The organism is Variovorax sp. ISS6 (assembly GCF_056523145.1).
Window position 1 is genome coordinate 2,732,506 of record NZ_JAWRZC010000001.1, and the last position, 888,819, is coordinate 3,621,324.

The following is an 888,819-nucleotide window of genomic DNA, read 5'->3' on the forward strand; positions in this document are numbered from 1 at the left end:
CATCCGCTTCGAGAACAGCGCGAGCGAGGCCACGGCCGCCGCCACGCTCGCGGCTTCGGTCAACTATCCGCTGCGCGGCGCCGTGACCTTCAAGGCCACGGTCGGCACCAACGTCGCATCCGATGCGCTGGCCAACCTCGCCTCGGGTGGCGTGACCGGCGGCGCGCTGGTGATCGTGGGCGAGGACTACGGCGAAGGCTCCTCGATCATGCAGGAGCGCAGCCATGCCTTCGCGATGAAGTCGCAGATGTGGCTGCTCGACCCGCGGCCCAACCTGCCGAGCATCGTCGAGGCCGTGAAGCAGGGCTTCGAGCTCTCCGAGGCCAGCAGCACGCCGGTGATGCTGCAGCTGCGCATCCGCGCCTGCCACGTGCACGGCCAGTTCGTCGCCGCCGACAACCGCCGCGCCGCCTATTCGGTGCAGGAGGCGGCCGAGAACCCGCGGCGCGACGTGAGCCGCATCGTGCTGCCGCCCGCGAGCTTCGTGCACGAGCAGGAAAAAGTGAAGGAACGCTGGCCCGCGGCCGTGCGCTTCATCGAGGAGCGCGGCCTCAACGAGTTCTTCGCCGACGGCGCCGACGACATCGGCATCGTGGTGCAGGGCGGCAGCTACAACACGCTGGTGCGCGCGCTCGAGCGCCTGGGCCTGGCCGACGTCTACGGCAACAGCCGCATCCCGCTGTACGTGATGAACGTCGCCTACCCGGTGATCGACAGCGAGGTGGTGCGCTTCTGCGAAGGCAAGCGCGCGGTGCTGATGGTGGAGGAGGGCCAGCCCAACTTCATCGAGCAGAACATCGCGACCATCCTGCGCCAGCGCGGCGTGACCACCGCGCTGCACGGCAAGGACATGCTGCCGGTGGCCGGCGAGTACACGGCCGCCGAGCTGCTGCAGGGCGCGCGCGTCTTCTGCGAGCGCTACGGCCGCCTCGCGCCGCAACCGGCCGCGCCCGTGCCGGCCCCTGTGCGCAAGGTGATCCCGCTGATCGAACTGCCGAGCGAGCCGGCCGCGCCGCTGGCCGACAGCGTGCACGCGCGCCCGCCGGGCTTCTGCACCGGCTGCCCCGAGCGCCCGATCTTCAGCGCGATGAAGCTGGTCGAGCGCGAGCTCGGTCCGCACCACGTGAGCGCCGACATCGGCTGCCACCTGTTCTCGATCCTGCCGCCGTTCCACATCGGCAACACCACCATGGGCTACGGCCTCGGCGGCGCGGGCGCGGCGGCCATGGGCGCGCCGCGCGGCAAGCGCGCGATCGCGATGATGGGCGACGGCGGCTTCTGGCACAACGGCCTCACGAGCGGCGTCGCCAACGCGGTGTTCAACCAGAGCGACAACCTCACGATCGTCGTCGACAACAACTACACCTCGGCCACCGGCGGGCAGGACATCCTGTCGTCGAAGGCCGTCAACGCCACCCGCAGCACCGGCCACGCGATCGAGCGCGCGGTGCGCGGCGTGGGCGTGAACTGGGTGCGCACCATCCGCCGCACCTACGACGTGGCCGGCATGCGCGACGCGCTCAAGGAGGCGCTGACCACCAAGGAGAAGGGCCCGAAGGTCCTGATCGCGCAGTCCGAGTGCATGCTCAACAAGCAGCGGCGCGAGAAGCCGCTGGTGCGCAAGGCCATCGCCGACGGCAAGCGCATGGTGCGCGAGAAGTTCGGCGTCGATGCCGACACCTGCACCGGCGACCACTCCTGCATCCGGCTCTCGGGCTGCCCCTCGCTGTCGATCAAGACCAATCCCGATCCGCTGCGCACCGACCCGGTCGCCACCGTGCTCGAGAGCTGCGTGGGCTGCGGCAACTGCGGCGACGTCTCGCACGCGGCCGTGCTGTGCCCCTCGTTCTACAAGGCGCGCATCGTCAGCAATCCCACCGGCTGGGACCGGCTGCGCGAGCGCGTGCGGGGGGCCGTCATCGGCTGGCTGCAGCGCGGCGCTGCGCGCCGGCGCGAGGCCTATTCGTTCTGAGCGCGCCGATGACCACGCAACAACCGATCAAGATCGCGATCCTCGCCATGGGCGGCGAGGGCGGTGGCGTGCTGGCCGACTGGATCGTCGACATGGGCGAGGCCAATGGCTGGTATGCCCAGACCACCTCCGTGCCCGGCGTGGCGCAGCGCACCGGCGCCACCATCTACTACGTGGAGCTGTTCCCCGAGGCCGCCGCGCGCGCCGACGGCGGCCAGCCGGTGCTGGCACTGATGCCGCTGCCGGGCGACGTCGACCTGGTGCTCGCCTCCGAGCTGATGGAAGCCGGCCGCGCGGTGCAGCGCGGGCTGGTCACGCCAGACCGCACCACGCTGATCGCCTCCACGCACCGCGTCTATTCGATCGCCGAGAAGAGCGCGATGGGCGACGGCCGCGTCGACAGCCGCGAACTGCTCGCGCATGCGGGGCGCGCCGCGCACCGCTTCATCCGCTTCGACATGGCGCAGGCCGCCGAAGACGCGGGCAGCGTGATCAGCGCCGTGCTGTTCGGCGCGCTCGCGGGTTCGGGCGTGCTGCCCTTCGGCCGCGCCCAGTTCGAGGCCACCATCGAGCGCGGCGGCGTCGGCGTGAAGCCCAGCCTGCGCGCCTTCGGTGCCGCTTTCGCGCGCGCCCAGGCCGAGGAGGGCGAAGCGCCCGCGGCGGCCCTGCCGCCGGCCGCGCCGCCGCAGCCGCGCCATCCCGCGGTGCGCGCGCTGGTCGAGCGCGTGCAGAAGGACTTCGCGCCGGCGCAGCAGGCGCTGCTGCTCGAAGGCGTGCGCCGCCTCATCGACTACCAGGACCCGGCCTATGCGGGCCTCTACCTCGACCGCGCCGCCGCGCTGCAGTCGCTCGGCAGCCCGGCGCTGCTCGAGGTCGCGGCGCGCCACCTGGCGCTGTGGATGTCCTATGAGGACACGGCGCGCGTGGCCTCGCTCAAGATTCGCGCGACCCGCTTCGACCGCGTGCGCGACGAGTCGCGCGTGCAGGCCGACCAGCTGCTCGCGATCCACGAGTACATGCATCCGCGGCTGCAGGAGATCTGCGAGACCCTGCCCGCGGGCCTGGGCCGCTGGTTGATGCGCACCGGCTGGGCGCGCGGCCTGGTCGAGCGCTTCACGCGCAAGGGCCGCGTGGTGCAGACCAGTTCGCTGCACGGCTACCTGCTGCTGTCCACCGTGGCCGGCATGGGCCGCTGGCGCCGTTCCACGCTGCGCTACGCGGACGAGAACCGGCGCATCGAGGCCTGGCTGGCCGAGATCGCCGCCACCGCCGCGCGCAACACCGAGCTCGCGATCGAGGTGGCGCAGTGCCAGCGGCTGGTCAAGGGCTACAGCGACACGCACGAGCGCGGCCTGCGCAACTACGACACCGTGATGGCGGCCCTGCGCCGCGCCGGCGATGCGCTCGCGCCGGCCACCTTGCGCGAGCTGCGCAATGCCGCGCTGGCCGACGAGCACGGCCACCAGCTGCAGGCGGCGCTGGTGCGCCACGCGCTGGCCTGAACGACGAAGAAGAGACGACACCCATGGCCTCCGATCCCACGACCCTTCGCCTGCGCGTCGCCGAGGCGCGCGAACTCAATCCGCTGGTCCGGCTGTTCCGCCTGCGCGCCGACGATGGCGCCGCGCTGCCGGGCTTCGAGGCCGGCGCCCACATCCGCGTGCGCGTCGACCTCGGCAACGGCCAGTCGGACTGGCGCCACTATTCGCTGATCGACTTCGCGGCCGGCGGCCAGCCGGCACCGGCCGAGTACCTGATCGCGGTGCGCAAGGAGGCCGCGGGCCGCGGCGGCTCGCGCTTCATGCACGAGCGGCTGCGCGAGGGCGACACCATCGAGGCCGAGCCGCCGAAGAACGACTTTCCGCTGCACGCCGGCGCGGGCCGCGCGGTGCTGCTGGCCGGCGGCATCGGCATCACGCCGCTGGCGAGCATGGCCGCGCACCGCCGCGCGCAGGGCCTGCCGGTGGAACTGCACTACGCGGGCCGCAGCCGCGCGCTGATGGCCTTCCTGCCCGAGCTCGGCGAGCTGCTGGGCACCGACCTGCTGCTGCACGACGACGAATCGAAGGGCGCCTCCTTCGACGTGGGCGCGCTGCTCGCGCGTTGCGACCCGGCCGACCAGCTCTATGTCTGCGGCCCCAAGCCCATGCTCGACGCGGTGCTGGCCCAGACCCAGGCGCGCGGCTGGAACAGCGACCGCGTGCACTTCGAACTCTTCACCGCGCCGGTGGTGGAGGAGGGCGACCATGCCTTCGAGGTCGAACTCGCCATGTCGGGCCAGCGCTTCACCGTGCCGGCCGACCAGAGCATCCTCGACTGCCTGATCGAGCATGGCTGCGACCCGATGTTCGACTGCAAGCGCGGCGAATGCGGCGTGTGCGCCGTGCCCGTGATCGACGGCGAGATCGACCACCGCGACTACGTGCTCACGGCACGCGAGAAGGCCGCGGGCAACGTGATCCAGATCTGCATCTCCCGCGCCAAGGGCCAGCGGCTGGTGCTCGACCTCTGAACCCAAGGAGTCCACGCATGACCAGCTACCGAGGCAATCCCGACGCGGTCCGCGCGCTGGTGCGGCCCGACCGCGTGCACCGCGACCTCTACATCAGCGAGGAGATCTTCGCGCTCGAGCAGGAGCACTTCTTCGCCAACACCTGGAACTACGTCGGCCACGAGAGCCAGTTGCCCAAGCCCGGCGACTACATCACCAACGAGATCGCGGGCCGGCCGCTGATCGTGGTGCGCCATGCCGACGGCAGCGTGCGCGTGCTGATGAACCGCTGCGCCCACAAGGGTTCGCGGCTGGTGAGCGCGCCCTGCGGCAACACCGGAAAGTTCTTCCGCTGCCCCTACCACGCCTGGACCTTCAAGACCGACGGCTCGCTGCTGTCGATCCCGCTGAAGAACGGCTACGAGGGCACGCAGCTGCACGACTGCGAGGCCTCGAAGGGCCTGGTGCCGGTGGCCGGCGTGCGCAGCTACCGCGGCTTCGTCTTCGTGAAGATCAACGACGTCGGGCCCTCGTTCGAGGAGTACTTCGGCGACTCGCTGAGCTCGATCGACAACATGGCCGACCGCTCGCCCGAGGGCGAGCTCGAGATCGCCGGCGGCTGCCTGCGCTTCACGCACCAGTGCAACTGGAAGATGTTCGTGGAGAACCTCAACGACACCATGCACCCGATGGTGGCGCACGAGTCCTCGGCCGGCACCGCCAAGACCATGTGGGCCGGCAAGCCCGCCGACGAGCCCAAGCCGATGGCGATCGAGCAGTTCGTGCCCTTCATGTCGGACTACAAGTTCTTCGAGGACATGGGCGTTCGCACCTACGACAACGGCCACAGCTTCACGGGCGTCAACTTCAGCATCCACAGCAAGTACAAGGCGATCCCCGCGTACGACGATGCGATGAAGGCCCGCTACGGCGAGGAGCGCACGGCGCAGATCCTCGGCATGGCGCGCCACAACACGGTCTACTACCCGAACCTCACGATCAAGGGCGCGATCCAGGCGATCCGCGTGGTCAAGCCGGTGTCGGCTGGCATGTCGATCGTCGAGAGCTGGACCTTCCGCCTCAAGGGCGCGCCGCCCGAGCTGCTGCAGCGCACCACCATGTACAGCCGGCTCATCAACTCGCCGTTCTCGGTGGTGGGGCACGACGACCTGCAGGCCTACCGCGGCATCCAGGCCGGCCTGCATGCCAGCGGCAACGAGTGGGTGAGCCTGCACCGCAATTTCGAGGACGGCGAGGCCGAGCGCAGCGGCGAGGCCACCACCGTCGGCACCAGCGAGCTGCCGATGCGCAACCAGTACCGCAGCTGGGCGCGCTACATGACGGAGACGATGTGATGAGCGCCACCGTCACGCGCCAGCAATTGGTCGACTTCGTGGTGCGCGAGTGCCGCCTGCTCGACGCCAAGCGCTACGAGGAATGGAACGCGCTCTTCACCGACGAGGCCTTCTACTGGGTGCCGCTGATTCCCGACCAGGAGGACGGCATCAACCACACCTCGCACATGTACGAGGACAAGCTGCTGCGCGAGCTGCGCATCGAGCGCCTGAAGAGTCCGCGTGCCTTCTCGCAGCAGCCGCCGAGCCGCTGCCACCACCTGCTGCAGGCGCCCACGGTCGAGGAGTTCGACGAGGCCGCGAACCGCTACGTGGTGCGCACGGAGTTCCACTACACCGAATGCCAGGGCGACGAGCTGCAGTTCTACGTCGGCACCTTCTTCCACCACCTGCTGTGGCAGGACGGCGCGCTGCGCATGACGCTCAAGCGCGTGAACCTGCTGAACTGCGACGCGGCGCTGCCCGCGGTGCAGCTCTTCATCTGAACGGACGGACACCGCGATGACGCATCCCACCGTCCATGCCGCCTTCGCCGCCTCGGCGGCGCGCACGCCCGAGGCCGAGTTCCTGTGCGTCGAGCCGGTCACGGCCGCGAGCTATGGCATCGAGGCCGGCGGCATCCGCTGGCGCGAGGCCGTGGCCGAGGTCGACCGGCTGCGCGAGGCCTATGCACGCGCGGGCTACGGCCATGGCCACCGCGTCGGGCTGCTGCTCGAGAACCGGCCGGCCTTCCTGTACCACTGGTTCGCGCTCAATGCGCTCGGCGTGAGCGTGGTGCCGATCAATGCCGAGATGCGCGCGGCCGAGCTGGCCTACCTGATCGGCCACAGCGGGATCGAGCTCGCGATGAGCCTGCCGCAGCGCGCCGACGACCTGCGCGCGGCGGCGCAGCGCGAAGGCGCCACGCTCGACGTGATGCAGGCCTCGGACCTCGAAGTGCCGCCGGCCCGCGGCCCCGCACCGCGCGCGCACGAACCCGTCGGCCCGAACACCGAATGCGCGCTGCTCTACACCTCGGGCACCACCGGGCGTCCCAAGGGCTGCATGCTGGGCAACGAATACTTCATCCGCGCGGGCGAGTGGTACGCAGGGCTCGACGGCGTGTGCGAGGTGCGGCGCGACCGCGAGCGGATCATCACGCCGCTGCCGCTCAACCACGTGAACGCGATGGCCTTCTCGACCATGGTGATCCTGGTGGCCGGCGGCTGCCTGATCCAGCTCGACCGCTTCCATCCGAAGAGCTGGCTGCACAGCGTGCGCGAGACCGGCGCGACCATCGTCCACTACCTCGGCGTGATGCCCGCGATGCTGCTGGCCGCGCCCGCGTCGCCCTCCGACCGCGAGCACGCGGTGCGCTGGGCCTTCGGTGCCGGCGTGGACCGGCGCAACCATGGCGTGTTCGAGGAGCGCTTCGGCTTCCCGCTGGTCGAGGCCTGGGCCATGACCGAGACCGGTGCCGCTGCCTGCGTGATGGCGAACCACGAGCCGCGCCACATCGGCACGAGCTGCTTCGGCCGGCCCGAGGACTTCGTCGAGCTGCGGCTGGTCGACGAGGCCGGCGCGGACGTGCCGGTGGGCATGCCGGGCGAACTGCTGGTGCGCAGCGCGGGCCCCGATCCGCGCCGCTATTTCTTCTCGGGCTATCTCAAGGACGAGGCAGCGACCCAGGAGGCCTGGGCCGATGGCTGGTTCCACACGGGCGACATGGTGCGCCGCGAATCCGACGGCAGCCTGTGCTTCGTCGACCGCAAGAAGAACGTGATCCGCCGCAGCGGCGAGAACATCTCGGCGGTGGAGGTCGAGAGCGTGCTGAACCAGCACCCGGCGGTGAGGAGTTCGGCCGTGGCCGCGACGCCCGATGCGGTGCGCGGCGACGAGGTGCTGGCCTGCATCGTGCTGCACGAGGCGGTGAATGAGGATGCCCGCTCCGCCATGGCGCTGAGCATCGTGGCGCATGCGCTCGACCAGTTGGCCTATTACAAGGCGCCTGGCTATGTGGCGTTCGTCGATGCCTTGCCGCTCACGGCTTCTCAAAAGATCCAGCGCGGGGAGTTGCGTGTGCTGGCCCAGGGTTTGCCTGGGCAGGTGCATTGCATCGATACGCGTGGGTTGAAGAAGAGGCAGGGGTGACTATGGAAATCCTCTGCGTTGTTCGTTCGGGACGGGCTCACGCCGACGGGGTACTCCCCTCCGCGAATGTCCCCCGGCCTTCGGCCTCCTCCTTGATTTCGCTGCGGGGAGTACCCCATCGACGTGAGCCTGGGACGCGCAGGTTGAACCGGCTCGCACCACTGCTGCGCCTCCGTGCACAGGGCAGTGGGTGCTTCCCGCAGCGAAATAAAGGAGGAGCCGAAGGCGGGGGACATTCGCGGAGGGAAGTACCCGCTGTCCTGTGCACGCGCCCCCGGCCGAACAAAGTGGAGCCCAAACAATGACCCGCCGCCAATCCTACGAAGGCGTAGCCGTAGCGGTCCCCGTCACGGTGCCCTACCAACGCTACTCCACGCTCACAGCGCACTGGTTCCTGGGCCAGGCCATCGAGGCCCTCGTCAAGGACAGCGGCATCGAGAAGGACGCGATCGACGGCCTCTGCATCAGCAGCTTCTCGCTCGCCCCCGACACCGCGGTAGGCGTCACCCAGCACCTGGGCCTCTCGCCACGCTGGCTCGACCATGTGCCCACCGGCGGCGCCTCGGGCGTGATGTGCCTGCGCCGTGCCGCGCGCGCGGTGCAGAGCGGCGATGCCGACGTCGTGGCCTGCGTGGCGGCCGACACCAACCATGTCGATTCCTTCCGCCAGACCCTCGGCAGCTTCAGCAACTTCGCGCGCGATGCCACCTATCCCTACGGATCGGGCGGACCCAATTCGATCTTCGCGATGATCACCGCGCACTACATGCGGCGCTTCGGTGCGAAGCGCGAGGACTTCGGCCGCATCGCGGTGGACCAGCGCACCAATGCGCTGCGCAATCCCAATGCCATGTTCAAGAAGCCGCTCACGCTCGACGAGTACATGGACGCGCGGCCCATCGCCGAGCCCTTGCACCTGTTCGACTGCGTCATGCCCTGCGCGGGCGCCGAGGCCTTCCTCGTGATGAGCGAGGAGCGTGCGCGCGACCTGGGCCTCGCCCACGTCGCGATCCGTGGCGCGATCGAACGCCACAACGCCTATTCGGAAGACCCGGTGATGGTGCAGGGCGGCTGGCGCCGCGACCGCGACGACCTCTATGCCCAGGCCGGCGCCACGCCCGCGCAGGTCGACTTCATCCAGACCTACGACGACTATCCCGTGATCGCCATGATGCAGTTCGAGGACCTGGGCTTCTGCGAGAAGGGCGAGGGCCCGGCCTTCGTGCGCTCGCACACCATGACCTGCGAAGGCAGCTTTCCCAACAACACCAGCGGCGGCCAGCTGTCCGCGGGCCAGGCCGGTGCCGCGGGCGGCTTCCTCGGCATGACCGAGACCATCCGCCAGCTCACCGACACCGCGGGCGCGCGCCGCGTGCCCGACGCCAAGCTGGGCCTCGTGGCCGGCTTCGGCATGGTCACCTACGACCGCTGCCTGTGCACCGGCGCCGTCCTCCTGGGGAGAAGCCAATGACCATGCCCCTCATGCGCCCCCCGCGCAAGAACCCGGTGCTGCGCACGCGGCAGATGAACCTGCCGCCCTGGCAGCGCGGCCGCATCGCACTGGGCATCACCGCCGCCGCGGCCGAGGGCCGCTTCGAGCTGCAGACCTGCGAGGACTGCGGCACCGTGCAGTACCCGCCGCGCGCGGCCTGCCACAAGTGCCTGTCGCCGCACCTCGCCTGGCGCGAGCAGGACGGCGAGGGCGAACTGCTGAGCAGCACCACGCTGCATCACAGCAATGACCTGTTCTTCCGCGAACGGCTGCCCTGGCGGCTGGGCCTGGTGCACCTCGATGCCGGCCCGACGCTGATGGTGCACCTGCACGGCGAGGTCGGCGAGGCGCCCTCGCGCGTCAAGGTGGGCGCGCGGCTCGACCGCGCGGGACAGGCGGTACTGATCGGATTCCCGAACCAAGGAAGTGCACACATGGCCGACGACAGGATGCTCAGAGAAATGACCAGCGACCCCAAGTTCCGCAAGGTGCTGGTGACCGACGGCAAGACCGAGGTCGGGCAGGCGATCGTGCGCGCACTCGTCAAGGCCGGCGCCGACATCGTCTGGGTCGGCCATGCCGAGCCGTGGAAGAAGCTCGGCGACGGCCTCGACGACATCGGCGCGCTGCCGCAGGTCACGCTGGTGTCGCTCGACCTCACCAACGGCCGGCAGGTGACCGAGCTCGCGGGCTCCATCGGCGGCAAGGTCGACATCGTCATCAACAACGCGGAGGTGCACCGCACCTTCGGCATCGCCTCGCGGCGCGGCACCGACGTGGCCAAGGCCGAGATGGACATCAACTACTTCGGCGCGCTGCGGCTGGCGCAGGAGTTCGGCCCCGCGCTCAAGGGCCGTTCCGCCGACGGCACCACCGGCGCCACCGCCTGGGTCAACCTGCTGTCGATCTACGCGCTGAGCAACTACCCGGCGCACGGCACCTTCAGCGCCTCGAAGGCTGCGGCCTATTCGCTCGCCCAGTGCCTGCGCGCCGAGATGCGACCGGCCGGCATCCGGGTCGTCAACGTGTTCCCGGGCCCGATCGACGACGAGTGGAACCAGCACATGCCGCCGCCCAAGCTCGGCGCCCCGGCGCTCGCGAGCGCGATCGTGAAGGCGCTGCGCGACGGCGTGGAAGACGTCTACCCCGGCGACGTGGCGCAGGAGTGGCTCGAGCGCTGGCGCGACAACCCCAAGGTGCTGGAACGCGAACTCGCGGCCGGCGGCAGCTGAAGACAGACAGACAGAGACAGGAGCGCTCCCCGATGACCACCAGCAATCCCACGCTCACCCCGGCGCAGATCCTCGCGGGCCTGGCCGGCGCCCTGGCCGGCGGCGGCATCCGCGTGATCGACCTCACCCAGACCCTGACGCCCGAGTTCCCGCAGATCGCGCTGCCGCCCGAGATGGGCCAGTGCTGGCCGTTCCGCATCGAGGAGGTCTCGAAGTACGACGAACGCGGCCCGGGCTGGTACTGGAACAACTTCTCTTGCGGCGAACACACCGGCACCCACTTCGATGCGCCGATCCACTGGATCTCGGGCCGCGACCTGCCGAACAACTCGGTCGACACCATCCCCGTGCAGCACTTCGTGGCGCCGGCCTGCGTCATCGACTGCTCGCCCCAGGTCAAGGACGATCCCGACTACCTGCTCACGCCCGCGGACATCGAGGACTACGAGGCGAAGCACGGCCGCATCCCGGCCGGCGCCTGGGTGCTGATGCGCACCGACTGGTCGAAGCGCCACGACCCCGAGGCCTACCAGAACTTCGACGAGACCGGCCAGCACACGCCGGGCCCGAGCACCGAGGCCGTGCGCTTCCTGGTCGAGCAGCGCGACGTGCTGGGCTTCGGCTCCGAGGCCATCGGCACCGATGCCGGCCAGGGCTACCACCTGCGCCCGCCGTACCCCTGCCACTACTACATGCACGGCGCGGGCCGCTACGGCCTGCAGTGCCTGAGCAACCTCGACCTGCTGCCGCCCGCGGGCGCGATGCTGATCTGCCCGCCGCTGAAGATCGAGAAGGGCAGCGGCAGCCCGCTGCGCGTGCTCGCGCTGGTGGGAGCGACGGCATGAGCGAAGCACCGAAGACCGCCGTCGTCACCGGCGGCAGCGCCGGCATCGGCAAGGCCATCTGCCTCGACCTGCTCGAGCAGGGCTACGAGGTCGTCTCGCTCGCGCGCCGCAAGGCCGAGATCGACCATCCCAAGCTGCACAGCATCGAGGTCGACCTGGCCGACCGCGCGGCCACGGCCGCGGCCGCGAAGGAACTCGTGTCGCGCTTCGAGGTGACCACCGTGGTCCACAACGCCGGCGTGATCCGCGCCGCGCTGCTACCCGAAGTCCAGCTGTCCGACCTCGACGCGCTGGTCGACCTGCACCTGGGCTGCGCGATCCAGCTCGTGCAGGCGGCGCTGCCCGCGATGCGCGCGCGCCGCTTCGGCCGCGTGGTGCTGCTGTCGTCGCGCGCCGCGCTGGGCCTGGCCACGCGCACCAGCTATTCGGCCACCAAGGCCGGCATGCTGGGCATGGCGCGCACCTGGGCGCTCGAGCTCGCGCCCGAGGGCATCACCGTCAACGTGGTGGCGCCCGGGCCGATCCGCACCGACATGTTCTACGACGTGGTCGAGGCCGGCAGCGAGAAGGAACGCGCGCTGGCCGCCAGCGTGCCGGTGCGCCGCCTCGGCGAATCGGCCGACGTGGCACGCGCCGTGCGCTTCTTCGCCGACCCCGCCAACAGCTTCGTCACCGGCCAGGTGCTCTACGTCTGCGGCGGCACCAGCGTCGGCAGCCTCGCGCTCTGAATCCCCACCACCGAGTTCCCGTCACCCACCCCCTCACTCCAGGAGAAGAAGCATGACAGTCATGACCCGAATCCGTGCCCTCGCGGGCCTCGCCGTGGCCGCGGGTGCGCTCGCGGTATCGAACGCCTGGGCGGCAGACCTCAAGGTCGGTTTCATCACCTCGCTGTCGGGGCCGGTGTCCTCGCTCGGCATTCCCTACGACAAGGGCATCAAGGCCGCGCAGGCCTACAAGTCCGAGGTCGGCGGGCGCAAGGTGCAGCTGATCGCGCTCGACGACGCCTCCGATCCCTCGACCGCCGCGCGCAACGCGCGCAAGCTGATCGAGGAGGACAAGGTCGACGTCATCATCGGCACCGCCGGCGCGCCGGGCTCGCTGGCCATCGCCGGCGTGGCGCGCGAGACCAAGACCCCGCTGATCTCCATCGCCAACGCCGACCTGCCGGGCGAGGAGGGCGCGTGGATGGTGACGCTGCCGCAGCCCGCGCCGCTGATGATGGGCGCGATGGTCGAGAAGATGAAGCAGGCGGGCGTGAAGAGCGTGGCCTACATCGGCTACTCCGACGCCTGGGGCGACCTGGTCTACGACGCGCTCAACAAGGCCGCGCCCGCGGCGGGCATCAAGGTGGTGAGCAACGAGCGCTATGCGCGCAGCGACTCCTCGGTTGCCGGCCAGGTGCTCAAGATCGTCGCGCTGCGCCCCGACGCCGTCATCACCGGCGCCTCGGGCACGCCCGGCGCGCTGCCCTACCTCGCGCTGACCGAGCGCGGCTACAAGGGAAAGATCTACGGCATGCACTCGCTGATCAACCCCGACTTCATCCGCGTCGGCGGCCCGTCGGTCGATGGCCTGCTCGCGCCCACGGGCCCGGTGGTGGTGGCCGAGCAGTTGCCCGACACCAACCCGATGAAGAAGATCGCGCTCGATTTCCGTGCCGCTTTCCAGAAGGCCAACGGCGCGCCGCCGACCGACACCTTCTCGGCCTACAGCTTCGATGCCTGGCTGATCTACCTCGACGCCGCGCAGCGCGCGCTCGCCACCAAGGCCGAGCCCGGCACGCCGCAGTTCCGCCTCGCGCTGCGCGACGCCATCGTGAGCACCAAGGAGCTGGTGGGCACGCACTCGGTCTACAACTTCAAGCCCGACAACCGCTACGGCTCCGACGACCGCTCGCGCGTGGTGGTGCGGCTCGACAAGGGCCAGTGGAAGCTGGTGCCTTGAACGCCGCGCGGCCCGCCTCGCCGATGAACGCCATCGCTTCGCACCGCCCGCGCGCCCGGACCGTGGCCGGCGCGCTGCTGGCCGCGGCCTGGCTGGCCGGCTGCGCCACGCAGGCGCCGCCGGCCGGCGAGGTCACGATCAAGCGCGACGGACACGGCGTGCCGCACGTCTACGCCGGCACCACCTACGGCCTGTTCTACGGCTTCGGCTATGCGGTGGCCGAGGACCGGCTCTACCAGCTCGAGATGGCCAGGCGCTCGGGCAACGGCAGCGTGGCCGAGGTGCTCGGGCCGGACTACGTGGCGGTCGACACCGCCACGCGCTCGAACATCGACCCGGCGAGCATCCGGCGCCAGATCGATGCGCTGGGCACCGACGACCGCGCCCTGTTCGAGGGCTATGCGGCCGGCGTCAACGCGCGCATCCGCGAAGTGCTGGCCGACCGCGTGCGGCTGATGCCGCGCCAGTTCATCGACAACGGCTTCGTGCCCACGGCCTGGTCCGCCGACGACGTGGCGCTGGTCTGGATCGGGCTGATCCTCAACCGCTTCTTCGCCGGCACGGCCGAGGTCGCGAACCTCTCGCTGCTGCAGCAGCTCAAGGCGGCGCGCGGCGACGCGGCGGGCCTGCAGCTCTACGAGCAGTTGCGCTGGCTGGAGGATCCGACCGCGCCCACCATCGTGCCGCGCGGCGTGCCGTCCCCGCGCACGAGCGCGCGCGCCGAGCCCGGCGACGCGGCGCTCGCACCGCTGTCGCCCGTGGCGGCCGCCGACTTCCGCGCGACGCAGGTCGCGCGCCTGGGCCTCGCGGCGGCAGAGCAGATGCCGACCGCCAGCAATGCCTGGGTGCTCGGGCCCGGCCGCACCCGCGAGGGCGTGGCGGTGCTCTACAACGGGCCGCAGCAGGGCTTCAACAATCCGTCCTTCGTGCATGGCATCGGCCTGCACGGCGCGGGCTACGACCTGACCGGCCTCACGCCCGTGGGCCTGCTGCCGGTGCTGTTCGGCACCAACGGCACCATCGCCTGGGGCTCGACCGTGGGCTCGCTGGACACCAACGACAGCTACCAGGAAGAGCTGTCGCCCGCCGACCGCTACAGCTACCGCTACCAGGGCGCCTGGCGGCCGATGACGCGGCGGGTCGACGAGATCCGCGTCAAGGGCGAGGCGCCGCGCCGCATCGAGGTCCTTTCGACCGTGCACGGCTTCGTGCAGAGCTGGGACCTGCCCAACCAGCGCGCCTACACCGTGCGCAGCAGCTGGCAGGGCCATGAGGTCGAGACCATGCTGGGCTGGGCCCAGGCGGCCCGTGCGCGCGACTGGCCGCAGTTCCTCGCGCAGGGCGCGCGGGTCAGCGCCTCCATCACCTGGTTCTATGCCGACGTGGCGGGCAACATCGGCGTCGCCGGCCTGGGCAGCCAGCCGCGCCGGCCGGCCACGCAGGACATCCGCTTTCCCGCGCGCGGCGACGGCAGCATGGAGTGGCAGGGCCTGCTGCCCTTCGAGGCCAATCCGCGCAGCTTCAACCCGGCGCAGGGCTATCTCGCGAGCTGGAACAACCAGATCGCCGCGGGCCTGCGCGCCGACGGCGCGAACTTCTCGCACGTCGACCGCGTGGCGGAGATCCATGCGCAGCTGCAGGGCGACGCGAGGCTCGACGCCGACCAGGTCTGGCGCGTGAACGAGAACGCCGCGCTGGCCGACCTCAACGCGCGCTACTTCGTGCCGAAGATCGTCGAGGCCGCGGCGCGGCTGCCGCAGAACGATCCGGTGCGCCGTGCCGCCGATCTGCTGGCGCGCTGGGACTTCAAGAACCGGGCCGCGCCCGGCGACGCGGTCTATGCCGACAACGCCACCACCGTGCTGCGCGCCTGGCTCGCCGCCATGGGCCGCCGGCTGCTGTCGCAGGACCTGCCGGCGCCGGTGCTCGCGAACTACGCCAACCTCGGCTATCCCACGCTCACGCCGCGCGGCTCACCGGGCAGCGTGCAGCCGGCCGCGGTGTCCAAGCTGATCTGGAATGCGCTCGCGGGCCCGGCCTCGGGCGTGCCGCAGCGCATCGACTTCCTGCATGGGCAGGACCCGCAGGCGCTGGTGCGCGCGGCACTGGCCGACGCGGTGGCCGAGCTGTCGGCCGCGCGCGGCCCGGACATGGCGCGCTGGACCACGCCCGTGGTGCGGCACCGCTTCTCCAGCATCAACGCGATCGGCGTGCCCTGGGCCGGTGCCGACGAGCAGCCCGAGACCAGCCCCTACATGAACCGCGGCACGCTGAGCTACCGGGTGGTGCTGCGCCCGGGCGCGGTCGGCATGTGCTCGGTGGCCGCGCCGGGCCAGAGCGGCTTCGTCGATCCGGCCGGCCGGCGCGACAGGCACTACGGCGACCAGCTCGCGCTGTTCCAGGACTTCGGCTGCAAGCCGGAGCGGCTCACTCCGGCGCAGCTCGACGCCGACCTCGAATCCACGCGCACGCTGCGCTACTGACCCGCCCCCAGAAAGGACCACCCCCGTGACCCATCTCTTCCCCCGCCTGGCCACCGCCGTGCTGGCCGCCTGCATGGTCGCCGGCGCCGCCGCCGCCGACCTCAAGGTCGGCGTCATCAGCTCGCTCTCGGGCCCGGTCTCGGCGCTCGGCATTCCCTACGAGAAGGGCATCCGCGCCGCGCTCGCGCAGCAGCCGACCATTGCCGGCCACAAGGTCGAGCTGATCGTGCTCGACGACGCCTCCGATCCCACCACCGCCGGGCGCAACGCGCGCAAGCTGGTGACCGAGGACAAGGTCGACGTGCTGATCGGCACCTCGGGCGTGCCCGGCGCGATGGCGATCGCGGCGGTGGCGCGCGAGCTCGGCACGCCGCTGATCTCGCCCACGCCGGTGTCGCTGCCGGGGCCGGAGAACGTCTGGACCGTCTCGGTCTCGCAGCCCTTCGAGCTGATGGTGGCGGCGGTGGTCAAGCGCATGCAGCAGGCCGGCGTGAAGTCGGTGGCCTTCATCGGCTTCTCCGACGCGCTCGGCGACCTCGCCTACGACTCGCTGATGAAGAGCGCGGCCGCCGCGGGCATCAAGGTGGTGGCGAACGAGCGCTATGCACGCAGCGACTCCTCGGTGGCCGGGCAGGTGCTCAAGATCGTGGCGGCCAGGCCCGACGCGGTGTTCGCGGGCAACTCGGGCACGCCCGGCGCGCTGCCCTACCTGGCGCTGGCCGAGCGCGGCTACAAGGGCCAGATCTACGGCACGCACGGCCTGATCAACGCCGACTTCGTGCGCGTGGGCGGCAAGTCCATCGAAGGCCTGCAGGTGCCCAGCGGTCCGGTGCTGGTGGCCGAGCAGCTCGATGCTGCCAACCCGATCCGCAAGGTGTCGATGGACTTCCGCGCGGCCTACCAGAAGGCGCACGGCGCGGCGCCGGTCGATGCCTTCTCCTCGTACACCTACGACGCCTACCTGCTGCTGGCCAGCGCCGCGGCGCGCGCCAAGGGCGAGCCGGGCACGCCGGCCTACCGCACGTCGCTGCGCGATGCGATCAACAGCACCAGGGAGCTGGTCGGCACGCACGGCATCTACAACTTCAAGCCCGACAACCGCTACGGCTCGGACGAGCGCGCGGTGGTGATCGTGCGCATGGAAAAGGGCCAGTGGAAGCTGGTGCCCTGAGCGCCCGCATCCGACGCACGCCATGAGCCGCTACCGCGAACACCCCGAGGCGATCCGCGCGCTGGTCGAGGACCGGCGCGTGCACCGCGACGTTTACCTGAGCGAGGAGCTGTTCGCGCTCGAGCAGGAGCGCTTCTTCGCGCGCACCTGGCTGTTCGCGGGCCATGCGAGCGAGGTGCCCAAGGCCGGCGACTACCACACGCTCGAGCTCGCGGGCCGGCCGCTGGTGATGGTGCGGCAGGCCGATGGCGCGCTGCGGGTGTTCTACAACCGCTGCGCCCACAAGGGCAGCCGGCTCGTGAGCGACGAGCGCGGCAACGCGGGCAAGTTCTTTCGCTGCCCGTACCACGCCTGGACCTACAAGCTCGACGGCGCGCCGCTCGCGCTGCCGCTGAAGTCGGGCTACGAGAACACCGGCCTGGAGCAATGCGAGTCGGGGCGCGGCCTGTCGCCCGTGGCGGGCCTCGCGGTCTACCGCGACTTCGTGTTCGTGCGCCTGTCGCCGCAAGGCCCGAGCTTCGAGGACTATTTCGGCGGCGTGCTGCATGCCATCGACAACATGGTCGACCGCTCGCCCGAGGGCCGGCTCACGGTGGCCGGCGGCGTGCTGCGCAACATCGTCCACTGCAACTGGAAGATGTACCTCGAGAACATCAACGACACGGTGCATCCGATGTCGACGCACGAATCGGCCACCGCCGCCGCCGAGGGCCTGTGGGCCGGCATCACGGCGGCCGAGCCCGATGCGGCCAAGCCGATGGCGATGGAGCAGATCCTGCCCTTCGGCGCGGGCTACGACTTCTTCGACCGCATGGGCGGGCGCGTCTATCCCAACGGCCACAGCGTGCTGGGCATCCACTTCAGCATCCACTCGAACTACGCGCAGCTGCCGGGCTACGAGGCCGCGATGCGCGCCGCGCACGGCGAGGAACGCGCCACCGAGATCCTGCAGCGCTCGCCGCAGAACTCGGTGCTGTTCCCGAGCCTCTCGGTCAAGGGCTCGCCGCAGGCGATCCGCGTGATCCGCCCGCTCGCGGCCGACCGCACGCTGATCGAGGCCTGGAGCTTCCGCGCCGAGGGCGCGCCCGAGCTGCTGCTGGAGCGCTCGATGAACTACAACCGGCTCGTGTTCTCGCCGATGTCGGTGGTGGCGCACGACGACGTGCACCTGTTCGAGAGCATGCAGAAGGGCCTGCGCGGCGAGGGCAACGAATGGGTGAGCCTGCACCGCGACTTCGATCCGGCCGAACTGGCGCAGGGAACGGCCGAGACCAACGGCACCAACGAGCTGCTGATGCGCAACCAGTTCCGCGCCTGGGCGAAGTTCATGGGCGAGCAGGGGGAGGGTGCATGAACGACGCCATCGACCTGGTGGTGCGGGAGGCCGCGCTGCTCGACGCGCGCCGCTTCGACGACTGGCTCGCGCTGTACGACGCCGAATGCCTCTACTGGGTGCCGCTGCTCGGCGCGGCGCAGGCCGATCCGCGCAGCCACAACGCCATCGCCTGCGAGGACCGGCTGCTGCTGCAACTGCGCGTCGACCGGCTGAAGAACCCGCGCGCGCATTCGCAGCATCCCGCGAGCCATTGCCAGCATGTGCTGCAGCGCTCGGTGCCGGAGGCCGGCGAAGACGGCGAGGCCGTGCTGCGCACTCCCTTCATCTACATCGAGGCGCGGGGCGAATCGCAGGTGCTGCTGACCGGCAGCTACCGCCATCGGCTGGTGCGCATCGAAGACGGCTGGCGCATCCGCGAGAAGCGCGTCGACCTGCTCAACCCGGGCCAGGCATTGCCCGCTATCCAGCTTTTCATCTAGTTCCCTTCCTCGTTCCACTCCCCACCCTTTCCTCCAGGAGCTTCGACATGACCCGCTTGATGCAGTCCCTTCGCCACGCCGCCGTGCTCGCGCTGGCCGCCGGCCTCGGCGCCGCCGCCTTCGCGGCCGACCTCAAGGTCGGCCTGAGCGTGTCGCTGTCGGGCCCGAACTCCTCGCTGGGCGTGCCCTATGCCAAGGGCATGCAGGCCGCGCTGGCCTACAAGGGCGAGATCAACGGCCGCAAGGTGCAGCTGATCGTGCTCGACGACGGCTCCGACCCGACCACCGCGGGCCGCAATGCGCGCAAGCTGGTGGACGAGGAGAAGGTCGACGTGCTGATGGGTACCTCGGGCGTGCCGGCCGCGATCGCAATGGCGCAGGTCGGGCGCGATGCCAAGGTGCCGATGATCGGGCTCACGCCGATTCTGCTCGACCCGGCCGAGAACGGCTGGGTGATGACGGTGGCGCAGCCGACGCAGCTGATGATCGATGCGGTGGTCGAGCGCATGAAGAAGGACGGCGTGAAGTCGGTCGGCTACATCGGCTTCTCCGACGCCTGGGGCGACCTGGTCTACAACGCGCTGATGAAGGCCGCGCCGGCCGCCGGCATCCAGGTGCTGGGCAACGAGCGCTATGCGCGCGCCGACGCTTCGGTCACGGGCCAGGTGCTGAAGCTGCTCGCGATGAAGCCCGAGGCCGTGATGACCGGCGGCGCCGGCACGCCGGGCGCGCTGCCCTTTCTCGCGCTGCAGGAGCGCGGCTTCAAGGGCAAGGTCTACGGCCAGCACGGGCTGATCAACCCCGACTTCGTGCGCGTGGTCGGTGCTGCCGGCCAGGACGCGCTGATGCCCACCGGCCCGATCATCGTCGCCGAGCAGCTGCCGGCCGACCATCCCACGCGCAAGATCGGCCTCGAGTTCCGCAGCATCTTCCAGAAGGTCAACAACGCGCCCACCAGCGACGCCTTCTCGGCCTATTCCTTCGACGGCTACCTGGTGTTCGCCGATGCGGCGGCGCGCGCGCTCACGAAGGCCGAGGCCGGTACGCCCGAGTTCCGGGTCGCGCTGCGCGACGCGATCTTCAGCACCAAGGAGGTCGTGGGCACGCACGGCGTCTACAACTTCAAGCCCGGCGATCTCTACGGCGTGGACCAGCGCGCGCGCGTGATCGTGAAGCTCGACAAGGGCCAGTGGAAGCTGGCGCCTTGAGCGCGGCGTCCTCCATCCTCCATCCACCCAAAGCAAGCGAGAAGCGAGAGCGATGACGAAGCGAAGGACTGTGCAATGACCTGGGACGTGGCCCTCATCCTGGGCATCGACGGGCTGGCCAACGGGGCCATCTACCTGCTGGCCGGTCTCGGCCTGGTGTTGATCTTCTCGGTGACCCGGGTGGTCTTCGTGCCCTTCGGCGACATCGCGGCCTTCGCCGCGCTGACGCTGGCGGCCTTCGAGACCGGCAAGCTGCCGCCGACCATCGGCCTGGTGGCCGTGCTCGCGGCGCTGGCCGTGCTGACCGAGGTCGGCAGCCTGATCCGGCGCGGCGAGGCGCGGCGCATTCCGAAGGCCGTGGTGGCCTGGGGCGTGCTGCCGCTGGTGCCCTGCGCCATCGCCTGGGCCGCGGCGAGCGCCGGCGTGCCGGCGCCGGTGCAGCTCGCGGTGTCGGTGCTGCTGGTGGTGCCGGTGGCGCCGCTGCTGGCGCGCGTGGTGTTCCAGCCGATCGCCGATGCCTCGGTGCTGGTGCTGCTGATCGTCTCGCTCGCGCTGCACTTCCTGCTGTCGGGCCTGGGCCTGCTGTTCTTCGGGCCGGAAGGCTCGCGCACCAGCCCGCTGGCCTCGGGCACGCTCACGCTGGGCGACGGCTTCACCGTCAGCGGCCAGGTGATCCTGATGGTGGGCTCGGCGATCGTGCTCAGCGGCCTGTTCTTCCTGGTGTTCGAACGCACCGTGATGGGCAAGGCGCTGCGCGCCACGGCCGTCAACCGCGTCGGCGCACGGCTGGTCGGCATCCGGCCCGCGCGCACCGCGCTCTTGGCCTACGGCTGCGCCTCGCTGCTGGCGGGGCTGATCGGCGTGCTGATCGCGCCCGTGACCACCATGTACTACGACTCGGGCTTCATCATCGGCCTGAAGGCCTTCGTGGCCGCCATCATCGGCGGGCTCGTGAGCTACCCCATGACCGCCATCGGCGCGCTGGCCGTCGGCGTGGTCGAGAGCTTCGCCTCGTTCTGGAGCGGCGCACTCAAGGACGTGATCGTCTTCAGCCTGCTGATCCCCGTGCTCATGCTGCGCTCGTTCATGGCGCGGCACGTGGAAGAGGAAGAAGAGGAGGTGGACCAATGAGCCGCCGCCCGATGATCCTCTGCGCCGTGGTGATCGCCGCGCTGGCCGTGGTGCCGGCGCTGTTCGGCAGCTTCACCGTCTCGCTGCTCAACGACATCGGCATCGGCGCGCTGGTCGCGCTCGGGCTGGTGCTGCTCACGGGCGTGGGCGGCGCCACCTCCTTCGGGCAGGCGGCCTTCGTCGGCATCGCGGCCTACGCCACGGCCTGGCTCAGCACAACCCAGGGCTATTCGCCGTGGATCGGCCTGCTGTTCGCGCTGCTGCTGACCGGCCTCTCGGCGCTGGCCATCGGGCTGCTCACGCTGCGCCTGGGCGGGCACTTCCTGCCGCTGTCGACCATCGCCTGGGGGCTGTCGATCGCGATGCTGTTCGGCAACGTCGACGCGCTGGGCCGCCACACCGGCTTGTCGAACATACCGCCGCTCTTCATCGGCGGCTGGTCGCTGGCCGATCCGCGCGCCATGTACTACCTGATCTGGGCGATCGTCGGGCTGGCCTTCCTGTTCAGCCACAACCTGCTGCGCTCGCGCCCCGGCCGCGCGATCCGCAGCCTGCGCGGCGGCGCGACCCTGCTGGCGAGCGTGGGCGCCGATGCCTACCGCGTGCGGCTGTCGCTGTTCGTGACGGCGGCGCTGTTCGCCGGGCTCGCGGGCTGGCTCTATGCGCACATGAACCGCTTCGTGAGCCCCTCGCCCTTCGACGTGCGCGCGAGCATCGAGTACCTGCTGATGGCGGTGGCCGGCGGGCTCGGCAGCCTGGTCGGCGCGCTGGTGGGCGCGGGCCTGGTGCTGGTGCTCAAGAACGGGCTGCAGGACGTGCTGCCGCTGATCACCCAGCGCGCCGGCCAGCTCGAGGCGGTGGCCTTCGCGGTGCTGTTCATCGCGCTACTGCACTTCGCGCGCGGCGGGCTGATGGGCTTCGTGCGGCGGCTGCGCGCGCGCAAGGGCCCGGGAGCGGTACGCCCATCCGCGGCGCCGCTGGCGGCCGTCGAGCCGCTGCCGCACCGCGCGCTGCCGGCGCGCGGCACGCCGATCCTCTCGGTGCAGGGCGCGGTCAAGCGCTTCGGCGGGCTGGTGGCGGTCAACGACGTGAGCTTCGACGTGGCGGCTGGCGAGATCGTGGGCCTGATCGGGCCCAACGGCGCGGGCAAGTCGACCATGTTCAACCTGCTGACCTGCACCCTGCCGATGAGCTCGGGCAGCGTGCGCTTCCTGGGCCAGGACATCGCCGGCATGCCGCAGCGCGAGGTGGCGCGGCTCGGGCTGGCGCGCACCTTCCAGCACGTGAAGCTGCGCCCGCAGATGAGCCTGCTCGACAACGTGGCACTGGGCGCGCACTCGCGCACGCGCTCGGGCGTGCTGCGCGCGGGGCTGCGGCTCGATCGCGCGGAGGAGCGGCAGATATTGCAGGAGGCGCAGCGCCAGCTCGAGCGCATCGGCCTGGGCGATCGCGCGCACGAGCTCGCGGGCAGCCTGCCGCTGGGCACGCAGCGCATCCTCGAGATCGCGCGTGCGCTCGCGGCCGACCCGGTGCTGCTGGTGCTCGACGAGCCCGCGGCCGGCCTGCGCCGCAAGGAGAAGATGGCCCTGGGCGAGCTGCTGCGCAAGCTGCGCGACGAGGGCGTGACCATTCTGATCGTCGAACACGACATGGACTTCGTGATGAAACTCGTGGACCGCCTGGTGGTGATGAACTTCGGCGCCAAGCTGGTGGAGGGCGCGCCGGCCGCGGTGCGTGCCGACGAGCGGGTGCAGGCGGCGTACCTGGGGAGCGTGGCATGAGCGCGACGACCCCGATGCTGGAGATCGGCGACCTGCATGTCTCGTACGGCCAGGTCGACGCGGTGCGTGGCGTGTCGCTCGCGATGCAACCGGGCCAGATCGTCTCGGTGATCGGCCCCAACGGCGCCGGCAAGACCACGCTGCTCGCGGCCGCGATGGGCCTCTTGCCCTCGAAGGGCGTGCTGCGCTTCGAGGGCGAGGACCTGCACGGCCTGGACGTGGAGGCGCGCGTGGAGCGCGGCCTGTGCCTGGTGCCCGAGAAGCGCGAGCTGTTCGGCGAGCTCTCGGTGCTCGACAACCTGCAGCTCGGCGCCTTCTCGCGCCGGCTGCGCGGCAGTGTGCTCAAGAGCCGGCTGCAGGGCGTGTACGACCGCTTCCCGCGGCTGGCCGAGCGCCGCGCGCAGCGCGCCGACACGCTCTCGGGCGGCGAGCGTCAGATGCTGGCCGTGGGGCGCGCGCTGATGTCCTCGCCACGCCTCCTGATGCTCGACGAGCCCAGCCTGGGGCTGGCGCCGCTGATCGTGCGCGACATCCTCGCGATCGTGCGCAAGCTGCGCGAGGACGGCGTGTCGATCCTGCTGGTGGAGCAGAACGCGCGCGCGGCGCTCGAATCCTCCGACCACGGCTACGTGCTGGAAACGGGCGAGATCGCGCTCGATGGCGCCTCGCAGGACCTGGCCTGCGATCCGCGCGTGCAGGCGACCTACCTCGGCGGGGGTACGCACGATGAAGACTGAGCCGCACGCGCTGCCGCCCGCGCGACGCACGCTGCCGGCGATGCTCGAGCGGCAGGCGGCGCTGTTCGGCGACAAGCCGCTGCTGTCGATCGCCGGACGGCAATGGGCACATGCCGATGCGCGCGCGGCCGCCGCATCGCGCGCCGGCGCGCTGGCCGCGGCGGGCGTGGCGCGCGGCGATCGCGTGGCGCTGATGAGCGGCAACCGCCTCGAGGTGCTCGAGACGCTCGGCGGCTGCGGCTGGCTGGGTGCTGCGATGGTGCCGATCAACACCGCCTCGATGGCGCCGCAGATCGAATACTTCCTGGCCGACAGCGCGGCGCGGCTGCTGGTGATCGAGAGCGCCTTCCTCGACCGGCTGGCCGGCGTCGACCTCGCGCGCACCGCGCTGCGCACGGTGTGGGTGATCGGCGAGGGCGAGATCGCGCTCGAGGGCGTGGAGGTCAAGGCCTGGCCGGCCGATGGCGAGGCGATCGCCGCGGCCGAGGTGCAGCCGGGCGACACGCTCGCGATCCTCTACACCTCGGGCACCACCGGCCCGGCCAAGGGCGTGACCTGCCCGCATGCGCAGTACTACTGGTGGGGCGTGAACAGCGCGGCCGTGCTCGGCGTGGGCGCCGACGACGTGCTGTGCACCACCTTGCCGCTGTTCCATATCAATGCGCTCAACACCTTCGCGCAGGCCGCGATCACCGGCTGCCGCGTGGTGTTCGAGGCGCGCTTCTCGGCCTCGGGCTTCTGGGAGGCGATGCGCGCGCACGAGGCCACGGTGGTCTACCTGCTGGGCGCGATGGTGCCGATCTTGCTGGCGCAGCCCGAGGGGCCGGGCGAGCGCGCGCACCGGGTGCGCGTGGGCCTGGGCCCGGGCGTGCCGGCGCATGCGATGCAGAGCTTCCTGGCGCGCACGGGCGTGCGGCTGCTCGAGGGCTACGGCTCGACCGAGACCAACTTCGTCATCAGCACCGCGCCCGATTCGCCGCGCGGCGGCGTGATGGGCTGGGTGCGCCCGGGCTTCGAGGCGCGCGTGGCCGACGCGCACGACGTGGAACTGCCCGACGGCGAGGCCGGCGAGCTGCTGCTGCGCGCGAGCGAGCCCCATGCCTTCGCCAGCGGCTACTTCAACATGCCGGCCAAGACCGTCGAGGCCTGGCGCAACCTGTGGTTCCACACCGGCGACCGCGTGGTGCGCGAGGCCGACGGCGCGTTCCGCTTCGTCGACCGGCTCAAGGACGCGATCCGCCGGCGCGGCGAGAACATCTCCTCCTTCGAGGTCGAGCAGGTGCTGCTGAGCCATCCGGGCGTGGCGGCGGTGGCGGTCTACCCGGTGCGCTCGGAACTGGCCGAGGACGAGGTGATGGCGGCGCTGATCGCGCGCCCCGGCACGGCGGTGGCGCCCGCCGAGCTTGCGGCCTTCTGCGAGGCGCGGCTGCCGTACTTCGCGGTGCCGCGCTACATCGACATCCTCGAGGACCTGCCGCGCACCGAGAACGGCAAGGTCCAGAAGTACAAGCTGCGCGAGCGCGGCGTGACGACCGGCACCTGGGACCGGCAGCCGGCGCGGCGTACCTAGGCCTGTGGCCGATGTCCAGGGCGGCAAAACGCTAGAATGGTTTAGGACTAAATATTATTGCCATGCAAGCAAATTCTCTTTCCGGCCGCCATGCCCTGGTCACGGGGGCCGCGCGCGGCATCGGCGCCGAGATCGCGCGCACCCTCGCGGCCGAGGGCGCGGTGCTCACGCTGCTGGGGCGCGACCGCGAGGCGCTGCAGCGCGTGGCCGACACGCTGCCCGCCGCCGCCTCGCACCGCGTGGTGGCGGCCGACGTGGCCGACCCGGCGGCCGTGCAGCAGGCCTTCGCGCAGGCGCGCGCCGCGCTCGGGCCGCTCGCGATCCTGGTCAACAACGCGGGCGCGGCCGAGAGCGCGCCTTTCCTCAAGACCTCGGTCGAGCTCTGGCAGCGCATGCTGTCGGTCAACCTCACGGGCAGCTTCCTGTGCACCCAGGCGGCGCTGCCCGACATGCTCGAGGCCGGCTGGGGCCGCATCGTCAACATCGCGAGCACCGCGGGGCAGAAGGGCTATGCCTACGTCGCGGCCTACACGGCGGCCAAGCACGGCGTGATCGGGCTGACGCGCTCGCTGGCGCTCGAGGTGGCGCGCAAGGGCGTGACGGTGAACGCGGTCTGCCCGGGCTACACCGACACCGACATCCTGCGCAACAGCGTCGCCAACGTGGTCGGCAAGACCGGCCGCAGCGAGGCCGACGCGCTGGCGGAGTTCTCGAGCGTGAACCCGCAGCGCCGCATCGTGCAGCCCTCGGAGGTGGCCGACGCGGTGCGCTGGCTGTGCGGCGAGGGCGCCGCCTCGGTCAACGGGCAGTCGATCTCGGTCTCGGGCGGGGAGGTCACATGAAGCACAACGATGCCTCGCATGCCGCGCTGAGCGACGCGGAGGAACTGGGCCACGAGGCGCGCGCGCGCACCGAGGACCATGCGGCCCTCAAGCTGTGGCTGCGCATGCTGGCCAGCACCACCCAGATCGAGGCCGAGATCCGGCGCCGGCTGCGCGAGCGCTTCGGCATCTCGCTGGCGCGCTTCGACTACATGGCGCAGCTCTACCGCCACAAGGAAGGGCTGAAGATGCGCGTGCTCTCGCGCTACCTGATGGTGACCGGCGGCAACGTCACCGGCCTCACCGACGAGCTGGAGCGCGAGGGCGTGGTGGCGCGCGCGCCCAGCCCCGAGGACCGCCGGGCCTGGATCGTGAGCCTCACGCCCAAGGGCCGCGCCGGCTTCGAGGCGATGGCGAGCGAGCACGAGCAATGGATCCTCGAGATGTTCTCGGGCCTGGACATGAAGACCATCAAACAGATGCATGCCCAGCTCGGCGAGCTGCGCGTGCACGTGATGCGCAGCGAACCCGCGGGCGAGGAGGGCTGAGCGATGGCCGAGATGCCCGCGCCGCGCTTCGCCGAATTCAGCCGGCCGCGGCTGATCCGCTTCTCGGACTGCGACCCGGCCGGCATCGTCTTCTACCCGCAGTACTTCGTGATGCTCAACGGGCTGGTCGAGGACTGGGTCAACGAGGAGCTCGGCATCGGCTACGACGCGCTGGTCACCGGCCGCCGCGTCGGCCTGCCGACCGTGAAGCTCGAGGCCGATTTCCGCGCCGTGAGCCGCATGAGCGACCGGGTGGCGCTGGGGTTGGCGGTCGAGCGGCTCGGTTCGCGTTCCCTGAGCCTGCGGCTGCGTTGCTTCGAGCCGGTGTCGGGCGAAGTGCGCATGCAGGTCGGCCAGGTGCTGGTGACCACTTCGCTGGAAACCCACAAGGCAATCGAGATCCCGGCCGACCTGCGCGCGGCGATCCTGAAGGGCGCGATGCCTTCTTAAGCCCCGGGGAATGTCGATCCCTCTAAAGGAGGAGTTCCCCCGGGCTTGTACTACCAGCGTACTGCTTCCACAATTCCGGGCCTGGGAAAATAAGGCGGAGTTGAATGGGAACGGTTGATGAGAATCCTGCTGGTTGACGATCACGGCCTCGTGCGCGAGGGCGTGGCACTTCTTTTGCGCTCGCTCGACCCCAAGATCGGCGTGCACCAGACCGCCGACATCCACGATGCGATCGCGGCCATGCGCACGCATGGCCCGTTCGACATCGTGCTGCTCGACCTCGAGATGCCCGGCATGCGCGAGCTCGACTCGCTGCACCTGTTCCGCGGCCAGTTCCCCGAGCAGGCGGTGGTCGTGCTGTCGGCCAACGAAGACCCCAACACGGTGCGCCGCGCGATCGACGACGGCGCCATGGGCTACGTCAAGAAGTCGCTCGACCCGGCGACCATGATGCAGGCGCTGCGCGTGGTGCTCGACGACGGCATCTACGTGCCGCCGGTGTGCCTCGAGCCTCCGCGCACCGACGAGCCCTCGCCGGCCGACCGGCTCGCGAGCCTGCGGCTGTCGCCGCGTCAGGAGGAAGTGCTGCTGCGCCTGGCCCACGGCAAGTCGAACAAGGCGATCGCGCGCGAGCTCAACATCTCCGACACCACCGTGAAGTCGCACCTGAAGGTGGTGTTCGAGATCCTCGACGTCCACAGCCGCACCCAGGCCATGTACGAGCTCTCCCGCCTCGGCTGGCGCGCGATGGAAGCCGGATGAGGAACCGGGCCGCGGCGCTGGTCGCCGAGCAGGTCGGGTTGCTCGCGACCCAGTCGCGCAACGCCGTCCTCGGCTTGCTGGTCGGCTGCTCCTTCGTCTCTGCGATCCTCGCGCGGCACGTGTCGTGGGTGCTGATCGGAGCCTGGCTGGCGCTGTTCATCGGCGCCAACGCCTACCGCATGCGGCTGGGCGCGCGCCTGCTGAGCGACCGCGAGCCGCGCGACGCCGCGGCGCTGAGCAAGTTCTTCTACATCGCGCTGGTCAACGGCATCTGGATCGGGCTGCTGCCCGTGATGTTCTTCGGCGTGCTGCCCGACGAGTCGCGGCTCGCGCTGACCGTGATCGTGCTGCTCGCCGCGGCCGGCGGGGCCGCCACCTATGCCTCCTTCGCGCGCGGCTACCTGTGCTTCCTGCTGGTCGGCGTGCCGCTGGTGGCGCTGGGCTGGGGGCTGCACGGCGGTCCGCGTGCCTGGGCGGTGGTGCTGTCGCTGCTGATGTACGCGGTGGTGATGGCGCGCTTCTCGACCTATCTGGCGAGCGTGTTCGAGCGCTCGGTGCTGATCCGCTTCGAGGCCGACGCGCAGCGCGAGCAGGCCGAGCGGATGCGCGTGGTCGCCGAGGAGGAGCGCGGCAAGGCCGAGGAGGCGCGCCACGTGGCCGAGGAGGCGAGCGTCTCGAAGTCGCGCTTCCTGGCCAATGCCAGCCACGACCTGCGCCAGCCGGCGCAGGCGCTCGCGCTCTACACGGCGGTGCTGACGCACAACGCCGAGACCGACGAGCAACGCCAGATCGCGCGCAGCATCGCCGAGGCCAGCCGCGTGCTGGGCGATTTGCTCGACAACCTGCTCGACATGTCGCGCCTCGATGCCGGCGCGGTGCAGCCGCGCGCGCAGGCGGTCGACATCGGCCAGATGCTGGCGCGCCAGGGCACCGAGGCGCGCGCCATGCTGGCCGGGCGCAACGTGCGGGTGGAAGTGGAGGGCGGCGCTTTCGTGGCCCAGACCGACCCGGTGCTGCTCGAGCGCGCGCTGCGCAACATCGTGGGCAATGCGGTGAAGTTCACCACCTCGGGCCTGATCGCGATCCGCGCCCACATCGTCGGTCCGGTGATCCGCTTCGAGGTGGAAGACACCGGCCAGGGCATCGCGACCGAACACCAGACGCTGATCTTCGAAGAGTTCTTCCAGGTCGACAACCAGGAGCGCGACCGGGCCCGCGGCCTCGGCCTCGGGCTGTCGATCGTGCGCCGGCTGATCCACATGCTCGGCGGCGAGGTGAAGGTGGAATCGGCGGCCGGCAAGGGCTCGAAGTTCACGCTGACCATTCCCGCGCTGTTCACGCGCGCGCCCGACGAATCCGACCTGCGGCCGCGCCCCTCGGTGCCGATGCCCGATCTGCGCGGCCGGCGCGTGCTGGTGATCGACGACGAGCAGATGGTGAGCAACAGCCTGAGCGCGCTGCTCCAGACCTGGGGCGCCGACGTGGACACCGCCGACGGCCTGCATGCCGCGCTCGCGCTCGGGCCGCCCGGCAACTGGCAGCTGTGCCTGTGCGACCTGCGCCTGCGCGGTGGCGAGGACGGCATCTCCACGGCGGCGCGGTTGAACCGCGATGCGCCCGACCTGCCGATCGTCTTCATCACGGGCGACACGGCCCCCGCGCGCATCGAGCAGGCGACCCGCACCGGCCGGCCGCTGATGCACAAGCCGGTGGACGAAGTCCAGCTCGCGAGGCAGGTGCGCGCCTTGCTCTGAGTCCGTATTCGCCCCCCAGGTCCACCGTCGGCGGGCCACGATTTCCTCTCTCCCGTTTCCCGCCGTCCCATGTCCTCGCCCACCGCGCAGCCGCTGTCCATTCCCTTCGACGAATGGAAGCCTCCCGAGCCGCTGCAGCTCGATGCCGTCGTGATCGGCTCGGGCTATGGCGGCAGCGTGGCCGCGCTGCGGCTCGCGCAGGCCGGCCGGCGCGTGGTGCTGCTCGAGCGCGGCTCGGAGTTCCTGCCGGGCGAGTTCGCCAACGACGTGGGCCAGCTGCCCAAGTACCTGCGTTTCCAGGGCCCGCAGGGGCCGATGGGCAGCCCCTGCGGCCTGTTCGAATGGCGTGTCGGGCCGGGCATGGCTTCGCTGGTGGCCAACGGTTTCGGCGGCGGCAGCCTGATCAATGCCGGCGTGCTGGTGCAGCCCGACGACGACGTCTTCGCCCAGCCCGCGTGGCCGGCCCAGATCCGCCATGCGCTCGACGACGACAGGCCCGGCCTGCGCCTGCCGTCGGCCTTCGCGCGCGCCAGGGAACAGCTGCAGGGCACGCGCTTCTCGATCCGCACCGCGGACGGCGCCGAGGCCGAACCGCTGCCCAAGTCGCAGGCGCTGGCGAAGCTCTGCGAGACGCTGCAGCGCGACAAGACGCTGCGCAAGCACGCGCCACGGGTGCACGCGGCAACGCTGACCATCGACCCGGCGCGCTGCAGCCATTGCGGCGACTGCTTCACCGGCTGCAACACGCCCGGCGCCAAGCACACCCTGCCCACCACCTACCTGAAGCAGGCCGGCGAGCTGGGCGTGCAGTTCGTGAGCCGCTGCACCGTCTATGCCCTCGAGCCGCAGCGCAAGACCGGCCGCTGGCGCTTCACCGCGGTGGAGACCGAACGCAGCCGCGACCTGCGCAACATGGCCGACCTGGTGACGCAGCACGGCCGCAGCTTCGAGGCCGCGCTGGTGGTGGTCGCGGCCGGCACCTTCGGCAGCACCGAGCTGCTGATGCGTTCGCAGAAGGTGCACGAGCATTTCACGCTGTCGCCCACGCTGGGCACGCGCGTGAGCGCGAACGGCGACAGCGTGAGCGTGATCGCCGACCTCGAGACGCCGGTGGACAACGTGGGCCGCGGCGCGCTCCCCGAGGCCCAGGCCGGCCGGCCCGTGGGACCGACGATCACGACCCTGCTCGACCTGCGCGGCAGCGGCGACGACCGGCCGCCGCTGCAGGAGCGCGTGATGCTGCAGGACGGCGCGGTGCCCGGCCCGCTGTCGCGCCTGTACGAGGAGATGCTGGCCATCGCCTGGACCCTGCGCCACATCGGCGCGCGCGCGCCATCGCCGCGCGCGCACGGCCGCGGCATCGATCCGCTGGCCGCCTCGCCCGAGCTCGCCGCCCACAGCCAGCTGCTGCTGGCGATGGGCCACGACAGCTCGCAGGGACGGGCGGTCTGGGTGTCCGAGATGGACGGCATCGCCCCCTACTGGCCGCGGCCGCAGGAGGCGCCCACCTACGCCGCGCAGCAGCGCATGTTCGATGCGGGCACGAGGCGCGACGGCGTGCACCTGCACCTGCCGACCTGGCAGGCGCTGCCGCCGGGCGCCGCGACCTTGCTGTCCGGGCCGAAGCCCGATGCGCTCGCGATGACGGTGCATCCGCTCGGCGGCTGCCCGATGGGCGACAACCACGACTCGGGCGTGGTCGACCACCTGGGGCGGGTCTGGCGCGGCGACAACGAACTCTGGCACGGCCTCTACGTGCTCGACGGTTCGATCGTCCCGACCTCGCTGGGCTGCAATCCGCTGTGGACCATCACCGCGCTGGCGGAACGCGCGATGGCGCACCTGGCGCCCGGGCTGCGCGTCGCCGGCCCGACCGCCACGCCGACGCCCGTGCCGCAGCGCGGCCTGCCGCGCTCCACCGCGGGCTGGTCGCGGCCCGGGCCGATGCGGGTCGAGGCCCGCGCGCGCGAGCGGCTGGAGTGCCGCGCGCTGCCGCTGCAGGGTCCGCTGCGCCGCATGCTGGGCACGCCGACCGCCGACTGCGACATGGTGGTCAGCATGCACACCTTCGACTGGCAGCAGCTGTGGAGCGATGCACGGCATCGCTTCACGGGCGTGCGCGGGCTGTTGCGCTTCGAACCCCTGGTCGAAGGCGCGGCCCCCGATGCCAGGCCGGCCAGCGAGCGCTTCGTCAGCTACAAGATCCGCGGCGGCGCGGTCTCCATCCTCGCGGTGGAGCCAGGCGGTCCGCTCGCGACCCTGCGGCGCATCGCCAGCCTGCCGCGCACGGTATTGACCTGGTTCATCTTGCGCGGCTACCTCGACTGGCGGCGTGGCGACACCGAGATCACGCTCGAGCGCAGCCGCAACATGTTCTGGGCCTGGTGGGCCGCCACCGAGATCGGCATGTGGAGTACGACCTCGGGCTGACGCTGCGCCCGGGCGGCGTGCCTCGGCCCGATCCGGTCCGGCGGCTGCGGCTGCGCGGCACCAAGGAGGTCGTCTATGCCGCGAGCTGGCCGCAGCTCGTGGGGCATGGCGCGCGGCGGCTGTGGCAATGGCGGTGGGCCGACGACCGTCCGGGCAAGGCCGTGCCGGCCGACCTGCGGCCCGACCTGTTCACCCAGCTCACCTGCCCGGTCATCACGCTCGATGCCGACGACCGGCCGGCACCCTGGTGGTCGCCGTGGCGCAACCGTGTGGCGAAAGCGCACTTCGCGTTCGACGTGGCGCGCGCGGTGCGCGATACCCCGATCGAACTGCTCGGCGGCGCCGACGCCAGCTCGGCGATGGGCACGCTGGTGGCCTATCCGGCGCTGCTCGCGCGCTTCGCGCTGCAGTCGCGCATGCTCGATTTCCGGCTGCCCGACTACAGCGGCAGCCCGCTGGTCGACGTCGCCAGCCGCGAGGACCTGAAGCTGCGCGGCGAGGCCTGCGGCGGCACGCAGGGCGACGTCCATCCGCAGGCGCATTCGCTGTGGGTGCGGCGCGGCCGCTCGTCGAGCGACGACGGCACCGAGGCCGTGGAGAACGTGCAGCTTCGGCTGTGGCGCTACCGGCGGCCCGGCGCCGACGGGCTGCCCGAGTTCCTGGACGGCCAGTGGTGCGGCGTGCCCGTGCGGCGCGCGCGCTCGGTGCTGCTGACCCATGCCTTCGGCATGTCGGGCCACACCTTCACCTTCAAGGGCACGACGCAGAACTTCGCCGAGCACCTGTATGGCCTGGGCTGGGAGGTCTGGGTGCTCGACACCCGGCTGAGCCCGCGTTCGCGGGCCTCGCAGGAGCCGGGTACCGCCGACCAGGTCGCGATGGTCGACATCCCGGAGGCGGTCGATTTCGTGCTCGACCTGCTGCGCAACGAGCGCGACCGGGTCGTCGGTCCCGAGGCCGGGCTGCCGCTGCAGCTCCATGCCTTCGGCCAGTGCCTCGGCGCGGCGGCCTTCCAGATGGCGCTGCTGGCGGGGCGGCTGTCCTATCCGATCGAGAGCGCCGGCTACGTGTCGGCCACCGGCGTGCGTCCGCTGCTGCCGAAGCTCGCGGGCCTGGTGAGCGCGCAGACGCACCTGTTCACGGTCGGCTCGCGCTCCTCGCAGGGCAAGACCTGGCTGCCGGCCTTCATCCGCAACCTGGCGGGCCGCACCACGGTGCCGCTGGCGGTGCGCGGGCCGGTGGAGTCGCTGGTCGAATCGCTGGTCGACCGCCTGTTCGCGGCGCTGCCGGTGCCGCCCGGCGAGCACTGCCCGGGCGAGGGCACGCTGGGCCGGCCGCACGACGACGACTGCGCGACCTGCAGGCGCGTGCGCTTCCTCGACGCCGAGCTGTTCAAGCACCGCAACCTCAACGCCCGGACCCACCGCGAACTGCCCAAGCTGTTCGGCAACGCCTCGGTGCGCGTGTTCGCGCATGCGGCGCGCTTCGTCGAATACGAGCGGCTGGTCAGCGAGGACGGCTTCAACGTCTACGCCAACGACAGCGCGATCGCGCGCCACATGGCGCTGCCGATCCGCTTCGTGCACGGCTGCGAGAACGAGCTGTTCGACAAGGAAGGGGCGCTGCGCTCGTCGCTGCAGTTCGCGCAGATCCATCCCGACTGGGTGCCGCTGTTCGGCAAGGCGACCGAGGGGCAGCCGCCGCACATGTGCGACCTGATCGCGGGCCATGGCCACCTCGATCCGCTGATCGGCCAGGCGGCGATGGATCGCGTCGACGGCGAGGCCAGTCCCTACGAACGGCTGGCGGCCTTGCTGAACCAGGCCTGGGGATCGCGCGAACATGGGCCGGCCGTCGCCGCGCCCGGCGTCGACGAGGACATCCCGCCGGCGAGCCCGCATCCGAACCACGAGGTGCGCTTTCCGCGGGCCGGCCCCTGGGTCGGGCCGATGGAGCCGATGGACGTCGACCCGCAACTGGCCCTGTACTGCGCCATGCCGCCGGGCCCGTCGCGCGGCGTGCGCGTGGCCTTCGTGGTCGACGACACCGCCGCCGACGCGCTGCTCAGCCGCGGGCTGGCGGCCAGCGCCATCGTGCACCTGGGGCCGCGTCTCTATCGCGTGCCGCTGGAGATCGTCGACTTTCCCGCGCCGATGGTGGCGCGCGACGGCTTCCTGCTGCCGCCGCCGCGGCGGCCCTGGGTGCTCGGCAGCGCGCAGGGCCGCACCGATGGCAGCAGCGCGATCCGCGTGGCCTGCGGCAGCATTCCGCTGCCCGAGGGCGGGACGTGGGAGCGCGCGCGCATCGAGTGCGTCTCGCACGCACCGGCGCTCGATGCACGGACCGCGAGCCGGCCACTGCAGCGGCTGCCCGATGAGGTCGTGGAAGGGCCGCCGGTGGCGTTCTCGGCCGCCGCGGAGGCGGCCGAGCTGATGGCGCTGCAGGGCTCGATCCGCTTCGCGGCGGAAGCGGCGGTGCGCGAGCGCGAGGTGGGGCGCGGGCCCTTTCCCGCCTCGCTGTCGCACCAGCGTCGCAATGCACCGCTGGCGGAACACCGCTGGATCCGCCTCAGGCCGCGCATGCTGGCCGCGCGCGAGGGCGCGCTGTGCATCGCCATCGGCAGCTGCAGCTACCCGGGCTTCTCCTTCGACAGCGAACCGGCCTCGGCCTCGTTCGAGCGCTTGTTGAAGACCGTGCGCAAGCTGGGAGCGGGTGGCCCCGAGATGCTGTTCATGCTCGGCGACCAGATCTATGCCGACGCGACCGGCGGCATCATCGATTCGACCAATCCCGTCGAGCGCTACACCGACCGGCACCAGCGGGCCTTCACGCGGCGCGCCTTGCAGCAACTGCTGGCGCGGGTGCCGTCGGTGTGCACGGTGGACGACCACGAGTTCACCGACAACTACCCGCTGGCCCGCTCGCTGTTCAAGCCGCATCTCGCGCGCCGCGGCTACAGCCGCCTGCGCGAGCAACATGCGCTGCAGGCCGCGCAGAACGCGTTGACCGCCTACCAGCTGATGCACGGCAGCGAGAGCATGCGTCGCTTCGGCTTCGCGCGCTACGAGCGCGGCGGCGTGCGCTTCTTCGTGGCCGACACGCGACGCTGGCGCAAGGCCGCCCGGCACAGCGCGCCGGGCAAGCCGGTCGCGGTGCGCACGCTGTCGGACGAGGCGCGCGCGGCCTTCCACGCCTGGGTGGAGGAGGGCCGCGACAGCGACGCCTTCCATTGCCTGCTCACGGGCAGCGTGCTGCTGCCGGGGCTGGTGCCGGGCTGCGATCCCGCGAATCCCGGCCCGCCGGACTCGATGCAGGCCGCGCCGGCAGAACGCGCCGAGCTGCTGGGCCGACTGGCCGATGCGGTGCCGGGGCGCTTCGCCTGCATCTCGGGCGACTACCACCTGAGCTTCTCGGGCGCGGTCACGGTGGATGGCGTGCGCGTCGGCGCGGTGATGCTCGCGCCGGCCTTCTACGCGCCCCTGCCGTATGCCAACTGCTCGCCCGGCGATCTGTGGCTCGACGAGGACCTTTCATTGCCCGACGGTCGCACGTTGCGGCTCGAGGCGATCGATGGCGAGCTGCCGCAGCGTGGATCGGGCTACGGCCTGCTGCGCTTCGAGCGATGCGCCGAGGGCTGGTCGGCCGCGCTGTCGACCGACCTGCTGGTGCTCGAGGAGGGCGCGACCAGGAAGCGCTTCGACTGGCCGCGCGTCGACCTCTCGTAGCGCCGCGCGGCGTTTCTCCTCCAATTGGGGCATGCGCGCGGCGCGACGATGAACTCCAATCCCCGCATGCCGTGACAGGGCCGCGCGGGCCCCGCGTGCGGCGCATTGCAGTCATCAAAGAAAGCGCTCATGCCGGGACGGTTGGTTTCGATCGATGTGCCCTCGATCTACAAGGTGGCGGGCCAATGGCTCGCGCTGCCGCGGCCCCTGGCCTGGTGCACGCCCGACACGCGGCGCGCGCTCGCCGCGATCCGCAAGGAGGTCGAGCGCCGCGGCGGACGCCTGCTGCTGTCCGACCTGTTCCATGACCGGGCCGCCGGGCCCGGCCGGCAGCCATCGCTCGGCGCGTGCACGGGCGACGGCATGCACGAGGCCGGCCGCGCCTTCGACGTCGACCTCGGTGCGCTGCGCATGCCGCTGGCCGAGTTCTGGGCGCTGGCGCGCGGCTTCGGCGTGGTGCCGATCCATCGCACGCCCGACCCGGCGCTCAGCGAGGCCTGGCACTTCGAATGCCGCGGCAGCCATCAGCGCGTGTACGAGCAGCATGCGTCGAGGCCCGCGGGCCCGTTCAGGACGCCGTACCTCGCGATGGTGGCCAGCGCCATCCTCGCGGCCGGCCTGCCGCACGACCTGTTCGTTCACAACGCCGACGAGGCGCGCCTGCAAAGCGGCCTGATCCGCCTGGGGTACGACATCGGCGGGATCGACGGCCTGATCGGTTTCCGCTCGATGCGGGCGTTGCGCGCCCTGGCCCTCGATGGCCTGTCGCTCGAGGCGCAACTCAGTGGCGTCGAGTGGTGGCTGCGGGGGATGTACCCGTCGGAGTACGGCGACGAGGCGGCGGTGGAGACGGCGCTTGCGGCCTAGCTTCGAGGCGTCACTTCTTGTCCGCCGCGACGGGCCCCGCGTCTTCGGCGATCTTCTTCTTGAGCCAGCCGCCGAGTTCGCGCTTGCCCTTGGCATTGGCGGCACGCCAGGCTTCGCGCGCCATCGCGACGAAGCGCTCCTCGGCCTCGTCGGGCACTTCGGAGGGCCGGTCTTCCCTGTCGAGCCAGCCGGCCTCGACCTCGCAGTGCCGCTCGATCTGCCGCGCGAGGTTGTCGCCGATCGGCCGCGCGCTCTTGATCTGGCTCCACATGCTCGGCGACACCTCGATCTTCCGCGCGAAGGCCTGGTCGAGTCCCTTGGCGGGCAGGCCGGCGGCCACGGACGCCTCGAGAAAACGGCGATGCAGCGCGAGCACATTGCGGCGGCGTGCGACGGTGAGTTGGGGCACTGTTCAAAAACAACAACAAGACAAAAAAAGATTGTCCCGGTTGTTGACGCCCTCGTAAAGACTCTTTACAGTGCAAGGCACTCGCAGGCCCAGGCCGCGAGAGGCCCGATCCCTCCACCCCTTTTCAAAGCGCGACAGCTTCCACCAAGGTCCCATCGTGAACACCGCACGCCAACTCTCCAGCATTCGACCCGTCTCGGGCCGGGCGCTCGTGCGCGCGGGTTTCAGCAAGGGATTCGACCTGCCGTCGCCCGCCGCGAACCTGGGTCGCTCGTACGCCATGCATTCGCTGAACCACGCGAAAGCGCGCGTTGATGCATTCGAGGGTCGACTGCCACCGGGTGGAGGTTGCGCTTAGGCGCATGCCCTCCCAAGCTCTCTCACCAGAGGCCCGGACACCGAAAGGTTCCGGGCCTTTTTGTTTTTCGCGGCCATCGTGCCGCGGCGGTGGCGTCCACGGATGCCGCCGGTGTTCTTCGACAACTTGCCGCGAGGCGCAGCCGTCACTGGATCGGCGCGCAGCTTCGCCATTTCGGGTGTGCCTTCACCACACCGCCAGGATGAGCCGCGTGGACGGTCTGGCGGGATGTGCAGGAGCGTGGACCACTCCTGTGCGGCGATGTCGCACGGGGCCTCGAGCGAGAGCGCGGGGCCTGTCGCGTGAGGACACAACCGAAATGGAAAGCGCCTTTTCCTCGATCACGTTCCGCTAACTCAGCGGCCAGAGTGCCTCCCTGTCTGGGGCCTGTTGACACTATGCAAGGGGTCGCGTTGCCCCGCAAAGGGGCTGGATGCAAGGCGCCCGCGCGCAGCAAGGCTGATGCCTTGCAAGCGCGGGCAACGCCGCAGACGGCCCCTTTGCGGGGCAACCCGAAGGGAAGCTCGCCAGAGCCCGCCCCTCGGCGTTGCGCTCCTAGCGTGTGCGGACGCACACGCGTCGTCGCGCGCCTTGATGGGCGGGCTCTGGCGAGCTTCGCGACCCCTTGCATAGTGTTAACAGGCCCCAAGAGGAAGCCAGGGGTTCGACTCCCCTGCGGAACGCCAATGCTGTCACCACATCGCTCAACCCATACAACAAGGAGTCATCGCATGCGCAAGCGCAACAGCCCCATCCGCATGATCGCCGTGCATCCCGCGCCGGCGCGCAAGCCCTTCGTGTCCGCGCTGGCGCGGCGCCTGGGCTTCGGTCGCAAGACCGATGTCCTGCGCGAGCCCGGCTCGTTGCGCGAGCTGCGGCTCGATCAGCTCGACCTCGACCAGCGTGTGCGCGAAGTCGGGGAGTGGTAGCGGATCCTTCTTTCGTTTTTCCATGGTGCGCGTAGCTCAATGGCAGAGCCGCGGGTTGTGATCCCGCTGACGACGGTTCGATTCCGTTCGTGTACCCCAGACTTTTTCGACCATCGTTCGACATCGCCGCGAAAGGAGGCGAGCCATGCATTCACACGTCCTGCAACTCGACATCCAGGGCACGCCGCAAGCCTGGGTCTCGCTGGAGCAGGCGGTGCTGCACTACGCCTGCGACGACGTGGCCTGGGAAGACGGCGACACGCCGCTGGCCACCATGCGCGGCGGCTTCAACGTGGCGCGCGGCGTGCAATCGCGCATCGAGGTCGCGCCGATCATCGCGCTGCGCGGGGCCTCGAAGATCAACCTCTTCGATGTCGTGCCCGGCCTCACCAAGCGCAAGCTGCTGCGTCGCGACCGCCATACCTGCGCCTACTGCGCGGGCGTGTTCGCGGAGCAGGTGCTGCAGTGCGAGCACGTGCTGCCGGCATCGCGTGGCGGTGCCTGGAGTTGGACCAACCTCGTGACAGCCTGTGCCGCGTGCAACGGCCGCAAGGCCGCGCGCACGCCCGAGGAGGCCGGCATGCCGCTCGTGTACCTGCCGTATGTGCCGAGCCGCTTCGAGAGCTTCCTGCTCGAGGGCCGCCACATCCGCGCCGACGTGCACGAGTGGCTGGCCAGGCGGCTGCCGAAGGGATCGCGGCTGCAATGAACCGGTGCCAACGCAAAGGCCCGCCGTCCTCGCGGACGGCGGGCCTTTTTCATGAGTGTGTTCAGCGGCCGAGTCCGAAGTAGCGGTAGGCAATCGCACCGGCCGCCGCGAGGCCGCCGACGATCGCGAAGAGGACCCTGGCGGTGCGCCCGTTGCGGCGCCTGGAGCGGTGCCAGTGTTCCGGCCCGATCAGATCGATGGGCACGGTGGGTTTGCCGATGTCGGAAGCCTTTTCCATGGGGCGGAAATATAGCGTAGGCCCGAAAGGCCACCCGCGTGGCGGCTCATAGGACGGCGTTTCATTGGCGCGTACGCGGGCAAAAAAATACCCGCCGAGGCGGGTGTGGCAACGAGCTTTTTCTGGCTTCGGTTTCTGGTCCCTGTGGTCATTGTTATGGGGCGCTGTGTGACAGCAACAGCAAGATGCCATGGGGCACGCGACCCGCCACTGCATGGCCAGGGGCGGCGATGCAGCCGTCATTCAAAAATGTGAAATAGTGTGGAAATGGACAAGGAAATCATCCTCAAGGCCCTGAAGGCCGCGATGCAGAGCTGGATCCGCAGTGCCTCGCCGGCGCAGCTGTGGCGTGTGCATCAGAAGGGTGGACTCGGCGCGATCGTCGAGGTCGATGGCGACGACGTGCGCGTGCGCATCGCGCTCGACGGTCCGCGCAGCATGCTGTCGGAGATCGGCATGACGGGCGGGCGGCTGCCCATCACCGAGGCCTTCCGCGGCGAGGACGGCGCCACCTGGGGCACGCCGCCACCCCTGGGCAGCGGCGAGCGCGAGCGCTGGTTTCTTGCGAGCGAGGTCGCGCAGGCGCATGCGCGGCAGTACCTGGAGGCCGAGGTGGTCGACAGGCAGGCGTTGCTGGCGGCCTATGCCTCCGACTGGCTGGAGCGGCGGTCTGCGGGTTGAGGCCTTCACGCGAATGCGCGTGCTGTGTGACGACGCCGAATCGCTGCGACGTGGTTCACGATCGTTCAGCACCTTGATTCGGACCACGTGACTTATTCCTCCGTAAGGAGGTGTGCGCCCGCGAGGGTCAAACGTATTCTTCCGTGACAACTGCAAGTTTTTTTGTCGGTTGTTGTCACACAAGGGAGAAGTCATGAGAAGCGCAGATTTCAGCAGGATGCCGCGCGCGCGCCTGCTTTCCATCGCAGCCGCGGCTGCGGCAATTTCGGCCTGTGGCGGCGGCGGGGGAGGCGGGGGAGGCTTCCCGTTGCTGCCCATCGCGTCGGCACCCGCGCCGGCACCGGCGCCCGCACCGGACCCGCAGGCCGAGAGTTCCGCGCCTTGCTTCAACGAAGCCGATTTCCGCGAAGGCACTCTGCTCGACTTCGAGGCGGTCGTGCCAGGCAAGGATCCCGAGACCGACTCCTTCCGGAGGAAGAGCGTGACCGAAGGGCGCGAGGCCTTCGCCGGTGCCACGCCGGTGGCCTTCAACGTCGGCACGGAGGTCAGTTCCTATCCAGCCTTCGAGCAGCGCATCGTCAAGAAGGAATACAAGGACCTGGTCGGCGGCAATCTCTTCCTCTATGGAAAGTCGACCTCGTACCACAGCAAGATCGATGACAAGTTCGCCGACGACATGAAGCTTCCCGCCATCGTGCCCCGGGAGTACACAGGCTACGCATCGCAGGTGTTCGAACCGCCGTTCTCGTTCCCGATCGACATGAAGCCCGGGCAGGTCGTGAGCAAGGAGTCTTCCGTGACCAAGACCGACACCTCCAACGGCAGCGTCGTCTCGACGCGTACGCTGCCCGCGAAGGGCGAGCTCAGCTACAGCGGTCGCGAAAAGCTGGAGACGCCGCTGGGCACGTTCAGCACCTGCAAGTTCACGCTGAAGCTGACGCTGGGTTCGCTGGTCGGCCCATCGGCCACCAAGGAGTTCTGGCTGGCGGCCGAAGGACCTTATCGCGGCCAGTTGCTCAAGGGTGTCGATCCGAAGTCGCCGATGGTCGCGACCAAGATGACCTACTCGCCCAAGTAACGCCGGTGGATTGAGCATCGATCGTGGCAGGTCCGGCGGGCCTGCCACCCGCGCCAAGGCAAGCAGTACGGACGCACAAAGAAAAACGGCCGAAACCCAGAAGGATTTCGGCCGTTTTCAGTGTTGGTGGTGGGCCCTGAGTGACTCGAACACTCGACCTACGGATTAAGAGTTGTACAAATTGGGGCTCTCTGAGATTTATCCGGACTTTTCGAGACACCGGTAAATCATTGAAAATCAATAAGTTATGTTGATTTTTTGCTTCTCCTTGTCTCGTTCGATAGTATCCAAGCTCAGGATTTTTCGGACACGTATGGGACACGGAGGCACCAAATGCCGCTTTTGACGGTTCGGGCCATTGAGGCTCACAGGCCGCGGCCGCAACCGTACAAGGTCACCCTGGACCGGGGCCTGCAGATGCGGATTGCGCCGGATGGCGTGCGCACGCTGCTGGTGCGCTACACCGTCAAGGGTCAGGACGGTGAGCGCCAGTACCGCTTGCCGCAAGAGTACGGGGACGGTCCTGGCCAGATCAAGCTGGCTTCGGCCTGTGCGGAGGCGCAGCGCATCCGGGCGCTGGCGCGGGAAGGCGTTGATTGGCCTGCTGAAGAGGCAGCTCGCCTGCGCGCTGAAGCGGCGGCACGTGAGCGGGCTGAGCGTGAGGAGGGGGTGACCTTCGAGAAGGCGCTGCGCGACTATGTTGAAAAGAAGCGTCGCGCTAAGGACGGCTTGCCTCTGAAGGCACGTACCAAGGCCGACTACTTGGCAATGATCGAAGCGGGCCGGGTGTCCCTCAAAGGCCGCAAGTTCGCTGACGGCGAACTGTACCCATTGGCGCACAAGCTGCTGTCCAAGGTCACGGCTGAAGACATCCGGGGAATCTATGAAACCCAGATCAAGCGCTCGGAACGGCAGGCGATCTATGCCATGCAGGTGATTCGTGCCGTGCTGCGCTGGCACGGCGTCGTGGTGCCCAACAACCCCTTGGGGCAGGAAACCGCCGGCCGCGACCGTATCGTGCTGGCGCCGCCCAAGGGCAACCCTGCGCCGATCCCGCCGGAGCGGCTGGGTGCCTGGTGGCGGGCTGCTTGCGCATCCGACCGCGTAGCGGCCGATTACTATCGGTTCCAGTTGCTCACCGGCTGCCGCGGCGTGGAGATACTGGGCAGCAAGCGATACGGGTACGAGCCTATCAAGGTGGTAGACGTGAATTTGGAGGGGGGCCGCATCGTGCTGCGGGACACGAAGAACCGTAGCGATCACAAACTGCTGCTGTCCCGGCAGGCTCTGGCAATCGCGAGGGCGTATTGCACGGGCAGGAAGCCCGAGGATCGCTTGTTTGCGATCACCGACGCGCGCAAGACGCTGGCGCGGATCAACGCTGAGGCCGGTACCACCGTTCAGGGTCACGGGCTGCGGGCAACGTTCGCCAGCATTGCGGAGGAACTGGTGTCCGGCGGTGTGCTCAAGCGGATGCTCAACCACGTGGCGGGCAATGATGTCACTCTCGGGCACTACATCGGCAAGAGCGAGGCCCAGTTGAGGGCTGGGTGGCAGACCGTGGCGGATTTCGTGGAGGCCGCCGCAGCAGTGCGGGATGGACCTTCAGCTCTGCCGGCCTCAGATGAAGCGGTGCTTGAAAGCGCGATGGAAAGAGAGGCTGCACTTTGTGCCGCTTGAAACCGGTGATGGAATTTCCACCGCATCAAAGCTGCTGGGAATTTCGTGCCCCCGGAGTTCGAGGCCGAGTTTTGGAGTAAAATTGACAACATCCCGCCCCTCGAAGTAAGCCTCCAACCATCTTGGATGTGCCGAAACTTGGGGCGTTTTCATTTCCGGAGGAATCGTGCCCACGGCTGTGCTCATTGACGGCGGCTACTTCGTGAAGCGCTATCGCGCCATTTGCCGGGAGAGCACACACGATGCGGCGCGTGCGGCCGATCTGGCTTGGCGGTGGGCCATGCTGCACATGCGCGAGGGAGGCATGCGTGGAGAACAGCGGAAGCATGAGCTGTATCGCATCTTCTTCTACGACTGCCCCCCGCTGCTCAAGAAGCTGCACAACCCCCTGACCGGCAAGGTCGTGGATTTCTCGAAAACCGATGAAGCGCGCTTTCGCATCGAACTGCATGAGCGCCTGCGTTGCAAGCGCAAGGTTGCCCTGCGCATGGGCCATCTTTCCGGGGATACGCCATGGACGCTCGTGCCGTCGGCCATCCAGGACCTGCTCAAGAAGAAGCGCAGCTTCGAGGACCTGAGCGAAGCTGATCTGCTGCCCAATGTCCGCCAGAAGGGGGTGGACATGCGCATCGGCATCGACATTGCCTCGCTGGCCTTCAAGCGGCAGGTTGACCAGATCGTTCTCGTCGCCGGCGATGCCGACTTCGTTCCCGCCGCGAAACTCGCTAGGCGGGAGGGGATCGACTTCATCCTTGATCCGATGTGGCGCTCTGTCGACCCGGGGCTCAATGAGCACATCGACGGACTTCGGTCCACCTGCACTCGACCTCCTCCGAAGGCCGCAAGCGAAAGGCCCAACGATGGCATCGGTGCACAGCCGGCATGACGCTGGGTGCCCGGGCGGCCGCTTACCATCGCGCCGGCCTCCTGCCAGCCTCGACTGGCGCGCATGATGTTCGAGCGTCCGAGCTGCTGATCTCCTCTCGCCCGAGAAGCGCTGGTGTTCAGCAGCGACCCAGCACCTTTCAACCATCCCATCGACATGGCAGAAAAAAAAAGCATCGAGGTTTTCCAGAACCTGCATCTGAAAAGCCGTTCGTCCGCGAGCTCGATCCGGACCGGCATCCTGGCTCGGCTTCAGGCGCCATGGCGCCATGATTCCGAGCGCGAGGCCGAAATGCGCGGGGCTGCCACGGACGACGAGGACGTGATCGTCCTCGTGCGGGCGGAATTCGACGATATCGACGAGTCCGCCTTGGTGCTCTGGCAGGAAGAAGCCGACAGCTATAGCGTCTCGAACATCGTGCCGCGCCATGTCAGCGAGCTTGGCATCACCAAGTACAACGCAATCCTGCAGGACTTCGCGGACCGCATCGCGACACCTGCCGCTCAGGCCGGGGACTTCGAGGTCGAGATGACCTCGGCCAGCCGGACGCTGGACGACTGGCTGGCCGCGGGGCCAGCGGACGCGTTGCGGCGGTTTTCGCGCCTGGCCAACAAATCCACCGGAGCGGCCCACCCAATGGACCGCGAGCGCTGGTACGCGTTCCTGATCGCCACGCATCGCAGCACCCAGCGGCTGAATGCCGATCAACTGGCCCGATGGCTTGTCGAGGTCGAGAACTGGCCTGCCGAGAGAGCACAAGAACTGGCGATCGACTATGAGTCCGCGCTCGGACTGCTGGAGCAATACGACCAGTCGCCTCCATGAGCCTGAGTCCTCAGGAAATCGCCAGCCTGGCGGCGCTGGGCGCCCCGGTGTTGTGCGTCGACACATGCACGGTACTTGATGTGATCCGCGACATCACGCGAGAGACGGTGATGCCCAGCGATGTGGCTGCCGGGCTCGCCTTGCTCGCTGCAGCAGAGACGGGCTCGGACCTTGTCGTTCTCATGGCCGAGCAGGTCGACCTGGAACTCACAACCCACATCGAGGGTGTCGAGCAGGAGGCCTCAAACGGCCTGACCAGATTCCAGTCGCAGGCTCAACGCATCCACGATGTCGCCGTGGCCTACGGCGCCCGGGGCCTCCTGCAGGTCCTGAATCGCCCCGGGTTTTGAGGAGGCTCAACACTCTGAGAGGATTGAGCCATGAGCAAGTCAAACAAGTTCTCGCCCGAGGTGCGTGAGCGCGCGGTGAGGATGGTGCAGGAGCACCGGGGGGAGTACCCGTCGCTGTGGGCGGCCATCGAGTCCATCGCGCCGAAGATTGGATGTGTCCCGCAGACCTTGAACGAATGGGTCAAGCGCGCCGAGGTCGACACCGGCGTTCGTGAAGGCATCACGACCAGCGAGGCCCAGCGGATGAAGGAGCTGGAGCGCGAGGTCAAGGAACTGCGCCGGGCCAATGAGATATTGAAGCTGGCCAGCGCGTTTTTCGCCCAGGCGGAGCTCGACCGCCGGCTCAAGTCCTGAAGGACTTCATCGACAAGCATCGCGATACCTTCGGGGTCGAGCCGCTCTGCAAGGTCTTGCAGGTCGCCCCGTCGGCATACCGAAGACACGCAGCGCTGCTGCGCGAGCCCCACAAGCGCTGCGCCCGGGCGCATCGTGACGAGATGCTGATGCCACAGATTGAACGTGTCTGGCAGGCCAACATGCAGGTCTACGGCGCCGACAAGGTGTGGCGGCAACTGGCACGCGAAGGTGTTGTCGTGGCCCGCTGCACGGTCGAGCGATTGATGCGCAGGCTAGGCCTTCGTGGTGTGATGCGCGGCAAGGCCGTGCGCACCACCGTCGGCGATGCCAAGGCGCCATGCCCGCTGGACCGGGTCAATCGGCAATTTCGCGCCGAGCGGCCCAACCACTTGTGGGTCAGCGATTTCACGTACGTCTCGACCTGGCAGGGCTGGCTGTACGTGGCCTTCGTCATCGATGTGTTTGCCAGGCGCATCGTCGGCTGGCGGGTGAGCAGTTCGATGCGAACCGACTTCGTGCTCGATGCACTGGAGCAGGCTCTGTATGCCCGGCAGCCCGAACGCGATGGAAGCCTGGTCTGCCATTCCGACAGGGGCTCGCAGTACGTCAGCATCCGCTACACCGAACGCCTGGCAGAAGCGGGCATCGAGCCGTCAGTGGGCAGCAAGGGCGACAGCTATGACAACGCCTTGGCCGAGACCATCAACGGGCTCTACAAGGCCGAGCTCATTCATCGCCGAGCACCCTGGAAAACGAAGGAGGCAGTGGAACTCGCAACGCTTGAATGGGTGTCGTGGTTCAACCACCATCGCCTGCTCGAATCCATCGGGTATATCCCGCCAGCAGAAGCCGAGGCAAACTACTACCGGCAACTCGCCAGTCAGAACACCGAGGTGGTGGCCTGACTTAAACCAAACAGCCTCCGCGAATCCCGGGGCGATTCAATGTGCCTACATCCGGAATGTTGACGTAGTCCTCTACCATACCGTCAGGCGAGGCGGTAGCCGCCGACGGAAAGACGAAATCGTATGCGACAGGGGCAGCCTCGATCTTGTTGCCGTTCAACAAGATCAGGAAGTCATCCGCCTCAATGCCGTAAAAGGCCTCGGCCAAGGTATTGGCGATCTTGTCCTGTCGAGAACGGACCGCGTCAGGCTTGAGGCCTTTGAGCGTGATGGTCGTGCCGCTGGCCTCGATGTCAGCGTCGCTCTCGTATTCGGCAGGGATGGCGATTTCGCCAAGGTTCTCCACGTTCGCGAGTGCTGCAGCGTCCAGAGTGAAGACAGTCGCGAAGTCGTGCCCCGCTCGCTTCGTTCTGACAATGACTTGGCCGGCTATTCCGAATCCTGCAAGCTTACCGAGGCCCTTACGCCCCATCACCGGACGTTTGCCGCCTTCTGACTTCAGGTTCGTCTCTTCACCCGCGGCATCCGCACGGCGGCGTCGGTTGATTGGCAAGAACTTTTGGGCCACGTCTTCGGGGCTCATGCCGTGACCGTAGTCGTGGATGACGATCGCCAGATCTCCGGGGAGCGTCTTCTTGTACAGCGACACGTCCGGCGGAGCGATGGCGCCGACGATGGCTGGAGCGGCATCACCGCCGTCCGATAGCGCGGCGAGACTGCCCTCCGGACTCCCGTTCGTAGTAGCCGCCGTGGCAGGTTCAGCTACCGCTTTTTTCGCTTCCGCCTTCGCCTTCTTGTCGGCCTCTTTTAGCGCCAGTCGCTGAGCTTCGATCTCTTCGAACGGAATCGTGACTTCGACCTTCGGCGCGTTGCCATCGTACGCGTTTGCGACAAACTCAACCAAGCATTTGCCCAGCGTGGTGTACATATTGATGCCGAGGGCTTCGAGCATGCCGCCTTGGATAGCGAGCTTGAACTGGGCAGGTTTGACGAGAGCAGCCATGGTTGTCGTGACCGAATATGAGTCGTGTATCTCATTGTCTCAGACCATTGCGGGGTCGCTCCCAACACATGAGTTCACCGCGACGGCACGGCTTTCCGTGCAGATCTCTGGGCCTGACAGCCTGGGCACTACCTTTCACACGCGAGCAGTGATGGCCGTTCCGTGTCGACCGCATGTCGGTGGTGGGTTTGCAATCCCTTCACCGTATCACGACGTGCTCCCCCTTCTAGGGCGGCGCGCCGCTGGCGCTTGCGGCCTGGCGGCCGTCCGCGGTTGCGCCTTCGACCCCTGACGGCGTGCGCTGCGTCGTGCCGGTCACGGTTCCGGGCAATCCCGCCCGAGCAACCGGAGACCATCATGGACGACAAATCCTACGTTTCGCTGAAACAACGCCTGTGCCTCGTGTGCAGCACTTTTTTCGACACTCGCAACCTGCTGCTGGACAAGCGCCTGCGCGCGAGCATGAAGCGCCGCACGACGACGGGCTGGGCCTGTGTCCCGAGCACCAGAGGCTGGCCGATGAAGGCTTCGTCGCGCTGGTCGAATGCGATCCGCAGCGAAGCGGTGCGCCAGCGGCCAATGGCAACTTGAAACCCGAGCAGGCGTATCGCATGGGGCGGCTGGCGCATCTCAAGCGCGAAGCGTTCGCCCGGCTGTTCAACGTGCCGATCACCGAGAAGCAGACGTGCGTTTTTGTCGAGCCGGGCGTGATCGAGCAGTTGCAGTCGATGGTGCCGCCGACCACGGATTGATCACTCGCTGAAGCCCTCGGTGCGTCGTCCTTCGTGGCCGGCGCACCTTTTCTTTGGCTGCGCCTGGTGTCGATGCTTCGCGCCTGCGGCGCTGCGCTTGCCTCCGGGGGATCGACGGGTCAGCCCATCCCCGCCGCGCTTCGCTTGGCGCCCCCTGCAAGCCCGCCGAACCGGTGATGCCGGATCGGCCGGTTCTTCCTGTCTTTCGTGTCGAACGGGTTCTCTTCGGTGGCGCTGAGCGCCACCTGCGCGCCGCCTGCGGCGGCTTGCCTGGCCTTTGCGGGCGCTCCTCCCGTCAAGGACCGCTGCGGCGCCCGTGTCCTCGGCTTCGCCTGCGGGCCGCGCCAGCGCCTTCGCTTCCTCCCTTGACGGCGCACCCGCGCCGGCCCCAGCCGGCCGTCATGGCCGCGAAAGCGCTTCGCGGCCCCTGCGGAGCCCGAACTTCCAAGGAGAGCGCCTATGCAGATCAGCCAATGAATCCACCCCTTTTCCCTTTCTTTCATTCACCACGTCCCCGCGCGGGACAGGAGATTTCACATGAACACCGTTTCCCATTCCGAAGTCCAAGCCGTGGCCGCTGCGGCGGCTGCCGCCGCCAGCGCCCCGGCGCAGGCCGAGGCCCAGGCCACCACCGTGCCGGAGGTGGCACCCTATGAACTGCACCTGATCGCGCTGTCCAAGCTGCGGCCGTCCAATCGCAACGTGCGCAAGAGCGGCGGCACCAGCATTCCCTCGCTCGCATCGAGCATCCTGCGCGTCGGGCTGTTGCAGAACCTGACCGTCATCGCCTCGCCCGATGGCGAGTCCTTCGAGGTGGTGGCGGGCAAGCGGCGGCTGGCGGCCTTGAAGCTGCTGGCCAAGCGCCGCAGGATCGGGCGCGATCATCCGGTGCCCTGTCTGCTGGTGCCGGACGCTTCGGCGCGCACCGTGAGCCTGACGGAGAACGTGCAGCGGGTCTCGATGGGGGCCATCGAGGAACTGCGGGCCTGGAAGGCGCTGGCGGCCGAAGGCCGTGCCATCGAGGACATTGCGGCGGATTTCGGCGTCACGCCGCTGGTGGTGCGGCGGCGGCTCAGGCTTGCCAACGTCTCGCCCCGGCTGCTGTCCGCGTGCGAGGCCGGGGAGGTCTCCATCGAGCAGTTGATGGCGCTGGCGATCACGGATGACCACAAGGCCCAGGAGGCGGCATGGTTCGAAGCCCCGCAGTGGCAGCGCAGCCCGGATGCGCTGCGCGAGCACCTGACGCAGGACGAGATCGACGCCAGCCGCGATCCGGTGGCGCGCTTCGTCGGGGTGGAGACCTACGAGGCGGCGGGCGGCGGCATCCGGCGCGACCTGTTCGCGGACGAGCAAAACGGCGTGTTCCTTGCCGATGCCGGCCTGCTGGAGTCACTGGCGCGGGACCAACTGGAAGCGGTGGCCGATGCGGTGCGGGCCGAGGGCTGGCGCTGGGTGGAGGCCGTGCCGCGTGCCACGTCAGCGGAACTGCATCAGTTCCAGCGGGCGCGGCCCACGCGCCGGGCGCCCGGCAAGGCCGAGGCCAAACGCATCGCCAAGCTGGAAGCCGAGCAGGCGCGCATCCGGAACCGGCTCCATGATGAGGACACCGGCCTGTCCGACGGCGGCGCGCAAGCGCTGCATGAGGAACTCGACCGGCTGCGCGATGAACGGGACGCCATCGAGCAGGGGCTGCTGGTGTATGCACCGGGTGTGGTGCCGCTGGCCGGGGCCGTGGTGTCGATCGACCATGCGGGCGCGCTGGTGGTGCATCGCGGGCTGCTGCGCGAGGAGCAGGCCAAGGCGCTGCGGGAGCAGGCACGGCAGGAGGTCGGACAGGCGAGCGATGCGAGCGGCAGCGGCGACGGCGCCGCCGACGCGGAGCCAATGGGGCCGGGTATCTCGGAGAAGTTGGCCCGGCGCTTGAGCGCGCACCGCACCGTGGCCTTGCAGGCCGAGGTGGCGCGGCATCCCCGCGTGGCGCTGGTGGCCCTGGTGCATGTGCTGGCGCACCGGGTCATCCTGGACGGCTACGGCGGAGCGTCCATCAACATCAGCGCCTCACCGCAGGACAGGCTGTCGCAGATCGCGCCGGACATTGACGAGTCCCCGGCGGCGCAGGGGCTGGAACGCGTGCGCGAGGCCTGGGTGGCGCGGCTGCCGTCCGATCCCGAGGCGCTGTTCGGCGAACTGCTGGCGATGGAGCGGGAGGAACTGCTGTCGCTGCTGGCGCTGTGCGTAGGCCGCACCGTCGCGGCATTCGCGTCGAAGGAAACCGAAGTGCCTGCCCTGGCGCTGGCCCGAGCCGTGGGCCTGGACATGCACGGCTGGTGGACGCCCACGGCGGCGGGCTACTTCGGCCACGTATCCAAGGCCAAAGCGCTGGAGGCGGTGCGGGTGTTCGCGCCGGGCGAAGTGCACCGCCTCGCCAAGCTCAAGAAGGCGCAGATCGCCGCCGAGGCCGAGCGGCTGGCGGCAGGTTCCGGGTGGTTGCCGGCGATGTTCAGGACGCCGGAGGAAGCGGCCATCGGGCAGGCTGATGCCGAACCGGAAGTAGAGGCAGGCGCCGAAGCCGAAATCGATGTGGACGCCGAAGGCGCGGAGGAAGAAGCGCACGCCACGGCGTGAGCCTGTGCCCCGGCTTCGGCCGGGGCTTTTGCCGCGCCTCGGCCCAAGGCCTCGGCGCGGCGCGCGCGGCAGGTGTGCCGCGCGCGATGGGAACCCGACTCCCAAACCCCGACGCCAGCGGGCGTGGCCCGCGCATCAGCCAGGCGCCCCGCCGGTGCGGGGCGCGGGACATTCAGTGGCCCGCTGAGCGAGTGTGCAGGGGCATGCCGTCCTCGCCTTCGACCAGGCAGTCGCACGGTGAACGGCGACGGGACGCCGACGGGTTGGACGGTGGACGGAACTTGCGCAGGCGGCCCGGCTGTCAGGCGGGAACGATGCGGCGGTGCGTGGTGCCTTGCCGGGTGGTCAGCCGGCTTGGCATTCGGCGTGGCCGAATCCATGCCGGAACACTGCCGGGCGGCGGCGGTGCGTGAGCCATGCTGGTGTCCTGCGAGGTCTGGTCCGCTCCCACGGCCTTGTATTTGCCGTGAATCCTGGCGCGGGCACGGCGCACTCCCGCTGGTCAGGGCGCCTCGGGCTTGATCGCCGCAACCGGCCCGCCCAACAAGTTTCCCCTGCGCTGCGCGCATTCCTCGCGAGGCAAATTTCTTGGGCCTGCCGGTCCTCCACTGCGTTGCGGCCTTTCATTGCATTGCAGGTGCGGCGCGCCCGGCACCTTGCCTGATCGGATCACGCCAAGGCCGCGATGGGCGCGGACCTGGATCAACCTCGAAGGAGATTTCAATCATGGCTCACATCGGCACTTTCACCGCACAGAACGGCAGCTACACCGGCACGGTCCGGACCCTCACGCTGAACGTGAAGGTCAAGATCGTTCCGACCGACAAGGGCAGCGAGCACGCACCGGACTACCGCATCGTCGCCGCCGGCGGATTCGACATCGGGGCCGGCTGGCGCAAGGTCAGCCGCGCCGACCGTCCCTACCTGTCGGTGACCCTCGATGACCCGTCGTTCCCCGCGACGATCTACGCCCGCCTGGTCGAAGGCGAGGACGGCGCGCACAACCTGATCTGGTCGCGCAGCAAGGGCGACTGAACGCCGCCCTGGGCGCCCCGCTTCGGCGGGGCGCCTTGTCGTGCTCGGCGCGGTCCGCGCGTGAAGGCTTCACTTCGATGAGGCCGCCCGCATCGTCGTATAGCCGGCTTCGCTGAACTGCGCTTCTGCTTTTCTATGGCTTCGCGCTTTGCCGTGAAGGCGTGGAGCCGCTTCTGTGCTTCGTCGGGCTTCAGCAGATGCGCCATGGCGGTTTGGCGATTCCGTGCGTCTGCGGCGATGCCGCACCGCGCTCTTGTGCTGCGCATCGAGCCGCCTGGCGTCTCGACCCGTCGGGCGCCGATCGCTGACGCCTGCGCGCCTGCGGCGCTGCGCGCTTCGCTTGCGAGGCTGCAGGAGATGGCGGAACTGGGCTGGCTTGCTGTGGCCCCATCGTGCCACGGCGTTCTGGCCGTCAAGGTCGGCGCGTGCTGCGCACGCTGGCGGCCTGGCGGCCGTCCTGCGGAACCTGTGACGGCGGCGCGGCGCCGTGCCGCTCCCGGTCCCGGGCAATCCCGCCCGGACACCGTTCAAGGAGGACGACATGCAAGCACCTCTGATCACCGACGCGCAGCGCGCGCAGCTACTGGCCAACGGCCGACAGTCCCGCGAGAACCCGGACTTCGATCCGCCGCCCGTGGTCAAGCTGTTCACGCCCGATGCCGGCGCGACCTGGCTGCTGACCGAGATCGATCCCGACGATGAAGCCCGCTGCTTCGGGCTGTGCGATTTGGGCCTGGGCTGTCCGGAGATGGGCTGGGCAGATCCTCCCGAGATCGAAGCGCTGCGCGGGCCGCTCAGGCTGCCGGTGGAGCGCGACCTGTATTTCAGGGCCGGCAAGCCGCTGAGCGGCTATGCGCGCGAAGCGCGGCTGGCCGGGCGGATCGTGACGTAATCTACGCGGGCGCCGCCGGCTGCGGTGGCCCCCGCCAGACGGCCGGCGCACAATGCCCTCACTCGGCCCTGGCCCGGGCCCGCAGTTCCTTCTTGTATCGCTTCATGGTGGACTGGATCATCTCGTCCGGCTGGATCTCCAGGCCTTCGGCCAGGCGGAAGATCGTCGTGAGCGACGGGCTGGTCTGTCCGAGTTCGAGTTTGGCGACGAAGGTCCGCGTGACGCCCGAGGCGAAGGCCAATCCTTCCTGGCTGACGCCCGAGGCGGCACGGCGGGCCTTGATTTCGGCCGCGAACGCCTGGAGAAGGGCTGGATCCTGATTGGAGCGCACGGCAGCGAATCTCGTTGCCGTGCATCCTTTATGCACCCGCTTGTATGGTACAAAACGCGATGGCGCCAGAAGGAGAAGCCATGGCATTCCTGACCGACGAACAGCGCCGTGCCCTGCTCGCCAACGGCGCGGCCCGCGCCCGCGGCGAGAGCGTCGATCCCTATCCGGTGGTCAAGCTCTACACCCCGGACGCGGACGCCTGCTGGGTACTGGCAGCACTCGATGCCGATGGCGACCAGGCCTGGGGCCTGATCGACGCCGGGACCGGTTTCCCGGCGCTGGGCCATGTCAGCCTGACGATGCTGGCAGGGATCAAGGGGCCGAAGGGCCTGCCCGTGGCCGTGGAGCCGGGCTACCAAGCCCGCAAGACCCTCTCGGCCTACGTGGCCGACGCCCGGCGCGACGGGATGGTGACCGACTGATCCCGCGCAGGCAGGCGCGGTGGCCGTGGCCGACCGTGGCCTTTCATGCAATGGCCTGTCGCCGCTAAAGCCACCCGCGCCGCTTCGCTTTGTGGCAGCGTGTCCGCTCCGACGAACGGAGCACGCGCCATGACGATCCCTTTCCATAGCGATGCGCCCGCCGCGCCCTGGTGCGCCGGCGCGGCTTATCTCTACACGCTGGACCTGGACAGCCCGGGGCTCGCGTGGGAGTACCTGCGCCGCCATCCCGGCTACCGCCGGGCCTGGCATCGCGGCCAACTGCATGGGCGTTCACGGCGAATCCATCGATGGGGGTTGCGAAGTTGCCGCTGATCCAGCGCAGGATGCGTGCGACACGCATCCGCTGTGGCTCAGCGAGGACGAGGGACTGGTGCATGTGCGTGCGGCGCGCGCGCACCATGCACCAGCCCCTGCGCATTCTCAACACCACTTCGACCTCTGGCGCATCCCCGGCCGCAAGCACCTGATCGCCAGCGCTGGCTTCATCCTGAGCGTCTCGATCGGATCGCGCCACGTGCGCATCCTGCTCGACGCCGGCCTGGCTGACGGTTCGGCCTATGTCTGCACTGTCCCGCTGACCGCGCACCTTCGCGGCCAGCTTGCCGAGTTCCAGGCCCTCGGCGGGCTGCTCGAAGGCATGCCTCCGCACGGCGTGCGATCGCACGCCGTCTCCCGCGCCGGCCTGCTGCACCTGCGCGCCCTGCAGGCGCTCGATGCCATGCAGGCCGGCGCTTCGCACCGCGACCTCGCCGTCGCGCTGTTCGGCCTGGAAGCCGTGCGCGCCGGCTGGCACGCCGATGGCGTTTTGCGCGCGCAGGTGCGGCACCTGGTGGCGCGAGCCGAGGGTTTCATGCGCCAGGGCTACCTCTGCTTGGCTGGGCTGCGCCAGGAGGACGCTGGCGCCCACGGAGACGAATCGATGCGCTGAATATCTCCCTGCCCAGGCGCATGTGATTTCCCGAGACTGCCTCCATCGGGCTGCGGATGGATCGCGGCCCCCACCGCGAGATGGAGGCCCTCATGGCAGCAGCAGCTTCGCTTTTCCCGCACGGCGCACCGACGCCTGCGCCGCAGTCCGCCCCGGCCGCAAAGCCTGAATTCCTGAACACCGACGAGGCCGCCGAGATGCTGCGGCTGTCGGCGCGCACGCTGGAGAAGTACCGCGTGCTCGGCGGCGGGCCGCGTTTCCGCAAGTTCGGCGCGCGCGTGGTCTACGCGGCGGCCGACCTGCGAACCTGGGCCGACAGCCACACCTACGGCATGACCTCGGACCCCGGCCGCACGGTGCGCGGCTCGGCCCGCTGAACAGGTCATCGGATCGAACGGGAACGGCCATGTCCAGGCGCTCCAGCGAACGCGAACAGCTCGACCTGTTCCGCGCGCAGCCGGCCGAGGACATGGCGCTGCGCGATGCGCAGGACCTGATGGCCTATCCCTTCTTCAGCCTGGCCAAATCGCGGCGCATCGTGCCGATCCGCTTCCAGGCCGGCAGCGTCTCGCTCACGGTCGAAGGCGTGCCCGAGCACGGCATCGCCACCATCTGGGACGCCGACGTGCTGATCTGGGCCGCCAGCCAGATCGTGCAGGCGCGCGACGAGGGCCGGCCCACCTCGCGCCTGATGGCGGCCACGCCCTACGAGATCCTGCGCTACGCGGGGCGGGGCACGGCGCCCAAGGACTACCGCATGCTGCGCGCCAGCCTGGATCGCCTGCAATCCACCACGGTGCTGACCTCGATCCGCCAGGCCGGCAAGCGCATGCATCGCTTCTCGTGGATCAACGAATGGCAGGAGCACGTGCGGCCCGATGGCCGCTCGGACGGCATCGAGTTGATCCTGCCCGACTGGTTCTACTCCGGCGTGATGGACGAGGCGCTGGTGCTCACGCTCGATCCCACGTACTTCCGGCTCACTGGCGGTATCGAGCGCTGGCTGTACCGCCTGGTGCGCAAGCACGGCGGGCGCCAGCGCGGCGGCTGGCGCTTCGATCTGCGCTACCTGCACCTGAAGTCCGGCAGCTTGCAGCGCTACCGCGACTTCGCGCTGCACCTGCGCGCGCTGGCGTGGCGCCAGGCGCTGCCGGGCTACCGGCTCGCCATTGAATGGCGTGGTCACACCGAATGGCTGGCCTTCCGGCCGGCCGCGGAAGCCGGCAGCCCGGCCATCGAGTTTCCCGACTTATTCACAGGCGCTGTTGAGGAACCTGTGGATAGCGCGGGGACGGACTCGGGGAATCACCGGCGCGGCAGACAGGGAATCGCCGGCGCCCGGCACAGGGAATCACCGGCGAAAAACCGCCCGGAAGCCGCGCCTGGCAACGGTTTGGGCTCTCCGTAACTTTTATCCATAACAAGGATTAACTCTATGAATAAAAGATGGGGCGCGAACGCCGCTGCGCAAAAAACAGGCAGCGCGGCCTACGATGCACCGGAAGCCCGGCCATCAGAAGGGCCATCGGCGCTGGTGGGCAAGGTCATCGCACTGCTGAACCAGAAAGGCGGCGCGGGCAAGACCACGCTCGCCACGCACCTGGCGGGCGAGTTGGCGATGCAGGGGCAGCGCGTCACGCTGCTCGATGCAGATCCCCAGGGTTCGGCCCTGGACTGGGCGCAGCGGCGCCTGCAAAGCGGCCAGGGGCGCCTCTACGGGGTCTTCGGGCTGGCGCGGGACACCCTGCACCGGGAAGTGCCCGAGATAGCCCAGCAGGCCGACTACGTGGTCATCGACGGCCCACCCCGGGTGGCGGCGCTCGCGCGCTCCGCGCTGCTGGCCGCCGACCTGGTGCTGATCCCCGTGCAGCCCAGCGCGTATGACGTGTGGGCCACGCAGGAGATGGTGGGACTCATCCAGGAGGCCCAGGTGTTCCGGCCCGGCCTGCGCGCGGCGTTCGTCATCAACCGGCGCGTGGTCGGCACGGTGATCGGCCGCGAAGCGCGTGCCGCGCTGGCCGACCAGCCGTTCGCGACGCTGCGTGCCGACATCGCGCAGCGCATCGCCTTCGCCGACTGCGTGGCGGCGGGCAAGCTGGTGTGGGAAGTCACGCCCACCGGCGCGGCCGCGCGCGAAGTGGCGGCCTTCGCGCAGGCCGTGCGGGAGGCACTGCGATGACGGCCAGCACGCCGAAGCCGCCACGCCGGGCCGCCATCGGTCACCGGCCCGCGGCCGATCCGGCCAGCGCCTGGGTGCATCGCGAGGACGCCACCGCTACGCCGGCCAAGGCGGCGGTGTTCACCGCGCGCCTGACCATCGACGTGACGCCGGCGCTGCGCGGGCGCATCAAGGTGATCGCGTTCCAGCTCGGCGTCACGGCCGCCGACATGCTGCGCGAACTGCTGGAGCGCGAGTATCCGGAGGCACGGCCATGATGGCGGCCACACTGCCCGCGCAGTTGCTACCGCACGCGCAGGACAGTGCACACGCGGCGCTGCCGCCGGCTTCGCAGCCGATGCGCGTCTCGCTCGCCTTTGTCGCGCAGCACGTGAACGTCTACCTGCGCTTCGGCCGGCCCGCGCGCGAGATCGTGCTGGACCGCTGGCGGCGCGTGGCGGTGTTCATGCCGGGGGCGATCTGCTGCCGCATCAAGTGGCTGGGCGACGATTTCGGCACGGCGCTGTGGCAGCTCATGGTGTTGCAGGCGCCGACGCCGCTGGGCGGCGTGCAGCGCGTCAGCGGCGTGTCGCCGGGCGCGCGCATCCTGCTGCGCGCCGACGGCGAGCCGCGCGTCAAGACCGTGCTCGCCGCCATCGATGCCATTGAGGCGGCCGGGCTCGATCCCTGCGCGGTCGCGCCGGTCTACTGGCGCATGGTCGGCAACCGGCTGGCCGCGCGGCTGCCGCTGCCGGCGTACACGCCCGAGCGGCATGCCGCGCACCTGGCACGCGAGGCGCTGCGGTGACGGCCCTGCACCGCAGCGCGCTGCTGGCCTGCATGGGGCTCGCCTTGGCCGGGCTTGCCATGCCCGTCGCGCTGCCGCTGTCCGTTCGTGTCGTGTTCAACCCGAGCGACAGCGTGGCGCGCGGCTGGTATCGGGTCGATGCGCTCGACGGTGCCGGCTCGCTGCACCGCTCCTTGCGGGCCGGCAGCATCGTCCTGGCCCGGCTTCCCGCCGGCGTGGCCGCGTTCGCGGCGCAGCGCGGCTACCTGCCCGAGGGCGTGCCCATCCTCAAGCGCGTGGGCGCCGTGGCGCCGCAGGCGGTGTGCGTGCTGGATCGCCTGGTCTGGATCGACGGCGTGCCCGTCGCGGCTGTGCTCGCGCACGATGGCGCGCGCCGGCCCTTGCAGGCCTGGTCGTACTGCCGGTCGCTTGTGGATGGGGAACTGTTCCTGCTCAGCGATACGAATCCGGCGTCGTTCGACAGCCGCTATTTCGGGCCGATCGATGTCGCTGCGGTGCTCGGCATCGCGCGGCCGGTGTGGACGTGGTGATGGCCCCGCGCCTGCTTCGCGGAATGCATCCAACCATGCGCGCCGCGTGCCGCCGGACTGCGGCCGAAGCTGCGCTTCGCCTGCATTCCAGCGTGCAGGGAGGCCGGCGCCAGCGTGCAGCGCCTGCTGCACTCGCGCGGCCTTTCGGGCGGCGCTGCGCGCTCGCCGCGCGGCTGGCGGCATGCCGGAGCCGGGAGCGGAAGCGGGAGGCGCAGGCTTCGGGCCAGATAAAGGGGGCGGCACGCGGCGCCGCTCGAAGCCAGTCTGCACGTGGGCTCGCGGCGGCACCGCGAGGGGTGTCGCGCGTGCCGCGCGAACACCAGAATCCGCATCGGCGCTGCCGCTGCCGGGTGCCGTTTGCGCTGCATCGCGCCACGCTGCGCCAGGGACTGCGGCATGGCATCGCGTGACGATGACCGCTTCCGCATCCGGCCTTCGCCGCCGAAGTCGCGCGCCGGCCCGCGCCCGCAGCGTTTCATCTCCCAGGTGCTCAAGCAGGCGTCCAAGGCCGGCGCCAGCCGCTCGGGCAAGACCATCGGGCGGCCCGCCAACACCTTCGGCCGTGGGCGCGTGGCCGCCACACTGGCCGGCCGCGGCCTGGGCGCCAACGCCCGGCGCGTGATCGTCAAGGGCCGCTTCGTGGTGCTGCAACGCGCCAGCCCGCATTCGGTGGCCGTCCACCTGCGCTACATCGAGCGCGAAGGCGTCACGCGCGACGGGCAGAAGGGCCAGGCCTACGGCGCTGACACCGATGCCGCCGACCTGCGGGCGTTTGAGGAACGCGGCAAGGCCGATCGCCACCAGTTCCGCTTCATCGTTTCGGCAGAGGATGGGCTGGAGATGGAAGACCTCAAGGGCTTCACGCGCCAGCTCATGCGCCGCATGGAGATCGACCTGGAGACGCGGCTGGATTGGGTGGCTGTGGACCACTGGGACACCGACAACCCGCACACGCACATCGTGCTCACTGGACACACTGCCAGCGGCGAGCACCTGGTCATCGCACCGGACTACATGGCCCACGGCATGCGCCAGCGCGCCAGCGAGATCGCCACCGAGTGGCTGGGGCCGCGTACCGAGGCCGAGATGCGCCGCAGCCTGCTGCGCGAGGTGGACCAGCAGCGCCTGACCGGCCTGGACCGCGCGCTGATCCGACAGGCCGGCGCGAACGGGATCGACTTCACGGAGGGAAACCCGCAGGATCGCCAGCGCCAGAACGTCCTGCGCGCCCGGTTGCAGCGGCTCGAAGGCTTGGGCTTGGCCGAGCGCGTCAATGCGAACCGGTGGACGCTCAGGCCCGGCCTGGCCGGTGTGCTCAATACGCTGGGCGAGCAGCAGGACGCGCTGGACGCGATGCGCCGCGCCCTGAAGGGCGCGCAGCGCGAGCTGGTACTGGACGTGGACGGCAAGCAGCCCGTGCTCGGCCGAATTGCCGGCAAGGGCCTGGCCGACGAACTGAGCGACCGGGGCTATCTGGTGGTCGATGGCATCGATGGCCGGGCGCACTACGTGAAGCTGCCGGCCGGGGCCGATCTGGGCGGGTTTCCCATGGAGGCCATCGTGGAAGCCGGGGCGGCGGGCAAAAAGCGGTCCGTAGACCGAAACATCCTGGCTGCGTCGAGAGACGGGATCTACGCCACGGCGGACCACGCGGCCCAGCTCCGGCAGGCAGGCAATCGAGATCCACAGGCTACGGTCGAGATCCACGTTCGCCGGCTTGAAGCCCTGCGCCGGGCGGGCGTGGTGAAGCGTGTCGGCGATGGCATCTGGAAGGTGCCGGCGGACCTGCCGCAGCAGGCCCAGCGGCACGACCTGCGCAAGGTCCAGGGCCTAGCCATCGAACTGCGCTCGCATCTGCCCATCGAGCAGCAGGTGCACACCCTCGGCGCCACTTGGCTGGACCGCCAACTGCTGGACGAGGGCAAGGCCCTGGCGCCGCAGGGCTTCGGCGCCCGGGCGCGCCGTGCGATGCAGCAGCGCGCCGACTTCCTCGCAGGGCACGGCCTAGCCGAACGCCGGGGCCAGCGCATCGCCCTGGCCCGCAACCTGCTGCCAACCTTGCGCGACCGCGAACTGGCGCAAGTGGGCAAACAGTTGGAAGCGCAGACCGGCCGTAGCTACCGCCCACTACAGGACGGCCAGCAGGTCAGCGGCGTCTACCGCCAGTCCATCCAACTTGCCAGCGGCCGCTTCGCCATGCTCGACGACGGGACGGGCTTCAGCTTGGTGCCTTGGCGGCCGGCAATCGAGTCCCTCCTAGGGCAGCGACTCAATGCCGTGGTTCGAGGGGAGCCAGCTAACCTTGACTTGAGATGGCAACGCAGCCTCTCTATCTGACCTTATCGCACTAAAAAAGTAAGCGTCCGGGCAACCTTTCAATTACCCACATCTTCTTGAGTGAGCTGTATCCCGAGGACGATGTCGGTCAATCGGGTCATGCCACGCCACATGACGACGTTGCCTGGCGGCGGGTCGCTTTTGCGCGCGAGGTAGCCTCCGAGCTTAGCCAACTGAGTGGTGTAGTGCGATAGCGTGCGAGGCAGCCTGCTGCCGGGGGCGTCGGTGTTGGCGTTGGCGATGGAACAAGGCATCAACGCCAACCTGCTGTTCGCTTGGCGCCGGGCACACCTGAGGCAGCTGCATCGACGCCACCCGAGCAGCCCGAACGCTCCGGCAACGTTGGTGCCACGTTGCTGGCCGTGGAAGTGGTGTCCCAGGCCAAGCCCAGCGCGACGGCAATGGCCGCTACACCTTCGCCTCGCCCCAACATGGCGGCGGGCACCACGAGATCGAAAGGGCTGGTGTTCGCGTGCGTGTGCGCGGCGTGGTCGATGAGGACAGCCTGCGCACCGTGCTGGCGGCGCTGCGGGCCAGCCGGGTGTGGTCGGCCCGCCCGCCAACACCCGCGTGTGGCTGGTGTTCGGCGTCGGCGACACGGGCGCGGGCCAGTGCCGAAGATGTTGGTGCACCTCCAGCCGACGAGTGACGCATGGAGCCAGATCGATTGGAAACAGTTCACCGAAAAGGTCACGCGGCTACAGGCGCGTATTGCGAAGGCCACACAGGCTGGCAGATGGAACAAGGTCTAGGCCTTGCAACGCCTGCTGACCCGCTCGCGCAGCGGCAAGTTGCTTGCCGTCAAACGAGTGACGGAAAACGAACGCGTTCCGAACGACTTTCGTGATCAGTCGGACACCGCATGCGTCGCCCTTGAATCAATGTCGGTTATCGTAAACACCGATATGAGCTATGTATAACAAGCAAGTACGATTGCATCCCAGCGATAGGTAGCGACCGAGAAACTGCGCTGTCGCGTTGGGACGAACAACCACTGAGGAGACTTCATGGCAGCCTTGTTTGCGGACACCAACAAGTACGACGATGGAGAGGGCCCCCCCATCGTTGAGGCGTATCACAGCGCGATCAAAGATCTAATCCGACGCCGACTCGACGAGCGCAAGTGCTCCTGGGCCGACTTCGTCTTCGACGCGAGTTATGAGTTGCTCACGGCCGACGACATGCGCGCGATCGAGGCCCAGGTGCTTGAAAGCGGCTATCGCTTCACCAGCTCCGCCATGATCTCCGCGCTTGAACGGCCTGAGGCCTATCTGCCGATCCCAGGCAGCGAGGGCAATCCGGACGAATTCTCATTTCAGCATTCGGAGGCCCGCACTGCTGCTGCCGACGCACAGGGCCGTGAGCTCTGCGGTCAAGGCGACAACGTCGTGGAGTACGACAGCAACGTGACCGGAACTGCGCGCTACTTTCGCTCAATAAAGGATGTGGCAGACGCGCTTGCAGACGGCGTGGCGCCGAACACCATCGCAGTGATTGACGACAGCGGCGGCACGCTGACGGCGCCAATCCTGGAGCAGTTCGCTGGGGTCATCTGCGCGGGTGGCACGGTCCGTTCTCACCTTGGCATCCTGACCCGTGAGTACGGCATTCCCTGCCTCATGAACTCCAAGGTTGCTGGCATCCGCAACGGTGACCGTGTGGAGCTCGAGGTGAGCGGACACGCGAAGACGACAGAGGCTTATCAGACCAACACGGAAATGTCCGTGCGTGTCTGGAAGCTGCCCCGTTGATTGTTGGTCGACTACCACCCAAAGCAGGAGAAGTCATGCCGCGCCCGAACCTCAACTACACCCAGATTCTCGAAACCAACAACATCATGCGAGCTGCAGGGGAAGAGACGTACTTCCTCGGCGTGACGCGCACGGTGCAGGAGTCCAAGTTCTTCCCCGTGTCCGCGTATGTCATGCTGGGATACCTGAACGCGTTCTATCGCTACCCGGCATTGCTGCGCAAGATCGAAAAGCACATGTCGCCGGAAGACATTGCCGATCGCATCCGGAACTGCACCACCAAGCTGGAGTCGATGGGAATCAACTGGTGCATGATCAACTTCTATCTGCTAGGCCGCGAGATGCTGATCAACATGGGTGTTATCCGGCCTCACGATGCAGCCGAGGATCTCGCTTATGTGCTCAGCTTCTGGCGCCGCTTCCAACTCGCGCGGCGCCGCGAAGATGGCCACCTGACCTGCAAGGAGGCAGGGCACCGCTCGCAGATCCTTCCTGAGCGACGGATCCAGGTTTATCACGCAGACCTCCATCCCTGCACCGCAGGTGACGAGTTGCATACCGCCACCGACCAGTTCCTCGCAGCCCTGTCCCAGTACGCCGTCCTCGTGGCCTGCGAAAGCCGCGTTTGCATGACCAATCACGGACCCTACAACTTGGGCGAGGGCCGTGAAATGCTTGTGCGAGATTTCTTCGACCTGGCCGAAGGCGACATGCCCTGGCTCGACGGAATCGCCGCAGATGTGCCGTACTCACGTTTGACGGTAACGACAGCTGTGAAGGATACCCACTTCTACATCGTTGACGACTGGGGTAGCTTCGAGTCCAAGCCGGAGTACAAGGCCGACAATCTTTGCGGGGTGGGCCTGTATACCTCCGATGAGCTGTCTGAGACGCAGATTCCGGTGGGCATGGGAAGCAAGGAAGAGCTAACCAAGACCCTGCAGAACCTGACGGAAATCTTCAAGGACACCACCGCGAAGCTCTGGAAGCGCCTCGCCAGCTATCACCGCGAACAGTTGATGGATGCGGGCGCACTGACGTATTACAACATCATCAAGGACTTCGCCCACGTCGCCGGCTGCTATGAGGCCGACGACTGGAACAAGATCGACGAACGCGCTGACCGATTCCGCCCGCTGCTCAACGACGAGTATGGCAATCAGATCCTCGGCGCACTGTTCGTGCCGCTTTCGTGCCCCAGCCACCAGGTCAGCCCTTACGTGATGATGCAGCACTCCAACCTGCCCAAGCGTACGTACTCGCCGATTTCTGCCGCTGCAAGCTTCGACGAGGAGTGCGTGCCCAGCGTGGGCGATCGAATTTACCCGGGTGTGACCTACCTTCCTGAGAAGGTCGACAAGTACCGCACGACCCAGGGCGACATGACTCTTGAAGAGCTCAATCAGCGCTGCAAACAGTTCGTGCCAAAGCTGTGCACAGAGCCTTACCGGCACCTGGACGACACGTGGGTCAAGTATCACTACGACACCCCGCTAGCGGACGAGCTCTACAAGCTAGAGCAGCAAAGTTCGCGCAAACTGAAAGGAAAGGGCGCTGGCCTCGCGCGCTCAGACATCAACGCACTCGCCGACAGGTAAGTACATGAACGCAGAACAGCATCTGGTCCTTCACGGACTAGCCATTAAGAAGTACGCCTTGCCCGACGCGATCGCATCGCTGCTTGGTCTGCCTGAAGAGCGTGTGAAGGCGATCCTGGAGGAGGGGGCGGCGAAGGGAACCGTGATGGATGTTGGCGGCAAATATGCCGTCTCACCTACCGCACGCGTATCGCTTCGCTCGAACTACGGCCGCTTCTACTCATCGCTGAGAAGCAGCCAGGAGTTCAGGGAAGCCCACCTGGCTTTCGAAAAAGTGAACATCGATCTGAAGGCGCTCATCACCGATTGGCAGACCCTCAAGGTCGGCGGGAAGCTGGTGCCAAACGACCACAGTGATGAGGGGTACGACGAGCAGATCCTCAAGCGTCTGGCCAAGCTACACGTCAACGCGGAAAAGGCGCTGAACGCGCTTACTGCGGTACTTCCTCGAATGGGGATTTACCTGCAGAAGCTAGAGGAGGCGCTGGACAAGGCTGAAGACGGTGATATCGCGTGGGTCAGCGATGCGAAGACCGAGAGTTATCACACTGTCTGGTTCGAACTGCACGAAGACCTGCTCTGCCTGCTGGGTGAACAGCGTAAGGAATAGGCAATGCTTAGTTCGAAGGAAACGACCTCCACGCTTCTCTTGACTGGTGAGTGCGTGCCGGACCGGTCACTGATAGGTGGCAAGGCTTGGTCCATTGCCAACATGATGAGTCTGGGCTTGCGGGTGCCACCGGCTTTTGTGATCACGACGATTTCGAATGCGCGCTATGAGAAAGAGGGGGAACTTTGGCCGTCGCTCCTTGGAGACATTGAATCGGGAGTTCGCCATCTGGAGGCACAGAGCCGGCGCACATTTGGCGGCGGCAATAGGCCCTTGTTGCTTTCCGTACGCTCCGGCGCCGCTGTCTCGATGCCGGGAATGATGGATACCGTCCTTAACCTGGGCATCAACGACGAGACCAAAGCTGCCCTGGCGCTGGAGTGTGGTGATGCAGAGTTCGCGGAAGACACGCATCGGCGTTTTCTTCAGCTCTTTGCGAGCATCGTGCTGAAGGTGGACGTTGATGAGGAAGCTGCATCAACCGCTGACACGATCCGAGCAGCCTTGGCGCGCGACGGTCATCCGATGCCAACCGATCCGTACGAACAGCTCCACGCCGCAGTGGAAGCCGTTTTTCAGTCGTGGAACTCGCGCCGTGCCAAGCGTTACCGAGAGCATCATGGCATTCCGCACGACCTGGGGACGGCAGTCACCGTCCAGGCCATGGTGTTCGGAAATCTCAATGAAAGGTCCGGCACCGGGGTGCTCTTCAGCCGCAACCCGTTGTCAGGCTCCCCGGAGCCTTTCGGTGAGTTCTTGCTGAAGGCGCAGGGTGAAGACGTGGTTTCGGGCCGCTTCACGCCCCAACCGCTGGACGCGATGCGCCAGTCCCTACCTGAGGCACATCAAGGGCTTCTTCAAGCGTCCCGCGCACTTGAGGACGCCGGCGCCGAGGTTCAAGACATCGAGTTCACAGTGGAAGATGGCCAACTCTTCATCCTGCAGTCACGCTCGGCCAAACTGGCTCCGCTGGCAGCTGCGCGCACCAGTGTGGACCTAGTGGATGAAGGGCGCATCTCTCCGGAAGCGGCGCTGAAGAGGATCTCGTCTGATCGCCTTCGTCAGCTGCTCGCTCCTACTCTGAGTGAAAGTGTCACTGCTGAGCTGGCTCCGGTGGCCCGTGGTGAAGGCGCGTGCCCAGGCGTAGGCATCGGCTTGGTTGTCACAGATTCTGATGAGGCTGAAGCGCGGATTCGTCGGGGCGAGCGCGTGGTTCTTGCCCGGCCGAACACCAGCCCCAATGATCTCCATGGAATGATCGGTGCGGCAGCCGTCATCACTGAAGAGGGAGGTAGCACTTCTCATGCCGCGGTGGTCAGCCGGGCATTGGGCGTTCCCTGTGTCGTGGGTTGCGGCGCGGGTGCACTCTCAGCGCTGGCTGGGTCCACGGTGACCGTGGACGGCCAAGGCGGGTTTGTCTTCGATCGCGAGTTGCCGGTCGAGCGGCCCGATGAGTCTCGTGATCCTGTTCTTGGGCGCCTGTTGTCCTGGGCAAAGGAACGTGCTGCGCTGCGTGTGGTGCGGCCGGCCGAGGTGGCGCAGTTGTCGGTCCTGGATTTGGGCGTCGACGAAGAAGGCTGTGATGCGGCCACGATCGACCGTGCGCTCGCACGAATTCTGCCGACAGGGACCTTCAAAGGGGCCAAGGGTGGCGCGATTGCTACCGACGCTGGTGTCCAGGCCGCCTTGCGGCATGGACTCGAGTTCATCGTCGCGGACCCCGTGCTACCGCCACTGCTCGCTGCCGCCAACGCGCGGTGAGCTCGCTTCAAACCAGGCTGGCTATCCGCCCTTGACGGCGCGGAAGGACAGCTGTTCTCTTCACCATTATCAAGGAATATCTGTGTTAACCATCAAGCCCCAAGACGTCGCAGCACTCGTAGAGGCGTTCGAGCGAAGCTCCGCGCAAGATATGCGCATCGCAGCGGGAAGTTTCGAGCTGCAATTGTCCAAGAACGCCACAGGTGCACAGTCGTGGGCTCGCCGCTCGGGTGCGCACGAAGCAAGCGCGGCAGTCGTCGTTGCTCCACCTTCTGCTCCTGTCTCATCGCAGCTCGCGCCTGCTCCTGCCACTGTGCCCAAGGGCGAAAAGGCGGAAGCAGCAGGCAAACAACTTGCGGTGAGTTCGCAGCCTCCGGCCGGTCATGTGTTCGTGCGCGCCGCCAACCTCGGCACCTTCTACAGGTCACCGAAACCAGGTGCTCCCAGCTACGTCGAAGTCGGCGGCCGGGTATCCGGTGATACCGAAGTCTGTCTGATCGAGGTGATGAAGCTCTTCACGCCTTTGATCGCCGGCGTGCAAGGCGTCGTGCGCGAGGTCTATGTGACAGACGGGGCACTGGTCGAGTTCGACCAGCCGCTGTTCTTGATTGAAGTCGATGCCTGACAGGCTGACCAGCTGTGATCCATCGACTATTCATTGCCAATCGCGGCGAGATCGCTTTGCGTGCGGTGCGCGCTGCTCGCTCGCTGGGAGTCGAGTCCGTACTCGCGGTTTCCGCGGCAGATCGCGAGAGTCTGGCAGCTGAAGAGGCCGACATGGTCGTCGTTGTGGGCCCAGCGCCTGCCCGCCAGTCCTACCTCAACAGTGCAGGTCTCGTTCACGCTGCGAAGGCCAGTGGCTGCGACGCCCTCCACCCCGGCTACGGCTTCCTTTCGGAGCGGGCATCCTTTGCCAAGCTCTGTGAAGAAGAAGGAATCATCTTCGTGGGTCCTCGCTCAGAGACCATCGAGGCAGTGGGCGACAAGCTTGCGGCAAGGCGGCTAGCTTCCGCTGCGGGCATTCCGATGGTCACTGGGACCGGAAAGGTTTCCTCAACCGACGAGGCGCTCGCCATCGCTGCGCAGATTGGCTACCCGGTCATCACCAAGGCGTCTGCCGGAGGTGGCGGACGCGGCATGCGCGTGGCGCGAAGCGCCGCAGACCTGCAGGAATCGTTCGACCGGTCGTCCCAGGAGGCACTCGAAGCTTTCGGCGACGGGACGCTATACCTTGAGCGGTTTGTGGAGCGAGCCCGACACGTCGAGGTGCAGGTCATGGGCGATGGCTCAGGAGAAATTCTCCACTTCGGGGAGCGAGACTGCACTTTGCAGCGGCGCTACCAGAAGATGATGGAGGAGGCACCGGCCATTGCTCTTTCCGATGCGACGCGCAAGCGAGTGCACCAAGCGGCGATCGATCTGTTGAAGCCGCTGAACTATCGCAACGCCGGTACTGTCGAGTTTCTTTTCGACCCGGATCGCGATGAGTTCTATTTCATGGAAGTCAATGCACGAATTCAAGTGGAGCATCCGGTCTCGGAAATGCTTTGCGGTGTCGATCTGGTGCAGTTGCAGCTTCGCGTGGCTTCCGAGGGGAAGCTGCCGCTCAAGCAGTCTGACATCCAATTCAACGGACACGCCATCGAGCTGCGAATTCTCGCCGAGGACCCGAAGCGCGACTTCCTCCCATGCCCGGGGCGCCTGAGCGAATGGCAGTTCGATCTCGGCGATGCGGGTGTGCGACTGGACAGCGCCATGCGAGTGGGCACGCTGATTCCTCCTTACTACGACAGCATGATCGGAAAGCTGCTGGTTCACGGTTCAGACCGTGGAGCGGCACTGAACAAGATTAACTCCGTGCTCAATGCAGCCAAGGTCGCAGGCATTCGTAGCAATCTCGACTTGCTTTGCTTCCTGTCTGCCCATGGGGACGTGCTTTCGAACGACTTCGACACCCGCTGGGCCGAGCGGGTCCTGATGCCTCAATTTCTTCAAGCGAACTGATCTACTAGCCATGGCACACATTCAAATTCTCGACACCACTATCCGTGACGGCCAGCAAGCTCTCTGGGGTATGCGAATGAAGGCGGGGATGGCCTTGCCCGTCGCGCCGATCATCGACAAGACAGGCTATTGCGTGATTGACACGACCGCTTCGTCTCTGTTCGAAGTGCTCGTTCGCAGTTGCCAAGAGAATCCTTGGGAGGGCCTGGATGCGCTGGTGGAAGCGATGCCGCGCACCCCCAAGCGCGCAGGCATGCGCTCTAACGCCGCCGTGACCTTCTCCATCACGCCTGACGCTCTGATGGATGCGTGGATGCGTCAGTTAAATGCCCATGGCCTTCGCAGCTTCTGGGTCTATGACGTGCTTTTCAACATCGACAAGATGCTGAGGCTCGCGAAGGTGGCCAAGGAGTTCGGGTCCACGTGCGCAGGCGCTTTGATGTTCACGCTGTCACCCGTGCACACCGATGCCTACTACGCCGACAAGGCGCAGAAGCTTGCCGCTTCCGACGACATTGATTCGATCCTGATCTACGATACGGCCGGTGTACTGGAGAAGGAACGGCTCAGTACGCTGATTCCTGCGATTTTGGCTGTGTCGCGCGGCAAGCCCATCGAACTGCATGCAAACAACATCCTTGGCCAGTCCGGCAAGGCCTATCTCGACGCCGTGGATCTCGGCGTAACTATTCTCCATACGTCCTCGCGGCCTCTGGCGAACGGTCCAGCCGTGCCCTCCGTGCAGATGTTTGCGCACAACCTAGAAGTCATGGGCCACACCCATGACTTGAACCTGGACCTGCTTGACCCTGTGGCGAAGCACTTCGAACGCGTGGGACGCGCCGCAGGGTATTTGATCAACCAGAACAACGAGTACGACGTGCTTGCCGTCAAGCACCAGATCCCGGGTGGGATGGTTGGCACGTTGAAGGCCAACCTGGCCACTCACCGCATGGAGCACCGGCTGGACGAAGTGCTCCGCGAGACCGCTATTGTGCGCCGTGAGCTGGCCTACCCAGGCATGGCCACACCGTTCAGCCAGATCGTGGGCATCCAGGCAGTGCTGAACATCGTGACCGGTAAGCGCTATTCGATCGTTTCGGATGAGGTCATTGCGTATGCCGCGGGGCATTACGGGGAGATGGTTGCACCTATCGAGCCCAACGTCCTCGACATGATCATGTCCAACGCGCGTGCCAAACACGTGGTGGCGAATCCGCCGGAGCAGCCCACGATTCAAGAGCTGCGCAAGCGGCATGGCACAGAGGACGACGACGAACTGCTACTGCGGGCACTGGTTCCGGAGGCCGATCTCGAGCGGATGCGTGCAGCGGGTCCGCTGCGTCGGGACTACCCAATGTTCTCCAGTCCGGAGCTGGAGGAAGTGGCGCGTCTCATCCGGACCACGAAGCTGCCCAGCGCCCAAATTCGCATGGGTGAGGTCGAGCTCGAACTTTTCGGAGCAAAAGCATGAGCGCCGATCAACTGACTGCGCTGACGCGACGCATCCTGATCGTCAACGACGATGGAGTGCAATCTCGAGGGATTGCCTTGCTTGAACGTGCGGCGCGTACTTTCGGTGGCGAAGTCATCGTCGTCGCGCCCGACGAAGAGCGCTCGGGCGCAGGCCAGTCGATTTCGCTGTCGGTCCCGTTGCGTGTTCGTCAGATCGAACCCAATCGATTCGCAGTGAAAGGCTCGCCCGCGGACTGCGTCATGCTCGCAATTCGCGAGTTGCTCAAGGACGGGCCACCCACGCTGGTGTTGTCCGGTGTCAACCACGGCGAGAACTTGGCTGACGATCTGGCCTATTCGGGCACCTCTGGTGCGGCCATGGAGGCGTCCCAATTCGGCATTCCCGCGATTGCGTTCAGTCAGGTGCGCGAGCTAGGCCAGATGCCCAGTTTTGACGTGGCAGAAAAGCACATTGAGGAGGTTCTCACCAAGTTGCTGGCAGCGCCATGGCGAGAGGGCTTGGTGTTCAACGTGAACTTTCCAGCCGTTCCCGGTGGAGAGATCACGGGCATTGAAATGGTGCCCGTCGGACGCCGAGTTCGGCGCCCGTTCTTTCCGATCGCGGGCAAGGATGGGCGCAACATCCCTTACTACTGGGTGGGTGTGGACTATGCCCACGAAGTCGAGGCCACGCCAGGCACAGACCTCGCGTCTGTGCGAAAACGCGCGATCTCGGTAACTCCTCTGCGCAGAGACCCGACCGACGATTACATGTTGGACCAACTCGAGCATTTCTTTAAATCATGAGCAAGCCATCTCGGCCCAAGGCCATCATCACCTGCGCCGTGACGGGCGCCGTGCATACCCCGTCAATGTCAGCGGCTCTGCCTGTCACCCCGCAGGAAATTGTGGCGTCCAGTCTGGAAGCCGCCGAAGCGGGTGCCGCAGTCATCCATTTGCATGCCCGCAATCCGGTCGACGGTCGGCCGACCCCTGACCCGGATGTATTCATGCAGTTTCTGCCCGAAATTCACGCTCGTTCAGACGCTGTGATCAATATCACGACCGGCGGCAGTACGCGCATGACTTTGGAAGACCGACTCGCAGCACCGTTGCGCGTGAAGCCGGAACTGTGCTCACTCAACCTTGGGTCCATGAATTTCGTGTTCTCGCAGATGGCGCAGAAGTACGACTCATGGAAGCATGGCTGGGAAAAAGATTACGTCGAGGGGAGCGACGACGTGATCTTCTGCAACACGTTCAGGGACATCGAGAAGATCATTCGTTTGCTGGGACATCAGCATGGGGCTCGGTTCGAATTCGAATGCTACGACGTCGGGCATCTCTACGCGCTGGCGGACTTTGCGCAGCGACAGATCGCGAAACCCCCGTTCTTCGTGCAAATGATCTTCGGTGTCAGAGGCGGTATCGGCGCCGACGCATCGCACCTCACTCACATGAAAGACACTGCTGACAAGCTGTTCGGCAGCGACTATGTATTCTCAGTGATGGCGGCGGGGCGACATCAGATTCCCTTCGCGACCCAAAGTGCCACCATGGGCGGCAGCGTCCGAGTCGGCCTTGAAGATAGTCTATTCATTGCACGGCGTACCTTGGCGGAGTCCAACGCGCAGCAGGTGAGAAAGATCAAGCACCTGCTGGACGAGCTTGGTGTAGAGGTCGCCACACCAGCAGATGTCCGCAAGATGCTTCAGCTCAAAGGACGAAGCAATGTGGGCTTTTGAACGAGGTGCCAGACGCTTGGTTGCTCGTAGCCGCAAATTGTCTAGTCGTCTTGGGTCTCCCATTCAGCGCCTGTGTCAGTCTCGACGGCGCGAACGATTTCGTCCTCCATGGCCTTCGCTTCCGGCGTCTGATTCCTTTCCCTTAGCCGCGCAAGGTAGAGCGTGCGACTCAACGCTGGCTTAAGCGGCTTTGCGACGAACTCTCCCGAGTCGAGTTGTCTCGTGCAAGCCATGTTTGGCAGGATCGCGCAACCCAGCCCCTGAGAGATCATCGTCCTCATCAGAGACACACTGTCCATCCTAATCATGGGTTCAATTTCAATGTTGCCGTCTTGCAGGTATCTCTCAATGACGAACCGAGTGCCATGCACTGCAGCAGGAAGCAGAAGATCAGAAATAGCTTGCAGTCGCCCGCGTTCGATCAACGCTTCGCCAGCAAGCGCATGATCATGACGCATCGTGAGATAGAGGTGCTCAGTAACGATTTTTCGCGTCGCGATCTTCTGCGAGTTCGGGTTGTGCAGCACCACCGCAAGATCTACGGCTGCGTCGGCCAGATACTGATGCACATGTCCACTCGAAGCCTCAAGCACAGTGAGCTTTGTGTTGGGGTACTTCTGCGAGAACTGCTGGATCACCTTTGGGAAGTAGCGGCTGGAGAACGGGCGCGGAGCGGCGATCGTGACTCGGCCACGCACACCGCCCCGGGCCATGGTGATCTGTTCACGCGCGCTTTCCATCTCCCGAATGATCCGTTCAGCTTGCGCGAGCAGAAGTTCGCCTGCGTGGGTAAGCGTGACGCCACGGCTTTCCCTAAGCAGCAAGGGGGCGCCCAGCTCCTCCTCGAGCAACTGAATCTGACGGCTCAATGTGGACTGCGCAAGATCCAGGGCAGCTTCAGCCGCAGTGAAGCTGCCCATCTTCGCCACTTGAGAAAAGTAGAACAGCCGCCGGCTGTCGATGAGGTGTTGAGCAACTCGTTCGCCGAGGGCACTGCGTTTGCTGCGCGTGCTGGAGCCGCGCTCTTTAGGGGGGGGATCGCTTTCTCCAGAATTCATTTCTTTGAGCTGGCACGTAAGTGGAAGCCGGCTAAGAGATGCTCGTCGGAGAGATCAGCTCAGCGCCTGTACGGCCGCAGTTTATCGAACAGTTTGGAAGGTCATCTATGCAGGCTAGTCCCAGTTTGAATACGCCTTCCGCGCCGGAGCCGCCAGTGGCTGTGCAGCGCCGAAGTGTACTGTGGGCCGCCGGAGCGCTTCTTTGTGGCCGTTCTGCCCTGGCGCTTTCTGCACAAGCGAATGATCCCATCCGTCTAGCGCTGGTCGAAAGCCTCAGCGGCCCGTTCGCCAACACGGGCGAGGCGGTCTTCCGCAACCTGCTGTGGGCGGTGGAGCGCGTCAATGCGCGCGGCGGCATTGCCCTGCCCGGCGGCGCGCGGCCGCTGCAACTGGAGCGCTACGACAGCAAGGGCCAGAACGACGAGGCGCTGTCGGCCATGCGCGCGGCGCTGGACGGCGGCGCGCTGGCCGTACTGCAGGGCAATTCCTCGGCCACGGCCGCGGCCCTGCTCGATGGCCTGGCCAAGCACAACGAGCGCAACGGCTCGCGCCAGGCGCTGTACCTCAACTACTCGGCCGTGGATCCGGTGCTGACCAATGAGCGCTGCAGCTTCTGGCACTTCCGCTTCGATGCCCATGCCGACATGCGCGTGACGGCGCTGATGGATGTGCTCAGGGACGACCGAGAGGTGCAGGCGGCCTACCTGATCGGCCAGGACTACAGCTTCGGCCAGGCCGTGCTGCGCGAAACGAAGCGGCAGTTGGGCCTGCGGCGGCCCGACGTGCGCATCGTGGGGGAGGAACTACACCCCATGGGCCGCGTGAAGGACTTCGCGCCCTATGCGGTGAAGATCAAGGCCAGCGGCGCGCAGGCCGTGATCACGGGCAACTGGGGCAACGACCTCACGCTGTTGGTGAAGGCCGCGCGCGAGGTCGGCTTCGACGGTAAATTTTATACCTTCTACGGCAATGCGCTGGGCGCTCCTGCGGCGCTGGGCGAGGCGGGCGTCGGCAAGGTGATTGCCGTGGCCGACTGGTTGCCCAACGTGCCCACGCCGGAGTCCGCCGAGTTCTACCGCGCCTTTCGCGCACGCTTCCCGAACCCGGCTGAAGACTATGTGCACATGCGCATGCAACTGCTGATCGAGGCGCTGGCCCGGGCGGTGGCCGAAGCACGCAGCACCGAGGCTGTGGCGGTGGCCCGCAAACTGGAGCAGGCGCGCGTGAGCCTGGCGGGCCGCAGCGGCCACATGCGGGCCGCCGACCACCAGTTCCAACAGTCGCTGGTGGTGGGCGTGATGGACCGCCAGGGCACGCCCGGCGTGCCTTTCGACGTCGAAGGCTCGGGCTATGGCTTTCGCGTGATCAAGGACATCGCGCCGGCGCTGGCGGAGATGCCGCACTACTGTCGGATGGCAAGGCCTTAAACGAGCAGTGACAGCCGCTGGCGGTCCGAACACCCACCGCTCGGAAATGGTCGACTTCAGGGGGTGGTTAGACCTGGCTGCGCTTGAGCGGGAAGGTCGTGTGAGATTCAGAACATTGCAGAAACAGTAGCCAGCCGGAGACCGCATAGAGCGCAGCCAATGATCGCAGAACTCATTGCCTCGCGAAGTTGCTTGGTCCAACGGAAGGCGGCCTTTGCTGACCCAGAACTTAACGGTGACTTTTGGCCAGAAAGACAAGAATGTGGGGAGTACACGGCTTCTGAGCCACTCACTGATTGGAGTCATTCGAGCACGATGGATCAACCACCGCCACAGCGACGACGCGATCCGATCTCTCCATTCCTTGGCGGCTTGAAGCTGGCCCATACCATCACGCTGCGCGACCTGTCGCACTTCCGCGCCGTGGCTGCCACGCAGAACGTGCACCGCGCAGCGGACGAACTGGGCATCGACCCTTCGGCGCTGGCGCGCTCCATCCGCGAATTCGAGGAGAAGCTGGACGTGGCGCTGTTCGAGCGCACGCCCAGCGGCATGCGACTGACGCCGGCCGGCGAGGCGCTGAGCGAGCACAGCGACGAGCTGCTGCTGAACTTCGAGCATGCGCTGCGCATCGCGCAGGAAACAGATGAGCGGCAGAGCCTGCCGCTGCGCGTGGGCATCGCCGACGGACTGGTGCAGCCGCTGCTATCGCAGCGCCTGGCGCAGTGGCGTGCGATGGAGCCCCGCACGGGCCTGGTGATCAGCGAGGTGCGCGCCAGCGAGCTGGCGGCCGGCCTGCGCCGGTGGGAACTGGACGTGGGCTTTTCCTTCGGCGTGGACCAGGAGCGCGGTCTGGCGCAGGAGTCCGTGTGGTCTTATCCGCTGGTGGTGCTGGTGCCGACCGGGCATGCGCTGGCGGTCCATTCGGAGTTGACGCTGCCCCAGGTGATCGAGCATCCGCTGGTGGTCTGCGACCCGTACTACAAGCCGGGCGTGCACCGGCAGATCGACGCGCTGGTCCGCCGTGACGGCGCGAAACCTGCCATCGCCTGCCAGGCCGCCAGCCTGGCGGGCTTCATCACCCGCATCGGCAGCGGGGATGGCATTGGCCTGGCCGACGAAGGCCACATGCTCACCGTGAGCCGGCCGGACATCGTGTCCATCCCGCTGCGCGACGAGTCGGCTTCGCTGACGACCTTCGTGCTGTACCGACGGGCGAAGAAGCCTCTGCCGTTGGCACTTCGGCGGTTCATCGCGCACGTGAAGGCAGGGCAAAACCCGGCATAGCCTCAGCCGGCGACACGCTGGCATGGCCCGCAGCACGCGGGCCTGCGCCACAGCCTGCGGCAGATACGGCCATGGACATCGTGGGCGCTGCTGTTGATCCTTGCCGCAGAGACAAGCCCGCGGAATGCAGTGGCCAGCGGGAGCATCACAACAACATGAACTGACGCCACGCCGTTCGCGGCTCTGGCCTCGCCCTTCGGTGGCGACTTCCGAACAGCGTGCGCTGCGCTGCGCCCCGATGGGTGGGTCGCGCGGGCGCTTGATTCCAGACTCGTGCGATGCGTGCCACGGGGGCACGCCTGCGCAGAACGAGCGCTGGATGCGTCGGAAGGAGCGTGCATGCCGCAACCCGGAAACCATGCCGAAGGCAACGCGAGAACAGGTACCCACACGGGCATCCTGTTCGGCCAGATCGCGACGGTCACGGCCGTAGCCCTCGGCGGTGTGTGGGGAGCCACCCAGTGGACGGCGCAGACGCTGGGCCACCAGACGCGCTTGGGGCCAGCATGGTTCGACTTGTCGGGCAGGCCGGTGTATGCGCCCTGGAAGCTGTTCGAGTGGTGGTTCCTGTACGACGCCTATGCACCGCAGGTTTTCGCGCATGGCGGCGCCATCGCGGCGGGGAGCGGGCTGCTGGCCACTGGCGTGGCGATCGGCATGGCGGTGTGGCGTTCTCGTCTTGCTCGGCGCGTCACCACCTATGGTTCCGCGCGTTGGGCCGAGCGCGCAGAGATCGACAAGGCCGGGCTGACCAAGGCAGCGGGTGTCTTCCTCGGCCGCCTGGTGTCCAGTGGCGGTGCCTACCTGCGTCACGAAGGACCGGAGCACGTGATGGCCTTCGCGCCCACGCGTTCCGGTAAAGGCGTGGGTCTGGTGGTGCCCACGCTGCTGACCTGGCCGGGCTCGGCCGTGATCCACGACATCAAGGGTGAGAACTGGCACCTGACCGCCGGATGGCGTGCACGCTTCTCGCACTGCCTGCTGTTCAACCCGACCGATGCGCGCTCGGCCGCCTACAACCCGCTGCTTGAGGTGCGCCGGGGCGAGCACGAAGTGCGCGACGTGCAGAACATCGCCGACATCCTGGTGGACCCCGAGGGCGCGCTGGAGAGGCGCAACCATTGGGAGAAGACCAGCCACGCGCTGCTGGTCGGCGCCATCCTGCACGTGCTCTACGCGGGCGAGGACAAGACCCTCCGGGGCGTCGCGAACTTCCTCTCCGACCCGGCTTGCCCCTTCGAGGTGACGCTGCACCGGATGATGAGCACGCTGCACATCGGCGATGGCCCACATCCTGTCGTTGCGTCCGCCGCCCGCGAAGTCCTGGACAAAAGCGACAACGAGCGCTCGGGCGTGCTGTCCACGGCCATGAGCTTCCTGGGCCTGTACCGCGACCCCACGGTGGCCGAAGTCACTTCGCGCTGCGACTGGCGCATCGCGGACCTGATCTCGGCCGAGCATCCGGTGTCGCTGTATCTGGTCGTTCCCCCATCGGACATTTCGCGGACGAAACCGCTCATCCGCCTGATCCTCAATCAGATCGGCCGTCGCCTCACTGAATCACTGGATGGCAGCGACGGCATCGAACGCAGGCACAAGCTGCTGCTGATGCTCGACGAGTTCCCGGCCCTGGGCCGGCTGGACTTCTTCGAGTCGGCGCTGGCCTTCATGGCGGGCTATGGCCTGCGGGCCTTTCTGATCGCGCAGTCTCTGAACCAGATCGACAAGGCCTATGGCCCGAACCACTCGATCCTGGACAACTGCCACGTGCGCATCGCCTTCGCCACCAACGACGAGCGCACGGCCAAGCGCATCTCCGATTCGCTGGGCACCGCCACCGAACTGCGCGCCCAGCGCAACTATGCGGGGCATCGGCTGGCGCCGTGGCTGGGCCACCTGATGGTCTCGCGCCAGGAGACAGCCCGGCCGCTGCTCACGCCCGGCGAGGTGATGCAACTGCCACCCGACGACGCCGTGGTGATGGTCTCGGGCCATCCGCCGATCCGCGCGAAGAAGCTGCGCTACTACCAGGACCGCAACTTCACCGGGCGCGTGTTGGCGCCGCCTGTCCTTGCCGCCGGCACCTATGCCGACAAACCCACTGGCCGTGCGGACGACTGGAGCGGTCTCACTATTCCAGCCCCTGCATTCAGCACGGCAACAGGCGACGCCGCCGGCCTCGCCGATGAAGGCGGCCACCAGCTCAAGCCGGAACTGGATGTCGCGGAGCAGTCCAGACAGGAGCCCGAAGCCGGCGACCTGATCCTGCTGGACGACGAGCGCGACGACGACGGCACCCCGCTGCTGCCGCGCGACTTGGACCAGCAGATGGATCGCCAGCTCATGCGAAACGCCCGGCTGGCCGCGCTGGACCCTGACGACGGGATCGCGCTATGAGCCGGGCACGCCTGAACATCTTCATCGAACCCAAGCACGCGAAGCGGCTGGAGGACTTCGCCATCCACCGCGGCGTCTCGAAGTCCTCGGTGATCGCGGCGGCGCTGGCCTCGTTCCTGTCGCCCGACGCGATGGATCAGCGCGAGGCGGCCATCGCCAGGCGCCTGGACCGCCTCTCACGCCAGTTCGACCGGCTGGAGCGGGACCAGTCCATCCTGATCGAAACCGTGGCCCTGTTCGTACGGCACTACCTCACGCTGGCGCTGCCGGTGCCCGAGCAGCAGCAGGAGGCCGTGCGCGCACAGGGGCGTGCGCGCTACGCGCAGTTCATCGAACAGCTTGCCCGCCATATCCAGCGCGGGCGCAGCCTAGTCCGGGAGATCCATCAGGAGATCGGCCCGGACTTCACGGCACTGCATGAAGGCCATGGCGACCCGATGTCAGCCGCGACCAGCGTTGTGCCGGGAGAAGACGCACCGGCCTACCAAGAAGGAGACAAGCCATGAAGCGCACCGACCCACCGGACAACGATGCCGGAGGCGATGGCCGAAGGCATGCCGAGTCCGCCGAGCGCCGTATCCGCATGCTGCGCACCGCGATGGGGTCGGAGATCGCCGCCGCCCTGGAAGACCCCGACATCGTGGAGGTGCTGCTGAACCCGGACGGTACGCTGTGGGTGGACCGCCTGGGCACCGGCCGCGCGCCCACTGGGCACAAGCTGCCCGCGCCCGTGGCAGAGCGGATCATCCGGCTGGTGGCGGCGCACGTGCGCGCCGAGGTTCATCCCGGGGCGCCGCTGCTCTCGGCCGAACTGCCCGAGACGGGCGAGCGCTTCATGGGCGTGCTGCCGCCCATCACGCGGGCGCCGTCCTTCGCCATCCGCAAGTGCGCGCTGCACATCATGACGCTGGCCGACTACGTGGCCGATGGCGTGATGACCGAGGCGCAGGCCGCCTTCCTGCGCACGGCCGTGCGCGAGCGGCAGAACATCGTGGTGGCCGGCGGCACCAGCACGGGCAAGACCACGCTCGCCAACGCGCTGCTCGATGAGATCGCGGCCACCGGCGACCGCGTGCTGATCCTCGAAGACACCGTGGAATTGCAGTGCCGAAGCGACGACCACATCGCCATGCGCACCGAGCCGGGCGTCAGCACGATGGCCGACTTGGTGCGCGCCACGCTGCGGCTGCGCCCGGACCGCATCGTGGTCGGCGAGGTGCGCGGGTCGGAGGCCCTGGATCTGCTCAAGGCGTGGGGCACCGGCCATCCCGGAGGCATCGCCACGGTCCACGCCGGCTCCGCCCAGGGTGCGCTGGTGCGCCTCGAACAACTCGTGCAGGAGGTCAGCGTCACGGTGCCGCGGGCGCTGATCGCCGAGGCCGTGAACGTGATCGTCCACATCGCCGGGCGCGGCCATGCGCGCCGCGTGCGCGAGATCGCACGGGTCACCGGGCATGACCACCACGGCTACCAGCTCGACGCCTCGCTGGGGTTGCCGTTTCCCGAGATTTTTAACCCTCCGTCAGCCACCACAGGAGATGCGCCATGAAGACTTTCCGTAAAACCGCTTCGCCGTACCTGCCAGCGGCCACGCTTACCTTGCTGCTGTTCACAACGGCACTGCCCGCGCGCGCAGCCGGCTCCAGCATGCCCTGGGAAGCGCCGCTGCAGTCGATCCTGGATTCGGTCCAGGGGCCGGTGGCCAAGATCATCGCGGTGATCATCATCATCGCCACCGGGCTGGCGCTGGCCTTCGGCGACACCTCGGGCGGTTTCCGCAAGCTCATTCAGATCGTCTTCGGGCTGTCGATCGCGTTCGCGGCATCCTCGTTCTTCCTGACTTTCTTCAGCTTCTCAGGCGGAGCAGTGCTGGCATGACCGCAGCTTCCGATAGTCCGAGCTTCGCTGCCGGTTTCGAGGTTCCCTTGCATCGGTCACTGACGGAACCAATTCTGCTCGGCGGTGCGCCGCGCACCGTGGCGATCGCCAACGGCACGCTGGCCGCCGCCGTGGGGCTGGGCATGCAACTGTGGATTGCGGGCGTCGTGGTCTGGATCGTCGGCCACACGCTGGCGGTCTGGGGTGCGCGCGTTGATCCGCAGTTCATGCAGGTCTTCGCCCGGCACATCAAGCACAAGCCGCTGCTGGACGTGTGAGGGGATCCCATGCTGAACCTCGCCGAGTACCGCCAGCGGCCCGCGCCGCTGGCCGACTGGCTGCCCTGGGCCGGTCTGGTGGCGCCGGGTGTGGTGCTGAACAAGGATGGTTCATTTCAGCGCACGGCGCGCTTCCGTGGACCCGACTTGGACAGCGCCACCCAGGGCGAGCTGATCGCCACCACGGCGCGGCTGAACAACGCGCTGCGCCGGCTGGGGTCGGGCTGGGCCTTGTTCATCGAGGCCGAGCGCCGGCTGGCGGCGGACTATCCGCACTCGGAGTTTCCCGAGCCGCTGTCCTGGTTGGTCGATGAAGAACGGCGGGCCACCTTCGAGGACTCGGGCAATCACTTCGAGAGCGGCTACCACCTGACGTTGGTGTACCTGCCGCCCGAGGAGTCGCGTGCCCGCGCAGCCGGGCTGCTGTACGAAAACCGGCCCACCGAAGGCGTGGACTGGCGCGAGCGGCTGACCGCCTTTGTCGCGGAGACGGATCGCATCTTCGACCTGCTCAACGGCGTGATGCCCGAGATCGCCTGGCTCGGCGATGCGGCGACGCTGACCTACCTGCATGCAAGCATCTCGACGCGGCGCTACCGAGTCGGCGTGCCGGAAGTGCCGTTCCACATCGACGCGCTGCTGACCGATTCCCCGCTGGTCGGCGGCCTGGCGCCCATGCTGGGCGACCAGCACCTGCGGGTGGTCACCGTTCGGGGCTTCCCGACCTCGACCTGGCCGGGGATGCTGGATGACCTGAACCGTCTCGGCCTTGGCTACCGCTGGTCAACCCGCTTCCTCTGCATGGACAAGGCCGAGGCCGAGAAGGAACTGATGCGGCTGCGCCGCCAGTGGTTCGCCAAGCGCAAGAACGTCATTGCGCTGCTGCGCGAAACCATCTTCCAGCAGGAAAGCCCGCTGGTCGATACCGACGCCAACAACAAGGCCGCCGACGCAGACGCCGCCTTGCAGGAGTTGGGGGGCGATCAGGTGGCCTTCGGCTATCTCACCGCGACAGTGACGGTACTCGATGCCGATCCGGCCACAGCCGACGAGAAGCTGCGCATGGTGGAGCGGGCCATCCAGGGCCGAGGCTTCGTCACCATCCCCGAGACTCTGAATGCCGTCGATGCCTGGCTGTCGTCCATTCCGGGCAATGCTTACGCGAACGTGCGCCAGTCCATCGTGTCCACGCTGAACCTGGCCCACATGATGCCGGTGTCGGCGGTGTGGGCCGGCCAGGAGCGCAATCGCCACCTTGATGGCCCGCCGCTGATCGTCACGCGCACCGATGGCGCCACGCCATTCCGGTTGGTGACGCACATCGGCGACGTCGGCAACACGTTGGTGGTCGGTCCCATCGGCATGGGCAAGTCGGTGTTGCTGGCGACGATGGCGATGCAGTTCCGGCGCTATCCGGGCTCGCGCATCTTCGCCTTCGACATGGGCCGTTCGATCCGGGCCACCATTCTGGGCCTGGGTGGCGAGCACTACGACCTGAGGCCGGATGGAGGGGTGGCATTCCAGCCGCTCGCGCGCATCGACCGCGAAGGCTGGCGCACCTGGGCCGCCGAGTGGATCGAGGGGCGGCTGGTGCAAGAGGGCGTGGCGGTCGGGCCGCCGGAGCGCGAGGCCGTCTGGACGGCCCTGGGGAGCCTCGCCGGTGCGCCGCTGGAGCAGCGCACGATGACGGGCCTGTCGGTACTGCTGCAATCGAATGCGCTGCGCCAGGCGCTCGCGCCGTACGTGCTCGGGGGCGCGCACGGCAAGCTGCTGGATGCCGACCACGACCGGCTGGGCAGCGCGGATGTTCAGGCCTTCGAGATGGAAGAGTTGATGACGAGCAAGGCCGCCGTCATGGCCGTGCTGCGCTATCTCTTCGCGCGCTTCGAAGAGCGGCTCGACGGTGCGCCGACGCTGCTGATTCTGGACGAGTCCTGGCTGTTCCTGGACACCCCGCTCTTTGCGGCGCGCATCCGCCAGTGGCTCAAGACCCTGCGCAAGAAGAACGCTTCGATCGTCTTCGCCACGCAGTCGCTCGCGGACGTGAAGGAGTCGGCCATCGCGCCGGCCATCATCGAGAGCTGCGCCAGCCGCATCTTCCTGCCCAACCCGCAAGCGGCCGAGCCGCAGATCCGCTCGATCTACGAGGGTTTCGGATTGAACCGGCGGCAGATCGAGATCGTCGCCACGGCCGAGCCCAAGCGCGACTACTACTACCAGTCCCGCCTCGGCAACCGGGTGTTCGACCTCGACCTGGGGCCGGCCACGCTCGCCTTCGCGGGCGCTTCCACGCCGCAGGACCAGCAAGACATCGACCGCGTGCTTCAAGCCTCCGGCGTGCCCGGCTTCGCCGGCGCCTGGCTGCGCCATCGCGGCCTCGACTGGGCCGCGGATCTGCTGCCCTCGTTCCCTGGCGTTTCGCCGGCTTCCCTTCGTTTCGTTGACTCGCCCAAGGAGACCTTGCCATGAAGTCCCGCACCCCCAAGCTCGCCGCCCTGGCCGTGGCCTGCACGCTCGCCTTCGGCGCGGTGCAGCCCGCACACGCCATCTTCGGCATTGGCGACACCGTGTTCGACGCCTCCAACTTCATGCAGAACATGCTGACGGCGGCCAACACCCTGGAGCAGATCAGCAACCAGGTCAAGCAACTGCAGAACGAGGCGCAGATGTTGATCAACCAGGCACGCAATCTGGCCAATCTTCCGTCGAGCGTGGTGGGTCAGCTGCGAGCGAACCTGGCGACCACGCAGCGGCTGATCGCCCAGGCCAAGGGGCTGGCCTACGACCTGGCGAAGATGGACCAGGACTTCGCGCGCTTGTACCCCGAGCAGTACGCCGCCACCGTCAGCGGCGACCAGATGCTGCGCGATGCGCAGGAGCGCTGGAAGAACACGCTCAATGGCTTGCAGACCACCCTGCGCATGCAGGCGCAGGTGTCGCAGAACCTGGGCGAGGACGAAAGCACGCTGGCCGACCTGGTGGGCCAGAGCCAGTCGGCCTCCGGTGCGCTGCAGGCGATGCAGGCCACCAATCAGCTTCTGGCCTTGCAGGCCAAGCAGACGATCCAGGCACAGCGCCTGCAGATCACGCAGGACCGCGCCGTGGCGCTGGAGCAGGCGCGGCAGGCGGCGGTGCAGGAGCGGGCGCGGGAGGTACGCCGGCGCTTCATGGGCAGCGGCACGCCGTACACGCCGCAGACGGTGAACTTCTACAGCGGGCAGTGAGGCAGCCATGAACAGGCTGTTCATCATGGCTGCGGCGACGCTGATGCTTGCTGCCTGCGGCAAGCCGGCGCCGTTTGAATCGGTGGAATCGCTGGTGGGGAACCTCGAGCGGCTGAAGGAACTGCGCGCCGCCTGCAAGGCCGACCACGCCAAGATCGGTGACGCGCAATGCAACGCGGTGGCCGAGGCCACGCGGCGGCGCTTCATGCGTCCCACGCCGTCACCCTACGCAAACGATCCTGTGAGGCCGCCGGCCAGGGACGGGGCACCATGAACGACGTCGGCATCATCGACCGATTCCTCGACGTCTTCTCGCGCTACATCGACTCGGGCTTCGGGCTGCTTCAAGGCGAGGTAGGGTTCCTCACAGCCACCCTGGTGGCGATCGACATGACGCTGGCGGGCCTGTTCTGGGCCATGAGCCATGCGTCGGGCCAGGGCGACGACGTGATCGCCCGGCTCGTCAAGAAGGTGCTCTACGTAGGTGCCTTCGCCTACATCCTGGGCAACTTCAACCGGCTGGCGGCCATCGTCTTCAACTCGTTCGCTGGCTTGGGGCTGAAGGCGTCCGGCTCCACGCTGTCCCAGGGCCAACTGTTGCAGCCAGGGCGCCTGGCGCAGGTCGGCATCGACGCCGGCCGCCCGATCATGGAGCAGATCGGGAGCATGGCGGGCTTCCCCGAGGTGTTCGCTCATCTGGACACCATCGGGGTGCTGTTCCTGGCTTGGCTGGTGCTGATCGTGTGCTTCTTCGTGCTGGCGGTGCAGCTCTTTGTCACGCTGATCGAGTTCAAGCTGACCACGCTGGCCGGCTTCGTGCTGGTGCCCTTTGCCCTCTGGAACAAGACCAGCTTCCTCGCCGAGAAGGTGCTGGGCAACGTGGTGTCCTCGGGCATCAAGGTGCTCGTGCTGGCGGTGATCGTGGGCATCGGATCGACGCTGTTCTCGGAATTCACCGTGGCACCCGGTGCCGATCCCTTGATCGACCATGCGCTGGTGGTCATGCTGGCGTCCCTGGCCATGCTGGGGCTGGGTATCTTCGGCCCCGGCATTGCTACTGGGCTGGTGTCCGGGGCGCCGCAACTTGGGGCGGGCGCGGCAGCGGGCACGGCCATCGGTGCGGCCGGCTTGGCCGTCGCCGGTGGCGCGGCCGTCGCAGGCGCGGGTTCAGCCGCAGCAGCCGGTGCGCGCATGGCCCCCGGCACCGCGCGTGCCGCCATTGGCGGCGGGGCGGCCGCAGCCCGCTCGGCCTCGACCCTGGCCGCGGGTGCGAAGCAGGCCTACCAGGCTGGGGCGGCTGCTTCGGCCGGTGGCTCGGTCCGCGCAGCGGGCGCCGGCATCGCCAATGTGGCCAAGACCGGCGCCAGTGCGGCCGGGCAGCGCGTGGCCGCTGGCGCCAGGGCAGTCAGGGACCGAGTGGCGGGCTTTGTGGCCGAAGCGGCCGCGCCCGCTGCCGCTTCGGCCTCTGCCTCCGAGTCAGTGGCGCAGCCCGCCACCTCGGAGCCCGCCTGGGCGCAGCGCATGCGCAGGCGCCAGCACGTCGCGCACGCGGCCACCACCACCGCGCACGTGCTGCGCTCGGGCGATCACGGCGGCGGCGGCTCAGGCCCCAGCCTGCGCGATCCCTCGTCCTGATCTCAAGGAGACCTCATGCGATTCAAACGTCCTCTGGTGCGCTACGGCGACACGCCGCAGCCTGCCACGCCGTACCAGTCCGCCGCACAGGTGTGGGACGAGCGCATCGGCTCGGCCCGCGTGCAGGCACGCAATTGGCGCTTCATGGCCTTCGGCTGCCTGGGGCTGGCGCTGCTGATGGCGGGTGGCCTGGCGTGGCGCTCGGCGCAGTCCATCGTCACGCCCTACGTCATCGAGGTCGACCAGGCCGGTCAGGTGCGCACGGTGGGCGAAGCGGCCGCGCCGTACCGGCCTGGCGACGCGCAGATCGCCCACCACCTGGCGCGCTTTGTCTCGCTGGTGCGGTCCCTGTCCATCGACCCGATCGTGGTCCGTCAGAACTGGCTCGATGCCTACGACTACACCACCGACAAGGGTGCCGTGGTGCTGAACGACTACGCGCGGGTCAACGACCCGTTCACCCGCATCGGCAAGGAGTCGGTGACGGTACAGATCACCAGCGTCGTGCGCGCCAGCGACACGTCCTTCAACGTGCGCTGGACGGAGCGCCGCTACGTCAGCGGCGCAGCTGCCGGCCTGGAGCGGTGGACGGCCGTGGTGTCCATCGTGCTGCAGACCCCGCGCACCGAGGAACGGCTGCGCCGCAATCCCCTGGGCATCTACGTCAATGGACTCGCGTGGAGCCGTGAGCTGGACTCCGAAGGAGCGAAACCATGAGATTGTCTTTGCGTTTCTACGCTCTTGTGCTGACCGTGGTGGCCCTCTCGGGCTGCGCTTCGCAAGGCAAGCCGCCGCCGGTCATCTCGCTCGATGAGCCGGCGCAGGCGCAGCCGCTGCCGCTGCCGGACCCGCCCAAGCCCGTGGAGGTGGTCACGGTGCCGGAACCGCTGGCGCTGCCGGCGCAGTTGAAACCGCTGCCCGAGGCGGATGCCGCCCCGGCTGCGCCGGAGCCAGCTGACGAGAAGGTGCGTGTCTCGCGCGCCAATGCCGAGGCGCGCGTCGCGCCCACCCGCGAGGGCTACGTCAATGCGATCCAGGTCTGGCCGTACAGCGACGGCGCGCTGTACCAGGTTTATGCGGCCGTGGGTCGCGTGACCGTGATCGCCTTGCAGCCGGGCGAGGAGTTGGTGACGGTGGCCGCTGGCGACACGGTGCGCTGGATCGTGGGGGACACGTCCAGCGGCGCAGGGGCCGACCTGCGCGTGAGCGTGCTGGTCAAGCCGATCCGCTCGGGCCTCAAGACCAATCTGGTGATCACCAGCAACCGGCGCACCTACCTCCTGGAATTGACTTCGACCGAGAAGGCATGGATGGCATCGGTGTCCTGGGAGTACCCGAAGGACAGGATGCTGGCCTTGCAGCGACAGGCGCAGGCGGCCAGCGCCGCCGCGCCGGTGGAGTCCGGGCTGTCGCTGGAGAAGATCCGCTTCCGCTATGCCATCAGCGGCAGCAATCCGCCCTGGAAGCCGCTGCGCGCTTTCGATGACGGCGAGAAGGTCTATGTGCAGTTCCCGCCTGGCATCGCCCAGGGCGAACTGCCACCGCTGTTCGTGATCGGCGCGCAGGGCGACGGACAGTTGGTCAACTACCGCTTCCGCTCGCCATACCTGATCGTGGACCGGCTGTTCGGCGCGGCCGAGCTGCGCCTGGGCGGAGACAAGGGCGATGTGGTGCGCATCGAGCGCACGGACGGCCTCGCCAAAGGGAACTGACCATGAGCCAGGACGATTCTCCCGATCTTGCCGCGCCTTCGGCTGGCAAGGTCGCGCCCGAGGCGGTGGCGCTGCGCGCGCAGCCGCGTCCGGTGACACGCCTGAACCGGCGCACGCTGGCGATGCTGATGGGTGGCCTGGCCGTCGCCGTGCTGGGCGCCGCCATCTGGTCCTTGCAGCCACATCGGCGCGGCGCGGGCCAGCAGAACGAGCTTTACAACGTCGATCGCGTGTCGAAGACGGCGGGGCTGGATGGCCTGCCGGCGGACTACTCGAAGCTGCCGGCCAAGGTGCCCGAGAAAGTGCCTGAGCTGGGGCCACCGTTGCCGGGCGATCTCGGGCCGGCCATCGCGAAGTCTCAGCAGCCGGTGGTGCCGGCCTATGCACCGCCTGGACACGATCCTGCGGACGCATTGCGCAAGGAGGCCGAGGCGGCGGCGGCCTCGTCGGTGTTCTTCCGCACGGGGAACCAGGGCAAGGGTACGGCGACAGCCGCCCAGGCAGCGCCTGCGGCGCCGGGTGCTGCCAGTGCCCTGGCGGGCTTCAATCCGCTGGCGGCCGGACCGGCCTCGACAGCGGCGCAGGCCGACTCGACTGCCGCGCAGAACCGCCAAGACCAGAAGGAGGCGTTCCTGAAAGCCGGCTCTACTGAAACCCGCAACGCCGGCAGCTTGACGCTGCCGACATCGCCGTACCAGGTCATGGCCGGGACGGTGATCGCCGGGGCACTGGTGACGGGGATCAAGTCGGACTTGCCGGGCGACGTGATCGCCACGGTGACGGAGCCGGTCTACGACACGGCCACGGGCAAGTTCCTGCTGATCCCTCAAGGATCCCGCATCCTCGGCAAGTACAACAGCCAGGTCAGCTACGGGCAGAGCCGCGTGCAGGTGGTGTGGAACCGGATCATCCTGCCTGACACGTCCTCGCTGACGCTGGACAGCCTCGTGGGCACCGATCCGGCGGGTTATGCGGGCCTGGAGGACGATGTGGACTACCACTGGGGCCGGATCTTCGCTGGGGCGGCGCTGACGACGCTGCTGGGTGTCGGCGCCGAGTTGGCCTCGCCGGAGAACCGGCAGGACGGCAACCGCATCGTGATTGCCGGGCGCGACAGCCTGCAGGACAGCGTAAACCAAGTGGGGCAGGAGATGACCCGGCGAAACCTCAACATCCAGCCGACGCTGAGCGCGCGGCCCGGTTTGCCAGTGCGGCTGGTCGTTTCACGAGATCTCGTGTTGCGCCCTTACCAGCCCTTGTTCGTCCAGCGCGGGGGGGGCCGATGAGCAAGGCAGGTCATCGCCTGAGCCTGGGGCCGATCCCGAAGCCTGATGCGGTCAAGCTCACGATCGCGCTGTCGGCCGAGTTGAAGGCACAACTCGACGCCTATGCGCAGGTACATGCGGGCATGCACCAGGCGCCCGTGGATGCGGCCACGCTGATCCCGCACATGCTGGCGGCATTCATCGCGCGGGACCGAGGTTTCAGGGTGGCATGCAGGAAAGCCACGGCGCCCGAACCAGATTGAGGCAGCTCGGGACTGCATGACTCGCGGCGGTATCGCTGCCGTTCGCTAGGCCACGCTGGGATGGGTGGGTTATTGCATGCGCTGGCGGCACTCTGAGGGCCTGTCCATCAGGAGTTCGCCATGCCTCTTCGAGAATCATCAACAGTCCGCCAGCCCACGCGCAGAGAAGGCGCCGTCGCTCCCGCGTTCTACCGCATGGCCGACGTGTTGCGAATTACCGCGCTGAGTCGCGCCACCTTGTACCGCCGCATCGCGGATGGGAAGTTTCCGGCGCCCGTGCATTTGGGGGGGAGGGCGTGCGGCTGGAGCCCGGATGCGCTGCAGACCTGGATCGACGACCCGCAGGGATACGTCGCCCCAAGGCTTCATGTGTAGTACCGTGTGGGGCCGGAACGACGTCAGGGTGTACCGCGTGCGGTATAGACTCAAATTTCGGACACGACTCGGACACGGAGAGCAACGAGGTGCGCGAAAGAAAAAAACACCTAGATCTCTCGATCTAAGTGCTTGATTCTTTTCGGTATTTTGGTGGGCCCTGAGTGACTCGAACACTCGACCTACGGATTAAGAGTCCGCTGCTCTACCAACTGAGCTAAGAGCCCTTGCGTTGAAAACATATTCGTTTTCAGGCAAGTCTGCGAGTATAGCGTAGAAATTCGTTGTTCTCAAAATTTTTGTATGCGGCGTGTGTGGCGGATTAGCATTCGGCACCGACGAAGGGGGTTCGCCCCCTCTCTTTCCCATTCAGGAGAACTTCCATGAGCGATGCCAACACCGCGCCGCATGTCGTGATCACCGGTGCCGCGGGCGCACTCGGGCGCGCCGTTGCACAACACTTCCTCGCACAGGGCGCGCGCGCCGCGCTGATCGACCACCACGCCGGGCGCCTGTCCGAAGTGTTCCCGGGCCTCGACAACTCGCAGCACCTGCTGCTGGCCGGCGACGTGACCTCTGCCGCCTCGATGGCCGGCCTGTCCGAGCAGATCCTCAAGGCCTTCGGCCGCGTCGATGCGCTGGTGCACATCGCCGGCGGCTTCGAGATGGGCGAGGCGACGCACGCGCTCACGCGCGAGAGCTGGGACCGGATGATGAACCTCAACGCCTGGTCCTTCGTGGCCGTGACGCAGGCGCTGCTGCCCTCGATGATCGAACGCCGCGCCGGCCGCATCGTCGCGGTGACGGCGAAGGTCGCGGCGCGCGGCCTGCCCGCGATGGCGTCGTACATCGCGTCGAAGAGCGCGCTGCAGCGGCTGGTCGAGGCGATGGCGGCCGAGGCGGCGCCGCATGGCGTCAACATCAACAGCGTGGCGCCCAGCGTGCTCGACACGCCGGCCAACCGGCAGGCGATGCCCGATGCGAACCCGGCCGAATGGGTGTCGACCGCGGTCGCCGCGCAGACCATCGGCTTTCTCGCGTCGCCCGGCGCGGCGGCGCTGCACGGCCAGCACCTCGCGCTCGACTGATACGCGATGCACCAAAGCAAAAGGGCCTTGGCGGATGCCAAGGCCCTTTTTTGTCGGTTGGTGGAGAGGAGGAGGATCGAACTCCCGACCTCCGCATTGCGAACGCGGCGCTCTCCCAGCTGAGCTACCCCCCCAACGCGAGGCGAATTTTAGCCGGAACTCGCGGCAGCGTGCTCGCCGCATGCCAAGATGCGCGCCTCCCAGAAACGGCACCGGACCCCGGCAACCCCATGACCCCCTCGCGCGACCCCGCCTGGCTCGAAGGCATGTACAACAACCTCGCGCGGGTGAAGGAACACCCGGCGTACTTCGCGCGCTGGGCGCGCGAATCCGCCGCGGCGCGCGATGCGCTGCCGAGCCGGATCGACCTGCGCTACGGCGAGGGCGTCAACGAAACGCTCGACGTGTTCCCGGCGCCCGTGCCCGACGCGCCCGTGCTGGTCTTCATCCACGGCGGCTACTGGCGCGCGATGGACAAGAAGGACCATTCCTTCATCGCGCCCGCCTTCAACGACCGCGGCGTCTGCGTGGTGCAGCCCAACTACGCGCTGTGCCCCGGCACGCCCGAGCAGCCCGTGACGGTGCCGGGCATCGTGCTGCAGATGGTGCGCGCGCTCGCATGGACCTGGCGCCACATCGCGGCGCATGGTGGCGATCCCGCGCGGATCACGGTGGCCGGGCATTCGGCCGGCGGCCACATGGCGGCGGCGCTGCTGGCCTGCGACTGGAAGGCCGTGGCGCCGGACCTGCCCGAGCACCTGGTGCGCAATGCGCTGTCGATCTCGGGCCTGTACGACCTCGCGCCGCTGCAGCGCACGCCCTTCCTCGAGCAGGTGCTGCGGCTCAGCGACGAGGACGTGCGCCGCGCGAGCCCCGCGTACTGGCCGGCGCCGAAGCGCGGGCTGCTCTACGCGGTGGCGGGCGGCAACGAGAGCGAGGAGTTCATCCGCCACAACGCGATGATCCGCGAGGCCTGGGGCTCGCGGGCGGTGCCGGTGTGCGAGCTACTGCCGGGCCTCGACCACTTCGGCGTGGTCGACGCGCTGGCCGATTCCTCGCACCGGCTGCACCGGCTCGCGGTGCAGCTGCTCGAGTCCTGAAGGCCTACATCAGCAGGTGTTCGCCTGCGTTGTCGCCGCCCAAGGTGACGTAGTTGACCTTGCGGATGTCCATCAGCGTGCGGCCGCCCGCGTAGCTGATCGAGCTCTGCACGTCCTGCTCCATCTCGACCAGCGTGTCGGCCAGCTTGCCCTTGATGGGCTCGAGGATGCGCTTGCCCTCGACGTGCTTGTACTCGCCCTTGTTGAAGTCGCTGGCCGAGCCGTAGTACTCCTTGAACAGCGCGCCGTCGACCTCGACGGTCTGGCCCGGCGATTCCTCGTGGCCCGCGAACAGCGAGCCGATCATCACCATCGAGGCGCCGAAGCGCACGCTCTTGGCGATGTCGCCGTGGTCGCGGATGCCGCCGTCGGCAATGATCGGCTTGGTCGCCACGCGCGAGCACCACTTGAGCGCGCTGAGTTGCCAGCCGCCGGTGCCGAAGCCGGTCTTGAGCTTGGTGATGCAGACCTTGCCCGGGCCGATGCCGACCTTGGTCGCGTCCGCGCCCCAGTTCTCGAGGTCGATCACCGCCTCGGGCGTGCCGACGTTGCCGGCGATCACGAAGGTCGCGGGCAGCTTCTGCTTGAGGTAGCCGATCATGTTCTTCACGCTGTCGGCATGGCCGTGCGCGATGTCGATCGTCACGTACTCGGGCACCAGGCCCTGCGCGACGAGCTGGTCGACCGTGTCGTAGTCGGCCTTCTTCACGCCCAGCGAGATCGAGGCGAACACGCCATGGCCCTGCATGCGCTTGACGAGCGCGACGTTGTCGAGGTCGAAGCGGTGCATGACGTAGAAGTAGCCGTTCTGCGCCAGCCACAGGCAGATGGACTCGTCCACCACCGTCTTCATGTTGGCGGGCACCACCGGCAGGCGGAAGGTACGGCCGCCGAGCGTGACGCTGGTGTCGCACTCGGAGCGGCTCTCCACGCGGCACTTGCGCGGCAGCAGCAGGATGTTGTCGTAATCGAAGATTTGCATGAAACCAAGCTCCTGGAGGAAGTCGTTGAAAACGAGTGAGCGCTTGGTCTGGCCGGCTTCGGCGGCGTCGCTGCGAAAGCCCCTGCGGGGGCGGGCGACGCGCACAAAAAACCGGGCACAAAAACTTGGGCCCGGTGATTGATTCTACGCAGCCTCCCGTGGGGAGGTCTTCCGGAACTTCATATAACCCGCATACGCCGTGGTTTCTACAATCGATGGATGTTCGAAGAATTCGCGGCCGATGACCGCACCCCGCCGCCGGTCGACCTGCCGCTGCTGCACAACCTCAACGCCGAGCAGCTCGCAGCGGTCACGCTGCCGGCCGGCAACGCGCTGATCCTCGCGGGCGCCGGCTCGGGCAAGACCCGCGTGCTCACCACCCGCATCGCCTGGCTGCTGCAGACGCGCCAGGTGTCCGCCGGCGGCATCCTGGCCGTGACCTTCACCAACAAGGCCGCCAAGGAGATGATGACGCGGCTCACGGCGATGCTGCCGGTCAACGTGCGCGGCATGTGGATCGGCACCTTCCACGGCCTGTGCAACCGCTTCCTGCGTGCGCACTGGAAGCTGGCCAACCTGCCGTCGACCTTCCAGATCCTCGACACGCAGGACCAGCTCTCGGCCATCAAGCGGCTGATGAAGCAGTTCAACGTCGACGACGAGCGCTTCCCGGCCAAGCAGACGCAGTGGTTCATCGCGGGCGCCAAGGAAGACGGCCTGCGCCCCGACGCGGTCGAGATCCGCAGCGAGGACGACCGCAAGAAGGTCGAGCTCTACCGTCTCTACGAGGAGCAGTGCCAGCGCGAGGGCGTGGTCGACTTCGGCGAGCTGATGCTGCGCAGCTACGAGCTGCTGCGCGACAACGAACCGGTGCGCGAGCACTACCAGCGGCGCTTCCGCCACATCCTGATCGACGAGTTCCAGGACACCAACCGGCTGCAGTACGCCTGGATCAAGATGCTCGCGGGCAACACCGTCGCGGGCCAGTTCGTGCCGGGCGACAACAGCGTGGTTGCCGTGGGCGACGACGACCAGAGCATCTATGCCTTCCGCGGCGCGCGCGTGGGCAACATGGCCGACTTCGTGCGCGAGTTCGACGTGCGCCACCAGATCAAGCTGGAGCAGAACTACCGCAGCTACAGCAACATCCTCGACTCGGCCAACGAGCTCATCAGCCACAACAAGAAGCGCCTGGGCAAGAACCTGCGCACCGATCAAGGCCCCGGCGAGCCGGTGCGCGTCTACGAGTCCTCGAGCGACCTCGCCGAGGCGCAGTGGATGGTCGAGGAGATGCGCCAGCTGGTGCGCGACGGCATCGACCGCAAGGAGATGGCCGTGCTCTATCGCAGCAACGCGCAGAGCCGGGTGATCGAAACCGCGCTGTTCAATGCCTCGGTGCCGTACCGCGTGTACGGCGGCCTGCGCTTCTTCGAGCGCGCCGAAATCAAGCATGCGCTGGCCTACCTGCGCCTGCTCGAGAACAAGGACGACGACACCAGCTTCCTGCGCGTCGTCAACTTCCCGCCGCGCGGCATCGGCGCGCGCACGCTCGAGCAGCTGCAGGACGCCGCGCGCGCCGCGGGCCGCTCGCTGCACGACGCCGTGCACGCGGTCGGCGGCAAGGCCGGCTCCAACCTCACGGCCTTCGTCGCCAAGATCGATGTGCTGCGCGAACAAACGCAGGGCGTGAGCCTGCGCGAGATCATCGAGCTGGTGCTCGACCACAGCGGCCTGGTCGAGCACTACCGCGCCGACCGCGAAGGCGCCGACCGCATCGAGAACCTGGAGGAACTGGTGAACGCGGCCGAGAGCTTCGTCACGCAGGAAGGCTTCGGCCGCGACGCGGTGGCGTTGCCGGTCGACGAGCTGCGCCAGTCGCCCGCGAGCCAGGGCATCGACCCGGGCCGGCCGCTGCTCGACGAGCCGCTGGCGCCCGACGCCGAGACCGGCGAAACGCTGAGCCCGCTTGCGGCCTTCCTCACGCATGCGGCGCTCGAATCGGGAGACAACCAGGCCCAGGCCGGCCAGGACGCGGTGCAGCTGATGACGGTGCATGCCGCCAAGGGTCTCGAATTCGACTGCGTGTTCATCACCGGCATGGAAGAGGGCCTGTTCCCGCACGAGAACTCGATGAGCGACTACGAGAGCCTCGAGGAGGAGCGCCGCCTGATGTACGTGGCGATCACGCGCGCGCGCAAGCGGCTGTACCTGAGCCATTCGCAGACCCGCATGCTGCACGGCCAGACCCGCTACAACGTCAAGAGCCGCTTCTTCGACGAGCTGCCCGAGGGCGCGCTCAAGTGGCTCACGCCCAAGAACCAGGCCTTCGGCAACTCGGCCTTCGGCTATGGCAACGGCTATGGCAGCACGCGCGGCGCGGGTGGCGGCGGATACAGCGGCAAGTCCTACGGTGGCGGCGCCGGCAAGGAGACCTTCGCGAGCCCGCCCGTGCCGCCCCAGAAGGCCGCGCCCTCGCACGGCCTGCGCTCGGGCATGCAGGTGTTCCACAACAAGTTCGGCGAAGGCACGGTGACCGCGCTCGAGGGCAGCGGCGACGATGCGCGCGCGCAGGTCAAGTTCACGCGCCACGGCGTGAAGTGGCTGGCGCTGTCGGTGGCCAAGCTCACGCCGGTCTGAGCCGGGGCGCGGCCCGCGGGGCCGCCCGGCTCAGTTCGGGTCGAAGCTGTCGCGGAAGGTGAACCAGGTCGAGGCCAGCGACATCGCCGCCAGCACCAGCGCCGTGCCCACGATCAGCACGGTGCCGATCGCGGTGGCGCCCGAGCCCGCGCCCACGGCGCCGACGCCCACCAGCACGGTGGCGATCAGGCCGACCGCGATGCCGGCCAGCAGGAACACGCCGAACCAGGCGATGCCGAACAGCGCATAGGCGCCGAAGTTGCGGAACAGCGCCACGATGCTGAAGAAGATGCTCTTCACCGGCTCCACGCGGTGCCAGTGCACCAGCGCGGGCGCATGCCACATCGCGAGCGACAGCGGCAGGTTCAGGCACAGGTGGACCATGCGCGCGACCTGGAACTCGCTGCTGGCCAGCACCTCGGGCGAGAGCGCCTCGTCGAGCAGGTAGGCACGCGCGAGCTGGCCGCCGTCGACCAGCGCGGTGGCCAGCACCGCGAGCACGAAGTACACGGCCGAGATCAGGCCCAGCACCACCAGCGGGCGCCATTCGGCGCGCAGCGCGGCGAAGACCTCGACGAACATCGCCGAGCCGGTGGGCCGGCGCGTGCCGGCCACGCCGTCGTTGCCGGCCTGCTCGTCGTCATAGGCCACCGCGGTGGCGACCATCAGCCCCAGCGTCATGAACGGCAGCAGCACCGGCGCCAGCACGCTGCCCAGCAGCGGCACCACCGACAAGGTCGAGATCAGCGCCATCAGCAGGAAGAACAGCGACACGAAGGCCAGCGGCTGCCGCCAGAAGGTCTTGAGTCCGAGGCGGACCCATTGGGCGCCGGTCTTGGCCGGCACGAGGTGGAGTTTCATGGGGTACGGGTCAGGCGGCCACGGGCTCGAGGGCGCGGGCCATGACGTGCGGGTGCCGCACGCGCTCGCGCAGCACGCGCTCGAAGTGCGTCGGGTCGTGGGGCTTGAGCATGCTGGCCTCGCGCGGCAGGTGGAAGTCCCAGAGGCGGGAGATCCAGAAGCGCAGCGCCGCGGCGCGCAGCATGGCGGGCAGCAGCGCGCGTTCCGAGGCGTTGAGTGCGCGCACGCCCTCGTAGGCGGCGAGCAGCGCCTCAGCGCGCTCCTCGTCGTGGCGGCCGCTCGGCAGGTCGATGGCCCAGTCGTTGAGGCACACGGCGAGGTCGAACAGCCAGGTGTCGGTGCCGGCGAAGTAGAAGTCGAACACGCCGGTCAGGCGCGGGGTGGCACCTTCCTCATGGCCGGTCTCGAACATCGCGTTGTCGCGGAACAGGTCGGCATGCACCGGCCCGCGCGGCAGGGCCGCATAGGCCGAGGACTCGGCCACGTGGTTCTGGTAGGCCAGTTCGCCGCGCAGCAGCGCCGACTGGGCCTCGTCGATGTGGGGCAGCACCACCGGCACGGTGTCGTTCCACCAGGGCAGGCCGCGCAGGTTGGGCTGGATGCGCGGGAAGTCGCGTCCCGCCAGATGCATGCGCGCCAGCAGCGCGCCGAGTTCGGCGCAGTGCGCGGGGCCCGGCGCGAGCTCGCTGCGGCCCGAGAGCTTCTGCACCAGCGCGGCCGGCTTGCCCGCCACCTCGAGCAGCAGCTCGCAGGGCGCGTTGGCCGGCACCGACAGCGGATGCGCGTCCTGGGCGGCTATCGGCTGCACGGCCGGATCGGCCACCGGCTCGGGCACCGGCAGGCCGCGCGCGGCCAGGTGCTTCATCAGGCAAAGGTAGTAGGGGAGCTGCTCGGCGCTCAGGCGCTCGAACAGCGTGAGAACGTACTCGCCCGACTCGGTGGTGGCGAAGTAGTTGGTGTTCTCGATGCCGCCCTCGATGCCGCGCAGTTCGCGCAGGGGGCCCAGGCCGAGGCGCTGCACGAGCGCGTCGGCCTCGCCGAATTCGACTTCGGTAAAGACTGCCATGGAAAGCGCCCTCAGCGCGGTTGGGATGCGGCTGCCGCTGCGATGCGTCGCACGGTCAGAACTTCATGACGTTCCAGACCCGGGGCGAGGTGCCCGCGGGGCCGTCGGCCGCGTTGGGACGCGCGCCGGACGGATCGTTCGGCAGCACCTGGTAGCCGGGCATGTTGGCCTTGGGCGTCACGTTGATGCTCTGGGTGCGGCCGCCGTAGCGGACCTCGTCGACCGAGGCGCCGCTGTCCTCGGTGTGCAGGTGCTCGATCTTCTGGTTGCGTCGGGCGTCGGACTGCTGCTCCTGATTCTGTAGCGAAGGGTCCGCTGCAGCCGGCGCGGCCGCGGGCGCGTTCTGCGCTTGCACGGCGGCGAAGGGGGTGGCGAGGGCCAGCGCCAGCAGGAGGCGGCGGGCAACCAGGAGTGTGGAGTCGGGCATGCACGGATTGTAGGCGGCGCGCCGTACCGGGGTTGTCGTCGCAGGCCTCGCGGCGGCGTGGTCCGCAAGGACATTCGGGCGGCCATGGAGGCAGGCAAAATGCCCCGATGACCGACAAGAAAACGCTGCTGCTCGTCGATGGATCGAGCTACCTCTATCGCGCCTTCCACGCCATGCCCGACCTGCGGGCCGTGCCCGGCGATCCGAAGAGCCCGGCCACGGGCGCGATCCGGGGCATGATCAACATGATGACGGCGCTGCGGCGCGAGGTGCGCGCCGACTACGCGGCCTGCATCTTCGATGCCCCCGGCAAGACCTTCCGCGACGACTGGTATCCCGAGTACAAGGCCAACCGCTCGCCGATGCCCGACGACCTGCGCAGCCAGATCGACCCCATCCACGAGGTGGTCAAGCTGCTGGGCTGGCCGGTGCTCAGCGTGCCCGACGTGGAGGCCGACGACGTGATCGGCACGCTCGCCAAGGTGGCGGCCGCGCAGGGCGTCGAGGTGATCGTCTCCAGCGGCGACAAGGACCTGAGCCAGCTGGTCGACGAGCACATCACCATCATCGACACGATGAACGGCAAGAAGCGCGACGTGGCCGGCGTCACGGCCGAGTTCGGCGTGCCGCCGAACCTGATGGTCGACTACCAGACGCTGGTGGGCGACTCGGTCGACAACGTGCCCGGCGTCGAGAAGGTCGGTCCCAAGACGGCCGCCAAGTGGCTGCTCGAATACGGCTCGCTCGACGCGCTGATCGAGCGCGCGGCCGAGGTCAAGGGCGCCGCCGGCGAGAACCTGCGCAAGGCGCTCGGGCAATTGCCGCTGAGCCGCCGGCTCGTCACGATCCGCACCGACTGCGACCTGGCCGGCCACGTCGAGGGCCTGCCCTCGCTCGAAGGCCTGCCCGTGGGTGCGCCGCAGACCGGCGAGCTCAAGCCCTTCTACGAGAAGTTCGGCTTCAAGAGCCTGGTGAAGTCGCTCGAGGCGCAGGAGGTGCCGCCCGAGCTGATCGAGGAGAACATCAAGAAGCAGAAGTCCAAGGGCGGCGCCGCGAGCACCGACCAGGGCGGCCTGTTCGACGAGAGCACCGAGCTCGGCGCGCTCGAGGCCGCCGCGCCCGCGAGCAACCTGCAATACGACACCGTCTTCACCTGGGAGCAGTTCGACACCTGGCTCGCGCGCCTCGAGGCCGCCGAGCTCACGGCCATCGATACCGAGACCACCTCGCTCGACGAGATGGTGGCGCAGATCGTCGGCATCAGCTTCAGCGTGAAGCCCGGCGAGGCGGCCTACATACCGCTCACGCACAACTATCCCGACGCGCCCGCGCAGCTGCCGATCGACGAGGTGCTCGCCAGGCTCAAGCCCTGGCTCGAGAACGGCGCGAAGAAGAAGCTCGGCCAGCACATCAAGTACGACCGCCACGTGTTCGCCAACCACGGCATCGAGGTGCAGGGCTACGCGCACGACACCATGCTGCAGAGCTACGTGCTCGAGGTCCACAAGCCGCACGGCCTCGCCAGCCTGGCCGAGCGCCACCTGGGCCGCAGCGGCATCTCCTACGAGGACCTCTGCGGCAAGGGCGCGCACCAGATTCCGTTCAGCCAGGTCGACATCGCCAAGGCCGCCGAGTATTCGTGCGAGGACAGCGACCAGACGCTCGACGTGCACGGCACGCTGTGGCCGCAGCTCGAAACGAACGAGAAGCTGCGCTTCATCTACCAGCTCGAGATGGATTCGAGCGAGGCGCTCTACCGCGTCGAGCGCAACGGCGTGCTGATCGACAGCGCCACCCTGGCCGCGCAGAGCCACGAACTCGGCACGCGCATCATGGCGCTCGAGCAGGAGGCCTACGACATCGCGGGCCAGCCCTTCAACCTCGGTTCGCCCAAGCAGATCGGCGAGATCTTCTTCACCAAGCTCGGCCTGCCGGTGGTCAAGAAGACGCCGAGCGGCGCGCCCAGCACCGACGAGGAAGTGCTCGAGAAGCTGGCGGAGGACTATCCGCTGCCCGCCAAGATCCTCGAGCACCGCGGCCTGTCGAAGCTCAAGGGCACCTACACCGACAAGCTCGGCCAGCTCGCCAATCCGCGCACCGGCCGCGTGCACACGCACTATGCGCAGGCCGTGGCCGTCACCGGGCGCCTGTCGAGCAACGACCCCAACCTGCAGAACATCCCGATCCGCACGCCCGAAGGCCGGCGCGTGCGCGAGGCCTTCGTGGCGCCCGCGGGCAGCGTGATCGCGAGCGCCGACTACTCGCAGATCGAGCTGCGCATCATGGCCCACATCAGCGGCGATGCATCGCTGCTGCGCGCCTTCACCGAAGGCATCGACGTGCACCGCGCCACCGCGGCCGAGGTGTTCGGCTCCACGCCCGACCAGGTGTCGAGCGAGCAGCGCCGCTATGCCAAGGTCATCAACTTCGGCCTGATCTACGGCATGAGCAGCTTCGGGCTGGCGAAGAACCTCGGCATCGAGACCAAGGCCGCGGCCTCCTACATCGAGCGCTACTTCGCGCGCTACCCGGGCGTGAAGGCCTACATGGACGAGACCAAGGCCTCGGCCAAGGAGCAGGGCTATGTCGAGACCGTGTTCGGCCGCCGCCTGTACCTGCCCGAGATCAACTCGCCCAACGGCCCGCGCCGCGGCGGCGCCGAGCGCGCGGCCATCAACGCGCCGATGCAGGGCACGGCGGCCGACCTGATCAAGCTCAGCATGGTCAAGGTGCAGGACGTGCTCGACGCCGAGAAGCGCGGCACGAAGATGATCATGCAGGTGCACGACGAACTGGTGTTCGAGGTGCCCGAGGCCGAGGTCGAATGGGTGCGCACCGAGATCCCGCGCATCATGGCCAGCGTGGCCGATCTCAAGGTGCCGCTGCTGGCCGAGATCGGCGTGGGACCGAACTGGGACAAGGCGCATTGAGCCTGGCGCGGGCCCTCGCCGCGGCGGCCATCCTCGCCGCATGGATCGCGGTGCCCGCGGCCGCGCAGCCCGCGCTTTCCAAGGTGCCGCCCACCGGCGTGCGCATCTGTCTGGGCTTGACGAAGGAGGGCTGGCCCACGCCCCAGGCCTGCGCCGATGCCGGGCCGCTGGCCCTCGTTCCCAAGCAGGACGGCCGGCAGGGCGCGGGTCCGCTGGCCTACGAGGCCGTGCCGGGCCAACCGAGAACAGCCTGCGTGCGCGACCGCGTGTCGGGCCTGGTCTGGGAGGGCAAGCGCGACAACGGCCGGCCCGCCGATGCCGTGGCCTACGTGGCGCAGGTCAATGCGAGCCGGCTGTGCGGTTACGCCGACTGGCGCCTGCCCACGGTGGCCGAGCTGCACGGCCTGGTCGACCTGGGCAAGGAACGCGTGCCCGAGGTGCGCGCCGACCGGCCGCTGGCCGAGCAGTCGGTCATCGACGCGCGCTGGTTTCCGAACACCGTGCCGGCCATCTACCTGACGTCCGACATGCGCGATCCCGTGAGCCCGTGGTGCGTGAACTTCGCGAACGGCTTCGTCTACGACTGCGACCCCGACATGTCGCGCGAGCCGCCGCTCTTCGTGCGCCTGGTGCGCGGCCCCGAGGCGCCGAAGTCCGGCCGCTGGCGCGAGCTGCCCGACGAGCGCGGCGTGCCCGGCGGCGCGGTCGAGGATCGCCACACCGGCCTGGTGTGGCGCCGCTGCGAGGAGCCGCAGACCTGGAACGGCAAGCGCTGCACCTGGAGCGCGAAGCGCTACGACTACGTGCAGGCCCTGCAGCGCGCCGGCGAGCAGGCCGGCTGGCGCCTGCCCACCATCAAGGAAATCGACAGCCTCGCGCGGCGAGAGGCCGATCGCTTCGAGCTGCCCCCATCGGACTTTCCGGCGCAGGGCAAGGAGGCATTGCGCGCGGGCCAGTGGTCTTCCACCGTCTGCAACTCGAGCCCCGAGACATCGACGGCCCGCGCATCGATCAGCGCCTGGGTGCTGAGCCGCGAGGGCGCCATCTACTGCGAGGCACGCATCATGCATCTCGGCGTCCGGCTCGTGCGCGAATGAGAGGGTCGCGTCGCGGCCGCGCCCGTGCTTGAATCCGCCATTCGACCGTCATCATCGTCAGGAGACCAGAACATGCATTTCCACCCCTCCCGCTTCTTCGCGCGCGCACTGCTGCCGATGCTGCTGGCCGGCGCCGCCGCCACGGCCGCCGCCGCGCCCGACGCGCGCATCGCCGAGCTCGCCGCCGCGCAGAAGCAGCCGCTGCTCGATTCGCTCTCGCAACTGGTGGCCATCGAGTCCGGCAGCCGCGACCTCGAGGGCCTGGAAAAGATCTCCGACCTGATCGCGTCGAAGCTCAAGGCGCTCGGTGGCGAGGTCGAGCTGATCGACCCGAGCGCCGAGGCCTACCGCATGGAGGACACGCCCGAGAAGATCGGCCGCGTGGTGCGCGCCACCTTCAAGGGCACGGGCACGAAGAAGATCATGCTGATCGCCCACATGGACACGGTCTACACCATCGGCATGCTCAACAGGCAGCCGTTCCGCGTCGAGGGCGACAAGGCCTACGGCCTGGGCATTGCCGACGACAAGCAGGGCGTGGCCGTCATCCTCCATGCGGTGGCGATGCTGCAGGCGCTCAAGTTCAAGGAGTACGGCACGCTCACGGTGCTGATCAACGGCGACGAGGAGATCAGCTCGCCCGGCTCGCGCGCGCTGCTCACGCGCCTGGGCGGCGAGCACGACGCGGTGCTCTCCTTCGAGGGCGCCTCGGTCAAGGACGACAAGCTCTCGCTGGCCACCGCCGGCATCGCCTCGGTCACGCTCAACGTGAGCGGCAAGGCCTCGCATGCGGGCTCGGCGCCCGAGCTCGGCGTGAACGCGCTCTACGAGCTGTCGCACCAGATCCTGCAGATGCGCGACCTGTCCGACCCGGCCACCGGCCTCAAGATGAACTGGACCATCTCGAAGTCGGGCAGCAACCGCAACGTGATCCCGGCCTCGGCCACCGCGGGCGCCGACGTGCGCGTGCTCAAGGTCGCCGACTACGACCGCATCGAGCAGCAGGTCAACGAGCGCGTGAAGAAGCAGCTGATTCCCGAGGCCAAGGTCGAGCTCAAGTTCGAGCGCCGCCGTCCGCCGCTCGAGGCCACCGATGCCTCGCGCGCGCTCGCCAGGCATGCCCAGGCGATCTACAAGGACGAGCTCGGCCGCCCGCTGGGCGCCGACGACAAGGCCGCCGGCGGCGGCACCGACGCGGCCTTCGCCTCGCTCAAGACCAAGGCGCCGGTGATCGAGCGCTTCGGCCTGCAGGGCTTCGGCGCGCACTCGGCCGATGCCGAGTACGTGCTGATCGATTCCATCGAGCCGCGGCTGTACCTGGCCACGCGCATGGTGATGGACATCGCGCGCGGCAAGACCAGCGTGCGCTGATCCCGCCATGCGGCTGCGCCACATCGAGGTCTTCAACGCCATCATGCTCACGGGCAGCGTGAGCGCGGCGGCACGGCTCATCAACATCACGCAGCCGGCCGTGAGCCGCACGCTGCAGCATGCCGAGCTGCAGCTGGGCTTTCCGCTGTTCCAGCGCGCCAAGGGGCGGCTCACGCCGACCACCGAGGCGCTCACGCTGTATCCGCACATCGAGCGCCTGTTCGCGCAGCTCGACGAGGTGCAGCGGCTCGCGGCCAACCTGCGCGCGGGCGCCGACACCGGCGAGCTGCGCATCCTCAGCGTGCTGGCGCTGAGCTACGAGATCCTGCCGCGCGCGCTCAAGGCCTTCCGCGAGAAGCATCCGGGCTACGCGATCAGCGTGGAGTCGCTGCATTCGCCGCAGATCATGTCGGCGCTGCTGCTGCAGGAGGCCGACGTCGGCTTCGCGTTCAGCCCGGCCGTGCATCCCTCGCTCACGCAGGACACGGTGGCCGACAGCCGCATGGTCTGCATCGCGCCCAAGGGCATGCTGCCGCGCATGCTGGTGCGCAACGGCTCGGTGGCGCTGCACGACCTGGCCGAGCGGCCGGTGATCGGCCTCGACAGCCGCGACCCCGTGGGCACCAGCCTGAGCCAGGCCTGCCGCCAGGCCGGCGTGGGCTTCCAGCAGGCGGTGGTCACGGTGCAGACCTACCATGCGGCGCTGGCGATGGCGCACCACGGCCTGGGCGTGGCGCTGGTCGACGGCTGCACCGCACGCTCGGCCGACAAGGCCAAGGTCGATGTGCTCATGCTCGAGCCGCACATCCCGGTGCCGATCCGCGCGCTGCGCTTCACGGGCCGGCCCGATTCGGTGGCGGTGCGCGGCATCACGCGCTGCATGCAGCAGGCGATCGTGGAGGCGGGGGTTTAGCGGAGTCGGGAGCGGACAGCCGAACGCAGAGGGCGCGAAGGTTTCGCAGAAGTCGCAGAAGGAACAGCCGGAAAAATGGATGTTTCTTCTGCGACTTCTGCGCTTCTTGGTTTGCCTTCTGCGTTCGGCTATCCGATCCCGTGTTCGAGTGCGGCAGCGATGCGTCCCGCCGACCCGAAGGCCAGCGTGAAGCCCAGCGCGCCGTGGCCGGTGTTGAACAGCATGTTCGAGGGCGCGCCCTCGAGCCGGCCGACGATCGGCAGGCCCGTGGGCGTGGCCGGGCGCATGCCGGTCCAGGGATGCAGCTCGGCCAGCCGGCTCGCGCGCGGGAACACGGCGCGCGTGGCCTCGGCCAGGGTGTCGATGCGGGTGGCGGGAATGCTCGCGTCGTGCCCCACGAGCTCGGCCATGCCGGCCACGCGCAGGCGCGAGCCGATGCGCGCGAACACCACCTTGCGCGCGCTGTCGGTCACGTTCACGGTCGGCGCCGCACCGGGCGCCGGATCGACGTCGAGCGTGATGCTGTAGCCCTTGAGCGGATAGACCGGCAGGTAGGCGCCGAGCGCGCGCCCGAGCTTGTGCGAGGCGGTGCCGAGTGCCATCACGAAGGCATCGGCCTCGATGTCGCCCGCGGCCGTGCGTACCGCGGCGATGCGCCCGCCGGCCTGCGCGAAGCCGCGGGCCTCGGTGCCGAGCTCGAAGCGCACGCCGCGCGCGCGCAGCACCCGCATCAGCTCGGCGCAGACCTTGAGGCAGTCGGCAGCGCATTCGCTGGGCGTGTAGACCGCGCCCGCGATGCCGCGCGCGTAGTCCGCGAGCGCGGGCTCGATCGCCACGCACTCGTCGGGGCGCACGATGCGCTGTTCGCTGCCCATGGTGCGCTGCAGTTCGAGCTGCGCGCGCGCGCCGGCCAGCGACGCTTCGCTCGCATACAGCACCAGCTTGCCGGTGGCCGAGAAGTCGCAGTCGGGTGCGGCATCGGCCTGCATGGCCTCGAAGCCGGCGCGGCTCTCGGCCGCGAGCGCCAGCAGTTTTTCGGTGGTGTCGCGCGAGGTGCGCGCGTTGCAGGCCGCGAGGAAGGCCAGGCCCCAGCGCCATTGCAGCGGATCGAGCTGCGGGCGCAGCTTGAGCGGCGAAGTCGGCGAGAGCAGCAGCTTCGGCAACTGCCGCCAGATCGCCGGATCGGCCAGCGGCTGCACGTACGAGTAGCTGAGCTGCGCGCCGTTGCCGCCGCTCGCGCCCGCGCCGGGGGCCGCGCGATCGACGACGCTGACCTGGTGGCCCTGGCGTTCGAGTTGCCAGGCGGTGGCCAGGCCCACGATGCCGGCGCCGAGCACGCACACATGCATGAGGGGCAACTTTCGGGAACGAAGAGGGAAGGGGTGAGCCTCGACTGTAGGCGTGCCGCCGTCGGCGCGGAAATGCAAAAAGAGGCGTGGCCCATAGCCAAAGGGCATGACCCCTGTCGCCGCCGTCCCCGGACTCAGTGGCCGCGCGCCGCGCACTCGGGCGCGGCCGTGTCGAGCACCTCGACCAGCCGCGCGATCAGTCGCGCGGTGTAGGGCGGGCGCGGATGCAGGCCGTCGGCCTGGATATCGGCCGGATCGGCCGCGACCGACCCCCAGTCGGCGAACAGCGCGCCGGTCTCCGCGGCGACGCGGCGCATGGTCGCGTCGTGCGCGTCGCGCAGCGCGATCGGATGGCCGGGCGCCTGGCGCGTGAGGCCCGTCAGCACCACGCCGCGGCCCTCGGCCTGCACGAGGCCCACCATCGTGCGCAGCGGGTATTCGATCTGCCAGCCGCGCATCGCGTCGTTGATGCCGCGCTGCAGCACCACGAAGCGCGTGGTCAGCCGCACGCGCGGGAAGGCGGTGGCGCGCAGCGTGGCGGTCGAGCCGGCCACCGAGTTGTCGACCACCGCATAGGCCGGCCGCAGGCGCATCAGCAGCGCGGCGCCGCCGTCGAACATGATCGAGTCGCCTTCGAGCGTGACCGAGCAGTCGGGGCGCGGCGGCGGCACCGGCGCGGCGGCCGTGCGGCCGCCCGGCGCATCGCGGCCGCAGCCGGACAGCGCGAGCGCGCAGGCGCAGGCCAGCGCCGCGCGGCGCCAGGTGGGAAGCGAGAAGGGACTTGTCATGGCGAAGGCTCGGGAAGAATTCGGTCGGCGCGCGCGAGGGGCCCTTGCGCGCACTCGGGCGCCGCGGCATCGAGCACGGCCACCAGCCGCTCGACCAGCCGCGCGGAATAGGGCGTGCCGGGATGGATCCAGTCGGCCATGTCCTCGGGCCGGCCCTCGACCGCGCCCCAGTCGGCGAACAGCGCGCCGCGCGAACGCGCCACCTCGCGCGCGGTGGCGTCGTAGGCATCGCGGCGGCGCACCTTGCGCGCGCCGAACTGGCGCGCGAGACCGGTCACCACCGGCACGCGGCCCTCGGCCTGCACGCGCTCGACCATGCGCCGCAGCGGCGGCGCGAGGGCGGTGGCGTTCTGGGCGTCGTTGATGCCGTGCTGCAGCACCACGAAGCGCGTGCTGCGCCGCTCGGCGGCGAAGGGCCGTGCCCGCAGCGCGGCGGTGAGGGCGGGCACCGAGTTGTCGACCACCGTGTAGGCGGGCCGCAGCCGGTGCAGCAGTGCGGCCGGCGTCTCGGGCAGGCGCGGGCCGGGCACGAAGCCGCCGTACAGGATCGAGTCGCCCTCGAGCGTGACCGAGCAGCCCGCGCGCTCGGCCGGCGTGGCCGCGACCAGCGGGGGTTCGGGCATCGGCGGCGCGGCTTCGGTGTCCGCCGGCGGGCCCAGGCCGCTGCCGGCGCCGCCGCCGCAGGCCGCCAGCGTGAGCAGCCATGCGGCGCAGCCCGCCAGCGCGAGGGAACGCGGGCCTGGCCGCGGCGGGTTCGGGTCGGTCTTCGAGGTGGACATCACCCCGTTGCCGAGCGAACGCCCCGATACCGCAACGCGGCTTCAGGAAACGGGCGGGGTTTTCCCTCCCCATAACCTTTGGGTATGGCCCAGGCCGCTATTGGAATTGCCGCCTTGAGTCACTCTTTCTTACACTGGGCCTCCTGTTCAACCTCCCTCGAAGAAGGCACGCATGAAACTCTCCGCATTGATGGCCGCCGCCGCCACGGTCCTGCTCGCTGCCACCGGCGCCCAGGCCGCCGACACGCTGGCCAAGATCGCCGAGTCCGGCAAGATCACGCTGGCCTACCGCGAGTCGTCGGTACCGTTCAGCTACCTCGACGGTCCCAACAAGCCCATCGGCTTCGCGGTCGAGATGTCGAACGCCGTGGTCGAGGCGGTGAAGAAGAAGCTCAACAAGCCGAACCTGCAGGTGCAGCTGATGGCCGTGACCTCGCAGAACCGCATCCCGCTGATCACCAACGGCACCGTCGACCTCGAGTGCGGCTCGACCACCAACAACACCGCGCGCGGCAAGGACGTGTCCTTCGCGGTCAACCACTTCTACACGGGCACGCGCCTCTTGGTGAAGAAGTCCTCGAAGATCAAGGACTACGCCGACCTCGCGAAGAAGACCGTGGCCAGCACCACCGGCACCACCAACGCGCTGGTCATGCGCAAGTACAACACCGAGAAGAACCTCGACATGAACATCGTGCTCGGCAAGGACCATGCCGACGCCTTCCTGCTGGTGGAGAGCGACCGCGCCGTCGCCTTCGCGATGGACGACATCCTGCTGTTCGGCCTGATCGCCAACTCGAAGAACCCGGCCGACTACGAGGTGGTGGGCGAGTCGCTGCAGGTCGAGCCCTACGCCTGCATGCTGCCCAAGGACGACCCGGCCTTCAAGAAGCTGGTCGACGACACCTTCATCGGCATGATGAAGAGCGGCGAGTTCGAGAAGCTCTACACCAAGTGGTTCATGTCGCCGATCCCGCCGAAGAACCTGCCGCTGAACCTGCCGATGAGCCCGCAGCTCAAGGAGAACCTCAAGGAATTCAGCGACAAGCCGGCGACCTGAGCACGCCGCGATCGGACGCAAGGACATGGTCTCCACGCAGGTCGTAGGCATCCTGGGCGGCATGGGCCCGGCCGCGGGCGCCGACTTCGTGCGGCTGTTCGTGCAGGCCTGCGCGCAGCAGATGCGTGCGCGCGGCGAGCCGGTGCGCGACCAGTCCTTCCCCGAGCACTGGCTCGCGCAGGTGCCGGTGCCCGATCGCACCGGCGCATTGCTGTCGAGCGCCGAGAACGGCGCGCACCAGCCGCTCGAGCCGATGCTGCAGGCGCTGGGCCGGCTGGCCGCGCTCGGCAGCCGCAAGGTGGCGATCGCCTGCAACACCGCCCATGCCTGGCATGCGCGGCTGCAGGAGCGCTTTCCGCAGGTCGAGCTGCTGCACATGGCGCGCGAGACCGCGCAGCAGCTCGCGGCGCAGGGCGCGGGCGAGGTGGCGCTGATGGCCACCGAAGGCACCTACCGCATCGGTCTCTACGAGCAGGCGCTGGCCGAGGCCGGCCTGGGCTGCCACGTGCCGAGCGAGGACGAGCGCCGCACCATCGCGCGCGGCATCTTCGAGGGCGTGAAGGCCGGCGACATGGCGCTGGCCGAGCGCTGCTTCTCCGAGGTCGCGCTGCGGCTGGCCGAGCGCCACGGGCCGGTCACCATCATCATGGGCTGCACCGAGGTGCCGCTGGGGCTCGCGGGCTCGCCGGCGGTGGCGGGGCTGCGGCTGGTCGATCCGGCGCAGGTGCTGGCGGCGGCGCTGGCGCGCCGGGCCTACGAACCGCGCTGAGCGGCGCCGGGCCGCCCGCACGGGGACAACAACCCCGCGCGGACAGAGGACGGGCCGTTATCGCCTACATTGCGGCGTGCGTTTTTCCGCATCTGCCCCGCACTCCCCCTTGTCCGACGATCCCTCACCTGGAGCCTTCCTCATGCCCCAATTCGACGACCGCCGTTCCGACCTGCAATCCGACTTCGATTCGCTGCGCCCCGGCGACAGCACCGAGCAGGGCGCGACGCGGCGCACCGCGCTCAAGGCCGCCATCGGCGTGGGCTATGCCGCCGCCGTGATGCCGGTGATGGCGCAGACCGCCATCAGCACCCCGGCCGACGGCCTCAAGGCCGGCCCGATCAAGTACACGGTCAACGGCTTCGAGGTGCCGGCCTATGCCGCGGCGCCGGCCAACAAGACCGGCCTGCCGGTGATCCTGGTGGTGCAGGAGATCTTCGGCGTGCACGAATACATCGCCGACACCTGCCGCCGCTTCGCCAAGCTCGGCTACCTCGCCATCGCGCCCGAGCTCTATGCGCGCCAGGGCGATCCGCGCGGCTACACCGACATTCCCAAGCTGCAGGCCGACATCGTGAGCAAGGTGCCCGACGCGCAGGTGCTGGCCGACCTCGACGGCGCGCTGCAGTACGCCGCGGCCAACGGCGGCGACACCTCCAAGGCCGGCATCACCGGCTTCTGCTGGGGCGGCCGCATCACCTGGCTCTACGCCGCCACCGGCAAGGTCAAGGCCGGCGTCGCCTGGTACGGCCGGCTGGTCGGCCAGGCCAGCGACCTGACCCCGAAGCACCCGGTCGACATCGCCGCCAGCCTGCAGGCGCCGGTGCTCGGCCTGTACGGCGGAAAAGACCAGGGCATCCCCCTTGACACCGTTGATAAGATGAAATCGGCCCTGGCAAATGGCTCTCCGGCTGCCAAGGCGTCGAGCTTCGTCGTGTATCCCGAAGCAGGCCATGCGTTCCATGCCGACTACCGTCCCAGCTACGTCAAGAGCGCGGCCGACGACGGATGGCAGCGAGCCACCGCCTGGTTCAAAGCCAACGGCGTCGCCTGAGCGAATCCAGTTCAGACGACCCGAGAGCCAGCTTCCGCCGAAGGCCGTCCCCGCAAGGGGCGGCCTTTTTTGCTTTTTATGAATGGAACTGGGTGCCATCGGGCGCTCTTATTGCGTAAGCAGCTATGAACTTGATAGTGATCATCTTGGCGACCCTGGTCGCCGGCATCGGCAGCGTGTGGCTCGCGGCGCTGCTGCTGCGCGTGGGCGTGCGCAGCGGCTCGGGCGGCGTGAATCCGCAGCACCTGCTGAGCCTGGCGGCGGGCGCACTGCTCGCCACCGCCTTCATGCACCTGTTGCCCGAGGCCTTCGAAAGCCGCATCGAGCCCGCGCTGCTGTTTGCCGTGCTGCTGTTCGGCGTGGTGTTCTTCTTCCTGCTCGACAAGGCCGAGCTGTGGCACCACGGGCACGAGCACCATCACGGCGGCGACACCGCCGGGCAGCCGGCGCAGCTCGGCCCCATCTACGACAACCACGGCCACCACGATCACGCGCACGGCCACAACCATGCGCACCACGGCCACGACCACGGCCCGCGCGCCGGCGGCTGGGCCGTGCTCACCGGCGACAGCGTGCACTGCTTCGGCGACGGCATCCTGATCGCCTCGGCCTTCATCGCCGACCTGCGCCTGGGCCTGGTCGCCGCCCTCGCGGTGCTCGCGCACGAGGTGCCGCACCACATCGGCGACCTCGTGGTGCTGCGCCAGAGCTCGGCCAACCAGCGCGCCGCGCTCGTGAAGGTGTCGCTGGCCGGCACCATGACCATGCTCGGCGGCATCGCCGGCTGGTGGCTGGTCGACCAGCTGCATGGCTGGCTGCCGTACTTCCTCGTGCTGGCCGGCAGCAGCTTCGTCTACGTCGCGCTGGCCGACCTGATCCCGCAACTGCAGAAGCGCCTGCCGATGCGCCAGACCCTCGGGCAGATCGCCTGGCTGATCGCGGGCATCGCGCTGGTCACGGGCGTGAGCCGGCTCGCGCACAGCGGCGAGCACGGCCACGACCACGGGCACGACCACGCCGCGCATGCGCACGAGGAAGGACACGACCACGACCACGCGCACGAAGGCGAGGCCAAGCCTGGGGCGAACAAGGACGCGGCGAAGAACTGATCGTTTGCACAGGTGCGGGCGCGGGCGATACCTCCGGTCACCCGCGCCGACTTCCGGATGACGCGAAATCGGCGCAACATAGGGGCCTGCTTCGTCCTGCCATCCGTGAGAAAACGTGAGGAAACGACCATGACCACCCGTGCCGCCGCCACCAGCGCGCGCCCCGCGCCGATCCCCGAGGAAGTCGACGAGGACCTCGATGCCGACGGCCTGCCCGAGGACGACTTCGATGCCATCGACGCCGAGGCCGCCGATTCCCTGTCCGAGGAAACCGGCATCGACCTCACCGATGCCAGCGAGCTCGATGCCGACAACGTGCCGGCCGACGAGGAATTCGATCGCGTGATGAACGCGCCCGACTGAGGGCGCCTCTCCCGGGGCCGCTCGCTAGGCCGATGCGGGATGCAGCCAGCCCTGGTGCTTTTCCATCAAGGCGCCCACCACCTTGCGGATCTCCTCCATCGCCGCCCGCGCGATCGCCGACGTGCCGCCCTGCCTGCGCGTGACCATCCCCACCGAGCGCAGCGGCCCGTCTGAAATCGACGAGATCTTCATTCCCCGCAGGCTCACCATCGGCATCATGCCCAGATAGGGCAGCACGGCAACGCCCAGCCCTTCCTTGAGGAAGCCCGCGATCGTGCCGACCTGGTCGAGCTGCATCTTCGGCCGGAACTCCACGCCGCGCTGCAGGAAGGCGGCGCTGATGTAGCGCATCGCGGTGCTGGCGTCGGTCATGCTGATGACCGGCAGCCGCAGCAGTTCGTCGAGCATGACCTCGTCGGCGATGCGCTGGCGCCAGGCGCCGCACGACAGCAGCACGAACTGGTCGCGCAGCAGTTCCTCGTATTGCAGCTCCGGGTGCGAGGGCATGACGGACGCCAGCGCGAAATCCACCTGGTAGTTCAGCAGCCGCTGGATGCTCGCGCTGTTGGAGCAGTCGTGGATGGCGATGCGCGGCTGCGCGAAGCGCCGCTCGAGCGCGCCGCAGGTGGCGGGAAGGATCACGCTGGCCAGCGACGGCAGCGAGGCGATGCTCAGTTGCTGCGCCTCCTGCTCGGCCGATGTGCGCATGCGTTCGAGGCCGCTGTCGAATTCCCCGATCACGCTGCGCGCCATGCTGGCCAGCCGCGTGCCGCTCGCGGTGAGATGCACGCTGCGCGTGGTGCGCTCGAACAGCACCAGGCCCAGCGCCTCCTCGAGATCGCGGATCGCCTTGCTCAGCGAGGGCTGGGTCATGAACAGCTGCTCCGCGGTCTTGCTGAAGTTCAGCGATTCGCTGAGCGCGAGGAACAGGCGCAACTGGCGCGGGGAGATATTCATTCCTTGATTCTATAAATCGATAGATAGAAAGAATTTCAAAGATAAATCGGATCTTCCTACGATCGCCCCATACGCAAATCGAAGGAGACGACAAGGTGCTGGATCTGAAGGGAAAAGTCGCGCTGGTCATGGGCTGCGGCGCCGTGGCCGATGGCTGGGGCAATGGGCGCGCCACCGCGGTGCTGCTCGCGCGGCAGGGCGCGAAGGTGTTCGGCACCGACCTCGTGCTGGCCAACGCCGAGGCCACGCGTGCCCTGGTCGTGGCCGAGGGCGGCGAGGCCGAGGTCCAGGCCTGCGATGCCACCCAGTCGGCGCAGGTCGAGCAGGCGGTGGCCGCCTGCATCCAGCGCTTCGGGCGCATCGACATCCTGGTCAACAACGTCGGCGTCTCGCAGCCCGGCGGCCCCGTCGACATGGACGAGGCGGTGTGGGACGCGCAGATCCAGGTCAACCTCAAGAGCGCGTTCCTCGGCTGCAAGCACGTCATCCCGCACATGCGCGCGCAGGGCGGCGGCGCCATCGTCAGCGTGGCGTCCGTGGCCGGCCTGCGCTACATAGGCAAGCCGCAGGTCGCCTACGCCGCGGCCAAGGCGGGGCTGCTGCAGTTCACGCACACCTCGGCCGTCATCCATGCGCCCGAAGGCATCCGGCTCAACTGCGTGGTGCCGGGGCTGATGCACACGCCGCTCATCGAAGGGCTGGCGGCGAAGTACGCGAAGGGCGACACGCAAGGCTTCATCGACCACCGCAACAACCAGGTGCCCATGAAGCACATGGGCACCGGCTGGGACACGGCGCACGCGGTGCTGTTCCTCGTGGCGGACGAAAGCCGCTACGTGACCGGCACCGAGATCGTCGTCGACGGCGGCCTGGTCGCGGCCACGCGCTGACGGCCCGTTCCCTTCCCATCGCTTCCCCCAAAAACCAGGAGACATACATGCTCGAGACCGGGCGACGACTTCTATTGGCTTGCGCAGTCGCGACGGGAGCGGCTGCACTGATGCCGGCCGCCCATGCGCAGGGCTATCCCCGCCAGCCCATCCGCCTCATCGTGCCCTTCGCTCCGGGCGGCGCGGTCGACCAGACGGCACGCATCATCGGCAACACCCTGGGCGAGAAGCTGGGCCAGACTCTGGTGATCGACAACAAGCCCGGCGCCAGCGGTTCGCTGGGCGCGGGCGACCTGCATCGTGCCAAGCCCGACGGCTACACCCTCATGCTCGCGCTCGATTCGCAGGCGGTGAACCACCTCACGGTGAAGAACCTGCCCTTCGACACCTTCAAGGACTTCGACTACCTGAGCCTGCTCGTCACCACGCCGCAGGTGCTGGTCACGCGCAACGACCTGCCGGCGAAGAACTTCGACGAACTGGTGACCTACCTCAAGGCCAATCCCAAGAGCTCCTACGGCTCCGCGGGCACCGCATCGGCCGGGCACGTGAACAGCGCGCAGCTCTCGCTGGCCAAGGGGCTGCGCACCGAGCACGTGCCCTACAAGGGCGCGGGCCCGCTGCTCACCGACATGCTGGGCGGCCACATCGACTACGCGTTCGCGGGCCTGTCGGTGATGCTGCCGCAGATCAAGGCCGGCAAGGTCCGGGCGCTGGCCGTGAGCTCGCCGCGGCGCTCGGCGATGCTGCCCGACGTGCCCGCGATGAACGAGCTGATCCCGGGTTTCGAGTACCCCACCTGGATCGGCATCGTCGCGCCGCCGGGGATGCCGGCCGAGGTGCGCCAGAAGATCCTCAAGGCCGTGCGCGAGACGATGCACGATCCTCAGGTGGAGAAGCGCTTCGCCGAGAACGCCTACGACATCGTGAACGGCACGCCCGAGCAGTTCGCGCAGCGCGTGAAAAGAGACGCCGAAGTCATGGACGACCTGGTCAAGCGCAGGATCGTCACCAGCGACTGAACCCGATCCCCGAAGAAAGGAACACCCCATGGCCCGGATCCCCTACGCGGACAGCCAGAACCCCGCCGTCAAGCCGCTGGCGGATCGCATCGTCGCCGAGCGCGGCGAGGTGCTGCATCTCTATCGCATGCTGCTCAACAGCCCGCCCGTGGCCGAAGGCTGGCTCCACTACCTGACCGCGATCCGGCAGAAGTCCTCGCTGCCCGGCGCGCTGCGCGAGATGGTCATCATGCGCGTGGCGCAGCTCAACCACGCGCCCTACGAAGCGGACCAGCACGCGCCGATCGCGCTGAAGGAAGGCATGTCGCAGCCGCAGCTCGATGCGCTGGCGGACTGGGCGCAAAGCGACCTGTTCAGCGAACGCGAGCGCGCGGTGCTGGCCTATGCCGACGCCATGACGCTCCACGTGCAGGTGCCCGATGCGATCTTCGCCGCGGTGTCGGCGCAGTTCGAGCCGCGGCAGCTGGTGGAACTCACGGCGACGGTCGCGGCCTACAACATGGTCTCGCGCTTCCTCGAAGCGCTGCAGATCCATTCGCACGACGCGCGTTGAGAGCTGCCCCCGGCGTCAGCTCGTCTGCCGCACGATCACCTGCCCGTTGCGCGCACCGCTGTGCGCGCCATCGCGCCAGGTCAGCGCGCCATTCACGATCACCGCCTCGATGCCCTCGGCCGCCTGCGTCGGCTCCTGGTAGTTCGCGGTGTCGCGCACGGTCTTCGCATCGAACACCACCACGTCCGCGTGGTGGCCGGGCTTGAGCGTGCCGCGCTCGTGCAGGCCGAAGTTGCGTGCCGTGAGGCCGGTCATCTTCCACACCGCGGTCTCGAGCGGGAACAGGCCGACGTCGCGGCTGTAGTGGCCCAGCACGCGCGGGAAGGTGCCCCACAGCCGCGGGTGCGGCTTCTCGCCGAGCGGAATGCCGTCGGAGCCGATCATGGTCTCGTCGAAGGCGAGGATGCGCTGCACGTCGTCCTCGTCCATCATGAAATAGATCGCGCTGCCGGGCTGCAGCCGCTTCGCAGCTTCCTCGCCCGACACGCCCCAGTCGGCCGCGATGTCCTTGAGGTCGCGGCCCGCGCATTCGGGATGCGGCACGCTCGAGGCGATCAGCACGCGGCCGTCCATCATGCCGCGGTCGGTGCGGATCATGGTCGAGCCGGCCGTGTAGGGATAGCAGTCGAGGCCGATGCACTGGTGCTTCATCGCCTCCTGGATGAAGGGCAGCGTGACCTTGGTCTTGCCGTGGTTCTGCACGTTCTGCACCTTGTGGTGCGACACCACCACCGGGATGTCGAGCGCGCGGCCGATGGCGAAGGTCTCCTCGAGCGATTCCATCACGCGGTCGGCCTCGTCGCGCATGTGGGTCACGTAGAGCGCCTTGCGCGCCGTGAGCGGGCGACCCACCTCGATGATCTCCTCGGTCGTGGCCTTCACCGCGGGCGGGTAGAAAGTGCCGGTCGACAGGCCGATGGCGCCGGCCTGCATCGCTTCCTCGACCAGCGCCTGCATCGCCGCGATCTCGCTCGCGGTGGCGGGGCGGTCGAGGTCGGCCATGGTCACGGCGCGCAGCGTCGAGTGGCCCACCATCGCCGCCACGTTGACCGAGGAGGGCGTGGCGCGCAGCGCGTCGAGGTAGGCCGCGAAGGTGGTGAAGCGGCCCTCGACCGGCGAGTCGAGCAGGCTCAGCGGCATCGGCAGGTCCATGTCCTCGCGCAGCGGCGCGGCGCTGATGCCGCAGTTGCCCGCGATCACCGTGGTCACGCCTTGAGAAACCTTGAACGGCATCTGCGCCTGCGACAGCACCGCCTGGTCGTCGTGCGTGTGCGAGTCGATGAAGCCCGGCGCCACGATGCGACCCGTGGCGTCGAGCACCTGGTCGGCCGTGTGGCCCTCGAGCTTGCCGATGGCGGCAATGCGCCCGCGCGAGATGGCCACGTCGGCCTCGAAGCGCGGCGCCTTGGTGCCGTCGATCACGGTGCCGCCGCGGATCAGCAGGTCGTGGTGGGTGGGGTTCGACATCGCGTTCTTTCCTTTGTCTGTTGTGAGTGCGTGTTCAGCGGAAATGGCAGGCCACCAGATGGCCCTCGGCCTCGCGCGGCGTGAGCACGGGCTGCTGCTCCTTGCACACCGCCTGCGCCATCGGGCAGCGGGTGTGGAAGCGGCAGCCCGAGGGCGGGTTCGCGGGGCTTGGCGGATCGCCCTGCAGCAGCATGCGCTTGGCGGGCGTGCGCGGGTTGGGCACCGGCACCGCCGACAGCAGGATCTCGGTGTACGGATGGCGCGGCGCCGAGAACAGCGTGTCGCGGTCCGCGATCTCGACGATGTGGCCCAGGTACATCACGGCCACGCGGTGGCTGATGTGGCGCACCACCGCGAGGTCGTGCGCGACGAACAGGTAGGCGATGCCGAACTCGGCCTGCAGGTCCATCAGCAGGTTCACCACCTGCGCCTGCACCGACACGTCGAGCGCCGACACCGGCTCGTCGCAGACGATCAGCTTGGGCTGCAGGGCCAGTGCGCGCGCGATGCCCAGCCGCTGGCGCTGCCCGCCCGAGAACTCGTGCGGATACTTCTTCGCCGCCTCGGGCCGCAGGCCCACGCGCGAGAACAGCCAGCGCACGCGCTCCTCGCGCGCGGCCGCGTCGGCCCCGCCGAAGTTGCGCAGCGGCTCGGCCACGATCTCGCCCGCGGTCAGGCGCGGGTTGAGCGAGGCGTAGGGGTCCTGGAAGATGATCTGCAGGTCGCGCCGGCGCTGGCGCATCTGCGCCGGCGACAGTCCCACCAGCTCCTCGCCGTCGAGCTGCACCGAGCCCGCGCTCGGCTCCACCAGCCGCAGCACCGACTTCGCGGTGGTCGTCTTGCCGCAGCCCGATTCGCCGACCAGCGCGAGCGTCTCGCCGCGCGCCACCGAGAACGAGACGCCATCGACCGCCTGGATCGGCGGGCGCGCCGGCCGCAGCCAGCGCTTGGGCGAAACATAGTGCTTGCGCAGCTCGTGCACGCGCAGCAGCGGCGCGGCATTGGCTGTTGTTGTCGTCGTCGTTGTGCTCATGCCGCCACCTCCTGTTCGACCGAAGCCGTGGCCCAGCCTTCCTGCACCGCGAAGCAGGCCACCACGTGGCCGCCGTCGGCGTCGTTCGCATCGCCCTGGCGCGTGAGCCGCGGCGTCTCGTGCCGGCAGCGCTCGCGCGCCGAGGCGCAGCGCGCCGCGAAGGCGCAGCCGCGGCCGAGTTCGTGCGCGGCCGGCACCAGCCCCGGTATCTCGGTGAGCCGCGTGCTCGCGGTGTTCATCGCGGGCATCGAGGCCATCAGCGCGCGCGTGTAGGGATGCAGCGGCCGGTCGAACAGCTCGACCACCTCGGCCTCCTCGACCTTCTTGCCCGCGTACATCACGACCACGCGGTCGCAGCTCTCGGCCACCACGCCGAGGTCGTGCGTGATCATCACCACGCCCATGCCCAGCTCCTTCTGCAGCCGCTTGATGAGGTCGAGGATCTGCGCCTGGATCGTCACGTCGAGCGCGGTCGTGGGCTCGTCGGCGATCAGCACCTCGGGGTTGCAGGCCAGGGCCAGCGCGATCATCACGCGCTGGCGCATGCCGCCCGAGAGCTGGTGCGGGTACTCGTTCACGCGCCGCTCGGGCTCGGGGATCTGCACCAGCCGCAGCATCTCGACCGCGCGCTGCAGCGCCTCGGCGCGGCTGGCCTTCTGGTGCAGCTGCACCGTCTCGGCGATCTGCCGGCCCACGGTCAGCACCGGATTCAGCGAGGTCATCGGCTCCTGGAAGATCATCGAGATGCGGTTGCCGCGGATCTGGCGCATCTCGCGCTCGCTCAGCTGCATCAGGTCGGTGCCGCGCAGCCGCACCGCGCCCGCGTGATGGCCCGGCGGCGTGGGCACCAGCCGCAGGATCGACAGCGCGGTCACGCTCTTGCCGCAGCCCGATTCGCCGACCACGCCGAGCGTGCGGCCGGCGCGCACGGTGTAGGACACGCCGTCGACCGAGCGCACCACGCCGGCCAGCGTGTGGAAGTGGGTGCGCAGCGCGTCGACCTCGAGCAGCGGCTCGCCGGTCGCGAGCGCGACGCGGGACAGGGGAGTGGTCATGGGGCGTCGTCCCTCAGAGTTGGCGCGCCAGGCGCGGATCGAGCGCATCGCGCAGCCCGTCGCCCACGAGGTTGATCGCGAGCACCGTGGCCGCGAGCAGCAGGCCCGGGTACAGGATGATGTGGAAGGCCACGGCGACGAAGTTGCGCCCCTCGGCCATCATGTTGCCCCAGCTCGGCGTCTGCGCGGGCACGCCCACGCCGAGGAAGGACAGCGCCGCCTCGGTCAGCACCGCGGCCGCCGCGACGAAGGTCGACTGCACGATCAGCGGCGCCACCATGTTGGGCAGCACGTGGCGCCACAGGATGGTCGGCAGCCGCGTGCCCACCGCATGCGCGGCCTCCACGAACAGCTGCTCGCGCAAGGTGAGCGCCAGCGAGCGCACCAGCCGCACCACGCGCGGTATCTCGGGAATGGTGATGGCCACGATCACGGTCGTGAGGCTGGCGCGCGTGACCGCCATCAGCGCGATCGCCAGCAGGATGCCGGGGATCGCCATCAGCCCGTCCATCACGCGCATCACGAAGCCGTCGATGCGGCGCACGAAGCCCGCCAGCAGCCCCAGCACGATGCCGAAGACGGTGGCCAGCACGGCGACCGAGGCGCCGACGATCATCGACACCTGGCCGCCCCACACCGCGCGGCTGAACACGTCGCGGCCCAGCGCGTCGGTGCCGAACCAGTGCTCGGCCGAGGGCGGCTGCATGCGCGCCAGCGGGTCGATGTCCTGCGGGTCGTGGGTGGCGATCCAGGGCGCGGCGATCGACAGCGCGGCCACCGCGAGCAGCAGCAGCAGGCCGACGATCAGCGTCGGGTGCTTGCGCAGCCAGCGGAAGCGCGGCGGGACGAAGGGCGCGATGTCGGCCTCGGTGCTGGCCGAGATATTTGCCGGGACGGGGGGCGTGTCGCTGTCGCTCATGGGGAGTACGGTGGACATGGCGCGGTTCAGTACTGGATGCGCGGATCGAAGAAGCGGTAGCTCAGGTCGATCAGCAGGTTGATCAGCACGTACACGCCGGCCGACAGCAGCAGCACGCTCTGGATCACGGGATAGTCGTGGCGCTGCACCGAGTCGATGACCAGCCGGCCCACGCCGGGGATCGCGAACACCGTCTCGGTGACCACCACGCCGCCGATCAGCAGCGCGATGCCCACGCCCACCGTGGTGGCGATCGGAATCGCCGCGTTGCGCAGCGCATGGCCGAGCACCGGCAGCACGCCCAGGCCCTTGGCGCGCGCGGTGCGGATGTAGTCCTCGTGCAGCACCTCGAGCACGGTGGCGCGTGTCATGCGCGTGACCAGCGCGATGTAGACCAGCGCCAGGTTCACGCACGGCAGCACCAGCCCAAGCAGCCAGTCGGCCGGGCTCTGGCCGAAGCGCACGTAGCCCTGCACCGGAAACCACGGCAGCTGGATCGCGAAGGCGTAGATCAGCAGGTAGCCGACCAGGAACACCGGCACCGAGAAGGCCAGCACCGCGAACAGCATCACCAGCCGGTCGATCCAGGTGCCGGCGCGGTAGGCCGCGAGCGTGCCCAGCGGCACCGCCACCACCAGCGTGATCCCCATGGTGAGCAGCGCGATCGACACCGTGGGCTCGAGCCGCTGCCCGAGCAGCTGCGACACCGGCACCTGCGTGAAGATCGAGGTGCCGAGGTCGCCGGTGGCGAGCCGGCCGAGCCACAGCGCGAACTGCTGCCACAGCGGCAGGTTGAGGCCGAGCGCGGCGCGCAGCTTCTCGATGTCCTCGCCGGTGGCGAGGTCGCCCGCGATCAGCGCGGCCGGATCGCCGGGCGAGAGGTGGATCAGCAGGAACACCACCACGGCGACCACCGCCATGACCGGGAGCGTCGAGAGGAACCGACGGAGGATGTAGCCCATGGCTTCGAGGTTCTCGTGGCTGGGGAGGAGGGCTTACTTGTCGAGCATCCAGACCGTCGGCATGCCGGCCCAGAGCTTGTCCACGCCCTTGAGGCTGGAGCGTGCGGCGAACGCGGCCGAGTACTGGCCCGCGTTGATGTAGGGCACGGCCTCGTAGGCGCGCGACTGGAAGGCGTCGAGCAGTTCCTTGCGCTTGGCCGGCACCGTCTCCTTGAGCCAGGCCGTGCGCAGCTCGTCGAGCTTCTTGTCGCAGGGCCAGCCCGGCAGGCTGTTGCCGCAGGCCGCGCTCAGGTAGGCGTTGGCGATCGGCGAGTTGGCGTCGAACTCGCCGGCCACCGTCACGTACATGTTCCAGCCGCCGGCCTCGGGCGCATCGCGCTTGGCGCGGCGCGCGCCGATCGAGGCCCAGTCCATGGTCTGCGCGTCGACGTTCAGGCCGATGCTGCGCATGGTCTGCGCGGCCATCAGCGCCTCGGCGTTGAGGTAGGGCACGTCGCTGGGCACCAGCAGCACCACCTTCTCGCCCTTGTAGCCGGCGTCGGCCAGCATCTTCTTGGCCTTGGCCACGTCGGCCTTGCGGAAGGGCTCGGCGCCGGCCGCGGTCTCGTTCGGGCTGCCGCAGATGAAGTAGGTGGCGCAGTAGCTCATGCGCATGTCGAGCGGATAGCCCATGGCCGCGACGAAGCGTTCCTGGCTCACCGCCTGCAGCAGCGCCTGGCGCACCTTCGGGTCGTTGAAGGGCGCGTGCAGCTGGTTCATCACCAGGAAGGCCTGGTAGGCGCCGCCCGAGCCGATCTTGACGTTGCTGTCGGTGCGCAGCGGCGCGATGTAGTCGGGCGGCAACTGCTCGACCAGGTCGACCTCGCCGCGCTTGAGCGCCGCCACCGCGCTGTTGGCGTCGGGCAGGTAGAGCCACTCCACGCGGTCGAAGCTGGTCTTCTTGCTGCCCGAGAGGCCGCTCGGCGGCTCGCTGCGCGCCACGTAGTTGGTGTTGCGCACGAACACCGCCTTGTTGCCGGGCACCCACTCGTCGCGCTTGAACACGAAGGGGCCCGAGCCCACGACCTCGGTCAAAGGCGCCGTGGCCGGCATCTTCGCGATGCGCTCGGGCAGGATCACCGGCGGAAAGCCCGAGGGCTTGGCCAGCCCGTCGAGCACCATGCCGAAGGGCTCGGTCAGCGTGAGCGTGAAGCTGTGGGCGTCGACCGCCTTCCATTCGGCGCCGCTGGCCACCATCGCGCGGCCCAGGCTGTCGCGCGCGGCCCAGCGCTGCAGCGAGGCGATAGCATCGGCCGAGGTCACGGCGCTGCCGTCCGAGAACTTCAGGCCCGGGCGCAGCGTGAAGCTCCACTGCTTGCCGTCCTTCGAGGTGCTGTACTTCTCGACCATCTGCGGCTGCGGCTTGCCGTTCGCGTCCTGCGCGAACAGCGTGTCGTAGACCATGTAGCCGAAGTTGCGCGAGATGTAGGCCGTGGTGAAGGTCGGGTCGAGGATCTTCAGGTCGGCATGCGCGACCACGCGCAGCGTCTTGGGCTGCTGCTGGGCCGGCGCGTGCAGGCTCGCCGTGGCGAGGGCGAGTCCGCCGAGACAGGCGGCGAGAAGGCGGCGTGGTGAAGTCATCGCGGAACTCCGTGGCTGAGAAAAAGGAAAGGGAACGAGGGAGAAAGAAAAAACGAAGCGTCAGGCCGTGGCGCCGATCGGCCACTTGGGCAGCCGCGCCTTGCGGTAGGGCAGGGTGTTGAGGTCGAGCGTGACCGCGCCCGGCGCACCCGCGTAGATCACATGCCTGGCGACCTTCGAGTACGAGGCATAGAAGTGCTGCGAGGACTTCACCACCACGATCTTCCTGGCCGCCAAGTCGCAGCCCAGTTGCGTGAAGAGGTCGGTGCCCATCGCCTGGTTGCGCAGCGTGATCAGCACGATCTCGATGCCGTTGGCTTCCACCAGCGCGCTGTCGCCCATCAGCACCGGCGTGCCCGCCAGGCCGGTCATCACCAGGTCGCGCTGCAGCGCCTTCACCGTGCAATCGAGGTCGATCGGGTCGCCCGAGAGCGGGCTGATCTTGCCGCCGATGCGCATCGTGAGCTTCGCGCCCACGCCCGCGTCGAAGGCGATGCGCACCGCGATCGGGTCCCACATCGGGCCCAGCGCCGCATTGGTGATGCCGCGCTCGACCATGCGGCGCAGGATGAAGGTCGAATCGCTGGCCGCGCCGCCGCCGGGGTTGTCGGCGCCATCGGCCAGCACTACCGGGCCGCCGTCGAAGGCCAGCGCCGCGTCGAGCGAGGCGTCGATGCCGGGATAGGGGACCGTGAGCGCGTCGCGCATCGCGATCACCTCGTTGGCCAGCTGGCGCGCCAGGGCCTGCGCCTTGGCCGCGTCGCCGTCGGTGTAGACCAGCAGCTTGGTGCCCATCTCGGGCACGTCGCCCCACGAGAAGCCATGCGTGAGCGAGACCGAGAGCACGCCGTCCTTGCCCTCGAGCGACTGCATGCGCTCGACGAAGCCGCGCGCCGGCTGGCGCGAGGTGTGGACCGTCACGATCATGTCGCAGTCGACCATCGCGGCCACCGGCTTCACCTTGCCCTCGACCTGCGCCGCGCAGATGTCGACCAGTTCCATGCCGCGCTCGAGCACGTCGGTGTGCGGGTACTCCTTGAACGAGATCATCAGGTCGGCGTTGGCCACCATCTCGGGCGTGAGGTGGTTGTGCGGATCGAGTTCGGCGCCGATCACCACCTTCGGGCCCACGATCTCGCGCACCCGCTTCAGCAGGTCGCCTTCGCAGTCGTCGTAGCCGTCGGCCACCATCGCGCCGTGCAGGCCCAGCAGCACCATGTCGACCGGCAGCACCGCGCGCAGATCGGCCAGCAGCTCGTCGCGCAGCGTCTCGTAGGCATGGCGCGTGGTCGTGCCGCTGGGCTGCGCGCCGGCCACCATGCCTTCGAACAGCGTCCAGCCGCGCTCCTTGCCGCGGATGCGCGCGGCCCACAGCGGGCCCGAGAACAGCGTCATCGCTTCGGGATGCTTGCCGGCGGGGAAGTAGCCGCGGTCCTTGAACGAGGCCAGGCCCGTGGGCATGGGCGCGAAGGTGTTGGTTTCGGTGGCGAGGGAGGCACTGAAGACACGCATGGGGTTTCTCTTGTTCTCGGGGTAGAGGGAAGAAGGAAGGAAAAAGGGGCGCCGCGCCTCAGGCCGCGACCTTGCTGCGCAGCCGTTGCGGCCCGAGCATCTCGGCCGTGAGCCCGAAGCCCGCGATGCGCTCGGGCAGTGGCAGCCCGCGTGCCAGCGCCGCGCAGGCCTCGCCCATCGCGGCCGAGGTCTGGATGCCGTAGCCGCCCTGCGCCGCGACCCAGAAGAAGCCCGGCGCCTCGGGATCGAAGCCGCCGACCAGGTCGCCGTCGGCCACGAAGGAACGCAGGCCGGCCCAGGTGCGCGTGGGGCGGCGGATCGAGAGCGTGGTCACCTGCTCGATGCGGTCGATCGCGATCGCGATGTCGAGCTCTTCGGGCTGGATGTCCTGCGGCTCCACCGGGTCGGCATTGGCCGGCGAGCCGAGCAGCATGCCGGCGTCGGGCTTGATGTACCAGTCCTCGTCGGCGCCGAACACCATGGGCCAGCGCGCGGCCGTCGCGGCCTCGCCCTCGGGCGGCGCGAAGATGAAGGCCGAGCGCCGGCGCGGCTCGATACCGATGGGCGGCACGCCCGCGAGCCGAGCCACGGTATCGACCCAGGCGCCCGCCGCATTGAGCACCACCGGTGCCTCGTAGCCGCGCCCGCCGGCCTGCACGCGCCAGACCTCGCCCACGCGCTCGATGGCCGTCACGCCCGCATCGCACACCAGCTGCCCGCCCGCGCGCCGCATGCCGCGCAGGTAGCCCTGGTGGATCGCATGCACGTCCATGTCGGCCGCGTCGGGTTCGTAGACCGCGCCGATCACCTGCTCGGGCCGCAGCGCCGACACCATCGCGCATGCTTCGTCGGCACCGAGCCGGCGCGGATCGCCGGGCATGCCCTGCAGCACCTGCCAGTGTTCCTCGAGCTGCGCCTCCTGGCCCGGGCCCGCGATCATCATCGCGCCGCGCGGCGTCAGCAGCGGATGCTCGGCGAAGCCCGGCGGCGGGTTCTCGAGAAAGGCGCGGCTGGCCATCGTGAGCGCGCGCACCTGCGGCGTGCCGTAGCTCTCCATGAAGAGCGCGGCCGAGCGGCCCGTGGAGTGGTAGCCCGGCTGGTTCTCGCGTTCGAGCAGGATCACGCGGGCATGCGGCGCGAGCCAGTGCGCCACCGAGGCGCCGGCGATGCCGCCGCCGATCACGAGGAAGTCGGCGGTGGCGGTGGTGTGTTCGGTCGTTGTCATCGCGGCGCAGTGTAGGAACAAATTTGCGTATACGCAAATTATCGAAAGCCCTGAGTTCCTTTGGCATCGTCTCGTGCAGAGTGAGGACGCTGCGAAGGGCCCAGGACGTTCGTTGCACCATGGCGGTGAAATTTGCGTACTTGCAATTTGCGCATACGCAAATTTCGGGCCCGGCCGCGGCGGCCCGGCGGTGGAGGGGCGGCGGATGGACTGGCAGAATCCTGCGCATCACAAGAGAGAGCCAAGCGTGAATCCACATACAGGGACCAAGCAGGCGGCGAAGCCGAAGGAGGCCGCGCCCACGCTGGACCGCACCACTTTCGGTTATCGCCTGCGCACCGCGCGCAAGCGTTTCGGCTGGACGCTGGCGCAACTGGCCGAGCGTTCGGGCGTGTCGATCACCACCATCTCGCGCGCCGAGCGCGGCCAGCTCGCGCTGGGCTACGAGAACTTCACAGCCCTGGGCCGCGCGCTCGACATGGACATGAACGCCATGTTCGCGGGCGCCGGCGTCAAGCCCGCCCAGTTCGACGGCCCCGTCGTCACGCGCGCCGGCAAGGGCGTGGTGTACCGCGGCCTGTCGATCGCCTACGAGTTCCTCGGCACCACCGCCGCCGGCAAGCAGATGAGCCCCATCGTCGGCGTGGTGCACGCGCGGCGCATCCACGGCCCCGAGGACTTCGTGCGCCACTCGGGCGAGGAGTTCGCCTATGTGCTCTCGGGCGAGATCGAGGTGCACTTCGACAACGGCGAGGTGGTGCGGCTGGGTCGTGGGGATTCGCTCTATTTCGACAGCCGCCTCGGGCACGCGTACATCAGCGTGAGCAGGCAGTTGGCGAAGATCGTGGGGATGACGATCGGGGAGAGCGGGCACATGAAGTCGGCGCGGGAGGCGCCGGAGGTGGAAGCCGTGGAGGCGGTGGCGAAGAAGAAGTTAGGGCGCGCCGGCAAGGCTTGATGTTTCACTGAACAAGAGCATGTCCATTTCCGACGACACCTGGCCTTTCAGCGATGCACCGAATGTTGCGTGCTTCACCGTGAGGTCCATCATGAACGAGGCTGCGCCGATCCTGCTCGTGTTCCACGACGAGGACGACGGCGCCTGGCAGATGCTGCCCGGCGGCGGTGCGGATGCGTCAGAGGCAATGATCGTGGGGCTGAAGCAGCTGGTTCAGTTGGAAGAAACCCTCGTTGAACTCGCGAACCTGCCGCTGGGTTGGTTTGCTCGGCGCGAAGACAAGAACTCGCCATGGATATCTCGGCCAAGGGCGGAATTTCCTGCTGACTGAAAAAGCGACGCCGGGGCAGCAAGGCCCGACACCGACCCGCATTCGACTCAGGTATCTCCAAGCCCGAACTCCCATCTAATTCTTGCCGCGTAGCATCCGCGCCGCCCACGATGAAGCGATGCGCCGTACGCAAACCCGGCCGGGCAGGATGGACGAATGAACACGAGAAACAAGATCGCGACGCTGCTGGTCGTCGCGGCTGCTGCCGTTGGCGCGGCCTTTGCCTATGCGTGGGAGCCGGCCATCTCGGCCTTGCCCACGCCACCGCCGTCCAGTAGCGACCAGGCGCTGCTGGTGCGAGGCTCGCACGTGGCCAGCACGGGCGACTGCATGGTGTGCCACACGGCCGCCAACGGCAAACCCTTCGCGGGTGGGCTGCCGCTCAACACGCCCTTCGGCACCATCTACAGCACCAACATCACGCCCGATGCCGAGACCGGCATCGGCACCTGGTCGCTCGAGGCCTTCACGCGCGCCATGCGCGCCGGCGTGTCGCGCGACGGGCACCTGCTGTACCCGGCCTTTCCCTATCCGCACTTCACGCGCATGTCCGACGACGACATCGGCGCGCTCTATACCTACCTGATGGCGCGCACGCCGGTGCATGCGCCGGCCAGGGCCAACCAGCTCACGTTCCCGCTCGGCTTTCGGCCGCTGGTCGCGGGCTGGAACCTGCTGTTCCTGCAGAAGGGTCCGCTGCCCGCGCCCGGCACGGCGCAGTCCGACGAATGGCTGCGCGGCCGCTATCTGGTGGAAGGCGTGGCGCACTGCGCGGCCTGCCACACGCCGATGAACCTGCTCGGCGCCGAGAAGAGCAGCCAGCCCTTCGCGGGCAACCTCATCGACGGCTGGGAAGCGCCACCGCTGAATGCACTGGCCAGCGCGCCCAGGCCGTGGACGAAGGAGCAGCTCGTGTCCTACCTGCGCACCGGCCTCGCGAGCGAACACGGTGCGGCCGCGGGGCCGATGCTGCCGGTGACGCAGCACCTGGCCGACGTGCCCGAGTCGGACGTGCGCGCGATCGCGACCTACATCATGGGCATGCAGCCCGCAGCTCAGGCCGACCCAACCAAGGCGGCTGCGTCGGCTTCGGTCGCCGCCGCGGCCGTGCCCGCAGGCCAGCGCGTCGATGCCGGAGCCGCGCTGTTCAACGGCTCGTGCGCTGGCTGCCACGGCGCCGCTGCGCCCATGCGCACCATCGGCGACCGCCCCGCGCTCGGCCTGAGCACGGCGGTCAATGCCGACAGCGCGCGCAACGCCATCAATCTGGTGCTGGGCGGCAACCCGTGGGGCGGCTCGGCATCGGCGCACTACATGCCGCCGTTCGCCGATGTGCTGAGCGACGAGCAGGTCGCCGAGGTGCTGCGCTACGTGCGCGCCAGCGCCACGCAGCGTCCGGCCTGGCCCGATCTGCAGAACGAGGTTGCGAAGGTCCGCAAGGAGAAGGAGGCACTGCCGAAATGATCACGCTCACCGTCAACGGCGTCGACCACGCGCTCGACATCGACCCCTCCATGCCGCTGCTGTATGCGCTGCGCAACCACCTCAAGCTCAACGGCGCCAAGTACGGCTGCGGCCTCGGCCAGTGCGGCGCCTGCACCGTGATCGTCGACAAGCGCCCCGTGTTCTCGTGCCTGATGCCGGTGTCGGCGGTGGGCAAGCGCGCGGTGCGCACCATCGAGGGCCTGGGCAGCGCCGACAAGCCCGCGCCGATCCAGCAGGCCTTCATCGAGAAGCAGTCGGCCCAGTGCGGCTACTGCATCGCCGGCATGGTGATGCGCGCGCAGGCGTTGCTCGACGAGCGCCCGGGCGCCGACGAGGAAGAGATCCGCCAGCACATGCAACCCAACCTCTGCCGCTGCGGCACCCACATGCGCATCGTGGCCGCGATCGTCGAGGCCTCGAAGACGCTGGCCGGCACCGCACGGCAAGGAGCATCGCGATGAGCCGCCCCGCACAGCGGCACGATGCCACCCTGCGCAACCCGAGCCGGCGCCACTTCCTGGCCGCGGGCTCGCTCACCGTGAGCTTCTCGCTCTGGCCCGGCGCCGCCGCGCTGGCCCAGCAGGGCAAGCAGGCCACCGAGGCGGGCGCGCCCAGCGCGCTCGATGCCGGCGCCACCAAGCTGCCGGGCGACCTCACCGGAACGCCCATGCTCGACGCCTGGATCCGCATCGACGAGCAGGGCCGCATCACCGTGTGGACCGGCAAGGCAGAACTCGGCACCGGCATCCGCACCGCCTTCACGCAGATCGCCGCAGAAGAGCTGAGCGTGCCCTTCGAGGCGGTGCACTTGGTGACGGCCGACACCGCCATCACGCCCAACGAGGGCTACACGGCCGGCAGCCATTCCACCGCCGACAGCGGCACCGCCATCCTCAACGCGGCGGCACAGGTGCGCGTGCTGCTGGTCGGTTCGGCCGCCGGCAAGCTCGGCGTGGCGGCAGACACCCTCAAGCTGCGCAACGGCGTCATCTCCGCCCCCGACGGCCGCACCCTGAGCTACGGCCAGGCCGTGAGCGGCCTCGACCTGCACCGGCGCGCCGAGCCGCGCTCTGAGCTGGTCGACCCGAAGCAGCACCGCGTCATCGGCCAGTCGCGCCGGCGGCTCGACATCCCGGGCAAGGTCACCGGCGGTGCGAGCTATGTGCAGGACATGCGCCTGCCGGGCATGGTGCATGCGCGCATGGTGCGGCCGCCGTCGTACGGCGCCGTGCTCACCGGGGTCGACAGCGCGGCCGTCGAGAAGATGCCGGGCGTCGTCAAGGTGGTGCGCGACGGCAGCTTCCTGGCCGTGGTGGCGCAGGACGAGTGGCAGGCCATCCAGGCCATGCGCGCGCTCACCGAGGCCGCGCGCTGGCAGGAGAGCGCCGCGCTGCCCACCCCGGCCACCATCTACGACACCTTGATGAAACTGCCGCGGCAGGAGATCCACGTCGGCGACCGCCATGGCGAGACCGTGCCCGCGGCCAAGACCCTGCATGCGCGCTTCACCAAGCCCTACCTCGCGCATGCGTCGATCGGCCCTTCGTGCGCCGTCGCGCAGTTCGACGCGCAGGGCAAGCTCACCGTGTGGACCCATTCGCAGGGCGTGTTCCCGATGCGCGGCGCGCTGTCGGAACTGCTTTCGATGAAGCCCGAGGACATCCGCTGCGTGCACGTCGAAGGCTCGGGCTGCTACGGCCACAACGCCGCCGACGATGCAGGCGCCGAGGCCGCGCTCATCGCGCGCGCCGTGCCGGGTCGGCCGGTGCGGCTGCAATGGATGCGCGAGCACGAGTTCACCTGGGAGCCCTTCGGCCCTGCGATGGTCACCGACGTGAAGGCCTCGCTCGACGCCAGCGGCCGCGTGGTCGACTGGCAGTACGAGATCTGGAGCAACTCGCACAACCAGCGCCTGGACAACGCCGGGCGCTTCATCTCCGCGCAGTACCTCGCGAAGCCCTTCACGCCGGCGCCGCCCAAGCCCATTCCCATGCCCGAGGGCGGCGGCGACCGCAACAGCCTGCCGCTGTACAACTTCGCCAACTACAACGTCGAGCACCACTTCCTGCCCGACATGCCCGTGCGCGTATCGGCCATGCGCGGGCTCGGTGCGTACATGAACGTCTTCACCATCGAGAGCTTCATGGACGAGCTGGCCGCCGCCGCGGGCGCCGATCCGGTCGAGTTCCGGCTGCGTCACCTCGACGACCCGCGCGGGCGCGACGTGGTGCAGCTCGCGGCGAAGAAGTTCGGCTGGGACCCCAGGCGCAAGCGCGTGCCGAACCGCGGCGTGGGCTTCTCATTCGCCCAGTACAAGAACCTGATGAGCTACCTCGCGCTCGCGGTCGAGGTGTCGATCGTGCCGGAGACCGGCGAGATCCGCATCGAGCGCGCCATCGCGGCCATCGACTGCGGCCAGGTCGTCAACCCCGACGGCGTGCGCAACCAGGTGGAGGGCGGCATCCTGCAGTCGGCCAGCTGGACCCTGTACGAGCAGGTGCAGTACGACGCCCAGCGCATCCGCAGCTACGACTGGAGCCGCTATCCGATCATGCGGTTCTCGGACGTGCCGCGGAAGGTGGAGGTGCACATCATCGATCGGCCCGGGGCGCCGTTTCTTGGGACCGGTGAAGCTTCGCAGGGGCCGGCGCCTGCGGCGTTGGGGAATGCGATTGCGGATGCTACGGGGCGGAGGTTGCGGGGGTTGCCGTTGGCGGCGGGGCGGAGGCTGAGGGAATACAGCCAGGGTTGAGGCTGTGGAGGCTGACAATGGGTGCTACGACCTTGAAGATTCGGTGTGGGGAGGTCGCAGCTCGCGCTGGTGTTTGCAAATGATCCTCAGAAAAACCTTGGCTTTCGCGGGCTCAACTGGTTCAGTCTTTCGGCTCGATTTCCGAGCTGCTTACGCGGCAGCGAACGGTGTGCAGCACTCCAGCCCATCCAGGGCGAGTTTCTGAGCTGCCTACGCGGCAGTGAAAATATCGTCTGTTCGTCGCGGGGGCCGTGTTGATTCTTGAGCTGTCTACGCGGCAGCGCCCCCCTCCGTGCACCGCCAAGCCAGTGCGGGGCATTTCTGAGCTGCCTACGCGGCAGCGAACTCCACCACCGAAATCGCAACGCTTCTTGCCATTTTTTGAGCTGCCTATGCGGCAGCGAACCTCCGAGACCACTATCCTCCGCACGCCGACCTTTTCTGAGCTGCCTACGCGGCAGCGAACCACTCGGATGGCATCCCTCGAGCCTTCCAGTTTTTCTGAGCTGCCTACGCGGCAGCGAACCCGCAGCACTTCAGCCCACCCAGGGCGCGAAGTTTCTGAGCTGCCTACGCGGCAGCGAACTGCATCACCCGCGCCGCTGCCGCAATCGGAGATTTCTGAGCTGCCTACGCGGCAGCGAACCAGTAGCAGCAGAAGCGGTGGTTGTTCTCTGTTTTCTGAGCTGCCTACGCGGCAGCGAACACCCTGTTGGGGGCGGGGTCGTCGCCACCATATTTCTGAGCTGCCTACGCGGCAGCGAACAAGAAATTCGTTCTCACGCCGGCTCAGCACAATTTCTGAGCTGCCTACGCGGCAGCGAACGGCCTGCACAACGAAGGCAGCCGGATCATCATTTTCTGAGCTGCCTACGCGGCAGCGAACTGTCGCGCAGCGCCAGCAGCCGAGAGCGCATCTTTCTGAGCTGCCTACGCGGCAGCGAACGGCGCGATCGAAACCGACCTGCTGCCGTGCGATTTCTGAGCTGCCTACGCAGCAGCGAACTCACGCACATCATCGCTCATGGCCGTCAGTACTTTCTGAGCTGCCTACGCGGCAGCGAACGGCTCGGCGCTCGCGGCCGCGCCGGGCACGCATTTCTGAGCTGCCTACGCGGCAGCGAACGCCGGTGCCCTCCTGCGTGCTGGGCACGATCATTTCTGAGCTGCCTACGCGGCAGCGAACCCTCCAGTAGCCGTCGGCGTCGGGCGTCCAGATTTCTGAGCTGCCTACGCGGCAGCGAACCGATCGCGCGCTGCCGCATGGTTGGCGCGGCCTTTCTGAGCTGCCTACGCGGCAGCGAACCACCTGGGGCCGAGGGAGTTGCGAATGAGCGCGTTTCTGAGCTGCCTACGCGGCAGCGAACATCTACACGGCCTGCAGGAGTGTGATGCCATGATTTCTGAGCTGCCTACGCGGCAGCGAACGCCGGCGTCTCCGCATGGTTCGGCGTCAACAATTTCTGAGCTGCCTACGCGGCAGCGAACGAGGGCAAGCTGACGCGCTCGACCGCCGAGCTTTTCTGAGCTGCCTACGCGGCAGCGAACAGAGAACGCTTCATGAATCAGCCTTTCAAAGTTTTCTGAGTTGCCTACGCGGCAGCGAACAGCTCCGGATTCGCGCCCGAGCGCTTCGGGCATTTCTGAGCTGCCTACGCGGCAGCGAACCTTGCGGCCGTTCTCTTCGACCTGCGCCGTCTTTTCTGAGCTGCCTACGCGGCAGCGAACCGGAACAGCGCGCCTACCGCACAGAAGCACACTTTCTGAGCTGCCTACGCGGCAGCGAACTTGGGGCGGCCATCAGTCGGTCTCCGTGGGCCTTTCTGAGCTGCCTACGCGGCAGCGAACGTGATGTCGTCGGGTTCGACGTCGATGCGGAATTTCTGAGCTGCCTACGCGGCAGCGAACGAGCGCCACGCGATCGAGCGCGCCATGCCGGATTTCTGAGCTGCCTACGCGGCAGCGAACGTAGATCGCCGTCGGCTGCGGCAGCCCGAAGGTTTCTGAGCTGCCTACGCGGCAGCGAACCCAGTCGTCCGCCGCGTAGCGCACGGCCTTATTTTCTGAGCTGCCTACGCGGCAGCGAACAGCGAAGACTGAGCGCCTCGGCTGCCGTCATTTTTCTGAGCTGCCTACGCGGCAGCGAACTTGTCGAAGCGCCTGAACGACAAGACCCAGAATTTCTGAGCTGCCTACGCGGCAGCGAACGTCCGAGGTGATCGTGCTGCCGTTGTACGTGGTTTTCTGAGCTGCCTACGCGGCAGCGAACCATGTTGGGGTCGCACAGAATGAGCCGCAGTTCTTTCTGAGCTGCCTACGCGGCAGCGAACACGCGCCACGAGGTGTATTCGCGTGCTTCGATTTTCTGAGCTGCCTACGCGGCAGCGAACGCGATGTTGACCGTCAACGCCGACGGGCATCCTTTCTGAGCTGCCTACGCGGCAGCGAACGGCCGCTGCTGCTGGGCATGCTGGGTCTGGGTTTTCTGAGCTGCCTACGCGGCAGCGAACCAGGATAGAGGGGTGGGGGGGTACCCGCTCGATTTCTGAGCTGCCTACGCGGCAGCGAACTTCGCCGCCTCCTCCAGCGCCGCATTGCGCAGTTTCTGAGCTGCCTACGCGGCAGCGAACAATCCCGTCTTTCGGGCAGTCGGTGCACTGGCTTTCTGAGCTGCCTACGCGGCAGCGAACCTGACCATCGGCGTCGTGTCGGGGACGGTCAATTTCTGAGCTGCCTACGCGGCAGCGAACCTCGATGCGGCCGGACTTGCGCTGGGCCTGCATTTCTGAGTTGCCTACGCGGCAGCGAACCATCGGTTGCGGTGTTCATGGTCTGCGTCTCATTTCTGAGCTGCCTACGCGGCAGCGAACGGCGACCAGCGTGCCAATGCGGCGCTGGAGGATTTCTGAGCTGCCTACGCGGCAGCGAACGCCGCGGCCGGAAGCAATGCATTCGCAGACATTTTCTGAGCTGCCTACGCGGCAGCGAACAATCCCCCGATAGCCGTAACTCGTTGTGCCAAAAGAAGAAATCTACGACCTACAACCTCAGACCCAAATCCTGGACGATTTCGTAAGTGCTTGATTTCATTGGCTCAACGCCAAGCCTGGGAAAAAGGGTCAAAACCATGGAACGGTCGCGCCTTGACTCAACCCATAGGTATTGAATTCGCCCGGCCTTGCCTCCGCCTGCAATGGCCCGTGATCGACAAAGAGGCAGAAGGGCTGTCCGGTGCTGCTGCTTCGCGCCTGGACGTAGGGCAATTCCGGCCGGCGCTCTACATGGTCAGGGATTGCCATGGCGGCTTGTTCCGCAGTCTCGCCCTTGCGGCGCATCCGGCGGCGACGCAGGCGATCTACGTTGGTCTTGAACTGGCGCCGCAACACCTGCCGATGCGCTGCATCCGCAGGTGCCTGCATCACGTCGCCGACGTGCACATGATCCCGCATGCCCCGAAGCCAATCCATTTCGGTCAAGCGTCTCAAGGCCTCAGGCGTGCCGTGAAGTCGCATCTGCGCGCCAAGGCCACGCTTCGATAGAGGCTTCAACACATGTTCCGGATAACTCACTCCGATGTCGCTTGCCTGCAATTGCACAAGCGCGCGGTGCAGTTTGGCCACCAGAGCCCCCAGCAGATGAACCTGGCTGAATTCGGGATCGGGGCGCAGGCGGATGTCGATGTAGTGCGTGGTCATGGCGACTCAGCTCGCATCACCAAATACACCGCCACGGATCAGCACGGCCATCACGAAATGCTGTTGCTCGACAGGCGGGACCTGGTCCTTGAGAAGCCAATTGTCCAAAAGCGTGTAGAAGTCCTGCTTTTGCTTGGGCTGTCTATAAGCTTTTCCCTGCGTAGTCACCGAGCCATAGGGTTCCACGGCGATCGGGCCAAGCTCCTGCGCGCCTTCGTACCAAGTGTCGATGGAACGAATGGCATTGCCAATCTTCTGCGAGTGAATGGCGGCGACATTCTGCACGTCGTAGAGAGTCTTGCTTTTGCGCGTACCACCCTTGTCCAGGATCAACTCCTGTGAAGGGAAAACCTCCTGTCCAGCCCCGAGGCGCACGAAGGCACTCACCTGCAGCAGCACGTGCTCGGTACCTTCCAGCCCACCGGCAACCACCTGCGCCAGCTCTTGAAGCTCGTTGCCAGTGGCTGCCATCGCGCGGAGGTCATGGGAGAGCGCATCGAAGTTCCAGGACTTCGTGGCCTGTCCGTTCTGCAGGCGGTCGACGCGCACTTCGACCATTTCCGCACCGACGCGATTGCGCCAGAGAAAGCGGCCGTTTGCCAGGTTGGCGGCATAGCGCCTAGCCAGTTCGATGAAACCATTGGCTTGCACATAGCCTCGTACCGTGCTCAGCAACTTGGCTTGATAGACGGCGTTGTTGCAAGCCGATGGGGTGCCTGCACCAGCCAGCACACGTAAAGTGAACTGCACCCTCAGCGTGTCTGCACCGGCTGGAAGCGTAGCCACGTCCACAGTCTGCAGATTCGGGCTCTCAATGGCAGCATCGAGCTTGCTTGGGTCCTGATCCTTGGTCTTGAGACGGTTGGAAATGGTGCCCCGCACGGACTTGGGGTGGATCGCCACGGGACTCCATGCAGCGGGGCTGGAACGCTCTTCCCAACTGCCGGCGTGAAGCACTGCATCGGAGGGATCGAGCTTTCGCTCGAAGGCGAGGACGGAAGGGGTCGTGATCTTGTCGGACATGAGGTGTTCTTTCTGGGTAAAGATGATTGCGAGCAATCGCCAGTGAAGGCGAGCGAGCCGGAGTCAGTCGAAATCGGGCATGACCTCGTCGAGGCGTTGCGCATCGCTGCGCGCGTAGCCGCTATGGCAGCGGTACAAGCCCTTCTGCGCGTCGGTTTCCGCTCGCCATAGGAGGTCCTGCACGCGATCGAGTCGATGTGGACTGATCCATTCAGCCAGGGAGTAGACGGACTCCACGAAGGACACCGGCGTTCGCGCATCGCGCGCGTTGGCCACCAGCCCTGCTTGCACCGGTTCGGCAGTGAGTCGCGCATACCCCACGGGAATAGGGACAGTCCAGCCCGAGCCCTTGCCACGCAAGGGGTCGGCCCACCGCACCCCGGGACGCGAAGGTCCAACCTCTTCCGAGGCAGGCTCTACAGCACCAGCTTCGTGATTGAAGCGAGCGGCGTGCAGCCAGGCATCGAGCACAGTAGCTTGCGGTTGTCGCTCGCGCAGATGAGTCAAGCGCGAAGCCAGGAGGTCATCGCGTCCTACCAACGCATAGCCGGGCAGCCATTGACGTCTCCAGCGCGCGAAGCACTGAGCCTGGGCCTCGGCGTCTTCGGGTAGCACCGCCATCCAAGGCCGTGTGCGCTGTCCGGGTCGTGGCTGACTGGGCAACACAGTACCGCCCGCGACCCGCATGGTCGCCACGGTATCGCCGAGCTTGCGGGCCCATTCGTCCAGCGCGGACTGGTTGTCTTGTATCAGCAGAGCGGTTGAGCCGTCGGGCAGTGATGCCTGCTTGAGCAGAAATACCAGCGTGATTTTCAGGTGGATGCGGCCTTCCTCCACGATGGCCGCGGTGCTTCCATCTTTGTCCACGGGGTTGCGTGTGAGCCTGAAGGTCTTCACGTGACCATCCACCACCTGCTCCTCGTAGTCGTGGCATATCACGCCCACTTGCAACAGCTGCAGGGGAATGCCTTGCGTCGCCAGCTTGCGTTGAAGCGCCCACATCAGACCGATGAAAGCTGTGATGGAGGAGAACCCGTGTGTCAATGGACTGGAGATGGCATTGGCGTTCTGTATGCGGAGGTAGGGCAGGACCAGCAGCGCCCGAGAGGTCGGGAAGCTCACACGCCACCTCGCACCGTCGTCAACACGTCACCGGGCTCTTGAAGGTCGCGGTACTCCGGTACATGCAGTTGATTGCGCAATGCGCGCAACTGTTGCACCCAGCTACCGTCCTCGTCCAGCAAGACGTTTCGCCACTGCCGGGACTCAGCCACGCCGACGGTGGGAAGCCGACCCTTCAACTGGCCGTTCAACCAACGTCCGAATCGCGCACCCACCTGGGTCGGCCAATCCGTGCCGAGCCAGTCGCTGGCGAACTGGTGCTCATCCTCCAGTTCGCAGCGGAAGGGATCCAGCCAGAGCATCTCGGGACGGGCCAATTGCTGGAATCGTTCGTCACGTGTCCAGCCGGCCGGCTGGTGCAGCAGCTCTCCGGCATAGATCACCATCTCATCCACCAAAGCGTCCACCAAGCTTTCCACGCGCTGGCGCGTCGCCTGATTCTTTGGTGGGTCGCTCAGCAGAAAGGCTGACAGCACTTGAACTACGTCTCGCACAAGAGGACGTGCATTGAAGCTGCGATCGAAAATGGACGCCGCATGCACGGGCAGGTAGTTGCGCTCACCCTTCCATCGAGGCGGTAGCGAGGCCAGCAGATAGTTGTCTCCGCGTCGCTCGCTATTGAGCTGCGAAATATTGTGTGGCTTCGTCCCTCCCATCTTCTGCACCGCGAGATCTCGGTACTCGCGGTAGATGCCCTCGTGCGGTAGGCCATCGCGCCGAGCCTGTCGGGCCTGCTTGTTTACCTCGCCAAAGCGCGCATCCTGCAGCTCTTCGTAGATCGACTGCGCAAGCGAGGTGGCATGCAACGGAGCGAGCAGGTGATACTGGGTGTCATCAGTGGCATCCTCGCCCACCAACCAATAAAGTTGCTTTGCACGTACATGCGTACTGGCCTCGCCTCCTCGTTCTGCCATCAAGCCAAGCAAAGCTTCGCCGAGCACCTGTGCCTGCGCAGGGTCTTCGTTCAATGCCTTCCACGCGTCTGATTCACCAGCCTTCAGAGCCTGCAAAAGGCTGCACCCGTTCACTTCAAGCTTGAGCAGCTTGTAGACGTCCAACGCGGCGGCATTGCCCACCACGTCCATGGAAAAGCTGCGACCCAAGGCATGGCTGCCGACCTCGTTCAGAGGGGGAAGCGTTTGGGGCTCCACGTAAAGGTTGGTGCCGCGCGCGTCGGGATGCACGGGCTTGAGCGCGTGAGTCACGGCCTGGATCTGTCGCACCCTCGTGGCGGCGTTTTCCAGCCAAGGACCGCGTTGGTGCTGAGCAATCAGGTCGGGACGCAGGGGGTCATCGGGCTTGAGCTTGTCGAGCTTCGCATCCAGGCGTTCCTGCAGGAACGCATCGATCGCACTGTGAAAGCTCACGGCTTGCCCTGGGGAAGGGACATCAGACATGGGAACTCCTCCAGACATGACAACATTCCTCCAGTCGGCACCATGCCGACCGAGAGTGATAGCAACAGCTCTTCCAAGCCTCCTTAATCTTTGTTGAATCCAAGTACCGAGTGAAATCGCCAGCCTTCTCGAGATTCCGGGAGGCTTACGGTCGCGACTTTTTCTGCGCTCTCGCGCAGGCTCTCGTCTCGGTTCTCCGCCCACGATGCAAGCACGCCCAACAGCTCGGCGTGACACCAGGGGCTTATCCCCGGGCCTGCAAGATCACGATCGGCGAGGGTGTGCAGCAGATCGTTGATGTCCACGAACAGTGGCTCTCCCGGTTGCGCACCTTTCGCAACACGGTGCAGATGCAATTCAGCCTCGCCGTCATCGAGGGGCAGCAGCGCAACCTCTTCGCGCGGCAAAGGGTCGTAGCGAAAGCGCTGGAACTGCGGCAGCAGGCCGGTCAGCCACAAGTTTCCCGGATGCGCCCAATGAAGGGTGGTGTCTCGCGCTATCGGCGTAAAGAAGTGGCTGCCTTCTCCGCGCGGCAACAGGCTGTCTCGCATGCGGCCGTGCTCCAGGTCTACCATGCGTTCCTGGGGCTTGAGCGACTTGCGCGGGGCGATGCGCGGCCTTGCATCGAGGGGCATCGCATCCGTTGCGGACAATTCCGGCAGGCTTTTCTGCAACAGATGCGATGTCAGGTGGAACTGAGCGCTCGAGTTCCATTTGCCATCGGCACGTCGCTCGGATGCGCTGGCGTGCATCTCGAAACCCGGTTGACAGAAAGCCGCGTCTCCGGGTCTTTCAAGTGCGCGCAGATTGCTGTCCAGCACCAGCAGATTCAGTTCCTTCGCACTTCCGCTGCGGTGGCGGCGCACGCGACCTGCCAACTGAATGAGCGAGCGCATCGATGAGGGCTCGACGATGGCCCAGTCATAGTCATGATCGCGGCCCACCTCGGTGACAGGCGAACCCAGCACGATGAACATGTGATGCGCTTCGGGAAAAACATCGAGCTGTGCACGGATTGCCGGATGGCGCGGCAATGGATCGACGGTGTCGCCAGATGCTCGACGATTGAGCACGGTGTCCAACTGTGCTTCGATGGCCGAGCGCGCCAGCAACGGGAACTGCGAGTGATACACGCAAAGGTGCACGCGCACCCCAGGAGCTGGAGCGCCTTGACGGTACATCGCCAACGCGACATCGAACAGCGGCGCAATGTTGGCCATGCGTATCAGCCCCAGGCTCAACCGCTTGCCGCTGATCGGATCGACCATGTGATTCTGTTCGAGCTGATGGAGCTGCCAAGCCCGGTCCAGTACGAATCTCGCGAAATCGGTCCGCCGCACCGATTTTTCCATTGCATGCCACGTTGGCGGCAATTCGGCTATTCGAGCAAGGCGACGCACTTCGGCTTGAGCGAGCTTGGCAGCTCGTTTTTCCACAAAGGCAGCGTGCGCGTCTCGGAAGCCACTGGCGTCAGGGCAATCCTGCGCTGCCTGATGGAATTCATCGACCCACAGGCAGCAGATATTCACAGGCTCGGTCGGGCGTTCACCGCGGTTGCGCTGGAAGATCGCGCGCCCAACGCAGTAGGCCTGAAACAGGCCTTCCACCAGCGCTGGCGGCAACGTTGCCGACGACAGCAGTACACGTGTTCCCAAAAGTCCAGCCCAATGCACCAGCCGCACGAGCGCGGGTAGGTCGGCCATGTCGAAGTCGTCGGGTTCATCAAGTACCAGGTCGCCCGTCATCAAGCGCAGCATGGGAGCGATCTGTCGACCTCCACGCAGGCTTTCAGTCGCGGGCGTCAGATGATCGACGGTGCAGGCCAACAGTGGCGCGGCCAGAAGCGATCGCACCTGTGCATCGTCACTCAGCCGCTCCAGCAGCGGGTGCCGGGCATCGCCCTCGAAAAGCACTTGCCCGCCTTCGTCCAGCAGGCTCTGGCGAGATGCCGATCCGGTGGCTTCGGCCTGGCGTTCCCAATACTCGAGCAGGGCGCGACTGGAAGCACCGCCAACCCTGATGGCCAACTGCTCATCGTTCAGCCCCAGATCCTTTTGAAAGACACGGCCAGTCTGCAGGGTGAGGGTGCGCAAGCCGATGGCGAAGGCGCAACGCATGCCGATGGCGGGATCGGCCAGCGCGTCCATGATGCGGGCATTGCCCAACGTCTTGCCGCAGCCGGTGGAAGCCATATTGACGATGAACGCCCCGTGGGCAGCCGAACGTTGGCGCACAGCCGTCGCCAGAACCGCGGCCTTGTCTTGCCACTGAAAGCTCGCTTGGGTACTGCGCTTCTTCAGCTCCCGGTGATTCTGCAAAGCCGGCAAGCTGCTCGCCAGTGTCGGCAGCGAGCGGGTGATCAGTGTGGCATGAGCCTGCACGCCCAGAAGATGCTCATCCAGTGTTTGATTGAGCACACGGCGCCGCTCCTGGGTGTAGGTGGTGTTGGCCGCGAGCTTTGCCTCAGGCTGCAAGTAGAGCCGACGCGCTGCAACGGGCTGGTTCTGTTCGTCCAGGCCATGGCGTGAATAGTGATGATCGGCCAGCATCAGGCACATGCGGGAAACATGCATGACGAAGGGATCGTCCAGAACAGAAGAGGTGCTCCCCGCATCGCTCAAGATCAGCAGTTTTTTCGCATAGTGCGCAGCTTGCTTGCGCCATGCCGGCCCATGCACCGGAAGGCCATGCGGAAAATGCCAATAGGTCTCGATCTCTGCTCGCATCCGCCGCTCGCGCGGCTCGTTCCAGTCCGCATGTACCTGTGCCAGCAGGCCATCCAGATCGTCGGGATTGATGAACCTCGGTCGAGCGCCAAAAGGCCGCACGCGTAGCCTTCCATCTTGCCCTGCATCGTGATCGCTGCGGACCGGCTTGCAAGGTAGGCGATGGTGGGTGAGTACCAGCCAAGCCAGCGCCTGAGCCAGTGGCGGGAGAACGCGGAACGGATTGTTGGCACCGAGTGGCCCATCCTTCTCTTCGTCCGTGTCTAGGCCATCGCGCAACAACCGTCCACCGCCGTGATCCAACCACAGGTCTTCGAAGGCCGCATCATCGTGATCGTTGAGCGCGCCATCAGCTAGCCGTCTCAGCCAGGTACGGTCGTCCTCTCGCCCCACGAAGGCCTGAAACAGCCGAACGGATACCCATTCGTGACGATAGTGATTGCGCTCGCTCGCACCAGCCTCTAGTAGTCGTTGCTGAAAAGCCAGCGTGGCTTTGCCCAGGTCATGCATGAGGGCCGCCAGGGCGGTCAGAGCCGTCAGCAAAGGCAATCGATGCCAGTTGGCCTCGTCGCCGGCTCGGCAAACATCCTGACTGCTGGGGTCGGTTAGCGTGGCGTCTTCGGCTTTGAACCGACGCCCGTCACCTACCATCAAGATCGTGCAACGCGTACCTTTTTCCATTCGGTCTCCAATCTCTGCGAGCACAGTTTCCTGGAGCTGTCGGGCAGCGGCCAGACGTAATCCGTCATCGAACCAGGAGCTGACCCAAGACTGCAAGTACTCGGGGGAAAATACTTAGTCTGCGGCGTGAGCCACGCTATTTCCACATCCGCTTGATTGGCGCTGAAAAGCGGCGCACCGCCTCCGTGGCTGAACCGATGGGGCTCGGCTCGGGCTTGCTCGTCAGTTTGCCGGAGGCAACAGGTCTGCAAATGAAAAAAGCACTGCTGCATCGATTGCACGGCCGGTTGCGTTGAAGTCGTTGAGGCGCGGACTCCAGGCCACTCACTTTCCACGACGCGGCTCCATTCCCAGCGACGGCCCCTGCCGAATAGGATTGCGAACCAGCTGCGCCAGATCCAGGCTCGGGTAGCGCTGATTCACAACTTCCTCCAGGCTCGGGTAGCGCGGATCCACGGCTCCCGTGCGGCCGCTTTTCTCATACATCCCATCGGCATACATGGGTGGCACTGATTTGGACCCGATGCCACAGGCCTGATGGAAGTGCCCGATATAGACAGGCTTGCCAGCCTCCGCCACGAAGACTCTGTTTTCCGGCAGGCCGTCCGCAGGAACGACTTCCGGGTAGCCATCGCTCCAGCCGCTCGCCGGTGCGCGGCGGGCGGTCATGCCGGCTTCGATGGTGTGGCTTTGCAGGGTATAGCGGCCGCTGGGAATGACGTAGGCGACCGGCAAATGCGCATATGCAGTCTGCTTGCGTATCGTGGGTTGGGCTGCAGCCTTGGCGGCCCATTCGGCATCGGTTCTGGGAATGCGGATGCGCAGCGTTTTCCCGTGATCGTCAAGGAAGGTGAGTTCCTGAATGCGCGAGCCCTTGGGTGGCAGGCTGTCGGGGTTGCACATGGGCTCGATGTACGTCGTCACGGAGGCAATGACGACGGCATTGCGCCCGGTGAACCGCTGCGCGAGTTCCTCGCGTTCCGTGCCCGGGGTGAGGTAGGTGCCGACCGTGTCGGCATCGTTGGCGGCATGTGCGAGGGGCAGTGCCAGTGCAAGAAGAAGATTCAAGGCGAGTGCGCGCATGGGTCTTGTGAGTCCGCGAGGATTCGTGCAGTCGATCGGCCGAGTATTGCCGATGCCGTTCGACGCACCTCGCGCTACTCCCTCATCGCCTCGCACTGCGCCTCGATCCGCGCATGAAGCAACCCCAGCGACACCGCAACGAAGCGCTGCAGCGAACCGCGCTGGCACGTATCGAGCACAGGGGCGGGGTCGGTCTCGGATGACTCGGCATCGCGCAGTTCTTCATCCCACTGCAGCAGTTGAACCAGCAACAGCGCGCCTTGCACCACATCGCGCGCATCGTTCAAGAAGGCGGCTTGATGCTGTCGGCTGGGATCGAGTCCCCGAGGAGGAACCCATTCGAAGGGTTTGAACTGAGAGACGGGGCGTGCCCCTGAATCACCGGCGTCGGTGCCTGCATTGAAGTCTTTGGCCATGTGGGCCTCCAAAGTGAATCGCAGGATGTCTTCAGGCCGCCAAACCCGGCCTCGTTCACACGAGGCGAGGGCACTGTAGGTGGTCGCGGCGAGGGCCGTCAAGTTTCGTGTCCGGCGGCGCAACATTGCTTGAGCCGACCGGCGAACCTGTCGCCCATTTGCTCCGCATTCCGCCCCGCCTCGCTATCCTTCCGCTCGCCATTCACTTCAACAAAAGGGGACCCTCATGACTCAATCTTCCTCATCCATCTTCTCCCTGCGCTCCATCGCGCTGGCCTGCACCTTCGCCCTCGGCGCCGCGACCGCTGCTCACGCCGCCCCCGACGCCAAGCTGCTCGCCGCGGCCGAGAAGGCGCAGCCCGCCGTGATCGAGAGCCTCAAGGAGATGGTGCTGATCGAGTCGGGCAGCCTCAATGTCGACGGGCTGATGAAGATGGCCGACGTGGTGGAAGGCCGGCTCAAGGCGGCCGGTTTCAAGGTCGAGCGGCGCAAGGCGACGGCCGGGGCGGGGGCCGACATCGTGATCGGCACGATGAAGGGCAACGGCAAGCGCAAGATCATGCTGCAGGGCCACATGGACACGGTCTACCAGCCCGGCATCCTGAACTCGCAGCCCTACAAGGTCGACGGCAACCGCATCTACGGGCCCGGCATCGCGGACGACAAGGGCGGGCTCGCGGTGATGATGGCCTCGCTCAAGATCCTGGCCGACGCGGGTTGGCGCGACTACGACACGCTCACGGTGCTGATGAATCCCGACGAGGAAGTGGGCTCGGTGGGTTCGGGCGAGCTGATCGCGACCACGGCCGACCTGCACGACACGGTGCTGTCGTTCGAGCCGACGGCGGCGAAGTCGGTGGTGAAGGGCGAATCGCTGCTGCTCGGCGCGGCCGGCATCGCGCAGGCCACGCTCGAGGTGAAGGGCCGCGCCTCGCACGCGGGCGCGGCGCCCGAGCTGGGCCGCAATGCGCTGTACGAACTCTCGTACCAGATGCTGCAGACCAAGGACCTCGCGAAGGACATCCCGGGCGTGACGCTCAACTGGACGGTGGCGCGCGCGGTGGGCCCGATCAACCAGATCACCGAGAAGGCGCAGGCGCTCGGCGACGTGCGCATCACCGAGCCTGGCGCGGAGAAGAAGCTCGACGCGGCGCTGCAGGCGAAGATTGCGAGCGGCAAGCTGATCCCCGACACCGAGACGACGGTGAAGGTGGAGGTGGGCCGCCCGGCCTTCGTGGCGGGCGAGAAGGGCCGCGCGCTGGCCGAGAAGGCGCAGGCGATCTACAAGGAAATCGACCGCGACCTCGCGCTCACGCCGATGACCGGCGGCGGCACCGACGCGGGCTACGCGGGGCGCTCGGGCAAGGCCACGGTGGTCGAGAGCTTCGGCCTCGCGGGCTTCGGCTACCACGCGCGCGACGAGTACATCGAGGTCGACTCGATCGTGCCGCGGCTGTACCTGGTGACGCGGCTGCTGACGGAGATCGGCAAGGGCCGCTGAAGCACGCCGAACCCGACGTGAAAAAGGCGCATGCGAAGAACTCGCATGCGCCTTTTTGCTGGGGGCTGAAGGTTTCGATCGGGCGGCGCACCGGGGCGCCTGCCGTCACTGCGGACGCTGATCGCCGGGCGGGCGGTTGCGGTGCGCGGCGGCCTGGGCTTGTGCCTGGGCCTGCGCTTGTGCCTGCCGTTGCTGCATCTGCTGGGCCTGTTGCTGCTGGCGCTGCGCGGCCTGCTGCTGAGCCTGTTGGGCCTGCTGCTGTTGGCGCTGCATCGCCTGTTGCTGGGCTTGTTGCGCCTGCTGTTGCTGGCGTTGCATGGCTTGCTGCTGAGCTTGTTGCTGCTGGTGCTGCATGGCCTGTTGTTGCGCCTGCTGCTGACGGCGCATCTGCTCCTGTTGCTGCTGAGCCTGCTGCTGCTGACGCTGCATCGCCTGTTGCTGTTGCTGTTGCTGCGCCTGCTGGGCGGCCTGCTGCTGTTGCTGCTGCCTTGCCTGGTTCTGCGCGGCCTGCTGTTGCTGCATCTGCTGGCGGCGCATCTGCTCCTGCTGGGCCTGCTGCTGTTGGCGGGCCTGGTTCTGCTGGGCTTGCCGTTGCTGCTCTTGCTGGCGACGAGCCTGTTCCTGCTGCGCCTGTTGTTGTTGCTGCTGCCTGCGGCCCTGGTCTTGCTGAGCCTGCTGTTGCTGGCGTCGCGCCTGTTCCTGCGCCTGTTGTTGCTGCTGCTGTTGTTGGCGTCGCGCCTGTTCCTGTTGCGCCTGCTGCTGGCCGGCCTGGTTCTGGGCCAGTAGCTGCTGGCGGCGTGCCTGCTCCTGCTGCGCTTGCTGCTGCTGCGCCTGCTGGCGCGCGGCCTGGGCCTGCCGGGCTTGCTGCTCGCGCGTCTGCTGTTGCGACATCAGCTGCTGGCGCCGCGCCTGTTCCTGCTGCGCCTGTGCCTGTGCCTGCTGTGCTTGGGCCTGTTGCTGATGCGCCTGCTGCTGCATCTGCTGTTGGCGTGCCAGGGCGGCCTGCTGCTGCGCTTGTTGCTGCTGGGCCTGCAGTTGCTGGCCGTGTTGCTGCTGCATCTGCTGCATCTGCAATTGGCGCGCCTGCTGTTGTTGCGCGAGCAGCGCGGCGGCCTGCTGTTGCTGGGCCTGCTGCTGTTGCATCGCGAAGTTGGGCGACTGCCCCGGATGCGCGGCTTGCCAGGCGGCCACGCCCGCATCGCCGCGCGGGCGGTCACGTTCGCGGCCACCGCCGTTGTTGTTGTAGACGTTGTTGACGACGGTGGTCGAGCGCGAGACGTAGGTGTTGTTGTTGTAGACCACGGCCGGGCGATAGGCCGGCGGCGGAGGCGCGGCGCGCGGATAGTCGCGGTCGCGCGGACGGCCCCAGTTCACGTTCCAGGAGTTCCAGCCCCAGCCATGGCGCTCGAGTGCCGAGGCCACGACCACGCCGGCACCGAAGGCCAGCACGCCGGCCGTGGCGACCTGGGCGCCGCTGTAGCCGCGGTCGACGTAGACGGGCTGCGGTGGCGGTGCATAGGCATAGCCGGGGTAGACCGGCACGGGATCGCCATAGATCTCCTGCGGGTTGTAGCTCGGCACGTAGACCACGTCGGGCTGCGCCTGCTGGATGGTGATGAGCTGCTGCGGCGGCTCGACGATGAGCGGGCCCGCATAGGCGCCCTGCGGATCGGGCGCGGGCGTGTAGTTGGCCGGTGCCGCGGCGGTGGCGACCTTGATCTTGTCGTTGTTCTTGAGTCGGCCGGCCTTGGAGGCGCGCTGGCGCATGACCTGGATCGCGTTCATCACGTCGGCCGGGTCGTTGTAGTAGGCCTTGCCCAGTGCCTCGGTCCAGGGCAGGTTGCCGGCCATCTGGTCCATCACGTTGCGGAAGGCGGTCAGCGACTTCACGCTCGGGTCCCAGGGCTGCTGGTTGACGGCATCGGCCAGCGCGCCGGCCTTGAGCGTGGGGTTCTGCTTGAGCCAGTCCTGCGCGGCGGTGATCTGCTCGGGATAGGTGGCGCCGGCCAGCACCTGCGCCACGAGCTTGTCGGGGTACAGCGCGATGGGGGCGACCATCTGGTAGAGCTCCTCGGCCGCGGGTGGCACGTAGGCCACGGGCATGGGGGCCGCGGGTGCCGGTCCTGCGGCGGCGGGTACCGAAGCCGCTGCCTGTGGCGCGGGTGCCGCGGCGTTCTGCGCGGCGGGCGTCTCGGACTTGTCGCAGCCCGCGAGCACCAATGCTGCGGTGCACAGCGAGAGCGTGAGCGCACGCGCGAGGGGGGTGGGGTTGGAGGGGATCATGTGGGCCTTCCTGGGACGCTGTCGTGGCGCCCGCCCGTAGAGAACGGCTGCCGCAACTGAAGCGATGACGAAGGATGGCCCCAGGATGCAACGGCCTGTGTCGTCTGCCGGGCGCAGGCCGGGTAGGAACAGGCCTGTCAAGAAAGGTGAAGGGCCGGTGAATGCCGGCCCCTCTCGAACAGTCAGCTGGCGGTCAGAGCCGCGCGCAACCTACTTCGATCCGCCCGTGTACTTGGTGACGCTGCTCGCGCTCACGTGGTAGCCGCTCACGCCCATCATCGAATCGTTGCGCAGGGTCTGCAGCTTGCCCGTGACCCACACGGTGTCCATGGCGCGGAACTTGGCGCCCTTCTGCGGCACCACGTGCAGGATCTGGTTGGCCGGCGGCGGCGGGGTGTGGATGCAGGCGCCGAAGTAGGGCACGAGCAGGAACTCGGTGACCTCGCCCTTGGCTTCCTCGAGCGGCACGATGAAGCCGGGGATCTTCACCTCCACGCCGTTCATCGCGGGATTGGTCGGCGCGTTGTTCGACACCTCCTGCATCTTCATCAGCAGCTCGTTGGCGCGCGGGTCGCCGTCGTCGAGGGCGCTCAGGTCCATGCCCTTGAACTCCTTCGACGGGTCCCAGTCCTTGGGCACGAGTTCTTCCCAGGTGATCTGGCGCGGCTGGCCGGCCGGGGCCTTGGCGGTGGCCACGGGCGCGGCCTTGCCGCCGAGCGGGTTGGTGGCGGTGGTGTCCTTGGGCGCGGGCTCGGCGGCCCAGGCGGCGGCCGCGAGGCTGGCGCCGGCCATCAGCAGGGCGAAGCGCTTCGAGGCCTGGACGGCGGGATGGAGAGTCTTTGCGTGGCGCATGGGATCAGATCCTCGGTGAAAGCCCGTCGGCGAGCGAGAGCCGGTAGGCGCGAATGCCGGGCAGCAGGCTCGCCAGCCAGCCGGCGGCCAGCAGGCTCGCGAGCAGCAGCCATTCGTTCAGTGTAGGTTCGGAAAGCCGCAATGTCAGCCCGAACTGCGACTGCAGCCAGGGCGCAAGGCCGGCGATGCCCAGCACCGCCATCAGCACGCCCACGAGCACGCCGAGCACGGTGACCAGCGCGCCTTCGAGCGCGAGCAGCGCCAGCACGTGGCGCAGGCCCGCGCCCACGGCACGCAGCACGGCGAGTTCGCGCCGCCTCTCGTTGAGGCCGGCCATCACCACCGACACCAGGCCCGCGAGGCTCACGAGCGCGACCAGGCCCGACATCAGCAGCAGCGCGTTCTCGCCCACGCCGATCACGCTCCAGAGCTCGTCGAGCGCCACGCCGGGCAGGATCGCCATCAGCGGCTCGCCGGTGTAGGTGGAGATCCAGCGCTGCACCGAGAACACGGCCGCGCGGTTCTTCAGGCCCACGAGCGCGGCCGTCACGTTCTTGGGCGTGAGGTCGAACTTGCGCACCTGCTCGGCCGGGATCTTCACGCCCGGCATGGGCGCGCCGCCCACCCATTCGAGGTGGATCGCCTCCATGGCCGCGAGGCCGATGTGCACGGTGCGGTCGACCGGCGTGCCGGTGCGCGCGAGCACGCCCACCACGGTGAAGGGCTTGTCGGCATGCTCGGCCACGTTGAGCTCGCCGCTGCCGTGCGCCAGCGTGATCTTCTGGCCCACGTGGTAGCCGAGCTTGTCGGCCACCTCGGCGCCCACCACGGCGTCGAACAGCTCGCTGAAGGGCTTGCCCTCGCGCAGCGCGAGCGACTGGCGATCGCCGTAGCGAAAGCGCGTGAAGTACTCGGGCGAGGTCGCGAGCACGGCGAAGCCGCGGTGCGAATCGCCGAGCGACAGCGGCACCACCCAGTCGACGCCGGGGTGCGCCTGCAGGGCCTGCACGCTCTTCCACGAAATGTTGTTGGTGGCCGCGCCGATGCGGAACACCGAGTACAGCAGCAGCTGCGTGGAGCCGGTGCGCGCGCCCACGATCAGGTCGGTGCCCGAGACCGAGGACGCGAAGTTCTCGCGCAGCTCGGTGCGGATGCGCTCGACGCCCAGCAGCAGGAAGGTCGACAGCGCGATCGAGAACACGGTGAGCGCGAGCGTGAAGCGGCGGTTCCAGGCGCTGCGCCAGGCGATGGAGAAGAGGGCCTTCATTCTTCGGTCGCCATCGTCGCGCTCGAGGCGCGGTTGATCTCGGGCAGCAGCACGTGGCGTGCGAAGCGCTGCGCGATGCGCTGGTCATGGCTCACGAACACCAGCGCGCTGTCGTTCTCGGCGCAGGCGGTGAGCAGCACGTCGAGGAAGGCCTCGCGCCGGTCCTCGTCGAGCGCGGAGGTGGGCTCGTCGGCGATCACCACCTCGGGCTGGCCGATGAGCGCGCGCGCCGCGGCCACGCGCTGCTGCTGGCCCACCGAGAGCTGCATGGCCTGGCGCTGCCAGAGCTTGCGGTCCAGGCCCATCTGGTCGAGCAGGTGCTCGGCTTCCTCGCGCGCGCCGCGCTGGCGCGAGGCCTGCTCGCGGCGGCGCGCCGAGAAGCGGCACGGCAGCAGCACGTTGTCGACCACGCTCAGATAGGGCAGCAGGTTGAACTGCTGGAAGATGTAGCCCACGTGCGCCACGCGGCAGCGGTCGCGCGCGGCGCCCGAGAGCTTGGACCAGTCGTGGCCCAGCAGGCACACGCGGCCCTCGTCGGCCACCAGCACGCCGGCCAGCAGCGACAGCAGGGTGCTCTTGCCGCAGCCGCTGGGGCCATGCAAAAACACCGATTCGCCGGCCGTGATGCGGAAGGCCTCGATGTCGATGCAGGGCGTGGCGCTGCCGGGCCAGGAGAAGCGCAGCGATTCGGCCGAGAGCACCACGCGCAGCGGCGTGGATTCGGCCTGCGAAGGAAGGCTCACGACCTCACTTGCCCCAGGTCAGGCGGGCCGGTTGCGCGGCCTGCGCACCCGCGGGGCGCTTGAGCTGGCGCTTGAACTGGCCCTGCGCGGAAGCGATCTGCGCATCGATCTGGCGCGTGCCCTTGAAGGCGGCGAACAGGCCGATGTCGATGTACTTGGCGGCGGCCGCGTTGGCGCAGTTGAACGAGAAGGTGGCGTCGAGGTCGGCATGGCCCTCGGGTTCGTTCGGATCGGGCTTGCCCAGGCCGAGCGCGGCCGATTGCAGCTCGACCGGGCCGAGCTTGCAACTCGCGGCGGGGTCGATGGCGAACAGCTTGTCGGCGGCGCGCAGCTGGGCCACGGCGTCCTCGACGGTCTTCTTCTCGGCATCGGTCTTGGGCGCGCGCTCGAAGCCCACGATGTTGTCGAGCGGCGACTCCATGGCGATCACGACCGTGGGGCCGTCGATGGCGACATCGAGCTTGATCTGGCCGTGCACGTGGGCGTGCTGCTGCTGGGCCTGCGCGGCGGCGAACGGGGCCGAGGCGATCAGGGCGATGGCGGCGGAAGCGAGGATGCGTCGAGCGACGCTGGATTGGATCAGGGTCATGGTTGGGCGCCTTGCCGGGTCGGCAGCCCCGGGGTGTTGCTCCATTCGCTCCAGCTGCCGGCATAGAGCGCGGCCGTTCCGAGCCCCGCGATGCGCATCGCGAGCAGGTTGGGAACGGCGCTCACGCCGCTGCCGCACTGGTGGACGACCGTCGCCGGATCGCGGCCTTCGAGCAGCGTTTCGAACTCGGCGCGCAGTTGCGCGGCGGGCTTGAACTTGCCGTCGGGACCGAGGTTCTCGGCGAAGGGGCGGTTGAGTGCCCCGGGGATGTGACCGGCGATCGGGTCCAGAGGTTCCACCTCGCCGCGATAGCGTGCACCGGCCCGCGCGTCGATCAGGTTCTGGTCAGGCTGGCCCAGCCGGCGCACCACGGTGTCGGTGGTCACGAGCCGCACCAGCGGTTCGCCCGCGACGAAGTTCGACTGGAAGCGCGCGGGCTCCTCGCGGTCGGTGACCTCGCCGCCCTCGGCCTGCCAGCCCTGCAGGCCGCCGTCGAGCACGGCCACGGCGTCGTGGCCCATCCACTTGAGCATCCACCACAGGCGACCGCAGTAGTTGGCGCCGTTGCGGTCGTAGACCACGGCCTGCATGTCGTTCGAGAAGCCGATGCCGCTGAGCCAGGCCGCGAAGCGTTCGCGGCTGGGCAGCGGATGGCGCCCGCCCGAGGCGGGCACGCCGTCTTCCTGCGCCACCACCACCTCGCCATGCGCGCCGGGCTTGCCATGCTTGGCACTGAGGTCGGTGTCGAGGTCGGCATGCAGCGCGCCGGGGATGTGCGAGGCCGCGTACTGCTGGGCGCCGGCTTCGGGCTTCATGAGGTCGAAGCTGCAGTCGAACACCATGAGCGGCGTGCCGGTGGCCTGCAGGGCGCGCAGCTCGGCGGCGGAAACGAGGGTGGTGAAGGTCATGGCGAAGAACTCCTTGGCGCATGGGCCGCGCAACGGGCGCGGCGGACGGTGAAGGGACTGCGAACCGGCCTCAATGTTCCTCGGCCGGCGCTTGCGGAACTGTACGCTGACGCAACACGGTTGCGGCAACGCCGCTCGCGATGATGAGCGCCATGCCGGTCCAGCCGGCGGCGTCGATGCGGTCGTCGAACAGCACCACGCTGTAGAAGGCCGCGAAGATGATGCCCGAGTACTGCAGGTTGGCCACCACCAGGGTGCCGCTCTGGGTCTTGGCGGTGGCGTAGGCGCGCGTCATGCAAAGCTGTCCGAGAGCGGCCAGCAGGCCGATCGGCAGCAGCCACAGGCCGTGGCGCCAGTTCCATTCCGAAAAGCCCGTGAAGGCCGTGGCCAGCGCACCGGCCACGGCCGAGCCGAGCGCGAAATAGAACACCGTGCGCATCTCGGGCTCGCCGATGCGCGAGAGCGCCACCACCTGCATGTAGGCGAAGGCGGCGGTCAGGCCCGACAGCAGGCCCAGCAGGCCGGCGAAGCCCTGGCTCGAATCGACGCTGGGCTTGAGCATCAGCACCACGCCGACGAAGCCGGTGAGCACGGTCAGCACCAGCGGCGCCTGCAGCGGCGGGCGCGACACGCGGCCGTCGCGGCCCGGCACCGGCATCCAGGCCAGCAGCGCGCCGCCGACCAGGAAGGCGGCGATCCAGACGCTGCTCATGTAGTTGAGGGTGACGGCCGTGGCCAGCGGCATGTGGGCGATGGCATAGAACCACGCGCCCAGCGAGACCACGCCGATCAGGCTGCGCCAGGCATGCATGCCCGGGTACCGGGTGGCGAGCGAGACGCCGCGGCTGCGCGCGAGCAGCCACAGGAAGACGATGCCGATGACGCCGCGCCACAGCACCATCTCGCCGCTGGTGAACCAGGCCGAGGCGATCTTCACGGCCACGCCCATGGTGGCGAACAAAAAGGCGCCGAGCACCATCCAGAGCGCTTGCATCGTCTTGACTTCTTACAAAAGAAAAATAGCTGAAACGCCCGCCAATCGGACGTGTTCAGCTATCAAGAGAATAGCAGGAAACGAGGCGGAAGCAGTCGCTTCGACGCCTCAGCCGGCGGCCTGCAGCTCGCGCCGGTACCACTCGTGGAACTGCTGCATGCCGTCTTCCATCGGGCTCTGGTAGGGGCCGGTCTCGTTGTCGCCGCGCAGCATCAGCGCGCGGCGGCCGGCGTCCATGCGCTCGGCGATCTCGTCGTCTTCCACGCAGGTTTCCATGTAGGCGGCGCGCTGGGCCTCGACGAACTCGCGCTCGAAGGCGACGATTTCCTCGGGGTAGAAGAACTCCACCATGTTGAGCGTCTTGGTCGGGCTGACCGGGTGCAGGGTCGAGACGGTGAGCACGTGCGGATACCACTCGATCATCACGTGCGGGTAGTAGGTGAGCCAGATCGCGCCGTACTTGGGCGGCTTGCCCTCGCGGTACTGCAGCAGCTGTTCCTGCCACTTCTGGTAGACCGGGCTGCCCGCGCGGCCCAGGCGGTTGGCCACGCCCACGGTCTGCACCGAGTAGTTGCGGTTGAACTCCCAGCGCAGGTCGTCGCAGGTGACGAAGCTGCCCAGGCCCGGATGGAACGGGCCGACGTGGTAGTCCTCGAGATAGACCTCGATGAAGGTCTTCCAGTTGTAGTTGCACTCGTGCAGCTCGACGTGGTCGAGCGCGAAGCCCTCGAACGAGAGGTCGGCGCGCGGACCCAGGCCGGCCATGTCGGCGGCGATGTCGCGGCCGTTGGCCTCGAACAGCAGGCCGTTCCACTCGGTGAGCGGGTAGTTGTGCAGGTTCAGGCAGGGGTCCTGCGCGAAATGCGGGGCGCCGATCAGCGTGCCGGTGGTGCGCGCGTCGGCCGCGGCATAGGTCCAGCGGTGCAGCGGGCAGACGATGTTGCCGCCGGTGCGCGCGTCGAGTTCGCCGCGGCCCTGCAGGATCACGGCCTGGCGGTGGCGGCAGACGTTGGAGATCAGTTCCACGCCCTTGGGCGTGTGGACCAGCGCGCGGCCCTGGTGCTCGTGGGGCAGCGTGTGGAAGTTGCCGGCCTCCGGCACGGCAAGGCGGTGGCCGACATAGCGTGGGCCACGGGCAAAGAGCGTTTCCATCTCGCGGGCGAAGAGCGCCTCGTCGAAGTACGCGGAAACCGGAAGTTGGCTCGTGGCCTGCTGCAGTTGAAGACTTAAATCAGACATGGAGGACCTGACCAAGCTCCCCACAGGGAGGAAAACAAAATTGAAACGGAAGGTACCGACGACAGGAGAGGCGTGCCGGCCCGAGAGTTGCGCCGGCGTGACCGGCTGGGGGAGGGTGATTGTACCCGGGGGGCCTTCCTTGTGGCCCCTGGGGCTTTCACCCTGGTCGGGGCGGGCGTCCTGTACGGCCGTGCATGACGTCGCGGGCAGGTGTCGCGCAGGCCGTCGATGCGTCACTGGCCGAGACCTAAAATGCGCGGTTTCATCCTCGTTGCCCCCGCATGCCCAAGGTGCCTTCCTCTCCCGCGTCCAGTCCGGCGCCCACGCCCGACACGGGCCCGATGCCCGTCAGCTACGAAGCGGGACTCCAGGAACTGGAGCAACTGGTCGCGGAACTCGAATCGGGCCAGCTGCCGCTCGACCGGCTGCTGGGCAGCTACCAGCGCGGCGCCGCGCTGCTGGCCTTCTGCCGCGACCGGCTGCAGGCGGTGGAGGACCAGATCAAGGTGCTCGACGCGGGCAGCCTCAAGCCCTGGGCCGCCGAATGACCGCGGCCACCACGTCCTCCGCCTGGGATCAGGCCCGCCTCGCGCTCTGGAGCCGTCCGCACCTCGAGCGCGTCGAACAGGCGCTGTCGGGCTGGGTCGGCGTCGATTCGCCGGTGCTGCTCGGCGAGGCCATGCGCTATGCGGTGCTCGACGGCGGCAAGCGGCTGCGGCCGCTCTTGGTGCTCGCGGCCAGCGAGGCGGTCGGCGGCAATGCGGCCGCGGCGCTGCGCGCGGCCTGCGCCACCGAGCTGATCCATGCCTATTCGCTGGTGCACGACGACCTGCCGTGCATGGACAACGACGTGCTGCGCCGCGGCAAGCCCACCGTGCACGTGAAGTTCGGCGAGGCCGATGCACTGCTCGCGGGCGACGCGCTGCAGGCGCTGGCCTTCGAGCTGCTCACGCCCGATGGCGACGAGGTGCCGCCCGCGATGCAGGCCACGCTGTGCCGCATGCTGGCGCGCGCCGCCGGCAGCCAGGGCATGGCCGGCGGCCAGGCGATCGACCTCGCGAGCGTGGGCGTGGCCTTGAACGAAGCGCAGTTGCGCGAGATGCACCGGCTGAAGACCGGCGCGCTGCTGCAGGGCAGCGTCGAGATGGGGGCGGCCTGCGGCACCGGTGTTTCGCCGGCGGCGCTGACCGCGCTGCGCGGCTACGGCGCGGCGATCGGCCTGGCCTTCCAGGTCGTCGACGACATCCTCGATGTGACGGCCGATTCGCAGACCCTCGGCAAGACCGCCGGCAAGGATGCCGCGGCCGACAAGCCCACCTATGTGTCGCTGCTGGGGCTCGAGGGAGCCCGGGCCCAGGCCTCGCAACTGCTCGACGACGCTCTTGCAGCGCTCGATGCGAGCGGCCTGAACGACACCGCGGCGCTGCGCGCCCTGGCCCACATGGTCGTCGCCCGCGACCGCTAGACAAGAACGAACACCACGATCCATGGCCGCTCCGCTGCTCCCCACGCTCCACGATCCGTCCCCCATCCGCCAGTACGACCGGGCCCAGCTCAAGCAGCTGTCCGACGAGGTGCGCGCCTGCGTGCTCGACAACGTCTCGCGCACCGGCGGCCACCTGAGCTCGAACCTCGGCACGGTGGAGCTCACGGTCGCGCTGCACCACGTCTTCAACACGCCGCACGACCGGCTGGTGTGGGACGTGGGCCACCAGACCTATCCGCACAAGATCCTCACGGGCCGGCGCGAGCGCATGCCCACCCTGCGCCAGCTCGGCGGCATCTCGGGCTTCCCGCAGCGCAGCGAGAGCGAGTACGACACCTTCGGCACCGCGCACTCGTCGACCAGCATCTCGGCCGCGCTCGGCATGGCCATGGCCGCCAAGCAGAAGGGCGAGGACCGCTTCACCGTGGCCATCATCGGCGACGGCGCGCTCACGGCCGGCATGGCCTTCGAGGCGCTCAACAACGCGGGCGTGTGCGACTGCCGGCTGATCGTGATCCTCAACGACAACGACATGTCGATCAGCCCGCCGGTGGGCGCGCTCAACCGCTACCTCGCGCAGCTGATGAGCGGCAACTTCTACGCCGCCGCCAAGAACGTGGGCAAGAGCGTGCTGCGCGCCGCGCCGCCGCTGTTCGAGCTGGCCAAGCGCTTCGAGCAGCATGCCAAGGGCATGGTGGTGCCGGCCACGCTGTTCGAGCAGTTCGGCTTCAACTACGTGGGCCCGATCGACGGCCACGACATCGACTCGCTGGTGCCCACGCTCGAGAACCTCAAGCACCTCGAGGGTCCGCAGTTCCTGCACGTGGTGACCAAGAAGGGCCAGGGCTACAAGCTGGCCGAGGCCGATCCCGTGGCCTACCACGGCCCCGGCAAATTCGATCCGCAGGTCGGCCTGGTCAAGCCCGCGTCGGCGCCCAAGAAGACCTTCACGCAGGTCTTCGGCCAGTGGCTGTGCGACACGGCGGCCAAGGACGGCCGGCTGGTCGGCATCACGCCGGCCATGCGCGAAGGCTCGGGTCTCGTCGAGTTCGAGCAGCGTTTCCCCGACCGCTACTACGACGTCGGCATCGCCGAGCAGCATGCCGTGACCTTCGCCGCGGGCCTGGCCTGCGAGGGCCTGAAGCCGGTGGTGGCGATCTACTCGACCTTCCTGCAGCGCGGCTACGACCAGCTGGTGCACGACGTCGCGATCCAGAACCTGCCGGTGGTGTTCGCGCTCGACCGCGCGGGCCTGGTGGGCGCCGACGGCGCCACGCATGCGGGTGCCTACGACATCCCGTTCCTGCGCTGCATCCCGAACATGAGCATCGCCTGTCCCGCCGACGAGCGCGAGACACGGCAGCTGCTGACCACCGCCTACGAGCAGGACCACCCGGTGGCCGTGCGCTATCCGCGCGGCGCGGGTGCCGGCGTCGAGCCGCACCTCGCGCTCGACGGCCTGCCCTTCGGCAAGGGCGAGCTGCGCCGCCAGGGAAAGCGCATCGCCATCCTGGCCTTCGGCACGCTGCTGTATCCGGCGCTCACGGCCGCCGAGGCGCTCGACGCCACGGTCGCCAACATGCGCTGGGCCAAGCCGCTCGACGTGGAGCTGCTGCTCGAGGTGGCGCGCTCGCACGAGGCGCTGGTCACGCTCGAGGAAGGCGCGTTGATGGGCGGCGCGGGCAGCGCGGTGCTCGAGGCGCTGCAGGCCGCCGGCGTGCAGGTGCCGGTGCTGCAGCTGGGCCTGCCCGACCGCTTCATCGAGCACGGCGACCCGGCCAAGCTGCTGGCCTCGATCGGGCTCGATGCGCCCGGTATCGAGCAGTCGATCCGGCAACGCTTCGGTGCCGTCGCAGGGTAAACCCCCGCCGCCCGTGTGTAAGGGCGTTTTTACAATCGTCCAAGGCCTGTCGACGCACAGGCCTTAAGACTTACAAAAGTCCCCAACGCGGTCACAAGCCGCGTTTCGTTTTTCTTGAAGCACTCGGAGTGAAATCAATGGATCGTCGTTCCCTCATCAAAAACGCCGGCATCGCCGGCGTTCTGGCTGCCGGCATCGCGCCTGCCGTTCATGCGCAGGCCGCCGTGCGCTGGCGCCTGGCGTCGAGCTTCCCCCGCTCGCTCGACACCATCTTCGGCAGTGCCGAAATGCTTTCGAAGACGGTCAAGGCCCTGTCGGGCGGCAAGTTCGAAATCTCCGCGCACCCCGCGGGCGAACTGATGCCCGCGTTCGGCGTGGTCGATGCGCTGCAGGGCGACACTCTGGAGATGGCCCAGTCCGCGGCCTACTACTTCACCGGCAAGGATCCGATCTTCGCCTTCAGCTGCGCGGTGCCCTTCGGCCTGACGGCCCGCCAGACCGATTCGTGGAAAGAGTACGGCAACGGCCGCAAGCTGCTCGACGCCTTCTTCGCCAACTACAACTTCCGCACCGCCAGCGCCGGCAACACCGGCACGCAGATGGGCGGCTGGTACCGCAAGGAAATCAAGACCGTCGAGGACCTCAAGGGCCTGAAGATGCGCATGGGCGGCGGCGTGTTCGGCGAGGCGATGGCCAAGCTGGGCGTGGTGTCGCAGAACATGCCCGCCGGCGACGTGTACCAGGCGCTCGAGAAGGGCACGCTGGACGCGGCCGAATTCGTCGGCCCGCACGACGACGAGAAGCTGGGCTTCAACAAGGTCGCTCCCTACTACTACTACCCCGGCTGGTGGGAAGGCGGCGCCGACCTCGAGTTCTTCATCAACAACAAGGCCTACGCCAAGCTGTCGGACGAGAACAAGGCCATCCTCGACGCGGCCACCAAGGTGGCGGCGCGCGACATGATCGCCAAGTACGACGCCTACAACCCGGTCGCGCTGAAGAAGCTGGTGGCCGCCAAGACCCAGCTCAAGGCGTTCCCGAAGGCCGTGATGGATGCCGGCTTCAAGGCCTCGATGGACACCTTCGCCGAGCACGAGGCGAAGTCGCCCGAGTTCAAGAAGATCCACCAGGACATGCGCGCCTTCCAGCGCGACCAGATCCTGTGGAACCGCTTCTCGGAGTACCCGTTCAACCAGTACATGAACTCGGTCAAGATCTGAGTTCCACGGCCGGGAGGGCGCCAGCCCTTCCCGGACCGGGCCACGAAAAAGGCCGGCCGCTCGCGAGAGTGGCCGGCCTTTTTCCTGGGGGGCGCCCCGGAGGGCACCGCCCGCGCGTCAGGGCTTCTTGTCGCCCTGCTTGAGCGCGTCCTCCATCGCCTTGAGCGGGTCGCTCTCGGCCGGCTCGGCCGTGGGCGCGGGCGTTTCCGCGCCCTGCGGCGCGCCGGCATCGGGCGTGCTGCCCGGCGCCGCGTCGGGCGAGGCCGGCTGGTCGTTGCCGTAGGGCTCGGAGGACGGGGCGCCGTCTTCCGACTTCAGGCTGTCGCGCATCTGCGCGCCGATGTCCTCGAGGTTGACGTTGACCTCCTTGTCGAGGCTGCCGGTCACCAGCTGGGGGAAGGCGATCAGGATGCCCACCATCGTCAGCTGGATCAGCACGAAGGGGATCGCGCCCTTGTAGATCTGCATCGTGGTCACGGGCTCCATGACCTTCTGCGTCACGCGGTCCACGTACTGCTTCTCGGGCGCGACCGAACGCAGGAAGAACAGCGCGAAGCCGAAGGGTGGGTGCATGAACGAGGTCTGCATGTTCACCGCCAGCAGCACGCCGAACCAGATCAGATCGATGCCCAGCTTGTGGGCCACCGGCGCCAGCAGCGGCACCACGATGAACGAGAGCTCGAAGTAGTCGAGGAAGAAGGCCAGGAAGAACACCAGCACGTTCACCGCGATCAGGAAGCCCACCGGGCCGCCGGGCAGCGCCGACAGCAGGTGCTCGACCCAGATCGGGCCGTCGGCGGCCTGGAACACCAGGCTGAAGACCGTGGCGCCGATCAGGATGAACATCACGAAGCTCGAGAGCTTGGTGGTCGAGGCCAGGCCCTGCTTGAGCAGGGTCATGTTCATGCGCCCGCGCAGCCAGGCCATGACCAGCGCGCCCACCGCGCCCATCGCGCCGCCTTCGGTCGGCGTGGCCACGCCCAGGAAGATGGTGCCCAGCACCAGGAAGATCAGCAGCAGCGGCGGGATCAGCACGAAGGTGACGCGCTCGGCCAGCCGCGACAGCAGGTTGAGCTTCAGGCCCTTGTTGACCAGCGCGATCACCAGCGCGACGAACACGCCGCCGCACATGGCGACCACGACCTTCTCGTCGGTCGCGACCGAGGTCACTTCCTCGCCCTGGAACCAGGTGTGCACGGCCGCCATGTTGCGCGCCAGCACCACGGCCACCACGGCCGAGAGGGCCGTGAGCGCCACCAGCGAGACGTAGCCGCCGCTGCCGTTGGGTTCGCGGAAGGTGCGTGCCTCGGGCGGCAGCGCGGGCACCTGCGCGGGCTTGAAGATCGCGAGGAAGACCACGTACAGCACGTACAGGCCCATCAGCATGAAGCCGGGCAGGAAGGCGCCCTTGTACATGTCGCCGACGCTCTTGCCGAGCTGGTCGGCCATGATGATCAGCACCAGCGAGGGCGGGATGATCTGGGCCAGCGTGCCGGAGGCTGCGATGACGCCGCTGGTGAGCCGCCGGTCGTAGCCGTAGCGCAGCATGATCGGCAGCGAGATCAGGCCCATCGAGATGACCGAGGCCGCCACCACGCCGGTGGTGGCCGCCAGCAGCGCGCCGACGAAGATCACGGCCAGCGCCAGGCCGCCGCGCATCGGGCCGAACACCTGGCCGACGGTGTCGAGCAGGTCCTCGGCCATGCCGCTTCGCTCGAGGATCAGCCCCATGAGCGTGAAGAAGGGGACCGCCAGCAGCGTGTCGTTGGCCATGATGCCGATGAGCCGCTGGGGCAGCCAGGCCATCACCGAGGACTGGAACACGCCCAGTTCGATGCCGATCAGGCCGAAGAACAGGCCGCAGGCGCCGAGGCTGAAGGCCACGGGAAAGCCCAGCAGGAGGAAGCAGATCAGCCCCGCGAACATGATCGGGGCGAAGTTGGCGACGATGAATTCCATGGTGTGTGTCTGGTGCGCTCAGTGCTGCGGCTTGGCCGAGGTGCCGGCCTTGGCGGCATCCGCCTCGGCCTGCAGGCGCAGGGCTTCGATGAGTTCGGCCTCGGCCGTCTTGTCGGTCAGGCGGCCCATGGGATCGGGTCCCTGGCCGCGCAGGAACGCGATGCGCTTGATCAGTTCGGACCAGCCCTGCAGCAGCAGCAGCACGAAGCCCGCCGGCAGCGCCGCCCACACCGGCCAGCGGATCAGGCCGCCGGAATTGCCGGACACCTCGCCCGACTGGTACATCTGGATCACCACCGGGGTCGAGAGGTAGAGCACCGCCAGGCACAGCGGCGTGAGGAAGAAGGCGAAGCCGATGATGTCGATCCAGACCTGCTTGCGCTTGGACAGGCGGCTGTTGACCACGTCGATGCGCACATGCTCGCGGTGCAGCAGGGTGAAGCCCGCGGCGATCAGGAACGACCACGCGAACAGATACCACTGGACCTCGAGGAACGCGTTCGAGCTGGTGTTGAAGACCTTCCGCACGAGCGCGTTGACGGCGCTGATCACGGTGGCGGCCAGGATGAGCCAGATGGCGTATTTGCCCACTTGGGCGTTGAGCCAGTCGATGGCCCGGGACAGCTTGAGCAAGCCTTGCATCACATCTCCATTTTTGTAGTGGAAGCCGCCCCGATACGAATGCACCCGACGCACCGACGTTGTGCGCCGGCGGGTCGGGTGCGGGGAAGCGGGCTGAATTCTAATGAACTACCCCGGGGATTACCTTCAGGGGCTACCCCGGGGGCGGTGGCCATAATGGGCCATGGCCCAGACACCGCGCCCCGCGTCCGACCCGGCGGTTTCCATGCCCGCCAGCATCGACTCCCCCGACATGCTCCGCGCCGGCCGCGAACTGCTGTCGCTGGCGCTGATCGATGCGCGCAACCACACGCTGCACCTGCTGTCGCTCTACGAGCAGGCGCTGGGCTCGGCCGCGCTGCCGGTGCCGCCCGAACTGCAGCGCGAGGAGGGCATGCAGCCGCCGGTCTGGCTGGCCGGCCACATCGGCTGGTTCGCCGAATGGTGGATCGGGCGCAACACGCAGCGTGCCTTCGGCGCCGACTGTCCGGTGCGGCCGACGCGGCTCGCGGCCATCGATCCCGGGGCCGACGACTGGTGGAACCCCGCGCAGATCGGCCCCGAGCGCCGCTGGGCGCCCGGGCTGCCGGACCTGGCCCAGACCAAGGCCTACCTGCTCGAGACGCTCGAGAGCACGCTCGAACTGCTCGAGCATGCGGCCGAGACCGATGCGGGCCTGTACTTCTACCGCCTCGCGCTGTTCCACGAGGACCTGCGCGGCGAGCAGTTCGTGGTGATGGCGCAGACCCTCGGGCTGCCGCTGGGCATCGAGCAGGCGCCCGTGAGCGTGGTGCGCGAGCCGCTGGCGCTGCCGGCCACGCGCTGGGAGCTGGGCCGCGGCGAGGCCGGCTTCGCCTTCGCGCAGGAGCGCGGCGCGCACCGCGTCGACGTGCCGGAGTTCGAGATCGATGCCCAGCCGGTCACCTGGAACCAGTTCACCGAATTCGTCGACGACGGCGGCTACGACCGCGAGGAGCTCTGGCACGGCGAGGGCTGGCGCTGGCTGGCCGCGCAGGCCGAGGGCCGGCGCGGGCCGCGCCACGTGGAGCAGATCGGCGCGGCGCGCAGCGCCACCGGCGGCTCGGTGCTGCAGCAGCGCTTCGGCGCCACCGTGCGCGCGGCCGGCCACCACAGCGCGGTGCACCTGAGCTGGTGGGAGGCCGATGCCTGGGCCCGCTGGGCCGGCCGCCGCATCGCGACCGAGGTCGAGTGGGAGATCGCGGCCCATGCCGCGGCGCGGCGTGGTTTCCGCTGGGGCGACGTGCACGAATGGACCGCGGGCACGCTGCAGCCCTGGCCCGGCTACCGCGCCGATCCGTGGAGCGGCGGCGGCGAGTTCGATCCCGCCGCGGGCTTCGGCCGCGCGCGCGTGCTGCGCGGGGCCTCGTTCGCCACGCGCGCGCGGCTGCGCTCGATGCGGCGGCGCGGCTTCGCGCTGCCGTGGCGCGACGACGGCTTCCTGGGCTTCAGGACCTGCGCGCTGTAGCCGGCGTGGCGTTCAGTCCATCCGCTGCAGCTGCACGTCGGTGACGGCCACGCTGCCCGAACCCTTCGGGAAGCGCAGCGTGACCTGCCGGATGTGCGCGAGGTCCACGCCATGCAGCGCGAAGGCCTTCAGCGGAACCGCCACCATGTTCAGCAGCGGCCGGGTGGTGCCGGTGTCGGCATAGATCGCGTCCTCGGGCGCGTCGACCAGCGGGATCGCGCCGTCGGGCTTGCGCGCGATCCCGTAGAGCGCATCGCTGAAGTCGCTGCCCTTGAGCGCGGCCTTGCGGCCCTGCGTGTCGACGAGCGCGATCTCGACCTCCTGGCCGATCGGGGCCAGCACGGCGACGCGCACGCTCAGCGTGTCGAAGCCCTGGGTTGAAAGATCGCCGGTGTCGATGGCCATGACGGGGCCGGCCGCTTCCCATTGCAGCTGGGCCTGATCCGTGGTCGACCAGGTCAGCAGGGTCTTGCCGTCGTACGAGGATGGGCGGTACAGCTCGCCTTCCTTGAACAGGCGCTCGACCGGGCGCTGGCTCAGCGGATCGGTGCAGGCCGCCTTGCGGCCGCCCAGCAGGCCGTCGATGGCCAGGAACTGGCATTGGACGGTCGCCTTGAAGCGCTCGTAGCGCGTCACGAGTCCGCTCGCATTCCTGGCGCTGGCGTCGGCGTTGCGGAAGTCCTGGAGCAGCTTGCGCTGGGTGGCGGGCTGGTGCACCGTCAGCACGACGCGCTCGTCGCACTGGCGCTCGCCGGCCGGGCAGCCCGCGGAAGGAATGGGCGCCTGTCCCTTCCAGTACGGTGCGAACTGGAACTCGTCGCCCACGAAGTAGCGCAGGAACGACTGCATGAGGAACTCGCCGTTGCGCCGCTGGTCGTCGGCGCCGAGCCGCAGCGTCTCGATCTTTCCCGCCTTGCAATAGAGCGGCGCGTTCTTCTCGGAATCGTCGTTCTCGGACCAGTGGTCGTTGTAGAAGTTGTGGTTGGCGCCTCGCACGACCACCTGGTACTTGGGCGCGGTCTCGTCCGCCGCCGTGTTGCGGCTGTCGTCGAAGATCTGCGCGCCCGGCATGTTGTAGACGTCGCCGTCGCAGGTGGGCAGCAGCGTCGCGAACGGCACGTAGGTCACGTTCGACAGCCGCCGCGCGTTGATCGGCGCCAGCGAGAAGACCGCGCGGATCCGGTGCGGCGGCTCGCTGCCCGATGGCAGCAGCACGCCCGATTCGCGCAGGGCCTCGGGCGAGGAGACCTGCTCCAGCCACGCGCTGCTGCCCGCATTGATGAGCTTCGGCATCGAGCTCGCGTCCCGGAAACGGGCGCTGGCCTTTTCCAGCGCGGCCTTCTCCGCGTCGAGCACCGCCTGGGCCGCCGCGACCTGTTCGCTCCATCGCCGCAGGTCCTGCTTCAGCGCCTCGATCACCGCAGGCGCCGCGGGCGGCGACTGGCCCTGCATCGCCGTGAGCGCGGCCTGCGCCATGATGAGCTGCACGGTCAGCTGGCTGACGGTGGCCGAGGCGGCCTCGACCCGCTTCTGGATCCGCGCCTGCTCGGCCTCGGCGAGCGCGGCCGCCTGGCGGATCTCGCGCGCGGCTTCGACGTTCTGGTAGCTGATGCCGATGCGCTGCCGGTTCAGCTCGACCGCGTAGGCCACCGCCTCGGCGCCTCGGGAGTGGCCGACGATGCCCACGCGGTCGAGGTCCAGCTTCCCCTTGAGCCCGGGCAGTTCGACGCCGTTGAACACGCCCGTCGCATTGCCGGCGCGCAGCAGGTCGAGCGTGGTCATCAGCAACTGGCCGCGCGCGAGCGCGCCGGCGTCGGATGCGTTGATGTTGTTGAGGCCGTTGATCTTGCCCGCGTCGATCGAGAAGGCCACGTAGCCGTTCTCGGCCAGGCCCTTCTGCAGGTAGTCGTAGCCCTTGGCGTTGTTGAGGTCGGAGGCGTCGTGCATGCCGTGCAGGAACACCACCACCGGATGGCCGCCGGCGGCGGAGGGTTGCACCTTCGACGCGCCCGGCGCACCGGCCTGAGCCATCGGATAGCGCACCGTGCCTCGCAGCGGCACGGTATAGATCACGTCCTTGTACTGGGCATCCGACACCGCCGTGGTGCCGAAGCCGTAGACGATCTGCTCGGACGACAGGTAGCTGCCTTTTTCCCCGAACGGCACGGTCGAGGTGAAGCGCGTGATCGCCGTGGGGTCCGCCGGGTTGGGCGGCGCGGTCACGGAGATCGTCGGCGCGGGGTCGGCGGGTGCGATGGGCGGGACCGCGAGCGGCCGCACGGCCGTGTCATCGCCGCCGCCGCATCCGCTCGCGAGCACGCAGGCCAGGAGCATCGCGCAGGCTGCCGCCGCGCGTGTCGAACGCTTTGTTTTCAATTGCTTTCTCCCAAGATTTCTTAAGAATCGAGGCGAATCGCGACGGGGTTGCAACGCGCCTCTGGCGATGTCCGGATCGCGAAAGCAATGAATCGAAGACGGGGGCGTCGACGTTTGTAGGAGTCCTGCATCTCGCGGTGCGGACCGCGAGGCCGAAGCAAGTCACATGCCTTGCCGGTGCCGTGCCACGGTGCAGACGCAACCGCGTGGCGATGGCCGCGCCGGGCCTCAGCGCTCGCCGCCGTGCTCGGAGGCCAGCGGCGGTGCCACTTCCTCGAGCGGCTTGCGTTCCGCGTCGGCCGCATAGCGCAGCGCGAGCAGCCCGGCCACCACCACCAGCACCGAGGCCAGGCAGTAGCCGACCATCACCGCGCCGCGGCTGCCGGTCTCGATCAACAGGCCGAACAGCAGCGGCGCCGCGAAGCCGCCCGCGCCCATGCCGATGGCATAGAAGATCGCGATCGCCATCGCGCGCATCTCGAGCGGGAACACCTCGCTGACCGTGAGATAGGCCGAGCTCGCGGCGGCCGAGGCGAGGAAGAACACGGCCGACCAGCACAACGCCTGGCTGCGCGCATCGAGCCAGCCCTGCATGAAGGCCCAGCCGGTGAGGGCCAGCCCCACGCCCGCGAGCACATAGGTCAGCGCGATCATGCGGCGCCGGCCCACGCTGTCGAACAGCGGGCCCAGCAGCAGCGGCCCCAGCACGTTGCCGAGCGCGAACGGGAAGATGTAGAGCGCCACGCTGGCCTCGGGCACGGCGTAGAAGCGCGTCAGCACCAGCGCGTAGGTGAAGAAGATCGCGTTGTAGAAGAAGGCCTGCGCGATCATCAAGGCGAGCGCGACCACGCTGCGCTGCCGGTAATGCTGCAGCAGCACGCGCGCCACCTGCCGCATCGGCGGGCTCTCGCGGCGCGCGGCCGTGTAGTCGACGTAACTGCGCGGCGCGGACAGCGGCCCGTGCTGCGCCGAGACTTCGGCCTCGATGGCGCCGACGATGCGCTCGGCCTCGTCGGCGCGGCCGTGCGCGATCAGCCAGCGCGGGCTCTCGGGCACGTGGCGGCGCACCAGCAGGATCGCCACCGCGAGCACCGCGCCCAGGCCGAAGCCGGCGCGCCAGCCCCACACCGGACCGATCACGCGCGCGTCGAGCAGCACCAGGCTCAGCCCGGCGCCGAGCGCGGCGCCGATCCAGAAGCTGCCGTTGATCGCGAGGTTGACGCGGCCGCGCACGCGCGCGGGGATCAGCTCGTCGATGGCCGAGTTGATGGCCGCGTACTCGCCGCCGATGCCCAGCCCGGTGACGAAGCGGCACAGCGCGAAGAAGGCGAAGTCGGGAGAGAAGGCCGTGGCCAGCGTGCCCAGCGTGTAGACCACCAGCGTGACCAGGAACAGCTTCTTGCGTCCGAGCCGGTCGGTGAGCCGGCCGAACAGCAGCGCGCCGAGCACGGCGCCGGCCACGTAGATCGAGCCCGAGAGGCCGATCTCGCCGGCCGTGAGCCCGAGCGTGTCTGGCCGCTCGAGCACGGCGCCGATCGAGCCCACCAGAGTGACCTCGAGGCCGTCGAGCACCCAGGCCACGCCGAGGGCGATCACCACGCGCCAGTGCCAGCGCGACCAGGGCAGGCGGTCGAGGCGGGCGGGGATGTCGCTGCGCAGCGCCGTCATGCGCCCGATTATGGGAAGCGTGCCGTGCCCCGCGTTGTAGGACCGGCGCTGCAATGCGCCGGTGCCATGCGTTGTCCGTTCAGGCCGCGACGGCGGCCGATGCCTGCCGGATGCCCATGGCCTCGAGCGTCTCGGCGATGGCGGCGACCGCGCCCGGAATGCCCGCGTCGCCGAAGTGCCCCATGCAGCCCACGCGGAAGGTCTCCACCTGCGTGAGCTTGCCGGGGTAGAGGATGTAGCCGCGCTTCTTGACCTCGTTGTAGAAGGTCTTGAAGTCGTAGCGCGGATCGTCGGGCGCATGGAAGGTGACGATGATCGGCGCCTGGATGGCCGGGTCGAGGAAGGCGCGCAGGCCCAGCGCGGCCAGCCCGCCCACCAGCGCCTTGCAGTTGCGCGCATAGCGGCCGCCGCGCGCGGCCAGGCCGCCTTCCTCCACGTACTGCGCGATCGCGGTGTCGAGCGCGGCCACCACGTGGGTGGGCGGCGTGAAGCGCCACTGCGTGGTCTTCTCCATGTAGACCCACTGGTCGTACAGGTCCAGGCTCAGCGAGGGGCTGTGGCCTTCGCATTGCTCGAGCGTGCTGCGCTTGACGATCACGAAGCCCATGCCCGGCACGCCCTCGAGGCACTTGCCCGAGGCCGCGACCACGGCATCGAACGGCGTCTTGCGCGCGTCGATCTCGAGCGCGCCGAAGGAGCTCATGGCATCGACGATCAGGCCGCGCCCGTGCTTCGCAACGACCAATGCGATCTCGTGCAGCGGGTTGAGCACGCCGGCGCCGGTTTCGCAGTGCACCACCGCGACATGGGTGATGCCAGGATCGGCCGCGAGCGCGCGGTCCACGTCGGCGGGCGAGATCTGCTTCTCCTCGGTGTAGTCGATGGTGGTCAGCTTGCGGCCCAGCACCTTGCAGATCTTCGCGAGGCGCTGGCAGTAGGCGCCGTTGCTCGGCACCAGCACATGGCCGTCGCGCGGCACCACGGTGCCGATGGCGGCCTCGACCGAGAAGGTGCCGCTGCCCTGCAGCGGCACGCATTCGTGCGTGCCCGTGCCGTGCACGATCTCCAGCACCTGGCGGCGGATGCGCGCGGTGATCTGGTTGAAGTCGCCGTCCCACGAACCCCAGTCGCGCAGCATCGCCTGGCGCGTGCGCTCGGACGTGGTCAGGGGGCCGGGGGTGAGCAGGATCGGATGCGGGGCTTGACTCATGGTGTCTCCAGGCAGGGAAGGGGAATGAGAGGGGACCGTTCAGCCGCGGCCCAGGTTGCGCCAGGCCTGCGTGCGCGCGAGCAGCACGCGCGTGAGCAGCGCATAGGCGATGCACACCAGCGTCGAGGTGACCACGATCAGGCTGGCCAGCGCGGCGGCCGGGCCGATGTCGCCGGCGTCGTCCATGTGCATGATCGCGACCGACGCGAGGATGGTCTCGGGCGTGTAGAGGAAGATGGCGCACGACAGGCTGGCCATCGACACCACGAAGAAGTAGCGCCCGATGTCGAGGATGGCCGGCAGGCATACCGGCACCGTGACGCGCAGGAAGGTCTTGAAGAACGGCACCTTGAGCGAGGCCGAGACGGCCTCGAACTCGTTGTCGATCTGCTTGAGCGCGGTGACGGCCGTGAGGTGGCTCGAGGTGTAGTAGTGCACCACCATCGACACGATCAGGATCGCCATCGTCTGGTAGAGGAAGTTCAGCGGGTTGGCCGGATGGTTGAAGAACATCACGTAGCCCAGGCCCAGCACCAGGCCCGGCACCGCCATCGACAGCACGGCCATCAGGTGCATGCCCTTGCGCATCAGGCCGAGGCCGCGCGTCTTCTCGATCAGGTAGGCGCCCGTGAACACGATCAGCGAGCCGGCCACCGCGGTGGCCATGGCCACCAGCAGGCTGTTGCCGTAGGCCGCGGCCATGTCGCTCTCGACCAGCACGAAGTGGTAGTGCTTGAGCGTGAAGGTCTGGTCGTAGGGCCACAGCGCGATCAGCGAGGTGTAGACCGCCATGCCGATGGTGGCCAGCAGGAAGGCGCAGACCACGGTGCAGAACAGCGTGAGCAGGGTGTCGGCCACGCGCCGGCGCTTCGGGCTGTAGGGCACCGAGCGCGCCGTGAGCTGCGCCTTGAGCTTGCGCCGGACCACGTAGTCGATGACGAAGGAGACGATCGACGGCAGCAGGAGCAGCATGCCGACCACCGCGCCGATCGAGAAGTTGTGCTGCCCGACCACCTGCTTGAAGACGTCGACCGACAGCACGTTGAAGTTGCCGCCGATCACCTTGGGCGCGCCGAAGTCGCTGACCACGTAGGTGAAGACCACGGTGGCCGCGCTGATCAGGCCGTACTTGCACGAGGGCAGGGTGATGGTCATGAACTGCCGCAGCGGCCGCGTGCGCAGCGCGGTGGCGGCCTCGTAGAGCCGGCCGTCGGCCAGCGACAGGGCAGTGACCAGGATCATCAGCGCATGCGGGAAGGTGTTGTAGACCTCGGCCAGGATGATCCCGGGCGCGCCGTAGATCGAGGTGCCGCCCAGCAGGAACTTGAGCGCGCCCTGGTTGCCGAACCACTGCACGAACGAGATCGCCGACAGCAGCGAGGGCGCGAGCAGCGGGATCAGCGCGATGAGCCGGAACACGGCCTTCAGCGGTGCCGGCATGCGGCTGCGCGTGAGCGCATAGGCGAACACGAAGGCCGCGGGCACCGAGATCGCGACCACCGCGGCCGCGACCCAGACCGAGTTCCAGGCGGCGCGCAGCAGGCTCGGCGTCTGGAAGTAGGTGATGAAGTGGGCCAGGCCGACGAAGCGGCCGTCCTTGTCCTGCACCGCGTGCGCAAGGATGGTGAGCAGCGGCGCGACCAGGAACACGAACAGCATCGCCATCACGACGCACAGCACGGCGCGCGCGATGGTCTCGTCGCGGCTCCAGCGCAGGGCGGGCCGCGTGCTCATGGCCGGCTTGGCGGCGAGGGGATGGGCCAGCGTGTTCATGGTTGCGTAGCGCGCGCGGCGGAGAAGGCGCGGATGCGGTTGGCGCGCAGCGCGATGTCGACCGTGTGGCCCTCGCGGATGCCGAGGTCGTGCAGCTGGTTGAGCGAGAAGTGCAGCCCGAGCGTCTGGCCGTGCAGCGCGTCGGCCGTCACCTCGGCGATGCACAGGCCGCCGAGGAACTCGACCTTGGTGACCATGGCGCGCAGCCGGTTGGCCGTGTCCTCGCGCAGGTGCTCGACCGCGCGGTCCTCGGGCCGCAGGTAGAGGTTGACCGCCTCGCCGGGCTCGAAGGCGCCGTCGCAGGCATCGCACTGCAGCTCCATGTCGCCCACTTGAAAGCGGTGGTTGCCCAGCGCCACCGAGCGCAGCACGTTGACCTTGCCGACGAAGTCCGCCACGAAGGGCGTGGCCGGCTGCTCGTAGACCTCCATCGGCGTGCCGACCTGCTCGATCACGCCGTGGTTCATGACCACGATGCGGTCGGCCATCGACAGCGCTTCCTCCTGGTCGTGCGTGACCATGATGGTGGTGATGCCGACCTGCTTCTGCAGCCGGCGGATCTCGCCGCGCAGGCGGATGCGCTCGAGCGCGTCGAGCGCCGACAGCGGCTCGTCGAGCAGCAGCAGGCCGGGACGGGTGGCGAGCGCGCGCGCCAGCGCCACGCGCTGTTGCTGGCCGCCCGAGAGCTGGCTCGGGTACTTGGCGCCCGAGGTCGGCAGGCCGACCAGCTTGAGCAGCTCGTCGACGCGCGCCTTGACCTCGGCGCGTCGGGCGCGGCCGTTGACCAGGCCGTAGCCGATGTTCTCGGCGATCGTGAGGTTGGGGAACAGGGCGTAGGACTGGAACACGATGCCGTAGTCGCGCCGGTCGGGCGGCAGCCACGAGACGTCCTTGCCGTTCTGCAGGATCTGGCCCGCGGTCTGGGTCTCCAGCCCCGCGATGATGCGCAAGAGCGTGGTCTTGCCGCAGCCCGAGGGGCCGAGGAAGCACAGCATCTCGCCGGGGTTGACGCGCAGGTGCACGTCGCGCAGCGCGCTGAAGGTCTCGAAGTCCTTGCGGACCCCGATGACCTCGAGCGCCGCGGCGCCGCTCGCGGGCCGCCGGCCGGCCATGAACGGGGTGTCGGTCGTATCCATTGTTCGCACTCGTCGTTAGCGGACGCGGCGGGGCGCGTGTCCGCGGGTTGGAGGAAGACGGCAGGCGGGAGAGGCGGGGCGAGCTCTTACTTGGGTTCGGCCTTGCCCTCGTAGCGCTTGCTCCACTCGGCCAGGATGCGTTCGCGGTTCTTGGCGGCCCAGTTCAGGTCGTTCTTCGCGAGCAGCTTCTCGTAGTTGTCGGGAATGCCCTCGAGCTTCGAGACCACGCCGGGATAGGCCACCACGGCCCACCAGCGTGCGCTGATCTGGTTGGCCTCCTTGCTCGCCATCCAGTCGGCGAAGCGCTTGGCCTGCTCGAGCTTGGTGCTGGTCTTCATGAGGCTGGTGGCCTCGATGTCCCAGCCCAGGCCTTCCTTCGGGAAGATCAGGTCGACCGGGGCGCCCGACTTCTTGACCTGGTGGGCGCGGAACTCGAAGGAGATGCCGATCGGGAACTCGCCCGCGCCGGCCTGCTTGCAGGGCTTGGAGCCCGAGTGCACGTACTGCGCGATGTTCTGATGCAGCGCGTCCATGTACTTCCAGCCCTCGGCATCGCCCCACAGCTGCAGCCACGAGGAGACGTCGAGGTAGCCGGTGCCGCTGGAGGCCGGATGCGGCATCGAGATGGCGCCCTTGTAGACCGGCTTGGCGAGGTCCTTCCAGCTCTCGGGCTTGGGCAGGCCCAGCTTCTGCGCCTCGACCCGGTTGAAGCAGATGGTGGCGGCCCAGACGTCCATGCCGACCCAGGCCGGCGGGCGCGCGGCATCGGAGTAGGCGGGGTTCAGTTCCTTGAAGCCCTTGGGCTCGTAGGGCAGCAGCATGCCTTCCTGCTGCAGCAGCGCGAGGCTGCTGGCGGCCAGTCCGGCCACCACGTCGGCCTGCGGATTGGCTTTCTCGGCCAGCAGCTTGGCGGTGACGATGCCGGTGGAGTCGCGCACCCACTTCACCTCGATATCGGGATTGGCCTTCTCGAAGGCGTCCTTATAGAGCTTCATGGCATCGGTCTCGAGCGCGGTGTAGACCAGGAGCGAGGTCTTCTGCGCCCAGGCGGCACCACTGGTCGCGAGGCCGAGCGCCGCGGCGCACAGGACGGCCGCGAGACGGCGCGAGCTTGGTTTCATCGTCATCTGTTTCTCCTGAGAGGGCTTGCTGTCACGAAAGGGTGAGTGGCGGGCGTCCGGGGCCTGGCGGCCGGGATCCGGTGAAAGCAATGTAGATTGCCAACTTAAGACTGTCAATAAAAAATTGTTGACAGTTTTTAATCCGAGGCTGGAGAATGCGTTCCATGGTCACCAGCAATCCCTCCTCCGCCCTCGCGTTCCTCCAGTCCAGCTCGCTGCCGATGCTGATGCAGGAGGAGATCGAGCGATTGATCATGACGGGCGAGCTCCCGGTGGGCAGCCGCATCAACGAGAGCGAGCTCTCGCAGCGCTTCAACACCAGCCGCGGCCCGATCCGCGAGGCGCTGCGCGCGCTGGAGGAGGCGGGCCTGGTGCGCAACGAGAAGAACCGCGGCGTCTTCGTGCGCGAGATCGCGTTCGAGGAAGCGGACGAGATCTACGAGCTGCGCGAGGCGCTGGAGGAAATCATCGGCCGCCGCGTGGCGCTGGCGATCAAGCTCGATGCCGTCGAGCGGCTGCGCGCCATGCTCGACGCCATGCGCTCGGCGGCCCAGGCGCAGGACGTGGAGCAGTACGCGCAGCTCAACCTGCAGTTCCACGAGATCCTGCTCGACACCGCGGGCAGCAGGAAACTGACCGAGACCTACAAGCGCCTCGTGAAGGAGCTGCACCTGTTCCGCATGCGCGCGCTCGACAGCGGCGGCGGCCTGCGGGTCTCGGCCGACGAGCACCGCGACATCGTCGAGGCCATCGCCAGCGGCGACCCCGAGATCGCGGGCCGCGCGCTGCGCCGGCATGTCGCGGGCAGCCGCGCGCGCATGCACAAGGCCTTCGGCCGCGCCGATGCCGAAGCCGCCACCACGAACAACCCACCAAAGGAAGTCTGAAATGACACCGGAGACCCTCGAAGTCAATGCCAGGAGTTATCGCTGGATGGCGCGCCCGATCGTGGTCGTGTGCGTGGACGGCTGCGAGCCGGCCTACCTCGACGCGGCCATCGCCGCCGGCGTGGCGCCGTACATCGGCCGCATGCGAAAGGAGGGCGCCGACCTGCTGGCCGACTGCGTCGTGCCGTCCTTCACCAACCCGAACAACCTGTCGATCGTGACCGGCGCGCCGCCCGCGGTGCACGGCATCTGCGGCAACTACTTCTTCGACCGCGAGCTGGGCCAGGAAGTGATGATGAACGACCCCAGGTACCTGCGCGCCGGCACCGTGCTGGCCGCCTTCGCCGACGCGGGCGCCAAGGTGGCGGTGGTCACGGCCAAGGACAAGCTGCGCAAGCTGCTGGGCCACCGCATGAAGGGCATCTGCTTCTCGTCCGAGAAGTCGGACCAGGTGACGATGGAGGAGAACGGCATCGACGACGTGCTCGGCATGGTCGGCATGCCGGTGCCCTCGGTCTACAGCGCCGAGCTCTCCGAGTTCGTGTTCGCGGCCGGCGTGAAGCTGATGGAATCGCGCCGTCCCGACCTGATGTACCTCTCGACCACCGACTACGTGCAGCACAAGGCAGCGCCCGGCAGCGAGCAGGCCAATGCCTTCTACGCGATGATGGACCGCTACCTGGCGCAGCTCGATGCGCTCGGCGCCACCATCGTGCTGACCGCCGACCACGGCATGAACGACAAGCACGGCGCCGACGGCTCGCCCAACGTCATCTACCTGCAGGACGTGCTCGACGGCTGGTACGGCGCCGGCACCGCGCGCGTGATCCTGCCGATCACCGATCCCTACGTGGTGCACCACGGCGCGCTAGGTTCCTTCGCCACGGTCTACGCGCCCGACGAGGCCAGCGTGCCGGGCTGGATCGAGCGCATCCGGCAGGTGCCGGGCATGGAGTCGGTGCTGTCGCGCAAGGAGGCGGCGCAGCGCTTCGAGCTGCCGCCTGACCGCATCGGCGACATCGTGGTCGTGAGCGAGAAGAACACCGTGATCGGCACCGCGGCCAGCCGCCACGACCTGTCGGCGCTCGAGGTGCCGCTGCGCTCGCACGGCGGCGTGTCGGAGCAGCGCGTGCCGCTGATCTGCAACCGCCCGGTGGCGGGCATCGCCGCCGGCCGCCGCCTGCGCAACTTCGATGCGCTCGACATCGCGCTGAACCACGCCCAGTAACCGACCGCCGGAGCACCCATGAGCCAAGCCACGCTGAAGCCAGGCACCATCCACCGCGAAGCCCTGCGCATCGCCGGCGAGCGCGTCTACCGCGACCGCACGATCGAGGTCACCTATCCCTACACCGGCGAGGTGATCGCCACCGTGCCCAAGGCCACGCTCGACGACGTGCGCAACGCGCTGCGCATCGCGCGCGACTACAAGCCCACGCTCACGCGCTACGAGCGCTACAAGATCCTGATGCGCGCGGGCGAGATCATCGCCTCGCGCCTCGACGAGATCTCGCGCACCATCACGCTCGAATCGGGCCTGTCGCGCAAGGACTCGCTCTACGAGGTGGGCCGCGCCTCCGACGTGCTGCTGTTCGCGGCCAACCAGGCGCTGGTCGACGACGGCCAGGTGTTCTCGTGCGACCTCACGCACCACGGCAAGAGCCGCAAGGTCTACACGCTGCGCGAGCCGCTGCAGGGCGCGATCACGGCCATCACGCCGTTCAACCATCCGCTCAACCAGGTGATCCACAAGGTGGCGCCGGCCATCGCCACCAACAACCGCATCGTGCTCAAGCCCAGTGAGAAGACGCCGCTGGCGGCCTTCCTGCTGGCCGACATCCTCTACGAGGCCGGCCTGCCGCCGCCGATGCTGTCGGTGCTCACGGGCGACCCGAGCGAGATCGCCGACGAACTGCTGACCAATGCCGACGTCGACCTCGTCACCTTCACCGGCGGCGTGCCGATCGGCAAGTACATCGCGGCCAAGGCGGTCTACAAGCGGCAGATCCTCGAGCTCGGCGGCAACGACCCGATCATCGTGATGGACGATGCCGACATCGAGGAGGCGGCCACGCTCGCGGCCAGCGGCTCGTACAAGAACTCGGGCCAGCGCTGCACCGCGATCAAGCGCATGCTGGTGCACGAATCGGTGGCCGACCAGTTCGTCGAGCTGCTGGTGGCCAAGACCCGTGCATTGAAGTACGGCGACCCGATGGATCCCGACACCGACATGGGCACGGTGATCGACGAGGCCGCCGCGAAGCGGTTCGAGGGCGTGGTCAACGAGGCCATCGCGGCCGGCGCGAAGCTGCTGTACGGCAACGAGCGCCGCGGCGCGCTGTATTCGCCGACCGTGCTCGACCGCGTCGATCCCGGGATGACGGTGGCCAAGCACGAAACCTTCGGGCCCGTGTCGCCGGTGATCCGCTTCAAGACCATCGACGAGGCGATCCGCATCTCGAACGGCACGGCCTACGGCCTGTCGTCGTCGATCTGCACCAACCGGCTCGACCACATCACGCGCTTCATCCGCGAGCTCAACGTCGGCAGCGTCAACGTGCGCGAGGTGCCGGGCTACCGGCTCGAACTCACGCCCTTCGGCGGCATCAAGGACTCGGGCCTTGGCTACAAGGAAGGCGTGCTCGAGGCGATGAAGAGCTTCACCAACACCAAGACCTACTCGCTGCCCTGGTAACCATGAGCCTGAGCCTTCCCGACATCGTCGGCCTGTTCGAAACCAAGGGCCATGCCCAGTACGACGGCGAGCCCGTCACCCAGCTCGAGCATGCGCTGCAATCGGCGCACCTGGCCGAGCAGGAGGGGGCGGACAGCGCGCTGATCGCCGCCTCGCTGCTGCACGACCTGGGTCACCTGCTGCACGACTTCGGCGGCACGCCGACGCAGCAGGGGCTCGACGACCTGCACCAGTACCGCTGCCTGCCGTTCCTGCGCGCGCTGTTCGGCCCGGCCACGCTGGAGCCGATCCGGCTGCACGTCGATGCCAAGCGCTTCCTGTGCGCGCGCGAGCCCGGCTACCTCGAGGCGCTGTCGCCCGATTCGCAGCGCAGCCTGCAGCTGCAGGGCGGCGTGTTCGACTCGGCGCAGGCCAGTGCCTTCGAGGCGCTGCCCTACGCGAAGGACGCGGTGCGGCTGCGGCGCTGGGACGACACGGCCAAGTGCGCCGACGCGAAGACGCCGGACCTCGCGCATTACGTGCGGCACCTGGAGGCCGCGTTGAAGCCTACTGCCATCGCCGCATGAGCGCCGCGCCACCGGTCGTGCTGGCGCGCCGCCCGGCCACGCAGGAAGACGTTCCCTTCCTGCTCGCGCTGCGGCAGCGCACGATGAACGGCCACGTGGTGGCTTCGGGCGCCGAGGTCAGCGATGCGCACCACATGGCGCGGCTGATGCACCGCTTCGAATGCGCCGAGCTGCTGCTGCACGAGGGCGAGCCGGTCGGCCTGCTCAAGGTGTCGCGCGATCCGCACGAGTGGGTGCTGATCCAGATCCAGCTCGCGCCCGGCTATCAGGGCGGCGGCATCGGCACCGGGCTGCTGGCCGAGGTCGTCGTCGAGGCCGAGCGTGCCTGCGTGGACCTCACGCTCAGCGTGCTCAAGGCGAATCCGGCCCGCGCGCTCTACGCGCGCTTCGGCTTCGTCGTCGAGCGCGAGTCCGAGTTTTCCTACGAGATGCGGCGCAAGCCCTGACCCCTTCACGGAGCCGCCATGCGCCCCTTCTGGATCGAACAGGCTCTCTTCAACGACGGTGACCTCGCGCCCGCGCTGCAGGGCGAATGCGAGGCCGACCTCTGCATCGTCGGCGGCGGCTTCACCGGCCTGTGGACCGCGATCCAGGCCAGGCAGCAGGCGCCCGCGCTCGACATCGTCATCCTCGAGAGCGACCTCTGCGGCGCCGGTGCGAGCGGGCGCAACGGCGGCTGCCTGCTCACCTGGTCGGCCAAGTTCCTGACCCTGCGCCGGCTGTTCGGCGAGGACGAGGCGGTGCGCCTGGTCAAGGCCTCGGAGGCGGCGGTGCAGCACATCGCCGACTTCTGCGCCGCCCACGGCATCGACGCCGAGCTGCGCCAGGACGGCACGCTCTACACCGCCACCTCGCCGGCCCAGGTCGGCACGCTCGATCCGATGATGCGCGCGCTCGAGGCGCGCGGCATCCATTCCTACCGCACCCTGCCGCCCGAGGAAGTGGCGCGGCGCTCGGGCTCGGCGCGCAACCTCGCGGGCGTGTATTCGCCGATCGCCGCCACCGTGCATCCGGGCAAGCTGGTGCGCGGGCTGCGGCGCGTGGCGCTGGCGATGGGCATCCGCATCCACGAGCGCACGCCGATGCTCGATTTCTCCACCGCCCATCCGGTCGTGGTGCGCACGCCGGCCGGCAGCGTGCGCGCGCAGAAGCTGGTGCTCGCGATGAATGCCTGGATGGCCAGCCGCTTCGCGCAGTTCGAGCGCACCATCGCCATCGTGTCGAGCGACATGGTGATCACCGAGCGCTGCCCCGAGCTGCTCGCGCGCAGCGGCCTGACCGACGGCGTGTCGGTGCTCGATTCGCGCACCTTCGTCTATTACTACCGCAGCACCGCCGATGGCCGCCTCATGCTGGGCAAGGGCGGCAATACCTTCGCCTGGGGCGGGCGCATGGCCAAGGTGTTCGACGAGCGCTCGCCCTACGAGGCCGAGCTCACGCAGGCGCTGCGTTCCTTCTTCCCGGCCCTGAGCGAAACGCCGATCACCGCGAGCTGGAACGGCCCGTCCGACCGCTCGGTCACGGGCTTCCCGTTCTTCGGCCGGCTCGATGGGGCGCCGCACATCTACTACGGCTTCGGCTACTCGGGCAACGGCGTCGGGCCGACCTACATGGGCGGGCAGATCCTGTCGTCGCTGGTGCTCGACCAGGACAACGCCTGGACGCGCAGCCCGATCACGAAGGGGCCGCTCGGCTACTTCCCGCCCGAGCCGGTGCGCTACGTGGGATCGATCGTGGTGCGCAATGCGATCCGCCGCAAGGAACTCGCCGAGGACGAGAACCGCCAGCCGTGGCTGGTGGACCGCATGCTCAGCAAGCTCGCCAACGCCGCGGGCAAGGCCGACAAGGCCTGACCCGCGGCGGCGGGCCGGGCGGGCCCGCACGTCATGGCATCCGTCTATGATCCGCGCGCCGCATGGGAGCGGCAGGCATCACAACACGAAGACGAGGAGAAGGCATGACATATTTCAAGGCCGTGCGCCGCCGCACGTTCTGGCTGGGCGCGTTGCTGGCCGTCGCGAGTCTTGCCGGCTGCGGAACGCCGCCGACATACAAGCTTCGCCCCGTCACCGGCCAGTCGCCGGGGACTTTCTCGCTGGCCCATTCCAAGGCGGTCGAGGACGAGCGCCATGGGACGCGTCATCTGGATGCGGCCAAGAGCATCGTCTACTCCCAGAACTTCGGCGGCGGCGGCGCGGCCCTTGGCCTGCTGCTCGGCCCGTTGGGCGTGGCGGCCAACATCAGCATGATCGACAGCAACACCGAGGCGGACGCCGTGCGCCTGCGGGGCAAGCTGACGCTGGCGCCACGGGAGCTGTTCCTCGCGGCCGCGACGCAACAGGGCCTGGAGGTCGTGGACGATGCCGCGACCGGCGTGCCGGGCCGCACGCTGGCCACGCCCTACCTGTTCGTGAGCAAGACCGACAACGACCGCCTGCTGACCGCGGCGGCGGTGCGGCTGGAGTACGGGCAGGGCGCCGACCAGTGGTCGGGCGTCTACATGTACCAGCTGCCTTCGTCCTACCAGCTGGACGACCTGGCCCGCCTCACGCCCGAGATGCAGGCCCGCCTGGGCACGGAGGCGGCCCAGGGCTTCTCGGCGCTCTCGGCCTTCATCGCGAAGGAAGCGCCGCAGCAGGACGGCCAGGCCAAGGGCGGGACCGAGAAAGACTTCAGCTACAAGTCGGATCTGCTGACGCCCCGCATCGAGATCGAGATGAATGGCCGGTTCATCGCGCGGTCCGGCGACCTGATCTGGTTCAGGAGCTTCGGCGGCGTGTATGCCGTGCGCACCTCGAACATCAAGGTCATGTCGGGCGGAGTCTGATCAGTTGGTTTCCGCCAGCGCGTCGCCCAGCGCATTGATCATGCGATCGATCTCCGCCTTCTCCGAGATGAACGGCGGCGCGAGCTGGATGGTGTCGCCGCCGTAGCGCACGTAGAAGCCCTTCTTCCAGCAGTTCATCGCGATCTCGTAGGGACGGCGCGCCGGTTCGCCGGGCAGCGCGGCGATGGTGAGGCCGGCCGCGAGGCCGAAGTTGCGGATGTCGGCGACGTGCTTGCTGCCCTTGAGGCTGTGCACGGCGTTCTCGAAATGCGGCGCCAGCGCCTTCACGCGCGCGGGCATGTCTTCCTTCTGCAGCACGTCGAGCGCGGCGATGCCGGCGGCGCAGGCCACGGGGTGGGCCGAGTAGGTGTAGCCGTGCGGGAACTCGAGCATGTAGTCGGGGCCGCCCGCGGCCATGAAGGTGTCGTAGATCTCCTTGCTGGCGATCACGGCGCCCAGCGGCTGCGCGCCGTTGGTGATCTGCTTGGCGGCGTTCATGATGTCGGGCACCACGCCGAAGGCATCGGCGCCGGTGAGCGTGCCGCAGCGGCCGAAGCCGGTGATGACCTCGTCGAAGATCAGCAGGATGTTGTTGGCGGTGCAGATGTCGCGCAGGCGCTTCAGGTAGCCCTGCGGCGGGATCACCACGCCGGCCGAACCCGCGAAGGGCTCGACGATGACGGCCGCGATGTTCGAGGCGTCGTGCAGCGCGATCAGGTCGAGCAGGCGGTCGGCCAGCTCGGCGCCGTTCTCGGGCATGCCGCGCGTGAAGGCATTGGTCGCGAGCTGGGTGTGGGGCAGGTGGTCGGCCTCGACGCCCTGGCCGAACAGCTTGCGGTTGGCGCCGATGCCACCGACCGAGATGCCGCCGAAGTTGACGCCGTGGTAGCCCTTCTCGCGCCCGATCAGCCGGGTCTTGCTCGCCTGGCCCTTGGCGCGCCAGTAGGCGCGCGCCATCTTGAGCGAGGTGTCGGCGGCCTCGGAGCCCGAGCCGGTGAAGAAGACGTAGTCGAGGCCGGCGGGCGTCAGTTCCTTGAGCCGGTTGGCGAGCTCGAAGGACAGCGGATGGCCGAACTGGAAGGCCGGCGAATAGTCGAGCTTGGCGATCTGGCGGCTCACCGCCTCGGTGATCTCGGGGCGGCCGTGGCCCAGGCCCGAGCACCACAGGCCCGAGAGGCCGTCGAAGATCTTGCGGCCTTCGTGGTCGGTGAAGTAGGCGCCCTTGGCCTCGACGATCAGGCGCGGGTCGGCCTTGAACTGGCGGTTGGCGGTGTAGGGCATCCAGTGCGCCTCGAGCCAGGCGGCATCGGTGCGCGGGGCCGGGTTGGCGAGGTCGGGCGTGGCGAGGGTCATGGGTGCGTCCAGGTTGGGTGGGAAAGCTGACGCGACTATTGTTGGCAAGCCATTCAGTGTGGAGAATGGCGCAATATCAATGTTCACTTGACGATCCATGCAAGTAAAAGAAGGCGCTTCCACGGTCCGCAGCCGTGCCGTGCTGGGCCAGCTCAGCGACATGGACCTGCGCCTGCTCAAGGTGTTCAAGAGCGTGGTCGACTGCGGCGGCATGGCGGCCGCCGAGCTCGAGCTCAACATCGGCACCTCGACAGTGAGCCGCCACGTGAAGGACCTCGAGACCCGGCTCGGCCTGGTGCTGTGCCGGCGCGGCCGGGCCGGCTTCGCACTCACGGCCGAGGGCCAACGCGTCTACGACGAGACGCTGCGGCTGCTCGCTTCGGTCGACACCTTCCGCGGCAGCATCGACGACATCCACAACCGCATGGGCGGCCAGCTTGAGGTGGCGCTGTTCGACAAGACCGCGACCAATCCGCAGGCGCGCATCGGCGAGGCGATCGCGCGCTTCGCCGAGGTGGCGCCCGAGGTCAGCCTGGCGGTGCACGTGGGTTCGATCAACGCGATCGAGCAGGGCGTGCTCGAGGGCCACTTCCAGATCGGCATCATCCCGGCGCACCGCAGCTCGAAGAGCCTGGTCTATGAGGAACTGTTCGGCGAGACCATGCTGCTGTATTGCGGCCGCGGCCATCCGCTCTTCGAGGCCAGCCATGCAAAGCTCACCTGGCCCAAGCTGCGCGAGCACCATTTCGCGGGCCTGGGCTACCACTCGCCCAACATGGAGCTGAGCCACCGCGCGCAGCTCTCGCGCAAGGCCACGGGCTTCGACCAGGAGGCGATCGCCACGCTCATCCTGTCGGGGCGTTTCCTGGGCTTCCTGCCCGACCACTATGCGCAGGTGTTCGAGCAGCGCGGGCTGATGCGCCCGGTGCTGCCCGAGCGCTTCCATTACGAATGCCGCTTCGTGAGCCTGCTGCGGCGTTCGCCGAAGCCTTCGCGCGCGGTGCTGGCGTTCCAGGCCTGCCTCACGGCGGCGCACCGCGGCAAGTAGGAGGCGCGCTCAGCGCTGGGCGTTGGGCACCAACAGATGCTTGGCGCCGATGTGCGCCTCCATCTCGTGCATGTGCTGCTCGGCGTCGACCATGTGCTCGCTCATCAGCCGCTGCACCGTCGCGGCGTCCTCCTTGCGGTAGGCCGCGAGCAGCTGCGTGTGGTAGTCGACGTTGGCCTCGCCGAAGTGGTGGTGGTCGAGCGCCTTCTTGTAGACCACGAGGTCGCGCAGCAGGTCGTTGAGGAAGCGGCACATGAAGGACAGCACCGGGTTGGGGCAGGCCTCGGCCAGGATGGTGTGGAAGGCCAGCTCGGCCTCGCGCTGGATGCGCTGCTCGTCCTCGGAGGCCGGTTCCTTCGTGCACAGGCGCACGTTCTCCTCGAGCCGCTCGAACATCTCGGGCGTGAGCCGGCCCACCACGCTGACCGCGAGCTCGGGCTCGAGCGCCTTGCGCAGCTGGTAGATGTGGTGGCCGTCGAGGTGGTGGAAGTGCAGGAAGTTGCGCAACGGCTCGGACGCATGCTCGACCGACACCTGCTGCAGGTAGGCGCCGCCGCCGGGCCCGGTGCGGATCGAGATCAGGCCGCTGACCTCGAGCGCCTTGAGCGCCTCGCGCACCGTGCTCTTCGAATAGCCGAACAGCTCGATCAGTTCCTTCTCGTTCGGCAGCCGGTCGCCGGGCTGCTTGCGCTCGGCCACGATCCAGCGCTTCACGTCCTCGACGATGACGTCCGAGAGCTTTTGTCGCTTCGGGCGGTGTTGCCCCACTGTCATGCCCACGCTCGATGTCCCTCGGGAGATGCGCGGAATGCGCAACAGCGCGCGATCTTACCCAGCGGTACTGGGTGCATCGGCGTGGTGCACGCGGGCGGGGCGAGGGGGCCGCGAAGTCGGTGGTTTTTGGGCACGAGGATTGCTAGCGGGTTTTTACCAGCATATTAATCCTATTTATCCGCTTAAATTCGCCGCGACCGCGGACGCCCATCCCCTCCACCCTCACCACGACGGAGTTCCTCTTGCAACGCAGACACCTTCTCCAACTGGCCGCCCTGTCGGCCGCTCCCGCTTCCCTGCTGGCCGGCCGTTCGGCTTTCGCGCAATCGGCCGAGGCGATCCGCTTCGGTTGCCCGGTGCCGATGTCGGGCGCCTTCGCGGCCAACGGCAAGTTCGCCGACCTCGGCATGAAGCTGGCGATCGAGCAGTACGGCAGCGTGCTCAAGCGTCCGCTGGCCTACACGGTGCTCGACACCGAGGGCAAGCCCGCGACCGCGGTGCGCAAGGTGCAGGAAGCCTCGCAGCAGCAGGGCGCGAAGTTCTTCGCGGGCGGCATCCTGTCGTCGGAAGCGCTGGCCATGGGCAAGGAGGCCGAGAAGGCCGGCGGCCTGTTCATCACCACCGCGGGCGCCGACGAGATCACCGGCAAGGACTGCAACCCCGCCACCTTCCGCTGGTCGGTGCCCACCTTCGGCGCCATCGAGCAGACCGTGCGCCCGCTGGTCGCGCAGATGCCCAAGGCCAAGCGCTGGTACACGATCACGCCGCAGTACGTGTTCGGCGACGGCCTGCTGAGCGCGGCCAAGACCATCTTCCAGGAGAAGGGCATCGAGCACGTGGGCAACAGCTACCACTCGCTCAACGAGAAGGAGTTCAGCGGCTACCTCACCAACGCGATGGCCGCCAAGCCCGACGTGCTGCTGCTGCTGAACTTCGGCGCCCAGTCCTCGGCCGCGCTGCGCCAGGCGGTGAGCTTCGGCATGCACAAGAACATGACGATCCTGATGGCCTGGGCCTCGGGGCTCGAGCAGTTCGACGAGCTCGGTGCCGACCTCTGCGACGGCGTGTACTTCGGCGCGCAGTACTGGCACACGGTGGATACGCCGCTCAACAAGGAGTTGGTGAAGCGCACCGCCGACAAGCTCAAGATCGTGCCCAACTACAGCCTCGCGGGCTCGTACATCTGCACCAAGATCCTGATCGACGGCATCGTGAAGGCCGGCACGGTCGACCAGAAGGCCGTGATCGCGGCGCTCGAGGGCATGAAGTTCGACGGCCTCACGGGCAGCGAGGAGATCCGCAAGGCCGACCACCAGGTGGTGAAGGACTACTACCTGCTCAAGGGCAAGGCCAAGTCGAAGATGAAGGACGCGGCCGACTACGTCGAGGTGGTGAGCTCCGGCAAGTCCTTCCTGCCGGTCGACAAGACGGGCTGCAAGCTGGCCTGAGTCACGCCGGTTCCGCGATCTCGTCCGTGCCACCGCGGTGGGGCGGCGGGGCGCGGTCCGCCCGCACGCTCCATTCCCCACACCCATGTCCGTCTACCTGCTCCAGACCATCAACGGCATCGGCATCGGCATGCTGTATTTCCTGCTGGCCGTCGGCCTGTCGATCGTGTTCGGCCTGCTGCGCTTCGTGAACTTCGCGCATGGCGCCTTCTACCTGCTGGGCGCCTACCTGTGCTTCCAGGCGCTGCAGTGGGGCCTGAACTTCTGGGCCGCGCTGGTGCTGGTGCCGCTGGCCGTCGGCGCGCTCGGCTGGCTGGCCGAGAAGCTGCTGCTGCGTCGCGTCTACGCGAAGGCGCATGAATTCCACATCCTCGTCACCGTGGGCCTCGCGCTCGCGGTGCAGGAGATCGTGATCGTCTTCTGGGGCCCGCTGGGCAACAGCGTGCCCACGCCCGACCTGCTGCAGGGCGTGGTGATGTGGGGCAGCTTCATCTATCCGAAGTACCGGCTGTTCGTGATCGGCTTCACCGCCGTGCTCGCGGTGCTGCTGTGGTGGGTGCTCGAGGGCACGCGCCTGGGCAGCGCGGTGCGCGCGGGCAGCGAGTCGACCGAGATGGTCTCGCTGCTCGGCATCAACGTGTTCCGCGTGTTCAGCCTGGTGTTCGCGCTCGGCGCGGCCACGGCGGCACTGGCCGGCGTGCTGGCCGCGCCGATCCGCGGCGCCGAGCCCTTCATGGGCGTGGAGGCGCTCGGCGTGGCCTTCGTGGTGGTGGTGATCGGCGGGCTCGGCAGCTTCGGCGGCGCGCTGGTTGGCGGCCTGCTGATCGGCATCGTGCAGAGCCTGATGAGCACCCTGTGGCCGCCCGGTGCGAGCCTGATGATCTACATCGCGATGGCGGCCGTGCTGCTGCTGCGCCCGCATGGCCTGCTCGGCCGCAGAGGATGAACGCCATGCCCAGAAAAATCACTTTCCTGCTGGCACTGGCCGTCACGCTGGCGCTGCCGCTTTTCATGCGCTCGGGCTCGCTCGCGAGCGAGGTGCTGATCTACGCGCTCGCCGCGCTCGGCTGCAACCTGCTCTTGGGCTACACGGGCCTGCTGTCCTTCGGCCAGGGCATCTTCTTCGGCCTGGGCAGCTACACCATCGCGATCCTGCTCACGCGGCTCGCGCTGCCGATGTCGCTGGCGCTGCTCGCGGCCATCGGCATGGGCGCGCTCGGCGCGGCCTTGGTCGGCTGGGTCGCGATCCGCCAGCGCGGCACCTACTTCGTGATGCTCACGCTGGCCTTCGCGCAGATGTTCTATTTCGTGGCCTACACGGCCTCGGGCCTGACCGGTGGCGACAACGGCCTGCTCGACGTGCCGCGCCCGGCCTTCATGGACACGCCGTGGAAGTACTACGCCTTCGTGGCCGTGATGTTCCTGATCGCTTTCGGCCTGCTGCTGCGCGTGACCGACTCGGTGTTCGGCCGCACGCTGCTGGCGATCCGCGACAACGGCGACCGCGCCGCCGCGGTGGGCTACGACCTGCGGCGCTTCAAGCTGCTGGCCTTCGTGATCTCGGGCGCCGTCACCGGCCTCGCGGGCGGGCTGCACGCCATGATGACCGGCATCGCGCCGCTGTCGAACGCCGAGTACCACACGAGCGAGATGATCCTGGTCATCACCGTGATCGGCGGCACCGGCAACCTGTTCGCCTCGGTGCTGGGGTCGGCCTTCTACGTGCTGCTGGCCGACTGGCTCTCCACGCTGTGGCCGCGCTGGCTGCTGCTGCTGGGGCTGCTGCTGATCGGCGTGAGCATCGGCATGCAGCGCGGCCTCTGGGGGCTGGGCGAGAGCGCCTGGCGACGCATCTTCGGGAAGGGCGCGCAAGGCGCCGGCGCCACCGCCGCGCAGGGAGAGAAAGCATGAGCGACGTCCTCATCGAAGCCGTCGGCGTCACCAAGCACTACGGCAAGTTCGCCGCGCTCGGCGGCGTCGACTTGAAGATCCGCCGCAACACGGTGCACTCGGTGATCGGCCCGAACGGCGCGGGCAAGACCACGCTGTTCCACATGCTCACGGGCACCGGCACCACCACCGGCGGGCGCATCCTGTTCGACGGCCACGACGTGACGCGCGAGCCCGACCACCGCCGCGTGCAGCGCGGCATGGCGCGCTCGTTCCAGGTCACGAGCCTGTTCGGCAGCCTCGCGGTGCGCGAGAACCTGCGCGTGGCGGCGCAGGGCATTGCGCCGCGCCAGGCCATGAACTGCTGGCGCGCGCCGGTCGGCGAGATGGCCTGCAAGGCGATCGTGGAAGAGGTACTGCAGCGCGTGGGCCTCGAGCGCTTCGCCCACGTGCCGGCGGCCGAGCTCTCGCATGGCCAGCAGCGGCGGCTCGAGGTCGGCATGGCGCTGGCCGCGCGGCCGAAGGCGATCTTTCTCGACGAGCCGACCTCGGGCATGGGCATCGACGACCTCGACGACATGAAGCAGCTGATCCGCGGCCTGCGCGAGGAGCACACCGTGGTGCTGATCGAACACAACATGAACATCGTGATGGACATCTCCGACACCGTGACCGTGATGCAGCTGGGCCGCGTGCTGGCCGAGGGGCTGCCGGGCGACATCCGCGCCGATGCGCGCGTGCGCAGCGCCTACCTCGGCAACATGATCACGGGAGGCAAGGCATGAGCACCAGCCACATCCTCGAGGTCGAGGGCCTGCACGCGCACTACGGCAAGAGCCACGTGCTGCAGGGCGTGTCGCTGCGCGTGGGCGAGGCCGAGCTGGTGACGCTTTTGGGCCGCAACGGCGCGGGCAAGTCGACCACGCTCAAGAGCATCGCGGGCGCGGTCACGCCCACGGCCGGGCGCGTGCGCTTCCAGGGCGCCGACATCGCGGGCCAGCCCGCGCACCGCATCGCCGCGCGCGGCGTCTGCCTGGTGCCCGAGCACCGCGGCATCTTCAAGCTGCTGACGGTCGAGGAGAACCTGCTGCTCGGCCAACGGCGCGAGTCGCCGTGGCAGCTCGACGACATCTACCGCATCTTTCCGCGCCTGAAGGAGCGGCGCCGCAACGGCGGCGGCCAGCTCTCGGGCGGCGAGCAGCAGATGCTGGCCATCGGCCGCGCGCTGATGAACCACCCGCGCCTCCTGATCCTCGACGAGCCGGTCGAGGGCCTGGCGCCGGTGATCGTCGAGGAGATCGTCGCGCAGCTCCAGACCATCAAGGCCGCGGGCGTCGCGATCCTGCTGGTGGAACAGAACCTCGAGGTCTGCGTGCAACTCGCCGATCGCCACTACATCGTCGAGCAGGGCCGGATCGTGCACGAGGCCGGCAATGCCGCCTTCATGGCCGACCACGACGTGAAAGACCGCTACCTGGGCGTGGGCCTCGCCTGAGGCGCACCCATCGATTCAGAGAAAACCATGACACCACACACCGAACTGCGTATCGACGGCCAGCGCCTCTGGCGCTCGCTGATGGAACTGGCGCGCCTGGGCGCCACCGAGAAGGGCGGCGTCTGCCGCATCGCGCTGACAGAACTCGACCGCCAGGGCCGCGACCTGTTCGTGCGCTGGGCGCGCGAGGCGGGCTGCGAGGTGCGCGTCGACGCCATCGGCAACATCTTCGCGCGCCGCGCCGGCCGCAACGCCGCGCTGCCGCCGGTCACCACCGGCAGCCACATCGACACCCAGCCCACGGGCGGCAAGTTCGACGGCAACTACGGCGTGCTGGCCGGACTGGAAGTGATCCGCTGCCTCAACGACGCGGGCGTGCAGACCGAGGCGCCGATCGAGGTGGCCGTGTGGACCAACGAGGAGGGCTCGCGCTTCGTGCCCGTGATGATGGGCTCGGGCGTGTTCGCCGATGCCTTCACGCTCGAGCATGCGCTCGCGCAGCGCGACACCGAGGGCGTGAGCGTGGCCGAGGCGCTCGCGGCCATCGGCTACGCGGGCAGCGTGCCGGCCTCGGCGGCTTCGTCGCCGGTCGGCGCCTACTTCGAGGCGCACATCGAGCAGGGGCCGGTGCTCGAGGCCCACGAGCGCGTGATCGGCGTGGTCGAGGGCGCGCTGGGCCAGCGCTGGTACGACGTGGTGCTGCAGGGCATGGAGGCCCATGCCGGTCCCACGCCGATGGAGCTGCGCAAGGACGCGCTGCTCGCGGCCGCCGAACTGGTGACCGAGGTCAACCGCATCGCGCTGGCCCATGCGCCGCACGGGCGCGGCACGGTCGGCTGGATCGACGCCTATCCGAACTCGCGCAACGTGATCCCGGGCCGCGTGAAGCTCAGCGTGGACCTGCGCGCGGCCGACGACGTGGTGCTGTCGGCGATGGACGCCGCGCTCAAGGCCGCGGTGCAACGCATCGCGGGCACGTCGAAGGTGGAGGCGACGCTCGAGCAGGTCGTGTACTTCCCGCCGCAGCCCTTCACGCCGGCGCTGGTGTCGGCGGTGCGCGAGGCGGCCGAGGCGCAGGGCCTGGGCTGGATGAACGTGATCAGCGGCGCGGGCCACGATGCGGTGTACCTGGCGCGCGTGTGCCCCGCGGCGATGATCTTCGTGCCCTGCCGCGACGGCATCAGCCACAACGAGATCGAGGACGCGCAGCCCGATCATCTCGAGGCCGGCTGCAATGTGTTGCTGCAGGCGATGCTCCGCAGCGCCGGGGTGGCCGCATGAAGGTGCTGATCGCGCGTCTCAACCACGAGACCAACACCTTCTCGCCCGTGCCCACGCCGCTCGCGGCCTTCGGGCCCGACGGCCCGACCTTCGGCGCGCAGGCCTACCGCGACAACAAGGGCATGCGCACCGCGATGTCGGCCTTCATCGACCTGGCCGAGGCGGCCGGCGCCGAGCTGGTCACGCCGGTGTCGGCCTCGGCCAACCCGAGCGGGCCGGTCGATGCGCGTGCCTACGACGAGCTCACGCAACGCATCGTCGATGCGGCGCCGGGCTGCGACGCGATCCTGCTCGACCTGCATGGCGCGATGGTGGCCCACAACAGCGCGGACGGCGAGGGCGACCTGCTGGTGCGGCTGCGCGCGGCCGCGCCCGGCGTGCCGATCGGCGTGGCGCTCGACCTGCATGCCAACGTCACGCCCGCGATGGTGGAGAACGCCGACGTGATCGTCGGCTTCAAGACCTATCCGCACGTCGACATGTACGAGACCGGTGAACACGCGGGCCGGCTGCTGCTCGACCTGCTGGCGGGGCGCGGGCGGCCCGCGATGCGCTGGCATTCGCTGCCGCTGATGGCCCACACGCTGCGCAGCGCCTCCTACACCGGCGCGATGCAGCACGCCATCGACGCCGCGCGCGCGGCCGAGGCCTCGGGCGAATCGCTCGCGGTGTCGATCCTCGCGGGCTTCTCGCTGTCGGACATCGAGGCGCCGTGCATGAGCGTGATCGTGGTCGACGCGCAGTCGGGCGAGCGCGCGCAGGCCACGGCCGACCGCATCGCGGCGCAGATGTGGAACGAGCGCGAGGCCTTCGTCTACGACAGCGAGCCGCTGGCCGACTCGGTCGCGCGCGCGAAGCAGCTGGCCGAAGGCGCCGAGCGTCCGGTGCTGCTGCTCGACCATGGCGACAACTGCATGTCGGGCGGCAGCTGCGACACCATGGACGTGCTGCAGGAGGCGCTGGCCCAGGGGCTCGAGGGCATCGGCGTCGGGCCGCTGTGCGATCCCGAGGCGGTGGCCGAACTGGTCGCGGCGGGCGAGGGCGCAACTGCGACGGTGGCGCTGGGCAACAAGGTCTCGCTGGCCGGCATCGGCCGCGAGAGCGCGCCGGTCCGGCTCACGGGCATCGTGCGCACGATCTGCGACGGTGAGTACGTCATCACCGGCCCGACCTACACCGGCCAGCGCGCCAGCATGGGCCGCACGGTGCTGTTCGACATCGGCGCCGCGCGCATCGTGGTCACCGAGCGCACGCAGGAGCCGTGGGACATCGGCGTGTTCGCATGCACGGGGCTCGATCCGCGCCGCGAGCGCTTCCTGCTGCTGAAGTCGCGCATGTACTGCCGGCCGGTGTTCGAGCCGCTCGCGGCCGCGCTGGTGGAGTGCGACAGCCGCGGCGTGACCAGTTCGGACTACGGACTGTTCCCGTTCGGCAAGGTGCGGCGGCCGGTGTTTCCGCTCGACCCGATCTGAAGGCTTTCATGACCTCCCACGTCATGGACCCCGAGCGCCGCTGAAACGACCATTCCTTCACCCCGCAACGTCGCGGGATTCAACGAAAGGAATCGTCGCCATGAACACCGCCGCCCACGACCCCGCCGCCATCGCCCAGGGCTATATCGCCGTCTGGAACGAGACCGATCCCGCGCGCCGCGCCGCGCTGCTCGAAGCCGGCTGGTCGGCCGACGCGCAGTACGTCGACCCGCTCATGCAGGGCAGCGGCCATGCGCAGATCAGCGCGCTGGTCGGCGCCGTGCACCAGCGCTACCCGGGCTTCCGCTTCAACCTGCTGGGCAAGGCCGACGCGCACGGCGACCATGTGCGCTTCTCGTGGACGCTCGGGCCGAGCGGCGCCGAGGACCTGATCCAGGGCACCGACTTCGTGCGGCTGGACGCGGGCAAGCTGCGCTCGGTGACCGGCTTTCTCGACAAGGTGCCGGTCGGCGCCTGAGTCAGTCCGCGGTGCCGGTGCCGCGCCCGCGCCAGAGCTTGCGGTAGACGGTGGCGCGGCTGATGCCCAGCGCGCGCGCCGCCTCGGCCACGTTGCCGCGGGCATCGGCCACGGCCTTGCGGATCAGCGCGGTTTCCACGTCGCGCAGCCGCGGTCGCGGCTCGGGCGCGGCGGCGCCGTTGCTGCTGCCGTCGCCGCGCTGGGGCCGCACCTGCACCCGCAGGCCCGACCACAGCGGCACCTCGAGCACCGCGTCGCCGCGTCGCGCGGCATCGAACAGCATGTCGAGCGGCAGCGCGAACAGGTCGTTGCAATGCAGGCCGCCCTGGCTGCGCGCCAGCGGCTGGTGCAGCATTTGCCGCGCCGCAGCATTGGCGCCCGTGACGTTGCCGCCGCCGTCGATGCACAGCAGGCCCTCGGCCGCCTCGCTGGTGGCGCAGCCGGGCCAGGCCAGGCGCAGCAGCATCGCACAGGGCGCGCGCAGCACCAGCGCGTTCTCGATGCTGCGCGCCGACAGGGTCGCGAGGTGGCGCAGCTCGGGCCGCTCGGCCACCTGCACGCCGGTCAGGTCGAGCATGCCGATGCAGTCGCCCTGGGGACCGAACAGCGGCGCGCCGGCGCAGCTGTAGACGCTGGTGTCGTCGAAGAAATGCTCGCCGCCGTGCAGCCAGACCGACTCCTGCTCGGCCAGCGCGGTGCCGATCGCGCTGGTGCCGATGGCGCGCTCCGACAGGTCGACGCCGATGCGCCCGATGTTGCGCGCATAGCGGCTCGCGTCGTCGGTGCCGTCGGGCAGCACGCCGAGGTCGACCACGATGCCCTCGGCATCGGTGAGCACGGCGAAATAGCGGGTGTCGGCGATGGCGCGCGACAGGCGTTCGATCACCGGACGCGCGGCCGACACCAGGGCGCGGTTGCGCTCCATCACCTCGCGCTGGACGCCGCGGCTCACGGGCTCGAAGCTCACGCGCTGCTGCGGCTGCTGGCCGGCCTCGATGCAGCGCTGCCACGAGCGGGCGATCCAGGGTTCGATGCGGCTGCCGGGCGGAACGCGGAGATCGGCGGCATCGCCATGGATCAGGGCCTGTCGGGCCTGGGCGATGGCCAGCGAGCGCTCGGGTGTCGGCAGGGCGTTGGAAGCGAGCATCTTGTTTGCGGGGCGCGTGGGACGCCCGTTTTGGGGACCTGCCGAACGGCAAGCTGTTTCATTTTGAGAATTTCAGGCCCCCGGCGCAAGCGTCGAGGGTTTTGCCTAGGATAGTGCAGGGGGTCGGCATCCAAGATGCCCACGGGGCCCGCCCATGCCGCCACGCCGCAGCGTGGGTGCGGGCCTGTCAGCCATCACCCTTCACGGAGACAGCCACATGCAGGTAGCCCTCAAGGTCAACGGCCGCTCGGTCACCGTCGACGCGCCACCCAACACCCTCCTCGTGCACGCGATCCGCGAGCACCTCCACCTCACCGGCACCCACGTCGGCTGCGACACCGCCCAGTGCGGCGCCTGCACCGTCCACGTCGACGGCCGCGCCGTCAAATCGTGCAACATCCTGGCGGCCCAGGTGGCCGGCGCCGAGATCACCACCATCGAGGGCGTGGCCCAGCCCGACGGCACCATGCACCCGATGCAGGCCGCGTTCAAGGAATGCCACGGCCTGCAATGCGGCTTCTGTACCCCGGGGATGGTCATGAGCGCCATCGACCTGTGCACCCACCACCCCAAGTCGAGCGAATCCGAGATCCGCGAGCTGCTCGACGGCAACCTGTGCCGCTGTACCGGCTACCAGAACATCGTCAAGGCCGTGCAGATGGGCGGCGAGGCCATGGCCTCGGGCAAGCCGGTTCCGGTCCAGGCCACGGCCGCGGCCTGAGGAGAGCGACATGGGTGCCTCCGACTTCGCGAACCTGCCGCACATCGGCAACGCGCTGCGGCGCAAGGAAGACTACCGGTTCCTGACCGGTGCGGGCAACTACACCGACGACATCACGCTGGCGAACCAGTCGCACGCGGTGTTCGTCCGCTCCCCGCACGCGCATGCGCGCATCGTCTCGGTCGACATCGCCGACGCGCTCACGATGCCCGGCGTGGTCGGCATCTTCAGCGGCAAGGACATCGAGGGCAAGATGGGCGGGCTGCCCTGCGGCTGGCTGATCAACAACCCCGACGGCACGCCGATGAAGGAGCCGATGCACCCGATCCTCGCGATCAACAAGGTGCGCTATGTCGGCGACCATGTCGCGATGGTGGTGGCCGAGACGGTCGAGCAGGCGAAGAACGCCGCCGAGGCCGTGGTGGTCGAGTACGAGGTGCTGCCCGCATTGGTCGGCGTGGCCGACGCGGCGAAGAAGGCCGGCGGCGTCACGATCCACGACGAGGCGCCCGACAACCAGTGCTACAAGTGGGCGCTGGGCGACAAGGCGGCGGTCGATGCCGCCTTCGCGGGCGCCGCGCACGTCACGAAGCTCGATCTGGTCAACAACCGGCTGATCCCCAACCCGATCGAGCCGCGCGTGGCCATCGGCAGCTACAGCCGCGGCACCGACGACTACACGCTCTACGTCTCGAACCAGAACCCGCACGTCGAGCGGCTGCTGATGACGGCCTTCGTGCTGGGCCTGCCCGAGCACAAGGTGCGCGTGATCGCGCCCGACGTGGGCGGCGGCTTCGGCTCGAAGATCTTCCTCTACGCCGAGGACGTGTGCCTGACCTGGGCCGCCAAGCAGCTCAACCGCAACATCAAGTGGACGGCCGAGCGCTCGGAATGCTTCCTGTCGGACGCGCACGGCCGCGACCACGTGAGCCATGCCGAGATGGCGATGGACAGTCAAGGCAAGTTCCTCGCGATGCGGGTCCACACCGATGCCAACCTCGGCGCCTACCTGTCGACCTTCTCGACCGCGGTGCCGACCATCCTCTACGCCACTCTGCTCGCGGGCCAGTACACCACGCCGCAGATCTACGTCGAGGTCGATGCCTGGTTCACCAACACGGCACCGGTCGACGCGTACCGCGGCGCCGGCCGGCCCGAGGCCACCTACCTGCTCGAGCGGCTGGTCTCGCGCTGCGCCTGGGAAATGAACCTGGGCCAGGACGAGATCCGCCAGCGCAACTTCATCACCGCCTTCCCGTACCAGACGCCGGTGGCGCTGCAGTACGACACCGGCGACTTCCATGCCTGCATGGACAAGGCGCGCAAGCTGGCCGAGGTCGAGGGCTATGCCCAGCGCAAGTCGGCCAGCGAGGCGGCCGGCAAGCTGCGCGGCATCGGCTACTCGAGCTACATCGAGGCCTGCGGCATCGCGCCATCGAACATCGCGGGCGCGCTCGGCGCGCGCGCGGGCCTGTTCGAGTGTGGCGAGATCCGCGTGCACCCGACCGGCAGCGTGACCGTGTTCACCGGCTCGCACAGCCATGGCCAGGGCCACGAGACCACCTTCGCGCAGGTGGTGGCGGCGCGCCTGGGCATCGCGGTCGAGGCGGTCGACGTGGTGCACGGCGACACCGGCCGCGTGCCCTTCGGCATGGGCACCTACGGCTCGCGCTCGATCTCGGTCGGCGGCGCGGCCATCATGAAGGCGCTCGACAAGATCGAGGCCAAGGCCAAGAAGATCGCCGCGCACCTGATGGAGGCGAGCGACGCCGACATCGAGTTCGCCAACGGCGAGTTCACGGTCAAGGGCACCGACAAGAAGATCCCGTTCGGCCAGGTGGCGCTGACGGCCTACGTGCCGCACAACTACCCGCTCGACAAGCTCGAGCCGGGCCTCAACGAGACCGCCTTCTACGACCCGACCAACTTCACCTTCCCGGGCGGCACCTACATCTGCGAGGTCGAGATCGACAAGCAGACGGGCGAGGTGCGCGTGGACCGTTTCACCGCGGTGGACGACTTCGGCACCATCATCAATCCGATGATCGTCGAGGGCCAGGTGCACGGCGGGCTGGTGCAGGGCATCGGCCAGGCGCTGCTCGAGAACTGCGTCTACGACAACGAGACCGGCCAGCTGCTCACCGGCAGCTTCATGGACTACGCCATGCCGCGCGCCGCCGAGTTCCCGCAGTTCAAGCTCGACACCGTCTGCACGCCCTGCACCCACAACCCGCTGGGCACCAAGGGCTGCGGCGAGGCGGGCGCGATCGGCTCGCCGCCGGCGGTCATCAACGCCGTGCTCGACGCGCTGGCACCGCTGGGCGTGAAGGACTTCGACATGCCGGCCTCGTCGAGCCGCGTCTGGGAAGCGATGCAGAAGGCAGGCGCTGCCGCCTGATCACCCCCCATATCTATAAATAAAGAAGGAACCACCCCATGTACGCCTTCACGTTCGAACGGCCCGCGGCCCTGGCCGACGCCGTCAAGCTGGCCGAAGCCGGCGGCAAGCCCCTGGCGGGCGGCCAGACCCTGCTGGCCTCGATGAAGCTGCGCCTGTCGGCGCCCGAGCAGCTCGTCGACCTCGGCGGCATCAAGGAACTCACCGGCATCCGGAAGGATGGCGATGCCCTCGTCATCGGTGCCATGTCGCGCCACCTCGACGTGGCCAACAACGCCGAGGTGAAGGCCGCCTTCCCGGCGCTGGCCGACCTGGCCTCGCGCATCGGCGACCGGCAGGTGCGCGCGATGGGCACCATCGGCGGCTCGGTGGCCAACAACGATCCGGCCGCCTGCTATCCGAGCGCGGTGCTGGCAACGGGCGCGACCGTGGTCACCACGAAGCGCGAGATCGCGGCCGACGACTTCTTCCAGGGCCTGTTCACCACGGCGCTCGAAGAGGGCGAGCTGATCACCGCGATCCGCTTTCCGATCCCGAAGCGCGCGGTCTACGAGAAGCTGCGCCAGAAGGCCTCGCATTTCCCGCTGGTCGGCGTGTTCCTCGCGCAGTACGACAGCGGCGTGCGCGTGGCCATCACCGGCGCGGGCAACGGCGTGTTCCGGCACGCGGGGCTCGAGGATGCGCTCAACAAGAGCTTCACCGCCGCGGCCGCGGCGGGCGTGAAGATCGACGCCAGCGAACTCAACACCGACCTGCACGCCACGGCCGCCTACCGCGCCAACCTGATCAACGTGCTGACGCAGCGCGCGGTGACGAAGGCGCTGGGCTGACGAAGACGGGCTGACCGATCGCGGGAGCGGCGCGAAGCACGCCTTCGCGCGGCTTTCGCGTCCTTCTTGCGTTGCGATGTCCGCAGCGCCGGCCGTGCATTACCCTAGGCCATGACCTTCGAGACCATCGACTCCCTCACCGACGGCCTGCTGCGCGCCGGCTACTACGCCGACCGCCGGCTCGCGACCGCCGTGTTCCTCGCGCTGAAGCTGCAGCGTCCGCTGCTGCTCGAGGGCGAGCCCGGCGTGGGCAAGACCGAACTCGCGAAGGCGCTGGCGAAGGCGCTGCAGCGCGAGCTGCTGCGGCTGCAGTGCTACGACGGCCTCGAGCAGCGCGAGGCGCTCTACGAGTGGAACTACGCGGCGCAGCTGCTGCACATGCGCGCGGTCGAGGCCTCGGGCGCGGTGCGCGACGTCGAGGCCGAGGTCTACCAGCCGCACTACCTGATCCGCCGCCCGCTGCTGCAGGCGCTGCAGGCGCCGGCACCGGGCGCGGTGCTGCTGATCGACGAGGTCGACCGCGCCGACGAGCCCTTCGAGGCCTTCCTGCTCGAGTACCTCGGCGAGTACCAGGTCAGCATTCCCGAGCTCGGCACCATCCGCGCCGAGGTGGCGCCGGTCACCATCCTCACGAGCAACCGCACGCGCGAACTCAACGACGCCGTGAAGCGGCGCTGCCTCTACCACTGGCTCGACTATCCCGAGCGCGAGCGCGAACTGGCCATCGTGCGCGCCCAGGTGCCGGGCGTGGGCGAGAAGCTGTCGGCGCAGGTGGCCGACTTCGCTGCCCGCCTGCGTAGCGCGCCCTTCGTCAACGCCTTCCAGCGCGCGCCCGGCATTGCCGAGAGCGTGGAGTGGGCGCGGGCGCTGATCGCGCTCGACACGGTCGAGCTCGATCCCGAGGTGGTGTCCGACACCGCCGGCATCCTGTTCAAGCAGCGCGACGACGTGGCGGCGCTGACCCGCGAGCTGGCGAGCGAGCTGCTGAAGCCGGAACCGGAGCAGGCCGGCGCTTGAGATGAAGCCGCCATGCAGCAACTAGGCGACGCCCGCACCGGCAAGCTGGCCGGCAACATCGCCGCCTTCGGCCGGGCGCTGCGCCGCGCGGGCGTGCGCACCGACGCCGCGCGCATCGCGCTGGCCGAGGAGGCCGCCACACTGGTCGGCGTGGAGCGCAAGCTCGACCTCAGTGCCGCGCTCGAGGCCGTGATGGTCGGCCGCGAGCAGGACCGGCTGGTGTTCCGCGAGCTGTTCGACGCCTGGTTCCGCGACCCCGAGCTCGCCAACAAGCTGCTCGCGCAGATGCTGCCGAGCGCCGAGGGCAAGGCCGAGCCCTCGAAGCGCCGGCCGCGCGTGCGCGAGGCGCTGGCCGCGCCGCGCGATCCGCACAAACCGCCGCTGGCTGCGCTGCCCGACAAGGAGGTCGAGTTCGACGCCGCCATGACCGCGAGCGATCGCCAGCGGCTGCACCATGCCGACTTCAATGCGCTGGGCGCGGCCGAGTACCGGCTGGTCGAGCGGCTCGCGCGCGACATCTCGCTGCCGGTGCCGCGGCTGCCCACGCGGCGCCTGCGCCCGGCCGGCGAGAGCGGCCGCCATGCGCGCATGCACTGGCCCGGCGTGCTGCACGAGGCGGCGCGCACCGGCGGTGAGATGCTGCGCCTGCCGCGGCTGGCGCGGCGCGAACAGCCGCTGCCGCTCTTGGTGCTGGTCGACGTCTCGGGCTCGATGGAGCGCTATGCGCGGCTGCTGCTGGCCTTCCTGCACGCGGCCACGCGGCGCGCGGGCCGGCGCGACGTGTTCGCCTTCGGCACCGGGCTGACCGACCTCACGCCGGCCTTCCGGCTGGCCGACACCGACGACATGCTGGGCGCGGCCAGCCTCGCGATCGACGATTTCGCGGGCGGCACGCGGCTCGGCAGCTCGCTGGCCGAGCTGCGCCAGCGCCATGCGCGCCGGCTGACCGGCCGCCGCACGCTGGTGCTGGTCATCAGCGACGGGCTCGACACCGGCGAGCCGGCCCAGCTCGCGCAGGAACTGCAGTGGCTGAAACGCCATTCGCGCCGGCTGCTGTGGCTCAACCCGCTGCTGCGCTTCGAGGGCTACGCCCCTTTGGCGCGTGGGGCCGGCGTGCTGCACCGCCATGCGGACGCGATGCTCGCGGTTCACAATCTCAGCGCGCTCGAACAGCTGGCCGCGAGTCTCGCGGCACTGATGCGGTCGGGGCGCTAGCCGCCTTCGGGCCGCGGGACAGGATCACAAGAAGGAAAGACCACCATGGAAATGCTCGGTAACCGCCGGCTCGCCATCACCCAGCAACAGGCCTGGGAGGCGCTCAACGACCCGGAAACGCTCAAGAAGTGCATTCCCGGCTGCGACAAGTTCGAGCTGACGGGCGAGAACACCTACAGCGTGGGCCTCGCGGTCAAGATCGGCCCGGTGTCGGCCAAGTTCAGCGGCAAGGTGATGCTGTCGGACATCGTCGCGCCCGACGGCTACAAGCTCACCTTCGAAGGGCAGGGCGGCGTGGCCGGCTTCGCCAAGGGCTCGTCGAGCGTGACCTTGCGGCCGCTGGCCGATGCCGCGCCGGCCGCGCCCGCGGATGCGCCCGTGGCCGAGGGCGCCGAGCCGGCCCCGGCCCTCGCCCCCGCCGGCTGCGAGCTCGACTACACCGTGCAGGCCCAGGTCGGCGGCAAGATCGCCCAGCTCGGCCAGCGCCTGATCGACGGCGCGGCCAAGTCCACGGCCGACGATTTCTTCAAGCGCTTCGAAGCCGAGATGCAAAGCCGCTACGGCCCGCCGCCGGCCGCGGCGCCCGAGAACGCGGAGGCGCCGGCCGAGAAGACCGGCGCGGTGGCCGGCTTCATGAAGAAGATCGGCCTCGGCAAGAAATCGGACAAGGACGCCGAGCCCGGTGCAGGCGGCGAAGCCGGCGGCGGCTGAGACGGCCGATAGGCGCCGCTTTCCACGAAAGAAGACGCGATGGAAAACCTCGACGTGATGGTGCTTCGCACGCTGCGCGACTGGCGGCGTGCCGGCAAGCGCGCGCTGCTGACCACGGTGGTGCGCACCTGGGGCTCGTCGCCGCGGCCCGTGGGCTCGATCATGGCGCTGGCCGAAGACGGCGCGGTGGTCGGCTCGGTCTCGGGCGGCTGCATCGAGGACGACCTGATCGCGCGCTACAGCCATGCCCACGGCCAGGCCCAGGAGGTGCCGCTGGGCGCGCCGCCCGCGCTGGTGAAGTACGGCATCACGGCCGACGAGGCGCACCGCTTCGGCCTGCCCTGCGGCGGCACGCTCGAGCTGCTGCTCGAGTACGCGCCCGACGCGGGCGCGCTCGACACGCTGGTGTCGCAGCTCGAACAGGGCCGGCTGATGCGGCGCACCGTCGAGCTGGCCACGGGCGTGGTGCGGCTCGAGGAAGCCAAGGCGCCCGACGAACTCACGGTCGACGACACCGAACTGGCCAACACCTTCGGCCCCGAGTACCGCATGCTGCTGATCGGCGCCGGCCAACTCGCCGAGTACCTCGCGACCATGGCCAAGTTCAGCGGCTTCGCGGTCACCCTGTGCGATCCGCGCGCCGAGTACCGCACCGCCTGGTCGCTGCCCGGCGTGCAGATCACCACCGAGATGCCCGACGATGCGGTGCTGGCCTTCCGGCCTGACCGCCGCAGCTGCGTGGTGGCGCTCACGCACGATCCCAAGCTCGACGACCTCGCGCTGCTCGAGGCGCTGCAGAGCGATGCCTTCTACGTGGGCGCCATCGGTTCGCGCCGCAATGCCGACGCGCGGCGCGACCGCATGATCGAGCACTTCGACCAGACCGCCGAATCGCTGGCGCGGCTGCGCGGGCCGATCGGCATCTACATCGGCAGCAAGACGCCGCCCGAGATCGCGGTCAGCGTGATGGCGGAGATCCTCGCGGTGAAGAACGCCGTGCCGCTGCCGCGCGAGATGGAAGTGGCGCGCGCCAAGGAACGGCTGCTGCCGGCCTGAGCCGCAGGGGTCTACTCGACCCCGAGCAGGTCGTAGATGCGCCGCACGTAGAGGCCGAACTCGGCGCTGGTCTTGATGTGCAGCGTGCGCGGCGCGGGCAGCTCGATCGGAAAGAAGTCGGCCATGCGCGCCGGCCCCGCCGTGAGCACCGCGCAGTGCGAGCCGAGGAACACCGCCTCCTGGATGCTGTGCGTGACCACCACGAAGGTGGTGCGGCTGCGCTCCCAGATCCGCAGCATCTCGAGGTTCATCTTCTCGCGCGTGAGCGCGTCGAGCGCGCCGAAGGGCTCGTCCATCAGCACCAGCTTGGGTTCGTGGATCAGCGCGCGCGCGATCGCGGCGCGCTGCTGCATGCCGCCCGAGAGCTCGTAGGGCCGCTTGTCGGCGAAGCCCGCGAGGCCGACCATCTCGAGCAGTTCGTGCGCGCGCTGCGTCGCGGCCTTGCGGTCGAGGCCCAGGATGTCGGCCGGCAGCAGCACGTTCTCGAGGATGGTGCGCCACTTCAGCAGCAGCGGCTGCTGGAACACCATGCCCACGTCGCGGCCCGGCTCGAAGGCCTGGCCGCCGCCGATCTCGAGCGTGCCGCCGTCGTGGCCGTGCAGCCCGGCGAGGATCTTCAGCAGCGTCGACTTGCCGCAGCCCGAGGGGCCGACCAGCGACACCATGTCGCCCGCGTGGATGTCCATGGTGACGTCGGAGACCGCGAGGAACTCCTGGTCGCGGCGGCGGTAGACCTTGCGCAGGCCGCGCATGCGGATCAGCGGCACTTCGACCTCGGCGCGGACAGCGGTCGCGGTCATGCCAGCCACCGTGCGAGGTTGTCGCGCACGAAGGCGTCGTCGGCGAGGTCGCCGTGCGCGGCGTACACGCGGTCGATCTCCACCGACTGGCCCGCGCCCAGCCCTTCGGCCGGGTCGAGGCACCAGATGCCCTCGAGCAGCCCCTGGCGCCGCAGCACCTCGTGGCAGCCCGCGATGCAGCCGTGGAAATTGTTCGCCACGTCGAAGAAGGCGGCGTTGCAGTCGGTCACGCGCGCATCGAGCGCGAGCAGCTCGGGGCTCAGCGTGCCGTGGCCGGCCGCCAGCTCGGCCTGGATGCGCGCGAGCAGTCGCACCGCGCCCGCGGTCCACACCGACCAGTGGCCCAGCAGCCCGCCGCGAAAACGCACCTGCACCGGCGCGCCGTCGCGCATGGCCGCGAAGGGCAGGGCGAGGTCGAGCACGATGTGGTCGTCGTTGCCGGTGTAGAGGAACACGCGCTCCTCGGCGCGCGCCTCGATCACGCCGCGCACCACGTCGATGGTGCGATAGCGGTTGAAGGGCGCGACCTTGATCGCGAGCACGTTCGGGATCGATGCGAAGCGGCGCCAGAAGTCGCTCGACAGCACCGGGCCGCCGACCACGGTCTGCAGGTAGAAGCCGATCAGCGGGATCTCTTGCGCGACCGCCTCGCAGTGGGCGATCAGCGCGTCTTCCGAGGCGCCGGCCAGCGCGGCCAGGCTCAGGAGGCCCGCGTGGTAGCCGAGCGAGACGGCGGTGCGTGCCTCGGCGCTCGCCTGCGCGGTGGGGCCGCAGAGGCCGGCGATCATCGCCATCGGCCGGTCGCTCCAGGCCAGGCGGTCGGCCATCGCGGCCTCGAGCACCTCGGCATAGAGGCCGCGCTCGCGGATCGCGAACTGCGTGGTGTGCACGCCGACCGCGAGCCCGCCCGCGCCGGCATCGACGTAGTAGCGCGTGAGCGCGCGCTGGCGCCGGCGGTCGAAGCGGCGCTCGGCATCGAGCGCGAGCGGATGGGCCGGGATCACGGTGCCCTTGGCGAGCAGCGCGAGCACGTCGGCGGGCAGGTCGGAGCGGTTCAATGGCATGTGCGAAGTCCTCAGCCGAACTCGGGGCCGGCAATGGCGTGAATGAACGAGGGATGACCAGCCGGCGCCGCCACGCCCGCGGGCGGCAGCGCCATGCGCGCGAAGCCGCGCTGGGGTTCGAAGCCGGCCGCGCGCAGCGCCTGCGCGAGTTGCGCGCGGCCGTCGGGCACGTCGATCAGCACCGGGCCGGCGATACCGGCGAGCGCGCGCGGCAGCAGCGCGCGGGCATGGGCCTCGTCGGCCGCGAGCAGCGGGCCGACGTGATGGGCGACGCGGCCCTCGCGCACGACGGCGAAGGCCAGGCCATCGCGCACGCAGCGGCTGCCCGGGCGCGCGAGCAGGTCGGCGAGCACCTGGGGGCGGGCGAGGCCCAGGGCCTCGGTGTCGAGCGCGGCGAGCGCGGCAAGCGGTGCGGCATCGGGCCGGTCGACCGGTGCCGGATCGGCCGCCTGCGCGAGCGCCTCGCGGCGCCAGCGCGTGAGCCGCCACAGCGGTGCAAAACCGAAGCTCGCATAGAGCGGCTCGCCCTGCGGCGTGGCATCGAGCATCGCGACGCGGCCCTGCGCGCGCACGCGCTCGAGGCAGTGCGCGAACACGGCGCGGCCCAGGCCCTGCCCGCGCGCGGCGGGGGCCACGAGGATCATGCTGATCCAGGCGGCGCCGGGCTGGTTGCGTGGTGCGTCGGCTGCGCGCTCCAGCGGCAGCACAGCGCCGCTCGCGACGATCGTTCCTTCAGCGTCGCGTATCGCATGCACGCTGCCGAGCCGCTCGAACAGCCGCCAGTCCGCCGCGAGCTGGTTCCAGCCGCTGGCCGCGACCAGCGCGTCCAGCTGCGGCAGGTCGCGCGGCGAGAGCGCGTCCAGCGTTTCGACGAGGGCGGTGGCGGACACGGTGTCTTCCTTCAGTACTTGCCGTCGCGCGATTCGAACTTGGTCGGCTTGCCGTACTGGCGCTGCTCGCGCGCGATCCAGTCGGCGACCCAGCCCACGAGCTGCGACAACGGCACGCGCGGATAGCCGAACAGCCGCTCGGCCTCGCCGGTGTTCATGAGCCAGGCGGTGGGCGCCTCGCTGCCCGCGATCTGCACCGGCTTGCCGAAGCGGCGGCCGAACTCCTCGGCCAGCCAGCGGATCGAGGTGGTCTCGGGGCCGCTCACGTTGAGCGGCGAGGTCGGCACCGTCGCGGCCGCGAGGCAGCGCAGCGCCTGCGCGTTGGCATCGCCCTGCCAGATCACGTTGACGTGGCCCATGGTCACGTCCACCGGCTCGCCGCGCCAGACCTTGCCGGCCACGTCGGCCAGCACGCCGTAGCGCAGGTCGATGGCGTAGCTCAGGCGGAACAGCCGGCCCGGCGTGCCGTGGCGCTGCGAGAAGTACTCGAACATGCGCTCGCGGCCCACGCAGGAGTTGGCGTATTCGCCGGGCGGATTGGGCGCCTCGCTCTCGTGCGCGCCCTGGCCGATCACCGGCACGAAGGGATAGACGCAGGCGGTGGAGAAGGCCACGATGCGCGAGCCGCTGAAGTGTTGCGCCACCAGCGCCGGCACGTGCGCGTTCATGGCCCAGGTCAACGGGTTGTCGGCATCGGCGCCGAACTTGCGCCCGGCCATGAAGATCACGTTGGGCGTGCGCGGCAGCTGCGCGATCGCCTCGGCGTCGAGCAGGTCGCAGGCCAGGGTCTCGATGCCGTGCGCCTCGAGCGCCTCGCGCACGCCGGCCTCGCTGAAGCGCGCCACCGCGATCACGCGCCGGCCCGGCATCGCGTTCTTCGCCAGCCGCGCGAGCGTCGGGCCCATCTTGCCGCCGACGCCGAGCACCATCAGGTCGCCGTCGATGCGCGCCATGTCGCGCAGCAGGTCGCGCGAGGGCGTGGCGAGGTAGTCCTCGAGCGCGGCCTCGGTGTCGAAGCGTTCGGGGAAGGGGAGGTCGTCGAGCACGGGCGTGGTGGTGTTCATTGGATTCGGGCGTCCTGGGTGATGAAGAGGCGCTCCAGCAGCAGCACCAGCAGGTAGAGCAGCACGCCCAGGCCGGTGATGAGGAGCACGGCCATGAAGACCGCGGGGGTGTCGAGCGAGGCCTGCACCTGGATCATCAGGTAGCCCAGGCCGCGCTCCGACGCGATGAATTCGCCCACCACGGCACCCGCGACCGCGAGGATGGTGGCGACCTTCATGCCCGAGAACACGTAGGGCAGCGAGCCCGGCAGCTGGATGTAGCGGAACAGCTGCCAGCGCGAGCCCTTGAGCGCGCGCACGAGGTCGAGCAGTTCGGGCTCGGTCTCGTTGAGGCCGCGGATCGTGGTCAGCAGGATCGGGAAGAAGCACAGGCTGAAGGTGATCAGGATGTTCGGCCCGATGCCGTAGCTGAACCACACGATCACCAGCGGGCCCATCGCCACCTTCGGGATCATGTTGAGCGTGACCAGCAGCGGGAAGGCCACCAGCATCAGCCGCCGGCTGGTGACGAACAGCAGCGCGCAGAGGATGCCGAGCACCAGGCCCAGCACGTAGCCGCCGAACACCTCGAGTGCGGTGACGCCGGTGTTCATGAGCCAGGCGTGCTGCGGATTGGCCAGCGTGGCGAGCACCTTCGAGGGCGCCGGCAGCACGAAGGGCTGGATCTGGAAGGCGCGCACCGCGAACTCCCACAGCAGCACGGCGGCGACGTGCACCGCGACCACCACGGCCCAGCGCTGCCAGGCGGGGCGTTCGCCGGGCAGCGGCGCGGAGCTTGCGGTGGGCGGGGAGGCGCCGTCGGATGCCGTCATCTCAATTCCTGTGGAAGGAAACAATGCGGCGGATCATAGGGAGGCTGGCCGATCGAGTCAACCAACCAGTTGATAAAAAGCGGCGCGAGGGCCGCGGGCGCTCAGGGCCGCAGCGCGTTGAGCGCGAACTCGATCACGTGGCGCCGGCGCTTGAGCAGCGCGCCGCGCGCGTCGAGCGGCGTGCCGAAGATGGCCGACAGCGTGTGGTTGTTCGAGAAGAAGAAGTAGGAGATGCCGGCGATCGAGATGTAGAGGTTGATCGCGTCGAAGTCGGCGCGGAACACGCCCGCGGCCACGCCGCGCTCGAGCGTGGCCTCGAGCATCTCGATGAAGGGCGAGTGCATCTTCTGCAGCCGCTCCGACTCGTGCAGGTGCTCGCCGCGGTTGCGGTTCTCGTCGGCCAGCATGGCGATGAACTCGGGATGCTCGGCCAGGTAGTCGAAGGAGAAGGCCACCAGCTGCGCCATCGCCTCGCGCGGCTCGAGCGCGCCGAGCTCGAGCTTCTGCTCCTTCTCGCGGATCTCGGCATAGACCGATTCGAGCGCCACCAGGTACAGCCCCTGCTTGCTCTCGAAGTAGTGGTAGACGAGCTGCTTGTTCACGCCCGCGGCGGCGGCGATCTCGTCGACGCGTGCGCCCGCGAAGCCCTTGGTCGCGAACTCGGCGACCGCGGCGGCGATCAGCGCCTGCTTGGCGGCGACGGGGTCGCGCTCGCGGCGCGTGGCGACAGGAGCCGCGGGGGTGGCGGCGGGTGCGGCGGCGGACTTGCGGGAGGTGGCGGAAGGCATGGTCGGATTCTGTCTCCAGGGCGGGAAGGCTTCGATTGCCTGTCAACCAAACAGTTGGTAATATGAATTTCAGGATCTGTTTGTACCTTCTTTTGGAGTGAGCTGCATGAAAAAGCTGTTGTCGGTGGCTGGCGCCGCCGCCGTTCTCGCGCTGCAGGGGCCCGCGGCATTCGCCGCCGATTCCATGAGCCTGATGCTCAACTGGACGCCCACGGCGGACCATGCGCCGCTCTACTACGCCAAGTCCAAGGGCTGGTATTCGGAGGCCGGCATCGACCTCAACATCGAGGCCGGCAAGGGCTCGGCCGTGTCGGCGCAGCGCGTGGGCACGGGCGGCAGCGAGCTCGGCATCTCCGACCTGCCGACCACCATCCAGGCCCGCGGCAAGGGCGCCGACGTGAAGGCGCTGATGGTGATCTACGCCAACAGCCCGCAGGGCTTCTACTGGCTCAAGTCCTCGGGCATCCAGGGGCCGAAGGACTTCGCGGGCCGCAAGATCGGCAACCCGCCGGGCGACGCCGCGCGCCTGATGTGGCCGGCCTTCGCGAAGAAGACCGGGCTCGACCCGGCCAGCGTGAGCTTCGTCAACGTGAGCCCGCAGGCCAAGGTGGCGGCGCTCAAGAGCAAATCGGTCGACATCATCAGCGACTTCTACAACGAGCACGACCTCAAGGTGCGCGAGTTCGGCGACGACCTCGGCTTCCAGCCCTGGCGCACGGCGGGCGTGAACGTCTACGGCAACTCGCTGATCGTCAACGGCGCCTACCTCGCGAAGAAGCCCGAGCAGGTGAAGAAGTTCGTCGCCGTCACGCAGCGTGCCTACGCAGCCTGCGTGAAGGACTTCGCGCCCTGCCTGCAGGCGCTGACCGCGAGCGTGAGCGGCCTGTCGCCCGACAACCAGCGCGACCAGTGGGAACGCATCAAGCAGCTGATGCGCGACGACACCACCACCAAGGTGGCGCTCGGCGCCTTCGACGGCGCGCGCGTGAAGGCCGACTACGAGCTGGTCTCGTCGCTGATCGGCATCGAGAAGCCCTACGACCCCGCGCTGCTGTTCAGCAACGACTTCCTCGACAGGAACGTGCGCATGGCGCCCTGAGCGCCTGGCACGCCGCGGGCCTTCAGCCCTTGTAGGGCGGGATCGGCCCCTGGTCCGAGGGCGCGGGCGGCGGCACGTCGCCGTGCTTCTGCCGCTCGCGGAACAGCGCGGCGCGCATCAGGAAGATGGTGGTGACGGGCGTGGTGAGCGCCACGAACAGCGCGATCAGGGTCGCGTGCAGGAACAGGCTGTGGCTCTGCACCGAGAAGTAGACGATGGTCGCGACCATCATCGACCACACGCCGCCGGTGGCGCCCAGGGTAGGCGCGTGGATGCGGCGGAAGAAGCTCGGCAGCCGCACCAGGCCGAAAGAGCCGATGGCCGCGAAGGCCGCGCCCAGCACGGCGAACACGCCGGTGACGACCTCGGCCCACAGCGGCAGCGGCCCCACGATGAAATCGCTCATTCGATGACCTCCCCGCGCAGCAGGAACTTGGCCATCGCCGTCGAGCTGACGAAGCCGAACAGCGCGATCAGCATCGCGGCGCCGAAGTACACGTCGCTCGCGTAGACGATGCCCAGCACCAGCATCATCAGCATGCCGTTGATGTAGAGGCAGTCGAGCGCCATCACGCGATCCTGCGCGGTGGGGCCGATCAGCAGGCGCGCGACGGCGCACAGCATCGCCACCGCGAGCAGGAACAGCGCGAACTTGAGCGACCAGAAGAGGATGGGCGTCATGATTCGAAGATCTCCATCAGCGGACGTTCGTAGCGGCTCTTGATCTGCGCGATGAAGGCCGCCTCGTCGTCGAGGTCGAAGACGTGGATCAGCAGGGTGCTGCGGTCGAAGGCCACCTCGCCCCAGGCGGTGCCGGGCGTGAGGCACATGATCATCGCGAGCACCGCGAGGCCGTTGGGGTCGCGCAAATCGAGCGGTATGCGCAGGAAGTTCGAATGGATCCGGTCGCTGCGGCGCGTGAGCAGCGCGCGCGCCACCGCGAACACCGACAGCGACATGTCGTAGAGCACGACGGCCGACAGCCGCAGCGCCACGCCGGGCCGGCGCATGCGCACGGTGGCGGGCCGCAGGCCCTTGGTCAGCAGCGGCACGGCGACCGCCAGCAGCAGGCCCGACACCAGCGTGCTGGCCTCGAGCGACTGGTTGAGCAGCAGCCAGACGACGAACAGCGCGACCGACAGCGGCGGGGAGGGGATCAGGCGCTTCATGGCGTGCCGGCCTTCGTATCGCCCTTGGGCGCCGGGTTCGGCACCTGCCGCGCGCCCATCACCGCTTCGCGGTAGGCGCTCGGCGTGCGCAGGCCCTCGGCGGTGGCCATCGCGTGGCGCAGCACCGGCTCGGACCAGACGGTGAGCGCGATGCAGGCCGCGATCAGCCCGGCCACCGGCAGCACCTCGAGCGCGGGCAGCGAGGGCAGGTTGGCATGCGGCTGGGTCCAGAAATGGCGGATGCCGGTGCGGGTCAGCGCGATCAGCGCGAGGAAGCCCGAGGCGATCAGCAGCACGAGGAAGGTCCAGTCGGCGGCGGTGAGGGCGGCGCTCGAGCCCATCAGCCCCGAGAGCATCGCGAACTTGCCGACGAAGCCCGACAGCGGCGGCAGGCCCGTGAGCAGCAGCGTGCAGATCATGAAGCTCAGGCCCAGGAAGGCCACGCCGGCCGGAATGGCGCGGCCGTAGAGCGCCTGCGCGTCGTCGTCGAGGTTCACGTCGCTCAGCGCGCTCAGGTCCTCGGCCAGGAAGGGGGCGGTGCCGGCGGCCTCGTGCGGCGCCACGCTCATGCCGGCGTTGCGCCAGCGCTCGATCATGTCGATCAGCAGGAAGAAGGCGGCCACCGCGAGGGTGGAGCTCAGCATGTAGAACAGCGCGCCGGCCCAGACATCGGGCTGGCCCAGCCCGACGGCGGTGAGCAGCGTGCCGGCCGAGATCAGCACGCTGAAGCCCGCGAGGTTCGACAGCCGCTGCGTGCCGACGATGCCGATGGCCGCGACGAACAGCGTGGCGATGCCGGCGCCGATCAGCACCACCTGGCCGAACTCGGCCGAGGCACCGGTGTCGGGCGCGAACAGCACGGTCCACAGCCTCAGCACGGTGTAGACGCCGAGCTTGGTGAGCAGCGCGAACACCGCGCCCACCGGCGACACGGCCGCGCTGTAGGCCGGTACCAGCCAGAAGTTGAGCGGCCAGGCCCCGGCCTTGGCGAAGAAGGCGGTGAACAGGATGGCCGCGGCCGCGTGCACCAGGCCGCGGTCGCCGGGCGCGAGCTGGGCGATGCGCAGCCCCAGGTCGGCCATGTTGAGCGTGCCGGTGGCGCCGTACAGCATGGCCGCGCCGATCAGGAACAGCGAGGAAGCCGCGAGGTTGATCGCGATGTAGTGCAGCCCGGCCTGCACCCGCAGCCGGCCCGAGCCGTGCAGCAGCAGGCCGTAGGAGGCGGCCAGCATGACCTCGAAGAACACGAACAGGTTGAACAGGTCGCCGGTGAGGAAGGCGCCGTTCAGGCCCATGAGCTGCAGCTGCAGCAGCGGATGGAAGTGCACGCCCGCGCGGTCCCAGCGCGAGGTGGAGTAGATCGAGGCGGCGAAGGCGATCACGCCGGTCAGCGCCACCATCATGGTCGAGAGCCGGTCGGCCACCAGCACGATGCCGAAGGGCGCGCGCCAGTTGCCCGGCAGGTAGACGCCGATCGAGCCCGGGCCGCCGCCGGTGTCGGCCGCGTTGACCCAGCGCAGCAGCGCGAGCGCGGCCATGAGGCCCACCAGGCCCGAGACCACGCTGAGGAAGGACTTGGTACGGCGGCGCTGCTCGCCCAGCAGCAGCATCAAGGCGGCCGTGAGCATCGGCACCAGGATCGGCACCGCCACCAGGTGCGGCATGCTGATGTCGAGCAAGCGGTCGAGCAGGCTGAAGAGCTCGGTCATTCGCGCGCCTCCTCCTGTTCCTGGCGTTCCTCGCCGTCCACGTGGTCGGTGCCGGTCAGGCCGCGCGAGGCCAGCAGCACCACCAGGAACAGCGCGGTCATCGCGAAGCCGATCACGATCGCGGTGAGCACCAGCGCCTGCGGCATCGGGTCGGCGGTGTTGGCCAGGGTGGCCGCGAAGCCGGGGATCAGCACCGGCTCGCTGTCGACCTTGAGCCGGCCCATGCTGAAGATGAAGAGATTGACCGCGTACGAGATGAGCGTGAGGCCCATGATCACCTGGAAGGTGCGCGGACGCAGCAGCAGGTAGACACCCGAGCCGGTCAGCACGCCGATCGCGAGGGCGAGCACGATTTCCATCAGCGCGCTCCCTCCGGCGTGGCGCCGGCCGCCAGCGCATCCGCTTCGGCCTGCGCCTCCTTCTCGGCCTGCTCGTCGGCCCAGCGATGGCTGCGCACCGACTGGTGCGCGAGCGCGGTGAGGATCAGCATGGTGGCACCGAGCACCAGCGCGAACACGCCGATGTCGAAGAAGAGAGCACTGGGCACGTGGATGTCGCCGAGCACCGGCAGGTGCAGGTGGGCGGTGTGCGTGGTCAGGAAGGGGTAGCCGAAGAAGACAGCGCCGCCGCCGGTGCCCAGCGCGAACAGCAGGCCGATCGCGATCCAGCGGCGCGGGTAGATGCGCAGGTGCTCCTCCACCCACTCGGTGCCCGAGACGATGAACTGCAGCACCAGCGCCACCGACATCACCAGCCCCGCGACGAAGCCGCCACCGGGCGCGTTGTGGCCGCGCATGAAGAGATAGACCGCCACCAGCACCGACAGCGGCAGCAGCAGGCGCACCAGCACCGCGGGCACCATCAGGTAGCCGACGGCGGTGTCCTTGGCGCGGCGCGGGTTCAGCAGGTCGCTGCTGCCGTCGTCGGCCTGGGCGCGCTGCTGCGGCGGCAGCGCCATCGATTCGACCGCGGGCCGGAAGCGGCGCAGCAGCGCATAGACGGTGAGCGCCACCACGCCGAGCACGGTGATCTCGCCGAAGGTGTCGAAGCCGCGGAAGTCGACCAGCATCACGTTGACCACGTTGGTGCCGCCGCCCTCGCTGAGCGCGCGCTCGAGGAAGAAGGGCGAGATGCTCTGCGGGAAGGTGCGCGTCATCATGGCCCAGGCCAGCGCCGCCATGCCGCATCCCGCGACCGTGGCCACCAGCAGGTCGCGGCCGCGCCGGCCCCAGGGGCGCAGGCGCGCGCTCGCGGTCTGCACCGCGTCCTTGCTGCGCATCGGCAGCCAGCGCAGGCCCAGCAGGATCAGCACGGTGGTCACGGCCTCGACCACCAGCTGCGTGAGCGCGAGGTCGGGCGCCGAGAACCAGATGTAGGTGACGCACGAGACCAGGCCCGCGCCCGCGGCCAGCATCAGCGCCGCGAGCCGGTGGAACTTGGCCTGCCAGGCGGCGGCCAGCGCGCAGACGCCGCCGATCAGCCAGGTCATGGCGAACATCGTCGAGAAGGGCAGCAGTTCGCGCGTGCCGGCGGCCGCGGGCGTCTGCTCGAGCGCCGCGAAGGCGCCGGCCACGGCCACCACCACGAGCAGCAGCAGCTGGGTCTGCATGCGGCGCGTGCCGAACAGGCGGCGGCTGCGGCGGCCGGCCTCGCTCAGCAGCGCGATCAGGTGCTCGAAGATCACCTGGCCGTCGAAGCGGTGCAGGAGCGGCGTGTTCTCGAGGCCGCCGGCCGCGCGCTGGCGGCGCTGCAGCAGGTAGAGCCCGGCGCCGCCCGCCAGGGCGACGAAGCTCATCAGGAGCGGCAGGTTGAAGCCGTGCCACACGGCCAGGCTGTACTCGGGCAGGATGCCGCCGACCACGGGCGCGGCCGCGGTGGCCAGCATCGGGCCGACCGACCAGGCCGGCGCCACGCCCACCACCAGGCAGATCAGCACCAGCAGCTCGACCGGCACGCGCATCCAGTGCGGCGGCTCGTGCGGCGGCTTGGGCACCTCGTTGCCGCAGGGCGCGCCGAAGAACACGTCGAACACGAAGCGCGCCGAATAGGCCACGCTGAAGATGCCGGCCAGCGTGGCGATCAGCGGCAGGCTGAAGTCGACCCAGGGCGTGGACTGGATGAACACCGTCTCGGCGAAGAACATCTCCTTCGAGAGGAAGCCGTTGAGCAGCGGTACGCCGGCCATCGAGGCGCTGGCGATGATGGCCAGCGTGCCCGTGATCGGCATCAGCTTCATCAGGCCGCTGAGCTTGCGGATGTCGCGCGTGCCGGTCTCGTGGTCGATGATGCCGGCGGCCATGAACAGCGAGGCCTTGAAGGTCGCGTGGTTCATGACGTGGAACACCGCCGCCACCGCCGCGAGCGGGCTGTTGAGGCCCAGCAGCAGGGTGATGAGGCCGAGGTGCGAGATGGTCGAGTAGGCCAGCAGTGCCTTGAGGTCGCGCTGGAACATCGCGATGAAGCCGCCGAGCAGCAGCGTGATCGCGCCCGCGCCGCCCACCAGCCAGAACCACTGCTCGGTGCCCGAGAGCACGGGCCACAGCCGTGCCATCAGGAACACGCCGAGCTTCACCATGGTGGCCGAGTGCAGGTAGGCCGACACCGGCGTGGGCGCGGCCATGGCGCGCGGCAGCCAGAAGTGGAACGGGAACTGCGCGCTCTTGGTGAAGGCGCCCAGCAAGATCAGCACCAGCGCCACCGGGTACAGCGCGTGGGCGCGGATCGCGTCGCCCGAGGCCAGCACCACGTCGAGCTCGTAGCTGCCGACGATGCGGCCCAGCACCAGCACGCCGGCCAGCAGGCACAGCCCGCCCGCGCCGGTGACCGTGAGCGCCATGCGCGCGCCGCGCCGGGCATCGCGCCGGTGGTGCCAGTAGCCGATCAGCAGGAAGGAGAACAGGCTGGTGAGCTCCCAGAACAGCACCATCTGGATCAGGTTGCCCGAGAGCACCACGCCCATCATCGCGCCCATGAACGCGAGGAAGAACGAGAAGAAGCGCGGCACCGGGTCGGAGGCCGACATGTAGTAGCGCGCATAGAGCACCACCAGCGAGCCGATGCCCAGCACCAGCATGCAGAACAGCCAGGCGAAGCCGTCCATGCGGAACACCAGGTTCAGGCCCAGCGCGGGCAGCCATTCGATCTCGTGGCGCAGCACGTTGCCGTTGGCAAGCCGGGGGAAGAGCCAGGCCGTCTGCACCGCGCAGCCCAGCGCGACCAGCCCCGCGAGCGTGGACTCCCGGTTGCGCGCGTTCGACGGCATCAAGGCCGCCAGCACGCTGGCAAGGAACGGGAGTGCGACGAGCAGGACGAGGGGCATTGCGGTCGATTCTATCGGCCGCCTCTATCGGCGCCGGTATCTATAACCGCAGGACATAAGGCGGTTTTTTCGTGGCCGATCAGGCCGACAAGACCTGCACGGTGCGGATGCCCAGCCAGGTCAGGCACAGCGATCCGCCCAGGTGGGCGGCGGCCGTGACAAGGGCCACGCCGAGCCGGCCTTCGAGCAGCATGGTCGTGACTTCGGCCGAGAAGCTCGAGAAGGTGGTGAGGCCGCCGAGGAAGCCGGTCACCAGCGCGAGCCGCCAGACCGGATCGAGGTTGGGCAGCAGCTGGAAGGTGGCGACGGCCAGACCGACCAGGTAGCCGCCGATCAGGTTGGCGGCCAGCGTGCCCCAGGGCATGAGGCCGCCGACACCGAGCCAGAGCGCGAGACCCCAGCGGGACAGGGCGCCGATGGAGGCGCCGACGCAGATCGCGAGAATCGGAACGAGCATGCGGCGATTGTCGGCCCGGGGCGTGAAAGCTTCAGGGCGCCATCTGCTGCGGCAGCCAGGTCACGAGCTGCGGCACGAAGTAGACGAGCAGCACCGCGGCCACCATCAGGAAGAACATCGGCAGCGTCACGCGCGCGATGTACAGCAGGTCCTTGCCGGTCATGCCCTGCAGCACGAACAGGTTGAAGCCCACCGGTGGCGTGATCTGCGCCATCTCGACCACCAGCACGATGAAGATGCCGAACCAGATCGGGTCGATGCCCGCCGAGATCACCGTGGGCATGATCACGCCCATGGTCAGCACCACCATCGAGATGCCGTCGAGGAAGCAGCCCAGCACGATGTAGAACAGCGCGAGCATCACCACCAGCTGGAACTTCGACAGGCCCAGCGAGCCGATCCATTCGGCCAGGTGGCGCGGCAGGCCGATGTAGCCCATGGCCAGCGTGAGGAAGGCCGCGCCCGCGAGGATCAGCGCCATCATGCAATAGAGGCGCGTCGCGCCCAGCAGCGCTTCCTTGAAGGTCGTCCAGCTCAGCGCCCCCTGCGAGGCCGAGATGATCAGCGCGCCCACCACGCCCACGGCCGCGGCCTCGGTGGCCGTGGCGATGCCCGCGTAGATCGAACCCAGCACCGCGGCGATCAGCAGCGCCACCGGGATCAGCGACATCGAGGCCTTGAGCTTCTCGACGAAGGGCAGCCTGGCGTCCGCGGGCGGCACGCGCTCGGGATGGCGCAGGGCCCAGAACGCGATGTAGCCCGAGAACAGCAGCGCCAGCAGGATGCTCGGCACGATGCCCGCGATGAACAGCCGCGCGATCGACACGTCGGCGCTGACGCCGTAGACGATCATGATGATCGACGGCGGGATCAGCAGGCCCAGCGTGCCGGCGCCGGCCAGCGTGCCGATCACCATGTCGTCGGGATAGCCGCGGCGCTTGAGCTCGGGCAGGCTCATCTTGCCGATGGTGGCGCAGGTCGCAGCGCTCGAGCCCGAGACGGCCGCGAAGATCGCGCAGCCCACCACGTTGGTGTGCAGCAGCCGGCCCGGCAGGGCCTGCATCCAGGGCGCGAGGCCCTTGAACATGTCCTGCGACAGCCGCGTGCGGAACAGGATCTCGCCCATCCACACGAACAGCGGCAGCGCGGTGAGCGTCCAGCTCGAGGCCGAGCCCCAGATGGTGACCGCCATCGCGTCGCCCGCGGGGCGCGAGGAGAAGACCTGCATCGCGATCCATGCGACGCCCGAGAGCGTGAGGCCGATCCACACGCCGCTGCCCAGGATCAGGAACAGCGAGAGGATCAGGAGGCCGGCGATCGCGATGTCACTCATGGCGCAGCGCCTCCGTTCCGGCCGCCCTGGCCGGGCGGCCCCGCCACTCGATCACGAACTCGTCGATCGCGGCGATCGCGAAGACGACGACGCCGAGTGCCATCGACAGCTGCGGGATCCACAGCGGGGTGGCGTCGTTGCTCGTGGAGATGTCGTGGTAGTCGAACGATTGCCAGGCCAGGCGCACGCTGTACCAGGCGAACAGCAGCGCCAGCAGCGCCGCCGCGCCCATGGCCCAGCGCTCGAGCCAGCGCTGCGCGGCGGGGGGCAGGTTCTGCAGCACCAGCGTCACGCGGATGTGCTCGGCGCGCTTGAGCGTGTGCGCCAGCGCGAGGAAGCCCGCGCCGGCCATCATGTAGCCGGCATAGGCGTCGATGCCGGGAATGTTGAAGTGAAGCTGGCGGCCGATGATGGACAGGAGCACCGCCACCAGCAGGCCCACCATGAAAAGCGCCGCCAGGGCGGCGGCGCTCATGTAGAGAAAGTCGAGCGTCTTGCGCATCGGGTGCCGTCGGGACGCTCGCTCACATCTTCTTGTAGGCGTCGACCACGGCCTGGCCCTCGGGGCCGGCCTTCTCGGTCCATTCCTTGATCATGGTGTCGCCGACCTTCTTCATGTCGGACTTGAGCTGGGCCGAGGGAACGTGCACCGTCATGCCGTTCTTCTTGAGCAGGTCGAGGTACTCGAGGTTCTTCTTCTTCGACAGGTCCCAGCCGCGCTTCTCGGCATCGGCGGCGGCCTTGAGCACGGCGTCCTGCGTGGGCTTGTCGAGCGCGTCGAAGGCCTTCTTGTTCATCAGCACCGCGTTCTTCGGCAGCCAGGCCTGGGTGTCGTAGAAGTTCTTGATGTACTCGTAGGTCTTGGTGTCGTAGCCGGTGGAGCCCGAGGACATGTACGACTCGATCACGCCGGTGGCCATGGCCTGCGAGAGCTCGGCCTGCTGCACGGTGACGGGCTGCGCGCCGACCAGTTCGCCGATGCGCGCGGTGGCGGGACTGTAGGCGCGCCACTTCACGCCCTTGAGGTCGGCTGCCGAGGCGATCTCCTTCTTGACGAAGATGCCCTGCGGCGGCCAGGCCACCGTGTAGAGGAGCTGGATGCCCTGCTCGGCGAGCTTCTTCTCGAGCGCGGGCTTCTGCGCCTGGTAGAGCTTCCAGGCCGCGTCGTAGCTGTCGGCCAGGAAGGGGATGCCGTCGGCACCGAAGAGCTGCCACTCGTTCTGGTAGTTCACCAGCAGGATCTCGCCGAGCTGCGCCTGGCCGCCCTGCACCGCGCGCTTGATCTCGGGCGCCTTGAACAGCGAGGCGTTCGAATGCACCGTGATCTTGAGCTTGCCCGCGCTGCCCTTGTCCACGTCGCTCGCGAACTGCGTGATGTTCTCGGTGTGGAAGTTGCTGGCCGGATAGGCGGTAGGCAGGTCCCACTTGGTCTGGGCGAAGGCCGCGGCGCCGAGGGTGAGGCCCGCGAGGGCAATGCCGAACTTGTGATTCATGAGCGCTCCGGTTCGTTTGAAAGTGAAAACGAAAGCGAGCATACGTGCAAATTCCGGGCCACTTGCTGAGGCCTTTCCCTGTCATGGTGCGCGCCGGCGTTGCGTTCGCGGCATGACTTCGGGATGAAGAAAGCCGCCGCGCGGAGGGCTCCGCGGGCGGCCCTGGCGAGGCCGGCTGCGCGGCCTCGCGAACCCGTCATGGGTCTGCCGATGCGGGTCTCGATCGGCCTCGTTCGTTATTGCTTGGCGGCGCTCTTCACCGCCTTGTCGCTCCTGGCAGCCACGGGTGCCTCGCCGCCCGCGTAGGCCTTGCCGTTGACCGTGAGGCCCTCGGCCGAGAGCCTGGCCGCGGCCTTTTCCTTCACGCCCTTCACGCGCTGCATGAGATCGGCCCAGTCCTTGAACTCGCCCTGCTTGCGCGCGTCGAGGATGCGCTTGGAGAGCGCGGGCCCCACGCCCTTCAGGCCGTCGAGATCGGCTTCGCTGCCCTTGTTGACATCGACCGCCGCGAACGATGCGGCGGCGAACAGCAGGGCGGCCGTGGCCACGATTTGCTTGAACATGTTTGAACTCCCTCGTTGATGCTTTTGATGCGCCGACAAGACGTCGGCTTCGGCTCAACGAGGGCTTCGAACGGGGCGTTGACGGCCGCGTGCGAGCGGCCACCATTGTTCAGCAAGGTGATCGAAGCTGCTCAGAGCTCTTCGACGCGGCGCGGCGGATAGCTGTCCCAGGCCTGGCAGCCGGGGCAGTGCCAGAAGTGCTGGTGCGCCTCGAAGCCGCAGGCCGCGCAGCGGTAGCGCATCAGCGGCCGCGTGGCCTGGTCGAGCGCGCGCTGCACCTGCGGATGGAACTGCTCGTGCTCGAAGCGTTCGCCCGCGAGCCAGCGCGAGGCCGCGACCAGCGAGGGCTGGTGCGCGAGATGCGCGATGTAGCCGTCGCGCGGCACGGGCTGCGCGCCCTCGGCCTCGGGTGCGGTGTCGGCGGGTGCGCCGCCGAGCGCGATCAACGCCTCGAGCACGTCGATCGACGGCGATTCGGCATAGCGCCGCTGCAGCAGCGCGAGCGCCTCGGGCGTGCGCTGCGCCGCCACGGCGGCCTGCTGCAGCGCGGCGGCGTACAGCGGCAGCGCGAGCGGCGCGGTGTCGCTCAGGGCCACGAGGGTGTCGAAGGCGGCGCCGGCCTCGCCGCTGCGCAGTTGCAAGGTCGCGGTGTCGATGGCCGGACGCGGTGCCTGCGGCGCCTGGGCCACGGCCTGCTCGAGCAGGCGGCGCGCGGCAGCGAGGTCGCCCATGCCGACCTGTTCGGCGGCCTGCTCGCACAGGTGGTGCGCGCGGCGCGTGCCGTAGCTGGCCTGGTCGGATTCGTCGAGCTTGCGCGCCACGTCGGCGGCCTGGCTCCATTCGCGCGAGCGTTCGTAGATGGCCAGCAGCGCGAGCCGTGCCTCGTTCTCGTAACGCGTGCCCTCGAGCTTCTGCAGCGCGGCCTCGGCGCGATCGAGCAGGCCGGCGCGCAGGAAGTCCTGCGCCAGCGCGTGCTGGGCGCGCTCGCGGTCGCCGCGGCTCAGGTCGCCGCGGCCGAGCAGGTGCTCGTGCACGCGCACCGCGCGCTGGTACTCGCCGCGGCGGCGGAACAGGTTGCCGAGCGCGAAGTGCAGCTCCTGCGTGTCGGGGTCGTTCTGCACCGCCTCGATGAAAGCGTCGATGGCCTGGTCCTGCTGCTCGTTGAGCAGGAAGTTGAGGCCGCGGAAGTAGGCCTTGGGGGCCTGGCGGTTCTCGAGCTTGAGCTGGCGGATGTCGAAACGGGAAGCCAGCCAGCCCAGGACGAAGGCGACGGGCAGGCTGATCAGCAACCAGCTGGGATCAAAGTCCATGTTGGCGTACGGCGGGAAGGTCGGTGGCGGCGATGGTCGGCGCCGGGGTGGTGGCCGGCACGGCGGCCGTCGCGGTGGGCGTGGGGTTGCCCGCGGTCGTGGCCGGCAGTTGCGCGGCGGCGCTGCGGTGCTTCCACCAGCCCGGCAGCATGCCGAGCGCGCCCACCACGAGGCCGCCCGCGAAGGCGGCCAGCACGACCAGCACCAGCGGCGCGCGCCAGTAGGTGCCGAAGAAGAAATAGACGGTCGCGTCGTGCTGGTTGTTCAGCGCGAAGGCGAAGAGCGTAAAAAAAATGGCTGCCTTGAGCAGCCACAGGAGGTATTTCATGCGCGGTCCCGTTGGCGGGACGATTCTACGGTTGCACCTGCGCCGGATGGTCCGCGCCGATGGGGGCCGGGTTCAGGCCTTCGGCGTCGTCTTGATGCCGAGTTCGGCGCTGCGGGCGTCGACCGCCTCGCGCAGGGCCTTGCCGGGCTTGAAGTGCGGCACGCGCTTCTCTGGAATCTGCACGCTCTCGCCCGAGCGCGGGTTGCGGCCGATGCGCGGCGGACGCCGGTTGACCGAGAAGCTGCCGAAGCCGCGGATCTCGATCCGGTGCCCGCGCACCAGGGCATCGCTCATCGCGTCGAGGATGGTCTTGACGGCGTATTCGGCATCCCGGTGGGTGAGTTGCGCAAAGCGCGCTGCGAGTTCTTCGACGAGGTCAGAGCGGGTCATAGGTCAAAGCAAAAGCAGGGGCGAAAAAAAAGACAGAGAGGCCACCAGGGCCTGCTCTGTCTTCGGGCGACGGCTTACTTGTCGCTGTTGTCCAGCTTGGCGCGCAGCAGGGCGCCCAGGCTCGTCGTGCCCGCGTTCTCGCGTGCCGACTGCTGGCTCAGGCTGGCCATGGCGCCTTGCTCGTCGACCATGTCCTTCTGCTTGATCGACAGCTGGATGTTGCGGGTCTTGCGATCCACGTTCACGACGATGGCCGTGACTTCGTCGCCTTCCTTGAGCACGTTGCGGGCATCTTCGACGCGGTCGCGCGAGATTTCCGAAGCACGCAGGTAGCCGATGATGTCTTCGCCCAGGTCGATCTCGGCGCCGCGGGCGTCGACCGTCTTGACCTTGCCGGTCACGATCTGGCCCTTGTCATTCACCGTGGTGAAGGTGGTGAACGGGTCGCTGTCGAGCTGCTTGATGCCCAGCGAGATGCGCTCGCGGTCCACGTCGACGGCCAGCACGATCGCTTCGACTTCCTGGCCCTTCTTGTAGTTGCGAACGGCGGTTTCGCCGGCTTCGTTCCACGAGAGGTCGGACAGGTGAACCAGGCCGTCGATGCCGGCAGCCAGGCCCACGAACACGCCGAAGTCGGTGATCGACTTGATCGGGCCCTTGACGCGGTCGCCACGCTTCGTGTTCTGAGCGAACTCTTGCCACGGGTTGGCCTTGCACTGCTTCATGCCCAGGCTGATGCGGCGCTTGTCTTCGTCGATCTCGAGGACCATGACTTCGACTTCGTCGCCCAGCGAGACGATCTTGTTCGGAGCGATGTTCTTGTTGGTCCAGTCCATTTCCGAGACGTGCACCAGGCCTTCGATGCCGGGTTCGAGCTCGACGAACGCGCCGTAGTCGGCAATGTTCGTGACCTTGCCGAACAGGCGGGTCGATTGCGGGTAGCGGCGCGAAACGCCCATCCACGGGTCGTCGCCCATCTGCTTGAGACCCAGCGAGACACGGTTCTTCTCGGTGTCGAACTTGAGGATCTTGGCGGTGATTTCCTGGCCGGCCTGAACGACTTCGCTCGGGTGGCGGACGCGGCGCCATGCCATGTCGGTGATGTGCAGCAGGCCGTCGATGCCGCCGAGGTCCACGAACGCACCGTATTCGGTGATGTTCTTGACCACGCCGCGGACCACAGCGCCTTCCTTCAGGGTTTCCATCAGCTTGGCGCGTTCTTCGCCCATGCTGGCTTCGACCACGGCACGGCGCGACAGCACGACGTTGTTGCGCTTGCGGTCGAGCTTGATGACCTTGAATTCGAGGGTCTTGTTCTCGTACGGGGTCAGGTCCTTGATCGGACGCGTGTCGATCAGCGAACCCGGCAGGAACGCGCGGATGCCGTTGACGAGCACCGTGAGGCCGCCCTTGACCTTGCCGCTGGTGGTGCCGGTGACGAAGTCGCCCGATTCCAGCGCCTTCTCGAGGGCCAGCCACGAAGCGAGGCGCTTGGCGGTGTCGCGCGAGAGGATGGTGTCGCCGTAGCCGTTTTCAACGCTGCCGATGGCAACGGAAACGAAATCGCCGGCCTGGACTTCGAGTTCGCCCTTGTCGTTCTTGAACTCTTCGATCGGCACATACGCTTCGGACTTCAGACCGGCGTTGACGACGACGTGGTTGTGTTCGACACGCACGACTTCGGCCGTGATGACCTCGCCGGTGCGCATTTCGGAACGCTTCAGGGACTCTTCGAATAGGTCGGCAAAAGATTCAGACATTTATGGTTCCTTCCGTCAGGCAGGGTTGGCAGGCGCTCTTGCGACATTGCGTGCGACTGCACTGGATCTGGAGACGGCGGTTGGTTGTGGGCGGAAGCCCGGTTGGTTGAACAACCAGAAGGCCGGTGCGCTGTCGCGCGAAGGGAGCCTTCTGGAGCGGTAGGCGCCCCCCGGAACCCCGGTGGGCGCGAGCCTTTCAAGCGGACTCGAAAGGCTGCACTTGTCGCCACCAGTCCAATACCGTGTCGATCGATTGCTCGATCGAGAGCTGGGAGTTGTCGAGGTGGCGCGCGTCCTGCGCCGGCTTCAAGGGGGCGACGCTGCGGGACGAGTCCCTGGCGTCGCGCGCCTCCAGGTCGGAGCGAAGACTGTCGAGTGTAGTCGAAATACCCTTTGAAATCAACTGCTTATGGCGCCGCTCGGCGCGCTGGGCGGCGCTCGCGGTCAGGAACACCTTGAGCGCGGCGTCGGGGAAGATCACCGTGCCCATGTCGCGGCCGTCGGCCACCAGGCCCGGCAGCTGGCGGAAGCGCTGCTGCAGGCCCAGCAGGGCCTCGCGCACGGCCGGCAGCGTGGAGACGCGCGAGGCGTCCATGCCGGCGGCCTCGGAGCGGATGTCCTCGCTGACGTCCTCGCCGTCCAGCAGCACCTTGCCCTCGACGAACTGCAGCGGCAGGGCGGCGGCCAGCGCGGCGATCCGCGCCTCGTGCGCGGCGTCGGCGCTCAGGCCGGCACGGCGCATGGCCAGACCGGTCACGCGGTAGAGCGAGCCCGAGTCGAGGTAGTGGTAGCCCAGCAGGCGCGCCACTTCGGAGGCCAGCGTGCCCTTGCCCGAGGCGGTCGGGCCGTCGATGCTGATCACCGGGATGTCGGCGGCCGTGGAGACCGAGAACAGGGTCTCGAAGTAGTCGGGGAAGGTCTTGGCGACGCAGTGCGGCTCGAGGATGCGCACCGGCACCCGCGCCGGGTTGAAGGCGGCGAGCGAGAAGCACATGGCGACCCGGTGGTCGTCGTAGGTGCGGATGCTCGCGGGCCGCCAGCCGGCCGGCGCCAGCGGATGCACGCGGATGAAGTCGGGCCCGGCCTCGACCGTGGCGCCGAGCTTGCGCAGCTCGTTGGCCATGGCGTCGATGCGGTCGGTTTCCTTGACGCGCCAGCTCGCGATGTTGCGCAGGGTGCTGGGGCCGTCGGCGTAGAGCGCCATCACGGCCAAGGTCATCGCCGCGTCGGGGATGTGGTTGGCGTCGAGGTCGATGGCCTTGAGCGGCCAGGCCCCGCGGCGCACCGCGAGCCAGTTCGGGCCGCTGTCGACCTCGGCGCCCATCTGGCGCGCGGCGTCGACGAAACGGATGTCGCCCTGGATCGAATCGGCGCCCACGCCCTCGATCCGGATGCCGTCGGGCCCGGACGCGGCCGTTGCGATGGCGCCCAGCGCGATGAAATAGCTGGCGGACGAGGCGTCGGCCTCGACATGGATGTCGCCCGGCGAGCGGTAGCTGCTGCCGGCGGGAATCGTGAAGCGCTCCCAGCCGTCGCGCCGCACCGCGATGCCGAAGCGCGCCAGCAGGTTCAGCGTGATCTCGATGTAGGGCTTGGAGATCAGCTCGCCGACGACCTCGATCGTGATGTCGCTCGCCGCTGCGAGGGGCAGCGCGAGCAACAGGGCGGTGAGGAACTGGCTCGAGACGTCGCCGCGCACGCGGATCGGGGCGTCGAGCACCAGCTCGCCGTGCGGCACCGGATGGATGCGAAGCGGCGGGTAGCCGGGATTGCCGAGGTAGTCGATGCGGCAGCCCAGCTGGGTGAGGGCGTCGACCAGGTCGCCGATCGGGCGCTCGTGCATGCGCGGCACGCCGCGCAGCTCGAATTCGCCGCCCAGCAGCGACAGTGCCGCGGTCAGCGGCCGCATCGCGGTGCCGGCGTTGCCGAGGAACAGCGACAGCAGCTCGGTGTTGCCGATCGCCCGGCCGCCGATGCCGGTGATGCGCACCTGATTGCCGGCGGGCTCGACGCCGCAGCCCAGCGCGCGCAGCGCATCGAGCATGACGCGCGTGTCGTCCGAATCGAGCACGTCGTGCAGGGTGGTGGTGCCGCTCGCGAGCGCGGCCAGCAGCAGCACCCGGTTCGAGATGCTCTTGGAGCCGGGCAGCTGCACCGTGCCCGAGGCGCCGGTCAGCGCGGGGAGATCGAGGAAGGCCGAGGCGTACATCTCAAGCGTCCTGCTGCGAATCGGGCGACGACGAGGCGCCGGGCTGCCAGGCGGCCCGAACCCGGCGGGCGCGCGCGATCGACTGCTCGAGGGCCTGCGATTCGCCCTCGGCCATGGCGTTTTCCATCTCGAGCAGCGCGGCGCGGAAGGCGCGCGACTGCGCCAGCACCTGCTCGCGGTTGGCCAGCAGCACGTCGCGCCACATCACGGGGTCGCTCGCGGCGATGCGCGAGAAGTCGCGAAAGCCCGGGCCCGCGAGGCCCAGGAAGCGATCGCCCTGCGGCTGGCCGGCGAGGCCGTTGACGTAGGCGAAGGCCAGCAGGTGCGGCAGGTGGCTCACGGCGGCGAAGGCGCCGTCGTGCTCCTCGTGGGTCATGGTGAGCACGTTGGCGCCGATGCCGCTCCAGACCTGCGAGGCGCGCTGCACGTTGGAGCGCAGCGTGGACTTGATCGGGGTGAGCACCACTTGCCGGCCGGTGAACAGCGAGGCCTCGGCATGCTCGATGCCCGAGACTTCCTTGCCCGCGATCGGGTGCGCCGGCACGAAGTTGCCGAGCTGCCCCTGCAGGCCACGGCGCGCGGCTTCGATGACGTCGCCCTTGGTGGAGCCGACGTCCATCACCAGCGCGTCGCTGCCGATGCCGTGGCGGATCGCCTTGAAGGTGGCTTCCGAGGCCGCCACCGGCACGGCCAGCAGCACGATGTCGGCGCCCGACACCGCCAGCAGCGCCGAGGGCGCGGCGACGTCGATCACGCCGAGCTGCCGGGCCTTCTCGGTGGTGGAGGGCGACTTGCTGTAGCCCACCACCCGTTTCACCAGCCTGGCGCGCTTCAGCGCCAGCGCGAAGGAGCCGCCCATCAGGCCGCAGCCGATCAATCCCAGTTGCTCGAACATGTGCTTGCTTGCGACGGACTCAGGCCTTGACGGGGTAGGCGCCGAGCACCTTGTAGAACGCGCAGAGACCGCGCAGCTCGGCCAGCGCCGCGGCCACGTTGGGCTGCGAGGGATGGCCGTCGAGGTCGATGTAGAAGTAGTACTCCCACTGCCCGGTGCGCGCGGGGCGCGACTCGAAGCGGGTCATCGACACGTTGTTGACCTTGAGCGGCACCAGCAGGTCGTGCACCGCGCCCGGCCGGTTGGGCACCGACACGATCAGGCTGGTGCAGTCGCGGCCCGAGGCGGGCGGCATCGCGAGCGTCTGCGGCAGGCAGATCACCGAGAAGCGGGTGCGGTTGTAGGAGTCGTCCTGGATCGCGTGGGCCACGATGTGCAGCCCGAAGCGCGTGGCCGCGCGTTCGCCGGCCAGCGCCGCGAAGGCCGGGTTGCCGGCCGCGAGGCGTGCGCCCTCGGCATTGCTCGACACGGCGCGGCGCTCGGCATGCGGCAGGTGCTTGGTCAGCCAGCCCTGGCACTGGGCCAGCGCCTGCGGATGGGCCAGCACGGCTTCGACGCCCTCGAGCGAATTGCTGCTGCGCAGCAGGTGGTGGCGCACCAGCAGGCTGACCTCGCCGACCACATGCGTGGGCGAGTGCAGGAACAGGTCGAGCGAGCGCGTGACCACGCCCTCGGTCGAATTCTCGACGCCGACCACGCCGTACTGTGCGCTGCCGGCGGCGGTGGCGTGGAAGACCTCGTCGAAGCTGGCGCAGTAGATCAGGTCGGCGGCGCCGCCGAAGTACTCGATGGCGGCCTGCTCGCAGAAGGTGCCCTCGGGGCCGAGCACCGCCACGCGCTGCGGCGACTCGAGCGCCAGGCAGGCCGACATGATCTCGCGCCAGATCGCCGCCACGTGCAGGTCCTTGAGCGGACCGCCGTTGCTCTGCTGCATCTTGTCGATGACATGGGCCACCCGGTCGGGGCGGAAGAACGGCGTGCCTTCGCGTTTCTTCACTTCGCCGACCAGCTCCGCCACGTGGGCCCGCTCGTTGAGCAGGCGCAGCAGTTGCTGGTCGAGCGAATCGATCTGCACGCGCAGATCGGCGAGGCTTTCGGAATGGTCGGGGGAGGAGGGCGGGGTAGGAGCTGGGGCGGTCATCGGTGAGGTGCGCGCGCGTCTAGGCGTGCGACCGCTCGAATTCTCGCATGTAGCTCACCAGGGCCTGCACGCCTTCCAGGGGCATGGCGTTGTAGAGGCTGGCGCGCATGCCGCCCACCGACTTGTGGCCTTTGAGCTGCAGCAGTCCCGCTGCGCGGGCGCCCGACAGGAAGGCCTCGTTGCGGGCTTCGTCGCGCAGGAAGAACGGGATGTTCATGCGCGAGCGGCAGCCCGGGTCGATCTTGTTCAGGTAGTAGGACGACGCATCAATGAAGTCGTACAGCAGCTTCGCCTTGGCGATATTGCGCTGCTCCATCGCGGCCACGCCCGTCAGCGCGCCTTCGGTCTGCTCGCGCAGCCACTGGAACGTGAGCCCCGCCATGTAGATGCCCCAGGTCGGCGGGGTGTTGTACATGGACTGGTTGTCGGCCACGGTTTTGTAGTTGAACGCACTCGGGCAGATCTCGAGCGCATGGCCCAGCAGGTCGTCGCGCACGACGACGATCGTGAGGCCGGCCGGACCGAGGTTCTTCTGCGCGCCGCCGAAAGCCAGGCCGACACGGCTCCAGTCGACGCCGCGCGAGGCGACGTGGGAGGAGAAGTCGATCACCAGCGGCGCCTTGCTGCCGAGGGCGGCGAGGTCGGGCAGCTCGTGGAACTCGATGCCGTTGATGGTCTCGTTGCTGCACAGGTGCACGTACGAGGCGTCGCCGGACAGCTGCCAGCCCGCGGGATCGGGCAGGCGCGTGTGCTGGTCGTCGGCGTTGCTCGCGGCCACGCGCGCGTTGCAGTAGCGCTGCGCTTCCTTGTGCGACTTGACGCTCCAGCTGCCGGTGACCACGAAGTCGACCGTGCCGCCGCGCGACAGGTTCAGCGGGACGATGGCGTTCTCGCCGAGGCCGCCGCCCTGCATGAACAGGATCCGGAAGTTGGCGGGTACCGCCAGCAGCGCGCGCAGGTCGGCTTCGGCCTGCGCATAGATCTCGCCGAACTCCTTGCCGCGATGGCTCATCTCCATCACGCTCATGCCGCTGCCGTGCCAGTCGAGCATCTCGGCGGCGGCGCGTTGCAGCACCGCCTCGGGCATGGCGGCGGGGCCCGCGGAGAAGTTGTAGGGGCGCGGGCGGGCCGGTTCTTGCAGGGTGTGCGGGGCGTTCACGTCACTTCTTGGCGGGAGCCTTGGCCGGTGCCTTGGCGGGGGCGGCCGGCGCTTCGGTCGGGGCGCCCAGTGCCTTGGCGACGCTGGTGTCGAGGGCCTGCATCTTCGGCTCGATGGTGGCGCGGGTCTCGGCCACCAGCTTTTCCGTCAGCGCGGTCTGCATCTTGGGGTTCAGGTCCTGGTACTTCTTGCTCAGCGGCGAGTTGATCCAGGCCAGCAGCTGCTTGAGCTCGTCTTCGGTGAAGGACTGCTCGAGCAGCGGGCTCAGCGTGGCCGGGGCCAGCTGCACGGCCTTGTCGCGCACGATCGGATAGGCATCGTCGTAGTACTTCTTGAGCTCGGCATCGGCGGCCTTGGCGGCGGCTTCGCGCTTGGCCTCGGGCACCTGGGTCTGCAGGTACTGCGAACCGGCCTGCGCGATCGGGGCGCTCGACTGCTCGACCAGGCCGCGGGCCAGGGCTTCGATGCCGGGGCGCTGCAGGTCGAGGAACTGCTTGATGAGCGTGGCCTTGTCCTGGGCCAGGGCGCCCATCGAACTGCCGGCCAGGGCGACGGTCAGGAGTGCGAGCTTGATTTGTTTTTTCACTGAGGATTCTCCGTTGAAGATGTGGAAGTGTCGTCTGCGCCGGGCTCGGGTTCGCCATTGGCATCGTTTTCGACGATACGTTGCAGCCCGCTGAGTTTGGCACCTTCGTCGAGCCCGATCAGCGTAACGCCTTGCGTCGCGCGACCCAGTTCACGAATCTCGGCGACCCGGGTGCGCACCAGCACGCCCTTGTCGGTGATGAGCATGATCTCATCGTCCGAATGCACGAGTGTGGCGGCAACGACCTTGCCGTTTCGCTCACTCTGTTGAATAGCGATCATGCCTTTGGTTCCACGGCCATGGCGCGTGTATTCGGTAATGCTTGTTCGCTTTCCGTAACCATTTTCCGTGGCCGTGAGCACGCTCTGCTGCTCGTCCTCGGCCACCAGCATGGCGATCACGCCCTGGCCTTCCTCGAGCATCATGCCGCGCACGCCGCGCGCGTTGCGGCCCATCGGGCGCACGTCGTTCTCGTCGAAGCGCACCGCCTTGCCGCCGTCGCTGAACAGCATCACGTCGTGCTTGCCGTCGGTGAGGGCGGCGCCGATCAGGTAGTCGCCGGCATCGAGGTCGACCGCGATGATGCCGGCCTTGCGCGGATTGCTGAACTCGTCGAGCGCGGTCTTCTTGACCGTGCCCATCGAGGTCGACATGAACACGTACTGGTCGGCGGGGAAGTTGCGCTTCTCGCCCGTGAGCGGCAGCGCGACGTTGATCTTCTCGCCCTCGGCCAGCGGGAACATGTTGACGATCGGGCGGCCGCGCGAGCCGCGCGAGCCCGCGGGCACCTCCCACACCTTGAGCCAGTAGAGCCGGCCGCGGTTCGAGAAGCACAGGATGTAGTCGTGCGTGTTCGCGATGAAGAGCTGGTCGATCCAGTCGTCTTCCTTGGTGGTGGTGGCCTGCTTGCCGCGGCCGCCGCGTTTCTGCGCCCGGTATTCGCCGAGCGGCTGGCTCTTGATGTAGCCGCTGTGCGAGAGCGTCACCACCATGTCGGTGGGCGTGATCAGGTCCTCGGTGGAGAGGTCGAAGGCGCGGTGCTCGACGAGGCTGCGGCGCGCGCCGATCTTCGACTGACCGAACTCCTGCTTGAGCGCGCCGAGCTCGTCGCCGATGATGGTCGAGACGCGCTCGGGCTTGGCCAGGATGTCGAGCAGGTCGTCGATCTCGGCCATGACTTCCTTGTACTCGGCGACGATCTTGTCCTGCTCCAGGCCGGTCAGGCGCTGCAGGCGCATCTGCAGGATTTCCTGGGCCTGCGTCTCGGAGAGGCGGTAGAGGCCGTCGTTGCCCATGCCGAACTCGCGTTCGAGGCCTTCGGGGCGGTAATCGTCGGCGCTGATCGTGCCGCCGTCGGCGCGCGTGCGGGTGAGCATCTCGCGCACCAGCTTGCTGTCCCAGCTGCGCGCCATCAGCTCGGCCTTGGCGACCGGCGGGGTCGGGGCGTTGCGGATGATGGCGATGAAGTCGTCGATGTTCGCCAGCGCCACCGCCAGGCCTTCGAGCACGTGGCCGCGGTCGCGGGCCTTGCGCAGGTTGAAGACCGTGCGGCGCGTCACCACTTCGCGGCGGTGCTGCAGGAAGACCTCGATCAGGTCCTTGAGGTTGCACAGCTTCGGCTGGCCGTCGACCAGCGCCACCATGTTGATGCCGAAGGTGTCCTGCAGCTGGGTCTGCTTGTAGAGGTTGTTGAGCACCACCTCGGGCACTTCGCCGCGCTTGAGCTCGATGACGAGGCGCATGCCTGACTTGTCGGACTCGTCCTGGATGTGGCTGATGCCCTCGATCTTCTTCTCGTGGACCAGCTCGGCCATGCGCTCCTGCAGCGTCTTCTTGTTGACCTGGTAGGGGAGCTCGTCGACGATGATTGCCTGGCGCTGGCCGCGGTCGATGTCCTCGAAATGGCACTTGGCGCGCATCACGACCTTGCCGCGGCCGGTGCGGTAGCCGTCCTTCACGCCGTTGATGCCGTAGATGATGCCGGCCGTGGGGAAATCGGGCGCCGGCACGATCTCCATCAGCTCGTCGATGCTGGCCTGCGGGTTGCGCAGCAGGTGCAGGCAGGCGTCCACCACTTCGTTGAGGTTGTGGGGCGGAATATTGGTGGCCATGCCGACCGCAATACCGCCGGAGCCATTGACCAGCAAATTCGGCAGCCGGCTCGGCAGCACGGCCGGTTCTTTTTCGGAGCCGTCGTAATTGTCCTGGAAATCGATCGTTTCCTTGTCGATATCGGCCAGCATTTCATGCGCGATTTTGGCCAGCCGGATTTCCGTATACCGCATTGCGGCCGCGTTGTCGCCATCCACGGACCCGAAGTTGCCCTGGCCGTCGACCAGCATGTGGCGCATCGAGAAGTCCTGGGCCAGCCGCACGATCGTGTCGTAGACCGACTGGTCGCCGTGCGGGTGGTACTTGCCGATCACGTCGCCGACGATACGGGCCGACTTCTTGTACGGCCGGTTCCAGTCGTTGTTGAGCTCGTGCATCGCGTAGAGCACGCGGCGATGCACGGGCTTGAGGCCGTCTCTCGCGTCGGGGAGGGCGCGGCCCACGATCACGCTCATGGCGTAATCGAGATAACTGCGGCGCATTTCCTCTTCGAGACTGATGGGCAGGGTTTCTTTGGCGAAGGACGTCATTGAGCGAGAGGCTGGCGGCAGGAAGGCGAAATTTTACGCTGCGAAGGGTGTCGCACCGCCGCAACACAAGGGCTCTATTCCGCCTCCGTCCTACGCTTCGTGGCCGCCGTGCGGCCTGTTTGCCAAAGACCCTATGGCACAATCGCCTCAACGTTTTGGGTGGTGGTCACTTAAAGCGTCCTTGATTCGCAGCGCGGCTGCGGCTTTTTCCCCAAGAGGAGAACCATGAAGAAACTGAATAAAGTGGCGATGATGTTTGCAGTCGCTGCGCTCGCCACTGCCGCCGGCGCGCAGACCCGTGTCACCGCTGCGAATGGCGGTCCTACGATCGACAACTGGCAAAACGGCACCGGCGAACTGGTTTGGAAGAACGGCACGAACGAACTGTGCTGGCGCGATGCCAACTGGACGCCCGCCACGGCTGCTGCCGGTTGCGACGGCGCTCTGGTTCCCCCGGCTGCTGCGGTTCCCCCGGCTCCTGGCGTGGTTCCGCCGCCCGCCGCTCCCGCTCAACCCCCGGCTGTCGCCGCTTCGAAGGTGACCTTCGCTGCCGACGCGTTCTTCGACTTCGACAAGTCGGTGCTGAAGCCTGAAGGCCGCGCGAAGCTGACCGACCTGGTCGAGAAGATCCGTGGCGTGAACCTCGAAGTGATCATCGCCGTCGGCCACACCGACTCGATCGGTTCGGACGCCTACAACCAGCGTCTGTCGGTGCGTCGCGCCGAAGCCGTCAAGGCCTTCCTGGTCTCGAAGGGCATCGAACGCAACCGCGTCTACACCGAAGGCAAGGGCGAGAAGCAGCCTGTGGCTGACAACCGCACCAAGGAAGGCCGCGCCAAGAACCGTCGCGTGGAAATCGAAGTGGTCGGCACCCGCGCCAACTGATAGCTCGATTCCATCGACCCTAAAACCCCGCCTCGGCGGGGTTTTTTTATGCCTGAATCAATGCAGGCTGAAAGTTTTCAAGCCGGCCCTTTCGTCATGGGCTGGTCATCGTCCGTTTCATAATCCGTCATATGACAGAAAACGTGAATGCCGATCCGGCCGAACTCGCCAAATTTTCGGAACTGGCCCACAAGTGGTGGGATATGGAAGGCGAATTTCGCCCTTTGCACGAAATCAATCCTTTGCGCCTGGAATGGATTGAAGGTATTGCGCCGATTTCCCAGCGGCGCGTGGTGGATATAGGCTGCGGCGGCGGAATTCTTTCGGATTCGATGGCCCGCAAGGGCGCGGACGTGCTCGGTGCCGACCTCGCGGGCAAGGCCCTGAAGGTGGCGCAGCTGCACGCCCTCGAGGCCGGCACGCGCGGCGTGAAGTACCGCGAGGTCAGCGCCGAGGCGCTCGCCGCCGAGCAGCCCGGCAGCTTCGATGTCGTCACCTGCATGGAGATGCTCGAGCACGTGCCGGATCCGGCATCGGTCATCCGGGCCTGCGCCACGCTGGTCAAGCCCGGTGGCTGGGTCTTTTTCTCGACCATCAACCGCAACCTCAAGTCCTTCATGCTCGCGATCGTCGGTGCCGAGTACGTGATGGGCATGCTGCCGCGCGGCACCCACGAGTACGCGAAGCTGATCCGTCCCAGCGAGCTGGCGGCCTATTGCCGCGCCGCCGGCCTCGACCTGCGGCACACGCGCGGCCTCGAGCACAACCCGATCACGCGGCGCTACTGGCTCAGTGCCGATACCAGCGTCAACTACATGATCGCCACGCAGAAGCCTGCGGAAGTCCAGGCATGAAGGGCTTGCCGACCCGTGCCGTGCTGTTCGACCTCGACGGCACGCTGATCGACAGCGCCCCCGACCTGGGGGCCGCAGCGGACCAGATGCGCACCGCCCGCGGGCTGCCCTCCTATCCGCTCGAGCGCTACCGCCCCATGGCGGGCGCGGGCGCGCGCGGCATGCTCGGCGTGGCCTTCGGCATCACGCCCGATGCGCCGGAGTTCGATGCGCTGCGCGAGGAGTTCTTCGTGACCTACGAGCGCTGCATGTTCAACACTCAGGCCTTCGATGGCGTCGCGCCGCTGATCGAGGCGCTGGTCGCGCGCGGGCTGCGCTGGGGCGTGGTCACGAACAAGTCGAAGCGCTTCGCCGAGCCGCTCACGCAGGCGATGCCGCTGTTCGCGAGCGCGGGCGCGGTGGTGAGCGGCGACACCACGCCGTACGCCAAGCCGCATCCCGAGCCGCTGCACGAGGCGGCCCGGCGGTTGGGTGTGCCCTCCGAGCATTGCATCTACGTCGGCGACGACGAGCGCGACATCGTCGCGGGCCGCGCGGCGGGCATGCGGACCGTGGCCGCGGCCTACGGCTACATGGGCGCGCAGGCCGATGCGACCCGCTGGGAAGCCGATGCCTTGATAACTTCTCCGGGCGAGCTCTTGAAACTGCTGGATAGCGCCTAAAATACGCCCCCTTGGGGCTGCACTGGTTTCGACGCGGGTTCGGAGTCGCAGCGGGGCATGTCGAGCTGAATGCGCTCGTAAAACAGATTCAAACAAACTAACTGCAAACGACGAACGTTTCGCACTCGCTGCTTAATTGCCAGTGAGCCTTGCAACAGCAGGCCGATGGGCTGGGCAAGGGGGTTCTGAGCAATCAGTGCCTCCCGGCTGCAAGGATAATTACATCGGCTGGCTTCGATCCGGGTACCTTGGGTCGGGGCAAGAAAATAGGGTGCTGGCGTCCGGTGTAGCGTGCGACTGCGCGACTCCGGAAGCGAGACTTAAATCAGATCGCTAAACATGTAGAACTGCGCGATGAAGGCTTGCGGACGGGGGTTCAAATCCCCCCAGCTCCACCACATTGCCTAAGGCTGGCTCGGACCGATCCGGGCTTGGCGACCCGGGAGGCACTCCCGGGTCGGCCGCACGGCCAAGACCCCCTCTCCATGGATCAGGCACGCGTTTCATCTGCGTGAAGCGCGTGTTCGTGCGTGAAAAGAGCGATGGGAGAGCGGCAAGGCCACATGCCTGGTCTCGACGGCGCCGAGCCCAGGTGGCCGTCGGCCAGGGGCGTTATCGCGCCAGTCGGTCGCCGTCGCTGCCCGGCTTGGGCATCGGGCCGTTCGGCCCGCGTTCGGCGCGGATGGCGGACATGACGGCTACCAGCATCGCCCCGACGGCGACACCGGCCAGGAAGACCGACAGAACGAAGGATGGATCGGAGAACTGCATGGTCAGAACGCCGATTTGTACACCCAAAGGTCGCACTTGACGCCGCGAGTCCGGAAGGTCGCGGCATTGTCTTACATGCGGCGGTCCCTCGGAGTTGAGCCCCTCCAGGACAACCCGCCCCCGGCTCTTTTCGCTACCGCGCAGGGCTATATTCGGCGGGCGCCGGCGTTCCACGATTCCGCGCGTTTCCCTCGCATCTTCCTGAAAAGGCTGCCCGTGCCCGACTCCCTGACTTCGGTTCTGACGAGCTACTACGACGAGGTGCCCTATGACTCGCACCCGTTCCCGCAGACGGCGGTGGAGCACCTGGAAGCCACGGCATTTCTCTTCGGCCTCGAAACGCCCGCGCCCGCTCGCGCGCGCGTGCTCGAACTGGGCTGCGCGGCCGGCAACAACCTGATCCCCTTCGCCGAGCGCCACCCCGGCGCGCGCGCGCTCGGCCTCGACCTGTCGTCGGTGCAGATCGCGCAGGGCGTGCAGGCGATCGAGCGACTGGGCCTGTCGAACGTCGAGGTGAAGACCTTCGATATCGCCGAGGTCGATGCCTCGCTCGGCCAGTTCGACTACATCGTCTGCCACGGCGTCTACAGCTGGGTGCCGGGGCCGGTGCAGGACGCGATCCTGCGCGTGTGCGCCGAGAACCTCGCGCCGAACGGCGTGGCCTACGTGAGCTACAACGTGTACCCGGGCTGGAAGGCGCGCGAGATCGTGCGTGACGCGATGATCCTGCGCGGCGGCCCGCGCGACACGCCCGAGGAAAAGCTGTCCTATGCCCGCGGGATGATCGAGTTCCTCGCGCAGTCGGCGCGTCCCGACAGCGTGCTCAAGAAGACGCTCGACGAAACCGCGCCGATCGTGCGCGATGGTGCCACCTCGTACCTGCTGCACGAATTCCTCGAGCCCTGCAATGCGCCGTGCTACTTCAAGGAGTTCGTCGCGCGCGCCGAGAGCCATGGCCTGGCTTACCTGGCCGAGGCCGAGCCATCGACGATGTTCGTGCAGAACTACGGCACGCAGGTGCGAGACCCGCTGCTGCGCGAATGCGGCGGCAGCCAGGTGCTGATGGAGCAGTACCTCGATTTCCTGGTCAACCGCACCTTCCGCCAGACGCTGCTGGTGAAGCAGGGCCAGGCGCGCCACATCCGCTACCGGCTCGACGCCACGCGCATTCGCGGCCTGCTGTTCGCGGGCGTGTTCCATGGCGACGACGGCGCGCCGCTCACGCTCGACACGCGCGAGCAGAGCTGCACCGCGATTCGCAACGTGAAGGTCACGCTGCGCCAGCCCGTGCACAAGGCGGTCGCGCATGCGCTCGACAGCCACTACCCGCTCGCGCTGAGCGCCGAGGCGCTGGTCGCCTGCGTGTTGCCGCTGCTGAACCAGTCGCGCGAGGCGGTCGAGCCCGCGGTGATGGCGATGCTCGAGGAGATGCTGATCCTCGGTGCGCTGCGCATCCGCCGCACGCCGGTGCCCTCGGTGGCGCAGGTGCCTGCACGGCCGCAGGCCGCGGCCTCGGTGCGCAACGCGCCGGGCCTGGCGCCGGGCCAGGCCCCGTCGGTCGCGGTCTGCAACGGCTGGCACGAGACGGTGGCGCTGTCGCTGCTCGAGCGCGCGTTGCTGCCGCTGCTCGACGGCACCCGTTCGCACGAGGCGCTGGTCGAACACCTCGAGGCCGAAGTGCGCGCCGACCGGCTGCGCTTCGTGCGCAATGACGAACGGATGACCGATCCCGAGGCGCTGAGCGCCTTCGCCCGCGAGCAGGTGGCGCTGGCGCTGCGCGACCTGCGGCGCAAGGCGCTGCTCGCCGGCTGAACCTCGCACCACACACACAACCTCCGCAACCAACGACATCTCAAGAGGAGACTTCCAGATGCAACAACTTCCCTCGACCCCGAAGCTGCGCGCGGCGATCGCCGCCGTGCTCGCGCTGGCCGCTGGCGCGTCGCAGGCCGCTTCGCAGGCGCCCGTCGCGGCCGAACACGGCATGGTGGTGAGCGCCCAGCACCTCGCTTCCAAGGTCGGCGTCGACGTGCTCCAGCGCGGCGGCAATGCCGTCGACGCGGCCGTGGCCGTGGGCTACGCGCTCGCTGTGGTCTATCCGGCCGCGGGCAACCTCGGCGGTGGCGGATTCATGACGGTGCAGCTGGCCGACGGCCGCAAGACCTTCCTCGACTTCCGCGAGAAGGCGCCGCTGGCCGCCACGGCCAACATGTACCTCGACAAGGACGGCAACGTCATCAAGGGCCTGAGCACCAACGGCCACCTGGCCGTCGGCGTGCCGGGCACGGTGTCGGGCATGGAATACGCGCGCGAGAAGTACGGCACGATGAAGCGCGCCGACCTGATCGCGCCCTCGATCCAGCTCGCCGAGAAGGGCTTCGCGCTCGACCAGGGCGACATCGACATGCTCTGGACCTCGACCGCCGACTTCCAGAAGGACCCGGTCTCCGGCGCGATCTTCCTGAACAAGGGCCAGCCCTTCCAGGTCGGCCAGAAGCTGGTGCAGAAGGACCTGGGCAAGACGCTGCGCGCCATCAGCCAGAACGGTCCCGACGGCTTCTACAAGGGCTGGGTGGGCCAGGCCATCGTGGCCTCGAGCCAGGCCGGCAAGGGCATCATCACGCAGGCCGACCTCGACCAGTACAAGACGCGCGAACTGCCGCCGGTCGAATGCGACTACCGCGGCTACCGCGTGATCTCGGCGCCGCCGCCGAGCTCGGGCGGCGTGATCATCTGCGAGATGCTCAACATCCTCGAGGGCTATCCGCTCAAGGACCTGGGCTTCCGCTCGGCGCAGTCGGTGCACTACCAGATCGAGGCCATGCGCCATGCCTACGTCGACCGCAACAGCTACCTGGGCGACCCCGACTTCGTGAAGAACCCGCTCGAGCGCCTGCTCGACAAGGGCTATGCCGAGAAGATCCGCGCCGCCATCGACCCGAAGAAGGCCGGCGTCTCCAAGGACATCAAGCCCGGCGTCGCGCCGCACGAGGGCAGCAACACCACCCACTACTCGATCACCGACCAGTGGGGCAACGCGGTCTCGGTCACCTACACGCTCAACGACTGGTTCGGCGCCAAGGTCACGGCCGCCAAGACCGGTGTGCTGCTCAACAACGAGATGGACGACTTCACCTCGAAGGTCGGCGTGCCCAACCTCTACGGCCTGGTGCAGGGCGAGGCCAACAAGATCGAGCCGGGCAAGCGCCCGCTGAGCTCGATGAGCCCGACCATCGTCTCGAAGGACGGCAAGCCGGTGTTCGTGGTCGGCACGCCGGGCGGCAGCCGCATCATCACGGCCGTGCTGCACACCATCCTCAACGTGGTCGACTACGGCATGAACGTGCAGGAAGCGGTCGATGCGCCGCGCTTCCACCAGCAATGGCTGCCCGACGTCACCAACGTCGAGACCTTCGCGCTGAGCCCCGACACCCGCAAGATCCTGACCGACATGGGCCACAACCTCGGCGTGCCGCAGCCGGCCAACCACCTGGCCGCGATCATCGTGGGCGCGCCCACCCTGGGCGGCAAGCCGGTGGGCAACAACCGCTTCTACGGCGCCAACGATCCGCGCCGCAACACCGGGCTGGCCGCGGGCTATTGAGCGCCGCGAGGAGGGCGCCGGACTGGTCCGCGCCTTCTGAGACACTCCAGGGCGGCCGCGTGCGAAGCGCGGCCGCCTTTTCTTTTCGCCATGCAACTGCAAGACATCCTCTATTCCCAGGGCTTCGGCACGCGGCGCGTGTGCGCGGGCCTGGTTCAACAGGGCCTCGTGACCATCGCCGGCGCGGTGGTCGACGATCCCGCCACCGATCTGGACGCGGAAGGCCTGCAGTTCACCGTACAGGGCACCGCCTGGGCCTACCACGAGAAGGGCTACCTGATGCTGCACAAGCCGGCCGGCACCGAGTGCTCGCAGAAGCCCTCGACCTATCCGAGCATCTACACGCTGCTGCCGTCTCCGCTGCGGCTGCGGCCCAACAAGGGCGCGGTGCAGGGCGTGCAGGCCATCGGCCGGCTCGACCAGGACACGACCGGACTGCTGCTCCTGACCGACGACGGCCAGTTCATCCACAAGATGGGTTCGCCCAAGCACCACGTGCCCAAGGTCTACGAAGTGACGGCCAAGCACCCGGTCGACGACAAGCAGATCGCCCGCCTGCTGGCCGGCGTGGTGCTCGACGACGATCCGAAGCCGGTGCGCGCGGCCGCCTGCGAGTCCGACAGCCCGCTGCACCTGCGGCTCACGCTGACCGAGGGCAAGTACCACCAGGTCAAGCGCATGCTGGCCGCGGTGGGCAACCGCGTCGAGGCGCTGCACCGCTCGCGCATCGGCACGGTGGCGCTGCCCGCGGACCTCGCGCCCGGCCAATGGCGCTGGCTGGCGGCGGACGAGGTCGCCGCCTTGCGCGCGCCCGCGAAATAACTGTCAACCATCCACCTTTTCGGTGGCTGGCGGTCAGCCAGTCGTCGGTTCGGATCGTTAACATTCGAAGCCCCTTTTCCGGAACTTCCCTTGCGTTTTCCTTCCCGCTCGACCGGTCGCGCCGCGGCCCTGCTGTCCGCCTGCCTGCTCGGCGCGATCGCCTTCCTGGCCCCGGCCGCCGCCTCCGCGGCCCCGCCGGAACCCCCGCCGATCTTCGTGCTCAACTCGCTCGACGCCAGCGTCAGCGTGATCAACCCGGTCGACTGGACCGAGAAGCAACGCATCGCGACCGGCAAGGAGCCGCACCACATCTACATGACGCCCGACGAGAAGTCGGTCATCGTGGCGAATTCGGCCGGCGACTCGCTGACTTTCCTGAACCCGCGCACTGCCGAGGTCCAGCGCGTGGTCTACGGGATCATCGATCCCTACCAGCTGCAGTTCTCGCGCGACATGAAGTGGTTCGTGACCGCGGCCAACCGGCTCAATCACGTCGACGTCTACCGCTGGGACGGCAAGGACCTCAAGCTCGCCAAGCGCATCGTCACCGGCAAGACGCCCAGCCACATCTGGATCGACAACACCAGCACCATCGCCTACGTGACGATGCAGGACAGCGACGAGCTGATCGCCGTCGACCTGCCGACGCAGACCATCCGCTGGCGCGTGGCCACCGGCCCGATGCCGGCCGACATCTACGGCGTGCACAACGACAAGACCCTGCTCGTGGGCCTGACCGGCAGCGACGGCGTGCAGGTGTTCGACGTGGCGGGGCCGCAGCCGAAGCTGGTGGGCAAGATCCCGACCGGCAAGGGCGCGCATGCATTCCGCTCGGCCGGCGACGGCAAGAGCGTGTTCGTGAGCAACCGGGTGGCCAACTCCATCAGCCGCATCGATCTCGCCACGCTCAAGGTCGGCGACACCTACCCGGTACCCGGCGGCCCCGACTGCATGGACGTGTCGGCCGACGGCAAGACCCTCTACGTGACCTCGCGCTGGGCCAAGAAGCTCAGCGTGGTCGACCTCGCCAGCCGCAAGGTGGTGCGGCAGGTCAATGTCGGCCGCTCGCCGCACGGCGTCTGGACGCTCGACCATGCGAAGCGGATCTAGCCCGCGCCGGCGCGCGGTGGCGGCGCTCGCCGCGCTGCTGGCCGCCGCGGTGGCGATCCCCGCCGGGGCCCAGGGTGCCGCGGCGAGTTGCGAGAAACCCGTCTACCTGACCTTCGATACCGGCCACATGGGCATCGCGCCGCTGGTGGCCGAGGTGCTCAAGCGCCAGCAGGTGCACGTCACCTTCTTTGCCGCCGCCGAGCGCACGCAGACCGAGGGCGACAGCCTCGACAACCACTGGGCCGCCTGGTGGAAGGCGAGGGCGGCCGAGGGCCACGAGTTCGGCTCGCACACCTACGACCATGTCTACTGGCGCGCCGACCTCAAGGGCGTGACGCCGAGCTTCCGTGTCAAGCCCTCGGCGGGCGCGCTGGCCGGGCGCGAATTCACCTGGAGCGCGGCCGAGTACTGCGCCAACATCCGCAAGGCCTCCGAGCGGCTCGAGCTGATCACCGGCAAGAAGCCGCTGCCGCTGTACCGCGCACCCGGCGGCAAGACCTCGCCCAAGCTGCTGGCCGCCGCGCGCGACTGCGGCTATGCGCACGTGGGCTGGGCGCCCGCGGGCTTCCTCGGCGACGAGCTGCCGAGCGAGAAGTTCAGCAACGAGAAGCTGCTCACGCAGGCGCTCGACACCATCCGCCCCGGCGACATCCTGCTCGCCCACCTGGGCATCTGGTCGCGCAAGGATCCGTGGGCGCCTGCCAACCTCGAGCCGCTGATCGTCGGCCTGAAGGCCAAGGGCTTCTGCTTCCAGACGCTGCGCCAGCATCCCGACTACCGCGCCTGGATCGCATCGCACCCCTGAGGCGGTTTCCGTGATCGACTGGCTGACGGATTTCTTTTCCTCGCTGCAGGGCTGGTTCTTCGAAACCGTCGTGCAGCCCTTCGTCTATGCGATCGGCCTCGGCGGCTGGACCGAGGACGCCTTCGATGCCACCGGCTGGCTGCTGGTCGGCCTGATCCAGATCGTGGTGCTGGTCGCGCTGATCGGCCCGCTGCAGCGCTGGCGCGCCGTGGAACCGGTGACCGACCGGCGCGCGATCCGCATCGACGTGCTCTACACGCTGATCCACCGGCTGGGCCTGTTCCGGCTCGCGATGTTCTTCACGCTGCAGCCGGTGTTCGACGAGCTCATGGGCAGCCTGCGCGCGGCCGGCTGGGGCACCTTGCATCTCGACGAGCTCTGGCCCGGCGTGACCGATGTGCCGGTGGTCGCGTTCGCGATCTACCTGGTGGTGCTCGATTTCGTCGGCTACTGGATCCACCGCGGCCAGCACCAGTTCAACTGGTGGTGGGGGCTGCACTCGCTGCACCACTCGCAGCGCCAGATGACCATGTGGAGCGACGACCGCAACCACCTGCTCGACGACGTCCTGCACGACACGCTGATCGTGATCGTGGCGCAGCTGATCGGCGTGGCACCCGGCCAGTTCATCGCCTTCGTCGCGTTCACCCAGCTCAGCGAGAGCCTGCAGCACGCCAACCTGCGCCTGAGCTTCGGCGCCCTCGGCGAGCGGCTGTGGATCAGCCCGCGCTTCCACCGGCTGCACCACAGCATCGGGCTGGGCCACGAATCGAACGGCAAGAGCACGCTCGGCGGCCACAACTTCGGCGTGCTGCTGCCCTGGTGGGACATGCTGTTCGGGACTGCCAACTTCGAGAACCGCTACGACCCGACCGGCGTGCGCGACCAGGTCGAGCCCGATGCGGCCGGCAAGGTGCGCGACTACGGCCAGGGTTTCTGGGCCCAGCAGTGGCTGGGGCTCAAGCGCATGGTCGGCCGCGGTTGAGCGCGGCGGCTTCTCTCCAACTGCCCCACCTTCGCGCGGCGCGCGCGCGAACCGGCGAATCGCCCGGCCGCCGGCTCTGGCTTCACGGCCGCGCGGGGCGCGCCGGGTTATCCTCCGGCCCGATGCGCCTGCTCCTCGACTCCTTCTGGCGCGCGGTGGCCTATTGCATGCTGCCGCGCGTGATCGTGCTGTCGTTGCTGCCGCTGGGCCTGATGGTGCTGCTGGCCGCCGTCTTCGGCTATTTCTACTGGGATGCCGCGGTCGCCTGGACGCGCGGCGCGCTCGAGTCCTGGCCGCTGCTGGCCAGCTTCTGGAGCTGGATCGGGCGGCTGTTCTCGGGCGACGTCACCTCGATGCTCGCGCCGCTGGTGGTGGTGTTCGCCGCCACGCCGCTGATCGTGGTGCTGGCGCTCGTCATCGTGGCCGGCTTCATGGCGCCCGCGCTCACGCGGCTGGTGGCCGAGCGCCGCTTTCCCTCGCTCGAGCGCAAGAAGGGCGCTTCCTTCTTCGGCAGCGTCGCGCGTTCCATCGGCCTGACCGTGCTGGCGCTGCTCGCGCTGGTGGTCTCGATGCCGCTGTGGCTGATCCCGCCGCTGGTGCTGATCCTGCCGCCGCTGATCTGGGGCTGGCTCACCTACCGCGTGATGAGCTTCGATGCGCTGGCCGAGCATGCCAGCGCCGAGGAGCGCGCCACCTTGCTGCGCGCGCACCGGCTGCCGCTGCTGTGCATCGGCGTGCTCTGTGGCTACCTGGGCGCGGCGCCGAGCATCGTCTGGGCCTCGGGCCTGCTGTTCGCGGCCGCCTTCTTCGTGCTGGTGCCGCTCGCGATCTGGATCTACACCCTGGTCTTCGCCTTTTCGGCCCTGTGGTTCGGCCACTACTGCCTCGATGCGCTCGCGCAGCTGCGCGGCCAGCGCGCGGCCGCCGCGGCGGCCGCCATTCCGGGCGACGCCGCCGCCATCGAGGCCGACCAGGCCGTTCTCTCCCAATGGAAATCCCCATGACCCGTGAATTCGGCCTGATCGTCGTCGGCGACGAGATCCTTTCGGGCAAGCGCCTCGACAAGCACATGCCCAAGGTGATCGAGCTGCTCGCGGCGCGCGGCCTGCAGCTGGGCTGGGCCGAGTACGTGGGCGACGTGCCCGAGCGCATCACCGCCGCGCTGGCGCGTGCCTTCGCCTCGGGCGACATCGTCTTCTCGACCGGCGGCATCGGCGCCACGCCCGACGACCACACCCGCCAGTGCGCCGCCAAGGCGCTGGGCGTGCCGCTGGCGCTGCATCCCGAAGCCGAGCTGCTGATCCGCGAGCGCATGCAGGACACGGCGCGCGAGCAGGGCGTGGCCTACGAGCCCGACCGGCCCGACAACATCCACCGGCTCAACATGGGCGTGTTTCCCGAGGGCGCCCGGATCATCGCCAACCCCTACAACAAAATCCCCGGCTTCAGCGTGGGTGACGTCCATTTCGTGCCCGGTTTCCCGGTCATGGCCTGGCCGATGATCGAGTCGGTGCTCGACGGGCTTTATGCCGATCTTTTCGTCCAGAGCCGGGTCATGGAGAAGTCCGTGATCGTTTTCGGTGCCATGGAGGCCACCCTCACGCCCCTGATGCAGGCGATCGAGGAACGCCATGCGCGCATCAAGGTTTTCAGCCTGCCGAGCGTCGATCACCCCCAGTACGGCCGTCATATCGAGCTCGGCGTCAAGGGCGATCCGGACCTGCTCGACGCGGCCTACGGCCAGCTCATCGAAGGCCTGCACACTTTTAATGCACAACTTGGCCCAGAATTGGTGCGTTGATTTCGATGGCACCAATTTGGTGAATTCGATCGCGTTCCAGGCCCCCAAAGTGCCCGCCGCCACGCGTTCGACGCAGGCGACAATGGCACAGAAACTGCATCCCGCATCCCTGTATTCCCAACCACCCATCCAACTCAGGAGAAATTGATGGCAAAGACCGTCGCCGACGTCATGAAGCTCGTGAAGGAAAACGAGGTCAAGTTCGTCGACTTCCGTTTCACCGACACCCGCGGTAAAGAACAACACGTGACCGTGCCCGTGTCGCACTTCGACGAAGACAAGTTCAGCTCGGGCCACGCGTTCGACGGCTCGTCCATCGCCGGCTGGAAGGGGATCGAAGCGTCGGACATGCAGCTCATGCCCGACCCGAACACCGCCAACATCGATCCCTTCTTCGAAGAGACCACGATGATCCTGACCTGCGACGTGATCGACCCGACCGACGGCAAGCCGTACGAGCGCGATCCCCGTTCGCTGGCCAAGCGCGCCGAAGCCTACATGAAGGCCTCGGGCCTGGGCGACACGGCCTATTTCGGTCCGGAACCCGAATTCTTCGTGTTCGACGGCGTGCGCTGGAAGAACGACATGTCGGGCTGCTTCGTGAAGATCGAGTCCGAAGAAGCTTCGTGGAACACCGACAAGGAATACGAGCACGGCAACACCGGCCACCGTCCCGCGGTCAAGGGCGGCTACTTCCCGGTTCCCCCGGTCGACAGCTTCCAGGACATGCGCTCGGAAATGTGCCTGGTGCTCGAATCGCTGGGCATCCCGGTCGAAGTGCATCACCATGAAGTGGCCAACGCCGGCCAGATGGAACTCGGCACCAAGTTCAGCACGCTGATCCAGCGCGCCGACTGGGTCCAGCTGCAGAAGTACGTGATCCACAACGTGGCCCACGCCTACGGCAAGACCGCCACCTTCATGCCCAAGCCCATCGTCGGCGACAACGGCTCGGGCATGCACGTGCACCAGTCGGTCTGGAAGGACGGCAAGAACCTGTTCGCCGGCGACGGCTATGCAGGTCTCTCGGACTTCGCGCTGCACTACATCGGCGGCATCATCAAGCACGCCCGTGCCCTGAACGCCATCACGAACCCCGGTACCAACAGCTACAAGCGCCTGGTGCCCGGCTTCGAAGCCCCGGTGAAGCTGGCCTACTCGGCCAAGAACCGCTCGGCCTCGATCCGCATCCCGTTCGTGTCGAACCCGAAGGGCCGCCGCGTCGAAGCGCGCTTCCCCGATCCGCTGATGAACCCGTACCTCGGTTTCGCCGCGCTGCTGATGGCCGGCCTCGACGGCGTGGAAAACAAGATCCACCCGGGCGAAGCCGCGAGCAAGGACCTCTACCACCTGCCGCCGGAAGAAGACGCGCTGATTCCGACCGTCTGCCACAGCCTCGACCAGGCCCTCGAGTACCTCGACAAGGACCGTGCCTTCCTGACCAAGGGCGGCGTGTTCACCGATGCGTACATCGATGCCTACATCGACCTGAAGATGCAGGAAGTCACGCGCTTCCGCATGGCCACGCACCCGGTCGAATTCGACATGTACTACTCGCTCTGATCGCGGTTTTCCGCTCGGAGTAACACGAAAGGACGGCCTCGGCCGTCCTTTTCGTTGGGGCCGGAACATCCTGTCATCGGGGGCGTCGAATTGCATGAAAATGCGCCTTTTCGCGCTTCCCCGGGCCCTCGAGGTCCCCAAGATCCCATGAAGACTGCCGCACCACTCCTCCTCCTGGCCGCTTCCCTGCTTGCCCTGCCGGCACTCGCGCAGGAGCGCGTCTGGCGCTGCGGGAACGAATACACCAACAACGCCACTGTCGCGCAGCAGCGCGGCTGCAAGGTGATGGAAGGCGGCAACGTCACCGTCGTGCAGGGTGCCTCGCGCGCCGCGCTCGGCGGCGCCGCGGCATCGACCTCGGCGGCCCGCTCGCCGGCCGGCAGCCCGCGGGTCGAGGGCGCCGACCAGCGCGCGCGCGACGGCGAAGCGCGCTCGGTGCTCGAGTCCGAGCTGCGCAAGGCCGAGGCCCGCCAGTCCGAGTTGCAGAAGGAATACAACAACGGCGAGCCCGAGAAGCAGGGCAGCGAAGGCCGCAACTACCAGAAGTACCTCGACCGCGTGGCCGAGATGAAGGCCGAACTGGCCCGCAACGAAAGCGACATCGCCGGCATCCGCCGCGAGATCAGCCGCCTGCCGGCCCCCAAGAACTAACCCGTTCCTGCATCGGCAGGAAGAACACCACAGGATTTCCATGGCTTTCGGAAAGAAGGCGGCAAGCGCCAGTCCGCGCTTTCAGGCCTTCGACCTGCTGTCGACCCTGATCGCGGTCGTCAACGGCAAGGGCTCGGTGCTGTTCGCCAATGCCGGTCTCGAAGATGCGCTGGGCACCTCGCGCCGCACGCTCGAGGGCTCGCAGTTCGGCGCCTGCTTCCACGAACCCCAGGTGCTGCGCACCGCCATCGACGGCGCGAGCGCCAACGACTTCGCCACCCTGCGCTACGAGGCCTTCCTGCGCCGCGTGAACCACGAGCTGATGCCCGTGCAGGTCACGCTGGCCAAGGGCGAGAAGGCCGGCGAACTGATCGTCGAGATGCTGCCGCTCGAGCACCAGGTGCGGCAGGACCGCGAGGAGCGACTGCTCGACCAGGCGCAGGCCAACAAGGAGCTGATCCGCAATCTCGCGCACGAGATCAAGAACCCGCTCGGCGGCATCCGCGGCGCCGCGCAACTGCTGCAGATGGAGGTCGAGTCGCGCGACCTCATCGAATACACCCAGGTCATCATCCACGAGGCCGACCGGCTGCAGACGCTGGTCGACCGCCTGCTGGCGCCGCACCGCCGCCCGCACGTGGTGGGCGACGTCAACATCCACGAGGTCTGCGAGCGCGTGCGCTCGGTGATCCTCGCGGAGTTCCCGCGCGACCTGCACATCGAGCGCGACTTCGACGTCTCGATCCCCGAGTTCCGCGGCGACCGCGAGCAGCTGATCCAGGCCACGCTCAACATCGTCCACAACGCCGCGCAGGCCCTGGCCGAGCGCCGCGCGGCGGGCGATGCCTGCATCACTTTCAAGACCCGGGTCGCGCGCCAGGTGATCTTCAACAAGCAGTGGTATCGATTGGCACTGGAATTGCATGTCATCGACAATGGACCGGGCGTGCCGGACGCGATCAAGGACCGAATCTTCTATCCGCTGGTGTCGGGCAGAGAGGGTGGTACAGGGCTGGGTTTGACGCTCGCACAGACTTTTGTGCAACAGCATCACGGCGTGATCGAGTGCGACAGTGTCCCGGGCCGAACCGATTTCAAGATATTGATTCCGCTGCCCTAGCAGCCACCGGCAACAAGGAGATGCATGAAGCCGATCTGGATAGTTGATGACGACCAATCGATCCGCTTCGTGCTGGAGAAGGCCCTGCTTCGGGAGGACCTCCCGACCCGCAGTTTCACCAACACGCGCGAAGTGCTGGCGGCCCTCGAACAGGCCGCCGAGGACGAGCAGCAGGGGCCCCAGGTCCTGGTGAGCGACATCCGCATGCCCGGCGGTTCCGGCCTCGAGCTGCTCGACAAGATCAAGGCCAAGCATCCGGGCCTGCCGGTCATCATCATGACGGCCTTCTCCGACCTCGACAGCGCCGTCTCGGCGTTCCAGGGCGGCGCCTTCGAATACCTGCCCAAGCCCTTCGACCTGCCGCGCGCGGTCGAGCTGATCCGGCGCGCCGTCGACGAGAGCCAGCGCGAGGAAGTGGCCGAGGAACGCATGGTCGCCGCGCCCGAGATGCTCGGCCAGGCGCCCGCGATGCAGGACGTGTTCCGCGCCATCGGCCGGCTCTCTCAGAGCAACGTCACGGTGCTGATCACCGGCGAATCGGGCTCGGGCAAGGAGCTCGTGGCGCGCGCGCTGCACAAGCACTCGCCGCGCGCCAACGGCCCCTTCGTCGCCATCAACACAGCGGCCATCCCCAAGGACCTGCTCGAGAGCGAACTCTTCGGCCACGAGCGCGGCGCCTTCACGGGCGCGCAGACCATGCGGCGCGGCCGCTTCGAGCAGGCCGAGGGCGGCACGCTGTTCCTCGACGAAATCGGCGACATGCCCTTCGACCTGCAGACGCGCCTGCTGCGCGTGCTCAGCGACGGCCACTTCTACCGCGTGGGCGGCCACAACTCGGTCAAGGCCAACGTGCGCGTCATCGCGGCCACCCACCAGGACCTCGAGCAGCGCGTGAAGCTCGGCGGCTTCCGCGAAGACTTGTTCCATCGCCTCAACGTCATCCGCCTGCGGCTGCCCGCGCTGCGCGAACGCGGCGAGGACGTGCCCGCCCTCACGCGCCACTTCCTGCAGCAGAGCGCGCGGCAGCTCGGCGTCGAGCCCAAGCGCATCTCCGATGCGGCGCTGGCCAAGCTCGCGGGCTTCAACTTCCCCGGCAACGTCCGCCAGCTCGAGAACATCTGCCACTGGCTGACCGTGATGGCGCCGGCGCAACTGATCGAGGCCAAGGACCTGCCGCCCGAGGTGCTCGCCGCCGGCGGCGCGCCGCTGCTGTCGCCCGACAGCCACGCGGGCGAGCCCGCGGTGGCCGTGCCCGTGGCGTCTCATGCGCCCGCGCCTTTCGTGGGGACGGCGGTCGACAGCGTGGTGCCGGCGCCCGCCGTCGCGGCGCCCGCGCCCGGGGACGCGGCCGGCAACTGGGAAAGCGGCCTCGAGGCCGAGGCCCAGGCGCTGCTCGCGGCCGGTCGCACCGACGTGTGGGACGTGCTGTCGCGCCGCTTCGAATCGCGGCTGATCCTCACGGCGCTGTCGAGCACGCGCGGCCGCCGCATCGAGGCCGCGCAGAAGCTCGGTATCGGCCGCAACACCATCACGCGCAAGATCCAGGAACTCGGCATCGAGTGAGGATGCCCGGCGAGCCGGCGGCCTCGTTGCCGCCCGGCTCGTCTGCTGCTTCAGCGGCTGCGCTGCCCCTGCGTCAGCGAATCGAGCTGGAACTTCCCGCTCTTGTCCCAGAGCCAGGTGTCGATGTAGGTGTGGCCGCCGAGCTTGCCCGGGTTGGGCAGCGGCGAGGCCGCCTTGATCAGCTCCTCGATCATCGGCGGTACCTCGGGCGCATGGCTCGGGATGCGGCTGAAGGTCACGCCCGTGACCTTGCCGTTCGCGTCGATGTCCGTCTCGACCACCACCACCGCGTAGACCAGCGGCGGGATCTTGCCCTTGTAAATGCGCTGCGCGTACTTCGTGTAGATGTGGCGCGCGCCGATCTTGCGATAGGCCCGGACCACGGGCGTCTGCGTCGTGATGAGGCGCACCGTGGGCACCTCGGACTTGGCGGGCGGGCCGTCGTCGGGCGCGGTGGCGGTGCCGCCGGGGCTCGCGGGGCTCTCGCCGCCGCCCGCGGGCTTCTTGTCGAATACGCCGCAGGCCGCGAGCGACAGTGCCAGCAGGGCAATGGTGGCTGTCCTGGCGATCGCCACGCCGGGCTTCCTGGCCTCAGCCACCGAGGTCCACGTCGAGCACCACGGGCGCATGGTCGCTGGGCTTTTCCCATTTGCGCGGCACGCGGTCGATGACGCAGCCCCGGACCTGCGGCTTGAGCGCGTCGCTCACCAGCACGTGGTCGATGCGCAGCCCGCGGTTCTTCTGGTAGCCGAGCATGCGGTAGTCCCACCACGAGTAGCTCTTCTCGGGCTGCTCGAACATCCGGAAGCTGTCGGTCAGGCCCAGGCCGAGCAACTGCTTGAAGTGGTCGCGCTCCTCGGTCGTGTGGTGGATGGTTTCCTTCAGGCCCACCGGGTCGAAGCTGTCGCGGTCCTCGGGCGTGATGTTGAAGTCGCCCAGCAGCACCAGGTTCGGATTCGCGGCCAGTTCGGCACGCAGCCACGCGCGCAGCGCGTCCAGCCATTTCATCTTGTAGGCGAACTTGTCGGAGCCCGGCGCCTGGCCGTTCACGAAGTAGCCGTTGACCACGCGCACCGGCCCGCGCGGCGTGTCGATGGTGGCGGCGATCACGCGCGACTGGTCGTCGGTGAAGCCGCCGATGTTCTTCACCACGTCGCGCACCGGTGCGAGGCTCAGGATCGCGACCCCGTTGTAGGTCTTCTGCCCGAACACCGCCGCGTCGTAGCCGGCCGACTTGAGGATCTCGAGCGGGAACTTGTCGTCGCTCATCTTGAGTTCCTGCAAGCACAGCACGTCGACCGGGTTGGCGATCAGCCAGTCGAGCACGTGCTGCAGGCGGGCGGTGAGGGAGTTGACGTTCCAGGTGGCGATCTTCATGGGGTGGGTGAGTTGTCGTTGCTCGACAACTGCTGGAGTGTGGGGTGGGCCTCGCGGCCGGCGTGTCCGTGGTTATACCGAAACGCGCGGGCGCCATCCCTCGATCGACTAAGATGAGAACAATTCTTATTCATGAGGCCGCGATCCCCGCACGCCGTTCGGAAGAATGAACGCCGATTCCGCCCTTCACCCGCACCCCCATGCACATGTCCACGCCCTCTACCGCGGCCACCACGGTTGGCTGCTGGGCTGGCTGCGCGGCAGGCTGGGCAATTCCTTCGATGCCGCGGACCTGGCGCAGGACACCTTCCTTCGCATCCTCGCCGCGCCCGATCACACGCCCGAGAAGCAGGGCGACTGGCAACTGCGCGAGCCGCGTGCCTACCTGACGGTCGTCGCCAAGCGCCTGCTGGCGAACCTGTACCGGCGGCGCTCGCTCGAGCAGGCCTACCTCGACGCGCTGGGCGCGATGCCCGAGCCGCTGGCGCCGTCGCCCGAGCAGCAGGCGATCATTCTCGAAACGCTTCAGGAGATCGACGCGATGCTCGACGGCCTCGCGCCGGCGGTGCGGCAGGCCTTCCTGATGGCGCAGCTCGAAGGGCTGGGCTATGCCGAGATCGCGACCCGGCTGGGCGTGAGCGAGCGCACGGTGAAGCGCTACATGGCCGAGGCGATGGCGCACTGCATCCTGCTGGCCGCATGAGCGCGGCGAGCGCGCAGCGCGTGCCGGTCGACAAGGCCGTTGCCACGCAGGCCGCCCAGGGCTTCCTGCTGCTGCAGTCGGGCGAGGCCACGGCCGCCGACCGCATGCGCTGGACGCAGTGGCGCGCGGCCGATCCGGCCCATGAGGACGCCTGGCAGCGCGCCGAGCAGGTGAGCCGCAAGTTCGGCCTGCTGCCGGGCGCGCTGGCGATGCCCGCGCTGGGGCGCACGGTGCGGGCCGACCGCCGCGCCGCGGTCAAGGCGCTGGCGCTTCTGCTGGCCGCGGTGCCCGCCGGCTGGGTCGCATGGCGCGCCTCTCCGGCGCGCGAATGGCTGGCCGACCACCGCACCGCCACTGGCGAGCGGCGTGAAGTGCGGCTGCCCGACGGCACGCGCATCCAGCTCAACACCGCGACGGCGATCGACGTGGCCTACGACGCCACGCAGCGGCGGGTGCGCCTGCGCGCGGGCGAGATCCTGGTCGACACCGCACCCGACCGCGTGCCCGCCGGCGACCCCGCCTATCGCCCCTTCGTGGTCGAGACCGCGCAGGGACGGCTGCACGCGCTGGGCACGCGCTTCGTGGTGCGGCAGCACGAGGACCGGCGCAGCCACGTGGGCGTGCTCGAGGGCGCGGTCGAGGTCCGGCCCGACGATGCGCAGGGTCTCGCGGTGGTGGTGCACGCCGGCGAGCAGGCCGGCTTCTCCGCCTCGGCGGTCGAGGCGCCGCGCGCGCTCGATCCGGGGGCTGACGACTGGTCGCGCGGCGTGCTGCGCGTGAAGAACATGCGGCTGGGCGACTTCCTGGCCGAGCTCGGCCGCTACCGGCCGGGGGTGCTGCATTGCGACCCGGCGGTGGCCGAGCTGCGCGTTTCGGGCGTCTTCCAGTTGCGCGACACCACGCCCGTGCTCGACAGCCTGCCGCAGGCCCTGCCGGTGCAGGTGCTGTCGCGCACGCGTTATTGGATGACGGTGGCACCGGCCGGCGACTGAGGGCGCGCGAGCGCGCCGGGCCGGCCGGCAAAAAAATCCGCCGCGTCGTGTCCCTTTTCTTCTTCTCGCGTGTGAAGCCTTGAGGAACAGCCACTTCACACCTTCTTGCGAGATCTCTCCTCATGGCCCGTCGCCCTCCGTTTTTCTTCGATTCCCGCATCGCGCGCGCGGTGCATGGCGCCTTGCTCGCCATGGCCTGCGCCGCCGGCGGCACCGCGGCCCAGGCGCAAGGCGCCGACGCCACGGCCCAGGCCGAACAGCCCAGGAGCTACAGCATCGCCGCCGGCCCGCTCGACGACGCGCTCTCCAGCTTCGCCGCCGCCGCGGGCCTGAGCCTCACGATGCCGCCGGCCCTGGTGCGGGACAAGCGATCGCCTGGCCTGCAGGGCAGCCATGGCGTGCGCGAAGCCTTCGCGCGCCTGCTCGCGGGCTCGGGGCTCGAGGCCGCCGGCGGCGCGGGCGGTGCCTATGTGCTGCGCCCCGCCGCGGCCGGCACCGAGAGCGATGCCGCGGGCGCCACGCTCGCGCCGATCACCGTCACGGCCGACGCCGACCGCAGCGGCACCACCGAAGGCACCGGCTCGTACACCACGCGGGCCACCGCCGCGGCCACCGGCCTGGCGCTGTCGCCGCGCGAGACGCCGCAGTCGGTCACCGTGCTCACGCGCCAGCAGATCGAGGACCAGAACCTGCTTTCGCTCGGGCAGGCCATGAAGAGCGTCACCGGCGTGTTCGCGGTCAGCTCCGACAGCGACCGCACCGACCTCTATGCGCGCGGTTTCTACATCGACAACTACCAGTACGACGGCGTGCCGACCACGGTCACCACCGACTTCTTCGGCGCCTCCAACAACGACCCGGTGCTGTACGACCGCATCGAGATCGTGCGCGGTTCGACCGGCTTGTTGACCGGCGCCGGCAATCCCTCGGCCTCGGTCAACCTGGTGCGCAAGCATGCCGACAGCAAGGTGTTCGCCGGCAGCGCCTCGCTGGCGCTGGGCTCGTGGAACCTGCGCCGCGGCACGGTGGACCTCTCGACCCCGCTGACCGAGGACGGCCGCGTGCGCGCCCGCGTCATCGGCATGACCGAGGACCGCGACTCCTTCCTCGAGCGCTACCACGGCCGCAAGCACGTGCTGTATGGCGTGGTCGATGCCGACCTCACGCCCGATACCTCGCTGAGCGTGGGCATCGACTCCCAGGCCAGCCGCCCGAACGGATCGACCTGGGGCGGCCTGCCGCTGACCTTCGGCGACGGCGGCCCCGCGAACTGGGCCGCTTCGACGAGCATCGGCACGCCCTGGACCCACTGGGACGCGACCAACACCACGCTGTTCGCGAACCTCACGCATGCCTTCGACAACGGCTGGAAGCTCAAGGCCAATGCCTCGCACCGCCAGAGCAAGCAGAACGCCAAGCTGCTCTACCTGTTCGGCGACCTCGACCGCCTCACCGGCACGGGGCTGGGCTCGCTGCCCGGCTACTTCGAGCACGAATTCCGCCAGAACAGCCTCGACCTGCAGGCCACCGGCCCGTTCGAGCTGCTGGGGCGCCGGCACGAGCTGGTGCTGGGCCTGAGCAACACCCAGTCGCGCTACGTGCAGGCCAACCACGTGCGCCTGAGCGCGCTGCCCGAGGTCGGCAATTTCTACCTCTGGAACGGCGGCTACCCCGAGCCGAGCTGGGGCGAACTCAAGGTGTCGGGCATCGACAAGCTGCGGCAGACCGGCTACTACGGCGCCGCGCGCTTCTCGGTCACCGATTCGCTCAAGTTCATCCTCGGCGCGCGCCAGAACGACTGGCGTGCCACCCGCCTCACGGCCGACGACCGGACCACGCGCCGCCACGAAGTGCTGACGCCCTATGCGGGCCTGGTCTACGACCTGGGCGAGCACTACTCGGCCTACGCGAGCTACACCGACATCTTCCAGCCGCAGAACTACCGCGACACCAGCGGCAGGTACCTCGACCCGGTGACCGGCAAGAGCTACGAGATCGGCCTCAAGGGCGAACACCTGAACGGCAGGCTGAACAGCTCGCTCGCGCTGTTCCGCTCCGAGCAGGAGAACGTGGCGCAGCGCGACGGCACCCGCCTCGTGCCCGGCTCGACCGATGGCGCCTACTACGGCGCGCGCGGCGTCGTCACCAAGGGCATCGAGCTGCAGCTGTCGGGCGAGCTGGCCGAGGGCTGGCAGGTCAACGCAGGCATCGCGCGCACGCTCGGGCGCGAGGGCAGCGGCGACCGCATCAACCCCACCATGCCGACCACGCTGGCCACGCTGTTCACCACCTACCGGCTGCCGGGCCGCTGGCACCAGCTCACGGTCGGCGGCGGCCTCAACTGGCAGAACCGCGTGTACTACCCGTTCAGCGTGGGCGACGTCGACATGCGCTACACGCAGGGCTCGCGCGCCGTCTTCAGCCTGATGGCGCGCTACGCGGTCTCGCCTCAGCTGTCGCTGCAGCTCAACATCGAGAACCTGTTCGACAAGCGCTACAACGTCAACATCGACGGGCAGGCCTTCGCGGGCACGCCGCGCCATGCGGTGGCGACGCTGAACTACAAGTTCTGAGGGTGCGAGAAGGGAAGCCGGGCGCGATCGGACATTCGTCCAATGGCGCGAAAAGGCGTCCCGGCCGACAGTAGCGGCTCCCGTCACTCCCTTGCCAAGACCCCCTCATGAAGCACTTCCAACGCCTCCAACTCGCCGCCGCCGCCCTGGCCGTCGGCCTCTCGTTCTCCGTCACGGCCGCCAGCGCGGCGGGCCCGGCCGCCGCCGCCAACGCATCGCCCAGCGTGGTGCTGGTGCACGGCGCCTTCGCCGATGGCTCCGACTGGGCCAAGGTGATCCCGCTGCTGCAGGCCAAGGGCGTCAACGTCGTCTCGGTGCAGAACCCGCTGACCTCGCTCGAGGACGACGTGGCCGCCGCCAGGCGCGCCATCGATGCCCAGCCCGGCAAGGTGGTGCTGGTCGGCCACTCGTGGGGCGGCACCGTGATCACCGAGGCCGGCGGCAACGACAAGGTCGCCTCGCTGGTCTACGTGGCGGCCTTCGCGCCCGACGCGGGCCAGAACTCGGGCGAGCTCGGCAAGGACTATCCCGCGCCGCCCGGCTTCGCGCACATCGCGGCCGATGCCTCGGGCTTCCTGCGCCTCACGCCCGAGGGCATGAGCCAGCATTTCGCGCAGGACCTGCCGGCCGCGACCACGCGCGTGATGGCCGTGACGCAGGGCCCGATCCAGGCCAAGGCCTTCGAGCAGAAGGTGTCGGCCGCCGCCTGGAAGACCAAGCCCTCGTGGTACATCGTGAGCAGTTCCGACCACATGATCCAGCCCGCGCTGCAGCGCGACATGGCGAAGCGCATCGGCGCGCACGTGACCACGCTGAACACCAGCCACGTGCCGCAGCAGTCGCAGCCCGCGAAGGTGGCCGAGGTGATCCTGGACGCCGTGCGCCAGTCGAAGTAAGGTGCCGGCGCCCCGCCGCCTACCGGATCCATTGCCTTGCAGCCCATCGCCCACGTCCCGCTCTTCGATGCCATCAAGGCGCTCGCCTTCGTCGGCGACCTCAGCATGGGCCAGCCCATCGACCACTCGGCGCGCGTGGCCTGGATCGCCGCGCGGCTGGCACAGGCGATGGGCCGGGACGAGGTGGCGCAGGGCCACGCGGCCTGCGTCGCGCTGCTGCGCTGGTCGGGCTGCACCGCCAATGCGCCCGAGTTCTCCGACCTGCTCGGCGACGACGTCGGCGGGCGCCGCGCGATGCTCGCGACGGCCTCGGCGCGCGAGGCCGCGGCCTTCGCGGGCACGGTCGGCTCGCTGGCCGAGATCCATTGCGAGGTGTCGGGCGAGATCGCGCGCTTCCTCGGCCTGCCCGAGGCGGTCGAGCGGCCGCTGCGCCACATGTTCGAGAACTTCGACGGCAGCGGCAAACCCGCGGGCCTGGCCGCGCCGCATATTCCGGAGGCGGTGTACCTGGCCACGCTCGCGGGCGATCTCGAGATCTTCTCGCGCACGCATGGCCTGCAGAGCGCGCTGCGCCAGATCGCCGAGCGCGCCGACGGGCGCTATCCCGCGGCGCTGGTCCAGGTCGCGCGGCAGCACGCGGTCGACTGGCTGCACGCGCTCGACCAGGGCGCCGCGGCCGACCTGCAGGCGCCCGAGGGCGCGCTGCGCGACGCGGTGGCGCCGCTCGAGCTGATCGCCGACGTGATCGATCTCAAGATGCCGTGGATGACCGGCTTCTCGCGCCGCGTGGCCGAGGCGGCCGCCGCCTGCGCCGCGGGCCTGGGGCTCGATGCCGCGGCCTGCGAGCAGGTGCGGCGCGCCGCGCTGATCCATGGCATCGGCCGTGCCTCGGTGCCGAACGCGGTCTGGGATTCGCCCAGGCTGCGCAGCGAGGCCGACAAGGAGCGGCTGCGCCTCGTGCCCTACTGGACCGAACGCGCCGCACGCCGCATCGAGACCTTGCGGGCCGAGGCCGAGATCGCTTCCTTCGTCGACGAGCGGCTCGATGGCTCGGGCTTCTTCCGCGGCGTGAAGGGCGCGGCGATCGGCACGGCCGAGCGCGTGCTGGCCGCGGCGGTGCACTGGGTGCTGCTGCACACGGGCGCGCCGGGCCGGCCCGCGCTGGCGGCCGCGGAGGCGGAAGCGCAGCTGCGTCGCGAGGCGGAGCAGGGCCGGCTCGATGCGGCCGCCGTCGCCGCGTTGACGGGGCGAGAGTCGGTGGCCGCGAAGACGCCCGCCGCGGAAGGCGATGCCAATGCCTTGCTCTCGTCGCGCGAGGTCGAGGTGCTGGGCCGTATCAGCCTCGGCGAGAGCAACAAGGAGGCGGCGCGCACGCTCGGCATCAGCCCGAGCACGGTGCGCGCGCACCTCGAGAACATCTTCCGCAAGCTCGGCTGCACCACGCGCGCGGCCGCGACCCTGAAGGCGATGACGCTCGGGTTGCTCTGAGGTCTCAGCCCGGCTCGGGGCCGGTCTCGGGCGCATTGCCCGTCATCATCTGGCTCAGCAGCCCGGCGAGCGCCTCGCGCTGGCCGGTGTCGAACATGCGCAGCAGATGCAGCTCGGCAGCGGCGTGCTTGGGCATCGTCTCGTCGGCCAGCCGCATGCCCTTGGCCGTGAGCTTCACCAGCACGCCGCGCCCATCGTCGGGATGGATCGAGCGCTTGACCAGCCCTTCCTGCTCGAGCCGCTTGAGCAGGTTCGACAACCCGCCCGAGGTGAACAGCAGCGTGCTCTGCAGCCGCGAGGGCGACAGCCGGTAGGGCGCGCCGGCCACGCGCAAGGTCGCGAGCACCGCGTACTCCTGGTACTTGATGCCGAAGGGCTGCAGCACCGCGTTGATGGTGCGCAGCACCACCTCCTCGAGCCGCAGCAGCCGGCCGACCACCGCCTTGCCGCTGCTGTCGATGTCGGGCCGCTCGGTGCGCCACTGCCGGATGCCGCGCTCGACGAGGTCGCCGCCGGTCGCGGGTTGCAAGGCCTCGGGCGCGGGAACCTCGAGCGCTTCGCGCGCCTTGGCACCGCGGGGTCGCGGCGGGCTCTTCGATGCATCGTCCTTGTGCTGCATGGCGTCCTTTCGATGGCGATTTGCGTGCGTGCGCGATGCGTCTTGGTGCATCGCGCGGCAGCGGGTTGGTACCTATCTTAAATGCCTTGCGTTTATCTTTTGCAAAAGATAAAGTGAATCGCATCGCGCTTCGATCCCCTCCAGCCTTCGCTCTCACAGGAGTCGCTTCCATGAAAACCGCGCTCGCACGTTGCCTGTCCCTGGGCTTTGCCTCCTTGCTGATGTCGGGTGCGCTGCACGCCGAGGAGCTGGTGGTCGGCATCTTCGGCGGCTCCTTCGCCGACGACTCGAAGACCTGCCATATCTCTTCGTTCGAGAAGAAGACCGGCGCCAAGGTGGCGCTCAAGCTCGGCAGCTCCTCGCAGTTCGCCGCGGCCATCCGCGCGACCGGCGGCAAGTCCGATTTCGACGTGGTCTACATCGACAACTCGCTCGCGGCGCAGCTCAAGAACGAGAAGCTGCTCGAGACCATCGACAAGTCCAGGCTCGCGAACGCCGCCGACATCTCGCCGCGCGCGCTCGACAAGGACGGCCAGTACGTGGTGTTCATGACGGGCGCCACCGTCATCGTCTACGACACCAGGCAGATCAAGACCCCGCCCACCTCCTGGGCCGATCTCGCCAAGCCCGAGTACGACGGCCGCCTCGCCATCGGCGACATCAGCGGCACCTCGGGCTCGCAGTTCCTGATGGCGCTCAACCGCATGAAGGGCGGCGAGCTGACCAACATGGATGCCGGCTTCGCGGCCGTGAAGCCGATCGCCAAGGCCTCGGTCACGCTCTACACGCAGGCCGACCAGATCGTCTCGCTGTTCGAGCGCCAGGAGATCGCCGCCGCCGTCTGGTACCCCGACCGCGCGGGCTCGGCCATCGACAAGGGCCTGCCGCTCGCGATCGTCTATCCGAAGGAAGGCGCGGTCGGCATCCTGCCCGCGCTCGTGATTCCCAAGGGCGCGAAGTCGCCGGCGCTCGCGCTCAAGTACATCGACGAGGTGCTGTCGAAGGAAGGCCAGGCCTGCTTCGCCGAGCGCAAGTACGCGGGCCCGGTCAACACGCAGGTCAAGCTCAGCGACAAGGCCGCGAAGATCGTTCCGTACAAGGAGACCTTCGACAAGCTCTGGCTGCCCGACCCCGAGCAGGTCGCGAAGTCCATGCCCGAGTGGACCCGCCGCTGGCAGCGCGAAGTCGCGCGCTGAGCGCCGCCGCCGTTCCCACGATCCCGTACGCCCAATGCCCGCACTCACGCTGGAGCGCCTCGAGAAGCGCTACCCCGGACACGTCGCCGCCTCCTCGGTCTCGCTGTCGGTCAACGACGGCGAATTCATCTCGCTGCTCGGCCCCTCGGGCTGCGGCAAGACCACGGTGCTGCGCATGGTGGCGGGCCTGATCGAACCCACGGGCGGCCGCATCCTGATCGACGGCCGCGACGTCACGGCGCTGCCCACCAACAAGCGCAACATCGGCCTGGTGTTCCAGTCCTATGCGCTGTTCCCGCACATGAGCGTGTTCGAGAACGTCGCCTTCGGCCTGCGCCGCCAGGGCGTGCAGGGCGCGGAGCTCACGCGCCGCGTCGAGCAGGCGCTGGCCAGCGTGCGCCTCTCGGCGCTGGGCGACCGGCTGCCGCGCCAGCTCTCGGGCGGCCAGCAGCAGCGCGTGGCGGTGGCGCGCTCGATCGCGCCGCGCCCGAGCATCCTGCTGTTCGACGAGCCGCTGTCCAACCTCGATGCCGCGCTGCGCGACGAGATGCAGATCGAACTCAAGCGGCTGCAGCGCGAGGTCGGCATCACCACGCTGTTCGTCACGCACGACCAGGGCGAGGCCATGTCGATGTCCGACCGGGTCTGCGTGCTGGCCCATGGCGTGGTGCAGCAGTTCGACACGCCCGAGGCCATCTACCACCGCCCGGCCACGGGCTTCGTCGCGAGCTTCATGGGCCGGCCCAACCGGCTCGGCGGCAAGCTCGCGCGCGCTGGCGGCGCCGCGGTCACCGTGCAACTGCGCGACGGCCCGGTGCTCGCCGTGGCCCAGGCCGAGGGCATCGCCGACGGCGCCGCGGTCGACGTGGTCGTGCGACAGGAGGACATCCGCTTCCTCGGCGCGCAGGATTCCTCCGACGCCGCGAACCTGCCGTGCTACGAAGCCCGCGTCGCGATGCGCTCCTTCGTCGGCTCGCGCGTGCAATACCTGCTGGCCCTCGGCGGCATCGAGCTGATCGCCGAGGCCGCCACCAACGGCCCGCATGCCGGCCTCGAGGTCGGCGCGCCGGTCGGCGTGGCGATCGATCCGCGCCATGTCTACGTGAACGCCGCGGCATGAGATCGCGCCACACCGCCGGCGCCTTGCTGGCCTCGCCCCTGCTGCTGGTGCTGCTGCTGGCCTTCGTCGCGCCGGTGCTGCTGATGGTGCCGCTGAGCCTGCATCCCTACGTGCCCGGCAGCGGCATCGCCAGCGGCTGGACGCTGGCCAACTACACCAGCATCCTCACCGACGAGTACTACCGCGAGGTGGTGCTGCGCACGCTGGTGCTGGGCTTCGGCGTCACCGCGATCTGCCTCGTGCTCGGCTACCCGCTGGCCTACTACATCGCCAACGCCGGCCCGCGCATGCGGCTCGCGCTGACCATGCTCGTGATCTTCCCGATGTTGCTGAACCTCGTGGTGCGCTCCTTCGGCTGGATCGCGCTGCTGGCCAACCGCGGCCTCATCAACAACCTGCTGATCGACATCGGCCTGATCGAGCGCCCGATCCGCATGATGTTCAACCTGTTCGGTCTGCTGGTCGGCATGTCGCACATCTTCCTGCCCTTCATGGTGCTGATGCTGGTGCCCGCGATCCAGGCGATCCCGAAGGACGTGCAGTCGGCCGCCTACACCCTGGCCGCGAGCCGGCTGCGCGTGTTCTGGTCGATCACGCTGCCGATGAGCGCGCCCGGCATCCTCTCGGGCTCGATCCTGGTGTTCGTGCTCACCATCAGCGCGCTGGTCACGCCGCGCATGCTCGGTGGCGCCACCTACAAGGTCATGGCCACGCTGATCTACGACGACTTCCTGCAGACGCTCGACTGGCCGGCCGGCGCCGCCATGTCCTTCGTGCTGACCGCGCTCACGCTGGCCGTGATCGCGCTGTCGAGCCGCCTGCTCAAGCGCTGGGGAGGCCAGGCATGAGCACCCCGAGCGAAACGCAGCGCCAGGGCCTGGGCCTCGCCGCCACCGCCATCGCGGTGGTCGTGTTCCTGCAGATCCCGGTGCTGGTGGTGGTGCTCGCGGCCTTCAGCAAGACCGCCTACCTCACGATCCCGCCCAAGGGCCTGACCCTGCACTGGTTCGAGGTGGTGCTGCGCGATCCCGAATACCTCTCGGCCGCCTGGACCAGCCTCTGGCTCGCCACCGCCTCGACCGCCGCCGCGCTGGTGCTGGGCCTGATCGCCGCCTATGCGATCCACCGCCGCATGGTGCCGGGCGCGGCCGCGCTGACCTCGCTGTTCATGGCGCCGCTGGTGCTGCCCTCGGTGGTGCTCGGCGTGGCGCTCTTGCAGTACTACACGATGACCGGCCTGCGCGGCAACTCGCTGGGCCTGTGGCTCGCGCACGTGGTCATCACCGTGCCCTACGTGGTGCGCGCCAGCCTCGGCAGCCTGGCGGCGGTCGACGAGTCGCTCGAAGACGCGGCGCGCGTGCTCGGCGCCGACGGCTTCACGAGCTTCCGGCTCGTCACCCTGCCGCTGGTCAAGCCCGGCCTCGTGGCCGGCGGCCTGTTCGCCTTCATCACCTCGCTCGACAACGTGCCGGTGTCGGTGTTCCTGCTCTCCGCGAGCCAGACCACCTTGCCGGTGAAGATCTTCACCTCGGTGGAGCAGGGCGTCGACCCCAGCGTCGCCGCGGTCTCCACCCTGCTGATCGTGGCCACCGGCATCGTGCTGCTGCTGGCCGAACGCTGGACCGGCTTCCACAAGCACGTCTAGACCCTTCTTCTTCTTCCCCAGGACTTCGCGATGCCCACCACGAGCAAAGGCTTCCCGCTCATGCTGACCTTCGACCTCGACGCCGAGACCATGTGGACCGGCCGCGATCCCGCCAACGCGCAGCGGCCGATCCTGATGTCGCAGGGCGCCTACGGCTGGAAGGTCGGCATGCCGCGCATCCTCAAGCTGCTGGAGCGCTACGGCATCCACTCGACCTTCTTCGTGCCAGGCGAGGTGGCCGAGAAACATCCCGAGCTGATGCGCGAGGTGATCGACCGCGGCCACGAGGTGGCGCACCACAGCTACAGCCATCGCTGGATCGTCGGCCTCACGCCCGAGGAGGAGCGCGAGGAGATGGAGAAGGGCCTCGAGGTGCTGACCCGCCTGACCGGCGCCCGCCCGCGCGGCTGGCGCTCGCCCGCGGCCGAGTTCAGCGCCATCACGCTCGACCTGATCAAGGAGTACGGCTTCGACTACTCCTCGAACTTCTTCGACGACGACTCGCCCTACCTGCTCGAGATCGGCGGCCAGCGCACCGACATCGTCGAGCTGCCGTTCCGCTGGGTGCTCGACGACGCGCCCTTCTTCCAGTACTCGATCACGCTGCCGGGCCGCACCTTGCAGGCACCCTCGGCCGCGCTCGAGGCCTGGAAGAGCGAGTTCGACGTGCTGCATGCCGAGGACCGCATGATGATGGTCGGCATGCACCCGCAGATCATCGGCCAGCCCTCGCGGCTCAAGGTGCTCGAGGGCCTGATCGAGCATGCGCTCGCGCATTCCGACGTGTGGATCGACCGCTGCGACCGCATCTCCGACGACATGCGCCCGCGCCTGCAGGCCGCGGTGGCCGCATGAACGCCGTCGCCACCCCGGCGCCGCGCCGGCTGATCGTGAGCGGCGGTGCCAGCGGCATCGGCCTCGCGGTCGCGCGCATGGCGGTGGCACGCGGCGCCCGCGTGGCGCTGCTCGACCGCGACACGGCCGCGCTCGCCGAAGCCGTGCGCCTGCTCGGCGAGGCGGTGCTGGCGCTCGAATGCGACGTGAGCGACGCACCGGCCGTGCGCACTGCGGTGGACCGCGCCGCGCAATGGCTGGGCGGCGTCGACGCGCTGGTCAACTCGGCCGGCATCGATGCGCTGAAGTCGCTCGAAACCACCAGCGACGAAGAATGGGCACGCGTGCTGGCCGTCAACCTCACGGGGCCGATGCTGGTGTGCCGCGCCGCGCTGCCGCACCTGCGCGCGGCCGGTGGCGGCAGCATCGTCAACATCGCCTCGGGTGCCGGCCTGCGGCCGCTGCCCAACCGCACCGCCTACTGCGCGAGCAAGGCCGCGGTCATCATGTTCGGCAAGTCGCTCGCGATCGAGACCGCGGCCGACGGCATCCGCGTCAACGCCGTCTGCCCGGGCGCGATCGACACACCGCTGTTCCGCACCAGCTACGAGAACGCCGATGATCCCGAGCGCGCGCTGGCCGAGATCCGCGAGCGCTACGCACTGGGCCGCATCGCGGCGCCCGAGGAAGTGGCCGAGGCCGTGCTCTACCTCAGCGGCCCGGGCGCCAGCTACATCACCGGCACCGCGCTCGCCGTCGATGGCGGCCGCACCTTCCACTGAAAGGCCCGCGATGACATTCGATCGGCGCGTGGCGGTGGTCACCGGGGGCGGGCAGGGCATCGGTGCCGCCGCGGTGATGGAGTTCCTGGGACGGGGTGCGCGCGTCGCCGTGCTCGACCTCGACTGCGCGCCGCTCGACGCGCAACTGGCCGGCGACGGCGTCGCGCCCGGCCTGGCCTCGCGCTGCCTGCGCGTGAGCGGCGACTGCACCGATGCGGCGGTGGTCTCGGCCTTCTTCGACCGCGTGGAAGCGGACTTCGGCCCGGTCGACATCCTCTTCAACAACGTCGGCCAGAGCGCGCGCGAACGCGGCGCGCCCTTCGTCGAATCGCGGGAGGAGGTCTGGCGCTTCGTGCTCGAGGTCTCGCTGCTCACGGCCATGCGCGCCTCGCGCCGCGTGGCGCCCGGCATGAAGGCGCGCGGCTTCGGCCGCATCGTCAACATGAGCACCGACGCGGCCTTCGTCGGCGACGTGGGCCTGGCCGACTACGCGGCCGCCAAGATGGGCGTGGTGGGTTTCACGCGCTCGCTGGCGCGCGAACTCGCGCCGCACGGCGTCACGGTCAATGCCGTGTGCCCCGGCGCGATCCGCACCCGCGCGCACGACCAGCTCAATCCCGAGGTGCTCGCGCGCATCGTGGCCGACACGCCCGCGGGCTTCATCGGCGCGCCGCGCGACGTGGCGGCGGCCGTGGCCTTCCTGGCGGGCGACGACGCCCGCTTCATCACGGGCCAGACGCTGCTGATCGACGGTGGCCGCTGGATGCTCTGACTTCCGACTTCGAGGAACGACCATGGATCTGATGGACCACGGCGCCGTGGCGCTGGCCGCGCTGGTGCGACGCAAGGAGGCCTCGCCGGTGGAGATCGTGCAGGCCGCGCTCGCGCGCATCGAGGCGCGCCGCGAGCTCAACGCCTTCATCACCGTGACCGCCGACCAGGCGCTGGCCGCCGCGCGCCGCGCCGAGGCAGCCGTGATGGCCGGCGAGCCGCTGGGCCCGCTGCATGGCATTCCCTATTCCGTGAAGGACCTGACGCTGACGGCCGGCGTGCGCACCACCATGGGCTCGGCGATTTACGAGGACTTCGTGCCCAAGGACGACGCGGTGGCCGTGGCGCGCGCCAAGGCCGCGGGCGCGATCCTGATCGGCAAGACCGTGACGCCCGAGTTCGGTCACAAGCAGGTGCCGACGGCGCCGCTGTTCGGCCGCACGCTCAATCCCATCAACCCGGCCTACACGCCCGGCGCGTCGAGCAGCGGCGCCGCGGCCGCGGTGGCGGCCGGCATGGGGCCGCTGGCGCTGGGCACCGACGGCGGCGGCTCGATCCGCATTCCCGCGGCCTGCTGCGGCATCGTCGGCCTCAAGGCCACGCTCGGCGTGGTGCCGCACCTGCAGGCGCCCGATCTCTATTCGGCCAACTCCTTCACCGGGCCGATGGCGCGCGACGTGGCCGACACCCGGCTGCTGTTCGAGGCCATCGCGGGCTTCGATGCGCGCGATCCCTGGGGTGCGGGCAGCGCGCCGCCGCGCCGTGCCGCGCCGGTTTCGCTGCGCGGGCTGCGCGTGGCCTGGCTGCCGAGCGCGGGCAACCGCGTCGATCCCGAGGTGGAGGCCATCGCGGGCGCGGCCGTGCAGGCGATGGCGCGCGAGGGCGCCAGCGTCGAGACCGTGCAGCTCGATTTCGTCTCGCTCGAAAAGCATTTCCTGGTGGTGCTGCAGTCGCTGCTGGCCGCGCGCGTGGGCGCCAACCTCGAGCGCTTCGGCAACCGGCTCGATGCCTCGCTGATCGACGCGGTGCAAAAGGGCCGCCGCCACACGGCCGTCGACCTGCACGAGGCCACCTTCGCCAAGACCCGCTGCTTCAACGAGCTGCAGGCGCTGTTCGAACGCTTCGACGTGCTGGTGTCGCCCACGCTGTCGGCGCCGCCGCTGCCCATCGACATGGACGTGAGCGGCGAGATCGAGATCGCCGGCCGGCCCGCGGGCACCGTGCGCGGCGCCTGGTATCCCTACACCTACCCGATGAACCTCACGGGCCATCCCGCGCTGTCGATGCCCTGCGGCCGCAGCGCCATCGGCCTGCCGATCGGGCTGCAGCTCGTGGGCCGCTGGTACGACGACCACTACCTGCTCGATGTCGCAGCGCTGGTCGAGCAAGCGCTCGGTTGAGCGATCCCCCTTACTTTTTCACCGCGAGGTCTTCCATGCCGTCCTTCATCCGCCGATCCCTTGCCGTCGCGGCCCTCGCGGCCTGCGTCCTTCCAACGGCCCAGGCCCAGCTGCCGCCGGGCCTCGCGGGCGGCAACCTGCGCATCGTCGTCGGCTATGCGGCCGGCGGCGCGGCCGACACGGTCGCGCGCCTCTATGCCGAGCAGCTCAAGGACGCGGGCTTCGGCAGCATCGTGGTCGACAACAAGCCCGGCGCCTCGGCGCGCCTGGCCTGGGACACGGTGAAGAAGGCCAAGCCCGACGGCCTCACGCTCTACCTCGCGCCGTCGCCGCTGCTCACCATCCTGCCGCTGACCTACAAGACGCCGGGCTACGACGCCGACAAGGACCTGGTGCCGGTCGCGCTGCTGGTCGAGATTCCCACCGCGGTCGTCACCGGCGCCGGTCAGCCCTACAGCTCGATGAAGCAGTACGTCGAATGGGCGAAGAAGAACCCGAGCAAGGCGACGCTGGGCCTCGCGACCATCGGCAGCTCGGGCCACCTGGGCGCCTTCGCGCTCGCCAAGGCGCAGGGCTTCGAGCTCACGCCGGTGGCCTACCGCGGCGCCTCGCCGATGCTGATCGACGTGGTCGGCGGCGAGCTGTCGATGGGCTGGGATGCGGCGGCCAGCATGATGCCGCTCTACAAGGGCGGCAAGATCAAGTTCCTCGGCTTGAGCGGCGACAGGCGGCTGCCGGCCCTGCCCGACGTGCCCACGGCCAAGGAACAGGGCTTCGGCGAGTTCGTCGCGGCGACGAGCTGGTATGCGGTCTATGCGCCCGCGGGCACGCCGGCCGCCGCGCTGTCGGCGCTGGAGCGCGGCTTTCTCGCCGCCGCGGCGAAGCCCGAGCTCGCGCGCAGCCTCGAGGCGGCCGGACTGGTCGCCCATGCCGAGGGCCGCGCCGAACTCGCGCAGCGGGCGCAGCGCGAGCGCAGGAACTGGGAGCCGATCGTCAAGGCGGCCGGCATCGTCATCGACGAATAGCACGTACGAAGGCTCGATGTCCATGTCCGACGATTCGCTCTTCTTCACGCCCGCGACCGAACTGGCCGGCCTGATCCGCGCGCGCCAGCTCTCGCCGGTCGAGCTGGTGACGGCGGTGCTCGCGCGCGCCGAGCGCCTGCAGCCCACGCTCAACTGCTTCATCACCCTGACACCCGAACGCGCGCTGGCCGAGGCCCGCCGCGCCGAGGACGCCATCGCGGCCGGCCGGCCGCTCGGCGCGCTGCACGGCATTCCGTTCTCGGTCAAGGATCTGGTCAACACCGAGGGCGTGGCCACCACCTTCGGCGCCGTGATCCACCGCGACAACGTGCCCGCCGAAGACGCCGTGAGCGTGGCGCGCCTGCGGGCCCAGGGCGCGATCCTGATCGGCAAGACCACCACGCCCGAGTTCGGCTCGGGCCCGCTGACCAACTCGCCGCTGTTCGGCAGCACGCGCAACCCGTGGAACCTCGCGCGCACCTGCGGTGGTTCGAGCGGCGGCGCCGCGGCCGCGGTCGCCGCGGGCATCGCGCCGCTGGCGGTCGCCACCGACGGCGGCGGCTCCACGCGCATCCCGGCCGCCTGCAACGGCGTGGTCGGCATCAAGCAGTCGGTCGGCGTGATCCCGCACAGCCAGGCGCAGGACCTCTACGGCAACCAGACCTACGTCACGCCGATGACCCGCACCGTGGGCGACACCGCGCTGATGCTGCAGGCGATGGCCGGGCCGTCGCCGGTCGATCCCTGGTCGATCGGCCTGCGTTCGCACGACTACGTGGCGGCCGCCGCCAACCCCGGCGACCTGCGCGGCCGGCGCGTGCTGTGCTGCGCCGCGCCGCCGGGCCGGCCGGTGTCGGCCGACGTGGCGCGCAACTTCGAGGCCGCGCTGCGCACGCTGAAGGATCTGGGCGCGAGCATCGAGCACTTCGACGGCGAAGGCTTCGAGGTCGAGCCGATCTGGCGCGCGATCAACCACACGGTGTGGCGCGCGCGCTTCGGCCCGCTGGTCGAGCGGCATCCCGACAGCTTCAGCGAGACCTTCCGGCGCCAGGTCGAGTCGGCGGCCGGCGTGAGCGGCGTCGAATACCAGGAGGCGATGTTCGCGCGCTCGCAGCTGTTCAAGCGCGTGCAGGCGCTGTTCGAGCGCGCCGACTTGCTTGCCATGCCCACGCTCACGCGCTCCGCGGTGGCGCTCGAGCAGGACCTGTTCGCGCCGCTCGACATCGACGGCCGGCCCTACGAGAACGTGCGCGCGCACTGGTATCCATGGACCATGCCCTTCAACATGACCGGGCATCCGGCCATCAGCCTGCCGAGCGGTTTCGGCGGCGACGGCATGCCGCTGGGCCTGCAGCTCGTGGGCCGTTTCCAGGACGACGCGACGCTGCTGGGCGCGTCGGCCGCGTTCGAGGCCGCCACGGGATTCATGGCGCGGCGGCCCGCGCTCGCTTGAGGAGCACCGCCGATATCATCGGCGCATGAAGCAACACACCCGCTGCAGCTGGGCCGAGGGCGATGCCCTGATGAGCGCCTACCACGACGCCGAATGGGGCGTGCCCGAGCGCGATCCGCGCATGCTCTGGGAGACGCTGATGCTCGAAGGCTTCCAGGCCGGCCTGGCCTGGATCACCGTGCTGCGCAAGCGCGACACCTTCCGCGAGGCCTTCGCGGGCTTCGATCCGAAGCAGGTCGCGCGCTTCGACGAAAAGGACATCGAGCGGCTGATGGGCAACCCCGGCATCATCCGCGCGCGCGCCAAGATCGAGGCCACCATCCGCGGCGCCCAGATCTACAACGAGATGGCAGCGCGCGGCGAGAGCTTCACCGACTTCTGCTGGTCCTTCACCGGCGGCAAGGTGATCGAGAACGACGGCAAGACGCGCACCGTGTCGTCCGAGCTGTCCGAGCGCGTGTCGAAGGAACTCAAGAAGCGCGGCTTCAAGTTCGTCGGCCCGACCATCGTCTATGCCTGGCTGCAGGCGGTGGGCATCGTCAACGACCACGACGCGGCCTGCTTCCGGCGCGCGCAGGTCGCGAAGGCAGCCAAGGCGGGCTGAACGCCGCGCGCCGGGGCCGGCGCGCCTTTCTCGTCGCTCTTTCGTCTCTTCCGACGATGCGGCAGCTACCGGGCCGCGACAAGATCGTCCTCCACACAGACAAGGCCGCCCGCGGCCAAGGAGACGGACGATGCCGGGCCCATTGCAAGGATTGCGCGTGGTCGAGATGGCCGGCCTCGGCCCCGGTCCCTTCTGCGCGATGCTGTTCGCCGACATGGGCGCCGAGGTGCTGCGCATCGAACGGCCCGGCACGCCGCGCAACCCCCATGACATCCTCGCGCGCGGCCGCAGCCTGCTGCAGATGGACCTGCGCGCCGAGGGCGCGGCCACCACGGTGCGCGACGCCATCGCGCGCGCCGACGTGCTGATCGAGGGCTTCCGCCCCGGCGTGATGGAGCGCCTGGGCCTGGGCCCGGCCGACTGCCTCGCGCTCAATCCGCGCCTGGTCTACGGCCGCATGACCGGCTGGGGCCAGCACGGCCCGCTGGCGCAGGCGGCCGGCCACGACATCAACTACATCGCGCTGAGCGGCGCGCTGCACGCGGTCGGCCGCGCGGGCGAGCCGCCGGTGCCGCCGCTCAACTACGTCGGCGACTTCGGCGGCGGCGCCATGTTCCTGGCCTTCGGCATCCTCGCGGCACTGCACGAGGCCAAGGCCTCGGGCCAGGGCCAGGTGGTCGATGCCGCCATGACCGACGGCGCCGCGCTGATGTCGGCCATGATGTATGGCCTCAAGGCGGGCGGCCGGTGGAGCAACCAGCGCGGCGAGAACCTGATCGACGGCGGCGCCCACTTCTACGACACCTATGCCTGCGCCGACGGCCGCTACGTGGCCATCGGCGCCATCGAGCCGCAGTTCTATGCGCTGCTGCGCGAGCGTTGCGGCATCGCCGACGACCCGGCCTTCGATGCCCAGATGGACGCCGCGCGCTGGCCGCTGCTCAAGCTGCGCCTGGCCGACGTTTTCCGCACCCGCACGCGCGACGAATGGTGCGCGTTGCTCGAGGGCAGCGATACCTGCTTCGCGCCGGTGCTCGACTGGGACGAGGCGCCCGCGCATCCGCACAACGTGGCGCGCGGCACCTTCGTCGAGGTCGACGGCGTGGTGCAGCCCGCGCCCGCGCCGCGCTTCAGCCGCAGCGTGCCGCCCGCGCTCTCGGGCGAGCCGCGCGAGGAAGGCGCGGCGCTGCTGCGGCGCTGGGGCGCGGGCGAGGACAGCGCGCCATCGCTGCGCGCGGCCTGAGCACGGCCCCGCGGGCGCGCATCGGCATCGGCAAGACAGAGGAGGCTCCCATGTACCTGACCCAGTCCCTGCACAAGGGCCGCCGCGAGAAGGGCGAGGCCACCGCCATCGTCAGCGGCGCGCACCGCCTCGGCTTCGGCGAATTCACCGACCGCGTCGCGCGGCTCGGTGCCGCGCTGCGGCAGCTCGGCATGGCGCGCGGCGACCGCGTGGGCATGATGAGCCTCAACTCGCACCGCTTCGTCGAATACTTCTTCGGCACCTGGTGGGGCGGCGGCGTCGTCAACCCCGTCAACATCCGCTGGAATCCGAAGGAGGTCGCCTACTCGCTCGACGACTGCGACACCCGCATCCTGCTGGTGGACGACCTGTTCGCGCCGCTGGTCGGCGAGCTGCGCCGGCTCTCCACGTCGCTGCGCACCGTGGTCTATTGCGGCGAGCGCGAGGTGCCCGAGGGCATGGTCGGCTACGAGGCGCTGCTGGCCGGCACCGCGGCCATCGACGACGCGCCGCACACCGGCGACGAGCTCGCGGCCGTGATGTACACCGGCGGCACCACCGGCCGGCCCAAGGGCGTGATGCTGAGCCATGGCAGCCTCTGCATCAATGCGCTGGCCACCGTCGCGGCCCTGCCGCGCGATGGGCACGAGGCGGTCTCGATCGTCGCCGCGCCGATGTTCCATGTCGCCGGCTGCGGCATCGCGATCCAGAACATGCTGCGACTGGTGCCCATGCACGTGGTGCCGATGTTCGACGAGCTCGCGGTGCTCGATACCCTGCAGCAGGCGCGCGTCACCGAGATGTTCCTGGTGCCGACCATGATCAAGCGCGTGATCGAGCATCCGCGCTTCGGCGAGTTCGACCTGTCGCGGCTGAAGCTGCTGTTCTACGGCGCCGCGCCCATCGATGCCGCGCTGCTCGACCAGGCCATGCGCGCGCTGCCGGCCACCGCCTTCGCGCAGGTCTATGGCATGACCGAGCTGTCGCCCGTGGTCACGGCGCTGCCGCCGCGCTGCCATCTGCCGGGCCCCGACCGCGACCGCCTGCTGCGTTCGGCCGGCACGCCGATTGCCATCGCCGAGGTGCGCATCGTCGACGGCGAGGACCGCGAGCTGCCCGCGGGCCAGGTCGGCGAGATCGTCGCGCGCGGGCCGATGGTGATGCAGGGCTACTGGAACAAGCCGGCCGAGACCGAGGCCGCGCTGCGCGGCGGCTGGATGCACACCGGCGACGGCGGCTACATGGACGCGCAGGGCTTCGTCTTCGTGGTCGACCGCATGAAGGACATGATCGTGAGCGGCGGCGAGAACGTCTACTCGGCCGAGGTCGAGAATGCCATCGCGCAATTGCCACAGGTGCTGATGTCGGCCGTGATCGGCGTGCCCGACGACCAATGGGGCGAACGCGTGCATGCCGTGATCGTGCGGCGCGAGGGCATGGCGCTCGAGGCCGAGGCCGTGATCGCGCACTGCCGCGCGCAGATCGCGAGCTACAAGTGCCCGCGCAGCGTGGAGTTCCGCGATGCGCTGCCGCTGTCGGCCGCGGGCAAGCTGCAGAAGTTCCAGCTGCGCGATCCCTACTGGGCCGGCAGGCAGCGCCGCGTGGGTTGAAGCCGCGCGCAAGAACCATCCACGAAGAGAAGAACGAGGACACGCCGAACATGACGATCGACTTTCGCCGCTCCTGGAGCGATGAGGACCTGGAGCGCTACCGCGACACCGTGGTGCGCTTCATCGAGGCCGAGATGGTTCCGCACGACGAGGAGGCGCGCAAGCGCGGCCACGTCGGCCACGAGATCTGGCGCAAGGCCGGCGCCCTCGGCCTGCTGTGCGCCGACATCCCGGAAGAATACGGCGGCGCCGGCGGCGACTTCCGCCACGAGGCCGTGTTCTACGAGGAAGCCGCGCGCCGCGGCCTGAGCGGCATGGCGACCTCGGTGCACAGCATCGTCGCGCACTACTTCCTCAACCACGGCACCGAGGCGCAGAAGCAGCACTACCTGCCGCGCATGGCGCGCGGCGAACTGGTCGGCGCGGTGGCCATGACCGAGCCCGGCGCCGGCTCCGACCTGCAGGGCGTGCGCACGCGCGCCGAGAAGAAGGACGGCGGCTACGTCATCAACGGTTCCAAGACCTTCATAACCAACGGCTTCCTCGCCGGCGTGGTGCTGGTGGTGGCCAAGACCGATCCCGCGCAGGCCGCCAAGGGCACCTCGATCCTGATCGTCGAGACCGAGGGCTGCGCGGGCTTCCGCGTCGGCCGCGTGCTCGACAAGATCGGCATGAAGGCGCAGGACACCTCCGAGCTCTTCTTCGACGACGTGCGCGTGGCGGCCGATGCCGTGCTCGGCGGCGTCGAGGGGCAGGGCTTCTTCCAGCTCATGGGCGACCTGCCCTACGAGCGCACCATCATCGGCGTCAGCGCGCTCGCCACCATGGAGGGCGCCTACCAGGCCACGCTCGACTACGTGCGCGACCGCAAGGCCTTCGGCAAGCCCATCGCCGAGTTCCAGAACACCAAGTTCAAGCTCGCCGAGATCGCGACCCAGATCAAGGTCGGCCGCGCCTTCATCGACCGCTGCGTCGAGGACCTCGTCGCCGGCAGGCTCGACACCGCCACCGCCTCCATGGCCAAGCTCTGGGGTTCGGAGGCGCAGGGCCGGGTGGTCGACGAATGCCTGCAGCTGTTCGGCGGCTATGGCTTCATGAACGAGTACGTGGTGGCGCGCATGTATGCGGATGCGCGGGTGCAGCGGATCTATGGCGGGACCAACGAGATCATGAAGGAGGTGATCTCGCGGGCGTTGTGAGCGGGCGCTCCCGGCCTTCTAGAATCCGCGGCGGCCATGGGCCGCGAGGAGAACAGGATGTTGCTGGGAGTGGGTGGGAAGCGTTGGGTCCGTGTCTGTGTGGTGGCTGCCGCCGGCGTGCTGGCGTGTGCGGGGAGTGGTGCCCAGACGCCCGCGGCGTCGAATTGCGGGCCCGGATCGGGAGGCTCGGTGACCGTGAGGATCGGGCACGTCGCGCCGATGACCGGCGCGCTGGCTCATCTCGGCCGTGACAACGAGCACGGTGCCGTGCTGGCCATCGAGGACCTGAATGCGCAGTGTTTCCTCATCGGTACCAAGCGCGCCCGGTTCGAACTCGTGGCCCGCGACGACGGCGCCGATCTGCAGATGGGCGCCCGCGCGGCACTGTCGCTGGTGGCTGCGGGCGTGAACGGGGTGGTCGGGCATCTGACTTCGAGCGTCACCATTCCGGCCGCGAAGATCTACCACGATGCGGGCATCGTCCAGATCTCTCCAAGCGCCAGCAGACCGCCCTACACCCAACTGGGCTATGCCACGGCGTTCCGGGTGATCGCGCACGACGATCGGCTCGGCGAACTGCTGGGCCGCTATGCGGTCGAGGTGGCCAGGGGCCAGAGGATTGCAGTGGTCGACGACCGCTCGGACTACGGCAGCGACGTCGCCGACGCCTTCGAGGCCGGCGTGCTGCAGGCCGGTGGCACGGTGTTGCGCCGCGATCAGGTGATGGACGACGGCGAGGAGCTTGGCGATCTGGTCGCGAAGCTGCGCGCCTCGAAGCCCGATCTGGTCTTCTATAGCGGCATGGACACGGTTGCCGGTCCATTGTTGCGCCAGATTCACGGAGCCGGCCTGAATCCTGTCTTCATGGGTAGCGACGGCATCTGTACCGGTGAATTGCCACGGCTCGCCGGCGCCAAGGCGATGCGGAGCACCGTGCTGTGCGCCGAAACCGGTGGCACCGAGGAGAAATACCAGCCGGCCCTGCGCGCGTTCATGGACCGGTTAACGCAGCGTTTCGGCACGCCGGTTCAGCTCTTCTCACCCCATGTCTACGATGCCGTGCAGGTGATGGCGCGGGCCATGCGCAACGCGGGCTCGATCGAGCCGGCCAAGTACCTTCCGGAGCTCAAGGCGATCTCGTTCACTGGCGTGACGGGCGAAATCTCCTTCGATGACCGGGGCGACCTGCGCGACGGGCCGATCATTCTCTATTCCTACAACGGCATGCGCCGCGTCAGGGTGGCGGTGCTGCGCTGACGATGGATGGCGGCTGCGGGCCGGGGGTGCTTCGTGATGGCGGGTTTCTCCTCGAGATACAGGAATCTCGTTGGCGGACCGCCTCGGGCGCTCCCTACCGGATCACTCCCAGTCGCCGTGCAATCGCCACCGCCTGCGTCCTGCTCTTCGCATCGAGCTTCATGTTGATGTTGCGCAGGTGCGTGCGCACCGTGCTGTCCGACACGAACAGCTTCTCGGCCATCGCGCCGTTCGAATAGCCCTCGGCCAGCAGCTGCAGCACGCGGATCTCCTTGCGCGTCAGCGGCTCGCTGGCCGCGAGGCCGTCGGTGCCCGCGGCGTCGGCGTTCTCCGGCTCGCCGCCATCGGGCAGGGCCATCGGCCCGGCCGCCTGCAGCAGCCGCTGCACGTACTCGCCGAGGATCGGGTCGCTGCTGCCGCGCGCGGTGGCGCTGTCGTGCAGCGCGTGCGCGAAGCGCTGCACCAGCAGCGCGGCGGCCGGGCCCTCGTCGAGGATCAGCCGCATGTAGCCCTCGTGGCTCGCGGTCTTGAGCACCTCGGCGGCTTCGGCGATGGCCTCGGCCAGGCTGCCCGCGCGCTGCAGTGCCAATGCACGCAGCAGCCGCAGCTTGAGCACGCGCCGCAGCCGCGCGACGGCGAGGGCGGCATGCAGCTCGGCGTCGATGCTGTCGAGGGCCGCGCGTGCGTCGCCGAAGGCGATCTCCCAGCGTGCGCGCGCCAGGGTCAGGTAGTCGAGCTCGTGCGCGGGCAGGCGCTGGAGCTTCTCGCGCGCCCACAGGGCCGGGTCGTCGGCGCGCGCGAGTTCGTCGCGCGCGGCGGGACCGTTGCCCTGCAGCAGCAGCATGCGCGAGCGCTCGAGCTTGGCGCCGGCCACCACGCGCGGCAGCTGGCGCTGGTGGCCCAGGTACTCGAGCTCGGTCAGGGCCTGGAAGGCGGCATCGATGTCGCCCGCATGGAAGGCGATGCGCGAGCGCATCGCGTGGCTCAGGATCATGTGGTCGGGCAGGCCCACGTCGCGCGCCAGCGGCAGGTAGACGTTGAGCAGGTGCTCGGCCTGCAGCAGCTGGTTCGACTCGTAGACCGAACCCGCATAGAGCACACCGGCCCAGGCATTGCCGTGGCTGTGGTTGTACGACACCGCATGGGTCGCATCGACCGCCATGCGAAAGCGCGCGGTGGCCTGGCGCAGCCGGCCTTCCTGCAGGTCGAACAGGCCGGCCAGCGACTCGGTGTACATGCGGTTGAAGGTGCTGCTGCCCTGCTGGCGCCGCGCGGCGTCGAGCAGGCGCTGCGCCTCGTGCTGGTCGCCGCGCACCGCGAGGATGTGCGCCATCGCGTTGAGCAGCACGCTGTCGGCGAAGGGCAGGCCGGTGGGCAGCCGCGCCAGGCTCAGGCGGCCGGCCTCGTAGGCCTCGTCGTGCCGGTCCTGCATCGCCAGCAGCAGCGGGATCAGCGTCTGCGCGCTCGCGCGCACCGCGGGCGTGGGGCTGTCGAGGCAGCCCGAGCTTTCGAGCTGCTGCATCGCCTGCCAGGGGCCGTGCGTGAAGCAGGTGGCCCACAGCGCGATCGGCTGCAGCGCGGGATGCTCGCGCAGCTGATGCTCGGGAATGGCCGAGAACCAGCGCGCGAGCATGCGCATGCGGCCCTGCTCGAGGAAGCGGCCGGCATAGCTGTCGAGCAGGGTCAGCGCATGCGGATGGTCGCCGCCCTCGATCGCATGGTCGATCGCGGGCACCGGCCGCTGCTGCGATTCGTACCAGCCCGAGGCCGCGAGGTGCAGCCGCGCGATCTCGCCGGGCATCTCGCGCGCCAGCTGGGCGCGCAGGAAGTCGGCGAACAGGCTGTGGTAGCGCCAGGCACCGTCGCCGTCCGCGCCGCCGTTCACCGGCGTCAGGAACAGGTTGGCCGCGGCCAGCCGCTCGAGGATGGCCGCGCTGTCGGCGCGCGGGTTGAGCGCCTGGCACACCGAGGCATCGAGCTGGCGCAGGATGCTGGTGCGCAGCAGGAACTCGCGCACCTCGGCGGGCTGGTGCGCGAGCACGTCCTCGGCCAGGTAGTCGGCCACCGCGCGGTCGGAGCCCGAGAAGCGTTCGACGAAGCCGGTCGCGCTGCCATGGCGCTCGAGCGCCATCGAGGCCAACCAGATCGCCGCGATCCAGCCCTCGGTCTTGCGGTGCAGCTGCGCGAGCAGTTCGTGCGGCAGGGCCTGCGCGGCGGCGTCGCCGGCGTGCGGCCGCAGGCCGAAGAAGGCGCCGGTCTCCTCGAGGCTGAAGCGCAGCCGGTCGGTGTCGATCTCCTCGAGCTGGCCGCGCGCGCGCAGCCGGCCCACGCCGAGGTCGGGCAGGCCGCGCGAGCCGATCACCAGCTTGCCGCCACGCGGCAGGTGCTCGACGATCTCGCGCACCAGCCCGATCACCGCGGGCTCCTGCACGCCCTCGAAGTCGTCGAGGAACAGCACGAAGGGCGCGTCGTGCGCGGCCAGCGCGGCCACCGCGTCGAAGGGCGTGCGCGCGCGCGGCTCCTCCACGCCGAGGCGCAGCACGGCCTCGCCGAGGCCGGCCAGGAAGCGCGAGACGTCGTTGTCGGCGCGGTCCAGCGTGATCCAGGCGGTGGCGATGCCGCGCGCCTCGATGCGCTCGCGGCTCTGCGCCATGGTGGTGGTCTTGCCGAAGCCCGCGGGCGCGCGCACCAGCACCAGCTTGACCGCGCTGGCCGCGATGCGTTCGCAGATCGCGTCGCGCAGCACCTGCGTGGCGGCGAAGGCCGGAGGGCTGAGCTTGGTCTCGAGGATGCGGGCGGAAGGAGCGGACGACATCGCGAACGGCGGAGTGGGGCGCGGGCCGTGCGGTCGCCGCGGGGGAAAGCGGATACCGTCGGTTCCGACGATGCCCGCGTCGATTCTGCTTCCTAAACTGGCCGGCGCCAAACCATCCAGCAAGGACCTCCGAAGATGCAACTCGATTCCCGCATTGCCGCCGTCGTCACCGGCGGCGCCTCCGGCCTCGGCGCGGCCACCGCGCGGCGCCTGGCCGGCCATGGCGTGAAGGTCGCGCTGTTCGACCTCAACGCGGCGCAGGGCGAGGCGCTCGCGGCCGAGATCGGCGGCGTGTTCTGCCAGGTCGATGTCACCTCCGAGACGCAGGTCGACGCGGCTTTCGAGCGCGCGCGCGCCGCGCACGGCCAGGAGCGCGTGCTGGTCAACTGCGCGGGCACCGGCAATGCGGTGAAGACCGCGAGCCGCGACAAGGCCACGGGCGAGATCAAGCACTTTCCGCTCGCCAACTTCGACCGCATCATCCAGATCAACCTGGTGGGCACCTTCCGCTGCATCGCCAAGTCGGCCGCCGGCATGCTCACGCTCGACATGCTCGAGGACGGCGAGCGCGGCGCCATCGTCAACACCGCCTCGGTGGCCGCGCAGGACGGCCAGATGGGGCAGGCGGCCTACACCGCCTCGAAGGCCGGCATCGTCGGCATGACCCTGCCGATCGCGCGCGACCTCATGAGCGAGGGCATCCGCGTCAACACCATCCTGCCGGGCATCTTCGACACGCCGCTGTTGCAGGGCGCGCCCGACAACGTGAAGGCCGCGCTGGCGGCCTCGGTGCCGTTCCCGAAGCGGCTGGGCAACCCGGCCGAGTACGCGGCGCTGGCGGAGCTGATGATCACCAACGGCTACTTCAACGGCGAGAGCGTGCGGCTCGACGGGGCGATTCGCATGGCGCCGCGGTAGGCGGAGGCGTCGGCGCCGACTTTTTCGCGCCAACCCCCGAATATTCCTCGGTGCCTCGGGGCGTCGCTCCCGGTTGTCCTATGCTCGCGCGCCAGCCACCGGCGCCGCGGCGCGCCGACATCCGCGAGAACTTCAGTTGCCCCTTCGTCTTCATCCTCGAATGCCACGCGACCGCGTGGCGACAGCGCATCGGATTGCGCCGTCCGGAGCCTTCCATGCGTGAGTTCCACAAGGGCGTGCTCTACGCGCTCGCCGCCGCGGCGCTCAATGCAACGATCGGCGTCCTGACCAAGTTCGTGGTGGCGACGGGATTGCAGGCCGATGCCATCGCGGCGCTCAAGACCCTCATCGGATTCGTCGTGGTGGGCGCGATCGGGCTGGCAGGCTTGCGTTCCGGGTGGCGCGGCAAGTGGTGGCAGGCAGCGGCCTGCGCGTTCTTCGGGATCTTCGTGCTGTTCTACTTCGAGACCGCCGCCTACGCGCACGAGGCCACGGCGAACGTGGTCGTGACCTTGATGGCCTTTGCGGCCTTGTCAGCGATCGTGCTGGGCTGGCCGCTGCTGGGCGACAGGCCCGGTCGCTTCCAATGGATCGGACTGGGCATCGCGCTGCTGGGCGTGGGGATGGTCGCCGGCGTGAGTGTCGCCCAGAGCCCTCGTGGCCTGCTGCTCGCGGCGCTCGCCGGCACCGGCTATGGCGTGTTCTCCGTGTTGGTGAAGAAGTTCGGCCTGCCCGGCGGATTCGCGCTCACCGCCCGACTGCTGCTGTTCGGGTCGCTCTACCTGGCGGCGATGGTGCAGTTCGATGCGCTCGCGCGCGTGGAGTGGCGTGCGTCGGCCGTCGGCGCGCTCGTGCTGCTGGCCGTGTTTCCGACCGTCCTGGGTTTCGTCTGCACCACGCGTGCCATCCAATGCATCGCGCCGGGGCAGGTGCAGACGCTCGAGCTCGCCGAGCCGCTGTTTGCGGGTGCCTTCGCCTTCGTCCTGCTGCGCGAGGTGCCGACCGGCTGGGCCGTTGCCGGCGGCGTGCTGGTCGTGCTGGGGTTGTATGTCTCCTCGCGCCAGCCGAGCCCGAGGCATTCGTCCAACGCGGTGCCGTCGATCCCCGGATAGGCGTGCGGCGCTGGCGCAGTCTTACTCCGCCGGCTCCTCGGCCCCGCCCTGCCGGTCGTCCACCTTCTGCATGTTGTCGAGGATCTTCAGCAGGTAGTGCAGGGTGTGGGTCACGTCGTTGACCGAGAAGCCCTCGAGCACCTGCTCGTAGTAGGCGTAGATCTTCGGCTGCGCCTCGACCACCCACACATGCTGTCCCGACTCGCTCATCGTCACCAGGCGTGAGCGCCGGTCGCGCCCGTCGGGCGCGGTCTTCACATGGCCGTCGCGCTCCATGCGGCTCAGCAGGCCCGAGAGGTTCTGCCGGCTCACCTTCAGGTAGCGCGCCAGGTCGCCCACGCTCATCCCCCCCTTCGCCTCGTCGCGCGACAACGCGCCGAGCACCGCCCATTGCTGCGTGGTCAGGCCTTCGTTCTCGACCGCGCGGGTGCCTGTTTTATGCAACATGTTGGCACATTGGTAGAGACGGAAGAAAACCCTGTTGGCCAGCGCCATGCGGGCGGAGGCGTCATTTTTGTTAGGGGAAACCATAGATATCTTCGTGAACTGGGTTGCACGGCGAAGCTATGCCAACGCATAATACGTCAACATCTTTACCTAAATGCCGATTCGAAGCCGGCGCGACCGGCCAACGATAGCAAGCCCGCGGATCCAAGGAGAACCTGATGCAACGATTCGAAGACAAGACAGTGGTCGTCACCGGCGGCGGTGGCGGCATCGGCGGCGCGACCTGCCGCCGTTTCGCGCGCGAAGGCGCGCGGGTGGCGGTGCTCGACCTGAACCCCGGCGCCGCCGAAACGGTCGCCGCGCGCATCGAGGCCGAGGGCGGCCGCGCGCTCGCGCTGCGTTGCGACATCACCGAGCGCGCGAGCGTCGATGCCGCGGTGGCCGCGGTGCTCGAGCGCTTCGGCGCGATCGACGTGCTGGTCAACAACGCGGGCTGGGACGTGTTCCGGCCCTTCACGAAGACCGAGCCCGCGCAGTGGGAGAAGCTGATCGCCATCAACCTCACGGGCGCGCTGCACATGCACCACGCGGTGCTGCCGGGCATGGCGGCGCGCAAGGCGGGCCGCATCGTCAACATCGCCTCGGACGCGGCGCGCGTGGGCTCCTCGGGCGAGGCCGTGTACGCGGCCTGCAAGGGCGGCCTGGTCGCGTTCACCAAGACCATCGCGCGCGAGCATGCGCGCCACGGCATCACCGCGAACGTGGTGTGCCCGGGCCCGACCGACACCGCGCTGTTCGCCGACTACAAGGAAGGCGCGGGCAATCCCGAGAAGCTGATGGAGGCCTTCACGCGCTCCATCCCGCTGGGCCGCATCGGCCAGCCCGACGACCTGCCGGGCGCGATCCTGTTCTTCGCGAGCGACGACGCGGCCTTCGTCACCGGCCAGGTGCTCAGCGTCTCGGGCGGTCTGACGATGAACGGCTGACCCAGGCCCCCCCCACGGATTCCCAAGGAGCAACACATGCAGTTCGAAGACATCCTCTACGACGTGCGCAACCGCGTGGCGTGGATCACCATCAACCGGCCCGAGAAGATGAATGCCTTCCGCGGCCAGACCTGCGACGAGATCATCCGCGCGCTCAACCGCGCGGGCTACGACCGCGAGGTCGGCGCCATCGTGCTGGCCGGTGCCGGCGATAAGGCCTTCTGCACCGGCGGCGACCAGTCGGCGCACGACGGCAACTACGACGGCCGCGGCACCATCGGCCTGCCGATGGAGGAGCTGCACGACGCGATCCGCAACGTCCCCAAGCCGGTGATCGCGCGCGTGCAGGGCTTCGCCATCGGCGGCGGCAACGTGCTGTGCACCATCTGCGACCTCACCATCGCCTCCGAGAAGGCCGTCTTCGGCCAGGTCGGCCCGAAGATGGGCTCGGTCGACCCGGGCTACGGCACCGCCTTCCTGGCGCGCGTGGTCGGCGAGAAGAAGGCGCGCGAGATCTGGTACTTGAACCGCCGCTACAGCGGCGCCGAGGCCGTGGCCATGGGCCTGGCCAACGCGGTGGTGCCGCACGAGCAGCTCGACGCCGAGGTGCAGAAGTGGGCCGAGGAGATCTGCGAGCGCAGCCCCACGGCGATCGCGATCGCCAAGCGCAGCTTCAATGCCGACACCGCGCACCAGGCCGGCATCGCGGGCATGGGCATGTACGCGCTCAAGCTCTACTACGACACCGAGGAGTCGCGCGAGGGCGTGAAGGCGCTGCAGGAACGGCGCAAGCCCGAGTTCCGCAAGTACGCGAAGTAGCCGCGCAGCGAAGAGCAACGCGATGAACCCCTACATCGACGACGACCTCGCCGCGCTGGCCGAGCATGCGCGCCGCTTCGCCACCGGCCGCGTGGCGCCGGGCTTCCTCGAGCGCGACGCCACGCGCGTGCTCGACCGCGCGCTGATGCGCGAGATGGGCGAGATGGGCTTCATCGCGCCCGAGCTCGCCGAGGAACACGGCGGCCAGGGCATGGGCTGCCTCGCGGCCGGCGTGATCCACGAGGAGATCGCGCGCGCCGACCTGAGCCTGAGCTACATCAACCTGCTGGCCTCGCTCAACGGCCAGATCCTCGCCGAGCACGGCCGCCCCGAGGTGGCGGGACCGTGGCTGCGGAAGCTCACGCGCGGCGAGGCGCTGCTCGCGATCGCGCTGACCGAGCCGCGCGGCGGTTCGGACGCGGCCAACCTGCGGCTGCGCGTGGAGCGCGCGGGCGACCACTACGTGATCAACGGCGAGAAGACCTCGATCTCGGCGGCCGACCAGGCCGACGCGGTGGTGGTGTTCGGCCGCACCGGCCCGGTGGAATCGGGCGCGCACGGCGTGACCGCGCTGCTGGTGCCCGCCGATGCGCCCGGCCTCACGCGCAACCGCTTCGACTGCCACGGCCAGCGCGCCATCGGCCGCGGCTCGCTGTTCTTCGAGAACGTGCGCGTGCCGCTCGACCATCGCCTGGGCGAGGAGAACAAGGGCTTCGTGCAGGTGATGCAGGGCTTCGACTTCTCGCGCGCGCTGATCGGCCTGCAGGTGCTGGCGGTGGCGCGCGTGGCGCTCGAGGAGACCTGGGACTACGTGGCGCAGCGCGAGGCCTTCGGCAAGCCGCTGTCGGCCTTCCAGGGCGTGTCGCATCCGCTCGCCGACTTCGACACCCAGGTCGAGGCCGCGCGCCTGCTGTGCCTGCAGACGCTGTGGCTCAAGGACCGCGGCGCGCCGCATACGGCCGAGGCCGCCATGTGCAAGTGGTGGGCGCCGAAGCTGGCCTACGACGCCATTCATCAGTGCCTGCTGATGTTCGGCCATGGCGGCTACGACCGCGGGCCGATGGAGCAGCGGCTGCGCGACGTGCTGGGCTTCCAGATCGGCGACGGCACGGCCCAGATCATGAAGACCATCGTGGCGCGCACGCGCGCCGGGCGCTCGGCCGTGCCGGCCTGAGCCTGGTCTTGCCCCGGTTTCGCACGACAACGAGGAGACACGACATCATGGAATTCGACGCCGTACTGCTGCCGCCGCGCCGCGCGCGCATGATCGCCGAGGGCCTGTGGCACGAGCGCACCATCAACGACGCGCTCGATGCCTGCATCGCGGCCACGCCCGACAAGTTGGCGCTGAGCGCGATGCGCATCGAGGACGGTTCCATCCAGCGCTTCAGCTACCGCGAGCTCGGCCGCATGGCCGACCGCATCGCGGTGGGCCTGTCGCGCCTGGGCGTGGGGCGCGACGACGTGGTGGCCTGCCAGCTGCCCAACTGGTGGCAGTTCACGCTGACCTACCTGGCCTGCTCGCGCATCGGCGCGGTGATCAATCCGCTGATGCACATCTTCCGCGAGCGCGAGCTCTCGTTCATGCTGAAGCACGGCGCGGCCAAGGTGATGATCGCGCCGGCGCGCTTCCGCGGCTTCGACTTCGAGGCCATGGTCACGGGCCTGCAGCCCGAGTTGCCCGCGCTGCGGCAGGTGGTGATCGTGGGCGGCGCGGGGCCGGACAGCTTCGATGCCCTGCTCTCGGGACCGGCCTGGGAAGACGCGCCCGACGCCGCCGCGATCCTCTCGCGCGGCCGGCCCGGGCCCGACGACATCACGCAGCTGATCTACACCTCGGGCACCACCGGCGAGCCCAAGGGCGTGATGCACTCGGCCAACACCACCATGGCCAACATCGTGCCTTACGCGCAGCGCCTGGGCCTGGGCGCGGACGACGTGGTGCTGATGGCCTCGCCGATGGCGCACCAGACCGGCTTCATGTATGGGCTGATGATGCCGATCATGCTCGGCGCCTCGGCCGTGCTGCAGGACATCTGGGACCCGAAGCAGGCCATCGCCGCGATCAACGCCGAGCGCGCGAGCTTCACGATGGCGTCCACGCCCTTTCTCTCGGACCTCGCGAAGACGGTGGCCGAGACCGGCACCGAGGTGCCGTCGCTGAAGGTCTTTCTCTGCGCGGGCGCGCCGATCCCGGGCGCGCTGGTCGAGCAGGCGCGGCGCGCGCTCGGCGCCAAGATCGTCTCGGCCTGGGGCATGAGCGAGAACGGCGCGGTCACGCTGACGCGGCTGGACGACGACGACGAGCGCTCGATCCAGACCGACGGCTGCCCGCTGCCCGGCGTGGAGATCCAGGTGGTCGACGTCGACGGCCAGCGCCTGCCTCCGGGCGAGGTGGGCCGGCTGCTGCTGCGCGCCTGTTCCAACTTCGGCGGCTACCTGAAGCGCCCGCAGCTCAACGGCACCGATGCCGACGACTGGTTCGACACCGGCGACCTCGCGCGCATCGACGAGCGCGGCTATGTGCGCATCGCGGGCCGCACCAAGGACGTGATCATCCGCGGCGGCGAGAACATCCCGGTGGTCGAGATCGAGTCGCTGCTCTACCGCCACCCCGACATCGCGATGGCCGCGATCGTGGCCTATCCCGACGAGCGCCTGGGCGAACGCGCCTGCGCGGTGGTGGTGCCGCGGCCCGGCTGCCAGGTCGACCTGCCGTCGATCTCGGACTTCCTCAAGGCGCAGAAGGTGGCGCTGCAGTACATCCCCGAGCGGCTGGTGCTGCGCGAGACCATGCCCTCGACGCCCTCGGGAAAGATCCAGAAATTCAAGTTGCGCGAGCTGTTGCGCGCGGAAGAGGCGAACGAGGCGGGCACGGCGGGCTGAGCCCGGCGCGGACCCGAGAACGACAGCACCCCCCAAAACACAACGGAGACAAGACATGGCCATTTCGTTCCCGGCCCCGGCGCGCCTGCGCCGGGCCTTCATCGCGCTCGGCTGCCTCGCGCTCGCGGGCGCCGCCTTCGCGCAGTCGCCCGCGGCCTGGCCCGGCAAGCCGATCCGCGTGGTCGTGGGCTTCGCGCCCGGCGGCAGCACCGACGTGATGGCGCGCATCCTCGCGCAGTCGCTGACCGAGTCGCTGGGCCAGACCGTGCTGATCGACAACAAGCCCGGCGCCAGCGGCAACATCTCGGCCGCCGAGGTGGTGCGTGCCGCACCCGACGGCCACACCTTCCTGATCGCGCCGACCTCGGTCGAGACCGCGAACCCGTCGCTGTTCAAGTCGACCCTGCTGCCCTCGCGCGACCTGTCGCCGGTGGCGACCGTGGGCCGCACCCAGATGTACCTGGTGGCCAAGCCGCAGATGAACGCGAAGGATGCGCGCGAACTGGTCGCGCTGGCGCGCGCCAAGCCCGGCACCTTCTCGTACGCCTCGGCCGGCACCGGCACGCCGCCGCACCTGGCCTGCGAGCTGTTCAAGCAGGCCACCGCGGTCTCGGCCACCCACGTGCCGTACCGCGGCGCCGCGCCCGCGCTGCAGGACGTGCTCTCGGGCCAGGCCGACTTCGTCTGCGACCCGGGCATCGCCTTCCCGCACATCCGCACCGGCAAGGCCAAGCTGCTGGGCATCGTGAGCGCCAAGCGCTCGCCCTTCTTCCCCGAGGTGCCGACCATCAGCGAGCAGGGCTTCCCGGGCGCCGACCTCGACATCTGGTTCGGCATGTGGGCGCCCAACGGCACGCCGCCCGAGGTGCTGGCGCGCATGAGCCGCGAGATCGGCAAGGCGCTCGCGCAGCCCGCGCTGAAGTCGCGCTATGCCGACCTGGGCGCGGAGCCGGTGGCGATGGACACGCCCGAGTTCCGCAAGCTGCTGGCCGAGGAGGGCGCGGTGCTGTCCGCGCTGATCGCCCGGCAGAAGATCGTGGTCGACTGACAGGAGCGAGCCCGCATGGCCATTCAGCAGGAAGTGCCCATCCTCGTGCGCGCCGAGGGCCGCGTCGGCGTCGTGACGCTGAACCGCCCGCGGCAGATGAACGCGCTGAACGACGCGCTGATGGACGCGCTCGGCACCGCGCTGCTGGCCTTCGATGCAGATGCCGGCATCGGTGCCATCGTGCTGACGGGCGACGAGCGCGCCTTCGCGGCCGGGGCCGACATCGCGGCCATGGCCGAATGGGACCATGCCGAAGTGGTCGCCCGGGAGTTCATCACGCGCAACTGGGAAACCATCCGCCGGGTGCGCAAGCCCGTGATTGCCGCGGTGGCCGGCTTCGCCTATGGGGGCGGCTGCGAGCTCGCGCTGGCCTGCGACATCGTGCTGGCGGCCGAGTCGGCGCGCTTCGCGCTGCCCGAGGTCAGGCTGGCGATGCTGCCGGGCGCGGGCGGCACGCAGCGGCTGCCGCGCGCCATCGGCAAGGCCAAGGCGATGGAGATGTGCCTGGGCGCGCGCGTGCTCGATGCGCACGAGGCCGACAGGTACGGGCTGGTGTCGCGCGTCGTGCCTTCCGCCTCGCTGCTGGACGAGGCGCTTTCGCTGGCCACGCGCATCGCCGGCTTCTCGCTGCCGGCGCTGGTCGCGATCAAGGAGTCGGTCAACCGTGCCTGGGAGTCCTCGCTGTCCGAGGGCATCCTGTTCGAGCGCCGGCAGCTGCATGCGCGCTTCGCGACCGAGGATGCGCGCGAGGGCATGCGGGCCTTTCTCGCCCGGCGCGAACCGGTGTTCCGCCACCGCTGAGCCGCGCCCAAAATCGTCCGATCCGACGACGCCCGCCGCATCCTGGGGGCCAACAATTCCCCGAGTCACACCCAGCCCCAGGAGAACCCATGCCCGAAGCCTATATCGTCGCCGCCGCCCGCACCGCTGGAGGCCGCCGCAACGGCCGCCTGGCCGGCTGGCATCCCGCCGACCTCGCCGCGCAGGTGCTCGACGCGCTGGTCGCGCGCACCGACGTCGATCCCGCCGCCATCGAGGACGTCATCATGGGCTGCGTCGGCCAGGCCGGCGAGCAGTCCTCGAACATCGCGCGCAACGCGGTGCTGGCCTCGCGCCTGCCCGAGTCGGTGCCGGCCACCTCGGTCGACCGCCAGTGCGGCTCGTCGCAGCAGGCGCTGCATTTCGCGGCCCAGGCCGTGATGTCGGGCAGCATGGACGTCGCGATCGCGGCCGGCGTCGAGAGCATGACGCGCGTGCCCATGGGCCTGCCGACCACCTTGCCGCTGAAGAACGGCCTGGGCTTCTATGTCAGCCCCGGCATGCAGAAGCGCTATCCCGGCGTCGAGTTCAGCCAGTTCACGGGCGCCGAGATGATCGCCGCCAACTACGGCATCGCGCGCGCCGAGCTCGATGCCTATGCGCTGCGCAGCCACCAGCTCGCGGCCGCGGCCACGCGCGCTGGTCACTTCGAGCGCGAGATCGTGCCGGTGGCGGTGCGGCTGGCCGATGGCAGCGAGCCCGGCGAGATGCACCTGGCCGACGAGGGCATCCGCGGCGACGCGACGCTCGAGAGCATCGGCGCGGTCAAGCTGATCGCCGAGGGCGGGCGCGTGACGGCCGCGACCGCGAGCCAGATCTGCGACGGTGCCAGCGGCGTGATGGTGGTCAACGAGCGCGGCCTCAAGACCTTCGGCCTGAAGCCGCTCGCGCGCATCCACCACATGAGCGTGATGGGCCACGACCCGGTGATCATGCTCGAGGCACCGATCCCGGCCACGCAGCGCGCGCTGCAGAAGGCCGGCATGAAGATCTCCGACATCGACCTGTTCGAGGTCAACGAGGCCTTCGCGCCGGTGCCGCTGGCCTGGCTGCAGGTGACGGGCGCCGATCCCGAGCGGCTCAACGTCCACGGCGGCGCCATCGCGCTCGGCCATCCGCTGGGCGCCTCGGGCACCAAGCTCATGACCACGCTGGTGCATGCGCTGGGCCAGCGCGGCAAGCGCTACGGGCTGCAGACCATGTGCGAGGGTGGCGGCATGGCGAACGTGACGATCGTCGAGCGGCTCTGAGGCGCGAGAGAAAGCGGATACCGGACGCAGAGGACGCGAAGGTTTCGCGAAGGACGCCAAAGGAAACCCCAAAAGGTGGGCTGCCGTTGGGCAACCGCTCATGGCCTTGCGGGCCTTGTTCGGGGTGCAATGGCCGCCGAAGCACGGCCCCATCATTTCGGCTGTTTTTTCGCGTCCTTCGCGAAACCTTCGCGTCCTCTGCGTCCGGATGTCCGCCTCCCCGAATCCCGGCAGAAAAGGAGACACCCATGTTCGGATTGATGCAGGACCGCCCGCTCTTGATCTCGTCGCTGATCGAGCATGCCGCCACCTTCCACCCGCACACCGAGATCGTGGTGCGCAGCGTCGAAGGACCGATCGTGCGCACCGACTACGGCGCGGTGCACCGGCGCGCGAAGCAGGTGGCCCACGCGATGGCGCAGCTCGGCATCGCCCCCGGCGACCGCGTGGGCACGCTGGCCTGGAACACGCACCGGCACCTGGCGCTGTACTTCGGCGTGTCGGGCGCGGGCGCGGTGCTGCACACCGTCAACCCGCGGCTCTTTCCCGAGCAGATCGACTACATCGTGAACCACGCCGAAGACAAGGTGCTGTTCTTCGACACCAGCTTCGCGCCGCTGGTCGAGAAGCTCGCGCCGGGCCTGCGCTCGGTGCGCGCCTTCATCGCGATGACCGACCGCGCCCACATGCCGGCTATCGACGTGCCGAACCTGCTGTGCTTCGACGAGCTGATCGATGCGCAGGGCGAGGACTACGACTGGCCCGAGTTCGACGAGCGCACGGCCTCGTCGCTGTGCTACACCTCGGGCACCACGGGCAATCCCAAGGGCGTGCTCTATTCGCACCGCTCGACCGTGCTGCACTCGCTGATGGAGTGCACGCCCGACACCTTCGGCGTGAACTCGGGCATGACCTTGCTGCTCGCGGTGCCGATGTTCCATGCCAATGCCTGGGGCATGCCGTACGCGGCGGCGATGGCCGGCGTCAAGCTGGTGATGCCCGGCCCGCATCTCGACGCGCAGAACCTCTACGAGCTGATGCGCGACGAGAAGGTCAGCATCTCGCAGGCCGTGCCCACCGTGTGGCTGATGCTGTTCCAGTACTTCGATGCCCATCCCGAACTCGATCCGCGCGCGCTGGGCCTCAAGCGCATCGGCCTCGGCGGCGCCGCCACGCCGCGCAGCATGATCGAGCGCTTCGAGCGCGACTTCGGCGCCGACTTCGTGCAGGGCTGGGGCATGACGGAGACCAGCCCGATCGGCGTGATCGGCAACCTGCTGCCCAAGCATGCGGCCTTGAGCGAGGACGAGAAGATCGGCATCAAGATGAAGCAGGGCCGCGGCGTCTGGGGCGTGGCGCTCAAGATCGTCGGCGAGGACGGCCGGCGCCTGCCGCACGACGGCAAGGCCTTCGGCCACCTGCATGTGCGCGGGCCGTGGATCGCGAGCGGCTATTTCCGCGGCGAGGGCGGCAGCGTGCTCGATGCCGAGGGCTTCTTCCCGACCGGCGACGTGGCCACCATCGATGCCGACGGCTATGTGCAGCTGGTCGACCGCGCGAAGGACGTGATCAAGTCGGGCGGCGAATGGATCTCGTCGATCGACCTCGAGAACGCGGCCAGCGCCCATCCGGCGGTGGCCGAGGCCGCGGTCATCGGCATTCCGCATCCGAAGTGGACCGAGCGGCCGCTGCTCATCGTGGTGAAGCGGCCCGGCAGCGAAGTGACCGCTTCGCAGCTGCGCGATTTCCTCGCGCAGCGCGTTGTCAAGTGGTGGCTGCCCGAGGATGTGGTCTTCGTCGACAGCCTGCCGCATACGGCCACCGGAAAGTTGCTCAAGACCCGCCTGCGGGAAATGTTCAAGGGATATGTCGCGGCCAAGTCGGTTTGATGACTTGTTCGATTTTTCTGTGGACAACTCTGTGGGTTGTGCGGGGAGCGGATTCGCGAAGCGAGGATTGGCGGGGCTTCCCGCCACATTGCCTGTTGAATAGGCAGGGGTGCGCGGGCGTGCAAAAAAGACTGCGCCACCCCGCGGTTCCGTCCGAAAAATCGTGGTAGAGCGACGGAAATCCGGGGGCGGTTTCAGCGCTGCAGTGCACCACGCAAGAAGGCGAGCATGCGTGGCCACGATGCACTGCGCGCCCGCGCATTGCCCTCGGGCGTGCCGCCCATGTCCATCGTTTCGCCGGATATCGCATGGACCGAGCGCGTCATGGTGGTCGGCGCGTTCGGCCACGCGATCGAATGGCCGGCGCGCGGGTAGCTCAGGTGCTCGGCGCGGTGCGGAAATCTTTTCTCGAGCAGGCGTTGCAGCGCGAAGTCGGCGAGATCGGTCGAGGGCCACAGGCCATCGGCCTCGCCCGAGATCAGCAGCACCGGGCCGTTGATCTTCTCGACCTTGATCGAGCTTCGCTCCAGCAGCGCGGGATCGCGCAGCGGGATCAGGTACCAGTCGAAGCTGTCTTCTCGCGCAAGGCCGTTGGCGACGGCTTCGTCCCACTGCGCATGCGTGAGCGTCGAGGCGGAAGCGATCTCCTGGCCGCCCAGCGTCCATGCGCCATGGCCGCTCGCCGGATAGGCGGGCCATACGATGCCGCTGGGCACATAGCCGATCACGCAGCCGATAACGGGAAAGTGCGCGCCGAGCAGCAGCGCGAGTTCGCCGCCGCGCGACACGCCCACGGTGCCGATGCGGTCGGCCCGCACGCCGGGCTGTTCGGCCAGCCATTCGAGCGCCGTGCCGAAGTACTCGAGCGGAATGCGGTCGAGCGTGGGCGGCAGGCCCTCGGCCGCGAAGTAGGCCAGCGCCAGCGCGGCGAAGCCATGCGAGGCGAGCAGCGCGGCCATCTCCTGCGACCACGCCAGGCCGCCGTTCGATCCGCCGAGCACGAGCACGGCCGGATGCGGACCCGCGCCCGCGGGTTCGAACAACCGGCCGACCAGGCCGCGTTCCCTGACCTCCTTTTGGCGCACGCCGTCGCCGACATACACGCGGCGGATCGAGGCCGCGATCGACGCCTCGTCGTTGCCGCGCACCGCGCGCAGCGTGGCGGTCAGCGGATCGTCGCTCAGTCCCGCGATGCCGCCGACGCGCTCGGGCGGTACCGGCGCACGCGACCAGAACAGGCCCATCGCGTCGACGCCTTGGTAGCTGCCCGCGACCGGCGACTGGCGCGTGGCATCGACCGCGCCGTTGGCATCGGCCACGAAGAAGGCTTCGGACTGCAGCACCTCGTGTCCGAAGCGGCTGCTCAGTTGGAGCGCGACGCGCTCGCCGGGTGCGAGACCGCGCAGGCGGATCTCCAGCGATTGGTCGACGAGGCACTGCGATGGCAGGGGATCGAATTTCATGCCCGCATTGTCCCCGCGCCACCTTCGGCGCACCTTCAGAAGAACTCGTCGAGCAGGCAGTAGAACGCGATGCGCTCGGCATCCGGCGCGATGCCGTAGCGTTCGAAGAAGGGCGCGGTCCAGGCCTCGCCGAGGTTGAAGCCGATGCTGCGCGCGGCCAGTGCGAGGTCCTGCCAGCGGTCGGCCACGCCGACGCGGCCGCAGTCGATGAAGCCCGTGAAGCCGTCGGCCGTTGCCATCAGGTTCGGCAGGCAGGCATCGCCGTGGGTCACGACGAGGTCTTCGCTCGCGGGCCGCGTCGCGCGCAGTCGCTCGAACAGATCGAGGGCGGTCCAGCCCGCGCGCTCGTCGTCGAAATCGCTCTCGTCGACCAGGCCGGCCACGGCGCGCGCGTGCGCGTCCTCGATCCGGTGTGCCAGGCGATGGTCGAAGGGGCAGGTGGCGACCGGCACCCGGTGCAGCAGGCGCAGCGCATCGGCCATGTGCACGACGATCTCGCCCGGGCGGAACGGGCCCGATGCGAGATCGCGGCCCGGCACGGCGCTCATCAGCAGCCAATGGCGATCGTGTTCGATGGCCTGGTCGAGCACCGCGGGCGCGGGCAGGTCCTGGCGCGCGAGCCATTCGAGCCGCGCGATCTCGCCCGGCAGTTCAGCGAGGGGCGCCACGGGCTCGGACTTGAGGAACAGGAGCTCGCCATCGGCGGTTTCGATGCGAAACACATCGGCGCCCGATTCGCCGATCGTCTGGCGCTGCCAGTGGGCATCGGCCAGGCGGGCGCGCCAGGCGTGAGGAAAAGGGGCAGCGGATTCAAGCGCGAAGGACTCCAGGGCGTGGCGCGGATGGCGCGGCACGCATCCTCGTCGCTCGCGCCCGCCTTTTCAAGCAAGCCACCACCGGCCCGCGGGCCGTTGCGCTAGTCCTTCTTCGGCGCGTAGGCGGCGTCCTCTTCCGCGTGGCCCAGCACGATCTGGCCCTCGGTGACGAAGCGGTCGAACTCGATGCGCGGGATCGCGGCGGTCAGCGGATTGCCGTCCTCGGTCCAGGTCAGCACCACGCTGTCGTCCGCGACCAGCGCCTGGCAGACGCCTTCGGGAATGCGGATCTGCGGGCCATCGCCCGCGCGGAACTCGACCACGCCGGCGATGCGGGCGTCGAGGCGTGAAGTGGCGGTGGTATTCATGGTCGTGGAGGTCCTCGGGTTGGAAGTCCAAAGCCTCGCCGAAGACAGGGGGAGGCCGGCGTGGGACGACATCGCCGATGCGCGCAGGCGCAGCGTCGCGAGGCCTTTGGTGTTGTAGGCGGATTCCTGCACGGGGACGCGAAATCGTCCTCGCAAAAGCTGGCGCGCGGCGCGCTCTAGTCGGCGCGACGAAACAAGATGCAACCCGCTGGAGACAAGAGAGATGAACTTCGAAGGAATCTATTGCTTCGACACCGCCACGGTGCGCTTCGCGTTCTACCCGCATGGTCCGCAGGGCCAGCGCGTGCTGGCCGAGATCACGGAAGACGCGCTACACGATGAATTCGGCGTGCGCGAGGGCGGCCCCCAGTTGCTCGAGGCCTGCCGCGCCTACTTCGACGCGATCGAGGCCAAGGCCCGGGAACGCTACCGCGACGAGCCGCGCTGCCTGATCTCGCTGACCTCGGAAGACTTCATCCGCATTCCCCGCTGAGGCGGGCGCCCTCGCGGCGACGGCCCAGGGCGCGTGTTGTCCTACGCGCCACGGCGGGCCGCTTTCCAGAATGGATGGATGCACCGAGTGCTTTCCCTTTCTGGAAGGAGAACCCCATGGCCTCGAAGATCGACACCCGCGACCCCAAGGACACCAGCAAGCCCTTTCCGTTTCCCACCGCCGAGTCGCACGGCAAGCCCGCCCCCGAACACGACAAGCCCACCCACGAGGCACCGAGCGAGGACGCGCTCGACAGCGGCGTGGAAGAGTCCTTTCCCGCCAGCGACCCGGTGTCGGTGACGGTCACCAAGGTCAAGCTGCCACCGGGCAAGGCCGACTCCTGATCCGGGCCATCGCTTCCGGACTACGCGCACAAGCGCTGGCGGCGACTGTTGGGTAGCCGGACCGATCCCGAAGATCGGCTCACGATGCCACAGACCGCCGCCACAGCCACACTCTCTCGCGAGGCGGACCGCACCGACGCCGCCTCCGTTCCCCAAGGCCTCTGGCGCCGCTGCAAGCGTTGGGCGTTGCCCGCGCTCGGCATCGTGGTGCTGGGCCTCCTGCTCTCGCATGCGCACAAGGTCGATTGGGCCGGCGCCTGGCATGCGCTGCAGCGCTATCCGCTCGGGCTGCTGCTCGGCGTGCTCGCGCTCTCGACCGCCAGCCATGCGCTCTACGGCTGCTTCGACCTGCTCGGCCGGCTGCACACGCGTCACAAGCTCGGCGCGCTGCGCACCTGGGCCATCGCGGTCACGAGCTATGCCTTCAACCTGAACCTGGGCTCGCTGGTGGGCGGCGTGGCGATGCGCGCGCGGCTCTATGCGCGCGCGGGCCTCGACGAGGCCACGGTGGCGCAGATCGTGGGCGTGAGCCTCGCCACCAACTGGCTGGGCTACGGCCTGCTGGCAGGCGGCCTGTTCGCCGCCGGCGCGATCGATCCGCCGCGCGAGGCGCACCTGGGCGTGATCGCGTTCCGCGCGCTCGGCGTGCTGATGATCGCGCTGGCCATCGGCTACGTGATCGCCTGCGGCGTCGCGCGCGGCAAGCGCTGGACCCTGCGCGGGCGCAACGTGCAATTGCCCTCGGCACGGCTCGCGCTGCTGCAGATCTCGCTGTCGGCCTGCAACTGGGCGCTGATGGGCGCGGCGATGTACCTGCTGCTGGGACAGAAGGTGCCGTACGCGACCACGCTGTCGGTGTTGATGGCGGCCTCGATCGTGGGCGTGTTCACGCCCATTCCCGCCGGGCTCGGCGTGCTCGAGGCCGTGTACCTCGCGCTGCTGTCGGGCAGCGTGCGGCAGGGCACGCTGATGGGCGCGGTGCTGGCCTACCGCGCGCTCTACTACCTGCTGCCGCTGGGCGGTGGGGTGCTGATGTACCTGCTGCTCGAGCGCCATGCGTCGAGCCATCCGGCCGCGGCCGAGACGGGTTGAACGCGGCGGTGTGCGCCTCGGCTTGTGCGCGCAAGGGGCGGCTTCCTACGTCCGCAGCCGCATGGCGGGCGCAGCGTGGTCCCAGGTGGCCATCGCCGGCCCGTGGCGAGCCTTCCGATGGCCTTGTCCTCCCATTGCAGATCGCGAGGTCCGGCATGCATTCCATTTCGACGCTCCGCCATTCGTCCCGGGGACGGGCCCGCGCGATCGCGTGCGCCATCGTGCTCGGCGGCGTGGCATCCACGCCCCCGGCCTTCGCGGCCGAACCTGCCGTGCAGGTCGCCCAGGCCGGCGCGCTCAGCGCACCCGACCGCAGCCTGATGAGCCTGGCCGCCGGCGCCGGGCTCTACGAGGTCGAGGTCTCGAAGCTCGCCGCCTCGAAGGCCGTGAGCGCGGACGTGAAGGACTACGCGCTGATGCTCGCGAAGCACCACGGCGAATCGAACGAGGCACTGCGCCGGCTGGCCGCGCGCAAGTCGGTGCCGCTGGTGGCCGAGATCCCGGCCGACAAGAAGGCGCGCATCGAGGCGCTGCAGGGGCTGTCGGGCGAGGGTTTCGACCGGGCCTATGTGGACCGCGTGGGCATCCAGGACCACGAGGCCGACATCCGCCTGTTCGAGAACATGGCGCGCGACGCCAACGATGCCGACCTGCGCGCCTTCGCCGAGAAGACGCTGCCGGCACTCAAGGAGCACCTGAACGCCGCCAAGACGATGGCGGGCAACCGGCGGCAGGCGCCGGCATCGCAGTGACACCCGCTCCCGCATGGCGCGCACCGCCGCACTGAAGCGCTACCAGGCCAAGCGCAATTTCGACATCACGCCCGAGCCCGCCGGGGGCGGCGAGTCGCTGCCCGGCGCATTGCAGTTCGTGGTGCAGAAGCACTGGGCGCGCAGCCTCCACTACGACCTCCGCATCGAGATCGACGGCACGATGAAGAGCTGGGCCGTGCCCAAGGGGCCGAGCTACGACCCGCACGACAAGCGCATGGCGATGCATGTGGAAGACCACCCGGTGTCGTACAACGCCTTCGAGGGCGAGATTCCCGCGAAGCAGTACGGCGCGGGCAAGGTGATCGTCTGGGACAAGGGCTTCTGGGTGCCGCTGGGCAATGTGCGCAAGGACTACCGCGCGGGTCACATCAAGTTCGAGCTGCATGGTCACAAGCTGCGCGGCCGCTGGGCACTGGTGCGCATGAAGGCGCGCAAGGAGGGCAGCGGCGACCCGTGGCTGCTGATCAAGGAGCGCGACGAGTTCGCGCGCGAGGCCGCGGAATTCAGCGTGGTCGACCAGTTCCCCGACAGCGTGGCCGCGCTCGCGATGCCGCGGGCGGGCTCGGTGTCGAAGCCCGCCGCGAAGAAGGCGGCGCGAAAGCGTTCCCAGTGGCCCGACGGTGCCGTCGAGGCCGAGCCTCCGCCCAAGCTCGCGCCGGTGCTCGCCACGCTGGTCGACGGGCCGCCGCCCGATCCCGGCGACTGGGTCTACGAGATCAAGTTCGACGGCTACCGGCTGCTCGCGCGCATCGAGGGCAAGACGGTGCGGCTGTTCACGCGCAACGGTCATGACTGGAGCGAGCGCATGCCGCACCTGGTGCGCGCGATCCAGCGCCTGAAGCTGAAGCCGGGCTGGCTCGACGGCGAGATCGTGGTGCTCGACGAGGCCGGCCGCACCGACTTCCAGGCGCTGCAGAGCGCCTTCGACAACACGCGCACCCAGGACATCGTCTATTTCCTGTTCGACCTGCCGTACTACGACGGCCACGACCTGCGGGCCGTGCCGCTGGTCGAGCGGCGCGCGCTGCTCGAGCGGCTGCTTGCCGATCCGCCGCCCGAGATCCGCTTCAGCGCGGTCTTCGACGCACCGCCCGAGGACATCGTGGCCTCGGCCTGCCGCATCGGGCTCGAGGGCGTGATCGGCAAGCGGCGCGACAGTGCCTACCGCTCGCGCCGGTCGCCCGACTGGATCAAGCTCAAGTGCGCGCGCAGGCAGGAGTTCGTGGTCGGCGGCTACACCGACCCGCAGGGCTCGCGCACGGGCTTCGGCTCGCTGCTGCTCGGCGTGCATGACGAACACGGCGAGCTGGTGTTCGCGGGCGGCGTGGGCACGGGCTTCAACGAGCGTTCGCTGGCCGAGATCTTCGCGCGGCTGAAGCCCCTGGCCATCGACCAACGTCCGTTCAAGCGGCGCATCGAGAACGAGCGCCGCGCGCACTGGGTGAAGCCGGTGCTGGTGGCCGAGGTCACGTTCTCCGAGTGGACGCAGGACGGCCATGTGCGCCACCCGGTGTTCCATGCGTTGCGCAGCGACAAGCCCGCGAAGCAGATCGTGCGCGAGGCGCCGGTGCCCGCGCGCGCGGCGGACCGGGAGCAGGCGAAGACCCAGACGAAAGGCCCGGCCGCCACCTTGCCCGCGAACTTCAAGGTCTCGCATGCCGAGCGCGTGGTCGATGCGTCGAGCGGCATCACCAAGGTCGAGGTGGTGCGCTTCTACGGCCTGGTCGCGCCACTGATGATGGAGCACCTGCGCGGCCGGCCGGTGTCGCTGGTGCGCGCGCCGCGCGGCATCGGCGGGCAGCTGTTCTTCCAGAAGCACCTCGAGGACGGCAGCATCGAGGGCGTGCGCCAGCTCGATGCCGCGCTGTGGCCCGAACATCCCGCGCTGATCGAGGTGGCGGCCGCGCTCGGCCTGCCGGGCGCGGCGCAGATGAACGTGATCGAGCTGCACACCTGGAACGCCGTCAAGTCCGCGATCGACAAGCCCGACCGCATGACCTTCGACCTCGACCCCGGCGAGGGCGTCGACTGGCCCGCGATGCTGCAGGCGGTGGAGCTGATGCGCGTGATCCTGGTCGAGCTCGGGCTCGTGCCCTTCTGCAAGACCAGCGGCGGCAAGGGCCTGCACGTGGTGGTGCCGTTGCGCCGCGTGCACGGCTGGGATGCTGTGAAGGATTTCTCGCAGGCCATCGTGCGTCACATGGCGCGCACCTTGCCGCAACTCTTCGTGGCGAAGAGCGGACCCTCGAACCGCGTGGGCCGCATCTTCATCGACTACCTGCGCAACGGCTTCGGCGCGACCACGGTCAGCGCCTGGTCGCTGCGCGCGCGGCCGGGCATGGGCGTGTCGGTGCCGGTGGCATGGGACGAGGTGCCCGAGCTGCGCGGCGGCGCGCACTGGACCTTGCGCGACATCCATACGAGGCTCGATCGCGGCAATGCGCCGTGGGAGGGCTATGCGAAGGCGGCGCGCAGTCCGAATGCGGCGATGAAGATGCTCGGCTTCGATGCGAAGAAGGCCGGTGGCCGCGGGCGTTGACGCGCGGGTCCCGCGCGATCAGAAGGCGTGCCGGATGCCGACGTCGTAGCCGGTCGCGCCGCGCGGCTCCATGCCGCCCTTGGTGACGTAGGCCGCCTGCGGAAAGATCGCCGGCAGGCTCAGCACCAGCGGGGTGACACCCATCACGCCGGGGTTGTTGTGGCCGTCGCGGATGGCGATGCGCGCCACCGTCGCATAGAGCGCGGTGCGCCTGGACAGGTTGTGCACGTAGCCCAGCGCCAGCTTGTCGACCGAGGCGTTGCCGCCGGGCACGCCGTTGCCGTTGCCGTTGCCGAAATTCACGCGCGCGAACGAGGCGCGCACGATGCCCGGCCCCACCGGCATGTTCAGGCCGGCGACGAAGCCGTCGTAGCGGTCGGTGGCCCGGCTGCCGAACAGGCCGGCGTCGTCGCGCGCATTCCGCACGCGCGACCATTCGCCGAACAGCTTCACCGCGCCGAAGTCGTAGGAGCCGCCGAGGTTCAGGCTCCTGATCTTCTCGCCGCGGGGCGCGGCGCTCACGAGCGTGCTCTCGCCGTAGCCCAGCGCCACGTCGGCCGGACCGTCGGTCCATCCCACGCGCGCGCCGGCATAGCGGCCGCGCCCGGACGGGCTGTCGCTCGCGTCGCTCGCCTTCACGTTCTCGTGGAAGGCGTACTGCACCTGGCCGTAGAAGCCGCCGAGCCCCGGCGGCAGGAAGTAGCTGAGGGCGTTGCTGGTGCGCAGGTAGCTGTCGGTGCCGGCGGAGAGCGCGCCGTTGAGCAGTCCGCCGGTGGCGAGTGCCCGCGAGGCGGCGAGGTTGCTGTTGACCACGGCGATCAGGTTGGTGCCGACGCCGTTGACGCCGAAGGGATCGAAGACGCCGTCGTTCCAGAACGAGGCGGTGTAGTCGCGGCCCAGGCGCAGCTCGCCGAACGGTCCCGAGAGGCTCAGGGTGGAACGGCGGCCGAAGTTGCCGATGCCGCCGCCGTTGTCGTTGGCCAGCGGCGCCTCGAGCCAGAAGCCGGCCGCGAGGCCGCCGCCCAGGTCCTCGGTGCCGCGAAAGCCCAGCCGGCTGGACGCGTAGCCCGAGGGCGAGAGCGCGGTCTGGCTCTGCGTGACCTGGCGCGGCGCCGCGAGACCCCAGGACCGGCTGCGGGTGCTGTAGTGGCTGATGCCGGCGTCGACGACGCCGAACACGGTGAGGGAGGATTGCGCGGCGGCACCGCCCGTCGCGGCCAGAAGCGACAGGGCCAGCGTGGTGGTCTTCATGGCGGGCTTCCTCAGGGGACCAGCACGGTCGATCCGGCCGTCTGGCGCGACTCGAGCGCGCGATGGGCCTGCGCCGCATCGGCGAGCGCGAAGCTGCGTTGCGGCTCGCTGACGATGCGCCCGGCCAGCACGTGGTCGAACAGCTCGCGCGCCATCTCGAGCATGTGGGCGCGCGGCTGGATGTAGTGCGCCATCGCCGGCCGCGTCATCCACAGCGAGCCCTTGGCCGCGAGCAACTGCGAGTCGATCACCACCGAGCCCGAGGAGGTGCCGTTGCTGACCAGCGTGCCGCGCGGCTGCAGGCAGTCCAGCGAATCCATCAACGTGTCCTTGCCCACCGAGTCGTAGACCACCGGCACGCCGCGGCCGCCGGTGATCTCGCGCACGCGCTCGACGGTGTTCTCGCGCGCGGTCACGATGACGTGGGCGCAGCCGGCGGCCCGGGCGAGCGCCGCCTTCTCGTCGGTGCCGACGGTGCCGATCATGGTGACGCCCAGGGCGCGCGCCCACTGGCAGGCGATCAGGCCGACGCCGCCGGCGGCCGCGTGGTAGAGGATGGTCTCGCCGGCCTGCAGCGGACGGACCTGGCGGAACAGGTACTGCGCCGTCATGCCCTTCATCATCAGCGTGGCGGCGGTGCGGTCGGGGAGACCCTCGGGCAGCGGGATCAGCACCGCGGCGGGCATTACGCGGACCTGCGAGTAGGCGCCCTGCGGACCCGTGAGATAGCCCACGCGGTCCCCGGGCCTGACCTCCGTCACGCCGGGGCCGACGGCCTCCACCACGCCGACCGCGTCCGAGCCCAGCCCGTCGGGCAGCGCCAGCGGATAGCGGCCGGTGCGGAAGTAGATGTCGATGAAGTTGACCGCGATGAAGCTGTGGCGCACGCGCGCCTGGCCGGGACCGGGGTCCGCGACCTCGACGTTCTCGAGCCGCAGGACCTCGGGACCGCCGGTCTCGTGGAAGCGGATGGCTTGGGGCATGGCGATGTCTCCTCGTTGTTCTGGATGGTGTTCAGTTCAGGCGGATGTCGTAGCGCTTGACGATGCCGGCGTTGCGGGTGAACTCCTCGCGCAGTGCCTCCTGCGCCTGCGCGGGCGTGCGGTCCGCCATCGGCTCGAAGCCGGCGTTGGCCACGCTCGCGCGCACCGCCGGGTTGGCCGCGACCTTGCGCAGCACCGCGTGGATCTTCTCGACCAGCGGCGCCGGCATCTGCGAGGACGCGATCACGCCGGTCCAGTTGGCGAAGTCGAGCGCCGGGTAGCCGAGTTCGGCGAAGGTGGGCACGGCGGGAAATTCGGGCAGCCGGGCCTGGGTCGCGACCGCCAGCAGCCGCACCCGGTTGGCGGCGATCAGCGGCCGGGCCGTGACCGAGCCGTCGAACATCAGCGGCACCTGGCCGCCCATGACCTGCGCCAGCGCGGGCGCGGAACCGGGGTAGGGCACGTGCTGCATGTCGAGCCCGGCCGCCTGGTTGAGGATGGCGCCCGCGTACTGCGAGGCCGTGCCCGCGCTGTAGGAGGCGTAGGAGACCTGGCCCGGATGGGCCTTCACATAGGCGATCGCCTCCTTCGCATCCCTGGCCGGGAACTGCGGCGAGGCGATCAGCAGCAGCGAGGAGCGCGCCATCAGCGCGACCGGCTGCACGTCCTTGAGCGGATCGAAGCCGCCCTTGAGCACGTGCGGCACCTCGGTGAGCACGTTGCTGGCGGTCATCATCAGCGTCTGGCCGTCGGCCGGCTGGGACAGCAGGTACTTGACGGCGATCGCCCCGCCGGCGCCCGGCCTGTTCTCGACCACCACCGGCTGGCCGATGTCGCGCGAGAGCTGGTCGCCCACGATGCGCGCGAGCACGTCGATGGTGCCGCCCGGCGGCGCGGGGACGATCATCTTGACCGGCTTGTCGGTGTAGGCATGGGTCCAGGGCGAGCCCAGCGCCGACGCGGCGGCGACGAGCAGGGCGGCGAAGTGCGTGAGGCGCGGCATGGCTGCTCCTGTGCGTGGAGGTTCAGGCGGCCTTGCGCAGGAAGCCCTGCTGGCCGCCGTTGCGGTTGGGCGCGAAGCCGTTGGCCCGAAGCGTTTCTTCCACCGTGTCGTGGAACACGCCGATCCGCGAGATCTCGCGCGCCTGTTGCGCGGTCGCGATCGGGCGGCCGAATTCGCGCGCGATGCGCACCAGCTGCTCGACCTGCGCGGCGGTGCCGATCTTGGCGGTGCGCGACTGGTTCCAGAGGTTGTCCTCGGTGCCGCAGCGCACGTGCAGGCCCATGGCGATGCCCATCATGTTGACCGGCAGCACGTTGAGCACCGAGCTCTCCACCGTGAGCACCGCGCCGTCGGGCACCGCGCGCACGAAGTTGGCGAGGTTGTAGATGTTCGGCGCGTCCATGCCGCCGCCGATCGCGACCCAGTTGAGCACCAGCGGGCCCTTGTAGATGCCGCGGCGCATCAGCCGCTCGACCGACTCGAAGCTGTTGATGTTGTAGCACTGGAAGGCGCTCTGGATGCCCGCGGCGCTGAGGCGGCGGATGTGCTCCTCGGCCCAGCCCGGTTGCGCCGGCACCGTCATCTCCTTGTAGGCGTTGAAGACGACCGGGTCCTCCATCGAGGTGCCGCGGATGTCGCGCAGGTCGAACTGCTCGAGGATGTTCATCTGCGAGGTGTTGACCGTCACCGTGACCTGGTCCGGCTTGGGGTCGAGCTCGGCCAGCATGTGGCGCGTGTCGTCCGACAGCCACTTGGCGGCCGCGCCCTCGCTCTCGGGCGCGAACGAGATCGAGCCGCCGACCTGGATGATCATCTCGGGCACGCGGGCCCGCACGCCGGCGATCAGCTCGTTGAACTTCGACAGGCGCTTGGAACCCTTGCCGTCGAGTTCGCGCACGTGCAGGTGCAGCACGGTGGCGCCGGCTTCGTAGCAGTCCACCGCCTTCTGCACCTGCTCCTCCATCGTCACGGCGATCTCGCCCGGGAAGTCCGAAGGCAGCCAGGACGGCGCGTAGGGGGCGGCGGTGATGATCAGCGGCTGCTGGTTTTCGGGGAACAGGTGACCGTCTAGGAAATTCATCGAGGGCTCCGGGGATGCGGGTGGTGCGAAGGGGGAAAAGGCGGGTCAGGCGGTCGGCGTGCCGACGATGCCGGCGCGTTCCATCTTGCGGTGGCAGGGCGGGTAGTCCATCACCGCGTAGTGCTGCGTGGCGCGGTTGTCCCAGATCGCCACGCTGTCGGGCTGCCAGCGCCAGCGCACCTGGTATTCGGGGATGGCGGCCTGATTGACGAGGTACTGCAGCAGCGCCGACGCGCCCTGCGTGAAATCCTGGCCGTAGCGCACGTTGGCGGGCGTGTGGAAGTTGGTGAAGTGCGTCGTGAAGCCGTTGACGTACAGCACCCGCTCGCCCGTCTCGGGATGGACGCGCACCACGGGATGCTCCGCATCGGGGTAGCGGGCCTTGAGCGCGAGGCGCTGCGCGATCGGCATTGCCGCGCCGAAGGTGCATTCGATGCTGTGGCGGGCGCGCAGCGGCGCGATCAGTGCCTTCACGTGCTCGGGCAGGCGCTCGTAGGCCAGCGCCATGTTGGCCCACATCGTGTCGCCGCCCACGGGCGGGCACTCGACGCAGCGCAGCACGCAGCCCATCGGCGGCGTCTCGCGCCAGCTGGCGTCGGTGTGCCAGCTGTTCTCGTAGCGGTCGTTGGGCGCGTCCGGCGTCTTGTAGATGCGCACCAGCCCCGGGTGCTCCGGATCGCTGCCCGCGACCGGGTGGTCCTCCAGTTCGCCGAAGCGCCGCGCGAAGGCGACGTGCTCGGCCCGGCTGATCTTCTGATCGCGCAGGAACAGCACCTTGTGCCGCAGCAGCAGCGCCCGGATTTCCTCGAACAGGCCGTCGTCCCGGGCCGCATCGGCCAGGCTGATGCCATCGAGCCGCGCGCCGATGGCGCAGGTCAACGCTTCGATCCGCATGTCTTGTCTCCGTGCTTTTTCTTGGGTCTTCCGCCCCGGCCTCCGGGGTGCGGGCATGGGGGCGACTGTAGGAGCGGGGGGGCGGCGCCGCTTTGCATTCCGTGCCATTCGCTGTGCATTTGGTGCCAGAATTTCCGCCACCCTGGAAAGGCCCGGCATGACGGCACTGATTCGCGCGGCGGCGCTGACGAACTTCTCGGAGGTTGCGCAGGAACTCGGTCACGACCCCGGCGCGGCGCTGCGCAGGGCGGGACTGCGCGCACGGATGGTCCGCGAGCCGGACCAGTTGATCGAGGCCGATCGCGTGGCCCGCCTGCTCGAGGACGCGGCGCGCGACACGGCCTGCGAGTCCTTCGGCCTGCGCATTGCCGCGCGGCGCCAGCTATCGAACTTCGGGGTGGTCAGCCTGCTGCTGATGCACCAGCCGACGCTGCGGCAGGTGCTGCTCACGCTGATCGAGCACCTGCACCTGCTCAACGAAAGGCTGGCGATCCAGGTGGAGGATGTCGGCAAGCTGGTGCTGCTGCGCGAGGAACTGGTCATGTCCATGCCGGCCCGGCAGTCGATCGAGCTGGCGATCGGCGTGCTCTACCGGATGTGCGCGGCGCTGCTGGGCGACCGGTGGCGGCCCGCCAGCGTGAGCTTCACCCACGGGCCGCCCGCCGACGCGGCCTTTCACCGCCGCTTCTTCCAATGCCCGGTCGAGTTCGACGGCAGTTTCAACGGGCTGGTCTGCCGCGCGGCGGATCTGGACGTGGCCAATCCCGGGGCCGATGCCGTGCTCGCCGCCTATGCGCGCAAGCTGATCGATGCCGTGCCCGGCGAGCGCGAGCGCTCGATCGACCAGGAGGTGCGCAAGGCCATCTACCTGATGCTGCCGGCGGGGCGTGCCACCTGCAAGTCGGTGGCGCAGGGCCTGGGGCTCAGCATGCGCACCTTGCAGCGCCAGCTCGATGCGCGCGAGCTGACCTTCAAGCAACTGGTCAACGACGTGCGCCAGGAACTCGCGCGGCGCTACGTGGCCAATGGCCGCCACAGCCTGGGCGAGGTGGCGGCGATGCTGGGCTACAGCACGCACAGTGCCTTCACCCGGTGGTTCGGCACCCAGTTCGGTTGTTCGCCCGAAGCCTGGCGCGCTACAGCTCGATGAACGCCGAGGTCGCCTTGTTCAGCGCGAGCATGCCCTTGGCCGTGATGCTCTCGACCTGGGCCAGCTGGCGGATCGCGCGGCCTTGCGGGTTGCGCTCCGAAGGGGGAATGAAGGCCGTCACGAGGTCCGCCGCGCGCAGCACGCGCAGCTTGTCGATCTCGGCGGGCGCGTGCACGACGTATGGCAATTTCTGCTCGGCGATGGTCCGAAGAAACTCCATGGGCATATGCCGTCTCCTTGAACGTTGATGGCAATGGGTTCGTGACATTGTGCGCAGAAACTCTTAGGGCAGCCTAAACCCTGCGCCGCTCGTGCCTATGTCAGCTGGCAGTCCGGCAGTACGGAAGCACTCTTTTTCGTAAAGCGTCGCGCGTGGCGCGGCGCTTCGTTTCCAGCGGTGTCGCGAGCGCCTGTCAGAACATGCCGTTCGAATTGGCGCGCTGAATGTTCGGTGCGAGCCAGGGGACCGAATTCTTCGGATGGCCCACGGGCTGCAGCGTGTCCCAATGCTCGATCGCCTTTCCGTCGGCATCCATCTTGTAGATGTCGACGCCGGCAATCCCGGGGTCTTCCGGATCGTCATTGAACAGGTTCAGGAATTCCACATGGGCCCACACGTGGTCGCCGATGGCGGCGATCTTGTGGACCACGACGCGGGCCAGCACGCGCTCCCTGGTGAGCTTGCCGAAAAATTCCCCCAAGGCCTGCGCGCCATCGCCGATCAGGGGGGTGTGCTGGATATAGGCGGCGCTGACGAACCGGTGCACCGACTCTTCGGCCTTCTTCTGGTTGATCACCAGTTCGTAGAAGCCCAGGATGTTGTTCTTGTTGCGCACGGCACGACTGTCGCTCGGGTCGACGAGTTCGATCATGTTTGTTTCTCCCTGCATATGAAGCGTTAATCAATTGAAGGAATCCAGAATTACTCTTTTCGAAAGTTTTTCTGGAGACCGTCAACGAAGCTATCACCGCAATTGGCAGGAGGAGATGGCCTATCGGCCCCGTGCACGCATCGATCGTGCGGGCCGTCACGATCGGGCATTGGAATTCTTGTGCAACGCAGCGCGAGCACGCCGCGCGCAAGGCTCTAACGCACGGCCTGGGTCTGCGCCTGCATCGGCCACGCCGTCGTGTCGGGCGCGACGAGGTGCCACATCACCGGGTCGATGCCCTCGAAGGTGGCGCGGTAGCGCTGCGACAGCCGCCCTTCGCCGGTCACGTCGCGGATCACGATGCCGTCGATGCGCCCGGGGTTGTCGCGGAACACCCTGGCGTAGATCTCGGGATCGGCCTCGCCCGAATCGCCGACCAGCACGAAGCGGCGCTGCGGGAAGTCGGCCAGCAGGCGCGCGATCACGCCGAGCTTGTGGGCGCGCGAATCCTCGTCGCCCGGAATCAGCGTGCGCCAGGTCGTGCTCTCGCGCAGGTGCATGCTGCCCGGCGGAAAACCCGCCTCGCGCACGAACTCCGCGAGCGGCGGATAGAGCTGGATCGGGCTGGCCGACAGGTAGTGGAAGCGCGTGTCGGGCGCACTCGCGAGCGCGCGGTACCAGCCGGCCATGTGGGGCGCGGGCTCGAAGCGGCGCGCGAAGGTGTTGAGCAGCATCTCGCGCCGCTCGCGCACCTGGGTGCGCTTGATGGTGTCGTCGATGTCCGAGATCACCGACAGGCCCTGTGCCGGCACGATCAGCGCGCGGCCGCGGAAACGGTGCAGCAGTTCGCCGGGGCCGGTGACCGCGTGGAACTCGAGCCACTGCTGCGCGGGCGGCAGCCGCGGCACCTCGATTACCTGCCGCACGTTGACGCGGCCGTCGGCGCCCGAGGGCGGCATGGTCTTGCGCCCGGGGCTGCCGTCGAATTCCACGTCGAACACCTTGCCGTCCTCCGACTCGGCATGGAACAGCGCGGTGCGCTGGTTGAAGCGCAGCTGCGCGGCCGGCGAGAGCTTCTTGAGGTTGAGACCGAGGTAGCGCGCGAAGGCGGCGTTGAGGCCCCAGCGGCGCTCGCGCTCGTAGACCCAGGCATGGATGTCGACCTCGAGCCGGCCATCGTCGGTGGGCCGCGCGGTGCCGTTCATGAACAGCGCCTCCTCGTCGGGCTCCATCGGCTCGGCCGCCAGCGCAGGTGCGATGCCGCCGGCCGCCAGCGCCGCGCCGGCCAGCAGCGTGCGCCGGCGCAGCGCCAGTGTCATGCGCCGGCCGTGACGCGTTCGTACGTCACGAAGCTGAAGGCCAGGCCGTCCTTGGCCGACACGTGCGATTCGCGCTGCGTCTCGCGCCAGGCGCTGGCGTCGAGCACCGGCGCGAAGGCGTCGCCCTCGTAGTCGCGCGCGATCTCGGTGACCAGTGCGCGGCGCGCGAGGGGCTCGGCCTCGGCATAGATCTGCGCGCCGCCGATCACCCAGACATCGGGCGCCTCGAGCCGCTCGCAGGCTTCGATGGCCTCGCGCAGGCTGCCCGCGCGCTGCGCGCCCTCGGCCTGCCAGCCGGCCTGGCGCGTGACCACGATGTTGCGCCGCCCCGGCAGCGGCCGGAAGCGCGGCGGCAGCGAGTCCCAGGTCTTGCGGCCCATGATGACCGGCGCGCCCAGCGTGCGCGCCTTGAAGTGCGCCATGTCCTCGGGCAGGTGCCAGGGAATGGTGTTGGCGGCGCCGATGACGCCGTTGGCGGCACGCGCGAAGATGAGGTTGAGGTTCATGGCGAGGGGAAGGCGGGTTCGAAGCGGCCCGATTTTGACCGCATCCGCACCCCTTGGCCCCCGCGGCCGATCAGACGGCCACCGGCGCCTTGATCGGGTCGTGGTGCCGGTAGTCCTCGAACTCGAAATCCTCGTACCGGTAGTCGAAGATCGAGTCGGGCCGGCGCTTGATGCGCAGCGTGGGATAGGGGTAGGGCTCGCGGCTCAGTTGCAGCGCGACCTGCTCGGCGTGGTTGCTGTAGATGTGGCAGTCGCCGCCGGTCCAGATGAAGTCGCCGACGTCGAGGTCGCACTGCTGCGCCATCATGTGCGTGAGCAGCGCGTAGCTCGCGATGTTGAAGGGCACGCCGAGGAAGATGTCGGCGCTGCGCTGGTAGAGCTGGCAGCTGAGCCGGCCGCGCTCGCCGTCGTTCTGCGGCGGCGCCACGTAGAACTGGAAGAAGGCGTGGCAGGGCATCAGCGCCATCTTCGAGAGCTCGGCCACGTTCCAGGCGCTCACGATGATGCGGCGCGAATCGGGGTTGGACTTGAGCGTCTTCACGACCTCGGCGATCTGGTCGATGTGGCCGCCGTCGGGCGTGGGCCAGCTGCGCCACTGCACGCCGTACACCGGGCCCAGGTCGCCGTCCTCGCGCGCCCACTCGTCCCAGATGGTGACGCCGCGTTCCTTGAGCCAGTTGTTGTTGCTCGAGCCGGTCAGGAACCACAGCAGCTCCTGGATGATGGACTTCACGTGCACCTTCTTTGTGGTGACCAGCGGGAAGCCCTCGTTGAGGTCGAAGCGCATCTGGTGGCCGAACACGCTCCTGGTGCCGGTGCCGGTGCGGTCGCTCTTGTACACGCCGTGGGTGTCGACGTGGCGCATGAAGTCTTCGTACTGGGAGCGGATGGGGCGTTGGGTCATGGCGGTGAAAACGGCGCGCCCCGGACGGCGGGGCATGGCCCCGAATCTTATTCGGACGCGGACCGGCCCGTCCGGACCCCGGGCGAGCCCTTAAGATGAGAACTATTCTCAACATTCCGCCGCAGCCATCCCGTGTCCGCCCCCGCCATCGACGACAGTCTCCAGGTGCTCTACCGCAGCCATCACGGCTGGCTGCAGGCCTGGCTGCGCCGCCGGCTGGGCTGCGCCGAGGATGCGGCCGACCTCGCGCACGATGCCTTCGTGCGGCTGCTGGCCGCGCGCCCGCCGCAGGCGGCGCCGGTCGAGATGAAGGAGCCGCGGGCCTACCTGACGACGGTGGCGCGCGGCCTGCTGATCGACCGCTTCCGCCGCGCCGACCTGGAGCGCGCCTACCTCGCCGACCTCGCGGCGCTGCCGCCGGCGCTCTATCCCTCGCCCGAGGAGCAGCTGCAGGCGGTGCAGGCGCTGCGTGCGCTCGACGCGCTGCTCGCGAGCCTCACGCCCAAGACCCGCGCCGCCTGGCTGCACAGCCGCCTCGACGGCATGACCCATGCCGAGATCGCGGCGCAGCTCGGCGTGTCGGTGCCGCGGGTGCGGCAGTACCTGGCGACGGCCGCGCGCCGCGGCTACGAACTGCGTTTCGGCGTCGCGCTGCCGGCAGCGTCGGCATGAGCGCGCAGGCCTCGGCCTCGCTGCCGGTCTCCGCGGCCGTGCTCGACGCGGCGATCGGCTGGCAGTTGCGCCTGGGCTCGGGCGAGGCCGGCGCGCGCGATGCCGAAGGCCTGCGCCGCTGGCTCGACGCCCACGCCGACCACCGGCGCGCCTGGGCCCAGCTCGGCGAGCTCGACGCCCAACTGGCGCCCGCGCGCAGCGAGGCCGTGCGTTCGGCGCTGGTGCGCAGCGGCGCCGCGCGGCGCTGGAAGCAGTCCGCGGGCGTGCTGGGGCTGCTGGCCGCGCTGCTGCTGGGGCTCGGTGCCGTCGACCGCTTCGAGCCGCTGGCCACCCTGAGCGCGGACTACCGAACCGGCACCGGCGAGCGGCTCACCGTGGTGCTGCCCGACCGCAGCGTGCTGCACCTCGACACCCGCAGCGCGGTCGACCTGGCCTTCGATGGCAGCCGGCGCGCGATCGTGCTGCGCGCGGGCGAGATCGCCATCGAGACCGCCCATGGCGACGCGGCCGAGCAGCGTCCCTTCGTCGTGCTCACGCCCGAGGGCAGCCTGCGCGCGCTGGGCACGCGCTTCGTCGTGCGCCGTCTCGACGACGGCGCCGGCACCCGGCTCACGGTCACGCAGTCCGCGGTGGCGGCACGGCCGGCCGGCTGCGCGGCCGATCCGGCGCAGGCTTGCGAAGGCGAACGCATCGTGCAGCAGGGCCAGAGCCTGGAACTGCATGCCGACGGCGCCGGCACCCCCGGCCCCGCGCGTCCCGACGCCGATGCCTGGAAGGACGGCATGCTGGTGGTCGACGACCAGCCGCTCGCCGAGGTGGTGGCCGAACTCGCGCGCTACCGGCCCGGCCACCTCGCGGTCGACCCGCGCGTGGCCGGCCTGCGCGTGACCGGCACGCTGCCGCTGGACGACACCGACAAGGCGCTGCTGGCGCTCACCGCCGCGGTGCCGGTCGAACTCGTGGGCGGCACGCGCTGGTGGCAGCGCATCGAGCCGAGGCAGGCGCCGCGCTGAGGAGAAGACCGGCCGACTTTTTTCGGCCGCCCCCTCTCACTTTTCGAACCTCGTCCGGCAAGCAGGAAGAGAACCCTCGTCCTTCCCCTGCCTGGAGTCCCGCCTTGTCCTCGTCCTTCCCGTTCCGTCCGACCCCGCTCGTCGCCGCGCTGCTCTTCGCCACCGCCATGCCGGTCCTGCTGCCGACCCCGGCCCGCGCGCAGGCGCAGGCCGCCCCCGTGCTGCGCGACTACGACCTGCCGCCCGGCCCGCTCGGCGCCACGCTCAACCGCATCGCGCGCGAGGCCGGGCTGGCGCTGACGGTCGATGCCGCGCTGGTCGGCCAGCGCGCCTCGGCGCCGGTGCGCGGCCGCTACGACGCACCGCAGGCGCTGCGCCGCGCGCTGGCCGACAGCGGCCTCGAGCTGTTGCCGACCGACGCGGGCGGCTACACCGTGCGCGCGGGCGCGCCGGCCGCCTCCACCGCGCCGCAGGTGGTGGCGCCCGCGCCGTCGGCCATGCTGGCCGAAGTGCGCGTGAATGCCGAGCGCGGCGCCGACGGCGGGCCGGCCGATGGCTACATCGCGCGCCACAGCACGGCCGGCACCAAGACCGACACGCCGATCCTCGAGACGCCGCAGTCGATCTCGGTGGTCACGGCCGAGCAGATCGAGGCCCAGCAGCCCACCAGCCTGGTCGACGCCTTCAACTACACGGCCGGCGTGAGGCGCTCGGAAGGCGCCGACCGCACCACCGACTCGTTCGTGATCCGCGGCTTCCAGGCCGGCGCCGGCACGGGCAGCCTCTACCGCGACGGCTCGAAGTTCATGGTCAACGCCTACGACGGCCAGCAGGAGCTCTACGGGCTCGAGCGCGCCGAGGTGCTCAAGGGCGCGGCCTCGCTGCTCTACGGCACGGCCGCGCCCGGCGGCGTGGTCAACACCGTCACCAAGCAGCCCACGGCCGAGCCGCTGCGCGAGCTGGGCGTGGAGCTCGGCAACCGCGACCGCCGCCAGATCAAGGGCGACTTCGGCGGCAAGCTCGACGAGCAGGGCACGCTGACCTACCGGCTCACGGGCCTCGTGCGCGACAGCAACACCTTCATCGACTACGTGCCCGACGACCGGCGCTTCCTGTCGGGCGCGATCCGCTGGCAGCCGAGCGCGGCGACCTCGCTCACGCTGCAGGCCGAGTACCTGCGCAACCGCACCGACTACGTGTACGGGCTGGCCGGCGGCGTCACGATCCTGCCCAACATCCACGGCCCGGTGCCGAGCAGCCGCTACACCGGCACGCCGGGGCGCGACCGCTACGCCGGCACCAACACCGCCCTCGGCTACCGTTTCGAGCATGCCTTCAGCGATCGCCTGAAGCTGCGCCACAGCGCGCATGCCTTCCGTTCGGAAGTCGACTTCCCGAGCACCTCCGCCTCCGGCGTGAGTCCTGACGGCGCCAGCTCCACCTCGCACGAGTCCTACGACCGCCGCGACCGCTCGCGTGCGCGCACCACCGACACCTCGCTCGAGTACCGCGTCGACACCGGCCCCGTCGCGCACACGCTGCTGGCCGGCGTGGACACCACCTACCAGTCCTACACCACGCGGCGCGCGTCGCGCGAGATCGCCACGCAGTTCAACTACTACGCGCCGAACTACGTCTACGTCGCGGGTGCGCCGGTGCCGAACACCTACTTCCCCGACATGGCCGGCAACGCCACCGGGCTGTACCTGCAGGACCAGATGAAGATCGCCGGGCGCTGGGTGGTGGTGCTCGGCGCGCGGCACGACCGCGTGACCGACCGCCAGGTGCCGGTCGACGGCGAGACCGCGAACTCGAAGGAGAAGACCTCGGCCACCACCGGCCGCGCCGGCCTGGTCTACCTGGCCGACAACGGCCTCGCGCCGTTCGCGAGCTTCAGCCAGTCGTTCCAGCCGCAAAGCGGCGTCGACCGCATGGGCGCGCGCTTCGAGCCCACGCGCGGCGAGCAGTACGAGCTCGGCCTGCGCTACCAGCCGCCGGGCAGCGACACCCTGCTGAGCGCGGCCGTCTACCAGCTCAGGCAGCAGAACGTGCTGTCCACCGACCCCGTCGACACCGGCTTCTCGGTGCAGACCGGCGAGGTGCGCTCGCGCGGGCTGGAGATCGAGTTGCGCACGCGCATCGGCCGCTCCGCCAGCCTGATCGCCGCCTATGCCTACACCGACGCGCGCGTCACCGCCGACACCACCGCCGCCAACGTCGGCAAGCGGCGCGGCAACGTGCCCTACAACACCTTCTCGGCCTGGGGCGAGTACGACTTCGGCGCGGCCGGCGCGCCGGGCCTGCGCGCGGGGCTGGGCGTGCGCCACGTGGGCGCCTCCACCGGGCTCTACGTGAACGGCATCGTGCCCTCGTACACCGTGTTCGACGCGATGGTGTCGTACGACACCGGCCACTGGCGCTACGCGTTCAACCTCACGAACCTGGCCGACAAGGCCTACATCGCCTCGTGCACCTACGGCTGCTTCTACGGCGAGCGGCGCAAGGCGGTGGCGTCCGCGACCTACCGCTGGTAGGTCGCAGCGCTTAGCATGAGGGGCATGAGCGAACACACCCACGACCACGGCGATGACCACAGCGAGCTCGATGAGATGGACCTGCGCGTGCGCGCGCTCGAGAGCGTGCTCACCGAGAAGGGCTACATCGAGCCGGCCGCGCTCGATGCGCTGATCGACACCTACCAGACCCGCATCGGCCCGCGCAACGGCGCGCGCGTGGTGGCAAGGGCCTGGGTCGACCCGGCCTTTCGCGACTGGCTGCTGGCCGACGCCACCGCGGCCATCGCCTCGCTGGGCTACACCGGCCGCCAGGGCGAGCACATGGTGGCGGTGGCCAACAGCGACGATCAGCACCACATGGTGGTCTGTACCCTGTGCAGCTGCTACCCGTGGCCGGTGCTGGGCCTGCCGCCCACCTGGTACAAGAGCGCGCCCTACCGCTCGCGCGCGGTGCGCGACCCGCGCGGCGTGCTCGCGGACTTCGGCACCGTGCTGCCCGAGACCACGCGCATCCGGATCTGGGACTCGACCGCCGAGGTGCGCTACCTCGTGATTCCGCAGCGGCCCGCGGGCACCGAGCACCTGGGCGAGGAGGAGCTCGCGGCGCTGGTGTCGCGCGATTCGATGATCGGCACCCGGCTCGCCGATGCGCCGGGGCAGGGGAGCCAGCCATGAGCTACCGGACCCAGGCCGACCTCGGCGGCCGCACCGGCTTCGGCGCGGTGCAGCCCGAGCCCGAGGGCGAGTTGTTCCATGCCGACTGGGAACCGCGCGCGCTCGCGCTGGTGCTCGCGATGGGCGCCACCGGTTCATGGAACATCGATGCGAGCCGCGCCGTGCGCGAGACCTTGCCGCACTACCTGCAACTGAGCTACTACCGGATCTGGCTCACTGCGCTCGAGCGGCTGATGATCGAGCGCGGCCAGCTGTTCGAGGACGAGATCGCGCAGGGCCGCATGCTGCATGCGCCCGCGCCCGTCAAGCGCGTGCTGCAGGCGGCCGACGTGGCCGCGGTGCTGGCCAGGGGCTCGCCCACCGAGCGGCCGGCTGCGGCGCCCGCGCGCTTCGCGATCGGCCAGGCGGTGCGCATGCGCGCGGGCCGCGTCGACCATCACACGCGGCTGCCGGGCTATGTGCAGGGGCGGCGCGGCACCGTCGAGCGGCTGCATGGCGCGCACGTGTTCGCCGACAGCAACGCGCAGGGCGCGGGCGAGGCGCCGCAGTGGCTCTACACGGTGGTGTTCGAGGAAGCGGAACTCTGGGGCGGCGCGGCGCAGAAGCTCGCGGTGTCGGTCGATGCCTGGGAAAGCTACCTGGAGGCGGCCGAATGACGCAGTACCCCGACGGGATGCTGGCCCCCGGCATGCCACGCGACGCCGACGGCCCCGTCTTCGGCGCGCCCTGGCAGGCCCAGGCCTTCGCGATGACGCTGGCGCTGCACGAGAAGGGCCTGTTCAGCTGGAGCGAATGGGCCGAGACCCTGGCCGCGCAGATCCAGGCCGCGCAGGCCGCGGGCGACCCCGATGCGGGCGACACCTACTACCGGCACTGGCTCGCCGCGCTCGAGACGCTGGTGGCGCGCAAGGGCGCGAGTTCGCACGACGAGCTGGCGCGCTACCGCGAGGCCTGGGACCACGCGGCCGACCGCACGCCGCACGGGCAGGCGATCGAGCTGCGGCCCGGCGACTTCGGGCGCTGAGCCGCCGGCTCAGACCCGGATCACCCGCCCCGGATTCAGGATGTTCTTCGGATCGAGCCCGCGCTTGATCGCGCGCATCATCTCGAGCGCCACCGGCGACTTGTGCTTCTCGAGCGTGTCGACCTTGAGCGAACCCACGCCATGCTCGGCCGAGAACGAGCCGCCGAACTTCTCGACCGCCTCGTAGACCAGCGTGTTGATGCGGTCTTCCTCGTTCTTCAGGAAGGCCTTGGTATCGACGTTCTCGGGCGCCTGCACGTTGTAGTGCAGGTTGCCGTCGCCCAGGTGGCCGAAGTTCACCAGCCGCACGCCGGCGATCTCGCGCGCCAGCAGCGCGTCGGTCTCGGCCACGAAGGCCGGGATGCGCGAGACGGGGATCGAGATGTCGTGCTTGATGTTGAGGCCTTCCTCGGCCTGCGCGAGCGGAATGCTCTCGCGGATGTGCCAGAGCTGGTGCGCCTGCGCGAGGTTCTCGGCCACCACCGCGTCGGTCACGCAGCCGTCCTCGAAGGCGGTTTCGAGCAGGGCCTCGAAGCGCGCGCGCGCATGGTCCTCCGATTCGCTGTCGGAGTTCTCGAGCAGCACGCAGTAGGGCACGTTCTCGTCGCCGATGAAGGGCACGCGCAGTTGCGGCATGTGCTTGTCGACCAGGCTCAGCGCGAACTTGCCCATCACCTCGAAGCCCGTGAGGCCCGGGCCCAGCTGCTTGTGGGCCAGGCCCAGCAGCGTGACCGCGTGGTCGAGCGAGGGCACGGCGGCCCAGGCCGTGAGCTGCGCGGCCGGCAGCGGATAGAGCTTCATCGTGGCGGCCGTGATGATGCCCAGCGTGCCCTCGCTGCCGACGAACAGGTCGCGCAGGTCGTAGCCGGTGTTGTCCTTGCGCAGGCCGCTGGTGCCGTGCCAGATCTCGCCCTGCGGCGTGACGACCTCCAGGCCCAGGCAGAGCTCACGCGTGTTGCCGTAGCGCACGACCTGCGTGCCGCCGGCATTGGTCGCGAGGTTGCCGCCGATGGTGCAGCTGCCCTCGGCCGCGAGGCTCAGCGGGAACAGGTAGCCGGCCTTCTCGGCGGTCTCCTGCAGGGTCTGCAGGATGCAGCCCGACTCCACCGTCATCGTGAGGTTGGCCGCGTCGATGCCGCGGATGGCGTTGAGCCGCTGCAGGCTCAGCACCACCTGGGTGCCGCTGTCGTCGGGAATGGAGCCGACCGCCAGGCCGGTGTTGCCGCCCTGCGGGATCACGGCGGTGCCGGCTTCGGCGCAGGCCTTGACCACCTCGGCCACCTGCTGCGCATCGGCCGGGCGCACCACGGCCAGCGCCTTGCCGCGCGAGCGCTTGCGCCAGTCCTGTTCGTAGGCGGTGAGGTCGCCCTCGTTCAGCAGGTGGTTGGCGCCGACGATGGCGCGCAGCCGCTCGAGCAGGGCGGCGGAAGAAGCGGAAGGGGTCATGGGGTGGAAGCCTCCAGGGGACGGGCGGCGGCCTTGGCGTGGCGCAGCCGCAGGCGGACATGCCAGGCGCAGGCGACGAAGAGCACCAGGCACAGCAGCACCTCGGCCAGCGCGAGCAGCTGGCTGATGCCGTTGGTGTCGCTCCAGGCGCGCACCACGCCCTCGGTGAAATAGAGCCAGACCATCAGGCTGACCCAGCGGTAGGTGTACATGCGGTTCTTCAGCAGGCCGGCCAGCGGGATGGCGAGCGGCAGCACCTTGAGTGCCATCAGCGAGCCGCCGGGGCGCAGCGGCGCCAGCCAGAGTTCCCAGGCCAGGCCCAGCACGATCAGCCCGGCGAGGCTGCCGACCGCGAGCCAGCGGGTGGTCGCGACGGAGGAGGGCGGGGGCGGGGAGAGGCTCACGGGCGGCGAAGGTGAAGAGGGCAAGGGGGAGATCCGGGGGCGCCCTCGCTGCGGGAACATGAAAGGCGGATGGCATGATACCGGCCATGAATCGTCGTCAGCTCTGGAGGGATCTCTCCCGTTTCCCCTGGCGAAACACCGCGGCGGTGCTCGGGGAGCGTTTTCGCGAGGACCGCCTCGGCCTCACGGCCAGCAGCCTGACCTTCACCACCACCATCGCGATGGTGCCGTTCTTCACGGTGGCGCTCGCGCTGTTCACCGTGTTCCCGATGTTCGCCAAGATGCAGGGCCGCCTGCAGCGCTGGCTGATCGAGAGCCTGATCCCCGAGAACATCGCGCGCCAGGTGCTGGGCTACCTCAACCAGTTCGCGAGCAAGGCCAGCGGCCTGGGGATCGCGGGCCTGATCGTGCTGCTGATCACCGCCATCGCGCTGATCCTCACCATCGACAAGACGCTCAACAACATCTGGCGCGTGCGCTCGCCGCGGCCGTTCGCGCAGCGGGTGCTGATCTACTGGGCCACGATCACGCTCGGGCCGCTGATCCTGGCGGTGAGCCTGTCCACCACCTCCTATGTGTTCGCGGCCTCGCGCGACGTGGTGGGCGTGAGCGCGGTCAAGCTGTTCTTCGACGCCTTCGAGTTCGTGCTGCTGGCCGCCGGCATGGCCTCGCTCTACCACTACGTGCCCAACACCAACGTGCGCTGGTCGCATGCCTGGGCCGGCGGCGTGTTCGTGGCGGCGGCGATCGAGATCGCCAAGCGCGTGCTGGGCTACTACCTGAGCCTGGTGCCGACCTATTCGGTGCTCTATGGCGCCTTCGCCACCTTCCCGATCCTGCTGGTGTGGATCTACGTGGCCTGGGTCATCGTGCTGCTGGGCGCGGTGATCGCGGCCTACCTGCCGAGCCTCCTGACCGGCGTGGCCCGGCGCGGCGGCGGCGCCGGCTGGCCGCTGCAACTGGCGATGGAGGTGCTGCAGCAGCTCGCCCGGGCCCGCGCGACGCCCGACAAGGGCGCGGGCGCGGCGCGGCTGGTGGCCTCGATGCGCGTGGACGCGCTGCAACTGGTGCCGGTGCTCGACACCCTGGTGGCGCTCGACTGGATCGCGCCGCTGGCCGAGGACGGGGATGGCGGCGACCCGCGCTACGTGCTGCTGGCCGACCCGTCGACGCCGATCGAGCCGCTGCTCGAGGCGCTCCTGATGCCCAAGGCCGAGCCGCTCGAGGACCTGTGGCAGAAGGGGCCGCTGCGCTCGCTGCGGCTGGGCGACGTGCTGTTGATCTAGCAGCCGGGCTCAGATCTTCACACGGCCCAGCCAGATGTCGCGGTACATCGCCCAGTCGCCCATGAAGCTGTAGAGCGGCCGCCTGAACGAGGCCGGCTTGTTCTTCTCGAAGCCGAAATGCCCGACCCAGGCGAAGCCGTAGCCGACCAGCAGCCCGGCAAGCAGCCACAGCGGATTGAGCGTCAGCACCAGCATCGCGAGGCAGGCCAGCGACAGCGTGGAGCCCGCGAAATGCAGCCGCCGGCAGGTGCGGTTGGCGTGTTCGGTCAGGTAGAAGGGATAGAACTCCGCGAAGCTCGTGAACTGGCGCGGATCGACGCTCGCAGCGGAGGGAGTGGCGGTGGAGGTGTTCATCGTGCGTCTCCTGCGCCCCGGAGGGGCTTTGTCCATAATAGCCACGACCTTCCGGGCGCACCACCCGGGTCTTTCTTCCCCCTTCTGCCCACGTACGAGCCTTGAGCGCCCTGCCTTCCACCCCCGATTCCGCCGCGCCGGCCGGCGGCGCGCCCTGGGTCGTGTGCCTGTGCGCCGAGTGGTGCGGCACCTGCCGCGACTACCGGCCGCTGTTCGAGCAGGTGGCGCGCGCGCATCCCGGGCTGCGCTTCGCCTGGGTCGACATCGAGGACCATGCCGACATCGCCGACGAGTTCGACGTCGAGACCTTCCCGACCCTGCTGGTGGCCGATGCCGCGGGCACGCGCTTCCTCGGCCCGCTGCTGCCGCATGCCGAAACGCTGTCGCGCATGCTGACCGCGCTGCCGGCGCCGCAGCCCTCGAGCCTGCATGCCGAGCTGCTGGTGGCGGTGCTCGAGAAGAAGCCCGCGCTCTTTACAGTGCCGCGGGCGGCCTGATCTACTCGGCTCGTCCACACACGCGGCCCGCGGGGCCGGCCCTCCCATGAAAGTCCTCGTCTTCGGCGCCACCGGCATGGTCGGTTTCGGCGTGCTGCGCGAATGCCTGCTCGCTCCCGACGTGGAGGAGGTCGTGGCCGTCGGCCGCCGGCCCAGCGGCCAGCAGCATCCCAAGCTGCGCGATCTCGTGCTTCCCGACATGTACGACTACACGGCGGCCGAGCCGCGGCTCACGGGCTTCGACGCCTGCTTCTTCTGCCTCGGCGTGTCCTCGGTCGGCATGAAGGAGGACGCGTACCGCCGCGTGACCTACGACCTCACGCTGGCCGCCGCCACCGTGCTCGCGCGGCTCAATCCCGAGATGACCTTCGCCTACGTGACCGGCGCCGGTACCGACAGCAGCGAGCGCGGCCGCAGCATGTGGGCGCGCGTGAAGGGCGCGACCGAGAACGCGCTGCTGAAGCTCCCGTTCCGGGCCGCCTACATGTTCAGGCCCGGCGCGATCCAGCCGCTGCACGGCGCGAACACCAAGACGCCGCTGTACAAGGCGGGCATCGTGCTGCTCACGCCGGTGTTCGGGCTCGCGCGACGGCTGTGGCCGCATCTGGTGACCACCACCGAGAACATGGGGCTCGCGATGCTGGCGGTGGCGCGGCATGGAGCGAGCAAGCGGGTGCTCGACCCGCTCGACATCAACGACCTGGCCGCGCGCGGCTAGCGCGGCTTCGCCTCAGCGCGAGACGAAATCCCGCAGCGCGAACAGCACCGCGTCGGGCGCCTCGCTCATCAGCGCGTGGCCCGCGTGCACCGTCACCGTCCGCCCGTCGCGCGCCTTGGCGGCCAGGGCCTTCACGGCGCGCGGCGGCGTCATCTGGTCGGCGTCGCCGAGCAGGAACAGCACCGGGCACTGCACCTTCTCCATCGCCGCCTCGCCGCCCGCGTAGTCGTTGCAGGCCTTGAAGCCGACGTGGAACACGTTGGCCTCGCGGTTGCTCGCGAGCACGCGGCGCATCAGCGCGCGCGAGCTGCCGTAGAGCCAGGTGCCCGGGCCGAGCGCCGAGGGCGGCGGCGCCAGCAGCGCATGCGAGAAGGTGTTGACCATCGCGATCGCGCGCTCGGGGTCGTTGAGCGAACTCTCGAGCAGCGCCGGCGACACCACCATAGGGTAGGCGGTGCCGACCATCGCCAGGTGCGTCACGCGCTCCGGCGCGCGCGCGGCCGCTTCCAGCGCGATCAGCGAGCCGAAGCTGTGGCCGATCAGCGCCGCTTTTTGCACGCCCGCCGCGTCGAGCAGCGCGAGCACGAACTGCGCGGCCTCCTCGACGCTGGCCGGCGGCGGGCCCTCGCTCTTGCAGTGGCCCGGCAGATCGACCGCGAGCACGTTCCAGCCGTGGTTGGCGAACCAGCGGCTCTGCAGGATCCAGACGCTGTGGTCGTTGAGCACGCCGTGGACGAAGACCACGGTGGGCTTGGCGGCATCGAAGGGCTTGCCGCCGGTGTAGCAATAGGTGGGATGGTGGTTGACGTCGAACGTGCTCATGCGTGTTCCTCGAGGGCTTCCTGTCTTTGTGGTGCGTGCGGGCCGGCGCTCATCGCGCGGCCTCCCAGCGCTGCAGTCGCTGCAGCGCGCGTTCGAACAGCCGCGCGGCCGCCAGTGCGAGCGCCGCGTCGCCGGGCTTGATCTGCCGGCCTTTGCCGGCGTCCTGCTGGAAGCCGTACATCACCCAGGCCGGCCCGGTGTCGGTGGCCGGCACGATCTGGTAGATGAAGTGATAAGGGTCGTAGGCCAGCTCGGGCAGCGTGGGATCGGTGTCGCGCTTGCGGTCCACGCTCAGGCCGACCCAGGCCCCGCCCGAGGCGCCGAGGTACGGGCCGATGCGGCAGATGCCGAGGTCGGCGTCGCGTCCGTCGAGCACGCCCTGCGCGTGCAGCCGGGCGATGGTGGCCTCGATGCGTTCGAGCGGGGCGGCGGCGGCCAGCCGCTGCCAGGCCGCGTCGGCCTCGCTCACGCGCCGCTGCAGTTCGGCCCACACGGGCGGCAACTGCGCGATCGGCGCTTCGGTCCATTCGGCCGGCGGTGCGTGGCCCGTGGGGCTGTGGGCCAGGTAGAGCCGCGCGGTCGGCGCCTTGCCGCGCAGTCGACCGAACAGGCCCGGCGCTTCGTTGAGCACGCCGAACTGCCAGGTGGGCACGGCGAGCGGGGCTTCGTCCTCGCCGTCGTGGACATCGCCGCCGCGCCGGATCTGTGCGTAGATGGGCAGCGTCTCGTCGCCCATCTCGCCGTCCTTGCGCAGCTCGAAGGACCAGCCGTCGTCGGACAGGGCCGCGAAGCGCACCACCGCGTAGCCGTCGTCGAGGAACGGCGCCCGGGCCCAGCCGAGCATGGCGGCCACCTCGGGCGCGGCCGCCTGCGCGAGGGCGGGGCGTTCATGTGGGTCGGGCGTGTCGAGCGCACGCTCGCAGCGCTCGGCCTGGGCCTCGTCGCCCAGCAGGCGCCAGGCCTGTGCCAGGTGCCGGCACAGGCCGTCGCTCAGGCGGTCGCTGGCCAGCAGTTCGCGCGCGATTCGTTCGACCGGCCCGCGCTGGCCCAACCGGGCGGCGGCCTGGGCGCCCAGCGCCATCAGCACCGCGCGGCGCGTCTCGGCCTCGACGTCGGAGATCAGTTCGGACAGCGGCGTGCCCGCGTGCGCGGCGCGCAGGTCCATCAGCTCGAGCACCTGCGCCGGCTGGCCGAGCCGTTCGAAGGCCCAGGCCACCTCGCACGCCGCCTGCTCGACCGGCCAGTCGTCGCCGAAAGCGCGCCGCAGCACGGTCCACGAGTCGACGACGCCGGCCCAGTCCCCGATGCGCGCCTGGCAGCGCAGCCGCCCGTGGTACTGCTCCCAGAACGGCGATACGGCCCAGCCCTTGTCGTGCCAGGGAATGGCCTGCGCGAACTTCTCCTGCCGAAAGCCGCCGGCGATCGCGAGGTTGTTGCACAGCATCGCGTAGATGTGGGGCTCGGCGTCCAGCGGCCCGCCCTCGCCGGTGGCGAAGTAGTGCTCGAAGCGCGCCGCGCCGAGCTCATAGGCCCGTGCCTCCACGGCCTTCACGCGCGCGAGGTCCTGGCTGCCCGTGTATTGGCCTTCCTGCTGCTGCAGCAACTCGACCACCTCCGCCAGTTCGCAGCCGGCGCTGTAATAGTCGCCGCCGCCGAGGTCGGGGTGTTCGGGCCATTGGATGGCCTCGAGGTCGAAGGGCCGGCCCATGCGGTAGTCGAGCAGCGCGCGCCAGACCGGCACGCGCGGATCGGCCGAGCGCGCCATGCAGGCATCGAGGTCGGCCGCGGCGCCTTCGAGGTCGCCGGCGTTGTCGCGTGCCCGTGCGCGGATGCGCAGTGCCGCCGGCAGGCCGCCGGCGCGCGCGTGCATTGCCTCGATGGCGCGCAGGCGCTCGGGCGCCGAGTCTTCACCGGGGTCGCCGAGCGAGGCACGCATGAGCGCAGCCCAGACCCACGGATGGCCATGGTCGTCGCCGAGCGAGCGCAGGCGTTCGACGATGCGCTGCGCCTCCTCTTCGGTGCAGCCACCGGTCTTGAACATCGCGTCGTGATAGAGCCGGCCCGCCACGTCGTGGTCGCCGTCTTCCCAGGCCCAGTCGGCCACCTCGAACCAGGCTTGCGGCAGTGCGATCGAGCCCAGGCGCGTGACCGCCTCGAGCATCAGCGCACGCGATTCGGGGTGGCGTCCGAGCCGGCGCGCGAGGTGGGCCTGCTCGTAGAGCGAGCGGCCGGCTTCCTGCCAATGGTGCGGCATGCGCGGCACGCTGGCGAGCAGTGCGGCGCGCTGGCGCTCGTAGCCGTCCATCGCCTCGGCGGCGTCGTCCACGCTCATCGAAGTACCTTCGTGCTTCGCACTGCGGTGCGAGCTTGCCTGGTGTGGCCCGGCGCGGCGCTCATGCCGCTTTCTCGGCCGCCTTCAGCGCGCGCTTCAGGTCGTCGATCAGGTCGGCCGGATCCTCGAGGCCGATCGACAGCCGGATCGTGCCCTGCGAGATGCCCGCGCCCGCGAGCGCCTCGTCGGTCATGCGGAAGTGGGTGGTGCTGGCCGGGTGGATCACCAGGCTGCGGCAGTCGCCCACGTTGGCGAGGTGGCTGAAGAGCTTGAGCGATTCGATGAAGGCCTTGCCCTGGGCGCGGCTGCCCTTGATGTCGAAGCTGAACACCGCGCCCGCGCCGCGCGCGCCGTGGCGCAGCAGCTTCTGCGCCAGTGCGTGGCTCGGGTGCGATTCGATCAGCGGATGGCCCACGCGCGAGACGAAGGGATGGGTGGCGAGGAACTCGACGATCTTCTGCGTGTTGTCGATATGGCGCTCCATGCGCAGCGGCAGGGTCTCGATGCCCTGCAGGATCAGCCAGGCGGTGTGCGGGCTCATCGCGGCGCCGAAGTCGCGCAGGCCCTCGCGGCGCGCGCGCAGCAGGAAGGCGCCGACCGTGCTCTCCTCGCTGAACACCATGTTGTGGAAGCCGTCGTAGGCCTGGCTCAGCTCGGCGAATTTGCCCGACTTCTCCCAGTCGAAGCTGCCGCCGTCGACCACCACGCCGCCGATCACCGTGCCGTGGCCCGAGAGGAACTTGGTGGCCGAGTGGTAGACCAGGTCGGCGCCGAAGTCCAGCGGCTTGATCAGGTAGGGCGAGGTCAGGGTGGAGTCGACCAGCAGCGGCACGCCGGCCTCGTGTGCGATCTCGGCCACGGCCGGAATGTCGAGCACGTCGAGGCCGGGGTTGCCCACGGTCTCGCCGAAGAACAGTTTGGTCTCGGGCCGCACCGCGGCGCGCCAGCCGTCGAGGTCGCCGGGCTTGACGAAGGTGGTCTCGATGCCGAAGCGGCGCATCGTGTAGTGCAGCAGGTTCTGCGAGCCGCCGTACAGCGCGGTGCTGGCCACGATGTGCGAGCCCGCGCCCATCAGCGTGGCGATGGACAGGTGCAGCGCCGCCTGGCCGCTGGCGGTGGCGATCGCGCCGATGCCGCCCTCGAGCGCCGACACCCGCTGCTCGAGCACCGCGTTGGTGGGGTTGCTGATGCGCGAGTAGACGTGGCCCGAACGCTCGAGGTTGAACAGGGCGGCCGCATGGTCGCTCGACTCGAAGACGAAGGAGGTGGTCAGGTGGATCGGCACCGCGCGCGCGCCGGTCGTGGGGTCGGGCGAGGCGCCGGCGTGCAGCGCGAGGGTGTCGAAACCGGGGTCGGAATAGCCGGGCATGGGGTCCTTTCTGGAGCGGCGCTATGGGCCGGGTCGCGTCCGCTGCGTGACAGCGGCATACCGGGCCGTGGGAGTCGGCGCCGATTGTGGGCTATATTCAAAAAAGGCAGGTTGCCGGGAAAGACAGAGTCCGAGAGGAGCACACGATGAAAGTCAGCGACATCCTTCGCGTCAAGGGCAACACGCTCTTCACCATCACGCCAGACGATCTGCTGGCCGAAGCCGTCAAGACGATGGCGGACAAGGACATCGGCTCGCTGGTCGTCATGGAGCATGGCGACCTCGTGGGCATGCTCACTTTCCGTGAAGTGATCGTGACCATCGTCGCCAACGGCGGCCAGGTCGGCGGCACGCTGGTGCGCAAGGCCATGGACGATGCCCCGGTCACCTGCACCCTCGAGACCGACCTCGACGAGATCCGCCGCATCATGCTCGAGCGCCATGCCCGCTACATGCCGGTGATGGACAAGCGCATGCTGATGGGTGTGATCAGCTTCTACGACGTGGCCAAGGCCGTGGTCGACGCGCAGAACTTCGAGAACAAGATGCTCAAGGCCTACATCCGCGACTGGCCGGCGGAAGACGAGAAGAACTGAAGCGCCCGAACGGGCGATCGGCGGTCAGTGGATCGCCGCGTACATGATCGCCTCCTGCGTCGCCTCGGTGGCCGAGAACTCCGTCACCACCTTGCCCTGCTTGGCCACGAGGATGCGGTCCGACAGGGCCATCACCTCGGGCAGGTAGGAGGAAATCACCACCACCGCCTTGCCGGCGTCGGCCAGCCGGTTGATCTCGGCGTGGATCTCGGCGATGGCGCCCACGTCGACCCCGCGCGTGGGCTCGTCGAAGATCACGATGTCGGGTTCCTGCACCAGCGACTTGGCGATCACCACCTTCTGCTGGTTGCCGCCCGACAGCTCGATCACCTTCACCTCCTTGCCGATGGCGCGCACATTGAGCAGCCGGCTCCAGTGCTCGCCCACCGAACGCGCCTTCGCGCCCGACACCAGCCCGCGCGCGCCGGCCAGCTTGCCCTGCAGCCCCATGTAGATGTTCTGCGCGATCGACATGGTCTCGAAGAAGCCCTCGAACTTGCGGTCCTCGGTGATATAGGCGATGCCGTCGCGCACCGCCTGGCGCGCCACGCGGTAGCGCACCGGCCGGCCGCGCAGCAGGATCTCGCCGCCATGGAAGAAGTCGCGCTTGATCAGCCCGGCCACCACCTTGAAGGTCTCGGTGCGGCCCGCGCCCACCAGGCCGAACACGCCCGTGATCTGGCCCGCGAACACCGACAGCGAGTTGTTCTTGACCATCGCCGCCATGCGCAGGTTGCGCACCGACAGCAGGCACTCGCCCTGCGGCCGCACGTGGGTCTTCTTCTGGCCGTAGAGCGTCTGCGAGAGATCGCGCCCCACCATCGCCTGCACGATGCGCTCGCGGTCGAAGTTGGCCTTGTCGTCGGTCACGACGTGGCGGCCGTCGCGCAGCACCGTGATGCGGTCGGCCAGCAGCAGCGCCTCCTCGAGCGCGTGCGAGATGAAGATCACCGACACGCCGCGCGCCTTGAGGTCGAACACCAGGTCGAAGAAGTACTTCTTCTCCTCGGGCGTGAGGCTGGCCGTGGGCTCGTCGAAGATGATGATGCGCGCCTTGTGCAGCACCGCGCGCGCGATCTCCACCATCTGCTTCTTGGCCGCGCCGAGCATGCCCACGGTGGCGGTCGGGTCGACGTCGAAATTGAGCGACTGCAGGAACTGCTGCGCCGAGATGTAGACACCGCGCAGCCGGTTGAAGAAGGACTCCTGGCCCAGGAACAGGTTCTGCGCCACCGTCATCGTCGGGACCAGGCTGGTTTCCTGGAACACCATCGCGATGCCCTCGTGGCGCGCCTCCAGCGGCGTGCGCAGCTGCACCGGCCGGCCTTCCACCAGCATCTGGCCCGCGCTCAGCGGCACCACGCCGGCCATCACCTTGGTCAGCGTCGACTTGCCGGCGCCGTTCTCGCCGAGCAGCGCGTGGATCTCGCCGCGGCGCAGCGTGAAGTCGACCGCCTCGATGGCGGGTACGCCCGCGTATTTCTTGGTGGCCTGGCGCAGCTCGAGCATGGTCTCGACCGCGGCGGGCGCGCCCGGCTCGGCGGCCACGGCATCGGCGGTGGTATCGCGGGCATTCATCGCGCGGCTCCCTGTTCCTCGGCGGTCATGCGCACCCGCAGCAGCCGGCCGCCGCCTTTCGAGGCCGCGAACAGCGCGCCCGCGTGCTCGGCCACCGCGGTGATGCCGTGGTGGCGGCCATCGACCTGGCTGTGCAGCGAAGACACGACCTGGCCCTGCGCATTCACGCGCACCACCAGCCCGTAGGAGCGCGGCGGCGCCCAGGGCTTGAGCACGCCCATCTGCTTGACGCCCGCGCCCTGCAGCGGCTCGAGGAAGCTGTGGCCCGACGAGAGCGCCGGCGCGATCCAGTAGCGCGGATCGATCTCGGCCACCATGCGGCGGCGGTAGGCCTCCTCGCGCAGCACGAATTCGACCAGCTGGGTGCGGCAGACGAAGCAGCTGAGCCAGAAGCCACCGCCGGCCGCCGGCGCCATGCGCGAGGGATAGCCGGGCAGGTCGGCCACGCGCGGCGCGGTGCCGTTCGGCCCGAGCGCGAGCACGCGATGTGCCCAGCTCTCGCCGACCAGCACCGTGCCGCCCGCCTGCGGCAGCACGCCGAAGGCATGGCGCAGCCCGCCTGCGAGCTGCTGCGCGGCACCGCCGCCCGGCGCCCAGGCGCAGACGCGGCCGCTCGTGCCGTGCGCCATCAGGTCGTGGCACCAGCGTTCGGGCGCATGCTCGGCCGAGCCCTCGGTCAGCAGCCAGCGCCGGCCGGCCTCGTCCCAGGCCAGCGCATTGACGCAGCGCAGCGCGCGGCCGCCGGCCTCCGTGAGCGTGTGGGCGGTGGCGCCGTCGGGCGCGAGCAGCAGAACCTGCGTGCCGCCGAGCGCCAGCGCGAGCCGTCCGCCGGGCGCCGCGGCCAGCGCGGTGATCGGGCGCTCGAAGCGCCGCACCTCGACGGGCGCGCCGCCGTCGAGCCGGTACAGCGCGGGCCCGGCCGCGATCCACAGCACGCCCTCGGCCACCGCGAGGTCGTCGATGTCGGCGAGCTCGGCCACCACCTCGGCGTTGTCGAGCGCGCGGTTGGGCTTGAGCACGCCGTCCATCACCGGCACGGTGATGGCGGCGCTGCCGCGCCCGAGCAGGCGGTCGGTGAAACCGCGAAGGGTGTCGAGCATCAGGCTGTCCTCCAGCGCCGTTCGTACTGCACGAAGTCGGGGTCGGCGCCCTCGAGCTTGTAGCGGCCGATGCGGTTGTTCGAGATGCCGCCCAGGTAGAGGTGGCCGCGGTGCTCACGCATCGAGGTGATCATCGGGTGGTTCTCGCCGCCCAGGTCCCACAGCGTCTCGAGGATCTCGCCGGCCTCGCTGAACTTGAGCACGCAGCCGGTGTTGATGTTGGGGAACAGCCATTCGTCCACCGGCACGCGCGTGGCCATGCGGCGGCGAAAGCCCGGCATGCGCATCGCGAGGTCGTAGGCCGGGCAGCGCATGCCCACCAGCGCGAGCCAGTAGTGGCCGTCGGAGGCGAGGTTGATGTTGTCGGGATAGCCGGGCAGGTTGTCGATCACCATCCGCACCTGGCCGGCCTTCGGGCCGTCGAACCAGTAGCGCTTGATGCAGCAGCCCCAGGTCTCGGCGAACAGGATCGACTGGCCGTCGCTCGCGATCGCGATGCCGTTCGGAAAGCGCAGCCCGCGCAGCACGGTGCGCGTCGAGCCGTCGCGCGGATCGAAGCAGACGATGCGCCCGTTGCCGCGCGCTTCCAGCCCGTCGACCGGCCACTCGTGCATCTCGTAGCGCACCGTGGCCTCGCTGAAGAAGATGCGGCCGTCGTCGGCGATGTCGAGGTCGTCGGCCAGCCGCAGCCGGCTGTCGTCGTTGATCGAGGTCCAGCTGCGGTTGGTCTCGTCGGTCACGCGCTCGACCTTGCGCCCGGGCGTGACGCGGTACAGGCCCATGCCGCCCACGCACACGTGCAGGTTGTCCTCGCGGTCGAAGGCCAGGCCCAGCGGCTGGCCGCCGATGTGGGCATAGACCTCCATGCGCTCGTAGTCGGGCGCGAGGAAGCGGATCACGTCGCCATGGCGCGAGCCGGCATAGAGGTTGTCGTCGCGGTCGAGGATCACGTCCTCGGGCGACTCGATCTTGCCCAGGCCGATCAGCGTGACGTCGCGCAGCTTGTTGTTGACCGCGTAGACACTCGGGCCCGCGCCCGCGCCCGCGCCGTCGCCGCTGCAGGCCGGTGCCGGCGGCAGCGCGAAGTAGGTCGGGCTCACGTAGACCTTGCTGATGATGCGCTGGCGGTTCTTGAGCCAGCGCACGTCGATCACGGCCGCCAGCACCAGGATCGCGGCCAGCACCATGCGGATCACGCCGCCGGGCGCCGACATCGAGGTCAGCCCGTTGGTGATCAGCAGCACCAGCAGCGTGCCGACCAGCGCCTTGGCGACAGAGCCGCGCCCGCCGCCCAGGCTGATGCCGCCGAGCACGGCGGCCGTGAGCACCAGCACCTCCATGCCCACGCCGATGTCGGCGCCGGCCGTGGCCAGCCGCGAGGCGAAGAAGCAGCCGGCCGCGCCGCACAGCGTGCCCGAGGCCACGTAGCACAGCGCCACGGTGCGCCGCACCGCGATGCCGCTGTTGTAGGCCGAGCGGCGCGAGCCGCCGATGGCCATGATGTGCCAGCCCGCGCGCAGCCGCGTGAGCAGCACATGGCCCGCGATCGCCACCGCCGCGTAGGCCCAGGCCACGGTCGGCAGGCCCAGCAAGGTGCCGTTGCCCAGGAAGTCCCAGGCCGGCGAGTCGGGCAGCGAGCCCGCGATCGCGGTCGAGTACTGCAGGCTCAGGATCTCGTAGAACGAGCGGAAGATGATCAGCGTGATGAGCGTCGTGAGAAAGGCGCGCAGCCGCAGGTAGCCGATCAGCACGCCGTTGACCGCGCCCAGCAGCGCGCCGACGGCCAGCGTGGCCAGCACCGACGCGCCCATCGGCCACTTCAGCACGTGCATGCACATCAGCGCGCAGAAGTTGGTGAGCGCGAAGATGGAACCCACCGACAGGTCGATGCCGCCCACGATCATCACCAGCGCCAGGCCGAGCACGATGAAGCCGATCTCGCCGGCCTGCCGCAGCGTGTCGGCCAGCACCACCGGCGACCAGAAGTTGCCGATGAGCTGGCCCGAGGCCAGCAGCACCGCCACCAGCAGCAGCACGGGGATCGCGGTCTCGGTCCAGCGCTTGGACAGGATCTCGCCGACCCAGTGGTCGGGCCACCAGCGGTAGCGCAGGCGGGTGAGCGTCTCGTTCATCGGTGCGGCTCCGGCGTCGGCGTCACTTGGCGGCGGTGAGCTTCCAGCAGGTGCCGTCGGCACCCGCGTTCTCCTTCGTGATCGGGATCAGCGTGGTGTAGATGTTCTGCTTGGCCGCGCCGGGCTTCATGCCGCCCTGCACCAGCCACTTGATCATGGCGGCCATGTTGGCGGCCTGCGTCGGCACGTCGTAGCTCACGTCGAGGTCGAAGGCGCCCGACTTGACCTGGTCGCAGGCGCCTTTCTGCTCGCCGCCGCCCGAGGTCGCGAGGTAGACCTTGCCGGTCAGGCCGGCTTCCTTGATGGCGGCCGCGGTGCCGATGTCCATGCCGTCCCAGAAGCCGACGATGCCGCACAGGTCGGGGTTCTGCTTGAGCACCGTCTGCGTCAGGCCCTTGGCCTTGGCCGCGTCCCAGTCGGCGGCCTGGTTCGACACCACCTTGATCTGCGGATTTTTCGCCAGCACGTTCTCCACGCCCTTGAGCGTGTAGGCGCTGGTGGCCGCGGTCGGCGCGCCCTGCACGATGGCGATCTTGTTCGACTTGCCCTTGCAGGCCTGCACCACGGCCTCGGCGTTGCGCTCGCCCACGTCGACCCAGTCGGCGCCCACGAACACGGTCGAGGGCTGCACCGAGCGCATGTTGATCTGCACCACGTAGATGCCGTCTTCCTCGGCCTTCTTGATCAGCTTGGCGTAGGTCTGCACGTCGGGGTTGTGGATCACGATCACCGCGGGCTTCTCGGCCATCAGCGCGGTGAAGGCCTGCGCGCCGGCGTTGGTGTTCCAGTTGGGATCGCGTGCCACCACCTTCATGCCGGCGGGCTCGAGCTCCTTCTTGAGGCCGTTGTACCAGCCCTGCGCGAGGTCGAAGCCCATGGCCACCGGGATGTAGCCCACGGTCTTGCCGGCCAGCGCCTTCTTGTAGCCATCGCGGAAGGGCTCGTCGAGGCCCTTGCCCTGCGCGGCCGCGTGCTGCGATACGGCAACCAGTGCCAGCGCGATGCCCGCGAGCCTGGCGGACGCGGCGAGTGTGCGAACGAAGTGCATTGCATGTCTCCTTTTTTCGGTGGTCTCGGATGACGCCAAAATCGCCTGGCGCCCGGCTTCGGAAAACAGGTGGATCCGCTCGCGGACCCCGGGATCAGATGTCGCCCTGCTGCGCGGTCTCTTCGTTGCGCGGGTTGAGCATGGAGTCGATCAGGATCGCGGCCAGCAGCACCACGCCCTTGACGATGTTCTGCACGGAATAGGAGAGGTCCATGATCGTCATGCCGTTGAGCATGGTGCCGATCAGCAGCGTGCCGATCACGACGTTGAACACGCCGCCGCGGCCGCCCGACAGGCCGATGCCGCCGAGCACCACCACCAGCACCACGTCGTAGATCATGGTGGAGTTGAAGATCCGCGTCGGCATGCTGCTGACCGAGGCCGCCATCACCACGCCCGCGAACAGCCCGATCAGCGCCGCCAGCACGTACTGCAGCAGCACCATCGGCCGCGTCGGCAGGCCGGTGGCGCGCGCGGCGAAGGGGTTGTCGCCGATCGCGTAGACGAAGGCGCCCGCGCGCATGCGGCGCAGGAAGAAGGCCATGGCCGCAGCCGCCACGCCGAACATCACGACCGGCGTCGGCACCCCGGCCAGGGTGCCGCGGCCCAGCCAGGCCGCCGGGTCGAGCGCGGCCGGCCACTGCACCACCTCGAGCTGGAAGAAGTAGGCCTGGCCCAGCCCCGCGAGGAAGAGGCCCGAGGCCAGCGTGGTGAAGAGCGAGGGCACCTCGGCATAGGCGATCAGCCAGCCGTTGACCAGCCCGAAGGCCAGCGCCAGGCCCAGCGCGATCGGGAAGGCCGAGCCGAGCGAATGGCCGTTCTGCACCAGCTGCAAGAGCAGGCCCGAGGGCACGGCCAGCGCGGCGATCATCGAGATGTCGATGCCGCGGCCGATCACCACCACCGCCATGCCCAGCCCCAGGATGCCGAGGAAGGCCACGTTCTGCACCAGCGTGAGCAGGTTGTCGATCTGCGCGAAGCCCGGCAGGAACGCCGCGAAGCCCGCGAACAGCAGCGCGAACAGCGCGGACACGATGCCCTGCTGCGTGGCCTTGAATTTTTTCGTTGTCATGGTGGAGGCGCCTCGTATCAGCTCAGGGCCGCGTGCAGCGACTGGCGCAGCTCGCGCTTCATGACCTTGCCGTTGAGGTTGCGCGGCAGCGCCTCGGTGCCGATGGTCCAGGTCTCGGGCACCGCGTAGTCCGACAGCCGCTCGGCGCAGAAGGCCTGCAAGGCGGCGGCCTGGGTGCGCTCGTCGAGCTCGCTCACGCAGACGAAGGCATGCACGCGCTCGCCGAGCACCGCGCAGGGCACGCCCACCAGCGCGGCCTCGACGATCTGCGGATGCTCCATCAGCGTGTTCTCGACCGTGGCGCAGAAGATCTTGTAGCCGCCGCGGTTGATCACGTCCTTCTTGCGGTCGAGGATGCGCACGTAGCCGTCGGCGTCCATGCTGCCGATGTCGCCCGAGCGCCAGTAGCCGCCGCGGAACTCGCTGGCCGTGGCCTGCGGGTTGCGCCAGTAGCCGGGCACCACCATCGGGCCCGCGATCCAGATCTCGCCGACCTCGCCGCGCGCCACCTCGTTGCCGTTCTCGTCGACCACGCAGATCTCGCCGCAGGGCACGGCCAGGCCCACGCTGTCGCGGTGCTCGGCCGTCATGCCGGGCGGCATGATGGTGGCGGGCGAGCAGGTCTCGGTCGCGCCGTAGGCGTTCATCAGGGTGAGGCCCGGCAGCCGCGCCGCGATGCCCTCGATGGTGGCCGTGGGCATCGAGGCACCGCCGTAGGCACCGATGCGCCAGGCCGAGAGGTCGTGCGCCTGCAGGTCCGGCAGCAGCAGGCACAGGTTGTACATGGCCGGCACCATGATCGTGTGCGTGATGCGCTCGGCCGCCGCCAGCCGCGCGAACTCGGCCGCCTTGAACTGGGTCATCAGCACCGCGCAGCCGCGCGCATGCAGCATGGTGTAGAGCTGCGCCACCAGCCCGGTGACATGGCTCAGCGGTACCGCGACGATGCTGCGGTCCGATTCGCCCAGGCTCATCGCGTGCACGAAGTGCATCACCGAGTGCGCGATGTTCAGGTGCGTGAGCATCGCGCCCTTGGGCTTGCCGGTGGTGCCCGAGGTGTAGAGCAGCACCGCGAGGTCTTCCTCGGCGGCCGCGTGCGCGGTGGCCAGCGGCTCGGCCTGCATCAGTGCCGTGAAGGATTCGAAGCCCGGCTGCGCGGCACCGGTGCAAAAGCGCAGGCGCAGCAGCGGCAGCGCCTCGGGCGAGGGCACCAGCGCCTGCAGCTCCTGCGAGCAGACGATGGCTACCGCCTCGGCGTCGGCCAGCGAGAACTCGAGCTCGGCCGTGCGCGCCCGCGCGCTCACCGGCATCGCCACCGCGCCGAGCCAGGCGCAGGCGTAGACCGCGATCGCGAACTCGGGCCCGTTCGAGAGGTAGAGCGCCACCCGGTCGCCCGGCCGCACGCCGCGCCGTGCGAGGCCGCCCGCGCACTTGGTGGTGGCATGGTGCAGTTCGCGCCAGCTCAGCCGCAGCGTGTCGCAGACCAGCGCCTCGCCATCGGGCGAGAGCCGCACCGCGTCGGCCAGCATCCGGGCCACGTTGACGGGCCGCTCGGCGAAGCAGCGCACCACGCGCTCGTTGAAGTGCACTTCACGTCGCATCTTGGGCATGGAATCTCCCCACTGGGACCACGAGGACGCGGAGCTCTGCGAGGGCCGCAGCTCCGTCGGGGCGCTGAGCACGCCGTGCATGAGCATCTCGATGCAGTGCCGCACGGCATCCTGCAGGCTGCGCGCCGGATGGCTGTCGGGCCGGTACCAGCGGCCGATGCCGCTGAGCGCGCCTACCACCGTGTACGAGGCCATCGCCGCGTCGCCGCGCGCGATCCAGCCCTCGGCCATGCCGGCCTCGATCAGCGCGCGGAACTCGGTGTCGATCTCGCCCTTGAGCGCGCGCAGCTCGCGCCGCCTGGGCTCGGCCAGCGGGTCCTCGCCGACGCGGATCACGCACAGGCCGAAGTCGCTGGTCACGATGCCCGCGTAGTTCTCCATCGCCACGCGCAGCCGTTCGCGCGGCGGCAGCCCGCGCCGCGCCGCCTCGAGGATGCCCGCGCGCAGCGCCTCGAGCCCGCGCTGCACGCACTCGAACAGGATCTGTTCCTTGTTCTCGACGTAGTGGTAGACGGTCGGCTTGGTCACGCGCAGGGCCCGCGCGATGTCGTCGAGCGAGGTGCCCTGGAAGCCCTTGGTCGTGAACAGCCGCGCCGCCGCCAGCAGCACCGCGTCCTTCTTGGCATGGCGATCCTGCTGCCGCTCTCCGCGGCTTTGCCAAGGCGATTCGACCAGCTCGGTAGACATTCGACTCCTGCGGCGATGACCAGGGACCGATGCCGCGCGGAGGCCGCGTGGCGCCAGGAAAACCGGGGGTTACTCGAAAGTACCCTGGTTGACTGGCGCGATTATTCGGAGCGACCGGGAAGGGTGGTTCGGGGAATTTCCCTTAGCTGCGGCGCACCAAAAAAGCCGCGGGGTTCAGGCGCGTGAAGCCGACAAGCGGCCTCGCAGCCAGCGGTTCAGCGGCTCGCTGCAGCAGCGCGCGATGGCATCGCACAGCGCCATCGACAGCAGCAGGTAGCCGCCGAGCAGCCACATCCTGTCGCCGCCGCTCGCGTGCGCGGGTGGGAACAGGGTCCGCAGCAGGCCGAGCACGATCAGGTGGAACAGGTAGAGCTCGTAGCTGCGGCGGCCGAACCATCCGAAGGCGGTGGAGAGCCAGCGACCTCGCGTGGGCGCCGTGCCGTCCGCGGATCGATCGCTCATCGTCGCCAGCAGCACCGCCGTGCCCAGCGCCATCGCCGTGACGCCGAGCACGTGGCTCTGCGAGATCGGCCATCGGAGGTAGAGAAATGCCATGGCGATCGCGACGGTCCACGACAGCAGCGTCTTGAGTCGCGCGGAGAGAACGACCGAGTCCGCGAGCAGCGCCGTGCAGCAACCGATCGCGATGCCGTCGAAGGCCGCGAGGTAGGCATAGAGGTAGCCGCCTTCGTCGTCCTGGCGATGGAAGCGGTAGACCGGTGCCAGCACCGCGATCGCGAGCCAGAAGGCGATGAGCCGGCGCTCCCGGCGCAGCGACGCGCAGAGGATCGGGAAGAAGAGATAGAAAACCTCCTCGACCGACAGCGACCACAGCACGCCGAGCGCGTAGTTGGTCCAGCCGTACCTGTCGACCACCACGTTCATCCAGAAGGTCAGCGAGGCGAGGTTGACCAGCCACAGCGGCAACGGGGTCGCGCCTGCCGGCGCCCGGTTCTGGAAGATGGCCACGCCCGCCCAGGCCAGCAGGTCGACCGCGACCGGCAGGAGCAGCAGGCACGGCACGATGCGCGCCACGCGCAGGCCGTAGAAGGCGCGCGCCTTCACGTCCTGCAGCGCGCCCCAGCGGCGCCGCGCGTTCGAGGTGATCAGGAAGCCCGAGATCACGAAGAACATCGTGACGCCGTAGTTGCCGTTGCGCGCCACCGCGCGCACCGCTTCCCAGCCGAAAAGTTGCGACAGCACGGTGCCGTCGAGCCGGTAGGCGATGTTGAAGTGGTGGAACAGCACCAGCAGGATCGCGATGCCACGCAGCAGATCGATGCGCGTGCTGCGCGGCCCGAGGCTCGGCGCCGTCGTCATCTCGCGGCGGAACCGATCAGAGCGGGCAGGGCCGGCAGCAGCGCGTCGCGCGTGCGGACGCCCGGTGTCGTCGCCTGCTTCCGATCGTCCTGCGTCAGCCGCGCGAACACCACGGTGCGCTCGCCGCGCGTGGCCCAGCCGACATACCAGCCATAGCCATGGGCTTCATCGAGCGAGCCGTCGGCCTTCTTCGGGTAGGCCGCGCCAGTCTTGCCCTGCACGGTCCAGCCCTCGGGCAGCTCGGTCGTTTCCATCGACCGTCGCGTCATCTCGATCGCGTGCGGCGATACCGGCAGCCGGTTCGACAGCAGCTTGCGCAGGAACTCGACCTGCTCGCGCGGCGAGATGCGCAGCGAGGAGGCGACCCATGAACGCTCGAGCCCGTTGTGCTTGCCCGGGTCGCCCGACACGTCGGCATTGCCATAGCCGAAGTCCTTCGCGTAGCGCGCGAAGCGTTCGGCACCCAGCGATTCGGTCACCCGCTGCGAGAACCAGAACACCGAGAGCGCGAGCCAGCGCTGTGGGTCGGTCGGCTGCTTCCAGCCTTCGACCCAGGCCGGATAGCCTTCCTTGAAGGGCAGCACGGGGGCGTGCTCGTTCTTGAGGAAGCCCGCGTCGAAGCCCATCAGCGCGATCGCGATCTTGAAGGTGGAGGCGGGGGTGACGCGTTCGTCGCAGCGGCCTTGCTGGACGATGAACTGACCGGTCTTTGTGTCCGCGATGGCGGTGCAGAGGGTGCGGGCGTGGGGGGTGGCTGCGAGGGTGGCGAGCAGGGCGAGGGGCAGGAGGCGAAGCGGGCTTTTCATGGGAGGGGCGAGGATCTGGCCGTCATCGTAGAAAAGGCCGGGCTTCGTGTCCTCCGACTGGCAGGCGAAGGACGTCTCGGCCGTAACGCGTGTAACGCCGAAGGGCCCTCGCTAGCCCGCCGGCCTCGAAAACACGTTCACCAGACTCCCATCCGGATCGCGAAGCAACAGCGACCGGTTGCCCCACGGCATCGTGGTCGGCCGCATCACGACCTCGGCCGCTTCCTCCATGCGCGCCAGAGTCCCTTCGACATCGGCGACCTCGAACTCGAGGATTGCCGAGCGGTTCGATGCGGCCGTCGCGGCCCCGGCGTTGAAGCGCTGCACGAGATGCTCCTCGGAGATCGCCAGCGTCGCGCCCGCCAGCCGGATCTCCGCGAAGCCGTCGGCCAGCCGGGTGGCCTCGGTGCCCGACAGGCGCGCGTAGAACGCAACGAGGGCTTCGAATTGTTGAGTGACTAGACGCACGGATGCAAACTTCACGCCGATCTCCTGATGAATGAACGATGGCGCGAGCTTAGGAAGAGGGCATGTCAGATTCCGGCAGTATCGTGCGGCCGCTCTCGCGCACGCGTTGCTGCCAGGCCTTGAGCAGCGCCTGGCGGCGCTGGGGATAGCGCGCATCGAGCATCTCGGCGGCGACGATGCGGTCGGCGCGGAAGTTGCGGAAGTCGTTGCGCAGTTCGCACCAGGCGCTGAGCACGCGCGACTGCTCGAAGTACACGAGCGCGAAGGGCCAGATGACGCGTTGCGACACGGTCCCGCCGGGATCGCCGTAGCCGATCCGCAGCTTGTGCTCGGCACGGATCGCGGCGCGCAGCAGGTCGGGTTCGACCGCGGCCGGCACGCGCTTCGCCCCCACGGCCACGAGCAGCGCGGAGGCCTCGAGCTCGCGCTTCAATTCGGGCGGCAGCACGGCGGCGATCTTCGCCATCGCATCGTGCGCGCCGCCCGACAGCGCCCTGTCGCCGCGGTCCGCCACCCAGCGCAGGCCCAGCGCGAGCGCCTCGATCTCCTCGGGGCCGAACATCAGCGGCGGCAGCACGTAGCCGGGCTTGAGCACATAGCCCAGGCCGGGCGAGCCTTCGATCAGCGCGCCCTGGGACTGCAGGCTCGCGATGTCGCGGTAGAGGGTGCGCAGGCTGATGTCGAGCTGGGCCGCCAGGGCCTGGCCGCTGACGGGCCGGCGATGGCGGCGCAGGGTCTGGACCAGGGCGAGCAGGCGTTCGGAGCGGGGCATGCGTGCGGCCTCTTATAGCCGACCTGCGCGTCGGCGCTCATTCCTTGATGTTGGCCGTCTGCACGATCTTCTGGTTGCGCGCGTACTCGGCCTGCACGAAGCGGCCGAAGGCTTCGGGCGTGCCGCTGCCCGGCAGCGCGCCCTGTTCGGCGAGCTTGGTGCGCACGCCTTCCTCCCGCAGCACGGCCTCGAGTTCCTGGTTGATGCGCGCGACGACGGCGGGTGGCGTCTTCGCGGGCGCGAAGATGCCGGTCCAGCTCACCATGTCGAAGCCCTTGAGGCCGGGCATCTCGTCGAAGGTGGGCACGCCGGGCAGCGAGGGCAGCCGCTTGGTGCCGGTGATGCCCAGGGCCTGCAGCCGCTTGCCGTTGACGTGCGGGATGGCGCTGGTGCTCACGAGCATCGCGAGGTCGACCTGGTCGCCGATCACGTCGGTGGCGATCTGCGCGCCGCCGCGGTAGGGCACGTGGGTCACGAAGATGCCGCTGCGCTGCTTGAGCAGTTCCATCGCGAGCTGCAGCACGGTGCCCACGCCCGAGGTGGCGTAGTTGTACTTGCCGGGCGCGGCCTTGGCGAGCTGCACGAAGTCGGCGTAGCTCTTCGCGGGCAGGCCGGGGCGCGCCACCAGCACCATCGGCGCGGTGTTGAGCAGGCCGACCGGCGCCAGGTCCTTGAGCGGATCGAAGCGGAAGGCCGAGGGATTGACCAGCCGGCCGATGGCGATCGCGCTGTCGGGACCGACCACCAGCGTGTAGCCGTCGGGCGCGGCGGCCACGGCCTTGGCCACGCCGATGGCGCCGCCGGCACCGGCCACGTTGTCGATCACCACCGACTGCTTGAGGCGCTCGGCCAGGCGCGTGGCGACGAGGCGCGCATTGACGTCGACGCTGCCGCCCGCGGTGTAGGGAACGATCAGCGTGATCGGCTTGGCCGAGGGCCAGGCGGGCTGGGCCGGGGCGAGGTTGGGAAGCAGGGCGGCGCAGAGCGTCGCAACCGCGAGCAGGGGAGGGCGCAGGGCTTTCATGGCGGGCTTCAGGCGTGGGATTGGGAAGAAGTGGGCGCATCGCCGAGGCGGCTGCGCAGGTGGTCGAAGGCGTCGCTCCATTGCGCGCGCCAGTCGCGGCGCTGCGTCTCGTCGATCCAGGCGCCGTCGAGGCCGTTGAGCATGAAGCCGCGCAGGTCGTCGAGGCCGAAACCGAAGTCGCGCACCATCATCAGCCAGGCCTGCGTGGGCGTGACCTTGTGCAGGGTCGGGTCGTCGGTGTTGGGATGGATGCGCAGGCCCAGGCCCGGCATGCGGCGGATCGGATGGTCGAGCGCCCAGCGCTCGGGCGGCAGGGTGCGCAGGTAGTAGGAGTTGGTCGGCACCACGGTGAACAGCACGCCGCGCTCGGCGCATTCGCGCGCGAACTCCGGTGCGTCGACCACGGTGTAGCCATGGTCGATGCGGTCCACGCGCAGCACGTCGAGCGCGGTGCGCACGTTGGTCCAGGGCATGCCGAACTCGCCGGCATGCGCGGTGGTGCGCAGGCCGGCCTGCCGGGCGCGCGCATAGGCCTCGGTGAAGAGCTCGGGCGGGCGGTCGACCTCGCGGTAGTCGATGCCGATGCCGATCGCCTCGTCGCAGCGGTTCGCGGCCATCCACTCGACCATCTCGAGCGCGGCCGCGGGCGAGGCCTCGCGGTCGATGGCGCCGATCAGCCGGCCGTCGATGCCGAACTGCTGCTTCGCATCGCGGATCGCGCGCACGATCGCGCCCTGCGCGAGCGCATAGGGGATGCCCGATACCTGCACCGTGCCGGTCGGGTTCCACGAGAACTCCGCATGGCGCACGTTGTGCTGCGCGGCGTCCTGCAGGTATTCGAGCGTGAGCTGGTGCAGGTCGTCGGGGCCGCGCACCAGCTCGGCGTCGAGCGCGCGCAGCACGCGCAGCACGCCCACGGGTTTCTCGCCGCGCGTGTAGAAGCCCTCGATCTCGTCGGCCGCCAGCGGCGAGCCGGCACGCAGGTTGAGCTGCTTGAAGGTCTCGTGGCGCACGGTGCCGAACAGGTGGCAGTGCAGCTCGACCTTGGGAATGGCGCGCAGCAGGGCTTCGAGGTCGAAGCCGTGGGCGGCGGAAGACGGGCTGGCGGAGGGGCTGGCGGTCATGCGGGCCAGTCTAGTGAGGGCGAGGTGATAAGGAAAATTTTGAATTTCTATAATTTGATTCGCCCGATCTATAAGCATGGCCACCTCTTCGCGCGCTCCCAAGCCTCCGGATGCACCCGAACCGGCCGCGTCCTCGCTGCCGCTGCGCGCGCTCACGCTGCGCCAGCTGCAGTGCTTCTCGGTGCTGGTCGAGGAGGCGCACTTCGGCCGCGCCGCGCGGCGCCTCGCCATCACGCAGCCCGCGCTCAGCAACGCCATCAAGCAGATCGAGAAGCTGCTGGGCGCGCAACTGCTCACGCGCTCCACGCACCGCGTCGAGCTCACGCCGCTGGGCGCCGAGGTGCTGGCGCGCACCGACTTCCTGGTCCGCACGGTCGAGGTGGCGCTGCGCGACATCGAGAGCACGGTGCGGCGCGGCCGGGCCTTCGTGCGCATCGGCGTGATCCCCTCGGCCGCCGCGCGCGTGGCGGCGGCCGCCGCCGAGTTCGCGGCCATGCCGGGCCGTGGCGAGGTCGAGCTCGCATGGCGCGACGCACCCTCGACCACGCTGCTGGCGGAGTTGCGCAGCGGCCAGCTCGACATGGCGGTGGCCGCCATCACCGAGCCGCCGGGCGGGCTCGAATGCGTGGACCTGTTCCGCGACCCGCTGGTGCTGGTGGTGCGGCGCGACCATGCGCTGGCCGCGGCCGGCGAGACGGAGTGGGAACGCATCGGCCGCGAGCGGCTGGTGCTGTTCGAGAGCGGCAGCATGCCGGCGCTCGGCAATCCCGCGCGCGCGCAGTTCGCGCAGGGGCTCGAGCCCTTGCGCGTGAGCTATTCCGAAACCCTCTATGCGCTGGTGCGCGGCGGCCAGGCGCTGGGGCTGATGCCGCGGCTGTACACGGCCTCGCTGCGCGATCCCGAACTGGTCGTGCTGGCGCTGTCGAAGCCGCGCGTCGAACGCCGCGTGGTGCTGGCCTATCTGCCGGGGCCGATGCGCAACGTGGCGGCACAGGCGCTGATCGACTTCCTGCGCGAACGCCTGCCGCAGGCCGGCGAGTTGCCGGTGCGACGCGTCGCGAAAGGCGCGAGAAGCTACCGAAAACCGTAGTTCTCATTGCGCCAAACACCGTTGTAAAGGTGAACGAATTGTTTCCGAGGTGGAGTATCTGCCGCTAAGATTTGGCGGTCATGTCCCGCTCGCTCGTTGCGTTCGTCCTCGCGGTCCTTCTGTGCTGTCAGGCCGTGGTGGTGTTCGCGCAAATCCTCGTCGAGGCGGGCATGCACCGCGACCTCGTCGCGCAGACCCTGTGGTCCGATGCTTCGGCCTCCTCCGATGACTATCCGCGCGGTGCGGGCACGTCGGTGTCCGCCTCGGCGTCCGCCGACGACGCGGACCTCGGGCACGGTATCGAGGTCCTGTTCGAGGGCTACGCGATCGACCTGATCACGCTGAGCAGCGTGCTGCCGCTGTCCTTCGCCTTCTTCTCCTCCTCGACCTTCTTCGCGCCGCCGAAGCGGCCGCCGCGCCTTTCCTCCTCCCTCGCCTAGGTCCGGCCTCGTGCCCGGGCCGCGCTGCGCTTTGCCGTGCAGCGCCTGCGCAGCCATTGCGCATCGCCCGCCGCGCGCGGGTCGGCGCCATCGCTTGCGATGGCCATTCATCCAGGGAACCGAGGAGAGAGACCGTGAAGCAATCCAAGGACGTCATGTTCGCCCGGCTGGCGAACTTCAAGATCGACATCGACGCGCTGCGCGCGCATTTCCTCCACCACGTGAAGACGCTGCCGTCGACGCCCTACCGCGACAACCGCGTCGACTACATCGGCTGGGCCGTGACCAGCCGCGACGGCACGCTGATCGACGGCATCCGCCGCATCAACCCCAATGCCGCCATGCCCAGCCGCGGCACGCAGCCCACCGACGCCTGCTCGGGCAGCCTCGCCGAGGTGATGGACGCGCTGTCCGCGCGTGGCCTCAAGCCCTTTCGCGCGCGAATCATGCAGCTCGAGAGCGAAGGCGACGAGATGCCGCTGCACACCGATGCCGTGCGCGAGGCCTGGCGCCTGCACGTGCCGATCATCACCAACCCCAACTGCTTCTTCGAATGGCAGCGCGCCGACGGCAGCATCGAGAGCGTGCACCTGCCCGCCGACGGCTCGGCCTGGCTGGTGCGCGTGGACGTGAACCACCGCGCCGTGAACCGCAGCAACCAGCCCTCGAGCCGCGCCCACCTGCTGATGAGCCTGGAGACGCCGCCGCCGATCGGCATGCTGACCACGCCTTGGCTGCCGGTGGTGCGCGAGGCCGAAACCGCGGCGCTGGCGGCCTGAGCGATGTGGCGGGAAGACGCTCCGCTCGACGCGATCGCTTCCGAGGCCTGGACCTCGGTCGCCGACATGGAGGCCGCGCTGGCGGCCTTCACGCGCGCGGACCAGCATGAGCTGAGCCTCTACCGGCTGCGCCGCGCCCTCGGCGAGGGCCATGCCTTCGAGAAGGAGATCGTGCTGCGCTACCACGAGGCGCTGGTGCTGTCGGGCAACGTCGCGGCGGCGCTCGAGCTGCGCGGCGGCGAGATCTGGGCGCGCCACTTTCCCGCCAAGGGCGAGATGGATGCGGGCGCGGTGCAGATGATCGCGGGCCAGATCGATGGCCATGCGGCCCGGCTGGCCCGGACCCTCGAGGCCTTTCCCTTCGCCTTCGCGAGCTTCCTCGCGGGCCTCAAGCGCCACCAGGGCGCGAGCTACCGCAGCCTGGCCGGCGTGGCGCGGCCGCTGTTCGAGCACGGGGAATTCGCCGAGCCGCGCGACCGCACCGCGCTGATGCTCGCGGTCGAGGGCTTCCGCGGCTATGGCGACGACCTGCGGCGCGAGATGCTGGTCGAACTGTTCCAGAGCTGCGACCACGAGACGCTGTGCCGCTTCTTCCAGAGCGTGCTGCCCGCGAACGGCGCGCTGCTGCGCGCCTTCGCGAACGACCTGCTGGAGGACCCGCAAGGCCTGCGCTGCCTGAGCGACGCGGCGATCTGCCGGCTGCTGATCCTGGGCTACGGCCTGTTCGACGAGGCGCTGTACGAGCGCATCCTCGCGCAGGTGCGCCACCTGCCGCCGGCCGAGGGCGGCAAGCAGGCGAGGCAGGCGCGTGCCAGCGCGAGGATCGCGCGCGCCTTCGAGTCGGGCGCGGCACGCTCCGATGCAACCGCGCCGGCCACTGGCGCGCCGCTGCGCATCGCCGTGTGCGTATCGGGCCAGATGCGCGGCTACGCGGCCGCCTTCCAGACCTGGAAGCACCTGGGCCTGGACGGCCACCAGGTGAAGTACTTCGTCCATACCTGGGAGGACACGGGCTGGCGCTTCCCCGATCCGATGTCGGGCAACGGCGTGGACCGGATCTTCAAGTTCGCGCCCTTCGCCGAGGCCTACCGGCAGGCCGGTTTCCGCTACGGGCTGGCCGCGATGAAGAAGGCCTATCCGAACTTCTTCGCCAGGCTCGAGGTGTCGTCGACGCTCGGCGAAGCGGACCTGCGCGCGGTGTACGGCGCCGACGCGGTGGTGGCGATCGAGAGCCACCGGCGGCCCGAGTTCGAGAACGATGCGAACAACCAGCTCAAGATGTTCTACAAGATCCAGGAGGCGCACCGCCTGATGCTGCAGGACGGTGGCGACTACGACCTGGTGATCCGCATCCGGCCCGACCGTGCCTTCCGCGCCGGCACGGCCGCGCCCGACTGGGCCGGCATGGCCGAGGCCTGCCGCCGCCAGCGCGTGCTGTTCTTCAACCACCTCGCGGTGACCAAGACGCTCTATGCCGGCGACCAGTTCGCGGTCGGCTCGCCCGAGGCCATGGGCTGCTATGCCAACACGCTGGGGCTGCAGACCCAGGCGATCCGCGAGAACTGGTTCGGCTTTCCGAAGCGGCTGCGTTCGCACTGTTCGCTCGCGCATGCGCTGCTGTTCCAGGGGGTGCGGCGGCGGCCGCTCGAAAACATCCATGCCGTCGAGGCCGTGCCCGCCGCCGCCTATGGCCGCGGCGAGCTGCGCGCGATGCTGTCGGCCGACCTGCCCGCGGGCCCGGCCAGCGAGATGGACCGCCTGCTGTGGAACGCCCTGGCCGGCGCGGCGCCGCGGTGACACGGGTGCGTCGCATGCAGGCCGTGCTGGCCCTGTCGGTGCTGTGGGGCCTGTTCCTTGGCTTGCTGCCGGGCGCTGCGCGCGCGCAGGACCAGGCCGACCGCGAACCGGGCCTGCAGCAGGGGCCCGAAGGCGCGGGCTGCCGCATCTCGAAGAATGCGCACCGGCTGGCGCTGACGCAGCGCCACGAGTTCAACGGCATCCGCGTCTTCTATGCGCTCGACGGGCCGCATGCGCTCTACACCGGCGTCGACCTCAACGGCAACGGCGTGCCCGACATGGTCGAGGACGCCGCGTTGCACCTGGACACCGTGCGCCGCATCTACCTGGCCAACGGCTTTCGCGATCCGCTGCGCAGCCCGCGCTTCCGGCAGGCCGAGACCATCGACATCGACCTGCTGAACTTCGATGCCTACAGCCCCGGCGTCGCGGACAAGCGCGGGCTTTCGTTCTCGGCCGTGATCCGCTACCCCGACAGCCGCGCGCGCGCCGACCGCTGCACGCTCTCGATCGCCATCAATGCCGCGCTCGCGGGCAACCACGAGCGGGTGAAGGACTACCTGATCCCGCACGAGCTGTTCCACCTGTTCCAGTACGGCCATGCGATGTTCCGCGCCAGCTGGTACCTCGAGGGCATGGCGAAGTGGGCCGAGTGGGTGACGCTGGCCGAGAACCGGCGCAACCCCACCTTGTGGAGCACGCCGCTGCCGGCCACGCCGGCCGAACTGCGCGCGCGCGTGTTCGCCAATCCCAATCCCTACGACGTGCGGCATTTCTGGAACCGGCTGGCCGAGCTGGCGAAGGCCGGCGAGCCGCCGATGGCGCTGCCCGACGAATTGCGCGCGCGCCGCTTCGCCGATGGAACGCCCGTGGTGCGCGACGAGATATGGCGCGGCCATGCGCTGATGCTGCGCATCCTGCAGGCACTCGGCGAGGAGACCGAGGCCGTGGCGCGCGAGCGCGGCCTGCCGCCCTACCAATGGCCCGATGCCGACCAGCGCGACCCGGCGCACAACCCGCGAATGATGCGCGTGGTGCAACGCGCGGTGGCCGCTGCCGGCGTGCGCAACAACGACGAACTCTCGCGCTTCCTGGCCATCGACCCGGCCGCCGCGAACTAGGAGCCCTGTTTGAAACGATTGATCTTCGACCTGGACCACACGCTGTGCGTGGCGGAACGGAAGGACTATCCCAATGCCCGCCCGCGCGAGGACATGATCGAGCGGCTGCGCAGCTACCGCGAGCAGGGCTTCGCGATCTCGATCTACACCAGCCGCAACGTCAACAGCTTCGGCGGCAACGTCGGCCGCATCAACGCCCACACGCTGCCGATCATCATCGACTGGCTGGCCCGCCACGACGTGCCCTACGACGAGATCCACGTCGGCAAGCCCTGGTGCGGCGAGGAGGGCTTCTACGTCGACGACCGCGCGATCCGTCCCTCGGAATTCCTCAAGTACAGCCGCGAGGAGATCGACCGGCTGCTGGAGCAAGAGAAGTGATCGTCGTCACCTCGGCGGCCTACGTCGACTCCGAGCTGCAGTCGGAGTTCGGCCGCCTGCCGCCGGCCTTCCTGCCGGTGGCCAACCACCGGCTGTTCGTGCACCAGGCCGCGCTGCTGGCAAGGCACTTCCCGGGCGAGCCCATCTACCTCTCGCTGCCCGAGAGCCATGCCGTCTCGCACCGCGACGCGCAGGCGCTGGAAGCGCACGCGATCCAGGTGCTGCGCGTGCCCGACGGGCTCACGCTGGCCGACTCGCTGCTGTTCTCGATCAACACCGTGGGCCGCTACGACGACGGCATGCGGCTGCTGCTGGGCGACACGCTGATCAACGACCTGCCGACGGGCTGGGACTGCCTGAGCGTGGCCGAGTCGGCCGACGACTACGACTGGCAGGTGGACCACGGCACGGAGACCGCGGTGCGCGTGTGGTGCGGCTACTTCGCGTTCCAGTCGGTCAGCCGGCTCGCCAAATGCCTGGTGGCCGCGCGCGGTTCGTTCGAGCGCGCGGTCTCGGCCTACGACGAGGCCTGCTACCTGCAGCGCGTGCAGACCGCGCAGTGGTCGGACTTCGGCCACGTCAACACCTTCTACCGCTCGCGCGCGCGCATCACCACGCAGCGCGCCTTCAACGACCTCGCCATCGGCGACCGGCGCGTGCGCAAGACCGGCAGCCAGCCGCGCAAGCTCGAGGCCGAGGCACGCTGGTTCGACGCGCTGCCGCCGCGGCTGCGCGTGTATGCGCCGCAGCTGCTTGACCGCGGCGCGGTCGAGGAGGGCTACGGCTACGAGCTCGAGTACCTGTGCATGGCGCCGCTCAACGAGCTCTACGTGCACGGCCGCAACTCCACCGCCTTCTGGTCGCGCGTGTTCAGGCACCTGGCCGACTGGCTGGCGGCCTGCCAGACGGCGGTGCCGCTGGGCGAGCGCGAACGCCAGGCGGTGGCGCAGGACAGCCGCGGCATGCTGGGCGACAAGACGCGCGCGCGGCTCGATGCCTATGCCACGGCGAGCGGGACGAGCCTGTCGTTGCCCACGCGGCTCAACGGGCGCGCGCTGCCCTCGCTGGCCGAGATCCTCGAGCGCTGCCTCGAGGCCGCGGCGCGCGTGCCGCTGGTGCCGGGCGTGATGCACGGCGACCTGTGCTTCAGCAACATCCTGTTCGACACCCGCTCGGACTGCATCAAGCTGATCGATCCGCGCGGCCTCAATTTCCGCGACGAGCCGCGGCTCGTCGGCGACCTGCGCTACGACCTCGCGAAGCTCGCGCACTCGGTGCTGGGGCTGTACGACTACATCGTGGCCGATGCCTTCGAGATCGACGACGGGACGGGGCTGGATTTCCGCCTGCGCATCCATGCCGACGAGGACGTGGCCGCGATCCAGAAGCTGTTCGCGGCGCTGCCGCTGCTCAACGGCATGACCGCGCGCCACGTGGCGCCGATCACGGTGCTGTTGTTCCTGTCGATGCTGCCGCTGCACCAGGACGCGCCGCGTCGCCAGCGCGCGATGCTGGCCAATGCGTTGCGCCTTTACGAACAGATGGAGCACTGAGGGATGTTCGTGATTCCGATGATGGGCCAGAGCCGCCGTTTCACCGAGGCCGGCTACACGTTGCCCAAGTACCGGCTGCCGCTGCACGGGCGCACGGTGTTCTTCCATGTGGTGAAGTCCTTCGAGCGCTACTTCCAGGACGACCTGTTCCTGTTCGTGGTGCGGCGCGACCACGACGTGGTCGAGTTCCTGGTGCGCGAACTCAAGGCGCTGGGCGTCAAGTCCTTCCACATCGTCGAGCTCGACGGCGACACTCTGGGGCAGGCCGACTCGGTGCACCGCGGGCTGCAGGCGCTGCGCAGCGACGAAGCGGTCTACGTCTTCAACATCGACACCATCCGGCCCGGTTTCCGCAAGTCGGCGCTGGCCGATGGCGCCGCCGGCTACCTCGAGGTGTTCGAAGGCGAGGGCGAGCACTGGTCCTTCGTCGAACCCGGGCCCGATCGCTCGGTGCTGCGCACCACCGAGAAGGAACGGATCTCCAACCTGTGCAGCGACGGCCTCTACCACTTCGCCGACGCGAGCGTCTTCGACGAGGCCTTCGAGCACCAGCAGCGCCACCAGCTGCTGACGCGCGGCGAGTACTACATCGCGCCTTGCTACAACGCGCTGATCGAGCGCGGCGCGCGCGTGGCCTACGAACTGATCGGCGCCGAGCAGATCGTCTTCTGCGGCACGCCGCGGGAGTACGAAGCGGCGGTGGCCCGGCCCTGGGAATGACACTCGGACGAGGGACAATGCGCGCAGCCATCGCATCGCCAGCCGATGGAAGCCATGTGAGGAATCTTCGATGAGTCTGGGTGAACTGCTCGCGTGCGCGAAGCCCGCGGTGGCCGCGACGTGGGCCGAGTGCATGGAGGCGTCGGCGCCCGAGGGCGCGGGCGTGCTGTTCCTGTCGGCCTGCAACGGCAAGGAGCGCGCCCACGTAGTGACGGTGCGCGGCAGGAACTTCGAGGAGGTGTGGCGCCGCGGCGCGCAACTGCTGCAGACCTGGCTGCGCAAGCAGAGCACGGCGCCGATCTGGCTGCGCGCGGACGTGGTCCACACGGTGCAGGCGATGCACTGGAAGGGGCTGCAGCAGGCCTTGCTGGCCACCAAGCGCAACTACTTCCGCAGCGGCATCGCCTTCGACGCCGACCTGTCGGTGGCCATGCTCGAGCAGGACATCGGCGCCCATGCCGTGCTCTACGACGGCAAGTTCGACGAGGCCACGCCCAACGCGGCGAACCTCCGGCTGTTCGGCCAGCATCGCTACGGCCGCGAGCTGAGCTGGCCCACCGATCCGCAGCAGCCGGTGTGGGTGTTCGACACGCGCGCCGTGTTCACCGACGGCAAGGAGGCGCACCGCATCGAGCACGAAGGCGTGGGCCGCGGCTATCGCCGGCTGCCGGCTTGGGACGCGCCGCGCGTGCGCCAGATCGTCGAGACCAGCACCGCCTACCTCGCGCGCCAGGTCAAGAGCGCGGGCGCCTACCACTACGGCTGGTTTCCCTGCTTCGACCGCGCCATTCCCACCTACAACGCGCTGCGCCACGCGAGCTCGACCTATGCGCTGATCGAGGGCTGGGAGCTGACGCGCAAGCCCGAGCACAAGGCGGCGATCGACCGCGCGCTGGGCCACCTGACGGGCGAGCTGATCCGGCCCGCCACCTTGCCCGATGGGGCGCGGGCCGCGTTCCTGGTCGACATCGAGGACGAGATCAAGCTCGGCGGTAATGCCGTGTGCCTGCTCGCGATGGTCAAGTACACCGAGCTCACGGGCGAGCAGGCCTACCTGCCGCTGATGGAGCAGCTCGCGCTCGGCATCCTGCACATGCAGGACCCGGCCAGCGGCCGCTTCGTGCATGTGCTCCACCATCCCGACCTGCGCGTGAAGGAAGAGAATCGCATCATCTACTACGACGGCGAGGCCGCCTTCGGACTGATGCGGCTCTACGGCCTGACGCGCGACGAGCGCTGGCTGCGGGCGGTCGAGAAAGCCTTCGCGCATTTCATCGAGGCGCGGCACTGGGAGGCGCACGACCACTGGCTCAGCTACTGCGTCAACGAGCTCACGCTGTACCGGCCGGAAGAGCGCTACTTCCGCTTCGGCCTGGACAATGTGCGCGACCACCTCGAGTTCGTGCTCAATCGCATCACCACCTTCCCGACCCTGCTCGAGCTGATGATGGCGGCGCAGAAGATGGTGACGCGGCTGCAGGCCGACCCCGCGCATGCGCACCTGCTCGAGGGCTTCGACATCGAGAAGTTCTACCGCGCGCTCGAGCAGCGCGCGCGCTACCTGCTCACGGGGCACTTCTGGCCCGAGCTCGCGATGTTCTTCCGCAATCCGCAGCGCATCGTGGGCAGCTTCTTCATCCGCCACCACAGCTTCCGCGTGCGCATCGACGACGTGGAGCACTACCTCTCGGGGTACGTGGCGTACTGGAAATATCTGGAGGCGGGAGGGCGGCCGGCCCAGCCGGCGGCGGTGGAGGCCGCGCTGCCCCAGCCGTAGTTCAGTGCAGCTCGGCGGCCGCGTGGATGGTCTCGCGCACGCGCGGATAGATCTGTGCGTTCCACTTGCTGCCGCTGAACACGCCGTAGTGCCCCACGCCGGCCTGCAGGTGATGGGCCTTGAGGTAGGGCCGCACGCCGGTGCACAGGTCCTGCGCCGCCACGGTCTGGCCCACCGCGCAGATGTCGTCGCGCTCGCCCTCGACCGTGAGCAGCGCGGTGCGGCGGATCGCGGCCGGGTTCACGGTGCGGTCGCCCACGGTGAGCTGGCCGCGCGGCAGGTCGTAGGTCTGGAACACGCGCTCCACGGTCTCGAGGTAGAACTCCGCGGGCAGGTCGTTGACCGCCAGGTACTCGTCGTAGAAGTTGCCGATGGTGCGGGCCTTCTCGAGCTCGCCCTCGACCAGGTGGCGGTACATGTCCTCGAACTGCTTCTTGTGGCGCTCGGGGTTCATGCTCATGAAGGCCGCGAGCTGCAGGAAACCCGGGTACACGCGCCGCATCGCGCCCGCATGCGGCCAGGGCACGTGACTGATGAGGTTGCGGCGGAACCAGTCGATGGGCCGGTCGGTGGCGAGGCGGTTCACCGCGGTCGGGTTGATGCGGCAGTCGACCGGCCCGGCCATCAGCGTGAGGCTGCGCGGGGTGGCGGGGTTGTCGTCCTCGGCCATGAGCGCGGTGGCGGCCAGCGCGGCCACGCAGGGCTGGCACACCGCGACCATGTGGACGCCGGGGCCGACGGCCTCGAGGAAGGCCATGAGCTGCAGCGTGTAGTCGTCGAGGCCGAAGCGGCCCTGCCACAGCGGCACGTCGCGCGCGTTGTGCCAGTCGGTCAGGTAGACGTCGTGGTCGCGCAGCAGGGTGCGCACGGTTTCGCGCAACAAGGTGGCGAAATGGCCCGACAACGGTGCAACCAGCAGCACGGGCGGGTGCGTGGGATGGTCGCCGTCCTTCCTGAAATGCAGCAGGGTGCCGAAGGGCGCGCTCAGCGCCACCTCCTCGTGCACCGCGACCTCGTCGCCGTCGACCGGCACGCTGGCGATGCCGTAGGGCGGCCGGCTGTGGGTGAGCCGCATGCGCGAGAACACCTCGCACTGCGCCGCCAGCCGCCGCTGCATGGTGCGCTCGCTGCCGTCCTGCCAGAGCGCGCGCGCCATGTACTGGGAGGCGAGCCGCAGCGGGGAGAGCAGGTCGGCCTGGTTCTGGTAGACGCGGTAGAGCATGGTTGTGGTGCGTTGCAGTGCCAGAGGCAAGTTGCGGGCCAAGGCCGGGCGCACCGGGATGGAACGGGTGGCACAGGGCTTGCACGTCTGAGGCCACCGGCGGCGCTTGCCGGCACCAAGGAGCACACCCGATGGCCAAACCCGTTCTCACCATCAGCAGCAAGAACTACGGCGCCTGGTCGCTGCGCGGCTGGCTGATGTGCAGGCTGGCGGGCCTGGACTTCAGCGAGAAGATCATCCCGCCCGACGATCCGGCCATGAAGGCCGAGATGCTGCTGCTGTCGTCCTCGATGCTGGTGCCCTCGCTGCAGCATGGCTCGGTGAAGGTGTGGGACACGCTGGCGATCGGCGAGTACCTCAACGAGATCAAGCCCAAGGCCGGCCTGCTGCCCACCGACGTGGCGGCCCGCGCCCACTGCCGCGCGATCTGCGGCGAGATGCATTCGGGCTTCGCGGCCATGCGCGGCGCGCTGCCGATGAACATCAAGGCCCGGTTCAAGAACTTCAAGGTGTGGTCGCGCGCGCAGGCCGACATCGACCGCATCGTGGCGATCTGGCGCGAATGCCTCAAGGCCTACGGCGGCCCCTACCTGTTCGGCGAGCAGCCGGGCATCGCCGACGCGATGTACGCGCCCGTGGTCACCCGCTTCCTGAGCTACGACGTGGCGCTCGACAGCGCCTGCACGGCCTACTGCAAGCGCGTGATGGAACTGCCTGCGATGAAGGAATGGGTGGCGGCGGCGAAGCAGGAGCCCGACGAGATCGACGAGCTCGACGCGGAGTTCTGATTCAGCCCGGGGGCGGCGCCGGCTCGAAGCCGGCCTGCCGCAGCTTGCGCTCGATGCCCTGCGCGGCTGCCTGCAGGTCGGCCAGGTGCTGCGCCACCATCTCGCGCTCGCTGCGCACCGCGGGCAGCCAGGCGCAGCTGATGCAGCCGACCACGCGCTCGTCGAGTCGTACCGGCACCGAGATGGCGCCGAAGCGGTCGGGCGAATCCATGCTGGTGGCGGTGGGGTCGCGCGACACGTAGCCCTGGGCGCGCGCGTTCGCCACCATGCGGCGCACGTTCTCGGGCCGCCGCGCGTCGCGGTCGACCTGGTGCGGCGAACGCGCGAGCGCCGCGAGAAGCTGGCGCCGTTCGTCCTCGGGGCAGAAGGCGAGGTAGCAGCGCCCGAGCGATGACATCAGCATCGGCGGGCGAAAGCCCAGCACCCGGTAGTTCACGGCCAGCCCGTTGATCGGGCGGTGCGCGTCGAGGATCAGCATCGCGCTGCCGTCGCGCACGCCGAGGTCGGTGGGCCAGGGCACCTTGCGCTGCAGCGTCGCGCGCGGTTGCGCCGCCAGCGCCGACAGCCGCGCGCGCCACTCGACGAGCGGGCCCGGGGCACCGGCGGCCGAGGTCGGCACGTAGCGCTTCTCGAGTTCGTTGCGCTCCACCCAGCCGGCCTGCTGCAGCGTCTTGAGGATGCGCAGCAGCGTGGCCTTCGACAGCCCGGTCTGGCGGCTGAGTTCCGACAGCGTGGCGGCCGAGGAGCGCTGGATCGCGAGCATCACCTCGAGCCCGCGGCGCAGCGCGTCGATGGATTTCACGCCCTGCGCGCCCTGGGTGTCCGACATGCCGCGGCCTTCCGAAGTGGTTCACTCAGTGAAACTATATCTTGGGGCCCCGCGCCCGGCTTCCTACATTGCACTGGCCCCGATCCCGTGGCTCCACGCACAGGCAAGAAAGGAAAGCCCATGATGAATCCACTCCGGCGCCGGACGATGGCCGCCGCGACGCTGTTCTCGGCGCTGAGCGCGTTCGCCGCCACCGCCACCGCCGAGACCTGGCCCGCGCGGCCGATCACCATCGTCGTGGCCTACCCGGCCGGCGGCGACACCGACGCCATCGCGCGCACCTATGCCGAGAAGCTGTCGCAGCGCGTCGGGCAGCCGGTGCTGATCGACAACCGGCCCGGCGCGAGCGGCATGATCGGCAACGCCTGGGTGGCGAAGGCGCCGGCCGACGGCTACACGCTGCTGTTCACGCCCAGCACCTTCCCGATCGCGCAGCACGTGCTCAAGGCCGGTCCCGGCGTGGCGCACGACGTGGTCAGGGACTTCACGCCGATCGTGAAGACCGGCGACATCCCGCTGCTGCTGGTGACGGCGCCCTCGACCGGCCTGCAGAGCGCGACCCAGCTCGTGGCGGCCGCGAAGGCCGGGCGCGCGCTGACCTACGGCACGCCGGGCGCGGGCTCGCCGATGCACATCGCGGGCGAGCTGTTCAACCGCGACGCCGGCATCGCGCTGGTGCATGCGCCGTATCGTGGCGTGGCGCCGGTGGTCAACGATGCGCTGGGCGGCCATGTGAGCGTGGGCTGGATCACGCCCGGTGCCGTGGCCAGCCACATCGCGGCCGGCAAGCTGCTGCCGCTCGCGGTGGCGCAACGCCAGCGCGCGGCCCTGCTGCCCACGGTGCCCACGCTGTACGAGCTCGGCTGGCGCGACGTGGACCTGAACGCCTGGATGGGCCTGCTCGGGCCGCGGGCGCTGCCCGAGGCGATCGTGCAGACGCTCAACGCCCACTTCAACGAGATCCTCCGCATGCCCGAGGTGCAGGCGCGCATGGCCACGCTGGGCATCGAGCCGGTGGGCGGCGCGCCCGCCGTGCTGGCGCGGCAGATCGCGCAGGACGACCAGCGCTTCGGCCGGCTCGTGCGCGAGTTCGGCGTCCGTGCGGATTGACCAGGAACCAGGAGACGACGATGTTGAGCGAAGAGAAGAACCGCCTGCTGACCGAAGTGGGCCCCGGCACGCCGATGGGCGACTACCTGCGCCGCTACTGGCACCCGGTCGCCGGTGCGAGCGAGTTCGACGCGCAGGCGGTCAAGCCGCTGCGCATCCTCGGCGAGGACCTGGTGCTCTACAAGGACCTCGGCGGCCGTTACGGGCTGGTCGACCGGCGCTGCCCGCACCGCAATGCCGACATGGCCTACGGCTACGTCGAGCAGTGCGGGCTGCGCTGCAGCTACCACGGCTGGCAGTACGACGCGGGCGGGCAGTGCGTGCACCAGCCCTTCGAGGAGACGCTGGACCCCGGCGCGCGCATGCGCCGCAGCACGCGGATCAAGGCCTACCCGGTGCAGGAGAAGGCCGGGCTGCTGTGGGCCTACATGGGGCCGCAGCCCGCGCCGCTGCTGCCCGACTGGGAGCTGTTCAACTGCGCCAACGGCTTCGCGCAGGCGGTGTTCGCCGAGATCCCGTGCAACTGGTTCCAGTGCCAGGAGAACTCGATCGACCCGGTGCATTTCGAGTGGACGCACAACAACTGGACCACGCGGCTGCAGGGCGAGGAAGGCCCGTACGTGCCCACGCACCTGAAGCTCGCGTTCGAGGAGTTCGAGCACGGCTTCGTCTACCGGCGGCTGCGCGGCGGCGAGCGCGAGGACAACCCGATGTGGACCGAGGGGCGCGTCACGCTGTGGCCCAACGGCTTCTTCCTCGGCCATCACTTCGAATGGCGCGTGCCGATCGACGACCACCACACGCTGAGCGTGCTGTGGGTGCTGAGCCGCGTGCCGACCGAGCAGGAGCCCTATGTGCAGGAACGCATTCCGTCGTGGTACGGGCCCACCCGGGATCCGGTCACGGGCCGCTGGATCACCAGCCACGTCGCCAACCAGGACTTCGCCGTGTGGGTGGGGCAGGGTGCCGTCACCGACCGCACGCGCGAGAAGCTCGGCCAGAGCGACAAGGGCATCGTGATGATGCGGCGCCGCTTCTTCGAGGAACTGGAGGCGATGCAGGCCGACCCGGCGCACGAGCCCAAGGGGCTGATCCGCGATCCGCGGAAGAACCGCGACGTGTTCCTGCCCTCGGCCTGTCGCGAGGAGATGGTCAAGGGCCTGCCGCGCCGGGAGCTCGCGGCGCATCCCTTGCTCGGCCCCTATCTCAAGGATTTCTTCGGCCAGGCCGGGCAGCCCGAGGCGGTGCGCGCGGCCTACGAGCAGGCGATCGGGCAGAAGGTGGAGGGGGCGCGCTTCTTCAAGGTGCACGGCGCGGCGGAGGACGCGCCGTCCCGGTCAGTGCCGGAACATCCTTAGGTCGAGCGCGCTCTCGTTGCCCAGCCACATCGCGTGGTCGGTGTGGTCGGCGAGGTCGTTGCCGGTCACGCCGTGCACGAACACGTCGAGGCCGTCGCGGTGGCTGTCGAGCCAGCCGATGACCGCGTCGAACTCGGCCGCGTCGAAGGCGAGCTGGCAGCTCCAGTGCGGATGCGGGCCGACCGGGCGCTCGTGCACCCGGCCCACCACCACCATCAGCTCGCGGCCCGCCTGCTCGCACAGCGCGCGGGCCCGGGCCACGGTGGCGGGGCCGAAATAGACGTGGGCGTGGTACTGCGGGTAGAGGTTCTCGGGGCGGCGCGGCATGGTGGGGCGATTGTGGCGCCGGCGCGGATCACCTGTCGTTGGGAAGGTCGTCGGGCAGGCGGAAGCTGCCGCTGTAGCGGAACACGTCGCCGAACCAGCGGTGGCGCAGCAGCATCCGCATGCTGAAGGCGTCGGGGTCGCGCGGGTCGGGCCGTTCCTCGACGTAGGCCGTGCCCAGCAGCAGGCCCAGCGGCAGCGGGATGCGCAGGCGGCCCAAGCGCCAGACGTAGCCGCGGTCGCGGAACACCAGGGCACCGTCCTCGGCGCTCACCGCGAGGCGCATGCCGATGCCGAAGCGCACGTACTCGATCACCAGCGCGCCGTCGGCCGCGTCGTGCTCCATGTGCGAGCGGAAGTGGAAGGGCGCGCGGCCCGCGAAACGGAAGATGCGGTCCCAGTAGAGGTGCGGGTCGTCGGGCCGGCAGCGGTAGTGGACCTCGATCGGCACCTCGCGCCCGGTGTAGGGCACGAGGGCGCCGAACAGCCGGCCGAAGGGCATCAGCAGCGCGGCCCAGGGCGCATGGTGGACCTCGTGCATGGTGCCGCGCACGCAGACGTGGTCGTTCGAATGCGGCGCCATGGCGTAGTGGCGGCGGATCGCGTCGCCCAGCCGGTCCCAGGCGGGGCCGAGCGCTTGCTGGAAGACCGGGCGGGTGTCGTGGCTCATGGGCGGATCATGGGGCCGGTGTGCGCATCGGCGGTCGCCGTGGCTTCGCTGCGGGCCTTGTAGAAGCGCAGGATGTGCTCGGAGAAATCGCCGAGCAGGAACTGCGCGAGGCGGTCCGCGTACCAGTTGAAGCGCGTGCTGACGCGCCACGAGACGTCGAGCCGCAGCTCGGTGCCGCCGTCGCGCGGCACGAGCGTGTAGCCCGACTCGCGCAGGTCGAAGTAGTGGCCGCCGATCATCACGTGGTCGTCGAGCGCGCCGGCCGGGAAGGAGTCGGGCGCGAAGCGGTAGCGCCAGCGCACGTGGCGCGCCGGTTCCCACTCGGTGACCAGCTCCTCGAAATGCACCTGCTTCTGCCAGCGCACCATGCGCACGCGGCCCTCGGGCGTCTCCCGGGTCACGCCCGACACCGGCATCGGCACGCCGATGCGGTAGGCCCAGGCATCGCCGAGCTCCTCGGGGCGGATCGCGCCCGCGTTGTTGATCTCGTGCCACACGCGCTCGGGCGGTGCCGCGATGAACAGGGTGCGCGCGGTGGACGAGAGGCGCTCGGGGTTCGGGAACTGCGGCTCGATCGCGCCCAGCACCAATGGCAGCACCGCGAAGCTGTAGAGCGCGGGCTTCGGCCAGTTCGTGACGCGGCAGACCAGCCCCATCGCGAAGCCGCCGAGGCTGCCCATGACGGCGAACACCGGCACGACCACGATCGCGCAGATCAGTCCCTCGATGAAGACGAACAGCGTGCCCAGCACGAACAGCGCGGTCGACAGCCAGGGCGCGACCAGGTAGTAGGTCCAGCTGCGGCGCTCGATGCGCTCGGCGACGTAGACCGTGACCGCGCCGCACAGCGCGGGTGCGAGGAAGATGAAGGTGCCCAGCATCGCCGAGTAGCCGTGGCCCGGCGCGCCGCTGAATGCGAGCCGCAGCACGAAGGCGATCGCCGCGCCGGCGAGCATCGGCCAGAACCAGCGAAAGGGCAGGCGGCGCTTCGGCGGATCCCCGGCGGGAGGTGCGGGGCCATCGATCGGAGCCAGTCCGGAGAACCGGGTGTCGTCGTCGGGTTCGTTGCGCATCGGGATCCTTCTCCTCTTCGGTGTGTGTGCGGGTGCGGGCTCAGTCGGCGCGCCGCGTGGCGCTGACCATGCAGTAGTCGAAGTCGCGCCAGAACATGCCCAGCGCGAGCGCGCAGTAGCTGGCCACGATGTGCTTGCGGCGCCAGGGGCTCAGGCGTCCGCGCGCCTTCCAGAGCTCGGCCAGCGTGAAGCGGGTGGCGAGCGCGGGGATGTGCAGCGCGCTCGGCGCGACGCGCCAGCGCAGCGAGCGCACCTCGATGTCCTCGAAGCCGTGTTCGCGCAGCGCGGCCACGAAGTCCGCGCGCACGGCCAGCGTCGGCACGGCCCAGCTGTCGGCCCACAGGCGGTGCAGCCAGCGCGCGAGGCGGCCGGGCTCGCGGCGCAGCAGGAAGCCGTCGACCACCACCAGCCGCGCGCCGGTCTTGAGCAGGCGCGCGGCCTCGCGCACGAAGTCGGCCTTGGCGGTGCCCTCGGCATAGCAGGCGCTCTCGAGCGCCCAGGCGCCGTCGGCCTGCGCGGCCGGCAGGCCGGTGCGCGTGTAGTCTGCCTCGAGGTGCGCCATGCGGTCGGCCACGCCGGCCTGCGCATCGAGGCGCGCGGCGATGCGGTTCTGCACCGCCACGTTGGTGACGGTCACGGCATAGAGGCGGCGGTCGTCGCCGACCAGCGTGCGCGCGGTGGCGCCAGCGCCGCAGCCCAGGTCGAGCACGCAGTGGCGGCCGTCGTCCGTGGGGCGCTCGCCGAGCCGCAGCGCGCGGCCGACCTCGCGGTTCATCTCGACCAGCATGCCTTCGCGGCGCAGCGGATTCAGGCCCGCGCGCCAGTAGCCGAAGTGCATGTTGTAGCTGGGGCTCCAGGCGCCGTAGTCGGTGGCGACCTCGGTGAAGTAGTCCTGCGTGTCGGCGCGGCTGACCGGGGCCGGGGCCTCGGCGGTGTGCGGCAGGCGGAAGTCGGGCTGGAAGACGCTGGGCATGCGGTGAACTCCTGGTGGGGGAATGGGGGGCGGACGTCAGAGCCGGCACTGGCCGTCGACGCAGGTGCGCGAGGCCTTCGCGGCCGGGCCGGCGAGCAGGGTCACGAACCAGCCGGGCAGGCGCTGGCGGTTGCGCGCCAGCGCGGCATAGGCGCGGTCGGCCAGCGGCGCGACCAGCGGCAGGTCGAGCAGGGCGCCGCCGCTGGGCAGGCCGACCGCCTCGCGGCAGGCGCGGATCGCGTGCACGCCGACCTGCACGCGGCCGGCCGCATCGACCACGTGGATCGCGGTCATCAGGGCCTCGCGCGGCGCGGGGCCGGCATCGAAATCGGGCGGCGAGCAGTCGACCAGGACGAGCCGAGTGGCCGCGTCGCGCGCCTTCATCGCGCCCATTTCCGCGGTGCACAGGCGGCAGGTGGCGTCGTAGTAGACGGTCAGCGGGTAGGCGATGGCGGTGGAGCGGGACATGGTGTTCTTCGTTCTCGATATTTCTGTCAAAACAGAAATAAATGGGCAAAAAAAGAGCCGGCCTCAGATCATCGGCAGGCTCGCATGGTGGGCGTCGGGATCGTCCTTGCCGGTGGCGGGCGCGGGCGCATCGCCACGGACGAACTTCTGCACGCTCGCGCCCAGCGTCAGCACCTTGTCGAGCGTGCCGGGCGACAGCCGCAGCATTTCGTCGGCCCAGGTGGCGAGCTTGGCCATCAGGTCCATGGTGGAGCGGATGCGGTCCTGCGCATCGGCCGATTCCTTCTGGAAATCGGGGCTCGCGACGATCTCGCGCAGCATGCGGATGGTGGGGTCGAACTCGCGTTCCTTGCGCTCGCGCACCACGGTGCGGAACAGCTCCCAGACGTCGACGCTGGTCTCGAAGTAGTCGCGCCGGTCGCCCAGCATGTGGGTGACGCGCACCAGGTTCCAGGCCTGCAGTTCCTTCAGGCTGTTGCTCACGTTGGAGCGCGCCACGCCCAGGGTGTCGGACAGCTCCTCGGCATGGATCGGCTTGCCGTGCACGAACAGCAGCGCATGGATCTGCGAGACGGTGCGGTTGACGCCCCACATGGAGCCCATCTCGCCCCAGTGGAGGACGAACTTGCGTTGGATGTCGGTGAGTTCCATGCGCTGGAGTCTAGGACTTCCGAAATTTCTGTCAAGAAAGAAATTAAAAAATTGCCAAAGGCTGAGCGAATGGTGAAATACTGTATGTTTAAACAGTATCGAGATCGCGAAGGAGTCGCGCCATGCCACCCGCCGCCCACATCCCCATCCATGCCATCAAGGGCCGCGGCGCCGCCACGCGGCTCGCGCACCGCTTCTCGAAGGACGAGCGCGATGCCTTCGACGACGGCTGGGGCACGCTCGAGGAGAACGCCGCCGAGGCCGACGAGCTCGAGCCGCTGGCCACCGAGGTGCGCTTCGAGGACGTGAAGTCGGCGATGAACGAGAACGACTCGCCCGACATCTACTTCGACCGCTCGATCAACCCCTACCGCGGCTGCGAGCACGGCTGCATCTACTGTTTCGCGCGGCCCACGCACAGCTACCTCAACCTCTCGCCGGGGCTGGACTTCGAGACCAAGCTGATCGCCAAGCGCAACCTGGTCGAGGTGCTGCGCCGCGAGCTGGGCCGCAAGAGCTATCGGCCCAGCCACATCGCGATCGGCACGGCCACCGACTGCTACCAGCCGATCGAGCGCGAGCTGCGCATCACGCGCTCGCTGATCGAGCTGCTGTCGGAGGTCAACCACCCCTTCGGGCTGGTGACCAAGTCCAGCGCGATCGAACGCGACCTCGACCTGATCGCGCCGGCCGCCGCGCGCGGCCTGGCGGCGGTGTACGTGACCGTGACCACGCTCGACGGCGAACTCGCGCACAAGCTCGAGCCGCGCGCCGCGGCGCCGCACCGGCGGCTGCGCACCATCCGCACGCTGGCCGAGGCCGGCGTGCCGGTGGGGGTGAGCGTGGCGCCGCAGATTCCGTTCGTGACCGAGGACATGGAGCAGGTGCTCGAGGCGGCCTGGGAGGCGGGCGCGCGCAGCGCCTTCTACACCATGATCCGGCTGCCTTGGGAGGTGGCGCCGCTGTTCAAGCAGTGGCTGGCGCTGCACTACCCGCAGCGCGCGGACCGCATCATGGCGCGCATCCACGACGTGCGCGGCGGCAAGGACTACGACGCCGACTTCGCCACGCGCATGAAGGGCACCGGCCTGTGGGCCGACCTGCTGCGCCAGCGCTTCGAGAAGGCGACCGCGCGCATCGGCTTCAACCGCGAGCGCATCGCGCTCGACCTCAGCGCTTTTCGGCCACCTGGCGACCCGGGGCAGGGCAGCCTGTTCTAGCGGCGAGCGCGGCGTCCGCGCCGCTGTCTCCGCACCAGTCGCCGCCCAGCGCCTTCACGAGGAACACCGAAGTCAGCAGGCGCTGCCCCTGCAGCTGCGCGGCCTGGCGCTCCACCGTCAACAGCGACTGCTGCGCGGTGATCACGTCGAGGTAGGTCGAGGCACCGCCCTCGTAGCGGCTGTTGGCCATGTCGAGCACGCGCCGCGCGGCCGCCACGGCCGACTGCGCCTGGGCGGTGGCGCGCTCGAGCGCCGCGAGGCCGTCGATGCCGTCCTGCACCTCCTGCATCGCGGTCAGCACCACGCGGCGGTAGTTGCCGACGGTGGCGTCGTAGCCGGCCTTCGCGAAGTCCACGCCCGCGCGCACGCGGCCGCCGTCGAACAGCACCTGCGTGGCCGACACGCCGACCGACCACAGAAGGCTGGGCGCATCGAACAGCGACTCGATCAGCCGGCTGTCGACGCCGACCGTGGGCGCGATCAGGATGCTCGGATAGAAGGCCGCGGTCGCCACGCCGATCTGCGCATTGGCCGCGGCCATCGCGCGCTCGGCCGAGGCCACGTCGGGCCGGCGCTCGAGCACGTCGGAGGGCACGCCCAGCGGTACCGCGGGCGGGCGGATCTCGCGCAGGTCGGTCGCCAGCGCGAACGAGGGCGCGGGCGTGCCGGTCAGCGTGGCGAGCGCATGCTCATACTGCGCGCGCTGCTTCTTGAGCACGTCGACCTGCGTCAGCGTGGTCTCGAGCAGCGCCTGCTGCTGCGCCACGTCGAGGCCCGAGACGGCGCCCAGGTCGTGGCGCGCCGTCACCAGCTCGAGCGCGCGCCGCTGCAGCGCGATCGAGCGCGTCAGCACGTCGAGTTCGATGTCGGTGGAGCGCAGGTTGAAATAGCTGCTCGCCACGTCGGCCGACAGCAGCAGCCGCGTGTTGGCGAGGTCGGCCGCGGACTGCTCGGCCGAGGCGGTGGCACCTTCCACGCTGCGCTGCACGCGGCCCGCGAGGTCGAGCTCGTAGCTGGCGTTGAGCGAGAGCGCGAAGTCGTTCTGCACCGTCGACGAATTGGCGGTGTTGTAGTTGGTCAGCGGCCGGTTGGCCGAGATCTTGAGCCGCGAAGCGCGCGTGCCCAGGCCGAGCTGCGGGTACTGCGCGGCCGAGCTCGAGGCCAGCGTGGCGCGCGCCTGCGCGAGCCGCGCGCCGGCGATGGCGAGCGTGGGGCTGCCGGCCACGGCCTGGTCCTGCAGCGCGTCGAGCTGCGGGTCGCCGTAGCGCTTCCACCACGGGCCCTTGTCGGCGATGTCGTTGGGCGTGCCTTCGCGCCACGGTGCCTCGAGCTTCCAGCTCACGGGCAGCGGGGTTTCGGGCGCCTTGTAGTCGGGGCCGACCGCGCAGCCCGCGGCCAGCATCACGGCGGCGAGCGCGATCGCCGCGAGGGCGGGACGGCGCATGCTCACGCGGGTTCCTTCTTGGCCGCCGCCGGTGCTGCAGCCGGTGCCGCGCCGGGCTTGGCGCCATCGGCCGGCGCATCGGGCGCCACCGCGACCATGTCGCCATCGGCCAGCGAGTCGGAGGGATTGAGCACCATGCGGTCGGTGCCCGCGAGCCCGTCGACCACCTCGACGTTCTCGCCGTAGTTGCGGCCCAAGGTCACGGGGCGCAGGCCGACGCGGCCCTGCGCATCGACCACCGCCACGCGCGTGCCTTCGGCACGGAACAGCAGCGCATTGGCCGGCACCGTGAGCGTGCCGCTCGCGGCCAGCGGCAGCTCGACCTGCACGTAGGCGCCCGGCAGCAGCGCGCCGTCGCGGTTGGGCAGCGAGACCTCGACCTGCATCATGCGCGTCGTGGTGTCGATGGCGCCCGCGGTGCGCGCGACCTGGCCGCTGAACTTCTGGCCGCGCAGCTCGGCCTGCGTCACCACCACCGGCTGGCCGGCCTTCACGAGCTGGGCATAGGCCTGCGGCACGTTGATGTACACGCGCAGCGGATCGGTCTGCGCCAGCACGAACAGCGCGCGGCCCGCGCCGCCGCCGGCACCGGCATCGATCAGGTCGCCGGTGTCGACGTTGCGCCGCGTGATCACTCCGGCAAACGGCGCGACCACGCGCTTGAAGCCCTCGGTCTGCTTCAGGCGCTGCACGTTGGCATCGGCGGCCGCCACGTTGGCGGTGGCCTGTGCGACGGCGCTGCGGCGTTCGTCGAGGTCCTGCTGCGAGACCACGTCCTTCTTGCGCAGGTTCTCCCAGCGCGCCGCCGTGCTCTGCGCGAGCTCGAGGCCCGAGGCCGCCTGGTTGCGCGCGGCGATGGCCTGCGACAGCTGCTGGTCGATCTCGGGCGTCTCGATCTCGGCCAGCAGATCGCCCTTCTCGACGCGGCTGCCGATGTCCTTGGTCCAGCGCTTGAGGTAGCCGCTGGCGCGCGCCGAGATCGGCGACTGCACGTAGCCCTGCAGCGTGCCCGGCAGCGCCAGCTTCTGGCCCGCGGTGGGCGTGCGCGGCAGCGCGGTCTGCACGTATTGCTTGGCATGCTCGACCGTGCTGGCCTGCAGCTCTCGTGCGTTGGCGATGCGCACGAACACCGTGCGTGCCGCGCCGAGCGCCAGCAGCACGAGCACGATCAGCACCAGCCAGCGGGTGCGCCGCACGATCTGGCGCCGCCGCAGCAGCTCGGGGCCGTCGCCGTCGTCGGCGGCGATGGGGTGGATGGCCAATGCCGAATGGCGTTGCTCTGTCATGCGCTGTACGGCGCGGGGCCGTTTCCGTGGCGGGCCGCGCGGCCGTGGGAGGGCTCGGTGCGCGGCAGGTACAACAAGTCGAACAGGGTGTCGAAAAGATCGGATGGTGCGGGCATCGCTCAGTGCTCCTGCGCGGTGGCGCCGGCCGACGGATGGGCGCCGCCGCGCGCGGCGCGCCGGTGCGCGAGCCAGCTGTGCACGCCCGCGTAGACCGCGGGCACGAAGAACAGCGTCGACACCGTCGCGAACAGCAGGCCGCCGATCACGGCGCGGCCCAGCGGCGCGTTCTGCTCGGCGCCTTCGCCGAGGCCCAGCGCCATCGGGATCATGCCGATGATCATGGCCAGCGCCGTCATCAGCACCGGGCGGATGCGGGTGGCGCCGGCCTCGAGCGCGGCCGACAGCGGCGGGATGCCCGCGGCCAGCCGTTCGCGCGCGAAGGACACCATCAGGATCGAGTTGGCCGTGGCCACGCCCATGGTCATGATCGCGCCGGTGAGCGCGGGCACGCTCAGCGTGGTGCCGGTGATGAACAGCATCCAGGCGATGCCCGCCAGCGCGGCGGGCAGGGCGGTGATGATGATCGCGGCGTCTAGCCAGGACTGGAAGGTCACGACGATCAGCAGGTAGACCAGCACGATCGCCATCGCCAGGCCCACGCCCAGGCCGATGAACGAGGACTGCATGGTCTGCACCTGGCCGCGGATGTCGACGCGGCTGCCGCGCGAGAGCTTGGGCCGCATCTCGTCGACCAGCGCCTGCACCTTGCTCGCCACGCTCGCGAGGTCGGTGCCCTGCACGCTGACGTAGACGTCGATCACGGGCGCGATGTTGTAGCGCGACTGGATCGCCGGCTGGCGCGCCGCGCGCGCGTCGACCAGGTTGCCCAGCAGCTGCTGAGCGCCGCCGGGCGCCGCCGCCGCTCCGGCTGCGCCGACCGGGATGTTGAGCAGCGAATCGAGCGAGTCGACGTTGTACTGCGGCGTCTGCACCGCGATGCTGTAGACCACGCCGTTCTGCGGATTGAGCCAGTAGGCCGGCGCGGTCTGCGAGCTGCCCGACAGCGCGATCAGCACGTTCTGCCCCACGTTGGAGGCGGTCAGTCCGTACTGCTGCAGCCGCGAGCGGTCCATCGTCAGGTCCACCGAGGGTCCGTCGAGGCGCTGGTGCACGTGGGCGTCGACCGCGCCCGGGATCTGCCGGATCGCCTTGGTGAGCTCGGCCGCGCGCGCCGCGTTGCCCGCGATGTCGTTGCCGCTGAACTGCACGTCGATGGCCGCCGGCAGGCCGAAGTTGAGGATCTGCGTGACGATGTCGGCCGGCTGGAAGAAGAACTCGATGCCCGGGAAGCGCTTGGGCAGCTCGGCGCGCAGCGTGGTCACGAACTCCTCGGTCGGCCGGTGGCCGTCCTTCAGCGACATCAGGATCTCGGCGTCGAAGGTGCCGATGGTGCCGGCGTTGCTGTAGGAGAGGTTGATGCCGCTGTTGGGCACGCCGAGGTTGTCGAGGATGGTCTCGAGCTGGTCGGGCGGCACCAGCTCGCGGATCGCGGCCTCGACCTGGTCGGTGAGGCGCGCGGTCTCCTCGATGCGGGTGCCGGTGGGCGCGCGCATGTGCAGCCGGATCTGGCCGGCGTCCACGGTCGGGAAGAAGTCGCGGCCCAGCGCCGGATAGAGCAGGCAGGACAGCAGGCAGAAGCCGAGGAAGACCGCGATGAAGCCGCCGCGGCGCGAGAGCATCGCCGACAGCAGCAGCGTGTAGGCGCGGCGCACGCGCTCGAAGCGGCGGTCGAAGGCGCGGTACACGCGCTGCAGCGCGCTCGGCTTCGCGTTCTCGTCAGGTTGGCCGTGCACGCCGCCCATCAGCAGCATCACCAGCGTGGGCACCAGCGTGCGCGACAGCAGGTAGGAGGCCAGCATCGCGAACACCACGGCCTCGGCCAGCGGCACGAACAGGAAGCGCGCCACGCCCGAGAGGAAGAACATCGGCACGAACACGATGCAGATGCACAGCGTGGAGACGAAGGCCGCGTTGCCGATCTCGCCGGCGCCGACCTCGATCGCCTCCTTGAGCGGCGTGCCCATGTGCAGGTGGCGCTCGATGTTCTCGATGGTCACGATCGCCTGGTCCACCAGGATGCCGACCGAGAGCGCGAGCCCGCCCAGGGTCATCAGGTTGAGCGTTTCGCCGAGGCCGTAGAGCACCAGGATCGAGGCCAGGATCGACAGCGGGATGGTCAGGCCGATGATCAGCGTGCTGCGCCAGTTGCCGAGGAACAGCAGCACCATCGCGGCGGTCAGCGCGGCGGCCAGGATGGCTTCGAACACCACGCCCTTGACGGCCGCCTTCACGAACACCGACTGGTCGAACAGCGGCGTGATCTTGATGTCCTGCGGCATGGTCTGCGCCGCCACGGGCAGCATCGCGCGCAGATTGGCCACGATGTCCAGCGTGGAGGCGCCGCCGTTCTTGAGCACCGACAGCAGCACGCCGCGCACGCCGTCCTGGCGCACCACGTTGGTCTGCGGCGAGAAGCCGTCGCGCACGTAGGCCACGTCGCGCACGTAGACCGTGGCGCCGTTCACGGTGCGGATCGGCAGGTCGTTGAGGCCCGCGATCGCGTCGGGCGAGCCGTTCATGCGCACGCCGTACTCGGTGGCGCCGAACTTGGCGGTGCCCGAGGGCAGGATCAGGTTCTGCGTGTTGATCGCATTCACCACGTCCGACGGCGACAGGCCGCGCGCCTGCAGCGCCTGGGTGTCGAGGTCGACCGAGATCAGCCGGTTCTTGCCGCCGTAGGGAAAGGGGATCGCCGCGCCCGGCACCGTGATGAGCTGCGGGCGCAACTGGTTCACGGTGGCATCGAACAGCGAGTTCTCGGAGCGCGTCGGGCTCGACAGCGCGAGCTGGATCACGGGCACGCTCGAGGCCGAGTACTTGATCACCAGCGGCGGCGTGATGCCCGGCGGCAGCTGCCGCACCTGGGCCTGCATCGAGGCCACCACCTGCGAGATCGCCATCTCGATGTTGGCGGTGGGCTGGAAGAACACCTTGATGATCGACACGCCCGCCAGCGACTGCGATTCGATGTGCTCGATGTCGCTGACGGTGGTGGTCAGGCCGCGCTCCACCTGGCCCGAGATGCGCTGGCCCATCTCCTGGGCCGGCAGGCCGGTGTAGTTCCAGATGACGGACACCACCGGGATGTTGATCTCCGGAAAGATGTCCGTGGCCATCCGCAAGAGGACGAAGGGCGTGGCCAGCACGATCAGCATCGCCATGACGATGAAGGTGTACGGACGACGCAACGCGAGCTGAACCATGGACGGGTCTCTCTGCTTCCGGCGAAAAAAGGTTTCGCATCATAAGGAAGTAGTTTTAAGTTTGTTTAACTTGGTTACTGAATCCTTTCGATGCGCTTTTCGGGGCACTTGGGGCGCTTCCGATGGGCAGGGAAGGGCGACGCATGGAGCGTGCCGGGCGGGCGGTCTTTGCATGCGTCGGCAGCGGGCGCGAGCTGCCGCTGAGGCTGCCCGGGCTGCCGGCGGGAGTCAGCCGGGCGGGTCGAGCGCGAGGCGCAGCCGGCTGACGTTCGGGTTGCCCGCATCGCGCTGCACCTTGAAGCCCAGCTTGCGCGCCAGCGCGATCATTGCGAGGTTGTCGTAGAGCGTGATGTCGGCCAGCTGCCGCACACCCGCATCGCGCGCCGCCGCGATCAGCGCGCGCATCAGTTTCTCCGCCAGTCCGTGGCGCTGCCAGGCATCGGCGATCACCACCGCGAACTCGGCAATGCCGGCCGTCTCCGGCGTGTCGCCGCGCACGTAGCGCACCACGCCCATCTGCTGCCGGGCGCCGTCGACCTCGGTGGTGGCGATCAGCGCGAGCTCGCGCGCGTAGTCGATGTGGGTCATGCGCCAGAGTTCGTCGGGCTGGGGCTTGCGCGGGGACAACAGCCGGTGGTAGCCGGTGCGGTCGGACAGGCCCGCGACGAAGGCGGAGTGCATCGCGAGGTCGTCGGCATGGATCGGGCGGATGCGCACCGCGCGGCCATCGCGAAGCCGCCAGTCTTCGACGAGGTGCGCCGGGTAGGCGACGGGTTCGGCGGGTGCTGCCATCGCGGGCTTTGTGCCACGGCGGGGGGCCGCGGGTCAATGCGGTCGATCCCGGTTGCCTCGGGACACACTTGGTCTCACAAAAAAGAGAGTGAATGCTCTCAAAAATCCACAAAGCACAAACTTGGTGCGTGAACAAGTTAATGCTTTTTGCGTGTTTCTTGTTGGATAAGCGACTCAATGGCCGATTTCATCAGCGAATTCGCGATGTGATGAAGAATAATTGTTCATTCTTTTTTCTGGCGTGAAGAGATGTTGCGGCAACGTCTTGCGAGCGCCGGGTGGTTTTTCAATCTTGCGGAAGGCTGAGATCGTTCATGTCTATCAATGGTGCGTTTCATTTGAATTCGTTTGTCGGGCCCCTGGCCCGGCTGACCGTGCGGCTGAGCCTGGGGCTCGGCGTGGTCATGGCGCTGAGCGGGGGCGGCCTGGCCTTGGCGCAGGGCGTGCAGGCCGCGCCCGTGGTGGCGGGCGCGGCTCAGGACAAGGGCGTGGCCGTGGTGCTCAAGCAGTCCAAGGTGATCAAGGACCCGCAGGGCAAGGAGCAGTTGGTGGAGGCCGCCTCGGTCAAGCCGGGCGACATCCTGGAATACACGGCGACCTACACCAATCACACGGGTCGCAGCGTCAGCGGCCTGGTGGCCAACCTCCCGATTCCCGAGGGGCTGGAGTACCTGCCCAAGACCGCGAAGCCCGGCGCGACGCTGGTCAAGGCGGCGACCAAGGAGGGCGTCTTCGCGGCCGAGCCGCTGACGCGCCAGGTGAATGGCAAGCCGGAACCGGTTCCCTATGCCGAGTACCGCGCGCTGCGCTGGGAGCTGGGCCAGTTGCCCGCCAAGGGCGTGACCGCGGTCACTGCGCGCGCCAAGGTCGAGGAGGTGGTGCCTCCCGCCGCGCCCGTTGCCTCCGCGGTGACGGCCGAGCCAGCCAAGGCCGTGCGCGCCGCACGCTGAGTCCGCGCCGCTGACGGCCCCCGGCCTCGCGTCGCGCCGAGGGCCCGTCCTCTTTCTTTCCCCGTCCGCTTTTTCTTGCCGGTTTCCTTTGCTGGAAATCGCCGGCCGGGGTGCGTTCGTCTTTTTTCAGACCCTTAACCACCGAGGAGAAACCCCGTGATTCCTACCTTGTCAGCCCGTCGCGCCGGCCATGTGCCGCGTGCGTTCTGGGCGGGCGCCGCAGCTCTGACCATGAGCTTCCTGTTCGGAAGCTCCGATGCGCTCGCCGCGGCACCGCCTGCCAACACCATCATCGGCAACCAGGCTTCGGCCACCTACCTCGACCCGAATGGCGCCAGCCAGCTCGCGACCTCGAACCTCGTGCAGACGACGGTGCAGCAGGTCGGCTCGTTCAACCTGGACGGCCGGACCACGGTCACCACGGACGTGATCAACAAGAAGATCGGCGCCGCGGGTGCGATCGTCTATGCGCCCCACGTGCTGACCAACACCGGCAACGGCGCCGACAAGTTCACCATCACGATCGACACGACCACGGCACCGCCGAACGGTTTCTCGAAGATCGAGGTGTTCGCCGATGCCAACGCCGACGGCGTGCCCGACAGCACCAATGCACTGTGCTCGGTCACGCCGGGCGCCGTCTGCACGGTGCCCGCGCAGACAGTCGCGGGCGGCAACGGCACCTTCCCGTTCGTCGTGGCGTACTCGATTCCGAGCACGGCGACGGCGGCCAACTTCACGTCGCCGCAGCCCGCGACCATCAACGCTGCGCCCGCCACGCTCGACCTGTACGAGCTGGCGAACCAGAAGGTGGCCGACGTCGACCACGTGGTGCTCACCACCGACGCGGCCTTCAACGCCTCCAAGAGCCTGAGCGTTCCCGCGGTCAGCTGGGTCGCCAACGGCGGTGTCTGGCCCGCGGCAAGGACCAGCGGTCCGCGTTCGGCGGCCTCCTGCCCAGCAACGATCGCCGGCGCGACGTCGAACGATCCGAACTGCCTCTACACCACCTACACGCTGCGTTTCAACAACACGGGTGGCGCGGCCGGCAAGTTCTACATGGCCGATACCTTGCCGAGCGGCTTCACCTACGTGCCGGGTTCCGCGGTCTGGAGCAGCGCGCCCGGTACCGCGCTGGGTGACGGCGCGGGCGGCGATCCGGTCGGCATCGACTTCCTGGCGGACGGCCAGCGGCTGAGCTTCCTGGTGGCCTCGCTGCCCCCGAACGTGACGCAGACCGTGAGCTTCGTGGTGTTGATCAACAGCACCGCCGAAGTCGGTGGAACGACCACGACCAACAAGGCCGAGTACGTTCCGACCAAGGTGCCGGACGACAAGACGACCACCAACCCGCCGACCGATCCGACCACGCCGACCAACCCCTCGCCCTTCGAGGTGTCGGGCAGCTACGGCATCGTGCTCGGCTCCACGCACGCCTCGGCGAGCCCGGTTGCGTCGAAGGACGCCACGGCGGGTACGCCGCTCACGACGGATGCCGACCAGACGACCCTGGCCTCCGGCGTCGCGGGCTCCACGGTGAAGTTCCCGCAGACGGTGTTCAACACCGGCAACGCGGACGACACGGTGAACCTCACGGCCGACGTCAGCAAGTTCCCCGCGGGTTCGACCTTCCGCTTCTTCGCCGACGGTGGTTCCGCGCCGCTGATCGACACCAACAACGACGGCATCGTCGACACCGGTCCGATCCGGCCCGGCCAGAGCGTCAGGATCGTGCTGGCGGTCACGCTGTCGGCGCCCACGCCGCTGCCGAACGGACCGTTCGAAGCCATCGTTCGCGGTACCTCGAGCAAGGACAGCACCAAGTTCGATGCCACGCGCGACATCCTGACGAGCCTGATCGGCGTGCTGGTCGACCTGACCAATACCCCGACCGGTAACGGCACCTCCGGCAACGCGGGCAACGGCGACGTGGGCACGGGCCCGAGCCCGACCCCGACGACCACGACGACGACACCGGCCGGTACCCCCGCCGTCTTCAACCTGTTCATCAGGAACAACGACACCAAGGACAACGCCTTCAGCCTCGCGGCGAGCCAGACCAACAACTTCCCGGGCAGCCTGCCCAGCGGTTGGACGGTGAAGTTCGTGGCCGGCGGTGCCGCCTGCTCGGCGAGCGGGATGACGACGGTGAACGTGGCTGCCGGTGCGCAAATGGCGGTCGATGCCTGCGTGACGCCGCCCGCGTCGCAGGCTGCGGTCGACGCTCAGCTGATCTACTTCCAGGTGAAGTCGACCGGCCCGACCTCCACCGGCGCCGTGGCGATCGACACCAAGCTCGACGCGGTGAAGGTGATCGCGGCCGATACCTACGGTGCCACGCTGACGCCGAACAACGAAGGCCAGGTCGCTCCCGGCGGCTCGGTGATCTACGCCCACACGCTGACCATCACCGGCGCGCAGAGCTGCGGCACGCAGTTCAACGTCAAGGCGGTCCTGCCGGCTGCGGACGTGACCGCGGGCTGGACCACCGCGCTGTACATCGACAACAACGGCGACGGCCAGATCGACACCGGCGACACGCTGGTGGGCGCGAACGGCCAGGTCGGCCCCACCGTGGACCTGAGCGGTGGCAAGGCGCACAAGCTGCTCGTCAAGGTGTTCGCACCGGGCGGCGCGACGGCCGGTGCCACCGACACGGCGACGGTCACCGTGACCTTCCCGGACCAGGCGAAGTGCGGTGCGCCCTCGGCGACCGACATCAGCACCGTCATCTCGGGCCAGATGCGCCTGATCAAGCTCCAGGCCAAGGACGAGGAGTGCAAGGGCACCATCGTGCCGAGCTCGTCGGCGGCACTCACGGTGAAGCCGGGCCAGTGCATCGTCTATCGCATCGTCGCGACCAATGAAGGCGCCTCGCCGGTGACCAACATGTCGATCAACGACGCGGTGCCGGCCTATACGAGCCTGACGGCCGCACCGGACGGCGCGCAACCGTCGGACCAGTGCGCTTCCGCGGGCGTGACGCCGGCCTTCGCGCAGGCGAACTACGCCGCGACCCCGACGTCCGTGTCCTGCGGCAGCGCGACCAACACGGTCGCGCCCGGCGGCAAGGCCACGCTGACCTTCTCGGTGAAGGTCAACAAGTAAGCGTCGGCTGAACGATGGGATCGGCGGGCTTCGGCCTGCCGGTTCCTTCTTCCTTCCAAGGCCGTTCGCCTTTCCCTTGCGTCCTCGTGCGAAGGCGCAAGGGAAAGGGAGCCCCCGTTCGTCTCCCATTCTTTTTTCTTCCGGCCCGTTGCCGGGCTTTCCAAGAGTTCACCGCATGTCGTCGACTTCCAAGCTCAGAGGCTCCAGCCTGCGATCGTGGCGCGGATTCGCTGCCGCGCTCGCCGCAGGCATGGTGTTTCTGCTCGGCGGCATGGCACAGGCGAATGCCACAGCCGCGCCAGGCGGCACGGTCATCCGCAGCATCGCCACCGGCACCTACGTGCCCGGCGGCATGGCGCAGACCGAGACGATCTCCTCCAACGAGGTGATCGCCACCGTGCTGCCGGTCGAGGCGCTGGTGCTCACGCAGGACCAGACCCTCAGCCGCCCGCCGGGCAGCATCGTCACGCTGAACCACCTGCTGACCAACACGGGCAACGTCGCCTCGAGCTACACGATCGCGCTGGCGAACAACGCGGCCGGCTGCGCCGCCGACACGCTCGACCTGTCGGCGCTGCGCGTGCTGCGTGACGCCAACAACAACGGCGTGTCCGATCCCGTCGACCCGGTGCTCGCGCTCGACAAGCCGGGCGTGCTGACGCTGAAGCCGGGCGAGGCGGCCGCGCTGCTGGTGCAGGGCACGATCCCGATGGTGGCGCGCGGCACGGCCTGCCTCGGGCTGACGGCCACCACCGCGCTGCAGCGCCTGCAGGCCAGCAACCGCGACACTGTCGTCGTGGGCGATGCGGCGGCGCTGAGCCTCGTCAAGTCGGCGAGCTACCCCGGCTTGGTCGTGCCGGGCCAGACGCGCATCGACTTCACGGTGTCGGGCACCAACATCGGCGCGCAGGATGCGAAGCCGAGCGGCATCGTGGCGCCGACCAACAGGCCGCTGCTCGTGGACCGCGTGCCGATGGCGCTGGTGTTGATCCGCGACAAGGTGCCCGAAGGCACCCAGTACATCGTGGGCTCGCTGCAGACCGCGGCGGCCGGCGCGATCAAGCTCTATCGCTTGCCGGGCGACGCGGAGTTCAGCTACCGCAAGGAGCGGGCAGAAGACGCCTCGGTCATCGAGGTCGCGATCGGCATCCCCGCGCCGCTGGTGCGCAACGGATCGATCGCGATGCAGTTCGCCGTGAAGGTCAATGCCGCCCCTGGCGACGACATCCGCAATACGGCCCAGGGCCAGTACGACGATGGCACCGGCCCGGCGACCGCCCCGTCGAACACGGTGGTGATCACCACCAGCCAGGCGCGCATCGGCGTGGCGAAGGCCGCCTCGGCGCCGCGGCTCAACCAGGGCGCGGACGGCAAGCCCGACGGCACCGCCAACGTGCGCTTCCGCGTCAACCTGCGCAACTACGGCGCCTCGTGGCTCTACGACGCGCAGGCGACCGACCTCATGGAAGGGCCCGGCGAGACCCAGTTCGGCAGCTACACGGCCGCGGCCGTGCCGGCCGCGAACCAGTACACCATCGTGCCGGGCTCGGTCGCGATCGTGCCGGCACCCACCGGCAACGGCGGCGGCCTCGTGGCGGTGGCGAACCCCGCCTTCAAGGGCACGGCGAACGCGCAGAAGCTGCTGGCCGAAGGCGCCGTGCTGCCCGCGGGCGCGCAGGTCACGGTCGAGTTCGAGGCGCGCATCAACTTCACGGGCCGCAGCGGCACCCTGCTCAACAGCGTGAAGGCCTCGGGCGCGTTGTCGGCCGGCGGCGCGGCCGTCGCCTTCGACGATTCGATGAATGGCGACAACCCCGACCCCGACGGCGACGGCAATCCCAACAACAACAGCGTGCCCACGCCGGTGTCGACGCAGTTGCCGACGCTGCTGCTGAGCAAGCAGGCCTCGATGGCGCGGCGCGTGGCGCCGGGCGTCTTCGAGCTCGACTACGTGCTCAAGGTCAGCAACACGGGCGCGGCCGCCGCGCCGAACCTGCGGCTGATCGACAACCTCAACTGCAGCTTCGACATGGACAAGGCCGAGGGCCAGATCGCGTCGTGGGAGCTGGTGGGCCGGCCGAAGGTGGCGGGCGGCCGCCTGGTGGCGGCGCCGGGCTTCACGGGCCGGGCCACCTGCAACCGCGCGCACCACGACAGCGCCGATCCGTTCCAGTTCCCCACCGAGGTCGCGCTGAGCCTCACGGACGGCAGCCGCGCGCTCGAGGCCGGGCAGAGCGAGCAGCTGAGCTTCACCGTGCGGGTCACCGAGAAGCCGGCCGCGATCGGCAGCCGGGTCGCGCTGAACAACAAGGCCTGGGCCGCGGCCTTCGAGCAGAACACGGTCAACGTCACGCCGCGCTCGGTGGTGGCCGCCGCCATGGCCACGGTCCGGTCGCTGCTCGTCGATCCGCAGGGCGTGGTCTACAACGCGCTCACGCGCCAGCCCGTGGCCGGCGCGGTGGCGACCTACGCGCGCCAGTCGTGCAGCAGCGGCGCGACCACGCCGATCACCGCGGCCGAACTCAACGGCGGCACGTCCGGCCTCTACACCTTCAACCCCGACGGCAGCGTCTCGATGAGCACCGGCGCCGACGGCGCCTACCAGTTCCACATGCAGCCGCCGCCGGCCGGCGCGATGTGCAGCTACGGCCTGAAGGTGGCGCCGCCCGCGGGCAGCGGCTACGTCGCGCCGTCGCAGCTCCTCCCCGCGACCGCCGGCAGCTTCGCCAGTTGCGGCGCCGTGGTGCCCAACCCCGCGGCGCCGCAGAACGGCGAGCCCACCACCCACTACCTCCAGCTGCGCACCGGCACCCACACCGACGGCTCGGCCTGCGAGGTCGCAAACAACCACATCCCGCTGGATCCCGGCAACATCCTGGGCCTGGTGCTGCGCAAGGACGGCAGCAAGCGGCAGGCCGAGTTCGGCGACTTCGTCGACTACGCGCTCACCGTCACCAACAAGACCGGCTTCCCCGTCACCGGCGTGAGCTTGAGCGACACGCTGCCGCCGGGCTTCGCCTACGTGGCCCACAGCGCGCGGCTCAATGGCGCCATCGTGCCGAACCCCGCGGGCGGTGCCGGCCCGGGGCTGCGCTTCGACTATCCCGCGCTGGTCATCGCGCCCGACCAGTCGGCCATGGTGCGCTACCGCGTGCGCATCGGCGTCGGCGCGCCGACCGATGGCGACGCGATCAACCGCGCGCGCGCCAGCTCGGGCCCGATCCAGTCGAACCTCGCGAGCTGGACGCTGCGCGTCACCGGCGGCGTGTTCGCCGACGATGCCTTCGCCTTCGGCAAGGTCTACATGGACTGCAAGCGCGACGGCAGGCAGCAGGGCGCCGACGAGATCGGCGTGCCGGGCGTGCGGCTGTACCTGGAGGACGGCACGCACGTCGTGACCGACGTCGAGGGCAAGTGGAGCCTCTACGGCCTGAAGCCGGTGACGCACGTGCTGCGCGTGGACCAGCTCACCTTGCCCGCGGGCGCGCGCCTCGAGATCCTCGACAACCGCAACGCGGGCGCGCCCGAGAGCCGCTTCCTCGACCTCAAGAAGGGCGAGTTCCACAAGGCCAATTTCGTCATTGCCAACTGCGACGACAAGGCGGTGCTCGACGACGTGGCGGCACGGCGCGCCGCGATCGCGGCCAAGCCCGACACCGAGGCCGAAGCCCAGGTGCGGCTGCGCCTCGATCCCGAGGGCCGCGTGGTGCCGGCCGGCGATCTGCGCGGCCTGCCGGCCTCGGGCCAGGCACTGGCCGGCGGCAGCACGGGCACGGTGCAGACCACCTCCGTGCCGCTGATCGCGCTGCCTGCGCCGCCGGCCAACCCGAGCACCTTCGTCGGCGGCGCCGGCGGCTCCATGGGCGGCACGCTCGGCAACCAGCTCGGTGCCAATGCGCCGCTGGGCGGCACGCCGTCGACAAGTCCCGCCGGCAGCCTGTTTGCGCCGGTCGGCGGCACCCCGCCCGCGCGCCCGATCGGGCTGGGCGGCGCGATGCTCGAGCCGCGCAACCTGCCTTTGCTGGCGCCGGCCGCGCCGAGCCCGGTGGAGCTCGAAACCCTGCTGCCGCAGATCGAGAACAACGCGCTGGGCTTCCTCGACCTGAAGGACCGCGACACGGTGGCCGGTACCTCGATCAACGTGCGCGTCAAGGGCAGCGATGCGGCGGGCTTCCGCCTCAGCGTGAACGGTGCCGCGGTGGAGGATCGCCGCGTGGGCAAGAAGTCGCAGCTGCCCTCGAAGCAGCTCGCGGCCTGGGAGTACATCGGCGTGACGCTCAAGCCCGGCGCCAACACGCTGCGGCTCGAGGCCGTGGACGGCTTCGGCAACCTGCGCGGCGAAGCGCGGGAGATCACCGTCGTCGCGCCCGACAAGCTCTCGGCGATGGAGATCGACCTGCCCGAATCGGCCCAGGCCGACCTGCGCACGCCCGTCGTCGTCACCGTGCGGCTCACGGACGCCGCCGGCGTGCCGGTCACCGCGCGCACCCAGCTCACGCTGGAGGCCGACCGCGGCCGCTGGCTCACCGAGGACCTGAACCCCGAGGAACCCGGCACCCAGGTCTTCATGGAAGGCGGCCGCGCCGAGTTCCGGCTGCTGCCGCCCGGCGAGCCCGGCGACGCACGCATCCGCGTCACGGCCGCGAACCTGGTCAAGGAAGTGCGTCTCGCGCTGACGCCGGAACTGCGCCCGATGATCGGCGTGGGCATCGTCGAGGGCGTGCTCGACCTCACCAGGCGCGGCAAGCTGCCGCTGGGCGCGATGCCGGCCGGCGCGGCCTTCGAGTCGGAGCTCACGAGCCTCGGCAACGAAGGCGGCAGCAGCCGCGCGGGTGGACGCGCCGCCTTCTTCTTCAAGGGCGCGATCAAGGGCGAGTACCTGTTGACCGCGGCCTACGACTCCGACAAGCAGCGCAAGGGCCGCCTGTTCCGCGACATCCGGCCCGACGAGTTCTATCCGATCTACGGCGACTCCTCGGTCAAGGGCTTCGACGCGCAGAGCACGCAGAAGCTCTATGTGCGCATCGACAGGAACCGCTCCTACCTGCTGTACGGCGACTTCACCACCACCAGCAGCACCGAGGTGCGCAACCTGAGCCAGAGCAACCGTTCGCTCACGGGCCTGAAGCATGTCTACGACGACGAGCGCGTGCGCGCGACCAGCTACGTCTCGCGCACCGCGCAGACGCAGCAGGTCGAGGAGTTCCGCGCCGTCGGCACCTCGGGGCCGTACTACCTGAGCGGCAGCAACGGCGATTTCGTCGAGAACAGCGAGCAGGTCGAGATCGTGGTGCGCGACCGCAACCAGCCGAACATCGTGCTGCAGCGCACGGCGGTCACGCGCTTCGTCGACTACACGGTCGAGCCGCTGACGCGGCGCATCCTGTTCACGCGCGCGATTTCCTCGGTCGACCAGAACCTCAATCCGCAGTCGATCCGCGTCACCTACGAGGTCGACTCGGGCGGGCCGAAGTTCACCGTGGCGGGCGTCGACGTGCAGCTCAAGGTCGCCGAGACCGTGCAGGTCGGCGTGGTGGTCAGCACCGACCGCAACCCCGAGAACAGGCGCAAGCTGCAGGCGGTCACGGGCATCGCGCGCCTCGGCGAGAACACCACGGTGGCGGGCGAAGTGGTCAAGACGCAGTCCGACGAGAAGGGCAGCGGCCATGGCGCGCGCATCGAGGCGCGCTACCAGGACGAGAAGCTCGCCGTGGTGGCGCTCGCGACCAGGACCAGCGAGGGCTTCGACAACCCCGGCGCGAGCTCCTCGGCGGGCCGCACCGAGGCTTCGGCGCGTGCCGAATACCGCATCGACCCCACGCTGGCCGTGCGCGCCGAGGCGCTCTACAGCAAGGACGCCGCGCAGACGGACGAGCGCAAGGGCCTGACCCTGAGCGCGCAGAAGAAGCTCGGCGAGCAGACCGCGGTGGAAGTGGGGCTGCGCCATGGCCAGAGCAACGAGGCGATGGGCTCGAACTCGGGCTTCGACTACGGCCAGATCTCGACCTACAACGCGCAGACGAGCAGCAGCATCGGCGCCAACAGCGTGACCGTGCTGGGCGCGGCCGTGGCCGCCAACGGCGTCGACGCGCAGACCCTGACCACCCTGCGCGCGCGGCTGTCGACGCAACTGCCGTGGGTGCCGAACGCACAGCTCTTCATCGAGGGCGAGCAGGACCTGAAGCACAGCGACAAGCGCGTGCTGGCCGTCGGCGGCAACTACGCCGTGACCGACAAGACCCGCGTCTACGGGCGCTACGAACTGATCTCCTCGCTCTACGGCCCCTATGCGCTCGACAGCGCGCGCAACAACAACACCGGCATCGTCGGCATCGAGAGCAACTACATGGAGGGCGGTCGCGTGTACAACGAGTACCGCCTCGCCGACGGTGCCGACGGCCGCGGCGTGCAGGCCGCGATCGGCGTGCGCAACACCGTCAAGCTCACCGAACGCATCAGCGTCACCGGCGGCATCGAGCACACGCGCAACCTGGGCGGCTACGCCAACAGCGGCAACAACGGCACCGGCTATGCCGGCGGGCTCGGGCAATCGACCGCCATCACCAGCGGCATCGAGTACATGACCGAGCGGCTCAAGACCAGCGGCGTGTTCGAAGTGCGCCGCGGCGACGACGCCAACACGCGGCTGTTGAGCGCGGGCTTCGCCTACAAGCTCGATCCTTCGTGGAGCCTGCTGGCGCGCAGCATCATGAGCAGCAGCGAAGGGCAGGGCACCAACGCCGGCAACGAGCGCCACCTGCAGCGCCACCAGATCGGCGTGGCTTATCGCCCAGTGGACGACGACAGCTGGAACGCCCTCGCGCGCTACGAGCGCCGCTCGCAGAACGTGGTGGGCGCGGGCAACGCAGCGGGTGCACTGCAGGGCAGCAGCGTGTTCGGTGCCGACAACGGCGCCAGCCTGCCGGGCAGGACCAGCGCCGACATCGTCTCGGCCCACCTCAACTACAACCCCGCGCCCGGGCGCGTCGTGATGGCGCGCTACGCGGGCAAGCTCAGCCGCATGAGCGACAGCCTGCTCGCGAGCACGTACTGGGCGCACCTGGTGCAGGCGCGCTACACGCAGGACATCAACCAGGACTGGGACTGGGGCGTGCAGGCCGGCCTGCTCTACGGCAAGGGCGGCGGACTGCAGAAGACCTTCGGCTTCGAGCTCGGCTATCAGGTCTACAAGAACCTGTGGCTGTCGGCGGGCTACAACTTCGTGGGCCTGAACGACCGCGACCTCACGGCCAACGAATACACGAGCAAGGGCGCCTACGTGCGGCTGCGCTTCAAGTTCGACGAGACCACGCTGGGCTTTCCGTCGACGAGCGGGGCCATGCCCGCAGCGGCCGCGAGCCGGGACACCGGGGCGACCAATGGGCAGCGGTGAGCCGATGGGCACGCCAGATCATCGAGGATTCATATGAAGGGATTGGTCGCATTCGGCATCAGGCCGGTATTGCCTTGGGTCAGAAAGGCTGCCGCAGCTTTGCTGGTACTGGCTTGTTTCCTGTTCGCCGCAGTGACGGCACGGGCGCACGAGCAGATCCTGCAAGTGGATGCGTCCGGGCTTCAGGGGATCATGCCGTCGGGTGTCACCGTGACGGCATCGATGTCCCGCCCAGACCTGTTGTACTTGCGACCAGGAGGTGGCAAGTTCAACGGCCTGCCGCCCTCGGCCTATTCGCCGAGCAGCATCAACCTGTCCAGCGTACTGGGGGGGTTCTATGTATTCTCCTACCCACCTTCAGGCAGTGAACAGAACCGACATTCGCCGGACCCGAATGCCAGTTTTCCATTGGGAACGTTGACGATCACTTTCAGCCGTCCTGTGACCAATCCCAGGCTTCACCTTTCCTACATGGGCACATGGATCAAGTATGGCCCCTATACGGGCGATCAGACTTACTACCAGTACGCCTCGCTGATGCTCGAATTGATGAACGGAGCCACGGGCGGCAGCGGCGATATGACGCTGGTGTCCAACTACCTGAAGATCGAGGACCAGAATGGCCCGGCCCCGCAAGGATTGCGCATCAGCCCGGCGATCGCCCGGACCAGCGAGGGCTGCAATCCCGACGCATCGGTGAGTGCCGGTTGCGGTACCGTCATTTTCAACGGCACCTACACGCAGCTCACATTCAAGACCACCTTGAACCGGACGGCCTGCGATCTTGGTTGCACCTTTCTCGTGGACGACACCCCGGGAAAAGGTCCCGCAATCTTCGACGAGTTCAAGTTCACCGTCAGCCTGGACGAGGACCTCGGCGACGCACCGGCCAGCTATGGAGGCGCCGGCCATGCCATCGGCTCCGGGCTCGTGCTGGGGCGGAACGTGACGATCGATGCGACCGACGCGGTCTTTCCCGATCTCGCCGCGGCCACGCCCCTGGCAAGCCCGGCGGCGGATCGCGATGCGGATGACGCCCTGTCCGGGCCTCTTTCCGATGTCATGGGCGAGGCCGTCCACGAGATCAGGAACATTCCCGTCAGCGGCAACACGGCCGCCGCCAACCTGTGCGGCTGGATCGACTTCAACCGCGACGGCGTTTTCAACGACGCGACCGAGCGCGCCTGTACCGTGGTGCCCGCGGGCGCCGCGAGCGGCAATCTCCGCTTCGACGTGCCTCCCGGCGCGGGCTATGTCGCGGGCAAGTCCTATGTGCGGCTGCGGCTGAGCTATTCCCCCCTGCCCAGCGCGAGGGGCGGCGCCGATAGCGGCGAGGTCGAGGACTACCGCATCACGCTGCTGCCGCGCGTGCGGCTGGCCAAGAGCCTGGCGCCGGACTCGGATGCCGGCAGGTTCGATCTCGCCATCGACCCCACGATCCGGCCCGATGGCACGACCGGCACGGCGACCCTGGCCGGTGCCGGCCATGGCGGCGCCGTGCCCAGTGCCACCGGCTTCGCGACCGTCGGCCTCGGCGCCCAGATCACCGTCAGCGAAACGGAGGCCGCCGGTACGACGGGGCGCTATCAGTCGTCGCTGCGTTGCGTCAACCGCGCCGACAGGGAGGTCCTGAACCTGCCGGACGCCATGAGCGGCAAGTTCACCGCCATGGTCAGCGCGAGCATCGGTGGCAACGACACGCCCGCGACGCAAGGCAACATCGACGACACCGACATCGTCTGCACCTTTTCCAACACCCGCGTGGCGACTGTCAGCTTCGGAAAGTCCATCGGCAGCGCGTCTGAATCGACCTCCCCCAGCTTTGGCTTCTCCTTCTCGGGGGTGAGTGGGGCCGTTGATGAAACGATCACGGTTCCTGTGGATCCGCCGGGCCTCTACGGTGCTGGAAGCAAGAACTGGACGCAAGGGACTCTGCCAATCATCCCCGGGGTCGATCTGGTGGTCACGGAAAAAACCGTTCACCCGGGCTGGCCGCTCTATCCATCCACGAACCCGGTGGAGGGTGGGTGCAAAGACAAGAACGCGGGTGTCGACGGCAACACCAATCCGGTCGATATCTCCATCTTGTGGAGGATTGAAGGAAACAAATTCATACTGGACAAGAAGTACATTTTTCCGAACTCGATATTCGGCTGCTACATCGACAACTATCGGCCGTCATTCGGATTGATCAATCGCATCGTCGGTGCGCCGTTCGACGCAGGAAAATTTGACCTGAGCTTTTCGGGCGTCAATCTTCAGACTTTCAGCGAGACGGGGACTCCCTCCGTGAAGGACGTCGGTCACAGAGGGCGGACGGGCCGGTTGGGCATCGATGTCAGCACGACGATGACTTTCAAGGCGGCGGCAGGGACAGGAACCGCCTTGAGCAACTACACCCAGACTTTTTCGTGCGAGGGCTACGAGAAGCTTTCGACGAGCAACCTGGCCAATCCTTCGACTGGCGTCTACACCATGACGTCGCCGGCGAACACCGTCACGGACATCGATACCCGCGAGAAGATGTGCACGGTGACCCACACCGTCAGGCCGCGCGTTCGCATCGTCAAGAACTCGTTGGGCGGCACCGGCACCTATGACTTCCAGCTCACGGGCACCGTGGTCGCGAACGCCACCGACAGCGTGACCACGAACGAGTCGAACGTGCCCATGCCGTCGAAGACCGCGCACCACCTGGGCACGCCGGGCACGGCCGTCCGCATCACCGAAACCGCGGTGCCCGACGCCACGACACAGTCGGTCTGCGTGAACGGCGAGGGCCGCACCGTGGCCGGTACCGGCACGGTGGCGCTTTCCGCCGCGGACATGTCGGCCGGCGCGCTCTGGACCTGCACCTTCACCAACACCCATGCCCGCGTCAGCACCATCGTGAGCGGCCGCGTGTTCCTCGACAACGGCACGGGCGGCGGCACGGCCAACGACGGCGTGGCCAACGGCGGCGAGGTGCCGCAGCGCGGCGTGAGCGTGCGCCTGACCGACTGCGCCGCCGCCGTGCATGCGAGCGCGGTCACCGACGCGGCGGGCAACTACACCCTGCCCGTGCCCGACGGCATGGCGAAGGGCGCCGCGATGTGCGTGGAGGAGTTCAACAACCCCGGCACGCGCGTGTCGACGGGCGCCTCGGTGGGTCGCGTGGCCCTGCCGTCGGGGGCCGCGGTGGCCGCCGGCACGGACACCTACACCTACACGCGCACCGGCACGCCCGATCGCATCGCCTTCGCGTGGAACGGCGTCGGCCATGCCGAGCTGAACTTCGGCGACGTCGACAACGGCAGCTTCGCCGCCGACGGGGCCAAGACCGGCATGCCCGGCAACAGCGTGACCTATGGCCACGGCTTTGCCGCGGGCACGGCCGGGAAGGTGCGCTTCGGCATCGCGAGCGAGACCGCCTCCCCTGATGTCGGCGGCTGGAGCGTGCAGATCTTCGCCGACACGGGCTGCACCGGCAGCCTGCAGCCCGGGGCGGCGCAGCTCTATCCGCCGGCGGGCACGGGCCAGGCGGTGGCCTTCGAGGGCCGGGTGTGCGTGATCGTGAAGCAGTTCATTCCCGCGGCCGCGCCGCTGGGTGCCCGCAACAAGGTGGTGGTGCAGGCCGAGTTCGACTATGCCAACGCCTCCCCGGCGCTCAGCGGCCGCTACACCCTGCAGGACATCACGACCGTGTCCGATGTCGCGCTGGAGCTGCGCAAGGAGGTGCGCAACGTGACCCAAGGGGTCCTGACCTTCGGCCTGAACAACCGGGCCAAGCCGGGCGAAACGCTGGAGTACCGGATCACCTACACCAACAACGGCGACGCACCGATCCGCAACCTCGCGGTGAACGACACCACGCCGGCCTACACCAGCTTCGTCGGCGCGACCGCAGGGGAGACGCCCGCGACGCTGACGGGATGCATGAAGAACACGCCGGCCAACGCCGCGCCGGCGCCGGCCGTGGCGTGCACCGAGGCACAGCCCGCCGGCAAGGCCGGGCCGGTCGACTGGCGCTTCAACGGCTTCGTGGCGCCGGGCGGATCCGGATCGGTGCTGTTCCAGATCAAGGTGGATTGAGGCGGGCGCCGGCGGTCCGGCGCTCGCAAAGGGCGGCCCTCAGCCGATGACTTCCGGCCACTCCGTGTGGAAGAACTGCCCCTCGGGCCTGTCCACGCGCTCGTAGGTGTGGGCGCCGAAGAAGTCGCGCTGCGCCTGCAGCAGGTTGGCGCTGAGGCGCTCGGTGCGGTAGCTGTCGTAGTAGGCCAGCGAGGCGCTGAAGGCCGGCACCGGGATGCCGTTGCTCACGGCCAGCGCCACCACCTCGCGCCAGTTCTGCTGGGTGCGGTTCAGCAGGTCCTTGAAGAAGGGATCGAGCATCAGGTTGGCCAGCGCCGGATCGGTGCGGAAGGCGTCGGTGATGCGGTTGAGGAAGCGTGCGCGGATGATGCAGCCGCCGCGCCAGATCGCCGCGATGCGGCCGAGGTCGAGGCCCCAGCCCTTCTTGTCGCCCATGGTCTTGATGAGGTCGAAGCCCTGGGTGTAGCTGATGACCTTGGAGGCATAGAGCGCGTCGTGCACCTTGGCCACCAGCGCCTTCTTCTCGAGCGAGAGCTCGACCTTCGGGCCCTGCAGCAGCTTGCTCGCGCCCACGCGCGCCTTCTTCTGCGACGACAGCACGCGCGCCTCGACGGCGGCGTTGATGGTGCTGATGACCACCGCGTTCTCGGCCGCGTTGATCAGCGTCCACTGGCCCGTGCCTTTCTGGCCGGCCTTGTCGAGGATCACGTCGACGATGGGCTTGCCCGTTTCCGGGTCCTTCTGTTCGAGCGCCTTGGCGGTGATCTGGATCAGGTAGCTCTGCAGCTCGCCGTCGTTCCACTCGTTGAAGATCGCGGCCATCTCGTCGGTCGTGAAGCCGGCGGCCTTGAACAGGCTGTAGGCCTCGCAGATCAGCTGCATGTCGCCGTACTCGATGCCGTTGTGCACCATCTTCACGTAGTGGCCGGCGCCGCCCGGGCCGATGTGGATCACGCAGGGCTCGCCATCGACCTTGGCCGCGATGCTCTCGAAGATCGGCTTCATCACCTCCCAGGTCGAGGCCGGGCCGCCCGGCATGATCGACGGGCCCTTGCGCGCGCCTTCCTCGCCGCCCGAGACGCCCGCGCCGATGAAGCGCAGGCCCTTGCTCGAGAGGTAGGCGTCGCGGCGCTCGGTGTCGGTGTAGAGGCTGTTGCCGCCGTCGATGACGATGTCGTCCTTGTCGAGCAGCGGGATGAGCTGCTCGATCACCTGGTCGACCGGCGCGCCGGCCTTGACCATGATCTGGATCTTGCGCGGCTTCGCGAGGCTCTGCACGAATTCCTCGAGCGTCTTCGCGCCCACCAGCTTCTTGCCGGGGTTGGCGGCGATGAAGGCCTCGGTGGTGGCTTCGGTGCGGTTGTAGACGCTGACCTGGAAGCCGCGGCTTTCCACGTTCAGCACGAGGTTCTGGCCCATCACGGCCAGCCCGATCAGTCCGAAGTCGCTTTGTTTGGTGGTGGTCATGGCCTGGGTGTTTCCTTCCTGGTGCGCACGCCGGCGGCGGCCGGTGCGCGGGGTTGATGCAGCAGGCCATTGTGCCGACCGCCCGTCGGCCGCGCCGTCAGCCGCCGCCTATAACCGGACCGCCTTCCCGGGCGAGCCCGCTTGGCAAGCCTGGCCGGCTTCGGTATGTTGCAGCCGACCCATCCACGGGGAGACCCCTCCATGCCCATCCAGCCCCACGCCGAAGCCCATCGTCCGCCGGCCGCGATCGAGCGCTGGTCCACCGACGCGGTGCCGCCCGCGCAGCGCCTGGACTACTGGGTCGGCGCGGTCTGCGAGGGCTTCCTCGAGATGGAGGTGACCAGCCCGCAGGCGCGGCATTTCGACGCCACGCTCGAATCGGCCCCGCTGGGCACGCCGGAGCTCGGCATCGGCGTCAACCGCGTGCGCGGCAGCGCGCAGGACGTCTACCGCACGCGCCGTGCGATCGAGCGCAGCCGCAGCAACTTCTACTACCTGCTGTGCAAGACCGACACCGCCTGGAGCGTCGAGCAGGAAGGGCGCAGCGCGCGCATGCTGCCGGGCGACGCGGTGCTGGTCGATTCGCGGCGCAGCTATGCCTTCCACTTCGTGCAGTCGGCCGACACCATCTCGCTCGAGCTGCCCACGGCCTGGGTCGAATCCTGGCTGCCCGACGCGCCGGGCCAACTGGCCTGCCGCATCGACGGCAGCGCGGGCTGGGGCAGCGTGCTGAGCCGCTTCGTGCAGCAGCTCACGCCCGAGGCCGCGAGCGCGCCGCCGCTGCCGCCGCGCCTGCTGGCCGACCAGCTCGGCGGGCTGCTCGCGCTGGCCACCGGGCCGGGCGTGGCCGCGGCGGTGGAACCGGGCGCGCGCGCCGCGCTGCGCCGGCGCGTGCTCGAGGCCACGCGCGAGCGCCATGCCGAGCCCGGCCTCACGGCCGAGGCGGTGGCGCGCGAGCTCGGTATCTCGCAGCGCAGCCTGCACCGCTGCCTGGCCGAGCGTGGCGAGGGTAGCGAAGGCGGCACCACCTTCGCCACCGCGCTGCTGGGCTTTCGCATGCAGGCCGCGCGCCGCATGCTGGGCGACGCGCGCTTCGACCGGCTGGCCGTGGCGGAGATCGGCTTTCGCTGCGGCCTGGCCGATGCCTCGCACTTCGTGCGCCTGTGCCGCCAGCAGCTGGGCGCCACCCCGGGTGCCCTGCGGCTGGCGCGAATCGGCCATCGTGCTGGCGGCTAGCGGCCATCGGCGCGGCGCCGGGCTTCCTACAGTCGCTGCGTTCACCGCACGCAACCCCGCACCCATCGAGGAGACCCCCATGTCCGACACCTATGTCCTGATCCACGGCGCCTGGCACACCGGTGCCGAAATGGAGGCCGTCGCGAACGGCCTGCGCGAGGCCGGCCACACCGTGCACTGCCCCACGCTCGCGGGCAACCGGCCCGGCGACGACCGCGCGAAGATCGGCCTGGCCGACGCGATCGATTCGGCGCTGCAGTACATCGAGGAGAAGAATCTCTCGCAGCTGCGGCTCGTGGGCCACAGCTATGGCGGCATGGTGATCACGGGCGTGGCCGACCGCCTCGCGCAGCAGCCCGGCAGGATCGCGCGGCTGGTCTACGTGAACGCCTTCGTGCCGCAGCCCGGCGAGTCGCTCAACGACATGGTGCCGCCGCATTACGTGGCGCTGTTCGACGCGGTGGCGGCCGCAAACAATCAGGCCGTGACCTTGCCGTTCGAGATCTGGCGCGATGCCTTCATCAACGACGCCGACATGGCGCTCGCGCGCTCGGCCTACGAGCAGCTCAACCCGCACCCGTACCGCACCTTCACCGACAAGATCGTGCTGAGCCAGCCGATGGCCGCGCTGCAGGTGGGCAAGTCCTACGTCAACTGCCAGCAGGACATCGCGCTGCCGCACAGCCTGCCGTGGCATCCGCGGCTGTCGGAGCGGCTGGGCCTCTTCAGGCTGGTCGAATGCCCGGGCAGCCACGAGATGTTCTTCTCGAACCCCAAGCGGCTCGCGCAGGCGATCCTCGAGGCGGGGCGCGACTGAGGCGTAGTGCAAGAACCGTTCGGGCCGAGCCTGTCGAAGCCTCGCGCGGCGCTTCGACAAGCTCAGCGTGAACGGTTGTCCTGCAGCGCGTCGAACACCCGGATCGACGCATAGGCGTCGTTGGCCGCATAGCGCAGCTGCGCCTCGCTGAGCCGGTGGCTGGCCCAGTTCGAGGTCGTGGCCTTGCGCGACTTGGTGAAGCGCTGGCCGAACACCAGCGCCACGGCGGTCTTCACGCCGACCGAGCGGCGGTAGCCGCGGCGGCGGAACTCGTCGTCGATGTCGTAGACCGCGCGCGGCTCCACCTTGAGCTTCTGGCGGATCAGCGAGAGATCGCTCGAGAGGCCGAAGCCCACCTTCCGCAGCGCCTCGGAACCGATCAGCGCGCCCAGCACCTCGTTGCAGTCGCTGCGATGCAGCTGGAACAGCCACGCGGTCTCGCGCGTGGCGAACTGCACCAGGTGCGGGCCGGTCGAGACCTCGTTCTTGGCGAAGGTGGGCTTGGACTCGGTGTCGAAGCCGACCACGCCCGCGGCCAGCAGCGCGGCGGCCGCGCGCTCGGCATCGTCGCGCGTGGCGACCAGCACGATGTCGTTCAGGCCCAGGCCCTCGAAGGGTTCGAGCAGCGCGATCTCCTCGCGTTCGGGCAGCGGGGGCAGGGGTGTGCGGGTCGTGTTCAACGGGGAGCCGCCTTCCGGACCTTCTTTGCCGGGACGGTCTTCTTCGCGGCGGCTTTCTTCGCCGCCACCTTCCTGGCGGGCGCCTTCTTCGCCGCCGCCTTCTTCGCGGCGGCCGCCTTGCGCGCCGCCTTCGGCACCGTGCCCGAGCGCAGCGCGGCCTCGAAGGCGCGCCGGCCCCACAGGGCGGCTTCCTCGCGGTCCTCGAACAGCTCGGGCGGCGCCTCGCGGTAGGACATCGGCATCTGCTTGCCCTGGCGCTCGTAGATGAAGGGCGGCAGGTTCAGCCGGTCGAAATGCATGGCGCTTTCAGCGTCGGACTTCAGGTAGAGCGTGTCGCGTATCACCAGCGCGAACATGCGGCCCTCGTGGTAGATGCCGAAGCCGCTGAACATGCGGCGGATGTCGATGCGGCCGAAGCGCTCGAAGGTCTCGTGCAGGCTGTCGGCGAAGGCGTTCTTCATGGTGTTCAGGCCGTGATCTCGATGCGGTTGCCGTCGGGGTCGAGCACCACGCTCTCGTAGTAGCCGTCGCCGGTGCGGCGCGGGCCGTCGAGCAGCGGGTAGCCGTCGGCCTGCAGCCGGCGGCTCAGCGCGTCGACCGCTTCCTCGGAGCCCACGCTGATCGCGAGATGGGTCCAGCCCATGCGCTGGGCGCCGGGCTCGGCCGTCACCGGAGAGAGCGTGCTGGTGGTCATGGCCTCGATGCGGGCGCCGTCGCCCAGGCTCAGGAAGCAGGAGGCGAAACCCTTCGCGGGATTGACGTAGCCCTCGCCCGCGGCGGCGCCGAAATAGTCGACGTAGAAGCGCTTGCAGCGTTCGAGGTCGGTGGTCCAGAGGGCGATGTGGTCGATGCGCATGGTGGGGGAGATGGCAGGTGGTTTCAGGCCTTGCGCCAGGGCGCGCGCGCCGGGTACCAGTGGTAGCTGATGCGTTCGCGCCCGCTGGTCGGATGGCGGTCGACCGTGCCGCGCGCGAGGCCGTAACGTTCGTAGAAGCGCTGGGCCGCGGTGTTGGTGAGCGCCACGTGCAGCCGCCAGCCGGTGGGCATGCGCACGCAGGCCTCGTCGAGCAGCGCCTGGCCCAGGCCCTGGTTGCGCAGGTGCGGATCGACGAACAGCTGCGCCACGTACTCGCGCCGGTCGTGCAGCACCATGAAGGCCAGTGCCTGCGCGTCGCGCTCGGCGATCACCACCTCGGCCGGCGCCACGAACTCGGTGCGCACGCGCTGCAGCCAGTGGGCGATCGGTTCGATCACGGGCGTGCCCGGATGCGAGGCCGCCCAGGCCCGGCGCCAGATGCCGGCGAGCACCATGTTCTCCTCCGCCGCGCCATCGCGCAGTCGCAGGTGGAAGGCGGGCGTCTGGGCGTCGGACATGGCCGTTCGTTCAGCCGCGCAGCACCTGCGCGTGGTGCGCCAGGTGGTCGGCCATGAAGCTCTGGATGAAGTAGTAGCCGTGGTCGTAGCCCGCGTGGCGCCGCAGCGTGAGCGGCTGGCCGGCGGCGAAGCAGGCGGCCTCGAAGGCCTCGGGATGCAGCTGCTCGGCGAGGAATTTGTCGGCCAGGCCCTGGTCGACCAGGATGCCGTGCGGATAGGGCGCCGCGACCTGCGACTGCATCAGCGCGCTGGCATCGTGCGCGAGCCAGGCCGCGCGGTCGTCGCCGGGTTCGCCGAGGTAGCCGCGCAGCGCCTTGTCGCCCCAGGGGCACTGGGTGGGCGCGCAGATCGGCGCGAAGGCCGACAGCGAGAGGAAGCGCCCCGGATGGCGCAGCGCCAGCGTGAGCGCGCCGTGGCCGCCCATCGAGTGGCCGAAGATGCCCAGGCGCGCGGTGTCGATCGCGAACTGGCGGCCCACCAGCGGCAGCAGCTCCTGCACGATCCAGCTCTCCATGCGCCAGTGGGCGGCCCAGGGCGCCTCGGTGGCGTCGAGGTAGAAGCCGGCTCCGATGCCGAAGTCCCAGCTCGCGCTGGCGCCCGGCAGCGCTTCCACGGCCGCGCCGCGCGGGCTGGTGTCGGGCGCGATCAGCGCGAGGCCGAGGCTGGCGGCCATGCGCTGCGCGCCGGCCTTGATCGCGAAGGTCTCCTCGTTGCAGGTCAGGCCCGCGAGGTACAGCAGCGCCGGCACGCGCTCGTTCGCGGCCTGCGGCGGCAGGTAGACCGAGAAGCGCATCGGCAGGCCGATCTCGTGCGAGGCCTGTTCGTAGAAGCCCTGCACGCCGCCGAAGCAGTGGTGCTCGGACAGGGTCTTGAGCAGATCGGTCATGCGGCGCCCCGCACCAGTTCGAGCACCGCGTCGGCGAAGGCGCGCGGCGCCTCCTGCGGCAGGTTGTGGCCCGCACCCGGCACCAGCCGGTGCGAGCGCGGTCCGCTGAAGCGCGGCGCATGCGCCGATGCGTCGGCCGGCGGTCGCACGCCGTCGTCGATGCCGTCGAAGGTGATCGCGGGCACGCGGATGACCGGCTGCGCGGCCAGTTGGCGATCGATGTCGGCATAGGCCGGATCGCCCGCCACCAGGCCGAAGCGGTGGCGGTACGAATGGATCACCACCTCCACGAAGTCGGGATGGTCGAAGGCCGCGGCGCTGCGCTCGAAGGTGGCGTCGTCGAAGCGCCAGGTCGGCGACCACAGCTTCCACAGCAGCTTCGCGATGGCCTTGCGGTCCTTCCGCAGGCCGGCGCGGCCGCGCTCGCTGTGGAAGTAGTACTGGTACCAGAGGCTGTGCTCGTTCTCGGGCGTGTCGGGCTCCATCGCCTTGGCGATGTTCTGGATGTTGTAGCTGTTCAGCGATACCAGCCCCGCGCAGCGCTCGGGCCACAGGGCCGCCACCACGCAGGCGGCGCGGCCGCCCCAGTCGTAGCCGGCGAGCACGGCGCGCTCGATCTCGAGCGCATCGAGCAGCGCCAGCAGGTCGGCGCCGAAGGCCGCCTGTTCGCCCGAGCGCGGCGTGTCGGCGCTCAGGAAGCGCGTGCCGCCATAGCCGCGCATGTACGGCACGATGGTGCGACAGCCCTGCGCGGCCAGGATCGGCGCGACTTCGGCGTAGGTGTGAATGTCGTAGGGGAAGCCGTGCATCAGCAGCACGGGCGGTCCGTCGGCCGGGCCGCTCTCGTGGTAGGCGACCTCGAGCACGCCGGCTTCGATGCGGCGCAGGGGCTCCATGCGTTCCATGGTCGGCACCCGCGGCGTCAGTAGAGCACCACGCCGCGGATCGACTCGCCGCGCTTCATGAGGTCGAAGCCGTCGTTGATCTTCTCGAGCGGCATGGTGTGCGTGATCAGGTCGTCGATGTTGATCTTGCCTTCCATGTACCAGTCGACGATCTTCGGCACGTCGGTGCGGCCGCGCGCGCCGCCGAAGGCCGAGCCTTCCCACTTGCGGCCGGTGACCAGCTGGAACGGGCGGGTGCTGATCTCGGCGCCGGCCTCGGCCACGCCGATGATGATGCTGCGGCCCCAGCCCTTGTGCGTGCACTCGAGCGCCTGGCGCATCACCTTGGTGTTGCCGATGCACTCGAAGCTGTAGTCGGCGCCGCCGTCGGTCAGCTGCACGATGGCGTCGACCACGTTCTCGGTGTCCTTCGGGTTGATGAAGTGCGTCATGCCGAACTTGCGCGCCATGGCTTCGCGCTCGGGGTTCAGGTCGACGCCGATGATCTTGTCGGCGCCCACCATCTTCGCGCCCTGGATCACGTTCAGGCCGATGCCGCCGAGGCCGAACACCACCACGTTGGCGCCGGCTTCCACCTTGGCCGTGAAGATCACCGCGCCGATGCCGGTGGTGACGCCGCAGCCGATGTAGCAGACCTTGTCGAAGGGCGCGTCCTCGCGGATCTTGGCCAGCGAGATCTCGGGCGCGACCGTGTAGTTGCTGAAGGTGGAGGTGCCCATGTAGTGGGCGATGGGCTTGCCGTCGAGGCTGAAGCGGCTGGTGCCGTCGGGCATCAGGCCCTTGCCCTGGGTGCCGCGGATCAGCTGGCACAGGTTGGTCTTGCGCGACAGGCAGAACTTGCACTGGCGGCATTCGGGCGTGTAGAGCGGAATGACGTGGTCGCCCTTCTTGAGCGTGGTGACGCCGGGGCCGACGTCGACCACGATGCCCGCGCCTTCATGGCCGAGGATGGCGGGGAAGATGCCTTCGGGGTCGGCGCCCGAGAGGGTGTAGTAGTCGGTGTGGCAGATGCCGGTGGCCTTGATCTCGACGAGCACTTCGCCGAACCGGGGGCCGTCGAGGTCCACGGTTTCGATGGTCAGGGGGGCTCCGGATTTCCAGGCGACGGCGGCTTTGGTTTTCATGGCGGGTTCGGGGGAAAGGGGGGAGGAGGGAAGGAATGGGGGCCGGCAGGCGGCGCGAAGCCCCAAGGATACTCAGGCGGGGCCAGCGGGGAAGATACCCGACATGCCGATGAACCCGGGCAGATGTCGGAAATCCCAGACCCAGTGCCGCAGGGCGGGATATTCGTCGAGCGAAATGCCGCCTTCGCCGGCCAGCGCCACGTAGGGGAAGCAGGCCAGGTCGGCGATCGTCGGCTCGGCCGCCGCGGCCAGCCAGCGCAGGCCGGCGCTCGCCTGCTCGGCCAGGTGGTCGTCGAGCACGCGGAACACGGCGCGCGCACCGGCGCGGCAGGCCTCGATGTCGAGGTGGCGGTAGCCCAGCGCGTCGTGCAGCCGCGCGGCCGAGGCGGTGCGCGTGATCTCGTCGGCCGTGGCGAGCCACATCGCGACCTGGCCGCGCAGCTTCGGATCGTCGGGGTACCAGCGCCGCTGGGCGTCGTGGCGGCTCGCGAGGTAGACCAGGATCGCCTGCGCATCGCGCAGCACGAAGCCCTCGTCCTCGATCACCGGGATCTGGCCGAGCGGGTTGAGCTGCGCGAGGAACGCGGCCGACTTGTGCGCGCGCCCGGGGTAGAAGTCGACCGGCACGGCCTCGTAGGGAACGGCCAGCCAGGCCAGCAGCTGCCGCACCTTGAAGCAGTTGCCCGAGAGCGGATAGTCGTGGAGCCTGAGCAGCGTCGTCATGCGGCGGCCCTCGTGCCGAAGCGCATGCCGCGCTCGCGCAGCCAGCGGCGGTAGGTGACGGAGGTGGTGTCGCCGCGCGTCGGCGTCTCGGCGCGGCCTTCGAGCGGCATGCGCTTGAAGGCATGGTTCTCGAGGATCGGCTTGTCCTGGCCGAAGATCGTGTGCTGGAACGCGATGAGCTCGGCGTCGCTCGACACATCGTCGAAGTAGGCGAGCACCGTGTGGGCGATCACGTGCTCGTCGTCGAGCGGCTGCAGGAACAGGCCGATCGCGTCCTGCGCCTCGGGCCGCAGGCTCGACTTGTAGAGCATGGCCGAGAAGGGCTGCATCACGCGGTAGGTGTAGCGCACGTCGGCACCGCTGTCGTGCGCGGCCGAGGCGCGCGGCTGCCAGAAGCGGCAGTCGGTGGCCCAGATCTCGCCGGTGGCGGGCTCGATCGCCACCTCGTACCGGGCGACCTCGGTGTGCGGCACCTTGCCGAGGTAGTCGGCGTGCACGAAGGGAAAGTGCGCCATGTCGAGGAAGTTCTCGATCACGCGCAGCCCCGACACCGCGACGCCGATGCCGCCGCAGTCGACGAGGCGGCGCCCGGGCTCGGTGTACTCCGGAAACTCGAACAGCGGGCGCGCGGGCCGGCCGCTGGGGCAGACCCAGAGGTAGCCGTGGCGCGACTGCACGGAAAGCGGCTGCGTGCCGAGCCGGCATTGCGGCGTGCCGCCGGCCTCGGCCCACAGCGAGAGCGTGGCGCCGAGCAGGCAGGTGCCGTAGGGCTGCCGCTGCGAGCGGCCGGCGAGCGCGCTCGCGGAGCCGACGACCAGCCAGTCGTCGAGCATGTTGGGATCGTCGGTGACGAAGGGCATGGTGCGTCCTTCCTTCAGGCGTCGGGTGGTTCGATGTCGCCGCGCAGGGTTCGCGCGGCCGCGTGCAGGGCTTTCATCGCGTCGGAGCCCGGAGCAGCCTCGGTCCACAGGTGGACGAAGGCCAGCTGCGGCTGCGCATCGAGCAGCAGCGCGACGGCCGGTATGCCGCCGAGTGTGCCGCGCCATGCGTCCGCGGCGGTGCCAGCCGCGAAGCCATGGCGTGCGAGCGCCTCGCGCACCGGCCGCGCGCCGGCACGCAGCGTCAGCGTGCGGCAGAAATGCCAGCCGGCCGGCACGGCATCGGCCAGTGCCTGCGGAGCGGGCGTTGCCGCGTCACCCTCGTGCGCCAGGTTCACCCACACCATGCCCGCCGCCTCGACCGCGCCGAACACCTTGGCGCAGACGCCGCGCGGCGCCGGCATCGCCGGATGGGCGGGAATGCCGACGCACTGCCCGTTGCCCGCGGCGTACTGCCAGCCGTGGTAGGCGCAGGCGAGCCGGTTCTCGATCACCTGGCCGAGCGTGAGGCGCACGCTGCGGTGCGGGCAGCGGTTCTCCCAGGCCTGGGCCGCGCCATCGGCCGAACGCCAGAGCGCGAGTTCCTTGCCCTGGGCGAAGCCGGCGACGATGTTGGCGCCGGGGCGCAGCCCGGCGGAAGGGGCGACTGGGTGCCAGGGGAAAGCGGCGGAATTCGTCATCGGGTTCTCCGTGGGGCAGGGCAGGTGCCAGACCATAATGGCGGCCCGTCCGACGCGTGCTGCCAGCCGATTCATCATGAAGAAAATCCTCGTCCTCAACGGCCCCAACCTCAACCTTCTGGGCACGCGCGAGCCCGAACAGTATGGCCGCGACACGCTGGCCGATGTGGAACGCCTGTGCGTCGAAACGGGCGCGAAGCTCGGCGTGGAGATCGAATGCCGCCAGACCAACCACGAAGGCGTGCTGGTCGACTGGATCCAGGAAGCGGGCCGCGAAGTGGCGGCCGGCACCATGCTCGGCGTGGTGATGAACCCGGGCGCCTACACCCACACCTCGATCGCGCTGCACGACGCCATCAAGGGCGCGAGCGTGCCGCTGATCGAGCTGCACATTTCGAACGTGCATGCGCGCGAGGAATTCCGCCACCGCTCGTACATCTCGCCGGCGGCGCGAGGGATCATCGTGGGGCTGGGCGTGAAGGGCTACACGCTGGCGATCGCCGCGCTCGTGCCCTGACCTGCGCCTCGGCTAGTACAGCGCCCGCGGCGCCGACGCCTTCCAGCTGCGGCTGATGCGGCCCTGCGCATCGACGCTCTCGAGGTGCACGTCGAAGCCCCACAGCCGCGCCACGTGCTTGAGCACCTCCTCGGCATCGTCGTGCAGCGGCAGGCTGTTGCGCTGGGTGTGGCGCAGCGTCAGCGAGCGGTCGCCGCGCATGTTGACGTTCCAGACCTGGATGTCGGGCTCGCGGCTGCCGAGGTCGTATTGGCGCGACAGCGATTCGCGCAGCGCCTGGTAGCCGCTGTCGTCGTGGATCGCCGAGACCTCGAGCTCGGATTCGCTCTGATGGTCGCGGATCGCGAACAGGCGGAAGTCGCGCATGGTCTTCGGGCTCAGGAACTGGCCCACGAAGCTCTCGTCCTTGAAGTTGCGCATCGCGTAGTCGAGCGTGGCCACCCAGTCGCTGCCCGCGAAATCGGGGAACCAGCGTCGGTCTTCGTCGGTGGGCTTCTCGCAGATGCGGCGCAGCTCGGTGTACATCGCGAAGCCGAGCGCATAGGGGTTGATGCCGCTGTAGGCGCGGTGGCCCACCGGCGGCTGGAAGATCACGCCGGTGTGCGAGCTCAGCCACTCCATCATGAAGCCGTCGTCGAGCTGGCCGCGGTCGTACATGGTGTTGAGCAGCGTGTAGTGCCAGAAGGTGGCCCAGCCCTCGTTCATGACCTGGGTCTGGCGCTGCGGATAGAAGTACTGCGCGATCTTGCGCACGATGCGCACCACCTCGCGCTGCCAGGGCTCGAGCAGCGCGGCGTTCTTCTCGATGAAGTAGAGCAGGTTCTCCTGCGGCTCGAGCGGAAAGCGCGGCGCCGATTCCGAGCCGGCGTTCTGCTCGCTGCGCCGCGGCAGCGTGCGCCAGAGGTCGTTGACCTGCTGCTGCATGTGGCGCTCGCGCTCGGCGCGCTGGGCGCTCTCCTGCGCCAGCGAGCGCTTCTGCGGCCGGCGGTAGCGGTCCACGCCGTAGTTCATCAGCGCGTGGCAGGAGTCGAGCAGCTTCTCGACCTCGTCCACGCCATGGCGCTCCTCGCATTCGGCGATGTAGTGCCGCGCGTAGACCAGGTAGTCGATGATCGAGGACGCATCGGTCCACATGCGGAACAGGTAGTTGCCCTTGAAGAAGCTGTTGTGGCCATAGGCCGCGTGCGCGATCACCAGGGCCTGCATGGCCATGGTGTTCTCTTCCATCAGGTAGGCGATGCAGGGATCGGAGTTGATCACGATCTCGTAGGCCAGCCCCATGTGGCCGCGGCGGTAGTTCTTCTCGGTGGCGATGAACTGCTTGCCGTACGACCAGTGCCTGTAGATCATCGGCATGCCCACGCTGGCGTAGGCATCCATCATCTGCTCGGCCGTGATGATCTCGAGCTGGTTCGGGTAGACGTCGAGGCCGTAGCCGCGCGCGGTGCGCGCGATCTCGGTGTGGTAGCGCTCGATCAGGTCGAAGGTCCAGTCAGAGGGACTGGGCAGCCGCTCGAGCTTGCCTTGCGGGATGGTGGCGGCGGTCGGCAGCGGCGGTGCCGAAGGAGGGCGGTCGGCGGGGGTCATGCGCTGGCTCCTTCCTTCTTGAACAGGTCGCGGAACACGGGGTAGATGTCGCTCGCCTCGGACACCTTGCGCATCGCGAAGTTGGGCTCGATGCCCTCGAGCTGCGCGTATTCCTGCCACAGGTTCTGCTCGGTCTCGGCCACCTGCACGTAGGCGTAGTAGCGCACCTTCGGCAGGATGTTCTCCTCGAGCAGCTGGCGGCAGCGCCCGCTGTCCTGGTGCCAGTTGTCGCCGTCGCTGGCCTGCGCGCCGTAGATGTTCCATTCGCCGCTGGGGTAGCGCGCGCGCACGATCTCGTCCATCAGCACCAGCGCGCTCGACACCACGGTGCCGCCGGTCTCGGTGGCGTGGAAGAACTCGTCCTCGCTGACCTCCTGCGCCTGCGTGTGATGGCGCAGGAACACCAGGTCGATGGTCTCGTAGTGTCGCGTGAGGAACATGTACAGCAGCATGAAGAAGCGCTTGGCCATGTCCTTGCGCGCCTCGTCCATCGAGCCCGAGACGTCCATCAGGCAGAACATCACGGCCTTGGCGCTGGGCACCGGCGTCTTCACGCGGTTGCGGTAGCGCAGGTCGATCGGATCGATGTAGGGCACGTGGCGCGCGGTGCGGCGCAACTCCTCGATGCGTGCCTCGGTCTCGGCGATCTCGTTCTGGATGAAGGGCTGCGTGGCCTGCGGATGCGCCTTCAGGTGCAGCAGGTGCGCCTCGAGCCGGCGCAGTTCCTTGCGCGGTTCGCCGCCGAGCGCGATGCGCCGGGCCAGCGCGCCGCGCATCGAGCGCACCACGTGCAGGTTGTTGGGCGTGCCGTCGCTGGTGAAGCCCGCGCGGTGGCTCTTCCATTCGGGCACGTCGGCGATCTGCGTGCGGATCAGGTGCGGCAGCGCGAGGTCGTCGAAGAACACGCGCATGAACTCCTCGCGCGTGAGGTGGAACACGAAGTCGTCGTTGCCCTCGCCGCTGTCGCTGGCCTCGCCGCTGCCCGAGCCGCCGCCCTGGCCGCCCTCGGGGCGCTTGATGCGGTCGCCGCGCACGTACTCCTGGTTGCCCGGGTGCACGTACTCGCGGTCGCCGCCGCGCGCATGGCCGAACACCGGCTCCGACACATCGTGGCGCGGCAGCGTCACATCCTCGCCCTGTTCCAGTTCGCGGATGTTGCGGCCGCTCACGGCTCGCCGTACCGCCTCCTGGATCTGGCCGCGGTAGCGCCGGAGAAAGCGCTCGCGGTTGCCGATGGACTTGTTCTTGCCCGAGAGCCGGCGGTCGATGATCTGCTGCAGGATGGCCACGATGGTTTCAAAGCTCCTTGCAAAACGATGGGCGTTGGCGTGCTCCGTTGGCGGTGCGCGCTACGAGCTCTTGCGCACGCGCAGGTACCACTCGCACAGCAGGCGCACCTGCTTGGCGGTGTAGCCCTTTTCGACCATGCGCGTGACGAAGTCCTCGTGCTTCTTCTGCTCGTCGGCGCTGCTCTTGGTGTTGAAGCTGATCACCGGCAGCAGCTCCTCGGTGTTGGAGAACATCTTCTTCTCGATCACCGCGCGCAGCTTCTCGTAGCTGGTCCAGGCGGGGTTGCGGCCGTTGTTGCCGGCCCGCGCGCGCAGCACGAAGTTGACGATCTCGTTGCGGAAGTCCTTCGGGTTGCCGATGCCGGCCGGCCGCTCGATCTTCTCGAGCTCGGCGTTGAGCGAGGCGCGGTCGAAGACCTCGCCGGTGTCCACGTCGCGGAACTCCTGGTCCTGGATCCAGTAGTCGGCGTAGGTCACGTAGCGGTCGAAGATGTTCTGGCCGTACTCGCTGTAGCTCTCGAGGTAGGCGGTCTGGATCTCCTTGCCGATGAACTCGGCATAGCGCGGCGCCAGCAGCTCCTTGATGTAGCTGATGTACTTCTGCTCGACCTCCTGCGGGAACTGCTCGCGCTCGATCTGCTGCTCGAGCACATACATCAGGTGCACCGGGTTGGCGGCCACCTCGGAGCTGTCGAAGTTGAAGACCTTGGAGATGATCTTGAAGGCGAAGCGCGTGGAGACGCCGCTCATGCCCTCGTCGACGCCCGCGTAGTCGCGGTACTCCTGGATCGACTTGGCCTTGGGATCGGTGTCCTTGAGGTTGTCGCCGTCGTAGACCTGCGACTTGCTGAAGATGCTCGAGTTTTCGGGTTCCTTGAGCCGCGTGAGCACCGACAGCTGCGCCATCATGCGCAGGGTTCCGGGTGCGCAGGGCGCCTGGGCCAGCGAGGAGTTGCGCACCAGCTTCTCGTAGATCTTGATCTCCTCGGACACGCGCAGGCAGTAGGGCACCTTGACGATGTAGATCCGGTCGAGGAAAGCCTCGTTGTTCTTGTTGTTGCGGAAAGCCTTCCACTCGCTCTCGTTGCTGTGGGCCAGCACGATGCCATCGAACGGTATCGCGCCGAAACCCTCGGTGCCCTTGAAGTTGCTTTCCTGCGTGGCGGTCAGAAGCGGGTGCAGCACCTTGATCGGCGCCTTGAACATCTCAACGAACTCCAGGAGACCCTGGTTCGCGAGGCACAGGCCGCCCGAATAGGCGTAGGCGTCCGGGTCGTCCTGGGCATAGGTCTCGAGCTTGCGGATGTCGACCTTGCCGACCAGCGAGGAGATGTCCTGGTTGTTCTCGTCGCCGGGCTCGGTCTTGGCCACCGCGATCTGGCGCAGCACCGAGGGGTAGCGCTTCACCACCTTGAACTGGCGGATGTCGCCGCCGTACTCCTCGAGCCGCTTGACGGCCCAGGGCGAGAGGATGCGCTGCAGGTAGCGGCGCGGGATGTTGTATTCCTTCTCGAGGATCTCGCCGTCCTCGGCCGCGTCGAACAGGCCGAGCGGCGATTCGTTCACCGGCGAACCCTGGATCGCGTAGAAGGGCACGTGCTCCATGAGCTGCTTGAGGCGCTCGGCGATCGAGCTCTTGCCGCCGCCGACCGGGCCCAGCAGGTAGAGGATCTGCTTCTTTTCCTCCAGCCCCTGCGCGGCGTGGCGGAAATAGGACACCACCTGCTCGATGGCCTCCTCCATGCCGTAGAACTCCTTGAACGCCGGGTAGATCTTGATGACCTTGTTGGCGAAGATGCGCGAAAGGCGGGAGTCGTTGCGGGTGTCGACCAGTTCGGGGTCGCCGATGGCCTTGAGCATGCGCTCGGAAGCCGTGGCGTAGGCCATCGGATCCCGTTTGCAGAGTTCCAGGTAGTCCTGCAGTGAAAGGACCTCTTCGCGAGTGCGCTCGTAACGCGCTGCAAAGTTGCTGATCACATCCATGGTCACGCCTCCGTCAAGTCAGCGGGCCTTTAAAGCCCGAAATCCTGCAGTCCGAAAGCGTCGCATCTTTTGAAAAAGGTGTGGCCGCCCAGGGCTGCATGCCTTGGAAAACTCCCTTAAACACAATCTGCACAATCAGCATAAAGCAAAGAGTGCACCCGGGAAATAGTTGTTAATTCAGAACCACAGTCACGAGTAAAGTTCAACAAAAAAATCGTGCACGAGTTTGCGAATTCCAGCTAAATTCCCAGGTTCCGCAAACCGGTTCGGGTAAACCAGTCTGCCAGTGAAAATACCTATGGCAATCGACATATGCGTCCTTTGCGTGTTTTAACGGCAAGCACCTCCTATTGAGCCCGTTGACTCAAAAAAACAACGCTGTCCTTCAATAACGCGGCAGCTTCGGTTTGGGTTTATTGCTCATTCAAAAAAAATCTAAAAGCAATCTGCGCGCCATCTTTTGATGAGCGCGGCGCGCGCCGCGGCGTGGGAAAGCGCGCCAGCTGCGAGTCGGAGGGAAGCGGAAGAAGGCGCCGTTGTGGTGCGTGGCACCGAAGGCGTTCGAGGGGCACCGTTCGCGTGCGTGGCCGCAAACAAAAGGCCGCAGGGGGCCTCGAGGCCGTGGCGCACCCCTCGTGCGCCACGGTTCAGCACGGCAGGGCCGTGCGTTTCGTCCTCAGCTGAAGAATTCCTTGGCCTTGTCGAACCAGCCCTTGTCGGTGGGGCTGTGCTTCTCGCCGCCCTTCTTGAGCGACTCGTCGAGTTCCTTCAGCAGCTTGCGCTGGTGCTCGGTGAGCTTGACCGGGGTCTCGACGCGCACGTGGCAGTAGAGGTCGCCCGGGTAGCTCGAGCGCACGCCCTTGATGCCCTTGCCGCGCAGGCGGAACTGCTTGCCGCTCTGCGTGCCGTCGGGAATGTCGATGGCCGCGTTGCCCTTGAGCGTGGGCACGTTGATCTCGCCGCCGAGCGCCGCGGTGGTGACGCTGACCGGCACCACGCAGTGCAGGTCGTCGCCGTCGCGCTCGAACAGCTCGTGCTTCTTGAGCCGGATCTCGATGTAGAGGTCACCGGGCGGCCCGCCGTTGGTGCCGGGCTCGCCGTTGCCGGTGCTGCGGATGCGCATGCCGTCGTCGATGCCGGCCGGGATCTTCACTTCCAGCGTCTTGTTGTTCTTGATCTTGCCCTGGCCATGGCAGGTCGCGCAGGGCTCGGGAATGATCTTGCCGCTGCCGTGGCAGGTCGGGCAGGTCTGCTGCACGCTGAAGAAGCCCTGGCGCATCTGCACCGCGCCCGCGCCGTGGCAGGTGGTGCAGGTGATCGGCTTGGTGCCCGGCTTCGCGCCGGTGCCCTTGCAGGTGCCGCAGTCGTCCCAGCTCGGGATGCGGATCTGGGCTTCCTTGCCCTCGGCCGCTTCCTCGAGCGTGATCTCCATCGCGTAGCTCAGGTCGCTGCCGCGGAACACCTGGCGGCCACCGCCGGCACGGCCGCGGCCACCGCCGCCGAACACGTCGCCGAAGATGTCGCCGAAGGCTTCCGCGAAGCCGCCGAAGCCTTCCGCGCCCGGGCCGCCGCGCATGTTGGGATCGACGCCGGCGTGGCCGTACTGGTCGTAGGCCGCGCGCTTCTGGCCGTCCGACAGCATTTCATAGGCTTCCTTCACCTCCTTGAACTTGGCCTCGGCGTCCTTGCTGGTGTCGCCGTGGTTGCGGTCCGGGTGGTGCTTCATCGCGAGCTTGCGATAAGCCTTCTTGATTTCGTCGTCGCTCGCGTTCTTGGGAACGCCGAGGGTTTCGTAGTAGTCGCGTTTGGTGGCCATGGCAGGTTCGGTCGGGCGGCGGGGCGGTCTTCGGGTCTTCTTCTGGAAACGGGGATCGATCGAAGCGAGAAAGGCTGGAGCACCCTTTCAGGTGTTCCAGCCCCGTTCGACCGAGCGGACGCTCAGTCCTTCTTCTTGACTTCCTTGACCTCGGCGTCGACCACGTTGTCGTCGGCCGGGGCGCTGCTCGCAGCTTCCGCGCCAGCCGAGGCACCCGGGCCGCCGGCGGCACCGGCCGCGGCCTGCGCGTCGGCGTACATCTTCTCGCCGAGCTTCTGGCTCGCGGTCATCAGCGTGTTGGTCTTCTCTTCGATCGCGGCCTTGTCCTCGCCCTTGACCACGTCCTCGAGTTCCTTGATCGCGGTCTCGATCTTTTCCTTCTCGCCGGCGTCCAGGCTGTCGCCGTGCTCGCCCAGCGACTTGCGCACGCTGTGGACCATGGCTTCGCCCTGGTTGCGGGCCTGCACCAGCTCGACCTTCTTCTTGTCCTCGGCCGCGTTGAGCTCGGCGTCCTTCACCATGTTCTGGATCTCGTCCTCCGACAGGCCCGAGTTCGCCTTGATGGTGATCTTGTTTTCCTTGCCGGTGCCCTTGTCCTTGGCGCCGACGTGCAGGATGCCGTTGGCGTCGATGTCGAAGCTCACCTCGATCTGCGGCGTGCCGCGCGATGCCGGCGGGATGCCCTCGAGGTTGAACTCGCCGAGCAGCTTGTTGCCCGCGGCCACTTCGCGTTCGCCCTGGAACACCTTGATCGTCACGGCCGGCTGGTTGTCCTCGGCGGTCGAGAAGGTCTGGGCGAACTTGGTCGGGATCGTGGTGTTCTTCGTGATCATCTTGGTCATCACGCCACCCATGGTCTCGATGCCCAGCGACAGCGGGGTCACGTCGAGCAGCAGCACGTCCTTGCGGTCGCCCGAGAGCACCTGGCCCTGGATGGCGGCGCCGACGGCCACGGCCTCGTCGGGGTTCACGTCCTTGCGCGGGTCCTTGCCGAAGAAGGCCTTGACCTTGTCCTGCACCTTGGGCATGCGGGTCATGCCGCCGACCAGGATCACGTCGTTGATGTCGCTCACGCTGATGCCGGCATCCTTGATGGCCAGGCGGCAGGGCGCGATGGTGCGCTCGATCAGCTCGTCGACCAGGCTCTCGAGCTTGGCGCGCGTGAGCTTGATGTTCAGGTGCTTCGGACCGGTGGCATCGGCCGTGATGTAGGGCAGGTTGACGTCGGTCTGGGCGCTGTTCGACAGCTCGATCTTGGCCTTCTCTGCGGCTTCCTTCAGGCGCTGCAGCGCGAGCACGTCCTTGCTGAGGTCGACGCCCTGTTCCTTTTTGAACTCGCCGATGATGTAGTCGATGATGCGCTGGTCGAAGTCCTCGCCGCCGAGGAAGGTGTCGCCGTTGGTCGACAGCACTTCGAACTGCTTCTCGCCGTCCACGTCGGCGATCTCGATGATCGAGACGTCGAAGGTGCCGCCGCCGAGGTCGTACACGGCGATCTTGCGGTCGCCCTTGTCCTGCTTGTCGAGGCCGAAGGCCAGCGCCGCGGCGGTGGGTTCGTTGATGATGCGCTTGACGTCGAGGCCCGCGATGCGGCCGGCGTCCTTGGTGGCCTGGCGCTGAGCGTCGTTGAAGTAGGCCGGCACCGTGATCACGGCTTCGGTCACGGCTTCGCCGAGGTAGTCTTCGGCGGTCTTCTTCATCTTGCGCAGGATGTCGGCGCTGACCTGCTGCGGGGCCATCTTCTTGCCGCGCACTTCCACCCATGCGTCGCCGTTGTCGGCCTTGGCGATGGTGTAGGGCATCAGGTCGATGTCCTTCTGCACTTCCTTTTCCTCGAACTTGCGGCCGATCAGGCGCTTGATCGCGTACAGCGTGTTCTTGGGGTTGGTGACGGCCTGGCGCTTGGCCGAGGCACCGACCAGCACTTCACCGTCTTCCTGGTACGCGACGATCGAAGGCGTGGTGCGCGCGCCTTCCGAGTTCTCGATCACGCGCGTGGTGTTGCCTTCCATGATCGACACGCACGAGTTGGTGGTGCCGAGGTCGATGCCGATGATCTTTGCCATGTTCTGTACTCCTGAAACCTGAAAAATATGTTGTTATGAACTTGTGGATAACCCGGGTCTATTCAAGGGAAGAAACGGGGTTTTCCTGTGGAATTCGTGTGGATGGGGAAGGGGGGCGAGGCGGCTTACTTCGGAGCGCTGACGGTGACCAGCGCGGGGCGCAGCACGCGCTCGGCGATGGTGTAGCCCTTCTGCAGCACGCCCACCACGGTGTTCGGTTCCTGGTCGGCGGGCACCACCGAGATCGCCTGATGCTGGTGCGGATCGAACTTGCTGCCGGGGGCCGGCGCGATCTCGATCACCTTGTTGCGCTCGAGCGCGCTCTTGAGCTGGCGCAGCGTGGCTTCGGCGCCTTCGCGGATCTGCTCGGGGGTGGCGTCCTTGACGGCGAGACCGGCCTCGAGGCTGTCGGTCACCGGCAGCAGGCTCTCGGCGAAGGCTTCGACCGCGAACTTGCGGGCCTTGGAAATCTCGTCGTCGGCGCGGCGGCGGGCGTTCTGCACGTCGGCCTGCGCGCGCAGGTACTGGTCGGCCAGTTCGGCGTTCTTGGCCTGCAGCGCGGCGAGCTCGCCCTGGGCCGCGGCCAGCGCGTCCGCCTCGTTGGCGGCTTGCGCGGCCTCCAGCTCTTCAGGGCTGGGTTCGCCGTGCAGGGTTTGCGAATTCGGGGCGGATTGTTGCGGATCGGACATCTTTGGAAGCGGATTGATCGATGGGCTGGAAACAAACGATTGCGGGCCAGTTGGGGCCCTCCGGAGGCTTTTCAAGCGAAAAAATGCGGCCGAAAAGGCCGCATGGGCATGAAAGATGGCCCCCGAGCTCCCTCACTTCGTGAGGTCGCTGCCCCCCGAGGGGGCGTTTTCCATCTTGGGGCGGCCCGGCGATGAAAAAGGCCCTTCGCAGGGCCTTCGAGCCGAGGGCCCGCCGCTCGATCAGTGGGTGTCGAGCAGCTCGACGTCGAACTTCAGGGTGGCGTTCGGCGGGATCACGCCGCCGGCGCCGCGGGCACCGTAGCCCAGCGAGGCCGGGATGATCAGCGTGCGCTGGCCGCCGATCTTCATGCCGGCCACGCCTTCGTCCCAGCCCTTGATGACCTGGCCGGCGCCGAGCGAGAACGCGAACGGGTCGTTGCGGTCGCGGCTCGAGTCGAACTTGGCGCCCTGCACGCCGTCGTTGTAGAGCCAGCCGGTGTAGTGCACGTGCACGTGGTGGCCGGGCTTGGCTTCCGCGCCGTCGCCGACGACGGTGTCTTCGTATTGCAGGCCGGAGGGAGTGGTGGGCATGGTGAACGCTCCTTGCGTCGGTATGTGTTCGCGAGATGAAAGAAAAGGCATCGATCCGGGGATCGAAGGCGCGGAGTTTACCGAGGCCGGAGGACGGCGCTTGCCGGACGGGGCGCCGCCGGGTTCAGTCCGAGATCGGCGGCGGGATCGGCGAGGAGGGCGGAGAGGGCGGTGGTGAGGAGGGCGCGGGCAGCGGCGGCGTGGGCGGTTGTGGCCCGGGCGCGGCCGTCGGCGTCGCGGCCGCGGGCACCGCGGCGGCCGGTTGCGCCGCCGCCTTCTTGGCCTGGCCGAGCTGCCACTTGCTCGCGAAGGCCTGCAGGTCGGACAGCCGCTTGAGCAGGTCCTGGCCGCTGAGCGTGAGGCTGTAGCCGTCGCCGCCGTGGCTCACCACGCCGGCTTCGCGCAGTTCCTTGATCCGGGTGTTGAGGGTGTTGGGAGTGATGCCGCCGACGCTGTCCTGCAGCAGCCGAAAGGTCTGGGCATGGCCGTCGCGCAGGGCCCAGAGCACACGCAGCGCATAGCGGGCCTCGAGCAGCGCGAGCAACTGGCTGATGGCTGCGTTTTCCTTGGAACTCATCGTCATCATCTCCTCTGCGATCTGTGCTGCGCGGGAGGCCGGCTGGTGGGCAGTGCCTCGGCCTCGCTCTTTTTTGATGGTTGGCGGACCGCTCTCCGGCCTTCGCTCCGGCCGGGGACTATAGCTCAAATGATTACGATGCTACTAGTTTTATAGCTATGGGCGTACGCTGCATGCGGCTCCAGAGACAAAGCGTCACATTTTCGAAAAATTCGCCATGGCTTCGCCCAGCCGGATGGGGCGCGTGGGCGCCCATTCGGAATTGAAGGCCACCGCGGGCGCGGGGAACAGCATGACGACGGTCGAGCCGAGCAAGAAACGGCCCATCTCCTCGCCCTTGCGCAGTTCGATCCGACGGTCGTCGTAGCGCCATTCGCGCAGCTCGCCCCCGCGCGGCGGGTTGACCACGCCGTGCCACACGGTCGCCATGCTGCCGACGATGGTGGCGCCGACCAGCACCAGCACGAAGGGGCCATGGGCCGATTCGAAGACGCAGACCACGCGCTCGTTGCGCGCGAACAGGCCCGGCACGCCGCGCGCGGTGGTCGGGTTGACCGAGAACAGCTCGCCCGGCACGTGGATCATGCGCAGCAGCCGCCCGTCGCAGGGCATGTGGATGCGGTGGTAGTCGCGCGGGCTCAGGTACAGCGTGGCGAAGCTGCCGTGCGCGAACTGCGCCGCGAGCGCCGCGTCGCCGCCCACCAGGGCCGTGGTGCTGTAGTTGTGGCCCTTGGCCTGGAAGATCTGGTCGCCCTCGATCGCACCGAACTGGCTGATCGCACCATCGACGGGACAGATCAGGTCGGTGTCGGCGAGCGGGCGCACGCCGGGCTTGAGCTCGCGCGTGAAGAACTGGTTGAAGCTCTTGTAGTGCGCGATATCGGGTTCGAGCGCCTCGTTCATGTCGACGCCGTATTTGTCGACGAAGCGCCGGATGATCCAGGTGGTGACCGCTCCCCGCTCCTTGCCCGCGACCCAGCCGGCGAAATTGGTCAGTGCCTGCTTGGGGAACAGGTATTGGGGCAGGACAGCGGAGCGATCAGACACGTGCGGAGCTTCTGGTTCTTGGATGGGAGGGGCATTCTATAAAGCGGGCCCGGCCCGGGGCGTAGGAAACTTCCCTCGGGATTTCGCGGGGGCGAATTGCGCGGAATTTCCCGGCCGCGGCCGCCGGGCGCTTTTCCGCTACTCGGCCTTGATCCCCGCCGCCTTGATCACCTGCGCCCATTTCTCGACCTCGGCCTTCTGGAAGGCCGCGATCTGCGCCGTGCCCAGGTCCGCGGGCTCCATGCCGAAGCCCTTGAGCTTGTCCTGCATCTCCGGGGTCGCGAGGATGGTGCGGATCTCCGTGTGCAGCCGCTGCACCACCGGCGCGGGCGTGCCCGCGGGCACGAAGATCGCCTGCCACGACACCACCTCGAAGTCCTGCAGCCCCGCGATGCCCGACTCGGCCACCGTCGGCACCTCGGGCATCGAGGCCAGCCGCTTCGCCGAGGTGACGGCGATCGCGCGCAGCTTGCCGCTCTGGATGTGCGGGCCGGCCACCACCGTGGTGTCGAACATCATGTCGACCTGGCCGCCGATCACGTCCTGGATCGCCGGGCCGCTGCCCTTGTAGGGGATGTGCGTGAACTTCACGCCCGACTTGTAGGCCAGCAGTTCCAGCGCCAGGTGCTGCGAGGTGCCGGTGCCGGCCGAGGCCGACGAGAGCCCGCCGGCCTTGGCCTTGCTGGCCTCGAGCACGTCCTTGAGCGTCTTGTGCGGGCTCGCCTGGTTCACCACCAGCACCACCGGGTTGGTGCCGATCAGCGTGACCGGCGCGAAGGATTTCTGCGGGTCGTAGCCGATCTTTGGGTAAAGGCTCACGTTGATCGCGTGCGAGCTGATGGTGCCGCCGACCAGCGTGTAGCCGTCGGGCGCGGCGCGCGCGCCGATCTCCGAGCCGACGCTGCCGCCGGCCCCGCCCTTGTTGTCGATGATGACGCTGGTGTGGAGCACCGGCCCGAGCTTCTGGCCGATCAACCGGCCCAGCACGTCGGTGGTGCCGCCGGCCGGGAAGGGCACGAGGTAGGTGATGGCCTTGCCCGTCGGCCAGTTGCCCTGGGCGAAGGCATGGGGCAGGGCGGCGAGCAGCGGCGTGGCGAGGGCGCTGCGGATCAGGGTGCGGCGTTGCATGGCGGTGCTCACGGCTTGATGTTGAGCTTGGTGATCAGCGCCTTGAAGTAGGCGTTGTCCTTGGCCAGCGTCTCCTTGAAGGCCGCGCCGTCGGTGTAGACGTAGCCCAGGTTCTGCTTGTCCATCACCTCGTGCATCAGCGGCTCGGCCGCGGTCTTGGCCGTGATCTCGCGCAGCCGCGCCATCACCTCGGGCGGCGTGTTCTTCGGCGCGCCCAGACCGCGCCAGGTGCCGATCGTGAGGTCGATGCCGCGCTCCTTCGCGGTCGGCACCTTCTCGAAGCCCTTCACGCGCTGGTCGGCCATCACCATCAGCACCTTGAGCTTGCCGCCCTGCACGTGGGTCGTCACCTCGGCCGGGCTCACGGCCACGGCGTCGATGTGGCCGCCGAGCAGCGCGAGCACCGCGGGCGCCGCGCCCTGGAACGGGATGTGGCCGAACTTGGTGCCGGTCTTGTCCTCGAGCGCGGCCGCGGCCAGGTGCCAGATCGAGCCGTTGCCCGAGTTGCCGACGTTCACCTTGCCCGGGTCCTTCTTCGCGGCGGCGAGGAAGTCCTCGATCGTGTTCCAGGGCGAGTCGGCCTTCACCGTGATCGCGGCCGGGTCGGCATTGAGCTGCGCGATCGGCTGGAAGTCGTCGTAGTTGAACTTCGCCAGGCCCAGGTGCGGCAGCGTGAGCAGCTCGACGGTGAGCACCGCGAGCTTGTAGCCGTCGGGCTTGGAATTGATCACCTCGGTCCAGCCGATGGCGCCGCCCGCGCCGGGGCGGTTGACGATCACGATGGGCTGCGAGATGTACTTGCGGCTCGCATCCGAGAAGGCGCGCGCCAGGCCGTCGGTGCCGCCGCCGGGCTGGTAGGGCACCAGCAGCTCGATGGTGCGGTTCGGATAGTCGCTGGCCTGCGCCGAGGCCGTGGCGGCCAGGCCCAGCGAGAGCGCGGCCGTCGCCGAGAAGGCGGCGAGGCCGCGGAGGAAGTCGTTTCTGTTCATGTTGTCTCCAGTGGTTGTTGTTGCGAAAACTCAGGGCATGTACTGCCCGCCGTTCACCTCGATGACCTGCCCCGTGACATAGCCCGAGAGCTGTTCCGAAGCGAGGAAGAGAAAGGCTCCCACGCACTCCTCGGGCTCTCCGAGGCGTCCCATCGGGATGCCGGCCCTGAAGTTCTCGAGCATCGCGGGCGTGGAGAAGCGGTCCTGGAACGGCGTCTGGATCACGCCCGGCGCCACCGCGTTGACGCGGATGCTGTCGCCCACCAGTTCCTTGGCCAGCCCGTGGGTGGCCGTGCTCACGAAGCCCTTGGCGCCCGCGTAGAGGTAGGCGGCGGGGCCGCCGCCGGTGCGTGCCGCGACCGAGGTCACGTTGATGATGTTGCCGCTGCCCTGTTGGCGCATCAGCGGCACCGTCTCGCGGCAAAAGGCGAGCACCGAGCGCGCGTTGACATGCAGCACCTCGTCGAACAGCGCATCGTCGAACTCGGCGATCGGCACCCGCTTGACCAGGCTGCCGGCGTTGTTCACGAGCACGTCGATGCGGCCGAACTCGGTGACGGTGCGCTGCACGCAGTCGCGGATCGCGGCCGTGTCGCGCACGTCGGCCTTGACCGCGAAGGCGCTGCCGCCGGCGGCGCGGATGGTCTCGACCACCTGGTTCGCGGCATCGGCCGAGCTGTTGTAGTGCACCGCCACGCGCATGCCGCGCGCGGCGAAGGCGATGGCCACCGCGGCACCGATGCCGGTGCTGGCGCCGGTCACGAGGGCGGTCTTGTTCCTGAGGTCTTCCATGGGGCTTGTCGTGGTTGGAGAAAAAAAGCCCGGCCGTCTCGCGGCGGCCGGGCGGTGGGTCACTTCGGCGCGATGCCCGCCACGCTCGGCGAGCGGTACTCGAGCACCCACTTGATCGTGAGCGGCGCCGCCAGGCTGAAGGCCGGCGTGCTGCAGCGGATGCTGGTCTTCAGCGCGCCGGTCGGCGTGTTGTAGTCGAGGTTCTCTCGCACGTCGACCGCCGCGCAGTCCTGCAGGCCCTCGACCGCGAAGCCCTGCACGTCGCCGTTCGCGAAGGCGAAGCGGTTGCCGCCGAGCGCGCGGGCACCGTCGGAGTAGCTGCCGAACTCGAGCTCGAGCTTCGCGATGTCGAGCGCGGCCGCGGGCGTGTAGGTGTCGACGCGCGTGATCCGGCCGGGTTCGAAGGTGTAGCGCGTGCTCGAGGTGATGCGCGGGTCCTTGATCGGGTCGTTGCCCGAGGTGGCGCGGTCCATCGCGTCCTGGTCGTAGCTCACGGTGAGCACCTGGCCGGCCTCGGCGATCTTCAGGTTCTTCTGGTAGGCCGCGGGGATCAGCGGCTGCGAACCGGTCGCCACGGTGAAGCGCGGCTGCAGCTGCGGCCACTGGGTGTCGGCCACGCCCGAGAGCATGTTGTAGGAGTGGGGGATCGCGAAGTAGGGGTTGGTGTGGTGGTAGGTCTTCGCACCGTTGACCACCGGCAGGCTGATCACGCGCAGGCCGTCGCGGTAGGTCACCAGGCCGCGGTCGTAGGTCGAGGCTGCGCCGTCGAAGCCCGCGAACTTCGTGAGCGTGGCGCGCGGCTGCCTGTCGAGGTAGGCCAGGAAGGTCTGCGTCGACACCGGCGCCTTCTGCGCGTAGCCGGCCGACTTCCAGAGGTTGTTGGTGTAGATCAGCTGGTGCGACAGGCTCAGGTTCTCGCCGAGCACGCGGTCGATGCCGCGGTAGCTGTCGACGCGCCGGCCCTTCTGCCACATGTTGAGCGAGCCGAGCTCGGCGTCGTACCAGAACTCCACGTACTTGGCCGTGACGCGCGTGGCGAAGGCATAGGCGATCTGCTTCTCCTCCTCGTTCAGCACGTTCATGTGCTCGGCCGCCGACAGCACTTCGGCGAAGGCCGTGTCGGCATAGCCCGCGAGGCTTCGGCCGTAGTCCACGCCGTTGCCGGCCGGGTTCAGCCGCACCTTGATCACGTCCACCGACTGGCGCAGCCAGCCCTTGAGCGAGGCCTCGTCCTCGGCCGACACCGTCATGCCGGTCTCGATCAGCCGCTGCATGATCTCGCCGATCAGCAGCACGCTGTAGCGGTCGAAGCGGCCGCTGCCGTCGGTCTCGTCGGAGAAGCCGAAGGCCGAGAAGGTCTTGTAGTGGTTGATCATCTTCTGCAGCAGCGCCTCGCTGGCCTCGGGGCCTTCCCAGCCCATGAGGTGGCGCAGGCGCGCGATGCTGAAGGCCACGCCGTAGTAGTTGGTCGGCAACCCGATCAGCGAATAGTCGGCAGGGTCGACGAAGGCGGTCCAGTTGAGTTTGGTCTTGAGCTTGTCGAGCGTGGCCGGCGAGATCGCGGCGCCGCTGCCCTCGAGTAGGCCGGCCTTCTTGAGCTTCCACAGCGCCGACATGTAGTAGTAGATGCCCCAGCTGTCGTTGGTCACGTCGATGGTCGCGTCGGCGATCTCGCGGTAGCCGTCGATGTACTCGCGGTACTTGGGGTCGGAGCTGGGCGTGTTCAGCAGGATGTACGAAAAGCCGATCGCCACCTTGCCGGGCAGGAACTTGTCCTTGCTGCCGGGCGCGAACACCTTCTGCCCCAGCAGCACGGTGTCGAGCTTCTGCGCGCGCACCTGAGCGAACAGGCGCTCGATGGTGGGCAGCAGGTGGCTGCTCACGATCTCGTCCATCGGCGTGTTCGACAGCTTCGGCTGGGCTGCCTGCACCTCGGGCGGCACGGGTGTCTCGGGCGGCGGGTTGTTCGCCGCGGGTGGCAGCGGCACGAAGCTCGCTCCGCCACCACCGCCGCCGCCGCCACACGCGGCCAGCAGGGCGGCGCCGGCGATCATGCTCGCCACCAAACGGGTTCTTTGCATCCTCGGTCTCCTCTCTCGGTTGAAAGAAGGACGCCCGGCCCCCTTTGCCGGGTCGTCCGGAATACCCGCGCCTGCCTCTTTTTTCTCAGGTCACGGGAGCCGGGTTGAAGAGCACCAGCGCGTTGTGCAGCTGCCAGTGCTCGGCCCAGGTTTTCTTCCGGCCGCTGGCGACGTCGAGCATCAGGCGGAACAGCTCCCAGCCCACCTCCTCGATCGTGGCGTCGCCATCGGCGATGCGGCCCGCGTTCACGTCCATCAGGTCGTGCCAGCGGCGCGCGAGGTCGCTGCGCGTGGCGACCTTGATGACCGGTACCTCGGCCAGCCCGTAGGGCGTGCCGCGGCCCGTGGTGAACACGTGCAGGTTGATGCCGGCCGCGAGCTGCAGCGTGCCGCAGATGAAGTCGCTGGCCGGCGTGGCGGTGTAGATCAGGCCCTTGTGCGTGGCCTTCTCGCCGGGCGCGAGCACGCCCGAGATCGGCGCCGAGCCCGACTTCACGATCGAGCCCATCGCCTTCTCGACGATGTTCGACAGGCCGCCCTTCTTGTTGCCGGGCGTGGTGTTGGCGCTGCGGTCGACGCGGCCCTTGCGCAGGTAGTCGTCGTACCAGGCCATCTCGCGGACCATGGCCTCGGCCACCGCGGGCGTGCTGGCGCGCGCGGTGAGCTGGTCGATGCCGTCGCGCACCTCGGTGGTCTCCGAGAACATCACGGTGGCGCCGGCGCGCACCAGCAGGTCGGTGCAGAAGCCCACGGCCGGGTTGGCGGTGACGCCCGAGAAGGCGTCGCTGCCGCCGCACTGCACGCCCACCACGAGCTCGCTCGCGGGCACGGTCTCGCGCCGGCGCGCGTTCAGCCGCGCGAGGTGCTGCTCGGCCTGCCGCATGACCGAATCGATCATCGACATGAAGCCCACGTGTTCGTCGTCCTGCAGGCAGACCACGTCGAGATCCGCATCGCGGCCATCGGCGATCGGGATGCTGCCGGGCGGCAGCAGGCGCTCGGGCTGCAGCTTCTCGCAGCCCAGGCTCACCACCATCACCTCGCCGCCGAAGTTCGGATTGAGGCTGATGTTGCGCAGGGTGCGGATCGGCACGATCGCGTCGGGCGCGTCGATCGCCACGCCGCAGCCATAGCCGTGCTCGAGCGCGACCACGTCGTCGACGTTCGGGTACTTGGGCAGCAGCTCGCGCTTGATGCGCTGCAGCGCGAACTCGGTGACGCCGGCCACGCACTGCACCGTCTGCGTGATCGCGAGGATGTTGCGCGTGCCCACCGAGCCGTCGGCATTGCGGTAGCCGTCGAAGCTGAAGCCCTCGAGCGGCGCCATCGGCGGCGGCTTGACGGTGGCGATCGGCAGGCCGTCGAGCTCGGGCGCGGTCGGCATGCGCATCACGCGCTCGTGCACCCAGCTGCCGCGCGGCAGCGCCTTCTGCGCATAGCCGATCACCACGTCGTAGCGCCGGATCGCCTCGCCCTCAGCGAGGTCGGCCAGCGCCACCTTGTGGCCCTGCGGCACGTTGTCCACCAGCGCGAGGCCGTCGGCGAACACCGCGCCGGCCTTCAGGCCGCCGTCGTTGGCGACGATGGCGACGTTGTCCGCCGGATGGATGCGGATGTACAGCGGCGGGCGCACGGGCTCGGTCATCAGCGCACGACCATGAACATGCTCGGCAGCCAGGTCGAGAAGGCCGGCACGAAGGTCACGACGCCGAGCGCGAAGATCAGCGCGCCGTAGAACGGCCAGATGGTGCGCATCACCTGGCCCACCGACACGCCCCCGATCGCGCAGCCCACGAACTGGGTGGTGCCCACGGGCGGGGTGTTGAGGCCGAGCGCGCAGTTGATCAGCATCACCACGCCGAACTGCACCGAGCTCATGCCGTAGTGCTGCGCGATCGGCAGGAAGATCGGCGTGCACAGCAGGATGGTGGCCGCCATGTCGAGGAAGGTGCCGAGCACGAACAGGATGATGTTGATCAGCAGGAAGATCATCCACGGCGTGGTCGTGACCTGCGACAGCATCTGGCCCGTGAGCTCGGCCACGCCGTAGAGGCTGATGAGGTAGCCGAAGGTGCTCGAGATGCCGATCAGCAGCAGGATCACGCCGGTGGTGCGCACCGCCTTCGAGGCCGCCTTGATGAAGTGCTCCCACTTCAGCGTGCGGTAGAGGAAGATGGTGAGCAGCAGCGCGTAGATCACCGCGACCGCGGCCGACTCGGTGGCCGTGAAGATGCCCGACAGGATGCCGCCGAGGATCAGCACCACCACGAACAGGCCGGGCAGCGCGGCGGCGAAGGAGCGCCACACGATGTCCCAGCCCGGGAAGGTGCCCGCGGGATAGCCGCGCTTCACCGCCACCAGGTAGGCGGCCGCGAGGTTGCTGAGCGTGAGCACCGCCGCCGGCAGCAGCGCCGCGAGGATCAGCGCCGCGATCGACACCTTGCCGCCCGCTGCCAGCGAATAGATGATCAGGTTGTGGCTGGTGGGCATGAGCGCGCCGACCAGGGCCGCGTGGGTCGTCACGTTGACCGCGTAGTCGGCGTGGTAGCCCTCCTTCTTCATCATCGGGATCATCACGGCGCCCATGGCCGAGACGTCGGCCACGGGCGAGCCCGAGACGCCGCCGAACAGCGTGCAGGCCACCACGTTCGACATGCCGAGGCCGCCGCGCACGTGGCCCACCAGCGCGCGCGCGAAGTTGACGATGCGGTCGGCGATGCCGCCGTACAGCATGAGCTCGCCCGCGAAGATGAAGAAGGGGATCGCGAGGAACGAGAAGATGCCCATGCCCGAGGTCATCTGCTGGAAGCCGACCGCCAGCGGCAGGCCTTCGTAGAGCAGGGTGGCGAGCGCGGACAGGCCGATGGAGAAGGCCACCGGCACGCCGAGCAGCAGGAACAGCGTGAACGAGAGGCAGAGGATGAGGAGCGGGATCGTCATGATGGCGGCTTATCCCCAGGCGGGTTCGACTTCGCGGCCCTTGGCGAGCGCGATGATGTGTTCGATGGAAAACAGGACGATCAGCACGCCCGAGACGGCGGCGGGGATGTACTTCCAGCCTTCGGAGATCCACAGCGTGGGCAGCCGGTATTCCCAAACCGAATCGGCCAGCTCGGCGCAGTTCCAGGCCATGGCGGCGCCGAAGACCAGGATCAGCGCGTGGATCAGGTATTCCATCTTCAGCCGCAGCCAGTCGGGCGCGAGCACGAGGAAGGATTCGAGGCCGATATGGCCGGCGTCGCGCACGCCCACGGCCACGCCGAGCATGGTGACGTAGAGCACCAGCAGCAGCGCGAGGCTCTCGGCCCAGGTCGGGGTGTTGTTGAGCACGTAGCGGCCGAACACCTGCCAGCTCACCGCGCAGATCACCGCGACGAGTCCGAGGATGCCCAGCCACATGCAGGCACGCGCGAGCGTGCGGCAGAGTTTGGTGTACATGAGGTCTTCCTTCTTTCTTCCTCCCCCTCGGGGAAGGACAGGGGAGGGGGCAGGCGGTGCTTGCTTCGGGCGCCGCCGTGCCTCCATCCCGGCCTTCCCCCGGCGGGGGAAGGAGCCAATTCAGCGAACCGGTCCGGTTACTTCGTGTCCTGCACCCGCTTCACGAGGTCCTTGAGCTTCGCGTCGGTGATGAACTTGTCGTACACCGGCTTCATCGCGGCCTGGAAGGCGGCCTTGTCGATGTCGATGATCTCGGCGCCGCCGGCCTTCACGGTGGCCAGCGACTTCACTTCGCGCTCCTCCCACTGCTTGCGCATGTAGGGCACCGATTCCTTGGCGGCCTGGCGGATCCAGCCCTGCTCCTCGGCCGAGAGCTTGTCCCAGGCGCGCTTGGAGAACAGCAGCATCTCGGGCGCCATCGAGTGCTCGGTCCTGGTGTAGTACTTGGCCACCTCGAACAGGCGCGCGCTCTCGTAGCTCGGATAGTTGTTCTCGGCCGCGTCGACCAGGCCGGTCTTCAGGCCCGTGTAGACCTCGCCCATGGGCATCGGCGTGGCGTTCGCGCCCATGGCCTCGATCATCGAGACCCAGAGGTCGGACTGCTGCACGCGCACCTTCAGGCCCTTCATGTCGGCGAAGCTGCGCACCGGCTTCTTGGCCGTGAACATCGAGCGCGCGCCGCTGTCGTAGAAGGCCAGGCCGATGAAGCCCTGCTTCTCGCAGGACTTGAGGATCTCCTCGCCGACCGGACCGTCGAGCACCTTGTGCAGGTGGTCGACCGAGCGGAACAGGAAGGGCATGGTGGGCACCTGCGTCTCGGCGCAGATGTTGTTCATCGGCGCGATGTTCACGCGCACCATCTGCAGCGCGCCGATCTTGGTCTGCTCGATGGTGTCCTTCTCGCTGCCGAGCGCGCTGTTGTTGAAGACCTTGATGCTGTGCTTGCCGCCCGACAGCGCCTTGAGGCGCTCGCTCATGAACTTGACGGCGGTGACGGTGGGGTAGTCGTCGGGATGGATGTCGGCCGAGCGGAACTCGGTGGCGCTGGCGGCCAGGGTGGTCAGCATGGCCGCGGCGCCGACTGCAAGTGCGATGAGTGTCTTCTGGAGTTTCATGTCTGTCTCGTCCTCTGATCGTTGGTTGTCGTGAAAATGAAAGCGCAAAGACTCAGGTACCCAATCAAGTGCCGTACATCGGCTCGGGAAATCCAGTGACGCCCGGCCGCAGCGCGAACACCCCGCCGGCCAGCGGCTGGTCCGACAGGTCGGTGTGGCCCGGCCGGATCGAGGTGACGAACAGGGTGTCGAGGCCCGCGCCGCCGAAGGCGCACATCGCGGGCTTCTTCACCGGCACCGCGAGCGAGCGGTCGAGCCGTCCCCCGGGCGTGAAGCGGTGGACCAGGCCGGCGTCGTTGCCGCAGATCCAGTAGCAGCCCTCGGCATCGATCGCGGCGCCGTCGGGGCGGCCGGGCAGGGGCTTCATGTCGATGAACAGGCGGCGGTTCGACGGCGTGCCGCTGGCGGTGTCGTAGTCGAAGGCCCAGACGGCCTGCACGCTCGGGTGCGAATCGGAGAGGTACATCGTGCGGCCGTCGGGGCTCCAGGCCAGGCCGTTGGGCACGATCAGGTCGTCGAGGCGCAAGGCGGCGCTCGCGTCGCCCCGGCCGTGGCTGTAGAGGCGGCCGACGCGCGCGCCCGCGGCCATGTCCAGCAGCATGGTGCCGGCCCAGAAACGGCCCTGGCGGTCGCAGCGGCCGTCGTTGAAGCGCATCGCGGGAGCCGCGTGCTCGACCGGCGCGACCGACGTGGCGGCCAGCGTACCGTCGGCCCGCGGTTCGAGCGAGAACAGGCCGCTCTCCATGCCCGCGATCCAGGTGCCGGGGCGGTCGGCGCGCGGCGCGATGCAGGCGATCATCTCGGGCGCGGTCCAGCTGGCATGGCCCTCGGTGGCGTGCCAGCGGTGCAGCGCGCGCGCCGGGATGTCGACCCAGTAGAGCGCCTGCTCGGCCGCCTGCCAGACCGGGCTTTCGCCGGTGCCGTTGCGCGCGTCAAGAACGAGTTCGGCCTGCATGCTGGGCGTGCCGCTCAATCGCCGAACGGGCCCTGCGCCGTGAAGGCACCGCCCTGGTAGATCGCGTTGGGATCGGTGGGGGCCACCGGCGGCTGCTGCTCGATCTTGTCGCGGAACACCTCAGAGCCGTCCTGCGGCACGAAGCCCAGGTGCGCGGCCGCGCTGTTGTCCCACCACACGTCGCGGTTGGCCGACATGCCGTAGACCACCGTGTGCTTCACGCCGGGCGTGAACAGCGACTTCTCGATCAGCGTGGTGAGGTCGCGGTAGCTGAGCCAGGTGCTCATCATGCGGCGGTTCGCCGGCTCGGGGAACGAGGAGCCGATGCGGATGCTCACGGTCTCGATGCCCCAGCGGTCGAAGTAGAACTGCGCCATGTCCTCGCCGAAGGACTTCGACAGGCCGTAGTAGCCGTCGGGCCGGCGCGCGGCATGGGCGTCGATGCGTTCGTCCTGCCGGTAGAAGCCGATCACGTGGTTCGAGCTCGCGAACACCACGCGCTTCACGCCGTGGCGGCGCGCGGCCTCGTAGACGTTGAAGATGCCCTTGATGTTGGCCTCGAGGATCTCCTCGAACGGCCGCTCGACCGACACGCCACCCAGGTGCACGATGGCATCGCAGCCCTCGACCAGCGCATGCACCGCGGCCTTGTCCGCGAGGTCGCAGGGCACCACTTCCTCGCTCGCGTCGGCGGCCGGCGCGAGCGCCGCGATGTCGGACACGCGCAGCACGTCCGCATAGGGCTTGAGCCGTTCGCGCAGCACCTTGCCGAGGCCGCCAGCGGCGCCGGTCAACAGCAGCCGGTTGAGTTTCTTGTTCGATTCCATCCGTCGCTCGTCCTTACAGCTTGGTGATGCGCTCGGGCAGGTCGCGGCCGTGGTACTTTTTGTAGATCGCGTTGAGCTTGCCGTTCTTCTGGTTCGTCACGACCCAGTTGTTGATCCACTCCTTGAGCTTGGGCTGCTCCTTGTTGAGCGCGATACCCAGGTCGAAGTCCTTCTGCGAGAACTTCAGTTCGAGGTTCTTGGCCGGGGCCTGCTTGATCATTTCGCTGAGGTTCGAGGGCGTGCTCGAGAACAGGTCGATCTGGCCCGTGACCATCGAGGTGATCAGCGTGGCGTCGTCCTCGTAGCGCACGATCTCGGCGCCCTTGGCCTGCTGGGTGGTCAGCGTGTCGTTGACGGTGGCGCGCGTCAGGCCGATGCGTTTGCCGTTGAGGTCGGCGTAGTCCGTGACCTTGATGCTCCTGGGGCCGCCCACGATGATGCTGATGACGGCGTAGGGCGTCGAGAAGTCGACCACCTTCTCGCGCTCGGGCGTGATCGACAGGTCGGCCACCACGATGTCGGCGCGCTGCGCCTGCAGCGTGGGCACGCGCGCGGCGTTGGTGACCGAGACGATCTCGAGCTTCACGCCCAGGTCCTTGGCCAGTTGCGCGGCAGTGTCGACGTCGGAGCCGGTGGGCTGCAGGTTGGCGTCGGCGAAGCTGAACAGCGGCGTGCCCATGGCGATCGCGACGCGGATCTTGCCGGCCTTCCTGATGTCGTCGAGCTGGTCGGCCATGGCGGCCTGTGCCACGCCGGCCACGAGGGCCAGCGCGATGCAGCTGCGGGTGAAGGCTTTGCCGAGTTTCATGAATATCTCCTGGTGTGGTTTGGTATGGGAGTAAAGAGAAAGACCCGGGCTGCCTGTTTACAGCCCGTTGTTCAGGAAGGCATGCAGCTCCGGCGTGCGCGGCGCGTCGAGCATCTCGCCCGGGCCGGTCTCCCACACGGTGCCCTGGTGCATGTAGATGATCCGGTCGGCCACGCGCTTGGCGAAGGCCATCTCGTGCGTCACCAGCAGCATGGTCATGCCGCCGGCCGCGAGGTCCTCCATCACGCGCAGCACCTCGCCGGTGAGCTGGGGATCGAGCGCCGAGGTCACCTCGTCGAACAGCATGACCTTGGGCGACATCGCGAGCGAGCGCGCGATGGCCACGCGCTGCTGCTGGCCGCCCGAGAGCTGCTCGGGATAGGCGTCGGCCTTCTGCTTGAGGCCCACCTGGTCGAGCACGCGGATCGCGACCTCGGCGGCCTCGCCGCGCGAGAGCTTCTTCACGTGGCGCAGCGCCAGCATGATGTTCTCCTGCACCGTGAGATGGGGGAACAGGTTGTAGCTCTGGAACACGATGCCGACCTCGAGCCGCAGGCGCTTGAGGTCGACCGCGGGATCGTCGACGCGGATGCCGCAGACCTCGATGCTGCCGCGGTCGATCACCTCGAGCCGGTCGATGCAGCGCAGCGCCGTGCTCTTGCCCGAGCCGCTGGCGCCGATGATGGCGATCATCTCGCCCTTGGCGACCTCGAACGAGACGCCCTTGAGCACCTGGTTCGCGCCGAAGCTCTTGTAGACCTGGTCCAGGCGCACGATGGGCGCGGCGCCCGGGACCTGCGCGGCACCGCCGCCGGCCGTGCCGACGCTGGCGTCCATGTAGGGGGTGCGCAGGGATTCAACGATTGGCGACATTGAGCTTCTTCTCCATCGCTTCGCTCCAGCGCGACAGCGGATAACACAGGGCGAAATAGAAAGCGCCGACCAGGAGGAAGACCAGGAAGGGCTGGAAGATGGTGTTGTTGATGATCTGGCCGGCGCGCGTGAGCTCGACGAAGCCGATCACCGAGGCCAGCGAGGTCATCTTGATGATCTGCACCAGGAAGCCGACCGTGGGCGGCAGCGACAGGCGCACCGCCTGCGGGATGATCACCAGGCGCAAGGTCTGCCAGCGCGTGAAGGCCAGGCATTCGGAGGCTTCCCACTGTGGCTTGGGCATGGCCTCGACGCAGCCGCGCCAGATGTCGCCGAGGTAGGCGCTGACGTAGATCATCATCGCGATGCCGGCCGCGATCAGCGAGGGCAGCGCGAGGCCGTAGACCGAGAGGCCGAAGTAGACGATGAACAAGAGGATCAGCAGCGGGATGCCCTGGATGCACTCGATGTAGACCAGCGCGAACCAGCGCAGCCAGGGCCGCGGCGAGATGCGCGCGAGCATCAGGCCGAAGCCGCCGATGGCGCCGAGCGCGAAGGCGATGGCCGACAGCACCAGGGTCCAGCCGATGGACTGCACCAGGTACATCAAATGCGTGAAGGTGAAGTGGCCGATGCTCACGCTGCACCCCCATGGATCGCAACGGCGGCCGCTGCGGCCGGCTGCGCCTTGCCGGCCTGCGCGGCCGCGCGGCGCACCACGCGGCGACGGCGGAACATGTACTCGCCGAGCGCCCAGGTCACGAGCTTGATGAGAAGCGACAGCACCAGGTAGAGCGCCGCGACCACGATGTAGGTCTCGAGCGAGCGGAAGGTGTCGGACTGCACGGTGTTGGCGATCGCCGTGAGTTCCTCGGCCGAGATCTGCGAGGCCATCGCCGAGGCCTGCATCATCAGCAGGAACTGGCTCGTGAGGGCGGGGTAGACCTTCTCGATCGAGGGCTGCAGCATCACGTGCCAGCCGATGCGCCATTTCGACAGGCCCAGGCATTCGGCGGCCTCGATCTGGCCGCGCGGCACCGACTCGAGGCCGGCGCGGATGATCTCGGCCGCGTAGGCCGCGATGTTGATCACCATCGCCAGCACCGCGGCCGCGAAGGTCGGCATGCGCAGGCCGAAGCTCGCGAGGCCGAAATACAAAAGGAAGATCTGGACCAGGAACGGCGTGTTGCGCACCACCTCGATGTAGATCGAGCAGGCGCGCGACAGCGGCCGGATGCGGCTGCGCTTGGCGAAAGCCACCAGCGTGCCCACGCACACGCCGATCAGCACGGCCAGCGCGGTCATCTTCAGGGTCAGCCATGCCCCGTTGACGAACACGGGCCAGTACGATGCCAGCGGAGAGAAATCGAGCGAATACTTCATGCGAAAGCCGCTTCCGGAACACCACCCGCGGCGGTGCGAAAAAGGCGCTTGGACAGTTTTTGAGTGATAGGTTATCTGTTGTCGTACAACTGACGGGAGATTATGATCGTGGGCATGGACCAGACGACTGCGGGTAATCCCTTGGTTTCCGATGCGCCGGAAACCGGCGCCTCCGCCGCGAAGGGCGGCAGCGCCTTCGTGGGGCGGCCGCGCCAACGCGCGCGCGGACTGGCGCACGGCCTGGTGGAAGACCTGGGCGAGAAGATCCGCAGCCAGGCGCTGCGGCCGGGCGACAAGCTGCCGACGGAGTCGGCCATCATGCAGGCCTATGGCGTGAGCCGCACCGTGGTGCGCGAGGCGCTGTCGAAGCTGCAGGCCGGCGGGCTGGTGGAGACCCTGCACGGCGTCGGCACCTTCGTGCTGCAGCCGCGTCCCGGCGGGGTGTTCCGGCTCGAGCCGGGCGAGATCGCGACCTCGGTCGACGTGCTGGCCGTGCTCGAGCTTCGCATCAGCCTCGAGACCGAATCCGCCGGACTGGCCGCGAGCCGCCGCACCGAGGAGCAGCTGGTCGCGATGCGCCAGGCGCTCGACGATTTCGAGCACAACGTGACGGTCTCGGGCGATACCGTGGCGCCCGACTTCCGCTTCCACCTGCAGATCGCCCAGTCGACCGGCAACCCCTATTTCGCCGACATCATGCGGCACCTGGGCACGACGATCATCCCGCGCACCCGCATCAGCGCGATCCGCCACCAGGAGGGCGGGGCCTACCTCAGCCGCGTCAACCGCGAGCATGAAGAGATCTATGCGGCGATCGCGCGGCGCGACCCCGAGTCGGCCCGCGCCGCGATGCGCATCCACCTGACCAACAGCCGCGAACGGCTGCGCATGGCGCAGGAAGCGGCGCAGAAGAAGGCCGAAGCGGCCAAGTCCTCCGATAACTAGCCCCGCGAACGCCTTTTGGCGTTCGTGATACTGGACAACTTGTTTTTCTAGTTGTACGATGACTGATAACTCGCAAGACCAACGAGCGAGGCATCGACCATCGAGACAACTGGAGGCAGAGGATGACCATCAAACGCCGCGGCGCGCTCAGCGCCGCACTGGCCACGACGTTGGCCGCAAGCCTGCCGGGGTTCGCCCTGGCCCAGGCCGGCACCGCCGGCTGGCCCGCGAAGCCGCTGCGCATCGTGGTGCCGTACCCGCCCGGCGGTTCGTCGGACATCATCGCGCGCGCCATCAGCCAGCCCTTGTCGGAAGCGCTGAAGCAGCCGGTGATCGTCGAGAACAAGCCCGGCGCCAACGGCAATCTGGGCGCCGACTTCGTCGCCAAGTCCGCGCCCGACGGCTACACGCTGCTGCTGTGCGACGTGGGCGCGCTGGCGATCAGTCCCTCGGTCTACACCAGGCTGTCCTTCGATCCGTCGAAGGACCTGCGCGGCGTGACCATGCTGGCCTATTCGCCGCACCTGCTGGTGGTGCATCCGTCGGTGAAGGCCAACAACCTCAAGGAACTGGTCGCGCTCTCGAAGACCTCTGAACTGAATTTCGCCGTGACCGCCACCGGCAGCGCACCGCACCTGGCCGGCGTGGCGCTCGAGCGCGCGAGCGGTGCCAAGTGGACCTACGTGCCCTACAAGGGCGGCGTGCAGGCGGTGCAGGACACCGTCTCGGGCCAGACCCAGGTGCTGATGAACGGCATGCTCGCCACCCTGCCGCAGGTGCAGGGCGGCCGCCTCAAGGTGCTGGGCGTGTCCAAGGCCACGCGCATGCCGCTGATCGGCGACGTGCCGACCATCGCCGAGCAGGGCGTGCCCGGCTACGAATCGGGCACCTGGCAGGGCGTGCGCGTCGCGCGCGGCACGCCCGAGGCCATCGTGCAGCGCCTCAACAAGGAACTGATTGCCGTCATCCGCACGGCCGACATCCGCTCGCGGCTCGCGGGGCAGGGCGCCGAGGTGGTGACCATGACCCCGGCCGAGGAGGAGCGCTTCTTCGACAAGGAGCGCGCGCGCTGGGCCAAGGTGGTGGCCGACGCCAGCATCAAGCTCGACTGAACGCGCTCGCCGCTTCCAACCCTTTCTTCATTTCTTTCACTGGACGTTTTCTTCGATGAACCCGCAAGAACTCAAAAACATCATGGGCTCCGGCCTGCTCTCGTTCCCGCTGACCGACTTCGATGCCAACGGCGACTTCGACCAGAAGGGCTACATCGAGCGCCTCGAATGGCTCGCGCCCTATGGCGCCAGCGCGCTGTTCGCGGCCGGCGGCACGGGCGAGTTCTTCTCGCTGACCGGCGAGGAGTACCCCGGCATCATCCAGACCGCGGTCGACACCTGCCGCGGCAAGGTGCCGATCATCGCGGGCGCAGGCGGCCCCACGCGCTTCGCGATCCAGTGCGCGCAGGCGGCCGAGAAGGCCGGCGCGCACGGCATCCTGCTGCTGCCGCACTACCTGACCGAAGCCGGCCAGGACGGCATCGCCGCGCACGTCGAGGCCGTGTGCAGGAGCGTGAAGTTCGGCGTGATCGTCTACAACCGCGCCACCAGCCGCCTCAAGCCCGACACGCTGGCGCGCCTGGCCGAACGCAACCCGAACCTGGTGGGCTTCAAGGACGGCGTAGGCGACATCGAGGCGATGGTCGCCATCTACCAGAAGATGGGCGACCGCTTTGCCTACCTGGGCGGCCTGCCCACGGCCGAGGTCTATGCCGCGGCCTACAAGGCCATGGGCACGCCGGTGTATTCGTCGGCCGTCTTCAACTTCATCCCGAAGACCGCGATGGACTTCTACAACGCCGTCGCCAACGACGACCTGCCGACCCAGCACCGCCTGCTGAAGGACTTCTTCATGCCCTACCTCGAGCTGCGCAACCGCGTGCCGGGCTACGCCGTGAGCATCGTCAAGGCCGGCGCCAGGATCGTCGGCCATGACGCCGGCCCGGTGCGCGCGCCACTGACCGACCTCAAGCCCGACGAGGTCGCGCAGCTCGCCGCGCTGATCGAGAAGCTGGGTCCGCAGTAAGCGGCGCCGCTGTCGAAAGAGAAGCAAATACAAAACACCGGAGATGACGACATGCTGAAGAAACTGTTCCTCGTTGCCGCCGCCGCGGCGCTGTTCTCGGGTTGCGCCAACGTCATGCCCACGGGTGGCGGCAGCGCCTCCGATGCGGCCGACGTGGCCGCGGCCGCCGAGCGCCTGCGCATCGCGATGGTCGACCCGACCCGTCCCGCGCTGTCGGCGCTGGTGGCCGACGAGCTCAGCTACGGCCATTCGGGCGGCAAGGTCGACACCAAGGAAAGCTTCATCGCCGACCTGCTCGACGGCAAGTCCGACTTCGTGACCATCACCATCACCGAGCAGACCGTGAAGGTGGTCGATGCCCGCACCGCCATCGTGCGCCATGCGCTGGCCGCCGACACCAACGACTCGGGCAAGCCCGGCAAGGTGGCGCTGAAGATCCTCGGCGTGTGGCAGAAGCAGGGCGGCAACTGGAAGCTGCTCGCGCGCCAGGCCGTGCGCGCCTCCTGATCCGGGGCAGACACGCATGAAGCGCAGAGCATTGCTCGCGGCCGGCCTGGCCGCCGCGGCCTGGCTGCCGATGGCCACCTTCGCACAAGGCGACTGGCCATTGCAGAAGCCCGTGACCGTCATCGTGCCGTTCCCCGCGGGCGGCTCCACCGACATGGTGGCGCGCGCGCTGGCGCTGCAGCTGCAGACGAAGCTCGGCGGCAGCTTCGTGGTCGACAACCGGCCCGGTGCCACCGGCACCATCGGCACCGGCTTCGTCAAGCGCGCGGCGCCCGACGGCTACACCCTGCTGGTGTCCTCGCTCGGCGCCTTCGTCGTCACGCCGCACCTGCAGAAGAGCGTGCCCTACGACGCGACCAAGGACTTCGACTACATCAGCGTGCCGGTGCAGGCGCCCAACGTGCTGGTGGCCAATGTCGCGCGGCCCGAGAAGACCGTCGACGAGGTGCTCGCGCTGCTGCGCAAGACGCCGGGCAAGGTCTCGTTCGCGAGCTCGGGCAACGGATCGTCCGATCACCTGTCGGCCGAGCTGTTCTGGCAGCAGACGAAGACCGAGGGCGTGCACGTGCCCTACAAGGGCGGCGCGCCGGCGGTCAACGACCTGCTCGGCAACCAGGTCGACTTCTCGTTCCAGAACGTCAATGCCGTGCTGCCGCACATCCGCGCCGGCAAGCTGCGCGCCATTGCCGTCACCGGCGACAAGCGCTCGCCCGTGCTGCCCGAGGTGCCCACGCTGGCCGAGGCCGGCGTGAAGGGCGCCGAGGTCTATTCGTGGCAGGGCGTGGCCGCGCCGCGCGGACTGCCGCCGGCCACGAAGAAGAAGCTGGCCGATGCCGTGGTGGCCGCGATGCAGGATCCCGAGACCAGGAAGCGCATGCTCGAGCAGGGCCTCGAGATCGTCGCGAGCACGCCCGAGGAATTCACCGCTTTCCAGGCGCGCGAATGGACGCGCTGGAAGACCCTGATCGAAACCCGCCACATCACCGCCGATTGATCACGCCGATCGACAAGGGCCCCGCGGGCCCGCAGCCTTCAGAACCGACGCCAAAGCCATGACGCTCCCGGACTCCCGTTCCTCCACCCCCGTCGTCACCGAGATGCAGGTGATCCCGGTCGCGGGCCGCGACAGCATGCTGATGAACCTCAGCGGCGCGCACGGTCCCTTCTTCACGCGCAACCTGCTGATCCTCACCGACAGCGCCGGGCGCACCGGCGTGGGCGAGGTGCCAGGCGGCGAGAAGATCCGCCAGACGCTCGAGGACGCGCGTGCCCTGGTCGTGGGCCAGCCCATCGGCAACCACAACGCCGTGCTCAACGCCATGCGCCGCGAGTTCGCCGCGCGCGACAGCGGCGGGCGCGGCCTGCAGACCTTCGATCTGCGCGTGACCATCCATGCGGTCACGGCCGTCGAGGCCGCGCTGCTCGACCTGCTGGGCCAGTTCCTCGAGGTGCCGGTGGCGGCGCTGCTCGGCGAGGGCCAGCAGCGCGACGCGGTGCAGATGCTCGGCTACCTGTTCTACGTGGGCGACCGCGCGAAGACCGACCTGCCCTACGACAGCGACCCGGGCGCCGACAACGACTGGTTCCGCCTGCGCCACGAGGAGGCCATGACCCCCGAAGCCATCGTGCGCCTGGCCGAGGCCGCGCATGCACGCTACGGCTTCACCGACTTCAAGCTCAAGGGCGGCGTGCTGCGCGGCGAGGAGGAGGTGGAGGCGATCCGCGCGCTGCACGAGCGCTTTCCGCAGGCGCGCGTCACGCTCGATCCCAACGGCGGCTGGCTGCTGGCCGACGCGGTGCGGCTGTGCCGCGACCTGCATGGCGTGATGGCCTATGCGGAAGACCCGTGCGGCGCCGAGGGCGTGTTCTCGGGCCGCGAGGTGATGGCCGAATTCCGCCGCGCCACCGGCCTGCCCACGGCCACCAACATGGTCGCCACCGACTGGCGCGAGATGGTCCACAGCCTGTCGCTGCAGTCGGTCGACATCCCGCTGGCCGACCCGCACTTCTGGACCCTGGCCGGTTCGGTGCGCGTGGCCCAGCTGTGCCAGGCCTGGGGCCTGACCTGGGGCTCGCATTCGAACAACCACTTCGACGTTTCGCTCGCCATGTTCACGCACGTGGCGGCGGCCGCGCCCGGCAAGGTCACGGCCATCGACACGCACTGGATCTGGCAGGACGGCCAGCGCTTGACCAGGGAGCCGCTGCGCATCGAGGGCGGCTTCGTGAAGGTGCCCACGCGCGGCGGCCTCGGCGTGGAGCTCGACATGGACGAAGTCAAAAAAGCTCACGCGCTCTACTTGAAGCATGGCCTGGGCGCGCGCGATGATGCGCAGGCGATGCAGTACCTGATCCCCAACTGGCGCTTCGACAACAAGCGACCCTGCATGGTCCGCTGAGCGCGCCGGCTTCACACCTCCTCATTCCGTTCTTTCCGCAGCAACAAGGATGCATTCCATGCAGAACCACGACAACCTGATCGGCGGCGAATGGCGCGCCGGCGCGAGCTACAGCCCCAACGTCAACCCCAGCAACCTCGGCGACGTGCTGGGCCACTACACGCAGGGCGACGCGAGCCATGTCGAAGCGGCCGTGGCCGCCGCCACCGCGGCCTTCCCGGCCTGGGCCACGGGCAGCGTGCAGGCACGCTCCGACGCGCTCGACAAGATCGGCAACGAGATCCTCGCTCGCAAGGAGGAACTCGGCACGCTGCTCGCGCGCGAGGAAGGCAAGACCCGTGCCGAGGGCATCGGCGAGGCCACGCGCGCGGGCCAGATCTTCAAGTTCTTCGCGGGCGAGTGCCTGCGCCTGTCGGGCGAGCTGCTGCCCTCGGTGCGGCCCAACATCGGCGTGGAGATCACGCGCGAACCCGTGGGCGTGGTCGGCCTGATCACGCCGTGGAACTTCCCGATCGCCATTCCCGCCTGGAAGATCGCGCCCGCGCTCGCGTTCGGCAACTGCGTGGTGCTCAAGCCCGCCGACCTGGTGCCGGGCTGCGCCTGGGCGCTGGCCGAGATCATCAGCCGCTCGGGCATTCCGGCCGGCGTGTTCAACCTCGTGATGGGCCGCGGCAGCGTGATCGGCGATGCGCTGGTCAACCACCCGGGCATCCATGCGATCAGCTTCACCGGCTCGGTGGGCGTGGGCCGCAACATCGCGGTGCAGTGCGTGAAGAACGGCAAGAAGGTGCAGCTCGAGATGGGCGGCAAGAACCCGCAGGTGGTGCTCGACGACGCCGACCTCGCGCAGGCGGTGGAGCTGAGCACGCAGAGCGCCTTCTATTCGACCGGCCAGCGCTGCACGGCCTCGAGCCGGCTGATCGTCACCGAAGGCATCTACCCGAAGTTCATCGCGGCGATGAAGGAACGCATGGCCAAGATCAAGGTCGGCGACGCGCTCGCGCAGGGCACCGACGTGGGCCCGGTGTCCTCGAAGTCGCAGCTCGAGCAGGACCTGGAATACGTCGACATCGGCAAGGCCGAGGGCGCGGTGCTGGCCGCCGGCGGCGAACGGCTGAAGCTCGAGACCGACGGCTACTACATGTCGCCCGCGCTGTTCAGCGAATCGGCCGCGGCCATGCGCATCAACAAGGAAGAGATCTTCGGCCCGGTCGCGAGCGTGATCCGCGTGAAGAACTACGAGGAGGCGCTGGCCACGGCCAACGACACCGAGTTCGGCCTGTCGGCCGGCATCGCGACCACGTCGCTCAAGTACGCCACGCACTTCAAGCGCCACAGCCAGGCCGGCATGGTGATGGTGAACCTGCCGACCGCGGGCGTGGACTACCACGTGCCCTTCGGCGGGCGCAAGGGTTCGAGCTACGGTCCGCGCGAACAGGGGCGCTATGCGCAGGAGTTCTTCACCACGGTGAAGACGGCCTACACGCTGGCCTGAGGCAGCGTTCGCGGCCGCGCCTTCAGCGCAGCGGTCGCAACCCCATCGCCACCCCCAGCCCCGCCACGCTCGCGAGCGCCACGATCGCGGCGGCGGCCGGCCAGCCCAGCGCCTCGACCGCGCCGCCGACCAGCACCGGGCCGATCATCTGGCCGACGTTGTTGCCGGTCATCAGCAGGCCGACCGTGAGCGGTGCGAGCCGAGGCTGCGGCGCGGCCCGTTCTGCCGAGGCCAGCAGGGTCGCGGGCAGCAGCCCGCCGGCACCCGAGAACAGCAGGCACAGCAAGAAGGTCGGCGGCGCCGCCAGGAGCGGCAGGAAGATGCCGAGCGCGGCGATGCCCATGGTGGCGGTCGCGACCGCCACCAGCCGCCAGCGCGGCGTGCCGCGCGCCAGCAACAGGCCGGCCGCGAGGTTGCCGGCCACGTTCGCGAGGCAGGCCAGCGCGCTCAACACCCCGGCCGTGGCCACGCTCGCGCCCATGCGCTCGATCAGCAGCACCGGCAGGAAGTTGAACAGCGCGAAGAACTGCAGGCTGTAGATCGCGAAGGACAGCGCGAGCCGCAGCGGCGCGGGCGCCGCGAGCGTGCGGATGGTGTCGCCGGCGATGTCGCGCCACGACAGCCGGCGCGCGTCGCGCTCCGGGCGCGGCACGGCCGCCAGCACCAGCGCCAGCAGCACCAGCGCGAGCAGGCCGTTCGCGAGCCAGAAGCCGCGCCAGCCCTCGAGCACCGAGCCGACGAAGAACGCGATCGCGATGCCGACCGGCATGAAGCAGCTCCAGATCGCGAAGGCCAGATCCTTGGCCGCGGGCGCGACGATGCGCTGCAGCAGCGCGGGCCCGGCGATCACGATCAGCAGGAAGCCCAGGCCCTCGACCACGCGCGCGAACAGCAGCGCGGCCAGGCCGCCGGCCAGGGCGCCGATGGTGCTGCCGACGGCCAGCGCCAGCAGGCCGGCCGCGAGCAGCCGACGGTCGCCCGCGCGCGCGATCCAGACGCCGACCGGAATCGCGCCGAGCACGCCGAGCAGCGAGAACACCGCCATCAGCCAGCCGATCGCCGACAGGCCGAGCCCGAAGTCCTCGCGCAATTGCGGCACCGCGATCGCGACCTTGCCGACCTGCAGCGCGGCGATCACGCCCGCGGCGACGACCAGGGCGACGCCGGTCCAGGCGGTGGTGGCGGCGGAGGAGGGCAGCGGCGCGGACGTGGAGTGCATGAGCGCCAGTCTGGCCTTCGAGCCCGATCGATGAAAGCAAATAATATCGGTCGACTTCATCGATCGAACCGATCGATTCGCATTGCCCGAAGAAGGAGAAGCCCATGCTGGATGCGCTCACGCTGTCCCAGATGCAGATGTTCGCGGTGGTGGCCGAGGCCGGCAGCTTCCGCGCGGGCGCGGACCGGCTGCACCGCGTGCAGTCGGCCGTGAGCCAGGCCGTCGCCAACCTCGAGGAGCAGCTGCAGGTGCGGCTGTTCGATCGCTCGGGCCACAAGCCCGTGCTCACGCCCGCGGGCCAGGCGCTGCTGGGCGACGTGCGGCAGATCCTCGCGAAGGTCGATGCCTTGCGCGCCCGCGCGCAGGGGATCGAGCAGGGCATCGAGCTGGGCCTGTCGATCGCGGTCGACACGCTGTTCCCGATCGACCTCGTGGCGGCCGCCATCCGCGGCGTGTACGCGGTGCATCCGGGCATCGCGATGCGCATCGAGTACGGCTCGATGGGCGCGCCGGTCGAGGCGCTGCACAGCGGCCGCTGCGACATCGCGATCTCGGCCTTCTCGCAGCTCGACGAGCGCATCGCGCGCGAGTTCCTGCTGCCGCTGTCGATGGTGGCGGTGGCGGCCGCCGCGCATCCGCTGGCGATGCTCGCGAAGAAGAAGGCCCGCGGCTCGCTCGACGACGCGGCCGCGCGGCACCTGCAGATCGTGGTGGAGGACGCGAGCGCGCTCAGCGCGGGTCAGGACTTCGACGTGCTCTCGCCCACCACCTGGCGCGCGGGCGACATGCAGATCAAGCTCGCGCTGCTGCGCGCCGGACTCGGCTGGGGAAAGATGCCGTCATGGCTGGTGGCGGCCGACATCGCCGCGGGCACGCTGGTGCAGTTGCCGGTGGGCCGGCTCGGCGTGGACGGCGAGACCGGCCACCGCGCCTACTTCTGCCACCGCGCCGACAAGCCGCTGGGCGTGGGCGCGCGGCTGCTGCGCGAGGGCCTCAAGGCACTGTCGATGCCGGCGGCGCGCGGCGGCGCCGGCGCAGCCAGAACTCCACCAGCTCGAACACGCCCTCGCTCAGCAGCGCCAGCGCCGCCGCCGGCAGCGCGCCCGCCACGAGCAGCTCGCGGTCGTTGAGCGCCAGCCCGGTCACGATGCGTTCGCCGAAGCCGCCCGCGCCGATGAAGGCCGCGATGGTCGCGGTGCCGATGGCGATCGCGGTGGCGGTGCGCACGCCCGCGAGCAGCGTGGGCAGCGCCAGCGGCAGCAGCACCAGCCGCAGGCTCTGCTTCGAGGTCATGCCGAGCGCGGTGCCGGCCAGCCGCAGGCCGTTGGGCACCTCGGCCAGGCCGGTCACGGTGTTGCGCATGATCGGCAGCAGCGAATAGAGCGTGAGCGCGATCAGCGCGGGCAGGGTGCCGATGGCGCCGAGCATCGAGATCAGCACCGCGAGCAGCGCCAGCGAGGGCACGGTCTGCATCAGGCTCGCGACGCCCAGCACCAGCGCGCGCAGCCGCAGGTGCGGAAACACCAGGATCGCGATCGGCACGCCGACCAGGATGGCCACGCCCACCGACAGCGCCACCAGCAGCAGGTGCTGGCGCGCGAGCTGCCAGAGGTCGGGGCCGAAGAGCTTGGCCGCGAAGCCGCGCCGCGTGTCCTGCGGCGCCGCGCCGTCCTTGCCGGCGCTCGCGAGGAAGTCGCGCGCGATGGTGTCGAAGGGCACGCTCTGCAGTTCGGCGCGCGCGTTCATCGCGATCATCGCGTGCTCGTCGACGCGGCCCTCGAGCTTCTGCAGCGCGGCCCAGGCCTTCGGCAGGCGCTGCGGCAGGTCGAGCTTGTAGAGCACCACCGCGTCGTACCGCGGGAAGTACTGGCGGTCGTCCTCGAGCACGCGCAGGCCCAGGTGGTCGATCTTGGCGTCGGTGGTGTAGATGTCGATCACGTCGACCTGCTTCGCGCCGATCGCGTCGTAGGCCAGGCCGTGGTCGAGACCGGTGGGCGTCTGCGTGAAGCCGTAGCGCGCGGCCAGGCCCTTCCAGCCGTCGGCGCGGCCGATGAATTCGTTCGACAGGCCGAGCTTCAGCTCGGGATGCTTGGCGAGGTCGCCGAGGCTGCGCAGCCCGAGCCGGTCGGCATCGGCCGCGCGCACCGCGAGCGCATAGCCGTCGTTGAAGCCCAGCGGTATCGCCACGCCCAGGCCCAGCGGCGCGAGCGCCTCGTTCATCTGCGCGCGCGTGGCCGCGGGCGAGCCCTTCAGGATTTCCAGCGCGATGGTGCCGGTGTATTCGGCATAGAGGTCGATCGCGCCCGAACGCAGCGCCTCGTAGACGATCGCCGTGTTGCCCAGGCCCTGGCGCACCACCGGCTTGTTCGCGAGGTGCGGCGCGGCGGTCTGCGCGAGCAGCTCGGCCAGGATGTAGGACTCGGTGAAGCGCTTCGAGCCGACGCGCAGCGTGCCGTCGTCGGTGGTCTGCGCGGATGCCGCGACACCGAGCCAGGCCAGCGAGAACAGCAGGATGGCGCGCCAGAGGTGGCGGCGGGGCGATTGCATCCGGACCAGTGTATCGGCATGCGTGGCGCGCGGCCACCCGGGGCACTCAGGCGAACAGCCGTGCCAGCCCCGCGATCGATTCGGGGCCATAGCCCACCGAGCCGACCGGCACCGCGCCATCGACGGCCGCGAGCACCGCCGCCGAGCCCACGGGGCCGAAGCCGCCGCAGAGCTCGATGAGCTGCACGCCCTGCGCCAGCAGCTCGCGCGCGGCCTGCGGGCCCTGGGCCGCGCTCGCCACGCCGATGGTGATCATGTGGAAGTGCGAGGCGGACAGCACGCTGCAGTCGCGCGCGGGGTCGAGCCCGTGGCCGGTGACGATGAATCCGAATCGGGTGAGTGCCATGTATTTGCTCCAGGGGCGGGTGGTGAATGGCCGGCATGGTCGCGCCTCGGTCTATGCTCGTCCACGTCCGTTTCGGCAATGAATGAGACAGAAAAGGTCCGACATGCTCGATCTGCAGCAGCTCCACTATTTCGTCGCGGTCGCCGAGACGCAGAGCATCGCGCGCGCCTCCGAGCGCCTGCACATCTCGCAGTCGCCGCTGAGCCGGCAGGTCATCGCGCTCGAGGAACGGCTGGGCCTGGCGCTGTTCGCGCGCAGCGGCAAGCGGCTCAAGCTCACGCAGGCGGGGCAACGCTTCCTCGAGGAGTGCCGGCTGCTGCTGTCCGCCTCGGCGCGGCTCGAATCGCGCGTGCGCGAGGAGGCCGCGGGCCGGGCCGGCAGCGTGGCCATCGGCCATGTCGAGAGCGCGCTGCATGCGGGCGTGTTGCGCAAGGCCCTGCGCGCGCTGCGGCGGCAGTCGCCGGCCACCGAGGTGCAATTGCAGGCCGCGCGGTCCGCGGCGCAGTTCGAGGCGCTGCGCGACGGCCGCATCGACATCGGCTTCGCGCACCGGGCACCGCCCGCGTCGGACGATGCGCTCGCGAGCCGGCGCGTGGCGCGCGAACCCTATCTGCTGGCGTTACCCGCCGACCATGCATTGGCCACCGGCCGGCGTGCCGGCGCCAGGGCGCTCGATGGCGCGCCCTTCGTCTTCCTGCCGCGCCAGGCCACGCCCGAGGGGCGCGCGCAGATGCTCGAGGCCTGCCGGCGCGCGGGCTTCGCGCCCGCCATCCGCCACGAGGCGGCCGAGCCTTCCACCGTGCTCGAGCTGGTGGCCTGCGGGCTCGGGCTGGCGATCGTGCAGTCCGGGCTGAAGCGGCTGGCGCCCTCGGGCGTGGCCTGGGCCGAGCTGCCGCGCGGCTTTGCGCTCGAGCTCGAGGTGCATGCGGTGACGCGAAAGGTGCCGGGCGCGCTCGCCGAGCGCCTGCTGGCGGCGCTGCCCGCCGTCTGAGCCGAGGTCGTACCCGCCCGTCTCCTACACGCCGTGGTGCGCGAAGCCGATGCGCTCGGGACGCGCCGCGCCGCATAGTCGAAAGCCATGAATCCCAAGCCCGCCAAGAAGTCTTCCAAGACCACGACCAAGCCCCGCCAGTCTCCCAAGATCGACCTGCCCGGCCCCGACGTCCACGGCCTGCGCGAGCTGCCCAAGCTGCAGGTCGACGGCTACAGCCTGCAGCTGCGCGACAACGAGGGCTTCGTCGGCGACCAGGCGAGCCAGACCGCGTTCCGCGCGCTGCTCGAGCGCTGGCGCCGCAAGCACCGCAGCGACGGCACCGATCCGCTGGGCCTGCGGCATTCGCGCGACATGAGCAAGAAGGAGCTCGACCGGCTGCTGCGCGGCCAGAAGGTCAGCGACGCGGCCAACGTGATGCACAGCGCGATCGGCGAGTTCGCGCAGGAGCTCGCGGCCGTGATCCAGCGCTTCCTGCACCAGCCTTCATGGGAGAAGGTCGAGCGCATCGTGGTGGGCGGAGGCTTTCCCGAGAGCGAGGCCGGCGAGCGCGCGATCCTCGAGGCCGGCGCCATCCTCGAGGAGATGGGCGTGCACGTGCAGCTCGGCCGGCTCTCGCACGAGGTCGACGACGGCGGGCTGATCGGCTGGGTGCACCTGACGCCGCCCGAGATGCTCAAGAAGCACGATGCGATCCTCGCGATCGACATCGGCGGCACCAACGTGCGCTGCGGCATCGTGAAGACACGCCACCGCAAGGCGCGCGACTTCTCGCTCGCGAAGGTGGTGCGGCGCGAGAAGTGGCGCCATGCCGACGAGAAGCCCAGCCGCACCAACTTCGTCGAGCACGTGGCCGGCATGCTCGAGGACATGGTGCGCTACGCCGAGCGCAAGAAGATCCGGCTCGCGCCCTTCATCGGCATCGCCTGCCCCGGCCTGATCCGCAAGGACGGCTCGATCGCGCGCGGTGCGCAGAACCTGCCGGGCGACTGGGAGAGCGAGAACTTCCACCTGCCGAGCGCGCTGTGGCGCCGCATGCCGATGATCGGCTCGGGGCCGACGCTGGTGCTGATGCACAACGACGCGGTGGTGCAGGGCCTGAGCGAACTGCCGTTCATGCGCGATGTCGGCCACTGGGCGGTGCTCACCATCGGCACCGGGCTGGGCAATGCCAGCTTCACGAACCGCAAGTGACTAGACCGCCAGCGCCCGCCGCTTCAATCGCAGGAAACTGAACACGGCGGCGCTCGCCGCGCACGCTGCACCCAGCCACAGCGCGTACACCGCGCCATTCGTGCTCGACACGTGGAAGCAGGCCGCCACCAGCGCCGCGCCCGAGGACTGGCCCAGCAGGCGCACCGTGCCCACCATGCCGCTGGCACCGCCGCTGCGCGAGGCCGGTGCCGAGCCCATGATGGCGCGCAGGTTCGGCGACTGGAAGAAGCCGAAGCCCGCGCCGCACAGCGCCATGCGCCAGACGATGCCGGCCACCGTGGGATGCGGCGGCAGCAGCGCCAGCGACAGCAGGCCCAGCGCCAGCAGCGCGAGCCCGATGCCGCAGAGCAGGCCCGGCTCGTAGCGGTCCGACAGGCGCCCGGCCAGGGGCGCCATCGCGGCCACCACCAGCGGCCATGGCGTGATGAGGAAGCCGGTCTCGACCTGCGAGTAGCCCAGCAGCGACTGCAGCAGGAAGGGCAGCGAGATGAAGGCCAGCGCCTGCGCGGCGAACGAGCACACGGCGGTGGCGGCCGACAGCGCGAACACGGGATTGCGCAGCAGGTCCATGGCCAGGATCGGCGCCGGATGCCCGGACTGGCGCTTGAGCAGCCAGGCCAGCAGTACGAAGCCCAGCACGGCCTGCACGATCACCGACTCGACGGTGGCCTGGTGCGCGGCCTCGGTGAGCGTGGAGGCCAGCAGCGCCAGCGCGGCGGCGCACAGCAGCGCGGCCAGGCCGTCGAAGCCGTGGCTGTGGCGCTCGGTGGCCGGCAGGAAGCGCAGCCCGTAGAACACCGCCACGGCGCAGATCGGCACGTTGATGAGGAACAGCCAGTGCCACGAGCCCAGCAGCAGCACCAGCGATGCGGCCGTGGGCCCGCCCGCGAAGGCCAGGCCCACGACGAGCGCGTTCAGGCCCAGGCCGCGGCCCAGCATGCCCGAGGGATAGACGACGCGCACCAGCGCGCCGTTGATGCCCATCACGCCGGCCGCGCCCAGGCCCTGCACCAGGCGCCAGCCGACCAGCGCGGGCAGCGAGTCGGCCAGGCCGCAGCCCAGCGAGGACACGGTGAACAGCACCAGGCCCCAGAGGAACACGCGCCGGTGGCCGAGCACGTCGCCGAGCGCGGCGGCCGGCAGCAGCGCGGCGACCATCGCGAGCTGGTAGCCGCTGACGACCCAGGTCGAGGCGGCCTCGCTCACGCGCAGTTCGTTGGCGATGGTGGGCAGGGCGGTGTTGGCGATCGCGGTGTCGAGGCTGGCCACGCACACGCCCAGCATGATGGCGAGCAGCGCGCCGAAGCGTTCGTGGGCCGGCAGGCCCGGGCCGATCGCATGGATCTCTTGACGGGAAAACAGGGAGGCCATCGCTCGCGGAAGAAAGAGGGCTGCGGCGTCCGGCGACGCCGTGGGGAGACGCGAAGGCTAGTCCTAAGTGGAAACCCTTGCCGGCGCTCGGGGAAGCGCGGCGTGGGCCTCCCCGGCCCGCCCGCCGCTCACTCGGGCTTGGCGCCCGTGGCCGCCACCACCTTGCCCCAGCGCACGATCTCGCTGCGCACGAAGGCGCCGAACTCGTCGGGGCCGGTGCCCATCGGCACCAGGCCCTCGTCCCTGAAGCGCTCGCGCATGAGCTCGGAGCCCAGCGCGGCGCGCGCGGCATCGGCGATGCGCGCCACCAGCGGCGCGGGCATCTGCGCCGGCCCGAAGAGGCCATACCACGAGCTGTACGCATAGCCGGGCAGCACTTCCGCCACGGCCGGCACCTCGGGAAAGGCCGCGAGGCGCTTCTCGCTCGTCACGCCCAGGGCCTTGAGGCGCCTGGCCTTCACGAGCTGCTGCACCGTGGCGACGCCCGCGAAGGCCAGGTCGATCTGTCCCGCCACCACGTCGGCGATGGCCGGCCCGGTGCCCTTGTAGGGCACGCCCACGATGTCGATGCCCGCGTCGCGCTTGAGCATCTCGCCCGCCAGGTGGTTGGCGCTGCCCAAGCCCGCGATCGCCACGTTGAGCTTGCCGGGCTCGCGCCTGGCCAGCGCGATCAGCTCGCGCACGTCGTTGGCCGGGAGCGTGGGCCGCGCGATCAGGATGGCCGGCAGGCTGGCGATGCCCGCGAGCGGCGTGAAGTCCTTCTGCGGATCGAAGGGGAGGTTCGGATACAGCGAGGCATTGATGGCGTGGCTGGTGTAGCTCAGCAGCAGCGTGCTGCCGTCCGTGGGCGCCTTGGCCACGGCCAGCGCCGCGATGTTGCCGGCCGCGCCCGGGCGGTTCTCGACGATGAACTGGTGGCCCAGGCGCGTGGTGAGCTCCTGCGCCAGCGCGCGCGCCACGATGTCGGTGCCGCCGCCGGGCGTCGCGCCCACGAGCAGGCGCGTGACCTGCTGCGCGCGAACGCCGAAGCTCGCGAGGGCCGAGGCGCTGGCGCCCGCGGCGATGAATCTGCGTCGAAGCATGCTTGTCTCTCTTTCGTTGTCATCGGGGGGCGGGCCGGCCGGTGCCGGCGCGCGGTTCAGGCCAGGGCGTCCGCCGCCGGCCGCTTCGCCCGCCAGGGCTCGAGCCGCATGTTCAGGGCCCGGGCCTGCCGCTGCTCGTAGGCCAGGAACTCGGACGTGATCGCGCTGCCGCGCACGCCGCCGCGCACCGCGCCCGCGCGCACGTCGCCGTAGTACTCCTCGAAGGCCGCGGGCAGCGGTTGCGACGAGGGGATCGCGAGCCACAGGCGCAGCAGGTGGCGCTTGTCGTCGGGCGCCTCGAAGTCCTCGAAGGGCGTGCGCGAATGCAGGGTCACGTAGTTGTTGAGCAGCTGCATGTCGCCGCGCTCCAGCGTCATGGAGTAGCACAGCAGCGGGCTCGGCATCAGCGCGTCGAGCAGGTCGAGGGCCTCCACCTGCCGCGGCGTGAGGCGCGGCACCTCGGGGAAGTCGCGCTGCGCCGCGTCGGTGTTCTTGCGGTTGGTGCGCGCGGCGAAATGCACCGGGTCGCTGCCGAAGATCGGGCAGCGGTAGAACGGCGGCTGCGACGGGTCCTGCGTGCCCTGGTAGCTGTGGAAGAAGGGCTGCTGCAGCACCGGGATCAGGTCGGGGCGCAGTCGCTGCACCTCGTCGCGCAGCCGGATCGAGCTGATGACCTTGCTGGTGCCGCCGCTCTTGGCCGTGCGCCGGCACAGCAGGCCCACCACGTCGCACGAGTCCTGGTGGAAGTCGAGGCCGGCGCTGGTGTTGTAGCCGCGGCCGCCCTTGACCTTGTAGTCGCCGCCCTCGTCGCGCACGTCGTTCATGACCTGGCTGGCGCGGTTCTGCGTGCGGCCGACGCCCATGTGCAGGCTCATGCCCCAGTAGGCGGTGCGCGTCTCGTCCTCGCTCCATTCGTCGACCGGGAAGCCCTTGAGCAGGCACATGCCCCAGCGGCCCTGCGTGGTCGCGATGGCGCGGTCCAGCGCTTCGCGCGAGGCCGCGGGCAGCGGGAAGTCGGCCTGTGTCATCGAGAGCAGCGGCTTGCCGAGGGCGGCCGCATGCCTGAGCGCCGAGCGGAAGCCGTCGACCTCCGTCTCGCTGAGGCGCTGGATCCAGGAACTGTCCTGGCGCACCTCTTCGGCGGTCCAGGCGAGGGGGGCGGCGGGTTGCGTGTCTTTCATTCGATCGGGTCCTCGGGTGTCGTGCCAAAAAGTCTAGGACCGCGCGATGCAAAGAAAAAGCGACACTATTTCAAGTCTTAGATAAGGAAATTTGATGAAGATCGACGCCTTCTCCACGCTCGATGCCGTGCTGCGCGGCGGCACCCTCGCGGCGGCCGCGCACGAGATGAACCTCACGCCCAGCGCCATCAGCATGCAGATGAAGCAGCTCGAGGCCTACCTGGGCCAGCCGCTGTTCGACCGCTCGGGCCTGCAGGTCAAGCCGATGAAGCTGGCGCACGAGGTCTCCTCGGTCATGCGCGATGCGCTGCAGCAGCTCGAGTCGCTGCGCAAGCGCGCGAGCGTGAGCATCGAGGGCAGCGTGCGGCTGGGCGTCATCGAGTCGATGCAGCCCATCGTGCTGCCGGCCACGATGCGGCTGTTGCGCGAGCGCTATCCGCGGCTGGAGCTGCGCCCCGCGCGCGGCCGCAGCGCGTCGCTGATCGCGGCGGTGAAGGCCGGCGACCTCGATGCGGCGCTGGTGGCGCAGCCCGAGAGCGGCGGTTCGGCGCGGCTGCGCTGGCAGCCGATGCTGCGGCGCGAGCTGGTGCTGGTGGCGCCGCCCACGGCCACCGAGAGCTCCGTGGCCGCGCTGTTCAAGCAGTACGACTGGATCCGCTACGACCGCTCCACCGTCACCGGCACGCTGGCCGCGCGCTTCGTGAGCACGCAGGTGCGCGAGAAGCGCGGCACGCTGGAGTTCGACAGCACGCCCGCCATCGTCGCCATGGTCAGCGGCGGTCTCGGGATTTCGGTGGTGCAGATCGCGGACCCGGGGCTGGTGGCGACCTACCCGGTGCGCATCGTGCGGCTCGGCCGTGGCGCGCCGATGCTGCAGCTGTCGCTGGTCACGCGCAAGACCGACGACGACAGCCGCACGCTGGCCGCGATGCGCGAGGCCATGCACACGGCGTTGATGACGGCGCAGCGGCAGCGCAGCGACCGCGGCATGTAGGGTTGCGCTACAGGTCCTCGGGCCGCAAGCCGCCCTCGACGCGCACCCCGCCCGACACGGCCGCGATGTTGCCGGCCGCGTCCGAGGCGCGCACCTCGATCACCGCATGGCCCGCGCGTGTCGGCGTCCAGGTGCACACGTAGGGCGCGGCGCGCAGCGTGCAGACGGTGCGGCCGTCGGCGATGAACTTGAGCTCGGCCACCGCCACGTTGTCGGCCGCGCTCGCGGCCAGGCGCAGCGGCAGGCCGGCCGCGGCGGTCGGCGGCGCGACGAAGGCCACGGCGGGCGGCAGCGTGTCGGCCGGCGGGTTGACCATCACGTTGGCCGAGGCCAGCGCCGTGTTGCCGGCCGCGTCCATCGCGATCACGCGGATGGTCTGCATGCCGGGCGCGGTCGGCGTCCAGCTGCAGGTGTAGGGCGGGGCGGTGAAGCTGCAGATCGGCAGGCTCTGCGCGCCCATCACCTTGAGGCCCCACACGCCCACGTTGTCGACCGCCACCGGCGCCAGCGTCACCGGCTGGCCCACGGTGGCCATGGCCGGCGCGGCCAGCGAGACCACCGGCTTGTGGTCGTCGGGCAGGCCCAGCGGCAGGTCGATGGAGAACATGGCCTGGCCGCGCACCGCCTTCTGCTCGAAGGCATCGAAGATGGTGAACCAGCTCGCGCCCGGCGCGCGGCCCGGTGCCTGCGCCTTCACCAGCAGGTTGGTCTTGCCGACCGCGAAGCAGGTGAAGCCGCAGCGCCAGTCGAAGACGAAGCGCCCGCCCGCGTCCGACACGCCCTGCGCGATCGGCTCCAGCGGCTTGCCCGCGCCCGGATCGCGCCATACCCAGACCTGCGCGCCGGGCAGCGCCGCGCCGCCCTCGCGCTCGCTCACGCGCACCTGGGTGGCGGTGGTGCCGGCCATGAACTTGGAGCTGCCGAGCTTGGGCCAGTTGCTCCAGTCGGTGTCGAGGTTGGCCTTGGTGCCCTCGGTGAAGCGGATCATCTCGAGCGTGGCGACGCGGTTGGCCGCGGGGTCGAAGCGCTCCTCGAACACCGTGCCCAGCAGCGGATCGAGCCGCCAGTGCTGGCGCGGCCACCAGTAGCGGTCGGCGGGCTTCATGAGGTCGAGGTCGGCCTTGGGCGCGACGTCGGTGGTGTCGGCCACGGCGATCGCGTTGTAGTACTCGCCCGAGCCGGCGCCGAACACGTGCTCGAGCTCGTGCAGCAGGGTCTTGAGCTGGCGCCCGAGGTAGTCCTTCTCGGTCGATTCGACGGCGCCGGGCGCGATGGCGCGCGTGAGGCGCAGCGGGTCGTGGATCGCGGTCCAGTTGAGGTTCCAGGTCGCGCCGCGCGCCGGAAAGGTCCAGCTCATCGTCAGGCCGCCATGGCTGTAGCCGCGCGTCGACTTGTTGATGCAGACCGCGATCTCGCCATTGACCAGGCCGTTGAGGCTGCACTGCGGTGCCTGGGCCGGCGCGATCCATTGCAGGTCGGCGGCGGGGTCGAAGCCGAAGCCGCGCACCGATTCGCGCGTGAAGACGGTGTTCACGTCGGCCACGTACTGCGCCAGCCGGCGGCCGGCCTCGGCGCCGCCGATCTCGGCCGCGAGCTGCGGATCGACGAAGAACTTCAGCCGGTGGACGCTGGCGGTGCCGCGGCCGATCTCGTCGAGCACGACCGCGCCCGAGGGCGATGCGACCAGCAGGGCCACCGCCCCCAGCAGGGCGGCGCACAGCCGGCGCATGCCGGCTTGCAGCGAGGAGAAGGCTCGCATCGGTCTTCCCCGCGGCGGGGGCGCAAAGCGCGAACGGTCGGCGCCGGGAGCCGGCCGTTCGCCGTGCGCGACCCCCGTCGGGCGGCCCTGCGATGCAGGGGGTGCCGGGAGTGCCGATCGGGCCGCGCCTCAGAGGCGCGCGGACAAAACCCATCCGTCAACTACCGAAACCGGTAGTAATTCTAGATGGATTGTGTGTTTGTGTTTCAAACGTTGTTGCAATGTATCAAATTGGCGGCTCGGATGCCGCCGTGGCGACCGCCTCCTCGGGCGGCGCGCTGCCCAGCGCCTTGCAGACCGCGACCCAGTCCACGGCCAGCCGGCTGCGGCTCTGGGCCCGGTCGCGCTGGGCCTGCAGCAGGGTGCGGCGGGCCTCGAGCGCCACGCCGAAGTCGGTGAGCCCGCCGGCGTAGCGCGCCTGCGCGAGCGCCAGCGCATCGGCGCTCTCGCGCTCGCGCTCGGCCAGCTCGGCCTGGCGGCGGCGTTCGGCCGCATAGGCGCTGAGCGCGCCGTCGATCTCGTGCCAGGCCTTGAGCACCGTCTGCTGGAAGGCGACGGCCGCTTCCTGCTGCTGCAGCTCGCGCAGGGTCACGGTGCTGCGGCGCCTTCCCATGTCGAAGATCGGCAGGCTCAGCGAGGGGCCGACCTGCCACTGTCGGCTGCCCCAGTCGCCGAAGCGCTCGTGGCCCACCGATTCGTTGCCGAAGCGCGCGCCCAGCGTCACGCGCGGATAGAGCTCGGCCACCGCCACGCCCACGCGCGCGGTGGCGGCATGGAGTTGCGCCTCGGCCGCGGCGATGTCGGGCCGGCGCCGCGCGAGTTCGGCCGGCAGGCCCAGCGCGAGTTCGGGCAGGGCGCGGTCCTGCGCGGCGGCATCGGCCGGCGCCGCGAGTTCGGCATTGAGCGCGCCCGGCGTGGCGCCGAGCAGCAGCGTGATCTGGTTCATCGCCTGCGCCTCCTGCTGCAGCAGCGCCGGGATGCGGCCGCGCAGCTCGGCCAGCAGGCCGCGCTGGCGCACCGGGTCGAGCTCGGTCACGAGGCCGCCGCGCGCGCGGGCCTGCACCAGCTCGAGCGACTCGCCGGCGGCCGCGAGGTCGGCGCGCGCCAGTTGCAGTTCGCGCTGGCTGCCGCGCAGCTCGACGTAGTTGCGCGCGACCTCGGCCTGCACGCTGAGCTGCGCCTGCCGCAGCAGCGCGGCCGAGGCGGCGCTGTCGGCCTCGGCGGCCTCGACCGCGCGCCGCACGCGGCCCCAGAGGTCGATCTCCCACGAGGCGTCGAAGCCGGCCTGGTAGAGGTCGAAGGGCTGCGACAGCGAGCGGATCAGCTGCTCGCGGTTGCCGGCCGAAGAACCGATCGCGTCGATCATGCGCGTGGCCGCGCCGCTCTCGCTCTGCCGCTGGCGGTTCACGCCCGCGGTCGCCTCGAGCTGCGGCCCTCGCTGCGCCGCGGTGGCGCTGCGCTTCGCGCGGCTCTGCGCGAAGCGCAAGGCGGCCGTCCGCAGGTCGTGGTTGGCAGCGAGCGCGCGCGCCTGCAGGCTGTCGAGCAGCGGATCGCCGAAGGCCTTCCAGTCGCTGGTGGCGGCCGAGGCGCCGGCGCGCCGTTCGGCGCCGAGCAGCGCATCGGCGCCGCCGTGCCAGGCCGACCAGTCGGCGGGGGCCGGCGCCTCGGCGGGGCGATGGTCGGGGCCGACCGCGCAGCCCGACAGCGCGAGGGCGAGCACCAGCGGCGCGAGGGCATGAGGGAGGGACATGTCTTCTTCTCCAGACGTGGAATGGCGCGCGTTCAGGCGAGCCGGTTCCGGAACAGCCAGGCCGCGAGCGGCAGCGTGACCACGGCGATGACCGAGAGCGGAATGAGATTGGCCGCCACCGTCGAGAGCCCGACGCCCTCGAGATAGACGCGCTGCACCAGGTCGATCGCGAAGCGCAGCGGATTGGCCAGCGTGGCGATCTGCAGCAGCTCGGGCATGTTGCGTACCGGCGTGGTCAGGCCCGACAGCAGCATCATCGGCATCAGCAGCACGAAGGTGTAGAGCATGGCCTGCTGCATGTTGGCCGACACGGCCGAGATCGACAGCCCGATGCCCACGCTCGCGACGGTGAAGAACACCAGCCCGGTGTAGAGCGTGAACAGCGAGCCCGCCATCGGGATGCCGAACCAGAAGCGCGCCACCAGCAGCACCAGCGAGGACTGCACCAGCCCCACCAGCACCGGCGGCAGCGCCTTGCCGACCATGATCTCGAGCGGCGACATCGGCGTCACCAGCAGCTGGTCGAAGGTGCCCTGTTCGCGCTCGCGCGCCACCGACAGCGCGGTCAAGAGCAGCGTCTGCACCATGCTGAGCGCGGCGATCATGCCGGGCAGCAGGTTCCAGCGGGTCTCGAGGTTGGGGTTGAACCAGGCGCGCGACTCCACGGCCAGCGGCGCCGGCGCCAGGCCCGCGCGGCTGCGCAGCTCGGCGTTGTAGCGCTCGACCACCGCGCCCACGTAGCCCGCGGCCGAGCCCGCGGTGTTGGAGTTGCGCGCATCGAGGATCAGCTGCACCGGCGCGCGCTGGCCGGCCGCGAGCCGCTGCTCGAAGTCGGGGCCGAGCTGCACCACCAGCAGCGCCTTCTGCGTGTCGATGACCTCGCGGATGTCGGCCTGGGTGCGCAGCGTGGCGACGCGGTGGAACACGCCGGTGCCGTCGAGCCGCGCGACCAGCTCGATGGCCGCGCCGCCATGGCTCTGGTCGAGCAGCGCATAGGGCACGTTGCTGAGGTCGTAGGTGGCGGCGTAGCCGAAGATCAGGCTCTGCATCAGCGCCGGCACGACCAGGATCACGCGGCTCGCGGGGTCCTTGAGGATCGCGAGCAGTTCCTTGCGGCAGAGGTTGGCGATGCGCAGCAGGAAGTCGAGCATGGTGCGGTTCCTTTCAGTCCAGGCGCTTGCGCGTGACCGCGCGCGCCAGCGCCAGCAGGCCCACCGCATAGGCGGCGAGGATGGCGCAGTCGCGCCAGATCAGCGGCCAGACGTCGCCCGCGAGGAACAGCGTCTTGACCAGCTCCATGAAGTAGGTGGCCGGCAGCGCATGCCCGATCACCTGTACCGCCAGCGGCGTGTTGCGCAGGTCGAACAGGAAGCCCGACAGCATCATCGAGGGCAGGAAGGTGGCGATCAGCGCCACCTGGCTGGCGAGGAACTGGTTGCGCGTGACCGAGGAGATCACCAGGCCCAGGCTCACCGCCACGACCAGGTAGAGCATCGAGCTCAGCACCACCACGACCAGCGAGCCGTACATCGGCACCGCGAACAGGAAGCGCGCGGCCAGCAGGCACAGCGCCAGCCCCAGCATGCCGACCGCGAAGTAGGGAACGATCTTCGCCAGCAGGATCTCGACCGGCCGCACCGGCGTGACGAACAGCGCCTCGAGCGTGCCGCGCTCCCATTCGCGCGCCATCACCAGCGCGGTGAGGAAGGCTCCGACCAGCGTCATGATCAGCACGATCAGCCCCGGCACCAGGTACCAGGTGCTGGTGTTGGCGGCGTTGAACCACATGCGCTGCTCTAGCGTCACGCTGCCGATGGCGGGCGCGGCGCTGGCGTTGCCACCGCGGTCGGCCTGGCGCAGCGCCGACTGGCCGATGGCCGCGTTGAGGTACTGCAGCACGATGGTCGCGCGGCCCGCGTCGGCGCCATGCACGATCACCTGCACGCGCGCCTGGCCGGCCGCGAGCGCGCGCGAGAAGTCCGAGGGCACGCGCACGATGGCGTCGATGCGGCGCTCGCGCATCAACTGCTCGGCCTCGTGCATCGAGGCCAGCGGGATCGGCGCGAGCGTGGGCGAGAGCTGCAGCCCGGCCATCGCCTCGTGCGCGCCGGGCGAAGCGTCCTCGAACACGATCGCCACCGGCGCATGCTTGACGTCGAGCGACATGCCGTAGCCGAAGATCAGGATCAGCACCATCGGCAGCAGGATGCCGATCGCGAGGTTGCTGCGGTCGCGCAGCAGCTGGCGGAACTCCTTGCGCGTGAGCGAGACCAGGCGGGACCAGAAGCCGCTCATGCTTTCTCCTTCCGTGCCTTCTCGACGATGCCGATGAAGGCCTGCTCCATGTCGATGCGGCGCGCATCGTGCTCGCCGTGTTCGCCGTGTTCGTCCCCCAGCGCCTGCGCGCGCACCTCGCGCGGCGTGCCGATGGCCAGCAGCCGGCCCGCGTCCTGGATCACGATGCGGTCGCAGTACTCGGCCTCTTCCATGAAGTGGGTGGTGATCACGACCGTGGTGCCGGCCTCGGCCAGTGCGGTGATGCGGCGCCAGAACTCGCGCCGCGCGAGCGGGTCGGCGCCGCTGGTGGGCTCGTCGAGGAACAGGATCTCGGGCTCGTGCAGCAGGCCGGTGGCCATCGCCAGGCGCTGGCGGTAGCCGCCGGGCAGCTGGCCGCTGGGCGCGTCGATCTCGCGCGCCAGGTCGAACTGGCGCAGCACCGCGTCCATGCGCTCGCGCAGTCGCGCCCCGCGCAGGCCGTAGGCGCCGCCGAAGAACTCGAGGTTCTCGCGCACGCTGAGGTTGCCGTAGAGCGCGAACTTCTGCGAGACGTAGCCGATGCGCCGGCGTGCCTGCGCGCGCGCATGGCGCAGGTCGACGCCGGCCACGCGCAGCTGGCCGCCGCTGGCCGGCAGCAGGCCGCAGAGCATGCGGAAGGTGGTGGTCTTGCCTGCGCCGTTGGGGCCCAGCAGGCCGAAGATCTCGCCGCGGCGCACGCTGAAGCTGGTGCTGGCGACGGCGGTGAAGTCGCCGAAGCGGCGCACCAGGTCCTTGACCTCGATGACGGTGTCGCCGGGTGCGGAGGAAGGCGCCGGCTGCCGCGCGATCGGCTCGGCGGGCTTCTGCGCCGGCTCTTCCTGCGCGCGCAGCAGCGTCATGAAGCCATCCTCGAGCCGCGGTGCCACGGGCTCGGCGGCCGCGCCATCGAGCAGCGTGCCGATGCCTGCCTCGTCCGCGTCGTCGCGCCGCACGAAGCGCACCTCGCCGCCCTGCGGCACCGCGTCCACGATCTCGGCGCGCGCATCGAGCAGCCGCGCCTGCAGCCGCCGCGGTGGCTCGCCGGCCGGCGGCGCGGCCACGAAGCACAGGCCCCGCGCGCGGTCGCGGATCTCCTCGGGCGCGCCCTGCGCCACGAGCCGTCCCTCGCGCAGCACGAACACGCGCGCGCAGCGCTCGGCCTCGTCGAGGTAGGCGGTACTCACGATGACCGAGAGCTGCTCGTCGTCCACCAGCTGCTGCACGATCTGCCACAGCTCGCGCCGCGACAGCGGATCGACGCCCACCGTGGGCTCGTCGAGCAGCAGCAGCTCGGGCGAACGCACCAGCGTGCAGGCCAGCCCGAGCTTCTGCTTCATGCCGCCCGAGAGCTTGCCCGCGGGCCGGTCGGTGAAGCGGCCGAGGTCGGTCATCTCCATCAGCCGGCCGTAGCGCGCGCGCCGCTCGTCGCGCGGCACGCCGTGCAGGTCGGCATAGAGGTCGAGGTTCTCCTGCACGCTGAGGTCGTCGTAGAGGCCGAAGCGCTGCGGCATGTAGCTGATGCGGTCCTGCACCGCCTGCGGGTCGGCGGCCACGTCGATGCCGAGCACGCGCAGCTCGCCGGCATCGACGCGCAGCAGGCCGGCCATCAGCCGCAGCAGCGTGGTCTTGCCGGCGCCGTCGGGGCCGACCAGCGCGGTCAGCGTGCCGGGCGGCACCTCGAGCGCGATGTCGTCGAGCGCGTGCACGGTCTTCTTCGCGGGCTTGACGACGAAGCGCTTGTGCAGGCCGCGCGCGAGGACGGCGGGCGCGTTCACTTGCCGGCCGTTCCGGAGGATGCGAGCCGCAGCGTCACCGTGGCCGGCATGCCCAGCCGCAGCCGGTCCTCCCTGTCGTCGACCATCACGCGGATCTCGTAGACCAGGCTGCTGCGCAGCTCCTCGGTCTGCACGGTCTTGGGCGTGAACTCCGCCACCGAGGCGATGTAGCCCACCTTGCCCGCGATCGAATGGTCGGGCTGGCTGTCGGTGGTCACGCTGGCCTCCTGCCCGGCCTGGATGCGGCCGAGGTCGGGCTCGGCCACGTAGGCCCGCACCCACTTGGGATCGGTGATCGCGAGCGTGAAGGCCGGGCGCTGCGGCGAGGCCATGTCGCCGGGCTCGAGCAGCCGCGCGCGCACCACGGCGTCGATCGGCGCCTTGAGCTCGGCCTCCTCGAGTTCGTGCTGCATCAGCGCGAGCTCGGCGCGCGCCGCCTCGAGCTGGGCCTGGGCCTGGGCTATGTCCTCCTTGCGCGGCCCGCTCACCACCAGTTGCCGCGCCTTGCGCGCGTTGTCGAGCTGGGCCTGCGCGACCTTGCGCCGCGCCTGCGCGCTCTCGAGGTCCTGCTGGCTCACCGCCCGGCCCGCGGTCGACTGGCCGATGGCCTGCAGCCGCGCGAGCTGCTGCGCGGCGAGCTCGGCATCGGCCTGGGCGGCGCTCACCTGGGCCTCGGCCTGCGCGATCTCCTCGGGCCGGCTGCCGGTCTTCAGCCGCAGCAGCGCCTGTTCCTGCACGCCGATGCGCGCCCGCGACTGCGCCACGCGCAGCGCCAGGGTGCGCGTGTCGAGCCGGCCGATGACCTGGCCGGCGCGCACCCGGTCGCCCTCGCGCACCGCGAGCTCGGCCACGCGCTCGCTGCCGCTGAAGGCCAGCGACACCTGCCGCAGGTCGACGTTGCCGTAGAGCACGATGCGGTCGGAAGGCGCGGCCGGGCGGCCGTAGTGCCAGGCGGCGACGGCCGCGGCGGCCAGCACGACGACGGCGAGGGCGATCAGGGGTTTCTTGGTCATGGCTTTTGGGGGCGGAAGCGGAAGGAGCGTCCGGATCGTATCAAATTCAAATTTGAATTTGAAGTAGGCCGGAAGTTGGGGTAGGCTCGCGCCATGGCCAGCCGCTCCCGTTCCCCTCGTCCGACCGCTTCCTCCGCACCGCCCGCCGCCGAGGCCGAACCGGCCGCGCGCGCGCCGCGCACCGACGGCAACGCGACCCGCGCCCACATCCTCGAGACCGCGGGCCGGCTGTTCGCCGAGCGCGGCTTCGCGGCCAGCACCAGCAAGGAGATCTGCACCCGCGCCGGCACCAACATGGCGGCGGTCAACTACCACTTCGGCGGCCGCGACGGCCTCTACGAGGCGGTGCTGGTCGAGGCGCACCGCCAGATCGTCAGCCTGGACGAACTGGTGGCCCAGGCGAGCAGCGGCGCCGATCCGCGCGAGCGGCTGCGCGCCTTGCTCGGCCACCTGGTCGAGATGGGCCACCAGCCGCAGGCGCCCTGGGGCTTTCGCGTGATGCTGCGCGAGGCGCTGTCGCCGTCGAGCGCGCTGCCGGTGCTGATCCAGAAGGCGGTGCTGCCCAAGGCCAAGGTGGTGCGCGGGCTGATCGGCGAGATCATGGGCCTGGCCGACGACCATCCCTCGGTGCAGCGCGGCGTGATGTTCACGGTGCTGCCGTGCATCGTGATGATGGTCGCGCCCAAGGAGCTGGGCCAGCGCGTGCTGCCCGCGGTGCGCGACACCGGGGCGCTGGTCGACGACCTGATGCGCTACGTGCTCGCTGGCCTCGACGCGGTGGCGCGGGAAGCGGGCGGCCAGGCCGCCGCCGCGCTCGCCGCACCCGTCAAAGCTGGAAGGCGACGGTGAGCAGCAGCCCCTCGGCCACGTCGCGCAACAGGCCCGGGCGCCGCGCGCGGTAGGCCTCGCCGGCCGAGGCCGTGGTCTCGATCCACTCGGCCAGCCATTCGATCTCGTGCGTGCCGTAGAACACGACATTGGCCTCGTGGTTCAGCAGCAGGCTGCGCAGGTCGAGGTTGATCGAGCCGCACATCGCGAGCTGGTCGTCGACCACCACCGCCTTGGCATGGGCCATGAACGGCAGCATGCGGAAGCTCACGCCCGCGCGCGCCAGGTCGCGCATGGCGCGCGTGCGCACGAAGTCGGCCAGCCGGTGGTTCGACTGCGCGGGGATCGCGATCGTGACCTGCACGCCGCGCCGCGCGGCCAGCCGCAGCGCGTCGCGCAGGCCGTCGCCGGGCACGAAGTAGGGCGTGATCGCGAGCAGCCGGTGCTCGGCGCGAAAGCAGGCGTCGATCAGCAGCGCATGCGCGGTGTCCTCGGTCTGGTCGGGGCCGCTCGGCAGGAACTGCGCCAGCGCGGCACCGGGGCCCTCGGGCACGTCCTCGGCCGTGATCGCGCGCGGCTTGCGGCTGCGCACCGAGGCCCAGTCGTGGTCGAACTGGCGCGCCGCGGCGGCCGCCACGCTGCCGCACAGGTCGAACGAGAGATCGCGCCAGGCCTCGGGATGGGCGGCGTCGCCGTTGAAGTACTCGCAGGCGAGGTTGCGCCCGCCCGACCAGAGCCAGCCGTCGTCGGCGATGGTGAACTTGCGGTGGTTGCGCAGGTTGCGCGGCCCGATGCGACGCAGGCTGAAGAAGGGCCGGAACACCGCCACCTCGCCGCCGGCCGCGCGCAGCGGATCGAAGTGGTGGCGCGGCAGCGTGAGCGCGCCGAAGCCGTCGAGCAGCACCCGCACCTTGACGCCTTCGCGCGCGCGCTGCGCGAGCCGCTCGATCACCGAGCGGCCGAGCGCGTCGTTGCCGATGATGAAGGTGCAGACGTCGAGCCGTTCGCGCGCGCCGTCGATCACCTCGAACAGCGCGAGCCGCGCGTGCTCGCCGTCGGCATGCAGCCGGATCGCGCTGCGCCCGGGCGGCGCCAGGCCGAAGCTCTCGATCAGGTCGGCCGCCCAGTGGCCGGCCGGCGCCGAACGCGGCGGCCGCGCCGAGCCCGCGGGGCGCAGCTTGCGCTGGCCGAACAGCAGGTACATCGGCAGGATCAGGTAGGGCAGCAGCACCAGGCCCATGACCCACGCGATGGCGGTGGTGGGCGCGCGCTGCTCGCGGCGTGCGCGGGTGGTCAGCACGTAGACCAGCAGCGCGAAGGTGACGACGAGGAAATGCTGGGACGGAGAGGGGAGCCAGTCGAACCCGTTTTTCGGCATGGGCCGATGATGCCTGAGGCGGCCGCGCGCCGCCGCGCTTGCCCCCTCAGCGCCGAAGGAAGGCCGGCACGCCGCGGCCCTGCGAGGCCAGGAAGTCCATCATCGGGTCGACCACCGCGCGCACCGCGGGCCGCTCGCCGACGCGGTCGCGCCAGGCCACGAGCCGCGGCGTCTCGGCGGTCATGCCCGCGCCCTTGCGGTCGGCGAACACATGGGCCATGTAGAAGGCGATGTCGGCATAGCCGTAGTCGCCGGCCAGGAACGCGCGGCCGTCGGCCAGCAGGGTGTCGAGCTGGCCGTAGAAGCGCGCGCAGGCGGCGCAGGCCTCCACCGCGGGCGGGCTCTGCATCGCCTCCTGCAGGCCGAAGAGCTTCACTACCTGCGGGAAGAAGACCTCGTCGGAACGGTGCTCGAGCTGGCGCGCGCGGGCCCGCGCGGCCGCTTCGGCGGGCCACAGCGCGGGCCGTGGGTGCCGGTCCTCGAGGTACTCGAAGATCTGCGTCGAGTCGAACAGCTCGACCGCGTCGTCGATCAGCACCGGCACCTGGCCCTTGGGGTTGATGCGCAGCACCTCGGGGTGCTTGGGACTGTAGTTGTCGTCGCGGTCGAAGGGCACCATCACGAGCTCGAAGGCGATGCCCTTCTCGAGCGCCGCGATCTGCACCTTGGCGCCGAACATGCTGAGGGGGCCGGAGAAGATGTGGGTCGTCATGGCCCCGAGTTCAGCAGAAAGCGCGGCTCAGGTCGATCCCCAGACCTCCTGCGCGGTCTCGACCACCAGCCGCAGCTTGGCGCGCTGTGCCTCGACCGCGATGTTGTTGCCGTGCACCGTGCTCGAGAAACCGCACTGTGGCGACAGCGCGAGCTGCTCGAGCGGCGCGTACATGGCGGCGTTCTCGATGCGGCGCTTGAGCTCGTCCTTGTCCTCCATCTGGCCGAACTTGGTGGTCACCAGGCCCAGCACCACGGTCTTGCCCTTGGGCAGGAAGCGCAGCGGCTTGAAGTCGCCCGAGCGCGCGTCGTCGTACTCCATGAAGTAGGCGTCGAGGTCCATCTCCTTGAGCAGCGCCTCGGCCACCGGCTCGTAGTTGCCGGCCGCGGCATGGGTGCTCTTGAAGTTGCCGCGGCACAGGTGCATGGCCAGCAGCATGCCCGGCGGCTTCTGCGCCACCACCTTGTTGATGAAGGCGGCGTAGCGGTGCGGCAGCTCGTTCGGGTCGTCGCCGCGCTTGCGGGCCGCCTCGCGCATGTGCTCGTCGCAGAGGTAGGCGAGGTTGGTGTCGTCCATCTGCACGTAGGTGCAGCCGGCCGCGGCCAGCGAGCGCAGCTCGTCGCCATAGGCCTGGGCCACGTCGTCGTAGAACGCGGGGTCGAGCTCGGGGTAGGCCTCCTTGCTGATGCCGGCGCGGCCGCCGCGGAAGTGCAGCATGGTCGGCGAGGGGATCGTGACCTTGGGCGTGCGGCCGGCCGAGACCTGGCTCTTGAGGTATTCGAAGTCGGCCAGCTGGATGTTCTTGACGTGGCGCACCTTGTCGATGACGCGCATCGCGGGCGGCGCCAGTTCCTCGCTGCCGTCGGGCTTGCGGATCGTGACCGGGATGTCGGTCTTCACGCCGCCGAGCTGGTCGAGGAAGTCGATGTGGAAGTAGGTGCGGCGGAATTCGCCGTCGGTGATGCTCTTGAGGCCGATGTCTTCCTGGAACTTGACGATCTCGGCGATGGCCTTGTCCTCGACCGTGCGCAGTTGCTCGGGCGTGATCTCGCCCCTGGCCTTCTGCTCGCGGGCTTCGAGCAGGTATTGGGGACGCAGGAAGCTGCCCACGTGGTCGTAGCGGGCGGGCAGGGTGGCGTGCTGGGACATGAGGATGGAACTCCGGCTTGTCTGAACGAAAGAGGTGGAACGGAACATCGTATCGCCTTGTGTGGCGACGTTGATGTGTACAGTGAGATCAGTGTTTTCCCTTAATTCGGCGTAATTGGCTGGAAATTCTCGTGTTTCTGTATACATTGAGTATCCATGGACACGCGATCGCCCCATTTCCCGCTCAACGCCTGGTATGCCGCCGCCTACGACGTGGAGGTGCGGCATGCGCTGCTGCCGCGCACGGTCTGCAACCAGAAGCTGGTGCTGTTCCGCCGCACCGACGGGCAGGTGGCCGCGCTCGAGGACGCCTGCTGGCACCGGCTGCTGCCGCTGTCGATGGGGCGGCTCGAGGGCGACGAGCTGGTCTGCGGCTACCACGGCCTGGTCTACAACAGCCAGGGCCGCTGCACCCACATGCCGAGCCAGGAAACGCTCAACCCCTCGGCCTGCGTGCGCAGCTTCCCGGTGGCCGAGAAGCACCGCTTCATCTGGATCTGGCCCGGCGATCCGGCGCTGGCCGACCCCGCGCTGGTGCCCGACATGCACTGGAACGACGACCCGGCCTGGGCCGGCGACGGCAAGATGATCCGCGTGAACTGCGACTACCGGCTGGTGGTCGACAACCTCATGGACCTGACGCACGAGACCTTCGTGCACGGCTCCTCGATCGGCAACCGCGAGGTGGCCGAGGCGCCCTTCGTCGCCACCCATGGCGACCGCTCGGCCACCGTCACGCGCTGGATGGAGAACATCGAGGCGCCGCCTTTCTGGGGTGGCCAGATCCGCCATGCGCGCGGCTACGCGGGCAAGGTCGACCGCTGGCAGATCATCCGCTTCGAGGCGCCGTGCACGGTCAACATCGACGTCGGCGTGGCCGAGGCCGGCAGCGGCGCGGTGCCCAAGGGCGGCAACCCGGGCGACCGCGGCAAGGGCGTCAACGGCTACGTGCTCAACACCATCACGCCCGAGACCGACAAGACCTGCCTCTACTTCTGGGCCTTCGCGCGCAACTACTGCCTGGGCGAGCAGCGCCTCACGCACGAGCTGCGCGAGGGCGTCTCGGGCATCTTCCGCGAGGACGAGCTGGTGCTCGAGGCGCAGCAGAAGGCGATCGACGAGCATCCCGACCACCGCTTCTACAACCTCAACATCGACGCCGGCTCGATGTGGGCGCGGCGACTGATCGACCGCATGGTCGACAAGGAGCGGCCCGCGCGCGCCGCGATCCCGATCCGCGTCGACCGGCGGCAGGCCGCATGAAGGTCGCCGCCAGCAGCAGCGCCGGCGAGCCCGGCGACAGCGGCGCCTCGCAGGCCGTGAAGGCGCAGCTGCGGCTGCGCGAGATGATCCTGGCCGGCGAGCTGCCGGGCGGCGCGCGCATCGCCGAGGTCGCGATCTCCGAGCAACTCGGCGTGTCGCGCACGCCGGTGCGCACCGCGCTGATGCGGCTCGAACAAGAGGGCTTGCTCGAGGCCCTGCCCAACGGCGGCTATGCGGTGCGCACTTTTTCCGAACGCGACGTGGCCGATGCGATCGAGCTGCGCGGCACGCTCGAGGGGCTGGTCGCGCGGCTCGCGGCCGAACGCGGCGCGGCGCCGGTGGTGCTGCGCGAGGCGCGCGGCTGCCTGCAGCGCATCGACGAGCTGCTGCGCGAGCCCGCGCTCGATGACGCCGCCTTCTCGCGCTACGTGACGCACAACGAGCGCTTCCATGCGCTGCTGTGCGAGATGGCCGGCAGCCCGGTCATCGCGCAGCAACTCGAGCGCGTGATCAACCTGCCGTTCGCCTCGCCCTCGGGCTTCGTGATCGTGCAGGCCAATTCGCCGGCCGCGCGCGACATGCTGGTGATCGCGCAGGACCAGCATGTGCAGGTGCTCGACGCCATCGAGTCCGGCGAGGGCTCGCGCGCCGAGGCGCTGATGCGCGAGCACAGCCGCATCGCGCGGCGCAACCTGCGCGAGGCGCTGCACGGCGCGCCCACCGAGCAGCAGCGTCCGCTGCCGGGCGTGCAACTGATCCGCCGCCGCGGCTGAGCGGCTTCCTTCTTTTTCCGGTCCTGGTTCCCCGATGAAAAGCGATCTCCAATGGATGCAGGCGCAGGTGGTGGCGCTGCGCGACCTCACGCCCACCGTGCGCGAATTCGAGCTTCGGCCCGAGGCGGGCACCGCCGGCGGCCACGAGCCCGGTGCCCATCTGCAGGTGCAGGTGACGAACGCGCAGGGCCAGTCGCAGACGCGCTCGTATTCGCTCGTGGGGCAGGGCGAGCTGGGCGGCTGGCGCATCGCCGTCAAGCGGCTCGACGACGGCCGCGGCGGCTCGCTTGCGATGTGGCGGCTGGCCGTGGGCGACCGGCTGCAGGTCAGCGCGCCGCAGAACCATTTCGCGCTCGACCTGTCGGCGCCGGGCTACCTGCTGGTGGCGGGCGGCATCGGCATCACGCCGCTGGTGGGCATGGCGCAACGGTTGAGCGCGCATGCGCGGCGCAGCGGCGTGCCGCTGGCCATGCACTACGGCGCGCGCCACGCGGGCGAATTCGCCTACCTCGACGAACTGCGCGCGACGCTCGGCGAGACGGCGTTGCAGACGCACGAAGGCGCCGCGGCCATCGACCTCGCGGCCGCCATCGCCGCGCTGCCCGCGGGCGGCCAGCTCTACACCTGCGGCCCGGCACCGATGCTCGAGGCCGTGCAGCGCGCCTGGGCGGCCGCCGGCCGCCCCGCGGCCGACCTGCGCTTCGAGACCTTCGGCAGCAGCGGCCGGCTGGCCGCGCAGGCCTTCACCGTGCGCGTGCCGCGGCACGACCTCGCGATCACCGTGCCGGCCGACTGCTCGCTGCTCGATGCGCTCGACGCGGCCGGCGTGCAGACCCTGTGGGACTGCCGGCGCGGCGAATGCGGTCTGTGCGCGATGGACGTGCTGGCCGTGGACGGCGAGATCGACCACCGCGACGTGTTCCTCAGCGCGCACGAGAAGCGGGCCACCACCCGCATCTGTGCCTGCGTGTCGCGCGCGGTGGGTACGCTCACGCTCGATTCCGCGTACCGCGCGGACGCCTGACCGGCACCGATCCACCCTGTTGCGCGATCATCGCGCAGTTCATTTGTCTATCGCGCAACAAAGCGCCGCGCGGGCCCGCGCCTAGGTGAAGGCCCGCGACAAGGAATGTTGCAAAGTGTTGAAAAATAGGCCGATTCCGCTCGTCGCCCCCAAAGGAGAACTCATGCAAAGGCGTCAACTCATCCAGTCCGCGAGCCTCGCCGCGCTCGCGCTTTCCGGCGCGCTGTCCGTGACGGCCGTCCAGGCCCAGGACAACAAGTTCAAGATCGGCCTGATCCTGCCGATGACCGGCCAGTCGGCATCGACCGGCCGCCAGATCGAGGCCGCCGCGCGCCTGTACATGGCGCAGAACGGCGACACCGTGGCCGGCAGGAAGATCGAGCTGATCGTCAAGGACGACACCGGCCTGCCCGACGTCACCAAGCGCCTGGCGCAGGAGCTGGTGGTGAACGACAAGGTCAACGTGCTCGCGGGCTTCGGCCTGACGCCGCTGGCGCTCGCGGTGGCGCCGATCGCCACCCAGTCGAAGACGCCGCAGGTCGTGATGGCCGCGGCCACCTCGAGCATCACCGAGGCCTCGCCCTTCATCGTGCGCAGCGGCTTCACGCTGCCGCAGGTGTCGGTGCCGATGGGCGACTGGGCGCCGAAGAACGGCATCAAGACGGTGGTCACGCTGGTGAGCGACTACGGCCCCGGCAACGACGCCGAGAAGTTCTTCAGCGAGCGTTTCGCGCTCAACGGCGGCAAGGTGATCGACAAGCTGCGCGTGCCGCTGCGCAACCCCGACTTCGCCCCCTTCCTGCAGAAGGTGCGCGACGCCAAGCCCGACGCGCTGTTCGTCTTCGTGCCCTCGGGCGCGGGCGCGGCCGTGATGAAGCAGTTCCTCGAGCGCGGCATGGACAAGGCCGGCATCAAGCTGATCGCCACCGGCGACGTGACCGACGACGACCAGCTCAACGACATGGGCGATGGCGCGCTCGGCGTGGTCACCTCGCACCACTATTCGGCCGCCCATCCCTCGGCCGCGAACAAGAAGTTCGTCGAGGCCTTCGAGAAGGCCAACCCCAAGCTGCGCCCCAACTTCATGGCCGTGGGCGGCTACGACGGCATGCGCGTGATCTACGAGGCGCTCAAGACCAGCAAGGGCCAGGGCGGCGGCGAGGCGCTGCTGGCCGGCATGAAGGGCCAGGTCTTCGAGAGCCCGCGCGGCCAGGTGCTGATCGACGCCCAGACCCGCGACGTGGTGCAGGACGTGTACCTGCGCAAGGTCGAGAAGAAGGACGGGCAGCTCTACAACGTCGAGTTCGACGTGATCAAGGGCGTCAAGGACCCGGGCAAGGCAAAGTAAACACGGGATCGGGCAGCCGGACGCAGAGGACGCGAAGGTTGCGCGAAGGACGCGAAAGAAACTTCATTTGAATTCTTTCGCGTCCTTCGCGTAGTTTTCGCGTCCTTCGCGTCCGGTCAGCCCGCATTCGGCAGCCGCGAACAAGCGCACATGCTCACCATTCTTTTCGACGGCATCGCCTACGGCATGCTGCTGTTCGTGCTCGCCGTGGGGCTGGCCGTGACGCTGGGGCTGATGAACTTCATCAACCTCGCGCACGGCGCCTTCGCGATGGCGGGCGGTTATCTCACCGTGTTCGCGATGCAGAAGTTCGGCGTGCCGTTCATGCTGTGCCTGCCGCTGGCCTTCGTGGTCGTGGCGCTGGCCGGCGCGCTGCTCGAGCGCACGCTCTACCGGCCCATGTACGGCAAGCCGCACCTCGACCAGGTGCTGTTCTCGATCGGGCTGGCCTTCATGGCGGTGGCGGCCATCGACTACTTCGTGGGCTCGTCGCAGCAGAACGTGCAGCTGCCCGAATGGCTGCGCGGGCGCACCGAGCTCGGCGACGGCGCGCTGATGCTGGGCATGGGTCACTACCGGCTGTTCATCATCGCGGTCTGCGCGGTGCTCACCGTGGTGCTGCAGCTGATCCTCTCGAAGACCCGCTTCGGCAGCCGGCTGCGCGCCGCGGTCGACGACCCGCGCGTGGCCGCGGGCCTGGGCATCAACGTCAACGTGGTGTTCCTGCTGACCTTCGCGGTCGGCTCGGGGCTCGCGGGGCTGGGCGGCGCGCTCGGCGCCGAGATCCTCGGCCTCGATCCGACCTTCCCGCTCAAGTACATGATCTATTTCCTGATCGTGGTCTCGGTCGGCGGCACCTCCTCGATCACCGGGCCGCTCGCGGCCGCGCTGCTGCTGGGCATCGCCGACGTGGCCGGCAAGTACTTCATTCCGAAGATGGGCGCCTTCACCGTCTACCTGCTGATGATCCTGATCCTGATGTGGCGGCCGCAGGGCCTGTTCACGCGCAAGGGGGGCCGCTGATGGATGCGCCTTCCGACTTCCAGTCGCCGCTGCTGCGCAAGGCGCGCTGGCACCCGGTCGAGTTCGTCGTGTGGGCCGTGGCCTTCGCGCTGCCGCTGATCACGCCCTCGCACTCGCTGCTGGTCAACGAGATCGCCATCGTCGCGCTGTTCGCGATGTCGCTCGACCTGATCCTCGGCTACACCGGCATCGTTTCGCTGGGCCATGCGGCCTTCTTCGGCTTCGGCGCCTATGCCGCGGCGCTGTTCGCCAAGCTGGTGATGCCCGACCCGACCGTGGGCCTGCTGTTCGCCATCGTGCTGTCGGCGCTGCTCGGGCTGGTGGCCAGCGTCACCATCCTGCGCGGCAGCGACCTCACGCGGCTGATGGTCACGCTCGGCACCGCGCTCCTGCTGCTCGAGCTCGCCAACAAGCTCGACTGGCTGACCGGCGGTGCCGACGGCCTGCAGGGCGTGGTGATGGGGCCGGTGCTCGGCCTGTTCGAGTTCGATCTCTACGGCCGCACGGCCGCCTGGTATTCGCTGGCCGTGATGTTGGTGCTGTTCCTCGTCATGCGCCGGCTCGTGCATTCGCCCTTCGGCGCCACGCTCAAGGCGATCCGCGACAACCGGCTGCGCGCCATGGCGATCGGCATCCCGGTGGTGTCGCGGCTGGCCGTGATCTACACCGTGGCGGCCGGCGTGGCCGGCGCCGCGGGCGCGCTGCTCGCGCAGACCACCGGTTTCGCCTCGCTCGACGTGCTGGCCTTCGACCGCTCGGCCGACGTGCTGCTGATGCTGGTGATCGGCGGCGTGGGCTGGCTCTACGGCGGCGTCGCGGGCGCCATCGTCTTCAAGCTGCTGCAGACCTGGCTGTCGTCGGTGACGCCGCAGTACTGGATGTTCTGGATCGGCCTGATCCTGGTGTTGCTGGTGCTCGTGGGCCGCGATCGTCTGCTCAAGCCCTGGACCTGGTTCGGTGCCGGCAAGAAGGGCGGTGCGGCATGACCGACACCGTGCTTTCCACCCACGGCCTGGTGATGCGCTTCGGCGGCATCACCGCCACCAACAACGTCTCGATGGAACTCCGGCGCGGCGCGCGCCATGCGCTGATCGGCCCGAACGGCGCCGGCAAGACCACGCTGATCAATCAGCTCACGGGCGTGCTCACGCCTTCCGAGGGCCGCATCACGCTGCTCGGCGAGGACATCACGCGCCTCGCGCCGCACAAGCGCGTGGCGCGCGGGCTGGTGCGCACCTTCCAGATCAACCAGCTGTTCGACTCGATGACGCCGCTCGAGACGCTGGCGCTGGTCGTGTCGCAGCACCAGGGCATCGGCGCGCAATGGTGGCGTCCGCTCGGCGCGACCAGGGCGGTGGCCGAGCGCGCGGGGCAGCTGCTCGAGCAGTTCCACCTGGCCGACGTGGCGCACCAGCAGACCAAGCACCTGGCCTACGGCAAGCGCCGGCTGCTCGAGATCGCGATCGCGCTGGCCTGCGAGCCGCGCGTGCTGCTGCTCGACGAACCCGTGGCCGGCGTGCCCGCGGGCGAGCGCGAGGAGCTGCTGCAGACCGTGGCCGCGCTGCCGGCCGACGTGTCGGTGCTGCTGATCGAGCACGACATGGACCTGGTGTTCAGCTTCGCCGACCGCATGACGGTGCTGGTCAACGGCACCCTGCTGACAGAGGGCGATCCCGAGGCCATCGCCAACGACCCGCGGGTCAAGGAGGTCTACCTCGGCCATGGCCAGTCCGCGGAGGTCGCCCATGTCTGAGCTGCTGCGCATCGAGAACCTGAGCGCCGGCTACGGCGAGGCCGTGGTGCTGCACGACGTGTCCTTCGCGCTCGGCGAGGGCCGCACGCTCGCGCTGCTGGGCCGCAACGGCACCGGCAAGACCACGCTGATCAACACCCTGGCGGGCGCCACGCGCCAGCACGGCGGCAGCATCGCGCTCGGCGGCCAGGCGCTGCACCGGCTCGCGCCGCACCAGCGCGCGGCGGCCGGCATCGGCTGGGTGCCGCAGGAACGCAACATCTTCAAGTCGCTCACCGTGCACGAGAACCTCACGGCCGTGGAGCGGCCCGGGCCGTGGAATCCGCGCCGCGTCTACGAGATGTTCCCGCGCCTGGCCGAGCGCAAGACCAACCTCGGTACCCAGCTGTCGGGCGGCGAGCAGCAGATGCTGGCCGTGGGCCGCGCGCTGGTGCTGAACCCGAAGCTGCTGCTGCTCGACGAGCCGCTCGAGGGCCTGGCGCCGATCATCGTGGAGGAGCTGCTGCGCGCCATCCGCCGCATCACGCGCGACGAGGGCCTGGCCGCGATCGTGGTCGAGCAGCATCCGCAGGCGATCCTCGCGATCTCCGACGAGGCCGTGGTGCTCGACCACGGGACCATCGTGCATGCCGACAGCGCGGCCGCGCTGCGCGCGCAGCCGCAGGTGCTCGATCGCTTGCTGGGCGTGGCGCGCTAGGCGGTCGACGCATCGGCCGGAAAGACAAGGAGACAGAAGACCATGACGATCCGGAACACGACGATGCGACGAACCGCCGGCCTGTCGGCCCTGGCGATCGCCGCAGGCCTGCTCGCCGCCTGCGGCACCGGCGGGCCTTCCGCGCCGCAAAGCCTGAGCCTCGGGCCCGACCCCGCCGCGGCCTGCGCGCGCCTCGCGGCACCGGTGCCGCCCGGCGCGATCGGCCTGCCCAGCGGCATGGCGACCATCGATACCGCCACCCTCGTGGCCGCCGCGCCGCTGGCGGTGGCCGAACGCGGCCCGAGTCCGGCGGCGCGCATCACGCCGGCCACGCCCGCGCACTGCCGGCTGCTCGGGCGCATCGCGCCGCTCGATGCCGCCGCGCCGCCGATCGGGTTCCAGGTCAACCTGCCGCTGGCCTGGAACGGCCGCAGCCTGCAGTACGGCGGCGGCGGGTTCAACGGCGTGCTGATCACCGGCCTGGCGCTGGTGCCGGCGGCCCGCTTCGACCAGCCCACGCCGCTCGCGCAGGGCTACGTGACCTACGGCACCGACTCCGGCCACCAGAACGTGGCCGGCCAGCCGCCGCAGGCCTTCGCGCTCAACGACGAGGCGCTCGAGAACTTCGCGCATGCCTCGTACAAGAAGGTGCGCGACGTGGCCGTGGCACTGATGCAGCGCGCCTACGGACAGGCGCCGCGCAAGCTCTACTTCATGGGCAGCTCGGAGGGCGGGCGCGAGGCGCTGACCATGGCGCAGCGCTATCCGCGCGACTTCGACGGCATCTTCAGCCGCGTGCCGGTCATCAACTGGACCGGGCTGCAGCATGCGGGCACGCGCAACGGCATCGCCACCTTCGGCGAGGGCTGGCTGCGGCCCGCGCAGGTGCAGCGGGTGCACGAGGCCGTGCTCGCGGCCTGCGATGCCGCCGACGGCACGGCCGATCGCATCGTGTCGAACCCGGTGGCCTGCCTGCAGCGCTTCGACCCGGCCAGCCTGCGCTGCGCGGCGGGCACGCGCGGGGACGACTGCCTCAACGACGCGCAGGTGCAGGCGGTGCGCACGCTGCGTTCGCCGTGGCGCTCGCCCGTGCCACTCGCCAACGGCATCGCGGAGTACCCGGGCTGGGGCATCGGCGGCGAGGCCACGCCGGCCTTCGCCTCGATGGGCGGCTGGAACGCCTGGTGGACCGGCAGTGCCGCGCCGACCGTGCCGCCGCAGCCGAGCAACGGCATCGCGTGGTTCTACGGCAGCGGCGCGCTGCAGTACTTCTATGCCCGCGATCCGTCGCTCGACGTGCGCAACTACCGCGCCGAGGACCATGCGGCGCGCATCGCCACCGTCTCGCGGCTGATGGATTCGACCGACCCCGACCTCGGCGCCTTCAGCGCGCGCGGCGGCAAGCTGCTGATGCTCGAGCACATGGCCGACTATGCGCAGAGCCCGTTCGCGGGCATCCGCTACCACGAGTCGGTGGTCGCGCGCATGGGCCGCGCCGAGGCGGACCGCTTCATGCGGCTGTACACCGCGCCCGGCGTGGACCACGTGGGCAGCGGCGCGCCGGCCAACGTCGACATGCTCGGCGTGCTGGTCGACTGGGTCGAGCGCGGCCGCGCGCCCGCCGGCCTGCAACTGCTCGAGCAGGAGGTGCAGCCGCCCTTCAGGACGGTGCGCGCGCGCCCGCTGTGCGAATGGCCGCTGTGGCCGCGCTACGTGGGAGGCGATGTGGCGCAGGCGGCGAGCTTCCAGTGCACGCGCTAGCGCCGGGCCGATCTTCAAGCGGCGCTTGAAAGAGTTTCCGGGCGCGAGGGCTTTTTCATGCACGGGCCTGCTCGCACACTGCGGGGTCCCTGTCACACCCTCCACGCCCCATGAACACGACCCCCATCATCGGCATCGCCGTCCTGAAAGCCCGGCCCGGTCGGCGCGAATCCCTTCGCGCCGCATTGAGCGCGCTGGTGCCACCCACGCGCCAGGAGCCCGGCTGCCTCGACTACACGCTGTTCGAACTGCGCGACGAACCCGGCAGCTTCTACATGCGCGAGTCGTTCCGGGACCAGGCCGCGCTGGATGCGCATCTGGCCACGCCGCACTTCAAGGCCTTCGAGCAGCGCTTCGACGAACTGCTCGAGGAGCCGATCCGGCTGGTCTTTCTGGAGCAGGTCGCGTAGCGCTCAGATCGCGCAGCCGTCCGGGCCGCAGGCCGGCGTTGCCGACGAAGTCGACGCCGGCGCCGCGAAGCTCGCGAGCTGCGCCTTCCACGCGTCCGGCCGGCCCAGCCACGGGCCGATGTCGACCCGGCTCGCGCCGCCATCGGGCCGCGCGAGCACGAAGGTCGGGAAGCCCTGGCCGCCCACGCGGCGCAGCAGCGCGCGGCTGGCCTCGATGTGTTGCGCGGTCGCTTCGCCCGACAGCCGCGCGAAGGCCGCGGCGAAGGCCTCGGCATCGAAGCCCAGTTCCGCGGCCAGCGCCTGCAGCACGTCGGCGTCGGCGATGCGCCGGCCCTCGGCGTAGTGCGCGCGCTGCACGCGATGGGCCATGTCGAGCGCGCCACCCGCGCGCAGCGACTCGGCCGCGAGGATCGCGGTGGTCGGCGGCTCGGAGTCCATCACGGCCGTGCCGTCGCGCAGCAGGCCTTCGAAGTAGGCCTCGCCGAAGGGCTGGCCCGTGAGCTCGGCGATGCGGCGGTCGTGCGGCAGCACGTAGTCGCGCCACTGCGGCGTGATGGCGCGGCGGTTGGCGCCGGTCATCATGCCGCCGCCATGCAGTTCGACGCGCAGGCCCGGCACCTCGCGCGCGGCCTCGACCAGCGGCGCGGCGGCATAGCACCAGCCGCACAGCGGATCGAAGATGCAATGCAGGGTGGTGGCTTCGTTCATTGCGGCCATTTCATCTCTCCCTTGATGACCTTCGCGCTCAGTTCGAGCGAGGAGGCGTCCTCCAGCTTGGGGTAGCGCTTCTTCATCGCGGCGATCAGCGCGGCCGAGTCCTTGGCTTTCGCGGCCTCGGTCTCGAAGGCCTGCAGGTAGGCGCGCGTGAAGTTCACCGAGGCGAGCGTGGAGGGCGCCGAGCCGTCGGCGTTCGGCAGGTAGTGGCCGGGCACCACGGTCTTCGGCTTGAGCGCCGCGATGCGGTCGAGCGTGCGGCGCCAGTCGCGGCGCGACTCGGGTGTCTGCGTGTCGGCCACCCAGAGGTGGATGTTGGCCGATACCGGCACGCCGCCGACCACGGTCCTGAGCGAGGGAATCCACGCGACGGTGCGTGCGGGCGTGGGGCCGACGACCTGGATCTTGCGGCCCTCGAGCTCGATCGTGTCGCCCGCGAGCGGCTCGGGCACCACCAGCGACTGCGGCGCGTTGTCCTTGAGGATCGGACCCCAGTGGGCCAGCTTGCCGTCCTTCGAGGCCTGGATCGCGGCCACGGTCTGCGGCGTGGCGACGATCTTCGCGTCGGGGAAGGCGGCATGGATCACGTCGAGGCCGAAGCAATAGTCGGGGTCGCTGTGGCTGATGTAGACGGTGGCGAGCCTGCGGCCGCCGGCCTGGATCTTCTTCACCAGCGCCTGGGCGTCGTTGCGCTGGAACTGGGCGTCGATCAGCACGGCCTCCTTCTCGCCCGAGACGATGCTCGAGGAGACGGGAAACAGCGAGGCCGCGCCAGGGTTGTAGACCTCGAGCGTCAAGGGGGAGGCGGATGCGGCGAGACCGAGGGTGGAGAAGGCGGCGAGCGCGGTGGCGGCGAGGAAGCTGCGGCGGAACATGGCGATTCTTTCTGCGGATGAGGGTGTGACAGGTGAAGCCCGCAGTGTGGATGGCGCCGAACGAAACAAAAACCGGCTTCCGCGCAAAGGATCGTTTCGCAATCCGGTCGAATCGGGCGGATCAGTCGCGCCGCGCCAGCTTCTCGAGGTGCGCCACCAGCAGCTGTGCCGCGGGCGACAGCGAGGCCTCGTCGCGAAAGCAGATCGCGAAGCGGCGCTTCGCCCACGGGTCGGCCAGCGGCATCAGGCACAGGCCGTAGGCCGCGGTGAAGGGCTGCGCCACCTCGGCCGGCACCACGCTGATCGCGAGGCCGGCGCGCACGACGCGCAGCGCGGCGTCGAAGTTCGACACCAGCACGCGGTGCACCAGCGGCTTGCCCGCGGCCGTGGCCTCGCGCGCGAGCAGCAGCTGCACCGCGCTGAGCGCGGGCATGCCGACGAACTCGTGGTCGAGCAACTGCTCGAAGCGCACCTCGCGCATCCGCGCCACCGGGTGCGAGGGATGGGCCACCACCGCGAGGTGGTCGCTGCGGTAGTCGCGCCGCTGCAGGCCCTCGAGGTCGGCCGCGTCCCAGCACAGGCCGATCGAGGCCACGCCCTCGCGGATGCCGCGCACGATCTCGGGGCTGACGCGCTCCTCCATGTCGACGCGGATGTTGCGGTGCGCCGGGTCCTGCAGGAAATCGGCCACGTCCTCGGCCAGCGACTCGGCCATCACCGAGGCCGAGGCCAGCATGCGCACGTGGCCGCGCATGCCGCCGGCATAGGCCGCCATGTCGCGCTCGATGCGGTTCACGCTGCCGAGCATGGCGCGCGCATGCTCGAGCAGGGTTTCGCCGGCCGCCGTGGGCACCACGCCGCGGCGGCGCCGCACGAACAGCGGCGTGCCCAGCGTGTCCTCGAGCTGCGCCAGCCGCTTGCTGATGGCCGAGCCGACGATGCTGGCCTGGGCGCCGGCGCGCGCGATGCTGCGGGTCTCGCAGACCGAGACGAACAGGCGCAGGGTGGTGAGGTCGAGGTCGCGCATGGCGTCGGCTCCGTGGTTTTTGTGGTGTTCCGATTCGGAACGGATTGGCTTCCGAAATATAGCTTCTGCATCGAATCGGAAAGTCTAAGAATCAAGCCGATTCCAGACATCCATCCCACGGAGACAACGCCTTGACCGAACCTTCCGCCCCGGCGCGCCCGCACGCCTTCCTGCCGCCGCGCGCCACCGTGCGTGAAGTGGGCCTGCGCGACGGCCTGCAGAGCATCGCCCGCACTCTGCCCACCGCGCACAAGCGCGAATGGATCCGCGCTGCCCATGCAGCCGGCCAGCGCGAGATCGAGGTCGGCTCCTTCGTGCCCGCGCGGCTGCTGCCGCAGCTGGCCGACACGGCCGAGCTGCTGGCCTTCGCGAAGACCCTGCCGGGCCTGTTCGCCTCGGTGCTGGTGCCCAACCTGAAGGGCGCCGAACGCGCCATCGAGGGCGAGGCCGACCTGCTGGTGGTGCCGCTGTCGGCCAGCCATGCGCACAGCCTCGCCAACCTTCGCAAGACGCCCGACGAGGTGGTGGCCGAGGTCGGCCGCATCCGCGCCGCGCGCGATGCCGCGGGCTCGAGGACGCTGATCGAGGGGGGCGTGGGCACCGCCTTCGGCTGCACGCTGCAGGGCCCCGTGGCGCCCGAGGAGGTGCTGCGGCTGATGCAGGCGCTGCTCGACGCGGGCGCCGACCGCGTGAGCCTGGCCGACACCGTCGGCTATGCCGATCCGGCGATGGTGCGCAGCCTGTTCGAGCGCGCGCGGGCCATCGCGGGCGAGCGGCTGTGGTGCGGCCATTTCCACGACACGCGCGGGCTGGGGCTGGCCAACGTCTATGCGGCGCTCGAGGTCGGCATCGCGCGTTTCGACGCCTGCCTGGCCGGCATCGGCGGTTGCCCGCATGCGCCGGGCGCCAGCGGCAACGTCGACACCGAGGACCTGCTGTTCATGCTGCAGAGCATGGGCGTCGCCACGGGCGTCGACCTGCGGCAGCTGCTCGCGCTGCGCGGGCGCGTGGCCCAATGGCTGGACGGCGAGACCCTGCAGGGCACGCTGTGGCGCGCGGGCTTCCCGAAGACCTTCGCGCAGGAAGAGGTGGCGGCATGAGCGCCCTCGAAGGGAAGCGCCTGCCGCTGGCCGGCATCCGCGTGGTCGAGTTCACCCACATGGTGATGGGCCCGACCTGCGGCATGGTGTTGGCCGATCTCGGCGCCGAGGTCATCAAGGTCGAGCCGATCGAGGGCGACCGCACGCGCCACCTGCTGGGCGCCGGCGCGGGCTTCTTCCCGATGTTCAACCGCAACAAGAAGAGCATCGCGCTCGACCTGCGCCACCCGCGGGGGCTCGAGGCCGCGCTGCGCCTGTGCGCCGGCGCCGACGTGGTGGCGCAGAACTTCAAGCCCGGCACCATGGGGAAGTACGGCCTCGACTACGCGGCGCTGCGCCGGCTCAACCCGCGGCTGGTGTACGTCAACCACACGGGCTTCCTGCCCGGCCCCTACGAGCACCGCACCGCGCTCGACGAGGTGGTGCAGATGATGGGCGGGCTGGCCTACATGACCGGCCGGCCCGGCGACCCGCTGCGCGCGGGCACCAGCGTCAACGACATCATGGGCGGCATGTTCGGCGCCATCGGCGCGATGGCCGCGCTGATGCAGCGCGGCCAGACCGGCGAGGGCCAGGAGGTGCATTCGGCGCTGTTCGAGAACAACGTGTTCCTGGTCGGCCAGCACATGCTGCAGTACGCGATCACGGGCCAGGCCGCGGCGCCGATGCCCGAGCGCATCTCGGCCTGGGCGCTGTACGACGTGTTCACCGTGAAGGACGGCGAGCAGATCTTCCTGGCCGCGGTCAGCGACGCGCAGTGGCAGAGCTTCTGCGATGCCCTGGGCTTCGACGACCTCAAGGCCGACCCGGCGCTGCGCACCAACAACGACCGCGTGCGGCTGCGCCCGACCCTGCTGGCGGACCTGCGCGCGCGGCTGGCTTCTCGCCCGGCCGCCGAGCTGTCGGCACTCTTCGAGGCGCGCGGCCTGCCGTTCGCACCGATCGTGCGGCCCGAGGACCTCTACGCCGATCCGCACCTGCTGGCCACCGGCGGCCTGGCCGACATCCGCCTGCCCGACGGCGAGCGCGCGGGCCAGACCGCGCAGACCACGCTGTTCCCGATCACGCTGGGCGGCGAGCGCCTGGGCGTGCGCCTCGATCCGCCCGCGTTGGGCGAGCACACGCGCGAACTGCTGGCCGAGCTCGGCTACGGCGAGGCGCAGATGCAGGCGCTGCTCGACGACGCGGCCGTGGCATAGACCGGTTTTCTTTTCCCCATGACTACAACGAGAGACAAGACGATGCCCAACCAACAGCCTTCCTTCCTCGACCGCCGCGCGCTGCTGGGCCTGAGTGCCGGCGCGGCCGCGCTCGCCGCCTGGCCCGCCTGGGCGCAGGGCGACCGGCCCGTGCGCTTCATCCTGCCGATCAGCGCGGGCTCGGGCGTGGACGCCATCGTGCGCGCCGCCACGGTCGCGCTCGGCAAGGCCTTCGGCCAGCCGGTGGTGGTCGAGAACCAGCCGGGCGCGGGCGGCATCACGGGCACCTCGACCGTGGTCAAGGCCGCGCCCGATGGCTTCACCTTGGGCATGGTGTCGAACAACCACGTCATCAACCCGGCGGTGTTCAGGAAGATGCCCTTCGACCCGATCGCCGACGTGACGCCGATCAGCGTGGTGGGCGCCACGCCGCTGGTGCTGGCGGTGAACCCGAAGCTGCCGGCGAAGAACGTGAAGGAGCTGGTGGCGCTGCTGCGCGCCAAGCCCGAGGGCTACAACTACGCCTCCTCGGGCAACGGCACCATCATCCACCTGGCCGGCGAGATGTTCATGGACGAGGCCGGCGTGAAGGCGCGGCACATTCCGTACAAGGGCACGGGCCCGATGGTCACTGACATGATCGCGGGCCAGGTCGAGATGGGCGTGGTCGCGCTGCCGGCCGTGCAGCCGCACCTGAAGAGCGGTGCGCTGCGCGCCATCGGCCTGTGCGGCCCGGCGCGCTCGCCGGCCGCGCCCGAGATGCCGACCATCGCCGAGCAGGGGCTGCCGAACTACGTGGTCGAGGGCTGGTTCGCGGTGATCGGGCCGGCGAAGATGCAGGCGGCCGAGGTGCAGCGCGTGCACGACGCCGTGGCCGCGGCCTTCGCGAGCGCCGAGGTGCGCGAGGCCATGGACAAGCAGGGCAACCTCATCAAGCCGACCACGCCCGAGCAGGCGGCCGCCTATTTCCGCAGCGAGGCGGCGCGCTACGCGGCGCTGGTGAAGAAGGCCAACGTGGTGCTCGAGTGAGCACGCGGGCTTTCGCGGCTCGGGGCGATCAGTTCTCGGGCCGCACCGCGCGGTAGAGCGCGCGCACGAAATCCGACTGGGTGATCATGCCGGCCAGCCGCTTCTCGGCGTCGATGATCGGGATGTGGTGGTGGCCGCCCTCGGAGAACAGCGGCACCAGGTCGACCACGGGGCGGTCGGCGCTGGCCACGCGCACCTGGCGCGTCATGATCTGGCCCACCACTTCGGGCTTGTTCGAGACCACGGTGCGGGTGGCGCGGATGAAGTCGCGCAGCCGGCCCGCGATGCCCTCGTGGTGCGCCAGGTCGAGCTGGCGGAAGAAGTCGGCCTGCGTGACGATGCCCACCACGCGGCGCGTGCGGTCGACCACCGGCAGCGCCTTGATGCGGCGCTCGTGCATCAGCGCCCAGGCCTCCTGCAGCGGCGTGCCGAACTCCACCGTGATCGGCGTGCGCGACATGATGTCGTCGCAGTGCAGGGTGCCGAGCCGCCGCTTGTAGCTCTCGAGCTCGGTCTGCTGGATCAGCGACTCGAGGTCGTCGCGGCTGATGTCCAGCACCTGGTTGTAGCGCGCCAGCACGGCATCGATGTCGGCCTGGCTGAAGCGCGCGTCGGCGCGCGGCGGCTGCGCCACCTGCACGTGCGGATAGCGCCGGCCGGTGAAGCTGTTGTAGGCCGCGCCCGCGAGCACCAGCAGCAGCGAGTTGACGAAGAAGGGGAAGAAGGCCGACGACAGGTGCGTGGTGTGGGTGAGCACCGCGAGCAGCGCTGCGGCGCCGCCCGGCGGATGCAGGCAGCGCGCCACGAACATCAGGCCGATGGCGCCGCCGACCGCGACCGCGGCGGCCACCGCCGGGTCGGGAATCCAGTTGACGCTGGCGATGCCCACGATGGCCGACAGCGTGTTGCCGCCCACCACCGACCAGGGCTGCGCGAGCGGGCTGGCCGGCACCGCGAACACCAGCACCGCGCTCGCGCCCAGCGGCGCGATCAGCCACACGGCGTTGCCGCCGAGCGTCTGCGCGATCCAGCGGCAGATCAGCGCCGTGATCAGCAGCCCGAGGGCCGCGCCGCCCATGGCGCGCAGGCGCTCGCGCGCATCGACGGTGGTGCGGCCCGGCAGCCAGGCACGCAGGTAGACGAGGAGCTTGTTGGCGGAGGACATGCGGATCGAAGAGTGTCTCGGTGTTGTTCTTGTTCGTTCGCCGGCCGCCGCTTCAGCCCTCGTGGGCGACGCGCCGTCCGATGTCGGGCCAGCGGCCGTGCAGCCAGACCCAGGCCACGAGGCCAATGGCCAGCATCAGGGTCGAGGTGAGCGCGAGCGCGAGCGTGGAGTGCATCACCAGCGGCGCCACCGCGCCGGCCACGATGCCGTTGGCGGTGGAGCCGATCACGGCCTGCAGCGAGGAGGCCATGCCGCGGCGCTCGGGATGCAGGTCGAGCACCAGCAGCGTGACCACCGGCACCATCAGCGCCCAGCCGAAGGCGAACACCGCGAGCGGCCACAGCGCCCAGGCCACATGAGCCTGGAAGAAGGTGTTGGCGACCACGTTGACCACCGAGGTGACCAGCATGATCAGGAAGCCGTCGCGGATCTGGCGCTTGGGCGCCACCTTGCCGGCCATGCGGCCGCTGGCGCGCGCGCCGAGCATGATGCCGCCGATGGTCAGCAGGAAGAACCAGAAGAATTGCTGCGGCTGCAGCGCGAGGTGGTCGCCGAGGAAGGCCGGCGCGGCCAGCACGTAGAGGAACATGCCGTTGAAGGGCACGCCGCTGGCGAAGGCCAGCAGCAGGAAGCGCGGGTCGGAGCACAGGTCCCAGTAGCCGCGCAGCAGGTGGCGCACGTGGAAGGACTGGCGGTGCGAGGGATGCAGCGTCTCGGGCAGCAGCTTGTAGTTGGCGGCGAACAGCACCACGCCCACGGCCACCAGGAACCAGAACACCGCGTGCCAGCCTGCGTGCACGAACAGGAAGCCGCCGACGATCGGCGCGATGGCCGGCGCCACACCGAAGTAGATCGTGACCTGGCTCATCACGCGCTGGGCCTCGGCGGGCGGGAACATGTCGCGGATCACCGCGCGCGAGACCACGATGCCCGCGCCCGTCGACAGGCCCTGCAAGCCGCGGAACAGCACCAGCTGCGTGATCGTCTGCGACAGCGCGCAGCCCAGCGAGGCCAGCGTGAACACCGCGAGGCCCCACAGCACCACCGGGCGGCGTCCGAAGCTGTCGGACAGCGCGCCATGGAACAGGTTCATGAACGCGAAGCCGAACAGGTAGGCCGAGAGCGTCTGCTGCATCTCGGCCGGCGTCGCGCCGATGGAGCGCGCGATGCCCGAGAAGGCGGGGATGTAGGTGTCGATGGAGAAGGGCCCGAGCATGCCGAGCACCGCGAGCAGCACGGCCAGCGCCCAGCGCGGGGCTTGCCAGAGTTTGTCTGCATCGGGATTCATGATGAGGATTGCTCCATTCTTCTTATCTGGGTGGCTGTCGCAGAGGGGCCCAAAAAAGAAAGCGCCCTTGCGGGCGCCTCCTTTGCGGGGAAATACCGGGAGACCGGCTCAGAGCGTATCAATAAAGCTGCGCAGCTTGTCCGAGCGCGACGGATGCTTGAGCTTGCGCAGGGCCTTCGCCTCGATCTGGCGGATGCGCTCGCGCGTCACGTCGAACTGCTTGCCGACTTCTTCCAGCGTGTGGTCGGTCGACATCTCGATGCCGAAGCGCATGCGCAGCACCTTGGCCTCGCGCGGCGTCAGCGAGTCGAGGATGTCCTTGACCACGTCGCGCAGGCCGGCCTGCATCGCGGCCTCGATCGGGGCCGTGTTGCTGCTGTCCTCGATGAAGTCGCCCAGGTGCGAATCGTCGTCGTCGCCGATGGGGGTTTCCATCGAGATCGGCTCCTTCGCGATCTTCATGATCTTGCGGATCTTGTCTTCCGGGATCTCCATCTTGGCGGCCAGGATGCCGGCGTCGGGCTCGAAGCCGAACTCCTGCAAGTGCTGGCGCGAGATGCGGTTCATCTTGTTGATGGTCTCGATCATGTGCACCGGGATGCGGATGGTGCGCGCCTGGTCGGCGATCGAGCGCGTGATCGCCTGGCGGATCCACCACGTGGCGTAGGTCGAGAACTTGTAGCCGCGGCGGTATTCGAACTTGTCCACCGCCTTCATCAGGCCGATGTTGCCTTCCTGGATCAGGTCGAGGAACTGCAGGCCGCGGTTGGTGTACTTCTTGGCGATCGAGATCACGAGGCGCAGGTTGGCCTCGATCATTTCCTTCTTGGCATCGCGCGAGGACGATTCGCCCTCGTTCATGCGCTTGTTGATGTCCTTGAGCTCGGTCAGCGGCACCACCACGCGCGACTGGATGTCGGCCAGCTTCTGCTGCAGTTCCTGCACCGGCGGAATGTTGCGCGCGAGCACGGCGCTCCAGGGCTTGCCGGCGGCGGCCTGCTTCTCGACCCACTTGAGGTTCAGCAGGTTGGAGGCGATGCGGTTGCCGTTCTTGTCGAAGCCGCTGAAGTCGCGGATGAACTCATCCTGCGGGAAGCCGCACTTGTCCACGATGATGCGGCGCAGCTCGCGCTCCTTCTTGCGCACGTCGTCGACCTGGGTGCGCACGAGGTCGCACAGGCGCTCGATGGTGCGCGCGGTGAAGCGGATGGTCATCAGCTCGTCCGACAGGGACTGCTGGGCCTTGGTGTACGAGGGCGTGCCGTAGCCTTCCTTGTCGTAGACCTTGTGCACCTTCTCGAACATCTCGGCGATGCGGTCGAAGCGCGACAGGGCCTCGTTCTTGAGTTCCTCGAGCTTCTTGGTCAGGGCCTTGGAGCCGCCCTTGCCGTCGTCGTCGTCTTCCTCGTCGAATTCGTCGAAGTCTTCCTCGGCCACGTAGTCGTCGGCCTCGTTGGGGTTCGAGAAACCGTCGACGATGGTCGAGATGACGACCTTGCCTTCACGGATCTCGCCGGCCAGGCGCAGGATCTCGGCGATGGTGGCAGGGGAGGCCGAGATGGCCTCCATCATCGCCATCAGGCCGCCTTCGATGCGCTTGGCGATCTCGATTTCGCCTTCGCGGGTCAGCAGTTCGACCGTGCCCATTTCGCGCATGTACATGCGCACGGGGTCGGTGGTGCGACCGAATTCGCTGTCCACGGTGGAAAGAGCCGCTTCGGCTTCCTCTTCCGCTTCCTCCACCGTGGTCGCGGTGGGGGCGGTGTTGTTCAGCAGCAGGGTCTCGGCGTCGGGGGTCTGCTCGTAGACGGCCACGCCCATGTCGTTGAGCATGGTGACCACGACTTCCATGGTCTCGGCGTCGACCAGCTTATCGGGCAGGTGGTCGGAGATTTCGCCGTGCGTCAGGTAGCCGCGGGTCTTGCCCAGCGTGATCAGGGTCTTCAGGCGCGAGCGGCGCTTGGCGAGGTCTTCCTCGGACAGCACGGTCTCGTCGAGGCCGAATTCCTTCATCAAGGCGCGTTCCTTCGCCTTGCTGATCTTCATGCGCAGCGGCTTGACCTTCTCCTCGGTCGTCGCAACGGCGGCCGCGGGTTCGTCACCGGCCAGGTCGTCCTCGATGTCCGACAGGTCGACGTCGCTCTCGGGCGCATCCTTGTCGGCCTTGGGCTTGCGGCCGCGCTTGGCGCCGGTGGCGGGAGCGGCGGCGGTGCTGGCGGCCTTGGGCGGGCGGCCGACCTTCTTGGCCGCGGGGGCTGCAGCGCCTGCGGCAGCCGTCTTGGCGGCTGTCTTCTTGGTGTCGTCGGTGGTGGTCGTCGATTTCGTGGGCACGGTTTTCACTTTCGTTGCGGCTGCCGCCTTGGACGCGGCTGCACCCGTCTTAGTTGCCGGCAAAGCGGCCGCTTTCAACGGTTTTTCGGCTGCAGGCTTGGCGGCGGCGCTTTTGGCGGGTGAAGGAGCAGGCTTCTTTGAACTGGGCATACGACCTCGTTACAACAAGAATGAACAAGCGGGATCACACGAAATCACACGGGCGCGGTCCGCGAGGACAGCGCCGCCAGCCCGGCACGGCCGGACAGGAACAATTGGGGAAAAGAGGAATAAATCCTCAATAGGCAAGATGTCGGGCGATCATTTGGTGTGCAGTCCTTGCGGGTATTGGCCCTTTCCAGCGGGGTTGCCGTGGAGTGCGTTGCGCGAGGGGCCGGTCCGGAGGTGCTGCTGTCGCTCTTGCCGATTTCGCCAGTTGCGAAGCCCTACATTATAGCGTCTTGCGCAAATTTCAAGCAATCACACCGTCTTGGGGCGCATGCGGGCGCGCAACTCGAGCCGCCGTGCCTCCAGCGCCTTGTAGCGCTCGAGCGCCCGCGGATCCTTGCCGACGGCCGCGATGGCCTCGCTCTGCTGGAACTTGAGACGGTCGTCGAGCATGAAGTCGAGCACGCTGCCCAGCTCGCGGGCGGCCTCGGCCTGCAGGTCGCTCTCGCTGGCCTCCGGATCGACGGGCGGGCCGCCTTCCGCGGCCGTCATCAGCTTGTCGGCCAGCGCCTCGAATTCCTGGCCGCGCAGGCCCTCGCGCAGCGCGGCCCACGACTGGGCGCCGTGCTCGTGCAGCTGGCTGTCGAGCCAGGTAAAGAGCGCGCCGTGCGGCCCCGGCAGCTCGCACAGCATCAGGTGCACCTCGTGCGACAGCGGCTCCCACTGCCCCATGTTGGCGAGCAGCAGGCGCACCGCGATGTCGGGCCGGCTCAGCGGCTGGCTGCGCCCGCGCATCGGTTCGCGCGGCGGCTCCTTGCGGCCGAAACGCTTGTTGAATGGTCGCTTCTTGCTATCGTTTTCGTAGTAGCGCTCGCGCTCTTCGTAGACCGGCGGTTCCGGGAAGTAGCCGTCGTCGTCGGGCGGTCGCTCCTGGCTGCGCTCGGCCTGGCGCGCGGCGCCGCCGCCACGCGGCGCCGCCGCCGTGGCCCAGAGGTCCGACAGCGCGGCCGCGTCGAGCTGCACCAGCGTGGCGATCTCGCTCAGCAACTGGCGCTTGAGGGCGCCGTCGGGCAGCGCGCTCCACAAGGGGCGCACGTTGCTGCTCATGTGGGCGCGGCCCTCGGCGGTGCCGAGGTCGCAGCCCTCGCGCGCGGCCTCGATCATGAAGCGCGACAGCGGCGTGGCCTCCTGCACGAAGCGCGCGAAGGCGTCGGCGCCGAACTCGCGGATGAAGCTGTCGGGATCGTGCTCGGCCGGCAGGAACAGGAACTTGATGCTGCGCGTGTCGGTGGCATAGGGCAGGGCGCCGTCGAGCGCCTTGCGCGCCGCGCGGCGGCCGGCGGCGTCGCCGTCGAAGCTGAACACCACCGATTCGGTGAAGCGGAACAGCTTCTGCACATGCTCGGTGGTGCAGGCCGTGCCCAGCGTGGCCACCGCGTTCGGAAAGCCGAGCTGCGCCAGCGCCACCACGTCCATGTAGCCCTCGGTCACCAGCGCGTAGCCGCGGTCGCGGAAGGCGGCGCGGGCCTCGTAGAGACCGTAGAGCTCGCGGCCCTTGCTGAAGACGGGCGTTTCGGGCGAATTCAGGTACTTGGGCTTCTCGTCGCCGAGCACCCGGCCGCCGAAGCCGATGCATTCGCCCTTGACGTTGCGGATCGGGAACATCACCCGGTCACGGAAGCGGTCGTAGCGCTTGGCCTCGCTGGCCTCGACCTGGCCGTCCTCGGTGTTGACGATCACCAGGCCGCTCTCGGCCAGCAGCGGGTCCTCGTAGTCGGGAAACACGCCCGCGAGCGTGCGCCAGCCCGGCGGCGCATAGCCGATGCCGAATTGCTTGGCGATCTCGCCCGAGACGCCGCGGCCCTTCAGGTAGTCGATGGCGCCGGGCGCCTGGCGCAGGTGCTTGCGGAAGGCGTCGCCGGCCTTCTCGAGCACGTCGGTCAGCGTGGCCTGCTTCTGGCGCTGGCTGGCGGCGCGGGCGCGTTCGGCCGGCGAGGCGTCGTCCTCGGGCACCTGCAGGCCGTACTGGCCCGCGAGGTCGTGCACGGCCTCCACGAAGCCCATGCCGGCGTGCTCCATGAGGAAACCGATGGCGTTGCCGTGGGCGCCGCAGCCGAAGCAGTGATAGAACTGCTTGGTCGGGCTGACCGAGAAGGAGGGCGACTTCTCGCCGTGGAAGGGGCACAGCCCCATGAAATTGGCGCCGGCCTTCTTGAGCTGCACGTAGCGGCCGACGATTTCCACCACGTCGGCGCGCGCGATGAGTTCCTGGATGAATGAAGCGGGGATGGTCATGTAGGCGGGGAGCGGCAAATCATACGCAAGCCGCGGGTCCCCCGCGACCCGGCGGCATACTGGCGGCGACCGACCATCCCGCCCGCATGACGACGCTCAATCCGCTGAAACACGCCGCCCCGCTGCTGCGCCACCCGCTGCGCTTCGGCTGGGAGGCCCTGAAAGAATTCCGCGCCAACCAGGGGTTGCTGCTGGCCGGTGCCGTGGCCTATTACGCGCTGCTGTCGATCGTGCCGCTCCTGATCGTCAGCGTGATCGCGCTGTCGCATGTGATCGACCAGGCCGAGCTGCTGCGCACCATCGGCCGCTACCTCGAATGGCTGCTGCCGGGGCAGTCGAAGGCCATCGTGGCCGAGCTGTCGAGCTTCCTGGACCACCGCGACGTGCTCGGGCCGGTGCTGCTGGTGACGATGATCTTCTTCAGCTCGCTGGCCTTCAGCGTGCTCGAGAGCGCGATGGCGGTGATCTTCCATCACCGCAAGGCCGACCACAAACGCCATTTCCTGGTGTCGGTGGCCATGCCCTACGTCTACATCCTGTGCCTGTGCGTGGGGCTGCTGCTGGTCACGCTGGTGTCGGGCGCGCTGCAGCTCGTGGGGCAGGAGAGCGTCGACCTGCTCGGGCGCAGCTGGTCGCTGTCCGGCGTGTCGGGGCTGCTCCTGTACCTGCTGGGGCTGGGCGGCGAGATCTTCATGCTGACCTCGCTCTACCTCGTGATGCCGGCCGGGCGCATGTCGCTGCGCCATGCGCTGCTGGGAGGCATCACCGCCGCGCTGCTGTGGGAGGCCACGCGGCGGATCCTGATCTGGTATTTCTCGACGCTGTCGCAGGTGAACGTCGTCTACGGCTCGCTGACCACGGCGATCGTGGTGCTGCTGAGCCTGGAGATCGCGGCCACGCTGGTGCTGCTGGGCGCCCAGGTGATCGCGAACTACGAGCGCCTGGACCGCACTGGCAGCACCCGCGTGCGGCCGTCCTCGGTCAGCGGGGAGGGAGTCGAATCGCTCCGTCCAGCCGGATCACCTCGCCGTTGAGCATGTCATTCTCGATGATGTGCTTGGCGAGCTTCGCGTAGTCGGCCGGGGTGCCCAGGCGCGAGGGGAAGGGCACGCTGGCGGCGAGTGCGTCCTGCACTTCCTGCGGCATGCCGAACAGCATCGGCGTGCCGAAGATGCCGGGGGCGATCGTCATGTTGCGGATGCCGTTGCGCGCCAGGTCGCGTGCGATCGGCAGCGTCATGCCGACCACGCCACCCTTCGAGGCGCTGTAGGCGGCCTGGCCGATCTGGCCGTCGTAGGCCGCGACCGAGGCGGTCGAGATCAGCACGCCGCGTTCGCCCGTGGCTTCGGGCTCGTTCTTGCTCATCGCGTCGGCGGCCAGCCGGATCATGTTGAAGCTGCCGATCAGGTTGACCGTGACGGTCTTGCTGAACACCGCCAGCGCGTGCGGGCCGTTCTTGCCCACGGTCTTCTCGGCCGGCGCGATGCCGGCGCAGTTGATCAGGCCGACCAGCTTGCCGAGCTGCAACGCGGCCGCCACGGCGGACTGGCCGTCGGCCTCCTGGCTCACGTCGCACTTCACGAACACGCCGCCGATGTCGCGCGCGACGGCTTCGCCCTTGTCGGCCTGCATGTCGGCGATGACGACCTTGGCGCCGTTGCCGGCCAGCATGCGCGCCGCGCCTTCGCCGAGGCCCGAAGCGCCACCGGTCACGATGAAAACCTTGCCGTCGATTTGCATGTAGGAGTCTCCTGAGGAAGAAAAGCCCTGCATTATCGAAGACGCCCCGGTGCGCGACCGTTTCGGCGCGCGCATAAAAAAAGGCCCCGTCCGAAGACGAGGCCCTGAATTGGATCCGTGAGGACCCAAGGAGACAACTGGTGGTGGTCGGCGGCTTAGCGCTTGCGCGACGAAGCGGTCGCGGTCTTGGCGGCGGCGACGGCTTGCGTGGACACGGCGTTGAAGTTGGCTTCGGCGACGTCCGACGCTTGCTTGACGGCCTTTTGCACCGATTCGAAAGCGTTGTTGGCGGCGGCGACGGCGCTCTTCAGCACGGCGACGGCGGTTTCCGAACCGGCGGGGGCATTCTTCGAAGCACTGTCGACCAGGCCGACGAAGGCTTGCTGGGCTTCGCTGGCCTTCGATTCGAAGGCCTTGGTGAATTCGGCGCCGGTGCCTTGGGCGATTTCGTACAGGTGACGGCTGTAGGCGGCGGTCTTCTCGGCCAGGGGCTGGAACAGGCTGGCTTGCAGCGTCAGCAGTTCTTGCGCGTCCTTCACGCTCAGGGCGGCCTGGGCGGTGGTGGCGGCTTCGGACAGGGCGGCCTTGGAGGCGGTCACGTTGAGTTCGACGAGCTTCTCGACGCCTTCGAAAGCCTTGGTGGTCAGGCCGAACAGGGTTTCGAGGTTGGCTTTTTGGGCGGCGAGGATCTGGTCAGCGGTCAGGGCCATTTGGAATCTCCGGAAGGGATGATGGTTGGTCTATTCACGTTGCGCTGCGCCTCGTCGTCTTTGTTGCGGTGCAGCATGGGCTCAAGTATAGGCAGCTGAAATCTCCGGGCAAGAGGTTTTTGTTGCTTTGCAGCAATTTAGAAGAGGCTTTCTAAAACAGGCCGGCCGCCCTTGAAAGCCGATGGCGGCCATGGGTGTCGCGCAGTCGCCTGGAGCCGGCCAAGGCCGCTGGCAGAATCTCGCGCGATGACGACGCCCGCCTCTCCCAGCCCCAAGCCCGTGCCGCAGCCGCGCGCCAGCTACCCCGTCTTCCGCAGCATTCCCACGCGCTGGATGGACAACGACATGTACGGCCACGTCAACAACGTCGTCTACTACAGCTGGTTCGATACGGCGGTGAACGCGCTGCTGATCGAGCGCGGCGCCCTCGACATCCACCAGGGCTCGACCATCGGCTTCGTGGTCGAGACCCAGTGCAACTACTTCGCGCCGCTGGCCTTCCCGCAGACCGTCGAGGCCGGCATCCGCGTGGCGCAGGCCGGGCGGTCCAGCGTGCGCTACGAGGTCGGCCTGTTCGCGCAGGGTGCCGACACCGCGGCGGCCCAGGGGCATTTCGTGCATGTCTACGTCGACCGCACGACCCAGCGGCCGGTGCCGCTGCCCGAAGCGCTGCAGCGCGTGGTCGATTCGCTGCGGGCCTGAGCCCCCAAGAGAAACGGCGCCCCTGGGGGCGCCGTCGTTGCGAGGTCGGAGACGCGGCTTACTTCTTGGCCATCGCCTTGATGTCGGCCTTGCCCTTGTCCTCGTCGGCCTTGGCCTGCTTCACGCAGGCGGACTTGGCATCGCCGGTCTGGTCGTCGCACTTTTCCTTCGCGACTTCATAGGTGGCCTTCACCTTTTCCTCGGCCACCTTGCGCGCGTTGCTGTCGCTCGGCTTGAACTGCTGCTCGAGCTCGGCCTTGGCAACGTTCTCCTTGCCCTTGGCTTCCTTCTGGCAGACGTCCTTGGCGTTGTCCTTCAGCGTGTCGCACTGGGTCTTGGCGACCTTGTAGTCGGCCTCGATCTTTTCCTTGGCGACCTTGTGCTCGTCCTTGTTCATCTGGGCGCCGGCCTGGGTGGCGACGAAGCAGGTGGAGGCGAGCGCGAGCATGAGCAGATGTTTCTTCATTTTGGAGTTCTCCTGGTCGATGGATGAGGGAGGGGGCGTCAGGACACCCGTCAGTAGCGTTCGAACCAGAGCGCGTCGGGCGTACGGCCGTCGCGCGATTCCCAGTCCTTGACCTGCTTCTCGGCCTCGTCGCGGCTGATGCCGTGGCGTTCCTGGATGCGGCCCAGCAGCTGGTCGCGCTTGCCGGCGATGACGTCGAAGTCGTCGTCGGTCAGCTTGCCCCATTGCTCCTTGACCTTGCCCTTGAGCTGCTTCCAGTTGCCTTCGATGGTGTCCTTGTTCATGCGAATCTCCTTGAGAGGTTGATTCGGCGGGTCATTTCGCCGCCGTGAAAACACTGTCTCCAGGCGCATTCACCCCAGTGGTAGGACGTGCTGTGCAGGGCCCGTAGGCACAGGCCGACGGGGGCCGTGATAATCGAGCGATGCCCGCGAAAACTCCGGGCCGGGACGACAGAGAGACAACGCGCGCCGCACCATGATCATTCACAGCCTGCTCGACACCGACCTCTACAAGTTCACCATGATGCAGGTCGTGCTGCATCACTTCCCGGGGGCGCGTGTCGAGTACCGCTTCAAGTGCCGCAACCCTGGCGTGGACCTCGCGCAGTTCGCGAGCCAGATCCGCGAGGAGGTGCGCAGCCTCTGCTCGCTGCAGTTCCGCGATGCCGAGCTGGCCTACCTGCGCTCGATGCGCTTCATCAAGAGCGACTTCATCGACTTCCTCGGCCTGTTCCGGCTCAACGAGAAGTACATCAACATCATTCCCCAGCCCTCGGGCGAGCTCGAGATCCGCATCCAGGGCCCGTGGCTGCACACCATCCTGTTCGAGATCCCGGTGCTGGCGATCGTCAACGAGGTCTATTTCCGCAACACGCAGAAGCGCCCCGACCTCGACGAGGGCCGCCGCCGCCTCGAGACCAAGATCGCCCAGCTGCAGGAAGCCGGCCTCGGCGACCTCAAGATCGCCGACTACGGCACGCGCCGCCGCTTCTCGAAGGACTGGCACGAGGAAGTGCTGCGCACCCTCAACGCGCGCCTGGGCGCCGTGACCTCGCCGCCCTCGGCCTCGCAGCCCGGCGGCCGGCTGCCGCAGCTCGCGGGCACCAGCAACGTGCTCTACGCGATGAAGCTGGGCCTGATCCCGCTGGGCACCATGGCGCACGAATACCTGCAGGCCTGCCAGGCGCTCGGCCCGCGGCTGCGCGACAGCCAGATCTTCGGTTTCGAGAGCTGGGCGCGCGAGTACCGCGGCGACCTGGGCATCGCGCTGTCCGACGTCTACGGCATGAGCGCCTTCCTGCGCGACTTCGACCTGTACTTCTGCAAGCTCTTCGACGGCGCGCGCCACGACAGCGGCGATCCGTTCCACTGGGGCGAGCGCATGATCGCGCACTACCTCGCGAACCGCGTCGACCCGCGCACCAAGACGCTGATCTTCAGCGACGGCCTCACGGTGCCGCGCACCATCGAGCTCTACCAGCAGTTCCGCGGCCGCTGCCAGCTGGCCTTCGGCATCGGCACCAACCTCACCAACGACCTGGGCTACGAGCCGCTGCAGATCGTGATCAAGATGATCCGCTGCAACGACCAGCCGGTCGCCAAGCTCTCGGACACCCCGTCGAAGAACATGTGCGAGGACGAGAAATACCTGGCCTATCTGCGCCAGGTGTTCGAGATCGAGCAGCCTGCCGCCTGATGCGGGTTCACGCGGTCCGCCGCGGGGCTCGGCTCTGGTACGGTACGGCCCCATGAAAAAATCGATGCGTCTCGTGGCGGCGATGGTGCCGCTGCTCGTTGCCGGGCCGGCCTTGGCCGCGGATTTCGACGGCGGTTCGCTGTCGCCGCTGTGGGGCGTGCCGTTCGCGGGCATTCTGCTCTCGATCGCGCTGATGCCGCTGCTGGCGCCGTCCTTCTGGCACCACCACTACGGCAAGGTCTCCGCGGCCTGGGCGCTGGCCTTCCTGCTGCCCTTCGCGGCACTGCACGGCCCGGCGCTCGCGGGCACGCAGCTCATGCATGCGCTGGTGGCCGAGTACATCCCGTTCATCGTGCTGCTGACCGCGCTGTTCACGGTGGCGGGCGGCATTCATATCCGCGGCAACCTGCACGGAGCGCCGGGCCTGAACACCGCCATCCTCGCGATCGGTGCGGTGCTCGCGAGCTTCATGGGCACCACGGGCGCGTCGATGCTGCTGATCCGGCCGCTGATCCGCGCCAACGACAACCGCGTGCACCGGGTGCACGTGGTCGTGTTCTTCATCTTCATCGTCTCGAACGTGGGCGGCTCGCTCACGCCGCTGGGCGATCCGCCGCTGTTCCTCGGCTTCCTCAAGGGCGTGGACTTCTTCTGGACCGCGCGCAACATCCTGCCCGACACGATGTTCGTGCTCGGCGTGCTGCTGGTCCTGTTCTACCTGATCGACCGCCACTACTACCGCAAGGAAGGCATCCTGCCGGTCGACCCCACGCCCGACACGCCCGGCATCGGCTTCGACGGCGCCGCCAACTTCTGGCTGCTCGCGGGCGTGGTGGCGCTGGTGCTCGTGAGCGGCTTCTGGAAATCCGATGTGCATTTCGACGTGGCCGGCACCGAGGTCGGCCTGCCGGGCCTGCTGCGCGATGTCGGCCTGATCGCGATCACGCTGGTCTCGCTGAAGATCACGGCGAAGTCGGTGCACCAGGCCAACCAGTTCGAATGGGGCCCGATGGCCGAGGTCGCCAAGCTGTTCGCGGGCATCTTCCTGACCATCATCCCGGTGATCGCGATGCTCAAGGCCGGCACGCAGGGACCGTTCGGCGCCGTCGTCTCGGCGGTCACGCGGCCCGACGGCCAGCCCGACCCGGCGATGTACTTCTGGGCCACGGGCGCGCTCAGTTCCTTCCTCGACAACGCGCCGACCTACCTGGTGTTCTTCAACACCGCGGGCGGCGATCCCGCGGCGCTGATGACCACCTACGCGACCACGCTCGCGGCGATCTCGGCCGGCGCGGTCTTCATGGGCGCCAACACCTACATCGGCAACGCGCCCAACCTGATGGTCAAGGCCATCGCCGAGAGTCGCGGCGTGCGCATGCCGAGCTTCTTCGGCTACATGGCCTGGTCGATGGCCATCCTGCTGCCGCTGTTCGTCCTCACCACCTTCCTCTTCTTCCGCTAGCGAGACAAGCCCATGAGCAAGCCCAAGATCCTGGTCGCCCGCGCGATCTTCCCCGAGACCCTCGAGCGCCTGGCGCAGCATTTCGAGATCGAGTCGAACCAGTCCGACGAGAGCTGGACCAGGGAGCAGCTCGCCGCGAAGCTGCAGGGCAAGCAGGGCGCCTTCACCACCGGCAGCGAGCGCATCGACGCGGCGCTGCTCGATGCCTGCCCCGAACTCAAGATCTGCGCCAACATGGCCGTGGGCTACAACAACTTCGACGTCGACGCGATGGCCGCGCGCGGCGTGGTCGGCACCAACGCGCCCGACGTGCTGACCGAGACCACCGCCGACTTCGGCTTCGCGCTGCTGATGGCCACCGCGCGCCGCATCGCCGAGAGCGAGCATTTCCTGCGCGCCGGCAAGTGGCAGAAGTGGAGCTACGACATGTTCGCGGGCTCCGACATCCACGGCGCCACGCTGGGCATCATCGGCATGGGCCGCATCGGGCAGGGCATCGCGAAGCGCGGCGCGCACGGCTTCGGCATGAAGGTGATCTATCACAACCGTTCGCGACTCGACGCCTCGCTCGAGGCCGAGTGCAAGGCCAGCTACGCGAGCAAGGAAGAGCTGCTCAAGAGCGCCGACCACGTGGTGCTGGTGGTGCCGTACTCGGCCGCCTCGCACCACACCATCGGCGCCGCCGAACTCGCGCTGATGAAGCCCACCGCCACGCTGGTGAACATCGCGCGCGGCGGCATCGTCGACGATGCCGCGCTGGCCGTGGCGCTGCGCGACAAGCGCATCGCCGCCGCGGGGCTCGACGTGTTCGAGGGCGAGCCCAAGGTCCACCCCGACCTGCTGACCGTGCCCAACGTCGTGCTCACGCCGCACATCGCGAGCGCCACGGTGCCCACGCGCAAGGCCATGGCCGGGCTCGCGGCCGACAACCTGATCGCCTTCTTCGGCGGCAAGGGCCCATTGACGCCGGTCACGCCTGTGGCCGCCAGGTAAGCGGCGCCGAACGAAAAAGAAAGAAAGCGCCCCGCGATCCCCTTGGAACTCACCGATCTGCTTCTTCTCGCCCTGGCGGCCGTGGCCGTCATCCAGCTCGTGCTCCTCGTCTGGCTGCTCGCCCGCCGGCAGCCGCCGCCCGATCATGGCGAGCTGCTCGCCGCCCACGCGCGCACCGAGCGCGAACTGCGCCGCGAGATCGCCGAGAGTTCGCGTGGCGCGCGGCAGGAGACGGCGCAGGCCTTCGCCACCTTCCAGCAGTCGCTGGTGATGCAGGGCGCCGAGGCCACGCGCACGCAGAACGCCCAGCTCGACGCCTTCGCGCTGCAGCTCGCCGCGCTGCAGAACACGCTGGCCTCGCAGCTGCAGGGCCTGTCCGAATCGAACGCGCGCCGCCTCGCCGAGGTGCGCGCCACGATGGAGAGCCAGCTCACCCAGCTGCAGCAGGGCAATGCCGCCAAGCTCGACGAGATGCGCAAGGTCGTCGACGAGAAGCTGCAGAGCACGCTCGAGGCGCGCCTCGGCGAGAGCTTCCGGCAGGTGGCCGAGCGGCTCGAGCAGGTGCACAAGGGGCTGGGCGAGATGCAGACGCTGGCGGTCGGCGTCGGCAGCCTGCAGCGCGTGCTGACCAACGTGAAGACGCGCGGCATCTTCGGCGAGGTGCAGCTCGAGGCGCTGCTCGAGCAGGTGCTCACGCCCGAGCAGTACGCGCGCCAGGTCGAGACCAAGCCGCGCAGCGGGCAGCGGGTGGACTTCGCGATCCGCTTCCCGGGCCGCGGCGACGAGGGCGCGCCGGTCTGGCTGCCGATCGACGCGAAGTTTCCGCGCGACGACTACGAGCGCCTGATCGAGGCCCACGAGCAGGCCGACGCGGGTGCCGCCGAGCTCGCCGCCAAGGCGCTCGAGGCGCGCATCCGCGCCGAGGCCAGGTCCATCGCCGAGAGCTACCTCGCGGCGCCGCACACCACCGATTTCGCGATCCTCTTCCTGCCGGTCGAGAGCCTCTATGCCGAAGTGCTGCGGCGTCCGGGCCTGATGGACGCGATCCAGCGCCAGCACCGCGTGACGCTGGCCGGGCCGACCACCTTGCTCGCGATGCTCAACAGCCTGCACATGGGCTTTCGCACGCTGGCGCTCGAGCGCCAGGCCTCCGAGGTCTGGAAGGTGCTGGGCGCGGTCAAGACCGAGTTCGAGCGCTATGGCGAGTGGGTCGAGCGCGTGAAGGAACAGGTGGCGAAAGCCTCCGACACGCTCGACAAGGCTGACACGCGCGCCAGGCAGATGCGCCTGGCGCTGCGCAAGGTCGAGGCGCTGCCCGAGGGCCAGGCGCAGGCGCTGCTGCCGCCGCTGGCCGCGGGCGCCGAAGGCATCGACGCCGACCCCGACACCGGCGGCAAGCCGTGAAGGGCAGCGAACTGCTGCGCGTCATCGGCGCGCAGGTCTGCCTCCACGCCACCATGGCCGGCATGCGGCTGGCCACGCCGCTGCTGGCGCTGCAGCAGGGCTACAGCGCGGCCGCGGTCGGCGTGCTGATCGCGCTGTTCGCGCTGACCCAGGTCTTCCTCGCGCTGCCGGCCGGGCGTTTCGCCGACCGCCACGGCTTCAAGCGGCCACTGCTGCTGTCGGTGATCGCGGCCTCGCTGGGCGCGGGGCTGGTCTGGGCCTTCCCGGTCTTTCCGGCCATGTGCGTGGCGGCGCTGCTGACAGGTGGCGCCACCGGCGCGACCGTGATCGCGCTGCAGCGCCACGTCGGCCGCTCGGCCACCACGCCGACCGAGCTCAAGCGGGTGTTCAGCTGGCTCGCGATCGCGCCCGCGGTGGCGAACTTCGTCGGCCCGTTCCTGGCCGGGCTGCTGATCGACCATGCGGGCCGCGCGGCGGCCGACATGCTGGCCTTCCGCGTCTGCTTCGCCGCCATGGCGCTGCTGCCGGTGCTGTGCTGGCTGATGGCGCGCGGCGCCCACGAGCCGCCGCCCACGCCGCCGCCGCCCGGCGCCGCGCGCACGCGCGCCTGGGACCTGCTGCGCGAACCCATGTTCCGCCGCCTGCTGTTCGTGAACTGGCTGCAGTCCTCGAGCTGGGACGTGCATGCCTTCGTGCTGCCGGTGCTGGGGCACGAGCGCGGCATCAGCGCCTCGGTGATCGGCTCGATCCTCGGTGCCTTCGCGATCGCGGCGGCCGTCATCCGCATCGTGTTGCCGGCGATCGCCTCGCGCGCTTCCGAGCGCAGCGTGATCTTCGTTTCGACCCTGGTCACGGTTGGCGTCTTCCTGGTCTATCCGCTGCTGCCTTCGGCCCTGAGCATGGGCGTCTGTTCGGTGGTGCTGGGCTTCGCGCTCGGCGCGGTGCAGCCGATGGTGATGAGCATGCTGCACCAGATCACGCCGCACAGCCGCCATGGCGAGGCGCTGGGGCTGCGGCTGATGACCATCAATGCCTCGAGCGTGGCGATGCCGATGCTGTTCGGCTCGCTGGGCGCGCTGATCGGCATCGGCGGCGTGTTCTGGGTCGTGGGCGGGGTGGTGGCGCTCGGCGCGCGCGCGACCTGGGGCCTGAAGGTGCGGGAGGAGGGGGCCTGAACGGTCCCGAAGCCACTGCCGGCTTCCAGGAAACCCTGATCCAAATAAGATCAATTCTCATCTGATTGACAAGATAGTGACTTGAAGTCAGTATCGCCGCCTCCTCAACGAATCCCGAAGGCGGTCCCATGGACTCCCCATCCCGGGCGGCGATCGACGATCCGCGCCGCCGGCTCGCGCTCGTCGCCGCGGTCTATCTCGGCAGCTTCATCGCCACGCTCGACGTGAGCATCGTCAACGTCGCGTTGCCCACCCTGCAGCGCGCGCTCGCCACCGACCTCGCGGGCCTGCAGTGGGTGATCGACATCTACGCGCTGTGCCTGTCGGCCTTCATGCTCTCGGCCGGGCCGCTGGGCGATCGCTACGGCCGCAAGCGCGCCTGGCTGGCCGGCGTGGTGGTGTTCACCATCGGCTCGGCGATGTGCGCCATGGCCGGCACCCTGAGCACGCTGCTGGCCGGCCGCGCGGTGCAGGGCATCGCGGGCGCGCTGCTGATCCCGGGCGCGCTGTCGATCCTGGCCCATGCCTTTCCCGAGCCGGCGAGCCGCGCGCGCGTGATCGGCGGCTGGTCCTCGTTCACCGCCATCTCGCTGATCCTCGGGCCGATGCTCGGCGGCCTGCTGGTGGACCACACGGGCTGGCAGAGCATCTTCCTGATCAACCTGCCGATCGGCCTGCTGACCGTGGGCCTGGGGCTCTGGGGCATCCGCGAGACTTCGCACCCCGAGCATGCGGCGCTCGATCCGGCCGGGCAGGTGCTCAGCGTGCTGTGGCTCGGCGCGCTGACCTTCGGGCTGATCGCGGCCGGCGAGCACGGCTGGCTGTCGGGGCGCACCACGGTGTCGCTGGCGCTGGCGGCGCTCGGGCTGGTGCTGTTCCTGGCGGTGGAGGCGCGCGTGCAGCGGCCGCTGCTGCCGCTGGGCCTGTTCCGGGACGCGCGCTTCTCGGTCACCAACTTCGCGTCCTTCGTGCTGGGCTTCTCGGCCTACGCGAGCCTGTTCTTCTTCTCGCTGTTCCTGCAGCAGGTGCAGGGCTGGTCGGCCACCGACACCGGCTGGCGCATGGTGCCGCAGTTCGTCGCGACCGGCATCGTGTCCTCGCAGTTCGGCCGGCTGTCGCGGCGCCACGGCGTCCACGCGTTGATGGTGGCGGGCTACGGCCTGATCGGCGCTGCGATGCTCGCGATGACGCTGCTGGCGGCCGACACGCCCTACGTGGTGCTCGCGCTGCTGTTCGTGGTGCTCGGCGCCGGCACGGGGCTGGCGGTGCCGGCCACCAGCACGGCGGTGATCGCCTCGGTGCCGGCGCAGCGCTCGGGCATGGCCTCGGCCACGATGAATGCGCTGCGCCAGGCCGGCATGCTGATCGGCATCGCGCTGCTCGGCACCTTGATGAGCAGCCGCGCCACCGCGCTACTGGCCACCGCGCTCGAGCACGGCGGCCTGTCGGCGGCGCGCGCGCAGGAGATGGCGGTGGCCGCCGTGGCGCGGCACGACACCGCCGCGCTCGGCGCGCTCGATCCTTCGCTGGCCCATGGCCTGGTGTCGGGTGCGCTGGCCGGGGGCTTCCATGCGGCCGTGGCCTGTGCCGGGCTGGCCGGCCTGCTGGCGGCCGGGCTGCTGCTCGGCGTCAGGCCGCGCGCCGCCGCGCTGCCGGCCCGCGCCTGAGGTCTTCGTTCCATGCCCGCCGCGCGCGTGCCGCTGCGCCTGTCCGCGCGTCGCCTTCCCGTTCTTCGTTCCCGGACCGTCATCAAGGAGTTGTCCATGATCCATCACGAACTCGGCCAGTGGCCGCTGGTCATCAGCGTGTCTTCGGGGTTGCAGACCCTCGAGGACATGCAGGTCTTCACCGAGGACTGGAACCGCTGGCTCGACCGTGGCGAGCCTTTTGCTTCGCTGCGCGTGTTCGCCGACGCCGACGCGCTGGTGCATCCCGAGGGCAGCGCGCAGAGCGCGAAGCAGTGGCTGCAGGCGCGCGGCGCCGACATCCGGCGCCATATGATGGGAATGGCCAGCGTGGTGCCGCCCGATCAATACGAGAAAATCCGCAAGATGAATGTCGAGAAGCTCTTCGGCGTGCCGGCCGACACCTTCGCGCGCACCGACGAGGCCATCGCCTGGCTCGGCGAGCGCGTGCTGGGGCCGCGCGGCCTGGCGCTCGACGCGGCCGCGGTGAACGCGGCCATCGCGGCGGCACGTGCCGCCGCAGCCACAACCTGAGGAACCGAATGACGACGGGGCGCCGCACCACCACTTCTTCCACGCCCGATGCGGCGGACCCGCCTGCGGCTCCCGAAACGGCCGAGCCGCGCCGCCGCGTCAAGGCCCCCGAAACCCGCGCCGTGGCGCTGATGGATGCGGCCGAGCGGCTGTTCATCGAGAAGGGCATCGCCACCACCAGCATCGACGACATCGCGGCCGGCGCGCAGGTGGCCAAGGGCACCTTCTACCTGTACTTCCCGTCGAAGGAGGCGCTGCTGGGCGCGCTGCAGCAGCGCTTCGTCGACAGCTTCTGCGCGCGGCTGCAGGAGGCGATGGACCGCCACCGTCCCGAGGACCACCATGGCCGCATCAAGGCCTGGGTCGAGACCGGGCTCGCGACCTACCTCGACAACGTCGCGCTGCACGACGTGGTGTTCCACGAATACCGGCCCGAGGACCGGCGCATGCGCAACGACAACGCGGTCATCACGCAACTGGTCGGCCTGCTCAGGCATGGCGACGCGGCCGGCGTGTGGGAGGTCGAGGACCCGACGCTCACGGCCGTGATCCTGTTCAACGCGCTGCATGGCGTGGCCGACGATGCCGTGGCCATGGGACTCGCCATCGGCCCGGGCCCCGAGCGGCGTCGGCGCGCCAAGGCGCTCACGCGCTTCTTCGAGCACGCGCTGCGGCCCGATGACGACGACGATGAGGACGAGGCCGCTAGCTCCTGAGGCGCGGCGGCCCGCGCCGGCTCAAAGCTTGTAGAAGCGCTTGATCGCGTCCCACGCGTCCTCGGGCGCGTCGACGTATTCGAAGAGCTTGACGTCGCCGGGCGAGATCACGCCTTCGTCGACCAGAAAGTCGAAATCGATCAGGCGCTTCCAGTAGTCCGAGCCGAACAGCACGATCGGCACCGGCTTCGACTTGCGCGTCTGCACCAGCGTGATCACCTCGAACAGTTCGTCGAGCGTGCCGAAGCCGCCCGGGAACGCCACCAGCGCCTTCGCACGCATCATGAAATGCATCTTGCGGATCGCGAAGTAGTGGAACTTGAAGCTCAGCGCGGGCGTGACGTAGGGATTGGCCGCTTCCTCCATCGGCAGCGCGATGGCCAGGCCGACCGACAGGCCGCCGGCCTCGTGCGCGCCGCGGTTGGCCGCCTGCATGATGCCGGGGCCGCCGCCGGTGCAGATGAAGAGCTTGTCCTGCGGCTCCTTGTTCTCGCTGTGGCGCGCGACCAGCTTGCCGAAGGTGCGCGCCTTCTCGTAGTAGTGCGAGCTGCGCGCCAGCCGGCGCCAGCGCTCGGCCGCGGCGGTGTCGCCGGCCTTGTCGGCCTCGGCGATCAGCGCTGCGGCTTCTTCTTCGCTGCGAAAGCGCGCGCTGCCGAAGACCACGATGGTGTTCTCGATGCCGTGGGCGCGCTGCTCGATGTCGGGCTTCATCAGCTCGAGCTGCATGCGCACGCCGCGGGTTTCGCGGCGCAGCAGGAACTCGGGGTCGGCGAAGGCGATGCGCGAGGGATCGGGGTCGAGCGGCAGCCCATGGTCGGCATGGGCCTGGAGCGTGGCCCAGGCATCGGCGAGGCGCTTGTCGTGGAGGTCGTGCGTGCTGTTGGTCATAGGAATGGGATTGTGCGGCGCGGGATTCGTTGCGTGCGGCGGTGCGCAAAGACAAAAGGCTCCTTGCGGAGCCTCTTGCGGGTGGTGGTCAGCCGGGGAAAGCGTCGCTCAGACGCGCTTGCGGTATTCGCCGGTGCGCGTGTCGATTTCGATGCGGTCGCCTTGCGAGACGAACAGCGGCACGGGCACTTCGAAGCCGGTGGCGATCTTGGCGGGCTTGAGCACCTTGCCCGAGGTGTCGCCCTTGACGGCCGGCTCGGTCCAGGTGATTTCGCGCTCGACGCTGGTCGGCAGTTCGACCGAGATGGCCTTGCCGTCGTAGAACACCACTTCGACGGCCATGCCGTCTTCGAGGTAGTTCAGGGCGTCGCCCATGTTCTCGGCTTCGACTTCGTACTGGTTGTAGTCGGCGTCCATGCAGACATACATCGGGTCGGCGAAGTAGGAGTAGGTGCACTCCTTCTTGTCCAGCACGATCTGGTCGATCTTGTCGTCGGCCTTGAAGACCACTTCGGTGTTGAAGTTGGCGATCAGGCTCTTCATCTTCATGCGCACGGTGGCGCTGTTGCGGCCGCCGCGGCTGTATTCGGTCTTGAGCACGACCATCGGATCCTTGCCGTGCATGATGACGTTGCCGGCGCGGATTTCTTGAGCGATTTTCATATCAGGGTCTCTGGATGTAAGCCGCTCGGTGCGCGGGACTTCCAGAATCCGGGCAGGAGTGCCGGTTGGAAAAAGCCCCGCGGTACATGTCCCGCGGCAGGTTCAGCGGAGTGCATCTCGAACCCCCAGGAAGTTCCCAGGATCCGGGCCGAAATCCGCAAAGCCCGCTATTTTAGCTTTTTCCGGCGACGAAATGCTGCAGCTGGGTCACGAGATCGTCTTGCGCGAGCAGGCGCTCGCGCCCCTGGGTCACCGCAAGACGCCATTCCTCGCCGATGTCGGCCAGCGACAGGGCCGTGTTGCCGAAGCCGTTCCAGGCGTGGTGGAAGCGCCGCATCGAGGCCGGCGCTTCCAGCCAGTCGAGCCAGGCGTCGAGCTTCACGTGATGCGCGTCGTCGTCCTGCGCATAGATCTGCCAGACCAGCGGCGCGCCGGCCCAGAGGGCGCGCACCAGCGAGTCCTCGCCGCGCACGAAGTTCAGGTCGCAGGCCCAGAGCAGATGGTCGAAATCGGGCTGGTCGAGGTGCGGCAGGTATGAAATCGATAGCGCGCTCGCCTGGCCGGGAGCGCGTTCGAGCCATGGCGCGCTCGAAAGACAGGCCTCGACGGCCGCGGTCGCGCGGCCGGGTGTCACGAGCAGCCGGGTCGGCGTGCCCTCATCGGCCAGTTGGGCCAGCAGCGCGGCCAGGGCCGGCGGCTCGTAGCAGAACAGCGACACCAGCCGCTCGCCTTCGTTCCAGGGCAACTGCCGTCGAGCCAGCCAGGCAGCGCGATCGAAGGCCGCGCGCCGCCGCGCCAGGTCCGGTTCGCGCAGCAGGCCGCCGGTGGCCGGTGTGAAGCCTGGATAGAAGAAGCGCTTGGTGAGCCCGGCGCCCGGTTCCCTGAAGACCGGCGAGGGCAGGCCATGCAGCCGCTCCACATAGGGTTCGGCCGAGAGGTATTCGAGATTGATCCAGGCGCGCGGGGTGCCGTCGGCGGCCGAGGCTTCGGCGAAGCGCGCGATCAGTTCGGGCGCCGGGTCGCAGCCGAAGGCCTCGATCAGCACCCGCGGCGCCGGTTCGGCCGCGGCCGCGCTCACCGCGGCCGGGTCGCTCCAGTCGATCACGCGCACGCCCGCGCAGCCTTCCGGTGACATCCAGGCCAGCGCGCTGGCGTCGTCGACCCAGAGCCGCACCCGTTCGCCGAGAGCGGCGAGCTGGCGCGCGAGCCGCCAGCACACGCCGAGGTCCCCATGGTTGTCGATGACCTTGCAGAAGATGTCCCAGTCGCGTTGCATGGCCGCGAGTGTGCACCTTGTGCCTTTCTTCTGAATGGCTCTCGCGCGGGGCCGTCGCTATGCTGGCCGCGCACCACAACCACAAGGAGAGAGCGAATGAGCCTGAAGAAGATCCGCGCCCGACATCCCGGCGCCGCCTTGCCCGCGACCTCGCGACTGCGCAGCTTGCGCAGCGCGCTGGCCCTGTCCCTCGCGCTCGGCGGCCTCGCCACGGCGGGCGCCCAGACGCTCACGCCGCAGCAGCAGCGCTTCCGCGAGATCTACAAGGAACTCATCGAGATCAACACCACCCACTCGGTGGGCGACAACACGCAGGCCGCGCGCGCGATGGAAAAGCGCCTGGTCGAGTCGGGCTTCGCGCCCGCGGACATCCAGATCCTCGAACCCTTCCCCAAGAAGGGCAACCTCGTGATGCGCTTCAAGGGCGACGGATCGAAGAAGCCGTTGCTGCTGCTGGCCCACATCGACGTGGTCGAGGCCCGGCGCGAGGACTGGAAGACCGACCCGTTCAAGCTGCAGGAGTCGGGCGGCTACTTCACGGCGCGCGGCTCCATCGATGACAAGGCGATGGCCTCGGCGCTGGTGTCGGTGCTCGGGCAACTGAAACAGGAGGGCTTCAAGCCCCGCCGCGACATCATCCTCGCACTGACCGCCGACGAGGAGCGCGGCGATGCGCTGAGCAACGGCGCTTTCTGGCTCATCAACAACAAGCCCGAGCTGCTGCAGGCCGAGTTCGGCATCAACGAGGGCGGCGGCGGCGAACTGCGCAACGGCAAGCCGAACCTGCACCGGCTGCAGGTGGCCGAGAAGATGTACACCACCTACATGCTCGAGGCGCGCGACGTCGGTGGCCACAGCTCGGTACCGACCAAGAACAACCCGATCTACGCGCTGTCGGCCGGCCTGGAGCGGCTCGGCAACTACGCCTTCCCGATCAAGCTCGCCGACGTCACGAAGACCTATTTCGCGCGCAGCGCGCCCTTTGCCACCGGCCAGCTGGCCGAGGACATGCGCGCCATCGGCACCGGCAACCCCGATGCCGGCGTGCTCGAGCGCATGACGGCCAACCCGGCCTACAACGCCCAGCTGCGCACCACCTGCGTGGCGACCATGGTGCAGGCCGGCCACGCCGAGAACGCGCTGCCGCAGTCGGCCAAGGCCACGGTCAACTGCCGCATCCTGCCGCACGACGACCCCGACGAGGTCGAGCGCCTGCTGACCCAGGCCGTGGGCAACGACAAGATCGTGGTGCGCAACCTCGGCAAGCCGCTGCGCAGCCCGGCGTCGCCGCTGCAGGGCGACCTGGTGAAGACGGTGGAGCGGCTGACCGAGCAGATGTGGCCGGGCGTGCCGGTGATTCCCGCGATGAGCACGGGCGCCACCGACAGCCGCTTCCTGCGCAATGCCGGCATTCCGATGTACGGCGTGACCGGCATGTTCCTCGAGCCTTCGGATGCGCGCGCCCACGGGCTGGACGAGCGCATCGAGATCCAGCGGCTCTACGACGGGCGCGAGTTCCTCTACCGGCTGGTGAGCGAACTCGCGAAGTAGGCGCCGCCGGGTTTCGGACCCGGATCAGGGCGTGAAGGTATCGCCGAGCACGATGCCTTCGCGCCGCGGGTCGGCGCCACCCGTGAGCACTGGCTGGCCACCCACGTTGGTGCGGATGATGGTGCTGATGCCGCTGGACTGGGCGCCGAAGTTGACCGTGTGGCCGAGCGCGCGCAGGCCGGCGATCAGCGGGTCGTTGTTGCCCGAGTTCGAGGTGTCGATGGCGGGGTGTTCGCCGCCCACGTTGGTGGTCACGCTGTTGGTGGCACCGAAGTCGACCAGCGAGGTCGCCTGTTGCGCATCGAGGCCCCAGTCGAGCGCGCCGACCACGGTCTTCACCACGTACTGGATGATCGTGCCGCCGCCCGGCGAACCGGTGCCCATCACGAACTCGCCCATGCTGCCGTCGGTGTTCTTCTTGAACACCAACGTTGGCGCCATCGTGCTGCGCGGACGTTTGCCCGGGGCGACGCGGTTGGCGACCTTGATGCTCGGGTCGGTGGTGTCGTTCGGGTTGGCCGAGAAGTCGGTCAGCTGGTTGTTCAGCATGAAGCCCTGCGTCATGTGGAACGAGCCCAGCGTGCTCTCGACCGTGGTCGTCATCGTCACCACGTTGCCCTGCTTGTCGACCACGGTGAAGTGGGTGGTGCCGTGCTCCTCGGTCTTGTCGATGCCCAGCGGCACGCTGCCGAGGTCGCCGGCCGCGGCCACGCCCATGCTCCTGGACAGGCTGATCAGGCTGGCCCGCTTCTGCAGGTACGGCTTGTTGAGCATCGTGTCGGCCGAGCCGCCGGGCAGCGGGATGAAGTCGGTGTCGGCCACGTACTTGTCGCGGTCGGCGTAGGCCAGGCGTTCGGCCTCGCTCACCAGGTGCACGCCCATCACCGTCGGCTTGCCGCCCTCGATGTCGATGGAGGTCGGCTTGTAGAGACTCATGTTGAAGGTCTCGAGGATGCCGAGCGCCTGCACCACGGCGATGCCGCCCGAGGAGGGCGGCGACATGCTGCAGACGTAGTAGTCGCGGTAGGTGCCGCAGACGGGGTCGCGGCGCTTGGCGACGTAGCTGGCCATGTCGGCCATGGTCGTCACGCCGGGCGTGATGGCCGAGCCGTCGTTGGCCGCGGTGGTGATGCCGATCTTGTCGACGATCGCCTGCGCGATGGGGCCGGTGTAGAACGCGTTGGCGCCTTCGTTGGCGAGCGTGGTCAGCGTCTTGGCGTAGGCCGGGTTCTTGAGCCGGGTGCCCAGCGCCTTCGGCGTGCCGTCGGCGTTGAAGAAATAGGCCGTCGCGTCGGCGTCGCGCTTGAGGCTGGATGCCGACGAGGAGATCGCGGCCGCCATGCGGCCACCGATCGGGAAGCCGTCGGAGGCCAGCGTGATGCCGTAGCCGAACAGGTCCTTCCAGGGCAGCTTGCCATGGTCCTTGTAGGCGATGTCGAGCATGCGCACCGCGCCCGGCGTGCCGATCGAGCGGCCGCTGGCGCGTGCACTGGGCACGGGGGCTCCGCCGGCGGGATTGGTCTGCACGGCATAGCGCAGGTAGTTCTCGGTGGCCGCGGCGGGCGCCATCTCGCGTCCGTCGTAGGCCTGCACCTTCTTCGTCTTCGCGTCGTAGTGCAGCATGAAGGCGCCGCCACCCAGTCCGCTGGACTGCGGCTCGACCAGGCCCAGAACCGCCTGCACCGCGACCGCCGCGTCGACCGCGCTGCCGCCGGCCTTGAGGATGTCGCAGCCCGCGCGCGTGGCCAGCGGATGGTTGGCCACCACCATGTAGTTCTTTGCGTAGACCAGCTTGTGGCCGACCACGTAGCCCGAGGCCGGTTCGGGTGCCGCCGGATCGCCCGGATCGCCCGAGCCCACCGTCACCTGGGTGCCGCTGTCGCCGATCAGGCAGCCCTTGTCGGCTGCGGGCGGGGGCGGCGGGGGGGGATTGTTGGCCGCGTTGATGGCGGCGATCGTCGCGACCAGTGCTGCGTTGTCCTGTCCGCCGCCGCCACCGCCGCAGCCAGCCACCGTCAATGCCAGCGCCAGGGGCGAGAGCGCCCACCAGGCGCGCGACTGGATCTTCTTCGTCATGGAGAGAGTTTCCCGAGTAGTTGTGTTGAAACGAGACGGGCGCTCCTCGCGCCCGCATCCATCATGAGCACATTTCGTTCCAGCCACCTCGGGGTTTGCTCGCAGGTGCGCCATGACGTCGGTCGACGCGCGCCACAATAGCCGCCATGTCAGACGTGCATTCAGATCAACTGCTCAGCGAAGTGGCCGCCCTGCCGCAGCTGCCGGGCGTCTACCGCTACTTCGACGCGGCGGGCGCCGTGCTCTACGTGGGCAAGGCGCGCAACCTCAAGAAGCGGGTCGCCAACTACTTCCAGAAGAGCCACGGCGGCACGCGCATCGGCCACATGATCTCCAAGATCGCGCGCATGGAGACCACCGTGGTGCGCTCCGAGGCCGAGGCGCTGCTGCTCGAGAACAACCTCATCAAGACGCTCAAGCCGCGCTACAACATCCTGTTTCGCGACGACAAGAGCTATCCCTATCTCAAGATCGCCTCGCACCAGTTTCCGCGGCTGGCCTACTACCGTGGCGCGGTCGACAAGAAGCACCGCTACTTCGGGCCGTACCCGAGCGCCTGGGCCGTCAAGGAGTCGATCCAGCTGCTGCAGAAGGTGTTCAAGCTGCGCACCTGCGAGGACACGGTCTACGCCAACCGCACCCGGCCGTGCCTGCTCTACCAGATCAAGCGCTGCACCGGTCCCTGCGTGGGCCACATCTCGACCGAGGCCTATGCGCAGGACGTGGCGAGCGCCGAGGCCTTCCTGCGCGGCGACACGCAGCTCGTGCTCAGCAAGCTCGAGCAGCGCATGACCTCGCACGCCGAGAAGCTGGAGTTCGAGCAGGCCGCCGAGCTGCGCAACCAAATGTCGGCGATCTCGCGCGTGCTGCACCAGCAGTCGATCGAGATCGCCTCCGACAAGGACGTGGACATCCTCGCCGTCAAGGTGCAGGGCGGCAAGGCCTGCGTGAACCTGGCCATGGTGCGCGGCGGCCGTCACCTGGGCGACCGGGCCTACTTCCCGGTGCATGTCGAGGACGCCTCGCAGATGCACCACGGCGAGCTCGACAACGACGAAGGCGAGGGCGCGCCTTCCGCCGCCACCGATTCGGTGGAGGTGCAGGTGCTCGAGGCCTTCATCGCGCAGCACTACATCGACGTGCCGGTGCCGGCCACGCTGGTGCTCAGCGAAACCGTGGGCCGCGAACTGATCGAGGCGGTGTCGCTGCAGTCGGGCACGCGCGTGACGGCCGTGTTCCAGCCGCGCGAGCAGCGTCGCCACTGGCTCGAGATGGCCGAGAAGAATGCCAGCCTGCAGCTGGCGCGGCTGCTGGCCGAGGAGGGCTCGCAGCAGGCCCGCACCCGCGCGCTGGCCGATGCGCTGGAGCTCGCGAGCGAGGACCTCGACAACTTCCGCGTCGAGTGCTTCGACATCTCGCACACCGCGGGCGAGGCCACGCAGGCCTCGTGCGTGGTGTTCGAGCACCATGCGATGCAGAACAAGGAATACCGCCGCTACAACATCGACGGCATCACGCCCGGCGACGACTATGCGGCGATGCGCCAGGTGCTGCACCGGCGCTACGGCAAGCTGGCCGAGGCGATGGCCGCCGAGACCGAGGCGCTGCCGCCCGGCGATGCCGAGAGCGAAGGCGCCGAGGGCGTCCAGGGTGCGGCGGCGCCGGCGCGGGCCCGGGGCGCGCGCATGCCGGAGCTGGTGCTGGTCGACGGCGGCAAGGGCCAGGTGTCGATGGCGCGCGAGGTGTTCAGCGAGCTCGGCCTGCCGCTGTCGCTGATCGTCGGCGTCGAGAAGGGCGAGGGCCGCAAGGTCGGCCTCGAGGAACTGGTGTTCGCCGACGGCCGCGAGAAGGTCTACCTGGGCAAGGATTCGGCGGCGCTGATGCTGGTGGCCCAGATCCGCGACGAGGCGCACCGCTTCGCCATCACCGGCATGCGCGCCAAGCGCGCCAAGGTGCGCGTGGGCGGCAGCCAGCTCGAGGACATCCCGGGCATCGGCCCGAAGCGCCGGGCCCGGCTGCTGCAGCGCTTCGGCGGCATCCGCGGCGTGGCGGCGGCGAGCGTGGAGGACATCGCCTCGGTCGAAGGCATCGCCTTCGACCTGGCCGAGGAAATCTACCGTGCGCTGCACTGAACATGCCGGCGCGGGAACGGGGCGCCGGCACGGCTTTGCCCCCGTTCTCGAATCCATCGTTTTCGCGTGACACAATCGAGCGCATGTTCTGGACCCTGCCGACCATCATGACCTGGACGCGCATCGTCGCGATCCCCCTGATCGTCGGTGTGTTCTACCTGCCGATCGCCGACCCGATGCGCAACGTGATCGCCACGGTCATGTTCATAGTGTTCGCGGCCACCGACTGGCTCGACGGCTTCCTGGCGCGCAAGCTCAACCAGACCTCGGCCTTCGGCGCCTTCCTCGATCCGGTGGCCGACAAGTTCCTGGTCTGCGCCTCGCTGCTGGTGCTGGTGCACCTGAACCGGGCCGACGTGTTCGTGGCGCTGATCATCATCGGCCGCGAGATCGCGATCTCGGCGCTGCGCGAATGGATGGCCCAGATCGGCGCCAGCAAGAGCGTGGCGGTGCACATGATCGGCAAGGTCAAGACGACGGTGCAGATGGTGGCGATCCCGTTCCTGCTCTACGACGGGCAGCTGTTCGGCTTCATCGACACCGGCCTGTGGGGCCAGTGGCTGATCTGGGTCTCGGCCGTGCTCACCGTGTGGTCGATGGTCTATTACCTGCAAAAGGCCATTCCCGAGATCCGGGCCCGGGCCAAATGAGCGCCGCCTCGGCCCGCGAGGTGGGCTGGTTGCGGGCCATGCCGGCGGTCTTCGTGCTGATCTGGAGCACGGGCTTCATCGTCGCGCGCTACGGCATGCCGCATGCGCCGCCCTTCAAGTTCCTGGCCGTGCGCTTCGTGCTCTCGTTCCTCTGCTTCGGCCTGTGGGTCGCGCTGGCGCGCGTGGCGTGGCCTTCGACCCGGGCGCAGTGGGGTCACCTCGCGGTCACGGGCATCCTGATGCAGGCCGGCTACCTCGGTGGCGTCTGGGCCGCGGTGCGCGCAGGCATGGGCTCGGGGCTGGTCGCGCTGCTGGTCGGCATCCAGCCGGTGCTGACCGCGATCTGGATGTCCTTCAACGGCGGGCGCGTGTCGCCGCGGCAATGGCTGGGTCTGGCGCTGGGCTTCGCGGGGCTGGTGCTGGTCGTGTGGCGCAAGCTGGGCGATGGCTCGGAGGTCAATGCCGCGACCATGAGCCTCGCGCTCATGGCGCTGGTGTCGATCACCGCGGGCACGCTCTATCAGAAGCGCTTCGTCGCACCCTGCGACGTGCGCAGCGCCAGCGCGGTGCAGATGGCGGCGGCCGTGGTCGCCACCCTGCCGTTCGCGCTGCTCGAGCCCGAGGCCATCGCGTGGAATGCGCATTCGATCGGCGCGATGGCCTGGTCGGTGCTCGCGCTCTCGCTGGGTGGCAGCTCGCTGCTCTATATATTGATCCAGCGTGGCACCGCGACCGCGGTCACGAGCCTGCTCTACCTGGTGCCGCCTTGCACCGCCCTCATGGCCTGGCTGCTGTTCCGCGAGCAGATCACGCCGGCCACGCTGCTGGGCACCGCGCTCACGGCGGTGGGTGTGAGCCTGGTGGTGCGCGCGGCCCGCTGAAGCGCGCGGGGCCTTCGCCTAGCGCGCTGGCTTCCAGGGTTCGCCGCGAAAGCGCTCTGCCAGATGGTCGACCAAGAGCCGCACCCGCCGCGGCGTCTTCGGCCGCCAGGGCGCGATCCAGTGGATGTCGGCATCGGGCATCGCGTACTGCGGCAGCACCCGCACCAGCGCGCCCGAAGCCAGTTGCGGCGCGATGTCCCAGAGGCTGCGCAGCATGATCCCGTGGCCCGCCAGGCACCAGTCGCGCACCATCTCGCCCGAGTTGCTCGACAGCGGGCCCTGCACCCGCACGCGCGCCGTGCTGCCGTCGCGGCCATGCCGCAGCGACCACAGCGCGTATTCCTGCCGGTGGATCTCGCCGTTCTCGCGCGCGACCAGGCAGTCGTGCGCAGCCAGCGCATCGACGCTGGCCGGCGTGCCGCGGCGCGCGAGGTAGGAGGGCGCGGCCGCCAGCACGCGCTGGTTGCGCGCGATGCGGCGCGAGACCCAGTCCGAGGCATGGCGCTGCTGCACCGCCCAGAGCCACAGCGCGCCGTCGTAGCCTTCGGCGCCGAGGTCGGGCAGGCGTTCGGTCAGTTGCAGCTCGATGCGCAGGCCCGGATGGCCGGCCTGGAATTCCGCGAGCGCGGGGCCGAGCCAGCGTCGGCCGAAGCCGAAGGTGGCGGCCAGCCGCACCGCGCCCGTGAGTTCGTTCTGGCGCTCGCCGAGTTCGCCCTCGAGCGCGGCGAAGCCTTCGAGCAGATGCTTCGCATGCCGGCACACGGCCTCGCCCTCGGCCGTGACGCTGAGCCGCCGCGTGGTGCGGTCGAACAGTCGCTGGCCCAGCCGTGCCTCGAGCGCGCCGAGCCGCTTGGTGACCACCGAGGGCACGACGTCGAGCGCGCCGGCCGCGCCCGCGAGGCTGCCGTGTTCGCGGATGGCGAGCGCCAATGCCAGGTCGGCGCGCTCCAGTGCCAATGAATTCATGCCAGAACGGAAAGTATGAATTGGCCGATTGTTGCTTGATGGACCGGGGTGCGCAACGCACAATCGCCGCGTGACCGCCTCTTTCCTCGACTTTCCCGTCTTCGACATCGAACGCGATGGCGTGCGCGTGCATGGCCGCATCGGCGGCCGCGGCGCACCCTTGCTGCTGCTGCACGGGCATCCGCAGACGCACGCCATCTGGCACCGCGTCGCGCCCGCGCTGGCCGAGCGCTTCACCGTGGTCGCGATCGACCTGCGCGGCTACGGCGATTCGGGCCGGCCCGCGGCCGATGCCGCGCACGCGAACCACAGCAAGCGCGCGATGGCGCTCGATGCGCTCGCGGCGATGCGCCATCACGGCTTCGAGCGCTTCGGCGTGCTCGCGCACGACCGCGGCGCGCGCGTGGCGCACCGGCTCGCGGCCGACCATCCGTCCGCCGTCGAGCGCATGCTGCTGCTCGACATCGCGCCCACGCTCGCCATGTACGAGCACACGTCGGAAGCCTTCGCTCGCGCCTACTGGCACTGGTTCTTCCTGATCCAGCCGCCGCCGCTGCCCGAGGCGCTGATCGCCTCCGATCCGGTGCGCTACGTGCGCAGCGTGATGGGCGGGCGTCACGCGGGGCTCGCGCCCTTCGCGCCCGAGGTGCTCGCGGAGTACGAGCGCTGCGCGGCCATCCCGGGCAGCGCCGAATCCATCTGCGAGGACTACCGCGCCTCGGCCGGCATCGACCTCGAGCACGACCGCGCCGACATCGCCGCGGGCGCGCGGCTCGCGATGCCGCTGCGCGTGCTGTGGGGCGCGCACGGCGTGGTCGGACGCGCCTTCGACGTGCTGGCACTGTGGCGCGAGCGCGCCGACCGGATCGACGGGCATGCGCTGCCCTGCGGCCACTATGTTCCCGAGGAGGCGCCGGGCGAACTGCTCGCCGAGGCACTCGACTTCTTTGCACCGCTCATCCCATCGGAAGGACCCAGACCATGACCACCCACAGAATCGCAGTGATCGCCGGCGACGGCATCGGCAAGGAAACCACGCCCGAGGGCGTGCGCGTGCTCGATGCGGCGGCGCGCAAGTTCGGCATCGACCTGAAGTTCGACCACTTCGACTTCTCGAGCTGGGACTACTGCGAGAAGCACGGCAAGATGCTGCCCGACGACTGGAAGGACCAGATCGGCGGCCATGACGCCATCTTCTTCGGCGCGGTCGGCTGGCCCGAGAAGATCGCCGACCACATCTCGCTGTGGGGCTCGCTGCTGCTGTTCCGCCGCGAGTTCGACCAGTACATCAACCTGCGCCCCGCGCGCCTCATGCCCGGCATCGTCGCGCCCGTGGTGCGCCGCGACGGCTCGCCGCGCCAGCCCGGCGAGATCGACATGTACATCGTGCGCGAGAACACCGAGGGCGAGTACTCGAGCATCGGCGGGCGCATGTACGAAGGCACGCCGCGCGAGATCGTGGTGCAGGAGACCGTGATGTCGCGCCTGGGCGTGGACCGCGTGCTCAAGTTCGCGTTCGAGCTCGCGCAGTCGCGGCCGAAGAAGCACCTGACCAGCGCCACCAAGTCGAACGGCATCTCGATCACCATGCCCTACTGGGACGAGCGCGTGGCCGAGATGGCGAAGGCCTATCCGGGCGTGACGCTCGACAAGTTCCACATCGACATCCTCACCGCCCACTTCGTGCAGCGGCCCGACTTCTTCGACGTGGTGGTGGCGAGCAATCTGTTCGGCGACATCCTGTCCGACCTCGGGCCGGCCTGCACCGGCACCATCGGCATCGCGCCGAGCGCCAACCTCAACCCCGAGCGCACCACGCCCTCGCTGTTCGAACCGGTGCACGGCTCGGCGCCCGACATCGCGGGCAAAGGCATCGCCAACCCGATCGGCCAGATCTGGTGCGGCGCGATGATGCTGGAATTTCTCGGCCACAAGGACGCGCACGACGCGATCCTCTCGACCATCGAGAAGGTGCTCGCGCCCGGAAGCGGTGCGCCGCGCACGCCCGATATCGGTGGCACGGCGAGCACCAGCGACCTCGGAAAAGCGATCGCCGAAGCCTTGTGAGACGGCCTGAGCCCGGTCGAAAAAAGGTCTTCGCGAAACGCCCCTAGAATCGCGCGCTCCGCTGCGCCGCACGGGCTGATGTCGTATTGACACCCCGCAGGCCAGTGGTTGTAATCCCCGATGGCAGCGCGCTGCCGGGGCGTCAGGCCTGCCAAGCTTCCGCGTCGCACCACGTCGCGACCGACTCGCCAGCCGACGAAAGCCGACCAACTTTTTTCTACAAGGGGCCCTTGTGAACAAGACCGAACTGATTGAGCACATCGCAAAGAACGCCGATATTTCCAAAGCAGCCGCCACGCGCGCGCTCGAATCCACCATCGGCGCCATTCGTACCACGCTCAAGAAGGGCGGCTCCGTGTCGCTCGTCGGTTTCGGCACTTTTGCAGTCGGTAAACGTGCGGCGCGTACGGGTCGCAATCCGCGCACCGGCGACGCGATTAAAATCAAGGCCGCCAAGATTCCGAAGTTCCGTCCCGGCAAGGCCCTCAAGGACGCGTTGAACTAAGTCGACGACGAGAACTCGGAAGAAAAGTATTCCCGGTGGGGTGCTTAGCTCAGCTGGTAGAGCGGCGCCCTTACAAGGCGTAGGTCGGGGGTTCGAGCCCCTCAGCACCCACCACCACCCGATGCAAAGGCGAACAACGGTTCGCCTTTTTTATTGCCGTCCGACAGCCAACGCCTGAGAGTGTCCAAGCATGTTTGATTTCTTCCGCAAGTACAACAAGATCATGATGATTATCTTGTTCTTGCTGATCATCCCGTCGTTCGTGCTGTTCGGCGTCGAGCGCTACCAGGGCTTCTCCAAGGACGAGGCCGTCGCGCATGTCGATGGCAGCAGCATCACGCGGCCCGAATGGGATGCGCAGCATCGCGTGGAAACCGACCGCATCCGCCAGCAGTCGCCCAACGTCGATCCGCTGGTGCTCGACTCCGATGCGCTGCGCTATGCCACGCTCGAGAAGATGGTTCGCGACCGCGTGCTGACGGTGGCGGCCAACAAGGCCAACATGACGGTGTCCGAAGAGCGTCTCTCGCGCATCTTCGCGCAGGACCCGGGCCTCGCGACCTTCCGTACGCCCGAGGGCAAGTTCGACCGCGACGCCTTCCAGCGCGTGACCGGCCGCACGCCCGAGCAGTACGAAGCCTCGATGCGCGCCGAGCTCGCCACGCAGCAACTGCTGCTGGGCGTGTCGGGCACCACCTTCACGCCGCCCGCGCTGGCGGCCGCCACCATCAACGCCTTCTACGAGCAGCGCGAGATCCAGGTGTCGCGCTTCGCGCCCGAGGGCTTCGCGTCCAAGGTCACGGTCAGCGATGCCGACATCGAGACCTACTACAAGGACCACGCGGCGCAGTTCCAGGCGCCCGAGCAGGCAAGCATCGAATACCTGCTGCTCGACCTCGAGGCGGCCAAGAAGAACGTGACGGTCAACGAGGCCGAGCTCAAGAGCTACTACGAGCAGAACACCGCGCGCTTCGGCACCAAGGAAGAACGCCGCGCGAGCCACATCCTGATCACCGCGGCCGCCAGCGCGCCGGCCGCCGATCGCGCCAAGGCGAAGGCCAAGGCCGAGCAACTGCTGGCCGATGTGCGCAAGGCACCCAACACCTTCGCCGATGTCGCGCGCAAGAACTCGCAGGACCCGGGCTCGGCCGAGAAGGGCGGCGACCTCGACTTCGTCACGCGCGGCGCGATGGTCAAGCCTTTCGAAGATGCGATGTTCGCCCTGAAGAAGGGCGAGATCAGCAACGTCGTCGAAACCGAGTTCGGCTATCACATCATTCGCCTGGACGACATCAAGCCGGCCGTGGTGCCGCCGTTCGAGCAGGTGCGCGCCACCCTCGAGAACGACTACCGTGCCCAGCAGGCCACGCAGGAATTCGCCAAGGCCGCCGAGACCTTCACCGATACGGTGTACCAGCAGCCCGAGAGCCTGAAGCCGGCCGCCGAGAAGCTCAAGCTCACGATCCAGACCGCGAACAACATCGGCCGCACGGCCGCGCCGGGTGCCACCGGACCGCTCGCGAGCCGCAACTTCCTGAGCGCGCTGTTCTCTCCCGATTCGCTGAGCCGCAAGCAGAACACCGAAGCGATCGAGGTCGGCACCAACCAGCTCGCCTCGGGCCGCGTGACCCAGTATTCGGCCGCGCACCCGATTCCGCTGGCCGATGTGAAAGACAAGATCCGCGCGCAGCTCGTCACCGAGCGCGCGGCGGCCCTCGCCAAGACCGAGGGCGAGGCCAAGCTCGCGGCCTGGACCACGAAGGCCGATGGCGCCAATTTCGCGGCGCCCGTCACCGTGTCGCGCACCGATGCGAAGGCACAGCCGGGCGTGGTGGTCGAGGCCGCGTTGCGCGCCGACGCCGGCAAGCTGCCGACCCTGGTCGGCGTCGACCTCGGCACGCAGGGCTATGCCGTGGTGCGCGTGACCAAGGCCGTGCCGCGCACCGCGCCGACGGCGGAAGTCGCGAAGCAGGAGAACGCGCAGGTCGGCCAGTCGATCGCTGCCGCCGAAGACGCCGCCTACTACAACCTGCTGAAGGACCGCTACAAGGCCGAGATCCTGGTGCCGCGTCCCGCGACCGACGGACTGCCGTTCGCCGGCGCACGTTGATCGAACGCGCCGCGAGGCGCCTTCCACCCCTTCGCGGGCCGCCTTGCGCGGCCCGTTGCTTTTTCCGTCTCGCGTGGGACAAGCGCCGCGGTCGCTTCTTGCCAGAATCCGCGCATGGGAACTCTCTACCTCGTGCGCCATGGCCAGGCCAGCTTCGGCGCGGCCGACTACGACAACCTGAGCGAACTGGGCCACAGGCAGTCGGTGCGGCTCGGCGAGTACTGGCGCGAGCGCGGCATGCGCTTCGACGCCGTGATCACCGGCACCTTGCGCCGGCATCGGCAGACCTGGGAAGGCATCGCGCAGGGCCTCGGTCTGACGCGCGACGACGTGCTGCCGTGGCCCGGCCTCAACGAGTACGACAGCGAGGCGGTGATCGCCACCATCCACGAGGGCAAGCTCGAGAAGCCCGATTCGCCCGAGATGTACCGGCATCACTTCCGCCTGCTGCGCGAGGGACTGGGCGCCTGGATGCAGGGGCGCACGAAGCCGGTCGGCATGCCCAGCTACGTCGACTTTCTCGCGGGCGTGACCACCGCGCTCGACCACGTGCGCGACAAGCACCATGGGGCCAAGGTGCTCGTGGTGTCGAGCGGCGGCCCGATCAGCACGGCGGTGGGCCATGTGCTGGGCACCAGCCCCGAGACCACGATCGAGCTCAACCTGCGCATCCGCAACTCGTCGGTGACCGAGTTCGCCTTCACGCCCAAGCGCCACATGCTGGTGACCTACAACACGCTGCCGCATCTCGACGGGCCGGCGTACGAGGACTGGGTCACCTACTCCTGAAGCGCGCCTTCGCGCTCAGGCCTGCCAGACGCCGTAACCCGCCTTGCGCAGGGCGATGCCGAGCTCGACTTCCATCGAGCGCGCGTCTTCGTAGTTCATCGGGTTGTAGCGCTCGTAGAGCGCGGGCAGCAGGTGCAGGCCGTAGTCCTGCACGAAGCTGTTGGCCTGGATGCCGGCCTTGTGCTTGTCGAAGCGAATGTCGGGATCGAGCCCGGTCATGCCGACGTAGACGAAGGGCTTGCCGAGCTGATAGTCGGGATTGGCGCGCCGGAAGCGGGCGATGTTCCAGACGCGGTCGTCGAGCTCGACCACGTAGACATGGTGGTGCGCGCGGGGTTTGCGTGGCATCGGCCCCGCCCGATGGCCGGCGACTCAGCTCTTGCGCTTGACGAGGCCGTAGAGGATCAGCAGCACGATCGCGCCGAGCACCGACGCGATGAAGCCGGCGCCTTCGCCGGCGGTGTACCAGCCGAGCGACTGGCCGACATAGGTGACGACCAGCGAGCCCGCGATGCCGATCAGCGTGGTGACGATGAAGCCGGCGGAGTCGTCGCCCGGTTTGACGGCGCGTGCCACCAGACCTACGACGAAGCCGATCAGGATGGTCCAGACGATGCTCATGAGTGATCCCTTGGTTCGTGAATGAAGCGGCGCCCGCATGGCAGGGCGCGGCCATGATAGCGGCCGGATGCATCGCGCGGGCGAGGCGAGAGCCCGTGCTTTCGAATCGGCGTGCGGGGCTGCGCGATCTGGCGCCGCAGGCTTCGGTTGGCCCGCTGCGGCGTCCTACAGGGGCGAGGCAAAGGGCGCGCTATACCCTCGGCATGCTCGAAAAGTTGCCCGAAGTCATCGGCCAGGCCCTGCACGGCGTGCGTGCCGGCCTGGACAAGATCGTTTTCAACACGCTCGGCCTGCGCGAGGGCATGGCCACGATCTCGCTGACGAGCGTCGCCTTTGCCGATCACGCGCCGATTCCGCCGCGCTACACGGCCGATGGCGAGGGCCTGTCGCCGCCTCTGCAATGGGAGGGTGTGCCGCAAGGCGCCGCCTCGTTGCTGCTGGTGGTCGAGGATGCGGATTCGCCCACGCCCAACCCGCTGGTGCACGCCATCGTCGTCAACCTGCCGCCTGGCGACACTCGGCTGGTGGAAGCGGCGCTGCCGAGCCAGGGCAACGAAGGCCAGGACACGGTGCACGCCGGCCGCAATTCCGGGCTGCAGGCGGCGTGGCTGCCGCCCGATCCGCCGCCGGGGCATGGCGTGCATCGCTACGCCTTCCAGCTGTTCGCACTCGATCGCGCGCACGAGTTCTCGGTCGCGCCCGGACGGGACGAGGTGGTCGACGAACTGAAGGCGCATGCGATCGCCAGCGGTCTGCTGATCGGCACCTTCGAGCGCTCGGACGGCTCGATCCGGCAGAGGGATGCCGCGCATGACGAGGCGCCGCAGGTGGCGCCTTCGGGCCCGCTGGCGGCGGGCTGAGTGGGGCGCGCGCATCATTCTTCCAAACCAGGGTCGGGGGCGCGGCTTTTATGGCTATAATCGTGGACTCTATTACGGTGGCTGTAGCTCAGCTGGTAGAGTCCCAGATTGTGATTCTGGTCGTCGTGGGTTCGAGTCCCATCAGCCACCCCATATGAATTCCGAAGAAACGGCCCTGGAGCGATCCAGGGCCGTTTTTGTTTTTGGGGCCTGCCTAAAGCGTTTTCCGTGCGCGTTCTTGGGTGGGCAACGGGCGAATGCTTTTCTTTCCGGCCTTTCAATAAGCACCAGCGGCCCGAAACGGTCGCAAGGCGTTCAATTCCCCGGCTTCCGCGTTGCAGGCAGACTTTCAAAGCCCGGCTCAGGCCCGGTTCCTGCCCAGGAACGGGGCGTTTTACCCTCGCGCTGTTGTAAAACGCCAAGCGACCCGGATTTTTCTGGTCGGGTTTGCTCAAAATCAATTGCAAACTGAATTAAACTGCGGGCGTTTTCATTTACAGGAGCCGCCAATGGCCTCGACGCTCGCAGATATCAATTCCCAGATCCAGAAGCACGACGAACAGATCGCGCAATTGCGCAAGCAGGCCGAAGAGCTGCGCAACCAGGAACGTGCCGGCGTGATCGAGGACATTCGCAGGAAGATCGCCGACTATGGCTTGACCGCCTCGGATTTGAAGCTCTCGGCCGGCCGCGCCGTGACCGCCAAGCGCGCCGCCAGTGCGCCGGCCCCCAAGGCCGCCGCCAAGTACCGCAGCCCGACCGGCGAAACCTGGTCCGGCGGCCGTGGCCGCAAGCCGCGCTGGGTGACCGAGGCGCTGGCCGCGGGCAAGTCGCTGACGGATTTCGAGATCAAGTGAGCGTGGTGCGCGAACACGCGCCAACCGGTTCCGCAATAAAAAAGCCCGCAAGCGCGGGCTTTTTTATTGCGGGTCCGGGTGCCAATCTCCTGGTGCCCGGGTTCGTGGGGATCAGTTCACCATCACGAGCTTTCCCTTGACCCCGCGCGAACCCATGTGCGCGTAGGCGGCTTTCAATTCGGCCATCGGCATCGTGCTGTCGATCACCGGCTTGATCTTTCCCTGCCCATACCATTGCGCCAATTCGGCCATCATCTGCGCGTTGGCCTTCGGCTCGCGCTTGGCGAAATCGCCCCAGAACACGCCCACCAGCGACGCGCCTTTCAACAGCGTGAGGTTCAATGGCAGCGAGGGAATCGGGCCCGACGCAAAACCCACGACCAAATAGCGGCCGCGCCATCCGATCGAGCGAAATGCGGGTTCCGCGAAATCACCGCCGACCGGGTCGTAGATGACGTCGGGGCCTTTGCCGTCGGTCGCGGCCTTGATGGCGTCCCTGAAGCCGTTCGGCAATGCATGCGTGGTGTAGTTGATCGTCGCGTCGGCGCCGATCGAACGGCACAGCTCGCATTTCTCGTCGGTGGACGCCGCCGCGATCACCTTGGCGCCGGCCGCCTTGGCGATCTGGATGGCGGCCGTGCCCACGCCGCCCGCCGCGCCGAGCACCAGCACCGTTTCGCCGGCCTTGAGCTGCGCGCGGTCCATCAGCGCGTGCCACGAGGTCGCGTAGATCATGATGAAGGCGGCCGCGTCGACATGGCCGAAGCCCTCGGGCAGCGGCATGCACAGCGCCGCGGGCGCCAGCGTGTGGGTGGCGAAGCCGCCGGTGCCCGAGAGGCAGGCGACGTTCTGGCCGACCTTGAGGTGCGTGACGCCTTCGCCCACGGCCTGGACGATCCCCGCGTACTCCGAGCCCGGCACGAATGGCAGCGGCGGCTTCATCTGGTACTTGTTCTGCACGATCAGCAGGTCGGGGAAATTCAGGCTCGCGGCCCGGATCTCGATCAGCACCTGGCCCGGGCCGGGTGTCGGCGTGGGCAGCTCCTTCCAGGTGAGCGCGTCGACACCGACGGGGTTCTCGCAAAGCCATGCGTGCATGCTCGGTCTCCTTCGAAACGGGTAGTAATGTTGAGGCAATGAAGCGCGCGATGATAGGCGTCGCCCTCGCGTGTCCTTGTCCCTGCTGCGACGCACCCGACGCCTACAATCCGTTGCACCGCACCGCATCATGAAGATACTCATTTCCAACGACGATGGCTTCCAGGCGCCCGGCATCGTCGCACTGCACGACGCGCTCAAGGACCTGGCCGAGGTCGAGGTGGTGGCCCCCGAGCACAACAACAGCGCCAAGTCGAACGCGCTGACGCTCGCGGCACCGCTCTACGTCCACACCGCGCACAACGGCTTCCGCTACGTGACCGGCACCCCGGCCGACTGCGTGCACATCGCGCTCAAGGGCCTGCTCGGCTACCGGCCCGACCTGGTGGTCTCGGGCATCAACAACGGCGCCAACATGGGCGACGACACCATCTATTCGGGCACCGTCGGCGCGGCCATGGAGGCCTACCTGTTCGGCATTCCCGCGATCGCGTTCTCGCAGATCGAGAAGGGCTGGGCCCATGTCGACGCGGCGGCCCAGGTGGCGCGGCGGCTGGTGCAGCGCATCGAGCGCGAGCGCATGCTCGAGGGCGGCGCCTTTCTTTTGAACGTCAACGTGCCGAACCGGCCCTTCGACGAGCTCAAGCCGGTGAAGGTGTGCCGGCTGGGCCGCCGCCACGCGGCCGAGAAGGTCATCACGCAGGAAAGCCCGCGTGGCGACACGATGTACTGGATCGCCGGCGCGGGCAGCGCCAAGGACAGCGGCGAGGGCACCGACTTCCATGCCACGGCCGAGGGCCACGTGGCGCTCACGCCGTTGCAGATCGACCTGACCGACCACGCCAACCTGGGCCAGTGGCGCGACGCGGTGGTCCGGCTCGCCGACTGACATGGCGACCCAACGGCCTGGATTCCCGGCTCGCCTCGCGCCCACCGTCTCGGCTTCGACGCCGGCTTCGTCCGCGCTGCGCGGACGGCAGCCCGTCGTGCCGCCCAAGCCGTCGGTCGCGTCGACGCCCTCGATGGCCTCCGACGCGGTGCGCGCGCGCATGGTGCAGAAGCTGGCCGCGCAGGGCATCTCGGATGCGCGCGTGCTGCGCGCCATGGGCGCGGTCGAACGGCATCGCTTCGTCGACAGCGCGCTGGTCAACCAGGCCTACGAAGACACCAGCCTGCCGATCGGACTGGGCCAGACCATCTCCAAGCCCAGCGTGGTTGCGCGCATGATCGAACTTTTGCTCGCGGCCCCGGCTCTGAGTGGCAAGCCGCAGGACCGTCTGGGGCGCGTGCTCGAGATCGGCACCGGTTGCGGCTACCAGGCCGCGGTGTTGAACCACGTGGCCACGGAGGTCTACAGCATCGAACGGTTGCGCGGCCTGCACGAGCGGGCGCGGACCAATCTGCGGCACTTCCGGCTGGCCACGGTTCACCTGATGTTCGGCGACGGCATGGTCGGCTATGCCAAGGGCGCACCCTACGCGGGCATCATCGCCGCCGCCGGTGGCGAGGCCGTGCCCGAAGCCTGGATCGAACAGCTCGCGGTGGGGGGGCGGATCGTCGCGCCGACGCACTCGGCGAAGGGCGGCCAGGCCCTCGTCGTGATCGACAAGACGGCCCGCGGTCTCGAGCGCCTCATTCTTGAGGCGGTTCACTTTGTCCCCCTAAAATCGGGCGTTGCTTGAAGGAATAACAAATGCAGGGTTTTGGCAATCGGAGTTGGTACGCTGGCGTCACGTTGGCCGTCGTGCTCGTGATCGCGGGCTGTTCCACGCCGCGGGGCCCGGCACCGGTAGAAGACCGCGGCACGATGACCCGCGCGCCCGGCGCGGCCGCGCCCGTTCCGGGCGGTCCGACCATCACCACCGACGCCTCGGGCAAGCCGCTGGCCGGGATCGAGAACTTCGGCAAGCCGGGCTACTACGCCGTGCGTCCCGGCGACACCATTCGCCGCATCGCCAACGAGACCGGCCAGACCTGGCAGAACCTCGTTCGCTGGAACAACCTCGACAACCCCGACCTGATCGAGGTGGGGCAGGTGCTGCGCGTGATCCCGCCCTCGGGCCCGGGCTCCACCGTGGCCGCCGCGCCGTCGGCACCGAACGAGAACGGTGTCGTCACCAAGCCGGTGACGCCGCAGCCCGCCGTCGTGCCCGGTGCGGCCGCGAGCGGCGCCGCCGCTGCGGGCACCAAGCCGCCGGTCACGGCTTCGCCGTCGACCCCGGGTGCAGCGGGTGGTGATGAGGACATCGGCTGGATCTGGCCGGCCCATGGCTCGCTGATCGCGGGCTTCGACGATGCCAAGAACAAGGGCTTCGACATCAGCGGCAAGGCCGGCGACCCGGTGCTGGCCGCGGCCGATGGCCGCGTGGTGTATGCGGGCGCGGGCCTGCGCGGCTACGGCAACCTGATCATCCTGAAGCACAACAACACCTACCTCACGGCCTACGCGCACAACCAGACGCTGCTCGTGAAGGAAGACCAGTCGGTCCAGAAGGGCCAGAAGATCGCCGAGATGGGCAGCAGCGATGCCGATCGCGTGAAGCTGCACTTCGAGATCCGTCGCCAGGGCAAGCCGGTCGATCCGGCGCGCTACCTCCCGAACCGGTGATGCCATGGCCGGTTCCCGCCCCCGTCGCACGTTGCCCGTGCGCCGGTCGGCGGGCAACCCGGCCGAATCGGCTACCGGCGGCGAAGCTCCACCGCCCGCTTCATCCCCCGATGGCCTGATCGCGCCCGAGCCGAGCGTCGAATCGCTCGCGCGCATCGGCGACGACACGGCCGACGCGCTCACCGTCTACCTGCGCCGCATCCGGCGCACCGAGCTCTTCACCCCCGAGCAGGAATACGCAACCGCCTGCGCCGCGCGTGCCGGTGACTTCGCGGCGCGCCAATCCATGATCGAGCACAACCTGCGGCTCGTGGTCAACATCGCCAAGGCCTATCTCCACCGCGGCGTGCCGTTCTCCGACCTCATCGAGGAAGGCAACCTCGGCCTGATGCACGCGATCACCAAGTTCGAGCCCGAGCGCGGTTTCCGCTTCTCGACCTACGCGACCTGGTGGATACGCCAGTCGGTCGAGCGCGCGCTGATGACCCAGTCCCGCACGATCCGCCTGCCGGTGCACATCGTGCGCGAACTGCAGCAGGTGCTGCGCGCGCGCCGCACGCTCGAGGGCGATCCCGAGTTCGTGGCGCGCCGGCCCGACGGCGTGCGCGTGGAAGACGTCGCGGCGCTGCTGGGCTCGGACGTGCAGTCGGTGGCCGACCTGCTGGCGCTGGCCGAAGCGCCGCGTTCGCTCGACGCGGGCGAATCGCGTGGCGAGGAGAGCTACGCGCTGTCCGATTCGGTCGCGGCGGACGGCGAAGAAAGCGACCCGACCGGCGCGACCCAGGCGCACGAGGTCGAGCGCCTGCTCGACGGCTGGGTGGCCGCGCTCGACGCGCGCGAGCGCGAGGTGCTCGAAGGACGCTATGGCCTGCACGACCGCGAGCCCGAGACGCTCGAGGTGCTCAGCGTGCGGCTGGGCCTGACGCGCGAGCGCGTGCGCCAGATCCAGAACGAGGCGCTCGCGAAGATGCGGCGTCAGCTCGCGCGCTCGGGCGTGGGGCGGGACGCCTTGTTCTAGCCCTGCCGGGCTCCGCGCGAGGGTCTCTTCCCACGCTGAGACAATCGGGGCATGACGGAACCCATCAAGAAAGATAAATCCCCCACGGACACCCCCACGAACGCCGGCGGCGAATGGCTTCATGTGGAATCGCTGGACCTCGACGCACAGGGCGTGGCGCACAAGGCCGACGGCATGGTCGTGTTCATCGAGGGCGCGCTGCCCTTCGAAGAGGTGCAGCTCAACGTGCACCGCCGCAAGAACAACTGGGAGCAGGGCACGGTCACGCAGATCCGGCGCGAGTCCTCGCAGCGCGTGCGGCCCGGCTGCCCGCACTTCGGCCTGCACACGGGCGCCTGCGGCGGCTGCAAGATGCAGCACCTCGACGCCGCGGCGCAGGTGGCGGTGAAGCAGCGCGCGCTCGAGGACAACCTCTGGCACCTCGGCAAGGTCCGTCCCGAGAACCTGCTGCGTCCGCTCGAGGGCCCGGCCTGGCACTACCGCTACCGGGCGCGCCTGTCGGTGCGCCACGTGGTCAAGAAGGGCACGGTGCTGATCGGCTTCCATGAGCGCAAGAGCCGTTACCTGGCCGACATGCAGGTCTGTCCCGTGCTGCCCAGGCAGGTCAGCCAGATGCTGATGCCGCTGCGCGCGCTGATCGCCTCGCTCGATGCGCGCGACACCTGCCCGCAGATCGAACTGGCCTGCGGCGACGCGCCGGGTACCCAGGCGCTCGGCACCATCGCGCTGGTGCTGCGGCACCTCGAGCCGCTGTCGGACGCGGACATCGGACGCCTCAAGGCCTTCGCCGCGAAGAACGATCAGGTTCAATGGTGGCTGCAGCCCAAGGGGCCCGACACCGTGCGGTTGCTCGAGGAGGGCGGCACGCCGCTGGCCTACGGGCTGCCAGAGTTCGGCGTGACGATGCCGTTCCGGCCCACCGATTTCACGCAGGTCAATCCGCACATCAATCGGGCGCTCGTGGGCAAGGCGCTGCGCCTGCTCGATGTGCAGTCCGACGAACGCGTGATCGACTGGTTCTGCGGCCTTGGCAACTTCACGCTGCCGCTGGCAAGCCGCGCGCGCGAGGTGCTGGGCATCGAGGGCAGCGACACGCTGGTGGCGCGGGCCACCGAGAATTTCCGCAAGAACCAGCCCGCGACATCCGCGCGGCGTGCGCTGTCGCCGGCTTCGTTCGTGGCGCGCAACCTGTTCGAGATGACGCCCGAGATGCTGGTCGCCGACGGGCAGGCCGACAAGTGGCTGGTCGACCCGCCGCGCGAGGGCGCCTTCGCGCTGGCCAAGGCGATGGCCGACCTGCATCAGCAGCCCGAGCTGCGCACGGGCGGATGGACGCCGCCCAGGCGCATCGTCTACGTGAGCTGCAATCCGTCGACGCTCGCGCGCGATGCCGGCCTGCTGGTGCACCAGGCGGGCTACCGCTGCACGCATGCGGGCGTGGTCAACATGTTCCCGCACACGGCGCACGTGGAGTCGATCGCGGTGTTCGAGCGCGAATGAACCGGTTCTGACGCCGCAATGAGAAAGGGCCCCCAAGGGCCCTTTCTTTTTTTGCCGATCGATGGCCGCGGGGCCATCGAAAGAGGAAGCGTCAGTCGCGTTCGCCGCCCGCGAGGCCCAGCAGCGCCAGCAGGCTCTGGAAGACGTTGAACAGGTCGAGGTACAGGGCGAGCGTCGCGCTGATGTAGTTGGTCTCGCCGCCGTCGATGATCTGCTTCAGGTCATAGAGCATGTAAGCCGAGAAGATGCCGATGGCCGCGACCGAGATCGCGAACATGCCGGCGGTCGAACCGACGAACACGTTGATGACCGCGCCGACCATCAGCACCATCGCGCCGACGAACAGCCACTTGCCCATGCCCGACAGGTCGCGCTTGATCACGGTGGCCAGCGAGGCCATCACGAAGAACACGCCGGCGGTGCCGCCGAAGGCCGTCATGATGAGTTCGGGGCCGTTCTTGAAGCCCAGCACCATCGCGATCAGGCGCGAGAGCATCAGGCCCATGAAGAAAGTGAAGCCCAGCAGCACCGGCACGCCGGCGGCCGAGTTCTTGGTCTTCTCGATCGCGAACATGAAGCCGAAGGCACCGCCGAGGAAGACGATGAGGCCGAGGCCGCCGGTCAGCGAGCGGGTGATGCCGGTCTGCACGCCCAGCCAGGCGCCCAGCACCGTGGGCAGCAGGCTCAGCGCCAGCAGCCAGTAGGTGTTGCGCAGCACGCGTTGGCGGTCAGCCTGCGGCAGCACCTGGCCGTAGCCGGTGGAAGTGTCGAGGGTTGTAACGCGGTCGTTCATGGCCGAAGCTCCTGTGGTTGCTGCCTTGGCAGTTGGGCTCATTCTAGAAGTCTGCAAGACCGGGGCCTCCAAAGACCGTATGGGGGGTGTTCCTTAGGCGGCGCGCCGTCCGACAGGGGGAGCCCATGCGACGGACCGGTATGCTCGGGGGTTCGCGCAACAAGACTTTTGATCACCATCATGCAAACGAAATCATTCCTCGAACTCGCCGATGTCAAGCTGATCGCTGCCGCCGCGGAAGCCGAGGCACTCAAGAACAACTGGGCCGTGACCATCGCCATCGCCGACGACGCGGGCAACCTGCTGTGGCTGCAGCGCCTCGACGGCGCGGCCGCGCTGTCCTCGCACATCGCACCGGCCAAGGCCCATACGGCCGCCATGGGCCGCCGCGAGAGCAAGGTCTACGAGGACATCATCAACGGCGGCCGCACCGCTTTCCTGACGGCACCCCTGGTGCAAGGCCTGCTCGAGGGCGGCGTGCCGATCGTGAAGGACGGTCATGTGATCGGCGCGGTGGGCGTGAGCGGCGTGAAGTCCAACGAAGATGCGCAGGTCGCCAAGGCCGGCATCGCGGCGCTCGGCCTCTGAGATCCTGCGCGGGGCGCCCCGGCGCCTTGCACCAGCGAAAACGCCGACTCGAGGGTCGGCGTTTTGCATTGGACGTTCAGCGTGAAAAAAAGCTTGGCTAGTCGGCGAACCGTTGGCTAGCAAAAAACGACCCTTCGGAGAAATGAATCTCCTGGAGTCGCCCCACGATGAAACTTGCGCGAGGGGCGGGCTGACCGGGACCTACTTGGTCAGGATCAGCTTGCCCAGTTTGGTGGCCTGCAGGCGGTACAGCGAGCCGTTGTGCATGATGCCGACGGTCTTGCTGCCCTTGAGCAGTTCGGTGCTTTCGACCATCGGAACCGGCCGCTGAGCCTGGATGGTGGCGTGACCGCCGCCCGATTGATCGAGCGAAGGGTGGCTCAGAACAGAAAAGGCGTTGGTGGTGGCTGGCATCTCGAATTCCTCTTATCGAAGCGATGACTGAATGATAATAATTCTCATCAAGAAGTCAATCGCCACGATGAAAAATTTTGTGAGCCGCGAGGCCGTTATTTCGCGTCGGGCTCGGTGATGAAGCCGATCTTGCGCACGCCGGCTTCGCGGGCCTCGGACATCGCCTTGGCCACGCGCTCGTAGCGCACCGCCTTGTCGCCGCGGATGTGCAGCTCGGGCTGCGGCTCCTTGGCGGCCTCGGCCGCGAGGCGGCCCGGGAGTTCGCTGTCGGCGATCTTCTGGTCGTTCCAGTAGTAGTCGCCCTCGGCCGTCACGCTGAACAGGATGTTCTCGGGCTTCGGCTGCTCGGGCTCGCTGGTGGCGCGCGGCAGGTCGATGTTCACCGCGTGCTTCATCACCGGCACGGTGATGATGAAGATGATCAGGAGCACCAGCATGACGTCGACCAGCGGCGTCATGTTGATCTCGTTCATCACCTCATCGGGTTCGTCTTGGGTACCGAAGGCCATGATGCTCAGCCCTTCTTGAGCGGAACCACGATCGATTCGGCGCCGCTCTGGACGCGGGCACCGGTCACGAAGTAAGCATGCAGGTCGTGCGCGAAGGCATTGAGCTTGGTCAGCACGAACTTGTTGCCGCGCACCAGGGCGTTGTAGCCGAGCACCGCGGGAATGGCGACCGCGAGGCCCAGGGCCGTCATGATCAGCGCTTCGCCGATCGGGCCCGCGACCTTGTCGATCGTGGCCTGGCCGGCCGAGCCGATGCTCATCAGCGCGTGGTAGATGCCCCAGACGGTACCGAACAGGCCGATGAAGGGCGCGGTCGAGCCGACCGACGCCAGCACGGCCAGGCCGGTCTGCAGGCGCGCGGTGAAGGCGTCGATGCCGTTGCGCAGCGAGCGCGTGATCCAGTCGCTGACGTCGAGTGCGTCATGCAGGTGCGCCTTGGTGTTGCGGTGGTGGGCGGCGGCTTCGCGGCCTTCGAGCGCGAGGGCGCGGAAGGGGTTGCTGTCGTCCTTGCCGAGCTTGTTGAGCGCGGTGGCGAAATCCTCGCTGTGCCAGAAGTCCTGCGACTGCTTGGCGAGACGCTTGTAGCGGATGACGTCGAGCGCCTTGACGATGATCACGATCCACGACGCGAGCGACATGGCGATCAACAGCACCGCGACGGCCTTGGTGACGAAGTCGCCTTGGTGCCAGACATTCATCAAGCCAAATTGGGAATCCATAGGGGTCTCAGTTACTTAGGTTGGTTGAAAACGATGGGCGCGGGCAGCATGAAGAGGGTCTCGTCGCTCGCGTTCGGATAGTTGCTCACGGTCACGGACGACTTCAGCACCGCCTCGCGGGCCGCGCGGTCGAGGCGGTCGTAGCCGCTGGACTTGAGGATCTCGGCGCGGCGCACGATGCCGCTGCGGTTGAAGTACACGGCGATGGTCACCGTGCCCGATTCGCCGAGCCGTGAGCTCAGCTGCGGATAGACCACCACCGGCTGGCGCAGCCATTGCGCCTGCGCGGCCGTCACCTCGACCACCCTGGGCGGTGCGGGCGGTGCCGGCGGAGGGGCCGGCGGCGCGGGTGGCGCCGGCGGCGGCGAGGGGGGTGTCGGTGCCGGCGGCGGCGGTTCCGGATCGCCCACGGGGGCTTGCGGCGCCGGCGTGGGCTTGGGCTCGCGGATGGCCTGCGGACGCGGCGGCGGCGGCGCCTTCACGCGCGGCTGGGGCGGCGGCGGAGGTGGGGGCGGCGGAGGCGGCGTGGGCTTCGGCGGCTCGATGAACTGGCTCATGATCTCGACCGGGATCACCACTTCGGCGGCCCGGCGCAGCAGGCCGCTCTGCAGCGCCCAGAGCGCTGCGGCGTGGAAGACGATCACGCCACTGGCGATGGCGGCGTTGCGCGAGAGGCCGAGAAAGGTAGGAGGGGGGGCAAAGCGGTCAGACACGATCAACCATTCGAGTGCGAGCACGTGGGTACGTGCCCCGATTGCAGCAAAACCGCTACGACGACGTCTACTTCTATTTACGAAGGATCCACCAGACGGAGCCCGCCACCAGGATCAGGCTGCCGCCGAGTGCAGAGACGAGTTCCATGCTTTGCTTTCCTTGATGGAGTTGGCAAGCTGGATCGACTTCGGTTCCGATTCGCAGTGCAGGGCCGCGACCGGGTGCGAAGCGCTGCACTGCGCGACGATATCGCGCGCACATCCTTCGCATTGGCCACACTGGGTGGCCACGCCGAGTTCGAATTGCACTTCGTCGAAAGTCATCCCCGCGCGCACGTGGCGTGCGATTTCGCGGTCGGAGACTCGGCGGCAAATGCAAACGATCATGGCTGTGAAGGCGGCAGTTTGGCTGGCTGTTGGATGCAATGATTATAAATAAGAATCCCTCGCATTTGCAATAACTATCGTATTCGCCAGCGCCCGGCGCGACAGCTATTCGCTATGAGGGGGCGGTCGCCTATATCTCCGACCAGAGCCGAAGCAGGTTGTGGTAGTGGCCGGTCAGGGCCACGGTTTCCTCGGATTCGCCCAGCCGGGCGCGCAGTTTCTGGATGTTCTGGTCGAGTTCGAACAGCATCGCGCGCTGCTGGTCGTTGCGCACCATGCTCTGGGCCCAGAAGAACGCGCATACGCGCGCGCCCCGCGTCACGGGGTGCACGCGGTGCAGGCTGCTCGACGGATAGAGGATCAGGTCGCCGGCCGGCAGCTTGACCTCGTGCGAACCGTAGGTGTCGACCACCTCGAGCTCGCCGCCGTCGTAGTCGTCCGGGTCGCAGAGAAACAAGGTGCACGACAGGTCGGTGCGCAGCGGCTGCTCGCTGCCGGGCACGGCGCGCACCGCGCCATCGACGTGCAGGCCGTAGTGCTCGCCGCCCTCGTAGCGGTTGAACAGCGGCGGCACGAAGCGCGCGGGCAGGGCGGCCGAGAAGAACAGCGGGTTGCGCGCCAGCGCGGCCAGCACGGTCTTGGCGAGCTCGCGTCCGACCGGCGAATGCTCCGACAACTGCCGGTTGCGCTTGACCTGCGCGCCCTGGTCGCCGACGGTCTCGCGCCCGTCGACCCACTGGGTGGCATCGAGCGTGGCGCGCATCCTGCGCACCTGGTCCGGGCTCAGCACTTCGGGCACATGCAGCATCATCTTCGGGAACTCCGGAAGGAAAAAAGCCCCGGCGCGGGCCGGGGCTCGAGTGTCGCACCGCGGCGCACCGGGCTCGGCCGGCGGCGCGCCGTGGCGAACGATCAGAACGCGAAGTTCGCGGTGACCTTGAACGAGCGCGGCGTGCCCGGCGTGTAGCGGTAGCCCGACTTGTTGATGGCCGCCACGTAGTCCTTGTCGAACAGGTTGTAGACGTTGAGTTGCAGGTCCACGTTCTTGTTGATCCGGTAGGACGCCATGGCGTCGACCACCCAGTACGACTCGACGTAGGCCGGCGTGCCGACCGCGCCGTCCGTGCCGCGGTAGAGCTTGCCGTTGTAGCGCGCGCCGCCGCCGATCGTCAGGCCGAACGGAAGCTGGTAGGTCGTCCACAGCGTGAAGGCGCGCTTGGGCGTGTAGGCCAGCGCGGTCGAGCCGTCGGCCAGCACCGAGGGGCCGCTGAGCACGCGGGTGTTCATCGTCGTGAAGCCCGTGGTCACGCCCCAGTTGTCGGTGATCGCGCCCGACACGCCGAGCTCGATGCCCTGCACGCGCTTCTTGCCGGTCTGGTAGTACTGCTGCGAGACCGAGTCCTGCACCACCTCGTTGCTGACGTCGGTGCGGTAGAGCGCGGCCGTCAAGGCGAGGTGCTTGTTGAGCACGTCCCACTTGGTGCCGAGCTCGTAGGTCTTGGCCTTCTGTGGCAGGAAGTCGGTGCGCGCGGCGCTGTTGCCGGTGCCGCCCGCGGCGAGCTGGAAGTTCGAGCCGCCCGGCGGTTGCGCTGCCGTGCCGTAGGCGGCATAGACGCTGCCGTTCTCGGTCGGCTTGTAGACCAGGCCGATCTTGCCCGACCACAGGCTGTCCGACAGCTTGAGGTTGGTCGGGGTCAGCACGCCGCTGGTGGCGTTCAGCGCCGTCGAGTCGAACTTGGTCGAGTAGTGGTCGTAGCGCAGGCCGCCGGTCAGCATCCACTGCTCGTTGAACTTGACCGTGTCGAACACGTAGGCGCCGACGGTGGTGGTCTCGCCCGAGGTGGTGGTGCCGTTCGGGATGCGGTTGTAGCCGATCACGTAGGGGTTGGGCGCGTACAGGTTGGCGGCCGGCCAGGCGCCACTGTTGGAGAAGCCCGGAACGTTGAAGACCTTGGCGTTCTGGCCGTAGTAGCCCACCGAGTCCTGCTTTTCGCGGATCAGTTCCACGCCGGCGTTGAGCGTGTGGCCCACGCTGCCGGTGTTGAACTTCGCGCTCACGTTCGTCTGGTTCGTGAAGATCGTGTTTTCCTGGTCCTTGTTGGTCGGCGAGCTGCGCGCGATGGTCCAGCCCAGGGGGACGAACTGGTTGGGCGTCAGCAGGTTGGCCGTGCTGCCCATGAAGGAGGTCAGCAGGTAGTCCTGCTGCGTCTTGGCATAGCGCGTGGTGTTGCGGATCGTGATGTCCGGCGTCAGGTCATGCTCGACGCGCGCCGTGAACATGTCGGTCGTGACGTGGTCGAAGTCCGAGCTCGTGCCGTAGAAGTTCTTCGAGTTCACGCGCGAGGCGTAGTTGAGGTAGCCGCGCTTGGTGTCGGGCGTCGAGAAGCCGGGCAGGCCGATGGTGGGGACGCCGCCGTCGGGAATGTTGTTCTGCTCGACGTGCACGAAGTCGAAGAAGAAGCGCGTCGGGCTGTTCAGGCCCAGGGCCAGCGAGGGCGCGACCGCCCAGCGCTTGTTCTTCACGAAATCGCGGCCGGCCACGCCGGCGTCCTCGGCCACGGCGTTCAGGCGGAAGGCCGCGCCGATGCCGTTCTCGCCGCTGAGCGACTTGTTCCAGTCGATGCTGCCGCGCTTGAAGTCGGCGCTGCCGAAGCCCAGTGAGCCCGTGAAGCTGTCGTCGAGCTTGGGCTTCTTGGTCACGAGGTTGATGTAGCCGGTGGGCGAGGTGCGGCCCACGTCGGTGCCCGAGGGGCCCTTCACGACTTCGACCTGGTCGATGTTGAAGGTGTCGCGCGAGATCGAGCCGATGTCGCGGATGCCGTCGACGAAGATCGCGCTCGAGCTGTCGAAGCCGCGCATGAACACCGCGTCGCCCGTGTTGGTGTTGCCGTTCTCCCCGAGGAAGAAGGTGCCCACGCCGGGGGTGTTGCGCAGCGCTTCGGTCAGCGTGGTGGCGCCCTGGTCGCGCAGCACCTGCTCCTTGATGACCTGCACGGTCTGCGGCGTGTTCACCAGCGGTGCCGTGAACTTGGGATTGGCCGAGGTGTCGGCCTTGAAGTCGGCGGCGACCGAACCCTCGACGCGAATCTCGGGCAGCACGCGCGAGGGCTGCTGCTGGGCGATGGCAGGGGCAGAGAGGGCGATCAGCGTGGCGGCTGCGGCGCCCGAGACCTGGGGAACGGCGCGCGCGACGGCGTGCTTCCGGCTCTTGATATAGGAGGTGGCCATGAAGGTTCTCGAAAAAGGAAAAAACGCCCTGAGAACTCGACTGGCGATGCCCTGCGCGCGTGCTTGCGGAAGCACTGGCGGGCTGGCTGGGTGAGCGAACTGCGGGAGGGCAGAAGTAAAAACCGTGTCAAATGATAATGTTTATCAATACGAACACTGAGTACTTTTGCTGGAATATGCCTCTGTGGCTTTGTAAAGTAGATACTTTGTTGCAGTGATGCAACTGCTAATTCTGTGGAAATTGTTGACAGGGTCGCAACAATGCTAGGCGGCATCGGCCGCCGAGGGCTTCAGTAGACGTCGCGTCTGTAGCGCCCCGAGCCGACCAGCTCGGCCCACAACGCCTCGCCGGCCACCTGTCGCAGCGCTGCATCCACGCCCGCGGCCATTCCTTGCAGGCTGCCGCACACGTACACGGCCGCGCCGCGCGCGAGCCATTCGCGCAGCGCATCGGCGCGCTGCAGCAGCCGATGCTGCACGTAGAGCCGCTCGGCCTGGTCGCGCGAGAACACCATGTCGAGTTCGCTCAGTGCGCCTTCGCGCTGCCAGCCCTCGATCTCGTCGCGGCAGAGGAAGTCGTGCGCCGCGTGGCGCTCGCCGAACACCAGCCAGTTCTCGTGCCGGCCCGCCGCGATGCGCGCGCGCAGGTGGGCGCGCAGGCCGGCCAGTCCGGTGCCGTTGCCGATCAGGATCAGCGGGCGCGAAGCATTGCCCTCGAGGCGGAAGCCGCGGTGCGCGCGCAGGCGCAGCGCCACCGTGTCGCCGATGGCCAGCGTCGAGGTCAGATGGCCCGACGCCATGCCCAACGTGCCGTCGGGGTGTTGTTCCTGCCGTACCAGCAACTGCAGCTCGCCATCGGCGGGCAGCGAGGCGATCGAGTAATCGCGCGGCCGCGATGGATCGCTCGCGGCCGCCATCTGCACCAGGTCGCCCGAGTCCCACGCCGGCATCGCACCGGCCTGCGGCACCAGGCCGAGCAGGAAGACCGGCGCGCCCGCGCTGCCGGGATTGAGCAGGTTGCGATGCGCGAGACGCCACGGAGCGAAGGCGCGGCTTTCTTCCTCGTCGTGCGCGACCTCGGCATCTCCCCATCGCGCATGCCACGCGGCCAGCGCCTCGGGATCGCCGTTGTCGACCTCGACGCGCGCGAAGGACGGCGTCGCGCCATGGCCTTGCAGCCAGTCGTCGAGCTGGCGCCCGAAGCCGCAGAAGTTCGCGTACTGGCGGTCGCCCAGGGCCAGCACCGCGTAGCGCAGCGCGGAGAGATCGGTTTGCTCGGCCATCGCCTTTTCGGCGAACAGGCTGGCGCCATCGGGCGCATCGCCTTCGCCATAGGTGCTGGCCACGAACAGCGCCTGCCGCGCGTCGCGCAGGGTGGCGGCGTCGAGCGCATTGAGTTCCATCACGCGCACCGGCGTGCCGGCCGCGCGCAGGCGGCGCGCGGTCTGCCAGGCGATGGCTTCGGCCTGGCCGGTCTGGCTGGCGAACAGCACCAGGGTCGGAGGCACCGTGCCGTCGCCCGCCAGCGCCTGCGCCGCGCGCGCGGTGGCCGCGACAGCGCGGCGTTCGCGCGTGTAGATCGCCAGGCACATCGCGCCGTAGGCGGCCACGGTGGAGCCCGCGGCCAGCGCGCGCAGCAGCGTCTCGTTCATGCCGAGGCGGTCCGTTCGGTCCAGGCCGGCGTCGCGCGCAGGCTCGGCGCTTCGTCGCCCTGCGTCGCATGCGCGACGAACAGCGCCGCGATGCCGCGCGCCTCGGCGAAGACGAAGCCTTCCTCGGGTCCGAGCACCGTCAGCACCGTGGCCAGCGCATCGGCCTGCATGCACTGCGCGTGCAGCACGGTGACGCTCGCGAGCCCGGCCGGCACGGGCTCGCCGCTGCGCGGATCGATGGTGTGCGACCAGCGGCGGCCTGCGTGCTCGCGCTGGTGCCATCGATCGCCGGAAGTGGCGATCGCGAGGCCGTCGAGCGCCACGCGCACCGGCGCGGGCAGTTCGCCGTCGACCTGCACGCGCCACGGCTGTCCGCCGGGGCGCCGGCCCACGCCGCGCAGCTCGCCGCCGATCTCGAACAGGAAATCCTCGAGGCCGAGCGCCTGCAGGGCCTCGACGCCGTGATCGACCGCGAAGCCCTTGGCGATGCCCGACAGATCGAGCGCGAAGCCGCCGGGTTGGGTCAGCGTGGCCGTTGCGTCATCGGCCATTTCGAAGGCGAGCTTTCGCCAGCCCGTGCGCTCGCGTGCCGCTTCAAGAGCGTCCGTGTCGATGGGGCCATCGTTTGCATCGGGGCCGAAACCCCAACTGGCCACCAGTGCGCCGACCGTCGGATCGATCGCGCCGCCGCTGTCCTCGGCCCATTGCAGCGCGCAGGCCATCACGCGCGCGAACTCGGCCGGAAGCGTGTGCCGCGTGCCCGCCGGCGCGCGGTTGAAGCGCGAGATCCCGGCGTCGGCCTCCCAGTGGCTCATCTGCGCGATCACGCGCGCCAGCGCCGATTCGACCGCCTCGCGCACCTCGGCCAGCGGACGCATGCCGGGGTTGTCGAAGCGCAGCGACCAGGTCGTGCCCATGGTCCGGCCGGCCAGCTGGTGCAGGCGGGCCGGATCGGCGAGGCGCGGCACGGCCGCGTTGGCGTAGCCGCCGTGCCAGGAACCGCGGGAGGCGAAGGAAAGGCCCAAGGCGGTCAGGGCATGACTTCGAGCGTGGCCGCGTAGCTCAGGCGGCGTTCCTTGGCGTTCGGCACGGTGGTCTTGCCGTCGCGCGTGGACACGTCGAGCCAGTACATGCCGGCGCTCGGCCAGGTCACGCTGAACTGGCCCTTGTCGTCGGTCTTGACCTTGAACTCCTCGAGCTTGTCGCGGTACTGCGTGTTGCCCGCGGTCACCGTCACTTCGAGGTCCTTGGCGGGCTGGCCGTCCAGGTGCAGCGTGAAGCTCGCCTTCTCGCCCTTGGCGAGGTCGGTCGGACTGCCGGCGGAGATCAGCTCCAGCCCCTGGCCGATCGGCTTCAGCGCCGAGGGCTTGCCGACGGTGACGAAGGTCTCGATGCGGCCCGAGGACTGGGTGATGGTCACGTCCTGCGCATCGGCCGGGATCTCCTTGGCGATGGTGTCGGGCGTGCCGCGCGCGCGCTTGTTCTGGCCGGTGGCCTTGTCCTTCCAGCTCGCGAAGGCGCCGCCGTTGATCACGGCGATGCGGTAGGTGCCGGGCTGCGCGACCGGCACGTCGAACACGTTGCGCTGCTTGAGCTTGGCTTCGCTCTCGGGCTTGACGGCGCTGCCGTCGGGCGCGGTGATCTGCAGGCCCTCGAGGCGCAGCGGCGCATGGTTGGCGACGAACAGGTCGTTCGACACCGCGGCATCGACGCTGACCGTGTCGGCCTTCGAGAACACGGTGCCCGAGGGCAGCAGCCAGGCGTTGTGCGCCTGGGACAGCGGGGCGATGGCGAGGAAGGCGGCGGCGATGGCGGCGGCGCGCAGGCGGAGGGTGTTCATGGCGATTCCTTGGAGGTGAGCGGCGAAGGTGCGGGGCGATGTGGCGGTCAGGGCTTGAGCTCGAGCTTGATTTCGCCCAGTTCTTCCTTGCCCGAAGCGCTCGGCTGCGAGGCGCTGGTTGGCGGCCACTGGAACGGGATGCTCACGACCTCGCGGCCGCCGACTTCGCGCGCGGCTTCCACCACCAGCTTGTAGCTGCCCGGCGCCAGTTGCGGCATCGGCGCGCTGCCGTCGGTGAAGTTCAACTGGTGCTTGCCCGCGGGCTTGGTCGCGCCGGTCACGCCGTCGATCGGCACCGACAGGTCGCGGCCGCCGCGGCGCCACCACTGGCGCATGTCCTTGAGCCACTTGGTGCCTTCGCCCTCGGGGTTGTTGGTCTTGGTGCGCACGTCGTACCAGACCGCCAGCGTGCCGGCCACGGTGTTGTCGGCGCGCTCGATCCAGGTCGCGATGTAGGGGCGGTGGTATTCCGACACGTTGAGGCGCGGCACCTCGATGTTGACGCCGAGACTGGCCGAAAAGGCCGGCGCGGCGAAAAGCGCCGACATGGCGAGCGGTGCGAGCGAGTAGCGGATGTGCACGAGAGGGGCCTCTTTCTTCGAAACGGACGAAACCAAAGTCAGTGGATGAAAAGCAGCGCGAGCAGCACCGGCACCACCAGCCCCATGCCCACCATCGGCCAGGTGAAAGGGCGGTTGCCCGCATGCATTTTGAGAATGAACAGGCCGGTGATCGAGAAGACCAGCGCGGCACCCGCGAAGATGTCGATGAACCAGCTCCAGGCGGTGCCGGTGTTGCGGCCCTTGTGCAGGTCGTTGAAATAGGAGAGCCAGCCGCGGTCGGTGCGCTCGTATTCGGCCTCGCCGTCGGCCAGGCTCAGGCGCAGCCAGGCGTCGCCGCCGGGGCGGGGCAGCGACAGGTAGATCTCGTCGTCCGACCATTCGGCCTCGCGGCCGGCGGTGTCGATGTCCCAGCGCTGGCGCACCCAGGCCTGGAGTTCGGCGGGCAGCGCGGCCTTGCCCTTGGCCGCCGTGTTCGCCTTGACCTCGCCCATGGCCGATTCGAGGCGGGTGCGCAGCGCCTCGTCGACGGTCGCGTGCAGCCGCGTGACCTGCGGCTTGCCCTCGATCTGCCCCGCGTGGTTGAGCGTGAAGCCGGTGACGCTGAACAGCACCATGCCGATCAGGCAGATGGCGGAGCTGACCCAGTGCCATTCGTGCAGGGTCTTGAGCCAGTAGGCGCGGCGGCGATTGTCGGGGGAGGCGGCATTCATTGGCGGCCGGCATTTTAGGCGCGCAAATGAGAATTGATTTCGTTTGGCAATCGGGTTCGACCCTTGCCGAAGGGGGCGATCCTGTCGAATCTAAGGTAAATCCTTTGTCTTATGCTATTAATTGGATAGCGTGTGAAGTTTGGTAAAGGCCAAACGCACGCCCAAAAAAAAGCGGGACCGAGGTCCCGCAGTTGTCGCGTGCCGTGAAATGCGAAGGAGAGACTTACTCGATCTCGCCCATTTGCGACTGCAGGTAGTTCTGCAGGCCCACGCGGTCGATCAGGTCGATCTGGGTCTCGAGGAAGTCGATGTGCTCCTCGGTGTCGTCGAGGATTTCCTGCAGCAGGTCGCGCGAGACGTAGTCGCGCACCGATTCGCAATGCGCGATGCCGTCCTTGATGGTGGCTTGCGCGCCGGTCTCGGCACCGAGGTCGCAGCGCAGCAGTTCGGGTACGTCCTCGCCGATGTTCAGCTTGCCCAGGTCCTGCAGGTTCGGCAGGCCGTCGAGCATGAAGATGCGGTCCATCAGCTTGTCGGCATGCTTCATCTCGCCGATCGATTCTTCGTATTCCTTCTTGGCCAGCTTGTCGAGGCCCCAGTGCTTGAGCATGCGGTAGTGAAGGAAGTACTGGTTGATCGCAGTCAGCTCGTTCTTGAGCTGTGCCTGCAGATGCTCGATGACCTTGGGATCGCCCTTCATGGTGTTTTTCCTTCTTATGAAAGCAGTAAAGGCCGCGATTGTCGGAGGGCGGGGGAGGCCGGCGCAAGCAAAGCCATGCATTCGCGGTCTGCATGCGTGTGATGGCGATACACGTTCGCATTGAGACGCGGCGAGCCCATCGCAAACATAGCGGCTCCCAATACTTTTAATAGCTCTTGGCTATCAAAAATACAATATTGGTAGCTATACTCATGGCTCGCACTTATTTTTCCACCCGCAGCATCCAAGGAATCTTCATGTCCCTGATCAACACCCAAGTCCTGCCCTTCAAGACCCAGGCCTACCTCAACGGCAAGTTCATCGATGTGTCCGACGAAACGCTCAAGGGCAAGTGGTCCGTGCTGATCTTCATGCCGGCGGCTTTCACCTTCAACTGCCCGACCGAAGTCGAAGACGCGGCCGACAACTACCCCGAGTTCCAGAAGCTGGGTGCCGAGGTCTACATCGTGACCACCGACACGCACTTCTCGCACAAGGTCTGGCACGACACCTCGCCGGCCGTGGGCAAGGCCAAGTTCCCCCTGGTGGGCGACCCGACCCACACGCTGACCAACAACTTCGGCGTGCACATCCCCGAAGAAGGCCTGGCACTGCGCGGCACCTTCGTGATCAACCCCGAAGGCATCATCAAGACCGCCGAAGTGCACTCCAACGAGATCGCCCGCGACGTCAAGGAAACCCTGCGCAAGCTCAAGGCAGCGGTCTACACCGCCGCCCACCCGAACGAAGTCTGCCCGGCCAAGTGGAATGAAGGCGACAAGACCATCGCCCCGTCGTTCGACCTCGTCGGCAAGATCTAAGGCGCTCCGCGCGAAAGCCCGGGCGCTCACGAGGCCCCCGGGCTTTCTTGTCCCCAGTTGATAGTTTCCAGTTATCGAAAGAGAGTTCCTCATGCTCGACGCCAGCACCAAAGCCCAATTGAAGAGTTACCTCGACCGCGCCACGCAGCCGATCGAGATCGTCGCCTCGCTCGACGACAGCAAGGCCTCGGACGAAGTGCTGTCGTTGCTGAAGGACGTGGCCGAAGCCTCGCCGCTGGTCCGCCTGAGCGAAAGCCGCGACGACAACCACCGCAAGCCCTCGTTCTCGGTCAACCGCCCGAGCGAAAACCACGGCCCGCGCTTCGCCGGCCTGCCGATGGGCCATGAATTCACCTCGCTGATCCTCGCGCTGCTGCAGATCGGCGGCTACCCGCCGAAGGTGGAGCAGGCCGTGCTCGACCAGATCAAGGCGCTCGACGGCGATTTCGAGTTCGAGATCTACGTTTCGCTGACCTGCCACAACTGCCCCGACGTGGTCCAGGCGCTGAACCTGATGGCGGTGCAGAACCCGCGCATCCGCACCACGATGATCGAGGGCGGCACCTTCCAGGAAGAAGTGAAGGAACGCCAGGTGATGGCCGTGCCCACCGTGTTCCTCAACGGCACCGAGTTCGGCCAGGGCCGCATGAGCCTCGAAGAGATCCTCGCGAAGATCGACAACAGCGGCGTCGAGCGCGAAGCGAAGAAGATCGCCGCCAAGGACCCGTTCGACGTGCTGATCGTCGGCGGCGGCCCCGCGGGCGCCGCGGCGGCCGTGTATGCCGCGCGCAAGGGTATCCGCACCGGCGTGGCCTCCGAGCGTTTCGGCGGCCAGGTGCTCGACACCATGGGCATCGAGAACTTCATCTCGATCAAGGAGACCGAGGGACCGAAGTTCGCCCATGCGCTCGAGGAGCACGTGCGCGACTACGAGGTCGACATCATGAACCTGCAGCGCGCCAAGGCGTTGATTCCGGGCGAGGGCCTGATCGAGGTGCAGCTCGAGAGCGGCGCGTCGCTCAAGAGCAAGTCCGTGATCATCTCGACCGGCGCGCGCTGGCGCAACATCAACGTGCCCGGCGAGCACGAGTTCAAGAACAAGGGCGTGGCCTACTGCCCGCACTGCGACGGCCCGCTGTTCAAGGGCAAGCGCGTGGCCGTGATCGGCGGCGGCAACTCGGGCGTCGAGGCGGCGATCGACCTGGCCGGCATCGTGGGCCATGTCACGCTGATCGAGTTCGACACCCAACTGCGCGCCGACGCCGTGCTGCAGCGCAAGCTGCACAGCCTGAAGAACGTCGACGTGTTCACCAACGCGCAGACCACCGAGATCACCGGCGACCAGAAGGTCAACGGCCTGGTCTACAAGGACCGCGCGACCGGCGAAGCCAAGCGCGTCGAACTCGAGGGCGTGTTCATCCAGATCGGCCTGGTGCCCAACACCGACTGGCTCAAGGGCACGATCGAACTGTCGAAGCATGGCGAGATCGTGGTGGACGCGAAGGGCCAGACCTCGGTGCCCGGCGTGTTCGCCGCGGGCGACGCGACCACGGTGCCGTTCAAGCAGATCATCATCGCGGCCGGCGACGGCGCGAAGGCGGCGCTCGGTGCATTCGATCACCTGATCCGCACTTCAGCCCCAGCTTGAGTGGGTCCATCGGCGGTCAGATGAGAATTATTCTCATAAAATAGTTTTCAGAGGCTCGCACGCCGCGCATCGCGGCGAGAACACCAAGAAAAGAGAACCGAGCCTCCCGCCGCCAGCCAGGTCAGCCGCGCAGTTTCCGCTGCGCCGAGGTCCAGCAAGCCGTTGTCCATTCCAACGCTTGCCGGACCTTTTTCGTGGCCGCCACCTCTACCCGTTCCTCGCGCTTCGAGCGCCCGTTCTCCTCTTCTTCCTCTTCCCGACCCGTGCGTGCGCGCCGCGCGCTGCTGCCCTGGCTGATCGCCAGCGGCTTCGGCGCCGCGGCGCCGGCCTGGGCCCAGCAGCCGCCCCCGCAGCAGGTCGCCGCGCTCGGCGAGATCGTGGTCAGCGGCTCGCGCTCCGAACAGGAGAAGGACGCGCTGCCGGTCAGCGTCGAGGTGCTCAACCGCGAGACGATCGAATCGAAGCAGATCAACGACATCCGCGACGCGGTGCGCGACCTGCCGAACGTCTCGGTCAAGCGCTCGCCGGCGCGCTTCGGGCTCGCGCAGGGCAACACCGGGCGCGACAACAACGCCGGCTTCAACATCCGCGGCCTCGACGGCAACCGCGTGCTGCTGCTGACCGACGGCATCCGCACGCCGCGCAGCTACGTCTTCAGCGCCAACGCCTTCGGCCGCGACTACTTCGACATCGGCCTGATCGAGCGCATCGAGATCCTCAAGGGCCCGGCCTCGGCGCTCTACGGCTCCGACGGCCTCGCGGGCCTGGTCAACTTCATCACGCGCGATCCGTCCTCGTTCCTGCGCGACGGCAAGAGCTTCGGCGGCAGCGCCAGCCTGGGCTACAGCGGTGACGACAACGGCCGCCGCGCCGGCGTCACGCTCGCGGGCAAGCCCAGCGAGACGCTGCAGTGGCTGCTCTCGGCCAACCTCGGCCGCTCGCACGAGCTCGAGAACCGCGGCAGCTACAACGCGCCCAATGCCGACCGCACCACGCCCAACCCGCAGCGCGACCGCAGCGGGGCGCTGCTGGCCAAGGTCATCCTCACGCCCAGTGCCGACCAGCGCCACGGCTTCACCTTCGAGCACATCGAGAAGACCAGCCGCTACGACCTGCTGTCGGGCCTCGCGAAGCCGCCCTATGCCTCGACCTCGGTGGTCGGCCTCAATGCCCGCACCGACCTGCAGCGCGACCGCTTCACCTACGACGGGCGTCTGCGCCTGAATTCGGTCGTGGCCGACAGCCTGCAGGCCACGGTGAGCTACCAGAAATCGAAGTCGCGTGAGTACATCTTCGAGGACCGCTTCAGCGCCGCCGACCGTTCGCGCGACGTCACCTACGACGAGAGCACCTGGCAGTTCGGCCTGCAGGCCGACAAGCTCGTGCGCACCGGCGACTGGGCCCAGAAGATCACCTACGGCTTCGACTATGCGCGCACCAACGTCGAGAACCTGCAGACCGGCCTGGTGCCGCCCGCGGGCGAGAGCTACCCGCTCAAGCGCTTCCCCGACACGCGCGAGACCTCCTCGGCCTTCTATGTGCAGGACGAGTTCATCCATGACCGCTGGAGCATCACGCCCGGCATCCGCTTCGACCGCTTCTCGCTCGACGCCAAGCAGGCCGGCTTCAACGCGCAGGCCGTCTCGCTCTCGGGCTCGGCGGTCTCGCCCAAGCTCGGGGTGCTGTTCCGCGCCACGCCGCAATGGAGCGTCTACGGCAACTACGCCTCGGGCTTCAAGGCGCCAAACGCGTTCCAGGTCAACAACTTCTTCGAGAACACGATCTCGGGCTACCGCACGATCCCGAACCCCAACCTCAAGCCCGAGAAGAGCCAGAACGTCGAGCTCGGCGTGCGCGGGCGCACCGGCCTGCTGAACTTCGACGTCGCCGCCTTCAGCGGCAACTACAAGGACCTGATCGAGAACGACCGCCAGGTCGGCGGCGTGTTCGGCTCGCGCGTGAACCCGGCCACCTTCCAGTCGGTCAACATCGGCCGCGCGCGCATCAGCGGCTTCGAGGTCAAGGGCGAGCTCGACTTCACCGACAACGGCAATGGCTTCTCGGTGCCCTTCGCCTGGGGCCAGACGCGCGGGCGCGACCGCAGCAACAACCGGCCGCTGAACTCCATCGATCCGCGCAAGCTCAACCTCGGCCTGGCCTACAAGGCGCCGGCCTGGTCGGTGCGGCTCGACGCGGTGCACCATGCGGCCAAGAAGCGCTCCGACGTGGATGGGGCCGAGATCACCACCGGCGGCGTGCAGTTCCTCACGCCCTCGGCGACCACGCTGGACCTGAGCGCCCAATGGCGCATCAACCGCGACCTGCGCCTGAATGCCTCGATCACGAACCTCACGAACAAGCGCTACTGGATGTGGAGCGACGTGCGCGGCCTGACCTCCACCGCGCTGATCCGCGACGCCTACACGCAGCCGGGACGCAGCTTCAACGTCTCGCTCGTGGCCGACTTCTGAGCCACCGAATTCAACCCAGGAAGGACCACCGACGATGAATGCCGAAGACATCCGCCACCGTTTCGCCGAGCTGCGCGCCAAGGGCATGCGCCACAAGGACGCCGCCGCGGCCATGGGGCTGGCCGAGGGCGCAGCGATCGCGGCCCATGCGGGCACGCACGACAAGGCGCTGCGCGCCACGCCGTTGCGCGGGCCGTGGCTGGCGCTGCTGCAGTCGCTCGAGGCCTGCGGGCCGCTGCTGGCGCTCACGCGCAACGAGACCACGGTGCACGAGAAGACCGGCATCTACGAGAAGCTCTCGGGCGGCGAGGCCATGGGACTCGCGCTCGGCGAGGCGATCGACCTGAGGCTGTTCTTCAGCCGCTGGCACGCGGGCTTCGCGGTGGACGAGGCGGCCGCCAATCCCGGCGTGCCGTCCTCGCTGAGCCTGCAGTTCTTCGACGCGCACGGCCTGGCGGTGCACAAGATCTTCGTGCGCGAGGCCACCGACCGCGGCGCGCTGCAGGCGGTGATCGATGCGCATGCGGCGCCGGAGCTGCAGGTGGCGTTCAAGCCGGCCGAGCCCAAGCCCGCGCCGCGCGCCGACGCCGCCATCGATGCCGGCGCGCTGGTCGAGGCCTGGCGCGGCATGCAGGACACGCACGAGTTCTTCGGCCTGCTCAAGAAGTTCGATGCCGAACGCCAGCAGAGCTTCCGGCTCGCCGAGGGCGAGTTCACGCAGCGCGCCGCGCTGCATGCGGTGGGCGACCTGTTGCAGGAAGCGGCGTTCAGCGGCACGCCGATCATGGTCTTCGTGGGCAGCCCCGGCTGCATCCAGATCCACACCGGGCCGGTGGTGCGCGTCGAGCCGATGGAGATGCCGGCGCGCGGCGACGCCGCGCCGATGCGCTGGCTCAACGTGCTCGACCCCGGCTTCAACCTGCACCTGCGCGAGGACCGCATCGCGAGCGTGTGGATCGTCGAGAAGCCCACCAGCGACGGCCACGTGACCTCGGTCGAGGCCTTCGACGGCGAGGGCGAGCTGATGGCGATGTTCTTCGGCGCGCGCAAGCCCGGCGTGCCCGAGCGCGAGGACTGGCGCACGCTGGTGCGCGGGCTCGCGCGGCTGCCCGCGGCGGCACCGGCCGCCTGATCGCGCGGACGTTTTTCTCCTTGCCCCACGTTTTTTCTCCATGACCGAAGAACGCATCTCCTCCTCCCTCGTCCGCCGCCGCGACGCACTGCGCCTCGCCGCCGCGGCCTCGCTCGGCGCCGCCGCGCTGCCCCTGTTCGCCCAGTCGCCCGAGGCGAAGAAACTGCCGCGGCTCATCACCGTGAGCGGCGCGATCACCGAGGTGGTGTACCTGCTCGGCGCCGAAGGCCAGCTCGTCGGTACCGACACCACCAGCCTCTATCCGGCCGCGGCGCGCGGCACGCCCAAGGTCGGCTACATGCGCCAGCTCTCGGCCGAGGGGCTGCTGTCGCTCAAGCCCGATGCCGTGATCGCCACCAACGAGTCGGGCCCGCCGGTGGTGCTCGACCAGGTGCGCTCGGCCGGCGTCAAGGTCGAGATCGTGCAGGCCGACCACAGCTGGGGCGAGGTGCAGCGCAAGATCCAGGTGGTGGGACGCGCCGCGGCCCGTGAGGCGCAGGCGCGCGCGCTGCAGGTGAAGCTCGATGCCGAATGGGCCCAGGTGCAGCAGCGCGTGGCCGCCGCGCAGGGCCGCAAGCCGCGCGTGCTGTTCGTGCTCTCGCACAGCGCGAGCCCGCAGGTGTCGGGCGAGAAGACCGCGGCGCACGCGGTGATCGGCTATGCGGGCGGCGTCAATGCGCTCGGCGGCTTCGAGGGCTACCGGCCGATGACGGCCGAGGCCATGGCCACGGCCGCGCCCGATATCGTCATGACCAGCGACCAGAGCATCGAGGCCCATGGCGGCATCGAGCGCTTCTGGCAGCGGCCCGAACTGGCGCTCACGCCCGCGTTCAGGAAGCGCTCGCTGGTCACGCTCGACGCCTTGCTGCTGCTGGGCTTCGGCCCGCGCATGCCGGCGGCGATCGCCGAGCTGCATCCGAGGTTCTTGGCCGCGGTGGCATGAGCCAGCGCTTCCCGCCGCGGGCCGTGCTGGCCGGCTGCGCGCTGCTGCTCGCCTTCGCGCTGGCGCTCGGCGCGGTCTCGGGCGCCTACGCGATCAGCCTGCCGCAACTCTGGAACGTGCTGGCCTCGCTGGGGCAGGGCGCCGGGGCCGACAAGTCGCCCGAATACCTGGTGTTCTTCAACATCCGCCTGCCGCGCCTGGTGCTCGGCGCGGCGGCCGGCGCGGGCCTGGGCATGGCGGGCACGCTGATGCAGGGGCTGTTCCGCAACCCGCTGGCCGATCCCGGCCTGGTGGGCATCAGCAGCGGCGCCGCGCTGGCGGCCGGCGTGACCATCGTGCTGGGTGCCTGGTTCATGCCGCTGCTGCCGCGCACGCTCGGCAGCTGGACGCTGGTGGTCATGGCCTTCGGCGGCGGCCTCTCGGTCACCTTGCTGATCTACGCGCTGTCGCGAAGCGAGGGCGGCACGCGCATGGCGCTGATGCTGCTCGCGGGCATCGCGGTCAATGCGCTGGCGGGCGCCGGGCTCGGCTTCCTCAGCGTGATGGCCACCGACGAGCAACTGCGCAGTCTGCAGTTCTGGCTGCTCGGCAGCCTGGGCGGCGCGCGCTGGAGCGCGGTGATCCTGGTCGGCGTGGCGGTGTTGCTGGCCTGCGTGGCGGCCGCCTCGCTGGCCGCGCCGCTCAACGCGATCGCGCTGGGCGAATCGCAGGCGGCGCTGCTGGGCGTGGACGTGGAGCGCATCAAGCGGCGCGCCATCGTCGTCACGGCGGTGGCGGTGGGCGCGGTGACGGCCACCACCGGGATCATCGGCTTCATCGGCCTGATCGCGCCGCACTGGGTGCGCATGGTGGCCGGGCCCGACCACCGCGTGGTGCTGCCCGCCTCGGCGCTGCTGGGCGCTGCGCTGGTGCTGGTGGCCGACACGGTGGCGCGCACCGCGATGGCGCCGGCCGAGCTGCCGCTGGGCGTGCTCACGGCCTTCATCGGCGTGCCGATGTTCCTGCTGATGCTGCGGCACTTCCGGGGGCGCATATGAAGGCGCCGGATCTGAACCAGGGGCTGCGTTGCGAGGATGCCGAGGTGCGCATCGGTGCCAAGGCGCTGCTCTCGCGGGCCTCGGTGCGGCTGGCGCCCGGCCGCGTGACGGCGATTCTCGGCCCCAACGGCGCGGGCAAGTCGACCCTGCTGTCGGTGCTGTCGGGACAGCGCGAGCCCACGGCGGGCCGGGTGCTGCTCGACGGCCGGCCGCTGCGCGCCCACGGCATGCCGGCGCTCGCGCTGCGGCGCGCGCTGATGCCGCAGGAAAGCGCGGTGGCCTTCGACTTCAGCGCGCGCGACGTGGTCGCGCTGGGCCGCTATCCGCACCGGCTGGCGCCCGCGCCCGACGAGGACGCGATCGTCGCCGCGGCCATGGCGCTGACCGACGTGTCGGCGCTCGCGCCGCGTGTCCTCAACACGCTGTCGGGCGGCGAGAAGGCGCGCGTGCACATGGCGCGGGTGCTGGCGCAGCTGTGGCATCCGCGCGCCGACGGGGCCGCGCGCTGGCTGCTGCTCGACGAGCCGACGGCCGCGCTCGACCTGGCCCACCAGCACGCCGCGATGCGGCTGCTGCGCGGCTGGGCCGGGCAGGGCGTCGGCGTGGTGGTGGTGCTGCACGACCTGAACCTGGCGCGGCGCTATGCCGACGAGGTGGTGGTGCTGGGCGTGCCCGATATCCCTGGGGGGTTGTGCCAGGGCCCGACCGGCGAAGTGCTGGCGCCCGCGCTGATCGAGGCGGTCTGGCGCATGCCGTGCCAGGGCGTGGTCGGCGCGGACGGGACGGTGCAGTACCTGTTCGGCTAGGAGCCGCCGCCCGGGGCGCTCAGTAGGTCAGCCGCTCCGGCCGCAGCTCCTGCAGGATCGTGGTCGCGATCTCCTCGATCGACTTGGTGGTGGTCGAGAGCCAGCGGATGCCGGCGCGCCGCATCATGGCCTCGGCCTCGCTGACCTCGTGGCGGCAGTTCTCGATGCTGGCGTAGCGCGAATTCGGCCGGCGCTCGTTGCGGATCTCGCTGAGCCGCTCGGGCTGGATGGTCAGGCCGAAGATCTTCTTGCGGTGCGGCATGAGCGCCGGCGGCAGCTGGCGGCGGTCGAAGTCTTCCGGAATCAGCGGGTAGTTGGCCGCCTTCAGGCCATGCTGCATCGCCAGGTAGAGCGAGGTGGGCGTCTTGCCGCTGCGGCTCACGCCCACCAGGATGACGTCGGCGCCCTGCAGGTCGCGGTTGCTCTGGCCGTCGTCGTGCTGCAGGCTGAAGTCGATCGCGGCGATGCGGTCGTTGTATTCCTTGCTCTTGCTGACGTCGCTGAAGCGGCCGATGCGGTGGTTGGACTTCATCGCCAGCTCGATCTCGAGCGGGCGCACGAAGGTGCCGAACATGTCCAGCAGCATGCCCTTGCAGCCGGTTTCGATCACTTCCAGCACGTCCATGTTGGCCAGCGTGGTGAAGACGATCGGGCGCACGCCCTCGAGTTCGGCCGTGTGGTTGATCTGCCGCACCGCCTGGTGGGCCTTGTCGACCGTGTCGGTGAAGGGCAGCCGCACGTGGCGCGGTTTCATCTCGAACTGGGCGAGCACGGCGTTGCCGAAAGTCTCGGCCGTGATGCCCGTGCCGTCGGAAACGAAGAAGACAGTTCGTGTGTGCATGGTCTGGCGGTGTTGTCCTGCGACGCGCGCGGCCCCGGCGCGCCTACAATCCGCCCCATTATCGGGATTCCGCCCCTCGGCACCCACCGTATCTTTCCTTCCATGCCCACCGCGTCCGCACCCAGAGCAACGACAACGATCGTGCCGCGCCGTCCGCATGGAATGCAGCAGGTTTCAACTTCTGGAGCTTTCCCATGTCTGCACTTTTCGACGCGACCGCCCTGGTCGTACCGTTTGAAAACCTGAGAATGACCGACGTCGAGGCGGTTGGCGGCAAGAACGCCAGCCTCGGCGAGATGATCTCGCAGCTGCCCCAGGGCGTGCGCGTGCCCACGGGCTTCGCGACCACCGCCCATGGCTTCCGCCAGTTCCTGGCCCACGACGGCCTGGCCGACAAGATCAGCAAGCGCCTGGCCGCGCTCGACACCGAGGACGTGCGCGCGCTGGCCACCGCCGGCGCCGAGATCCGCGCCATGGTCGAGGCCCAGCCTTTCCCGGCCGACCTCGAGAAGGCCATCCGCGATGCCTTCGCCGCCCTGAGCGCCGGCAACCCGCAGGCCTCGTTCGCCGTGCGTTCCTCGGCCACCGCCGAAGACCTGCCCGACGCCTCCTTCGCCGGCCAGCAGGAAACCTTCCTGAACGTCGTCGGCATCGAGGACGTGCTGCACAAGATGAAGGAGGTGTTCGCCTCCCTCTACAACGACCGCGCCATCAGCTACCGCGTGCACAAGGGCTTCGCCCACGACGTGGTGGCGCTGTCGGCCGGCGTGCAGCGCATGGTGCGCTCCGACCTCGGCGCGGCCGGCGTGATGTTCACCATCGACACCGAGTCGGGCTTCGAGGACGTGGTGTTCATCACCTCGAGCTACGGCCTGGGCGAGACCGTGGTGCAGGGCGCCGTGAACCCCGACGAGTTCTACGTCCACAAGCCCACCCTGAGTGCCGGCAAGCGCGCGGTGATCCGCCGCAACCTGGGCTCCAAGCTGATCCAGATGGAATTCGCCACGCCCGAGGAGAAGAAGGCCTCGGGCAAGCTGGTCAAGACCACCGACGTGAAGGCCGAGCAGCGCAACCGCTATTCGCTGACCGACGACGAGGTCGAGCAGCTCGCCAAGTACGCGCTGGTGATCGAGCAGCACTACGGCCGCCCGATGGACATCGAATGGGGCAAGGACGGCACCGACGGCCAGATCTACATCCTCCAGGCCCGTCCCGAGACCGTGAAGAGCCAGCAACAGGGCAAGGCCGAGCAGCGCTTCAAGCTGCTGGGCCGCGGCGCCGTGCTGGCGGAAGGCCGCGCGATCGGCCAGAAGATCGGCACCGGCCCGGTGCGGCTGGTCCACAGCATCAGCGAGATGGACAAGGTGCAGGCCGGCGACGTGCTGGTCACCGACATGACCGACCCGAACTGGGAGCCGGTGATGAAGCGCGCCGCGGCCATCGTCACCAACCGCGGCGGGCGCACCTGCCACGCGGCCATCATCGCGCGCGAACTGGGCATTCCGGCCGTGGTCGGTTGCGGCGACGCCACCGACCTGCTGAAGGACGGCACCCTGGTCACCGTGAGCTGCGCCGAGGGCGACACCGGCTACATCTACGACGGCCTGCTCGAGACCGAGGTCACCGAGGTGCAGCGCGGCGTGATGCCCGAGATCGACATCCAGCTGATGATGAACGTCGGCAACCCGCAGCTGGCCTTCGACTTCGCGCAACTGCCCAACCACGGCGTGGGCCTCGCGCGGCTCGAATTCATCATCAACAACAACATCGGCGTGCACCCGAAGGCGATCCTCGACTATCCGAACGTCGACAACGACCTCAAGAAGGCCGTCGAGTCGGTGGCCCGCGGCCATGCCTCGCCGCGCGCCTTCTACGTCGACAAGGTGGCCGAGGGCATCGCCACCATCGCCGCGGCCTTCTGGCCCAAGAAGGTGATCGTGCGCCTGTCGGACTTCAAGTCGAACGAGTACCGCAAGCTGATCGGCGGCAGCCGCTACGAGCCCGAGGAAGAGAACCCGATGCTGGGCTTCCGCGGCGCCGCGCGCTACCTCAGCGAGGACTTCGGCCAGGCCTTCGCCATGGAATGCGAGGCGCTCAAGCGCGTGCGCAACGACATGGGCCTGACCAACGTGCAGATCATGGTGCCCTTCGTGCGCACGCTGGGCCAGGCCGAGCGCGTGACCGGCCTGCTGGCCAAGTACGGCCTCAAGCGCGGCGACAACGATCTCAAGCTGATCATGATGTGCGAGGTGCCGAGCAACGCCATCCTGGCCGACGAGTTCCTCGAGTACTTCGACGGCTTCTCGATCGGCTCGAACGACCTGACCCAGCTCACCTTGGGCCTGGACCGCGATTCGGGCCTCGAGCTGCTGGCGGCCGACTTCGACGAGCGCGACCCGGCCGTGAAAGCCATGCTGAGCCGTGCCATCAAGGCCTGCAAGGACAAGGGCAAGTACGTCGGCATCTGCGGCCAGGGCCCGTCGGACCATCCCGACTTCGCGCTGTGGCTGGCGGAGCAGGGCATCGAGTCGATCTCGCTCAATCCCGACAGCGTGATCGACACCTGGCAGCAGCTCGCCCAGCGCTGAGCCGGCGCGACCTGCGGGAATCCCCATGCGGGGATTCCCGTGTCAGGCTGGTGTCAATCTCTTGGATTGGCGTTTCCGGTGTCAGACTCGTGACATTCATCACGAGGCGGCGGTGATCGACCCAAGCTTCCGTGGCGTGCGGCGATCCCGCTCGCGGCGGCGGTCGGCCGGCATTCCGTCGGGAGACACGCATGATTCTTGTCAAGACGGAGGCCGGCCAGCAGGTCCTCAAGGACCGCTCGGTCCCGCTGTCGCCGCGGCAGCGCACCGCTTTCATCCTGTTCGACGGCAAGCGTTCGGTCGACGACGTGATCGCCGCTGGCGCGGGCATCGCGCGCGAGGACATCGACCAGATGGTGTCGCTGGGCCTGCTGAGTCCGCCGGGCGGCGCCGCGGCGGAGGCGCCGGCGGCGGATTCCGCCGAGGTGGCGCCCAAGGCGTCTTCCGGCCGCAGCAGCCAGCAGCGCTACACCGACGCCTATCCCATCGCCACGCGGCTCACGGCCAGCCTCGGGCTCAAGGGGGTGCGGCTCAACCTGCAGGTCGAAGGGGCAGGGGGCTACGAGGACCTCGTGGCGCTGGCGCCGAAGATCCGCGCGGCGGTCGGGCCCGAGAAGGCCGAGCCGCTGGACCGGGCGCTCTACGACTGAACCCGCCCGTCGTCGGTGCCGCGCTGGCACCCGATTTGGCGTTTTCCCGAAGTTATGGCTACAATAGCCGGCTTTGCCTTGCCACACTGCGCCGACGCTGCGGGTGGCTTCAACCCCTTCTTCCGGTCTGCCGGGGGAGAAACCCACAAGGAGTGCCATGCGTCACTACGAAATCATTCTGCTGATCCATCCGGATCAAAGCGAGCAAGTTCCGGCCATGCTGGAGCGCTACAAGGGCCTGATCACGACCGGCGGCGGCAAGATCCACCGTGTCGAGGACTGGGGCCGTCGTCAACTGGCCTACCAGATCAACAAGCTCAACAAGGCGCACTACCTGTGCGTCAACATCGAAGCCGAACAGGCCGTGATGAGCGAACTGGAACACGCCTTCAAGTTCAACGACGCCGTGCTGCGCCACCTGACCGTTCAGAAGAAGAAGGCCGACACCGGTCCTTCGTCGATGATGAAGACGGTCGAGCGCGAAGAAGCCCGCAAGGCTCAGCAGGCCGAATACGCCGCCGCCAACAACAACAACTGATGTCGGCGTGAGTGCTGCCGCTGCGGCGGCAACCGGGGTCAACCAGCTTCTGCTGTCCGCCCATGTTGCCGAACTCGGTGCCTTGCGATTCACCCCGGCCGGCTTGCCCGCCATCGACCTGAAGCTCGAACACGAGTCGACCCTTCAGGTGGCGGGACAGTCCAGGCAGGTGAAGACGGCCCTCAAGGCCGTTGCCTTCGGCGCCATCGCCGAGCGGCTCGCGAAGCAGTCGATGGGAAGTCTCTGGCGATTCCAGGGTTTCCTCTCCACACCGGCCAACGGCAAGCTCCCGGTCCTGCACATCCAGGATTTTCAGCAAGATTAATTTTCGACAAGAGGTCCCTCCATGGCCACGTTCAAGAAATTCAACAAAGACAAGCGCCCGAAGCGCAACACCCAGTCGCTGCTGTTCAAGCGCAAGCGTTTCTGCCGCTTCACCGTCGCTGGCGTCGAGGAAATCGACTACAAGGACATCGACACGCTGCGTGACTTCATCAGCGAAAACGGCAAGATCATTCCGGCCCGCCTGACCGGCACCCGCGCGATCTACCAGCGTCAGCTCAACACCGCGATCAAGCGCGCCCGCTTCCTCGCCATGGTCCCGTACAGCGACCAGCACCGCGTCTAAGAAGGAGACACAGCATGCAAGTCATTCTTCTGGACAAGGTCATCAACCTCGGCACCCTCGGTGAAATCGTCAAGGTCAAGGACGGTTACGCCCGCAACTTCCTGATCCCGTCGGGCCGCGCCCGCCGCGCCACCGCCGCCAACAAGGCCGAGTTCGAAGCCAAGCGCGCCGAACTCGAGAAGGCCGCCGCCGCCAAGCTGGCCGAGTCGCAAGCCCAGGGCGAAAAGCTCTCCGGCACGACCGTCAAGCTGACGCAGAAGGCTGGCGTCGACGGCCGCCTGTTCGGCTCGGTCACCAACAGCGACATCGCTGAAGAACTGGGCAAGCAAGGTTACAAGGTCGCGAAGTCGCAGGTTCGCCTGCCGAACGGCCCGATCAAGACCGTGGGCGACACCACCGTCAGCGTCTCGCTGCACACCGACGTGGTGGTCGACATCAACGTGACGGTCTACGGCGAAACCGCCTGATCGCGCAGTTTCGACGCCGCAAGAAAAAGCCGCCGCAAGGCGGCTTTTTTCTTTGGGCTTTTTTCGGCCCACAGCTTCCCGGATGTCACGCACCGGCTATCCCCAGTGTTATCCACAGGGTGCTGGCACTCGGGCAGTCTTTTTCGCTCTTGAACGGTGTATGGCGGGGTCGGCCCATGGACTCCGGCGCCTTCCGTGCCTAGCATTTCCTTTTCAGCCGAGTCCTCATGTCTGCAGTCTTCTCTTCCTACGCCGACAACGATCCCTCCGACCGCCAGGTCGCGCAGCTGCGCATCCCGCCGCATTCGATCGAGGCCGAATCGAGCGTGCTGGGCGGCCTGCTGCTCGACAACACGGCCTGGGACCGCATGGGCGACCTGCTGGTCGACGGCGACTTCTACCGCCATGAGCACAAGCTGATCTTTGCCGCCATCGGCGGCCTGATCAACGGCAGCAAGCCGGCCGACGTGATCACGGTCTACGAGCAGCTGCAGACGCTCGGCAAGGCCGACGAGAGCGGCGGGCTGGTCTACCTGAACTCGCTCGCGCAGTACGTGCCGAGCGCGAGCAACATCCGGCGCTACGCCGAGATCGTTCGCGAGCGCTCGATCCTGCGCAAGCTGGTCTCGGCCAGCGACGAGATCGCGACCAACGCCTTCAATCCGCAGGGCAAGACGGTCGACAAGATCCTCGACGAGGCCGAACAGAAGATCTTCAACATCGGCGAGGAAGGCACGCGGATGAAGCAGGGTTTCCAGAGCATGGATTCCCTGGTGGTCGAACTGCTCGACCGCGTGACCGAGATGGCCGACAACCCGAACGACATCACGGGCGTTCGCACCGGCTTCTACGAGTTCGACAAGATGACCTCGGGCCTGCAGCCCGGCGACATGATCGTGCTGGCCGCGCGCCCCTCGATGGGGAAGACCTCGCTGGCGATCAACATCGCCGAGCACGTGGCGCTCAACGAGGGGCTGCCGGTGGCGGTGTTCTCGATGGAAATGGGTGCCTCCCAGCTCGCGGTGCGTATCGTCGGCTCGATCGGCCGCATCGACCAGGGCCACCTGCGCACCGGCAAGCTCACCGACGAGGAATGGCCGCGCCTGACCGAAGCCATCGAGAAACTGCGCACCGTGTCGCTGCACATCGACGAGACGCCGGGCCTGTCGACCAGCGAGCTGCGCGCCAACGCGCGCCGGCTGGCGCGCCAGTACGGCCGCCTCGGCCTGATCGTGGTCGACTACCTGCAGCTGATGTCGACCAGCATGTCGGGCGACGAGAACCGGGCCACGGCCGTGGGCGAAATCTCGCGCGGCCTGAAGATGCTGGCCAAGGAGCTCAAGTGCCCGGTGATCGCGCTGTCGCAGCTCAGCCGCGGCGTCGAGAGCCGCACCGACAAGCGTCCCATGATGAGCGACCTGCGCGAATCGGGCGCCATCGAGCAGGACGCGGACATCATCATGTTCATCTACCGCGACGACTACTACAACAAGGAGTCGAAGGAGCCGGGCGTGGCCGAGGTGATCATCAGCAAGCACCGGAACGGCCCCACGGGCACCGTCAAGCTGGCCTTCCTCAAGCCCCTCACCAAGTTCGAGAACCTGGCGATGGGCAGCGACGACTTCTGAACTCGCGTCTTCAACGCGGTTCGGTGGAGCGCGCGAGCGCGATGCCCGCGTCGGGCGCGGTCGGCACGCCCTCGGGCCAGCGCTTCTGCAGCCGCCTGGCCTCGGCGGCCTCGGCTTTCACCTGGCGCAGCATGTCGGCCATCGTCTTGCCGGGTTCGTCGCGAAAGCGCTCGGCCAGCACCTCGACCGCGTCGATGCGGTCGATGCGAAAACCGCGGAAGTCCTCGCGCAGCTCGCACCAGGTCGACAGCGTCCAGACCTTCCCCCAGTAGAAGCAGCCCAGCGGCCGTACCGTGCGCTCGCTGGGTTCGCCCGCCACGTCGCGGTAGACCAGGTGCAGCTTGTGGCGCGACTGCACCGCTTCGCGCAGCGTCTGCAGCCGCTCGCGCAGCAGGTCGCTCAGGCCCAGCGCGGGCGCGTAGAGCGCCAGCGCCTCGGCCGACAGGCGCGCCGAGGGCGGCAGCACCGAGAGGATCTTGCCCAGCCCGGTCTCGATGTCGCGCGCCATCGCCGGGTCGACCCAGCTCTGCGCGAGCCGGGCCGCGGCCACCAGCGCCGAGGCCTCGTCCTGGGTGAACATCAAGGGCGGCAGTTCGAAGCCCGCGCCGAGCCGGTAGCCCACGCCGGCCTCGCCCTCGATCGGCACGCCCTGGTGCTGCAGGTCGGCGATGTCGCGGTAGACCGTGCGCTCCGAGACCTCGAGCCGTTCGGCCAGGAAGGCGGCCGTGGTCAGGCGCCGGCCACGGATCAGCTGGACGATCTGGAACAGGCGATCGGCGCGGCGCATCAGCGCTCGCTCTTCGGGACGCTCATGCCACTCCGATGTGGATCTCTACCTTGTCCGGCCCCTCGTAGGCTTCGAAATCGCTGCGGTAGCGGCGCACGATCTCCGGGTGCGCCTCGAAATACTGCCAGATGCGCTGCCAGGTGGCGATCACCATCTGCGGCATCTCGCCCTGGCCGGTGAAGACCAGGTAGTCGCCGGCCTCGATGGCCACGCTGTCCGCGCCGCCCGAGACGGCCACGCCCACGCTCAGGTCGAAGGGGCCGTGGGCATCGGATTCGTAGGCGGAATAGACACCGAAGATGCGCGTGTCGCCCGTGCGATGGGGCGTGGCTTCGTAGGTCTGCTCGCCGAAGAAGCGTCCCCACAGCGCGCCGATGCGGGCGGTCGCGGGGTTGCTCTCTTCGCGGTTGGTGGTGCGGACCGTGAGGCCCGCGACCCGGAAGGCGTCGTGGTGGAGTCGCTCGGGTTCCATGGTGTTCTTCTCCTGCAGAGGTGATCTCGGTTCTCGTCGTTCAGAGGGCCAGCGTTTTCAGGTCCGCCTTCATGCTGCGTGCGATCAGTGCCATGTCGGCATCGCCGACGTCGAACAGGCCGAAGCGGAACTTGTAGCCCCATTGCTTCGGGTTCTCGATGAAGGCGAGGCGTTCGATCATCGGCGCGATCGGTGTCTCCAGCGCGTCGGCATAGCGCACGTCGCGGCGCCAGGGCACGAAGCCGCCGCCCATGTCGAACTCGTAGGCCTCGCCAGGCTGCACGATGCCGATCGACACGAAGCTCTGCAGCCTGTCCGTGCCGCCGAACACCGTGGCCGGCGAATAGTAGGCCACGCGATCGCCCGCGCCGACCCGCCGGAGCGGGCCCGGCTTGCCGTGGCAGGTCTGCATGAAGCCCAGCGGTCGGTGGTCGCGTCCGCGCCGGGCATGCTCGGCGCTCGCGACCGCAATCCAGTTGCGCTGCGGCATGGTGCTTCAGGCGAGGGCGTGCAGGCCGACTTCGTTGCCTTCGGTGTCGCGCAGATGGGCAATGACGCCCATGCCGGGCGGCAGCGCCGACTTGGGCGCCACGATCTGTCCGCCGGCCGCCTCGATGCGCGACAGCACGGCGTCGATGCTGGGCATGCAATCCAGGTAGATGCGGATGCCGGTGCCCGCATTCGCCGCGCCCTTCGCGCCGGCTTGCAGGGCGCCGCCGGTCGCGGGATTGTCGTAAGGGAACACGGCCAGTGTGCCGCCGCCGAGATTTTCGCGGCGCAGCTTGCGGTCGAGCACGGTTTCGTAGAAGGCCTGGGCACGGTCCAGGTCGGTGACGGGGATCTCGAACCAGCTGATGGCGTTGGTCATGAGGGGCTCTCTTTCATGGGTGTTGAGGAGCCTCGATGGTGCGGACCGGCTCCTGACAACGTCTTGTCAGGAGCCTGTCATCGCGGGACGAAGAAAAGCCCGCGCTGCTCCGGGGAGCGGGCGCGGGCCCGAGGTTGGCGCGGCGGCGCGTTAAAGCACGTCGCTCGCGAAATCGGCCAGTCGCGAGCGTTCGCCGCGCGCCAGCGTGATGTGGCCACCGTGCGGCCAGCCCTTGAACTTGTCGACCGCGAAGGTCAGGCCCGATGAGCCTTCGGTGAGGTAGGGCGTGTCGATCTGCGCGAGGTTGCCCATGCAGATGATCTTGGTGCCCGGACCCGCGCGCGTGATCAGCGTCTTCATCTGCTTGGGCGTGAGGTTCTGCGCCTCGTCGATGATCACGTACTTGTTGAGGAAGGTGCGCCCGCGCATGAAGTTCATGCTCTTGACCTTGATGCGGCTGCGGATCAGCTCGTTGGTGGCGGCGCGCCCCCATTCGCCGGCACCGCCGCCGTCGCCCTTGGCCAGGAACTCGAGGTTGTCGTCGAGCGCGCCCATCCAGGGGCCCATCTTCTCCTCTTCGGTGCCGGGCAGGAAGCCGATGTCCTCGCCCACGCTCACGGTGGCGCGGGTCATGATGATCTCGGTGTAGCGGCGGTCGTCGAGCACCTGCGTGAGGCCCGAGGCCAGCGCCATCAGCGTCTTGCCGGTGCCGGCCGTGCCGGTCAGCGTGACGAAGTCGATCTCGGGATCCATCAGCAGGTTCATCGCGAAGTTCTGCTCGCGGTTGCGCGTGTTCACGCCCCACACCGCGTTCTTGCCCGAGCTGTAGTCCTTGAGCGTCTTGAGCACCGCGGTCTTCTCGCGGATCTCGGTGACGCGCGCGTACATGCTCGGCTCGCCGGGCGCCTCGAAATACACGAACTGGTTGATGTACATGTTCGGCACGATCGGGCCGCTGACGCGGTAGAAGGTGCTGCTGCCGCTCTGCCAGCTCTCCACCGTCTTGCTCTGGCGGGTCCAGAAGTCGGGCGGCAGGGCGAGCGAGCCCGAATAGAGCAGGTCGCCGTCTTCGAGTGTCTTGTCGTTCTGGTAGTCCTCGGCGTCCAGGCCCAGCGCGCGCGCCTTGACGCGCATGTTGATGTCCTTCGACACCAGCACCACCTCGCGCTTCGCGCGATCGGGCGACTCCTTGGCGTAGAAGTCGCGCAGCGCATGCACCACGCCGAGGATCTGGTTGTCGGCCTTGCCCTGCGGCAGGCTCAGCGGCAGCGCGTAATCGAGCGGATCGGTCTGGAAGAACAGCTTGCCCCCGGCTTCGCGGTGGCCGGTGGTGTCGAGCTTCAGGCCCTTGGCGATGTCGGCGTCCTGCGCGGCGGCCAGCGCGTCGAGCGTGCGGCTGGTCTGGCGGCCGTTGCGCGCGACCTCGGTCGTGCCCTTCTTGTGGCCGTCGAGCTCCTCGAGCACGATCATCGGCAGGTAGATGTCGTGTTCCTCGAAGCGGAACAGGCACATCGGATCGTGCAGCAGCACGTTGGTGTCGAGCACGAAGAGCTTGGCGGGGCCGCTCGAGCGGCTGCGCTTGGGCTTCGGTGCCGGTTGCGGCGCGGGGGCTTCGGCACGCGGGGCTTCGGCCGGCGCCGAACGCGTCAGGGCTTGCTGCTGCTGTGGCGCCGGGGCGGCGGCGGGCGTCGATCGGGGTTTGCGACGGGGGCGGGCGGCGGGTGCCGGCGCGGTCTCGAGGCCGCCACCGGGGACTTCGGCCGAATGCCGGTCGAACAGCTCCAGCGCTTGCGGTCCGCTCGGCGCCTCGGTCTCGGCGCGCGCGTCGCCGGACCGGCGGGACCCCCTGTGCGAAGAACGGGCGGGCGCGTCAAGCGCGTCCGGAGAAAGCAAAGCGGCACGTTTCGTGGGGGCGGGGGGCAGTGGCATGTGTCAGGTCGCTCGCAAAAAAGTGGGTACCAGAAAACGAAAAAGCCGCCTGTAGACCCAGGCGGCTTTGTTCGGAGGATGCGGTCGTGGAGCTCAACAGCATGCGGCCATTATGCACACCGCCTCTGGGGCGTCGGCGCCACTTTACGCCGTTCGTTGGACATTCCCCACGCGAGAGCGCAATTGCGCACGCCTGACACGCGGCTGAAACCTTCGATCGGGCAGGCCCGGAAGCCTCAGGCCGGCTTCTTCAGGGTCTTGACGGCCTTGAGGACTTCGTCGACGTGGCCCGGCACCTTGAGGCCGCGCCATTCGGCCTTCAGGATGCCGTCGGCGCCGATCAGGAAGGTGCTGCGCTCGATGCCCTTGACCTTCTTGCCGTACATGATCTTGTTCTTGACCACGCCGAACATGTGGCACATCTTCTCTTCGGTGTCGGCGATCAGTTCGAACGGTAGTTCGAGCTTGGCCTTGAATTCGTCGTGCGACTTCATGTTGTCGCGCGAGACGCCGAACACCGTGGCACCGGCCTTTTCGAAGTCCTTGTAGCGATCGCGGAATTGCATGGCTTCGGTCGTGCACCCCGGAGTGTTATCTTTCGGGTAAAAATACAGGACCAGGACGTGGCCGAGGTGCGAAGTATTCGAGACCTTGAGGCCACCGGTGGCGTTGGCGTCGAATTCGGGAATGGGTTTGTTGACAACGATCGCCATGAAACTTGTTTTCTCCGTTTGTTTCCACTACCCGAGCCTGCCTGTGTCGAGCGCAAGGCGCCTTTCGGTGCCGCTCGCCAAAATCTCGGGTCCTCGGTTGATGGAAGATTGGTCGTTGCTAACTCTGGGTGCCCGGTAGGCCCCAAAAGGAGCGCGCCAGGCGGTTCGCAACCCGAGATTTTACCCCGAAAACCCCTCTCTCAGCCACCCTCGGGCCGCTCGACCAGCAGGGCAGCGACCACGTGCCGGCCTTCGCCGGCCAGGATGTTGTAGGTGCGGCAGGCCGCGGGGGTGTCCATGGTCTCCACGCCGGTGCGCTGGGCCATCAGGGGCTTGATCCAGGCGGGCTGCGGGAAGCGGATGCGCCCCCCGCTGCCGAAGATGATCAGTTCGGCGCCCAGCGCGGCCAACTGGGCGAAGTGCTCGGGGCCCAGTTCGTCGAAGCGGCTGCAGTTCCATTCGAAGCGCTCGCCGCGCGAGCCGACGACCACGCTGCCCTCGACCTTTTCGTTGTTGATGGCGACCCAGCCCGGGCCGTGCGCGGTGAGGGTCTGGGTGTCGGATTTGTCGGGCTGGAGCTTCATCGGGGCACTGGGAACTGTGGTCAAATTATAGGTTTTCCCTAGTGACACGAGGCTCGCCAGGGCCTTTGCGGGCCGCACGGCGTTTCCCGCAGTCTTCGCAACTTTCTTGCATGAACCGCGCCCGGGAGGGCCCTTTGAAGCAGCTCAAGAAATCGGCCAAGCTGGCCAACGTGCTCTATGACATTCGCGGTCCGATCATGGACGCGGCGAAGCAGATGGAGGAGGACGGCCAGAAGATCATCAAGCTCAACATCGGCAATCTCGCCGTGTTCGGCTTCGATGCGCCCGAGGAAATCCAGCAGGACATGATCCGCAACCTGCCCACCTCGGCCGGCTATTCGGACAGCAAGGGCGTCTTCGCCGCGCGCAAGGCGGTGATGCACGAGACGCAGAAGCAGGGCATCACGGGCGTCACCCTCGACGATATCTACCTGGGCAACGGCGCCAGCGAGCTGATCGCCATGTCGACCAACGCGCTGCTCGACGACGGCGACGAGCTGCTGCTGCCGGCCCCCGACTATCCGCTGTGGACCGCCTCCACCAGCCTGTCGGGCGGCACGCCGGTGCACTACCTGTGCGACGAGGCCAACGGCTGGATGCCCGACCTGGCGGACATCCGCGCCAAGATCACGCCGCGCACCAAGGGCATCGTGGTCATCAACCCGAACAACCCCACCGGCGCGCTGTATTCCGACGCGCTGCTCAAGAGCATCGTCGAGATCGCGCGGGAGCACGGCCTCGTGATCTTCGCCGACGAGGTCTACGACAAGGTGCTCTACGACGACGTCAAGCACACGGCGATCGCCAGCCTGTCGACCGACGTGCTCACGCTGACCTTCAACTCGCTGTCCAAGAGCTACCGTTCCTGCGGCTACCGCGCCGGCTGGCTCGTGGTGTCGGGCGACAAGCGCGCCGCGCGCGACTACATCGAGGGCCTGAACATGCTCTCGAACATGCGGCTGTGCGCCAACGTGCCCGGCCAGTGGGCGATCCAGACCGCGCTCGGCGGCTACCAGAGCATCAACGAACTGGTGGGCGAGGGCGGCCGGCTGCGCCGCCAGCGCGACCTGGCCTACGAGCTGATCACCGCGATCCCCGGCGTGAGCTGCGTCAAGCCCAGCGCCGCGCTCTACATGTTCCCGAAGCTCGACCCGAAGGTCTACCCGATCGCGGACGACCGCCAGTTCTTCCTCGAGCTGCTGAAGGAAACCCGCGTGATGCTGGTGCAGGGCACCGGCTTCAACTGGGCCACGCCCGACCACTTCCGGATCGTGTTCCTGCCCCACGAGGACGACCTGCGCGAGGCGATCAACCGCATCGCGAAGTTCCTGGAGCAGTACCGCCTGCGCCGCAAGACGGAGTCATGAAAGCCGCCTGCGCCGCCGCGGCCCTGTCGCTCGCCGCGTTGTCCGCCTCGGCCGCCGGGCCCGCCGCCAAGGCGCCGGTGTCCTTCACGCACAACGACTGGGAACTGGCCTGCGACAACACGCGCACCTGCCGCGCGGCCGGTTACCAGTCCGAGACCGGCGCCAACGAACCGGTCTCGATGCGCATCACGCGTGCCGCCGGGCCGGGCACCGCGCTCGAGATCGACCTGCAGATCGGCGCCGACGACGTCAAGGGTCCGCTGCGCCTGACGGTCGGCAAGGCCGTGGTGCCGGGCCTGAAAAACGATGCCCCGAGCCTCGACGCCGCCCAGATCCGCACCGTGCTGCCCGAGCTGCTCAAGGCCGACAGCGCCAGGCTCACGGCCGGCGGCGGCCGCGAATGGCAGCTCTCGCTCTCGGGCCTGAACGCCGTGCTGCTCAAGATGGACGAGGCCCAGGGCCGCATCGACACCCCCGGCGCGCTGGTGCGCCCCGGCGGCAAGGCCGAATCGACGGTGCCGGCGGCCGTGCCCGCGCCGGTCGTGCGCGCGGTCCAGCCCGCGAAGCCGAAGCCGGGCGACGATGCGCTGGCCGCGCGGATCTTTCCCTCGCTCGACCTCAAGAAGGCCATCGAGTACTGCAACAACAGCGACAAGGTCGACCCGAAGTCGCTCGAGGTGCATCGCCTCACCGGCTCCAGGGTGCTGCTGTCGCTGGGCTGCGGCATGGGCGCCTACAACTACTCCAGCCTGCAATGGCTCGCCAACGACAGGCCGCCCTATGCGCCGGTCGCGCTCGAGGCCAACGGCGAGTACGACGACAAGGACGCCAGCATCACCTCCAGCTTCAAGGGCCGCGGCATCGGCGACTGCTGGTCCAGCGAGACCTGGCATTTCGACGGTCAGGGCTTCGTGCGCACGGCCGCCGAGAGCGACCAGATGTGCCGCGGCTTCGCCGGCGGCGCCTGGTCGCTGCCGCGCTACGTCAGCCGCGTCGTGAGCGCCGCGCCGTCCACCACCCCATCCAAACCATGAACGCGACTCTCCCCATGAAACCCATCCAAGTAGGCCTGCTCGGCGCAGGCACGGTCGGCAGCGGTACCTTCAAGGTGCTCCAGCGCAACCAGGAGGAAATCAAGCGCCGCGCCGGCCGCGGCATCGAGATCACCATGGTGGCCGACCTCGACACCGCGCGCGCCCGCGAAGTGGCCGGCGACGGCGTCAAGGTGGTCGGCGACGCGCGCGAGGTCATCGCCAATCCCGACATCGACATCGTGATCGAGCTGATCGGCGGCTACGGCATCGCGAAGCAACTCGTGCTCGAGGCCATCGCGGCCGGCAAGCACGTGGTCACGGCCAACAAGGCACTGCTCGCGGTGCACGGCACCGAGATCTTCGCGGCCGCGCATGCCAAGGGCGTGATGGTGGCCTTCGAGGCCGCGGTGGCCGGCGGCATCCCGATCATCAAGGCGCTGCGCGAAGGCCTCACGGCCAACAGCATCCAGTGGCTGGCCGGCATCATCAACGGCACCACCAACTTCATCCTCTCGGAGATGCGCGACAAGGGCCTGGACTTCGCGACCGTGCTCAAGGAGGCGCAGCGCCTGGGCTATGCCGAAGCCGATCCCACCTTCGACATCGAGGGCGTCGACGCCGGCCACAAGGTCACGCTGATGAGCGCGCTGGCCTTCGGCATCCCGGTGCAGTTCGACAAGGCCCACATCGAGGGCATCACCAAGCTGGCCGCGCAGGACATCAAGTACGCCGAGCAGCTCGGCTACCGCATCAAGCTGCTGGGCGTGACCAAGCGCACGGCCAAGGGCATCGAGCTGCGCGTGCATCCCTCGCTGGTGCCGAGCAAGCGCCTGCTGGCCAACGTCGAGGGCGCGATGAACGCCGTGGTGGTGCACGGCGATGCCGTCGGCACCACGCTCTACTACGGCAAGGGCGCGGGCAGCGAGCCCACCGCCAGCGCGGTGATCGCCGACCTGGTCGACATCACGCGCCTGCACACGGCCGATGCCGCGCACCGCGTGCCGCACCTGGCCTTCCATCCCGATGCGCTGAGCGACCTGCAGGTGCTGCCGATGGCCGAGGTGGTCACCAGCTACTACCTGCGCCTGCGCGTGGCCGACCAGGCCGGCGTGCTGGCCAAGGTCACGGGCCTGCTCGCGACCGCCGGCATCAGCATCGACGCCGTGCTGCAGCGCGAAGCCGACGAGGTCGGCGGCGAGGGCTCGACCCAGACCGACCTGATCATCCTCACGCACGACGCGCGCGAAGGCACGGTCGACGAAGTCATGGCCGAGCTGCAGGCGCTGCCGACGGTGCTCGAGCCCATCGTGCGCATCCGCAAGGAAGAGTTGAAGTGAACTACCTGAGCACCCGCGGCCATCCCGACCGCAAGCGCTTCTGCGAAATCCTGCTCGAGGGCCTCGCGCCCGACGGCGGCCTCTACCTGCCCGAGCGCTATCCGCAGGTCGATGCCGCCACGCTCGCGAAGTGGCGTTCGCTGTCCTATGCCGAGCTGGCCTTCGAGATCCTGTCGCTCTACATCGACGACATTCCGCCGGCCGACCTGAAGGCGCTCTGCGCGAAGACCTACACCGCCGAGGTCTTCGGCAGCGACGAGATCGTGCCGCTGCGCGAGCTCGAGGACGGCGTCTACCTCGAAGCCCTGTCCAACGGCCCCACGCTGGCCTTCAAGGACATGGCGATGCAGCTGCTGGGCAACCTGTTCGAGTACGAACTGGCCCGCCGCGGCGCCGAGCTCAACATCCTGGGCGCCACCAGCGGCGACACCGGCAGCGCGGCCGAGTACGCGATGCGCGGCAAGAAGGGCGTGCGCGTCTTCATGACCTCGCCCGACGGCCGCATGAGCCCGTTCCAGCAGGCGCAGATGTTCAGCCTGCAGGACGAGAACATCCACAACATCGCCATCGCGGGCGTGTTCGACGACTGCCAGGACATCGTGAAGGCGGTCTCGAACGACCTGGCCTTCAAGCGCAAGTACCGCATCGGCACCGTCAATTCGATCAACTGGGCGCGGCTGCTGGCGCAGGTGGTCTACTACTTCGCGGGCTACTTCCAGGCCACGGCGAGCAACGAGCAGCCGGTGAGCTTCACCGTGCCCTCGGGCAACTTCGGCAACATCTGCGCCGGCCACGTGGCGCGCATGATGGGCCTGCCGATCCATACGCTGGTGGCCGCCACCAACGAGAACGACGTGCTCGACGAGTTCTTCCGCACCGGCGTCTACCGCGTGCGCGGCGCCGCCGACACGCACGAGACCTCGAGCCCGTCGATGGACATCAGCAAGGCCAGCAACTTCGAGCGCTTCGTGTTCGACCTGGTCGGCCGCGACAGCGGCAAGCTGCGCGGGCTGTTCGTCGACGACCTGAACCGCCAGGGCTTCTTCGACCTGAGCGCCGATCCCGCCTTCGCGCAGGCCGCGTCGCGCTTCGGCTTCCGCAGCGGCCGCAGCACGCACGCCGACCGCCTCGCGACCATCCGCGACACCGAGAAGCGCTTCGCCACGCTGGTCGACCCGCACACCGCCGACGGCCTCAAGGCCGCGCGCGCGCACCTGGCGCCGGGCGTGCCGATGGTGGTGCTCGAGACCGCGCTGCCGATCAAGTTCGCGGCCACACTGGTCGAGGCGCTCGGCGAGGAGCCCGCGCGGCCCGCGAAGTTCGAGGGCATCGAGGCGCTGCCCAAGCGCGTGGTCAAGCTGCCGGCCGATGCCGAAGCGGTGAAGGCCTACATCGCTGAACACTGCGACTGAGCGATCAACACGAAGGGGTGGCCGAGCGGCCGCCCCGCTCGGTATTCAAAGCTATCCCCTGAATAGCATCGGAGACATCGGATGAAAGTGGTCGGCTTCGCCGGTTACTCGGGCGCCGGCAAGACCACGCTGGTCGAGCGGCTGATTCCCGTGCTCAAGCGCGCCGGACTGCGCGTGTCGGTGGTCAAGCACGCGCACCACAAGTTCGACATCGACCACCCAGGCAAGGACACCTGGCGCCACCGCGAGGCCGGTGCCTTCGAGGTGGTGGTCGCCTCCGACCGGCGGCTGGCGCTGATGCGCGAGTTCGAGACGCCGGTCGAGCTCGACGTGCACCAGCTGATCGCCGAGCTCTACAGCGGCGCCGACTGGGTGCTGGTCGAGGGCTTCCGCCACAGCGACCTGCTCAAGATCGAGGTGTGGCGCCCCACCGCGCAGGACGAGGCGCCGCGGCCCTCGCTCTATCCCGAGGATCCCTTCGTCGTCGCGATCGCCGCCAAGGGCGCGCTGCCGGTGCCCACCGAGCGGCCGGTGTTCGACCTCGACGACGCCGAGGCCATCGCGCGCTGGCTGGTCGACAGCGGCGAGCGCTTCGACTACAACCCCGAGCACCATGGCTGACTCTCCCGCTGTTCCCTTCGCCGCCTCCTCACGCCGGCCGCCGCTGCTGCCGCTCGACGACGCGATCGCCCAATTGCTCGCCAAGGCCCGGCCGGCGCTGCCGTCCGAGCTGGTCAGCACCTTCGATGCCGACGGCCGCGTGCTGGCCGAGGATCTCGTGGCCGGCCTCACGGTGCCGCCGCGCGACAACAGCGCGATGGACGGTTACGCGCTGCGCGTGGCCGACTGCGCCGCGCCCGGTGCGCTGCTGAAGGTGGCGCAGCGCATTCCCGCCGGCACGGTCGGCACGCCGCTCTTGCCCGGCACCGCGGCGCGGATCTTCACCGGCGCGCAGATTCCCGAGGGCGCCGACGCGGTCGTGATGCAGGAAGACACCGCCGCCATCGCGGAGGAGGGCGGCCTGGGCAGCGTGCGCGTCGAGATCGTGCCCGCGGCCGGCCAGTGGATCCGCCGCGCCGGCGAGGACGTGGCGTCCGGCGACGTGGTGCTGCGCAAGGGCGAGCGCCTCACGCCCGCCGCGCTGGGGCTGGCGGCCAGCATCGGCTTCGACCGGCTGCCGTTGGCGCGCAAGCCGCGCGTGGCGCTGCTGTCCACCGGCGACGAACTCGTGATGCCCGGCGAGGTCGCGCCCGCGGCGATGAAGCCCGGCGCGATCTACAACTCCAACCGCTTCTTCATGCGCGCGCTGCTGCACCGGCTGGGCTGCGAGGTGCACGACCTCGGCATCGTGCCCGACCGGCGTGAGGCCACCGTCGAGGCGCTGCGCGAGGCGGCCGAGCACAACGACCTGATCATCACCACCGGCGGCGTGTCGGTCGGCGAGGAGGACCACATCCGCGCCGCGCTGCAGGCGCTCGGCGAGATCGATCTCTGGTCGCTCTCGATGAAGCCCGGCAAGCCCTTCGCCTACGGTTCGATCCCGCGCTCGGGCCGGGGCGACGCGCAGGGCCACTGCCACGTCACCGGGCTGCCCGGCAACCCGGTGTCGAGCTTCCTGACCTTCCTGATGCTGGTGCGGCCCTTCCTGCTGACCCTGCAGGGCGCCAGCCGCGTCACGCCCGAGCCGGTGCGCATGCGCGCCGATTTCGACTGGCCGCGCGCCGACAAGCGCCGCGAGTTCCTGCGCGCGCGCCGCAATGCCCAGGGCGGGCTCGACCTGTTCGGCAACCAGAGCTCGGGCGTGCTGACCTCGATGGTCTGGGGCGACGGGCTGGTCGACAACCCCTCGGGCCAGACCATCCGCGCCGGCGATCCGGTCGAGTTCATTCCCCTCGCATCCTTGCTGTCCTGAAGCGCATGAAGGTCCATCTCCGTTATTTCGCCTCGGTGCGCGAAGCGCTCGGCAAGAGCGATGAAACCATCGACACCGCGGCGCCCACGCTGGCCGCGCTGCGCGACGAGCTGATCGCGCGCGGCGGCGCCTACGCCACGGTGCTCGCGCGCGGCCGCGCGCTGCGCATGGCGCTCGACCACACCATGAGCGACGAGGCCGCGGCCCCGCACGAAGGCTGCGAGGTCGCGTTCTTCCCGCCCGTCACGGGCGGCTGAGGGCCGCGTCGAGCGCCACCAGGCGCTCGCGCAGCGCGTCCGAGGCGCGCGTCATCGGCGAGCGCAGCTCGTCGCGCAGCGCGCCCTGGTGCGCCAGCAGGGCCTTCAGCGGGCCCGGATTGGCTTCCGTGAACAGGCCCTCGACCAGCGGCTGCAGCGGCTGCCACAGCGCGCGCGCCTCGGCCAGCCGGCCCTCGCGCAGCAGTGCGATCAGCCGCACGAAGCGCGCCGTCTGCACGTGGCCGCTGGCCGCGATCGCGCCCACGCCGCCCTCGGCCACGGTGCCGAAGATCTGGCCGTCCTCGCCCGCGAGCACCTGCAGCCGGCCATCGGCGATCACGGCGCGGGTCTTGCCCGCGTCGCCGCCGCAGTCCTTGATGCCGCGGATGCGCGGGTTGGCGGCCAGCGTCAGCAGGGTGTCGCGCGCGATCGTGGCGCCGGTGCGGTAGGGGATGTCGTAGATCAGCAGCGGCGCGGCGCTGGCCTCGGCGATGGCGCCGAACCATTCGAGCAGGCCGGCCTGCGAGGGCCGGATGTAGTGCGGCGCCGGCACCAGCAGGCCCGCGAGCGGGCGCTGCGCGAGCCGGCGCACCCAGGCCGTGGTCTTGCCCAGGTGGTAGCCCGAGAGGCCCATGACCAGCGGCAGGCCGCCCGCGGCCTCGGCCACCGTGTCGAGCGCGGCGAGCTGCTCGGCCTCGTCGAGCGCCGCGGCCTCGCCGGTGGAGCCGCAGACCACGAAGCCGGCCACGCCATCGGCGGCCAGGCGGCGCGTGAGCGCGGCCAGCGCCGCATGGTCGAGCGCGCCGTCGCGAAACGGCGTCACGAGGGGAATCCACAGGCCCGAGAAATCGGGAGCGGCAGTGGCGGAGGAGGAATGGTTGGCGGGCACGCGGGCGTCCTTTCGACGATCGACCGATGGAAGGAACCATCGTCCGATGCGCGCGCAACCCATGCGGGGCCAGTGCCTGTGCCGGTTCCGTCGCTCATCCGACGACGGAACCGAAGCTCCGGTCAGACGAGCTTTGGTTTTTTGGCTTTGCCGCCCAGGCGCGCGCCGTTCGTGCCTTCGGTCGAAGGCGCGGGCGAACGTGCGGTCAGGGCAAACATGGGGCTGGAGTTTAGCCGCGCGCGCCGCGGTGCCACAATTTGCACATGGCATTTCCGCAACGCGTCACCATCCAGACGGCCGATTTCGATCTCGGCGCCGAAGTCGCAGCCCTGCGCGCGAGCGATGCGCGCATCGGCGCCGTCTGCAGCTTCATCGGCACCGTGCGCGATCGCAACGATGGCGCGGACGTTGCATCGATGGAGCTAGAGCACTACCCCGGCATGACCGAGAAATCGATCGAGGCCATGGTCGACGAAGCCCACGAGCGCTTCGACATCCTCGGCGTGCGTGTGGTCCACCGCGTGGGCCTGCTGCAGCCGCTCGATCAGATCATGATGGTGGCGGTGGCCTCGGCGCACCGCGGCGAGAGCTTCCAGGCCTGCGAGTTCCTGATGGACTACCTCAAGACCCAGGCGCCGTTCTGGAAGAAGGAGCAGACGCCCGAGGGCGCCCGCTGGGTCGATGCGCGCGTCGCGGACGACGCGGCGCTCGCGCGCTGGGGCATCAGCGCGTCGAACGCCTGAGCGCGCTCACAGAGGCTTGAAGCCGCTCGACTGGATGATCCGTTCCCAGGTCTGCGTGTAGCTGCGCACGCGGCCCGCGAACTGGCCCTGCGGCTCGTAGCCGACCGTCAGGCCCAGCGTGGTGAGCTTCTGCTTCACGTCGGGCATGGCCAGCACCTTCTGCAGCGCCGCACCGTACTTGTCGATGATCGGCTGCGGCGTGCCCACGGGCGCGAAGATGCCGTAGTAGGGCAGGTCCTCGAGGTTCGCGAAGCCCAGCTCGGTGAAGGTCGGCACGTTGGGCAGCAGCGCCTGGCGCTTGGCGCCGATCGAGGCCACGATGCGCAGCTTGCCGGCCTTGTGGTTCTCGATGAAGTCGGGCACCGAGGCGATGCCGGCCGTGATCTGGTTGCCCAGCATGTCGGCCGTCATCGGCGCGCTGCCGCGGTAGGGCGCGGGCTGCACGTCGATCTTGTACTTGTCCGAGATCATCTTCACGAGGAACTCGGGGATCGAGGCCGGCGCCGGGATGCCGATGGTCTCCTTGCCGCCCTTCTGCGTGCGCACCCACTTGACGTACTCGTCGATGCTCTTGGCCGGCGTGCCGCCCGAGACCGCGAGCACGTTGGCGAAGGTCGCGAAGCCGGCCACGGGCACGAAGTCGGTGGCGGGATTGAAGCCCGGGTTCTTGACCACCTGCGGCAGGATCGAGATCGTGTGGTCGTGCGAGAGGAACAGCGTGTGGCCATCGGCCGGCGAGGACTTCAGCACCTGCGCCGCGATCTGGCCGCCCGCGCCCGCGCGGTTCTCGACCACCACCGGCGCGCCGAGCTCGTCCTTGAGCTTCTCGCCCAGCGTGCGCGCGATCGCGTCGGTGCCGGCCCCGGCCGGGAAGCCGACCAGGATGCGGATCGGCGTGCCGCTCTGGGCCTGTGCCAGCCCGGCCATGCCCAGGGCAGCCGCGAAGAGGCCCACGCTGAGCGCGCGGCGCACCGGTTGGACGCGCTGCATTGAAAAAACCATGATCGACTCCATTCGAGAAGAGAGAAATGCCTACGGGCGGGAGGGTGCGGGCATCGTGCAATAGCCGTGCCCGTCGCGCGGGCCCGGCCCGCAACCTTGAATCGTGCCCGAACAGCCCTATTTTGGATGCAGGAATACCACCATGCGACAAGACAAACTCACCACCAAGTTCCAGGAAGCGCTGGGCGACGCCCAGTCGCTCGCCCTCGGCAGCGACAACGCCTACATCGAGCCGGCCCACCTGCTGGCTGCGATGCTGCGCCAGGACGACGGCCCGCGCGCGCTGCTCGAGCGCGCCGGGGTCAACGTGCCCGGCCTCGCACAAGCCGCCGAGGCGGCCATCAAGAAGCTGCCCCAGGTGCAGGGCCATGACATCGTGCAGGTCGGCCCCGAGCTCGGCAAGCTGCTGCAGGCGACCGAGAAGGAAGCCCTCAAGCGCAACGACCAGTTCATCGCGGGCGAGCTCTTCCTTTTGGCCGTGGCCGACAGCAAGAGCGACATCGGCCGGATCGCCAAGGAGAACGGCCTCTCGCGCAAGTCGCTCGAGTCCGCGATCGACGCGGTGCGCGGCGGCCAGGGCGTGAACAGCGCCGATGCCGAAGGCCAGCGCGAGGCACTCAAGAAATACACGCTCGACCTCACCGAGCGCGCGCGCCTGGGCAAGCTCGACCCGGTCATCGGCCGCGACGAGGAGATCCGCCGCGCGATCCAGGTGCTGCAGCGCCGCACCAAGAACAACCCCGTGCTGATCGGTGAACCCGGCGTGGGCAAGACCGCCATCGTCGAGGGCCTCGCGCAGCGCATCGTCGCGGGCGAGGTGCCCGATTCGCTCAAGGGCAAGCGCGTGCTGTCGCTCGACATGGCCGCGCTGCTCGCGGGCGCCAAGTTCCGCGGCGAGTTCGAGGAGCGGCTCAAGACCGTGCTCAACGAACTCGCGAAGGACGAGGGCCAGACCATCGTCTTCATCGACGAGCTCCACACCATGGTCGGCGCCGGCAAGGCCGAGGGCGCGATGGACGCGGGCAACATGCTCAAGCCCGCGCTCGCGCGCGGCGAACTGCACTGCGTGGGCGCCACCACGCTCGACGAATACCGCAAGTACATCGAGAAGGACGCCGCGCTCGAGCGCCGCTTCCAGAAGATCCTCGTGGGCGAGCCCAGCGTCGAGGCCACCATCGCGATCCTGCGCGGCCTGCAGGAGAAGTACGAGGTGCACCACGGCGTGCAGATCACCGACCCGGCCATCGTGGCCGCGGCCGAGCTCTCCGACCGCTACGTCACCGACCGCTTCCTGCCCGACAAGGCGATCGACCTGATCGACGAGGCCGCGGCCAAGATCAAGATCGAGATGGACTCCAAGCCCGAGGTGATGGACCGCCTCGACCGCCGGCTGATCCAGCTGCAGATCGAGCGCGAGGCCGTGCGTCGCGAGAAGGACGAGGCCTCGCAGAAGCGCTTCGGCCTGATCGAGGACGAGATCGCCAAGCTGCAGAAGGAGATCGCCGACTACGACGAGATCTGGCAGGCCGAGAAGGCCCAGGCCCAGGGCAGCGCGCACGTGCGCGAGGAGGTCGACAAGATCAAGTTCCAGATCGAGGAATGGAAGCGCAAGGGCGACTTCAACAAGGTCGCCGAGCTGCAGTACGGCCAGTTGCCGGCGCTCGAGAAGCGCCTGAAGGAAGCCGAGGACAGCGAAGCCAACAAGGGCAAGTCGAGCGCGCCCACGCTGCTGCGCACCCAGGTCGGCGCGGAAGAGATCGCCGAGGTCGTGGCGCGCGCCACCGGCATCCCGGTCGCCAAGCTGATGCAGGGCGAGCGCGACAAGCTGCTCGTGATGGAAGACAAGCTGCATGAGCGCGTGGTCGGCCAGGACGAGGCCATCGGCGCGGTCGCGAATGCGATCCGCCGCTCGCGCTCGGGCCTGTCCGATCCGAACCGGCCCACGGGCTCGTTCCTGTTCCTAGGCCCCACGGGCGTGGGCAAGACCGAGCTCTGCAAGGCGCTCGCGGGCTTCCTGTTCGACAGCGAGGATCACCTGATCCGCATCGACATGAGCGAGTTCATGGAGAAGCACTCGGTGGCCCGCCTGATCGGTGCGCCGCCCGGCTACGTGGGCTACGAGGAGGGCGGCTACCTGACGGAAGCCGTGCGCCGCAAGCCCTACAGCGTGGTGCTGCTCGACGAGGTCGAGAAGGCGCATCCTGACGTGTTCAACGTGCTGCTGCAGGTGCTCGACGATGGCCGCCTGACCGATGGCCAGGGCCGCACCGTGGACTTCAAGAACACGGTGATCGTGATGACCAGCAACATCGGCTCGCCGATCATCCAGGCCATGGTGGGCAAGCCGGGCGAGGAGATCAAGGAAGCGGTGTGGGACGAGCTGAAGAACTACTTCCGCCCCGAGTTCCTCAACCGCATCGACGAGACGGTCGTGTTCCATGCGCTCGACGCGAAGAACATCGAGGCCATCGCGGCGATCCAGCTCAAGGTGCTGCAGTCGCGGCTCGCGAAGATGGACCTGGGCCTCGAGGTGTCGCCCGCGGCGCTGGCAGAGATCGCCAAGGTCGGCTTCGACCCGGTGTTCGGTGCCCGTCCGCTGAAGCGCGCGATCCAGCAGCGCATCGAGAATCCGCTCTCGAAGCTGCTGCTCGACGGCAGCTTCGGGCCGAAGGACACGATCGAGGTCACGACCGACCCGATCCGCTCGCCGGGCCAGTTCGACTTCGCAAAAGCAGGAAATCCCGGAAAAACCGGGGAACCTGCGGCCGAAGCCTCGGCCTAAGATGGAATGATGAACTTCATTCTTCGCGTGATCCTCGTGATGCTGGGGCTGGTTTTCGCGGCCAGCCTGGCGGTTGCCGTGATGCTGCTGGCCGCGGTGTGGGGCGTTCGCTACGCCTGGGCGCGGCTCACGGGCAAGCCCGTGACGCCCTGGGTGATGCGTTTCAACCCGCGTTCGGGCTTCGACCGCTTCCGCAGCGCCGCCCGGCCGGCCGAACCCTCGGCCGCCGACGTGGCCAATGCGCGTGCGCGGGGCGAGTCGGTGCGCAGCCCGCTGCTGCGCGAGCGCGGCGGCAACGTGACGGACGTGCAGGCACGGCCCGCGACGCGCGGCGAGTAAGCAGCCGCAACACGGCTGCAGTTTTTTCAGATCACGAAAGGCCGGCCTCGCGCCGGCCTTTTCCTTTCTGGCGATCCTCAGGCGTACAGCGCCTCGATCTCCCCCGCATAGGTCTTGTAGATGCTCGAGCGCCGCACCTTCATGGTGGCGGTGACCTCGCCATCGTCGTGGTCGAGTTCCTTCGTCAGCAGGTGGAAGCGCCGCACCTGCGCCACCTGCGCGAGGCGCGCGTTGCCGCGCTGCAGCTCGGCATCGATCAGCTCGCGCACGCGCGGCAGCTCGACCAGCGAACGGAAGTGGGTGAAGGCCAGGCGCTGCGCCTCGGCCCATTTGCCCACGGTCTCGTAGTCGATCTGCACCAGCGCCGAGACGAACTTGCGCCCCTCGGCGATCACGATGCATTCCTTGACGTAGGGGCTGGCCTTCATCGTGTTCTCGATCTCCGAGGGCGTGAGGTTCTTGCCGCCCGCGGTGATCATGATGTCCTTGAGCCGGTCGACGATGCGCAACTGGCCGCCTTCCTCGGCCACCACGTCGCCGGTGTGCAGCCAGCCGTCGCGGATCGAGGCGGCCGTGGCCTCGGGGTTCTTGTAATAGCCACGGAACACCATCTCGCCGCGGATCTGCAGCTCGCCCTGGTCGCCCACGCGGTGCTCCACGCCCTCGGTGGCCGGCCCCACCGTGCCCACCTTCACCTGGTCGAGCCGGTGGCCGCTGACCATGCCGGTCGATTCGGTGAGGCCGTAGACCTCGACCAGCGGCACGCCCAGCGTGCGGAAGAAGCGCACCACGTCGGGCGGGATCGGCGCGGCGCCGGTCAGCGCGACGCGCGCGTTGCGCAGGCCGATGAAGTTCTGCAGCGCGCGCAGCACGCTCCAGTAGGCCAGGCCGAAGCGCAGCCGTTCGCCCGGGGTCCACCGCGCGCGCGGCTTCTCGGCCAGCGGCGCGCAGGTGGCCAGCGCGCGGCGGTAGAGCGAGCGGCGCAGCCGGCCGGTGTCCTGCATCTTGATGCTGATGGAGGCATGCAGCTTCTCCCAGATGCGCGGCACGCCGAGGAACATGGTGGGCGCGACCTCGCGCAGGTCCTCCTGCACGGTGCGTATCGATTCGCCGAAGTTGACCTGCGAGCCCAGGTACAGCGGCACGAAGCTGGTCAGCATCTGCTCGGCCACGTGGCACAGCGGCAGGTACGACAGGTGGGTGGTGCGCGCATCGAGTTGCAGCCGCTCGACGATGCCCGGCACCACGCCGCGGATGTTGCGCCACGAGATCATGGCGCCCTTGGGCGCGCCGGTGGAGCCCGAGGTGTAGATCATGAGGCCGATGTCGTCGAGCGACTGCGCGGCCAGCGCGGCGTCGACGCGCGCATCGCCCTCGCGCGCCTGCAGCGCAGCGCCGGCCGCCTCGAGTTCGGCAAAGCTCAGGATGCGCTCGCGCGCCTCGGCACCGTAGCTCGCGAGGCCCTTGGTCTCGATCACGACGATGCGGCGCAGCCGCGGCAGCGCGTCGATGGCCTCGAGCACCTTGTCGGCCTGCTCCTGGTCCTCGCAGACCACGATCTCGATGTCGGCATGGCCGACCACGTAGGCCACCTCGTTGGTCGGGCTGGTGGGATAGACGCCCACGGTCACGGCGCCGACCAGGCCCGCGCCCATCTGCGCCAGCACCCATGCGACGCGGTTCTCCGAGATCACGCCCACATGGCCGCCGCGCGCCAGGCCCAGCGCCGCGAAACCCAGGCCGACGTGGACCGCGCGCCGGTGGTAGTCGGCCCAGCTCAGCGGATGCCAGATGCCGAAGTCCTTCTGGCGGATCGCGATGCGCGCACCCTGGGCGCGTGCCTGCTCGCGCAGCATCTGCGGCAAGCTTCGTTCGGGGAGGGGATGCGTCATGACAACCAGCGCTTGCGCCGCTTGTAGTGCTTCAACTCGCGAAAGCTCCTGGATTCGCCGGCACCGCCGACGCCCAGGTAGAACTCGCGCACGTCGGGGTCGGCCGCGAGCCGCTCGGCGCTGCCGTCGATCACGATCTTTCCGTTCTCCATGATGTAGCCGCTGTCGGCCACGGCCAGCGCGAGGCTGGCGTTCTGCTCCACCAGCAGCATCGACACGCCGCGCTCGGCGTTGATGCGCGCGATGATCCCGAAGATTTCCTCCACCAGCTTGGGCGAGAGCCCGAGCGAGGGCTCGTCGAGCAGGATCAACTGGGGCTCGGCCACCAGCGCGCGGCCGATCGCGAGCATCTGCTGTTCGCCGCCCGAGAGGTAGCCCGCGAGGCCGCGGCGCCGCTCGTGCAGCCGCGGAAAGTAGGCATAGACGGCGTCGAAGTCGCGTGCCTGCGCGCCGCGGCCGGCGCGCGCGTAGGTGGCGGCCACGAGGTTCTCCTCGACCGTCAGGTCCTCGAACACGCGCCGTCCCTCCATCACGTGCGCGAGGCCGCGCCGCACCAGCTGCTGCGGCGCGAGCCGCTCGGTGGGCTGGCCGTCGAAGGCGATGCGCCCGGCCTCGAGCTCGCCGTCCTCGAGCGGCAGCAGGCCCGAGATGGCCTTCAGCGTGGTCGACTTGCCGGCGCCGTTGCTGCCCAAGAGCGCCACGATCTGCCCGCGCGGCACGGCCAGCGACAGGCCGCGCAGCACCTGCACGACCTTGTTGTAGACCACCTCGATGTTGTTGACCTCGAGGATGGGGCTGCCGCCGCCGGTGTTCATCGCCGCCGCCCGCTCACTTGTCGAGCGAGATCCAGTCGGATGCCGCCACCATCTTCTGCGCCTTCATGTCGGCGCGGTAGACGCGGCCCACCGGGATGGAGTTGCCCTTGATGGTGATCGGCACGCCGATCAGGCCGCCGGTGTCGAAGTCCTTGATGCTGTTGAGCGCGGCCTTGAGGTTCTTGCCGTCCAGCGGCTTGCCGGCATCGAGCGTGCGTTTCGCCGCCTCGGTGAACAGCATGGCGGTGAGGAAGCCCTGGGTGTAGGCGGTGCTCTGGTACTCGGGGCGCAGGGCGCGGATCTTCTCGAGCATCGGCGCCTTGGCCGAGGTGTCGTAGTAGTAGCGGTAGGGCATGACGCCCATGAAACCGTCGCCGGCCTCGCCCATCTTCATGACGGTGGAGCTGTCCATGGTCCAGAAGGTGCCCATCCACTTGGTGGTCATGCCCATCTGCTTGCCCTGCTGCACGAATTCGGGAATGGGCGCGAGCACGTAGCCGTGGAAGATGGTGTAGTCGGGCGCGGCGCGGCGCAGCTTGATGACCTCGGTCGAGACGTCGACGCTGCCGGCGGGCGTCATGATCTTGACGGGCACCGTGAGGCCCAGCTTCCTGGCGGCAGCCTCGCTCGACTCGATGGGATCGCGGCCGAACTCGGAGTCGGAATAGACGAAGGCCACCTTCGCGCCGGGCTTCTCCTTGGCGATGTGGCGCAGCAGGATGCCGATCATCTCGGTGTAGTCGGGGCCGACCAGGAACTGGTTCGGGTACTTGGCCGGGTCGTTGAGCTCGGTCGCGAACGAAGCGCCGGCCATGAGGATCTGGCCGCTGCGGTCGAGCTCGGGATTGATGGTCTTCGAGAAGCCGGTCGAGTCGCCGTAGTAGAGGTTGACCTTGTTCTGGCTGGTGATCTTCTTGTAGGTGGCGACCGAGACGTCGACCTTGTAGCCGGTGTCCTCGGGCACGTAGCGCAGCTTGCGGCCCTTGATGCCGCCGCCGTCGTTGACGATCTTCACGTAGTCGGCGATGCCGGCGTTGATGCCGATGCCCGCGAAGGCGAACACGCCGGTCATCGGGATCGAGCCGCCGATGACGATGTCCTCGCCCGACTGGGCATACGCGCCGAGCGGCGCGGCGAGCGCGGCGCCGGCGGCCACGATGAGCTCGCGGCGGCGCAGGACGGGGGTCTTCTTGTCGGATGCCATGCTTCGTCTCCTTGTCAGTTCTTGAAAGGCCACAGATGAAAGAAACGGCGGATGCGCCGCCACACTTCGGCGAGCCCGTGCGGCTCGAACACCAGGAAGCCGACGATCAGCAGGCCGAAGACGACCGTGCGCACCGGCGACAGGAAGACGGTCATCTCGTGGCCGCCCGGCAGCAGGTCGAACACCAGCTTGAGCAGCTCGGGCACCATGGTCATGAAGACGGCGCCGAGGATGCCGCCGAGGATCGAGCCCATGCCGCCGACGATGATGGCGGCGAGGAAGAAGATGGACATCAAGAGCGGAAAGCTCTCGGGCGTGACGACGCGGAAGAAGTAGGCCCAGAGACCGCCGGCCACGCCGGCATAGAACGACGAGAGGCCGAACGAGAGCAGCTTGTAGCGCAGCAGCGGAATGCCCAAGACTTCGGCCGAGATGTCGCGATCGCGGATGGCGATGAAGGCGCGGCCCACGCGGGTGCGGAACAGGTTGGCGGCGCCCAGCAGCATCAGCACGGTGATCGGCAGGATCAGCCAGTACAAACGGAACGAGGTGTCGAGCGCGATGCCGAAGAGCTGCGCGGGCGGCAGCGACAGGCCGGTGGTACCCCCGGTGAGCTTGAGGTTGGCGAACAGGAAGTGGGTGATGAACGAGGCCGCGATGGTGGCGATGGCGAGGTACAAGCCCTTGACCCGCAGCGAGGGAATGCCCACGACGAGACCGCCCACCATGGCCACGACGCCGCCCGCGAAGAGGTTGAACAGGAAGGGCGTGCCGAAGCGGATCTGCAGGATGGCGACGGTGTAGGCACCGAGGCCCATGAACGCGGCCTGGCCCATGCTCACGAGGCCGGTGTAGCCGGTGAGGATGTTGAGGCCGGTGGCGCTCGCGACGTTGATGGCGACGAGGCAGGCGAGGTAGAGCCAGTAGTCGCTGGCCATGAAGGGGAACAGCACGAGCAGGGCGGTGCCGACCCACAACCAGGTCTTCTGGGTGCGGGAGTCGAACAGCGCGGCGTCGGCGATGTAGCTTTGCTTGAGGGTGCCTATGCGCATCGGGTCACCTTTTGATGAGGCGCGAGGATGCGTCGGGGCGCGTGCACAGGACGCCGGGTACTTCCCTCCGCGAATGTCCCCCGCCCTTCGGGCTCCTCCTTGATTTCGCTGCGGGAAGCACCCGGCATCCTGTGCACGAGAAGCGCAGCGGTGGTGCGGCCGGTTCGACCGGCGTGAGCCCACCCCGGACAAAGCGATCGCGTGAAAGAAGAGACCCTCATTCAGAGCCTCTCGATCTCATGCGTACCGAACAACCCGTAAGGCCGGATCATCAGCACGATCACCAGCACCACGAAGGTCGCGAGCAGCTTGTATTCGCCGCCGAGGTAGGACCCGGCCAGCGCCTCTACCAGGCCGATGAAGAGACCGCCCACCAGCGCGCCGAGCACGCTGTCCAGGCCGCCCACGATCACCACCACCAGCACCGAGAGGCCGAAGATCCCCATCGACGAGGAGATGCCGCCGATCGCGCCGACCACGATCCCCGCGACCGCCGCGATCATGGCCGAGGCCACCCAGGCCAGCGAGAACACGCGCGGCACGTTGATGCCCATCATGTAGGCCGCGCCCTGGTCCGACGCCGTGGCACGCAGGGCCACGCCGCCGCGCCAGAAGCGGAACAGCAGCAGCACCAGCACGATCAGCACCAGCGCCGCGAGCGCGCCGTAGGCCACCTTGGGGGCGAGGAAGGCTTCGCCCACCATCACCGGCGCGCTCGGCATGAACTCGGGCAACCGGCGCTGGTCGGCGGTCCAGACGATCTCGACCAGGCCCACCAGCACCGAGGCCAGGCCCACCGTCACCATGAAGGCCGAGATCGGCGGTTCGCCCAGCAGCGGGCGGATCATCGTGCGCTCGATCACCGCGCCCAGCAGGCCCGTGCCCAGCACCGAGCCCAGCACCGCGAGCCAGATCGGCAGCGAGAAGCTCGCGGCGAAGGCGAAGAACAGGTAGGCGCTGATCATCAGCATCTCGCCGATCGCGATGTTGACCACCCGCGTGGCCTTGTAGACCAGCACGAAGGCCAGCGCAGCCAGCGCATAGAGCCCGCCGCCGGCCAGGCCGGTCAGCGCGATCTCGAACAGGTAGGCCCAATCCATCACGCCACCGCCGTTGCGTTCGATGCAGTGGCCGCCGCCTGGCCGCGCAGCCTGCGCCGCAGCTCGCCCACGTCGCCCGCGCCCAGGTAGGCGCGCACCACCTCGGGATCGGCCTGCACCTGCGCCGGCGTGCCCTGCGCGATCACCTGGCCGAAGTTGAGCACCACCACGTGGTCCGACAGGTCCATCACCATCCCCATGTCGTGCTCCACCATCAGCACCGTGATGCCCCATTCGCGCCGCACGTCGAGGATGAAGCGCGCCATGTCCTCGGTCTCCTCGCGGTTCATGCCGGCCACCGGCTCGTCGAGCATCAGCACCTTGGGGCGCATCGCGAGCGCGCGCGCCATCTCCACGCGCTTCTGCAGGCCGTAGGGCAGGGCGGCCACGCTGGCATGGCGGATGTAGTCGATCTCGAGGAAGTCGATGATCCGCTCCTCGATGTCGCGGCGCAGCTCGGCCTCCTCGCGGCGCGCGCGGCCCAGGTAGAACAGCGCGTCGAACACGTTGGCCTTCAGGTGCACGTGGCGGCCGAGCTTGATGTTGTCGAGCACCGTCATGCCGCGGAACAGCGCGATGTTCTGGAAGCTGCGCGCCAGCCCGAGCGCGGCGCGCCTGGGCGCCGGCAGCCGCGTGATGTCCGCGCCCTCGAAGACCACGCGGCCGGCCGTCGGCCGGTAGAAACCCGAGACCGTGTTGAACAGCGAGGTCTTGCCCGCGCCGTTGGGGCCGATCACCGCGGTGATCGAGCCGGGCTGTACGTCGAAGCCCACGCCGCTGAGCGCCTTCACGCCGCCGAAGGCCAAGGTGAGCGCCTCCACGCGCAGCACGGGCGCGGCGGCGCTTCCGTCGGCGGGCGAGGTGGCGCGCGGGCGCTCGGTGTCGGCGTGCATGGCGTCGAGTCGTGTCCTGTGTCCGGGCTTCTGAACGAGAAGAGAAAGAGCAGGTGAGCGATGCGCCGCCGCCTCAGGGTTCCTCCGGCATCCGCATCGCGGGCTACTTGCCCGTAGAATTTCTACTCCTCGGTAACGTCCGCGATCTTCCAGACGCGACTTCGCCGCGGCATCAGGACTTACCCCTGCGCGCAAACCCGGATCGCCCCATGACCCTCACCAAGCGCCGTGCCTCCGCCGCCAAGGCCCCTTCCACCGAGACCGCCGAGGCCGCCGACGAATCGCCCTGGGTGCCCTCGGCCCAGCGCGCGATGCAGCGCGAACTCAAGCGCCAGGCCGTGCTGCAGACGGCGGCGCAGCTGTTCAACGAGCGCGGCTTCCACGCCACCTCGCTCGACGACATCGCCGAGCGGCTGCACGTGACCAAGCCCACGCTCTACTACTACGTGAAGAGCAAGGACGACATCCTGCTCGAGTGCGTGCGCGCCGCGCTGGGCATGATGCAGGAGGGCATCGACGAAGTGCGCCGCAATGGCGGCCGCGCGCTCGACCAGCTCATGGCCTGCATGCGCAGCTACTCGGCCATCGTCTGCGAGGAGTTCGGCAAGTGCGTGATCCGCATCGGCGAGGACCCGCTGCCCGAGCCGCTGAAGAAGGAGCTGCGCCGCCTCAAGGCCGGCATCGACCACGAGTTCCGCCGCCTGATCGACGAGGGCATCGCCGAGGGCTCGATCGCGCCCTGCGACCCGAAGATGGCGGCCTTCATGCTGGCCGGCGCGCTGAGCTGGATCGGCCGCTGGTACCGGCGCGACGGCGACCTCACGCCCGAGCAGATCGCCGACCAGGCGATCGCGCTGCTGCTCAACGGGGTGCTGCAGCCGGTGCCCGTCGCACCGGCGCGGCGCAAGCCGCGCGCGACCGCCGCCTGAACTTCCCATGCCATGGAGCAGACAACGATGAACGACACAACCACCCCCGACACCCCGCTCGAGTTCGGCCGCGAAGGCGCTGTCGCCACGCTGCGCTTCAACCGCCCGGCGGCGCTCAACGCCATCGACGTGCCGATGGCGCAGGCCTTCCTCGCGGCGGTGCGCGCCATCGCGGCCGACCGCTCGGTGCGCGCGGTGCTCATGAGCGGCGCCGGCAAGGGCTTCATGGCCGGCGGCGACCTCGCGCTGCTGAGCGCCGATCCGCAGGGCGGCGCGGCCGCGCTGATCGGCCCGCTGCACGAGGCGCTGGAAGTGCTCGCCACCATCGACGCGCCAGTGGTCGCGCAGGTGCACGGCGTGGCGGCCGGCGCGGGCCTGAGCCTGATGCTGCAGGCCGACTTCGTGCTCGCGGCCGAGGGCACGCGCTTCAACCTGGCCTACGTCAACATCGGCGCGAGCTGCGACGTCGGCGCCTCGTGGGCGCTGCCGCGCTGGGTCGGGCTGCGCCGCGCGCTCGAGATCGCGATGCTCGGCGACATGCTCGACGCGGCCGAGGCCGAGCGCATCGGCCTCATCAACCGCGTGCTGCCGGCCGATACGCTGGCCGGCGAGGCGATGGCGCTGGCGCAGCGCCTGGCCCATGGGCCGACCGTGGCGCTGGGCCAGTTGCGGCGGCTGATGCGCGGCAGCTTCGAGCGCGAGTTGCCGGCGCAGCTCGAGGCCGAGTCGGCGGCCTTCCAGGTCTGCGCCGCGAGCCAGGATTTCCGCAGCGGCGTCGACGCCTTCTTCGCCAAGAAGCCGGCGCGCTTCGAAGGCCGCTGATCCCTTTTCCCCCTTTCTTGTTCATTTCATCCAGGAGCAGTTCATGACCTCTCGCGAGATCTTCGTCGTCGGCAGCGCCCGCACGGCCATCGGCACCTTCGGCGGTTCGCTGAAGGACGTGCCCAACACCCAGCTGGCCACCACCGCGGTCAAGGCCGCGATCGAGCGCAGCGGCGTCGCGCCCGCGGCCATCGGCCACGTGGTGATGGGCAACGTGATCCCCACCGACACCAAGGACGCCTACTTGAGCCGCGTCGCCGCCATCGATGCCGGCTGCCCGATCGAGACGCCGGCCTTCAACGTCAATCGCCTCTGCGGCTCGGGCCTGCAGGCCATCGTCTCGGCGGCGCAGGCGATCGCGCTCGGCGACTGCGACATCGCGATCGGCGGCGGCTCCGAGTCGATGAGCCGCGGCCCGTACTTCGACACCGCCGCGCGCTACGGCGCGCGCATGGGCGACGTGCAGCTGGTCGACTACATGCTCGGCATCCTCCACGACCCGTGGGAGAAGATCCACATGGGCATCACGGCCGAGAACGTGGCCGCGCGCTACGGCATCACGCGCGAACAGCAGGACGCGCTGGCCGTGGCCAGCCAGCAGCGCGCCGCGGCCGCCATCGCCGCGGGCCGCTTCAAGGAGCAGATCGTTCCGGTCGAGGTCAAGACGCGCAAGGGCGTGGTGCTGTTCGACACAGACGAGCACGTGCGCGCCGACACCACGGTGGAGACGCTCGCCAAGATGAAGCCGGCCTTCAGGAAGGACGGCCTGGTCACGGCCGGCAACGCCTCGGGCATCAACGACGGCGCCGCCGCGCTGGTGCTGGCCGAGGGCGCGCGCGCGAAGGCCGAGGGCCTGAAGCCGCTGGCGCGGCTCGTGGGCTATGCGCACGCGGGCGTGGAGCCGGCCTACATGGGCATCGGCCCGGTGCCGGCCACGCGCAAGGTGCTCGAGCGCACCGGCCTCAAGGTGAGCGACTTCGACGTGATCGAGTCGAACGAGGCCTTCGCGGCCCAGGCCTGCGCGGTGATCCAGGAGCTGGGCTTCGACCCGGCCAAGGTCAATCCCAACGGCTCGGGCATTTCGCTGGGCCATCCGGTGGGCGCCACGGGCGCGATCATCGCGGTGAAGGCGATCGCCGAGCTGCACCGCGTGCAGGGCCGCTATGCGCTGGTCACGATGTGCATCGGCGGCGGCCAGGGCATCGCCGCGGTGTTCGAGCGCGTCTGATCGCGGGGCGAGGAACAGAAGCCGGTGTGTGGCGGCATCCTCCACAAGGAGGAGGACCCGACGCCGGGCCGCCGCTAATCTTCTGCCTGCCTGGAGAGGAGGAGCGAGCGATTCGAGGAGAGGACTCCGGGTGTGTGCAGCGCGTCGGGCGGGGTGGTCTGCCCGACGCGACATGCCTCCTTCCAGACCGATCTCCCCGGCTTCGCGCTTCGCCGCACCGCGCACAATGCAGCCCGTGCAGCGCCATCCCCCCATCCTCGTCGACGAATCCGAGATCGATTTCAGCGCGATCCGAGCCCAGGGCGCGGGCGGGCAGAACGTCAACAAGGTCTCGAGCGCGGTCCACCTGCGCTACGACATCCGCGCGAGCTCGCTGCCCGAGGACCTGAAGGAACGGCTGCTCGCGCTGCGCGACAGCCGCATCACGCAGGAGGGCGTGCTGGTGCTCAAGGCCCAGCAGCACCGCAGCCAGGAGATGAACCGCGCCGATGCCATCGCGCGCCTGCAGGCGCTGGTCGACAGCGTGGCGACGGTGCCGCGCGTGCGGCGCGCCACCAAGCCCACCTACGGTTCGAAGCAGCGCCGGCTCGAGGGCAAGAGCCAGCGCTCGCAGGTCAAGAGCCTGCGCGGGCCGGTCCGGGGGGACTGAAAGGGGCGGGAAAGCCGCTTAAGTCCCGCTTAAACCTGCGGTCACGCGGCGCTTGCACAATCCTGTCGATGAGTTTTCCGACGAAGCCTTTCGCTCCGGCGCGTGCCGCCGCCCTCGCGCTGGCCCTGGCCGCGGGCCTGCTGGCCGGCTGCGGACCCGAGCGAGCGGCCCCGGCCACCGCGGCGGCCGGCGTGGCGCCCGAGCTCAAGTGGGAGGAACTGATCCCCAAGAGCTGGGACCCGACCCAGCGCTACCGCAACATCAGCCTCGAATCGCTGCGCGACAACGACCCGCGCGCGATCCAGATGCTCGACGAGATGCGCGCGGTCTGGGACAACGCGCCGGTGAACGTGGCGCTCGACGGTGTCGACGGCCGCCTGACCGGCTTCGTGGTGCCGCTGGACGCCTCGCCCGACGGCATCCGCGAGTTCCTGCTGGTGCCGTACTTCGGCGCCTGCATCCACACGCCGCCGCCGCCGGCCAACCAGATCGTGCGCGTGATCGCCCACGAGACGATGAAGGGCCTGCATGCGATGGACACGGTGCATGTGCGCGGCACCCTGCGCGCGGCGCGCTATGCCTCGGCCGACATGGGCGTGAGCGGCTACGAGATCCGCTCGGCGGCGGTCGAGCCCTTCGTCGCCAAGGCACAGTAGCCTGCGCGACGCGGCTCAGTCCGCGAGCCGCTCGGCCAGGAAATCCAGGAACGAGGTGATGCGCGCCGACAGCTGCGTGTTGCGGTAGTAGACCGCGTTGACCGGCTGGCGCACGTCGACCGTGTCCTTCGCCAGCACCTGCACCAGCGCGCCGCTCGCGCGGTCGGCCGCGGTCATGAAGTCCGACAGGCACACCATGCCCACGCCGGCCAGCGCGAGCTGGCGCAGGGTCTCGCCGCTCGAGGCCGCGAGGCTGGGCGCGATCTGCCATTCGTCGCCGTGCGGGCCGCGCAGCGGCCAGCGGTTGAGGGATTCGGGCTGGGTGAAGCCCAGCAGCGTGTGCGCGGCGAGCTCCTCCACCTTGCGCGGCCGGCCCTGGGCCTCGAGGTAGGCCGGGCTCGCGAGCACGCGCAGCCGGTGCGTGCCCAGCGGCCGCGCATGCAGCGTGGAGTCGCGCAGCGGGCCGATGCGGATCGCGATGTCGGTGCGGCGCTCGAGCAGGTCGATCGGCAGGTCGTCGGTGTCGAGCTCGAGCTCGATCTGCGGAAAGCGGCGGCGGAACTCGGCCACCAGCGGCACCACCGCATGCAGCATGTAGGGCGAGGCGGCATTCACGCGCAGCCGGCCCGCGGGCTGCCCGCGGCGCGAGGCCATCTGCTCCTCGGCCTCGTCGATGGCGTCGAGGATGCCGCGGGTGCGCTGCAGGAAGGCCGCGCCTTCCTCGGTCAGCTCGAGACGCCGCGTGGTGCGGCGCAGCAGCGTGGTGTCGAGCTTCTGCTCGAGCCGGCTCAGCGCGCGGCTCACGCCCGAGACCGTCTGCGAGAGCTGCTCGGCCGCGGCCGTGATCGAGCCGGTGTCGACCACGGTGCGGAAGGCCAGCAGTTCCTCGATCGTGGTCTTCATGGGCGCTCGCTCAGTGCGCGGCCTGGACCTCGGCCTCGGCCGGCAGCGGCACCTCGATGCGCGGCACCAGCGCGGCCAGCGCCTCGCCGTCGGTGCGGTAGCTGAACAGCATCGGCCCGGGCGCCAGCAGGCCGGCGCGCTCCAGCACCTGCATCGCGGGCAGCTTGAGGCCGCTCAGGTGCAGCCGCACGCCGCGCGACTCGAGCATGCGGCGGATCGAGCCGAACACCTCGGCGCCCGTGATGTCGATGCGGTTGATCGGCTGGGCGAACAGGCAGACGTCGGTGAGGTCGGGCCGGTCGGCCAGCGCCACCGTGAGCGCGCGCTCGAGCGTGGAGGCCGAGGCGAAGTCGAGCTCGGCGTCCATGCGCAGCGCATGCAGGTGCGGCGCGAGCGGCGGCAGCTTCCACAGGTGGCGGTCGCGCAGGCTGCCGTCGGGATGCAGGCCGACCTCGATGATGCGCGGATGCAGGTGGCGGTACATGTAGTTCGCGAGGCTCGCGAGCAGGCCGCCGAGCACGCCCCAGTAGATGCTGGGCGCGGTCGCGATGGTGAGCACGAAGGTGCCGATGGCGATGCCGGCCTCGAGCCGCGAGATGCGCCACAGCGCCTTGAAGCTCGAGGGCTTGACCAGCCCGAGGATGGCCGTCACCACCACCGAGGCCAGCACCGCCTGCGGCACGTGGTAGAGCAGCGGCATCAGCCACAGCAGCGCGCCGGCCACCACCACCACGCTGAACAGCGTGGCCCAGCCGGTCTGCGCGCCGGCATAGAGCGTGATCGCCGAGCGCGAGAACGAGGAGCTGGTGGGAAAGGCGCCCGTGAAGCCCGAGGCCAGCTTGGCCAGGCCCTGGCCGATCAGGTCCTGGTTCTCGTTCCACAGCGTGCCGGCGCGCGCGTTGTCGACCTTGGCGCTGGAGGCGGTCTCGAGGAAGCTCACCAGCGTGATCATCAGCGCCGGCAGCACCAGCGCGCCGAAGGTGTGGGCCGGCAGCAGGCCGGGCCAGTAGAAATCGGGCAGGCCCGAGGGCAGGCTGCCGACCACCGCGCCGCCGCGCAGCGCATAGCTGATGCCCCAGCTCAGCGCGGCCGCGCCGCCCACCAGCGCCATGGTGGTGGGAAAGCGCGGCACGAAGCGCTTGCCCAGCCACAGCACGGCGATGCCGCCGAGGCCGAAGGCGATGGCCGTGAGGTCGGGCAGGGGGCCGTCGCCGCTGAGCACCTGCGGGATGGTGCGGCCGGTGAAGCCCAGCAGCGCCGGCAGCTGAGAGATCGCGATCAGCACCGCCGCGCCCTGCGTGAAGCCGATCAGCACCGGCGAGTTCACCAGCCGCAGCATCCAGCCGAAGCCGCCCGCGCCCAGCACGATCTGGATCGCGCCCGACATCAGCGTGAGCCACACCGCCATCGCCACCCATTCGGGGCTGCCGGCCACCGCCAGCGGCGCGAGCGAGGCGCCCACGAGCAGGCTGGTGAGTGCGGTCGGCCCGACCGACAGCCGCTGCGAGGAACTGAACATCACGGCGATCAGCGCCGGGAACAGCGCCGCGTAGACGCCGGTGACCAGCGGCATGCCCGCGAGCGCGGCATAGGCCACGCCTTGCGGGATGACCATCAGCGCGACCGTGATGCCGGCCAGCGCCTCGCCGCGCAGCAGCGCGGCGGAGGGGCGCGGCCAGCCCAGGCAGGGAATCCAGCGCGCCAGGCGCTGGCGCAGGGAGGGAGAGGAAGCGGAAGGAGCGGGTGGCGGCGTCATGGAAGGCGGTCTGTCGCGCACGCGGGGCGTGGGCGGACGCGGCAGGGGAACGAAGGGAGGGGAAATGCCGCGACCGCCCGATGTTAGTGCGCCGCCACGCCGCGGGCAGCGCGGTTTACCCCGGGCGCGGCGCCCGGCTCGCCCTCACAGCAGCCTGGTGGCGTTCTTCAGAACGTAGTCGCAGCCCTTTTCCTTGACCTTCGAGCTCAGCAGCTTGAAGTTGAGCGTCTGGCCGTCGCCGCCCTTGAGCAGGCCCTTGGCGCCGCTCGCGAAGCCGCTCTGCTGCTGCTTCTGGCCGGTGATCTTGGCCATCAGCTTGTCCTTGACCGAGGCCGCGTCGCCGCCGCCCAGGTAGTTGTTCTTGATGCAGTACTGCAGCACGCCGGCGGCGTTGCCCATGGTGTTGTTGCCGATCGCGGGCATGGCGAAGCCGAGGTTCTCGGCCAGACCGCCGGCGCCGCCGCTGCTGTTGCCGGCGCTGCTCGCCGCGCCGCCGCCCATCTGGTTCTTGAGCTGGTCGAGCAGCTTCGATTCGGCGTTGGCCGAGGCGCCGGCCGCGAGCAGGGCGAGCGCGATCAGGGTGGAACGGAACTTCATGGCGACCTCCTTGGTGCGAATGGATATGCGGGCACAGCATACGCCGCCCCGGTGGCGCGAGGAGGTCGCCTCGGACCGGCTCAGCGCGTGCGCGCCGGGCGCTTGGGCAGCAGCGGCTCGCTCACGCCGGCGACGCCGACCAGCCCGAGCACCGTCACGAGCGAGTTCTGCGCGCCCTTCCAGCCGTCGGTCACGTCGATCCATTCGCTGAGCGCGTGGAAGCCGCCGGTCTTGCCGCCGCCGCCGATGATGATCGCCGGGATGCCCAGCGCCATCGGCACGTTGGCGTCGGTGCTGGCGCCGGTCAAGAGCGTCTTGTGGCCGAAAGCCGCGTTGGCGCGCGTGGCGGCCTCGACGATCACCGAATCGGGCGGCGTGCGGCCACCCGGCCGGTCGCCGATCAGTTTGGTGCTCACGCTCAGCGTGTTCACGTTCCAGCGCTTGTTCTCCTCGGCCACCGCTTCGTCGAGCGTGGCGAGGATCTTCTTCTCGGTCTCGAGCAGCGAGCCCATGTCGTCCGAGCGGATGTCGATCGCCATGCGGGCATCGGGCGCGATGGTGTTGACCGAGGTGCCGCCGCCGACCGTGCCGACCGTGAAGGTGGTCTTGGGGAAGCTCGGCGTGCGTACCTCGGCGATCTTGGCGATGGCGCGGCCCATGCCGTGGATCGCGCTCGGCACCTGGCCAAAGGCGCCGTAGCTGTGGCCGCCCGGGCCCTTGAAGCTGACCTCGAAGCGGTGGCTGCCGGTGCCGAGGATCAGCACCGTGCCGTCGGCCGCCGGCTCGAGGCCGACCATGCCGTCGATGTCGAGGTGGTCGCGGAAGATCGCCTTCATGCCGCGCAGGTTGCCGAGTTCCTCCTCGCCGACATTGCCGACGAACAGCAGGTCGCCCTGCGTCTGCACCTTGTTGTCGTTGAGCACCTTGAGCCAGGACAGCAGCACCGACAGGCCGCGCGTGTCGTCGGAGATGCCCGGGGCGTAGAGCTTGCCGTCGCGCTCCTTGACCTTCACGTCGGTGCCGGCCGGGAACACGGTGTCGAGGTGGGCCGAGATCAGCAGCTTCGGACCGTGGCCCGTGCCCTTGCGCAGGCCGACCACGTTGCCCTCGGCGTCGATGCGCGCATCCGTCAGGCCCAGCGCCTTCATGCGCGCGAGGAAGGCCTCGGCGCGCTTCTGTTCCTTGAACGGCGGCGCCTCGATCTCGGTCAGCAGCTTCAGGTCCTCGACCGAGCGCTCGTGGTCGGCCTTCACCGCCTCGAGCAGCTTCTGGACCGCGGGCGCTGCCATCAGCTGCGCGTAGGCCTTGTCGACCTCGGGCCGCACCTGCGGCGGGTTGGCGATGGCGCCGCCCTGGGCGAGGGCCGCGCCGGCGGCGCAGAGCAGGGCGAGGGCGATGGGAGCGAGGCGAAACGACGAGCGGGGCATGCGGAAGGTCCGGGCGGTGGAAGTCTGGGTCGAAAGAAAAACCGTCGTGTCATGGACTCGTCACGACGGGCCGCCGGCGATTCTTATCGGGGGATGAGCATCGCGCTCGGGTTTAATCTTCGTTGCTGTCAGTTTTTCTAACGATGACGATGAAACGCCACATCCCGAGCACGCGCGCGCTGCTGGTCTTCGACGCGGTCGCGCGCCACCACGGCGTGAGCCGCGCCGCCGAGGAGCTGTGCCTCACGCACAGCGCCGTGAGCCAGCAGCTGCGGCTGCTCGAGACCCAGATCGGCGTGCGGCTGGTGCAGCGTTCGGCGCGCGGCACCACGCTGACCGAGGCCGGCCGCCGCTACCACGGCCAGATCGCGGGCGACCTGCTGCGGCTGCAGGACCACACGCTCGAGGCCATGGCCCGGCGCACCGATGGCCTGCGGCTGATCGTGGGCGCGGTGCCGGTGCTGGCCGAGGGCTGGCTGCTGCCGCGGCTGCCGGGCTTCACCGCGCGCCAGCCGGGCTGCAGCCTGCACCTGCAGGTGTTCCCGACGCTGCTCTACATGGAGGACATGCCCTTCGACGTCGGCGTGCAGTACGACGACGCCGTGTGGCCGGGCGCCGAGGCGCGGCCGCTGATGCCCGAGGCCTGCGTGGCGGTCTGCGCGCCCGGCGCGGCCGGCCGGGCCCGGATGGCGCGCGGCGATTTCCGCGAGGCGCGGCTGCTGCACCTGCGCACCCGGCTCGGCGCCTGGGAGGAGTGGTTCGCGCAGGCGCCGGCCGCGACACAGGCGCCCGACAACCTCGTCGCCGGCCATCGCTTCGACCTGTTCTCCATGCTGCTCGAGGCGGTGCGCGCCGACCTCGGCGTGGGCCTGGTGCCGCGCTATTTCGTGGAGCGCGCGCTGCGTTCGGGCGAACTGGCGCTGGCCTGCGAGCACGAGGCGCCGTCGCGCCGCGGCTACAGCGTGTTCGTGCCGCCGAACCGGGCGGCCGATCCGCTGGTGACGGCCTTCGTCGAATGGATCTGCGAGCTGCCCACTGCCTGAGCGGGCCGGGCCTCAGGCGCGGCGGAACAGCAGCACGGAGTTGGTGCCGCCGAAGGCGAAGGAATTGCTGATCGCCGCCTCGAGCGCGGGCGCCTCGGCGTCGCCGGGCGCCACCAGGTTCAGCGCGCAGTCGGGATCGATTTGGCCGCCGTTCACGTTGGGCGGCAGCCGGCGTTCGCGCAGCGCGAGGATGGTGATGACCGCCTCGAGCGCGCCGGCGCCGCCGAGCAGGTGGCCGTGCAGCGCTTTGGTCGAGCTGGTGCGCAGGCCGTCGAGATCGTCGCCCCAGACCGCGGCCAGCGCATTGCGTTCCACCACGTCGCCGATGCGGGTGGCGGTGCCGTGCGCGTTGCAGTAGCCCACGTCGCGCGGCGCCAGATCCGCCTGGCGCAGGGCCGAGCGCAATGCGCGCGCCTGGCCGGGCGCGTCGGGCTTGGTGAGATGGGTGGCGTCGCTGCTCAGGCCCCAGCCGGCGACCAGCGCATGGATGCGCGCGCCGCGCCGGCGCGCGCGCTCGGCCGACTCGAGCACCACGAAGGCCGCGCCCTCGCCTAGCGCGAAGCCGCTGCGGTCGGCCGCGAAGGGCCTGACCGCCTGCGCCGCCTCGCCGCTCTGGAAGCCGGCCAGCGTCATCATGGCCTGCCAGGCCAGCACCACGCCGGGCACGATCAGCGCTTCGCTGCCGCCCGCGATGGCGAGATCGACCTCGCCGCGCTGGATCGCCTTGGCGGCCTCGGCGATCGCCACCGACGACGAGGCGCAGGCCACCGAGTAGGTGAGCACCGGGCCCTGCACGCCCTGGCGCATCGACACGTGGGCCGCCGGCGCATTGGGCATGAAGGCCGGAATGGTCAGCGGCGACACGCGACCGTTGCCGCGGTAGGCGGCCTCGAGCGCGGCCGCGCCGCCCATGCCGCAGCCGCCGTACACGCCCACGCGCTCGGCGTCGAGGCCGCTGTCGGCGAGGGCGGGAATGCCGGCATCGCGCATCGCGAGGTCGGCGGCAGCCACCGCGAGCTGGCTCACGCGGTCGACGCCCGCGAGCTGCAGCTTGGTGAACCAGCGGCTCTCGTCGAAGGCGACGGTGGCGGCGGCGGCCGGCTTGGGGAGTTCGGGGAACACCGGCGCGATGGCCGAGCGGCCCTGCAGCAGGGCCTCGAACAGGGTGTCGGGATGGTCGCCGTGCGGGGCGACGACGCCCAGCCCGGTGACGGCGACCTCCGAAGGCGTGTTCACGCTGGCTTGGCGGCGCGGACCTTGTCGACCAGCACGGCCAGTTCGGCCAGCGTGTCGATGTTGGCGTCCTCGTCGGGCATGGTGATGCCGAAGTGGTCTTCGATGGCGAACAGGAATTCGGCCAGCGCCAGCGAATCGAGGCCGCCTTTCTCCCGCATGGAGGCATGGGGGTCGAGGGTCGACGGTTCGATGCCGTACTTCTCTTGGATCAGGTCCTGCAATTCCTTCAGCGAACTCATCGTGCGATGCCTGTGGTCTCTCTTGCCAGCCGCTGATCGATTGCAATCGATCCCTTCCTCGCTCGGCGTATGTCTAGGGTCGGTGAGCGCCAATGATATCCGCTCCCACCGCAGGGACATGCCGGCCGTAAGGGGGAGTCAGCGTGCTCGATAACCCGGACGCCAGCGCAGCGAGGGCAGCGCGAAGGCCAGTCCGAGCAACGCGCCGGCCAGCGCGTCGAGCGCCACGTGCTGCTTGACCGCCAGCGTCGACCACGCGATGGCCGCGAACCAGAGCCAGTTCAAGAGCCGCGGCCACAGCGGCGTGCGGGCTTCGCGCAGCACGTGCTCGAGCCGCACCGCGGTGAAGATCGCCACCGCCACGTGCATCGAGGGGCAGGCATTGCCGGCGGCGTCCACGCCTTGCAGCATCTCGAAGCCCGCATAGCCCGAAACGTCGATGGCCAGAGGAGGTATCTGCGTCGGCCACAGGTAGAACAGGCCCAGCCCCGTGAGGCACAGCCCGCCGACCCAGAAGCCGTAGACCAGCAGCTCGCGGAAGTTCGGCTGCAGCCCGGGCGCCACGCCCACGTAGAGCCACAGCGACAGGTAGGCGCCCAGGAAGTGCGGCTGGAACGGGATCAGTGCGTCGAGCGCGGTCAGCGGCATCACCGTGACCGGGAAGGCCGGGTTGCGCAGCAGGTGGAAGTAGCCGATGAAGAACAGCCAGGTGAAGACCGTGGTGCCGACCGCCTTCAGCAGGAACAGGCAGCGCACGCGGCGCCCGATCTCGGCGCCCCAGGTGGGCGTGGCCGGCGCGGCGGGCAGGGGCAGGGGGAGCGGTCGGTTCATGGCGGGGTGGCGGCCGATCTTGCCAGAGCCCCGTGACCGCCCCCGAAAAGCACCTCAGGCGTGGGCGGACGAGGGACCGCGCTTGCGGTGCTGGAACGAGGTCGGCGAGCGCCCGGTGGCGGCCTTGAACATGGCGCAGAAGGCGCTGTCGGTGGCGTAGCCGCTGGCGGCCGCCACCTGGCTCACGGCCATGCCGCGCGCCAGCAGCGGCAACGCATGCGCCATCACCGCCTGCTGGCGCCACTGCTGCCAGCTCATGCCGAGCTGGTCGCGGAACATGCGCGCCACCGTGCGCTCGCTCGCGCCGATGCTGGCGGCGCGCTCGGCCAGGGTGGCGCGGTCGGCCGGGTTGCGCAGCAGCGCCTCGCAGAGCTGGCGCAGCCGCTTGTCGGCGGGCAGCGGCACGTCGATGCGGATCTGCGTGGCGCGCTCGAGTTCGTCGACCAGGAGCGGCGCGATCATGCGTTCGCGCTGCGGCGCATGCGCGTCGGTGGGCGGCAGGCCGTCGGGCGTGGTGTCCAGCGCCAGCATCAGCGCGCGCAGCAGCGGGCTGATCTCGAGCACCTCGCATTTCTCCCACGCCGGGCCCAGCCAGGCATGCAGGTAGATGGTGCGCAGCTCCGCGTCCTCGATCAGCATGATGCTGTGCGGCATGTCGGCCGGCACCCAGACCGCGCGCGAGGGCGGCACGATGTAGCTGCCGTCCTGGGTGTTGAGGCGGATCACGCCGCGGGTGGAGAAGGTCAGCTGCGGCCACGGATGCTGGTGCAGCTCGACGAAGGTGTCGGCGCTCAGGAAGTGCTCCTTGGCGCGCAGCGGCCGCACCGCGTCGGGCGCGTACAGGTGCGGCGTGAGCGAGGCCACGCTGGTGACCGGCGCGGGCACCGGGGCCGCGCGCGGCTTGTCGGGGCGCGGAACGCCGTCCGCGGGAGTGGGGAGCTCGCTTGGCATAGTTTCGACAAATGTTGTCGCGGTATCGCCATTCTGCCGCCGAGCCCGGACATAGCATCGGGGCTTGCCCCGGTTTTTTGTAGCAATCCATGTCTTCCTCCGCCTCGACCCCTCCCAACGCCACCTCCCCGACCACCCTGCGCAGCGACGCCCAACTGATCGGCCTGGTCGGGCTGGCGCATGCGATCAGCCACTTCAGCCAGCTGATCCTGGCGCCGCTGTTTCCGTGGCTCAAGGACGCTTTCGGCGTGAGCTACACCGAGCTGGGCGCGGTGCTGACGGTGTTCTTCGTGGTCTCGTGCATCGTGCAGGCGGCCTCGGGCTTCATCGTCGACAAGCTGGGCCCGCGGCCGGTGCTGTTCGTGGGCCTGGGCGCGCTGGGGCTGGCGGCCTTCGGCTACGCGGCGGCGCAGAGCTACTGGATGCTGCTGCTGTGCGCCGTGGTCGGCGGCATCGGCAACGGCGTGTTCCACCCGGTCGACTACACGCTGTTCAACCGCAAGGTCGCGCCCACGCGCCTGGGCCATGCCTACAGCGTGCACGGCATCACCGGCAGCCTGGGCTGGGCGCTGGCGCCGGCCTTCGTGGTGCCGATCGCCATCGCCACCTCGTGGCGCGTGGCGCTGGCCTCGGCCGGCGCGCTCGCGATCGTGGTGCTGCTGGTGCTGTGGGCCTACCGCCGCGTGCTCGACCTCGACGTGAAGGCGGTGCACAAGGCCACCGGCCAGGGCGAGGCCGCGGTGGGCGGGCAGTTCGACTTCCTGCGCATCCCGGCGGTGTGGATGTGCTTCGGTTTCTTCTTCTTCTATGCGGCCGTGATCAGCGTGGTCCAGACCTTCGCGCCGGTCGCGGCCGGCCACCTGCACGCGGTGCCGGTCGGTATCGTGGCGGTGTGCCTCACGGTCTACATGGTGGCGAGCTCGGCCGGCATGGTGGCGGGCGGCTTCCTGGCCTCCGATCCCTCGCGCTGCGAGCGCATCGTGGGCCTGGGCTTCGGCATCGCCGCCGCGCTGGCGCTGGTGCTGGCCTTCGCCGACTTCCCGCCGCTGGTGGTGCCGGTGCTGTTCGGCGCCATGGGCTTCGTCTCGGGCGTGGCCGGTCCCTCGCGCGACCTGCTGGTCAAGCGCTCGACGCCGCCCAATGCCACCGGCCGCGTCTACGGCGTGGTCTACGCCGGCCTCGACATCGGGCAGGCCGTGGCGCCGCTGATCTTCGGCCGCCTCATGGACCATGGCCAGTACGTGGCCGTGATCGTGGGCCTGGCGCTCGTGCAGGGCGTGCTGATCGCGAGCGCCTTCAACGTGACGCGCGTGCGCCGCACGGCACTGGTGCCGGCCTCGGCCTGATCCCTGCAGCGCCGCGCGGCCGCCGATATCATCGGCCGCCATGCAGGCCCTGTATCTCTATGTGATCGTCGGCGCGGTGCTGGCGGGATTCGTGCAGGGCCTGTCCGGCTTTGCGTTCAGCATGGTGTCGATGTCGGTCTGGGCCTGGACGCTCGACCCGCAGCTCGCGGCCATCCTCGCGCTGTTCGGCGGCATGACCGGGCAGCTGATCACCGCCTTCAGCGTGCGCCGCCGCTTCGACCGCCAACTGCTCTGGCCCTTCGTCGCCGGCGGCCTCGCGGGCATTCCCTTCGGCGTCTGGCTGCTGCCGCACCTGGACGTCGAGCTGTTCAAGGTCTGCCTCGGCGCGGTGCTGGTGCTGTGGTGCCCCGCGATGCTGATGTCGCAGCGGCTGCCGCGCGTGCGCTTCGGCGGCCGGGTGGCCGACGGCGTGGCCGGTGCCATCGGCGGCGCGATGGCCGGCATCGGCGGCTTCTCGGGCGTGGTGCCCACGCTGTGGTGCACCCTGCGCGGCTTCGAGCGCGACACCCAGCGCGCGGTGATCCAGAACTTCAACCTCACGATGCTGGTGGTGGCCTTCTCGCTGCACGTGGCGCGCGGCGGCGTCGCCATATCGACCATCCCGCTGCTGGGCCTGGTCGCGGTGGCCGTGTTCGTGCCGGTGCGGCTCGGCGCGCGGCTGTACATCGGCATCAGCGAGGCCACCTTCCGCAAGATCGTGCTGGGCCTGCTGACGGCCTCGGGCGTGGCGATGCTGGCCTCGGCGCTGCCGGTGCTGCTGCGTCGCTGAAGAAGAGAAAAGTCGCGGAACCTTCGCGCGAGGCCCGCCTCCAAACCGGCCCGGGGCCTTTCGCGGCCCTTTCGTTTTTTCCGGAGCGTCCCCCCGAAATGCGCCTTTGAGCCTTCCTTGATCGCCGCGATGCATGACCACCGTGCATCGCCTTGCCAACGATTCATCGGAGGGCCGGCATGGCTCATCGCACGCACGCACCGCGCCCGGGTTCAGGGCCGGACGCTTCCTTTTCTCTTTCTTCCACCGCCGGCTTCGAGCTGCGCCACGCCAGCCTCGCGCTGCCGGGCGGGCATCTGTTGTTCGACGATCTCTGCGCGACCTTCCAGCCCGGGCGCATCGGACTGGTCGGGCGCAATGGCGCCGGCAAGTCGATGCTGCTCGACCTGCTCGCGGGCCGGCGCGAACCCACGGCAGGCGCGATCGTGCGGCCCTCGCGCCGCGTGCACGTGGCGCAGAACGCCGGCGCCGCGCCGCATGCGGACCTGGCCGCGGTCGCGGGCCTCGCGCGTCCCTTCGCCGCGCTCGCGCGCATCGAGGCCGGTCATGCCACGCCCGCCGATTTCGATGACGCCGAAGGCTGCTGGGACCTGCCCGCGCGCTTCGCGGCCGCGCTCGCCGACGCGGGCCTGCCCTGCGCCATCGGCCGGCGCGTCGACAGCCTGAGCGGCGGCGAGCGCACCCGCGTCGCGCTGGCCGGCGCCTTCCTCTCGGGAGCCGATGCGCTGCTGCTCGACGAGCCCAGCAACCATCTCGATGCCGATGCACGGCGCTGGCTGCGCGAGCGGCTCGCGGCCTGGCGCGGCGTGGTGGTGGTCGCGAGCCACGACCGCGAACTGCTCGAGGGCATGGACCGCATCGTCGAGATCGCGCCGGCCGGCGGCCTGCGCGGCTGCACCGGCGGCTGGCAGGCCTACAGCGCCTGGCGCGAGCGCGAGGCCGACGCCGCGCAGGCCCGGCTCGCGCACACGCGCCACGAGCGCGACGCCGCCTTGCGCGAATTGCGCCGGCAGCACGACGCGCAGCAACGCCGTGCCGCGCGCGGCGCGGCCTGGGCGCGCGATGCCAATCTAGGCGGGCTCTACCTGGGCCGCCTCAAGGGCAATGCCGAGGCCCACGCGGGACGCGAGCACGAGCGGCAGCGCGAGAGTCGCGCGGCGCTCGATGCCGCCGTGCGCGAGGCAGCGGCCGGCGTGGCACCGCCGTCGGCGATTGCTCTCGCATTGCCGGGCTCCGTGGTTCCCGCCGGGCGCCGCGTGCTGTGGCTCGAGGGCGCGGTGCCCGCACGGCCGGCCGGCGCGAAACCGCTGGGCCTGTGCCTGCATGGCCCCGTGCGCATCGGCCTCGGCGGCCCCAATGGCTGCGGCAAGACCAGCCTGCTGCGCATGCTCGCGGGACAGCAGGCGCCGATCGCCGGTCGCTGCGAAGCGCCGCTGCGCCCGGCATGGCTCGATCAGGATGGCGGTGCCGCGATGCCGCCCGACCGGTCATTGCTGCAGCAGTTGGATGCACTGCATTCACCCCTGCCCGAAGGCGAACTGCGTACCCGGCTCGCGCTGCTGGGGCTCGGTGCGGCCGAAGTGCTGCGGCCGCTCGCGCAACTGAGCGGCGGCGAACGGCTCAAGGCCGCGCTGGCCTGCGCGCTGTGGAGCGGCGAGCCGGCCGAGATGCTGCTGCTCGACGAGCCCACGAACCACCTCGACATCGCCTCGGTGCTCGCGCTCGAGCAGGCGCTGCAAGGCTTCCCGGGCGTGCTCGTCGTGGCCTCGCACGATGCGCGCTTTCTCGACGCGCTCGCGCTGACCCATCGGCTGGCGTCCCGCGACAACGGCTGGACACTGCGCGAATCGGACAGCCCTTAGGCGGCGGGCAGGATCTCGCGCACCCGCTCCCAGGGCCGGCACATCAGCGTGCCGCGCGGCGACACCACGATCGGGCGCTGCAGCAGGATCGGATGCTCGACGATGAAGCCGAGGATCTGGTCGTCGCTCCACTTCGGGTCGTCGAGCTTCAGCGCGGCGTACGGTTCTTCCTTGGTGCGCAGCAGCTCGCGCGCCTTCAGGCCCATCGCGTCGGCGAGCTCGCGCAGCTTCTTCTTCGACGGCGGCGTCTTCAGGTACTCGACGATCTCGGGCTCCACGCCGCTTTCGCGGATCAACGACAGCACGTTGCGCGAGGTGCTGCAGTTGGGCTTGTGGTAGATCGTCATCGGGTAGTCGGTGGTGGCTTCTTTGCGGGTCATGACGCGATTATCGGAAGCCGCGGCCCGACGCGCGTCACTCGCCGCGTTCCCAGCCCGACGTGAACGGAAAGCGCTCGGCCCAGAACGCGGCCAGCCGCGGCTCGGCGTCGACGCGCTTCACCACCTCGGCCATGCGCGGCGCCTCGCGGTAGAAACGCTCGCGCCATGGGGTCCAGCGCGACATCACGGTCACGTAGAGGTCGAGCATGCCGATGCGCTCGCCGAGCAGGTAGGGCGAGGGCGCGGCGATCTGCGTGTCCATCAGGCGCCAGCAATGGGCCACGCGCTCGGCCGAGCGCTCGAGCATCGCGGGCTGCGCCGCCTTGTCGGGCACCAGCCGCGCGGGATCGTCGCGCACCCAGAACATCGAATAGATGGCGGCCGGCAGGTAGACCATCCAGCGCAGGTACTGCGCGCGCAGCGCATCGCCGGGTGCGGGACAGAGGCCGGCCTCGGGATGGCGGTCGCCGAGCCAGAGCAGGATCGCCGCGCTCTCGGTCATCAGCTCGCCCGAGGGCAGCACCAGCGCCGGCACCTGGCGCATCGGGTTGAGGCTGGCGATGCGATCGCGCTCGGCATCGCCTTCCCAGGTCGCGATGTCGACCGTGTCGACCTGGTCGCCGAGGCCGATCAGCGTGAGCGCCGCATGCACGGGCGTCGCGCCCGAGCCGGGCGCGCCGTAGAGCGTGTAGCGACCGGGCGCGGCGGAAGGTGGGGTGGTGGGGGATGACGGGGAAGCCATCCACCCAGACTAGCGCGCCCGCGTTCAGGCCGCCAGCAGCGTTTCGACCTCTTGCAGACCTTTCAGCGTCTTGACGCAGGCCTCGGCCACCTCGGTGCCCTTGACCGCGAAGTGGCGGTGGAAGTACTTGCGGTGCTCCACGTGCTCGTGGAAGTGATGCGGCGTGAGCACGGCCGAGAAGATCGGCACATTGGTCTCGAGTTGCAGCGACATCAGCGTGCTGACCACCGTGCTGGCCACGAACTCGTGGCGGTAGATGCCGCCGTCCACCACCAGCGCGCAGGCCACGATGCCCGCGTAGCGGCCCGACAGCGCGAGCCGCTTGGCATGCAGCGGGATCTCGAAGGCGCCGGGCACGTCGAAGACGTCGATGCGATCGCGCGGCACGCCCAGGCGCTCCATCTCCTCGAGGAAGGCGTCGCGTGCCTGGTGGACGATGTCGGAATGCCACTGCGCCTCGACGAAGGCGATGCGCTGGCCGCGCGGTGCGTCCGTCGCGGCGATGGCGGAAAGGGGAAGGTCGTTGATCTGACTCATGGTGTGCCTCTTCGAAAGCAGGTTTCCTGAATCAGGGCGCACGAAACCACGGAGCAGACCGCACGCTCCATGGCAGAAGCGCGCGGGCCGGCCCGCATTTCGCGCTCTCTTTCATCCGGACTGTGACCGTCGGCCCCGGGATCGCACCGGGTCTGCTGACCCCGCGGCTCGTTGCAAGCCACGGGCGCTCGCGGGCTCATGCAGTACCTTCCTTCGAAGAACACCGCCATCACCGCCGGTGGGGAATTGCACCCCGCCCTGAGAACGCTTGCCCCGGCTCGCACCGGGGCGAGGGCGATTCTAGGCAGGCGCCGCGCCCGGCCCTGTCGCGCACGGGCCAAGACCCCAGGCCGCCGGGGGGGGCCCGCGGCCGGCTCAGCGCGCCGCGAGGAACTCGGCCATGCGCCCGAGCTCGTCGTCGAGCGCCGCGCGGAAGGCCGCGCCGTGCGGCTTGCGGCCCTCGACGTAGCCGAAGGCGGGCTGGGGCCGCCCTTCGGGCGCGCTCACGTTGGCCCAGCCGATCACGCGGTCGTGCCACAGCAGCGGCAACGCGTAGTAGCCGAACTGGCGCTGCGGCGCGGGCGTGTAGGCCTCGAACTTGTAGGTCCAGCCCCAGAGCAGCTCGAAGCGGCGGCGGTCCCACACCACGGGGTCGAAGGGCGCGAGCAGGCGCACCGCGTCGTCGGGCGCATGGCGGCGCGAGGCCGGGTTCTCGTCGGCCGGCCAGTACCAGGTGATGCCGTCGATGCGGATGCTCGCGAGCTCCTCGCGCGCGAGGCGCAGCGCGGCCTGCGTCTGCGCCGACAGGTGCGGCGCGCCGTAGCCGAGCAGCCGCACCAGGTAGGTCAGGCTGCCGGCCGGCAGCGGCGCGTACTTGCGCACGATCAGTTCGATCAGCGCGGCCGCGCGGCGCGCGCGGCCGGCCGGGCTTTCGTCGGCCGGCGCATGCTCGACCGCCTCGTAGATGCGCGTGCCGCTGTCGCGCCGCACGACGCGCAGCAGGCCGCGGTAGTGCATGCCGTCGAGCAGGTGCGTCGACGCATTGCCCGAGCCGCCCCAGTAGTTGCGCATGCGGCCGTGCGCGAAGTGCTGCTCGACCTCGCGCGGATGCACGCGGCCGCGCTCGCGCACGAAGGCCAGCACGTCGGCCGCCTTGCGCCGCGTCTCGGCGTCCCAGGGCTTGGCGGCCTCGCGCGGATGCATCAGCGCCAGGTGCTCGCGCGGCAGGAAGCCGTAGTTGACCAGGCAGTCTTCCTCGATCGCGAGCCGCGTGTAGCGGCGCTCGAGGTCACCCGCGCGGTAGTCGTTGACGCGATGGCGCAGCGTCAGGTCCTGGGCGCGCGCCGGGGCGCGGATCGGATCGGCCTGCACGAAGCCGAGCTTCCTGATCGCGCCGGGGAGCGTGGTGGGCTTGAACAGGGTGCGCGCCACGGCGTAGCGGCGCAGGTCGTCGAGGCTGGGGGCGGGCATGGGCGCATTGCAGCACAGGCCGCCATGGCTTGCTCGCCCCGGGGCCGTGCTCAGACCGCGCTGCGATGCCGCTCGATGCAGATGTCGAGCGTCTCGGCCCCCGGCCGCTGCCACCAGTCGAGGTTCGAGAAGATCTCGACCTCGCTGAAGCCCGCGAAGCCGGCTTCTTCGACCCAGCCGCGGATCTTCTTGAGCTCGACCACGCCGTCGCCCATCATCCCGCGGTCGGACAGCAGGTCGCGCGTGGGCGTGAGCCAGTCGCAGACGTGGTAGGCCAGGAGGCGCTCGCGGCCCGCGCGCGCGATCTGCTGCTGCAGCTTCGGGTCCCACCACACGTGGTAGATGTCGAGCGCCACGCCGAGCATGCCGCTCCTGCCCGCATCGAGCTCGTCGCAGAGGTCGAGCGCATGCTCCAGCGTGTTGATGCAGGCGCGGTCGGCCGCCTGCATGGGGTGCAGGGGCTCGATGGCCAGCGGCATGCCGACCTCGCGCGCGTACTCGAGCGAGGCCGCGATGCCGTCGCGCACTTCGGCGCGCGCCCGCGCAATGTCCTTGTAGGCGGCCTTGCCGTCGAGCGCGCCGGGCAGCGCGCCGACCACCAGCACGAGGCAGGGCGCATCGAGCGTCTTCGCCTCGTCGATGGCGCGGCGGTTGTCGTCGAGCGCGGCCTTCAGGCCCGCGGCATCGGGTGCCGGGAAGAAGCCGCCGCGGCAGTAGCCCGAGAGGCCGATGCCGTGCGCCTTCAACTGCCGCGCGATCCTGTCGATGCCGACGGCCGCGACCTGGTCGCGCCAGGGGCTGATGGCGCGGATGCCGCGCTCGGCGCACTGGTCGACGATGCGGTCGAGCGGCACTTCGGCGCCCGACTGCTTGCGCACCGTGGCGGTGTTGATCGAGAGCCAGTCGTGGTTCTGCGAGAAATCGCGCATGGACGGGCTCACTCCACGCCGTGCAGCGACAGCAGCGTCTTCATGCGCCGCACCGCGAGCTCGGGCTGCTCGAACAGGTGGGCCGCGTCGGCCAGCCGGAACAGCTCGGCGAAATGCTGCAGCGAGCGCGTGCTCTGCTGGCCGCCGACCATGGTGAAGTGCTTCTGGTGGCCGTTGAGCCAGGCCATGAAGACCACGCCGGTCTTGTAGAAGCGCGTGGGCGCGGCAAAGATGTGGCGCGACAGCGGCACGGTGGGGCCGAGGATCTCGTGGAAGCGCTCGACGCGGCCCGCGGCCAGTTCGCCGAGGGCGGCGCTGGCGGCCGGCGCGATGGCGTCGAAGATGCCCAGCAGCGCATCGCTCTTGCCGTGCGTGGGGTGGCTGCCGTGGCCGTCGCCCGCGATCAGCTCGGCGTAGTTGAAGTCGTCGCCGGTGTACATGCGCACGCCCTGGCCGTCGGGGCCGCCGGTGGCCGGCAGGCGGCGGCGCATCGCGATCTCCTTGTCCTTGTCGAGCAGCGAGATCTTGATGCCGTCGACCTTGTCGGGATGGGCCGCGATCACGCCGAGCGCGGTTTCCATCGCGGCATCGACGTCGGTCGTGCCCCAGTAGCCGGCCAGCGCGGGGTCGAACATCTCGCCGAGCCAGTGCAGCACCACGGGCTGCTTCGCCTGGCTCAGGATGCGGTCGTACACGCGCTCGTAGTCGGCCGGGCCCTTCGCCACGCGCACCAGCGCGCGGCTGCACATCACGATCAGCTTGCCGCCGAGCTTCTCGATGGCGGCCATCTGTTCCTCGTAGCCGCGGATCACGTCGTCCACGCTCTTCACCGCATCGAGGTCGAGGTGGTCGGTGCCGCAGCCCGAGGCCACGAGCGCGCCGGGAATGTCGCTGGCGGCATCGATCGAGCGGCGGATCAGCTCGAGCGAGGTCGGCCAGTCCAGGCCCATGCCGCGCTGCGCGGTGTCCATGGCCTCCGCCACGCCCAGGCCGAGCGCGTAGAGGTGGCGCCGGTAGGCGAGGGTGGCGTCCCAGTCGACCGCGCATTGCAGCCAGGGATCGATGGCGGCCAGCGGGTCGGCCACGACGTGCGCGGCCGAGTAGGCGATGCGGTCGAAGCGCACGCCCGCGGGCGGCTTCGGCGGCGTGCTGCCGCGCAGCGCGTAGTCGGCGAGCGCGCCGCCGGCGGTGGGGAGCTTGAGCGAGAGGGCCATGCGGTCGGGTCTCCGGGTCTCAGACCTTCAGCGCGGGCACGTCGACCCAGCGGCGGTCCTGCCACGATTCGAGCGCGGCCTCGACCAGCTGCACGCCCTTGGCGCCCTCGGGCAGGGTCCACTTGTAGGGCGCGTCCTCCACCACGTGGCGGATGAAGTGCTCCCACTGGATCTTGAAGCCGTTGTCGTAGACCTGCGAGTCCGGGATCTCCTGCCACTGGTCGAAGAAGTTCATGGTCTGCTTCTCGTCGGGGTTCCACACCGGGCGCGGCGTGGCCACGCGCGACTGGGCGCGGCAGCTCGACAGGCCGGCCACGGCCGAGCCGTCGGTGCCGTCGACGTGGAAGGTCACGAGGTCGTCGCGGCGCACGCGCGTGACCCAGCTCATGTTGATCTGCGCGATCACCGGCTCGCCGTTGTGGCCGGTGAGTTCGCAGGTGGCGTAGGCGGCGTCGTCGGCCGTGGCTTCGTAGGGCTGGCCGGCCTCGTCCCAGCGCTTCGGGATGTGGGTGGTGCCCAGGCAGCTCACCGACTTCACCTCGCCGAACAGGTTGTCGAGCACGTAGCGCCAGTGGCACATCATGTCGAGGATCATCCCGCCGCCGTCTTCCTTGCGGTAGTTCCAGCTCGGGCGCTGGATCGGCTGCAGGTCGCCCTCGAACACCCAGTAGCCGAACTCCAGGCGCACGCTGAGCATGCGGCCGAAGAAGCCGGCGCGGCGCAGCATGTCGAGCTTGCGCAGGCCGGGCAGGAACAGCTTGTCCTGCACCGCGCCGTGCTTGAGGCCGTGCTTCTCCTTGGCTTCCTCGGCCAGGCGCGCGATCTCCACCGCCTCGTTGAGGTTGGTCGCGATCGGCTTCTCGCAGTAGACGTGCTTGCCGGCGCGGATCGCCTTGGCCAGCAGGGTGGGGCGCATCTGCGTGGTGCCGGCGTCGAAGAAGACGGTGTCGTCCTTGTTCTCGAGCGCCTTGTCGAGGTCGGTGCCCCAGCGCTGGATGCCGTGGGCCTTGGCCAGCGCCTCGATCTTCTCGGCGTTGCGGCCGATCAGGATCGGGTCGGGCATCACCTTGTCGCCGTTCGACAGCGTCACGCCGCCCTGGGCGCGAATGGCGCAGATCGAGCGGATCAGGTGCTGGTTCATGCCCATGCGGCCTGTGACGCCGTGCATGATGATTCCTAGACGTTGGGTGGGCATGTTCTTTCCTTGAGTGAGAGAGGGGACGGAGAAGCGCTGCTTCAGTAGACGGAACGCATGGCGTCCCACGAGATGCCCGCGCCGGGCTGGCCGGTGGCGAAGCCGGGCGCGGAAGCGAGCGAGGACAGGGCGAGCTGTCCGCCGCGGATCGCGAGGCGCACCGCGCCATCGCTGGATTCGTAGAGGTCGGGGTGGGCGCGCAGCAGCGCCTGCTGCTCGGCCTCGGGCACGGCCGCGAGGCCGTTGACGTAGTGGTGGCCGTTGCGCTCGACGTGCGAGAGGCCGAGCCAGCTCACCAGCGCCAGGTCCTGCTGCACGCCGAGGCCGGCCTGCATTGTCAGGTCCTCGCCCGAGAGGAAGTGGCGCGTGCCGTCGTCGGCCGCGTTCCAGCGCGCGCAGCGCGCCGCGTTGACGACCGACTTGTAGAAGCCCTTGCAGCTCTTGCTCGACACGCCGGTGTAGCCGAGTTCGCGTGCCCGCACGAAGGCATCGAGCGTGGCGTCGGATTCGTCGATGAGCAGCGGGATGCGCCGGCCGAGCGCGCGCACGTCGCGCTCGAGCGCGGCGTCGCGCCGGATCGGCTGCTCGACGAACACCGTCTTCTTCGCGAGCGCCCACAGCGCGGGCGTGGACAGCAGGCGGTCGAGGAAGGCGCCGAAGGCATCGGCATCGGCGTACTGCTCGTTGCCGTCGAGCGTGACCAGCTGCGCATGGCCGTCGATGGCGCGCGCGATGCGCTCGAGCCGGTCGATGTCGCGCGCGGTGTCGCCGCAGAGCTTGAGCTTGAAGTGCGTGAGGCCGTAGCGGCGCACGGCGGCCACGAGCGTGGTGGGCAGGCCGTCGTCGGGTGCGTCGGGCAGGGCATCGCCGTCGTCGATCGCGTCGGCCAGGCCCACGGTGTGGCGCGCGGCGATGCGCTCCGCGGGGCGCTGCCGCGCGAGGAAGCCGGGCATGTCGAAGCCGGCGAGGTCGTCGGCCAGGCCGCTGCCCGCGATGTCGATGCCGCCGAGGTTGGCGCTCATCGCGGCGGCGAAGCCGGTGCCGGCGTGCAGGCACAGCGCATCGAAGATCGCGCGGTCGACCAGGGCCGGCCCATAGCCCGCCACCAGCGGCTGCAGACCCTTGGCGCGGGCGCGCGCCATCAGCGCGGCGTAGTTGGCGGCGAAATGGGTCCACGCGGTCTGGGCATCGGACTCGCCGGTGTAGGCCTCGCGCGCGTCGCGCAGCGCGAAGCGCAACTGCTCGAAGTTCTGTTCGTTGGTGAGCGCCGGGTTCTTGTCGAACCACTTGGGCACCATCATCTCGGCCGCGCAGCCGCTGGCCGTGCGGCCGTCCTCGAAGCGGATGCGCGCGCGCACGTAGACCTGCGGGCAGGCGGTGACGGTGGCGGCGCCGAAGCGGAACGGCAGCCGCAGCGCGACGTCGCGCTCGGCGAAGCGGATCTCCTCGACGTGGAAACGGGGCGCGTCCATGGCTTGGCTCTCAGTGGTCCAGGATGCCCTGCGAGAAGAAGTGCGCGCGCACCAGCTTCGTGTAGTGGCCGAACTCGCTCGAGGCCATCATGTCGAGCGTGCGGGCGCGCGGCAGCTCGATGTCGTAGACGGCCGCGATCGAGCCGGGGCGCTCGCTCATCACGATCACGCGGTCCGACAGGAAGATGGCCTCGGGGATGCTGTGGGTGATCAGCATCACGGTCTTCTTCGAGGCCATCCAGATGCGCTGCAGCTCGAGGTTCATCTTCTCGCGCGTCATCGCGTCGAGCGCGCCGAAGGGCTCGTCCATCAGCAGCACCGACGGGTCGTGCAGCAGCGCGCGGCAGATCGAGGCGCGCTGCTGCATGCCGCCCGAGAGCTGCCAGGGGTACTTGCGCTCGAAGCCCTTGAGGCCGGCCATGGCCATCAGCTCGTGCGCGCGCGCCCTGGCGGCGTCCATCGGCAGGTGGCGCATCTCGGCCTGCAGCAGGATGTTGTCCTCCACGCTGCGCCAGGGCAGCAGCACCGCGCTCTGGAACACGATGCCCACGTCCTTCTGCGGTCCCTGGATCGGCTTGCCCGCCAGCGTGAGGCTGCCGCCGCTGATCGGCAGCAGGCCCGCCACCATCTTGAGCAGGGTGCTCTTGCCGCAGCCCGAGGGGCCGACGACGGAGACGAACTCGCCTTCCTTGATGGCGAAGTCGAGCGGCTTCAGCGACTCGACGGGGCCATCCTTGCTTTGGTAGATCTTCGAGACGCCGCGCGCTTCGATCAGGTTGACTTGGGACATGGGTGCGTGAGGGAGGTCGGGATGCGGGCGCGCGGGCGAAGGGAGATCAGTTCGGCAGGAAGTCGAGCGTCACGTAGTCCTCGGGCTTGCCGCGCGTCGAGGCGTCCATGCCGCCGTACTGCACCAGCAGGTCCAGCGAGTCGTTGACGTTCTTCATCGCCACGCGGAAGGGGCGCTGGTTCGCCGTGTCCTTGGTGTGATAGAGCGCCACGCTCTGCTTCATGCCCACGATCAGCGTGTCGCGCACGCCGGCCTTGGGGTTGGCCTTGAGCATCGCGTCGACCGCGGCCTCGGGGCTCTTCTCGGCGGCTTCGGCGGCCTTGGTCGAGGCGCGCATGAAGCGCTTCACGAGGTCGGGGTTCTCGGTCAGCAGGTTCTTGTTGGTGATGATCCCGGAGCTGATCTGGTTCACGCCCGAGTCGGCGAAGCGGATCGGCGACACCGGCTTGCCGGTGGCGTCCTGCAGCTTGATGGCCTGGTCCATCACGTAGCCCAGCAGCATGTCGGCCTGGCCGTTGATCACCGCATTGAGCTTGGTCTGGCCGTCGCCCGAGACGATCTTCACCTGGTCGGCCTTGATGTCGTTGACCTTGAGGAACAGCGGCCACATCTGCGACATCGAGTCGCCCGGCGTCACGGCCACGGTCTTGCCGATGATGTCCTTCGGCGTCTTGATGTTCTTCTCGCTGAAGCCCATGACCGACATCGGGCTGACCTGGAACAGCACGCCGGTGGACTTCAGCGGCGCGCCCTTGGCGGCGGCCTTGATCATGGTCGTGACGTCGATGTAGCCGAAGGTCGCCGACTTGGCAGCCACCGCCTGCGCGGTGACGGCGGAGCCGCGGCCTTCCTGGATGTCGAGGTCGATGCCTTCCTCGGCGTAGAAGCCCTTTTCCTTGCCGAGGAAGAAGGGCGCGTGCTCGCTGTAGAGGTACCAGTTGAGCATCAGCGTGACCTTGTCCTTGGGCTTGTCGCCCTGCGCATGCGCGGGGGCGATGGCGAAGGTGGCGAGCGCGGCGGCGGCGAGCAGCGAGGGAAGCAGTTTCTTCATGTCTTGTCTCCGGGAGAGTTGTTGGCTTGGGGCGAAGGAACCAGGGAGGGGGAACTCAGTTGGCGTGGCGCTGCGAGGCATGCCAGGGAATCATCACGCGCTCGACCAGGTCGACCGCCACGAACAGGACCACGCCGATGCTCGAGAGCACGACCAGCGCGGCGAACATCAGCGGCAGGTCGAAGTTGCCGTTGGCCACCTGCAGCACGTAGCCGATGCCCGAGTTGGAGCCGACGAATTCGCCGACCACCGCGCCGACCACGGCCAGCGTGACCGAGACCTTGAGGCCGCTGAAGATCTGCGGCAGCGCCTGCGGCAGGCTGATCTTGAAGAAGGTCTGCAGCCGGCTCGCGCCCATCGAGCGCGCGAGGTCGAGCATGTCGGGCTCGACCGACTTGAAGCCCATCACGGTGGAGACCACCACCGGGAAGAAGCCCAGCAGGAAGGCCGAGATCACCTTGGGGAAGATGCCGAAGCCGAACCACACCACGAACAGCGGCGCGATCGCCACCTTGGGGATGCTTTGGGAGAACACCAGCAGCGGATAGACGTAGGACTCGACCAGTCGCGAGTAGGCGATGACCATCGCGATCGGAATGCCGATCACGATGGTGAGGCCGAAGCCGCCGAGCGTGGCGAGCGTGGTCTTCCAGCTCTCGGCCAGCAGGCGCGGCCATTCGTTGACCAGCTGCTTCACCACCTCCCACGGCGGCGGGATCAGGTAGACCGGGATCTTGAAGAGGCGGATCGCGAGGTCCCACAGCACCAGCAGCAGCAGGATCAGCAGGAAGGGGCGCAGCGCCGGGGAGAGCAGGAGTTTGCGGATCATGGAGAGCGCGCCGGTGGCGGCGCGGGGCGTTCGGTCGGAAGTCGGTGGGCTGCGGGAGAGACGGGTGCTGGCGGAAGAGGCGTTACTGCTGGACCGCGAGGCCGGCGGCCTTCACGAGCTCGGCGTTGCTCGCGATCTCCTGCTTGATGTAGGCATCGAACTGCGCGGGCTTGAGCGTCCAGGCATCGGCGCCGAGCTTGAGGAAGCGCTCCTTCACCTCGGGCGTGGCAAGGGCCTTCGCCACTTCGTCGTGCAGGCGGTCGACCACGGCGCGCGGCGTCTTCGCGGGCGCCATCATCCCGATCCAGAAGTTGAACTCGGAGCCGGGCACGCCGGCCTCGGCGGTGGTGGGCACGTCGGGCAGGGCGGCCGCGCGCTTGGGCGAACCCACGGCGAGCGCCAGCAGCTGGCCTTCCTTGATCTGGCCGATGACCGGCGCGATCGGCGAGAAGTAGTAGTCGACGCGGCCCGAGAGCACCTCGGTGACGGCCTCGCCCGATCCCTTGAACGGGATGTTGGTGGCATCGATCTTGGCGGCCATCTTGAACTTCTCGGCGTTCAGGTGCGTGGCGCTGCCCTGGCCGGCCGAGGCGAAATTCATGCTGCCGGGCTTGGCGCGTGCGGCAGCCAGCAGCTGGGGCAGCGTCTTGATGTTCTTCGAGGGCGCGATCACCAGCGCGTTGGGCAGCGAGGAGATCGGCGTGACGCCCGCGAAGTCGTTCACCGTGTCGAAAGGCAGCTTGGCGAAGGTGGAGGGGCTGACCGTGTGCGACGACGAATGGATCATCACCGTGTAGCCGTCGGCCGCCGCGGTGGCCACCGCCTGCTGGCCGATGGTGCCGCTGGCGCCGCCGCGGTTCTCGATCACCAGCGGCTGGCCCATGCTCGCGCCCATCTTGTCGGCGATGGCGCGCGCAATGATGTCGGTGGTGCTGCCGGCGGCGAAGGGCACGATCACGCGGATCGGCTTGCTGGGGTAGGCGACTTCGGCGCCGGCGAGGGCGGGGAGCAGGGCGCCCAGGCCGACGATCGCGGCCAGCGTGGCGGTGCGTGCGAGTTGCTTCATGGGTCTTTGTCTCCGCGCGGCGGGGCCGCTGGTGTCGTTGCGAGCTCAATTCACCAATAAGTGAATTGCCGATTCTAGGAACGCGGGCGCGGCAGCGTCAACGGGTGGACCCTGGTGGATACCCGTAGATCTGGAAAGCGATGGGGGCCGTCTCGCGCGGCGATGGCGCGCGGCCCTGCCGCCGAGACGGGGGGCGGCAGGAAGCGGCGGAAGTGCGGGTCAGTGCAGCACGTAGCCGAGCACGAGGTCGGTCATGTGCGAGAGGCGCTGCGCCATCGCCTTGGGCGCGCGCAGGTCACGGCCGAAGATGGCCGAGAGCGTGTGGTTGTTCGAGAGGTAGAAGTAGCACAGCGAGGCAATCGAGATGTAGAGCTGCACCGGATCGACGCCCGCGCGGAACAGGTTGTCGCGCCGGCCGCGCTCGAGCACCGTGTCGAGCAGCTGCACCAGCGGCGAGTTCATCTCCTGGATGCGTTCCGAGCGCTTGAGGTGCGAGGCCTGGTGCAGGTTCTCGCTGTTGAGCAGCGTGATGAACTCGGGATGCTCGAGGTAGTAGTGCCAGGTGAAGGACACCAGCTGGCGGATCGCCTCGACCGGATCGATCTCGTCGAGGTGCAGCCGCTGCTCGGCCTCGCGGATGTCGGCGTAGGTGCGCTCGAGCACCGCGAGGAACAGGTCGTCCTTGCTGCCGAAGTAGTAGTAGATGAGCCGCTTGTTGAGGCCCGCGCGCTCGGCGATGCTGTCCATGCGCGCACCCGCGAGGCCGCGCGCCGAGAACTCGTCGCGCGCCGAGGCGAGGATCGCGAGCTGCGAACGGTCGGCATCGCGCGAGCGGGGTTCCAGCGTGTCGGGGGCGGTGGCCTTCATGGCGCGAATTTAACCATTTGGGGAATTAAAACAAGGGAGGCGAGGCGGGCGCACATAATCGCCGCGGACAAAGTGTTGGAGTTCTACTGCTCATGAGTACATCACAACCCGCAGGCCACCTGATCGTCGAGTGCCTGCTCGAACAGGGCATGGAGATCGCGTTCGGCGTGCCCGGCGAGAGCTTCCTCGCGGTGCTCGACGGCTTCCATGCCTACGGCGATCGCGCGCGCTTCATCGTCAACCGGCAGGAGGGCGGCGCGGCCTTCATGGCCGAGGCGCACGGCAAGCTCACGGGCCGTCCCGGCATCTGCTTCGTGACGCGCGGCCCGGGCGCGACCAATGCCTCCATCGGCGTGCACAACGCCTTCCAGGATTCCACGCCGATGGTGCTGTTCGTCGGCGACGTGGGCAGCGACTTCCGCGACCGCGAGGCCTTCCAGGAGGTCGACTACGGCAGCTTCTTCGGACCCAGCACCAAGGGCTTCGCCAAGCGCGTGGAGCGCATCGACGATGCCAACCGCATCCCCGAGTACATCGCGCGCGCCTTCTCGACCGCGATGAACGGCCGCCCCGGCCCGGTGGTGCTGGTGCTGCCCGAGGACATGCTGCGCAGCGAGACCGCCGCGCGGCCGCTGCCGCGGGTGGAGGCGGTCGAGCCCTGGAGCGACCCGGGTGCGCTGCGCACCCTGCGCGAGCTGCTGCTGAAGTCGCGCCAGCCGCTGGTGATCGCCGGCGGCGGTGGCTGGACCGCGCAGGCCGCGCAGGCGCTGCAGCGTTTCGCCGAGAACTGGCGCCTGCCGGTGGCCAATGCCTTCCGGTTCCAGGACACCTTCGACAACCACCATCCGCTCTACGCGGGCGACGTCGGCATCGCGATCAATCCGAAGCTGGCGCAGCGCGTGAAGGACGCCGACCTGATCCTCGCCATCGGCCCGCGCCTGGGCGAGATGACGACCGGGGGCTATACGCTGCTCGAAGCGCCGAAGGCGAAGCAGACGCTGGTCCACATCCATGCGAGCGCCGAGGAACTCAACCGCGTCTACCAGGCTGACCTCGCGATCAACGCCGGCATGAGCGCCGCGGCGCGCAGCCTCGAGGTGCTGAGCGCGCCGCCCACGCTGCCCTGGGAGGACTGGGCGCTGCAGGCGCATGCCGACTACCAGGCCTGGCTCGAGCCGCAGCCGCTGGCCGGCATGCCCGCGGAAACGCCGCGCGGCGCGGTCGACATGGCGGCGGTGGTGGCGACGCTGCAGAAGCACCTGCCGGCCGATGCCACGATCACCAACGGCGCGGGCAACTTCGCGAGCTGGGTGCACCGCTACTTCCGCTACCACGGCCTCGCCAAGGGCCACAAGACGCAGCTGGCGCCCACCAGCGGCGCCATGGGCTATGGCGTGCCGGCCGGCATCGCCACCAGCCTCGCGACCGGCCGGGTGGCCTTCACGATCGCGGGCGACGGCGATTTCCTGATGACGGGCCAGGAGCTGGCCACGGCCGCGCAGCATGGCGGCAAGAGCATCGTCGTGCTGCTGAACAACGGCATGTTCGGCACCATCCGCATGCACCAGGAGCGCGAGTACCCCGAGCGGACCAGCGGGACCGCGCTGCGCAATCCCGACTTCTGCGGGCTGGCGCGCGCCTACGGCTACGCGGCCGAGCGCGTGACCGAGACCGCGCAGTTCGAGGCCGCGCTGCTGCGCGCGCTGGCGGCCGATACCGGTACGCTGATCGAGATTCCGCTCGATCCCGAGGTCATCACCACGCGCGGCACGCTGTCGTCGATCAGGCGCGCGGCGCAGCAGCAGGCGCGGGGCTGAGCGCGGCGCGATGCCTCGCGACCTCCGCGCGCAGGGCTGTGGAGCGCAGCTCGAACACTTCGAACAGGCCGAGCGCCTCGAGCGCGGGGATCAGGTCGATGAGGTCCTCGTGCGCGGCCTGGCGCTGCGCCTCGCCGGCCTGGGTGTCCTCGAGCACGCGCACGTTGGCGAGGAAGGCACCGACCGAGCCCTTGCGCACGGGCTGGCCGTTGAGGACGGCGAAGTTCTGGTCATCGGGCAGGACATCCTGGGCTTTCATGGCGGCTCCTTGAAGAAAAGAGGGAGGGGTGGATCGATGGCTTCGATGCTAGGCAGGCACCGCGTTGCGGGCTTGCGGCGCGGTGCCAATCGGTATCGCCATCGGGCCATGCCGCATCCGGAGCGGCGCGATGGCTGAGCCCGCATTGCGGCTCGACCTCAACGCCTACGAGGCGCCGCGCAGCACGGGCGCGCATGCGCACGAGGAAGGCCAGCTGTTCGCGCTGCGCGCCGGCCTGCAGCTGATCGAGACCAGCGCGGGGCGCTGGGTGCTGCCGCCCGGATGGATCGGCTGGATCGCGCCGCGCTGCGCGCACGCGGCGCAAAGCCACGGCGCGACGGCCGGGTGGAGCCTCTATCTCGATCCGGCGCTGACGACGGCCTTGCCCGCGCAGCCGCATGTGTTCGCGTCGACGCCGCTGATCCGCGAGCTGGTGGGGCGGCTGGTGTCGCTCGGCGAAGAGGGGGAGACGGCGCGCCGCCTGCGGCTGGTGGGGGTGCTGGTCGACGAACTGGCGGCGGGCGCGCGGACCTCGCTGCACCTCGCGCTGCCGCAGGAGCGGCGACTGCTCGCGCTGGCCACCGCGCTGGCCGACGATCCCGCGCGCGACGACACGCTCGAGCAATGGGCCGATCGCATCGGCATGGCGCGCCGCACGCTCACGCGCCGCTTCGCCGCCGAGACCGGCCTGAGCTTCGCGCAGTGGCGCCAGCAGGCGCGGCTGCTCAAGGCGGTGCAGTTGCTGGGCATGGGCGAGCCCGTGACGGCGGTGGCGCTGACGGTGGGCTACAGCTCGGTGAGTGCCTTCATCGAGACCTTCCGGCGCCATTTCGGCTGCACGCCCTCGCGCTTCTTCGCGCAGGGTGCCGAGGCATCGCGCTGAGGCGATCGAAAAAGCACGGACGAAAAAAAGCCGGCTGTCGCCGGCTTTCCTGATCGACCCGGAGGTCGCTCGGATGGTGCGCTTACTTGACGTGCTTGCCGATCAGCGCGGCCAGTTCGAACATCGACACCTGGGCCTTGCCGAAGATTTCCTTCAGCTTGGCGTCGGCGTTGATGTTGCGCTTGTTGGCCTTGTCTTGCAGGTTGTTCTTCTTGATGTAGTCCCACAGCTTGCTCACGACGGCGGTGCGCGGCAGCGGCGTCGAACCGACCACGGCAGCCAGTGCGGGGCTGGGGGTCAGGGCCTTCATGAAGGCGGCGTTCGGGGTGCGCTTCTTGGCGGGAGCCTTTGCAGCAGCCTTCTTCGCGGGAGCAGCCTTCTTGGCGGGAGCGGCCTTCTTTGCCGGTGCAGCCTTCTTCGCGGGAGCAGCAGCCTTCTTCGCCGGTGCTGCGGCCTTCTTCGCGGGAGCAGCCTTCTTCGCGGGAGCAGCGGCCTTCTTAGCCGGAGCTTTCTTGGCCGGAGCCTTCTTTGCAGTTGCCATGGTTGATTTCCTTTTTTGGTTGAACGTCACCAATGAAAAACAGGGTCTCCACTGGCATCGCGGATGCTAAATGAGAAAAAACGCGTTTCCAAGGGAAAAAGCGGTTTTTTCATTGGAGGCTGTTGTTTTTTCAGAGGGGAGAGCGCCCGTTTTGCCTGCGGCGCGCGGGCCAGGTCGCCAGGAAGACGCCTGCGAGAGCGAGCGCGAACGCGAACAGCTGCACCAGGGAGAGGCTTTCCCCGAGCACGAGCACGCCCACGAGGGCCGCGCTCACGGGCAGCATCACGGCGAAAACACCGGCCTGCGCGGCGGGGATGTGGCGCAGTCCGGTCATCCAGAGCCACACGGTCCAGATGCTCGCTGCGAGGGCGTAGGCCACGAGCAGCAGCCAGAGGCCGGGGCGCACCGCTGCGAAGTCGAACTGCAGCGCGAACCAGATGCCCAGCGGCGTGCTGAGCACGAAGCCCCAGAGGTTGATCAGCGAGGAGATTCGCTTGGGGCCGAGCCGACCGGTGAGCGACTTGCCGATCACCGCATAGGCGGCCTCGCAGAGCACCGCGCAGAACACCAGCAGGTTGCCGAGCCACGGCATCGACGAGGACGCGCCCGTGCCCGGGTGCGCGCTCGCATGCGCCGGCGCGAGCGCGAGCAGCCCGATGCCGATCGCCGCGCAGAGGATCGCGAGGCCGATGCGCAGCGTGATGCGCTCGCGCAGGAACAGCCAGCTCGCGACCGCGACCGCGGCAGGGATCGACGCCATGATCACGCCCGCCGAGACCGCGCTCGTGAGGCTCACGCCGAACAGCATGCAGATCGAGAACAGGAAGTTGCCGAGGAAGGACTCGAGGAACACCAGCCAGCGCGTGCGCGCCGTCATCGGCGGTTCGTCGGGCGCGCGGCGCAGCCAGTGCGGCATGGCGAGCGCGGCGATGCCGAAGCGCAGCCAGGCCAGCAGCAGCACCGGGAAGGCCGCGACCAGCGGCTTGGAGAGGGCGACGTAGCAGCCCACGAGCGACATGCTCAGCGCGAGGCAGCCGTAGGCCATGAGCCGGCCTGGGGCGGGTGCGGCGGGGTTCAATAGACTGGGGTGATTTGGGGAAAGGAGGCATCGATGATGCCGCAATCGACGTCCGTGCCGGGCGAGCGCCACGTCTTCGTCTACGGCACCTTGCGCGCGGGCGGGCGCAACGACATCGCGCGCTTCGCGCCGCCGCCGCGACGCGTGGCCGATGCCGAGGTCGCGGGCACGCTCTACGACCTCGGTGCCTATCCGGGCATGGCGCTTGGCGGCGAAGGGCGCGTGACGGGCGAGGTCTACGCGATCGATGCGCAGGTGGAGGCCGCGCTCGACCGGCTCGAGGAAGTGGCCGACGACGATTCGGGCGAGTACGTCAAGCGCTGGTTGCGCGTGCAGTCCTTCGGTGGTCGCACGTTCGATTGCCTGGTCTACGAGATCCATCCGTCCCGCATCGAGGGTCGCGCGGTGATCGCGGGCGGCGACTGGATCGCGCATTCGCGGCGTTGACGGCGCGCGTTCCGGCCCGCGTTTTTCACAGACGAAAGAGTGATTGCGTATCGTGAAAATAGCCACTGCTGCACCGCAGTATTTTTTCTCGATATGAGAAAGTTGTTTTCTCATTGAGAAATATCTCCGTAAGTTGTTGATTTTATTGATGCAAAAATATGTCTTCTATAAGACATAAGAGTGGGCGGCGCGATTACAGTAAGCCCATGGCCGCAGCGCCGAAACGCTCGAAACCAACCCTTCAATCAACTCACGGAGTGACCATGCCCCAGACCCTCACCGAACAACTCAGCCGCGAACAGCAGATTGCCGCCCTCGAGAAAGAATGGGCCACGGATCCCCGCTGGAAGGGCGTGCAGCGCGGCTACAGCGCCGCCGACGTGGTGCGCCTGCGCGGCTCGTTCCCGATCGACTACACGCTCGCCAAGCGCGGTGCCGAGAAGCTCTGGGACAAGATCAACGGCGGCTCGAAGAAGGGCTACGTGAACGCCTTCGGCGCGATCTCCGCCGGCCAGGCCATGCAGCAGGCCAAGGCCGGCCTCGAAGCCGTGTACCTGTCGGGCTGGCAAGTGGCCGCCGACGGTAACAGCTCGGAAACCATGTACCCCGACCAGTCGCTCTACGCGTACGACTCGGTGCCCACCATGGTCCGCCGCATCAACAATACCTTCCGCCGCGCCGATGAAATCCAGTGGGGCCGTGGCGTGAACCCGGGCGACAAGGAGTTCATCGACTACTTCCTGCCGATCGTGGCCGACGCGGAAGCCGGTTTCGGCGGCGTGCTCAACGCCTTCGAACTGATGAAGAACATGATCGCCGCGGGCGCCGCCGGCGTGCACTTCGAAGACCAGCTCGCCGCCGTCAAGAAGTGCGGCCACATGGGCGGCAAGGTGCTGGTGCCGACGCGCGAAGCCTGCGAGAAGCTGATCGCCGCGCGCTTCGCCGCCGACGTGCTGGGCGTGCCCACCATCGTGCTGGCCCGCACCGACGCCGAAGCCGCGAACCTGATCACCTCCGACCACGACGCCAACGACAGGCCCTTCCTGACCGGCGAGCGCACCTCGGAAGGCTTCTACCGCGTGAAGAACGGCCTTGAGCAGGCCATCAGCCGCGGCGTCGCCTACGCGCCCTATGCCGACCTGGTGTGGTGCGAAACCGGCGTGCCCGACATCGGCTTCGCCCGCGAGTTCGCGCAGGCCGTGCATGCCGCCTGCCCGGGCAAGCTGCTGTCGTACAACTGCTCGCCGTCGTTCAACTGGAAGAAGAACCTCGACGACAAGCAGATCGCCACCTTCCAGGAAGACCTCTCGGACCTGGGCTACAAGTACCAGTTCATCACGCTGGCCGGCATCCACGTCAACTGGTACAACACCTTCAAGTTCGCGCACGCCTATGCACGCGGCGAGGGCATGAAGCACTACGTGAACATGGTGCAGGAGCCGGAATTCGCGGCGCGCGAGCAGGGCTACACCTTCGTGTCGCACCAGCAGGAAGTCGGCGCGGGCTACTTCGACGACGTGACCACCGTGATCCAGGGCGGCCAGTCGAGCGTGAAGGCACTGACCGGCTCGACGGAAGAAGAGCAGTTCCACTGAGCAACTGACTCGACATTCGCTGTCACCTTGAAGCCCGGCCGCGCGCCGGGCTTTTTTTCGTGCGTGCGGATGCACGCTCGCTCATGCGGACTTCGTGCGCCGCGGCACGGTCAGCGCGCCGAGCGGCTAGAATCGTAGGCTCCACTGTCAGTCAACAAGGGCGAGAAAGGCACTTTGGTTATGACACCGCGAACTACCCCGCAAGCCATCTGCGGTGTTTTCTTCTTCGAAGGAAGCGCCCGCTAAACCGCGCGCGCTGGTTCGAGCCAGCTTCCCTGCCACAGCAAAGCGCGGTCATCCACCGCGCTTTTTTGTTTTTCGCCCGAGGTTTTTCATGATCCACATCACGCTCCCCGACAACTCGCAGCGCGAGTATCCCGGCCCGGTCTCGGTGGCCGACGTCGCCAAGTCCATCGGCCCCGGCCTCGCCAAGATGACGGTGGCCGGCAAGGTCGACGGTCGCCTGGTCGATGCCAGCGACGTCATCGACCACGATGCCAAGCTTCAGATCATCACGCCCAAGGACGACGAGGGCCTGGAGATCATCCGCCACTCGACGGCCCACCTGGTCGGCCACGCGGTCAAGCAGCTCTACCCGACGGCCAGGATGGTGATCGGCCCGGTGATCGAGGAGGGCTTCTACTACGACATCGCGTTCGAGCGTCCCTTCACGCCCGAGGACATGGCCGCGATCGAGGCGCGCATGCGCGAGCTGATCGCGCAGGACTACGACGTGATCAAGAAGATGACGCCGCGCGCCGAGGTGATCGAGGTCTTCAAGTCGCGCGGCGAGGATTACAAGCTGCGTCTGGTCGAGGACATGCCCGACGAGCAGGCCATGGGCCTGTACTACCACCAGGAATATGTCGACATGTGCCGCGGCCCGCACGTGCCGAACACGCGTTTCCTCAAGGTCTTCAAGCTCACGAAGCTGGCCGGCGCCTACTGGCGCGGCGATGCCAAGAACGAGCAGCTGCAGCGCATCTACGGCACGGCCTGGGCCGACAAGAAGCAGCTCGACCAGTACATCCAGCGCATCGAGGAGGCCGAGAAGCGCGACCACCGCCGCCTCGGCAAGGAACTCGACCTGTTCCACATCGACGAAGTGGCGCCGGGCGTGGTGTTCTGGCATCCCAAGGGCTGGGCGGTCTGGCAGCAGGTCGAGCAGTACATGCGCGGCATCTACCGCGACACGGGCTACTGGGAAGTGAAGGGCCCGCAGATCCTCGACAAGAGCCTGTGGGAGAAGACGGGCCACTGGCAGAACTACCGCGACAACATGTTCACGACGGAGTCGGAGAAGCGCGAGTACGCGCTCAAGCCGATGAACTGCCCGGGCCACGTGCTGATCTTCAAGAGCGACCTGCGCAGCTACCGCGACTTGCCGCTGCGCTACGGCGAGTTCGGCCAGTGCCACCGCAACGAGCCCAGCGGCGCGCTGCACGGCATCATGCGCGTGCGTGGCTTCACGCAGGATGACGGCCACATCTTCTGCACGGAGGACCAGATCCTCGACGAATGCATCGCCTACACGGCGCAGCTGCAGAAGGTGTACGCGGACTTCGGCTTCACGGACATTCTCTACAAGGTCGCGACGCGGCCCGAGAACCGCGTGGGCTCGGACGAGCTCTGGGACAAGGCCGAGCATGCGGTGATGGAATCGCTGCGCCGCTCGGGCGTGGAGTTCGTGATCGCGCCCGGCGACGGCGCCTTCTACGGCCCGAAGATCGAGTACACGCTGCGCGATGCGATCGGCCGCCAGTGGCAGTGCGGCACGATGCAGGTCGACTTCAACACGGCCGAACGCCTGGGCGGCGAGTACGTCACGGAGTCGAGCGGCCGCGCGCACCCCGTGATGCTGCACCGCGCGATCGTCGGCAGCCTCGAGCGATTCATCGGCATGCTGATCGAACACCATGCCGGCGCGATGCCCGCCTGGCTCGCGCCGGTGCAGGTGGCGGTGCTCAATATCAGCGAAGGACAGGCCGACTACGCCGCGCAAGTTGCGAAAACGCTGCAAAATCAAGGGCTTAGGGTCCAGCTCGACCTGCACAACGAGAAGATTACGTATAAAATACGCAAGCATTCGTTGCAAAAGCTCCCTTACATCGTTGTCGTGGGCGACAAGGAAAAGGAAGCTGGCGCCGTCGCAGTGCGCGCCCGGGGCAACCAAGACCTCGGTGCAATGTCCCTCGAATCGTTCGCGCAACGGCTCGTCCAGGATGTTGCTGACAAGCGTTGATTTGTCGTCGAAACACCCCACATGTTTCTGCCAAATGTACCGCTTGCCCGCGAGGACTGAGCGGCTTTCGCTACTTTTTTTGTAGCAAAACTTAGAGGATACCAACCATCGCTACTGCATTTCGCGACCGCCGCCACCGCGAGGAACGCCAACATCGCCTGAACCGGGAAATCATGGCCCCGGAAGTCCGCCTGATCGGCCCGGATAACGAGCAATTGGGTGTTGTGAGTCTTGCGGAGGCCCTGCGCCTCGCCGGTGAGCAGGACGTGGATCTGGTGGAGGTCGTCGCGGCGGCCAATCCACCGGTGTGCCGCCTGATCGAGTACGGCAAGTTCAAGTACCACGAGCAGAAGAAGGCGGCCGAGGCGAAGTCCAAGCAGAAGGTCATCGAGGTCAAGGAAATCAAGTTCCGGCCCGGTACCGACGATGGCGACTACAACATCAAGATGCGCAACATCCGGCGCTTTCTTGAGGATGGCGACAAGTGCAAGATCACGCTGCGCTTCCGGGGCCGTGAGATCACGCACCAGGAACTCGGTCTGGCCTTGCTGCAGCGCATTCGCGACGAGCTCGGCGACACGATCCTCGTCGAGCAGTTTCCGAAGCTCGAGGGCCGGCAGATGATCATGATGATCGCGCCGGGCCGCAAGAAGCCCGGTGGGGCTCCGGCGAAGCCGGCGACGGAAAACGCGGCGGCACCGGCTCCGGCCGGCGCCTGAGCGAAGAAAAACCCGGTCGAGTCCGGTGGCGCGAGCCGCCGACTTGGTCGGGGATGAGAATCTGAAGGGATTTCGCCGATCGCCGGCGCGTGCCGAAAGGCCAGCGCGGGCGGTGGCGGGATGAAGAAGTGTCTCGGGGCCAACAAGTCCATGGAGTTCATCCAAGGCGCCTCACGAGCACAAATTAAAGGAGCATTCACATGCCCAAAATGAAGACCAAGAGCAGCGCGAAGAAACGTTTCCGCGTTCGTCCCGGTGGCACCGTCAAGCGCGGTCAAGCCTTCAAGCGTCACATCCTGACCAAGAAGACCACCAAGAACAAGCGTCACCTGCGTGGTGCGGTGTCGGTGCACGAAACCAACATGGTTTCGATGGCCGCGATGCTGCCCGGCATGGGCATTTGATCAACTGACGAACAAGGAGTAATCACATGCCTCGCGTCAAACGTGGTGTAACGGCTCGCGCCCGCCACAAGAAAGTTCTCGCACTCGCCAAGGGTTTCCGCGGTCGCCGCGGCAATGTCTTCCGCATCGCCAAACAGGCGGTGATGAAGGCAGGCCAATACGCCTACCGTGACCGCCGCACCAAGAAGCGCGTGTTCCGTCAACTGTGGATCGCGCGTATCAACGCCGCCTCGCGTGAACTGGGCCTGACCTACAGCCAGTTCGCCAACGGCATCCGCAAGGCCGGGATCGAGATCGACCGCAAGATGCTTGCGGACATCGCCGTGCACGACAAGGCCGCTTTTGCGGGCATCGTGGAGCAGGTCAAGGCCAAGCTGGCTGCTTGATTCTGCACAGCGGGAAACCGTCCCCGGACAGTTTCCTGCGCCCACGGCACAAGGGCTGGCGCTTGAAAGAGCACCAGCCCTTTTTTATTTTTCCCCGAAGAAAATCTGTTGTTGCTATGAACGAGTTGGACTCCCTGGTCGACACCGCACGTGCCGCCTTCGCGCAGGCGAAGACCCCCGCAGAGCTCGAGAACGCCAAGGCCCAGTTCCTGGGCAAGTCGGGCCGCATCACCGAGCTGATGAAGGGCATGGCCGCGCTGAGCGTCGACGAGAAGAAGTCGCGCGGTGCCGCCATCAACGTGGCCAAGCAGGCGATCGAGTCCGCCCTCAACGAGCGCCGCCAGCAACTGGCCGACGAGGAGCTCTCGCAGCAGCTGCGTGCCGAGGCGCTCGACGTGAGCCTGCCCGGCCGCCGCCGCATCCCGGGCGGCCTGCACCCGGTGAGCCGCACCCTCGAGCGCATCGAGGAGATCTTCTCGAGCATGGGCTTCGACGTGGCCGACGGCCCCGAGATCGAGAGCGACTGGCACAGCTTCACCTCGCTCAACAACCCGCCGAACCATCCGGCGCGCTCGATGCAGGACACCTTCTACGTCGACCTGAATGGCGAGGACGGCATCCCCTACAACCTGCGTCCGCACACCAGCCCGATGCAGGTGCGCTACGCCCACCAGCACATCAAGAAGTACGCGGCCGAGTTCGCGGCCGCGGCGGCCGACCCCACCGGCACGGTCAAGGCGCCCGAGATCCGCGTGATCGCGCCGGGCCGCACCTACCGCGTCGACAGCGACGCCACCCACTCGCCGATGTTCCACCAGTGCGAAGGCCTGTGGCTCGGCGAGAACGTGAGCTTCAAGGACCTCAAGGTCGTCTTCACCGACTTCTGCCGCACCTTCTTCGAGCGCGACGACCTCGTGCTGCGTTTCCGGCCGAGCTTCTTCCCGTTCACCGAGCCCAGCGCCGAGATCGACATCCAGTTCCAGAGCGGCCCGCTGGCCGGCCGCTGGCTCGAGGTGTCGGGCTCGGGCCAGGTGCATCCGAACGTGGTGCGCAACATGGGCCTCGACCCCGAGCGCTACATCGGCTTCGCCTTCGGCATGGGCCCCGACCGCCTCACGATGCTGCGCTACGGCGTGAACGACCTTCGCCTGTTCTTCGACGGCGACCTGCGCTTCCTCTCGCAATTCCAGTGACCCGCTGACGCGCGAGACGAAACGAGACCTTCCACACCAGAAAAACAGATCGAGATCGAAGAGATGCAATTCCCGGAATCCTGGCTGCGCGAGTTCTGCAACCCGCCCATCGACAGCGCCGAACTGGCCGAGACCCTCACCATGGGCGGCTTCGAGGTCGAGGAGCGCCGGCCGGCGGCGCCGCCCTTCACGCGCATCGTGGTGGGCGAGATCAAGGAAGCCGTCCAGCACCCGAATGCCGACCGCCTGCGTGTCTGCCAGGTCGACGCGGGGCAGGGCGCCTTGCTCAACATCGTGTGCGGCGCGCCCAATGCGCGCGTCGGCATCAAGGTGCCGTGCGCGCTGGTGGGCGCCGAACTGCCGCCCGGCGAGGACGGCAAGCCCTTCCTCATCAAGCTCGGCAAGCTGCGCGGCGTCGAGAGCCAGGGCATGCTGTGCTCGGCGCGCGAACTGCAGCTGAGCGAAGACCATGGCGGCCTGCTCGAACTCGCGGCCGATGCGCCCATCGGCGTCGACGTGCGCGAAGTGCTCAAGCTCGACGACACGCTGCTCACGCTCAAGCTCACGCCCAATCTCGCGCACGGCCTCAGCGTCTACGGCGTGGCGCGCGAACTCGCCGCGCTGACCGGTGCGCCCCTCAAGCCGCGCGCCGCTGCGCCGGTCGAAGTGGCCTTCGGCGACAAGCTGCCGGTGAAGGTCGAGGCGCCCGAGCTCTGCGGCCGTTTCTCGGGCCGCATCGTGCGCGGCGTCGACACCAAGGTCAGCACCCCGGCATGGATGGTCGAGCGCCTCGCGCGCTGCGGCCAGCGCAGCGTCACGCCGCTGGTCGACATCTCGAACTACGTGATGTTCGAGTACGGCCAGCCCAGCCACATCTTCGACCTCGACAAGATCCACGGCGGTCTCGCCGTGCGCTGGGGCAAGGCCGGCGAACAGCTCAAGCTGCTCAATGGCACCACGATCACGGTCGACGACAAGGTGGGCGTGATCGCCGACGACCGCGAGGTCGAATCGCTCGCGGGCATCATGGGCGGCGACGCCACCGCGGTCTCGGACGACACGCGCAACATCTACGTCGAGGCCGCGTTCTGGTGGCCCGAGGCGGTGCAGGGCCGTTCGCGCCGCTTCAACTTCTCGACCGACGCCGGCCATCGCTACGAGCGCGGCGTCGACCCGAGCCGCACCGTCGAGATCATCGAGCGCATCACGCAGCTGATCGTCGAGATCTGCGGTGGCCAGGCCGGCGCCATGGACGACCAGATCCTGCGCGTGCCCGAGGCCCTGCCCGTGACGTTGCGCGTGGCACGTGCAGCGCGCGTGATCGGCATGCCGCTGACGCAGGCCCAGTGCGCCGATGCGCTGCGCCGGCTGGGCTTCGCGCTGACCGAAGGCGATGGCACGCTGACCATCGTGCCGCCGCCGCACCGCTTCGATCTGCTGATCGAGGAAGACCTGATCGAGGAGGTCGCGCGCCTGATCGGCTTCAACAACCTGCCGACCACCGCGCCGCTCGCGCCGATCACCGCGCGCGTGCGCCCCGAGGCACAGCGCAGCCGCTTCGCGGTGCGCCGCGGCCTGGCCGCGCTGGGCTACCAGGAAACCATCAACTTCAGCTTCGTCGAAGCCGACTGGGAGAAGGAGCTCGCGGGCAACGACAACCCGGTCAAGCTCCTGAACCCGATCGCGAGTCAGATGAGCGTGATGCGTTCGTCGCTGCTCGGTTCGCTGCTGCAGGTGCTCAAGTTCAACCTCGACCGCAAGGCGCCGCGCGTGCGCGTGTTCGAGGTGGGCCGCGTGTTCCTGCGCGACGACAGCGTGGTCACCACCGACAGCACGGTGCGCGGCGTGCATCAGCCGATGCGCGTGGCCGGCCTCGCCTGGGGCGATGCCGACGAGGCACGCTGGGACGGCAAGTCGCAGCGCGTCGACTTCTACGACGTGAAGGGCGACGTCGAGGCGCTGCTCGCGCCGCTGGTGCCGCGTTTCGAAGCCGCCGAGCATCCGGCGCTGCATCCGGGCCGCTCGGCGCGCGTGATCGTCGAGGGCAAGGCCGTCGGCTTCGTCGGCGAGCTGCATCCGCGCTGGCGCCAGAAATGGGACTTCGCGCAGCCCGCCGTGCTGTTCGAGCTCGACCTCGATGCCGTCACCGCGCGTCCCGTGCCGGTGGCGCAAGCCGTGCCCAAGCACCAGGCGGTAGAGCGCGACATCGCGGTGGTGGTGGCGGAAGCCATCACGCACGATGCGCTGATCGATGCCATCCGTTCGACCGGTGCCGCGCAAGGCCTGCTGCGCGACGCGGTGCTGTTCGACATCTACCGTCCGCAGCCCGCGCGCGACGGCACGGTGGCCGCGGCCGGCGGCCTGCAACCCGGCGAGAAGAGCATGGCGGTGCGCCTGCGCTTCCAGGACGACAACGCCACCCTGACCGACGAGCAGGTCGAGCCGGCCGTGCGCGCCATCGTCGATCAACTGGCCGCGAAGGTGGGCGGACGCCTGAGAGGATGACCCGAATGAATGCCGTCGAATTCACGCTCGAAGCACTCGAGACGCCCGCGCTCACCAAGGCGCATCTGGCCGACCTGCTGTTCGAGCAGATCGGCCTGAACAAGCGCGAGTCCAAGGACATGGTCGAGGCTTTCTTCGACCTGGTTGCCAACAGCCTGATCGAAGGCACGGACGTGAAGATCTCGGGCTTCGGCAACTTCCAGATCCGCGTGAAGGCGCCGCGCCCCGGCCGCAACCCGCGTACCGGCGAAGCCATTCCGATCGGCGAGCGTCGCGTCGCGACCTTCCATGCGAGCGCGAAGCTCAAGGAACAGATTCACGGAAACATCGATCCGAATGCCTCCCCCGAGGTCGAGTGGAGCCTGGGTTCCGAATAGGGCTTGTTCGCGCGCGCTCCCGTGGAGTAACCTCTGAGGTTTGCCGCGCGCAGACTTGATTTCAATGGAGAACATGGCCGACAAGGCGCTCCCGCCCATCCCCGTCAAACGCTACTTCACCATCGGTGAGGTCGGCGAACTCTGCGGGGTGAAACCGCATGTGCTGCGCTACTGGGAGCAGGAGTTCACGCAGTTGCGCCCGATGAAGCGGCGCGGCAACCGGCGCTACTACCAGCACCACGAGGTGCTGATGATCCGCCGCATCCGCGACCTGCTGTACGACCAGGGCTTCACGATCAGCGGTGCACGCAACAAGTTGCAGGAACTGGTGCAGCACGAACGCGACCGCCGCAAGGCCGGCGAGGTGCCGCTCGAAGGCATGGAGGCCGTCGAGATCGATCACGAGGAGTTCGAGGCCGCGCTGCACGACGAGGAAGCAGTGCCGAACGTGGCCCGCAGTGTCGACCTGTCGCAGTTGTTGCAGCTTCGCCGCGAGCTTTTTGAAATTCGTGAGTTGCTGACCGTCGGACGCTGAAAAGAGAAGGCTATAATCGAGAGCTTCGGTGTGTGGCGCAGCCTGGTAGCGCACTTGCATGGGGTGCAAGGGGTCGAAGGTTCGAATCCTTTCACACCGACCAATACGACGTCCAAGGGCGTCCGGCTTTATCCGCCGGACGCCCTTTTTCATTGGGGCGCTGCGTCTACGGCATCCGCAGTCGTACACTGAAATCCAGTGACTGCCAGCGTCAATAGGGGGTACGTGTGGGGGGCCAAGCGCCGCTATCCTCTGGATCGGTGGATCTGTACCCCCAGCCCCCAGCTCTTCTCGACGAAATTCATGCCCTTAACTGATGCTGCCTGCCGAAACGCGACGTGCCCGCCCGAGCGAAAGCAGGCTCGGTATGCCGACTCCGGCGGCCTCTACCTCGAAGTCTCTGCTTCAGGTTCCCGTCGGTGGTTCTGGAAATTCAGGATCGAGGGTGTTGAGAAGAAGTTTGCACTCGGTGCCTATCCCGGCGTAGGGCTGGCTGCGGCGCGTAAGGCGCGTGACGTTGCCAAGGCGCAGAAGGCGGCCGGAATCAACCCCATCCAAGCCAGACAGGTCGTCAAGCTCAAATCTGCGGTGAACACAGGCGACACCTTTCGCGAGACCGCGCTTGAATGGTACGAAAAGCATCGTGCGCGCTGGAGCAGTCACTACGCCATTCGCGAAAAACGCAACCTGGAGAAGGATCTTTTTCCGCACTTCGCGGTTCGCCGCATTGGCGAGATCGAACCCATCGAGTTGCTAGCAGCACTGCGCCGGGTTGAGGAGCGGGGGGCGCTCGACGTGGCCGGGCGGGTCCTCATGACTTCGCGGGCCGTATGGCGCTATGCCGTGGCGACGGCTCGCGCGCCGCGTGATATCACCGCTGACCTCAAGGGGGCCCTAACCCCCCATAAGACGCGCCACTTTGCGGCCATCACAGAACCAGCGAAGCTAGGAGAGCTAATCCGCATTATCCGAGCGTATCAAGGCGGGCACATCGTGCGTACGGCTTTGCAATTGGCTCCTATGCTCTTCCAACGTCCGAACGAGCTTAGGGGTGCCGCTTGGGCGGAGTTTGATCTCGACAATGCCTTGTGGACCGTGCCAGCTGCGCGGATGAAGCGGCGTATCGAGGGCAAGGAAAACGGAGATCCTCATTTGGTCCCGCTTTCTACCCAGGCGGTGGAATTGTTGCGAAAACTGTACCCCCTCACCGGTTACAGCACACTGGTTTTTCCGGGCGAGCGCAGTCACGACCGCCCAATCTCGGACAATACCCTTCGCGCCGCTCTTCTGACCCTGGGGTATGGGCCAGACGTCCAAACCGTCCATGGCTTCAGGGCCACGGCGCGGACTTTGCTTGCTGAAGTGTTGGAGGTCGACCCCCTGGTGATCGAGGCGCAGTTGGCACATGCAGTGAAAGATGCCAACGGAAGGGCTTACAACCGCACCCAGTACCTCAAGCAGCGCACGCTAATGATGCAGCGCTGGGCTGACTACCTCGACGAGCTGTGCCGACACGAGCTCACGACTACTCGGAAGTCAGCGTCAGGCCAGATCGAGCCTGCAACCGGAGGGGGTATGGCCAGCGTAGTGCGTGATTTTTTGAAGGCTAGAGAAGGGGAACGCGTTGCGCAGGGCTCTGGTCATGGTGTTCCGCTGCCTATAGAGAAGCAGGAAGTTCCGCAGCCTATAGAGAAACCGGAAGGCCGAGAAAGTATGGCCCAACTCTTTGCCCAAGCGGTGGCCGAACTTCGTTCAAAATGAACTGCACTCATAAGCCTAGAAAGCGCCGCCCATGAATTTCGAAAACTATTTTGAAATCTGCGCCGGACATGTGAAAAGTTGGGTCGAGAATTTTGCAGAACTTCACCCGAAATTGATCTCTATTGATTTACGAATGCAAGCTGGCTATGCGCAGCGAACGCTAGGGTTTGAGAAAGGAGATCAGATTCCTTTGCTCGAAAATCTTCCAAAAGGAGAAGTCGAAGAGGTCTGGGCCTCTGTTGTTAGAAATATCGATTTTGCAAAATCGAAAAAGCAGGCGGGTGAAGAATTGTCTGCTTGGTCTGCGCTGATGCAGGCTTCTAGATTGTTTGGCCGTTTGGAGCCAATTGAAGACTATGAAGTGATTCCGGCGGAAGCCGATGAATTGGATTCTCGCCTTAAAGTCAAAGCTGTCCAACTCTTCGCATCGCTGGCTCCTTCGGACGGCTGGCAAAGCTATAGCCGGGCGTGTGAAGAAATTCACCCTGTCTTAGTTGATTTTTATGAAGAAATCACAAAAAAAGAAATGCCCGATCTCAACTTGATCGGGCATTTTAAAAGATGGAAAAAAGATGGAGTTTTTTCCGCAGCATTTGATGGTCATACTGCCGCTATGATAGCGAGCCGGAGGGCCGACGTTAAGCGTTTTCGCTAGCTAACAAGAGCTTCGGTTTTGGGCATGTTCCCTTTGCCGAAGCATCGCATGCCTTGGAGGTGGAGCCGAACAAGGTCATCGCCTTTCGTCAAGTAAGCGCACATCAGTTTTATGCCCTCCCACTTCTCAGGCGTTTTCTCTTTGCTAAACATTCCAATTCCACAAGACTTGTAGTGTTCCTTGTAAGCGTTGCAGTTGAAATAGGTGCCGCTGCCCTTGGTAATTTCATTTTTCCAATATTCGCCAATGATTCGTACAATCGAAATGTCGGACTTCAATTCTCGACCGTTGAAGATTAGCATTAGATGGTAGTGGAATCCGCGCCGCACCCCAAATTCAAGCTTCCAAGCGAATCCGAGGAGTTTTTCTCCAAAACGCTTCTTGATGAATTCGAAAAGAAGTTTGTAACTCTCTTTGAGGATTTGAGCTTGGCGAAGATTGCTTGCCTGATAAAAAAGTGAGGCGTCTCTCTTTGCTCCTAGGTCACACCTGCAGATCAGCAGTCGGCCATTCGTTTCGCTGTGTCGGCGGACATACTTAAGGAGTTGTTGGTTGTTTTTTCTTGAGCTTCGGAAAAAGTCGTTGCATTCCTTAATGAATTTTTTAGAACTTGCGAGTTCCCGGAGTTCATTGATGCAATTGTTGAGGCTATCGGAAAATTTGCCAGCTTGCTCTTCGGAATCAAAAATCAGTCCGGGGTTCGCTTCGATGATAGCCTGCATCGGTTCGGCGGCATGCTTCCAGAAAAGCTTGAAATAGGGATTCAGTCGCTGGGCTAGAAAATGCTTTTGAACAATATGAGCGGTCGACAAGCTTGAGAGAAAGAATCGGCCTGTCGGGTTGGTTTTCAATCGAAATTCATGAGATGAGATTTTTCGGGTGTGAAAAAGTGGATTTTTGGTTTTCGTAATAAGCTTGACGTGGGCAATTAGATGATAGAGAAGCCGGAGGCTTTCTTTCTCTGCGAAATCTTCAAAGCTCTTATAGTGTCCGGCCCCAAGGCTCTCGTTGTCCTTGTCCTCGTCCCCGCCGTCGCAATCGATCTGCGGGGTGGGCTTGACTAATACGGCTTTTCCCTTCGATTCCCCTTCGATCACGTCAAGATTGCTTGGATAATCTTCGTCTTTGCGCTCCAAAAAATCGCTGCGTGCTTTCGCTGCCAAAAAAGAAAAAACCTCGTTGCGACGTCGTTGAAGCTGTCTCAGCTCGACCCAGGATTTGGGTCGCTGCTTGGGTAATGTTGAATTCAAAATGTTCATAAAAAGAGGGCTTGCGCCCTCCTTGCTCACTCTTGAATTTAGTTGATGGTGTTGATGTGATCAGTTAGCGAGGTGACTCTCTCTGCAAGGCAAGGTGGTGTGCCGATGCTTGAACATCGGCATCGCTTGACTTCCTTATTCTGGGTTTGTTTGAGGTGACGTGTAATGAGATGGTTGGTATATTAAATACTCCACACCGGAACATTGCCGGATAGCCAGGAAGTCCTCTATTTAGGAGGTCACGGACCAGGCAAATTCCCGCTTTTGTAGAGGTCAGTACAAAAAAAGTTAGTGCTCAGAATTCGCCACTCCTCCGTTCAGGCGGCGGCGAGTTTGCTTTCGATGTAGGCGTCGAGGTGGTGTTCCAAGACCCCCATGGCGCGTGCGCCGAGGGTCACCCGTTTCGGAAACAGGGGGTCTTTGCGCATGAGTTCGTAACCTTTGCTACGCGAGATGCCGAGGCGCTTCCAGACCTCTTTCATGCGCAGCACCTTGGCGTGCTGCAGTGGGGGGGTAGACATGGTCGTGAGATTCCTTGGTTTGCCCGCGCCCTATGCGCAGGGTTCTCTTGAAGTCTCGTAGGCAGATCAGTTTGAAGCGACACGGTAGACGCGTGAAAAAAGATTGCCTCGCTCTCTTGACATGTATTCGCCGTTGTGGTTGAAAATAATTGCGCTTGCAAGAAGATCGCCTGTTGCGGCCTTCTGTCCAGGGTTGTCGAACTATGTTCAAAAAGTTAGTTCTCCCGAGCACGACTTAGATCCTCGGGGAGCAGCCCGGCCCCTTTACAGCAGAACGCCCGGCGAAACGGTTGTGTACTGCGATTCCGTGCTTCGGTTTAACAAGGACAGACGGCGAGAAGATCGTCGAGTCACGACTGATTTTGTTGCATAAAAGCAACGTCGACAACTCGGAGGGAGGCTCAGGAATGGAGTCGTCCTGCCCGTGCATTGCATCGATTTTTCGAAAAGCGATACAGACGCCGTACGGCGCCATGGTCTTCGCCGATTCCTTGCTTATCCGGCGCCTGCCGTCTCGAGGAGTGTCTCTGGTCGCACCTTGAGTAACTGTGGAAGTTTTGGAAGAGTTGACTAGCGAACGGGCCGGGCCGAGGACGTGCAATTCTTTTGGCAGAGATGCGGTCCATGCGCTGGTGTTTTTCAATCTTGGCTTAGGCGTTCGTCGAGATTTAGGAAATGCATTAGGGATGCAAGCCATGACATCTCGAAAACTCAAACCCAGATTTTCTCAGCCCTATATAACGTATGGGAGATTGAGAGTAAGCGCGTAGCGCCACTCGACTTTCTAGTACGGAGTTGCCGTCGCCCAGTTCAGCTCTTACAACCTAACGGAGGCAAGCCACACAACTCGTCTCCGCAGTTCAACAAATATGACATGAATCTAAATCAGACTGAAGTCGATTCCACGCAGCAATTTGCCTGCACTCGGTTCAAGCCGCCGGACAGACGCGTGAATATTATTTACGTTGAGCCCCGCGATTCGAAAGGATCGCGGGGCTTCTCACATCTGAAGCCGGGAAATCGCGATGAGCGGTCGACGCCCTGAAAAAAGCAAAGCTTCTCAACCCCCAGGACTCTCTGGAACAGATGCTGCCGTCGCACTCGGCTTGAGTCCCTTCAAGTCGCCCGTTCGGTTGTGGATGGAAATGACCGGCCGTCGCGAAATGCTTCCTGCAGGCGGCGTTCCAAGCTCGCATCAAGCGTCGGGAGACTATTGGGCGCACGTCCTCGAGACCGTCCTCAGCGCGCACTATCGACTGAGAGCCGGATGCAAGCTTCGCCCCGCGCGACAAACGACACACCCAAAGCATTCCTGGATGCTTGGCGGCGGTGCTCAATCGGTATGTGGTTCGACGGACCTTCAGTTGCTTTTGTGCATCGCCGCGGGTCTCCCGGAGGCGGCTCACTGGAGCGGTGAGATGCCTCTGTACGTCAGGGCCCGCGCGCTTCACGAACTGGTCGTCGCCTCCGCTCGAACGCTCGACGTCATGGTTCTCGTCGGCGGACGTGATCTGCAAGTCCACCGCGTCCATAGCACCGCCGAAGCAGCGGAAGAACTGTTGGCTCAGGAGCATGCGTTCTGGCAGTGCGTCCAATCGCAGCGACCCCCGCCTGTCGATCTTGCGATTGACCCGAGACTACTGCTTACCTTGCCGATCGAGCGACTGGATCGCGCGTATGCCGCGCTAGACCCCACTCACTGAATTCAGTTCTCGCTTCCGTCGACTTCCCATCCAAATCCTTCCCGGCCCGCTTTTGCGGGCCTTTTTGTTTGCATCGTTTCTATCGAAAGGAGTTTTCAAGTGGATCTATCGTTTTCTCTCAAGTGTTGGTTGGCTGCCGTCGGCCATTTCCTCGGTGCGCTCCGGGCTTTCGGAGGGTGATGTGGGGACGCTAGTCATTCGCGGCACAAAGCAGCAAGTGGTTCGCGACACGCTGCAGGATCTGCAAGCCTGTGCGTCGGTCCTCGCTTCCAGGGTGATCGGCAACCGACTGTGGTACCTGGCGCGCATGGAAGGCGCAGACGGCTCGACAACCACCTGGATTGGCCTGTCGCTCATCGAGAGTCGCCGTGGCGAGGTCTTCGTCAAGAGCATGGACGAGAGCAGCGGACCGTTCTACTACGACTGTCCGCTGGCGTTCCTGTCTCAGGCAGACGCACCCATTGGGCCGTACGCGGCCGCCTGGCGCGAGCAAGTTAGAGCCTTCCATGCGGCTCGACTTGCTCGCCGTGCGGCGGTTCGCGCGGGAGCGCGTGTTCAGTACGGCACGCAGGTGTTTGTGCTGGTGCGCAGTTTGCGGCGTAGCGGCTGGAGGGTGCGCCGCGAGAGCGATGGCGTGAGCTTTCGCATGTCGAGCCGACAGCTTGCCAAGGCAGAGCTTCTTCCTGCAGAAGGGCCACATGCGCCACCGAAGGAGCAGGTGCGGCATCAAGCGCAGCGTGCCGAAGGCGAGCGCGTTCTATGAGCATGGAGCTCCAGACCGTCGTGTTCATCGCCCAGGTACGAATCCACGACGCGAAGGCCCTTCAGGCAGCCGCAGCCGAGCGTGCAGGTCTGGATGGCTTGAGCGCGCACGCCTGGACGGCCATGCGCTCGGGCTGCGGCGACGACGTCGTCATGCTCCTGGACCCCGGGAGCATCACTGGCGCCGGCTTCGAGATTGTCCAGTCTCGATGCGAAGTGCTGGCGCATGGTGCTGGCGCTGCGGATGGGGGACCGGCAGCGTGAACCGTGAACAGATGACCAATGTCGAGTTCGTCGTGGATCTGATGGAGCACTCGCAACACGGCGCGCTGATTCAGGCGTTCGTTTTGCAGGCGATACAGGTCTACGCAAGCTCGGTCGCCAAGAAATCCCCCGCGGAGCTGGACACCCCACTGGTTGCCGGCGCCGCCTGGCACGGCTGCGCGATGGAGCTGTGCAGCAAGTTGAACGGCTATCTCGGGCGTTGAACGCGCCCAGCCCCCTTTCCCCAACGCGCATTCCCCGATGACAGCAGGCTCCGCGCGCGGGGTCTGCTTGTCGTCGGGCCTATGCCGCAACCCTCTATCAACAAACATGAATTTCAACATCGAGAGCATGACTGGCCAGGAGCGCGACGCGTTCTGGGTCGCAAATTTGCGGGCAGCCAGGAAGATGCTAGATGCGCTCGCCCCCGAAGCGGTGCAGCTGGACCACTGGAGGCGCCCCGGCGATCCCTCCGCCTGCTTCGGCGGCTGGCTCCCCACGGATCCGTACTTCCAGAGCCTCGGCGTGACGGCGAATTCGGTTCTGGGCTACCCGCAGCTTTCGGGTCACAACGACTGGATCGAGCACTTCGACGTCGCCATGATCCTGTTCGGCGATGAGCGCATGTTCTTCGCGCGCGACTGGAGCTGGGACGAGTTCGAGGCCGACTTGAGCCATACGGACCATCAAGTCGTCCTGCATCGCATCAGCAACCGCCTGCACAAGCTGGGCGAGGAGAACTGAGGAATGAAGTTCTCTCGCCACATCGTCATCCACGACCGGCTCGGTATCGCACACCGTGTGGTGGTCTATGTACGCCGCAGACGTGCTCTGCCGAGCGACTGCTGACGAGCGCCCCCGGGCGTTCCGTACACCTTCCTCGGGTCGCTATCCGCGCGCTTGCCCTTGTGGCAATCCCGCTGGGCCTCTCGCCGTGATCTCGCCGCGGCATATCTCTTCCAGCGGCACCAACATCCCAACCCAGGAGTACTGCTCATGCGCAGTGGCATCGCCGTGCGCGGTGACCCGGATCGTCCGGGCATCTTCACGCCATCCCAAGCAATCCCAACCCCTCTCACATACCACTTCACCCGCATCAGCAGGAACGCCAAGACGGGCCCCATGCCTGTCACGACGACCAGCAAGAATTCCTGTCCGTCGAGCTGCAGCTACCGCACAGGCGGCTGCTACGCCAACGGCGGGCCGCTCGCCCTCCACTGGCATGCCGTCAGCGAAGGGCACCGAGGCGGCTCCTTCGAAGAACTGCTCGAGGATGTCGCAACCGTCCGGCGCGGCGCCTTGTGGCGACACAACCAGGCCGGCGATTTGACGCCAACCTCGACGGGCGAGCTGGACGTCCCGCTCCTGGACATGCTGGTGCAGGCGAACAAAGGTCGTCGGGGCTTCACCTACACGCACTATGAGCCACGCGGTGCGAATCGCGAGGCGCTGCGTCGTGCGAACAACGATGGGTTCACGGTGAACCTGAGCGCCGAGACCCTCCGTCAGGCTGACAGCTACGTGTCGACCGGGTGCGCGCCGGTGGTCGTCGCGTTGCCTTCGAACGCGCGCCAGTCCTTGCGCACGCCCAAAGGTCGCCTCGTGGTGGTGTGCCCAGCGGTTCTCGGCGACACGGATTGCCTCAACTGTGGACTGTGCCAGCGTGGCGACCGCAGCGTCATCGTGGGGCTTCCCGCGCATGGTGGTGGGGCGCGTCGCGTCGAGCAGATCTTCCTCGAGGAGGGCGCGGCGTGAGCAATGCCAAGCAGCACCCTGTTGTGGCGGGTGGCAAGGTTTGCGCCGAAGCGAAAGAGGGGGCCCGCGGATCTTGTGCCGGAGGCCTCGGCGTCAACGACCTGCTCGATGATGCTTTTCTGGCGTCAGTGGACAGAGGAGTGCTCGCGCTCAAGCAAGAGGACCCCTTTCGGCTGCGCCAAGCGCCTTACGCGATCGAGGAAGACATTCGTTACGACCGATCGGCTCTCATCCATCAAGACCGCCCCCAGGCCTGGCGCTAGCGTGGGGCGTGCGGCGCCGTCCAGGGCATGCAAGCGAAGCGCCCGGGTCCACGTTGACCGCATGGCGATGTCATGCGCCGGCTGGAAATGCCATCCAGCACATGGCCGGTACGGCGCTCTTCGAAGAACGCCCGTCGCTTGCCTCGGCTTCCCACTTCGACCCCTCCCTCACCGAGTCGCGCACCGCGGTGCGGTGAACGACTCGGCCTTCATCCATGGAAAGTGAACATTCTTTTGACCCCAACTTCGACTCGACCGAGGACGACTATCGCGCGGGCGCGTTCGCTGGCGAGTGCTGTCCGAGCTGCAAGTCGCCGCAAGTCTGCGAGCGAGAGCTCGGCAAACGCGTCGGTGCCTTGATCGGCACTCTGGCCGGCATCGTCAGTGGCGTCTGCGGCGCTGTGCTCAGCAGCGCCTTGGACGACGACCGGCTGGGGGCTGCTGTCGCCATCCCCGGTGCGTCCTGGCTCGGGCCTGTCTCGTCAGCCGTTCTTGGCGGCATCAGCGGCGGGGTTGCTGGCTGCCGAGTCGGCTCATCGCTCGGAGCAGCCATCGACGCCTCCGTCCTCCACAACCGCCGCTGCAAGAACTGTGGGCACAGCTTTTCTGTGCCTACGTTTTAAGCAGACGGTTTGTTCAACCACCAACTTCACATCAAGGAAATCTATCAATCATGTCGACTACTCTGAAATCCATCGTGCTCAACGAGCAGGCCGGGCGGCAGCGTCCCGGCCATGTGCTCGAACCCCACCAATCCGTTGACGCCTGGGTTCAGAAGGCCGGGATGGACTGGACCATCAAGGAAGCGCCCGTGCAGTTCATGACCGGGCAGGGCGAAGCGACACAGTCCCTGCAGGCCTATGAATCGCAGAAGGTGCTCTACCGCAGCGATTCCAAACTGCCGCTGTCGGTCGTGAGCAGCCGCTACCAGGTCGTTCAGCCGCTGGAAGTGCTGGAGTTCTACCGGGATCTGACCGAGATCTCCGGCTATGAGCTCGAGACGGCGGGTGTCCTGAAGGGCGGGCGCAAGTTCTGGGCGCTGGCGCGCACAGGACGAGAGGCGGTCCTGAAGGGCAGCGATCTCGTTCGTGGTTACCTGCTGCTGGCGACGTCGTGCGATGGGTCAATCGCCACCATCGCGACGCCGACAACCATCCGTGTGGCCTGCGAGAACTCACTCACCGCAGCCCTGGGAGCCGCTCAAGGGGCCGTCAAGGTGTCCCACAGCACGGCCTTCGACGCTGACGCGGTCAAGCGTGAACTCGGCGTCGCGGTCGCCGGCTGGGACGAGTTCATGTTCCGCATGCGCATCCTTGCCGATCGTAAGGTGAAGGCGAGTGAGGCCTCGAACTTCTTCCTGAAGGTCCTGTGCAATGCTGCCTGGGATTCGCCTGCTGACCAGAAGCTGCAGAACGAGCGGGCGCTGAAGAAAGTGCAGGCCTTGTTCGATGGGCAGGGCAGGGGAGCGGAGCTGTCCTCGGCGAAGAACACCGCCTGGGGGTTGCTCAACGCGGTGACCGAGTTCGTGGACCACGAGCGCAGGGCCCGGGACGCTGACTACCGGCTGGATAGCGCCTGGTTCGGCCAAGGGGCGGCATTGAAGGAGCGTGCGTTGAAGGCTGCGCTGGAGCTTGCGTCATGAGCCCGTTCGACCTTACGGCACAAAGCCCCGGCGACCGAAAGGAGCCGGGGTTTTGCTTTTGGGATGGCCTGCCTCAACGAGGGCGCAGTGGGAGAAACCATGTTTGTGAGCGCTAGTCCCCTCGAATACCTCTTTGCCTATGCGCTCGTCGTTCTCTTTGGGATGGCGGTGGGTTTTCTGCTAGGCCGGCGGGGCCTTCTTGGTTGCTAAACGGTGAAGCACTTTTCGCTAATCAGCGCGCAGTTTTCGCCGAGAGAGATCTTTGGAGGCAGCTACGGCGCCTTATGAAACCGCTGCTTACGGCGTTGTTCGAGTGGCCGGGCATTTCCTCATGGTCGTCCCTGCTCTAGGCGCTCAGTCAAAGTTTCGACGATGCCCAGCACCATCGTTCGATCAGGCCCGCTGAGCTTGGACAACAGCCGCGCAAGCTGGCTCGCCTGGTCGGTGGCGCGCGAACTGGTTTCCGTCAGTAAATCGGCGATATCACAGTCAAAAATGTCGGCCAGCTCCCCGAGCCGCACGACAGTGGGCAGCGCCAGTCCGCGCTCGATGCGGGACATTGCCTCTACACCGATCCCCAAACGCTCGGCCACCCGCTCTTGCGTGAGGTGGCTAGCGATCCGGCGCTTAGCGATGGCCCGACCGACTACAGCTGCGAGTTGCTTTTCCTCTTCCGGCATAGGCCCTCCATTTCCAACTGGAATGGTTGGGTACCAACTCAACGAGAGGAAGGTCTTAAAAAGTTGACTATCAACCTAAAAGGTTGTTTATAGTTCGGCTACGTATCAAAACATTTTTCGAGCCGTTTCTCCCCGCCCACCTTCATGGGCTGATGGTCGCTGGGCGGCACTGACTCTATTTATCAACCAAACCTTCAAAGCTCATGGGCTCGTTGAACATCTATCACCTCCTCATCTTGATCGGTCTCGCCGTCCCGCCAGTCCTCGGCTGGCGCGTCGCCAAGAAGCTCGGCTACCACGGCGCCTGGGGCCTTCTGGCCTGGACCCTGTGCATTCCCTGGGCCGGCATCCTGGTGTTGGGCGTTCTGGCCTTCATCAGGCTGCCCGCGCGAGCGGCAGTTGGACGCGACTCCGCCTCTGCAGCGGTGCAGCACACCACGCTCTAGAAGCTGGTTGCGAGGAAGCACGGCCGACGGGGTCATCCCTCGAGGTCTTCGATCCCCTGCGCTACGCAACCCGCGCGGGGACGGTGCTTTTATCAATCCAACCTACCAAGGCCCCGTATGACACCCAACCATGTCGCGGTCTGCACGGCGCTCGTCGCCTACGCCATCACCTTCGCCGCCTTGGCACAGGCGAGCGATCCTCTCACCAACCCCGATGCGGTGCCGCACCACATCGATCGTTCGGCCATGGACATCCAGATCCAGGGCTGGAGCAGAGACATGCGCTTTCCGGTCTACCCGATCCGGGTGCAAGCCGGCGCGAGCGGCGTGTACTACACGACCAACGAGAACGTGCGTAGCTACAAGGAGTTCGACTTCGACGAGCTTCGCTGCGAGATCGGCGATGCCGATCCTGCGGTTCTTCGACTGCCTGGCTACAGCTGCGCCGATGGCGTGTGCATCACGGCAGAAGGCGCCGTGCTCGGCACAGACCCGCGTCGCCGCAGCCGCGGCAAGCCGCGGTGCTGACATGCGTGGCCTTTCACCAACAACTTCATTCGACGGGCTCGACCCATGATTTCCACTAGAACACTCAAGTTGCTCAGCATCGTCCTGGGCATCACCATGCTCGCGGCTTGCGGCGACAGCAAAATCTCCGCCGTCAAGGACTCCCGTCTTCAGGGGGCCGAGTTCACGTTTGGCGAAAACCTCGACAAGATCAAGGAGTGCAAGAGCACCGACTGGTCCAGCGAGCTCGTAAACAACGTCACCATCGTCACGCACACCTGCAAGGTGAAGGTGGATGAGGCGTTGGTCGAGTCGGCAAAAAAAGCGGAGCTCGAGGCTTTGAAGGTCCATGCACGCCTGGAAGAAGGGTCAGCAGGGATCTATGTGCGCGGGATGCAGACCGTGCATGTGGGTGCGCTGCGTACTCAAGAGCTGCAGTTAGCCCAGCTTGCAATGAGAGTGGCGGATGCGGACCGGCAGGTCAGCGCCGTCGCAAACTCCAAGTACTCCCGCTTCATCTCGCTGAGCGGCACCGCCTTGCGAGGTGGTGAGGCTCCCCCGGACCCTGCAGCATGGGAGGTCAAGCAAGCGGAGAATCTCGCCCAGGCCAACGCGGCACGAGAGAAGGTACTCGCAGAAGTCGATGCAGAAAAGCGGAAGCTCCAGCTCGATGTCGATGAGGCGTTCAAGGCGGTTGGCCTAGCGCTCGGTTGGCAGGACAAGTACAAGGAAGCCGTGGAGCAGACCCGCTCGGAAGTGGCGAAGGAGGTGGAGGCCTACTATGCCAAGGACCATTCCACGGAGGTCAGGACCTCCTTTCGCTATCGCGAGGGTGCCGGTGCGGAGCTCGTGAGATCCGCGCTTTTCATCGACGACCAGGAAGGGCGGGAAGGAATGGCCGTCTATCTTTGGGATCCGAAGCGGATGCGGGAGTACCTGACCTATTTTGCGAACAAGGGCTTCTTGAGAGGCGTGAATGAGTTGTTCGACAGTCGTTTTCCGATCGAGAGGGACGGATTGAGCGGCTTCAAGTACAAGGGGCAGGCAGCCGCCAACTAGGGTCGCTTTTATTCTCCCTTAGATCAGAGACTTTCATTTATCCGAAGGCAAGCCAAACCCGGCTTGCCTTCTTTTTTTGTTTCAGTTCAGCGGTCTTGTCATTCGAGTCCTGTTGGAGCGAAGAGGCAACGACTGCGGCGCAGAAAGGATCTTCGAATGCTGTGGTCGCCAGAGCAGATTGCCGGCTGGCTCAAGCATACTTATCCGAACGACCCGAGCCTTCATGTGTCACACGAGACCGTTTACCGCAGTCTTTTCATTCAAGCTCGTGGCGCCCTGAAGAAGGAACTTCTGGAGCACCTTAGACGCACGCGAGGCATGCGACGCTCTCGTTCCTCTACACAGAAGACGGCGATGGAGCGTGCGACGAAAGTCGCCAAGCTGCAACTCAACGACTACTCATCGATCCGATGGGCGGAGACAACAGAGTCTGTCGATCAGGCCGTGGCGCACGTCAAGCCGAGGAAGCGCCGACTGACGCCCGAGGACACGGGAGCGCTGCACCAGCGTGCCCGTGCTTGGCTGGCGGCGAAGTTGGCAGATCCCTTCGACGGGCCGACGGTAGTCGTGACCCACCATGCACCGCACCGCGGATCGCTCGCATCGCACTACCAGGCCAACTGGCTGTCCGGCGCCTTCGTGAGCGAGCTTCCGGGCTATTTCTTCGAGGTGCCCTCACTCTGGATTCACGGCCACATCCACGAGAGCTTCGATTATCAAGCCGGTAACTGCCGGGTGGTGTGCAATCCCCGTGGGTACTTGCGGCATGACCGCGGCCTGGAGAACACGCAGTTCAACCCCGAACTCGTGGTCGAGCTATGAGTGACATCCAATCATCTACCCGCACGATCCAGAAAGTGCTGGCTGCCGCGACCGCAGTCGCGGGGGGACCTCGAGCAGCTCGACTGGTTCGCTCTTATTGCTACCCAATGCTGGTACGGCGCCAACGATTGAGCAGGCCTGCAGTGATCGCTACGCCCGTGAGCAGAAGAATCATTCCCGCCAGTCGAATCGCATTGAAGCGCTCGCCGTAGACCAGCGAGGACATGCTCAAGCCTACGGCGGGTGCCAGCAAGGCATAGGGAGCGACCGTGCCAGTTGAGTAGCGCTGCAATAGATTGCCCCAAATAGCGTACGCCAGCACAGTCGCCAGCAGTCCGAGGTAGACCGGCGCCAGAAGACCCCACATCGTAAGCGCGCGGTGATCCCGTCTTGAGCTTGACCCCGGTGTCTACGACGATGGTGTCCACCAAGGATTTAGGTGGACACCTATGGAACACTCCAAGCGCGTGAGCCGGCGCCGCCACGCGGCCGAACTGAAGCGGCAGGTGCTGACGGCGTGCGCGGAACCTGGAGCGTCTGTGGCTCAAGTGGCGCTGGCCCATGGCCTGAACGCCAATCTCGTTCACAAGTGGCGGCGTACGGTCGACGCGAGAGGCGTCGATCCGAAGAGCGGCAATCAGCAGGCCGAGTTCGTCTCGCTCACACTGGCTCCTGACCTCGCCGTCGCGAGCGACATTCACCTTGAGATTCGCCGAGGCGCGATCGCGGTGAGCGTGACATGGCCGCTGAGCGCGTCAAACCAATGCGCCGCCTGGCTGCGCGAGATCCTCAGGTGATTCGCGTCGACGCGCTGTGGCTTGCCATTGAGCCGTTGGACATGCGTGCGGGCACCGAAGCAGCGCTGGCACGCGTGGTTCGTGTCTTTGGCGCCGCGCGCCCGCACCACGCGTACCTGTTCGCCAACAGACGTGCCAATCGCATGAAGGTCCTGGTGCACGACGGCATCGGTATCTGGCTGTCGGCACGACGCCTGCACCAGGGCAAGTTCGTCTGGCCCAAGGACAGCGACACCACGCTCAGCTTGACCCCTCCCCAGTTCGATGCACTGGTGCTCGGACTGCCGTGGCAGCGTATCGGCGAAGCTGGGGTGATCTGCGTGCTGTAGTGCAATTGCCGAATGTGCTGATGCGCTCGCGAGTACACCGGGGCACCATCACCTTCCGTGACTGACACGGCCGACCTTGACCAACTGGACGCGCAGCAACTGCGCGAGATGGTCCTCTCCCTGAGGAGAGGGGCGGTAGCCGACAAGCTTGAGATCGAGCGCCGAGACCACGAGATCGCGTTCAAGCAGGCCGCCATCGATAAACTCACGCACGAGATGGCCGTGCTCAAGCGGCTGAAGTTCGCCGCCAAGTCTGAAGCCTTCAACGCCGAGCAGAAGAGCCTGCTGGAGGAGACCATCGATGCCGACTTGGCGGCGATGGAGCGTGAGCTGGAGGAACTCGCGACCGCGCCGTCTGCGCAGCGTGAGAAGCAGCAGCCCAAGCGCAAGACACTGCCCGCGTACTTGCCGCGCAGGGAGATCCGCCACGAGCCTGAGAGCGCCACCTGCGCCTGCGGCTGCAACCTCCAGCGCATCGGTGAGGATGTGGCCGAGAAACTCGACTACCAGCCTGGCGTGTTCACGGTGGAGCGCCACGTTCGGGGCAAATGGGTCTGCACGAAGTGCGAGACGCTGGTGCAGGCGCCCGTCGCCCCGCACATCATCGACAAGGGCATCCCGACGGCTGGGCTGCTCTCACAGGTGCTGGTAGGCAAGTACCTGGATCACCTGCCGCTGTACAGGCAGGAAGCCATCTTCGGTCGCGCTGGCCTGGCCATCCCGCGCTCGACACTGGCCAGTTGGGTCGGACAGTGCGGCGTGCAGTTGCAACCGCTGGTCGATGCGCTCAAGCGTGAGATGCTCCGAAGCTCGGTTCTGCATGCCGACGAGACCCCGGTGGCGATGCTCAAGCCGGGCAACGGCAAGACACACCGTGCGTACCTCTGGAGCTACTGCACGACGAGCTACAGCGCGCTTCGCGCGGTGGTGTTCGACTTCGCCGACAGCCGTGGGGGTCAGCATGCTCGCGCCTTCCTCGGGCTGCCGGACGAGCATGGCTGGCGCGGCACACTGGTTTGCGACGACTTCAGCGGCTACAAGGCATGCTTCGAGCTCGGCGTCACCGAGGCGGGCTGCTTGGCGCACGCGAGGCGCAAGTTCCACGAACTCTGGGCCAATCACGGCAGCCAAGTTGGCGAGCAAGCACTGAAGTTCTTCGGCGAGCTCTATGCCGTCGAACGCGAAGTCGCTGGGTTGATGCCTGAGGAGCGAAGGCGAATACGACAGGAGAGATCGCGCAGCGTGGCCACTGCGCTGCAACAATGGCTCGCGGGGCAACGGCAAAGAGTGCCGGATGGCTCGACCACGGCCAGGGCAATCGACTACAGCCTGAAGCGCTGGAACGCGCTCACGCGCTACATGGACGACGGTGATCTGCCGGCGGACAACAACTGGGTGGAGAACCAGATCCGCCCGATCGCCATCGGACGATCGAACTGGTTGTTCGCAGGCTCGTTAAGGGCAGGCCAGCGCGCTGCGGCCATCATGAGCCTGATCCAGTCGGCGAAGCTGAATGGCCACGAGCCGCACGCCTACCTGAAGGACGTCCTCGAGCGACTGCCCACGCAACCGGCCCGTCGCATCGCTGAGCTTCTACCTCATCAGTGGCAGCCAACGAGCGTGCCTACCTAAGGTCATCAGCGCCTTGGGAGGCGCTGGCATACTGCAGGACGGAGGAGCGCTCAGTGAACAAAAAGCCATACCCACCCGTTGAAAGCTGGCAGCGCCGTCTTAGTCGCGCAGAAGCTGAAGCAGAGCTGCGCAAAGAGTCCGATGAACTCGGCATCCCGATCAGTCCTCATTGGCAGGAGCGATGGGAGAACTTTGTGCTCAACCTGCAGCCGGAAGACGAACTCTGGTTCTGGGAATACTTCCCGCAGCCCATGACAGGCGGAGCCGGGTACTGCATCGTGCGCAACGGCTCAAGCACCGCGTGGATAGCGACCATGCGCAGCTAGTGCGCAGGAAATGCCCTGACTTCGCCGGACGCATACCCCACATCGACGCATGCGCTACCGCGTGCAAGAGCGCTCCTGGTCCGTCCTGCGCGAACGACAGTAGCAGTGCGGGAACAGGAGGAACCAGGCTGGCCCACCCCATGAGGTGCAGCATATTGACCTTAGGGAGTCGCTTGATCACCAAGTTACCGCTGGCCCAACTCAGCGCGGATGCGAGCGTCAGAGCGAAGGCGAGCATGGGCACGTTGCCGTTGAGCGTCAGGCTGATCACAAACAACCCGACGAGAGCCACGCCCATGCCGATGGCTTGCTGGCTGGTGGGGCGGTCCCCAAACATCATCGCCGCGAACACGACCGTGAAGAGCGCCTGGCTCTGCACCACGAAGGCGGTGAGCCCGGCGGGCATTCCAAGCGCGATCCCGAAGAACTGCAGCAGGAATTGGCCGGTGAAGACGCTGAGGCCGATGAACAGTACCGCTTTCCATGAAACCGCTGGCCGCGGCAACCAGAACACGCCCACGGCGGCCACCAGGAAGCGTAGTGCGGTCAATTGCGGTGGCGTGAAGCTCTCCAGGCCGATCTTGCTGACGACAAACGCCACCCCCCAGATCACAGCGACCAGGATGGCAAGAAGCATGTGGAAGGGCCGCATGTGTGGATCTCCTGGTGCCGGCTCGCCTTGGAGTCGGTGACTTGCACAGATTCAATTATTCAACGATACTCGAATTATGGAAGAAACTACTGTTGTCCGCTCCTTGATGGCTCTGGCGCAAGCAGTCCGCCTGCGTGTGTTCCGCACGCTGGTCGTGGCAGGCCCGGAAGGTATGACGCCGGGAGCACTGACCGAGGCGCTCGGCGTACCCGCAACAAGTCTCTCGTTCCACCTCAAGGAATTGGCCAACGCGGGCCTGATTTCCCAGGAGCGCCAGGGACGGCATCTCATCTACCGCGCTTCGTTCGACCAGATGAATGCGCTGCTGGCCTACCTCACGGAGAACTGCTGTCAGGGGCAGGCCTGCCTGACGGAAGCAGAAGGCGAAAACTCCTGCGCGTGCTGAGCGCCGCCGCCGTCACGAAGGTCACGTCGCCATGCACCCCGAATCAGCCACCAGCAGCGACTTCGCGCAGATTCGTGCGCTGCTGCAGCTTTGCGGCCTGCCCCACGACGATCTGACGCCGGATGCCGTTCGCGACTTCCTTGTACTGCGTCCCGCAGATGGTGCGCAAGGCCTAGTGGGCTGCGTCGGTGTCGAGCGAGCGAGCAGCGCCGGTCTGCTGCGATCCCTCGCGGTCGCACCGGCCCACCGAGGCTCTGGACACGGGGATGCATTGCTGCTTGCCCTGCAGGCCCACGCGGCAGCCGCAGGCATCCAGGAGCTCTTCCTGCTTACGACCACTGCGGCTGCTTTCTTCGCCATGCGAGGCTATCGCCTGCGTCCCAGAACCGACGTCCCAGAGGCGATTCGTTTGACTGCGGAGTTCGCCAGCGTTTGCCCCGATTCAGCAACCTGCATGTTTCGCGAGCTCGCGCTTCCCACGAGATCGTCTATCTCGGCCTAAGCCTTGGGCCACCACCACACACCGCCCTGTCCCTTACCCCCTCAAGGAGAACCGACCATGAAGCGTTTCCATGTTCACCTGCACGTCGATGACCTGAGCAAGAGCATCGTCTTTTACTCCCGCCTCTTTGCGGCGGAACCCGCGCGCGTCGAGCGAGACTATGCGAAATGGATGCTGGAAGACCCCCGTGTCAACTTCGCCATCTCGACCGTCGGTCACGGCACGGGCATCGACCACCTCGGGATCCAGGCCGACGACGAAGACGAGTTGGCTGAACTCAAGGTCCGTGCCCAGTTCGCCGACCGGACGATCTTCGATGAAGGGGAAACCGTCTGCTGCTATGCGAAGAGCGACAAGCACTGGGTCACCGATCCGCAAGGTATTGCCTGGGAGCATTACCGCACCCTTGAAACCGCCGTGGTGTACGGCCAGAGCCGCGGGGAAGGCGCCTCCCCTGGCGGCGCAGAGCCTGCAAGTGCGTGTTGCGCTGGGCCTGCTGGCCTCAAGTCCATCCCCGTGGTGGTCGCCACGAATAAAGCCTGCTGCTGAAAGCTTCTTATGACCGAACGAAAACACAACGTCCTGTTCATCTGCACGGGCAACTCCGCCCGATCCATCCTGGCTGAGGGCATCCTCGATCAACTGGGCTCAGAGCGCTTCGTCGCCTATTCGGCCGGCAGCCATCCCAAGGGAGCCGTCAATCCGTTGGCGCTTTCCACACTGCGTCAGTTGCGCTACCGGGACACCGGCTACCGCAGCAAGAGCTGGGGAGAGTACGCCAAGGACGGTGCTGTGCACATGGACTTCGTGATCACTGTGTGCGACCAGGCCGCCGGCGAGGTCTGTCCCGTCTGGCCGGGGCAACCGATCACCGCGCACTGGGGCCTGCCCGACCCGGCGGCCGTCGAGGGCTCGGACGATGTCCGGCATCGCGCCTTCATGGATGCCGCCGTCACGCTCAAGCGCAGGATCGAATTCCTGCTCTCGCTGCCGCTTGCCAAGCTCGAAACCCTCGCCATCCAGCGCGAAGTGCGCGATATCGGAACCCGCTGACATGACGACGAACGTCCTGATCCTCTGTACCCACAACTCGGCGCGCAGCGTCCTGGGCGAGGGCATGTTCAACCACTGGGCCCAGACGCTGGGTATCGACGCGCGCGCGTACAGCGCCGGCAGTACGCCCAGCGGCCGTATCAATCCGATGGCCGTCGAGGTCCTCGAGCGTGCGGGCATCGACACGTCGAGCTACCGCAGCAAGAGCTGGGATGAGTTCTCCAAGCCCGATGCACCGACGATGCGCGTGGTGATCACCGTGTGCGACAGCGCGGCACAGGAGACCTGCCCCTACTGGCCCGGCTCGCCGGTGCAGGTTCACTGGGGCTATCCGGACCCGTCGAACGTCGGGACAACGCCCGACGACAAACGCGCGGCTTTCGAATCGACCCGCCAGGTCATCGGCGAGCGCATGCACACGCTGGCAAACGTGCCGTTCGAAACCCTGAACGACGCGCAATTGCGCACGTTGCTCGAAACCCTCTGATGCCCTCGTCGGAGCGTTTGGCCTGAAGACCAGGCCGAGCGCCCCTGTGCGTACCTCATCCACCCTTTCAACTTCGTCCCCATGCTCGCGGCCATCCTCATCTTCATCTTCACACTCGTGCTAGTCATCTGGCAGCCGCGCGGCCTGGGCATCGGGTGGAGTGCCTCGCTGGGCGCCGTGATCGCGCTGATCTTCGGCGTGGTCCACCTAGCGGACATCCCGGTCGTCTGGGGCATCGTCTGGAATGCCACGGCAACCTTCATTGCCGTCATCATCATCAGCCTGCTATTGGACGAGGCAGGTTTCTTCGAGTGGGCGGCCTTGCACGTGGCGCGATGGGGGCGCGGCAACGGCCGCCGTCTCTTCGCCTTCATCGTCCTGCTGGGCGCGGCCGTCTCGGCCCTCTTCGCCAACGACGGCGCGGCGCTCATCCTCACGCCGATCGTGATGGCCATGCTCGTCGCCCTCGGCTTCACGCCGGCCACAACGCTGGCCTTCGTGATGGCAGCCGGCTTCATCGCCGATACCGCCAGCCTGCCGCTGATCGTCTCGAATCTCGTGAACATCGTGTCGGCCGACTTCTTCAAGATCGGGTTCAATGAATACGCTGGCGTGATGGTCCCGGTGAACCTCGCCGCCGTGGCGGCCAGCTTGGTGGTGCTGATGCTCTATTTCCGTCGGGACATTCCGGCGACCTATGACGTGGCACAGCTCAAGAATCCGGTGGAAGCCATTAGGGACCCCGCCACCTTCCGGGCCGGCTGGATCGTGCTGGTGCTGCTGCTCATCGGCTTCTTCGCACTGGAGCCGCTGGGTGTGCCGGTCAGCGCGGTTGCTGCCGTGGGCGCAGCCATCCTTCTTGCAGTCGCCGCGCGTGGTCATGTCATCAGCACGCGCAAGGTGCTGCATGGTGCGCCTTGGCAGATCGTGATCTTCTCGCTCGGCATGTACCTGGTGGTCTACGGCCTGCGCAACGCCGGGCTGACCGGCCAGATCTCGTCGCTGCTCAACGTGTTCGCGCAGAGCGGCGTCTGGGGCGCGGCCATGGGCACCGGCTTTCTGACGGCGGGCCTGTCGTCCATCATGAACAACATGCCAACCGTACTGGTGGGCGCACTGTCCATCGATGGGTCGAGTGCGTCGGGCCTGGTCAAGGAGGCGATGATCTACGCCAACGTGATCGGTTGTGACTTGGGCCCGAAGATCACGCCCATTGGCAGCCTGGCCACGCTGCTGTGGCTGCATGTGCTCCAGAAGAAAGGCACGACCATCGCCTGGGGCTACTACTTCAAGGTCGGCATCGTGATGACGCTGCCCGTATTGGCCGTCACACTGGCCGCGCTGGCATTGCGACTGAGCGCCAGCTGAGACCTGACCCTATCACCTTCAAGTTTGCAAGCGAATTCATGAGCGACATCACCATCTATCACAACCCCGCCTGCGGCACTTCCAGGAACGTGCTCGCACTGATCCGTAACACGGGCGAAGAACCCACGGTCATCGAATACCTGAAGACCCCGCCCGACCGCGAGAAGCTGGTGCAGCTGATCGCCGCCATGGGCACCCCTGTGCGCAGCCTGCTGCGCCAGAAGGGCACGCCCTACGACGAGCTAGGCCTGGGCGATCCGAAGTGGACCGACGACCAATTGATCGACTTCATGCTGCAGCACCCGATCCTTATCAATCGCCCGATCGTGGTCACGCCGTTGGCGACACACCTGTGCCGCCCGTCCGAAGTGGTGCTGGACATCCTGCGGCGTCCGCAACTTGGCGCCTTCACGAAGGAGGACGGCGAAGCCGTGATCGACGAGAAAGGCCAACGTGTCGCTAAGTCCTGAACTCCCCAATCTCGATCTAGAGGTCTTCCGAGAGCCGAATCTGCAGCGCCTGCTGCCATCCGAGCGGGCCACGCACGCGCCTCGCATCCTGCTGCTGTATGGCTCGGTCCGCGAGCGCTCCTATAGCCGGCTGCTGACCGAAGAAGCCGCTCGTTTGCTGCGCAAGATGGGAGCGGAAACGCGCATCTTCGATCCACGCGGTCTGCCACTGCCCGACGGCGCGCCCGAAGACCACCCGAAGGTGAAGGAGCTGCGTGATCTGGCGCAGTGGGCCGAAGGCATGGTGTGGTGCTCGCCGGAACGCCATGGCGCGATGACCGGCATCATGAAGTCGCAGATCGACTGGATCCCGTTGTCCGTCGGTTCGGTGCGGCCAACACAAGGTAAGACGCTCGCGGTCATGGAAGTCTCGGGCGGATCACAGTCGTTCAACGCCGTGAACCAGCTGCGCGTGCTGGGCCGGTGGATGCGCATGATCACGATCCCCAACCAGTCGTCGGTGGCCAAGGCCTTCCTGGAATTCGACGAGTCCGGCCGGATGAAGCCCTCGCCGTATTACGAGCGGGTGGTCGACGTGATGGAGGAACTGATCAAGTTCACGCTGCTCACGCGCGACTGCGCGGAGTATTTGGTCGACCGATACAGCGAGCGGCGCGAGAGCGCAGAGGCCCTCTCGAAGCGGGTCAACCTGCGAAGCATCTGAGAGAGGCGAATCCAGCGTGCAAAGCAGGACGACAACCACAGTGATGTTGGGCGTGGCTCAGACTTTGGCCTGGGCCTCGTCGTACTACCTGCCTGCGGTGCTGGCCAGCGCCATCGGCGCAGACACCGGGACCTCTACATCCACGGTCTTTGGTGCTTTCTCGGTAGCACTGCTGGTCGCTGCAGCCACCGGGCCGTATGCCGGTCGACTCATCGATCGCCTGGGCGGACGCCCGGTGCTCATCGCCAGCAACCTGGTGTTCGCCTCGGGGCTGGCTGCACTGAGTCAGGCCACGCATGCCAGCCATGTGTTCGTCGCCTGGGCGTTGATGGGCCTGGCCATGGGGAGCGGACTCTATGAGGCCGCGTTCGCTACCGTGGTACGCCTGCATGGCAAAGATGCGCGGAGATCAATCACCGGCATCACACTGTTCGCAGGCTTTGCGAGCACCGTCGGGTGGCCCTTGTCGGCCTATCTGGAAAACGCCGTAGGCTGGCGCGGCGCGTGCCTTGCATGGGCGGCATTGCATTTGGTGATTGGACTTCCTCTCAACGTGCTGCTGCCACGAGTCGCTCGTGCGAATCAGGCGTCGAAGGAGGCAACTGGCGCAGGAAAAGAACCTGGCGCCGGATTGTCCCCGGCGCAGCAGCGCCGGGCGGCGATCCTGATGGCCTATGTCTTTGCCGTCACCTGGTTCATCAGCACGGCGATGGCCGCCCACTTGCCGGAACTCCTGCTGGCCAGCGGAGCCAGCCTGGCCGCGGCCGTTGGCATCGCCGCCATGGTCGGGCCGGCCCAGGTGGCGGGACGAGTGATCGAGTTCACCTTTTTGAAGCGCGCGCATCCGCTGCTCTCGGCCTGGTTGGCCACGCTGGCTCATCCACTGGGCGCGCTCTGTCTCGGTCTGCTTGGCACATCGGCAGCAGCAGCCTTTGCCGTGCTGCATGGCCTAGGCAACGGCATCCTGACCATCGCCATCGGGACGCTGCCGCTCCTGATCTTCGGCGCGAAGGGTTACGGACAGCGTCAGGGATTCCTCATGGTGCCGGCGCGCATCGTCCAGGCTGGGGCGCCGTTCCTGTTTGGTATGGCCGTGGAACGGTGGGGAGATGGTGCGTTGTGGTTCTCCGCCATGCTTGGCGTGTCCGCTTGTCTTGCGCTGGTGATCATGACTGCTGATATGAAAAAGACCGCTCTCGCGCCCGAGTCTTGCTGAAATCAGCATTTCGGAAGTCGGAATTCCCTCTTCATGGCACAGCCATCAGCGCCTGTTCGCTGTCCCCACTTGCCTATCGGCGATGCCACGCCAGCCCAGCAAGCGCCATCGTGCAAAAGGCCGCGCCGGCGTGGAAGGTGACAGATGCGCCGAGTCGGTCCCACAGCAGGCCGGCGATCACGCTGGCGGCCAACATGGCAAGGCCGCTGACCAGGTTAAAAAACCCGTAGGCGGTGCCGCGCAGGTCGGCGGGCGCGGTGTCCGCCACCATGGCGGTCAGCAGGCCTTGCGTCATGCCCATGTGAACGCCCCAGAGCGCGACGCTCCGGGGACCACCGCGACCCAGAACACGGCCCTGAAATCGTTGGCCCAGAGCAGCATCAAGCCGACGGCCAGCAGCGGCCCGAGGAAGGCCCCGAGGGTGTCGATCGACTGGCGCAGGCCGAAAGCCGCACCGCGCAGGTGCGCCGGCGCGATGTCGGCGACCAGCGCATCGCGGGGCGCCCCGCGAATCCCCTTGCCGACCCGGTCCAGCAGCCGTGCCGTCAGCACGATGCCCAGGGTGGGGCGAGCGCGAAGAGCGGCTTGGTCAGTGCGCCCAGTGCGTAGCCGAACATGGCCAGACCCTTGCGCTTGCCGAGATAGTCGCTCAGCGTTCCCGAGAAGACCTTGACGATCAGCGCAGTAGCCTCAGCGAGCCCTTCGATCAGTCCGACCGCGAAAGCGCTGGCCCCGAGGGTGGAGACCATGAACAGCGGCAGCAGGCTGTGGATCATTTCCGAGGAAATGTCCATGAGCATGCCAACGAACCCCAGGACCCAGACACCGCTCGGGATCTGACGCAGGATCGGGAGATCGTCGCGAGTTGCCATGTGGATCTTCTCGAGTGTGCGTAGAAATACAGCGCATTCTGGCTGCGCATCGGGTCAGCGCCGCAACCTTCCCGTTGCAATCAGCTGACCGGGGCATCCGATTGGGCTTTCTGGCGCGCCCAGAAACGCGCAACTCGACCATTTCGCTGTGCTCGCAGGCCGCAGCGACGCGCAATTCCTTCGCGTTGATGACTTACGGCCAACTACTTCATGTTGACCGAGGCTGTCGTGCCCTTACCGAGTTCAGCGCAAAGCCCGCCAGCGCAATGATCAGGACCACAGCCTGCGCGATGGTGGTCTCCGCAGACGGATACATCCCGAGTACCTCGATGCGGGGCCAGTGGATTGGACTGGCGCTGAGCCACCCTGCCTCCTGGAGGCCCGCAACCCCCTTGCCAGCGAGCACGACCGCGAGCACCGCCACCAGGATCGAGCTGAGGCTGAAGAACTTGCCGATGGGCATGCGAGCGCTGGTGCGCAGCATGAGCCATGCGATGACTGCGAGGACGGCCAGGCCCCCCACCAATCCGCCAAGCAAGGCGCCGTTGTTGCCGTCTCCAGCGAGCGCCGAATAAAACAGGACCGTCTCGAAGACCTCACGGTAGACGGCAATGAACGAAAGCGCGAACAACGCCCATGCCGAGCGGCCCGTCATCGCTGCGGAGAGCTTTTCCTTCAAATAGGCCTGCCATTTGCCCGCGGTGCTCTTCTGGTGCATCCAGAGACCAACGCTCAGCAATACGATGGCCGCAAAGAGCGACGACACCCCTTCGGTCACCTCGCGGCTGGCACCGCTGATACTCACGAAATAGGTCGCCACGGCCCAGGTCAGGCCGCCACAGGCGAGCGCGACGATCCACCCCCCGTGAACATAGGCCAGGACATCGCGCCGTTCGGCCTTCTTCAGGAAGGCCACCATGCCGACGACGATCAGCAACGCTTCCACACCTTCGCGAAGCAGGATCGTGAGAGAGGCGATGAACGTGGTCAGTGGGTCGGCCTTGTCCGCCCCCAACTCGCTATCGACCTGCGCAAAGAGGTAGTCCAACTTCTGCGCCGCAGCATCGGCTTGCTCCAACTTGCCACTGGCAAGCGCGCCGCGGTAGGCCAGCATGGAATTTTCTACTTCGGTGAGCAGCACCTGGTTGCGCGCGCGCAATGCCGGCTCGAGCGGCTCAAAGCCATCCAGGTAGGCCGACAGGCCCAACCGCGTCGCGTTGGCCTGGTCACCCGCGCGAGCTGCGGCAAGGCTCTCCTGAAGACGTGTGCGGGCCAGGCCCAATCCGCCCGGACCATTCGCTGCAACAGTGACTTCCGGGTGGCTTCGAACGTAGGCGGTGAGATCACGTGCCGTGTCTGGAGACATCCGCTCGGACAAGGCAGCCTCGGTCAAGGTGGCAGCAGCCGCCAGGTCGGGAAAAACCGCCTTGGCGGCGGCGTCCCGGCCCCAGGATTGCTCACCGCGTGTGCGCATGGCGTCGTCGTGCGACAGCGTCCCCGCGAAAAATGCCAATGCCCACCGATCCTCATCGGGCAGCGTCGCGAAACTGGGCATCGGGGTGCCGGCGACGCCTTGAGAGACGACCTGATAAAGCGCAAGCACGCTGCGCGAACGGGCCCGATCGCGATCGGTGAATGCGATTGGTGGTGGGGTCAGTTTGGCGCCCAGTGGTCCATCGCCCCGTCCTGTCGCTCCATGGCAGGCGGCGCAGTTGGCCTCGAACAGCACCTTGGCACGCACGAGGTCTGGCGGCTTGGATGGCGAGAGCGGGAACGGGTACGCCTTGACCAGTGCCGCAGCCAATGAATGGGCACTGTCGGCCACAGCCTTTGCATCCGCCTTCGCCGCGATGAGCTCGCTCAGCGCCGTGGCTTGGCGTTGCAGCTCTGGGAGCGCTGGCGTGCTCGGCAGCGCGGCGAGCTGCTGCCCAGCCGTCGCAGCAAACTCCTTCATTTCTTCATACTCGCTGGCACTCTGGACCTTACCGTCACTCACCGCACCGCCGTAATCGACTGCAAGGTAGTCCAGCAACTGCCAAGTCTGCTTGGCTTGGTCGCTCGCAGCGGAGTCCGCAGCCCAGGCCAGAGAAGACGACCAGAGCGCAAGAAGCGCCGTCATTGCCAAGAATCGCCTGGCCCAGAGTGAGAGCATTTTCATGTTGTAGTAGCGCTATTGATTCTCATTTTAACGAGGGCTCGCATTACTGCCTGGGTAAATGGGTGGAAGTGACTCCAGAGCAGCCGCGCGAGCGCGGGGAAAGGGCCGCAAGGCCCGGGAGATTCCCCTCTCAGCTGTTGTTGGCCTTGGCCGCAGCGGGCGTGGATTCTCGAGAGCATGCCGAGAAGCTTGCGCTCCTCAGCGAACGACTGTCCTCGGCGCGTCAGCAGCGATACCGATCGGTGCCCGCCAAGGCTATTCCTGCAGTGCAGCGATCAGCGGGCAGCACACACTGGCGCGGCTTGTGCTGCAGTCGTCAACCAAAGTCGCCAGGGCTGACTCGATGCGATGCAAGTCCACCAGCTTGGCACGCACGTCGGCAAGTTTTTGCTCCCCGAGTTGGCGAGCGTCACCACAATGGGTGCCATCTTCCAGCGTCAGCAATCCGGCCACCTCCTCGAGGCTGAAGCCCAGGCACTGCGCAGACTTCACGAACCGAACTCTCGCCACATCTTTCTGGCCGTATCGACGGATGCTGCCGTAAGGCCGGTCTGGCTGTGGCAGCAACCCCTTGCGTTGATAGAACCGAATGGTCTCCACGTTGACCCCGGCGGCCTGCGCGAATACGCCGATGCTGAATTGGTCCATGACGCTTGACTCCGTACTTGACTACGGAAGTATTGTGGGCTTTTCGAAAGACATGGAGGCAGTCAATGGAATGGATCGCACGGTTTGCCGACAAAGCCGGAGCCCTGGGCAGCATCGTCTCGGCCGCGGCGTGCCCAGCATGCTTCCCGGCCTTGGCGAGCCTTGGCGCTGCGGCGGGTCTTGGCATCTTCAGTGGCTACGAAGGCCTGTTTCTCACCACGCTGCTGCCGCTGTTTGCAAGCATTGCACTGGTCGCCAATGCCGTCGGTTGGTATCGCCATCGACAGTGGTATCGCGGCTTGGTGGGCATGATCGGCCCGGTGATGGTGCTGGTGGCCATGCTGCTCTTCTTCGGCCAATGGTGGACGGCTGAACTGCTGTATGCCGGGTTGGCCTTGATGGTCGGCGTGTCGCTGTGGGATCTGCTGTCGCCAGCGCACAAGCGATGCAGTGGACATGGCTGTGAAAGTGGGAGGGTGCGCCAATGACGCAAGGACAAGGCGAGCACGGCGCAGTCGTTTTCGACTCCGTGCTGACATGCCCCCACTGCGGCCACGCAAGGCGTGAGGCAATGCCTGTGGACGCCTGTCAGTTCTTCTACGAATGCGAGAACTGCAAGATCTTGCTGCGCCCGAAATCCGGCGACTGCTGTGTGTTCTGCTCCTTCGGCTCGGTGAAGTGCCCGCCGGTCCAGGCGCAGCAGCAATGTTGCAGTCCGTAGCTCAGGGGCGCGATCCCTGCTTTCCGCGACTCCGATCGCGTGGCTCCTCGCGCTCGTCGCGACCCTTGCCCAGATCGCGGCAATGGCACCGAAGTCCTCTACGCCCAGCAGACACAGGTGTCTGCTGGGCGCACGCGGGCACTACGACGACACGTTCTTGCACGCCCTCAACTGGGCTTCATAGCGGGCTCGGCGTTGACGGTTTTCGCCCGGGGTGGTCAGCGCTCGCGGGCCATGGTCCAGCGGCAGCACCAGTGGCGGTGGCGGACAGTTCGGCGAGCCCTTGCCGGCCAGAGTGTCGGCTCGGCGTTCAGCGGCCGCGACCTGTGCGGCCTTGCGCCCTTGCTCGATGACCTGGAAATCCGGCCCTGCCAGAGCAGGCAAGGCGGCACCCAAGGTCAGGGCGCCGATGAGAATGACGAGTGGCTTTTTCATGATGAACTCCTGGAATTGATGGATGGAAACAAACGCGAGCTGTGACACTCGCTGTCGCCGATCAATCCAGCCAACGGCAGTACAGGATGCGCACAGGCAACCGGATATGCCGACCTCCAGGATCGAAATAAGTCGCTTCAGGTAGCGGCGGGACATGCACCGGCCACGCCGTTGCCTCATGTTCGCGGCAATCACCACCGACCTCGTGCGGCCATGGCGCCGGGGCGCTGTAGCACAACGCGCAGGGCATGGCATCCATGGCCGCCGGCATTGGCGTGGCGTCCATGGCTGCGAACGCGACCGGCGCCGTCGCGACCGAAGGGGGCAAGCGTGCCGCCCCTACCTCCTGCTGCAGAACAGGCATCGACGCCAGCGCCGCAGTGCCGAGCAAACTCAAGCACAGATACAGGAACAGCGCGACGCCGAGAGGTGTGCGTTGTTGCTGCAGGCGTTCAGGTCGGGCCATGGCCTCTTCTCCAGAACGTGCGGCGAGGTGCGTGCTGATCACGAGGCTCGCGCGCCCGCCGCATCAACAGGTACGCCGCGGGGATCACGAACATCGACAGCAACGGGGCTGTGATCATCCCCCCCACCATCGGCGCGGCAATTCGCTGCATCACCTCGGAGCCGGTGCCCGTTCCCCACATGATCGGAAACAGGCCCGCCAGGATGACAGCCACGGTCATCGCCTTCGGACGCACGCGCAGCACCGCGCCTTCGCGGATCGCGTCCAACAGATCGGCCGTGCTCGTCTTGCCCTGGTCGACCCGGTCGTCCCAGGCATGCTTGAGGTACAGCAGCATGATCACGCCGAACTCCGCGGACACACCGGCCAGCGCGATGAACCCGACCGCCCCCGCGACGGACAGGTTGTAGCTCAGCAGGTACAGCAGCCAGATGCCACCGACCAGGGCAAACGGCAGCGCGGCCATGATCAGGAGCGCTTCGTCGAACCGCTTGAAGGTCAGGTACAGCAGCACGAAGATGATGAGCAGCGTGAACGGCACCACCACCTTCAGCTTGGCGGTGGCCCGCTCCAGGAACTCGAACTGGCCGGACCAGGAGACAGAGTAGCCCGGCGGCAGCTTCACGTCCTTCGCGACTGCGCGCTGCATATCCTGCACCGCCGAGCGCAGATCGCGTCCGCGGATGTCCACATAGACCCATCCCGACAGCCGCGCGTTCTCGCTGCGCAGCATGGGAGGCCCGTCGGCGACGCGGATGTCCGCGACATCGGAGAGCAGCAGCCGCGCCCCGCGCGCGGTGACGATCGGCAAGGTCCGCAACCGCTCCAGCGAATCGCGGATCTCGCGGGGGTAGCGCACATTGATCGGAAAGCGCTGCAGCCCTTCCACTGTCTCGCCGACGTTCTCGCCGCCGACCGCCGAGGCGATGACCGACTGCACATCGGCGATGTTCATGCCGAAGCGCGCCGCCGCGTCGCGCTGGATGTTCACATCCACGTAGCGACCGCCGGTCAGGCGTTCGGCCAACGCGCTGGAGACACCCGGCACGTTCTTGAGAACGCGCTCGATGTCGCCCGTGATGCGGTCGATGGTGGCCAGGTCGGTGCCCGCCACCTTCACGCCCACCGGGCTCTTGATCCCGGTGGCCAGCATGTCGATGCGGTTGCGGATCGGGGGCACCCAAATGTTGGTGAGGCCCGGCACCTTCACGATGCGATCCAGTTCCTCGACCAACTTGTCCTGCGTCATGCCGGCGCGCCACTGTTCGCGCGGCTTGAACTGGATGGTGGTTTCGAACATCTCCATCGGCGCCGGGTCGGTGGCCGACTCCGCGCGCCCGGCCTTGCCGTAGACGCTGGCCACCTCCGGGACCGTCTTGATCAGGCGGTCGGTCTGCTGCAGTAGCTCGCCGGCCTTGCCCGCCGAGAGGCCCGGCAGTGCCGAGGGCATGTAGAGCAGGTCGCCCTCGTCCAGGCGCGGCATGAACTCCCCGCCGATGTGCTGCAGCGGCCACAGGCTCAGGACCAGCACGACCACGGCGCCCGACAGCGTCAGCTTCGGCCAGCGCAGCACCGCGTCCAGCAGCGGCCGGTAAACCGTGATCAGCAGCCGGTTGAGCGGGTTGGTCTTCTCGTCGGGGATCTTGCCGCGGATCAGGTAGCCCATCAGCACCGGGATCAGCGTGACCGCCAGCCCGGCTGCCGCCGCCATCGCATACGTCTTGGTGAAGGCCAGTGGAGAGAACATGCGTCCTTCCTGGGCCTCGAGCGTGAACACAGGAATGAACGACAGCGTGATGATGAGCAGCGAGAAGAACAAAGCCGGCCCGACTTCGGCCGCCGAGTCGGCCACGACCCGCCAGTGGTTCTCTCCCTGCAGACGCTGCCCGGGATGCTCGTGGTTCCACTGCTCGATGTGCTTGTGGGCGTTCTCGATCATCACCACCGCCGCATCAACCATCGCGCCAATGGCGATCGCGATGCCGCCCAGCGACATGATGTTGGCATTGACCCCCTGGTAGCGCATCACGATGAACGCCGCCAGGATGCCGATCGGCAGCGAGACGATCGCGACAAAGGCGGAGCGCAGGTGGAACAGGAAGATGAAGCACACGACCGCCACGACGAGGAATTCCTCGAGCAGCTTGAAGCCGAGGTTGCGCACCGCCCGCTCGATCAGGTTGGACCGGTCGTAGGTCGGCACGATCTCTACCCCCTTGGGCAAGCTCTCCTGCAGCGTCTGGAGCTTTTCTTTCACGGCGGTGATGGTTTCCAAGGCATTTTTACCCGAGCGCATCACGATCACGCCGCCGACGGCTTCGCCTTCGCCGTCGAGCTCGCCGATGCCGCGACGCATCTCCGGCCCGACCTGGATGCGGGCCACGTCGCCCAGGCGTACGGACACGCCGGCGTCGGTGGTCATCAGGGGGATCTTGCGAAAGTCCTCCAGGCCCTGGAGGTAACCCGTGGCTCGCACCATGTATTCGGCCTCACCGAGTTCGAGCACCGAGCCGCCGGTTTCCTGGTTGGCCTTCTGGATGGCCTCGACGACCTGGGTATGCGGGATCCGGTAGGCCGCCAGTTTCTCGGGATCGAGCACGACCTGGTACTGACGCACCATGCCGCCCACGGAGGCCACCTCGGCGACATTGGGCACCGTCTTCAGTTCGTACTTGAGGAACCAGTCCTGCAGGGCGCGCAGTTGGGAAGCGTCCTGCGTGCCGCCGCGGTCGACCAGCGCGTACTGGTAGATCCAGCCGACGCCGGTGGCATCGGGCCCGAGCGAGGCCTTGGCACCGGCGGGCAGGCGCGACTGCACCTGGTTCAGGTACTCCAGCACCCGCGAGCGAGCCCAGTACAGGTCGGTCCCGTCCTCGAACAGCACGTAGACGAAGGAATCGCCGAAGAACGAATAGCCGCGCACCGTCTTCGCGCCCGGCACCGACAGCATGGTCGTGGTGAGCGGGTAGGTGATCTGGTTCTCGACAATGCGCGGCGCTTGGCCCGGGTAGGTGGTGCGGATGATGACCTGAACGTCCGAAAGGTCGGGCAACGCATCCAGCGGCGTGCGCAGCACTGAATACACGCCCCAGGCGCTGACCATCAGGGTGGCCAGCAGGACGAGGAACCGGTTGGCGATGGACCAGCGGATGAGCCTGGCGATCATTGCTTGACCCCTGGCGTGGACGGCGTGGCTGGCATGGCGCCAGGCGCGGCCGGCGTCACGCGGGTGAGTTGCGGCAGGTCGTCCTTGTCGATGAAGAACTCGAAGCTCGCGCGGTCGCCGGCCTTCACGTTGCCCGGTGCGCCGCCAGGCGGCAGCTTGAACTCCATGGTCATCGCGCCCCACTTCATCGTGGGAATCGGGCCGTGCGAGAAGGTCATCGTGTCCGCGGTGATGCTTTCCACCTTGCCTTCGCCCAAGTGCTTTGGAACCCCTGCAGCCGCTATGGCGGGGGTGCCGACTGCTGGCGCTGCCGCGGTAGGCGCGGCGTTCAGGCGCGCCTCGACACCCTTGAGACTGGCCTCCGAGTCAATCAGGAACTGCGAGGACACCACGACACGCTGGCCGGCCTGCAGCCCGCGCTTGATCTCGGTCTGGCCACCGCTTTCGACGCCGATCTCGACATCGACCGGCCGGAACCGACCGTTGTCCTCCGCCAGCATGACGACCGTGCGCTTGCCCGTCTGGATGACGGCCTCGGTCGGGATCAGCAACGCCTTGTCGGCACGCGTATCCGTGAAATTCATCGAGACGAACATGCCGGGCACCAGCCTGCCGGTCGGATTCGCCAGTTCCATGCGTGCCTTGAGGGTGCGCGTCGCCGGATTCACATCGGGAAGAATGGCTTGCACCTTTCCATCGAAGGTCTCGCCAGGCGCGGCAGGCGTTCTGGCCAGCACCCTGGCGCCCAGTCGAACCAGCGCCGCCTGGCTCTCGGGGACTTCGGCGTTGGCCCAGACGGTGGCCAGGCCGTTGATGCGAAACAGCGTAGTGCCGGCGCTCACCGTCATGCCTTCGCGCGCGGCGAGTTCAGTGACGACGCCACCGATTGGCGCGGCCAGCGTGATGCGAGGCTGGGTGCGGCCGCTGCGTGCGACGAGTTCGATCTGCCCGTCGCTCATGCCGACCTGGCGCATGCGTTGACGCGCGCCGTCGACCAGCGGGGCCAGGTCGGTGCCGCGCATGCGTTGCACCGACAGGAACTCCTCCTGTGCTGCGATCCATTCCGGGACGTAGAGCTCGGCCAGGGCCTGGCCTTTCTTCACCTGATCGAGCGTTGCGCGCACGTTCAGGCGTTCGACGTAGCCGGTCGCCCGGGCCTGCACGATGACCTGGTCACGCTCGTTGAAGGCGATGCTGCCGACCGTGGCCACCTGCGGCGACACGCTGCCCTCGGACACAAGAGCGGTTCGTACGCCCAGATTCTGCTGCACCCGTGCACTCACCGTCACGCTGTTCTGGTCGCCGTCACCACCTGCGTAGACGGGCGACATCATCATGTCCATGAAGGGCGACTTCGCCGGCTTGTCGAACTTGTTCCCCGGCACCATGGGGTCGTGGTAGTAGAGGATCTTCTTGCCGTTGGCTGGATCGGTGTCGCCAGCCTTCAGCCCTGCCGCGATGTGGCGCCGGGTGGCGTCCTCGCCGGTCTCGTTGGGGGAAGCTGGCGATGCCATCGGGGCGCTCGCCGTGGGCATGGACGCCGCCGGGCTCACGTCGGCGGTCGGTGACGGGGCCATGCTCCTGCCGCGCTGCAACCCGAAGGTGTACGCGCCAAGGGCGGCCGCAGCGAGGACCGCTGCGGCGATCAATCCAAGGAAAAAGGGTTGGGTTTTCATTGTTGAGGCTCCTTGACGTCCACGGTCGTTGTCGACGCACTGGCAGCGAGTGCTGGGTGGCCGGCCGGAATCAGGAATTCGAGCTGAGCCCATAGGCCTGCGGTTTCCATCTCGAGGCGCAGGCGTTCCATGCGCGTGTCGATCTCCATGCGTCGCGCCTCGAGCGCGGCGCTCAGGGTTCCTGCGCCGCCGCGGTAGGCGGCCAGTACAGCCTGCGTGCGTTCGGAGGCGAGCGGAATCAGCGAGCTGTCGTACAACGCCAGCCGCTTCCGGTTGCTCTGCCATTGCTGCAGCAGGGAGAGTGCTTCGGCGGTGCTTTCGCGGGTGGCCTCTTCCCGTTGGGCCTGCATCTGCTCGGCCGTCGCGAGCTTGGCTGCGAGTTCCCGGTCCTGGCGATTCTTCTGGTCGAGCTGCAGTGGGATCGACACGTTGAGCGACACCATGTTCGAGTAGGCTGGGCCACGCTGGCTGTACATCAGCTCGACGGTCCAATCGGAGCGCTTGTTGCTCTGCGCGATGTCGGCCTCCGCGCGCGCTACGGCTTCCTGCCGTGCCATCAGCGCGATCTGGGGATGCTCACCGATGTGGGCCTCCAGATTGCGGGCGTCCAGGCGAACGGAGCCCAGATCCGGGAGCACCGTCGAGGGCTGGGGTGTGCCCGGCCCAACCCAGCGCGCCAAGCGCGTTTGAGCCGTGGCGATTTGACGCTCCTGCGCAATGATTCGGTCGTCCAGTTGCGCCAATGCGGAGCGCGCAGTGAACACATCGGCCTGCGTGCCACGACCGCCACGGTAGGCAGCGTCGGCGCCCTCGATCTGCAGGTTCAGCTCGGCACGTTGCGTTTGCAGCAGGTCTCGCATCCGACCTTGGTAGTAGCGATCGAGCCAGGCAGTTGCGGTGTCGCGCCGCAGGTTGGCCAAGGCCACGGCGCGAGCCGCTTCGGCGACATCGACTTCACGGTCAAAGCGCGCCGCGCGAGCCTGGCGCTTGTCGGAGCGGGTGAACTCCTGCATCACCCCGATCGAGCGCATCGTCATGAAATCGCGCGTGAGGCTGAAACGGTCGCCGCCGTTGACCGGTAGGTTGCTGATGCCGGCCTTCAGCACCGGGTCGGGCAGTTGGCCGGCGGCCACGGCCATCGCGCGCGCCGCGCCGGCGGCCGCGTCTTGCGCGACGATCTGGCGCGAGCGCTCTTCGGCAAGCCGCAGCGCCGAGTCGAGGGTGAGCGCCTGTGGAGGCTGTTGCGCATGGGCGCCGAGGCCGAGGGTGCCGGCGCACAGCGCCAACGCCACGGCCCACTGACGGGGCCAGCGCCGTGCGTGCGGCCTGGCGGGGAAAGAAACGGTGAACATGAGATCTCCTGACGACAAACCCCGTGGGGCAGGTGTCGGGCCGCTGCGCCACGCACAGGTGAAACCCGTGCGGACGGCAAGGCACGACCGGTGCGCCGTCCCGGCTCGTGAGAGCCGTCGGCGCAGCGTCGATCAGTGGATCAGGTTCGGTAGACGCAGTGCAGGATGGCGTGCGGGGGCGATGCCGCAACCAGTGCACTCAAGGAAGCCGCCGCAGGGCGTGGAGGCTGTGTCGCCTCGGGCGCCCAAGGCGTCAGGAGAAGCGGTGCCAGCAGCGCGACGGGGATCGTCAGCGTGGATGCATGGTCGCTTTGCTGGCCGAATTTGCAGTGCTCGGCACACAGATTGGCAGAGCCCGTATCTGTCATGCCAACCATGTCGCCACAGGGAGGCGACTGTGTGGTCGCGTCAACACTTGCATCGACAACCGCGGTCGTCTCGCCGGCCATCTGCATCAAGGCAGCTGAGTCCGCGTCCATCGCGCCCGACGAGAGCGCTGGGCAGGCATAGGCTGCGATCGACAGCTGCGCGAACAGCAGCACACCGATCAGTCCGCGGGCGATCAGGTGCACCAGCCGGCGTGTCATGACTGCGTCCTTGGCAATGCAGACCCAAGCATATTCGTGGCGCTGGGTGCGCCACGAATATGCTTGGAAACGGTTGCAATGGAGGCCATGGAAGGGCGTATTGGAACGCTGTGTATGGAGCTGGCGTGCGCGAGGTAGTTCCGCGAATTCTAGACCTTGTGGTTCAGAACAGGCCGCAAGTCGCGGCAATATGCGCGGCTTGCGGTCTCGAGCGCTTCAAGGCTGTGCGCCAATCCATCAGCGGCTGGCGGTTGCAGCCGACCGCGAGCCCTGTCGCGTGATGCGTTCCACCAAGGCACCAAACTCGGGGCCGTTGCGCAGGCGTGCGTATTCGGCGGCGGCCTGCCTGTAGGCGGGGCGAGACAGGTCGGCGCCTGCTTCGCCGTTGGTGGCTGCAGCCAAGCCTGAACGAATCCAGGTCAACGTGTCGGCCTGAACCATTGCGCGGCTGTTGGCGCTGACGCTTGCGACAGCCCGCGGATTGCCTTCGGGGTAGCCTTGGTCCGGCGAGTTCTGCAGCCAGTTTCGCGTGTCCGCGGCCACAGCGGCGCGGCTGGTGCTGGAAGTCAGCGGTGCAGGGCGGGGGTCGCCTTCCGCATAGTTGCCAGCAAGCGCAGGGCCGGCGATCGCGCTGAGCAGCGCGGCCAGCGTCAGGGAGGTCTTGAGGGAGGTCTTCATGATTCGATCCTTTGGCAAAGAGTGGGCAATGTTCCTGGTCGAGTAGGCGCACTTGAGGGTGCGCTTGTCTCTTTCCGTGATCCAACTCTAGGTCGCAGGTCGGCGAATTCCCGCACGCGAAGATTACAGTTGCGTCATCCAGCGGGTTCGTCGACGGGCGCGGCGGTCATACCTCTCGCGCCCGGGTCTCAAAGCAGATGTGAAATCTCGCTCAGGGGCTTCAACCCCGAACCGAAGCGGCCAATCGCTTCGCGGTGGTTGCCGAGTTCGCTATAGGGCAGATACCGGATGCCAAGTTCAGCGACACGCGAAAACGCCGGGCGGCGCAGCTGCAGTCGTACGTCGTCGCGTCGTGCATCGGGCGCCACCAGGAACATCGACACCCCAGCGCCAAGTTCCGTGCCCAGTGCAAGGTCCAGCATTCGCACGATGCCCGAGTAGATCGAGGTCGAGTGTTCCACCTCGAAAGCTGCGGCGATCTTGGCGCCGTCGGCTTCCACCCAGATCACGTCGATCAGACGCACCGAGTCCAGACCGGGCTGAGCTCCCGAAGGCAACTGCGTCAGGCAGCCGTCGCCGAGTCGCCCTCCTGCATAGGTGCGGCCCTGGTCGTTGGATGCGATCCAGACGCCGTAACCCAGCGACCTGCCCAGGTCGCGCAGCCATCCCTGGATTTCGGTGTGGGTCGCATCGCTCTCGCGTTCGGCGGCCCAGCGCTTGTGTGCGGCGGCCGATTCCTCGCGCACTTTCTCGAGATCGGCTTCCCAGCCCCGGATGGCGGCGGCATCGTCGTCGCGCGGCGGTGCCGTGTACCGACCCGAACCGATGTCGAAGAGCAGGCCGGCCAAGGCGCCCATGTCGTTGGACAGCAGCCGGCGGTGCTGCGCATTCAGGCGCAGACAGCCTTCGCGCATCGAGAGATAGTGGTCCCACTTACCGAGCTTGACATTGCTGCCCGTGAGCGCGTTGTAGCCCTTCACGATCGCCGTGTTGAATGGCATCACGATCGTGGGATGGACGAAGTACAGAAGATTCGCCACGGCCGGCCCGAGGCCCTTGATCTGATGCGCGTCGATCCGCCGGATGGCTTCGACCACCTCCTCCGCGCTGTCACAGCAGTCGCAGGCGTGCAGCAGTCGGGCGAAGGCACGCTGGTTGGCGGCGTTCTCATAGATGTCGGGAATGCGCAGCTTGGGCTTCCAGAGAAACGCGTGGTCGGCCCCCTTGAAGATCTGGCGCTGCTCCGCCACCGAACCCACGACCGTCTCGAGCGAGGAGCCGCGGAATGCGCTGCCGAAGGTGCCTGCATCGATGTCCTTGACCACCTGGGCCAAGCCGCGGCGAATGGATCGGAAATTTTTGAGCCTCTCATCCCAGAGAAACCATGAGTTGTAGGTGCTCAACGAATCGGCTTTCCAGTGACCGATGAGAACTTCAAGACCGATAGTCATGGGAGAAAAGGAGCAATGCGCATTGCGCGATAGCGCCGATTGAAACACGGTCCCTGCTGCAGTCGATGTGCAATCTCGGCGCGCCGACCAGGGTTGGCCGCGGATCAGTTTTCCGACACCGCCATGGAAAAGCTGATCTCAGTGACGCCCGATCGGGAGGTGGCTCGGGTTTGGCCTCCATGCATTCGCGCGATCGCGGCGACGATCGCCAAGCCCAGCCCATGGTGCTCTGACGAGTCGGAGCGAGACCGCTCCGCCCGGAAGAAGCGTTTGAAAAGATTGGGCAGCACGTCGGCGGCGATCGGCTCGCCACGGTTGGCAACCTTGACCCAGACGCCGTCAGGCTGCGTATCGATCACGACCGCGATGGTCGAGCCCGGCGCCGCATACCGGCTCGCGTTGCTCAGCAGGTTCGACAGCGCTCTGCGCACCAGTCCGGCGTCGACACCAATGCGCGCATCGCCGCTGACATGCACCTTCAGTCCCACGTCTTCGAGCGTGGCCTCGTGAAAGTCCAGTACCGTGCGCACCTGGTCAGCCAGACTGACCGGCGCCGAGCGGCGGGCGACAGCGCCGCGGTCTGCATGGGACAGGAAGAGCATGTCGATCACGATCGCGGAGACGCGCCTTGCTTCTTCCAGCGCCGACAGCAACGCGTCGCGCAACTCCTCGATCGACCTTGGCCGCGCCAACTCGACCTCCACCATCCCGATCAGGTTGGCCAGCGGCGTGCGCAGTTCGTGCGCAACATCCGCGTTGAACGATTCCAACTGCTGGTAGGCCTGTTCCGCCCGGTCGAGCACCGCATTGAACTGCGCGACCCAGGGGGTGATTTCAGAGGCATACGGGGAGGGATCGATGCGCAGTCCCGGGTGCGCGGGTCCTGTGGCGGCGGTCTGCTGAATCAGCTTCTTCAGGGGTTTCAGACCCCGGTGCACCAGCAGCGCACCGGTCAGGGAGATCATCGCGGACCCCAGCACGACCGCACCGACCAGTGTCCAGGCTAGCCGACGCAGGAGCCGGTTGTCCTCCTGGATGTCGATGCCCAGTTGCAGTTGCATGGCGGCATCGCCCGGCTGCGCCTGGAGCTCCTCAGTCGGCTTCCAAAGCCAGCGTGCGGATGCCCGGGTAGGCCTGGTCGAGTAGATAGTCTCGTTCCCGCGGCGCAGCACCAAGCTGATCTCGGCATGCGTGAGAAAGAAATCGTCCAGCTTGTGCCGCAAGCCGTCCGGCCCAGGATCGCCGCGCGACTCCTGGATCAGGTGCCGGATCAATTCGGACTGGCGCTCGAACTCGCTGGCCTGCTTGACCTGAAAGCTCCACGCCGTGACGGCGTAGATCGCCACGCAGACGAGGCTGAGGCCGATCAATGCCTGCGCCGCAAACCAGCGAGACAGCGCGGCCTGGATGGAGCCGGTGCCTTCGGTGTTGGGGGCTGCATCGGTTGCCGCCGACTTGACGATCGCAGCGGTGACCGAGGCGCCGGGCTCGCGGATGGTTTCAGCGGCGTTCACGATCAACTGCCCTGTCGGCTCTCCAGCACGTAACCCATGCCGCGCACCGTGTGCAGCAGCTTCTCTTCGAAAGGATCGTCGATCTTGCTGCGCAGTCGCCGGATCGCCACTTCCACCAGGTTGGTGTCGCTGTCGAAGCTCATGTCCCAGACCTGATCTGCCAGTTGCGTGCGCGACAGCACGTTGCCCTGGCGGCGCATGAGCAGCGTCAGCAGCGCGAACTCCTTGGCGGTCAGCTCCAGGCGTTGCCCGTTGCGCGTCGCCTTGCGCGCCACCACATCGAGGTTCAGGTCTTTGAGCGTGTAGTTGGAAACCTCATGGAGCTTGCCGCGCCGAAGCAGCGCCTGGATCCGTGCAAGCAGTTCGGAGAAGGCGAACGGCTTGGCGAGGTAATCGTCCGCGCCGCTTTGAAGTCCTCGCACCCGATCGGTTACTTCGTCGCGCGCCGTCAACATCAGCACCGGCATCGACTTGGATTTGCGCAGAGCCTCCAGAACGGCGAAACCATCGATGCCCGGCAGCATCACGTCCAGCACCAGGAGGTCGTAGTCCCCATCGAGCGCGAGACTGCGCCCCTCGATGCCCGTGCGTGCGAGGTCGACCACGAAGCCGCTCTCGGTCAGGCCCTTGACGAGGTAGTCGCCCAGTTTGTGTTCGTCTTCGATGACCAGGATTCGCATCATCCAATGCTACGGCGCGGGGTCGCGTGCGTGGATTACTTCTTTGTAATCCAAGTAGAGGGTGATTGGCGGACTGGCTTCCTAGAGTCATTGCATGCCAGCCAGTTGACTGGCATCGCCGGCTCGGTGGTCGATGCCGACGTGTTCAATGCAGCTCGCGAAGTCGAGCAATTCGTTGAAGGAGACCTATCATGAAGAACCGTCAAATCTTCTCGTTCGCACTCGCCGCCGGCGTGGGCGCTGCCTTCGTCGCGCCGTTCGCGGCCTATGCGGAAGGTCCGTCGCATTTCGCACCCAACGAAGCCGGCGTGGTCTATCACCCGGGCGAAGCCGGATCGGGCAAGACTGCAGCGCAGGTGTCGGCTGAGCTCGCGGACGCGCAGAAAACCCCTGCCGGGGCCAGCATGCTGCGCTGGGGGTCGATGAGCACGCCGAAGGTCGGAGCCTCCAAGTCGCGCGCCGAAGTGGTGGCCGAACTGGAAGCCGCGCAGAAGCAGCCCAACTGGGATGCAGCGGCCAGGCTCGGTGCGCCCCTGCCAGCGCCCAAGGGTGACGCGAGCAAGACTCGCGCACAGGCGCAGCCCTGAGGGCCGCGTGCAGGACTGGATACACGTACAGGCCACCTGACAGACCGCTCGATCTAGAATTCGCCTTATGCACCGGGTTCGCCTGTTCGTCCTTTGGATCATGATGTTTGCCGTACCCTTCCAGGGGTACGCTGCGGCAGCCATGGTCTTTTGCGGACCTGGACACGCCGGCGCAATGACGGAAATGTCCGCTGAGCGGACCGGGATGCATGACCACGCCCAACATCCGCATGCGGACGAGCGTGGCGACCATCACCACGAGGCGTCACAGGCGGCCAAACCGCCTGTGAAAGACAGCACTGCCAAGGCTGCAAGCGCGGAACCTGACGCGATGCACAAGTGCGGAACCTGCGGCGCGTGCCATGCCACGGCGCTGACCAGTACGTTGGAAGTGGCCGTCTTCCACGATCTTCCCCGCGCCGATCTGGCGGAGCCCGCCATCACGGTGGCCACGCTCGCGCCACGCGTTCTCGACAAGCCTCCTCGCTTCTGACGCGTTCGTGCGCCCGTGATCCGTCACGGGGCCGCCGCGGACGCTCATGCATCGCTGCGCCATGCCTTCAGGGCAGTTCTGGCGCATCCCGTTCATGATCTTGCGAGGACTCCATGTTCCATTCATCGTCGGCCCGTCGGCTGGCAGTTTTTCCCGCCGTGGCTGCGTTCGCAGCCCTGGCAACGCTGAGCGCCGCTGTCGCCTTGGCTCAGCCTGCATCCGCCCAGCCCGAGGCGGCACCCACATCAGTGCCACCTGTACTGACCTACAGGTCCGCACTCGAGGGCTATCGGCCCTTCGCTGACGAAAAGGCCATTCCCTGGAAGGAGGCCAACGAGACGGTCTACCGCCGAGGCGGCTGGCAGGCCTACGCCAAGGAAGCATCGGGCACGGGGTCGGCAGAGTCCGATTCGCCCAAGGGCGCAGCCGCTGCACCTGCCGCGCAGCCAGGCCACTCGATGCCTATGCCAGCGAAGAAGGAGAAGCCATGAAGCGCGCTTTGCGTTTGACGGCCGTCGCCGTCGCGGCCGCCTTCCTGGCCGGTTGCGCCTCGGTCAGCATCGACGACGCCCTGAAGGAAACGAACACCAATGCCCAGCAGTTCACAGGCGGCAAGCTCGAGCTCAGCAGGACCCAGGAGCAGCGCGACCGCCGCGCCGCGTTGACGCAGGATCTGCTGGCCAAGCCACTGTCGCAGAGCGACGCGGTTCAGCTCGCGCTGGCCAACAGCCCGTCCGTCCAGGCGCTGATCGCGCAGAGCTGGGGTGACATTGCCGCGACCAACCAGAGCAGCCGGCTGCCGAACCCGATCCTATCGTTCGCACGAACCCGACTGAACAGCGAACTCGAGCTTGAACGTCTGCTGTCCTTCGGACTGGTGGACCTCATCCTGTTGCCGCAACGCTTGTCGATCTCCAGAAGCCAGGCCAGCCAGGCCAAGGTCCAACTGACCAGCGCCGTCGTCGACCAAGTCACGCAGGTCAAGCAAGCCTGGGTCCGTGCGGTTGCCGCGCAACAGTCGCTGCAGTACGCTGAACAGGTCAACAAGTCGGCTCAAGCCAGCGCCGAGCTCGCACGCCGGATGCAGCTCATTGGGAACTTCTCCAAGCTGCAGCGTGCACGCCAACAGGTGTTCTACGCCGACGCGACCACCCAGCTCGCCTCGGCTCAGCACGCGACTACCGCTGCGCGCGAGGAGCTGATTCGTGTCCTGGGACTGAACGATGAGCAGGCTGCCAAGTTGACGTTGCCCGAACGTCTGCCTGACTTGCCCAAGACCCCTCGCGAGGCGAAGGAAGTCGCGGCGACCGCGACCGAGCAGCGTCTGGACGTCCAACTCGCACGTGCCCAGCTGGACGTGGCGGGCAAGTCGCAAGGCATCAACCTGCTGTCGACCTTCATCGATGTCGAGGTGGGTGGCCGGCGTGACACCGTGTTCGATAACGCGGAAAACACAAAGAGCACCCGTCGAGGCTTCGAGCTCGACATCCGGCTGCCGTTGTTCGACTGGGGGTCGGCGCAGCGCGACATGCTGAATGCGCAGTCGCTGGCCGCAGCGAACCGGTACGACGCCACGGTTCGCGGTGCGGCTTCGCAACTGCGCGAAGGGTATTCGGCCTACCGCACCGCCTACGACATCGCGCGCCACTACCGCGACGAGATCGTCCCGCTGCGTCAGGCCATGGCCGACGAAAACGTGCTTCGCTACAACGGGATGCTGATCGGCGTCTTCGAGTTGCTCGCCGAGGCACGCGACCAGATTTCCAGCGTGACCAACGCCATCAACGCCCAGCAGCAGTTCTGGCTGGCCGACGCCGCCCTGGCCGCGTCGGTGATGGGTAAACCTACCGCGACGGGCGGCTCGATGGCCGGCGGCGGCGGCGAAGCCTCCGCTGCCGCCGCGCACTGACCCCATCAACGAATTGAACGATATGACCAGCAGACGCAACTTCATCACCGGCGCCGGCGCCATCACCGGGGCTGTCGCCGCGGCCAGCGTGAGCAAGGTAGCCATGGCCGCCTTGCCAGAGCCTGTGCTCCAGACCTCTCCGAACACGATGCCGCCACTCGCTCCCTCGAGCGGCCGGCCCTATAACCCCGTGGTCACGCTCAATGGCTGGACCCTGCCTTGGCGCATGAACAACGGTGTCAAGGAATTTCACCTGGTGGCCGAACCGGTGGTGCGCGAGATGGCACCGGGCTTCAAAGCCAATCTGTGGGGCTACAACGGCCAGTCGCCCGGTCCGACCATCGAGGTCGTCGAAGGCGACCGGGTACGGATCTTCGTGACCAATAAGCTGCCCGAGCACACCAGCGTGCACTGGCATGGCCAGCGCCTGCCCAACGGCATGGACGGCGTCGCGGGCCTGAACCAGCCGCCGATCCGTCCGGGCAAGACCTTCGTCTATGAGTTCGTGGCACGCCGCCCCGGCACCTTCATGTACCACCCGCATGCGGACGAGATGACGCAGATGGCGATGGGGATGATGGGCTTCTGGGTCACGCACCCGAAGGGTGACCATCCACTGATCGAGAAGGTCGACCGCGACTTCGTGTTCCTGCTCAACGCCTACGACGTGGAGCCCGGCAGCGCCACGCCCAAGATCATGACGATGCTGGACTTCAACCTGTGGTCCTGGAACAGCCGCATCTTCCCCGGCATCGACTCGCTCAACGTGCGGCTCAACGACAAAGTGCGCATCCGCATCGGCAACCTGACGATGACGAACCACCCGATCCACCTGCACGGGCACGAATTCCTCGTCACGGGCACCGATGGGGGCCCAACGCCGAAGAGCTCCCGGCAGTATGAGGTCACGACGGACGTGGCGGTCGGCCAGATGCGTCAGATCGATTTTCTGGCCGACGAGGAAGGCGACTGGGCCTTCCACTGCCACAAGAGCCATCACACGATGAACGCCATGGGCCACGACGTGCCCACCATGATTGGACTGGACCACAAGGACGTGGCCAAGCAGATCTCGAGCCTGGTGCCCGACTACATGGTGATGGGCGAACGCGGCATGGCCGACATGGCCGAAATGGAAATGCCGATCCCCGACAACACCGCGCGAATGATGACGGGCGAAGGGCCGTTCGGCTCGGTCGAGATGGGCGGCATGTTCAGCGTGGTCAAGGTGCGCAAAAACCAGAAAGCCGGTGATTACTCCAACCCCGGCTGGTTCAAGCATCCCAAGGGCACCGTGGCCTACGAACTCGACGGCCCGGCGCCTGAGACCTCGCGCCAGCGCGATGCCGGCGCGGCTGCGATGCCCGCGAAGAACATGCCCGCCAAGAACATCGAAGTCCAGATTCGCAAGCCGGGCAGCGGACATACCGGCCACTGATTTTCTCTCTCCTCCCCAACCTCAACTCTCAAAGGAAACACATGAAACACACCCTCCGCAATACCGCGCTCGCAGCACTGGTCGCCCTGGCCGCCGCTGGCGCTTCGGCCTCGGGCACCCATGCCGGTGGCCACGGCCACGAAGCCAATGAGGCGATCGGCAAGCCCGGCGTGGCAACCAAGGCCACCCGCACGATCAACGTCGACATGACGGACAGCATGCGCTTCACGCCCGCCGACATCAGCGTCAAGCAGGGCGAGACCGTGCGCTTCGTGATCAAGAACTCTGGCCAACTGAAGCACGAACTCGTGATCGGGACCGAGAAGGAGCTCAAGGAGCATTACGAAGTCATGAAGAAGAACCCCGAGATGGAGCACTCCGATCCGAACATGGTCACGCTGGCCGCGGGCAAGAGCGGCGAGATCGTCTGGCAATTCACCAAGGCCGGCAAGGTCGACTTCGCTTGCCTGCAGCCGGGCCACTACGACGCGGGCATGAAGGGCGCCGTGAACGTGACCAAGACCGGCAAGTAAGCCCGACGCGCCCGCCGCGAGTTCCCATCGGGACGCGGCGGGTCTCCAAATTCATTCATATCCAAGGAGATCTTCATGTCGAACATTCGCATCGCAATCTTGGCATTCGTTGCCGCACTCTCGTTTGCTGGCGCGGCCAGCGCGCAATCGTCCAAACCCACGTCGGACATGCCCGGCATGGCGGACAAGGCACCGGCAGCAGGCGCTGCCGATTCGGCCGCGGCATCGGAACTCACTGAGGGCGAAGTCCGCAAGGTGGACAAGGACAACAAGAAACTCACGATCAAGCACGGTCCGCTGAAGAACCTGGACATGCCCGGCATGACCATGGTGTTCGGGGTCAAGGACGACGCCATGCTCGACAAGGTCGAGACCGGCGCCAAGGTCCGTTTCCAGGCGGAGAAGATCGACGGAAAGATCGTCGTTACCAAGATCGAAGCAGCCCGCTGAGCGCATCAGAAAACCTGGCCGGCAGTGAACGCCGAAAGGATGGAGGAAAACATGGCGTACTCCAGTGCTTCGCAAGTCGTTCGGCAAATCCTTGAGGGGCCAGTCACCCGGCCGGCATTGCTGCGCTGGCGGCGTCGACAGTTCTTCTCCGAGGCTGGTTTTGCCGGCTATTTCGGCATCTTCAAGGACTTCTCCGAAGCGCGGGACTGGCTTCCTGACAATCCGGAATTCGACCATGCGGCCCTGGCGGCCGAGTATGTGAACGTCCGCACGAAGAAGATCTTCGCGTACGACTATCCGGTAATGTGGTGGCTCGAGCGCGCGTTTCGCGACGGTGCCACCAAGGTGCTCGACATCGGCGGTTCAGTAGGCGTTCATTTCTACGCATACCAGCGCTATTTCGAAATGCCGAATCAGTTGTCGTGGCGCGTCGTTGAAGTTCCTGCAATAGCTTCCATCGGCCGAGAAATGGCCAAGCAAGCAGGGGCCAGTGCGCTGAGTTTTACCCACACAGACGCCCTGAGACAGGCGCTGGCCGGCCATGACATCTGGCTCTCGGCAGGAGCCCTGCACTATCTTGACAATGGGCGCCCCGCTGATCTGCTCGCACAGTGCGAGATCCGTCCACGACATATCTTGCTGAACAAGCTCCCGTTGTACGACGGCGAAGACTACGTCACGGCGCAGAACATCGGCGCTGGCTGCTTCGCGCCGATGCATGTCTATAACCGTCAGCGCTTGATCAGTGAGATCGAAGTGCTCGGCTACGCCTTGTGCGACGAGTGGCAAGTTCCTGAGCGCTCGCTCTACCTCCCGGGGTTTCCCGAGCGTTGCATCCCGGCCCACAGCGGCCTTTACTTCCGCATGCTGAACGGCGCAAGCCAAAGCGTCGATGCGTCCTAGCCCATCATGGGGTATCGGGCCGACACATTGTCCGTCGCCGATATCGCGAAGATGAAACATCACATCATCGGCACGGCGCATCCTGTCACAAGCGGGATTCTTGGTGCGGCGATCTGCGTCGGCCTGGCGGGCTGCGCCGACCTCTACAAGCAGCATCGCGATTTCCAGGATGGTTGGCGTACAGGCGAGATTGTCGAGATCGGCCGCGCGAGCGAAATTCAGCGCAGCGGTCGCACGGACTGCAGGAAGAAGGCCAGCCCGGACGAGCTTGCACTGCGTCGATTCGCCATCCTGGTCGATCGTTCCACGGGGCAGCGCCACGCGCACATCGTGATGCTGGACCCTGCGACATCCGTCGAGTTGGGCGACACCGTTTCGACCAATGTCGTCAAGTGCAGCACGCCCATTCGCGTCTTGTCGCATGCACAAGCGCCGCGCGGGTGATACGGCCACCGCACGATCTCCAGCCATCTTTTACAGCTAGCCCGCCCAAAACTTGAGTCCCCCATGAAATTGTTCGTCCCCCTTTTGCTCGCCGCTCTTGGCGGGCTTGCCTCCATCTCTTCTTTCGCAGCCGACCCCATGCCTATGGCTGCTACCGAGAAAGCCCCCGTCAGATCGGCCAAGGCAGATATCGCGAACGGTGAAGTCGTCTTCAACGGAAAGTCGTGCGCCGCATGTCATAACGCTGATGGCAACTCGGCGATTCCCGCCAACCCCAAGCTGGCTCAGCAGCATCCCGAATACCTGGTCAAGCAGCTTCAGGAGTTCAAGTCCGGCAAGCGCAAGAGCCCTGTCATGGCTGGCATGGCCGCGATGCTTTCCGATCAGGAAATGCGCGACGTCGCCTGGTTCCTCGGCTCCAAGCCCGTCAAGCCCGGGTTTGCGAAGGAGAAAGACCTCGTCGCCCTGGGCGAGAGGATCTACCGTGGCGGCATTGGGGACCGCAACGTGCCGGCCTGCGCGGGCTGCCACAGTCCCAACGGCGCCGGCATCCCGAGCCAGTACCCGCGGCTTGGAGGACAACACGCCGAGTACACCGCCGCGCAGCTGACATCGTTTCGCGATGGGACACGACTCAACAGCGTGCCGATGAGTGGCGTTGCAGCGAAGCTCAACGATCGCGAAATCAAGGCGGTGTCCGACTACATCGCAGGCCTGCGCTAAGCCTCGACCAGCGAGCTGCCTGAAATCACCGTGCAGCCAATCCAGCGCCTTCCCCTCACGCGCCTGCTGCCGCTAGGCGCGCGCAGCATCGGCTGGAAAGCCAAGTGGGGTGACGCATGTACGTGACAGGCCGATGGGTCTCTGTGAATGTGGTGAGCACCATGTTCATTGCCTGGATCTTGGGTGTGATCGCTTTCTTGGCCATCGTGTATTGGCAGCGCCGCAAACATCATAAGAACCGGCTGAACCACGACAGAAGTCGAAGAGCCTCTCGCTCGAGTGCACCCAGGAAGGCCCGGCGGGGCAAGCGATGAGGCTGCCGGCAAGTCGCAACCATGACCGGGTTGTCGTCCGACAGACGCCTGTCCGAGTCTTCGGCACGCTGCAAGCAGGTTCAGAGTTTCCGCACGGTCGACATTCGCCATCGTCGTTCATATCGACGCCGCTCGTCGTTAACCGGTTGCTCTAGGTTTTTCATGCACACGCGATCCGACGGGTCGCGCAACTCGGGACGGTTACATCGTCCCTCTTCGCCGGTCGCCAGCTGCCGGCCGCTACACAAAGGAGAAAGTCATGTCACATGAAACCAACTCTGCCTGTATCGAGGCGTGCAACGAGTGTGCCATCGCATGCAATCACTGTGCAATGGCCTGCTTGAAGGAAGACAACGTCAAGATGATGGCCCGATGCATCGCGCTGGATATGGATTGCGCGGCGATCTGCCAGTTGGCCGCCGCCACCATCGCCCGTGGCAGCGAGCACACAAAAGAAATTTGCGAACTGTGCGCCGACATCTGCGAAGCCTGCGCGGAGGAATGCGGCAAGCACAAGGCACCGCATTGCCAGTCCTGCGCCGCAGCCTGTCGTGCCTGCGCGGTTGCCTGCCTTGAAATGGCACATTGAATTTCAACCCACCAAGGAGAACCATGAACTCCCTGTATTTCAGGACCTTGGCGAGCGCCTCTGCGCTCGCGGCCTTTGCGCTGACCGCGGTGGCGCAAATTCAGCCCTCCACTCCGCCTGCATCGGGGCCGATGGCCATGTCTCCAGCGCAGATGCAGAAAGGCAGCGGATCAGACGAAATGAAGAAATCCATGATGAGCGGCATGGAGGGCATGCCGAAGATGCAGATGTCAGGGGACACCGACAAGGATTTCGCGATGCTGATGAAGATGCATCACCAGCAGGCGCTCGAGATGGCCAAGCCCGAGATCGCACACGGAAATTCGCCGGAGCTGAAAGCGATGGCACGCAAGATCATCAAGGACCAAACCAAGGAGATCGCGCAGCTGGATGCGTGGATGAAAAAGAATCCTTGAGCAGGAAGTGGTGCGTTGCGCAGGGTCCGTTCGTATCAGCATCCGAGGCCACTTTCCGGTCCGTCCGGCGCAGATGGAAAAGCGCATCGTGCGCGCCTGAACCCAAACAACGGGAATCACCATGTTCGCTCAACCCATCGACTACTTCCTGGCCGTCTGGTTCGTATTGGCGGCCCTGTCCACCGCCTACGTCGCATGGGACCAGCTGCGCCACAACCCCGAGCCGGTCGTGATGAAGTGGGGATTCATCCTCGTCACGCTCTACCTCGGTCCGCTGGGCTTGCTGCTCTACGTGATGGCGGACAAAGAGCCGGTCCCCGGCGAGCACGAAGAGTTTGTCAAGCCGCTGTGGAAACAGGGCGTGGGCTCCACGATCCACTGCGTGGCGGGCGATGCAACGGGCATCATCTTGGCGGCGGTCGTAACCGCGGTGCTTGGGCTGCCGATGTGGATCGACCTGATCGTCGAGTACGTTGCCGGCTTTGCGTTCGGCCTGTTCATTTTCCAGTCGCTCTTCATGAAGAACATGATGGGCGGCACCTACTGGGAAAACGTCAAGAAGTCGTTCATGCCAGAGTTCATCAGCATGAACGCAATGATGGCCGGCATGGCGCCGGTGATGGCGCTGCTCATGATGGGCCGCGACATGCGGGCGATGGACCCGACCGAGCTCGTCTTCTGGGGCGTGATGTCGCTGGGTGTGGCTGTCGGCTTTGCGGTGGCGTATCCGGTGAACGTCTGGATGGTGTCCCGGAAGATGAAGCACGGGCTGATGACCGAGCGTCGACCCGAGAAGAAGGCCGAGGCGCAAGCCGATGTGACCATGGCGCCCGGGCATGCCCCAATGCATGCGCATGGCTCGGCGCCTGTCTCCGCGGCCACCCCAGCAGCCCAGCACACCGGCCACGAACAGCACGCCCAGCCCGCACTGGACAAGTCGCGCGATAAATCGGGCCATGCGCAAGAAGGTCGCGGCGGCCACAGCATGCAGCCGAACGTGACGCGGCCGCAGCTGGTGGCCGTAACGATGACCACCACGCTCATGCTGCTGGCCGGCATGACGATGCCCGCGATGTTCGTGAACATGCGTCTGTCGAACCGGGACGTGGGCGGTGCCATCATGCCGCCGTCGATGATCATGGGCTGGGACACCCCCGGCCAGGCGATGCGCGACATGTCGGCCATTCACCCGCGCGAGATCGCGCACATCGCTGGGGCGCAGACCCGCGGCGACGTGGACCTTGTCCCCACGCTGGACAACGGCATCAAGGTCTTCAACCTAGAGACCAGTGTCATCCGATGGAACATCCTGCCGGACGTGACTGTCGAGGGCTACGCATTCAACGCGACGATTCCGGGCCCGAGGATTCGGGTCACCGAAGGCGATCGGGTGCGCATCAAGGTGACGAACTGGTTGCCCGAGAGCACCACCGTGCATTGGCATGGGCTGATTCTTCCGAACGAGATGGACGGTCCGGCCAAGATCACGCAAAAGCCGATTCCGCCCGGCGGCTCTTATACCTACGAGTTCACGACCGAGCAGGCAGGCACGTTTTTCTATCACTCGCACGACCATGTGGACCGCCAGCAGGCCTTCGGTTTGTATGGCGCCCTGATCATCGACCCCAAGCACGCCGAGCAGGCACCAAAGGCCGACCACGAATATGTGATCCAGCTGCAGGAATGGCTCAAGCGCGAAGGCCTGACCTACCCGGCGATGCTGATGGAAGGCGGCTTGCCGAACTATTTCACCATTAACGGCAAGGCATTTCCCGCCACCGACACGGTGAAGATGAAGGTCGGTGAAACCATCAAGCTCAGGTTCGTAGGAAGCAACAACAACTTCGTGCACCCCATGCACGTCCACGGTGGCCCGTTCACCGTCGTTGCAAGGGACGGCTATGTGCTGCCTGAGTCGGCACGGTTCCAGGCGGATACGGTGAACGTCGGCCCGGGTCAGCGCTACGACGTCATCTGGAAGGCCCTGCGGCCTGGCAAGTGGCTGGTGCACTGCCACATCCCGCACCACACCACCAACAACAACGTCGAGCAGGACGGCGGCGGGGGCCTGATGATGGTGCTGGACGTGGAGGCCTGAATGCCGTTTTCCGATGTTTCCTGGGGACATATCAAAATGTCCCTTGACCTTCACATGATGTCAAGCCTGAGACTGAGAGCCACTTTCAACGAAGGAGTCTTCATGCAAGAGTTCGAAATTCAATCGATGTCCTGCGGCGGTTGCGCCAGCCGGGTGGCCCAGGCGGTCAAGAACCTGGACGCCCAGGCGAAGATCGAGGTGGACCTGCCGTCCAGGACGGTCCGGATCGAAACCACCGAGGACCGCGCGTCCGTAGCTGCAGCTCTCGCAGAAGCGGGTTACGCACCGAAGTAAGCGGCGGCCCTCGATCAGCCCTCGAGCGGCCCAGCAACCCCGACCAGCCAGCCCCTGCAGGGTGAGCGGCTGGTGGCGGCGCCGGCGGCGCACGGCCTCTCTCAATTTTCTCTCGGAGAACGCGAATGAATGACGCGCCCACGAGACAAGCAGGACACCATGAAGGCAACCACGGGCCGCACGCGCATGCCGACGTCGGAACGTTGCCCGGTGAGTCCAATGTGTCATTGAAGGATCCTGTCTGCGGGATGAAGGTGAACGCGCAGTCTCGCCACGTCCTGCAGCACGAAGGCAAGCCGGTCTACTTCTGCAGTGCGGGTTGCAAGGCCAAGTTCGAGGCCGACCCAGCCAAGTACGTGAAGCGCAGCGCGCAGCCGGTGGAGCCGCTCGTCCTTGCGCCAGCGGATGTAGCTCAGCCCGGCCCCGCAGGCACGATCTACACCTGCCCCATGCACCCGGAGATCCGGCAGGATCACCCCGGGAACTGCCCCAAGTGCGGCATGACACTGGAACCCGAGATGCCGACGCTCGATGAGGGCGAAGACCCCGAGCTGAAAGACTTCAAGCGGCGCTTCATCTGGACGTTGCCCCTCACCGTCATCGTCACCGTGCTTGCCATGGCTGGCCATCGCCTGCACTGGTTCGAGATGGGCACCCAGAGCTGGATAGAACTCGTGCTCAGTGTGCCGATCGTGCTATGGGCCGGCTGGCCTTTCTTTGTGCGCGCAGTGCAGTCGGTTTCGAACCGCAGTCCGAACATGTGGACTCTGATCGGCCTGGGCACGGCCGCCGCCTTTGTCTACAGCGTCGTGGCCACGGTGGCGCCCGGCGTGTTTCCCGCGTCGTTCGTGTCGATGGGGCGGGTCTCGGTCTACTTCGAAGCGGCCGCGGTGATCATTTCCCTCACCTTGCTGGGCCAGATCCTCGAGCTCAAGGCACGTTCGCAAACCTCCGCGGCCATCAAGTCGCTGCTGGGCCTTGCGCCCAAGACGGCACGCCGGATCGGCACCGACGGCACCGAAGAAGACGTGCCTATCGGCCATGTGCATGTCGGAGACAAGCTGCGCGTCAGGCCGGGGGAAAAAGTGCCTGTGGACGGGGTGGTGATCGAAGGCACCAGCGCGGTCGACGAGTCGATGCTCACCGGGGAGCCGTTGCCCGTGACCAAGCGGGTTGGCGACAAGCTCATCGGCGCGACCCTGAACACCAACGGCTCACTCGTCATGCAGTCGGAAAAGGTCGGCTCGCAGACCGTGCTCGCGAGCATCGTGCAGATGGTCGCGCAGGCCCAGCGCTCCCGCGCGCCGATGCAGCGGATGGCCGACCAGGTCGCCGGCTACTTCGTCATGGCGGTCATCGCCGTTGCGGTGCTGACCTTCTTCGCCTGGGGGTTCTTCGGGCCGCAGCCCAGCTGGGTCTACGGCCTCATCAATGCCGTGGCGGTGCTCATCATTGCCTGCCCCTGCGCGCTCGGCCTTGCGACGCCGATGTCGATCATGGTCGCCACGGGCAAGGCAGCCACGCAGGGCGTGCTGTTCCGCGATGCCGCCGCGATCGAGAACTTCCGCAAGGTCGATGCGCTCATCGTCGACAAGACCGGCACCCTGACGGAAGGCCGGCCGCAGTTCGAGCGGGCGGTGCCTGCGCCGGGCTTCACCGAGGACGAGGTGCTGCGCCTCGCGGCCAGCCTGGACCAGGGGAGCGAGCACCCCCTGGCGGACGCCATCGTGCGGGCGGCGCGTGAGCGCAACCTGGCGCTGGACACGCCCGACGATTTTGAATCCAGCAGCGGCATCGGTGTGAGCGGAGCCGTGGCCGGCCGGAAGCTGGCGCTCGGAAACACCGCGCTGATGGATCAGCTGCGCGTCTCGGTCGATGCGCTGAAACCACAGGCCGAGGCGATGCGCACGGAGGGCGCCAGCGTCATGTTCCTGGCGGTAGACGGTCAGCCTGCTGGCTTGCTCGCGGTGTCGGATCCGATCAAGGCCACCACCATGGAGGCGCTGGCCGCTCTCAAGGCCTCGGGCCTGCGCGTCATCATGGCCACCGGCGACGGGCTGACCACGGCCCGGGCCGTTGCTGCCAGGCTGGGCATCGACGAGGTGCACGGCGAAGTGAAGCCCGCCGACAAGCTCGCGCTGGTCGACAGGCTGCAGCGCGAAGGCCGCATCGTCGCGATGGCCGGCGACGGCATCAACGACGCGCCCGCGCTCGCCAAGGCCGACGTCGGCGTGGCGATGGGCACCGGCACCGATGTCGCGATGAACAGCGCCCAGGTGACGCTGGTCAAGGGCGACCTGCGCGGCATTGCGCAGGCGCGCGTGATCTCCGAGCAGACCATCGCCAACATGAAGCAGAACCTCGGCTTCGCCTTCCTCTACAACGCCCTGGGCGTGCCGCTGGCCGCAGGCGTGCTGTTCCCGTTCACGGGCTGGCTGCTGTCGCCGATGATCGCGGCGCTGGCGATGAGCCTGAGCTCGGCGTCGGTCATCACCAACGCCTTGCGCTTGCGGACAGCCAAGAGCGGCGCTCATGCGTCCCACGATGGCGAAAGATCGGCCTAGCGGCGTGCGGCCCGAGCGGTTTCGCTCCCTGCGAAGGAAGTCCCATGAAATCCAAGTTGCTCGAGCAGCATTTGCTGGACATCTACCAGGAGGCCGTCCGGCAGAGAAACTGGACGGTTGCCGGGCACCTGTTGTGCGCCATCGAGGCGTGGGCCCCTGCCGATGCGCCGATCAGCGAGACAGTGGCCAAGGCCTACGGGGTCTTGGCCACCGAGGGTAAAAACCCCCGTTGCTGCGAGACGCGAACGAAGCGCCACTGAGACTTGGCAGTCAAGCTTTGGCGCGGGGTTTGAGAAGATTGGCGAGGGACTTCTGGTCTTCGGCCAACTGCATTCGCATCAGTTGAAGCACTCGCGCAGCGAGGCCGGACAGAGGCTGCCCGGGAGGCAGCACCAGCACGCCCGCGAAGGAGACCTCCAGGGACAGCGGGCGAATGACCAGGCCGCGCTGGGCGTACTCCAGCGCGGTGACTGGGTTGACGACGCCGATGCCCATGCCGCTCAGGGCCATCTCGCACACGCTCGCCGCATAGGGGGTTTCGACCAGCACGCTCAATCCGACGTTGCAGCCCGCCAATGCCCGCTCCAGGCGCCGCCGGGAGGCGTCCTCGGGGTTGAGCGCGAGAAATGGCTCTTCCGCGAGTTGATGGGGCTGGATGATCTTGGCCTTGGTCAATCGGTGCTTCGCATGCATCACCACCACGCCGGGGAAGCGCGCGAATTCGGAGTGCTCCAGGCCTGTCGTCGGCATCTCGTCGGCCATCAATCCGAAGTCGACCTGACGCCCCAACACAGCCTCGTGCACCTCCCGCGAACTGAGCACCTGCAGCGAAATCTGGGGCCGGGCTTCGGAGTCCCGGCGCTCAGCCACCAACCGTGACAGCACCCGCGGAACGAAGGTCAGGCCGAAGGCCGGATAGACCGCCATGCGCAGGGTGTTCACCCCGAAGCGCTTGAGGCTGCGCATGCGGTGCTCGATGCTGCTCAGACCCACGAAGACACGCTCTACCTCGACCAGCAAGGCTTGTGCTTCGGGCGTCGGGTGCAAACGCCCCCGCAGCCGGCGAAACAGCGGGAATCCAGCCGATTCCTCGAGCCTGCGCAGCGACTGGCTGATGGCGGGCTGCGTGACACCCAGCAGCGCAGCGGCCTTGCTCGCGGAGCCCACGGACATCACGGAGCGGAACACCTCGACCTCTCGTAGCAACATATAACAACCGCTTATGGAGAAAGAACTTCGAACACGATTCAGATTATCTCCATCGTCCTAGAGTTGGCGTCTTCAGCCACCTTCCGGAGAAGCGACATGAAACTTCAAACAGTTCTTGCAGTGACCGTCCTTGCATGCGCCGCGCCTGTGTGGGCGCACGATTTATCCGGTGACATCGCCAAGTTTCAATCCATCGCTGCGACCAAGAAGCCCGACAGCCAACAGGCGCTCGCCGCGAGGCTCGCACTGGAGCGCGCGCAGGGCGAGATGGAGCAGTCGGACGTGAAGATGGTGTTGCGCATCCGCTCGATGACCAACGCGGGCCTGCGCGCCGTCGGCGAGCAACCGGCCTTTCTCACCAGCGAGTACAAGCGCCTGGAAGCGGCACTGGCCAACCCCAAGACCAATGACCCGGCCAAGATCGCCGCGGCCAAGGAGACCTTCGCTCGCCTGACGGTGGAGATGAAGGTCTATACCGATCTCGAAAACATGGCCGTCGACCAGATGAAGCAGGCACTGCAGCTCATCGAATCCGCACCCGCGAACTGATCGCGATCCCAACGAACAGCTCCTTCTTCTATCGTGAACCCTTCCATTCCCAACCTCGACACTCCCCGGCGCAACGCGTTCGCCAGCCTGGTCCCGCCGGTTTGGCGTGCTTCCACAGTCGTCTTCGATTCGCTCGACGATTTCGTCAACCGCCGCACCCGCCTTCCTGATGGCTTCAGCTATGGCACCACGGGCACACCGACACAGCGTGCCCTTGAGACGCGCATCGCCGAGCTGGATGGCGCCGCGCATTGCGTCGTCTTTCCCTCCGGACAGGCGGCCGTCTGCGGTGCGCTGCTGGCGCTGCTCAAGAAGGGCGACCACCTGCTCATGACCGACGCCGCCTACGGCCTGGCCAAATCCTTCGCCGTCGAACGGCTGCAGGCGCTCGGCATCGAGGTCGAGTTCTATCCGCCGCGCATTGGCGCGGACATCGAGCGCCTCGTGCGCCCCAACACGCGGCTCATCTGGCTGGAGTCCCCCGGAACGGTGACCATGGAAGTGGAAGACGTGCCGGCGATCACAGCCGTCGCGCGCACTCGCGGCGTGCTGACCGCCATCGACAACACCTGGGCCAGCCCGCTCGGCTTCGCGGCCTTGGCGCATGGCGTGGACCTGTGCATTCACGCCTGCACCAAGTACATGGGCGGCCATTCCGACGTGCTCATGGGCAGTATCGCGATCAATGACGAAGGCCTGTACAGGTCCTTGCGTGGCCTCCAATCGCAGATGGGGTTGGCGGTGAGCCCGGAGGATTGCTTCCTGGTCGCCCGGGGCCTGGACACGATGCAGGTGCGCATGGAGCGCCAGGCCGCCAGCGCGCAACTGATTGCCGAACGACTCGCGGTGCATCCCCTGGTGCGTCGGATGCTCTTTCCGGCGCTGCCCGGCGCGCCGGACCATGCGCTGTGGGCGCGCGATTTCAAGCAGTCCGGCTGCGTGATGTCGCTGCAGCTCGTAGACAGTTCCTACGACGCTTACCGGGCACTGTTCGCAAAGCTGAAGCTCTTTTCCATCGGCGCGAGTTGGGGCGGCGTGCGCAGCATCGCGGCTTTCTATCCCGCGGAGGAGATCGCCAAGCGCAATTTCTGTGACGTCCAAGGGCCGGTCATCCGCTTGTCGATTGGCCTGGACGATCCGCAGGCGCTGCTCGACGAGCTGCTGGATGCCTTGAGCGCCCACGAGACGAGTTCCAACCTCTGATTCCCGATACCTGGAGCCTGCGATGACCTTCAAGCCGACTATTCACGCCGCGTTGATCCGCCCCTGCCTCGCCTTAGCCGGCCTTGCGCTGTGCGCCAGTGTCGCCGCGCAAACCGTGCAGCCACTGGATGGCACGCTCAAGAAGATCAAGGACACCGGCACGATCACGGTCGCCACGCGCGGCGCGTCCATTCCGTTCAACTACCTGGACGACAACAACAAGCAAGCCGGCTTTGCGTGGGAGATCTCGCAGCGTGTGGTCGAACAGGTGAAGAAGGACCTCAAGCTCGCCAAGCTCGAGGTCAAGACGCTGGAAGTCACGCCGCAGACGCGCATTCCGCTGGTGGCCAACCAGACCGTTGATCTGGAGTGCAGTTCCACCACGAACAACGCCGAGCGGCAGAACCAGGTGTCGTTCTCCACCACCTTCTTCGTGGTGGGTGCGCGCCTGCTGGTGCGCAAGAGCTCGGGCATCAAGCACTGGTCCGATCTCGTGGGCAAGAACGTGGTCGTGAGCGCGGGCACCACGGCCGAGCGCATGCTGCGGCAGCTCAACGAGAAGAACAAGTGGGGCATCAACATCATCCTGGCCAAGGACATCAACGAGAACTTCCTGACCGTCGAGACCGGGCGGGCCGTGGCGGCCACACAGGACGACATCATTCTTTTCAGCAACATCGCGCGGGCCCGCAATCCCGCGGACTGGGAGGTGGTCGGTGTGCCCCAACAGAAGGAGGCTTACGGCTGCATGCTGCGCAAGGGCGACGTCACCTTCAAAAAGCTTGTCGACGGCGTGATCACCGGGATGATGCGCTCCGGCGAGTTCGCGTCGCTGTATGAAAAGTACTTCCTCAAGCCGATCGCGGTGAAGGGCAATGTCACGGTGAACTTCCCGATGTCGCCCGACATGCAGGAACTCATGCGTCATCCGAACGACCAGCCGCTGTGAATGCCCTGACGCCGCCTCTCGATTCGTTTCCCCGAACGTCCTGAACGATGCACTACTCCTGGGATTGGTTGATCTTCTTCAAGCCCTCGGTCACGGGCGAGGGCGTGTACGGTCTGATGCTGCTGCGCGGATTGCTGTGGACGGTGGTGCTGTCATTGCTGGCCTGGACGCTGGCGCTGGGCCTCGGCCTGATCGCCGGCGTTGCACGGACCTTGCCCAACCGGGCCGCGCGCTACCTGTCCACGGCGTACATCCACTGTTTTCGCAACACACCGCTGCTGGTCCAACTGTTCCTTTGGTATTTCGTGGTGCCGGAACTGCTGCCGGTCGACTGGGGCAATGCGCTCAAGCAGATGAACCCGACGACGAACCAGTTCCTCACCGTGCTGGTGGCGCTCACGCTCTACACGGCTGCGAAGGCGGCCGAGCAGGTACGCGCCGGCATCGAGTCGGTGCCGCGCAGCCAGAAGCAGGCGGCGATGGCGCTCGGGCTGGGGACCGTGGCGGCCTACCGGCATGTGATCCTTCCGCAGGCCCTGCGCATCGTCATCCCGCCGCTGACCTCAGATTTCCTGAACGTGTTCAAGAACTCGGCCGTGGCGCTCACCATCGGGCTGATGGAGCTGACGGGCCAAACGCGCCAGCTCAGCGAATTCAGCGCCCACCCGTTCGAGGCCTTCATTGCCGCGACGGTCATCTACATGGCGATCACCTACGGCGTGATCGTACTGATGCGCCGCATCGAGTTTCGGGTGCGTGTGCCGGGCCTGTTGGGAGCTGCTTGATGGGCTACGACTTCGATTGGGCGGCCCTGCAGCGCGCCTGGCCCTATCTGCTGCAGGGTCTGCAGATGACGGCATTCCTGGTGATCGCCGCAATGGCCGCGGGCATCGGCCTTGGAACGCTGCTGGCGATCACGCGGATCTTCGCGCCGCGCCCGGTCGCGGCCCTCGTCTCCGGCTACGTGAACCTGTTCCGCTCGATTCCGCTGATCCTCACGATCCTGTGGATCTACTTCCTGATGCCCATGGTGTTGCGCGCCGTCACGGGTGACCCAAACCTTTCCGTCGGGCCGATCTACGCCGCGCTGGTGGCCTTCGTTCTCGCAGAGTCGGCCTATTACTGCGAGATCATCCGCGCCGGTATCGGCAGTGTGCGCGCGGGGCAGATGCAGGCGGCGCAGTCGCTCGGCATGGCACCTTGGCAAGCCTTGCGGCATGTGATCCTGCCGCAGGCGTTCCGCAACATGACACCGTCATTGATCAATCAGACCATCGCCTTGCTCAAAGACACGTCACTCGTCTACGTCATCAGCCTGAACGACTTTCTCGGAGCTGCGAGCAAAGTGGGCCAGCGCGACGGGCGCGTGGTCGAGGTCTACATCCTTGTCGCGGTGGTCTACCTGGTCTTGTGCACGGCGGGCGCATGGTGGGTCACCTGGCTGCAGCGGCGCAAGACCGCATCGGCCGCCTGAATGGATGACGAATCAGCAAATGAAAACAATGATCGACATTGACAACGTCTCCAAGTGGTACGGCAAGTTTGCGGTGCTCACCGACTGCTGCACGCGCATCGGCGAGGGCGAGGTGGTCGTGGTCTGCGGCCCCTCGGGCTCGGGCAAGTCGACGCTCATCAAGACGGTGAATGCGCTCGAGCCGATTCATCGCGGCCGCATCTCGGTCAACGGCATCGCGGTCACTGATTCGAAGACCGATTTGCCCAAACTGCGCAGCCGCGTCGGCATGGTGTTCCAGCACTTTGAACTGTTCCCGCACCTGAGCGTGACCGACAACCTTGCGCTGGCGCAGGTTCAGGTGCTCAGGCGCTCGCGCTCCGAGGCCGCCGAGCGTGGGCTGCGCATGCTCGACCGCGTGGGCCTCGCGGCCCACAAGGACAAGTTCCCAGGGCAGCTTTCCGGTGGCCAGCAGCAGCGTGTCGCGATTGCGCGGGCGCTGTCGATGGACCCGATCGTCATGTTGTTCGACGAGCCGACCTCGGCACTGGATCCCGAGATGGTGGGGGAGGTGCTCGACGTGATGGTGCAGCTGGCACGCGAAGGCATGACGATGATGGTGGTCACCCACGAGATGGGCTTTGCCCGGCAGGTCAGCGATCGGGTGATCTTCATGGATCAGGGCCGCATCGTCGAGGACTGCCCGCGCGACGAATTCTTCGATCGGCCCGAGAGTCGGACACCTCGGGCCCAGGACTTTCTCTCCAAGATTCTGGCCCATTGATGTCGCGGGACCTCGGACCTTTTCCAGACGAACCCAACCACAACCAAAGGAACCCCATGAAACCGATCAGGATATTGATGCTCGCCAGCACCCTGGCGTTCTCAGGTCTCGCCCTCGCACACGGCGACGAGGATCACGGCGCACCGAGCGGACCTGTGCGCAAGGAGCAGAAAGACTGGGGCATCGCCGGCGATGCGAGCGCGGCCAAGCGAACGCTGGAATTCAGGATGACCGACAACATGCGCTTCACGCCCGATCGTATCCAGGTCAAGCAGGGAGAGACTGTGAAGATTTCCATTCGGAACGAGGGACAGGTAATGCACGAGTTCGTCCTCGGCACAAAGAAGGAACTCGACAACCATGCAGCGCTGATGATGAAGTTCCCGGGCATGGAGCATTCCGAGCCCTACATGGCGCATGTCGCACCCGGCAAGACCGGCGAGATCACCTGGACCTTCAATCGGCCAGGGGATTTCGATTTCGCGTGTCTCATCGCGGGGCACTACCAGGCCGGCATGGTGGGCAAGGTCAAGGTCGTCGCCGCCTCTGGGGTCTGATGCTTCCCCGGGATTTCACCGGGCTGTCTCATGCGTTTCCCTGGCGCCGAGTCGATCGACTCGGCCCGCGTTGACCAGACTCAGCTGGCATGCCGATCCGCCGGGAAAGGTTGAGCCGAAGGGGGCAGTTTTGCTTGAGGTGGTAGTGCAGCGACCGTCAAGGCCCAGCCTCGCGACAAGCCGAAAAATGCGCCTGCCGAGAAAACATTCCTTGGTGATCGCTGCTCAGAGCGTCCGACTTCGACTATCTCTCGCCGGACGGAGTGGTGCCTTCTCGCATCGCCTGGAGGGTCTCTTTGCGAACTTCATCGCGCGTCTTGCCAGGACCGCTCTTGGCGACAGGCCACGGCGCGCCGTACCGACTCGACCATGTCCAGAACGGATGCTTTTGAGCAGCCCCGAGTTCAGCGGTGACGTGGGCCCGGGGTCTGGCCGGCCCCGCGTGCTCGGGATGGTAGACCACGCCAGCTTCCGTGGGTGCGAAGTGAGATGGTTCCGCGTACACCACGGGCGCGAGAACAACTGCGCAGATGGCGATGGCGAGTGCTGGACCTCTACGTTTTGACGACATGATGCTCTCCTTTGACCAAGTGAGTGCATGCCGGGCCAGAAAGCCGTGACGGCCCGGATGCTCTCGGTAGGCCGTCGGTTGATCTCCCTGTCATCAGTCTAGAAATTCAATCCGTCAGTCGCCGCTCGGGCGGATTACAAATGTTTAATCTGCCGATGCACCCGCGTCTGGGATAAGCAGGGCGGCTATATTGCGAGCCCATGTTCCCTGACGCTTGGATGCAGTTTTTCGCGCAATGCGCATTTCGCAGATTGGGTGTTCTGCTCACAACGCTCGCCACAGCGTTTCTGGTGGGCTGCGCCGGCCTGCCCTCGCCATCAGGCAATCGTCAGGCTTCCCACGCCATCGCCGAATACGCTGACACGACGCTGGGCAAACTCGCGCAGCGTCATGTGAACAGCTCAGCGGTGACTTCGGGCTTCCGGTTGCTTCCCGAGGCGGCTTTCGCCTTTGACGCACGTGTTGCACTCGTGCGCAGTGCCGAGCGATCACTCGATGTGCAGTACTACCTGATTCGTAGCGACGATGCCGGGCTGCAGTTCCTCAGAGAGCTTCGCGACGCTGCGGCGAGGGGCGTGCGCGTTCGGTTGCTCGTAGATGACCTCTACACGGGTGGCGAGGAGGAACTGTTTGCCACACTGGCGACGTTCCCGAACGTCGAGGTGCGTCATTTCAATCCGCTGCCTTCGCGCGCGGCGGCGCTTCCCGCGCGACTGGTGCTCTCTTTCTTTTCCTTGTTGCGAGTCAACCATCGCATGCACAACAAGCTCCTGGTGGCAGACAACAGTTTTGCGATCTCTGGCGGGCGCAATATCGGCAACGAATACTTTATGCGCGACGCGTCGGCCAACTTCATCGACGTTGACTTGCTCTCATGCGGTCCGATCGTTCGGGAACTGTCCAAGTCCTTCGATGCGTTCTGGAACAGCGCACAGGTATGGTCTATTAGTGACCTCGCGCCCCTTTCGTTTTCTGCCAGCGTCGCGCAACGCCGATTCGACGAAAGAGTCCGCACTGCAGCGCCGGACGTCGCCTTGCGACCTTCCGACATCCTCGGCCATTCGCCTGTCGGCGAACAGTTGATCACCGGGAAACTTGAGCTCCACCAGGCATCGGCGCGCCTGTATGCCGACAGTCCCGAAAAGCTCTTGCTGGATCACGAAGTGGCATACCGCGGCAGCGTCTCGGAGGGCGCGTTGTACGAGGTCGCGTCCTCGCAAACCAGTGTGCAAATTCTTTCGCCCTATTTCATCCCAGGCCTCCGGGGGATGGCGGTTTTGAAGAATTTTGTTGCCAGCGGTGGTCGCGCCGTGGTCATCACCAACTCGCTCGGATCCACGGACGAGCCGCTCACGTATGCAGGCTATGAGCGCTACCGGCCCGATCTACTGAAGATCGGCGTGACGGTCTACGAGATTGCACCTGAAGGCCCCGTACGACCCAAACGCTTCGGTGACTTCGGCAAATCACTAAGCCGCCTGCATGCCAAGGTCGCGCTGATGGACGACGAGCGAATTTTCGTTGGGTCGATGAATCTCGATTACCGATCCGCTTCCATCAACACAGAACTTGGGCTCGTCGTCGAAAGTCCTGCGATGGTCAAGGAATTCAACAGCCTGATCGCCGCAGAGCATATCGAGTTCGCGTATCGCCTGCGCTCTTCCTCAGACGGCCGCACGCAGTGGCTGAGTCACGACGCGGATGGCGAGCACATCGTGCATGAGGATGTTCCTGGCGACTTCCTGTGGCTGCGAATCAAGAACTGGTTACTGCTGCCAATTTTGGGGGAAGAGCTTCTGTAAGGGCGTGACCTCGGTCTCGGAGGCTTAGGTACGGGAGATGCTCGTCCCATACCTCGGCTTGACCTCGAGGTAACCTCGCTTGAGGACTTGCCCCCGTCCGTGTTGTGCGGCAATGCCGAGCAGCATCTCGGGGGTCAGCGCTCTTCCTTAGCCTGACTCAACTCAGCCTCGACCGTCCTCATCTTGAGGCGTTTAAGTTTTTCCCAAAGCGTCTTGCGGCTGATACCCAGGAGCTCCGCGGTCTTGGATACGCTGCCATCGGTCCGGGCGAGTGCGCGCTGGATGTGCTGCCGCTCTGTCTCCTCGATCATTGCCTGCAGCGGCACGAACTCGTCGCTCGATGCCCGTGACGGTTCGTTGGCACTCAGGTTTCGGTCCTCCAAGGGAAGATCAACGATGCCCTGATCGCTCAGCACCACCGCCTGTTCGATATAGGACCGCAACTGCCTGGCGTTCCCTTTCCATGTGCGCCCCAGCACGTCGCGCATGAATGGCTCGGAGACCGCGATGGGCCTGCCGTGCTCCTGCGTCAGCTGCGACAACATCCTCTCGGCGAGCCAGCGGATGTCCTCCGGCCGCTCGCGCAACGGCGGCAGCCACAGGTTGATCACGGCGAGTCGATAGAACAGATCCTCCCGGAATGAGCCAGCCAGCATGTCGGCATAGAGATCCCGGTTGGTCGCAGCGATCACCCGGAAGTCGCTGCGCGTCGTACGCTCCGAGCCCAGCCTGAAGAAGCACCGCTCCTGCAAGGCACGCAGCAGCTTCGCCTGCATCTGGTGCGGCAGATCCCCGACCTCGTCAAGGAACAGCGTGCCCCCATGGGCCCTTTCGAGATAGCCCTTGTGAGCCCGTTGCGCTCCCGTGAAGGCGCCTTTCTCGTAGCCGAAGAATTCCGCCTCCATCATGTTCTCGGGAACGGCCGCGCAGTTGACGGCGATGAACTCGGCCTGCGAGCCGCGCGGATCGAGGCTGTGGATGAACTGGGCGGCCACCTCCTTGCCGACCCCCGACTCGCCCGTCAGCAGCACGGATGATCGCTGCCCCGCCACCTTGCGGATCATGTCTTCGATCTTGCGCATGGCGCTCGAGACGCCGAGCACTGCCTCGTCGTTGAGCGCGCGGCTCGAGGATGTCGCCGCATGGATGAGTGAGACCAGGCGCTCGATCTCGAAGGGCTTGGTCAGGTACTCGCGCGCTCCCGAGCGAATCGCGGCCACCGCATCGTTGACGCTTCCATAGCCTGTCAGGAAGAACCACGGCACTGCGCGCACCTGCGGTGACAAACCCGCGAACCATTCGGTGGCCAGTCCGTCCGGCAGGCGCACATCGCTGATGACTGCGGCCCACGGTTCTTCGATGCGCCCCGCAGCTTCACCGAGCCGCCGGCACCAGACCACGTGAAAGCCCTCCAGCTCGAAGCGCTGCTGAAGCGATTCGCCCATGATCGGGTCGTCTTCAATGAGTAGGAGGGACTTGCTCATTTGCTTCCATGTTGGGGATCCAGAAACACAACTCTGTCGCCGCGGTGGCGGAGTGCAGCAGGCCAAAGCCGCCGCTGAAGCGATTGGCGATCTCGCGGCAGATCCACAGGCCGAAGCCGCGCGGATCGTTGCCGCCTTCCGCGGCCAGCCGGGCCTCCAGCGCATCCGGTGTCAGCTGCGCGCCGCTGTTGCTGACCGTGACCTTCACGGTATGCGCGTCGGCGTGCACAGCCGCATGCGCCTGACCACTGCTGCCAGCCGCCTTGATGGCGTTGAGTAAGAGGTTGAGCAGCACCTGCCGCACGACGGCTGAGGGAACGCGAAATGCCGATGCGATCTCGACTTCATGCGTCAGGCGGACGCCCAGCCGCGTGGCCTCGGGTTGCACCAACGTGATGACGTCGTTCACATCGCCCGGCTGCAAGGCACGGTCTTCCACCCGGGCCTGGGGCAGCAGCGCTGCCGTCATCGTCTGGATCTGCTTCAGGCCACGGTCGACAAGATCGATGCTCCTCAGGCGCGCCTCTTCGGATGCGCCGTGAATGCGCAGTGTCTGGGCTGCCGTGAGCAAGCCGGCCAGCGGATTGTTGATCTCGTGCGCGACCGCCGCAGTGATGCGGCCGACGGCTGCAAGACGCTCCGCCGACAAGGCGCGCTGCTCCGCGGCTTGCCGTACCTCGAGCTCGGAAAGCAGGCGCCGCACGGCATTGCCGATCCGGTTGAGTTCCGGATCCTTGGCTTCGGGCACTTCTGCCTGCAGCTGCGCTGCGCTCGTGTTGCCGATTCGGGCAATGCAGTCGGCAATCTGGGCGATCGGGCGCCCCATGCGTTCGCCGAGCCACCAGCCGGCCGGCGCGAGCAATGCGGCCGCGAGCATGGCGCCGATGAGCGCTGGCTGAGCGACCGCGACCCAGTCGGGCGCGAATACCGGTGCGTCGACCTCCACGTAGACAAAACCGAGCACCTCGCCGTCTTCGCTCTGGATCGGCTCGACCAGCGTCAGGTCCCCGGCCTGGTCGGGCAGTTCCATGTGGCCGCGGATCTCCTGCGCCGAAGGCGTGACCCTTGTGCCGACCCGCTGGCCGAGAGCCTGCTCGCCAGTAGCGAGCCGGGCGGGATCAGAGCCAGCCAGGAAGCGACCCTTTGCGTCCAGGATCGCTCCTCGTGTCTGTCCGTGATCGGCACCCGGCAGCAGGGCCGCGGTATCGCGCAGCAGGGTGAAGGCGCGCCAGGTGTCCTCGGACGCCAGCAACGGCCGCGCCTGCGCGCTCAGCAGGACCATGGATTGCCTGACCGTCGAGAGGATCTCTTGGCGCACCGAGCGTGCGGAAATCTGGGCGGCCACGGCCGATACCAGCAGCGCTGACACTACGACGGCCAGCACCAGTCCGAAGGGAATCTGGAAGCGGTAAGGCAAGCGGCCGAGCATGGCGTCAGCTCACGCGTGCCTGCTCGGCCGCCAGCTTCTCGATCGAAGCGAAGATGCCGCCCGGCTCTTGCGCGAAACCATCGAGGTTGAGCGCCTGCAGTAAACCCTGGCCTTCCACGTCCTGGCTCATGGCGAGCAATGACAATCGCAGCTGCTGGGTGAGTTCACCAAGCGCTCCCTTGCGCACCACCAGCGGCGGGAAACCGTAGGGTTCGGAGCGCCAGACGACCTCGGTGCGCTCGGCTGCTGTCATCTTCTGCCGCCGCATCGTCTCCCACACGTAGCCGTCGATGCACCCGGCGTCGGCCAGCCGGGCGGCCACGGCTTCCGCGACGTTTCGATGGCCATGGGCAAAGAAGCCGCGGCGCAGATCGCGCGGAAGCAAGCCCGCAGCGCGCAACTGCGCTTGCGGTACCAGCCATCCCGAGTTGGACAGAGGGTCCGAATACGCGAGCACACGCCCCTTCAGATCGGTCCAGCCTTCGATGCCATTGCTCTTGCTGGCCGGGCGGATGAGGTAGGACCGATACAGCGGTTTGTCCTCATAGATGGGCACCGCCAGCAGTTCGAGACGGGTTTGCTGGAGCACGTAGGGATAGCCGCAGATCCAGGCGGCCTCGAGCTGGCCACTGAACAGCAGGTCCAGGATTTCCTGGTAGGACTCGCGCGCCGAGAAGGTCACGGACGCCCCGGTCCGGCTGGACAGGTAGTCGCCCCATCGCGAGAGAAACGCGACCTGGTCGGCCAGGATGACCGCCGTCAGCCCGATGCGAATGCGCGGACGTTCGGCGGCGCGGCTGGCGTCCAGGGAAGTCCATCCGGCCAGCGCGGGCAGTGCCTGGAGCAGCGTTCTTCGTCGCATACTAGGGGTCGTAGGGGTTACGAATTCGTAACTTACTCGCCGGCATGGCGTTACGTGATCCGGACATTCCCGAGGCGCTGTCGTCCTAAGTCGTTGAAAACATTGGAACGCTCCGTTGGCACCTGTCTTGCGCATGGAGAAGCGCTTGCCCAACAACGGAGACACGATGGAAAACCCGAAAGTCAGTCGGCGGATCTTCATGCTGACCAGCGGCGGCGGCGCGGCCGCGCTGGCCACCTCCAGCCTGACGCCCGCCCATGCTGCCCAGCCCGTAGCGCAACTCGCCCCGGGCGCCACAACCCTGAAATACCCGCGCCGCGCGGTCGGCAAGGCCAGCGCCATGCCCGTCAACCAGGCCGTCAGCTTCAGCTACCCGGACGCGAGCTCTCCGTGCTACGCCATCCGCATGGGGACGCCGGTACCGGGCGGCGTTGGCCCCAACAAGGACATCGTGGCGTACAGCGGGATGTGCACGCACATGGGTTGCCCCGTGGCGTACGACCCCGGCACCCGGACCTTCAAATGCGGCTGCCATTTCTCGGTGTTCGACCCCGAGAACAGCGGTCAGATGGTCTGCGGGCAGGCCACGGAGGACCTGCCACAGGTGCTGCTGGAGTACGACGCGCGCAGCGACAGCCTGCAGGCCGTTGCGATCAACGGGCTGCTCTACGGCCGCCAGTCCAACGTGCTGTAAGGGGCAAGACCATGACCACCGAGATCCGGGACCGCATCGCGCTGCCCACCAAGGATGCCCAGAAGACCAACATGACGTGCCACTTCTGCATCGTCGGTTGCGGGTATCACGTCTATAAATGGGATGCGAACCGCGAAGGCGGTCGAGCTCCCGGAGACAACGCGCTGGGCGTGGACTTCCGCAAACAGGTGCCGCCAATGGCGCTCACGATGACGCCGGCCATGACGAACACCATCACCGATCGTTCGGGCAAGCGCTGGAACATCATGGTGGTGCCGGACAAGGAATGCGTGGTCAACAGCGGCCTGTCCTCCACGCGTGGCGGGAAGATGGGCTCGTACATGTACTCGGCCGATGGCATCGGCAAGGAGCGGCTGAAGACGCCGCGGATCTTCCGGGGCAGTGAGTGGCTCGATACGAACTGGAGCGAAGCGCTGGCCATCTATGCCGGCGTGACGAAGAAGATCCTCGACACTGATGGTCCCTCTGGCGTGATGTTCGACTGCTTCGACCACGGCGGCGCCGGAGGCGGCTTCGAGAACACCTGGGGCACGGGCAAGCTGATGTTCTCGGCGCTCAAGACACCCATGGTGCGCATCCACAACCGGCCGGCCTACAACTCCGAATGCCACGCCACCCGCGAGATGGGCATTGGCGAGCTCAACAACAGCTACGAAGATGCCGAGGTTGCGGACTGCATCCTGGCCACCGGCTGCAACCCGTATGAAACCCAGACGAACTACTTCCTGAATCACTGGGTGCCCAACCTCTCGGGCGGCACCGCCGACAAGAAGAAAAAGTGGTTCCAGGGGGAGACCACGGCCGCCGCCAAGCTGATCGTGGTGGACCCGCGCCGCACCTCCACGATCGCCATCGCCGAGCAGATTGCGGGCAAGGAGAACGTGCTGCACCTGGATCTGGAGCCGGGCACTGACACGGCGCTGTTCAACACGCTGTTCACCTACGTGGTCGACCAGGGCTGGCACGACAAGGCGTTCATCGCCCAGCACACATCGGGCTTCGACGACGCGGTGAAGACCAACCGCATGTCGCTCGAGGACGGCGCGAAGGTCACCGGCCTGTCCGTCGACAAGATCAAGCAGGCGGCCGAGTGGGCCTACAAGCCGAAGGCCTCGGGGCATCGCCCGCGCACGATGCACCCCTACGAGAAAGGGATCATCTGGGGCAACGACAACTATGTCATCCAGAGCGCTCTGGTGAGCCTTGTCATTGCCACGCAGAACGTGGGGCGCCGCGGGACCGGGGTCGTCCGCATGGGTGGCCACCAGGAGGGCTACACGCGCCCACCATACCCCGGGGACAAGAAGATCTACATCGACCAGGAGGTCATCCAGGGACGCGGTCTGATGTACACGATCTGGGGCACCAACCCGTTCCAGACGACCAACAACGCGGAGCAGCACCGCGCGGTGCTGACCCGGCGGGCCAACATCGTGCGCGAGGCGATGGTCAAGGCGCGCGGCGCCGATGTGGCCGCAATGGTTGACGTGATCTACGACGCGTGCAAGAACAAGGGTGGGTTGTTCGTCGTCGGCATCAACCTGTACCCCACAAAGTTGGCCGAGGCTGCCCAGTTGCTGCTGCCCGCCGCCCAGCCGGGCGAGATGAACCTGACCTCGATGAATGGCGAGCGCCGGCTGCGCCTGTCGGAGCGCTTCATGGACCCACCCGGCTCGGCGCGGCCGGACTGCCTCATCGCCGCCGACATCGCCAACACGCTGAAGGCGCTCTACACGCAGGCCGGCAACGCAAAGATGGCGGCGCAGTTCGACGGCTTCGACTGGAAAACGGAGGAAGACGCCTTCAATGACGGCTTCAGGCAGGCGGGCAGGCCCGGTGTGAGCGCCATCGATAGCCAGGGCGGCAGCACGGGCTACCTGGCGACCTATGAGCTGCTGCGCAAGGCGGGCAATAACGGCGTGCAGCTGCCGATCAAGGAGGTCAAGGACGGCAAGCTGATCGGTACAGAGATGATCTACGCCGACGGCAAGTTCGACACGAAGGATGGAAAGGCCGCCTTTAAGCCCGCGCCGTGGAATGGCCTGCCCAAGCCGGTGGCGGCGCAGAAGGAAAAGCACAAGTTCTGGATCAATAACGGCCGCGCCAACGAGGTCTGGCAGACCGCGTACCACGACCAGTACAACGAACAGGTCAGGGGACGCTATCCGATGGCCTACCTGGAGATGAATCCCGACGATGCCAAGGCATCGGGTGTCGCGGCGGGGGATGTGGTCGAGGTCTTCAACGACTACGGCAGCACCTACGCGATGGTCTACCCGACGAAGTCCATCAAGCAAGGGCAGACATTCATGCTCTTCGGTTACTTCAACGGCACAGCTGGCCACGTCACCAGCGACTGGACCGATCGCAACGTGATCCCGTACTACAAGGGGGCCTGGGCGAGCATCCGTCGTGTCGGGACCCTGGCCGACTACAAGGCCACGGTTTCGTTCAAGGACCGGCACTTTGCCTGACGATCCGCATGAAGACTTTGCAACCACGGCCGGTCGACGCAGGCGGCACGCCTTCGATGCCGCCCCGGGACGTCGGCGTCATCGACGGTGATCTGGTTTCCCTCCTGGCTGCACGGCACCAAGTCTCCGCGCGGCGCCTGGTCGAGCCAGGACCGGGGCCTGCCGACCTGGAGCAACTGATGGCTGCAGCTGTGACCGCGCCCGACCATGGCCAGCTGACCCCATGGCATTTCGTGCTGATCCCTGCATCACAACGGCTCCCGCTCGGGAAGGCGTTCGTGAGTGCACTGATCGAACGAGATCCCGGGGCGACACAGGCGCAAATCCGCGCGGCGGCGGAGAAGGCCGAGCGCGCACCGTGCCTGCTGCTCGCGGTCCTCCATGGCGAAGATCTCGCCAGGGATGTCAGCGGCATTCCCACCCAAGAGCGCCTCATCTCGTTGGGCTGCGCCATTCAGAACGTCCTCCTCGCCGCGACGTCCCTGGGATACAGCAGTGGCCTGGCCAGCGGCCGTTCTCTCAATGCTCCCGCTATGCGCTCGCTCTTCGCCCTGCAGCCGCATGAGCAGGCCATCTGCTTTATCGCCATCGGCACCGAGAGCCAGTTCAAACCCCCACGCCAGCGCCCGGTCCCGAAGGCCGTGCTGCGTGTCCTCGGCGACTGACACCGTCATCACTTCCTCATAGGAGATTCCTTTGTTTCGTTCAGCCATTTCCTTCGCATCCGCCGCCGTGGCGTTGAGTCTGTTTTCCCCGCTGGCGCAGGCCAGCGATGCGCTAGCGGCCAAGAACAGCTGCACGGCGTGTCACGCCAAGGATCACAAGGTCGTGGGACCTGCCTTCAAGGACATCGCCGCGAAGTACGCGGCGGACAAGGACGCGACCGACAAGCTCATCGCGAAGGTGAAGAAGGGCGGCTCGGGCGTATGGGGCACGGTCCCCATGCCCCCGAACGCTCAGGTTTCGGATGCCGACGTGAAAGCACTCGTGACGTGGATTCTGAAGATGAAGTAGCCTTCAGAATCGATTCCATGAATCCGGAGGTATCGAAATATGATGGGCAGGCTTTTCGCTCTTTCGCTCTTTCGCTCTACTTCGGATGCATCTGTGCAGGGGTGTTCGCCATGTGGCTGGTCAGCCGCCGCAGCGGCCGCGAGTGGCTGCTGTGGGTGAGCTTTCTGGCGGTCACCTGTGTGCTGATGGGGCTGCTGTCGTATTCGGGCGTGGAGTTTCCAGGCTGATACGAGGTCCGGTCAGCCCTCTTGCTCAGGCTGCGCACTCTTGAGCGAGCTGCTCTGATCCAGCCGGCGGCGTTCTGCTTCGGGACGATGACCCGTGGCAGTCACGTATGCGGCCTCCGCGATATGGGTCGCGTGATCGCCGATGCGCTCGATGTTCTTCGCACAGAAAAGCAGGTGCACGAAGCCGATCACCTGTGACGGATCAGCCCCCATGCGCGAGACCAGATCGCGAAACACCACCGTGTGCAACTCGTCTATGGCTTCGTCCTGCTGGCGCACCACCATCGCCTGCTCGGCGTCTCGCGCCAGGAAGGTCTTGAGCGCATTGCTCAACTGCTGGGACGCGAGCTCGGACAACTGCTCTAGGCCCTGCACCAGATCTTCCGGAAACTGGGTGCCGGCGATCGCGATGGCTCGCTTGGCGATGTTCTTCGCAAGATCCCCGATGCGCTCCAGGTCCTCGACGATCCGGAAGTCCGCCAGCACCTCGTCGAGGTCTCCGGCCAGCGGCTGCCGCTTGGCGATCACCATGGCCGCGGAGGTCGACAGGTCGCGACGAAGTGCATCGACCTGCTGGTCCTGCTCGATCACGCGCCGCGCCAGCACCAAGTCCCCGTGCAGCAAGGCCTGAACGGCGTCGGTGAACTGGCTGCCCGCGAAGGCACCCATGGCCCCGATGTTGGTCTTCAGGGTGGTGAGCTCGAGGTCGAACGCTTTGACAATGTGTGGAGTGTTCATGCTGACCTTCAGGTGGTGAACGCCTTCAGCCGAAGCGGCCGGTGACATAGTCCTCGGTCTGCTTCTTGGTCGGCTTGGTGAACAGGTCGTCGGTCGTGCCGTACTCGATCAACTCGCCGAGGAACATGAAGCCGGTGAAATCCGAAACCCGGGCCGCCTGCTGCATGTTGTGCGTCACGATGAGCAGCGTGTACCGAGACTTGAGTTCGTCGACCAACTGCTCGATCTTGGCGGTCGACAGTGGGTCGAGGGCCGAGGTCGGTTCGTCGAGCAGCAGCACCTCCGGTTTCAGTGCGACCGCACGGGCGATGCACAAGCGTTGCTGCTGGCCGCCGGACAGGCCGAGGGCGCTTTGCTTGAGCTTGTCTTTCACCTCGTCCCAGATGGCGCCGGCGCGCAGCGCTTCTTCCACCCGCTGGTCCATGTCTGCCCGAGACAGATTCTCATAGTGGCGAATGGCATAGGCGACGTTGTCGTAGATCGACATCGGGAACGGCACGGGCTTCTGGAACACCATGCCGACCTTGGTGCGCAGCCGATTGATCGAGTAGTCCTTGGACAGGATGTTCTTCCCGTCGAGCAACACCTCGCCCTCGGCGCGTTGCTTGGGGTAGACGGCGTAGATGCGATTGAAGATTCGCAGCAGCGTGGACTTGCCGCAGCCCGAGGGTCCGATCAGCGCCGTGACGCGTTTTTCGCGCAGCGTCAGATTAACGCCTTTTACGGCGTGCGAGTTGCCGTAGAAGAAGTTCAGATTGCGCGTTTCGATCTTCGCGGGCGGGGTCGGCTGCTGGAAGGCCGGTCGGAGCGCGCTCACACGTGCCGAAGTTGTTTCAGTCATGGGATTTCCTGGAAAGCAGAAGGCCGCGCGAGATCAGTCCCAGCACAAGGACCAGGATCGTCACCACGAAGGCGCCGGCCCAGGCGAGTGAATGCCAGAACTCATAGGGGCTGAGCGCGTACTGGAAGATCACGACCGGCACGTTGGCCATCGGCTGTGTCAGGTCGTTCGTCCAATACTGGTTGTTCAGTGCCGTGAAGAGCAGTGGAGCGGTTTCCCCAGAGATGCGCGCGATCGCGAGCAGCACGCCCGTGATGATCCCGGACAGGGCTGCCCGGTACAGCACCTGGCGGATGACCTTCCACTGCGGGATGCCCAGTGCCAGCGCCGCCTCCCGCATCGTGGACGGCACGAGCTGCAGCATCTCGTCGGTGGTTCGTACCACCACGGGCAGCACGATGAACGAGAGGGCCACCGCACCGGCCAACGCGGAGAAGTGCCCCATCTGCCGGACCATCAGCTCGTAGACAAAGAGGCCGATCACGATCGACGGCGCCGACAGCAGGATGTCGTTGACGAAGCGGATCGTCGCACCCAGCTTGGTGTGGCGCGCATATTCGGCGAGGTACGTGCCGGCCGCGATGCCAATCGGCGTCGCGATCAGCACGGCGAGGCCGCTCATGATGATGCTGCCGGCAAAGGCGTTGAGCAGGCCACCGTCCTGGCCCGGGGGCGGCGTCATCTGGGTGAACAGCTCCCACTTCAATGCGGGTAGCCCGTTGCTCACGGTGGTCCAGAGGATCCAGGCGAGCCAGAAGAGACCAAAGAGCGTCGCGGCGATGGCGAGCGCCTTGGCGACGTAGTCCTTGAGTTGTCGACGGGTCCAGCTGCTCATGACGATGCCCCTCCGCGGCGGGCGAGCTGGCTGAGCATCAGGCGCGCGATTGTCAGCACGATGAAGGTGACGATGAACAGCAGGAAGCCCAGCGCGATCAGCGACGAAAGGTAGACGGGCGAATCGGCTTCCGTGAACTCGTTGGCAATGGTGGCGGCAATGGAGTTGCCCGGCTCGAGAAGCGAGGCGGACAGCAGGTGGGCGTTGCCCAGCACGAAAGTCACCGCCATCGTTTCGCCCAGGGCGCGGCCCAGGCCCAGGAAGATGCCGCCAACCACGGCGGAACGCGTGTACGGCAGGACGATGTCCCAGACCACCTCCCATGTCGTGTTGCCGACGGCGTATGCGGACTCCTTCAACTGGGGCGGAACGGTCATGAACACTTCCCGCATCACCGACGAAACGAATGGGATGACCATGATGCTCAGCACAATGCCGGCGGTGAGCATGCCCAGGCCGATCGGTGGCCCCTGGAACATCGGCCCGATGAGGGGGAGCGGTCCGACGTGCTCGTCCAGCCACGGGGTGACGTGGTTGGCCATGAAGGGCACGAACACGAAGAGTCCCCACATGCCGTAAATGATCGAAGGGATGCCCGCAAGCAGTTCAACCGCAGCGGCCACGGGCTGACGGATCCGGGTAGGCGCGATTTCGGTGAGGAACAGCGCAATGCCGAAGCTCACTGGGACTGCGATCAGCATGGCGATAGCTGCCGTCACGAGCGTGCCGTAGATGGGGACCAGCGCGCCGAACTTCTTCTGTACGGCGTCCCAGTCGGAGTTCCAGATGAAGGACCATCCGAAGGTGGCGAAGGCTTCCTTGCCACCCCACAGCATCGATAGAGCAGCACCCATGAGCGCAACCAGGACGAACATGGCGCAGCCGAAGACGACGTACCGGAAAAGGCGATCGTTGCGAGCGTCGCACTGTTCATCGCGCGCGGTGCGCTTCTTCGGCATGGTGGTGCTCACAGGCAGGGTCTGAATTCGAGACATACAAGAACTCCGCAAGGGGAGATCACGCGGCGGGCTGGCCGGACCGCCTGATCTCCCGGGCTGTCGTTACTTGATGTTCTTTGCCCAGTACGCTTCGATCTGTTTGACCAGCGTGGACGGCAGCGAGACGTAGTCCAGCGACTTCGCGTCAGCCTGACCGTCCTGCAGGGCCCACCTGAAGAATTCGAGCGCTTCCTTCGACTGTGCGGTGTCCTTCGGCTGCTTGTACATCATCACAAAGACCGACGCGGTGATGGGCCACGAGTCCTTGCCGGCGGCATCGGTGATCACTTCGTAGAAGTCCGGTGCCGACCAGTCCGCGCCGGCCGCCGCCGCCTGGAAGGTTTCCAGCGTGGGGTCGACGAAGACACCTGCCTTGTTCTTGACCTCGGCGTACTTCATCTTGTTCTGCATCGCATAGGCCAGTTCGACGTAGCCGATCGATCCCTTGATCTGGTTCACATAGGCGGCCACGCCTTCGTTCCCCTTGCCGCCGACACCGGCTGGCCAGTTCACCGAGGTGCCTTCACCGACCTTGCTCTTCCATTCCTCGCTGACCTTCGACAGGTAGTTCACCCAGTTGAAGGTCGTGCCGGAGCCGTCGGAGCGATGCACCACCGTGATCTTCTGGTCCGGCAATTTCATCTTGGGATTCAGGGCGGCGATCGCGGGGTCGTTCCACTTGGTCACCTTGCCGAGGAAGATGTCGGCAAGGAGAGGACCGGTGAAGCGCATGTCGCCGGCCTTTGCATCCTCGATGTTTACCACCGGCACCACGCCGCCGATCACCACCGGAAACTGCACCAGGCCGGCGGCTGCGAGCTCCTCCGGCGGCAGCGGCTTGTCTGATGCACCGAAGGTCACGGTTCCGGCCTTGATCTGTGCGATGCCACCGCCGGAGCCGATCGACTGGTAGTTGATCTTGGTGCCCTTCTTGGCGTTGTAGCTCGCCGACCACTTGGACAGAATCGGATAGACGAAGGTAGAGCCGGCACCTGTGATCTCGGCGGCGTGCGAGGCGACCGAAGCGATCGCAATGATGATGCCGGCGACAGCAGCCCGAATCGGAGAGCGAGTAAGAGTGGATGTAGTCATGATCGAGAAGCTCCTGATGGAAAGACAACGATGGCTGGTTGTTCGATGCGCAGCGGATTGCCCGCCGCGCGCCGAGACGTCGATGCAGCGGTGCACGCCGAAGCACCGCTCAGATCCACATTCCTAGATCACCATGTTTCTAGAGTTGTAGAAATGTTTGCCGAATTCTGTAGAGCGTTTGTGACAACTGGGTGACGGTCTCGAGGAGTTTGTGGCCGTGCCGAGCGCCGCTGGGCTCAAAGAGCAGGCTTCCCGTGCCGTCGAAGACGGCTTGATCGTCTGCCGCAGGGCAGGCCTAGCTACTCCGGGAAGAAGGAGGCCGTTGGGCCGATCGAGAGGGGGGTGTCATGGATATGTCATGGTCGATGGACAAACTTCGATTCCACATAACCAGCAATATGGAAATAAGGAGCGGCTGCCATGCTTGACTTTCAACAACCGCATTGGACCCCGGTCGGGTCAGCGGCACTTCACCGCGGCGCCATGAAGGGGCGAGCGGCATTCGGCCTGATGCGTACCGTCGCCGGCGTCCTGGCGTTCGCGGCAGTGACCGCGCACGCTGCAGACGTGATGGGCGCTGGATCGACGTTTGTCTTCCCGATCCTTTCCAAATGGGCTGCCACGTACCACGACCAGACTGGCGCGAGAGTGAACTACCAGTCGATCGGTTCTGGCGGTGGCATCGCCCAGATCAAGGCCGGCATGGTTACGTTCGGCGCCTCGGACAAGCCGCTGCCGCCAGAAGAACTGAGCAAGAGCGGCTTGGCCCAGTTTCCTCTTGTAGTCGGCGGCGTCGTGCCGGTGATCAACGTAGACGTTGCGACACCGGCGCCGTTGAAGTTTACGGGCGCGGTCCTTGCCGACATCTACCTTGGCAAGGTGACCAAATGGAATGATCCGTCGATCGCAGCGCTCAATCCGGGGGTAGCGCTGCCCGATCAGAAGATCACTGTCGTCCACCGATCGGACAGTTCGGGCACGACTTTCAACTGGGTGAACTACCTGTCAAAGGTCAGTGAGGATTGGAAGGCCAAGGTCGGCAGTGACACCGTAGTGCAATGGCCGGTCGGGATGGCCGGCCGGGGCAATGAGGGGGTGGCTACCTACGTCAATGCCACGAAGGGCTCGATCGGCTACGTCGAGTTGTCGTACGCCGTGAAGCACAAGATGAAGTACGCCCAAGTCAAGAACAAGGCTGGCGTGTTTGTGGACCCGAACGCGGCATCTTTCCAGGCCGCTGCAGCAAGCGCGGAATGGAAGGCTGAGGACTTCTATGAGGTCATCACCGACGCACCCGGCAAGGACTCCTGGCCTATTGCTGCGACCACTTTCGTGCTGATGTACAAGGATCCGAAGAATGCTTCGGCCAGCAAGGAAGCCTTGAGCTTCTTCAAGTGGGCTCTCGAAAGCGGCCAGGCGGATGCTCAGAAGTTCGACTATGTCCCGCTGCCGGGCACGCTGGTCCAACAGATTCAGGCGTACTGGGGGAAGCAGATCAAGTAATCGCCAACGGAGCCTGTCAACGCGCTGTGGCGGCGTCGACGGTCGGTTCAACGTGAGCCGCGATGGGTTGCCGTGATGTGGCTCGAGCAAAAAAGCCTGCCGGTCGGCAAGGCCCTGGAACTGAGTCGCCGGGCAGGCTACATCTCGTCAAAGGTCAGTCGAATCCGGGGATGACCATTTCGGGGTAGCAGCGGCAGTACCCTCGTTCACCGCACGATGCTTCGCCCGGGTGACCATCGGGCGGACGTCGATCCAGGCGGAATTTCTTTCCTTCCCGGCTGACGCATGTGGGGCAGGCGCCGCCGCTGTCGCCCAAGGAGCGCCAGCGATAGTGGGTGATTCCTGCGGCCTGCGCCCGCGCGAAGTCCCGCGCAATTCGCTTCTGCGCGAGCTCCAGCATGTGAGCTGCGAGGCTCGCACGTTCGGCCTCCAATTCGTCTGCCGTCTTGTGCTCGCCTTTGCGTTCCGGCGGGCGCTTCGGTGGCGCCCAGCGCGGGCTTCCATCGACGTCCACGGGCGCAAACGCCTGGGTCGGCTCTGGCCGTGGAGCAGGGACGATCATATTCACGAGAAAGTTCAAGAGGCCCATGCACAGATCTTGCCGCATCGCGGCTCGATGCGCTCCACAGGGGCGCGGCCGATTACGGGCCGAGCGATACATTCGCTTGAATCAACATTTTTGTTTATACTGGCACCGGGCTTTCCGAATTTCCCGAGTGGCAGGGAACATCGGCAAGCCTCCTTCGCCGAACAACATGCGCGCACGTAGACGTTGCAAGTGAGGTCGAGGGCACCAATAGGTTGAATCTTCCACTTGATCAAGGACACCGAGAAATGGCAACTGCAAATCGAGCGACCTCCCGCGCTCATCAACTTAGTTGGACAAATGAAAACATCGGAGTTCAAGCGCTTCCTTGCGTCGAAGGGCGCCAAGTTCGTTGAGGGTGCAAAGCACACCAAGATCTACGTCAACGGTAAACAGACGACGCTACCGCGTCATGCCAAGGAGTTGGGCGATGGACTGCGCAAAGCGATCCTGCGGCAACTCGGAATCAAAGATTGAGATGACCCATGTTTAGCTACCCCGCACGAGTGGCGCGGGATGGCGGTGGATACCTGGTGACCTTCCCGGATATTCCGGAAGCAATGACCGGCGCCAAGGAACGAGTCGAAGCGATCAAGCTTGCGGCCGATGCCTTGACGACCGCGATGGACTTCTATTTCGAGGACAGGCGGCCAGTGCCAATGCCCTCTCCGCTGAAAAAAGGACAGGTCGCAGTGGACTTGCCCGCAAGCGTTTCTGCAAAGGTGCTTTTGCTGAACGAGATGATTGCTCAAGGCAAACGTCCAGCAGAACTGGCGCGGCTGATGAATGCGCGCCCTCAAGAGGTGACACGCCTTGTTGACTTGCATCATCCGACAAAGATCGACACTATCGCCGCAGCCTTACTGGCTATGGGAAGGCGACTCGACCTTCGGCTGGCCTGAGGAATCTTGAAGAGAGATTGGCGAACATTTCCGTACTGCAGCCGCTGTAGCTGATCGGCTCCTGTCATTCATCCGCTCTTTTGGAGTGTGAATCGATAGCCGCCTTTGAGAACGGTTTCGACGGTGTCTCGTAACCCGAACGGGGCCAGGGAATCGCGTAAGCGTCGTATGTGGACGTCAATGGTTCGTGCAGCAATGCGTGCGCCAGGCGGCCACACGCGGTCGAGAAGTTCCGTGCGGGAGTGCACTGTCTCTGGATGAGTAACCAGGAAATAGAGCAGCCGGTACTCCGTCGGTCCGATCTGGACTTTCTTCGTACTTCCTTGAACTACCGCGAGGACTTCGCGATGCACCCAGCGAAAGCTCAGGGGACCTGAGACTACATCCTCCCCCAGCAACTCAGGGGCGCGGCATCGCACAACGGCCTTGATTCGTGCCAGCAGTTCGCGCGAGGAAAACGGTCGTAGTACGTAGTCGTCCATTCCCGCGTCAAGTGCGATCACTGCTGTATCGGAATCTCCGTACGTGCTGGTGGCGAGAATGGGAAGGTGAGCAGTTCGAGGCTGCTCGCGCAACTTCCGTCCCCATTCCAATACTGCAGGCCCGCCGCTGCGGGGAACGTCGATGATGACGAGTTTGGGCGTTCCGATCCCGAGCGACCGGGTGGCATCCACGCAGTTGCGCGCTCGAAGCACATCGAAGCCACCGCGTCCGCACGTCGCGCAAATCAACTCGAGAGCCTCCGAGTCTTTGGCAACGACGAGCGCGCTTTTGGGAATATCGTAGGAGAGCACTGGGATCGAAATGAGAGGGTGCAAAAAATAAATCCATAAATCTAGATTTCTGGACTTGTAGTATCTTTGCGAAGGATCGTGACAGACGGATGACGTGTTTGAAACGGGACTGTCATATGCTCGGGCCATACTCATCGAATCATCCTGTCATATGGGAAAGTCTGCCTCGCCCAAAAGCTCCATGAATTCAGAAAAAGCCGTAGTCGCCCTGGCTGCCCTGGCGCAGCCTTCTCGACTGGCCATCTTCCGCCTGCTGGTGGTCGCGGGCAGCGACGGAATGTCCGTCGGCAAGATCGGTGAGGAGCTCTCTTTGGCCGGTGCGACGCTGTCGTTCCACATGAAGGAACTGACTCACGCCGGCCTCATCCAGGGAACGCAAGAAGGCAAATTCGTCTATTACCGCGCACAGTTTGCGCCGATGAACGAGCTGCTCGCGTTCCTCGTAGAGCACTGCTGCGACGGCTCGGCGGAAGGCTGCGAAGTGGAGCTCCCCCAGTGTGTGGAAGAGGCTGTCGATCGACGCCGGGCTCCTGCCCGCAAGCGCCTTGCGCGGGCCTGAGTCAGCACACGACGTCACCATCGACGCACGCGCGCACTGCGCGCTGTCCTGCCTCCCCAAACAGCACGGGCGCTCGACATCCGTCGGCGCCCCTCTTGAAGCTGGGCAGCACTTGCGATGCCGCCTGCGCTCACTCAAGTGCCAATGCGACCGCCATCGTTCTTCGTGATCACGATCGTTGCCGAGCGCGGACGCGAGCCCGCGCCGTAGCCAGCATTGCTGGGCCAGCGGCTCGTGTACTTGGACGGGTCGGCCAGGTTGGCCTGGCTTGTGGTCTCACCCGGATGCTGGATGTTCACGAAGATGGCCTTCCCATCCGGCGTTTCGCAAAAGCCCGTGAGCTCGCATCCGACCGGTCCGACCAGGAAGCGTTTCAGGGTATCGGCCGTCGGGGCCTTGCCGACCTGGGTCAGCACATCGACCTTGCTGCTGTCTGCCTTCGTGTAGCTCAAGGTCTTCGCACCACCGTCGCCGACCTTGCCGGGCAACGCGGCAAGCATCATGCAGTTCGTGACGTCCGTGTAGGCACCGTCATCCGTCTGGATCCAGCAGATTCCCGTCGCGGGACTGAACACCAGGCCATCCGGACTCGAGAAGTCCTGATCGGCGGTGAGGCTAGAGATGTTCACCATGCCCTTGTCCGCGCCAGCTTCTGCGCCAAAGAGGTAGATGTCCCAGGTGAAGGTCGTGGCAGCGCCGCCGGCGCTGCCTTCCTTCATGCGCAGAAGGTGCCCGTTCGGGTTGCCGGGCTGCGAGGTCGAGCCTTTCATGTCGACATAGGCCCGCGGATTCGCGGCGTCGAGAGCGACCTGCGACGAGCCGCTCGGCTCGAGTCGGCGATTGCTGTTGTTGGTCAGCGTCTGGTAGATCTCGCCGTTGGCAGGGTTCACGCCTCCCCATTCTGGGCGGTCCATCTTGGTCGCCCCCACCGCATCGCCTGCAATGCGCGAATGAACGGCGACATCGGCCTGGTTGGAAAAGGCGTAGCCGGCGTAGCCGGAAACTGCCGCGTTGGTGAAGCTGAGTTCCAGCCAGGTGCCGGTTCCATCGGCATTGAACTTCGCGGCGTACAGCTTGCCGTCGTTCAGGTACTTGTCGCCAATGGCCAGGCGATCGGCCGGATTGGCATCAGCGGCAGCCCAGAGCGCCGTCGACACGAACTTGTACATGTACTCGTTGCGCGCGTCGTCGCCCATGTAGACGACCAGCGGCTGCCCAACTGTCGGCTTGCCGAAGGCTGCGCTTTCGTGAGCGAATCGGCCCAGGGCGGTGCGCTTGCGAGCGGTTTTCGCCTTGTCGAGTGGATCCACTTCGACGATGTAGCCCATGCCGTTGAGTTCGTTGCGGTAGTCGTCGCTGCCGTCCGTGGAGACGCCGGCCTTGCTGATGATCCAGCGCGCGAAGCGGTCCTCGGGGCCGGCGCTCTCCCAGCCATGCCGTGACGCGCCACCCTGGGTGCTGCCGTATCGCTTGAGAGCCACAACGCTCTTGTCCCCGCGGGCTGCATCGTCCGCAGCGGCGCGCGTGAAATAGCCGAACCAGTTCTCCTCGCCGGTGAGGAAGGTGCCCCACGGCGTCTTGCCGGTGCCGCAGTTGTTCAAGGTGCCGCGAGTGCGGGTGCCGTTGGTCGAGTATTTGGTGATCAGCAGGCTGCTCCCGCGGGCCGGACCTGTTATCTCGATGTCGCTCAAGGGCGTCAACCGGAAATTGAAGTTGGATCCTGCGACCGTTGCCCACTTCCCCGACGTCTTGGCGACTTCCACGACCGAGATGCCGTGGATGGCGATCTCCTTGTCCACCTCGGAGGCCGGCCGAGGCAACGTCGAGGTCCCCCCATTGGCGTGCAGGAAGAACGAGCTCAGCGATTCATTGGTCGTGGCCTCGTGATTGACGGCGAGCACGCCGCGATCAGTGGCCGTGAGCGAGAGCTTCCCGTTGGCATCGAGGCCGAACCACTCCATGCCGTCGTGGTGGTCGCCTGCACGATTTTCGAAGGCGGTGTCGGTGCCATCGTTCTTGTACGCGGGCGTGCCACTCGTCAACGGGTCGCCAAGAGCGTAGATGACGCTGAAGGAGTACCCGACGGGTACCGATACGACGTCCGCCAGGCTCTTTGCGACGGCACCGAAGCCGAGAAGCTTCTCCGTTGGGGGTTGGGGTGCCGGCGCCGGGCTGGGGGCTGGTGCCGGCGCGGGCGGAAGCACGGGGAAGCTGACACCGTTGCTGCCGCCACCACCGCAGCCCGCGACAGCCAGGCCGCCCAGTAAGGCCGTCCCGGCTGTGCCGACGCTGCCGCGCAAGATACCTCGACGGCTCAACCGTGCGGCGAGCACCGAGTCGAATGTAGGGTTAGGCGACGTGTTGGAGTCTTCGTCGTTGAAGTCGATCTGTTTGGGACCGGCCAAGTTTTTCATTTAGATCTTTCTAGATACGTGGAAACGTTTAATCTAGAGATCGGCAGTGACGGTTTTGTGACCGAGTCAGTACTTAGTCAGCATGTACTCGGCCGTACGCAGCAGAGCGTTGGCGCTTGAGATGATCGCCTTGACTGTTGAGGCTTCGTTAGCAACTCCGCGTGGTCGGGGCGACAGGGCTCTTGCCGATGGCGGGATTGACGCAAATAAACCACACAGGTCGTTGCGGGGGTACAAAAGGGGGTACGGCAGCTACTGCGAAGTCATAGAAGTCAACATCCATGCGGTATGTGGGCCATCTTTAGATCGGTTTCACACCAACAATCATCGCGAGATGGAACAACGGGTCAGAGCCACAAGCTCTGACCCGTTTTTTTTGTCTGCGCCCGAGGTGTGCGTGGCGTCGCGCCGGAATCAGGCCTGCGATGAATCCGGTGCGCTCAGCTCGCCGTTCCACGAATTGAACAGGTAGCCGCCCGTTGCATCCTGCAGCGTTGCCTGGACCTCGATCAGCGTGTTGATCTCGTCCAGCGTTTCATCGAGGTCCTCGATGTCGATCTCGAAGCGTGCATCGCATTCGCGCATGGCCGTGGCGTGCATGGTGTCCTTGGCGATGTCGATGGCTTCCGCGCTCACATGCGGCGCGGCGGACAGTCTGATTCGAAGGGCGGGCCCGTCTTCCTCCCACTGGATGACAAGCGCATCGCCATCGGCCGCGACATCCAGGCCTTGAGCGATCAGCAGGCGCGATGCGGCGTCCAGATCGGGGCTGTCGGCATTCGATGCAAAGAAGACCATGGAGACATCGTCGGACATGCGTGAGATTCCTCGTGTGCTGGGTCGGTGGCCATTGTGCCGGGCTGACCGGTCCCGTCCCCTTTTAGGCTAGGCTGTCGCCCGAACCTCGAAGAAGGCCTCGTCGGTATCGCCCAGATCCCGGAAGCCCGCGGTCCTGGCCGTGTCGTAGGCCTTGGCCCAGCGGCGCGCGAGCGCGATGTCGGCCTTCGAGAGTTCGTTCTCGCTCGACTCGCTCGCGTTCTGGAAGGCGCGCAGCGCCGGCAGCACGTCGCTGCCCAGTTGCCGCTCGAGTTCGCGCCGGAAACGCCGCTGCGCCAGGCCGATGGCTTCGTCGCTGGCGTGCGCATAGTCGGCCAGGAGCACCTCGTAGGCGGCGGGAGGTTCGGTCTCCCGTTCCGGGGAAGACAGCGCGGGCCCGGCCTTCTGCCGCACTGGCGGTGCTTCTTCGAAGGGCTCGTGAAGGGCGCCATCGACGATGGCCGGTTGATGGAACAGCTCAACTTGGGTCATGGGAAGAATGGGCGTGGAAATACTGTTTGAATATACAGTTATTTTTCGAAGAACAGGTGACACTTCGACCCCTGCCGCCCGCGGCAGGCCCGCTGCCCGCGATCGCCGCCAGCCCTTTACCGGCCGTCACAACTCCGCCGCGTCATGACATGTTCCTGAGACCTTGTCGCGAGAATAATCCCGCACTCAAGAAAAAAATGGACATCCGATGCCGATGCAGCACATCGAAATCCTCAAGAAAGGCGGCTTCGTCGCACGCCGCCACATCCAGGACCGAGAGAACGGCGAATGGCCCGCATGGGTGACCTTCGAGAAGGAAGGCGAGGCTTCGCGGCGCATCCGCCACGGGATCGGCACCTTCAGGTCCGAGGAAGAATTGCTATCGAACTGCGTCGCTTTCGCTCATCGCATGATCGACGAGGGAAAGACGGGTTTTCGCGCTTGAATCGCGGGGCCTCGACGCGGGGCCCTCTTGTCCTCGGGCGAGGCGCACGCTCGGCGCGCCGCGCCTGACGCCCCGGCGCTTGCCAGGCCTCTCAGAGGCTGCCGAACCCGGTCTGGCCGATGACGATGTGTTCGCGTTCGACCCGGGGCTTCGGCTGTCGTCGCGGCCTTTCCGCCCGCAGGATGGCCAGCATGGCCATCAGGGCGGCGCCTGCGGCAATGCCGGCAAGGAAGACGAAAGCGATAAAGAAAGGGTCGGATGCTCGCATGCGGTCCTAACGTAGTTTTGTGCCCCACGGTTTACAGGGGGTTACACCTACGTGTTGTACCGCAAGCCAGCAGGGATCGGAAGAGCAGTGCTCCGACCCGTGACGGGCTTGCTACAGCGCCCGTGCCCGCTTGGCGCCGCCTCTGCGTGGCGACTTCCTGCTGCCCAGGCTGGCCAAGGCCCGTTCCACGGCCCGTTGCGGCAGAAGCTGCGACTTGCCGCAGTTCCTGCAACGGTAGGGTTTCAACCACGGGAAGAAGCGCATCCAGGCCTGCTGCGGGCTGCGGTCCAGATGCTCGATGCTGCAAGGGCAGGGCGAAAACGGGTTGGCCATGAAACTCCCGGCGAGGGCTCGGTGTCGTGCGGTCCCTGGCGGGCTCTCCGGCCATCGTTCGAGAATTGTTGCAGTGCATTGTTAAACCTCTCTTAGGGGGACGCCGGCATCTCAGGCCTGCTTCTCGCGCTTCCAGCGCGTCGGCGCCAGGCTCTGCCAGGCCCATTCCAGCGGGCCGAGCCTGTAGCGGCGCAGCCACCAGCAGCTCGCGGCCGCTTGCAGTGCCAGGATCGCCATGCAGGCCACGGCGAGGCCCGCCACGCCGAACTTCGGGCACAGGCCCGGGCCGACGCCGTAGAACAGGCTCAGGCCCGCCAGCGCCTGCACGAGGCCGTTGCTCCACGCCATGCGCCCGAGCGGCGCCAGCTTGCGCAGCCGGCCCCGCCAGGCGGCGCGCTGGAACAGCAGCACGAAGGCCGCCACGCAGAAAAGCAACTGGGCCAGCACCGCCATCGCACGCAGCGGGCCGGTCGCGGATTGGCCTGCCGGATCGTGCAGCGCGAGCAGCAAGCCCGTCGCGAGGCTCGCCAGCAGCAGCCGGCGCCAGAAGCGCCGATGGGCCACCGACTGCCTCAGCACCTGCGCACGGCCCAGCGCCATGCCGGCCAGCAATCCGCCGAGCACGAAGAGCGGCCACCAGGCGGCGACGCCCGGGAACTCGATCGGCGCGAAGCCACGCCAGCCCACGAGCGGCATGCCGAACAGCGCGAAGCCGCGCAAGGCATCGACGAGTTCGCGCCGGCGCGGTCGTGCGTCGTCCGCGATGGCGGCAGGGCGTGCGAGGAGCCGTGCAGGCGACAGGGAAAGAGGCGGCGTGGCGAGTCCGAGGGTCATCGATGTACGGCAGCGTCTGCGAAGCGATGGAGGGAACCCGGCGTGATGCGGACGGCGGGCCAGGTGCGGGACGCGGCCACCGCGGGCGAGATGCGCGTCGGCCACCGATGCTAGGGATGCGCATTGCCTCAACATTACGAGCGCCGCATGCGGCGGCCGGCTCGTGGTAGAAACCGCCGCCCGCATCGCCTTCCGGTGCGCCCACTCCCGTGCCACACCGCTTCGCTTCGCCAGTCATGCCCTCCGCAGCCGGCCGTGCATGGCCGGCGCTCGTCCGCTGGCTCACGCTGGCCTGCGTGCTGCTGCTGGCCGGCTGCGCGGGCCTGCCGAGCGACGTCGTTCGCCGGTCGTCGACGACGATCCCGAACGGCGCCGACACCACGCTCGGCCGCCTCGTGGCCGCGACCGCACCGCGCGGCGAAGACGAGCCGCTCAGCGGCTTCCGCCTGCTGCCGATGGCGCAGTTCTCGCTGCATGCGCGCATCGAACTGATCCGCCGCGCCGAGCGTTCGATCGACGTGCAGTACTACCTGGTGCAGAACGACGAGACCGGCCGCTACCTGCTGCGCCACCTGCGCGACGCGGCCGAACGCGGCGTGCGCGTGCGGCTGCTGGTCGACGATCTCTACACGGCCGGCGCCGATCCGCTGTTCCGGGGCCTGGCCGCGTATCCGAACGTCGAAGTGCGGATGTTCAACCCGTTCCCCGCCGGGCGCGAACGCTTCGGTACGCGCTGGACCGCCTCGCTGCTCGACTTCAACCGCGTGCACCGCCGCATGCACAACAAGCTGTTCGTGGTCGACGACACGATGGCGGTCATGGGCGGGCGCAACATCGCCAACGAGTACTTCCTGCGCGACGGCGGCTCGAACTTCATCGACATCGACACGCTGGTGGCCGGGCCCGTGGTCCACAAGCTCTCGTCGCTGTTCGACAGCTACTGGAACAGCCCCTACGTCTACCCGATCGAGTCGCTGGTATCGGCCGACGGCGCCTCGCCGCAATCGCTGCGCTCGCGCTTCGACGAACTCACGAGCGGGCCGGGCACGCCCGAGCCCGAGCAGCCCGGCGCCACCGACCTGCTGGGTCACCATCCGCTGGCCGCCGACCTCGACGCGGGCCAGCTGCAACTGGCCTGGGCGCGCGCCGAGGCCTATGCGGACGCGCCCGCCAAGGCGCTGGCGCCCGAGGAAAGCCGCGGCGCGCCGGCCGATGTCTCGCCCGACAGCGTGCAGTTCAACCTGCAACGCCATCTGCGCGGCGCGCGCACCGAGATCATGCAGACCACGCCCTACCTGATCCCGGGCCGCGGCGGCATGGAGACCATCCGGCATGTGCGCGGCAACGGCGTGGGCTACATCATGGTCACCAACTCGCTGGCGGCCACCGACGAGTCGCTGGTGCACATCGGCTATCGCCGCTACCGCGCCGAGATGCTGCGCCTGGGCGTGGCGCTCTACGAGCTCAGCCCCAAGCGGGTCGAGCAGAGCCGGCGCTTCGGCATGTACGAGACCTCGAGCGGCCGGCTGCACGGCAAGTCGGCGGTGATCGACGGGCGCACGGTCTTCATCGGCTCGATGAACTTCGACCCGCGTTCGGTGCTGCACAACACCGAGATCGGGCTCTTCATCTTCAGCCCGCAGATCGCGCAGCAGCTCAACAGCCTGATCGGCTTCATCCGGCTCGACGGCGCCTACCAGCTGCAGCTCGGGCCGCGCGGTGGCATCGAATGGGTGAGCCCGGCCGCGGGCGATGGTGCCGACACCATCCTGCACACCGAGCCCGAGACGAATTTCTGGGCCCGCTGGCGGCTCGAGCTGCTCGCGCCGCTGGTGCCCGAGAGCCTGCTGTGAGGCCCGCTTACTGCTGCAGCCGGCCGCTCAGGTAGGGCTCGGGATCGACGGCCACGCCGTTCTTGCGGATCTCGAAGCGCAGCTTCACGCGGTTGGCATCGCCGCCCGATCCCATCTCGGCGATCTTCTCGCCCTGGCGCACCACCGCGCCTTCCTTGACGAGGATGGTGCTCGCGTGGGCATAGGCGGTGAGGAAGGTCTCGTTGTGCTTGATGATGACCATGTTGCCGTAGGCGGCCAGTTCGTTGCCCACGTACACCACGCGGCCGTCGGCCGAGGCCACGATCGGGTCGCCGAGGTTGCCGGCGATGTCCACGCCCTTGTTGCGCACGCCGTCGAAGCGGCCGATGGTGGTGCCGGCGGCAGGCCGGATGAACAAGGCCTGGCGCTGCGGCGGCGGGGTCGCGGTGCGGCCGGGCTGTTGCATCGGCGGCAGCGGCGTGGTCGTGCAGGCGGCGATGCCGGCGGCGAGCAGCGCCGCGGCGCCGATTCGGAAAACAAAAGTCTGAAGGTGCATGGCGCTCGGTTGGAACGGGGACGTTCTGAAGGGTTCCCTCGGATCTCGGGGCCGTGCGGCCCGGCCGGTCGATGCTAGCAAAGTCCCCGGCGCGTTCCCTGCGGGCCGGCAGGGACTTGGCGCGCGGGCGGCCGCGCGCCATCGGGCGATCACTTCAGCGGGATCGGCGTGCCGCGGTCGATCGGCACCGCGGTGACGCTGTTCTTCGGCGAGCCGTCGATCAGCAGGTCGGAGTAGGTGAGGTAGACCAGCGTGTTGCGCCGCGCGTCGACCATGCGCACCACGCGCAGCCGCTTGAACAGCACCGACAGCCGCTCGCTGTAGACCTCCTCGCGCTTGGGCAGCGGCTGCGTCACGTTCACCGGGCCGACCTGGCGGCAGGCGATCGAGGCCTCGGCCTTGTCCTCGGCCACGCCGAAGGCGCCCGCGATGCCGCCGGTCTTGGCGCGCGAGACATAGCAGGTCACGCCGCTGACCTTGGGGTCGTCGTAGGCCTCGATCACGATCTTGTGGTCGGGGCCGATCAGCTTGAAGGCGGTGTCGACCTCGCCCACGGTCTCGGCGCGCGCCGCGGTGGCGGCCAGCAGGGCGACGGCGAACGCGAGTGCCGCGCCGCGTCGAAGGGAGATGGCGTGCTTCATCGGGTCAGACGATGTCGATCGTGTGGACGCGGTCGAAGCTGCCGCGGCGCCGGTCCTCGAAGTAGTGCTGCAGCGCCTCGCGCACCGTGCGGAAGGCGATCTCGTCCCAGGGAATCTCCTCCTCGGCGAAGAGCTTCGCCTCGATGGTCTCGTGGCCCGGATCGAAGCGGTCGTTCAGCAGGCGCGCGCGGTAGAACAGGTGCACCTGTCCCACGCGCGGCACGCTCATCACCGCGAACAGGCCCTCGATCTCGAAATTGGCACCGGCTTCCTCGTCGGTCTCGCGCGCCGCGCCCTGGGCCGTGGTCTCCTCGAGCTCCATGAAGCCCGCCGGCAGCGTCCACTTGCCCCAGCGCGGCTCGATGTTGCGCTTGCACAGCAGCACCTTGTCGCCGAGCACGGGGATGGTCCCCACCACGTTGAGCGGGTTCTCGTAGTGGATCGTGTTGCAGGCCGGGCAGACGGCGCGTTCCTTGGTGTCTCCGTCGTCCGGCACGCGGTAGACCACCGCGGTACCGCAGTTCTTGCAATGCTTGATGGGGATGCGCAGCAGCATGGGGCGGGCGTGCTCGCGGCCTCAGACGATCTTGACGGTCAGCACGGGCAGGCCGGCGACCTCGCCCACCAGCGTGTCGCCCGCGACCACCGCCGCCACGCCTTCGGGCGTGCCGCTGTAGATCAGGTCGCCGGGCTGCAGCTCCCAGGCGGCCGACAGGTGCTCGATGGTCTCGGCCACGTTCCAGATCAGCTTGCTCACGTTGCTGCGCTGGCGATCGGTGCCGTTCACCTGCAGCGAGATCTCGGCCTTCTCGGCGTCGCCTGCCTGCGCCACCGGCACGATCGGGCCGATCGGCGCGCTCTGCTCGAACCCCTTGCCGATGTCCCAGGGGCGGCCCTGCTTCTTCATCTCGTTCTGCAGGTCGCGGCGGGTCATGTCCAGGCCCACGGCGTAGCCGAAGATGTGCTTGTGCGCGTCGGCGGCCGAGATGTTCTTGCCGCCGGTGCCGATCGCCACCACCAGTTCGATCTCGTGGTGCAGGTTCTTGGTCAGCGTGGGGTAGTCCACGGTGCCGGTCTGGCCGGCCTCGACCACCACGGCGGCGTCGGCGGGCTTCATGAAGAAGAACGGCGGTTCGCGGCCGGTGAAGCCCATTTCCTTGGCGTGATCCTCGTAGTTGCGGCCCACGCAGTAGATGCGGTGCACCGGGAAGCGTGCGGTCTGTCCGACGACGGGAACGGAAACGGTCGCGGGCGGGGCGAAGACGAACTCGGAGGCCATGGAAAACGATCCTTTGGGGGCGAAGCGGGAGAGGGGGAAGCCGGCAGTGTGCCAGAGGCGCCGCCCGGGCGCCGGGCGCCGGGGCCGGCCATCGGGGTATGCGAGGGGGCCGTCATGCCAGGGCGCAGAATACGGCCCGTTCCGTCCCGCCATCGCTTCGCTCCTCTCCATGCCCCTTCGATTCGGAAAAGCCGGCAAGGCCCAGGCCTGCAACGAGCTCGGCAACACGCGCCAGGACGACGGCGACGAGGAGGGCGCGCTGCGGGCCTATTCCGAGGCCAGCAGCCACCGTCCCGACTGGGCCGTGCCCTGGTACAACGCCGGCCTGATCCACAAGTACCGCGGCGACTGGGCCGCCTCGCTCGAGGCCAATGCGCGCGCCGTGCAGTGCGACCCGGGCAACGAGGGCGCGGTCTGGAACCTCGGCATCGCCGCCACCGCGCTCGGCGACTGGGCCACGGCGCGGCGTGCCTGGCGCCTCTACGGCATTCCGCTGGCCGAGGGCGAGGGCCCGGTCGACCATTTCGCCGGCCTGACGCCGATCCGCGTGCATGGCGACGAGGCCAGCGAGGTGCTGTGGGCCGACCGCATCGATCCCGCGCGCGCCATCCTGCGCAACGTTCCCTTGCCGGGCTCGGGCCACCGCTACGGCGACCTCGTGCTGCACGACGGCGCGCCCAACGGCTACCGGCTGCACCAGGGGCGCGAGGTGGCGGTGTTCGACGCGCTCGCGCTGATCGCGCCTTCCGATTACGCCACCTTCGAACTCTGGATCGAAGGTGTGTCGCAGGAAGAGATCGACAGCCTGATCGCGCGCTTCCATGCAGCGGGAGACGGCGCCGAGAACTGGAGCCTGGGCATCCGCATGCTGTGCGCGGCCTGCTCCGAGGGCCGGCCCTATGGCGAGGGCGAAGGCCACGACCACCCGGCCGACCAGACCGTGGGCCCGCGCGGGCCCTGGCGCCTGGGCCTGGCCGCGCGCGGGGAGGCTGCCGCCCGCGCCCCGCTCGACGCCTGGCAGCGGGAACATCCCGCGGCCATCCTGCGCGAGCTGCGCTGCGTGCTTGCCGCAGCGCCGCGCTCCTGAACCGCATCGACGCTATCCTCGAAACCATGACCATGAAGCTGCACAACTACTTCCGCTCCTCCGCCTCGTTCCGCGTTCGCATCGCGCTCAACCTCAAGGGGCTCGACTACGAATACATCCCCGTGCACATCGCGCGCGGCGAGCACCGCACCGGCCCGTACTCGGCGATCTCGGCCGACATGCTGGTGCCGCTGCTCGAGGACGACGGCGAGCGCTTCTCGCAGTCGATGGCGATCATCGAGTACCTCGACGAGGTGCATCCCGAGCCGGCGCTGCTGCCGAGCGACCCCGCGGGCCGCGCCCACGTGCGCGCGCTGGCGCAGTCGATCGCCTGCGAGATCCATCCGCTGAACAACCTGCGCGTGCTCAAGTACCTGGTGAAGGACCTGAAGCTCGACGAGGAAGCCAAGAACGCCTGGTACCGCCACTGGGTGCGCGAGGGCATGCTGGCCTTCGAGCGCCAGCTCGCGCAGCAGCCCGCCAGTACCTTCTGCTGGGGCGACAAGCCCACCCTGGCCGACTGCTGCCTGGTGCCGCAGATCTTCAACGGCCGCCGCTTCGACTGCGACTTCAGCGGCCTGCCGCGCACCATGGCGGCCTTCGACGCCTGCATGCAGCTCGACGCCTTCCAGCGCGCGCAGCCCTCGCAGTCGCCCGACGCGGAGGCCTGATGGCGCTGCCCTGGCTGGTGCCCGACTGGCCGGCGCCGGCCCATGTGCGCGCGGTCTGCACCACGCGCGAGGGCGGCGTCTCGCAGGGGCCTCAAGGGCGTTACGCCAGCTTGAACCTCGGCGACCACGTCGGCGACGACCCGGCCCATGTCGCGGCCAACCGCGCGCGGCTGCGCGAGGCGATCGGCGCGCGGCCGGTGTTCCTGCAGCAGGTGCACGGCACGGGGCTGGTGTCGCTCGACGCGCCGGGCGTGGCCGACGGCACCGCGGCCGATGCCTGCACCGCCACCGAGCCGGGCACGGCCTGCACGATCATGGTCGCCGACTGCCTGCCGGTGCTGTTCTGCGACACCGCGGGCCACCGCGTGGCGGCGGCGCACGCGGGCTGGCGCGGGCTCGCGGGCGGGGTGCTCGAGCAGGCCTTCCGGTCCTTCGAGGACGAGGCACGGACCGGTGGCGACGTCATCGCGTGGCTCGGCCCCTGCATCGGCCCCTCGGCCTTCGAGGTCGGCGCCGAGGTCAAGGCCGCCTTCGAGGCCCATGCGCCCGAGGCCGCCGGCTGCTTCCGGCCGGGCGCCGCGCCGGGCAAGTGGCTGGCCGACCTGCCCGCGCTCGCGCGCCAGCGGCTGCGCGCGCTCGGCATCGAGCGGATCCACGGCAACGACGGCGGCGATGCCTGGTGCACCGTGCGCAATGCCTCAGGGTTCTTTTCGCACCGGCGCGACGGGGTCAGCGGGCGCTTCGCCGCGCTGGTCTGGAAGGTCTGAATGCCCGGCCTTCGCCGCCAGTTCCTCGGCGGCCGCGCGCCGCGCCGCCTCCTGCGCGGCCAGTTCCTTTTCCTTCAGCGCCCGGCGCCGCGCGGGCGTGCTCATCAGGTAAACCACCAGTGTCACGGGGGCGAGCCCGTACAGTAGAAAGGTGATGATGGCGCCGAGCACGGTGCCGGTGGTGTTGGTGGCCTCGGCCACCGCCATCATCAGCACCACGTAGAGCCAGCCGATCACGACGAGATGAATGAACATTGGAAAAGGAGAGCGGGGCGAACGAAAGAGGAAGTAAAGCGTGTTTCCACACCGGCCGTGCGATGACGGCCACCGGGGTCCGGACCGCGCCGGCGCGGCGTTGTGAGCGTCTTGCGAATGCAGCATACTCAAACGACGCAAAGCCATCCGGATCGATTTCAGGCGAGGAGCAGGAGACACCATGACGAAAGCAACGGGGGCCGACGCGTTCGAACCCTTTCAACAGGCGCTCACCCAGGGGTGGCGCAAGGCGCTGGAGTCCTTCCAGCAGTCGGCCGGGCAGGGCGCCTGGACCGGCAATGGCAAGCCCCTGTGGCAGATGCCGCAAATGCCCGAAATGCCCGGCATGCCTTCCCTGGGCACCATGCCGGAATTGCCCAAGCTCTCGATCGATCCCGCGGCGCTGCAGGCCATCCAGCAGCAGTACATCGCCGAGGCCACCGCGCTCTGGGGCCAGGGCTTCGGCGCCAAGCCCGAGGGCGACCGGCGCTTCGCCGGCGAGGCCTGGAGCGGCAACCCGCTGTCGGCCTTCTCGGCCGCGATCTACCTGCTCAACGGCCGCACCCTGCTGAAGATGGCCGAGGCCATCGATGCCGACGAGAAGACCAAGGCGCGGCTGCGCTTCGCGGTCGAGCAGTGGATGGCGGCCTCGTCGCCGAGCAACTCGCTGGCCTTCAATGCCGAGGCGCAGAAGAAGGCCATCGAGACCCAGGGCGAGAGCATCGCCAAGGGCATCCAGAACCTGCTGCACGACGTGCGCCAGGGCCACCTGAGCATGACCGACGAGAGCGCCTTCGAAGTGGGGCGCAACGTCGCCACCACCGAGGGCGCGGTGGTGTTCGAGAACGCGTTCTTCCAGCTGCTCGAGTACAAGCCGCTGACCGCCAAGGTCTACGAGCGCCCGTTCCTGCTGGTGCCGCCGTGCATCAACAAGTTCTACATCCTCGACCTGCAGCCCGAGAACTCGCTGATCCGCTATGCCAACGAGCAGGGCCACCGCGTGTTCGTGGTGAGCTGGCGCAATCCCGACGAATCGCTCGCACAGGCGACCTGGGACGACTACATCGAGCAGGCCGCGATCGAGGCCATCCACCGCGTGCAGGAGATCAGCGGCAGCCCGCAGATCAACACGCTGGGCTTCTGCGTCGGCGGCACCATCCTGTCGACCGCGCTCGCGGTGCTGGCCGCGCGCGGCGAGAAGCCGGCCGCCTCGGTCACGCTGCTGACCACCTTCCTCGACTTCAGCGACACAGGCATCCTCGACATCTTCGTCGACGAGCCCATGGTGCAGTACCGCGAGATGCAGCTCGGCAAGGGCGGCCTGCTGCCCGGCGGCGACCTGGCCTCCACCTTCAGCTTCCTGCGTCCCAACGACCTGGTCTGGAACTACGTGGTGGGCAACTACCTCAAGGGCGAGACCCCGCCGCCCTTCGACCTGCTCTACTGGAACAGCGACGCCACCAACCTGCCGGGCCCGTTCTACGCCTGGTACCTGCGCAACACCTATCACGAGAACAAGCTGGCCGAGCCCGACGCGCTCACGGTCTGCGGCGAGAAGATCGACCTGCGCCGCATCGACATCCCGGCCTATATCTACGGCTCGCGCGAGGACCACATCGTGCCGATCGGCGGCGCCTACGCCTCGACCCAGATCCTGCCGGGCAAGAAGCGTTTCGTGATGGGCGCCTCGGGCCACATCGCGGGCGTGATCAACCCGCCGGCCAAGAACAAGCGCAGCCACTGGATCCGCGCCGACGGCAAGCTGCCGAAGACGCAGGCCGAATGGCTGGCCGGCGCGCAGGAGCATCCGGGCAGCTGGTGGACCGACTGGTCCCTGTGGCTCAAGGGCCACGCGGGCAAGCAGATCCCCGCGCCCAAGACCTACGGCAAGGGCAAGGCCTACCAGGCCATCGAGCCCGCCCCCGGACGCTACGTCAAGGCCCGCGCCTGACGTCCTGCACCCCCGAATTTCAAATCACCTCAACGGAGAACCTCATGGAAGACATCGTCATCGTTTCGGCCGCGCGCACCGCCGTCGGCAAGTTCGGCGGCTCGCTCGCCGGCATCGCGGCCACCGAACTGGGCGCCATCGTCATCAAGGAAGTGATCGCGCGTGCCAACCTCACGCCCGAGCAGGTCGGCGAAGCCATCATGGGCCAGGTGCTCGCGGCCGGCGCCGGCCAGAATCCCGCGCGCCAGGCGTGGCTCAAGAGCGGCGGCGCCAAGGAGACGCCCGCGCTCACGATCAACGCCGTCTGCGGCTCGGGCCTGAAGGCCGTGATGCTCGCGGCCCAGGCCGTGGCCACGGGTGACAGCGACATCGTCGTGGCCGGCGGCCAGGAGAGCATGAGCCTCGCGCCGCACGTGCTGCCGAACTCGCGCAACGGCCAGCGCATGGGCGACTGGAAGCTGGTCGACACCATGATCGTCGACGGCCTGTGGGACGTCTACAACCAGTACCACATGGGCATCACGGCCGAGAACGTGGCCAAGAAGTACGGCATCGACCGCGCCGCGCAGGACGAACTGGCGCTCGCCAGCCAGACCAAGGCCGCCGCCGCGCAGGACGCCGGCAAGTTCAAGGACGAGATCGTTCCCGTCACCATCCCGCAGAAGAAGGGCGACCCGGTCGTCTTCGACAAGGACGAGTTCATCAACCGCAAGACCAGCGCCGAAGGCCTGGCCGGCCTGCGCCCCGCCTTCGACAAGGCCGGCGGCGTGACCGCGGGCAATGCCTCGGGCCTGAACGACGGCGCCGCCGCCGTGCTCGTGATGACCGCCAAGAAGGCCGCCGCCCTCGGCCTCAAGCCGCTGGGCCGCATCGCCAGCTACGCCACCGCCGGCCTCGACCCCGCGATCATGGGCATGGGCCCGGTGCCCGCCTCGACCAAGGCGCTGCAGCGCGCCGGCTGGAAGGCCGCCGACCTCGACCTGCTCGAGATCAACGAAGCCTTCGCCGCGCAGGCCTGCGCCGTGAACAAGGAAATGGGCTGGGACATCAACAAGGTCAACGTCAACGGCGGCGCCATCGCCATCGGCCATCCGATCGGCGCGTCGGGCTGCCGCATCCTGGTGACGCTGCTGCACGAGATGCAGCGCCAGAACGCCAAGAAGGGCATCGCCTCGCTGTGCATCGGCGGCGGCATGGGCGTCGCGCTCACCATCGAGCGTTGATCCCCCGGCAGCCGTCGTCGTCGCTCAGAGCGACATCGACGGCCGCTGCGCCATCGCCGCGCGCCAGCGCACCAGCTCGGGGTGTTGTTCCCCGGGCTTCACGCGCACGATGCGCGCGAAATCCACCGCCACCACGGCGGTGATGTCGGCCAGGCTGAAGCGGTCGGTCGCGATGAACTCGCGGCCGGCCAGCCGGTCGTTCAGCGTCTCGAAGAAATGCTGCACCCGCGCCAGCCCGCGCTGCGCGAGCTCGGGGATCTGCGCGTAGTTCACCGGGCCCGGCAGCGCGCGGTCGGCCATGGCCGGCGAGCCGTTGCGCAGGGTCTCGGCGATCGCCAGCAGGCCCTCGAATTCCACGCGCCAGTGCCAGCTCGCGATCTCGGCCTTCTCGGCCGGCGTGCGGCCCATCAGGGGCGGCTCGGGATAGCGCGCCTCGGCCCAGGCCGCGATGGCGGCGTTGTCGGTCAGCAGGCCGTCTTCGGCGGTGCGCAGCGCGGGCACCGTGCATTGCGGATTGATCGCGCGGTAGGCCGCGCCCATTTGCTCACCACGAACCAGGTCGACCTGCACCGTCTCGTGGGCAATGCCCTTTTCGGCCAGCAGGATGCGCGCGCGGCGCGGACTCGGCGCCGTGGCGCAGTCATAGAGAATGATCATCGTCTGTCCAACTCCTGGAACTCATTGCATGGATGGCACGACCGCCTACACGCCGCCCACCGTCTGGTCCTGGAACAAGGAAAGCGGCGGCCGCTTCGCGAACATCAATCGCCCGATCGCGGGTGCCACCCATGAGAAGGACCTGCCGGTGGGGCGGCATCCGCTGCAACTCTATTCGCTCGCGACACCCAATGGCGTGAAAGTGACGGTGATGCTCGAGGAACTGCTGGCGCTGGGCCACGCGGGCGCCGAGTACGACGCCTGGCTGATCCGCATCAGCGAGGGCGACCAGTTCGGCAGCGGCTTCGTGGCCGTCAATCCCAACTCCAAGATCCCCGCGCTGCTGGACCGCAGCGGCGCCACGCCGATCCGTGTGTTCGAGTCGGGCGCGATCCTGCAGTACCTGGCCGAGAAGTTCGGCAGCGCCTTCCTGCCGACCGAGCGCGCGGCGCGCGCCGAATGCCTGTCGTGGCTGTTCTGGCAAATGGGCAGCGCGCCCTACCTGGGCGGCGGCTTCGGCCATTTCTATGCCTACGCGCCGACCAAGATCGAGTACGCGATCGACCGCTTCGCGATGGAGGTCAAGCGCCAGCTCGACGTGCTCGACCGCCGGCTGGCCGAGAGCCGCTACCTGGCCGGCGACGACTACACCATCGCCGACATCGCGGTCTGGCCCTGGTACGGCGCGCTCGCCAAGGGGCAGCTCTACGAATCGGGCGAGTTCCTGCAAGTGAGCGAATACAGGAACGTGCTGCGCTGGAACGACGAGATCGCGCAGCGCCCCGCGGCGCAGCGCGGCCGCATGGTCAACCGCGCCTGGGGCCAGCCCGGGAGCCAGCTGCACGAGCGCCACGACGCGGCCGACTTCCAGACCCGCACGCAGGACAAGCTCCAGGCGCAAGGCTGAGGCGGCCGATCTTGTTCACCGCCCGTTTTTTGAGCAAAGTGTGGAATCCCTTTATAAAACAACGACTTAAATTCGTTTTACAAGGCTCCACATGAGTTGCCCCCAAAGTTATGCACAGAAAGTGGGGATGAAGGGGCGGAACTCAGGATTCGCGCGCAAGTAGGCGCAGTCCCACGGAAAAATCCGCTCAGCCACCGGCTGCATCGATGGCATCGGCCGCGTAGTGGCGGCACAGCGTGTCGACCAGCGCCTGCGCATACACCGGCAGCGCCGCGCGTTCGCGCACCAGCAGATAGCGCTCGCGCACGCACCAGGCGTCGCTGAGCTCGATCAGCGCGAGCTTCATGCCCTCCTGGTTGCGGCGCGCGGCCGACTCGGGCACGACGCCGATGCCCACGCCGCTGCCGATCATCCGGCACATGGCGTCGAAGCTGCCGAGCTGGATGCGCAGCTTCTGGCGCTTGCCGATGCGGTCCGTGACCTGTCCGAGGAAGGCCTGCAGCGTGCTGCCCTGCTGCATGCCGATGGCGTCCTCGTCGAGCGTCTCGGCGAAGGCGATGGTGCGCAGCTGCGCGAAGCGGTGCTGGCGCGAGGTCACGAGCACCAGCCGGTCGGTGCTGAAGTGGATCGATTCCAGGCCCAGGGTGTCGACGCTGCCCGCGACGATGCCGATGTCTGCGCGCCCGTCGCGCACGCCGCGCGGGATCTGAGCGTTCGGTTTTTCCTGAAGGTCGACGTTGATGCGCGGATTGGCGGCGAGGAAGGCCGGCAGGATCTCGGGCAGGAAGTCGGTCACGGCCGTGGTGTTGGCGAACACGCGCAGGTGGCCGCGCAGGCCGCCGCCGTACTCGAGCAGGTCGCTGCGCAACTGGTCGGTCTGGTTCAGCAGCAGCCGCGCATGGTGCAGGAAGGCCTCGCCCGGCGGCAGCAGGCGCACGCCGCGCGCCTCGCGCTGCAGCAGCTGCACGCCGGCCTGGTTCTCGAGCGCCTTGATGCGCGCGCTCGCCGCGGCCAGCGACAGGTGCTGCCGGTCGGCCGCGCGCGTGAGGCTGCCGAGCTCGGCCGTGGCCACGAACAGGCGCAGGTCGGTGAGGTCGAAGAGCATGGCCCGATGGTAGCCGTCGACCGCGAGGCTTCGGTGAAACCGAAGGCTGGGTTCCGAAATCGGAGATTGCGCCGAGGCGGCGGCGCGGCGCACCATGCCGCCATGGCCGGGGAGCACCGCGGCCTTCACATCACATCGGAGACAGGCATGGGTTCTCGCGCAACGGCGCTTTCTTCTTCTCTTTTCTCGTGGTTCGCCGCGGCATCGATCGCCGTGCTGTCGGCCGGCGCCTCGGCGCAGCCGGCGGCCAGCACCTATCCCACGCGGCCCGTCACCCTGATCGTGCCGCAGGCCGCGGGCGGCACCAACGACATCGTCGGCCGGCTGGTCGGCCAGAAGCTCGGCGAACTGCTCGGCGTCGGCGTGGTGATCGACAACCGCCCCGGCGCGGGCGGCAACATCGGCACGCAGCTCGCGGCCAAGGCGCCGAAGGACGGCCAGACCCTGCTGATGACCATCAGCAGCAGCCAGGCGATCAACCCCGCGCTCTACCGCAACCCCGGCTTCGATCCCGAGAAGGACTTCAAGCCCGTGGGCCTGATCGGCGCCGTGCCCAACGTGCTGCTGGTCAACCCCGGCTTCGCCGCCAAGACCCTGCCCGAGCTGCTGGCGCTCGCGCGGCAGAAGGGTGCGCACTACCAGTACGCCTCGGCCGGCAACGGCACGCTCAACCACCTGCTCGGCGAGATGCTCAACAGCATGGCCGGCCTCTCGCTCGAGCACGTGCCCTACAAGGGCGTGGCACCGGCCATCAACGACGTGCTCGGCGGCCAATTGCCGATCGTGTTCGCGAGCCTGCCCTCGGCGCTGCCGCACATCAAGGCCGGCAAGCTGCGCGCGCTGGCCGTCAGCGGCGCGAAACGTTCGCCGGCGCTGCCCGACGTGCCCGCCATCGCCGAGGCGGTGCCGGGCTACGACGGCACGCTGTGGATCGGCCTGTTCGCGCCCGCCGGCGTGCCGGGCGAGGTGCTCGCGAAGCTGCAGGACACCATGCACAAGGCGCTGGCCGCGAAGGACCTGCGCGAGAAGCTCGAGCAGCAGGGCGTGGAGGTCGCGCCGCCGACCTCGCCCGAGCAGTTCGCGACGCTGCTGCACGACGACCTCGGCAAGTGGGCGCGCATCGTCAAGCAATCGGGCGCCTCGGTCGATTGACCCGGATTCAGGAGAACGGATGACCCCACACGACACCCCCGCCATCGACGCCGCCGCGCTCGCCGGCCTGCAGGCCTGGCAGGGCCGCAGCGAAAGCCTGCACGACCAGATCGTCGCGAGCCCGGTGCGCGCGCTGTCGGCCACGCTCGACCGCGACGATCCCGCGCCGGCCGCCGGCACGCCGCTGCCCGCGCTGTGGCACTGGCTCTATTTCCTGCCGCACCACCGGCACTCAGAGATCGGCCCCGATGGCCATGCGAAGCGCGGCGGCTTCCTGCCGCCGGTGCCGCTGCCGCGCCGCATGTGGGCCGGCGGCCGGCTGCGCTGGGAGGCCGGCAATCCGCTGGTGGTGGGCAACGAGGTGGAGCGGCGCTCGACCATCGTCTCGGTCGAGCACAAGACCGGCCGCAGCGGCGAGCTGGTGTTCGTGCTGGTGCGCCACGAGGTGCACAACGCACGCGGCCTCGCGCTGACCGAGGAGCACGACATCGTCTACCGCGCCGCGCCGCAACCGGGCGAGGCCGCGCCGCCGCCCAAGGCCGCGCCCAGGGACGCCGCCTTCAGCCGCGACATCGTGCCCGACGACGTGCTGCTGTTCCGCTACTCGGCGCTGACCTTCAACGGCCACCGCATCCACTACGACCGGCGCTACGTCACCGAGGTCGAGGGCTATCCGGGCCTGATCGTGCACGGCCCGCTGATCGCGACCCTGCTGGTCGACCTGCTGCGCCGGCACACGGGCGACGCGCCGCTCGCGCGCTTCGAGTTCCGCGCCGTGCGGCCCACCTTCGACATCGCGCCGTTCCGCGTGCATGGCAAGCCCGGCGCCGATGGCGGGAGCTTCGCGCTCTGGGGCGAGGACGCCGAGGGCTGGCTCACGATGCAGGCCACCGCGGTGCTGGCCTGAGCTTCTTCTTTTCTCGGGAAATCAAGCAATGACAAGACCCCTCGACGGGATCACGGTGGTGTCGCTCGAACACGCGATCGCGGCACCTTTCTGCACCCGCCAGCTCGCCGACCTCGGCGCGCGCGTCATCAAGGTGGAGCGCCCGGGCGTGGGCGACTTCGCGCGTGCCTACGACCAGCGCGTGGCCGGCGAGGCCTCGCACTTCGTCTGGGTCAACCGCTCGAAGGAAAGCATCTCGCTCGACCTCAAGCAGCCCGCCGCGCTCGAGGTGCTGCAGGAGCTGGTGGCCGGCGCCGACGTGCTGGTGCAGAACCTCGCGCCGGGCGCCGCGGCACGCATGGGGCTGGGCGCGCAGGCGCTGCAGGCCAAGTACCCGCGGCTCGTCGTCTGCGACATCTCGGGCTATGGCGAGGACGGCCCGTACCGCGACAAGAAGGCCTACGACCTGCTGATCCAGAGCGAGGCCGGCTTCCTCTCGGTCACCGGCACGCCCGAGGAGCCCTGCAAGTCGGGCAACTCGATCGCCGACATCGCCGCTGGCATGTATGCCTACACCGGCATCCTGGCCGCGCTGCTCCAGCGCGGCAAGACCGGGCAGGGCTCGCACATCGACGTCTCGATGCTCGAGTCGCTGGCCGAGTGGATGGGCTTTCCGATGTACTACGCCTACCAGGGCGCGACGCCGCCGCCGCGCAGCGCCGCCTCGCACGCCACCATCTATCCCTATGGCCCGTTCCCCGCGGGCGACGGCGGCACGGTGATGCTCGGGCTGCAGAACGAGCGCGAGTGGAAGCTGTTCTGCGAGAAGGTGCTGCTGCAGCCCGCGCTCGCCACCGACGCGCGCTTCGACAGCAATGCGCGGCGCAACGAACACCGCGAGGAACTGCGCGCCATCATCGTCGGCCTGTTCGGCGCGCTGAGCACCGCCCAGGTGCTCGAGCGCCTCGACGCCGCCCAGATCGCCAATGCGCGCATGAACGACATGGCCGGGCTCTGGGCGCATCCGCAGTTGCAGGCGCGCGAGCGCTGGCGCCAGGTGGACTCGCCAGCCGGGCCCATTCCCGCGCTGCTGCCGGCCGGGCGCCAGAGCGCCTTCGACTACCGCATGGATGCCATCCCCGCCGTGGGCGAGCACACCGACGCGATCCTGCGCGCGCTGGGCCGCAGCGAGGAACAGATCGCGGCGCTGCGCGAGGCCAAGGCGGTATGAGCGCCCAGGCCCTGGGGCTCGCGCGCACCTTCCTGTTCGTGCCGGCCGACCGGCCCGAGCGCCATGCGCGCGCGCTGGCCAGCGGCGCCGGCGCGGTGATCGTCGACCTCGAGGACGCGGTCGCGCCCGAACGCAAGGCCGCCGCGCGCGAGGCCTTGCCCGGGGGTTTCGCCGCGCTGCCCGCGGCCGGCCGCGCGCGCCTGCTGCTGCGCATCAACGCGCCCGGCACGCCCTGGCATGCCGACGACCTCGCGCTGGTCGCGCGGCTCGCGGCGGCGCGCGCCATCGCGGGCGTGGTGCTGCCCAAGGCCGAGAGCGCCGACCAGCTGGCGCGGCTGGCCGAGGCCGCCGGCCCCGAAGCCGTGCTGGTGCCGCTGATCGAATCGGCCGCGGGCCTCGCGGCCCTCGATGCGATCGCCGCCGCGCCCCAGGTGCTGCGGCTGGCCTTCGGGCACCTCGATTTCCAGGCCGACCTCGGCATGGCCTGCGACGCGCAGGAGGCCGAGCTGGTGCCGGTGCGGCTCGCGCTGGTGCTGGCCTCGCGCCGCGCCAACCTGGCCGCGCCCATCGACGGCATCGCGACCGACTGGCGCGACGCCGAGCGGCTCGCGGCCGAGGCGGCGCGCGCGCGGCGCGGCGGCTTCGGCGCCAAGCTCTGCATCCATCCCGCGCAGGTCGCCCCGGTGCATGCGGCGCTCGGGCCCGGCGCCGAGGAACTGGCGTGGGCGCGGCGCGTGGTCGAGGCCGTGGCGCAGGCCGGCGGCGGGGTCGTGAACCTCGACGGCCGCATGGTCGACGCGCCGGTGGTCAGGCTCGCGCAGCGCCTGCTCGCGCTCGATGCGCAGGCGCCGCCGCACTGAGCCTTCCCAGGACATTCATTCGTTCATCAACCCAAGGCAAGAAGAAGGAGACAAGAGACATGAATGCATCGAACCCCGCGCGCCAGCGCCGCCCCCTGCGCCTCGCCGCGGCCGCCGCTTTGGCCATCGGCCTCGCGGCCGCGCCCTGGAGCGCCTCGGCCCAGGGCGCCTGGCCCGACAAGCCGATCGTGATGGTGGTGCCGTACTCGGCCGGCGGCCCGACCGACGTGGTGGCGCGCATGCTCGCGGTGCCCATGGGCAAGTCGCTGGGCCAGACGGTGGTGGTCGAGAACACCGTGGGCGCGGGCGGCACCATCGCGCCCACGCGCGTGGCCAAGGCCGCGCCCAACGGCAACACCATCCTGATCCACCACATGGGCATGGCGACCGCGCCCGCGCTCTACAAGAAGCTCAACTACGACCCGCTCAAGGACTTCGAGTACATCGGCCAGGTGATGGACGTGCCGATGACCCTGCTGTCGCGCAAGGACTTCCCGGCCAACAACTTCCAGGAGCTGCTGACCTACGTGAAGGCCAACCGCGACAAGGTCTCGCTCGCCAATGCCGGCATCGGCGCGGTCTCGCAGCTCTGCGGCATGCTGTTCGCGCACCAGATCGGCGTGCAGCTCACGACCGTGCCCTACAAGGGCGCCGGCCCCGCGCTCAACGACCTGATGGGCGGACAGGTCGACCTGCTGTGCGACCAGACCACGCAGACCGCGCCGGTGATCAAGGACGGCACGCGCGTGAAGGTGTTCGGCGTGACCACGCCCAAGCGGCTGTCGAGCATGCCCAACCTGCCCACGCTCGACGAGCAGGGCCTCAAGGGTTTCGACGTGAAGGTCTGGCACGGCATCTACGCGCCCAAGGGCACGCCGCCGGCGGTGCTCGAGAAGCTCAACGTCGCGCTGCGCGCCGCCCTGCAGGACGACATGGTGAAGCAGCGGCTGGCCGAGCTGAGCTCGGAGATCGTGCCGCTCGACAAGCAGACGCCCGAGGGCCTGCGCACCCATCTGGTGGCCGAGATCGACAAGTGGGGCAAGGTGATCAAGGCGGCCGGGGTCCAGGCCGACTAAGGCATGAGGTAGTCAGCCCGCGCGCAGCACCTGCTCGAACAGCGCGAGCAGGTGGCGCGCGAACAGGTCCATGTTCGCGGGCCGGTCGTTGCCGCCGGTCTCGATGGTGCGGCTTTGGGACACCGCGTCCGGCCCGCCGACCACCGCGAGGCAGACCCGCCCCGGCGGATCGCCATAGGGGCTGCCCGAGGGACCGGCCGCGCCGCTCTCGGCGATGCCCCAGCCCGAGTGGTGGTTGTCGCGCACGCGCTGCGCCACCAGCAAGGCATAGGGCTCGGTCTCGCCGCGCAGGCCGGTCATGTCCTCGGCCGTGAGCCCGAGCAGCGCGCGGCCCGCACGCCGCGAATAGACCACGGCGCCGCCACGGAAGTAGGCCGAGGCACCGGGGATCGCGAGCAGCGCGGCCGACACCAGTCCGCCGGCCGAGGACTCGACCACCGCCACCGTCTGGCCGCGCTCGCGCAGCAGCGCGCCGACGCGCTCGGCGATCGCGCCGAGCGGCTCAGGGTTTGCCGCCTTGGGACTTACGCTGACACTCGCAGTCATACTTTGGAACTCCTTCGAAACGAAGCGAACGCAAGAGCGTATGCGCCCCGCATGGAGAATGATGGAACGACGCTGCGCGAATACATCGTGACACCCGATAAACACCCCAGGTCAGTGTTTTTCCCGAGACGGGGGGTGGTCCGAAACTCGCTAGAGTGAAGGCGGCCGTTCAAGGCTTTCGACAAGTACACACAAGGAATTTCTCATGAGCAAGAAAGTTGCATATGTCACTGGAGGCATGGGTGGCATCGGAACAGCCATCTGCCAGCGTCTCTACAAGGACGGTTTCCGCGTCGTCGCCGGTTGCGGTCCCACCCGCGACTATTCGAAGTGGCTGGCCGAACAGAAAGCCCTGGGTTTCGAGTTCCACGCCTCGGTCGGCAACGTCGGCGACTGGCAGTCCACGGTCGAGGCCTTCTCGGCCGCGAAGGCGGCGCATGGCGCCATCGACGTGCTGGTCAACAACGCCGGCATCACGCGCGACCGCATGTTCCTCAAGATGACGCCCGAGGACTGGAGCGCGGTCATCGAGACCAACCTCAACAGCATGTTCAACGTCACCAAGCAGGTGGTGGGCGACATGGTCGAAAAGGGCTGGGGCCGCATCATCAACATCAGCTCGGTCAACGGCGCCAAGGGCCAGGCGGGCCAGACCAACTACTCGGCGGCCAAGGCCGGCATGCACGGCTTCACGATGGCGCTGGCCCAGGAGCTCGCGGGCAAGGGCGTGACGGTCAACACCGTGAGCCCCGGCTACATCGGCACCGACATGGTCAAGGCCATCCGCCAGGAAGTGCTCGACAAGATCGTCGCCACGATCCCGGTCAAGCGCCTGGGCGAGCCGAGCGAGATCGCGTCCATCATCGCGTGGCTGGCCACCGACGAGGGCGGCTACTCGACCGGTGCCGACTTCTCGGTCAACGGCGGCCTGCACATGCACTGAGCCGCGGCTGCGCTCGGAAAGGAAACCCGCTTCGGCGGGTTTTTTCATGTCCGGCCCGAACGGACAAGCCCCGGGAAATGCAACCGTCTTGCATACGTGTAATGAACGATCCCCCCACGTTCCTGCAAAATCGGCCGATGCCCCACAGCGTCTCACTCATCAACACCATCGCCGCCGGCCTCGGCCTGGCCCTGGTGCTCGGCTTCCTCGCCGCGCGCCTGCGCCTGCCGGCTCTCGTCGGCTACCTGCTGGCCGGCGTCATCATCGGTCCCTTCACGCCCGGCTTCGTGGCCGATGCCGGCATCGCCGCGCAACTGGCCGAGATCGGCGTGATGCTGCTGATGTTCGGCGTGGGGCTGCATTTCTCGCTCGACGACCTGCTGGCCGTGCGCAAGATCGCGCTGCCCGGCGCGCTGCTGCAGATCAGCGTGGCCACGCTGCTCGGCGGCGCGCTCGCGCTGTGGTGGGGCTGGAACCTCGGCGCCGCGCTGGTGTTCGGCCTCGCGCTCTCGGTCGCCAGCACCGTCGTGCTGCTGCGCGCGCTCGAGAGCCTGGGCATCCTCGACTCCTTCACCGGCCGCATCGCCGTCGGCTGGCTGGTGGTGGAAGACCTCGCCATGGTGCTGGTGCTCGTGCTGCTGCCCCCGCTCGCCGAGACCCTCGGCGGCCGCGCCGCCGGCACCGACGCCTCGCCGCTGTGGCAGACCCTGGGTCTCACCCTGCTGCAGGTCGGCGGCTTCGTCGCCCTCATGCTGATCGTCGGGCGCCGCGTCTTCCCCTGGATCCTCTGGCAGGTCGCGCGCACCGGCTCGCGCGAGCTCTTCACCCTGTGCGTGGTGGCCGCCGCCGTCAGCATCGCCTTCGCCTCGGCGGCGCTGTTCGGCGTCTCCTTCGCGCTCGGCGCCTTCTTCGCCGGCATGGTCATGCGCGAGTCGCAGTTCAGCCACCGCGCCGCCCAGGAATCGCTGCCGCTGCGCGACGCCTTCGCCGTGCTGTTCTTCGTCTCGGTCGGCATGCTGTTCGATCCCTCCGTGCTGCTCGAGCGCCCGCTGCAGGTGCTGGCCGTCGTGCTGGTCATCGTGCTGGGCAAGTCGCTCGCCGCCTGCGGCCTCGTGCTGGTGCTGCGCTATCCGCTGGCCACGGCACTCACCGTCAGCGCCAGCCTGGCGCAGATCGGCGAGTTCTCGTTCATCCTGGTCGGCCTGGGCGTCTCGCTCGGCCTCATGCCCACCGAGGGGCAGAGCCTGATCCTGGCCGGCGCCCTGATCTCCATCGCCACCAACCCGCTGTGGTTCAGCCTGATCGCGCCGCTGCAGAAATGGCTGCATGCCCATTCCTCGTTCGCGCGCCGCCTCGAGGCGCGCGACGACCCGCTGGCCGAGCTGCCGATGAGCACCGAGGCGCGCTACCTCTCGCGCCAGGTGGTGCTGGTCGGCTACGGCCGGGTCGGGCGCCGCATCGCGGCCGAGCTCAAGGCGCACGACATCCCCTACGTCGTGGCCGAACAGAACCGCGAGCTGGTCGAGAAGCTGCGCGAGGAGGGCGGTGCCGCCGTCTATGGCGACGCGGCCGATCCCGCCGTGCTGATCCAGGCCCACATCGCGCGTGCCCGGGTGCTGGTGGTGGCCACGCCGGCCGCGCTCAACGTGCGGCAGATGATCGAGACCGCGCGCACCCTCAATCCCACGATCGAGACGGTGATCCGCAGCCACAACGAGGCGGAAGCGGAGCTGCTCACGCGCGAGGTCTCGGCCAACGTCTTCCTCGGCGAGCACGAGCTGGCCCAGGCGATGGCGCGCGACGCGGTGCGCCGCGCCGTGGCGCCGCCCGCGGCGCATGGCGCCAACGGCGCGCCCACCGTGCCGGGCGCGCCGGCCTGAGCGCTTTTTCTAGAGGTCCTCGATCACCAGCATGCGATAGCGCTGGGCGATCGAGTACGGCACCGTGCGCACCACGTCCATCAGGCGTTCGGCGTCTTCCTGTTCCTCGGTGCGTACCAGCAGCGCCGTGTGGCCCTCGCGCGCGAGCTTGGTGTAGGCGCGAACGGTCGCGCCGTCGGTGCCGGCCGAGGGCAGGGGGTTGTCGGCCTCCTTCACGGTCGGGGTGATCTCGGCCAGCACGGTGGCGGGCGGCAGCAGGTAGACGTCGTCGCCGCTCACGCCCTGTTCGATGAGCTGGCGGCCGATCCGGTCGGCGTCCTCCGCGCTCGGGAACATCACCATCGAGTAGCCGGTGGGATAGAACGCGCCGCCGATGCTCGATGTCATCCGCGATTCCAGGCTGAACTGCTTCATGGGGGCCTCCTGTGTGTCTTGGCTGGCTGCTGATCCGCTTCGAAACTAGGCCGCGCACCGGCGCTCGCATGTAGGAGAAGCCCGGGAGCTGGGAACGGTGGGCGCCAACGCCCGTCGCAGGAAGCCCACAGGGTTTTCGCCGGCGGTGAACGTGATCGAGTACACGCGCGTTGTGACAGGGCGTGTCCACGATCCCGGCGGCGCGCCCCCATCATCGCCAACGCCCACCTTCCAGAGCTTCGCGTGAACACCATCCCCGCCACCCTGTCGCCGTCGCCCCGCAACCTCGCGCTGACCGTCCACGAGCTGGAGCCCGGCGAGTTCTACTGGGTGCTGATGGAGGCGGTCGACGATGCCGCGGGCGAGGGCGCGGTGCATTCCTACCTGCCGCTCGAGGCGGCCATCGAGCCGCACACCAGCTATTCGAACGCGCTGGTGGCCGGCGTCAGCGTGCTGCGCCGGCTGTTCGGCACCGAAGGCCCCGGCCGGGCGCAGGACACCCGCACGCCCGACGAGCCCGCGCGCACCCGCTCCCTATAATTCCCGCCGTTCGGTGCGGCCATTCTTCCGAGGAAGGAAGGACGCACCGGCACCACGGTTCGAAGGTGCCCCGCCAGCCATGCATGCCATGGCCAAGGGGTTAAACGGGAAGCAGGTGCGACGCGCCGGTTCACGGATCGACGCCTCCATTCCTGCGCTGCCCCCGCAACGGTCAGCGGATCTGGACGTCCTCACGCCATGCCCCCAGGGCATCGGCAGCCACTGCGCCCCCAAGGCGTGGGAAGGCGAGGGCTTCCGCAACGGCGCTGCAGTATCGACTGCGCGCCGCTGCGCTCCGCGAGCCCGGATACCGGCCTTCGTCACCGCCTCGGACGCTGCGGGAGTGCGTGTCCGGGCCGCCGGCCGGCGAAGCGCTCGCTTTACCCGCCGCCGGTCCCGGCCATCGATCGACCTCCCGCCGCGTCCACGTTCGGTCAGAGAGCCTGCGGGGACGCGGGCCGGAGGAGAAGTCACATGGATCACGCATCGCCGCCAGGCGATCGCAGGGGCGCGGCCGGCCGCCGCCCGCACCGCCACCGGGGTCGCCCGGCCACCCGCCGCCTCGGCGGCATGTCCGCCGCCATCGGCCTGGCCTTCGGGGCCGGCAGCGGCTTCGCGCAGCAGGCCGCCACCAGCCTGCCGCCGGTGCAGGTCGAGGCCGGCGCCCAGGGCGCGCTGTCGCTCGCCGAGCCCACGCAGACCGGCAGCCGCCTCGGCCTCACGCCGCTCGAGACGACCGCCAGCATCGAGGTGCTGACCGGCGAGACCATCCGCGCGCGCGGCGACGTCTCCGTCATCGAGGCCGCCACCCGCGCCACCGGCATCACCGGCGCGCCCTCGCCGGGCAACGGCAGCACCTCGATGGCCGCACGCGGCTTCTCGGGCCATGGCTCGGTGATGCAGCTGTTCGACGGCACGCGGCTGTTCGCGGGCGCGGGCACCGTCACCTTCCCGTTCGACACCTGGTCGGTCGACCGCATCGAGGTGCTGCGCGGCGCGGCCTCGGTCATGTATGGCGAAGGCGCGATCGGCGGCGCGATCAACGTGGTGCCCAAGAAGCCCACGCGCGGACCGATCCACAACGAGGCGCTGCTGAGCTACGGCTCCGACGCCACGCGCCAGGCCGCCTTCGGCAGCGGCGGCGCGATCAACGACAAGCTTTCGTACCGCTTCGACATCAGCCACCGCGCCACCCACGGCTTCATGGCGCGCGGCGAGGGCGAGAGCCTGGCCGTCGGTGGCGCGCTGCGCCTGGACGTCTCGCCCGAGCTGCAGTTCACCCTGTCGCACGACGAGGGCCGCCAGTCGCCGCAGCGCTACCAGGGCGTGCCGCTGATCGACGGGCGCCTCGACGGCCGGACCCTGCGCCAGAACTACAACGTCGACGACGCCGAGCTCAAGTACGACGACAAGTGGACGCGCCTCGACGCGCTGTGGACGCCCAGCGATGCCGTCACCGTGCACAACCAGCTCTACCGGCTCGCGAGCCAGCGCCACTGGCGCAACAGCGAGACCTACACCTTCAATGCCGCCACGCGCCGCGTGACGCGCGGCGACTACCTCGAGATCGGCCACGACCAGGAGCAGGTCGGCAACCGCACCGACGCCACCTTCCGGCACGAACTGCTCGGCATGAAGAACCAGGTACTGGTGGGCTTCGACATGAACCGCATCGACTTCCTGAACTCGAGCGACTCGCCCTACGGCGGCCGCTCGGTGGTCGACCCCTTCGTCTTCCTGCCCGGCTACTACCAGTCGCCGTCGCCCTACCTGCCGCGCTACCGGACCCGCACCAGCACCTACGCCGTGTTCGCCGAGGACAAGCTGGCCTTCGACGAGCGCTGGTCGCTGGTCGCCAGCCTGCGCTGGGACCATGCCAAGGTGGCGCGCACCGACCTGGCCAACGCGGCCAACAGCCTCACGAAGACCTTCGAGTACGCCACCGGCCGCATCGGCGCGGTGTATGCGCCCGATGCCTCGCAGTCCTTCTATGCGCAGCTGGCGCATGCGGCCGATCCGCTGACCTCGCTGATCAGCACCTCGACCACGCAGGCGCCGTTCGACCTCAGCACCGGCAACCAGGTCGAGGTCGGCTACAAGCGCCAGCTGGCCGACAACCGCGGCGCCTGGACCGTGGCCGCCTACCGCATCGAGAAGAAGAAGCTGCTGTCGCGCGACCAGAACAACCCCAGCGTCTTGCAGCAGGTCGGCAAGCAGTCGTCCGAGGGCATCGAGGCCACGCTCGACCTCGCTCTGACCCCGACGCTGCAGCTAGAGGCCAATGCGGCCAGGCTGCGCGCGCGCTACGACGACTTCAACGAGGCCGTGAGCGGCCGGCTGGTCTCGCGCGCCGGCAACACGCCGTTCGGCGTGCCCGAGGCAGCGGCCAACCTGTTCCTGCACTGGCATTTCCTGCCGCAGTGGGAGGCCGAGTTCGGCCTGCGCTACGTCGGCTCGCGCCAGGTCGACGCGGCCAACTCGCGCAAGATCGGCTCCTACACCGTGGCCGACGCCTCGGTGAGCTGGCAGGCCAACAAGTCGCTCAAGCTCGCGCTGCGCGGCTACAACCTCGGCGACCGCCGCTATCCGCTGTCGTTCTCGAACAGCGGCAACCAGTGGCTGCTGGGCCGTCCGCGCTCCTTCGAGCTGTCGGCGCTGGTGAACTTCTGAGATGACGCACGCCGCGCGCCGCGCCCGCGCCGATCGCCGCACTGCCTGGCAGCGCGCGTGGCCGCTCGCGCGCCACTGGCTCTACTGGACGCACCGCTGGCTCGGCATCGGCGGCTGCCTGCTGTTCGTCATGTGGTTCGTCTCGGGCGTGGTGATGATGTACGTGGGCTATCCCACGCTCACCGAGGGCGAGCGGCTCGCGGGCCTGCGCGCGCTCGACGTCGGCCAGGCCCGGGTCTCGCCCCCGGCCGCGCTCGAGGCCCTGCCCGAAGCAGCGCGCCAGCAGCCGCCGCGCCGCGTCGCGCTCGAGATGCAGGGCGGCGCGCAGCCGCAGCCGGTGTGGCGCATCGTCGATGCGCGCGGCGGTCGCCATGCGGTGTCGGCGCGCGATGGCCGATTGCTGGCCGGCGCCGACGCCGCGCAGGCCGAGGCCGTGGCGCGCGACTTCTCGGGCCAGCCCGCGGCGCGCTGGGCCGAGACGCTCGAGCGCGACCAGTGGACCGTGCCGCAGGGCCTCAACCCGCTGCGCCCGCTGCACCGCATCGAACTGAACGACGCGGCGGGCACCGAGCTCTACGTGTCGGCGCGCACCGGCGAGGTGGTGCGCGACACCACGCGCTCCGAGCGCTTCTGGAACTGGCTCGGCTCGGTGCCGCACTGGATCTACTTCACGCCGCTGCGCGCCGATCCGCCGCTGTGGCACGACGTGGTGGTGTGGCTCTCGGCCGCCTGCATCGTCTCGGCCGTGACCGGCATCGTGATCGGGATCCTGCGCCTCCGGCTGCGCCGGCGCTTCCGCAACGGGTCCGTCACGCCCTACACCGGCTGGATGGCCTGGCACCACATCGCGGGCCTGGTCGGCGGCTTCTTCGTGCTGACCTGGATCGTGAGCGGCTGGCTTTCGATGAACCCGAACCGCTGGTTCGAGCGCAACCCGGTCGACGCGGCCGCGATGGCGCGCTACACCGGCGGCGAACTCCCGGCCTTTCCGTGGCCTCCCGCCATGCCGCTGGCGGGCGAGGGCGCAGCGGCACCGCGCGAGGCGCTGCTGCAATGGTTCGACGGCCGGCCGCTGCTGCAGCTGCGCGATGCGCAGGCACGCGTGCGCGTGGTCGATGCCGCGAGCGGCGCGCCGGCCTCGATCGCGCGCGAGGACATCGTGCGCGCGGCCGCCCGGCTGCGCCCCGGCGCCACGGTGAGCGAGGCCGTGCTGCAGACTGCCTACGACTTTCACTGGTACGGCCACCACCGTGAGCGCGTGCTGCCGGTCTGGCGCCTCGCGTTCGACGATCCCGCGCGCACCCGGCTCTACATCGACCCGGCCAACGGCCAACTGGTCGGCAGCAGCGACCGAAATGCGCGGCTGCGGCGCTGGCTTTTCAATGCGGCCCACAGCCTCGACTTCCCCTGGCTGATCCAGTACCGGCCGGCCTGGGACCTGGTGATGTGGCTGCTGTCGATCGTCGGCGCCCTGGCCTCGGCCAGCGGCGTGGTGATCGGCTGGCGCCGGCTGCGGCCGCGCACGCGTTCTCCCACCGTGGCGCTCGCGCGTCCATGATCCAATCCACTTTCGCACTGCGGTGCCCTCCAGGAGCTGTTCCATGCACATCGAACCCGGTCTCGTCGACACGACCAAGATCTTTCTCAGCTATGCCACCGGCGCCGCGGCGCTCGCCTGCACGGGCAAGGTGGCTTTCGACACCCTGCTGAAGGACGGCCTGGCCGCCCTGGCATTGCGCTCGGCGATCGCCGTGGCGCTGGTGTTCTGCTTCTTCGAGGTGCTGCCGCACCACCCGGTGGGTGTATCGGAAGTGCACCTGATCCTCGGCACCACCTTGCTGCTGGTGTTCGGGCTCGCGCCCGCGGCCATCGGCCTGGCGGGCGGGCTGCTGGTGCAGGGCCTGTTCTTCGAGCCGCAGGACCTGCCGCAGTACGGCATGAACGTCACGACCCTGCTGGTGCCGCTGTTCGCCACCGCCGTGCTCGCGCGTCGCATCATTCCCGAGAAGCTGGCCTACGTGGACATCGGCTACGGTGAGGCCTTCAAGCTGTCGGTCGCCTACCAGGGCGGCATCGTGGTGTGGGTCGGCTTCTGGGCGCTCTACGGCCGCGGCACCGGGCTCGCGAACCTCGGCGAGATCGCCAGCTTCGGCGCCGCCTACATGACGGTGGTGCTGGTCGAGCCGCTGGTCGACCTCGGCGTGCTCGCCGGTGCCAAGGCCTGGCGCCGGCTGCAGGGCTCGGCCTTCGTCGAACGTCGCCTCTACACCGGCGCCTGAAAGAACTCCCGGAACCCTCCATGACCACCAGCAACGCAAAAATCCCCGTCACCATCGTCACGGGCTTCCTCGGCAGCGGCAAGACCACCTTGATGCGCCACATCCTCGGCAACGCCGAAGGCCGCCGCATCGCGGTGATCGTCAACGAGTTCGGCGAACTCGGCATCGACGGCGAGATCCTGCGCGGTTGCGGCATCGGCTGCGACGACGAGGGCAACGAGCGCGAGGGCGCGCTCTACGAACTCGCCAACGGCTGCGTCTGCTGCACCGTGCAGGAGGAGTTCCTGCCCGTGATGCTGCAGCTCGCCGAGCGCCGCGACCAGCTCGATGCCGTGCTGATCGAGACCTCGGGCCTCGCGCTGCCCAAGCCGCTGGTGCAGGCCTTCCAGTGGCCCGACATCGCCAACGTCTTCACCGTCGACTCGGTCGTGACCGTGGTCGACGGCCCGGCCGCCGCGGCGGGCCAGTTCGCCGAGAACCCGGTGGCGGTCGACGCGCAGCGCCGCGCCGACCCCAACCTCGACCACGAGTCGCCGCTGCACGAGCTGTTCGAGGACCAGCTCTCGGCCGCCGACCTGGTGGTGCTCAACAAGGCCGACCTGCTCGACGAGGCCGCGCGCGCGCGCGTCGAGGCGCTGGTGCGCGAGGAGCTGCCGCCCGAGGTCAAGATCGTGACGGCCACCGAGGGCAAGCTGCCGCTCGCGCTGCTGCTGGGCCAGGGCCGCGCCGCCGAAACCACCATCCACCTGCGCGAGAGCCACCACGACCACGAGGAAGACCACGACCACGACGAGTTCGACTCGCTGGTGATCGACCTGCCCGCGATGGACCGCGAGCGGCTGCTGGCCGCGCTGGCCGCGCTGGTCGAGCGCCACACCATCTACCGCGTGAAGGGCTTCGTCGCCGTGCCGGGCAAGCCGATGCGCCTGCTGGTGCAGGGCGTGGGCCGGCGCTTCGACCATCACTTCGACCGCCGCTGGCGCGACGGCGAGGCGCCGCGCACGCAGCTGGTCTTCATCGGCGAGGACCTGGACGAGGCCGCGTTGCGCGAGGTGCTCGAAGGCGCGGCGCTGCCGGCCTGACGATGCACCTGCTGAGCACCCAGCCCGGACGCTTCGTCGAGGACGACCCGGGCGTCGTCACCCGGCTCGACCAGACGCCGGGCGAGATCGTGGTGCTCAGCTCGGCCGACACCACGCTGGCGCTGCTGTCGGCCGCGCGCGGCGCGCTCGCGGCCAGCGATCCCGGCTATCCCTCGCTGCGGCTGGCCAACCTCATGTACCTGCGCCAGCCGGCCTCGTTCGACCTCTATGCCGACGAGGTGCTGCGGCATGCGCGCGTGGTGGTGGTCGACCATCTCGGCGCGGCCTCGGCCTGGCCCTATGGCCTGCAGCAGCTCGAGCAGCTCGCGCGCCGGCACGGCCAGCAGCTCGCCATCTTCTCGGGCGACCTGCAGGAGGACGAGGACCTGCTCGCGCGCAGCACCGCGCCGCGCGCCGTCTGCCACCGGCTGTGGCAGTACCTGCGCGCGGGCGGCCCGGCCAATGCGCTGCAGTTCCTGCGCGCGGTGGCCTTCCATGGCCTGCGCCATGGCGACGAGCCGCTGCCGCCGCGCAGCCTGCCGCAGGTGGCGCTGCACGTGCCGGGGCTGCCCGCCACCTCGGCCGTGCCCGGCATCGACGACCTGCGCGCGCGCTGGCGGCCCGACGCGCCGGTGGTGGCGCTGGTGTTCTACCGCTCGCACCTGCTGTCGGGCAACACGGCCGCCTTCGACGCGTTGGCCGAGGCGCTGTCGGCCGAGGGACTGAACCCGCTGCCGCTGGCGCTCGATTCGCTCAAGGACCCGCTGTGCCTCTCGGCGCTGCGCGAACTCTGCGCCACGCATGCGGTGCAGCTGGTGCTCAACACCACGGCCTTCGCGGCGCTGGGGCTCGACGGCGGCGAGGGCGGCGAACCGGCACTGGCCGGCGACGCGCCCGTGCTGCAGGTGATCGTGAGCGGCGGCAACCGCGAGGACTGGCTGGCCGACAGCCAGGGCCTGCGGCCGCGCGACATCGCGATGCAGGTCGCGCTGCCCGAGATGGACGGCCGCATCGTGACGCGCGCCGTGAGCTTCAAGGGCCTGCTGCATCGCTGCGAGCTGACGCAGACCCAGGTGGTCGGCTACCGCGCCGAGCCCGACCGCGTCGCCTTCGTGGCCGAGCTCGCGCGCCGCTGGTGCCGCCTGCGCAGCCTGCCGGCGGCCGAGAAGCGGCTCGCGCTGGTGCTCGCCAACTACCCGGGCAGCGAAGGTCGCATCGGCAGCGGCGTGGGGCTCGACACGCCGGCCTCGGTGATCGCGATCCTCGGAACGCTGCGCGCCGAAGGCTATGCGCTCGGCGATCCGAAGGCGTTGCCGGCCGATGGCGACAGCCTGATGCAGACCCTGCAGCAGGGCATCGCCAACGACCCGCGCGAATGGCCCGCGCGGCCCGCCTGGCAGAGCTACGCGCTGGCCGACTACCGCGCGCGCCTGGCCGCGCTGCCAGAAGGCATGGCCGCGGCCATCGACGAACGCTGGGGCCCGCCCGAGCAGGATCCGATGCTGCGCCAGGGCCGCTTCATGATCGCGGGCCTGCGGCTGGGCCGGGTCTTCGTCGGCATCCAGCCCGCGCGCGCGCTGAACCTCTCGGGCTCGCAGGACTATGCGAGCTACCACGACGCCGAGGCCGTGCCGCCGCACGGCTACCTGGCCTTCTATTTCTGGCTGCGCGACGTGTTCGGCATCGACGCGGTGGTGCACGTCGGCAAGCACGGCAACCTCGAATGGCTGCCGGGCAAGAGCATCGCGCTGACGCAGGCCTGTTGGCCCGACGCGGTGCTCGGGCCGCTGCCCAACGTCTATCCCTTCATCGTCAATGACCCGGGCGAGGGCGCGCAGGCCAAGCGCCGCACCCAGGCCGTGATCGTCGACCACCTGATGCCGCCGCTCACGCGCGCCGAGAACCACGGCCCGATGCAGGACCTCGAGCGCCAGGTCGACGAGTACTACGACGCGCTGCTGGTCGATGCACGCCGCGCGCGCGTGCTGCGCGCCCAGATCCTCGCGGCCGTGCGCGCCCAGCACCTGGTCGACGAGCTCGATGCGGCGGGCGCCGAGGACGATGCCGTGCTCGCGCGCGTCGATGCCTACCTCTGCGAGCTCAAGGAAACCCAGATCCGCGACGGCCTGCATGTGTTCGGCGCCTCGCCCGAGGGCCGGCTGCGGCGCGACACGCTGCTGGCGCTGGCGCGCTATCCGGCGGGCGACGGCAGCGGTGCCGATGCGGGGTTGCTTGGTGCGCTGTCGCACGACCTGCTGCCCGGCGAGCACTTCGATCCGCTCGACATCGAGCCCGCGAAACCCTGGCAGGGCGCGCGGCCCGCGCTGCTGCAGGCGGTGAGCGACGACCCCTGGCGCCACCAGGGCGACACGCGCGAGCGGCTCGAGCTGCTGGCGACGCGGCTCGTCGAAGCGGGCGAATGCCCGGCCGGCATGCCGCGCACCGCCGCCGTGCTGGGGCGCATCGCCGAGCGCCTCGCGCCCGCGCTCGATGCCTGCGGCGCGCAGGAGCTGCTGCAGCTGTCGCGCGCGCTGCGGGGCCGCTTCGTGCCGCCCGGGCCCAGCGGCTCGCCCTCGCGTGGCCGGCCCGACGTGCTGCCGACCGGGCGCAACTTCTACGCGGTCGACACGCGCGCCATTCCCACCCCCACCGCCTGGATGCTGGGCCTCAAGTCGGCCGCCCAGCTGGTCGAGCGCCACCTGCAGGAGCATGGCGACTATCCCGCGGGCATCGGCCTGTCGGTCTGGGGCACGGCCACCATGCGCACCGGCGGCGACGACCTCGCGCAGGCCTTCGCGCTGATCGGCGTGCGGCCGAAGTGGGCCGCGGGCAGCCAGCGCGTGGTCGACTTCGAGGTGCTGCCCACGGTCGGCCTCGGGCGTCCGCGCATCGACGTCACGCTGCGCATCTCGGGCTTCTTCCGCGATGCCTTCCCGGCCGCGGTGCAGATGTTCGACGCGGCCGTGCAGGCCGTGGCCGCGCAGGAGGACGAGGATGCCGAACGCAACCCGATCCGCGCGCGCATCCTGCGCGAGGCCGCGGCGCTCGAGGCCGGCGGCCTGCCGGCCGAGGCCGCGCGCACCCAGGCCGGCTGGCGCGTGTTCGGTTCGGCGCCGGGCCATTACGGCTCGGGCCTGCAGCCGCTGTTCGACAGCGGCGACTGGCAGAGCGACGACGACCTCGCCGGCGCCTATGTCGGCGGCAGCGCCCATGCCTACGGGCAGGACAGCGAGGGCGTGCCCGCCACCGAGGCGCTGGTGCGGCGGCTCGGCGAAATGAACGTGGTGCTGCAGAACCAGGACAGCCGCGAGCACGACCTGCTCGACTCCAACGACTACTACCAGTTCCAGGGCGGCATGGCCGCCGCCGTGCGCCACCTGAGCGGCAGCCAGCCGGCCATGTACCACGGCGACCATGGCAATCCGCAGGCGCCGCGCGTGCGCACGCTCAAGGAGGAGATCGGCCGCGTGGTGCGCGCGCGCGTGGTCAATCCCAAGTGGATCGCGGGCGCACGCCGCCATGGCTACAAGGGCGCCTTCGAGATGGCGGCCACGGTCGACTACCTGTTCGGCTTCGACGCCACCGCGCGCGTGGTCGGCGACCACCAGTACGCGATGGTGGCCGACGCCTACGTGCTCGACGACGACAACCGCGATTTCGTCGACACGCACAATCCACGCGCGCTGCACGACATGCTGAGCCGCCTGCTCGAGGCCATGCAGCGCGGCCTCTGGCAGTCGCCCGGCGACTACCGCGAACGCATCGAGAACCTGCTGCTCGCGCACGAGCAGCGGATGGAAGGACACACGCGATGACCACACAGGCTGCGCCGCTGCCGGCGTCGTTCCCCTTTTCCGCCATCGCCGGCCAGCCGCTGCTGCGCGAGGCGCTGCTGCTCGCCGCGGCCGATCCCGCGCTGGGCGGCGTGCTGATCGAGGGCCCGCGCGGCACCGCCAAGACCACGGCCGCGCGCGCGCTGGCCGAGCTGCTGCCCGGCGCGCCCTTCGTCACTCTGCCGCTGGGCGCCAGCCTCGAGCACCTGGTCGGCACGCTCGACCTCGGCCAGGCGCTGGCCGGCCATGCGCTGAAGTTCGCGCCGGGCCTGCTCGCGCGCGCCCATGGCGGCGTGCTCTATGTCGACGAGATCAACCTGCTGCCCGATGCGCTGATCGATTCGCTGCTCGACGCGGCCGCCAGCGGCGTCAACGTGGTCGAGCGCGACGGCATCTCGCACCGCCATGCCGCGCGTTTCGTGCTCGTGGGCACCATGAACCCGGAGGAGGGCAGCCTGCGCCCGCAACTGCTCGACCGCTTCGGCCTCTGCGTGCAGCTGCGCAACCTCGAGGACCGGGCCGAGCGCCAGGCCGTGGTGCGCGCGCGGCTGGCCTTCGACAGCGATCCCGAGGGCTTTCGCGCGCGGCATGCGGCGGCCGAAGCCGAGCTTGCCGCGTCGCTGCTGCGCGCCCGCGCGACGCTGGCCGATGCCAACGCGCTGCCGTATGGCGATGCGGTGCACGAGGCCGTGGGCGCGCTGTGCATTGCCGCGCAGGTCGACGGCCTGCGCGCCGACCTCGTGATGCTGCGCGCGGCGCGCGCGCTGGCCGCGCTCGAAGGAGCGCAGGCGATCGGCGAGCAGCATGTGCGGCGCGTGGCCGAGGCCGTGCTGCTGCACCGGCGCAAGCCGGGCGTGGAGGCGGCGCCGCCCGCGCAGGCGCCGGGCGCGCCACCGCCCCCGGCTGCCGAGGGCGAGAGCGCCATCGATGACGGTGCCGATGCCGGCGACTGGGGCGCGCTGCCCCCCGAGCCCGTCGGCGTCGCGCGCGTCAAGCCGCTGCGCCCGCTGATCCCGGCCGCCTCGCTCGCAAAAAAAGCCTGAGCCTCCGGAACACCGCACCCGCTGGCGCGCGCCAGGGTGACCGGAGGCAGGCGTCATCGGGACCGGGCCGCGAGGCCTGGCATGGCATCGCCGCCGCCGACGCGGCGCTCGACTGGCCGCGCACGCTTGCCGCGCGCGGTGCCGGTCCGCTGCGCCGCGAGCACCTGCGCCGCCGCCCGCGCGAGACGCGCGAGGGCGCGCTGCACTGCTTCCTGCTCGATGCCTCGGCCTCGATGCGCAACGACGGCGGCCTCGCGCGCGCCAAGGGCCTGCTGCTCGCGCTGATGGACGAGGCCTACCGCCGCCGCGACCATGTCGCGCTGCTGTGCTTCGCGGGCTCGGTGGTCGAGCTGCGGCTGCCGCCGCGCCGCGCCAGCGCCTGGAACGACGACTGGATCGCGCCCATCGGTGCCGGTGGCGGCACGCCGTTGGCGCTGGGCGTGCGGCGCGCCGACGAGCTGCTCGAGCGCCATGCCGATCGGCGGCGCTGGCTCTGGCTGCTGACCGATGGCCGCAGCGCCGAGTCGCCCGCGCGGCCCGGGTCAGCCGACGTGGCCTGCGTGGTCGGCTTCGAGACCGCGCGCGTGCCGCTGCATCGCGCGCAGTCGCTGGCCGCGGCGTGGGACGCGCGCTACCTCGACGCGGCCGCGTTTGACCCGCGGCAGGCCTAGCGGCTAGGATGCCGGCCATGCTCACCCGTCCTTCCCTCCACCTCGCCGGCACCTGCTGTCGCGTTCTGCCATGGGGAGATGGCGGCTAGAGCGACTTCGCGCGAACCCGCATGCCCGATGGCCACCTGTTGCAAGACCGGTGGCCTTTTTGTTTTTTGCAACGACCTCGAGAGTCCACACGCATGTCCCTCGTCCTTTACGACACCTGGTCGCGCTCCCTGCGCCCCTTCGTTCCGCTGCGCCCCGGCCCGGTGGGGCTCTACTGCTGCGGTCCCACGGTCTACGACCATGCCCACATCGGCAACCTGCGCACCTACGTGTTCGAGGACCTGCTGCGCCGCGTGCTGGAGTTCGGCGGCCACGAGGTGCGGCACGTGGTCAACATCACCGACGTCGGCCACCTGGTCTCGGACGCCGACGAGGGCGAGGACAAGATGGAGAAGGGCAGCCGCCGCGCGGGCGAATCGGCCTGGGCCATCGCCGAGCGCTTCACCGCGGCCTTCCGCGCCGACTGGCGCGCGCTGAACCTGCGCGAGCCCGCCGAATGGCCGCGCGCCACCGACCACATCCCCGAGCAGCTCGCCTTCATCGCCGAGCTCGAGCGCAAGGGCTTCACCTACCGCACCGCCGACGGCGTGTATTTCGACACCTCGAAGCAGGACGACTACGGCCACCTCGCGCGGCTGGACAAGGCCGGCCTGCGCGCGGGCCAGCGTGTGGCGATGGGCGACAAGCGCGAGGCCACCGACTTCGCGCTCTGGAAGTTCAGCCCGCCGGGCACCCAGCGCCAGATGGAATGGGACAGCCCCTGGGGCCGCGGCTTCCCGGGCTGGCACATCGAGTGCTCGGCCATGTCGGCCCGCTACCTCGGGCCCTGGTTCGACATCCACTGCGGCGGCGAGGACCACATCGGCGTGCACCACAGCAACGAGATCGCGCAGACCCAGGCCTGCCACGGCACGCGGCTCGCCAACTTCTGGCTGCATGGCCATTTCCTCACGCTCGACGACGACCTGAAGATGTCGAAGTCCGACGGCGACTTCGTGCGGCTGCAGACCCTGGTCGACCGCGGCATCGATCCGCTGGCCTACCGCTACCTGTGCCTGGGCGCGCACTACCGCAGCAGCCTGCGCTTCAACGAGGCCGCGATCGCGGGCGCGCAGTCGGCGCTCGACCGCCTGCGCCGCGCCTATGCGGGCTGGCCGGGGGGCGGCATGGCCGATGCGGGCTTCGTCGCGCGCTTTCGCGCCGAGGTCGAGCAGGACCTGAACCTGCCGCGCGGCCTGGCCGTGCTGTGGGAACTGGTGCGCAGCGACCTGCCGGCGGCGACGCGGCGCGCCACGGTCGATGTGTTCGAGGCGGTGCTGGGGCTGCGGCTGGCCGAGTGGCGCGAGGAGGGCGACGCGGTGCCCGAGGCGATCGCGGCCCTGGCGCGCGAGCGGCTCGAGGCCCGTGCCGCGGGCGACTGGGCCCGGGCCGACCGGCTGCGCGAGGACTTGCGCGCGCAGGGCTGGCAGGTCGAGGACGGCGCGGCCGGGCCCCGGCTCAGCCGTGGACGCGGGTGACAGCAGGCCGGCAGCCGCGGACCGACAATCGCTTCCCATGAACGCCACGCCGCCCAAGCCACGCCCGATACGCACCGCCGCCTCGCTGATCCTGCTGCGCGACGGGCCCGGCGGCCTCGAGGTGCTGATGCTGCGCCGGGCCGACAAGCCCGACGACCAGAACAGCGGCGCCAGCGTGTTCCCGGGCGGCGTGGTCGACGCGCACGACCGCGAGCTGCACACGCGCTGTGCCGGGCTCGACGACGCGGCCGCGAGCGCGCGGCTCGCGCTGCCCGCGGGCGGCCTCGACTACTACGCCGCCGCGGTGCGCGAATGCTTCGAGGAGGCCGGCGTGCTGTTCGCGAACGACGCCGACGGCGCGCTGGTCGCGCTCGATCGCATCGATCCGGAGCGGCTGGCCGCGATGCGCGCCGCCGTGGCCGACAGCACCGAGGCGCTGCTCGCGCTGTGCGACGCCCAGGGTTGGCGCCTCGCGGTCGACCAGTTTGCCTATTTCAGCCACTGGCTCACGCCGCCCGGCATGCCGCGCCGCTTCGACACGCGCTTCTTCGTTGCGGCCATGCCGCCCGGGCAGGAGGTGCAGGTCGACGGCTTCGAGATCGTCGAGCACCGCTGGCTGCCGCCGGCCGAGGCCGCGAGCCCGGCACTCGGGCTCAAGCTGATGAACGTGACGCGGCGGGTGCTGCTGGAGCTCGCGGGCTTCGCCTCGGTGGCCGATTGCCTCGCGCAGGCGCGCGCCCGTGCGCGCGTGCGTCTCAACATGCCGCGGCTGGCCGACGGGCCCGCAGGCCGGCGGCCGGTGAACGTGGACGAGGCGCCTTACGACGAGGTGGCGCTGGTCGATCCCGACGGGCAGGGCGGCGGGCGCTATGCGCACGAGGCGGGGCTTTCGATGCGGCTGTCGGCGCGCGTGTGGCGTGTGACGGGCGGCGATGGAACGCACAGCCATTTCGTCGGAGGCGACGAAGGGTGGGCGCTGATCGATCCGCCTGGCGAGGCGCTGCGCGCCGCGGCGCCCGGGCCGGTGCGCTGGGTGCTGGCCACGCGCGGCGAGGCATCGGCCGCCGGCTGGCCCGACGCGCGCGTGCTCGCGCCGCAGCCTGGGGAGTCGCTGGACCTCGGCGGCGCGACGCTCGAGGTGCTTGGCGGTGACGAGGAGTGCGCGCGGCGCTTCCTGCTGGTCGAGGAGCGCATGCTGTTCTCGGGCAGCGCGCAGGGCGCGGCCGTGGCATGGCCCGAGGACGCGGCGGTCGAATGGATCGCGCCGGTGCGTGGATTCGTCGCGCGCCACGCGCCCGACTGAGCGCGACCCGCCGTCTCAGGAGCGTGGATCGCCGAGCCGCACCAGGCAGTCGACGATCGCATCGGCCGCCTCGTCCAGCCGCGGACCGGGCCGCATCATCAGGTCGAAGCGCGCCGCCGCGAAGCTGCAGACGCGGCCGCGCTTGATCGCGTTCATCGCCGACCAGCCGGGCCGCGCGGCCATTGCCGACAGCTCGCCGAGCGCCGACACCATCAGCACGTCGGGGTCGGCGCGCACCACGAACTCGGGGCTCATCTTCGGGAACGGCCCCAGCGTGCCGGGCACCGCGTTCGCGAGGCCCAGGCGCGCGAGCGTCTCGCCGATGAAGGAGCTCTCGCTCGCGGCCGCCATGCCGCCATGCACCTCGAAGTAGACGCGCCGGCCCTGCCAGCCAGCGGGCACGCGTGCGCGTGCCGCGTCGAGGCCGGCATCGAGCCGGCGCCAGTAGGCCTCGCCCTTGCCGGGCTGGCCGGTGGCGCGCGCCACGGTCTCCATCACGCGGCGCATGTCGGCATGGGTCTTGGCATCGAGCGCCAGCACGCGGATGCCGAGCCGTTCGAGCGGTTCTGCGGCACGGCTGCGCGGGCGCAGCAGAACGAGGTCGGGCTTGAGCGCGACGATGCGCTCGATGTTCGCGTCGTCGATGCCGCCCACCTGCGGCAGCCGCTGCACCGCCACCGGCCAGTTGGCATGGCGGTCGATGCCCACCAGGCGGTCGCAGGCATCGAGCGCGCAGACGGTCTCGGTCAGCGAGGGCATCAGCGAGACGATGCGCCGCGCGGGCGCCGGCAGCTCGAGCACGCTGCCGCGGTCGTCGTCGAGCCGCACGCCCGCATGGACCAGCGCGGGTCCGCCGAGCGCGAAGGCCGCGGCCAGCGAGAGCGCCGAGGCGAAGTGGCGCGCGGGACGCGGGGAGGGCGCGAGGTCGGGGGACTGGAACATCGGGGCGGAAGGAAGGCGGGACTGCGCCGATTGTCGCCGCCGGGCTCAGGGCTCGCCCCGGTTCGCCAGCCGCTCGCGCCGGCGCGCCTCCTCGGCGCGCGCATCGTTTACTGCGCGCAGCACCTCGCCGAGGTCGACCGGTCCGGCGTCGCGCGGCGGCGCGCCGCTCAACGGGGTTTCGGGCCGCAGCAGGCCACGCTCATAGAGATGCCAGATCTCCTCGCCATGGCGCGTCTCGTGCAGCTCGGGCGCGAAGCGGCCGAAGAACTCGCGCAGGTTCGCCACGTCGCGCAGCAGCATGCGCTGCGCATGGTTGTTGCCCGCGGCGTCGACGGCCTGCGGCAGGTCGATGATCACCGGGCCCTCCGCGCCGAGCAGTACGTTGAACTCCGAGAGGTCGCCGTGCACGATGCCCGCGCACAGCATGCGCATCACCTCGCGCACCAGCGTGGCGTGATGGCGCCGTGCGTCCTCGGGCGTGAACTCGACGTCGTTGAGCCGCGGCGCGGCCGCGCCCGCGGCATCGGTCACGAGCTCCATCAGCAGCACGCCTTCCCAGAAGCCGAAGGGCTCGGGCACGCGCACGCCCGCGTCGGCCAGCCGGTAGAGCGCATCGACCTCGGCGCTCTGCCAGTGGCTCTCGGTCATGCGGCGGCCGAAGCGCGTGCCCTTGGCGATGGCGCGGCGCTCGCGCGAGTTGCGGATCTTGCGGTTCTCGGTGTAGTCCACGGCCTGGCGAAAGGCCCGTTTGTCGGCTTCCTTGTAGACCTTGGCGCAACGGGCTTCGTCGCCGCTGTGCACGACGTAGACCATCGCCTCCTTGCCGCTCATGAGCTGGCGGCTGACGCTGTCGATCAGGCCTTCGTCGACCAGGGGTTGGAGTCGGGGCGGGATCTTCACTGCGCGGCCTCCTTCTTCGTGAAGGAAGCGAGCGCGGCGAAGCGCAGGGTGAAAGAGAAAACGAAACGATGCCGCGCGTGCGCGGCTGCTGTATCGAGCATGGGTGTGGGCACCTTGATTCGGAAACGAAAGACCGGGCGCCGCACGCGATGGCGCGCGCGGCGGGCTTGGCGAATCTCGGGCGGGGCGGCGTCGCGTGCAGCGCGGGGGCTGCGACGCTCAGCGCGGCGAAGGCATCAGCGGCGTGCGCGCAATGCGGTCGAGCGGCCGGGCACCGAGACGGTGGTGGGGGCAAGGACTGGCTTGTTCATTGCGTACCTCCTGTGGTGCGTGGTTGTCGAGGGTTGCGAATGTAGTCGCATGCGCGGCAACTGTGAAGCAGGTTGTTGGCACGAGGCCGGCGCTGTGTTCGGCGCGCGACAGCGCCACCTATCGCACATGGCTTCAGGATTCGACAAGGAATGCGTGGCGCGGACGCCCGAAACCATCGTCTTCGCAGCATGCAATTGCTAAACTGGTTGCCACAAGAAGATGCATGAGAACGCACCCTCGCGTGCCGCTTCTCTCGATCCGATCCGCACCGCTTTCGAGATCTTTTCAAATGACGCCTGAACAACGACTGGACCTGTGGCTTGCCGAGGAACTCGAGGTAGTCGAATTGCTTAATTCGGGTCCCGGTGTCGGCGTGGCACGGCCCGCGCAGCTCGTCGGCAAGAGCGGCCTCGAAGTCATGCACGCGATGATGAACGGGCAGCTTCCCTATGCGGAGTTCGCCAAGCACCTGAGCTTCTATGCCATCGCGGCACGCCCGGGCTCGGCCGTGTTCCAGGGCACGCCGCAACGCGAATACCTCAATCCCATGGGCACCATCCATGGCGGCTGGATGACTTCGATCCTCGATTCGGCGCTGGGCTGCGCGGTGCTCGCATCGCTGCCGCCGGGGCAGGTCTACACCACCGCCAGCCTCGAGACCCGCTACGTGAAGGGCCTCACGCTCGACGTGCGGCGCGTGCGCGCCGAGGCCACCGTCACGCGCATCGAAGGCCGCATGGCGCTGGCCGAAGCCAGCCTGGTGGGGCCGGACGGTACGCTGTATGCCAAGGCCACCACCGAGTGCCGGCTGTTCGACATGCGCGCGCCGGCGCCCGCCGCCGTGTCGAGGCCGTCGACATCGGCCACGTCCTAGAAGCGAATCGCCCTTCGGGGCGATTCGCTTTTGGGGCCGGCCTTTTCAGGCCAGCATCTTGCGCAACACCGCCGAGAGTCCCGAGCCGGCGATCAGCGCGATGAAGAAGCGCATCCAGCCGGCCTTGCGCTGGTAGATGTTGGCGACCCAGATCGCGCCCGTCACGAGGCCGATCAGCCAGGCATCGCGCAGCGACAGCAGGAAGCCCAGCACGTAGGTGCCCTGTATCGCGATGCTGACCCAAAGGCCCAGCAGCGACAGCGCGCTGCGCGGCTTCGCGGGTTGCGCGGCCGCGGCGGGTTCGGCCGGGCGCGTGTCGTTGCGTGGCGGTGCCTGTTCGACTCGCCGTGCCTCGTCCTGCGCGCGCTGGCGTTCGCGCTCGGCCTCGCGCTTCGCCTTCTTCTCGGCCGCGATCTGCTCGGGTGTTTTCTCGAGCACCGGCTCGGGCGCGCGCGCGGGCTGCCACCACGTGGGCAGGGGCGCGAGCCCGGCGGCCGACTGCTGGCGGAAGTGGCCCGCGGGCAGCGGCGCGCGGGCCGGCGCCGGCGCGACGGCGGGCGCCGACGCATGCTTCGCGGCCAATGCCTTCACGCGCCGCAGGTAGGGCTCGGCGCGCGCGGGATCGGCCATCGCGATGAAGTTCGCATAGCCGCGCAGCGCGGCGACCACGTCGTGCTGGCCGTTCCAGTGCAGCCCCTGCGGACCGTGGCGCTCGGCCTGGTGCAGCACGGCGCGAAAGCGCCGCAGGGTGTCGCGGTCGGTCGAGAGCTTGTCGTTGACCACGATGCCGGTCACGTGCTGCTGCTGGTGGCGGCGCATCACCTGCTGCTTCTCGGGATGCACCACGAGGCCTTCGCTGGCCACGATCTGCTTGGCGCGCCACAGCAGCTTGCCGACATCGCGGCCATGCTCGGCATCGGCGGAGAAGCTCAGGTCGTCGGCATAGCGCGTGTAGCGAAAGCCCAGCTTGGCGGCGCAGGCGGCCAGCCGCGCGTCGAGCCGGCGGCACAGCAGGTTGGTGAGCATCGGGCTGGTGGGCGCGCCCTGCGGCAGCACGCGCTCGCCGCGTGCGACGAAGTAGCGCTCGCCGTCGAGCTCGACCTCGTCGGTCGGCGCCTCGGTCGCGAGCAGCGCGAACAGCGTCGCGACCTGCGGCGAGTAGCCAAGCTGGCGGAACACGCCGCGCACGCGGCGCAGGCCGATCGAGGGAAAGAAGTCCTGGAGGTCGAGGTTGACCACCACCGCCTGCCCCACGTGCGGCGCGGCATTGCTGAGGATCGAGCGGCCCGGCAGGAAGCCGTGCACCGCTTCGTGCACCGGCACCTTGGCCAGCACGTTGTCGAGCATCCAGTACTGCGCGCGCTTGAGCCGCGGCATCGGCGCCGAGATCCGGCGCTCGCCGCCGGCCTTCTTGGGCACGGTGAAGCGCTGGTAATGGCTCACGCGCGCGACTTCGCGGTGCCAGGCCAGGAAGCGCAGTTCCCCGAGTTCCAGGCCCATGGCGCGCGCGAGGTCGGTGGCGTCGTGCAGCGCCGGCAGCGCATGGCGCGCGAGCGACTGCTCGTCGCTGCGCGCCTCGTTGAGGCCGCCCGAGACGCCTTCGCCCAGGTACAGCAGCTCGCGCTGGCGCCGGCCGTGCCAGTCGAGCGCGCGCGCATGGCGCTGCTGCGCGAGCCGCTGGCGCGTTTCCTCGCGGCGTTCGCGCGCCCGCGCCATGCGCTCCTTGCGCATGGCCTTGAGCGCGGTCTCGCGGTCCTCGATGCCGCGCAGCTCGTTGCCGAGTTCGCTCAGCGCGGTCTGCAGCTCGCCCTCGCGGCGGATCAGTTGCGCCTCGACCGTGGGCTGCGCCGTGTCGCGCGGCCAGAAGCCCAGGCGCTGCATCTCCTCGAGCACGACCTCCTGCTTGGAGCTCGCGCGGATGCGTGCGTAGAGCTCCTCGCGCGTGAGCGCCGAATCGGGTACGGAGGAGGGAGGGGGTGGGGTCATGGGCGGTGTGCGCCGCATGGACCGATGCACTGGAAGAAAAAAGATGCGAACGGGACGGGAATCTCGTCGAAGAGCCTGAGGACTGGACAGCTCCACTCGACGCCGTACGCGCATGGTGGCGCGATGAGCTTCGAAGAAGCCGCACCGTCATCGCGCCACCATGCGCGTACGGCACAGTGAAGAGATGTCCAGTGAAGCCTGGGAAGTGCTGAGATCGGGGATGGCGATGCGCCATCCGGATTGCAAGAGCCTTCCCGCCCCGCTCGCAAAACCAGTGTATCAGCCGATGCTTGCAGTCCTTTCTTCCGAGTCGGTCGCGGGCGTCGGTGCGCCCGCGGTGGTGCCAAGGGCCAGCGCGGCCGAGGCCGTGGCCAGGCGCAGCGCGAGCATGTGTTCGCACGGCCCCTTCGTCATGCGCAGGCGGATGAAGTGGTCGCACTGGCATTCGCCGGTGGCCACGCGCTGGTCGGCATCGAGCTGCAGCCGCACCTGATACTGGCGCGAGGACTTGGTGCCGCACAGGCCGCTGAGCAGCAGCCCGCCGTCGGCACGGGCCTCGACCTTCGTGTCCTTCAGGCGCCCGGCCTGCACCAGTTCGGCCGCGGCCGCCTCCTCGGGGCTGGCATGGCGCAGCCGCTCCATCGGCAGCGGCTCGCGGCTCAGTTCGCGCAGGCGCCACACGCCGTGCGCGATGTCGTACACCACGCGGCCGGCCTGCACATAGCCGCCGAGCGCCGACTCGACCGTGAGCGGCGAGAGCCCGGTGGCCGCGGCCAGCTCGGCGGTGGTGGCGCGCCAGCGTTCGCCCAGCGCCGCGAACACGCGCAGCAGGCTGTCCTGGTCGACGTCGTGGCGCGGCTGCAGCAGCTCGAAGTGGCCGTTGCGCGACCAGTCGTTGGCGGTCCAGCCCGACAGGCCCAGCGTGAACTCCATGTCGGGCAGCCGCGCGACCCAGAAGCTCGGCATGCCGGTGCCCAGCAGGTGCACCGTGAAGCCCTGCGCCACCGGCACCAGCCGTTCGAGCTGCAGCAGCCGGCGCCGGCCCCAGACGCGGATGTCGATGTCGGCGGGCGCATCGTGCGAGGAACGCGGGCACACCAGTTCGTGGCCCCAGGGCTCGAACAGGATGCGCACCGGCTGCCCGGGCCGCAGGATGAAGCGCAGCGAGCGCGGGCCCGCGCGCTCCTTGCGCCGCCGCAGCACCAGGCAGATGTTGTGCACGTCCATCGGGTGCAGCTGCAGCCGGTGCGCGGGCAACAGCATCGCGCTGCTGACCTGCAGGAAGCCGCGCACCCAGCTGTCGGGCACCTCGATCTTCGGTTCGTGGAAGGCCGGGTCGTTGCCGCTCTGCACCTGGAAGCCGCCGGGATCGATCGCCAGCCGCGTGGCCTTGTAGTCGCGGATCTTCTGGAACTCGTCGTAGAGCGACTCGGAGTAGTCGACGTTGGTGGTGCCGAAGGCATGGTCGCTCACGCGGTCGAAGACCTCGTGGCCGCAGGAGAACATGCCGTAGCTCGACTCGTCCTGGCTGAAGCACTCGAAGAACACGCGGTCGGGATGCACCGTGATCACCGGGTCGAGCACGAACCAGGCTTCGCGGTTGACCTTGTAGAGGTGGTCGAAGTAGCGCTTCTGCGCCTTGTAGAAGGGCTGCAGCATGGCCGACTTGCGCTGGCGCAGCACGTCGAGCTCCTCGCGCAGCGGCGCCATGCGGGCCTTGAGCTCGTCGCTGCGCGCCATGTACTGCGCGAGCAGCTCGCCTTCCTGGCTCGCGAGCCATTCGAGGTAGGCGCTCTTGTCGCGCGGCTGGAAGCGCAGGTCGCCCACCACCACGTCGTGCAGCGCCGACATGCCTTCGCGAAACGGCAGGTGGCGGTTGACCTCGCCGATGAAGTGCACGGGCGCGCGCAGGGTGTCGGGCGCGAACTGCAGCGCGGTGCTGGTGGGCGTCTGCTGCGCGCCCGAGTGGCCGAAATAGCGGTACTGGAACTTCATGCGGCGGGACCTCCGGCGACGGCGGCCCGGCGCGGCGCGACGGCGCGCACGGGCGCGGCCTGCAGCGGGTTCTCGAGCGCCGGATAGCGTTGCTGGATGCTGCGCAGGCCGGCCACGTAGCGGGCGCGCTCGGTGATGGCGCCGCTCACGGCCTGGCGCGCGAACACGCGCGCGACGATGCGCGCCGCCTCTTCGGACTGCTCGGCCTGCGCCGCGAGGAATTCGCTGACGCGCGCCTTGGCGAGCCGGCCGCGGTTGGCCTGCGACAGCACGGTGAGGAAGTAGGGCTCGAGCCGCGCCAGCACCTCGGGCTTGCCGCCCGCGGCGGCCGCCAGCCAGTTGGTCACGAACAGCTGCATGCCGCTCGAGGGATGCTGGCTCAGCTGCAGCATGTAGGTGGTGACGTCGGTGAGTTCGAAATGCGCCGTCAGCAGCTCGCGGCCCAGGCGCTGCGCGCCGGGATCCTTGTGGTCGCACAGGCGCACCAGCAGCGCGGGCGTCCATTGCGGCGACTGGCCCTGCGCCGCGAACCACTGGCGCGCCCAGGCGAGCGCGTCGTCCCAGCGGCTGTCGAAGATGCGCAGCGCGTCGTCGAGCTGCGCGAGCGTGCGCTCGGGTTGCGCGGCGAGCTGTTCGCAGGCCCATTGCCGCGCGGCGGCGGCATCGACCAGCCCCAGGCTCGCGGTCTGCAGCACGTCGAAGGCCTCGGCCGGCTGCTGCGGCAGCAGCCAGGCGCCCAGCCGTTGCGCGCCCTTGCTGCGCGCCTCGAGCAGCCGCACGGTGGTGGCGCTGTCGCCCGCGCGCGTGTGCGCGGCCAGCGGCCCGCACAGCCACTGCAGCAGCGAATCGAACACGCCCTCGGCCGCCTCGGTGCGGAACAGCTCGTCGCGCAGCATCGGCATCAACGCCGCGCCGAAGTCCGGATGGCCGGGCAGCAGCTGCGCGAGCTTGGGCGCGACCGCGCTGCGCACGCGCGGCATCGGGCTGGCGCAGAACACGGCGAAGAGCGCGGGCTGCGCGAGCAGCGTGTCGTCGGGCAGCGCGGTGAACAGGCGCACGCCGGCGCCGCGCAGCCGTTCGTCGTCCGACTGCAGCAATCGCGTCAGCACCTCGATCGGCAGGCCTTGAACGGATGCCGGATGCAGCAGCAGCCACTCGGCCGCGAGCGCGACCACGTCGGGGCTCGCGTGGTCGAACAAGGCCAGCAGCGCGCTCAGCGGCGCCTTCGCGCCGGCTTCGCGCAGCGGGTTCTGCAGCGCCCATTGCAGGTTCTCGCAGATGGCTGCGAGTTCGGGCGCCTGCGCATCGCAGCGCGCGAGCCAGTCGAGCAGCGCGGTGCACAGTGCGTCGAAGCTGTCCGCGGCCTCGGGCTGGCCGGCCGCGGCCTGCAGCAGCAGGCGCGAGGCACGGCGCACCTCGGCGTCGGCCGAGACCAGCAGGCGCAGCAGCAGTTCGACGTCGCGGCTGTAGCGCGCCGGGTCCTCGGCGATCAGGTCGAGGGCATGGCGACGTGCTTCATCGAGTGGCGAATCGATCAGCGGCACGAGCCATGAGCCGGCCGGCTCGCCGGCCTCGATGCGCTCGCGCACCAGCGCCAGGGCGAAACGCGCCGTGTCGCTCCAGGTGCTCGCGAGCAGCTCGCGCAGCTGGGCGCCATCGAGCGCTTGGCAGAAGCTGCGGTTGTCCTGCAGCGCGCGCGCCGCGAAGGCATGCACGCCGGCACAGCGCGACTGCTGCATCAGCTGCAGCAGCGCCTCGGGATGGCGGTCCCAGCGCTCGGGCCAGGCCTCGCCGCGTTGCGCGCGGCGCTCGGCCGGGGGCGTTTCGCGGCGCCAGTAGAGGCCGCCGGCCAGCGTGGTCCATTCGGGGTCGTGGCGATGCAGCAGCTGCATCACGACCAGCCAGCGGCTGTAGGGTCCGCTGTGCCAGACGCGCGTCTCGCGGTTCCAGCCCGCGTCCTCATGGCGCGCCGCGACGGCCGCGTTCGCATCGTCGGCCGCGAGCAGCACGCCCATCGCGAGCCGCAGCCAGTCGCGCTCGTCGACCGCACCGCGCAGCGCGAGCCGGCGCAGGGTGCGCCAGGTGCGGCGGCGCAGGTAGTCGTGCGTGCGCTGGCTCAGCGCGAGCCGGCTGTCGGGGCGCACGATCTCCTTCGCGATGTCGACGTAGCGGCCGTTGAGCATCGCCCATTGGCTGGTGCCGCGAAAGCCCGCGCGCTGCGTTTCGATGCGCTGGTTCAGCAGGCCCAGCAGGCGGTAGTCGCCCGCGAACTCGGCACCCTTGTAGAGCCGGCGCCAGGCGCGGAAGCTGCCCGCGGCCGGCGACAGCTGCTGCGCCACATCGTGCAGCGCAAGGTGCGCCAGGCCGGCGGGCTGGTCCTCGTCGAGGCCTTCGAGCAGTGCGAGTTCGAACAGCTGCTGCGTCCAGTCGGTGTGCGCGAGGCTTTGCCAGTGCGCGGGATCGGCGAGCCGTTCGCGCAGCAGCGCGGCGCCATCGGCCACCGGCACCACCTGCGCCTCGGTCCAGGCGCGGCGCAGCGAGCCGGGCCAGTCGTCGACGATGCGCTCGGCCTCCGCGGCACGCCGTTCGGCCGGCCACAGCGCGAGTGCGGCCCAGCGCGCGATGCGCGTCACCTTGGGGTCGGTCGCGCGGCGCGAGAATTCGACCATCGCCTCGAAGGCGCCCGCGTCGCCGCAGCGGCCGATGGCCCAGGCGATGCAGTAGTCGAGCATCGCGTCGCCGGTCTCGATCAGCTCGACCAGGCGCGGCACCGCCTGAGCGAGCCGGCGTTCGCCGAGACGCCACACGGTGCGGCCGCGGCGCAGCGGCGGCAGCAGGCGCCAGGCATCGGGCGCGATGCGGTTCAGAAGAAGAGTGTCGGCCGCAGAAGGGGAGACGGTGGCTGGTGTCGCGGGTGCCGATGCAACGAGCGGCGCGCCTTCGAGCGCGAGGCCGCGCGCGAGTTGCGCGGCGAGCGCATCGCCGAACACCGCCATCGCCTTGTCGAGCGCGAGCGGCGCGGGCGTCAGCACGGTCTCGCGCCACTGCAGTCCGTCGCGGCTGCTGCTCAGGTGCACCACGTGCCCGGCATCGGCGGGCAACTCGAACAGTTCGATGGTGGCGTGTTCCGTGACCGCCGATGTCCCCGGTCTCGTTCGTGTGAGTTTCTCGGATCGAATGCGCTTCACGCGGAGGCCTCCCTGCCTTCGGTTGAATGCCCTCGATCGCGCGGTGTGGCCGATCGGGGCATCCGCCTATCTTAGGCCCTGCAGCTGCATGCTTCGATGACGCGCGAATGAGCGGCGGCTCACCACGCCATCTGCCGCCACGGGCTGTGCTCGTGCGAGAGCAGGTGGGCCGTGGCGCGCTGGAAGGTGTCGGTGTCCTCGGCGATGCGGTCGAGATCGTGGGTGGCGAGCCAGAACGCGCGCCCGACCACGAAGCTGTCGCCGAAGTCGCGCCACGACTGGTAGGAGGGCTGCGCCATGCGCGCCGCGCTCGCGATCGCGTTCCACGACTCCTCGGCGCGCAGCAGTTGCGCGTCCTGGATCAGCCGGTGCAGCTGCACCAGCCGGCCCATGTCCCAGGCCATGATGCTCGCGGGCAGCGGCCGCGGCAGCTTGTCGAACAGGCCTTCCTCGGCCGCTTCGTGCCAACTTTCGTAGTAGTCGCGCGTGCTCTCGAGATCGAGGCCGCGCGCCACCGCCTCGCCGCGCAGCGCCGCGAGATTGGCCTGCGCCACCGCGGCCGCGTCGCTTCGGCTGCCGCGATGCAGGCGCTCGACGCGCGGGTTCACCACCGCGTAGTGGGCGCGGTGGCCCTGCGAGAGCAGCGACTCCGTGACCTCGCGCGCGCTGCTGGCGTTGGTGACGCCCCAGGCCGAGGCCAGCAGCGCCACGGCGGTGGCGCGGTCGGATTCGGTGGTGAGCGCGTTGATCGGCAGATAGGACTCGGCCGCGTACACCGCGCCGAGCGCGAGGCCGCGATGCTGCGCGGGCGTGAGCGGCGTGCCGTTCTCGAGCCGATTGAAACTGAATGAAAAAAGCTTGCGGACCTTGTCCAGGAATCCCATGGCGCCGCCCCCTTGTGTTCGCCTGTGCGGGCGTAGGCTAGGTGTGCCGGGCGCGCTTCGCCAGTGCCTAAAGTCATTCGGCGTCGTGGCGCGTGCTGTGTAGCATCGCAGCGTCGTGCAATGCCACGGCGCCGTTCGTTCCATCGCATCCGCCGCCATGTCCAGCACCGAACCTCTCGCGCAATCCAGCTTCCTCTACTTCACGGGCCAGGGCTCCGACAAGGTCTACCAGGTCCACCTGCGGCCGAAGGACGAGGGCTGGGTGGTCGACTACGGCAACGGCCGGCGCGGCGGCACGCTGGCCACCGGCACCAAGACCAGCAGCCCGGTCGGCTACGAGGCCGCGCTCAAGATCTACCAGAAGGTGGTGAAGGAGAAGACCGGCAAGGGCTACACCACCGATGCCTCGGGCGCGCTCTACACCGCTTCCGAGTTCGCGGGCCGCATGAGTGGCGAGCTGCCGCAGCTGCCGACCCTCATCGCCGAGACGCAGCTCGCGCGCTACCTCGACGACCCCGGCTGGGGCCTGCAGGAAAAGGCCGATGGCGAGAACCGCATGCTGGTGATCGAGGAGGACGCGGTGCGCGGCACCAACCGTCGCGGCCTGTTCGTCGACATCCCGCAGGCCTGGGTCGTGACCGCCGCGCTGCCGGCCGGCCGCGCGGTGATCGCGGGCGAGCACGTGGGCGACGGCTTCCTGGCCTTCGACCTGCTCCAGGCCGGCGGCGAGGACCTGCGCGCGCAGGCTTTCGTCGAACGCTTTCGCCGGCTCGAGGCCTTCGCGATCGCCTTGCCGTGGATGGCCGTGCTGCCGCTCGAGACCGAGGCCTCGGCCAAGCACCGGCGCGCGGCCGAGCTGCGTGCCGCGCATGGCGAGGGCTTCGTGCTCAAGGCGCTGGCCGCGCCCTTCGCCGCGGGGCGCAGCAACGCGAGCCTCAAGTTCAAGTTCCAGCAGAGCGCGACCTGCGAGGTGCTGCGCGTCAATGCGCAGCGCTCGGTGGCCGTGGGCCTGCGCGACGAGGCCGGCGTGCTGGTCGACCTCGGCAACGTGACCGTGCCGCCGAACGAGGCGCTGCCCGCGCCCGGCACGCTGGTCGAGGTGCGCTATCTCTATCGCTATGCGGGCGGCAGCTTCGAGCAGCCGGTGTATCGCGGGCAGCGGCCCGACATGGCGGCCGAAGATGCACTGCTGTCGCAGGTCACGCGCATCAAGGACCGCGGTGCGGTCGCGGAAGAAGAGCGCGACGACGGGAGCGACGTCGCGTGAGGGGCCTGCACCGCATCGCCTGCGGCATGGCCATGATCGTCGCGCTCGTGGGCTGCGAGAAGCCCGCGCCGCCGCCACCGCCGCTGAGCAAAGAAGCACAGATCACGCGCGATGCGCCGCCCGAACTGATGTTCCGCGGCACCTTCGCCGGGCGGCCGATCCACCTGGTCGTGAACGACTGCGAGGTCTACAGCGTGCGCAGCCTCGAGGGCGGCGAGGTCGAATGGACCTCGGTGCTCAAGCCCGAGTTCTATCCCTTCTTCACCGTCTGCCAGCGCCAGCACCTGGCGCTCAAGGGCGACGTGCTGACGGCCGAGCTGGGCCGCATGGCGATCGGTGCCGGCGGTTGCTGCGCCACCGGCGGCACCTACCGCTCCACCGACGGCATCGCCTGGAAGCGGACCGGGTACTGACACCCCGCATCCGCGACGCGGCTCAGGCCACGACGATGCGGCCGGGATCCGCCGAGCGCAGGATATCCGCGCGGTCGCCGGTGGGCGGATAGATCCACTCGGTGTTGATCTGGTGCTTGAGCGCTTTCGCCTCGGCACCTTCCATCTTCACTTCGCGCGACCAACCCTCGGTGTACACGGCGCCCCAGGGACCGAGGTCCAGGCAGGTCACGTACTTCGGCTGCGAATAGGCGATCTTGGGCAGCCCCAGCAGGTCGGCCGCGACGTTGTGGCCGGCCGAGCGTCCGAGCGCCATCGCGTGCTGGCACGACATCATCGCGACATTGCCATCGTCGTCGGTGGCGGCGCGCGCGGCATCGCCCGTGACGAAGACGTTCGGAACGCCCGGTACCTGCAGGTTGCGGTCGACGAGGATCCGGCCCGCGGCATCGCGCTCGGCGGGGATCTGCTGCGTCAATGCGGTCGCGCGCATGCCGGCGGTCCAGATCACCGTCGCTGCCTCGATGCGTTCGCCGCCCGAGGTGGTGATTCCTTCGGCGTCGATGCTCTCGACCTCCACGCCCAGCCGCCAGCTGACGCCCTGCGACTTCAGCGCCTTCTCGATCACCGGCCGCGGACCCGGTCCGAGGTCGGGACCGATCGCATCGGCGCGCTCGACGACGATCACGCGCGGCTCGATGTCGCCGCCCATGATCTCGCGCAGCCGCGCGGGCATCTCGGCCGCGGTCTCGATGCCGGTGAAGCCGCCGCCGACCACCACGATGGTGTTGCGCGCGAGCGAGGAGGGCTGTCTGGCGAGCTTGCGCAGGTGCGCGTCGAGCGCCACCGCGTCCTCGTACTGGTCGACGCTCAGCGCGTGCGCATGCAGGCCGGGCACCGGCGGGCGGAAGAGCTGGCTGCCCGCGGCGAGCACCAGTCGGTCGTAGGCAAGCGTCTGGCGCGCGCCCGCGGCGTCGACCACGTCGACCTCCCGCGCATCGGTGCGGATCCGCTCCGCGCGCGCCGCGAGGAAGCGCACGCCGACGGTGTCGAAGACGGACTGCAGCGGCGCTTTCATCGCCTCCTGCGGCACTTCGTAGAGGCGAGGGCGCACATGCAGCGTGGGTTCGGGCGCGACCAGCAGGATCTCCACGCCGTCGTTCGCGTGGCCTGCCATGTCGAGGGCGCGCGCGGCGCTCAAGGCGCTCCACATGCCGGCAAAGCCGGCGCCTACAACCAGGATTCGTTGGGTCATTTTGGATGTTTCGGTTCTTCGAGGTTCAGGTCCCGCGGCGCATCGCGAAGGGTGCGGCGCGCGCGGGGTCTTCAAGACGATCCGGTGTGGATCGCTTAACTACGACTATACTGGTCGTAGTAAAAATTTCAATCGCCGATTTCATGAACCGACCCCTCGCCATGCTGGGCGCGTACACGAACATCCTTCGCTGCGAGTCCGCGATCGCGGCGGGCGACGAGACGTGGCGCTCGATCGCCGCGCTGATGCTGCCGTGCTATCGCAACGCGCTGAAGGTGTTGGCCCAGGGGCTGAGCACCGATGAGCAGCGGGCGTTCGAGCGCCTGGTGGTCGACGTCCATGCCGACGGCGAATCCATGCGGGTCGCGGCCAACGACCCTCTTTAGACGCACGGCATCCGCCCGTGCACATCCGCAACGCCAACCCAAGGAAGACTTCCCATGAAAACCGCATCGCTCGCACTCGCGCTCCTCGCCTTCACCACCGGGGGCTCCGCCGTCGCGGCACCGCCCGAGCCGCAACGCGAAGTCATCGTTCCGGCCTTCGCCCATGCGATCGCCAACGTGCCCGGCAAGACGCTCACGGCGCTGGTCGTCAGTTACGCCCCCGGCGCGAAGACGCCCGCGCATCGCCACGGCCAGGCCTTCGTCGTGGGCTATGTGCTGGAAGGCGCGATCCGCAGCAAGCTCGACAACGGCCAGGAGGTCGTCTATCGCGCGGGCGAGAGCTGGACGGAGCAGCCCGGTGCCCATCACGCGGTGAGCGACAACGCGAGCGCCACCGAACCCGCGAAGCTGCTCGCGATCTTCGTGGCCGATTCGAAGGAGAAGAACCTGGTCACGCTCGACAAGAAGTGAGCGCCGCCGCGCGTCGCGCAGCGCGAGAGGTGGCTCAGTTACGATCCGCCCCTCCATTCCCACGGGAGCCAGCTTGAGCCACATCAGTGCCGGTGTCGAATACGGACTGCATTGCCTTCTTTATTTGTCGGGGCCTCCCACCGGAGTCACCGAAGCCAGCGTGCGCGACCTCGCCGAGCTCCAGGGCCTGTCGGTGGAGTTTGTGGCCAAGCTCTTCACCAAGCTGCGCAAGGCCGGCCTGACCGAGGCGACCGAGGGAAAGAACGGCGGCTTTCGCCTGGCCAAGCCCGCCGACCGGATCAGCGTGCTCGAGGTGGTGGAAGCCATCGACGGGCCGAAGGCGCTGTTCGAGTGCCGCGAGATCCGCGGGCGCTGCGCGGTCTTCGACGGCGAGGCGCCGCGCTGGGCGATGGATGGCGTCTGCTCGATCCACGCCGTGATGCTCGAGGCCGAGGAACGGATGCGGCAGGTGCTGTCCTCCCAGACGCTGGCCGACCTGGCCGGGCGTGTCGGCGCCAAGGCGCCGCACAGCCATGCGGGCAAGGTCGTGCATTGGATCGAGACGCGCAAGGCGCAGGGTTGATGCATATCCGCTGAGGCCCGGGAGGATCCGGCGACCGGGCCGAGGCCCCCGCGAAAACGCGCTCCCCGCGCGCCGCACCGTGTCGCACAATGCGGGCCGACACGCCCCCAAGATTTAGGAGACACCCCGTGGGAGAACTTCTCTCGCTCCTGCGCTTCAGCGCCGGCTCGGGCCATATCTGGCTGGACGAGCAGCGCATGCTGCTCCTGCATGCGCGCGCCTTCGCCGAGCTGCGCAAGGAACTGCTCGACTCGCTCGGCATCGAGCGTGCGCGCGGCCTGCTGGTGCGCATGGGCTTCGCGTCGGGACTGCGCGACGGCGAGGTGGCGGTGCGCGAGCGCCGCGCCGGCATGCGCGCCGAAGACGCCTTCATGCTCGGCCCGCGCCTGCATTCCATCGAGGGCATCGTCTCGGTGCAGAAGACGCAACTCGAGTTCGACATCGCGACCAGGCAGTTCTACGGCGAGTTCCTTTGGGAGAACTCGTGGGAGTGCGAGGCCCACGTGGCCGACTTCGGCTATGGCGAGGACCCGCAGTGCTGGTCGCAGATCGGCTATGCCTCGGGCTACACCACGGCCTTCATGGGGCGCATGGTGGTGTTCAAGGAGGTCGAGTGCACGAGCATGGGCGACAGCCGCTGCCGCATCGTCGGCCAGCCGGCCGAGGACTGGCACGACGACCACTACCTCGACTACTTCCGCCAGCACCACGTGGCCGAGAACCTGATCGAGTTCAACCTCGGGCTGCAACACATCCGCCGGCTGCAGCCGCGGCGCGAATACGACCAGAAGCTGGTCGGCGTGTCGCCGGGCTTCCGCGCCGCCTTCGAGCTGATGCGCAGCGCGGTCGACAGCGCGATCACGGTGCTGCTGCTCGGCGAGACCGGCGTGGGCAAGGAGGTGTTCGCGCGCTGGCTGCACGACAACGGCCCGCGCGCGCGCCAGCCCTTCATCGCGGTGAACTGCGCCGCGATCCCGGCCGATCTGATGGAGGCCGAGCTGTTTGGCGTGGAGAAGGGCGCCTACACCGGCGCCCACCATGCGCGCGCCGGCCGCTTCGAGCGCGCGCATGGCGGCACGCTGTTCCTCGACGAGGTCGGCGACCTGCCGCTGGCCGCGCAGGTCAAGCTGCTGCGCGTGCTGCAGACCGGCGAGGTCGAGCGCCTGGGCGCCGAGCAGCCGATCAAGGTCGACGTGCGCATCGTCGCCGCCACCAACGTCAACCTGCAGCAGGCGATGCAGGCCGGGCGCTTCCGCACCGACCTGTTCTATCGGCTCAACACCTTCCCGATCTCGATCCCGCCGCTGCGCGAGCGCACGGCCGACATCCCGGCGCTGGTCGCGCGCTTCGTCGAGAAATACAGCGCGCTCTACGGCAAGAAGCTGCGCGGCCTGACCGACAAGGCCGCGCGCGACGTGCAGAAGCACGCCTGGCCCGGCAACATCCGCGAGCTCGAGAACGTGATCGAGCGCGCCGTGCTGCTGGCACCCGACCATGGCGACATCGAGGCCAGCCACCTGTGGATGTCGCCGCCCGGCACGCCCGACGGCAGCGGGCTCGATGCCAAGGGCCAGGTCGGCGCGCCGGCCGAGGCCGCGGGCGAGGGCAGCGAGCTCGACGCGCTGTGCCAGCGCGTGCTCGAGCAGAACATCGACATCGCCTCGCTCGAGCGGCGCCTGATGCAGACCGCGATGCAGCGTGCCAAGGGCAATCTCTCGCAGGCCGCGCGCCTGCTGGGCATCACGCGGCCGCAATTGGCCTACCGCCTCAAGAAGGAAGGCCTGCCGGCCTCCTGAGCCGTTCGCGGCGTTTTCACCATTTGATCAAGCTGCACCGCAGCAAATGATCAAACGAGCATCCGGGACTACCCGGGGCTCGCGGCCCGCCGGCATCGCGGGCCTTTGCAAATCAATCACTTAGCCGTGCTGGCACGCCCGTTGCCCTTATTGGCACGGGCGGCGCCGTTGTCGTCCACCAAGTGATGGATTGAACAAGTTATGCCTTCGATGCCTGCGAGCCACCCCAGCGACAGCGCGGCCCGGATGACCGGCCAGCCCTGTTTCGTGCGCGTGACCGGTACCCGTGATGCCCGCTTCGTCGAGTTCGAGTTCGCCATCGGCGACCCCGAGCTCGCGGTCGAGCTGGTGTTGCTGTTCGACCAGTTCCGCGAGTTCTGCACCCGCCACGAGGTGCGCCACCTGACGACCGAGGAGGGCGCGCGCCTGGACTTCGAGCGCATGAAGTGGCGCTTCGGCGCGCCCGGCATCGAGCACTGAAACGCCCACCCACCGTTTTTTCCAAAGAGACAACCCAAGGAGACCCCACCGTGCAAGTCGACATCAAGACCTCGGACATCCGGCCGATCCGCCAGACCTTCTCGCACGTGGCGCGGCGGCTCGGCGACAAGCCGGCCTCGCGCTACCAGGAGGCCACGCTGGACATGCAGCCCACGGCCAACTTCCACTACCGGCCGCTGTGGGATCCGCAGCACGAGCTCTACGACAAGCGCCGCACCGCGATCGTCATGGCCGACTGGTATGCGTTCAAGGATCCGCGCCATTTCTATTACGGCGTCTACACGATGACGCGCGCGCGCCAGCAGGAGGGCGCAGACCGGCAGTTCGAGTTCGCCGACAAGCGCCAGCTGCTGGCGCAGGCCGATGCCGGCGTGCGCGAGTCGCTGCAGCAGGTGCTGGTGCCGCTGCGCCACTACGAGTGGGGCGCGAACATGAACCACAGCTACTGCTGCGGCTACGGCTACGGCACCGCGATCACGCAGCCCTTCGTCTTCGCGGCCATGGACCGGCTCGGCATCGCGCAGTACCTCTCGCGCATCGGCCTGCAGCTCGACGGCAACTCGGGCCAGGCGTTCGACGCCGGCAAGGAGGCCTGGATGTCGCATCCGGCCTGGCAGGGCGTGCGCCGCACGATGGAAAACCTGTTCGTCACCAAGGACTGGTTCGAGCTGTTCGTGGCGCAGAACCTGGTGTTCGACGGCCTGCTGTACCCGCTGGTCTACCGCCACTACGTGAACGCGCAAGGCGCGGCCACCGGCCATGCGCTGGCGATGCTGACCGAGTTCATGAACGAGTGGTTCGAAGAGAACGCGCGCTGGGTCGATGCCACGCTGAAGACCGCGGCCGACGAGTCGCCGGCCAATGCCCGGAAGCTCGCGGCCTGGTACGCCGACTGGCGCGCGCAGATCGCCGAGGCGCTCGCGCCGCTGGCCGCGCTGGCGCTCGGCGCCCACGGCGCGCCCGCGCTGCAGGAACTCGCCACGGCGCTCGACGCCCGCTTCGCACGCTCGGTGCGCACCGCCTGAATCACCACCGCAAGGAGACCCATCCCCATGACCACCGCCACCGCAGAACTCTCCCGCACGCCGGTTTTCATCGCGCTGCAGATCAGCGAGAGCGCCCGCGCCATCGTCGAGGCCATCGTGGCCGACAACCCCGAGGCCAGCGTCAGCGAGTACCCCGCCATGGTCAAGATCGACGCGCCCGGCCGGCTCACGCTGCGCCGCGCCACGGTCGAGTCGCTGCTCGGCCGCCGCTGGGACCTGCAGGAACTGCACCTGAGCCTGATCTCGCTGTCGGGAAGCATCGAGGAGACCGACGACGAGTTCACGCTGCATTGGGGCGCCTGAGCGCGCACCCCGAAAACCACCGCACCCACAACGACAACGCACAGGACGACAACGCCATGACGACCCCCAACAGCAGCACCGGCAAGCGCCTCGGCCTCAAGGAACGCTACGCCATGATGACCCGCGGCCTCGGCTGGGAGACCAGCTACCAGTCGATGGACGACGTGTTCCCCTTCGACCGGTTCGAGGGCATCAAGATCCACGACTGGGACCAGTGGGAGGACCCGTTCCGCCTCACGATGGACGCCTACTGGAAGTTCCAGGGCGAGAAGGAGAAGAAGCTCTACGCGATCATCGACGCGTTCCAGCAGAACAACGGCCAGTTCAACATCAGCGACCCGCGCTACCTGAACACGCTGAAGCTGTTCCTCACGGGCGTGTCGCCGCTCGAGTACGCGGCACACCGCGGCTACGCGATGGCCGGGCGGTCGTTTCGCGGCGTGGGCGCGCGCGTGGCCTGCCAGATGCAGTCGATCGACGAGCTGCGCCATGCGCAGACGCAGTTCCACACCATCAGCCACTTCAACAAGTACTTCAACGGCCTGCACGATCCGCAGCACATGCACGACCGCGTGTGGTACCTGTCGGTGCCCAAGAGCTACTTCGAGGACGCGATGAGCGCGGGGCCCTTCGAGTTCGTGACCGCGATCTCGTTCTCGTTCGAGTACGTGCTGACGAACCTACTGTTCATGCCCTTCATGAGCGGCGCCGCCTACAACGGCGACATGGCCACCGTGACCTTCGGCTTCTCGGCCCAGAGCGACGAGTCGCGCCACATGACGCTGGGCCTGGAGGTGGTGAAGTTCATCCTCGAGCAGGACCCGGGCAACGTGCCGATCGTGCAGAAGTGGGTCGACAAGTGGTTCTGGCGCGGCTACCGGCTGCTGACGCTGGTGTCGATGATGATGGACTACATGCTGCCCAAGCGCGTGATGAGCTGGTCCGAGGCCTGGGAGATGTACTTCGAGAAGAACGGCGGCGCGCTGTTCCAGGACCTCTCGCGCTACGGCATCCGCATGCCCAAGTACCACGAGGTGGCGAGCAAGGAGAAGGGCCGGCTCTCGCACGAGGCCTGGGCCATCTTCAACAACTACGGCCACGCGGCCAACATCAACGTGTGGGCACCGCGCCCCGACGAGATGGAGTGGCTGTCGGCCAAGTACCCCGACACCTTCGATGCGCTGTACCGCCCGCGCTTCGAATGGCTGGCCGCGCAGGAGCAGCAGGGCAAGCGCTGGTTCAACAACACGCTGCCGATGCTGTGCCAGACCTGCCAGATCCCGATGGCCTTCACCGAGCCTGACGACCCGACCAAGATCTGCTATCGCGAGAGCAGCTACCACGGCATGAAGTACCACTTCTGCTCCGACGGCTGCAAGGACGTGTTCGACGGCGAGCCCGAGAAGTACGTGCAGGCCTGGCTGCCGGTGCACCAGATCTACCAGGGCAACTGCTTCCCCGAGGGCACCGACCCGACGGTCGAGGGCTTCAACCCGCTCGCGGCGGTGCTCGACTACTACCACATCAACGTGGGCTCGGACAACGGCGAGTTCAACGGCTCGCCGGACCAGGCGAACTGGGATCGGTGGACGGGACAGGACACCTCGACAGAGCGCCGCGCCCCGCCCGAGCAAGAGGCGATCGTCGCTTGAGCCACAACGCGAAGCCGTCACTCATCCAGGAGAAAAAACATGTCCGTCATTGCACTCGCCCCGGGCTACACAGGCACCGTCGCCGATGCCGAGGAGCGCTTCCACGGCAACCGCCTGCTCTACATCGGCTGGGAAGACCACCTGCTGTTCTGTTCGCCCGTGTGCCTGCCGCTGCCCCCGGCCATGCCCTTCGGCGCGCTGCTGTCGGAGGTGCTGCCCGGCGTCTACGGCAGCCATCCCGATTTCGAAAGGATCGACTGGGCCACGGCCGAGTGGTTCGACTCGGGCAAGCCCTTCGTGCCCGACGCCGCGAAGTCGCTGGCCGACAACGGGCTGGTCCACAAGTCGGCGATCCGCTTCCGCACGCCGGGCCTGCGCGGCATCGAGGGTTCGTGCAGCTGAGGCTGCCCACCGAGCAAGGAGCGATGCCATGAGCTTCCAGATCATGATCGAGCCGCTGGGCCAGGGCGTGGCGGCGCGCGACGGCCAGACGGTGCTCGATGCCTGCCTGCGCGCGGGCGTGTGGCTGCCGCACGCCTGCGGCCACGGGGTGTGCGGCACCTGCAAGGTGCAGGTGCTCGAGGGCGAATGCGACCACGGCGATGCCTCGAACTTCGCGCTGATGGATTTCGAGCGCGACGAGGGCAAGATCCTGGCGTGCTGCGCGATGGCGCAGGCCGACCTGGTGATCGAGGCCGAGATCGACGAGGACCCCGACGCGCGCTTCCTGCCGCTCGAGGACTTCGATGCCGAGGTGGTGGAGGCACGCATGCTGACGCCCACGATTCGCGGGCTGTGGCTGCGCACGGAACGCGCGGCCTCGTTCCAGGCCGGGCAGTACGTGATGCTGCAGGTGCCGGGGGTGGAAGGGGAGCGTGCCTTCTCGATCGCGAATGCGCCGGGCGACGACCTGATCGAGCTGCACATCCGCCGCGTGCCCGGCGGCCGCGCCACGGGCTGGCTGCACGACGAACTGCAGCCGGGCCAGCGGCTGCGCTTCACGGCCCCCAACGGCCGCTTCTTCGTGCGCAAGTCGGCGCGGCTGCCGATGATCTTCGTGGCCGGAGGCTCGGGGCTGTCGAGCCCGAAGTCGATGGTGCTCGACCTGCTGGCCGAGGGCTGCACCTTGCCGATCACGCTGATCCAGGGGGCGCGCAATGCCGAGGAGCTGTACTACCGCGAGCTGTTCGAGCAGCTGGCCGATGCGCATCCGAACTTCACCTATGTGCCGGTGTTGTCGGACCTGCCCGAAGGCTCGGACTGGGCCGGTGCGCGGGGCTATGCGCACGAAGCGCTGAAGGCGCATTTCGCGAACGACTTCCGGGGGCACAAGGCCTACCTGTGCGGTCCGCCGCCGATGACCGAGGCCTGTATCGCAACGCTGATGCAGGGGCGGCTGTTCGAGCGCGATATCTATACCGAGAAGTTCTTTACGGCGGCGGATGCGGCTTCTGCCGCGCCTCGCAGTCCCTTGTTCAAGGCGCTCTAGATGACGTGGCTTCGTTTCATCGAGGAGACGTCGGGGCGGGCGCACGCCGACGGGGTACTCCCCTCCGCGAATGTCCCCCGCCTTCGGCTCCTCCTTGATTTCGCTGCGGGGAGTACCCCATCGACGTGCGCCTGGACACAACGGTTGTTGTGCGGCCGGCACCACCACAGCGCCCACGTGCACAGGGCAGTGGGTGCTTCCCGCAGCGAAATCAAGGAGGAGCCCGAAGGGCGGGGGACATTCGCGGAGGGAAGTACCCGCTGTCCTGTGCACGCGCCCCCGGCCAACCAAACGAGAACCTTCATGACCTTCTCAGTAGCCATAGACAACACCGGCGAACGCTACCCCTGCAAACCCGACCAGACCCTGCTCGGCGGCATGGAGCAATTGGGCCGCAAAGGCATCCCCGTCGGCTGCCGAGGCGGCGGTTGCGGCGTCTGCAAGGTCCGCATCGAATCGGGCCATGTGCGCCACGAGCGCATGAGCCGCTGCCACGTCAGCGCCGCGGAAGAAGCCCAGGGCTACGTGCTCGCCTGCAGGGCCTACCCGCAAAGCGACCTCGCCCTGCGCGCCGTCGACAAGTTGGCCCGCTGCATCGAACGGCATGCGGCAACGACTTCCAGAAATTCCAGTTCCCCCACCTGAACCTTTTCAACCACCAAGGAGACTCTCATGGCAATCACCGGCGTCATCCGTCCCGGACACGTGCAACTGCGCGTGCTCGACATCGAGGCCGCGCTCAAGCACTACCGCGACGTGCTGGGCCTGATCGAAACCGCGCGCGATCCGCAGGGCCGCATCTACCTCAAGGCCTGGGACGAGCACGATCACCACAGCGTGGTGCTGCGCGAGGCCGACGAGGCCGGCATGGACTTCATGGGCTTTCGCGTCGATTCGCCCGCCACGCTCGAGAAGCTCGCGGCCGATGTCAAGGCCAGCGGCCTCGCGACCGATCTGCAGTGGATCGAGGCCGGCGAGCATCTGCGCACCGGCCGGCGCTTTCGCTTCACCGTGCCCACCGGCCATTCGATCGAACTGTTCGCCGAGAAGGAAAAGGTCGGCAACGGCATGTCCTACGAGAACCCCGAGGTCTATCCCGACGATCTCAAGGGCATGGCGCCCTCGCGCTTCGACCATTGCCTGCTGTACGGCGACGACCTCGACGGCACCATGAAGTTGTTCATCGACGTGCTGGGCTTCCAGCTCGCCGAGAGCGTGGTGGCCGGTCCCGAGCGCATGTACATCGCGGCCTTCCTGACCTGCTCGACCAAGCCGCACGACATCGCATTCATCCGCCATGCCGAGAAGAACAAGTTCCACCATGCGTCGTTCCTGCTCGACAACTGGGGCGAGGTGCTGAAGGCGGCCGACATCATCTCGAAGAAGCGCGTGTCGCTCGACATCGGCCCCACGCGCCACGGCATCACGCGCGGCGAGACCATCTACTTCTTCGACCCGAGCGGCAACCGCAACGAGGTGTTCTCGGGCGGCTACATCTACTACCCGGACAAGCCGCCGCTGGTGTGGACCGACGACGAGCTCGGGCGCGCGATCTTCTATCACGACCGCAAGCTCAACGAGAACTTCCTGAGCGTGCTGACCTGAGGAGCGCTCGATGAAGCAGTTCATGAACTTCATCGGCGGCGAGTTCGTCGCCGGCGCGAAGACCTTCGAGAACCGGGCGCCGGTCGACAACCGCCTGATCGGCCTGGTGCACGAGGCCGGCGCGGCCGAGGTCGATGCCGCCGTGCGCGCGGCCCGCGCCGCGCTCGACGGCGAATGGGGCCGCATGAGCGTCGCGCGTCGCGTCGAGCTGCTGTATGCGGTGGCCGACGAGATCAACCGGCGCTTCGACGATTTTCTCGCCGCCGAGATGGCCGACACCGGCAAGCCGCATGCGCTGGCCTCGCATGTCGACATCCCGCGCGGCGCGGCCAACTTCAAGGTGTTCGCCGACATCGTGAAGAACGTGCCCACCGAGAGCTTCGAGATGGCCACACCCGACGGCGGCCAGGCGCTCAACTACGCCGTGCGCTCGCCGCTGGGCGTGATCGGCGTCGTCTGCCCCTGGAACCTGCCGCTGCTGCTGATGACCTGGAAGGTCGGCCCCGCGCTGGCCTGCGGCAACACCGTGGTCGTCAAGCCCTCGGAGGAAACGCCCGCCACCGCCACCCTGCTCGGCGAAGTGATGAACGCCGTCGGCATCCCGCCGGGCGTCTACAACGTGGTGCACGGCTTCGGGCCCGACTCGGCCGGCGAGTTCCTGACCCGGCATCCGGGCGTGAACGGCATCACCTTCACCGGCGAGACCCGCACCGGCGAGGCCATCATGGCCGCGGCCGCCAGGGGCGTGCGGCCTGTGTCCTTCGAACTCGGTGGCAAGAACGCCGGCATCGTGTTCGCCGATGCCGACTTCGACAAGGCCGTGGCCGGCATCACGCGCTCGGCCTTCGAGAACTGCGGCCAGGTCTGCCTGGGCACCGAGCGGGTCTATGTGCAGCGGCCGATCTTCGACAGGTTCGTCGCGGCGCTCAAGGCCAAGGCCGAGGCGTTGAAGCCAGGTCCTTCGGAAGAACCCGGCGTCGGCCTCGGCCCGCTGATCTCGCGCGAGCACCAGCGCAAGGTGCTGTCGTACTACGAGAAGGCCGTGCAGGAAGGCGCCACCGTCGTCACGGGCGGCGGCGTGCCCGCCATGAAGGGCGCGCTGGCCGAAGGCAACTGGGTGCAGCCCACCATCTGGACCGGCTTGCCCGAGACGGCCGCCGTGATCCGCGAGGAGATCTTCGGCCCCTGCTGCCACATCGCGCCCTTCGACACCGAGGAGGAAGCGATCGCGCTCGCCAACGCCACCGACTACGGCCTCGCCACCACCGTGTGGACCGAGAACCTCGGCCGCGCGCACCGCGTCGCCAAGCGCGTCGAGGTCGGCATCTGCTGGGTCAACAGCTGGTTCCTGCGCGACCTGCGCACCGCCTTCGGCGGCGCCAAGGCCTCGGGCATCGGCCGCGAGGGCGGCGTGCATTCGCTGGAGTTCTACACCGAGCTCCGCAACGTCTGCATCAAGCTCTGAGGACACGGCAGTGACCAATCCCGAGATCGCCCACAGCGTGCGCACCGGCGGCTTCGCCACCAACGTGCACGACCTGGGGCAGGGCGCGCCCGTGCTGCTGATCCACGGCTCGGGCCCGGGCGTCAGTGCCTGGGCCAACTGGCGGCTCGTGCTGCCGGTGCTGGCCGCGAGCCGGCGCGCGATCGCGCCCGACATGGCCGGCTTCGGCTTCACCGAGCGCGTGCCCGGCGCGGCCCACGACATGGATGGCTGGGTGCGCCAGGCCCTCGACCTGCTCGACGCGCTCGACATCGAACGCACCGACCTGATCGGCAACTCCTTCGGCGGCGCGCTCGCGCTGGCGCTGGCCATCCGCGCGCCGCAGCGCGTGCGCCGGCTGGTGCTGATGGGCAGCGTGGGCGTGCCCTTCGCGATCACGCCGGGCCTCGACGCCGTCTGGGGCTACACACCCTCGTTCGAGAACATGCGCCGCATCATGGACGTGTTCGCCTTCGACCGCACGCTGGTCAGCGACGAGCTCGCGCAGCTGCGCTACGAGGCCAGCATCCGGCCGGGCTTCCAGGAGTCCTTCGGCGCCATGTTCCCGGCGCCGCGCCAGCGCTGGGTCGATGCGCTGGCCAGTCCCGAGGCCGACATCCGCGCGCTGCCGCATCCCACGCTGCTGATCCACGGCCGCGAGGACCGCGTGATCCCGCTCGCCACCTCGCTGACGCTGTCCCAGTGGATCGCCGACAGCCAGCTGCATGTGTTCGGCCGCTGCGGCCACTGGACCCAGATCGAGCATGCCGCGCGCTTCGCGCGGCTGGTCGGCGACTTCCTGGCCGAGGCCGACTGATTTCTTCCATCCCAACGCAAAGAGAGACCATGGACCCCACACTGATCCAGCAGCTCGGCGACGAGCTCTACGAGGCGCTGCGCGCGCGCGGCGTCGTCGATCCGCTCACCAGCCGCCACGAGGGCATCACCGTGGCCGATGCCTACGGCGTGCAGCAGCGCATGATCGCGCGCCGCCTCGAGGCCGGCGAGCGCATCGTCGGCAAGAAGATCGGCGTGACCTCGCGCGCCGTGATGAACATGCTCGGCGTGTTCCAGCCGGACTTCGGCTACCTGCTCGACGGCATGATCGTCGGCGAGGGCGAGTCGATCGACAGCACCACGCTGATCCAGCCCAAGGCCGAGGGCGAGATCGCCTTCATCCTCAAGCGCGACCTGATGGGCCCGGGTATCGGCAATGCCGACGTGCTGGCCGCCACCGAATGCGTGATGCCCTGCTTCGAGATCGTCGACTCGCGCATCCGCGACTGGAAGATCAGGATTGCCGACACCGTGGCCGACAACGCCTCCTGCGGCGTGTTCGTGCTCGGCGACAGCGCGGTCGATCCGCGCCGCGTCGACCTCTCGACCTGCGGCATGGTGCTCGAGAAGAACGGCGAGATCATCGCCACCGGCGCGGGCGCCGCCGCGCTCGGCTCGCCGGTCAATGCGGTCGCGTGGCTGGCCAACACCCTCGGCGCGCTCGGCATCGGCCTCAAGGCCGGCGAGGTGATCCTCTCGGGCGCGCTCGCCGCCATGTTCCCGGCCCAGGCCGGCGACAACTTCCGCGTCTCCATCGGCGGCCTCGGCGGCTGCTCGGTGCGCTTCCATTGACGGAGAAAAACCCATGACGAACAAGATCAAGTGCGCGCTGATCGGCCCGGGCAACATCGGCACCGACCTGCTCGCGAAGCTGCAGCGCAGCCCGGTGCTCGAGCCGGTGTGGATGGTGGGCATCGACCCCGAGTCCGACGGCCTGAAGCGCGCCCGCGAGATGGGCCTGAAGACCACCGCCGAGGGCGTGGATGGCCTGCTGCCGCACGTGAAGGCCGACGGCGTGCGGATCGCCTTCGATGCCACCAGCGCCTACGTGCATGCCGAGAACAGCGCGAAGCTCAATGCGCTCGGCGTGCTGATGATCGACCTCACGCCAGCGGCCATCGGCCCGTTCTGCGTGCCGCCGGTGAATCTGCAGGCGCTGATGGCGCAGGCCGGCGAACGGCCCGCCAACGTCAACATGGTCACCTGCGGCGGCCAGGCCACCATCCCGATGGTGGCGGCGGTGTCGCGCGTGCAGCCCGTGGCCTACGGCGAGATCGTGGCCACCGTGTCGAGCCGCTCGGTCGGCCCGGGCACGCGCAAGAACATCGACGAGTTCACCCGCACCACGGCCGGCGCGGTCGAGCGCGTGGGCGGCGCCGCGAAGGGCAAGGCGATCATCATCGTCAATCCCGCCGAGCCGCCGCTGATCATGCGCGACACGGTGCACTGCCTGACCGAGGACACGCCCGACGAGGCGCGCATCACCGCCTCGGTGCACGCCATGATCGCCGAGGTGCGGCGCTACGTGCCGGGCTACAAGCTGGTCAACGGGCCGGTGTTCGACGGCAAGCGCGTGTCGATCTACCTCGAGGTCGAGGGCCTGGGCGACTACCTGCCCAAGTACGCCGGCAACCTCGACATCATGACCGCCGCCGCGGCGCGCACGGCGGAGATGTTCGCCGAGGCGATGCTCGCCGGCGCCCCGCAACCCGAAGCCGTCGCGGCATAGGAGCACCCACCCCATGAACACCAACACCCTGAAGGGCCGCCGCGTCACCGTGCACGACATGACCCTGCGCGACGGCATGCATCCCAAGCGCCACCTGATGACGCTCGAACAGATGAAGCACATCGCCACCGGCCTCGACGAGGCGGGCGTGCCGCTGATCGAGGTCACGCATGGCGACGGCCTGGGCGGCAGCTCGGTCAACTACGGCTTTCCGGCCCACTCCGACGAGGAGTACCTCGGCACCGTCATCCCGCTGATGAAGCGCGCCAAGGTCTCGGCGCTGCTGATCCCGGGCATCGGCACAGTCGACCACCTGCGCATGGCGCACGGCCTGGGCGTGCACACGGTGCGTGTGGCCACGCACTGCACCGAGGCCGACGTGTCGGAGCAGCACATCGCGATGGCGCGCAAGCTCGGCCTCGACACGGTCGGCTTCCTCATGATGGCCCACATGGCCTCGCCCGAACTGCTGGTGCGTCAGGCGCTGCTGATGGAAGGCTACGGCGCCAATTGCATCTACGTGACCGACTCGGCCGGCCACATGCTGCCCGAGGACGTGAAGGCGCGGCTGGGCGCGGTGCGCGCGGCATTGAAGCCCGACACCGAGCTGGGCTTCCACGGCCACCACAACCTCGCGATGGGCATCGCGAACTCGATCGCAGCGGTGGAAGCGGGCGCGAACCGCATCGACGCCGCCGCCGCGGGGCTGGGCGCCGGCGCGGGCAACACGCCGATGGAGGTGTTCGTCGCGGTCTGCGACCGCATGGGCATCGAGACCGGCGTCGACGTGTTCGGCATCCAGGACGTGGCCGAGGACCGCGTCGTGCCGATCATGGACCACGCGATCCGCGTCGACCGCGACTCGCTGACGCTGGGCTACGCGGGCGTGTACTCGAGCTTCCTGCTGTTCGCCAAGCGCGCCGAGAAGAAGTACGGCGTGCCGGCGCGCGAGATCCTGGTCGAGCTGGGCCGGCGCGGCATGGTCGGCGGGCAGGAGGACATGATCGAGGACACGGCGATCACGCTGGCGCGCTCGCGCCAGGAGGTGGCGGCATGAAGCTCGATGCGAAGACCATCGCCGCGCTCGCCGAGCACCTCGAGACCTGCGAGCTCGAGGCGCGCGACACGCCCAAGATCACCGACGAATACCCGCAGATGGACTGGGACGATGCCTATGCGATCCAGGACGAGATCCGCCGCCGCAAGACCGCGCGCGGCCTGCGCATCGTCGGCCTCAAGGCCGGCCTGACCTCGCACGCCAAGATGAAGCAGATGGGCGTGACCACGCCGGTCTTCGGCTTCATGGCCGAGAACTACGCCGTGCCCGAGGGCGGCGAGTGCAGGGTGAGCGAGCTGATCCATCCGAAGGTCGAGCCCGAGATCGCCTTCGTGACGAAACGCGCGCTCAGGGGCCCGGGCTGCCACATCGGCGCGGTGCTCGCGGCCACCGACTTCGTGCTGCCGGGCATCGAGGTGATCGACAGCCGCTACCGCGACTTCAAGTTCGACCTCAAGAGCGTGGTGGCCGACAACACCTCGGCCTCGCGCTTCGTGGTCGGCGGCCGGGCCGTGCCCGCGAGCGAGGTCGACCTGCGCACCGTGGGCATCGTGCTCGAGAAGAACGGCCAGCCCGTGGCCTTCGGCGCCGGCGCGGCGGTGCTCGGCCATCCGGCCGCGGCCATCGCGATGCTGGCCAACCACCTGGGCGCGCGCGGCGAGGAGATTCCCGCCGGCACGCTGATCCTCTCGGGCGGCATCACCGAGGCGGTCGCCGTGCAGGCGGGCGACGCGGTCACGCTCAAGGTGCAGGGCATGGGCAGCGTCGGGCTGCGCTTCGTCTGAACAGGGAAGGAGCCGGACCATGCCGTTTGCACAGATCTACCTGATCGAAGGCCGCACCGAGGACCAGAAGCGCGCGCTGATCGAGAAGGTCACGGCCGCCATCGTCGAGGCCGTCAACGCGCCGAAGGAGAATGTGCGCGTGTGGTTGCACGACGTGCCGAAGGAGAACTGGGGGATCGCCGGGGTGTCGGCGAAGGACCTGGGGCGCTAGCGGCCTCGCCGGTGCCGGTGCCGGCCAGCGCGCGGCGCAATGCCGGCGCCTCGGCCTCGATGTGGGCCCAGAGCCGGCTCGCGACCGGCCCCGGCGAGCGGTCGCGCCGGCGCGCCGCCACCAGCTCCTCGACGCTGCCGGGCAGGTGGCGGCCCGCGATCGAGCGCAGCCGGCCGTCGCGCAGCTCCTCCTCGATCAGGAAGCGCGGCATGTGGCCCCAGCCCAGGCCCAGCAGGATCACTTCCTTCTTCATGAGCTGGTCGGCCACGGTGCACTGGTGCGCGCCCTCGATCAGGAAGTGGTCCTTGGGCGGCGTGTGGCGCGCGGTGTCGCGCATCACGCACTGGGTGTAGGCGCGCATGCGCTCGGGCCCCGGCGCGCGCGGCAGCGGCTCGGCCAGCAGGGCCGGCGCCACCACGGGCACGAAGGGCACCTTGCACAGGTCGATCCATTCGAGCCGCGGATCGCGCTTGTCGATGCCGTGCAGGATCAGGTCGGCCTCGCCGTCGAACAGCCGCTCGGCCGGACCGGCCACCGCCTCGAAGTACAGCGCGAGCCGCGTGCCCGGGCAGCAGGCGAAGAAGCGCGCCAGCATCGCCAGCACCTGCGGCCGCGGGCACAGGTCGCCGATCACCACGCGCAGTTCGCTTTCCTCGCCCACCGCGAGCTGGCGCGCATGGCCGCGCAGGCCCTCGAGCTCGCGAAGCAGCGACTGCGCGCGCGCATGGAAGGAGCGGCCGGCCTCGGTGGGCTGTACGCGGTAGCCGCCACGGTCGAGCAGCACCAGGCCGAGCTGCCGCTCGAGCTTGGCCACGGCCGCGAACACCGCCGGATGCGAGCGATGCAACTGCGTGGCGGCGGCCTGGAAGCCGCCCGCGCGCACCACCGCGTCGAAGCATTGGAGGTCGTGCAGGGTGAATTCGCTCATGTTCGATTTGCTGACAAGGATTGATCGAACTTTGTAATTTCTTTCGCCAATCGGCGCAACTACGATTTGTGCCACGGTGATCGCCGTTGCAGGAGCCCGGGGCTCCGAAGCCATGCCAAGGAAAGCACGCCATGAGCCACTTCACCCACACCACCACCGCCGGCGACGGCGCCCGCATCGCCTACCGCTTCGATGGCGATGCCGGCAAGCCCGTGCTGGTGCTGTCGAACTCCATCGGCACCACGCTCTCGATGTGGGACGGCGAGGTCGAGGCACTGGGCCGGCATTTCCACGTGCTGCGCTACGACACGCGCGGCCATGGCGGCTCGGGCGTCACGCCGGGCGCCTATTCGATGGACCGGCTCGGCCGCGACGCGATCGAACTGCTCGACGCGCTGAAGATCGAGCGCGCGCATTTCCTCGGCCTCTCGCTCGGCGGCTTCATCGGCCAGTGGTTGGGCGTGCACGCGCCCGAACGCATCGACCGGCTGGTGCTGGCCAACACCTCCTCGTGGCTCGGCCCGGCCCGTGTGTTCGACGAGCGCATCGTCGGCGTGCTCGCCGCCCCCGACATGAAGGAGACGGCCGAGGGCTTCCTGCGCAACTGGTTCCCCGAGCGGCTGCTGACCGAGAACGGCCCCGTGGTGCAGGCCTTCCGCCAGGTGCTGCTCGAGATCGACCCGCGGGGCCTGGCCGGCGCGCTCGCCGCCGTGCGCGACGCCGACCTGCGCCGGCCCATCGCGCTGATCGAGCGGCCCACGCTGGTGATCGCGGGCGAGTTCGACCCGGTCACGGCCGCGAGCCACGGCGAGCTGATCGCGGCCACCGTACCGGGCGCGCGGCTCTTGACCTTGCCCGCGGTGCACCTGACGAACGTGGAGTTTTCGAAGGAGTTCGTGGGCGCGGTGGTCGATTTCCTCGAGGGCCGCTGAAGAGGACAGGCGGGGCGCGGGCGATCGATTGTTTCCTTCCCGTGAACGCCGCGGTTCCATTTGCCTAGGGTTTTTACCTAGATTCGAGGCGCACAATTCGTCTCACGGACCAGCCGCCGACTCCAAGACAAGCAGAAGGCAGCGACTGATCTGGGTGAACAGGCACTGACGAGGTGGCCGCCCCCGAAGGGACGGCGCCCCACCAAGACCGGTTCGAATCATCCAAAGTCAAGTCACAAGAATTGAAGGAATACTCAAAATGAACGCCTCGAAGCTCCTCTCCGCCGTTGCCCTCTCCCTGCTCGCCGCCGCCGGTGCAGCCCACGCAGAAACCTATGAGGGCGTGCATCCCCTGACCTCGGCCGCCAGCCGCGCCGAAGTCGCCGGCCAGGCCGTCATCGCCGCCCGCAGCGCCGATCCCTATGCCGAAGGCGCCAACGCCGGCCCGGCCCAAGTGATCGTGTCGCAGACCAGCCGCGCTGCCGTGCGTGCCGAAGCGGTTGCCGCGGCACACAGCGACAACCCCTACGCCGATGGCGCTTCGTCGGGCGTGGCGCCGCTGGTCGCCGGCACCGTGGACCGCAATGCGGTGCGCGCACAGGCCCGCGCCGCTGCCCGCGGCGACTCGCTGCCGCTGTAATCGGCACCAAGAACTCGGTCGCATCGTGCGGGTCGGCCCCGCGATGAGGCTAGAGGTTCAGCCAACGAAGAAGCCGGCCCTTGCGAAAGCAGGGGCCGGCTTCTTCTTTGGCTCTGCGCCATCGCGCCGATCGACGGCGAAGGAGGTCCGACCGTCAGCCCGCCCGCTCCTCGACCCCATCCACCCGATCCGTATAAAACGCCACATGGTCCTTGATCCCCGCCACCGCGTCATACGGCGACTCGTAGGTCCACACCGCATTGACCGAGCGCTCCCCGCCGGCCGGGATGCTGAAGTAGTTGCACTCGCCCTTGTACGGGCAGTAGGTCGTGTGCGTACTGCGCTCGAGCAGCGACATGTCGACGTCGGCGCGCGGGATGTACTGCACGGCCGGGTACGAGGCCTCGCGCAAGGTGAGGGCGGCGCGGGTGTCGGCGATGGTGCGGCCGCCGAGGGTCACGACCACGCGCGCGGGGTTGGGCGCGACGGTGATCGGATGGTCGGGGCCGGGGATCTTGATGCTTCGGGGGCTGTTCATGGGGCGGGCTCCTGAGGATGGCCGGCCATCTTGCCGCCGGGCGGGTGGGGCCGCGCCGCCCGCGCGAATCCACCTGCCCGCGCCAAGGTCAAGGCGCGGGCCGCGAGCGCGCGCCGCTCAGGCTGCTGTTGCTGTCGCCGCGTTCGCGTAGCGCGCCGCCGGCACGCTGCGCGACAGGTTCGGGCCCAGCGCCTGGCGCGCGGCGTCGAAGCGCGTCCAGTCTTCCACGTCGGGCAGCGAGGGGATGGTGATCAGCTCGCCCGCGTCGAAGCCGGCCAGGGCGCTGTCGACCAGGTCCTCGGCCGACATCACGATCTCCTGCGGCAGGTGCTCGACCGGCACGCCCGCGATGCCCCAGAAGTCGGTGCGCGTGGCGCCCGGCAGCACGGCCTGCACCTTCACGCCCTTGGCGCCGAGCTCGTGGTGCAGCGACTGGCTCAGGTTGACCACATAGGCCTTGCTGCCGCTGTAGCTGCCGTTGAGCAGCTCGGGCGAGAGCGCGACGATCGAGGCGATGTTGATCAGCGCGCCGCCGCCGCGCGCGACGAAGCCGGGGGCCACGGCGCGCGTGAGGCGCGTGAGCGCGACCACGTTGAGCTGGATCATGGTGTCGATCTGGTCGGGGTCGGAATCGAGCAGGGTCGCGGTGGCGCCGAGGCCGGCGTTGTTGAGCAGCAGGGTGATGCGTTCGTCGCTGCGCAGCCGCTCCTCGACCCGGCGCAGGTCGGCGGTGGCCGTGAGGTCGGCCGCGAGCACCTCGACGCGGCGGCCGGTCTCCCGCACCAGCCGTTCGGCCAGGGCTTCGAGGCGCTCCTTGTTGCGCGCCACCAGCACGAGGTCGTAGCCGCGGCGCGCGAGGCGGTCGGCGTAGACGGCGCCGATGCCGGTGGAAGCGCCGGTGATCAGCGCGGTGCCCTTGCCGGGGGCGGAGATGGCGATGTCTTGCGAGCTCATGGGAAAGGTCCTTGGATGTCGAAGGGGATGAGGAAAGGTGGTTTGACAGCCAGGAGTTTGGGTCGGACACTGATGTCTCAAATGACATGTTTCCCTCATTTAAAGACATCATGACCCAGCGCATCGGCCTCGTCGTCTTTCCCGGTTTCCAGATCCTCGACCTGGTGGCCCTCTCGGTTTTCGAGCTCGCGAACGCCGAGGCGGGGCGCGCGGTCTACGAGCTCGAGGTGCTGTCGGAGCACGGCGGCCCGGTGGCCAGCACGGCCGGCGTCACGGTCGATTCGCGCGCCTTCGACCGGCGCCGCTTCGACACGCTGCTGGTCGCGGGCTCGACCACGGTGCCGCCGAGTTCGGGCGGGCTGCTCGATTTCCTGCGCCGCGCGCTGCCGCGCACGCGGCGCCTGGGCAGCATCTGCACCGGCGCCTTCGTGCTGGCCGAGGCCGGCCTGCTCGACGGTCGCCGCGCCACCACGCACTGGCACTTCGCGCGCGAGCTGCAGCGCGGCTTTCCGGCGATCAAGGTGGAGGAGGACGGCATCTTCATCCAGGACGGCCCGGTCTGGACCTCGGCCGGCATGACCGCCTGCATCGACCTCGCGCTCGCGCTGGTCGAGGGCGACCTGGGCCTCGAGCTGTCGCGCGCGGTGGCGCGCAAGCTGGTCATCTACCACCGGCGCGCGGGCGGGCAGTCTCAGTTCTCGGCGCTGCTCGAGCTCGAGCCGCGCACCGACCGCATCCAGCAGGCGCTCGACTATGCGAAGAAGAACCTGCACAGGAACCTCTCGGTCGACCAGCTCGCCGAGGTGGCGCACCTGAGCCCGCGCCAGTTCAGCCGCGCCTTCCTGGCCGAAACGGGCCAGTCGCCGGCGCGCGCGATCGAGAAGCTGCGCGTGGAGACCGCGCGCATCCTGATCGAGGAGGGCGGCCAGTCGGTCGACCGCATCGCGGCGCAGACCGGCTTCTCCGATCCCGAGCGCATGCGGCGCGCCTTCCACCGCGCTTTCGGCCAGCCGCCGCAGAGCCTGCGCCGCGCGGCGGCACGCACGCGCGCACCCGCGATGTAGATCGCGGCATCCGGATCGCCGCGGCGCGCGTACCTGTTGCCATGACCGCCATCCGGATCGCCAATTTCGTCGTGTTCCAGCTCGCCTGGTTCGCGGCCGTGCTCGGCGCGGCGCATGGCCATCCGCTGTGGGGCACGGCCTGCGTCGCGGCGGCGATCGCCTGGCACCTGTGGGTGTCGGCCCGGCCCGCGCAGGAGGCCCGGCTGGTGGCCATCGCCTGCGCGCTGGGCGTGGTGATCGAGACCGGCCATGCGCTCGGCGGGCTGGTGCGCTACCCCTCGGGGCAGCCGGTCGCGCAGCTCGCGCCGTACTGGATGGTCGCGCTATGGGGCCTGTTCGCGATCGCGCTCAACGTCACCTTGCGCTGGCTGCGGCGGCGCTACCTGCTCGCGGCCGTGCTGGGCGCGGTCTGCGGGCCGGCGTCGTTCGTCGCGGGCGTGAAGCTGGGCGCGGCCCAGTTCGTCGACCGGGTACCGGCGCTCGTGGTGCTGGCCGTCGTGTGGGCCGTGGCGATGCCGCTGCTGGTGTGGCTCGCGCAGCGCTTCGACGGCGTGGGCGAGCCGACGCGTTAGAAGTCGCGCGCGAGCTCGTCGGCCCGCGCCCTGGCGCGCGCGAGGTTCGCGGCCACCGCCTCGGGCGGCGCCAGCGTCGGTGCCACGGCCAGCTCCACCACGTCGACGATGCCGAGGAACTCGAGCCAGGTGCGCATGTACGGCTTCTGGAAATCGCGCGCATGCGAGGGCAGGCCCACCGGGTAGTCGCTCGCGCTCGAATAGACCAGCGCCGCGCGCTTGCCATGCAGCAGCCCCGTGTAGCCCTCCTGCGCCGACCAGCGCCAGTTCTCGCCCGGCAGGGTCACGACGTCGATGTAGTGCTTCAGCCGGTAGGGCAGGCCGAAGTTCCACATCGGCAGGCTGAACACGTACTTGTCGGCCGCGTTGAACTCCTGCGCGAGGCGCACGGCGCGCCGCCAGTGCAGCCGTTGTTCGTCGGTGGCGGTTTGCGCGCGCAGCACCGCGAACTTGGCATCGATCATGGTGGCGTCGAAGGGCGGCAGGTCGAGCGCCCAGACGTCGAGGGTGCGGATCTCGGCCGAGGGGTCGCGCTCGCGCAGCCGCTGCAGGAAATGCCGTGCCGTGTCGATCGAGCGCGAGCGCCCGCCCGAGGGCGAGGCCTGGATGTGAAGGATCGTCGAAGCCATGCCGCTCAGCCCTCCAGCGTGCGCAGGCCGACGGTGCCCGCCACCACCAGCGCGATGCAGGCCATGCGCGGACCCGACAGCGCCTCGCCGAAGGCGAGCACGCCCATCAGCACCACGCCGACCGAGCCGATGCCGGTCCACACCGCATAGGCCGGGCCCAACGGCAGATAGCGCAGCGACCTGGCGAGCAGGAAGATGCTCAGCAGCGCGCTCGCCACGCCGACGACCGAGGGCCAGAGCCGGGTCCAGTCCTCCGAGCGCTTGAGCGCCGCGGCCATCGCGATCTCGACCACGCCGGCCGCCAGCAGTAACAACCATCCCATGATCCGTTCCTCCGTCGTGTGCAGGGTTGATGTGGAAACGGATAATTCCGGCCCAGGCACCAAGCCACAAGTACGCACCTTCTGGTAACCATGGGAATCGCCATGCCCGCATCGAAGAAACCCGCCGCCGTGGCAGAGGCCGCGCCCGCCGACGTCTGGAGCGCCGGCTGTCCCTCGCGCCGCGTGCTCGAGCTCGTCGCCAACAAGTGGGCGCTGCTGGTCATTCCGCTGCTGCGCGACGAGCCGCTGCGCAACAACGAACTGCTGCGCCGGGTCGGCGGCATCTCGCAGAAGATGCTCACGCAGACCCTGCGCGATCTCGAGATCAATGGCCTGGTGCTGCGCGAGGACCACCAGACCGTGCCGCCGCACGTCGAGTACCGGCTGAGCCAGCTCGGGCTGTCGCTGAGCCGCACGCTGATCGCGGTCGACCGCTGGGCCGAGGCCAATCACGCGGAGATCGACCGCGCGCGGCAGGCCGCGATCGCCGCGCTCTGAAGTCGCTGCTCAGTCGAGCGTGATGCCCACGCGCTTGATCACGCCGCCCCATTTCTCCGATTCGCTGCGCATCAGCCGCGCGAAGTCCTCGGGCGTGCCCGGCAGCACGTCGCCGCCCGCGCCGGCCAGGCGCTGCGCCACGTCGGGCGCGGCCAGCACCTTCTGCAGCGAGGCATTGAGTCGCTGCACCACAGGCTGCGGCGTGCCCTTGGGCGCGAGGATGCCGAACCAGCCGATGGCCTCGAAGCCCGGGTAGCCCGACTCGGCCACGGTCGGCAGCTCGGGCGCGATCGGCGAGCGCGTGGCGCTCGTGACCGCCAGCGCATGCAATCGGCCGGCCTTCACCAGCGGCATCGAGGTCACCATGGTGTCGAAGGCGAAGCTGACCTGGCCGCCCATGAGGTCGGTCAGCATCGGCCCCGCGCCCTGGTAGGGGATGTTCGAGACCTCGATGCCGGCCTGCGCCTTGAAGGCTTCCACCGCCAGGTGCGTGGTGCTCGCGCGCACGCCCGAGCCGTAGTTGATCTTGCCGGGCGCGGCCTTGGCGGCGGCCACCAGCTCCTTCATGTTCTTCGCGGCGAAGCGCGGATTGGCCACCACCATCAGCGGCGTGCGCGCGGCCGTGCCCACGGGCACCAGGTCGTTGAACACGTCGAAGCGCATGTCCTTGTAGAGGAAGTGGTTCACCACCACCGCGGTGCTGCCCATCAGCAGCGTGTAGCCGTCGGCCGTGCTCTTGGCCACGTAGTCGGCCGCGATGTTCTGCGAGGCGCCGGGCCGGTTCTCGACCAGCACCGGCTGGCGCAGGTCCTGCGCGAGCTTCTCGCCGACGATGCGCGCCGCGAGGTCGGCCGGCCCGCCGGGCGGGAAGCCCACCACGAGGTGGATCGGCTTCGAGGGATAGGCGCCCTGCGCGATGGCATGCAGGGGCGTGGCCAGCGCGAGGCCGGCGGCGAGCAGCAGCGCGCGGCGCGGCGAAAGAAGGCGGTGGCTGAAAGTCATGGCATGTCTCCAGGAAGAGGGCGTGCGATGCGCCCTCGGGTTCGTGTTCAGGGGATGTGGCTCGGATGCGCGGTGCCCGGCGAAGGCCAGTGCGCGCGCAGGAAGGGCAGCAGCTCGGCGAGCACCGCCTCGGGGGCCTCTTCCATCATCAGGTGGCCGCAGTCGATCTCGCCGCCACCCACGGGCGTGCCTTCGGCGGTCGCGTCGCGCCAGATGTGGATCGGCGTGCGTTCGGCCGGGAAGCGCCCGCGCTCCCACAGCACATGCACCGGGCAGCGCACGCGCTCGCCGGCGGCACGGCCGTGTTCGTCGTGTTCGAGGTCGATCGACGCGGCGGCGCGGTAGTCCTCGATCATCGCGTGGCGCACGCTCTCGCGCGAGAAGGCGCGCAGGTACTCGGCATGGGCCTCGGGCGTCACCGCGTCGAAGCGCCGCACCATGTTGCGCAGCGTCCAGTCGAGGAAGAAGGCCGGGTCGGCCGCGAGCAGGCGCTCGGGCAGGTCGAAGGGCTGGGCCAGCATGAACCAGTGCCAGCTCTTGAGGCCGAAGTCCTTGTTCGCGCGCGCCCACATGTCGACGGTGGGAATCACGGTGATCGAGCCGAAGGCCGCGACGCGTTCCGGATGATCGAGGCACAGCCGGTGCGCGACGCGCGCGCCGCGGTCGTGGCCGATCACCGCGAAGCGCTCGAAGCCCAGCGCGCGCATCAGCGCCGCCTGGTCGGCCGCCACCGCGCGCTTGCTGTGCGCCGCGTGCAGCGGATCGCCGGGCGGGCCGAGGCTGTCGCCGTAGCCGCGCAGGTCGGCCGCCATCACCGTGTAGTGGCGCGCGAGCACCGGCGCCATGCGGTGCCAGGCCGCATGCGTCTGCGGGTAGCCGTGGAGCAGCAGCAGGGGCGGGCCCGAGCCGCCGATCTCCGCGAAGATCCGCGCCTCGCCCACGTCGACGATGCGCGGCTCGAAGCCGTCGATGAAGGCGCGCGTCATGCCGCCACCTCGAGCCGCTCGGGCGCGATCGCGAGGATCGCGGGTGCGAAGAAATCGGCCATCAACCCGAGCTGCCGCTCCATCATGTGGCGGCCTTCGTGCGCGATGCAGCCGCGCTCGCGCGCCACCTGCAGCAGCGGCGTGACGGCCGGCGCCATGATGACCTCGGCCACCCAGAGGCCGGTGCGCAGCGCGCTGGCGGGCACGGGCAGTGGATCGTCCGCGCGCATGCCGACCGGCGTGGCGTTCACCAGCAGTTCGGCCTCGCCGGGCTCGCGGCCGTTCCAGGTGCTGGCCTCGACGCCATGCAATTGCAACTGCCGTGCGAGTGCTTCGGCTTTCGCCGCGTCGATGTCGCACACGCGCACCGAGCGCGCGCCGGCATCGGCGAGTGCGAAGGCAATGGCCGAGGCCGCGCCGCCCGCGCCCGCGATGCAGGCCGCGCGTCCGCGCGGATCGAAGCCAGCGGCGCGCAGTCCCGCCACGAAGCCGCTGCCATCGAGCAGCTCGCCCTGCCAGCCGCCCTGCGCGGTGCGGCGCACCACGTTGGCGGCGTTGGCACGCTCGGCACCGGGCAGCAGGCCATCGCCGAGCAGGTCCGCCACGCGCTGCTTGTGCGGCACGGTGACGATGAAGCCCGCGAGGTTGTGCAGCGTGAGCAGCGCAGGCAGCAGGGCCGCCACGTCGTCGGCGCGCACATGCATCGGCACCAGCACGGCATTGAGGCCCGCCTGCTGCAGCCGGGCCGTGAGCGGCGCGGGCGCCTTCACCTGCGCGACCGGGTCGCCGAGGATGCCGAGCACCGCGGTGCGGCCGTCGAGCCGCAGCGCGGGTTGAAGAGAGACGTTCGTGTCAGTGAAGGGCATGTGCGTGTTCCTGCTGCGGTCGTGCGACGGCATCGAGCCAGCGCCTGGCCGTGGTGTACGCCAGTTCGGCGCGCCTTGCCATGCCGAGGTGATGGCGGCGCACGGCCGAGGGCGCCTCGATCGACAGCACGGCATCGGCCGCCACCGCATCGAGCACATCCGCCAGCGGCAGCGCGCCTTCGCCCGGCAGCAGGCGGTGCGCGCGTGCTTCCTCGCCGGGCGACAGGGCCGGATGGCGCCGCGCGGGTGCATCGCTGAACTGCGCCCAGCTGCGCGCGATTCCCGGCGTGCGCGCGATGCGATCGGCCGTCGCGCCGCTGCGAAAGAAGTGCAGCGTGTCGACCAGCACATGCACGTTCGATCGCCCGGTCTCGCGCACCAGCCGCAGCGCGGCATCGAGCGTGGGCACGGCCGTGTAGACCATGAACTCGAGCCCGAGCGAGAGGCCATGCGCACCCGCGATCTCGCCGAGCGCCGCGAGGTGGGCGGCGGCCCGCGCGTGATCGTCGTCGTCGCCATTCACCACCAGCCAGCGCGCCCCCAGCGACGCCGCCACCGCCAGCATCGGCTCGAAGCGCCGCGCCTCGAAGCCGGCCGACAGCCGCACCACCTCGACGTCGTGCACCTTCACGTCCAGCGCGCTCATCAGCGCGCGCGTCTCGGCCAGCATCGGCGAGCCTTCGTGCATCGGATGCGGCGCCTCGCCCGGCCGGGCCGGATGCAGGCGCAGGCCGACCGAGCGAAAGCCCGCCTCGCCGGCCGCGCGCACCAGCTCGGGCGGCGTGGCGTCGAGCAGGCTCAGGTGCGCGAGCGACAGCGTGCGGCCCACTACAGCGTCCCCTCGAGCACGGCGCCGTCGGCGATCAGCGTGCGGCGCAGTCGTGCGCGGTCCACGTCGCGCACGTCGCCGCTCCAGCCGTCGTCGAGCGCGCACAGCGCCGCCGCGGTGCCGGCGGCCTGGCCCATCGCCATGCAGGTGCCCATCACGCGCACCGAGCTCTGGGCCTCGCGCGTGCTCGAGATGCAGCGCCCCGCCACCAGCAGCCGGCGCTGGCCGCGCGGCACCAGGCACTCGTAGGGGATGTCGTAGGAGCCGCCCGCGGCGATGGTCTCGTGCCGGTGGCCGTCGACCGCGAGGATGTCGAGCTCGTGGCCGCCCTTGGCGATGCCGTCGACGCGCTTGCGGCCCTGCATGATGTCGGCCTCGTCGAGCACGTGCTCGCCGAGGATGCGCCGCGTCTCGCGCACGCCGATCTTCGGCGCCACCGCCGCCAGCGCCGCCTGCTCGAAGCCCGGCACGCGCCGGCGCAGGAAGGCCAGGCCCTGCGACACCTGCGCCATCAGCTGCGGCAGCGCCTCGCTCAGCGAGGCCGCGCGCGTGCCGTCCACGCCCGCGAGCTGGGTCGAGTTGATGCTGACCTCCTTGCGCGCGGTCGAGGTCGGCACGATCGCGAGCACCGAGGTCGGGTACATCTCGCCGGCATCGATCGCCTCCTTGAGCAGGCCCTGCGTGCCGCGCAGCAGCACCTTGGGCTGGCCCTGAGCGTACAGCGCCTCGGCGCACTGGCGCGCATCCATGCCCAGGCCCGGGTAGTCGCCGAGGCCGAAGTGCGCCGGGTTGTCGCGCACGAAGCGCAGCAGCGGTTCGGTCTCGACGCCGCACACGCGGTAGACCAGGCTCGGCGGCTGCAGCGCGCCGGTGCCGGGCGCGCCTTGCTCGCTCGGTGCGCCCGCGGCCACCGCCACGTCGCCGTCGCCCGAGCAGTCGATCACCACGCGCGCCGCGTACCAGGCCTCGCCGCCCTTGTGCATCAGCCGCACGCGGGTTTCATCGCCACCGGTCTCGATGCCGCAGAAGAAGGCCTGCACGCGCAGGTGCACGCCGGCCTCGGCCACGGCCTGCATCACGGCGATCTTCATGAGCTCGGTGTCGAAGCACACTAGGTGCAGCGCGCGGTAGTCGAACACCGGGCCGATGTAGCCGCCCAGCGGCTTGAGCCGGTCGAGCAGCTCGGTGACCACGCCGCCCACGATCCAGTCGCCGCGCGTCGAGAGGCAGCCGAGCATCGAGATGCCGCTGATCAGCTCGCCGCCGATCATCGGCGCCGATTCGACCAGCAGGGTGCGCGCGCCGCCGCGCGCGGCCGAGATCGCGGCCGCCACGCCGGCGCTGCCGCCGCCGATCACGATCACGTCGAAGCGGTTCTCGCCGGGGATGTCTTGTCTTTGCGTCATGCCTTCTTTCATTGCTTGGGAGCCGGCAGCGCCGGGAAGATCGTTTCCATGCCCATCGCGATCGCGAGCAGCGCGCGGTCGCTGTTCCACAGGCCGTCGATGGCCAGGCCGATCGGCAGGCCCTCGTCGGACAGCGCGATCGGCACCGTCACGCCCGGCAGCACGGCCGTGCTGGTGGGGCCGGTGTTCGCGATGTAGGCGGCCAGCGTGCTGGTGGTGCGGCCGTTGATCGTCACGCTCATCTCGGTGCCGCGGATCGGCAGCGCCGGCGCCAGCGTCACGGGGTAGAGCAGGGCGTCGAGCCGGTTGCTCTCGAACGCGCCGCGCAGCAGCGCCTGCAGCTTCGGCCGCTCGACCTTGAGCGCGGTCTCGTAGGCCTCGCGCGTCGGCGCGCTGGCCGACACGATGCGGTTGCGAAAACCCGCCGCCACGTCGGGGCTCGCGATGTCGGCCACCAGCCGGTCGAGGCTCACGCCGGTCTTGTACTTCGCGAGAAAGGCGGCGATGCCCACGCGCGCCTCGTAGTCGGTGACCGGCGCGACCCTGGCCGCGACCTCGCGCAGCTGCGGGATCTCGATCTCGACGATCTGCGCACCCGCGCCCTTGAGCTTGTCGAGCGCGGCATCGAAGGCGCGGCGCGTGGCCTCGTCGGCGTTGTCGTAGAAGGCCGCGCGCGCCACGCCCAGGCGCAGGCCGGCGGGTGGCTTCGGCTGCACCTCGCCGCGGCTGCCCGAAAGGATCTCGTCGAGCAGTGCCAGGTCGGCCACGCTGCGCGCCAGCGGGCCGATGGTGTCGCGTGCGGTCGAGACCGGCAGCACGCCTTCGCCCGAATAGCGGCCCGCGGTCGGCCGCAGCCCCACGATGCCGTTGAGCGCGGCCGGGATGCGCACCGAGCCGCCGGTGTCGGTGCCGAGCGCGGCCGGCACGATGCGCGCGCCCACGGCCGCGCCCGAGCCGCCGCTCGAGCCGCCGGCGAAGCGGCTCGGGTCGTAGGCATTGCCCACCGCGCCATAGGCGAAGTTGTTGCCGGTGGCACCGAAGGCCAGCTCGTGCAGGTTGAGCTTGCCGATCACGATCGCACCCTCGGCGCGCAGCCGCGCCACGGCCGGCGCGTCCTGCGTCGCCACATAGCCCTGCAGCGCGCGCGTGCCGCCGGTGAAGGGCAGGCCCTTGACGAGGATGTTGTCCTTGATCGCGACCGGCACGCCATGCAGCCGACCGAGCTTGCGGCCCTGCGCCACGGCGCGGTCGGCCTCGGCGCAGGCACGGCGCGCGCCGATGCGGTCGATGGTGATGAAGGCATGCAGGTCCTGGTGCAGGTCGGCCGCGCGCAACGAGCGCTCGACCAGTTCGCAGCTGGTGGTGGTGTGCGCGCGGATCGCGGTGGCGGCCTCGAGCAGCGTGGGCATGGGCGCGGGCTGCGCGTGCGCGACGCCGGCCAGCGCCAGGCATGCGATCGCGGCGGCGGGTTGGAGGATGAGCTTCATGGGAGCAAGAGGAGGTGGGACGAATCAGGCATGCGCACCGAGCAGCCGCGCGATCGTGTCGGCGTGGTCGACCATCGCGTCGTGGCCGCCCTGCACCTCGACGAAGGTCCAGGCCGGGTCGTTGCGCAGCCGCGCCTTGTGCGCGTCGAACACCGGCATGGCGGGCGCCGAGGCCGCGATGTAGAGCCGCTTGCGCGCGGCCGCGCCGGGCGCGGCGCGCAGCGAGATCGGCTGCAGGTAGGTGCCATTCGGGTGGTCGGTCAGGCGCGCGTCGACCCAGGCGATGTCGGCCGGATTGCCCAGGCCGAAGGCCTTGGCCGGCAGCTTGGGCCAGCGCGGATTGCCCGCGCGGTGCGCGGCCTGCAGCTCGGCCTTGCCGGTGGCGTCGAGGTAGTCGAGCATGCGTTCGCCGTCGTGCGGTGCGAAGGCATCGAGGTACACCACCGTGTCGATGCGGCGCTCGGCGGCGAGCCGGTCGAGCGCGCCCGTGATCGGGTAGCCGCCATAGCTGTGGCCCACCAGCACCACCTGGCGCAGGTCCTGGCTGCGGATGAAGCCGGTCACGTCGGCGATGTGGGTCTCGAGGTCGATCGCGGTCGAGATCTCGCCGATGCGTTCGCCGACGCCCGCGAGCGTGAGCACGCGCACCTCGTGGCCCCGGGCGCGCAGCAGCGGGGTCAGCCGCTCCCACGACCAGGCGCCATGCCAGGCACCGTGCACCAGCACGAAGGTCTTGCCCGAGGGGCGCGGTGCCGGCGCGGCGCTGCTGCAGCCGGGCAGGGCGGTCGCGGCCGCCGAGGCGACCGTGGCCGCCGCCGCGGCACCGAGCGCGCCGCCGCTTTCGAGGAATCGTCTGCGTTCCATTGGGTTGTCTCCAGGTTCGAAGGTCATGAAAAAAGGGATTCAGCGCAGCGGCGACCAGTCGGCCGGCCGCAGCACCAGGCCGGTGTGCGTGCGTTCGTGCTGCCGCGCGGCGCGGGCCCAGTCGGCCCAGCCGGGCACCGAGTCGGGCCGCGCCTGCAAGGCGGAGAGCGCGGCGAAGTCGTCGAAGGCCCACAGCACCAGCGCCTCGCTGCCGTTGCGCAGCGCGGTCTCGTAGGCGCCGAACAGGCGCGGCGCGCCCGGGCCCTCGATGCGCGCGGCGGCCTCACCGAGCCGCGCGAGGTAGTCGGGTGCGCCGCCGGCCTCGAGCCCGATGGTCTGCTGCAGCACGACCGGCGCGCGCACGCCCCCGGCCAGCAGCCGCGCGCGGTCGATGCTGTAGTCGGCCGCCAGCAGCACGCGGTCGAAGCCGCCCGTGCGCTCGCCGTAGAAGCGCTCGAGCGGCTCGTGGAACAGGTCGGGCGTGGCATCGAAGTGGCGGCCAAAGCCTTCCCAGCCGCCCTGCATCTCCCAGAAGGTCACGATCTCGGGCCAGCGCCCCGTGAGGAAAACCGGCACCCAGGCCGCCATGCAGCCGTTGCTGGCCGAACCCCGGGCATTGCCCTCGGTGCGCACCAGGCGGCCCAGGGTCTCGAGATAGCGGGTGTGGGCGCCGGGCTGGCGCACGGGGTCGAGGATCTCGTGGAAATAGAGGCGCTGCATAAGACGGCGAGGTGTTTCGATGCTTGAACGCGAGGTGGTCTGGAATCGGTGTTTGTTCATGTATATGAACTGTTCCAGAATATAAACACGCAAACCGCGACTGTCAAACACCCGGCGCGTCGATCGGTGGGACGCGGGCCGCGCGCTTCCTAGAATCGGCGCACCTCACAGCACAGGCACCCATGGACGCAGCAGACAGCAAGCCCCCCGAATCGGCCGCCGTGAAGTCGGCGGACCGGGTGCTCGACATCCTCCAACTCCTCGCGCGCCAGGGCGGGGCGCTGACCCATCACGAGATCGGCATCGCGCTCGGCATCCCCAAGAGCAGCCTCACGCACCTGCTGCGCAATCTGGTGGCGCGCGAGTTCCTCGGCTTCGACGGCGCGCAGAGCACCTATGCGCTGGGCCCGGCCGTGTTCGAGCTGGTGCGCGGCAGCGGCCTGCGCGAACGGCTGATGGCGCAGGCGCGGCCCATCGTCGACTGGCTCGCGCGCACCGCGGGCGAGGCCACCTCGTTCTCGGTGCTGCGCGGCGACGAGGTCGAGCGCGCCTGCGTGGCCGAGTCGCGCGCGCCGCTGTCCTACCGCATGGCGGTGGGCGACAGCTTCCCGCTCTACTCGACCTCGGCCGGCAAGGCGATCCTCGCGGCCATGCCCGCGGCGCGGCGCCAGGCCTATCTTAAGAACGTGCGGCTGCAGGCCCAGACGCCCGCCACCGCCACCACGCTCGCGGTGCTCAAGCGCCAGCTCGAGGAGGTCGGCGAAAGCGGCATCGCCTATTCGCGCGGCGAGCACACGCCGGGCGTGGTGGGCATCGCCATCGCCATCGATTCGGGCGACCCGGCCGCGCCCGCGGCCTTCAACATCGTGGTGCCCGATGTGCGCTACACACCGGAGTTCGATGCGCGCTGCGTCGAGCTGCTGGGGCAGGCGCGCGAGCGCTTCCACGCGGCGTCGCCCGCGCGCTGACGCACGTCGAGATGGTCATGACCCGTCTTCTCCACCGCATCGCCGCGCTGCTGTGCGCCTGCACCCTGTCGCTGGGTACGCAGGCGCAGGACTGGCCCGTGAAGCCCGTGCGCATCGTCGTGCCCGCGCCCGCGGGCAGCTCGCTCGACCTGATCGCGCGCACCCTGGCCGACCGCCTGCGCACCGCGTGGAAGCAGCCGGTGGTGGTCGAGACCAAGGCCGGCGCCGGCGGGCTCATCGGCATGGACGCGGTGGCGAAGGCGCCGCCCGACGGCCATGTGCTGGGCATCGGCTTCAACGGCCCGATCGCCTTCGGCCCCTACATGTACGCGCGCATGCCGTACGCACCGGCACGCGACCTGCTGCCGATCGTGCTGACCACTTCGCAGCCCAACGTGCTCGCGGTGCAGGCGAGCAACCCGGCCAACACGCTGCCCGAGTTCATCGCCTGGGTGAAAGGGCAGCGCGACCGCTTCAGCTACGCCTCGGTGGGCGCGGGCAGTTCCTCGCACCTCACGATGGAGCTGCTGCGCAGCGTCACGCACATCGAGGCGGTGCACGTGCCCTACGCGGGCTCGCCGCCGGCCGGGCTCTCGCTGGCCTCGGGCGACACGCAGGCCCTCTTCACCGTGGCGCCCGCGCTGCTGCCGCTGATCCAGGGCCAGCGCGTGAAGCTGATCGCGATCACCAGCGCGCAGCGCTTCGAGCTCATGAAGGAGCTGCCGACGGTCGCCGAATCGGGCTACCCGGGCTTCGAGTCGCTGGCCTGGAACGGCCTGTTCGCGCCCGCCGGCACGCCGGGCGAGGTGGTGCGCCGTATCAATGCCGACGTCAACGCCGTGCTGCGCGACCCCGCCGTGCGCACGCTGCTCGCCAACCAGGGGCTGGCCGTGGGCGGCGGCTCGCCCGAGGAATTCAGGGCCTTCATCGACAGCGAAGGCCGCAAGTGGGGCGCGATCATCGCCAAGGTCGGCATCCGGCTCGACCAGTGATGGCGGCCCCCGATCCGTTTCCCACCGCATCACGAACAACGAACAAGAGGAGTGCCCTATGGCCGAGTTTCCGCAGGACATCTACACCGAACCCGAGCCCGATCCGCACACGCTCGCCAACCTCGGCCCGCTGACCGGCCTGGCCGGCATCTGGATGGGCACCATGGGCCACGACGTGAGCCCGAAGGAGGACGGCCCCGAGGCCGAGGCCTTCATCGAGCATGCCGAGTTCCAGCCGATCGACGCGCAGACCAACGGCCCGCAGATCTTCTACGGCCTGCGCTACCATCTGCGCATCGTGAAGCCCGACGACGTCGAGACCTTCCACGACCAGGTCGGCTACTGGCTCTGGGAGCCGGCCACCGGCGCGCTGGTGCAGACGCTGTCGATCCCGCGCGGCCTCACGGCCATGGCCACCGGCCAGGCCGCGCCCGATGCGCGCAGCTTCCGCCTCGAGGCCGTGCGCGGCGGCGACACCAACGGCATCGTTGCCAACCCCTTCCTCGAGCACGCGTTCAAGACCCTGCGCTACACCATCGACGTGACGCTGCACGACGACGGCAGCTGGTCGTACGAGCAGACCACGCTGCTCGATGTGCGCGGCAAGCCCGAGCCCTTTGCGCACACCGACCGCAACACGCTGCGCAAGATCGGCGAGCCGACGCCGAACCCGACCGCGCAGGCGGCGCTGGCCGAGGCCGCGGGATCGGTGGCTTCGGCGGTCGCTGCTGCCGAAGCAGGGGACACGGTGATTCCGATCCCGCCCGCCGACGACAGCGTGAAGCCCGCGGTGCCGGGCGTGCCCGACGCGCTGGCCTAAGCCGTCGGCATCCGCTCGAAGGCCTGCAGCGCGGGATCGAGCGCATCCCATGCCAGCCCGCGCACGCGGTAGGTGAGCACCTGCGGCGCGAAGCGTTCGGGCTCGTCGAGACTGCCCGCATGCACCGCGATCAGCTCGGGCATGCCCGAGAAGCGCACGAACAGAGGCGTGCCGCAGACCGGGCAGAAGGCATGGCTTTTCCGCTGGCCGCTGTCGGCCGCGATCTCCCATTCGCTGGCCGCGCCGGTGATCGCCATCTCGGCGCGCGCCGGAAAGGTCAGGTACGAACCGTGCCCGGTGCCGCTGCGCCGCCGGCAGTCGCTGCACTGGCAATGGTTCTGGAAGATCGGCGCATGCGGCGTGCTGTAGCGGATCGCGCCGCAGGCGCAACCGCCGGTGTAGGGCTGGGTCATGGCGTTTCTCCGGGTGCGCGGCCTCAGGCCGCCTTGGGCTTCGCGAAGACGTCGATGCCCTCGCCGGTCTCGAGCAGCGACTTGAGGCTCGACAGCACGATCGGCCAGCCCTGCTGGATGCCCTTGGCCATGCCGCTGCCGGCCGTGAGTTCGTCGTGCGTGACGGTAAGCCGCACCATGTCCTCGTACGGCACGATGTCGAAGGTCACGCGGCTGTAGGCCTCGGGGTCGGCCGCCTGCGAGGCGCCGGCCCAGGTGATGACCAGCCGCGTCGGCGGCGCGATCTCGACCACCTGGCCCACCAGCTCGACCGGGCGCTCGTCGCTGGCGCGCACGTGCTGCCACGGCGAGCCGGGCTTCCAGTCGGAGACGTTCTCGTGGCCCCAGTAGCGCCGCGCGATCTCGGGCCGGGTGATGGCCTCGAACACCTTCGCGGGCGTCGAGCGGATGTAGGTCACGTAGACATAGCTGATCTTCTCTGGCTTCATCGTCACTCTCCTTCGAGTTCCTTCTTGAGGTCGTGCAGCAGCGTGAGCCGCTGATGTTCGAACTTGCGCACCCAACGCTCGTAGACCTCGTGCAGCGGCACCGGGTTGATGAAGTGCAGCTTCTCCCGGCCGCGCCAGACCGTGGTCACCAGGTTGGCCGCCTCGAGCAGCCCGAGGTGCTGCGTGACCGATTGCCGCGCCATGTCCAGGTGCTCGCAGAGCTCGCCGAGCGTCTGCCCGTTGTGGTCGTGCAGCAGATCGAGCAGCTTCCTGCGGGTCGGGTCGCCCAGTGCCTTGAAAACCTTGTCAGCGTCCATTCGTCGTTGTTCGTGCGTGAGCGAATGATATGCAGGCAAATACCTGCATGTCAAGCCGACCCATGCCGCGACCGATGGCCGAGGGGGTGCTTCAGGAAAGCGCCGCTTCCACGTCGACGTGGAACTTCGCCGAGCAGCACTCGGTCGCGCCGAGGTACAGCGAGGCCTGCGCGCCACTCGTGAGCGTGGACTGCACCGACACGCCGAGCGCGAAGTCCTCGGCCAGCGCGCCCCAGTACGAGTCGAGGTTGCGCTGCCAGTGCCGTTGGGCCTTCTCGCTCGCGGGCGGCTCGGGGATCAGCATGGTCGCGATCACGCGCGAGCGCTCGGGGGCTTCGGGCAGCACGGTGAAGGCGTTCGCATGGTCGCCTTCGTGCAGGATGAAGGTGGCGGGAAAGAAGTAGTAGATGACGTTCGAATGCGGCCCCAACTGCCACTGGTCCTCGGGCAGCTCGCGCAGCCGCTCGATGCCGCGCTTGGGCAGGAAGAGGCGCTGGTGCGCGCCCTCGTGGTCGGCGATCAGCAGGTTGTCGTGGAACATCTGCGCGATGCTGTCGCGGTGCGCGTACTGGAAGTGATAGGTCTCGAGGTTGGCCTCGAACGGGATCTTCCAGTTGGCGGCGTTCGCGAACTCGCGCTGGTCGAAGGGCACCCAGCGGTCGTAGCCCCAATGGCGCAGGTCGGCGCCGAAGCGGCCGAGCCAGCCTGCCATGTCGATGCGCGCATCGTCCTCGCCGCTGGCCACGCGCGGAATCGCCCAGACGAAACCCAGCGCCTCGGCCACCGGCATGCGCGCAAGCTGGCAGTCCGCGGCCGGCGCATGCGGAAAGTTGGCCTCGCCGGGCCGCCCGCGCAGGCTGCCGTCGAGCCCGTAGGTCCAGCTGTGGTACGGACACACGAGCACGCGCTGGTTCGACGCGCCGGCCGGCCGCAGCCGCGCGCCGCGATGGCGGCAGGCGTTGACGAAGCCGCGCAGCTCGCCCTCGCGCGTGCGCACCAGCAACAGCGGCATGCCGGCCGCGTCGATGGCCAGCGTGTCGCCGGGCTGCGAGAGCGCGGCCGCGGGGCACAGCGCCAGCGGATGGCGGCGAAAGATGCGCTCGACCTCGCGCACATGGCGCTCGGGGTCGAGGTAGCGCGACACCGGACTCAACGAGGGTTCGCCGCGCTCGCTGCCGCCGCTGGCGATCAATGCCAGCGCGCGCCGGATCAGCGCCTTCTGTTCGTCATGCTGCATGCGCCTGTGCCATCGATGCGGCCTCCACGGGTGGGGGCTTCATTGTGGCCAGCGGCGCCCGGCGCGGCTTGTCTCAACTGGTCGAGGCTTCGTCGAATCCCTCGAAGCGCGCGACGTCCTCGACCGCGCGCCGCGGCATCGCCATCCGGTTGACCTCGGCCGACGGATCGCCCCAGCCCATCGACATGCCGCAGGCCGTGACCTCCTCGGGAGGCATGCCCAGCCGCGCCGCGATGAGCGCATGGAAGGGCGCGAACGAGACCTGCGGGCAGGTGTCGATGCCGCGCGCCTTGGCCGCGATCATCACGTTCTGCACGAACAGGCCGAGGTCGAGCCAGCTGTGGCGCGCGAGCCGCGCGTCGATGCCGAAGATCAGCCCGACCGGCGCGCCGAAGAAGCCGTAGTTGCGCCGCGTCTGCCGCGCGCGGGCCGCGGCGTCCGCGCGGTCGATGCCCAGCGCGCCGTAGTAGCACGCCGCGAAGGCCGACTGGTGATCGCAGAAGGGGCCGGGCAGCGGATCGGGAAAGTGCGAAGGCGCCTCGAAATCGCCCGCCACGAAGGCCGCGTCGAGCGCATCGCCGAGCGCCTTCAGCGGCGCGCCGGCGAGCACGTGCACGCGCCAGGGCTGGGTGTTCGAATTGCTCGGCGCCGTGGCCGCCACCTGCAGGATCTCGCGCACCAGCGCCTGCGGCAGCGGCCGCGGCGCATAGGCGCGCACCGAGCGGCGCGCGCGCAGCACCGCGTCGACATGGCGTGCGCTGTCGGTGGGAGCGTCGGCCCGCTGCATCGCTCAGTCCCGCGGGGCCGGGTGGTAGGCGATGCGCCCCGCCGGCAGGAAGAACAGCGCGATCACCGCGCCGCCGCGCGCCTCGGGATAGTGATGGCTGCCCGGCGCGGGCGCGGTCCAGCCGGCTTCGCACCAGCCGTTGGGCCCGTTGAGCGCGGCGCCTTCGTTCAACGGCACCACCATGTTGAACTCGCCATAGGGATGGGCGTGGTACTGGCCGCGGTAGGCGTGGCCCGGGTTGCCCTGCGTGTTGCCGGTGCTGTCCATGTAGACGGCCGTGATGCTGAAGCCCAGCGTGCGCTCCGAGGGCTCGGCGATGCGGCTGCGGCGGTAGATGGGCCCGTCGAGCTCGACGTTGGCGGCCCAGCCGTCGCGCACGCCTTGCCTCACCAGCCGCGCGAGCGACTGGTAGAGCGCGCTGTCGGGGCCATGGGTGCGGTTGAGCCACTGCTCGACCTCGGTGCCCGTGGTCATGTCCTTGATCTCCTCGAGGAAGGGAAGGCTTCGCTCGATCAGTTCCTCGCGGTCGGTGTGCGTCGTGCTCATGTCTTTGCTCGTGGGGGTTGGAGGGTTCATTCGTCCGAGCGGAAGCCCGAGGCCCGCACCACGGGCCCCCAGGCTTCGCGCTCGCGCCGGATCTGGCGCGCGTAGTCGTCGGGTGCCTGCGTGTGCACCTCGAGGCCGACCTGGTCGAAGGCCGCGCGCAGGCCGGGGTCCTTGCTGGCCACGACCATCGCCTCGTGCAGCGCGCGCACGCCGGCCTCGGGCGTGCCGGGCGGCGCGAACACGCCGTAGTTCTCGGCGCCGCGGATCTGCGCGAAGCCCTGCTCGGCGAAGGTGGGCACGGCCGGCATGAAGCGCGAGCGCTGCTCGCCGCTCACGGCGAGGATGCGCAGCTTGCCCGACTGCAGATAGGGCAGGAAGTCGGCGACGAAGCCGAGGTAGGCCGGGATCTGGCCGCCCAGCAGGTCCTGCATCGCGGGCGCCGAGCCGCGGTAGCCCACGTGCTGCAGCTTGAGACCGCCGGCTTCCGACAGCTGCCAGCCGAGGAAGTGCGCCACCGATCCCGCGGCCGGCGAGGCGTAGCTCGCGCCGGCGGGCGTGGCGCGCACCCAGGCCAGGTAATCCCGCAGGCTCTTCACCGAAGCCGGCACCGCGCTGCTGACCGCCAGCGCGCAGGTCGCGATCACCAGCGGCGAGACCGGCACGAAGTCGGTGGCAGGGTCGTAGGCCAGCTTGCTGTAGACATGCGGGTAGATCGTGAGCGCCGAGGCCTGCGTGCACAGCAGCACGCTCGCGTCGGGCTTCTCGCGCTTGAGCTGGCCGTTCGCGATGCGCCCGGCCGCGCCCGCGCGGTTGTCGACGAGGTAGTACCGGCCCTGCTTGCGCCAGGCCTCGGCGAGTTGCCGCGCCGTGGTGTCGAGCGTGCCGCCGGCCGGGTAGCCGACCAGCAGCTTGCCCGGGCTGCCCTGCGACTGCGCGAAGGCGCGCGGCAGCCAGCCGGCGGCCGGAAGGGCGAGCGCGGCCTGCGTGAAGCGGCGGCGTGTGAGTGCGTTCATGGCGGGCCTCGTGGTGTGAAGTGGCCGAATGATCGGCCGGCCCCGAATTGAATGGAACTGGCGCTTTTGCAAGCGCAGAATGCACGGCATTCAACTCACGAAGAAGCGCGCCATGAGCATCGGACGCATGGACCTCAACCTGCTGAAGGTCTTCGACGCGGTCTTCGAGGATCGCAACCTGATCCTGGCCGGCCGCCGGCTCAACCTCAGCCAGTCGGCCGTGAGCCATGCGCTCACGCGGCTGCGCGAACTGGTGGGCGACGAGCTGTTCGTGCGCACCGGCAAGGGCATGCAGCCCACCGGCCGCGCGAGCGCGATGGCGCCCGCGCTGCGCGACGCGCTGCGCCGCATCGAGGCCACGCTGGGCGTCGAGCCTTTCGATCCCGCACTGTCGTCGCGCCGCTTCACGATCGCGGCCAACGACCACATCACTGCGGTCATCGTCGCCGGCCTCACGCGCGCGCTGCAGCAGGCCGCGCCCGGTGTCGACCTGGTGATCCGCCCCTCGACCCGGCTCGACCTCGCCGAGCAGATCGACCTGGGCCGCATCGACCTCGCCATCGGCACCTTCTCGCAGGTGCCGGCGCGGCTCAATGCGCGCACGCTGCTGTCGCAGGGCGAGGTGATCCTGATGCGCAAGGGCCATCCGGCGGCCAGGCGCAAGCTCGCGGTGCGCGACCTCGCGAAGTACGCGCTGGTCACCACCTCGCTCGGCGGGCAGGAGGAGGGCGCCGTCGACGGCTTCATCCTCGAGCGCGGGCTCGCGCGCCAGTCCGAGATGTTCGACCGTTCCGGGCTCGCCGAGGCCCTGGCCGCGATCGGCCAGGTGCCGCGCCTGCGCGTGACCGTGCCGCATTCGCTGGCCATTCCCGCGCTGCTGCGCGAGAGCGACATGCTGTCGATCGTGCCGACCTCGCTCGGCGCCTACCTCGCGCGCACCGGCGAACTGCTGCAGCGCCAGCCGCCGTACCGCGCCGCCACCGTGGTCACGCGCGCGGTCTGGCACGGGCGCAACGACCACGACGCGGCGCATGCCTGGCTGCGCGAGATGGTGGCTGCTGCGGCCAGGGCGGCCGGCGGCGAGGGTTGATCAGAAGTCGTCGAGCTTGAGCTTGCCCAGCCGCGCCACGATCAGGTCGTGCAGCGTCTGCGCTGCCACCGACAGGCTGCCCTCGCTGCGCTGCACCAGGTAGACCGTGCGCGTGAGCGCGGGCAGCGGCAGCGGCCGCGTCACCAGCGTCTCGCGCCGGAAGTGGAACAGCGTGAGCGCCGGCACCACGCTGATGCCGAGCCCGGCCTCGACCAGCCCCATCACCGTGGCCAGGTGCTCGACCTCGAACACCGCGTTGAGCCGCAGCGGATGCAGCGCCACGTCGAGCGCCTGCCGCACGCTGCTGTTGCGCGCCATCTGGATGAAGGGCCAGGGCGCGAGCTTCTTGGCCGTGAGCCGGGTCTCGCGCGCGAGCGGATGGTCGGTGCGGCACACCAGGTGGAAGCGGTCGGCGCACAGCCGCCGGCCGCGCAGGTCGCTGTAGGCCGCCTCGCCCGCGCCCGAGGCCGCGAGCGCGAAGTCGGCCTGGCCGCTGCGCACCAGCGCGATGCAGGCGTCGGACAGCGCATCGTCGAGGTCGACGCGGATGCCGGGCCAGGCCTGCATGAACTCGGCGAACACGCTCGGCAGCCAGCCCGCGGCCAGCGAGGGCAGGGCGGCCACGCGCACCCGGCCCTTGCGGCGCTCCACGTGGTCGGCCAGGTCGGCCATGGCGCCGCCCATGTCGTCGAGCAGCCGGCGCGCCGAACCCTCGAACAGCCGGCCCTCGGGCGTGAGCTGCACGCTGCGCGTGTCGCGGTCGAAGAGCCGCGTGCCCACCGCGTCCTCGAGCGTTCGGATCAGCGCGCTGAAGGCCGGCTGCGACAGGTGGCTGGCCTGCGCCGCGCGCGTGAAGCTGCGCAGTTCGGCCAGCGCGAGGAAGGCGCGCAGCTGGCGGGTCGAGAGATCGGGTGTCTTGCGCGCGGCGGCGCTGCTGGTGCTCATCGCTTGTCTCCGGGGCTCGGTCGTTGTTATTCGAAATCCAGATCAATCGATCCGAACTTTCGATTTTACGGATCGGGGGCGGGTGCCTACAGTCGCCGGCCATGGATTCCCCCGCATCGCCGCCCCTCCTGATCGGATGCGCCGCCGGTTTCTCCGGCGACCGCACCGACGCCGCCGGACCGGTGGTCGACACCCTGATCGCGCGCCTGCGCCACGGCCCCGCCGGGCAGCGCGCCTTCCTGATCTTCGAGACGCTGGCCGAGCGCACGCTCGCGCTGGCCCAGCTGCGCCGCCGTGCCGACCCCGAGGCCGGCTACGAACCGCTGCTCGACGCCATGCTGCGCCCGGTGCTCGCGCGCTGCCTCGACAACGGCATCCGCATCGTCAGCAACTTCGGCGCCGCCAACCCGCGCGCCGCCGCGCGTCACATCGCGCGCATGGCCCGCGAGCTCGGCGCGCCGGTGCCGCGCATCGCGGTGGTGGAGGGCGACGACCTCTCGGGCCCGGCCCACCGCGCGCTGCTGCGCGAGGCGCTCGGCGTCGCGATGGACGGGCTGCGGGTGGTCAGCGCCAACGCCTACATCGGCGCCGAGCCGATCGCCGCCGCGCTCGACGCGGGTGCGCAGGTGGTGGTGTGCGGCCGCGTGGCCGATCCCTCGCTGACCGTCGGCCCCGTGCTGTCGCACTTCGGCTGGCGCGCCGACGACTGGCACCGGCTCGGCCGCGCGACCATGGCGGGGCACCTGCTCGAATGCGGCGCGCAGGTCTGCGGCGGCTATTTCGCCGACCCCGGCTACAAGGACGTGCCGGGCCTCGCGGCCGTGGGCTTTCCCATTGCCGAGATCGATGCCGACGGCCACTGCACCATCGGCAAGGCCGACGGCACCGGCGGCCTCGTGAGCGAGGCCACGGTGAAGGAACAGCTGCTCTACGAGGTGCACGACCCCGCCGCGTACCTCACGCCCGACGTGGTGGCCGACATCGCCGAGGCCGAGGTGCATGCGCTGCCCGGGCCCGATCGCGTGGCGCTCTCGGGCGTGCGCGGCCATGCGCGGCCCGCGCACTACAAGGTCAACGTCTGCCACGAGGGCGGCTGGCTCGCCGAGGGCGAGATCTCCTATGCCGGTCCGCGTGCCGAGGCACGGGCGCGGCTCGCGGCGCAGGTGCTGCGCGAACGGCTCGAGGGGCTCGCGCTGCGCGTGGACCTGATCGGCGCGCTGAGCATCTTCGGCGACGACGCCGGCCAGGCGCTCGCGGCCACGCCCGACAGCGGATTGCGCGACGTGCGGCTGCGCGTGGCCGCCACCCATGCCGAGCGCGCGCAGGCCGAGCGGCTGGCGCGCGAGGTCACGGCGCTCTACACCTGCGGACCCGCGGGCGGCGGCGGCGTGCGCACCGCGCTCACGCCGCGGCTCAACACCATCTCGTGCCTGCTGCCGCGCGAGGCGGTGCCGGTGCGCTTCGAGCTGCTCGATGAAGGAGAGGGCGCATGAGCACCGAACACCCGTACCTCGACGTCCCCCTCTACCGCGCCGCCCACGGCCGCACCGGCGACAAGGGCGATCGCTCGAACATCAGCGTCATCGCCTGGCATCCCGCGCTCTATCCCGTGCTCGCCGAGCAGCTCACGCCCGAGCGCGTGGCCGAGCAGTTCCGCCACCGCGCGCCTTCGCAGGTGCAGCGCTTCCTGCTGCCGAAGCTGCACGCCATGAACTTCGTGCTCGACGCCGTGCTCGACGGCGGCGTCAACGATGCGCTCAACCTCGACACCCACGGCAAGGCGCTCTCGTTCCTGCTGCTCGACATGCCCGTGCGCGTGCCGAGCGAGCTTGCGCACCACCTGGCCGGCCCCTGAGCGCCGAAGCAACCCTTCACCGAATTTCCAACCATCGACCCCGGAGACAACAAGACCATGAACCGACGTTCCCTCACCCTGCTCGGCGCCGCGCTGGCCCTGGCCCCGCTGCTGGGCCAGGCGCAGTCCTTCCCCGAGAAGCCGATCACCTTCGTCGTGCCCTTCGCGGCCGGCACCGCCACCGACCAGATCGCGCGCGCCCTCGGCAACGTCATCACGGCCGAGACCAAGCAGGCCGTCGTCATCGACAACCGTGCCGGCGCCAGCGGCTTCATCGCCTCGCAGTTCGTCGCCAAGGCGCCGGCCGACGGCTACACCGTGCTCGTCACCACCAACACCACGCACGCGGCCAACGAGCATCTCTACAAGAAGCTGCCCTACGACCCGGTGAAGGACTTCGCGCCGCTCGCCGGCCTGGGCAAGGGCGGCCAGATCATGGTGGTGAACCCGGCCTCGAACGTGAAGAGCGTGGCCGACTTCATCGCGCTCGCGAAGAAGGAGCCGGGCAAGCTGAGCTTCGGCAGCGGCAGTTCGTCGAGCCGCATGGCCGGCGAGCTGCTGCAGCAGATGGCCGACATCAAGCTGCTGCACGTGCCCTACAAGAGCAACACCCTGGCCGTGACCGACCTGCTCGGCGGCCAGATCGACATGATGATCACCGACACCGCCACCGGCCTGCCGCAGGTCAAGGGCGGCAAGCTGCGCGCGCTCGGCATGTCGAGCGCCAGCCGCTCGCCGCTCGCGCCCGACGTGCCCACCATCGCCGAGGCCGGCGTCAAGGGCTACGAGATGGGCTACTGGTTCGCCGCCTACGCGCCCGCGAAGACCCCGCCGGCCGTGGTCAAGCGCCTCAACGAACTGCTGGTGAAGGCCGCGAAGAGCGACAGCGCGAAGACCGCCTTCTACGAGCCGAGCGGCACCGAAGTCTTCACCACCTCGCCCGAGGAACTCGCGAAGTTCCAGGCCGGCGAATCGCAGAAGTGGGGCCGCATCGTGAAGGCGGCCGGCATCGAGGCGGAATAAGCCCGGGCCTCCGGGCCGGGTCGGGACCGATCCGCGCCCGCTTTCTACCGGAGGCATGCGGCCGCATGGAAGGCGGCCGCGGCTCCGCGCATTCATAGAACGACAAGGAGACAGACATGACTTGGATTCCCGTATCGCGACGCGGGCGGATCGCGCACGCCACCACGCGGCTGGCCGCCGCTGCCATCGGCGCCTGCGCGCTCGCCGCCTGTGGCGGTGGGGGCGGCGGTACTTCGCTGCCGCTGCTGCCGCCGTCCGCACCGGCTCCCGCGCCGGCCACCCCGCCAGCACCACCCCCGGCCGCCGCCGCGCCGCTGGCCTGCGAACTCGCGAGCTTCGCCACGCTCAAGCTCGACCGTGCCTCGGTCGATGCCGTGCAGGCCGTGCCCGCCGGCGACTTCACACCGCCGGGCTCGCGCACCGCGCTCACCGGCATGCCCGACTTCTGCCGCATCCAGGGCACCACGAACTCGGTGGCCGATTCCTCGGTGCACTTCGAGCTGTGGGTACCGATGGCCGCCGGCTGGAACGGCAAGCTGGTCGTGACCGGCAACGGCGGCTACTCGCCGAGCCTCAACTACGGCGACATGCGCAACGCGCTGCTGCGCGGCTTCGCCACCATGGGCGGCGACACCGGCCACAGCGGCGAGGACATGCTGTTCGTCATCGGCCATCCGCAGAAGATCGTCGACTGGGGGACCAGCTCGGTGCACGACATCACCATGGCCGGCAAGACCGTGCTCGCGGCGCTGCAGGCCAAGGCCGCCACGCGCAGCTACTACTACGGCTGCTCCACCGGCGGCCACCAGGGCTATGCCGAGGTGCAGCGCTACCCCGGCGACTTCGACGGCGTCATCGCCGGCGCGCCCGGCGGCAACCGCACCTCGCTCAACGCCGAGTTCCTCAACCGCTTCCTGGCCAACCACGCGCCCGGCGACAACACCACGCCGATCCTCACCAGCGCCAAGATCCGCCTCGTGACGCAGAAGGCCGTGGCCGCCTGCGATGCGATCGACGGCGTCACCGACGGCGTGATCGCCGATCCGCGCGAGTGCACCGGCGCCAGGTTCGACGTCGCGAGCCTGCTGTGCACCGCGGGCGACGGCCCCGACTGCCTGACCGCGCCGCAGGTGGCGGCCGTGCAGCGCATCTACGCGGGCGCCGTGAACCCGCGCACCAAGGCCACCATCTACCCGGGCCCGGCCGTCGGCTCCGAATCGGGCTGGGCCAGCTACTGGGGCACCACCGAGCCCACGCGCGCCGACTTCTGGCGCTACTGGGTGTTCGACAACCCCGGCTGGGACTGGTGGAGCTTCGACTTCGACCGCCACATGACCTATGCGCTGGCCAAGGTCGGCCCCGCGGTCGACCAGGTCAACCCCGACATCTCGGCCTTCAAGGCGCGCGGCGGCAAGCTCATCGCCTACCAGGGCTGGAGCGATCCGGTGGTGAGCCCGCACGACACCATCGCCTACTACGAGAAGGTCAACACGCTGCAGGGCTCGCGCGCCGAGACCGACGGCTTCTTCCGCCTCTTCATGGCGCCCGGCATGGGCCACTGCTCGGGCGGCACCGGTGCCACCAGCTTCGGCAACCAGGGCGGGCCCGTGCCCGACCCGAGCGCGCGCAACGATCTGCTGGCCGCGCTCGACGACTGGGTCGAGAAGGGCAAGGCGCCCGACGTCATCGTCGCCAGCCGCATCGCGGGGGGCGCCGTCACGCAGACGCGGCCGCTGTGCCCGCATCCGAAGCGCGCCGTCTACAAGGGCACGGGCAGCACCGACGCGGCCGAGAACTTCGCCTGCCAGTGAACCCGCGCGAGGCGCGCGGCCGCGCCGCCGCCTCGCGAACCCTGCCGCCGCGGAGATCGGCACCGCGCCAACCGGTCATCAACAACCACACCTGGAGACAGACATGAATCGATGGAGCCTCGCGGCTGCCAGCGCGGTCACGGCCGCGCTTTTCCTGACCGCCTGCGGCGGCAGCGGTGGAGGCGGCGGCGGCCTGCTGCTGCCCCCGCCCGCCAGCAACCCGCCCGCGCCACCGCCGCCCGCGGCCAGCGCGCCCAAGTACACGCTCTCGATCGCCAGGACCGAGGACGTGCCCGGCAGCTTCGGCAGCGCCGGCGCCTACGAGAAGATCACCGGCACCTTCACCGGCGAGGTCGACCCGAAGGACACGCACAACGCCATCATCCAGGACCTCGCGCTCGCGCCGACCAATGCCAACGGCAAGGTCGAATACAAGTCCGAGTTCGTGCTCTTCAAGCCCAAGGACATGAGCAAGGCCAGCGGCGTGCTGCGCTACGACGCGCCCAACCGCGGCAACATCGTCAACCTCGATCCCTATTTCGCATCGCGCGGCTACGTGTTCCTCACGGCCGCCTGGCAGGGCGACGTGCCGGCCGCCACCGGCAAGGTCACGCTGACCGTGCCCGTGGCGAAGAACCCTGATGGCAGCACCATCACCGGCCCCTACCGCGCCGAACTGCTGCCCACCGTGGCCACCGGCGATTCGCTGCCGCTGCCCGGCGGCCCCTTCAATGCCGCGATGCAGGCCTATGCCACCGCCAGCCTCGACAACACGAAGCCGGGCTACGTGCTCACGCGCCGCATCAACGAGGAAGACGCGCGCCAGCTCATCCCGGCCAGCGAATGGAAGTTCGCCAGGTGCGCCGCCGGCAACCCCTTCCCGGGCACGCCCGACGAGACCAGCGTGTGCCTCAAGGCCGGCTGGGACCCGGCCTACATGTACGAGCTGGTCTACGTCGCCAAGGACCCCAAGGTGATGGGCCTGGGCCTCGCGGCGCTGCGCGACATGATCGCCTTCTTCCACCACGAGGCCAGCGATGCCGCCGGCACCGCCAACCCCGTGGCCAGCGCCATCCGCAACACCATTGCATCGGGCGTGTCGCAGTGCGGCAACTTCATGAAGACCTTCGTGCATCTCGGCTTCAACGAGGATCGCGCGGGCCGCAAAGTGTTCGACGGCGTGTTCGCGCAGATCGCCGCGCGCCAGACCAACATCAACACCCGCTTCGCCATTCCGGGTGGCGGCGGTGGCGTGCGCAGCGACCACACCGCCTTCGGCCAGGCCGGCACGCGCGGCCTGTCGAAGGACTACGTCGACGACGTGGCCCAGCGCCGCGGCGGCATCCTGTCGCGCTGCGAAGCCAGCGGCACCTGCCCCAAGCTCTTCATCGGCTTCAGCGGCACCGAGTTCTACGTGCTGCAGGGCTCGCCGCTCCTGACCGACGCCTGGGGCACCACCGACCTCGCGCAGCCCGCCAATGCGCGCGTGTACTACTACGCCAGCAGCCATCATCTGCTGGGCCTGCCCTCGATGCCCGGCAGCGCCGCCGGCGCGCTCTACGCCACCAATGGCAATGCCGGCGTGATCCCCGTGGTGCGCGCGCTCTACCAGAACCTCGAGGACTGGGTCGTGAAGGGCACCAATCCGCCCGACAGCCAGGTGCCCAGGCTCGCCGACAGCACCCTGGTGCGGCCGCAGCAGGTGAAGTTCCCGGCCATTCCGGGCGTGGGCTACACCGGCCTGGTCAACACCTTCTCGCTGCTCGACTGGGGCCCCAACTACCGTCCGCAGGACGAGAGCGGCATTCCCACCCAGGTGCCGCCGGCCTACCTGGGCCGCGACTACGCCATCCTCGTGCCGCAGGTCGATGCCGACGGCAACGACATCGCCGGCATCCGCAGCCTCGACGTGGCCGTGCCCCTGGGCACCAACACCGGCTGGAACTACACCAGCAAGCCCGCCACCATCGACCAGGCCGGCCTGTTCGGCGCCTACTTCCCGTTCGCCAAGACCACCGCCGCGCGCACCGGCAGCGGCGATCCGCGCCTGTCGCTGCAGGAGCGCTACACCGACCAGGCGGGCTACGTGTCGGCCGTGACCGCCGCCGCCAACGACCTCGTGGCCCGGCGCTTCATGCTGCGCGTGGATGCCGACGCCGCGATCGCCGCCGCGGCCGCCACGCCGGTGCTGCCCTAAGCCTCGGCGGCAGCCTGGGCTTCGGCCGGTGCCTGGTGCACCCCGAAGCCCGAGCGGCCCGGCGCGATGTCGGGCCGCAGGGTGAGGGCGGGAATCTCGTAGTCGCCATGGTTCTGGCGGCGAAACGGGATCGGCGCCGTGCTGAACAGCGTGTCCATCCTCGCTCCCAGTTCCTGCTCGATGCGTGCGTAGGCCGCCGCATCGACCTTGCCCGTGCGGTGCACCACGTAGGGCGGCAGCACCTCGAAGCCCGGGTAGTAGAGGATCCCGTGATGAATCGGGAACAGGAGGTCGTCCATCGGCCCGTTGATGCCGCGCGGCGCGTAGTGCGAGGCCCAGCCGCCCGTGGTGGTGACCACCATCGCGCGCCTGCCCGCCATCGAGCCTTCGCCGAAGCGGTCGCCCCAGTGGCTGTCGGAATGCTCGCCCACCCCGTAGGCGAAGCCATAGGCATAGATGCGCTCGATCCAGCCCTTGAGGATCGCCGGCATCGAATACCACCAGAGCGGGAACTGCAGGATCACCGCGTCGGCCCACAGCAGCTTCTGCTGCTCGGCCTCGATGTCGGCCGCCTGCGTGCCGGTTTCGAAGGCGCGCAGCGAATCGAGCGCGGGGTCGAAGGGGGCGGCCGCGTCGCGCGCCGGAAAGTCCGCCGCTTCGAGCGTGGGCTTCCAGCGCATCGCATAGAGATCGGAAGTGCGCACCGAATGGCCCTGCGCCTCGAGCCGGTCGCGCATGAAGCGATGCAGCGAGCCGTTGAGCGAGGCGGGTTCGGGATGCGCGAGCACGAGGAGTACGTTCATGGATTTACCTGAGGTCGTGAGGAAAGAAGAGGAGCGATGACCGCAGCTTAGGCAGCGAGGCGATATATTGGAAATGAATAGTTCGAATTCCAGGAATTGCCATGAACAATTGGAGTCGCCTCGACCTCAACCTGCTGCTCACCCTCGACACCCTGCTGGCCGAGCGCAACGTCACCCGCGCCGCCGAGCGCCTGAACCTGTCGCAGCCTTCGGTGAGCGTGCAGCTCGCCAAGCTGCGCGAGGTGTTCAACGACCCGCTGCTCGTGCCCGCCCAGCGCGGCATGCGGCCCACCGCGCGCGCCGACGAGTTGCGGGAGCCGCTGCGCGAGGCCCTCGAATCGCTGGGCCGCGCCGTCGCGCCCAGCAAGCCCTTCGACCCCGCCGAGGCCACGAATACCTGGCGCGTGGCCGCCGCCGACTATGCCGAGTCGGCCATCCTGCTGCCCGCGCTCGCTGCCATCCGCGCCGCCGCGCCTCACACCCGGCTGGCCGTGGTCGAGGCCGTGCCGCTGCGCATGGCGCGGCAGCTGGAGCAGGGCGAGGTCGACCTGTTCTTTCACACCAGCGTGGGCGCGCCGGCGGGACTGCATCGGCGCGTGCTGTTCCACGAGCGTTATGTGCTGGCCGGCCGCGCCGGCCACCCGCGACTGAAGCGCCGGCCCACGCTCGCGCAGTTCTGCGCGCTCGAGCATGTGGTGGTGTCGCTCGGCGGCGGCGGCTTCAGCGGGCCCACCGACGAGGCGCTGGCCGAGAAAGGCCTCACGCGGCGCGTGGCGCTGTCGGTGCCGCACTTCCTTTTCATGATCTCGGTGCTGCAGACCACCGACATGGTCGCGATGCTGCCTGAGCGGCTAGCGCGTGGGGCGACGGGGCTACGCGTGGTGGAGGCGCCGCTGGAGGTGCCGGGGTATGAGATGGCGATGCTTTGGCATGAGAGGAAGCATCGGGATGCGGGGCATCGGTGGGTGAGGGAGAGGGTGGTGGAGGGGGTGGGTGAGGGCAGTTTTAGACTGGGCCGAGTCATTCATGCTTGAGTGCCTGAACGGCAGCAACGGCTCAAACCTGTTATTGAACTGCTGGTTGTGAGCAGCAGGTTTCTCTTTGAACTGCGCCATAAAACCTCAGCGACATTGCCGCCCTGTCCACGCCAGAGCTTTGTGCCGTCGAGTTGCCTTATGCTCCCGGCTAGGTGTACCAACGTACTCTCACCTGGAAACCCTCTCTAGGGTTGCGTCATGAGTGCAGGAATGAATATCAACAAGACGAAGTGTGGAGGATACCGGTGATCGAAGCGTCTCAAGTAGTCAGGGCCAGTGTTTCGCGGCTGATTGAGGCCGGTTCGCTCGGTGACGAAATCGTCGAAGCCGTGTTCGATGGCACCAGATTTGCACCCTATGAGGGCTACCTATTTGACTACAAGGCAAAGTGGCCCGACACCAAGTCCGAGTTGAAAAAGCTTGTGCGACACATCGCTGCGTTTCACAACGTCTTCGGTGGCTACATCTTTTTCGGTGTCGACGAGGTTGAGGCTGAGACCCTCTTTTTGCCAGTCTTGGTCGAAGAACCTAAGACCGACGTGAAGCAAATCAGGGACCTGATCCGCGAGCACCTGTCCGCGCCAATCGAGATAACGCTGCGCACCCACGAGATCAAGGTCGAAGGGGCAACTCGCCAAATTTGCGTCTTGCATATTCCCAAGCGCGCTCGTGATACCGAGCCTGTAACGGTGCGCCGCGGCGCGACGGAGAACGAAAAGAAGCTCCTTGAGGAGAATGCCGTCTATCTTCGCGACGGGGACAACTCCATCCCGGCGTCGCAGCCCCTGCACTGGAAGACTGTGTTCGGCGTGCGCGCGAACCCGTACCTCAGCGCGGTGACGGCGGTCACCCCGCTCGAAAGCAACCTGCCCGATCGGAGCATCATTTATCGAGAGTTCGTCGGGCGCAGCTACGAACTGGCGGAGCTGTGGAGTTGGTTCAACGACGACTTTTCGAGGGTGCGTGTTCTCGCTGGCGAGGGTGGCCTGGGAAAGACGTCGATTGCCTATGAGTTTGCGAGCGACGTCTGCCGTACGGCGCCCATGAACTTCGAGTGCGTCGTCTGGCTCACTGCCAAGCAGCGCCAGTTCAGGGCGATGAAAGACACCTATGAAGAGCTGGGGCTTGAGACCTTCGACGATGTCCCAAGCATGCTGCGGCAGATCGGCGTGCGGCTTTGCCTGTCGGACGAGGAGCTCAACGATACACCCGACAGTCAACTGCCCCGCCTAGTCAAGATGGCTGCCGGGCAAATCGTTGCTCTCGTTGTTGTGGACGACTTGGACAGCCTGCAGCCTGACGAGCAACGTCGCGCAATCGAGGTCTGTCAGCAGTTCGCTGGGGCACAGTCGCGCTTCCTCTTCACCACCCGAAATAACGTTACGGCATCGGCTGCCTCCTCCATTGAGATCCGCGGCTTTGACCAAGTGGAGCTCGCCGATTTCACCAGTTCGTGGTGCGAGCGACTCAGACTCGCACCCCTGAGTGCGAAGGACTTGGAACATCTCATGAGGACGACAGGCGGATCACCGCTTTTCGTCGAGTCGGTACTGCGTCTGCTCCGTGCGGGCATGCCTATCATGGACGCACTCAAGGAATGGAATAACCATCTCGGTCTTGAGGTGCGCAACGCAGCGCTGAAGCGAGAGGTTCTGCAGTTGCGTCTTGAAGCCAAAAAGATGCTCGTCATTATTGCGACACTGGGCTCTTGCTCCTTCGCCGAGGTAAAGGACATCGTCGGGTTCAGCAACACCACGATGGTGGACGCCGCCAACGATCTGCGAACACTGTTCTTGATTGACAGTCCTCAGATCGCGGGAACGCCTCGGTATGCTATTTCCTCGACGACCCGGCAACTGGTGCGGTCGTTGGGAAGAGAACTGCTTCCTGAGTACGATGAACTGGTCAAGAAGGTGCACACGAGCAAGTACCGATCAGTGGTCAACGACAAGGCCGCCCCGTTAAGGTCGGTTGCGGCCGCCATCAACCAAGCGATGGCTCAGATCGCTGGAGGCACTCCCGACTTGGCCGTTAAGACGGTTGATGAAGTCAACGCACGTCTAGGAGACAGAAACGCTGATTTGCTGTCCGTGCGCGCGCGGGCACTAGCCGCGATGCAGAACGCATCGCCAGGTGACATCCGCCGCGCTTTCGAGAAGGCTTATGACGCTGGTCAGCGCAAGGACGTCTTCTTCGACCACTGGTACAAGACCGAGATTGCGTCGACCAGCTTCGATGGCGCGATCGGCGTGGTTGATCGTGCATTGAAGAGCGACGACGGCAATTCCGTCTACTGGTTGAGTCGGCGCATCGATGCTCGTGCTCTTGCGGTTCAGCGGCATCAGGCCAATGACCCCGAGCATGCTGCAGCTCAGGTACGCAGCGCGCTGGTGGACATCAAGAACATGAGGGCGGCAGCGATTTCCTCTAAACAGCCGCTGACAGTCGAATCAGCGCGACGATATGCTGAAAACTTTTCCGATCTTCAGTGGGGAATCGCGAGACCGAGCGGCGCGCTCAAGAAGTGGCTAGACACGATTGCCACGCAGCTAGAGTGCATCGACCTGGGCGACCAGCGTATCGATACGTACCTGCGGCTGGCGGTTGCATTTGTGGGATTTTGGAGAGCTACGCCAGCAAACAGTGAGTCGGCGCAATCGCTGCTCGATCAGCAATTGCGAGTCATTAAGGAGTGCTACAAGAGAGCGCCTCGTTGGGTTGCGCAAGACGACAACTTCAAGGTGGCGCGTCGTGACCTCGACGCGCAGACCTGGATCGTTGCTCGCTGAGTAGCCAACTCGCTCATAAGACAGTCGAAAATGCTCGCGACGGCCTTTGTTTGTGGAAGCTAGCTGACGACGGCTCTGTGGTTAGGACCGTGGAGCCGGCTACTTACCAAGAAGAACGGGAATCGCTGCAAAGATGAATTTCAAGCTTGGGGATAGATACGTGAGGAACAGCCCTTTCTGATCTACTTGGAGCTTCGAAGAAGCGGTAGGAAAACCGTAATGCTGGCGAAGCTCCACCGGTCTCAATGAATGACGGCTACTTTGGAGACCCGACGTTCGTCATCGTTTGATGCATCCGTCAGCAAGTACCTCAGAACCGGCCGGCTACTTGCGATCGACGTTTGGCCAACGTTGATCTCCACAATATGCTGCACCAATGGTGTATTTGCGGATGTTGATCTGGAGTTCCGCGCTCAGAACAACTGTTAGAGCCCCCCTCCAACAACATCGCCCGCGTGTGTTGCTGGGCCCTGCACACATCTGTCGCTACCCATGGGATGCTGACCGACTAGGTGCGGCGGTCGAGCAGCGTCACATCCGGCGCTCTTCGCTAATGTGATGACGCTCGATCTCGCGTGAAAGCGTCGCAACATACTTCCGTATCCACTTGCGAGCTGTTTCCGAGTCCGTCTTCGACGCTGCAGCTAGAGCCTCTTCGCGCTGCGCCGAAAGCCACTCGGTTGCCGGTCCCGATCTCGCCCCCATGAAGAAGCGAAAGGTCAACCTATCTGCCACCTCGTCCTTGGCGGTGTAACGGCCTGCGAAGCCGAAAGTTAGCTCTCCCGCTCGGCCGTCGAAGGTTCGCGGTAAACAATCGGCGATGATGGGCGCACGCTTCTTCACATCCATGTCGATCCAGGCGAAAACGTCCGCGGGATTGAATATTGCTATCGGCGGCGAGACGCCGTCGCTATTGGTCGCCCGCGCGGCAAGCTCACCGTCGCCACCTAGCCAGTAGCTGACTCCGTCCAAGCTACCGACGTCGTCAAGGGCGTCGCTCACGATCGGCCAAGCCTGCTTAGGGTGCGCTGCGCACACTTCGCCCACCAGCTCGAAAAGGCTCGTCCGAGTGTCGACACGGCCGATAGCTCTCTTAGAGCCCATTGCCGCACGAACAACGTCCAAATCTCTCGCAGGGTAGTTACGCCGGAACGACTTCGCGAGCTCGCCCCAGTGGTGAGACTCCATGGTGTCCCAGTCCTTCGCACGCAGCATTCGCTTGTTGAAGAGCAGCTCGAAATGCAACCGCTCGGGCAGAGCATGCTTGTTCTCGCTGCCGAACCAATACGATGCGATCTCCATCGCGACTACCGCCGCCGCCTTCGAAGGATTGCGCATCAACGCGCGAAGAATGCGCTCGATCTCGCCCGCCGAAAGCTGTTGTTGAGCGAAACCGTAGCCGAGCTGCTTGAAGACATGCAGGCCCTCGTTGAACTCGCGCGCGAACCGCACGAGTGCGTCGACCACAGGCGCGGAGAAGCCAGAGGACATAACGGCGTCGACGCGCCACGCAGAAGGCTGTCTGCCCGCAAGCAAGCGCGTGGCGAACGACTCCCACTCGGCCGTGTCGATGGCTTTCGTCGACAGCAGAAAGTTCGACAGGAAGCGAGAGCCTGCCTTGTCGCCGAGTTCGACGCATCGGTCGAAAAAATCTTGGCGCTGATCGGGCGTCGCCTTCGAGGCGAGAAGCTTGGCGAAGACCGGGATTCGGCGACCGTTGGATGCGAAGACTTCTTTGCGATGGGCGTCGCGCAGCTTCTCGTCGGCGAGAAACTCGTCTACCAAGTCCGAGACGCGTTTCTCTGGCAGGGTGACTTCGACGATTTCCTCGCCGATCGACTCCCAGTCCTCGTCGCTTGTTTCGAACTCGACGTACCGTGCGAATCGCTTCATGAATGGGCCTTGGCCTAAGGATTCGAGAACTGTGTGGAGTCTCGTAGCTGTAGAAGCAGGACCCTTCTTCAACCGATACTTCAAATGCGAGACGAGGTTCGAAGCCAGCTTCCCGGCGTTGTGATGGGGCATGGAGGGAATCATTTCCAGAATCTCCAAGCAATCGTCGACCAGCGCCTCTATGTGAATCCACCCGAGAGCGAGATCGATGAGCAAGCCAGAGATCCGAGATTGCCAAGCTGCGTCATCGGGGCGCTCGCTGCCACGCAGCAGCACCATGCCCGCGCGCCATGCGGCGAACAGCTCTCCGTGGGACTTGGCGCGCCAGCTTGAAACGCTTGGAAGCATGCCCCGAGTCAATTGATCGCCGTTCCATGCTCCTACGCTTTTTAGCATCGCGGCGAGAAGGTCGAGGCCGAGGTCATTCTTCCACGAAGACTTGCTGCCCAGTAGCTGCGCTATGAACGCCAGTCGTTCCTCAGGAGGTGCTTGGGTCCGGCCTCCGCCAAGGTGGAACATCTCCTCGAGGCGTCGCCGAGCGTCATTGGTCATTCCCTTTTTGGCATGCTTCGCTACTCTCGTTAGAAGCGTGGCGGCCGAATCGAAGTGGTCCTGCCAGAACCCCAACGTGGAAAGAGCCCTGCATACGTCCCCTCGGCCTTCGAGCCACTCTTTCAACTCATTGGGCCGCCATCGCCCGACCGTGCGCTCCAACAGCGCGAGTGTTGCGGCGGGGGATGAGGCTGCGAGCGTCGCCAAGAAGCGCCCACCGGTTTCAGACTGGATAAATCTCTTTTTGGTGAAGGGGCCGTCGGGTCTAGCCAGCGCGGCTTCGATCGCTTCACGCGCGTCCGGCGATCCGTTGGCGTAGTCCAGCATGTCGACGAACCACCGGTGAAGGGTAGGCGGCAGCGATTCGAGCATCTTGGCCAAGTCGGCATCGACACCGTGGATGTGCCACCATTCGCGCCAAAGGTGCACATGCAGCGCCTTGGGGACGAAGCGCAAGGTGTGCCCGCCTTGGAGGACCCGGCGGGCTCGGAACTTGGACACGTCTTGGTTGAACCGCGCCGACGTGATCTTCGGATCGGCCTTCGCCGCCAGCGCCGCGATGAATTTTCCTTCCGCGTCGACGGGCTTGCGGAACCCGAAGCGCCTAAACAGTGCGATGTGCGTGGCGACAGCGAGCAGTCGATCCGATGAAGCCGTCCCCGATTCCTTGTAGCCCAGAATGAAGCGCTCCCAAATGGGCACGGATGCGGGCGGCGCCAAGACGTCGCCGGGATTGCGCTTCAAGTTGTCGCCGACGGCGTGCGCCACGCGCGCGGAGCCTTCGCACCACTCGACCCAGCGCCCGACCTCGGCCTTGCCGATGTAGCCCGCGAGGATTGTTCCGATCGCGGTGTCGTCCAATGGTGGATAGGGCAGCGTCTTCATGGCGTCGTCGTTGCTCTGCTCCTCGCCATGATCGATGGTCAAAAGTTTGACGCGAGACCGCGCTCTAAGAAGCCTGAAAATTTGTGAGCGGTCTAAATGGTCACACTCGTCGATCACAAGGACGACCCAATATTCGCGATCGGATTTGAGGAGCTCGAACAAGAGGCGACTATTCAAGAATCCCGCGGATTGAGGCACGTAGATCGTCTGCGGCGAAAGCGAAGGATCCGAGCGTAGGGCCTCCAAGACCATGCGCGTCTTGCCGACGCCTGGCTCGCCCACGACCCGTATGTGACGTATCTCCTCACTGCGCAGCAGCCCTGCTAGATCGGACATGAAGGTCTTCTGCGTTGCGCCGACGACCAACGCTGACACCATGTCGCTGTTGGTAGCCCAAGAATCGACGGTCTGCAAGCGCACGTCGGCGAGCCCATTGAAATCAAGGCATAGCGACGGATGCGGTTGCATCATCTGGGCGAGTTGGCTCACGCCCCAGACTTCGACTTTCGGCGCGCGATAGCCGCACGCTTTGAACGCGTTGGTCAGAAGCTTGATCGCCGCGGTGTGCTGCATCGGCAAGAGGTCGTGGCCTGGAACGACGACCACGTAAACGCCGCCGGTGTCCATGCAGTGGCGCACTGCCCTGCCCAACGATGCCTTCGTCGGCTTGGCGTTCAACGAACCGAAGAGTTCGTTGGTGACGGCCGCCGGCTGCCACGGCTTAAACGTCTTTCCGGATTTGATTTGGAAGTGGAAAGAGCTCTCTATCCCCTTCATCTCATCGATAGGCAACTCCGCCTTAGCGTCGATACCGCCGTCCGAGGTAGATGTTTCCTCGGACACGAAGATGGTTCGAAGGCCGAGTCTGGCGGATTCACACCAAAGCAGACCCCTGAAAAGCCTTGTGGCGTCAAGCGTTCCAAGCTTGGCGAGTTTGCCCAGGTCGGGCGTAAAAATGCTGGATCTCATAGCCTAAGTCTCTCGTTCGGGCAACAGGGGCCGAGAATAAGCAACCTTTGTCTGCTTTGGCCGGCAGCATAGGTAGAGCACTGTGCCAGAAAGCTGCATCCCATCAGACAGGCTACTCCCGCGACTCGGTCCTCTGACCAAGGTCACGGGCTATATGTGTTGTGGGTGATTCGTATGGCCATTGGCAGCCGGCGATCGCACGGCGAGCGAGCTCTGCCTCCGTCAGCCGATCAAGTTCGCGGCCTCCTGGCATCCGAGCGTGCAAGCTGGGCGGTTGCAACGGGCGCGATTCGTCCGTTGAAACTTGGAGTCAGATCGGCCTCGGCGCAGGATGATGTCGACGGCGGCCACGTTGCCGCGCCTGCAGTTCGGCCCGGCAGTCTCCTGTGCAGGCAATATCTTGGGACCGGCCGCCGGTGCCATAGTCGCGGTCGGGTACCGAGGGACGGGTCAGTGTTGGATTGCGTGAGTTCGTGGCGCGGGCTCGACGGACAGCAACCGCTGCAAAGGCGAATTTCAAGCTTGAGGAAGGATGCGAGCGGTGACTAAGCGACGGATACGCTTCTTTTTTTCCAGATATCTCATCGTTTCGTGCGATTCCCCTCGCATCCCTTCAAGCAGCTCATCGGTGTGCCGACTGTTGATGCAACTCGCTCGCTTCACGCGACAGCTCATAGGCCAGCCAGATCACGTTGTTGAGGTGCGTGCCCCCCGCATCCTCACACCATCGAGTTCCGCCGCCATGGCAACACCAGAGCAACGAGGTCAACTGCTCCAGCTTGTTCTCCAGAAGATCCTCCGGGCTTGGGCCGGTGTATGTGGGCGCTACCGCGCTGCGAGATACCGGCGTGCGACGCCGGGCCATAATCCGTCTAGCCATTTGGTGTGCTCCTCTTAAGGTTGTGCACGTCTTGTGGTTAGACGGCCAGGGTGTGTCAGCACCTTGGCCGTCGCCTTTTGTGCCCCACGTTCGCCGCGATGCCCGATGCATCGACGGCCCGCCGCGAGGCGAAGCGGCTGATTCGTTCATTTATCCGTTCAGGGTGTCGTGTGTGCTGCCTTCCTTGCCCACATAGCGGGTCGTTGGGTGAGAAGGGCACCTACTGTAGAGATTTACAGCGCAGAAAAGGTGGCCGAATGCAAACTCGGCGCGAAGTTCTGAAGGTGGCCTCGTACTCAACAAATGGAGTGAGCGTCTCACCGGTGATGTGAGTTAAAGAGGGAATCGTGGCTGAAGCGTCGCGGATCACCAGCTTCGAGAAATCGTCATCCCGATTGCGCTCAGGTTAGGGACGTCGTTGCACTCGAAGCCATGCAATGAGCCTCCATGCCGCGATTGCCGCCGACACGACGAGAAGGGGCAGGGAGATGAAAGTCACCATGGCCAGCAGGCCGCCATACCCGGCAAAGGGCTCGTTGCATTGAAAGCCACCGAAGCCGAAGGCGCAGTAGCTCGTAGAGATCGTGCTGGATATGGCGAGAACGATGGCCAGGATCACCGTCGCCGCGACGCTTGTCGTCGGGAATGGCTTGGTGTTCATCGTCAAGCGATCTCCTGTCGCTGAATCAAGTCTGCTCCTTTGGCATGTCTTCGTACCCACTCAATCGGCAGGTTCGTCGGCCATCGTCTTCCTGCGCTTGGCGCGGCCCGACGTGCGGACGAGAATCGTGGACATGGTACGCGCGCTGCAAGGTACTCGACCCATTGCCCACACCGAAAATGAAAACCCGCAAGCTCATCGACACCGACCTGCCAGCGCTGCTCGATCTCTACAAGCACCTTCACGAGACCGACGACCCACAACCCGCCCCGGTTGTCATCGAAGCGGTCTGGCAAGAGATCCTGGCAAGTCGCCACTTCCACTACTTCGGTGGATTCGAAGGCACCGAGCTGGTCTCCAGCTGCAACCTGACCGTGATCCCCAACCTCACGCGCGGCTGCAGGTCCTACGGCGTGATCGAGAACGTGGTGACGCACGCGGCGTACCGCGGCAGAGGCTGCGCAAAGGCCTTGTTGGCCCAAGCGCTCGACACGGCCTGGTCCGCGGGCTGCTACAAGGTGATGCTGATGACCGGTCGCAAGGACGAGGCGACGTTGAAGTTCTACGAATCGGCCGGTTTCGATCGGCACGGAAAACAGGCCTTCATCGCGAAGCCTCCTTCGGGGGCGCGTTAGTCCTCTCACGGCAAGCTCTGGCGGCCATCGCACAGGTCCGCGACGTTACTTAGGTCAGATTCAATCCGCCGTCCGACAGCAGCACCTCGCCAGTGAGGTAGTCCGAGTCAACCAGCATCGCAACAGCGTGCGCAATGTCGTCCGGGCTTGCGGCTCGATGCATGGGCGCGCGCTCGCGCCACAGCGCCTGTGCGGCGGTCCAGTCGGCGGTGAGCGGCGTGTCGACCAGACCGGGCGCGACGGCATTGACGCGAATGTCCGGCCCCAGCGACAGTGCGAGCAGGCGGGTCATGTGATTGAGCGCGGCCTTGCTGACCGCATAGGGAATGGATGCGCCCTTCGGGCGAACGCCCGCATGTGAGCTGATGTTGACGACGCAGCCCGCTCGACGGCGCAGGGCGGCGTCGCGCAAGGCCGATTCGGCCAACGTGATGAGATGGAAGGGCGCCACGACGTTGATTTCGTGGAGTTCATGCCACACCGCGGAAGTGGCGGCGGCGAGGTCCGCGTGCGGAATGACTTTGCTGATCCCGGCGTTGTTGACCAACACGTCCAACTGACCCCACGCGGCGATCGCTTCGCTGACGAGCCGCACCCTGTCTGCTTCCAGGGAAAGATCGGCTTGAACGTAGACGGCCTGCTTCATCTCGGCAGCCATTGCGCGACCTGTTTCCGCGGAACTTCGAGAGTGAAGGACCACGGCGTAGCCCGCCTGGCTCAACCTTCGCGCGATGGCGGCACCGATGCCGGAAGTGGACCCAGTGACCAACGCGACACGAAGCGTGGGATCGATTGTCGGATTGACGTTCATCTGAAAAACCTCAGTCTGGTTGCGATCGAATGCGCCGTTGTTGCCGCTCCGAACGAGCGATGAACACGGCGATGCCCAATGAGAGCAGCGACGTGGTCGACATCGCCGCGAGCAGGGCGTTGCGTGGATGGGACTCGTCGAGGAACAGCCCGGCCGCAAAGGCAGTGGCGCCGGCCCCGATGGCCGTCATGGCCGAAGCCAGGCCCAGCGCGGTGCCGGCGAAGCTCGCGTGGATCGACAGCACGCGGCTGTTGGCCGTGGGCATTGTCAATCCGTTGCCGAGTCCCACGCACACGCAGGGGCCGAAGAACGCGAGCGGATGAGCAAACCCCAGCACTGCCAACGCCACGCCCACCAGCATGCCTGCGCAGGTCAGCAGTCGCCCGGCAATGATGAACTGGATCGGCTGCCACCGCCGTCCGCAGCGCGCAACCGTGTAGCTTCCGGCGATGAAGCCCGCGGGCACCAGTCCCATGTAGGCACCCACCATCGCCGCGGAGGTTCCATAGGTCTGCATGGCGACGGCAGGCGCGCCGCCGATGAAGACGTAGAGGGTGCCGATGGAAGAGGCCATGCAGAGCCCATAGGCCCAGAGCTGTGGGGAACGAAGCAGTTGGCCGTACCCGTCGAGCTGTTTCGACATCGTCGTGAAGCGATGGTGGTGTGTTTCCGGCAGGTAACGCAAGGCCAGGCAGAGCGCCGCGGTGCCCAGGAGCACGAAGGCGGCGAAGTTCGCGCGCCAGCCCAGCCAGCTGTCGAGAACGCCGCCCACGGTGGGGCCGAGCATCGGGGCTATCGCCCAGGCGGACGAGACATAGCCGATCTGGCTGACCATCCCTTCGCCCGCCGTGTCGCGGATCGCGGCCAGCGACATGGCATATCCGGCAATGGCGCTGCCCTGCAGCAGCCTGCAGGCCAGGAACACCTCGATGCTGCGCGCGAAGAAGCATCCGATCGAGCCGATCACGAAGACGAGCAACGCGACCAGCAGCACGGGCCGGCGCCCGAACCTGTCGGACAGCGCGCCGGCGATCAGGTGCGTCAACGCGGTGACGACGGCGTAGCCGGCCACGGCGACGTTGACCGTCGCGAACTCGGCGTCGAACTCCTTCGCGATGCTTGGCAAGGAAGGAACGAACATGTTCAGCGGCAGAACGCCGAGCGCCGACAGGGCGATCAGCAGCCAGAGGGGTGGGGCGTTTCGATGATGAGGGGGCACGGGGCGACTCCTTTGCGCGCATCCCCCTTGCGGGGATGCGGTGACCTGACAACAAGAGCCATCCGTCGAGGATGGGTACATGGTGGCTCTCGTCGGGTCAACAGGAGCTGGGGTTCATCGGGCCTTTGGGGCTGGATGAGGGTGCGTGCGATTTGCTACGCGGCGAGTTTGTGGGCTCGGCGGGGTGGACTTTACACCAGCGCGACGAACCGTATCGGTGCAAAGACTGATCAGCAAGCTTGAATGGAGCGCTGGCGAATGCCGAACATGCCGGCGCGCACCTCGGTGCATATCCGCCGGCCGACCTCATAGCTCGAAAGGGAGTCCGCGGGGACTACCAGTTCCACCTTGCTTCCTTCGATCGATGCAATCACGACGTGGCGCCATGGCTTCGTTGACGTGTATGCGCTGGAGACGACTCCTCGCTCGACGTAGCCATGCGCTGGGAGGGTCAGCGCGTTCAAGTGAAGTAAGATGGCTGGTCCCAGGGCCATGCCGATTCCTGCCGCGATCAAGAACGACGCCCGCCGGACGATGACCCACAGGAACAAGGCGTACGGCAAGCCCACGAGCAAGCCGAGGAAGATCGCTTTGGAAATGTCGTCCGTGCTCGTATCCAGAACCGAGCGCCAGACCAGCGCAGCCGTCAGGCAGGACAACGGTTCGGTCATGTTGATCCTGGCCTTGTCTGTAAAGCCCCCGTCGCCTTTCAAACGGAAATAGTCGTTCGCGAAAAGTGGTGCGACAGTGATGCAAAGAAGCGTGGCATAGGCCGTGGAGATCGCGACCCAGTAAGGGCGTGGGCGTGCCACCAACCATATGAAGATGGCAACGATCGCCAGCGCACCGTAGAACTTGACGCGTCGACCGAAAGGGCCGAACGTGGGGTTGAGTTCGGGAAGGGCGAGGCCGCGTTTCATGGTTTTGGGGCACGGAGCAAATGTCTTGTGTGCCGAGTTTCTGGTCAGGCTAGTCCCGCCTGATCGACCGTACCAGCAGCTCGGCTGGCCACATCGAAAAGTGCCCACATCCACCGAACTTCGGGTCCGGCGCCCGCAAGATGCCAGAGACAACGACCCTCTTTCCTGACCAACGAATCAGCATCCCTTCGTCCATTGCGGGCGTTTCGTCGTCCACTTCCAGCCATAGCGTGGAACGTTCGCCTCGTTCGCCTCGTTCGGCTACGGCGGTGGATTCGAGGGATCGATTCTCGAATCTCCAGGCCAGGAGTCCGATGACCTCGACCAACTCGCCACCGAAGGCCGACAGTCGTTCGAGGGTTTCGTTGACCGTGAATTTCATTCCTCGGCCGCCTTGGCCTGCTTCGTGGCGACACCTTCTTCTGTCTCCAAGCGAAAGCTCACGCCGCACTTGAGGCATTTCTTTGGGTTGAGGGCAACGTATTGGGAGGCTTCTACTTGGTACGTTATGAGCGATACCCGTGGTGCCATAGGCGTCGCTCCGCAGCGAGGGCATGTGTACCTGAACATCCGGAAGATAAGGTAGAGCCCAATTGTGAAGAACGGAATCAACAGAAGTGCCGGCGGTGGATCTAGTTTGAACACGTTCGCAGCGACCGCAACGGCTGCAATGAAGAAAACAAGTAGTCCGAGCGCGAAAAGAATATGCCGCCGCCGATTCCGGAAGTCTTGATATTCATCAAGTGACAGCGGACCCAGAGTGCTCAGGTCCTTGCGCGGGTGATAGCGGCGACGAATCATGACGTGACTTGTTCAACGAGAAGGCGATGCAGGTATACCAGCTTTGCGGTGAGCCCGGTCCCGCAATTGCGACGCCTTGCCGCAGCGAACGATGACCGGCGTTGCGGCGTCTACACAACGCTTCCGTTGCTGCGTCGCGATGCCGGTGTTAGCCTCCGTATCCCCAAAATTGACCCAATGCACCGCGGCTCGATGATCGACCGCATGAAAACCGTGAAGCAGTTCCCGACCACCCAACACGCACCGAAGACCCGCGAAGCCGCGGCTGTCTCGCTGCGCGCCGAATTCGCAGAACTGCTTTCCTAGAGCCTTTCACACCTGGAGGCTCGGCCTCCGTGTTCCACAAGACCCGGTAGGCCTCGAGCCACCGGGTTTTTTGTTTTTCGCCTGCCCCTTTTGGAGATCTGGATATGAGCTTCGAACGAGAACGTCTTCCTTCCGCCGCATTCGCTGCCGGCGCGGCGTCGTGCGTCGAATCCGTGGAGTGCTTCGTGTAGAGCTTCCAGGCCCTCGTGTGCCTGGAGGTCCATCCTTCAGGCCGAAATGAAAGCCTGTCGGGTGGTCCACCCTGGCAGGCTTTTTTTTGCCCGCATGGCGGGCATTGCGAGTTGGGTGCGCGCGCACCGACAACCCGCCGAGCGTTTCGCCTGGCCAGCGGATCGCATCGGCTTTTCAACGCTGAAACTGGAGAAAAATGATGAACAACAAGGTTCATGTGAATGTCGGAACCATCGGTCACGTCGACCATGGCAAGACGACCCTGACGGCTGCGCTCACCTTCGTGCAGGCCGCTCGCATCGGCGGCCGTGCGCTGTCCTACGGGCAGATCGACAGCGCGAAGGAAGAGCGCGAGCGCGGCATCACGATCAATACCTCGCATGTCGAGTACGAGTCGGACAGCCGCCACTACGCGCACATCGACTGCCCCGGGCATGCCGACTACATCAAGAACATGATCACCGGAGCCTCGCAGATGGATGGCGCGATTCTGCTGGTGGACGGCACCGAAGGCGCCGCGCGGCAGACCATCGAGCATGTGCTGCTGGCGCGCCAGGTGAACGTCGGCCACATGGTGGTGTTCGTGAACAAGATGGACCTGGTGGCCGCGAGCGACCGCGCGGAGATCGAGCAACTGATCGAGATGGAGATCGGCGCACTGCTGGCAGCGCACGGCTACGACGGTGCCCGCTTCGTCTTCGGCAGCGCGCTGAAGGCGCTGGCTGCCGCCGAACGCGGCGACCTCGCAGGTGCCGACGTGCAATGCATCGTCGAGCTCGTGAACGCGCTGGACTCGCGCATTCCGGATCCGGTGCGCGACTACGCCGCTCCGTTCATGATGCCCGTCGAAGGCGTGCACACGATCACGGGCCGTGGCACCGTGATCAGCGGCCGTGTCGAGCGCGGCGTGATCCGCGTGGGCGACAGCCTGGAGATCGTCGGGCTCAGCTCGGTGGGCGACGAGAAGGTGATCGTCACTGGCGTGCAGTCCTTTCACAAGGACGTCGCCGAGGGGCGTGCCGGCATGAACGTGGGCCTGCTGCTGCGCGGGGTCAAGCGCGACGATGTCGTGCGAGGCCAGGTGGTCGTGAAGCCCGGTGCGCTGAAACCGTACCGGACGGGGCGCGCGCAGATCTTCGTCTTGAGCAAGGACGAAGGCGGTCGTCATACGCCGTTCGGTTCGGGCTACCAGCCGCAGTTCTTCTTCGGCACGACCGACGTGACGGGTGTGATCCGCGTCGACACCGAAACCGGCCTGGTCGAGCCGGGCGCGCAGGCGCAGATCAGCTTCGAGCTGAACAAGCCTGTGGCGATCGAGAACGGCATGCGGTTCGCGATGCGCGAAGGCGGCAAGACCGTCGGCGCGGGGATCGTGACCGAGGTGCTGGGCTGAAAGGCTGAGGCCTGTTTTCCCCTGTCGTCCGCTTGGCGGGCGGCAGGGGTTTTTTTATGTGGGCGTGCGTTGCGCCGCGCCTACCCGAGCTGCTCGGCCAGCCCGACGATGATGCCCTCGGGCCCGCGAATGTAGGCAAGCCGGTACGACTCCCCGTACTGCATCTGTCCGATGATTTCCGCACCATGGGCCTTGATGCGCGCGACGACATCGTCGAGGCCTTCGACGGCGAACATCACGCGGCGAAGACCCAGGGCGTTCACGGGCGTTTCGACGGGCCCGAACCGCACGGCCTCCGGCGTGTGGAACTTGTCGAGCTCGATGCCTTGCCCATCGGGCGTGCGCAGCATCGCGATGGTGGACTTCACGTCGCCGAGCCCGACGAGCTTGCCGACGTCGGGCCCCTCCACCGTGGTTTGGCCTTCGAGAGCGAGGCCCAGTTCGATGAAGAACGCCTTCACGGCTTCGAGATCGTCGACGACGATCAGGACGTTGTCCATTCGCTTGATGGTCATGGCTGGGGTTCCTTTGGTCAGGGGCGCTCTTGTCCGGCGCGGTTCAGTTCGCTCAGGTAGGAGCCGGGCTTCTGCTCGATCTCGCTCTCGGGCCCCAGTACGGCGATGACGGTTCCCTTGATGTAGACGCGAAGGTCCGCCGGCACGGCGAAGAACTTCACCAAGTCCGGCCGGTCGATGGCCAGTTGATAGAGCGAGGTCTTCGTGAAGCGCGACGGGTCTTGGGCGCCTTCCTTGTCGTCGAGATCGGTGAACCACCAGCCCGAGTCGTTCGCGTCATCAGGCTCCGCACGCGTGAGCAGGATGCGCGACGCCGACTTGTAGCCCACGTGCACCATGACGCTGTTCTGCAAGGAAGGAAACTCCGGTGCGACCTTCGCGACCAGGCTCTCGACGACGTCTTTCTGGTTGCGCAGGTGCATCAAGGTGCTGTCCACCGAATCGATGAAGCGCACGGGGATCTGCTGCATGTCCGGCTCCGTGATCCGCAGCAATCCGTCGTCAGTCTCCTCGATCTTCGTGTACATCCAGCCGACCTGGAGGCTTTGGCCGCCGCTGAACTTCTCTCCCTCAGCCACCCGGCTTTCGAGGAAGTGGAGGAACCAGGCGATGTCCGCATCGGGAATGGCCTTGTTGCTGACGCGAATGCGGAACTCGGGGTGGCCGAAGCGTTGGCAGCCCTGGGTAGTGTGGACGGCTTCGGCTTGGGTTTCGGCGGGCTTGCTCTTGCCGAGCGATGAGAAGAGGGAGCGCAGGGACATGGGAATTTTGTTCGGAGCGAATGGTGCCGGCGCGAGCGCGGCAGGCCAACGAATGAATCTCATGGTTTCCCGAGCATGGCGGCTCGGGACGCGTTCTGCATCCTAGCCGAGCTCATGGCGCGTTCGTCCTTTCGAATCTTCTTATTACCAACGACGTCGTCGTCTTTCAGGAGCATCGAGCGCTAGACTGCTGCTCCCTTTTTGCAGGAGACGACAGCATGTCCCGATTGCTCGTGCGCAGCTTCGGCGTTTCGCTCGACGGTTTCGCCGCCGGACCCGACCAGAGCTTGCAGAACCCGCTGGGCGTTCGCGGTCCCGAACTCATGGACTGGTTCTTTCCCACGCAGGTCTGGCAGCGGATGCAAAAGGGGAGCGAGGCCAAGGGCGAAACCGGTGTCGACAACGAGATCGCCGAGCAGGGCTTCGCTTCGATGGGCGCCTGGATCCTCGGGCGCAACATGTTCGGTCCGGTGCGCGGCCCCTGGCCCGACGAGAACTGGAAAGGTTGGTGGGGCGACGAGCCGCCGTACCACGTGCCGGTCTTCGTGCTGACCCACCATGCGCGCGCGCCGCTGACGATGCAAGGCGGCACCACCTTCCACTTCGTGACCGGTGGCATCCACGAGGCACTGGCACTGGCGCGCGATGTCGCGGGCGGGCGTGACGTGCGCGTGGGTGGTGGCGTGGCGACGGTGCGCGAGTACTTGAAGGCCGGGCTGCTCGACGAACTGCACCTGGCCGTGCGGCCGGTGCTGCTGGGCAAGGGCGAGGCGCTGTTCGAGGGACTGGACTTGCCCGCGCTGGGCTATCGCTGCGAGCGGCAGGTGGCGGGGGAGCGGGCTACACACATGTTCTTGCGCAAGTCGGCTTGAGGCTGGCTGTCGGCGGGACGGGTCGACTGGGAGGACTTGCTACTTGCCGTCCGCCGCGCCAAGACGGGGCCGCAGCTCCCTGACCCTCGCATCGAGATTGGCCGGCGTGACCTGCCAGCGCCGATGATCCTCGTACTCGAAATCCGCGCGAACCCGCCGCGTCTGCCGGTTGAATTGAAAGAGCATCTTGATGATGCCCTTGTCGCCTTTCTTGCCCTTCAGCAGCAGCCAGTCGCGATAGGCCTTCACCTCGCGCTCGATCGGGTCCTCGAGGAAGGCGGCCGCATGGGCCTGGCCCCGGGCGTCGTAGACATAGCCGTAGCTGCCATTGACGTCACCATCCGCATCGATCGAGAAGATCGCGGAGACCTCGAGCCAGTCGACCCCCTGCGGCTCGCCGCTGTTCACGATCTCGCGCGCGATGGCGCCCATCAGTTCCATGTTCTGCGAGACGGGCTGGGCGGGTGTCGGTGCGACCATGCCGAATGCGGTGATCGCCGCGGTCAGGAATTTGGCGAAGGGGAATTTCATTGCGTCGGTGTTCGTTAGATGGCGCGGTCAGACGCTGTGGGGAGGCCGTGTCTCGTACTGGGGCAACGCATCGGTGATCTCGAACCACGGCGCCTTCGACCCCACGTACACATGGCACAGCGGCCGCACACCCGGATCGCCATCGAGCACACCGAGCGCGACACCGTACACGGCCGGCTTCGCATCGAGCTTGCTGATCAGGCTCGAGCCGCACACCGAGCAGAACCCGCGATGGTCGCCCGGCGAAGACTCGTAGAACCGGACCAGTTCCTCACCCCTGAGCCAGCGGAAGTCCTTCGCCAGAATCTTGCCGCGCGCGCGAAAGGCGGTGCCGTGCGCCTTCTGGCACATCGAGCAGTGGCAGTACAGCGGGTCCTTGATCGTGCCGTCGATCTCGAACGCTACGCCTTGGCAGAGGCAGCTTCCTCTCAGCATCGGTCACTTCCTTTGAACGCGTGTTTGGAGGTGGCGGTCAGTATAGGGAGGGTGAACTACCCGGGCGCGTGCCGATGGCGCTCGGTTGAGATCTCACAGACTCCGAGCTCACTTCGGCAGTTCAGGACTGGGGCCTGACTCTGAACACGGGTTGGCGCGCGGCTCTCTTGGTCAGCGGCGTTGTGATGTACTTTCTGGCGATTCGGAGGCTGGGCGTGTTTTTCTCGCCCCTGAAGCTCCGCTTGGATTTGGCCTATCTCGGCATTGGCATCACCTCCTGCCTGGCCGCTCTCTTCTACGATGGCCCCTCGATGCCCGCGCTGCGCGAGGCCTTTCAGCAAGTTTTTCTCGCCACGCTCGGGCTGCCTCTGATTGCCTGGCTGCGACGAGGCGAGACTCGCATCGAGCTGCCTCGGTCTCACGCAGGATGGCTCGTGGGGGCGGCTGTCGTTCTTCCTCTTTTCATCTGTACCCTTGGTGTTGGGTTCGATGATCGTTACTTCTAGATTCGCCGGCTAGACTTCAGCGCCTGGCCAAGAGTGCACTGAACAGGCAGGGAACACAGGCGTCGGAGCCGTCCAATCTATGAGCTTGAATTTTCGAAACAGCGATGAGTTGCTCGACTTCGTAGAGAACTGGGTGGGATTCAGTGGCCCAGGGTACGACTACGATGCCAGGGGACTGCTCTTCCTCTTGCAGGCCTGCTTGAAGAACATGCATCGATTCTTCATCGACGGTGACTTCGAGGATCTCGAGGGCATCTTCACTGAAGAAGACAAACAAGTCCTGACTCGACTCTTGAACGCGATGCAGCAGTCGGGCAATTTTTAGAAAGCGAGAGATGATCGCGGAACTCGGTGATCAGTCTTTGGAGCGCCACCGTCATGACACCAGAAGCCTACATCGTGGTTGGCGTATTCAAGAACGAAACCGCCGTCGCCATGGCGCTGTATCTCGAGATGGTCCCCGAAGAGGTGATCCTCGATCCGGGAGATGAGGTCGAGCTTCTTGCTCGTCCCAGCGAGCATCTGCTGCCCCTCGACGTGGCACCCGTGGAGGGCGGTCTTCATATACATGCGCACAACGACTGGGACCCGGACTGGCATGTCCGGTTCAGGGGCCAACTCATCAAGGCCGGCCATCAGACGCTGCTCTCCGATTACCGCTGATGCTGGCGGTCGTGAGGCAAGCGACCGGCTGGGCGGCCGTTCCGCACGCCGGGTGCGGCGTTCCCCGTAGCGGTTTCGAGGCGAAATCCTAGCGGGAGCATGGCGCCCGCCTACAAGCTCCTACGGCGCGCCCAAATTAGAACGGCTGAAGACAACAGAACCTTCAGCCATGACCCTCGAACAAACCATCGACAAGTTCAAGCAGGTCGACGCCGCCCGCGCCGACTACCCCGGCGAGCACCTGATCGTGCTAGGCGCCGGCGTGTTGCTGCTGCTGGCCGCCGGCCGCAGCCGTTCCTTCCTCACGCGCATCGTCGCCGGGGCGGCGGGCGGTGCGTTGATCGGCCGGGCCGCGAGCGGCACCGGCGGCATCGCGAAGCTGGCGGGTGCATTGCAGTCCGGAGGCCTGGCATGGCCGCGCCGTTGATGGAATCGCTGCGCGCCGTCCGCGCGCCCAGGTACTGGGCCCTGGGGCTGGGCGTCGCCGTGCTCGCGGTGTTCCTGTTCTACCTCGCGCTCAGCAGCCTGGTGCATGAGAGCGCCGGGCGCGCGCCGCGCTTGCCGCCATCGATCATGCCGGAGCACGTGAAGGCGCCCAGGTCCACCATCGACAGCACCCAGCCGGCCGAATCGGCCCGCGCACCGGTCGCGCCATCGATCGCCAAGCTGGACACCACGATGGCCAGCGCCGCAGCGACCACGAACAAGACGGTCCCGGCCTTCATCGAGGTCCAGAAGTGCGTGATGCCCGAGGGCGATGCGATCTACTCCGATGCGCCATGCCCGCAAGATGCCGAGGCCAGCACGCTGCGCCTGCCGAGCCATCCGAACGCCGCCGCACGCCTCTGAGTCGCAGCACCGATGGGGCTCAGGTCGCGGCGGGCACGCTTTCGCGCTCGATCGGCAACCACAGCGTGAACCGCGTCCCCGCGCTCCCCGACTGCCACCCGACCGATCCGCCGATGGCCTTCGCGCGCTGCTGCTGATTGCGCAATCCGCGCCCGCCGCGCTGCAGCGCCTCGGCCACGTCGAAGCCCGGCCCGTTGTCCTCGATCATCACGCACACGAGATCGTCGGTGGTCGCGGTGCTCACGCGCAGGGTGGTGGCGCGCGTGTGGCGCATCACGTTGGCGATGCACTCCTGCATGATGCGCAGGATGTGCAGCGCGCTGCCCGGGTCGAGCCAGGGCAGGGACGGCACGGGCTGCACCTCCCAGCGCAGCGAGATGCCGGCGCCCTCGATGCGCGGCGCGAGCCGGAATCGCAAGGTCGCGAGCAGCAGCAGCAGGTCGGGGTCGACGATCTCCATCGAGTCGATGGCGAGCTTGAGGTCGTCCATGCAGCCCTTGAGCATGTCGGCGATCTCGGCCTCGCTCATGCTGCCTTGCTCCACCGAGCGGATGGCGCCGATCAGCGAGGAACCGAGGCCGTCGTGCATGTCCTGCATGAGGCGGCGGCGCTCGGCGTTGAGCATCTGCTCGTTCTCCACCACGCGCAGCCGCTCGTAGCTCTGCTTGAGCTCGTCCTCGCGCTCGCGCAGCCGGTGCGCCAGGCCCTTGTTGAGCCGCGCGACCTCGGCGAAGGCGCCGGTGTAGCGCAGGAACATGATGTACGAGAAGACGAAGAACAGGCCGATGATGGCGTAGGGCGAGGTGTAGACGCTCTCGGGGCCCAGGAGGTTGTTCTGCAGCAGGGCGTCGTAGCAGGTGAACGGGACGGCGATCATGGTCCAGGCCGCGACCAGCCGGCCCTCGGGCAGTTGCACGCGGTAGGCCTTGCGCAGGTTCACCGAGAAGATCAGCACGGCCACGGGCAGCACGACGAGGTTGAGCAGCGGGGTGAACAGGTACAGGCTGACGATCGAGCGCGAGACGTGCGGCACGGTGGCGAGGTTGCAGGCCAGCACGAGACCTACCGTCAGCCGCGTGAGCCAGGGCGAGGGCTGGCCGTGCAGGCGCTCGAGGAACAGGTGGATGAGCAGGATCAGCCACAACAGGCTGGCCACGGTCATCCACTCGAACCATTCGTCCGACATCGGGATGTAGCTGCCGCCCACGTAGTAGTGGAGCATGCGCAGGAAGGCCGCCGCCGAGATGGCGAAGAACAGCAGGTAGAGCGGCTCGCGGCGTTTGCCCAGCCACACGGCGAAGGCGAAGGCGCCGACCGCGAGGAAGGCGGCGCTGCCCATGAACGGCAGCTGCACCTGCAGCATCTGGCGCGCCTGGTAGCGCCAGGACAGGTCGTCCTCGTGGCCCACCCACACGGTCGAGAGGCCGCTGCCGCTGTTGCGCAGCCGGTCGACGCGGATCAGCACCGAGGCCGGCGTGGGTGCCTGCGCCGCGAGGTTGAGCGGCAGCAGCAGCGGATGGTTGTAGCCGTTGTGGATCGGGCTGCCGTGCGACTGGTAGATGAGCACGCCGTCGCCATACACGGCGATGTGGCCCAGCGTCTTCCAGCGCGGCAGGTAGAGCAGCCGCGGCCGCTCCGAGGGCGGCAGCGCGCCGAGGTCGAGGCGGTACCAGTCGGTGACGGTGCGCACGCCACTGGAAGCGGTGGGCACGAGTTCGCGCTCGGCGGTGTAGGGCAGGCCGACCGGCTTCCAGCCGCCGCGCGGCAGTTCGGCGTCGACCGACAGCAGCGGCGGGGCCGTGAAGCCGGTGCCGTTGACCGACTGCAGCTCGGCCTCGGTGATGTGGATCGGGTGGTCGCCCGGCAGCACGGGCGCCGCGGCGGGGGCACGCGCGCAGCACAGCAGCAACAGCACGATCAGCGGCAGCGCGCGCCAGAAGGCCGCGATCCCCCGACCGGCTTGCTCGCCGTCGTTGTTGCCCTGTCTCATCGAACGCTTGCGCCCTGGAACTCGCTGTCGGCTCGCGGCGTGCGCCGGACGGACGCCGGCCTTTGCAGCGAGCGGCGCGCCCGCGGGCCGCCGGTTTCTCCCCGATCGAACGGCCGCGCGCACTGGCAGCCCGTTCGTTGTCCCGTCTTCGCGGGTCGACGGCAATTATCGGCGCGCCATCGCCCCCGCGGCCCTTGCCCTCACATAGAACGCGGGCCAAAGGTGTGCGCGCGCCACATTGGAATCCGGGTGCAGCCTGCCGAGACTAGCGGATGGCCATCGGTCCTCGGGCCGGCGGCCATCACCACTGGAAAAAACAGGAGACTTCATGACGATTCGCCATCTGCGCGCCGGTGCCGCCTGCGCCGTTCTCGCCCTGCTGCAACTCACGGCCTGCGGCGGCGGTGGAAGCAGCAGTGCCGGCTTCGTGGCCTTGCCCCCGCCCACGACGAGCAACCCGCCGCCCGACACGCCACCACCCGCGCAGTCCCCGGTGCTGCGCGCCACGGCCTACGGACCCGTGCAGGGCAACGACGACTCCGCGACCAACGGCACCTACAGCTGGAAGGGCGTGCCCTTCGCCAAGCCGCCGGTCGGCGCGCTGCGCTGGAAGGCGCCGGTCGACCCCGAGCCGTGGACCGCGACGAAGACCACGCAGAAGCTCGGCAACGCCTGCGCGCAGACCGGCCGGCTCTACGGCCCGGGCCAGAACAACCGCTACGACGAGACCATCGGCACCTCGATCGGCAAGACCACGGGTTCCGAGGACTGCCTCTACCTCAACATCTGGACGCCCTCGACCGCGGCCGCGACCGACAAACTGCCCGTCATCGTGTTCGTCTACGGCGGCAGCAACATCACGGGCTACACCGGCGACCCGGTCTACGACGGCGCGGCGCTCGCGAAGGCGGCCAACGCGGTGGTGGTGTCGATCAACTACCGGCTCGGCATCCTCGGCTTCCTGGCCTCGCCGCAGCTCAAGGCCGGCGTGGATGCGAACGACGACTCGGGCAACTACGCGATCCTCGACCTGATCAAGGGCATGAAGTTCGTCAATGCGAACATCGCACGCTTCGGCGGCGACCCGGGCAACGTCACGCTGATGGGCCAGTCGGCCGGCGCGGTCAACATCTACGCGCTGATGGTCTCGCCGCTGGTGGTCAACACCAAGCCCGCGCTGTTCCAGCGCCTGGTGCCGCTGAGCGGCGGTGTCGCCACCGCGACCACGGTGCCGAACCAGAACAACGCGCTGCTGGCGGCGCTGCTGGTGGCCGACGGCACGGTGAAGGACACGGCCGCGGCCACCGTCTACATCGCGTCGCAGAGCAACGCCGACCTCGCGGCCTACCTGCGATCGAAGAGCGCCGACACGCTGCTGCAGACGGTGCTCAACAAGCTGGTGCCGTTGGGTCTGTCGGCCTCGAACCCGCTCAACGACGGCGTGGTGGTGCCGACCAACCCGATCGCGGCGATCAACGCGGGCGAGTTCCTCAAGGTGCCGGTGCTGGCCGGCTACACGCGCGACGAGACCAAGCTGTTCCCGCAGAACCTCGCGACCTCGCCCGCCTTCGGCGGCATCAGCGGCCGGCTGCTCGACGACCCGACGGTGTTCTCGATGGCCTACAACTACGACCCGAACGCGGCGCCGACCACCTCGCTCGAGCAGTGGATCCCGGGCCAGTACCTGCCGGTGACGACGCCGGTGACCGGCTTCAACGCGCGCACCGACCTCTACAACCAGTACTTCTTCATCGCGCTGCGCAAGCAGATCTTTCCGGTGCTCGCGGCGCAGAAGGTGCCGCTGTGGTGGTACCAGTTCAACTGGGACAAGTCGCCGGCGCCGTTCAACGACATCTTCGGCGCGGCCCACACCTTCGATCTTCCGTTCGTGTTCGGCAACTTCGGGCCCTCGCTCTATTCGAAGTTCGCCAATTCGAAGGCCAACGAGCCGGGACGGCTGCAGCTGTCGGACGCGATGATGAAGAGCCTGGCGGCGTTCGCGCGCGGCGGCGATCCGAACAACGCGGCGCTGGGCGTGAACTGGCCGCAATACCCGGCGATGCTGAACTTCGATGCCTCGCTGACGGCGAAGGCGATCACGGTGCAGCAGTAGACGCGCCCAACCCGACCCGTTCGGGCTGAGTTCGTCGAAGCCTCGCGCAAGGCTTCGACAGGCTCAGCCCGAACGGCTTTTACTCGGCCTCACAGGATCGGCATGCTCGCTTCCTTCAGCACCCGCAGCACGAAGTGCGACTTGCTGTGCCGGATGCCGGGGATCTTGTAGAGCTTCTCGCGCAGCAGCCGCTCGTAGTCGCGCGTGTCGCGCACCGCGATGCGGATGTAGTAGTCGTAGTCGCCCGAGACCAGGTAGGCCTCCTGGATCTCGGGGATGGTGGCCAGGGTGCGACCGAAGTCGTAGAGCGTCTCGTCGGTGTGGCTCTCGAGCGTGACCTGCACGATCACCGAGTCCTGGTAGCCGAGCTTGGCCGGATCGATGTCGACCGTGTAGCGCTTGATCACGCCCTGCGCCTCGAGCTTCTTGATGCGCGTCCAGCAGCTGGTGGGCGAGAGGCCGACCTCGGCGCTGATGTCCTGCAGGGTCTTGCGCGAATCGAGCAGCAGCACCCGGAGGATCGCCATGTCGATCTTGTCGAAAAGTCCTTCGTCGTCTTGCGAAGATTTGCGATTGATTTTCATGTTTAAGGCCTGAATATCCAAAAATCAGAAGCAAATTCTGCCTCAAACACGGAAGAATTGACGGCATGAGACTGCTCGACCTCCCCAACGACCTCGCCCTGACGCTGAATTCCGAAAATTCTTCGGACATCGGCGCGGCCACCGAACTGCCCCTCGATGCCGGGCTCGCCATCGACACCGCGCCGCGCGTGCGCAACGGCGCCGAGGCGCTGCTCGACACGCTGGTGGCCTGTGGTGTCGACACCATCTTCGGCTACCCCGGCGGCGCCGCGCTGCCGCTGTACGACGCGCTGCACGGCGAGCCGCGGCTGCGCCATGTGCTGGTGCGCCACGAGCAGGCGGCCGTGCACGCGGCCGAGGGCTATGCGCGCACCACCGGCCGCGTGGGCGTGGTGCTGGTCACCTCGGGGCCGGGCGTGGGCAACACCATCTCGGGCCTGCTCGACGCGATCAGCGATTCGGTGCCGCTCTTGTGCATCAGCGGCCAGGTGTCGACCGCGGTGATCGGCACGCAGGCCTTCCAGGAAAGCGACGCGCTCGGCATGTCGCGCCCGGTCACCAAGTGGAACCACCAGGTGCGCAGGCCCGACGAGGTGCCGACGATGGTGCGGCGCGCGCTCGAGGTCGCTACCTCGGGCCGCCCCGGCCCGGTGCTGCTCGACGTGCCGAAGGACGTGCAGCTCGCGCTGCCCGGGCAGGGCGCGCCGGTGCCCGAGCTGCGGCCGTTGCGCACGCATCGCTCGCCGGTGCCGCCGCGCGCCTGCATGCAGCGCGCGGCCGACCTGATCTCGACCGCGCGTCGGCCGGTGCTCTATGGCGGTGGCGGCCTCATCAACGCCGGCCCCGCGGCCTGCGAGGCCTTCACGCAGCTGGTGCGGCGGCTGCATGCGCCGTGCACGCTCACGCTGATGGGGCTGGGCGCGTTCCCGGCCTCCGACCCGGCCTTCCTCGGCATGCTCGGCATGCACGGCACGCTCGAGGCCAACCTCGCGATGCACGAGGCCGACCTCGTGGTCTGCGTGGGCGCGCGCTTCGACGACCGCGTGACCGGCAAGCTCGACCGCTTCTGCCCGCATGCGCGCAAGATCCACATCGACATCGACCCGAGCAGCATCAACAAGGTGGTGCAGGTCGACGTGCCGATGGTGGGCGACTGCGCCGCCGTGCTCGAGGCGCTGCTCGCGCTCTTGCCCGAGCGTTTCGAGGCCGCGCGGCTCGCGCCCTGGTGGCAGCGCATCGAAGGCTGGCGCGTCGAGGACTGCCTGGGCTTCGCGCCGCGCGCCGACGCGATCCTGCCGCAGCGGCTCATGGCCTCGCTGCAGCAGGCGATCGCTGACACGGGGCGCGACACCATCGTCTCGACCGACGTGGGCCAGCACCAGATGTGGGCCGCGCAGTACCTGCGCTTCGACCGGCCGCGCCGCTGGCTCACCTCGGGCGGCGCCGGCACCATGGGCTACGGCCTGCCGGCGGCGATCGGCGCGCAGGTGGCGCACCCCGAGGCGCTGGCCGTGTGCGTGAGCGGCGACGCCTCGGTGCTGATGAACATCCAGGAGCTCTCGACCGCGGTGCAGCACCGCGCGGCGGTCAAGCTGGTGCTGTGCAACAACGGCTACATGGGCATGGTGCGCCAGTGGCAGGAGCTCAACCACGGCAACCGCCTGAGCCACAGCTGGAACGAGGCGCTGCCCGATTTCGTGGCGCTGGCCAAGGCCTTCGGCTGGGGCGCGCGGCGCGTGAGCGACCCGGCCGAGCTGCCCGCGGCGCTGGCCGAATGCCTGGCGAGCGAGGGGCCGTTCTTCCTCGACGTGCAGGTGGCGGCGCAGGAGAACTGCTTTCCGATGATGCCGGCCGGCGCGGCGCACAACGAGGTGATGCTGGCCAAAGACCGCTGGTACCAGCCGAAGGAGGCCTGAACCCACGATCCTCCGCGCTGCGCTATCTTCCCCAGCGCGCGCCGCTTACCCGCGGCGCGTGTTCCGCCCGCAGGCCGCTTACCGGTGGCCGAACGGGCATCTCTCGCGACTCTTACCGGAGCCTTCTCTCATGTCCCACGATCTCGCCAGCGTCTCGCTGGACGACAAGTACACCTCCACCTCCGGCCGCGTCTACCTGAGCGGCATCCAGGCGCTGGTGCGCCTCATGCTCGTGCAGCGATGGCGCGACCAGGCCAACGGCCTCGATACCGCGGGCTTCGTCTCCGGCTACCGCGGCTCGCCGCTCGGCGGACTCGACGAGGCGCTGTGGAAGGCGCAGCCGCACCTCGATGCCAACCACGTCAAGTTCCTGCCCGGCGTGAACGAGGAACTGGCGGCCACCGCCGTCTGGGGCACGCAGCAGGTGCACCTGACCGGCGAGAGCGCGGTCGATGGCGTGTTCGCCATGTGGTACGGCAAGGCGCCGGGCGTGGACCGCTGCGGCGACGTCTTCAAGCACATGAGCCACGCGGGCACCTCGCCCCATGGCGGCGTGCTGCTGGTGGCGGGCGACGACCACGGCGCCTATTCGTCGACCCTGCCGAACCAGAGCGACCATCTGTTCGCGGCCTCGATGATCCCGATGCTCTATCCGCAGAGCGTGGAGGAGTACATCGAGCTGGGCCTGCACGGCTTCGCGATGTCGCGCTTCGCGGGGCTGCCCGTGGGCTTCAAGGCGCTGGCCGACACGGTGGAATCGTCGGGCTCGATCCCGGCCGACGCGCAGAACGTGCGCACCCTGCTGCCCGAGGACTTCGTGCCGCCCGCGGGCGGCATGCATGCGCGGCTGTCGACCGACACGCTGGGCGTGCAGGCGCGCAAGCAGGAGGCGCTGATGCAGGACGCGAAGATCTACGCGGCCATCGCCTATGCGCGCGCCAACCGGCTCAACCGCGTGACCATCGACGCACCCTCGGCGCGCCTGGGCATCGTGGCCTCGGGCAAGTCGTACCGCGACGCGCTGGAGGCGCTCGAGGAGCTGGGCATCGACGCGGCCGAGGCGGCGCGCATCGGCATCCGCGTGTTCAAGGTGGCGATGCCCTGGCCGCTGGAACCCGACTCGATCCGCGAGTTCGCCGACGGGCTCGACGAGATCCTGGTGATCGAGGAGAAGCGCCAGATCGTCGAGTACCAGCTCAAGGAGCATCTCTACAACTGGCGCGAGGATGTGCGCCCGCGCGTGATCGGCAAGTTCGACGAGCGCGGCGAATGGGGCGCCCATCCGCGCGGCCAGTGGCTGCTGCCGGCCACGGCCGACTTCTCGGTGGCGCAGATCGCGCGCGTGATCGCCGCGCGGGTGGCGCGCTTCCACACCAGCGACATGATCCGCACGCGGCTGGCGATCCTCGACGCCAAGGACGTGGTGCTCGGCAAGGCCGTGGCCACCCCGGCGCGGCCGGCCTGGTACTGCTCGGGCTGCCCGCACAACACCTCGACCAAGGTGCCCGAGGGCAGCCTGGCGCTGGCCGGCATCGGCTGCCACGTGATGGCGACCGCGATCTATCCCGAGCACAACCGCACGACGACCCACATGGGCGGCGAGGGCGCGCCCTGGCTCGGCCAGGCCTGGTTCTCGAAGCGCCACCACGTGTTCGCCAACCTCGGCGACGGCACCTACTACCACTCGGGTTCGATGGCGATCCGCGCCGCCGTGGCCGCGGGCGTGAACATCACCTACAAGATCCTCTACAACGACGCGGTGGCGATGACCGGCGGCCAGCCGGTCGACGGGCCCGTGAGCGTGCCGCGCATCGCACACCAGGTGGCGGCCGAGGGCGTGCGCCGCATCGCGCTGGTGGCCGAGGACCCGACGCGCTGGCGCGACCGCTCGCCGCTGCCGGCCGATGGCGGCGGCTTCGTCCTCACCATCCACCACCGCGACGAGATGGACGCGGTGCAGCGCACGCTGCGCGACTACGAAGGCGTGTCGGTGCTGATCTACGACCAGGTCTGCGCGGCCGAGAAGCGGCGGCGCCGCAAGAAGGGCGAGTTCCCGCAGGCCTCGCACCGCGTGTTCATCAACGAGGCCGTGTGCGAGGGCTGCGGCGACTGCGGCGAGCAGTCGAACTGCACCTCGCTGCTGCCGCAGCCCACGCCCCATGGCCTCAAGCGCCGCGTTGACCAGAGCGCGTGCAATGCCGACTACTCGTGCGTCAAGGGCTTCTGCCCGAGCTTCGTGAGCGTGGAAGGCGTGAAGCCGCGGCGCATCAAGCCCGTGGCCGCGCGCGGCGCCGAGGCCGACGCGGCGCTGCCCGAGCCGCCCGTGCATGCGATCGAGGGCATGCACAACATCCTCATCACCGGCATCGGCGGCACCGGCGTCATCACCATCGGCGCGCTGATCGGCATGGCCGCGCATCTCGAGGGCCAGGCCGCGAGCGTGCTCGACATGACGGGCATGTCGCAGAAGAACGGCTCGGTGACCTCGCACGTGCGGCTGGCGCGCGACGCGGCGCAGCTCAAGGCGCAGCGCATTCCCACCGGCGAGGCCGACCTGGTGCTGGGCTGCGACATGCTGACCGCGGGCGCGCCCGATGCCATCGCCAAGATGCGCCCGGGCCGCAGCTATGCGCTGGTGAACACCTTCGAGCAGCCCACCGGCCATTTCGCGCAGGACCCCGACTGGACCTTCCCGGCCGGCCAGGTGCGCGCGCTGATCGAGGAGTCGGTGGCCGGCAAGGCCGACTTCATCGACGCCACGGGTCTTGCGACCCGGCTCATGGGCGATGCCATCGCGGCCAACCTGTTCCTCTTGGGCTTCGCGTTCCAGAAGGGCTATGTGCCATTGAGTTCGGCCGCGCTGCTGCGCGCGATCGAGATCAACGGCGTGGCCGTGAAGGCCAACCAGCAGGCCTTCCACTGGGGCCGGCGCGCCGCGCTCGACCTCGCGGCCGTGGCGCGCGAGGCCTCGCCCGCGCAGCCGGTGGCGCTGCAGCTGCCGCAGGGGCTCGACGCCTTGCTCGCGGACCGTACCGCTTTCCTCACGGCCTACCAGGACGCGGCCTATGCGCGGCGCTTCTCGGACTTCGTGGCGCGGGTGCGCGGGGTGGAGCAGGCGCGCGGCCGCGGCGACCGCTTCACACGCGCGGTGGCGGCCAACCTGTTCAAGCTGATGGCCTACAAGGACGAGTACGAGGTCGCGCGCCTGTACACCGACGGCGCCTTCATGAAGAAGCTGCAGCAGGAATTCGAGGGCATGCCCAGGCTGCGCTTCCACCTCGCGCCGCCGATCCTGGGCCAGCGCGATGCGCAGGGCCGGCCGGTCAAGCGCGCCTTCGGGCCGTGGATGCTGCAGGGCTTTCGCGTGCTGGCCGCGCTGCGCCGGCTGCGCGGCACGGCCTTCGATCCCTTCGGCCGCACCGAGGAACGCCGGACGGAGCGCCGCCTGATCGAGGAGTACCGCGCGGGCATCGAGGACATCCTCGCGCACTGGGACGAGGTCGATGCCGAGACGGCGCTGGCGCTCGCGAAGCTGCCCGAGCAGATCCGCGGCTACGGCCATGTGAAGGAGGCGAGCATCGCCGCCGCGCAGGTGCGTCGCGATGCGCTGCGCGCGCGGCTCGTGGCGCCGCGCGCCGAGGCGGGCGCGGTGGCGCGCGAGGCGGTGCCGGCCTGAGGGGGGAGGGCGAGGGCGATTCCGGAATCACCTGTTTTGGACAAGATGATCCGGAATCGATAGACTCGCCCGCCATGGCCCGACCCAAAGCCTTCGACCGCAACGCCGCCCTGCAGGGCGCGATCGCCGTGTTCTGCGACCACGGCTACGACGGCACCTCGACCGAGATGCTGCTCGCCGCCATGGGCATCAGCCGCCAGAGCATGTACGACACCTTCGGCGACAAGCGCAGGCTCTACCTCGAGGCGCTGCAGCAGTACGCCGTGGGCCATGTGTCGCAGCACATCCGCGCGCTGCATGGCGCCGCCTCGCCGCGCGCGGGGCTCGAGGCCATGCTCGACGGCATGGCGACCCATTTCGGCGCGCACGGACAGCCGGGCTGCATGGGCATCGGCGCGGTCTGCGAGTTCGGCCGCGGCGATGCCGAGGTCAGCCTGCTGACCGACACCGCGGGCCGCATGCTGCAGTCGGCCATCGAGGGCCGCATCGGCGAGGCCCAGGCCGCGGGCGAGATCGATGCCGCGCTCGCACCGCGCGCGGCCGCGCAGTTCCTGATGGCCACGCTGTCGGGGCTCAAGATCTCGGGGCGCGGCGGCGCCTCGGCCGAGGACCTGCGCGACGTCGCGCGGATGGCCATGCGAAGTCTGCGTTGAGTTCGTGCGCGCACCCGGACTCGGGTGCGCTTTTTTTTCGCTCTATTCTGGATCGATTGATCCGTTAAAAAGGAAGTCGACATGACGAAATCCCTCTGCGGCAAGGCCGCCCTCGTGACCGGCGGCTCGCGCGGCATCGGCGCGGCCATCGTGCGGCGGCTCGCGAAGGACGGCGCGGCCGTGGCCTTCACCTATGCGTCGTCGGACGTGGCGGCGCGAGCGCTCGTGGCCGAGATCGAAGGGCAGGGCGGCCGCGCGCTCGCGCTGCGCGCCGACAGTGCCGATGCACAGGCCGTGCGGCAGGCGGTCGACGCCGCGGCCGAGGCCTTCGGCGGGCTGCATCTGCTGGTGAACAACGCCGGCATCCTCGTCGGCGGCCTGGTCGAGGACTACGCGCTCGCCGATTTCGACCGCATGTTCGCGGTCAACGTGCGCTCGGCCTTCGTGGCGGTGCAGGCGGCGCTCAAGCACATGGAGCGTGGCGCGCGCATCGTCATCACGGGCAGCGTGGTGGCCGATCGCGTGGGCTTCGCGGGTTCGTCGGTCTATGCGATGACCAAGGGCGCGGTGGCCTCGATGGCGCGCGGCCTCGCGCGCGACCTCGGGCCGCGTGGCATCACGGTGAACGTGGTGCAGCCCGGGCCGACCGATACCGACATGGCGCCGAAGTCGGCCTACGGCGAGCGGCTGGAGCCGCTGATGGCGCTGGGACGCATGGGGCACGACAGCGAGATCGCGGGCATGGTGGCCTACCTCGCGGGGCCCGACGCCAGCTTCGTCACCGGCGCGGCGCTGACGGTGGACGGCGGCTACCTGGCCTGATCAGGCCGGCGGGCGGGTCGCGCGGTAGCCGCCCGGCGTGGCGCCGAAGCGGTCGCGGAAGGCGCGGCTGAAATGGCTGGGGTCGTTGAAGCCGTTGCGGAACGCGATCTCGGTCACGCTGAGCTGCACGAGCCGCTCGTTGGCCAGTTCCTCGGCCGCGCGCTCGAGGCGGCGTTCGCGCAGGTAGGTGCCGTACTGCGTCTGCTGCGTGGCGAACAGGCGGTGCACCAGCCGCTTGGAGATGCACAGCTCGCGCGCGATCGCCTCGACCGAGAGCTCGGGGTCGCAGAGGTTGGCCTCGACATAGGCCGCGAGCCGCTGCCAGCGGTCGCGTTCGTGGCGTTTGGCCGCGCCCGCATCGCCGGCCTGCGGCGCGCCGGCCACCGCTTCGCAGTAGATGGCCGCGAGCAGCGAGACGAAGGATTGCTCCGAGAAATAGGCCAGCGCCGGATGCGGCTGCGCCTGCACCGCGAACAGGCGGTCGAGCTGCTGGCGCGCCGACTCGGCCAGCGTGGAGTCGGCCTGGGCCAGCGAAGGTTCGAAGTTGTCGCGCAGGTCGGCATAGATGCCGAAGAAGCGCCCGGCCGGCAGCCGCAGCTGTACCAGCCGGCCCGATTCGTCGAGCGCGCAGGTCGAGGGCAGACGCGTGGTGCGGAACACGATGTCGCCCTTGCGGAAGGGCAGCCGGCGGCCGGCCTGCTCGATCGTGCCCTGGCCGTCGACCGCGATCATCGCGAGCACCTCGCCCGCGCCGTCGTGGCCGGACTGGCCCGCCGCATGGCGCACCTGCATCGGCGTGGAATCGAAGCTGACCGCGATGCCGCCGCCCACGAGCCGGCAGGCCTCGAGGTTCATGCGCGGATGGCTGTGCTGCACGCTGAGTTCGCCAGGGTAGACCAGCGCGTCGAGCGTGGTCGAGTAGCCGCGCAGGTCGCCCGGGTAGAAGGGGCGCAGGTGCGGCGCGAAGCTCAGGTGCGGGGTCGGGTCGTGGTGCATGGTGGGGTGGGAGCCGGGCCGCGTGCATGGTTCGTGCCAAGGGCCCGCGCCCGCAGTCTGGAGGGGGCGCCGCGGCCGCACATCGAGACTTTCCACTAGCGGGCGGGATCGGGGTCCCATCGCATTGGCGCGCTGGATCAATGCGCGTGCGCGCAGGCGCAAGGCCCGGCGCGGCATCGCTTCCTACATTGGCGGCCATCGACCACCGATGAAGGAAAACCGCGTGAACCCCACCGTCACAGACGCCCCCTCCGCCGACGCGCCCCTGAAGCTCGACGGCCTCACCGTCGGCCACTGGAGCGATGCCGAGAAGCTCGCGCTGAGCTGCCGCATCCTCGCGAAGGAGGGCCATTCCGAAACCCTGGCCGGTCAGATCACGGTGCGCCAGGCCGACGGCAGCTTCCTCACCACGCCGCTGGCGCATGCGTTCGGCGAGATCCGCGCGGGCTCGGTGATGCGCATCGACGATTCGCTGCGCGTGCTCGAGGGCCGCGGCGTGCCCAACCCGGCCGTGCGCTTCCACCTCTGGGTGTACCGGCGCCGGCCCGACGTCCACTGCGTGATCCATACCCATCCGCCCTATGTGTCGGCGCTGTCGATGACCGGCGAGCCGCTGCAGGTCGCGCACATGGATGCCACGCCCTTCTTCGACGACTGCGCCTTCCTCGCCGAATGGCCGGGCCTGCCGATCGCCGACGTGGAGGGCGAGATCATCTCGGCCGCGCTCGGCGCCAAGCGCTGCGTGCTGCTGGCCAACCATGGCTTCCTGGCCGCCACCTCGAGCGTGGAGGAGTCGCTCTACCTCTCGGTGCTGATCGAGCGCGCCGCGCGCAACCAGCTGATCGCGCAGAGCGCCTACGGCCGGCTCAAGCTGGTCGATCCGGCGCTGGCACGCGAATCGCACGACTTCCTGCTGCAGCCCAGCATCGTGAAAGCCAGCTTCGCGATGTTCGCGCGGCAGCTCGACGTGAAGGAGATTTGAGATGAAACACGAACTGCCGGACGCGGAGGACGCGAAGATTTCGCGAAGGGCGCGAAAGAGAAATTCAAAATTTTTCTTGCCTTCCTTTTGCGTCCTTCGCGCAACCTTCGCGTCCTCTGCGTCCGGAAGCCCGCTCCCGCTTTGCCAGGGCGCGACCGACTGGCACCGGCGCCACCCGGCATCGATTCAAGACCGCAACGAGGAGCACAAGGCATGAACACCATCGCCACCCAGGTGGGCGCCGCCGCGCCCGCGGCCGCCAAACCGCAGAGCGTCTGGAAGGTCGGCGCCGCCACCATGGCCGGCACCGCCATCGAGGGCTTCGACTTCCTGGCCTACGGCACGGCGGCCGCGCTGGTCTTCAACAAGCTGTTCTTTCCGAACTTCGATCCGGTGACCGGCACGCTCGCGGCCTTCGGCACCTTCGCGAGCGGCATGCTCGCGCGGCCGATCGGCGGCATCGTGTTCGGCCACTATGGCGACCGGCTGGGCCGCAAGGCCATGCTCACGCTGAGCCTCTTGATGATGGGCATCTGCACGGTGCTGATCGGCGTGCTGCCGACCTACGAGTCGATCGGCCTCTGGGCCGCGGTGCTGCTCGTGCTGTTGCGCATAGGCCAGGGCTTGTCCTTCGGCGGCGAGCTCGGCGGGGCGATGCTGATGGCGGTGGAGCATGCGCCGCCGCGCTGGCGCTCGCTCGTGGGCAGCATGCCGCAGATGGGCGCGCCGATCGGCGTGCTGCTGTCGTCGGGTGCCTTCGCGCTGGTTACGCAGCTGCCCGAGGACGCCTTCCTGCACTGGGGCTGGCGGCTGCCGTTCCTGGCCAGCGCGCTCTTGATCGCGGTGGGCATCTTCATCCGCACGCGCATCGACGAGTCGCCCGAGTTCGAGGCCGTGAAGGCGCACCGCAAGACCGCCGCGCTGCCCGCGCGCGAAGTGGTGCTGGCGCACTGGCGGCCGCTGCTCCTGACCATCGGCGGCAAGCTGGCCGAGGTCACGCTGATCTACACCATCCTGGTGTTCTCGATCTCCTATGCGGTCACGCGGCTGGGCTTCTCGCGCGGCGATGCGCTGCATGCGCTGGTGCTGGGTTCGTCGCTGATGGTGCTGACCATCCCGCTGTTCGGCTGGCTGGCCGACCGTGTCGGCGCGCGGCGGCTCTACGTGTTCGGCGGCGCGCTGCTGGCCTTGATGGCGCTGCCGTTGTTCCAGGCCATCGGCAGCGGTTCGCTCACGGCCTACACGGTGGCGATGGTGGTGGCGCTCGCGCTCAACTACCCGCTGATGTTCGCGCCGCAGTCGAATCTCTACGCGGCGCAGTTCCCGGCCGAGCTGCGCTACTCGGGCATCTCGATCGGCATCCAGATGGCGGCCGCGCTCGGCGGCGGGCTGGCGCCGATCATCGCGGCGACGCTGGTGGCGAAGTACGGCAGCATCGTGCCGGTGGGGGCGTATGTGGCGGTGCTGGGGGCGGTGGCGGCGCTGTCGGCTTGGAAGATGCGGCCGGCGGCGAACGAGGGGTGACTCCTTCCCCAACTCCTTCCCCCTCTGGGGGAAGGTCGGGATGGGGGCGCCGGGCGGCCGATGTTCGCGGGGCGATGGATGCGCCCGGTGCCCCCACCCCGGCCCTCCCCCAGCGGGGGAGGGTGAAAGTCAGGAGTGGCCGTCCACGCGCATCTGGAACAGGAAGTATGGCGGGATGCAGGCCCCGCGCCCCTCGGGCTGCCCTTCGGCCTGCGCGCAGATGTAGTCGTCGCGGCAGGGCGCGGTGGCCGAGCAGCTGCGCAGGTTGCCGGGGCGCGTGTGCTTCGCGAGGCATTCGCCGAACGGGCGCTTCGCCGCCAGGCACTGGTTGAAGTCGCTGAGGATCGCGATGCCACCGCACGTGCCATTCGGGTCCTTCGGATCGCAGGGGCCCGAGCACATGCCGCCGGGGAAGCCGACCGAGGTCTTCTCGCAGACCGAGGCGGCGCCCTCGCAGGCGGTGCGCGGCAGCTTCTCGGCGCGGTCGAGCCAGGGGTTGGCCGAGGCCGTGATGCGCGTGGGCTCGCAGCGCGCGCCGACGATCGCCGGCTCGGGTCGTGTGTTCGCATCGAGCGGCTCCGCGAGCGGCCGGAAGGGATCGGGCTTCGGCGTGATCAGCGCCGCCTGCAGGTAGCGCGCGCGCCGCGCGAGTTCGTCCTGCAGATGCGGCGAGTGCGGCACCGCGAGCGCATTGCCGGGCGTGAAGCTGCGCGAGGCGCCACGGCGATCGAGGCCCAGCAGGTGGAAGCCCGCGACCGCGCGGCTCTGGTGGCAGCCCATGCAACTGAGGTCGTCGAGCCGGCGCAGCAGGGCCCGCGGCGACTGCAGCGTGCGGCTGCCGGGCACGGCCTGCCATTCGCTTTCGGGGAAGAGCTGCGCGAACGGGCGGTTGGCGAGGCGCTCGAGGCCGCGCGGCGCGACCGAGATGGCCTCGGTGGCGAGGAAGCGCTCTGGGATCCTGAGCGTGGCTTCGTCGAGCGCGCGCAGGTTCTCGGGCTGGCGAAGCCATTGCTTCAGTTCCTGGCGCAGCGGTGCGCTGGCCTTGAGCTTCGCGACATCGGGCGTGTTCTCGAGCGGGCCCACGTCGTAGCGCTTCGCGGCCGCGTTCCAGCGGAAGGCGCGCAGCATGTATTCGGCATGGCCGCCGAGATCGGGCCGCACGGCCGAGGGCCAGCGCACGCTCTGCAGGTTCACCGTGAGTTGCGAGATGCGTGCGGGCGCGAGCCGTTGCGGCGCGAGCGGGCCGTCGGCCGACACCAGCCAGCGGCCCAGCGCCTCGTCGGCCATCGCGGCCTGCGGCGGCTGCCAGCGCTTCGCGGCCGCGGCGCAGCCGCCGTCGGCATCGGGCGCGTCGCCGCGCAGCTCGACGTTGACGGTCATCGGCAGCCGCGACTGCATCGCGCTCGTGCGGTAGGCGAGGCGGTACACGAGCCGGGTCTCGCCGCAGGCACCGTCCTGGAATGGGCGCCGGTCCATGCGGTTGGCCACGCCCACCAGTTCGAAGAAGGCATCGGGGCTCGCGAGCCAGCGCGCGTCGAACAGGCGGTGCGGGTACTTCGCGATGCCGACGCCGGCCTGCTTGTCGCGGCGCTGGATGGCTGCGAGGCTGGCGCCGAGGGGCTCGGCGATGGAGCGCCAAGCCTTCGAACGCATCAGCACCTCGTTGCTCTCGATGCCGTCGGCGCCCGGTGTTTCGGCCAGCCAGTGCGCGAAGCCCGCGCCGGACTTCTCGGCCGCCTGCAGCGCGGCGGGTTCGGTGACGAGCAACAGCGGCTCGGTCGCGTGGGCGGTGGCGAAGAGGGAGGCCAGCGCGAGGCCGGCGAACAGGCGGTGGGGAAGCGGCACGCGGACCATTGTGCCGCGACGGTTCACGCGCTCGCGGTGGTCTCCATCCGCTCGCGCATCATCCGCGCCACGGCCACGCCCTGTGGCTCGCCGAGCCGCTCGAGCGCGGCGATCACGCCGCGCCGGTCTTCCTCCGAGCGGTCCTGGTTGAGCTTGAACTTGCCCTCGAGCGATTGCACGGGAATCTCCACCGCCGCGATCATGTCGAGCCGCGGCGCGACGAAGTCGAAGGGCATGGCGTCGAAGTCCCAGCTGCCCGCGCACTCGGCGCGCAGCGGCGTGTCGTAGACCGCGACGGTGCGGCGCAGCACGGCGTGGATCGCCATGCGTTCCTCGATCACGCGCGGCGTGCCGCGCGCATGGATCGCCGTGTAGTTCCAGGTCGGGAAGGTGCTCTGTTTGACGTACCAGCTCGGCGTGATGAAGGCATGCGGGCCCTGGAAGATCACCAGCGCCTCGCGGCCCGCGCGCAGGTCCTCGAGCTGCGGGTTCTTCCGCGCGAGATGGGTGGTGAGCAGGCCGGCTTCGCCCTCTTGCGCATCGAGCAGGAAGGGCAGGTGGGTGGCACTGGCGCCGGCCGGGCCGACCGTGACCAGCGTGGCGAAGCTCCAGGCGCGCATGCCTTCGTGCAGCGTCGCGCGCTCGGCCTCCGCATAGGGCTTGGGCGTGTACATGCGGCGGCTCAGCGCGTGGCGAGGTCGCGCAGCCAGCGCACCGAATCGTCGAAGGCGCGGCCGGCCACGTCGGCGACCGAGACCGCCTCGAGGAAGCCGTGGATGGTGCCGGGGTAGAGCCTCTCGCTGACCGCCACGCCGGCCTCGCGCAGCCGCGCGGCCATCAGCCGGTTGTCGTCGTACAGCGGATCGCATTCGGTGACCACCATGCAGGCCGGCGGCAGGCCCTCGAGCCGGGCCGAGAGGCTGTGCAGGCGCGGGTCGGCGAAGTCGGCCGGCCCGCGCGCATAGAGGCCATAGAACCACAGCATCATGTGCAGCGACAGGCCGTACTCGCCCGCGCCGTAGCGCACCACCGAGTCGCGGTAGAGCTCGGTGCTGTAGGCACCGTAGTTCAGCAGCATGCCCAGCGGCAGCGCATCGCCCTCGTCGCGCAGCACCAGGCAGGCGCCGACCGAGAGGTTGGCGCCGGCCGAGTCGCCGCCGATGAAGAGCTGCGCGGGATCGATGTCGAGCGTGCCCGCATGGGCGGCCAGCCAGCGCATCACGTCCACGCATTCGTCGTGCGGCTGCGGGAAGCGCGCTTCGGGCGCGCGCGTGTAGTCGATGCCGATCACAGCGATGCCGGCGCGGCCCGCGTACTCGCGCATCACGCGGTCGTGGGTGTCGAGGCTGAACAGCACGAAGCCGCCGCCGTGGATGTAGACCAGCGCACCCTGCAGCGTGCGCTGCGCGGGGTAGTGCACGCGGATGCGCACCTCGCCATGGCGCGTGGGCACGTGGTGGTCGACGCTGCGCGCCATCTCGGGCCCGCCCTGCGTCCACGGCGCGCGCACCTTCTCGGCATTGGCGCGGCCCTCGGCGATGGGAATGGTGTGGCGCTTCGGATAGCGCGCGCCCTCGGCGCCCATCAGGCGCATGAACTCGACGATCTGCGGATCGAGCGGCGGCGGGGCGCTGGGATGCTGCCAGCTGTAGGGCAAGGGGGAGGTCACGCGAAGGCTTTCTCGGGAACGGGTTGGATGTCGATGGCGGGCTCGGCCAGCTCGTGCAGCGGCCGCGGCGTGGCCGCCAGCAGTGCCTGGGTGTAGGCATGGCGCGGCCGGTCGAACACCGCGTCGCGCGCGCCTTGCTCCACGATGCGGCCGCGCTCCATCACGATCACGCGGTCGGCGATCTGCTCGACGGCCGCGAGATCGTGGCTGATGAACAGGCAGGCGAAGCCATGGTGCTGCTGCAGGCTCTGGAACAGCCGCAGCACCTGGGCCTGGATCGTCATGTCGAGCGCGGACACGGGCTCGTCGGCCACCACGAAGGCGGGCCGGCGCACCAGCGCGCGCGCGATCGCCACGCGCTGGCGCTGGCCGCCCGAGAGCTCGTGTGGGTAGCGCGCGCCCAGGCCGTCGAGGCCGACCTCGTCGAGCGTCTCGGCCACGCGCCGCAGGCGCGCCGCGGCATCGAGCTCGGGCAGGTGGCGCAGCGGCTCGGCCACGATCTCCTGCACGCGCATGCGCGGGTCGAGCGAGGAGAAGGGGTCCTGGAACACGAGCTGGCAGGCCAGCCGGAAGCGGTGCAGCGCGGCGCGGCCGGCGGTGCGCACGTCCTCGCCGCGGAACAGGATCTGCCCGGCGTTCGAGGGCGCGAGCCGCAGGATGGCGCGGCCCAACGTGGTCTTGCCCGAGCCGCTGCCGCCCACCAGCGCGACCATCTCGCCCGGGTGGATGTCGAGGTCGAGCGCGTCGATGACGGGCACCGGCGGCTGGCGCTTGAAGAAGCCCAGGCGCGCGCCGGGATAGCTCACGCCGAGGCCGCGCACCTGCAGCAGCGGCTGGCGCGTTTCGGTGGCTGTCGGCTTGGCGGCCTGGCGGCGCGGCAGCGCGTCGACCAGCTTGCGCGTGTAGGCCTGCTTCGGCGCGACCAGGATCGAGGGCACCTCGCCGGTCTCGACCAGTCGGCCCTTCTCGAGCACGATCGCGCGCTGCGCATAGCGGCCCACCAGGCCGAGGTTGTGCGTGATCAGCAGCACGGCCGTGCCGTTGTCGCGCGCGAGCTCGACCATCAGGTCGAGCACCTCGCGCTGGCTCAGGGTGTCGAGCGCGGTGGTGGGCTCGTCGGCGATCAAGAGGCGCGGCTTCAGCAGCATCACGCTCGCGAGCATGATGCGCTGGCGCATGCCGCCCGAGAACTCGTGCGGATAGGCCTGCATGCAGCGCTCGGGGTCGGCGATCTGCACGCGGCGCAGCATCTCGAGGCTGCGCGCGCGGATCTCGGCGGCCGACAGCCGGTGGTGCATGCGCAGGCCCTCGGCCATCTGCTCGCCGATGCGGTGCACCGGGTTGAGCGAGACCATCGGCTCCTGGAACACCATGCCGATGCCCGGGCCGCGGATCGGCCGCATGGCCTGCGCGTCGTGCCGGCTCAGGTCCTGGCCGTCGAACACGATGCGCCCGCCGGTCTGCGCGATGCCGGGCGGCAGCAACTGCAGGATGGCGCGCGCGGCCATGGTCTTGCCGCTGCCCGATTCGCCGACCACGGCGAGGAATTCGCCGGGCCGGACCTCGAACGAGAGGTCGTGCACCAGCGGCTGGGTGCCGTGGCGCAGCGCGATCCTCAGGTGCTCGACCGAAAGAACAGGAGAGGGGTTGGAAGAGGCGCTCATGACTTCTCCGTCCGCGGATCGAGCCGGTCGCGCAGCGATTCGCCCAGCAGGTTGATGCCCAGCAGCGTGAGCGCGATGCACAGGCCTGGCACCACGCACAGCCAGACGGCCGAGACCATGTAGGGCCGCGCGCTCGAGAGCATGTTGCCCCAGGTGGGTGCCGGCGGCGGCACGCCCAGGCCCAGGAAGCTCAGCGCGCTCTCCGACAGCAGCACCCAGCCGAACATGCTGGTGGCCAGCACGGCGACCGGCGCCACGCAGTTCGGCAGGATGTGGCGCCACATGGTGTAGATCTCGCCGTTGCCGATCATCCGCGAGGCCTCGACGTATTCGCGCTCGCGCAGCGACAGCACGGTGCCGCGCACCACGCGCACCACCGAGGGCGCATAGGCCAGGCTCAGCGCGAGCACGATGCCCCACTGGTTGGCGCCCACGATCACCATCACGGCCAGCGCCAGCAAGAGGCCCGGGAAGGCCAGCAGCGTGTCGTTGAAGGCCATCAGCACGCGGTCGGTCCAGCCGCGCACGAAGCCCGCGACCACGCCTACCACCAGTCCGATGGCGGTGGCCAGCGCGACCGTGAGCAGCGCCACCAGGCAGCTGGTGGAGGCGGCGCGCATCGCGCGGCTGGCCACGTCGCGGCCGAACTCGTCGGTGCCGAGCCAGTGCGCCATCGAGGGCGCCTGCAGCTTGGACTTGAGGTCGATGCCGACCGGGTTGTAGGGCGTCCAGACGGCTGCCACCACGGCCAGCACCAGCAGCGTGGCGATCAGCACGCCGCCCACCAGGGTATGGGTCTTGATCTTCATCACTGCACCGACACCCGCGGATCGAACAGGGGATAGCACATGTCCACGACCAGGTTGATGACCACGTAGATGCAGGCGGTGAACAGCAGGCAGCCCTGCAGCACCGGATAGTCGCGCGCGAAGATCGAATCGATCATCAGGCGGCCGAGGCCGGGCAGGGTGAACACCGTCTCGAGCACCGCGATGCCGCTGAGCAGGTGGCCGAGGATCAGCCCGATCATGGTCAGCGTGGGATTGAAGGCGTTGGGCAGCACGTGGCGGCGCAGCACCTGCGACTCGGGCACGCCCTTGGCGCGCGCATGCGTCACGTATTCGAGCCGCAGGATCTCGATGGTGCTGGCGCGCGACATGCGCGTGAGCACGCCGGTCTCGACCAGCACCAGCGTGACGATCGGCAGGATCACGTAGAGCACGCCCTGCGAGAAGCTCTCGGACAGCGGCACGTAGCCCACCACCGGCAGCCAGTGCAGGTACTGGCCGAAGAACATCAGCAGCAGCAGGCCGAGCCAGAAGCTCGGCACCGAGAGCATCAGCGTGGCCGCGCCGATGATGGCGAGGTCGGCGGGGCGGTCCTTGCGCCAGGCGGCGACCAGGCCGGCGGGCACGGCGATCAGCGAGGCCAGCGCCACCGCGACCAGCACGATGACGGCGCTGACCTGGAAGCGTTCCCAGATCAACGGCAGCACCGGCAGGCCGTTGGTGGTGGAGACGCCGAGGTCGCCGCCCAGCGCCTGGCGCAGCCAGACCAGGTACTGCAGCGGCAGCGGCTGGTCCAGGCCCATCTGGTGGCGCATCGATTCGAGCTGGGCCGGGTCGGCCCCTTCGCCGAGCATCAGCAGCACCGGGTCGCCCGGGATCAGCCGCATCAGCGCGAAGACCGCGATGGAGACCAGCAGCAGCGTCGGTATCGTCATCGCGATCCGGCGCAGGAGGTAGGCGGGCATGAAGGCGCGGCCCCCGTCAGCCGCCGGCGGCGGCCAGCCGCACGTTCCAGAAGCGCGGCTTGGCCGGCGCCCAGCCCTTGAAGCCGACCACGTTCTTGCGCATGGCGGTGGCGTCGCTGGCGTTGAACAGCACGATCATCGGCACGTCCTGCAGCATCTGCTTGTGCATCTCGTCGAACAGCGCCTGGCGGCGCGCCTTGTCGCGCGAGACCATGGCCTCGGCCAGACGGGTCTGCGCATAGGCGCTGTCCCAGACCTTGCGCGGCTGCGCGGCCTTGTCGCCCGACACCATCTCGTAGTTGAGCGCGGGATCGATGCGCGCCGAGTAGACGAAGGCCATGCTCTGGTACTGGCCCTTGGTGTAGCGGTCGAGCTGGGTGGCCCAGTCGAGCACCTCGAGCTCGATGTTGATGCCGGCCTCGGTGGCCATGGCCTGCACCAGCACGGCGGCCGAGTAGAGCGCCTCGTAGCGCTTGTTGGCGATCATGCGGATCGGCTGGCCGCGGTAGCCGGCCTCGGCCAGCAGCTTCTTCGCGGCGGCGATGTCGCGCTTGAAGCCGCCGGCCTGCGCCGCGTCGTAGTAGGGGCTGGTCGAGGGCACGACCGAGTTGTTGACGGCCGACAGGCCCTCGGTGACCGAGCGCGCGATCTCGGGCGTGTCGAGCGCCAGCGCCAGCGCGCGGCGGATGCGCACGTCCTTGAGCACGGGGTCGTTGGTCTGCAGCAGCAGCGCGACCATGGTCATCACGGGCGTGGTGTCCACGCGCACGTCGGCGCGGCCGCGCATCTCGATCACGTCCGACGGGCTGGGGCTGATGAAGGCGTCGATGCCGCCGCTGTAGAGCGCGGCCTTGGCCGCGGCCGAGTCGGGGATGACGACGAAACGCAGGTTCTCGACCTCGGCCTTCTTGCCGCCCGTGAGGCCGTCGCGCGGCTCGGCGCGCGAGGTGTAGCCGTCGAAGCGGGTGAGCTCCACGTACTGGCCGCGCTTCCATTCCTTGAGCTTGTAGGGGCCGGTGCCCACCGGCTCCTTCCACTGGCCGTCGGCGCCGACCGAGCTGCGGTGCAGGATGGCCGCGCCGCCGCAGTCGGGCCGCGCCATCATGGTGAGGAACAGCGCGCTCGCGCGGTCGAGCTTGAACACCACCGTCTTCGGGTTCGGCGCCTCCACCGAGAGCACCTTGGTCATGCCCTTGCCGTCGAACTCGCTGAGGCAGCGCCAGCCGCTTCCGGGCTTGAGGTAGCGCTGCCAGCTCCAGACCACGTCGTCGGCCGTGAGCGTGGCGCCGTTCTGGAACTTCACGCCGTCGCGCAGGGTGAAGGTGTAGCTCAGGCCGTCGGCCGAAGTGTCGACCTTGCTCGCGAGCATGGGGCCGACCGAGGTGTCCTCGCGCAGCGCGACCAGGCCCTCGCCGATGTGCAGCAGCACGTTGTCGGTGTTGTCGTCGCGGTTGCCGCCGGGGTCGGTGCTGCGGATGTCCGAGTTGATCTGGATGCGCAGCGTCTGGCCGGCGCCGGGCGCGCCCTGGGCGAAGGCGGTGCCGGCGGCGAGGCCGAGCGCCAGCAGGGCGGCGGCGCGCGAGACGGAAGGCGGGCGGGCGGGGGGCACGGGTGGGTTCATGGCAAACACTCCTGGCGGGGGCTGGGCCGGTCGGGATCGGATCGGGAGGAACTCAGAGGGAATAGTCGGTGAAGCGGTGGGCCTTGAAGGGCGCCGGCGCGATGCGCATCTTCCGTGCCGCCGGGTCCATCACGATGGTCGCCACGGTGGCCGAGGAGGCGCCGCCCGGGCCCGCGCTCGGGCTGCGGCAGACCGCGCGCGGCGCGCCGAAGCGGTCCTGCAGCGCGTCGAGCACGTCCTGCTCGGTGAGGTCGCCGGCGCGCTTGCGCAGGGCCTCGGTCACGCGGCGGTCGCGGTAGAGCGAGTCGGGCGTGGTCTCGAGGCTGCGGTCGACCACGCGCGCCAGCGCGGCCGGCGTCTTGAAGTGGTTGGCATGCACCAGCACGCCGTCCTCGGGCTGCTGCCAGAACACCTGCTCGGGGCAGGTCTCCAGGCTCACGGCCTCGCCCTCGGCATGGGTGAGGATCATGTTGTTGGAGATCGAGCGCGCGCTGCGGCAGACCACGCCGAGCGCATTGGCGTAGAGCTCGGACTGCAGGATGCCGCGGCGGATCAGCGCCAGCGGCACGCCCTGCTGGCGGCCGTCGCTGTCGGCCTTGATGAAGTTGCCGGTGACCGCGATGCCCGCGCTGTTGAGTCCGGCGCGCGCCAGCGTGCCCGCCTCGGCGAAGGTCAGGATGGCCGGGCCCTTGGCCGGCTGGATGCGCAGCACCACGCCGAGCTCGAGGCTCTCGACGCGCCAGTCCCAGTTCTGCGCGTGGATCAGCTTGCCGTCGCGCGCGGCCGAGGGCATGACGACCACGCCGGTGCAGCCGTCGGGCGGCTCGGTGGCCTCGAGCTGCTGGAAGGCATAGAGCATCTCGCTGCGCGCGTTGAGCGCCACGATGTCCTCGGCCGGCACGCCCGCGCCCTCGGCCACGCCCTCGATCTCGCGCAGCATGCCGGCGTCGAAGGCCTCGACCAGCGGCATGAAGCGGCGCGCCAGCGCGCGCGTGCGCTCCCAGTTCAGGCCCACGCGCTCGAAGGCGGCGCGGTAGGTGCGCAGGCTCAGGTCGATGCGGTCGCCGGCCGCGCGGCCGTACTGGCGGCCGCACTGGGCGGCGTCGCCCTCGATGTCGTAGAGGGGGAAGGATTCGATGTCCATGGGGTGCGGTCCTCGGGAATTCAGGCGGGCGTGTCGGTGGGCTGGGCGGTCCGGGCGATGGCCTGGCGCAGGCTGTCGACGATCTGGTCGACGTGCCGGCGCTCGAGCGTGAACGGCGGCGACAGCGCGATCGTGTCGCCGACCGAGCGCACCAGCACGCCGGCGTCGAGGCAGTGCTGCGCCACGGCCTGGGCGTGCGTGCCCGGGCCGGCGGCCCAGGGCTGCAGCTCGATGCCGGCCAGCAGGCCGACGTTGCGCACGTCGATCACGCCGGGCAGGCCGCGCAGCGCGTGCAGGCCTTCCTCGAAATAGGGCGACAGCGCCGCGGCCTGGGCGATCAGGCCGTCGTGCACATAGGCGTCGAGCGTGGCCATGGCGGCCGCGCAGGCCAGCGGATGGCCCGAGTAGGTGTAGCCGTGCGAGAGCTCGACCGCGCTCACGCTGCCCTGCATGAAGGCGTCGTGCACCGCGTCGCGCATCAGCACTGCGCCCATCGGCACCGCGCCGTTGGTCAGGCCCTTGGCGGTGGTGATGAGGTCGGGCTTGACGCCGAACAGGTCGGCCGCGAAGTTGGTGCCCAGGCGGCCGAAACCGGTGATGACCTCGTCGAAGATCAGCAGCACGCCGTGCCGGTCGCAGAATCTCGCGCAGGCGCTTCAGGTAGCCGCGCGGCGGCGGCAGCACGCCGGTGGAGCCGGCCACCGGCTCGACGATGACGGCGGCCACGGTCGAGGCGTCGTGCAGCGAGATCAGCGCCTCGAGCGCGTCGGCCTTGTCGAGGCCGTGCGGCGGCTCCCCGCGCGAGAAGGCGTTGCGCGCCAGGTCGTGCGTGTGCGGCAGGTGGTCCACGCCGTTGAGCAGCGGCCCGAAGGTGCTGCGCTGGCGGCCGATGCCGCCGACCGAGATGCCGCCGAAGCCCACGCCGTGGTAGGCGCGCTCGCGGCCGATCAGCCGGTAGCGGCCGGCCTCGCCGCGCGCACGGTGGTAGGCCACCGCGATCTTCAGCGCGGTGTCGACCGACTCGGAGCCCGAGTTGGTGAAGAACACGTGGTTCATGCCCCCGGGCGCCATCCCGGCGAGCCGCTCGGCCAGCGTGAAGGCGGCCGGGTGGCCGATCTGGAAGTTCGAGGCGTAGTCGAGCACGTCGATCTGCGCCTTCAGCGCGGCGCTGATGCGTGGGTTGCGGTGGCCGGCGTTCACGCACCACAGGCCGGCGATGGCGTCGAGCACGCGGCGGCCGTCCGCGAGGTCGTAGTAGAGGCCTTCGCTGCCGACGATCAGGCGCGGCGATTGCTTGAACTTGCGGTTGGGGGTGAAGGGCATCCAGAACGCGTCGAGGGACGCGGGCAGGGCGGGCGACGCCGCGGCGGCGTCGGGGGTCGAAAGGGTGTCGGCTGCGGCCACGAGGGTTTTCTCCGTTGGGACGCGACCCGGCGCTCGGGTCGTCGTGGGCCGATCTTGGAGCGTGGATTGTATTTTTGTCGCAAGATGTACATGGTTTTTTGCGGTCAAAAATACAAAGTCGGCGCGATGATCGGCGCCGATCCCGCGATTCCTCCCCGGAGAACCTTGGATGGCCGAAGCACAGATGGACACGCCCCCGGCGCCGCCTGCGTCGCAGATCGCGCCGCTCGCGCAGCGCGTGAGCCGCTACATCCTCGATCAGGCCCTGGCCGGCGGCTACGAGAACGGCCGCCACATGACCGAGGCCGATCTCGCGAGCCGGCTCGGCATCTCGCGCACGCCGGTGCGCGCCGCGCTGCGCTTCCTGCACGAGCGTGCCTTGCTGGCCCACGTGCCCAACCGCGGCTACACGCTGGTGGCCGACCGCGAGGCGCTGGGTCGCGCGCGGCGCGAGATGCCCGAGGACGAGGAGAAGACCCTCTATTACCGATTGCTGCGCGACCGGCTCGCGGGCAAGCTGCCCACGCGCGTCAACGAGCTCGAGCTGGCGCAGGCCTACGACGCGCCGCGGCCCCTGCTGCGTACCGTGCTGACCACGCTGCTGCAGGACGGCGTGCTGCGCGGGCGCCATTACCAGCGCTGGGAGTTCACCGAGACCCTCGACTCGGTCGAGAGCGAGCGCGAGAGCTACCGCTTCCGCCTGATCGTCGAATGCGCCGCGCTGCGCGAGCCGGGCTTCCGCATCGACCATGAGCGGCTGCTGGCCTGCCGCGAGCGGCAGCAGAGCCTGCTGGCCCAGGCCGCGCGCTACAACTGGATGGACTTCTTCGAGGCCAACGCGCAGTTCCACGAGCTGCTGGCCAGCTTCTCGGGCAACCGCTTCGTGCTCGACACCGTGCAGCAGCAGAACCGGCTGCGCCGCATGTCGGACCTCTCGGACTATCCGCTCGTGAACGTCGACCTGCTGCACAAGTCCTGCCGCGAGCATCTCGAGATCCTCGACGCGGTCGAGGACGGCGACCTGGCCCGCGCCGCCGAAGGCATGCGGCTGCACCTGAGCCGCGCCAGCGAGCTGCTGGAGCGGCGGGTGATGGGCGTGCTCGGCGACTGACTGAATCCGCAACCCAACCTTCTCTTCTTTCCTATCTTCATGACGCAAGACAACACAGCGCTGGCCGCCGGCTGGCGCGACGGATTCCCCACGGCCGGCGCGCCCGTCACGAGGCCGCGCGAGTGCCCGGTGTTCCAGCCGCCGCACAACCGCTGGGCCTTCTCGCACCTGCGCGAACTGCAGCCCACGCGAAGGGTGGGACGCGGCAGCGCGCCGGTGGCCGAGCTGCCGCGCGCGATGCGCAGCGAGATCGATGCGCTGCCCTTCGCGCGCTTCGGCGACGGCGCGCCCACGACCTGGCTCGCGGCGCTCGAGGCCATCCATGCCGACGGCGCCGTGGTGCTGCACCGGGGGCGCATCGTCTACGAGCGCTACTTCGGCGCGCTCGATGCGCAGGGCGAGCACATGGCGATGTCGGTCACCAAGTCGGTGGTGGGCACGCTCGGCGCCATGCTCGCGGCCGACGGCACGCTCGACGAGAACGCCTTCGTCACGCACTACATCCCCGAGCTGGGCGACAGCGCCTTCGGCAGCGCGACGGTGCGCCAGGTGATGGACATGACCACGGCCATCGACTATTCGGAGGAGTACGCCGACCCCGATGCGGGCGTGTGGAAGCACGCGCGCGCCGGCGAGCTGCTGCCGCGCCCGGCGGGCTACGCGGGCGCCGAGGGCTACCGGCAGTTCCTGCAGAGCGTGGGCGCGGCGCGCGACGGCACCGTGCACGGCCAGGCCTTCGCGTATCGCACCGTCAACACCGACGTGCTGGGCTGGCTGATCGCGCGCGCGGCCGGGCAATCGGTGGCGAGCCTGCTGGGCGAACTGATCTGGTCGCGCCTGGGTGCCGAGCAGGACGCCAGCTTCGCGCTCGACGGCCAGGGTGCCGAGTTCGCGGGCGGCGGCTTGTGCACCGGCCTGCGCGACCTCGCGCGCTTCGGCGAGGCGATGCGGCTGGGCGGCCATTTCAATGGCGCGCAGATCGTGCCCGAGGCCGTGGTCGCCGACATCCGCCGCGGCGCCGACCCGGCGCGCTTCGCACTCGCGGGCTACACCCGGCTGGCGGGCTGGAGCTACCGCAACATGTGGTGGGTGGCGCACGACGCGCACGGCAGCTTCACCGCGCAGGGCATCCATGGCCAGGCGCTGCACATCGATCCGGTGGCCGAGATGGTGGTGGCGCGCTTCGCCTCGCATCCGCTGGCGGCCAACGCCCACCTGCCGACCTCGATGCCGGCCTTTCGCGCGCTGGCCGCGCACCTCATGGGCGAGGGCTGATCAGTCGGCGATCAGCGCGGCATCGACCACCCGCACGCGGTGGTCGATGTAGTAGCCGCCGAACTCGGTGTAGCGCAGCACCAGCCGCGCGCATGCGCTGCAGCGGTAGACGTCGCAGCGGTTGTACGGGAAGTGCGCGACCGAGATCGGCGCCTCGGGCGAGTCGTAGCGCGTGCCGGCCGGGTGGAACTCCTCGAACGTGGGTTCGTAGGTATCGGGCTCGCGCAGCGTGCCGACCTGTTCCATCAGCGCCTTGGGCCAGCGTTCCTCGGTGATGCTTTCCCAGGCCTTGGCGTCCTGCAGGCGGCAGGCGCAGCTGGGGCGCGTGGGCGTGGCGGCTTCGGCGAGCCGGCGGAGGGCGGGGGTGTCGAGCAGGGGTGGGGCGGTCATGCGTTGGGGAGGGGCCGATGTTCTGAGCGCCCTTCCGGACCGGTGAGTCTAGTGCGCTGTATGTCGGGACCGCAGCCCCAGGGCGCATGGCCGTACAGAGGGTTGGGCAGCCCTCTGCACGCAGGTCATTTCAGCTTCACGTCCTCATGCGCCAGCCGAGCCTCGCTTCGGTCCGAACCGTCGATGTCGGCCGGGCGCTGGTGCCCGCAGCAGATGCTGCCTTCGGTCGGCCGGATTCTGCCGTTCGGAGGTCGGGCATTCATTTTTTACGCCGTAAATTGAAACGTTTATTAACATTTCGAAATGAATGATAAACGCTATGGCGAAATTCAGGTCCTGCAGGAGATTGGCGGAGTCTTTCTGAACAACGTGCTGGAGCCGCTGGCGTTCCAGGACGGGGGACTGGCTGCCGCTGCCAGATTTCATGGCGCCCGATTGGCTGTGCGTCGCACCGAAGGTGCATTTGCATGACGTCGCAATCAAGATTCGAAGGCATCCAGGTGCTCAGAGGGGGGGCGGCCTTGTTGGTGTTGCTGGTTCACGCCGGCATCGTGCTGACCTTTCCGATGGATAGCCCGTACTACGGCTTTTTCAAGGAGGGGGCTGCGGTGGGCGTTGACCTCTTCTTCGTCATTTCCGGTTTTGTCGTTGCCATGGCTGCGCAGCGTTCTGAGGCGAAGAGCTTCCTGCTGAATCGCTTGACGCGCGTGCTTCCCTTGTACGTCGTGCTCTCGCTGCCTCTGGTCGCCATTGGGCCGATGACCGCAATCAGGTGGTGGAACACGCTGGCCTTTGTTCCGGCCTTCGACGTGGGTCGCTACACCAACCCGGCGCACCAGTTCGGCTGGACCATCGGGCTCGAGTTGTGGTTCTATGTCGTGATGGCGGCTGCTCTTCTCGTCAGCGGTCGCCATGTCTTGAGAGTCTTTTGCATTGCGATGCTGGTCATGGTGTTCTCTCGGGTTTTCTACACCGGAGACTGGCTGTTGCCCATCTATCTGGGGCATCCGATGGCGCTCGAATTCCTGGCTGGGGTCTGGATCTATTCGTCGCGCCGTTACTTGAGGCAATGGATCGGTCTTCCGCTGCTCCTTGCCGGTTGCTGGCTTGGTTGGGACCAGACGAATGACCGAGCCTTTCTCGGCGCGCACATGGTCATCCTCGCGCACTATGACGCGGCAATGATGCGGGCTCTGGCCTGGGGCGTCCCGTGCGCACTGATCGTGGCCGGATTCGTGGCATGCAACGGCTTGGTTCGGTGGCCGCGGCCGCTGCGATGGTTTGGCGACATCAGCTATAGCTTCTACATGGTGCAGCCGTTCAGCTTGCTCGCGTTGAAAGGGCTGGACTTTCCAAGCTGGCCAGTTGCATGGGCCGTGTTTTTCGCCGTGAACCTCGGTTTTGCAACTGCCTCGCACAGATACCTCGAGGTGCCGCTCACGAGGTGGCTCCGCGGAGGGGCTTGGCGTCCAGACGCTGCCATCGCGACGAGCAACTAGTCGTTGCGATCGTCAAGTTGCGCTTGATCGCAACGCCGGAGTCGCGCATATCCGTTTCATTGGTTGGCGGCGTCGGTTTCCTTGCTTCGGATCCTTGGCGTGCAGGCTCAAGGCGGATCGTCGAGCAGCACCGCCCCCGGCCCCGCGGCGCCCAGCCTGTCGCCGGGATTGCGCAACGGGCAATCGGTCATCGACAGGCAGCCGCAGCCGATGCATTCGCCGAGGTCGTCGCGCAGCCGGGTCAGCACGCGGATGCGTGCGTCGAGCTCGTCGCGCCAGTGGGCGGACAGCGCCTTCCACTGCGCGGCATTGAGGATGCGCCCCTCGGGCAGCCGCGACAGCGAGTCGCGGATGGTCTCGAGCGGAATGCCCGTGCGCTGCGCCACGCGGATCACCGCGATGTGGCGCAGCACCTCGCGCGGATAGCGGCGCTGGTTGCCCTCGCTGCGCCAGCCCTTGATCAGCCCCTTCGATTCGTAGAAGTGCACCGTCGAGACGGCGACGCCGCTGCGCCGGGCGACCTCGCCGACGGTCAGGACCTTGGCGGGCTCGGCGGGATGGTTCTCTGGCATGGGGAGGAAAGGCTCGGAGTCGGATCGGCGTCTTATAGGCGATACAGGCGATGCAGTGCTCAGCCGCCGAGCTGCCGCCGCAGGTGGCTCGCGATCGCCGCCGCGAGCAGCCCGCCGATGATGGAGACGTGCTCGAGCGCGAAGTACAGCGACAGCGTGGCGCGCGGTTCGGGCAGCGACCAGAAGCGATGCACGATCGCGATCGTGAGCAGCAGGAACACCGAGAGCGCGCCGGCGCCCAGCCACACGGCGCGGTCGACCAGCAGCAGCAGCGAGCCGGCCAGCAGCACGAAGATGGTGGCGACATTGAAGGCCCAGGCCGGCTCGAGGCCCGCCGCACGCATCTCGCCCACCCCGCCCGCGAAGTTCAGCGCCTTGGCGAGACCCGACGCGGCAAAGACCACGGCGAGCAGTATCCGGGCGGCCAGCCACAGCAGTTGGCTTTCCAACGCGGCATCGATCCACGACCTCATCAACACAGCTCCTGATTTCGGCGGGATATTCGTTGCCGCCATGGGTTCATCGGTGAAGCTCACGCGGGTATTCGGGTGAGCGCGGCGGACTGTAAAACCTCAACCAAACTTGAGGTCAAGCGCTGTCGCCATGCAGCGGAATGGCCGGGTGCGCTACGCTCGCGCCCTGCGCGTTCGCAACCGAGAGAAGCGGCGGCGCCCAAAGAAATCGAATGACACCGAACGAGAACCCAGAAAACGCCGGGCCCGGGCCCGATCCAGTGCGAGGCCCTGAAGCGGCCCAGGCGCTCGACGCCATGCGCCTGTCCGTGGCGCCCATGATGGACTGGACCGACCGCCACTGCCGCTACCTGCACCGCCTGCTGAGCCGCCACGCGCTGCTCTACACCGAGATGGTGACGACCGGCGCGCTGGTGCATGGCGACGTGCCGCGGCACCTGCGCTTCAACGCCGAGGAGCATCCGCTGGCGCTGCAGCTCGGCGGCAGCGAGCCGGCCGATCTGGCGCACTGCGCGAAGCTCGGCGAGCAATGGGGCTACGACGAGATCAACCTCAACTGCGGCTGTCCGAGCGAGCGCGTGCAGCGCGGCGCCTTCGGTGCCTGCCTGATGAACGAGCCGCAGCTGGTGGCCGACTGCGTGAAGGCGATGGTCGACGCGAGCAGCGTGCCGGTGACGGTGAAGCACCGCATCGGCATCGACAAGATCGAGAGCTACGAGTTCGTGCGCGACTTCGTGGGCCAGGTCAGCGAGTCCGGTTGCGACACCTTCATCGTGCATGCGCGCAATGCCTGGCTCAAGGGCCTGAGCCCGAAGCAGAACCGCGAGATCCCGCCGCTGCGCTACGCGCTGGTGCATCGGCTCAAGCACGACTTTCCGGCGCTGAAGTTCTCGATCAATGGCGGCATCACGCTCAATGCGCAGGTGCACGAGCACCTGCGGCTGCTCGACGGGGTGATGGTGGGACGCGAGGCGTACCACAACCCCTGGTGGCTGGCCGAATGGGACGCGGAGTTCTTCGGCGCGGCGCCCTCGGAACGCACGCGCGAGGAGGTCGAAACCCTGATGTGCGACTACATGGTGCGCGAGGCGGCCGAGCACGGCACGCCGTGGTCGAACATCGCGCGCCACATGCTGGGCTTGCGCAACGGGCTGCCGGGCGCGCGCCGCTGGCGCCAGGTGTGGAGCGACCACCGCATGAAGAGCAAGTCGCCGCACGAGGTGATGGCGATCGCGCACGAGCCGGTGGCGCAGGCGGCCTGAGCCGCGTTCCTGCTTCCTCGCTTCTTTTCAGGCCGCCATCAGCGTGGCCTCGGGCACGTCCTCGATGGTGGTGCGGCGCAGCTCGCGGCGCTCGGCGATGTCGTAGCGCCGGCCGCGGTGCAGGGTGCTGCGGTTGTCCCACATCACGAGGTCGTGCACCTGCCATTCGTGGCGGTAGACGAACTCGCGCTGGGTCGCGTGCTCGAGCAGGTCCGACAGCCGCATGCGGGCCTCGGCCACGGGCCAGCCGACGATCTCGCGCGCATGCACGCCCACGAACAGCAGCTTGCGTCCCGAGCCCGGGTGCGTCTGCACCAGCGGCCAGGCGGCCGGCGGGATGGTCTTCTTCTGCTCGTCGGTGTAGGCCTCGTCGCCCAGCAGGATGCGCGTGTGCAGCGCGTAGTGCTCGGCGCTCAGGCCCTCGAGCTCGGCCTTGTCGCGCTCGGGCAGGGCGTCGTAGGCGGCGCGCAGGTCGGTGAACTCGGTGTTGCCGCCCCAGCTCGGCAGCACCAGCGCATGCAGCATCGAATAGGCGGCGCGCGGGTTCTGGAACGAGCTGTCGCTGTGCCAGAGCTGGTTGGCGAAGTTCGAGAGGTTCTTCGGCGAATCGCGGCGCGCGACGTTGCCTTGCGCGTCGACGTTCGAGATGTCGATCAGGCGCTCGTCCTCGAGCCGTTCGGGGCGCTTGAACACCTTCTTGAGGCCGAGGTCCAGCGGCCCGAAGGCCTTGGCGAAATCGATCTGCTGCTGGCCCGTGAGCGGCTGGCCGCGCCACACCAGCACGGCATAGCGGTTCATCGCGGCGTTGATCTGCCTGACCTCGTCGCTCGAGAGCGGCCGGGCGATGTCGATGCCGCGCGCTTCGGCGGCGAAATGCGGATGCAGGGGGGTGAGTGCTAGGGGCATGGGAAGGGTGTCCGGATGGAAGAGGGGCTCACTCGGGCTGGATGCCCGCGTCGGCGATGACGCGCGCCCAGCGCTTCATCTCCGACTGCACGTAGGCGTCGAACTGCGCGGGCGTGGAGGCGACCACCTCCATGCCCTGTTCCTCGACGCGCTTGCGCATCTCGGGGTCGAGCAGCACGCGGCGCGTGTCCGACTGGATCTTCTCGATGACGGCCGGCGGCGTGCCGTGCGGCGCGATGAAGCCCAGCAGCGCATTGACGTGGAAGCCGGGCAGGGTCTGCGCGACGGTCGGATAGCTGAAGCCGGGCACCGGCTTGTCGCCGAGGGTGGCGATCAGCTTCATGCGGCCGGCCTTCACGAAGGGCAGCACCGAGAGGAAGGGGTCGACCACGAGGTCGATGCGACCGCCCATGAGTTCGGTGTGCGCGGGCGAGCTGCCCTTGAAGGGCGCGTGCAGCATGTCGAAGCCCGCCTCGCGCTTGAGCAGCTCGGCCCCCAGGTGGGTGGTGCTGCCGGCGCCGGGCGTGCCGTAGGTCAGCTTGCCCGGGTTCTTCTTGGCATAGGCGATCAGCTCGGCCAGCGTGTTGAAGGGCGCGTCGGGCCGGGCCACGATGGCCAGCTGCAGGTTGGCGATCTGCGTGATGCCCGCGATGTCCTTGAGCGTGTCGTAGGGCAGCGTCTTGCGCAGCGAGGGATTCACCGCGAACGAGGAATTCACCATGCCGATGGTCAGCCCGTCGGGCGGGGCCTTGGCGACGAAGTCGGCGCCGATCGCGGTGCCGGCGCCGGGCTTGTAGTCGACGATGACCGGCTGGCCCCAGCCCTCCTGCAGCTTCATGGCGATGAGGCGGCCGACGGTGTCGGTCGGCCCGCCGGGGGCGAACGGCACGATGAGCTTCACCGGTCCCTTGGGGAATGCGGCCGGCGCGGCGGCCCGCGCGAAACCCGGAAGGCCGGCGCCGGCCAGCAGGCCGAGGCCGGTGCCAAGAAGGTCGCGGCGGCGCGGCGACGGCGGGGAGAAGTGGGGGTTTTGTCTCGTCATCTCATTATTTTGAAACTGTGTTTCAAAATAATGATCTCCCAAAGTTCTCGCGTCAACCCGTTTTTGCTGAAAAATGGCAACAAAGATCAATCAGGGAAGCAAAGGTTTCTAAAAATGAATGACGCGATTGGCGGCAGGGAAGAGGTGAGCGCGCTCGCCCGGGGACTGGCCCTGCTGAAGGTGATCGGGATGGCGGCGGCGCCGATGGGCAATCGCGAACTGGCGGATGCGACGGGCATTCCCAAGGCGACGGTGTCGCGGCTCACGGCCACCCTGGTCGGGGCGGGCTACCTGCGGCAGTCGCAGGACAGCGAGCGTTTCAGCCTGGGGCCGGCGCTGCTCGACATGAGCAGCCGCTACCTGCGGCACTTCGACCTGCGCACGGTGGCGCGCCCGCATCTCGCGGCGCTGTCGGACTTCGCGGGCGCGAGCGTGCACATGGGCGTGCGCGACGAGCTCGACATGCTGATCATCGATTCGCTGCGCCCGCGCTCGGTGATGATCAGCTCGCGCATCGAGGTCGGTTCGCGCATGACGATCGCCACCTCGGCCGCCGGACGGGCCTACCTGGCCTCGCTCGCGGCGCCCGAGCAGGAGGCGCTGCTGGCGCAGATCCGGCAGGAAAGCGGCGAGAACTGGCCGCGCATCGAGCCGGGGCTGATCGCCAGCATCGAGGAGTACGCGCGCGTGGGCTACTGCGGCTCGTTCGGCGAATGGCATCCGCACATCCACGCGCTGGGCTTCGCGCTGCGCGGTCCGCGCGGCGAGCGCTACGCGGTGAGCTGCGGCGGCCCGGCCTACCTGCTGCCCAAGGACACCATGCTCGCGCGCGTGGTGCCGCGGCTGCTCGAGACGGCGCAGCGCATCGCGGCCGAGGCGGGCACGGTCGATCTTGATTGAGTGAAGAAGAAAGGGCCGCCGTGCGGCCCCGCGGCGAACGCTAGGCCGCCGCTTCGAGCCCGTTGCTGAAGTGCTCGCGCATGCGCGCCATGGCGGCCTCGCCGTCGCGCGCCTCGATCGCGGCCATCACCGAGCGGTGCTCGGCCAGCGATTCCCCGATCCGCCCGGCCTTGAGCAGCGAGTTGTGGCGGTTGAGCTTCATCACCTTGCGCAGGTCGGCCACCATCTGGTCGCGCCACTTGTTGTTGGCGATCGCCAGCAGGCGCATGTGGAAGCGCTCGTTGACCGCGAAGAAGTGCTCGCGGTCTTCCGGTGCGGCCGCGGCTTCGAGCTCGGCATGCAGCGCGCGCAGTTCGGCGAGCTGGGCCTCGGTGGCGCGCTCGGCCACCACGCCGGCGGCATCGCTCTCGAGCAACGAGAGCAGGTGGTAGACGTCGGCCAGGTCCTGCTCCGACACCTCGGTCACATAGGCGCCGCGGCGCACCTTCATCGTCACCAGGCCTTCGGCGGCCAGCACCTTCAGCGCCTCGCGCAGCGGCGTGCGGCTGATGCCGTACTCCTCGGCGAGCTTGAGTTCGTCGATCCAGCTGCCCGGTTCGAGCTCGCGGCGGAAGATCCGCTGGCGCAGCAGCTCGGCCACCTCTTCATAGAGGGCGCGCGGGGTGAGGGTGACGGCGGACATGGGCGGGACTGTACTTCAAAAATCGCGTTTGAATTAATAATTATGGATCGGTTAGACTCGCGGCCGGCCTGCAAATCCCTGCGCGCCACCAGCGATTCCAGCGAATCCTTTCCTCCAGCAGCACACCCCTGCACGACACACTGCGAAGCGGCGCCTCCATGAGCAGCAAACCCGAACCCTCCTTCAAGCCCGCCACTCTCGAGGCCTGGGCCAAGGCCGCCGCAAAGTCGGCCCCCGGCGGCGACGTCGCCGCGCTGAACTGGATCACGCCCGACGGCATCAGCGTCAAGCCGCTGTACACCGCGGCCGACCTGCAGGGCCTGAAGTACACCGACACGCTGCCGGGCTTCGAGCCCTACCTGCGCGGCCCGCAGGCCACGATGTACGCGGTGCGTCCGTGGACCATCCGCCAGTACGCCGGTTTCTCGACCGCCGAGGAATCGAACGCCTTCTATCGCAAGGCGCTGGCTGCCGGCGGACAGGGCGTGAGCGTGGCCTTCGACCTCGCCACCCACCGCGGCTACGACAGCGACCATCCGCGCGTGACCGGCGACGTGGGCAAGGCCGGCGTGGCGATCGATTCGGTCGAGGACATGAAGATCCTGTTCGACCAGATCCCGCTCGACAAGGTCAGCGTGTCGATGACCATGAACGGCGCGGTGCTGCCGGTGCTCGCGGGCTACGTGGTCGCGGCGGAAGAACAGGGCGTGGCGCAGGACAGCTTAAGCGGAACCATCCAGAACGACATCCTCAAGGAGTTCATGGTCCGCAACACCTACATCTTCCCGCCCGCGCCGAGCATGCGGATCATCGGCGACATCATCGAGTACACGGCGCAGAACATGCCGAAGTTCAACTCGATCTCGATCAGCGGCTATCACATGCAGGAAGCCGGCGCCAACCAGGCGCTGGAGCTGGCCTTCACGCTGGCCGACGGCAAGGAGTACGTGAAGACCGCGCTGGCCAAGGGCCTCGATGTCGACGGCTTCGCCGGGCGCCTGAGCTTCTTCTGGGCCATCGGCATGAACTTCTACCTCGAGGTGGCCAAGATGCGCGCGGCGCGCCTGCTGTGGTGCCGGATCATGAAGGAGTTCGAACCGAAGAACCCCAAGAGCCTGATGCTGCGCACCCACTGCCAGACCTCGGGCTGGAGCCTGACCGAGCAGGACCCCTACAACAACGTGGTGCGCACCACCATCGAGGCGATGGCCGCGGTGTTCGGCGGCACGCAGAGCCTGCACACCAACGCGCTCGATGAAGCCATCGCGCTGCCGACCGAGTTCAGCGCCCGCATCGCGCGCAACACGCAGCTCATCATCCAGGAAGAGACGCACATCACGAACGTGATCGATCCCTGGGCCGGCAGCTACATGATGGAGAAGCTCACGCAGGACATGGCCGACGCGGCCTGGACCATCATCGAGGAGGTCGAGGCCATGGGCGGCATGACCAAGGCGGTGGACAGCGGCTGGGCCAAGCTCAAGATCGAGGCCGCGGCCGCCGAGAAGCAGGCGCGCATCGACTCGGGCAAGGACGTGATCGTCGGCGTCAACAAGTACAAGCTCAAGAACGAGGACGCGATCGAGAGCCTCTCGATCGACAACGTCAAGGTGCGCGACCAGCAGGTGGCGCGGCTGCAGAAGATCCGCGCCGCGCGCGACGGCGCCAAGGTGCAGGCCGCGCTCGACGCGCTGACCGAGGCGGCCGAGAACGGCACCGGCAATTTGCTGGCGCTGAGCATCGACGCGGTGCGCCTGCGCGCCACCGTCGGCGAGATCTCCGACGCGCTCGAGAAGTCCTTCGGCCGCCACCGCGCCGACACCCAGAAGGTGACCGGCGTCTACGCCGCCGCCTACGACTCCGCCGAGGGCTGGGAGAACCTCAAGACCGAGATCAACGCCTTCGCCGAGGAGCAGGGCCGCCGTCCGCGCGTGATGATCTCCAAGCTGGGCCAGGACGGCCACGACCGCGGCGCCAAGGTGGTGGCCACGGCCTTCGCCGACCTGGGCTTCGACGTCGACATGGGGCCGCTGTTCCAGACGCCCGAGGAGTGCGCGCGCCAGGCGATCGAGAACGACGTGCACGCGGTGGGCGTGAGCACGCTCGCGGCCGGCCACAAGACGCTGGTGCCCGCGATCATCGCGGAGCTGCGCAAGCAGGGCGCGGACGACATCATCGTGTTCGTCGGCGGCGTGATCCCGCGCCAGGACTACGACTTTCTCTACGAGGCCGGCGTGAAGGGCATCTACGGACCGGGCACGCCGATCCCGGCGAGCGCGAAGGACGTGCTGGAGCAAATCCGCGCGGCGGTCGCGGCCTGACGAGAGCGGACGTGGGCGATCTTTCGTCGAGACCGTCTCTTGCTCGCTGCTCGCCAACAACCGTTCGGGCTGAGCTTGTCGAAGCCTTTCCCTGCACTCTGCTGACGTGAAACCCTTCTACGTTTATCTGCTGCGCTGTTCGGATGGCTCCTATTACGCGGGGCAGACCGACGACATCGAAGCCCGGATGAGGCAACACCTCGATGGCGGGATCGGCTATACGTCGATGCGCAAGCCTGTCGAGCTCGTGTGGCAGGGCGAATTCGAAACGCGTGAGGCGGCGATCGCGTTCGAACAGCAAATCAAGGGTTGGTCGCGTGCGAAGAAGGAAGCGCTGATCCGCGGCGATTGGGAGGCGATTCAGTCGCTGGCCAGGTCGAGATCCAATTCCAGACCCGAGGAAGGTGGGGAGTGGCTTCGACAGGCTCAGCCCGAACGGTTGGGGGAGCATTCGTCGCCCCCATCCGCTCGGCCTGAACGGGCGGGGGTGGACGATCGCTTCGCTGCCATCCTGAACGGTGTCCTCGCAGGCGACGGCCTCGTCCAGCGCCGCGCCATCGCCAAGGCCATCACGCTGCTCGAATCCACCCGCGCCGACCACCGCGCGCAGGCCGACGAGCTGCTCACCGCGCTGCTGCCGCGCACCGGCAACTCGTTCCGGCTCGGCATCTCGGGCGTGCCGGGAGTCGGCAAGTCGACCTTCATCGAGACCCTGGGCCTGCTGCTGATCGACAAGGGCCACCGCGTCGCGGTGCTCACCATCGACCCCTCGTCCACCGTCTCGGGCGGCTCCATCCTCGGCGACAAGACGCGCATGGAACGGCTCTCGGTGCACGAGCGCGCCTACATCCGCCCGAGCCCCTCGAGCGGCACGCTCGGCGGCGTGGCCGAGAAGACGCGCGAGGCGATGCTGGTGTGCGAGGCCGCGGGCTACGACGTGGTGATCGTCGAGACCGTGGGCGTGGGCCAGAGCGAGACCGCGGTATCGGGCATGACCGACATGTTCGTGCTGATGCAGCTGCCCAACGCCGGCGACGACCTGCAGGCGATCAAGAAGGGCGTGATGGAGATCGCCGACCTGGTCGTCATCAACAAGGCCGACATCGACAAGGACGCCGCCACGCGCGCACAGGCGCAGATCACCTCGGCGCTGCGGCTGTTCGGCCACCAGGGCAACCCCGACCACGCGGCCGCGGCGCACGACGCGCACAGCGGCGCGCAGGTGCGCTTCTGGCGGCCGGCGGTGCTGCAGCTCAGTGCGCTCGCGGGCACCGGCGTCGATGCCTTCTGGGCTGCCGTGCTTGAGTTCCGCGCGCTGCAGACCGCCAACGGCCGGCTCGCCACGCGCCGGGAAAAACAGGCCACCGCGTGGATGTGGGAGCGCATCGACGCGGGGCTCAAGCAGGCCTTCAGGCAGCACCCGCAGGTGCGCGAGCTGCTGCCGCGGCTCACGCGGCAGGTGGCGCAGGGCAGCCTGCCGGCGTCCACCGCGGCGCGCCAGCTGCTCGCCGCGGCGGCCGTCGCGGCGCCGGCACCATGACTTTCAACGATATCCAGGACCACCGCTTCGAAAGCACACCATGCAAGAACTGATCGACGAACTCGAAAAGCGCCGCGCGCAGGCCCGCCTCGGTGGCGGCCAGAAGCGCATCGACGCGCAGCACGCCAAGGGCAAGCTCACGGCGCGCGAACGCCTCGAACTGCTGCTGGACGACGGCACCTTCGAGGAATGGGACATGTTCGTCGAGCACCGCTCGACCGACTTCGGCATGGCCGACAACAAGATCCCGGGCGACGGCGTGGTCACGGGCTACGGCATGATCAACGGCCGCCTGGTGTTCGTCTTCAGCCAGGACTTCACCGTCTTCGGCGGCGCGCTCAGCGAAGCGCATGCCGAGAAGATCTGCAAGGTGATGGACCAGGCGATGAAGGTCGGCGCCCCGGTGATCGGCCTCAACGACTCGGGCGGCGCGCGCATCCAGGAAGGCGTGGCCTCGCTCGGCGGCTATGCCGACGTGTTCCAGCGCAACGTGATGGCCTCGGGCGTGGTGCCGCAGATCAGCATGATCATGGGCCCGTGCGCGGGCGGCGCGGTGTACTCGCCCGCCATGACCGACTTCATCTTCATGGTGAAGGACTCGAGCTACATGTTCGTCACCGGCCCCGAGGTGGTGAAGACGGTGACGCACGAGAGCGTGACGGCCGAGGAACTGGGCGGTGCCGTGACCCACACCACGCGCAGCGGCGTGGCCGACATGGCGTTCGAGAACGACGTCGAGGCGCTGATGATGCTGCGCCGCCTCTACAACTACCTGCCGCTGAACAACCGCGAGAAGCCGCCGGTGCGCCTGGGCAACAACGGCCAGGGCGACCCGGCCGACCGGCCCGACTATTCGCTCGACACGCTGGTGCCCGAAAACGCGAACAAGCCCTACGACATGAAGGAGCTGATCTTCAAGGTGGTGGACGACGGCGACTTCTTCGAGCTGCAGCCCGACTACGCGAAGAACATCGTGATCGGCTTCGCGCGCATGGAAGGCCAGACCGTGGGCATCGTCGCCAACCAGCCGCTGGTGCTGGCGGGCTGCCTCGACATCAAGAGCAGCATCAAGGCCGCGCGCTTCGTGCGCTTCTGCGATGCCTTCAACATCCCGGTCGTGACCTTCGTCGACGTGCCCGGCTTCATGCCCGGCACCGGCCAGGAGTACGGCGGCATCATCAAGCACGGCGCCAAGCTGCTCTACGCCTATGCCGAGTGCACGGTGCCGAAGATCACCGTCATCACGCGCAAGGCCTACGGCGGCGCCTACGACGTGATGGCCTCCAAGCACCTGCGCGGCGACGTCAACCTGGCCTGGCCGCGCGCCGAGATCGCGGTGATGGGCGCCAAGGGCGCGGTCGAGATCATCTTCCGCGAGGACAAGAACGACCCGGCCAAGCTCGCGGCGCGCGAGGCCGAGTACAAGGCCCGCTTCGCCAACCCCTACGTGGCGGGCGCGCGCGGCTACATCGACGACGTGATCCTGCCGCACGAGACGCGCAAGCGCATCTGCCGCTCGCTGGTGATGCTGCGCGAGAAGAAGCTCGAGAACCCGTGGCGCAAACACGGCAACATTCCGCTTTGAGCGGCACGGAGAAGAACATGTTCAAGAAGATCCTGATTGCCAATCGCGGCGAGATTGCCTGCCGTGTGATCCAGACCGCCAAGAAGATGGGCATCCTCACGGTCGCGGTCTATTCCGACGCCGACAAGGAAGCCCGCCACGTCGAGCTGGCCGACGAGGCCGTGCACATCGGTGCCGCGCCCAGCCGCGAGAGCTACCTGCTGGCCGACCGCATCATCGAGGCCTGCAAGAAGACCGGCGCCGAGGCCGTGCACCCGGGCTACGGCTTTCTGTCGGAGAACGAAAGCTTCGCGAAGAGGGTCGAGGAAGAGGGCATCGCCTTCATCGGCCCCAAGCACTACTCGATCGCGGCCATGGGCGACAAGATCGCCTCGAAGAAGCTCGCCAACGAGGCCAAGGTCAACACCATCCCGGGCTGGAACGACGCCATCGAGACGGCAGAGCGCGCGGTCGAGATCGCGAAGGACATCGGCTACCCGGTGATGATCAAGGCCTCGGCCGGCGGCGGCGGCAAGGGCCTGCGCGTGGCCTTCAACGACAAGGAGGCCTTCGAGGGCTTCACCTCCTGCCGCAACGAGGCGCGCAACAGCTTCGGCGACGACCGTGTGTTCATCGAGAAGTTCGTCGAGGAGCCGCGGCACATCGAGATCCAGGTGCTCGGCGATTCGCACGGCCACGTGATCTACCTCAACGAGCGCGAATGCTCGATCCAGCGCCGGCACCAGAAGGTGATCGAGGAGGCGCCGTCGCCCTTCATCAGCGACGCCACGCGCAAGGCGATGGGCGAGCAGGCGGTGGCGCTGGCCAAGGCCGTGAACTACCAGAGCGCGGGCACGGTGGAGTTCGTGGTCGGCAAGGACCAGAGCTTCTACTTCCTCGAGATGAACACCCGGCTGCAGGTGGAGCATCCGGTGACCGAATGCATCACGGGCCTCGACCTGGTGGAGCTGATGATCCGCGTGGCGGCCGGCGAGGCGCTGCCGCTGACGCAGGAGCAGGTCAAGCGCGACGGCTGGGCCATCGAGTGCCGCATCAACGCCGAGGACCCGTTCCGCAACTTCCTGCCCTCGACCGGCCGGCTGGTGAAGTTCCAGCCGCCGGCCGAGACCATGTTCGCGAGCGACACCGAGCACCTGCAGGGCGTGCGCGTGGACACCGGCGTGTACGAGGGCGGCGAGATCCCGATGTACTACGACTCGATGATCGCCAAGCTCATCGTGCACGGCAAGGACCGCAACCACGCGATCGCGCGCATGCGCGAGGCGCTCAACGGCTTCGTGATCCGCGGCATCAGCAGCAACATCCCGTTCCAGGCGGCGCTGCTCGCGCATCCGAAGTTCGTGGCCGGCGACTTCAACACCGGCTTCATCGCCGAGAACTACGGCAAGGGCTTCCATGCCGAGGACGTGCCGCACAGCGAGCCCGATTTCCTGGTCGCGCTGGCGGCCTACGTGCACCGCCGCTACCGCGCGCGTGCCTCGGGCATCAGCGGCCAGCTCGAAGGCCACGGCGTGAAGGTGGGCGAGCAATTCGTGGTGGTCGAACTCGGCGCGCAGGGCGAGCACGTGCACCACCCGGTGACCGTGAGCGACTTCCACGGCAAGACCGGCGCGAGCGCGGTCACGGTCAACGGCAAGACCTACAAGATCGACAGCAGCCTCGCGCTGGGCGCGGTGCGGGTGCAGGGCATCGTCAACGACAAGCCCTTCGTCGCGCAGGTGGAGCGCGGCGCCGGCAAGAATCCGCTGGCGCTGCGGGTGTCGAACGACGGCCGCCAGATCGAGGCCATGGTGCTGTCGCCGCTGGGCGCGCGCCTGCTCGCGCTGATGCCGCACAAGGCACCGCCGGACCTCAGCAAGTTCCTGATGTCGCCGATGCCGGGGCTGCTGGTCGAGGTGGCGGTGCAACCGGGCCAGCAGGTGCAGGCCGGCGAGAAGCTCGCGGTGATCGAGGCGATGAAGATGGAGAACGTGCTGTTCGCCGCGCAGGACGGCGTGGTCGGCAAGATCTCCGCGGCCAAGGGCGAGTCGCTCGCGGTCGACCAGATCATCCTGGAGTTCAACTGATGGGGGCCAGCGACCTGCAGGCGGTGGTGCTGCACCGGCCCGCGAAGCCGGCGCCGGCGCCCGAGGGCCGCTGGTCGGTCGAGGCGATCCAGGCGCTGCTCGACAAGCCGCTGATGGAGCTGCTGTTCGAGGCCCAGACGGTGCATCGCCAGCACTTTCCCGCGGGCGACATCGAACTGGCCACGCTGCTGTCGGTGAAGACCGGCGGCTGCCCCGAGAACTGCGGCTACTGCCCGCAGTCGGCCGAGTTCGACACCGGCGTGAAGGCGCAGAAGCTGATGGAGGTCGACGAGGTGCTGCGCGCCGCGCAGGCCGCCAAGGACGCGGGCGCCACGCGCTTCTGCATGGGCGCGGCCTGGCGCGCGCCCAAGGACCGCGACGTCGAGAAGGTGGCGGTGCTGGTCGAGGCCGTGAAGGGCCTGGGCCTGCAGACCTGCGCCACGCTCGGCATGCTCGAGCCGCACCATGCACGGCAGCTCAAGGCCGCCGGCCTCGACTACTACAACCACAACCTCGACACCGCGCCCGAGTACTACACCGACATCGTCGACACCCGCAGCTACCAGGACCGGCTCGACACGCTGGCCCATGTGCGCGGCGCCGGCATCAGCGTGTGCTGCGGCGGCATCGTGGGCATGGGCGAGGCGCCGGTGCACCGCGCGGGGCTGATCGCGCAGCTGGCCAACCTCGATCCGTACCCCGAGTCGGTGCCGATCAACAGCCTGGTGCGCGTGCCCGGCACGCCGCTGGCCGACTCGGAACCGATCGATCCCTTCGACTTCGTGCGCATGATCGCGGTCGCGCGCATCACCATGCCGACCGCGCGCGTGCGCCTGTCGGCCGGCCGCCAGCAGATGGGCGAGGCGGTGCAGGCGCTGTGCTTCATGGCCGGCGCGAATTCGATCTTCTACGGCGACAAGCTGCTGGTCACGGGCAATCCCGACGTGGAGGCCGACGTGCAGCTGCTGCGCAAGCTGGGGCTGCGCTCGCACCGCGCCTCGACCGAAACGAACCCGGAGTCCTGCCAATGACGAGCGCCATCCAACGTCCCTTCCGCGTGCTGGGCATCCAGCAGATCGCGATCGGCGGTCCCGACAAGACCCGGCTGCAGAAGCTCTGGGTCGACATGCTGGGGCTCGAGGTCACGGGCACCTTCCGAAGCGAGCGCGAGAACGTCGACGAGGACATCTGCGCGATCGGCACCGGCCCGTTCAAGGTCGAGGTCGACCTGATGCAGCCGCTCGATCCCGAGAAGAAGCCCGCGGTGCATGCCACGCCGCTCAATCACGTGGGCCTGTGGATCGACGACCTGCCGACGGCCGTGGAATGGCTGACGTCGCAGGGCGTGCGCTTCGCGCCCGGCGGCATCCGCAAGGGCGCGGCGGGCTTCGACATCTGCTTCCTGCATCCGAAGGCGAACGACGAGTTCCCGATCGCGGGCGAGGGCGTGCTCATCGAGATGGTGCAGGCGCCGCCCGAGGTGGTGAAGGCCTTCGACGCGCTCGCCGGGCGCTGAGGCCGGGCGCTTCAGGCGTTCACGACCTTGCGGATGGGCGGCTTCACGTCCGAGCGGTGCGGCGGCAGCATCGGCTGGTGCTCGCGCGCCGGGTTCAGGATGATCGAGGTCGCGGTCTCGGTGAGGATGCAGAACTTGGTGACCACCGCGTCGAGGTGGCTCACGTCGATCACCGCGATCTCGAGGATCCAGCTGTCCTCGCCGGTCACGTTGTAGGCATTCACGCATTCGGGCGTGTCCTGCACCAGCTTCACGACGCGGTCGTAGTCGGCGCGGCCGACGCGGATCATCGCGCGGATGCCGTAGCCCAGCTTGGCCAGGTTGACGGTGGCGCGGTAGCCGCTGATCACGCCCGCGGCCTCGAGCTTCTTCACGCGCTCGGTCACCGCCGGCTGGCTCAGGTGCACGCGGCGACCGAGCTCGGCCATGGTGAGGCGCGCATCCTTCTGCAGCTCGGCCAGGATGCGGGTGTCGTGGGCATCGAGCGTGGGGTTCAAGGTGGATTCCATCGAAGTCCTTCAAATCGACGGCCGCGAGCCGCCAGAACCGTGATTTGCGCATGGAAGCGCGGCGGCGGCCTTCATACCATGGAGCGGCTCAGGCCCACAACAACAGACACCCTCGACATGCTCTCGCTCGCCACTTCCACGCCGTCCGCGCGCGGCGGACTGCCGCCGATCATCTGGCTCTGCCTCGCCGCCACCTGGCTGGTCTGGGGCTCGACCTACCTCGCGATCAAGTACGCGCTGATCAGCTTCCCGCCCTTCCTGCAGATGGGTTCGCGCTTCCTGTTCGCGGGCCTGCTGCTCGCGGCCTGGATGCGCTGGCGCGGCGCGCCCTGGCCGAACCGGCTCCAGTGGCGCAACGCGCTGGTGGTCGGCACGCTGATGCTCGGCGGCGGCATGGGCGGCACCGCGCATGCCGAGGTCTCGGTGGGCTCGGGCCTGGTGGTGGCCTTCATCGCGGTGGTGCCGCTGATCATCGCGCTGCTCAACCTGATCTGGGGCATCGTGCCGACGAAGCTCGAGGCGATCGGCATCGCGCTGGGCCTGGTGGGCGTGCTGATGCTGACCCAGGGCAGCGGCTTCCAGGCCTCGCCGGCCGGGCTGGCCGCCATCAGCATCGCCTGCGTCTGCTGGTCGGCCGGCAGCGTGCTGAGCCAGCGCGCGCTGCCGCTCGCGCCGGGTGCGATGGGCTTCGCGAGCGAGATGATCTGCGGCGGAGTGGTGTTGCTGGTGCTGGCTGCGGTCTCGGGCGAGAGCCTCGCGTGGCCGCCCGCGCCGCAGGCCACGGCGGCCTGGTTCTACCTGGTGGTGTTCGGTTCGCTGATCGCCTTCAACGCCTACATGCTGCTGCTGGCGCGCGCGCCGGCCGCGCTGGCCGCCAGCTACACCTTCGTCAATCCGGTGATCGCGATGCTGCTGGGCGTGTGGATCGCGGGCGAGACGGTCACGCGCTTCGAGTGGTACGCGGTGACGGTGATCCTGGCGGGCGTGCTGATGCTGCTGCTCAAGCGCTCGGCCAGGAACTGAGCGGGCCCGTGGCTCAGGCGCCCGGGCGGCGCCACACCGCGAGCGTGGCCGCCAGCAGCCACATGCCCACGGCGCAGCCGCGGTTCAGCGCCTTGAGGCCGCGCTTCGAAAGCCAGCGCACGGCCTGCGTGCCGGCGCCGGCATAGGCCAGCATCACGCAGGTGTCGAGCAACACGAAGATGCCGCCCAGCAGCAGGTACTGCGGGCCCTGCGGCCGAGCGATGTCGACGAACTGCGGCAGGAAGGCCGCGAAGAACAGCAGCGACTTGGGGTTCGACAGCGCCACCGCGAGGCTGCGCAGCAGCGCGATGCGGCCATGCAGCCGGCTCTCGGGCGAGGACTTCGCGAGCGCGGCGCCGAGGTCGGTGGCGTCGCTGCGCCAGAGCTTGACGCCGAGCCACACGAGGTAGGCCACGCCGGCCACGCGGATCGCGTTGAACAGCCATTCCGAGGCCGCCAGCAGCGAGCCCAGGCCGAGCGCGACCACCGCGATCACGATGCTGCTGCCGAGCGAGGCGCCGACGATGCCCCAGCTCGCGCGGCGCATGCCGCCGTCGATGCCGTTCGACAGCGCGAGCAGCATGGTCGGGCCCGGGATCACGGCGAGCGCGAGGGAGGCGAGCACGAAGACGAGCAGGGTGTCGAGGTTCATGGCTTGGGCGTGGAAGGACGTTGGGCGGCGGCACGGGCGCGCGCGAGCGCGGCCTCGACCACCGAGCGCTTGCGGGCCTCGGCGCTGGGCGCCGCGACCTCGGCTTCGGGGCGCTTCTTGCCCTGGCGTGCGTCGGTGGGCCGGTGCTGTCCGTGCAGGGCATAGCGCGCGCGGGCATGGGCCGCCTGCGCGGGCGACCAGGCCTGCCAGCCGGTGCGGCCCGGCGTGGCGTCCTCGAGCGAGATGCAGTCGACCGGGCAGACCGGGATGCAGAGTTCGCAGCCCGTGCAGTGCGCGTCGATCACGGTGTGCATGCGCTTGTTGATGCCGAGGATGGCGTCGGTCGGGCAGGCATCGAGGCACAGCGTGCAGCCGATGCACCAGGCCTCGTCGATCACCGCCAGCCTGCGCGGGCCCTCGGTGCCGAAGGCCGGATCGAGCGCCTGCACGGGGCGGCCGGTGAGCCGCGCGAGCCGCTCGACGCCCTCGGCGCCGCCCGGCGGGCACTGGTTGATCTCGGCCTCGGCGCTGGCCACGGCCTGCGCATAGCCCTCGCAGTCCGGATAGCCGCAACGGGTGCACTGCGTCTGGGGCAGTGCGTCGTGGATGCGTGCGGCGAGTCCGTTCACGGGAGGGAAGGGGCGCTCAGCGCGCCGCGGCGGCTTTGCGCGCCACGGTCTTCTTCGGGGCGGGCGCGCGCTTCGCAGCGGCCGGTGCCGCCTTCTTGGCGGCCACGGCCTTCTTCGCGGGCGCCTTGGCGGTGGTGGTGGCGAGCTTGCGGCCGGGCTTGACCTGGTCCTCGGCCGGCAGGCTCTCGCGTTCACCGGCGCGGCGTTGCGGCTGGTCGTTGGCAGCGATGAACTTCTGCATCTTGGGATAGACCAGTTCGCGCCAGCGGCGGCCGCTGAAGATGCCGTAGTGGCCCGCGCCCTTGACCTCGTAGTGCTCGCGCTTCGCATCGGCGATGCCCGTGCACAGCTCGTGCGCGGCCTCGGTCTGGCCCGAGCCCGAGATGTCGTCGAGCTCGCCCTCGACCGTGAGCAGCGCGGTGGCGCGGATGTCCTGCGGCCGCACGCGCTCGACCTCGCCGGTCGGGCTCTTCACGTCCCAGGTGCCGTTGACTAGGTCGAATTCCTGGAACACGGTGCGGATCGTCTCGAGGTAGTAATCGGCGTCCATGTCGAGCACGGCGTTGTACTCGTCGTAGAACTTGCGGTGCGCCTCGGCGCTCGCGTCGTCGCCCTTGATCAGGTCCTTGAAGTAGTCGTAGTGGCTGCTCGCGTGGCGGTCGGGGTTCATCGCGACGAAGCCCGTGTGCTGCAGGAAGCCCGGGTAGACGCGCCGGCCCGCGCCCGGGAAGCCCTGGGGCACGCGGTAGATCACGTTGTTCTCGAACCACTCGAAGCTCTTGTTCATCGCGAGGTTGTTGACCGCCGTGGGCGACTTGCGGGCGTCGATCGGGCCGCCCATCATCGTCATGGTGAGCGGCAGCGCCTCGCCGCGGCTGGCCATCAGCGACACCGCGGCCAGCACCGGCACCGTGGGCTGGCACACGCTGACCACGTGGCAGTTGCCGTACTCGGCCTGCAGGCGGCGGATGAACTCCTGCACGTAGTTGATGTAGTCGTCGAGGTGGAACTCGCCGTCCGACAGTGGCACCAGGCGCGCGTTCTTCCAGTCGGTGATGTAGACCTTGTGGTCCTGCAAAAGGGTGCGCACGGTGTCGCGCAGCAGGGTGGCGTAGTGGCCCGACAGCGGCGCCACCACCAGCACCACGGGCTGGCTCTTGAGCGTCTTGAGGATGTGCGGCTCGTCGGTGAAGCGCTTGAAGCGCCGCAGCTGGCAAAACGGCTTTTCCAGCTCGATCACTTCCTGGATCACGACGTCGTCGCCGTCGACCTTGACCGACTTGATGTTGAACTCGGGCTTCTCGTAGTCCTTGCCGAGGCGGTAGAGCAGGTCGTAGCTCGCCGCCATGCGCTGCGCTCCGGGCAGCTGGCTCCAGACGGCACCGGGGCTGTAGAGCTTGGAGGCGGCCTGGGCGAAGTCCGCGAACGGTTCCATGAGGGAACGCTGGGCTTCGTAGAGTTGGTAGAGCATCGCTGTGTCGAGTTGGAATGTTGCGGTGCAATATATCAGCGCATTTCGACACGCGCAGGGGGCCTAACCCTAGGCCCGGGAAGGCCCTCGGAGATGGCCGCGGGCTTGCGTGAACAAGTTGTGTCGCGGAGGTGACTCGAGCGAGTCACCCCCGCGACGCGGACCGTCAGACGACCTTGGCGATCGACGCGCAGACGTGGTCGATGTTCTTGCTGTTGAGCGCGGCCACGCACATGCGGCCGGTGTCGGTGCCGTAGACGCCGAACTCGTTGCGCAGGCGCACCATCTGGTCCTTGGTCAGGCCCGAGTAGCTGAACATGCCGATCTGGGTGGTGATGAAGCTCATGTCTTCCTTCACGCCGGCGGCCTTGAGGCCGTCGACCAGCTTCTGGCGCATGGCCTTGATGCGCACGCGCATCTCGCCCAGTTCCTTCTCCCACAGGGCGCGCAGCTCGGGGTTGCCGAGCACCGCGGCCACCACGGCGCCGCCGTGCGTGGGCGGGTTGCTGTAGTTGGTGCGGATGGCGATCTTCAGCTGCGACAGCACGCGCGCGGCTTCTTCCTTGTTCTCGCACAGCACCGAGAGGGCGCCCACGCGCTCGCCGTAGAGGCTGAAGCTCTTGGAGAACGAGGTCGAGACGAAGAAGGTCAGGCCGGCCGCGACGAACTTGGCGACGGCCGCGCCGTCTTCCTGCAGGCCGTAGCCGAAGCCCTGGTAGGCCATGTCGAGGAAGGGCACCAGGCCCTTGGCCTTGACGGCGGCGACGACCTGGTCCCACTGCGCGGGCGTGATGTCGTAGCCGGTGGGGTTGTGGCAGCAGGCGTGCAGCACGACCACGGTGCCGGCCGGGGCGGCATTGAGCGCGGCCAGCATGCCGTCGAAGTCGATGCCGCGCTTGGCGGCGTCGTAGTAGGGGTAGCTTTCGACCTCGAAACCGGCGTTGGTGAACAGCGCGCGGTGGTTTTCCCAGCTCGGGTCGCTGATCAGCACCTTGGCGGCGGGGTTGAGCTTCTTGAGGAAGTCGGCGCCGACCTTGAGGCCGCCGGTGCCGCCGATGGCCTGGATCGTGGCCACGCGGCCCGAGGTCACGGGCTCGCTGTCGGCGCCGAAGACCAGCACCTTGACGGCGTTGTCGTACGCGGCGATGCCGTCGATGGGCAGATAACCACGCGCCGTGGGCGCTTTCATCATGTTCTGCTCGGCCGCCTGCACGCACTGCAGCAGGGGCAGCTTGCCGTTGTCGTCGTAGTAGACGCCGACGCCGAGATTGACCTTGTTGGGGTTGGTGTCGGCGGCAAATTGCTCGTTGAGGCCGAGGATCGGATCGCGCGGTGCCATCTCGACCGCGGTGAACATAGACATGGAAAGGTCCTTTGGGATGAAAGCTTCGCTGGCAACCGCTTGAGGCTTTAAGCTTTGCGGTTGCCTTGAATTTTACCGGCGCCACGCCACCTGACGGGTACAGCCATGCCAGAGACCAACGAAGCCATAGCAGACTCGAACAACGCCGACCCCGTGGGGCCCGCTCCCAAGGGCGAATTCATCAGCTTTCCGGGCTCGCCTTTCGAGCTCTATCAGCCCTATCCGCCGGCGGGCGACCAGCCGAACGCCATCGAGAAGCTGGTCGAGGGCGTGGGCGACGGCGAGGTGTTCCAGACCCTGCTGGGCGTGACCGGCTCGGGCAAGACCTTCACCATGGCCAACGTCATCGCCCGCACCGGGCGCCCGGCCATCGTGTTCGCGCCCAACAAGACCCTGGCGGCACAGCTCTACAGCGAATTCCGCGAGTTCTTCCCGAAGAACGCCGTCGAGTACTTCGTCAGCTACTACGACTACTACCAGCCCGAGGCCTACGTGCCGCAGCGCGACCTGTTCATCGAGAAGGACTCCTCGATCAACGAGCACATCGAGCAGATGCGGCTGTCGGCCACCAAGAGCGTGCTGGAGCGGCGCGACACCGTGATCGTGGCCACCGTGAGCGCGATCTACGGCATCGGCACGCCCGAGGACTACATGGAGATGCGGCTGATCGCGCGCGTGGGCGACAAGGTCGGCCAGCGCGACCTGATCGCCCAGCTGATCCGCATGCAGTACACGCGCAACGAGCAGGACTTCGCGCGCGGCACCTTCCGCGTGCGCGGCGACACCATCGACGTGTTTCCGGCCGAGCACAGCGAACTCGCGATCCGCTTCGAGCTGTTCGACGACGAGATCGAGTCGCTGCAGCTGTTCGACCCGCTGACCGGGCGCATCCGCCAGAAGGTGCCGCGCTTCACGGTCTACCCCTCGAGCCACTACGTGACGCCGCGCGACAAGGTGCTGGCGGCCGTGGAGACCATCAAGATCGAGCTCGACGGGCGGTTGAAAGAACTGGTGGCCGCGGGCAAGCTGGTGGAGGCCCAGCGCCTCGAGCAGCGCACCCGCTTCGACCTCGAGATGCTGGCCGAGATCGGCCACTGCAAGGGCATCGAGAACTACACGCGCCACCTCTCGGGCGCGGCGCCCGGCGACCCGCCGCCCACGCTGACCGACTACCTGCCGAAGGACGCGCTGATGTTCCTCGACGAGAGCCACCAGATGATCGGCCAGCTCGGCGGCATGTACAACGGCGACCGGGCGCGCAAGACCACGCTGGTGGAGTACGGCTTCCGGCTGCCGAGCGCGCTCGACAACCGGCCGCTGAAGCTCGAGGAATTCGAGAAGCGCATGCGCCAGTGCATCTTCGTGTCGGCCACGCCGGCCGACTACGAGAAGCAGCACACCGGGCAGGTGGTCGAGCAGCTGGTGCGGCCCACGGGCCTGATCGATCCCGAGGTGGAGGTGCGGCCGGCCACGCACCAGGTCGACGACGTGCTGCAGGAGATCCACGTGCGCGTCGAGAAGAACGAGCGCGTGCTGATCACCACCCTGACCAAGCGCATGGCCGAGCAGCTCACCGACTACCTGGGCGACAACGGCGTGAAGGTGCGCTACCTGCACAGCGACGTCGACACGGTCGAGCGGGTGGAGATCCTGCGCGACCTGCGCCTGGGCACCTTCGACGTGCTGGTGGGCATCAACCTGCTGCGCGAGGGACTGGACATTCCCGAGGTCTCGCTGGTGGCGATCCTCGATGCCGACAAGGAAGGCTTCCTGCGCGCCGAGCGTTCGCTGATCCAGACCATCGGCCGGGCGGCGCGCAACCTGAACGGCAAGGCCATCCTGTACGCCGACCGGATGACCGATTCGATGAAGCGCGCCATCGGCGAGACCGAACGCCGGCGCGCGCGCCAGATCGCCCACAACGAGGCCCACGGCATCACCCCGCGCAGCATCGTGAAGCAGGTGCGCGACCTGATCGATGGCGTCTACAGCGAGAAGACCGGCAAGGAGATGGCCAAGCTGGACCTCGAGCGCGCCAAGGTCGAGGACATGAGCGAGAAGGACATCGCACGCGAGATCAAGCGGCTCGAGAAGCAGATGCTCGAGCACGCGCGCAACCTCGAGTTCGAGAAGGCGGCGCGGGTGCGCGACCAGCTGGCGCTGCTGCGCGAGCAGGCCTTCGGGGCCGCGGGCGGCGACAACATCGCGATAGCGCCGGCCAAGTAGGCCGAAGGTTTTCGGTAGCGGCGCCCCCGATCGCCCGGAATCGGGTTTACCCGAGCAAAATCCGGGGCCTTCTGATATACTTGAGCGAAACACTCAACAAAAAAGAAACTTCGCGATGAAGGACCGACTCACAACCACTGGCTCACCAGTGTCAAGAGTCGGGCAGGGCGGAGACGAGATCACCGTGGCTCCCGGGCAACGGTGTCATTTCAACGGTAAGCGCTAAAAAGGAGCTTGCGATGCGTCTCACTACCAAAGGCCGTTTTGCGGTCACAGCCATGATCGATCTGGCTCTGCGTCAGAACACCGGTCCGGTCACGCTGGCCGCGATCAGCCAGCGGCAGCAGATTTCGCTGTCGTACCTCGAGCAACTCTTCGGCAAGCTGCGCCGTCACGAACTCGTCGAGTCCACCCGGGGTCCGGGCGGTGGCTACAGCCTGGGCCGCAAGGCCGCCGACATCACCGTGGCCGACATCATCGTGTCGGTCGACGAGCCGATCGACGCCACCCAGTGCGGCGGCAAGGAAAACTGCCTCGGCGAACAAGGCCGCTGCATGACCCACGAACTCTGGGCCTCGCTGAACCAGCGCATGGTCGAGTTTCTCGATTCGGTCACCCTGCAGAAGCTGGTCGACGACCAGATCGCCAAGGGCGTGCAGATCGAGAACAAGCCGGTCGTCAAGCGCGCCATCTCCGCGCAGCCGGTGGTCAAGCCGATCCGCGTCAATGCACCGAATTCGGTGTTTGCCCTCGGCAACGTCTTCGCCAAGTCCTGAGGACCGCGACGCAGACGCTTCGAGACGAGACCGACGCGGCGCCCACGCCGGGCGCCGCCAGCGAACGAACAGCGACCAAGAACAACCCCCCACGCCAGCACGAGCCAGCCATGGACGTAACTCCTCATTTCCCGATCTATCTCGATTACGGCGCGACCACGCCGGTCGACCCGCGCGTGGTCGACGCCATGATTCCCTGGTTGCGCGAGCACTTCGGCAACCCGGCGTCGCGCAGCCACGCCTGGGGCTGGGAAGCGGAAGAAGCGGTCGAGAAGGCGCGCGGCTACGTGGCCGAGCTGATCGGCGCCGACCCGCGCGAGATCGTCTGGACCTCGGGCGCCACCGAATCGAACAACCTCGCGCTCAAGGGCGCGGCACAGTTCTACAAGGGCAAGGGCAAGCACCTGATCACGGTGAAGACCGAGCACAAGGCCGTGCTCGACACCATGCGCGAACTCGAGCGCCAGGGTTTCGAGGTCACCTACCTCGACGTGCAGGAAGACGGTCTGCTCGACCTCGAGAAGTTCAAGGCCGCGATCCGCCCCGACACCATCCTCGCGAGCGTGATGTTCGTGAACAACGAGATCGGCGTGGTGCAGGACGTGGTGGCGCTGGGCAACATCTGCCGCGAGAAGGGCGTGATCTTCCACGTCGACGCCGCGCAGGCCACCGGCAAGGTCGAGATCGACATCGCGAAGCTGCCGATCGACCTGATGAGCCTGGCGTCGCACAAGACCTACGGTCCCAAGGGCATCGGCGCGCTGTACGTGCGCCGCAAGCCGCGCGTGCGGCTCGAGGCCCAGATGCACGGTGGCGGCCACGAGCGCGGCATGCGTTCGGGCACGCTGCCCACGCACCAGATCGTGGGCATGGGCGAGGCCTTCCGCATCGCCAAGGCCGAGATGAAGGAAGACATCGCCAAGGCCGCGCGGCTGCAGAAGCGCCTGCTCGACGGCCTGAAGGACGTGGAACAGGTCTTCATCAACGGCGACCTCGAGCACCGCGTGCCGCACAACCTGAACATGAGCTTCAACTACGTCGAGGGCGAGTCGCTGATCATGGGCATCAAGGGCCTGGCGGTGTCGTCGGGTTCGGCCTGCACCTCGGCCAGCCTCGAGCCCAGCTACGTGTTGCGCGCCCTGGGCCGCAGCGACGAACTGGCCCACAGCAGCCTGCGCATGACCATCGGCCGCTTCACGACCGAGGAAGAGATCGACTACGCCATCTCGACCATCAAGCACAACGTGGCCAAGCTGCGCGAATTGAGCCCCCTGTGGGAAATGTTCCAGGACGGCGTCGACATCAGCACGATCCAGTGGTCGGCGCACTGAGCCCGAAGCTCCACGATTGAACAAAGTTTGAGAGGTACACCATGGCATATTCTTCCAAGGTCATCGACCACTACGAAAACCCGCGCAACGTCGGCTCCTTCGAAAAGGGCGACGACTCGGTCGGCACCGGCATGGTCGGCGCGCCGGCCTGCGGCGACGTGATGAAGCTGCAGATCAAGGTTAACCCCGAAACCGGCGTGATCGAAGACGCGCGCTTCAAGACCTATGGTTGCGGCTCGGCGATCGCTTCGTCGTCGCTCGTGACCGAATGGGTCAAGGGCAAGACGCTCGACGAAGCCGCCGCGCTCAAGAACGCGCAGATCGCCGAGGAACTGGCGCTGCCGCCGGTGAAGATCCACTGCTCGATCCTCGCCGAGGACGCGATCAAGGCGGCCGTGAGCGACTACAAGGCCAAGCACGGCGCGAAGAGCGCCGAAGCCGCGGCAGCGCACTGAGATGGCCGTCACGCTGACAGAAGCCGCCGCGCGCCATGTGAATCGCTACCTCGGCAAGCGAGGCAAGGGCGTGGGCGTGCGGCTGGGCGTGAAGACCACCGGTTGCTCGGGCCTGGCCTACAAGCTCGAGTACGTGGACGAACTGACGCCCGAGGACGTGGTGTTCGAGGACCACGGCGTGAAGGTGCTGGTGGATCCGAAGAGCCTGGCCTACATCGACGGCACGCAGCTGGACTTCGTGCGCGAGGGCCTCAACGAAGGCTTCAAGTTCAACAACCCGAACGAGCGCGACCGCTGCGGTTGCGGGGAAAGCTTCCGCATCTGATGCGCAGTCGCTGACCGCGACAACAGCCGCCACCATGTCATGTGCTGGCGGTTTTTTCTTGCCATGAACCTGAACGACACCGACTTCGAGCTGTTCGCCGTCCCCGCGACTTTCGCGCAGGACCGCGCGGCGCTGGACGCGCGCTGGAAGGAACTGCAGCGCGAAGCCCATCCCGATCGCTTTGCGGCGCAGGGCGCGGCCGCGCAGCGCGTGGCCATGCAATGGTCGGTGCGCATCAACGAGGCCTACCAGCGGCTCAAGGACCCGGTGCGGCGCGCGAGCTACCTCTGCGAGCTGCACGGTGCCCCGGTCAATGCCGAGAACAACACGGCGATGCCGCCCGACTTCCTCATGCAGCAAATGGAATGGCGCGAGGCGCTCGACGAGGTCGAGGACATCGCCGCGCTCGAGCGCCTGCAGGCCGAGGTCGACGCGGGCCGCGCCCGCGCGCTCTCGTCGCTCGACTGGCTGATCGACGAGAAGGGCGACTACCCCGCCGCCGCGCAGCAGGTGAGAGCCCTCATGTTCATTGAGCGCTTCGGCCACGACGTCGAAGCCAAATCGGATCAGTTGGGACAATAAGGCCCTATGGCTCTTCTTCAGATTTCCGAACCCGGCCAGGCCCCCGATCCGCACCAGCGCCGCATCGCCGTCGGCATCGACCTCGGCACCACGCATTCGCTGGTGGCCTCGGTGCGCAACGGCGTCGCCGAATGCCTGCCCGACGACCAGGGCCGCGTGCTGCTGCCCTCGGTGGTGCGCTACCTCGACAAGGAGCGCCGCCAGATCGGCTTCGACGCGGTCGCCGCGCGCGCGCAGGACCCCTCGAACACCATCACCTCGGTCAAGCGGCTCATGGGCCGCGGGCTGGCCGACGTGACCCACCGCGAAGCGATGTCCTATGCCATCGGCGGTGGCGATGGCGGCATGGTGCAGGTGCACACCGCGGCGGGCGACAAGTCGCCGGTCGAGATCAGCGCCGAGATCCTCGCGACGCTGCGCTACCGCGCCGAGGACACCTTCGACGACGAGCTCTACGGCGCGGTCATCACCGTGCCCGCCTACTTCGACGAGGGCCAGCGCCAGGCCACGAAGGACGCGGCGCAGCTGGCCGGCCTCAACGTGCTGCGGCTGATCAGCGAGCCCACCGCGGCCGCCATCGCCTACGGCCTCGACAATGCGAGCGAGGGCGTCTATGCGGTCTACGACCTCGGCGGCGGCACCTTCGACATTTCTATCCTGCGGCTCACGCAGGGCGTGTTCGAGGTCATCGCGACCGGCGGCGACTCGGCGCTCGGCGGCGACGACTACGACCATGCGCTGGCCGATTTCGTGCTGGCGCAAAGCGGTGTCCAGACCGCGAGCGAGACCGACAAGGCCGCCGTGCTCGTGGCGGCGCGTGCCGCCAAGGAAGCGCTGACCGATGCCGACACCGTGACCTTCGCCGCCGACGTGGGCGGCCAGCCGCTTCGCTTCGCGCTGCAGCGCGCGCAGTTCGACGCGGCCACCAAGGCGCTCACCGACCGCACCCTGGCCGCCGTGCGCAAGGCGCTGCGCGATGCCAAACTCAAGGCCGACGACCTGCAGGGCATCGTGCTGGTGGGCGGGTCGACGCGCATGCCGCAGGTTCGCGAGGCGGTTGCCGAGTTCTTCGGCCGCGAGCCGCTGGTCAATCTCAACCCCGACGAGGTCGTCGCGCTCGGCGCCGCGATCCAGGCGAACCAGCTGGCCGGCAACAACGGCGCGGGCGAACTGCTGCTGCTCGACGTGATTCCGCTGTCGCTGGGCCTCGAGACCATGGGCGGGCTGGTCGAGCGCATCGTGCCGCGCAACCAGACCATCCCGACCGCGATGGCGCAGGACTTCACCACCTACCAGGACGGCCAGACCGCGCTGGCGTTGCACGTGGTGCAGGGCGAGCGCGACCTGGTGGCCGATTGCCGCAGCCTCGCGCGCTTCACCTTGCGCGGCATCCCGCCGATGGCCGCGGGCGCCGCGCGCATCCGCGTGACCTTCACGGTCGATGCCGACGGCCTGCTGAGCGTGAGCGCCAAGGAACAGGCCAGCGGCGTGGAAGCCAGCGTCACCGTCAAGCCTTCCTATGGGCTGTCGGACGACCAGATCGCGACCATGCTGCAGGAGAGTTTCTCGACGGCACAGCAGGACATGCAGGCGCGCGCGCTGGTCGAGGCCCGCGTCGATGCCGAGCGCATGCTGCTCGCGACGAAGAGCGCGCTCGATGCCGACGACGACCTGCTCGGCGCACAGGAGCGCACGGCCATCGATGCATCGATGAGCGCGCTGCGCCTGAGTGCCCAGGGCAACGACGCGGCCGCGATAGAGGCCGCCACCAAGGCGCTGGCCGAGATCACCGAGCCCTTCGCCGCGCAGCGCATGAATGCCGGCATCGCCCGCGCGCTCTCGGGGCGCAAGGTCGAATCCCTCTAAGACAAGAACACCGCAAAGAACGACAACGCAGGCGCTGCATGCCCACGATCAAGATCTATCCGCATCCCGAATACTGCCCGCAAGGCGCCGAGATCACCGCGCCCGCGGGCACCTCGATCTGCGAGGCCCTGCTCGACAACGACATCAACATCGAGCACGCCTGCGAGATGAGTTGCGCCTGCACCACCTGCCACGTGATCGTGCGCGCGGGCGGCGGCTCGCTCAACGAGGCGGAGGAGGGCGAGGAAGACCTGCTCGACCGCGCCTGGGGCCTGGAGCCGCAGTCGCGCCTGAGTTGCCAGGCGATCCTGGCGCAGGAGAATGTGACGATCGAGATTCCGAAGTACTCGATCAACCACGCGAAGGAAAACCACTGATGAGCCGCCTGATCGTTCTCGATACGGAAACCACCGGGCTGTCGGCCGAGAACGGCGACCGCGTCATCGAGCTGGGCTGCGTGGAGCTGTTCAACCGCAAGCTCACCGGCAACGACCTGCACATCTACTTCAACCCCGAGCGCGAGAGCCACGAGGATGCGCTCAAGGTGCACGGCCTGACGACCGACTTCCTGCGCGACAAGCCGAAGTTCGCCACGCTGGCCAACGACATCGTCGAGTACCTGCGCGGCGCCGAGCTGATCATCCACAACGCGGCCTTCGACGTGGGCTTCCTCAACAAGGAGTTCGAGCGTGCCGGCCTGCCGCCGCTCAAGACCTTCGTGAGCGAGGTGACCGACACGCTGGCCATGGCCAAGCAGGTGTACCCGGGCAAGCGCAACTCGCTCGACGCGCTGTGCGACCGCTTCGGCGTCGACCGTTCGAACCGGACCTTCCACGGCGCCAAGCTCGACGCCCAGCTGCTGGCCGACGTCTACATCAACCTCACGCGCGGCCAGGACGCGCTGCTGATCGACGTGGCCACCACCGAGCCCGAGGTGGGCACCACGGTGATCGCCATCGACCTCAGCCGCATCGAGCTGCCGGTGCTGGTGGCGACCGAGCATGAACTCGCCGAGCACGACGCCGTGTTGTCCCAACTCGACAAATCGAGCAACGGTCGCACACTCTTTCGCCAAAACGCTTGAAAAGCTGTGGCATAATCTAAGGCTTCGCAGAACGCGATTCATCCAGGCGCTGAAGCCCATCGAAGAGATCGGGCAGAGGTGTCAGGGGCGGTTAGCTCAGGGGTAGAGCACAGCATTCACACTGCTGGGGTCGGAGGTTCGAAACCTCCACCGCCCACCAATTTCCCGGTTCCATTTTTTCTTCTCCGTCGGAGCTTTGGCCCGACGGCATCGCCGTTTGCGTGTCGGTGCGCGCCGACGTCAGGTGCCGTCGCGTGCTGCTGGCTGTGCGGGGCTTTGCGCCTAGAACCGAGGCACGACTTCAACCCAGGAGAAAAGATCATGGCGACCGCACCCGATCTTCCGACGCCGATCACGCCCACGCCGGGCCTGCCCGTGGAGCCCGACGAGGGGCCAGGCACGGCGCCCGACGAGCCCACCGATCCCGAGCCGCCGCCGACCGCAACTTGAGCCGCGCGGCGCGCGCTAAGCTCGCCGCATGGACGATCTCGATTGCGCCGTCATCGGCGGTGGTGTGGTGGGTTTGGCCGTGGCGCGCGCACTCGCGCTGGCGGGCCGCGAAGTGATGGTGCTCGAGGCCGAAGGCGCCATCGGTACCGGCACGAGTTCGCGCAACAGCGAAGTCATTCATGCGGGGATCTACTACCCGCAAGCTTCGTTGAAGGCGAGGCTCTGTGTCGAAGGCAAGCAATTGCTCTATGCGTATGCCGAGGCGCGCGGCGTGCCGCACCGGCGCTGCGGCAAGCTGATCGTCGCGACCTCGACCGAACAGGTGGCGCAGCTCGAGGCGATCCGGCTCAAGGCCGCGGCCAACGGCGTCGACGACCTCGAAACGATCTCGGCGGCGCAGGCCGTCGCGCTCGAACCGCAACTGCGCTGCATGGCCGCGCTGGTCTCGCCGAGCACCGGCATCGTCGACAGCCATGCGCTGATGCTGAGCCTGCTCGGCGATCTCGAGAACGCGGGCGGCATGCTGGCGTTGAAGTCGGCCGTGAAGCGCGCGGACCTGGAGGAGGGCGGCATCGTGCTGACCGCGCAAGACGGCACGCGGCTGCGCTGCCGCAGCGTGGTCAACGCGGCCGGCCTGGGTGCGCCCGATCTGGCGCGCCACTTCGGAGGACTCGCCACCGAGACCGTTCCCACCGCCTATTTCGCGAAGGGCAACTACTTCACCCTGTCGGGCCGCGCGCCCTTCGGCCGGCTGGTCTATCCGGTGCCCGAGCCCGGCGGTCTTGGCGTGCACCTGACGATCGACCTCGGCGGGCAGGCCAAGTTCGGACCCGATGTGCAATGGGTGAGCTCGCCCGACGACCTGGTGGTGGACCCGGCGCGCGGCGACGCCTTCTATGCCGAGGTGCGCAAGTACTGGCCCGCGCTGCCCGATGGCGCGCTGATCCCGGGCTACGCGGGCATGCGACCGAAGATCTCGGGACCCGGCGATCCCGCGGCCGACTTCCGCATCGACGGACCGCGCGCGCATGGCGTGCGAGGCCTCGTCAACCTGTTCGGCATCGAGTCGCCGGGGCTCACGAGCAGCCTCGCGATCGGCCGACACGTGGCGGACCTGCTCGCGGCCGAGGACTGAATTCCGCGCCGATCGCGAACGATCTCTTGCAGAACTCTTTGTGGATGCAGTCCTGTGCGGGCGATGTAGCCTGTAACATGACAGCACGCCATTTGTAGGCGTGAAGCCGCCGGCGCGGTGCCGGTGTCATCACGGAGGAAGGTTTCCAATGAGTGCATCCAAGAATCTCGAGGCGGCAGCCGAGGACATCGCGAGCGACGTGCGTGGCGTGCTCGCCAGCAAGGACCTGGATTCGGTTCCCCACATCAAGGCGCTGCGCCAGCGCATCGACACCAAGCTCGCGATCGCCCGCGAACTCGCCGCCGAGAAGAGCCGCCTCGCCGCCAAGAAGGCCCGCGAAGCCGCCTCGGCCACCAACGCATATGCCCACGACGAACCCTGGCAGATCGCCGCTGGCGCGCTGGCCGTCGGTGTGCTGGTGGGCCTGCTGCTTGGTCGCCGCTGATCGAACCATGACAGCGGAGGGCCGCCGATGAGGTTGCTCTCTCTTCTCGGACTGGACCGGCGCCTGCGCCGGCTGCGCATTGCCGCGGCCGAGGGCGCGATGGCCGCCGAGGACCGTGTGCAGCTGCTGCGCATGGCCTGGGAGGAGGAGAAGCAGCGGCTCAAGCTGGTGCTGGTCCTCGCGATCGTGCTGCTGGGCCTGACGACGATCGCCGTCGCGCTGCTGTCCGTGGCCGTCGTGGTCCATTTCTGGGACACGCCGCAGCGCACCACCGCCGCCTGGTCGGTGGCCGCGCTCTGGATCGTGCTGTGGCTCGCGGCCGCCTGGGGCCTGTGGACCCAGCTGCGCGGTGCCTCGAACAGCTTCACGCCGACCCGCGAGGAACTGGCGCGCGACTGGACCTGGGTACAGGAGCGCTTCGGACTGGGCGACGAGCCCGGCGAAGAGGACGAGCCGGCGCCACGCCGTCCGGCCACGCGCGAGGAACTGATCGAGCGCATCGAGCGCCAGCGCCTGCGCATCGCGACCTTGCAGGGTGGCGGTACCGCCGCCGCGCAGGGCGAGGAGCGGGCGGCCCCCCCGCCGCCCGACGAAACCCCGACCGCCACGGCGCTGCGCATCGCGCGCGAGCATCCGGTGGCCACGGGCGTCGCCGTGGCTGCGGCGCTGGTGGTGGTGCGCCCGAAGCGCCTGCTGCGCTGGGCGACCTTCGTCGCGCCGATCCTCTGGCGCATGCGCTGACGAAACGGCCGGCGGGTCGCACCCGCCCGCCTTCCGATTGAAAACTCAGGCGCTGCCGCGGTCCCGCTGCAGCGCCTGTGCCGTTTCATGGACCAGCGCCGGGCCGCGGTAGATCAGGCCGGTGTAGATCTGCACCACGTCCGCGCCGGCCGCGATCTTGGCCCTGGCATCGGCCGCGCCGAGGATGCCGCCCACGCCGACGATCGGGAAGTCCTTGCCCAGTGCGGCGCGCAACTGGGCGATCACGCGGTTGCTCGATTCGCGCACCGGCGCACCCGACAGGCCGCCGGCTTCCTTCGCATGCGGCAGCCCCTCGACCGCGTCGCGCGCCAGCGTGGTGTTGGTGGCGATCACGCCATCCATGCCGTGGCGGCGCAGCGTGGCGGCGATCACCGCCACCTGCGCCTCGTCGAGGTCGGGCGCGATCTTCACGAACAGCGGCACGCGGCGCGGTGCGCCGCCGATGGGCTGGCGCGCCAGCGTCTCGCGCCGCTCGGCCACGGCGCCGAGCAGCGCGTCGAGCGCCTCGTCGCTCTGCAGGCTGCGCAGGTTGGCGGTGTTGGGGCTCGAGATGTTGATCGTCACGTAGTCGGCATGCGGGTACACGCCGTCGAGGCAGGCGATGTAGTCGTCCATCGCGCGCTCGATCGGCGTGGCGGCGTTCTTGCCGATGTTCAGGCCCAGCAGCATCGGGGCCTTCGCGCGGGCCGCGTTGCGGCGGAAACGTGCCTTCTGCACGTTGGCCAGGAAGGCGTCGAGTCCGTCGTTGTTGAAGCCGAGCCGGTTGATCAGCGCCTGGCGTTCGGGCAGGCGGAAGATGCGCGGGCGCGGATTGCCGGGCTGGCCCTTGGGCGTGACGGTGCCGACCTCGACGAAGCCGAAGCCCATGGTGGCGAAGGCGTCGATGCAGCGTGCGTTCTTGTCGAGGCCGGCGGCGAGGCCGACGCGGTTCGGGAACCGCAGGCCGGCCAGGGTGACGGGATCGTCGACGCGCGGCGCCGAGTAGGCGCAGGCCAGCGGCGTGTTCTGCGTGCGCGCGAGCCCGTCGAGCGTCAGTTCATGGGCGTGCTCCGGGTCGAAACCGAACAGGAAGGGGCGGGCCAGGCCGTAGAGCGAGGAGGGCAGCAGGGACATCGTCGGATAATTCGGGGCTTCAATGAGCCCAGGATTCTCCGCGATGACCGCACCCCTTCCTTCTTCTTCCGCCGCAGCCGCCCCCATCTCCCAGGACGAACTCAAGGCCCAGGTGGGCCGCGCCGCCCTGGCCTACGTGGTGAAGGGCGAGATCGTGGGCGTGGGCACCGGCTCGACGGTCAACAAGTTCATCGACGCGCTGGCGACGATCAAGGACCAGATCCGTGGCGCCGTCTCAAGCTCGATCGCCTCCACCGAGCGCCTGCGGGCACTGGGCATCCAGGTGTTCGACAGCAACGAGGTCGAGGAGCTGGGCGTCTACATCGACGGCGCCGACGAGATCGACGCGCGGGGTTTCATGGTGAAGGGCGGCGGTGCCGCGCTCACGCGCGAGAAGATCATCGCGGCCCAGTCGCGCCGCTTCGTCTGCATCGCCGATGCCTCGAAGCTGGTCGACACGCTCGGTGCCTTTCCGCTGCCGGTCGAGGTGATCCCGATGGCGGCGCGCCGCGTGATGCGGCAGTTCGCGGCGCTGGGCGGCCAGGCCCAGGTGCGAGAGAAGGACGGCCTGCCGCTGGTGACCGACAACGGCCAGCACATCGTCGACGTGACGGGCCTGAAGATCGCCGATCCGCTGGCCTTCGAATCCGAGGTGAGCCAGTGGCCCGGCGTAGTCACCGTCGGCGTGTTCGCGCACCAGAAGGCGCATGTGTGCCTGCTCGGCACGCCCGAGGGCGTGCGCACGCTGGACTTCGCCTGATCAGAACTTGATGCCGGCCGGGTTCTCCGGCGTCGGCCCGCTCGGCGGTGCCGCGGGCAGCGGCTGCTCCTCGGGCGCCGCGCGCGGGGCGGCGGGTGCGGGCGCCGGTGCGCGCGTGAGCTGGGCGACCATCGGCTGCGCCGGCGGATTGCGGTAGCCGCTGGGCAGGCCGTTGCTCCTGGGATAGCCGGCCGCGTCGAGGTATTGCGCCCACTGCGTGTCGGAAAAGCCGGGCAGTTGCTGCGTGCCGATGGTCAGCAGCGGCAGCGAGGTCTGGCCGCTGAGCTTCTGCAGCGCTTCCACCTCCTGGTTGCTGTTCACCGTGCGTTCCTGGAACGGGATGCCGCGCGTCGTGAGCAGCGTGCGCGCCATCGCGCAGGGCGCGCATTCGTCGCCGCTGTAGAGCGTCACCGGATAGCGCTGCGCGATCTGGCGCAGCTCGTAGGGCAGGCCCGCGTTGGCGCCCGTGGCGGGCGCCGGCTGCGCATTGGCGGCGGGTTCGGTGCTGGCGGTGGGCGCGCGGTCCGAGAAGGTGACCCGGCCGTTCTTGTCGACCTGCCGGTAGACCGGTTGCGCCACCGCGCCCGCGGCGGCGAGCAGGAGGACGAAACCGGTCAGGCGACTTGGTGAGAATTTGTAAATCGGGCGCATGGCCCGAGTATCTCAAGCTTCAGCGCCGCATCAAGCCGGCTGCGGCTCGGCCATGCCCTGGTGTCGCAGCAGCGCATCAAGCTGGGGTTCGCGGCCGCGGAAGGCCTTGAACGACTCCATCGCGCTGCGGCTGCCGCCGGCCTCGAGGATGGCCTGGCGGTACTTGCGGCCGGTCTCGATGCTCGGTTCGCCGTTGGCGCCCACGGTTTCCTCGAAGGCCGCGTAGGCATCGGCGCTCAGCACCTCGGCCCACTTGTAGCTGTAGTAGCCGGCCGCATAGCCGCCCGAGAAGATGTGGCTGAAGGTGTTCGGCGTGCGGCTGAAGGGCGGCGAGGGCATCACGGCCACCTCGGCGCGCACTTGGGCCAGCAGCGCGAGCACGTCGCCGGGCTTCGCGGCCGCGGCGTGGTACTCGGTGTGCAGCAGCATGTCGAACAGCGAGAACTCGATCTGGCGCAGCGTCTGCAGGCCGCTCTGGAAGTTCTTGGCCGCGGTCATCTTGTCGAACAGCGCGCGCGGCAGCGGCGCGCCGGTGTCGACGTGGGCCGTCATGTGGCTCAGCACATCCCATTCCCAGCAGAAGTTCTCCATGAACTGGCTCGGCAGCTCGACCGCGTCCCATTCGACGCCGCTGATGCCCGAGACGTCGCGCTCGTTCACCTGCGTGAGCATGTGGTGCAGTCCGTGGCCGAACTCGTGGAACAGGGTGGTCACGTCGTCGTGCGTGAGCAGCGGCGGCTTGCCGCCCACGCCCTCGGCGAAATTGCAGACCAGTTGCGCGACCGGGGTCTGCAGCCGGCCGTCGTCGGGCCGCAGCCAGCGCGCGCGCACGTCGTCCATCCAGGCGCCGCCGCGCTTGGCGGCACGCGCGGAGGGGTCGAGGTAGAACTGGCCGACCTTCTGGCCGGCACGCTCGATGCGATAGAACTCGACGCTCGGATGCCAGGTCGGCGCGCTGTCGCGGCGGATCGAGACCTCGAACAGCGTCTCGACGATCTTGAACAGGCCCGCCATCACCTTGGGCGCCGGGAAGTACTGCTTGACCTCCTGTTCGCTGAAGGCGTAGCGCGCTTCCTTGAGCTTCTCGCCGACGTAGCTCCAGTCCCAGGGCTGCGGATCGGCCAGGCCCAGTTGCGTGGACGCGAAGGCGCGCAGGTCGGCGAGGTCGCGCTCGCCGTAGGGGCGGGCCTTGGCCGCGAGGTCGCGCAGGAACTTCACCACCTGCTCGGGCGACTCGGCCATCTTCGGCACCACCGAGAGCTCGCCGAAGTTGCGGTAGCCCAGCAGCTTCGCCTCTTCCTCGCGCAGCGCGAGGATCTCGCCGATCAGCGCCGTGTTGTCGAAGGCCGGGTCGCCGAGTTCGCTGGCACGCGTGACGTAGGCACGGTAGAGCGTCTCGCGCAGCGCGCTGCTCCTGGCGAACTGCATCACTGGCAGGTAGCAGGGCATCTTGAGCGTGAGCTTGTAGCCGTCCTTGGCCTCGGCTTCGGCCGCGGCGCGCGCGGCATTGACCACGTCTTCCGGCACGCCCTCGAGTTCGCCGAACTGTGCGTAGTAGGCGAAGGCATCGGTCGCGTCGAGCGCGTTCTCGCTGAACTTCTGGCTCAGCTCGGCCTGGCGTTCCTGGATCTCGGCGAAGCGCTGCTTGGCCTCGCCCTGCAGTTCCGCGCCGCCGAGCACGAAGTTGCGCACCGCGTTGCGATGCGCCTGGCGCTGCTCGGCATCGAGCGTGGCGACGTCGATCGCCTTGTACTTCGCGTACAGGCGCTCGTCGGAGCCCAGGCGGGTCCAGAACGCGGTCACGCGCGGCATCGCCTCGTTGTAGGCGGCGCGCAGCTCGGGCGTGTCGGCCACGGCGTTGAGATGGCCGACCGCGCTCCAGGCGCGGCTGAAGCGTTCCGAGGCCACGTCGAGCACCTTGGAGATCGCGCTCCAACTGGCGGGGAAGTCGGGGGCCGTCACCGTCTGCAGCGCGGTCTCGGCATCGGCGAGCAGCACGTCGACCGCGGGGGCGACGTGTTCGGGCCGGATACGGTCGAACAGCGGGAGGTCGGTGAAGTCGAGGAGGGGGTTGTTCGAGGTGGCCATGGTGTTCACTTGGCGGCGCGTTCGGCCGCTTCAAGGGTGTTGGCGAGCAGCATGGCGCGCGTCATCGGGCCGACGCCGCCGGGCACCGGGGTGATCCAGCCGGCGACTTCCTTCACGCCGTCGAAGTCGACGTCGCCCGCGAGCTTGCCGTCGGCCTTGCGGTTCATGCCGACGTCGATGACCACCGCGCCGGGCTTGACCATGTCGGCCGTGAGGAGGTTCAGCTTGCCCACGGCCGCAACGATCACGTCGGCCTGGCGCGTGATGGCGCCCAGGTCCTGCGTGGCGCTGTGGCAGATGGTCACGGTGGCGCTCTTGGCCAGCAGCATCATGGCCATCGGCTTGCCGACGATGTTGCTGCGGCCGATCACCACCGCATGCTTGCCGCGCAGGTCGTAGCCGATGGATTCGAGCATCTTCATGCAGCCGAAGGGCGTGCAGGGCCAGAAGCCCGGCGCGCCGGTCATCAGTGCGCCGGCGCTGGCGACGTGGAAGCCGTCGACGTCCTTCGCGGGCGAGATGGTCTCGATGACCTTCTGACTGTCCATGTGCTTGGGCAGCGGCAGCTGCACCAGGATGCCGTGCACCGCCGGGTCGTCGTTGAGCACGCGGATGCGCGCGAGCAGGTCGGCCTCGCTCAGGTCGGCCGGGTAGGTCTCGAGCGTGGCCGAGAGACCGGTCTGCGTGCTGTCGTTGACCTTGTGCTTGGTATAGACCTGGCTGGCCGGGTCCTCGCCCACGAGGATGATGGAAAGGGCCGGGTTCACGTCGCGGGCCTTGAGCGCCGCGGTGCGGCCGGCGACTTCGGCGCGGATGGTTTTGGCGAGGGCGTTGCCGTCGATCAGTTGGGCGGTCATCGGTTTCGATTTTCCAAGTAAAAACGCCCGCTTGCGCAGGCGTGGGGGTCATGCATCGCTATCGAACAGATAGCCGGCGTCTAGGCCTTGGCAGCGGGCGCCGCCTGCCCGAGCGCGATCTTCAGCAGATCGGCCACGGTGTTGGCGTTGAGCTTCTCCATGATGTTGGCGCGATGCGCCTCGACGGTCTTGATGCTGATGCCGAGGTCGTCGGCGATCTGCTTGTTGAGGCGGCCGGCGACGATGCGCTCGAGCACCTGCGCCTCGCGGCCCGTGAGCTTGGACAGCAGCGCGTCGCGGCTGGCCGACTGCTGGTGCTGCGTGAAGGCGCCGCGCGCGTGTTCGAGCATGCGCTCGACCAGCGCGACGAGTTCCTCGTCGTTGAAGGGCTTCTGGATGAAATCCATCGCGCCCTTCTTCATGCTGTCGACGGCCATCGGCACGTCGCCGTGGCCGGTGATCACCACGATCGGCAGCGGCGAGCGGCGCTCGATCAACCGGTCCTGCAACTCCAGGCCCGTCATGCCACCCATGCGGATGTCGACGATCAGGCAGGCCACCTCGCGGGGGTCGTAGCGGGAGAGGAAGGACTCGGCGGAATCGAAGCAGCGGACCCGGTAGTCCTTGCCTTCGAGCAGCCACTGGAGCGAATCGCGTACGGCTTCGTCGTCATCGACGACATACACAGTGCCCTTTTTCGGAATCAAACTCATGCAGGTACCTTTACCTCGTCACTTGCTAGGGAACTGATAGCGTCCAACACCGGAATCCAGAAGGAAAAACGGCATCCGATCACATCCGGGCCATTGTAGATGTTCTCCGCCTGCATCCGGCCGCGGTGCGACTCGACGATGGTGCGGCACAGGTTCAGGCCGATGCCCATGCCCTCGGGCTTGGTCGAGAAGAAGGCCTCGTAGAGCCGGTCCATGACCTCCGGCGCGAGGCCCTTGCCGGTGTCCTGCACCGAGAACTCGATCGCGTTGTGGCCCTCGATCACCTTCGGGAGCACGCGCAGCTCGACGCTGCGCCGCGCCAGCGGGCGCTCGGCGAGGTCGATCGATTCGGCCGCGTTCTTCAGCAGGTTGACCATCACCTGCTCGATCAGGATCGGGTCGACGCGCACCATCGGCAGCCGCGCCGCCACGTAGTGGTTGAGCCGCACGTTGCGCCGGCGCAGCTCGATGCCGGCCAGCTCGACCGCTTCGCTGACCATGGTCGCCACGTCGGCCGGCGTGCGGTTGGGTTCGCTGCGCTTCACGAAGGAGCGGATGCGCTGGATGATCTGGCCCGCGCGCTGGGCCTGCTTCGAGGTCTTCTCGAGCGCGGCCAGCAGCGCATCGTTGTCGATCGACTGGCTCTTGATGCGCGACATCATCCCGTTGCAGTAGTTGCTGATCGCGGTCAGAGGCTGGTTGAGCTCGTGCGCCACGCTCGAGGCCATCTCGCCCATGGTGATCAGCCGGCTCGCCGATTGCGCGCGGTCGGCCTGCGCGGCCGCCTGTTCCTCGGCATCGCGGCGCGGCGTGATGTCGGTGGCGATCACCAGCTGCGCCAGGCGGCCGTCGACCCAGGTCAGGTAGCGCGAGCGCACCTCGAGCCACTTGCCGAGCTCGGGCACGAAGATCTCGTTGTTGGCCGCCTGCGCGGCGGTCAGCGTGTCGATCGGCAGGCCGGCGTAGGGGTCGACGTCGTCCAGGCCCTCGTCGTGCGCGTTCGAGGCCGGCACGCCGGCCTGCGCCACCATGCCCAGGTGGCCGACGGTGTCGGAGCCGAACCACAGGCGGTAGAGCTTGTTGGCGAACAGCAGCTCCTCGCTGCCGATCGGCGCCACCGACACCGCGGCATCGAGCGCCTCGAGCACGGTGGTGAAGCGCTCGTACGAGGCCGACAGCTGCTCGCGGATGCGCGTGGGCTCGGTGATGTCGGTCATCGAGGTCATCCAGCCGGTCTGGTGGCCGCGCGCGTCGATCAGCGGCGAGACGTACAGCCGCGCGTCGAACACGCTGCCGTTCTTGCGCTTCACGCGCACCTGGAAGCCGCCGGGCAAGGCACGGCCGTGGAGCTCCTCCTCGAGCCGCTCGTTCATGATCTCGCGATCGGACTCGAGCCAGTAGGGGAAGGGCGGCGTCTGGCCGACCAGCTCCTCCTCGGCCCAGCCGGTCATGGCGCAGAAGGCGGCGTTGACGTAGGTGATGCGGCCCTGCAGGTCGAGCACCCGCATGCCGGTCAGCATCGAGTTCTCCATCGCGCGGCGGAAGTTGGTCTCGGCCACCAGCCGCTGCTGCGCCTGCAGCCTGCGGCGCGTGTGGCGCCAGGTGCCGATCAGCATCCAGCTGGTGAGCACGCTGAGCGCGCAGACCAGCCAGAACAGCCCGTTGCCGACCACGCCCTGCGAGGTGCGGTAGGCCTGGGCGCGCAGCACCAGCGCATTGCCCACGGGCGAGACCGGTACCTCGTATTCGTTGGTGCGCTCGCTCCAGGGCAGCAGGCGCGCGCCGGTCTCGCGCAGGTTGGCGGTGTTGCCCGCGATCACCTTGCCCTTGGCGTCGAGCAGCGACACCGCGTAGCGCGCCTGCACCTCGGAAGGCATGCCGTAGCGCAGCAGGCCATCGACCGAGAACTCGCCGAGCACCACGCCCGCGAACAGGCCCTGGTCGAACAGCGGGATGTGCAGCTGCAGCATGGCGGGCGGATCGCCGCCGGCCGCGGGCTGGGAGAACACCGGCTGGCGCAGCTCGCGCGCCAGCGCGTAGTTGCTCTCGATGTCGCCGGGGCGCAGCACGTCGCCGATCAGGTGCTGCTGCGCCGGATGCACGCTGGGCGCGGCATAGCCGGCCTTGAAGCGGCGGCGGTCGTCGATCCAGGTGATGGTCTGCAGCTCGGGGAACTGGCTCACCAGCGATTCGGCGCGGCTGGTGAACTCGATCGGGTCGATCTCGCGGTTGGAGGCATCGCGCGCGATGCGCATCAACTGCTCCTGGCGCTCCAGCAGCCGCAGCCGCATGCGCTGCTGGGCGTACTCGACGTCGCGGCGCACCGATTCCTGCTCGCGCTCGACCTCCTCGGTGCGCAGGTACCAGAAGGCGGTGACGATCGCCGCGAGGAACAGCAGCACGGCGGCCATCGGGGCCAGCATCGCGACGGCGTCCTGCAGCACCGGGGTCTGGCGGCGCCACCAGCGGCGCCACCACGACAGCGGCGAGGCGTTGACGGCACTGCGGGCCACGGCCAGCGGGGAGGAAAAAGGCATCGCGAGAGTTTATTAGGTGACGGAGTTTCCTAGGCGCGGGTTATCGACGGTGGCACTGGTCCCGGCGCGGTCTGCGGCCGCTCCGGATTCGTGAAAATGTCACATTAAGAAATCTATACGCACTATTTGAAATCGCAGTATTTCTGTGCGACACTCCGCGCGCTCACACGCAGAGCGCCTAAATTACGCCCACAGCCCCAAAAGGAGAGACAAGCATGTCGGCAAATCCCGAGAAGCAATTCGGCCCGGCCGCGAACGACGCGGATTCCCAGGAAACGCGCGAGTGGATGGACGCCTTGTCCGCCGTGATCCAGAGCGAGGGCCCCGAGCGTGCGCACTTCCTGCTCGAGCAACTCCTCGAACATGCCCGCCAGAACACGGTCGACATGCCGTTCTCGGCCAACACGGGCTACGTCAACACCATCGAGCCGTCGCAGGAAGCCCGCAGCCCCGGCAACCTCGAGATCGAACAGCGCCTGCGTGCCTATATGCGCTGGAACGCGATGGCGATGGTGGTCAAGGCCAACCGCCACCACCCGCCCGAAGGCGGCGACCTCGGCGGCCACATCGGCTCCTTCGCTTCGCTGGCCAGCATGTTCGGCGCCGGCTTCAACCACTTCTGGCACGCCGAGAGCGAGAACCACGGCGGCGACCTGCTCTACATCCAGGGCCACGTCTCGCCCGGCATCTACGCGCGCGCCTACCTCGAAGGCCGCCTGACCGAGGAGCAGCTGCTCAACTTCCGCCAGGAAGTCGACGGCAAGGGCCTGTCGAGCTACCCGCATCCCAAGCTGATGCCCGAGTTCTGGCAGTTCCCCACGGTGTCGATGGGCCTGGGCCCGCTGATGGCGATCTACCAGGCGCGCTTCCTCAAGTACCTGCATGCCCGCGGCATCGCCAACACCGAGAACCGCAAGGTCTGGGTGTTCTGCGGCGACGGCGAGATGGACGAGGTCGAGTCGCTGGGCGCCATCGGCCTGGCGGCGCGCGAGAACCTCGACAACCTGATCTTCGTCATCAACTGCAACCTGCAGCGCCTCGACGGCCCGGTGCGCGGCAACGGCAAGATCATCCAGGAGCTCGAGGGCGAGTTCCGCGGCGCCAACTGGAACGTGGTCAAGCTGATCTGGGGCAAGGGCTGGGACGCGCTGCTCGAGAAGGACCATGACGGCGCGCTGCGCAAGATCATGATGGAGTGCAACGACGGCGACTACCAGTCGTTCAAGGCCAACGACGGTGCCTACGTGCGCAAGAACTTCTTCGGCCGCGACCCGCGCACCTTGAAGATGGTCGAGCACATGAGCGACGACGAGGTCTGGAACCTGCAGCGCGGCGGCCACGATTCGCAGAAGGTCTACGCGGCCTTCCACGCGGCCCAGAACCACCAGGGCCAGCCCACCGTGCTGCTCGTCAAGACCGTCAAGGGCTTCGGCATGGGCAAGATCGGCGAGGGCAAGAACACGGTCCACCAGACCAAGAAGCTCAACGACGACGACATCCGCGCCTTCCGCGACCGCTTCAACATCCCGATCCCCGACAGCCAGATCGCCGAGCTGCCGTTCTACAAGCCGGCCGACGACACGCCGGAAATGAAGTACCTGCACGAGCGCCGCAAGGCCCTGGGCGGCTACCTGCCGCATCGCCGCGTCAAGGCCGAGGAGAGCTTCACCGTGCCCGCGCTCGAGACCTTCAAGGCTGTGCTCGAGCCCACGGCCGAGGGCCGCGAGATCTCGACCACGCAGGCCTACGTGCGCTTTCTCACGCAGCTGCTGCGCGACCAGGCCCTGGGCCCGCGCGTGGTGCCGATCCTGGTCGACGAGGCGCGCACCTTCGGCATGGAAGGCCTGTTCCGCCAGGTCGGCATCTACAACCCGCACGGTCAGCAGTACACCCCGGTCGACAAGGACCAGGTCATGTACTACAAGGAAGACAAGGCCGGCCAGATCCTGCAAGAGGGCATCAACGAGGCCGGCGGCATGTCGAGCTGGATCGCGGCGGCCACGTCGTACAGCACGAACAACCGCATCATGGTGCCGTTCTACGTGTACTACTCGATGTTCGGCTTCCAGCGCATCGGCGACCTGGCCTGGGCGGCCGGCGACATGCAGGCGCGCGGCTTCCTGCTCGGCGGCACCTCGGGACGCACCACGCTGAACGGCGAAGGCCTGCAGCACGAGGACGGCCACAGCCACATCCTGGCCAACACCATCCCGAACTGCGTGAGCTACGACCCGACCTTCGCGCACGAAGTCGGCGTGATCCTGCACCATGGCCTCAAGCGCATGGTCGAGAAGCAGGACAACGTCTACTACTACCTCACGCTGCTCAACGAGAACTACCCGATGCCCGGCCTGCAGCCCGGCACCGAGGAACAGATCATCAAGGGCATGTACCTGTGCAAGCAGGCGCCGACGGTCAAGGCGGCCAAGGGCAAGGAAGCCCCCACCGTGCAACTGCTGGGCTCCGGCACCATCCTGCGCGAGAGCTTCGCGGCGCAGGAACTGCTCGAGAAGGACTGGGGCGTGAGCGCCGGCGTCTGGAGCTGCCCGAGCTTCAACGAGCTGACCCGCGACGGCCAGGACGCCGACCGCTGGAACCTGCTGCACCCGACCGAGGAAGCGCGCGTGCCCTTCGTGGCGCAGCAGCTCGGCGGCAGCACCGGCCCGGTGGTCGCCTCGACCGACTACATGAAGGCCTACGCCGAGCAGATCCGTCCCTTCGTCCCCAAGGGCCGCAACTACAAGGTGCTGGGCACCGACGGCTTCGGCCGCAGCGACTTCCGCAACAAGCTGCGCGAGCACTTCGAGGTCAACCGCCACTACATCGTGGTGGCCGCGCTCAAGGCCCTGGCCGAGGACGGCGTGCTGCCGGCCGCCAAGGTGGCCGAGGCGATCAAGAAGTACGGCATCAATGCCGACAAGGTGAACCCGCTCTACGCGTAATCACGATTCCCCACAACCAAGACGCGCCTTCCGGCGGGAGACAAACGATATGGCAGCAGTGGAAGTCAAGGTACCCGACATCGGCGATTTCGATGAAGTCGCTGTGATCGAGGTGCTGGTGAAAGTGGGCGACACGGTCAAGCCCGAGCAGTCGCTCATCACCGTGGAGTCGGACAAGGCCTCGATGGAGATTCCGTCGTCGTCCGCCGGCGTGGTCAAGGAACTCAAGGTCGAGGTCGGCAGCAAGGTGAAGGAAGGTTCGGTGGTGCTGGTGCTCGAGGCCGAGGGGGCCGGCCAGGCCGCCGCGCCAGCGCCCGCGGCCAGTGCTCCGGCACCCGCGGCCAGCGCGCCGGCACCCGCCGCCGCGGCACCCGCACCCGCTGCGGCGGCTGCACCGGCCGCCGCCGCCGGCCCGGTCGACGTGAAGGTGCCCGACATCGGCGACTTCAAGGACGTCGCGGTCATCGAGGTGCTGGTCAAGCCCGGCGACACCATCAAGGTCGAGCAGTCGCTGATCACGGTCGAATCCGACAAGGCCTCGATGGAGATCCCGTCGTCGGCCGCCGGCACGCTCAAGGAACTCAAGGTCAAGGTCGGCGACGTCGTCAACATCGGCGACCTGATCGCGGTGATCGAAGGCGCCGCCCCCGCTGCGGGCGCCGCGCCCGCACCGGCGCCGGCTCCCGCGGCTGCAGCGGCCGCTGCGCCCGCCACGGCTTCGGCCTCCGCGCCCGCACCGGCTCCGGCTGCTCCCGCGCCGGCCGCCGCCGCGCCGCACGATCCCACCAGGAGCCCGTCGGCCGGCCTGCCGCATGCCTCGCCCTCGGTGCGCAAGTTCGCGCGCGAGCTCGGCGTGCCGCTCGAGGAGGTCAAGGGTTCCGGTCCCAAGGGCCGCATCACGCAGGAAGACGTCCAGGGCTTCACCAAGGCCGTGATGAGCGGCCAGGCCACCACCAAGGCTTCGGCCGCGGCCAAGCCCGCGGCCGGTGGCGGTGCCGACGGCGCCGCGCTGGGCCTGCTGCCCTGGCCGAAGGTCGACTTCACGAAGTTCGGTACGGTCGAGCGCAAGGACCTGTCGCGCATCAAGAAGATAAGCGGCGCGAACCTGCACCGCAACTGGGTGATGATCCCGCACGTCACGAACAACGACGATGCCGACATCACCGAGCTCGAAGCCTTCCGCGTCGCCACCAACAAGGAGAACGAGAAGTCGGGCGTGAAGGTCACGATGCTGGCCTTCGTGATCAAGGCGGTGGTCTCGGCGCTCAAGAAGTTCCCCGAGTTCAACACCAGCCTCGACGGCGACACGCTGGTCTACAAGCAGTACTTCCACATCGGCTTCGCGGCCGACACGCCCAACGGCCTCGTGGTGCCGGTGCTGCGCGATGCCGACAAGAAGGGCATCCTGCAGATCAGCCAGGAGATGGGCGAGCTCGCCAAGAAGGCGCGCGACGGCAAGCTCGGCGCGGCCGACATGCAGGGAGGCTGCTTCTCGATCAGCTCGCTCGGCGGCATCGGCGGCACGCACTTCACGCCGATCATCAACGCGCCCGAAGTGGCCATCCTCGGCCTCTCGAAGAGCGCGATGAAGCCGGTGTGGGACGGCAAGCAGTTCGTGCCGCGCCTGACGCTGCCGCTGTCGCTGTCCTATGACCACCGCGTGATCGACGGTGCCTCGGCGGCGCGTTTCAACGCCTACCTGGGCCAGGTGCTCGCCGACTTCCGCCGCGTGCTGCTATGAGCGCCGAGGCTGCTTCGGCGGCCGCTGCGCCCCTGGCGAACCGGCGCGAGGCCCCATGACCACGGTCGTGGCCGTCCGCAAGAACGGCCAGGTCGCCATGGCGGCCGACGCGCTCGTGACCTTCGGGGACACGCGGCTCACGCACCGGCAGGAGGCGAACCAGAAGATCTTCTCGATCGAGGACGCCGCCGGCCACAGCCTGTTCGCGATGGCCGGCGCCGCGGCGCACTTCCTGGTGCTGCAGCATGCGCTGGCCGCGCAGCCGCGCGAGTCGCTGCTGTTCGGCAGCAAGCACGAGGTGTTCCGCACCTTCACGATGCTGCATCCGGTGCTCAAGAGCTCGTTCTTCATGGAGACCAAGGAAGACGACCACGAGCCCTACGAGTCGAGCCAGTTCACGATGCTGCTGGCCAACGCGAGCGGGATCTACGGCATCTACAGCTACCGCGAGGTGTTCGAGTTCAAGCAGTTCTGGAGCATCGGCTCGGGACGCAGCTTCGCGCTCGGCGCCATGCATGCGGTGTACGACCAGAAGTCGCGCTCGGCGCGCGACGTGGCGGAGGCGGGGATCGCCGCCGCCTGCGAATTCGATCGCAATTCGGCCGGACCGGTCGACTCTCTCACACTCAAACTGAAAGTGTCCAAATGAGCGAACAACAAATCAAGGTACCCGACATCGGCGACTTCGACGAAGTGGCGGTGATCGAGGTGCTGGTGAAGGTGGGCGACACGGTGAAGGCCGAGCAATCGCTGATCACGGTCGAATCGGACAAGGCCTCGATGGAGATTCCGTCGTCCGCGGCCGGCGTGGTGAAGTCGCTGGCGGTGAAGGTGGGCGACAAGGTCAAGGAAGGCTCGGTGGTGCTGACGCTGGAGGCGGATGCCGCCGCCGCGCCCGCGCCGGCTGCAGCGGCCCCGGCGTCCGCCGCCGCGGCGCCCGCGCCCAAGGCCGCGGCGCCCGCACCGGCCCCGGTCGCGGCACCCGCGGCCTCGAACTACGGCGGCAAGGTCGACGTCGAGTGCGACGTCATCGTGCTCGGCGCCGGCCCCGGCGGCTACTCGGCCGCCTTCCGCGCCGCCGACCTTGGCCTGAAGGTCGTGCTGATCGAGCGCTACGCCACCCTCGGCGGCGTCTGCCTCAACGTCGGCTGCATCCCCTCGAAGGCGCTGCTGCACGTGGCCTCGGTGATGGACGAGGTCAAGCACTTCGCCGACCTCGGCGTGAGCTTCGCCGCGCCCACGGTCGACCGCGCCAAGCTGCTGGGCCACAAGAACAAGGTGGTGGGCAAGCTCACGAGCGGCCTCACCGCCATGGCCAAGATGCGCAAGGTCACGGTGCTGCGCGGCGTGGGCAACTTCGTCGACCCGCATCACATCGAGGTCGAGGAGACCTCGGGCACGGGCTGGGACACCACCGGCAGCAAGCAGACCGTGAAGTTCCGCAGCGCCATCATCGCCGCCGGCTCGCAGGCCGTGAGCCTGCCCTTCATGCCGAAGGACCCGCGCGTGGTCGACTCCACCGGCGCGCTCGAGCTCGGCACCGATCCCAAGCGCATGCTGATCCTGGGCGGCGGCATCATCGGCCTCGAGATGGGCACGGTGTATTCCACGCTCGGCGCGCGCCTCGACGTGGTCGAGATGCTCGACGGCCTGATGCAGGGCGCCGACCGCGACCTGGTGAAGGTCTGGCAGAAGATGAACGCGCCGCGCTTCGACAACCTCATGCTCAAGACCAAGACGGTCGGCGCCGAGGCCACGAAGGAGGGCATCAAGGTCACCTTCGAGGGCGAGAACGCACCCAAGGAACCGCAGGTCTACGACCTGGTGCTGCAGGCCGTGGGCCGCAGCCCCAACGGCAAGAAGATCGGCGCCGAAAAGGCCGGCGTGGCCGTCGGCGAACGCGGCTTCATTCCGGTCGACATCCAGATGCGCACCAACGTGCCGCACATCTTCGCGATCGGCGACATCGTCGGCCAGCCGATGCTGGCCCACAAGGCGGTGCACGAGGCGCACGTGGCGGCCGAGGTGATCGCGGGCGAGCTCAAGGGCGACAAGGAACTGGCGAGCGCGGCCTTCAATGCCCGCGTGATCCCGAGCGTGGCCTACACCGACCCCGAGGTGGCGTGGGTGGGCCTGACCGAGGACCAGGCCAAGGCCGAAGGCATCAAGGTCAAGAAGGGCCACTTCCCGTGGACCGCCTCGGGACGCGCGATCGCCAACGGCCGCGACGAGGGCTTCACCAAGCTGCTGTTCGACGCCGAGACGCACCGCATCCTCGGCGGCGGCATCGTCGGCACCCATGCCGGCGACATGATCGGCGAGATCGCGCTGGCCATCGAGATGGGCGCCGACGAGATCGACATCGGCAAGACCATCCATCCGCATCCCACGCTGGGCGAGAGCATCGGCATGGCGGCGGAAGTGGCGCACGGCACCTGCACCGACCTGCCGCCGCAAAAGCGCTGAGGGATCGGGGGGGCGCCTCGCGGCCTTCGCCCAAAAACAAAAAATCCCGCGGCTGCGGGATTTTTTTCGTCCCGGCCCCAGTGCGAAGTGGGCCGAAGGAGGGGAATTCAGTCGCCGGTGCGGGCCGACGCCGCGGCGGCGCGGATCTCGTCGTTCGATCCGCCGCCGAGCACGCGGCGGGCGCCGTCGAAGCGGCGGCTCCAGTAGCTGCCGTTCATGTCTTCCACGCGCACCTGGGCGCCCGAGCGCGGCGAGTGGATGAACTTGCCTTCGCCGACGTAGATGCCGACATGGCTGAAGGCGCGGCGCATGGTGTTGAAGAACACGAGGTCGCCGGGCTTGAGCTCGCTGCGGTCGATCTTCTCGGTGGCGGCGGCCTGTTCTTCCGCGCGGCGCGGCAGCATGTGGCCGACCGTCTGGTTGTACATGGCGCGCACGAAGCCGCTGCAATCGAAGCCGGTGTCTTCCGAATTACCGCCGCGGCGGTACGGAACACCGAGGAAGCCGATGGCGGTCATCACGAGGTCGGAGGTGCGCTCGGTGACGGTCTGGCGGACTTGCCTCAGTTGCCCCACCAGGCCTTTTTCGGCCAGGAGTTGGCCGACTTCGTCGGTCCGGTCCGATGGTTGGGGAGCTGCGTGGGCAGCGACGGCAATCAGGAGGGACGCGGGTAGGACGAAAAAACGCATGGCGCGTAGGATATTGATGACGGCTGGCACTGTCAATTTGATCTGAATTAGAGATTGTGCCGCCAACCCGTTGATTTATTTGAAATTTTTGAATCATCGGACAACTAAAATGTAACGGTCGACCCGTGATGCCGGATAAACAGTTCGGCCTTCAAGACCCTTCGAAGTCGACAACTGTCTTCATGTGGGTTTGAAAAACCGCCAAGATCATTCGTTTTGCGGGGAAAACACATGAAATCGCTCTCCAGGCCCTCTCGCCGCGTCCTCGGCCGTGTTTTCGTCATGTCGGGTTTGATCTTTGGCGCGGCCGCCATGGCACAGGGTCGATCTGAGACCGTGGCTTCGGGGCTCGAAAGTCCCTGGGGCGTGGGCTTCCTGCCGGGCGACCGTTTCGTGGTCACAGAGAAGCCCGGGCGCATCCGCATCGTGGCCAAGGACGGCAAGCTGGGCGCGCCGCTGGCCGGCCTGCCGGCCATCGCGGCGGGCGGGCAGGGCGGCCTGCTCGACGTGCTCGTCGACGCGGACTTCCGCAGCAACCGCACGCTGTACTTCTGCTTCTCGGAGCCCGATGCCGGCGGCAGCGCCAACAGCACCGCGCTTGCGCGGGCGCGGCTGTCATCCGACGACACCCGGCTCGAGAACCTGCAGATCATCTTCAGCCAGAAGCCCAAGGTCGCGAGCCGCGCGCACTTCGGCTGCCGCATCGTCGACCGCGGCGACGGCACGCTCTATCTCACGCTGGGCGACCGCTTCAGCCGCAAGGAAGATGCGCAGCGGCTCGACAACCACCTCGGCAAGATCGTGCGCATCCGCAAGGACGGCAGCGTGCCCGACGACAACCCCTACGCCGGCCGGCCGGGCCCGCTGCCCGAGATCTGGAGCTACGGCCACCGCAACGGGCAGGGCGCCACGCTCGGGCCCGACGGCCGCCTGTGGATGACCGAGCACGGCCCGCAGGGCGGCGACGAGATCAACATCGCGCAGGCCGGCCGCAACTACGGCTGGCCCGTGATCACCTACGGCGAGAACTACGGCGGCGGCAAGATCGGCGACGGCATCACGGCCAAGGAAGGCATGGAGCAGCCGCTGCACTATTGGGTGCCCTCGATCGCGACCTCGGGCATGGCCTTCCTGACCAGCGACCGCTATGGCGCCTCATGGAAGGGCAACCTCTTCGTCGGCTCGCTGAAGTTCGGCTACCTCGACCGCATCGAGCTCAAGGACGGCAAAGTGGTGGCCGAGCACAAGCTGCTCGAGGACGGGC

General features: G+C 68.4%; 823 protein-coding genes, 7 tRNA genes, 1 other RNA gene, 14 pseudogenes, 1 CRISPR repeat array, 2 riboswitches and 1 other annotated feature (2 of these 849 cut by a window edge). Of the genes and pseudogenes, 485 read left to right on the top strand and 360 right to left on the bottom strand.

Annotated elements, in window-relative coordinates; all coding sequences use genetic code 11:
* The 28 genes from AC1HIL_RS12445 to AC1HIL_RS12580 form a co-directional block, all read left to right on the top strand.
* A protein-coding gene (locus AC1HIL_RS12445; RefSeq protein ID WP_261208492.1) for an indolepyruvate ferredoxin oxidoreductase subunit alpha crosses the window boundary here: on the top strand, window positions 1–1,972 show its 3' portion. It extends 200 nt beyond the left edge of the window; only the last 1,972 of its 2,172 coding nucleotides appear in the window; its start codon lies beyond the left edge, outside the window; the stop codon is at window positions 1,970–1,972.
* An 8-nt stretch (window positions 1,973–1,980) separates the two neighbouring features.
* A complete protein-coding gene (locus AC1HIL_RS12450) occupies window positions 1,981–3,474 on the top strand; it encodes an indolepyruvate oxidoreductase subunit beta family protein (protein ID WP_296730543.1) in 1,494 nt (497 codons plus the stop codon).
* 23 nt (window positions 3,475–3,497) lie between these two features.
* Window positions 3,498–4,484: a PDR/VanB family oxidoreductase gene (locus AC1HIL_RS12455; protein ID WP_296730541.1), complete on the top strand. Its 987-nt coding sequence runs from the start codon at window positions 3,498–3,500 to the stop codon at window positions 4,482–4,484.
* A gap of 17 nt (window positions 4,485–4,501) precedes the next feature.
* Window positions 4,502–5,818 (top strand): aromatic ring-hydroxylating dioxygenase subunit alpha, encoded by a 1,317-nt coding sequence (locus AC1HIL_RS12460; protein WP_057590628.1) that lies wholly within the window; start codon window positions 4,502–4,504, stop codon window positions 5,816–5,818.
* Window positions 5,818–6,303 carry an aromatic-ring-hydroxylating dioxygenase subunit beta gene (locus AC1HIL_RS12465; protein ID WP_296730538.1) on the top strand — a complete coding sequence of 162 codons (486 nt, stop codon included), beginning with the start codon at window positions 5,818–5,820 and terminating at the stop codon, window positions 6,301–6,303. Before AC1HIL_RS12460 ends, AC1HIL_RS12465 begins: the two co-directional genes overlap by 1 nt.
* Before the next feature lie 16 nt (window positions 6,304–6,319).
* The gene (locus AC1HIL_RS12470; RefSeq protein WP_479671902.1) at window positions 6,320–7,948 is read left to right on the top strand and encodes an AMP-binding protein; all 1,629 of its coding nucleotides are present in this window, start codon (window positions 6,320–6,322) and stop codon (window positions 7,946–7,948) included.
* A gap of 301 nt (window positions 7,949–8,249) precedes the next feature.
* On the top strand, window positions 8,250–9,419 hold the full coding sequence (locus AC1HIL_RS12475) for a thiolase family protein (protein ID WP_296730534.1): 1,170 nt from the start codon (window positions 8,250–8,252) through the stop codon (window positions 9,417–9,419).
* Complete coding sequence (locus AC1HIL_RS12480) at window positions 9,416–10,672, top strand: SDR family NAD(P)-dependent oxidoreductase (RefSeq protein WP_479671903.1); 1,257 nt, start codon at window positions 9,416–9,418, stop codon at window positions 10,670–10,672. Before AC1HIL_RS12475 ends, AC1HIL_RS12480 begins: the two co-directional genes overlap by 4 nt.
* 32 nt (window positions 10,673–10,704) lie before the next feature.
* The gene (locus tag AC1HIL_RS12485; protein ID WP_431512011.1) at window positions 10,705–11,517 is read left to right on the top strand and encodes a cyclase family protein; all 813 of its coding nucleotides are present in this window, start codon (window positions 10,705–10,707) and stop codon (window positions 11,515–11,517) included.
* The gene (locus tag AC1HIL_RS12490; protein ID WP_057590622.1) at window positions 11,514–12,245 is read left to right on the top strand and encodes an SDR family NAD(P)-dependent oxidoreductase; all 732 of its coding nucleotides are present in this window, start codon (window positions 11,514–11,516) and stop codon (window positions 12,243–12,245) included. The genes AC1HIL_RS12485 and AC1HIL_RS12490 overlap by 4 nt, the downstream gene beginning before the upstream one ends.
* A gap of 52 nt (window positions 12,246–12,297) precedes the next feature.
* Complete coding sequence (locus tag AC1HIL_RS12495) at window positions 12,298–13,464, top strand: ABC transporter substrate-binding protein (RefSeq protein WP_057590621.1); 1,167 nt, start codon at window positions 12,298–12,300, stop codon at window positions 13,462–13,464.
* A 23-nt stretch (window positions 13,465–13,487) separates the two neighbouring features.
* On the top strand, window positions 13,488–15,947 hold the full coding sequence (locus AC1HIL_RS12500; protein ID WP_479671904.1) for a penicillin acylase family protein: 2,460 nt from the start codon (window positions 13,488–13,490) through the stop codon (window positions 15,945–15,947).
* Between the two features lie 73 nt (window positions 15,948–16,020).
* Window positions 16,021–17,118 carry an ABC transporter substrate-binding protein gene (locus tag AC1HIL_RS12505; RefSeq protein WP_261208792.1) on the top strand — a complete coding sequence of 366 codons (1,098 nt, stop codon included), beginning with the start codon at window positions 16,021–16,023 and terminating at the stop codon, window positions 17,116–17,118.
* A 22-nt stretch (window positions 17,119–17,140) separates the two neighbouring features.
* Entirely contained in the window at window positions 17,141–18,472 is a 1,332-nt protein-coding gene (locus AC1HIL_RS12510) for an aromatic ring-hydroxylating dioxygenase subunit alpha (RefSeq protein ID WP_479671905.1), read from the top strand.
* The gene (locus AC1HIL_RS12515) at window positions 18,469–18,933 is read left to right on the top strand and encodes an aromatic-ring-hydroxylating dioxygenase subunit beta (protein WP_075123354.1); all 465 of its coding nucleotides are present in this window, start codon (window positions 18,469–18,471) and stop codon (window positions 18,931–18,933) included. Before AC1HIL_RS12510 ends, AC1HIL_RS12515 begins: the two co-directional genes overlap by 4 nt.
* Window positions 18,934–18,980: 47 nt before the next feature.
* The gene (locus AC1HIL_RS12520; protein ID WP_409976486.1) at window positions 18,981–20,141 is read left to right on the top strand and encodes an ABC transporter substrate-binding protein; all 1,161 of its coding nucleotides are present in this window, start codon (window positions 18,981–18,983) and stop codon (window positions 20,139–20,141) included.
* Between the two features lie 75 nt (window positions 20,142–20,216).
* A complete protein-coding gene (locus tag AC1HIL_RS12525; RefSeq protein WP_479671906.1) occupies window positions 20,217–21,272 on the top strand; it encodes a branched-chain amino acid ABC transporter permease in 1,056 nt (351 codons plus the stop codon).
* Window positions 21,269–23,053 (top strand): branched-chain amino acid ABC transporter ATP-binding protein/permease, encoded by a 1,785-nt coding sequence (locus AC1HIL_RS12530; protein WP_479671907.1) that lies wholly within the window; start codon window positions 21,269–21,271, stop codon window positions 23,051–23,053. Before AC1HIL_RS12525 ends, AC1HIL_RS12530 begins: the two co-directional genes overlap by 4 nt.
* Entirely contained in the window at window positions 23,050–23,790 is a 741-nt protein-coding gene (locus tag AC1HIL_RS12535) for an ABC transporter ATP-binding protein (RefSeq protein WP_296730512.1), read from the top strand. The genes AC1HIL_RS12530 and AC1HIL_RS12535 overlap by 4 nt, the downstream gene beginning before the upstream one ends.
* A complete protein-coding gene (locus AC1HIL_RS12540; RefSeq protein WP_479671908.1) occupies window positions 23,780–25,360 on the top strand; it encodes an ATP-dependent acyl-CoA ligase in 1,581 nt (526 codons plus the stop codon). Before AC1HIL_RS12535 ends, AC1HIL_RS12540 begins: the two co-directional genes overlap by 11 nt.
* Window positions 25,361–25,422: 62 nt before the next feature.
* Window positions 25,423–26,202 (top strand): SDR family NAD(P)-dependent oxidoreductase, encoded by a 780-nt coding sequence (locus AC1HIL_RS12545; RefSeq protein WP_057590612.1) that lies wholly within the window; start codon window positions 25,423–25,425, stop codon window positions 26,200–26,202.
* Window positions 26,199–26,729, top strand: a complete 531-nt coding sequence (locus tag AC1HIL_RS12550) for a MarR family winged helix-turn-helix transcriptional regulator (protein ID WP_479671909.1) — start codon at window positions 26,199–26,201, stop codon at window positions 26,727–26,729. Before AC1HIL_RS12545 ends, AC1HIL_RS12550 begins: the two co-directional genes overlap by 4 nt.
* A 3-nt stretch (window positions 26,730–26,732) precedes the next feature.
* On the top strand, window positions 26,733–27,179 hold the full coding sequence (locus AC1HIL_RS12555) for an acyl-CoA thioesterase (protein ID WP_479671910.1): 447 nt from the start codon (window positions 26,733–26,735) through the stop codon (window positions 27,177–27,179).
* A 117-nt stretch (window positions 27,180–27,296) separates the two neighbouring features.
* Window positions 27,297–27,941, top strand: coding sequence for a response regulator (locus tag AC1HIL_RS12560; protein ID WP_064262281.1), 645 nt, complete (start codon window positions 27,297–27,299; stop codon window positions 27,939–27,941).
* Window positions 27,938–29,695: an ATP-binding response regulator gene (locus tag AC1HIL_RS12565; RefSeq protein ID WP_057590608.1), complete on the top strand. Its 1,758-nt coding sequence runs from the start codon at window positions 27,938–27,940 to the stop codon at window positions 29,693–29,695. Before AC1HIL_RS12560 ends, AC1HIL_RS12565 begins: the two co-directional genes overlap by 4 nt.
* 69 nt (window positions 29,696–29,764) lie before the next feature.
* Complete coding sequence (locus AC1HIL_RS12570; RefSeq protein WP_479672757.1) at window positions 29,765–32,125, top strand: FAD-dependent oxidoreductase; 2,361 nt, start codon at window positions 29,765–29,767, stop codon at window positions 32,123–32,125.
* Window positions 32,104–35,850: an alkaline phosphatase D family protein gene (locus AC1HIL_RS12575; RefSeq protein ID WP_479672758.1), complete on the top strand. Its 3,747-nt coding sequence runs from the start codon at window positions 32,104–32,106 to the stop codon at window positions 35,848–35,850. The genes AC1HIL_RS12570 and AC1HIL_RS12575 overlap by 22 nt, the downstream gene beginning before the upstream one ends.
* Window positions 35,851–35,979: 129 nt before the next feature.
* The gene (locus AC1HIL_RS12580) at window positions 35,980–36,717 is read left to right on the top strand and encodes a M15 family metallopeptidase domain-containing protein (RefSeq protein ID WP_422097761.1); all 738 of its coding nucleotides are present in this window, start codon (window positions 35,980–35,982) and stop codon (window positions 36,715–36,717) included.
* A gap of 10 nt (window positions 36,718–36,727) precedes the next feature.
* Here the strand turns inward: AC1HIL_RS12580 and AC1HIL_RS12585 are convergent, their stop codons facing one another.
* Window positions 36,728–37,126: a hypothetical protein gene (locus AC1HIL_RS12585; RefSeq protein WP_057590605.1), complete on the bottom strand. Its 399-nt coding sequence runs from the start codon at window positions 37,124–37,126 to the stop codon at window positions 36,728–36,730.
* Between the two features lie 1,089 nt (window positions 37,127–38,215).
* Here AC1HIL_RS12585 and AC1HIL_RS12590 point away from each other — a divergent pair.
* From AC1HIL_RS12590 to AC1HIL_RS12600, 3 genes are all read left to right on the top strand, one after another.
* Window positions 38,216–38,413, top strand: a complete 198-nt coding sequence (locus AC1HIL_RS12590; RefSeq protein WP_261208293.1) for a short-chain dehydrogenase — start codon at window positions 38,216–38,218, stop codon at window positions 38,411–38,413.
* 25 nt (window positions 38,414–38,438) lie between these two features.
* Window positions 38,439–38,512: transfer RNA gene (locus tag AC1HIL_RS12595), tRNA-His, on the top strand.
* 46 nt (window positions 38,513–38,558) lie between these two features.
* Window positions 38,559–39,122 (top strand): HNH endonuclease, encoded by a 564-nt coding sequence (locus AC1HIL_RS12600; protein ID WP_479671912.1) that lies wholly within the window; start codon window positions 38,559–38,561, stop codon window positions 39,120–39,122.
* A gap of 61 nt (window positions 39,123–39,183) precedes the next feature.
* On the opposite strand, the gene AC1HIL_RS12605 is transcribed toward AC1HIL_RS12600, so the two are convergent.
* Window positions 39,184–39,360, bottom strand: a complete 177-nt coding sequence (locus AC1HIL_RS12605; RefSeq protein ID WP_172705668.1) for a hypothetical protein — start codon at window positions 39,358–39,360, stop codon at window positions 39,184–39,186.
* A 267-nt stretch (window positions 39,361–39,627) separates the two neighbouring features.
* Between AC1HIL_RS12605 and AC1HIL_RS12610 the strand changes: the two genes are divergently transcribed.
* The 7 genes from AC1HIL_RS12610 (at window position 39,628) to AC1HIL_RS12640 (ending at window position 46,122) form a co-directional block, all read left to right on the top strand.
* The gene (locus tag AC1HIL_RS12610) at window positions 39,628–40,041 is read left to right on the top strand and encodes a hypothetical protein (RefSeq protein ID WP_479671913.1); all 414 of its coding nucleotides are present in this window, start codon (window positions 39,628–39,630) and stop codon (window positions 40,039–40,041) included.
* A gap of 193 nt (window positions 40,042–40,234) precedes the next feature.
* Window positions 40,235–41,119: a hypothetical protein gene (locus AC1HIL_RS12615; RefSeq protein WP_479671914.1), complete on the top strand. Its 885-nt coding sequence runs from the start codon at window positions 40,235–40,237 to the stop codon at window positions 41,117–41,119.
* Between the two features lie 333 nt (window positions 41,120–41,452).
* Window positions 41,453–42,799, top strand: a complete 1,347-nt coding sequence (locus AC1HIL_RS12620; RefSeq protein ID WP_082321869.1) for a tyrosine-type recombinase/integrase — start codon at window positions 41,453–41,455, stop codon at window positions 42,797–42,799.
* 166 nt (window positions 42,800–42,965) lie between these two features.
* Entirely contained in the window at window positions 42,966–43,685 is a 720-nt protein-coding gene (locus AC1HIL_RS12625) for an NYN domain-containing protein (RefSeq protein ID WP_057590600.1), read from the top strand.
* Between the two features lie 114 nt (window positions 43,686–43,799).
* Window positions 43,800–44,510: a hypothetical protein gene (locus tag AC1HIL_RS12630; protein ID WP_296730485.1), complete on the top strand. Its 711-nt coding sequence runs from the start codon at window positions 43,800–43,802 to the stop codon at window positions 44,508–44,510.
* Entirely contained in the window at window positions 44,507–44,860 is a 354-nt protein-coding gene (locus AC1HIL_RS12635; protein ID WP_479671915.1) for a hypothetical protein, read from the top strand. Before AC1HIL_RS12630 ends, AC1HIL_RS12635 begins: the two co-directional genes overlap by 4 nt.
* A 30-nt stretch (window positions 44,861–44,890) precedes the next feature.
* Window positions 44,891–46,122 (top strand): IS3 family transposase gene (locus AC1HIL_RS12640; protein WP_412179492.1). Its coding sequence is split into 2 segments (ribosomal slippage): window positions 44,891–45,182 and window positions 45,182–46,122, totalling 1,233 coding nucleotides; the frame shifts between segments, so codons are not numbered across the junction.
* Window positions 45,169–45,285: a sequence feature (AL1L pseudoknot), on the top strand. (Overlaps the previous gene by 117 nt.)
* 1 nt (window position 46,123) lies before the next feature.
* On the opposite strand, the gene AC1HIL_RS12645 is transcribed toward AC1HIL_RS12640, so the two are convergent.
* Entirely contained in the window at window positions 46,124–47,125 is a 1,002-nt protein-coding gene (locus tag AC1HIL_RS12645) for an ATP-binding protein (protein ID WP_479671916.1), read from the bottom strand.
* A 357-nt stretch (window positions 47,126–47,482) separates the two neighbouring features.
* On the opposite strand from AC1HIL_RS12645, the pseudogene AC1HIL_RS12650 reads away from it, so the two are divergent.
* From AC1HIL_RS12650 to AC1HIL_RS12665, 4 genes and pseudogenes are all read left to right on the top strand, one after another.
* A pseudogene (locus tag AC1HIL_RS12650) lies at window positions 47,483–47,877 on the top strand (ATPase).
* 537 nt (window positions 47,878–48,414) lie between these two features.
* Window positions 48,415–50,502: a ParB/RepB/Spo0J family partition protein gene (locus AC1HIL_RS12655; protein ID WP_057590595.1), complete on the top strand. Its 2,088-nt coding sequence runs from the start codon at window positions 48,415–48,417 to the stop codon at window positions 50,500–50,502.
* A gap of 726 nt (window positions 50,503–51,228) precedes the next feature.
* On the top strand, window positions 51,229–51,537 hold the full coding sequence (locus tag AC1HIL_RS12660) for a DUF736 domain-containing protein (RefSeq protein ID WP_057590594.1): 309 nt from the start codon (window positions 51,229–51,231) through the stop codon (window positions 51,535–51,537).
* Between the two features lie 541 nt (window positions 51,538–52,078).
* Window positions 52,079–52,429, top strand: a complete 351-nt coding sequence (locus AC1HIL_RS12665; RefSeq protein WP_057590593.1) for a DUF2958 domain-containing protein — start codon at window positions 52,079–52,081, stop codon at window positions 52,427–52,429.
* Between the two features lie 58 nt (window positions 52,430–52,487).
* Here AC1HIL_RS12665 and AC1HIL_RS12670 read toward each other — a convergent pair whose 3' ends face one another.
* Window positions 52,488–52,760, bottom strand: a complete 273-nt coding sequence (locus AC1HIL_RS12670; protein WP_057590592.1) for a helix-turn-helix domain-containing protein — start codon at window positions 52,758–52,760, stop codon at window positions 52,488–52,490.
* Between the two features lie 80 nt (window positions 52,761–52,840).
* Between AC1HIL_RS12670 and AC1HIL_RS12675 the strand changes: the two genes are divergently transcribed.
* From AC1HIL_RS12675 to kce, 20 genes and pseudogenes are all read left to right on the top strand, one after another.
* Complete coding sequence (locus AC1HIL_RS12675; RefSeq protein ID WP_057590591.1) at window positions 52,841–53,182, top strand: DUF2958 domain-containing protein; 342 nt, start codon at window positions 52,841–52,843, stop codon at window positions 53,180–53,182.
* A 129-nt stretch (window positions 53,183–53,311) separates the two neighbouring features.
* Window positions 53,312–53,515 (top strand): transcriptional regulator domain-containing protein, encoded by a 204-nt coding sequence (locus AC1HIL_RS12680; protein ID WP_171023870.1) that lies wholly within the window; start codon window positions 53,312–53,314, stop codon window positions 53,513–53,515.
* Entirely contained in the window at window positions 53,466–54,131 is a 666-nt protein-coding gene (locus AC1HIL_RS12685; RefSeq protein WP_057590590.1) for a DUF2285 domain-containing protein, read from the top strand. The genes AC1HIL_RS12680 and AC1HIL_RS12685 overlap by 50 nt, the downstream gene beginning before the upstream one ends.
* 92 nt (window positions 54,132–54,223) lie before the next feature.
* Window positions 54,224–54,508, top strand: coding sequence for a helix-turn-helix transcriptional regulator (locus AC1HIL_RS12690; RefSeq protein WP_082321868.1), 285 nt, complete (start codon window positions 54,224–54,226; stop codon window positions 54,506–54,508).
* Between the two features lie 29 nt (window positions 54,509–54,537).
* Window positions 54,538–55,341 (top strand): annotated as a pseudogene (locus tag AC1HIL_RS12695) (replication initiator protein A); the annotation flags it as partial.
* A 324-nt stretch (window positions 55,342–55,665) separates the two neighbouring features.
* Window positions 55,666–56,310, top strand: a complete 645-nt coding sequence (parA, locus tag AC1HIL_RS12700; protein ID WP_057590588.1) for a ParA family partition ATPase — start codon at window positions 55,666–55,668, stop codon at window positions 56,308–56,310.
* The gene (locus AC1HIL_RS12705; protein WP_057590587.1) at window positions 56,307–56,567 is read left to right on the top strand and encodes a hypothetical protein; all 261 of its coding nucleotides are present in this window, start codon (window positions 56,307–56,309) and stop codon (window positions 56,565–56,567) included. The genes parA and AC1HIL_RS12705 overlap by 4 nt, the downstream gene beginning before the upstream one ends.
* A complete protein-coding gene (locus tag AC1HIL_RS12710; RefSeq protein WP_057590586.1) occupies window positions 56,564–57,097 on the top strand; it encodes a DUF2840 domain-containing protein in 534 nt (177 codons plus the stop codon). The genes AC1HIL_RS12705 and AC1HIL_RS12710 overlap by 4 nt, the downstream gene beginning before the upstream one ends.
* A gap of 5 nt (window positions 57,098–57,102) precedes the next feature.
* Window positions 57,103–57,627 (top strand): S26 family signal peptidase, encoded by a 525-nt coding sequence (locus AC1HIL_RS12715; RefSeq protein ID WP_412179592.1) that lies wholly within the window; start codon window positions 57,103–57,105, stop codon window positions 57,625–57,627.
* A 396-nt stretch (window positions 57,628–58,023) separates the two neighbouring features.
* Entirely contained in the window at window positions 58,024–59,964 is a 1,941-nt protein-coding gene (locus AC1HIL_RS12720; protein ID WP_057590584.1) for a DUF3363 domain-containing protein, read from the top strand.
* A 620-nt stretch (window positions 59,965–60,584) separates the two neighbouring features.
* Window positions 60,585–60,884, top strand: a pseudogene (locus AC1HIL_RS12725) (reverse transcriptase N-terminal domain-containing protein).
* 87 nt (window positions 60,885–60,971) lie between these two features.
* A complete protein-coding gene (locus AC1HIL_RS12730) occupies window positions 60,972–61,715 on the top strand; it encodes a PEP-utilizing enzyme (protein ID WP_057597327.1) in 744 nt (247 codons plus the stop codon).
* A 35-nt stretch (window positions 61,716–61,750) separates the two neighbouring features.
* Complete coding sequence (locus AC1HIL_RS12735; RefSeq protein WP_057597328.1) at window positions 61,751–63,313, top strand: hypothetical protein; 1,563 nt, start codon at window positions 61,751–61,753, stop codon at window positions 63,311–63,313.
* 4 nt (window positions 63,314–63,317) lie between these two features.
* Window positions 63,318–63,923, top strand: a complete 606-nt coding sequence (locus tag AC1HIL_RS12740; protein WP_057597329.1) for a hypothetical protein — start codon at window positions 63,318–63,320, stop codon at window positions 63,921–63,923.
* A gap of 3 nt (window positions 63,924–63,926) precedes the next feature.
* Entirely contained in the window at window positions 63,927–65,684 is a 1,758-nt protein-coding gene (locus tag AC1HIL_RS12745) for a pyruvate, phosphate dikinase (protein ID WP_057597330.1), read from the top strand.
* Window positions 65,685–65,766: 82 nt separating this feature from the next.
* Entirely contained in the window at window positions 65,767–66,309 is a 543-nt protein-coding gene (locus tag AC1HIL_RS12750; RefSeq protein WP_171023872.1) for an acetyl-CoA carboxylase biotin carboxyl carrier protein, read from the top strand.
* 14 nt (window positions 66,310–66,323) lie between these two features.
* Entirely contained in the window at window positions 66,324–67,688 is a 1,365-nt protein-coding gene (locus AC1HIL_RS12755; protein ID WP_064264932.1) for an acetyl-CoA carboxylase biotin carboxylase subunit, read from the top strand.
* 10 nt (window positions 67,689–67,698) lie between these two features.
* Window positions 67,699–69,162 carry a pyruvate carboxylase gene (locus tag AC1HIL_RS12760; RefSeq protein WP_057597331.1) on the top strand — a complete coding sequence of 488 codons (1,464 nt, stop codon included), beginning with the start codon at window positions 67,699–67,701 and terminating at the stop codon, window positions 69,160–69,162.
* The gene (gene surE / locus AC1HIL_RS12765; protein WP_057598469.1) at window positions 69,159–69,950 is read left to right on the top strand and encodes a 5'/3'-nucleotidase SurE; all 792 of its coding nucleotides are present in this window, start codon (window positions 69,159–69,161) and stop codon (window positions 69,948–69,950) included. The genes AC1HIL_RS12760 and surE (AC1HIL_RS12765) overlap by 4 nt, the downstream gene beginning before the upstream one ends.
* Window positions 69,947–70,888 (top strand): 3,5-dioxohexanoate:acetyl-CoA acetone transferase, encoded by a 942-nt coding sequence (kce, locus tag AC1HIL_RS12770; protein ID WP_057597333.1) that lies wholly within the window; start codon window positions 69,947–69,949, stop codon window positions 70,886–70,888. The genes surE (AC1HIL_RS12765) and kce overlap by 4 nt, the downstream gene beginning before the upstream one ends.
* Before the next feature lie 41 nt (window positions 70,889–70,929).
* On the opposite strand, the gene AC1HIL_RS12775 is transcribed toward kce, so the two are convergent.
* Window positions 70,930–71,946 (bottom strand): LysR family transcriptional regulator, encoded by a 1,017-nt coding sequence (locus AC1HIL_RS12775; RefSeq protein WP_082321781.1) that lies wholly within the window; start codon window positions 71,944–71,946, stop codon window positions 70,930–70,932.
* Between the two features lie 107 nt (window positions 71,947–72,053).
* On the opposite strand from AC1HIL_RS12775, the gene AC1HIL_RS12780 reads away from it, so the two are divergent.
* From AC1HIL_RS12780 to AC1HIL_RS12855, 16 genes are all read left to right on the top strand, one after another.
* Window positions 72,054–73,373 (top strand): branched-chain amino acid ABC transporter substrate-binding protein, encoded by a 1,320-nt coding sequence (locus AC1HIL_RS12780; RefSeq protein ID WP_082321782.1) that lies wholly within the window; start codon window positions 72,054–72,056, stop codon window positions 73,371–73,373.
* Between the two features lie 372 nt (window positions 73,374–73,745).
* The gene (locus tag AC1HIL_RS12785) at window positions 73,746–74,660 is read left to right on the top strand and encodes a LysR family transcriptional regulator (RefSeq protein WP_057597336.1); all 915 of its coding nucleotides are present in this window, start codon (window positions 73,746–73,748) and stop codon (window positions 74,658–74,660) included.
* Window positions 74,661–74,999: 339 nt separating this feature from the next.
* Entirely contained in the window at window positions 75,000–77,057 is a 2,058-nt protein-coding gene (locus AC1HIL_RS12790; RefSeq protein WP_057598237.1) for a conjugal transfer protein TraG, read from the top strand.
* Window positions 77,054–77,563 (top strand): hypothetical protein, encoded by a 510-nt coding sequence (locus AC1HIL_RS12795; RefSeq protein WP_057597634.1) that lies wholly within the window; start codon window positions 77,054–77,056, stop codon window positions 77,561–77,563. The genes AC1HIL_RS12790 and AC1HIL_RS12795 overlap by 4 nt, the downstream gene beginning before the upstream one ends.
* Entirely contained in the window at window positions 77,560–78,606 is a 1,047-nt protein-coding gene (gene trbB / locus AC1HIL_RS12800; protein WP_057597635.1) for a P-type conjugative transfer ATPase TrbB, read from the top strand. Before AC1HIL_RS12795 ends, trbB begins: the two co-directional genes overlap by 4 nt.
* Window positions 78,603–78,935: a TrbC/VirB2 family type IV secretion system protein gene (locus AC1HIL_RS12805; RefSeq protein ID WP_057597636.1), complete on the top strand. Its 333-nt coding sequence runs from the start codon at window positions 78,603–78,605 to the stop codon at window positions 78,933–78,935. The genes trbB and AC1HIL_RS12805 overlap by 4 nt, the downstream gene beginning before the upstream one ends.
* Window positions 78,932–79,213, top strand: a complete 282-nt coding sequence (locus AC1HIL_RS12810) for a VirB3 family type IV secretion system protein (protein WP_057597637.1) — start codon at window positions 78,932–78,934, stop codon at window positions 79,211–79,213. The genes AC1HIL_RS12805 and AC1HIL_RS12810 overlap by 4 nt, the downstream gene beginning before the upstream one ends.
* 9 nt (window positions 79,214–79,222) lie before the next feature.
* Window positions 79,223–81,682, top strand: coding sequence for a conjugal transfer protein TrbE (gene trbE / locus AC1HIL_RS12815; RefSeq protein WP_057597638.1), 2,460 nt, complete (start codon window positions 79,223–79,225; stop codon window positions 81,680–81,682).
* A complete protein-coding gene (trbJ, locus tag AC1HIL_RS12820; RefSeq protein ID WP_057597639.1) occupies window positions 81,679–82,437 on the top strand; it encodes a P-type conjugative transfer protein TrbJ in 759 nt (252 codons plus the stop codon). Before trbE ends, trbJ begins: the two co-directional genes overlap by 4 nt.
* Window positions 82,438–82,444: 7 nt before the next feature.
* Window positions 82,445–82,711 carry an EexN family lipoprotein gene (locus AC1HIL_RS12825; RefSeq protein ID WP_057597640.1) on the top strand — a complete coding sequence of 89 codons (267 nt, stop codon included), beginning with the start codon at window positions 82,445–82,447 and terminating at the stop codon, window positions 82,709–82,711.
* A complete protein-coding gene (trbL, locus tag AC1HIL_RS12830; protein ID WP_057598236.1) occupies window positions 82,708–84,072 on the top strand; it encodes a P-type conjugative transfer protein TrbL in 1,365 nt (454 codons plus the stop codon). The genes AC1HIL_RS12825 and trbL overlap by 4 nt, the downstream gene beginning before the upstream one ends.
* A gap of 15 nt (window positions 84,073–84,087) precedes the next feature.
* Complete coding sequence (gene trbF, locus AC1HIL_RS12835) at window positions 84,088–84,789, top strand: conjugal transfer protein TrbF (RefSeq protein WP_057589479.1); 702 nt, start codon at window positions 84,088–84,090, stop codon at window positions 84,787–84,789.
* Entirely contained in the window at window positions 84,786–85,784 is a 999-nt protein-coding gene (gene trbG, locus AC1HIL_RS12840) for a P-type conjugative transfer protein TrbG (RefSeq protein ID WP_057589480.1), read from the top strand. The genes trbF and trbG overlap by 4 nt, the downstream gene beginning before the upstream one ends.
* A 2-nt stretch (window positions 85,785–85,786) precedes the next feature.
* The gene (locus AC1HIL_RS12845) at window positions 85,787–87,070 is read left to right on the top strand and encodes a TraB/TrbI/VirB10 family type IV secretion system protein (protein ID WP_057589481.1); all 1,284 of its coding nucleotides are present in this window, start codon (window positions 85,787–85,789) and stop codon (window positions 87,068–87,070) included.
* Window positions 87,067–87,312 (top strand): DUF2274 domain-containing protein, encoded by a 246-nt coding sequence (locus AC1HIL_RS12850; RefSeq protein WP_057589482.1) that lies wholly within the window; start codon window positions 87,067–87,069, stop codon window positions 87,310–87,312. The genes AC1HIL_RS12845 and AC1HIL_RS12850 overlap by 4 nt, the downstream gene beginning before the upstream one ends.
* 195 nt (window positions 87,313–87,507) lie before the next feature.
* A complete protein-coding gene (locus AC1HIL_RS12855; protein ID WP_057589483.1) occupies window positions 87,508–87,687 on the top strand; it encodes a helix-turn-helix transcriptional regulator in 180 nt (59 codons plus the stop codon).
* Window positions 87,688–87,838: 151 nt separating this feature from the next.
* Here the strand turns inward: AC1HIL_RS12855 and AC1HIL_RS12860 are convergent.
* Window positions 87,839–87,914, bottom strand: a tRNA-Lys gene (locus AC1HIL_RS12860).
* A gap of 156 nt (window positions 87,915–88,070) precedes the next feature.
* On the opposite strand from AC1HIL_RS12860, the gene AC1HIL_RS12865 reads away from it, so the two are divergent.
* Window positions 88,071–88,775 carry an SDR family NAD(P)-dependent oxidoreductase gene (locus AC1HIL_RS12865; protein WP_057589484.1) on the top strand — a complete coding sequence of 235 codons (705 nt, stop codon included), beginning with the start codon at window positions 88,071–88,073 and terminating at the stop codon, window positions 88,773–88,775.
* 58 nt (window positions 88,776–88,833) lie between these two features.
* Here AC1HIL_RS12865 and AC1HIL_RS12870 read toward each other — a convergent pair.
* Window positions 88,834–88,909: transfer RNA gene (locus AC1HIL_RS12870), tRNA-Ala, on the bottom strand.
* A 96-nt stretch (window positions 88,910–89,005) separates the two neighbouring features.
* Between AC1HIL_RS12870 and AC1HIL_RS12875 the strand changes: the two genes are divergently transcribed.
* Window positions 89,006–89,875, top strand: coding sequence for an alpha/beta hydrolase (locus tag AC1HIL_RS12875; RefSeq protein ID WP_057589485.1), 870 nt, complete (start codon window positions 89,006–89,008; stop codon window positions 89,873–89,875).
* A 4-nt stretch (window positions 89,876–89,879) separates the two neighbouring features.
* On the opposite strand, the gene AC1HIL_RS12880 is transcribed toward AC1HIL_RS12875, so the two are convergent.
* On the bottom strand, window positions 89,880–90,857 hold the full coding sequence (locus tag AC1HIL_RS12880) for a GMP reductase (protein WP_057589697.1): 978 nt from the start codon (window positions 90,855–90,857) through the stop codon (window positions 89,880–89,882).
* A gap of 219 nt (window positions 90,858–91,076) precedes the next feature.
* On the opposite strand from AC1HIL_RS12880, the gene AC1HIL_RS12885 reads away from it, so the two are divergent.
* Window positions 91,077–93,494 (top strand): UvrD-helicase domain-containing protein, encoded by a 2,418-nt coding sequence (locus tag AC1HIL_RS12885; RefSeq protein ID WP_057589486.1) that lies wholly within the window; start codon window positions 91,077–91,079, stop codon window positions 93,492–93,494.
* A 30-nt stretch (window positions 93,495–93,524) separates the two neighbouring features.
* Here AC1HIL_RS12885 and AC1HIL_RS12890 read toward each other — a convergent pair whose 3' ends face one another.
* The 3 genes from AC1HIL_RS12890 to AC1HIL_RS12900 are packed head-to-tail and all read right to left on the bottom strand — an operon-like array spanning window position 93,525 to window position 95,848.
* Window positions 93,525–94,355 carry a BPSS1780 family membrane protein gene (locus AC1HIL_RS12890; protein ID WP_208508839.1) on the bottom strand — a complete coding sequence of 277 codons (831 nt, stop codon included), beginning with the start codon at window positions 94,353–94,355 and terminating at the stop codon, window positions 93,525–93,527.
* Window positions 94,356–94,365: 10 nt separating this feature from the next.
* Window positions 94,366–95,421, bottom strand: a complete 1,056-nt coding sequence (locus AC1HIL_RS12895) for a homoserine kinase (protein ID WP_479671917.1) — start codon at window positions 95,419–95,421, stop codon at window positions 94,366–94,368.
* Window positions 95,422–95,476: 55 nt separating this feature from the next.
* Complete coding sequence (locus tag AC1HIL_RS12900) at window positions 95,477–95,848, bottom strand: hypothetical protein (RefSeq protein WP_057589489.1); 372 nt, start codon at window positions 95,846–95,848, stop codon at window positions 95,477–95,479.
* 107 nt (window positions 95,849–95,955) lie between these two features.
* Between AC1HIL_RS12900 and polA the strand changes: the two genes are divergently transcribed.
* The 4 genes from polA to AC1HIL_RS12920 all read left to right on the top strand — a co-directional run bounded on the left by polA (window position 95,956) and on the right by AC1HIL_RS12920 (window position 102,159).
* Window positions 95,956–98,778: a DNA polymerase I gene (polA, locus tag AC1HIL_RS12905; RefSeq protein ID WP_479671918.1), complete on the top strand. Its 2,823-nt coding sequence runs from the start codon at window positions 95,956–95,958 to the stop codon at window positions 98,776–98,778.
* Entirely contained in the window at window positions 98,775–99,875 is a 1,101-nt protein-coding gene (locus AC1HIL_RS12910; protein WP_479671919.1) for an Lcl C-terminal domain-containing protein, read from the top strand. The genes polA and AC1HIL_RS12910 overlap by 4 nt, the downstream gene beginning before the upstream one ends.
* 72 nt (window positions 99,876–99,947) lie before the next feature.
* A complete protein-coding gene (locus AC1HIL_RS12915; RefSeq protein ID WP_479671920.1) occupies window positions 99,948–101,246 on the top strand; it encodes a M20/M25/M40 family metallo-hydrolase in 1,299 nt (432 codons plus the stop codon).
* A gap of 7 nt (window positions 101,247–101,253) precedes the next feature.
* Window positions 101,254–102,159, top strand: a complete 906-nt coding sequence (locus AC1HIL_RS12920) for a LysR family transcriptional regulator (protein ID WP_261208191.1) — start codon at window positions 101,254–101,256, stop codon at window positions 102,157–102,159.
* 128 nt (window positions 102,160–102,287) lie between these two features.
* Here AC1HIL_RS12920 and AC1HIL_RS12925 read toward each other — a convergent pair whose 3' ends face one another.
* From AC1HIL_RS12925 to AC1HIL_RS12935, 3 genes are all read right to left on the bottom strand, one after another.
* Complete coding sequence (locus AC1HIL_RS12925) at window positions 102,288–103,508, bottom strand: D-amino acid dehydrogenase (RefSeq protein WP_479672492.1); 1,221 nt, start codon at window positions 103,506–103,508, stop codon at window positions 102,288–102,290.
* Between the two features lie 134 nt (window positions 103,509–103,642).
* On the bottom strand, window positions 103,643–104,296 hold the full coding sequence (locus tag AC1HIL_RS12930) for a GDSL-type esterase/lipase family protein (protein ID WP_479671921.1): 654 nt from the start codon (window positions 104,294–104,296) through the stop codon (window positions 103,643–103,645).
* A complete protein-coding gene (locus AC1HIL_RS12935; protein WP_479671922.1) occupies window positions 104,293–105,075 on the bottom strand; it encodes an SGNH/GDSL hydrolase family protein in 783 nt (260 codons plus the stop codon). The genes AC1HIL_RS12930 and AC1HIL_RS12935 overlap by 4 nt, the downstream gene beginning before the upstream one ends.
* A 172-nt stretch (window positions 105,076–105,247) precedes the next feature.
* Between AC1HIL_RS12935 and AC1HIL_RS12940 the strand changes: the two genes are divergently transcribed.
* The 5 genes from AC1HIL_RS12940 (at window position 105,248) to AC1HIL_RS12960 (ending at window position 109,430) form a co-directional block, all read left to right on the top strand.
* A complete protein-coding gene (locus AC1HIL_RS12940) occupies window positions 105,248–106,135 on the top strand; it encodes a transporter substrate-binding domain-containing protein (protein ID WP_057589497.1) in 888 nt (295 codons plus the stop codon).
* A 25-nt stretch (window positions 106,136–106,160) separates the two neighbouring features.
* The gene (locus tag AC1HIL_RS12945; RefSeq protein ID WP_479671923.1) at window positions 106,161–106,904 is read left to right on the top strand and encodes an aspartate/glutamate racemase family protein; all 744 of its coding nucleotides are present in this window, start codon (window positions 106,161–106,163) and stop codon (window positions 106,902–106,904) included.
* 142 nt (window positions 106,905–107,046) lie between these two features.
* Window positions 107,047–107,958, top strand: coding sequence for a dienelactone hydrolase family protein (locus tag AC1HIL_RS12950; protein ID WP_057589499.1), 912 nt, complete (start codon window positions 107,047–107,049; stop codon window positions 107,956–107,958).
* Window positions 107,959–108,083: 125 nt separating this feature from the next.
* Entirely contained in the window at window positions 108,084–109,067 is a 984-nt protein-coding gene (locus tag AC1HIL_RS12955) for a ZIP family metal transporter (RefSeq protein WP_057589500.1), read from the top strand.
* A 129-nt stretch (window positions 109,068–109,196) separates the two neighbouring features.
* On the top strand, window positions 109,197–109,430 hold the full coding sequence (locus AC1HIL_RS12960) for a hypothetical protein (RefSeq protein ID WP_172705367.1): 234 nt from the start codon (window positions 109,197–109,199) through the stop codon (window positions 109,428–109,430).
* Window positions 109,431–109,454: 24 nt separating this feature from the next.
* Here AC1HIL_RS12960 and AC1HIL_RS12965 read toward each other — a convergent pair whose 3' ends face one another.
* Window positions 109,455–110,387 carry a LysR family transcriptional regulator gene (locus AC1HIL_RS12965; RefSeq protein WP_261208162.1) on the bottom strand — a complete coding sequence of 311 codons (933 nt, stop codon included), beginning with the start codon at window positions 110,385–110,387 and terminating at the stop codon, window positions 109,455–109,457.
* Between the two features lie 95 nt (window positions 110,388–110,482).
* Between AC1HIL_RS12965 and AC1HIL_RS12970 the strand changes: the two genes are divergently transcribed.
* The 3 genes from AC1HIL_RS12970 to AC1HIL_RS12980 all read left to right on the top strand — a co-directional run bounded on the left by AC1HIL_RS12970 (window position 110,483) and on the right by AC1HIL_RS12980 (window position 112,852).
* On the top strand, window positions 110,483–111,277 hold the full coding sequence (locus AC1HIL_RS12970) for an SDR family NAD(P)-dependent oxidoreductase (protein ID WP_261208160.1): 795 nt from the start codon (window positions 110,483–110,485) through the stop codon (window positions 111,275–111,277).
* Window positions 111,278–111,387: 110 nt separating this feature from the next.
* Complete coding sequence (locus AC1HIL_RS12975; RefSeq protein ID WP_296730368.1) at window positions 111,388–112,299, top strand: Bug family tripartite tricarboxylate transporter substrate binding protein; 912 nt, start codon at window positions 111,388–111,390, stop codon at window positions 112,297–112,299.
* A 28-nt stretch (window positions 112,300–112,327) separates the two neighbouring features.
* Window positions 112,328–112,852, top strand: a complete 525-nt coding sequence (locus AC1HIL_RS12980) for a carboxymuconolactone decarboxylase family protein (protein WP_479671924.1) — start codon at window positions 112,328–112,330, stop codon at window positions 112,850–112,852.
* Between the two features lie 15 nt (window positions 112,853–112,867).
* On the opposite strand, the gene AC1HIL_RS12985 is transcribed toward AC1HIL_RS12980, so the two are convergent.
* Genes AC1HIL_RS12985 through AC1HIL_RS13020 form a run of 8 tightly spaced genes read right to left on the bottom strand, consistent with a single transcriptional unit; the run spans window position 112,868 to window position 122,645 of the window.
* Window positions 112,868–114,319 (bottom strand): N-acyl-D-amino-acid deacylase family protein, encoded by a 1,452-nt coding sequence (locus tag AC1HIL_RS12985; RefSeq protein ID WP_479671925.1) that lies wholly within the window; start codon window positions 114,317–114,319, stop codon window positions 112,868–112,870.
* Window positions 114,320–114,353: 34 nt separating this feature from the next.
* Window positions 114,354–115,352 (bottom strand): ABC transporter ATP-binding protein, encoded by a 999-nt coding sequence (locus AC1HIL_RS12990; RefSeq protein WP_479671926.1) that lies wholly within the window; start codon window positions 115,350–115,352, stop codon window positions 114,354–114,356.
* Complete coding sequence (locus AC1HIL_RS12995; RefSeq protein WP_296730360.1) at window positions 115,349–116,407, bottom strand: ABC transporter ATP-binding protein; 1,059 nt, start codon at window positions 116,405–116,407, stop codon at window positions 115,349–115,351. The genes AC1HIL_RS12990 and AC1HIL_RS12995 overlap by 4 nt, the downstream gene beginning before the upstream one ends.
* A 13-nt stretch (window positions 116,408–116,420) precedes the next feature.
* A complete protein-coding gene (locus AC1HIL_RS13000) occupies window positions 116,421–117,344 on the bottom strand; it encodes an ABC transporter permease (RefSeq protein WP_479671927.1) in 924 nt (307 codons plus the stop codon).
* Between the two features lie 8 nt (window positions 117,345–117,352).
* The gene (locus AC1HIL_RS13005) at window positions 117,353–118,288 is read right to left on the bottom strand and encodes an ABC transporter permease (protein WP_479671928.1); all 936 of its coding nucleotides are present in this window, start codon (window positions 118,286–118,288) and stop codon (window positions 117,353–117,355) included.
* 33 nt (window positions 118,289–118,321) lie between these two features.
* Window positions 118,322–119,908, bottom strand: coding sequence for an ABC transporter substrate-binding protein (locus AC1HIL_RS13010; RefSeq protein WP_093349074.1), 1,587 nt, complete (start codon window positions 119,906–119,908; stop codon window positions 118,322–118,324).
* A 60-nt stretch (window positions 119,909–119,968) separates the two neighbouring features.
* Window positions 119,969–121,420, bottom strand: coding sequence for a M81 family metallopeptidase (locus AC1HIL_RS13015; protein WP_479671929.1), 1,452 nt, complete (start codon window positions 121,418–121,420; stop codon window positions 119,969–119,971).
* A 58-nt stretch (window positions 121,421–121,478) separates the two neighbouring features.
* Window positions 121,479–122,645 carry an NAD(P)/FAD-dependent oxidoreductase gene (locus AC1HIL_RS13020; protein ID WP_422097746.1) on the bottom strand — a complete coding sequence of 389 codons (1,167 nt, stop codon included), beginning with the start codon at window positions 122,643–122,645 and terminating at the stop codon, window positions 121,479–121,481.
* Between the two features lie 247 nt (window positions 122,646–122,892).
* Here AC1HIL_RS13020 and AC1HIL_RS13025 point away from each other — a divergent pair, with 247 nt between their 5' ends.
* From AC1HIL_RS13025 to AC1HIL_RS13045, 5 genes are all read left to right on the top strand, one after another.
* Window positions 122,893–123,603, top strand: coding sequence for a helix-turn-helix domain-containing protein (locus tag AC1HIL_RS13025; RefSeq protein ID WP_057589520.1), 711 nt, complete (start codon window positions 122,893–122,895; stop codon window positions 123,601–123,603).
* 19 nt (window positions 123,604–123,622) lie between these two features.
* Complete coding sequence (locus AC1HIL_RS13030; RefSeq protein WP_261208092.1) at window positions 123,623–123,934, top strand: NUDIX hydrolase; 312 nt, start codon at window positions 123,623–123,625, stop codon at window positions 123,932–123,934.
* 156 nt (window positions 123,935–124,090) lie between these two features.
* Entirely contained in the window at window positions 124,091–125,398 is a 1,308-nt protein-coding gene (locus AC1HIL_RS13035; protein WP_479671930.1) for a c-type cytochrome, read from the top strand.
* Entirely contained in the window at window positions 125,395–125,880 is a 486-nt protein-coding gene (locus tag AC1HIL_RS13040) for a (2Fe-2S)-binding protein (protein WP_479671931.1), read from the top strand. The genes AC1HIL_RS13035 and AC1HIL_RS13040 overlap by 4 nt, the downstream gene beginning before the upstream one ends.
* Entirely contained in the window at window positions 125,877–128,171 is a 2,295-nt protein-coding gene (locus AC1HIL_RS13045; protein ID WP_479671932.1) for a xanthine dehydrogenase family protein molybdopterin-binding subunit, read from the top strand. Before AC1HIL_RS13040 ends, AC1HIL_RS13045 begins: the two co-directional genes overlap by 4 nt.
* A gap of 138 nt (window positions 128,172–128,309) precedes the next feature.
* Window positions 128,310–131,161: direct repeats of the CRISPR family, unit length 28 nt; unit sequence TTTCTGAGCTGCCTACGCGGCAGCGAAC.
* A 129-nt stretch (window positions 131,162–131,290) separates the two neighbouring features.
* Here AC1HIL_RS13045 and cas6f read toward each other — a convergent pair.
* From cas6f to AC1HIL_RS13080, 7 genes are all read right to left on the bottom strand, one after another.
* Entirely contained in the window at window positions 131,291–131,866 is a 576-nt protein-coding gene (cas6f, locus tag AC1HIL_RS13050; protein WP_479671933.1) for a type I-F CRISPR-associated endoribonuclease Cas6/Csy4, read from the bottom strand.
* A 6-nt stretch (window positions 131,867–131,872) separates the two neighbouring features.
* Complete coding sequence (csy3, locus tag AC1HIL_RS13055) at window positions 131,873–132,889, bottom strand: type I-F CRISPR-associated protein Csy3 (protein WP_479671934.1); 1,017 nt, start codon at window positions 132,887–132,889, stop codon at window positions 131,873–131,875.
* 63 nt (window positions 132,890–132,952) lie between these two features.
* Complete coding sequence (csy2, locus tag AC1HIL_RS13060; protein ID WP_479671935.1) at window positions 132,953–134,011, bottom strand: type I-F CRISPR-associated protein Csy2; 1,059 nt, start codon at window positions 134,009–134,011, stop codon at window positions 132,953–132,955.
* A complete protein-coding gene (gene csy1, locus AC1HIL_RS13065; protein ID WP_479671936.1) occupies window positions 134,008–135,408 on the bottom strand; it encodes a type I-F CRISPR-associated protein Csy1 in 1,401 nt (466 codons plus the stop codon). Before csy1 ends, csy2 begins: the two co-directional genes overlap by 4 nt.
* A gap of 83 nt (window positions 135,409–135,491) precedes the next feature.
* The gene (cas3f, locus tag AC1HIL_RS13070) at window positions 135,492–138,815 is read right to left on the bottom strand and encodes a type I-F CRISPR-associated helicase Cas3f (protein ID WP_479671937.1); all 3,324 of its coding nucleotides are present in this window, start codon (window positions 138,813–138,815) and stop codon (window positions 135,492–135,494) included.
* A gap of 324 nt (window positions 138,816–139,139) precedes the next feature.
* Window positions 139,140–139,898 carry a hypothetical protein gene (locus AC1HIL_RS13075; protein ID WP_479671939.1) on the bottom strand — a complete coding sequence of 253 codons (759 nt, stop codon included), beginning with the start codon at window positions 139,896–139,898 and terminating at the stop codon, window positions 139,140–139,142.
* 74 nt (window positions 139,899–139,972) lie between these two features.
* Window positions 139,973–140,314, bottom strand: a complete 342-nt coding sequence (locus tag AC1HIL_RS13080; protein WP_479671940.1) for a hypothetical protein — start codon at window positions 140,312–140,314, stop codon at window positions 139,973–139,975.
* 226 nt (window positions 140,315–140,540) lie between these two features.
* On the opposite strand from AC1HIL_RS13080, the gene AC1HIL_RS13085 reads away from it, so the two are divergent.
* A complete protein-coding gene (locus AC1HIL_RS13085) occupies window positions 140,541–141,815 on the top strand; it encodes a M20/M25/M40 family metallo-hydrolase (RefSeq protein ID WP_479671941.1) in 1,275 nt (424 codons plus the stop codon).
* Between the two features lie 105 nt (window positions 141,816–141,920).
* Here the strand turns inward: AC1HIL_RS13085 and AC1HIL_RS13090 are convergent, their stop codons facing one another.
* From AC1HIL_RS13090 to AC1HIL_RS13125, 8 genes are all read right to left on the bottom strand, one after another.
* On the bottom strand, window positions 141,921–144,098 hold the full coding sequence (locus tag AC1HIL_RS13090) for a DUF3300 domain-containing protein (protein ID WP_479671942.1): 2,178 nt from the start codon (window positions 144,096–144,098) through the stop codon (window positions 141,921–141,923).
* 210 nt (window positions 144,099–144,308) lie between these two features.
* On the bottom strand, window positions 144,309–144,950 hold the full coding sequence (locus AC1HIL_RS13095; RefSeq protein ID WP_057589536.1) for a DUF3299 domain-containing protein: 642 nt from the start codon (window positions 144,948–144,950) through the stop codon (window positions 144,309–144,311).
* Window positions 144,951–144,954: 4 nt separating this feature from the next.
* Window positions 144,955–146,217 (bottom strand): ABC transporter permease, encoded by a 1,263-nt coding sequence (locus AC1HIL_RS13100; RefSeq protein ID WP_057589537.1) that lies wholly within the window; start codon window positions 146,215–146,217, stop codon window positions 144,955–144,957.
* Window positions 146,214–146,960 carry an ABC transporter ATP-binding protein gene (locus tag AC1HIL_RS13105; RefSeq protein ID WP_057589538.1) on the bottom strand — a complete coding sequence of 249 codons (747 nt, stop codon included), beginning with the start codon at window positions 146,958–146,960 and terminating at the stop codon, window positions 146,214–146,216. The genes AC1HIL_RS13100 and AC1HIL_RS13105 overlap by 4 nt, the downstream gene beginning before the upstream one ends.
* Before the next feature lie 4 nt (window positions 146,961–146,964).
* Window positions 146,965–147,549: a DUF2796 domain-containing protein gene (locus AC1HIL_RS13110; protein WP_479671943.1), complete on the bottom strand. Its 585-nt coding sequence runs from the start codon at window positions 147,547–147,549 to the stop codon at window positions 146,965–146,967.
* Complete coding sequence (locus AC1HIL_RS13115; RefSeq protein WP_296730293.1) at window positions 147,546–148,457, bottom strand: sulfurtransferase; 912 nt, start codon at window positions 148,455–148,457, stop codon at window positions 147,546–147,548. The genes AC1HIL_RS13110 and AC1HIL_RS13115 overlap by 4 nt, the downstream gene beginning before the upstream one ends.
* Window positions 148,458–148,527: 70 nt before the next feature.
* Window positions 148,528–149,451 (bottom strand): DMT family transporter, encoded by a 924-nt coding sequence (locus AC1HIL_RS13120; protein ID WP_057589541.1) that lies wholly within the window; start codon window positions 149,449–149,451, stop codon window positions 148,528–148,530.
* Between the two features lie 108 nt (window positions 149,452–149,559).
* On the bottom strand, window positions 149,560–150,690 hold the full coding sequence (locus tag AC1HIL_RS13125) for an aromatic ring-hydroxylating oxygenase subunit alpha (protein ID WP_057589543.1): 1,131 nt from the start codon (window positions 150,688–150,690) through the stop codon (window positions 149,560–149,562).
* A 281-nt stretch (window positions 150,691–150,971) separates the two neighbouring features.
* Between AC1HIL_RS13125 and xseB the strand changes: the two genes are divergently transcribed.
* From xseB to AC1HIL_RS13145, 4 genes are all read left to right on the top strand, one after another.
* Complete coding sequence (gene xseB, locus AC1HIL_RS13130; RefSeq protein ID WP_057589545.1) at window positions 150,972–151,238, top strand: exodeoxyribonuclease VII small subunit; 267 nt, start codon at window positions 150,972–150,974, stop codon at window positions 151,236–151,238.
* Window positions 151,235–152,155 (top strand): polyprenyl synthetase family protein, encoded by a 921-nt coding sequence (locus tag AC1HIL_RS13135; protein WP_261207951.1) that lies wholly within the window; start codon window positions 151,235–151,237, stop codon window positions 152,153–152,155. Before xseB ends, AC1HIL_RS13135 begins: the two co-directional genes overlap by 4 nt.
* Before the next feature lie 22 nt (window positions 152,156–152,177).
* On the top strand, window positions 152,178–154,037 hold the full coding sequence (dxs, locus tag AC1HIL_RS13140; RefSeq protein WP_479671944.1) for a 1-deoxy-D-xylulose-5-phosphate synthase: 1,860 nt from the start codon (window positions 152,178–152,180) through the stop codon (window positions 154,035–154,037).
* 137 nt (window positions 154,038–154,174) lie between these two features.
* Window positions 154,175–155,257 (top strand): TRAP transporter substrate-binding protein, encoded by a 1,083-nt coding sequence (locus tag AC1HIL_RS13145; protein ID WP_057589550.1) that lies wholly within the window; start codon window positions 154,175–154,177, stop codon window positions 155,255–155,257.
* A gap of 117 nt (window positions 155,258–155,374) precedes the next feature.
* Here AC1HIL_RS13145 and AC1HIL_RS13150 read toward each other — a convergent pair whose 3' ends face one another.
* Together AC1HIL_RS13150 and AC1HIL_RS13155 are read right to left on the bottom strand one after the other, a co-directional pair.
* Complete coding sequence (locus tag AC1HIL_RS13150; RefSeq protein WP_261207923.1) at window positions 155,375–157,216, bottom strand: TRAP transporter large permease; 1,842 nt, start codon at window positions 157,214–157,216, stop codon at window positions 155,375–155,377.
* Window positions 157,217–157,234: 18 nt separating this feature from the next.
* Window positions 157,235–157,858: a TRAP transporter small permease subunit gene (locus tag AC1HIL_RS13155; protein ID WP_479671945.1), complete on the bottom strand. Its 624-nt coding sequence runs from the start codon at window positions 157,856–157,858 to the stop codon at window positions 157,235–157,237.
* Between the two features lie 205 nt (window positions 157,859–158,063).
* On the opposite strand from AC1HIL_RS13155, the gene AC1HIL_RS13160 reads away from it, so the two are divergent.
* Complete coding sequence (locus AC1HIL_RS13160; protein ID WP_261207920.1) at window positions 158,064–159,323, top strand: SUMF1/EgtB/PvdO family nonheme iron enzyme; 1,260 nt, start codon at window positions 158,064–158,066, stop codon at window positions 159,321–159,323.
* A gap of 12 nt (window positions 159,324–159,335) precedes the next feature.
* On the opposite strand, the gene AC1HIL_RS13165 is transcribed toward AC1HIL_RS13160, so the two are convergent.
* The 6 genes from AC1HIL_RS13165 to AC1HIL_RS13190 form a co-directional block, all read right to left on the bottom strand.
* On the bottom strand, window positions 159,336–161,657 hold the full coding sequence (locus AC1HIL_RS13165) for an alpha/beta hydrolase (protein WP_479671946.1): 2,322 nt from the start codon (window positions 161,655–161,657) through the stop codon (window positions 159,336–159,338).
* 270 nt (window positions 161,658–161,927) lie between these two features.
* Window positions 161,928–163,367, bottom strand: a complete 1,440-nt coding sequence (locus AC1HIL_RS13170; protein WP_261207894.1) for an MFS transporter — start codon at window positions 163,365–163,367, stop codon at window positions 161,928–161,930.
* 79 nt (window positions 163,368–163,446) lie between these two features.
* Window positions 163,447–164,577, bottom strand: a complete 1,131-nt coding sequence (locus AC1HIL_RS13175; protein WP_479671947.1) for a 2-aminoethylphosphonate--pyruvate transaminase — start codon at window positions 164,575–164,577, stop codon at window positions 163,447–163,449.
* 39 nt (window positions 164,578–164,616) lie between these two features.
* Entirely contained in the window at window positions 164,617–166,350 is a 1,734-nt protein-coding gene (locus AC1HIL_RS13180) for a putative 2-aminoethylphosphonate ABC transporter permease subunit (protein WP_261207874.1), read from the bottom strand.
* Window positions 166,347–167,486 carry a putative 2-aminoethylphosphonate ABC transporter ATP-binding protein gene (locus AC1HIL_RS13185; protein WP_261207872.1) on the bottom strand — a complete coding sequence of 380 codons (1,140 nt, stop codon included), beginning with the start codon at window positions 167,484–167,486 and terminating at the stop codon, window positions 166,347–166,349. Before AC1HIL_RS13185 ends, AC1HIL_RS13180 begins: the two co-directional genes overlap by 4 nt.
* A gap of 86 nt (window positions 167,487–167,572) precedes the next feature.
* Window positions 167,573–168,613, bottom strand: coding sequence for a putative 2-aminoethylphosphonate ABC transporter substrate-binding protein (locus tag AC1HIL_RS13190; protein ID WP_057589559.1), 1,041 nt, complete (start codon window positions 168,611–168,613; stop codon window positions 167,573–167,575).
* 158 nt (window positions 168,614–168,771) lie between these two features.
* On the opposite strand from AC1HIL_RS13190, the gene AC1HIL_RS13195 reads away from it, so the two are divergent.
* From AC1HIL_RS13195 to AC1HIL_RS13225, 7 genes are all read left to right on the top strand, one after another.
* Complete coding sequence (locus AC1HIL_RS13195; protein ID WP_479671948.1) at window positions 168,772–169,494, top strand: phosphonate utilization associated transcriptional regulator; 723 nt, start codon at window positions 168,772–168,774, stop codon at window positions 169,492–169,494.
* A 1-nt stretch (window position 169,495) separates the two neighbouring features.
* The gene (gene phnA, locus AC1HIL_RS13200; protein ID WP_479671949.1) at window positions 169,496–170,722 is read left to right on the top strand and encodes a phosphonoacetate hydrolase; all 1,227 of its coding nucleotides are present in this window, start codon (window positions 169,496–169,498) and stop codon (window positions 170,720–170,722) included.
* An 18-nt stretch (window positions 170,723–170,740) separates the two neighbouring features.
* Window positions 170,741–172,189 (top strand): phosphonoacetaldehyde dehydrogenase, encoded by a 1,449-nt coding sequence (gene phnY / locus AC1HIL_RS13205; RefSeq protein ID WP_479671950.1) that lies wholly within the window; start codon window positions 170,741–170,743, stop codon window positions 172,187–172,189.
* A 2-nt stretch (window positions 172,190–172,191) separates the two neighbouring features.
* On the top strand, window positions 172,192–172,755 hold the full coding sequence (locus AC1HIL_RS13210) for a phosphonate degradation HD-domain oxygenase (RefSeq protein WP_093349162.1): 564 nt from the start codon (window positions 172,192–172,194) through the stop codon (window positions 172,753–172,755).
* Window positions 172,752–173,201, top strand: a complete 450-nt coding sequence (locus AC1HIL_RS13215; RefSeq protein ID WP_261207827.1) for a GNAT family N-acetyltransferase — start codon at window positions 172,752–172,754, stop codon at window positions 173,199–173,201. Before AC1HIL_RS13210 ends, AC1HIL_RS13215 begins: the two co-directional genes overlap by 4 nt.
* Window positions 173,202–173,219: 18 nt before the next feature.
* Window positions 173,220–174,608 carry an FAD-dependent oxidoreductase gene (locus tag AC1HIL_RS13220; protein WP_413764147.1) on the top strand — a complete coding sequence of 463 codons (1,389 nt, stop codon included), beginning with the start codon at window positions 173,220–173,222 and terminating at the stop codon, window positions 174,606–174,608.
* Between the two features lie 104 nt (window positions 174,609–174,712).
* Complete coding sequence (locus AC1HIL_RS13225; RefSeq protein ID WP_479671951.1) at window positions 174,713–175,582, top strand: hypothetical protein; 870 nt, start codon at window positions 174,713–174,715, stop codon at window positions 175,580–175,582.
* Here the strand turns inward: AC1HIL_RS13225 and aptA (AC1HIL_RS13230) are convergent, their stop codons facing one another.
* Window positions 175,583–176,935, bottom strand: coding sequence for an omega-aminotransferase AptA (aptA, locus tag AC1HIL_RS13230; protein ID WP_479671952.1), 1,353 nt, complete (start codon window positions 176,933–176,935; stop codon window positions 175,583–175,585).
* Window positions 176,936–177,032: 97 nt separating this feature from the next.
* On the opposite strand from aptA (AC1HIL_RS13230), the gene AC1HIL_RS13235 reads away from it, so the two are divergent.
* On the top strand, window positions 177,033–177,983 hold the full coding sequence (locus AC1HIL_RS13235; protein WP_479671953.1) for a LysR family transcriptional regulator: 951 nt from the start codon (window positions 177,033–177,035) through the stop codon (window positions 177,981–177,983).
* Window positions 177,984–177,992: 9 nt separating this feature from the next.
* Here the strand turns inward: AC1HIL_RS13235 and AC1HIL_RS13240 are convergent, their stop codons facing one another.
* Window positions 177,993–178,757 (bottom strand): FadR/GntR family transcriptional regulator, encoded by a 765-nt coding sequence (locus AC1HIL_RS13240; protein WP_057589569.1) that lies wholly within the window; start codon window positions 178,755–178,757, stop codon window positions 177,993–177,995.
* Between the two features lie 242 nt (window positions 178,758–178,999).
* Here AC1HIL_RS13240 and AC1HIL_RS13245 point away from each other — a divergent pair, with 242 nt between their 5' ends.
* The 8 genes from AC1HIL_RS13245 (at window position 179,000) to AC1HIL_RS13280 (ending at window position 186,821) form a co-directional block, all read left to right on the top strand.
* On the top strand, window positions 179,000–180,205 hold the full coding sequence (locus AC1HIL_RS13245) for an ABC transporter substrate-binding protein (RefSeq protein ID WP_422097721.1): 1,206 nt from the start codon (window positions 179,000–179,002) through the stop codon (window positions 180,203–180,205).
* An 85-nt stretch (window positions 180,206–180,290) separates the two neighbouring features.
* A complete protein-coding gene (locus AC1HIL_RS13250; protein WP_057589571.1) occupies window positions 180,291–181,151 on the top strand; it encodes a branched-chain amino acid ABC transporter permease in 861 nt (286 codons plus the stop codon).
* 5 nt (window positions 181,152–181,156) lie between these two features.
* Window positions 181,157–182,116, top strand: a complete 960-nt coding sequence (locus AC1HIL_RS13255; protein ID WP_479671954.1) for a branched-chain amino acid ABC transporter permease — start codon at window positions 181,157–181,159, stop codon at window positions 182,114–182,116.
* On the top strand, window positions 182,113–182,880 hold the full coding sequence (locus AC1HIL_RS13260) for an ABC transporter ATP-binding protein (RefSeq protein WP_413764143.1): 768 nt from the start codon (window positions 182,113–182,115) through the stop codon (window positions 182,878–182,880). The genes AC1HIL_RS13255 and AC1HIL_RS13260 overlap by 4 nt, the downstream gene beginning before the upstream one ends.
* The gene (locus AC1HIL_RS13265) at window positions 182,877–183,590 is read left to right on the top strand and encodes an ABC transporter ATP-binding protein (protein WP_057589573.1); all 714 of its coding nucleotides are present in this window, start codon (window positions 182,877–182,879) and stop codon (window positions 183,588–183,590) included. The genes AC1HIL_RS13260 and AC1HIL_RS13265 overlap by 4 nt, the downstream gene beginning before the upstream one ends.
* A gap of 27 nt (window positions 183,591–183,617) precedes the next feature.
* The gene (locus tag AC1HIL_RS13270) at window positions 183,618–184,871 is read left to right on the top strand and encodes a Zn-dependent hydrolase (RefSeq protein WP_413764142.1); all 1,254 of its coding nucleotides are present in this window, start codon (window positions 183,618–183,620) and stop codon (window positions 184,869–184,871) included.
* Entirely contained in the window at window positions 184,868–186,343 is a 1,476-nt protein-coding gene (locus AC1HIL_RS13275) for a M81 family metallopeptidase (protein WP_479671955.1), read from the top strand. Before AC1HIL_RS13270 ends, AC1HIL_RS13275 begins: the two co-directional genes overlap by 4 nt.
* A 100-nt stretch (window positions 186,344–186,443) precedes the next feature.
* Window positions 186,444–186,821 (top strand): nuclear transport factor 2 family protein, encoded by a 378-nt coding sequence (locus AC1HIL_RS13280; RefSeq protein WP_057589576.1) that lies wholly within the window; start codon window positions 186,444–186,446, stop codon window positions 186,819–186,821.
* Window position 186,822: 1 nt separating this feature from the next.
* Here the strand turns inward: AC1HIL_RS13280 and AC1HIL_RS13285 are convergent, their stop codons facing one another.
* On the bottom strand, window positions 186,823–187,968 hold the full coding sequence (locus AC1HIL_RS13285; RefSeq protein ID WP_479671956.1) for a helix-turn-helix domain-containing protein: 1,146 nt from the start codon (window positions 187,966–187,968) through the stop codon (window positions 186,823–186,825).
* Window positions 187,969–188,185: 217 nt separating this feature from the next.
* Between AC1HIL_RS13285 and AC1HIL_RS13290 the strand changes: the two genes are divergently transcribed.
* The 7 genes from AC1HIL_RS13290 (at window position 188,186) to AC1HIL_RS13320 (ending at window position 195,916) form a co-directional block, all read left to right on the top strand.
* The gene (locus AC1HIL_RS13290) at window positions 188,186–188,689 is read left to right on the top strand and encodes a (2Fe-2S)-binding protein (protein WP_057589578.1); all 504 of its coding nucleotides are present in this window, start codon (window positions 188,186–188,188) and stop codon (window positions 188,687–188,689) included.
* 10 nt (window positions 188,690–188,699) lie between these two features.
* Window positions 188,700–191,087: a xanthine dehydrogenase family protein molybdopterin-binding subunit gene (locus AC1HIL_RS13295; protein WP_422097717.1), complete on the top strand. Its 2,388-nt coding sequence runs from the start codon at window positions 188,700–188,702 to the stop codon at window positions 191,085–191,087.
* A 38-nt stretch (window positions 191,088–191,125) separates the two neighbouring features.
* Window positions 191,126–191,917: an FAD binding domain-containing protein gene (locus AC1HIL_RS13300; RefSeq protein ID WP_479671957.1), complete on the top strand. Its 792-nt coding sequence runs from the start codon at window positions 191,126–191,128 to the stop codon at window positions 191,915–191,917.
* A 111-nt stretch (window positions 191,918–192,028) separates the two neighbouring features.
* Complete coding sequence (locus tag AC1HIL_RS13305) at window positions 192,029–192,934, top strand: AAA family ATPase (RefSeq protein WP_203205054.1); 906 nt, start codon at window positions 192,029–192,031, stop codon at window positions 192,932–192,934.
* 12 nt (window positions 192,935–192,946) lie between these two features.
* A complete protein-coding gene (locus AC1HIL_RS13310) occupies window positions 192,947–194,149 on the top strand; it encodes a vWA domain-containing protein (RefSeq protein ID WP_479671958.1) in 1,203 nt (400 codons plus the stop codon).
* Between the two features lie 45 nt (window positions 194,150–194,194).
* On the top strand, window positions 194,195–194,860 hold the full coding sequence (locus AC1HIL_RS13315; RefSeq protein ID WP_479671959.1) for a CoxG family protein: 666 nt from the start codon (window positions 194,195–194,197) through the stop codon (window positions 194,858–194,860).
* Between the two features lie 39 nt (window positions 194,861–194,899).
* Window positions 194,900–195,916 carry an XdhC family protein gene (locus AC1HIL_RS13320; RefSeq protein ID WP_057589584.1) on the top strand — a complete coding sequence of 339 codons (1,017 nt, stop codon included), beginning with the start codon at window positions 194,900–194,902 and terminating at the stop codon, window positions 195,914–195,916.
* Between the two features lie 11 nt (window positions 195,917–195,927).
* Here AC1HIL_RS13320 and AC1HIL_RS13325 read toward each other — a convergent pair whose 3' ends face one another.
* The 6 genes from AC1HIL_RS13325 to AC1HIL_RS13350 all read right to left on the bottom strand — a co-directional run bounded on the left by AC1HIL_RS13325 (window position 195,928) and on the right by AC1HIL_RS13350 (window position 201,334).
* A complete protein-coding gene (locus AC1HIL_RS13325) occupies window positions 195,928–196,716 on the bottom strand; it encodes an ABC transporter ATP-binding protein (protein ID WP_057589585.1) in 789 nt (262 codons plus the stop codon).
* Window positions 196,713–197,780 (bottom strand): dihydrodipicolinate synthase family protein, encoded by a 1,068-nt coding sequence (locus tag AC1HIL_RS13330; RefSeq protein ID WP_479671960.1) that lies wholly within the window; start codon window positions 197,778–197,780, stop codon window positions 196,713–196,715. The genes AC1HIL_RS13325 and AC1HIL_RS13330 overlap by 4 nt, the downstream gene beginning before the upstream one ends.
* Before the next feature lie 11 nt (window positions 197,781–197,791).
* Entirely contained in the window at window positions 197,792–198,670 is an 879-nt protein-coding gene (locus AC1HIL_RS13335) for a GNAT family N-acetyltransferase (RefSeq protein WP_479671961.1), read from the bottom strand.
* 11 nt (window positions 198,671–198,681) lie between these two features.
* Window positions 198,682–199,734, bottom strand: a complete 1,053-nt coding sequence (locus AC1HIL_RS13340; RefSeq protein WP_479671962.1) for an NAD-dependent epimerase/dehydratase family protein — start codon at window positions 199,732–199,734, stop codon at window positions 198,682–198,684.
* Entirely contained in the window at window positions 199,731–200,546 is an 816-nt protein-coding gene (locus tag AC1HIL_RS13345) for an ABC transporter permease (RefSeq protein WP_082321787.1), read from the bottom strand. The genes AC1HIL_RS13340 and AC1HIL_RS13345 overlap by 4 nt, the downstream gene beginning before the upstream one ends.
* Window positions 200,547–200,647: 101 nt before the next feature.
* Window positions 200,648–201,334 carry a TetR family transcriptional regulator gene (locus AC1HIL_RS13350; RefSeq protein WP_296798689.1) on the bottom strand — a complete coding sequence of 229 codons (687 nt, stop codon included), beginning with the start codon at window positions 201,332–201,334 and terminating at the stop codon, window positions 200,648–200,650.
* A 106-nt stretch (window positions 201,335–201,440) separates the two neighbouring features.
* On the opposite strand from AC1HIL_RS13350, the gene AC1HIL_RS13355 reads away from it, so the two are divergent.
* Window positions 201,441–202,433 (top strand): ABC transporter substrate-binding protein, encoded by a 993-nt coding sequence (locus AC1HIL_RS13355; protein ID WP_479671963.1) that lies wholly within the window; start codon window positions 201,441–201,443, stop codon window positions 202,431–202,433.
* Between the two features lie 22 nt (window positions 202,434–202,455).
* Here AC1HIL_RS13355 and mnhG read toward each other — a convergent pair whose 3' ends face one another.
* The 21 genes from mnhG to gyrA form a co-directional block, all read right to left on the bottom strand.
* Window positions 202,456–202,839 (bottom strand): monovalent cation/H(+) antiporter subunit G, encoded by a 384-nt coding sequence (gene mnhG, locus AC1HIL_RS13360; RefSeq protein ID WP_261207600.1) that lies wholly within the window; start codon window positions 202,837–202,839, stop codon window positions 202,456–202,458.
* Window positions 202,836–203,114 carry a K+/H+ antiporter subunit F gene (locus AC1HIL_RS13365; RefSeq protein ID WP_057589592.1) on the bottom strand — a complete coding sequence of 93 codons (279 nt, stop codon included), beginning with the start codon at window positions 203,112–203,114 and terminating at the stop codon, window positions 202,836–202,838. The genes mnhG and AC1HIL_RS13365 overlap by 4 nt, the downstream gene beginning before the upstream one ends.
* Window positions 203,111–203,602, bottom strand: coding sequence for a Na+/H+ antiporter subunit E (locus AC1HIL_RS13370; RefSeq protein ID WP_261207567.1), 492 nt, complete (start codon window positions 203,600–203,602; stop codon window positions 203,111–203,113). The genes AC1HIL_RS13365 and AC1HIL_RS13370 overlap by 4 nt, the downstream gene beginning before the upstream one ends.
* Window positions 203,599–205,311, bottom strand: a complete 1,713-nt coding sequence (locus tag AC1HIL_RS13375) for a monovalent cation/H+ antiporter subunit D (RefSeq protein WP_479671964.1) — start codon at window positions 205,309–205,311, stop codon at window positions 203,599–203,601. Before AC1HIL_RS13375 ends, AC1HIL_RS13370 begins: the two co-directional genes overlap by 4 nt.
* Window positions 205,308–205,670 (bottom strand): Na+/H+ antiporter subunit C, encoded by a 363-nt coding sequence (locus AC1HIL_RS13380; protein WP_057589595.1) that lies wholly within the window; start codon window positions 205,668–205,670, stop codon window positions 205,308–205,310. The genes AC1HIL_RS13375 and AC1HIL_RS13380 overlap by 4 nt, the downstream gene beginning before the upstream one ends.
* Window positions 205,670–208,630 carry a monovalent cation/H+ antiporter subunit A gene (locus tag AC1HIL_RS13385; protein WP_479671965.1) on the bottom strand — a complete coding sequence of 987 codons (2,961 nt, stop codon included), beginning with the start codon at window positions 208,628–208,630 and terminating at the stop codon, window positions 205,670–205,672. The genes AC1HIL_RS13380 and AC1HIL_RS13385 overlap by 1 nt, the downstream gene beginning before the upstream one ends.
* 79 nt (window positions 208,631–208,709) lie before the next feature.
* The gene (gene crcB / locus AC1HIL_RS13390) at window positions 208,710–209,087 is read right to left on the bottom strand and encodes a fluoride efflux transporter CrcB (protein ID WP_057589597.1); all 378 of its coding nucleotides are present in this window, start codon (window positions 209,085–209,087) and stop codon (window positions 208,710–208,712) included.
* Window positions 209,088–209,118: 31 nt separating this feature from the next.
* Window positions 209,119–210,420, bottom strand: a complete 1,302-nt coding sequence (locus AC1HIL_RS13395; protein ID WP_479671966.1) for a TRAP transporter large permease — start codon at window positions 210,418–210,420, stop codon at window positions 209,119–209,121.
* Window positions 210,413–210,922 (bottom strand): TRAP transporter small permease, encoded by a 510-nt coding sequence (locus AC1HIL_RS13400; protein ID WP_057589599.1) that lies wholly within the window; start codon window positions 210,920–210,922, stop codon window positions 210,413–210,415. The genes AC1HIL_RS13395 and AC1HIL_RS13400 overlap by 8 nt, the downstream gene beginning before the upstream one ends.
* A 22-nt stretch (window positions 210,923–210,944) precedes the next feature.
* Complete coding sequence (locus tag AC1HIL_RS13405) at window positions 210,945–211,913, bottom strand: TRAP transporter substrate-binding protein (RefSeq protein WP_057589600.1); 969 nt, start codon at window positions 211,911–211,913, stop codon at window positions 210,945–210,947.
* Window positions 211,914–212,149: 236 nt separating this feature from the next.
* On the bottom strand, window positions 212,150–212,476 hold the full coding sequence (locus AC1HIL_RS13410; protein ID WP_413764126.1) for a ComEA family DNA-binding protein: 327 nt from the start codon (window positions 212,474–212,476) through the stop codon (window positions 212,150–212,152).
* A 131-nt stretch (window positions 212,477–212,607) separates the two neighbouring features.
* Window positions 212,608–213,786 carry a lipopolysaccharide assembly protein LapB gene (gene lapB, locus AC1HIL_RS13415; protein ID WP_261210203.1) on the bottom strand — a complete coding sequence of 393 codons (1,179 nt, stop codon included), beginning with the start codon at window positions 213,784–213,786 and terminating at the stop codon, window positions 212,608–212,610.
* Window positions 213,776–214,114: a LapA family protein gene (locus AC1HIL_RS13420; RefSeq protein WP_261210205.1), complete on the bottom strand. Its 339-nt coding sequence runs from the start codon at window positions 214,112–214,114 to the stop codon at window positions 213,776–213,778. The genes lapB and AC1HIL_RS13420 overlap by 11 nt, the downstream gene beginning before the upstream one ends.
* A gap of 72 nt (window positions 214,115–214,186) precedes the next feature.
* The gene (locus tag AC1HIL_RS13425; protein WP_057589604.1) at window positions 214,187–214,504 is read right to left on the bottom strand and encodes an integration host factor subunit beta; all 318 of its coding nucleotides are present in this window, start codon (window positions 214,502–214,504) and stop codon (window positions 214,187–214,189) included.
* Between the two features lie 74 nt (window positions 214,505–214,578).
* The gene (rpsA, locus tag AC1HIL_RS13430; RefSeq protein WP_057589605.1) at window positions 214,579–216,264 is read right to left on the bottom strand and encodes a 30S ribosomal protein S1; all 1,686 of its coding nucleotides are present in this window, start codon (window positions 216,262–216,264) and stop codon (window positions 214,579–214,581) included.
* A 196-nt stretch (window positions 216,265–216,460) separates the two neighbouring features.
* A complete protein-coding gene (locus tag AC1HIL_RS13435) occupies window positions 216,461–218,473 on the bottom strand; it encodes a bifunctional 3-phosphoshikimate 1-carboxyvinyltransferase/cytidylate kinase (protein ID WP_479671967.1) in 2,013 nt (670 codons plus the stop codon).
* Between the two features lies 1 nt (window position 218,474).
* Window positions 218,475–219,368: a prephenate dehydrogenase gene (locus tag AC1HIL_RS13440; RefSeq protein ID WP_057589607.1), complete on the bottom strand. Its 894-nt coding sequence runs from the start codon at window positions 219,366–219,368 to the stop codon at window positions 218,475–218,477.
* Between the two features lie 19 nt (window positions 219,369–219,387).
* Window positions 219,388–220,509 carry a prephenate dehydratase gene (gene pheA, locus AC1HIL_RS13445; protein ID WP_057589608.1) on the bottom strand — a complete coding sequence of 374 codons (1,122 nt, stop codon included), beginning with the start codon at window positions 220,507–220,509 and terminating at the stop codon, window positions 219,388–219,390.
* 19 nt (window positions 220,510–220,528) lie between these two features.
* Window positions 220,529–221,668, bottom strand: coding sequence for a 3-phosphoserine/phosphohydroxythreonine transaminase (gene serC / locus AC1HIL_RS13450; protein WP_479671968.1), 1,140 nt, complete (start codon window positions 221,666–221,668; stop codon window positions 220,529–220,531).
* A gap of 1 nt (window position 221,669) precedes the next feature.
* Entirely contained in the window at window positions 221,670–222,254 is a 585-nt protein-coding gene (locus AC1HIL_RS13455) for a DUF2059 domain-containing protein (protein WP_261210215.1), read from the bottom strand.
* Window positions 222,251–224,896, bottom strand: a complete 2,646-nt coding sequence (gene gyrA / locus AC1HIL_RS13460) for a DNA gyrase subunit A (RefSeq protein ID WP_479671969.1) — start codon at window positions 224,894–224,896, stop codon at window positions 222,251–222,253. The genes AC1HIL_RS13455 and gyrA overlap by 4 nt, the downstream gene beginning before the upstream one ends.
* Window positions 224,897–225,121: 225 nt before the next feature.
* Here gyrA and ompA point away from each other — a divergent pair, with 225 nt between their 5' ends.
* From ompA to ssrA, 4 genes are all read left to right on the top strand, one after another.
* Entirely contained in the window at window positions 225,122–225,781 is a 660-nt protein-coding gene (gene ompA, locus AC1HIL_RS13465; protein WP_057589611.1) for an outer membrane protein OmpA, read from the top strand.
* A 131-nt stretch (window positions 225,782–225,912) separates the two neighbouring features.
* Entirely contained in the window at window positions 225,913–226,635 is a 723-nt protein-coding gene (gene ubiG, locus AC1HIL_RS13470) for a bifunctional 2-polyprenyl-6-hydroxyphenol methylase/3-demethylubiquinol 3-O-methyltransferase UbiG (RefSeq protein ID WP_261210224.1), read from the top strand.
* On the top strand, window positions 226,632–227,297 hold the full coding sequence (locus tag AC1HIL_RS13475; RefSeq protein ID WP_296737575.1) for an HAD-IA family hydrolase: 666 nt from the start codon (window positions 226,632–226,634) through the stop codon (window positions 227,295–227,297). The genes ubiG and AC1HIL_RS13475 overlap by 4 nt, the downstream gene beginning before the upstream one ends.
* A gap of 13 nt (window positions 227,298–227,310) precedes the next feature.
* Window positions 227,311–227,695: a transfer-messenger RNA gene (ssrA, locus tag AC1HIL_RS13480) on the top strand.
* A gap of 214 nt (window positions 227,696–227,909) precedes the next feature.
* Here ssrA and AC1HIL_RS13485 read toward each other — a convergent pair.
* Window positions 227,910–228,068, bottom strand: a complete 159-nt coding sequence (locus AC1HIL_RS13485; RefSeq protein ID WP_172705375.1) for a hypothetical protein — start codon at window positions 228,066–228,068, stop codon at window positions 227,910–227,912.
* A gap of 216 nt (window positions 228,069–228,284) precedes the next feature.
* Here AC1HIL_RS13485 and AC1HIL_RS13490 point away from each other — a divergent pair, with 216 nt between their 5' ends.
* The 12 genes from AC1HIL_RS13490 to ntrC all read left to right on the top strand — a co-directional run bounded on the left by AC1HIL_RS13490 (window position 228,285) and on the right by ntrC (window position 242,092).
* Window positions 228,285–229,880, top strand: coding sequence for a class I SAM-dependent methyltransferase (locus AC1HIL_RS13490; protein ID WP_479671970.1), 1,596 nt, complete (start codon window positions 228,285–228,287; stop codon window positions 229,878–229,880).
* A 58-nt stretch (window positions 229,881–229,938) separates the two neighbouring features.
* Entirely contained in the window at window positions 229,939–231,672 is a 1,734-nt protein-coding gene (gene ggt / locus AC1HIL_RS13495) for a gamma-glutamyltransferase (protein WP_261210230.1), read from the top strand.
* 90 nt (window positions 231,673–231,762) lie between these two features.
* A complete protein-coding gene (locus AC1HIL_RS13500; protein ID WP_479671971.1) occupies window positions 231,763–232,494 on the top strand; it encodes a pseudouridine synthase in 732 nt (243 codons plus the stop codon).
* 90 nt (window positions 232,495–232,584) lie between these two features.
* Entirely contained in the window at window positions 232,585–233,604 is a 1,020-nt protein-coding gene (locus AC1HIL_RS13505) for a YncE family protein (RefSeq protein WP_057589616.1), read from the top strand.
* Window positions 233,588–234,409 carry a polysaccharide deacetylase family protein gene (locus tag AC1HIL_RS13510; RefSeq protein WP_261210236.1) on the top strand — a complete coding sequence of 274 codons (822 nt, stop codon included), beginning with the start codon at window positions 233,588–233,590 and terminating at the stop codon, window positions 234,407–234,409. The genes AC1HIL_RS13505 and AC1HIL_RS13510 overlap by 17 nt, the downstream gene beginning before the upstream one ends.
* Before the next feature lie 10 nt (window positions 234,410–234,419).
* Complete coding sequence (locus AC1HIL_RS13515) at window positions 234,420–235,394, top strand: sterol desaturase family protein (RefSeq protein WP_479672759.1); 975 nt, start codon at window positions 234,420–234,422, stop codon at window positions 235,392–235,394.
* Between the two features lie 122 nt (window positions 235,395–235,516).
* Complete coding sequence (locus AC1HIL_RS13520; RefSeq protein WP_057589619.1) at window positions 235,517–236,398, top strand: EI24 domain-containing protein; 882 nt, start codon at window positions 235,517–235,519, stop codon at window positions 236,396–236,398.
* The gene (locus tag AC1HIL_RS13525; protein WP_422097702.1) at window positions 236,395–237,195 is read left to right on the top strand and encodes a competence/damage-inducible protein A; all 801 of its coding nucleotides are present in this window, start codon (window positions 236,395–236,397) and stop codon (window positions 237,193–237,195) included. Before AC1HIL_RS13520 ends, AC1HIL_RS13525 begins: the two co-directional genes overlap by 4 nt.
* 147 nt (window positions 237,196–237,342) lie before the next feature.
* Entirely contained in the window at window positions 237,343–238,758 is a 1,416-nt protein-coding gene (gene glnA, locus AC1HIL_RS13530) for a type I glutamate--ammonia ligase (RefSeq protein WP_057589621.1), read from the top strand.
* A 147-nt stretch (window positions 238,759–238,905) separates the two neighbouring features.
* Window positions 238,906–239,409 (top strand): hypothetical protein, encoded by a 504-nt coding sequence (locus AC1HIL_RS13535; protein WP_057589622.1) that lies wholly within the window; start codon window positions 238,906–238,908, stop codon window positions 239,407–239,409.
* A 40-nt stretch (window positions 239,410–239,449) separates the two neighbouring features.
* Window positions 239,450–240,529: a nitrogen regulation protein NR(II) gene (gene glnL / locus AC1HIL_RS13540; protein ID WP_057589623.1), complete on the top strand. Its 1,080-nt coding sequence runs from the start codon at window positions 239,450–239,452 to the stop codon at window positions 240,527–240,529.
* A gap of 24 nt (window positions 240,530–240,553) precedes the next feature.
* The gene (gene ntrC / locus AC1HIL_RS13545) at window positions 240,554–242,092 is read left to right on the top strand and encodes a nitrogen regulation protein NR(I) (protein ID WP_057589624.1); all 1,539 of its coding nucleotides are present in this window, start codon (window positions 240,554–240,556) and stop codon (window positions 242,090–242,092) included.
* Between the two features lie 50 nt (window positions 242,093–242,142).
* Here ntrC and AC1HIL_RS13550 read toward each other — a convergent pair whose 3' ends face one another.
* Complete coding sequence (locus tag AC1HIL_RS13550) at window positions 242,143–242,667, bottom strand: hypothetical protein (RefSeq protein WP_413764119.1); 525 nt, start codon at window positions 242,665–242,667, stop codon at window positions 242,143–242,145.
* 16 nt (window positions 242,668–242,683) lie between these two features.
* Window positions 242,684–243,469 (bottom strand): exodeoxyribonuclease III, encoded by a 786-nt coding sequence (xth, locus tag AC1HIL_RS13555; protein ID WP_479671973.1) that lies wholly within the window; start codon window positions 243,467–243,469, stop codon window positions 242,684–242,686.
* Between the two features lie 166 nt (window positions 243,470–243,635).
* Between xth and AC1HIL_RS13560 the strand changes: the two genes are divergently transcribed.
* The 5 genes from AC1HIL_RS13560 (at window position 243,636) to AC1HIL_RS13580 (ending at window position 250,121) form a co-directional block, all read left to right on the top strand.
* Window positions 243,636–244,172, top strand: a complete 537-nt coding sequence (locus tag AC1HIL_RS13560) for a sigma-70 family RNA polymerase sigma factor (protein WP_479671974.1) — start codon at window positions 243,636–243,638, stop codon at window positions 244,170–244,172.
* Window positions 244,169–245,164, top strand: a complete 996-nt coding sequence (locus AC1HIL_RS13565) for a FecR domain-containing protein (protein WP_479671975.1) — start codon at window positions 244,169–244,171, stop codon at window positions 245,162–245,164. Before AC1HIL_RS13560 ends, AC1HIL_RS13565 begins: the two co-directional genes overlap by 4 nt.
* 122 nt (window positions 245,165–245,286) lie before the next feature.
* Window positions 245,287–247,737 carry a ferric-rhodotorulic acid/ferric-coprogen receptor FhuE gene (gene fhuE / locus AC1HIL_RS13570; protein ID WP_479671976.1) on the top strand — a complete coding sequence of 817 codons (2,451 nt, stop codon included), beginning with the start codon at window positions 245,287–245,289 and terminating at the stop codon, window positions 247,735–247,737.
* A gap of 107 nt (window positions 247,738–247,844) precedes the next feature.
* Window positions 247,845–248,633 carry an alpha/beta fold hydrolase gene (locus AC1HIL_RS13575; protein ID WP_479671977.1) on the top strand — a complete coding sequence of 263 codons (789 nt, stop codon included), beginning with the start codon at window positions 247,845–247,847 and terminating at the stop codon, window positions 248,631–248,633.
* A 36-nt stretch (window positions 248,634–248,669) separates the two neighbouring features.
* The gene (locus AC1HIL_RS13580) at window positions 248,670–250,121 is read left to right on the top strand and encodes an HD domain-containing phosphohydrolase (RefSeq protein ID WP_479671978.1); all 1,452 of its coding nucleotides are present in this window, start codon (window positions 248,670–248,672) and stop codon (window positions 250,119–250,121) included.
* Between the two features lie 4 nt (window positions 250,122–250,125).
* Here AC1HIL_RS13580 and AC1HIL_RS13585 read toward each other — a convergent pair whose 3' ends face one another.
* Window positions 250,126–250,740 carry a MarR family winged helix-turn-helix transcriptional regulator gene (locus tag AC1HIL_RS13585; protein WP_093343321.1) on the bottom strand — a complete coding sequence of 205 codons (615 nt, stop codon included), beginning with the start codon at window positions 250,738–250,740 and terminating at the stop codon, window positions 250,126–250,128.
* A gap of 170 nt (window positions 250,741–250,910) precedes the next feature.
* Between AC1HIL_RS13585 and AC1HIL_RS13590 the strand changes: the two genes are divergently transcribed.
* The 15 genes from AC1HIL_RS13590 to AC1HIL_RS13660 all read left to right on the top strand — a co-directional run bounded on the left by AC1HIL_RS13590 (window position 250,911) and on the right by AC1HIL_RS13660 (window position 266,879).
* Complete coding sequence (locus AC1HIL_RS13590; protein WP_479671979.1) at window positions 250,911–251,936, top strand: ABC transporter substrate-binding protein; 1,026 nt, start codon at window positions 250,911–250,913, stop codon at window positions 251,934–251,936.
* 34 nt (window positions 251,937–251,970) lie between these two features.
* The gene (locus AC1HIL_RS13595; RefSeq protein ID WP_479671980.1) at window positions 251,971–253,056 is read left to right on the top strand and encodes an ABC transporter ATP-binding protein; all 1,086 of its coding nucleotides are present in this window, start codon (window positions 251,971–251,973) and stop codon (window positions 253,054–253,056) included.
* Window positions 253,053–253,904: an ABC transporter permease gene (locus AC1HIL_RS13600; protein WP_057589639.1), complete on the top strand. Its 852-nt coding sequence runs from the start codon at window positions 253,053–253,055 to the stop codon at window positions 253,902–253,904. The genes AC1HIL_RS13595 and AC1HIL_RS13600 overlap by 4 nt, the downstream gene beginning before the upstream one ends.
* Entirely contained in the window at window positions 253,901–254,701 is an 801-nt protein-coding gene (locus tag AC1HIL_RS13605) for an ABC transporter permease (protein ID WP_479671981.1), read from the top strand. Before AC1HIL_RS13600 ends, AC1HIL_RS13605 begins: the two co-directional genes overlap by 4 nt.
* 30 nt (window positions 254,702–254,731) lie before the next feature.
* Entirely contained in the window at window positions 254,732–255,556 is an 825-nt protein-coding gene (locus AC1HIL_RS13610) for a polysaccharide deacetylase family protein (protein ID WP_479671982.1), read from the top strand.
* The gene (locus tag AC1HIL_RS13615; protein ID WP_479671983.1) at window positions 255,553–256,317 is read left to right on the top strand and encodes an SDR family NAD(P)-dependent oxidoreductase; all 765 of its coding nucleotides are present in this window, start codon (window positions 255,553–255,555) and stop codon (window positions 256,315–256,317) included. Before AC1HIL_RS13610 ends, AC1HIL_RS13615 begins: the two co-directional genes overlap by 4 nt.
* A 10-nt stretch (window positions 256,318–256,327) precedes the next feature.
* The gene (locus AC1HIL_RS13620; protein WP_057589644.1) at window positions 256,328–257,089 is read left to right on the top strand and encodes an SDR family NAD(P)-dependent oxidoreductase; all 762 of its coding nucleotides are present in this window, start codon (window positions 256,328–256,330) and stop codon (window positions 257,087–257,089) included.
* Window positions 257,090–257,111: 22 nt separating this feature from the next.
* Complete coding sequence (locus tag AC1HIL_RS13625; RefSeq protein WP_479671984.1) at window positions 257,112–258,488, top strand: amidase; 1,377 nt, start codon at window positions 257,112–257,114, stop codon at window positions 258,486–258,488.
* A 35-nt stretch (window positions 258,489–258,523) separates the two neighbouring features.
* Window positions 258,524–259,513 (top strand): tripartite tricarboxylate transporter substrate-binding protein, encoded by a 990-nt coding sequence (locus AC1HIL_RS13630; protein WP_057589647.1) that lies wholly within the window; start codon window positions 258,524–258,526, stop codon window positions 259,511–259,513.
* A 16-nt stretch (window positions 259,514–259,529) separates the two neighbouring features.
* A complete protein-coding gene (locus tag AC1HIL_RS13635; protein WP_479671985.1) occupies window positions 259,530–260,966 on the top strand; it encodes an amidase in 1,437 nt (478 codons plus the stop codon).
* A gap of 25 nt (window positions 260,967–260,991) precedes the next feature.
* On the top strand, window positions 260,992–261,570 hold the full coding sequence (locus tag AC1HIL_RS13640) for a DNA-3-methyladenine glycosylase I (RefSeq protein WP_413764071.1): 579 nt from the start codon (window positions 260,992–260,994) through the stop codon (window positions 261,568–261,570).
* A gap of 130 nt (window positions 261,571–261,700) precedes the next feature.
* Complete coding sequence (locus AC1HIL_RS13645) at window positions 261,701–262,813, top strand: CaiB/BaiF CoA transferase family protein (protein WP_479671986.1); 1,113 nt, start codon at window positions 261,701–261,703, stop codon at window positions 262,811–262,813.
* A gap of 50 nt (window positions 262,814–262,863) precedes the next feature.
* Window positions 262,864–264,423: a long-chain-fatty-acid--CoA ligase gene (locus tag AC1HIL_RS13650; RefSeq protein ID WP_479671987.1), complete on the top strand. Its 1,560-nt coding sequence runs from the start codon at window positions 262,864–262,866 to the stop codon at window positions 264,421–264,423.
* Window positions 264,424–264,473: 50 nt separating this feature from the next.
* The gene (locus tag AC1HIL_RS13655; RefSeq protein ID WP_093343300.1) at window positions 264,474–265,622 is read left to right on the top strand and encodes an acyl-CoA dehydrogenase family protein; all 1,149 of its coding nucleotides are present in this window, start codon (window positions 264,474–264,476) and stop codon (window positions 265,620–265,622) included.
* A gap of 57 nt (window positions 265,623–265,679) precedes the next feature.
* A complete protein-coding gene (locus tag AC1HIL_RS13660) occupies window positions 265,680–266,879 on the top strand; it encodes a branched-chain amino acid ABC transporter substrate-binding protein (RefSeq protein ID WP_479672792.1) in 1,200 nt (399 codons plus the stop codon).
* A gap of 94 nt (window positions 266,880–266,973) precedes the next feature.
* On the opposite strand, the gene AC1HIL_RS13665 is transcribed toward AC1HIL_RS13660, so the two are convergent.
* Complete coding sequence (locus AC1HIL_RS13665) at window positions 266,974–269,694, bottom strand: winged helix-turn-helix domain-containing protein (protein ID WP_479671989.1); 2,721 nt, start codon at window positions 269,692–269,694, stop codon at window positions 266,974–266,976.
* Between the two features lie 135 nt (window positions 269,695–269,829).
* On the opposite strand from AC1HIL_RS13665, the gene AC1HIL_RS13670 reads away from it, so the two are divergent.
* Window positions 269,830–270,612: an SDR family NAD(P)-dependent oxidoreductase gene (locus AC1HIL_RS13670; protein ID WP_057589659.1), complete on the top strand. Its 783-nt coding sequence runs from the start codon at window positions 269,830–269,832 to the stop codon at window positions 270,610–270,612.
* 80 nt (window positions 270,613–270,692) lie between these two features.
* Window positions 270,693–271,724, top strand: a complete 1,032-nt coding sequence (locus AC1HIL_RS13675; RefSeq protein WP_479671990.1) for a DMT family transporter — start codon at window positions 270,693–270,695, stop codon at window positions 271,722–271,724.
* Between the two features lie 21 nt (window positions 271,725–271,745).
* On the opposite strand, the gene AC1HIL_RS13680 is transcribed toward AC1HIL_RS13675, so the two are convergent.
* Window positions 271,746–272,255, bottom strand: a complete 510-nt coding sequence (locus AC1HIL_RS13680; protein ID WP_479671991.1) for a MarR family winged helix-turn-helix transcriptional regulator — start codon at window positions 272,253–272,255, stop codon at window positions 271,746–271,748.
* Between the two features lie 134 nt (window positions 272,256–272,389).
* Between AC1HIL_RS13680 and badH the strand changes: the two genes are divergently transcribed.
* From badH to AC1HIL_RS13720, 8 genes are all read left to right on the top strand, one after another.
* The gene (gene badH / locus AC1HIL_RS13685; RefSeq protein WP_209541101.1) at window positions 272,390–273,157 is read left to right on the top strand and encodes a 2-hydroxycyclohexanecarboxyl-CoA dehydrogenase; all 768 of its coding nucleotides are present in this window, start codon (window positions 272,390–272,392) and stop codon (window positions 273,155–273,157) included.
* A 36-nt stretch (window positions 273,158–273,193) separates the two neighbouring features.
* Window positions 273,194–273,976 (top strand): 2-ketocyclohexanecarboxyl-CoA hydrolase, encoded by a 783-nt coding sequence (gene badI, locus AC1HIL_RS13690; protein ID WP_479671992.1) that lies wholly within the window; start codon window positions 273,194–273,196, stop codon window positions 273,974–273,976.
* 22 nt (window positions 273,977–273,998) lie between these two features.
* Window positions 273,999–275,150 (top strand): cyclohexanecarboxyl-CoA dehydrogenase, encoded by a 1,152-nt coding sequence (gene aliB, locus AC1HIL_RS13695; protein WP_479671993.1) that lies wholly within the window; start codon window positions 273,999–274,001, stop codon window positions 275,148–275,150.
* 47 nt (window positions 275,151–275,197) lie between these two features.
* The gene (aliA, locus tag AC1HIL_RS13700) at window positions 275,198–276,862 is read left to right on the top strand and encodes a cyclohexanecarboxylate-CoA ligase (RefSeq protein ID WP_479671994.1); all 1,665 of its coding nucleotides are present in this window, start codon (window positions 275,198–275,200) and stop codon (window positions 276,860–276,862) included.
* A gap of 55 nt (window positions 276,863–276,917) precedes the next feature.
* The gene (locus tag AC1HIL_RS13705; protein WP_479671995.1) at window positions 276,918–277,910 is read left to right on the top strand and encodes a Bug family tripartite tricarboxylate transporter substrate binding protein; all 993 of its coding nucleotides are present in this window, start codon (window positions 276,918–276,920) and stop codon (window positions 277,908–277,910) included.
* Window positions 277,911–277,925: 15 nt separating this feature from the next.
* A complete protein-coding gene (locus AC1HIL_RS13710; protein ID WP_479671996.1) occupies window positions 277,926–278,711 on the top strand; it encodes an enoyl-CoA hydratase-related protein in 786 nt (261 codons plus the stop codon).
* Between the two features lie 89 nt (window positions 278,712–278,800).
* The gene (locus AC1HIL_RS13715; RefSeq protein ID WP_208508608.1) at window positions 278,801–279,979 is read left to right on the top strand and encodes an acetyl-CoA C-acetyltransferase; all 1,179 of its coding nucleotides are present in this window, start codon (window positions 278,801–278,803) and stop codon (window positions 279,977–279,979) included.
* Window positions 279,980–280,227: 248 nt separating this feature from the next.
* Window positions 280,228–281,868, top strand: a complete 1,641-nt coding sequence (locus tag AC1HIL_RS13720) for a long-chain-fatty-acid--CoA ligase (RefSeq protein WP_479671997.1) — start codon at window positions 280,228–280,230, stop codon at window positions 281,866–281,868.
* A 194-nt stretch (window positions 281,869–282,062) separates the two neighbouring features.
* Here AC1HIL_RS13720 and AC1HIL_RS13725 read toward each other — a convergent pair whose 3' ends face one another.
* From AC1HIL_RS13725 to AC1HIL_RS13735, 3 genes are all read right to left on the bottom strand, one after another.
* Window positions 282,063–283,331 carry an acyl-CoA thioesterase/bile acid-CoA:amino acid N-acyltransferase family protein gene (locus tag AC1HIL_RS13725; RefSeq protein WP_479671998.1) on the bottom strand — a complete coding sequence of 423 codons (1,269 nt, stop codon included), beginning with the start codon at window positions 283,329–283,331 and terminating at the stop codon, window positions 282,063–282,065.
* Between the two features lie 35 nt (window positions 283,332–283,366).
* Window positions 283,367–284,161, bottom strand: a complete 795-nt coding sequence (locus tag AC1HIL_RS13730) for an APH(3')-II family aminoglycoside O-phosphotransferase (protein WP_479672493.1) — start codon at window positions 284,159–284,161, stop codon at window positions 283,367–283,369.
* An 86-nt stretch (window positions 284,162–284,247) separates the two neighbouring features.
* Window positions 284,248–284,514, bottom strand: a complete 267-nt coding sequence (locus AC1HIL_RS13735) for a hypothetical protein (RefSeq protein ID WP_479671999.1) — start codon at window positions 284,512–284,514, stop codon at window positions 284,248–284,250.
* Between the two features lie 223 nt (window positions 284,515–284,737).
* On the opposite strand from AC1HIL_RS13735, the gene AC1HIL_RS13740 reads away from it, so the two are divergent.
* The 5 genes from AC1HIL_RS13740 to ligD all read left to right on the top strand — a co-directional run bounded on the left by AC1HIL_RS13740 (window position 284,738) and on the right by ligD (window position 289,755).
* Entirely contained in the window at window positions 284,738–285,007 is a 270-nt protein-coding gene (locus AC1HIL_RS13740; protein ID WP_057589672.1) for a hypothetical protein, read from the top strand.
* Window positions 285,008–285,123: 116 nt separating this feature from the next.
* Window positions 285,124–285,351, top strand: coding sequence for a hypothetical protein (locus AC1HIL_RS13745; protein ID WP_479672000.1), 228 nt, complete (start codon window positions 285,124–285,126; stop codon window positions 285,349–285,351).
* An 84-nt stretch (window positions 285,352–285,435) separates the two neighbouring features.
* Window positions 285,436–286,443, top strand: a complete 1,008-nt coding sequence (locus AC1HIL_RS13750) for a lysylphosphatidylglycerol synthase domain-containing protein (RefSeq protein WP_422097647.1) — start codon at window positions 285,436–285,438, stop codon at window positions 286,441–286,443.
* 233 nt (window positions 286,444–286,676) lie between these two features.
* Complete coding sequence (locus AC1HIL_RS13755) at window positions 286,677–287,195, top strand: DUF4142 domain-containing protein (RefSeq protein ID WP_479672001.1); 519 nt, start codon at window positions 286,677–286,679, stop codon at window positions 287,193–287,195.
* Window positions 287,196–287,208: 13 nt separating this feature from the next.
* A complete protein-coding gene (gene ligD / locus AC1HIL_RS13760; RefSeq protein ID WP_479672002.1) occupies window positions 287,209–289,755 on the top strand; it encodes a DNA ligase D in 2,547 nt (848 codons plus the stop codon).
* Window positions 289,756–289,773: 18 nt separating this feature from the next.
* Here the strand turns inward: ligD and AC1HIL_RS13765 are convergent, their stop codons facing one another.
* From AC1HIL_RS13765 to AC1HIL_RS13785, 5 genes are read right to left on the bottom strand one after another with little or no spacing between them, the layout of a single operon-like run.
* Window positions 289,774–291,006: a porin gene (locus AC1HIL_RS13765; protein WP_479672003.1), complete on the bottom strand. Its 1,233-nt coding sequence runs from the start codon at window positions 291,004–291,006 to the stop codon at window positions 289,774–289,776.
* Between the two features lie 11 nt (window positions 291,007–291,017).
* The gene (locus AC1HIL_RS13770) at window positions 291,018–291,989 is read right to left on the bottom strand and encodes a quinone oxidoreductase family protein (RefSeq protein ID WP_057589678.1); all 972 of its coding nucleotides are present in this window, start codon (window positions 291,987–291,989) and stop codon (window positions 291,018–291,020) included.
* Window positions 291,990–292,020: 31 nt separating this feature from the next.
* Window positions 292,021–292,992, bottom strand: coding sequence for a Bug family tripartite tricarboxylate transporter substrate binding protein (locus AC1HIL_RS13775; protein WP_479672004.1), 972 nt, complete (start codon window positions 292,990–292,992; stop codon window positions 292,021–292,023).
* A gap of 22 nt (window positions 292,993–293,014) precedes the next feature.
* Window positions 293,015–294,073, bottom strand: a complete 1,059-nt coding sequence (locus AC1HIL_RS13780; RefSeq protein ID WP_261210404.1) for a beta-keto acid cleavage family enzyme — start codon at window positions 294,071–294,073, stop codon at window positions 293,015–293,017.
* A gap of 45 nt (window positions 294,074–294,118) precedes the next feature.
* Window positions 294,119–294,967, bottom strand: a complete 849-nt coding sequence (locus AC1HIL_RS13785; protein ID WP_057589681.1) for a TauD/TfdA dioxygenase family protein — start codon at window positions 294,965–294,967, stop codon at window positions 294,119–294,121.
* A 157-nt stretch (window positions 294,968–295,124) separates the two neighbouring features.
* On the opposite strand from AC1HIL_RS13785, the gene AC1HIL_RS13790 reads away from it, so the two are divergent.
* A complete protein-coding gene (locus AC1HIL_RS13790) occupies window positions 295,125–296,117 on the top strand; it encodes an AraC family transcriptional regulator (protein ID WP_261210407.1) in 993 nt (330 codons plus the stop codon).
* Here AC1HIL_RS13790 and AC1HIL_RS13795 read toward each other — a convergent pair.
* The 5 genes from AC1HIL_RS13795 to AC1HIL_RS13815 all read right to left on the bottom strand — a co-directional run bounded on the left by AC1HIL_RS13795 (window position 296,104) and on the right by AC1HIL_RS13815 (window position 299,718).
* Entirely contained in the window at window positions 296,104–296,337 is a 234-nt protein-coding gene (locus tag AC1HIL_RS13795; protein WP_412179323.1) for a hypothetical protein, read from the bottom strand. The two genes, AC1HIL_RS13790 and AC1HIL_RS13795, sit on opposite strands and share 14 nt — an antisense overlap.
* A gap of 193 nt (window positions 296,338–296,530) precedes the next feature.
* Complete coding sequence (locus tag AC1HIL_RS13800) at window positions 296,531–296,989, bottom strand: nuclear transport factor 2 family protein (protein ID WP_479672005.1); 459 nt, start codon at window positions 296,987–296,989, stop codon at window positions 296,531–296,533.
* A gap of 215 nt (window positions 296,990–297,204) precedes the next feature.
* Window positions 297,205–298,308 carry a phosphatidate phosphatase App1 family protein gene (locus AC1HIL_RS13805; RefSeq protein WP_479672006.1) on the bottom strand — a complete coding sequence of 368 codons (1,104 nt, stop codon included), beginning with the start codon at window positions 298,306–298,308 and terminating at the stop codon, window positions 297,205–297,207.
* The gene (locus AC1HIL_RS13810) at window positions 298,305–298,814 is read right to left on the bottom strand and encodes a dihydrofolate reductase (RefSeq protein ID WP_479672007.1); all 510 of its coding nucleotides are present in this window, start codon (window positions 298,812–298,814) and stop codon (window positions 298,305–298,307) included. Before AC1HIL_RS13810 ends, AC1HIL_RS13805 begins: the two co-directional genes overlap by 4 nt.
* 70 nt (window positions 298,815–298,884) lie before the next feature.
* Window positions 298,885–299,718: a thymidylate synthase gene (locus AC1HIL_RS13815; RefSeq protein WP_261210415.1), complete on the bottom strand. Its 834-nt coding sequence runs from the start codon at window positions 299,716–299,718 to the stop codon at window positions 298,885–298,887.
* Between the two features lie 132 nt (window positions 299,719–299,850).
* Between AC1HIL_RS13815 and AC1HIL_RS13820 the strand changes: the two genes are divergently transcribed.
* The 6 genes from AC1HIL_RS13820 (at window position 299,851) to AC1HIL_RS13845 (ending at window position 305,618) form a co-directional block, all read left to right on the top strand.
* A complete protein-coding gene (locus AC1HIL_RS13820) occupies window positions 299,851–300,390 on the top strand; it encodes a sigma-70 family RNA polymerase sigma factor (RefSeq protein WP_479672008.1) in 540 nt (179 codons plus the stop codon).
* Window positions 300,387–301,403 (top strand): FecR domain-containing protein, encoded by a 1,017-nt coding sequence (locus AC1HIL_RS13825; RefSeq protein ID WP_479672009.1) that lies wholly within the window; start codon window positions 300,387–300,389, stop codon window positions 301,401–301,403. The genes AC1HIL_RS13820 and AC1HIL_RS13825 overlap by 4 nt, the downstream gene beginning before the upstream one ends.
* Before the next feature lie 104 nt (window positions 301,404–301,507).
* Window positions 301,508–303,937, top strand: coding sequence for a TonB-dependent siderophore receptor (locus AC1HIL_RS13830; RefSeq protein WP_479672010.1), 2,430 nt, complete (start codon window positions 301,508–301,510; stop codon window positions 303,935–303,937).
* Between the two features lie 24 nt (window positions 303,938–303,961).
* Window positions 303,962–304,594, top strand: a complete 633-nt coding sequence (gene nthA, locus AC1HIL_RS13835) for a nitrile hydratase subunit alpha (RefSeq protein ID WP_172705377.1) — start codon at window positions 303,962–303,964, stop codon at window positions 304,592–304,594.
* Window positions 304,591–305,250 carry a nitrile hydratase subunit beta gene (gene nthB / locus AC1HIL_RS13840; RefSeq protein ID WP_479672011.1) on the top strand — a complete coding sequence of 220 codons (660 nt, stop codon included), beginning with the start codon at window positions 304,591–304,593 and terminating at the stop codon, window positions 305,248–305,250. The genes nthA and nthB overlap by 4 nt, the downstream gene beginning before the upstream one ends.
* Window positions 305,247–305,618 carry a nitrile hydratase accessory protein gene (locus AC1HIL_RS13845; RefSeq protein ID WP_479672012.1) on the top strand — a complete coding sequence of 124 codons (372 nt, stop codon included), beginning with the start codon at window positions 305,247–305,249 and terminating at the stop codon, window positions 305,616–305,618. The genes nthB and AC1HIL_RS13845 overlap by 4 nt, the downstream gene beginning before the upstream one ends.
* Window positions 305,619–305,627: 9 nt before the next feature.
* Here the strand turns inward: AC1HIL_RS13845 and AC1HIL_RS13850 are convergent, their stop codons facing one another.
* Both AC1HIL_RS13850 and AC1HIL_RS13855 read right to left on the bottom strand, forming a co-directional pair.
* Entirely contained in the window at window positions 305,628–307,064 is a 1,437-nt protein-coding gene (locus AC1HIL_RS13850; protein WP_413764043.1) for an FAD-binding oxidoreductase, read from the bottom strand.
* Complete coding sequence (locus AC1HIL_RS13855; protein WP_409976509.1) at window positions 307,061–307,528, bottom strand: DUF2069 domain-containing protein; 468 nt, start codon at window positions 307,526–307,528, stop codon at window positions 307,061–307,063. The genes AC1HIL_RS13850 and AC1HIL_RS13855 overlap by 4 nt, the downstream gene beginning before the upstream one ends.
* 14 nt (window positions 307,529–307,542) lie before the next feature.
* Between AC1HIL_RS13855 and AC1HIL_RS13860 the strand changes: the two genes are divergently transcribed.
* Window positions 307,543–308,754: a YihY family inner membrane protein gene (locus tag AC1HIL_RS13860; protein WP_261210433.1), complete on the top strand. Its 1,212-nt coding sequence runs from the start codon at window positions 307,543–307,545 to the stop codon at window positions 308,752–308,754.
* 9 nt (window positions 308,755–308,763) lie between these two features.
* Here the strand turns inward: AC1HIL_RS13860 and AC1HIL_RS13865 are convergent, their stop codons facing one another.
* A complete protein-coding gene (locus tag AC1HIL_RS13865; protein ID WP_057592409.1) occupies window positions 308,764–309,108 on the bottom strand; it encodes an Mpo1-like protein in 345 nt (114 codons plus the stop codon).
* 101 nt (window positions 309,109–309,209) lie between these two features.
* Between AC1HIL_RS13865 and AC1HIL_RS13870 the strand changes: the two genes are divergently transcribed.
* Together AC1HIL_RS13870 and AC1HIL_RS13875 are read left to right on the top strand one after the other, a co-directional pair.
* Window positions 309,210–309,605 carry a thioredoxin family protein gene (locus AC1HIL_RS13870; protein WP_057592410.1) on the top strand — a complete coding sequence of 132 codons (396 nt, stop codon included), beginning with the start codon at window positions 309,210–309,212 and terminating at the stop codon, window positions 309,603–309,605.
* A 46-nt stretch (window positions 309,606–309,651) separates the two neighbouring features.
* Window positions 309,652–310,323: a Rossmann-fold NAD(P)-binding domain-containing protein gene (locus AC1HIL_RS13875; RefSeq protein WP_261210438.1), complete on the top strand. Its 672-nt coding sequence runs from the start codon at window positions 309,652–309,654 to the stop codon at window positions 310,321–310,323.
* A 12-nt stretch (window positions 310,324–310,335) separates the two neighbouring features.
* On the opposite strand, the gene AC1HIL_RS13880 is transcribed toward AC1HIL_RS13875, so the two are convergent.
* The 3 genes from AC1HIL_RS13880 to AC1HIL_RS13890 form a co-directional block, all read right to left on the bottom strand.
* Entirely contained in the window at window positions 310,336–311,145 is an 810-nt protein-coding gene (locus AC1HIL_RS13880) for an alpha/beta fold hydrolase (RefSeq protein ID WP_057592412.1), read from the bottom strand.
* 49 nt (window positions 311,146–311,194) lie between these two features.
* On the bottom strand, window positions 311,195–313,477 hold the full coding sequence (locus AC1HIL_RS13885; protein ID WP_479672013.1) for a hypothetical protein: 2,283 nt from the start codon (window positions 313,475–313,477) through the stop codon (window positions 311,195–311,197).
* A 61-nt stretch (window positions 313,478–313,538) separates the two neighbouring features.
* Window positions 313,539–314,846, bottom strand: coding sequence for an O-acetylhomoserine aminocarboxypropyltransferase (locus AC1HIL_RS13890; RefSeq protein ID WP_261210444.1), 1,308 nt, complete (start codon window positions 314,844–314,846; stop codon window positions 313,539–313,541).
* 146 nt (window positions 314,847–314,992) lie between these two features.
* On the opposite strand from AC1HIL_RS13890, the gene AC1HIL_RS13895 reads away from it, so the two are divergent.
* A complete protein-coding gene (locus AC1HIL_RS13895) occupies window positions 314,993–315,442 on the top strand; it encodes a CBS domain-containing protein (RefSeq protein WP_057592415.1) in 450 nt (149 codons plus the stop codon).
* A 24-nt stretch (window positions 315,443–315,466) separates the two neighbouring features.
* On the opposite strand, the gene AC1HIL_RS13900 is transcribed toward AC1HIL_RS13895, so the two are convergent.
* From AC1HIL_RS13900 to AC1HIL_RS13955, 12 genes are all read right to left on the bottom strand, one after another.
* Window positions 315,467–317,020: a sugar ABC transporter ATP-binding protein gene (locus AC1HIL_RS13900; protein ID WP_479672014.1), complete on the bottom strand. Its 1,554-nt coding sequence runs from the start codon at window positions 317,018–317,020 to the stop codon at window positions 315,467–315,469.
* Window positions 317,017–318,120 (bottom strand): SMP-30/gluconolactonase/LRE family protein, encoded by a 1,104-nt coding sequence (locus AC1HIL_RS13905; RefSeq protein WP_479672015.1) that lies wholly within the window; start codon window positions 318,118–318,120, stop codon window positions 317,017–317,019. Before AC1HIL_RS13905 ends, AC1HIL_RS13900 begins: the two co-directional genes overlap by 4 nt.
* Window positions 318,120–320,252: an ABC transporter permease gene (locus AC1HIL_RS13910; protein ID WP_479672016.1), complete on the bottom strand. Its 2,133-nt coding sequence runs from the start codon at window positions 320,250–320,252 to the stop codon at window positions 318,120–318,122. The genes AC1HIL_RS13905 and AC1HIL_RS13910 overlap by 1 nt, the downstream gene beginning before the upstream one ends.
* A gap of 22 nt (window positions 320,253–320,274) precedes the next feature.
* Window positions 320,275–321,300: a sugar ABC transporter substrate-binding protein gene (locus tag AC1HIL_RS13915; RefSeq protein ID WP_479672017.1), complete on the bottom strand. Its 1,026-nt coding sequence runs from the start codon at window positions 321,298–321,300 to the stop codon at window positions 320,275–320,277.
* 94 nt (window positions 321,301–321,394) lie between these two features.
* Window positions 321,395–322,372 (bottom strand): ABC transporter permease, encoded by a 978-nt coding sequence (locus AC1HIL_RS13920; RefSeq protein WP_203205166.1) that lies wholly within the window; start codon window positions 322,370–322,372, stop codon window positions 321,395–321,397.
* Between the two features lie 17 nt (window positions 322,373–322,389).
* Window positions 322,390–324,669 (bottom strand): AMP-binding protein, encoded by a 2,280-nt coding sequence (locus tag AC1HIL_RS13925; protein ID WP_479672018.1) that lies wholly within the window; start codon window positions 324,667–324,669, stop codon window positions 322,390–322,392.
* Window positions 324,670–324,843: 174 nt separating this feature from the next.
* A complete protein-coding gene (locus AC1HIL_RS13930; RefSeq protein WP_479672019.1) occupies window positions 324,844–325,989 on the bottom strand; it encodes an acyltransferase family protein in 1,146 nt (381 codons plus the stop codon).
* Complete coding sequence (gene blaOXA / locus AC1HIL_RS13935; protein ID WP_479672020.1) at window positions 325,986–326,795, bottom strand: class D beta-lactamase; 810 nt, start codon at window positions 326,793–326,795, stop codon at window positions 325,986–325,988. The genes AC1HIL_RS13930 and blaOXA overlap by 4 nt, the downstream gene beginning before the upstream one ends.
* A gap of 111 nt (window positions 326,796–326,906) precedes the next feature.
* A complete protein-coding gene (locus AC1HIL_RS13940; RefSeq protein WP_422097613.1) occupies window positions 326,907–327,278 on the bottom strand; it encodes a VOC family protein in 372 nt (123 codons plus the stop codon).
* Between the two features lie 34 nt (window positions 327,279–327,312).
* On the bottom strand, window positions 327,313–328,035 hold the full coding sequence (locus AC1HIL_RS13945; protein WP_479672021.1) for a helix-turn-helix transcriptional regulator: 723 nt from the start codon (window positions 328,033–328,035) through the stop codon (window positions 327,313–327,315).
* 37 nt (window positions 328,036–328,072) lie between these two features.
* Window positions 328,073–329,059, bottom strand: a complete 987-nt coding sequence (locus AC1HIL_RS13950; protein WP_479672022.1) for a Bug family tripartite tricarboxylate transporter substrate binding protein — start codon at window positions 329,057–329,059, stop codon at window positions 328,073–328,075.
* 8 nt (window positions 329,060–329,067) lie between these two features.
* Window positions 329,068–330,183, bottom strand: a complete 1,116-nt coding sequence (locus AC1HIL_RS13955; RefSeq protein WP_479672023.1) for an adenosine deaminase family protein — start codon at window positions 330,181–330,183, stop codon at window positions 329,068–329,070.
* A gap of 76 nt (window positions 330,184–330,259) precedes the next feature.
* Here AC1HIL_RS13955 and AC1HIL_RS13960 point away from each other — a divergent pair, with 76 nt between their 5' ends.
* The 9 genes from AC1HIL_RS13960 (at window position 330,260) to AC1HIL_RS14000 (ending at window position 339,841) form a co-directional block, all read left to right on the top strand.
* Complete coding sequence (locus AC1HIL_RS13960; RefSeq protein ID WP_057592433.1) at window positions 330,260–331,273, top strand: LysR family transcriptional regulator; 1,014 nt, start codon at window positions 330,260–330,262, stop codon at window positions 331,271–331,273.
* 80 nt (window positions 331,274–331,353) lie between these two features.
* The gene (locus AC1HIL_RS13965; RefSeq protein ID WP_479672024.1) at window positions 331,354–331,713 is read left to right on the top strand and encodes a hypothetical protein; all 360 of its coding nucleotides are present in this window, start codon (window positions 331,354–331,356) and stop codon (window positions 331,711–331,713) included.
* A gap of 134 nt (window positions 331,714–331,847) precedes the next feature.
* Window positions 331,848–332,492, top strand: coding sequence for an aspartyl/asparaginyl beta-hydroxylase domain-containing protein (locus AC1HIL_RS13970; protein ID WP_082321981.1), 645 nt, complete (start codon window positions 331,848–331,850; stop codon window positions 332,490–332,492).
* A gap of 3 nt (window positions 332,493–332,495) precedes the next feature.
* The gene (locus AC1HIL_RS13975) at window positions 332,496–334,289 is read left to right on the top strand and encodes a hypothetical protein (protein WP_479672025.1); all 1,794 of its coding nucleotides are present in this window, start codon (window positions 332,496–332,498) and stop codon (window positions 334,287–334,289) included.
* Entirely contained in the window at window positions 334,256–335,410 is a 1,155-nt protein-coding gene (locus tag AC1HIL_RS13980) for a hypothetical protein (RefSeq protein WP_479672026.1), read from the top strand. Before AC1HIL_RS13975 ends, AC1HIL_RS13980 begins: the two co-directional genes overlap by 34 nt.
* 9 nt (window positions 335,411–335,419) lie before the next feature.
* A complete protein-coding gene (locus AC1HIL_RS13985; protein ID WP_057592437.1) occupies window positions 335,420–335,791 on the top strand; it encodes an HAD family hydrolase in 372 nt (123 codons plus the stop codon).
* Window positions 335,788–337,344, top strand: coding sequence for a phosphotransferase (locus tag AC1HIL_RS13990; RefSeq protein ID WP_479672027.1), 1,557 nt, complete (start codon window positions 335,788–335,790; stop codon window positions 337,342–337,344). Before AC1HIL_RS13985 ends, AC1HIL_RS13990 begins: the two co-directional genes overlap by 4 nt.
* A 3-nt stretch (window positions 337,345–337,347) precedes the next feature.
* Entirely contained in the window at window positions 337,348–338,064 is a 717-nt protein-coding gene (locus AC1HIL_RS13995; protein WP_479672028.1) for a glycosyltransferase family 2 protein, read from the top strand.
* Between the two features lie 70 nt (window positions 338,065–338,134).
* Entirely contained in the window at window positions 338,135–339,841 is a 1,707-nt protein-coding gene (locus AC1HIL_RS14000; RefSeq protein WP_479672029.1) for a Mur ligase, read from the top strand.
* A 1-nt stretch (window position 339,842) separates the two neighbouring features.
* On the opposite strand, the gene AC1HIL_RS14005 is transcribed toward AC1HIL_RS14000, so the two are convergent.
* Window positions 339,843–341,063: a polyhydroxyalkanoate depolymerase gene (locus AC1HIL_RS14005; RefSeq protein WP_057592441.1), complete on the bottom strand. Its 1,221-nt coding sequence runs from the start codon at window positions 341,061–341,063 to the stop codon at window positions 339,843–339,845.
* Window positions 341,064–341,194: 131 nt separating this feature from the next.
* Here AC1HIL_RS14005 and AC1HIL_RS14010 point away from each other — a divergent pair, with 131 nt between their 5' ends.
* Window positions 341,195–341,851, top strand: a complete 657-nt coding sequence (locus AC1HIL_RS14010; protein WP_479672030.1) for a glutathione S-transferase — start codon at window positions 341,195–341,197, stop codon at window positions 341,849–341,851.
* 1 nt (window position 341,852) lies between these two features.
* Here AC1HIL_RS14010 and AC1HIL_RS14015 read toward each other — a convergent pair whose 3' ends face one another.
* On the bottom strand, window positions 341,853–342,680 hold the full coding sequence (locus tag AC1HIL_RS14015; protein ID WP_093343200.1) for a helix-turn-helix domain-containing protein: 828 nt from the start codon (window positions 342,678–342,680) through the stop codon (window positions 341,853–341,855).
* A 123-nt stretch (window positions 342,681–342,803) separates the two neighbouring features.
* On the opposite strand from AC1HIL_RS14015, the gene AC1HIL_RS14020 reads away from it, so the two are divergent.
* Complete coding sequence (locus AC1HIL_RS14020; RefSeq protein ID WP_479672494.1) at window positions 342,804–343,790, top strand: tripartite tricarboxylate transporter substrate-binding protein; 987 nt, start codon at window positions 342,804–342,806, stop codon at window positions 343,788–343,790.
* Window positions 343,791–343,810: 20 nt separating this feature from the next.
* Window positions 343,811–345,148: a Rieske 2Fe-2S domain-containing protein gene (locus AC1HIL_RS14025; protein WP_479672031.1), complete on the top strand. Its 1,338-nt coding sequence runs from the start codon at window positions 343,811–343,813 to the stop codon at window positions 345,146–345,148.
* Here the strand turns inward: AC1HIL_RS14025 and AC1HIL_RS14030 are convergent.
* From AC1HIL_RS14030 to AC1HIL_RS14055, 6 genes are all read right to left on the bottom strand, one after another.
* A complete protein-coding gene (locus AC1HIL_RS14030; RefSeq protein ID WP_261210471.1) occupies window positions 345,128–345,475 on the bottom strand; it encodes a DOPA 4,5-dioxygenase family protein in 348 nt (115 codons plus the stop codon). The two genes, AC1HIL_RS14025 and AC1HIL_RS14030, sit on opposite strands and share 21 nt — an antisense overlap.
* A gap of 28 nt (window positions 345,476–345,503) precedes the next feature.
* Window positions 345,504–346,142, bottom strand: a complete 639-nt coding sequence (locus tag AC1HIL_RS14035) for a DUF4166 domain-containing protein (RefSeq protein WP_413764016.1) — start codon at window positions 346,140–346,142, stop codon at window positions 345,504–345,506.
* Window positions 346,139–347,215, bottom strand: a complete 1,077-nt coding sequence (locus AC1HIL_RS14040) for an SRPBCC family protein (protein ID WP_479672032.1) — start codon at window positions 347,213–347,215, stop codon at window positions 346,139–346,141. The genes AC1HIL_RS14035 and AC1HIL_RS14040 overlap by 4 nt, the downstream gene beginning before the upstream one ends.
* 40 nt (window positions 347,216–347,255) lie before the next feature.
* A complete protein-coding gene (locus AC1HIL_RS14045) occupies window positions 347,256–348,188 on the bottom strand; it encodes an SAM-dependent methyltransferase (protein ID WP_479672033.1) in 933 nt (310 codons plus the stop codon).
* Between the two features lie 36 nt (window positions 348,189–348,224).
* Complete coding sequence (locus AC1HIL_RS14050) at window positions 348,225–348,656, bottom strand: thiol-disulfide oxidoreductase DCC family protein (RefSeq protein WP_479672034.1); 432 nt, start codon at window positions 348,654–348,656, stop codon at window positions 348,225–348,227.
* A gap of 63 nt (window positions 348,657–348,719) precedes the next feature.
* The gene (locus tag AC1HIL_RS14055; protein ID WP_413764012.1) at window positions 348,720–349,307 is read right to left on the bottom strand and encodes a GbsR/MarR family transcriptional regulator; all 588 of its coding nucleotides are present in this window, start codon (window positions 349,305–349,307) and stop codon (window positions 348,720–348,722) included.
* A gap of 122 nt (window positions 349,308–349,429) precedes the next feature.
* Here AC1HIL_RS14055 and AC1HIL_RS14060 point away from each other — a divergent pair, with 122 nt between their 5' ends.
* On the top strand, window positions 349,430–350,527 hold the full coding sequence (locus tag AC1HIL_RS14060) for a PA0069 family radical SAM protein (RefSeq protein WP_479672035.1): 1,098 nt from the start codon (window positions 349,430–349,432) through the stop codon (window positions 350,525–350,527).
* On the opposite strand, the gene AC1HIL_RS14065 is transcribed toward AC1HIL_RS14060, so the two are convergent.
* The 4 genes from AC1HIL_RS14065 to AC1HIL_RS14080 all read right to left on the bottom strand — a co-directional run bounded on the left by AC1HIL_RS14065 (window position 350,478) and on the right by AC1HIL_RS14080 (window position 357,372).
* Window positions 350,478–351,971, bottom strand: a complete 1,494-nt coding sequence (locus tag AC1HIL_RS14065) for an efflux transporter outer membrane subunit (RefSeq protein WP_479672036.1) — start codon at window positions 351,969–351,971, stop codon at window positions 350,478–350,480. The two genes, AC1HIL_RS14060 and AC1HIL_RS14065, sit on opposite strands and share 50 nt — an antisense overlap.
* A gap of 2 nt (window positions 351,972–351,973) precedes the next feature.
* Complete coding sequence (locus AC1HIL_RS14070; RefSeq protein ID WP_422097595.1) at window positions 351,974–353,257, bottom strand: efflux RND transporter periplasmic adaptor subunit; 1,284 nt, start codon at window positions 353,255–353,257, stop codon at window positions 351,974–351,976.
* A 119-nt stretch (window positions 353,258–353,376) separates the two neighbouring features.
* On the bottom strand, window positions 353,377–356,580 hold the full coding sequence (locus tag AC1HIL_RS14075) for an efflux RND transporter permease subunit (protein ID WP_479672037.1): 3,204 nt from the start codon (window positions 356,578–356,580) through the stop codon (window positions 353,377–353,379).
* A gap of 228 nt (window positions 356,581–356,808) precedes the next feature.
* Entirely contained in the window at window positions 356,809–357,372 is a 564-nt protein-coding gene (locus AC1HIL_RS14080; RefSeq protein WP_261210481.1) for a GNAT family N-acetyltransferase, read from the bottom strand.
* Window positions 357,373–357,710: 338 nt separating this feature from the next.
* On the opposite strand from AC1HIL_RS14080, the gene AC1HIL_RS14085 reads away from it, so the two are divergent.
* The 4 genes from AC1HIL_RS14085 to AC1HIL_RS14100 all read left to right on the top strand — a co-directional run bounded on the left by AC1HIL_RS14085 (window position 357,711) and on the right by AC1HIL_RS14100 (window position 372,894).
* Window positions 357,711–358,322: a hypothetical protein gene (locus AC1HIL_RS14085; protein WP_479672038.1), complete on the top strand. Its 612-nt coding sequence runs from the start codon at window positions 357,711–357,713 to the stop codon at window positions 358,320–358,322.
* Between the two features lie 231 nt (window positions 358,323–358,553).
* Window positions 358,554–361,430, top strand: a complete 2,877-nt coding sequence (locus AC1HIL_RS14090; RefSeq protein WP_479672039.1) for a hypothetical protein — start codon at window positions 358,554–358,556, stop codon at window positions 361,428–361,430.
* A 250-nt stretch (window positions 361,431–361,680) separates the two neighbouring features.
* Window positions 361,681–368,823, top strand: coding sequence for a hypothetical protein (locus tag AC1HIL_RS14095; protein ID WP_479672040.1), 7,143 nt, complete (start codon window positions 361,681–361,683; stop codon window positions 368,821–368,823).
* Between the two features lie 33 nt (window positions 368,824–368,856).
* Window positions 368,857–372,894 (top strand): prealbumin-like fold domain-containing protein, encoded by a 4,038-nt coding sequence (locus AC1HIL_RS14100; protein WP_479672041.1) that lies wholly within the window; start codon window positions 368,857–368,859, stop codon window positions 372,892–372,894.
* Window positions 372,895–372,933: 39 nt separating this feature from the next.
* Here the strand turns inward: AC1HIL_RS14100 and gnd are convergent, their stop codons facing one another.
* On the bottom strand, window positions 372,934–374,361 hold the full coding sequence (gnd, locus tag AC1HIL_RS14105; RefSeq protein WP_422097589.1) for a decarboxylating NADP(+)-dependent phosphogluconate dehydrogenase: 1,428 nt from the start codon (window positions 374,359–374,361) through the stop codon (window positions 372,934–372,936).
* Window positions 374,362–374,562: 201 nt separating this feature from the next.
* Here gnd and AC1HIL_RS14110 point away from each other — a divergent pair, with 201 nt between their 5' ends.
* Both AC1HIL_RS14110 and AC1HIL_RS14115 read left to right on the top strand, forming a co-directional pair.
* Window positions 374,563–375,597, top strand: a complete 1,035-nt coding sequence (locus AC1HIL_RS14110; protein WP_479672042.1) for an AraC-like ligand-binding domain-containing protein — start codon at window positions 374,563–374,565, stop codon at window positions 375,595–375,597.
* A gap of 79 nt (window positions 375,598–375,676) precedes the next feature.
* Window positions 375,677–376,414, top strand: coding sequence for an alpha/beta fold hydrolase (locus AC1HIL_RS14115; protein WP_261210486.1), 738 nt, complete (start codon window positions 375,677–375,679; stop codon window positions 376,412–376,414).
* Between the two features lie 62 nt (window positions 376,415–376,476).
* Here the strand turns inward: AC1HIL_RS14115 and AC1HIL_RS14120 are convergent, their stop codons facing one another.
* The 10 genes from AC1HIL_RS14120 to AC1HIL_RS14165 form a co-directional block, all read right to left on the bottom strand.
* Window positions 376,477–377,094 (bottom strand): 3'-5' exonuclease, encoded by a 618-nt coding sequence (locus AC1HIL_RS14120; RefSeq protein ID WP_479672043.1) that lies wholly within the window; start codon window positions 377,092–377,094, stop codon window positions 376,477–376,479.
* Window positions 377,091–377,555 (bottom strand): TfoX/Sxy family protein, encoded by a 465-nt coding sequence (locus AC1HIL_RS14125; protein ID WP_479672044.1) that lies wholly within the window; start codon window positions 377,553–377,555, stop codon window positions 377,091–377,093. Before AC1HIL_RS14125 ends, AC1HIL_RS14120 begins: the two co-directional genes overlap by 4 nt.
* 5 nt (window positions 377,556–377,560) lie before the next feature.
* Window positions 377,561–377,950, bottom strand: a complete 390-nt coding sequence (locus tag AC1HIL_RS14130; RefSeq protein ID WP_261210488.1) for a VOC family protein — start codon at window positions 377,948–377,950, stop codon at window positions 377,561–377,563.
* Window positions 377,951–377,973: 23 nt separating this feature from the next.
* A complete protein-coding gene (locus AC1HIL_RS14135) occupies window positions 377,974–378,468 on the bottom strand; it encodes a GNAT family N-acetyltransferase (protein ID WP_093343159.1) in 495 nt (164 codons plus the stop codon).
* Between the two features lie 10 nt (window positions 378,469–378,478).
* Window positions 378,479–379,354 (bottom strand): S-formylglutathione hydrolase, encoded by an 876-nt coding sequence (gene fghA, locus AC1HIL_RS14140; RefSeq protein WP_057594525.1) that lies wholly within the window; start codon window positions 379,352–379,354, stop codon window positions 378,479–378,481.
* Window positions 379,351–380,259 carry an alpha/beta fold hydrolase gene (locus AC1HIL_RS14145; RefSeq protein ID WP_479672045.1) on the bottom strand — a complete coding sequence of 303 codons (909 nt, stop codon included), beginning with the start codon at window positions 380,257–380,259 and terminating at the stop codon, window positions 379,351–379,353. Before AC1HIL_RS14145 ends, fghA begins: the two co-directional genes overlap by 4 nt.
* Window positions 380,260–380,276: 17 nt before the next feature.
* Window positions 380,277–381,383, bottom strand: coding sequence for an S-(hydroxymethyl)glutathione dehydrogenase/class III alcohol dehydrogenase (locus AC1HIL_RS14150; protein ID WP_057594524.1), 1,107 nt, complete (start codon window positions 381,381–381,383; stop codon window positions 380,277–380,279).
* A 72-nt stretch (window positions 381,384–381,455) separates the two neighbouring features.
* Entirely contained in the window at window positions 381,456–382,106 is a 651-nt protein-coding gene (locus AC1HIL_RS14155) for a glutathione S-transferase family protein (RefSeq protein WP_479672046.1), read from the bottom strand.
* A complete protein-coding gene (locus tag AC1HIL_RS14160) occupies window positions 382,103–382,966 on the bottom strand; it encodes an aromatic ring-hydroxylating dioxygenase subunit alpha (RefSeq protein ID WP_479672047.1) in 864 nt (287 codons plus the stop codon). The genes AC1HIL_RS14155 and AC1HIL_RS14160 overlap by 4 nt, the downstream gene beginning before the upstream one ends.
* A 14-nt stretch (window positions 382,967–382,980) precedes the next feature.
* Entirely contained in the window at window positions 382,981–383,664 is a 684-nt protein-coding gene (locus AC1HIL_RS14165) for a Rieske 2Fe-2S domain-containing protein (RefSeq protein ID WP_479672048.1), read from the bottom strand.
* Window positions 383,665–383,740: 76 nt separating this feature from the next.
* On the opposite strand from AC1HIL_RS14165, the gene aroQ reads away from it, so the two are divergent.
* Window positions 383,741–384,181, top strand: coding sequence for a type II 3-dehydroquinate dehydratase (gene aroQ / locus AC1HIL_RS14170; RefSeq protein ID WP_479672049.1), 441 nt, complete (start codon window positions 383,741–383,743; stop codon window positions 384,179–384,181).
* A gap of 12 nt (window positions 384,182–384,193) precedes the next feature.
* Here aroQ and AC1HIL_RS14175 read toward each other — a convergent pair whose 3' ends face one another.
* The 23 genes and pseudogenes from AC1HIL_RS14175 to AC1HIL_RS14285 all read right to left on the bottom strand — a co-directional run bounded on the left by AC1HIL_RS14175 (window position 384,194) and on the right by AC1HIL_RS14285 (window position 410,215).
* Entirely contained in the window at window positions 384,194–385,768 is a 1,575-nt protein-coding gene (locus AC1HIL_RS14175; RefSeq protein WP_057594518.1) for a SpoVR family protein, read from the bottom strand.
* Complete coding sequence (locus AC1HIL_RS14180; protein WP_057594517.1) at window positions 385,765–387,057, bottom strand: YeaH/YhbH family protein; 1,293 nt, start codon at window positions 387,055–387,057, stop codon at window positions 385,765–385,767. The genes AC1HIL_RS14175 and AC1HIL_RS14180 overlap by 4 nt, the downstream gene beginning before the upstream one ends.
* Window positions 387,058–387,117: 60 nt before the next feature.
* Window positions 387,118–389,040 carry a PrkA family serine protein kinase gene (locus AC1HIL_RS14185; protein ID WP_057594516.1) on the bottom strand — a complete coding sequence of 641 codons (1,923 nt, stop codon included), beginning with the start codon at window positions 389,038–389,040 and terminating at the stop codon, window positions 387,118–387,120.
* Window positions 389,041–389,716: 676 nt separating this feature from the next.
* Complete coding sequence (gene dnaJ / locus AC1HIL_RS14190) at window positions 389,717–390,856, bottom strand: molecular chaperone DnaJ (protein ID WP_057594515.1); 1,140 nt, start codon at window positions 390,854–390,856, stop codon at window positions 389,717–389,719.
* A 122-nt stretch (window positions 390,857–390,978) separates the two neighbouring features.
* Window positions 390,979–392,922: a molecular chaperone DnaK gene (gene dnaK, locus AC1HIL_RS14195; protein WP_057594514.1), complete on the bottom strand. Its 1,944-nt coding sequence runs from the start codon at window positions 392,920–392,922 to the stop codon at window positions 390,979–390,981.
* 125 nt (window positions 392,923–393,047) lie between these two features.
* Window positions 393,048–393,611: a nucleotide exchange factor GrpE gene (gene grpE, locus AC1HIL_RS14200; RefSeq protein ID WP_057594513.1), complete on the bottom strand. Its 564-nt coding sequence runs from the start codon at window positions 393,609–393,611 to the stop codon at window positions 393,048–393,050.
* A 240-nt stretch (window positions 393,612–393,851) separates the two neighbouring features.
* Entirely contained in the window at window positions 393,852–394,202 is a 351-nt protein-coding gene (locus AC1HIL_RS14205) for an FKBP-type peptidyl-prolyl cis-trans isomerase (RefSeq protein ID WP_057594512.1), read from the bottom strand.
* A gap of 274 nt (window positions 394,203–394,476) precedes the next feature.
* Window positions 394,477–394,779 (bottom strand): annotated as a pseudogene (locus AC1HIL_RS14210) (winged helix-turn-helix transcriptional regulator); the annotation flags it as partial.
* A 195-nt stretch (window positions 394,780–394,974) separates the two neighbouring features.
* Complete coding sequence (gene asd / locus AC1HIL_RS14215) at window positions 394,975–395,826, bottom strand: archaetidylserine decarboxylase (RefSeq protein WP_413763997.1); 852 nt, start codon at window positions 395,824–395,826, stop codon at window positions 394,975–394,977.
* A 138-nt stretch (window positions 395,827–395,964) separates the two neighbouring features.
* On the bottom strand, window positions 395,965–396,954 hold the full coding sequence (locus AC1HIL_RS14220; protein ID WP_057594533.1) for a Bug family tripartite tricarboxylate transporter substrate binding protein: 990 nt from the start codon (window positions 396,952–396,954) through the stop codon (window positions 395,965–395,967).
* Between the two features lie 8 nt (window positions 396,955–396,962).
* Window positions 396,963–397,943 carry a Bug family tripartite tricarboxylate transporter substrate binding protein gene (locus AC1HIL_RS14225; protein WP_057594510.1) on the bottom strand — a complete coding sequence of 327 codons (981 nt, stop codon included), beginning with the start codon at window positions 397,941–397,943 and terminating at the stop codon, window positions 396,963–396,965.
* A 30-nt stretch (window positions 397,944–397,973) separates the two neighbouring features.
* Window positions 397,974–398,735 carry an SDR family NAD(P)-dependent oxidoreductase gene (locus tag AC1HIL_RS14230; protein WP_479672050.1) on the bottom strand — a complete coding sequence of 254 codons (762 nt, stop codon included), beginning with the start codon at window positions 398,733–398,735 and terminating at the stop codon, window positions 397,974–397,976.
* 59 nt (window positions 398,736–398,794) lie between these two features.
* Entirely contained in the window at window positions 398,795–400,816 is a 2,022-nt protein-coding gene (locus tag AC1HIL_RS14235) for a lipocalin family protein (protein WP_261210496.1), read from the bottom strand.
* 85 nt (window positions 400,817–400,901) lie between these two features.
* Window positions 400,902–402,461, bottom strand: a complete 1,560-nt coding sequence (gene garD, locus AC1HIL_RS14240; protein WP_479672051.1) for a galactarate dehydratase — start codon at window positions 402,459–402,461, stop codon at window positions 400,902–400,904.
* Complete coding sequence (locus tag AC1HIL_RS14245) at window positions 402,461–403,756, bottom strand: TRAP transporter large permease (protein WP_057594506.1); 1,296 nt, start codon at window positions 403,754–403,756, stop codon at window positions 402,461–402,463. The genes garD and AC1HIL_RS14245 overlap by 1 nt, the downstream gene beginning before the upstream one ends.
* A 9-nt stretch (window positions 403,757–403,765) precedes the next feature.
* Window positions 403,766–404,254 (bottom strand): TRAP transporter small permease, encoded by a 489-nt coding sequence (locus AC1HIL_RS14250; protein WP_057594505.1) that lies wholly within the window; start codon window positions 404,252–404,254, stop codon window positions 403,766–403,768.
* 137 nt (window positions 404,255–404,391) lie between these two features.
* A complete protein-coding gene (locus AC1HIL_RS14255; RefSeq protein ID WP_261210498.1) occupies window positions 404,392–405,369 on the bottom strand; it encodes a TRAP transporter substrate-binding protein in 978 nt (325 codons plus the stop codon).
* A 64-nt stretch (window positions 405,370–405,433) separates the two neighbouring features.
* Entirely contained in the window at window positions 405,434–406,324 is an 891-nt protein-coding gene (locus tag AC1HIL_RS14260; RefSeq protein WP_479672495.1) for an SMP-30/gluconolactonase/LRE family protein, read from the bottom strand.
* Window positions 406,325–406,338: 14 nt separating this feature from the next.
* Window positions 406,339–407,151, bottom strand: a complete 813-nt coding sequence (locus tag AC1HIL_RS14265; protein WP_479672052.1) for an NAD-dependent epimerase/dehydratase family protein — start codon at window positions 407,149–407,151, stop codon at window positions 406,339–406,341.
* Window positions 407,152–407,164: 13 nt separating this feature from the next.
* The gene (locus tag AC1HIL_RS14270) at window positions 407,165–407,959 is read right to left on the bottom strand and encodes a transporter substrate-binding domain-containing protein (RefSeq protein ID WP_413763993.1); all 795 of its coding nucleotides are present in this window, start codon (window positions 407,957–407,959) and stop codon (window positions 407,165–407,167) included.
* A gap of 57 nt (window positions 407,960–408,016) precedes the next feature.
* Window positions 408,017–408,832: an amino acid ABC transporter ATP-binding protein gene (locus AC1HIL_RS14275; protein ID WP_409976511.1), complete on the bottom strand. Its 816-nt coding sequence runs from the start codon at window positions 408,830–408,832 to the stop codon at window positions 408,017–408,019.
* Window positions 408,816–409,439 (bottom strand): amino acid ABC transporter permease, encoded by a 624-nt coding sequence (locus AC1HIL_RS14280; protein ID WP_479672496.1) that lies wholly within the window; start codon window positions 409,437–409,439, stop codon window positions 408,816–408,818. Before AC1HIL_RS14280 ends, AC1HIL_RS14275 begins: the two co-directional genes overlap by 17 nt.
* A 29-nt stretch (window positions 409,440–409,468) precedes the next feature.
* Window positions 409,469–410,215 (bottom strand): amino acid ABC transporter permease, encoded by a 747-nt coding sequence (locus AC1HIL_RS14285; protein ID WP_057594499.1) that lies wholly within the window; start codon window positions 410,213–410,215, stop codon window positions 409,469–409,471.
* Window positions 410,216–410,329: 114 nt separating this feature from the next.
* Here AC1HIL_RS14285 and AC1HIL_RS14290 point away from each other — a divergent pair, with 114 nt between their 5' ends.
* The 7 genes from AC1HIL_RS14290 to AC1HIL_RS14320 all read left to right on the top strand — a co-directional run bounded on the left by AC1HIL_RS14290 (window position 410,330) and on the right by AC1HIL_RS14320 (window position 417,640).
* The gene (locus tag AC1HIL_RS14290; RefSeq protein ID WP_057594531.1) at window positions 410,330–411,160 is read left to right on the top strand and encodes a FadR/GntR family transcriptional regulator; all 831 of its coding nucleotides are present in this window, start codon (window positions 410,330–410,332) and stop codon (window positions 411,158–411,160) included.
* 122 nt (window positions 411,161–411,282) lie between these two features.
* A complete protein-coding gene (locus AC1HIL_RS14295; protein WP_057594498.1) occupies window positions 411,283–412,272 on the top strand; it encodes a Bug family tripartite tricarboxylate transporter substrate binding protein in 990 nt (329 codons plus the stop codon).
* 55 nt (window positions 412,273–412,327) lie between these two features.
* The gene (gene kdgD, locus AC1HIL_RS14300) at window positions 412,328–413,239 is read left to right on the top strand and encodes a 5-dehydro-4-deoxyglucarate dehydratase (RefSeq protein ID WP_057594497.1); all 912 of its coding nucleotides are present in this window, start codon (window positions 412,328–412,330) and stop codon (window positions 413,237–413,239) included.
* Between the two features lie 51 nt (window positions 413,240–413,290).
* On the top strand, window positions 413,291–413,746 hold the full coding sequence (locus AC1HIL_RS14305; protein ID WP_057594496.1) for a nuclear transport factor 2 family protein: 456 nt from the start codon (window positions 413,291–413,293) through the stop codon (window positions 413,744–413,746).
* A 16-nt stretch (window positions 413,747–413,762) separates the two neighbouring features.
* Window positions 413,763–414,740, top strand: coding sequence for a Bug family tripartite tricarboxylate transporter substrate binding protein (locus tag AC1HIL_RS14310; RefSeq protein ID WP_057594495.1), 978 nt, complete (start codon window positions 413,763–413,765; stop codon window positions 414,738–414,740).
* Window positions 414,741–414,798: 58 nt separating this feature from the next.
* Window positions 414,799–416,145: a glucarate dehydratase gene (gudD, locus tag AC1HIL_RS14315; protein ID WP_479672053.1), complete on the top strand. Its 1,347-nt coding sequence runs from the start codon at window positions 414,799–414,801 to the stop codon at window positions 416,143–416,145.
* Window positions 416,146–416,203: 58 nt separating this feature from the next.
* A complete protein-coding gene (locus AC1HIL_RS14320; RefSeq protein WP_479672054.1) occupies window positions 416,204–417,640 on the top strand; it encodes an aldehyde dehydrogenase family protein in 1,437 nt (478 codons plus the stop codon).
* A gap of 22 nt (window positions 417,641–417,662) precedes the next feature.
* On the opposite strand, the gene AC1HIL_RS14325 is transcribed toward AC1HIL_RS14320, so the two are convergent.
* On the bottom strand, window positions 417,663–418,859 hold the full coding sequence (locus AC1HIL_RS14325; RefSeq protein WP_479672055.1) for an MFS transporter: 1,197 nt from the start codon (window positions 418,857–418,859) through the stop codon (window positions 417,663–417,665).
* 131 nt (window positions 418,860–418,990) lie between these two features.
* On the opposite strand from AC1HIL_RS14325, the pseudogene AC1HIL_RS14330 reads away from it, so the two are divergent.
* Window positions 418,991–419,797, top strand: a pseudogene (locus AC1HIL_RS14330) (LysR family transcriptional regulator); the annotation flags it as partial.
* Between the two features lie 55 nt (window positions 419,798–419,852).
* On the opposite strand, the gene AC1HIL_RS14335 reads toward AC1HIL_RS14330, so the two are convergent.
* Both AC1HIL_RS14335 and AC1HIL_RS14340 read right to left on the bottom strand, forming a co-directional pair.
* Window positions 419,853–421,406: an ABC transporter permease/substrate-binding protein gene (locus AC1HIL_RS14335; protein ID WP_479672056.1), complete on the bottom strand. Its 1,554-nt coding sequence runs from the start codon at window positions 421,404–421,406 to the stop codon at window positions 419,853–419,855.
* A 46-nt stretch (window positions 421,407–421,452) separates the two neighbouring features.
* Window positions 421,453–421,752, bottom strand: coding sequence for a DUF6506 family protein (locus AC1HIL_RS14340; protein WP_479672057.1), 300 nt, complete (start codon window positions 421,750–421,752; stop codon window positions 421,453–421,455).
* A gap of 103 nt (window positions 421,753–421,855) precedes the next feature.
* Between AC1HIL_RS14340 and AC1HIL_RS14345 the strand changes: the two genes are divergently transcribed.
* Window positions 421,856–422,743: a LysR substrate-binding domain-containing protein gene (locus AC1HIL_RS14345; protein ID WP_479672058.1), complete on the top strand. Its 888-nt coding sequence runs from the start codon at window positions 421,856–421,858 to the stop codon at window positions 422,741–422,743.
* Between the two features lie 87 nt (window positions 422,744–422,830).
* Complete coding sequence (locus tag AC1HIL_RS14350; RefSeq protein WP_172705637.1) at window positions 422,831–423,937, top strand: ROK family protein; 1,107 nt, start codon at window positions 422,831–422,833, stop codon at window positions 423,935–423,937.
* Here AC1HIL_RS14350 and AC1HIL_RS14355 read toward each other — a convergent pair whose 3' ends face one another.
* The 3 genes from AC1HIL_RS14355 to AC1HIL_RS14365 form a co-directional block, all read right to left on the bottom strand.
* Window positions 423,938–425,329, bottom strand: a complete 1,392-nt coding sequence (locus tag AC1HIL_RS14355) for an MFS transporter (RefSeq protein WP_057595689.1) — start codon at window positions 425,327–425,329, stop codon at window positions 423,938–423,940. It abuts the gene before it with no gap.
* 128 nt (window positions 425,330–425,457) lie between these two features.
* Window positions 425,458–426,411 (bottom strand): tripartite tricarboxylate transporter substrate binding protein, encoded by a 954-nt coding sequence (locus AC1HIL_RS14360; protein ID WP_479672059.1) that lies wholly within the window; start codon window positions 426,409–426,411, stop codon window positions 425,458–425,460.
* A gap of 56 nt (window positions 426,412–426,467) precedes the next feature.
* Complete coding sequence (locus AC1HIL_RS14365) at window positions 426,468–427,592, bottom strand: TauD/TfdA family dioxygenase (RefSeq protein ID WP_479672060.1); 1,125 nt, start codon at window positions 427,590–427,592, stop codon at window positions 426,468–426,470.
* Window positions 427,593–427,686: 94 nt separating this feature from the next.
* Here AC1HIL_RS14365 and AC1HIL_RS14370 point away from each other — a divergent pair, with 94 nt between their 5' ends.
* The gene (locus tag AC1HIL_RS14370) at window positions 427,687–428,586 is read left to right on the top strand and encodes a LysR family transcriptional regulator (protein ID WP_261213715.1); all 900 of its coding nucleotides are present in this window, start codon (window positions 427,687–427,689) and stop codon (window positions 428,584–428,586) included.
* 7 nt (window positions 428,587–428,593) lie between these two features.
* Here the strand turns inward: AC1HIL_RS14370 and AC1HIL_RS14375 are convergent, their stop codons facing one another.
* The 6 genes from AC1HIL_RS14375 to AC1HIL_RS14400 form a co-directional block, all read right to left on the bottom strand.
* Window positions 428,594–430,345, bottom strand: coding sequence for an Ig-like domain-containing protein (locus AC1HIL_RS14375; protein WP_479672061.1), 1,752 nt, complete (start codon window positions 430,343–430,345; stop codon window positions 428,594–428,596).
* Between the two features lie 226 nt (window positions 430,346–430,571).
* Window positions 430,572–432,095, bottom strand: coding sequence for an efflux transporter outer membrane subunit (locus AC1HIL_RS14380; RefSeq protein ID WP_479672062.1), 1,524 nt, complete (start codon window positions 432,093–432,095; stop codon window positions 430,572–430,574).
* Between the two features lie 32 nt (window positions 432,096–432,127).
* Window positions 432,128–433,246 carry an ABC transporter permease gene (locus AC1HIL_RS14385; protein WP_479672063.1) on the bottom strand — a complete coding sequence of 373 codons (1,119 nt, stop codon included), beginning with the start codon at window positions 433,244–433,246 and terminating at the stop codon, window positions 432,128–432,130.
* Between the two features lie 13 nt (window positions 433,247–433,259).
* Window positions 433,260–434,390, bottom strand: coding sequence for an ABC transporter permease (locus AC1HIL_RS14390; protein ID WP_479672064.1), 1,131 nt, complete (start codon window positions 434,388–434,390; stop codon window positions 433,260–433,262).
* The gene (locus AC1HIL_RS14395; protein ID WP_479672065.1) at window positions 434,387–436,165 is read right to left on the bottom strand and encodes an ATP-binding cassette domain-containing protein; all 1,779 of its coding nucleotides are present in this window, start codon (window positions 436,163–436,165) and stop codon (window positions 434,387–434,389) included. Before AC1HIL_RS14395 ends, AC1HIL_RS14390 begins: the two co-directional genes overlap by 4 nt.
* The gene (locus AC1HIL_RS14400; RefSeq protein WP_479672066.1) at window positions 436,162–437,178 is read right to left on the bottom strand and encodes an HlyD family secretion protein; all 1,017 of its coding nucleotides are present in this window, start codon (window positions 437,176–437,178) and stop codon (window positions 436,162–436,164) included. Before AC1HIL_RS14400 ends, AC1HIL_RS14395 begins: the two co-directional genes overlap by 4 nt.
* A gap of 93 nt (window positions 437,179–437,271) precedes the next feature.
* On the opposite strand from AC1HIL_RS14400, the gene AC1HIL_RS14405 reads away from it, so the two are divergent.
* Window positions 437,272–438,027, top strand: coding sequence for a TetR/AcrR family transcriptional regulator (locus AC1HIL_RS14405; RefSeq protein ID WP_479672067.1), 756 nt, complete (start codon window positions 437,272–437,274; stop codon window positions 438,025–438,027).
* Here the strand turns inward: AC1HIL_RS14405 and AC1HIL_RS14410 are convergent.
* Genes AC1HIL_RS14410 through AC1HIL_RS14420 form a run of 3 tightly spaced genes read right to left on the bottom strand, consistent with a single transcriptional unit; the run spans window position 438,005 to window position 441,245 of the window.
* Window positions 438,005–439,384 (bottom strand): phospholipase D-like domain-containing protein, encoded by a 1,380-nt coding sequence (locus AC1HIL_RS14410; protein WP_479672068.1) that lies wholly within the window; start codon window positions 439,382–439,384, stop codon window positions 438,005–438,007. The two genes, AC1HIL_RS14405 and AC1HIL_RS14410, sit on opposite strands and share 23 nt — an antisense overlap.
* Window positions 439,385–439,430: 46 nt before the next feature.
* The gene (locus AC1HIL_RS14415; protein WP_479672069.1) at window positions 439,431–440,096 is read right to left on the bottom strand and encodes a glutathione S-transferase family protein; all 666 of its coding nucleotides are present in this window, start codon (window positions 440,094–440,096) and stop codon (window positions 439,431–439,433) included.
* A gap of 27 nt (window positions 440,097–440,123) precedes the next feature.
* Complete coding sequence (locus AC1HIL_RS14420; RefSeq protein ID WP_296731968.1) at window positions 440,124–441,245, bottom strand: 5-methyltetrahydropteroyltriglutamate--homocysteine S-methyltransferase; 1,122 nt, start codon at window positions 441,243–441,245, stop codon at window positions 440,124–440,126.
* A 156-nt stretch (window positions 441,246–441,401) separates the two neighbouring features.
* Between AC1HIL_RS14420 and AC1HIL_RS14425 the strand changes: the two genes are divergently transcribed.
* From AC1HIL_RS14425 to AC1HIL_RS14470, 10 genes are all read left to right on the top strand, one after another.
* Window positions 441,402–442,508 (top strand): aromatic ring-hydroxylating dioxygenase subunit alpha, encoded by a 1,107-nt coding sequence (locus tag AC1HIL_RS14425; protein ID WP_261213696.1) that lies wholly within the window; start codon window positions 441,402–441,404, stop codon window positions 442,506–442,508.
* Window positions 442,505–443,281 carry a GntR family transcriptional regulator gene (locus AC1HIL_RS14430; protein WP_261213694.1) on the top strand — a complete coding sequence of 259 codons (777 nt, stop codon included), beginning with the start codon at window positions 442,505–442,507 and terminating at the stop codon, window positions 443,279–443,281. The genes AC1HIL_RS14425 and AC1HIL_RS14430 overlap by 4 nt, the downstream gene beginning before the upstream one ends.
* Window positions 443,282–443,315: 34 nt before the next feature.
* Window positions 443,316–444,305 carry a PDR/VanB family oxidoreductase gene (locus AC1HIL_RS14435; RefSeq protein WP_479672070.1) on the top strand — a complete coding sequence of 330 codons (990 nt, stop codon included), beginning with the start codon at window positions 443,316–443,318 and terminating at the stop codon, window positions 444,303–444,305.
* Between the two features lie 163 nt (window positions 444,306–444,468).
* On the top strand, window positions 444,469–445,653 hold the full coding sequence (locus AC1HIL_RS14440; RefSeq protein WP_209540961.1) for an ABC transporter substrate-binding protein: 1,185 nt from the start codon (window positions 444,469–444,471) through the stop codon (window positions 445,651–445,653).
* A gap of 150 nt (window positions 445,654–445,803) precedes the next feature.
* Window positions 445,804–446,676 (top strand): branched-chain amino acid ABC transporter permease, encoded by an 873-nt coding sequence (locus AC1HIL_RS14445; protein ID WP_057595671.1) that lies wholly within the window; start codon window positions 445,804–445,806, stop codon window positions 446,674–446,676.
* Entirely contained in the window at window positions 446,676–447,662 is a 987-nt protein-coding gene (locus AC1HIL_RS14450; RefSeq protein ID WP_296731983.1) for a branched-chain amino acid ABC transporter permease, read from the top strand. Before AC1HIL_RS14445 ends, AC1HIL_RS14450 begins: the two co-directional genes overlap by 1 nt.
* Window positions 447,659–448,429, top strand: a complete 771-nt coding sequence (locus AC1HIL_RS14455; protein WP_422097558.1) for an ABC transporter ATP-binding protein — start codon at window positions 447,659–447,661, stop codon at window positions 448,427–448,429. The genes AC1HIL_RS14450 and AC1HIL_RS14455 overlap by 4 nt, the downstream gene beginning before the upstream one ends.
* The gene (locus AC1HIL_RS14460) at window positions 448,422–449,126 is read left to right on the top strand and encodes an ABC transporter ATP-binding protein (RefSeq protein WP_261213685.1); all 705 of its coding nucleotides are present in this window, start codon (window positions 448,422–448,424) and stop codon (window positions 449,124–449,126) included. The genes AC1HIL_RS14455 and AC1HIL_RS14460 overlap by 8 nt, the downstream gene beginning before the upstream one ends.
* Before the next feature lie 42 nt (window positions 449,127–449,168).
* On the top strand, window positions 449,169–450,887 hold the full coding sequence (locus AC1HIL_RS14465; protein WP_479672760.1) for a tannase/feruloyl esterase family alpha/beta hydrolase: 1,719 nt from the start codon (window positions 449,169–449,171) through the stop codon (window positions 450,885–450,887).
* Window positions 450,888–450,997: 110 nt separating this feature from the next.
* Window positions 450,998–451,297 carry a putative quinol monooxygenase gene (locus tag AC1HIL_RS14470; RefSeq protein WP_413763975.1) on the top strand — a complete coding sequence of 100 codons (300 nt, stop codon included), beginning with the start codon at window positions 450,998–451,000 and terminating at the stop codon, window positions 451,295–451,297.
* Window positions 451,298–451,300: 3 nt separating this feature from the next.
* Here the strand turns inward: AC1HIL_RS14470 and AC1HIL_RS14475 are convergent, their stop codons facing one another.
* From AC1HIL_RS14475 to AC1HIL_RS14485, 3 genes and pseudogenes are all read right to left on the bottom strand, one after another.
* Window positions 451,301–452,014, bottom strand: a complete 714-nt coding sequence (locus AC1HIL_RS14475) for a DsbA family protein (protein WP_057590430.1) — start codon at window positions 452,012–452,014, stop codon at window positions 451,301–451,303.
* Window positions 452,008–452,886, bottom strand: a pseudogene (locus AC1HIL_RS14480) (MBL fold metallo-hydrolase); the annotation flags it as partial. The gene AC1HIL_RS14475 and the pseudogene AC1HIL_RS14480, both read right to left, overlap by 7 nt.
* A gap of 121 nt (window positions 452,887–453,007) precedes the next feature.
* On the bottom strand, window positions 453,008–453,913 hold the full coding sequence (locus tag AC1HIL_RS14485; RefSeq protein WP_057590428.1) for a LysR family transcriptional regulator: 906 nt from the start codon (window positions 453,911–453,913) through the stop codon (window positions 453,008–453,010).
* A gap of 131 nt (window positions 453,914–454,044) precedes the next feature.
* On the opposite strand from AC1HIL_RS14485, the gene AC1HIL_RS14490 reads away from it, so the two are divergent.
* Genes AC1HIL_RS14490 through AC1HIL_RS14500 form a run of 3 tightly spaced genes read left to right on the top strand, consistent with a single transcriptional unit; the run spans window position 454,045 to window position 457,241 of the window.
* The gene (locus AC1HIL_RS14490) at window positions 454,045–455,013 is read left to right on the top strand and encodes a hydroxymethylglutaryl-CoA lyase (protein ID WP_296732005.1); all 969 of its coding nucleotides are present in this window, start codon (window positions 454,045–454,047) and stop codon (window positions 455,011–455,013) included.
* On the top strand, window positions 455,010–456,212 hold the full coding sequence (locus tag AC1HIL_RS14495) for a CaiB/BaiF CoA transferase family protein (protein WP_479672072.1): 1,203 nt from the start codon (window positions 455,010–455,012) through the stop codon (window positions 456,210–456,212). Before AC1HIL_RS14490 ends, AC1HIL_RS14495 begins: the two co-directional genes overlap by 4 nt.
* Before the next feature lie 42 nt (window positions 456,213–456,254).
* Complete coding sequence (locus AC1HIL_RS14500; RefSeq protein ID WP_479672073.1) at window positions 456,255–457,241, top strand: tripartite tricarboxylate transporter substrate binding protein; 987 nt, start codon at window positions 456,255–456,257, stop codon at window positions 457,239–457,241.
* Between the two features lie 28 nt (window positions 457,242–457,269).
* On the opposite strand, the gene AC1HIL_RS14505 is transcribed toward AC1HIL_RS14500, so the two are convergent.
* The 4 genes from AC1HIL_RS14505 to dnaG form a co-directional block, all read right to left on the bottom strand.
* Window positions 457,270–458,406, bottom strand: coding sequence for an HPP family protein (locus tag AC1HIL_RS14505; protein ID WP_057590424.1), 1,137 nt, complete (start codon window positions 458,404–458,406; stop codon window positions 457,270–457,272).
* A 52-nt stretch (window positions 458,407–458,458) separates the two neighbouring features.
* A complete protein-coding gene (locus AC1HIL_RS14510; RefSeq protein ID WP_057590423.1) occupies window positions 458,459–459,694 on the bottom strand; it encodes a multidrug effflux MFS transporter in 1,236 nt (411 codons plus the stop codon).
* Between the two features lie 108 nt (window positions 459,695–459,802).
* The gene (rpoD, locus tag AC1HIL_RS14515; protein WP_057590422.1) at window positions 459,803–462,175 is read right to left on the bottom strand and encodes an RNA polymerase sigma factor RpoD; all 2,373 of its coding nucleotides are present in this window, start codon (window positions 462,173–462,175) and stop codon (window positions 459,803–459,805) included.
* Window positions 462,176–462,484: 309 nt separating this feature from the next.
* The gene (dnaG, locus tag AC1HIL_RS14520; protein ID WP_479672074.1) at window positions 462,485–464,467 is read right to left on the bottom strand and encodes a DNA primase; all 1,983 of its coding nucleotides are present in this window, start codon (window positions 464,465–464,467) and stop codon (window positions 462,485–462,487) included.
* An 86-nt stretch (window positions 464,468–464,553) separates the two neighbouring features.
* On the opposite strand from dnaG, the gene AC1HIL_RS14525 reads away from it, so the two are divergent.
* Window positions 464,554–465,501 (top strand): YihY/virulence factor BrkB family protein, encoded by a 948-nt coding sequence (locus AC1HIL_RS14525; RefSeq protein ID WP_057590420.1) that lies wholly within the window; start codon window positions 464,554–464,556, stop codon window positions 465,499–465,501.
* Here AC1HIL_RS14525 and AC1HIL_RS14530 read toward each other — a convergent pair.
* Entirely contained in the window at window positions 465,449–466,207 is a 759-nt protein-coding gene (locus AC1HIL_RS14530; RefSeq protein WP_479672075.1) for a 3-hydroxyacyl-CoA dehydrogenase, read from the bottom strand. The two genes, AC1HIL_RS14525 and AC1HIL_RS14530, sit on opposite strands and share 53 nt — an antisense overlap.
* A 155-nt stretch (window positions 466,208–466,362) precedes the next feature.
* Complete coding sequence (locus AC1HIL_RS14535) at window positions 466,363–466,917, bottom strand: phasin family protein (RefSeq protein ID WP_057590418.1); 555 nt, start codon at window positions 466,915–466,917, stop codon at window positions 466,363–466,365.
* 246 nt (window positions 466,918–467,163) lie between these two features.
* On the opposite strand from AC1HIL_RS14535, the gene AC1HIL_RS14540 reads away from it, so the two are divergent.
* Window positions 467,164–467,619, top strand: coding sequence for an acyl-CoA thioesterase (locus AC1HIL_RS14540; protein WP_093343058.1), 456 nt, complete (start codon window positions 467,164–467,166; stop codon window positions 467,617–467,619).
* Window positions 467,620–467,677: 58 nt separating this feature from the next.
* Here the strand turns inward: AC1HIL_RS14540 and AC1HIL_RS14545 are convergent, their stop codons facing one another.
* Window positions 467,678–468,085 (bottom strand): hypothetical protein, encoded by a 408-nt coding sequence (locus AC1HIL_RS14545; RefSeq protein WP_057590416.1) that lies wholly within the window; start codon window positions 468,083–468,085, stop codon window positions 467,678–467,680.
* Between the two features lie 50 nt (window positions 468,086–468,135).
* On the bottom strand, window positions 468,136–468,369 hold the full coding sequence (locus AC1HIL_RS14550; RefSeq protein ID WP_057590415.1) for a CsbD family protein: 234 nt from the start codon (window positions 468,367–468,369) through the stop codon (window positions 468,136–468,138).
* Window positions 468,370–468,562: 193 nt separating this feature from the next.
* Between AC1HIL_RS14550 and pncB the strand changes: the two genes are divergently transcribed.
* The 8 genes from pncB to AC1HIL_RS14590 all read left to right on the top strand — a co-directional run bounded on the left by pncB (window position 468,563) and on the right by AC1HIL_RS14590 (window position 477,752).
* Window positions 468,563–469,783, top strand: coding sequence for a nicotinate phosphoribosyltransferase (pncB, locus tag AC1HIL_RS14555; protein WP_057590414.1), 1,221 nt, complete (start codon window positions 468,563–468,565; stop codon window positions 469,781–469,783).
* A gap of 52 nt (window positions 469,784–469,835) precedes the next feature.
* Window positions 469,836–471,245 carry a sodium:proton antiporter gene (locus AC1HIL_RS14560; protein ID WP_057590413.1) on the top strand — a complete coding sequence of 470 codons (1,410 nt, stop codon included), beginning with the start codon at window positions 469,836–469,838 and terminating at the stop codon, window positions 471,243–471,245.
* 12 nt (window positions 471,246–471,257) lie between these two features.
* Window positions 471,258–472,238 carry a 2-hydroxyacid dehydrogenase gene (locus AC1HIL_RS14565; RefSeq protein ID WP_479672076.1) on the top strand — a complete coding sequence of 327 codons (981 nt, stop codon included), beginning with the start codon at window positions 471,258–471,260 and terminating at the stop codon, window positions 472,236–472,238.
* A 42-nt stretch (window positions 472,239–472,280) separates the two neighbouring features.
* Window positions 472,281–473,642, top strand: coding sequence for a DNA recombination protein RmuC (locus AC1HIL_RS14570; RefSeq protein WP_057590411.1), 1,362 nt, complete (start codon window positions 472,281–472,283; stop codon window positions 473,640–473,642).
* Entirely contained in the window at window positions 473,639–474,817 is a 1,179-nt protein-coding gene (locus AC1HIL_RS14575; RefSeq protein WP_057590410.1) for an MFS transporter, read from the top strand. Before AC1HIL_RS14570 ends, AC1HIL_RS14575 begins: the two co-directional genes overlap by 4 nt.
* A gap of 128 nt (window positions 474,818–474,945) precedes the next feature.
* Complete coding sequence (locus tag AC1HIL_RS14580; protein ID WP_261213651.1) at window positions 474,946–476,484, top strand: MFS transporter; 1,539 nt, start codon at window positions 474,946–474,948, stop codon at window positions 476,482–476,484.
* Window positions 476,485–476,580: 96 nt separating this feature from the next.
* Window positions 476,581–477,036, top strand: a complete 456-nt coding sequence (locus tag AC1HIL_RS14585; protein ID WP_057590408.1) for a hypothetical protein — start codon at window positions 476,581–476,583, stop codon at window positions 477,034–477,036.
* A gap of 8 nt (window positions 477,037–477,044) precedes the next feature.
* Window positions 477,045–477,752, top strand: a complete 708-nt coding sequence (locus AC1HIL_RS14590) for a TetR/AcrR family transcriptional regulator (protein ID WP_057590407.1) — start codon at window positions 477,045–477,047, stop codon at window positions 477,750–477,752.
* 21 nt (window positions 477,753–477,773) lie between these two features.
* Here AC1HIL_RS14590 and AC1HIL_RS14595 read toward each other — a convergent pair whose 3' ends face one another.
* The 3 genes from AC1HIL_RS14595 to earP all read right to left on the bottom strand — a co-directional run bounded on the left by AC1HIL_RS14595 (window position 477,774) and on the right by earP (window position 480,579).
* The gene (locus AC1HIL_RS14595) at window positions 477,774–478,640 is read right to left on the bottom strand and encodes an LOG family protein (protein ID WP_413763965.1); all 867 of its coding nucleotides are present in this window, start codon (window positions 478,638–478,640) and stop codon (window positions 477,774–477,776) included.
* Window positions 478,641–478,748: 108 nt separating this feature from the next.
* Window positions 478,749–479,303 (bottom strand): elongation factor P, encoded by a 555-nt coding sequence (gene efp, locus AC1HIL_RS14600; protein WP_057590405.1) that lies wholly within the window; start codon window positions 479,301–479,303, stop codon window positions 478,749–478,751.
* A gap of 172 nt (window positions 479,304–479,475) precedes the next feature.
* The gene (earP, locus tag AC1HIL_RS14605) at window positions 479,476–480,579 is read right to left on the bottom strand and encodes an elongation factor P maturation arginine rhamnosyltransferase EarP (protein ID WP_479672077.1); all 1,104 of its coding nucleotides are present in this window, start codon (window positions 480,577–480,579) and stop codon (window positions 479,476–479,478) included.
* Between the two features lie 96 nt (window positions 480,580–480,675).
* On the opposite strand from earP, the gene AC1HIL_RS14610 reads away from it, so the two are divergent.
* A complete protein-coding gene (locus tag AC1HIL_RS14610) occupies window positions 480,676–482,130 on the top strand; it encodes a M20/M25/M40 family metallo-hydrolase (protein WP_412179706.1) in 1,455 nt (484 codons plus the stop codon).
* Between the two features lie 24 nt (window positions 482,131–482,154).
* Here the strand turns inward: AC1HIL_RS14610 and ggt (AC1HIL_RS14615) are convergent, their stop codons facing one another.
* Window positions 482,155–484,206 (bottom strand): gamma-glutamyltransferase, encoded by a 2,052-nt coding sequence (gene ggt, locus AC1HIL_RS14615; protein WP_296728305.1) that lies wholly within the window; start codon window positions 484,204–484,206, stop codon window positions 482,155–482,157.
* A gap of 146 nt (window positions 484,207–484,352) precedes the next feature.
* Here ggt (AC1HIL_RS14615) and uvrC point away from each other — a divergent pair, with 146 nt between their 5' ends.
* From uvrC to AC1HIL_RS14630, 3 genes are all read left to right on the top strand, one after another.
* Entirely contained in the window at window positions 484,353–486,338 is a 1,986-nt protein-coding gene (gene uvrC / locus AC1HIL_RS14620; protein WP_479672078.1) for an excinuclease ABC subunit UvrC, read from the top strand.
* Between the two features lie 83 nt (window positions 486,339–486,421).
* Window positions 486,422–486,988, top strand: a complete 567-nt coding sequence (gene pgsA / locus AC1HIL_RS14625; RefSeq protein ID WP_057590401.1) for a CDP-diacylglycerol--glycerol-3-phosphate 3-phosphatidyltransferase — start codon at window positions 486,422–486,424, stop codon at window positions 486,986–486,988.
* Window positions 486,985–487,869: a DMT family transporter gene (locus tag AC1HIL_RS14630; protein WP_057590400.1), complete on the top strand. Its 885-nt coding sequence runs from the start codon at window positions 486,985–486,987 to the stop codon at window positions 487,867–487,869. Before pgsA ends, AC1HIL_RS14630 begins: the two co-directional genes overlap by 4 nt.
* A gap of 18 nt (window positions 487,870–487,887) precedes the next feature.
* On the opposite strand, the gene AC1HIL_RS14635 is transcribed toward AC1HIL_RS14630, so the two are convergent.
* Window positions 487,888–488,835: a LysR family transcriptional regulator gene (locus AC1HIL_RS14635; protein ID WP_479672079.1), complete on the bottom strand. Its 948-nt coding sequence runs from the start codon at window positions 488,833–488,835 to the stop codon at window positions 487,888–487,890.
* 70 nt (window positions 488,836–488,905) lie between these two features.
* Here AC1HIL_RS14635 and AC1HIL_RS14640 point away from each other — a divergent pair, with 70 nt between their 5' ends.
* From AC1HIL_RS14640 to AC1HIL_RS14665, 6 genes are all read left to right on the top strand, one after another.
* Complete coding sequence (locus AC1HIL_RS14640) at window positions 488,906–489,820, top strand: alpha/beta fold hydrolase (RefSeq protein ID WP_479672080.1); 915 nt, start codon at window positions 488,906–488,908, stop codon at window positions 489,818–489,820.
* Complete coding sequence (locus tag AC1HIL_RS14645; RefSeq protein WP_261213634.1) at window positions 489,817–490,902, top strand: tartrate dehydrogenase; 1,086 nt, start codon at window positions 489,817–489,819, stop codon at window positions 490,900–490,902. Before AC1HIL_RS14640 ends, AC1HIL_RS14645 begins: the two co-directional genes overlap by 4 nt.
* Window positions 490,903–491,134: 232 nt before the next feature.
* Window positions 491,135–491,407 carry an HU family DNA-binding protein gene (locus tag AC1HIL_RS14650; RefSeq protein ID WP_007830705.1) on the top strand — a complete coding sequence of 91 codons (273 nt, stop codon included), beginning with the start codon at window positions 491,135–491,137 and terminating at the stop codon, window positions 491,405–491,407.
* Window positions 491,408–491,445: 38 nt separating this feature from the next.
* Window positions 491,446–491,521 (top strand) — tRNA-Val (locus AC1HIL_RS14655).
* A gap of 76 nt (window positions 491,522–491,597) precedes the next feature.
* Complete coding sequence (locus tag AC1HIL_RS14660; protein ID WP_479672081.1) at window positions 491,598–493,517, top strand: SurA N-terminal domain-containing protein; 1,920 nt, start codon at window positions 491,598–491,600, stop codon at window positions 493,515–493,517.
* 114 nt (window positions 493,518–493,631) lie between these two features.
* On the top strand, window positions 493,632–494,306 hold the full coding sequence (locus AC1HIL_RS14665) for a histidine phosphatase family protein (RefSeq protein ID WP_208512135.1): 675 nt from the start codon (window positions 493,632–493,634) through the stop codon (window positions 494,304–494,306).
* Window positions 494,307–494,321: 15 nt separating this feature from the next.
* Here the strand turns inward: AC1HIL_RS14665 and AC1HIL_RS14670 are convergent, their stop codons facing one another.
* Both AC1HIL_RS14670 and AC1HIL_RS14675 read right to left on the bottom strand, forming a co-directional pair.
* Window positions 494,322–494,654, bottom strand: a complete 333-nt coding sequence (locus tag AC1HIL_RS14670; RefSeq protein WP_057590394.1) for a hypothetical protein — start codon at window positions 494,652–494,654, stop codon at window positions 494,322–494,324.
* Between the two features lie 24 nt (window positions 494,655–494,678).
* A complete protein-coding gene (locus AC1HIL_RS14675; protein WP_057590393.1) occupies window positions 494,679–494,927 on the bottom strand; it encodes a GlsB/YeaQ/YmgE family stress response membrane protein in 249 nt (82 codons plus the stop codon).
* 203 nt (window positions 494,928–495,130) lie between these two features.
* Between AC1HIL_RS14675 and AC1HIL_RS14680 the strand changes: the two genes are divergently transcribed.
* From AC1HIL_RS14680 to AC1HIL_RS14690, 3 genes are all read left to right on the top strand, one after another.
* Complete coding sequence (locus tag AC1HIL_RS14680) at window positions 495,131–495,787, top strand: YbhB/YbcL family Raf kinase inhibitor-like protein (RefSeq protein WP_413763960.1); 657 nt, start codon at window positions 495,131–495,133, stop codon at window positions 495,785–495,787.
* Between the two features lie 77 nt (window positions 495,788–495,864).
* Window positions 495,865–495,940, top strand: a tRNA-His gene (locus AC1HIL_RS14685).
* Window positions 495,941–496,296: 356 nt separating this feature from the next.
* A complete protein-coding gene (locus AC1HIL_RS14690; protein WP_057590319.1) occupies window positions 496,297–496,644 on the top strand; it encodes an H-NS histone family protein in 348 nt (115 codons plus the stop codon).
* A 111-nt stretch (window positions 496,645–496,755) separates the two neighbouring features.
* Here AC1HIL_RS14690 and AC1HIL_RS14695 read toward each other — a convergent pair whose 3' ends face one another.
* Complete coding sequence (locus AC1HIL_RS14695) at window positions 496,756–497,742, bottom strand: NADPH:quinone oxidoreductase family protein (RefSeq protein ID WP_057590318.1); 987 nt, start codon at window positions 497,740–497,742, stop codon at window positions 496,756–496,758.
* Between the two features lie 130 nt (window positions 497,743–497,872).
* Between AC1HIL_RS14695 and surE (AC1HIL_RS14700) the strand changes: the two genes are divergently transcribed.
* From surE (AC1HIL_RS14700) to rlmD, 5 genes are read left to right on the top strand one after another with little or no spacing between them, the layout of a single operon-like run.
* Entirely contained in the window at window positions 497,873–498,631 is a 759-nt protein-coding gene (surE, locus tag AC1HIL_RS14700) for a 5'/3'-nucleotidase SurE (RefSeq protein WP_057590316.1), read from the top strand.
* A gap of 1 nt (window position 498,632) precedes the next feature.
* The gene (locus AC1HIL_RS14705; RefSeq protein WP_057590315.1) at window positions 498,633–499,424 is read left to right on the top strand and encodes a protein-L-isoaspartate(D-aspartate) O-methyltransferase; all 792 of its coding nucleotides are present in this window, start codon (window positions 498,633–498,635) and stop codon (window positions 499,422–499,424) included.
* A gap of 11 nt (window positions 499,425–499,435) precedes the next feature.
* A complete protein-coding gene (locus AC1HIL_RS14710; RefSeq protein ID WP_057590313.1) occupies window positions 499,436–500,350 on the top strand; it encodes a peptidoglycan DD-metalloendopeptidase family protein in 915 nt (304 codons plus the stop codon).
* 4 nt (window positions 500,351–500,354) lie between these two features.
* Window positions 500,355–501,368: a sigma-70 family RNA polymerase sigma factor gene (locus tag AC1HIL_RS14715; RefSeq protein ID WP_479672082.1), complete on the top strand. Its 1,014-nt coding sequence runs from the start codon at window positions 500,355–500,357 to the stop codon at window positions 501,366–501,368.
* Window positions 501,369–501,419: 51 nt separating this feature from the next.
* Window positions 501,420–502,868, top strand: coding sequence for a 23S rRNA (uracil(1939)-C(5))-methyltransferase RlmD (rlmD, locus tag AC1HIL_RS14720; RefSeq protein ID WP_261213611.1), 1,449 nt, complete (start codon window positions 501,420–501,422; stop codon window positions 502,866–502,868).
* 91 nt (window positions 502,869–502,959) lie between these two features.
* Here rlmD and AC1HIL_RS14725 read toward each other — a convergent pair whose 3' ends face one another.
* On the bottom strand, window positions 502,960–503,661 hold the full coding sequence (locus tag AC1HIL_RS14725; RefSeq protein WP_057590307.1) for a Bax inhibitor-1/YccA family protein: 702 nt from the start codon (window positions 503,659–503,661) through the stop codon (window positions 502,960–502,962).
* Between the two features lie 180 nt (window positions 503,662–503,841).
* On the opposite strand from AC1HIL_RS14725, the gene AC1HIL_RS14730 reads away from it, so the two are divergent.
* Window positions 503,842–504,249 (top strand): GlcG/HbpS family heme-binding protein, encoded by a 408-nt coding sequence (locus tag AC1HIL_RS14730; protein WP_057590432.1) that lies wholly within the window; start codon window positions 503,842–503,844, stop codon window positions 504,247–504,249.
* 201 nt (window positions 504,250–504,450) lie between these two features.
* Here the strand turns inward: AC1HIL_RS14730 and hemP are convergent, their stop codons facing one another.
* From hemP to bfr, 13 genes are all read right to left on the bottom strand, one after another.
* Window positions 504,451–504,663 carry a hemin uptake protein HemP gene (gene hemP, locus AC1HIL_RS14735; RefSeq protein WP_057590305.1) on the bottom strand — a complete coding sequence of 71 codons (213 nt, stop codon included), beginning with the start codon at window positions 504,661–504,663 and terminating at the stop codon, window positions 504,451–504,453.
* Between the two features lie 95 nt (window positions 504,664–504,758).
* A complete protein-coding gene (locus AC1HIL_RS14740; protein WP_057590304.1) occupies window positions 504,759–505,172 on the bottom strand; it encodes an ExbD/TolR family protein in 414 nt (137 codons plus the stop codon).
* 5 nt (window positions 505,173–505,177) lie between these two features.
* Complete coding sequence (locus tag AC1HIL_RS14745; RefSeq protein ID WP_057590302.1) at window positions 505,178–505,891, bottom strand: MotA/TolQ/ExbB proton channel family protein; 714 nt, start codon at window positions 505,889–505,891, stop codon at window positions 505,178–505,180.
* Window positions 505,892–505,902: 11 nt separating this feature from the next.
* Window positions 505,903–506,604, bottom strand: coding sequence for an energy transducer TonB (locus AC1HIL_RS14750; RefSeq protein ID WP_479672083.1), 702 nt, complete (start codon window positions 506,602–506,604; stop codon window positions 505,903–505,905).
* Between the two features lie 114 nt (window positions 506,605–506,718).
* Entirely contained in the window at window positions 506,719–506,991 is a 273-nt protein-coding gene (locus AC1HIL_RS14755; protein WP_082322199.1) for a (2Fe-2S)-binding protein, read from the bottom strand.
* A gap of 130 nt (window positions 506,992–507,121) precedes the next feature.
* On the bottom strand, window positions 507,122–507,802 hold the full coding sequence (locus tag AC1HIL_RS14760) for a Fe2+-dependent dioxygenase (protein WP_208512141.1): 681 nt from the start codon (window positions 507,800–507,802) through the stop codon (window positions 507,122–507,124).
* Between the two features lie 101 nt (window positions 507,803–507,903).
* Window positions 507,904–510,219 (bottom strand): catecholate siderophore receptor Fiu, encoded by a 2,316-nt coding sequence (locus tag AC1HIL_RS14765; protein ID WP_422097462.1) that lies wholly within the window; start codon window positions 510,217–510,219, stop codon window positions 507,904–507,906.
* A gap of 290 nt (window positions 510,220–510,509) precedes the next feature.
* Window positions 510,510–511,871: a sulfite reductase subunit alpha gene (locus tag AC1HIL_RS14770; RefSeq protein ID WP_479672084.1), complete on the bottom strand. Its 1,362-nt coding sequence runs from the start codon at window positions 511,869–511,871 to the stop codon at window positions 510,510–510,512.
* Window positions 511,868–512,896 carry an FAD:protein FMN transferase gene (locus AC1HIL_RS14775; RefSeq protein ID WP_479672085.1) on the bottom strand — a complete coding sequence of 343 codons (1,029 nt, stop codon included), beginning with the start codon at window positions 512,894–512,896 and terminating at the stop codon, window positions 511,868–511,870. Before AC1HIL_RS14775 ends, AC1HIL_RS14770 begins: the two co-directional genes overlap by 4 nt.
* 5 nt (window positions 512,897–512,901) lie before the next feature.
* Window positions 512,902–513,711, bottom strand: coding sequence for a DUF4198 domain-containing protein (locus AC1HIL_RS14780; RefSeq protein ID WP_296741391.1), 810 nt, complete (start codon window positions 513,709–513,711; stop codon window positions 512,902–512,904).
* A 47-nt stretch (window positions 513,712–513,758) separates the two neighbouring features.
* Window positions 513,759–514,259, bottom strand: coding sequence for a DUF2271 domain-containing protein (locus tag AC1HIL_RS14785; protein ID WP_296741434.1), 501 nt, complete (start codon window positions 514,257–514,259; stop codon window positions 513,759–513,761).
* Window positions 514,260–514,330: 71 nt separating this feature from the next.
* Window positions 514,331–514,984, bottom strand: a complete 654-nt coding sequence (locus AC1HIL_RS14790; protein WP_057595994.1) for a PepSY-associated TM helix domain-containing protein — start codon at window positions 514,982–514,984, stop codon at window positions 514,331–514,333.
* A 223-nt stretch (window positions 514,985–515,207) separates the two neighbouring features.
* The gene (gene bfr, locus AC1HIL_RS14795) at window positions 515,208–515,684 is read right to left on the bottom strand and encodes a bacterioferritin (RefSeq protein ID WP_057595993.1); all 477 of its coding nucleotides are present in this window, start codon (window positions 515,682–515,684) and stop codon (window positions 515,208–515,210) included.
* Window positions 515,685–515,941: 257 nt separating this feature from the next.
* On the opposite strand from bfr, the gene ahpC reads away from it, so the two are divergent.
* From ahpC to AC1HIL_RS14830, 7 genes are all read left to right on the top strand, one after another.
* Complete coding sequence (gene ahpC, locus AC1HIL_RS14800) at window positions 515,942–516,505, top strand: alkyl hydroperoxide reductase subunit C (protein WP_057595992.1); 564 nt, start codon at window positions 515,942–515,944, stop codon at window positions 516,503–516,505.
* 91 nt (window positions 516,506–516,596) lie between these two features.
* A complete protein-coding gene (gene ahpF / locus AC1HIL_RS14805; protein WP_261213592.1) occupies window positions 516,597–518,153 on the top strand; it encodes an alkyl hydroperoxide reductase subunit F in 1,557 nt (518 codons plus the stop codon).
* Between the two features lie 194 nt (window positions 518,154–518,347).
* Window positions 518,348–520,624, top strand: coding sequence for a TonB-dependent hemoglobin/transferrin/lactoferrin family receptor (locus AC1HIL_RS14810; RefSeq protein ID WP_479672086.1), 2,277 nt, complete (start codon window positions 518,348–518,350; stop codon window positions 520,622–520,624).
* A 34-nt stretch (window positions 520,625–520,658) separates the two neighbouring features.
* Complete coding sequence (locus tag AC1HIL_RS14815) at window positions 520,659–521,756, top strand: hemin-degrading factor (protein ID WP_479672087.1); 1,098 nt, start codon at window positions 520,659–520,661, stop codon at window positions 521,754–521,756.
* A gap of 40 nt (window positions 521,757–521,796) precedes the next feature.
* A complete protein-coding gene (locus tag AC1HIL_RS14820; RefSeq protein ID WP_479672088.1) occupies window positions 521,797–522,699 on the top strand; it encodes a heme/hemin ABC transporter substrate-binding protein in 903 nt (300 codons plus the stop codon).
* Entirely contained in the window at window positions 522,696–523,736 is a 1,041-nt protein-coding gene (locus AC1HIL_RS14825; RefSeq protein ID WP_479672089.1) for a FecCD family ABC transporter permease, read from the top strand. The genes AC1HIL_RS14820 and AC1HIL_RS14825 overlap by 4 nt, the downstream gene beginning before the upstream one ends.
* On the top strand, window positions 523,733–524,542 hold the full coding sequence (locus AC1HIL_RS14830) for a heme ABC transporter ATP-binding protein (RefSeq protein ID WP_479672090.1): 810 nt from the start codon (window positions 523,733–523,735) through the stop codon (window positions 524,540–524,542). The genes AC1HIL_RS14825 and AC1HIL_RS14830 overlap by 4 nt, the downstream gene beginning before the upstream one ends.
* A gap of 19 nt (window positions 524,543–524,561) precedes the next feature.
* Here AC1HIL_RS14830 and ppsR read toward each other — a convergent pair whose 3' ends face one another.
* On the bottom strand, window positions 524,562–525,383 hold the full coding sequence (ppsR, locus tag AC1HIL_RS14835; RefSeq protein ID WP_057595986.1) for a posphoenolpyruvate synthetase regulatory kinase/phosphorylase PpsR: 822 nt from the start codon (window positions 525,381–525,383) through the stop codon (window positions 524,562–524,564).
* A 194-nt stretch (window positions 525,384–525,577) separates the two neighbouring features.
* Here ppsR and ppsA point away from each other — a divergent pair, with 194 nt between their 5' ends.
* From ppsA to dnaB, 7 genes are all read left to right on the top strand, one after another.
* Window positions 525,578–527,971 carry a phosphoenolpyruvate synthase gene (gene ppsA, locus AC1HIL_RS14840; protein ID WP_057595985.1) on the top strand — a complete coding sequence of 798 codons (2,394 nt, stop codon included), beginning with the start codon at window positions 525,578–525,580 and terminating at the stop codon, window positions 527,969–527,971.
* A 191-nt stretch (window positions 527,972–528,162) separates the two neighbouring features.
* Complete coding sequence (locus AC1HIL_RS14845) at window positions 528,163–528,621, top strand: hypothetical protein (RefSeq protein ID WP_057595984.1); 459 nt, start codon at window positions 528,163–528,165, stop codon at window positions 528,619–528,621.
* Between the two features lie 157 nt (window positions 528,622–528,778).
* On the top strand, window positions 528,779–529,159 hold the full coding sequence (rpsF, locus tag AC1HIL_RS14850; RefSeq protein WP_057595983.1) for a 30S ribosomal protein S6: 381 nt from the start codon (window positions 528,779–528,781) through the stop codon (window positions 529,157–529,159).
* 7 nt (window positions 529,160–529,166) lie between these two features.
* Entirely contained in the window at window positions 529,167–529,484 is a 318-nt protein-coding gene (gene priB, locus AC1HIL_RS14855; protein WP_479672091.1) for a primosomal replication protein N, read from the top strand.
* A 21-nt stretch (window positions 529,485–529,505) separates the two neighbouring features.
* Window positions 529,506–529,787 (top strand): 30S ribosomal protein S18, encoded by a 282-nt coding sequence (gene rpsR / locus AC1HIL_RS14860; protein ID WP_007830781.1) that lies wholly within the window; start codon window positions 529,506–529,508, stop codon window positions 529,785–529,787.
* Window positions 529,788–529,801: 14 nt separating this feature from the next.
* Window positions 529,802–530,254 carry a 50S ribosomal protein L9 gene (gene rplI / locus AC1HIL_RS14865; RefSeq protein WP_057595982.1) on the top strand — a complete coding sequence of 151 codons (453 nt, stop codon included), beginning with the start codon at window positions 529,802–529,804 and terminating at the stop codon, window positions 530,252–530,254.
* Window positions 530,255–530,481: 227 nt separating this feature from the next.
* Window positions 530,482–531,882, top strand: a complete 1,401-nt coding sequence (dnaB, locus tag AC1HIL_RS14870; protein WP_422097444.1) for a replicative DNA helicase — start codon at window positions 530,482–530,484, stop codon at window positions 531,880–531,882.
* Between the two features lie 10 nt (window positions 531,883–531,892).
* Here dnaB and AC1HIL_RS14875 read toward each other — a convergent pair whose 3' ends face one another.
* The 7 genes from AC1HIL_RS14875 to AC1HIL_RS14905 form a co-directional block, all read right to left on the bottom strand.
* Window positions 531,893–532,669 carry a helix-turn-helix transcriptional regulator gene (locus AC1HIL_RS14875; RefSeq protein ID WP_479672092.1) on the bottom strand — a complete coding sequence of 259 codons (777 nt, stop codon included), beginning with the start codon at window positions 532,667–532,669 and terminating at the stop codon, window positions 531,893–531,895.
* A gap of 22 nt (window positions 532,670–532,691) precedes the next feature.
* Window positions 532,692–533,141, bottom strand: coding sequence for a GyrI-like domain-containing protein (locus tag AC1HIL_RS14880; RefSeq protein ID WP_479672093.1), 450 nt, complete (start codon window positions 533,139–533,141; stop codon window positions 532,692–532,694).
* Window positions 533,142–533,181: 40 nt separating this feature from the next.
* The gene (locus tag AC1HIL_RS14885; RefSeq protein ID WP_057595978.1) at window positions 533,182–533,631 is read right to left on the bottom strand and encodes an EVE domain-containing protein; all 450 of its coding nucleotides are present in this window, start codon (window positions 533,629–533,631) and stop codon (window positions 533,182–533,184) included.
* A gap of 6 nt (window positions 533,632–533,637) precedes the next feature.
* Window positions 533,638–534,009, bottom strand: a complete 372-nt coding sequence (locus tag AC1HIL_RS14890) for a VOC family protein (protein ID WP_479672094.1) — start codon at window positions 534,007–534,009, stop codon at window positions 533,638–533,640.
* A gap of 150 nt (window positions 534,010–534,159) precedes the next feature.
* Window positions 534,160–535,938, bottom strand: coding sequence for a PhoH family protein (locus AC1HIL_RS14895; RefSeq protein ID WP_261213570.1), 1,779 nt, complete (start codon window positions 535,936–535,938; stop codon window positions 534,160–534,162).
* 236 nt (window positions 535,939–536,174) lie between these two features.
* Window positions 536,175–536,651 carry a peroxiredoxin gene (locus tag AC1HIL_RS14900; protein ID WP_057595862.1) on the bottom strand — a complete coding sequence of 159 codons (477 nt, stop codon included), beginning with the start codon at window positions 536,649–536,651 and terminating at the stop codon, window positions 536,175–536,177.
* Window positions 536,652–536,851: 200 nt separating this feature from the next.
* A complete protein-coding gene (locus tag AC1HIL_RS14905; protein WP_057595861.1) occupies window positions 536,852–537,235 on the bottom strand; it encodes an Mth938-like domain-containing protein in 384 nt (127 codons plus the stop codon).
* Between the two features lie 134 nt (window positions 537,236–537,369).
* On the opposite strand from AC1HIL_RS14905, the gene AC1HIL_RS14910 reads away from it, so the two are divergent.
* The 7 genes from AC1HIL_RS14910 (at window position 537,370) to AC1HIL_RS14940 (ending at window position 544,554) form a co-directional block, all read left to right on the top strand.
* Window positions 537,370–538,602: a pyridoxal phosphate-dependent aminotransferase gene (locus tag AC1HIL_RS14910; protein ID WP_296741431.1), complete on the top strand. Its 1,233-nt coding sequence runs from the start codon at window positions 537,370–537,372 to the stop codon at window positions 538,600–538,602.
* Window positions 538,599–539,636, top strand: coding sequence for a DUF1176 domain-containing protein (locus tag AC1HIL_RS14915; RefSeq protein ID WP_479672095.1), 1,038 nt, complete (start codon window positions 538,599–538,601; stop codon window positions 539,634–539,636). The genes AC1HIL_RS14910 and AC1HIL_RS14915 overlap by 4 nt, the downstream gene beginning before the upstream one ends.
* Window positions 539,637–539,650: 14 nt before the next feature.
* Window positions 539,651–540,973, top strand: a complete 1,323-nt coding sequence (locus AC1HIL_RS14920) for a homoserine dehydrogenase (RefSeq protein WP_057595858.1) — start codon at window positions 539,651–539,653, stop codon at window positions 540,971–540,973.
* Entirely contained in the window at window positions 540,970–542,385 is a 1,416-nt protein-coding gene (thrC, locus tag AC1HIL_RS14925) for a threonine synthase (RefSeq protein WP_261213567.1), read from the top strand. The genes AC1HIL_RS14920 and thrC overlap by 4 nt, the downstream gene beginning before the upstream one ends.
* A gap of 81 nt (window positions 542,386–542,466) precedes the next feature.
* Window positions 542,467–543,006: a molybdopterin-guanine dinucleotide biosynthesis protein B gene (mobB, locus tag AC1HIL_RS14930; RefSeq protein ID WP_057595856.1), complete on the top strand. Its 540-nt coding sequence runs from the start codon at window positions 542,467–542,469 to the stop codon at window positions 543,004–543,006.
* The gene (locus AC1HIL_RS14935) at window positions 542,999–544,297 is read left to right on the top strand and encodes a molybdopterin molybdotransferase MoeA (protein WP_479672096.1); all 1,299 of its coding nucleotides are present in this window, start codon (window positions 542,999–543,001) and stop codon (window positions 544,295–544,297) included. The genes mobB and AC1HIL_RS14935 overlap by 8 nt, the downstream gene beginning before the upstream one ends.
* Window positions 544,298–544,302: 5 nt before the next feature.
* The gene (locus tag AC1HIL_RS14940; protein WP_057595854.1) at window positions 544,303–544,554 is read left to right on the top strand and encodes a MoaD/ThiS family protein; all 252 of its coding nucleotides are present in this window, start codon (window positions 544,303–544,305) and stop codon (window positions 544,552–544,554) included.
* Here AC1HIL_RS14940 and AC1HIL_RS14945 read toward each other — a convergent pair.
* Window positions 544,541–545,443, bottom strand: coding sequence for a 4-hydroxy-tetrahydrodipicolinate synthase family protein (locus AC1HIL_RS14945; RefSeq protein ID WP_479672097.1), 903 nt, complete (start codon window positions 545,441–545,443; stop codon window positions 544,541–544,543). The genes AC1HIL_RS14940 and AC1HIL_RS14945 overlap by 14 nt on opposite strands.
* 263 nt (window positions 545,444–545,706) lie before the next feature.
* On the opposite strand from AC1HIL_RS14945, the gene AC1HIL_RS14950 reads away from it, so the two are divergent.
* Window positions 545,707–546,186, top strand: a complete 480-nt coding sequence (locus tag AC1HIL_RS14950) for a molybdenum cofactor biosynthesis protein MoaE (protein ID WP_261213562.1) — start codon at window positions 545,707–545,709, stop codon at window positions 546,184–546,186.
* Between the two features lie 6 nt (window positions 546,187–546,192).
* Here the strand turns inward: AC1HIL_RS14950 and AC1HIL_RS14955 are convergent, their stop codons facing one another.
* On the bottom strand, window positions 546,193–547,188 hold the full coding sequence (locus AC1HIL_RS14955; RefSeq protein ID WP_479672098.1) for a Bug family tripartite tricarboxylate transporter substrate binding protein: 996 nt from the start codon (window positions 547,186–547,188) through the stop codon (window positions 546,193–546,195).
* 142 nt (window positions 547,189–547,330) lie between these two features.
* Between AC1HIL_RS14955 and clpB the strand changes: the two genes are divergently transcribed.
* Together clpB and AC1HIL_RS14965 are read left to right on the top strand one after the other, a co-directional pair.
* Window positions 547,331–549,970 carry an ATP-dependent chaperone ClpB gene (gene clpB, locus AC1HIL_RS14960; RefSeq protein WP_057595851.1) on the top strand — a complete coding sequence of 880 codons (2,640 nt, stop codon included), beginning with the start codon at window positions 547,331–547,333 and terminating at the stop codon, window positions 549,968–549,970.
* Window positions 549,971–549,976: 6 nt separating this feature from the next.
* Window positions 549,977–550,309 carry a hypothetical protein gene (locus AC1HIL_RS14965; RefSeq protein WP_057595850.1) on the top strand — a complete coding sequence of 111 codons (333 nt, stop codon included), beginning with the start codon at window positions 549,977–549,979 and terminating at the stop codon, window positions 550,307–550,309.
* A 77-nt stretch (window positions 550,310–550,386) separates the two neighbouring features.
* Here the strand turns inward: AC1HIL_RS14965 and AC1HIL_RS14970 are convergent, their stop codons facing one another.
* The 6 genes from AC1HIL_RS14970 to AC1HIL_RS14995 all read right to left on the bottom strand — a co-directional run bounded on the left by AC1HIL_RS14970 (window position 550,387) and on the right by AC1HIL_RS14995 (window position 557,265).
* On the bottom strand, window positions 550,387–552,201 hold the full coding sequence (locus AC1HIL_RS14970) for an AMP-dependent synthetase/ligase (RefSeq protein ID WP_479672099.1): 1,815 nt from the start codon (window positions 552,199–552,201) through the stop codon (window positions 550,387–550,389).
* The gene (locus AC1HIL_RS14975) at window positions 552,198–553,016 is read right to left on the bottom strand and encodes an ABC transporter ATP-binding protein (protein ID WP_057595848.1); all 819 of its coding nucleotides are present in this window, start codon (window positions 553,014–553,016) and stop codon (window positions 552,198–552,200) included. Before AC1HIL_RS14975 ends, AC1HIL_RS14970 begins: the two co-directional genes overlap by 4 nt.
* A 13-nt stretch (window positions 553,017–553,029) precedes the next feature.
* Complete coding sequence (locus tag AC1HIL_RS14980) at window positions 553,030–554,220, bottom strand: ABC transporter substrate-binding protein (protein ID WP_479672100.1); 1,191 nt, start codon at window positions 554,218–554,220, stop codon at window positions 553,030–553,032.
* A gap of 14 nt (window positions 554,221–554,234) precedes the next feature.
* The gene (locus AC1HIL_RS14985; protein ID WP_479672101.1) at window positions 554,235–555,272 is read right to left on the bottom strand and encodes a branched-chain amino acid ABC transporter permease; all 1,038 of its coding nucleotides are present in this window, start codon (window positions 555,270–555,272) and stop codon (window positions 554,235–554,237) included.
* 221 nt (window positions 555,273–555,493) lie between these two features.
* Entirely contained in the window at window positions 555,494–556,372 is an 879-nt protein-coding gene (locus AC1HIL_RS14990) for a branched-chain amino acid ABC transporter permease (protein ID WP_479672102.1), read from the bottom strand.
* Entirely contained in the window at window positions 556,372–557,265 is an 894-nt protein-coding gene (locus tag AC1HIL_RS14995; protein ID WP_479672103.1) for an ABC transporter ATP-binding protein, read from the bottom strand. Before AC1HIL_RS14995 ends, AC1HIL_RS14990 begins: the two co-directional genes overlap by 1 nt.
* A gap of 209 nt (window positions 557,266–557,474) precedes the next feature.
* On the opposite strand from AC1HIL_RS14995, the gene AC1HIL_RS15000 reads away from it, so the two are divergent.
* The 5 genes from AC1HIL_RS15000 (at window position 557,475) to AC1HIL_RS15020 (ending at window position 561,549) form a co-directional block, all read left to right on the top strand.
* Window positions 557,475–558,194 (top strand): TetR/AcrR family transcriptional regulator, encoded by a 720-nt coding sequence (locus AC1HIL_RS15000; RefSeq protein ID WP_479672104.1) that lies wholly within the window; start codon window positions 557,475–557,477, stop codon window positions 558,192–558,194.
* A gap of 27 nt (window positions 558,195–558,221) precedes the next feature.
* Entirely contained in the window at window positions 558,222–559,016 is a 795-nt protein-coding gene (locus AC1HIL_RS15005; RefSeq protein ID WP_479672105.1) for an enoyl-CoA hydratase/isomerase family protein, read from the top strand.
* Window positions 559,017–559,059: 43 nt separating this feature from the next.
* Window positions 559,060–560,244 carry an acetyl-CoA C-acyltransferase family protein gene (locus AC1HIL_RS15010; RefSeq protein ID WP_057595841.1) on the top strand — a complete coding sequence of 395 codons (1,185 nt, stop codon included), beginning with the start codon at window positions 559,060–559,062 and terminating at the stop codon, window positions 560,242–560,244.
* 235 nt (window positions 560,245–560,479) lie between these two features.
* Window positions 560,480–560,893 (top strand): alternative ribosome rescue aminoacyl-tRNA hydrolase ArfB, encoded by a 414-nt coding sequence (gene arfB, locus AC1HIL_RS15015; RefSeq protein WP_296740446.1) that lies wholly within the window; start codon window positions 560,480–560,482, stop codon window positions 560,891–560,893.
* Between the two features lie 68 nt (window positions 560,894–560,961).
* A complete protein-coding gene (locus AC1HIL_RS15020; protein WP_479672106.1) occupies window positions 560,962–561,549 on the top strand; it encodes a DUF3299 domain-containing protein in 588 nt (195 codons plus the stop codon).
* 15 nt (window positions 561,550–561,564) lie between these two features.
* Here the strand turns inward: AC1HIL_RS15020 and AC1HIL_RS15025 are convergent, their stop codons facing one another.
* The 4 genes from AC1HIL_RS15025 to AC1HIL_RS15040 all read right to left on the bottom strand — a co-directional run bounded on the left by AC1HIL_RS15025 (window position 561,565) and on the right by AC1HIL_RS15040 (window position 566,232).
* The gene (locus AC1HIL_RS15025) at window positions 561,565–562,452 is read right to left on the bottom strand and encodes a LysR substrate-binding domain-containing protein (protein ID WP_479672107.1); all 888 of its coding nucleotides are present in this window, start codon (window positions 562,450–562,452) and stop codon (window positions 561,565–561,567) included.
* 10 nt (window positions 562,453–562,462) lie between these two features.
* Entirely contained in the window at window positions 562,463–564,208 is a 1,746-nt protein-coding gene (locus tag AC1HIL_RS15030) for a SulP family inorganic anion transporter (RefSeq protein ID WP_057595837.1), read from the bottom strand.
* Between the two features lie 144 nt (window positions 564,209–564,352).
* A complete protein-coding gene (locus tag AC1HIL_RS15035; RefSeq protein ID WP_261213543.1) occupies window positions 564,353–564,805 on the bottom strand; it encodes a DUF2501 domain-containing protein in 453 nt (150 codons plus the stop codon).
* 80 nt (window positions 564,806–564,885) lie between these two features.
* Window positions 564,886–566,232 carry a M20/M25/M40 family metallo-hydrolase gene (locus AC1HIL_RS15040; RefSeq protein ID WP_479672108.1) on the bottom strand — a complete coding sequence of 449 codons (1,347 nt, stop codon included), beginning with the start codon at window positions 566,230–566,232 and terminating at the stop codon, window positions 564,886–564,888.
* Window positions 566,233–566,381: 149 nt separating this feature from the next.
* Here AC1HIL_RS15040 and AC1HIL_RS15045 point away from each other — a divergent pair, with 149 nt between their 5' ends.
* Window positions 566,382–567,275, top strand: coding sequence for a LysR substrate-binding domain-containing protein (locus AC1HIL_RS15045; RefSeq protein ID WP_479672109.1), 894 nt, complete (start codon window positions 566,382–566,384; stop codon window positions 567,273–567,275).
* Window positions 567,276–567,287: 12 nt separating this feature from the next.
* On the opposite strand, the gene AC1HIL_RS15050 is transcribed toward AC1HIL_RS15045, so the two are convergent.
* From AC1HIL_RS15050 to AC1HIL_RS15065, 4 genes are all read right to left on the bottom strand, one after another.
* Window positions 567,288–568,511: a beta-ketoacyl-[acyl-carrier-protein] synthase family protein gene (locus AC1HIL_RS15050; RefSeq protein WP_413763932.1), complete on the bottom strand. Its 1,224-nt coding sequence runs from the start codon at window positions 568,509–568,511 to the stop codon at window positions 567,288–567,290.
* A complete protein-coding gene (locus AC1HIL_RS15055; RefSeq protein WP_057597863.1) occupies window positions 568,508–568,750 on the bottom strand; it encodes an acyl carrier protein in 243 nt (80 codons plus the stop codon). The genes AC1HIL_RS15050 and AC1HIL_RS15055 overlap by 4 nt, the downstream gene beginning before the upstream one ends.
* A 138-nt stretch (window positions 568,751–568,888) precedes the next feature.
* Window positions 568,889–569,581, bottom strand: a complete 693-nt coding sequence (locus AC1HIL_RS15060) for a phosphatase PAP2 family protein (RefSeq protein WP_057598302.1) — start codon at window positions 569,579–569,581, stop codon at window positions 568,889–568,891.
* Between the two features lie 54 nt (window positions 569,582–569,635).
* Complete coding sequence (locus tag AC1HIL_RS15065; protein WP_057596140.1) at window positions 569,636–570,532, bottom strand: AraC family transcriptional regulator; 897 nt, start codon at window positions 570,530–570,532, stop codon at window positions 569,636–569,638.
* Between the two features lie 89 nt (window positions 570,533–570,621).
* Here AC1HIL_RS15065 and AC1HIL_RS15070 point away from each other — a divergent pair, with 89 nt between their 5' ends.
* From AC1HIL_RS15070 to AC1HIL_RS15080, 3 genes are all read left to right on the top strand, one after another.
* Window positions 570,622–571,878, top strand: a complete 1,257-nt coding sequence (locus AC1HIL_RS15070; RefSeq protein WP_261215800.1) for an MFS transporter — start codon at window positions 570,622–570,624, stop codon at window positions 571,876–571,878.
* A gap of 40 nt (window positions 571,879–571,918) precedes the next feature.
* Window positions 571,919–572,668 (top strand): sulfite exporter TauE/SafE family protein, encoded by a 750-nt coding sequence (locus AC1HIL_RS15075; protein ID WP_057596137.1) that lies wholly within the window; start codon window positions 571,919–571,921, stop codon window positions 572,666–572,668.
* A 179-nt stretch (window positions 572,669–572,847) separates the two neighbouring features.
* Entirely contained in the window at window positions 572,848–574,530 is a 1,683-nt protein-coding gene (locus AC1HIL_RS15080; protein WP_479672110.1) for an ABC-F family ATP-binding cassette domain-containing protein, read from the top strand.
* Here AC1HIL_RS15080 and arsC (AC1HIL_RS15085) read toward each other — a convergent pair.
* The 13 genes from arsC (AC1HIL_RS15085) to AC1HIL_RS15145 form a co-directional block, all read right to left on the bottom strand.
* The gene (gene arsC, locus AC1HIL_RS15085) at window positions 574,527–574,910 is read right to left on the bottom strand and encodes an arsenate reductase (glutaredoxin) (RefSeq protein WP_057596135.1); all 384 of its coding nucleotides are present in this window, start codon (window positions 574,908–574,910) and stop codon (window positions 574,527–574,529) included. The two genes, AC1HIL_RS15080 and arsC (AC1HIL_RS15085), sit on opposite strands and share 4 nt — an antisense overlap.
* A gap of 34 nt (window positions 574,911–574,944) precedes the next feature.
* Complete coding sequence (locus tag AC1HIL_RS15090; RefSeq protein WP_479672111.1) at window positions 574,945–575,652, bottom strand: glutathione S-transferase family protein; 708 nt, start codon at window positions 575,650–575,652, stop codon at window positions 574,945–574,947.
* A gap of 24 nt (window positions 575,653–575,676) precedes the next feature.
* Window positions 575,677–576,189 (bottom strand): 6,7-dimethyl-8-ribityllumazine synthase, encoded by a 513-nt coding sequence (locus AC1HIL_RS15095; RefSeq protein ID WP_057596132.1) that lies wholly within the window; start codon window positions 576,187–576,189, stop codon window positions 575,677–575,679.
* 99 nt (window positions 576,190–576,288) lie between these two features.
* Window positions 576,289–576,459: riboswitch (FMN riboswitch) on the bottom strand.
* 105 nt (window positions 576,460–576,564) lie between these two features.
* Window positions 576,565–577,659 carry a DNA glycosylase AlkZ-like family protein gene (locus tag AC1HIL_RS15100; RefSeq protein ID WP_479672112.1) on the bottom strand — a complete coding sequence of 365 codons (1,095 nt, stop codon included), beginning with the start codon at window positions 577,657–577,659 and terminating at the stop codon, window positions 576,565–576,567.
* Window positions 577,660–577,709: 50 nt separating this feature from the next.
* Entirely contained in the window at window positions 577,710–578,588 is an 879-nt protein-coding gene (locus AC1HIL_RS15105) for a sugar phosphate isomerase/epimerase family protein (RefSeq protein ID WP_479672113.1), read from the bottom strand.
* Between the two features lie 8 nt (window positions 578,589–578,596).
* The gene (locus AC1HIL_RS15110; RefSeq protein WP_057596127.1) at window positions 578,597–579,802 is read right to left on the bottom strand and encodes a dihydrodipicolinate synthase family protein; all 1,206 of its coding nucleotides are present in this window, start codon (window positions 579,800–579,802) and stop codon (window positions 578,597–578,599) included.
* 19 nt (window positions 579,803–579,821) lie between these two features.
* A complete protein-coding gene (locus AC1HIL_RS15115; protein WP_057596126.1) occupies window positions 579,822–580,997 on the bottom strand; it encodes a Gfo/Idh/MocA family protein in 1,176 nt (391 codons plus the stop codon).
* Between the two features lie 41 nt (window positions 580,998–581,038).
* A complete protein-coding gene (locus AC1HIL_RS15120; RefSeq protein ID WP_479672114.1) occupies window positions 581,039–582,469 on the bottom strand; it encodes an enolase C-terminal domain-like protein in 1,431 nt (476 codons plus the stop codon).
* A 10-nt stretch (window positions 582,470–582,479) separates the two neighbouring features.
* Entirely contained in the window at window positions 582,480–583,259 is a 780-nt protein-coding gene (locus AC1HIL_RS15125) for an ABC transporter ATP-binding protein (protein ID WP_479672115.1), read from the bottom strand.
* Between the two features lie 46 nt (window positions 583,260–583,305).
* Window positions 583,306–584,310 (bottom strand): ABC transporter substrate-binding protein, encoded by a 1,005-nt coding sequence (locus tag AC1HIL_RS15130; protein WP_479672116.1) that lies wholly within the window; start codon window positions 584,308–584,310, stop codon window positions 583,306–583,308.
* Between the two features lie 55 nt (window positions 584,311–584,365).
* A complete protein-coding gene (locus AC1HIL_RS15135; protein ID WP_479672117.1) occupies window positions 584,366–585,139 on the bottom strand; it encodes an ABC transporter permease in 774 nt (257 codons plus the stop codon).
* Between the two features lie 82 nt (window positions 585,140–585,221).
* Complete coding sequence (locus AC1HIL_RS15140; protein WP_057596118.1) at window positions 585,222–586,205, bottom strand: tripartite tricarboxylate transporter substrate binding protein; 984 nt, start codon at window positions 586,203–586,205, stop codon at window positions 585,222–585,224.
* Between the two features lie 219 nt (window positions 586,206–586,424).
* The gene (locus tag AC1HIL_RS15145) at window positions 586,425–587,072 is read right to left on the bottom strand and encodes a TetR/AcrR family transcriptional regulator (protein WP_281077614.1); all 648 of its coding nucleotides are present in this window, start codon (window positions 587,070–587,072) and stop codon (window positions 586,425–586,427) included.
* Window positions 587,073–587,164: 92 nt separating this feature from the next.
* On the opposite strand from AC1HIL_RS15145, the gene AC1HIL_RS15150 reads away from it, so the two are divergent.
* Window positions 587,165–588,889, top strand: a complete 1,725-nt coding sequence (locus AC1HIL_RS15150; protein ID WP_479672118.1) for a thiamine pyrophosphate-binding protein — start codon at window positions 587,165–587,167, stop codon at window positions 588,887–588,889.
* On the opposite strand, the gene AC1HIL_RS15155 is transcribed toward AC1HIL_RS15150, so the two are convergent.
* The gene (locus AC1HIL_RS15155) at window positions 588,855–589,148 is read right to left on the bottom strand and encodes a hypothetical protein (RefSeq protein WP_479672119.1); all 294 of its coding nucleotides are present in this window, start codon (window positions 589,146–589,148) and stop codon (window positions 588,855–588,857) included. The two genes, AC1HIL_RS15150 and AC1HIL_RS15155, sit on opposite strands and share 35 nt — an antisense overlap.
* Window positions 589,149–589,278: 130 nt before the next feature.
* On the opposite strand from AC1HIL_RS15155, the gene AC1HIL_RS15160 reads away from it, so the two are divergent.
* A complete protein-coding gene (locus AC1HIL_RS15160) occupies window positions 589,279–590,031 on the top strand; it encodes a helix-turn-helix transcriptional regulator (protein WP_057596114.1) in 753 nt (250 codons plus the stop codon).
* Window positions 590,032–590,113: 82 nt separating this feature from the next.
* Here the strand turns inward: AC1HIL_RS15160 and AC1HIL_RS15165 are convergent, their stop codons facing one another.
* Together AC1HIL_RS15165 and AC1HIL_RS15170 are read right to left on the bottom strand one after the other, a co-directional pair.
* The gene (locus AC1HIL_RS15165) at window positions 590,114–590,572 is read right to left on the bottom strand and encodes an SWIB/MDM2 domain-containing protein (protein ID WP_057598690.1); all 459 of its coding nucleotides are present in this window, start codon (window positions 590,570–590,572) and stop codon (window positions 590,114–590,116) included.
* Between the two features lie 130 nt (window positions 590,573–590,702).
* The gene (locus AC1HIL_RS15170; RefSeq protein WP_177239321.1) at window positions 590,703–591,617 is read right to left on the bottom strand and encodes a DMT family transporter; all 915 of its coding nucleotides are present in this window, start codon (window positions 591,615–591,617) and stop codon (window positions 590,703–590,705) included.
* Between the two features lie 69 nt (window positions 591,618–591,686).
* On the opposite strand from AC1HIL_RS15170, the gene AC1HIL_RS15175 reads away from it, so the two are divergent.
* From AC1HIL_RS15175 to AC1HIL_RS15235, 13 genes are all read left to right on the top strand, one after another.
* Window positions 591,687–592,097, top strand: a complete 411-nt coding sequence (locus AC1HIL_RS15175; protein ID WP_479672120.1) for a gamma-glutamylcyclotransferase family protein — start codon at window positions 591,687–591,689, stop codon at window positions 592,095–592,097.
* Window positions 592,098–592,360: 263 nt separating this feature from the next.
* Window positions 592,361–593,692, top strand: a complete 1,332-nt coding sequence (aceA, locus tag AC1HIL_RS15180; RefSeq protein WP_413763921.1) for an isocitrate lyase — start codon at window positions 592,361–592,363, stop codon at window positions 593,690–593,692.
* A 334-nt stretch (window positions 593,693–594,026) separates the two neighbouring features.
* A complete protein-coding gene (gene thrS, locus AC1HIL_RS15185) occupies window positions 594,027–595,934 on the top strand; it encodes a threonine--tRNA ligase (protein ID WP_057596109.1) in 1,908 nt (635 codons plus the stop codon).
* Window positions 595,935–596,032: 98 nt separating this feature from the next.
* The gene (gene infC / locus AC1HIL_RS15190) at window positions 596,033–596,653 is read left to right on the top strand and encodes a translation initiation factor IF-3 (protein WP_082322072.1); all 621 of its coding nucleotides are present in this window, start codon (window positions 596,033–596,035) and stop codon (window positions 596,651–596,653) included.
* Window positions 596,654–596,853: 200 nt separating this feature from the next.
* Window positions 596,854–597,057, top strand: coding sequence for a 50S ribosomal protein L35 (rpmI, locus tag AC1HIL_RS15195; RefSeq protein WP_057596107.1), 204 nt, complete (start codon window positions 596,854–596,856; stop codon window positions 597,055–597,057).
* Window positions 597,058–597,083: 26 nt separating this feature from the next.
* Complete coding sequence (gene rplT, locus AC1HIL_RS15200) at window positions 597,084–597,443, top strand: 50S ribosomal protein L20 (protein WP_012747009.1); 360 nt, start codon at window positions 597,084–597,086, stop codon at window positions 597,441–597,443.
* 116 nt (window positions 597,444–597,559) lie between these two features.
* The gene (gene pheS, locus AC1HIL_RS15205; RefSeq protein ID WP_296726144.1) at window positions 597,560–598,636 is read left to right on the top strand and encodes a phenylalanine--tRNA ligase subunit alpha; all 1,077 of its coding nucleotides are present in this window, start codon (window positions 597,560–597,562) and stop codon (window positions 598,634–598,636) included.
* Between the two features lie 63 nt (window positions 598,637–598,699).
* The gene (gene pheT / locus AC1HIL_RS15210; RefSeq protein WP_479672121.1) at window positions 598,700–601,141 is read left to right on the top strand and encodes a phenylalanine--tRNA ligase subunit beta; all 2,442 of its coding nucleotides are present in this window, start codon (window positions 598,700–598,702) and stop codon (window positions 601,139–601,141) included.
* 5 nt (window positions 601,142–601,146) lie between these two features.
* Window positions 601,147–601,518: an integration host factor subunit alpha gene (locus AC1HIL_RS15215; protein ID WP_057596652.1), complete on the top strand. Its 372-nt coding sequence runs from the start codon at window positions 601,147–601,149 to the stop codon at window positions 601,516–601,518.
* Between the two features lie 73 nt (window positions 601,519–601,591).
* Window positions 601,592–602,053: a MerR family transcriptional regulator gene (locus AC1HIL_RS15220; protein ID WP_057596659.1), complete on the top strand. Its 462-nt coding sequence runs from the start codon at window positions 601,592–601,594 to the stop codon at window positions 602,051–602,053.
* Between the two features lie 26 nt (window positions 602,054–602,079).
* A tRNA-Pro gene (locus AC1HIL_RS15225) sits at window positions 602,080–602,156 on the top strand.
* Between the two features lie 200 nt (window positions 602,157–602,356).
* Window positions 602,357–603,814 carry a tyrosine-type recombinase/integrase gene (locus AC1HIL_RS15230; protein ID WP_365957848.1) on the top strand — a complete coding sequence of 486 codons (1,458 nt, stop codon included), beginning with the start codon at window positions 602,357–602,359 and terminating at the stop codon, window positions 603,812–603,814.
* A 31-nt stretch (window positions 603,815–603,845) separates the two neighbouring features.
* Entirely contained in the window at window positions 603,846–604,469 is a 624-nt protein-coding gene (locus tag AC1HIL_RS15235; RefSeq protein ID WP_296726135.1) for a hypothetical protein, read from the top strand.
* Here AC1HIL_RS15235 and AC1HIL_RS15240 read toward each other — a convergent pair.
* Both AC1HIL_RS15240 and AC1HIL_RS15245 read right to left on the bottom strand, forming a co-directional pair.
* Window positions 604,466–605,758 carry a YagK/YfjJ domain-containing protein gene (locus AC1HIL_RS15240; RefSeq protein WP_296726132.1) on the bottom strand — a complete coding sequence of 431 codons (1,293 nt, stop codon included), beginning with the start codon at window positions 605,756–605,758 and terminating at the stop codon, window positions 604,466–604,468. The two genes, AC1HIL_RS15235 and AC1HIL_RS15240, sit on opposite strands and share 4 nt — an antisense overlap.
* 287 nt (window positions 605,759–606,045) lie before the next feature.
* The gene (locus tag AC1HIL_RS15245) at window positions 606,046–606,249 is read right to left on the bottom strand and encodes a helix-turn-helix transcriptional regulator (protein ID WP_296726130.1); all 204 of its coding nucleotides are present in this window, start codon (window positions 606,247–606,249) and stop codon (window positions 606,046–606,048) included.
* A 1,025-nt stretch (window positions 606,250–607,274) separates the two neighbouring features.
* Between AC1HIL_RS15245 and AC1HIL_RS15250 the strand changes: the two are divergent.
* The 10 genes and pseudogenes from AC1HIL_RS15250 to AC1HIL_RS15295 all read left to right on the top strand — a co-directional run.
* A pseudogene (locus tag AC1HIL_RS15250) lies at window positions 607,275–607,562 on the top strand (YqaJ viral recombinase family protein); the annotation flags it as partial.
* A gap of 105 nt (window positions 607,563–607,667) precedes the next feature.
* Window positions 607,668–607,952: a hypothetical protein gene (locus AC1HIL_RS15255; RefSeq protein ID WP_296726123.1), complete on the top strand. Its 285-nt coding sequence runs from the start codon at window positions 607,668–607,670 to the stop codon at window positions 607,950–607,952.
* Window positions 607,953–608,016: 64 nt separating this feature from the next.
* The gene (locus AC1HIL_RS15260; RefSeq protein WP_479672761.1) at window positions 608,017–608,715 is read left to right on the top strand and encodes a hypothetical protein; all 699 of its coding nucleotides are present in this window, start codon (window positions 608,017–608,019) and stop codon (window positions 608,713–608,715) included.
* Window positions 608,712–608,978 carry a hypothetical protein gene (locus tag AC1HIL_RS15265; protein WP_296726115.1) on the top strand — a complete coding sequence of 89 codons (267 nt, stop codon included), beginning with the start codon at window positions 608,712–608,714 and terminating at the stop codon, window positions 608,976–608,978. Before AC1HIL_RS15260 ends, AC1HIL_RS15265 begins: the two co-directional genes overlap by 4 nt.
* Window positions 608,975–609,202 (top strand): hypothetical protein, encoded by a 228-nt coding sequence (locus AC1HIL_RS15270; RefSeq protein ID WP_398501857.1) that lies wholly within the window; start codon window positions 608,975–608,977, stop codon window positions 609,200–609,202. The genes AC1HIL_RS15265 and AC1HIL_RS15270 overlap by 4 nt, the downstream gene beginning before the upstream one ends.
* Window positions 609,203–609,308: 106 nt before the next feature.
* Entirely contained in the window at window positions 609,309–609,722 is a 414-nt protein-coding gene (locus AC1HIL_RS15275) for a hypothetical protein (RefSeq protein ID WP_296731937.1), read from the top strand.
* Window positions 609,723–609,974: 252 nt separating this feature from the next.
* On the top strand, window positions 609,975–610,733 hold the full coding sequence (locus AC1HIL_RS15280) for a DUF7227 family protein (protein ID WP_296731934.1): 759 nt from the start codon (window positions 609,975–609,977) through the stop codon (window positions 610,731–610,733).
* Window positions 610,730–610,996 (top strand): hypothetical protein, encoded by a 267-nt coding sequence (locus tag AC1HIL_RS15285; protein ID WP_296731932.1) that lies wholly within the window; start codon window positions 610,730–610,732, stop codon window positions 610,994–610,996. Before AC1HIL_RS15280 ends, AC1HIL_RS15285 begins: the two co-directional genes overlap by 4 nt.
* 215 nt (window positions 610,997–611,211) lie before the next feature.
* Complete coding sequence (locus tag AC1HIL_RS15290; RefSeq protein WP_296731929.1) at window positions 611,212–611,619, top strand: hypothetical protein; 408 nt, start codon at window positions 611,212–611,214, stop codon at window positions 611,617–611,619.
* A 50-nt stretch (window positions 611,620–611,669) separates the two neighbouring features.
* Window positions 611,670–612,638 carry a DUF932 domain-containing protein gene (locus AC1HIL_RS15295; protein ID WP_296731926.1) on the top strand — a complete coding sequence of 323 codons (969 nt, stop codon included), beginning with the start codon at window positions 611,670–611,672 and terminating at the stop codon, window positions 612,636–612,638.
* A gap of 329 nt (window positions 612,639–612,967) precedes the next feature.
* On the opposite strand, the gene AC1HIL_RS15300 is transcribed toward AC1HIL_RS15295, so the two are convergent.
* Window positions 612,968–613,318 carry a helix-turn-helix domain-containing protein gene (locus AC1HIL_RS15300; RefSeq protein WP_296731923.1) on the bottom strand — a complete coding sequence of 117 codons (351 nt, stop codon included), beginning with the start codon at window positions 613,316–613,318 and terminating at the stop codon, window positions 612,968–612,970.
* Between the two features lie 203 nt (window positions 613,319–613,521).
* Here AC1HIL_RS15300 and AC1HIL_RS15305 point away from each other — a divergent pair, with 203 nt between their 5' ends.
* The 4 genes and pseudogenes from AC1HIL_RS15305 to AC1HIL_RS15320 form a co-directional block, all read left to right on the top strand.
* On the top strand, window positions 613,522–613,764 hold the full coding sequence (locus tag AC1HIL_RS15305; protein WP_296731921.1) for a hypothetical protein: 243 nt from the start codon (window positions 613,522–613,524) through the stop codon (window positions 613,762–613,764).
* A 117-nt stretch (window positions 613,765–613,881) separates the two neighbouring features.
* Window positions 613,882–614,292, top strand: coding sequence for a hypothetical protein (locus AC1HIL_RS15310; protein WP_296731918.1), 411 nt, complete (start codon window positions 613,882–613,884; stop codon window positions 614,290–614,292).
* A gap of 69 nt (window positions 614,293–614,361) precedes the next feature.
* Window positions 614,362–615,330 carry a hypothetical protein gene (locus AC1HIL_RS15315; RefSeq protein ID WP_296731914.1) on the top strand — a complete coding sequence of 323 codons (969 nt, stop codon included), beginning with the start codon at window positions 614,362–614,364 and terminating at the stop codon, window positions 615,328–615,330.
* 150 nt (window positions 615,331–615,480) lie between these two features.
* Window positions 615,481–615,681: pseudogene (locus tag AC1HIL_RS15320) on the top strand (IS30 family transposase); the annotation flags it as partial.
* Window positions 615,682–616,252: 571 nt separating this feature from the next.
* Here AC1HIL_RS15320 and AC1HIL_RS15325 read toward each other — a convergent pair.
* Window positions 616,253–616,522 (bottom strand): annotated as a pseudogene (locus tag AC1HIL_RS15325) (EamA family transporter); the annotation flags it as partial.
* A 79-nt stretch (window positions 616,523–616,601) separates the two neighbouring features.
* Between AC1HIL_RS15325 and tnpA the strand changes: the two are divergent.
* The 3 genes from tnpA to tnpC are packed head-to-tail and all read left to right on the top strand — an operon-like array spanning window position 616,602 to window position 618,910.
* The gene (gene tnpA / locus AC1HIL_RS15330) at window positions 616,602–616,949 is read left to right on the top strand and encodes an IS66-like element accessory protein TnpA (protein ID WP_479668792.1); all 348 of its coding nucleotides are present in this window, start codon (window positions 616,602–616,604) and stop codon (window positions 616,947–616,949) included.
* Window positions 616,946–617,278 (top strand): IS66 family insertion sequence element accessory protein TnpB, encoded by a 333-nt coding sequence (gene tnpB, locus AC1HIL_RS15335; RefSeq protein WP_479668793.1) that lies wholly within the window; start codon window positions 616,946–616,948, stop codon window positions 617,276–617,278. Before tnpA ends, tnpB begins: the two co-directional genes overlap by 4 nt.
* A gap of 57 nt (window positions 617,279–617,335) precedes the next feature.
* Complete coding sequence (tnpC, locus tag AC1HIL_RS15340) at window positions 617,336–618,910, top strand: IS66 family transposase (protein ID WP_479668794.1); 1,575 nt, start codon at window positions 617,336–617,338, stop codon at window positions 618,908–618,910.
* Between the two features lie 198 nt (window positions 618,911–619,108).
* On the opposite strand, the gene AC1HIL_RS15345 is transcribed toward tnpC, so the two are convergent.
* Window positions 619,109–619,888 (bottom strand): EamA family transporter, encoded by a 780-nt coding sequence (locus AC1HIL_RS15345; protein ID WP_479672122.1) that lies wholly within the window; start codon window positions 619,886–619,888, stop codon window positions 619,109–619,111.
* Between the two features lie 76 nt (window positions 619,889–619,964).
* On the opposite strand from AC1HIL_RS15345, the gene AC1HIL_RS15350 reads away from it, so the two are divergent.
* The 9 genes from AC1HIL_RS15350 (at window position 619,965) to AC1HIL_RS15390 (ending at window position 626,093) form a co-directional block, all read left to right on the top strand.
* On the top strand, window positions 619,965–620,294 hold the full coding sequence (locus tag AC1HIL_RS15350; protein WP_296731908.1) for an ArsR/SmtB family transcription factor: 330 nt from the start codon (window positions 619,965–619,967) through the stop codon (window positions 620,292–620,294).
* 31 nt (window positions 620,295–620,325) lie between these two features.
* On the top strand, window positions 620,326–620,796 hold the full coding sequence (gene arsN2, locus AC1HIL_RS15355; protein WP_296731905.1) for an arsenic resistance N-acetyltransferase ArsN2: 471 nt from the start codon (window positions 620,326–620,328) through the stop codon (window positions 620,794–620,796).
* Window positions 620,797–620,853: 57 nt separating this feature from the next.
* The gene (locus AC1HIL_RS15360; protein WP_398500481.1) at window positions 620,854–621,345 is read left to right on the top strand and encodes an ArsI/CadI family heavy metal resistance metalloenzyme; all 492 of its coding nucleotides are present in this window, start codon (window positions 620,854–620,856) and stop codon (window positions 621,343–621,345) included.
* Window positions 621,346–621,354: 9 nt separating this feature from the next.
* On the top strand, window positions 621,355–621,849 hold the full coding sequence (locus AC1HIL_RS15365) for an arsenate reductase ArsC (RefSeq protein ID WP_296731898.1): 495 nt from the start codon (window positions 621,355–621,357) through the stop codon (window positions 621,847–621,849).
* Window position 621,850: 1 nt separating this feature from the next.
* Window positions 621,851–622,336: an arsenate reductase ArsC gene (locus tag AC1HIL_RS15370; RefSeq protein WP_296731896.1), complete on the top strand. Its 486-nt coding sequence runs from the start codon at window positions 621,851–621,853 to the stop codon at window positions 622,334–622,336.
* A gap of 81 nt (window positions 622,337–622,417) precedes the next feature.
* Window positions 622,418–623,704, top strand: coding sequence for an arsenic transporter (locus AC1HIL_RS15375; RefSeq protein WP_296731891.1), 1,287 nt, complete (start codon window positions 622,418–622,420; stop codon window positions 623,702–623,704).
* Between the two features lie 38 nt (window positions 623,705–623,742).
* A complete protein-coding gene (arsC, locus tag AC1HIL_RS15380; protein WP_296731888.1) occupies window positions 623,743–624,174 on the top strand; it encodes an arsenate reductase (glutaredoxin) in 432 nt (143 codons plus the stop codon).
* Complete coding sequence (gene arsH / locus AC1HIL_RS15385; RefSeq protein ID WP_296731885.1) at window positions 624,158–624,877, top strand: arsenical resistance protein ArsH; 720 nt, start codon at window positions 624,158–624,160, stop codon at window positions 624,875–624,877. The genes arsC (AC1HIL_RS15380) and arsH overlap by 17 nt, the downstream gene beginning before the upstream one ends.
* Before the next feature lie 16 nt (window positions 624,878–624,893).
* Window positions 624,894–626,093, top strand: a complete 1,200-nt coding sequence (locus AC1HIL_RS15390) for an MFS transporter (protein ID WP_296731881.1) — start codon at window positions 624,894–624,896, stop codon at window positions 626,091–626,093.
* Between the two features lie 73 nt (window positions 626,094–626,166).
* Here the strand turns inward: AC1HIL_RS15390 and AC1HIL_RS15395 are convergent.
* From AC1HIL_RS15395 to merR, 3 genes and pseudogenes are all read right to left on the bottom strand, one after another.
* Window positions 626,167–626,965: pseudogene (locus AC1HIL_RS15395) on the bottom strand (MFS transporter).
* Between the two features lie 208 nt (window positions 626,966–627,173).
* On the bottom strand, window positions 627,174–629,123 hold the full coding sequence (locus AC1HIL_RS15400) for an FTR1 family protein (protein ID WP_422097416.1): 1,950 nt from the start codon (window positions 629,121–629,123) through the stop codon (window positions 627,174–627,176).
* A 255-nt stretch (window positions 629,124–629,378) separates the two neighbouring features.
* Window positions 629,379–629,771 carry an Hg(II)-responsive transcriptional regulator gene (merR, locus tag AC1HIL_RS15405; RefSeq protein ID WP_296731875.1) on the bottom strand — a complete coding sequence of 131 codons (393 nt, stop codon included), beginning with the start codon at window positions 629,769–629,771 and terminating at the stop codon, window positions 629,379–629,381.
* A gap of 65 nt (window positions 629,772–629,836) precedes the next feature.
* Here merR and merC point away from each other — a divergent pair, with 65 nt between their 5' ends.
* Window positions 629,837–630,259: an organomercurial transporter MerC gene (gene merC, locus AC1HIL_RS15410; protein WP_296731872.1), complete on the top strand. Its 423-nt coding sequence runs from the start codon at window positions 629,837–629,839 to the stop codon at window positions 630,257–630,259.
* The gene (locus AC1HIL_RS15415) at window positions 630,256–630,492 is read left to right on the top strand and encodes a GDCCVxC domain-containing (seleno)protein (RefSeq protein WP_296731870.1); all 237 of its coding nucleotides are present in this window, start codon (window positions 630,256–630,258) and stop codon (window positions 630,490–630,492) included. Before merC ends, AC1HIL_RS15415 begins: the two co-directional genes overlap by 4 nt.
* Window positions 630,493–630,633: 141 nt before the next feature.
* Here AC1HIL_RS15415 and AC1HIL_RS15420 read toward each other — a convergent pair whose 3' ends face one another.
* The 10 genes from AC1HIL_RS15420 to AC1HIL_RS15465 all read right to left on the bottom strand — a co-directional run bounded on the left by AC1HIL_RS15420 (window position 630,634) and on the right by AC1HIL_RS15465 (window position 642,497).
* A complete protein-coding gene (locus tag AC1HIL_RS15420; protein ID WP_296731867.1) occupies window positions 630,634–630,927 on the bottom strand; it encodes a hypothetical protein in 294 nt (97 codons plus the stop codon).
* Between the two features lie 61 nt (window positions 630,928–630,988).
* Complete coding sequence (locus AC1HIL_RS15425; RefSeq protein ID WP_296731864.1) at window positions 630,989–631,393, bottom strand: hypothetical protein; 405 nt, start codon at window positions 631,391–631,393, stop codon at window positions 630,989–630,991.
* The gene (locus AC1HIL_RS15430) at window positions 631,380–634,559 is read right to left on the bottom strand and encodes an efflux RND transporter permease subunit (protein ID WP_296731862.1); all 3,180 of its coding nucleotides are present in this window, start codon (window positions 634,557–634,559) and stop codon (window positions 631,380–631,382) included. The genes AC1HIL_RS15425 and AC1HIL_RS15430 overlap by 14 nt, the downstream gene beginning before the upstream one ends.
* Complete coding sequence (locus tag AC1HIL_RS15435; protein ID WP_296731859.1) at window positions 634,556–636,235, bottom strand: efflux RND transporter periplasmic adaptor subunit; 1,680 nt, start codon at window positions 636,233–636,235, stop codon at window positions 634,556–634,558. The genes AC1HIL_RS15430 and AC1HIL_RS15435 overlap by 4 nt, the downstream gene beginning before the upstream one ends.
* Entirely contained in the window at window positions 636,232–637,587 is a 1,356-nt protein-coding gene (locus AC1HIL_RS15440) for a TolC family protein (RefSeq protein WP_296731857.1), read from the bottom strand. The genes AC1HIL_RS15435 and AC1HIL_RS15440 overlap by 4 nt, the downstream gene beginning before the upstream one ends.
* 140 nt (window positions 637,588–637,727) lie before the next feature.
* Window positions 637,728–638,174 carry a hypothetical protein gene (locus AC1HIL_RS15445; RefSeq protein ID WP_296731854.1) on the bottom strand — a complete coding sequence of 149 codons (447 nt, stop codon included), beginning with the start codon at window positions 638,172–638,174 and terminating at the stop codon, window positions 637,728–637,730.
* Between the two features lie 237 nt (window positions 638,175–638,411).
* Entirely contained in the window at window positions 638,412–638,852 is a 441-nt protein-coding gene (locus AC1HIL_RS15450) for a hypothetical protein (RefSeq protein WP_296731852.1), read from the bottom strand.
* Between the two features lie 188 nt (window positions 638,853–639,040).
* Window positions 639,041–640,303: a type II restriction endonuclease gene (locus tag AC1HIL_RS15455; RefSeq protein WP_296731849.1), complete on the bottom strand. Its 1,263-nt coding sequence runs from the start codon at window positions 640,301–640,303 to the stop codon at window positions 639,041–639,043.
* 104 nt (window positions 640,304–640,407) lie between these two features.
* Window positions 640,408–641,817, bottom strand: a complete 1,410-nt coding sequence (locus AC1HIL_RS15460) for a heavy metal sensor histidine kinase (protein WP_296731847.1) — start codon at window positions 641,815–641,817, stop codon at window positions 640,408–640,410.
* A 2-nt stretch (window positions 641,818–641,819) separates the two neighbouring features.
* Window positions 641,820–642,497, bottom strand: coding sequence for a heavy metal response regulator transcription factor (locus AC1HIL_RS15465; RefSeq protein ID WP_296731844.1), 678 nt, complete (start codon window positions 642,495–642,497; stop codon window positions 641,820–641,822).
* Window positions 642,498–642,688: 191 nt separating this feature from the next.
* Between AC1HIL_RS15465 and AC1HIL_RS15470 the strand changes: the two genes are divergently transcribed.
* The 15 genes from AC1HIL_RS15470 to AC1HIL_RS15540 all read left to right on the top strand — a co-directional run bounded on the left by AC1HIL_RS15470 (window position 642,689) and on the right by AC1HIL_RS15540 (window position 656,512).
* Entirely contained in the window at window positions 642,689–643,084 is a 396-nt protein-coding gene (locus AC1HIL_RS15470; protein ID WP_296731842.1) for a hypothetical protein, read from the top strand.
* 67 nt (window positions 643,085–643,151) lie between these two features.
* Window positions 643,152–643,577, top strand: a complete 426-nt coding sequence (locus AC1HIL_RS15475; RefSeq protein ID WP_296731840.1) for a hypothetical protein — start codon at window positions 643,152–643,154, stop codon at window positions 643,575–643,577.
* Window positions 643,578–644,064: 487 nt separating this feature from the next.
* The gene (locus AC1HIL_RS15480) at window positions 644,065–645,486 is read left to right on the top strand and encodes a TolC family protein (RefSeq protein WP_296731837.1); all 1,422 of its coding nucleotides are present in this window, start codon (window positions 644,065–644,067) and stop codon (window positions 645,484–645,486) included.
* 22 nt (window positions 645,487–645,508) lie between these two features.
* Window positions 645,509–646,924, top strand: a complete 1,416-nt coding sequence (locus tag AC1HIL_RS15485; RefSeq protein WP_296731953.1) for a multicopper oxidase family protein — start codon at window positions 645,509–645,511, stop codon at window positions 646,922–646,924.
* A gap of 41 nt (window positions 646,925–646,965) precedes the next feature.
* Window positions 646,966–647,457 carry a cupredoxin domain-containing protein gene (locus tag AC1HIL_RS15490; RefSeq protein ID WP_296731833.1) on the top strand — a complete coding sequence of 164 codons (492 nt, stop codon included), beginning with the start codon at window positions 646,966–646,968 and terminating at the stop codon, window positions 647,455–647,457.
* A gap of 75 nt (window positions 647,458–647,532) precedes the next feature.
* Window positions 647,533–647,907: a copper-binding protein gene (locus tag AC1HIL_RS15495; RefSeq protein WP_296731830.1), complete on the top strand. Its 375-nt coding sequence runs from the start codon at window positions 647,533–647,535 to the stop codon at window positions 647,905–647,907.
* 51 nt (window positions 647,908–647,958) lie between these two features.
* Window positions 647,959–648,810 (top strand): methyltransferase, TIGR04325 family, encoded by an 852-nt coding sequence (locus tag AC1HIL_RS15500; protein WP_296731828.1) that lies wholly within the window; start codon window positions 647,959–647,961, stop codon window positions 648,808–648,810.
* Between the two features lie 51 nt (window positions 648,811–648,861).
* Complete coding sequence (locus AC1HIL_RS15505; RefSeq protein WP_296731825.1) at window positions 648,862–649,254, top strand: hypothetical protein; 393 nt, start codon at window positions 648,862–648,864, stop codon at window positions 649,252–649,254.
* A gap of 63 nt (window positions 649,255–649,317) precedes the next feature.
* On the top strand, window positions 649,318–649,977 hold the full coding sequence (locus AC1HIL_RS15510) for a c-type cytochrome (RefSeq protein WP_296731822.1): 660 nt from the start codon (window positions 649,318–649,320) through the stop codon (window positions 649,975–649,977).
* A gap of 573 nt (window positions 649,978–650,550) precedes the next feature.
* Entirely contained in the window at window positions 650,551–650,880 is a 330-nt protein-coding gene (locus tag AC1HIL_RS15515; RefSeq protein WP_296731818.1) for a four-helix bundle copper-binding protein, read from the top strand.
* A gap of 23 nt (window positions 650,881–650,903) precedes the next feature.
* Window positions 650,904–651,296, top strand: a complete 393-nt coding sequence (locus AC1HIL_RS15520; RefSeq protein WP_296731814.1) for a DUF305 domain-containing protein — start codon at window positions 650,904–650,906, stop codon at window positions 651,294–651,296.
* A gap of 121 nt (window positions 651,297–651,417) precedes the next feature.
* Window positions 651,418–653,394 (top strand): multicopper oxidase domain-containing protein, encoded by a 1,977-nt coding sequence (locus tag AC1HIL_RS15525; RefSeq protein WP_296731811.1) that lies wholly within the window; start codon window positions 651,418–651,420, stop codon window positions 653,392–653,394.
* A gap of 102 nt (window positions 653,395–653,496) precedes the next feature.
* Window positions 653,497–653,688 carry a heavy-metal-associated domain-containing protein gene (locus AC1HIL_RS15530; protein ID WP_296731808.1) on the top strand — a complete coding sequence of 64 codons (192 nt, stop codon included), beginning with the start codon at window positions 653,497–653,499 and terminating at the stop codon, window positions 653,686–653,688.
* 125 nt (window positions 653,689–653,813) lie between these two features.
* Window positions 653,814–656,252: a heavy metal translocating P-type ATPase gene (locus AC1HIL_RS15535; RefSeq protein WP_296731804.1), complete on the top strand. Its 2,439-nt coding sequence runs from the start codon at window positions 653,814–653,816 to the stop codon at window positions 656,250–656,252.
* A 44-nt stretch (window positions 656,253–656,296) separates the two neighbouring features.
* A complete protein-coding gene (locus AC1HIL_RS15540) occupies window positions 656,297–656,512 on the top strand; it encodes a globin family protein (RefSeq protein WP_296731801.1) in 216 nt (71 codons plus the stop codon).
* Between the two features lie 10 nt (window positions 656,513–656,522).
* On the opposite strand, the gene AC1HIL_RS15545 is transcribed toward AC1HIL_RS15540, so the two are convergent.
* Entirely contained in the window at window positions 656,523–657,461 is a 939-nt protein-coding gene (locus AC1HIL_RS15545) for a LysR substrate-binding domain-containing protein (RefSeq protein WP_296731798.1), read from the bottom strand.
* 96 nt (window positions 657,462–657,557) lie between these two features.
* On the opposite strand from AC1HIL_RS15545, the gene AC1HIL_RS15550 reads away from it, so the two are divergent.
* The 8 genes from AC1HIL_RS15550 (at window position 657,558) to AC1HIL_RS15585 (ending at window position 665,329) form a co-directional block, all read left to right on the top strand.
* Window positions 657,558–658,010 carry a hypothetical protein gene (locus AC1HIL_RS15550; protein WP_296731794.1) on the top strand — a complete coding sequence of 151 codons (453 nt, stop codon included), beginning with the start codon at window positions 657,558–657,560 and terminating at the stop codon, window positions 658,008–658,010.
* 33 nt (window positions 658,011–658,043) lie between these two features.
* Window positions 658,044–659,213: a trans-sulfuration enzyme family protein gene (locus AC1HIL_RS15555; protein ID WP_398493947.1), complete on the top strand. Its 1,170-nt coding sequence runs from the start codon at window positions 658,044–658,046 to the stop codon at window positions 659,211–659,213.
* Between the two features lie 22 nt (window positions 659,214–659,235).
* Complete coding sequence (locus AC1HIL_RS15560; RefSeq protein ID WP_398493949.1) at window positions 659,236–660,162, top strand: transporter substrate-binding domain-containing protein; 927 nt, start codon at window positions 659,236–659,238, stop codon at window positions 660,160–660,162.
* Window positions 660,163–660,209: 47 nt separating this feature from the next.
* On the top strand, window positions 660,210–660,947 hold the full coding sequence (locus tag AC1HIL_RS15565; protein WP_398493951.1) for an amino acid ABC transporter permease: 738 nt from the start codon (window positions 660,210–660,212) through the stop codon (window positions 660,945–660,947).
* A complete protein-coding gene (locus AC1HIL_RS15570) occupies window positions 660,947–661,636 on the top strand; it encodes an amino acid ABC transporter permease (RefSeq protein WP_398493953.1) in 690 nt (229 codons plus the stop codon). Before AC1HIL_RS15565 ends, AC1HIL_RS15570 begins: the two co-directional genes overlap by 1 nt.
* A 28-nt stretch (window positions 661,637–661,664) precedes the next feature.
* Window positions 661,665–662,399, top strand: a complete 735-nt coding sequence (locus AC1HIL_RS15575; protein ID WP_398493955.1) for an amino acid ABC transporter ATP-binding protein — start codon at window positions 661,665–661,667, stop codon at window positions 662,397–662,399.
* A gap of 56 nt (window positions 662,400–662,455) precedes the next feature.
* Complete coding sequence (locus tag AC1HIL_RS15580) at window positions 662,456–662,956, top strand: cupredoxin domain-containing protein (protein WP_398493957.1); 501 nt, start codon at window positions 662,456–662,458, stop codon at window positions 662,954–662,956.
* 789 nt (window positions 662,957–663,745) lie between these two features.
* Window positions 663,746–665,329 carry a phospholipase D family protein gene (locus tag AC1HIL_RS15585; protein ID WP_479672762.1) on the top strand — a complete coding sequence of 528 codons (1,584 nt, stop codon included), beginning with the start codon at window positions 663,746–663,748 and terminating at the stop codon, window positions 665,327–665,329.
* Window positions 665,330–665,463: 134 nt separating this feature from the next.
* Here AC1HIL_RS15585 and AC1HIL_RS15590 read toward each other — a convergent pair whose 3' ends face one another.
* From AC1HIL_RS15590 to AC1HIL_RS15600, 3 genes are read right to left on the bottom strand one after another with little or no spacing between them, the layout of a single operon-like run.
* Window positions 665,464–666,813 (bottom strand): sigma-54-dependent transcriptional regulator, encoded by a 1,350-nt coding sequence (locus AC1HIL_RS15590; protein WP_296731772.1) that lies wholly within the window; start codon window positions 666,811–666,813, stop codon window positions 665,464–665,466.
* The gene (locus tag AC1HIL_RS15595) at window positions 666,788–668,242 is read right to left on the bottom strand and encodes a sensor histidine kinase (protein ID WP_296731767.1); all 1,455 of its coding nucleotides are present in this window, start codon (window positions 668,240–668,242) and stop codon (window positions 666,788–666,790) included. Before AC1HIL_RS15595 ends, AC1HIL_RS15590 begins: the two co-directional genes overlap by 26 nt.
* A gap of 4 nt (window positions 668,243–668,246) precedes the next feature.
* Window positions 668,247–669,104: a PhnD/SsuA/transferrin family substrate-binding protein gene (locus AC1HIL_RS15600; RefSeq protein WP_296731763.1), complete on the bottom strand. Its 858-nt coding sequence runs from the start codon at window positions 669,102–669,104 to the stop codon at window positions 668,247–668,249.
* 166 nt (window positions 669,105–669,270) lie between these two features.
* Between AC1HIL_RS15600 and AC1HIL_RS15605 the strand changes: the two genes are divergently transcribed.
* From AC1HIL_RS15605 to AC1HIL_RS15625, 5 genes are read left to right on the top strand one after another with little or no spacing between them, the layout of a single operon-like run.
* Window positions 669,271–669,798: an arsenate reductase (azurin) small subunit gene (locus tag AC1HIL_RS15605; RefSeq protein WP_296731761.1), complete on the top strand. Its 528-nt coding sequence runs from the start codon at window positions 669,271–669,273 to the stop codon at window positions 669,796–669,798.
* An 11-nt stretch (window positions 669,799–669,809) separates the two neighbouring features.
* Window positions 669,810–672,293, top strand: coding sequence for an arsenate reductase (azurin) large subunit (locus tag AC1HIL_RS15610; RefSeq protein ID WP_296731758.1), 2,484 nt, complete (start codon window positions 669,810–669,812; stop codon window positions 672,291–672,293).
* Between the two features lie 8 nt (window positions 672,294–672,301).
* Window positions 672,302–672,958 carry a nitroreductase family protein gene (locus AC1HIL_RS15615; RefSeq protein WP_296731755.1) on the top strand — a complete coding sequence of 219 codons (657 nt, stop codon included), beginning with the start codon at window positions 672,302–672,304 and terminating at the stop codon, window positions 672,956–672,958.
* A gap of 31 nt (window positions 672,959–672,989) precedes the next feature.
* Window positions 672,990–673,307, top strand: a complete 318-nt coding sequence (locus AC1HIL_RS15620; protein ID WP_398493961.1) for a c-type cytochrome — start codon at window positions 672,990–672,992, stop codon at window positions 673,305–673,307.
* 17 nt (window positions 673,308–673,324) lie between these two features.
* Window positions 673,325–673,534, top strand: a complete 210-nt coding sequence (locus AC1HIL_RS15625; protein WP_398493963.1) for a hypothetical protein — start codon at window positions 673,325–673,327, stop codon at window positions 673,532–673,534.
* 12 nt (window positions 673,535–673,546) lie between these two features.
* Here the strand turns inward: AC1HIL_RS15625 and phoU are convergent, their stop codons facing one another.
* The 5 genes from phoU to pstS (AC1HIL_RS15650) all read right to left on the bottom strand — a co-directional run bounded on the left by phoU (window position 673,547) and on the right by pstS (AC1HIL_RS15650) (window position 678,038).
* Window positions 673,547–674,272: a phosphate signaling complex protein PhoU gene (phoU, locus tag AC1HIL_RS15630; protein ID WP_296731749.1), complete on the bottom strand. Its 726-nt coding sequence runs from the start codon at window positions 674,270–674,272 to the stop codon at window positions 673,547–673,549.
* A 25-nt stretch (window positions 674,273–674,297) separates the two neighbouring features.
* On the bottom strand, window positions 674,298–675,113 hold the full coding sequence (gene pstB / locus AC1HIL_RS15635; protein ID WP_296731747.1) for a phosphate ABC transporter ATP-binding protein PstB: 816 nt from the start codon (window positions 675,111–675,113) through the stop codon (window positions 674,298–674,300).
* Window positions 675,106–675,948 carry a phosphate ABC transporter permease PstA gene (pstA, locus tag AC1HIL_RS15640; RefSeq protein WP_296731743.1) on the bottom strand — a complete coding sequence of 281 codons (843 nt, stop codon included), beginning with the start codon at window positions 675,946–675,948 and terminating at the stop codon, window positions 675,106–675,108. The genes pstB and pstA overlap by 8 nt, the downstream gene beginning before the upstream one ends.
* A complete protein-coding gene (gene pstC, locus AC1HIL_RS15645) occupies window positions 675,945–676,907 on the bottom strand; it encodes a phosphate ABC transporter permease subunit PstC (RefSeq protein WP_296731740.1) in 963 nt (320 codons plus the stop codon). The genes pstA and pstC overlap by 4 nt, the downstream gene beginning before the upstream one ends.
* Before the next feature lie 102 nt (window positions 676,908–677,009).
* Window positions 677,010–678,038, bottom strand: coding sequence for a phosphate ABC transporter substrate-binding protein PstS (pstS, locus tag AC1HIL_RS15650; RefSeq protein ID WP_296731737.1), 1,029 nt, complete (start codon window positions 678,036–678,038; stop codon window positions 677,010–677,012).
* Window positions 678,039–678,548: 510 nt separating this feature from the next.
* Between pstS (AC1HIL_RS15650) and pstS (AC1HIL_RS15655) the strand changes: the two genes are divergently transcribed.
* On the top strand, window positions 678,549–679,541 hold the full coding sequence (pstS, locus tag AC1HIL_RS15655; protein WP_296731947.1) for a phosphate ABC transporter substrate-binding protein PstS: 993 nt from the start codon (window positions 678,549–678,551) through the stop codon (window positions 679,539–679,541).
* 154 nt (window positions 679,542–679,695) lie between these two features.
* On the opposite strand, the gene AC1HIL_RS15660 is transcribed toward pstS (AC1HIL_RS15655), so the two are convergent.
* Window positions 679,696–680,148 (bottom strand): hypothetical protein, encoded by a 453-nt coding sequence (locus AC1HIL_RS15660; protein ID WP_398493967.1) that lies wholly within the window; start codon window positions 680,146–680,148, stop codon window positions 679,696–679,698.
* Between the two features lie 207 nt (window positions 680,149–680,355).
* Here AC1HIL_RS15660 and AC1HIL_RS15665 point away from each other — a divergent pair, with 207 nt between their 5' ends.
* On the top strand, window positions 680,356–680,604 hold the full coding sequence (locus AC1HIL_RS15665; protein WP_365958306.1) for a type II toxin-antitoxin system HicA family toxin: 249 nt from the start codon (window positions 680,356–680,358) through the stop codon (window positions 680,602–680,604).
* Window positions 680,605–680,612: 8 nt separating this feature from the next.
* Complete coding sequence (locus AC1HIL_RS15670; RefSeq protein WP_296731731.1) at window positions 680,613–681,029, top strand: type II toxin-antitoxin system HicB family antitoxin; 417 nt, start codon at window positions 680,613–680,615, stop codon at window positions 681,027–681,029.
* A gap of 68 nt (window positions 681,030–681,097) precedes the next feature.
* Here the strand turns inward: AC1HIL_RS15670 and AC1HIL_RS15675 are convergent, their stop codons facing one another.
* Window positions 681,098–681,823, bottom strand: coding sequence for a winged helix-turn-helix domain-containing protein (locus AC1HIL_RS15675; RefSeq protein ID WP_296731728.1), 726 nt, complete (start codon window positions 681,821–681,823; stop codon window positions 681,098–681,100).
* A gap of 181 nt (window positions 681,824–682,004) precedes the next feature.
* On the opposite strand from AC1HIL_RS15675, the gene AC1HIL_RS15680 reads away from it, so the two are divergent.
* On the top strand, window positions 682,005–682,382 hold the full coding sequence (locus AC1HIL_RS15680; RefSeq protein WP_296731725.1) for an ArsR/SmtB family transcription factor: 378 nt from the start codon (window positions 682,005–682,007) through the stop codon (window positions 682,380–682,382).
* 134 nt (window positions 682,383–682,516) lie between these two features.
* On the opposite strand, the gene AC1HIL_RS15685 is transcribed toward AC1HIL_RS15680, so the two are convergent.
* The 3 genes from AC1HIL_RS15685 to AC1HIL_RS15695 all read right to left on the bottom strand — a co-directional run bounded on the left by AC1HIL_RS15685 (window position 682,517) and on the right by AC1HIL_RS15695 (window position 686,104).
* On the bottom strand, window positions 682,517–684,796 hold the full coding sequence (locus AC1HIL_RS15685) for a PhoX family protein (protein ID WP_296731723.1): 2,280 nt from the start codon (window positions 684,794–684,796) through the stop codon (window positions 682,517–682,519).
* A gap of 414 nt (window positions 684,797–685,210) precedes the next feature.
* Window positions 685,211–685,612, bottom strand: coding sequence for a hypothetical protein (locus AC1HIL_RS15690; protein WP_064262374.1), 402 nt, complete (start codon window positions 685,610–685,612; stop codon window positions 685,211–685,213).
* 69 nt (window positions 685,613–685,681) lie between these two features.
* Entirely contained in the window at window positions 685,682–686,104 is a 423-nt protein-coding gene (locus AC1HIL_RS15695; RefSeq protein ID WP_479672123.1) for a hypothetical protein, read from the bottom strand.
* Window positions 686,105–686,312: 208 nt separating this feature from the next.
* Between AC1HIL_RS15695 and AC1HIL_RS15700 the strand changes: the two genes are divergently transcribed.
* Entirely contained in the window at window positions 686,313–686,549 is a 237-nt protein-coding gene (locus tag AC1HIL_RS15700; protein WP_057596650.1) for a hypothetical protein, read from the top strand.
* A 91-nt stretch (window positions 686,550–686,640) separates the two neighbouring features.
* On the opposite strand, the gene AC1HIL_RS15705 is transcribed toward AC1HIL_RS15700, so the two are convergent.
* Together AC1HIL_RS15705 and AC1HIL_RS15710 are read right to left on the bottom strand one after the other, a co-directional pair.
* Window positions 686,641–686,817 carry a hypothetical protein gene (locus tag AC1HIL_RS15705; protein ID WP_296731710.1) on the bottom strand — a complete coding sequence of 59 codons (177 nt, stop codon included), beginning with the start codon at window positions 686,815–686,817 and terminating at the stop codon, window positions 686,641–686,643.
* 444 nt (window positions 686,818–687,261) lie between these two features.
* Window positions 687,262–687,984 carry a DUF418 domain-containing protein gene (locus AC1HIL_RS15710; RefSeq protein WP_479672124.1) on the bottom strand — a complete coding sequence of 241 codons (723 nt, stop codon included), beginning with the start codon at window positions 687,982–687,984 and terminating at the stop codon, window positions 687,262–687,264.
* A 236-nt stretch (window positions 687,985–688,220) separates the two neighbouring features.
* Here AC1HIL_RS15710 and AC1HIL_RS15715 point away from each other — a divergent pair, with 236 nt between their 5' ends.
* On the top strand, window positions 688,221–689,837 hold the full coding sequence (locus AC1HIL_RS15715; RefSeq protein ID WP_261215855.1) for a phospholipase D family protein: 1,617 nt from the start codon (window positions 688,221–688,223) through the stop codon (window positions 689,835–689,837).
* A gap of 7 nt (window positions 689,838–689,844) precedes the next feature.
* Here the strand turns inward: AC1HIL_RS15715 and AC1HIL_RS15720 are convergent, their stop codons facing one another.
* The 4 genes from AC1HIL_RS15720 to AC1HIL_RS15735 all read right to left on the bottom strand — a co-directional run bounded on the left by AC1HIL_RS15720 (window position 689,845) and on the right by AC1HIL_RS15735 (window position 692,274).
* Window positions 689,845–690,354, bottom strand: coding sequence for a murein hydrolase activator EnvC family protein (locus AC1HIL_RS15720; protein ID WP_057596647.1), 510 nt, complete (start codon window positions 690,352–690,354; stop codon window positions 689,845–689,847).
* Window positions 690,355–690,503: 149 nt separating this feature from the next.
* Window positions 690,504–690,995 carry a CreA family protein gene (locus AC1HIL_RS15725; protein ID WP_296731698.1) on the bottom strand — a complete coding sequence of 164 codons (492 nt, stop codon included), beginning with the start codon at window positions 690,993–690,995 and terminating at the stop codon, window positions 690,504–690,506.
* 4 nt (window positions 690,996–690,999) lie between these two features.
* On the bottom strand, window positions 691,000–691,551 hold the full coding sequence (locus AC1HIL_RS15730; protein WP_296731695.1) for an NUDIX hydrolase: 552 nt from the start codon (window positions 691,549–691,551) through the stop codon (window positions 691,000–691,002).
* A 21-nt stretch (window positions 691,552–691,572) separates the two neighbouring features.
* Window positions 691,573–692,274, bottom strand: coding sequence for a fumarylacetoacetate hydrolase family protein (locus tag AC1HIL_RS15735; RefSeq protein ID WP_057596644.1), 702 nt, complete (start codon window positions 692,272–692,274; stop codon window positions 691,573–691,575).
* A 169-nt stretch (window positions 692,275–692,443) separates the two neighbouring features.
* Between AC1HIL_RS15735 and AC1HIL_RS15740 the strand changes: the two genes are divergently transcribed.
* The 3 genes from AC1HIL_RS15740 to pgeF are packed head-to-tail and all read left to right on the top strand — an operon-like array spanning window position 692,444 to window position 694,799.
* Window positions 692,444–693,361, top strand: coding sequence for a tetratricopeptide repeat protein (locus tag AC1HIL_RS15740; protein ID WP_479672125.1), 918 nt, complete (start codon window positions 692,444–692,446; stop codon window positions 693,359–693,361).
* A gap of 32 nt (window positions 693,362–693,393) precedes the next feature.
* Window positions 693,394–694,032 (top strand): maleylacetoacetate isomerase, encoded by a 639-nt coding sequence (maiA, locus tag AC1HIL_RS15745; RefSeq protein WP_057596657.1) that lies wholly within the window; start codon window positions 693,394–693,396, stop codon window positions 694,030–694,032.
* Window positions 694,032–694,799 (top strand): peptidoglycan editing factor PgeF, encoded by a 768-nt coding sequence (pgeF, locus tag AC1HIL_RS15750; RefSeq protein ID WP_479672126.1) that lies wholly within the window; start codon window positions 694,032–694,034, stop codon window positions 694,797–694,799. Before maiA ends, pgeF begins: the two co-directional genes overlap by 1 nt.
* Here pgeF and AC1HIL_RS15755 read toward each other — a convergent pair.
* A complete protein-coding gene (locus AC1HIL_RS15755; RefSeq protein ID WP_057596641.1) occupies window positions 694,731–695,054 on the bottom strand; it encodes a hypothetical protein in 324 nt (107 codons plus the stop codon). The genes pgeF and AC1HIL_RS15755 overlap by 69 nt on opposite strands.
* Before the next feature lie 181 nt (window positions 695,055–695,235).
* Between AC1HIL_RS15755 and phaC the strand changes: the two genes are divergently transcribed.
* Together phaC and AC1HIL_RS15765 are read left to right on the top strand one after the other, a co-directional pair.
* Window positions 695,236–697,005, top strand: coding sequence for a class I poly(R)-hydroxyalkanoic acid synthase (phaC, locus tag AC1HIL_RS15760; RefSeq protein ID WP_057596640.1), 1,770 nt, complete (start codon window positions 695,236–695,238; stop codon window positions 697,003–697,005).
* Window positions 697,006–697,049: 44 nt separating this feature from the next.
* Complete coding sequence (locus tag AC1HIL_RS15765; protein WP_057596639.1) at window positions 697,050–698,228, top strand: acetyl-CoA C-acetyltransferase; 1,179 nt, start codon at window positions 697,050–697,052, stop codon at window positions 698,226–698,228.
* Between the two features lie 24 nt (window positions 698,229–698,252).
* Here AC1HIL_RS15765 and AC1HIL_RS15770 read toward each other — a convergent pair whose 3' ends face one another.
* Window positions 698,253–698,885: a glutathione S-transferase family protein gene (locus AC1HIL_RS15770; RefSeq protein ID WP_296731676.1), complete on the bottom strand. Its 633-nt coding sequence runs from the start codon at window positions 698,883–698,885 to the stop codon at window positions 698,253–698,255.
* Between the two features lie 28 nt (window positions 698,886–698,913).
* Here AC1HIL_RS15770 and yghU point away from each other — a divergent pair, with 28 nt between their 5' ends.
* Window positions 698,914–699,792 carry a glutathione-dependent disulfide-bond oxidoreductase gene (yghU, locus tag AC1HIL_RS15775; protein WP_479672127.1) on the top strand — a complete coding sequence of 293 codons (879 nt, stop codon included), beginning with the start codon at window positions 698,914–698,916 and terminating at the stop codon, window positions 699,790–699,792.
* Between the two features lie 187 nt (window positions 699,793–699,979).
* Here the strand turns inward: yghU and AC1HIL_RS15780 are convergent, their stop codons facing one another.
* Complete coding sequence (locus AC1HIL_RS15780; RefSeq protein WP_057596656.1) at window positions 699,980–700,897, bottom strand: LysR family transcriptional regulator; 918 nt, start codon at window positions 700,895–700,897, stop codon at window positions 699,980–699,982.
* Between the two features lie 147 nt (window positions 700,898–701,044).
* Between AC1HIL_RS15780 and AC1HIL_RS15785 the strand changes: the two genes are divergently transcribed.
* From AC1HIL_RS15785 to AC1HIL_RS15805, 5 genes are read left to right on the top strand one after another with little or no spacing between them, the layout of a single operon-like run.
* Window positions 701,045–702,049 carry a tripartite tricarboxylate transporter substrate binding protein gene (locus AC1HIL_RS15785; RefSeq protein WP_479672128.1) on the top strand — a complete coding sequence of 335 codons (1,005 nt, stop codon included), beginning with the start codon at window positions 701,045–701,047 and terminating at the stop codon, window positions 702,047–702,049.
* Between the two features lie 19 nt (window positions 702,050–702,068).
* Window positions 702,069–702,956 (top strand): HTD2 family dehydratase, encoded by an 888-nt coding sequence (locus AC1HIL_RS15790; RefSeq protein WP_479672129.1) that lies wholly within the window; start codon window positions 702,069–702,071, stop codon window positions 702,954–702,956.
* Between the two features lie 28 nt (window positions 702,957–702,984).
* Window positions 702,985–704,166 carry a CaiB/BaiF CoA transferase family protein gene (locus AC1HIL_RS15795; protein ID WP_261215881.1) on the top strand — a complete coding sequence of 394 codons (1,182 nt, stop codon included), beginning with the start codon at window positions 702,985–702,987 and terminating at the stop codon, window positions 704,164–704,166.
* On the top strand, window positions 704,163–705,026 hold the full coding sequence (locus AC1HIL_RS15800; protein WP_261215883.1) for an HpcH/HpaI aldolase/citrate lyase family protein: 864 nt from the start codon (window positions 704,163–704,165) through the stop codon (window positions 705,024–705,026). The genes AC1HIL_RS15795 and AC1HIL_RS15800 overlap by 4 nt, the downstream gene beginning before the upstream one ends.
* Before the next feature lie 59 nt (window positions 705,027–705,085).
* Window positions 705,086–706,102 (top strand): tripartite tricarboxylate transporter substrate-binding protein, encoded by a 1,017-nt coding sequence (locus AC1HIL_RS15805; protein ID WP_479672130.1) that lies wholly within the window; start codon window positions 705,086–705,088, stop codon window positions 706,100–706,102.
* Between the two features lie 12 nt (window positions 706,103–706,114).
* Here the strand turns inward: AC1HIL_RS15805 and AC1HIL_RS15810 are convergent, their stop codons facing one another.
* Window positions 706,115–706,648, bottom strand: a complete 534-nt coding sequence (locus tag AC1HIL_RS15810; protein WP_057597568.1) for a CinA family protein — start codon at window positions 706,646–706,648, stop codon at window positions 706,115–706,117.
* Between the two features lie 205 nt (window positions 706,649–706,853).
* Between AC1HIL_RS15810 and phbB the strand changes: the two genes are divergently transcribed.
* Both phbB and AC1HIL_RS15820 read left to right on the top strand, forming a co-directional pair.
* Window positions 706,854–707,591 (top strand): acetoacetyl-CoA reductase, encoded by a 738-nt coding sequence (phbB, locus tag AC1HIL_RS15815; protein ID WP_057597567.1) that lies wholly within the window; start codon window positions 706,854–706,856, stop codon window positions 707,589–707,591.
* A gap of 137 nt (window positions 707,592–707,728) precedes the next feature.
* A complete protein-coding gene (locus AC1HIL_RS15820; protein WP_057597566.1) occupies window positions 707,729–709,471 on the top strand; it encodes a cation:proton antiporter domain-containing protein in 1,743 nt (580 codons plus the stop codon).
* 9 nt (window positions 709,472–709,480) lie between these two features.
* Here the strand turns inward: AC1HIL_RS15820 and AC1HIL_RS15825 are convergent, their stop codons facing one another.
* Window positions 709,481–709,885, bottom strand: coding sequence for a hypothetical protein (locus AC1HIL_RS15825; protein ID WP_261215894.1), 405 nt, complete (start codon window positions 709,883–709,885; stop codon window positions 709,481–709,483).
* A 243-nt stretch (window positions 709,886–710,128) separates the two neighbouring features.
* On the opposite strand from AC1HIL_RS15825, the gene AC1HIL_RS15830 reads away from it, so the two are divergent.
* The 10 genes from AC1HIL_RS15830 (at window position 710,129) to AC1HIL_RS15875 (ending at window position 724,871) form a co-directional block, all read left to right on the top strand.
* Window positions 710,129–710,425 carry a hypothetical protein gene (locus AC1HIL_RS15830; RefSeq protein ID WP_413763901.1) on the top strand — a complete coding sequence of 99 codons (297 nt, stop codon included), beginning with the start codon at window positions 710,129–710,131 and terminating at the stop codon, window positions 710,423–710,425.
* A gap of 47 nt (window positions 710,426–710,472) precedes the next feature.
* Window positions 710,473–710,758, top strand: a riboswitch (cobalamin riboswitch).
* A gap of 237 nt (window positions 710,759–710,995) precedes the next feature.
* Complete coding sequence (locus AC1HIL_RS15835) at window positions 710,996–713,095, top strand: TonB-dependent receptor (RefSeq protein WP_479672131.1); 2,100 nt, start codon at window positions 710,996–710,998, stop codon at window positions 713,093–713,095.
* Window position 713,096: 1 nt separating this feature from the next.
* Window positions 713,097–714,653 (top strand): PepSY domain-containing protein, encoded by a 1,557-nt coding sequence (locus AC1HIL_RS15840; RefSeq protein ID WP_479672132.1) that lies wholly within the window; start codon window positions 713,097–713,099, stop codon window positions 714,651–714,653.
* Window positions 714,654–714,696: 43 nt separating this feature from the next.
* Window positions 714,697–715,374 carry an energy-coupling factor ABC transporter permease gene (locus AC1HIL_RS15845; protein WP_479672133.1) on the top strand — a complete coding sequence of 226 codons (678 nt, stop codon included), beginning with the start codon at window positions 714,697–714,699 and terminating at the stop codon, window positions 715,372–715,374.
* Between the two features lie 20 nt (window positions 715,375–715,394).
* The gene (gene cobW / locus AC1HIL_RS15850) at window positions 715,395–716,456 is read left to right on the top strand and encodes a cobalamin biosynthesis protein CobW (RefSeq protein WP_296777596.1); all 1,062 of its coding nucleotides are present in this window, start codon (window positions 715,395–715,397) and stop codon (window positions 716,454–716,456) included.
* A gap of 2 nt (window positions 716,457–716,458) precedes the next feature.
* Window positions 716,459–720,271: a cobaltochelatase subunit CobN gene (gene cobN / locus AC1HIL_RS15855; protein ID WP_479672134.1), complete on the top strand. Its 3,813-nt coding sequence runs from the start codon at window positions 716,459–716,461 to the stop codon at window positions 720,269–720,271.
* Window positions 720,268–721,332, top strand: coding sequence for a magnesium chelatase ATPase subunit I (locus tag AC1HIL_RS15860; protein WP_479672135.1), 1,065 nt, complete (start codon window positions 720,268–720,270; stop codon window positions 721,330–721,332). The genes cobN and AC1HIL_RS15860 overlap by 4 nt, the downstream gene beginning before the upstream one ends.
* Window positions 721,333–721,565: 233 nt before the next feature.
* Entirely contained in the window at window positions 721,566–722,003 is a 438-nt protein-coding gene (locus AC1HIL_RS15865; protein WP_413763896.1) for a vWA domain-containing protein, read from the top strand.
* 182 nt (window positions 722,004–722,185) lie between these two features.
* The gene (cysS, locus tag AC1HIL_RS15870; protein ID WP_479672136.1) at window positions 722,186–723,568 is read left to right on the top strand and encodes a cysteine--tRNA ligase; all 1,383 of its coding nucleotides are present in this window, start codon (window positions 722,186–722,188) and stop codon (window positions 723,566–723,568) included.
* 37 nt (window positions 723,569–723,605) lie between these two features.
* Entirely contained in the window at window positions 723,606–724,871 is a 1,266-nt protein-coding gene (locus AC1HIL_RS15875) for an NUDIX hydrolase (RefSeq protein ID WP_479672137.1), read from the top strand.
* 15 nt (window positions 724,872–724,886) lie between these two features.
* Here the strand turns inward: AC1HIL_RS15875 and AC1HIL_RS15880 are convergent, their stop codons facing one another.
* On the bottom strand, window positions 724,887–725,813 hold the full coding sequence (locus tag AC1HIL_RS15880) for an ABC transporter substrate-binding protein (protein WP_413763893.1): 927 nt from the start codon (window positions 725,811–725,813) through the stop codon (window positions 724,887–724,889).
* Between the two features lie 45 nt (window positions 725,814–725,858).
* Window positions 725,859–726,713, bottom strand: coding sequence for a PA4780 family RIO1-like protein kinase (locus tag AC1HIL_RS15885; protein WP_479672138.1), 855 nt, complete (start codon window positions 726,711–726,713; stop codon window positions 725,859–725,861).
* 601 nt (window positions 726,714–727,314) lie between these two features.
* On the opposite strand from AC1HIL_RS15885, the gene AC1HIL_RS15890 reads away from it, so the two are divergent.
* Window positions 727,315–727,899: a PaaI family thioesterase gene (locus AC1HIL_RS15890; protein WP_479672139.1), complete on the top strand. Its 585-nt coding sequence runs from the start codon at window positions 727,315–727,317 to the stop codon at window positions 727,897–727,899.
* Between the two features lie 45 nt (window positions 727,900–727,944).
* On the opposite strand, the gene AC1HIL_RS15895 is transcribed toward AC1HIL_RS15890, so the two are convergent.
* From AC1HIL_RS15895 to AC1HIL_RS15910, 4 genes are all read right to left on the bottom strand, one after another.
* Window positions 727,945–729,885: a reverse transcriptase family protein gene (locus tag AC1HIL_RS15895; protein ID WP_479672140.1), complete on the bottom strand. Its 1,941-nt coding sequence runs from the start codon at window positions 729,883–729,885 to the stop codon at window positions 727,945–727,947.
* Window positions 729,886–730,164: 279 nt separating this feature from the next.
* Window positions 730,165–731,880, bottom strand: a complete 1,716-nt coding sequence (locus tag AC1HIL_RS15900) for an SWIM zinc finger family protein (RefSeq protein ID WP_479672141.1) — start codon at window positions 731,878–731,880, stop codon at window positions 730,165–730,167.
* Window positions 731,877–734,981 (bottom strand): hypothetical protein, encoded by a 3,105-nt coding sequence (locus AC1HIL_RS15905; RefSeq protein ID WP_479672142.1) that lies wholly within the window; start codon window positions 734,979–734,981, stop codon window positions 731,877–731,879. Before AC1HIL_RS15905 ends, AC1HIL_RS15900 begins: the two co-directional genes overlap by 4 nt.
* 206 nt (window positions 734,982–735,187) lie before the next feature.
* Complete coding sequence (locus AC1HIL_RS15910) at window positions 735,188–735,952, bottom strand: DUF1266 domain-containing protein (RefSeq protein WP_261215935.1); 765 nt, start codon at window positions 735,950–735,952, stop codon at window positions 735,188–735,190.
* 157 nt (window positions 735,953–736,109) lie between these two features.
* Between AC1HIL_RS15910 and AC1HIL_RS15915 the strand changes: the two genes are divergently transcribed.
* Both AC1HIL_RS15915 and AC1HIL_RS15920 read left to right on the top strand, forming a co-directional pair.
* A complete protein-coding gene (locus tag AC1HIL_RS15915; protein WP_479672143.1) occupies window positions 736,110–737,219 on the top strand; it encodes an ATP-dependent DNA ligase in 1,110 nt (369 codons plus the stop codon).
* Window positions 737,216–737,632: a hypothetical protein gene (locus AC1HIL_RS15920; protein WP_479672144.1), complete on the top strand. Its 417-nt coding sequence runs from the start codon at window positions 737,216–737,218 to the stop codon at window positions 737,630–737,632. Before AC1HIL_RS15915 ends, AC1HIL_RS15920 begins: the two co-directional genes overlap by 4 nt.
* A 22-nt stretch (window positions 737,633–737,654) precedes the next feature.
* On the opposite strand, the gene AC1HIL_RS15925 is transcribed toward AC1HIL_RS15920, so the two are convergent.
* On the bottom strand, window positions 737,655–738,866 hold the full coding sequence (locus tag AC1HIL_RS15925; RefSeq protein ID WP_479672145.1) for an NAD(P)/FAD-dependent oxidoreductase: 1,212 nt from the start codon (window positions 738,864–738,866) through the stop codon (window positions 737,655–737,657).
* Between the two features lie 161 nt (window positions 738,867–739,027).
* Here AC1HIL_RS15925 and AC1HIL_RS15930 point away from each other — a divergent pair, with 161 nt between their 5' ends.
* From AC1HIL_RS15930 to AC1HIL_RS16020, 19 genes are all read left to right on the top strand, one after another.
* The gene (locus AC1HIL_RS15930) at window positions 739,028–739,252 is read left to right on the top strand and encodes a hypothetical protein (RefSeq protein WP_479672763.1); all 225 of its coding nucleotides are present in this window, start codon (window positions 739,028–739,030) and stop codon (window positions 739,250–739,252) included.
* Window positions 739,253–739,306: 54 nt separating this feature from the next.
* Window positions 739,307–739,723, top strand: a complete 417-nt coding sequence (locus AC1HIL_RS15935; RefSeq protein WP_057597156.1) for a cupin domain-containing protein — start codon at window positions 739,307–739,309, stop codon at window positions 739,721–739,723.
* Between the two features lie 73 nt (window positions 739,724–739,796).
* Window positions 739,797–740,306 carry an RrF2 family transcriptional regulator gene (locus AC1HIL_RS15940; protein ID WP_296740675.1) on the top strand — a complete coding sequence of 170 codons (510 nt, stop codon included), beginning with the start codon at window positions 739,797–739,799 and terminating at the stop codon, window positions 740,304–740,306.
* Window positions 740,307–740,395: 89 nt separating this feature from the next.
* A complete protein-coding gene (locus AC1HIL_RS15945; RefSeq protein WP_479672764.1) occupies window positions 740,396–742,102 on the top strand; it encodes a sigma 54-interacting transcriptional regulator in 1,707 nt (568 codons plus the stop codon).
* Window positions 742,103–742,312: 210 nt separating this feature from the next.
* Window positions 742,313–742,582: a phenol hydroxylase subunit gene (locus AC1HIL_RS15950; RefSeq protein WP_172705560.1), complete on the top strand. Its 270-nt coding sequence runs from the start codon at window positions 742,313–742,315 to the stop codon at window positions 742,580–742,582.
* 50 nt (window positions 742,583–742,632) lie between these two features.
* The gene (locus AC1HIL_RS15955; RefSeq protein ID WP_479672147.1) at window positions 742,633–743,628 is read left to right on the top strand and encodes an aromatic/alkene monooxygenase hydroxylase subunit beta; all 996 of its coding nucleotides are present in this window, start codon (window positions 742,633–742,635) and stop codon (window positions 743,626–743,628) included.
* Window positions 743,629–743,655: 27 nt separating this feature from the next.
* Entirely contained in the window at window positions 743,656–743,952 is a 297-nt protein-coding gene (locus AC1HIL_RS15960) for an MmoB/DmpM family protein (RefSeq protein WP_057597160.1), read from the top strand.
* A gap of 56 nt (window positions 743,953–744,008) precedes the next feature.
* The gene (locus AC1HIL_RS15965) at window positions 744,009–745,604 is read left to right on the top strand and encodes an aromatic/alkene/methane monooxygenase hydroxylase/oxygenase subunit alpha (RefSeq protein ID WP_057597164.1); all 1,596 of its coding nucleotides are present in this window, start codon (window positions 744,009–744,011) and stop codon (window positions 745,602–745,604) included.
* Window positions 745,605–745,643: 39 nt separating this feature from the next.
* A complete protein-coding gene (locus AC1HIL_RS15970) occupies window positions 745,644–746,006 on the top strand; it encodes a phenol hydroxylase subunit P4 (protein WP_413763880.1) in 363 nt (120 codons plus the stop codon).
* A gap of 28 nt (window positions 746,007–746,034) precedes the next feature.
* Entirely contained in the window at window positions 746,035–747,093 is a 1,059-nt protein-coding gene (locus AC1HIL_RS15975) for a 2Fe-2S iron-sulfur cluster-binding protein (protein ID WP_479672148.1), read from the top strand.
* A gap of 303 nt (window positions 747,094–747,396) precedes the next feature.
* On the top strand, window positions 747,397–747,738 hold the full coding sequence (locus AC1HIL_RS15980) for a 2Fe-2S iron-sulfur cluster binding domain-containing protein (protein ID WP_261211033.1): 342 nt from the start codon (window positions 747,397–747,399) through the stop codon (window positions 747,736–747,738).
* Window positions 747,739–747,765: 27 nt separating this feature from the next.
* The gene (locus AC1HIL_RS15985) at window positions 747,766–748,698 is read left to right on the top strand and encodes a catechol 2,3-dioxygenase (protein ID WP_057597595.1); all 933 of its coding nucleotides are present in this window, start codon (window positions 747,766–747,768) and stop codon (window positions 748,696–748,698) included.
* Window positions 748,699–748,708: 10 nt separating this feature from the next.
* Window positions 748,709–750,163: a 2-hydroxymuconic semialdehyde dehydrogenase gene (locus tag AC1HIL_RS15990; protein ID WP_479672149.1), complete on the top strand. Its 1,455-nt coding sequence runs from the start codon at window positions 748,709–748,711 to the stop codon at window positions 750,161–750,163.
* Window positions 750,164–750,173: 10 nt separating this feature from the next.
* Window positions 750,174–750,998: an alpha/beta fold hydrolase gene (locus tag AC1HIL_RS15995; protein WP_479672150.1), complete on the top strand. Its 825-nt coding sequence runs from the start codon at window positions 750,174–750,176 to the stop codon at window positions 750,996–750,998.
* A gap of 29 nt (window positions 750,999–751,027) precedes the next feature.
* Entirely contained in the window at window positions 751,028–751,810 is a 783-nt protein-coding gene (gene dmpE / locus AC1HIL_RS16000) for a 2-oxopent-4-enoate hydratase (protein WP_057597598.1), read from the top strand.
* A gap of 13 nt (window positions 751,811–751,823) precedes the next feature.
* Entirely contained in the window at window positions 751,824–752,747 is a 924-nt protein-coding gene (locus AC1HIL_RS16005) for an acetaldehyde dehydrogenase (acetylating) (protein ID WP_479672151.1), read from the top strand.
* Between the two features lie 13 nt (window positions 752,748–752,760).
* A complete protein-coding gene (gene dmpG / locus AC1HIL_RS16010) occupies window positions 752,761–753,804 on the top strand; it encodes a 4-hydroxy-2-oxovalerate aldolase (protein WP_057597600.1) in 1,044 nt (347 codons plus the stop codon).
* Complete coding sequence (dmpH, locus tag AC1HIL_RS16015) at window positions 753,801–754,589, top strand: 2-oxo-3-hexenedioate decarboxylase (protein ID WP_093342803.1); 789 nt, start codon at window positions 753,801–753,803, stop codon at window positions 754,587–754,589. The genes dmpG and dmpH overlap by 4 nt, the downstream gene beginning before the upstream one ends.
* 19 nt (window positions 754,590–754,608) lie before the next feature.
* Window positions 754,609–754,800 carry a 2-hydroxymuconate tautomerase gene (locus AC1HIL_RS16020; protein WP_057597602.1) on the top strand — a complete coding sequence of 64 codons (192 nt, stop codon included), beginning with the start codon at window positions 754,609–754,611 and terminating at the stop codon, window positions 754,798–754,800.
* Between the two features lie 25 nt (window positions 754,801–754,825).
* Here AC1HIL_RS16020 and AC1HIL_RS16025 read toward each other — a convergent pair.
* A pseudogene (locus AC1HIL_RS16025) lies at window positions 754,826–755,728 on the bottom strand (LysR family transcriptional regulator); the annotation flags it as partial.
* Window positions 755,729–755,859: 131 nt separating this feature from the next.
* On the opposite strand from AC1HIL_RS16025, the gene AC1HIL_RS16030 reads away from it, so the two are divergent.
* The gene (locus AC1HIL_RS16030; RefSeq protein ID WP_479672152.1) at window positions 755,860–756,660 is read left to right on the top strand and encodes an alpha/beta fold hydrolase; all 801 of its coding nucleotides are present in this window, start codon (window positions 755,860–755,862) and stop codon (window positions 756,658–756,660) included.
* 259 nt (window positions 756,661–756,919) lie between these two features.
* The gene (locus AC1HIL_RS16035) at window positions 756,920–757,300 is read left to right on the top strand and encodes a helicase SNF2 (RefSeq protein ID WP_479672153.1); all 381 of its coding nucleotides are present in this window, start codon (window positions 756,920–756,922) and stop codon (window positions 757,298–757,300) included.
* A gap of 154 nt (window positions 757,301–757,454) precedes the next feature.
* On the opposite strand, the gene AC1HIL_RS16040 is transcribed toward AC1HIL_RS16035, so the two are convergent.
* Window positions 757,455–757,838: a DUF427 domain-containing protein gene (locus tag AC1HIL_RS16040; RefSeq protein ID WP_057596307.1), complete on the bottom strand. Its 384-nt coding sequence runs from the start codon at window positions 757,836–757,838 to the stop codon at window positions 757,455–757,457.
* 117 nt (window positions 757,839–757,955) lie between these two features.
* Window positions 757,956–758,792, bottom strand: coding sequence for an SDR family NAD(P)-dependent oxidoreductase (locus AC1HIL_RS16045; protein WP_479672154.1), 837 nt, complete (start codon window positions 758,790–758,792; stop codon window positions 757,956–757,958).
* 110 nt (window positions 758,793–758,902) lie between these two features.
* Here AC1HIL_RS16045 and AC1HIL_RS16050 point away from each other — a divergent pair, with 110 nt between their 5' ends.
* On the top strand, window positions 758,903–759,856 hold the full coding sequence (locus AC1HIL_RS16050) for a GlxA family transcriptional regulator (protein ID WP_479672155.1): 954 nt from the start codon (window positions 758,903–758,905) through the stop codon (window positions 759,854–759,856).
* 41 nt (window positions 759,857–759,897) lie between these two features.
* Window positions 759,898–760,428: a DUF2878 domain-containing protein gene (locus tag AC1HIL_RS16055; RefSeq protein WP_479672156.1), complete on the top strand. Its 531-nt coding sequence runs from the start codon at window positions 759,898–759,900 to the stop codon at window positions 760,426–760,428.
* Here the strand turns inward: AC1HIL_RS16055 and AC1HIL_RS16060 are convergent.
* The gene (locus AC1HIL_RS16060; RefSeq protein ID WP_479672157.1) at window positions 760,425–761,057 is read right to left on the bottom strand and encodes an FMN-dependent NADH-azoreductase; all 633 of its coding nucleotides are present in this window, start codon (window positions 761,055–761,057) and stop codon (window positions 760,425–760,427) included. The genes AC1HIL_RS16055 and AC1HIL_RS16060 overlap by 4 nt on opposite strands.
* 5 nt (window positions 761,058–761,062) lie before the next feature.
* Entirely contained in the window at window positions 761,063–761,380 is a 318-nt protein-coding gene (locus tag AC1HIL_RS16065; protein ID WP_422097367.1) for a DMT family transporter, read from the bottom strand.
* Window positions 761,381–761,482: 102 nt separating this feature from the next.
* Here AC1HIL_RS16065 and AC1HIL_RS16070 point away from each other — a divergent pair, with 102 nt between their 5' ends.
* Window positions 761,483–761,878, top strand: a complete 396-nt coding sequence (locus tag AC1HIL_RS16070; protein WP_479672158.1) for a winged helix-turn-helix transcriptional regulator — start codon at window positions 761,483–761,485, stop codon at window positions 761,876–761,878.
* Between the two features lie 9 nt (window positions 761,879–761,887).
* On the opposite strand, the gene AC1HIL_RS16075 is transcribed toward AC1HIL_RS16070, so the two are convergent.
* The 8 genes from AC1HIL_RS16075 to AC1HIL_RS16110 are packed head-to-tail and all read right to left on the bottom strand — an operon-like array spanning window position 761,888 to window position 770,038.
* A complete protein-coding gene (locus AC1HIL_RS16075) occupies window positions 761,888–762,880 on the bottom strand; it encodes a tripartite tricarboxylate transporter substrate binding protein (protein ID WP_479672159.1) in 993 nt (330 codons plus the stop codon).
* A 47-nt stretch (window positions 762,881–762,927) separates the two neighbouring features.
* Window positions 762,928–763,866, bottom strand: a complete 939-nt coding sequence (locus AC1HIL_RS16080) for an alpha/beta fold hydrolase (RefSeq protein ID WP_479672160.1) — start codon at window positions 763,864–763,866, stop codon at window positions 762,928–762,930.
* Window positions 763,863–764,732, bottom strand: coding sequence for a shikimate dehydrogenase family protein (locus tag AC1HIL_RS16085; RefSeq protein ID WP_479672161.1), 870 nt, complete (start codon window positions 764,730–764,732; stop codon window positions 763,863–763,865). Before AC1HIL_RS16085 ends, AC1HIL_RS16080 begins: the two co-directional genes overlap by 4 nt.
* Window positions 764,719–765,561 carry a sugar phosphate isomerase/epimerase family protein gene (locus tag AC1HIL_RS16090; protein ID WP_479672162.1) on the bottom strand — a complete coding sequence of 281 codons (843 nt, stop codon included), beginning with the start codon at window positions 765,559–765,561 and terminating at the stop codon, window positions 764,719–764,721. Before AC1HIL_RS16090 ends, AC1HIL_RS16085 begins: the two co-directional genes overlap by 14 nt.
* On the bottom strand, window positions 765,561–766,967 hold the full coding sequence (locus AC1HIL_RS16095) for an FAD-dependent oxidoreductase (protein ID WP_479672163.1): 1,407 nt from the start codon (window positions 766,965–766,967) through the stop codon (window positions 765,561–765,563). The genes AC1HIL_RS16090 and AC1HIL_RS16095 overlap by 1 nt, the downstream gene beginning before the upstream one ends.
* Window positions 766,968–766,975: 8 nt before the next feature.
* Window positions 766,976–768,454 carry an amidase family protein gene (locus tag AC1HIL_RS16100; protein ID WP_479672164.1) on the bottom strand — a complete coding sequence of 493 codons (1,479 nt, stop codon included), beginning with the start codon at window positions 768,452–768,454 and terminating at the stop codon, window positions 766,976–766,978.
* 24 nt (window positions 768,455–768,478) lie between these two features.
* Complete coding sequence (locus AC1HIL_RS16105; protein ID WP_479672165.1) at window positions 768,479–769,318, bottom strand: alpha/beta hydrolase family protein; 840 nt, start codon at window positions 769,316–769,318, stop codon at window positions 768,479–768,481.
* 39 nt (window positions 769,319–769,357) lie between these two features.
* Window positions 769,358–770,038 (bottom strand): NIPSNAP family protein, encoded by a 681-nt coding sequence (locus AC1HIL_RS16110; RefSeq protein ID WP_261211011.1) that lies wholly within the window; start codon window positions 770,036–770,038, stop codon window positions 769,358–769,360.
* 182 nt (window positions 770,039–770,220) lie between these two features.
* On the opposite strand from AC1HIL_RS16110, the gene AC1HIL_RS16115 reads away from it, so the two are divergent.
* From AC1HIL_RS16115 to AC1HIL_RS16125, 3 genes and pseudogenes are all read left to right on the top strand, one after another.
* Window positions 770,221–771,006 (top strand): IclR family transcriptional regulator, encoded by a 786-nt coding sequence (locus AC1HIL_RS16115; RefSeq protein WP_057596327.1) that lies wholly within the window; start codon window positions 770,221–770,223, stop codon window positions 771,004–771,006.
* A gap of 17 nt (window positions 771,007–771,023) precedes the next feature.
* Entirely contained in the window at window positions 771,024–771,998 is a 975-nt protein-coding gene (locus AC1HIL_RS16120) for a Bug family tripartite tricarboxylate transporter substrate binding protein (RefSeq protein ID WP_261211010.1), read from the top strand.
* A gap of 58 nt (window positions 771,999–772,056) precedes the next feature.
* A pseudogene (locus AC1HIL_RS16125) lies at window positions 772,057–772,689 on the top strand (FABP family protein); the annotation flags it as partial.
* Window positions 772,690–772,814: 125 nt separating this feature from the next.
* On the opposite strand, the gene AC1HIL_RS16130 reads toward AC1HIL_RS16125, so the two are convergent.
* The 7 genes from AC1HIL_RS16130 to AC1HIL_RS16160 all read right to left on the bottom strand — a co-directional run bounded on the left by AC1HIL_RS16130 (window position 772,815) and on the right by AC1HIL_RS16160 (window position 777,619).
* On the bottom strand, window positions 772,815–773,231 hold the full coding sequence (locus tag AC1HIL_RS16130) for a GFA family protein (RefSeq protein WP_413763862.1): 417 nt from the start codon (window positions 773,229–773,231) through the stop codon (window positions 772,815–772,817).
* A gap of 23 nt (window positions 773,232–773,254) precedes the next feature.
* Window positions 773,255–773,719, bottom strand: a complete 465-nt coding sequence (locus AC1HIL_RS16135) for an SRPBCC family protein (protein ID WP_296729296.1) — start codon at window positions 773,717–773,719, stop codon at window positions 773,255–773,257.
* A gap of 2 nt (window positions 773,720–773,721) precedes the next feature.
* Window positions 773,722–774,036, bottom strand: coding sequence for an ArsR/SmtB family transcription factor (locus AC1HIL_RS16140; protein WP_093342757.1), 315 nt, complete (start codon window positions 774,034–774,036; stop codon window positions 773,722–773,724).
* 91 nt (window positions 774,037–774,127) lie between these two features.
* Window positions 774,128–775,273 carry an aromatic ring-hydroxylating oxygenase subunit alpha gene (locus AC1HIL_RS16145; RefSeq protein WP_479672166.1) on the bottom strand — a complete coding sequence of 382 codons (1,146 nt, stop codon included), beginning with the start codon at window positions 775,271–775,273 and terminating at the stop codon, window positions 774,128–774,130.
* Window positions 775,274–775,346: 73 nt separating this feature from the next.
* On the bottom strand, window positions 775,347–776,060 hold the full coding sequence (locus tag AC1HIL_RS16150) for a nitroreductase (RefSeq protein WP_479672167.1): 714 nt from the start codon (window positions 776,058–776,060) through the stop codon (window positions 775,347–775,349).
* A 3-nt stretch (window positions 776,061–776,063) separates the two neighbouring features.
* Entirely contained in the window at window positions 776,064–776,606 is a 543-nt protein-coding gene (locus AC1HIL_RS16155) for a 4-hydroxylaminobenzoate lyase (protein WP_479672168.1), read from the bottom strand.
* 26 nt (window positions 776,607–776,632) lie between these two features.
* Window positions 776,633–777,619 (bottom strand): tripartite tricarboxylate transporter substrate-binding protein, encoded by a 987-nt coding sequence (locus AC1HIL_RS16160; RefSeq protein WP_479672169.1) that lies wholly within the window; start codon window positions 777,617–777,619, stop codon window positions 776,633–776,635.
* 112 nt (window positions 777,620–777,731) lie between these two features.
* Here AC1HIL_RS16160 and AC1HIL_RS16165 point away from each other — a divergent pair, with 112 nt between their 5' ends.
* Window positions 777,732–778,709: a LysR family transcriptional regulator gene (locus AC1HIL_RS16165; protein ID WP_479672170.1), complete on the top strand. Its 978-nt coding sequence runs from the start codon at window positions 777,732–777,734 to the stop codon at window positions 778,707–778,709.
* On the opposite strand, the gene AC1HIL_RS16170 is transcribed toward AC1HIL_RS16165, so the two are convergent.
* Window positions 778,710–779,654 carry a LysR family transcriptional regulator gene (locus AC1HIL_RS16170; RefSeq protein ID WP_479672171.1) on the bottom strand — a complete coding sequence of 315 codons (945 nt, stop codon included), beginning with the start codon at window positions 779,652–779,654 and terminating at the stop codon, window positions 778,710–778,712.
* Window positions 779,655–779,755: 101 nt separating this feature from the next.
* Here AC1HIL_RS16170 and AC1HIL_RS16175 point away from each other — a divergent pair, with 101 nt between their 5' ends.
* The 5 genes from AC1HIL_RS16175 to AC1HIL_RS16195 all read left to right on the top strand — a co-directional run bounded on the left by AC1HIL_RS16175 (window position 779,756) and on the right by AC1HIL_RS16195 (window position 786,540).
* A complete protein-coding gene (locus AC1HIL_RS16175) occupies window positions 779,756–781,147 on the top strand; it encodes an acyclic terpene utilization AtuA family protein (RefSeq protein WP_479672172.1) in 1,392 nt (463 codons plus the stop codon).
* Complete coding sequence (locus AC1HIL_RS16180) at window positions 781,144–781,509, top strand: AtuA-related protein (RefSeq protein ID WP_296734831.1); 366 nt, start codon at window positions 781,144–781,146, stop codon at window positions 781,507–781,509. The genes AC1HIL_RS16175 and AC1HIL_RS16180 overlap by 4 nt, the downstream gene beginning before the upstream one ends.
* A gap of 57 nt (window positions 781,510–781,566) precedes the next feature.
* Window positions 781,567–782,532 carry a Bug family tripartite tricarboxylate transporter substrate binding protein gene (locus AC1HIL_RS16185; RefSeq protein WP_479672173.1) on the top strand — a complete coding sequence of 322 codons (966 nt, stop codon included), beginning with the start codon at window positions 781,567–781,569 and terminating at the stop codon, window positions 782,530–782,532.
* Between the two features lie 116 nt (window positions 782,533–782,648).
* A complete protein-coding gene (locus AC1HIL_RS16190; protein WP_479672174.1) occupies window positions 782,649–784,343 on the top strand; it encodes a tannase/feruloyl esterase family alpha/beta hydrolase in 1,695 nt (564 codons plus the stop codon).
* A 103-nt stretch (window positions 784,344–784,446) separates the two neighbouring features.
* The gene (locus tag AC1HIL_RS16195) at window positions 784,447–786,540 is read left to right on the top strand and encodes an alpha/beta hydrolase domain-containing protein (protein ID WP_479672175.1); all 2,094 of its coding nucleotides are present in this window, start codon (window positions 784,447–784,449) and stop codon (window positions 786,538–786,540) included.
* Here AC1HIL_RS16195 and AC1HIL_RS16200 read toward each other — a convergent pair.
* A complete protein-coding gene (locus AC1HIL_RS16200) occupies window positions 786,537–787,343 on the bottom strand; it encodes an NAD(P)H-dependent oxidoreductase (RefSeq protein WP_479672176.1) in 807 nt (268 codons plus the stop codon). The two genes, AC1HIL_RS16195 and AC1HIL_RS16200, sit on opposite strands and share 4 nt — an antisense overlap.
* Window positions 787,344–787,444: 101 nt before the next feature.
* Here AC1HIL_RS16200 and AC1HIL_RS16205 point away from each other — a divergent pair, with 101 nt between their 5' ends.
* Together AC1HIL_RS16205 and AC1HIL_RS16210 are read left to right on the top strand one after the other, a co-directional pair.
* Window positions 787,445–788,377, top strand: a complete 933-nt coding sequence (locus tag AC1HIL_RS16205) for a LysR family transcriptional regulator (RefSeq protein ID WP_479672177.1) — start codon at window positions 787,445–787,447, stop codon at window positions 788,375–788,377.
* A gap of 248 nt (window positions 788,378–788,625) precedes the next feature.
* On the top strand, window positions 788,626–791,169 hold the full coding sequence (locus AC1HIL_RS16210) for an RNA-binding domain-containing protein (protein WP_479672178.1): 2,544 nt from the start codon (window positions 788,626–788,628) through the stop codon (window positions 791,167–791,169).
* A 531-nt stretch (window positions 791,170–791,700) separates the two neighbouring features.
* On the opposite strand, the gene AC1HIL_RS16215 is transcribed toward AC1HIL_RS16210, so the two are convergent.
* Window positions 791,701–795,468, bottom strand: a complete 3,768-nt coding sequence (locus tag AC1HIL_RS16215; protein WP_479672179.1) for an ATP-binding protein — start codon at window positions 795,466–795,468, stop codon at window positions 791,701–791,703.
* A gap of 1,286 nt (window positions 795,469–796,754) precedes the next feature.
* Window positions 796,755–797,015 carry a hypothetical protein gene (locus AC1HIL_RS16220; protein WP_479672180.1) on the bottom strand — a complete coding sequence of 87 codons (261 nt, stop codon included), beginning with the start codon at window positions 797,013–797,015 and terminating at the stop codon, window positions 796,755–796,757.
* Between the two features lie 173 nt (window positions 797,016–797,188).
* On the opposite strand from AC1HIL_RS16220, the gene AC1HIL_RS16225 reads away from it, so the two are divergent.
* Complete coding sequence (locus AC1HIL_RS16225; RefSeq protein WP_479672181.1) at window positions 797,189–797,644, top strand: GNAT family N-acetyltransferase; 456 nt, start codon at window positions 797,189–797,191, stop codon at window positions 797,642–797,644.
* Between the two features lie 49 nt (window positions 797,645–797,693).
* Here the strand turns inward: AC1HIL_RS16225 and AC1HIL_RS16230 are convergent, their stop codons facing one another.
* The 5 genes from AC1HIL_RS16230 to AC1HIL_RS16250 all read right to left on the bottom strand — a co-directional run bounded on the left by AC1HIL_RS16230 (window position 797,694) and on the right by AC1HIL_RS16250 (window position 801,395).
* Window positions 797,694–798,455, bottom strand: a complete 762-nt coding sequence (locus tag AC1HIL_RS16230; protein WP_479672182.1) for an SDR family NAD(P)-dependent oxidoreductase — start codon at window positions 798,453–798,455, stop codon at window positions 797,694–797,696.
* A 10-nt stretch (window positions 798,456–798,465) separates the two neighbouring features.
* A complete protein-coding gene (locus tag AC1HIL_RS16235) occupies window positions 798,466–799,674 on the bottom strand; it encodes a multidrug effflux MFS transporter (protein WP_479672183.1) in 1,209 nt (402 codons plus the stop codon).
* 230 nt (window positions 799,675–799,904) lie between these two features.
* Complete coding sequence (locus tag AC1HIL_RS16240) at window positions 799,905–800,594, bottom strand: hypothetical protein (protein ID WP_479672184.1); 690 nt, start codon at window positions 800,592–800,594, stop codon at window positions 799,905–799,907.
* Window positions 800,595–800,643: 49 nt separating this feature from the next.
* Window positions 800,644–800,976 (bottom strand): hypothetical protein, encoded by a 333-nt coding sequence (locus tag AC1HIL_RS16245; RefSeq protein ID WP_479672185.1) that lies wholly within the window; start codon window positions 800,974–800,976, stop codon window positions 800,644–800,646.
* Window positions 800,973–801,395 (bottom strand): hypothetical protein, encoded by a 423-nt coding sequence (locus AC1HIL_RS16250; RefSeq protein WP_172705564.1) that lies wholly within the window; start codon window positions 801,393–801,395, stop codon window positions 800,973–800,975. The genes AC1HIL_RS16245 and AC1HIL_RS16250 overlap by 4 nt, the downstream gene beginning before the upstream one ends.
* A gap of 177 nt (window positions 801,396–801,572) precedes the next feature.
* Between AC1HIL_RS16250 and AC1HIL_RS16255 the strand changes: the two genes are divergently transcribed.
* Window positions 801,573–801,701 carry a hypothetical protein gene (locus AC1HIL_RS16255; RefSeq protein ID WP_296734805.1) on the top strand — a complete coding sequence of 43 codons (129 nt, stop codon included), beginning with the start codon at window positions 801,573–801,575 and terminating at the stop codon, window positions 801,699–801,701.
* A 388-nt stretch (window positions 801,702–802,089) separates the two neighbouring features.
* Complete coding sequence (gene tuf / locus AC1HIL_RS16260) at window positions 802,090–803,286, top strand: elongation factor Tu (protein WP_479672186.1); 1,197 nt, start codon at window positions 802,090–802,092, stop codon at window positions 803,284–803,286.
* Window positions 803,287–803,366: 80 nt separating this feature from the next.
* Here tuf and AC1HIL_RS16265 read toward each other — a convergent pair whose 3' ends face one another.
* Together AC1HIL_RS16265 and AC1HIL_RS16270 are read right to left on the bottom strand one after the other, a co-directional pair.
* A complete protein-coding gene (locus AC1HIL_RS16265) occupies window positions 803,367–803,801 on the bottom strand; it encodes a VOC family protein (RefSeq protein WP_479672187.1) in 435 nt (144 codons plus the stop codon).
* Window positions 803,802–803,818: 17 nt separating this feature from the next.
* Window positions 803,819–804,562: an immunity protein Imm33 domain-containing protein gene (locus AC1HIL_RS16270; RefSeq protein ID WP_479672188.1), complete on the bottom strand. Its 744-nt coding sequence runs from the start codon at window positions 804,560–804,562 to the stop codon at window positions 803,819–803,821.
* A 218-nt stretch (window positions 804,563–804,780) separates the two neighbouring features.
* Between AC1HIL_RS16270 and AC1HIL_RS16275 the strand changes: the two genes are divergently transcribed.
* Window positions 804,781–805,434 carry a dihydrofolate reductase family protein gene (locus tag AC1HIL_RS16275; protein WP_479672189.1) on the top strand — a complete coding sequence of 218 codons (654 nt, stop codon included), beginning with the start codon at window positions 804,781–804,783 and terminating at the stop codon, window positions 805,432–805,434.
* Between the two features lie 39 nt (window positions 805,435–805,473).
* On the opposite strand, the gene AC1HIL_RS16280 is transcribed toward AC1HIL_RS16275, so the two are convergent.
* Window positions 805,474–805,965 (bottom strand): hypothetical protein, encoded by a 492-nt coding sequence (locus AC1HIL_RS16280; protein ID WP_479672190.1) that lies wholly within the window; start codon window positions 805,963–805,965, stop codon window positions 805,474–805,476.
* A 27-nt stretch (window positions 805,966–805,992) separates the two neighbouring features.
* Complete coding sequence (locus AC1HIL_RS16285) at window positions 805,993–806,400, bottom strand: GFA family protein (RefSeq protein WP_479672191.1); 408 nt, start codon at window positions 806,398–806,400, stop codon at window positions 805,993–805,995.
* A gap of 215 nt (window positions 806,401–806,615) precedes the next feature.
* On the opposite strand from AC1HIL_RS16285, the gene AC1HIL_RS16290 reads away from it, so the two are divergent.
* The 5 genes from AC1HIL_RS16290 (at window position 806,616) to AC1HIL_RS16310 (ending at window position 808,418) form a co-directional block, all read left to right on the top strand.
* Complete coding sequence (locus AC1HIL_RS16290) at window positions 806,616–806,906, top strand: hypothetical protein (RefSeq protein ID WP_479672192.1); 291 nt, start codon at window positions 806,616–806,618, stop codon at window positions 806,904–806,906.
* Window positions 806,907–806,985: 79 nt separating this feature from the next.
* Window positions 806,986–807,231: a hypothetical protein gene (locus AC1HIL_RS16295; RefSeq protein WP_413763839.1), complete on the top strand. Its 246-nt coding sequence runs from the start codon at window positions 806,986–806,988 to the stop codon at window positions 807,229–807,231.
* A 53-nt stretch (window positions 807,232–807,284) separates the two neighbouring features.
* Window positions 807,285–807,569 carry a hypothetical protein gene (locus AC1HIL_RS16300; protein ID WP_479672193.1) on the top strand — a complete coding sequence of 95 codons (285 nt, stop codon included), beginning with the start codon at window positions 807,285–807,287 and terminating at the stop codon, window positions 807,567–807,569.
* Between the two features lie 169 nt (window positions 807,570–807,738).
* Complete coding sequence (locus AC1HIL_RS16305) at window positions 807,739–807,996, top strand: hypothetical protein (RefSeq protein ID WP_057595408.1); 258 nt, start codon at window positions 807,739–807,741, stop codon at window positions 807,994–807,996.
* Window positions 807,981–808,418 carry a hypothetical protein gene (locus AC1HIL_RS16310; RefSeq protein WP_057598634.1) on the top strand — a complete coding sequence of 146 codons (438 nt, stop codon included), beginning with the start codon at window positions 807,981–807,983 and terminating at the stop codon, window positions 808,416–808,418. The genes AC1HIL_RS16305 and AC1HIL_RS16310 overlap by 16 nt, the downstream gene beginning before the upstream one ends.
* A 19-nt stretch (window positions 808,419–808,437) precedes the next feature.
* Here the strand turns inward: AC1HIL_RS16310 and AC1HIL_RS16315 are convergent, their stop codons facing one another.
* A complete protein-coding gene (locus AC1HIL_RS16315; protein ID WP_479672194.1) occupies window positions 808,438–810,408 on the bottom strand; it encodes a sensor histidine kinase in 1,971 nt (656 codons plus the stop codon).
* A 328-nt stretch (window positions 810,409–810,736) separates the two neighbouring features.
* On the opposite strand from AC1HIL_RS16315, the gene AC1HIL_RS16320 reads away from it, so the two are divergent.
* The gene (locus AC1HIL_RS16320; RefSeq protein WP_479672195.1) at window positions 810,737–812,521 is read left to right on the top strand and encodes a carboxylesterase/lipase family protein; all 1,785 of its coding nucleotides are present in this window, start codon (window positions 810,737–810,739) and stop codon (window positions 812,519–812,521) included.
* A gap of 89 nt (window positions 812,522–812,610) precedes the next feature.
* On the opposite strand, the gene AC1HIL_RS16325 is transcribed toward AC1HIL_RS16320, so the two are convergent.
* Window positions 812,611–813,048: an Lrp/AsnC family transcriptional regulator gene (locus AC1HIL_RS16325; protein WP_057595424.1), complete on the bottom strand. Its 438-nt coding sequence runs from the start codon at window positions 813,046–813,048 to the stop codon at window positions 812,611–812,613.
* A 122-nt stretch (window positions 813,049–813,170) separates the two neighbouring features.
* Between AC1HIL_RS16325 and ilvB the strand changes: the two genes are divergently transcribed.
* The 4 genes from ilvB (at window position 813,171) to AC1HIL_RS16345 (ending at window position 820,172) form a co-directional block, all read left to right on the top strand.
* Window positions 813,171–815,021 (top strand): biosynthetic-type acetolactate synthase large subunit, encoded by a 1,851-nt coding sequence (ilvB, locus tag AC1HIL_RS16330; protein ID WP_479672196.1) that lies wholly within the window; start codon window positions 813,171–813,173, stop codon window positions 815,019–815,021.
* 130 nt (window positions 815,022–815,151) lie between these two features.
* A complete protein-coding gene (locus AC1HIL_RS16335; RefSeq protein ID WP_479672197.1) occupies window positions 815,152–818,697 on the top strand; it encodes an indolepyruvate ferredoxin oxidoreductase family protein in 3,546 nt (1,181 codons plus the stop codon).
* A 74-nt stretch (window positions 818,698–818,771) separates the two neighbouring features.
* Window positions 818,772–819,350, top strand: a complete 579-nt coding sequence (locus AC1HIL_RS16340; RefSeq protein ID WP_057595414.1) for a TetR/AcrR family transcriptional regulator — start codon at window positions 818,772–818,774, stop codon at window positions 819,348–819,350.
* An 81-nt stretch (window positions 819,351–819,431) separates the two neighbouring features.
* Window positions 819,432–820,172 (top strand): 3-oxoacyl-ACP reductase family protein, encoded by a 741-nt coding sequence (locus tag AC1HIL_RS16345; RefSeq protein ID WP_479672198.1) that lies wholly within the window; start codon window positions 819,432–819,434, stop codon window positions 820,170–820,172.
* On the opposite strand, the gene AC1HIL_RS16350 is transcribed toward AC1HIL_RS16345, so the two are convergent.
* Window positions 820,173–821,168: an AraC family transcriptional regulator gene (locus AC1HIL_RS16350; RefSeq protein ID WP_057595416.1), complete on the bottom strand. Its 996-nt coding sequence runs from the start codon at window positions 821,166–821,168 to the stop codon at window positions 820,173–820,175.
* 223 nt (window positions 821,169–821,391) lie between these two features.
* Here AC1HIL_RS16350 and AC1HIL_RS16355 point away from each other — a divergent pair, with 223 nt between their 5' ends.
* Both AC1HIL_RS16355 and AC1HIL_RS16360 read left to right on the top strand, forming a co-directional pair.
* Complete coding sequence (locus AC1HIL_RS16355; RefSeq protein ID WP_479672199.1) at window positions 821,392–822,150, top strand: aldolase; 759 nt, start codon at window positions 821,392–821,394, stop codon at window positions 822,148–822,150.
* A gap of 213 nt (window positions 822,151–822,363) precedes the next feature.
* Window positions 822,364–823,674, top strand: coding sequence for an MFS transporter (locus tag AC1HIL_RS16360; RefSeq protein ID WP_479672200.1), 1,311 nt, complete (start codon window positions 822,364–822,366; stop codon window positions 823,672–823,674).
* A gap of 129 nt (window positions 823,675–823,803) precedes the next feature.
* Here AC1HIL_RS16360 and AC1HIL_RS16365 read toward each other — a convergent pair whose 3' ends face one another.
* From AC1HIL_RS16365 to aptA (AC1HIL_RS16405), 9 genes and pseudogenes are all read right to left on the bottom strand, one after another.
* Window positions 823,804–825,528 (bottom strand): hypothetical protein, encoded by a 1,725-nt coding sequence (locus AC1HIL_RS16365; protein WP_479672201.1) that lies wholly within the window; start codon window positions 825,526–825,528, stop codon window positions 823,804–823,806.
* 14 nt (window positions 825,529–825,542) lie between these two features.
* Complete coding sequence (locus AC1HIL_RS16370; RefSeq protein WP_479672202.1) at window positions 825,543–826,193, bottom strand: FMN-binding negative transcriptional regulator; 651 nt, start codon at window positions 826,191–826,193, stop codon at window positions 825,543–825,545.
* An 8-nt stretch (window positions 826,194–826,201) separates the two neighbouring features.
* Window positions 826,202–827,188 (bottom strand): alpha/beta hydrolase fold domain-containing protein, encoded by a 987-nt coding sequence (locus AC1HIL_RS16375; RefSeq protein ID WP_479672203.1) that lies wholly within the window; start codon window positions 827,186–827,188, stop codon window positions 826,202–826,204.
* Window positions 827,185–828,852 carry an ABC transporter ATP-binding protein gene (locus AC1HIL_RS16380; RefSeq protein WP_479672204.1) on the bottom strand — a complete coding sequence of 556 codons (1,668 nt, stop codon included), beginning with the start codon at window positions 828,850–828,852 and terminating at the stop codon, window positions 827,185–827,187. Before AC1HIL_RS16380 ends, AC1HIL_RS16375 begins: the two co-directional genes overlap by 4 nt.
* On the bottom strand, window positions 828,849–829,661 hold the full coding sequence (locus AC1HIL_RS16385; RefSeq protein ID WP_057595421.1) for an ABC transporter permease: 813 nt from the start codon (window positions 829,659–829,661) through the stop codon (window positions 828,849–828,851). The genes AC1HIL_RS16380 and AC1HIL_RS16385 overlap by 4 nt, the downstream gene beginning before the upstream one ends.
* The gene (locus AC1HIL_RS16390) at window positions 829,661–830,605 is read right to left on the bottom strand and encodes an ABC transporter permease (protein ID WP_057595422.1); all 945 of its coding nucleotides are present in this window, start codon (window positions 830,603–830,605) and stop codon (window positions 829,661–829,663) included. Before AC1HIL_RS16390 ends, AC1HIL_RS16385 begins: the two co-directional genes overlap by 1 nt.
* Before the next feature lie 16 nt (window positions 830,606–830,621).
* Window positions 830,622–832,226 carry an ABC transporter substrate-binding protein gene (locus AC1HIL_RS16395; protein WP_479672205.1) on the bottom strand — a complete coding sequence of 535 codons (1,605 nt, stop codon included), beginning with the start codon at window positions 832,224–832,226 and terminating at the stop codon, window positions 830,622–830,624.
* Between the two features lie 52 nt (window positions 832,227–832,278).
* On the bottom strand, window positions 832,279–833,370 hold the full coding sequence (locus AC1HIL_RS16400) for a C45 family autoproteolytic acyltransferase/hydolase (protein WP_261210957.1): 1,092 nt from the start codon (window positions 833,368–833,370) through the stop codon (window positions 832,279–832,281).
* A gap of 20 nt (window positions 833,371–833,390) precedes the next feature.
* Window positions 833,391–834,693: pseudogene (aptA, locus tag AC1HIL_RS16405) on the bottom strand (omega-aminotransferase AptA).
* A 250-nt stretch (window positions 834,694–834,943) separates the two neighbouring features.
* On the opposite strand from aptA (AC1HIL_RS16405), the gene AC1HIL_RS16410 reads away from it, so the two are divergent.
* A complete protein-coding gene (locus tag AC1HIL_RS16410; protein ID WP_413763827.1) occupies window positions 834,944–835,885 on the top strand; it encodes a GntR family transcriptional regulator in 942 nt (313 codons plus the stop codon).
* Between the two features lie 39 nt (window positions 835,886–835,924).
* Window positions 835,925–837,160, top strand: coding sequence for a serine hydrolase domain-containing protein (locus AC1HIL_RS16415; RefSeq protein WP_479672207.1), 1,236 nt, complete (start codon window positions 835,925–835,927; stop codon window positions 837,158–837,160).
* Here the strand turns inward: AC1HIL_RS16415 and AC1HIL_RS16420 are convergent, their stop codons facing one another.
* Window positions 837,161–837,550: a hypothetical protein gene (locus tag AC1HIL_RS16420; protein ID WP_479672208.1), complete on the bottom strand. Its 390-nt coding sequence runs from the start codon at window positions 837,548–837,550 to the stop codon at window positions 837,161–837,163.
* A gap of 303 nt (window positions 837,551–837,853) precedes the next feature.
* On the opposite strand from AC1HIL_RS16420, the gene AC1HIL_RS16425 reads away from it, so the two are divergent.
* Together AC1HIL_RS16425 and AC1HIL_RS16430 are read left to right on the top strand one after the other, a co-directional pair.
* Window positions 837,854–838,021 carry a hypothetical protein gene (locus AC1HIL_RS16425; protein ID WP_479672209.1) on the top strand — a complete coding sequence of 56 codons (168 nt, stop codon included), beginning with the start codon at window positions 837,854–837,856 and terminating at the stop codon, window positions 838,019–838,021.
* Window positions 838,018–839,049, top strand: a complete 1,032-nt coding sequence (locus AC1HIL_RS16430; RefSeq protein WP_479672210.1) for an acyltransferase family protein — start codon at window positions 838,018–838,020, stop codon at window positions 839,047–839,049. Before AC1HIL_RS16425 ends, AC1HIL_RS16430 begins: the two co-directional genes overlap by 4 nt.
* Before the next feature lie 107 nt (window positions 839,050–839,156).
* On the opposite strand, the gene soxR is transcribed toward AC1HIL_RS16430, so the two are convergent.
* Entirely contained in the window at window positions 839,157–839,621 is a 465-nt protein-coding gene (gene soxR, locus AC1HIL_RS16435) for a redox-sensitive transcriptional activator SoxR (protein WP_057593633.1), read from the bottom strand.
* A 59-nt stretch (window positions 839,622–839,680) separates the two neighbouring features.
* The gene (locus AC1HIL_RS16440; protein WP_093343438.1) at window positions 839,681–840,094 is read right to left on the bottom strand and encodes a DoxX family protein; all 414 of its coding nucleotides are present in this window, start codon (window positions 840,092–840,094) and stop codon (window positions 839,681–839,683) included.
* A gap of 212 nt (window positions 840,095–840,306) precedes the next feature.
* Between AC1HIL_RS16440 and dusA the strand changes: the two genes are divergently transcribed.
* Complete coding sequence (gene dusA / locus AC1HIL_RS16445) at window positions 840,307–841,356, top strand: tRNA dihydrouridine(20/20a) synthase DusA (RefSeq protein WP_479672211.1); 1,050 nt, start codon at window positions 840,307–840,309, stop codon at window positions 841,354–841,356.
* Window positions 841,357–841,383: 27 nt separating this feature from the next.
* Here dusA and AC1HIL_RS16450 read toward each other — a convergent pair whose 3' ends face one another.
* Both AC1HIL_RS16450 and AC1HIL_RS16455 read right to left on the bottom strand, forming a co-directional pair.
* Window positions 841,384–842,262 carry a TauD/TfdA dioxygenase family protein gene (locus AC1HIL_RS16450; RefSeq protein WP_261210951.1) on the bottom strand — a complete coding sequence of 293 codons (879 nt, stop codon included), beginning with the start codon at window positions 842,260–842,262 and terminating at the stop codon, window positions 841,384–841,386.
* 28 nt (window positions 842,263–842,290) lie between these two features.
* Window positions 842,291–843,304: a tripartite tricarboxylate transporter substrate binding protein gene (locus AC1HIL_RS16455; protein ID WP_479672212.1), complete on the bottom strand. Its 1,014-nt coding sequence runs from the start codon at window positions 843,302–843,304 to the stop codon at window positions 842,291–842,293.
* A 114-nt stretch (window positions 843,305–843,418) separates the two neighbouring features.
* On the opposite strand from AC1HIL_RS16455, the gene AC1HIL_RS16460 reads away from it, so the two are divergent.
* Window positions 843,419–844,204 carry an IclR family transcriptional regulator gene (locus AC1HIL_RS16460; RefSeq protein ID WP_479672213.1) on the top strand — a complete coding sequence of 262 codons (786 nt, stop codon included), beginning with the start codon at window positions 843,419–843,421 and terminating at the stop codon, window positions 844,202–844,204.
* A gap of 40 nt (window positions 844,205–844,244) precedes the next feature.
* Here the strand turns inward: AC1HIL_RS16460 and AC1HIL_RS16465 are convergent, their stop codons facing one another.
* A complete protein-coding gene (locus AC1HIL_RS16465; protein WP_057593638.1) occupies window positions 844,245–844,886 on the bottom strand; it encodes a GntR family transcriptional regulator in 642 nt (213 codons plus the stop codon).
* A gap of 158 nt (window positions 844,887–845,044) precedes the next feature.
* Here AC1HIL_RS16465 and scpA point away from each other — a divergent pair, with 158 nt between their 5' ends.
* The 7 genes and pseudogenes from scpA (at window position 845,045) to AC1HIL_RS16500 (ending at window position 853,914) form a co-directional block, all read left to right on the top strand.
* Complete coding sequence (gene scpA / locus AC1HIL_RS16470) at window positions 845,045–847,207, top strand: methylmalonyl-CoA mutase (RefSeq protein ID WP_479672214.1); 2,163 nt, start codon at window positions 845,045–845,047, stop codon at window positions 847,205–847,207.
* Window positions 847,208–847,313: 106 nt separating this feature from the next.
* Window positions 847,314–847,523 (top strand): annotated as a pseudogene (locus tag AC1HIL_RS16475) (GIY-YIG nuclease family protein); the annotation flags it as partial.
* Between the two features lie 171 nt (window positions 847,524–847,694).
* A complete protein-coding gene (gene meaB / locus AC1HIL_RS16480) occupies window positions 847,695–848,747 on the top strand; it encodes a methylmalonyl Co-A mutase-associated GTPase MeaB (RefSeq protein WP_413764555.1) in 1,053 nt (350 codons plus the stop codon).
* 40 nt (window positions 848,748–848,787) lie between these two features.
* Window positions 848,788–850,332 (top strand): acyl-CoA carboxylase subunit beta, encoded by a 1,545-nt coding sequence (locus tag AC1HIL_RS16485; RefSeq protein ID WP_057593642.1) that lies wholly within the window; start codon window positions 848,788–848,790, stop codon window positions 850,330–850,332.
* 17 nt (window positions 850,333–850,349) lie between these two features.
* Window positions 850,350–852,398 (top strand): acetyl-CoA carboxylase biotin carboxylase subunit, encoded by a 2,049-nt coding sequence (locus tag AC1HIL_RS16490; protein ID WP_057593643.1) that lies wholly within the window; start codon window positions 850,350–850,352, stop codon window positions 852,396–852,398.
* The gene (gene bioB / locus AC1HIL_RS16495; RefSeq protein ID WP_479672215.1) at window positions 852,398–853,429 is read left to right on the top strand and encodes a biotin synthase BioB; all 1,032 of its coding nucleotides are present in this window, start codon (window positions 852,398–852,400) and stop codon (window positions 853,427–853,429) included. Before AC1HIL_RS16490 ends, bioB begins: the two co-directional genes overlap by 1 nt.
* Entirely contained in the window at window positions 853,426–853,914 is a 489-nt protein-coding gene (locus AC1HIL_RS16500) for a VOC family protein (protein ID WP_057593644.1), read from the top strand. The genes bioB and AC1HIL_RS16500 overlap by 4 nt, the downstream gene beginning before the upstream one ends.
* A gap of 11 nt (window positions 853,915–853,925) precedes the next feature.
* Here the strand turns inward: AC1HIL_RS16500 and AC1HIL_RS16505 are convergent, their stop codons facing one another.
* The gene (locus AC1HIL_RS16505) at window positions 853,926–854,423 is read right to left on the bottom strand and encodes an Lrp/AsnC family transcriptional regulator (protein ID WP_208512240.1); all 498 of its coding nucleotides are present in this window, start codon (window positions 854,421–854,423) and stop codon (window positions 853,926–853,928) included.
* Window positions 854,424–854,540: 117 nt separating this feature from the next.
* Between AC1HIL_RS16505 and yedA the strand changes: the two genes are divergently transcribed.
* Complete coding sequence (yedA, locus tag AC1HIL_RS16510) at window positions 854,541–855,446, top strand: drug/metabolite exporter YedA (protein ID WP_057593646.1); 906 nt, start codon at window positions 854,541–854,543, stop codon at window positions 855,444–855,446.
* A 13-nt stretch (window positions 855,447–855,459) separates the two neighbouring features.
* Here yedA and AC1HIL_RS16515 read toward each other — a convergent pair whose 3' ends face one another.
* The 4 genes from AC1HIL_RS16515 to AC1HIL_RS16530 form a co-directional block, all read right to left on the bottom strand.
* The gene (locus AC1HIL_RS16515) at window positions 855,460–856,098 is read right to left on the bottom strand and encodes a LysE family translocator (protein ID WP_479672216.1); all 639 of its coding nucleotides are present in this window, start codon (window positions 856,096–856,098) and stop codon (window positions 855,460–855,462) included.
* Entirely contained in the window at window positions 856,095–856,727 is a 633-nt protein-coding gene (locus tag AC1HIL_RS16520; protein ID WP_479672217.1) for an RnfABCDGE type electron transport complex subunit B, read from the bottom strand. The genes AC1HIL_RS16515 and AC1HIL_RS16520 overlap by 4 nt, the downstream gene beginning before the upstream one ends.
* Window positions 856,728–856,743: 16 nt before the next feature.
* Window positions 856,744–858,198 carry a polyhydroxyalkanoate depolymerase gene (locus AC1HIL_RS16525; RefSeq protein ID WP_413763819.1) on the bottom strand — a complete coding sequence of 485 codons (1,455 nt, stop codon included), beginning with the start codon at window positions 858,196–858,198 and terminating at the stop codon, window positions 856,744–856,746.
* A 166-nt stretch (window positions 858,199–858,364) separates the two neighbouring features.
* Window positions 858,365–859,561, bottom strand: coding sequence for an amino acid aminotransferase (locus AC1HIL_RS16530; RefSeq protein WP_057593650.1), 1,197 nt, complete (start codon window positions 859,559–859,561; stop codon window positions 858,365–858,367).
* Between the two features lie 105 nt (window positions 859,562–859,666).
* Between AC1HIL_RS16530 and uvrB the strand changes: the two genes are divergently transcribed.
* From uvrB to AC1HIL_RS16600, 14 genes are all read left to right on the top strand, one after another.
* Complete coding sequence (gene uvrB, locus AC1HIL_RS16535; RefSeq protein WP_057593651.1) at window positions 859,667–861,787, top strand: excinuclease ABC subunit UvrB; 2,121 nt, start codon at window positions 859,667–859,669, stop codon at window positions 861,785–861,787.
* 239 nt (window positions 861,788–862,026) lie between these two features.
* Window positions 862,027–862,563 (top strand): Fe-S cluster assembly transcriptional regulator IscR, encoded by a 537-nt coding sequence (iscR, locus tag AC1HIL_RS16540; RefSeq protein WP_056580055.1) that lies wholly within the window; start codon window positions 862,027–862,029, stop codon window positions 862,561–862,563.
* 110 nt (window positions 862,564–862,673) lie between these two features.
* On the top strand, window positions 862,674–863,894 hold the full coding sequence (locus AC1HIL_RS16545; RefSeq protein WP_057593652.1) for an IscS subfamily cysteine desulfurase: 1,221 nt from the start codon (window positions 862,674–862,676) through the stop codon (window positions 863,892–863,894).
* A gap of 41 nt (window positions 863,895–863,935) precedes the next feature.
* Window positions 863,936–864,349 carry a Fe-S cluster assembly scaffold IscU gene (iscU, locus tag AC1HIL_RS16550; RefSeq protein WP_057593653.1) on the top strand — a complete coding sequence of 138 codons (414 nt, stop codon included), beginning with the start codon at window positions 863,936–863,938 and terminating at the stop codon, window positions 864,347–864,349.
* A 1-nt stretch (window position 864,350) separates the two neighbouring features.
* Window positions 864,351–864,674 carry an iron-sulfur cluster assembly protein IscA gene (gene iscA, locus AC1HIL_RS16555; RefSeq protein WP_057593654.1) on the top strand — a complete coding sequence of 108 codons (324 nt, stop codon included), beginning with the start codon at window positions 864,351–864,353 and terminating at the stop codon, window positions 864,672–864,674.
* A gap of 63 nt (window positions 864,675–864,737) precedes the next feature.
* A complete protein-coding gene (gene hscB, locus AC1HIL_RS16560) occupies window positions 864,738–865,256 on the top strand; it encodes a Fe-S protein assembly co-chaperone HscB (protein ID WP_057593655.1) in 519 nt (172 codons plus the stop codon).
* A 6-nt stretch (window positions 865,257–865,262) separates the two neighbouring features.
* Window positions 865,263–867,122, top strand: a complete 1,860-nt coding sequence (gene hscA / locus AC1HIL_RS16565) for a Fe-S protein assembly chaperone HscA (protein WP_479672218.1) — start codon at window positions 865,263–865,265, stop codon at window positions 867,120–867,122.
* A 38-nt stretch (window positions 867,123–867,160) separates the two neighbouring features.
* A complete protein-coding gene (gene fdx / locus AC1HIL_RS16570) occupies window positions 867,161–867,499 on the top strand; it encodes an ISC system 2Fe-2S type ferredoxin (protein WP_057593657.1) in 339 nt (112 codons plus the stop codon).
* Entirely contained in the window at window positions 867,499–868,206 is a 708-nt protein-coding gene (gene dnaQ, locus AC1HIL_RS16575) for a DNA polymerase III subunit epsilon (RefSeq protein WP_057593658.1), read from the top strand. The genes fdx and dnaQ overlap by 1 nt, the downstream gene beginning before the upstream one ends.
* A gap of 85 nt (window positions 868,207–868,291) precedes the next feature.
* Window positions 868,292–868,366, top strand: a tRNA-Val gene (locus tag AC1HIL_RS16580).
* Between the two features lie 161 nt (window positions 868,367–868,527).
* A complete protein-coding gene (locus AC1HIL_RS16585) occupies window positions 868,528–868,656 on the top strand; it encodes a hypothetical protein (protein WP_057593659.1) in 129 nt (42 codons plus the stop codon).
* A gap of 28 nt (window positions 868,657–868,684) precedes the next feature.
* Window positions 868,685–869,791, top strand: coding sequence for an NAD(P)/FAD-dependent oxidoreductase (locus tag AC1HIL_RS16590; protein ID WP_479672219.1), 1,107 nt, complete (start codon window positions 868,685–868,687; stop codon window positions 869,789–869,791).
* A 148-nt stretch (window positions 869,792–869,939) separates the two neighbouring features.
* A complete protein-coding gene (locus AC1HIL_RS16595; protein WP_057593661.1) occupies window positions 869,940–870,236 on the top strand; it encodes a glycine zipper domain-containing protein in 297 nt (98 codons plus the stop codon).
* 27 nt (window positions 870,237–870,263) lie between these two features.
* Window positions 870,264–870,977 (top strand): phage holin family protein, encoded by a 714-nt coding sequence (locus AC1HIL_RS16600; RefSeq protein ID WP_479672220.1) that lies wholly within the window; start codon window positions 870,264–870,266, stop codon window positions 870,975–870,977.
* Between the two features lie 45 nt (window positions 870,978–871,022).
* On the opposite strand, the gene AC1HIL_RS16605 is transcribed toward AC1HIL_RS16600, so the two are convergent.
* Window positions 871,023–872,111: a quinone-dependent dihydroorotate dehydrogenase gene (locus AC1HIL_RS16605; protein ID WP_057593663.1), complete on the bottom strand. Its 1,089-nt coding sequence runs from the start codon at window positions 872,109–872,111 to the stop codon at window positions 871,023–871,025.
* Between the two features lie 43 nt (window positions 872,112–872,154).
* Here AC1HIL_RS16605 and rpiA point away from each other — a divergent pair, with 43 nt between their 5' ends.
* The gene (rpiA, locus tag AC1HIL_RS16610; protein WP_413763813.1) at window positions 872,155–872,871 is read left to right on the top strand and encodes a ribose-5-phosphate isomerase RpiA; all 717 of its coding nucleotides are present in this window, start codon (window positions 872,155–872,157) and stop codon (window positions 872,869–872,871) included.
* Here rpiA and AC1HIL_RS16615 read toward each other — a convergent pair whose 3' ends face one another.
* The 5 genes from AC1HIL_RS16615 to AC1HIL_RS16635 all read right to left on the bottom strand — a co-directional run bounded on the left by AC1HIL_RS16615 (window position 872,872) and on the right by AC1HIL_RS16635 (window position 879,717).
* A complete protein-coding gene (locus AC1HIL_RS16615) occupies window positions 872,872–873,522 on the bottom strand; it encodes a glutaredoxin family protein (protein WP_261210935.1) in 651 nt (216 codons plus the stop codon).
* Window positions 873,523–873,552: 30 nt separating this feature from the next.
* Window positions 873,553–875,610 (bottom strand): M3 family metallopeptidase, encoded by a 2,058-nt coding sequence (locus AC1HIL_RS16620; protein WP_057593674.1) that lies wholly within the window; start codon window positions 875,608–875,610, stop codon window positions 873,553–873,555.
* Between the two features lie 5 nt (window positions 875,611–875,615).
* On the bottom strand, window positions 875,616–876,467 hold the full coding sequence (gene folD / locus AC1HIL_RS16625; protein WP_479672221.1) for a bifunctional methylenetetrahydrofolate dehydrogenase/methenyltetrahydrofolate cyclohydrolase FolD: 852 nt from the start codon (window positions 876,465–876,467) through the stop codon (window positions 875,616–875,618).
* An 80-nt stretch (window positions 876,468–876,547) separates the two neighbouring features.
* Window positions 876,548–877,180 (bottom strand): response regulator transcription factor, encoded by a 633-nt coding sequence (locus tag AC1HIL_RS16630; RefSeq protein WP_057593667.1) that lies wholly within the window; start codon window positions 877,178–877,180, stop codon window positions 876,548–876,550.
* Entirely contained in the window at window positions 877,177–879,717 is a 2,541-nt protein-coding gene (locus AC1HIL_RS16635) for a PAS domain-containing sensor histidine kinase (RefSeq protein ID WP_057593668.1), read from the bottom strand. The genes AC1HIL_RS16630 and AC1HIL_RS16635 overlap by 4 nt, the downstream gene beginning before the upstream one ends.
* Window positions 879,718–879,932: 215 nt before the next feature.
* Between AC1HIL_RS16635 and aceE the strand changes: the two genes are divergently transcribed.
* Genes aceE through lpdA form a run of 4 tightly spaced genes read left to right on the top strand, consistent with a single transcriptional unit; the run spans window position 879,933 to window position 886,866 of the window.
* The gene (gene aceE / locus AC1HIL_RS16640; RefSeq protein ID WP_057593669.1) at window positions 879,933–882,659 is read left to right on the top strand and encodes a pyruvate dehydrogenase (acetyl-transferring), homodimeric type; all 2,727 of its coding nucleotides are present in this window, start codon (window positions 879,933–879,935) and stop codon (window positions 882,657–882,659) included.
* Window positions 882,660–882,708: 49 nt separating this feature from the next.
* Window positions 882,709–884,400 (top strand): dihydrolipoyllysine-residue acetyltransferase, encoded by a 1,692-nt coding sequence (gene aceF / locus AC1HIL_RS16645; protein ID WP_057593670.1) that lies wholly within the window; start codon window positions 882,709–882,711, stop codon window positions 884,398–884,400.
* A gap of 55 nt (window positions 884,401–884,455) precedes the next feature.
* A complete protein-coding gene (locus tag AC1HIL_RS16650; protein WP_057593671.1) occupies window positions 884,456–885,049 on the top strand; it encodes an Ntn hydrolase family protein in 594 nt (197 codons plus the stop codon).
* On the top strand, window positions 885,046–886,866 hold the full coding sequence (gene lpdA, locus AC1HIL_RS16655; RefSeq protein ID WP_479672222.1) for a dihydrolipoyl dehydrogenase: 1,821 nt from the start codon (window positions 885,046–885,048) through the stop codon (window positions 886,864–886,866). Before AC1HIL_RS16650 ends, lpdA begins: the two co-directional genes overlap by 4 nt.
* Window positions 886,867–886,973: 107 nt before the next feature.
* Here lpdA and AC1HIL_RS16660 read toward each other — a convergent pair whose 3' ends face one another.
* Complete coding sequence (locus tag AC1HIL_RS16660) at window positions 886,974–887,555, bottom strand: C40 family peptidase (protein WP_057597282.1); 582 nt, start codon at window positions 887,553–887,555, stop codon at window positions 886,974–886,976.
* Window positions 887,556–887,837: 282 nt separating this feature from the next.
* On the opposite strand from AC1HIL_RS16660, the gene AC1HIL_RS16665 reads away from it, so the two are divergent.
* Window positions 887,838–888,819, top strand: the 5' portion of a protein-coding gene (locus AC1HIL_RS16665) for a PQQ-dependent sugar dehydrogenase (RefSeq protein ID WP_057597281.1). 98 nt of this gene lie beyond the right edge of the window; the window shows 982 of its 1,080 coding nt (coding positions 1–982); it begins with the start codon at window positions 887,838–887,840; its stop codon lies beyond the right edge, outside the window.

Excerpts from the sequence above, each read along its gene's own strand:
- AC1HIL_RS12450 (WP_296730543.1), top strand. The coding sequence starts at position 1,981 with ATGACCACGCAACAACCGATCAAGATCGCGATCCTCGCCATGGGCGGC.
- AC1HIL_RS12455 (WP_296730541.1), top strand. The coding sequence starts at position 3,498 with ATGGCCTCCGATCCCACGACCCTTCGCCTGCGCGTCGCCGAGGCGCGC.
- AC1HIL_RS12460 (WP_057590628.1), top strand. The coding sequence starts at position 4,502 with ATGACCAGCTACCGAGGCAATCCCGACGCGGTCCGCGCGCTGGTGCGG.
- AC1HIL_RS12465 (WP_296730538.1), top strand. The coding sequence starts at position 5,818 with ATGAGCGCCACCGTCACGCGCCAGCAATTGGTCGACTTCGTGGTGCGC.
- AC1HIL_RS12470 (WP_479671902.1), top strand. The coding sequence starts at position 6,320 with ATGACGCATCCCACCGTCCATGCCGCCTTCGCCGCCTCGGCGGCGCGC.
- AC1HIL_RS12475 (WP_296730534.1), top strand. The coding sequence starts at position 8,250 with ATGACCCGCCGCCAATCCTACGAAGGCGTAGCCGTAGCGGTCCCCGTC.
- AC1HIL_RS12480 (WP_479671903.1), top strand. The coding sequence starts at position 9,416 with ATGACCATGCCCCTCATGCGCCCCCCGCGCAAGAACCCGGTGCTGCGC.
- AC1HIL_RS12485 (WP_431512011.1), top strand. The coding sequence starts at position 10,705 with ATGACCACCAGCAATCCCACGCTCACCCCGGCGCAGATCCTCGCGGGC.
- AC1HIL_RS12490 (WP_057590622.1), top strand. The coding sequence starts at position 11,514 with ATGAGCGAAGCACCGAAGACCGCCGTCGTCACCGGCGGCAGCGCCGGC.
- AC1HIL_RS12495 (WP_057590621.1), top strand. The coding sequence starts at position 12,298 with ATGACAGTCATGACCCGAATCCGTGCCCTCGCGGGCCTCGCCGTGGCC.
- AC1HIL_RS12500 (WP_479671904.1), top strand. The coding sequence starts at position 13,488 with ATGAACGCCATCGCTTCGCACCGCCCGCGCGCCCGGACCGTGGCCGGC.
- AC1HIL_RS12505 (WP_261208792.1), top strand. The coding sequence starts at position 16,021 with ATGGTCGCCGGCGCCGCCGCCGCCGACCTCAAGGTCGGCGTCATCAGC.
- AC1HIL_RS12510 (WP_479671905.1), top strand. The coding sequence starts at position 17,141 with ATGAGCCGCTACCGCGAACACCCCGAGGCGATCCGCGCGCTGGTCGAG.
- AC1HIL_RS12515 (WP_075123354.1), top strand. The coding sequence starts at position 18,469 with ATGAACGACGCCATCGACCTGGTGGTGCGGGAGGCCGCGCTGCTCGAC.
- AC1HIL_RS12520 (WP_409976486.1), top strand. The coding sequence starts at position 18,981 with ATGACCCGCTTGATGCAGTCCCTTCGCCACGCCGCCGTGCTCGCGCTG.
- AC1HIL_RS12525 (WP_479671906.1), top strand. The coding sequence starts at position 20,217 with ATGACCTGGGACGTGGCCCTCATCCTGGGCATCGACGGGCTGGCCAAC.
- AC1HIL_RS12530 (WP_479671907.1), top strand. The coding sequence starts at position 21,269 with ATGAGCCGCCGCCCGATGATCCTCTGCGCCGTGGTGATCGCCGCGCTG.
- AC1HIL_RS12535 (WP_296730512.1), top strand. The coding sequence starts at position 23,050 with ATGAGCGCGACGACCCCGATGCTGGAGATCGGCGACCTGCATGTCTCG.
- AC1HIL_RS12540 (WP_479671908.1), top strand. The coding sequence starts at position 23,780 with ATGAAGACTGAGCCGCACGCGCTGCCGCCCGCGCGACGCACGCTGCCG.
- AC1HIL_RS12545 (WP_057590612.1), top strand. The coding sequence starts at position 25,423 with ATGCAAGCAAATTCTCTTTCCGGCCGCCATGCCCTGGTCACGGGGGCC.
- AC1HIL_RS12550 (WP_479671909.1), top strand. The coding sequence starts at position 26,199 with ATGAAGCACAACGATGCCTCGCATGCCGCGCTGAGCGACGCGGAGGAA.
- AC1HIL_RS12555 (WP_479671910.1), top strand. The coding sequence starts at position 26,733 with ATGGCCGAGATGCCCGCGCCGCGCTTCGCCGAATTCAGCCGGCCGCGG.
- AC1HIL_RS12560 (WP_064262281.1), top strand. The coding sequence starts at position 27,297 with ATGAGAATCCTGCTGGTTGACGATCACGGCCTCGTGCGCGAGGGCGTG.
- AC1HIL_RS12565 (WP_057590608.1), top strand. The coding sequence starts at position 27,938 with ATGAGGAACCGGGCCGCGGCGCTGGTCGCCGAGCAGGTCGGGTTGCTC.
- AC1HIL_RS12570 (WP_479672757.1), top strand. The coding sequence starts at position 29,765 with ATGTCCTCGCCCACCGCGCAGCCGCTGTCCATTCCCTTCGACGAATGG.
- AC1HIL_RS12580 (WP_422097761.1), top strand. The coding sequence starts at position 35,980 with ATGCCGGGACGGTTGGTTTCGATCGATGTGCCCTCGATCTACAAGGTG.
- AC1HIL_RS12590 (WP_261208293.1), top strand. The coding sequence starts at position 38,216 with ATGCGCAAGCGCAACAGCCCCATCCGCATGATCGCCGTGCATCCCGCG.
- AC1HIL_RS12600 (WP_479671912.1), top strand. The coding sequence starts at position 38,559 with ATGCATTCACACGTCCTGCAACTCGACATCCAGGGCACGCCGCAAGCC.
- AC1HIL_RS12605 (WP_172705668.1), bottom strand. The coding sequence starts at position 39,360 with ATGGAAAAGGCTTCCGACATCGGCAAACCCACCGTGCCCATCGATCTG.
- AC1HIL_RS12610 (WP_479671913.1), top strand. The coding sequence starts at position 39,628 with ATGGACAAGGAAATCATCCTCAAGGCCCTGAAGGCCGCGATGCAGAGC.
- AC1HIL_RS12615 (WP_479671914.1), top strand. The coding sequence starts at position 40,235 with ATGAGAAGCGCAGATTTCAGCAGGATGCCGCGCGCGCGCCTGCTTTCC.
- AC1HIL_RS12620 (WP_082321869.1), top strand. The coding sequence starts at position 41,453 with ATGCCGCTTTTGACGGTTCGGGCCATTGAGGCTCACAGGCCGCGGCCG.
- AC1HIL_RS12635 (WP_479671915.1), top strand. The coding sequence starts at position 44,507 with ATGAGCCTGAGTCCTCAGGAAATCGCCAGCCTGGCGGCGCTGGGCGCC.
- AC1HIL_RS12645 (WP_479671916.1), bottom strand. The coding sequence starts at position 47,125 with ATGGCTGCTCTCGTCAAACCTGCCCAGTTCAAGCTCGCTATCCAAGGC.
- AC1HIL_RS12655 (WP_057590595.1), top strand. The coding sequence starts at position 48,415 with ATGAACACCGTTTCCCATTCCGAAGTCCAAGCCGTGGCCGCTGCGGCG.
- AC1HIL_RS12660 (WP_057590594.1), top strand. The coding sequence starts at position 51,229 with ATGGCTCACATCGGCACTTTCACCGCACAGAACGGCAGCTACACCGGC.
- AC1HIL_RS12665 (WP_057590593.1), top strand. The coding sequence starts at position 52,079 with ATGCAAGCACCTCTGATCACCGACGCGCAGCGCGCGCAGCTACTGGCC.
- AC1HIL_RS12675 (WP_057590591.1), top strand. The coding sequence starts at position 52,841 with ATGGCATTCCTGACCGACGAACAGCGCCGTGCCCTGCTCGCCAACGGC.
- AC1HIL_RS12680 (WP_171023870.1), top strand. The coding sequence starts at position 53,312 with ATGACGATCCCTTTCCATAGCGATGCGCCCGCCGCGCCCTGGTGCGCC.
- AC1HIL_RS12685 (WP_057590590.1), top strand. The coding sequence starts at position 53,466 with ATGGGCGTTCACGGCGAATCCATCGATGGGGGTTGCGAAGTTGCCGCT.
- AC1HIL_RS12690 (WP_082321868.1), top strand. The coding sequence starts at position 54,224 with ATGGCAGCAGCAGCTTCGCTTTTCCCGCACGGCGCACCGACGCCTGCG.
- AC1HIL_RS12705 (WP_057590587.1), top strand. The coding sequence starts at position 56,307 with ATGACGGCCAGCACGCCGAAGCCGCCACGCCGGGCCGCCATCGGTCAC.
- AC1HIL_RS12710 (WP_057590586.1), top strand. The coding sequence starts at position 56,564 with ATGATGGCGGCCACACTGCCCGCGCAGTTGCTACCGCACGCGCAGGAC.
- AC1HIL_RS12720 (WP_057590584.1), top strand. The coding sequence starts at position 58,024 with ATGGCATCGCGTGACGATGACCGCTTCCGCATCCGGCCTTCGCCGCCG.
- AC1HIL_RS12730 (WP_057597327.1), top strand. The coding sequence starts at position 60,972 with ATGGCAGCCTTGTTTGCGGACACCAACAAGTACGACGATGGAGAGGGC.
- AC1HIL_RS12735 (WP_057597328.1), top strand. The coding sequence starts at position 61,751 with ATGCCGCGCCCGAACCTCAACTACACCCAGATTCTCGAAACCAACAAC.
- AC1HIL_RS12740 (WP_057597329.1), top strand. The coding sequence starts at position 63,318 with ATGAACGCAGAACAGCATCTGGTCCTTCACGGACTAGCCATTAAGAAG.
- AC1HIL_RS12745 (WP_057597330.1), top strand. The coding sequence starts at position 63,927 with ATGCTTAGTTCGAAGGAAACGACCTCCACGCTTCTCTTGACTGGTGAG.
- AC1HIL_RS12760 (WP_057597331.1), top strand. The coding sequence starts at position 67,699 with ATGGCACACATTCAAATTCTCGACACCACTATCCGTGACGGCCAGCAA.
- surE (WP_057598469.1), top strand. The coding sequence starts at position 69,159 with ATGAGCGCCGATCAACTGACTGCGCTGACGCGACGCATCCTGATCGTC.
- kce (WP_057597333.1), top strand. The coding sequence starts at position 69,947 with ATGAGCAAGCCATCTCGGCCCAAGGCCATCATCACCTGCGCCGTGACG.
- AC1HIL_RS12775 (WP_082321781.1), bottom strand. The coding sequence starts at position 71,946 with ATGAATTCTGGAGAAAGCGATCCCCCCCCTAAAGAGCGCGGCTCCAGC.
- AC1HIL_RS12780 (WP_082321782.1), top strand. The coding sequence starts at position 72,054 with ATGCAGGCTAGTCCCAGTTTGAATACGCCTTCCGCGCCGGAGCCGCCA.
- AC1HIL_RS12790 (WP_057598237.1), top strand. The coding sequence starts at position 75,000 with ATGCCGCAACCCGGAAACCATGCCGAAGGCAACGCGAGAACAGGTACC.
- AC1HIL_RS12795 (WP_057597634.1), top strand. The coding sequence starts at position 77,054 with ATGAGCCGGGCACGCCTGAACATCTTCATCGAACCCAAGCACGCGAAG.
- trbB (WP_057597635.1), top strand. The coding sequence starts at position 77,560 with ATGAAGCGCACCGACCCACCGGACAACGATGCCGGAGGCGATGGCCGA.
- AC1HIL_RS12805 (WP_057597636.1), top strand. The coding sequence starts at position 78,603 with ATGAAGACTTTCCGTAAAACCGCTTCGCCGTACCTGCCAGCGGCCACG.
- AC1HIL_RS12810 (WP_057597637.1), top strand. The coding sequence starts at position 78,932 with ATGACCGCAGCTTCCGATAGTCCGAGCTTCGCTGCCGGTTTCGAGGTT.
- trbE (WP_057597638.1), top strand. The coding sequence starts at position 79,223 with ATGCTGAACCTCGCCGAGTACCGCCAGCGGCCCGCGCCGCTGGCCGAC.
- trbJ (WP_057597639.1), top strand. The coding sequence starts at position 81,679 with ATGAAGTCCCGCACCCCCAAGCTCGCCGCCCTGGCCGTGGCCTGCACG.
- AC1HIL_RS12825 (WP_057597640.1), top strand. The coding sequence starts at position 82,445 with ATGAACAGGCTGTTCATCATGGCTGCGGCGACGCTGATGCTTGCTGCC.
- trbL (WP_057598236.1), top strand. The coding sequence starts at position 82,708 with ATGAACGACGTCGGCATCATCGACCGATTCCTCGACGTCTTCTCGCGC.
- trbF (WP_057589479.1), top strand. The coding sequence starts at position 84,088 with ATGCGATTCAAACGTCCTCTGGTGCGCTACGGCGACACGCCGCAGCCT.
- trbG (WP_057589480.1), top strand. The coding sequence starts at position 84,786 with ATGAGATTGTCTTTGCGTTTCTACGCTCTTGTGCTGACCGTGGTGGCC.
- AC1HIL_RS12845 (WP_057589481.1), top strand. The coding sequence starts at position 85,787 with ATGAGCCAGGACGATTCTCCCGATCTTGCCGCGCCTTCGGCTGGCAAG.
- AC1HIL_RS12850 (WP_057589482.1), top strand. The coding sequence starts at position 87,067 with ATGAGCAAGGCAGGTCATCGCCTGAGCCTGGGGCCGATCCCGAAGCCT.
- AC1HIL_RS12855 (WP_057589483.1), top strand. The coding sequence starts at position 87,508 with ATGGCCGACGTGTTGCGAATTACCGCGCTGAGTCGCGCCACCTTGTAC.
- AC1HIL_RS12865 (WP_057589484.1), top strand. The coding sequence starts at position 88,071 with ATGAGCGATGCCAACACCGCGCCGCATGTCGTGATCACCGGTGCCGCG.
- AC1HIL_RS12875 (WP_057589485.1), top strand. The coding sequence starts at position 89,006 with ATGACCCCCTCGCGCGACCCCGCCTGGCTCGAAGGCATGTACAACAAC.
- AC1HIL_RS12880 (WP_057589697.1), bottom strand. The coding sequence starts at position 90,857 with ATGCAAATCTTCGATTACGACAACATCCTGCTGCTGCCGCGCAAGTGC.
- AC1HIL_RS12885 (WP_057589486.1), top strand. The coding sequence starts at position 91,077 with ATGTTCGAAGAATTCGCGGCCGATGACCGCACCCCGCCGCCGGTCGAC.
- AC1HIL_RS12890 (WP_208508839.1), bottom strand. The coding sequence starts at position 94,355 with ATGAAACTCCACCTCGTGCCGGCCAAGACCGGCGCCCAATGGGTCCGC.
- AC1HIL_RS12895 (WP_479671917.1), bottom strand. The coding sequence starts at position 95,421 with ATGGCAGTCTTTACCGAAGTCGAATTCGGCGAGGCCGACGCGCTCGTG.
- AC1HIL_RS12900 (WP_057589489.1), bottom strand. The coding sequence starts at position 95,848 with ATGCCCGACTCCACACTCCTGGTTGCCCGCCGCCTCCTGCTGGCGCTG.
- polA (WP_479671918.1), top strand. The coding sequence starts at position 95,956 with ATGACCGACAAGAAAACGCTGCTGCTCGTCGATGGATCGAGCTACCTC.
- AC1HIL_RS12915 (WP_479671920.1), top strand. The coding sequence starts at position 99,948 with ATGCATTTCCACCCCTCCCGCTTCTTCGCGCGCGCACTGCTGCCGATG.
- AC1HIL_RS12920 (WP_261208191.1), top strand. The coding sequence starts at position 101,254 with ATGCGGCTGCGCCACATCGAGGTCTTCAACGCCATCATGCTCACGGGC.
- AC1HIL_RS12925 (WP_479672492.1), bottom strand. The coding sequence starts at position 103,508 with ATGCATGTGTGCGTGCTCGGCGCCGGCATCGTGGGCCTGGCCACCGCC.
- AC1HIL_RS12930 (WP_479671921.1), bottom strand. The coding sequence starts at position 104,296 with ATGACAAGTCCCTTCTCGCTTCCCACCTGGCGCCGCGCGGCGCTGGCC.
- AC1HIL_RS12935 (WP_479671922.1), bottom strand. The coding sequence starts at position 105,075 with ATGTCCACCTCGAAGACCGACCCGAACCCGCCGCGGCCAGGCCCGCGT.
- AC1HIL_RS12940 (WP_057589497.1), top strand. The coding sequence starts at position 105,248 with ATGAAACTCTCCGCATTGATGGCCGCCGCCGCCACGGTCCTGCTCGCT.
- AC1HIL_RS12945 (WP_479671923.1), top strand. The coding sequence starts at position 106,161 with ATGGTCTCCACGCAGGTCGTAGGCATCCTGGGCGGCATGGGCCCGGCC.
- AC1HIL_RS12950 (WP_057589499.1), top strand. The coding sequence starts at position 107,047 with ATGCCCCAATTCGACGACCGCCGTTCCGACCTGCAATCCGACTTCGAT.
- AC1HIL_RS12955 (WP_057589500.1), top strand. The coding sequence starts at position 108,084 with ATGAACTTGATAGTGATCATCTTGGCGACCCTGGTCGCCGGCATCGGC.
- AC1HIL_RS12960 (WP_172705367.1), top strand. The coding sequence starts at position 109,197 with ATGACCACCCGTGCCGCCGCCACCAGCGCGCGCCCCGCGCCGATCCCC.
- AC1HIL_RS12965 (WP_261208162.1), bottom strand. The coding sequence starts at position 110,387 with ATGAATATCTCCCCGCGCCAGTTGCGCCTGTTCCTCGCGCTCAGCGAA.
- AC1HIL_RS12975 (WP_296730368.1), top strand. The coding sequence starts at position 111,388 with ATGCCGGCCGCCCATGCGCAGGGCTATCCCCGCCAGCCCATCCGCCTC.
- AC1HIL_RS12980 (WP_479671924.1), top strand. The coding sequence starts at position 112,328 with ATGGCCCGGATCCCCTACGCGGACAGCCAGAACCCCGCCGTCAAGCCG.
- AC1HIL_RS12985 (WP_479671925.1), bottom strand. The coding sequence starts at position 114,319 with ATGTCGAACCCCACCCACCACGACCTGCTGATCCGCGGCGGCACCGTG.
- AC1HIL_RS12990 (WP_479671926.1), bottom strand. The coding sequence starts at position 115,352 with ATGAGCACAACGACGACGACAACAACAGCCAATGCCGCGCCGCTGCTG.
- AC1HIL_RS12995 (WP_296730360.1), bottom strand. The coding sequence starts at position 116,407 with ATGACCACTCCCCTGTCCCGCGTCGCGCTCGCGACCGGCGAGCCGCTG.
- AC1HIL_RS13000 (WP_479671927.1), bottom strand. The coding sequence starts at position 117,344 with ATGTCCACCGTACTCCCCATGAGCGACAGCGACACGCCCCCCGTCCCG.
- AC1HIL_RS13005 (WP_479671928.1), bottom strand. The coding sequence starts at position 118,288 with ATGGGCTACATCCTCCGTCGGTTCCTCTCGACGCTCCCGGTCATGGCG.
- AC1HIL_RS13010 (WP_093349074.1), bottom strand. The coding sequence starts at position 119,908 with ATGACTTCACCACGCCGCCTTCTCGCCGCCTGTCTCGGCGGACTCGCC.
- AC1HIL_RS13015 (WP_479671929.1), bottom strand. The coding sequence starts at position 121,420 with ATGCGTGTCTTCAGTGCCTCCCTCGCCACCGAAACCAACACCTTCGCG.
- AC1HIL_RS13020 (WP_422097746.1), bottom strand. The coding sequence starts at position 122,645 with ATGACAACGACCGAACACACCACCGCCACCGCCGACTTCCTCGTGATC.
- AC1HIL_RS13030 (WP_261208092.1), top strand. The coding sequence starts at position 123,623 with ATGTCCATTTCCGACGACACCTGGCCTTTCAGCGATGCACCGAATGTT.
- AC1HIL_RS13035 (WP_479671930.1), top strand. The coding sequence starts at position 124,091 with ATGAACACGAGAAACAAGATCGCGACGCTGCTGGTCGTCGCGGCTGCT.
- AC1HIL_RS13040 (WP_479671931.1), top strand. The coding sequence starts at position 125,395 with ATGATCACGCTCACCGTCAACGGCGTCGACCACGCGCTCGACATCGAC.
- AC1HIL_RS13045 (WP_479671932.1), top strand. The coding sequence starts at position 125,877 with ATGAGCCGCCCCGCACAGCGGCACGATGCCACCCTGCGCAACCCGAGC.
- cas6f (WP_479671933.1), bottom strand. The coding sequence starts at position 131,866 with ATGACCACGCACTACATCGACATCCGCCTGCGCCCCGATCCCGAATTC.
- csy3 (WP_479671934.1), bottom strand. The coding sequence starts at position 132,889 with ATGTCCGACAAGATCACGACCCCTTCCGTCCTCGCCTTCGAGCGAAAG.
- csy1 (WP_479671936.1), bottom strand. The coding sequence starts at position 135,408 with ATGTCTGATGTCCCTTCCCCAGGGCAAGCCGTGAGCTTTCACAGTGCG.
- cas3f (WP_479671937.1), bottom strand. The coding sequence starts at position 138,815 with ATGGAAAAAGGTACGCGTTGCACGATCTTGATGGTAGGTGACGGGCGT.
- AC1HIL_RS13075 (WP_479671939.1), bottom strand. The coding sequence starts at position 139,898 with ATGCGCGCACTCGCCTTGAATCTTCTTCTTGCACTGGCACTGCCCCTC.
- AC1HIL_RS13080 (WP_479671940.1), bottom strand. The coding sequence starts at position 140,314 with ATGGCCAAAGACTTCAATGCAGGCACCGACGCCGGTGATTCAGGGGCA.
- AC1HIL_RS13085 (WP_479671941.1), top strand. The coding sequence starts at position 140,541 with ATGACTCAATCTTCCTCATCCATCTTCTCCCTGCGCTCCATCGCGCTG.
- AC1HIL_RS13090 (WP_479671942.1), bottom strand. The coding sequence starts at position 144,098 with ATGATCCCCTCCAACCCCACCCCCCTCGCGCGTGCGCTCACGCTCTCG.
- AC1HIL_RS13095 (WP_057589536.1), bottom strand. The coding sequence starts at position 144,950 with ATGCGCCACGCAAAGACTCTCCATCCCGCCGTCCAGGCCTCGAAGCGC.
- AC1HIL_RS13100 (WP_057589537.1), bottom strand. The coding sequence starts at position 146,217 with ATGAAGGCCCTCTTCTCCATCGCCTGGCGCAGCGCCTGGAACCGCCGC.
- AC1HIL_RS13110 (WP_479671943.1), bottom strand. The coding sequence starts at position 147,549 with ATGACCCTGATCCAATCCAGCGTCGCTCGACGCATCCTCGCTTCCGCC.
- AC1HIL_RS13115 (WP_296730293.1), bottom strand. The coding sequence starts at position 148,457 with ATGACCTTCACCACCCTCGTTTCCGCCGCCGAGCTGCGCGCCCTGCAG.
- AC1HIL_RS13120 (WP_057589541.1), bottom strand. The coding sequence starts at position 149,451 with ATGCAAGCGCTCTGGATGGTGCTCGGCGCCTTTTTGTTCGCCACCATG.
- AC1HIL_RS13125 (WP_057589543.1), bottom strand. The coding sequence starts at position 150,690 with ATGTCTGATTTAAGTCTTCAACTGCAGCAGGCCACGAGCCAACTTCCG.
- xseB (WP_057589545.1), top strand. The coding sequence starts at position 150,972 with ATGCCCAAGGTGCCTTCCTCTCCCGCGTCCAGTCCGGCGCCCACGCCC.
- AC1HIL_RS13135 (WP_261207951.1), top strand. The coding sequence starts at position 151,235 with ATGACCGCGGCCACCACGTCCTCCGCCTGGGATCAGGCCCGCCTCGCG.
- dxs (WP_479671944.1), top strand. The coding sequence starts at position 152,178 with ATGGCCGCTCCGCTGCTCCCCACGCTCCACGATCCGTCCCCCATCCGC.
- AC1HIL_RS13145 (WP_057589550.1), top strand. The coding sequence starts at position 154,175 with ATGGATCGTCGTTCCCTCATCAAAAACGCCGGCATCGCCGGCGTTCTG.
- AC1HIL_RS13150 (WP_261207923.1), bottom strand. The coding sequence starts at position 157,216 with ATGGAATTCATCGTCGCCAACTTCGCCCCGATCATGTTCGCGGGGCTG.
- AC1HIL_RS13155 (WP_479671945.1), bottom strand. The coding sequence starts at position 157,858 with ATGCAAGGCTTGCTCAAGCTGTCCCGGGCCATCGACTGGCTCAACGCC.
- AC1HIL_RS13160 (WP_261207920.1), top strand. The coding sequence starts at position 158,064 with ATGCCCGCCAGCATCGACTCCCCCGACATGCTCCGCGCCGGCCGCGAA.
- AC1HIL_RS13165 (WP_479671946.1), bottom strand. The coding sequence starts at position 161,657 with ATGCTCCTGGCCTGCGTGCTCGCGAGCGGATGCGGCGGCGGCGATGAC.
- AC1HIL_RS13170 (WP_261207894.1), bottom strand. The coding sequence starts at position 163,367 with ATGACGGCGCTGCGCAGCGACATCCCCGCCCGCCTCGACCGCCTGCCC.
- AC1HIL_RS13175 (WP_479671947.1), bottom strand. The coding sequence starts at position 164,577 with ATGAGTCAAGCCCCGCATCCGATCCTGCTCACCCCCGGCCCCCTGACC.
- AC1HIL_RS13180 (WP_261207874.1), bottom strand. The coding sequence starts at position 166,350 with ATGAACACGCTGGCCCATCCCCTCGCCGCCAAGCCGGCCATGAGCACG.
- AC1HIL_RS13185 (WP_261207872.1), bottom strand. The coding sequence starts at position 167,486 with ATGGATACGACCGACACCCCGTTCATGGCCGGCCGGCGGCCCGCGAGC.
- AC1HIL_RS13190 (WP_057589559.1), bottom strand. The coding sequence starts at position 168,613 with ATGACGATGAAACCAAGCTCGCGCCGTCTCGCGGCCGTCCTGTGCGCC.
- AC1HIL_RS13195 (WP_479671948.1), top strand. The coding sequence starts at position 168,772 with ATGGTCACCAGCAATCCCTCCTCCGCCCTCGCGTTCCTCCAGTCCAGC.
- phnA (WP_479671949.1), top strand. The coding sequence starts at position 169,496 with ATGACACCGGAGACCCTCGAAGTCAATGCCAGGAGTTATCGCTGGATG.
- phnY (WP_479671950.1), top strand. The coding sequence starts at position 170,741 with ATGAGCCAAGCCACGCTGAAGCCAGGCACCATCCACCGCGAAGCCCTG.
- AC1HIL_RS13210 (WP_093349162.1), top strand. The coding sequence starts at position 172,192 with ATGAGCCTGAGCCTTCCCGACATCGTCGGCCTGTTCGAAACCAAGGGC.
- AC1HIL_RS13215 (WP_261207827.1), top strand. The coding sequence starts at position 172,752 with ATGAGCGCCGCGCCACCGGTCGTGCTGGCGCGCCGCCCGGCCACGCAG.
- AC1HIL_RS13220 (WP_413764147.1), top strand. The coding sequence starts at position 173,220 with ATGCGCCCCTTCTGGATCGAACAGGCTCTCTTCAACGACGGTGACCTC.
- AC1HIL_RS13225 (WP_479671951.1), top strand. The coding sequence starts at position 174,713 with ATGACATATTTCAAGGCCGTGCGCCGCCGCACGTTCTGGCTGGGCGCG.
- aptA (WP_479671952.1), bottom strand. The coding sequence starts at position 176,935 with ATGACCCTCGCCACGCCCGACCTCGCCAACCCGGCCCCGCGCACCGAT.
- AC1HIL_RS13235 (WP_479671953.1), top strand. The coding sequence starts at position 177,033 with ATGCAAGTAAAAGAAGGCGCTTCCACGGTCCGCAGCCGTGCCGTGCTG.
- AC1HIL_RS13240 (WP_057589569.1), bottom strand. The coding sequence starts at position 178,757 with ATGACAGTGGGGCAACACCGCCCGAAGCGACAAAAGCTCTCGGACGTC.
- AC1HIL_RS13250 (WP_057589571.1), top strand. The coding sequence starts at position 180,291 with ATGTCCGTCTACCTGCTCCAGACCATCAACGGCATCGGCATCGGCATG.
- AC1HIL_RS13255 (WP_479671954.1), top strand. The coding sequence starts at position 181,157 with ATGCCCAGAAAAATCACTTTCCTGCTGGCACTGGCCGTCACGCTGGCG.
- AC1HIL_RS13260 (WP_413764143.1), top strand. The coding sequence starts at position 182,113 with ATGAGCGACGTCCTCATCGAAGCCGTCGGCGTCACCAAGCACTACGGC.
- AC1HIL_RS13265 (WP_057589573.1), top strand. The coding sequence starts at position 182,877 with ATGAGCACCAGCCACATCCTCGAGGTCGAGGGCCTGCACGCGCACTAC.
- AC1HIL_RS13270 (WP_413764142.1), top strand. The coding sequence starts at position 183,618 with ATGACACCACACACCGAACTGCGTATCGACGGCCAGCGCCTCTGGCGC.
- AC1HIL_RS13275 (WP_479671955.1), top strand. The coding sequence starts at position 184,868 with ATGAAGGTGCTGATCGCGCGTCTCAACCACGAGACCAACACCTTCTCG.
- AC1HIL_RS13280 (WP_057589576.1), top strand. The coding sequence starts at position 186,444 with ATGAACACCGCCGCCCACGACCCCGCCGCCATCGCCCAGGGCTATATC.
- AC1HIL_RS13285 (WP_479671956.1), bottom strand. The coding sequence starts at position 187,968 with ATGCTCGCTTCCAACGCCCTGCCGACACCCGAGCGCTCGCTGGCCATC.
- AC1HIL_RS13290 (WP_057589578.1), top strand. The coding sequence starts at position 188,186 with ATGCAGGTAGCCCTCAAGGTCAACGGCCGCTCGGTCACCGTCGACGCG.
- AC1HIL_RS13295 (WP_422097717.1), top strand. The coding sequence starts at position 188,700 with ATGGGTGCCTCCGACTTCGCGAACCTGCCGCACATCGGCAACGCGCTG.
- AC1HIL_RS13300 (WP_479671957.1), top strand. The coding sequence starts at position 191,126 with ATGTACGCCTTCACGTTCGAACGGCCCGCGGCCCTGGCCGACGCCGTC.
- AC1HIL_RS13305 (WP_203205054.1), top strand. The coding sequence starts at position 192,029 with ATGACCTTCGAGACCATCGACTCCCTCACCGACGGCCTGCTGCGCGCC.
- AC1HIL_RS13310 (WP_479671958.1), top strand. The coding sequence starts at position 192,947 with ATGCAGCAACTAGGCGACGCCCGCACCGGCAAGCTGGCCGGCAACATC.
- AC1HIL_RS13315 (WP_479671959.1), top strand. The coding sequence starts at position 194,195 with ATGGAAATGCTCGGTAACCGCCGGCTCGCCATCACCCAGCAACAGGCC.
- AC1HIL_RS13320 (WP_057589584.1), top strand. The coding sequence starts at position 194,900 with ATGGAAAACCTCGACGTGATGGTGCTTCGCACGCTGCGCGACTGGCGG.
- AC1HIL_RS13325 (WP_057589585.1), bottom strand. The coding sequence starts at position 196,716 with ATGACCGCGACCGCTGTCCGCGCCGAGGTCGAAGTGCCGCTGATCCGC.
- AC1HIL_RS13330 (WP_479671960.1), bottom strand. The coding sequence starts at position 197,780 with ATGCCATTGAACCGCTCCGACCTGCCCGCCGACGTGCTCGCGCTGCTC.
- AC1HIL_RS13340 (WP_479671962.1), bottom strand. The coding sequence starts at position 199,734 with ATGAACACCACCACGCCCGTGCTCGACGACCTCCCCTTCCCCGAACGC.
- AC1HIL_RS13345 (WP_082321787.1), bottom strand. The coding sequence starts at position 200,546 with ATGACGGCATCCGACGGCGCCTCCCCGCCCACCGCAAGCTCCGCGCCG.
- AC1HIL_RS13350 (WP_296798689.1), bottom strand. The coding sequence starts at position 201,334 with ATGCCTTCCGCCACCTCCCGCAAGTCCGCCGCCGCACCCGCCGCCACC.
- AC1HIL_RS13355 (WP_479671963.1), top strand. The coding sequence starts at position 201,441 with ATGAAAAAGCTGTTGTCGGTGGCTGGCGCCGCCGCCGTTCTCGCGCTG.
- mnhG (WP_261207600.1), bottom strand. The coding sequence starts at position 202,839 with ATGAGCGATTTCATCGTGGGGCCGCTGCCGCTGTGGGCCGAGGTCGTC.
- AC1HIL_RS13365 (WP_057589592.1), bottom strand. The coding sequence starts at position 203,114 with ATGACGCCCATCCTCTTCTGGTCGCTCAAGTTCGCGCTGTTCCTGCTC.
- AC1HIL_RS13370 (WP_261207567.1), bottom strand. The coding sequence starts at position 203,602 with ATGAAGCGCCTGATCCCCTCCCCGCCGCTGTCGGTCGCGCTGTTCGTC.
- AC1HIL_RS13375 (WP_479671964.1), bottom strand. The coding sequence starts at position 205,311 with ATGACCGAGCTCTTCAGCCTGCTCGACCGCTTGCTCGACATCAGCATG.
- AC1HIL_RS13380 (WP_057589595.1), bottom strand. The coding sequence starts at position 205,670 with ATGGAAATCGTGCTCGCCCTCGCGATCGGCGTGCTGACCGGCTCGGGT.
- AC1HIL_RS13385 (WP_479671965.1), bottom strand. The coding sequence starts at position 208,630 with ATGCCCCTCGTCCTGCTCGTCGCACTCCCGTTCCTTGCCAGCGTGCTG.
- crcB (WP_057589597.1), bottom strand. The coding sequence starts at position 209,087 with ATGCTCGTTCCGATTCTCGCGATCTGCGTCGGCGCCTCCATCGGCGCC.
- AC1HIL_RS13395 (WP_479671966.1), bottom strand. The coding sequence starts at position 210,420 with ATGAGTGACATCGCGATCGCCGGCCTCCTGATCCTCTCGCTGTTCCTG.
- AC1HIL_RS13400 (WP_057589599.1), bottom strand. The coding sequence starts at position 210,922 with ATGCGCAAGACGCTCGACTTTCTCTACATGAGCGCCGCCGCCCTGGCG.
- AC1HIL_RS13405 (WP_057589600.1), bottom strand. The coding sequence starts at position 211,913 with ATGAATCACAAGTTCGGCATTGCCCTCGCGGGCCTCACCCTCGGCGCC.
- AC1HIL_RS13410 (WP_413764126.1), bottom strand. The coding sequence starts at position 212,476 with ATGTTCAAGCAAATCGTGGCCACGGCCGCCCTGCTGTTCGCCGCCGCA.
- lapB (WP_261210203.1), bottom strand. The coding sequence starts at position 213,786 with ATGGACTTTGATCCCAGCTGGTTGCTGATCAGCCTGCCCGTCGCCTTC.
- AC1HIL_RS13420 (WP_261210205.1), bottom strand. The coding sequence starts at position 214,114 with ATGAAATACCTCCTGTGGCTGCTCAAGGCAGCCATTTTTTTTACGCTC.
- AC1HIL_RS13425 (WP_057589604.1), bottom strand. The coding sequence starts at position 214,504 with ATGACCCGCTCTGACCTCGTCGAAGAACTCGCAGCGCGCTTTGCGCAA.
- rpsA (WP_057589605.1), bottom strand. The coding sequence starts at position 216,264 with ATGTCTGAATCTTTTGCCGACCTATTCGAAGAGTCCCTGAAGCGTTCC.
- AC1HIL_RS13435 (WP_479671967.1), bottom strand. The coding sequence starts at position 218,473 with ATGTACGCCTCGGCCTTCCTCGATCTCCCCGCGCTGACCGGCGCCTCG.
- AC1HIL_RS13440 (WP_057589607.1), bottom strand. The coding sequence starts at position 219,368 with ATGTTCGAGCAACTGGGATTGATCGGCTGCGGCCTGATGGGCGGCTCC.
- pheA (WP_057589608.1), bottom strand. The coding sequence starts at position 220,509 with ATGACCGCCCCAGCTCCTACCCCGCCCTCCTCCCCCGACCATTCCGAA.
- gyrA (WP_479671969.1), bottom strand. The coding sequence starts at position 224,896 with ATGACGTCCTTCGCCAAAGAAACCCTGCCCATCAGTCTCGAAGAGGAA.
- ompA (WP_057589611.1), top strand. The coding sequence starts at position 225,122 with ATGAAGAAACTGAATAAAGTGGCGATGATGTTTGCAGTCGCTGCGCTC.
- ubiG (WP_261210224.1), top strand. The coding sequence starts at position 225,913 with ATGACAGAAAACGTGAATGCCGATCCGGCCGAACTCGCCAAATTTTCG.
- AC1HIL_RS13475 (WP_296737575.1), top strand. The coding sequence starts at position 226,632 with ATGAAGGGCTTGCCGACCCGTGCCGTGCTGTTCGACCTCGACGGCACG.
- AC1HIL_RS13485 (WP_172705375.1), bottom strand. The coding sequence starts at position 228,068 with ATGCAGTTCTCCGATCCATCCTTCGTTCTGTCGGTCTTCCTGGCCGGT.
- ggt (WP_261210230.1), top strand. The coding sequence starts at position 229,939 with ATGCAACAACTTCCCTCGACCCCGAAGCTGCGCGCGGCGATCGCCGCC.
- AC1HIL_RS13500 (WP_479671971.1), top strand. The coding sequence starts at position 231,763 with ATGCAACTGCAAGACATCCTCTATTCCCAGGGCTTCGGCACGCGGCGC.
- AC1HIL_RS13510 (WP_261210236.1), top strand. The coding sequence starts at position 233,588 with ATGCGAAGCGGATCTAGCCCGCGCCGGCGCGCGGTGGCGGCGCTCGCC.
- AC1HIL_RS13520 (WP_057589619.1), top strand. The coding sequence starts at position 235,517 with ATGCGCCTGCTCCTCGACTCCTTCTGGCGCGCGGTGGCCTATTGCATG.
- AC1HIL_RS13525 (WP_422097702.1), top strand. The coding sequence starts at position 236,395 with ATGACCCGTGAATTCGGCCTGATCGTCGTCGGCGACGAGATCCTTTCG.
- glnA (WP_057589621.1), top strand. The coding sequence starts at position 237,343 with ATGGCAAAGACCGTCGCCGACGTCATGAAGCTCGTGAAGGAAAACGAG.
- AC1HIL_RS13535 (WP_057589622.1), top strand. The coding sequence starts at position 238,906 with ATGAAGACTGCCGCACCACTCCTCCTCCTGGCCGCTTCCCTGCTTGCC.
- glnL (WP_057589623.1), top strand. The coding sequence starts at position 239,450 with ATGGCTTTCGGAAAGAAGGCGGCAAGCGCCAGTCCGCGCTTTCAGGCC.
- ntrC (WP_057589624.1), top strand. The coding sequence starts at position 240,554 with ATGAAGCCGATCTGGATAGTTGATGACGACCAATCGATCCGCTTCGTG.
- xth (WP_479671973.1), bottom strand. The coding sequence starts at position 243,469 with ATGAAGATCGCCACCTGGAACGTCAACTCCCTCACCGCCCGCCTGCAG.
- AC1HIL_RS13560 (WP_479671974.1), top strand. The coding sequence starts at position 243,636 with ATGAACGCCGATTCCGCCCTTCACCCGCACCCCCATGCACATGTCCAC.
- AC1HIL_RS13565 (WP_479671975.1), top strand. The coding sequence starts at position 244,169 with ATGAGCGCGGCGAGCGCGCAGCGCGTGCCGGTCGACAAGGCCGTTGCC.
- fhuE (WP_479671976.1), top strand. The coding sequence starts at position 245,287 with ATGGCCCGTCGCCCTCCGTTTTTCTTCGATTCCCGCATCGCGCGCGCG.
- AC1HIL_RS13575 (WP_479671977.1), top strand. The coding sequence starts at position 247,845 with ATGAAGCACTTCCAACGCCTCCAACTCGCCGCCGCCGCCCTGGCCGTC.
- AC1HIL_RS13585 (WP_093343321.1), bottom strand. The coding sequence starts at position 250,740 with ATGCAGCACAAGGACGATGCATCGAAGAGCCCGCCGCGACCCCGCGGT.
- AC1HIL_RS13590 (WP_479671979.1), top strand. The coding sequence starts at position 250,911 with ATGAAAACCGCGCTCGCACGTTGCCTGTCCCTGGGCTTTGCCTCCTTG.
- AC1HIL_RS13595 (WP_479671980.1), top strand. The coding sequence starts at position 251,971 with ATGCCCGCACTCACGCTGGAGCGCCTCGAGAAGCGCTACCCCGGACAC.
- AC1HIL_RS13600 (WP_057589639.1), top strand. The coding sequence starts at position 253,053 with ATGAGATCGCGCCACACCGCCGGCGCCTTGCTGGCCTCGCCCCTGCTG.
- AC1HIL_RS13605 (WP_479671981.1), top strand. The coding sequence starts at position 253,901 with ATGAGCACCCCGAGCGAAACGCAGCGCCAGGGCCTGGGCCTCGCCGCC.
- AC1HIL_RS13610 (WP_479671982.1), top strand. The coding sequence starts at position 254,732 with ATGCCCACCACGAGCAAAGGCTTCCCGCTCATGCTGACCTTCGACCTC.
- AC1HIL_RS13615 (WP_479671983.1), top strand. The coding sequence starts at position 255,553 with ATGAACGCCGTCGCCACCCCGGCGCCGCGCCGGCTGATCGTGAGCGGC.
- AC1HIL_RS13620 (WP_057589644.1), top strand. The coding sequence starts at position 256,328 with ATGACATTCGATCGGCGCGTGGCGGTGGTCACCGGGGGCGGGCAGGGC.
- AC1HIL_RS13625 (WP_479671984.1), top strand. The coding sequence starts at position 257,112 with ATGGATCTGATGGACCACGGCGCCGTGGCGCTGGCCGCGCTGGTGCGA.
- AC1HIL_RS13630 (WP_057589647.1), top strand. The coding sequence starts at position 258,524 with ATGCCGTCCTTCATCCGCCGATCCCTTGCCGTCGCGGCCCTCGCGGCC.
- AC1HIL_RS13635 (WP_479671985.1), top strand. The coding sequence starts at position 259,530 with ATGTCCATGTCCGACGATTCGCTCTTCTTCACGCCCGCGACCGAACTG.
- AC1HIL_RS13640 (WP_413764071.1), top strand. The coding sequence starts at position 260,992 with ATGAAGCAACACACCCGCTGCAGCTGGGCCGAGGGCGATGCCCTGATG.
- AC1HIL_RS13645 (WP_479671986.1), top strand. The coding sequence starts at position 261,701 with ATGCCGGGCCCATTGCAAGGATTGCGCGTGGTCGAGATGGCCGGCCTC.
- AC1HIL_RS13650 (WP_479671987.1), top strand. The coding sequence starts at position 262,864 with ATGTACCTGACCCAGTCCCTGCACAAGGGCCGCCGCGAGAAGGGCGAG.
- AC1HIL_RS13655 (WP_093343300.1), top strand. The coding sequence starts at position 264,474 with ATGACGATCGACTTTCGCCGCTCCTGGAGCGATGAGGACCTGGAGCGC.
- AC1HIL_RS13660 (WP_479672792.1), top strand. The coding sequence starts at position 265,680 with ATGTTGCTGGGAGTGGGTGGGAAGCGTTGGGTCCGTGTCTGTGTGGTG.
- AC1HIL_RS13665 (WP_479671989.1), bottom strand. The coding sequence starts at position 269,694 with ATGTCGTCCGCTCCTTCCGCCCGCATCCTCGAGACCAAGCTCAGCCCT.
- AC1HIL_RS13670 (WP_057589659.1), top strand. The coding sequence starts at position 269,830 with ATGCAACTCGATTCCCGCATTGCCGCCGTCGTCACCGGCGGCGCCTCC.
- AC1HIL_RS13675 (WP_479671990.1), top strand. The coding sequence starts at position 270,693 with ATGCTCGCGCGCCAGCCACCGGCGCCGCGGCGCGCCGACATCCGCGAG.
- AC1HIL_RS13680 (WP_479671991.1), bottom strand. The coding sequence starts at position 272,255 with ATGGTTTCCCCTAACAAAAATGACGCCTCCGCCCGCATGGCGCTGGCC.
- badH (WP_209541101.1), top strand. The coding sequence starts at position 272,390 with ATGCAACGATTCGAAGACAAGACAGTGGTCGTCACCGGCGGCGGTGGC.
- badI (WP_479671992.1), top strand. The coding sequence starts at position 273,194 with ATGCAGTTCGAAGACATCCTCTACGACGTGCGCAACCGCGTGGCGTGG.
- aliB (WP_479671993.1), top strand. The coding sequence starts at position 273,999 with ATGAACCCCTACATCGACGACGACCTCGCCGCGCTGGCCGAGCATGCG.
- aliA (WP_479671994.1), top strand. The coding sequence starts at position 275,198 with ATGGAATTCGACGCCGTACTGCTGCCGCCGCGCCGCGCGCGCATGATC.
- AC1HIL_RS13705 (WP_479671995.1), top strand. The coding sequence starts at position 276,918 with ATGGCCATTTCGTTCCCGGCCCCGGCGCGCCTGCGCCGGGCCTTCATC.
- AC1HIL_RS13710 (WP_479671996.1), top strand. The coding sequence starts at position 277,926 with ATGGCCATTCAGCAGGAAGTGCCCATCCTCGTGCGCGCCGAGGGCCGC.
- AC1HIL_RS13715 (WP_208508608.1), top strand. The coding sequence starts at position 278,801 with ATGCCCGAAGCCTATATCGTCGCCGCCGCCCGCACCGCTGGAGGCCGC.
- AC1HIL_RS13720 (WP_479671997.1), top strand. The coding sequence starts at position 280,228 with ATGTTCGGATTGATGCAGGACCGCCCGCTCTTGATCTCGTCGCTGATC.
- AC1HIL_RS13725 (WP_479671998.1), bottom strand. The coding sequence starts at position 283,331 with ATGAAATTCGATCCCCTGCCATCGCAGTGCCTCGTCGACCAATCGCTG.
- AC1HIL_RS13735 (WP_479671999.1), bottom strand. The coding sequence starts at position 284,514 with ATGAATACCACCGCCACTTCACGCCTCGACGCCCGCATCGCCGGCGTG.
- AC1HIL_RS13740 (WP_057589672.1), top strand. The coding sequence starts at position 284,738 with ATGAACTTCGAAGGAATCTATTGCTTCGACACCGCCACGGTGCGCTTC.
- AC1HIL_RS13745 (WP_479672000.1), top strand. The coding sequence starts at position 285,124 with ATGGCCTCGAAGATCGACACCCGCGACCCCAAGGACACCAGCAAGCCC.
- AC1HIL_RS13750 (WP_422097647.1), top strand. The coding sequence starts at position 285,436 with ATGCCACAGACCGCCGCCACAGCCACACTCTCTCGCGAGGCGGACCGC.
- ligD (WP_479672002.1), top strand. The coding sequence starts at position 287,209 with ATGGCGCGCACCGCCGCACTGAAGCGCTACCAGGCCAAGCGCAATTTC.
- AC1HIL_RS13765 (WP_479672003.1), bottom strand. The coding sequence starts at position 291,006 with ATGAAGACCACCACGCTGGCCCTGTCGCTTCTGGCCGCGACGGGCGGT.
- AC1HIL_RS13770 (WP_057589678.1), bottom strand. The coding sequence starts at position 291,989 with ATGCCCCAAGCCATCCGCTTCCACGAGACCGGCGGTCCCGAGGTCCTG.
- AC1HIL_RS13775 (WP_479672004.1), bottom strand. The coding sequence starts at position 292,992 with ATGCCGCGCCTCACGCACTTCGCCGCCCTGCTCGTCGCCGCCGCGTCG.
- AC1HIL_RS13780 (WP_261210404.1), bottom strand. The coding sequence starts at position 294,073 with ATGAATTTCCTAGACGGTCACCTGTTCCCCGAAAACCAGCAGCCGCTG.
- AC1HIL_RS13785 (WP_057589681.1), bottom strand. The coding sequence starts at position 294,967 with ATGCGGATCGAAGCGTTGACCTGCGCCATCGGCGCGCGGCTCGATGGC.
- AC1HIL_RS13790 (WP_261210407.1), top strand. The coding sequence starts at position 295,125 with ATGACGGCACTGATTCGCGCGGCGGCGCTGACGAACTTCTCGGAGGTT.
- AC1HIL_RS13795 (WP_412179323.1), bottom strand. The coding sequence starts at position 296,337 with ATGGAGTTTCTTCGGACCATCGCCGAGCAGAAATTGCCATACGTCGTG.
- AC1HIL_RS13800 (WP_479672005.1), bottom strand. The coding sequence starts at position 296,989 with ATGATCGAACTCGTCGACCCGAGCGACAGTCGTGCCGTGCGCAACAAG.
- AC1HIL_RS13805 (WP_479672006.1), bottom strand. The coding sequence starts at position 298,308 with ATGACACTGGCGCTGCGCCGGCGCACGCTGCTGGCCGGCGCGGCGCTG.
- AC1HIL_RS13810 (WP_479672007.1), bottom strand. The coding sequence starts at position 298,814 with ATGAACCTCAACCTCATCTTCGCGCGTGCCGCCAACGGCGTCATCGGC.
- AC1HIL_RS13815 (WP_261210415.1), bottom strand. The coding sequence starts at position 299,718 with ATGACCCAACGCCCCATCCGCTCCCAGTACGAAGACTTCATGCGCCAC.
- AC1HIL_RS13825 (WP_479672009.1), top strand. The coding sequence starts at position 300,387 with ATGAGCGCGCAGGCCTCGGCCTCGCTGCCGGTCTCCGCGGCCGTGCTC.
- nthA (WP_172705377.1), top strand. The coding sequence starts at position 303,962 with ATGAGCGAACACACCCACGACCACGGCGATGACCACAGCGAGCTCGAT.
- nthB (WP_479672011.1), top strand. The coding sequence starts at position 304,591 with ATGAGCTACCGGACCCAGGCCGACCTCGGCGGCCGCACCGGCTTCGGC.
- AC1HIL_RS13845 (WP_479672012.1), top strand. The coding sequence starts at position 305,247 with ATGACGCAGTACCCCGACGGGATGCTGGCCCCCGGCATGCCACGCGAC.
- AC1HIL_RS13850 (WP_413764043.1), bottom strand. The coding sequence starts at position 307,064 with ATGACCCCTTCCGCTTCTTCCGCCGCCCTGCTCGAGCGGCTGCGCGCC.
- AC1HIL_RS13855 (WP_409976509.1), bottom strand. The coding sequence starts at position 307,528 with ATGTTCCCGCAGCGAGGGCGCCCCCGGATCTCCCCCTTGCCCTCTTCA.
- AC1HIL_RS13860 (WP_261210433.1), top strand. The coding sequence starts at position 307,543 with ATGATACCGGCCATGAATCGTCGTCAGCTCTGGAGGGATCTCTCCCGT.
- AC1HIL_RS13865 (WP_057592409.1), bottom strand. The coding sequence starts at position 309,108 with ATGAACACCTCCACCGCCACTCCCTCCGCTGCGAGCGTCGATCCGCGC.
- AC1HIL_RS13875 (WP_261210438.1), top strand. The coding sequence starts at position 309,652 with ATGAAAGTCCTCGTCTTCGGCGCCACCGGCATGGTCGGTTTCGGCGTG.
- AC1HIL_RS13880 (WP_057592412.1), bottom strand. The coding sequence starts at position 311,145 with ATGAGCACGTTCGACGTCAACCACCATCCCACCTATTGCTACACCGGC.
- AC1HIL_RS13885 (WP_479672013.1), bottom strand. The coding sequence starts at position 313,477 with ATGAGCGTGGACGACGCCGCCGAGGCGATGGACGGCTACGAGCGCCAG.
- AC1HIL_RS13890 (WP_261210444.1), bottom strand. The coding sequence starts at position 314,846 with ATGCCCGGCTATTCCGACCCCGGTTTCGACACCCTCGCGCTGCACGCC.
- AC1HIL_RS13895 (WP_057592415.1), top strand. The coding sequence starts at position 314,993 with ATGAAAGTCAGCGACATCCTTCGCGTCAAGGGCAACACGCTCTTCACC.
- AC1HIL_RS13900 (WP_479672014.1), bottom strand. The coding sequence starts at position 317,020 with ATGAATGCCCGCGATACCACCGCCGATGCCGTGGCCGCCGAGCCGGGC.
- AC1HIL_RS13905 (WP_479672015.1), bottom strand. The coding sequence starts at position 318,120 with ATGCTCGACACCCTTCGCGGTTTCACCGACCGCCTGCTCGGGCGCGGC.
- AC1HIL_RS13910 (WP_479672016.1), bottom strand. The coding sequence starts at position 320,252 with ATGAACGAGACGCTCACCCGCCTGCGCTACCGCTGGTGGCCCGACCAC.
- AC1HIL_RS13915 (WP_479672017.1), bottom strand. The coding sequence starts at position 321,300 with ATGCACTTCGTTCGCACACTCGCCGCGTCCGCCAGGCTCGCGGGCATC.
- AC1HIL_RS13920 (WP_203205166.1), bottom strand. The coding sequence starts at position 322,372 with ATGACAACGAAAAAATTCAAGGCCACGCAGCAGGGCATCGTGTCCGCG.
- AC1HIL_RS13925 (WP_479672018.1), bottom strand. The coding sequence starts at position 324,669 with ATGTCTACCGAGCTGGTCGAATCGCCTTGGCAAAGCCGCGGAGAGCGG.
- AC1HIL_RS13930 (WP_479672019.1), bottom strand. The coding sequence starts at position 325,989 with ATGACGACGGCGCCGAGCCTCGGGCCGCGCAGCACGCGCATCGATCTG.
- blaOXA (WP_479672020.1), bottom strand. The coding sequence starts at position 326,795 with ATGAAAAGCCCGCTTCGCCTCCTGCCCCTCGCCCTGCTCGCCACCCTC.
- AC1HIL_RS13945 (WP_479672021.1), bottom strand. The coding sequence starts at position 328,035 with ATGCCCCGCTCCGAACGCCTGCTCGCCCTGGTCCAGACCCTGCGCCGC.
- AC1HIL_RS13950 (WP_479672022.1), bottom strand. The coding sequence starts at position 329,059 with ATGAAAGCCCTGCGCCCTCCCCTGCTCGCGGTTGCGACGCTCTGCGCC.
- AC1HIL_RS13955 (WP_479672023.1), bottom strand. The coding sequence starts at position 330,183 with ATGACCGCCAGCCCCTCCGCCAGCCCGTCTTCCGCCGCCCACGGCTTC.
- AC1HIL_RS13960 (WP_057592433.1), top strand. The coding sequence starts at position 330,260 with ATGGCCACCTCTTCGCGCGCTCCCAAGCCTCCGGATGCACCCGAACCG.
- AC1HIL_RS13965 (WP_479672024.1), top strand. The coding sequence starts at position 331,354 with ATGTCCCGCTCGCTCGTTGCGTTCGTCCTCGCGGTCCTTCTGTGCTGT.
- AC1HIL_RS13975 (WP_479672025.1), top strand. The coding sequence starts at position 332,496 with ATGTGGCGGGAAGACGCTCCGCTCGACGCGATCGCTTCCGAGGCCTGG.
- AC1HIL_RS13995 (WP_479672028.1), top strand. The coding sequence starts at position 337,348 with ATGTTCGTGATTCCGATGATGGGCCAGAGCCGCCGTTTCACCGAGGCC.
- AC1HIL_RS14000 (WP_479672029.1), top strand. The coding sequence starts at position 338,135 with ATGAGTCTGGGTGAACTGCTCGCGTGCGCGAAGCCCGCGGTGGCCGCG.
- AC1HIL_RS14005 (WP_057592441.1), bottom strand. The coding sequence starts at position 341,063 with ATGCTCTACCGCGTCTACCAGAACCAGGCCGACCTGCTCTCCCCGCTG.
- AC1HIL_RS14010 (WP_479672030.1), top strand. The coding sequence starts at position 341,195 with ATGGCCAAACCCGTTCTCACCATCAGCAGCAAGAACTACGGCGCCTGG.
- AC1HIL_RS14015 (WP_093343200.1), bottom strand. The coding sequence starts at position 342,680 with ATGTCGGACACCCAGGGCGCGCAGGGCGTGAAATCCATCGACGCGCTG.
- AC1HIL_RS14020 (WP_479672494.1), top strand. The coding sequence starts at position 342,804 with ATGAATCCACTCCGGCGCCGGACGATGGCCGCCGCGACGCTGTTCTCG.
- AC1HIL_RS14025 (WP_479672031.1), top strand. The coding sequence starts at position 343,811 with ATGTTGAGCGAAGAGAAGAACCGCCTGCTGACCGAAGTGGGCCCCGGC.
- AC1HIL_RS14030 (WP_261210471.1), bottom strand. The coding sequence starts at position 345,475 with ATGCCGCGCCGCCCCGAGAACCTCTACCCGCAGTACCACGCCCACGTC.
- AC1HIL_RS14035 (WP_413764016.1), bottom strand. The coding sequence starts at position 346,142 with ATGAGCCACGACACCCGCCCGGTCTTCCAGCAAGCGCTCGGCCCCGCC.
- AC1HIL_RS14040 (WP_479672032.1), bottom strand. The coding sequence starts at position 347,215 with ATGCGCAACGAACCCGACGACGACACCCGGTTCTCCGGACTGGCTCCG.
- AC1HIL_RS14045 (WP_479672033.1), bottom strand. The coding sequence starts at position 348,188 with ATGCCCAGCGTCTTCCAGCCCGACTTCCGCCTGCCGCACACCGCCGAG.
- AC1HIL_RS14050 (WP_479672034.1), bottom strand. The coding sequence starts at position 348,656 with ATGTCCCGCTCCACCGCCATCGCCTACCCGCTGACCGTCTACTACGAC.
- AC1HIL_RS14055 (WP_413764012.1), bottom strand. The coding sequence starts at position 349,307 with ATGGAACTCACCGACATCCAACGCAAGTTCGTCCTCCACTGGGGCGAG.
- AC1HIL_RS14060 (WP_479672035.1), top strand. The coding sequence starts at position 349,430 with ATGCCACCCGCCGCCCACATCCCCATCCATGCCATCAAGGGCCGCGGC.
- AC1HIL_RS14065 (WP_479672036.1), bottom strand. The coding sequence starts at position 351,971 with ATGCGCCGTCCCGCCCTCGCGGCGATCGCGCTCGCCGCCGTGATGCTG.
- AC1HIL_RS14070 (WP_422097595.1), bottom strand. The coding sequence starts at position 353,257 with ATGACAGAGCAACGCCATTCGGCATTGGCCATCCACCCCATCGCCGCC.
- AC1HIL_RS14075 (WP_479672037.1), bottom strand. The coding sequence starts at position 356,580 with ATGGTTCAGCTCGCGTTGCGTCGTCCGTACACCTTCATCGTCATGGCG.
- AC1HIL_RS14080 (WP_261210481.1), bottom strand. The coding sequence starts at position 357,372 with ATGGCAGCACCCGCCGAACCCGTCGCCTACCCGGCGCACCTCGTCGAA.
- AC1HIL_RS14090 (WP_479672039.1), top strand. The coding sequence starts at position 358,554 with ATGAGCTTCCTGTTCGGAAGCTCCGATGCGCTCGCCGCGGCACCGCCT.
- AC1HIL_RS14095 (WP_479672040.1), top strand. The coding sequence starts at position 361,681 with ATGGTGTTTCTGCTCGGCGGCATGGCACAGGCGAATGCCACAGCCGCG.
- AC1HIL_RS14100 (WP_479672041.1), top strand. The coding sequence starts at position 368,857 with ATGAAGGGATTGGTCGCATTCGGCATCAGGCCGGTATTGCCTTGGGTC.
- gnd (WP_422097589.1), bottom strand. The coding sequence starts at position 374,361 with ATGACCACCACCAAACAAAGCGACTTCGGACTGATCGGGCTGGCCGTG.
- AC1HIL_RS14110 (WP_479672042.1), top strand. The coding sequence starts at position 374,563 with ATGCCCATCCAGCCCCACGCCGAAGCCCATCGTCCGCCGGCCGCGATC.
- AC1HIL_RS14115 (WP_261210486.1), top strand. The coding sequence starts at position 375,677 with ATGTCCGACACCTATGTCCTGATCCACGGCGCCTGGCACACCGGTGCC.
- AC1HIL_RS14125 (WP_479672044.1), bottom strand. The coding sequence starts at position 377,555 with ATGAAGAACGCCTTCGCCGACAGCCTGCACGAGACCTTCGAGCGCTTC.
- AC1HIL_RS14130 (WP_261210488.1), bottom strand. The coding sequence starts at position 377,950 with ATGCGCATCGACCACATCGCCCTCTGGACCACCGACCTCGAACGCTGC.
- AC1HIL_RS14135 (WP_093343159.1), bottom strand. The coding sequence starts at position 378,468 with ATGTCCGACGCCCAGACGCCCGCCTTCCACCTGCGACTGCGCGATGGC.
- fghA (WP_057594525.1), bottom strand. The coding sequence starts at position 379,354 with ATGACCGATCTGCTCAAGACCCTGTCCGAGCACCACTGCTTCGGCGGC.
- AC1HIL_RS14145 (WP_479672045.1), bottom strand. The coding sequence starts at position 380,259 with ATGGAACGCATGGAGCCCCTGCGCCGCATCGAAGCCGGCGTGCTCGAG.
- AC1HIL_RS14150 (WP_057594524.1), bottom strand. The coding sequence starts at position 381,383 with ATGAAAACCAAAGCCGCCGTCGCCTGGAAATCCGGAGCCCCCCTGACC.
- AC1HIL_RS14155 (WP_479672046.1), bottom strand. The coding sequence starts at position 382,106 with ATGACGACGCTGCTCAGGCTCCACGACTATCCGCTCTCGGGCAACTGC.
- AC1HIL_RS14160 (WP_479672047.1), bottom strand. The coding sequence starts at position 382,966 with ATGCCCTTCGTCACCGACGATCCCAACATGCTCGACGACTGGCTGGTC.
- AC1HIL_RS14165 (WP_479672048.1), bottom strand. The coding sequence starts at position 383,664 with ATGACGAATTCCGCCGCTTTCCCCTGGCACCCAGTCGCCCCTTCCGCC.
- aroQ (WP_479672049.1), top strand. The coding sequence starts at position 383,741 with ATGAAGAAAATCCTCGTCCTCAACGGCCCCAACCTCAACCTTCTGGGC.
- AC1HIL_RS14175 (WP_057594518.1), bottom strand. The coding sequence starts at position 385,768 with ATGACCCCCGCCGACCGCCCTCCTTCGGCACCGCCGCTGCCGACCGCC.
- AC1HIL_RS14185 (WP_057594516.1), bottom strand. The coding sequence starts at position 389,040 with ATGGATGTGATCAGCAACTTTGCAGCGCGTTACGAGCGCACTCGCGAA.
- dnaJ (WP_057594515.1), bottom strand. The coding sequence starts at position 390,856 with ATGGCCACCAAACGCGACTACTACGAAACCCTCGGCGTTCCCAAGAAC.
- dnaK (WP_057594514.1), bottom strand. The coding sequence starts at position 392,922 with ATGGCAAAGATCATCGGCATCGACCTCGGCACCACCAACTCGTGCGTG.
- grpE (WP_057594513.1), bottom strand. The coding sequence starts at position 393,611 with ATGTCCGATCCGCAACAATCCGCCCCGAATTCGCAAACCCTGCACGGC.
- AC1HIL_RS14205 (WP_057594512.1), bottom strand. The coding sequence starts at position 394,202 with ATGCCCACCACTCCCTCCGGCCTGCAATACGAAGACACCGTCGTCGGC.
- AC1HIL_RS14220 (WP_057594533.1), bottom strand. The coding sequence starts at position 396,954 with ATGCAACGCCGCACCCTGATCCGCAGCGCCCTCGCCACGCCGCTGCTC.
- AC1HIL_RS14225 (WP_057594510.1), bottom strand. The coding sequence starts at position 397,943 with ATGAACAGAAACGACTTCCTCCGCGGCCTCGCCGCCTTCTCGGCGACG.
- AC1HIL_RS14230 (WP_479672050.1), bottom strand. The coding sequence starts at position 398,735 with ATGGAAGACCTCAGGAACAAGACCGCCCTCGTGACCGGCGCCAGCACC.
- AC1HIL_RS14235 (WP_261210496.1), bottom strand. The coding sequence starts at position 400,816 with ATGCAAAGAACCCGTTTGGTGGCGAGCATGATCGCCGGCGCCGCCCTG.
- garD (WP_479672051.1), bottom strand. The coding sequence starts at position 402,461 with ATGACCGAGCCCGTGCGCCCGCCGCTGTACATCCGCATCCATCCGGCG.
- AC1HIL_RS14245 (WP_057594506.1), bottom strand. The coding sequence starts at position 403,756 with ATGACGATCCCGCTCCTCATCCTCTGCCTCTCGTTCACGCTGTTCCTG.
- AC1HIL_RS14250 (WP_057594505.1), bottom strand. The coding sequence starts at position 404,254 with ATGTACACCAAACTCTGCCGCACGCTCGCGCGTGCCTGCATGTGGCTG.
- AC1HIL_RS14255 (WP_261210498.1), bottom strand. The coding sequence starts at position 405,369 with ATGAAACTCCAGAAGACACTCATCGCACTTGCAGTCGGCGCCGCGGCC.
- AC1HIL_RS14260 (WP_479672495.1), bottom strand. The coding sequence starts at position 406,324 with ATGCAGGCCGAACTCGTTCTTGACGCGCGCAACGGCACCGGCGAAAGC.
- AC1HIL_RS14265 (WP_479672052.1), bottom strand. The coding sequence starts at position 407,151 with ATGGAATCGAACAAGAAACTCAACCGGCTGCTGTTGACCGGCGCCGCT.
- AC1HIL_RS14270 (WP_413763993.1), bottom strand. The coding sequence starts at position 407,959 with ATGAAACTCGGCAAAGCCTTCACCCGCAGCTGCATCGCGCTGGCCCTC.
- AC1HIL_RS14275 (WP_409976511.1), bottom strand. The coding sequence starts at position 408,832 with ATGTCGCCAATCGTTGAATCCCTGCGCACCCCCTACATGGACGCCAGC.
- AC1HIL_RS14280 (WP_479672496.1), bottom strand. The coding sequence starts at position 409,439 with ATGTACCTGGTGCAGTCCATCGGCTGGACCCTGGTGCTGTCGGCCATC.
- AC1HIL_RS14285 (WP_057594499.1), bottom strand. The coding sequence starts at position 410,215 with ATGAAGTATTCGCTCGATTTCTCTCCGCTGGCATCGTACTGGCCCGTG.
- AC1HIL_RS14290 (WP_057594531.1), top strand. The coding sequence starts at position 410,330 with ATGGACCAGACGACTGCGGGTAATCCCTTGGTTTCCGATGCGCCGGAA.
- AC1HIL_RS14295 (WP_057594498.1), top strand. The coding sequence starts at position 411,283 with ATGACCATCAAACGCCGCGGCGCGCTCAGCGCCGCACTGGCCACGACG.
- kdgD (WP_057594497.1), top strand. The coding sequence starts at position 412,328 with ATGAACCCGCAAGAACTCAAAAACATCATGGGCTCCGGCCTGCTCTCG.
- AC1HIL_RS14305 (WP_057594496.1), top strand. The coding sequence starts at position 413,291 with ATGCTGAAGAAACTGTTCCTCGTTGCCGCCGCCGCGGCGCTGTTCTCG.
- AC1HIL_RS14310 (WP_057594495.1), top strand. The coding sequence starts at position 413,763 with ATGAAGCGCAGAGCATTGCTCGCGGCCGGCCTGGCCGCCGCGGCCTGG.
- gudD (WP_479672053.1), top strand. The coding sequence starts at position 414,799 with ATGACGCTCCCGGACTCCCGTTCCTCCACCCCCGTCGTCACCGAGATG.
- AC1HIL_RS14320 (WP_479672054.1), top strand. The coding sequence starts at position 416,204 with ATGCAGAACCACGACAACCTGATCGGCGGCGAATGGCGCGCCGGCGCG.
- AC1HIL_RS14325 (WP_479672055.1), bottom strand. The coding sequence starts at position 418,859 with ATGCACTCCACGTCCGCGCCGCTGCCCTCCTCCGCCGCCACCACCGCC.
- AC1HIL_RS14335 (WP_479672056.1), bottom strand. The coding sequence starts at position 421,406 with ATGCAATCGCCCCGCCGCCACCTCTGGCGCGCCATCCTGCTGTTCTCG.
- AC1HIL_RS14340 (WP_479672057.1), bottom strand. The coding sequence starts at position 421,752 with ATGGCACTCACCCGATTCGGATTCATCGTCACCGGCCACGGGCTCGAC.
- AC1HIL_RS14345 (WP_479672058.1), top strand. The coding sequence starts at position 421,856 with ATGCTCGATCTGCAGCAGCTCCACTATTTCGTCGCGGTCGCCGAGACG.
- AC1HIL_RS14350 (WP_172705637.1), top strand. The coding sequence starts at position 422,831 with ATGAATCCCAAGCCCGCCAAGAAGTCTTCCAAGACCACGACCAAGCCC.
- AC1HIL_RS14355 (WP_057595689.1), bottom strand. The coding sequence starts at position 425,329 with ATGGCCTCCCTGTTTTCCCGTCAAGAGATCCATGCGATCGGCCCGGGC.
- AC1HIL_RS14360 (WP_479672059.1), bottom strand. The coding sequence starts at position 426,411 with ATGCTTCGACGCAGATTCATCGCCGCGGGCGCCAGCGCCTCGGCCCTC.
- AC1HIL_RS14365 (WP_479672060.1), bottom strand. The coding sequence starts at position 427,592 with ATGAAAGACACGCAACCCGCCGCCCCCCTCGCCTGGACCGCCGAAGAG.
- AC1HIL_RS14370 (WP_261213715.1), top strand. The coding sequence starts at position 427,687 with ATGAAGATCGACGCCTTCTCCACGCTCGATGCCGTGCTGCGCGGCGGC.
- AC1HIL_RS14375 (WP_479672061.1), bottom strand. The coding sequence starts at position 430,345 with ATGCGAGCCTTCTCCTCGCTGCAAGCCGGCATGCGCCGGCTGTGCGCC.
- AC1HIL_RS14380 (WP_479672062.1), bottom strand. The coding sequence starts at position 432,095 with ATGTCCCTCCCTCATGCCCTCGCGCCGCTGGTGCTCGCCCTCGCGCTG.
- AC1HIL_RS14385 (WP_479672063.1), bottom strand. The coding sequence starts at position 433,246 with ATGCTCGACTTCCTGCTGCGCATCGCCAACCTCTGCCGCAAGGAACTG.
- AC1HIL_RS14390 (WP_479672064.1), bottom strand. The coding sequence starts at position 434,390 with ATGAGCGGCTTCTGGTCCCGCCTGGTCTCGCTCACGCGCAAGGAGTTC.
- AC1HIL_RS14400 (WP_479672066.1), bottom strand. The coding sequence starts at position 437,178 with ATGACCAAGAAACCCCTGATCGCCCTCGCCGTCGTCGTGCTGGCCGCC.
- AC1HIL_RS14405 (WP_479672067.1), top strand. The coding sequence starts at position 437,272 with ATGGCCAGCCGCTCCCGTTCCCCTCGTCCGACCGCTTCCTCCGCACCG.
- AC1HIL_RS14410 (WP_479672068.1), bottom strand. The coding sequence starts at position 439,384 with ATGCCGAAAAACGGGTTCGACTGGCTCCCCTCTCCGTCCCAGCATTTC.
- AC1HIL_RS14415 (WP_479672069.1), bottom strand. The coding sequence starts at position 440,096 with ATGACGACCCACATCTTCTCCGGCCCCCTCAGCATGTTCGGCGCCAAG.
- AC1HIL_RS14420 (WP_296731968.1), bottom strand. The coding sequence starts at position 441,245 with ATGTCCCAGCACGCCACCCTGCCCGCCCGCTACGACCACGTGGGCAGC.
- AC1HIL_RS14425 (WP_261213696.1), top strand. The coding sequence starts at position 441,402 with ATGGACACGCGATCGCCCCATTTCCCGCTCAACGCCTGGTATGCCGCC.
- AC1HIL_RS14430 (WP_261213694.1), top strand. The coding sequence starts at position 442,505 with ATGAAGGTCGCCGCCAGCAGCAGCGCCGGCGAGCCCGGCGACAGCGGC.
- AC1HIL_RS14435 (WP_479672070.1), top strand. The coding sequence starts at position 443,316 with ATGAAAAGCGATCTCCAATGGATGCAGGCGCAGGTGGTGGCGCTGCGC.
- AC1HIL_RS14440 (WP_209540961.1), top strand. The coding sequence starts at position 444,469 with ATGCAAAGGCGTCAACTCATCCAGTCCGCGAGCCTCGCCGCGCTCGCG.
- AC1HIL_RS14445 (WP_057595671.1), top strand. The coding sequence starts at position 445,804 with ATGCTCACCATTCTTTTCGACGGCATCGCCTACGGCATGCTGCTGTTC.
- AC1HIL_RS14450 (WP_296731983.1), top strand. The coding sequence starts at position 446,676 with ATGGATGCGCCTTCCGACTTCCAGTCGCCGCTGCTGCGCAAGGCGCGC.
- AC1HIL_RS14455 (WP_422097558.1), top strand. The coding sequence starts at position 447,659 with ATGACCGACACCGTGCTTTCCACCCACGGCCTGGTGATGCGCTTCGGC.
- AC1HIL_RS14460 (WP_261213685.1), top strand. The coding sequence starts at position 448,422 with ATGTCTGAGCTGCTGCGCATCGAGAACCTGAGCGCCGGCTACGGCGAG.
- AC1HIL_RS14465 (WP_479672760.1), top strand. The coding sequence starts at position 449,169 with ATGACGATCCGGAACACGACGATGCGACGAACCGCCGGCCTGTCGGCC.
- AC1HIL_RS14470 (WP_413763975.1), top strand. The coding sequence starts at position 450,998 with ATGAACACGACCCCCATCATCGGCATCGCCGTCCTGAAAGCCCGGCCC.
- AC1HIL_RS14475 (WP_057590430.1), bottom strand. The coding sequence starts at position 452,014 with ATGGCCGCAATGAACGAAGCCACCACCCTGCATTGCATCTTCGATCCG.
- AC1HIL_RS14485 (WP_057590428.1), bottom strand. The coding sequence starts at position 453,913 with ATGCGCGACCTCGACCTCACCACCCTGCGCCTGTTCGTCTCGGTCTGC.
- AC1HIL_RS14495 (WP_479672072.1), top strand. The coding sequence starts at position 455,010 with ATGAGCGCCCTCGAAGGGAAGCGCCTGCCGCTGGCCGGCATCCGCGTG.
- AC1HIL_RS14500 (WP_479672073.1), top strand. The coding sequence starts at position 456,255 with ATGCCCAACCAACAGCCTTCCTTCCTCGACCGCCGCGCGCTGCTGGGC.
- AC1HIL_RS14505 (WP_057590424.1), bottom strand. The coding sequence starts at position 458,406 with ATGTCCTCCGCCAACAAGCTCCTCGTCTACCTGCGTGCCTGGCTGCCG.
- AC1HIL_RS14510 (WP_057590423.1), bottom strand. The coding sequence starts at position 459,694 with ATGAATCCCGATGCAGACAAACTCTGGCAAGCCCCGCGCTGGGCGCTG.
- rpoD (WP_057590422.1), bottom strand. The coding sequence starts at position 462,175 with ATGCCCAGTTCAAAGAAGCCTGCTCCTTCACCCGCCAAAAGCGCCGCC.
- dnaG (WP_479672074.1), bottom strand. The coding sequence starts at position 464,467 with ATGACCATCCCCGCTTCATTCATCCAGGAACTCATCGCGCGCGCCGAC.
- AC1HIL_RS14525 (WP_057590420.1), top strand. The coding sequence starts at position 464,554 with ATGACGACGCTCAATCCGCTGAAACACGCCGCCCCGCTGCTGCGCCAC.
- AC1HIL_RS14530 (WP_479672075.1), bottom strand. The coding sequence starts at position 466,207 with ATGCAAATCGACGGCAAGGTTTTCATCGTGACCGGTGGCGCTTCGGGC.
- AC1HIL_RS14535 (WP_057590418.1), bottom strand. The coding sequence starts at position 466,917 with ATGGCCCTGACCGCTGACCAGATCCTCGCCGCCCAAAAAGCCAACCTC.
- AC1HIL_RS14540 (WP_093343058.1), top strand. The coding sequence starts at position 467,164 with ATGACGACGCCCGCCTCTCCCAGCCCCAAGCCCGTGCCGCAGCCGCGC.
- AC1HIL_RS14545 (WP_057590416.1), bottom strand. The coding sequence starts at position 468,085 with ATGAAGAAACATCTGCTCATGCTCGCGCTCGCCTCCACCTGCTTCGTC.
- AC1HIL_RS14550 (WP_057590415.1), bottom strand. The coding sequence starts at position 468,369 with ATGAACAAGGACACCATCGAAGGCAACTGGAAGCAGCTCAAGGGCAAG.
- pncB (WP_057590414.1), top strand. The coding sequence starts at position 468,563 with ATGATCATTCACAGCCTGCTCGACACCGACCTCTACAAGTTCACCATG.
- AC1HIL_RS14560 (WP_057590413.1), top strand. The coding sequence starts at position 469,836 with ATGAAAAAATCGATGCGTCTCGTGGCGGCGATGGTGCCGCTGCTCGTT.
- AC1HIL_RS14565 (WP_479672076.1), top strand. The coding sequence starts at position 471,258 with ATGAGCAAGCCCAAGATCCTGGTCGCCCGCGCGATCTTCCCCGAGACC.
- AC1HIL_RS14580 (WP_261213651.1), top strand. The coding sequence starts at position 474,946 with ATGGACTCCCCATCCCGGGCGGCGATCGACGATCCGCGCCGCCGGCTC.
- AC1HIL_RS14585 (WP_057590408.1), top strand. The coding sequence starts at position 476,581 with ATGATCCATCACGAACTCGGCCAGTGGCCGCTGGTCATCAGCGTGTCT.
- AC1HIL_RS14590 (WP_057590407.1), top strand. The coding sequence starts at position 477,045 with ATGACGACGGGGCGCCGCACCACCACTTCTTCCACGCCCGATGCGGCG.
- AC1HIL_RS14595 (WP_413763965.1), bottom strand. The coding sequence starts at position 478,640 with ATGACCAACAGCACGCACGACCTCCACGACAAGCGCCTCGCCGATGCC.
- efp (WP_057590405.1), bottom strand. The coding sequence starts at position 479,303 with ATGAAAATCGCTCAAGAAATCCGCGCCGGCAACGTCATCATGCACGGC.
- earP (WP_479672077.1), bottom strand. The coding sequence starts at position 480,579 with ATGCAACGCGACTGGGACATCTTCTGCAAGGTCATCGACAACCATGGG.
- AC1HIL_RS14610 (WP_412179706.1), top strand. The coding sequence starts at position 480,676 with ATGAGCCTGAAGAAGATCCGCGCCCGACATCCCGGCGCCGCCTTGCCC.
- ggt (WP_296728305.1), bottom strand. The coding sequence starts at position 484,206 with ATGACGAAGAAGATCCAGTCGCGCGCCTGGTGGGCGCTCTCGCCCCTG.
- uvrC (WP_479672078.1), top strand. The coding sequence starts at position 484,353 with ATGTCAGACGTGCATTCAGATCAACTGCTCAGCGAAGTGGCCGCCCTG.
- pgsA (WP_057590401.1), top strand. The coding sequence starts at position 486,422 with ATGTTCTGGACCCTGCCGACCATCATGACCTGGACGCGCATCGTCGCG.
- AC1HIL_RS14630 (WP_057590400.1), top strand. The coding sequence starts at position 486,985 with ATGAGCGCCGCCTCGGCCCGCGAGGTGGGCTGGTTGCGGGCCATGCCG.
- AC1HIL_RS14635 (WP_479672079.1), bottom strand. The coding sequence starts at position 488,835 with ATGAATTCATTGGCACTGGAGCGCGCCGACCTGGCATTGGCGCTCGCC.
- AC1HIL_RS14645 (WP_261213634.1), top strand. The coding sequence starts at position 489,817 with ATGACCACCCACAGAATCGCAGTGATCGCCGGCGACGGCATCGGCAAG.
- AC1HIL_RS14660 (WP_479672081.1), top strand. The coding sequence starts at position 491,598 with ATGTTTGATTTCTTCCGCAAGTACAACAAGATCATGATGATTATCTTG.
- AC1HIL_RS14665 (WP_208512135.1), top strand. The coding sequence starts at position 493,632 with ATGGGAACTCTCTACCTCGTGCGCCATGGCCAGGCCAGCTTCGGCGCG.
- AC1HIL_RS14670 (WP_057590394.1), bottom strand. The coding sequence starts at position 494,654 with ATGCCACGCAAACCCCGCGCGCACCACCATGTCTACGTGGTCGAGCTC.
- AC1HIL_RS14675 (WP_057590393.1), bottom strand. The coding sequence starts at position 494,927 with ATGAGCATCGTCTGGACCATCCTGATCGGCTTCGTCGTAGGTCTGGTG.
- AC1HIL_RS14680 (WP_413763960.1), top strand. The coding sequence starts at position 495,131 with ATGCTCGAAAAGTTGCCCGAAGTCATCGGCCAGGCCCTGCACGGCGTG.
- AC1HIL_RS14690 (WP_057590319.1), top strand. The coding sequence starts at position 496,297 with ATGGCCTCGACGCTCGCAGATATCAATTCCCAGATCCAGAAGCACGAC.
- AC1HIL_RS14695 (WP_057590318.1), bottom strand. The coding sequence starts at position 497,742 with ATGCACGCATGGCTTTGCGAGAACCCCGTCGGTGTCGACGCGCTCACC.
- surE (WP_057590316.1), top strand. The coding sequence starts at position 497,873 with ATGAAGATACTCATTTCCAACGACGATGGCTTCCAGGCGCCCGGCATC.
- AC1HIL_RS14705 (WP_057590315.1), top strand. The coding sequence starts at position 498,633 with ATGGCGACCCAACGGCCTGGATTCCCGGCTCGCCTCGCGCCCACCGTC.
- AC1HIL_RS14710 (WP_057590313.1), top strand. The coding sequence starts at position 499,436 with ATGCAGGGTTTTGGCAATCGGAGTTGGTACGCTGGCGTCACGTTGGCC.
- AC1HIL_RS14715 (WP_479672082.1), top strand. The coding sequence starts at position 500,355 with ATGGCCGGTTCCCGCCCCCGTCGCACGTTGCCCGTGCGCCGGTCGGCG.
- rlmD (WP_261213611.1), top strand. The coding sequence starts at position 501,420 with ATGACGGAACCCATCAAGAAAGATAAATCCCCCACGGACACCCCCACG.
- AC1HIL_RS14725 (WP_057590307.1), bottom strand. The coding sequence starts at position 503,661 with ATGAACGACCGCGTTACAACCCTCGACACTTCCACCGGCTACGGCCAG.
- AC1HIL_RS14730 (WP_057590432.1), top strand. The coding sequence starts at position 503,842 with ATGCAAACGAAATCATTCCTCGAACTCGCCGATGTCAAGCTGATCGCT.
- hemP (WP_057590305.1), bottom strand. The coding sequence starts at position 504,663 with ATGCCAGCCACCACCAACGCCTTTTCTGTTCTGAGCCACCCTTCGCTC.
- AC1HIL_RS14740 (WP_057590304.1), bottom strand. The coding sequence starts at position 505,172 with ATGGCCTTCGGTACCCAAGACGAACCCGATGAGGTGATGAACGAGATC.
- AC1HIL_RS14745 (WP_057590302.1), bottom strand. The coding sequence starts at position 505,891 with ATGGATTCCCAATTTGGCTTGATGAATGTCTGGCACCAAGGCGACTTC.
- AC1HIL_RS14755 (WP_082322199.1), bottom strand. The coding sequence starts at position 506,991 with ATGATCGTTTGCATTTGCCGCCGAGTCTCCGACCGCGAAATCGCACGC.
- AC1HIL_RS14760 (WP_208512141.1), bottom strand. The coding sequence starts at position 507,802 with ATGATGCTGCATGTGCCCGAAGTGCTGAGCCCGGACCAGGTGCGCAGG.
- AC1HIL_RS14765 (WP_422097462.1), bottom strand. The coding sequence starts at position 510,219 with ATGGCCACCTCCTATATCAAGAGCCGGAAGCACGCCGTCGCGCGCGCC.
- AC1HIL_RS14770 (WP_479672084.1), bottom strand. The coding sequence starts at position 511,871 with ATGAACGAGACGCTGCTGCGCGCGCTGGCCGCGGGCTCCACCGTGGCC.
- AC1HIL_RS14780 (WP_296741391.1), bottom strand. The coding sequence starts at position 513,711 with ATGAACACCCTCCGCCTGCGCGCCGCCGCCATCGCCGCCGCCTTCCTC.
- AC1HIL_RS14785 (WP_296741434.1), bottom strand. The coding sequence starts at position 514,259 with ATGTCGGCGCTTTTCGCCGCGCCGGCCTTTTCGGCCAGTCTCGGCGTC.
- AC1HIL_RS14790 (WP_057595994.1), bottom strand. The coding sequence starts at position 514,984 with ATGAATGCCGCCTCCCCCGACAATCGCCGCCGCGCCTACTGGCTCAAG.
- bfr (WP_057595993.1), bottom strand. The coding sequence starts at position 515,684 with ATGAAGGGCGATCCCAAGGTCATCGAGCATCTGCAGGCACAGCTCAAG.
- ahpC (WP_057595992.1), top strand. The coding sequence starts at position 515,942 with ATGTCCCTGATCAACACCCAAGTCCTGCCCTTCAAGACCCAGGCCTAC.
- ahpF (WP_261213592.1), top strand. The coding sequence starts at position 516,597 with ATGCTCGACGCCAGCACCAAAGCCCAATTGAAGAGTTACCTCGACCGC.
- AC1HIL_RS14815 (WP_479672087.1), top strand. The coding sequence starts at position 520,659 with ATGAATGCCGAAGACATCCGCCACCGTTTCGCCGAGCTGCGCGCCAAG.
- AC1HIL_RS14820 (WP_479672088.1), top strand. The coding sequence starts at position 521,797 with ATGACCGAAGAACGCATCTCCTCCTCCCTCGTCCGCCGCCGCGACGCA.
- AC1HIL_RS14825 (WP_479672089.1), top strand. The coding sequence starts at position 522,696 with ATGAGCCAGCGCTTCCCGCCGCGGGCCGTGCTGGCCGGCTGCGCGCTG.
- AC1HIL_RS14830 (WP_479672090.1), top strand. The coding sequence starts at position 523,733 with ATGAAGGCGCCGGATCTGAACCAGGGGCTGCGTTGCGAGGATGCCGAG.
- ppsR (WP_057595986.1), bottom strand. The coding sequence starts at position 525,383 with ATGCACACACGAACTGTCTTCTTCGTTTCCGACGGCACGGGCATCACG.
- ppsA (WP_057595985.1), top strand. The coding sequence starts at position 525,578 with ATGTCTGCACTTTTCGACGCGACCGCCCTGGTCGTACCGTTTGAAAAC.
- AC1HIL_RS14845 (WP_057595984.1), top strand. The coding sequence starts at position 528,163 with ATGATTCTTGTCAAGACGGAGGCCGGCCAGCAGGTCCTCAAGGACCGC.
- rpsF (WP_057595983.1), top strand. The coding sequence starts at position 528,779 with ATGCGTCACTACGAAATCATTCTGCTGATCCATCCGGATCAAAGCGAG.
- rpsR (WP_007830781.1), top strand. The coding sequence starts at position 529,506 with ATGGCCACGTTCAAGAAATTCAACAAAGACAAGCGCCCGAAGCGCAAC.
- rplI (WP_057595982.1), top strand. The coding sequence starts at position 529,802 with ATGCAAGTCATTCTTCTGGACAAGGTCATCAACCTCGGCACCCTCGGT.
- dnaB (WP_422097444.1), top strand. The coding sequence starts at position 530,482 with ATGTCTGCAGTCTTCTCTTCCTACGCCGACAACGATCCCTCCGACCGC.
- AC1HIL_RS14875 (WP_479672092.1), bottom strand. The coding sequence starts at position 532,669 with ATGCGCCGCGCCGATCGCCTGTTCCAGATCGTCCAGCTGATCCGTGGC.
- AC1HIL_RS14880 (WP_479672093.1), bottom strand. The coding sequence starts at position 533,141 with ATGGAACCCGAGCGACTCCACCACGACGCCTTCCGGGTCGCGGGCCTC.
- AC1HIL_RS14885 (WP_057595978.1), bottom strand. The coding sequence starts at position 533,631 with ATGCCGCAGCGCAACTGGATTGCGGTCGCGAGCGCCGAGCATGCCCGG.
- AC1HIL_RS14890 (WP_479672094.1), bottom strand. The coding sequence starts at position 534,009 with ATGACCAACGCCATCAGCTGGTTCGAGATCCCCGTCACCGACCTGGAC.
- AC1HIL_RS14895 (WP_261213570.1), bottom strand. The coding sequence starts at position 535,938 with ATGCCACTGCCCCCCGCCCCCACGAAACGTGCCGCTTTGCTTTCTCCG.
- AC1HIL_RS14900 (WP_057595862.1), bottom strand. The coding sequence starts at position 536,651 with ATGGCGATCGTTGTCAACAAACCCATTCCCGAATTCGACGCCAACGCC.
- AC1HIL_RS14905 (WP_057595861.1), bottom strand. The coding sequence starts at position 537,235 with ATGAAGCTCCAGCCCGACAAATCCGACACCCAGACCCTCACCGCGCAC.
- AC1HIL_RS14915 (WP_479672095.1), top strand. The coding sequence starts at position 538,599 with ATGAAAGCCGCCTGCGCCGCCGCGGCCCTGTCGCTCGCCGCGTTGTCC.
- AC1HIL_RS14920 (WP_057595858.1), top strand. The coding sequence starts at position 539,651 with ATGAAACCCATCCAAGTAGGCCTGCTCGGCGCAGGCACGGTCGGCAGC.
- mobB (WP_057595856.1), top strand. The coding sequence starts at position 542,467 with ATGAAAGTGGTCGGCTTCGCCGGTTACTCGGGCGCCGGCAAGACCACG.
- AC1HIL_RS14935 (WP_479672096.1), top strand. The coding sequence starts at position 542,999 with ATGGCTGACTCTCCCGCTGTTCCCTTCGCCGCCTCCTCACGCCGGCCG.
- AC1HIL_RS14940 (WP_057595854.1), top strand. The coding sequence starts at position 544,303 with ATGAAGGTCCATCTCCGTTATTTCGCCTCGGTGCGCGAAGCGCTCGGC.
- AC1HIL_RS14950 (WP_261213562.1), top strand. The coding sequence starts at position 545,707 with ATGGCATTTCCGCAACGCGTCACCATCCAGACGGCCGATTTCGATCTC.
- AC1HIL_RS14955 (WP_479672098.1), bottom strand. The coding sequence starts at position 547,188 with ATGGTTTTTTCAATGCAGCGCGTCCAACCGGTGCGCCGCGCGCTCAGC.
- clpB (WP_057595851.1), top strand. The coding sequence starts at position 547,331 with ATGCGACAAGACAAACTCACCACCAAGTTCCAGGAAGCGCTGGGCGAC.
- AC1HIL_RS14965 (WP_057595850.1), top strand. The coding sequence starts at position 549,977 with ATGATGAACTTCATTCTTCGCGTGATCCTCGTGATGCTGGGGCTGGTT.
- AC1HIL_RS14970 (WP_479672099.1), bottom strand. The coding sequence starts at position 552,201 with ATGACGCATCCCCTCCCCGAACGAAGCTTGCCGCAGATGCTGCGCGAG.
- AC1HIL_RS14975 (WP_057595848.1), bottom strand. The coding sequence starts at position 553,016 with ATGAACACCGGCGGCGGCAGCCCCATCCTCGAGGTCAACAACATCGAG.
- AC1HIL_RS14980 (WP_479672100.1), bottom strand. The coding sequence starts at position 554,220 with ATGGCATCCGACAAGAAGACCCCCGTCCTGCGCCGCCGCGAGCTCATC.
- AC1HIL_RS14985 (WP_479672101.1), bottom strand. The coding sequence starts at position 555,272 with ATGCGCATAGGCACCCTCAAGCAAAGCTACATCGCCGACGCCGCGCTG.
- AC1HIL_RS14990 (WP_479672102.1), bottom strand. The coding sequence starts at position 556,372 with ATGGATTGGGCCTACCTGTTCGAGATCGCGCTGACCGGCCTGGCCGGC.
- AC1HIL_RS14995 (WP_479672103.1), bottom strand. The coding sequence starts at position 557,265 with ATGCACGCCGACACCGAGCGCCCGCGCGCCACCTCGCCCGCCGACGGA.
- AC1HIL_RS15000 (WP_479672104.1), top strand. The coding sequence starts at position 557,475 with ATGACCCTCACCAAGCGCCGTGCCTCCGCCGCCAAGGCCCCTTCCACC.
- AC1HIL_RS15005 (WP_479672105.1), top strand. The coding sequence starts at position 558,222 with ATGAACGACACAACCACCCCCGACACCCCGCTCGAGTTCGGCCGCGAA.
- AC1HIL_RS15010 (WP_057595841.1), top strand. The coding sequence starts at position 559,060 with ATGACCTCTCGCGAGATCTTCGTCGTCGGCAGCGCCCGCACGGCCATC.
- AC1HIL_RS15020 (WP_479672106.1), top strand. The coding sequence starts at position 560,962 with ATGAGTTTTCCGACGAAGCCTTTCGCTCCGGCGCGTGCCGCCGCCCTC.
- AC1HIL_RS15025 (WP_479672107.1), bottom strand. The coding sequence starts at position 562,452 with ATGAAGACCACGATCGAGGAACTGCTGGCCTTCCGCACCGTGGTCGAC.
- AC1HIL_RS15030 (WP_057595837.1), bottom strand. The coding sequence starts at position 564,208 with ATGACGCCGCCACCCGCTCCTTCCGCTTCCTCTCCCTCCCTGCGCCAG.
- AC1HIL_RS15035 (WP_261213543.1), bottom strand. The coding sequence starts at position 564,805 with ATGAAGTTCCGTTCCACCCTGATCGCGCTCGCCCTGCTCGCGGCCGGC.
- AC1HIL_RS15040 (WP_479672108.1), bottom strand. The coding sequence starts at position 566,232 with ATGCCCCGCTCGTCGTTTCGCCTCGCTCCCATCGCCCTCGCCCTGCTC.
- AC1HIL_RS15045 (WP_479672109.1), top strand. The coding sequence starts at position 566,382 with ATGAAACGCCACATCCCGAGCACGCGCGCGCTGCTGGTCTTCGACGCG.
- AC1HIL_RS15055 (WP_057597863.1), bottom strand. The coding sequence starts at position 568,750 with ATGAGTTCGCTGAAGGAATTGCAGGACCTGATCCAAGAGAAGTACGGC.
- AC1HIL_RS15060 (WP_057598302.1), bottom strand. The coding sequence starts at position 569,581 with ATGAACCGACCGCTCCCCCTGCCCCTGCCCGCCGCGCCGGCCACGCCC.
- AC1HIL_RS15065 (WP_057596140.1), bottom strand. The coding sequence starts at position 570,532 with ATGCCAAGCGAGCTCCCCACTCCCGCGGACGGCGTTCCGCGCCCCGAC.
- AC1HIL_RS15070 (WP_261215800.1), top strand. The coding sequence starts at position 570,622 with ATGTCTTCCTCCGCCTCGACCCCTCCCAACGCCACCTCCCCGACCACC.
- AC1HIL_RS15075 (WP_057596137.1), top strand. The coding sequence starts at position 571,919 with ATGCAGGCCCTGTATCTCTATGTGATCGTCGGCGCGGTGCTGGCGGGA.
- AC1HIL_RS15080 (WP_479672110.1), top strand. The coding sequence starts at position 572,848 with ATGGCTCATCGCACGCACGCACCGCGCCCGGGTTCAGGGCCGGACGCT.
- arsC (WP_057596135.1), bottom strand. The coding sequence starts at position 574,910 with ATGACCCGCAAAGAAGCCACCACCGACTACCCGATGACGATCTACCAC.
- AC1HIL_RS15090 (WP_479672111.1), bottom strand. The coding sequence starts at position 575,652 with ATGGCTTCCCCGTCATCCCCCACCACCCCACCTTCCGCCGCGCCCGGT.
- AC1HIL_RS15095 (WP_057596132.1), bottom strand. The coding sequence starts at position 576,189 with ATGAGTCAGATCAACGACCTTCCCCTTTCCGCCATCGCCGCGACGGAC.
- AC1HIL_RS15100 (WP_479672112.1), bottom strand. The coding sequence starts at position 577,659 with ATGCCCGCCCCCAGCCTCGACGACCTGCGCCGCTACGCCGTGGCGCGC.
- AC1HIL_RS15105 (WP_479672113.1), bottom strand. The coding sequence starts at position 578,588 with ATGCGCGATTTCTCGCAGAACCACGACTGGCTCTCGATCAACACCGCC.
- AC1HIL_RS15110 (WP_057596127.1), bottom strand. The coding sequence starts at position 579,802 with ATGGCCCTCTCGCTCAAGCTCCCCACCGCCGGCGGCGCGCTCGCCGAC.
- AC1HIL_RS15115 (WP_057596126.1), bottom strand. The coding sequence starts at position 580,997 with ATGCCCACCCAACGTCTAGGAATCATCATGCACGGCGTCACAGGCCGC.
- AC1HIL_RS15120 (WP_479672114.1), bottom strand. The coding sequence starts at position 582,469 with ATGGACGCGCCCCGTTTCCACGTCGAGGAGATCCGCTTCGCCGAGCGC.
- AC1HIL_RS15125 (WP_479672115.1), bottom strand. The coding sequence starts at position 583,259 with ATGTCCCAAGTCAACCTGATCGAAGCGCGCGGCGTCTCGAAGATCTAC.
- AC1HIL_RS15130 (WP_479672116.1), bottom strand. The coding sequence starts at position 584,310 with ATGAAGAAACTGCTTCCCTCGCTGCTCGCCGCCGCCGCGCTCGCCACC.
- AC1HIL_RS15135 (WP_479672117.1), bottom strand. The coding sequence starts at position 585,139 with ATGATCCGCAAACTCCTGCTCTCCCCGGCGCTGCGCCCCTTCCTGCTG.
- AC1HIL_RS15140 (WP_057596118.1), bottom strand. The coding sequence starts at position 586,205 with ATGAAGCAACTCGCACGCACCGCCACGCTGGCCGCGATCGTCGGCCTG.
- AC1HIL_RS15145 (WP_281077614.1), bottom strand. The coding sequence starts at position 587,072 with ATGAAGGCCACCGCCCCCGACACGCTGGAACCCCGCTCGCGCGATGCC.
- AC1HIL_RS15150 (WP_479672118.1), top strand. The coding sequence starts at position 587,165 with ATGAGTACATCACAACCCGCAGGCCACCTGATCGTCGAGTGCCTGCTC.
- AC1HIL_RS15155 (WP_479672119.1), bottom strand. The coding sequence starts at position 589,148 with ATGAAAGCCCAGGATGTCCTGCCCGATGACCAGAACTTCGCCGTCCTC.
- AC1HIL_RS15160 (WP_057596114.1), top strand. The coding sequence starts at position 589,279 with ATGGCTGAGCCCGCATTGCGGCTCGACCTCAACGCCTACGAGGCGCCG.
- AC1HIL_RS15165 (WP_057598690.1), bottom strand. The coding sequence starts at position 590,572 with ATGGCAACTGCAAAGAAGGCTCCGGCCAAGAAAGCTCCGGCTAAGAAG.
- AC1HIL_RS15170 (WP_177239321.1), bottom strand. The coding sequence starts at position 591,617 with ATGGCCTACGGCTGCCTCGCGCTGAGCATGTCGCTCGTGGGCTGCTAC.
- AC1HIL_RS15175 (WP_479672120.1), top strand. The coding sequence starts at position 591,687 with ATGCCGCAATCGACGTCCGTGCCGGGCGAGCGCCACGTCTTCGTCTAC.
- aceA (WP_413763921.1), top strand. The coding sequence starts at position 592,361 with ATGCCCCAGACCCTCACCGAACAACTCAGCCGCGAACAGCAGATTGCC.
- thrS (WP_057596109.1), top strand. The coding sequence starts at position 594,027 with ATGATCCACATCACGCTCCCCGACAACTCGCAGCGCGAGTATCCCGGC.
- rpmI (WP_057596107.1), top strand. The coding sequence starts at position 596,854 with ATGCCCAAAATGAAGACCAAGAGCAGCGCGAAGAAACGTTTCCGCGTT.
- rplT (WP_012747009.1), top strand. The coding sequence starts at position 597,084 with ATGCCTCGCGTCAAACGTGGTGTAACGGCTCGCGCCCGCCACAAGAAA.
- pheS (WP_296726144.1), top strand. The coding sequence starts at position 597,560 with ATGAACGAGTTGGACTCCCTGGTCGACACCGCACGTGCCGCCTTCGCG.
- pheT (WP_479672121.1), top strand. The coding sequence starts at position 598,700 with ATGCAATTCCCGGAATCCTGGCTGCGCGAGTTCTGCAACCCGCCCATC.
- AC1HIL_RS15215 (WP_057596652.1), top strand. The coding sequence starts at position 601,147 with ATGAATGCCGTCGAATTCACGCTCGAAGCACTCGAGACGCCCGCGCTC.
- AC1HIL_RS15220 (WP_057596659.1), top strand. The coding sequence starts at position 601,592 with ATGGCCGACAAGGCGCTCCCGCCCATCCCCGTCAAACGCTACTTCACC.
- AC1HIL_RS15230 (WP_365957848.1), top strand. The coding sequence starts at position 602,357 with ATGCCCTTAACTGATGCTGCCTGCCGAAACGCGACGTGCCCGCCCGAG.
- AC1HIL_RS15235 (WP_296726135.1), top strand. The coding sequence starts at position 603,846 with ATGAATTTCGAAAACTATTTTGAAATCTGCGCCGGACATGTGAAAAGT.
- AC1HIL_RS15245 (WP_296726130.1), bottom strand. The coding sequence starts at position 606,249 with ATGTCTACCCCCCCACTGCAGCACGCCAAGGTGCTGCGCATGAAAGAG.
- AC1HIL_RS15255 (WP_296726123.1), top strand. The coding sequence starts at position 607,668 with ATGCCTCTGTACGTCAGGGCCCGCGCGCTTCACGAACTGGTCGTCGCC.
- AC1HIL_RS15265 (WP_296726115.1), top strand. The coding sequence starts at position 608,712 with ATGAGCATGGAGCTCCAGACCGTCGTGTTCATCGCCCAGGTACGAATC.
- AC1HIL_RS15275 (WP_296731937.1), top strand. The coding sequence starts at position 609,309 with ATGAATTTCAACATCGAGAGCATGACTGGCCAGGAGCGCGACGCGTTC.
- AC1HIL_RS15280 (WP_296731934.1), top strand. The coding sequence starts at position 609,975 with ATGCGCAGTGGCATCGCCGTGCGCGGTGACCCGGATCGTCCGGGCATC.
- AC1HIL_RS15290 (WP_296731929.1), top strand. The coding sequence starts at position 611,212 with ATGGAAAGTGAACATTCTTTTGACCCCAACTTCGACTCGACCGAGGAC.
- AC1HIL_RS15295 (WP_296731926.1), top strand. The coding sequence starts at position 611,670 with ATGTCGACTACTCTGAAATCCATCGTGCTCAACGAGCAGGCCGGGCGG.
- AC1HIL_RS15300 (WP_296731923.1), bottom strand. The coding sequence starts at position 613,318 with ATGCCGGAAGAGGAAAAGCAACTCGCAGCTGTAGTCGGTCGGGCCATC.
- AC1HIL_RS15305 (WP_296731921.1), top strand. The coding sequence starts at position 613,522 with ATGGGCTCGTTGAACATCTATCACCTCCTCATCTTGATCGGTCTCGCC.
- AC1HIL_RS15310 (WP_296731918.1), top strand. The coding sequence starts at position 613,882 with ATGACACCCAACCATGTCGCGGTCTGCACGGCGCTCGTCGCCTACGCC.
- tnpA (WP_479668792.1), top strand. The coding sequence starts at position 616,602 with ATGGAACACTCCAAGCGCGTGAGCCGGCGCCGCCACGCGGCCGAACTG.
- AC1HIL_RS15345 (WP_479672122.1), bottom strand. The coding sequence starts at position 619,888 with ATGCGGCCCTTCCACATGCTTCTTGCCATCCTGGTCGCTGTGATCTGG.
- AC1HIL_RS15350 (WP_296731908.1), top strand. The coding sequence starts at position 619,965 with ATGGAAGAAACTACTGTTGTCCGCTCCTTGATGGCTCTGGCGCAAGCA.
- arsN2 (WP_296731905.1), top strand. The coding sequence starts at position 620,326 with ATGCACCCCGAATCAGCCACCAGCAGCGACTTCGCGCAGATTCGTGCG.
- AC1HIL_RS15360 (WP_398500481.1), top strand. The coding sequence starts at position 620,854 with ATGAAGCGTTTCCATGTTCACCTGCACGTCGATGACCTGAGCAAGAGC.
- AC1HIL_RS15365 (WP_296731898.1), top strand. The coding sequence starts at position 621,355 with ATGACCGAACGAAAACACAACGTCCTGTTCATCTGCACGGGCAACTCC.
- AC1HIL_RS15370 (WP_296731896.1), top strand. The coding sequence starts at position 621,851 with ATGACGACGAACGTCCTGATCCTCTGTACCCACAACTCGGCGCGCAGC.
- AC1HIL_RS15375 (WP_296731891.1), top strand. The coding sequence starts at position 622,418 with ATGCTCGCGGCCATCCTCATCTTCATCTTCACACTCGTGCTAGTCATC.
- arsC (WP_296731888.1), top strand. The coding sequence starts at position 623,743 with ATGAGCGACATCACCATCTATCACAACCCCGCCTGCGGCACTTCCAGG.
- AC1HIL_RS15400 (WP_422097416.1), bottom strand. The coding sequence starts at position 629,123 with ATGAAAATGCTCTCACTCTGGGCCAGGCGATTCTTGGCAATGACGGCG.
- merR (WP_296731875.1), bottom strand. The coding sequence starts at position 629,771 with ATGGACCAATTCAGCATCGGCGTATTCGCGCAGGCCGCCGGGGTCAAC.
- merC (WP_296731872.1), top strand. The coding sequence starts at position 629,837 with ATGGAATGGATCGCACGGTTTGCCGACAAAGCCGGAGCCCTGGGCAGC.
- AC1HIL_RS15415 (WP_296731870.1), top strand. The coding sequence starts at position 630,256 with ATGACGCAAGGACAAGGCGAGCACGGCGCAGTCGTTTTCGACTCCGTG.
- AC1HIL_RS15420 (WP_296731867.1), bottom strand. The coding sequence starts at position 630,927 with ATGAAAAAGCCACTCGTCATTCTCATCGGCGCCCTGACCTTGGGTGCC.
- AC1HIL_RS15425 (WP_296731864.1), bottom strand. The coding sequence starts at position 631,393 with ATGGCCCGACCTGAACGCCTGCAGCAACAACGCACACCTCTCGGCGTC.
- AC1HIL_RS15430 (WP_296731862.1), bottom strand. The coding sequence starts at position 634,559 with ATGATCGCCAGGCTCATCCGCTGGTCCATCGCCAACCGGTTCCTCGTC.
- AC1HIL_RS15435 (WP_296731859.1), bottom strand. The coding sequence starts at position 636,235 with ATGAAAACCCAACCCTTTTTCCTTGGATTGATCGCCGCAGCGGTCCTC.
- AC1HIL_RS15440 (WP_296731857.1), bottom strand. The coding sequence starts at position 637,587 with ATGTTCACCGTTTCTTTCCCCGCCAGGCCGCACGCACGGCGCTGGCCC.
- AC1HIL_RS15445 (WP_296731854.1), bottom strand. The coding sequence starts at position 638,174 with ATGACACGCCGGCTGGTGCACCTGATCGCCCGCGGACTGATCGGTGTG.
- AC1HIL_RS15450 (WP_296731852.1), bottom strand. The coding sequence starts at position 638,852 with ATGAAGACCTCCCTCAAGACCTCCCTGACGCTGGCCGCGCTGCTCAGC.
- AC1HIL_RS15455 (WP_296731849.1), bottom strand. The coding sequence starts at position 640,303 with ATGACTATCGGTCTTGAAGTTCTCATCGGTCACTGGAAAGCCGATTCG.
- AC1HIL_RS15465 (WP_296731844.1), bottom strand. The coding sequence starts at position 642,497 with ATGCGAATCCTGGTCATCGAAGACGAACACAAACTGGGCGACTACCTC.
- AC1HIL_RS15470 (WP_296731842.1), top strand. The coding sequence starts at position 642,689 with ATGAAGAACCGTCAAATCTTCTCGTTCGCACTCGCCGCCGGCGTGGGC.
- AC1HIL_RS15475 (WP_296731840.1), top strand. The coding sequence starts at position 643,152 with ATGCACCGGGTTCGCCTGTTCGTCCTTTGGATCATGATGTTTGCCGTA.
- AC1HIL_RS15480 (WP_296731837.1), top strand. The coding sequence starts at position 644,065 with ATGAAGCGCGCTTTGCGTTTGACGGCCGTCGCCGTCGCGGCCGCCTTC.
- AC1HIL_RS15485 (WP_296731953.1), top strand. The coding sequence starts at position 645,509 with ATGACCAGCAGACGCAACTTCATCACCGGCGCCGGCGCCATCACCGGG.
- AC1HIL_RS15490 (WP_296731833.1), top strand. The coding sequence starts at position 646,966 with ATGAAACACACCCTCCGCAATACCGCGCTCGCAGCACTGGTCGCCCTG.
- AC1HIL_RS15495 (WP_296731830.1), top strand. The coding sequence starts at position 647,533 with ATGTCGAACATTCGCATCGCAATCTTGGCATTCGTTGCCGCACTCTCG.
- AC1HIL_RS15500 (WP_296731828.1), top strand. The coding sequence starts at position 647,959 with ATGGCGTACTCCAGTGCTTCGCAAGTCGTTCGGCAAATCCTTGAGGGG.
- AC1HIL_RS15505 (WP_296731825.1), top strand. The coding sequence starts at position 648,862 with ATGAAACATCACATCATCGGCACGGCGCATCCTGTCACAAGCGGGATT.
- AC1HIL_RS15510 (WP_296731822.1), top strand. The coding sequence starts at position 649,318 with ATGAAATTGTTCGTCCCCCTTTTGCTCGCCGCTCTTGGCGGGCTTGCC.
- AC1HIL_RS15515 (WP_296731818.1), top strand. The coding sequence starts at position 650,551 with ATGTCACATGAAACCAACTCTGCCTGTATCGAGGCGTGCAACGAGTGT.
- AC1HIL_RS15520 (WP_296731814.1), top strand. The coding sequence starts at position 650,904 with ATGAACTCCCTGTATTTCAGGACCTTGGCGAGCGCCTCTGCGCTCGCG.
- AC1HIL_RS15525 (WP_296731811.1), top strand. The coding sequence starts at position 651,418 with ATGTTCGCTCAACCCATCGACTACTTCCTGGCCGTCTGGTTCGTATTG.
- AC1HIL_RS15530 (WP_296731808.1), top strand. The coding sequence starts at position 653,497 with ATGCAAGAGTTCGAAATTCAATCGATGTCCTGCGGCGGTTGCGCCAGC.
- AC1HIL_RS15535 (WP_296731804.1), top strand. The coding sequence starts at position 653,814 with ATGAATGACGCGCCCACGAGACAAGCAGGACACCATGAAGGCAACCAC.
- AC1HIL_RS15540 (WP_296731801.1), top strand. The coding sequence starts at position 656,297 with ATGAAATCCAAGTTGCTCGAGCAGCATTTGCTGGACATCTACCAGGAG.
- AC1HIL_RS15545 (WP_296731798.1), bottom strand. The coding sequence starts at position 657,461 with ATGTTGCTACGAGAGGTCGAGGTGTTCCGCTCCGTGATGTCCGTGGGC.
- AC1HIL_RS15550 (WP_296731794.1), top strand. The coding sequence starts at position 657,558 with ATGAAACTTCAAACAGTTCTTGCAGTGACCGTCCTTGCATGCGCCGCG.
- AC1HIL_RS15560 (WP_398493949.1), top strand. The coding sequence starts at position 659,236 with ATGACCTTCAAGCCGACTATTCACGCCGCGTTGATCCGCCCCTGCCTC.
- AC1HIL_RS15565 (WP_398493951.1), top strand. The coding sequence starts at position 660,210 with ATGCACTACTCCTGGGATTGGTTGATCTTCTTCAAGCCCTCGGTCACG.
- AC1HIL_RS15570 (WP_398493953.1), top strand. The coding sequence starts at position 660,947 with ATGGGCTACGACTTCGATTGGGCGGCCCTGCAGCGCGCCTGGCCCTAT.
- AC1HIL_RS15575 (WP_398493955.1), top strand. The coding sequence starts at position 661,665 with ATGATCGACATTGACAACGTCTCCAAGTGGTACGGCAAGTTTGCGGTG.
- AC1HIL_RS15580 (WP_398493957.1), top strand. The coding sequence starts at position 662,456 with ATGAAACCGATCAGGATATTGATGCTCGCCAGCACCCTGGCGTTCTCA.
- AC1HIL_RS15585 (WP_479672762.1), top strand. The coding sequence starts at position 663,746 with ATGCAGTTTTTCGCGCAATGCGCATTTCGCAGATTGGGTGTTCTGCTC.
- AC1HIL_RS15590 (WP_296731772.1), bottom strand. The coding sequence starts at position 666,813 with ATGAGCAAGTCCCTCCTACTCATTGAAGACGACCCGATCATGGGCGAA.
- AC1HIL_RS15595 (WP_296731767.1), bottom strand. The coding sequence starts at position 668,242 with ATGCTCGGCCGCTTGCCTTACCGCTTCCAGATTCCCTTCGGACTGGTG.
- AC1HIL_RS15600 (WP_296731763.1), bottom strand. The coding sequence starts at position 669,104 with ATGCGACGAAGAACGCTGCTCCAGGCACTGCCCGCGCTGGCCGGATGG.
- AC1HIL_RS15605 (WP_296731761.1), top strand. The coding sequence starts at position 669,271 with ATGGAAAACCCGAAAGTCAGTCGGCGGATCTTCATGCTGACCAGCGGC.
- AC1HIL_RS15610 (WP_296731758.1), top strand. The coding sequence starts at position 669,810 with ATGACCACCGAGATCCGGGACCGCATCGCGCTGCCCACCAAGGATGCC.
- AC1HIL_RS15615 (WP_296731755.1), top strand. The coding sequence starts at position 672,302 with ATGAAGACTTTGCAACCACGGCCGGTCGACGCAGGCGGCACGCCTTCG.
- AC1HIL_RS15625 (WP_398493963.1), top strand. The coding sequence starts at position 673,325 with ATGAATCCGGAGGTATCGAAATATGATGGGCAGGCTTTTCGCTCTTTC.
- phoU (WP_296731749.1), bottom strand. The coding sequence starts at position 674,272 with ATGAACACTCCACACATTGTCAAAGCGTTCGACCTCGAGCTCACCACC.
- pstB (WP_296731747.1), bottom strand. The coding sequence starts at position 675,113 with ATGACTGAAACAACTTCGGCACGTGTGAGCGCGCTCCGACCGGCCTTC.
- pstA (WP_296731743.1), bottom strand. The coding sequence starts at position 675,948 with ATGAGCAGCTGGACCCGTCGACAACTCAAGGACTACGTCGCCAAGGCG.
- pstC (WP_296731740.1), bottom strand. The coding sequence starts at position 676,907 with ATGCCGAAGAAGCGCACCGCGCGCGATGAACAGTGCGACGCTCGCAAC.
- pstS (WP_296731737.1), bottom strand. The coding sequence starts at position 678,038 with ATGACTACATCCACTCTTACTCGCTCTCCGATTCGGGCTGCTGTCGCC.
- pstS (WP_296731947.1), top strand. The coding sequence starts at position 678,549 with ATGCGTACCGTCGCCGGCGTCCTGGCGTTCGCGGCAGTGACCGCGCAC.
- AC1HIL_RS15660 (WP_398493967.1), bottom strand. The coding sequence starts at position 680,148 with ATGCGGCAAGATCTGTGCATGGGCCTCTTGAACTTTCTCGTGAATATG.
- AC1HIL_RS15670 (WP_296731731.1), top strand. The coding sequence starts at position 680,613 with ATGTTTAGCTACCCCGCACGAGTGGCGCGGGATGGCGGTGGATACCTG.
- AC1HIL_RS15680 (WP_296731725.1), top strand. The coding sequence starts at position 682,005 with ATGAATTCAGAAAAAGCCGTAGTCGCCCTGGCTGCCCTGGCGCAGCCT.
- AC1HIL_RS15685 (WP_296731723.1), bottom strand. The coding sequence starts at position 684,796 with ATGAAAAACTTGGCCGGTCCCAAACAGATCGACTTCAACGACGAAGAC.
- AC1HIL_RS15690 (WP_064262374.1), bottom strand. The coding sequence starts at position 685,612 with ATGTCCGACGATGTCTCCATGGTCTTCTTTGCATCGAATGCCGACAGC.
- AC1HIL_RS15695 (WP_479672123.1), bottom strand. The coding sequence starts at position 686,104 with ATGACCCAAGTTGAGCTGTTCCATCAACCGGCCATCGTCGATGGCGCC.
- AC1HIL_RS15700 (WP_057596650.1), top strand. The coding sequence starts at position 686,313 with ATGCCGATGCAGCACATCGAAATCCTCAAGAAAGGCGGCTTCGTCGCA.
- AC1HIL_RS15705 (WP_296731710.1), bottom strand. The coding sequence starts at position 686,817 with ATGCGAGCATCCGACCCTTTCTTTATCGCTTTCGTCTTCCTTGCCGGC.
- AC1HIL_RS15710 (WP_479672124.1), bottom strand. The coding sequence starts at position 687,984 with ATGACCCTCGGACTCGCCACGCCGCCTCTTTCCCTGTCGCCTGCACGG.
- AC1HIL_RS15715 (WP_261215855.1), top strand. The coding sequence starts at position 688,221 with ATGCCCTCCGCAGCCGGCCGTGCATGGCCGGCGCTCGTCCGCTGGCTC.
- AC1HIL_RS15720 (WP_057596647.1), bottom strand. The coding sequence starts at position 690,354 with ATGCACCTTCAGACTTTTGTTTTCCGAATCGGCGCCGCGGCGCTGCTC.
- AC1HIL_RS15725 (WP_296731698.1), bottom strand. The coding sequence starts at position 690,995 with ATGAAGCACGCCATCTCCCTTCGACGCGGCGCGGCACTCGCGTTCGCC.
- AC1HIL_RS15730 (WP_296731695.1), bottom strand. The coding sequence starts at position 691,551 with ATGCTGCTGCGCATCCCCATCAAGCATTGCAAGAACTGCGGTACCGCG.
- AC1HIL_RS15735 (WP_057596644.1), bottom strand. The coding sequence starts at position 692,274 with ATGGCCTCCGAGTTCGTCTTCGCCCCGCCCGCGACCGTTTCCGTTCCC.
- AC1HIL_RS15740 (WP_479672125.1), top strand. The coding sequence starts at position 692,444 with ATGCCCCTTCGATTCGGAAAAGCCGGCAAGGCCCAGGCCTGCAACGAG.
- maiA (WP_057596657.1), top strand. The coding sequence starts at position 693,394 with ATGAAGCTGCACAACTACTTCCGCTCCTCCGCCTCGTTCCGCGTTCGC.
- pgeF (WP_479672126.1), top strand. The coding sequence starts at position 694,032 with ATGGCGCTGCCCTGGCTGGTGCCCGACTGGCCGGCGCCGGCCCATGTG.
- AC1HIL_RS15755 (WP_057596641.1), bottom strand. The coding sequence starts at position 695,054 with ATGTTCATTCATCTCGTCGTGATCGGCTGGCTCTACGTGGTGCTGATG.
- phaC (WP_057596640.1), top strand. The coding sequence starts at position 695,236 with ATGACGAAAGCAACGGGGGCCGACGCGTTCGAACCCTTTCAACAGGCG.
- AC1HIL_RS15765 (WP_057596639.1), top strand. The coding sequence starts at position 697,050 with ATGGAAGACATCGTCATCGTTTCGGCCGCGCGCACCGCCGTCGGCAAG.
- AC1HIL_RS15770 (WP_296731676.1), bottom strand. The coding sequence starts at position 698,885 with ATGATCATTCTCTATGACTGCGCCACGGCGCCGAGTCCGCGCCGCGCG.
- yghU (WP_479672127.1), top strand. The coding sequence starts at position 698,914 with ATGGATGGCACGACCGCCTACACGCCGCCCACCGTCTGGTCCTGGAAC.
- AC1HIL_RS15780 (WP_057596656.1), bottom strand. The coding sequence starts at position 700,897 with ATGCTCTTCGACCTCACCGACCTGCGCCTGTTCGTGGCCACGGCCGAG.
- AC1HIL_RS15785 (WP_479672128.1), top strand. The coding sequence starts at position 701,045 with ATGGGTTCTCGCGCAACGGCGCTTTCTTCTTCTCTTTTCTCGTGGTTC.
- AC1HIL_RS15790 (WP_479672129.1), top strand. The coding sequence starts at position 702,069 with ATGACCCCACACGACACCCCCGCCATCGACGCCGCCGCGCTCGCCGGC.
- AC1HIL_RS15795 (WP_261215881.1), top strand. The coding sequence starts at position 702,985 with ATGACAAGACCCCTCGACGGGATCACGGTGGTGTCGCTCGAACACGCG.
- AC1HIL_RS15800 (WP_261215883.1), top strand. The coding sequence starts at position 704,163 with ATGAGCGCCCAGGCCCTGGGGCTCGCGCGCACCTTCCTGTTCGTGCCG.
- AC1HIL_RS15805 (WP_479672130.1), top strand. The coding sequence starts at position 705,086 with ATGAATGCATCGAACCCCGCGCGCCAGCGCCGCCCCCTGCGCCTCGCC.
- AC1HIL_RS15810 (WP_057597568.1), bottom strand. The coding sequence starts at position 706,648 with ATGACTGCGAGTGTCAGCGTAAGTCCCAAGGCGGCAAACCCTGAGCCG.
- phbB (WP_057597567.1), top strand. The coding sequence starts at position 706,854 with ATGAGCAAGAAAGTTGCATATGTCACTGGAGGCATGGGTGGCATCGGA.
- AC1HIL_RS15820 (WP_057597566.1), top strand. The coding sequence starts at position 707,729 with ATGCCCCACAGCGTCTCACTCATCAACACCATCGCCGCCGGCCTCGGC.
- AC1HIL_RS15825 (WP_261215894.1), bottom strand. The coding sequence starts at position 709,885 with ATGAAGCAGTTCAGCCTGGAATCGCGGATGACATCGAGCATCGGCGGC.
- AC1HIL_RS15835 (WP_479672131.1), top strand. The coding sequence starts at position 710,996 with ATGTCCGCCGCCATCGGCCTGGCCTTCGGGGCCGGCAGCGGCTTCGCG.
- AC1HIL_RS15840 (WP_479672132.1), top strand. The coding sequence starts at position 713,097 with ATGACGCACGCCGCGCGCCGCGCCCGCGCCGATCGCCGCACTGCCTGG.
- AC1HIL_RS15845 (WP_479672133.1), top strand. The coding sequence starts at position 714,697 with ATGCACATCGAACCCGGTCTCGTCGACACGACCAAGATCTTTCTCAGC.
- cobW (WP_296777596.1), top strand. The coding sequence starts at position 715,395 with ATGACCACCAGCAACGCAAAAATCCCCGTCACCATCGTCACGGGCTTC.
- cobN (WP_479672134.1), top strand. The coding sequence starts at position 716,459 with ATGCACCTGCTGAGCACCCAGCCCGGACGCTTCGTCGAGGACGACCCG.
- AC1HIL_RS15860 (WP_479672135.1), top strand. The coding sequence starts at position 720,268 with ATGACCACACAGGCTGCGCCGCTGCCGGCGTCGTTCCCCTTTTCCGCC.
- AC1HIL_RS15865 (WP_413763896.1), top strand. The coding sequence starts at position 721,566 with ATGCGCAACGACGGCGGCCTCGCGCGCGCCAAGGGCCTGCTGCTCGCG.
- cysS (WP_479672136.1), top strand. The coding sequence starts at position 722,186 with ATGTCCCTCGTCCTTTACGACACCTGGTCGCGCTCCCTGCGCCCCTTC.
- AC1HIL_RS15875 (WP_479672137.1), top strand. The coding sequence starts at position 723,606 with ATGAACGCCACGCCGCCCAAGCCACGCCCGATACGCACCGCCGCCTCG.
- AC1HIL_RS15880 (WP_413763893.1), bottom strand. The coding sequence starts at position 725,813 with ATGTTCCAGTCCCCCGACCTCGCGCCCTCCCCGCGTCCCGCGCGCCAC.
- AC1HIL_RS15890 (WP_479672139.1), top strand. The coding sequence starts at position 727,315 with ATGACGCCTGAACAACGACTGGACCTGTGGCTTGCCGAGGAACTCGAG.
- AC1HIL_RS15895 (WP_479672140.1), bottom strand. The coding sequence starts at position 729,885 with ATGACCCCACCCCCTCCCTCCTCCGTACCCGATTCGGCGCTCACGCGC.
- AC1HIL_RS15900 (WP_479672141.1), bottom strand. The coding sequence starts at position 731,880 with ATGAAGTTCCAGTACCGCTATTTCGGCCACTCGGGCGCGCAGCAGACG.
- AC1HIL_RS15910 (WP_261215935.1), bottom strand. The coding sequence starts at position 735,952 with ATGGGATTCCTGGACAAGGTCCGCAAGCTTTTTTCATTCAGTTTCAAT.
- AC1HIL_RS15915 (WP_479672143.1), top strand. The coding sequence starts at position 736,110 with ATGTCCAGCACCGAACCTCTCGCGCAATCCAGCTTCCTCTACTTCACG.
- AC1HIL_RS15925 (WP_479672145.1), bottom strand. The coding sequence starts at position 738,866 with ATGACCCAACGAATCCTGGTTGTAGGCGCCGGCTTTGCCGGCATGTGG.
- AC1HIL_RS15930 (WP_479672763.1), top strand. The coding sequence starts at position 739,028 with ATGCTGGGCGCGTACACGAACATCCTTCGCTGCGAGTCCGCGATCGCG.
- AC1HIL_RS15935 (WP_057597156.1), top strand. The coding sequence starts at position 739,307 with ATGAAAACCGCATCGCTCGCACTCGCGCTCCTCGCCTTCACCACCGGG.
- AC1HIL_RS15945 (WP_479672764.1), top strand. The coding sequence starts at position 740,396 with ATGCGGGCCGACACGCCCCCAAGATTTAGGAGACACCCCGTGGGAGAA.
- AC1HIL_RS15950 (WP_172705560.1), top strand. The coding sequence starts at position 742,313 with ATGCCTGCGAGCCACCCCAGCGACAGCGCGGCCCGGATGACCGGCCAG.
- AC1HIL_RS15960 (WP_057597160.1), top strand. The coding sequence starts at position 743,656 with ATGACCACCGCCACCGCAGAACTCTCCCGCACGCCGGTTTTCATCGCG.
- AC1HIL_RS15965 (WP_057597164.1), top strand. The coding sequence starts at position 744,009 with ATGACGACCCCCAACAGCAGCACCGGCAAGCGCCTCGGCCTCAAGGAA.
- AC1HIL_RS15970 (WP_413763880.1), top strand. The coding sequence starts at position 745,644 with ATGTCCGTCATTGCACTCGCCCCGGGCTACACAGGCACCGTCGCCGAT.
- AC1HIL_RS15975 (WP_479672148.1), top strand. The coding sequence starts at position 746,035 with ATGAGCTTCCAGATCATGATCGAGCCGCTGGGCCAGGGCGTGGCGGCG.
- AC1HIL_RS15980 (WP_261211033.1), top strand. The coding sequence starts at position 747,397 with ATGACCTTCTCAGTAGCCATAGACAACACCGGCGAACGCTACCCCTGC.
- AC1HIL_RS15985 (WP_057597595.1), top strand. The coding sequence starts at position 747,766 with ATGGCAATCACCGGCGTCATCCGTCCCGGACACGTGCAACTGCGCGTG.
- AC1HIL_RS15990 (WP_479672149.1), top strand. The coding sequence starts at position 748,709 with ATGAAGCAGTTCATGAACTTCATCGGCGGCGAGTTCGTCGCCGGCGCG.
- dmpE (WP_057597598.1), top strand. The coding sequence starts at position 751,028 with ATGGACCCCACACTGATCCAGCAGCTCGGCGACGAGCTCTACGAGGCG.
- AC1HIL_RS16005 (WP_479672151.1), top strand. The coding sequence starts at position 751,824 with ATGACGAACAAGATCAAGTGCGCGCTGATCGGCCCGGGCAACATCGGC.
- dmpG (WP_057597600.1), top strand. The coding sequence starts at position 752,761 with ATGAACACCAACACCCTGAAGGGCCGCCGCGTCACCGTGCACGACATG.
- dmpH (WP_093342803.1), top strand. The coding sequence starts at position 753,801 with ATGAAGCTCGATGCGAAGACCATCGCCGCGCTCGCCGAGCACCTCGAG.
- AC1HIL_RS16020 (WP_057597602.1), top strand. The coding sequence starts at position 754,609 with ATGCCGTTTGCACAGATCTACCTGATCGAAGGCCGCACCGAGGACCAG.
- AC1HIL_RS16030 (WP_479672152.1), top strand. The coding sequence starts at position 755,860 with ATGAGCCACTTCACCCACACCACCACCGCCGGCGACGGCGCCCGCATC.
- AC1HIL_RS16035 (WP_479672153.1), top strand. The coding sequence starts at position 756,920 with ATGAACGCCTCGAAGCTCCTCTCCGCCGTTGCCCTCTCCCTGCTCGCC.
- AC1HIL_RS16040 (WP_057596307.1), bottom strand. The coding sequence starts at position 757,838 with ATGAACAGCCCCCGAAGCATCAAGATCCCCGGCCCCGACCATCCGATC.
- AC1HIL_RS16045 (WP_479672154.1), bottom strand. The coding sequence starts at position 758,792 with ATGAGCTCGCAAGACATCGCCATCTCCGCCCCCGGCAAGGGCACCGCG.
- AC1HIL_RS16050 (WP_479672155.1), top strand. The coding sequence starts at position 758,903 with ATGACCCAGCGCATCGGCCTCGTCGTCTTTCCCGGTTTCCAGATCCTC.
- AC1HIL_RS16055 (WP_479672156.1), top strand. The coding sequence starts at position 759,898 with ATGACCGCCATCCGGATCGCCAATTTCGTCGTGTTCCAGCTCGCCTGG.
- AC1HIL_RS16060 (WP_479672157.1), bottom strand. The coding sequence starts at position 761,057 with ATGGCTTCGACGATCCTTCACATCCAGGCCTCGCCCTCGGGCGGGCGC.
- AC1HIL_RS16065 (WP_422097367.1), bottom strand. The coding sequence starts at position 761,380 with ATGGGATGGTTGTTACTGCTGGCGGCCGGCGTGGTCGAGATCGCGATG.
- AC1HIL_RS16070 (WP_479672158.1), top strand. The coding sequence starts at position 761,483 with ATGCCCGCATCGAAGAAACCCGCCGCCGTGGCAGAGGCCGCGCCCGCC.
- AC1HIL_RS16075 (WP_479672159.1), bottom strand. The coding sequence starts at position 762,880 with ATGACTTTCAGCCACCGCCTTCTTTCGCCGCGCCGCGCGCTGCTGCTC.
- AC1HIL_RS16080 (WP_479672160.1), bottom strand. The coding sequence starts at position 763,866 with ATGACGCGCGCCTTCATCGACGGCTTCGAGCCGCGCATCGTCGACGTG.
- AC1HIL_RS16085 (WP_479672161.1), bottom strand. The coding sequence starts at position 764,732 with ATGCCCTTCACTGACACGAACGTCTCTCTTCAACCCGCGCTGCGGCTC.
- AC1HIL_RS16095 (WP_479672163.1), bottom strand. The coding sequence starts at position 766,967 with ATGACGCAAAGACAAGACATCCCCGGCGAGAACCGCTTCGACGTGATC.
- AC1HIL_RS16100 (WP_479672164.1), bottom strand. The coding sequence starts at position 768,454 with ATGAAGCTCATCCTCCAACCCGCCGCCGCGATCGCATGCCTGGCGCTG.
- AC1HIL_RS16105 (WP_479672165.1), bottom strand. The coding sequence starts at position 769,318 with ATGGAACGCAGACGATTCCTCGAAAGCGGCGGCGCGCTCGGTGCCGCG.
- AC1HIL_RS16110 (WP_261211011.1), bottom strand. The coding sequence starts at position 770,038 with ATGCAGCGCCTCTATTTCCACGAGATCCTCGACCCCGTGCGCCAGCCC.
- AC1HIL_RS16115 (WP_057596327.1), top strand. The coding sequence starts at position 770,221 with ATGGACGCAGCAGACAGCAAGCCCCCCGAATCGGCCGCCGTGAAGTCG.
- AC1HIL_RS16120 (WP_261211010.1), top strand. The coding sequence starts at position 771,024 with ATGACCCGTCTTCTCCACCGCATCGCCGCGCTGCTGTGCGCCTGCACC.
- AC1HIL_RS16130 (WP_413763862.1), bottom strand. The coding sequence starts at position 773,231 with ATGACCCAGCCCTACACCGGCGGTTGCGCCTGCGGCGCGATCCGCTAC.
- AC1HIL_RS16135 (WP_296729296.1), bottom strand. The coding sequence starts at position 773,719 with ATGAAGCCAGAGAAGATCAGCTATGTCTACGTGACCTACATCCGCTCG.
- AC1HIL_RS16140 (WP_093342757.1), bottom strand. The coding sequence starts at position 774,036 with ATGGACGCTGACAAGGTTTTCAAGGCACTGGGCGACCCGACCCGCAGG.
- AC1HIL_RS16145 (WP_479672166.1), bottom strand. The coding sequence starts at position 775,273 with ATGCAGCATGACGAACAGAAGGCGCTGATCCGGCGCGCGCTGGCATTG.
- AC1HIL_RS16150 (WP_479672167.1), bottom strand. The coding sequence starts at position 776,060 with ATGCAGCGGGCCGACGCTCCCACCGACAGCGCACGCCATGTCGACGCG.
- AC1HIL_RS16155 (WP_479672168.1), bottom strand. The coding sequence starts at position 776,606 with ATGAGCACGACGCACACCGACCGCGAGGAACTGATCGAGCGAAGCCTT.
- AC1HIL_RS16160 (WP_479672169.1), bottom strand. The coding sequence starts at position 777,619 with ATGAACGCACTCACACGCCGCCGCTTCACGCAGGCCGCGCTCGCCCTT.
- AC1HIL_RS16165 (WP_479672170.1), top strand. The coding sequence starts at position 777,732 with ATGAGCATCGGACGCATGGACCTCAACCTGCTGAAGGTCTTCGACGCG.
- AC1HIL_RS16170 (WP_479672171.1), bottom strand. The coding sequence starts at position 779,654 with ATGAGCACCAGCAGCGCCGCCGCGCGCAAGACACCCGATCTCTCGACC.
- AC1HIL_RS16175 (WP_479672172.1), top strand. The coding sequence starts at position 779,756 with ATGGATTCCCCCGCATCGCCGCCCCTCCTGATCGGATGCGCCGCCGGT.
- AC1HIL_RS16180 (WP_296734831.1), top strand. The coding sequence starts at position 781,144 with ATGAGCACCGAACACCCGTACCTCGACGTCCCCCTCTACCGCGCCGCC.
- AC1HIL_RS16185 (WP_479672173.1), top strand. The coding sequence starts at position 781,567 with ATGAACCGACGTTCCCTCACCCTGCTCGGCGCCGCGCTGGCCCTGGCC.
- AC1HIL_RS16190 (WP_479672174.1), top strand. The coding sequence starts at position 782,649 with ATGACTTGGATTCCCGTATCGCGACGCGGGCGGATCGCGCACGCCACC.
- AC1HIL_RS16195 (WP_479672175.1), top strand. The coding sequence starts at position 784,447 with ATGAATCGATGGAGCCTCGCGGCTGCCAGCGCGGTCACGGCCGCGCTT.
- AC1HIL_RS16200 (WP_479672176.1), bottom strand. The coding sequence starts at position 787,343 with ATGAACGTACTCCTCGTGCTCGCGCATCCCGAACCCGCCTCGCTCAAC.
- AC1HIL_RS16205 (WP_479672177.1), top strand. The coding sequence starts at position 787,445 with ATGAACAATTGGAGTCGCCTCGACCTCAACCTGCTGCTCACCCTCGAC.
- AC1HIL_RS16215 (WP_479672179.1), bottom strand. The coding sequence starts at position 795,468 with ATGAGATCCAGCATTTTTACGCCCGACCTGGGCAAACTCGCCAAGCTT.
- AC1HIL_RS16225 (WP_479672181.1), top strand. The coding sequence starts at position 797,189 with ATGAAAACCCGCAAGCTCATCGACACCGACCTGCCAGCGCTGCTCGAT.
- AC1HIL_RS16230 (WP_479672182.1), bottom strand. The coding sequence starts at position 798,455 with ATGAACGTCAATCCGACAATCGATCCCACGCTTCGTGTCGCGTTGGTC.
- AC1HIL_RS16240 (WP_479672184.1), bottom strand. The coding sequence starts at position 800,594 with ATGAAACGCGGCCTCGCCCTTCCCGAACTCAACCCCACGTTCGGCCCT.
- AC1HIL_RS16245 (WP_479672185.1), bottom strand. The coding sequence starts at position 800,976 with ATGAAATTCACGGTCAACGAAACCCTCGAACGACTGTCGGCCTTCGGT.
- AC1HIL_RS16250 (WP_172705564.1), bottom strand. The coding sequence starts at position 801,395 with ATGATTCGTCGCCGCTATCACCCGCGCAAGGACCTGAGCACTCTGGGT.
- AC1HIL_RS16255 (WP_296734805.1), top strand. The coding sequence starts at position 801,573 with ATGCACCGCGGCTCGATGATCGACCGCATGAAAACCGTGAAGCAGTTC.
- tuf (WP_479672186.1), top strand. The coding sequence starts at position 802,090 with ATGATGAACAACAAGGTTCATGTGAATGTCGGAACCATCGGTCACGTC.
- AC1HIL_RS16265 (WP_479672187.1), bottom strand. The coding sequence starts at position 803,801 with ATGACCATCAAGCGAATGGACAACGTCCTGATCGTCGTCGACGATCTC.
- AC1HIL_RS16270 (WP_479672188.1), bottom strand. The coding sequence starts at position 804,562 with ATGTCCCTGCGCTCCCTCTTCTCATCGCTCGGCAAGAGCAAGCCCGCC.
- AC1HIL_RS16275 (WP_479672189.1), top strand. The coding sequence starts at position 804,781 with ATGTCCCGATTGCTCGTGCGCAGCTTCGGCGTTTCGCTCGACGGTTTC.
- AC1HIL_RS16280 (WP_479672190.1), bottom strand. The coding sequence starts at position 805,965 with ATGAAATTCCCCTTCGCCAAATTCCTGACCGCGGCGATCACCGCATTC.
- AC1HIL_RS16285 (WP_479672191.1), bottom strand. The coding sequence starts at position 806,400 with ATGCTGAGAGGAAGCTGCCTCTGCCAAGGCGTAGCGTTCGAGATCGAC.
- AC1HIL_RS16295 (WP_413763839.1), top strand. The coding sequence starts at position 806,986 with ATGAGCTTGAATTTTCGAAACAGCGATGAGTTGCTCGACTTCGTAGAG.
- AC1HIL_RS16300 (WP_479672193.1), top strand. The coding sequence starts at position 807,285 with ATGACACCAGAAGCCTACATCGTGGTTGGCGTATTCAAGAACGAAACC.
- AC1HIL_RS16305 (WP_057595408.1), top strand. The coding sequence starts at position 807,739 with ATGACCCTCGAACAAACCATCGACAAGTTCAAGCAGGTCGACGCCGCC.
- AC1HIL_RS16310 (WP_057598634.1), top strand. The coding sequence starts at position 807,981 with ATGGCCGCGCCGTTGATGGAATCGCTGCGCGCCGTCCGCGCGCCCAGG.
- AC1HIL_RS16315 (WP_479672194.1), bottom strand. The coding sequence starts at position 810,408 with ATGAGACAGGGCAACAACGACGGCGAGCAAGCCGGTCGGGGGATCGCG.
- AC1HIL_RS16320 (WP_479672195.1), top strand. The coding sequence starts at position 810,737 with ATGACGATTCGCCATCTGCGCGCCGGTGCCGCCTGCGCCGTTCTCGCC.
- AC1HIL_RS16325 (WP_057595424.1), bottom strand. The coding sequence starts at position 813,048 with ATGGCGATCCTCCGGGTGCTGCTGCTCGATTCGCGCAAGACCCTGCAG.
- ilvB (WP_479672196.1), top strand. The coding sequence starts at position 813,171 with ATGAGACTGCTCGACCTCCCCAACGACCTCGCCCTGACGCTGAATTCC.
- AC1HIL_RS16335 (WP_479672197.1), top strand. The coding sequence starts at position 815,152 with ATGTCCCACGATCTCGCCAGCGTCTCGCTGGACGACAAGTACACCTCC.
- AC1HIL_RS16340 (WP_057595414.1), top strand. The coding sequence starts at position 818,772 with ATGGCCCGACCCAAAGCCTTCGACCGCAACGCCGCCCTGCAGGGCGCG.
- AC1HIL_RS16345 (WP_479672198.1), top strand. The coding sequence starts at position 819,432 with ATGACGAAATCCCTCTGCGGCAAGGCCGCCCTCGTGACCGGCGGCTCG.
- AC1HIL_RS16350 (WP_057595416.1), bottom strand. The coding sequence starts at position 821,168 with ATGCACCACGACCCGACCCCGCACCTGAGCTTCGCGCCGCACCTGCGC.
- AC1HIL_RS16360 (WP_479672200.1), top strand. The coding sequence starts at position 822,364 with ATGAACACCATCGCCACCCAGGTGGGCGCCGCCGCGCCCGCGGCCGCC.
- AC1HIL_RS16365 (WP_479672201.1), bottom strand. The coding sequence starts at position 825,528 with ATGGTCCGCGTGCCGCTTCCCCACCGCCTGTTCGCCGGCCTCGCGCTG.
- AC1HIL_RS16370 (WP_479672202.1), bottom strand. The coding sequence starts at position 826,193 with ATGTACACGCCCAAGCCCTATGCGGAGGCCGAGCGCGCGACGCTGCAC.
- AC1HIL_RS16380 (WP_479672204.1), bottom strand. The coding sequence starts at position 828,852 with ATGAGCGCCTCTTCCAACCCCTCTCCTGTTCTTTCGGTCGAGCACCTG.
- AC1HIL_RS16385 (WP_057595421.1), bottom strand. The coding sequence starts at position 829,661 with ATGAAGATCAAGACCCATACCCTGGTGGGCGGCGTGCTGATCGCCACG.
- AC1HIL_RS16390 (WP_057595422.1), bottom strand. The coding sequence starts at position 830,605 with ATGCCCGCCTACCTCCTGCGCCGGATCGCGATGACGATACCGACGCTG.
- AC1HIL_RS16395 (WP_479672205.1), bottom strand. The coding sequence starts at position 832,226 with ATGAACCCACCCGTGCCCCCCGCCCGCCCGCCTTCCGTCTCGCGCGCC.
- AC1HIL_RS16400 (WP_261210957.1), bottom strand. The coding sequence starts at position 833,370 with ATGGACATCGAATCCTTCCCCCTCTACGACATCGAGGGCGACGCCGCC.
- AC1HIL_RS16410 (WP_413763827.1), top strand. The coding sequence starts at position 834,944 with ATGGCCGAAGCACAGATGGACACGCCCCCGGCGCCGCCTGCGTCGCAG.
- AC1HIL_RS16415 (WP_479672207.1), top strand. The coding sequence starts at position 835,925 with ATGACGCAAGACAACACAGCGCTGGCCGCCGGCTGGCGCGACGGATTC.
- AC1HIL_RS16420 (WP_479672208.1), bottom strand. The coding sequence starts at position 837,550 with ATGACCGCCCCACCCCTGCTCGACACCCCCGCCCTCCGCCGGCTCGCC.
- AC1HIL_RS16425 (WP_479672209.1), top strand. The coding sequence starts at position 837,854 with ATGAATGATAAACGCTATGGCGAAATTCAGGTCCTGCAGGAGATTGGC.
- AC1HIL_RS16430 (WP_479672210.1), top strand. The coding sequence starts at position 838,018 with ATGACGTCGCAATCAAGATTCGAAGGCATCCAGGTGCTCAGAGGGGGG.
- soxR (WP_057593633.1), bottom strand. The coding sequence starts at position 839,621 with ATGCCAGAGAACCATCCCGCCGAGCCCGCCAAGGTCCTGACCGTCGGC.
- AC1HIL_RS16440 (WP_093343438.1), bottom strand. The coding sequence starts at position 840,094 with ATGAGGTCGTGGATCGATGCCGCGTTGGAAAGCCAACTGCTGTGGCTG.
- dusA (WP_479672211.1), top strand. The coding sequence starts at position 840,307 with ATGACACCGAACGAGAACCCAGAAAACGCCGGGCCCGGGCCCGATCCA.
- AC1HIL_RS16450 (WP_261210951.1), bottom strand. The coding sequence starts at position 842,262 with ATGCCCCTAGCACTCACCCCCCTGCATCCGCATTTCGCCGCCGAAGCG.
- AC1HIL_RS16455 (WP_479672212.1), bottom strand. The coding sequence starts at position 843,304 with ATGACGAGACAAAACCCCCACTTCTCCCCGCCGTCGCCGCGCCGCCGC.
- AC1HIL_RS16460 (WP_479672213.1), top strand. The coding sequence starts at position 843,419 with ATGAATGACGCGATTGGCGGCAGGGAAGAGGTGAGCGCGCTCGCCCGG.
- AC1HIL_RS16465 (WP_057593638.1), bottom strand. The coding sequence starts at position 844,886 with ATGTCCGCCGTCACCCTCACCCCGCGCGCCCTCTATGAAGAGGTGGCC.
- scpA (WP_479672214.1), top strand. The coding sequence starts at position 845,045 with ATGAGCAGCAAACCCGAACCCTCCTTCAAGCCCGCCACTCTCGAGGCC.
- AC1HIL_RS16485 (WP_057593642.1), top strand. The coding sequence starts at position 848,788 with ATGCAAGAACTGATCGACGAACTCGAAAAGCGCCGCGCGCAGGCCCGC.
- AC1HIL_RS16490 (WP_057593643.1), top strand. The coding sequence starts at position 850,350 with ATGTTCAAGAAGATCCTGATTGCCAATCGCGGCGAGATTGCCTGCCGT.
- bioB (WP_479672215.1), top strand. The coding sequence starts at position 852,398 with ATGGGGGCCAGCGACCTGCAGGCGGTGGTGCTGCACCGGCCCGCGAAG.
- AC1HIL_RS16500 (WP_057593644.1), top strand. The coding sequence starts at position 853,426 with ATGACGAGCGCCATCCAACGTCCCTTCCGCGTGCTGGGCATCCAGCAG.
- AC1HIL_RS16505 (WP_208512240.1), bottom strand. The coding sequence starts at position 854,423 with ATGGAATCCACCTTGAACCCCACGCTCGATGCCCACGACACCCGCATC.
- yedA (WP_057593646.1), top strand. The coding sequence starts at position 854,541 with ATGCTCTCGCTCGCCACTTCCACGCCGTCCGCGCGCGGCGGACTGCCG.
- AC1HIL_RS16515 (WP_479672216.1), bottom strand. The coding sequence starts at position 856,098 with ATGAACCTCGACACCCTGCTCGTCTTCGTGCTCGCCTCCCTCGCGCTC.
- AC1HIL_RS16525 (WP_413763819.1), bottom strand. The coding sequence starts at position 858,198 with ATGCTCTACCAACTCTACGAAGCCCAGCGTTCCCTCATGGAACCGTTC.
- AC1HIL_RS16530 (WP_057593650.1), bottom strand. The coding sequence starts at position 859,561 with ATGTCTATGTTCACCGCGGTCGAGATGGCACCGCGCGATCCGATCCTC.
- uvrB (WP_057593651.1), top strand. The coding sequence starts at position 859,667 with ATGCCAGAGACCAACGAAGCCATAGCAGACTCGAACAACGCCGACCCC.
- iscR (WP_056580055.1), top strand. The coding sequence starts at position 862,027 with ATGCGTCTCACTACCAAAGGCCGTTTTGCGGTCACAGCCATGATCGAT.
- AC1HIL_RS16545 (WP_057593652.1), top strand. The coding sequence starts at position 862,674 with ATGGACGTAACTCCTCATTTCCCGATCTATCTCGATTACGGCGCGACC.
- iscU (WP_057593653.1), top strand. The coding sequence starts at position 863,936 with ATGGCATATTCTTCCAAGGTCATCGACCACTACGAAAACCCGCGCAAC.
- iscA (WP_057593654.1), top strand. The coding sequence starts at position 864,351 with ATGGCCGTCACGCTGACAGAAGCCGCCGCGCGCCATGTGAATCGCTAC.
- hscB (WP_057593655.1), top strand. The coding sequence starts at position 864,738 with ATGAACCTGAACGACACCGACTTCGAGCTGTTCGCCGTCCCCGCGACT.
- hscA (WP_479672218.1), top strand. The coding sequence starts at position 865,263 with ATGGCTCTTCTTCAGATTTCCGAACCCGGCCAGGCCCCCGATCCGCAC.
- fdx (WP_057593657.1), top strand. The coding sequence starts at position 867,161 with ATGCCCACGATCAAGATCTATCCGCATCCCGAATACTGCCCGCAAGGC.
- dnaQ (WP_057593658.1), top strand. The coding sequence starts at position 867,499 with ATGAGCCGCCTGATCGTTCTCGATACGGAAACCACCGGGCTGTCGGCC.
- AC1HIL_RS16585 (WP_057593659.1), top strand. The coding sequence starts at position 868,528 with ATGGCGACCGCACCCGATCTTCCGACGCCGATCACGCCCACGCCGGGC.
- AC1HIL_RS16590 (WP_479672219.1), top strand. The coding sequence starts at position 868,685 with ATGGACGATCTCGATTGCGCCGTCATCGGCGGTGGTGTGGTGGGTTTG.
- AC1HIL_RS16595 (WP_057593661.1), top strand. The coding sequence starts at position 869,940 with ATGAGTGCATCCAAGAATCTCGAGGCGGCAGCCGAGGACATCGCGAGC.
- AC1HIL_RS16600 (WP_479672220.1), top strand. The coding sequence starts at position 870,264 with ATGAGGTTGCTCTCTCTTCTCGGACTGGACCGGCGCCTGCGCCGGCTG.
- AC1HIL_RS16605 (WP_057593663.1), bottom strand. The coding sequence starts at position 872,111 with ATGTCCCTGCTGCCCTCCTCGCTCTACGGCCTGGCCCGCCCCTTCCTG.
- rpiA (WP_413763813.1), top strand. The coding sequence starts at position 872,155 with ATGACCGCACCCCTTCCTTCTTCTTCCGCCGCAGCCGCCCCCATCTCC.
- AC1HIL_RS16615 (WP_261210935.1), bottom strand. The coding sequence starts at position 873,522 with ATGCGCCCGATTTACAAATTCTCACCAAGTCGCCTGACCGGTTTCGTC.
- AC1HIL_RS16620 (WP_057593674.1), bottom strand. The coding sequence starts at position 875,610 with ATGGCCACCTCGAACAACCCCCTCCTCGACTTCACCGACCTCCCGCTG.
- folD (WP_479672221.1), bottom strand. The coding sequence starts at position 876,467 with ATGACCGCCCAACTGATCGACGGCAACGCCCTCGCCAAAACCATCCGC.
- AC1HIL_RS16630 (WP_057593667.1), bottom strand. The coding sequence starts at position 877,180 with ATGAGTTTGATTCCGAAAAAGGGCACTGTGTATGTCGTCGATGACGAC.
- AC1HIL_RS16635 (WP_057593668.1), bottom strand. The coding sequence starts at position 879,717 with ATGCCTTTTTCCTCCCCGCTGGCCGTGGCCCGCAGTGCCGTCAACGCC.
- aceE (WP_057593669.1), top strand. The coding sequence starts at position 879,933 with ATGTCGGCAAATCCCGAGAAGCAATTCGGCCCGGCCGCGAACGACGCG.
- aceF (WP_057593670.1), top strand. The coding sequence starts at position 882,709 with ATGGCAGCAGTGGAAGTCAAGGTACCCGACATCGGCGATTTCGATGAA.
- AC1HIL_RS16650 (WP_057593671.1), top strand. The coding sequence starts at position 884,456 with ATGACCACGGTCGTGGCCGTCCGCAAGAACGGCCAGGTCGCCATGGCG.
- lpdA (WP_479672222.1), top strand. The coding sequence starts at position 885,046 with ATGAGCGAACAACAAATCAAGGTACCCGACATCGGCGACTTCGACGAA.
- AC1HIL_RS16660 (WP_057597282.1), bottom strand. The coding sequence starts at position 887,555 with ATGCGTTTTTTCGTCCTACCCGCGTCCCTCCTGATTGCCGTCGCTGCC.